The 922,746-nt window shown below is 41.2% G+C and carries 779 protein-coding genes, 7 tRNA genes, 2 pseudogenes and 2 riboswitches (2 of these 790 running past the window's edge); of the genes and pseudogenes, 337 read left to right on the top strand and 451 right to left on the bottom strand.

The genetic code is table 11. From position 1 onward, the window contains the following. The 13 genes from H8S90_RS08490 to H8S90_RS08430 all read right to left on the bottom strand — a co-directional run. A protein-coding gene (locus H8S90_RS08490) for a nucleotide sugar dehydrogenase (protein ID WP_187342124.1) crosses the window boundary here: on the bottom strand, positions 1–1,071 show its 5' portion. The gene continues 246 nt to the left of window position 1, outside the view; only the first 1,071 of its 1,317 coding nucleotides appear in the window; it begins with the start codon at positions 1,069–1,071; the stop codon falls past the left edge of the window. Between the two features lie 39 nt (positions 1,072–1,110). Further along, on the bottom strand, positions 1,111–3,489 hold the full coding sequence (locus tag H8S90_RS08485) for a tyrosine-protein kinase (protein ID WP_187342123.1): 2,379 nt from the start codon (positions 3,487–3,489) through the stop codon (positions 1,111–1,113). A gap of 15 nt (positions 3,490–3,504) precedes the next feature. Further along, a complete protein-coding gene (locus H8S90_RS08480; RefSeq protein WP_187342122.1) occupies positions 3,505–4,287 on the bottom strand; it encodes a polysaccharide biosynthesis/export family protein in 783 nt (260 codons plus the stop codon). Positions 4,288–4,660: 373 nt separating this feature from the next. Continuing rightward, positions 4,661–6,355, bottom strand: a complete 1,695-nt coding sequence (locus H8S90_RS08475) for a capsule assembly Wzi family protein (protein ID WP_255501870.1) — start codon at positions 6,353–6,355, stop codon at positions 4,661–4,663. A 26-nt stretch (positions 6,356–6,381) separates the two neighbouring features. Beyond that, on the bottom strand, positions 6,382–8,094 hold the full coding sequence (locus H8S90_RS08470) for a capsule assembly Wzi family protein (protein ID WP_187342120.1): 1,713 nt from the start codon (positions 8,092–8,094) through the stop codon (positions 6,382–6,384). A 3-nt stretch (positions 8,095–8,097) separates the two neighbouring features. Further along, positions 8,098–9,060, bottom strand: coding sequence for a glycosyltransferase family 2 protein (locus tag H8S90_RS08465; protein WP_187342119.1), 963 nt, complete (start codon positions 9,058–9,060; stop codon positions 8,098–8,100). A gap of 15 nt (positions 9,061–9,075) precedes the next feature. Next, the gene (locus H8S90_RS08460; protein WP_187342118.1) at positions 9,076–10,149 is read right to left on the bottom strand and encodes a lipopolysaccharide biosynthesis protein; all 1,074 of its coding nucleotides are present in this window, start codon (positions 10,147–10,149) and stop codon (positions 9,076–9,078) included. A gap of 73 nt (positions 10,150–10,222) precedes the next feature. Then, complete coding sequence (locus tag H8S90_RS08455) at positions 10,223–11,041, bottom strand: glycosyltransferase (protein ID WP_187342117.1); 819 nt, start codon at positions 11,039–11,041, stop codon at positions 10,223–10,225. Beyond that, on the bottom strand, positions 11,038–11,850 hold the full coding sequence (locus tag H8S90_RS08450; protein ID WP_187342116.1) for a glycosyltransferase family 2 protein: 813 nt from the start codon (positions 11,848–11,850) through the stop codon (positions 11,038–11,040). Before H8S90_RS08450 ends, H8S90_RS08455 begins: the two co-directional genes overlap by 4 nt. Position 11,851: 1 nt before the next feature. Beyond that, the gene (locus H8S90_RS08445) at positions 11,852–13,090 is read right to left on the bottom strand and encodes a hypothetical protein (protein ID WP_222852262.1); all 1,239 of its coding nucleotides are present in this window, start codon (positions 13,088–13,090) and stop codon (positions 11,852–11,854) included. Continuing rightward, a complete protein-coding gene (locus H8S90_RS08440) occupies positions 13,050–14,090 on the bottom strand; it encodes an EpsG family protein (RefSeq protein ID WP_187342114.1) in 1,041 nt (346 codons plus the stop codon). The genes H8S90_RS08445 and H8S90_RS08440 overlap by 41 nt, the downstream gene beginning before the upstream one ends. 68 nt (positions 14,091–14,158) lie before the next feature. After that, the gene (locus H8S90_RS08435) at positions 14,159–15,358 is read right to left on the bottom strand and encodes a glycosyltransferase (RefSeq protein ID WP_187342113.1); all 1,200 of its coding nucleotides are present in this window, start codon (positions 15,356–15,358) and stop codon (positions 14,159–14,161) included. A 44-nt stretch (positions 15,359–15,402) separates the two neighbouring features. Next, positions 15,403–16,848, bottom strand: coding sequence for a flippase (locus tag H8S90_RS08430; protein ID WP_187342112.1), 1,446 nt, complete (start codon positions 16,846–16,848; stop codon positions 15,403–15,405). A 153-nt stretch (positions 16,849–17,001) separates the two neighbouring features. On the opposite strand from H8S90_RS08430, the gene H8S90_RS08425 reads away from it, so the two are divergent. After that, positions 17,002–18,639: a gliding motility protein RemB gene (locus tag H8S90_RS08425; protein ID WP_187342111.1), complete on the top strand. Its 1,638-nt coding sequence runs from the start codon at positions 17,002–17,004 to the stop codon at positions 18,637–18,639. A gap of 188 nt (positions 18,640–18,827) precedes the next feature. Beyond that, positions 18,828–20,105: a glycosyltransferase family 4 protein gene (locus tag H8S90_RS08420; RefSeq protein ID WP_187342110.1), complete on the top strand. Its 1,278-nt coding sequence runs from the start codon at positions 18,828–18,830 to the stop codon at positions 20,103–20,105. A gap of 183 nt (positions 20,106–20,288) precedes the next feature. Here H8S90_RS08420 and H8S90_RS08415 read toward each other — a convergent pair whose 3' ends face one another. Beyond that, positions 20,289–22,823, bottom strand: coding sequence for an SLBB domain-containing protein (locus H8S90_RS08415; RefSeq protein WP_255501869.1), 2,535 nt, complete (start codon positions 22,821–22,823; stop codon positions 20,289–20,291). Positions 22,824–23,009: 186 nt separating this feature from the next. Continuing rightward, positions 23,010–23,171, bottom strand: coding sequence for a hypothetical protein (locus tag H8S90_RS08410; protein ID WP_187342108.1), 162 nt, complete (start codon positions 23,169–23,171; stop codon positions 23,010–23,012). A 412-nt stretch (positions 23,172–23,583) separates the two neighbouring features. Between H8S90_RS08410 and H8S90_RS08405 the strand changes: the two genes are divergently transcribed. The 8 genes from H8S90_RS08405 to H8S90_RS08370 all read left to right on the top strand — a co-directional run bounded on the left by H8S90_RS08405 (position 23,584) and on the right by H8S90_RS08370 (position 35,312). After that, the gene (locus tag H8S90_RS08405) at positions 23,584–24,153 is read left to right on the top strand and encodes an RNA polymerase sigma factor (RefSeq protein WP_187342107.1); all 570 of its coding nucleotides are present in this window, start codon (positions 23,584–23,586) and stop codon (positions 24,151–24,153) included. 102 nt (positions 24,154–24,255) lie between these two features. Continuing rightward, a complete protein-coding gene (locus H8S90_RS08400) occupies positions 24,256–25,266 on the top strand; it encodes a FecR family protein (protein WP_187342106.1) in 1,011 nt (336 codons plus the stop codon). A gap of 26 nt (positions 25,267–25,292) precedes the next feature. After that, positions 25,293–28,412, top strand: a complete 3,120-nt coding sequence (locus H8S90_RS08395; protein WP_187342105.1) for a TonB-dependent receptor — start codon at positions 25,293–25,295, stop codon at positions 28,410–28,412. 18 nt (positions 28,413–28,430) lie between these two features. Then, positions 28,431–29,864, top strand: a complete 1,434-nt coding sequence (locus tag H8S90_RS08390) for a RagB/SusD family nutrient uptake outer membrane protein (RefSeq protein WP_187342104.1) — start codon at positions 28,431–28,433, stop codon at positions 29,862–29,864. 17 nt (positions 29,865–29,881) lie between these two features. Continuing rightward, positions 29,882–30,361 (top strand): DUF4843 domain-containing protein, encoded by a 480-nt coding sequence (locus tag H8S90_RS08385; protein ID WP_187342103.1) that lies wholly within the window; start codon positions 29,882–29,884, stop codon positions 30,359–30,361. Between the two features lie 170 nt (positions 30,362–30,531). Next, a complete protein-coding gene (locus H8S90_RS08380; RefSeq protein WP_187342102.1) occupies positions 30,532–33,048 on the top strand; it encodes a phosphocholine-specific phospholipase C in 2,517 nt (838 codons plus the stop codon). Between the two features lie 4 nt (positions 33,049–33,052). Next, the gene (locus H8S90_RS08375) at positions 33,053–34,129 is read left to right on the top strand and encodes an SGNH/GDSL hydrolase family protein (RefSeq protein ID WP_255501868.1); all 1,077 of its coding nucleotides are present in this window, start codon (positions 33,053–33,055) and stop codon (positions 34,127–34,129) included. Between the two features lie 115 nt (positions 34,130–34,244). After that, the gene (locus H8S90_RS08370; RefSeq protein WP_255501867.1) at positions 34,245–35,312 is read left to right on the top strand and encodes a hypothetical protein; all 1,068 of its coding nucleotides are present in this window, start codon (positions 34,245–34,247) and stop codon (positions 35,310–35,312) included. Positions 35,313–35,354: 42 nt separating this feature from the next. Here the strand turns inward: H8S90_RS08370 and H8S90_RS08365 are convergent, their stop codons facing one another. Then, a complete protein-coding gene (locus tag H8S90_RS08365; RefSeq protein WP_187342101.1) occupies positions 35,355–36,467 on the bottom strand; it encodes a polysaccharide pyruvyl transferase family protein in 1,113 nt (370 codons plus the stop codon). A gap of 10 nt (positions 36,468–36,477) precedes the next feature. Continuing rightward, positions 36,478–37,989, bottom strand: coding sequence for a lipopolysaccharide biosynthesis protein (locus tag H8S90_RS08360; protein WP_187342100.1), 1,512 nt, complete (start codon positions 37,987–37,989; stop codon positions 36,478–36,480). A 606-nt stretch (positions 37,990–38,595) separates the two neighbouring features. Between H8S90_RS08360 and H8S90_RS08355 the strand changes: the two genes are divergently transcribed. The 8 genes from H8S90_RS08355 to H8S90_RS08320 all read left to right on the top strand — a co-directional run bounded on the left by H8S90_RS08355 (position 38,596) and on the right by H8S90_RS08320 (position 48,153). Next, complete coding sequence (locus tag H8S90_RS08355; protein ID WP_187342099.1) at positions 38,596–38,748, top strand: hypothetical protein; 153 nt, start codon at positions 38,596–38,598, stop codon at positions 38,746–38,748. Between the two features lie 140 nt (positions 38,749–38,888). Further along, a complete protein-coding gene (locus H8S90_RS08350) occupies positions 38,889–39,401 on the top strand; it encodes a GNAT family N-acetyltransferase (RefSeq protein WP_187342098.1) in 513 nt (170 codons plus the stop codon). Positions 39,402–39,851: 450 nt separating this feature from the next. Further along, a complete protein-coding gene (gene bamD / locus H8S90_RS08345) occupies positions 39,852–40,778 on the top strand; it encodes an outer membrane protein assembly factor BamD (protein WP_187342097.1) in 927 nt (308 codons plus the stop codon). 4 nt (positions 40,779–40,782) lie between these two features. Next, complete coding sequence (locus tag H8S90_RS08340) at positions 40,783–41,112, top strand: DNA-directed RNA polymerase subunit omega (protein ID WP_187342096.1); 330 nt, start codon at positions 40,783–40,785, stop codon at positions 41,110–41,112. A gap of 29 nt (positions 41,113–41,141) precedes the next feature. Further along, a complete protein-coding gene (gene coaBC / locus H8S90_RS08335) occupies positions 41,142–42,389 on the top strand; it encodes a bifunctional phosphopantothenoylcysteine decarboxylase/phosphopantothenate--cysteine ligase CoaBC (protein WP_187342095.1) in 1,248 nt (415 codons plus the stop codon). 428 nt (positions 42,390–42,817) lie between these two features. After that, positions 42,818–43,585 (top strand): DUF1080 domain-containing protein, encoded by a 768-nt coding sequence (locus H8S90_RS08330; RefSeq protein WP_187342094.1) that lies wholly within the window; start codon positions 42,818–42,820, stop codon positions 43,583–43,585. Between the two features lie 371 nt (positions 43,586–43,956). After that, positions 43,957–47,172, top strand: coding sequence for a glycoside hydrolase family 2 TIM barrel-domain containing protein (locus H8S90_RS08325; RefSeq protein WP_187342093.1), 3,216 nt, complete (start codon positions 43,957–43,959; stop codon positions 47,170–47,172). A gap of 102 nt (positions 47,173–47,274) precedes the next feature. Then, complete coding sequence (locus H8S90_RS08320; protein ID WP_187342092.1) at positions 47,275–48,153, top strand: AraC family transcriptional regulator; 879 nt, start codon at positions 47,275–47,277, stop codon at positions 48,151–48,153. On the opposite strand, the gene H8S90_RS08315 is transcribed toward H8S90_RS08320, so the two are convergent. The 19 genes from H8S90_RS08315 to H8S90_RS08225 all read right to left on the bottom strand — a co-directional run bounded on the left by H8S90_RS08315 (position 48,150) and on the right by H8S90_RS08225 (position 73,043). Further along, positions 48,150–48,926, bottom strand: coding sequence for an SDR family oxidoreductase (locus H8S90_RS08315; RefSeq protein ID WP_187342091.1), 777 nt, complete (start codon positions 48,924–48,926; stop codon positions 48,150–48,152). The two genes, H8S90_RS08320 and H8S90_RS08315, sit on opposite strands and share 4 nt — an antisense overlap. Positions 48,927–48,935: 9 nt before the next feature. Continuing rightward, a complete protein-coding gene (locus tag H8S90_RS08310; protein WP_187342090.1) occupies positions 48,936–49,859 on the bottom strand; it encodes a Gfo/Idh/MocA family oxidoreductase in 924 nt (307 codons plus the stop codon). Further along, positions 49,856–50,812 (bottom strand): aldo/keto reductase, encoded by a 957-nt coding sequence (locus H8S90_RS08305; protein WP_187342089.1) that lies wholly within the window; start codon positions 50,810–50,812, stop codon positions 49,856–49,858. The genes H8S90_RS08310 and H8S90_RS08305 overlap by 4 nt, the downstream gene beginning before the upstream one ends. Before the next feature lie 13 nt (positions 50,813–50,825). Next, positions 50,826–51,632 (bottom strand): HpcH/HpaI aldolase/citrate lyase family protein, encoded by an 807-nt coding sequence (locus H8S90_RS08300; RefSeq protein WP_187342088.1) that lies wholly within the window; start codon positions 51,630–51,632, stop codon positions 50,826–50,828. Between the two features lie 7 nt (positions 51,633–51,639). After that, positions 51,640–52,890 (bottom strand): MFS transporter, encoded by a 1,251-nt coding sequence (locus tag H8S90_RS08295; protein ID WP_187342087.1) that lies wholly within the window; start codon positions 52,888–52,890, stop codon positions 51,640–51,642. Continuing rightward, on the bottom strand, positions 52,887–53,798 hold the full coding sequence (locus H8S90_RS08290) for a hypothetical protein (RefSeq protein ID WP_187342086.1): 912 nt from the start codon (positions 53,796–53,798) through the stop codon (positions 52,887–52,889). The genes H8S90_RS08295 and H8S90_RS08290 overlap by 4 nt, the downstream gene beginning before the upstream one ends. Before the next feature lie 32 nt (positions 53,799–53,830). After that, on the bottom strand, positions 53,831–54,583 hold the full coding sequence (locus tag H8S90_RS08285; RefSeq protein WP_187342085.1) for a phytanoyl-CoA dioxygenase family protein: 753 nt from the start codon (positions 54,581–54,583) through the stop codon (positions 53,831–53,833). A 37-nt stretch (positions 54,584–54,620) separates the two neighbouring features. Further along, the gene (locus H8S90_RS08280; RefSeq protein ID WP_187342084.1) at positions 54,621–55,823 is read right to left on the bottom strand and encodes a sialidase family protein; all 1,203 of its coding nucleotides are present in this window, start codon (positions 55,821–55,823) and stop codon (positions 54,621–54,623) included. After that, positions 55,816–57,615: a hypothetical protein gene (locus tag H8S90_RS08275; protein WP_187342083.1), complete on the bottom strand. Its 1,800-nt coding sequence runs from the start codon at positions 57,613–57,615 to the stop codon at positions 55,816–55,818. The genes H8S90_RS08280 and H8S90_RS08275 overlap by 8 nt, the downstream gene beginning before the upstream one ends. A gap of 6 nt (positions 57,616–57,621) precedes the next feature. After that, complete coding sequence (locus H8S90_RS08270) at positions 57,622–59,016, bottom strand: sialidase family protein (RefSeq protein ID WP_187342082.1); 1,395 nt, start codon at positions 59,014–59,016, stop codon at positions 57,622–57,624. A 68-nt stretch (positions 59,017–59,084) separates the two neighbouring features. Beyond that, complete coding sequence (locus tag H8S90_RS08265) at positions 59,085–60,569, bottom strand: RagB/SusD family nutrient uptake outer membrane protein (RefSeq protein ID WP_222852261.1); 1,485 nt, start codon at positions 60,567–60,569, stop codon at positions 59,085–59,087. 10 nt (positions 60,570–60,579) lie between these two features. Further along, entirely contained in the window at positions 60,580–63,816 is a 3,237-nt protein-coding gene (locus H8S90_RS08260) for a TonB-dependent receptor (protein WP_255501866.1), read from the bottom strand. Between the two features lie 221 nt (positions 63,817–64,037). Beyond that, positions 64,038–66,602: a GH116 family glycosyl hydrolase gene (locus H8S90_RS08255; RefSeq protein WP_187342081.1), complete on the bottom strand. Its 2,565-nt coding sequence runs from the start codon at positions 66,600–66,602 to the stop codon at positions 64,038–64,040. A gap of 186 nt (positions 66,603–66,788) precedes the next feature. Then, entirely contained in the window at positions 66,789–68,147 is a 1,359-nt protein-coding gene (locus H8S90_RS08250) for a neutral/alkaline non-lysosomal ceramidase N-terminal domain-containing protein (RefSeq protein WP_187342080.1), read from the bottom strand. Positions 68,148–68,154: 7 nt separating this feature from the next. After that, positions 68,155–69,246 carry a dipeptidase gene (locus tag H8S90_RS08245; protein WP_187342079.1) on the bottom strand — a complete coding sequence of 364 codons (1,092 nt, stop codon included), beginning with the start codon at positions 69,244–69,246 and terminating at the stop codon, positions 68,155–68,157. Between the two features lie 197 nt (positions 69,247–69,443). After that, a complete protein-coding gene (locus H8S90_RS08240; RefSeq protein WP_187342078.1) occupies positions 69,444–70,304 on the bottom strand; it encodes a 3-hydroxyacyl-CoA dehydrogenase family protein in 861 nt (286 codons plus the stop codon). A gap of 41 nt (positions 70,305–70,345) precedes the next feature. Then, on the bottom strand, positions 70,346–71,656 hold the full coding sequence (locus H8S90_RS08235) for an aspartate aminotransferase family protein (protein ID WP_255501865.1): 1,311 nt from the start codon (positions 71,654–71,656) through the stop codon (positions 70,346–70,348). Next, positions 71,646–72,653 (bottom strand): 3-hydroxyacyl-CoA dehydrogenase family protein, encoded by a 1,008-nt coding sequence (locus tag H8S90_RS08230; RefSeq protein ID WP_187342077.1) that lies wholly within the window; start codon positions 72,651–72,653, stop codon positions 71,646–71,648. The genes H8S90_RS08235 and H8S90_RS08230 overlap by 11 nt, the downstream gene beginning before the upstream one ends. Positions 72,654–72,662: 9 nt before the next feature. Then, positions 72,663–73,043: a RidA family protein gene (locus H8S90_RS08225; RefSeq protein WP_187342076.1), complete on the bottom strand. Its 381-nt coding sequence runs from the start codon at positions 73,041–73,043 to the stop codon at positions 72,663–72,665. Between the two features lie 321 nt (positions 73,044–73,364). Between H8S90_RS08225 and H8S90_RS08220 the strand changes: the two genes are divergently transcribed. From H8S90_RS08220 to H8S90_RS08185, 8 genes are read left to right on the top strand one after another with little or no spacing between them, the layout of a single operon-like run. Beyond that, the gene (locus H8S90_RS08220; RefSeq protein ID WP_187342075.1) at positions 73,365–73,916 is read left to right on the top strand and encodes a glucose-6-phosphate isomerase family protein; all 552 of its coding nucleotides are present in this window, start codon (positions 73,365–73,367) and stop codon (positions 73,914–73,916) included. Positions 73,917–73,926: 10 nt separating this feature from the next. After that, positions 73,927–74,880: an ROK family protein gene (locus tag H8S90_RS08215; RefSeq protein ID WP_187342074.1), complete on the top strand. Its 954-nt coding sequence runs from the start codon at positions 73,927–73,929 to the stop codon at positions 74,878–74,880. A gap of 39 nt (positions 74,881–74,919) precedes the next feature. Continuing rightward, a complete protein-coding gene (locus H8S90_RS08210; protein WP_222852260.1) occupies positions 74,920–75,291 on the top strand; it encodes a phosphomannose isomerase type II C-terminal cupin domain in 372 nt (123 codons plus the stop codon). An 18-nt stretch (positions 75,292–75,309) separates the two neighbouring features. Next, a complete protein-coding gene (locus H8S90_RS08205) occupies positions 75,310–76,698 on the top strand; it encodes a sugar porter family MFS transporter (protein ID WP_187342072.1) in 1,389 nt (462 codons plus the stop codon). Positions 76,699–76,734: 36 nt separating this feature from the next. Beyond that, on the top strand, positions 76,735–79,863 hold the full coding sequence (locus H8S90_RS08200) for a TonB-dependent receptor (RefSeq protein ID WP_187342071.1): 3,129 nt from the start codon (positions 76,735–76,737) through the stop codon (positions 79,861–79,863). 5 nt (positions 79,864–79,868) lie between these two features. After that, positions 79,869–81,578: a RagB/SusD family nutrient uptake outer membrane protein gene (locus tag H8S90_RS08195; RefSeq protein WP_187342070.1), complete on the top strand. Its 1,710-nt coding sequence runs from the start codon at positions 79,869–79,871 to the stop codon at positions 81,576–81,578. A 26-nt stretch (positions 81,579–81,604) separates the two neighbouring features. Next, on the top strand, positions 81,605–82,768 hold the full coding sequence (locus tag H8S90_RS08190; RefSeq protein WP_222852259.1) for a glycoside hydrolase family 172 protein: 1,164 nt from the start codon (positions 81,605–81,607) through the stop codon (positions 82,766–82,768). A gap of 41 nt (positions 82,769–82,809) precedes the next feature. Continuing rightward, entirely contained in the window at positions 82,810–85,431 is a 2,622-nt protein-coding gene (locus H8S90_RS08185; protein WP_222852258.1) for a glycoside hydrolase family 3 N-terminal domain-containing protein, read from the top strand. Here H8S90_RS08185 and H8S90_RS08180 read toward each other — a convergent pair. From H8S90_RS08180 to H8S90_RS08165, 4 genes are all read right to left on the bottom strand, one after another. After that, complete coding sequence (locus tag H8S90_RS08180) at positions 85,422–86,318, bottom strand: AraC family transcriptional regulator (protein WP_187342069.1); 897 nt, start codon at positions 86,316–86,318, stop codon at positions 85,422–85,424. The two genes, H8S90_RS08185 and H8S90_RS08180, sit on opposite strands and share 10 nt — an antisense overlap. Before the next feature lie 53 nt (positions 86,319–86,371). Further along, positions 86,372–87,508, bottom strand: coding sequence for a GDP-mannose 4,6-dehydratase (gmd, locus tag H8S90_RS08175; RefSeq protein WP_187342068.1), 1,137 nt, complete (start codon positions 87,506–87,508; stop codon positions 86,372–86,374). 31 nt (positions 87,509–87,539) lie between these two features. Continuing rightward, entirely contained in the window at positions 87,540–88,400 is an 861-nt protein-coding gene (gene rfbA / locus H8S90_RS08170) for a glucose-1-phosphate thymidylyltransferase RfbA (RefSeq protein WP_187342067.1), read from the bottom strand. Positions 88,401–88,517: 117 nt separating this feature from the next. Further along, positions 88,518–88,688, bottom strand: a complete 171-nt coding sequence (locus H8S90_RS08165) for a hypothetical protein (protein WP_187342066.1) — start codon at positions 88,686–88,688, stop codon at positions 88,518–88,520. A 144-nt stretch (positions 88,689–88,832) separates the two neighbouring features. Here H8S90_RS08165 and folB point away from each other — a divergent pair, with 144 nt between their 5' ends. The 3 genes from folB to H8S90_RS08150 are packed head-to-tail and all read left to right on the top strand — an operon-like array spanning position 88,833 to position 92,732. Beyond that, positions 88,833–89,216, top strand: coding sequence for a dihydroneopterin aldolase (gene folB / locus H8S90_RS08160; RefSeq protein ID WP_187342065.1), 384 nt, complete (start codon positions 88,833–88,835; stop codon positions 89,214–89,216). Between the two features lie 41 nt (positions 89,217–89,257). Beyond that, positions 89,258–90,652, top strand: coding sequence for an FAD-binding oxidoreductase (locus tag H8S90_RS08155; protein WP_187342064.1), 1,395 nt, complete (start codon positions 89,258–89,260; stop codon positions 90,650–90,652). Between the two features lie 46 nt (positions 90,653–90,698). After that, complete coding sequence (locus tag H8S90_RS08150) at positions 90,699–92,732, top strand: S9 family peptidase (RefSeq protein ID WP_187342063.1); 2,034 nt, start codon at positions 90,699–90,701, stop codon at positions 92,730–92,732. Between the two features lie 136 nt (positions 92,733–92,868). On the opposite strand, the gene H8S90_RS08145 is transcribed toward H8S90_RS08150, so the two are convergent. The 38 genes and pseudogenes from H8S90_RS08145 to H8S90_RS07965 all read right to left on the bottom strand — a co-directional run bounded on the left by H8S90_RS08145 (position 92,869) and on the right by H8S90_RS07965 (position 119,830). Further along, the gene (locus tag H8S90_RS08145; protein WP_187342062.1) at positions 92,869–93,777 is read right to left on the bottom strand and encodes a sugar phosphate nucleotidyltransferase; all 909 of its coding nucleotides are present in this window, start codon (positions 93,775–93,777) and stop codon (positions 92,869–92,871) included. Between the two features lie 36 nt (positions 93,778–93,813). Beyond that, a complete protein-coding gene (locus H8S90_RS08140; protein WP_187342061.1) occupies positions 93,814–95,346 on the bottom strand; it encodes a helicase HerA-like domain-containing protein in 1,533 nt (510 codons plus the stop codon). A 97-nt stretch (positions 95,347–95,443) separates the two neighbouring features. Beyond that, on the bottom strand, positions 95,444–97,855 hold the full coding sequence (locus H8S90_RS08135; RefSeq protein ID WP_187342060.1) for a S9 family peptidase: 2,412 nt from the start codon (positions 97,853–97,855) through the stop codon (positions 95,444–95,446). 173 nt (positions 97,856–98,028) lie between these two features. Next, a complete protein-coding gene (gene dnaK / locus H8S90_RS08130) occupies positions 98,029–99,948 on the bottom strand; it encodes a molecular chaperone DnaK (protein WP_187342059.1) in 1,920 nt (639 codons plus the stop codon). Between the two features lie 130 nt (positions 99,949–100,078). Next, positions 100,079–101,251 (bottom strand): SAM-dependent methyltransferase, encoded by a 1,173-nt coding sequence (locus H8S90_RS08125; protein ID WP_255501863.1) that lies wholly within the window; start codon positions 101,249–101,251, stop codon positions 100,079–100,081. 112 nt (positions 101,252–101,363) lie between these two features. Next, a complete protein-coding gene (locus H8S90_RS26405; RefSeq protein WP_370525697.1) occupies positions 101,364–101,621 on the bottom strand; it encodes a hypothetical protein in 258 nt (85 codons plus the stop codon). Between the two features lie 27 nt (positions 101,622–101,648). Beyond that, a pseudogene (gene rplQ / locus H8S90_RS26160) lies at positions 101,649–102,170 on the bottom strand (50S ribosomal protein L17); the annotation flags it as partial. 97 nt (positions 102,171–102,267) lie between these two features. Beyond that, the gene (locus H8S90_RS08115) at positions 102,268–103,260 is read right to left on the bottom strand and encodes a DNA-directed RNA polymerase subunit alpha (protein WP_187342057.1); all 993 of its coding nucleotides are present in this window, start codon (positions 103,258–103,260) and stop codon (positions 102,268–102,270) included. A 93-nt stretch (positions 103,261–103,353) separates the two neighbouring features. Continuing rightward, complete coding sequence (rpsD, locus tag H8S90_RS08110) at positions 103,354–103,962, bottom strand: 30S ribosomal protein S4 (RefSeq protein ID WP_187342056.1); 609 nt, start codon at positions 103,960–103,962, stop codon at positions 103,354–103,356. A gap of 64 nt (positions 103,963–104,026) precedes the next feature. Continuing rightward, positions 104,027–104,416 carry a 30S ribosomal protein S11 gene (gene rpsK, locus H8S90_RS08105; RefSeq protein ID WP_187342055.1) on the bottom strand — a complete coding sequence of 130 codons (390 nt, stop codon included), beginning with the start codon at positions 104,414–104,416 and terminating at the stop codon, positions 104,027–104,029. A gap of 16 nt (positions 104,417–104,432) precedes the next feature. Beyond that, complete coding sequence (rpsM, locus tag H8S90_RS08100) at positions 104,433–104,810, bottom strand: 30S ribosomal protein S13 (RefSeq protein WP_187342054.1); 378 nt, start codon at positions 104,808–104,810, stop codon at positions 104,433–104,435. Positions 104,811–104,907: 97 nt separating this feature from the next. After that, positions 104,908–105,024: a type B 50S ribosomal protein L36 gene (gene ykgO, locus H8S90_RS08095; protein ID WP_013665024.1), complete on the bottom strand. Its 117-nt coding sequence runs from the start codon at positions 105,022–105,024 to the stop codon at positions 104,908–104,910. Between the two features lie 157 nt (positions 105,025–105,181). Beyond that, positions 105,182–105,400: a translation initiation factor IF-1 gene (infA, locus tag H8S90_RS08090; RefSeq protein WP_013665023.1), complete on the bottom strand. Its 219-nt coding sequence runs from the start codon at positions 105,398–105,400 to the stop codon at positions 105,182–105,184. 74 nt (positions 105,401–105,474) lie between these two features. Next, entirely contained in the window at positions 105,475–106,260 is a 786-nt protein-coding gene (gene map / locus H8S90_RS08085; protein ID WP_187342053.1) for a type I methionyl aminopeptidase, read from the bottom strand. A 17-nt stretch (positions 106,261–106,277) separates the two neighbouring features. Then, complete coding sequence (gene secY / locus H8S90_RS08080) at positions 106,278–107,612, bottom strand: preprotein translocase subunit SecY (protein ID WP_187342052.1); 1,335 nt, start codon at positions 107,610–107,612, stop codon at positions 106,278–106,280. Positions 107,613–107,616: 4 nt separating this feature from the next. Further along, a complete protein-coding gene (gene rplO / locus H8S90_RS08075; RefSeq protein WP_187342051.1) occupies positions 107,617–108,063 on the bottom strand; it encodes a 50S ribosomal protein L15 in 447 nt (148 codons plus the stop codon). 153 nt (positions 108,064–108,216) lie between these two features. Continuing rightward, positions 108,217–108,396 (bottom strand): 50S ribosomal protein L30, encoded by a 180-nt coding sequence (gene rpmD, locus H8S90_RS08070; protein WP_187342050.1) that lies wholly within the window; start codon positions 108,394–108,396, stop codon positions 108,217–108,219. A gap of 5 nt (positions 108,397–108,401) precedes the next feature. After that, positions 108,402–108,920, bottom strand: a complete 519-nt coding sequence (gene rpsE / locus H8S90_RS08065) for a 30S ribosomal protein S5 (protein WP_187342049.1) — start codon at positions 108,918–108,920, stop codon at positions 108,402–108,404. A gap of 13 nt (positions 108,921–108,933) precedes the next feature. After that, positions 108,934–109,287, bottom strand: coding sequence for a 50S ribosomal protein L18 (gene rplR / locus H8S90_RS08060; RefSeq protein ID WP_187342048.1), 354 nt, complete (start codon positions 109,285–109,287; stop codon positions 108,934–108,936). 5 nt (positions 109,288–109,292) lie between these two features. Further along, complete coding sequence (rplF, locus tag H8S90_RS08055; RefSeq protein ID WP_187342047.1) at positions 109,293–109,847, bottom strand: 50S ribosomal protein L6; 555 nt, start codon at positions 109,845–109,847, stop codon at positions 109,293–109,295. Between the two features lie 18 nt (positions 109,848–109,865). Further along, complete coding sequence (gene rpsH / locus H8S90_RS08050) at positions 109,866–110,264, bottom strand: 30S ribosomal protein S8 (protein ID WP_187342046.1); 399 nt, start codon at positions 110,262–110,264, stop codon at positions 109,866–109,868. 158 nt (positions 110,265–110,422) lie between these two features. After that, positions 110,423–110,692, bottom strand: coding sequence for a 30S ribosomal protein S14 (rpsN, locus tag H8S90_RS08045; protein ID WP_187342045.1), 270 nt, complete (start codon positions 110,690–110,692; stop codon positions 110,423–110,425). Then, a complete protein-coding gene (gene rplE / locus H8S90_RS08040; RefSeq protein WP_187342044.1) occupies positions 110,685–111,251 on the bottom strand; it encodes a 50S ribosomal protein L5 in 567 nt (188 codons plus the stop codon). Before rplE ends, rpsN begins: the two co-directional genes overlap by 8 nt. Next, a complete protein-coding gene (gene rplX / locus H8S90_RS08035; protein WP_187342043.1) occupies positions 111,251–111,577 on the bottom strand; it encodes a 50S ribosomal protein L24 in 327 nt (108 codons plus the stop codon). Before rplX ends, rplE begins: the two co-directional genes overlap by 1 nt. A gap of 2 nt (positions 111,578–111,579) precedes the next feature. Then, positions 111,580–111,948: a 50S ribosomal protein L14 gene (gene rplN / locus H8S90_RS08030; protein WP_187342042.1), complete on the bottom strand. Its 369-nt coding sequence runs from the start codon at positions 111,946–111,948 to the stop codon at positions 111,580–111,582. Between the two features lies 1 nt (position 111,949). Further along, positions 111,950–112,204, bottom strand: a complete 255-nt coding sequence (rpsQ, locus tag H8S90_RS08025; protein WP_187342041.1) for a 30S ribosomal protein S17 — start codon at positions 112,202–112,204, stop codon at positions 111,950–111,952. 12 nt (positions 112,205–112,216) lie between these two features. Then, complete coding sequence (gene rpmC / locus H8S90_RS08020; RefSeq protein ID WP_187342040.1) at positions 112,217–112,447, bottom strand: 50S ribosomal protein L29; 231 nt, start codon at positions 112,445–112,447, stop codon at positions 112,217–112,219. Between the two features lie 111 nt (positions 112,448–112,558). Next, positions 112,559–112,981: a 50S ribosomal protein L16 gene (rplP, locus tag H8S90_RS08015; protein WP_013665007.1), complete on the bottom strand. Its 423-nt coding sequence runs from the start codon at positions 112,979–112,981 to the stop codon at positions 112,559–112,561. A gap of 58 nt (positions 112,982–113,039) precedes the next feature. Next, positions 113,040–113,837 (bottom strand): 30S ribosomal protein S3, encoded by a 798-nt coding sequence (gene rpsC, locus H8S90_RS08010; protein WP_187342039.1) that lies wholly within the window; start codon positions 113,835–113,837, stop codon positions 113,040–113,042. Between the two features lie 9 nt (positions 113,838–113,846). After that, positions 113,847–114,281, bottom strand: coding sequence for a 50S ribosomal protein L22 (rplV, locus tag H8S90_RS08005; protein WP_187342038.1), 435 nt, complete (start codon positions 114,279–114,281; stop codon positions 113,847–113,849). 6 nt (positions 114,282–114,287) lie between these two features. After that, positions 114,288–114,554 carry a 30S ribosomal protein S19 gene (gene rpsS, locus H8S90_RS08000; protein ID WP_013665004.1) on the bottom strand — a complete coding sequence of 89 codons (267 nt, stop codon included), beginning with the start codon at positions 114,552–114,554 and terminating at the stop codon, positions 114,288–114,290. After that, positions 114,554–115,378 (bottom strand): 50S ribosomal protein L2, encoded by an 825-nt coding sequence (rplB, locus tag H8S90_RS07995; protein ID WP_187342037.1) that lies wholly within the window; start codon positions 115,376–115,378, stop codon positions 114,554–114,556. Before rplB ends, rpsS begins: the two co-directional genes overlap by 1 nt. Before the next feature lie 6 nt (positions 115,379–115,384). Beyond that, on the bottom strand, positions 115,385–115,675 hold the full coding sequence (gene rplW, locus H8S90_RS07990) for a 50S ribosomal protein L23 (protein WP_187342036.1): 291 nt from the start codon (positions 115,673–115,675) through the stop codon (positions 115,385–115,387). A gap of 1 nt (position 115,676) precedes the next feature. Next, on the bottom strand, positions 115,677–116,306 hold the full coding sequence (gene rplD / locus H8S90_RS07985; RefSeq protein WP_187342035.1) for a 50S ribosomal protein L4: 630 nt from the start codon (positions 116,304–116,306) through the stop codon (positions 115,677–115,679). A gap of 4 nt (positions 116,307–116,310) precedes the next feature. After that, positions 116,311–116,928: a 50S ribosomal protein L3 gene (gene rplC, locus H8S90_RS07980; protein ID WP_187342034.1), complete on the bottom strand. Its 618-nt coding sequence runs from the start codon at positions 116,926–116,928 to the stop codon at positions 116,311–116,313. 188 nt (positions 116,929–117,116) lie between these two features. Further along, positions 117,117–117,779, bottom strand: a complete 663-nt coding sequence (locus H8S90_RS07975) for a DedA family protein (RefSeq protein ID WP_187342033.1) — start codon at positions 117,777–117,779, stop codon at positions 117,117–117,119. A 61-nt stretch (positions 117,780–117,840) separates the two neighbouring features. Beyond that, entirely contained in the window at positions 117,841–118,965 is a 1,125-nt protein-coding gene (gene dnaN / locus H8S90_RS07970) for a DNA polymerase III subunit beta (protein ID WP_187342032.1), read from the bottom strand. A gap of 55 nt (positions 118,966–119,020) precedes the next feature. After that, positions 119,021–119,830 (bottom strand): AraC family transcriptional regulator, encoded by an 810-nt coding sequence (locus tag H8S90_RS07965; RefSeq protein ID WP_187342031.1) that lies wholly within the window; start codon positions 119,828–119,830, stop codon positions 119,021–119,023. 180 nt (positions 119,831–120,010) lie between these two features. Between H8S90_RS07965 and H8S90_RS07960 the strand changes: the two genes are divergently transcribed. Beyond that, complete coding sequence (locus tag H8S90_RS07960; RefSeq protein ID WP_187342030.1) at positions 120,011–121,510, top strand: succinate CoA transferase; 1,500 nt, start codon at positions 120,011–120,013, stop codon at positions 121,508–121,510. Here H8S90_RS07960 and gldG read toward each other — a convergent pair. The 4 genes from gldG to H8S90_RS07940 form a co-directional block, all read right to left on the bottom strand. After that, complete coding sequence (gene gldG, locus H8S90_RS07955) at positions 121,507–123,924, bottom strand: gliding motility-associated ABC transporter substrate-binding protein GldG (RefSeq protein WP_370525688.1); 2,418 nt, start codon at positions 123,922–123,924, stop codon at positions 121,507–121,509. The two genes, H8S90_RS07960 and gldG, sit on opposite strands and share 4 nt — an antisense overlap. 99 nt (positions 123,925–124,023) lie before the next feature. Continuing rightward, positions 124,024–124,611 carry a hypothetical protein gene (locus tag H8S90_RS07950; protein WP_187342029.1) on the bottom strand — a complete coding sequence of 196 codons (588 nt, stop codon included), beginning with the start codon at positions 124,609–124,611 and terminating at the stop codon, positions 124,024–124,026. Positions 124,612–124,708: 97 nt separating this feature from the next. Then, positions 124,709–125,416: an ABC transporter ATP-binding protein gene (locus H8S90_RS07945; RefSeq protein WP_187342028.1), complete on the bottom strand. Its 708-nt coding sequence runs from the start codon at positions 125,414–125,416 to the stop codon at positions 124,709–124,711. A gap of 34 nt (positions 125,417–125,450) precedes the next feature. Beyond that, positions 125,451–126,377 carry a glycerophosphodiester phosphodiesterase family protein gene (locus H8S90_RS07940; RefSeq protein WP_187342027.1) on the bottom strand — a complete coding sequence of 309 codons (927 nt, stop codon included), beginning with the start codon at positions 126,375–126,377 and terminating at the stop codon, positions 125,451–125,453. 290 nt (positions 126,378–126,667) lie between these two features. Here H8S90_RS07940 and H8S90_RS07935 point away from each other — a divergent pair, with 290 nt between their 5' ends. After that, entirely contained in the window at positions 126,668–128,134 is a 1,467-nt protein-coding gene (locus H8S90_RS07935) for a glycine--tRNA ligase (protein WP_187342026.1), read from the top strand. 43 nt (positions 128,135–128,177) lie between these two features. Here the strand turns inward: H8S90_RS07935 and H8S90_RS07930 are convergent, their stop codons facing one another. Both H8S90_RS07930 and H8S90_RS07925 read right to left on the bottom strand, forming a co-directional pair. After that, the gene (locus tag H8S90_RS07930) at positions 128,178–128,651 is read right to left on the bottom strand and encodes a DUF4920 domain-containing protein (protein WP_187342025.1); all 474 of its coding nucleotides are present in this window, start codon (positions 128,649–128,651) and stop codon (positions 128,178–128,180) included. Positions 128,652–128,814: 163 nt separating this feature from the next. Continuing rightward, positions 128,815–130,119, bottom strand: a complete 1,305-nt coding sequence (locus H8S90_RS07925) for an NAD(P)/FAD-dependent oxidoreductase (RefSeq protein WP_187342024.1) — start codon at positions 130,117–130,119, stop codon at positions 128,815–128,817. A 314-nt stretch (positions 130,120–130,433) separates the two neighbouring features. Between H8S90_RS07925 and H8S90_RS07920 the strand changes: the two genes are divergently transcribed. From H8S90_RS07920 to H8S90_RS07910, 3 genes are all read left to right on the top strand, one after another. After that, positions 130,434–130,507, top strand: a tRNA-Asn gene (locus H8S90_RS07920). Between the two features lie 229 nt (positions 130,508–130,736). Next, positions 130,737–130,810, top strand: a tRNA-Asn gene (locus tag H8S90_RS07915). 50 nt (positions 130,811–130,860) lie between these two features. Continuing rightward, positions 130,861–131,775 carry a PfkB family carbohydrate kinase gene (locus tag H8S90_RS07910; RefSeq protein WP_187342023.1) on the top strand — a complete coding sequence of 305 codons (915 nt, stop codon included), beginning with the start codon at positions 130,861–130,863 and terminating at the stop codon, positions 131,773–131,775. 7 nt (positions 131,776–131,782) lie between these two features. On the opposite strand, the gene H8S90_RS07905 is transcribed toward H8S90_RS07910, so the two are convergent. The 3 genes from H8S90_RS07905 to murB form a co-directional block, all read right to left on the bottom strand. Then, entirely contained in the window at positions 131,783–132,016 is a 234-nt protein-coding gene (locus tag H8S90_RS07905; protein ID WP_187342022.1) for a cytochrome b5 domain-containing protein, read from the bottom strand. 220 nt (positions 132,017–132,236) lie between these two features. Beyond that, on the bottom strand, positions 132,237–132,779 hold the full coding sequence (locus H8S90_RS07900; RefSeq protein ID WP_187342021.1) for an RNA polymerase sigma factor: 543 nt from the start codon (positions 132,777–132,779) through the stop codon (positions 132,237–132,239). A gap of 180 nt (positions 132,780–132,959) precedes the next feature. Further along, positions 132,960–133,976: a UDP-N-acetylmuramate dehydrogenase gene (murB, locus tag H8S90_RS07895; RefSeq protein WP_187342020.1), complete on the bottom strand. Its 1,017-nt coding sequence runs from the start codon at positions 133,974–133,976 to the stop codon at positions 132,960–132,962. A 227-nt stretch (positions 133,977–134,203) separates the two neighbouring features. Between murB and H8S90_RS07890 the strand changes: the two genes are divergently transcribed. The 6 genes from H8S90_RS07890 to H8S90_RS07865 all read left to right on the top strand — a co-directional run bounded on the left by H8S90_RS07890 (position 134,204) and on the right by H8S90_RS07865 (position 142,343). Continuing rightward, the gene (locus H8S90_RS07890) at positions 134,204–134,824 is read left to right on the top strand and encodes a TetR/AcrR family transcriptional regulator (RefSeq protein ID WP_187342019.1); all 621 of its coding nucleotides are present in this window, start codon (positions 134,204–134,206) and stop codon (positions 134,822–134,824) included. A gap of 121 nt (positions 134,825–134,945) precedes the next feature. Further along, entirely contained in the window at positions 134,946–135,569 is a 624-nt protein-coding gene (locus H8S90_RS07885) for a TetR/AcrR family transcriptional regulator (protein ID WP_187342018.1), read from the top strand. A 27-nt stretch (positions 135,570–135,596) separates the two neighbouring features. After that, the gene (locus tag H8S90_RS07880) at positions 135,597–136,937 is read left to right on the top strand and encodes a TolC family protein (RefSeq protein WP_187342017.1); all 1,341 of its coding nucleotides are present in this window, start codon (positions 135,597–135,599) and stop codon (positions 136,935–136,937) included. Between the two features lie 53 nt (positions 136,938–136,990). After that, positions 136,991–138,103 (top strand): efflux RND transporter periplasmic adaptor subunit, encoded by a 1,113-nt coding sequence (locus H8S90_RS07875; protein ID WP_187342016.1) that lies wholly within the window; start codon positions 136,991–136,993, stop codon positions 138,101–138,103. A 195-nt stretch (positions 138,104–138,298) separates the two neighbouring features. Further along, positions 138,299–141,466 carry an efflux RND transporter permease subunit gene (locus H8S90_RS07870; RefSeq protein WP_187342015.1) on the top strand — a complete coding sequence of 1,056 codons (3,168 nt, stop codon included), beginning with the start codon at positions 138,299–138,301 and terminating at the stop codon, positions 141,464–141,466. 565 nt (positions 141,467–142,031) lie between these two features. Further along, complete coding sequence (locus H8S90_RS07865) at positions 142,032–142,343, top strand: DUF3817 domain-containing protein (RefSeq protein WP_187342014.1); 312 nt, start codon at positions 142,032–142,034, stop codon at positions 142,341–142,343. A gap of 31 nt (positions 142,344–142,374) precedes the next feature. Here the strand turns inward: H8S90_RS07865 and H8S90_RS07860 are convergent, their stop codons facing one another. The 4 genes from H8S90_RS07860 to H8S90_RS07845 all read right to left on the bottom strand — a co-directional run bounded on the left by H8S90_RS07860 (position 142,375) and on the right by H8S90_RS07845 (position 146,248). Then, positions 142,375–142,764 carry an acyl-CoA thioesterase gene (locus tag H8S90_RS07860; RefSeq protein WP_187342013.1) on the bottom strand — a complete coding sequence of 130 codons (390 nt, stop codon included), beginning with the start codon at positions 142,762–142,764 and terminating at the stop codon, positions 142,375–142,377. Between the two features lie 83 nt (positions 142,765–142,847). Continuing rightward, a complete protein-coding gene (gene lpdA, locus H8S90_RS07855; RefSeq protein ID WP_187342012.1) occupies positions 142,848–144,251 on the bottom strand; it encodes a dihydrolipoyl dehydrogenase in 1,404 nt (467 codons plus the stop codon). A gap of 169 nt (positions 144,252–144,420) precedes the next feature. Beyond that, the gene (locus H8S90_RS07850; protein ID WP_187342011.1) at positions 144,421–144,960 is read right to left on the bottom strand and encodes a plastocyanin/azurin family copper-binding protein; all 540 of its coding nucleotides are present in this window, start codon (positions 144,958–144,960) and stop codon (positions 144,421–144,423) included. 118 nt (positions 144,961–145,078) lie between these two features. Further along, positions 145,079–146,248: a hypothetical protein gene (locus H8S90_RS07845; RefSeq protein ID WP_187342010.1), complete on the bottom strand. Its 1,170-nt coding sequence runs from the start codon at positions 146,246–146,248 to the stop codon at positions 145,079–145,081. 131 nt (positions 146,249–146,379) lie between these two features. Here H8S90_RS07845 and H8S90_RS07840 point away from each other — a divergent pair, with 131 nt between their 5' ends. Then, complete coding sequence (locus tag H8S90_RS07840) at positions 146,380–147,111, top strand: head GIN domain-containing protein (protein ID WP_187342009.1); 732 nt, start codon at positions 146,380–146,382, stop codon at positions 147,109–147,111. Here H8S90_RS07840 and H8S90_RS07835 read toward each other — a convergent pair whose 3' ends face one another. The 4 genes from H8S90_RS07835 to H8S90_RS07820 all read right to left on the bottom strand — a co-directional run bounded on the left by H8S90_RS07835 (position 147,112) and on the right by H8S90_RS07820 (position 153,728). After that, entirely contained in the window at positions 147,112–148,110 is a 999-nt protein-coding gene (locus tag H8S90_RS07835) for a hypothetical protein (protein WP_187342008.1), read from the bottom strand. Between the two features lie 75 nt (positions 148,111–148,185). Continuing rightward, positions 148,186–149,442 carry a 2-oxoglutarate dehydrogenase complex dihydrolipoyllysine-residue succinyltransferase gene (gene odhB, locus H8S90_RS07830; protein WP_187342007.1) on the bottom strand — a complete coding sequence of 419 codons (1,257 nt, stop codon included), beginning with the start codon at positions 149,440–149,442 and terminating at the stop codon, positions 148,186–148,188. Positions 149,443–149,455: 13 nt separating this feature from the next. Next, positions 149,456–152,269 carry a 2-oxoglutarate dehydrogenase E1 component gene (locus tag H8S90_RS07825; RefSeq protein WP_187342006.1) on the bottom strand — a complete coding sequence of 938 codons (2,814 nt, stop codon included), beginning with the start codon at positions 152,267–152,269 and terminating at the stop codon, positions 149,456–149,458. Positions 152,270–152,423: 154 nt separating this feature from the next. Beyond that, positions 152,424–153,728: a DASH family cryptochrome gene (locus H8S90_RS07820; protein ID WP_187342005.1), complete on the bottom strand. Its 1,305-nt coding sequence runs from the start codon at positions 153,726–153,728 to the stop codon at positions 152,424–152,426. Between the two features lie 233 nt (positions 153,729–153,961). Here H8S90_RS07820 and H8S90_RS07815 point away from each other — a divergent pair, with 233 nt between their 5' ends. The 3 genes from H8S90_RS07815 to H8S90_RS07805 all read left to right on the top strand — a co-directional run bounded on the left by H8S90_RS07815 (position 153,962) and on the right by H8S90_RS07805 (position 157,127). Further along, on the top strand, positions 153,962–154,831 hold the full coding sequence (locus H8S90_RS07815; RefSeq protein ID WP_187342004.1) for a hypothetical protein: 870 nt from the start codon (positions 153,962–153,964) through the stop codon (positions 154,829–154,831). Between the two features lie 66 nt (positions 154,832–154,897). After that, complete coding sequence (locus H8S90_RS07810) at positions 154,898–155,830, top strand: TIGR01777 family oxidoreductase (protein ID WP_187342003.1); 933 nt, start codon at positions 154,898–154,900, stop codon at positions 155,828–155,830. After that, positions 155,814–157,127, top strand: a complete 1,314-nt coding sequence (locus H8S90_RS07805) for a deoxyribodipyrimidine photo-lyase (RefSeq protein ID WP_187342002.1) — start codon at positions 155,814–155,816, stop codon at positions 157,125–157,127. Before H8S90_RS07810 ends, H8S90_RS07805 begins: the two co-directional genes overlap by 17 nt. Before the next feature lies 1 nt (position 157,128). Here H8S90_RS07805 and H8S90_RS07800 read toward each other — a convergent pair whose 3' ends face one another. The 10 genes from H8S90_RS07800 to H8S90_RS07755 form a co-directional block, all read right to left on the bottom strand. Further along, on the bottom strand, positions 157,129–158,085 hold the full coding sequence (locus H8S90_RS07800; RefSeq protein ID WP_187342001.1) for an FKBP-type peptidyl-prolyl cis-trans isomerase: 957 nt from the start codon (positions 158,083–158,085) through the stop codon (positions 157,129–157,131). Positions 158,086–158,141: 56 nt separating this feature from the next. Next, entirely contained in the window at positions 158,142–158,771 is a 630-nt protein-coding gene (locus H8S90_RS07795; protein WP_187342000.1) for an FKBP-type peptidyl-prolyl cis-trans isomerase, read from the bottom strand. Positions 158,772–158,845: 74 nt separating this feature from the next. Next, a complete protein-coding gene (locus H8S90_RS07790; protein ID WP_187341999.1) occupies positions 158,846–160,417 on the bottom strand; it encodes a DHA2 family efflux MFS transporter permease subunit in 1,572 nt (523 codons plus the stop codon). Positions 160,418–160,519: 102 nt separating this feature from the next. After that, the gene (locus H8S90_RS07785; RefSeq protein ID WP_187341998.1) at positions 160,520–161,629 is read right to left on the bottom strand and encodes an HlyD family secretion protein; all 1,110 of its coding nucleotides are present in this window, start codon (positions 161,627–161,629) and stop codon (positions 160,520–160,522) included. 38 nt (positions 161,630–161,667) lie between these two features. Continuing rightward, positions 161,668–163,038 (bottom strand): TolC family protein, encoded by a 1,371-nt coding sequence (locus H8S90_RS07780; protein WP_187341997.1) that lies wholly within the window; start codon positions 163,036–163,038, stop codon positions 161,668–161,670. Positions 163,039–163,048: 10 nt separating this feature from the next. Next, positions 163,049–163,690 carry a TetR/AcrR family transcriptional regulator gene (locus H8S90_RS07775; RefSeq protein ID WP_187341996.1) on the bottom strand — a complete coding sequence of 214 codons (642 nt, stop codon included), beginning with the start codon at positions 163,688–163,690 and terminating at the stop codon, positions 163,049–163,051. 152 nt (positions 163,691–163,842) lie between these two features. Continuing rightward, positions 163,843–164,460, bottom strand: coding sequence for an RDD family protein (locus tag H8S90_RS07770; protein WP_187341995.1), 618 nt, complete (start codon positions 164,458–164,460; stop codon positions 163,843–163,845). A 9-nt stretch (positions 164,461–164,469) separates the two neighbouring features. Beyond that, the gene (locus H8S90_RS07765; RefSeq protein WP_187341994.1) at positions 164,470–165,408 is read right to left on the bottom strand and encodes a LiaI-LiaF-like domain-containing protein; all 939 of its coding nucleotides are present in this window, start codon (positions 165,406–165,408) and stop codon (positions 164,470–164,472) included. 81 nt (positions 165,409–165,489) lie between these two features. After that, complete coding sequence (locus tag H8S90_RS07760) at positions 165,490–166,026, bottom strand: PspC domain-containing protein (protein ID WP_187341993.1); 537 nt, start codon at positions 166,024–166,026, stop codon at positions 165,490–165,492. 65 nt (positions 166,027–166,091) lie between these two features. Continuing rightward, positions 166,092–166,814, bottom strand: a complete 723-nt coding sequence (locus H8S90_RS07755; RefSeq protein WP_187341992.1) for an SDR family oxidoreductase — start codon at positions 166,812–166,814, stop codon at positions 166,092–166,094. 267 nt (positions 166,815–167,081) lie between these two features. On the opposite strand from H8S90_RS07755, the gene H8S90_RS07750 reads away from it, so the two are divergent. The 9 genes from H8S90_RS07750 to H8S90_RS07710 all read left to right on the top strand — a co-directional run bounded on the left by H8S90_RS07750 (position 167,082) and on the right by H8S90_RS07710 (position 180,192). Then, positions 167,082–167,816: an ABC transporter permease gene (locus tag H8S90_RS07750; protein ID WP_187341991.1), complete on the top strand. Its 735-nt coding sequence runs from the start codon at positions 167,082–167,084 to the stop codon at positions 167,814–167,816. An 86-nt stretch (positions 167,817–167,902) separates the two neighbouring features. Continuing rightward, on the top strand, positions 167,903–168,655 hold the full coding sequence (locus tag H8S90_RS07745; protein ID WP_187341990.1) for an ABC transporter ATP-binding protein: 753 nt from the start codon (positions 167,903–167,905) through the stop codon (positions 168,653–168,655). Between the two features lie 46 nt (positions 168,656–168,701). After that, entirely contained in the window at positions 168,702–169,598 is an 897-nt protein-coding gene (locus H8S90_RS07740) for a class I SAM-dependent methyltransferase (protein WP_187341989.1), read from the top strand. A 504-nt stretch (positions 169,599–170,102) separates the two neighbouring features. After that, entirely contained in the window at positions 170,103–170,753 is a 651-nt protein-coding gene (locus H8S90_RS07735; RefSeq protein WP_187341988.1) for a DUF6266 family protein, read from the top strand. Between the two features lie 650 nt (positions 170,754–171,403). Beyond that, the gene (locus H8S90_RS07730) at positions 171,404–173,116 is read left to right on the top strand and encodes a GMC oxidoreductase (RefSeq protein ID WP_187341987.1); all 1,713 of its coding nucleotides are present in this window, start codon (positions 171,404–171,406) and stop codon (positions 173,114–173,116) included. 33 nt (positions 173,117–173,149) lie between these two features. Next, entirely contained in the window at positions 173,150–173,371 is a 222-nt protein-coding gene (locus tag H8S90_RS07725; protein WP_255501859.1) for a DUF2905 domain-containing protein, read from the top strand. 46 nt (positions 173,372–173,417) lie between these two features. Continuing rightward, positions 173,418–175,124, top strand: coding sequence for an FAD-dependent oxidoreductase (locus tag H8S90_RS07720; RefSeq protein ID WP_187341986.1), 1,707 nt, complete (start codon positions 173,418–173,420; stop codon positions 175,122–175,124). A 155-nt stretch (positions 175,125–175,279) separates the two neighbouring features. Beyond that, the gene (locus tag H8S90_RS07715; protein ID WP_187341985.1) at positions 175,280–178,612 is read left to right on the top strand and encodes a TonB-dependent receptor; all 3,333 of its coding nucleotides are present in this window, start codon (positions 175,280–175,282) and stop codon (positions 178,610–178,612) included. Between the two features lie 32 nt (positions 178,613–178,644). Beyond that, complete coding sequence (locus H8S90_RS07710; protein ID WP_187341984.1) at positions 178,645–180,192, top strand: RagB/SusD family nutrient uptake outer membrane protein; 1,548 nt, start codon at positions 178,645–178,647, stop codon at positions 180,190–180,192. A 204-nt stretch (positions 180,193–180,396) separates the two neighbouring features. Here the strand turns inward: H8S90_RS07710 and H8S90_RS07705 are convergent, their stop codons facing one another. From H8S90_RS07705 to H8S90_RS07670, 8 genes are all read right to left on the bottom strand, one after another. Continuing rightward, a complete protein-coding gene (locus tag H8S90_RS07705) occupies positions 180,397–181,437 on the bottom strand; it encodes a hemin-degrading factor (protein ID WP_187341983.1) in 1,041 nt (346 codons plus the stop codon). Positions 181,438–181,443: 6 nt separating this feature from the next. Then, complete coding sequence (locus H8S90_RS07700; RefSeq protein ID WP_187341982.1) at positions 181,444–182,226, bottom strand: heme ABC transporter ATP-binding protein; 783 nt, start codon at positions 182,224–182,226, stop codon at positions 181,444–181,446. A gap of 106 nt (positions 182,227–182,332) precedes the next feature. Further along, the gene (locus H8S90_RS07695) at positions 182,333–183,370 is read right to left on the bottom strand and encodes an iron ABC transporter permease (protein WP_255501858.1); all 1,038 of its coding nucleotides are present in this window, start codon (positions 183,368–183,370) and stop codon (positions 182,333–182,335) included. Continuing rightward, entirely contained in the window at positions 183,367–184,233 is an 867-nt protein-coding gene (locus H8S90_RS07690; RefSeq protein WP_255501857.1) for a hemin ABC transporter substrate-binding protein, read from the bottom strand. Before H8S90_RS07690 ends, H8S90_RS07695 begins: the two co-directional genes overlap by 4 nt. A gap of 306 nt (positions 184,234–184,539) precedes the next feature. After that, positions 184,540–185,580, bottom strand: a complete 1,041-nt coding sequence (locus tag H8S90_RS07685) for an HmuY family protein (protein WP_187341981.1) — start codon at positions 185,578–185,580, stop codon at positions 184,540–184,542. Positions 185,581–185,632: 52 nt separating this feature from the next. Beyond that, positions 185,633–187,885 carry a TonB-dependent receptor gene (locus tag H8S90_RS07680; RefSeq protein ID WP_187341980.1) on the bottom strand — a complete coding sequence of 751 codons (2,253 nt, stop codon included), beginning with the start codon at positions 187,883–187,885 and terminating at the stop codon, positions 185,633–185,635. A 305-nt stretch (positions 187,886–188,190) separates the two neighbouring features. Next, complete coding sequence (gene msrA / locus H8S90_RS07675; RefSeq protein ID WP_187341979.1) at positions 188,191–188,712, bottom strand: peptide-methionine (S)-S-oxide reductase MsrA; 522 nt, start codon at positions 188,710–188,712, stop codon at positions 188,191–188,193. A 61-nt stretch (positions 188,713–188,773) separates the two neighbouring features. Then, the gene (locus H8S90_RS07670; RefSeq protein WP_187341978.1) at positions 188,774–191,509 is read right to left on the bottom strand and encodes a DNA gyrase/topoisomerase IV subunit A; all 2,736 of its coding nucleotides are present in this window, start codon (positions 191,507–191,509) and stop codon (positions 188,774–188,776) included. Between the two features lie 137 nt (positions 191,510–191,646). Here H8S90_RS07670 and H8S90_RS07665 point away from each other — a divergent pair, with 137 nt between their 5' ends. Then, positions 191,647–193,293, top strand: coding sequence for a M28 family metallopeptidase (locus H8S90_RS07665; protein ID WP_187341977.1), 1,647 nt, complete (start codon positions 191,647–191,649; stop codon positions 193,291–193,293). A gap of 60 nt (positions 193,294–193,353) precedes the next feature. Here the strand turns inward: H8S90_RS07665 and H8S90_RS07660 are convergent, their stop codons facing one another. The 8 genes from H8S90_RS07660 to H8S90_RS07625 all read right to left on the bottom strand — a co-directional run bounded on the left by H8S90_RS07660 (position 193,354) and on the right by H8S90_RS07625 (position 204,923). Beyond that, on the bottom strand, positions 193,354–194,343 hold the full coding sequence (locus H8S90_RS07660) for an aldo/keto reductase (protein ID WP_187341976.1): 990 nt from the start codon (positions 194,341–194,343) through the stop codon (positions 193,354–193,356). 91 nt (positions 194,344–194,434) lie between these two features. Next, positions 194,435–194,830, bottom strand: a complete 396-nt coding sequence (locus tag H8S90_RS07655; protein ID WP_187341975.1) for a hypothetical protein — start codon at positions 194,828–194,830, stop codon at positions 194,435–194,437. 416 nt (positions 194,831–195,246) lie between these two features. After that, positions 195,247–197,130: a RagB/SusD family nutrient uptake outer membrane protein gene (locus H8S90_RS07650; RefSeq protein WP_187341974.1), complete on the bottom strand. Its 1,884-nt coding sequence runs from the start codon at positions 197,128–197,130 to the stop codon at positions 195,247–195,249. Between the two features lie 13 nt (positions 197,131–197,143). After that, positions 197,144–200,404, bottom strand: a complete 3,261-nt coding sequence (locus H8S90_RS07645) for a TonB-dependent receptor (RefSeq protein WP_222852257.1) — start codon at positions 200,402–200,404, stop codon at positions 197,144–197,146. 384 nt (positions 200,405–200,788) lie between these two features. After that, positions 200,789–201,454 (bottom strand): GDSL-type esterase/lipase family protein, encoded by a 666-nt coding sequence (locus H8S90_RS07640; RefSeq protein WP_187341973.1) that lies wholly within the window; start codon positions 201,452–201,454, stop codon positions 200,789–200,791. Between the two features lie 178 nt (positions 201,455–201,632). Further along, on the bottom strand, positions 201,633–202,472 hold the full coding sequence (gene purU / locus H8S90_RS07635) for a formyltetrahydrofolate deformylase (RefSeq protein ID WP_187341972.1): 840 nt from the start codon (positions 202,470–202,472) through the stop codon (positions 201,633–201,635). Between the two features lie 9 nt (positions 202,473–202,481). Beyond that, complete coding sequence (locus H8S90_RS07630; protein ID WP_187341971.1) at positions 202,482–204,356, bottom strand: DNA topoisomerase IV subunit B; 1,875 nt, start codon at positions 204,354–204,356, stop codon at positions 202,482–202,484. A 66-nt stretch (positions 204,357–204,422) separates the two neighbouring features. Then, positions 204,423–204,923, bottom strand: a complete 501-nt coding sequence (locus H8S90_RS07625; protein ID WP_187341970.1) for a phosphoheptose isomerase — start codon at positions 204,921–204,923, stop codon at positions 204,423–204,425. Between the two features lie 197 nt (positions 204,924–205,120). On the opposite strand from H8S90_RS07625, the gene H8S90_RS07620 reads away from it, so the two are divergent. The 3 genes from H8S90_RS07620 (at position 205,121) to H8S90_RS26355 (ending at position 209,724) form a co-directional block, all read left to right on the top strand. Next, complete coding sequence (locus H8S90_RS07620; protein WP_187341969.1) at positions 205,121–205,810, top strand: response regulator transcription factor; 690 nt, start codon at positions 205,121–205,123, stop codon at positions 205,808–205,810. Continuing rightward, on the top strand, positions 205,807–207,174 hold the full coding sequence (locus tag H8S90_RS07615; RefSeq protein WP_187341968.1) for a HAMP domain-containing sensor histidine kinase: 1,368 nt from the start codon (positions 205,807–205,809) through the stop codon (positions 207,172–207,174). Before H8S90_RS07620 ends, H8S90_RS07615 begins: the two co-directional genes overlap by 4 nt. A gap of 303 nt (positions 207,175–207,477) precedes the next feature. Further along, on the top strand, positions 207,478–209,724 hold the full coding sequence (locus H8S90_RS26355) for a helix-turn-helix domain-containing protein (RefSeq protein WP_187341967.1): 2,247 nt from the start codon (positions 207,478–207,480) through the stop codon (positions 209,722–209,724). Positions 209,725–209,743: 19 nt separating this feature from the next. Here H8S90_RS26355 and H8S90_RS07605 read toward each other — a convergent pair whose 3' ends face one another. The 6 genes from H8S90_RS07605 to panC form a co-directional block, all read right to left on the bottom strand. Next, on the bottom strand, positions 209,744–212,284 hold the full coding sequence (locus H8S90_RS07605) for a TonB-dependent receptor (protein ID WP_187341966.1): 2,541 nt from the start codon (positions 212,282–212,284) through the stop codon (positions 209,744–209,746). A 275-nt stretch (positions 212,285–212,559) separates the two neighbouring features. Then, the gene (locus H8S90_RS07600) at positions 212,560–214,674 is read right to left on the bottom strand and encodes a M1 family metallopeptidase (RefSeq protein WP_187341965.1); all 2,115 of its coding nucleotides are present in this window, start codon (positions 214,672–214,674) and stop codon (positions 212,560–212,562) included. Between the two features lie 4 nt (positions 214,675–214,678). After that, entirely contained in the window at positions 214,679–215,926 is a 1,248-nt protein-coding gene (locus H8S90_RS07595) for a peroxiredoxin (RefSeq protein ID WP_187341964.1), read from the bottom strand. A gap of 83 nt (positions 215,927–216,009) precedes the next feature. After that, the gene (locus H8S90_RS07590; RefSeq protein WP_187341963.1) at positions 216,010–217,152 is read right to left on the bottom strand and encodes an acyl-CoA dehydrogenase; all 1,143 of its coding nucleotides are present in this window, start codon (positions 217,150–217,152) and stop codon (positions 216,010–216,012) included. Between the two features lie 138 nt (positions 217,153–217,290). Continuing rightward, positions 217,291–217,641, bottom strand: a complete 351-nt coding sequence (gene panD / locus H8S90_RS07585) for an aspartate 1-decarboxylase (RefSeq protein WP_187341962.1) — start codon at positions 217,639–217,641, stop codon at positions 217,291–217,293. A 67-nt stretch (positions 217,642–217,708) separates the two neighbouring features. Next, on the bottom strand, positions 217,709–218,599 hold the full coding sequence (gene panC, locus H8S90_RS07580) for a pantoate--beta-alanine ligase (RefSeq protein WP_187341961.1): 891 nt from the start codon (positions 218,597–218,599) through the stop codon (positions 217,709–217,711). 249 nt (positions 218,600–218,848) lie between these two features. On the opposite strand from panC, the gene H8S90_RS07575 reads away from it, so the two are divergent. Together H8S90_RS07575 and H8S90_RS07570 are read left to right on the top strand one after the other, a co-directional pair. Beyond that, a complete protein-coding gene (locus H8S90_RS07575; RefSeq protein ID WP_187341960.1) occupies positions 218,849–219,673 on the top strand; it encodes a glycogen/starch synthase in 825 nt (274 codons plus the stop codon). 117 nt (positions 219,674–219,790) lie between these two features. Beyond that, positions 219,791–221,266: a DUF4270 family protein gene (locus H8S90_RS07570; protein WP_187341959.1), complete on the top strand. Its 1,476-nt coding sequence runs from the start codon at positions 219,791–219,793 to the stop codon at positions 221,264–221,266. A gap of 92 nt (positions 221,267–221,358) precedes the next feature. On the opposite strand, the gene H8S90_RS07565 is transcribed toward H8S90_RS07570, so the two are convergent. Continuing rightward, complete coding sequence (locus H8S90_RS07565) at positions 221,359–222,936, bottom strand: SUMF1/EgtB/PvdO family nonheme iron enzyme (protein ID WP_187341958.1); 1,578 nt, start codon at positions 222,934–222,936, stop codon at positions 221,359–221,361. Positions 222,937–223,273: 337 nt separating this feature from the next. Between H8S90_RS07565 and ispF the strand changes: the two genes are divergently transcribed. Beyond that, on the top strand, positions 223,274–223,753 hold the full coding sequence (ispF, locus tag H8S90_RS07560) for a 2-C-methyl-D-erythritol 2,4-cyclodiphosphate synthase (protein WP_187341957.1): 480 nt from the start codon (positions 223,274–223,276) through the stop codon (positions 223,751–223,753). A gap of 26 nt (positions 223,754–223,779) precedes the next feature. On the opposite strand, the gene H8S90_RS07555 is transcribed toward ispF, so the two are convergent. Next, positions 223,780–223,938 (bottom strand): FeoB-associated Cys-rich membrane protein, encoded by a 159-nt coding sequence (locus H8S90_RS07555; protein ID WP_187341956.1) that lies wholly within the window; start codon positions 223,936–223,938, stop codon positions 223,780–223,782. A gap of 221 nt (positions 223,939–224,159) precedes the next feature. Here H8S90_RS07555 and typA point away from each other — a divergent pair, with 221 nt between their 5' ends. The 8 genes from typA to H8S90_RS07515 all read left to right on the top strand — a co-directional run bounded on the left by typA (position 224,160) and on the right by H8S90_RS07515 (position 232,572). Beyond that, entirely contained in the window at positions 224,160–225,965 is a 1,806-nt protein-coding gene (gene typA, locus H8S90_RS07550) for a translational GTPase TypA (protein ID WP_187341955.1), read from the top strand. Positions 225,966–226,043: 78 nt separating this feature from the next. Further along, positions 226,044–226,730, top strand: a complete 687-nt coding sequence (locus tag H8S90_RS07545; RefSeq protein WP_187341954.1) for a class I SAM-dependent methyltransferase — start codon at positions 226,044–226,046, stop codon at positions 226,728–226,730. 25 nt (positions 226,731–226,755) lie between these two features. Beyond that, positions 226,756–227,529: a bifunctional 2-polyprenyl-6-hydroxyphenol methylase/3-demethylubiquinol 3-O-methyltransferase UbiG gene (locus H8S90_RS07540; RefSeq protein WP_187341953.1), complete on the top strand. Its 774-nt coding sequence runs from the start codon at positions 226,756–226,758 to the stop codon at positions 227,527–227,529. Between the two features lie 2 nt (positions 227,530–227,531). After that, positions 227,532–228,650, top strand: a complete 1,119-nt coding sequence (locus tag H8S90_RS07535) for a glycosyltransferase (protein WP_187341952.1) — start codon at positions 227,532–227,534, stop codon at positions 228,648–228,650. Positions 228,651–228,655: 5 nt separating this feature from the next. Then, positions 228,656–230,140 (top strand): oligosaccharide flippase family protein, encoded by a 1,485-nt coding sequence (locus H8S90_RS07530; RefSeq protein WP_187341951.1) that lies wholly within the window; start codon positions 228,656–228,658, stop codon positions 230,138–230,140. Positions 230,141–230,151: 11 nt separating this feature from the next. Further along, complete coding sequence (locus H8S90_RS07525) at positions 230,152–231,078, top strand: glycosyltransferase (RefSeq protein WP_187341950.1); 927 nt, start codon at positions 230,152–230,154, stop codon at positions 231,076–231,078. Continuing rightward, the gene (locus tag H8S90_RS07520; protein WP_187341949.1) at positions 231,045–231,779 is read left to right on the top strand and encodes a DUF5672 family protein; all 735 of its coding nucleotides are present in this window, start codon (positions 231,045–231,047) and stop codon (positions 231,777–231,779) included. Before H8S90_RS07525 ends, H8S90_RS07520 begins: the two co-directional genes overlap by 34 nt. A gap of 25 nt (positions 231,780–231,804) precedes the next feature. Next, entirely contained in the window at positions 231,805–232,572 is a 768-nt protein-coding gene (locus tag H8S90_RS07515; protein WP_187341948.1) for a glycosyltransferase family 2 protein, read from the top strand. A gap of 44 nt (positions 232,573–232,616) precedes the next feature. Here H8S90_RS07515 and H8S90_RS07510 read toward each other — a convergent pair whose 3' ends face one another. From H8S90_RS07510 to tilS, 4 genes are all read right to left on the bottom strand, one after another. Further along, complete coding sequence (locus H8S90_RS07510) at positions 232,617–235,082, bottom strand: YfhO family protein (RefSeq protein WP_187341947.1); 2,466 nt, start codon at positions 235,080–235,082, stop codon at positions 232,617–232,619. A 127-nt stretch (positions 235,083–235,209) separates the two neighbouring features. Next, a complete protein-coding gene (locus H8S90_RS07505; RefSeq protein WP_187341946.1) occupies positions 235,210–235,494 on the bottom strand; it encodes a DUF4834 family protein in 285 nt (94 codons plus the stop codon). A gap of 129 nt (positions 235,495–235,623) precedes the next feature. Next, on the bottom strand, positions 235,624–236,112 hold the full coding sequence (locus H8S90_RS07500) for a hypothetical protein (protein WP_187341945.1): 489 nt from the start codon (positions 236,110–236,112) through the stop codon (positions 235,624–235,626). Positions 236,113–236,116: 4 nt separating this feature from the next. Next, the gene (gene tilS / locus H8S90_RS07495; protein ID WP_187341944.1) at positions 236,117–237,448 is read right to left on the bottom strand and encodes a tRNA lysidine(34) synthetase TilS; all 1,332 of its coding nucleotides are present in this window, start codon (positions 237,446–237,448) and stop codon (positions 236,117–236,119) included. 159 nt (positions 237,449–237,607) lie between these two features. Here tilS and H8S90_RS07490 point away from each other — a divergent pair, with 159 nt between their 5' ends. Together H8S90_RS07490 and H8S90_RS07485 are read left to right on the top strand one after the other, a co-directional pair. Continuing rightward, positions 237,608–240,043 (top strand): OstA-like protein, encoded by a 2,436-nt coding sequence (locus H8S90_RS07490; protein WP_255501855.1) that lies wholly within the window; start codon positions 237,608–237,610, stop codon positions 240,041–240,043. Positions 240,044–240,181: 138 nt separating this feature from the next. Beyond that, a complete protein-coding gene (locus tag H8S90_RS07485; protein WP_187341943.1) occupies positions 240,182–242,332 on the top strand; it encodes a S46 family peptidase in 2,151 nt (716 codons plus the stop codon). Between the two features lie 82 nt (positions 242,333–242,414). On the opposite strand, the gene miaA is transcribed toward H8S90_RS07485, so the two are convergent. The 3 genes from miaA to H8S90_RS07470 all read right to left on the bottom strand — a co-directional run bounded on the left by miaA (position 242,415) and on the right by H8S90_RS07470 (position 245,330). Further along, positions 242,415–243,299 (bottom strand): tRNA (adenosine(37)-N6)-dimethylallyltransferase MiaA, encoded by an 885-nt coding sequence (gene miaA / locus H8S90_RS07480; protein ID WP_187341942.1) that lies wholly within the window; start codon positions 243,297–243,299, stop codon positions 242,415–242,417. Positions 243,300–243,302: 3 nt separating this feature from the next. Continuing rightward, a complete protein-coding gene (locus H8S90_RS07475) occupies positions 243,303–244,460 on the bottom strand; it encodes a Gfo/Idh/MocA family protein (RefSeq protein WP_187341941.1) in 1,158 nt (385 codons plus the stop codon). 72 nt (positions 244,461–244,532) lie between these two features. Then, a complete protein-coding gene (locus H8S90_RS07470) occupies positions 244,533–245,330 on the bottom strand; it encodes a hypothetical protein (RefSeq protein WP_187341940.1) in 798 nt (265 codons plus the stop codon). Between the two features lie 311 nt (positions 245,331–245,641). On the opposite strand from H8S90_RS07470, the gene H8S90_RS07465 reads away from it, so the two are divergent. Next, the gene (locus H8S90_RS07465; protein ID WP_187341939.1) at positions 245,642–247,453 is read left to right on the top strand and encodes a serine hydrolase; all 1,812 of its coding nucleotides are present in this window, start codon (positions 245,642–245,644) and stop codon (positions 247,451–247,453) included. A gap of 431 nt (positions 247,454–247,884) precedes the next feature. Beyond that, positions 247,885–249,030 carry an N-acetyl-alpha-D-glucosaminyl L-malate synthase BshA gene (gene bshA, locus H8S90_RS07460; RefSeq protein WP_187341938.1) on the top strand — a complete coding sequence of 382 codons (1,146 nt, stop codon included), beginning with the start codon at positions 247,885–247,887 and terminating at the stop codon, positions 249,028–249,030. A 100-nt stretch (positions 249,031–249,130) separates the two neighbouring features. Here the strand turns inward: bshA and H8S90_RS07455 are convergent, their stop codons facing one another. Both H8S90_RS07455 and H8S90_RS07450 read right to left on the bottom strand, forming a co-directional pair. Then, positions 249,131–250,276, bottom strand: coding sequence for a lactonase family protein (locus H8S90_RS07455; RefSeq protein ID WP_222852256.1), 1,146 nt, complete (start codon positions 250,274–250,276; stop codon positions 249,131–249,133). A 50-nt stretch (positions 250,277–250,326) separates the two neighbouring features. Then, the gene (locus H8S90_RS07450) at positions 250,327–250,677 is read right to left on the bottom strand and encodes a phage holin family protein (RefSeq protein ID WP_187341937.1); all 351 of its coding nucleotides are present in this window, start codon (positions 250,675–250,677) and stop codon (positions 250,327–250,329) included. Between the two features lie 189 nt (positions 250,678–250,866). On the opposite strand from H8S90_RS07450, the gene rimP reads away from it, so the two are divergent. The 3 genes from rimP to infB all read left to right on the top strand — a co-directional run bounded on the left by rimP (position 250,867) and on the right by infB (position 255,748). Further along, the gene (rimP, locus tag H8S90_RS07445) at positions 250,867–251,331 is read left to right on the top strand and encodes a ribosome assembly cofactor RimP (RefSeq protein ID WP_187341936.1); all 465 of its coding nucleotides are present in this window, start codon (positions 250,867–250,869) and stop codon (positions 251,329–251,331) included. Positions 251,332–251,333: 2 nt separating this feature from the next. Continuing rightward, positions 251,334–252,569 (top strand): transcription termination factor NusA, encoded by a 1,236-nt coding sequence (gene nusA, locus H8S90_RS07440; protein WP_187341935.1) that lies wholly within the window; start codon positions 251,334–251,336, stop codon positions 252,567–252,569. A 113-nt stretch (positions 252,570–252,682) separates the two neighbouring features. After that, positions 252,683–255,748 (top strand): translation initiation factor IF-2, encoded by a 3,066-nt coding sequence (gene infB / locus H8S90_RS07435; protein WP_187341934.1) that lies wholly within the window; start codon positions 252,683–252,685, stop codon positions 255,746–255,748. A 122-nt stretch (positions 255,749–255,870) separates the two neighbouring features. Here infB and H8S90_RS07430 read toward each other — a convergent pair whose 3' ends face one another. Next, positions 255,871–257,691: an ABC transporter ATP-binding protein gene (locus tag H8S90_RS07430; RefSeq protein ID WP_187341933.1), complete on the bottom strand. Its 1,821-nt coding sequence runs from the start codon at positions 257,689–257,691 to the stop codon at positions 255,871–255,873. 437 nt (positions 257,692–258,128) lie between these two features. Between H8S90_RS07430 and H8S90_RS07425 the strand changes: the two genes are divergently transcribed. Both H8S90_RS07425 and H8S90_RS07420 read left to right on the top strand, forming a co-directional pair. Then, positions 258,129–259,292, top strand: coding sequence for a pyridoxal phosphate-dependent aminotransferase (locus H8S90_RS07425; protein ID WP_187341932.1), 1,164 nt, complete (start codon positions 258,129–258,131; stop codon positions 259,290–259,292). A gap of 28 nt (positions 259,293–259,320) precedes the next feature. Then, entirely contained in the window at positions 259,321–260,163 is an 843-nt protein-coding gene (locus H8S90_RS07420) for a prephenate dehydrogenase (protein ID WP_187341931.1), read from the top strand. A 35-nt stretch (positions 260,164–260,198) separates the two neighbouring features. Here the strand turns inward: H8S90_RS07420 and H8S90_RS07415 are convergent, their stop codons facing one another. The 26 genes from H8S90_RS07415 to H8S90_RS07290 all read right to left on the bottom strand — a co-directional run bounded on the left by H8S90_RS07415 (position 260,199) and on the right by H8S90_RS07290 (position 284,958). Further along, positions 260,199–260,936 (bottom strand): 16S rRNA (uracil(1498)-N(3))-methyltransferase, encoded by a 738-nt coding sequence (locus tag H8S90_RS07415; RefSeq protein ID WP_187341930.1) that lies wholly within the window; start codon positions 260,934–260,936, stop codon positions 260,199–260,201. Positions 260,937–260,947: 11 nt separating this feature from the next. Beyond that, a complete protein-coding gene (locus tag H8S90_RS07410; protein ID WP_187341929.1) occupies positions 260,948–262,267 on the bottom strand; it encodes a hemolysin family protein in 1,320 nt (439 codons plus the stop codon). 6 nt (positions 262,268–262,273) lie between these two features. After that, complete coding sequence (locus tag H8S90_RS07405) at positions 262,274–262,816, bottom strand: inorganic diphosphatase (RefSeq protein WP_187341928.1); 543 nt, start codon at positions 262,814–262,816, stop codon at positions 262,274–262,276. A gap of 21 nt (positions 262,817–262,837) precedes the next feature. Then, positions 262,838–263,491, bottom strand: a complete 654-nt coding sequence (locus H8S90_RS07400; protein ID WP_187341927.1) for a DedA family protein — start codon at positions 263,489–263,491, stop codon at positions 262,838–262,840. Between the two features lie 81 nt (positions 263,492–263,572). Continuing rightward, positions 263,573–264,955 carry an NADH-quinone oxidoreductase subunit N gene (locus H8S90_RS07395; protein WP_187341926.1) on the bottom strand — a complete coding sequence of 461 codons (1,383 nt, stop codon included), beginning with the start codon at positions 264,953–264,955 and terminating at the stop codon, positions 263,573–263,575. Positions 264,956–265,038: 83 nt separating this feature from the next. Then, complete coding sequence (locus H8S90_RS07390; protein WP_187341925.1) at positions 265,039–266,490, bottom strand: NuoM family protein; 1,452 nt, start codon at positions 266,488–266,490, stop codon at positions 265,039–265,041. 23 nt (positions 266,491–266,513) lie between these two features. Then, a complete protein-coding gene (nuoL, locus tag H8S90_RS07385; protein WP_187341924.1) occupies positions 266,514–268,430 on the bottom strand; it encodes an NADH-quinone oxidoreductase subunit L in 1,917 nt (638 codons plus the stop codon). A gap of 81 nt (positions 268,431–268,511) precedes the next feature. Beyond that, the gene (gene nuoK / locus H8S90_RS07380; protein ID WP_187341923.1) at positions 268,512–268,841 is read right to left on the bottom strand and encodes an NADH-quinone oxidoreductase subunit NuoK; all 330 of its coding nucleotides are present in this window, start codon (positions 268,839–268,841) and stop codon (positions 268,512–268,514) included. After that, on the bottom strand, positions 268,841–269,338 hold the full coding sequence (locus H8S90_RS07375; protein WP_187341922.1) for an NADH-quinone oxidoreductase subunit J: 498 nt from the start codon (positions 269,336–269,338) through the stop codon (positions 268,841–268,843). The genes nuoK and H8S90_RS07375 overlap by 1 nt, the downstream gene beginning before the upstream one ends. Before the next feature lie 47 nt (positions 269,339–269,385). Further along, positions 269,386–269,907, bottom strand: coding sequence for an NADH-quinone oxidoreductase subunit I (locus tag H8S90_RS07370; RefSeq protein WP_187341921.1), 522 nt, complete (start codon positions 269,905–269,907; stop codon positions 269,386–269,388). A 54-nt stretch (positions 269,908–269,961) separates the two neighbouring features. Beyond that, positions 269,962–271,002: an NADH-quinone oxidoreductase subunit NuoH gene (gene nuoH, locus H8S90_RS07365; RefSeq protein ID WP_187341920.1), complete on the bottom strand. Its 1,041-nt coding sequence runs from the start codon at positions 271,000–271,002 to the stop codon at positions 269,962–269,964. Positions 271,003–271,050: 48 nt separating this feature from the next. Then, entirely contained in the window at positions 271,051–272,064 is a 1,014-nt protein-coding gene (locus H8S90_RS07360; protein ID WP_187341919.1) for a 2Fe-2S iron-sulfur cluster-binding protein, read from the bottom strand. 127 nt (positions 272,065–272,191) lie between these two features. Beyond that, positions 272,192–273,544 carry an NADH-quinone oxidoreductase subunit NuoF gene (nuoF, locus tag H8S90_RS07355; RefSeq protein ID WP_187341918.1) on the bottom strand — a complete coding sequence of 451 codons (1,353 nt, stop codon included), beginning with the start codon at positions 273,542–273,544 and terminating at the stop codon, positions 272,192–272,194. 39 nt (positions 273,545–273,583) lie between these two features. Then, positions 273,584–274,102 carry an NAD(P)H-dependent oxidoreductase subunit E gene (gene nuoE, locus H8S90_RS07350; protein ID WP_187341917.1) on the bottom strand — a complete coding sequence of 173 codons (519 nt, stop codon included), beginning with the start codon at positions 274,100–274,102 and terminating at the stop codon, positions 273,584–273,586. Then, positions 274,095–275,309 carry an NADH-quinone oxidoreductase subunit D gene (locus H8S90_RS07345; RefSeq protein WP_222852326.1) on the bottom strand — a complete coding sequence of 405 codons (1,215 nt, stop codon included), beginning with the start codon at positions 275,307–275,309 and terminating at the stop codon, positions 274,095–274,097. The genes nuoE and H8S90_RS07345 overlap by 8 nt, the downstream gene beginning before the upstream one ends. A 31-nt stretch (positions 275,310–275,340) precedes the next feature. Continuing rightward, on the bottom strand, positions 275,341–275,844 hold the full coding sequence (locus H8S90_RS07340) for an NADH-quinone oxidoreductase subunit C (protein WP_187341915.1): 504 nt from the start codon (positions 275,842–275,844) through the stop codon (positions 275,341–275,343). Further along, on the bottom strand, positions 275,828–276,388 hold the full coding sequence (locus H8S90_RS07335; protein WP_187341914.1) for an NADH-quinone oxidoreductase subunit B: 561 nt from the start codon (positions 276,386–276,388) through the stop codon (positions 275,828–275,830). Before H8S90_RS07335 ends, H8S90_RS07340 begins: the two co-directional genes overlap by 17 nt. Positions 276,389–276,543: 155 nt before the next feature. Next, positions 276,544–276,921 carry an NADH-quinone oxidoreductase subunit A gene (locus H8S90_RS07330; RefSeq protein ID WP_187341913.1) on the bottom strand — a complete coding sequence of 126 codons (378 nt, stop codon included), beginning with the start codon at positions 276,919–276,921 and terminating at the stop codon, positions 276,544–276,546. A 199-nt stretch (positions 276,922–277,120) separates the two neighbouring features. Then, positions 277,121–278,851 (bottom strand): tetratricopeptide repeat protein, encoded by a 1,731-nt coding sequence (locus tag H8S90_RS07325; protein ID WP_187341912.1) that lies wholly within the window; start codon positions 278,849–278,851, stop codon positions 277,121–277,123. Positions 278,852–278,892: 41 nt separating this feature from the next. Further along, positions 278,893–279,804: a PstS family phosphate ABC transporter substrate-binding protein gene (locus tag H8S90_RS07320; protein WP_187341911.1), complete on the bottom strand. Its 912-nt coding sequence runs from the start codon at positions 279,802–279,804 to the stop codon at positions 278,893–278,895. Between the two features lie 343 nt (positions 279,805–280,147). After that, positions 280,148–280,984: an energy transducer TonB gene (locus tag H8S90_RS07315; RefSeq protein ID WP_187341910.1), complete on the bottom strand. Its 837-nt coding sequence runs from the start codon at positions 280,982–280,984 to the stop codon at positions 280,148–280,150. Positions 280,985–281,029: 45 nt separating this feature from the next. After that, the gene (locus H8S90_RS07310; RefSeq protein ID WP_187341909.1) at positions 281,030–281,536 is read right to left on the bottom strand and encodes a biopolymer transporter ExbD; all 507 of its coding nucleotides are present in this window, start codon (positions 281,534–281,536) and stop codon (positions 281,030–281,032) included. 19 nt (positions 281,537–281,555) lie between these two features. Continuing rightward, complete coding sequence (locus H8S90_RS07305) at positions 281,556–282,188, bottom strand: biopolymer transporter ExbD (protein ID WP_187341908.1); 633 nt, start codon at positions 282,186–282,188, stop codon at positions 281,556–281,558. Between the two features lie 97 nt (positions 282,189–282,285). Beyond that, the gene (locus H8S90_RS07300) at positions 282,286–283,119 is read right to left on the bottom strand and encodes a MotA/TolQ/ExbB proton channel family protein (RefSeq protein ID WP_187341907.1); all 834 of its coding nucleotides are present in this window, start codon (positions 283,117–283,119) and stop codon (positions 282,286–282,288) included. Positions 283,120–283,666: 547 nt separating this feature from the next. Next, a complete protein-coding gene (locus tag H8S90_RS07295; protein WP_187341906.1) occupies positions 283,667–284,020 on the bottom strand; it encodes a translation initiation factor in 354 nt (117 codons plus the stop codon). A gap of 62 nt (positions 284,021–284,082) precedes the next feature. After that, positions 284,083–284,958, bottom strand: coding sequence for a diacylglycerol kinase family protein (locus H8S90_RS07290; protein ID WP_187341905.1), 876 nt, complete (start codon positions 284,956–284,958; stop codon positions 284,083–284,085). Between the two features lie 309 nt (positions 284,959–285,267). Between H8S90_RS07290 and metK the strand changes: the two genes are divergently transcribed. Together metK and H8S90_RS07280 are read left to right on the top strand one after the other, a co-directional pair. Further along, the gene (gene metK, locus H8S90_RS07285; protein WP_187341904.1) at positions 285,268–286,524 is read left to right on the top strand and encodes a methionine adenosyltransferase; all 1,257 of its coding nucleotides are present in this window, start codon (positions 285,268–285,270) and stop codon (positions 286,522–286,524) included. A 189-nt stretch (positions 286,525–286,713) separates the two neighbouring features. Continuing rightward, positions 286,714–287,448 (top strand): 1-acyl-sn-glycerol-3-phosphate acyltransferase, encoded by a 735-nt coding sequence (locus H8S90_RS07280; RefSeq protein ID WP_187341903.1) that lies wholly within the window; start codon positions 286,714–286,716, stop codon positions 287,446–287,448. A 9-nt stretch (positions 287,449–287,457) separates the two neighbouring features. Here H8S90_RS07280 and H8S90_RS07275 read toward each other — a convergent pair whose 3' ends face one another. Both H8S90_RS07275 and H8S90_RS07270 read right to left on the bottom strand, forming a co-directional pair. Then, positions 287,458–288,588: a glycosyltransferase gene (locus H8S90_RS07275; protein ID WP_255501853.1), complete on the bottom strand. Its 1,131-nt coding sequence runs from the start codon at positions 288,586–288,588 to the stop codon at positions 287,458–287,460. Then, on the bottom strand, positions 288,575–289,564 hold the full coding sequence (locus tag H8S90_RS07270; protein WP_187341902.1) for a lysylphosphatidylglycerol synthase domain-containing protein: 990 nt from the start codon (positions 289,562–289,564) through the stop codon (positions 288,575–288,577). The genes H8S90_RS07275 and H8S90_RS07270 overlap by 14 nt, the downstream gene beginning before the upstream one ends. Before the next feature lie 131 nt (positions 289,565–289,695). Between H8S90_RS07270 and ruvC the strand changes: the two genes are divergently transcribed. Further along, positions 289,696–290,265 carry a crossover junction endodeoxyribonuclease RuvC gene (gene ruvC, locus H8S90_RS07265; protein ID WP_187341901.1) on the top strand — a complete coding sequence of 190 codons (570 nt, stop codon included), beginning with the start codon at positions 289,696–289,698 and terminating at the stop codon, positions 290,263–290,265. 39 nt (positions 290,266–290,304) lie between these two features. On the opposite strand, the gene H8S90_RS07260 is transcribed toward ruvC, so the two are convergent. The 5 genes from H8S90_RS07260 to H8S90_RS07240 form a co-directional block, all read right to left on the bottom strand. After that, on the bottom strand, positions 290,305–290,718 hold the full coding sequence (locus H8S90_RS07260) for an HIT family protein (protein ID WP_187341900.1): 414 nt from the start codon (positions 290,716–290,718) through the stop codon (positions 290,305–290,307). Positions 290,719–290,782: 64 nt separating this feature from the next. Beyond that, complete coding sequence (gene greA, locus H8S90_RS07255) at positions 290,783–291,256, bottom strand: transcription elongation factor GreA (RefSeq protein ID WP_187341899.1); 474 nt, start codon at positions 291,254–291,256, stop codon at positions 290,783–290,785. Between the two features lie 151 nt (positions 291,257–291,407). Then, positions 291,408–292,103: a response regulator transcription factor gene (locus H8S90_RS07250; protein ID WP_187341898.1), complete on the bottom strand. Its 696-nt coding sequence runs from the start codon at positions 292,101–292,103 to the stop codon at positions 291,408–291,410. Between the two features lie 32 nt (positions 292,104–292,135). Next, the gene (locus H8S90_RS07245) at positions 292,136–293,779 is read right to left on the bottom strand and encodes a sensor histidine kinase KdpD (protein WP_187341897.1); all 1,644 of its coding nucleotides are present in this window, start codon (positions 293,777–293,779) and stop codon (positions 292,136–292,138) included. Positions 293,780–293,798: 19 nt separating this feature from the next. Continuing rightward, positions 293,799–295,691 carry a S9 family peptidase gene (locus tag H8S90_RS07240; protein WP_187341896.1) on the bottom strand — a complete coding sequence of 631 codons (1,893 nt, stop codon included), beginning with the start codon at positions 295,689–295,691 and terminating at the stop codon, positions 293,799–293,801. Positions 295,692–295,918: 227 nt separating this feature from the next. On the opposite strand from H8S90_RS07240, the gene H8S90_RS07235 reads away from it, so the two are divergent. Both H8S90_RS07235 and rfbC read left to right on the top strand, forming a co-directional pair. Further along, positions 295,919–296,224, top strand: a complete 306-nt coding sequence (locus H8S90_RS07235; protein WP_187341895.1) for a DUF4286 family protein — start codon at positions 295,919–295,921, stop codon at positions 296,222–296,224. Between the two features lie 31 nt (positions 296,225–296,255). Beyond that, positions 296,256–296,804, top strand: coding sequence for a dTDP-4-dehydrorhamnose 3,5-epimerase (gene rfbC, locus H8S90_RS07230; RefSeq protein WP_187341894.1), 549 nt, complete (start codon positions 296,256–296,258; stop codon positions 296,802–296,804). Between the two features lie 34 nt (positions 296,805–296,838). Here the strand turns inward: rfbC and H8S90_RS07225 are convergent, their stop codons facing one another. The 19 genes from H8S90_RS07225 to H8S90_RS07135 form a co-directional block, all read right to left on the bottom strand. Further along, on the bottom strand, positions 296,839–297,579 hold the full coding sequence (locus H8S90_RS07225) for an OmpA family protein (RefSeq protein WP_255501852.1): 741 nt from the start codon (positions 297,577–297,579) through the stop codon (positions 296,839–296,841). Positions 297,580–297,673: 94 nt separating this feature from the next. Then, positions 297,674–298,072 carry a DUF983 domain-containing protein gene (locus H8S90_RS07220; RefSeq protein WP_187341893.1) on the bottom strand — a complete coding sequence of 133 codons (399 nt, stop codon included), beginning with the start codon at positions 298,070–298,072 and terminating at the stop codon, positions 297,674–297,676. Positions 298,073–298,085: 13 nt separating this feature from the next. Further along, positions 298,086–298,370 carry a hypothetical protein gene (locus tag H8S90_RS07215; protein ID WP_187341892.1) on the bottom strand — a complete coding sequence of 95 codons (285 nt, stop codon included), beginning with the start codon at positions 298,368–298,370 and terminating at the stop codon, positions 298,086–298,088. A gap of 95 nt (positions 298,371–298,465) precedes the next feature. After that, entirely contained in the window at positions 298,466–298,987 is a 522-nt protein-coding gene (locus tag H8S90_RS07210) for a DUF420 domain-containing protein (protein WP_187341891.1), read from the bottom strand. 11 nt (positions 298,988–298,998) lie between these two features. Further along, positions 298,999–299,703 carry an SCO family protein gene (locus H8S90_RS07205; RefSeq protein WP_187341890.1) on the bottom strand — a complete coding sequence of 235 codons (705 nt, stop codon included), beginning with the start codon at positions 299,701–299,703 and terminating at the stop codon, positions 298,999–299,001. A 41-nt stretch (positions 299,704–299,744) separates the two neighbouring features. After that, positions 299,745–300,107, bottom strand: a complete 363-nt coding sequence (locus tag H8S90_RS07200; protein WP_187341889.1) for a cytochrome C oxidase subunit IV family protein — start codon at positions 300,105–300,107, stop codon at positions 299,745–299,747. A 31-nt stretch (positions 300,108–300,138) separates the two neighbouring features. Then, the gene (locus tag H8S90_RS07195) at positions 300,139–300,828 is read right to left on the bottom strand and encodes a cytochrome c oxidase subunit 3 (protein ID WP_187341888.1); all 690 of its coding nucleotides are present in this window, start codon (positions 300,826–300,828) and stop codon (positions 300,139–300,141) included. 10 nt (positions 300,829–300,838) lie between these two features. After that, positions 300,839–301,420, bottom strand: a complete 582-nt coding sequence (locus tag H8S90_RS07190; protein WP_187341887.1) for a cytochrome c oxidase subunit 3 — start codon at positions 301,418–301,420, stop codon at positions 300,839–300,841. A gap of 2 nt (positions 301,421–301,422) precedes the next feature. Continuing rightward, complete coding sequence (gene cyoE / locus H8S90_RS07185) at positions 301,423–302,292, bottom strand: heme o synthase (RefSeq protein ID WP_187341886.1); 870 nt, start codon at positions 302,290–302,292, stop codon at positions 301,423–301,425. Between the two features lie 10 nt (positions 302,293–302,302). Beyond that, a complete protein-coding gene (locus H8S90_RS07180) occupies positions 302,303–303,370 on the bottom strand; it encodes a heme A synthase (protein ID WP_187341885.1) in 1,068 nt (355 codons plus the stop codon). Between the two features lie 79 nt (positions 303,371–303,449). Continuing rightward, positions 303,450–305,333, bottom strand: a complete 1,884-nt coding sequence (locus tag H8S90_RS07175; RefSeq protein WP_187341884.1) for a cbb3-type cytochrome c oxidase subunit I — start codon at positions 305,331–305,333, stop codon at positions 303,450–303,452. Between the two features lie 23 nt (positions 305,334–305,356). Next, positions 305,357–306,721, bottom strand: coding sequence for a cytochrome c oxidase subunit II (locus H8S90_RS07170; protein WP_187341883.1), 1,365 nt, complete (start codon positions 306,719–306,721; stop codon positions 305,357–305,359). 58 nt (positions 306,722–306,779) lie between these two features. Next, positions 306,780–308,003, bottom strand: coding sequence for a quinol:cytochrome C oxidoreductase (locus tag H8S90_RS07165; protein ID WP_187341882.1), 1,224 nt, complete (start codon positions 308,001–308,003; stop codon positions 306,780–306,782). A gap of 23 nt (positions 308,004–308,026) precedes the next feature. Further along, positions 308,027–308,632 carry a cytochrome c gene (locus tag H8S90_RS07160; protein WP_187341881.1) on the bottom strand — a complete coding sequence of 202 codons (606 nt, stop codon included), beginning with the start codon at positions 308,630–308,632 and terminating at the stop codon, positions 308,027–308,029. Continuing rightward, positions 308,604–309,140, bottom strand: coding sequence for a DUF3341 domain-containing protein (locus H8S90_RS07155; protein WP_187341880.1), 537 nt, complete (start codon positions 309,138–309,140; stop codon positions 308,604–308,606). The genes H8S90_RS07160 and H8S90_RS07155 overlap by 29 nt, the downstream gene beginning before the upstream one ends. Positions 309,141–309,144: 4 nt before the next feature. Beyond that, on the bottom strand, positions 309,145–310,623 hold the full coding sequence (nrfD, locus tag H8S90_RS07150) for an NrfD/PsrC family molybdoenzyme membrane anchor subunit (protein WP_187341879.1): 1,479 nt from the start codon (positions 310,621–310,623) through the stop codon (positions 309,145–309,147). 30 nt (positions 310,624–310,653) lie between these two features. Next, entirely contained in the window at positions 310,654–313,677 is a 3,024-nt protein-coding gene (locus H8S90_RS07145; protein ID WP_187341878.1) for a TAT-variant-translocated molybdopterin oxidoreductase, read from the bottom strand. A 38-nt stretch (positions 313,678–313,715) separates the two neighbouring features. Further along, complete coding sequence (locus tag H8S90_RS07140) at positions 313,716–314,999, bottom strand: cytochrome c3 family protein (protein ID WP_187341877.1); 1,284 nt, start codon at positions 314,997–314,999, stop codon at positions 313,716–313,718. A gap of 423 nt (positions 315,000–315,422) precedes the next feature. Next, complete coding sequence (locus H8S90_RS07135) at positions 315,423–316,403, bottom strand: deoxyhypusine synthase family protein (RefSeq protein ID WP_187341876.1); 981 nt, start codon at positions 316,401–316,403, stop codon at positions 315,423–315,425. A gap of 135 nt (positions 316,404–316,538) precedes the next feature. On the opposite strand from H8S90_RS07135, the gene H8S90_RS07130 reads away from it, so the two are divergent. Next, on the top strand, positions 316,539–317,366 hold the full coding sequence (locus H8S90_RS07130; protein ID WP_187341875.1) for a S1/P1 nuclease: 828 nt from the start codon (positions 316,539–316,541) through the stop codon (positions 317,364–317,366). Between the two features lie 13 nt (positions 317,367–317,379). Here the strand turns inward: H8S90_RS07130 and H8S90_RS07125 are convergent, their stop codons facing one another. From H8S90_RS07125 to H8S90_RS07095, 7 genes are all read right to left on the bottom strand, one after another. Further along, positions 317,380–317,952: a 5-formyltetrahydrofolate cyclo-ligase gene (locus tag H8S90_RS07125; RefSeq protein WP_187341874.1), complete on the bottom strand. Its 573-nt coding sequence runs from the start codon at positions 317,950–317,952 to the stop codon at positions 317,380–317,382. 147 nt (positions 317,953–318,099) lie between these two features. Beyond that, complete coding sequence (efp, locus tag H8S90_RS07120) at positions 318,100–318,660, bottom strand: elongation factor P (RefSeq protein ID WP_187341873.1); 561 nt, start codon at positions 318,658–318,660, stop codon at positions 318,100–318,102. Positions 318,661–318,755: 95 nt separating this feature from the next. After that, positions 318,756–319,373 carry an ABC transporter ATP-binding protein gene (locus H8S90_RS07115; RefSeq protein WP_187341872.1) on the bottom strand — a complete coding sequence of 206 codons (618 nt, stop codon included), beginning with the start codon at positions 319,371–319,373 and terminating at the stop codon, positions 318,756–318,758. 41 nt (positions 319,374–319,414) lie between these two features. Further along, positions 319,415–320,209: an acyl-ACP--UDP-N-acetylglucosamine O-acyltransferase gene (gene lpxA / locus H8S90_RS07110; RefSeq protein WP_187341871.1), complete on the bottom strand. Its 795-nt coding sequence runs from the start codon at positions 320,207–320,209 to the stop codon at positions 319,415–319,417. A gap of 12 nt (positions 320,210–320,221) precedes the next feature. Beyond that, complete coding sequence (locus tag H8S90_RS07105) at positions 320,222–321,643, bottom strand: bifunctional UDP-3-O-[3-hydroxymyristoyl] N-acetylglucosamine deacetylase/3-hydroxyacyl-ACP dehydratase (protein WP_187341870.1); 1,422 nt, start codon at positions 321,641–321,643, stop codon at positions 320,222–320,224. A gap of 51 nt (positions 321,644–321,694) precedes the next feature. Continuing rightward, positions 321,695–322,738, bottom strand: coding sequence for a UDP-3-O-(3-hydroxymyristoyl)glucosamine N-acyltransferase (lpxD, locus tag H8S90_RS07100; RefSeq protein ID WP_187341869.1), 1,044 nt, complete (start codon positions 322,736–322,738; stop codon positions 321,695–321,697). Between the two features lie 92 nt (positions 322,739–322,830). Next, positions 322,831–324,072 carry an HD domain-containing protein gene (locus H8S90_RS07095; RefSeq protein WP_187341868.1) on the bottom strand — a complete coding sequence of 414 codons (1,242 nt, stop codon included), beginning with the start codon at positions 324,070–324,072 and terminating at the stop codon, positions 322,831–322,833. Positions 324,073–324,328: 256 nt separating this feature from the next. Here H8S90_RS07095 and H8S90_RS07090 point away from each other — a divergent pair, with 256 nt between their 5' ends. The 4 genes from H8S90_RS07090 (at position 324,329) to H8S90_RS07075 (ending at position 328,701) form a co-directional block, all read left to right on the top strand. Beyond that, positions 324,329–325,882: a PglZ domain-containing protein gene (locus tag H8S90_RS07090; RefSeq protein WP_187341867.1), complete on the top strand. Its 1,554-nt coding sequence runs from the start codon at positions 324,329–324,331 to the stop codon at positions 325,880–325,882. Between the two features lie 81 nt (positions 325,883–325,963). Beyond that, positions 325,964–326,389: a tRNA (adenosine(37)-N6)-threonylcarbamoyltransferase complex ATPase subunit type 1 TsaE gene (tsaE, locus tag H8S90_RS07085; protein ID WP_187341866.1), complete on the top strand. Its 426-nt coding sequence runs from the start codon at positions 325,964–325,966 to the stop codon at positions 326,387–326,389. An 83-nt stretch (positions 326,390–326,472) separates the two neighbouring features. After that, positions 326,473–327,684 (top strand): alanine dehydrogenase, encoded by a 1,212-nt coding sequence (locus H8S90_RS07080; RefSeq protein WP_187341865.1) that lies wholly within the window; start codon positions 326,473–326,475, stop codon positions 327,682–327,684. A gap of 45 nt (positions 327,685–327,729) precedes the next feature. After that, the gene (locus tag H8S90_RS07075; protein WP_187341864.1) at positions 327,730–328,701 is read left to right on the top strand and encodes a YihY/virulence factor BrkB family protein; all 972 of its coding nucleotides are present in this window, start codon (positions 327,730–327,732) and stop codon (positions 328,699–328,701) included. A gap of 24 nt (positions 328,702–328,725) precedes the next feature. On the opposite strand, the gene H8S90_RS07070 is transcribed toward H8S90_RS07075, so the two are convergent. Next, on the bottom strand, positions 328,726–329,664 hold the full coding sequence (locus H8S90_RS07070) for a hydrogen peroxide-inducible genes activator (protein WP_187341863.1): 939 nt from the start codon (positions 329,662–329,664) through the stop codon (positions 328,726–328,728). Positions 329,665–329,771: 107 nt separating this feature from the next. On the opposite strand from H8S90_RS07070, the gene H8S90_RS07065 reads away from it, so the two are divergent. Continuing rightward, positions 329,772–331,265 carry a catalase gene (locus H8S90_RS07065; protein ID WP_370525696.1) on the top strand — a complete coding sequence of 498 codons (1,494 nt, stop codon included), beginning with the start codon at positions 329,772–329,774 and terminating at the stop codon, positions 331,263–331,265. A gap of 179 nt (positions 331,266–331,444) precedes the next feature. Beyond that, positions 331,445–332,605 (top strand): hypothetical protein, encoded by a 1,161-nt coding sequence (locus H8S90_RS07060; RefSeq protein ID WP_187341861.1) that lies wholly within the window; start codon positions 331,445–331,447, stop codon positions 332,603–332,605. Here H8S90_RS07060 and H8S90_RS07055 read toward each other — a convergent pair. Beyond that, on the bottom strand, positions 332,585–333,439 hold the full coding sequence (locus tag H8S90_RS07055) for a transglutaminase-like domain-containing protein (protein WP_187341860.1): 855 nt from the start codon (positions 333,437–333,439) through the stop codon (positions 332,585–332,587). The genes H8S90_RS07060 and H8S90_RS07055 overlap by 21 nt on opposite strands. Before the next feature lie 756 nt (positions 333,440–334,195). After that, complete coding sequence (locus tag H8S90_RS07050; RefSeq protein ID WP_187341859.1) at positions 334,196–334,483, bottom strand: DUF4372 domain-containing protein; 288 nt, start codon at positions 334,481–334,483, stop codon at positions 334,196–334,198. Between the two features lie 264 nt (positions 334,484–334,747). On the opposite strand from H8S90_RS07050, the gene H8S90_RS07045 reads away from it, so the two are divergent. The 3 genes from H8S90_RS07045 to H8S90_RS07035 all read left to right on the top strand — a co-directional run bounded on the left by H8S90_RS07045 (position 334,748) and on the right by H8S90_RS07035 (position 337,652). Continuing rightward, positions 334,748–335,047, top strand: a complete 300-nt coding sequence (locus H8S90_RS07045; protein ID WP_187341858.1) for a hypothetical protein — start codon at positions 334,748–334,750, stop codon at positions 335,045–335,047. Then, positions 335,037–336,053 (top strand): hypothetical protein, encoded by a 1,017-nt coding sequence (locus H8S90_RS07040; RefSeq protein WP_187341857.1) that lies wholly within the window; start codon positions 335,037–335,039, stop codon positions 336,051–336,053. Before H8S90_RS07045 ends, H8S90_RS07040 begins: the two co-directional genes overlap by 11 nt. Positions 336,054–336,866: 813 nt before the next feature. Then, a complete protein-coding gene (locus H8S90_RS07035; protein WP_187341856.1) occupies positions 336,867–337,652 on the top strand; it encodes an O-methyltransferase in 786 nt (261 codons plus the stop codon). Positions 337,653–337,663: 11 nt separating this feature from the next. Here the strand turns inward: H8S90_RS07035 and H8S90_RS07030 are convergent, their stop codons facing one another. The 3 genes from H8S90_RS07030 to fumC form a co-directional block, all read right to left on the bottom strand. Next, on the bottom strand, positions 337,664–338,746 hold the full coding sequence (locus tag H8S90_RS07030; RefSeq protein ID WP_255501851.1) for an outer membrane protein assembly factor: 1,083 nt from the start codon (positions 338,744–338,746) through the stop codon (positions 337,664–337,666). Between the two features lie 144 nt (positions 338,747–338,890). Beyond that, positions 338,891–339,418 carry a fumarate hydratase gene (locus H8S90_RS07025; RefSeq protein ID WP_187341854.1) on the bottom strand — a complete coding sequence of 176 codons (528 nt, stop codon included), beginning with the start codon at positions 339,416–339,418 and terminating at the stop codon, positions 338,891–338,893. Positions 339,419–339,432: 14 nt separating this feature from the next. Next, positions 339,433–340,830 (bottom strand): class II fumarate hydratase, encoded by a 1,398-nt coding sequence (fumC, locus tag H8S90_RS07020; RefSeq protein WP_187341853.1) that lies wholly within the window; start codon positions 340,828–340,830, stop codon positions 339,433–339,435. A 172-nt stretch (positions 340,831–341,002) separates the two neighbouring features. Here fumC and H8S90_RS07015 point away from each other — a divergent pair, with 172 nt between their 5' ends. From H8S90_RS07015 to H8S90_RS07005, 3 genes are all read left to right on the top strand, one after another. Beyond that, a complete protein-coding gene (locus H8S90_RS07015) occupies positions 341,003–342,187 on the top strand; it encodes a serine hydrolase (RefSeq protein WP_255501850.1) in 1,185 nt (394 codons plus the stop codon). Between the two features lie 79 nt (positions 342,188–342,266). After that, complete coding sequence (locus H8S90_RS07010) at positions 342,267–342,572, top strand: YbaB/EbfC family nucleoid-associated protein (RefSeq protein WP_187341852.1); 306 nt, start codon at positions 342,267–342,269, stop codon at positions 342,570–342,572. A gap of 35 nt (positions 342,573–342,607) precedes the next feature. After that, complete coding sequence (locus H8S90_RS07005) at positions 342,608–343,291, top strand: metal-dependent hydrolase (RefSeq protein ID WP_187341851.1); 684 nt, start codon at positions 342,608–342,610, stop codon at positions 343,289–343,291. An 87-nt stretch (positions 343,292–343,378) separates the two neighbouring features. Here H8S90_RS07005 and H8S90_RS07000 read toward each other — a convergent pair whose 3' ends face one another. Further along, positions 343,379–344,527 (bottom strand): toxin-antitoxin system YwqK family antitoxin, encoded by a 1,149-nt coding sequence (locus H8S90_RS07000; protein ID WP_187341850.1) that lies wholly within the window; start codon positions 344,525–344,527, stop codon positions 343,379–343,381. A gap of 4 nt (positions 344,528–344,531) precedes the next feature. Next, on the bottom strand, positions 344,532–347,318 hold the full coding sequence (polA, locus tag H8S90_RS06995) for a DNA polymerase I (protein ID WP_187341849.1): 2,787 nt from the start codon (positions 347,316–347,318) through the stop codon (positions 344,532–344,534). 456 nt (positions 347,319–347,774) lie between these two features. On the opposite strand from polA, the gene H8S90_RS06990 reads away from it, so the two are divergent. Further along, a complete protein-coding gene (locus H8S90_RS06990) occupies positions 347,775–348,179 on the top strand; it encodes a hypothetical protein (RefSeq protein WP_187341848.1) in 405 nt (134 codons plus the stop codon). Between the two features lie 21 nt (positions 348,180–348,200). Here the strand turns inward: H8S90_RS06990 and nadD are convergent, their stop codons facing one another. Genes nadD through H8S90_RS06975 form a run of 3 tightly spaced genes read right to left on the bottom strand, consistent with a single transcriptional unit; the run spans position 348,201 to position 350,274 of the window. Beyond that, entirely contained in the window at positions 348,201–348,779 is a 579-nt protein-coding gene (gene nadD, locus H8S90_RS06985) for a nicotinate (nicotinamide) nucleotide adenylyltransferase (protein WP_187341847.1), read from the bottom strand. Positions 348,780–348,812: 33 nt separating this feature from the next. Next, positions 348,813–349,379: a guanylate kinase gene (gene gmk, locus H8S90_RS06980; RefSeq protein ID WP_187341846.1), complete on the bottom strand. Its 567-nt coding sequence runs from the start codon at positions 349,377–349,379 to the stop codon at positions 348,813–348,815. A 19-nt stretch (positions 349,380–349,398) separates the two neighbouring features. After that, positions 349,399–350,274, bottom strand: a complete 876-nt coding sequence (locus tag H8S90_RS06975) for a YicC/YloC family endoribonuclease (protein WP_255501849.1) — start codon at positions 350,272–350,274, stop codon at positions 349,399–349,401. Positions 350,275–350,398: 124 nt separating this feature from the next. On the opposite strand from H8S90_RS06975, the gene H8S90_RS06970 reads away from it, so the two are divergent. From H8S90_RS06970 to H8S90_RS06960, 3 genes are all read left to right on the top strand, one after another. Then, positions 350,399–351,169, top strand: a complete 771-nt coding sequence (locus H8S90_RS06970; protein WP_187341845.1) for a hypothetical protein — start codon at positions 350,399–350,401, stop codon at positions 351,167–351,169. A 301-nt stretch (positions 351,170–351,470) separates the two neighbouring features. Next, positions 351,471–352,160, top strand: a complete 690-nt coding sequence (locus tag H8S90_RS06965; protein WP_187341844.1) for an OmpA family protein — start codon at positions 351,471–351,473, stop codon at positions 352,158–352,160. Between the two features lie 185 nt (positions 352,161–352,345). Continuing rightward, positions 352,346–353,671 (top strand): FAD-dependent oxidoreductase, encoded by a 1,326-nt coding sequence (locus tag H8S90_RS06960; protein WP_187341843.1) that lies wholly within the window; start codon positions 352,346–352,348, stop codon positions 353,669–353,671. A gap of 283 nt (positions 353,672–353,954) precedes the next feature. On the opposite strand, the gene nagB is transcribed toward H8S90_RS06960, so the two are convergent. After that, entirely contained in the window at positions 353,955–355,877 is a 1,923-nt protein-coding gene (nagB, locus tag H8S90_RS06955; protein WP_187341842.1) for a glucosamine-6-phosphate deaminase, read from the bottom strand. A 149-nt stretch (positions 355,878–356,026) separates the two neighbouring features. Between nagB and H8S90_RS06950 the strand changes: the two genes are divergently transcribed. Beyond that, positions 356,027–357,217 carry an anhydro-N-acetylmuramic acid kinase gene (locus H8S90_RS06950; protein WP_187341841.1) on the top strand — a complete coding sequence of 397 codons (1,191 nt, stop codon included), beginning with the start codon at positions 356,027–356,029 and terminating at the stop codon, positions 357,215–357,217. Positions 357,218–357,226: 9 nt separating this feature from the next. On the opposite strand, the gene trpC is transcribed toward H8S90_RS06950, so the two are convergent. From trpC to H8S90_RS06925, 5 genes are all read right to left on the bottom strand, one after another. After that, the gene (gene trpC, locus H8S90_RS06945; RefSeq protein ID WP_187341840.1) at positions 357,227–358,015 is read right to left on the bottom strand and encodes an indole-3-glycerol phosphate synthase TrpC; all 789 of its coding nucleotides are present in this window, start codon (positions 358,013–358,015) and stop codon (positions 357,227–357,229) included. A 51-nt stretch (positions 358,016–358,066) separates the two neighbouring features. Continuing rightward, positions 358,067–358,660 carry an aminodeoxychorismate/anthranilate synthase component II gene (locus tag H8S90_RS06940; RefSeq protein WP_187341839.1) on the bottom strand — a complete coding sequence of 198 codons (594 nt, stop codon included), beginning with the start codon at positions 358,658–358,660 and terminating at the stop codon, positions 358,067–358,069. A gap of 44 nt (positions 358,661–358,704) precedes the next feature. Then, positions 358,705–360,114 (bottom strand): anthranilate synthase component I family protein, encoded by a 1,410-nt coding sequence (locus H8S90_RS06935; protein ID WP_187341838.1) that lies wholly within the window; start codon positions 360,112–360,114, stop codon positions 358,705–358,707. A gap of 267 nt (positions 360,115–360,381) precedes the next feature. Further along, positions 360,382–360,834 (bottom strand): cytochrome B, encoded by a 453-nt coding sequence (locus H8S90_RS06930; protein WP_187341837.1) that lies wholly within the window; start codon positions 360,832–360,834, stop codon positions 360,382–360,384. Between the two features lie 41 nt (positions 360,835–360,875). Beyond that, on the bottom strand, positions 360,876–363,347 hold the full coding sequence (locus H8S90_RS06925; RefSeq protein ID WP_187341836.1) for an outer membrane beta-barrel family protein: 2,472 nt from the start codon (positions 363,345–363,347) through the stop codon (positions 360,876–360,878). A 136-nt stretch (positions 363,348–363,483) separates the two neighbouring features. Between H8S90_RS06925 and H8S90_RS06920 the strand changes: the two genes are divergently transcribed. Next, on the top strand, positions 363,484–364,074 hold the full coding sequence (locus H8S90_RS06920) for a thioredoxin family protein (protein WP_187341835.1): 591 nt from the start codon (positions 363,484–363,486) through the stop codon (positions 364,072–364,074). 29 nt (positions 364,075–364,103) lie between these two features. Here H8S90_RS06920 and H8S90_RS06915 read toward each other — a convergent pair whose 3' ends face one another. From H8S90_RS06915 to H8S90_RS06900, 4 genes are all read right to left on the bottom strand, one after another. Beyond that, a complete protein-coding gene (locus H8S90_RS06915) occupies positions 364,104–364,388 on the bottom strand; it encodes an ATP-dependent Clp protease adaptor ClpS (RefSeq protein ID WP_187341834.1) in 285 nt (94 codons plus the stop codon). 335 nt (positions 364,389–364,723) lie between these two features. Continuing rightward, a complete protein-coding gene (locus tag H8S90_RS06910; RefSeq protein WP_187341833.1) occupies positions 364,724–365,602 on the bottom strand; it encodes an SDR family oxidoreductase in 879 nt (292 codons plus the stop codon). Positions 365,603–365,606: 4 nt separating this feature from the next. After that, positions 365,607–366,371 carry an enoyl-CoA hydratase/isomerase family protein gene (locus H8S90_RS06905; RefSeq protein ID WP_187341832.1) on the bottom strand — a complete coding sequence of 255 codons (765 nt, stop codon included), beginning with the start codon at positions 366,369–366,371 and terminating at the stop codon, positions 365,607–365,609. An 82-nt stretch (positions 366,372–366,453) separates the two neighbouring features. Beyond that, on the bottom strand, positions 366,454–369,174 hold the full coding sequence (locus tag H8S90_RS06900; RefSeq protein ID WP_187341831.1) for a TonB-dependent receptor plug domain-containing protein: 2,721 nt from the start codon (positions 369,172–369,174) through the stop codon (positions 366,454–366,456). 176 nt (positions 369,175–369,350) lie between these two features. Here H8S90_RS06900 and purD point away from each other — a divergent pair, with 176 nt between their 5' ends. Together purD and H8S90_RS06890 are read left to right on the top strand one after the other, a co-directional pair. Further along, positions 369,351–370,628 carry a phosphoribosylamine--glycine ligase gene (gene purD, locus H8S90_RS06895; protein ID WP_187341830.1) on the top strand — a complete coding sequence of 426 codons (1,278 nt, stop codon included), beginning with the start codon at positions 369,351–369,353 and terminating at the stop codon, positions 370,626–370,628. A gap of 222 nt (positions 370,629–370,850) precedes the next feature. Beyond that, positions 370,851–372,380, top strand: a complete 1,530-nt coding sequence (locus H8S90_RS06890; RefSeq protein WP_187341829.1) for a hypothetical protein — start codon at positions 370,851–370,853, stop codon at positions 372,378–372,380. A 56-nt stretch (positions 372,381–372,436) separates the two neighbouring features. Here the strand turns inward: H8S90_RS06890 and H8S90_RS06885 are convergent, their stop codons facing one another. Beyond that, positions 372,437–373,144 (bottom strand): SAM-dependent methyltransferase, encoded by a 708-nt coding sequence (locus tag H8S90_RS06885; protein WP_187341828.1) that lies wholly within the window; start codon positions 373,142–373,144, stop codon positions 372,437–372,439. A 70-nt stretch (positions 373,145–373,214) separates the two neighbouring features. Between H8S90_RS06885 and H8S90_RS06880 the strand changes: the two genes are divergently transcribed. From H8S90_RS06880 to H8S90_RS06860, 5 genes are all read left to right on the top strand, one after another. Beyond that, positions 373,215–373,550, top strand: a complete 336-nt coding sequence (locus H8S90_RS06880) for an MGMT family protein (protein ID WP_187341827.1) — start codon at positions 373,215–373,217, stop codon at positions 373,548–373,550. Next, positions 373,547–374,098 carry a DNA-3-methyladenine glycosylase I gene (locus H8S90_RS06875; protein WP_187341826.1) on the top strand — a complete coding sequence of 184 codons (552 nt, stop codon included), beginning with the start codon at positions 373,547–373,549 and terminating at the stop codon, positions 374,096–374,098. The genes H8S90_RS06880 and H8S90_RS06875 overlap by 4 nt, the downstream gene beginning before the upstream one ends. 721 nt (positions 374,099–374,819) lie before the next feature. Further along, positions 374,820–375,917 carry a DUF6695 family protein gene (locus H8S90_RS06870; RefSeq protein WP_187341825.1) on the top strand — a complete coding sequence of 366 codons (1,098 nt, stop codon included), beginning with the start codon at positions 374,820–374,822 and terminating at the stop codon, positions 375,915–375,917. 345 nt (positions 375,918–376,262) lie between these two features. Next, complete coding sequence (locus H8S90_RS06865; RefSeq protein ID WP_187341824.1) at positions 376,263–376,826, top strand: Crp/Fnr family transcriptional regulator; 564 nt, start codon at positions 376,263–376,265, stop codon at positions 376,824–376,826. A gap of 97 nt (positions 376,827–376,923) precedes the next feature. Next, positions 376,924–377,316 (top strand): RidA family protein, encoded by a 393-nt coding sequence (locus H8S90_RS06860; protein ID WP_187341823.1) that lies wholly within the window; start codon positions 376,924–376,926, stop codon positions 377,314–377,316. Between the two features lie 695 nt (positions 377,317–378,011). Here H8S90_RS06860 and H8S90_RS06855 read toward each other — a convergent pair. Further along, positions 378,012–378,872 (bottom strand): helix-turn-helix domain-containing protein, encoded by an 861-nt coding sequence (locus tag H8S90_RS06855; protein WP_187341822.1) that lies wholly within the window; start codon positions 378,870–378,872, stop codon positions 378,012–378,014. Between the two features lie 86 nt (positions 378,873–378,958). On the opposite strand from H8S90_RS06855, the gene H8S90_RS06850 reads away from it, so the two are divergent. From H8S90_RS06850 to H8S90_RS06835, 4 genes are all read left to right on the top strand, one after another. Beyond that, entirely contained in the window at positions 378,959–379,894 is a 936-nt protein-coding gene (locus H8S90_RS06850) for an NADP-dependent oxidoreductase (protein ID WP_187341821.1), read from the top strand. Positions 379,895–380,091: 197 nt separating this feature from the next. After that, positions 380,092–380,397, top strand: a complete 306-nt coding sequence (locus H8S90_RS06845) for a helix-turn-helix transcriptional regulator (protein ID WP_187341820.1) — start codon at positions 380,092–380,094, stop codon at positions 380,395–380,397. A 62-nt stretch (positions 380,398–380,459) separates the two neighbouring features. After that, on the top strand, positions 380,460–381,428 hold the full coding sequence (locus H8S90_RS06840) for a zinc-dependent alcohol dehydrogenase family protein (protein ID WP_187341819.1): 969 nt from the start codon (positions 380,460–380,462) through the stop codon (positions 381,426–381,428). 193 nt (positions 381,429–381,621) lie between these two features. After that, positions 381,622–381,933: a hypothetical protein gene (locus H8S90_RS06835; protein WP_187341818.1), complete on the top strand. Its 312-nt coding sequence runs from the start codon at positions 381,622–381,624 to the stop codon at positions 381,931–381,933. Here H8S90_RS06835 and H8S90_RS06830 read toward each other — a convergent pair. Further along, a tRNA-Arg gene (locus H8S90_RS06830) sits at positions 381,903–381,974 on the bottom strand. The two genes, H8S90_RS06835 and H8S90_RS06830, sit on opposite strands and share 31 nt — an antisense overlap. A gap of 242 nt (positions 381,975–382,216) precedes the next feature. On the opposite strand from H8S90_RS06830, the gene H8S90_RS06825 reads away from it, so the two are divergent. The 10 genes from H8S90_RS06825 to H8S90_RS06780 all read left to right on the top strand — a co-directional run bounded on the left by H8S90_RS06825 (position 382,217) and on the right by H8S90_RS06780 (position 392,266). Further along, complete coding sequence (locus H8S90_RS06825) at positions 382,217–382,855, top strand: peroxiredoxin (RefSeq protein ID WP_187341817.1); 639 nt, start codon at positions 382,217–382,219, stop codon at positions 382,853–382,855. Between the two features lie 7 nt (positions 382,856–382,862). Next, positions 382,863–383,177, top strand: a complete 315-nt coding sequence (locus H8S90_RS06820; protein ID WP_187341816.1) for a co-chaperone YbbN — start codon at positions 382,863–382,865, stop codon at positions 383,175–383,177. Continuing rightward, entirely contained in the window at positions 383,158–383,418 is a 261-nt protein-coding gene (locus tag H8S90_RS06815) for a hypothetical protein (protein WP_187341815.1), read from the top strand. The genes H8S90_RS06820 and H8S90_RS06815 overlap by 20 nt, the downstream gene beginning before the upstream one ends. A gap of 460 nt (positions 383,419–383,878) precedes the next feature. Then, on the top strand, positions 383,879–384,928 hold the full coding sequence (locus H8S90_RS06810; protein ID WP_187341814.1) for a low specificity L-threonine aldolase: 1,050 nt from the start codon (positions 383,879–383,881) through the stop codon (positions 384,926–384,928). Positions 384,929–384,939: 11 nt separating this feature from the next. After that, complete coding sequence (mutL, locus tag H8S90_RS06805) at positions 384,940–386,802, top strand: DNA mismatch repair endonuclease MutL (protein WP_187341813.1); 1,863 nt, start codon at positions 384,940–384,942, stop codon at positions 386,800–386,802. An 80-nt stretch (positions 386,803–386,882) separates the two neighbouring features. Continuing rightward, on the top strand, positions 386,883–387,560 hold the full coding sequence (locus H8S90_RS06800) for a rhomboid family intramembrane serine protease (RefSeq protein WP_370525687.1): 678 nt from the start codon (positions 386,883–386,885) through the stop codon (positions 387,558–387,560). Between the two features lie 24 nt (positions 387,561–387,584). After that, on the top strand, positions 387,585–388,439 hold the full coding sequence (locus tag H8S90_RS06795) for a rhomboid family intramembrane serine protease (protein WP_187341811.1): 855 nt from the start codon (positions 387,585–387,587) through the stop codon (positions 388,437–388,439). Positions 388,440–388,450: 11 nt separating this feature from the next. After that, on the top strand, positions 388,451–389,581 hold the full coding sequence (locus H8S90_RS06790) for an endonuclease/exonuclease/phosphatase family protein (RefSeq protein ID WP_187341810.1): 1,131 nt from the start codon (positions 388,451–388,453) through the stop codon (positions 389,579–389,581). A 266-nt stretch (positions 389,582–389,847) separates the two neighbouring features. Beyond that, complete coding sequence (cysS, locus tag H8S90_RS06785; protein WP_187341809.1) at positions 389,848–391,311, top strand: cysteine--tRNA ligase; 1,464 nt, start codon at positions 389,848–389,850, stop codon at positions 391,309–391,311. Positions 391,312–391,402: 91 nt separating this feature from the next. Next, positions 391,403–392,266 carry a DUF4440 domain-containing protein gene (locus H8S90_RS06780; protein WP_187341808.1) on the top strand — a complete coding sequence of 288 codons (864 nt, stop codon included), beginning with the start codon at positions 391,403–391,405 and terminating at the stop codon, positions 392,264–392,266. Between the two features lie 92 nt (positions 392,267–392,358). Here H8S90_RS06780 and H8S90_RS06775 read toward each other — a convergent pair whose 3' ends face one another. Then, the gene (locus H8S90_RS06775) at positions 392,359–393,747 is read right to left on the bottom strand and encodes a peptidylprolyl isomerase (protein WP_187341807.1); all 1,389 of its coding nucleotides are present in this window, start codon (positions 393,745–393,747) and stop codon (positions 392,359–392,361) included. Positions 393,748–393,996: 249 nt separating this feature from the next. On the opposite strand from H8S90_RS06775, the gene H8S90_RS06770 reads away from it, so the two are divergent. The 6 genes from H8S90_RS06770 to H8S90_RS06745 all read left to right on the top strand — a co-directional run bounded on the left by H8S90_RS06770 (position 393,997) and on the right by H8S90_RS06745 (position 400,388). Beyond that, positions 393,997–394,686, top strand: a complete 690-nt coding sequence (locus tag H8S90_RS06770; protein WP_187341806.1) for a phosphatase PAP2 family protein — start codon at positions 393,997–393,999, stop codon at positions 394,684–394,686. A 48-nt stretch (positions 394,687–394,734) separates the two neighbouring features. Further along, positions 394,735–395,244, top strand: a complete 510-nt coding sequence (locus tag H8S90_RS06765) for a hypothetical protein (RefSeq protein WP_187341805.1) — start codon at positions 394,735–394,737, stop codon at positions 395,242–395,244. A gap of 46 nt (positions 395,245–395,290) precedes the next feature. Then, a complete protein-coding gene (locus H8S90_RS06760) occupies positions 395,291–395,875 on the top strand; it encodes a non-canonical purine NTP diphosphatase (protein WP_187341804.1) in 585 nt (194 codons plus the stop codon). A 4-nt stretch (positions 395,876–395,879) separates the two neighbouring features. Beyond that, entirely contained in the window at positions 395,880–398,357 is a 2,478-nt protein-coding gene (locus H8S90_RS06755; protein ID WP_187341803.1) for a PIG-L family deacetylase, read from the top strand. Between the two features lie 9 nt (positions 398,358–398,366). Further along, a complete protein-coding gene (locus H8S90_RS06750) occupies positions 398,367–398,564 on the top strand; it encodes a hypothetical protein (RefSeq protein WP_187341802.1) in 198 nt (65 codons plus the stop codon). Positions 398,565–398,675: 111 nt separating this feature from the next. Next, entirely contained in the window at positions 398,676–400,388 is a 1,713-nt protein-coding gene (locus H8S90_RS06745) for a sodium:solute symporter (RefSeq protein WP_187341801.1), read from the top strand. A gap of 19 nt (positions 400,389–400,407) precedes the next feature. Here H8S90_RS06745 and H8S90_RS06740 read toward each other — a convergent pair whose 3' ends face one another. The 4 genes from H8S90_RS06740 to kbl all read right to left on the bottom strand — a co-directional run bounded on the left by H8S90_RS06740 (position 400,408) and on the right by kbl (position 403,788). Further along, positions 400,408–400,989 (bottom strand): TetR/AcrR family transcriptional regulator, encoded by a 582-nt coding sequence (locus tag H8S90_RS06740; protein WP_187341800.1) that lies wholly within the window; start codon positions 400,987–400,989, stop codon positions 400,408–400,410. Between the two features lie 4 nt (positions 400,990–400,993). Next, entirely contained in the window at positions 400,994–401,401 is a 408-nt protein-coding gene (locus tag H8S90_RS06735; protein WP_187341799.1) for a hypothetical protein, read from the bottom strand. Positions 401,402–401,411: 10 nt separating this feature from the next. Next, positions 401,412–402,458 carry a phenylalanine--tRNA ligase subunit alpha gene (gene pheS, locus H8S90_RS06730; RefSeq protein ID WP_187341798.1) on the bottom strand — a complete coding sequence of 349 codons (1,047 nt, stop codon included), beginning with the start codon at positions 402,456–402,458 and terminating at the stop codon, positions 401,412–401,414. A gap of 139 nt (positions 402,459–402,597) precedes the next feature. Continuing rightward, the gene (gene kbl / locus H8S90_RS06725; RefSeq protein WP_187341797.1) at positions 402,598–403,788 is read right to left on the bottom strand and encodes a glycine C-acetyltransferase; all 1,191 of its coding nucleotides are present in this window, start codon (positions 403,786–403,788) and stop codon (positions 402,598–402,600) included. A gap of 61 nt (positions 403,789–403,849) precedes the next feature. Here kbl and H8S90_RS25920 point away from each other — a divergent pair, with 61 nt between their 5' ends. From H8S90_RS25920 to H8S90_RS06695, 7 genes are all read left to right on the top strand, one after another. Then, positions 403,850–404,026: a hypothetical protein gene (locus tag H8S90_RS25920; RefSeq protein ID WP_222852255.1), complete on the top strand. Its 177-nt coding sequence runs from the start codon at positions 403,850–403,852 to the stop codon at positions 404,024–404,026. 31 nt (positions 404,027–404,057) lie between these two features. Further along, positions 404,058–404,540, top strand: coding sequence for a DinB family protein (locus H8S90_RS06720; protein WP_187341796.1), 483 nt, complete (start codon positions 404,058–404,060; stop codon positions 404,538–404,540). A 178-nt stretch (positions 404,541–404,718) separates the two neighbouring features. Continuing rightward, positions 404,719–405,291 carry a Crp/Fnr family transcriptional regulator gene (locus H8S90_RS06715; protein ID WP_187341795.1) on the top strand — a complete coding sequence of 191 codons (573 nt, stop codon included), beginning with the start codon at positions 404,719–404,721 and terminating at the stop codon, positions 405,289–405,291. 161 nt (positions 405,292–405,452) lie between these two features. Continuing rightward, a complete protein-coding gene (locus H8S90_RS06710) occupies positions 405,453–407,915 on the top strand; it encodes a DUF5686 and carboxypeptidase regulatory-like domain-containing protein (RefSeq protein ID WP_187341794.1) in 2,463 nt (820 codons plus the stop codon). A gap of 250 nt (positions 407,916–408,165) precedes the next feature. Further along, entirely contained in the window at positions 408,166–409,713 is a 1,548-nt protein-coding gene (xseA, locus tag H8S90_RS06705) for an exodeoxyribonuclease VII large subunit (protein WP_187341793.1), read from the top strand. Continuing rightward, complete coding sequence (gene xseB / locus H8S90_RS06700; RefSeq protein ID WP_187341792.1) at positions 409,706–409,924, top strand: exodeoxyribonuclease VII small subunit; 219 nt, start codon at positions 409,706–409,708, stop codon at positions 409,922–409,924. The genes xseA and xseB overlap by 8 nt, the downstream gene beginning before the upstream one ends. 114 nt (positions 409,925–410,038) lie before the next feature. Then, positions 410,039–410,908, top strand: a complete 870-nt coding sequence (locus H8S90_RS06695) for a TraB/GumN family protein (RefSeq protein WP_187341791.1) — start codon at positions 410,039–410,041, stop codon at positions 410,906–410,908. A gap of 53 nt (positions 410,909–410,961) precedes the next feature. On the opposite strand, the gene H8S90_RS06690 is transcribed toward H8S90_RS06695, so the two are convergent. Next, on the bottom strand, positions 410,962–413,109 hold the full coding sequence (locus tag H8S90_RS06690; RefSeq protein WP_187341790.1) for a prolyl oligopeptidase family protein: 2,148 nt from the start codon (positions 413,107–413,109) through the stop codon (positions 410,962–410,964). Positions 413,110–413,552: 443 nt separating this feature from the next. Here H8S90_RS06690 and H8S90_RS06685 point away from each other — a divergent pair, with 443 nt between their 5' ends. From H8S90_RS06685 to H8S90_RS06660, 6 genes are all read left to right on the top strand, one after another. After that, positions 413,553–416,309, top strand: a complete 2,757-nt coding sequence (locus tag H8S90_RS06685; RefSeq protein WP_255501848.1) for a glycoside hydrolase family 2 TIM barrel-domain containing protein — start codon at positions 413,553–413,555, stop codon at positions 416,307–416,309. A 97-nt stretch (positions 416,310–416,406) separates the two neighbouring features. Further along, on the top strand, positions 416,407–417,156 hold the full coding sequence (locus H8S90_RS06680) for a UDP-2,3-diacylglucosamine diphosphatase (protein WP_187341789.1): 750 nt from the start codon (positions 416,407–416,409) through the stop codon (positions 417,154–417,156). Positions 417,157–417,521: 365 nt separating this feature from the next. Next, the gene (gene prfA / locus H8S90_RS06675; RefSeq protein WP_187341788.1) at positions 417,522–418,595 is read left to right on the top strand and encodes a peptide chain release factor 1; all 1,074 of its coding nucleotides are present in this window, start codon (positions 417,522–417,524) and stop codon (positions 418,593–418,595) included. 69 nt (positions 418,596–418,664) lie between these two features. After that, a tRNA-Asp gene (locus tag H8S90_RS06670) sits at positions 418,665–418,738 on the top strand. Between the two features lie 54 nt (positions 418,739–418,792). Beyond that, positions 418,793–418,866: transfer RNA gene (locus tag H8S90_RS06665), tRNA-Asp, on the top strand. A gap of 235 nt (positions 418,867–419,101) precedes the next feature. Continuing rightward, entirely contained in the window at positions 419,102–420,454 is a 1,353-nt protein-coding gene (locus tag H8S90_RS06660) for an MATE family efflux transporter (RefSeq protein WP_187341787.1), read from the top strand. A gap of 9 nt (positions 420,455–420,463) precedes the next feature. Here H8S90_RS06660 and H8S90_RS06655 read toward each other — a convergent pair whose 3' ends face one another. Beyond that, entirely contained in the window at positions 420,464–421,162 is a 699-nt protein-coding gene (locus H8S90_RS06655; protein WP_187341786.1) for a M15 family metallopeptidase, read from the bottom strand. 200 nt (positions 421,163–421,362) lie between these two features. On the opposite strand from H8S90_RS06655, the gene rplM reads away from it, so the two are divergent. The 5 genes from rplM (at position 421,363) to H8S90_RS06630 (ending at position 424,475) form a co-directional block, all read left to right on the top strand. Continuing rightward, complete coding sequence (rplM, locus tag H8S90_RS06650) at positions 421,363–421,806, top strand: 50S ribosomal protein L13 (RefSeq protein ID WP_187341785.1); 444 nt, start codon at positions 421,363–421,365, stop codon at positions 421,804–421,806. 11 nt (positions 421,807–421,817) lie between these two features. Beyond that, the gene (gene rpsI / locus H8S90_RS06645) at positions 421,818–422,204 is read left to right on the top strand and encodes a 30S ribosomal protein S9 (protein WP_187341784.1); all 387 of its coding nucleotides are present in this window, start codon (positions 421,818–421,820) and stop codon (positions 422,202–422,204) included. 18 nt (positions 422,205–422,222) lie between these two features. Next, positions 422,223–423,050: a 30S ribosomal protein S2 gene (rpsB, locus tag H8S90_RS06640; RefSeq protein ID WP_187341783.1), complete on the top strand. Its 828-nt coding sequence runs from the start codon at positions 422,223–422,225 to the stop codon at positions 423,048–423,050. Positions 423,051–423,161: 111 nt separating this feature from the next. Further along, positions 423,162–424,001 carry a translation elongation factor Ts gene (gene tsf / locus H8S90_RS06635; protein WP_187341782.1) on the top strand — a complete coding sequence of 280 codons (840 nt, stop codon included), beginning with the start codon at positions 423,162–423,164 and terminating at the stop codon, positions 423,999–424,001. A 150-nt stretch (positions 424,002–424,151) separates the two neighbouring features. Continuing rightward, entirely contained in the window at positions 424,152–424,475 is a 324-nt protein-coding gene (locus H8S90_RS06630) for a hypothetical protein (RefSeq protein WP_187341781.1), read from the top strand. A 10-nt stretch (positions 424,476–424,485) separates the two neighbouring features. Here the strand turns inward: H8S90_RS06630 and H8S90_RS06625 are convergent, their stop codons facing one another. The 8 genes from H8S90_RS06625 to H8S90_RS06590 form a co-directional block, all read right to left on the bottom strand. Then, on the bottom strand, positions 424,486–426,024 hold the full coding sequence (locus H8S90_RS06625) for a YifB family Mg chelatase-like AAA ATPase (RefSeq protein WP_187341780.1): 1,539 nt from the start codon (positions 426,022–426,024) through the stop codon (positions 424,486–424,488). A 99-nt stretch (positions 426,025–426,123) separates the two neighbouring features. Further along, positions 426,124–427,464 carry a signal recognition particle protein gene (gene ffh, locus H8S90_RS06620; RefSeq protein ID WP_187341779.1) on the bottom strand — a complete coding sequence of 447 codons (1,341 nt, stop codon included), beginning with the start codon at positions 427,462–427,464 and terminating at the stop codon, positions 426,124–426,126. A 90-nt stretch (positions 427,465–427,554) separates the two neighbouring features. Further along, positions 427,555–428,406 carry a DUF2911 domain-containing protein gene (locus tag H8S90_RS06615; protein ID WP_187341778.1) on the bottom strand — a complete coding sequence of 284 codons (852 nt, stop codon included), beginning with the start codon at positions 428,404–428,406 and terminating at the stop codon, positions 427,555–427,557. A 119-nt stretch (positions 428,407–428,525) separates the two neighbouring features. Beyond that, positions 428,526–430,274 carry a DUF4091 domain-containing protein gene (locus H8S90_RS06610; protein ID WP_187341777.1) on the bottom strand — a complete coding sequence of 583 codons (1,749 nt, stop codon included), beginning with the start codon at positions 430,272–430,274 and terminating at the stop codon, positions 428,526–428,528. Positions 430,275–430,303: 29 nt separating this feature from the next. Next, positions 430,304–431,584 (bottom strand): sugar MFS transporter, encoded by a 1,281-nt coding sequence (locus H8S90_RS06605; RefSeq protein WP_187341776.1) that lies wholly within the window; start codon positions 431,582–431,584, stop codon positions 430,304–430,306. Positions 431,585–431,897: 313 nt separating this feature from the next. Continuing rightward, positions 431,898–432,320, bottom strand: a complete 423-nt coding sequence (locus H8S90_RS06600; RefSeq protein ID WP_187341775.1) for a hotdog fold thioesterase — start codon at positions 432,318–432,320, stop codon at positions 431,898–431,900. Then, positions 432,317–432,835, bottom strand: coding sequence for a DinB family protein (locus tag H8S90_RS06595; RefSeq protein ID WP_187341774.1), 519 nt, complete (start codon positions 432,833–432,835; stop codon positions 432,317–432,319). Before H8S90_RS06595 ends, H8S90_RS06600 begins: the two co-directional genes overlap by 4 nt. After that, on the bottom strand, positions 432,816–434,051 hold the full coding sequence (locus H8S90_RS06590) for a HAMP domain-containing sensor histidine kinase (RefSeq protein ID WP_187342951.1): 1,236 nt from the start codon (positions 434,049–434,051) through the stop codon (positions 432,816–432,818). Before H8S90_RS06590 ends, H8S90_RS06595 begins: the two co-directional genes overlap by 20 nt. 386 nt (positions 434,052–434,437) lie before the next feature. Here H8S90_RS06590 and gltX point away from each other — a divergent pair, with 386 nt between their 5' ends. Together gltX and rsgA are read left to right on the top strand one after the other, a co-directional pair. Further along, on the top strand, positions 434,438–435,961 hold the full coding sequence (gene gltX / locus H8S90_RS06585; protein WP_187341773.1) for a glutamate--tRNA ligase: 1,524 nt from the start codon (positions 434,438–434,440) through the stop codon (positions 435,959–435,961). 11 nt (positions 435,962–435,972) lie between these two features. Beyond that, on the top strand, positions 435,973–436,893 hold the full coding sequence (gene rsgA / locus H8S90_RS06580; protein WP_187341772.1) for a ribosome small subunit-dependent GTPase A: 921 nt from the start codon (positions 435,973–435,975) through the stop codon (positions 436,891–436,893). Between the two features lie 70 nt (positions 436,894–436,963). Here the strand turns inward: rsgA and H8S90_RS06575 are convergent, their stop codons facing one another. Both H8S90_RS06575 and frr read right to left on the bottom strand, forming a co-directional pair. Further along, a complete protein-coding gene (locus H8S90_RS06575; protein ID WP_187341771.1) occupies positions 436,964–439,333 on the bottom strand; it encodes a prolyl oligopeptidase family serine peptidase in 2,370 nt (789 codons plus the stop codon). A gap of 201 nt (positions 439,334–439,534) precedes the next feature. Beyond that, a complete protein-coding gene (frr, locus tag H8S90_RS06570; protein ID WP_187341770.1) occupies positions 439,535–440,098 on the bottom strand; it encodes a ribosome recycling factor in 564 nt (187 codons plus the stop codon). Positions 440,099–440,692: 594 nt separating this feature from the next. Between frr and thrA the strand changes: the two genes are divergently transcribed. From thrA to thrC, 3 genes are all read left to right on the top strand, one after another. Next, the gene (gene thrA / locus H8S90_RS06565) at positions 440,693–443,140 is read left to right on the top strand and encodes a bifunctional aspartate kinase/homoserine dehydrogenase I (RefSeq protein WP_187341769.1); all 2,448 of its coding nucleotides are present in this window, start codon (positions 440,693–440,695) and stop codon (positions 443,138–443,140) included. Positions 443,141–443,166: 26 nt separating this feature from the next. After that, positions 443,167–444,144, top strand: a complete 978-nt coding sequence (locus H8S90_RS06560) for a homoserine kinase (protein ID WP_187341768.1) — start codon at positions 443,167–443,169, stop codon at positions 444,142–444,144. 96 nt (positions 444,145–444,240) lie between these two features. After that, complete coding sequence (gene thrC / locus H8S90_RS06555; protein ID WP_187341767.1) at positions 444,241–445,554, top strand: threonine synthase; 1,314 nt, start codon at positions 444,241–444,243, stop codon at positions 445,552–445,554. Between the two features lie 70 nt (positions 445,555–445,624). On the opposite strand, the gene metG is transcribed toward thrC, so the two are convergent. Next, complete coding sequence (metG, locus tag H8S90_RS06550; RefSeq protein ID WP_187341766.1) at positions 445,625–447,694, bottom strand: methionine--tRNA ligase; 2,070 nt, start codon at positions 447,692–447,694, stop codon at positions 445,625–445,627. A 210-nt stretch (positions 447,695–447,904) separates the two neighbouring features. On the opposite strand from metG, the gene H8S90_RS06545 reads away from it, so the two are divergent. Both H8S90_RS06545 and H8S90_RS06540 read left to right on the top strand, forming a co-directional pair. Then, positions 447,905–448,804 (top strand): LD-carboxypeptidase, encoded by a 900-nt coding sequence (locus H8S90_RS06545; RefSeq protein ID WP_187341765.1) that lies wholly within the window; start codon positions 447,905–447,907, stop codon positions 448,802–448,804. 66 nt (positions 448,805–448,870) lie between these two features. Then, positions 448,871–449,275: a DoxX family protein gene (locus H8S90_RS06540; RefSeq protein WP_187341764.1), complete on the top strand. Its 405-nt coding sequence runs from the start codon at positions 448,871–448,873 to the stop codon at positions 449,273–449,275. A 180-nt stretch (positions 449,276–449,455) separates the two neighbouring features. Here H8S90_RS06540 and H8S90_RS06535 read toward each other — a convergent pair whose 3' ends face one another. The 12 genes from H8S90_RS06535 to H8S90_RS06480 form a co-directional block, all read right to left on the bottom strand. Continuing rightward, positions 449,456–450,181, bottom strand: coding sequence for a DUF4397 domain-containing protein (locus H8S90_RS06535; protein ID WP_187341763.1), 726 nt, complete (start codon positions 450,179–450,181; stop codon positions 449,456–449,458). A gap of 142 nt (positions 450,182–450,323) precedes the next feature. Continuing rightward, a complete protein-coding gene (gene bglX / locus H8S90_RS06530) occupies positions 450,324–452,654 on the bottom strand; it encodes a beta-glucosidase BglX (RefSeq protein ID WP_255501847.1) in 2,331 nt (776 codons plus the stop codon). A 49-nt stretch (positions 452,655–452,703) separates the two neighbouring features. After that, complete coding sequence (locus tag H8S90_RS06525) at positions 452,704–454,446, bottom strand: family 43 glycosylhydrolase (RefSeq protein ID WP_187341762.1); 1,743 nt, start codon at positions 454,444–454,446, stop codon at positions 452,704–452,706. 50 nt (positions 454,447–454,496) lie between these two features. Continuing rightward, entirely contained in the window at positions 454,497–456,317 is a 1,821-nt protein-coding gene (locus H8S90_RS06520) for a family 43 glycosylhydrolase (protein ID WP_255501846.1), read from the bottom strand. A 107-nt stretch (positions 456,318–456,424) separates the two neighbouring features. Then, positions 456,425–457,819, bottom strand: a complete 1,395-nt coding sequence (locus H8S90_RS06515) for a glucoamylase family protein (protein ID WP_255501845.1) — start codon at positions 457,817–457,819, stop codon at positions 456,425–456,427. Positions 457,820–457,932: 113 nt separating this feature from the next. After that, a complete protein-coding gene (locus H8S90_RS06510) occupies positions 457,933–459,438 on the bottom strand; it encodes a RagB/SusD family nutrient uptake outer membrane protein (RefSeq protein ID WP_187341761.1) in 1,506 nt (501 codons plus the stop codon). 18 nt (positions 459,439–459,456) lie between these two features. After that, complete coding sequence (locus H8S90_RS06505) at positions 459,457–462,483, bottom strand: TonB-dependent receptor (protein ID WP_187341760.1); 3,027 nt, start codon at positions 462,481–462,483, stop codon at positions 459,457–459,459. 347 nt (positions 462,484–462,830) lie between these two features. Then, entirely contained in the window at positions 462,831–463,826 is a 996-nt protein-coding gene (locus H8S90_RS06500; RefSeq protein ID WP_187341759.1) for a metallophosphoesterase, read from the bottom strand. 54 nt (positions 463,827–463,880) lie between these two features. Next, positions 463,881–465,398 carry a RagB/SusD family nutrient uptake outer membrane protein gene (locus H8S90_RS06495; RefSeq protein ID WP_187341758.1) on the bottom strand — a complete coding sequence of 506 codons (1,518 nt, stop codon included), beginning with the start codon at positions 465,396–465,398 and terminating at the stop codon, positions 463,881–463,883. 18 nt (positions 465,399–465,416) lie between these two features. Continuing rightward, entirely contained in the window at positions 465,417–468,425 is a 3,009-nt protein-coding gene (locus H8S90_RS06490) for a TonB-dependent receptor (RefSeq protein ID WP_187341757.1), read from the bottom strand. A 768-nt stretch (positions 468,426–469,193) separates the two neighbouring features. Next, positions 469,194–472,145: a triple tyrosine motif-containing protein gene (locus H8S90_RS06485; protein ID WP_255501844.1), complete on the bottom strand. Its 2,952-nt coding sequence runs from the start codon at positions 472,143–472,145 to the stop codon at positions 469,194–469,196. A gap of 11 nt (positions 472,146–472,156) precedes the next feature. Continuing rightward, positions 472,157–473,137, bottom strand: a complete 981-nt coding sequence (locus H8S90_RS06480; protein WP_187342946.1) for a rhodanese-related sulfurtransferase — start codon at positions 473,135–473,137, stop codon at positions 472,157–472,159. A gap of 109 nt (positions 473,138–473,246) precedes the next feature. Here H8S90_RS06480 and H8S90_RS06475 point away from each other — a divergent pair, with 109 nt between their 5' ends. The 13 genes from H8S90_RS06475 to H8S90_RS06415 all read left to right on the top strand — a co-directional run bounded on the left by H8S90_RS06475 (position 473,247) and on the right by H8S90_RS06415 (position 489,276). Next, positions 473,247–475,073, top strand: coding sequence for a DUF4153 domain-containing protein (locus tag H8S90_RS06475; RefSeq protein WP_187341756.1), 1,827 nt, complete (start codon positions 473,247–473,249; stop codon positions 475,071–475,073). 64 nt (positions 475,074–475,137) lie between these two features. Further along, the gene (locus H8S90_RS06470) at positions 475,138–475,986 is read left to right on the top strand and encodes a UDP-2,3-diacylglucosamine diphosphatase (RefSeq protein WP_187341755.1); all 849 of its coding nucleotides are present in this window, start codon (positions 475,138–475,140) and stop codon (positions 475,984–475,986) included. Positions 475,987–476,068: 82 nt separating this feature from the next. Continuing rightward, positions 476,069–477,049 carry a DUF6427 family protein gene (locus H8S90_RS06465; protein WP_187341754.1) on the top strand — a complete coding sequence of 327 codons (981 nt, stop codon included), beginning with the start codon at positions 476,069–476,071 and terminating at the stop codon, positions 477,047–477,049. 183 nt (positions 477,050–477,232) lie between these two features. Continuing rightward, on the top strand, positions 477,233–478,540 hold the full coding sequence (locus H8S90_RS06460) for a hypothetical protein (RefSeq protein WP_187341753.1): 1,308 nt from the start codon (positions 477,233–477,235) through the stop codon (positions 478,538–478,540). Between the two features lie 30 nt (positions 478,541–478,570). Beyond that, positions 478,571–479,173 (top strand): LPS export ABC transporter periplasmic protein LptC, encoded by a 603-nt coding sequence (gene lptC, locus H8S90_RS06455; RefSeq protein WP_187341752.1) that lies wholly within the window; start codon positions 478,571–478,573, stop codon positions 479,171–479,173. Positions 479,174–479,390: 217 nt separating this feature from the next. Next, on the top strand, positions 479,391–481,487 hold the full coding sequence (locus H8S90_RS06450; RefSeq protein ID WP_255501843.1) for a SurA N-terminal domain-containing protein: 2,097 nt from the start codon (positions 479,391–479,393) through the stop codon (positions 481,485–481,487). A gap of 83 nt (positions 481,488–481,570) precedes the next feature. Next, on the top strand, positions 481,571–482,086 hold the full coding sequence (locus H8S90_RS06445) for a DUF2480 family protein (protein WP_187341750.1): 516 nt from the start codon (positions 481,571–481,573) through the stop codon (positions 482,084–482,086). A 38-nt stretch (positions 482,087–482,124) separates the two neighbouring features. Further along, positions 482,125–482,907 (top strand): DUF3108 domain-containing protein, encoded by a 783-nt coding sequence (locus tag H8S90_RS06440; RefSeq protein ID WP_187342945.1) that lies wholly within the window; start codon positions 482,125–482,127, stop codon positions 482,905–482,907. Positions 482,908–482,968: 61 nt separating this feature from the next. Then, a complete protein-coding gene (locus H8S90_RS06435; RefSeq protein ID WP_187342944.1) occupies positions 482,969–483,538 on the top strand; it encodes a DUF3109 family protein in 570 nt (189 codons plus the stop codon). A gap of 348 nt (positions 483,539–483,886) precedes the next feature. Further along, positions 483,887–485,443, top strand: a complete 1,557-nt coding sequence (locus tag H8S90_RS06430) for a S1C family serine protease (RefSeq protein WP_187341749.1) — start codon at positions 483,887–483,889, stop codon at positions 485,441–485,443. 227 nt (positions 485,444–485,670) lie between these two features. Then, the gene (locus H8S90_RS06425) at positions 485,671–486,444 is read left to right on the top strand and encodes a succinate dehydrogenase cytochrome b subunit (protein WP_187341748.1); all 774 of its coding nucleotides are present in this window, start codon (positions 485,671–485,673) and stop codon (positions 486,442–486,444) included. Between the two features lie 53 nt (positions 486,445–486,497). After that, a complete protein-coding gene (locus H8S90_RS06420; RefSeq protein ID WP_187341747.1) occupies positions 486,498–488,435 on the top strand; it encodes a fumarate reductase/succinate dehydrogenase flavoprotein subunit in 1,938 nt (645 codons plus the stop codon). 67 nt (positions 488,436–488,502) lie between these two features. Next, entirely contained in the window at positions 488,503–489,276 is a 774-nt protein-coding gene (locus H8S90_RS06415) for a succinate dehydrogenase/fumarate reductase iron-sulfur subunit (protein WP_222852254.1), read from the top strand. Positions 489,277–489,388: 112 nt separating this feature from the next. On the opposite strand, the gene H8S90_RS06410 is transcribed toward H8S90_RS06415, so the two are convergent. The 3 genes from H8S90_RS06410 to H8S90_RS06400 form a co-directional block, all read right to left on the bottom strand. Beyond that, positions 489,389–491,035 carry an energy transducer TonB gene (locus H8S90_RS06410; RefSeq protein ID WP_187341746.1) on the bottom strand — a complete coding sequence of 549 codons (1,647 nt, stop codon included), beginning with the start codon at positions 491,033–491,035 and terminating at the stop codon, positions 489,389–489,391. 23 nt (positions 491,036–491,058) lie between these two features. Further along, positions 491,059–491,436, bottom strand: a complete 378-nt coding sequence (locus H8S90_RS06405; protein WP_187341745.1) for a BlaI/MecI/CopY family transcriptional regulator — start codon at positions 491,434–491,436, stop codon at positions 491,059–491,061. Positions 491,437–491,662: 226 nt separating this feature from the next. Beyond that, on the bottom strand, positions 491,663–491,839 hold the full coding sequence (locus H8S90_RS06400; RefSeq protein ID WP_187341744.1) for a hypothetical protein: 177 nt from the start codon (positions 491,837–491,839) through the stop codon (positions 491,663–491,665). Positions 491,840–492,227: 388 nt separating this feature from the next. Here H8S90_RS06400 and H8S90_RS06395 point away from each other — a divergent pair, with 388 nt between their 5' ends. Both H8S90_RS06395 and H8S90_RS06390 read left to right on the top strand, forming a co-directional pair. After that, entirely contained in the window at positions 492,228–493,235 is a 1,008-nt protein-coding gene (locus tag H8S90_RS06395) for a sensor histidine kinase (RefSeq protein WP_187341743.1), read from the top strand. 18 nt (positions 493,236–493,253) lie between these two features. Then, positions 493,254–493,976, top strand: coding sequence for a LytTR family DNA-binding domain-containing protein (locus tag H8S90_RS06390; protein ID WP_187341742.1), 723 nt, complete (start codon positions 493,254–493,256; stop codon positions 493,974–493,976). Here H8S90_RS06390 and H8S90_RS06385 read toward each other — a convergent pair. Both H8S90_RS06385 and H8S90_RS06380 read right to left on the bottom strand, forming a co-directional pair. Continuing rightward, a complete protein-coding gene (locus tag H8S90_RS06385; protein ID WP_187341741.1) occupies positions 493,973–495,715 on the bottom strand; it encodes a S41 family peptidase in 1,743 nt (580 codons plus the stop codon). The genes H8S90_RS06390 and H8S90_RS06385 overlap by 4 nt on opposite strands. Positions 495,716–495,856: 141 nt before the next feature. Beyond that, positions 495,857–496,072 carry a hypothetical protein gene (locus H8S90_RS06380; RefSeq protein ID WP_187341740.1) on the bottom strand — a complete coding sequence of 72 codons (216 nt, stop codon included), beginning with the start codon at positions 496,070–496,072 and terminating at the stop codon, positions 495,857–495,859. Between the two features lie 202 nt (positions 496,073–496,274). Between H8S90_RS06380 and H8S90_RS06375 the strand changes: the two genes are divergently transcribed. Beyond that, positions 496,275–496,874, top strand: a complete 600-nt coding sequence (locus H8S90_RS06375; protein WP_187341739.1) for a porin family protein — start codon at positions 496,275–496,277, stop codon at positions 496,872–496,874. 70 nt (positions 496,875–496,944) lie between these two features. Here H8S90_RS06375 and H8S90_RS06370 read toward each other — a convergent pair whose 3' ends face one another. Together H8S90_RS06370 and H8S90_RS06365 are read right to left on the bottom strand one after the other, a co-directional pair. Continuing rightward, positions 496,945–497,328: a group III truncated hemoglobin gene (locus H8S90_RS06370; RefSeq protein ID WP_187341738.1), complete on the bottom strand. Its 384-nt coding sequence runs from the start codon at positions 497,326–497,328 to the stop codon at positions 496,945–496,947. Positions 497,329–497,801: 473 nt separating this feature from the next. Then, positions 497,802–498,236, bottom strand: coding sequence for a hypothetical protein (locus tag H8S90_RS06365; protein ID WP_187341737.1), 435 nt, complete (start codon positions 498,234–498,236; stop codon positions 497,802–497,804). Between the two features lie 196 nt (positions 498,237–498,432). Here H8S90_RS06365 and H8S90_RS06360 point away from each other — a divergent pair, with 196 nt between their 5' ends. Genes H8S90_RS06360 through H8S90_RS06350 form a run of 3 tightly spaced genes read left to right on the top strand, consistent with a single transcriptional unit; the run spans position 498,433 to position 500,361 of the window. After that, positions 498,433–498,792 carry a hypothetical protein gene (locus H8S90_RS06360; protein WP_187342942.1) on the top strand — a complete coding sequence of 120 codons (360 nt, stop codon included), beginning with the start codon at positions 498,433–498,435 and terminating at the stop codon, positions 498,790–498,792. Positions 498,793–498,825: 33 nt separating this feature from the next. Continuing rightward, entirely contained in the window at positions 498,826–499,569 is a 744-nt protein-coding gene (locus tag H8S90_RS06355; RefSeq protein ID WP_187341736.1) for a peptidylprolyl isomerase, read from the top strand. Between the two features lie 24 nt (positions 499,570–499,593). Then, positions 499,594–500,361, top strand: a complete 768-nt coding sequence (locus H8S90_RS06350; protein WP_187341735.1) for an exodeoxyribonuclease III — start codon at positions 499,594–499,596, stop codon at positions 500,359–500,361. 32 nt (positions 500,362–500,393) lie between these two features. On the opposite strand, the gene H8S90_RS06345 is transcribed toward H8S90_RS06350, so the two are convergent. Further along, complete coding sequence (locus H8S90_RS06345; RefSeq protein ID WP_187341734.1) at positions 500,394–500,819, bottom strand: DUF4440 domain-containing protein; 426 nt, start codon at positions 500,817–500,819, stop codon at positions 500,394–500,396. Continuing rightward, a complete protein-coding gene (locus H8S90_RS06340) occupies positions 500,812–501,003 on the bottom strand; it encodes a hypothetical protein (RefSeq protein WP_187341733.1) in 192 nt (63 codons plus the stop codon). The genes H8S90_RS06345 and H8S90_RS06340 overlap by 8 nt, the downstream gene beginning before the upstream one ends. 7 nt (positions 501,004–501,010) lie before the next feature. Next, a riboswitch (TPP riboswitch) is annotated at positions 501,011–501,106 on the top strand. A 42-nt stretch (positions 501,107–501,148) separates the two neighbouring features. On the opposite strand from H8S90_RS06340, the gene thiS reads away from it, so the two are divergent. The 7 genes from thiS (at position 501,149) to H8S90_RS06305 (ending at position 507,494) form a co-directional block, all read left to right on the top strand. After that, complete coding sequence (thiS, locus tag H8S90_RS06335) at positions 501,149–501,349, top strand: sulfur carrier protein ThiS (protein WP_187341732.1); 201 nt, start codon at positions 501,149–501,151, stop codon at positions 501,347–501,349. A gap of 61 nt (positions 501,350–501,410) precedes the next feature. After that, entirely contained in the window at positions 501,411–503,279 is a 1,869-nt protein-coding gene (gene thiC / locus H8S90_RS06330; protein WP_187341731.1) for a phosphomethylpyrimidine synthase ThiC, read from the top strand. 3 nt (positions 503,280–503,282) lie between these two features. Beyond that, positions 503,283–503,900, top strand: coding sequence for a thiamine phosphate synthase (locus H8S90_RS06325; RefSeq protein ID WP_187341730.1), 618 nt, complete (start codon positions 503,283–503,285; stop codon positions 503,898–503,900). After that, positions 503,897–504,562: a thiamine phosphate synthase gene (gene thiE / locus H8S90_RS06320; protein ID WP_187341729.1), complete on the top strand. Its 666-nt coding sequence runs from the start codon at positions 503,897–503,899 to the stop codon at positions 504,560–504,562. The genes H8S90_RS06325 and thiE overlap by 4 nt, the downstream gene beginning before the upstream one ends. Continuing rightward, the gene (locus tag H8S90_RS06315; protein WP_187341728.1) at positions 504,559–505,332 is read left to right on the top strand and encodes a thiazole synthase; all 774 of its coding nucleotides are present in this window, start codon (positions 504,559–504,561) and stop codon (positions 505,330–505,332) included. The genes thiE and H8S90_RS06315 overlap by 4 nt, the downstream gene beginning before the upstream one ends. Before the next feature lie 4 nt (positions 505,333–505,336). Further along, positions 505,337–506,455 (top strand): 2-iminoacetate synthase ThiH, encoded by a 1,119-nt coding sequence (gene thiH, locus H8S90_RS06310; protein ID WP_187341727.1) that lies wholly within the window; start codon positions 505,337–505,339, stop codon positions 506,453–506,455. Positions 506,456–506,471: 16 nt separating this feature from the next. Then, entirely contained in the window at positions 506,472–507,494 is a 1,023-nt protein-coding gene (locus tag H8S90_RS06305) for a HesA/MoeB/ThiF family protein (protein WP_187341726.1), read from the top strand. A 242-nt stretch (positions 507,495–507,736) separates the two neighbouring features. Here the strand turns inward: H8S90_RS06305 and H8S90_RS06300 are convergent, their stop codons facing one another. From H8S90_RS06300 to H8S90_RS06265, 8 genes are all read right to left on the bottom strand, one after another. Then, on the bottom strand, positions 507,737–508,063 hold the full coding sequence (locus H8S90_RS06300) for a nucleotide pyrophosphohydrolase (RefSeq protein WP_187341725.1): 327 nt from the start codon (positions 508,061–508,063) through the stop codon (positions 507,737–507,739). 72 nt (positions 508,064–508,135) lie between these two features. Further along, positions 508,136–508,594 (bottom strand): D-aminoacyl-tRNA deacylase, encoded by a 459-nt coding sequence (gene dtd, locus H8S90_RS06295; RefSeq protein WP_187342941.1) that lies wholly within the window; start codon positions 508,592–508,594, stop codon positions 508,136–508,138. Beyond that, entirely contained in the window at positions 508,591–509,856 is a 1,266-nt protein-coding gene (gene pepT, locus H8S90_RS06290) for a peptidase T (protein WP_187341724.1), read from the bottom strand. Before pepT ends, dtd begins: the two co-directional genes overlap by 4 nt. 10 nt (positions 509,857–509,866) lie before the next feature. Next, positions 509,867–511,357 (bottom strand): lipopolysaccharide assembly protein LapB, encoded by a 1,491-nt coding sequence (locus tag H8S90_RS06285; protein ID WP_187341723.1) that lies wholly within the window; start codon positions 511,355–511,357, stop codon positions 509,867–509,869. Between the two features lie 131 nt (positions 511,358–511,488). Next, the gene (locus H8S90_RS06280; RefSeq protein ID WP_187341722.1) at positions 511,489–512,232 is read right to left on the bottom strand and encodes a zinc ribbon domain-containing protein; all 744 of its coding nucleotides are present in this window, start codon (positions 512,230–512,232) and stop codon (positions 511,489–511,491) included. Beyond that, positions 512,232–513,329 carry a Nif3-like dinuclear metal center hexameric protein gene (locus tag H8S90_RS06275; RefSeq protein ID WP_187341721.1) on the bottom strand — a complete coding sequence of 366 codons (1,098 nt, stop codon included), beginning with the start codon at positions 513,327–513,329 and terminating at the stop codon, positions 512,232–512,234. The genes H8S90_RS06280 and H8S90_RS06275 overlap by 1 nt, the downstream gene beginning before the upstream one ends. 5 nt (positions 513,330–513,334) lie before the next feature. Next, on the bottom strand, positions 513,335–513,814 hold the full coding sequence (locus H8S90_RS06270) for a hypothetical protein (protein WP_187341720.1): 480 nt from the start codon (positions 513,812–513,814) through the stop codon (positions 513,335–513,337). A 44-nt stretch (positions 513,815–513,858) separates the two neighbouring features. Then, on the bottom strand, positions 513,859–514,281 hold the full coding sequence (locus H8S90_RS06265; protein ID WP_187341719.1) for a DUF4199 domain-containing protein: 423 nt from the start codon (positions 514,279–514,281) through the stop codon (positions 513,859–513,861). Between the two features lie 266 nt (positions 514,282–514,547). Here H8S90_RS06265 and H8S90_RS06260 point away from each other — a divergent pair, with 266 nt between their 5' ends. Then, positions 514,548–515,123 (top strand): RNA polymerase sigma factor, encoded by a 576-nt coding sequence (locus tag H8S90_RS06260; protein ID WP_187341718.1) that lies wholly within the window; start codon positions 514,548–514,550, stop codon positions 515,121–515,123. Continuing rightward, complete coding sequence (locus H8S90_RS06255) at positions 515,116–515,781, top strand: hypothetical protein (protein WP_187341717.1); 666 nt, start codon at positions 515,116–515,118, stop codon at positions 515,779–515,781. The genes H8S90_RS06260 and H8S90_RS06255 overlap by 8 nt, the downstream gene beginning before the upstream one ends. 7 nt (positions 515,782–515,788) lie before the next feature. Here H8S90_RS06255 and H8S90_RS06250 read toward each other — a convergent pair whose 3' ends face one another. The 6 genes from H8S90_RS06250 to H8S90_RS06225 all read right to left on the bottom strand — a co-directional run bounded on the left by H8S90_RS06250 (position 515,789) and on the right by H8S90_RS06225 (position 522,235). After that, positions 515,789–516,799, bottom strand: coding sequence for an inorganic phosphate transporter (locus H8S90_RS06250; protein WP_187341716.1), 1,011 nt, complete (start codon positions 516,797–516,799; stop codon positions 515,789–515,791). Positions 516,800–516,855: 56 nt separating this feature from the next. Continuing rightward, positions 516,856–517,503, bottom strand: coding sequence for a DUF47 domain-containing protein (locus H8S90_RS06245; RefSeq protein WP_187341715.1), 648 nt, complete (start codon positions 517,501–517,503; stop codon positions 516,856–516,858). Between the two features lie 114 nt (positions 517,504–517,617). Further along, positions 517,618–518,643, bottom strand: a complete 1,026-nt coding sequence (locus H8S90_RS06240; RefSeq protein WP_187341714.1) for a cell wall metabolism sensor histidine kinase WalK — start codon at positions 518,641–518,643, stop codon at positions 517,618–517,620. Positions 518,644–518,705: 62 nt separating this feature from the next. Next, positions 518,706–519,365 (bottom strand): phosphatidylserine decarboxylase family protein, encoded by a 660-nt coding sequence (locus tag H8S90_RS06235; protein ID WP_187341713.1) that lies wholly within the window; start codon positions 519,363–519,365, stop codon positions 518,706–518,708. A 268-nt stretch (positions 519,366–519,633) separates the two neighbouring features. Further along, positions 519,634–520,167 (bottom strand): hypoxanthine phosphoribosyltransferase, encoded by a 534-nt coding sequence (hpt, locus tag H8S90_RS06230; protein ID WP_187341712.1) that lies wholly within the window; start codon positions 520,165–520,167, stop codon positions 519,634–519,636. Between the two features lie 16 nt (positions 520,168–520,183). Continuing rightward, on the bottom strand, positions 520,184–522,235 hold the full coding sequence (locus H8S90_RS06225; RefSeq protein WP_255501842.1) for a transglycosylase domain-containing protein: 2,052 nt from the start codon (positions 522,233–522,235) through the stop codon (positions 520,184–520,186). A gap of 158 nt (positions 522,236–522,393) precedes the next feature. On the opposite strand from H8S90_RS06225, the gene H8S90_RS06220 reads away from it, so the two are divergent. The 3 genes from H8S90_RS06220 to H8S90_RS06210 all read left to right on the top strand — a co-directional run bounded on the left by H8S90_RS06220 (position 522,394) and on the right by H8S90_RS06210 (position 524,514). After that, positions 522,394–523,464 carry an Mrp/NBP35 family ATP-binding protein gene (locus tag H8S90_RS06220; protein WP_187341711.1) on the top strand — a complete coding sequence of 357 codons (1,071 nt, stop codon included), beginning with the start codon at positions 522,394–522,396 and terminating at the stop codon, positions 523,462–523,464. Between the two features lie 64 nt (positions 523,465–523,528). Further along, the gene (locus tag H8S90_RS06215) at positions 523,529–523,807 is read left to right on the top strand and encodes a NifU family protein (protein WP_187341710.1); all 279 of its coding nucleotides are present in this window, start codon (positions 523,529–523,531) and stop codon (positions 523,805–523,807) included. A gap of 65 nt (positions 523,808–523,872) precedes the next feature. Next, entirely contained in the window at positions 523,873–524,514 is a 642-nt protein-coding gene (locus H8S90_RS06210; RefSeq protein WP_187341709.1) for a hypothetical protein, read from the top strand. A 20-nt stretch (positions 524,515–524,534) separates the two neighbouring features. On the opposite strand, the gene H8S90_RS06205 is transcribed toward H8S90_RS06210, so the two are convergent. The 3 genes from H8S90_RS06205 to H8S90_RS06195 all read right to left on the bottom strand — a co-directional run bounded on the left by H8S90_RS06205 (position 524,535) and on the right by H8S90_RS06195 (position 528,544). Continuing rightward, entirely contained in the window at positions 524,535–525,107 is a 573-nt protein-coding gene (locus H8S90_RS06205; RefSeq protein ID WP_187341708.1) for a nitroreductase, read from the bottom strand. Positions 525,108–525,185: 78 nt separating this feature from the next. Then, positions 525,186–527,315, bottom strand: a complete 2,130-nt coding sequence (locus H8S90_RS06200) for a carboxy terminal-processing peptidase (protein ID WP_187341707.1) — start codon at positions 527,313–527,315, stop codon at positions 525,186–525,188. A gap of 224 nt (positions 527,316–527,539) precedes the next feature. After that, positions 527,540–528,544 carry a lipopolysaccharide assembly protein LapB gene (locus tag H8S90_RS06195; RefSeq protein ID WP_187341706.1) on the bottom strand — a complete coding sequence of 335 codons (1,005 nt, stop codon included), beginning with the start codon at positions 528,542–528,544 and terminating at the stop codon, positions 527,540–527,542. Positions 528,545–528,859: 315 nt separating this feature from the next. Between H8S90_RS06195 and H8S90_RS06190 the strand changes: the two genes are divergently transcribed. Continuing rightward, entirely contained in the window at positions 528,860–530,140 is a 1,281-nt protein-coding gene (locus H8S90_RS06190) for a replication-associated recombination protein A (RefSeq protein ID WP_187341705.1), read from the top strand. A 16-nt stretch (positions 530,141–530,156) separates the two neighbouring features. Here H8S90_RS06190 and rnc read toward each other — a convergent pair whose 3' ends face one another. The 3 genes from rnc to H8S90_RS06175 all read right to left on the bottom strand — a co-directional run bounded on the left by rnc (position 530,157) and on the right by H8S90_RS06175 (position 532,492). After that, positions 530,157–530,888 (bottom strand): ribonuclease III, encoded by a 732-nt coding sequence (gene rnc / locus H8S90_RS06185; RefSeq protein ID WP_187341704.1) that lies wholly within the window; start codon positions 530,886–530,888, stop codon positions 530,157–530,159. Between the two features lie 90 nt (positions 530,889–530,978). Beyond that, a complete protein-coding gene (gene fabF, locus H8S90_RS06180) occupies positions 530,979–532,232 on the bottom strand; it encodes a beta-ketoacyl-ACP synthase II (protein ID WP_187341703.1) in 1,254 nt (417 codons plus the stop codon). Positions 532,233–532,255: 23 nt separating this feature from the next. Then, a complete protein-coding gene (locus H8S90_RS06175) occupies positions 532,256–532,492 on the bottom strand; it encodes an acyl carrier protein (RefSeq protein ID WP_013664647.1) in 237 nt (78 codons plus the stop codon). A 259-nt stretch (positions 532,493–532,751) separates the two neighbouring features. Between H8S90_RS06175 and H8S90_RS06170 the strand changes: the two genes are divergently transcribed. Together H8S90_RS06170 and pyk are read left to right on the top strand one after the other, a co-directional pair. Further along, a complete protein-coding gene (locus H8S90_RS06170) occupies positions 532,752–533,171 on the top strand; it encodes an IPExxxVDY family protein (protein WP_187341702.1) in 420 nt (139 codons plus the stop codon). Positions 533,172–533,371: 200 nt separating this feature from the next. Further along, positions 533,372–534,802 (top strand): pyruvate kinase, encoded by a 1,431-nt coding sequence (pyk, locus tag H8S90_RS06165; RefSeq protein WP_187341701.1) that lies wholly within the window; start codon positions 533,372–533,374, stop codon positions 534,800–534,802. Positions 534,803–534,875: 73 nt separating this feature from the next. Here pyk and H8S90_RS06160 read toward each other — a convergent pair whose 3' ends face one another. The 4 genes from H8S90_RS06160 to H8S90_RS06145 all read right to left on the bottom strand — a co-directional run bounded on the left by H8S90_RS06160 (position 534,876) and on the right by H8S90_RS06145 (position 539,375). Continuing rightward, entirely contained in the window at positions 534,876–535,913 is a 1,038-nt protein-coding gene (locus H8S90_RS06160; protein ID WP_255501841.1) for a DUF4407 domain-containing protein, read from the bottom strand. Positions 535,914–535,975: 62 nt separating this feature from the next. Beyond that, positions 535,976–537,286, bottom strand: a complete 1,311-nt coding sequence (gene murF, locus H8S90_RS06155; RefSeq protein ID WP_187341699.1) for a UDP-N-acetylmuramoyl-tripeptide--D-alanyl-D-alanine ligase — start codon at positions 537,284–537,286, stop codon at positions 535,976–535,978. Positions 537,287–537,366: 80 nt separating this feature from the next. Then, on the bottom strand, positions 537,367–539,010 hold the full coding sequence (locus tag H8S90_RS06150; RefSeq protein ID WP_187341698.1) for a PspC domain-containing protein: 1,644 nt from the start codon (positions 539,008–539,010) through the stop codon (positions 537,367–537,369). 11 nt (positions 539,011–539,021) lie between these two features. Then, positions 539,022–539,375 carry a PadR family transcriptional regulator gene (locus H8S90_RS06145; RefSeq protein ID WP_187341697.1) on the bottom strand — a complete coding sequence of 118 codons (354 nt, stop codon included), beginning with the start codon at positions 539,373–539,375 and terminating at the stop codon, positions 539,022–539,024. 347 nt (positions 539,376–539,722) lie between these two features. Here H8S90_RS06145 and galK point away from each other — a divergent pair, with 347 nt between their 5' ends. From galK to H8S90_RS06125, 4 genes are all read left to right on the top strand, one after another. Beyond that, on the top strand, positions 539,723–540,874 hold the full coding sequence (gene galK, locus H8S90_RS06140; RefSeq protein ID WP_187341696.1) for a galactokinase: 1,152 nt from the start codon (positions 539,723–539,725) through the stop codon (positions 540,872–540,874). Between the two features lie 15 nt (positions 540,875–540,889). Next, the gene (locus H8S90_RS06135) at positions 540,890–541,963 is read left to right on the top strand and encodes an aldose epimerase family protein (protein ID WP_187341695.1); all 1,074 of its coding nucleotides are present in this window, start codon (positions 540,890–540,892) and stop codon (positions 541,961–541,963) included. Between the two features lie 24 nt (positions 541,964–541,987). Further along, positions 541,988–543,658 (top strand): sodium/sugar symporter, encoded by a 1,671-nt coding sequence (locus H8S90_RS06130; protein WP_187341694.1) that lies wholly within the window; start codon positions 541,988–541,990, stop codon positions 543,656–543,658. Positions 543,659–543,778: 120 nt separating this feature from the next. Further along, positions 543,779–544,441, top strand: coding sequence for a DUF2461 domain-containing protein (locus H8S90_RS06125; protein WP_187341693.1), 663 nt, complete (start codon positions 543,779–543,781; stop codon positions 544,439–544,441). A 285-nt stretch (positions 544,442–544,726) separates the two neighbouring features. Here the strand turns inward: H8S90_RS06125 and H8S90_RS06120 are convergent, their stop codons facing one another. The 8 genes from H8S90_RS06120 to H8S90_RS06085 form a co-directional block, all read right to left on the bottom strand. Next, positions 544,727–544,951, bottom strand: coding sequence for a DUF3820 family protein (locus tag H8S90_RS06120; RefSeq protein ID WP_187341692.1), 225 nt, complete (start codon positions 544,949–544,951; stop codon positions 544,727–544,729). A gap of 14 nt (positions 544,952–544,965) precedes the next feature. Beyond that, positions 544,966–548,304 carry a transcription-repair coupling factor gene (gene mfd / locus H8S90_RS06115; protein WP_187341691.1) on the bottom strand — a complete coding sequence of 1,113 codons (3,339 nt, stop codon included), beginning with the start codon at positions 548,302–548,304 and terminating at the stop codon, positions 544,966–544,968. A 51-nt stretch (positions 548,305–548,355) separates the two neighbouring features. Further along, positions 548,356–549,582, bottom strand: a complete 1,227-nt coding sequence (locus H8S90_RS06110) for an FtsX-like permease family protein (RefSeq protein WP_187341690.1) — start codon at positions 549,580–549,582, stop codon at positions 548,356–548,358. Between the two features lie 11 nt (positions 549,583–549,593). Further along, on the bottom strand, positions 549,594–550,235 hold the full coding sequence (locus H8S90_RS06105) for an MBL fold metallo-hydrolase (RefSeq protein WP_187341689.1): 642 nt from the start codon (positions 550,233–550,235) through the stop codon (positions 549,594–549,596). An 85-nt stretch (positions 550,236–550,320) separates the two neighbouring features. Next, on the bottom strand, positions 550,321–550,911 hold the full coding sequence (locus H8S90_RS06100) for a gliding motility lipoprotein GldD (protein ID WP_187341688.1): 591 nt from the start codon (positions 550,909–550,911) through the stop codon (positions 550,321–550,323). A gap of 27 nt (positions 550,912–550,938) precedes the next feature. Further along, on the bottom strand, positions 550,939–551,718 hold the full coding sequence (locus tag H8S90_RS06095) for a shikimate dehydrogenase (protein ID WP_187341687.1): 780 nt from the start codon (positions 551,716–551,718) through the stop codon (positions 550,939–550,941). Positions 551,719–551,819: 101 nt separating this feature from the next. Continuing rightward, entirely contained in the window at positions 551,820–552,581 is a 762-nt protein-coding gene (locus H8S90_RS06090; RefSeq protein WP_187341686.1) for a phosphosulfolactate synthase, read from the bottom strand. Between the two features lie 63 nt (positions 552,582–552,644). Then, positions 552,645–554,048: a tetratricopeptide repeat protein gene (locus H8S90_RS06085; RefSeq protein WP_187341685.1), complete on the bottom strand. Its 1,404-nt coding sequence runs from the start codon at positions 554,046–554,048 to the stop codon at positions 552,645–552,647. Between the two features lie 550 nt (positions 554,049–554,598). Between H8S90_RS06085 and H8S90_RS06080 the strand changes: the two genes are divergently transcribed. Both H8S90_RS06080 and H8S90_RS06075 read left to right on the top strand, forming a co-directional pair. Beyond that, positions 554,599–556,113 carry an aldehyde dehydrogenase family protein gene (locus H8S90_RS06080; RefSeq protein ID WP_187341684.1) on the top strand — a complete coding sequence of 505 codons (1,515 nt, stop codon included), beginning with the start codon at positions 554,599–554,601 and terminating at the stop codon, positions 556,111–556,113. An 86-nt stretch (positions 556,114–556,199) separates the two neighbouring features. Further along, a complete protein-coding gene (locus tag H8S90_RS06075; RefSeq protein ID WP_187341683.1) occupies positions 556,200–557,081 on the top strand; it encodes a bestrophin family protein in 882 nt (293 codons plus the stop codon). 1 nt (position 557,082) lies between these two features. On the opposite strand, the gene H8S90_RS06070 is transcribed toward H8S90_RS06075, so the two are convergent. From H8S90_RS06070 to H8S90_RS06060, 3 genes are all read right to left on the bottom strand, one after another. Further along, on the bottom strand, positions 557,083–557,778 hold the full coding sequence (locus tag H8S90_RS06070) for a response regulator transcription factor (RefSeq protein WP_187341682.1): 696 nt from the start codon (positions 557,776–557,778) through the stop codon (positions 557,083–557,085). A 17-nt stretch (positions 557,779–557,795) separates the two neighbouring features. Further along, a complete protein-coding gene (locus tag H8S90_RS06065) occupies positions 557,796–559,595 on the bottom strand; it encodes a sensor histidine kinase KdpD (protein WP_187341681.1) in 1,800 nt (599 codons plus the stop codon). A 217-nt stretch (positions 559,596–559,812) separates the two neighbouring features. Continuing rightward, positions 559,813–560,172: a DUF3127 domain-containing protein gene (locus tag H8S90_RS06060; RefSeq protein WP_187341680.1), complete on the bottom strand. Its 360-nt coding sequence runs from the start codon at positions 560,170–560,172 to the stop codon at positions 559,813–559,815. A gap of 74 nt (positions 560,173–560,246) precedes the next feature. Here H8S90_RS06060 and H8S90_RS06055 point away from each other — a divergent pair, with 74 nt between their 5' ends. Both H8S90_RS06055 and H8S90_RS06050 read left to right on the top strand, forming a co-directional pair. Further along, on the top strand, positions 560,247–561,407 hold the full coding sequence (locus H8S90_RS06055; protein ID WP_187341679.1) for a class I SAM-dependent RNA methyltransferase: 1,161 nt from the start codon (positions 560,247–560,249) through the stop codon (positions 561,405–561,407). A gap of 12 nt (positions 561,408–561,419) precedes the next feature. Next, positions 561,420–562,070, top strand: coding sequence for an HD domain-containing protein (locus tag H8S90_RS06050; RefSeq protein WP_187341678.1), 651 nt, complete (start codon positions 561,420–561,422; stop codon positions 562,068–562,070). Positions 562,071–562,132: 62 nt separating this feature from the next. On the opposite strand, the gene rplS is transcribed toward H8S90_RS06050, so the two are convergent. From rplS to H8S90_RS06030, 4 genes are all read right to left on the bottom strand, one after another. Further along, positions 562,133–562,480: a 50S ribosomal protein L19 gene (gene rplS, locus H8S90_RS06045; RefSeq protein ID WP_187341677.1), complete on the bottom strand. Its 348-nt coding sequence runs from the start codon at positions 562,478–562,480 to the stop codon at positions 562,133–562,135. A gap of 194 nt (positions 562,481–562,674) precedes the next feature. Then, positions 562,675–563,355: a tRNA (guanosine(37)-N1)-methyltransferase TrmD gene (gene trmD, locus H8S90_RS06040; RefSeq protein ID WP_187342939.1), complete on the bottom strand. Its 681-nt coding sequence runs from the start codon at positions 563,353–563,355 to the stop codon at positions 562,675–562,677. A 24-nt stretch (positions 563,356–563,379) separates the two neighbouring features. Continuing rightward, positions 563,380–563,907 (bottom strand): ribosome maturation factor RimM, encoded by a 528-nt coding sequence (gene rimM, locus H8S90_RS06035; RefSeq protein WP_187341676.1) that lies wholly within the window; start codon positions 563,905–563,907, stop codon positions 563,380–563,382. 111 nt (positions 563,908–564,018) lie between these two features. Beyond that, positions 564,019–564,567 carry a 30S ribosomal protein S16 gene (locus tag H8S90_RS06030; protein ID WP_187341675.1) on the bottom strand — a complete coding sequence of 183 codons (549 nt, stop codon included), beginning with the start codon at positions 564,565–564,567 and terminating at the stop codon, positions 564,019–564,021. Positions 564,568–565,057: 490 nt separating this feature from the next. Between H8S90_RS06030 and H8S90_RS06025 the strand changes: the two genes are divergently transcribed. After that, the gene (locus H8S90_RS06025; RefSeq protein ID WP_187341674.1) at positions 565,058–567,238 is read left to right on the top strand and encodes a bifunctional alpha,alpha-trehalose-phosphate synthase (UDP-forming)/trehalose-phosphatase; all 2,181 of its coding nucleotides are present in this window, start codon (positions 565,058–565,060) and stop codon (positions 567,236–567,238) included. Between the two features lie 36 nt (positions 567,239–567,274). On the opposite strand, the gene H8S90_RS06020 is transcribed toward H8S90_RS06025, so the two are convergent. From H8S90_RS06020 to mqnB, 3 genes are all read right to left on the bottom strand, one after another. After that, positions 567,275–569,068 (bottom strand): glycoside hydrolase family 15 protein, encoded by a 1,794-nt coding sequence (locus H8S90_RS06020; RefSeq protein ID WP_187341673.1) that lies wholly within the window; start codon positions 569,066–569,068, stop codon positions 567,275–567,277. Between the two features lie 116 nt (positions 569,069–569,184). Beyond that, positions 569,185–570,060 (bottom strand): 1,4-dihydroxy-6-naphthoate synthase, encoded by an 876-nt coding sequence (locus H8S90_RS06015; protein WP_187341672.1) that lies wholly within the window; start codon positions 570,058–570,060, stop codon positions 569,185–569,187. Positions 570,061–570,151: 91 nt separating this feature from the next. Continuing rightward, positions 570,152–570,784 carry a futalosine hydrolase gene (mqnB, locus tag H8S90_RS06010; protein ID WP_187341671.1) on the bottom strand — a complete coding sequence of 211 codons (633 nt, stop codon included), beginning with the start codon at positions 570,782–570,784 and terminating at the stop codon, positions 570,152–570,154. 85 nt (positions 570,785–570,869) lie between these two features. Here mqnB and H8S90_RS06005 point away from each other — a divergent pair, with 85 nt between their 5' ends. The 4 genes from H8S90_RS06005 (at position 570,870) to H8S90_RS05990 (ending at position 576,767) form a co-directional block, all read left to right on the top strand. Then, complete coding sequence (locus H8S90_RS06005; RefSeq protein ID WP_187341670.1) at positions 570,870–571,283, top strand: 6-carboxytetrahydropterin synthase; 414 nt, start codon at positions 570,870–570,872, stop codon at positions 571,281–571,283. Between the two features lie 15 nt (positions 571,284–571,298). After that, positions 571,299–571,940, top strand: coding sequence for a GTP cyclohydrolase I FolE (folE, locus tag H8S90_RS06000; protein WP_187341669.1), 642 nt, complete (start codon positions 571,299–571,301; stop codon positions 571,938–571,940). A gap of 122 nt (positions 571,941–572,062) precedes the next feature. Continuing rightward, on the top strand, positions 572,063–572,947 hold the full coding sequence (fabD, locus tag H8S90_RS05995; protein ID WP_187341668.1) for an ACP S-malonyltransferase: 885 nt from the start codon (positions 572,063–572,065) through the stop codon (positions 572,945–572,947). A 106-nt stretch (positions 572,948–573,053) separates the two neighbouring features. Continuing rightward, on the top strand, positions 573,054–576,767 hold the full coding sequence (locus H8S90_RS05990) for a HAMP domain-containing sensor histidine kinase (RefSeq protein WP_187341667.1): 3,714 nt from the start codon (positions 573,054–573,056) through the stop codon (positions 576,765–576,767). A gap of 13 nt (positions 576,768–576,780) precedes the next feature. Here the strand turns inward: H8S90_RS05990 and H8S90_RS05985 are convergent, their stop codons facing one another. Then, positions 576,781–577,758, bottom strand: a complete 978-nt coding sequence (locus H8S90_RS05985; RefSeq protein ID WP_187341666.1) for a hypothetical protein — start codon at positions 577,756–577,758, stop codon at positions 576,781–576,783. A gap of 266 nt (positions 577,759–578,024) precedes the next feature. Here H8S90_RS05985 and H8S90_RS05980 point away from each other — a divergent pair, with 266 nt between their 5' ends. Beyond that, positions 578,025–579,578, top strand: a complete 1,554-nt coding sequence (locus H8S90_RS05980; RefSeq protein WP_187341665.1) for a glycoside hydrolase family 10 protein — start codon at positions 578,025–578,027, stop codon at positions 579,576–579,578. 27 nt (positions 579,579–579,605) lie between these two features. Here the strand turns inward: H8S90_RS05980 and H8S90_RS05975 are convergent, their stop codons facing one another. Beyond that, complete coding sequence (locus tag H8S90_RS05975; RefSeq protein WP_187341664.1) at positions 579,606–579,974, bottom strand: TM2 domain-containing protein; 369 nt, start codon at positions 579,972–579,974, stop codon at positions 579,606–579,608. A 285-nt stretch (positions 579,975–580,259) separates the two neighbouring features. Here H8S90_RS05975 and H8S90_RS05970 point away from each other — a divergent pair, with 285 nt between their 5' ends. Next, complete coding sequence (locus tag H8S90_RS05970; protein ID WP_187341663.1) at positions 580,260–581,021, top strand: DUF4197 domain-containing protein; 762 nt, start codon at positions 580,260–580,262, stop codon at positions 581,019–581,021. A gap of 2 nt (positions 581,022–581,023) precedes the next feature. On the opposite strand, the gene H8S90_RS26140 is transcribed toward H8S90_RS05970, so the two are convergent. Together H8S90_RS26140 and H8S90_RS26135 are read right to left on the bottom strand one after the other, a co-directional pair. Next, entirely contained in the window at positions 581,024–581,176 is a 153-nt protein-coding gene (locus tag H8S90_RS26140) for a hypothetical protein (protein ID WP_255501840.1), read from the bottom strand. Then, entirely contained in the window at positions 581,167–581,451 is a 285-nt protein-coding gene (locus H8S90_RS26135) for a thioredoxin family protein (protein ID WP_255501839.1), read from the bottom strand. The genes H8S90_RS26140 and H8S90_RS26135 overlap by 10 nt, the downstream gene beginning before the upstream one ends. Before the next feature lie 66 nt (positions 581,452–581,517). Here H8S90_RS26135 and H8S90_RS05960 point away from each other — a divergent pair, with 66 nt between their 5' ends. The 3 genes from H8S90_RS05960 to H8S90_RS05950 all read left to right on the top strand — a co-directional run bounded on the left by H8S90_RS05960 (position 581,518) and on the right by H8S90_RS05950 (position 588,876). Further along, complete coding sequence (locus H8S90_RS05960; protein ID WP_187341662.1) at positions 581,518–584,883, top strand: UvrD-helicase domain-containing protein; 3,366 nt, start codon at positions 581,518–581,520, stop codon at positions 584,881–584,883. A 28-nt stretch (positions 584,884–584,911) separates the two neighbouring features. Beyond that, positions 584,912–587,788, top strand: a complete 2,877-nt coding sequence (locus H8S90_RS05955) for a PD-(D/E)XK nuclease family protein (protein WP_187341661.1) — start codon at positions 584,912–584,914, stop codon at positions 587,786–587,788. 104 nt (positions 587,789–587,892) lie between these two features. Beyond that, a complete protein-coding gene (locus H8S90_RS05950) occupies positions 587,893–588,876 on the top strand; it encodes a pyruvate dehydrogenase complex E1 component subunit beta (RefSeq protein WP_187341660.1) in 984 nt (327 codons plus the stop codon). A 192-nt stretch (positions 588,877–589,068) separates the two neighbouring features. Here H8S90_RS05950 and H8S90_RS05945 read toward each other — a convergent pair whose 3' ends face one another. Both H8S90_RS05945 and H8S90_RS05940 read right to left on the bottom strand, forming a co-directional pair. Then, on the bottom strand, positions 589,069–589,542 hold the full coding sequence (locus tag H8S90_RS05945) for an Lrp/AsnC ligand binding domain-containing protein (protein ID WP_187341659.1): 474 nt from the start codon (positions 589,540–589,542) through the stop codon (positions 589,069–589,071). 612 nt (positions 589,543–590,154) lie between these two features. After that, positions 590,155–590,667: a DUF2911 domain-containing protein gene (locus tag H8S90_RS05940; protein ID WP_187341658.1), complete on the bottom strand. Its 513-nt coding sequence runs from the start codon at positions 590,665–590,667 to the stop codon at positions 590,155–590,157. A gap of 289 nt (positions 590,668–590,956) precedes the next feature. Between H8S90_RS05940 and hisS the strand changes: the two genes are divergently transcribed. Further along, on the top strand, positions 590,957–592,336 hold the full coding sequence (gene hisS, locus H8S90_RS05935) for a histidine--tRNA ligase (RefSeq protein ID WP_187341657.1): 1,380 nt from the start codon (positions 590,957–590,959) through the stop codon (positions 592,334–592,336). Positions 592,337–592,407: 71 nt separating this feature from the next. On the opposite strand, the gene H8S90_RS05930 is transcribed toward hisS, so the two are convergent. The 3 genes from H8S90_RS05930 to H8S90_RS05920 are packed head-to-tail and all read right to left on the bottom strand — an operon-like array spanning position 592,408 to position 594,362. Further along, positions 592,408–593,208, bottom strand: coding sequence for a phosphatidate cytidylyltransferase (locus H8S90_RS05930; RefSeq protein ID WP_187341656.1), 801 nt, complete (start codon positions 593,206–593,208; stop codon positions 592,408–592,410). Positions 593,209–593,222: 14 nt separating this feature from the next. Further along, positions 593,223–593,432, bottom strand: a complete 210-nt coding sequence (locus H8S90_RS05925; RefSeq protein ID WP_187341655.1) for a DUF2007 domain-containing protein — start codon at positions 593,430–593,432, stop codon at positions 593,223–593,225. A gap of 9 nt (positions 593,433–593,441) precedes the next feature. Further along, entirely contained in the window at positions 593,442–594,362 is a 921-nt protein-coding gene (locus H8S90_RS05920; RefSeq protein ID WP_187341654.1) for a CPBP family intramembrane glutamic endopeptidase, read from the bottom strand. 53 nt (positions 594,363–594,415) lie between these two features. Between H8S90_RS05920 and dusB the strand changes: the two genes are divergently transcribed. The 6 genes from dusB to H8S90_RS05890 all read left to right on the top strand — a co-directional run bounded on the left by dusB (position 594,416) and on the right by H8S90_RS05890 (position 602,339). Beyond that, complete coding sequence (gene dusB / locus H8S90_RS05915; RefSeq protein ID WP_187341653.1) at positions 594,416–595,414, top strand: tRNA dihydrouridine synthase DusB; 999 nt, start codon at positions 594,416–594,418, stop codon at positions 595,412–595,414. A 71-nt stretch (positions 595,415–595,485) separates the two neighbouring features. Next, positions 595,486–595,872, top strand: a complete 387-nt coding sequence (gene apaG, locus H8S90_RS05910; protein ID WP_187341652.1) for a Co2+/Mg2+ efflux protein ApaG — start codon at positions 595,486–595,488, stop codon at positions 595,870–595,872. A 272-nt stretch (positions 595,873–596,144) separates the two neighbouring features. Continuing rightward, positions 596,145–596,795, top strand: a complete 651-nt coding sequence (locus tag H8S90_RS05905; RefSeq protein ID WP_187341651.1) for a nucleoside-diphosphate sugar epimerase — start codon at positions 596,145–596,147, stop codon at positions 596,793–596,795. After that, positions 596,792–598,648 carry an ABC-F family ATP-binding cassette domain-containing protein gene (locus H8S90_RS05900; protein WP_187341650.1) on the top strand — a complete coding sequence of 619 codons (1,857 nt, stop codon included), beginning with the start codon at positions 596,792–596,794 and terminating at the stop codon, positions 598,646–598,648. The genes H8S90_RS05905 and H8S90_RS05900 overlap by 4 nt, the downstream gene beginning before the upstream one ends. Before the next feature lie 60 nt (positions 598,649–598,708). Beyond that, positions 598,709–600,568, top strand: a complete 1,860-nt coding sequence (mnmG, locus tag H8S90_RS05895) for a tRNA uridine-5-carboxymethylaminomethyl(34) synthesis enzyme MnmG (protein WP_187341649.1) — start codon at positions 598,709–598,711, stop codon at positions 600,566–600,568. 91 nt (positions 600,569–600,659) lie between these two features. Further along, the gene (locus H8S90_RS05890; RefSeq protein ID WP_187341648.1) at positions 600,660–602,339 is read left to right on the top strand and encodes an Ig-like domain-containing protein; all 1,680 of its coding nucleotides are present in this window, start codon (positions 600,660–600,662) and stop codon (positions 602,337–602,339) included. 20 nt (positions 602,340–602,359) lie between these two features. Here H8S90_RS05890 and H8S90_RS05885 read toward each other — a convergent pair whose 3' ends face one another. Both H8S90_RS05885 and nadB read right to left on the bottom strand, forming a co-directional pair. Then, complete coding sequence (locus H8S90_RS05885; protein ID WP_187341647.1) at positions 602,360–602,875, bottom strand: gamma carbonic anhydrase family protein; 516 nt, start codon at positions 602,873–602,875, stop codon at positions 602,360–602,362. 12 nt (positions 602,876–602,887) lie between these two features. Continuing rightward, on the bottom strand, positions 602,888–604,474 hold the full coding sequence (nadB, locus tag H8S90_RS05880; protein WP_187341646.1) for an L-aspartate oxidase: 1,587 nt from the start codon (positions 604,472–604,474) through the stop codon (positions 602,888–602,890). A gap of 482 nt (positions 604,475–604,956) precedes the next feature. Here nadB and nadA point away from each other — a divergent pair, with 482 nt between their 5' ends. Beyond that, positions 604,957–605,952 carry a quinolinate synthase NadA gene (gene nadA, locus H8S90_RS05875; protein ID WP_187341645.1) on the top strand — a complete coding sequence of 332 codons (996 nt, stop codon included), beginning with the start codon at positions 604,957–604,959 and terminating at the stop codon, positions 605,950–605,952. 19 nt (positions 605,953–605,971) lie between these two features. Further along, entirely contained in the window at positions 605,972–607,009 is a 1,038-nt protein-coding gene (gene thiL, locus H8S90_RS05870) for a thiamine-phosphate kinase (RefSeq protein ID WP_187341644.1), read from the top strand. Between the two features lie 83 nt (positions 607,010–607,092). On the opposite strand, the gene H8S90_RS05865 is transcribed toward thiL, so the two are convergent. Beyond that, positions 607,093–608,436, bottom strand: a complete 1,344-nt coding sequence (locus H8S90_RS05865) for a DNA recombination protein RmuC (RefSeq protein WP_187341643.1) — start codon at positions 608,434–608,436, stop codon at positions 607,093–607,095. A gap of 60 nt (positions 608,437–608,496) precedes the next feature. After that, on the bottom strand, positions 608,497–608,835 hold the full coding sequence (locus H8S90_RS05860; RefSeq protein ID WP_187341642.1) for a n-acetylglutamate synthase: 339 nt from the start codon (positions 608,833–608,835) through the stop codon (positions 608,497–608,499). Between the two features lie 221 nt (positions 608,836–609,056). Between H8S90_RS05860 and H8S90_RS05855 the strand changes: the two genes are divergently transcribed. Then, entirely contained in the window at positions 609,057–609,752 is a 696-nt protein-coding gene (locus H8S90_RS05855; protein WP_187341641.1) for a zinc metallopeptidase, read from the top strand. 50 nt (positions 609,753–609,802) lie between these two features. Here the strand turns inward: H8S90_RS05855 and ybeY are convergent, their stop codons facing one another. Then, positions 609,803–610,237 carry an rRNA maturation RNase YbeY gene (gene ybeY, locus H8S90_RS05850; protein ID WP_187341640.1) on the bottom strand — a complete coding sequence of 145 codons (435 nt, stop codon included), beginning with the start codon at positions 610,235–610,237 and terminating at the stop codon, positions 609,803–609,805. A 478-nt stretch (positions 610,238–610,715) separates the two neighbouring features. On the opposite strand from ybeY, the gene H8S90_RS05845 reads away from it, so the two are divergent. After that, positions 610,716–610,789: transfer RNA gene (locus tag H8S90_RS05845), tRNA-Pro, on the top strand. 222 nt (positions 610,790–611,011) lie between these two features. Here H8S90_RS05845 and H8S90_RS05840 read toward each other — a convergent pair. Further along, a complete protein-coding gene (locus H8S90_RS05840; protein ID WP_255501838.1) occupies positions 611,012–611,623 on the bottom strand; it encodes an O-methyltransferase in 612 nt (203 codons plus the stop codon). Positions 611,624–612,088: 465 nt separating this feature from the next. Here H8S90_RS05840 and H8S90_RS05835 point away from each other — a divergent pair, with 465 nt between their 5' ends. Further along, positions 612,089–612,574: a YdeI/OmpD-associated family protein gene (locus tag H8S90_RS05835; protein WP_255501837.1), complete on the top strand. Its 486-nt coding sequence runs from the start codon at positions 612,089–612,091 to the stop codon at positions 612,572–612,574. Here the strand turns inward: H8S90_RS05835 and H8S90_RS05830 are convergent. The 6 genes from H8S90_RS05830 to H8S90_RS05805 all read right to left on the bottom strand — a co-directional run bounded on the left by H8S90_RS05830 (position 612,571) and on the right by H8S90_RS05805 (position 617,833). After that, positions 612,571–612,927, bottom strand: a complete 357-nt coding sequence (locus H8S90_RS05830; protein WP_222852253.1) for a cupin domain-containing protein — start codon at positions 612,925–612,927, stop codon at positions 612,571–612,573. The genes H8S90_RS05835 and H8S90_RS05830 overlap by 4 nt on opposite strands. A 111-nt stretch (positions 612,928–613,038) precedes the next feature. Further along, positions 613,039–613,827, bottom strand: coding sequence for a helix-turn-helix domain-containing protein (locus H8S90_RS05825; RefSeq protein WP_187341637.1), 789 nt, complete (start codon positions 613,825–613,827; stop codon positions 613,039–613,041). A gap of 32 nt (positions 613,828–613,859) precedes the next feature. Beyond that, positions 613,860–614,546, bottom strand: coding sequence for a YiiX family permuted papain-like enzyme (locus H8S90_RS05820; RefSeq protein ID WP_187341636.1), 687 nt, complete (start codon positions 614,544–614,546; stop codon positions 613,860–613,862). A gap of 27 nt (positions 614,547–614,573) precedes the next feature. After that, entirely contained in the window at positions 614,574–615,866 is a 1,293-nt protein-coding gene (locus H8S90_RS05815) for an ATP-binding protein (RefSeq protein WP_187341635.1), read from the bottom strand. A gap of 181 nt (positions 615,867–616,047) precedes the next feature. Beyond that, positions 616,048–616,779, bottom strand: a complete 732-nt coding sequence (locus H8S90_RS05810) for a LytTR family DNA-binding domain-containing protein (RefSeq protein WP_187341634.1) — start codon at positions 616,777–616,779, stop codon at positions 616,048–616,050. Next, on the bottom strand, positions 616,772–617,833 hold the full coding sequence (locus H8S90_RS05805; RefSeq protein WP_187341633.1) for a sensor histidine kinase: 1,062 nt from the start codon (positions 617,831–617,833) through the stop codon (positions 616,772–616,774). The genes H8S90_RS05810 and H8S90_RS05805 overlap by 8 nt, the downstream gene beginning before the upstream one ends. A 140-nt stretch (positions 617,834–617,973) precedes the next feature. On the opposite strand from H8S90_RS05805, the gene H8S90_RS05800 reads away from it, so the two are divergent. After that, on the top strand, positions 617,974–618,327 hold the full coding sequence (locus tag H8S90_RS05800; RefSeq protein ID WP_187341632.1) for a hypothetical protein: 354 nt from the start codon (positions 617,974–617,976) through the stop codon (positions 618,325–618,327). A gap of 117 nt (positions 618,328–618,444) precedes the next feature. Here H8S90_RS05800 and H8S90_RS05795 read toward each other — a convergent pair whose 3' ends face one another. Next, positions 618,445–619,320: an SIR2 family protein gene (locus H8S90_RS05795; RefSeq protein ID WP_187341631.1), complete on the bottom strand. Its 876-nt coding sequence runs from the start codon at positions 619,318–619,320 to the stop codon at positions 618,445–618,447. Between the two features lie 131 nt (positions 619,321–619,451). Here H8S90_RS05795 and H8S90_RS05790 point away from each other — a divergent pair, with 131 nt between their 5' ends. The 5 genes from H8S90_RS05790 to H8S90_RS05770 all read left to right on the top strand — a co-directional run bounded on the left by H8S90_RS05790 (position 619,452) and on the right by H8S90_RS05770 (position 623,587). Next, entirely contained in the window at positions 619,452–620,300 is an 849-nt protein-coding gene (locus tag H8S90_RS05790) for a carboxypeptidase-like regulatory domain-containing protein (protein WP_187341630.1), read from the top strand. Between the two features lie 175 nt (positions 620,301–620,475). After that, entirely contained in the window at positions 620,476–621,654 is a 1,179-nt protein-coding gene (locus H8S90_RS05785) for an MFS transporter (protein ID WP_187341629.1), read from the top strand. Between the two features lie 4 nt (positions 621,655–621,658). Continuing rightward, entirely contained in the window at positions 621,659–621,946 is a 288-nt protein-coding gene (locus H8S90_RS05780; protein WP_187341628.1) for a hypothetical protein, read from the top strand. Positions 621,947–622,092: 146 nt separating this feature from the next. Beyond that, on the top strand, positions 622,093–622,599 hold the full coding sequence (locus tag H8S90_RS05775) for an ATP-binding protein (RefSeq protein WP_187341627.1): 507 nt from the start codon (positions 622,093–622,095) through the stop codon (positions 622,597–622,599). Further along, positions 622,586–623,587: a hypothetical protein gene (locus tag H8S90_RS05770; RefSeq protein ID WP_187341626.1), complete on the top strand. Its 1,002-nt coding sequence runs from the start codon at positions 622,586–622,588 to the stop codon at positions 623,585–623,587. Before H8S90_RS05775 ends, H8S90_RS05770 begins: the two co-directional genes overlap by 14 nt. 59 nt (positions 623,588–623,646) lie before the next feature. Here the strand turns inward: H8S90_RS05770 and map (H8S90_RS05765) are convergent, their stop codons facing one another. Further along, positions 623,647–624,411 carry a type I methionyl aminopeptidase gene (gene map, locus H8S90_RS05765; RefSeq protein WP_187342938.1) on the bottom strand — a complete coding sequence of 255 codons (765 nt, stop codon included), beginning with the start codon at positions 624,409–624,411 and terminating at the stop codon, positions 623,647–623,649. A 112-nt stretch (positions 624,412–624,523) separates the two neighbouring features. On the opposite strand from map (H8S90_RS05765), the gene H8S90_RS05760 reads away from it, so the two are divergent. After that, positions 624,524–625,354 (top strand): helix-turn-helix domain-containing protein, encoded by an 831-nt coding sequence (locus H8S90_RS05760; protein WP_187341625.1) that lies wholly within the window; start codon positions 624,524–624,526, stop codon positions 625,352–625,354. A gap of 1 nt (position 625,355) precedes the next feature. On the opposite strand, the gene H8S90_RS05755 is transcribed toward H8S90_RS05760, so the two are convergent. The 5 genes from H8S90_RS05755 to H8S90_RS05735 all read right to left on the bottom strand — a co-directional run bounded on the left by H8S90_RS05755 (position 625,356) and on the right by H8S90_RS05735 (position 630,289). Next, positions 625,356–625,880 carry a GNAT family N-acetyltransferase gene (locus H8S90_RS05755; RefSeq protein WP_187341624.1) on the bottom strand — a complete coding sequence of 175 codons (525 nt, stop codon included), beginning with the start codon at positions 625,878–625,880 and terminating at the stop codon, positions 625,356–625,358. 123 nt (positions 625,881–626,003) lie between these two features. Beyond that, on the bottom strand, positions 626,004–627,152 hold the full coding sequence (locus H8S90_RS05750; RefSeq protein ID WP_222852252.1) for a transporter substrate-binding domain-containing protein: 1,149 nt from the start codon (positions 627,150–627,152) through the stop codon (positions 626,004–626,006). Positions 627,153–627,390: 238 nt separating this feature from the next. Continuing rightward, positions 627,391–627,933 carry a DUF4468 domain-containing protein gene (locus H8S90_RS05745; protein WP_187341623.1) on the bottom strand — a complete coding sequence of 181 codons (543 nt, stop codon included), beginning with the start codon at positions 627,931–627,933 and terminating at the stop codon, positions 627,391–627,393. 296 nt (positions 627,934–628,229) lie between these two features. Further along, on the bottom strand, positions 628,230–629,078 hold the full coding sequence (locus tag H8S90_RS05740) for an aminoglycoside 6-adenylyltransferase (RefSeq protein WP_187341622.1): 849 nt from the start codon (positions 629,076–629,078) through the stop codon (positions 628,230–628,232). Positions 629,079–629,269: 191 nt separating this feature from the next. After that, positions 629,270–630,289, bottom strand: a complete 1,020-nt coding sequence (locus H8S90_RS05735) for a GntR family transcriptional regulator (RefSeq protein ID WP_187341621.1) — start codon at positions 630,287–630,289, stop codon at positions 629,270–629,272. A gap of 197 nt (positions 630,290–630,486) precedes the next feature. Here H8S90_RS05735 and H8S90_RS05730 point away from each other — a divergent pair, with 197 nt between their 5' ends. From H8S90_RS05730 to H8S90_RS05685, 10 genes are all read left to right on the top strand, one after another. Beyond that, entirely contained in the window at positions 630,487–630,678 is a 192-nt protein-coding gene (locus H8S90_RS05730) for a hypothetical protein (RefSeq protein WP_187341620.1), read from the top strand. Between the two features lie 37 nt (positions 630,679–630,715). After that, positions 630,716–633,742 carry a TonB-dependent receptor gene (locus H8S90_RS05725; protein ID WP_255501836.1) on the top strand — a complete coding sequence of 1,009 codons (3,027 nt, stop codon included), beginning with the start codon at positions 630,716–630,718 and terminating at the stop codon, positions 633,740–633,742. Between the two features lie 30 nt (positions 633,743–633,772). Next, complete coding sequence (locus tag H8S90_RS05720) at positions 633,773–635,266, top strand: RagB/SusD family nutrient uptake outer membrane protein (protein ID WP_187341619.1); 1,494 nt, start codon at positions 633,773–633,775, stop codon at positions 635,264–635,266. Between the two features lie 4 nt (positions 635,267–635,270). Beyond that, positions 635,271–636,224 (top strand): hypothetical protein, encoded by a 954-nt coding sequence (locus H8S90_RS05715; RefSeq protein WP_187341618.1) that lies wholly within the window; start codon positions 635,271–635,273, stop codon positions 636,222–636,224. A 96-nt stretch (positions 636,225–636,320) separates the two neighbouring features. Continuing rightward, complete coding sequence (locus tag H8S90_RS05710) at positions 636,321–638,123, top strand: FAD-dependent oxidoreductase (protein WP_187341617.1); 1,803 nt, start codon at positions 636,321–636,323, stop codon at positions 638,121–638,123. A gap of 40 nt (positions 638,124–638,163) precedes the next feature. Continuing rightward, positions 638,164–640,521 carry a TIM-barrel domain-containing protein gene (locus tag H8S90_RS05705; protein WP_187341616.1) on the top strand — a complete coding sequence of 786 codons (2,358 nt, stop codon included), beginning with the start codon at positions 638,164–638,166 and terminating at the stop codon, positions 640,519–640,521. A gap of 2 nt (positions 640,522–640,523) precedes the next feature. Continuing rightward, positions 640,524–643,166 (top strand): glycerophosphoryl diester phosphodiesterase, encoded by a 2,643-nt coding sequence (locus tag H8S90_RS05700; protein WP_187341615.1) that lies wholly within the window; start codon positions 640,524–640,526, stop codon positions 643,164–643,166. Between the two features lie 22 nt (positions 643,167–643,188). Then, positions 643,189–645,213 carry a glycoside hydrolase family 2 protein gene (locus H8S90_RS05695; RefSeq protein WP_222852251.1) on the top strand — a complete coding sequence of 675 codons (2,025 nt, stop codon included), beginning with the start codon at positions 643,189–643,191 and terminating at the stop codon, positions 645,211–645,213. A gap of 23 nt (positions 645,214–645,236) precedes the next feature. Continuing rightward, on the top strand, positions 645,237–647,516 hold the full coding sequence (locus tag H8S90_RS05690) for an FAD-dependent oxidoreductase (protein WP_187341613.1): 2,280 nt from the start codon (positions 645,237–645,239) through the stop codon (positions 647,514–647,516). 37 nt (positions 647,517–647,553) lie between these two features. Further along, positions 647,554–649,197, top strand: coding sequence for a sodium:solute symporter family protein (locus H8S90_RS05685; protein ID WP_187341612.1), 1,644 nt, complete (start codon positions 647,554–647,556; stop codon positions 649,195–649,197). Positions 649,198–649,451: 254 nt separating this feature from the next. On the opposite strand, the gene H8S90_RS05680 is transcribed toward H8S90_RS05685, so the two are convergent. Continuing rightward, on the bottom strand, positions 649,452–649,658 hold the full coding sequence (locus H8S90_RS05680; protein ID WP_187341611.1) for a hypothetical protein: 207 nt from the start codon (positions 649,656–649,658) through the stop codon (positions 649,452–649,454). A 217-nt stretch (positions 649,659–649,875) separates the two neighbouring features. Here H8S90_RS05680 and H8S90_RS05675 point away from each other — a divergent pair, with 217 nt between their 5' ends. The 3 genes from H8S90_RS05675 (at position 649,876) to H8S90_RS05665 (ending at position 653,351) form a co-directional block, all read left to right on the top strand. Next, positions 649,876–650,148 (top strand): YciI family protein, encoded by a 273-nt coding sequence (locus tag H8S90_RS05675; protein WP_255501835.1) that lies wholly within the window; start codon positions 649,876–649,878, stop codon positions 650,146–650,148. 222 nt (positions 650,149–650,370) lie between these two features. Further along, positions 650,371–652,461 (top strand): hypothetical protein, encoded by a 2,091-nt coding sequence (locus H8S90_RS05670; protein WP_187341610.1) that lies wholly within the window; start codon positions 650,371–650,373, stop codon positions 652,459–652,461. Between the two features lie 167 nt (positions 652,462–652,628). Then, complete coding sequence (locus H8S90_RS05665; protein ID WP_187341609.1) at positions 652,629–653,351, top strand: hypothetical protein; 723 nt, start codon at positions 652,629–652,631, stop codon at positions 653,349–653,351. Between the two features lie 40 nt (positions 653,352–653,391). Here the strand turns inward: H8S90_RS05665 and H8S90_RS05660 are convergent, their stop codons facing one another. Then, positions 653,392–654,369, bottom strand: coding sequence for a GlxA family transcriptional regulator (locus H8S90_RS05660; protein ID WP_187341608.1), 978 nt, complete (start codon positions 654,367–654,369; stop codon positions 653,392–653,394). 318 nt (positions 654,370–654,687) lie between these two features. Here H8S90_RS05660 and H8S90_RS05655 point away from each other — a divergent pair, with 318 nt between their 5' ends. The 6 genes from H8S90_RS05655 to H8S90_RS05630 all read left to right on the top strand — a co-directional run bounded on the left by H8S90_RS05655 (position 654,688) and on the right by H8S90_RS05630 (position 663,190). Continuing rightward, positions 654,688–655,284, top strand: coding sequence for an RNA polymerase sigma factor (locus H8S90_RS05655; RefSeq protein ID WP_187341607.1), 597 nt, complete (start codon positions 654,688–654,690; stop codon positions 655,282–655,284). 129 nt (positions 655,285–655,413) lie between these two features. Further along, positions 655,414–656,577, top strand: a complete 1,164-nt coding sequence (locus tag H8S90_RS05650; RefSeq protein WP_187341606.1) for a FecR family protein — start codon at positions 655,414–655,416, stop codon at positions 656,575–656,577. Between the two features lie 141 nt (positions 656,578–656,718). After that, complete coding sequence (locus H8S90_RS05645) at positions 656,719–660,201, top strand: TonB-dependent receptor (RefSeq protein WP_222852250.1); 3,483 nt, start codon at positions 656,719–656,721, stop codon at positions 660,199–660,201. A gap of 22 nt (positions 660,202–660,223) precedes the next feature. After that, positions 660,224–661,672, top strand: a complete 1,449-nt coding sequence (locus H8S90_RS05640; protein WP_187341605.1) for a RagB/SusD family nutrient uptake outer membrane protein — start codon at positions 660,224–660,226, stop codon at positions 661,670–661,672. A 124-nt stretch (positions 661,673–661,796) separates the two neighbouring features. Beyond that, positions 661,797–662,720, top strand: a complete 924-nt coding sequence (locus H8S90_RS05635) for a class I SAM-dependent methyltransferase (RefSeq protein WP_255501834.1) — start codon at positions 661,797–661,799, stop codon at positions 662,718–662,720. Positions 662,721–662,761: 41 nt separating this feature from the next. Then, positions 662,762–663,190 carry a DinB family protein gene (locus tag H8S90_RS05630; protein ID WP_187341604.1) on the top strand — a complete coding sequence of 143 codons (429 nt, stop codon included), beginning with the start codon at positions 662,762–662,764 and terminating at the stop codon, positions 663,188–663,190. Between the two features lie 27 nt (positions 663,191–663,217). Here H8S90_RS05630 and H8S90_RS05625 read toward each other — a convergent pair whose 3' ends face one another. Together H8S90_RS05625 and H8S90_RS05620 are read right to left on the bottom strand one after the other, a co-directional pair. Then, the gene (locus H8S90_RS05625) at positions 663,218–663,802 is read right to left on the bottom strand and encodes a hypothetical protein (protein WP_187341603.1); all 585 of its coding nucleotides are present in this window, start codon (positions 663,800–663,802) and stop codon (positions 663,218–663,220) included. 60 nt (positions 663,803–663,862) lie between these two features. After that, on the bottom strand, positions 663,863–664,411 hold the full coding sequence (locus tag H8S90_RS05620; RefSeq protein WP_222852249.1) for a Crp/Fnr family transcriptional regulator: 549 nt from the start codon (positions 664,409–664,411) through the stop codon (positions 663,863–663,865). 197 nt (positions 664,412–664,608) lie between these two features. Here H8S90_RS05620 and H8S90_RS05615 point away from each other — a divergent pair, with 197 nt between their 5' ends. Then, the gene (locus H8S90_RS05615; protein ID WP_187341601.1) at positions 664,609–665,169 is read left to right on the top strand and encodes a 2'-5' RNA ligase family protein; all 561 of its coding nucleotides are present in this window, start codon (positions 664,609–664,611) and stop codon (positions 665,167–665,169) included. A 78-nt stretch (positions 665,170–665,247) separates the two neighbouring features. Here H8S90_RS05615 and H8S90_RS05610 read toward each other — a convergent pair whose 3' ends face one another. Further along, complete coding sequence (locus H8S90_RS05610) at positions 665,248–665,940, bottom strand: SGNH/GDSL hydrolase family protein (RefSeq protein ID WP_187341600.1); 693 nt, start codon at positions 665,938–665,940, stop codon at positions 665,248–665,250. A gap of 320 nt (positions 665,941–666,260) precedes the next feature. Here H8S90_RS05610 and H8S90_RS05605 point away from each other — a divergent pair, with 320 nt between their 5' ends. Together H8S90_RS05605 and H8S90_RS05600 are read left to right on the top strand one after the other, a co-directional pair. Continuing rightward, positions 666,261–667,130: a helix-turn-helix domain-containing protein gene (locus tag H8S90_RS05605; protein ID WP_187341599.1), complete on the top strand. Its 870-nt coding sequence runs from the start codon at positions 666,261–666,263 to the stop codon at positions 667,128–667,130. 102 nt (positions 667,131–667,232) lie between these two features. Next, on the top strand, positions 667,233–668,750 hold the full coding sequence (locus H8S90_RS05600; protein ID WP_222852248.1) for an acyl-CoA dehydrogenase family protein: 1,518 nt from the start codon (positions 667,233–667,235) through the stop codon (positions 668,748–668,750). 258 nt (positions 668,751–669,008) lie between these two features. Here the strand turns inward: H8S90_RS05600 and H8S90_RS05595 are convergent, their stop codons facing one another. After that, positions 669,009–669,677, bottom strand: coding sequence for an NAD(P)H-dependent oxidoreductase (locus tag H8S90_RS05595; protein ID WP_187341598.1), 669 nt, complete (start codon positions 669,675–669,677; stop codon positions 669,009–669,011). Positions 669,678–669,903: 226 nt separating this feature from the next. Between H8S90_RS05595 and H8S90_RS05590 the strand changes: the two genes are divergently transcribed. Continuing rightward, the gene (locus H8S90_RS05590) at positions 669,904–670,746 is read left to right on the top strand and encodes an AraC family transcriptional regulator (protein ID WP_187341597.1); all 843 of its coding nucleotides are present in this window, start codon (positions 669,904–669,906) and stop codon (positions 670,744–670,746) included. A 73-nt stretch (positions 670,747–670,819) separates the two neighbouring features. Here H8S90_RS05590 and H8S90_RS05585 read toward each other — a convergent pair whose 3' ends face one another. Continuing rightward, a complete protein-coding gene (locus H8S90_RS05585) occupies positions 670,820–671,947 on the bottom strand; it encodes an aldo/keto reductase (protein WP_187341596.1) in 1,128 nt (375 codons plus the stop codon). 213 nt (positions 671,948–672,160) lie between these two features. Here H8S90_RS05585 and H8S90_RS05580 point away from each other — a divergent pair, with 213 nt between their 5' ends. The 4 genes from H8S90_RS05580 (at position 672,161) to H8S90_RS05565 (ending at position 675,239) form a co-directional block, all read left to right on the top strand. Continuing rightward, positions 672,161–672,571 carry an Rrf2 family transcriptional regulator gene (locus tag H8S90_RS05580; RefSeq protein WP_187341595.1) on the top strand — a complete coding sequence of 137 codons (411 nt, stop codon included), beginning with the start codon at positions 672,161–672,163 and terminating at the stop codon, positions 672,569–672,571. 321 nt (positions 672,572–672,892) lie between these two features. Further along, on the top strand, positions 672,893–673,741 hold the full coding sequence (locus H8S90_RS05575; protein ID WP_187341594.1) for an SDR family oxidoreductase: 849 nt from the start codon (positions 672,893–672,895) through the stop codon (positions 673,739–673,741). Positions 673,742–674,013: 272 nt separating this feature from the next. Further along, positions 674,014–674,388, top strand: coding sequence for an AraC family transcriptional regulator (locus tag H8S90_RS05570; protein WP_187341593.1), 375 nt, complete (start codon positions 674,014–674,016; stop codon positions 674,386–674,388). A 95-nt stretch (positions 674,389–674,483) separates the two neighbouring features. Further along, entirely contained in the window at positions 674,484–675,239 is a 756-nt protein-coding gene (locus tag H8S90_RS05565; protein ID WP_187341592.1) for an SDR family oxidoreductase, read from the top strand. A 149-nt stretch (positions 675,240–675,388) separates the two neighbouring features. On the opposite strand, the gene pstB is transcribed toward H8S90_RS05565, so the two are convergent. Genes pstB through H8S90_RS05545 form a run of 4 tightly spaced genes read right to left on the bottom strand, consistent with a single transcriptional unit; the run spans position 675,389 to position 678,721 of the window. Beyond that, positions 675,389–676,150, bottom strand: coding sequence for a phosphate ABC transporter ATP-binding protein PstB (gene pstB, locus H8S90_RS05560; protein WP_187341591.1), 762 nt, complete (start codon positions 676,148–676,150; stop codon positions 675,389–675,391). Then, complete coding sequence (pstA, locus tag H8S90_RS05555) at positions 676,140–676,985, bottom strand: phosphate ABC transporter permease PstA (protein ID WP_222852322.1); 846 nt, start codon at positions 676,983–676,985, stop codon at positions 676,140–676,142. Before pstA ends, pstB begins: the two co-directional genes overlap by 11 nt. 2 nt (positions 676,986–676,987) lie before the next feature. Beyond that, on the bottom strand, positions 676,988–677,878 hold the full coding sequence (gene pstC, locus H8S90_RS05550; RefSeq protein ID WP_187341589.1) for a phosphate ABC transporter permease subunit PstC: 891 nt from the start codon (positions 677,876–677,878) through the stop codon (positions 676,988–676,990). 12 nt (positions 677,879–677,890) lie between these two features. Next, positions 677,891–678,721 (bottom strand): PstS family phosphate ABC transporter substrate-binding protein, encoded by an 831-nt coding sequence (locus tag H8S90_RS05545; RefSeq protein WP_187341588.1) that lies wholly within the window; start codon positions 678,719–678,721, stop codon positions 677,891–677,893. A 184-nt stretch (positions 678,722–678,905) separates the two neighbouring features. Between H8S90_RS05545 and H8S90_RS05540 the strand changes: the two genes are divergently transcribed. The 13 genes from H8S90_RS05540 to H8S90_RS05480 all read left to right on the top strand — a co-directional run bounded on the left by H8S90_RS05540 (position 678,906) and on the right by H8S90_RS05480 (position 701,410). Next, entirely contained in the window at positions 678,906–679,472 is a 567-nt protein-coding gene (locus tag H8S90_RS05540) for an RNA polymerase sigma factor (protein WP_187341587.1), read from the top strand. A 103-nt stretch (positions 679,473–679,575) separates the two neighbouring features. Then, positions 679,576–680,553, top strand: coding sequence for a FecR family protein (locus H8S90_RS05535; RefSeq protein ID WP_187341586.1), 978 nt, complete (start codon positions 679,576–679,578; stop codon positions 680,551–680,553). A 98-nt stretch (positions 680,554–680,651) separates the two neighbouring features. Further along, positions 680,652–683,996: a TonB-dependent receptor gene (locus tag H8S90_RS05530; RefSeq protein WP_255501832.1), complete on the top strand. Its 3,345-nt coding sequence runs from the start codon at positions 680,652–680,654 to the stop codon at positions 683,994–683,996. Between the two features lie 30 nt (positions 683,997–684,026). Then, entirely contained in the window at positions 684,027–685,580 is a 1,554-nt protein-coding gene (locus H8S90_RS05525) for a RagB/SusD family nutrient uptake outer membrane protein (protein ID WP_187341585.1), read from the top strand. Positions 685,581–685,590: 10 nt separating this feature from the next. Continuing rightward, positions 685,591–687,369, top strand: a complete 1,779-nt coding sequence (locus H8S90_RS05520) for a metallophosphoesterase (RefSeq protein WP_187341584.1) — start codon at positions 685,591–685,593, stop codon at positions 687,367–687,369. Between the two features lie 134 nt (positions 687,370–687,503). After that, positions 687,504–688,103 carry an RNA polymerase sigma factor gene (locus H8S90_RS05515; RefSeq protein WP_187341583.1) on the top strand — a complete coding sequence of 200 codons (600 nt, stop codon included), beginning with the start codon at positions 687,504–687,506 and terminating at the stop codon, positions 688,101–688,103. Between the two features lie 70 nt (positions 688,104–688,173). Beyond that, the gene (locus H8S90_RS05510) at positions 688,174–689,154 is read left to right on the top strand and encodes a FecR family protein (protein ID WP_187341582.1); all 981 of its coding nucleotides are present in this window, start codon (positions 688,174–688,176) and stop codon (positions 689,152–689,154) included. 64 nt (positions 689,155–689,218) lie between these two features. Next, positions 689,219–692,719: a SusC/RagA family TonB-linked outer membrane protein gene (locus tag H8S90_RS05505; protein WP_222852247.1), complete on the top strand. Its 3,501-nt coding sequence runs from the start codon at positions 689,219–689,221 to the stop codon at positions 692,717–692,719. A gap of 17 nt (positions 692,720–692,736) precedes the next feature. Then, positions 692,737–694,275 (top strand): SusD/RagB family nutrient-binding outer membrane lipoprotein, encoded by a 1,539-nt coding sequence (locus H8S90_RS05500; RefSeq protein WP_187341581.1) that lies wholly within the window; start codon positions 692,737–692,739, stop codon positions 694,273–694,275. Between the two features lie 12 nt (positions 694,276–694,287). Further along, positions 694,288–696,123 carry an alkaline phosphatase gene (locus tag H8S90_RS05495; RefSeq protein ID WP_187341580.1) on the top strand — a complete coding sequence of 612 codons (1,836 nt, stop codon included), beginning with the start codon at positions 694,288–694,290 and terminating at the stop codon, positions 696,121–696,123. Positions 696,124–696,410: 287 nt separating this feature from the next. Beyond that, the gene (locus H8S90_RS05490) at positions 696,411–699,197 is read left to right on the top strand and encodes a pitrilysin family protein (protein ID WP_187341579.1); all 2,787 of its coding nucleotides are present in this window, start codon (positions 696,411–696,413) and stop codon (positions 699,195–699,197) included. Positions 699,198–699,371: 174 nt separating this feature from the next. Further along, positions 699,372–699,935, top strand: a complete 564-nt coding sequence (locus H8S90_RS05485) for a glycoside hydrolase family 20 zincin-like fold domain-containing protein (RefSeq protein ID WP_187341578.1) — start codon at positions 699,372–699,374, stop codon at positions 699,933–699,935. Further along, on the top strand, positions 699,893–701,410 hold the full coding sequence (locus H8S90_RS05480) for a family 20 glycosylhydrolase (RefSeq protein ID WP_187341577.1): 1,518 nt from the start codon (positions 699,893–699,895) through the stop codon (positions 701,408–701,410). The genes H8S90_RS05485 and H8S90_RS05480 overlap by 43 nt, the downstream gene beginning before the upstream one ends. A gap of 16 nt (positions 701,411–701,426) precedes the next feature. Here H8S90_RS05480 and H8S90_RS05475 read toward each other — a convergent pair whose 3' ends face one another. The 5 genes from H8S90_RS05475 to H8S90_RS05455 all read right to left on the bottom strand — a co-directional run bounded on the left by H8S90_RS05475 (position 701,427) and on the right by H8S90_RS05455 (position 705,009). Further along, positions 701,427–702,059, bottom strand: a complete 633-nt coding sequence (locus H8S90_RS05475; RefSeq protein ID WP_370525686.1) for an alpha-ketoglutarate-dependent dioxygenase AlkB — start codon at positions 702,057–702,059, stop codon at positions 701,427–701,429. After that, the gene (locus H8S90_RS05470; protein WP_187341576.1) at positions 702,032–702,283 is read right to left on the bottom strand and encodes an Ada metal-binding domain-containing protein; all 252 of its coding nucleotides are present in this window, start codon (positions 702,281–702,283) and stop codon (positions 702,032–702,034) included. The genes H8S90_RS05475 and H8S90_RS05470 overlap by 28 nt, the downstream gene beginning before the upstream one ends. A gap of 3 nt (positions 702,284–702,286) precedes the next feature. Continuing rightward, positions 702,287–703,000, bottom strand: a complete 714-nt coding sequence (locus tag H8S90_RS05465) for a 2OG-Fe(II) oxygenase (RefSeq protein WP_187341575.1) — start codon at positions 702,998–703,000, stop codon at positions 702,287–702,289. 9 nt (positions 703,001–703,009) lie between these two features. Continuing rightward, positions 703,010–703,858 carry a methylated-DNA--[protein]-cysteine S-methyltransferase gene (locus H8S90_RS05460; RefSeq protein ID WP_187341574.1) on the bottom strand — a complete coding sequence of 283 codons (849 nt, stop codon included), beginning with the start codon at positions 703,856–703,858 and terminating at the stop codon, positions 703,010–703,012. A gap of 146 nt (positions 703,859–704,004) precedes the next feature. Then, positions 704,005–705,009, bottom strand: coding sequence for a hypothetical protein (locus H8S90_RS05455; protein ID WP_187341573.1), 1,005 nt, complete (start codon positions 705,007–705,009; stop codon positions 704,005–704,007). 305 nt (positions 705,010–705,314) lie between these two features. Here H8S90_RS05455 and H8S90_RS05450 point away from each other — a divergent pair, with 305 nt between their 5' ends. The 5 genes from H8S90_RS05450 to H8S90_RS05430 all read left to right on the top strand — a co-directional run bounded on the left by H8S90_RS05450 (position 705,315) and on the right by H8S90_RS05430 (position 716,017). Next, entirely contained in the window at positions 705,315–707,693 is a 2,379-nt protein-coding gene (locus H8S90_RS05450; protein ID WP_187341572.1) for an ABC transporter permease, read from the top strand. Between the two features lie 651 nt (positions 707,694–708,344). Beyond that, entirely contained in the window at positions 708,345–711,404 is a 3,060-nt protein-coding gene (locus H8S90_RS05445; protein WP_222852246.1) for a SusC/RagA family TonB-linked outer membrane protein, read from the top strand. A gap of 167 nt (positions 711,405–711,571) precedes the next feature. Next, positions 711,572–713,392 (top strand): RagB/SusD family nutrient uptake outer membrane protein, encoded by a 1,821-nt coding sequence (locus H8S90_RS05440; RefSeq protein ID WP_187341570.1) that lies wholly within the window; start codon positions 711,572–711,574, stop codon positions 713,390–713,392. A gap of 99 nt (positions 713,393–713,491) precedes the next feature. Continuing rightward, complete coding sequence (locus H8S90_RS05435) at positions 713,492–714,790, top strand: BNR-4 repeat-containing protein (protein ID WP_187341569.1); 1,299 nt, start codon at positions 713,492–713,494, stop codon at positions 714,788–714,790. Positions 714,791–714,922: 132 nt separating this feature from the next. After that, the gene (locus H8S90_RS05430; protein WP_187341568.1) at positions 714,923–716,017 is read left to right on the top strand and encodes an acyltransferase; all 1,095 of its coding nucleotides are present in this window, start codon (positions 714,923–714,925) and stop codon (positions 716,015–716,017) included. 102 nt (positions 716,018–716,119) lie between these two features. Here H8S90_RS05430 and H8S90_RS05425 read toward each other — a convergent pair whose 3' ends face one another. Continuing rightward, positions 716,120–717,283, bottom strand: coding sequence for a BamA/TamA family outer membrane protein (locus tag H8S90_RS05425; RefSeq protein WP_187341567.1), 1,164 nt, complete (start codon positions 717,281–717,283; stop codon positions 716,120–716,122). A gap of 389 nt (positions 717,284–717,672) precedes the next feature. Here H8S90_RS05425 and H8S90_RS05420 point away from each other — a divergent pair, with 389 nt between their 5' ends. From H8S90_RS05420 to H8S90_RS05405, 4 genes are all read left to right on the top strand, one after another. Further along, positions 717,673–718,044 (top strand): hypothetical protein, encoded by a 372-nt coding sequence (locus H8S90_RS05420; RefSeq protein WP_187341566.1) that lies wholly within the window; start codon positions 717,673–717,675, stop codon positions 718,042–718,044. A 53-nt stretch (positions 718,045–718,097) separates the two neighbouring features. Next, positions 718,098–718,526: a DUF3995 domain-containing protein gene (locus H8S90_RS05415; RefSeq protein ID WP_187341565.1), complete on the top strand. Its 429-nt coding sequence runs from the start codon at positions 718,098–718,100 to the stop codon at positions 718,524–718,526. Positions 718,527–718,689: 163 nt separating this feature from the next. Further along, complete coding sequence (locus H8S90_RS05410) at positions 718,690–719,142, top strand: carboxymuconolactone decarboxylase family protein (RefSeq protein WP_187341564.1); 453 nt, start codon at positions 718,690–718,692, stop codon at positions 719,140–719,142. Between the two features lie 31 nt (positions 719,143–719,173). Next, positions 719,174–719,530: a YciI family protein gene (locus H8S90_RS05405; RefSeq protein WP_187341563.1), complete on the top strand. Its 357-nt coding sequence runs from the start codon at positions 719,174–719,176 to the stop codon at positions 719,528–719,530. Positions 719,531–719,546: 16 nt separating this feature from the next. Here the strand turns inward: H8S90_RS05405 and H8S90_RS05400 are convergent, their stop codons facing one another. Next, complete coding sequence (locus H8S90_RS05400) at positions 719,547–720,776, bottom strand: RNA polymerase sigma factor (RefSeq protein WP_187341562.1); 1,230 nt, start codon at positions 720,774–720,776, stop codon at positions 719,547–719,549. Positions 720,777–720,961: 185 nt separating this feature from the next. Between H8S90_RS05400 and H8S90_RS05395 the strand changes: the two genes are divergently transcribed. Next, the gene (locus H8S90_RS05395; protein WP_187341561.1) at positions 720,962–721,465 is read left to right on the top strand and encodes a DinB family protein; all 504 of its coding nucleotides are present in this window, start codon (positions 720,962–720,964) and stop codon (positions 721,463–721,465) included. 101 nt (positions 721,466–721,566) lie between these two features. Here the strand turns inward: H8S90_RS05395 and H8S90_RS05390 are convergent, their stop codons facing one another. Then, positions 721,567–723,090 carry a glycosyltransferase family 39 protein gene (locus tag H8S90_RS05390; protein WP_187341560.1) on the bottom strand — a complete coding sequence of 508 codons (1,524 nt, stop codon included), beginning with the start codon at positions 723,088–723,090 and terminating at the stop codon, positions 721,567–721,569. A 218-nt stretch (positions 723,091–723,308) separates the two neighbouring features. Here H8S90_RS05390 and H8S90_RS05385 point away from each other — a divergent pair, with 218 nt between their 5' ends. The 3 genes from H8S90_RS05385 (at position 723,309) to H8S90_RS05375 (ending at position 725,816) form a co-directional block, all read left to right on the top strand. Then, on the top strand, positions 723,309–724,091 hold the full coding sequence (locus tag H8S90_RS05385) for a helix-turn-helix domain-containing protein (protein WP_187341559.1): 783 nt from the start codon (positions 723,309–723,311) through the stop codon (positions 724,089–724,091). Between the two features lie 86 nt (positions 724,092–724,177). Continuing rightward, positions 724,178–724,798 carry an NAD(P)-dependent oxidoreductase gene (locus H8S90_RS05380; RefSeq protein WP_187341558.1) on the top strand — a complete coding sequence of 207 codons (621 nt, stop codon included), beginning with the start codon at positions 724,178–724,180 and terminating at the stop codon, positions 724,796–724,798. A gap of 370 nt (positions 724,799–725,168) precedes the next feature. After that, positions 725,169–725,816, top strand: coding sequence for a DUF1349 domain-containing protein (locus H8S90_RS05375; RefSeq protein WP_187341557.1), 648 nt, complete (start codon positions 725,169–725,171; stop codon positions 725,814–725,816). 67 nt (positions 725,817–725,883) lie between these two features. Here H8S90_RS05375 and H8S90_RS05370 read toward each other — a convergent pair whose 3' ends face one another. From H8S90_RS05370 to H8S90_RS05350, 5 genes are all read right to left on the bottom strand, one after another. Next, positions 725,884–726,471: a hypothetical protein gene (locus tag H8S90_RS05370; RefSeq protein ID WP_187341556.1), complete on the bottom strand. Its 588-nt coding sequence runs from the start codon at positions 726,469–726,471 to the stop codon at positions 725,884–725,886. A 47-nt stretch (positions 726,472–726,518) separates the two neighbouring features. Then, the gene (locus H8S90_RS05365; RefSeq protein WP_187341555.1) at positions 726,519–727,412 is read right to left on the bottom strand and encodes an NAD(P)-dependent oxidoreductase; all 894 of its coding nucleotides are present in this window, start codon (positions 727,410–727,412) and stop codon (positions 726,519–726,521) included. 107 nt (positions 727,413–727,519) lie between these two features. Beyond that, positions 727,520–728,410 carry an NAD(P)-dependent oxidoreductase gene (locus H8S90_RS05360; protein WP_187341554.1) on the bottom strand — a complete coding sequence of 297 codons (891 nt, stop codon included), beginning with the start codon at positions 728,408–728,410 and terminating at the stop codon, positions 727,520–727,522. A gap of 71 nt (positions 728,411–728,481) precedes the next feature. Further along, on the bottom strand, positions 728,482–729,381 hold the full coding sequence (locus H8S90_RS05355) for an AraC family transcriptional regulator (RefSeq protein ID WP_187341553.1): 900 nt from the start codon (positions 729,379–729,381) through the stop codon (positions 728,482–728,484). A 109-nt stretch (positions 729,382–729,490) separates the two neighbouring features. After that, positions 729,491–729,574: transfer RNA gene (locus tag H8S90_RS05350), tRNA-Leu, on the bottom strand. A 346-nt stretch (positions 729,575–729,920) separates the two neighbouring features. On the opposite strand from H8S90_RS05350, the gene H8S90_RS05345 reads away from it, so the two are divergent. Further along, positions 729,921–731,507 (top strand): ABC-F family ATP-binding cassette domain-containing protein, encoded by a 1,587-nt coding sequence (locus tag H8S90_RS05345; RefSeq protein ID WP_187341552.1) that lies wholly within the window; start codon positions 729,921–729,923, stop codon positions 731,505–731,507. A gap of 16 nt (positions 731,508–731,523) precedes the next feature. Here H8S90_RS05345 and H8S90_RS05340 read toward each other — a convergent pair whose 3' ends face one another. Both H8S90_RS05340 and H8S90_RS05335 read right to left on the bottom strand, forming a co-directional pair. Further along, on the bottom strand, positions 731,524–731,988 hold the full coding sequence (locus tag H8S90_RS05340; RefSeq protein WP_187341551.1) for a GNAT family N-acetyltransferase: 465 nt from the start codon (positions 731,986–731,988) through the stop codon (positions 731,524–731,526). 11 nt (positions 731,989–731,999) lie between these two features. Beyond that, a complete protein-coding gene (locus H8S90_RS05335; protein WP_187341550.1) occupies positions 732,000–732,380 on the bottom strand; it encodes a helix-turn-helix domain-containing protein in 381 nt (126 codons plus the stop codon). Positions 732,381–732,548: 168 nt separating this feature from the next. Between H8S90_RS05335 and H8S90_RS05330 the strand changes: the two genes are divergently transcribed. From H8S90_RS05330 to H8S90_RS05320, 3 genes are all read left to right on the top strand, one after another. After that, the gene (locus H8S90_RS05330; RefSeq protein ID WP_187341549.1) at positions 732,549–732,881 is read left to right on the top strand and encodes a multidrug efflux SMR transporter; all 333 of its coding nucleotides are present in this window, start codon (positions 732,549–732,551) and stop codon (positions 732,879–732,881) included. 109 nt (positions 732,882–732,990) lie between these two features. Beyond that, positions 732,991–734,070 (top strand): acyltransferase, encoded by a 1,080-nt coding sequence (locus H8S90_RS05325; RefSeq protein ID WP_187341548.1) that lies wholly within the window; start codon positions 732,991–732,993, stop codon positions 734,068–734,070. Between the two features lie 194 nt (positions 734,071–734,264). Further along, positions 734,265–735,077, top strand: coding sequence for a siderophore-interacting protein (locus H8S90_RS05320; RefSeq protein ID WP_187341547.1), 813 nt, complete (start codon positions 734,265–734,267; stop codon positions 735,075–735,077). A 62-nt stretch (positions 735,078–735,139) separates the two neighbouring features. Here H8S90_RS05320 and H8S90_RS05315 read toward each other — a convergent pair whose 3' ends face one another. From H8S90_RS05315 to H8S90_RS05300, 4 genes are all read right to left on the bottom strand, one after another. Continuing rightward, positions 735,140–736,816: a RagB/SusD family nutrient uptake outer membrane protein gene (locus H8S90_RS05315; protein WP_187341546.1), complete on the bottom strand. Its 1,677-nt coding sequence runs from the start codon at positions 736,814–736,816 to the stop codon at positions 735,140–735,142. A gap of 20 nt (positions 736,817–736,836) precedes the next feature. Then, positions 736,837–740,142, bottom strand: coding sequence for a TonB-dependent receptor (locus H8S90_RS05310; protein WP_187341545.1), 3,306 nt, complete (start codon positions 740,140–740,142; stop codon positions 736,837–736,839). A gap of 100 nt (positions 740,143–740,242) precedes the next feature. After that, a complete protein-coding gene (locus tag H8S90_RS05305) occupies positions 740,243–741,382 on the bottom strand; it encodes a FecR domain-containing protein (protein WP_187341544.1) in 1,140 nt (379 codons plus the stop codon). A gap of 43 nt (positions 741,383–741,425) precedes the next feature. Beyond that, positions 741,426–741,962: an RNA polymerase sigma factor gene (locus H8S90_RS05300; protein ID WP_187341543.1), complete on the bottom strand. Its 537-nt coding sequence runs from the start codon at positions 741,960–741,962 to the stop codon at positions 741,426–741,428. Positions 741,963–742,842: 880 nt separating this feature from the next. Here H8S90_RS05300 and H8S90_RS05295 point away from each other — a divergent pair. The 6 genes from H8S90_RS05295 (at position 742,843) to H8S90_RS05270 (ending at position 751,356) form a co-directional block, all read left to right on the top strand. Then, complete coding sequence (locus H8S90_RS05295; protein WP_187341542.1) at positions 742,843–743,943, top strand: fatty acid desaturase; 1,101 nt, start codon at positions 742,843–742,845, stop codon at positions 743,941–743,943. A 50-nt stretch (positions 743,944–743,993) separates the two neighbouring features. Then, complete coding sequence (locus tag H8S90_RS05290) at positions 743,994–744,989, top strand: SMP-30/gluconolactonase/LRE family protein (protein ID WP_187341541.1); 996 nt, start codon at positions 743,994–743,996, stop codon at positions 744,987–744,989. 39 nt (positions 744,990–745,028) lie between these two features. Further along, entirely contained in the window at positions 745,029–746,375 is a 1,347-nt protein-coding gene (locus tag H8S90_RS05285) for a deoxyguanosinetriphosphate triphosphohydrolase (protein ID WP_187341540.1), read from the top strand. A 273-nt stretch (positions 746,376–746,648) separates the two neighbouring features. After that, entirely contained in the window at positions 746,649–748,079 is a 1,431-nt protein-coding gene (gene rlmD, locus H8S90_RS05280; protein WP_187341539.1) for a 23S rRNA (uracil(1939)-C(5))-methyltransferase RlmD, read from the top strand. A gap of 11 nt (positions 748,080–748,090) precedes the next feature. Further along, positions 748,091–748,489 carry a hypothetical protein gene (locus tag H8S90_RS05275; protein ID WP_187341538.1) on the top strand — a complete coding sequence of 133 codons (399 nt, stop codon included), beginning with the start codon at positions 748,091–748,093 and terminating at the stop codon, positions 748,487–748,489. Positions 748,490–748,678: 189 nt separating this feature from the next. Continuing rightward, a riboswitch (TPP riboswitch) is annotated at positions 748,679–748,837 on the top strand. 17 nt (positions 748,838–748,854) lie between these two features. After that, positions 748,855–751,356, top strand: a complete 2,502-nt coding sequence (locus H8S90_RS05270) for a TonB-dependent receptor (protein WP_187341537.1) — start codon at positions 748,855–748,857, stop codon at positions 751,354–751,356. Between the two features lie 25 nt (positions 751,357–751,381). On the opposite strand, the gene H8S90_RS05265 is transcribed toward H8S90_RS05270, so the two are convergent. After that, entirely contained in the window at positions 751,382–752,482 is a 1,101-nt protein-coding gene (locus H8S90_RS05265) for a DUF2891 domain-containing protein (RefSeq protein ID WP_187341536.1), read from the bottom strand. A 303-nt stretch (positions 752,483–752,785) separates the two neighbouring features. On the opposite strand from H8S90_RS05265, the gene H8S90_RS05260 reads away from it, so the two are divergent. Further along, positions 752,786–754,936, top strand: coding sequence for a S9 family peptidase (locus H8S90_RS05260; RefSeq protein WP_187341535.1), 2,151 nt, complete (start codon positions 752,786–752,788; stop codon positions 754,934–754,936). Positions 754,937–754,965: 29 nt separating this feature from the next. On the opposite strand, the gene H8S90_RS05255 is transcribed toward H8S90_RS05260, so the two are convergent. From H8S90_RS05255 to H8S90_RS05240, 4 genes are all read right to left on the bottom strand, one after another. Continuing rightward, positions 754,966–755,982 carry an asparaginase gene (locus tag H8S90_RS05255; RefSeq protein WP_187341534.1) on the bottom strand — a complete coding sequence of 339 codons (1,017 nt, stop codon included), beginning with the start codon at positions 755,980–755,982 and terminating at the stop codon, positions 754,966–754,968. Between the two features lie 50 nt (positions 755,983–756,032). Next, positions 756,033–756,800 carry a TatD family hydrolase gene (locus tag H8S90_RS05250; RefSeq protein WP_187341533.1) on the bottom strand — a complete coding sequence of 256 codons (768 nt, stop codon included), beginning with the start codon at positions 756,798–756,800 and terminating at the stop codon, positions 756,033–756,035. A gap of 104 nt (positions 756,801–756,904) precedes the next feature. Next, on the bottom strand, positions 756,905–757,861 hold the full coding sequence (locus tag H8S90_RS05245; RefSeq protein WP_187341532.1) for an FKBP-type peptidyl-prolyl cis-trans isomerase: 957 nt from the start codon (positions 757,859–757,861) through the stop codon (positions 756,905–756,907). A gap of 70 nt (positions 757,862–757,931) precedes the next feature. Further along, positions 757,932–758,945, bottom strand: coding sequence for a bifunctional oligoribonuclease/PAP phosphatase NrnA (locus H8S90_RS05240; protein WP_187341531.1), 1,014 nt, complete (start codon positions 758,943–758,945; stop codon positions 757,932–757,934). Positions 758,946–759,097: 152 nt separating this feature from the next. Between H8S90_RS05240 and H8S90_RS05235 the strand changes: the two genes are divergently transcribed. Further along, positions 759,098–759,517 (top strand): nucleoside-diphosphate kinase, encoded by a 420-nt coding sequence (locus H8S90_RS05235; RefSeq protein ID WP_187341530.1) that lies wholly within the window; start codon positions 759,098–759,100, stop codon positions 759,515–759,517. Positions 759,518–759,599: 82 nt separating this feature from the next. Here H8S90_RS05235 and H8S90_RS05230 read toward each other — a convergent pair whose 3' ends face one another. Further along, positions 759,600–760,316 (bottom strand): pyridoxine 5'-phosphate synthase, encoded by a 717-nt coding sequence (locus tag H8S90_RS05230; RefSeq protein WP_187341529.1) that lies wholly within the window; start codon positions 760,314–760,316, stop codon positions 759,600–759,602. Between the two features lie 370 nt (positions 760,317–760,686). On the opposite strand from H8S90_RS05230, the gene H8S90_RS05225 reads away from it, so the two are divergent. Then, positions 760,687–761,013: a DUF6686 family protein gene (locus H8S90_RS05225; protein ID WP_370525685.1), complete on the top strand. Its 327-nt coding sequence runs from the start codon at positions 760,687–760,689 to the stop codon at positions 761,011–761,013. A 62-nt stretch (positions 761,014–761,075) separates the two neighbouring features. Here H8S90_RS05225 and ahcY read toward each other — a convergent pair whose 3' ends face one another. Continuing rightward, on the bottom strand, positions 761,076–762,392 hold the full coding sequence (ahcY, locus tag H8S90_RS05220) for an adenosylhomocysteinase (RefSeq protein WP_187341527.1): 1,317 nt from the start codon (positions 762,390–762,392) through the stop codon (positions 761,076–761,078). Positions 762,393–762,681: 289 nt separating this feature from the next. On the opposite strand from ahcY, the gene H8S90_RS05215 reads away from it, so the two are divergent. The 3 genes from H8S90_RS05215 (at position 762,682) to H8S90_RS05205 (ending at position 765,321) form a co-directional block, all read left to right on the top strand. Continuing rightward, a complete protein-coding gene (locus H8S90_RS05215) occupies positions 762,682–763,059 on the top strand; it encodes a BlaI/MecI/CopY family transcriptional regulator (protein WP_187341526.1) in 378 nt (125 codons plus the stop codon). A 5-nt stretch (positions 763,060–763,064) separates the two neighbouring features. Then, positions 763,065–764,762, top strand: a complete 1,698-nt coding sequence (locus tag H8S90_RS05210) for a M56 family metallopeptidase (RefSeq protein ID WP_187341525.1) — start codon at positions 763,065–763,067, stop codon at positions 764,760–764,762. 148 nt (positions 764,763–764,910) lie between these two features. Next, a complete protein-coding gene (locus H8S90_RS05205; RefSeq protein ID WP_187341524.1) occupies positions 764,911–765,321 on the top strand; it encodes a BrxA/BrxB family bacilliredoxin in 411 nt (136 codons plus the stop codon). A 90-nt stretch (positions 765,322–765,411) separates the two neighbouring features. On the opposite strand, the gene H8S90_RS05200 is transcribed toward H8S90_RS05205, so the two are convergent. From H8S90_RS05200 to H8S90_RS05180, 5 genes are all read right to left on the bottom strand, one after another. After that, the gene (locus H8S90_RS05200; protein WP_187341523.1) at positions 765,412–766,161 is read right to left on the bottom strand and encodes a LytTR family DNA-binding domain-containing protein; all 750 of its coding nucleotides are present in this window, start codon (positions 766,159–766,161) and stop codon (positions 765,412–765,414) included. Further along, a complete protein-coding gene (locus H8S90_RS05195) occupies positions 766,158–767,213 on the bottom strand; it encodes a sensor histidine kinase (RefSeq protein WP_187341522.1) in 1,056 nt (351 codons plus the stop codon). The genes H8S90_RS05200 and H8S90_RS05195 overlap by 4 nt, the downstream gene beginning before the upstream one ends. 133 nt (positions 767,214–767,346) lie before the next feature. Further along, entirely contained in the window at positions 767,347–768,138 is a 792-nt protein-coding gene (gene cdaA / locus H8S90_RS05190) for a diadenylate cyclase CdaA (protein ID WP_187341521.1), read from the bottom strand. Between the two features lie 62 nt (positions 768,139–768,200). Then, on the bottom strand, positions 768,201–769,535 hold the full coding sequence (locus tag H8S90_RS05185; protein ID WP_187341520.1) for a TolC family protein: 1,335 nt from the start codon (positions 769,533–769,535) through the stop codon (positions 768,201–768,203). 138 nt (positions 769,536–769,673) lie between these two features. Beyond that, positions 769,674–770,921: a dicarboxylate/amino acid:cation symporter gene (locus H8S90_RS05180; RefSeq protein ID WP_187341519.1), complete on the bottom strand. Its 1,248-nt coding sequence runs from the start codon at positions 770,919–770,921 to the stop codon at positions 769,674–769,676. 118 nt (positions 770,922–771,039) lie between these two features. On the opposite strand from H8S90_RS05180, the gene H8S90_RS05175 reads away from it, so the two are divergent. Beyond that, positions 771,040–772,179, top strand: a complete 1,140-nt coding sequence (locus tag H8S90_RS05175; RefSeq protein ID WP_187341518.1) for a lipase family protein — start codon at positions 771,040–771,042, stop codon at positions 772,177–772,179. Between the two features lie 2 nt (positions 772,180–772,181). On the opposite strand, the gene H8S90_RS05170 is transcribed toward H8S90_RS05175, so the two are convergent. From H8S90_RS05170 to H8S90_RS05150, 5 genes are all read right to left on the bottom strand, one after another. Further along, complete coding sequence (locus tag H8S90_RS05170) at positions 772,182–772,847, bottom strand: ABC transporter ATP-binding protein (RefSeq protein ID WP_187341517.1); 666 nt, start codon at positions 772,845–772,847, stop codon at positions 772,182–772,184. Positions 772,848–772,951: 104 nt separating this feature from the next. Then, the gene (locus H8S90_RS05165; protein ID WP_187341516.1) at positions 772,952–775,342 is read right to left on the bottom strand and encodes an FtsX-like permease family protein; all 2,391 of its coding nucleotides are present in this window, start codon (positions 775,340–775,342) and stop codon (positions 772,952–772,954) included. A gap of 55 nt (positions 775,343–775,397) precedes the next feature. Beyond that, on the bottom strand, positions 775,398–777,812 hold the full coding sequence (locus tag H8S90_RS05160; RefSeq protein ID WP_187341515.1) for an ABC transporter permease: 2,415 nt from the start codon (positions 777,810–777,812) through the stop codon (positions 775,398–775,400). A 349-nt stretch (positions 777,813–778,161) separates the two neighbouring features. Beyond that, complete coding sequence (locus H8S90_RS05155; protein ID WP_187341514.1) at positions 778,162–780,558, bottom strand: ABC transporter permease; 2,397 nt, start codon at positions 780,556–780,558, stop codon at positions 778,162–778,164. A gap of 59 nt (positions 780,559–780,617) precedes the next feature. Continuing rightward, on the bottom strand, positions 780,618–783,008 hold the full coding sequence (locus tag H8S90_RS05150) for an ABC transporter permease (protein WP_187341513.1): 2,391 nt from the start codon (positions 783,006–783,008) through the stop codon (positions 780,618–780,620). 454 nt (positions 783,009–783,462) lie between these two features. Here H8S90_RS05150 and H8S90_RS05145 point away from each other — a divergent pair, with 454 nt between their 5' ends. Continuing rightward, complete coding sequence (locus tag H8S90_RS05145) at positions 783,463–784,413, top strand: NAD(P)-dependent alcohol dehydrogenase (RefSeq protein ID WP_222852244.1); 951 nt, start codon at positions 783,463–783,465, stop codon at positions 784,411–784,413. 107 nt (positions 784,414–784,520) lie between these two features. On the opposite strand, the gene H8S90_RS05140 is transcribed toward H8S90_RS05145, so the two are convergent. From H8S90_RS05140 to H8S90_RS05120, 5 genes are all read right to left on the bottom strand, one after another. After that, positions 784,521–784,775 (bottom strand): hypothetical protein, encoded by a 255-nt coding sequence (locus H8S90_RS05140; protein ID WP_187341511.1) that lies wholly within the window; start codon positions 784,773–784,775, stop codon positions 784,521–784,523. 31 nt (positions 784,776–784,806) lie between these two features. Continuing rightward, the gene (locus H8S90_RS05135) at positions 784,807–785,451 is read right to left on the bottom strand and encodes a hypothetical protein (RefSeq protein WP_187341510.1); all 645 of its coding nucleotides are present in this window, start codon (positions 785,449–785,451) and stop codon (positions 784,807–784,809) included. An 11-nt stretch (positions 785,452–785,462) separates the two neighbouring features. Next, positions 785,463–787,700 (bottom strand): TonB-dependent receptor, encoded by a 2,238-nt coding sequence (locus H8S90_RS05130; protein ID WP_187341509.1) that lies wholly within the window; start codon positions 787,698–787,700, stop codon positions 785,463–785,465. Between the two features lie 119 nt (positions 787,701–787,819). Beyond that, positions 787,820–788,527 carry a LytTR family DNA-binding domain-containing protein gene (locus H8S90_RS05125; protein WP_187341508.1) on the bottom strand — a complete coding sequence of 236 codons (708 nt, stop codon included), beginning with the start codon at positions 788,525–788,527 and terminating at the stop codon, positions 787,820–787,822. Beyond that, a complete protein-coding gene (locus tag H8S90_RS05120) occupies positions 788,524–789,615 on the bottom strand; it encodes a sensor histidine kinase (RefSeq protein ID WP_255501831.1) in 1,092 nt (363 codons plus the stop codon). Before H8S90_RS05120 ends, H8S90_RS05125 begins: the two co-directional genes overlap by 4 nt. Before the next feature lie 99 nt (positions 789,616–789,714). Here H8S90_RS05120 and H8S90_RS05115 point away from each other — a divergent pair, with 99 nt between their 5' ends. From H8S90_RS05115 to H8S90_RS05105, 3 genes are all read left to right on the top strand, one after another. Further along, positions 789,715–790,686, top strand: a complete 972-nt coding sequence (locus tag H8S90_RS05115) for a hypothetical protein (protein ID WP_187341507.1) — start codon at positions 789,715–789,717, stop codon at positions 790,684–790,686. Beyond that, positions 790,670–791,392 (top strand): ATP-binding cassette domain-containing protein, encoded by a 723-nt coding sequence (locus tag H8S90_RS05110; RefSeq protein ID WP_187341506.1) that lies wholly within the window; start codon positions 790,670–790,672, stop codon positions 791,390–791,392. Before H8S90_RS05115 ends, H8S90_RS05110 begins: the two co-directional genes overlap by 17 nt. Positions 791,393–791,551: 159 nt before the next feature. Then, the gene (locus H8S90_RS05105) at positions 791,552–792,955 is read left to right on the top strand and encodes an MATE family efflux transporter (protein ID WP_187341505.1); all 1,404 of its coding nucleotides are present in this window, start codon (positions 791,552–791,554) and stop codon (positions 792,953–792,955) included. 106 nt (positions 792,956–793,061) lie between these two features. On the opposite strand, the gene H8S90_RS05100 is transcribed toward H8S90_RS05105, so the two are convergent. Further along, entirely contained in the window at positions 793,062–794,036 is a 975-nt protein-coding gene (locus H8S90_RS05100) for a hypothetical protein (RefSeq protein WP_222852243.1), read from the bottom strand. A gap of 404 nt (positions 794,037–794,440) precedes the next feature. Here H8S90_RS05100 and H8S90_RS05095 point away from each other — a divergent pair, with 404 nt between their 5' ends. Both H8S90_RS05095 and H8S90_RS05090 read left to right on the top strand, forming a co-directional pair. Next, the gene (locus H8S90_RS05095) at positions 794,441–795,088 is read left to right on the top strand and encodes a hypothetical protein (protein ID WP_187341504.1); all 648 of its coding nucleotides are present in this window, start codon (positions 794,441–794,443) and stop codon (positions 795,086–795,088) included. Between the two features lie 181 nt (positions 795,089–795,269). Beyond that, positions 795,270–796,103 (top strand): carbohydrate-binding family 9-like protein, encoded by an 834-nt coding sequence (locus tag H8S90_RS05090; protein ID WP_222852242.1) that lies wholly within the window; start codon positions 795,270–795,272, stop codon positions 796,101–796,103. Here the strand turns inward: H8S90_RS05090 and H8S90_RS05085 are convergent. The 3 genes and pseudogenes from H8S90_RS05085 to H8S90_RS05075 all read right to left on the bottom strand — a co-directional run. Beyond that, positions 796,090–798,453 carry an ABC transporter permease gene (locus H8S90_RS05085; protein ID WP_187341502.1) on the bottom strand — a complete coding sequence of 788 codons (2,364 nt, stop codon included), beginning with the start codon at positions 798,451–798,453 and terminating at the stop codon, positions 796,090–796,092. The genes H8S90_RS05090 and H8S90_RS05085 overlap by 14 nt on opposite strands. Positions 798,454–798,528: 75 nt before the next feature. After that, a complete protein-coding gene (locus H8S90_RS05080) occupies positions 798,529–800,925 on the bottom strand; it encodes an ABC transporter permease (protein WP_187341501.1) in 2,397 nt (798 codons plus the stop codon). A gap of 23 nt (positions 800,926–800,948) precedes the next feature. Then, a pseudogene (locus H8S90_RS05075) lies at positions 800,949–802,925 on the bottom strand (ABC transporter permease); the annotation flags it as partial. Positions 802,926–803,061: 136 nt separating this feature from the next. On the opposite strand from H8S90_RS05075, the gene H8S90_RS05070 reads away from it, so the two are divergent. Continuing rightward, a complete protein-coding gene (locus tag H8S90_RS05070; RefSeq protein WP_222852132.1) occupies positions 803,062–804,357 on the top strand; it encodes an IS1380 family transposase in 1,296 nt (431 codons plus the stop codon). On the opposite strand, the gene H8S90_RS05065 is transcribed toward H8S90_RS05070, so the two are convergent. The 3 genes from H8S90_RS05065 to H8S90_RS05055 form a co-directional block, all read right to left on the bottom strand. Beyond that, positions 804,331–804,753 (bottom strand): hypothetical protein, encoded by a 423-nt coding sequence (locus H8S90_RS05065; RefSeq protein WP_187341499.1) that lies wholly within the window; start codon positions 804,751–804,753, stop codon positions 804,331–804,333. The genes H8S90_RS05070 and H8S90_RS05065 overlap by 27 nt on opposite strands. A gap of 340 nt (positions 804,754–805,093) precedes the next feature. Further along, positions 805,094–805,756, bottom strand: coding sequence for an SDR family NAD(P)-dependent oxidoreductase (locus H8S90_RS05060; protein WP_187341498.1), 663 nt, complete (start codon positions 805,754–805,756; stop codon positions 805,094–805,096). After that, positions 805,753–806,634 carry an alpha/beta fold hydrolase gene (locus tag H8S90_RS05055; protein ID WP_187341497.1) on the bottom strand — a complete coding sequence of 294 codons (882 nt, stop codon included), beginning with the start codon at positions 806,632–806,634 and terminating at the stop codon, positions 805,753–805,755. Before H8S90_RS05055 ends, H8S90_RS05060 begins: the two co-directional genes overlap by 4 nt. An 81-nt stretch (positions 806,635–806,715) precedes the next feature. Between H8S90_RS05055 and H8S90_RS05050 the strand changes: the two genes are divergently transcribed. Beyond that, on the top strand, positions 806,716–807,636 hold the full coding sequence (locus tag H8S90_RS05050) for a LysR family transcriptional regulator (RefSeq protein WP_187341496.1): 921 nt from the start codon (positions 806,716–806,718) through the stop codon (positions 807,634–807,636). A 404-nt stretch (positions 807,637–808,040) separates the two neighbouring features. Further along, positions 808,041–811,520, top strand: a complete 3,480-nt coding sequence (locus tag H8S90_RS05045) for a DEAD/DEAH box helicase (RefSeq protein ID WP_187341495.1) — start codon at positions 808,041–808,043, stop codon at positions 811,518–811,520. 70 nt (positions 811,521–811,590) lie between these two features. On the opposite strand, the gene H8S90_RS05040 is transcribed toward H8S90_RS05045, so the two are convergent. Continuing rightward, positions 811,591–811,809 carry a hypothetical protein gene (locus H8S90_RS05040; protein WP_222852241.1) on the bottom strand — a complete coding sequence of 73 codons (219 nt, stop codon included), beginning with the start codon at positions 811,807–811,809 and terminating at the stop codon, positions 811,591–811,593. 212 nt (positions 811,810–812,021) lie between these two features. Here H8S90_RS05040 and H8S90_RS05035 point away from each other — a divergent pair, with 212 nt between their 5' ends. Beyond that, the gene (locus tag H8S90_RS05035; protein WP_187341494.1) at positions 812,022–812,594 is read left to right on the top strand and encodes an alkylphosphonate utilization protein; all 573 of its coding nucleotides are present in this window, start codon (positions 812,022–812,024) and stop codon (positions 812,592–812,594) included. Positions 812,595–812,899: 305 nt separating this feature from the next. Further along, positions 812,900–813,124 carry a helix-turn-helix transcriptional regulator gene (locus tag H8S90_RS05030; RefSeq protein WP_187341493.1) on the top strand — a complete coding sequence of 75 codons (225 nt, stop codon included), beginning with the start codon at positions 812,900–812,902 and terminating at the stop codon, positions 813,122–813,124. Between the two features lie 168 nt (positions 813,125–813,292). On the opposite strand, the gene H8S90_RS05025 is transcribed toward H8S90_RS05030, so the two are convergent. Both H8S90_RS05025 and H8S90_RS05020 read right to left on the bottom strand, forming a co-directional pair. Continuing rightward, entirely contained in the window at positions 813,293–813,724 is a 432-nt protein-coding gene (locus H8S90_RS05025; RefSeq protein ID WP_187341492.1) for a PIN domain-containing protein, read from the bottom strand. Further along, on the bottom strand, positions 813,714–813,956 hold the full coding sequence (locus H8S90_RS05020; RefSeq protein ID WP_187341491.1) for a DUF6364 family protein: 243 nt from the start codon (positions 813,954–813,956) through the stop codon (positions 813,714–813,716). Before H8S90_RS05020 ends, H8S90_RS05025 begins: the two co-directional genes overlap by 11 nt. Positions 813,957–814,309: 353 nt before the next feature. On the opposite strand from H8S90_RS05020, the gene H8S90_RS05015 reads away from it, so the two are divergent. From H8S90_RS05015 to H8S90_RS05000, 4 genes are all read left to right on the top strand, one after another. Continuing rightward, complete coding sequence (locus H8S90_RS05015) at positions 814,310–816,076, top strand: HEPN domain-containing protein (protein WP_187341490.1); 1,767 nt, start codon at positions 814,310–814,312, stop codon at positions 816,074–816,076. Between the two features lie 22 nt (positions 816,077–816,098). Beyond that, positions 816,099–816,413: a hypothetical protein gene (locus tag H8S90_RS05010; protein ID WP_187341489.1), complete on the top strand. Its 315-nt coding sequence runs from the start codon at positions 816,099–816,101 to the stop codon at positions 816,411–816,413. Between the two features lie 141 nt (positions 816,414–816,554). Next, positions 816,555–816,848 carry a nucleotidyltransferase family protein gene (locus tag H8S90_RS05005; RefSeq protein WP_187341488.1) on the top strand — a complete coding sequence of 98 codons (294 nt, stop codon included), beginning with the start codon at positions 816,555–816,557 and terminating at the stop codon, positions 816,846–816,848. Further along, complete coding sequence (locus H8S90_RS05000; protein WP_187341487.1) at positions 816,841–817,176, top strand: DUF86 domain-containing protein; 336 nt, start codon at positions 816,841–816,843, stop codon at positions 817,174–817,176. The genes H8S90_RS05005 and H8S90_RS05000 overlap by 8 nt, the downstream gene beginning before the upstream one ends. 264 nt (positions 817,177–817,440) lie before the next feature. Here the strand turns inward: H8S90_RS05000 and H8S90_RS04995 are convergent, their stop codons facing one another. The 5 genes from H8S90_RS04995 to H8S90_RS04975 all read right to left on the bottom strand — a co-directional run bounded on the left by H8S90_RS04995 (position 817,441) and on the right by H8S90_RS04975 (position 829,828). Further along, a complete protein-coding gene (locus H8S90_RS04995) occupies positions 817,441–819,873 on the bottom strand; it encodes an FtsX-like permease family protein (RefSeq protein ID WP_187341486.1) in 2,433 nt (810 codons plus the stop codon). Positions 819,874–819,909: 36 nt separating this feature from the next. Further along, on the bottom strand, positions 819,910–822,318 hold the full coding sequence (locus tag H8S90_RS04990) for an FtsX-like permease family protein (protein WP_187341485.1): 2,409 nt from the start codon (positions 822,316–822,318) through the stop codon (positions 819,910–819,912). A 155-nt stretch (positions 822,319–822,473) separates the two neighbouring features. Further along, complete coding sequence (locus H8S90_RS04985; protein ID WP_187341484.1) at positions 822,474–824,858, bottom strand: ABC transporter permease; 2,385 nt, start codon at positions 824,856–824,858, stop codon at positions 822,474–822,476. 40 nt (positions 824,859–824,898) lie between these two features. Then, positions 824,899–827,322: an ABC transporter permease gene (locus H8S90_RS04980; protein WP_187341483.1), complete on the bottom strand. Its 2,424-nt coding sequence runs from the start codon at positions 827,320–827,322 to the stop codon at positions 824,899–824,901. Positions 827,323–827,392: 70 nt separating this feature from the next. Then, on the bottom strand, positions 827,393–829,828 hold the full coding sequence (locus H8S90_RS04975) for an ABC transporter permease (RefSeq protein ID WP_187341482.1): 2,436 nt from the start codon (positions 829,826–829,828) through the stop codon (positions 827,393–827,395). A gap of 332 nt (positions 829,829–830,160) precedes the next feature. Here H8S90_RS04975 and H8S90_RS04970 point away from each other — a divergent pair, with 332 nt between their 5' ends. Then, complete coding sequence (locus H8S90_RS04970) at positions 830,161–833,547, top strand: DEAD/DEAH box helicase (RefSeq protein ID WP_187341481.1); 3,387 nt, start codon at positions 830,161–830,163, stop codon at positions 833,545–833,547. Between the two features lie 131 nt (positions 833,548–833,678). Here H8S90_RS04970 and H8S90_RS04965 read toward each other — a convergent pair whose 3' ends face one another. Beyond that, complete coding sequence (locus H8S90_RS04965) at positions 833,679–836,057, bottom strand: FtsX-like permease family protein (RefSeq protein WP_370525695.1); 2,379 nt, start codon at positions 836,055–836,057, stop codon at positions 833,679–833,681. 176 nt (positions 836,058–836,233) lie between these two features. Further along, entirely contained in the window at positions 836,234–838,279 is a 2,046-nt protein-coding gene (locus H8S90_RS04960) for a helix-turn-helix domain-containing protein (RefSeq protein ID WP_187341479.1), read from the bottom strand. Between the two features lie 208 nt (positions 838,280–838,487). On the opposite strand from H8S90_RS04960, the gene H8S90_RS04955 reads away from it, so the two are divergent. Next, on the top strand, positions 838,488–839,084 hold the full coding sequence (locus H8S90_RS04955; protein ID WP_187341478.1) for an ankyrin repeat domain-containing protein: 597 nt from the start codon (positions 838,488–838,490) through the stop codon (positions 839,082–839,084). A gap of 29 nt (positions 839,085–839,113) precedes the next feature. Continuing rightward, the gene (locus H8S90_RS04950) at positions 839,114–840,160 is read left to right on the top strand and encodes an acyltransferase family protein (RefSeq protein WP_187341477.1); all 1,047 of its coding nucleotides are present in this window, start codon (positions 839,114–839,116) and stop codon (positions 840,158–840,160) included. Between the two features lie 38 nt (positions 840,161–840,198). Here H8S90_RS04950 and H8S90_RS04945 read toward each other — a convergent pair whose 3' ends face one another. The 6 genes from H8S90_RS04945 to H8S90_RS04920 form a co-directional block, all read right to left on the bottom strand. Then, complete coding sequence (locus tag H8S90_RS04945) at positions 840,199–842,643, bottom strand: ABC transporter permease (protein WP_187341476.1); 2,445 nt, start codon at positions 842,641–842,643, stop codon at positions 840,199–840,201. 164 nt (positions 842,644–842,807) lie between these two features. Continuing rightward, positions 842,808–843,215 carry a GNAT family N-acetyltransferase gene (locus H8S90_RS04940; protein ID WP_187341475.1) on the bottom strand — a complete coding sequence of 136 codons (408 nt, stop codon included), beginning with the start codon at positions 843,213–843,215 and terminating at the stop codon, positions 842,808–842,810. A gap of 40 nt (positions 843,216–843,255) precedes the next feature. Continuing rightward, positions 843,256–843,912: a hypothetical protein gene (locus H8S90_RS04935; RefSeq protein ID WP_187341474.1), complete on the bottom strand. Its 657-nt coding sequence runs from the start codon at positions 843,910–843,912 to the stop codon at positions 843,256–843,258. A gap of 2 nt (positions 843,913–843,914) precedes the next feature. Then, entirely contained in the window at positions 843,915–844,130 is a 216-nt protein-coding gene (locus H8S90_RS04930; protein WP_187341473.1) for a helix-turn-helix transcriptional regulator, read from the bottom strand. Between the two features lie 65 nt (positions 844,131–844,195). Next, on the bottom strand, positions 844,196–845,389 hold the full coding sequence (locus H8S90_RS04925; protein WP_255501827.1) for a BamA/TamA family outer membrane protein: 1,194 nt from the start codon (positions 845,387–845,389) through the stop codon (positions 844,196–844,198). 309 nt (positions 845,390–845,698) lie between these two features. Then, entirely contained in the window at positions 845,699–846,772 is a 1,074-nt protein-coding gene (locus H8S90_RS04920) for an aminotransferase class V-fold PLP-dependent enzyme (RefSeq protein ID WP_187341471.1), read from the bottom strand. A gap of 384 nt (positions 846,773–847,156) precedes the next feature. Here H8S90_RS04920 and H8S90_RS04915 point away from each other — a divergent pair, with 384 nt between their 5' ends. The 3 genes from H8S90_RS04915 to H8S90_RS04905 all read left to right on the top strand — a co-directional run bounded on the left by H8S90_RS04915 (position 847,157) and on the right by H8S90_RS04905 (position 849,593). Continuing rightward, complete coding sequence (locus H8S90_RS04915) at positions 847,157–848,386, top strand: MFS transporter (RefSeq protein WP_187341470.1); 1,230 nt, start codon at positions 847,157–847,159, stop codon at positions 848,384–848,386. 97 nt (positions 848,387–848,483) lie between these two features. Continuing rightward, positions 848,484–849,341 (top strand): NAD(P)-dependent oxidoreductase, encoded by an 858-nt coding sequence (locus H8S90_RS04910; RefSeq protein ID WP_187341469.1) that lies wholly within the window; start codon positions 848,484–848,486, stop codon positions 849,339–849,341. Between the two features lie 30 nt (positions 849,342–849,371). Then, positions 849,372–849,593 carry a VF530 family DNA-binding protein gene (locus tag H8S90_RS04905; protein WP_187341468.1) on the top strand — a complete coding sequence of 74 codons (222 nt, stop codon included), beginning with the start codon at positions 849,372–849,374 and terminating at the stop codon, positions 849,591–849,593. 18 nt (positions 849,594–849,611) lie between these two features. Here H8S90_RS04905 and H8S90_RS04900 read toward each other — a convergent pair whose 3' ends face one another. Further along, positions 849,612–851,813 carry a molybdopterin cofactor-binding domain-containing protein gene (locus H8S90_RS04900; protein WP_187341467.1) on the bottom strand — a complete coding sequence of 734 codons (2,202 nt, stop codon included), beginning with the start codon at positions 851,811–851,813 and terminating at the stop codon, positions 849,612–849,614. Beyond that, positions 851,810–852,280, bottom strand: coding sequence for a (2Fe-2S)-binding protein (locus tag H8S90_RS04895; protein WP_187341466.1), 471 nt, complete (start codon positions 852,278–852,280; stop codon positions 851,810–851,812). Before H8S90_RS04895 ends, H8S90_RS04900 begins: the two co-directional genes overlap by 4 nt. A 206-nt stretch (positions 852,281–852,486) precedes the next feature. Between H8S90_RS04895 and H8S90_RS04890 the strand changes: the two genes are divergently transcribed. From H8S90_RS04890 to H8S90_RS04875, 4 genes are all read left to right on the top strand, one after another. Then, complete coding sequence (locus H8S90_RS04890; RefSeq protein ID WP_187341465.1) at positions 852,487–853,533, top strand: Gfo/Idh/MocA family oxidoreductase; 1,047 nt, start codon at positions 852,487–852,489, stop codon at positions 853,531–853,533. Between the two features lie 105 nt (positions 853,534–853,638). Next, positions 853,639–854,736, top strand: coding sequence for a VWA domain-containing protein (locus H8S90_RS04885; protein ID WP_187341464.1), 1,098 nt, complete (start codon positions 853,639–853,641; stop codon positions 854,734–854,736). Positions 854,737–854,766: 30 nt separating this feature from the next. Further along, positions 854,767–856,269: a sigma 54-interacting transcriptional regulator gene (locus H8S90_RS04880; protein WP_187341463.1), complete on the top strand. Its 1,503-nt coding sequence runs from the start codon at positions 854,767–854,769 to the stop codon at positions 856,267–856,269. Positions 856,270–856,396: 127 nt separating this feature from the next. Further along, positions 856,397–858,778 (top strand): TonB-dependent receptor, encoded by a 2,382-nt coding sequence (locus H8S90_RS04875; protein ID WP_187341462.1) that lies wholly within the window; start codon positions 856,397–856,399, stop codon positions 858,776–858,778. A gap of 64 nt (positions 858,779–858,842) precedes the next feature. On the opposite strand, the gene H8S90_RS04870 is transcribed toward H8S90_RS04875, so the two are convergent. From H8S90_RS04870 to H8S90_RS04835, 8 genes are all read right to left on the bottom strand, one after another. After that, a complete protein-coding gene (locus H8S90_RS04870) occupies positions 858,843–859,862 on the bottom strand; it encodes a cytochrome d ubiquinol oxidase subunit II (protein WP_187341461.1) in 1,020 nt (339 codons plus the stop codon). A 5-nt stretch (positions 859,863–859,867) separates the two neighbouring features. Beyond that, complete coding sequence (locus H8S90_RS04865; RefSeq protein WP_187341460.1) at positions 859,868–861,202, bottom strand: cytochrome ubiquinol oxidase subunit I; 1,335 nt, start codon at positions 861,200–861,202, stop codon at positions 859,868–859,870. 104 nt (positions 861,203–861,306) lie between these two features. After that, positions 861,307–862,281 (bottom strand): 2-dehydro-3-deoxygalactonokinase, encoded by a 975-nt coding sequence (locus H8S90_RS04860; protein ID WP_187341459.1) that lies wholly within the window; start codon positions 862,279–862,281, stop codon positions 861,307–861,309. After that, positions 862,278–863,555 (bottom strand): MFS transporter, encoded by a 1,278-nt coding sequence (locus H8S90_RS04855; RefSeq protein ID WP_187341458.1) that lies wholly within the window; start codon positions 863,553–863,555, stop codon positions 862,278–862,280. The genes H8S90_RS04860 and H8S90_RS04855 overlap by 4 nt, the downstream gene beginning before the upstream one ends. Positions 863,556–863,624: 69 nt before the next feature. After that, positions 863,625–864,266, bottom strand: a complete 642-nt coding sequence (locus tag H8S90_RS04850) for a bifunctional 4-hydroxy-2-oxoglutarate aldolase/2-dehydro-3-deoxy-phosphogluconate aldolase (RefSeq protein ID WP_187341457.1) — start codon at positions 864,264–864,266, stop codon at positions 863,625–863,627. A gap of 135 nt (positions 864,267–864,401) precedes the next feature. Then, complete coding sequence (locus H8S90_RS04845) at positions 864,402–865,388, bottom strand: DUF4097 family beta strand repeat-containing protein (protein WP_187341456.1); 987 nt, start codon at positions 865,386–865,388, stop codon at positions 864,402–864,404. Positions 865,389–865,458: 70 nt separating this feature from the next. Further along, complete coding sequence (locus tag H8S90_RS04840) at positions 865,459–866,133, bottom strand: ABC transporter ATP-binding protein (RefSeq protein ID WP_187341455.1); 675 nt, start codon at positions 866,131–866,133, stop codon at positions 865,459–865,461. Between the two features lie 53 nt (positions 866,134–866,186). Further along, entirely contained in the window at positions 866,187–867,437 is a 1,251-nt protein-coding gene (locus H8S90_RS04835; RefSeq protein ID WP_187341454.1) for an efflux RND transporter periplasmic adaptor subunit, read from the bottom strand. Between the two features lie 315 nt (positions 867,438–867,752). Between H8S90_RS04835 and H8S90_RS04830 the strand changes: the two genes are divergently transcribed. The 3 genes from H8S90_RS04830 (at position 867,753) to H8S90_RS04820 (ending at position 870,901) form a co-directional block, all read left to right on the top strand. Beyond that, complete coding sequence (locus H8S90_RS04830) at positions 867,753–869,096, top strand: sigma-54 dependent transcriptional regulator (RefSeq protein ID WP_187341453.1); 1,344 nt, start codon at positions 867,753–867,755, stop codon at positions 869,094–869,096. A gap of 173 nt (positions 869,097–869,269) precedes the next feature. Further along, positions 869,270–870,415 (top strand): PAS domain-containing sensor histidine kinase, encoded by a 1,146-nt coding sequence (locus H8S90_RS04825; RefSeq protein WP_255501825.1) that lies wholly within the window; start codon positions 869,270–869,272, stop codon positions 870,413–870,415. 48 nt (positions 870,416–870,463) lie between these two features. Further along, complete coding sequence (locus H8S90_RS04820) at positions 870,464–870,901, top strand: low molecular weight protein-tyrosine-phosphatase (protein ID WP_187341451.1); 438 nt, start codon at positions 870,464–870,466, stop codon at positions 870,899–870,901. Here H8S90_RS04820 and H8S90_RS04815 read toward each other — a convergent pair. From H8S90_RS04815 to H8S90_RS04805, 3 genes are all read right to left on the bottom strand, one after another. Next, a complete protein-coding gene (locus H8S90_RS04815) occupies positions 870,898–871,620 on the bottom strand; it encodes a 2-phosphosulfolactate phosphatase (protein WP_187341450.1) in 723 nt (240 codons plus the stop codon). The two genes, H8S90_RS04820 and H8S90_RS04815, sit on opposite strands and share 4 nt — an antisense overlap. A gap of 36 nt (positions 871,621–871,656) precedes the next feature. Next, positions 871,657–872,736: a glycine cleavage system aminomethyltransferase GcvT gene (gene gcvT / locus H8S90_RS04810; RefSeq protein WP_187341449.1), complete on the bottom strand. Its 1,080-nt coding sequence runs from the start codon at positions 872,734–872,736 to the stop codon at positions 871,657–871,659. 126 nt (positions 872,737–872,862) lie between these two features. Continuing rightward, positions 872,863–873,465: a ribonuclease HII gene (locus H8S90_RS04805; RefSeq protein WP_187341448.1), complete on the bottom strand. Its 603-nt coding sequence runs from the start codon at positions 873,463–873,465 to the stop codon at positions 872,863–872,865. A 120-nt stretch (positions 873,466–873,585) separates the two neighbouring features. Between H8S90_RS04805 and H8S90_RS04800 the strand changes: the two genes are divergently transcribed. The 4 genes from H8S90_RS04800 to def all read left to right on the top strand — a co-directional run bounded on the left by H8S90_RS04800 (position 873,586) and on the right by def (position 879,291). Then, positions 873,586–874,398, top strand: a complete 813-nt coding sequence (locus H8S90_RS04800; RefSeq protein WP_187341447.1) for a hypothetical protein — start codon at positions 873,586–873,588, stop codon at positions 874,396–874,398. Between the two features lie 38 nt (positions 874,399–874,436). Further along, positions 874,437–877,301, top strand: a complete 2,865-nt coding sequence (locus H8S90_RS04795; protein WP_187341446.1) for a TonB-dependent receptor — start codon at positions 874,437–874,439, stop codon at positions 877,299–877,301. Positions 877,302–877,394: 93 nt separating this feature from the next. After that, on the top strand, positions 877,395–878,627 hold the full coding sequence (locus H8S90_RS04790; protein ID WP_187341445.1) for a pitrilysin family protein: 1,233 nt from the start codon (positions 877,395–877,397) through the stop codon (positions 878,625–878,627). Between the two features lie 91 nt (positions 878,628–878,718). After that, a complete protein-coding gene (gene def / locus H8S90_RS04785) occupies positions 878,719–879,291 on the top strand; it encodes a peptide deformylase (RefSeq protein ID WP_187341444.1) in 573 nt (190 codons plus the stop codon). Position 879,292: 1 nt separating this feature from the next. On the opposite strand, the gene H8S90_RS04780 is transcribed toward def, so the two are convergent. From H8S90_RS04780 to H8S90_RS04745, 10 genes are all read right to left on the bottom strand, one after another. Continuing rightward, entirely contained in the window at positions 879,293–879,895 is a 603-nt protein-coding gene (locus H8S90_RS04780) for a trimeric intracellular cation channel family protein (RefSeq protein ID WP_187341443.1), read from the bottom strand. A 60-nt stretch (positions 879,896–879,955) separates the two neighbouring features. Further along, positions 879,956–880,597: a leucyl/phenylalanyl-tRNA--protein transferase gene (gene aat / locus H8S90_RS04775; protein ID WP_187341442.1), complete on the bottom strand. Its 642-nt coding sequence runs from the start codon at positions 880,595–880,597 to the stop codon at positions 879,956–879,958. Positions 880,598–880,645: 48 nt separating this feature from the next. Beyond that, a complete protein-coding gene (rbfA, locus tag H8S90_RS04770; protein ID WP_187341441.1) occupies positions 880,646–881,020 on the bottom strand; it encodes a 30S ribosome-binding factor RbfA in 375 nt (124 codons plus the stop codon). A 36-nt stretch (positions 881,021–881,056) separates the two neighbouring features. After that, positions 881,057–882,265 carry a GTPase HflX gene (hflX, locus tag H8S90_RS04765; RefSeq protein ID WP_187341440.1) on the bottom strand — a complete coding sequence of 403 codons (1,209 nt, stop codon included), beginning with the start codon at positions 882,263–882,265 and terminating at the stop codon, positions 881,057–881,059. Positions 882,266–882,759: 494 nt separating this feature from the next. Continuing rightward, entirely contained in the window at positions 882,760–884,865 is a 2,106-nt protein-coding gene (recG, locus tag H8S90_RS04760; RefSeq protein WP_187341439.1) for an ATP-dependent DNA helicase RecG, read from the bottom strand. Between the two features lie 35 nt (positions 884,866–884,900). Further along, the gene (locus H8S90_RS04755) at positions 884,901–885,281 is read right to left on the bottom strand and encodes a RidA family protein (protein ID WP_187341438.1); all 381 of its coding nucleotides are present in this window, start codon (positions 885,279–885,281) and stop codon (positions 884,901–884,903) included. Positions 885,282–885,353: 72 nt separating this feature from the next. After that, complete coding sequence (locus H8S90_RS26400) at positions 885,354–885,494, bottom strand: DUF6728 family protein (protein ID WP_370525694.1); 141 nt, start codon at positions 885,492–885,494, stop codon at positions 885,354–885,356. 117 nt (positions 885,495–885,611) lie between these two features. Further along, positions 885,612–887,003: an OmpA family protein gene (locus tag H8S90_RS04750; RefSeq protein WP_187341437.1), complete on the bottom strand. Its 1,392-nt coding sequence runs from the start codon at positions 887,001–887,003 to the stop codon at positions 885,612–885,614. Positions 887,004–887,343: 340 nt separating this feature from the next. Continuing rightward, complete coding sequence (locus H8S90_RS26395; protein WP_222852239.1) at positions 887,344–887,544, bottom strand: DUF6358 family protein; 201 nt, start codon at positions 887,542–887,544, stop codon at positions 887,344–887,346. 2 nt (positions 887,545–887,546) lie between these two features. Beyond that, positions 887,547–887,861 (bottom strand): rhodanese-like domain-containing protein, encoded by a 315-nt coding sequence (locus H8S90_RS04745; protein ID WP_187341436.1) that lies wholly within the window; start codon positions 887,859–887,861, stop codon positions 887,547–887,549. Positions 887,862–888,161: 300 nt separating this feature from the next. Here H8S90_RS04745 and H8S90_RS04740 point away from each other — a divergent pair, with 300 nt between their 5' ends. Next, complete coding sequence (locus tag H8S90_RS04740) at positions 888,162–889,481, top strand: M20/M25/M40 family metallo-hydrolase (protein WP_187341435.1); 1,320 nt, start codon at positions 888,162–888,164, stop codon at positions 889,479–889,481. A 9-nt stretch (positions 889,482–889,490) separates the two neighbouring features. Here the strand turns inward: H8S90_RS04740 and H8S90_RS04735 are convergent, their stop codons facing one another. From H8S90_RS04735 to pdhA, 4 genes are all read right to left on the bottom strand, one after another. After that, positions 889,491–890,063 carry a hypothetical protein gene (locus H8S90_RS04735; protein ID WP_187341434.1) on the bottom strand — a complete coding sequence of 191 codons (573 nt, stop codon included), beginning with the start codon at positions 890,061–890,063 and terminating at the stop codon, positions 889,491–889,493. Positions 890,064–890,209: 146 nt separating this feature from the next. Then, positions 890,210–891,865 (bottom strand): alkaline phosphatase PafA, encoded by a 1,656-nt coding sequence (gene pafA / locus H8S90_RS04730; RefSeq protein WP_187341433.1) that lies wholly within the window; start codon positions 891,863–891,865, stop codon positions 890,210–890,212. A gap of 141 nt (positions 891,866–892,006) precedes the next feature. Next, entirely contained in the window at positions 892,007–893,650 is a 1,644-nt protein-coding gene (locus H8S90_RS04725) for a pyruvate dehydrogenase complex dihydrolipoamide acetyltransferase (protein WP_187341432.1), read from the bottom strand. Between the two features lie 55 nt (positions 893,651–893,705). After that, positions 893,706–894,701, bottom strand: a complete 996-nt coding sequence (pdhA, locus tag H8S90_RS04720) for a pyruvate dehydrogenase (acetyl-transferring) E1 component subunit alpha (protein ID WP_187341431.1) — start codon at positions 894,699–894,701, stop codon at positions 893,706–893,708. Between the two features lie 332 nt (positions 894,702–895,033). Between pdhA and H8S90_RS04715 the strand changes: the two genes are divergently transcribed. Together H8S90_RS04715 and H8S90_RS04710 are read left to right on the top strand one after the other, a co-directional pair. Beyond that, the gene (locus H8S90_RS04715) at positions 895,034–895,606 is read left to right on the top strand and encodes a C40 family peptidase (protein ID WP_187341430.1); all 573 of its coding nucleotides are present in this window, start codon (positions 895,034–895,036) and stop codon (positions 895,604–895,606) included. A 259-nt stretch (positions 895,607–895,865) separates the two neighbouring features. Further along, positions 895,866–896,381, top strand: a complete 516-nt coding sequence (locus H8S90_RS04710) for a phosphoribosyltransferase family protein (protein WP_187341429.1) — start codon at positions 895,866–895,868, stop codon at positions 896,379–896,381. A gap of 96 nt (positions 896,382–896,477) precedes the next feature. Here the strand turns inward: H8S90_RS04710 and H8S90_RS04705 are convergent, their stop codons facing one another. The 8 genes from H8S90_RS04705 to H8S90_RS04670 all read right to left on the bottom strand — a co-directional run bounded on the left by H8S90_RS04705 (position 896,478) and on the right by H8S90_RS04670 (position 905,678). Further along, positions 896,478–897,860, bottom strand: coding sequence for a LysM peptidoglycan-binding domain-containing protein (locus H8S90_RS04705; RefSeq protein WP_187341428.1), 1,383 nt, complete (start codon positions 897,858–897,860; stop codon positions 896,478–896,480). A gap of 256 nt (positions 897,861–898,116) precedes the next feature. Next, positions 898,117–898,305: a twin-arginine translocase TatA/TatE family subunit gene (tatA, locus tag H8S90_RS04700; protein ID WP_187341427.1), complete on the bottom strand. Its 189-nt coding sequence runs from the start codon at positions 898,303–898,305 to the stop codon at positions 898,117–898,119. Positions 898,306–898,445: 140 nt separating this feature from the next. Next, complete coding sequence (locus H8S90_RS04695; protein WP_255501824.1) at positions 898,446–899,762, bottom strand: murein hydrolase activator EnvC; 1,317 nt, start codon at positions 899,760–899,762, stop codon at positions 898,446–898,448. Positions 899,763–899,854: 92 nt separating this feature from the next. After that, positions 899,855–900,598, bottom strand: coding sequence for a DUF4292 domain-containing protein (locus H8S90_RS04690; protein WP_222852238.1), 744 nt, complete (start codon positions 900,596–900,598; stop codon positions 899,855–899,857). 22 nt (positions 900,599–900,620) lie between these two features. Then, the gene (locus H8S90_RS04685) at positions 900,621–902,345 is read right to left on the bottom strand and encodes a tetratricopeptide repeat protein (protein ID WP_187341425.1); all 1,725 of its coding nucleotides are present in this window, start codon (positions 902,343–902,345) and stop codon (positions 900,621–900,623) included. Between the two features lie 48 nt (positions 902,346–902,393). Further along, complete coding sequence (locus H8S90_RS04680; protein ID WP_187341424.1) at positions 902,394–903,893, bottom strand: lipopolysaccharide biosynthesis protein; 1,500 nt, start codon at positions 903,891–903,893, stop codon at positions 902,394–902,396. 36 nt (positions 903,894–903,929) lie between these two features. Continuing rightward, positions 903,930–904,202: an acylphosphatase gene (locus tag H8S90_RS04675; protein WP_187341423.1), complete on the bottom strand. Its 273-nt coding sequence runs from the start codon at positions 904,200–904,202 to the stop codon at positions 903,930–903,932. A gap of 300 nt (positions 904,203–904,502) precedes the next feature. Further along, positions 904,503–905,678: an amidohydrolase family protein gene (locus H8S90_RS04670; RefSeq protein WP_187341422.1), complete on the bottom strand. Its 1,176-nt coding sequence runs from the start codon at positions 905,676–905,678 to the stop codon at positions 904,503–904,505. A 60-nt stretch (positions 905,679–905,738) separates the two neighbouring features. On the opposite strand from H8S90_RS04670, the gene rlmN reads away from it, so the two are divergent. Both rlmN and H8S90_RS04660 read left to right on the top strand, forming a co-directional pair. Next, entirely contained in the window at positions 905,739–906,911 is a 1,173-nt protein-coding gene (gene rlmN, locus H8S90_RS04665; RefSeq protein ID WP_370525684.1) for a 23S rRNA (adenine(2503)-C(2))-methyltransferase RlmN, read from the top strand. A gap of 41 nt (positions 906,912–906,952) precedes the next feature. Then, positions 906,953–907,645, top strand: a complete 693-nt coding sequence (locus H8S90_RS04660) for a ComF family protein (protein ID WP_187341421.1) — start codon at positions 906,953–906,955, stop codon at positions 907,643–907,645. Positions 907,646–908,095: 450 nt separating this feature from the next. On the opposite strand, the gene glyA is transcribed toward H8S90_RS04660, so the two are convergent. Both glyA and H8S90_RS04650 read right to left on the bottom strand, forming a co-directional pair. Further along, positions 908,096–909,367, bottom strand: coding sequence for a serine hydroxymethyltransferase (glyA, locus tag H8S90_RS04655; protein WP_187341420.1), 1,272 nt, complete (start codon positions 909,365–909,367; stop codon positions 908,096–908,098). A gap of 110 nt (positions 909,368–909,477) precedes the next feature. Next, the gene (locus tag H8S90_RS04650; protein ID WP_187342925.1) at positions 909,478–910,227 is read right to left on the bottom strand and encodes a ScpA family protein; all 750 of its coding nucleotides are present in this window, start codon (positions 910,225–910,227) and stop codon (positions 909,478–909,480) included. 374 nt (positions 910,228–910,601) lie between these two features. Between H8S90_RS04650 and dxs the strand changes: the two genes are divergently transcribed. The 6 genes from dxs to H8S90_RS04620 all read left to right on the top strand — a co-directional run bounded on the left by dxs (position 910,602) and on the right by H8S90_RS04620 (position 918,401). Further along, positions 910,602–912,530 carry a 1-deoxy-D-xylulose-5-phosphate synthase gene (gene dxs / locus H8S90_RS04645; RefSeq protein WP_187341419.1) on the top strand — a complete coding sequence of 643 codons (1,929 nt, stop codon included), beginning with the start codon at positions 910,602–910,604 and terminating at the stop codon, positions 912,528–912,530. Between the two features lie 84 nt (positions 912,531–912,614). Further along, the gene (locus tag H8S90_RS04640) at positions 912,615–913,643 is read left to right on the top strand and encodes an ABC transporter substrate-binding protein (RefSeq protein ID WP_255501823.1); all 1,029 of its coding nucleotides are present in this window, start codon (positions 912,615–912,617) and stop codon (positions 913,641–913,643) included. Positions 913,644–913,646: 3 nt separating this feature from the next. Further along, positions 913,647–914,666 carry an iron ABC transporter permease gene (locus tag H8S90_RS04635; protein ID WP_187341418.1) on the top strand — a complete coding sequence of 340 codons (1,020 nt, stop codon included), beginning with the start codon at positions 913,647–913,649 and terminating at the stop codon, positions 914,664–914,666. Then, the gene (locus H8S90_RS04630) at positions 914,663–915,439 is read left to right on the top strand and encodes an ABC transporter ATP-binding protein (RefSeq protein WP_187341417.1); all 777 of its coding nucleotides are present in this window, start codon (positions 914,663–914,665) and stop codon (positions 915,437–915,439) included. Before H8S90_RS04635 ends, H8S90_RS04630 begins: the two co-directional genes overlap by 4 nt. Continuing rightward, positions 915,436–915,993 (top strand): GNAT family N-acetyltransferase, encoded by a 558-nt coding sequence (locus H8S90_RS04625; protein ID WP_187341416.1) that lies wholly within the window; start codon positions 915,436–915,438, stop codon positions 915,991–915,993. The genes H8S90_RS04630 and H8S90_RS04625 overlap by 4 nt, the downstream gene beginning before the upstream one ends. Beyond that, positions 915,990–918,401, top strand: a complete 2,412-nt coding sequence (locus tag H8S90_RS04620) for a TonB-dependent receptor (RefSeq protein WP_187341415.1) — start codon at positions 915,990–915,992, stop codon at positions 918,399–918,401. The genes H8S90_RS04625 and H8S90_RS04620 overlap by 4 nt, the downstream gene beginning before the upstream one ends. Before the next feature lie 14 nt (positions 918,402–918,415). Here H8S90_RS04620 and H8S90_RS04615 read toward each other — a convergent pair whose 3' ends face one another. The 8 genes in view from H8S90_RS04615 to ureC are tightly spaced (at most 20 nt apart) and all read right to left on the bottom strand, a layout consistent with a single transcriptional unit that may run on beyond the window. After that, positions 918,416–918,871, bottom strand: a complete 456-nt coding sequence (locus H8S90_RS04615; RefSeq protein WP_187341414.1) for an urease accessory protein UreE — start codon at positions 918,869–918,871, stop codon at positions 918,416–918,418. 11 nt (positions 918,872–918,882) lie between these two features. Beyond that, entirely contained in the window at positions 918,883–919,611 is a 729-nt protein-coding gene (hypB, locus tag H8S90_RS04610; protein WP_255501822.1) for a hydrogenase nickel incorporation protein HypB, read from the bottom strand. A 5-nt stretch (positions 919,612–919,616) separates the two neighbouring features. Continuing rightward, positions 919,617–919,964: a hydrogenase maturation nickel metallochaperone HypA gene (locus H8S90_RS04605; RefSeq protein WP_187341413.1), complete on the bottom strand. Its 348-nt coding sequence runs from the start codon at positions 919,962–919,964 to the stop codon at positions 919,617–919,619. Then, positions 919,957–920,886, bottom strand: a complete 930-nt coding sequence (locus H8S90_RS04600) for an urease accessory protein UreD (protein WP_187341412.1) — start codon at positions 920,884–920,886, stop codon at positions 919,957–919,959. Before H8S90_RS04600 ends, H8S90_RS04605 begins: the two co-directional genes overlap by 8 nt. A 10-nt stretch (positions 920,887–920,896) precedes the next feature. Next, entirely contained in the window at positions 920,897–921,520 is a 624-nt protein-coding gene (ureG, locus tag H8S90_RS04595) for an urease accessory protein UreG (protein WP_187341411.1), read from the bottom strand. Positions 921,521–921,526: 6 nt separating this feature from the next. Then, positions 921,527–922,213, bottom strand: coding sequence for an urease accessory protein UreF (locus H8S90_RS04590; protein ID WP_187341410.1), 687 nt, complete (start codon positions 922,211–922,213; stop codon positions 921,527–921,529). Then, positions 922,210–922,698, bottom strand: a complete 489-nt coding sequence (locus H8S90_RS04585) for an urease accessory protein UreE (RefSeq protein ID WP_187341409.1) — start codon at positions 922,696–922,698, stop codon at positions 922,210–922,212. Before H8S90_RS04585 ends, H8S90_RS04590 begins: the two co-directional genes overlap by 4 nt. Before the next feature lie 20 nt (positions 922,699–922,718). Continuing rightward, a protein-coding gene (gene ureC / locus H8S90_RS04580; RefSeq protein ID WP_187341408.1) for an urease subunit alpha crosses the window boundary here: on the bottom strand, positions 922,719–922,746 show its end. Its footprint extends 1,826 nt past the window's final position; only the last 28 of its 1,854 coding nucleotides appear in the window; its start codon lies off the right edge, out of view — the gene reads right to left on this strand; it ends in the stop codon at positions 922,719–922,721.

The raw sequence follows: 922,746 nt of genomic DNA, 5'->3' as shown, positions 1-922,746 counted from the left end.
CTCATGATAGATATCTACCACCCGGGTATTTCTTACGTCAGGACAATTTTCTTTAAAGGTGACACCCATGATAAGCGCTCGAGCTCCTTTGATTTTATGCTCCTTTTCGATCATTAATTTAACAACCTTGTTAGCAACAAAAGATCCCATATTATCGTTTACCCGACGCCCAGATAAAATTACCTGAGGATGGTAACCCAAAGCCTGTGCCTTATGCGCTAAGTAATAGGGATCTACCCCAATGCAATGCCCACCGACTAATCCTGGCTTATATTTCAGGAAATTCCACTTAGTACCCGCTGCTTCAATCACATCATTAGTATCAATACCAATACGATCAAAAATTAATGCGAGCTCATTAACAAAGGAAATATTCACATCTCTCTGCGCATTTTCGATAGCCTTAGAAGCTTCTGCCACCTTGATACTGGGAGCCTTATGGGTACCGGCATCTATAATGGAACGATACAGATCATCGACAACCGTGGCGATCTCCGAGGTAGAACCCGAGGTTACCTTCTTGATCTTTGTCAGGGTATTTATTTTATCACCGGGATTGATCCGCTCAGGTGAATAGCCAGCAAAAAAGTCTCTATTGAAGCTTAAACCTGAAACGCGCTCCAGTACAGGCACACAATCTTCTTCAGTACAACCGGGATAGACCGTTGATTCGTAAATGACCACGTCGCCCTTTTTAAGTACCGATCCGATCATTTCGGAAGCTTTGATTAGAGGCCTTAAATCAGGGGATTTAAATTGATCGATAGGAGTGGGCACTGTCACAATAAAAATATTGTATTTGCTCAAATCTTCGCAATCAGATGAAAAACCTAATCCAATATTGCGCTGTGGATCTTTTTTAAGTGTAATAACCTGTTTCAGCTCTTCTAGATTAGCTTCCTGTGTACGGTCTTTACCTTCACTTAACTCATCAACCCTTGATGTATTGATATCAAAACCTAAAACATCGTATTGCTTACCAAACGCTATAGCTAAAGGTAATCCAACATATCCTAAACCTATAATAGCTATTCTTTTTTCTGCTTGCTGCGCTTCGGTTCTTGTGCTCATTGATTATCGATTAATTAAATTTATCAAAAAAACCACCCACTATCCTCGTTTTAAATACCTCTTTATGCGTATCAACCAACCTTCTTTTTCATCTAACTCTGCCCCATAACCATAACCGTAGCCATAACCATAGCCATAACCATAGGAATTTTCTTCTTTGGCATCGTTCAGCACGACATTTAAGTTAGGCATCTTCTTATTTTCATAAACATCTTTCACAATGTTAAGTTGCTGTTTCCAGGTATAATTATAACGTATCATGTAAACGCTCATATCGGCTTGTTTAGCCAATGTAAAAGCATCGGCTACCTGACCTACCGGAGAGGTATCAACGATGACATAGTCAAATCTTTCCCTCAAAATATTAAATAGCTCATCAATGCGGGGACTTAATAACAGTTCTGCCGGGTTGGGCGGAATAGGGCCAGCCCCTACAACAAATAAATTATCGACCAAACCAGTGGCTTTCACCAGATCGTCTACCTGCAACTTGGTGTCGACCAAAAAGTTGGTAATTCCTTTAGACGGTTTAGCTATCTTTAAATCACTGATCAATTTAGGTTTACGGATATCAAATTCCAACAAGACAACCTTCTTGCCCGTCAGCGCCATACTTGCTCCGAGGTTAATGCTAAAGAAGGTTTTCCCTTCGCGCGTCATACTGGAGGTAACCATGACAATCTTATTCTCTTTGCCCAAGGTGGCAAATTGCAGATTGGTACGGATTAAACGAAAGAGCTCTGCCAGTGGTGTACGGCTTGATTTTCTGACTACCAGTGTGTCTTCTCCATCGTTGCTATGAACGAGCTCTCCCAATACCGGAACAGGTACGACATCATGGACATCTTTCATAAGGGTTACCCGGTCGTTCAACAGTTCTTTTAGATAGAGAATACCAATAGGTGTTCCGATGGCAAAAATAAACGAGAACAGTAATACCAACGATCTTTTCGGTTTAACTGGTCGATCGCCCGGCATAGCCGCGTCAATAATACGTGTGTTCGGTACGGCAGAAGCCAGCGAAATAGACGACTCTTCCCTTTTTTGCAAGAGGTAAGAATACAGATTAGATTTAATACCCTGCTCACGTTGTATTTCCAATAAGTTCCGCTCGATGCTGGGTACATCCTGAATGCGTGTCCTAAATTGACCGGAACTGTTTTTCAGATTGTTTAAAGTAATCTGAATACTGTTTTTAATATTCCTTAAATTCTCTAAAATGTTTACACGCAAATTTACCAGCTGCTCATCCAAACTCAGTACTAACGGACTGCTCGCCTGTGTGGTACGTACAAGCCTTTGCCTTTCGAGCTGTAACTCATTGAACCTGCCAATAAGTTCGTTCAGGGTAGGATCTTGCAAACCTAATGCACTGGGTACCAGTTCATTTTGCTTATTATCAAGATATTGTTCAATAGACTCCAGTATACTGAACTGTGTCTCGGATTCAGCCACTTTTCGGTTGTACTCGCCGGCCTCCTGTAAATATTGTTGAGCCTCCGCACTCACATTGGTGATCTGATGCTCACGCTTATAACGTTCTACATTTTTTTCAACGTCAGACAACTCAACAACCAGAAACGAAAGGCGCTCATCGATGAAACTGATGGTTTTATCGGCCAATTGATTTTTATCCTCAACTGCTTCGCGGTTATATACCTGCACTAATTTATTCAGGATGGCAACGCCTTTGTCGATGTTTTCATGAACTAAACTCAAGGTAAGAACACTCGCATCTTTATTGACCATCTCAATATCAATCTCTCTGGTATAGAAAGAGGCTAGCTTAACCAAATCATGAAATAATACACGGATGTGTTGGCCGGCCTTAACTTCTCCTGACCGGATAACCGTAAAACTACCAAAAGGCTCTTTTATCTGCTTACCAAAACTGTATTTCTTCTTAACATTTTCGTTTTTCTCGACATCTTCGTAAGACAGCTCAAATTGATTATTATCCAGAACTTCCAGGAGCACCCCTCCATCCAGCGCATAGGCAGTAGTATCTAATCGGTGAATGGTAAGGTTTATAGGTAAATCTTTACCGTACAATTCTTTGGTACTGAACATCTCCTCCAAATAATAACTCGTCTCTAAGCGCAATTCCTTCAATACCCGTTGCATCAAGGTTTTACCCTTCATAACCTCGATCTCGTTACTGATGTTCTGATTGGATTGAAACATGTCTAAATCGGCAAAAGCGCCGCCCCCGGTACTGGGAGCCCTTTTATCATCCTTTATCAATAAAACTGTCGTCATCTCCCACTGAGGTATGGTATACTTCAGGTAAAGAAAGGCAATTAATATAAACGAGATAAAAGAGATTAGGAACCATTTCCAATGCCTTAGATAATTTAAGAGAATAGCCTTGATATGGGTTCCTGATTCCTCTTGCATTACTTTGTTCTGTTCGTTCATGAAAAAAGGAAAATATTAAAATACTCTTGTTATAAATAGGCCCACAGCTGTTAATGATGATGCAACGGCTGTTATAATTCGCAATGTTCTGTCTGCACTTGGATCACGGTATTTTGTGGCCTCCACATAAAGAATGTCGTTCTGCCTTAAATAGAAATAAGGTGAATCCATAATATCCTTATGGCCTAAGTTTATGCGCACTGTGGTACGCTCACCGGCCTCTTCCCGTATCAAAAGAATGTTTTCACGGCGGCCATAAGGTGTCATATCCCCTGCCATACCCAAAGCTTCCAAAATGTTTACCCGTTCGTTCGGGATGTTAAACGTAGATGGTTGGGCAACTTCACCAATCACGGTTACTTTAAAGTTAACGAAACGCACATTAATAATAGGATCTTTTACATACTCGCCCACTCGTTTGAGCATCTCCCTCCGCGCCTCATCTCTTGTTAAACCTGATAGCTTTATCTGTCCGATTACCGGGAAACTGATGTATCCATCCTGATCTACCAGATACCCTTCGGAACCTAATGGTGCACCCTGATTACTGCTGTTTCTAGAACCGTCCAAGGTTTGTAGCGTGCCACTATTAAACAAGGTATTAGACTCTGGGTTTAAGGAGTTTACAGTAATACGTAAAATATCTCCAGCTTGAATTTTAGTGGGAGGAATAGCTTGAATAGCGCTTTTCACTGCTCCCGAATCTCGTAGATCACTGAAGTAGACCAAATTTCTTTTCGATCCGCAAGAAGCAAGAAATAAAAGAAGTATAAAAAGAATTCCAAGTGAATTTCTCATATAATTTAAAAGGATAATTAATTGCTGATTTCTTATTTATCAAGAATACTCAAAATGAACCTTAGTTTAGTGCCGCAAATATGCGAATTAATTTCCTATTGTTCTGTTTAATCAAACGGATTTTCTCTGCTATCAATCTAAGTATTAAATTCATGGCAGGCGGTTTTGGTTTCGATCATGTATGGCCTTTGCTCTTATCTTACTGGAATACATTAAATAAATAAAAGTTTTTTTTAAGAAATACTTTCAATTCTAAACGGCATTGTTGGCCTATACGCTGCACAATGCTTATGTAAAATAAATATTACAAACATACTGATTTATTTATATACCAGCTTACCTTCTTCTAATCTCTCTATTAGTTTGTTTTTATTTAAAATCTGTACATCATGCCTACTTGCAGATGTAAATTGTTCCGATCTCTTTTGGCAAAATTCCACAAGCTCCTGCTATCCCCTATCTGATACTGATAGTTTCTGGCATGCGTTAGATTCAACTTTCCTGTAAAAATAAAGTTTTTGTAATCATATTCTCCATAGGCCCCAAAACTGTAATCGACCCAATTCCTACGCCTATCGGCGATCAATTCATAAAATAATGCATTGTTATGCACTAAGCGCTCAAACTGTACCCCTAGTTGTTTCATACCCTGCAACCATGAAACGTTCAAAGTCTGTGAATTATTACCATAACCGATTCCTGCCCCTAAAACCTGCCCCCTATTGGTGTAGCCATCTCTCACAATAAAATGCCCGTACATTGGCCCTCCCGGACGCAGATCTGCATTTTTTGAGGGCTCCAGCTGTGTCATTTCGAATGCGATCTGCATCCACTCGTTATCTTCAATTATTTTTACAGGAAACATTTTTCGTAATCCGAACATATATGACCTGGAATGTCCTGCCTGCACAATGAGGTCGCGCATATCATATGATCGGTCGTTACGGGCGAATTCTCCATATATTTCAAAATGCGCTTCGGGAATTACCCAACGCGCAAAAACCGAAACATTGACATCATGAGCCGCTTGATCATGCTCTAGATTGGGATCTGTCCAGTCTATATCTGGCGCGGTCGAACCAGACGGGAGGAATGGTAGATAGTCGCCCAATTTATTACCCATATGCTCATTGTAGACCGTAAACACATTAACAAGACCTAAACTCAGTCCGGGAATCCACTTGGGTTGGTAAGACAAAACCAAACCCGAGAAATATCTCCAGTCATCCGGTTTAGGTTGATATAATAATGTATCCAAATAGTGAGACCTGCCCAAAGTGGTGGGTGGAAAACCAGAAGCATCCAAACGCCCCCCAACCAATTGGCCCTCGAAAGACCCAATAGCGGTACGAATTGGCCGAGTGGTATTGATCGTGAGGTGTGGAAAGCCTGGTGCGTTATTGCTCATCAGTAGACTATTCTTCATCCCGGGGCCCCACCATAAACTTTCGGTAGAAAGACCGATAGAGATCGGGTGAAAATTTAACCGGATACTGCTTTGCCCCGGGTAAAAGCGGGTATAAGCCTCTGTTCCAAAGCGTTCAGGCTGATCAATGCGGTTGGCATGGAAATACCATTTGCTCCAATGGGTTACTTCGCTGCCTTCATACCCAGGAAAATCGCTGTTCTGTGCATATACAAACTCGGGCCTGAATTGTACGCTTAAAAATTTATACTCGGCGTAGAAGCCTGCGCTTAACATAGTTTGATAACCTTTAGCTGGGATCATACCGGCATCGTTCCACCCATAGGGAAAACTACTATTGACCTGGTTTTGCCACATCACGGGCAGCAACTGTACCATGCCTTTACCGTCTTTACTGTGATAAATACTGTTATCGCGTGACTGAAGCCCTTCCGGATCGTAAATATTTTCTTGCTGCAAAACCTGATTAGTAAGTGGTCTTACATTAAATGATACGGTAGAATCTAGCTTGCCCAAGAGCTGTAGACGACGGTAGTAATCATCTAACAAGGGCGTGCCCACAGGAAGCACCTGTGCCTGTAGGGGTACATAACAGGCTATCGCTACTAATAAGATTAAAAACCGTTTTAAACGAAACTTCATGATCATCTTTTTTTCCTCACCGAAAACTAAAACCGATACATCACACCTAACTGCGCTTGGAAGTTAAACTGATCTACGGGTGTAAAATCCCAAAATGTTCTACTGGGATCCCAATCAATATCGTAATTAAAATTCAGTCCGTTCATAAACCGCATCTGCGCCATAAACAGAAAATTCCTGTAATCCCACTCGCCGTTAATAGTAGCCGCCAGATTAACCCAATTTCTTCTGTAATCGCTAGCGTAAGCTAGCAGTCCATAAAACAAATCGGTTTGCTGTTCTTGCCTCTCGAGCATTAGGCCGAGCTGTTTCTTACCTCTTAACCAGGCAATGTTAACCGACTGCACATTACTGCCCGGACCGATACCTGCTCCCAAAAGTTGACCTAAATGGGTATAACCATGTCTTACCATATTACTGGTATACCAACTTTGATATTCACGTACGCGATAAGTCCGGGTTTTATCCAACTGTGTAAGCTCAATACCCAGCTGCAAGTGGTCTCTTTCTTCGTTGCCCATGTTAACGCCCAGTGGTACCAGTTTACGGAAACCTAAGACGTAAGCCCGTGCATGATCTGCCTCTACAATCTTATCACGACGCCCCCAAGGGGATTCATTACGTCCATATTCGGCGTAGAATTCTGCTTTCCCTTTTGGTAAAACCCACCTGACATGGAACGAAGCGTAGCGGTCTCTATTACGCTGCTCTTCGTTACTGATCGGACCATCAACCTGCGACTCTCTCGACCGAGGTCCTAAAAAAGGCAGGTAATCATTCAGCTTATTCCCCATCTGATCGTGATATACCGTAAAACTTTGCGATACGCCTAAAAATAAGCCCGGCACCCATTTGGGCTGATAGGAAAAAATGGCGCCTCCGATGTAACGCCAGCTATCAGACTTTGGCTCATAGAGGTAATCGAATGGGCTAGGTGAATCAACCGACCGAGGAGCAAAACCTGAACCGGATAACCTACCGGCAATCACTTGCCCTTCAAAAGATCCAATATTACTACGGATTGGTCTTGTACTGTTTACCGTAATATGTGGAAAACCTGGAGCCGTATTACTCATCAATAGCGAATTCCGTAATCCCGGGCCCCACCAGATATTTTCGGTACTGATACCCACGGAAACCGGATCGAAATTCGCCCGGATACTACTTTGCCCTGGTAGCAACCGCGTATAGCTCCCATTACCAAAACGCGTTGGCATATCGATATTATTGTAGTGATCATACCACACCCGCATCGCATTTTCGCTACCCCCGGTAAAAATTGGGTAACTACTATTTTGGGCATACACAAGCTCCGGCCGAAGTTGTATACTCAAAAATTTATACTGTGCAAAAACACCTGCACTGAAAAAGGTTTGATAACCCACATTGGGTATCATTGCACCATCGTTGTAGCCCGTAGGAAATGCGCTGGTATATTGATGCTGCCAGATAATGGGCAGCAACTGCACTAGGCCGACCCCTTCTCTATGCCAGGGCATGCTCCGCGAAATACTTGCAACGCTATCGGGATCATAGATATCATGCAGCTGCAGCACAGCATTGTTTAGCGGACGGATGCTGAAGGAAACGGTAGAATCGATCTTGCCCAATAATTGCTGACGTCGATAATAATCTTCCAGCACGGGTGTACCTACCGGAAGCACCTGGGCCTTACCATAAGCAATGAAACCTATAATGAAGGTGATCGTATATAGGATTTTATATAATGGTGTTCTCATGTATTACCTAAAATTGTTCAAACGACTGAGGCTTATACGCGTACGCAAATATGATGCTAATTTTTTATTTGCACCCGCCTGCGGTGACGAAGCAAATAAACCGTAACACATGGCTTTGATCAACACTTTGCGCTGCACATGACTATAATGCCTAAACATACGTAAAAAATCAAGCCCCATCGAAGCAAAAGCACCAACCTTTTGTAAACCTTTAAAATTTTTACGTATAAAATACAGTCGGTTTCTATTGATATAGTAAATAAAAAATGGCGATCGTAAGCCGCCGGTTAAGGAACTCTCTTTATGTAACACTTCTAAATGGGGTTGATAATAAATGCTGTAACCCAACTGGGTAGCTCTATATATGAAATCGGTATCTTCATAGTAGGCAAAATACCGCTCGTCAATATACCCCACCCGCGTTAATACCTCACGCGACAGCAACATAAAGGTAGTAGGCCCATAATTGCAATATCCGGGTGTATTATACTGCCCTTCATCGGGCTCCCCGGCGCCAATATGTACCGTCACGGCAGTACGATGATTCAGGTGACCTCCTGCCATACAGATAGCCCTGGTATCGTAGTATAATAGCTTGGGAATAATAATCTGCTCCTGCCGCCGCACAGCTTCCTGAAAAAGTTGTGCTAAAAGATGTGGCGATGGGATTTCGATATCATTGTTAAGCAACAGGATATAACTGCTGTCTGCTGCCAAAGCCGCAGCTATACCTTGATTATTACCCTTAGCGGCACCATAATTATCGTCGTTTCTGATATGGGTAAAAGCCGAGACCGGATAAGTAGTGAGAAGCTGCGTGAGTAACCTATCCGTGTGGGGTGCAGCAGAATTATCAACAACGTATAAGTGATAGTCTGTAAAAGACTGCCGGGAAATACTTTTGATAAATCCTTCAAGCACATCATCGCTCTTATACAATACGGTAACCAATGCTAAACTTGCCATATCAGCACCCTCTTTTTAATCACCTGAACGGATAAGCACCCGTACCATTAATATACTGCCTACCAAAAAGCCGATAAGCAAAGCTCCCAGTACAGCGCCTTTTAAGGGACCGATATGATTGCTTTCCAAGGGAAACAACGGACGGTCTATAACTTGAATAATGGGCATTTCTTTTCGTAAACTGATACGGGCCAACTCCTGGTTTTTCACCAATTCACCTAAAATAGTGGTATTGGCCTGCACATCTACCCGGCGTTGCTGTGTAGATACCTGCAACTGCTGCAAGGCCCTGTTCGGATTAGGATGGGCATCGGTAGCGGATGCTGCACCACCAATGGCACTATAAAGTTCTTTCCGCACAGAATCAACCTGCCGGGTAAGAATATCAAGGTTGTCTTGTTCTTTTTTTGTTTTAGTGCGCACATAAAAATCCATCACCCGCTCAATTAAGCCCTCCGTAAATAATTTTGCAAAAGCCTCATCAGTACTCTTGGTAGTAACCTGGATGATGTTTAACTTTTTGTCTGGTTTGGCTACTACAATGGTTTTTTTAAGGGCATGCCGATACAATAACTGCATCAAACTATCTTGCCTACGGTTATTGGTATCTGCCAGCGCAAAACGAAAATCTTTTAAATGGGCTTTTTCCTGCCAGTCTGCCCACATCCCGTTAGCTATTGCATAACGATTGGCCAATACCTCTTCCTTACCATCGATTACGACCTCGCTCAACAATGTTTCGCTGATTATCCGGCGCGAACGTAAAAATTCAATGATATTATCGCCTTTAAATAGGCCCCCGCTCTCGCCTATACCGCCCAAATCGATACCAAACTGCGAAGCAATGCCCGCATATGCACTCAATCCACCTCCGCCACCAGCCTGATCAGCCAGCACGAAACTTAGCTCGGCCTTATACACGTCTTTTTTGAAAACCGCGTAACAGACGCCCAATACCGCGCCAACAAGTAATGCTATGACCAATACGAACCACTTCTTACGAAAATAAAGCAGAATTTCTTTTGCCTTGTCCGTTAGCTCCTTTAAGGTAATCTGTTTATCAGGAGACGTATGGTTTTGATGACTCATTTTTTTGTCTTGAATATTTTTTAACTAGCAACAAACACAGCTAGCCCTATTGAAGGGCTAAAGATAAAGTTTTTTACTTCTTTTTTTGCAATAGGCCTAAAGTCGCCCGATTTTTCTGCCTCCGCCAGCGATCAAAAAACCATCCCCACTTATTGAAGTATTTGATGGCCGACAGGATGTGTATACGCATCAGTTTCTTATTATGGTACGACTGCTTTCGGTACCCATGCTGCACGGCAACACCGGGAAAGAAGACTGTGCGCGCCTTTTGGCCGATGCGCCGCACGAGATCAATGTCTTCCAGATACATAAAATACCTTGGGTCAAAACCTCCTACCTTTCTCAGGATCGCTGTCCGCATAAACATGAAGCAGCCTGAAAGGTTTGGCATGTCCACTGTGCGGTCGTATTTAAAATCAGCTAACTCATAAGAACGGTTGAGCTTTTCCGCCCAACTGCTTGCAGCAGCGAAACGACGGCCAAAAAGGTTGAAAGGAGTAGGTAAGAGCTTACACAAGCGTTGCAAGGTGCCGTCTTTGTAGTAAACCTTTGGCATTACCAATCCAACATCTTCGTTGGTATACATAAAATGTACAAGCGCTTCCAACACACCCGCTCCAAAGGAGATATCCGGGTTGAGCACCAAGTGATAATCGGCAACATCAAGCATCTCCCGAAGAGCCAAATTATGCCCGGCGCCATATCCGCGGTTTTCCGGACAATGTTTATACACGGTACGGGAGTCTGTTGCCAGCCCACGAAAGATATCAGTCTGGGAATTGTCTATAAGATACAGACGGGTGATCAGCGGGGATGACAAACAGCTTTCAATGGCTTCTCTTACCTCTTGAACATCATTGTGAAATAATACGATAGACGCAGTTACACTCATTTCTTTCTACTCTTTACGACTAATATGCGGCGAAAATACTTCATCTTGCAATAAAATAATAGCAATAGATACTCTAATCTACCTACAATTCCTAATCGGTAACCGAGTGCCATGTTTTTTATTTCGCCTGCAGCCATGGCCCGAATATCAGAGGAGAGCCCCGAATGGCCAATATGTGGCTTGCCGCCCCCGGTTAACACTAAACTTTCATTGAGCAACACACAATGGTGATCTTTACATATCCGGATCCAATAGTTGGCATCTTCCGAATGATATTGCTGCTCATCAAAATAACCTACGGTTGATAATACCGAACGTTTGAAAATGACGGTTGGTGTAGCAAAAAATGTTTTGTAAAGCAACAAACGGGCAGATATATCGGTTAACCGATCGAACTTTTTAAAGAACCACCTTGTCCAACGCTCTCCATTACGAGTGGTACCCAAGAAGTCAATGCTTGGCTGCGCTTCCAAGATGGCTATCTGCTGAGCTATTTTATCAGGCACCCATTCGTCATCGGCATCGAGCAAAGCAATATACCTCCCACTGGCCTGCCGCATAGCGGTATTGCGGGCTTTAGAGGCTCCGCCATTGGCCTGATCGAGCAGCTGAAAAGACAGCTGCTCTTCTTGATGCGATGCCATGTAGCTTTCTGCCTGGGATACCGAAGCATCTGTACTCCCATCATTTACCAAAATAACTTCCATAGGCCGATACGTTTGCCGGACTACCGAAGTCAAGGCACGCTGAATAGTAGCTTCTGATTGGTACATAGGTATAACTACGCTTACTAATGGATGATGATGCATGCTAACAGTCATTTCGATGAACGTCTTCCCACCCTGCTATGGCTTCCTTTGTATATGCTACTACGTGGTCTATACTATAATAATGCTGAAGATCATCAAAAGCAGGTAAAAACCGGGGATAGATATCCTGGTGTTGCGCTATTAATTTTTTTAAGCCTTCTTGCAGGTCCTCATAACTAGGGTATAATATTCCCGGAGGCTCCTTACTCTGATTAAATAATTGCAAAAATAAGGAATTTTGAATAGCCAGCATAGGTATCCGAGCTGCTATCGCGTCCATAACGGCTCCGCTGCTGGTGAGCTCATAACCATCGACATCATAACAGAAAATGGCATAATGCGCAGTACTTAAAGCCTCACGATAATCGGCAGGACTTAACATATCTGTGGTATGTGCACGCTCTACAAAATCATTTAAATAGGGAGCCATTTCAGGTAACACCTGTCCAACAAGTCTAAAAATGACTCTTCCTTGGGAAATATCTTCTGAAAAAGCGGCTGCCAGTTTAAAAAAAAGATGCGATTGCTTACTTAAACGCGCAATACCCAAATGTGCAAAAACCAAAGGGTGGGATGGTCGGCTTTCTACCGGTTGCTGTTTGACGAAATGGTAGGGATGTGGTGCGTACGATATGGTGTCACTGGAAAGATAGCCTTTATGAAGCAGGAATTTCATGGCACTTTTCTCCATCACCAGATACCGCTTATGCGTGCACCTAAATGCAAATGCTTTCTTTATAAACCAAGCATATATACGATCTATCTTTTTTTGATGTGGCGCAGGCGTTAAAATATCTAAACCGTGCAATTGCACCAAGAGGTGCTGTTTTCTAAAAACATAGCGACTATAAAAACTTACCAAGTACTGGCCTATGGGAGAAAGAAACGCAAAATATACGAGCGCTGTCTGTCTGCGCCTTGCCCTTATCAACAGTCGGGTAATCACGCATAATTCTACCAAAAGTTTACACAGCCACCAAAATTTATTCCCGGTACGGAAAGGCAATACCCAAATCGGCTGATGGTGCACCTGAGCAGGAATGTCTCCGTAACCTTGCAGGTAGCGATAATGCGAGGAATGTGTATATACGGTTAACCGATATTTCGGGTATAGTTGGGCAATTACCTGTAACATGGCGGCATTGAAAGGCGCATGCATGGCATCCATCATAAAAGGATCAATGAAAAATATCTCCCGCTTATTCACGTATGATATCAGTTGGTGCAAAAATAGTCTCAAATGGAACGTATAGTTCCCAATATACAGAAATCAAGTTATACAGCCGGAAGGCTCCAAAAAGCACAACCAGCACATAGGCCAGCATACGCAAACGCTTATCAGCAATGGATACGACCAGATAGCCTAATATGAAAATTTCAAACAGCAGAAAACCCGTTGATAATCGTGCCATAACCGGCAAGCTTAGCATAAACATGAGGTAAATGATATTACCAAATATAAGCAGATTTAGATAACCTGTATAACGTGGCCGGTTTACTGCATCTATATGAGGTTGAAACGCTATAAATATAGGCAGAAAGAGCGCTCGCTTAGCAACACCAATAGCAAAAGCAATATAGGGGTTACCAACGGTTATTTCCTCCCCCTCTTCACCATAGAACAAGAGTTTGTCGCCTACACGCGAATCAACACCTACCATATTCATGGCAATTTTTGTTAAAATACCTCCGATATCCATGAAACCTAACAGCAGTGCTACCAGCAGAATGCTGTACATCCATTTGGGCGAATAACGGATCGGGTAAATCCAATAAGCAAAAACAAAAAACACGGCGGTGATATGCACGAGCGCCGCAACGATAATTACCAACAAAAATGGCGTAAAGCGCCGTTGAATGATATAACGAATGGAAAGTAAAGTGATCGAGATGGCTAAATATTGACGAACCGCAAAAATATCTGCCATGTAATAACAGAAATAAAGAAAGAGACCGAGCATCATGATCTGCTTGTGCCTATAGATAAATGATGCTTTTATGCCTATAGTAAGGATAGCCATGATGGCGAGCAATACGGTGTAACTCCCGGTGATTTGGTACACCACGTAGTTAAGATAGGTAAACCCCCGCTCCATCGTGTTGGTTTCCGGATTATCAACATAACCCTCTATCTTACTGAAATAATCGGTATACGCATACCAATCGGTACCTACATTCCAACGGATACTGCTAATAAAAATAAGAACGATGCTTAGAAACCAAAACAAGATATGTTTCATCTTATCAACATTCTTGACAAGATCTAACAGCGCAAAAGATGCTAGCACACCATATAAAAGAATATAGATCAAGAAACAGAATATTTTAGCGGTAAACGATGATGAATCTTTGAGAGTAGCTGCTCCACAACGGCGGCATTAGTCCTGACCCGGGTGGCAATAGCCTCTTGGGCCCGTGTGAGCGCTTCTTGATAACCCGCTAATTCCTGCGGATAGGCCTGAATGCGCTTCTTGAAGTCGGACAGCTGGTCTACCGTAAAGAAATCAACGATACCTTCGTAACCTACCGTACTTTCCCGACTAATCAATAAAGGGATACTTTTCTGTATACCTTCCATCACTTTGATCTTTACGCCGCCCCCCAAAGTGTTGGGCACTACCAGAAGATCACTTAGTTGTATATATTGGTCTATATCGGCTACTTCTCCGGTAACGGTAATATGTTCCGACTGGTAATCTAAAATTTCTTTTACAGGATTTTTTCCTACGATATAAAGGTGGTAGTTTTTACCGCCGGCAAGCAAGGGTTGAAACACCTCTTGTATGAATTGGCTAACGCCTGCAATATTGGGATACCAATCCATCATCCCCAAAAAAAGCAGATTATAACAATTGGCACTATGCGATAGCTTCTGGCACGCATAGGTTACCGCCGGTGCAATCACGTAAACTTCTTGATCGCCACGAATACCGCTGAACAAAGCGCGGTCTCGCTCGGAAATAGCAATAACGGCGTCGGCATTTTTCACATAATGATGCTCGATAGACTGGTAACGGTAGTTGGCCGCCTGGTATAATAGCTTTTTGATTGGATTAGCAATGCGGTACTTGATATACTCCAGATGGTTAGCATATTCATAATTGTGTTGCAAAAGTAAAATCTTGGCATCGGGCGCCACCTCTTTAATGGTATCGCTTAAATAAGTGGAATACAGCTCCAGTACGATTACATCGTAATGACGCTTTCCCAACATACGAAGCACGGTTTGGTGCAGATGAACAGACTCATGAAAAATATTGTGCCCACGTTTCAGCAGGCGCAAGCGCTCCTGATGCTTATCGCGAAGTTCTTCTACCACCTCGGTAACGACACAACCGGCATCCTTCAATAATGCTTGCCCCCGATCTGTTTTAGGGGCCTGTAAAGTAACGATATCAACTTGGGCATGGACGGCAAAAGCCAATGCATTGTTCATAGCGTAGATGGATGCCCCATCGCCGGTTATATCTATGCGTAGCGCTACAAGCAAAAGTTTTGGTGCTTTCATCTGTAAATAATTTTTCGTCAGTTTCTGCCGCTGCTAAATTACAATTATTTCGACGGAACTATCTTCTTAAGCAACATTTCGCCCAACTCTTTAATATACCGATTACCGAATACCAGGTATTGCAGCGCCAGATACGAAAAACTTGCGGAAATAATCATAAGCAGCAACCTTTGGAGAAGACCGATCGAAAATGACCCGATAAGCCATTGTAAGGGAATAAATATAGCAGAACAAATAAGCGCTTGCGTCAATAACCTCCACTGCGGACGGAAAGCTACGGCACGCAGTGCGAATACTATTAACAATACCATGACCACGCACTCGGTAACCATAGCAGAAATCGCTGCACCAGCCTGTCCTAAAAAAGGGATTAAGCTGAAATTTACGGCCAGACTAATAAACATACCAAATAAAGATGCCTGAAAAAATTTCTTTTCCTGATTGATGGGATTCAGTATTTGCATTCCAAAAATATTGCTCAGGCTTATAAAAATAATAGTAGGAGCTAACCATCGTAAAGATACGGCTGCAGCCACAAATTCGTCACCGGCATATAACTTTAAGAGATCTGGAGCGATAACCATCAGACCTACTGTAACCGGAACATTTAAAAACACGATATATCCAAATGATTTTTGTAACAGTCGGTTCACTGTGGGCATATCTTCGCTATGAAAAGCTTTGGAAAGCGGGGGCACCATAACCGTAGCAAAGGCCACAAACACCATGACGATCAGTTTGATGATACGTATAGCCGCCGAATAATAACCAACCTGCTCTATAGTAGATAAGAAACCCAATATAGTGACATCAAGTAAGGTATAAACACTGGTAACCATAGCCAGTGAAGAGATATACAGCAATGGACGTAGGTGTCTCCTAATAACTAAACGGTTCCAATGTAGATAAACGAAACGCCGGGCGTATAAAACATTTAGCACCACGTTGACTAGAATGGTAAGTAACGAAATGCTATAATATACCACCGCCTGATCGGGCCTTTTTACAAATAAAAAGATGGCTATGATGGACAGAACGCGCACCAGTATCGTTCTTTTTGCGATATAAGGAAATTCTTCAAGCCCCTGGAACAGCCATTCCATTACAAAGGCCTGAAAGAATAGTATGCCAAGCCCTACCATAAACAAACTTTGATAAGTTTGCAGTCGCGAAAAAGTGAGAAATATCGTTACATAGATTAGAATAGCCAAAACAGTGGTTAACACATGAACAGTTAATAGTTCGCTGAAAATATTGGAACGTAACGAGACATTGTCTCTAACTTTTGCTATTTCACGTACGGCGTATATGGGAATACCCAAGGCTGCCGCTAAGACAAAATATTGGGTAATGCTTTCAACAAAGCTGATATCTCCGATACCTTGCGGACCCAGCACCCTGGACACATAAGGAAAAGTGATGAGTGGAAATAATACCTGACTAACGGATAAAAGAATATTATATATCGCATTCTTTTTTATATTTGCCACGCTATCTGATTATAATAATGCTTAATTGAACTGAAACAAAGGTAAGTAAACAAGCGATAAAATTAAGCTTACCATAAAACAATTACCACCTTAAAAGATTAACTTTGCGCCCTATGGCAATATTTTGCTCGCTACGCTAGCAGTTTTTATAATATGAAAAAACGATTATTAATAGTTATAAGCATTTTAACCTTAACCTTTATTGATGCAACTGTAAAAGCACAATCAGAATATGTGCCTTATTCTTATCAGTTTTATCAGAAACTGAATCGTGTGATGTATAGCACCGATACCCGCATGCATACGAGTATTAAGCCTTACATTATCGACTCGGTTATGCAACCGGCATACGATTCATTAATGAATATAGGAGTTACCGAAAAAGATACTTGGTTGGGTAGAAAGCTCTTCAATGAGCATCTGATCGATATCAAAAAAGATGATTATAATTTTTACGCTGATTTCCTCCCAGACTTTCAGGTAGGTAGATCTTTTGATGAGAGCCGTACGCCTTGGCTCAACACAAGGGGCTTTCAGGCAGGAGGAAACGTTGGCGATAAGTTCTCTTTTTATACGAGCTTTTACGAAAACCAAGCGTTGTTCCCCGATTATGTAACCGACTATATTTTTGACAATCATGTGATACCCGGACAGTTCGGACGATTGTACGACCAACGCACCGGACGGTCGCAGGATTGGGCATATGTTACGGCTAACCTATCTTACACCCCTATTAAGTACCTGAATATAACATTGGGTTATGATAAAAATTTTATAGGCGACGGTTACCGCTCCATGTTGCTATCTGACGTATCGTCCAATTACACCTTCTTGAAATTGACCGGCACCCTTGGGAATGTGCGTTACATGAGCATGTGGGCTTATATGATGGACCCTTTTGCATCACGCGACATCAATTACCTTGAATCGATCAACAACCGCCATAATGCCGGTGATTTAGGTAAATGGGGCGCTTTCCAATACCTCGACTGGAACGCTACCGATCGCCTGTCTGTGGGCGTCTTTCAGGCTATGATGTGGGCGCCAAGAAATGCCAGAGGGACAAGGGGATTTGACGTCAATTACTTAAATCCAGTGATATTTATGCGGCCAATCGAAACAGCCAACACCAACTCGCCGGATAAAGCGCATGTGGGTTTCACTGCAAAATACAAGATACTTAATAACCTCACCGCCTACGGGCAGTTTTTATTGGGGGAACTATACACCAAGGAAATATTTAGAGGAAAAGGTTATATCAATAACAAACAGGCTTACCAGCTCGGTTTTAAAGGTTTTGATGCTTTCGGTATCAGAAATCTGAATTTCTTGGGTGAATTTAACGCTGCTCGACCTTACACCTATCAACATTTTGCATCAATAACAGCGTATACAAACTTTAATCAACCCCTGGCACATATATTAGGCGCCAATTTTAGGGAATTTCTGGGAATTATCAATTATTCGTATCGGCGCTTTGATTTTTCACTGCAAGGCAACTATGCCCGCTACGGAATGGACCCTGCGGCTGACAAAAATTATGGAGGGAATATATTTAAGTCTTACGAAAACTTCATCAAAGAGTATGATAATTTTATCGGTCAGGGCGTGACAACAGACTTGGTATATCTCGATGCTAAAGCAGCTTATTTAATTAATCCAAAATATAATTTACGATTTGAAATAGGGGGACTGTACAGACAGGAAAAGAACATTGCGTGGACAAAACGAACAACGGTGATCAATATCGGACTAAAGGCCTCTTTAAGGAATTGGTATCAAGATTTTTAATAGTACACGATGAAGTTAGCTTATTTTGGCAGCATTGTTGTAGCGAACTCTTCATTAGTTGCGTTAAAAGATTGTTGCGAATGTGATAGGAAATGTTGATTTTTATAATTATTAAACATCAAGTATTTCGCTTTAGCTTAAAATGTATTACTTTTGATAAACTGAATGTTTAAATAAAAACAATCCGTATGTTAATAACATTACTCCCCTTAGTACTTGCATGTATTACTTCTCTTATTGCAGTACCTGCAATTATTAAGGTTGCTTATTCTAAACGTTTAGTAGACGACCCTTCCATAGAATCTAGAAAGATCCATAAAAATTCAGTACCAAATCTTGGAGGAGTTGCTGTTTTTAGCACTTTTGCGCTAGTTAGTTGCTTACTCATTAATTCACAGATGCTTCCCAATGCTAACTTCATATTTGCATCAGGCATCATTATCTTCACTATTGGGTTAAAAGATGACTTGATTGCTTTAGACCCTTATAAAAAATTTGCTGCTCAATTTATAACGGCCTTTATCGTCGTCTATTTTGCTGATGTACGTCTTACAAATTTTTATGGCGTGATGGGCATTCACGAAATAGGTCCGCTCCTCAGCTATATTTTCAGCAGTCTTGTGGTTGTTTTTATCATTAATGCATTCAATCTAATTGATGGCATCAATGGGCTTCTCGGTTCAATCAGTATGTTTGTATGCCTTATTTACGGTACACTGTTCTGTTTAATGGACGCGAAGGGGCTCAGTGTGCTCAGTTTTAGTATGGCGGGAGCGATCGTAGGCTTTTTAAAGTATAACGCAAAAAAGCGGGCAAGGATTTTCATGGGTGATGCGGGAGCATACTCTATTGGTTTTATTATCTCTATATTAACCATTCAGTTTATCGAGCTCAATAAATATGATCCAATAGGTAATCCTAGCCCTTTAATTAATGCAGCGCCTGGCGTGGCTATAGCCCTCTTGATTATGCCCACTTTCGACACTTTTAGGGTATTCATTTTGCGTATTTTAAGAGGAAAGTCGCCTTTTATGGCTGATCGGAACCATCTGCACCATAGACTTCTTGATTTAGGGCTTAGTCATTTACAAGCCTCGAGCATTATTGTGGCCACCAATCTTTCAATGGTAGCTTTAGCCCTGGCTGTACACAAACAGGTAATGGCTGCCGAGTTAATTGCGATTATTACTTTGTCTGTTCTTTTCTGCAATATGATGCTTTGGCTATACGAAATGCGCAACGCGCATAAAATTCTTGCTGTGCGAGAAAGACGCAAGACAATATTAACGGCATCTAATAAATTAACTTCTGATCTCGAAAAAGTAAACAATACTGCAATAGACTCCAGCTTAGCTGAAATTAAGGTATTGGCCTCTAAAGAGTTTCCTAACAACCCTAAGGATATTGAAGCTGCAAAACGCTTTACTCAAGAAGTGCTGGATAATTTGGAGAAAAGTAAAAATTAGCTTCAAAACTAAAGCATCTATCCATCGATAAGGATAAGAAGAGAAGTTAAAGTTCAAATCCCCCCTTCTTCACCTCACCATACCCTTCTTCAGTTGGTATATTCCCTTTTGACAAATAAAACGAGCTCGTGGAAGTCGAGTTCCCTTTCTGCTTTTCCCCTGCTATATGTGATGTACCTAAATCTACCTAAATAAGGCCACAATAACACCAAGTGTGGTGGCCAAGCTACCGCCTATACCAACCCATTGCGCTGCGCCCATCCGTCCTCGAGGTTCACGCTCAGGAACAAAGATTTCTGCCCCTGGTTTTATTTTAGGGTAATTATTGAAAAACAAAAACCGTGAAGTGCTTTTCGCGGAGCCGTTGGCATATACCACATAAGCACGCTTACGTAATGCACGCTCAGAAAAACCTCCCGCTTGCGAGATATATTGCTTAAAGCCCTTGTTGCTAGAATAGGTGACCGTTACGGGCGACAATACCTCTCCACTGATACGAACGGTTTGTAGCTGTTTTGGAATATGTAAGACGTCTCCTTCTTCTAAAATCAGGTCGCTGTCTCCTTTTGGCGTTTTCAGAATCTGGTGCAGGTTAATACCTACATAGCTATTCGGACCGGTCTCTTTTTGAACAGCACTTAAATTACTCGGGTTCATCGTACTTTTCTGAATAGAACTTAAACGAACCAAACGCTCTTGATAGCGTTCTTCTTCCAAAGCGGCATTACGCCAATCAAAATTACTCGTAGAATCTACCTGTACTTTCCCTAAGTCTTTTCGCTTAAGCGAAGCACCATCAACATAAGCATAGGCGGTAAATCCACCTGCACGCGCAATAACATCTGAAATACGCTCATCTTTCCGACTCAAGGTATAATGACCAGGATACAACACTTCCCCTTCAATGCGAACGCTTCGTTGCCGCTCATATCCCGCAGCTAAACGCACGTTTACCATATCAAAAGGCTCAAGCTGGAAATCTTCCGCACCGGATAAATCCCGCTCAATGTCTACATGATAAATCTCCGAAGTAGTAGCAGACTCAGAGCGGGCATCACTATTGGCTACTCTACGGGCGATTTCAATGCGCTTGGAAGATCCACTCTCGGTGAAACCTCCAGCTTGTATAATCAACTCCTTTAAAGTCATACCTTCTGCATAATCATATGAACCAGCTTTACGAACCTCTCCATCTACCTGCACCCTATAAGTCGTGCGTAAATCAAAAATAGATGATATATGTACCTCATCTTCACGCTTCAGCAGAATATCTTCAGCGGTGCCCGCCAAAATATCGGCCACAGAGAAAGGCACCTGCTCTCGTTGTAGATCATCTTTCAGTCGTACAATATACGCCCTGTTCATGAAAGCATCTTCCTTAACACCATCTGCCTTTTTAATAAGCATACCTAAAGTTAACCCTTGGCTAAGCTCGTAAACACCAGGGCGGAAAACAGCACCGTTGATACTTACTCGGTTGGTAAAACGCTCCAAGATCTTACCTACCCTATATTTATCTCCACTTTGCGGCAAATATTGACTAAATTGTAAGGAAGTAATATCTTCCACCTTACGCTCAGTTGACGTGTTCTTGAACACCGTTACCCGCGCACGGTAAGCCTCTTCATTAAAGCCACCGGCATAGGTTAATAGCTGATCGAAATTCTCTCCCTCCTTTAACTCAAACAACGCGGGCCGCTTCACCTGTCCTCTTAATTCTATCCTACTTATATAAGGCGAAACATATAGAATATCCTGATCTTGCAGTACAATGTTGTGCTGCAAACTTCCATTCAACAAAAAATCGTAAACATCAATACTAACAATCTCCTTACCGTTACGTATCACTTTGATATCGCGCATGGTGCCTCGCACTGACGGGCCACCAGAAGCATATAAGGCGTTAAATGCACTGGCTACAGAAGGCAAGGTATAGGTTCCCGGTTTGGCAACTTCACCCGTTACGACTACTTTGATACTGCGGATATTGCCTAAACTGATATTTACTTGCGTATTGCCTGAACGTATCCCTGAATATATACGGCTCAATTGCTCTTTGATACGCACCGTTGCCTGCTCAATGGTTGCCCCTGCGACGGGAATAACGCCTACATAAGGAACATTGATACTCCCATCTGGACTCACATTTAAGGAATAACTAGCTTCAGAATTACCATATATTTCCAGTAGAATCTCGTCGTCAGCACCTATTACATAATTTTTTGGAGTAGCAAGCCGTAAATTAGGTTCAAATTGAGGGTTACTACCGGCAAATAACTCTTCCCCGAAAATTTTCAGCTTGGCATGCAGCGCATGTATGCTAGTATCTGTGCCTATGCTATTTTTGCGAGCGCTATCACCAAGGTTGTCCGCGAAATTGACCTGGCGCTTATGTCTTACAGCAACTTGTGGAACCGCCTGCCCTTTTTCTTCGGAAACAGGGATAATACCTTCATCTTGCTGAATTTTTCTTAGACGTTGTTCCAGTTTATTTAATTCGTCTTCTGGCATACCAGATGAAATGGCCATCTGTAATAGTTCTTCTTCAGACATCCCCGATGCAGCTGCCTGCTGCATATACCCTTTTAATTGTTCGTCTGTAAGCGCATCTACATTTATATTACTTAAATCCTGCATGCCCAAGCTCTGCGCATATAACACCCCTTGGGCCGATAGTAAAAAAAATATAAAGATGAATCTAAAAAATCTAACCTTCATTTGCATATGCCTATTTCGTCATTTGATATGCAAATAAACGTTTTTATTTATATAAGTCATAATTTGAGAGAAGGTCGCCCGTATAACTTAAAAGCCGGGCCTTTCCCAGAAGGCTTATAAATTTGTAAACAGCGTAAGTTTCGCAAAACTCAAGTAAAACGATACCCCGAAAAGGTGTTTCTCCTACTATACATAACTCTTTAAAAAATCGCCCTTTTCTAAGGCTAACTCTTCATCCAAAGCTAGTTCTTCGACTGCAGAGAACTCCATTGGGTTTTTAATTTCATATGCCAGCCAGCTCCATAAGGCCAATAAGACAATAAAGACAACAAAAATAAGTGTGTTCATGGTTTATGCCGATTTAATGATCAGGTATATTAGTTATTAAGCGTTGAAACAAACATAATTTTTCTGTTTGAATTTTCCTAGATATTTAACTTTTTTTTAACTTTTCAAAAAAATGATCCCCCGCTACTGTAGCACGATATATCACGATATAGGCCTAATGAGCTTATTCTTACAGCTAAAGTAACTTCTGTACTTGAACCGTGCGGATTAACACAAACTTATTTTATGTTCACCATTTTTCAAAGGATTTGCAAATGATGAACAAACTGAACACAAAGAGGACCTCTTTTTACAAGAAAGCTCACCATCTGATGCACAACTATGCCGTTTTTAATTTTTAAACCCGCATAAAAACAAATCAAAAAGCCATTTAACACTAAATTTTTACTAATTTGCATCGTTTTCTTAAAAAATGACGCACACCTTAGCCACAGAACTTGAAGAAATACTGGAACTGAAGCGTTCAAATGCAAAAACGTTTCATAAAGTTTATATCAGATTTGAAAAACCGGTATTAGCCTACTTTTTTAGCAAAACGAGATCGAATGAGCTCGCAGAAGAAATGTTTCAAGCTACTTTTACCAAATTGTGGCAGTATGCTCCCCGACTTGCGACCGATTTACCTCTCAGCAAACAAGTGTTTCGGGTAGCCAGAACTTGTATGATCGATCTTTTAAGGCAAAAAGCGCGTGAACGTTCGTTAAAAGACGCCTTTATTGAGGAAAAAACGTTGCCAACACATAGCCATAACAGTAGTTTGGCAAAACTAGCCTACGATGATCTACTTAAGGCTCTGGACATACTGCCACCCGTGAGAAAGAAAGTTTTTTACCTCAGCAAAATTGAAGGTTATACGAACAAAGAAATAGCCTCGAAGATGGAGATCTCGCAGAAAACAGTGGAAGATCACATGACTAAAGCGCTCAAGAAACTCCGCTCGAGCATGGCTTACCCCCTCCTTTTATTCTTTATCCAACAATAGTTTTTCCTGAAGACTTCTTAGCTGACTAATCTTTTTTTCAAAGAGCAGGGGTTTTTCACTTTTCAAACGTAGTTGTTTACGTAAGACTTGTAGATACTGCATATGATTGATAGAAACCTGCTCGATAAATTCCTTGCCAACAAATGTTCTGCAGAAGAAGCTGATTTTGTGGTGAAATACCTTAACGATCATCCGGATACTTTAGAACGTTTACTTCCAGAAGCCGATTGGGATGAATTACTTGTGCAACATGAACTGGAACAAAAAGAATCAACACGGAAACGGATCAGGCGAATAAAAACTGTTCAGTGGCTCTATAGCGCTGCTGCTGTATTACTGATATTGGGTGCTACTGTTTTTGTACAGTATCGCTTAAATAAAAACAGCGCCAGCTTAACGGAACAAAAGCTGGCAACAGCAAAGAAAAAGACGGACAGCTATGTAATCAGACGGAACAATTATAAGCAAGCGCTCACCATAGCAATGGAAGACGGTAGTGAAGTAGTACTAGAGCAAGGAAGCGAAGTTGGCTATGCCGAAGAATTTAAAACTAACCGAACCATTGACCTCCAAGGTAAGGCGCAATTTACTGTTTCCCGGGATTCGCTACATCCTTTTAAAGTTATTGCTAACGATGTTGAAACCACGGCACTCGGTACCGTCTTTACCATCGACGCCCTGACTGATACTGAGAACGTTTCTGTAGAACTTCTTTCAGGTAGTGTAAGTGTCAGCTCAAAACGAGCGAAAGAAACCGTCGTACTTACACCCGGCCAGCGTTATACCCTCACGGCAGAAGGATTCAGGATTACACATCCTTACGCTGCAAAAGCCTCTATAAGAAAAAATAAACCAGTAACCACCATCAATAAAGTGCTTGTGAAAGGCGACAGCCTTATATTTAAAAAGCAACCGCTCGCCGATGTATTTACAGTTTTGAGTAAGGAGTTTGCAACGGATATTGAATACAATAGAAATGCACTGCACAAGAAATATTTCACCGGATACATACTTAAAAATCATCCTCTGGAACCCGAACTCCAAAAGATTGCACTGATGAATGAATTGACCCTTACAGCCGACTCAGCTAAAAACCGATTTACTATCAAATAAATATCATCTATTAACCCAAATCAAAAATGAAACATTTGATTACTTTTTCTAAGTGCCGATTTCCTATAACGGCACTATTGGCCTTCATGATGTTGATGCTTGGCCAAATAGCTCGCGCACAGGGAAACAGAAGTATTACAGGAGCTGTTTCCGATCCACAGGGCGAGCTGATTCCGGGAGTTTCTGTATTCCTAACAGGAACCGGTGACTATAAGGCTAGCACCATTACCAATGCCAATGGCCTTTTTACTTTCGATGAGCTGCCCAATAATGGTCCTTACACCCTAACCTTTACTTATGTGGGCTTTGAAAAACAAACCCTTACCGGTTATGAGGTCAAAGCGGGTGAGAAGGTGTCCGTAACGGTTACACTGAACGAAAATATCTCGGACCTCGACGAGGTCATTGTAACCGGTTATGGCACCCAGCGCAGAAAAGAGGTGACGGGAGCGGTATCAACCATTGGGCCTAAGGAAATCGAAAACATTCCGGTACAATCTTTCGACCGTGCCATGCAGGGACAAGCGGCAGGGGTACAGATCAATGCGGCGAGCGGTGTACCCGGAGCGCCGGTACAGATGAACATCCGCGGTGTAGGATCTATCACGGCAGGTACGCAACCTTTGTTTATCATTGACGGGGTACAGATGAACAGCACAACAACAACCAGCACCACTGCAAGCAACCCTTTAGCTTTTTTAAACAACAATGATATTGAATCGATTACCGTGCTGAAGGATGCAGCGGCAGCTTCTATTTATGGTGCTCAGGCAGCAAATGGCGTGGTATTGATTACCACCAAAAAGGGGAAGTCCGGCCATAGCCAGATCAACTTCAATACCTATGTCGGTCGCACAGCACCGATGCCTAAAGTTGACATGATGAACGCACAGCAAATGATACAGGCAAGAATGGAAGCCATTGCTAACCGGTATCCTAGTAGAACGGCGGAAGCAAATCGGGAAAACGCTTTGACCGGATTGGGCTTAGATCCTGAACTAACGGATGCCCAGATCGCCGCTTTACCTACCTATGACTGGCAGGATGCTGCTTTCCGAAATGGCTCATCACAGAATTATGAGCTTTCCTTTAGCGGTGGAACCGAAAAAACGACCATCTTTTTATCCGGATCTTACAACAAACAAGAGGGTGCTGTGATAGGCCTGGACTTCAATCGTGCCACGGCTAAAGCCAATATTAGTCACAAAGCCACTGACTGGCTAACTGTAGATTTCAACTCTAGTTTTGGCTCGGTTACCCAAAACGGCATATCGGGCAGTGGCGGCTCAACCGGTAATTTTGCTGCCCCCCAATATGCTGCCCCAATGATGCTACCGTTTTCGCCGATTTATAATGAAGATGGATCGTTCAATGCACCGGTAAGTGGCTTACCGGGCGATATGCGCCACAATCCCATTTTTGCAACGGAAGCGAACGATATTAAAAGTAGATCACGCGCCTTTGTTGGAAATACAGCGTTTACAGCAACAATCACGGACGATTTATCATTCAAATCGTTCTACGGTTTAGACTATCGTGCAGTCTTTGCAGGCTACTACACCGACCCGCGAACCATTGATGGCTTCGCAAGACAGGGTCTGCTGCAGCTGAACCAGAATGAAAACATCAATTTTATTACCAACCAAACCTTTAATTACAATAAGGTTATTCAGGATAAACACAGTATCTCAGGTATCTTGGGTGCCGAATACCGCAGCGATACGCGCGATTACAATTTCTCTTCGGGAGAGGGTTTTCCGACCTTCCAATTCAGAACGATGCAAGCTGCCGCAACGCCGGTTAACGTAACCGGCTATTGGACTGGCTTTAAAAGAGTAGGTTTCTTTGGTCAGGGTAATTACGATTATGCAAAAAAATATTTTTTGAGTGCCGTGTTACGCTATGATGGATCCTCGCGCTTTGGTGCCAATCATCAATTTGGATGGTTCCCTTCTGTCTCGGGAGCTTGGGCAATTGATCAGGAAGACTTCCTGAAAAATCAAAATTGGATTGATCAATTGAAATTGCGCTTAAGCTATGGTGAGACCGGAAATGATCAAGTTGATAATTTTGCGTCCCGTGGACTTTATTCCGGAACGGGCGCTTATAATGGTTTACCCGGTATTCGTCCAAACAGTATAGAAAACCTGGATCTGCGCTGGGAACGCAATGTAACCTATAATATAGGTTTAGATATTGGTCTATTCGACAATCGCCTGGCCTTCACTGCTGAGGCCTTCAGACGGATCAGTAAAGACCTACTACTGGAGCAGCCACTACCCTACACGAGCGGTTACGACAATATTACCCGAAATTTGGGAGAGCTTAGAAACCAGGGTTTAGAGTTTTCACTAAACAGCCGCAATATACAATCAACGGCCTTCAGCTGGACTACAAACTTTAATATCTCTTTTATCGACAATAAGGTGACGTCTTTATATGATGACCTGGATGTCTTACCTGGTGACCAAACGATTCGGGTAGGCTCTCCGCTATACTCTTATTTTCAAGCCCAATATGCAGGGGTGAATGCCGCTACCGGTAAAGCGATGTGGTATGACGGTAATGGCGATATTACTTATAATCCAGTGAGCCCGGCTGACTGGCGGGTATATGGTAGTATGCTGAGCGACTTTTATGGAGGGTTCACCAATACGTTCACCTATAAGGGAATCGAGCTTTCTGCTTTCTTCCAGTACGATTACGGTCGTGACTTATATAACACACAGAATACATTCTGGTTTAGGAACGCGGCAACAATAAGAAACGGATTGGAAGAAACATTTCTAAATCGTTGGACAAACCCTGGGCAGATTACTTCTACGCCAAGACCGATTGATGGTGGTTCGGAAGCAAATATGGCAAGTCAGTACCGCTCAAGCAGCCGTTTTCTGGAAGATGCCTCATACATCCGCTTGAAAACCGTAACCTTAGCATATGCATTACCGGCACATATCGTATCTAAGATTAATGCCCGCCAGGTACGTATTTACGCCCAAGGTGTCAATCTCCTGACTTGGACCAAATGGAGTGGTTATGATCCAGAATTTATTATCGAGCAACAAACCGGAGCGAATTTCACGTCTAACCAAGGCGCTATTCCACCGCTGAGAAGTTATACACTTGGTGTCCAGGTAGGCTTTTAATTTAAAAAAACAGGAAACATGAAAAAAATACTAAATATATTACTGATTGTAGGCATTAGCTCCACAATGACTGCCTGCAACAAGCTTTTAGACGTAGACCCTACACAGTCGATCGATTCTAATACCGCACTGGAAAGTGAAGAGGCTATTAATGCTGCATTACACGGCGTTTATTCAAGGCTACGCGAAGTGGGCCTATACGGTCGCGACCTGATTGCTATTCCGGAACTACTCTCCGATAACGCCGTGAATACCGGTGCAGGTAACCGCCTCGTAGGCCAAGGAATAAATCAGGCCGGCGCTCATATACAATCAGGCACCTGGCAGTATGCCTATTATATCAACAATCAGGCTAATCTTATCTTGGAGGCGCTTCAGGATTTCGAGGCTGATCAGGCGTACAAAGATAATATTGCCGCTCAGTTGTACTTTTTAAGAGCCTTAGTGTACCACGACCTGATGAAGGCTTATGCCTATGATCCTACAGCGATTGTAGAACCCAACGATAGAGGAGGCGTGCCGATTATTAACACCGGAGTTTTGAATACCGAGCAAATTGAATATACCAGCCGCCCGACTGTTGTTGAAGTATATGATTTTATTTACAGCCAATTGGATCAGGCAATTGCTTTGTTTCCCGGTAACGCTATTGGCGATCAGATTTTCGCTTCCTTACCTGCGGCACATGCCTTATATTCCAGGGTAGCACTTTATAGGGGTGATATGGCCAAAGTGATCAGTGAAGGGGAGCTCGCTATAAGCACGAGTAACCTGAGGTTGGCCGATACCGAACAATTTGTAAACACCTGGCGTACGGCTAAAAATCCGGAATCCTTTTTTGAGGTGGCTTTTGTTCAGCCCGCTGATCATTCCAATGCCACAAATGAGTCTTTACGGTCTTCTTTTACCACACGCATGACAGCTGAATCGAACACAGCAGTGAGTCATGGCAACGTCGTAGTTAGTGATGAACTGTACGCCGCTTATGAAGAAAACGACGTCCGTCGCGAACTGATTATGCGCGGTCTGAGCGGAAACAGCTCACGTTGGGAGATTACTAAATTTGTAAGCCGGAGCGAAGTGAATAATATCGATAATGTACCGGTGATCCGATTGCCGGAAGTGATCTTGAATATGGCTGAAGCCTATGCAACACCGGGAAGCACTGTATTAAATGAGCAAGCTGCCCGTGAGCAACTGAATCTCATCCGGGAAAGGGCAGGAATTGATGCCACAAATGCCGATGGACAGGCGCTGTTTGACGACATTATCTTACAACGTCGCCTGGAACTTGCCTTCGAAGGCCATCGCTTCTTCGACCTGAAACGTTTGGGAAGAGACATCTTCAAAGAGTCGGGCAATATACAGCATACCGATTTCAGAATCTTGGCAAACATACCTGTACGCGAAGCTGTACCAAACACGCAAGTGGAACAGAATGTAGGTTATTAACGACTAAAAATTAAAACATGAAAAGATTAAAATATATCATATCCCTGGTAGCCATACCCCTGTTCTTTACAGCATGTATGAAAGAAACGGATGAGGATTTTTATTTTAGAGACGCTATCGTTGAATTTGAAGACGCTACTACAGGCAGCAATGTTGCCGGAAAGAATTACCCCTTGTTAACCACCTTAACACGAGACAGCGGCGAAAAGGAGTACCGCATCAATTTACTGGGCGAACAGTTGGGTGAGAACCAGGCTTTGGCTTTCCGGATAGTAGACGAAGAAACTACGGCGGAAGAAGGTGTACACTTTAACCTACCCGAAGGTAACATTGCCACACTGCCGGCCAATAGCAGTTTTGCCTACCTGAAAATCGATGTGCCTGATTTCGCACCCAGCTCCGGCAATGTGCAGTTAGTGCTGGAACTAACGGGCAACGAGCATGTAAAACCAAGCGAACGCTATAAAAAGATTGGTCTACAGATAAATTTGGAGTAAAAGAATCAATTTACTTTTTAGCAAGGGACTAAGCCCCGAAACCGATCGGTTTCGGGGCTTTTTTGAGTACCCACGCATCGGTTAAGCCTTGTAAAATTCATGATTTCTTTGCTATTCCCTTCGAATAATATTACCTTCCCTCGACAGATACTATAAACATTAATTTACCAATGGATAACCGAAGAGATTTTATTAAGAAAGCCTTATTACTTGCCGGTACAACCGGATTAACAAACACCATCCCCCCTGTTATACAACGAGCACTGGCGATTGAGCCTCTTCCGGGATCTTCCTTTTTAGATGCAGAGCATATTGTAATCCTCATGCAGGAAAACCGATCTTTTGATCATTGCTTTGGTACACTAAAAGGCGTTCGCGGGTTTAATGATCCTCGCTTTATCAAACAAGCAAATAGTTATCCCGTCTGGTTTCAAAGCGACAATGAAGGAAACACCTATGCTCCCTTCCGTCTCGACCTGCGGGGATCTAAAGCGACCTGGATGGGTGCTGTACCCCATTCGAGGGAATCGCAGGTGGATGCCTATAATAATGGCTGGTACAACCAGTGGATCGAAGCGAAGAAAAAAGGAAAACCTTATAAAGATATCCCGCTAACCATGGGTTACCACAATCGTGAAGATGTACCCTTCAATTACGCGCTTGCCGATGCCTTCACGGTGTGTGACCAAAATTTCTGTTCGGGCATGACAAGCACCTGGCCTAATAGGCTATTTTTTTGGACAGGTACCATAAGGGAGGAGCCCAACAGTGAAAGTAAGGCCTGGATACGCAATGAACTGCAACGCGGAGAGGCAAAGTGGAAAACTTTTCCGGAGCGTCTGGAGGAAGTGAATATTTCTTGGAAAGCTTATCAAAATGACGTGAGCTTTGGTGGAGGCTTTCAGGGCGAAGAACGCTCCTGGTTATCGAGCTTCAGCTGTAATCCACTCGAATTTTTTGAACAATACCATATCCATTTCAACACACGCCATGTAAAAAGTCTGAAAAAGCAATCGGAGCAACTCCCGGCAGAAATCGATCAACTGAAAACAGCATTAACCCGCTTAAAACCAGGCGACAAAAATTATCAGAAAACACTACAGGCCATAGCTAAGAAAGAAGAAGTGTTAGAGGAGGTAAAATCTGCAATGATTCAATGGAGCGAAGCGCATTTCAACAAATTGCCTGAAAAAGAAAAAAAACTGTTCAGAAAGGCTTTCACCACAAATGAAGGTGATCCTGACTACCACAGCTTAGACTTACTTCAATATACCGATGAGCAGGGCAGAACACAGGAGTTAACCGTACCGAAAGGCGACCTTTTATATCAATTTAGAAAGGATGTGGAAAGCGGACAACTACCTGCCGTTTCCTGGATGATACCCGGTGAGAAGTACTCCGATCATCCTACAGCACCTTGGTATGGATCCTGGTATGTATCGGAAATCATGGATATACTGACTAAAAACCCAGAAGTATGGCGAAAAACAGTTTTCATCATGACATACGATGAAAATGATGGCTACTTTGATCATGTGCCACCTTTCGTACCACCAAACCCTTATACGGAAGATAGTGGTAAATGCTCGGCGGGAATTGATCCTACTATTGAATACATTACTTTGGAACAGGAACTCGCTCAAGGCAGGCCTGCAAAACAGGCCAGAGGTGGGGCAATTGGTCTGGGATTCCGTGTGCCTATGATCATAGCTTCTCCGTGGACCAGGGGTGGGAAGGTATGCTCGCAGGTATTTGACCATACCTCTACCTTACAGTTTCTTGAAAAATGGGTCAATCAACGATTTAAAACAACTATTATAGAAGAAAACATTAGCGCATGGCGAAGAACCGTCTGTGGAGATTTAACGGCTGCTTTTCATACTGCCAATGAAGACAATAAGGATAACTTGCCTTTTATTGAAAGAAACCCTTATCTGGAAGGGATTCATCAAGCACAATTTAAAGAACCACCAAAAACTTTTATAGCATTAACTCCGGAAGCACTGAAACGGGCCTCTTCCATCCCGCACCTACTACCGGAAATGCCTACACAGGAGGAAGGCTTAAAAGTTGCCTGCAGCCTGCCTTATGAGTTATATGCCGATATTCAACAGGAAAAAGATGGCCTTCGTTTAACACTCATTGCCTCTGACGCTTATTTTGGTGACAAAAGTGCTGGAGCACCCTTTACCGTGTATACCCCCAAAGCTATCCGGTCTTATGCAGTAACCGCCGGAGATCGTTTGTTTGATTTTTTCGAAATGAACGGGCCAGCACGGGAGTACCATATCGAGGTGCACGGACCGAATGGTTTTTTCCGTTCCTTTCAGAATAAAGGAGAAGCGCCTGAACTTATACTCCAACTGACCCATAAACTCAAGAACAATAAACCCACCGGAGATATAACGATACTGGTGCAGAACAAAGCGGGCAAACGTCTAACCGTTTCCGCTCATGACAATGCTTACGGCCATCCTACCGTACAAAAAACAGTGAAAGCTCAGGAGAAGGCTAGCATTGAGTTATCTTTGGCAAACAGTTTTTGCTGGTATGATCTGCAGGTAAGGGTTGAAGGCTACCCCAACTTTTGTTGGGCCTACGCTGGCAAGGTGGAAACGGGCGAACCGGGATATTCAGACCCGCAACTGGGTAGAATAACAACAATGGGAAAAAACAATAAAGGCTAAAACGATGGTATTAAAGCAATTTTTCTTTTGTCTGGCAATCTTTTCATTGCCTCTCCAAGGCGTTATGGCACAGGAACAGGCCATTTTCACGTACAAGGGAGCTGAAGAACTTACCCTGATCGGCAAGGCGGTACACCGTGAACCGTTCTATCACCGGGTAGACACCGCCGATTATCCGGAACTGCCGAAACAGGTAAAGTCCCTACTTACCCACTCAGCCGGTCTGGCAATTACGTTTAAAACCAATAGCCCTACCATCGCAGCGAAATGGTGCACCTCGCCCCGCCGATCCTCGGCAAACATGACGGCTATTGCCTTTGAAGGATTGGATCTTTATATTAAAAAAGATGGCTTCTGGCAATATGCAGGCGTAGGGCAGTATGGCGACTCCTGTAGCACAAGTATACTTGCCTCGCATATGGATGATACCGAAAAAGAGTGTTTATTATATTTACCGCTTTATGACGAAATAAGTGAGGTTGAAATCGGTGTCACACCGGGTAGCTCTCTAAGTGCTCTGAAGAACCCGTTTAAGAAAAAGATTATTGTTTATGGATCCAGTATTGTACAAGGTGCTTCCGCCAGTAGACCCGGTCTCGCCTATCCAGCAAGGTTATCGAGAGAAACGGGGTGGAACTTTGTGAACCTCGGCTTGAGCGGAAGTGCTAAAATGGAGAAATCGGTGGCAAACATGCTCTCAACAATGGATGCCGATGCCTTTGTGCTGGATTGCATCCCCAACGCCTCACCTCAGGAAATTAAGGAACGTACAGCTTATTTAATCAAAAGTATCAGACAATCACACCCGGAAGCGCCCATCGTGATGATACAAACAATTATCCGTGAACACGGTTATTTTAATCAACAGGTGGGCAGACATGTAAAAGAGCAAAACGAAATGGTTGCCCAACAAGTAAAGGCCCTCAGCACTGAAGTAGATAACCTCTACCTCATTACTGCTGAAGATCTATTAGGCAATGATCATGAAGGAACTACTGACGGAACTCATCCCAACGACTTGGGTTTTGACCGCATGTTACGCAAAATACAACCCACTTTAATGGACGTACTTAAATTTTAGGTAAATAGTTAAATAGCCATTGCATGTTATTATAGATAAAAACAGGCAACACCTAGCGTTATCCAGTGCTCACTAATAAAAGAAATTTGGTAGCTTAGTATTAAGAAATGATGTTATGACGCTGAAAGCAAACGGGCCGGTGCCCACAGGTGACGTAAAGATATCGCAGAAAAAGCCTTTTTTCCCTATCAAGCCTCCGTTACGTAAATACTTGAGGGAATACCAACGGGAAGCGAAACTTCCCTTAACATATAAGGAACTACGTAACTTCTCCGAAAGCGTACCTGTTTTCGATAAAGAAGGAAACGATACACTCTGGGAAACACCGCTGTATCTTCCTCATGAGGTTGATCATATTCACGATGGCCTTAAGCAGATTTATGCAAAATTGAAAGCTTCTGGCAATAACCGCATTGTAGAACATAAATTTATTGATCGTATCGACTATTGTACTTTTGGCAATACACACCCCTTTAGAATACGCATAGTAAATAGGTTAAATGATGTATATGATTACTTTTACATTAAACAGGCTGATGCTTCGCGCATTTATGGCCTGGAGCTGGAAGAAATCATGTCGCCGAACAGGGTTAATTTTACTGTAGACGGTGAAACCTTGGTAGAAGAGCATATTGTAGGTATACCGGGTGACGTGTTCAGCAAACAGCTGATGAGAAATCCTGATTATAACCCTATCCGGATAGCAAAGGAATTTGTGAAATTTAATGAACGCTGCCTGATCATGTTACTGGGTGATATGCGCTCTTACAACTATGTTATGCAGATAACACCCGATTTTGATGATTTTCAGTTCCGGATACGGGCGATTGATTTTGACCAGGAGTTTTATGAAGGCAATATGAAGGTATATATGCCTCAATTCTTCAAAGAAAACTTCCCTTATGTACAACTTTCCATGGAACACCTTACAGAGAAAACAGTACTCCAATACCAACAGGAAGAGCGTTCATCCATTGTACATCGCGTGCGTATAGAAAGACATCGTCTGGCTGCTCTACGTGATGTCTCGCAACATGAACAGCTATCTCCGTCAGAAAATATCGCCCAGCTTAAAAGTCATTTGGCCAAACATTATGATAACCAGGATTACTATGCCTGCAAGAGTATGACAGACATTATCGAACTGAACATCAAGAACATTATCCGACAGGTAAAATTATAGTATCTGCTATTACCCAACAAAAAGCCATCACTCCCTTTTAAGTTAGTTAAAAATGGCCGACAGATACTTTTGTATTAGCTGCTCGTTTTGTTGACGGGCTTTGATAAATGGATCTAAAACAAAACGCCTATCAGCTACACCTTTCTGCATAATGGCAACGTTGCGCTCTGACTTCTCATTGATGTCCATTACCGCTTCAGCCATTTGGTTATCTTTCCAAATATGATAGATTTTCTTATTGTCAACAGGATCAATCAATGGAAAAGAAATGGTATTACACTGTAGAGCAAACAACAAAACATGTAATCGGTTACTGATAACAAAGAGCGCTTTATTGTAAAGTCCTGCTGCCTCCTCCAATAATAGTTTTCTATCGATAACTTCTACATCAAAATCTTCCATTAACGCTTTTTGCAATACAAACGAAGCTTCGCGATCATATTTCACCTGATAGGAGATTATTACACGCAGCTTTAGATCTGAAAAAGATTTCAAGATCGCTTTTACCCGCTCCACATAAGGTTGAAAGTAACGCTCATCATGTACTTTCCCATAAGAATTGGATCTAAAACTTAAGATAATATATTGATCTTTATCTGGTGGAGAGACATTAATAGGCGGTTCATAACTCCACGCTAAATCGGGAAACAGTTGAGGTTTTTTAAATTTACCTTCTATAGCCATTTTTACGGATTCTTTATCGCGTACGCCATAGAAAAAATAAACCTTCGAATGAAAAGCTTCGGCCTGCATATTAACATCGTCAAACGGTCCTATGGAGAACCCGACCCGTACAATACGTAAACCCAAGGCCTTAAAAAGAAGTAAACGCGTGCTCCTTTTTCTTAACCGGTCAGCGCCCTCTTTACCCTGCCTAGAGGTATGCCCCGGGGCCAACACCAGATATACCTTATTTTTACTGAATATCGACCTGGCCAACTTACTTAAAAGATGTCTATCCAACGATGCATGGGTTACTTCTGAAAGTAATCGATCTTGTTTTCCCCTTAACTCATCAATAAACCAGCGATCGGTGTTATTATCTTCTAATATAATTTGGCCATACTTCCCCATCAATTGAATGGCTACTTTATTTATCAATAAATCTCCCGTGTTCTCTGTCTGAGAAGCGGGCACAAAATATATGCTATTCATCTGAAAATTATTATTTCTTCTTAATAAATTTATTTACAACAAGGTTCTTCTCTTCCTTGTTCAGGAAAAGGTAAGCCAAAACACCAAAAAACATAAATAAGCCCCCACCGTGCAAGATGATTGCAGGCCATGTGTCGATTTGAAAGAAGGTTGTATAGGTCTGCCCCATAACAATAGCAACCCCTAACAGCAATAAAGACGAAATAGAAGATTTAAAAAATGTAAACCTATTAATGCCCATGTTACCTGCTATGTAAATCGGCATAAAAATGAAGTTTTTGATAGTCAAAACAAGTCCACTGGCTATAGCAACACCGTAAAGTCCAAGGGAAGTATATTTTACTAAGTAAACGGCCAGTAAAAGATTAACTACTCCCATGACCACTGTAAATATGCCTGGGACCTTAACCTTATTATAGGCTCTATTTAATGAAAAAAGTGGCTGAATACCTAAATTAATGGGCAAAGGCAACAGTACCAGAATAAACAACCATTTCATAGCTGCAAATTCTTCTCCTACCCAAAGGGATAAAAGATTTTCCGACAAGATACAGAGGGTCGCAACCATGCAGGTAATAAAAAGGGTTAATGTTTTATTCGATAACAGCGTAATCTTTGTCATCTGCTCGATCTGTCGTTTAGCATACAGCGTGAGTATCAAGGGCCCCAATACACCTGAAAGCGAAATGGATAAGGTTCTAATTAAATTGCTCCACTGCAATATAACACTATACTTACCAGCTGCCTCATTGCCCATTATTTTGTTGACAACGATCAAATCGATCTGTAGAAAAAGTATACTACCCAATTGGATTACAACCAACCATCCACCCATAGACAGCAGCTCATATAACCGCTCCTTTCGAAAATCTTTAAACCTTAACTTGATATTTGGCGAATATTTTTTGAAGAGATAAAAGCTATATCTACTGGCAAAAATACTACCTAACAGTACCGCGAAACCGTAACCGAGCAGTGAGACTTTTATAAGTAGGTAAGTACCTACCACAACGAGTACCCGCACCAAGGTATTGATCACTGTAACCTGATTGACTAGGTCTAACCTATTGGCCACGTAAGCCGATACGTTGAACACAGAAGTTAGGCAGGTTAATATAAATGAAAAACTAATGCATAAGAACAACTGTACCGCGTCTGTCACATAGCCATCCGGTACAGATATGATTTTTTCTATTTGCGTAGAGAACAAAATAAAGCCGGGAACCAATAAGAGCAGTATACCACCAATAGCAATTAATGCCGTATTGAAGACCTGAGAGGTTCCTTCCTCACTTTCCCGTTCTTTGCTAAGGGCCATGAACCTCGAAAGTGATCCATTAACTGCAACGGTAATGACTGAAGCATAGCCAATAATGGTCGTAGCTAACGGAATCATACCATATGCACCTACACCTAATTTTTTTATCAGGTAAGGTGGTAACCAAAACCCTATTATACCATTTAAAATAAACAAAGCTCCATTAGATAAAAGATTCTTCTTAAGGGCCGTTATATTGTTCATTGTATCTTCTTGTAATGTTGCTTCTGCTACTTTACTATTGTATATAGTTGCTTAATCGCGGAATAAGTAGCACTTTCCTGTCAATGCCAAGCAAAGTAATTCCCGGCAGACTGAGCCTGTTTGACTTGCGAATATACGACCATCAGCAATAGGCTGTTCAATTAAGATGAATATTGTAAAATAAACGCCAATTTTGTGTGCAGTAATGTATAATAGTTGTCCGCTTTTTGAGTATACTATTGCATCCTGCCCGGGTGGTTTAAAAACATAACATAACGTATACTTACCTACTGTTCATATGTACAATAAAGAGCACAACGACAATATATAAAATGGCTCATTTTTTATACAATGGGAATGGACAATCCTTGAATATGAAAAGACCAATTTTCACCGTTTGGAGCACCTAAACAATTGCTAATTAACGCTCATACATAAACTCCTCCGCAACTTTTTACGAAAACAACACTAAAGCCCAAAAAGAAGTTATCAACTGACAATCAATAACTTAAAACAAAACCATTAGTATTCATCATCTTTTTGGCACGATATTGGAGTTAATCTGTTCGCTGAAAGAAAATGTTTAACGAATAAATCCTTTATACTATGAAAAGCATAAAAAAAAGTACAATGAAGGTTAATGGTTTATCAAAATTGGCTAGAAAAGTGGATAAACAGTTAATGGATTTATTGGTTGGTGAGCTAAAAAATATCCGAGCACAGCAAAACTTAAAAAGTGGCCAGATGAAAATTGCTTAATTTGGCCCAAAAAAATTACATCTACCTATGAATTGAAATATACTCTCATCTACCTATGAGAAACGTCCTCAAGTAAAATGGCCTGTCCATTCCTTGAGGATTTTTTTTACCTAATCCTCAAACCTTTTTATCTTTGTAACATGACCCATACCCATCGTAGCTTAGTTTATAGAGATGCCTTATTGACCGATTTATCAACAATTGTTGCTATTTATAACAGTACAGTGGCCAGTAGGATAGTAACCGCGGATACCGTAGAGGTCTCTATAGAAAGCAAGTTGCCTTGGTTTAAATCGCATAATAAGCGTACTCGTCCGCTGTGGATGGTGGAAAATGGTGATAGACAGCCAATCGGATGGGTCAGCTTTCAGTCGTTTTATGGTCGCCCTGCTTACAATGGCACGGCAGAGATAAGCATATATCTCGATGAAAATCAACGGGGAAAAGGCTATGGTAAGGAGATCTTAAGATATGCGCTGCAGCAAGCGCCAATACATGCTATAGATACCATTATGGCCTTCATTTTCGCCCATAACCTATCCAGTATTAATTTATTTCAACAAGAGGGCTTTGAAGAATGGGGAAACTTTCCAGATATTGCGTTATTAGATGGAGTACGCCGGAGTTTAGTGGTGTTGGGTCGGAAGGTTTAATTATCCACTTTTATTTGTTTTCTGTGTTGCTCAAGAGCGCATCGCTCCACGCTTCAGTCTGCTCCTTATTAGTCAAGAAAAAGAATACAGAAAGTTAATATATGTTAAAAATTTGCTACAGCGAAAATGCATGGCTACTTTCGTACATAGCTCATAGCGGTTGTTTTCAATGGAAATGAAGCTTGCTAAAGCGGGTTTAGCGGCGGCTTTAATTTTTGAGCAGCGGGATCGTGTAACTTTACAGGCAGTATAAATCCTTCGTTCTGCGAAAATGCCGCCTTAGGCAGATGCGGTTTGCAGGTTGGAGCACTACCTTGGTGGCATCTGGCTAACGCGGCGAGGTTTATTCGCAAGTGTTCATTTTAATAAGTGCTCATGAGCTCCCGATGGTCGGTTTTGTTTACTTTTTTACGGTAAAAAAGTTAAAATAATTTTAATTATCTTTGCAGAATGTTTAAAGACAAGCGTTTAGTGATCTGGGTTTCAGTTTTGCTATTTTCATTTGGAATGGTAAGCTGTAAAAGCAAATTTGAGAAATTGCGAGCTGGCAATGACAATGTTGCAAAATACCGCGAAGCGATCAACTTGTATAATAACAAGAAATACTCAAAAGCGCTTATTTTATTTGAAGATCTGTCGAACAAGTATCGCGGAAGGCCAGAAAATGAAGAATTACTTTATTATTTTGCTTATACCAATTATCGGTTAAGAGACTATACATCCGCTAGATTTCATTTCAAGAATTTCACCGATCAATACCCTCAGAGTGCCCGATCGGAAGAATGCCGGTTTATGGGTGCTTATTGCTATTACTTGGAATCACCTGTATATTCGCTCGATCAGGAGAACACATTAAAAGCTATTGAATCACTTCAGCTTTTTATAAATTTATATCCAAAGAGTGACCGTGCTGAAGAAGCCTCTAGATTTATTCAGGATTTACGTGACAAATTAGAGCATAAGTCATATGCAAATGCTAAACTTTATCTAGACGTAGGCGATTACAAAGCGGCCGTTATCGCTTTCCAAAATTCTTTGCAGGATTACCCGGACACGAAATATGCAGAAGAAATGGAGTTTCTCGCTATTCGTTCACAATACTTATATGCACGCAACAGCATGCTTAAAAGTCAGGAAGGACGATACAATGAAACGATCTCCTTTGCCGATGATTTTGTAGACAATTTTCCCGAAAGCAAATATAAGAAAGACGTAGAAGGCCTGAAAAAAGATGCATTGAAAGGTATTGAAGAAACGAATAAAATAATCGCTTCTTTAACGCCTACACAAAAAAAGCAGGAAGAAGAGAAGGGGAAGATAATGGAAGAAGGACAAAACACGCCACAAGGCACTATACCTCAACAAAGTATACAATAAAACTATGAGCAATACACAGAAAAATATCGTTCCTAACTCTACCGTGACACGTGATTTACGTGAGCTGGATGAAAAAACAGGAAACATTTACGAATCAATTGTAGTCATTGCACGCCGTGCCAATCAGATTGCTAGTAACGTAAAGGAAGAATTACATGGTAAACTGGCAGAATTTGCCACCTCTAACGATAATTTGGAAGAGGTATTTGAAAATCGTGAGCAAATAGAAATATCTAAACATTACGAGCGTATGCCTAAACCCACTTTGGTTGCCGCTGACGAATTTCTAAATGATAAGGTTTACTTTAGAAACCCTTCTAAAGAACAGAAGTAGAATAAAAAGCTACTCTATTAAGCTAACAAATGCTTAAGGGCAAGAAGATTATATTAGGTATCTGTGGGAGCATTGCAGCCTACAAAGCAGCTACATTGACCAGACTACTGGTAAAAGCAGGTGCTGAAGTACAGGTGGTAATGACCCCAGAGGCCACAGCCTTCATTACCCCGCTAACGTTAGCTACACTTTCCAACAAACCCGTACTTACGGAGTATTTTGACGAACATACGGGCGAATGGAATAAACATGTACACTTGGGGCTATGGGCTGACCGTTTGTTAATCGCCCCGGCAAGCGCTAATACCCTCGCCAAATTAGCTAATGGTTTATGTGATAACCTCCTATGTGCGATATACCTCTCCGCACGATGCCCTGTATATTTCGCCCCCGCAATGGACTTAGATATGTTTTCCCATCCGGCTACGCAACAAAACATACAGCGGCTGCAAAGCTTTGGAAATATATTGATCCCCCCAGATAGCGGAGAACTTGCCAGTGGATTAGTGGGTGAAGGCCGATTGGCAGAGCCCGAAGAGATTACAACTTTTATAGAACAATCGTTTGCCACTGGTGGTGTATCTAAAGCCCGTGAAGACGCTGCCTTGCCTTTAGCAGGTAAAAAGGCATTGGTTAGTGCCGGGCCGACATATGAAGCCATAGACCCTGTACGCTTTATTGGTAATCATAGCAGCGGGAAAATGGGTTATGCAATTGCCGAAACATTACAAGGTCTGGGAGCAGATGTAACACTGGTGAGTGGCCCAACAGCTTTAGCAGCACCCCAACAGGTGCTCCGTATCGATGTGACCTCTGCAAAAGAAATGCTGGAAGCTTGTACCCAGACTTTTACTGAAGCCGACATTACCGTTATGAGTGCCGCCGTGGCCGATTACACACCAGTGGAGGTGGCTTCGCAAAAGATTAAGAAAAAAGATCCACACTTTTCCATCGCGTTAACAAAAACCACAGACATTCTGGCTTCATTGGGCGCTGCTAAAAGACCGGATCAAATTTTGGCTGGATTTGCTTTGGAAACGAACAATGAAGAGGCGAATGCGCTTATCAAACTGGAAAACAAAAACCTCGATTTTATCGTATTGAATTCTATGCAAGACAAGGGCGCAGGCTTTGCTGGTGATAGTAATAAGATTACCATTATCGATCGCAACAAACAACAAACAACGTTCGCGCTAAAATCTAAAAAGGAAGTTGCCACAGACATATGCAACTACATTTTAACTATCTATAATACAAAATCGGCAAAAAGCCTGTAATCGAACACTCATTTTTGTTGTTACTTATTTGCCAATTACCTACCTTTGATGAAGCGTACTTTGAACACTTACTTAGTACCTCTGCTAATCAAAGATGATGAAATCATATGATAAATTGCTGATAAATTCCCTGCGACATATAAGTTTCTGTAAAAATGGCCGTTCATAAGCATAAAATTGGCCTCAAAAAAGAGGATTTAACGATTTTGATGAGTGCTGCGCAGTACGCTCATTATAACAAAATCAGCCTCAAAAATCTTCGGCTACAAAGGCCTTGCCTCAGCAGTAGCGTCAAAGAAGATTTTTAAGCTGCGGTTTTTATTCACTAGTGTAACATTTTTATGGCGTTCATGAGAACGTTGCACTTAGTTTTGTTACTTTTTCAGCTGCTGGAAAAAGTAAATTAATACAAACTAAAATTATATACTATGTTAAAAAATCAATTACTTATCGCTGCACTGCTTGTAGGTACGGCCGTGCCAACCTTAGCACAAGAAAAAATGAAACCAGAAGACACCGAAGTTTGGGAACCTGTTCCTCCTGTGGTAAACACACCTGTTAGCCAAGCACCTTCCGATGCTGTGGTACTATTTGACGGAAAAGACTTATCCGCCTGGGAATCGCAGAAAAACCCAGGACAGCCGGCAGAATGGACGGTAGGAGGAGGCACATTTACCGTTAATAAAGAAAAAGGTAATATCTGGACCAAAGAAAAATTTGGCAGTTATCAACTTCATTTAGAATACTATATACCTATTGATATTGATGGTGAAGGACAGGGAAGAGGTAACAGCGGTTTATTCCTGGCAGCTATTGGCTCCGGTGATGAAGGATATGAGTTGCAGATTTTAGATTCATACGAAAACAAAACTTACGTAAATGGCCAATTAGGGTCTGTTTATAAGCAGAAAATCCCCTTAGCAAACCCTGCTAGAAAACCCGGCGAATGGCAAACCTATGATGTGGTATGGACTGCCCCTGAATTTAAAGAAGATGGATCGCTGGGATCACCTGCACGCGTAACTGTTTTGATCAACGGGGTATTGGTGCAGAATAACGTGGAACTGGAGGGCGGCACCCAATATATCGGTAAACCTTCTTATAAAGCACACGGCCCTGCTCCTATCATGTTGCAGTCGCACGGCGACCCAAGCAAACCGATCAGTTTCCGGAATATCTGGGTAAGACCTCTTTGATCACTACACAATGGGTTATGGGTGTTGAACCTACTTCTTTACCCATAACCATTAACGCTCCCAATGCGCTGTTACCTTTCTGTTCACATCGTATTTTGTTAAATACGTAACAACGCATCGTAAACGACCGGGGATATACGCCTCTCCTCCTTTCACACCAACCGATCGAAAGTTCGCACCAACGCAAAAAAGCTTCTCATAACCACTGCTAAAAAAGTATGCAAAGTATACGTTCTATACTACATTTACGTTCTAGTATCAGTAATTTAATATCTTTGCTTAACACAAATGTCTGCTGCCCATTTTCGCTTAACCAAATGGAGCATAAAAAGTACACCTGTATTATACGCGTGTTGGATAAAAAACATTACATGAACACTATATATTGTTATTTAATTTCTCTGCTATTAATAAATGTATTGGCTTCTCCCGCAATGGCTCAGCGCGAGTGGGAAAATGAAAAGGTATTTCAGCTAAACAGAGAACCTGCACACGCCACTGCCATACCGTTTAGCAACGAACAGCAAGCCATAGCAAACATCGATTCTAACGCTACTTTTTATCAAAGTATCAATGGCCTGTGGAAATTCAACTGGTCCAAAAGTCCGAACGAAAGACCTAAAGATTTTTATAAAAAAAACTTTAACGATAGCAAATGGGTAGATTTCAAGGTGCCTGCCAACTGGGAAGTAAATGGTTATGGTACCCCGATCTATACCAACATTACTTATCCCTTCAAAGTGGAACCACCAGCTATCATGAAGGCAGTAGATACTTCATGGACCAAAAATAAAGAACCAAACCCGGTAGGATCGTATAGAAAACAGGTGAACATCGCCGATGATTGGGGTGATAAGCAGATATACATTCATTTCGAAGGCGTACAGAGTGCTTTCTACCTATGGGTAAATGGCGAAAAAGTAGGCTACAGTGAAGGCAGCATGACCGGTGCTAGCTTTGATATCACGGATTACGTGGAAACGGGCCGAAGTAATCTAATAGCTGTGGAAGTCTATAAATGGAGCGATGGCAGTTACCTGGAAGATCAGGATATGTTTAGACTCGGCGGTATACATCGTGATGTATACCTGTATGCTAAGCCGAAAATGCATATTCGCGACTTTTTTCTGAAAGCTGATTTTCCGGAGAATTTTTCCTCGGCTGATTTTATGGCAGATGTTTGGTTGAACAATCTAGGGAAGGGAAGCGACCTAAACGGCTCGATCAGCGTGAAATTACTGGATGCGGAAGGAGAAGAAGTGTTTACCAAGCCTCTGGAAGAAAAAATTAATCGAAAGTTGAGTTTTAATATTTTCAACAGAAATCATGATGAAGAGTTTTATCAGTTGCAGGTAACAGTGGAGAATCCCCACTTATGGTCGGCAGAAGCACCCTACCTTTACACCGCACTAATCACCCTAAAAGACAAAGATAACCAAGTGACCGAGGTGCTCTCTGCAAAATTTGGTTTCCGAAAAGTCGAAATAAAGGACAGCCAGCTATTGGTAAATGGGAAAGCCGTATTGCTAAAAGGTGTGAACAGGCATGAAACACATCCCGATTACGGAAAGGCGGTGCCCTACGCAAGCATGCTGGAAGATATCATGCTCATGAAACAGAACAATATTAACACCGTACGTACATCGCATTATCCTAACGACCCAAAATGGTACAAGCTATGTGATGAATATGGTCTTTATGTTATTGATGAAGCCGATGTGGAAACTCATGGGGCGAAGGCGGATCTTGGCAATAGCGAGAGTTGGCGTGCTGCATACGTGGATAGACATCAGCGGATGGTACAACGCGATAAGAATCATCCTTCGGTCATCATATGGTCTTTGGGCAATGAATCATGGGGGCATGAAAACTTTAAGGCCGCACGGCAGGCAGTATTGGCCATTGATAACTCGCGCCCCATACATTTTGAAAGCTACAACGAGGTGGCGGATATAGAATCCACGATGTATCCGTCGGTACAAAGCCTGTTGGAAAGTGGACAAAAAGCCAGTGAGAAACCTTTTATCATGTGTGAATATGGCCATGCTATGGGTAACGCAATAGGCAACCTTCAAGAATATTGGGATGTTATTGAAAATCATAAACGACTGATAGGCGGTTGTATCTGGGAATGGGTGGATCATGGACTCTCCAAACAGATTCCTGGTGCCACTCCAGACGAAACGTATTTTGCCTATGGAGGAGATTTTGGGGATAAGCCCAATGACGGCAACTTCTGTATGGACGGCATTTTAACACCTGACAGAAAACCTACAGCTAAATTAGAAGAGGTGAAGAAAGTCTACCAGTACGTAAGTATTAAACCTGCCAACTTATTACAGGGAACCGTAAATATTCTTAATAAATATGCATTCCTGAATTTAAATAACTTTACGATCGATTGGACCCTAAGCGAAGACGGAAAGGAGATACAACAAGGGACGCTGCCCCTAATCGACCTTGCCGCAGGCGACAGCACCATCGCAAATATTCCGATAACCCAACCGGTGCTGAAACCTAAAGCCTCTTATTACTTACAGGTAAATGTGCGTTCTGTAAAAGATGAAAAATGGGGGCCCGCTGGCCAAATAGTGGCCACCGACCAATTCAAAATACCTTATCAAATGGTTCAGACCGCAAATCGTACGGATACCCTTACTTCCTTGCCAGATATTTTCGTATTGCAAAAGGAAGAAGAGGTTACCCTGATCGGTAAAGATTTCCATGTAGGGTTTGATCGCAATACCGGCTTCATTTCATCTTTGGCTTATAATAATAACCAGTTAATCGATGGCGATCAATATGGGCCTAAACTTCAGCTGTATCGGGCAACGCTTGATAATGACCGCGACAAGGATTGGGGAGAACCCATCGCTTGGGAAAAGGAAGGATATGATAGCTTAACCTACACCGTAAGTAATTTTAATATTAACACAGGCGATAGTAAATCGGTACAAATTACCGCAGCGGTCACGGCAACTACGAAATCAGGATACGAAGTGAATAGTAATATGGTATATACCGTATACGGCAACGGCACCATTCATCTATCGACTTATATAAATCCGCAAAGGGAAGGTGGGTTGCCATTGTCTAGAATTGGGTTTACCATGGCGCTGAACGCGGGAAATGATCTTGTGGAATGGTTTGGCCGCGGACCGCATGAAAACTACGTGGACAGGAAAGAGGCAGCCTTCATGGGACGGTACCAAAAATCAGTGGAGGAAATGGCTGAACACTATATGCGACCGCAAAGTATGGGCAACCGGGAAGATACCAAATGGATTAAAATAAATAACCGCAATCAGGAAGGACTGGTCATTATAGCTGATGATAAGCTAAGCTTCAGTGCGCTGCATCATACTGAGCAGGACCTTCGTCGCGCCAAACACCCGCATGAATTGGCTACCAGACCAGAAATAATCGTAAACCTGGACTATGCCCAAAGGGGACTGGGAAATGGAAGCTGTGGGCCCATCGTGTTGCCTGCATACCAAATACCCAACGAACCGGTACACTTTAGCTTCAGCATACTACCTTACAATAGAGCAAAAGGTGATGTAGCCGATTACGTAAGGCGGTTTTAATTTATCAATTTGTGATACTATTTTTCGGAATTATCCCTCATAACAAAAAATATCGGACGGAATAACGTAAATTAGCATATTGCCAACTTAACCGTTTTTGTTATGAAAGCTGTAGAATACCGCCTTCCGAAAGACTTCGATAAGTCCTTTGTTGTTTTTAATGAAAAAGGTCCTTTCTTTCCCTGCCCTTGGCACTACCATCCGGAATACGAATTTTGCCTAGTTAATAAAAGTACCGGCAGACGGATGGTTGGAGACCATATCGGTTACTTCGGTGAAGGCGACTTGGTTTTTATGGGTCCATCCCTTCCTCATGTTTGGGTAAACGACCCCATCTATACCAATGGTACCGGGATACGGAAAGCCGATGCAATGGTCATTCATTTCAAAGAGGACTTTCTTGGAGAAAATTTTTTCAACATTCCGGAATTCGAACCCCTGAAGAAAATTCTGCAACTATCCGGCCGCGGTTTGGTTATACAGGGAGAGGCCAAAAAACAGATCAGTCATATCATCCGAAAAATAATGCAGGAAAGTGCCGTGAGACGTCTGGCCTCCTTACTACATATCTTCGATATTCTTTGCTATTATAGGGAATACGAACCTTTGGCAAGCCCGACATATATGCTCTATAAACGGGAAAACTCTACAGATCGCTTCAGTAAGATCACGGATTATATTCTAAGGAATTTTAATAAGGAAATAACCTTGAATGAAGTGGCCGATCAGGCAAATATGGCTACGACGACCTTCTGCAATTTCTTCAAAGAACATTATCGCATGACTTTCGTCGAATACTTAAATACCATCCGGATCGGTTATGTATGTAAACTATTAAGCGACGATTACCACCTCAATATTGTAGAAATAGCGTACGAATGTGGTTTTAATAATCTGGCAAACTTTAATAGGCAGTTTAAAAAATTAAAAGGTATGTCTCCCAGTGAGTATCGGAAGACCGTTTTACTCCAGCCCGCTTAAGCATGCATACCTCCATCTAAGAGAATATTTTCGCCGTTTATATAGGCACCGGCATCTGACGACAGTAGCACAACTAAACCTTTGATATCATCTGCATTGGCCATACGACCCAAAGGAACCTTTTTACAATAGTTTTCAACAAAACGTGCAGGCTGATTATTAAATAATCCCCCTGGGCTGATGCAATTAAAGCGAATATTTTTCCCTGCCATGACCTTGGCCATATATCGACTTAAATTAATAAGTCCAGCGTTATGAAAAAAATAGTCTGGAGGAGGATTGCCCATGGAAGTTCCTTCATAGTTAGAAAGATCAGGACCTCTCACGCCCATCATAGACGCAATATTAATCACACTTCCCCCTCCTGCGTTTACAATAAGATCAGTCATTTCACGCAATAAATGAAACATCCCTGAAGCATTTACCTGCATCGATTTTTCAAATTGATCCACCGGTGCACTGTACCCCGTCATTGGTCTAGACACGGCATTGTTTACAAAAACGTCCAGACGCCCAAAATCTGTCAAAATTTTTTCCTTCAACTCCTTTATACTCGTAGCATCAGATTGATCAACAGCTAAAGCAAATACCGCATACCCGGAAGCCCGAAAAGTGGCTGCAGTACTTGCTGCTCTGGATAAATCGCGGGAAGTAGTAATTACCGTTGCTCCTGCTTCTGCCAACCCCTCTACAATGTTACGACCGTAATTTCCTGAACCACCTGTAACCAGGATAACTTTCTTCGTTAAGTCTAATAATTTATGGATATGCATACGTGTATATTAAGGATGAATCACCACAGGATTACCGTTCAATGCTTTACTTTCCAAGGCCTTAGATACAATTTCGATGACGCGATAGGTCTTGGTAAAAGACAATAAGGCTCTCTTCGCCCTTAAAGACTTCACGAAAGTAAGAATGGTTTCCTTAAACATGATATAGGAATTTTGAATTTCTACCTGATGCCACCCTTCTTTACCGTAAAAAGTAAACTGAAAGGTTGGCGATATGTGTTTAAAGAGATGAAAGGATGCAGTAAAACCGGCGGCAAAATCGACAAGCACAATATCACGATCGGGCGCACCTACATATTGTACCCGCTTGGGTAAAGGGTCTTCAAGCATACCAGACAGCCCCTCCACCATGTGTATACCATAAGTTGTCCAGTCTTTTTTCCCCACGGCAGTTACCAGCTGTAACTCACCCAACGCCGGCAAAAATGTCTTGGCTGTCCGGCACTCTGCGGCATAGCGCATCGACGAACAGGACATCAAGAATTTACCAGCGGCTTCCTGCTGCGAAAACCAATGCAGCTCTTCCATAGTTACCGATAAGGGCTTGTCGATAAATAGCGGAACATCCGCAGCCAAAAACGGGCTTGCCATCTGCATATGCTGACCGGGATCGTCCCGAGCGAGGATAACCGCATCCACATGGCCGATCATGTCCTCCATCCGGTTGACCACATGTGGAATAGCAGCAGACCGTGCGATACTACGGGCAACAGACTCCTCTTGGCACCATACGTGTGTAACCTGCGTTCCATCAATGCCCAGGGTATCGGCATTGGCTGTCAAATAGGCGGCTACCGCAGGATAACCTACACGCGCAATCTCTGCCGGATCAAAAGAACCGTTGATAATAGACGACCATGAATAAGGGTGTGCATTCCCAACACTCATCCCAATAATTCCTAAACGTATCATATCCATCCCCTCCTATCCCAATTAGCCAAATTTAAAAAATCAGGATCCGGGTAGGCCATCGCAATGGCCTTTTGGAACAAATGCTCATCCAAATGATCACCCAACGCGGTGCTAATAGCTTCTTCCAGATATTCTTCTTTGTCTAAGCCCACCAATACCGAAGTTACAGCCGGATAACTCAAGACAAATTTGGTAGCCAGTTGAGCTAAATGCCGAATTGGTGGCCTAACCAGTGCCTGATAGGAAGCAATATGCTGCTCTACTTTTTTTAAGGCTGGATGCCAATCGACATTCCGGTCACTTAACAAACCGCGCAGGAGCACCGACCGAGCCACAATACCAATACCACGCCGTGCAGCTTCGTCAAAAAATACCCGTTGACGCTGATCCATTAAATTGAATGGCAATTGTATAAGGTCCCAACAACCCGCTTCCAACGCTTGCTGAGTTTCGGAAGGTTCATAAACGGAAACGCCAATTGCCCGTACCGTACCTGCAGAACGGAGCGCTGTAAAAACGCGCTGGACGTCTTCATTTTCTAAAATGGCCAGATCGGCATAATGCACCATAAAGACATCTATATAATCTGTCTGCAAGGCTCTAAGGCTTTCCTGAAGGGAGCTCTCTACCAGCTTCCTTAAAGGTCCGTATGCAGGAATCTGCCCAGCAGGATCCTTGAAGTGACGGCATTTCGTTGCGAATACCACTGCCGACCGCTTACCGGCAAAGGCTTTTCCCATGAACGCTTCACTATTTCCATAGAGCCTCGCCGTATCATAGAAATTGATCCCGCGATCTAGCGCTTGATGTAACAAAGCAATGGCACTGGAAGCATCCATAAGCCCCGCCGCCCCTGCCTGTGCATGCAGGCCATAAGGCATGCCAATCTCCACTCCACCGAAAGCGAGCTCAGATACATCTATACCCGTATTTCCTAATCTTCTTTGCTTCATAGTACTTCAGTTTTTAGGGTCGTTCATAATAGGTTCCGGTAGTATCCGACGAATCCAGACCGACAAAAGCTGCGGCCATGCGTTGGCAATACTGCGATAACCCCACTACATCGGCTCCTACGCTTACCAAGTGGTAGCCCATCGCAAATAGACTTTCCAGGGTTTCGGGGCTGCCTACCGTTGCCGCAAATTTTCCATATTGATTGGCAACGGCCGCTACACGCTTTCGGGCATCTACGAGCAAAGGATGATCCCATTGCCCCGGAGCACCGATACCCTGACTGAAATCTCCCGGTCCAAAAAATAACATATCAAAACCTTCCAGCTGGGCTATAGCCTCCAATTCAGGTAAAGGCTCGGGGTCTTCAATTTGCAAAGCGATGAAGCGTTCGCGATTGGCACTGGACAGGTATTCATCTAAACCGATATGCGTATACGCGGCATCGGCATTGCCGCCATCCAACGGGCGACGTCCCAAAGGGAAAAAACGCGTTTGATAAATGATATCCTTGGCATCTTGGAGGCTCATCACATGAGGGACAAGAATACCGGTAGCATCCAGTTCCAAAGGTCGGATATAATCGCTGTATGCTCCCCTTGGCACCCGTACCATGAGATCTGCTCGGTGTGCCTTTGTTGCCCATACGTGGGCAGCAATAACCGACCAGTCCTGCCCGATGTGCTCCAAGTCTACCCAAATGCAATCGAAACCCTGTATAGCCGCTATCTCGGCTACCTGGGCGTCTTTGAGGTTTACCTTAAAACAACTTGCCTTTTGATTACTGCGAAGCTTTTCCAAAACGGTACTTTTTCTCATCATCGCTAATTTATTTGATTTTTGTTGACTCTTCATACCTCGACGAAGGCCTTATCCTATATAACAGGAAAGCACAACTCAATATGATAAGCGTGGCTATCTGAAACAATACACTTAAGTTGATCGCCGCGTCACGCATGATACCACCAATATAAATACCTAGTCCACCAATTAAACAACTGAAGAGGTTCAGTACGCCATAACCCGTGGCCCGGTACCGCCTATCGGTAATTAAACATAAAATGGGCATCATGTTACCATCTGTAAAAATACGGGTAAAGGCAAATAACATGAAACAAAAAATAGCCACTGCCAAGATATTTGTTGTGCTTGCCAGATAGATAGCGGGCGCTGCAACCAACAGTCCCACAGTGGGCAGCAAAATACGGCCACGGGGATGCACCTTAGCCCAACGATCGGCCAATAGGCCACCAACCAACACACCGATCAATGCAGCCGTGTGAAAATACCCAGTAGCATAAATACCCGCCTTGGTCTGTGACAACGCAAAATGCTCTTTAAAATAAGTTGGAAGCCATCCAACAATCAACCAGCCCACAATACCCAGTAAACACCAGGCAGCTAAAGCCAAAAGATACTGTTTATTACTGAAAAGTACGCGGATGGCCTTCGTGAAACGCACATCATTTGAAGGAACTAACGGAACGGGTAACACGTGAGCAACCACATCCTCTTCTTTTCGTTCATCTTTCAAGGTAAACAGCAATAGGAGTGCATAGCCCATTCCTATAAATCCGAAAATAAAAAAAGCAAAATTCCAGGTATGGCGCTCAGCGAGCCAACCACCAACAAAACCCAGGCTTTGCCCCACCATGACACCCGCCATATGCATACTATTGGCAAATGAACGGGTTTCACCCCGATGATAATCCATGATCAGTGCCAAGGCTGCTGGAATGTAACAGGCTTCGCTGAATCCCATCAAAATACGTGTGATGAGCAAGTGCTCAAAACTATTGGCATAAGCCGTTAGCCAGGTAACGGCCGACCAAATGAACAGACTGGCTATTATGACCCTACTTCGATTAAAGCGATCGGCCAGGTAGCCAGCTATTGGACTAAGTGCACCATAAGTCCAGAGAAAAACAGACGTCAACAGCCCAAATTGCCCATCCGTCATCGGAATGGCCTGAATAATGGATGCACGCATCGTGGTAATCATCGTGCGGTCCAAATAATTCAAACAACCAACTACACAAAGCAAGACGACCACCAGCCATGCATATATCCTTTTATTCATTGTTCTTTCATTTTAATGCGGTATGCTAGTGAATACAACGCGTAAGCTGACGCAGCATGTTTATCTGCGTCATAATGAGGCAAAGCCCGGTTGCTTAAAGATAGGTAAAAACGCTCCAGATGTGCACGATCATCTGCCGAACCCTTTGCACACAAAACGGTTAATACCGTTATGACATCCGGACTATCAATAGCTACCGCTTCCAGTTCGTTTTTTAATACCCGATCGATTATTGCTCTTGGTTTTGTTTTGTAAAGCGTACTATATAAGGTTACTTTTATCGGAGAATTCGATAGCTCCGATAGTGCGAAATCATGTAATGCCTGCCAACATTTAATACTCAACCGATCTAATTGCCGGATGACATAACAGGCTGTTTTCTGCTCGTCCACCGATAAACGGGATTTTCCATCGAGTAACATCATCGCCAGTTCATCGCTAACCTGCCGTTGCATGTCTACGCTATGATAAGCCGCGTTCCATTTAGTATAGAGCATCATGGGCACTAGCCGTGATTGCAACGCCTCGGAAACCAAAGAATCCTTTAGCGATAAGGGCTCGCGAAGTTTAGCCAAGGTTTCTATGGCGTGTAGGCGATCATTGGCGCTGGTATCGTAAAAGACCGCTTTTATACGCCCAAGGTAGCTACTGCGTATTTCCTCATTATCAGTCTGTGCTAATACTCGCCATATACCTATGCGATACGCTGGAACATCTCCATATAGACTATCTTCCTTATGAAAGACCGATGCTATGCCCTCCCGATATTCCCCTAATTGCAGCAGGTATTCCGCTGCATGAACCTTGATCCAGCCCTGCTCATCATGCAGTAGCTGTATAAGGTCCGATCGGCATCGTTCCAGACGATCGGTACCCGCGTGGAGCTTATACGCGTAAATCAAGCTCATTACAAAAAGGATATAACGAATCATCGATACACTTACTCCTGTCTTTCTTTTTTAAGTTTTTCCTGATAGGCCTTTTTTGCCGCAACATCTTCAACGGCTGATTGTCCAAAATAAACCAAGCCTATTACCCTTCGGGAACGGGTTTTACTGTGATTACCATCCGCCCGATGAATGGTCATACCATGATGAACCAGTATATCGCCTGTCTTTGCGTGCATAGGCATTTCATTGGCAATATCTTCTGGCTTTCCAAAATCCACGATACACTGGGAAAAGCCCAAGGTGTTATTCCTGCCATGTGGACGCATCCCTTTCACATGCGACCCCCGCACATAACGCAAACAACCATTTTCCTCATCCACATCTTCGATAGGTATCCAAAAGGTAATGGCCTGTGGTGGCGTCAACATAAAATAATAGCAATCCTGATGTGGTGGAGTAGCTTGCCCAATACCGGGAGGCTTATTGAAATACTCTACATATCCCTTGGCGATGGGTTCACCCAACAGGACCTCAGCTAACTTTTTAAAATCACTATCGTGCAGCAAATGGGCAAAAAAAGGGTCATAATCGGATAAATGAAACATTTGCTTCAGGGATTTCCGGTCTACCGGGTCTTCATAAAAAGCATGTTCTGCAGGCATACCGGGGGCTATGTTTTCGATAAAATTGTCTAAGGTCTCCTTCAATTGCGTAAAGGTATGAGCATCCATAAACTGTGGAATAAATACGTAACCATCCCTATCGAATGACATCTTTACGGTTTCTTCTGCTTTCTTTTCCATGGCAATAAATGCGTTTCTCAATATTGAATAATATAAATTATTTTATTTCTAATAAGGTCCCGGCAATATGACGGTTATCGGTTGTCTGCCTATTGTAGTAATATACCACCAGCACACGGTGCTCATCCAGTTGTACCGACCAGGGGTAACCTAAATCACCGTTACCGCCATCGTCACGTAACACGATTTCGGGGGCTGTCTCAAAATCTGTACACGAGGCATTGAGTAATTTGGCCCGGATGCCAAAGGGCTGGTGCCGATACCCATATACGAGTAAAACTTGTTCATTGGGTAAACGATGCGCTTGTAATGGGTGCCCTTTAAAACCCATAGGTTGCCACTTCTGAAAGCTTTTTCCTCCATCGGTTGAACGAGCTATACAAGCCGTATCGCCGAAATTTTCAGTACGTAAAAATGCCAGTAACTCACCATCGGGTGTTTCATATACGGAAGCCTCATTGAAGGAAACTTCTTCATCTGTCGCAACCGGGCAGCTGTACTCCCAGCTGCGTCCCTGATCATCTGAAACAAGTAAATGATTGGAAGTCTTTTGCGGTTCTTCCCGATCTGTAGCAGCAATCACCCAGAATAACCGCCCGTCTTTTCCTTCGCACAACGCTCCCCGATTATAAGCCGGTACAGCGCGCTGAAACAAGGTGTGATTGATTTCTGCGGGAACCGCCGGTGGGTATATGGGTTCTTCCCAATGTTCCCCATTATCGGTTGAGCGTAACAGGTATCCTCCTAGAAAAAGTGAACCTGAAGCTTCAAAATAAGGTTTTTGGATAGCAGCTAGCGCTTCCGCCGACATCGGTGCCCAGCCATAGCTGGCGCAAAGAATGGTGCCATCCCGTAAGCGTAGTAAGCAAGGATCCTGAGATCCACCGAAGGGATGAGCATAAAGCAACGAGGGCGACTCGCTCCAATGTTCGCCATCAGTAGAACGGAGTGAAACCAGGTAACTATTGGGATCAATGTGATTGAAGCCCGATTCACCGTAATTCCTTCGTTCCGGTGCCCGACGGAATGCCAATAAATAAGTGCTATCAACACATTGCACAATGGAAGGAAATGCTGCATGAAAGAGGGTGTCTTTATAGATAACAAAATCTTTTATTTTTTTCACCTGAAGACCTGGCCTATCTCCCGAGACTTGTTGTGCCTGCATGGCTCCACTCAAAGCGATAGTGCAAAAATAGACTATGCTAAGCGCAAGTATTCTTTTCCGTGGATTATTCATGTTTTATTTCTCCTTTTTTGGTTTCATTTGCTTCCAGTGAAACGTCGTCCAAATCAAATGTAATCACATGGGCCAAAGAGGCTAGCATTTCGGTATCCCGATCGGCATTATTCTCTTTGATTGTCTTCCTTTTATCGTGTACCCAGGTAAGTATTCGCGACTGCATACGGGCTTTTATCACCGTGCCGTCACGGGCATCCACCCATTGTTCCCGCTTAAAAAGCAACTTTCCGCCACGCTCATGATAAAATGCATATCGTAAACCACCAACCCTACGGGATTCCTCTAAAGGTAAGAGGTCTTCTATCCCTACGCCCAGATCATTCAACCAAATTTCGCCCGAGGCGCGTAACAGGCGGCACGGCCGACCTTCCACCAATGTGTCGGAAACATAGGTAATGCGCATCTCCAAGGTTTTAACGGGCGGTATATCCGTTGCACGCAAAGAAGGAATACGAAGGCTTTCTAACGATTCCCAATGATCGCCAACCCGTAGGCCGTCTACCGGTAACAGTGCATTAAGTAAGGAAATATCGGGTGCCAACCAAAGCGCATGATCACCATCGGCTTCAACTCCTGAAACTTTTCCCTGTTTGCTCGCAGTGTAGGTTATGGATTCATTTCCGGTGAAGCTGCTGGAATCGTCAAACCAACGAAAGTGCTCAATCGCCGCCTGCATGCGCATTACTTCAGAATTCTGCTGAGGCTTAGCACTGATACGCAACTTCGCATTTGCCTCGATAAACGGCATGTCGGTTTTTTCCCTCGGAGAGAAAACCTGGTATAACGGGCGTTGGATATGCAGGAGCGAGTTTTGTACCGGTATTGCCTGTAAACCGGCCACCGTAACGGAATACGTAAGCGATTGATTATCGTCCAGTTGAGCTGATCTGACACCTCTATCTGGTTTGAGATAACGAAACAATTGTTTCAGAATTTTTTCATTATCTGCCCAAGGTCTGGCCATGTTTCCAGTCCAAGACCCCGTATCTCCTACTAACAAAACCTTTCCTTTTCCAGGCCTCACCATTACAATGCCCGGACCGCGTACGGCGCGATCAGGATACCCGGCATCAGAATAGACCTCAAGTAATGTTTCGGGATGCTCCGCCTCAGGTAGTATCTTTAATGTACATCCGGCACCATAGTGAAAAACAGGTACATCGTAAAAATAGGGATGCCCGGCTTTTATTTGATTATCAGAGTAATGTGTATCATCATTGTTCCAATCGAGCCCAAATGTATTGGCTAGTTTCCGCAATTGAACTTGCTCAAACTCTTCGTGTACCCGATCGTCGCCACCGCTATTGATAATAATCATCAAACTCCCGCCTTGGTGTACATAATCGATGAGCATGCGGAGCTCCTCGTCACTCAACACGTGCGTGGAAGGCACTATCCTCGGGTTATCGGGGCTAACCAAAACCACCGCCTCGGTGCTATCGAGTAGTGCACGATTATAAGGCGTTTGCAGCATAGCAATGGCATAATCAGATTCTAACGCAACAAAAAGAGGATCAAAGGTATTGGTGTGTACAAAATCGTCCCAACCATAACGCCCGCCGTTATCCACCCAGTTGCCTGTCACCAAATAATTTCCCACTTTAGTATTTGGCCCTTGGTGATGGTAATAGTCGAAAAGCAAACGTGGAACATAACGTTCCGATCTGCTGTAATGAATGATACTGTCCTGAAGTGAGGGCTTTTGCCCAGTTGGACAAAAACCACTCACTACTAACCAAACCAAAAATATAAATACCGAAAAACGAAAAATTAAAAGCTTCGAAAACATAAAATTTTATTTAGAGATTGCAGTCACATCGATTTCACGCACTTTGATCGATTTTCGCAACTCGCCGCGTTCATTCATAGTAAAAAAATCGGAATAAATTAATAGAAAACGGTCGCTGTCCAAAGGCAGTAAACTCGTATATCCGCAGGTGGTAAACCAATCGACGTTATCGATAACATCGTAAGGCAGCATCTCAAAAGCCTCCGTCCATGTATCTCCGCCATCCTGAGAAAAGCGCAACTGCACACCCGGCCGCCCATAGGACAACACCAAGATTCCGTTTTCGAGTTGTAAGAGTCTGGGCAGCACGCCTGTCGCCGATAATACAGCGGGTTTCGTCCATGTGACCCCCTTATCGGTTGATCTGCTGGCATACATGGGGCCGTTGATTTCATCGGTCGTACGCATCACACAAAGGAAACTGCTATCTGGCAAGATTTCAAAGGTCGGTTCTGTAAAACCAGCGAAGCGCTCCCCTTCTGCATGTAAGTTATGGTCGAAGGCATAGGGTATCCGACCTTGAATTTCCCAGGTATGCCCCATATCTGTCGATTGGTAAAAGAAAATGCCGGAACGCGGATCTACGGTTCCGTCGTCACGCAGATAGTAGCCGGGATAAACACCGGCATAAATAGAACCATCAGCCCCCAAGTGCAAATCTCCCCACCAAACGACAGGCATTTCTCCTTTGATCGTATACCGAAGCGCCAACGAATCCAGTAACTTTGCCTGTTCGGTTTGCCAATGCTTACTGCCTTTTGGCAAGCGTGTCAGAAATATGCCCTGCCGCTCCTTGGGTAGTAACTCCAACGGATATAAGTTGAAGTTATTGATTGTCTTCCCTACAGATTCGGGTAAGTGCAGATCCCGTTCGTGAATGGAAGGCGGAGTAGTGATTTTTATACGGTCTCCGTTAGGCAAGAGGACTCCCTCTGCCAGCTCCTGCTCCACCGAATCCTGCGATGCTTCCAGTATTTTCCAAGTTGTTCCATCATCCCCCGATGCTGCGTATAAATAACGTGTTTTTCCGTATGAGGCTACCGCATCATCCGATAAGTGGATACGGGCAACCAATTGGCTGTCTAAATAATGATGAAGTGTAGGAAATTGATAATGGCCCCAAGGTTGCGGATCCCTAGCTTTGCTAACAATGACCGGGTCTCCAAAAGAAATATGTAAGCGGTTCCTTTCTCCCTTCTGGTAGTCGATCTCCATTCCGTCGTAGGCAGGTATCCCCTTAACGGCTTGTCCCGATTCATCTTTCTGGGGATACAAGGTTATCCTGACATCGCTGTCGGCCATTTTATTCAACCGGGCATCGCTGCCTTCAGACTGGCAGCTTATCAAAGGAAACAGCGCACCCAAACAGCAGATAAACAGTAAACATTCTCTTAATTGCATTCGAAATTTATTTTTTTATTTTATGGTTAGCTACTGCCTTAGAACACAGACTTTTCCTATCCGATCAATTATTCATAACCTGGGTTTTGAACAACCAGTGGTTCTGTATTCAAGATATTATTGCCAATGGGAAACAACAGCAAATGCTGCTCATCACGTCTCGATTGCAAATTGGGTACGATATCAAAAACTTTCCCGTATCGTACCAAATCATCCCAACGTTTACCTTCAAATAGCAATTCCAATAATCTTTCGCGGAGAATAAGTGTTTCATTCTCTTCCTGGCTGCCGTTCACAAAAATATGATTATTGAACGCAGATCCGAAAGCCCGTCTACGGATTTCGTTCATTTCTACCGAAGGATCTTGCCCCAACGCGTTTTTTGCCTCTGCTTTCATTAGCAAGACATCTGCATAACGGTATAAAATGGCGTCGTTGGTAAAATAGCGGGTTCCGCCCTCAACAATACCGCTGAATTTAAGATTGACATTGGTATAATAGGTAGCATTACCATTGGCATCGTAGGCAAATACTTCGTGGAAGGTAGCGTCGCGGCGACTATCTGTCATAGAAAACTGATTACGAACAAGTTGTGTAGCCACCAATAAGCCAATACCATTTCCAGTTGGTAAAATCAGGTTCCTACTTTCTTCGCCTACATTTGCGGGAAGTTGCGACCCGAACCAAGTAAAATGCAGAAATAACCCTCCTTCAATCACATCATGATGAATCACCATCAGTAATTCGCGGTTACCTTTATTATCATACCGGAAAATATCGGCAAAATCGGGTAGCAAGCCGGTATCCGTTCCCTCAATTGCTTCAATTGCCGCTAAGGCGTTACTAAAATCAGCACTACCTCCCCCTAAGCGTTTTCCGGTAAACAAGTTCACATCAGCTTTCACTGCGTTGGCAGCCGCACGCGACCAGCGCATCCGGCCACTGGGAAAGCTGTCGTCTGGAAAAAGGGCAATAGCTTGTTCCAAATCCTGTTTTATAAAAGCAAAGACTTCTGTTTGCGGAGAACGCTCTCTCTGGGTAACCTCGGCACTGGAAGATTCGATAGGCTCATCACGGATGATAGCGTCCCCCCATGTTTTGCTTATTATGTAATGCATATAAGCGCGCGTGGTATAGGCTTCTGCCAAAATCCGCTGCTTAGCAGCTTCTGAAGTGAATGAAATCTCCGGCACATATTTTAGTATCAAATTGGCATCATTTATCGCCCGATAATAACCCGCCCAGCCCGGATGCCCCGGATTGGTTGGCGTAAGGGTATTTCCCTGTATATCCGCAAAGTCTCCGCCCGTACCGGAAACACCTCCCTCATATACATCGCTTCGGATTTCACTGCGATAAATATTTACGGCCACATCGCGCAGGCTGATGTACATGCCCGTGAGCGCCCCATTGGCGTCATCTTCCGTCTGCCAAAAGGAAGTGGTGGTGATCACGCTAGTGGGCGATACATCCAGCTGACGCGAACAGGACCCACAGCACATCCATAAAAAGATGGCTATCGTGTAAAAGGTTGTTTTCGAAGTTTTCATCATCTTTTCCATATTAAAGGGATACATTGAGTCCAAAAATAAAGTTCTTAGGCATGGAGTAACGACCATCATCTTGAGCACCATCCTCGGGGTTTAGACCACTATAACGGGTAAAATAGTGGAGGTTATTGGCTGTTAAGTTAAGCCGTAAGCCCTTCATTTTCATCCTTTGCGCAAGCGCAACAGGAAAAGTATAACTTAAGGTAACCTCTCGGATAGCTAAAAAATCGCCCCGCTCGTAGTAGAAAGAAGTGCCTGTAGTGGCTGTACCATTAAAGGTATTCCGCTGGATGCGCTCACCCCCCCAATACATGCGCGGCATATCGGTTACGTCACCCTGTTCCCGCCATGCCCGGTCTATCTTACGTTGTGTGGTGTTGCCATCCGAATATAGATTTCCTTCCATAAACATCATAGCCCAGTTGAAAATGGTGTGCCCTGTAGTGTAATCCGCACGGATGTAAAGATTGAAATTCTTATAGCCGAAATTGGTAGACATACCGCCTGTCCAAGTCGGAAAGGTATTGCCCATATACACATAGTCTCTACTATCGATAATGCCATTACCATCGGTATCCTGCCACTCGGTATCTCCGCCGAATTTGGTCCGATCATCAAGCGCTATGAAAGTATCAAAGGGTGCATTGGCTGCCGCTTCATCGGTAGGATAAATGCCAATTTGCAAACGATCGTATAAGTCGCCCATTCTTCCTCCCTCCTGTAGCCCGCCCTTCCAAGCGTAGTCATTAATACCAGGATCCCAAACGTAAAAACCTCCCACACGATTATTTTCTACCCCGTTAGGCGGTAAACGTAAAATTTTATTTTTTACCCGCGATGCGTTGAAGGACAGCTGCCACCGATAGGCGGAAGTGGCAGGCAATAAATTGGCATTTACTTCAAATTCAATCCCCCGGTTTTCCAGACTTCCCAAATTGGTTAACACACTACCAAAACCGGTAGATGCCGGCAAGGGCAGATTAGTGATTAAATTATCGGTTACCCGTCTATAAGCATCAAAGAGCATATTGAAACGACCATTGAATAAACCAATGTCGGCTCCGATATTCAGCGTTTTAGATTTCTCCCAGCGTAGCTCCGCATTTGGGATAACGGTATTACGGATAGCGGCTGCCCCTCCATATATACCTCCTGTACCATAAGCGCCCTGCGCCGTAAAATCGCCCAAACCACTGATATTACCATTTTCACCATAACTACCTCTGAGTTTAAACCGTAGTAAATCTTGGGGAAGTGCTTTCCAGAATTCCTCTTGATGTAAATTCCAACCCAAGGATACACCGGGAAAGAAACCCCATTGATGATCGGCCCCTAAATTTGATGCGCCGTCGTACCGCATATTGAGTGTGATGAGGTATTTTTTGGCATAATCATAATTCACACTGGCAAAATAACCAAGCAAAACCTGATCAGAAATAGAACTGTTCACGGCAGTCGGTTCACCCACCGCATTTAAGGTAGGGATTAAATCATTAGATGCGCCGCGTCCACTGGCACTTAAACTGGATTCCCGACGATCAAAATAAGAGAAACCGGCCATCGCATCGATGTGGTGTGCCTGAAAATCCCTGTCATAAGTCAAGATGGCGTCCAATTGATTTTGTATCCAGCGGTAATTCGACCCATTGGCATTACGTGTTTCATTATAATCAAGTGGACCATTCCAAAATGCAGGTTCAAAACTGTACGAATCATTGGAGATTCTAAAGGTGGATAGTTGCGGCTTGAAGGTCAAACCTGGTACGATCTCCCAATTACCTGCAAGCGACAAGGTGAGATTATCTACCGATTCATCATATACCCGGTTGTTCAAATGATAAACGGGATTACCGATCGAACGGTTTGTTCCGGGGGCAAGCGTTCCGTCTTCAAAAGTAAATTTGGCTGTTGGCGCTAACCCCGCCGAACGGTAAAAGGTTTCCGCCGTACTGGTAGAAGGTACATTCTGCTTGGAATTGCTATAAAGTGCCCGACCGGAAAAGCTCAAATTATCCCGTACTTTTAAGTTACCGTTCAGATTAAAACTCAAGCGGTTATATTTAGTAGTAATCACCGTACCTTGATTGGTCAAATAACCTAAACCTGCATTGAATACTGCTTTATCGGTTCCGCCATTGATGGCCACATGGTTATTATGCGAATGACCGGTTTGGTAAGTAAGTGCTTGAAAATCCGTATCTGTAAAAATCAAGGTACGTGAAGGATCTACCGGATCGGGCATACTTAACCAACCTTCATTCAATTTATGCCGATTGGCATCGGTGAGATATTGGGTGGAAAACGCTGTACTATTCGTAAGATCGTTACCAGTGCCGTAACCCATCGGGAGTAATAAACGCGCTTCGGAATTTGGAAATTTCGGATCGGCAAACTCACCAGGTCGCATGAGATTGAGATAATCGGCCGCATTTGCCATATCGTACAGCCTACCCGGACGTGACAAGGTGTAATCGTAGGAATAGTTTACACTGACGGCTCCGGACTTTCCGGATTTTGTTGTGACAATAACAACGCCATTCGATCCCCGTGCGCCATAGATTGCTGTCGCCGCCGCATCTTTTAATACTTGCATGGACTCGATATCGTCCGATGCGATATTATCAATCTGTGGTCTGATGATTCCATCCACGATGTACAGGGGCGTGGCGCCGTTTGGGTTATTAATAGAAGTTCCGCCCCGTACAATGACGCGCGGTGCGGCTCCTGGTTGCCCACTGGTACTCTGCACCCGAACGCCCGGCAAGGTTCCCTGCAAGGCTGAAGCGGCATGAGCAAAAGGCACATTGGCCAATACCTGCGTATCTAGCTTGGATACGGAAGTGGTAATCGTTTCGCGCGACTGTGCTCCAAAACCTACGATGACCACTTCATCTAAACTTTGGTCGCCCGGCAATAGCATAACATTAATGGTAGTCTGCCCTTCTACCGACCGTTCTTCCGTTCGCATGCCGACATATGTGAACACTAATGTTTCTAACTCCTCTTCATTGGGCAATTGGATGGAGTATCTACCCGCAGCATCTGTTACCACCGATTGGCCGCCATCCTTTACCCGGACACTGACCCCCGAAATAACCTCCCCTTTATCATCGGTAACGATACCCGAGATACTTCTTTGGGCAAAGACGGTTTGCATACCGGCAACGTACATAAGTATCAAGCACGTAATTTGCCGCAAACCGAACATCCTAAATTTAGATGCCCACAACATATTGATTAACTGCACCATAATTATTTAAGTTTAAGTGATATCCATATCATGCATAAGTATTCGATCTTTTACGAAAATCCCAAAGCTTAACCGGTTATAATTGATAAGGTTTATAAAGTAAAAGTACTCGCTAGAAATTGGCTTGACTACTACTTTTATTTATATTCATAATACAATCTTGCAAGGAATAAGATATCCCTAGACAATAAGATAAGTAAAAGCCGCCCCATGCTTACCTTTCACGCCATCTCCTTTCCCGAAATGACAATCTTCTCTACCACGATATCACCGTAAAACACCTGAAGCGCAGGTTCTCCATCAAAAAAATGTACTTGGCCAAATCCAGTGGCTGTCGCAATAAAAGCGGTAAAATCGCCTATCTTGGAATCAATAAACAAGGTGTTATCTACCGCATCATAACGTATACCTGTTAAGGCCTGCAGTAAACTATAGCTCGACAGCGACCGTGCATACCAATGCCCGTATTCATATTCATTGAAGGGGTTTCTTATACTACCGTCGTACCGGCTACGACAGGCTCTTACAATTTCCAATCCTTCTTCCAGACGGTCCGTAAAAATGAGGTGAGAGGCTACTTGGTATTCTACACCCGTCCAAACTTCGTCGCAATAGTAAAAGGGTAAGGAAAGCCGGTTTCCCTTGGGCCAGGAACACAACACCAAACCTGCCTCTTCTCCATTTGCATAGGTGGCTCGCTGTGTGTTGCCATGATTGTGCAAAGTTGATTTTTGGTTGTATTTATAAACAGAAAGTAAATGACTTTTTACTTTTTCCGGATTGACAGGATTTCCTAGTCCGCAAACTTCAGATAACCAGCTTCCTAAAATACCATCAGACAAGCAACCGTCGCCATATTGGTATTTTGGCCCCTCTTTTCTGACAATCTCCAGCTCATCTGCGGTATAAGACCCAACGAAGCGGGGATCACCTTTTTCTGCTTTATCTGTTAAACCGGGCCAGTTTATTTCTTGCACAAAATATGCTCCGTTAAAAAGATGCTGCTCCAGATAAGCTTTTGCTTTCTCAAAAATCCCTTCGTAAATGCGAACATCATCCTTAAAAAAACGCCCCATGCAAATCATAGCTTTTAGTGCTCCCAAATAAATACTCATGCACATACCATTCGGCCCCCAGAAAGCTTGATCGTAGGTGTTTAGTTGATCGCCTTCCATCACGCCCAATTTTTTTGGGTCCCAAACGCGTATGCAATAATCCATGCTGGCTTTAACTTTTGGATAGATAGCCCTGAGCCATGCTGTATCACCACAGATACGCCAATCCCGGTAAACTTTCATGATACCGCCTAATTGCCCATCAGCCGCTTTCATATGGTAATTGTATCGGAGCGGACTGATCGGTAGATTCGCCCGATGGCCTTGATGCCCTTCTTCATCTTGATTTTCATGAAATTCGGTTTCCCGAAAGCTCCTTTCCATATCTGGAAAGAGATGCGGCAATGCCTGCGCATAATTCCAAACATGGGTACAGGAACCCCAGCAACTACCCACGTCATCCCCACAACCTTCCCAAGCCCATAAACGGCCGTCATGTTGCCTGAGAATGGTGGGCGATTTCAAAATAGAAAGGTTGGCTGATACCGCCTCTAAAACTTCACTTGGAAGTGTACTATCAAAAAAGGCTTTTTTAAATAAGGTACTCTGCTCATATAATCGTACATAGTTTTTTTTCCAATAATGAGCCACCTCATCAATGTTTTTAAATTGCACACTGTACCATGGCTTATAATATTTCGGCCCACTTACCGATGTCTGCTGCTCGGTATAAGCCGGATGTGAGTCACCTTCCCGCAAGACGGTTTCTGGAAAATACCAGGCAAACATTAACTTAAAGGTCCTTAGCTCTCCCGGCGCCAGCTTAAATGGAATAAACAAGGACGCCCCAGGAGCATCTGTGGCCAGAGCAGCAGTGGTCTTTATTTCATCCTCACCAAGTGTTTTCCATAGCATGGATAGCGCGTCTCTTCTAAAACCACGAAACCAAGCATGTTTGACAACAGGTTCCTCATCATCCGTGTAAACAGTAAAATAACCCTGCTTTTCAGGGTTATCATCAATGCCGTCCATAGAAAGTGTAAAACCATTATTATTTGATCGGATAGAAGAATTACCCTTTGGTTCTGCAATAACGTTTTTCGCATTGTACGAAAAAATATATTCTTCCGGCTCCGTTCCCATATTTTTAAAAGTGTATTCCAACGCACCAACCGGCAAGCTCGAATCGTCTGTCTCAGATGGGACAAACGGGCTCCACCCTTTCAGCGATACTTCAAGGGGCATTTGCGGATCGGTTAAGGTGATGGATGCGAAAGGAAACTGGGCTTCGAATGCGGCATGCCGGAATCTTGGAAGCCCCCAGTGACTGCCGTCTGTACCTCCTAGAGCAGCATTCTTTTGTCCAAATTTCTTCCAGGCCGGAACATTTTGTTCCAATATTCTTGTACCGTTTTTTTTTCCTTTAATGCGTATAGCAGCAAACACACACGGTTCAAAAAACATCTCAGGACGATGGCGAATCGATAGATGAGAAATCGCCCCTGTACCTTCTAAACAAAACATGCCCGCTCCCATACCGCCTATCGGAAAAGCTATTCTTTGTAACTGTTCGCCTGTGTAAGAAGTGCGAAAAAGTTTTTTATGCCCACCACTATTTTTGTCAAATATAGTTGCGGTTTTAGCAGCCATTAGCTGGTGTGGCACTGCGGAGATGACGGCACCTCCCAACGCCAATTTTTTTATAAACGTTCGCCTATTAGATTCTTGCATATAACCCTTAATCCTTTACTGTAAAAGTAGTTGCTATTAAGTAGCTATTGCTACTATTTTCATTTATAAAAGCAGTATTATCTTTCAAAAAAAGGGGCGAAGATGGCCTGTTGCAGACACGGCCTCAAAACCAATTCAATTTTGCTAAAAGCGAAATCTCTGGAGTACATGTGTGGTTGATGTACATTAAAGACTGGAGATTATTGTCTGCAAACGTTCGCTGATGAGCGCTTCTGCCTGTCCCTGCAGTCTACTGGTACGGCAACGCCAGGTTTCGTAACCCCCTTTTTCCAACTCATGCAGGGGAGGGACATAACCAACGTAATCATTTGCCAAACAAATGGTGAAATAGTTTCCCTGGCATTCTTTTTTTAGTTGCAAACCCGTTTCTGCAAAAAACTCTCCACCCAGAGCACCGATAACACCCGAACCTATCCGAAATGCCTGTATAGGAAAAGGCACTACATCGGGAAAGTTGGATAGTAAAACCTGTTCACGAGCATAGATACTTATAATGCCAGATAAGTCTAAGGAAAGGTTTTCATAATCGGTTTGGCGCACGATTACCAAGGCTTTTCGCAATTCCTGCGCATTGGCTTTGCGCGAACGAATGGAGACATCTTCGTACCCACAGGCTAAGGATGCCGAGGTTTCCCAGTTAACGTTTTCGAGCGACCGATATACAGCCCCGGCAATGTCCTTACCAATTAACTGGCTTTTCTCATGATTCCCCTCAGGATATCGGTTAGTATTCATAAAATCCCAGATATTAACGTCTCCACTGGTACCATTGCTCATCATCGCAACAAACGATTGACCGGTGTTAAACATCTGTTTGAGCTCACGGGAAAAATACCCAAAATAATCAGCACTGATCGTACCTCTTTCACAATCGCCTACGTAGTGCAGGGAATAATTGGCGATCAGGCTGATCCATTGATTGTCTATAGTTTTTACCGCCAGGTAGGCTACTTCGGTATCCACCTCGGCAGCCCGTCCAACAATTGCTTCTTCGTCACCAAAAGGATTGGTTTTTACGTCATCCAATGTGCCGGTTACCGGATTAAGGGCCTTATACCCTTGCCGCATACGATAACGTCTACATACCACATGTTCCGGAACATGTGCGGAGCCAAAGGCAACCTGTGCTTCGACCATGCCCTGAAATGCTTGTTTCACGGCATTCAGGACTAAATTCGGCAGGCGTAATCGGTATGCCCAGTCAACCGGGGTCATTAATAAGTCGGCTACCGAACCTGCTGCATGGGTATGCGTGCTGGCAATGAGTGTCTGCGCTGGTAGTATCCTTAGCTCTGCCTGTATGCGTTCTTTTATTTCATCAAGCAAATCACGCTGCATAGCACAGATATCTACGATGACCAATACGAGCGTCATTTGTGAATCCTGTAATACGAGCGCTTTTGCATAGAGCGGATCTGCAATATCGGTAGCATAACGGGAAGTGAATTCACCATTGATAAGGGTTCCTAAGGGAGGCGTAATTTCTACTTGAGCGGCTCCTGCCCGCAATGTATTTCTAGCCATATATTAGTTATGCATCGGCGGTGGACCAAGCTCGCTTTAAAAAGCGAAGCCAGTTTCCGTGAAAAATATGATCAATATCTTCTTCTTTGTAACCACGACTGTTGAGGATAGCTTCGAATTGTTGTAAATCTGCCACAGAATGCATATCCCAAGGCGCTTGCTCCGTACCGAAAATACCATCTAAATCACTTCCGACACCTATATGATGACAGTTTCCTGCTATCTGACAGATATGATCCCAATGATCCACAAGCTTGGCTAACTTAATATCCAACTGCCAGGGATCTGATATCCCGTCAATAAACCGTATATCCATCGCCCAGCAATCTAACATCCCGCCGATGACCGCCCCACGTGCGACAAGCTTTTTGATCTGGTCATCCGTTAGCTGCCGTTGGTTGGGAACAAACCGCCTGACATTATGATGGCTGGCCCATATAGGACCTTCGTAGAGGTCGATCGCTTGCTCAAAGCCTTCGTCGGTCAGGTGGGTTACATCTAGTATGAGATGGAGCTTTGCCATTTCACGAAGGAGCTGTAGGCCCGCACTCGTAATAGGCCCAACAGCCTTCGTTCCCGGTGCATACCTTCCCGGACCAAAATGAGACAGCCCCACTGCCCGTAAACCATCGGCGTGCGCTTTGTAAAGATAATCGATATTCACCAAAGAATCGGCGCCTTCCAAACTTAATATATAACCGATTGGTTTTTGCTCATCTGGGATAGCCTCGCTGTTCCATAAATCAATATGCTGTTCAAGTCCAGCAAGATCCGTCACCTGCACCAACTCCTCTAATACCTCCATTTCACGATACCAGGTTAATTGTGCCTGTGTCATCGCCCAAGCCTGCTGGGGCGAATGCCAGCCGGCAAATTTACTGCCGGGAGATGCTACACGGGCCAACTGTGTTGCTACCACTAACCCTACCTTACCTCGGCGCAATTCGGGAAAACAAACGGTACCATTACCTCTGTCGGGCTTATCAGGCATATTTAGCTCCCGTTGCCGGATCTCTTCCAAAGGTCTGGAAAGATCCCTGTTCCATTCTATGGCATTCATGGCCAAATCCAAATGGGCATCTATGATTAATCGTTTCATCTGTTTATATGCTTTTATTTGTCAGACGGAGTCTTTGCTAAAACCCCGAAAGGTTCATGAACACAAAAGCGAAATTAAAAATCCGTTATTAAATTAGTCATTGCCCTATGCTTACATCCAGAATTTTCATGAGCTAATGCGGATTATGGATTAAAACAAACAGCGCTGCGAATAACGTTATTTAACCCTGATAGGGTTCATGACTTTTCCGTTAAATCTTCCCTTGTAAAAGGATATCGCTGAATAATCTCTTGAATTTCTTTACTGAATTTAGCAAATAGCGTTTTCCATCGGGCCGCTTCACCGTCGCCATAAGAATAAAATCCTTCATCATGGGCCATCCCTAATGCCCCTTTAGCCAACAATTGTTGGAAAAAATTGGGCAATTGCCGTTCTTGTGACAACTCCGGATTAAGCTCTTTCATCACAACGCCATAAGCATAAGGTCCCATCAGATCCATATAACGAAAGTTCCCAGCGAACGGTAGGTAAAACCCGGCATCATTCCGACAGGCTCTATCTACACTCTGAATGTCTGCATACTGATGTTCTACCAAATAGAAGGCTTCCCGAACCATAGCGGCAAACATTCTCGCACGGATACTAAACCCGGCGTGTACCACATAAGGATCTTTATTCCAAAACTGCTTCGCTAAGCGATGCACCAGCAAGTCAGCTCCTTCACGCGTAGATTTATTACGGATAATTTCCAAAAAGAAGGTCGTATCTGCAGGATAAACCCAATTCAAACCTAATAACTGCTCGGGATAGCTCACTTTTTCCTGCAAAGCTTGAAGGGATATGGCTTCCAGATTAATTGCAAGCAAAGCATCTCGATGAATACGTTCCTGTATACCGTTTATCCAATCGACTTTCTGCTCAAGATGGTCTGCCGTAATGATGATGATCAATTCTTCAGCTATAGAGAGCGGTAAGTTTACAGCCGATGTACAGCGTGATAAGGCATGTTTCTCCTGAAGACATGCAGCTATGCTGTCTGCCAATTTACCCTCGCCAATGACCATAACGGAATGCTGTTTCAATTGGATATCTTTCATAAAAAGCCGCTAAAAATGTTCATATAATTAATTTCTTTACGCTACAGCCTACTTAATACACGATGTGCAACCTCAATGGCCTGCTTCACGTCTTCTTCGGTGTGAACGGCACTAATGTACCACAAACCTCTGCCTATCACACGAATACCTTCATCATGTAAGCCAGCTATAAAGGCCTTTAACTTGGACCCGTCGGTCTGGAGGGTGTCGCGATAATCGTTGATACATGATAAATCGGTAAAAGCAGTATGTAGCATAGGTCCTGGCCCCTGCACCAGCATGCTATGCCCCGTGTCTCGTGCAGCTTCTTTTAAGCCCTCCTGTAACTGTTTTCCTAATTGAAAGAGCCGAACATATACGGTGGGATCTTCTTCCAAAATTTCGATGGTTGCCAATGCCGCCGCTACGGTTGCATGGCTACTATTCATGGTACCGGCATGAATAACCCGGCCCTCTTCTATTTCCGCCATCCACGATTGTCTTCCCACAACCGCGCTGATCGGATATCCACTGCCAATTGCTTTTGCGAAAATGGCGAGATCGGGTTGAATACTGAAGTGTTCTTGCGCCCCTCCCAAACCTAAACGAAATCCGGTAATCACCTCATCAAAAATCAAGGCAATTTGATAGGTGTCACAAAGTGCACGTAAGCCCTCCAAGAAACCCGGTACTGGCAAAATACATCCGTTATTGCACATAATAGGCTCAGTTATCACGGCCGCCAGTTCGTCGTGCCGCTCCTTTATGATAGCTTCCAACAATGATAAATCGTTCCATGGCAGCAAGATAAATTCATCGCGACTTTGGGCTGCCAAGCCGGCACACCAAGGGGTGACCCTTGGCTTCTCCCTTGAGCCCATTGCTTCTACTCCAGTTGCACTGATACCATAAGCCACATTATCCAACCATCCATGGTAATGCCCCTCAAACCGCAAAAACTTGGATTTTCCTGTCTTTGAACGGGCTACCCGCAAAGCCGTCTGCACAGCCTCTGAACCGTCTAAACAAAACCGAATCAATTCAGCCGAGGGGATTAAGGCATTTAGCTTTTCCGCCAACTCCACTTCTTTGATATGCTGGCCGGCAAATAATTGCCCCTGTGCTGAATATGCAGCAACGGCAGCCAATACCCCCGGATGGGAATGTCCCAGCAAAAGTGGTCCCTGACTTAACGTGAAGTCTATATATACGTTACCATCAACATCCCATATGCGACTCCCCTCTCCATGGGTATAAAAAAGGGCATGCGGATGATTATACTTTCTAAATTCGGATGACACGCCCCCGGCAAGCACTTTCTTTGCCCGTTGGAGCAGCATAGCCGACTGTTTATATCTTATTTTATCCATCATAGGTATTACTGGCCAGCACATGTTCCAGTCTGCTTTCTGGATACTGTGCCGCTTGTTGATATATGGTTTGGTTGAATGCATGAAAAGCTTTTATCCAAGCTTTTGCTTGACTTTCGTCATAGGAATAAAACCCACGGAGATTCTGCACGCCCTTGGCGCCTAAATCCACCATCCGCTCCATCACCCCAGGCACCTCCTCTCCATTATATAGTAGCGGAAAAAGTTGTTCGAAAATTAAAGCGTAATCTTGCAAGCCCAAGAAATCCATCCGGCGAAAAAGGCCCATTAAGGTAATCCATGAACCCAAATCATACCGAAACGCCTTATCGGCATCTTCAAAGCAGGTCGCATCAGTTGCCACTAAATGCAAAGCCTCGCGATAAACAGCATACATGAGTCGATTGGTTATAAAACCTCTGATATCTTTCTGCAATAACGTAGGTTCCTTATCCCAACTTCCGGCCAGTTGATAAACCCATTCAGCCACTGCTAAAGACGTTTTTTGCCCACAGGTAATTTCCAAGAAACGAGTAGTATAGGCTGGCTCTGCCCAATGTACTCCCAAAAACCGCTCAGGAACGGCAATATATTGCTGAAGGCGACTAATAGGAATTGCTGAAGTATTGGAGGCAATGATGGTATCTTTGGCGACAATTGACGCTACCTTATCGTATACTATTTGCTTAATATCTTCTCGCTCTATTACACACTCTACTACTAAAGCGCATTTCCCCAATGTGTTGTAATCTGTAGAGATCATCAGCTTCCCTAAATAAGAATCGATCGACGCATCCAATAAACCGTCATATTTGGCGTATTCCAAATGCTCATAGATACGCTTGGCTGCGGTTATTTCTTCGCCCTTCACCGGAGCAATAGCAACTACCGGATGACCCGCTTTTAATAATGAAACCACGATGCTACAGCCCATTAAACCTAATCCCACTATACCTATCTGTATTTGCTCAACAGTTACCTGCTCTTTTATACTAGTCATTCGATTTTTTTATAGTTTGACGATGCAATCGATTTCTACTTTTATGCCTTCATCCAATACCGATTGAACGGTGGTCCGTGCAGGTTTTATATCAGAAAAATAAGTACTGTATACCTCATTGAATCTATCAAAATCAGCAATATCACTTAAATGAACGGTACACTTCACCACATCGTCCATGTTTGCCCCCGCTGCCGAAACTATTGCTTGTATATTTTCCATTGTGCGTGCTGTTTCTTCTTCAATGGTTCCTAATATGAAGCGAGAGCTTGAAAAGTCAACTGCGGCCTGTCCGCTAACGAACAAAAAATCTCCTGCAACGATACCATCGGAGTAAGCCCCCGTTACAAAGTGCGCTGCGCGTTTAGGGTGATGTATGGCTTGTTTCATTATGAGCTGTTTTAATCTTTAAAAGTCTTTGTTAAGGGGTGATATGACAAAGGTAAAGAGCTTAGCAACCCTTATCTATTACATTTATCTCTATTTCTGATACTATTTTTCAATAGCACCGAAAGCAGCGGAGCGGCCTTTTCAAAACTATTAACCAAGTGTCTTTCTTGCTAAAATACCGTACAATTTGGAAAAGAAAGATGAAACAGAAACGTTCAAAAGCCGCCTAACTTTGTCTTATCAGGTGCTTATATCTGTATAAAGGCTACGTAAACCGATAACCGGAGAACCAAAAAAAGTATAACCTAATTATTTAATAATATGCTTCAACAACCAGCCATAACTTTTAGCGTTGATGTTTTAAAGGGAAAAGAAGTTATTACGAAATCAACGTATTTAGCTGATCTGACCAACCTGTTTAAAAATGAAGAGGCTAGGCTCGACATGCCGCAAGACCAACTGATATATCGGGTCACTTTATATAAACCTGTGGCCGAAGGTACTCCGGGAGGTCTTTTTTTTGGAACGACGATCATAGAGCCTGGTCAGATAGCTACAGAATATTTCATGACACGGGGACATTTTCATGCTAGGGGTGACCGAGCGGAATACTATTGGTGTATTCAAGGGGAAGGCGCATTGCTACTGATGGATCGTAAGCGAAATATCCGGGCGGAACGGATGTACCCGGGAAGTTTACACTATATCCCAGCGCATACGGCTCACCGAACCATCAACACTTCTACCGAACCGTTGAGTTTTGGTGCCTGTTGGCCAGCAGATGCCGGTTATGATTACGAGGGGATCGCTCATCATGGTTTCTCAGGCAGAATCTTCCAAGTAGACAATGTTCCACAATTGGTTAAGCTTTAAAGGGGCCAGGATGAATATTGTCGGCATAGATCTAGGGGGCACACGCATTAAAGTTGGTCTGCTATCGGATGGAAAATTAAAGGCCTTACGGATTACAGAAACCAAAAATAACAAGGAGTTGCGTCATCTACTCCCGCTATTGGAAATACAGATCACCGAAATGAAGCAAGAAACACAGCTAAATGATGTTCCTTTTCTAAGCTTGGCTTTCCCCGGCTTGGTAGACACCGATGAAAACCGCATCATAGGCACGAGCTCAAAATACGAGGATGCACCTTCCCTCGGTCTGTTGGAATGGGCCAAGACATCACTAGGTATGTCTCTGAAGCTGGAGAACGATGCCCGTATGGCTTGTTTGGGAGAGTGGTATTATGGTGCAGGCATGAAATGCAGCAACATGGTAATGACGACTTTGGGGACAGGCATAGGAACCGCAGTTATCCTCGACAATGTAATCTTGCGTGGGAAACATTTCCAAGCCGGGATTTTGGGAGGGCACTTTATCATCGATTATAAAAATGAAAGGCACCGATGCAGCTGCGGCAGGTTTGGCTGTGTGGAGGCTACTGCTTCCAACTGGACTATTGAAAAACTGGTGAAAGCACACCCCTTATTTGAGAGAAGTATGCTACAAAAATCCGACAAGTTGAATATGCAAACGCTCTTTCAGCTTAGTAAGGAAGGAGATGAGCTGGCTCGTTTGCTGGGCAATCAATGTCTGGATGCCTGGGCTGCAGGTATCGTTAATCTCATCCACGCCTATGATCCGGAAATCGTCATCATTGGTGGTGGTATGATGCATGTAAAAGAACTGGTAGTACCCTATTTACAATCGATTATAGCAGCCAGAGCCTGGTGCCCCTGGGGAGGACCTGAAATACGTACGGCCCATTTTCCTGATACAGCTGCGCTCATGGGTGCACCCTTATTATTTAAAGCGAATGCAAACACTTGCCTCCCATAAATAAAGTGAACCAAAAAATCAAATTTTAATACAATGAACATGGATACATCAAAAGAAAAACACGTAAAACCACCGGTAAGGTTTGTTGAAAGACCATGGGGATCTTTTAAACAATTTGCCCATAATGAAGCATGCACCGTGAGTTTAATGACAGTGTTGCCTGGTCAACGACTAAGCTTACAATCACACCGCTACCGCAGTGAATTATGGATTGTTCTGGATGATCATGCCTTAATTCAGATAGGCGATGAAGAGCGAACGTACATGACCGGTGACGAGCTATGGATTCCTGCCCATTCAAAACACCGACTTACCTGCCGGGGCAACCAGCCTATCCGGGTGTTGGAGGTTGCCTTTGGTAATTGGCAACAGGATGATATTACGCGTTATGCAGATGACTATAAGCGGTAAGCAGCTAAAAAATAAGTAATGGCCACTACTAAACAAGAATCCACCCGTGTAACGGGTATTTGTATAACGGCTGCTATAGGGGGTTTTTTATTTGGTTTCGACACGGCAGTCATTTCGGGAACGATAACACCTATACATACGCAGTTCGGGATGAGTCCAACGATGGAAGGCTGGTTTGTAAGTAGCGGTCTGGTAGGAGCAATCATTGGCGTGCTAACTTCTGCGATCTCAAGCAAAAAATGGGGAGGGAAAAAGATGCTGTTGTTGGCCAGCTTCTTGTTTCTTTTATCGAGCATTGGCTGTGGCTGGGCAGACTCCGCCAACAAACTTGCGCTATACCGCTTAATCGGAGGTATTGGTGTTGGTATTGCCTCTGTAGTCGCACCGATGTTCATCGCTGAGTTTGCACCTGCCGGAGCCCGAGGTCGCTTAATTGCTTATTACCAGCTCGCTATCACACTAGGTATCCTTATGGCCTATTTCTCCAATGCATGGCTTTTAGCAATGTCTACATCAATACCGGATGGCACAGGTGTCTTTCATTGGTTATTTAAAGAAGAAGTATGGCGAAGTATGTTCTTGGTTATGGGCTTACCGGCTATTGTCTTTTTTCTCTTGATTCTACGGGTACCGGAAAGTCCCCGTTGGCTCATCGCGAACGATAAGTTACAAAAAGCACGTTCCGTTTTAAACAAATTATATCCAGATACTACCGCTGATGCCTTGTACCAAAGCATCACAGCTACGCACGCGCAAAGACGAAGAGCTAAAATGACGGTTCGTACCCCCTCCATGCGTACACCGCTGTTGATCGGTATTGCCCTGTGTATCCTACAGCAGTTCAGCGGAATTAATGCAATTATCTATTATGGACCTAAAATTTTCAATACAGCTGGACTTACAACGAATAATGCTTTACAGGCACAGGTGATTATTGGGTTCGTTAATGTTGCTTTTACCTGGATAGCAATTAAGCAAGCTGACCGCATTGGCCGAAAGCCGCTGCTCATCATTGGTCTATTGGGAATGATTTCGGCTTTGATAATGACGGGTTACTGCTTCCACACAAACCAAACAAACAATTGGCTATTATTGCTGATGCTCGTATTATTTATTGCCTGCTTTGCTTTGTCTGTAGGTCCGATAACCTGGATATTGATCAATGAAATTTTCCCGAACGAAATACGCATGAAGGCCGTAGCTTGCTGTACCTTTTTTCTCTGGTTGTCTGTATGGATCGTAGGCCAATTCTTCCCTTGGCTTGTCCAGCGTGTCGGCCCGGCTTTTACTTTTTGGATGTTTGCCGCATTTAGTACCATTAATCTATTTATCTGTATCAGACTATTAATCGAAACTAAAGGAAAATCCTTAGAAGAAACCGGAGACACCTATATGCATACACATTAACAAATAGCTCATTGCTTAACCTTAACCCCAAAAAACATGAAAAGGAAAGAACCGCATTGCACTAATTTTACCAAATATTGCCGGAGCATTCGACTACTATGCCTTTTTTGGATCATAAGCTATAATAATCCAATATGGGCCAACGCCTCAAGGCAGGATTTGACCATACAGGGAATAATTACGGACGTGGAGACCCAACAACCACTTCAGGGTGTATCCATTTCCGTTAAAGAAAAAAACAGGACGGTAACAACCGATTCTTTAGGACAATATACTGTGACGACCGCAGCCAATGACACCCTGCTTATCCGCTTTATCGGTTATGTTACGCGCGAAGTTCCTATCAATGGTAACACGGAAATTTCTGTGGCCTTGCAAGCGTCTGCTGAAAATCTCGATGAAGTAGTAGTTGTAGGCTATGGCACGCAAAAGAGAAGTTCCGTCACTGCAGCCGTTTCTGCTGTGGAGGGCCAAGACATCGCCTTAAAACCGGTTGCTGATTTAAGCAATAGCTTGGGAGGAAGAGTACCCGGCGTTATTTTTACACAGAACAGCGGCGAGCCTGGAGCCGATATGTCCAGTCTCTTTATACGAGGGGTAAGTACCACGGGAAATACACAGCCTCTGGTGATTGTAGATGGTATTCCTCGCGATTTTTCACGACTGGATCCACATAGTATCGCCTCTATAAGCGTATTGAAAGATGCCGCAGCCGTAGCACCCTACGGCATGGCAGGCGCAAATGGGGTTGTTCTCGTGACAACAAAGCAAGGCCAAAAGGGTGCGCCCACATTATCTTATGATGCATATTTTGCCTGGCAAAATCCGACGGTACTAACCAAATTTGCTGATGCTTACCAATATGCGACCTTGTTTAACATGGCCAATGACAATGTAGGACAACCCCACCGCTTCTCTAGTTATGACCTGCAGATGTACCGTGAAGGTTCAGATCCTATACGCTACCCTGATCATAATGTCTTAAGGGAATTAATTACACCGAATTCGCCGATGACCAATCACCACTTACAACTCACAGGTGGCGCAGAAAAAGTGAATTACTACGTGGGACTGAATTATCTATATCAAGGCGGTATGTGGGAAACTACTAATATGCATCAATATAACCTGATTTCAAAAATAGACGCGCAGGCCACGCCTACTACCAAAATTAACCTTTCGATCAATGGAAGAATAGAACAGAACAATTATCCTGGTGTGGAATCTACCGGAGCAGGCAATATTTTCTCACAGGCCTTTAGGACGCCGCCTATCGCGCCCTTGGTGTATCCCGGCGGCTTGGCGGGGGAGTATGAAGGACGCACGGTTTACGGTGCTATATTTAATAGCGGTTTCCGCAAATTCCGCGATTATGTTTTACTCAACCAGCTAACCATTGAACAACAATTACCCTTTATACCAGGTCTAAGTATCAAAGGGGTAGTCGCTTATGACCTGAGTCCAACACTTAACAAGATATGGAGAACGCCTATGCCTTATTATACGGTAGACACGACGCAGACACCTTACGAATACCGAGAGGCGGGAAATGATGGCCCTGCGAAGCCCATCTATAGTCAAGATTATGCAGAGGAACACGCTTTTACTTATCAAGGCCATTTGAACTATCAAAACACTTTTGGCAAGCATGACCTTAGCGGTTTAATGGTCTTTGAAGTGCGCAATACCCGAACCTCTATGTTTGCTGCTTCCAGAAACAACTATAACATCAATATTCCGGAACTGGATGCCGGTAGTTCAGATCCAACGGATATGTCTAACAGTGGCAGCTCTTTGGAAGCTAAACAACGGTCTTTTATATATCGCCTGAGCTATAACTACGATAATCGGTATTTATTGGAAACGTCTGGCAGGTATGATGGCAATTACTACTTCGCCCCCGGGCATCGTTTTGGTTTTTTCCCCTCGGCTTCGATAGGTTGGCGGATTTCTGAAGAAGCTTTCTTTAAAAGAGGCCTACCATGGATAAGCGATCTAAAACTCCGGGGATCTTATGGTGAATCGGGAGCTTTGGCCGGATCTCCGTTCCAATACCTCAGTGCTTATACCTTATATGGAAACTCGGCTGTTATTAACGGTATTCCTACTCAAGGTATCTATGAAACCATTGAGCCTAATCCGATGATTACATGGGAAAGAGCACAAAAAACAAATATTGGTTTTGATGCCGCTTTTCTAAACAACCAACTGACATTTACTGCAGAATATTTTTACGAGCGAAGAAACAATATGCTGCTCCCTCCGCAAGTGACCGTTCCCTTTGAATACGGCATCAGCATAGCGCAGGTAAATGAGGGTAAAATGAAAAATAACGGCGTGGAGCTGAGCATTGGTGGTATGCATACTTTTAAAAATGATCTACACATCTCTATCCAAGCTAATTTCACGTATGCAAAAAATGAATTAGTGCAGGTCTTTGAAACCTCTACAACCTTTAACAACCCCGGCCGCCGGGTTACCGGTAGGCCGTTAGGCACCAAGTTTGGCTATCAGGCACTCGGTTATTTCCAAGTGGAAGAAGACCTGAATGGAAATAATGTGATTGATCCGGATGAATATCCGGTCAGGCAGCCTTGGGGGCCGGTCCATCCCGGTGACCTAAAATACCAGGACACCAACGGCGACGGGCAAATTGATGAGCACGATATGGTGCCAATCGGTTATCCCGACGTGCCACAGATTATCTATGGCTTTTCGCCAAATATACGCTATAAAGGGTTTGATTTATCGTTATTGTTCCAAGGGGCAGCAAACCGCGATTTCTGGATTGGCGATGTAGGTGCCTGGCCTTTTACAAACGGTGCTTCTGTACCGGTCACCGCATTGGATGTCTGGACACCCGAAAACCCACATGCAACCAACCCCCGTGTCACTCCCCAACCCACCACAAATAATACACAATATTCGTCGTGGTGGCTGCAAAATGCCAGTTACCTACGCTTAAAAACAGGTGAGCTGGGATACACCTTCTCCAGTGAACAGTTGAAATCCCTGAAAATGCAATCCGCCAGAATTTACTTAAGCGGTCAAAATATATTGACCTGGAGTAAATTGAAGAATTTTGATCCGGAGATCAGTGATAGTTTCGGTATGTTTTATCCACAGCAACGGGTGCTCTCCTTAGGTGTTAACATTAAATTTTAAGTATCATGACCAATCAAAAAGTCCTTTTGCTTTTCTTCAGCCTATCTAGTCTTTGGCTCACTGCCTGTAGTGACAGGCAGTTGGAAGTTATACCGCGGGATCGCTTATCAGACGCCACCATATGGACAGACGCCGGCACGGCCGACCTCTTCCTCAATGATATTTACAATAACTTACCCGACGGCAACAATTGGGAAGACCCCTTTGAAAATTATAGCGACAACTCCATGTCGGGCTTTAGCTGGGCTTCTTCCCGAAACCTCGAGCAGGAATCTTCCTACACCCCAGCCGTATATCCCGCCGGAACACTCAACATCTATTGGGATACCAATTACGGACATATCCGCAAATGCAACGTATTTATTGATAAGGTGACAAGCGCTGAATTGCCAGAAGAATACAAAAGCGCGCGTATTGCAGAAGCCAGGTTTCTTCGTGCTTATTTCTACCATATATTATGGATGGCCTATGGAGGCGTGCCGTTGATCACCGAACCCCTTGATCGTCTTACACAGGAAGATGCTATTTTCAGACCACGGGCATCAGCCGAGGAGACCGCGCTTTTCATTATCGATGAACTCGATGCTGCCTCACAGATTTTGCAGAACACCAATGAGCTGGGTAGGGCAACCAAGGGTGCCGCACTTACTTTAAAAGGTTGGGTGGAGCTCTATTATGCCAGTCCGCTCTATAATGAAGGTAACTTGTCGGAACGGTGGTTGCAAGCGGCCGCTACTAACCGGGAAGTAATTGATCTGGGCTTATATGCGCTATATCCGGAATATGGAACACTGTTCTTGCCGGAAGGAAACAATAACCAGGAAGGTATTTTTTTCAGGCAATATTTTCCTCGACTGAAAGGGGGACGGGAAACAGGCTTGATGGGCACACCTTATACGCTAAATGGAGGTCATACCAGCTGGGGGGCAATCAATCCCACGCAGGATCTGGTTGACGACTATGCCATGGCCAATGGGAAACCAATCTCCGATCCATCCTCCGGGTATGACCCCCAAAATCCATATGCCAATAGGGAGCTACGCTTTTATGAATCGATCGTTTATGACGGTTCTTATTGGTATAATGATACGATCTATACGCGTCTGGGGGTAAATAGTCCTAATGCCTTAGATTTATCTGATGCAAGTGATGCGACCAATACGGCCTATAATTTACGCAAACGGATGAATCCCAATATTCCCTTAGGCGCGGATAATTGGGATGGTGCTACAAGTAATCAACATTATTACTATTTTAGGTTCGCGGAAGTACTCCTAAGTTATGCAGAAGCCCAGAACGAAGCCGTCGGACCGGATCCTTCTGTTTATGAAGCCATAAATAGCGTGCGTGAACGGAACCCTGCAGATCCTTATTTACCGCCTTTGCAGGACGGGCTAAGCCAACAGGAAATGCGCGAGGTTATCCGAAGAGAGCGCCGAGTAGAATTGGCTTTTGAAGACAAGCGTCGGTGGGACATGCTGCGATGGAAAACCGCCGAGCAAATATATAGCGAAGGCCTGCATGCAATGCGGATCGAAAGGCAAAACGGTCAGTGGCAATATACTGTGGTGCAGGCGCCCGGGGGAAGACGAAATTTCTCCCCCAAAAATTACTTCTTTCCAATCCCGCAGCAAGTGCTCGACCAAAACGAAGTAATTCGCTCACAAAACGGAGGTCCTGACAATTTATCAAATGGACAAAACCCGGGTTATTAAAAAGATGATACCAAATATAGGCAATTATGAAGCAGAAACAGCGTAATCAACACGATCCGACAGCAGCTATGTCCCGTAGGAAAGCACTGGCGGCCGTTGCAGGTTTTGCGGTCGCGCCGACGGCGTTTACCGAGCAGACAGCACAGCAAAAGGCACAAGCATTTTTGGGGCCTACTCCCCTTTATACCGTCCGCGACAGCGTTTCCCGGCAATTCACCACATTTGATCAGGACACCAAAATAAAGGCCGCCATTATCAATCCCGGAGAGAAGGCCATATTGGCGGATTATGCACATCCGGGTATTATCACCCGATTGTGGCTGACCTGTTCGGGCTGGTTTTGGGAAAACTGGGATCTCAGCAAAGAACGGTGGCCAGACCCGACGATACTCAAGAAGCTCATCCTTCGCATTTATTGGGACGGGAAAGATTTTCCATCGGTAGAGGCCCCTATAGGCGACTTCTTCGGTATTGGCCATTGTGAATATAAACACTTCCTATCAAATTACATCGGTATGTCCAGCGGTGGATTTTATTCATATTTCCCAATGCCTTTTGAAAAAGTTCGCATTGAAGTAGAGAACTTGCACGATCACTTGTCGTCCAGTGTTTTCTTAAATGCAAATTACGATGCCTTAGAGACCTTGCCGGCCAACAGTGGTCGGTTTCATTGCCTATATAGTGCTGGTACCAATCCGGGATACGAACCTTTAAATATTCTGGAAGTGGAAGGACGCGGACATTTCGTTGGATGTTGCTTATCGATGCAAAGTTGGCTGCCAAATTATTTAGGTTACCTGGAAGCACCCGAATTTGTTTATATCGACACCAAAGATCAATCAAAACCTACTATCGTTGGGTCGGGTCTGGAAGACTATTTTAACGGCGGTTGGTACTTCAGGGAAGGTGAATTTTATGGTCCCTATCATGGTGTGCCGATCAAAGATCCGCACCGCTCGATGGTGAGCATGTACCGTTTTCATGATCAGGATGCCATTGCGTTTCAAGAGCGTATTTCTTTTTCTTTTATCAACCCAAGGCCTGCCGATCAGACAAGAGAGTTTAAATTTTCTTCCGCAGCCTATTGGTATCAGGATACCGCTAGTCCCTTAGCGAAAGATTTACCCCATAAGGATCAATTGGTTGATTGGTACCGCATGCGCGACACCGATCACCAAGCCATTCCCTAAAACAAGGAGCACCAACAACAATGAAGCTATTCCATTTTTTTATGAAAACTAAGGACAATTATCGAATCATGTATCCCCGTTTAAGCCTCTTTATAGCGTTGTGCTGTGGTCTAATATCTTCTTTGCAGGCGCAGGAAAAACCTTTATATAAAAAAGCGAGCCTTCCCATCGATGAACGGGTAGCAGACCTCCTTCAGCGCATGACGATGGAAGAGAAAATAGCACAGCTCAGCCATTTACATGGCTTTCAAATTTATAACGAACAGCAAGTTGATCTGGAGAAACTAAAGGAAGCTGCAGGCGATAGAAGTTACGGGTGCGTAGAAGGTTTTACACTTACCAGCGCAAACTGCGCACAGGCATTTTATGAAATTCAACAGTACATGGTGGAGCAGACGAGACTTGGCATTCCCATTATTACCGTCTCGGAATCACTCCACGGTTCTGTGCACGATGGTTCAACGATCTTTCCTCAATCCGTTGCCCTAGGCAGCACTTTTAACACAGACCTCGCCTATCGCATGACCCATGCCATTGCAGATGAATTAAAAGCGCAAGGTGTTATTCAAACGCTCTCGCCCGGATTGGACGTTGTACGTGAATTACGATGGGGCCGGGTGGAAGAATCCTTTGGGGAAGACCCTTGGCTGGTAGGGCAGATGGGTATAGCTCAGGTGAAAGGCTATATCGACAATGGAGTGGCACCCATGTTAAAACCCTACGGGCCCGGTGGCGCTCCGCTCGGCGGCTTAAATTTAGCGTCCGTAGAAAGCGGCGAACGTGATGTTCGGAATATCCATATAAAACCTTATGAAATGGTAGTTAAAAATACGGACGTGAAAGCGGTGATGACTTCTTACAACTCATGGAACAATATTCCGAACTCTGCTTCAAAATATCTATTAACGGATATATTACGGAAAGAATGGGGCTTTAAGGGATATGTATATTCCGACTGGGGGGCAGTTGAAATGCTCAAAAGTTTTCATCTGACAGCAAAAGATAATGCTGAAGCCGCCAAACAATCCCTTATGGCGGGAATGGACCTGGAAGCTTCCAGCAATTGCTTTCAGGAATTGGCAACATTAATAGAGAAAAATGAACTAGATATACAATATGTTGACCAAGCCGTATCCCGCGTATTGCGTGTCAAGTTCGAATTAGGCCTTTTTGAAGATCCTTATGCAAACATGGCAACTAGCCAAGAGCTGGTACATCGCACCGAGGCACAAACACTTTCACGTGAAATCGCAGATGAATCCATTGTTTTGTTAAAAAATGAAAACAACTTATTGCCCTTATCAATGGAAAACATCGAATCTGTGGCAGTCATCGGCCCCAACGCCAATCAGGTGCAGTTCGGTGATTATACGTGGAGCCGCGACAATCAACATGGTGTAACACCACTGAAAGGAATTCAAGATCTGCTGGACGGCCAGGCAAAAATCAATTATGCAACAGGTTGTGACCTGATCAGCAATGATACCAGCGGGTTTGAACAGGCCATCAGGGCCGCACAGATCAGCGACGTAAGCATATTGTTTGTTGGATCATCCAGCGCTTCTCTCGCGAGGGATTACGCAAATGCCACGAGCGGTGAAGGTTTCGACTTATCGTCACTCCAGCTAACCGGTGTACAGGAGGAACTCGTCAAGGCAGTATATGCGCAGGGTAAACCCACCATAGTGGTATTGGTAACCGGCCGGCCTTTTGCCATTCCCTGGATCAAAAAACATGTACCGGCTATCGCTATTCAGTGGTATGGCGGGGAACGAGCGGGCGATGCTATTGCCGATATGTTATTCGGTAAAACCAATCCCTCTGCAAAAACACCTTTTTCTTTTCCTCAGAGTGTAGGACATCTCCCTGTGTATTACAACCATTTACCTACAGACAAAGGCTTTTACCACAAACCAGGGAAACCAGGTGAACCTGGACGAGACTATGTATTCTCCGACCCTGAACCCCTTTGGCCTTTCGGTTATGGTCTGAGCTATACGGCTTTTCAGTATCAGGATGTTAAACTTTCTGCAGAAACATTACTGCCAACGGATACCCTGAGCGTTTGGGTCAAGATCAGCAATATCGGGAAAATGGACGGAAAAGAGGTTGTTCAATTATATGTCAGAGATCTGGTAAGTTCTGTCGTTACCCCAGTAAAACAGCTGAAAGCCTTTGCTAAGTATGCAATAGCTTCTGGCGATACTACTACTATTAAACTTCAGGTACCTATAGATGAACTGGCTTTATATGATCTCGATATGAACCGTATAGTAGAGTCTGGAGAATATGAAATCCAAATAGGAAGCTCTTCAAAAGATATTTATATTAAAAAAACGATTGCTGTGAACAATACGGTGGAGGCGAATAACCAGCAGACCCCTTCCATTTATGAAAAAACGCCACAACAACCAGAAAAAGCCGGCGAGATAATCACTGTAACGGGCGAAATAAGAGATGTGCAGGCGACCCCAATAGCTCGTGTAAATATTACGGCACTGCAGTCAGGAGAAGTTACCCATAGTGATAGTCAAGGGAAATACACCATCAAAGCTGCGGAAAACGATGTACTCCTGTTTTCAGCCGACGGATTTAAGGAGACCTCTATTCAGGTTAACGGCAAAAAACAGATAAATGCACGGATGAATTATCATCACCAATAGATGCTCTTTTCTTCATGCTGTTTGCGAAATTGCAATGGCGAACAGCCTACTATTTTTTTAAACTGCTCGTAAAAATTCGATGCATTTTGAAATCCACATGACAGGTAAATATCGCTTACATTGATTTCATCAGCAATCAACAGTTCCTTGGCAAAACCAATGCGTAGCTCGTTTAGAAAATAGATAAATGTCTTATTGGTATGTGCCTTAAAGTAACGGCAAAAGGCGGTAGGAGACATATAGGCTTCTGCCGCTGCGTCTTCCAATTTAATGGGTTCGGTATAATTATCCATTAAAAAATCGAATACCTTATTCAAGCGTAACATGTCGGTAGAATACGATATGGATTTATAACCTACACTGCAAAGCGATTTATAGTCTCGGCTACAGGCTAACTCATGAAGTATGTCAATAAATAATAGAAATCGCTTTACGCCGGACTGTGTATAGGCTTTATGAATCAACTCCACAACCTGCTTACGTGTCTTGCCATAAAAATAAATGCCCTGCTGAGCGCGAACGAATAGCTCTTTGATATGACTGAATTCGGCAATATCGAAGAACCTCTCTCCAAAGCAAGACTCTTTAAACAATAATACACGTGCCTCAGCAACTGCTTTTTGTGTGCCATTCGTTTTACTTTCGTGGTGATGCCTACTGCTTTTCCAACAATGGGGAAGATTCGATCCGACCAAAACCAAGTCGCCCGGAACGAAATTTTCAATATGATCGCCAACAAAACGCGTCCCTTCACCCTTGTGTATATACATTAATTCAAATTCTGGATGGAAATGCCAAGGCACCACAAAGTAAGGTCGCCTCACCTTCAGAATATTATAGGATTCTTCATTATTCAAGTAGATATGTTGAAAAATCGGCTCACTCATATATTAGGTTAAAAACACTAATATAATGAAAAAAAACGCTAGCTCAGGAGATCTCACTCAAAATAATTCATCGTTTTGAAACCTCCCTTTTTGAGATACTCTTCCTTACGCATCAGATGTAAGTCTGATGCCATCATATCAGCTACAAGTGTTTTTAAATTGTGTTTGGGTTTCCACCCCAATTTTTTTTGCGCTTTGGATGCATCTCCTATCAATAGCTCAACCTCAGTAGGCCTGAAGTAGGCGGGATCTACTTTTACTACCGTCTGCCCAAACTTAATGGTCGACGGATCAATATCCAAGGCCAATAAACGGCTCTCATCTATATCGATAACCACCCCTCTTTCCTGTGCATCTTTGCCGCTGAATTCTACTTCAATACCAATTTCGGCAAAACTCATCCGTACAAAATCCCGTACAGTGGTGGTTACTCCGGTAGCAATCACATAATCTTCTGGCTGCTCCTGCTGCAATACAAGCCACATCGCCTCGACGTAGTCCTTCGCATGCCCCCAATCGCGCTGAGCAGAAAGGTTTCCTAGATATAACTTATCCTGCAATCCCAAAGCAATTTTGGATACCGCCCTCGTGATTTTGCGGGTAACAAACGTTTCTCCACGAATCGGGCTCTCATGATTAAACAGAATACCATTACAAGCATACATACCATAGGCCTCTCGGTAATTTACCGTGATCCAATAGGCATACATTTTTGCTACCGCATAGGGCGATCGAGGATAAAAGGGTGTTGTTTCACGCTGTGGCACCTCCTGCACCAATCCGTATAGCTCTGAAGTAGAGGCCTGATAAATTCGGCATTTCTCTGTCAAGCCTAAAAGCCTAACTGCCTCCAGTATACGTAAGGTACCAAGCCCGTCTGCGTTTGCGGTATACTCCGGTGTATCAAAACTCACTTTGACATGGCTCTGGGCAGCTAAATTATAAATTTCATCGGGCTGTACCTCTTGCACCAATCGTATCAGGTTGGTGGAGTCTGTCAAATCTCCAAAGTGCAAAGTAAACTTACGCCCTGACTCATGTGGATCCTGATACAGGTGATCAATACGATCGGTATTAAATAATGAACTTCTCCGTTTTACGCCATGTACCTCGTAACCTTTCTTTAATAAGAATTCAGCTAAATACGCGCCATCTTGCCCCGTAATACCTGTTATTAATGCTGTTTTCATCTTTTTTTGCGTTTTTATACGCTGATTTGCATCACTTTACTAATCTTAATAAATAATCACCATATCCACTCTTTACCAAGGGTTTCGCTACATTTTTCAACTGTTCGGCATCGATATACCCCATCCGATAGGCTACTTCCTCTATACAGCCAATTTTTAAGCCTTGGCGCTCTTCTATCACCTGAACAAACTGCCCTGCCTGCATTAACGAAGCAATGGTACCGGTATCTAACCATGCCGTACCTCTACTGAAAACACCCACCTTTAATTTTTCTTGAGCTAGATAAGCCTTATTGACGTCTGTAATCTCGTATTCTCCCCTAGCCGAGGGCTTTATCTGTTTGGCAATACGCACAACCGAATTATCGTAGAAATAAATACCGGGAACTGCATAGTTGGACTTTGGCTCTGTCGGCTTTTCTTCAATAGATAGTACGTTTTTATCGGCATCAAATTCTACTACACCGTATCGCTCCGGATCTGAAACCTGATAGGCAAATACTACGCCACCATCAGGATTTATACTTTGTTGCAGCAACTTCGACAATCCGTCTGCGTAGAAAATATTATCACCTAAAATCAATGCTATCTTATCATCACCGATAAACTCTTCACCAATAATAAACGCCTGCGCTAAACCATTGGGCTCTTCTTGTACAGCATAAGAGAACTTACAGCCAATTTGCGAACCATCACCTAATAACCGCTCAAAATTGGGAAGATCATAAGGAGTGGAAATAATGAGTATCTCATGAATTCCCGCTAACATCAATGTTGACAAGGGATAATAAATCATGGGTTTATCATAAACAGGCATCAGCTGCTTACTAACAGCTAATGTCAGTGGGTGTAAACGGGTACCGGAACCTCCGGCCAAGATAATACCTTTCATTGCGCACCTCTATATTGAAAGAACAAAAAACGCTCTTCGTTAAAAAAATCCTTTTAAAATTAAAACCGCAGTAAAAGTATTGATTTTTTGGCAGAATAAGTACTTTAACAGCAAGACTTACCTCCTGATACGCATCAAGAGCCAGACGATCAGCGCAAGCACTAATAACACCAAAAAAACGCCAACATAAACGCCTCCTTTAAAAACGCCAACAAATAAATCACAACCACTCACGGTGGTAAGGAGAAGTATGGCAGCAAGCCAAAAAATATATGGTGTTTTTTTCATCTCTTTATCGTTTTTTTATTAAATCGGGTTCATCGTATTTTAAGTGTATTAACAACTATTGAACAGTGAAAATGTTTTATCAGGCGTCTATTTGACCGCTATCTTCTACAGAATGATTTTATAAAAAATGCTTAAGTTTGTTGGATGGGGTCTTTTAAACAAAAAATCGCTTTAACAAACGCACGCTTTTTTGCCTTTCATGGATATTACCCTGAAGAGCAGATTCTGGGGAACGAATTTTTCGTTGATATTAGCTGTACGCTTACCGATTTTATTAAAACGGACGATACACTCACAGATACACTCAATTACGAAAGCTTGTATAAAGTGGCCAAAGACGAAATGGCCGTACCTAAAAAATTACTGGAAACCGTGGTTGGCAATATATTGCAACGTATACAACGCGACTTCCCCGCAATTGATGAAATCGACGTAACCTTAAAAAAGAATAACCCACCCTTTGGCGGAGATATAACACAGGCGACGGTAAGTCTGCACTGGAAAAAAGACGACAGCAGGCACAAATAATACGTAACGCATAAACCTATGTTTTAAACTTAAAACAACCAATGTATAACAAAATTACTCCTGAGATATTAGATCAATTTAAACAGATAGTTCCTGAAGATCGATTAATCAGTAACCCAACAGACCTTGAACATTATGCTCATGACGAAACGGAAGATCTCCGTTATTTTCCAGAGGTTGTGGCGCTTCCAGAATCCCCTGAAGAAATTGCGCAACTCATGAAGATCTGCCATACCAACGCGATACCGGTTACTCCTCGCGGTGCTGGAACAGGTCTTTCCGGTGGGTCGCTGGCCATACATGGGGGATTGATGATTGCTATGCAACGTATGAATAGGATCATAGCGATTGATGAAGGTAATTTACAGGCTACTGTTGAGCCAGGCGTGATTACGGAAGTGCTAATTGATGCCGTGGCTGAAAAAGGTTTTCTTTATCCGGTAGATCCTGCCAGTAAAGGTTCTTGCTTTATTGGCGGTAACGTATCGCATGGCAGCGGCGGACCTCGGGTAGTAAAGTATGGCACCATTAGAGAATATGTGCTGAACCTTCAGGTAGTGTTACCCAACGGCGAGATTATCTGGACAGGAGCCAATACGTTAAAATATGCCACAGGATATAATCTTACACAACTGTTTATAGGCTCGGAAGGGACACTGGGCATTATTTGTAAGGCTGTTCTTAAATTGATACCTAAACCTAATCAGGATGTATTGATGCTGGCTTCTTTTGGGTCGCATGAAGAGGCATGTCAAGCAGTGGGGGCCATTTTCAGAAAGGGCATCACACCCTCTGCCCTTGAATTTATGGAAAGAAAAGGTGTTGAATGGGTGATGGAACACGATCACATACAGTTTAATTTGCTCGATAATATGCAGGCCTTCTTGTTGATAGAAGTAGACGGAAATAGCTTCGATGAACTCTTACTGCAGTGTGAACAGATAAATGAAGTGCTGGAGGCCAATAACTGCTTAGATGTACTGTTAGCGGATACAGCAAGCCAGAAGGAGTCTTTGTGGCATCTACGCCGGACAATGGCTGTTTCTGTTAAATCAAACTCTATCTACAAGGAGGAAGATACTGTTGTGCCTCGAGCGGCACTTCCTCAACTGATCATGGGAATTAAAGAAATAGGCACGAAATATGGCTTCGAATCCGTATGCTATGGTCATGCGGGTGATGGTAACCTGCATGTCAATATTTTGAAGGGCAACATGAGTGACGACGACTGGAATAATAAGCTTAAAGATGGCATAACTGAAATCTTTGAACTCACTATTGAACTCGGTGGAACCCTATCGGGAGAACACGGTATAGGTTTAGTACAAAGACCTTACATGCACCTAAAATATACCACGCTTCATTTAGATATCATGCGTGGAATTAAGAAGGTTTTTGATTCAAAAAACATATTAAACCCCGGAAAGATATTTTAATTGCCCTTATTTTTTACCTTTGATCGTTTTTTTAGTTAAAATATAAATGAACAAAATTTTGATATTGGCAACATTATTGGCCGCAGGGGCAGCCAAAGCTCAACAGCCACTTACTCCAGAATTATTATGGCAACTAGGCATGGTTTCTGCTGAAACGGTTACACCGGATGGACAGTCGGTTATTTATGGTGTGACCTATTACGATTTAAAAGAAAATAAAAGCGAACGTAATCTTTTTAAAATACCGCTAAGTGGCGGAAGTGCTCAGCAACTTACGGATAACGGAGGCGGTGAATCTATCGTACATATTGACAAAAACAATGGTAATATCATCTACCTGCTAAAGGGACAACTCTGGAAGCTTGAAAGTGGGAAAACTGAGCCTGTACAATTGTCAGCGTTTGATGGCAGCTTGAGTAATGTCAGCTTATCTCCAGATGGGGAACATATATTATTCTCACAAGAGGTATCCCTTCAAAAAGTTCAGAGTAAGGATAAGTACTCGGATCTCGACAAATCAGACGCATACATTTTCGACGCTCTTAATAACCGGCATTGGGACACCTGGTTCGACGGAAAGTTTTCACACGTTTTCTACGCTTCTTATCATGATGGCGTTATCGGCGAACCGATCGACATCATGTCTGATGAACCTCATTTCACACCGCAACAACCATTCGGAGGAGCAGAAGATATGATTTGGAGCCCCGATGGTAAACAGATCATCTATGTATGCAAGAAAAAATTTGGAACGGAATATGCCCTTAGTACGAATACAGATATATATGCTTACGATTTAACCAGCAAGCAAACGACCAATCTTACAGATGGGATGCTGGGCTACGATGTATCACCATCCTTTAATAACAATGGGAAACACCTAGCTTGGCTAAGCATGGCCGAAGATGGTTACGAAGCAGATAAAAATGATATCATTGTGCGCGATCTCCACAATGACGCGACCCATAACCTCACAAAAGACTGGGATGAAACGGTTTCCAGCTATCGATGGAGTAGTTACGGCGATAAAATATGGTTTACCGCCCCCATTGCCGGCACCATTCAGCTATTTGAAATCAGTTTAGGGGCATCACTGGAAAACACCGGAAAAGGTCAAATTAAACAGTTAACTAATGGTGACTTCGATATTACCGATATTAATGGCGAGCATCAGGGTAAATTAGTGCTTACCCGCACGGATATGAACCATGCTGCCGAGCTGTATATACTCGACCTTCGCTCGAATAAACTGCAACAATTAACTACTGTAAATGATGCTTTGAATGCTTCACTAGCAAAAAGCAAGGTTGAAAAAAGGGTTACGAAAGCTACCGATGGGAAAGATTTGTTCTCTTGGATAATATATCCACCAGACTTTGATCCAAGTAAAAAGTATCCGACGCTACTGTACTGCCAGGGAGGGCCACAATCTGCGCTATCTCAATTTTATTCATTCCGGTGGAACATGCAACTCATTGCTGCACAAGGTTATATTGTAGTAGCTCCTAACCGCAGAGGCATGCCAGGTCATGGTGTAGAGTGGAACAAATCGATCAGCGGAGACTGGGGAGGACAACCGATTAAGGACTACCTATCGGCTATAGATGATGTGGCAACAGAATCTTATGTAGACAAAGACAGACTGGGTGCTGTCGGCGCCAGTTATGGGGGCTATTCTGTTTTCATGTTAGCAGGAGTACACGAAAACCGCTTCAAAACCTTTATTGCACATGATGGTCTATTCGACATGCGGAGCTGGTACGGTACTACCGAAGAACTTTTCTTTGCTAATAAGGAATTAGGAGGACCCTATTGGGGGAGAAATCCCGCGGAAGGCTATAACAAATTTAATCCGATTACTTATGCTGATCAATGGGATACTCCGATCTTGATTGTTCAGGGAGGAAAAGATTTCAGAGTAGGTATTGAACAGGGATTAGGTGCTTTCCAGCTTGCACAATTAAAAGGAATAAAAAGCAGATTGCTCTATTTGCCAGAAGAGAATCACTGGGTTCTACAGCCGCAGAATGCGCTGGTTTGGCAGCGTGAGTTTTTCACTTGGCTAAAAGAAACACTTTAGGTTCGTTATCGTTAAAAGTGTTAGTTGTTGAATAGTTGAGTAGTAAATCATAAGAACTGTAGTTGACTACAAACACTCAATGACTCTCCTACTCAACCGCTCTATTATTTCCCTGCCTCCCACATCAACAACTCCCTTAGAAGAGTTTTGCAGGATAAACACCCTTTTCTACCAAAGCAGATATGTTTTGCTGAACGATAGGTTTATCTTCTTTATAGGTTACACCAAACCACTCCTCTGACGTCGGAATTACTTTAAAAGTAGCTTTGTCCGATTTAATCAGCTGATCAGCTACCAAAGGAATAAAAAACTCAGCTTTGGGATTGTGCTGATTGGCTTCAACAAAATCAACAAAGAGTTTTTTACTCTCTTCAAAAACTGCAGGTGTAAAACCCCAAAAATTCATAGAAACACGGGTATCTTTAGGTATTTCCGTTTCTACACCATGCTCTTCATAAAACACCTTCTTATCGCCATCAACTTCTTTAAAGTAAACCTGCGTACGTTCGTTTACTGCGGTCATATTGCCGTGACTGTCAACTTCGCAAACTCCACGGGAAACTGTTCCATGATCAGACAAGGTTTTGTCTACCTGATACCCCATTAAAGAAAACTTATTATCTGCGACCTCCGATGTTAAAAATTCAGCCATTTTCTCAAAAGCCTCATATCCGTAAAAGTCATCTGCATTAATCACGCAGAAAGGTTCACTAACCTGAGCATGCGCCTCTAAAACAGCATGTGCAGTACCCCAAGGTTTAGCACGCTCTACATCTTTATCTATACCATATTTCCTAAGATCTGTTCCCTGGAATACATAGTCTGTTTCAATCTTGCCTTTCAATTTTGGCTCGAAAATTTCTTTAAATGCATCGGCAAATTCTTCACGGATAATGAAGCTAACTTTACCAAACCCCGCTTTAATAGCGTCATATATTGAATAATCTATGATGGTTTCGCCATTTGGACCAAAGGCGTCAATTTGTTTCATACTTCCGTAACGGCTAGCCATTCCTGCTGCTAAAATCAGTAAGGTAGGTTTCATCTTGTTTTCTTTCGTTAATATGTGTTAATAATTATGTTATTTTTTTGGTTTTTTCCCTACCAAAGAAGCTATTATCGCTGTGCCTAACTTTGATAGAAATTTCACTCCCTCCCGTCCCAATGTACGGGAAGCGCTTTTTGCCATGGCCTCCATAGGAGTTTGTCTGGTACTGGATGTCTTTTTAGTAGACTTTGGTACTTCTTCCACTATTTTTTCCTCCTTTGACTTCCCCGCTAAAATAGCTGCAGCACCGCTAGTATTGATAGGTTCTTTATATTTGGCAAAAATTGTGGACTGTTGAACTAAGCGATCATAAGTTGCTTGATCTAGTGGCCCCATATTCGCCCTAGGAGGAATAAGATGTGTAGCAACGACTTCAGTGGGTACTCCTTTGTCGTTCAGCACCGTGACCAAAGCCTGTCCGGTGCCTAAGTTTGTTAACACTTGTTCTATCGTGTAAAAGTCCGATTTAGGGTATGTTCTGGCAGTTTTTCGCAAAGCTTCCGCATCGTTAGGTGTGAACGCCCGCAACGCATGCTGTATGCGATTTCCCAATTGGCCCAAAACAGTATCTGGAATGTCTGTTGCAGCTTGCGTGCAGAAAAAAATACCGACCCCCTTTGACCGGATTAACCGAACGACCTGTTCTATTCTACCCAGAAAAGCCTTTGAAGCTCCGTTGAAAAGCAAATGGGCTTCGTCGAAAAAGAAAATAAGCTTTGGCTTTTCGAGGTCTCCAACTTCTGGGAGCTGTTCAAACAACTGTACAAGTAAACTCAATAAAAAGGCAGAAAATACCAAAGGCTGGTTTTGGATATCAGAAATATTCAACAAGCTGATCACGCCTTTGCCTTCCTGCATGCGGAAAAGATCTTGAATATCAAAAGCAGGATCGCCAAAAATATGCCCGACACCTTGTTGCTCCAAAGCAACTATCTTTCTTAAAATGGTAGTAGAAGTAGCGGTATTTATCTTCCCATAATTGTCTTTTATCTCCTGTGCCCCTTCTTCGGAAGTAAGATGGTTCAATAGCTTTTTTAGATCTTCAAACGTTATAATCGCTAACGACTGATCTTCAGCATATTTAAAAAGTACCGAAAGAACACCTGTTTGTGTATCATTAAGGTCTAATATACGCCCCAATAAAATAGCGCCAAAATCGGCTAGTCTTACTCTCATGGAAGCCCCTAATTTCCCTGTTAAAGAGTAAAGTTCTGTAGGAAAGTCAGCAGGTTTAAAAGGCCTTCCTAAAGCCTCCCCCCGCTCCTCCAGAGCAGGATTAGTTTCGCCAGCTTCGTATAAGCCCGACAAGTCTCCTTTTACATCCAGCATGAAAACCGGGACTGCGGCCTCCGACAGTTGTTCAGCAACAAGCTGTAAGGTACGGGTTTTACCAGTTCCGGTAGCGCCTGCTATGAGCCCATGCCTATTCATCATCTTTAGAGCGAGGTTTACCTCAGCAGCAGCGATAATCTCGCCATTGAGCAAACCTGCCCCCAAGTAGATAAAATCCCCCTTCGGTTGATAGGAGGATATTATCTTAGATATAAATTGTTCTTGCTTAGCCATAATGCTATTTAATTAAGCCAGCGAAAGTTACGTAATTACTTAAGCTTGGCAAAATTTCATCCGACTTTATAACACAAGAATTGTTCTATCAGTTCAATCAATTGTCTCTATTTTTAACATATTTTTCCAACCATGTATCCATCTCCCAAAACGTATGCATAATCGATTCTTTCGCGCGATATCCATGAAATTCTTTTGGAAGAAGTACTAACCTTACGGTTCCTCCATGTCCCTTGATAGCATTATATAATCTTTCACTCTGGATAGGAAAAGTACCAGAGTTTTCATCATCTATACCATGAGTCATCAATAAAGGTGTTTTTATTTTATTCGCAAAACTAAAAGGCGACATCTGATAATATACTTCTGGTGCCTCCCAATATGTACGCTCTTCATACTGGAAACCAAAAGGCGTTAAGGTTCTGTTATATGCTCCGCTACGCGCCAAACCTGCGGCAAACAGGTCAGTATGCGCCAATAGATTAGCCGTCATAAATGCACCGTAGGAATGCCCTCCTACGGCAATACGCTTTCTGTCGGCAATGCCCATATCTACCACATAGTCTATAACCGCACGCGCATTTTCCTGTACTTGCTCAACAAAGGTATCATTCGGTTCTTCCTCTCCTTCACCTACTATAGGCATATCTGTTTGGTCCAAAATAGCATACCCTCGGGTTACCCAATACACTGGTGAACGGAAAGCTAACCTCGTAAAACGGTAAGGAGAGCCTTTTACCTGCCCCGCTGCCGCTAAACTTTTAAACTCTCTCGGATAGGCCCACATAAGTACAGGGAGGGGACCTTGCTCTTTGGTATATCCTTTTGGAAGATATAAAGTAGCAGTGAGTTTTATCCCGTCCTTACGTGGGTATGATAGTTGCTGTTTTGTCACACCCTTAAGACTAGGGTATGGATCGGGAAAAGACGTTAACGACATGCCGTTCCCGCTTTTTAAATCTATCCGAAACAGATTTGGTGCATCCTCAACCGATTCGCGCGAAATATAAACCTCGCCTTTATTATTAAAAAACATAGGTTCTTCATAATATGGAGCCTTAGATTTAAAAAGCGTATCCTGCGCCCCGGAAATCAGGTTCCATTTCAATAAAAATGGCCGGTCGCCCTCTGGCGAGGCGCCTGTTCCGATAGTGAAAACAATCGGCTCACGACCCTTGTCAAATAACAAGACTGGTTGATTCAGCTTACCGTCGACCTTCACGAAATCTCCCGGATCGGTATAGGCATCTTCCGATGACCTATCGGCGATGACTTTAACAGTCTGCTTCCTATCAGGATTGATAAGTGTCATTTTTTCACTACGATCTTTTAACCAACGTTCATGCAAAACTGCGTAATTATCGTTACCCCAAGTTAAACCACTGTAACGCAAACCCGTTTCCATTATTTTCTCAGGTTCTGCAATAAAGGGCGCTTTAAGGGTATAAACAATATCACGAATAGCGACGTTCTTACCGGGATCACCTCCATCCTGTGCCTCTACCCAATATAGTGTAGCGGGCTTATCGGATCGCCAAGCGTAATTGCGTGGCCCATCAATAACCGCATCAAAGCCGGTAGGTAGATTCTCTGCTAAAGGCGATTTAGCGAGCACTTTGACTTCCTCTCCATTGGCCTTGCAAATGCTTGTCTGAAAAGGGAAGGAATAGATAGGCACTAAATAAGAATAGGGTCTTTCTACCTTCTGTAAGAGCAGATATTTACCATCTGGAGAATATGCAACATTCCGATAGATTGCAGGCGAACCCAATAATTGCATTTCTCCACTTAAGGATACTTTATATAGCTGAGAAGTAAGATGATAATCCATCAGCTGCTCGTCATAAGGATTCTTCAACAAGTTCTGATAGGTTCTTGAAGGAGCGGTTTTCCCTAAATTCTCCTGCACAATAGGGCCTGTTGGGATCGGATTCTCTGCTGGCTTTTCCCCTCTTGCTGAAGGAACAAATTGAGCGAGAATACTGTTACCATCTGGCGCCCATTGCAACGTTTGTCCATAAGCATCGTTCAAAAAGTTATCTACAAGCTTTCTTGCCTGGAGGCGTGCTACATCTGCAAGCCATAGTTCTACCCCGTCCTTAGTAGCATTACTGAAAGCGATATATTTTTCATTCGGGCTCCATGTTATATTACCTATCTGCGGGTCTTTAGGCATCCCTGTAAATGTCGTACCTGCTGTCGATTTAACATCTTGTATAGATAAAGAAGTATAGGTTGTACTAACAGCAGAAGAATTGTTGAGTGGGTTTAATCGTAGCCCTGCCAAACCGAGAATAGGCTGCGCTACCTGTTCAAGAGTTGGATAATCTGGAGACTGTAATAACAATAACTGACTACCACTTTTATTGATCCGTGCGACCGGCGTATTGGGAGCCTCCAATAATTCCTGGATACTGGCAGGTGGTTGCTGATAAGTTAAATTATCCTGTGCTTTTACTAGGCTACTGCCAAAAAGTCCAAGCAATAAATAAAGTAAATTTTTCTTCATACTAAACGTATTTATTTGCAGCTCTTTTCTTCATGATAATATCTCTGAATTTTGGGGGAATAAGAGCAGGTATTACTAGTGCGCAATATGCCAATAATTACTTAAAATACCTAAAATGTATGCACAAAAAAGCCGCTATGTAAAGATAGCGGCTTTCTATAATTATGAACTATTTATTTTTTATCATCATCTTTAACTTCCTCGAAGTCAACATCTGTTACTTCATCAGTTGGGTTACCTGACTCCTGAGAAGCATCCCCTTCAGGTGCTGTTTGAGCTCCCGCATCTTGAGAAGCCTTATACATTTCCTCTGACGCAGCATTCCAAGCAGCCTGCAATTCATTTTGAGCAGTTTCCATGGCAGCAAAATCTTTTGCGGTATACGCTTCTTTCAATTTAGTAAGACCACTTTCGATAGGCTCTTTTTTATCTGCTCCTATTTTATCACCATAATCCTTCAATTGCTTTTCAGTAGAGAAAATCAATGCATCGGCAGCATTCAACTTATCTACCTCTTCTTTTGCTTTCTTATCAGCATCTGCATTTGCTTCAGCATCTGCTTTCATCTTTTTGATTTCTTCATCACTTAAGCCAGAAGAAGCTTCAATACGAATTTTCTGCTCCTTACCAGTTGCTTTATCCTTTGCAGAAACGTGTAAGATACCGTTTGCATCGATATCAAAGGTTACTTCAATTTGTGGAACACCACGAGGAGCGGCAGGGATACCATCTAAGTGGAAACGGCCAATAGTGCGGTTCTGTGCTGCCATCGGACGCTCTCCCTGTAATATATGGATCTCTACCGAAGGCTGGTTGTCAGAAGCTGTCGAGAACGTTTCAGACTTTTTAGTAGGGATCGTAGTATTTGCTTCGATGAGTTTCGTCATCACACCGCCCATGGTTTCGATACCCAATGATAGCGGAGTTACGTCAAGTAAAAGTACATCTTTCACTTCACCGGTCAACACACCTCCTTGGATAGCAGCTCCTAAAGCAACTACTTCATCAGGGTTAACACCTTTTGATGGTTCTTTTCCAAAAAAGCTCTTCACAGCCTCCTGAATGGCAGGAATACGGGTTGATCCTCCAACCAAAATAATTTCATCGATATCTGATGTTGACAGTCCTGCATTCTTTAATGCTGATTTACAAGGGTCAATAGTGCGTTTTATTAAATCTCCCGCTAATGATTCAAATTTAGCTCTACTTAAGTTACGCACCAAGTGTTTTGGTCCAGTAGCATCTGCTGTAATATAGGGCAAATTGATCTCTGTAGAAGATGTACTAGAAAGTTCTATTTTTGCTTTCTCAGCAGCCTCTTTTAACCGTTGTAAAGCCATGGCATCTTTGCTTAAATCAAAACCGCCATTTTCGCCTTTAAACTCCTCAACTAACCAGTCGATAATCACTTGATCAAAGTCATCTCCACCTAAGTGTGTATCGCCATCAGTAGACTTCACTTCAAATACACCATCTCCCAATTCCAACACGGAAACATCATGTGTACCACCACCACAGTCGAACACGACAATTTTCATATCTTTATGAGCTTTATCCAAGCCATAAGCTAAAGCCGCGGCCGTTGGCTCATTAATAATACGTTTTACATTCAGCCCCGCGATCTCACCTGCTTCTTTGGTGGCTTGTCGCTCCGCATCGTTAAAGTAAGCTGGTACCGTGATAACAGCCTCTGTTACTTCTTGTCCTAAAAAGTCTTCAGCTGTTTTCTTCATTTTTTGCAAGATCATCGCCGAAAGCTCTTGAGGCGTATATTTGCGGTCACCGATCTCTACACGTGGGGTATTATTATCTCCCTTAATCACCTTATAAGGAACGCGTGAAGCTTCGGTTGTTACTTCATCGTACGTTCTACCCATAAAACGCTTGATAGAGTAAACCGTGTTTTGAGGATTGGTGATAGCCTGACGTTTTGCGGGGTCTCCTACTTTACGTTCGCCGTTATCAACAAAACCTATAATTGAAGGTGTGGTACGCTTTCCTTCATTGTTTGCTATAACTACCGGCTCATTACCTTCCATTACTGCAACGCAAGAGTTGGTAGTACCTAAGTCAATTCCAATAATTTTAGACATATCTTATTTGTTTATATTAAATTTACTAATTTGCTTTCCTGCAAGTATTCATCAATGCTTATGCCAAGCGGAAAATCACGACATAATGGCAGTATAACCAATTACGTTCTATAGCGTATAATGTCTCCATCTACAACTTAAAGCGTGTTTCAAGATAATGTTGACCGATACCGAAATGTGTTTTTAATGCTTGTAGTCGAGCTCGTATTTCTTCCCGTTCCTGCACCGCTAAATCCTTGGATCTTATACCTACAACCAAAACATTTTTAGGTGTGTGAGCATCTGAAACAAACTCAAAAACTTTGGTTTTATATCCATGATATTCCAAAATTAATGCCCTAATTGCATCTGTCAACATTTCAGCCTGTCTTTCAAGAAAAATGCCAAACCTCGTTAATGTCTGTATGGATTGGTGAACAGTGTGTTGTTCCATTTCTCTACGAATCTGTTTATGGCAGCAGGGCGCCACGACAATAAGTTTCGCATTGGAACGCACGCCTTGATAAATAGCATCGTCAGTGGCGGTGTCACAAGCATGTAATGCCATCAGTAAATCTATCTGTCCCGCTTGGTAATCAGCTATCGTTCCCTCGACAAAATGTAATCCGGAAAATTCAGATTTACGTGCGATATTATTACATAAATCTACGAGGTTGCTACGAAACTCTACACCGCTTACCTCTACATTCAACTGCAATACATGATGTAAATAATCGTATAAAGCGAAGGTTAAATATCCTTTGCCCGACCCCATGTCAACAACCTTTTTTATTGATTTGGGATTGACTTCTGCGAGCAAAGGTTTTAGAAGTTCCACGAAGTGGTTAATCTGTTTATATTTATCCTGTGCATTTTTATATACCTTACCTGTATGATCTGTGATATTGAGGTCATGTAAATAAGGACGCAGCGTCGGACCAGCTAATGCCCTATGCTTTTCGCGGTCATGAGCTAAGGCAGGACGTTCTCGAAAAGTAGGAACCTGATTGCGTAAAAAAACAGTACCCGAACGTTTAGTTACCCATATGGTGTCTTTCTCTGTAGTAAACAAGGTAGCTGATTTGAAACCGTTGTTTAAATAATCAAGTATTAAACCTACGCCTTCATGCTTATCATAATTCTTTACAATATCACGTGTTTTATATCGGTAAGTGAACGCCAATTTAACTTCTCGCTTTAAAAGAATCTCTCGTACATATACGTGCTTCAAATGCTCTTCCGCTCCGTGATAATTGCCGAGCGATAGTTTGACAAACGTCCCCTCCGTTAAACTGCCGTTTATTAGATCTTCAAATGCTTTCAAAACAGGTAATACCAACATCAAACCATTAATCAATTGATAAAATCAAGAATTGGTGTTTATTAGAAACAAAAAAGTCCCCAATAAGGGGACTCTCTTTTATTCGAAACTTTTCTTAGTCTTCTTTAGTTTCTTCATCTGCCTCCTTACCGCCATCTAATTCATCTTGCCATTTTTTTAGCTCGTCGAATTTACCGTCAGCAGCTAATTTTGCCTGCTCCGGCCATGTATCGGTAACAGCAGTATTAAATTGATCGCCCGCTTCGGTTAAGATGGTCTTCAAGTCATCAGCAGATTTACCCGCGATATCGGCAAAGCTAACCACACCAGCCGCGGCAAAAACCTCAGCAATTTTTGGTCCAACGCCTTCGATGAGCGTCAGATCATCGCCTTTGGCAGCTTTTTTTGTCGAAGCTTTTTTCGGTGTCTTCGTTTCAGCTGCAGCTGTCTCCTTAGTGGCTTCATCGGTAGCGGCTGTTTCTGTAGAAGCAGCTGCCTTTTTCTTACCACCACGACGACGGGTTGCTTTCTTCTCAACCTTAGCTTCACCCTTAGCGTATACTTCGTTGTAATCCACTAACTCAATAAGTGCTACCTCGGCATTATCTCCAGGACGATTAGCTAACTTGATTATACGTGTATATCCACCAGGACGATTGGCTACTTTTTCAGAAATTTCACGGAACAAGATGGTAACCGCTTCTTTATCCTTTACATAGCTAAATACAGTACGACGCGAGTGCGTAGTATCATTTTTTGATTTGGTAATTAACGGCTCAACATATGTACGCAATGCTTTTGCTTTCGCCAATGTTGTCGTGATACGCTTATGTTTGATAAGCGAAACAGCCATGTTAGACAATAAGGCCTTACGATGGCTATCTGTGCGGCCTAAGTGATTGATTTTTTTTCCGTGTCTCATTTTGTTTTGTTTTGTGCATACCGTCTCCGAAATGCATCAATAAAATAATGATGCTGGAGGGAATTATGCAACAGGTCGCTAAATTATGATTATAAAATTATTCCTCGTCTAACTTATACTTTGATAAATTCATACCAAAAGATAAGCCTTTTGATTTAACAAGTTCCTGAATTTCTGTGAGCGATTTTTTACCGAAGTTTCTGAACTTCAACATATCTGCCACATCATAAGAAACGAGTTCTGCCAAGCTACGAATGTCTGCAGCCTTCAAACAGTTTAATGCGCGTACTGAAAGATCTAGATCTACCAATTCGGTCTTCAAGATTTTACGCATGTGTAAAATCTCCTCATCAACTTCTTTTGTCTCCTCTTTCGTTTGAGATTCCAACAGGATGTTCTCATCGGAGAATAACATGAAATGGTGAATTAAGATTTTCGCAGCTTCTTTCAATGCATCTTCCGGATGAATGGATCCATCAGTAGAAATGTCCAACAAAAGTTTCTCGTAATCGGTCTTTTGCTCCACACGAAAGTTCTCAATAGTGTATTTCACGTTCTTAATGGGCGTGTAGATAGAGTCGATCGCGATCACTCCCACGACTGCATCGGCAACTTTATTCTCTTCAGCATTGATATAACCACGGCCTTTGCTTACAGTTAGCTCAACTTCTAACGTTACCGAGCTTTCCATATTGCAAACAACCAAATCCGGGTTGAGTACTGTAAAATTGCTAGAATGATTGGTAATATCACCAGCTTTAAACTGATCCTGTCCGTTGATGATTACAAAAATCTTCTCCGAGTCGCCAGATTCACCTGTCTTTTTGAAACGCACTTGTTTCAAATTCAAGATAATCTCCGTAACATCTTCAACCACTCCAGTGATAGTTGAAAATTCATGAGAAACACCAGAAAAACGAACAGAAGTAATTGCATAACCTTCTAACGAAGACAACAATATACGGCGTAGAGCATTACCTATGGTTACACCGAAACCTGGTTCTAACGGCCGGAATTCAAACGTACCGTCAAACTCCGTGGATTTTTGCATGATAACTTTATCCGGTTTCTGAAATGCTAAGATTGCCATTTATTTCTAATTAATTGTTTGATTGAAATGATTGCTGTGTAACAGGTAAACAACCAATATAACATAGTGTTTACCTGTTTGTATAGTAATAAACTATTTAGAATACAATTCGACGATTAATTGCTCCTTGATATTTTCAGGAATTTCATCGCGGTTTGGAAAATTCAAGAACTTACCTGTAAGTCCGTTTGCATCCCATTCTAGCCAACTATATTTATTTAGTTTTCTACCTGCAACAGATGTCGTAATAGCCTCCAAAGACTTAGAACGCTCTCTCACGGCGATAATATCACCTGGGCGAACACTATAAGAAGGAATATTGACTATATTTCCGTTAACAGTAATATGCTTGTGTCCTACTAATTGACGGGCTCCGGAACGAGTTGGGGCAATACCTAAGCGATAAACGGTATTATCCAAACGAGCCTCTAAAAATTTGAGCAAATTCTCACCTGTAATACCTTCCTTAGCAGAGGCTTTATCAAATAAGTTAGCGAATTGACGCTCCAATACACCATATGTATATTTTGCTTTTTGCTTCTCATGCAACTGAATCGCATATTCAGATTGCTTTCCACGACGCTTAGACGCACCGTGCATTCCCGGGGGATAATTCTTACGCTCTAATGCTTTATCAGGTCCAAAAATTGGCTCTCTGAATTTCCGGGCGATTTTGGACTTTGGTCCTGTATATCTTGCCATTATATTTCTCTTTAAAGTATCTTCTAACCCGCGGTTAGAGAATCTTAGCTTTAAACTTAATTAATTAAACTCGTCTCCTTTTAGGTGGACGACAACCATTATGCGGAAGTGGAGTGATATCTCTGATTGCTGTCACTTCAATGCCTTGTGTCTGTAAGGTACGAATAGCAGACTCACGTCCAGCTCCAGGTCCTTTTACAAACACTTCAACCTTACGCAATCCCAAATCATGAGCAACCTTACCACAGTCATTCGCTGCTTGCGATGCTGCATATGGGGTGTTCTTCTTAGAACCCTTAAAACCCATCTTACCGGCAGAAGACCAAGCAATGGTCTGACCCTGATTATTAGTTAACGTTACAATGATATTGTTAAAGGTTGCATTGATATGAGCCTGACCAACAGGTTCAATCACCACAATACGCTTCTTGGTTACTTTTTTACTTTTAGCCATTGTATTGTATCAATTATTATTTAGTAGCTTTTTTCTTGTTAGCAACGGTCTTACGTTTCCCTTTACGGGTACGCGAATTGTTCTTTGTACGCTGCCCACGGAGTGGTAAGCCTTTACGATGACGCAAACCACGGTAACAACCGATATCCATTAAGCGCTTAATGTTTAATTGCACCTCAGAACGTAATGCCCCTTCAACTTTTACTTTATCGTTGATGATATTACGAATGGTAGTCAACTGATCATCGGTCCATTCCTGTACCTTCACGTCTTCGTCGATTCCAGCTTCCGCTAAAATACTTTTTGCTGTCGAAAGACCGATACCAAAGATGTAAGTAAGTCCGATTACTCCTCTTTTGTTTCTTGGTAAATCTATACCTGCTATCCTTGCCATATTAATTATTACGGTTAAGAGTTAAAGGTTTGTGGGTATGGATAGCCAAGTATGCGACCTCAAGCTATGCTAACCTTCTCCTTTTACCTCCAATTTACTATCCCTGACGTTGCTTGAACTTAGGATTCTTTTTGTTAATTACAAACACTTTCCCTTTACGGCGAATGATTTTACAATCAGCGCTACGTTTTTTGATAGATGCTCTAACTTTCATCTCTTATAATTTTCGTTGTTTCTTTTTTTTATGCTGACACCCCGTCATTAAAATTAATCAACACGAAGAGCTATTTCACCTTTAACAGATATCGCCACCACTACTTGTTTTGTTATCGTTAACTACCTAGCAAGTACGCGGTAACTAAGTAAATGACTTATTTATATCTATAGGTTATTCTCCCCTTCGTTAAATCGTATGGAGACATTTCCAACTTAACCCTATCTCCGGGTAATATCTTGATATAATGCATACGCATTTTTCCAGAGATATGCGCTATTATTTCATGTCCATTTTCTAATTCTACACGAAACATCGCGTTTGATAATGCTTCTTTAATGACGCCGTCTTGTTCAATAGAGGCTTGTTTAGCCATATGTTATTGATTATTATATATTTATAAACCTTGCACAAACAGGGATGCAAAGTTAAAAATAAAATTGCTGATTATCAACCTTTTTTATTTAAAACTTCCTCAACATAGGAAAACGTGGTTAAAATATCCGGTTTCCCCTTATTTATAGCCACTGTGTGCTCAAAATGTGCAGAGGGTTTAGCATCGATTGTGCTAACCGTCCAACCATCATCCCAGAACTTAACTCCCGCTTTACCTAAATTTACCATGGGTTCTATGGCTACAACCATCCCGCGTTCCAGTTTACTACCTTTCCCACGCTGTCCGTAGTTTGGAACTTCAGGTTTCTCATGAAGCTTTACCCCCACACCATGCCCTACCAACTCTTTAACTATACCATAGCCGTACTGCTGTATGTAAGACTGTATAGCGTACGATATATCTCCTACTCGCTTTCCAACAACAGCTTGTTCCACACCTATACGTAAACTCTCCTTAGTTACTGTTAGCAGGCTCTCGACCTCCTCACTTATTTGCCCTACAGCAAAAGTATATGCAGAATCACTGATATATCCTGCTAATACCACTCCCCCGTCTACACTGATAATATCACCATCCTTCAACGTATAATCGCTTGGGAAACCATGCACGATCTGGTCGTTTACCGAAATACACAGCGAATAAGGAAATCCATTATAGTTTAAAAAAGCGGGAGTTCCGCCATTATCATGGATGAAATCAAATGCTAATTTATCCAATCGAATAGTTTTTACTCCCGGTTTTATTTCTTTTGCAATTTCGGCCAATGTACGAGAAAGCACATCAGCACTCTTGCGTATTAACTCTATCTCTTCTTCAGACTTATAAATTACTTTCGACATTATGCACTATTACGCTATTATATAGTAGGATCAGCTACGCCACTGGATACAGCGGTTCCGCGCCCTTTCACACGGCCTGTTTTCATTAATCCATCGTAATGACGCATTAACAAATGGCTTTCGATCTGCTGTAAAGTATCTAATACAACACCTACTAATATTAATAATGAAGTACCACCATAGAAGTGAGCAAACTGACTGTTCACTCCAAGCAAACTTGCTATTGCTGGAAGGATAGCAATGATTGCCAGAAATATCGAGCCCGGCAAGGTGATCTTCGAGATAACGCCGTCAATATAACCGCTGGTTGCCACACCAGGTTTTACACCTGGTATAAAGCCGCCATTCTTTTTCATATCATCAGCCATTTGCTGTGGGTTTACCATGATGGCTGTATAGAAAAACGTAAAAGCAATAATCAAAAAAGCGAAGGTTACGTTATAAGCTACCGACGTAAAATTGCTCAAAGATGTCAAGAATGACGATTGAAGGTTTGGAAAGAACTGCGCCATTGTGGTGGGCACAAACATAATTGCTTGGGCAAAAATAATAGGCATCACCCCGGCAGAATTTACCTTTAACGGGATATACTGACGAACTCCCCCATACTGCTTATTCCCAACAATCTTCTTTGCATATTGCACGGGAATCTTACGTACCCCTTGAACGATGAGAATGGTAAAGACTACCACGAAGAACAATGCCGCAATCTCCACAATGAAAGGAATTAACCCTCCATGACCATCCATACGAGAAGCCCACTCACTTAATAAACCACTAGGCAATTGTGCGATAATCCCGACCATAATAATCAACGAAATACCATTTCCTATTCCTTTGTCAGTTATTTTCTCTCCCAGCCACATAACAAACATTGTACCTGCAGTTAGAATGAAAGTAGACAAGATCGTAAAGAACGGTTCATCCATTGTTTTAGCTTCAGGGCTAATCTGAGACCTAACATAGGCTACAGCTTGAACAAGTGTGATGGCTAAGGTGAGATAGCGGGTAATTTGCGTCATCTTTTTACGCCCACTTTCTCCTTCTTTTTGTAGTTTCTGGAAGTATGGCACGGCAATCCCTAGAAGCTGAACCACGATAGACGCAGAGATATATGGCATTACCCCTAAAGCAAAAATTGCCGAACGGGAAAAAGACCCTCCAGCAAACATGTTAAGCAATCCTAATATACCATCTTTCGCTTCCTGATCCAACGAACTCGGGTCTACGCCTGGCAACACTATATGAGAACCTACACGGTAAATTAAAAGAAATAGAAGCGTATTTAAAATACGCGTTCTTAAATCTTCAATTTTCCAAATATTGGTTAAGGTTGTGATTAGCTTCTTCATTTAATTAAAGTTTTACGATCGATCCGCCTGCAGCTTCTATATTTTTTTGTGCAGTAGCAGAGAATGCATGTGCTTTAACTTCTAGTTTGGTTTTTATTTCCCCGCGTCCAAGTATTTTTATTAAATCTTTTCTGGACACCAATCCATGCTCTTTTAACGTATCAAAATCAACAACTGTTAAGTTATACTTTTCCGCCAAACTTTGCAATACGTCCAAATTGATACCTACATATTCTACACGATTTGGATTTTTAAACCCGACTTTAGGCACACGTCTTTGAAGTGGCATTTGTCCGCCTTCGAAACCTATTTTAGTGCTATGTCCGGAACGAGAGCCAGCGCCTTTATGCCCACGGGTAGAAGTACCACCACGACCGGAGCCTGTACCGCGACCGATACGTTTTCTACTTTTTACAGAACCTGCTGCAGGTTTTAGATTAGATAAGTTCATGATATGATAAACTTGTGTTGTGTTCCCCTTCGCTTTCACTAATCAGGGAGAACGATTAAACTTCTTCCATCATCTTTATTAGCCACTGCGCTAAATATCATTTCCCATAAGGCGTCGTAATAGTAGGGCAGCAGCTCTTAAAGACAATATGAATTACAAACTCTCTATAGCTACTAAATGGTTAACTTTTCTAACCATACCGATAATTGCCGGTGTAGCTTCAACTTCTACAGACTTATTGATTTTTGTTAAACCTAATGCCTGCATTGTTTTCTTCTGGCGCTCGCTTCTGTCGATAACGCTCTTAATCTGAGTGATTTTTATTTTCGCCATAATGCTTATCCATTAAATACTTTGTTCAAATCTACACCACGGTGCTGAGCCACTGTATAAGCGTCGCGCATTTTGGTCAGCGCATCGATTGTAGCTTTTACAACATTGTGTGGGTTAGAAGAACCTGTAGATTTTGCCAATACATCTGTTACCCCTGCGCTTTCCAATACCGCACGCATAGCACCACCTGCTAATACACCAGTACCGTGAACCGCTGGTTTAATCAGTACAGATCCACCAGAATATTTACCTAACTGTGCGTGAGGCACAGTACCTTTAATAATGGGAACTTTAACTAAATTCTTTTTAGCATCATCAACACCTTTGGCAATGGCTTCCGTAACTTCCTTGGCTTTTCCTAAACCGTAACCGACAACTCCGTTTTCATCACCTACCACTACGATGGCTGAGAAACTGAAGGTACGACCACCTTTGGTAACCTTGGCAACACGTTGAATGCTAACCAAACGATCCTTTAATTCAATTTCGCTTGATTTTACTCTTTTAATACTATTTACTGACATCTCTCTGTTTTAATTAAAAGTCTAAACCGCCTTCACGTGCACCATCTGCCAACGATTTCACACGCCCGTGGTACAAATAACCGTTACGGTCAAAAACTACTTGGTTAATTCCTGCTGCTTTCGCTTTTTCGGCAAGTAACTTGCCTACTGCTTTAGACTGTTCAACCTTAGTGCCATCGGCGCTAAAGTCTTTTGACGAAGAGGATGCAGAAACTAGGGTTTTACCAGCAACATCATCGATAACCTGTGCATAGATGCCTTTATTGCTTCTATATACAGAAAGACGAGGACGCTCTGCAGAACCGGTCAAACGTTTTCTGATCCCTTTTTTGATTCGCTCTCTGCGAGATAATTTACTTCCTGCCATGATGATTATTTTTTAGCTGATTTACCTGCTTTTCTTCTTAATACTTCACCAGCAAATTTGATACCTTTTCCTTTGTAAGGTTCTGGTGCACGTAATGAACGGATTTTCGCCGCTACCTGACCAATCAATTGCTTATCGATCGACTCTAACGTAATCGTAGGATTCTTACCCTTTTCCGAAGTAGTTGTAACTTTTACTTCCTTAGGTAATACCATTACGATGTGGTGAGAATATCCTAAAACTAAATCCAACGTGCTTCCCTGATGGCTTGCACGGTATCCTACCCCAACTAATTCTTGAGTAGTTTTATATCCTTCGGTAACACCAACAACCATATTATTAATCAAGGCACGATATAATCCATGCAATGACTTATGGTTCTTGTTATCGGTAGGACGCTTAACAACGATATTACCGTCTTCTTGAACTACGGTAATGGCCGAATCTACATTTTGTGTTAATTCCCCTTTTGGACCTTTTACAGTTACTAAGTTCTTGTCAGACACCGTAACGGTAACACCTGCAGGGATAGCGATAGGCGCTTTTCCAATTCTTGACATTGTGTGTTTTCCTCCTGATTAATAAACGTAACATAAAACCTCACCACCGACGTTCAGGTTTTTGGCCTCTTTATCTGTCATTACACCCTTCGATGTAGATAAGACGGCAATTCCCAATCCATTTAAAACCCGGGGCATAGTTTCAACACCTGCATACTTTCTTAAACCTGGTTTACTCACACGGGTCAATGTGCGAATAGCAGGAACTTTGGTTATTGGATGATATTTCAAAGCTATTTTGATTACGCCCTGAACATTGGAATCCTCAAACTTATAGTTCGTAATGTAACCCTTATCAAAAAGAACCTTTGTGATTTCCTTTTTAAGGTTTGATGCAGGAATTTCAACAACCCTGTGGTTGGCCTTAATGGCATTCCTTACTCGTGTAAGGTAATCTGCTATTGAATCTGTGTTCATTTGTTATAAATAGTGATAGTGGTTTCCTTTACCTCATAGTAGCAGACCTGCTATCTGTTAATATTTGTTATTAAGTAATAAATTTACGTAAACGCTCGTCAAAAGTCCGCTTACACTAAACTTATTAACTAATCACGTAAACGTAAAACTCAGTTAAACTACCAAGAAGCCTTCTTTATCCCTGGGATCTTACCCGCTAAAGCCATTTCACGGAAAGTTACACGAGAGATGCCAAACTGGCGCATGTAACCTTTAGGCCGTCCTGTAAGCTTACAACGGTTATGTAAACGTACTGGGGATGCATTTTTTGGTAATTTATCTAATGCTTCATAATCACCGGCTGCTTTTAATTCAGCACGCTTCTCAGCGTATTTTGCAACCAACTTGGCACGCTTTACTTCGCGTGCTTTAATTCCTTCTTTAGCCATTAGTTGTATTTTGATTTTTAAATGGTAAACCGAATTGTTTAAGCAATTCCAACGCTTCTACATCTGTTTGAGCGGTGGTTACAAAGGTAATATCCATACCCATAATTTTACTGATTTTATCAATATTTATTTCCGGGAAGATAATCTGCTCTGTAACGCCCATGGTGTAGTTGCCCCTACCGTCAAAACCCTTATCGTTGATTCCTTTAAAATCACGGATACGAGGTAACGCAACTGCTATTAAACGATCTAAGAACTCATACATCTTACTGTCACGCAAAGTAACATGTACACCTACGGGCATACCTTTACGCAACTTAAAGTTAGAAATATCTTTCTTAGATTTTGCCGCAACTGCCTGTTGTCCGGTAATCGTTGTCATTTCATTGATAGCTGTTTCGATCAACTTCTTGTCGGTAGTAGCACCACCAACTCCCTGATTAAGCGAAATTTTCACCAACTTAGGAACTTGCATTACACTCTTATACTGAAACTTTTCTTTCAGTGCAGTACGAATTTCTTCGTTATATTTACTTTTTAATCTTGGTACGTAAGTCATTACTTAATCTCCTCCCCTGATTTTTTTGCCACACGTACTAACTTACCTTCGCTGTTTTTCTGACGACCAACGCGGGTAACTTTACCCGATTTAGGGTCTATCAACGCTAAGTTAGAAATGTGAATTGGTGCTTCTTTTTTTATTATACCACCGTTAGGGTTGGCCGCATTAGGTTTAGTGTGTTTCGAAACTAAATTAGCGCCTTCAACAATTGCTCTATTTTTATCTACGATCACTTCTAAAACCTTACCTTGTGTTCCTTTCGAATCACCGGCAATCACCTGTACCAAATCGCCTTTACGGATTTTTAATTTAATCTGTCCCATTTTTATAAAACCTCCGGTGCTAATGATACAATTTTCATGAACTGCTTCTCACGCAATTCTCTGGCAACTGGGCCAAAGATACGTGTTCCACGAGGCTCATCTTGATTATTTAATAATACGGCCGCATTATCGTCAAAACGAATATAAGAACCATCTTTACGACGTACTTCTTTTTTTGTTCTAACTACTACAGCCTTAGATACTGTTCCTTTTTTGATATTTCCGGCAGGGATAGCACTTTTAACGGTTACAACAATTTTGTCTCCTAATGATGCATAGCGCTTACCGGTACCGCCTAACACACGGATCACTAAAACTTCTTTAGCTCCACTGTTATCGGCAACTGTCAGTCTTGATTCCTGTTGTACCATGTTACTTAGCCCTTTCTAAAATTTCAACTAATCTCCAATTTTTAGTTTTACTCAGCGGACGAGTTTCCATAATCAACACCGTATCGCCGATACCACAGGTGTTTGCTTCGTCATGAGCTTTGAATTTGGTAGTTTTCTTTACGAATTTACCATAAATAGGGTGTTTTACTTTACGCTCAACAGCCACTACAATGGACTTATCCATTTTGTTGCTTACTACCAAGCCGATTCTTGTTTTTCTTAAATTTCTTTCCATTTCGACTTAAAATTATTGTGCTTCAGCGGCTGCTTCCTGTGCTTGTTTTTTTTCTGCGTTTTTGCGTGCAGAAAGTTCTGTTTGCAAACGAGCAATTACTTTTCTGGCGGCATTGATCCGCAATGGATTTTCTATAGCAGAAACAGCATGAGCAAATTTCAACTTGTTGAGGCCTGCCTTCTCTTCAGCGATACGGGCTACTAAGTCCTCTTTTGATAGTTCTAAGATTTCTGAATTCTTCATTTTCTTATTTCAGTGTATTGTCTTTTATACCAAATGTTATAATTAAATATCATATCAAATGACGTGGGCCTGGTAACGGCAGGCCCACCAACAAATGGTGGGCTAGACGATTTATGCTTCTACGTAATCTCTACGTATTACAAACTTAGTTTGTACCGGCAATTTTTGTGCAGCTAAGCGTAAAGCTTCTTTGGCAACTTCCAAAGGAACGCCTTCTGCTTCAAATAACATGCGGCCTGGGCGAACTACAGCTACCCAGTACTCTGGTGCACCTTTACCTTTACCCATACGAACCTCAGCAGGCTTTTTAGTTACGGGCTTATCAGGAAAAATACGGATCCAAACTTGACCTTCACGTTTCATATAACGGGTAACCGCAATACGAGCCGCTTCAATCTGACGGCTGGTAATCCATGCCGGTTCTAATGATTTTATACCGAAAGATCCGAAAGCCAATTCAGCACCGCGTCCGGCATTACCCTTCATACGGCCCTTCTGCATCTTTCTGAACTTCGTTCTTTTTGGCTGTAACATTGTGTTTTAATATGATTAATCAAACGCTGCCAAAGGCAGCACTTTCATGATACCTAAATTAGTTTTTCCCTCTACCGGCGCCGCTGCGGTTACCGCCACGTCCACCTCTACGATCATTTCTTCCTCCTCTACGGTCGTTGCCTCCCCTATTACGATCACCGCCAAAGTTACCGGCTCCTTCGCCTCTACCTTTAACGTTACCCTGACCTACATTTGGAGATAAATCACGCTTACCGTAAACTTCGCCCTTACAAATCCATACTTTAACACCTATTTTACCATAGGTTGTGTGTGCTTCTGTTAAAGCATAGTCGATGTCAGCACGAAAAGTATGCAATGGAATTCGACCTTCTTTGTACTGTTCGGTACGCGCCATTTCAGCTCCTCCCAAACGACCGGAACACATAATTTTGATACCTTCCGCTCCCATACGCATAGTTGACGCAATGGTTGTTTTCATCGCACGACGAAATGATATACGAGCCTCTAATTGCTTCGCCACACCATCTGCGACTAATTGAGCGTCTAGCTCAGGACGTTTGATCTCAAAGATGTTAATCTGAACGTCTTTTTTGGTAAGCTTTTTAAGCTCTTCCTTGATTTTATCAACTTCCTGTCCGCCTTTACCGATAACAATACCCGGGCGCGCCGTATGAATCGTTACAGTAATGCGTTTCAATGTACGCTCGATAACAACTTTAGCTACGCCACCTTTAGCGATACGAACAGAAAGATACTTTCTGATTTTCTCATCTTCAACTAATTTATCGGAGTAGTTGTTGCCACCGAACCAGTTAGAATCCCAACCTTTGATGATTCCTAATCTGTTACCTATTGGATGTGCTTTTTGTCCCATTTCTCCTAATTAGTTTTGTGGTTCAGTAGTTTTGCTGTCAACAACAAGGGTTACATGGTTCGAACGCTTACGGATTCTATAACCACGGCCTTGCGGTGCAGGTCTTAATCTTTTTAATTGACGACCGCCTCCGACAGAAACTTCCTTTACATAAAGTTCACTGTCTTCAACGCGTTTATCTTCGTTGCTAGCTTCCCAGTTCTTAATCGCTGATAATAATAATTTTTCAACTCTACCGGCTGCCTCTTTATTTGTATACTTCAATATATACAATGCTTTCTCAACTTTTTCACCTCTGATAAGATCTACTACCAAACGCATTTTCCGTGGAGACGTTGGGCAGTTCAATAATTTGGCAGTAGAAGCGCCACCCTTCTGTGCCTGTTCTTTTTGCTCTCTTATCAGTACAGATTTTTTCTTCTTTACTTTATTTGTTGCTTCCATTGCCTATTATTTTTTCTTTTCAGCGTGACCTCTAAATGTTCTGGTTGGAGCAAACTCTCCTAATTTATGGCCAACCATATTCTCGGTTACATACACCGGAATAAATTTATTTCCGTTATGAACTGCGAAGGTATGACCAACAAAATCTGGAGAAATCATAGATCTACGCGACCAAGTTTTAACAACTGATTTCTTGTTGGTTTCATTCATAGAAAGAACTTTTCTCTCTAAGTTATGATCAATATAAGGACCTTTTTTTATTGAACGAGCCATTATTTTTTCCTTCTCTCAATGATGTAACGATTCGATGTTTTTTTCTTATAGCGGGTTTTGTAACCTTTCGCTAATACCCCTGTGCGTGAACGTGGATGACCTCCTGAAGCTCTGCCTTCACCACCACCCATTGGGTGATCAACCGGGTTCATAGCAACACCACGAACACGAGGACGACGGCCTAACCAACGCTTTCTACCCGCTTTTCCTAATACTTGATTAGCTTTTTCAGGATTGGAAACAGCTCCGATGGTAGCTACACAACTCGCCAAGATCATCCGTGTTTCACTTGAAGGCAATTTGATAATAGCATACTTTCCATCACGTGCCGATAGTTGCGCATAAGTTCCTGCACTACGGGCTATAGATCCCCCTTGTCCTGGATTTAATTCAATATTATGAATAATAGAACCTAAAGGGATATTTTTTAGCGGTAAGGTATTCCCTATCTCGGGTGCTACATTTTCGCCTGCTACAATGGTTTGTCCAACTTGCAATCCTTCCGGAGCAATAATGTAACGCTTCTCACCGTCGGCGTAATTTAACAACGCAATACGTGCGGTACGGTTAGGATCATACTCTATAGTAGCCACTTTAGCGGGGACATCCTTTTTATCGCGTTTAAAATCTATCAATCGGTATGATTTCTTATGTCCCCCACCGAGATAACGCATAGTCATTTTACCGGTATTATTTCTACCCCCAGATTTCTTGATCTTTACAACCAACGACTTTTCAGGAACGTTGGTGGTTACATCAGAATAGTCTGCTCCAACTCTGAAGCGAGTACCAGGAGTAACCGGTTTGAATCTTTTAACTGCCATTTTTAATTATATAGTACTGTAAAAGTCAATTGTTTCACCATCCTTTAACGTAATGATGGCCTTCTTATATTTAGGAGCACGGCCTGTGATATTACCTGCTTTAGTGTAACGGCTTTTGGTTTTTCCGCAAACAACCATGGTGTTTACAGCAGCAACGTTCACCCCGAACATCTGTTCAACAGCAGCTTTAATCTGCAATTTATTGGCTCTATGATCCACTTTAAAAGCATAGCGATTAGATTTTTCTGTTAAAATCGATGCTTTTTCTGTCAATACGGGTTTCTTTAAAATCTCCATGTTACTTAGCAAATGCCTCCTCCAATGTTTTAACAGTATCTGCAGTTAACAAAAGTTTGCTTGCATTCAATACGTCATATGTATTGATATCTGCAGCTGTAATCACTTTCGTCTTCTTCAAATTTCTGCTTGATAAATAAACATTCTTGTTCAACGCTGGTAAAACCAATAAGGTTTTTTCGTTAGCTACATTCAAGTCAGCAATAAGCTTTACATAGTTTTTAGTCTTGATCGAATCGAAATTCACATCATCTAAAATTAAAATGTTGTTTTCTTGCGCTTTGTAACTTAAAGCAGATTTACGAGCAACCGCTTTCAACTTTTTGTTTAACTTAAAGCTATAATCACGGGGCTGAGGACCGAAAATACGACCACCACCATTGAACAAAGGTGATTTAATACTGCCGGCACGAGCTCCACCAGTACCTTTTTGTTTGTGTAATTTGCGCGTCGAGCCTGCGATCTCATTACGTTGTTTAGATTTGTGTGTACCTTGACGTTGGTTGGCCAGATACTGTTTTACGTCTAAATAAATAGCGTGATCGTTAGGCGTTACACCGAATACCGCTTCAGGAAGTTGCACCTTGGCACCTGTTTCTTTACCTGAAATGTTTAAAACTTGTACTTCCATCTTCTTATTTATCTACGATTACGTAAGAACCCTTTGCTCCGGGAACCGAACCACTAACGACTAGCAGGTTCTGCTCTGGATACACTTTCAACACTTGTAAGTTTTGAACCTTAACGCGGTCGCCACCAGTGCGGCCGGCCATACGCATACCTTTGAATACGCGAGAAGGCCAAGATGAAGCACCTAATGAACCCGGTGCACGCATGCGGTTGTGCTGACCATGAGTTTGGCCACCTACACCAGCGAAACCGTGACGTTTCACAACGCCCTGGAAACCTTTACCTTTGGAAGTACCCACGACATCAATATAATCGCCTTCTGCGAAAATATCAACCGTCACTACATCTCCAAGGTTCTTCTCTTCAGGGAATACCTCAAATTCTACCAACTTACGCTTAGGCGTTGTTTTCGCTTTCGCGAAATGCCCTTTCAGTGATGCGGCTGTGTTCTTCTCTTTCTTTTCGTCGAAAGACAGCTGGATTGCTGCATAACCGTCATTCTCTTCCGTGCGTATCTGCGTTACCACGCACGGGCCAGCTTCAATTACCGTACAGGGAATATTCTTCCCGCCGGCATCGAAAATGCTGGTCATTCCTACTTTTTTTCCAATAATTCCTGACATTTTCTTTAATTTCTTTTATTGCCCATCGAAGCAGTAGGGCTTCGTTCAAGACATAGTAATCCCATAAAGGGACGGCAAAGATAGGAAACTTCCTTTAACTATCAAATACTTAGCGAATTATTTTTTTTAATGCTAGAGATGCATTTAACTCGCAACAGAAATCTTAAGGTATAGTAAGATATCACCTTTTATTCTTCGGCCGGTTGCCGTCGAGATTCTTTTTTCCCTCGAAACATTTCAACCACCGCAGGTAATACGGATAATAATATAATAGCAAATATTACATAAGTAAAGTTGTTCTTTATAACGGGTAAACCACCGAAATAGTATCCCAAAAACAAAAATGCAACAACCCAGATAATTCCTCCAATAACGTTATACGAGGCAAATCTGCTGTAACTCATTGTACCGATACCAGCAACAAAAGGAGCAAACGTACGTACAATCGGTATAAAGCGCGCGTAGATAATTGTTTTGCCTCCGTGTTTGATGTAAAACTGCTGTGTCTTTTCCAGGTATTCTTTCTTCAGCAATTTGTATTTTCCACTAAAGGCTTTTGGCCCTACATATTTACCTATATGGTAGTTTACCAGGTCTCCTAAAATAGCTGCGATAATGAGCAGTCCGCACATTACAAAAATCTGAAGATCCGTCTCCGGTTTTGCAATGATAGCGCCCGCGGCAAACAACAGAGAATCTCCAGGCAAGAAAGGCGTTACAACTAAACCGGTTTCTGCAAAAATAATCAGAAATAAAATCAGGTATGTCCACGTTTGATAATCATTCACAATTTCCACTAGATGTTTATCAATGTGTAAGATAAAGTCTATTACAGAGGTGATTATTTCCACAGATGTTATCAATTAAAAAAAGGGTAATTCATTCAATATATCCTTTAGCCGCTAGCTAAGGCTAATTAGGACTGTTGAGCATAACTGGCATAACCAGCATGAGAATATTCTCATTTTCCTCCTCAACAGACGGCAAAAGCAAACCCGCTCTATTCGGCGTGCTCATCTCCAACACCACTTCTTCACATTCCAAATTCCCTAACATTTCAATCAAAAATTTGGCATTAAAGCCTATTTCGGTATCTTCTCCTTCATACTGGCAGCTCAATCTTTCGTGCGCCTCATTAGAGAAATCTAAATCTTCTGAAGAGATATGCAATTCACTACCTGTAATTTTCAAACGAACCTGATGCGTTGTTTTGTTTGCGAAAATAACTACTCGACGTAATGAATTTAAAAGAAGTACCCGGTCAATCGTTAATTTATTAGGGTTCACTTGAGGTATTACTGCCTCATAATCGGGGTAACGCTCATCAATCAATCTACAGATTAAATGTATATTGCCAAATTTGAAGAAAGCGCTCGTATTATTATATTCAACGGCCACATCGACATCGTCAGAAGGAAGGGAGCTTTTAAGCAATGTTAATGCTTTTTTGGGAAGAATCATGGAGGCAACGTTTTCAGAACGAACATCCGACCTTCTATAGCGCACCAGTTTATGAGCGTCTGTTGCAACAAAGGTTGTATTCTGCGGTGTTAGCTGACAAAGCACTCCGGTCATTGCTGGCCGTAATTCATCATTACTCACCGCAAAAATTGTTTTATTAATCGCTTCAGCAAGCACTGATGCGGGAACACTTACCGAAGAAGGGTTTTCAACTACCGGAATCTTTGGAAAATCTTCAGCATTTTCTCCACTTAACTTATATTTACCATCCCCGGCGCTAATTTCAATGGCATAAGTTTGCATATCCACAGAAAAAGCAATCGGTTGGTCAGGTAACGTTTTCAAGGTTTCTATTAGGATTTTTGCAGGAATAGCTACTTTCCCCTCTTCTTTTGACTCCACTTGCAAAGACGTGATCATGCTGGTTTGCAAATCTGTGGCTGAAATAGTTAATCCATTGTCTTTAATTTCAAACAAAAAATTTTCTAAAATAGGCAATACCGTGCTACTGCTAGAAGCACCATTTACAGCCTGCAATTGTTTAAGTAAAGTTGAAGTAGAAACTATGAATCTCATGTCTGTCAAATATAAGCGCAATGATAATAAAAAGAATGGAGAAAGTTAAAAAAAGTTATGAGTTGTGAAGGCCGGGTGTATTCATTTTCACATACTCACTTGGCCTTACACCGATCAACTTCTGAAAAGTATTGCTAAAAGTTGGCAAACTATTGTATCCCACCTGCAGCGCCACCTCATTAACTGTTAATGATTTTTCCAGCAGATACTGTAAAGCCTTCAACATGCGCAATGCAGTTAGATATTGAATAAATGACATCCCCAAGTCTTTCTGAAATAATCTGGATAAGGAACGCGGACTGAAACCAAACAGACTAGCAATTTCATTAAAAAGAATATCCTTGCTTAAATTTTCCTCTAAGTAAGCTACCAATGCTTTCAACCGCTTATCTTTCGCCAGGGGAAGTTCGAGCGGAAGTGAAAAATTACTCACTTGCGGTAAGAGCATTTTTATCGCTTCTACTATGGTAAATGACGATTTATCAGAAGGTTCAATATGGCCATTCCATCGATTGGTAAATAACATCAGCTCTAATAGCAGGTCGTTTACCGGGTGTATACTGGTGTTAAAGTAAAACGCATCTTCCTCTGGATAGATGGGGAAATAGAGATTTCGCATAATTACCTGAGGAGAGCTAGGGTGAATGCTATGCTCAACACCAGGCGCAATCCACATATAATGTCTTGCCGGCAGGAAGTATGATTTCTCCATTGTTTTTACAAACACCACTCCTCCTTCTGTATACAAGAATTGTCCTTTCTTATGACTATGGCTTGGGATTAGTTTTTCTCCCATTTGATTGTGATAACAATATATAGTCTCCTGTTTTCTATCAACGTCTACAATGTAGTATTTTTCATTCATAACATCTAGTGTAAAAATACGGACACACGCGCTTCCGATTATCATGTAAAATCGTTGTTTGACAATTAAGAATAAAACTATGGCTATCAATAATAAACCCCTAGCGGTTAAATATAGTATAATTGCAGCATATAGAAATATTTATAGCTAACTTTATTAACCCTTACTAAACTCATCGACATGCATCTCGACAGAATTCAAGCGTCTGGCTTACATCATAAGGTAACAACAGTGGAAAAAGCCTTAGACTTTTTCCGCGACAACGATATTGTTGCCTCCAGTGGTTTCACAAAAGCGGGAGATAGCAAAATTATCCTCCCGGCACTAGCCAAGCGAAACCAAGTAAATCCCATACAAATTACACTTTTAACGGGAGCTTCACTAGGGCATGATACCGATGCAAAGTTAACAAATGCTGGTATTCTCAAAAGACGTATGCCTTTTCAGGTAGATAAAGTTCTTCGGGCTGCTATTAATAGTGGAGATGTTATCTTTGTCGACCAAAACTTGAGTGAAACCAGTGAGCTACTTACAGACCGCCAGCTTCCCGACATTGATATCGCAATTATCGAAGCCGCTTACATCACTGCAAACGGTGAAATTGTGCCTACAACATCTGTTGGAAATTCACCGATTTTTGCCCAAAGAGCAAAAAAGGTGATTGTAGAATTAAATACTGCGATAACCACTGATGTTTATGGCTTACATGACGTCTATATTCCCGCTCCATATCCCGAAAGGAAAGCCATTGACATCTATAATCCCAACGATAGGATCGGTTCTAAAACGATATCAATTGATCTCGAAAAAATTGTCGCCATCGTATTCAGTAATAAACAAGACAGTCCTGCTGATATTGCCATAATTGACACAAAAACAGCCGCTATAGCCAATCATCTTATTGCATTTTTCAACAATGAAGTCGCCCAGGGCAGATTAACCAAATCGCTCAGGCCTTTACAGGCGGGTATTGGAAAAGTAGCGAATGCCGTTTTAGCAGGTTTAGCACAATCGGATTTTGAAAACCTCACGATGTTTTCTGAAGTGCTGCAAGATAGCGCTTTCGACCTGATCGATAGCGGTAAATTAACCTTTGCTTCTGCAGCTTCTATCACGGTATCAACAACTTGTTACGACCGGGTTTTTAAACATCTCAAAAAATATAAGGATAAAATTGTTTTACGCCCACAGAGCATCAGCAATTCGGCAGAGGTAATCAGAAGGTTGGGCATTATTGGTATCAATACTGCCATCGAATTTGATATTTACGGCAATGTAAATTCTTCACACATCGGTGGCACGCATATGATGAATGGCATTGGAGGATCGGGCGATTTTGCGCGGAATGCCCACATGAGTATATTTGTAACACAGGCAGCTTCCAAAGAAAACCGTATTTCGCACGTCTTACCAATGGTATCGCATGTGGACCATAACGAACATAATGTAGATATCGTGGTTACCGATATCGGTTATGCTGATCTAAGGGGTTTAGCTCCTCGAGAACGAGCACCCCTCATCATTGAAAACTGCGTTCATCCTGATTATAAAGAAGAGTTGCGCGCTTATTTCGAAAGGGCGGTAAAAGAGGTAGGAGGACAAACACCACATCTGTTAGCTGAAGCTTTCAGCTGGCATACCCGTTTTAGGGAAACAGGTTCCATGAAACGGGAAAATTAATGTGCAAACTTGCGCTTCCGGAGATATTGTTGCATAATACCCAGGAGTATCAATAATAAAGGTGGGGCACCTAGGTTAACAAACTGCCAATAAAACTTCCGCTGTTTAAGCTGTGTTTTATCCAATAGTCGTAATTTGACCTCTTTTTCCCGGAGTGAAATGATCTGGCTATCATCATTTAGGTAATCAATAACATTGAGAAAAAATGTTTTGTTTCCGTACTGTTGCCGGGTAGCGCGGTCCCAACCTAGGTTGTAAGGCACATTTTCCTCTACGTTAATTTCATTCTTTAGTATATTTCCATCAGCCAAAACGACCATTTTATTTGCCAACACCTCTTTGTTGTTTGATTGGATTAAGGTACTTTCGAGTAGCCCAACGGGTATAGGGCGATTAGCAAAAATTGACGGGAAAATTCCCTCAAGAACTACCCCAACCACCCTTGGTTCTTCTCGAAATTCTTCGGGATGAGGTTCCTTGGAAACCATTTCCAGTGAAATAACTGTGGGGAGATGAACTTCTTTGCTAAAAGAAGAAGTGCTTAAAATGGTTTGCTTCTGAATTTCCGTAACGGAAAGCGTATCAATGGTTCCTACAAACGCTCCTTTTATAGCATCAATATTTTTTACAATAGGGTGTGCTGATTGAGGTATATATATCGGATGGTATACCCAAGGAACAAGCTGAAATTGACTTGCCCCACCAATATTGCCTACACTTAATGGGATTTGTGCACAATTCAAATCGACTACTAAATTATAGTTTAACCGAACGCCATATTTAAACAACATATCGTCAAGATTCAGCTTTCTACCAACTGCCACTTGCTCACCTGAAGTACGCAAGCTATCTAAGTCTGCTTGCGTTTGATTAATTGCCCACAGCACTTTTCCTCCATGCTGCACAAAATAGTCAAGTTTAAATTTATGCAACTCAGCGAATTCATATTGTGGTCGCGCAACCACGATAGTACTTATCTGCTCCAAAGTAGCCAAGCTTACGGAATCCAGGTTTAACCGCCCGACCTGATAACTACCGGCGAGGCTGTGCATGGCATCATATAGCTGCATATCATTCAATTCACCGTGACCCTCCGTAAATGCAATAATAGGCCTACCTCCTGATGTAAGTTTCTTAATCGCGTTGATAAACGTATATTCCAAATTTTGAAGCGAATTGTTCAACGCTTCTTCGGCATTTACAAACCGATTGTTTTGCAAGAGATAAATAGGCAATTCCTCATCTCCATATATTAAGACCGCTGCTGGGTAAATAACCTTTTGCATTAATCCTCCTTCGGTTTTTACACTTAGTTGAGTAGGTTCTATACCTCGGTTGATCAATGCTCTTGCAAAGTCTTCCCCATCTGCACTCCCTTCTTCCAAAGGGTTGATAAACGTATATTTCACGTGGCCACCCGCATAAATTTTCAAATCAACCATTAAATCTTTTGTTGCATCTCGTAAGCGTTTAAAGCCCACAGGAAGATCTCCGTCAAGAAAAACGGCAATCTGAAGCTCATCCGTTAGCGTCTGCAACACTTGCTTAGAAATAGGAGATAAAGTGTGTTTTTTTTCAGCAGTAAAATCAATTCTTAAGAAAAAAAAAGAAACCAAATAATTAAGTACGCCGGCAATAGCAATTACCCCTATCAATCGTCTACCAATAGTGTTCAGCGTCTGGCGATTGTCTGACATGCACCAGTAGGTTAATAATAAAAAAAATACGATATAGCTTAGAAAAAAAACAAAATCACGGAGATCCAGCACCCCCCTGCTTACCGATTGATAATGACTATTCATTCCTAAAAAAAGCCATACATCGGATAAACCTTCCACCATGAGGTCTGCTACAAAATCAAAGCCTATAAAAATTGAGAAAGAAAGAAAAGCACTGATTAAAAAGGCAACAATTACGTTGTTACTTAGCGCGGATATAAGTATACCGATAGCGGTAAAAACAGCACCTAGCAAAAATAGTCCTATATAGGATCCAATAACTGCTCCCGTATCAATATTTCCTTTAGGCGCTCCAAGTAAATAAATGCTTACGTAATAAATAAAAGTAGGAATAATAGCTAGGACAACAATTGTTAAGCTACTCAAATATTTTGCCACTATCAATTGACCAGTTGTAATTGGTTTTGTTATTAGCCATTCATAAGTTCCCTCACTTTTCTCTCCCGCAATGCTTTTCATAGTTATTGCGGGTATTAAAAACATAAAAATATAGGGCGCAAGTGCAAAGAAGCTCTCCAGTGATGCATAACCATGGTGAATGATGCTGGTTTCGGGGAAAACCCATAGAAAAAGTCCGGTAACAAGTAAAAATAAGCCGATGGTTATATATCCAACAAGGGAGTTAAAATAAGTAGAAATATCTTTTCTATAGACACTATACACGGAACTTGCCATTATTTAGGTAAAAACTAGCCGAAGGTATAAAAAAACGGACTAAAACAAAAAAGGTGTCTTCTGGTCAGAAGACACCTTTTTTGTTTTAGTAATCAACTACTATCTATTACCTTGTCCAGGAAGATAAATCTGGAAACCTAAGCTAACACCTAGTCCTGAAATAGAGTTAGATGAAGAGATATCTGCTTTTGAATACGTATACCCTAAAGCAGCTTCTAACGCTACACTTCTAGTGATAAAATGTGCGTAACCAGCTTTTATACCTGCTAGGAAAGCTACATCTGAAGTAGCTGTAGATCCACCAATACCCACTTCACCTTCACCAAAGAAACGCCCAGTTGACGAAGATCCCTCAGGAAAAAAATACCTTACGTGTGGTGCTAATTTATAATTCCAAATATTATCGGCTTCCTTTCTGGTGGCTAACCCTCCGCCCAAAGTTAAACCTATTGCAATACCATCAGAAACGAAATAACTTGCTCTAGGTTCAATATTGATATTAAATGTTTCTGAACTAAAGTTATATCCTAGAGAACCAATGCTACCACCTACCATCCAGTTTCCTCGCTGAATAGGTGCTAATCCTACGCTCTCTGATGTTTGCGGTCGATTAACGTCTACATTTTGCGCGTTAACAGCCAGAAAGCCACTTAATAAGAATACAGAAAATAAAAATAAACGTTTCATAGTTTTCAATTGTTAATTACCTAATTTTGTTAATTATACTAGATTAATTAACATAAAGCATGCCATAATGTTTATTCCTCATCAAAACTTCCTATAATCAACTTGTCAACTCACTAAAAATTGCCTCCAAACCTTTCCCATCAAACAATTCCGGCATTTTGTTCAGCGGAAATCCCGCAACTATTTCTCCTTTGTTTATCATCATTACCGATTCGCAAACCGCTTCTACTTCCTGCATGATATGTGTCGAAAAAATGACTAGTTTCTCCTTTCCAAGTTTTCGTATTAACTGCCGTATTCCCTGCAATTGGTTCGGATCGAGCCCTGAAGTAGGTTCATCGAGAATTAATATAGGAGGATTGTGAAGCAATGCCTGTGCAATACCTAAACGCTGCCTGTATCCTTTTGATAGCTGTTTTATCTTTTTTCTCTTTTCTTCCATAAACCCTACAGCCTCAAGTACGTCGTTTATCCTTTTTTTTACATCGTTGATTTGGTGTATATCCGCTAAAAACTGTAAATTCTCCACAACATACATATCAGCATATTGAGGGTTGTTTTCCGGAAGATAACCAATTAGTTTCTTCACCTCAAGGGTTTCCTTGCGAACGTCCATTCCGTTTACCCTAATCACCCCTTTATCTGGCCTCAAATAACCTGTAATCATTTTCATAATAGTTGATTTTCCTGCACCATTTGGGCCAAGAAAACCGACAACCTCATTGTTTCTCAGATCAAAAGAGATATCGTTCACCACACAGTCTTTTCCATATTTTTTGGTTACATGCGTTACGGTTAATGACATAATAAAGGTTTAACACTTTTTCACTTAGATTTCATTATTTCGGTAAAGTAAGCTGATGGTCTTTACGATATCTAGCAAGTTGGACACCCGCTTCATGATGCCTATCGGTGGAAATAATATCTGCTCCACGTGTTATCAGTTTATAATAGAGATCATCGCCACGCTGTTTTGCACGATTATCGAGGTTGCCCATAGTACCTATTATACACATAATGCCATGTTCATGCAATTGCTTATACAACAAGGTATCTGGTTCACTTACGCCTACAAAAGCCAACAGCCTATTGTCAGGAATACCATAATCATCGAGTCTTATTAAATCGTCAATTTTTTTTATACTCGCGGAGATCATCAAATCTGGCGCAATCTGGTAAACCTCCGAGGCCTGCGTTGCATTGTATGTAATAATCACCGAATATGCCGAAGCTTTATTCCGCTTTACCGCATCAACGACCAAGGCCAGGGGCACACTCCGCTTGACATCTAAAGTAAAAATCACTTTACCTCTTCCCCAATTAAGTACTTCATCCAAAGTAGGAATACTAAATGTTGTCTCTTTCCCTTCATTATCCTTCAGGTGAAGCTGCTTCAGCTCATTTAACGTATAGTCATGCACAAAGCCTTCGCCGGTAGTTGTTCTGTCCAATTTATCATCGTGCATCATTACCAGCACGGAATCTTTACTCAAGGCTATATCACACTCGATAATTAATGGTTGTTTGCTAGCGCTCCGCTCAAAGGTCTCAATAGCATTCTCAGGATAACCCGGTTCGGGTCCGCCCCTATGCGCACTCACCAATGGAACCCTCTGCTCGTGATACGTTAGAAAGCGATAAAGATCATCTGTAGATTTCAGTTTTATCTGCCACGACGTGTTATAACGATCACTGTTAGCAGTTGAAAAGGAGCACGCCCCGATTAATAAATATACATATATATTAAGGTAGAAAATGTTTTTCATTGAGGTAATTTACTTTTTAACAGCAATTAGACTCCTCCTGCTAGACCTTCAATAAGGGTTGCACTGAGGGCATAATAAAGACAATGTTATAAATAGATAATGAATAATGTCTACAAAATTATCGACAAACTATTTGCAAACCAAAACAATCGCAATCTTTTACAAAAAATAACACTATTCTTAAAAAAAGATACTTTCAATACGTCAAGCTCTCGAAATGTAAGAATTTTATATTAGGTTTGCCTTTTAGGTGTTTTGACCCTTTGAAATAATATATACTTTAATTTTTAATGAAAACGAACGACGAACTTTTTAAAAATGTTATATCACATGCCAAGGAGTATGGTTTTGTTTTTCCATCAAGCGAAATATACGATGGATTAAGTGCCGTTTACGACTATGGGCAGCTGGGTGCTGAACTGAAAAACAACATTAAAATGTATTGGTGGAAGGCCATGGTGCAGTTGAATGAAAACATCGTTGGGATCGATTCAGCTATCTTTATGCATCCTAAAATATGGAAGGCTTCGGGGCATGTAGATGGCTTCAACGACCCAATGATAGACAATAAGGATTCTAAAAAGCGTTACCGTGCAGACCAACTCATTGAAGATAAAATTGCCCGTTATGAAAAAGATGGAAAAACAGAAAAAGCATCAGCTTTACAGGCAGAACTAGATCAAGCGCTTAGCGATGACGATTTAGCCCGTCTGAAAACCATTATTGAAACATATAACATTGTTTGCCCTGTTTCTGGCACAAAAAACTGGACCGAAGTACGTCAGTTCAATCTCATGTTCAGTACGCAGATGGGAGCAATGGCCGAAGGTTCAGATGAAGTTTACTTACGTCCTGAAACAGCGCAAGGTATTTTTGTAAACTTCTTGAACGTACAGAAGACCGGGAGAATGAAGATTCCGTTTGGTATCGCGCAAATTGGTAAAGCTTTCAGAAATGAAGTCATTGCACGACAATTCATTATGCGCATGCGTGAGTTTGAGCAGATGGAAATGCAATTTTTTGTACGTCCTGGCACGGAAATAGAATGGTATAATAGATGGAAGGAAGCTCGGCTGAAATGGCACCTTGCACTTAAACCGGAAGGATCCAAATACCGTTATCATGACCATGTCAAGTTAGCCCACTATGCCAATGCTGCAGTAGATATTGAATACGAATTTCCTTTTGGCTTTAAAGAAGTAGAAGGTATACATTCCCGCACAGATTTTGATTTAAGTCAGCATCAAAAGTTTTCTGGCAAAAAAATGCAATATTTTGATCCGGAAATTAACCAGAATTATGTCCCTTACGTTATCGAAACCTCCATCGGTTTAGATCGGATGTTCTTAACCACGTTATGTAACTCCTACGAAGAAGAAGACCTGAGCACGGGGGAGAAAAAAGACTCCAGATCGGTATTACGCCTGCACCCAGTACTAGCTCCTATTAAAGCCGCAGTATTCCCTTTAACAAAAAAAGACGGACTGCCTGAAAAAGCTCGGGAAGTGATGAACCTGCTCAAAGTAGATTATAACATTATTTATGAAGAGAAAGATGCTATAGGGAAACGTTATCGTCGACAAGATGCTATAGGAACGCCGATTTGTATCACTATAGACCATCAAAGTTTAACGGACAACACGGTTACTGTTCGTCACAGAGATAATATGCAGCAGGAACGTATTGCCATCAATGAATTGGAAAACCTCTTGGAGAAAACCGTTGGCTGGAAAAACCTGTTAAAAGAACTGCTGTAAAACAGCACATCATAATCGAAAAAGGAGAAATGTCCTTTTTCGATTATTTCAAGACCATTACTCCATCGGCCATAATTTCGATATCCCGTTTAGGAGCGGTTATTCCTGCAATCTCATCAGGTTTTTTGCCCGCATCTTGTGCCCAATGCTTTTGACGCTCTACCGAGGTCTCTTTAACCTTTGCTATCCCTTGTATCAACACCGTCCTTCCCACAATATTTTGCGGCATAAAGAATCCGTAATCTTTAAATCTTACTAGTATAGGATCATCTACATCTTCACGCTTCAACTGCATAAAGCAGCCTTTCTTCTTACATACTTCTACAACTGTCCCTTCAATCTGTCCCTGATATAAGCTGTCTACTTGCAGTTTCTTCTCGAGATTGCTCACGGTTATCGCATTACCTTCGGTTACTTCCTTCCCATACATAGCACCAGGTTCAGCAGACGGAATCGTATCCTGAGCATAAGTTATGAACGAGCAGGACATCAACAGTAAAACCAATATTGTTTTCATTCGTAAATATTTAATTCTCGGGTAAAATGAAATGTTAACCATGAACAGTTCATATGATCGATCGTTATAGAAACAAACTTAGACAAAAAGCATGATGTTTCAAATAAAAGAGCATCCCTACCGAGATGCTCCTGAACTGGACTTTTAATCCGTTTTTCTTTAATTAACGTTGGCTATCGTGTACCTCGGCCTCTTCATCTTCGGAACAGTCCCTCAACTTCTCGATCGGCCTGATAATTAAACGTAAGCTAGGATTATTGGTTAAAAACGACCAAAACCAGCCGGTAACCAATTTAATCTTGTTTCTAAAACCTGCAATTGGTATGATATGAATAAACAGCCACGTTAACCAAGCGAACCAACCTGTAAAGGTAAATTTGGGCAAATCTACTACCGCCTTATTTTTGGTAATAATAGCCATACTTCCTTTATCATTATATTTAAAAGGTTTCAACGGTCGCTTCTCAATCATATTCACAATATTTTCAGCTAAAAGTATTCCTTGCTGTATAGCGACCTGGGCCAGCTGTGGATGCCCGTTAGGAAAATCTTTATCAGCTGTTTGCAAACAAATATCGCCTATCGCAAAAACGTCATCTAGCCCCTGCACTCTATTATAAGCATCAACCAAAATCCTCCTGCCCTTCCCGATCGAATCTTGGGGTAAGCCCGGAGCTTCTTTTGCTATCACCCCCGAAGACCAAATTAACGTATCTGTTGCAATACTTGTCCCATCAGCAAAAATCACATGTCCATCAACATAATCCTTCACACCGGTATTCAATTTCACTTCAACGCCCATGCCCTGCAAAACTTCCAGTGCTTCCTGTTGAGATTTTTTACTCATTGGACCTAATAAGGTAGGCAGCATATCAACTAGAACGATTCGCATCTTGCCATTAGGTGAAAACTCGGGATATTCCTTCGCAAGAATCTTTTTGTTCATGTAGGCCAACATCCCTGCCAGCTCCACTCCTGTAGGTCCGCCTCCAGCAATAACGATAGTAGAAAATTTCACTCTCTCCACCTCATTTGCCTCCTGTGCCGCCCATTCTCCATTTCTTAGAATATGATTTCGTAAGTGTATGGCATCGTCGATAGTTTTCATTGGAACGGCATGTTTCTCTACATTGTCCATTCCGAAATAATTGGTCTCCGTCCCCATAGCCAACACGGCATAGTCGTACGACACTTTACCAGATGTAGTAAATACTACTTTATTCTCGGTATCAATTCTCTCCAGTGCACCATAATGAAACCTGAAATTTCTTGCTTTACGAAACATCTTCCGGAACGGATAAGTGATAATAGATGTTTCAATGAACGCCGTTGCAACCTGATAGATCAAGGGCGGAAAAAAATGATAGTTATTTTTATCTATCAATGTAATATTCAGGCTATTGTCTTTAGACAATTGCTTGGCCAAATTCATTCCGGCAAAACCACCGCCAACTATTACAATATTCATAGTATTAATTTTTAATCCCAGTTTTTTTATGATGCGCAAAACTGACAAATTTTACTTTCCTACGCAATAGCAGGTTTGCATTGTTATCATGAAAAAACTTCGACAAATATAATATATAATTCTCACAAATAGTGTACAAACAACACTAAGAAAAATAATCTCTCCCTTTCCTTCAAAACAAGAAAACTTACCTTCCGATTTACTAACAATCAAAGCGATACATTGTTACATGGCAGCTTTCCAAAATATTTCATTTTTTTTTGGTAATTTGATTCTAAATACCGAATATTGCAGTCCCAAAAATAACAGTAGATTCCTGAATAGCTCAGCTGGTTAGAGCATCTGACTGTTAATCAGAGGGTCGCTGGTTCGAGCCCAGCTTCAGGAGCAAAAGCATTCCTTCCAAGGAGTGCTTTTCTTATATAGGCTAACTGCTCTTTACCAATAAGTTATTAAGACAACTAAAGAATCGCGAGAGCGTATAACTATCAGTATAAAAAGCGACTTACATTTTGCTAAAAAAATCATTTGACAATTTAAAACAATACCCTATATTTGCAACGCAGTTCGGAAACAGAACATTCTTTATCTAGAACTACCATAACCAGAATCAAAATTCCTGAATAGCTCAGCTGGTTAGAGCATCTGACTGTTAATCAGAGGGTCGCTGGTTCGAGCCCAGCTTCAGGAGCAAAACCGGCTAAAGCCGGTTTTTTTGTTTATAATCGACACGTATTCGTTATGAGTTTAATTATTCTGGGTTCTGTAGCCTTTGACGCACTGGAAACACCTTTTGGAAAAACAGATAAAATAGTGGGTGGAGCTGCCAGTTATGCCGCTTTAGCAGCTTCTTATCTATATAAAGATGTTAAAATTGTAGGAGTTGTTGGTGAGGATTTTGGTGAGAGCAATTTGTCTAAATTTACCAAAAGGAATATTGATATTTCAGGAATACAGATCAAGACAGGAGAAAAGTCCTTTTTCTGGTCAGGCAGGTACCACAACGACATGAACACACGTGACACGCTGGTTACCGAACTCAATGTATTGGGCTCTTTTGACCCCATTATTCCTTCCAATTATCAAGATGCGCAATATATTTTGTTAGGGAATTTAAGTCCACAAGTGCAAATTACCGCATTGAAGCGCTTGAAAAAGCGTCCGAAACTAACCGTACTGGACACCATGAACTTTTGGATGGATATAGCGCTGGACGACTTGAAAAAGGTTCTTAAAGAAGTGGATGTGCTAGCTATTAACGATGAAGAAGCCCGTCAGCTTTCCGGACAGTATGCTCTGGTAAGGGCTGCAGAAGAAATTTTAAATATGGGACCAAAATACCTCATTATCAAAAAAGGGGAACATGGTGCCTTATTATTTGGTGAAGGAAAGATCTTCTCTGCCCCCGCCCTACCACTCGCTGAAGTGTTCGATCCGACAGGTGCCGGAGATACATTCGCAGGTGGTTTTATAGGTTATCTTGCGAAAAGAGATATCGTCGACTTTCAACATATGAAAAGTGCTATTATTTATGGTTCGGCCTTAGCCTCCTTTTGCGTGGAAAAATTCGGGACTGAACGTATCGAAAATTTGCAGGATGAAGACATCGCAGCAAGGATCAATCAATTTAGTGCCTTAACTGCGTTTGATATTTAATAAAGGGTTACAATCGTAGTTTCCCGATCACGTCAAACTTACTAAAAACTTCTTCAGTATGTGGAGCATCCATTAACTCCTCTGTTAAGTCCTGCCCGGCCCAATGCTCATAATGCATGCCTTTTATCCATAATCTACTTGCGGTAACATCATAAATCATTCCCTTGTACGCCACCCATATTTCTGCCCTGTCCTGACCATTTCTTCGCGCCAGTTGCGCCTTGGTATAATATTGTTCCATATGCCAGTGCCAAAACTATTATTATTATCCCTATCTATCAAGTATCACGTTTTGGAGAATGGAAATTTTTTCTACAGAAAAGACAGGAAAATTGCGCGTAGCTGCAAAAAAAAAATAAATTATTAGGTAACATTTTTATAGAAATCTAAGATGGTCTGCAAAAAAAAAACGGATTTTCTGTCTACTCAAATCCGTTTTTTTATCGTCTTAATTTCTTATATTACATCATTGCAGCGGCATAATTATGCGATTTTAAACCTGATTGATAAGGCTTTAGAGATTTCTTCAATGTTTTACGAGCAACATGTATCCTGGTTTTGACTGTACCAATTGGAATATCCAAGTGGTCGGCTATCTCATGGTATTTATACCCTTCAAAATACATGGTAAAGGGCACATAGTAATCATCCGAGAGGTTGGCCATCGCATGTTTGATATCATCCATAACAAACTTATTCTCTCCTACATTTCCTGTCGCGCTAAAGACCAAATTTGCCGAAGAGATCTCATCCGATTTCGTTACAAACGAACTGATTTTTACAAAACGACGGTAGTTATTAATAAACGTATTTTTCATGATAGTGTATAACCATCCTTTAAGATTTGTTCCTTCTTTAAACTTGTCGTAATAAGTAATTGCCTTGAGTACAGTATCCTGAACCAAATCGTTTGCATCTTCATCGTCATGAGTAAAGTGTAAAGCATACATTTTCAATGAATCAGAATGCTGGGTCACCATGGTGTTAAATTCTAGCTTTGTCATACTGTTTAGGGTTTGCGGGAACAAGGCTTCTCCCTTGTTACCAGGTTTAATACAATCGCATTTTAAATATCCAATTATTTATAAAATACATTAACACTTAATTTCATGCAAGTATCTCGCCAAAACACGCCACAATTTCCAAAAAATATAATTTTTAATGAATAGTTAATTTTCATTTAACTACAGCACGACATTGACTTCACGCTCTAAAACAACATCAAACTTATTTTTCACACTTTTTATTATCTCTTCGGAAAAATCATAAACCTCTAATCCAGTGGCGTTTCCATGATTTACCAGAACAAGAGCCTGATTTTTCCACGTCCCGGTATTTCCCACTACCCGTCCTTTCCAACCACATTGCTCAATTAACCAACCGGCGGCCAGCTTAATCTTATTATCTCCAAATGGGTAGGAGACTATGTCTACAAAATTAGACAGTAACACCCTAAATCTGTCTACAGATATTACAGGGTTCTTGAAAAACGAACCTGAATTACCGATCATCGAAGGATCTGGCAGCTTACTTACCCGAATAGCTGAAACCACCTCAGACACTTCTTTAATTGTTGGAGACACAATCCCTCTATTGTGCAACTCTGCACTTATCGCACCATATGTTGTATTAAGCTTTGACTCGGTAGAAAGCGAAAGGTTTACTTCTGTAATAATAATTTTTCCTTTAAGCACTCCTTTAAAAATACTATCACGGTAATCAAAAGCACAGTCTTCTTTATAAAAGGTCTTTATCTCTCCTGTTGCTAGATCAAAACCTCGACACGAAAGAAAAATATCTTGTAGTTCAACCCCATAAGCACCTATATTTTGAACAGGAGCTGCTCCCACTGTTCCCGGAATCAGACTGAGGTTCTCGATTCCGCCAAAACCTTTGTTTACACAATAATTTACCAAATCGTTCCACACCACACCACCCCCGGCCCGAACAACGACATCCGTCCCATTAATACAATAGTCGATTCCACCGATCGCCATATGTATCACCAAACCTTCAAAATCATTGACAAACAAAATATTACTCCCTCCTCCCAAAAGCAACAGATTATCACGAGTTAAAATCTCGGCAGCATATAAGTGGCTCAAATCTTCCTCTTTCTTTATATGAACCAATTGTCTGGCTACTGCATCTACTCCAAAAGTGTTGTACGGTTTCAGTGAAACATTTTTCTGTATATCCATTTATTGTACCCCTTGCATCATAAACGAAACAATTCCTTAAACTCTACACGCAAATTTTACGACTGACTTTTTTCTTCAATTATTCAATTTTTCCTTATATTTATCACAGATGGAAAAAAAGTAGTTTATTTGCTCTGTCAAAGATGTGTCATAAGAATTGTTTTGGCCAAAGATAAGGTTAAAAAAAATTTTTGCGAGATAATCTTATAATATCAACGAATTAACGAATGGATAACCACGATAAAAAACGAACACTCATCATTGAGGCCGCAACCAAACGTTTCGCCCATTTTGGAATATCGAAAACGACGATGACCGAAATAGCTAAAGACCTATCCCTATCAAAAGCTTTACTATATTATTATTTTCCAGATAAAATCAGCCTGTATGCCGCCGTCCTTGAAAACATTGCGAAGAAAATGTTTCATAAAATCGATCAAGGTTTAGTCGATATCGATAATTGTGAAGATGCCATACTCTATATTATTGATATGCGCCTCGCCTTTGCCATGAAATATTATAACCTATTTGATCAAACCATTATAGGAAACAGCATGGAGATCCCCCAAGAGCTGTCGCGCGTTATACAACTCGTTAGTGAGCGGGAAATTAAAACGATCGCCAGTGTTTTCAATAAGGCCAACCAATGCCAGGAACTCCATGTTGAAAACACGATATATATAGCTGAAATATTCCTCAATGCCATGATAGGTATGCGCTTCTGTGTATTAAAAGACAAAAAAGCCATGTTTATCCCAACAAAAGATGAATTTGATGAGATATCGAAAATGCAGAAGAAACTCGCTGTCATTTTCTTAAATGGCTTACGGAACCAGGAAAAGTCATAAAACCGTCATATTAAAAACATACCGGAAACATTTTACCTTACACTTCTAAATATTGTCTTATTTTTGACCAGGAAAATTAAAAAGTCAAAAAGTACAATAGTTAAAAAGTTAGGTAGTCAAGTTGGAAACAAATGAAATAAAAAGGCAACACATCATCGACACTGCTCTTAGACGTTTTTCTCATTTTGGGATAAATAAAACTACCATGAGTGAAATAGCGGATGATATTTCGGTCTCTAAAGCAAACTTATACTATTATTTCCCGGATAAAACCGCTTTGGTTGTTGATGTTATCAAACATCTTATAGATGAGGGTACACAAGCGTTCAATAAAATCTTGGACACCTCTACCGAAGTACTGGATATGCTTTTCAGACTCCTCGAAATTCGGAAAAACTTTTTTGAAAAACATTATCTGTTGCATATCACCATAGGTTTCGCAGATAGTAACCTGAATATGGAACAAATACAGAAACTAGGAAGTCTTGCCGAAGCAAATGAACTGGAAATTCTGGAAAAAATCTTTGAAAAGGGCATCAAAAGTAAAGAGCTTGTAACATTTGACATCCGAAATACGTCTCAGATATATTTCACTATTCTAAGGGGTATTTCCATGGTATCAATTGCTAAGGTCACAAACAAGGACATTCCTGAAATATCCGTTTTCAACGAAATATTTGAAAAACAGAAAAAGGCATCCGTCATTTTCGTAAACGGTTTACGTCACGAATTATTAAACAATTGAATAAGAACATTTAACTCCAAAACAGCAATGAAATCAAAACACTTCTTATCAGTGTTCTTACTTTTTATATTAAGTATTGGAAGCGTGTGGGCACAAGACTCTCTAACGCTGAGAGCAGCACTTAACTATGCGATAGAAAACAGTGAGGTATTAGAGAAAGCACGATTGGAAATAGTGGGAGGACAACACAAAGTAGCAGAAGTGAAGGCTGGAGCTTTGCCTCAAATAGACGTTACGTCCTCAGCAACGTACAATTTATTAATACCGCAATTTGTGTTTCCAGATCCGGCAACGGGCGAGTTTACAACGATTACAATTGGACAAAACTGGCAAGCGGTAACTCAAGTCCAACTTAATCAAGAGATATTCAATCAATCAGTTTTCACTGGTTTGAAAGCAGCCAGAAGTTCTGAAGAATATTACCGTCTATCTGCTGAATTAAGTGAAGAAAACGTCATTCAGCAAGTGGCCGCAGCTTATTACCAAGTTATTATCAATAAAGAGCAATTAAAAGTGATTGACGCGAATCTTGATAGAACCGAAAAGCTTCTTGCAATGGTAAATAGTCAATTTGATCTCGGCTTGGCTAAAAAAATAGACCTTGACCGCGTCAACGTCAACAAAAGCAACCTGGTAGCTCAAAGGCAAGAACTGGAAACCGCCATAACTCAACAGCATAATCTGTTGAAATATTATATGGGAATGCCTGTTAGTGAAAAGATCCAATTGCCTTATAACGCTGTAAGCGAATTGGAACACGAGGCGATGCAGTTAAATAATGACGGGTTCAACTTAGAGCGTCTGGCACAATTTAAAGTGCTGAAAAGCCAGGAAACACTTCTGCAACACCAACGCAAGGCAAACTTAGCAGAGTATTATCCGAGCTTATCACTGGGTGCAAATTACATGCTTAATACCCAAAGCGACAAGTTTAACCTTTACACTAGAAATGCTTTGAATTTCGATATGTCTGCTATCACGCTATCCTTACGTATACCTATCTTCGATGGCTTTGCCAGAAGGTCAAGGGTAAGGCAATCAAATGTTGAATTGCAGAAAATTCACCAGGATATCCGCAACACATCGAATTCATTAAAGATGTCATACGACAATGCCAATAATCAGTTAAAAACCAGTTTAACAACCATACGGACACAAGAGGAAAATAAAAAGCTAGCAGAGGAAGTGTTTTACAGCACCCAAAACAATTACAAAAATGGGCTAGCGAGTTTAACTGATTTGCTAACTTCGGAAACCGACCTTGTAGCGGCGCAAAATAGCTACAACGAAGCTTTATTGAAATATAAAGTAGCACAAATTGAACTGATAAAGTCCAATGGTAATATTAAATCATTACTAACTGAATAATTACTGCAGCCTTAACAAGCTTATTAAACGGATCATATTTAGCTAAAATAAAAATGAAAAGAATAATCATTACAATCGTTATCGTAGTTGGTGTAGCTGTATTGATTGGTGTCATCTTAACCAATAACAAGAAAGAGAACCAAGCCAAGACAGACATTGTCGCCAGGGGATCTGGTGCCGTGTTCGTACGTACCAGTAAAGTAAGCAAATCCGCCATCGAGCTCGATTTCTCTGCTAATGGCAATTTCGCTGCATGGCAAGATCTCAGCCTTGTCGCAGAAAACAGTGGTCGGGTAACCCGCATTTTGGTTGAAGAAGGTTCCCGGGTTAACCGCGGCCAGGTACTTGCGCACATCGACGACGAATATTTAACCCTCGAACTACAATCGGCAGAAGATGCTCTGAGTCAATTAAGGACCGACCAACAGCGTTATGAAAGCTCCTTTAAAACAGGAGGCGTTACTCAAGCGCAGGTGGATGAGATAAACTTAAATCTGAGAAATGCAGAAAATAGGGTGCAGCAAGCTAAACGCCGCCTGTCCGACTCTTATATAAAGGCTCCAATAGCAGGGATTATCAATAAGCGGAGTATTGAAGTAGGAACATATGTTTCTCCTGGCACCCCGATCTTTGATATTGTAGACGTTTCTCGTTTGAAACTATTGGTAAATGCCAATGAATCACAAGTGGTAAATTTGAACGTTGGTCAACCCGTAAAAATCAAAACATCTGTTTTCCCAAACAAAGACTTTAATGGAAAAATTTCATTTATTGCTGCGAAGGCTGACAATACTTTAAATTACCCTGTTGAAATTCAAGTTGATAATTCATCTTCTCAAACATTAAAAGCCGGGATGTATGGTACGGCGTTATTTGACATGCCAGAACAGGCACCCAATGTTGTTATCCCTCGCACAGCATTTGTTGGGAGCGTTAGTACCAATGAGGTGTATGTTCTAGAAAACGACAGCATAGCTCGCATAAGAAAAGTGACTGCCGGCAGAATATTGGGGGAACGGGTAGAGATTCTCGATGGACTTCAAGAGGACGAGACCGTTATTATCAGTGGCCAGATTAATCTGGTAGATGGCACAGAGGTAAAACCTCAAGCGGAGGAAGAAAAGGGACAGAATACCGAAACACCCAATAAGGAAGAAAACGGGTAATATTCCGTTATAGGCCTGTGCAAACTTGGTCTATCACGGAAAAACACAGGCTTTCCAATGAAACCTGCATGAGCGGCCACTCACATAGGATATCGGATATAACTCATGCAAGCTTCATCGCCTTTTAAATTAAACTTAGCGAAGCGGTATCAATGATACCGCTAAAATAAAAAAGTTACATCAACAATTTTTCTGATGAAAATAGCCGAAATATCAATAAAACGCCCCTCAATCGTGATTGTGGTATTCACTGCATTGACGTTATTAGGGATTATCAGTTACCTCTCCTTAAACTATGAGATGTTACCGAAATTCAGCCCAGGCGTGGTTTCTATTTCAACGGTATACCCAGGAGCGTCACCAAATGAAATTGAGAATACAGTAACCAAGAAACTGGAAGACGCCGTGTCATCCATGGAAAACATTAAAAAGCTCGAAGCGGTTTCTTTCGAGAGCTTATCGGTAATTACTATCGAGCTTACCAGTGGTGCCGACGTAGATTACGCGCTAAACGACGCTCAGCGTAAAGTAAACGCCGTGTTATCCGACCTACCCGATGATGCCGAAACGCCATCACTCGCAAAATTCTCGCTGGACGACTTACCCATTGTAACACTTTCGGCAACTGCGAGTATGGACGATGCGCAGTTCTTCGATTTGATAGATAAGCGGATTCAACCGATCGTTTCCAGAGTAGAGGGGGTAGCTCAGGTCAATCTAGTTGGTGGACAGGAACGAGAAATACAGGTTAACCTGAACGCAGCTAAACTACAGGCTTATGGACTATCCGCATTGGATGTCCAACAAACGATCCTTACGTCTAATCTTGATTTTCCTACAGGGAGTGTTAAAACAAAAGATCAGGATATCCTCATCCGCCTGGCCGGGAAGTACAGGTCTGTAGAAGAGTTACGAAACATCGTTGTCAGTACGGCTGACGATGGGGCACAGATTCGTCTAAAAGAGTTAGCTGACGTGCAAGATGCACAAAAAGATGTAGAGAAAATCGCTCGTGTTGACCGTAGCGCGTCTATTATTCTTCAAGTGCTTAAAACGTCTGATGCAAATGCCGTAAACGTAAGTGAAGGGGTCCGTAATATTATTGAACAACTGCAACAGGACTATAGCCAGGAAAACCTTGAAATCTTAGTTGCCAATGACACCTCCGAATATACACTTGAATCGGCAGATGCCGTTGTACATGATTTGTTTTTGGCTATCGTGCTTGTCGCTGTGGTAATGCTTTTCTTCTTGCATAGCTTGCGTAATGCGGTTATCGTAATGGTAGCTATCCCTGCTTCTTTGATAGCAACCTTTATAGGAATGGAGTTATTTGGATTCACCTTAAACTTAATGTCACTTTTAGGCCTTTCTCTTGTAGTGGGTATCTTGGTTGATGATGCCATCGTGGTTATCGAAAACATCTACCGTCACATGGAAATGGGCAAGAACAAAGTACGGGCCTCCTATGATGCCACGAAAGAGATCGGCTTCACAGTTGTTTCTATCACCATGGTAATCGTGGTAGTGTTCTTACCGATATCGGTAAGTACCGGTTTGGTCTCTGATATCTTGCGCGAGTTTTGTGTGGTGGTCATGATCTCTACACTCCTTAGTCTATTAGCCTCTTTCTCTATCGTGCCCTTACTCACTTCCCGTTTTGGAAAGCTGGAACGTATATCCGATAGAACATTTGTAGGACGCTTCGTATTAGGCTTCGAAAAAATGCTCCATCGCTTTACCAACTGGATTACCAATATTTTAAATTGGGCACTTGACCACAAAGCTATTACATTGGTTTCTGTTTCTTTACTTTTGGTATCGTCCTGCGGATTAACTTTCGGTGGGTTCATCGGTGCTGAATTTTTTGCGCAAGGTGACCGTGGAGAGTTTTTAGTTCAGATAGAACTGCCAAAAGATGCATCCATTGAACAGACGAACCAAATGGCCAGGAAAGCTGAAGAGTATTTAAGTACCAAAAAAGAAATCGTATCACTGATCACCACCGTTGGTCAATCGAGCGACAACTTTGGTGCCGATCAATCAACCGCTTATAAAGCTGAGATCACCGTAAAACTCGTCCCTAAAGGCGAGCGGGAAGACGCCTCCAATATTTATGCTGCTAAACTGAAGGGAGAAGTAGAACACCTGCTGGTTGGCGCCAAGGTCAAAACCGTTCCTGTAAGTATTTTGGGGATGGCAGAGCAGGCACCCATCGAAATGGTGGTTACAGGTTCAGATCTAGATAGTGTTTTAGCCTATGCCGAAAAAGCACGAGAGATACTGGCCAGCGTACCGGGAGCAGCTGAAACAAAACTATCTGTAGAAAGCGGTAACCCTGAGCTTACAGTAGAGGTCGACCGCGATAAGATGACAGCCTTAGGCTTGTCTCTTCAAACCGTTGGGTCAACCATGCAAACGGCTTTCAATGGCAACACCGATGGTAAATTCCGCCAAGGAGAATATGAATATGACATCAACATCCGCTTTGAAGATTATGACAGAAAGAATGTTGATGATGTAAAAAACCTATATTTTAGTAATGACGACGGTAAGCTTATCAAACTTTCGCAATTTGCTGACGTTAGGGAGGGTGCCGGACCAAGTCAGTTGGAAAGACGGGATAAAAGCACTTCAGTAAAAGTACAGTCTCAAGCCGTAGGCCGTCCATCAGGAACCATTATCCAAGAGTTTGAAGATAAATTGAGCGAAGTAAGAAAACCAACCGGTACTAATTACGTTTGGGGGGGAGATATGGAGAGTCAAGAGGAAGGGTTCGGATCATTGGGTACAGCACTGCTCGTATCGATTTTATTGGTATACCTTATTATGGTAGCCCTTTACGACAGCTTTGTCTATCCATTTGTAGTCATGTTCTCGATACCTTTGTCGGTAATTGGTGCACTATTAGCATTGGCACTGACAAATAACTCACTCAATATCTTTACCATCCTGGGGCTTATTATGCTGATTGGACTTGTCGCGAAAAATGCGATCATATTAGTTGACTTTACCAACCAAATGAAAGCAGAAGGTCATAACACACGCCAAGCCCTCATTCATGCAAACCACGCCCGTCTGCGTCCAATATTAATGACAACGATAGCTATGGTTATCGGGATGATGCCTATCGCACTAGCCTCCAGTGCCGGTGCTGAATGGAAAAATGGTCTGGCATGGGTAATTATTGGAGGTTTGATAAGTTCACTTTTCCTAACGCTTATCATTGTTCCGGTGGTTTATCAAGTGATGGACAATATTCTACACCGTTTTGGTCTTGATAAAAAAGGACGACCAATCGAAGAATTAATGATGGAAGAATATGAACATAAGGAAGTTAAGGAATACGAAAGTCATTATTAAGATTCTCCAAAATACTTCCATAACTATTAAAAAAGCCCTAGGTAAAACACTTAGGGTTTTTTTGGAGAATACCATTTTTAACCTTTAGTAATACTTCGACCTCACCAGCTGTTTATCGGCTACCTGAACAGCTGCAATTATGACCAGTGCAAATAATATCATCCCGGCATTTTCCCGTAGCATGCTAAAAATCAATTGAAGTATTTCTCACCAAAGAGAACAAAGAACAATCGCTAAAATGGGGGCTCATCTTACTATTCGGGGGGCTTGGACTGGTTGTCATTGAATTCATTCCCTACAGTGTTAACTCATCATCTCTTCCTTATGGTATCGAAACTGCATTTATTGCTGCTGGCTTTCTGTGTTACTATTTTTTAGTAAATAAACGCACAGGTAGTGTATAAGATAAAGCAGCAAGTAGAATGGGAACTTGGTGGAAATGTATAAACGTTTCCACTAATGTGTCTGCCGAGCGTCAGCACCAAGTAAAACCTGTTAAATAATTAAAAATCAAACCTATTATATTGTATTTTTGGGCATTCGAGATCACATACAACGTCAACACATGTCTAATTCTACCGCTTCAACAAATAGCTCGTTAAACAACTTTCGTAAAGTAGCCTTACTTGAAGGTATTTCATTTATTTTACTGGTTTTTATAGCCATGCCTTTAAAATATTGGGCAGATTTTCCCTTAGCGGTAAAGTATGTGGGATGGGCACACGGTATATTATTTATGGGCTATCTATTTATGCTTATCCAGTGTTCGATCGCTTATAGCTGGAAATTTGGAAGAGTAGTTTTGTTTTTTGTCGCCTCCTTATTACCTTTCGCTCCCTTTTTTGTAGAGAAGAAACTAAAGGAAGAAACGAGATAAACGAAACTGTAGTTGTTGCTGGCAAAAAGCGCTAGGGTCTATCTCCAGCGAAGGCATAGGTAATTTCTGTTTTACCATGAGGTACAGGGTTCCCCTCTACGTCTAAGTTTACAAACACCAGTTTATCAATAGTGAGAATGCTTTTACGGGTAATTTTATTACGTACTTCACAGGTTAAGGTGATAGACGTTGTTCCAAAATGAGTAGCTTTAATTCCTAACTCAATAATATCCCCTTGAGTTGCTGAGCTTACAAAGTTAATTTCTGATATAAATTTGGTCACAACTTTTGGATTACCTAATTGCACGATAGCATAAATAACAGCTTCTTCATCAATCCAACGCAACAAAGTGCCACCAAATAAAGTGCCATTGGGATTTAAATCTTCGGGTTTAACCCATTTACGTGTATGAAAATTCATAGGTTAATTAAAGTAAAATGAGGATAGAGTATACAGTATAAGGTTTTGGCTTAAACCTCATACTATATACTTACATTCAAATATTATATATGTATAGCTCTATTAGCCGTAGCCGCGAGAGCGGCTTCCTTAAACGATTCGGTATAAGTTGGATGAGCATGACAAATACGGGCAATATCTTCAGCCGACGCACGGTACTCCATCGCTACCACTGCCTCCGCTATAATATCTGCCACCCTTGGCCCGATCATATGTACACCTAAAATTTCGTCGGTATTTGCGTCTGCCAATACTTTGATGAAACCTTCCGTATCCATACTGGCACGTGCTCTTCCACTAGCTTTAAAAGGGAACGAACCCACCTTATATTTTTTCCCTTCATCTTTCAACTGTTCCTCTGTTGCTCCCACACTGGCAACTTCAGGCCAGGTATATACTACTCCTGGAATGAGGTTATAATTGATGTGTGGTTTTTGCCCTGCTATTAATTCGGCTACATATGTCCCTTCTTCTTCTGCCTTATGGGCAAGCATGGCCCCTTTCACTACGTCGCCAATCGCATAAACACCTTTAACCGGTGTTTCCAGATCTTCATTTACAGGAATTTTCTTCCCTCTTTCTTCCAGCTTAATTCCAAGAGCCTCTAGATTCAGCCCTTCGCTAAAAGCAGTACGTCCTACCGCTACCAAGCAATAATCGCCATCAACGGTTACCGCATTACCCTTAGCATCTTCTGCAGTAACGGTAACCGTTTTCCCTTTTACCGTAGCACCCGTTACTTTATGGCTTAATAAAAACTCAAAGCCAAGACCTTTTAATGATTTTTGAAGTTCCTTACCTAAGCCCTTATCCATAGTCGGAATAATGGAATCTAAATATTCCAAAACGGTGACTTTAGCGCCCAAGCGAGCATATACTGAGCCTAATTCCAAACCTATCACTCCCCCGCCAATTAATATGAGCTTTTTAGGAACTTCAGTTAAGTTCAGCGCTTCGGTAGAAGTTATGATACGTTTTTTGTCAATTTTTATACTAGGTAACGACGCAGGTTTAGAACCTGTTGCAATGATCACATTTTTAGCCGTAATCTCTTCCGTTGCATCATCTCCTTTGGTGATTTTTATCGTATTTTTATCAACAAAAGAACCAACGCCCTGATAGGTGGTTACCTTATTTTTTTTCATCAAAAATGTAATACCACCGGTAGTTTGTCCAACAACATCATTCTTACGTTTGATCATTTGTTTCAGATCCACTTTAAGGTTGCTTAAATTGATCCCATGTTCTGAGAAGTGTTTGCTTGCATTATGATAATGCTCGCTGGAATCTAATAACGCTTTGGAAGGGATGCAGCCTACATTTAAGCAAGTACCACCTAACGTGTCGTATTTTTCAATTATTGCTGTTTTCAATCCTAATTGACCGCAACGGATGGCAGCCACATAACCGCCAGGTCCGCTACCTATAACTACTACGTCGTATTGCATGAACTTTTTATTTTCTTTTAATGATAATCAAACGATCAAAGTTACAAAAATATTAAGCCCGTTCAGCATAAAATAGGCGAAAAAGGGTAAAACAAAAAACAGTATATCGTAAAAAAAACGCCTCCGCAGGAAAAATCCTGCGGAGGCGTTTTTTTTACGATATACTAAATTATTCTGCTACGATTTTTCCACGCATGGTACCCCAATGGCCGGGAAAGCTACAGATAAATTCGTAAACGCCAGCTTTTGGCAATGTAAATTCAATCTCATCTGATTCTCCGGGACCTAAAAGTTTAGTATGTGCGATAATGGAGGAAGCAAAAGTTGATGGAATATATTCTTCATCTTTCGCCTTGAATGCTTCGCCACCAAAAGAGGCTACGTCAGTTCCTTCGTCTAATACAACCGCATTGTGGCCCATAGATTCTACAGGTTGAACGCCTACATTTTTAAGCTTCAGTTTTACAGTCTCACCAGCTTTTACTTTAAACAAATCTTTATCGAAGCGCATGTCATCTGATCCTTCAAGCTCAATGTGATCGGTTAGCTCTACGTCTTCAATACCCGGAACTGTAGCAGCAGGTGCTTCAGTCGATGTAGAGGCCGCACTTTCATGCTCATGGTTAGCAGATGAACCGCTATCCCCTCCACCACAAGAGGCTAAAAACAATGCCGCCGCAATAGCTGGCACCATAAATACTTTCTTCATTTCTTTCTTTCTTTTGTTTTTCTAATTTTAGCTACCTACAAACTTATTAATAATTTATCAAAATCTTTCGACATCAACGCTTTAATTTTCAATATTCAGCGTAACACTTTCCGCCTACTTAAAGAATTGGATGCCTTTCAAATGGTTTTTCACGGTCAAATAGGTACCGGTAAGTGTGGTGGGTCTTGTAAATACGTGCCCCTATTTGGGTCGCCAAATTCATCATTTTCGGATTAAAATCACCGATCCAATTCATTTGCAGCTCTTCATATCCTGTTTGACGTCTTCTGTTAATAAATATTTTAGCCGACTCCATGATCAACGCCACTTCCACCCCCTTTCGTTGGTGTTCGGGCACCACACCAAACACTATCCCAAATAATGTTTTGCATCTTTTGAAACATCTATTCCAAAGCAAGGCCAACAATCCTTTGATCCCAATCCTACCATTTACATGTTTGACCAAAAGCTGATTGACGTCTGGTATACTGATAAAGAAACCCACAGGCTGTCCGTCGTAATAAGCAAACCATAAACCTAAAGGGTCCACTATGGGTTTTAAATTCTTCATAAGTTTTTTTGCTTGCGATGCAGTCATTTCACCAACACCATCGTGCCGTACCCAAGCTTTATTATATACTGCTCGAAATTGTTCAGCAGCCTTATATAAATCCTTTCTCCTAATATAATCAAAGGTATATCCTTTCATTCCCAACAAGCGCTTGGCTTTGGCAATATATCGCTCGCTGATCGCCAATTCTAACTTGCGCTGGTAGGTGTATTGTTTATAATAAAGTCGAAACCCATAGGCCTCGAACAGCTCGCGATAATAAGGTAGATGGTAATTACTGCAATAACAGGGTTCAACGAAGCCATCTACCAACAGTCCCCACCAACGCTCTCGGCTACCAAAGTTAACCGGTCCATCCATCGCTTCCATGCCATGCGCAAAGAGCCATTCTCTAGCGGTATCAAAAAGTAAAAAAGCAGCTTCCTCATTATTTATACATTCAAAAAAGCCACAGCCTCCCGTAGGTTGTTCATAATTTGCCGCACTTACCTGATCGTAAAAAGCCGCAATCCGGCCAATACATTGTTCATGATGGTCAAAAAGCAGCCACCTGCAACAATCGCCATACGCAAACATGCTGTTTTTTTCTCTGTCAAAGACATTGGTAATATCTTCGTCCAATGGCCTGATGTAGTATTTATCATTGGCGTATAACGTCAAAGGCATCTCTAAAAATAAACGGGACAGTTCGGGAGTATCTACCTTTTTAACTTTCATTCAGATCACCAGTATTTTTAACTAATATAATTTTTCCTGTACACGAAATAAAGAAAAAAAGCAACGTTTTCCTTTTTTTTGCGTCTAATTAAATAAACTAATATATATTTATAACAAAAACGCTCCATAAAATGAAACGATTACTTTACTCTCTTGGATGGCTTGCGGCCTTGGTGCCCTTTTTATGCATCGGTATTGCCCATGCTGCAATCACCAATAAATCGGCTGATGAAACCCGTCAAGTTTCTGGTTTCCATGCCATTGAAAACATTGGAAGCATTGATTTGGAAATCACTTTGGGTTCCTCAGAATCATTGAAAATTATCGGCAATCAAGAAGCCATTGATTTAGTAGAAACTGAAGTTAAAAATGGCGTATTAGTTATAAGTATCAAAAAGAACAATAAAAACCTCTTTAATAATTGGAGAGTTCAAAAGAATCTTTTAATTCAAATTAGTGCTAAGTCTTTAGATGCTTTGACGCAGCGCGGATCTGGAGACATCGTAGTTAAAAATCAGATACAGGGCGATCAGTTACAAGTAGCGCTTATAGGGTCTGGCGATATAGAGTTGCCTGTAAATGTCAAAAAGCTCTCCGCATCGATAGTCGGTTCGGGAGACATAGACATTAAAGGAACAGCTGAATCGGCTGATATTACGATTCAGGGTTCTGGCGATTTTGACGGCAGTGCTTTGAAAACACGTGATAGCAACGCCAAAGTGAGTGGCTCGGGAGACATCAGCATCTATGTATCGAATACGCTAAACGCTCACCTATCTGGGTCTGGTGATATCAGCTATAGTGGTAATCCAAAAGAGGTAAATAAACAAAAATCGGGATCAGGCGATATTTCTGGAAGGTAACTAGTCTTTCAATTTGATCCCGCCCCCTAGGTTATAGCGAAGCAACAGCATTTGTTGGTTGCTGATTTGTCCTGGCGTAAAATGTAAACTCAGCATAAATGACCCTTCGAGGTTTGCCAACCGGAATGGTTTCCAACCTAGATCAAGTCGGTTATAGGTGTCTTTGGTATAAAAGCGGTCGCCAAACATGATATCATGCGCTTGTCCCTTGTAGAAAGTGTTATTCAGAAAAACAGCTCTATATGCGGCGTGTACATCGATAATTGCTCCTTTCGGGGTACGGCTTTCGTATAATCCCCGCTGTCTATCGAGCGACAGTAACATACCTGCACTAAAGGTTAATGAATCGAGCGTTGTCCGTTTACTTAAATCCAGACCTAACTGCAACATACCTGTCATGTTATCCCTTACGGGGAAAGTTTCATTTAAACTGCTTGCGGTATGCAACATGGTTAAATGGTGAGAAAAAAAGAATAGATTCTTTTGAAATTTTCCTGAAAGACCTACCATAAACTGCTCCCGATCGTTTGCTGTTTGTCTACTGGTCCAGTCTACCCATAGTTGCTGATGAAAGCCCTCTTTTTGGTATCTCAAAAATAACCCTTCTATATTAGGCCGATAATACATTAAGGTATCATTCAAAACCGCTCTTGGATAATCCCCGATCAGATCCACTCGGGGGAAGGCTCCCAGGTAAAAAGAAACACCTTTATTTTCATAGTTATAGTAAGCTGTTGGGTTAACTTTAGCTCCAAAAGGTTGTGCACCGAACTCCTGCAAAAAATTTATTCCAAAGCGCACGCGGTGAATACTATCTACGCTGATACCAATCTCCGGAGCTACTCGGATACCTAAAATAGACTGCGAGTAGAGTCCTGCATTCGTATATTCCCGGTTATCAGCGAAACCAAAGGTATGCAGATTCCACTCTAATCGTTGCTGTGCTTTGACAAAATAGCCAAACAAACACAAACACAACATGCAAAACGTCTTCTTCATTTACCTATCGTTAATCAATCAAGCAACAAAAAAGCGGTTGAGTATGATCACTCAACCGCTTTTTGCCTATTTCAATTAAATGCCCAATAATAGTCTGGCGGGATCTTCCAGCAGTTCTTTTACCCGAACCAGGAAGCTTACAGATTCTCTTCCGTCTACTATACGATGGTCATAAGATAATGCAATATACATCATTGGCCGGATAACGACTTCTCCATTAATGGCCACCGGACGTTCAACAATATTGTGCATACCTAATATCGCCGATTGTGGTGCATTGATAATAGGTGTTGACATCATAGATCCAAACACGCCACCATTGGTAATCGTGAAGGTACCGCCGGTCATCTCTTCAATAGTTAATTTATTGTCGCGCGCTTTTGTAGCCAGATCACGTATGGCTTTCTCAATTTCGTCGAGCGAAAGCGATTCTGCGTTCCTTACCACAGGCACTACCAGGCCTTTCGGCGCAGAGACAGCGATGGAAATATCAGCAAAGTCGCTATAAACGATTTCATTATTGTCTATACGTGCATTAACCGCCGGCCATTCTGCCAAGGCGGTGGTTACTGCCTTTGTGAAGAAAGACATGAAGCCTAAGCCTATACCATATTTATCTTTGAATTTGTCCTTATATTTCGCACGTAAATCCATGATCGGCTTCATGTCGACTTCGTTGAAAGTAGTCAACATAGCGGTTTCGTTTTTTACAGAAACCAAGCGTTTTGCGATCGTCTTGCGAAGCGATGACATTTTCTCCCGACGTTCTTCACGAGCACCAGCCACTGGTTTTTGACTCGATTCCCTGGGAGTAGTATCGGTTGTAGCTTTAGGTTGCTCACTTTTCTTTTCGGCAGTTTTTTCCGCCTTCAATGCATCCTCTTTGGTAATGCGACCATCTTTTCCAGTACCTTTAACCTCCTTAGGATCAATACCTTTTTCTTTCAATATCTTCGCAGCAGCCGGAGACGGAGTCCCTGCGGCATAATTTTCTTCCTTCTCCTCGTCACCATCATTTTTCCCTTCAGGCTGCTTCTCCTCTTTTGCATCAGCAACAGACGTTTCTTCTTTGGTCGACGGTTTGGAATCACCAGCCTCTCCTTCTTCAATGATACACACCACAGCGCCGATCTCTAAAGTATCACCTTCTTGAGCAACAATTTTCAGAATACCGGCTTTCTCAGCCGGAAGTTCAAAAGTTGCTTTATCTGACTCTAATTCGGCCAGGTTTTCATCCATTTCTACATAGTCACCATCATTTTTTAACCATTGCGACAAGGTAACCTCTGTTATCGACTCGCCAACGGTAGGAACTTTTATTTCTACTCCCATAATATTTTTATTGTTAATCTACTTTAGATGCTACTTTAGTTGTTTTTTTTACCTGCTTTTTGGCTTCCGTTCCTGCACTATCATCGGCAAAAGCCCTACTAATCAATGAAAGCTGTTGCGCATTATGTTGTTTTGAATAGCCTGTAGCTGTACTGCTGCTTTCCCTGCGGGAAATCACATCCAGCTCTACACTTGTTCTACGATATTTACGGCATATATATGGCCATGCCCCCATATTCTCTGGCTCTTCCTGTACCCAGAAAAACTTCGTAGCATTTTTATATTTATACCGGATAGCCCGTATTTTATCAGTTGGCGAAGGATACAGCTGTTCTACCCTAACAATGGCCACGTCTTTACGCTTATCATCTTGTTGTTTTTGCAAAAGATCGTAGTATACTTTCCCGCTACAGAGTAACACCCTTTTCACATCCGTATTTTTTACGTAGGTATCATCAATAATTTCCTGAAACTGGCCTTTGGTAAAATCAGTCAATTTACTCACTACCTTAGGATGTCTTAACAAGCTTTTTGGTGTAAACACAATCAATGGCTTCCTGAAATCACGATGTAACTGCCGTCTTAACAGGTGGAAAAAGTTAGCTGGTGTAGTACAATTGGCCACCTGTATATTATTTTCGGCACAGGCTTCCAAGAATCGCTCAATCCGGCCCGAGGAGTGTTCAGGCCCCTGCCCTTCATAACCATGAGGCAGAAGCATAACCAGACCATTAGAGCGTTTCCATTTAGTTTCTGCGCTCGACAGGTACTGATCGATCACAATCTGTGCACCGTTAAAGAAGTCTCCAAACTGAGCTTCCCATACCGTTAAACATTGCGGGTTTGCCAGCGCATAACCATACTCAAATCCCAAAACACCATATTCAGATAACAATGAATTATAAATATCGAATTTTACCTCACCGTCTTTGTCTTTAATAGATCGCAATGGAATATATTCCTCTTCCGAATCTTCGAGGGTTATTACCGCATGGCGATGCGAAAAGGTACCACGTTCTACATCCTGACCTGAAATACGTACCCTGGATCCTTCTTCCAGCAGGGTACCATAAGCCATCAATTCACCCATCGCCCAATCGTAAGCGTCTTCGGTGATCATTTTGCTCCTTGCTTCAAAAAGCCTTGCCGTCTTTCCAAAGAATTTTTTATCCTTGGGAAGCGTGGTAATCTTTTTGGCAATTTCCAGAAACCTTGCTCTGTCTACCGCTGTAGCAGCAGGTTTAAAGATATCTTCATATTTAGCCGGCTTCAAACCTTTCCAAGCACCGGAGAACATTGGATTAACATCGGATAAGGTTTCCGCCTCTTTTGATTCATCCAACCGTTGCTGTAATAAGGCTTTAAAGTCCTTTTCCATTTCTTTTGCCAAATTGGCGTCCACACTTCCCTGCTCCTGTAATTTCTTATTGTAAATCTCCCTCGGGTTAGGATGTCCGGCTATCGCCTTATATAATTTTGGCTGAGTAAATTTTGGCTCATCAGCCTCATTATGACCATAACGTCGGTAACATAGGATGTCGATATAAACGTCTGTATGGTAACGTTGACGGTATTCAACAGCCATATTAATAGCAAACACTAACGCTTCTACGTCATCCCCATTTACATGGAACACCGGCGAAAGTGTAACCTTGGCCAGGTCAGTACAATACGTAGATGAACGGGCATCCTTAAAATTTGTGGTAAAACCTATTTGATTGTTAATGACCAAGTGTATAGTTCCTCCCGTAGAATATCCATCAAGTTTAGACATCTGTGCCACTTCATAAACTATCCCTTGGCCAGCTATAGCTGCATCCCCATGAATTAAAATAGGAGCTATCTGAGTCTTATCCCCATCATATTTCATATCAATCTTAGAGCGCACCAAGCCTTCTACAACCGGATCAACCGCCTCCAAATGGGACGGGTTAGGGCATAAACTTAAATGAACATCCTTACCGTCATTTGTTTTAATATCCGTTGAAAATCCTAAGTGATACTTTACATCCCCGCCAAAATCAGGTTCCCCTGCCGATGCAACCGTTTTGCCCTCGAACTCGGAAAATATATCTTTATAGGTTTTGCCCATAACATTCGCCAACACGTTTAAACGTCCACGATGGGCCATACCAATCACAAATTCCTTAATCCCTAAATCGGCTCCTTTTTCGATGACTGAGTCGAGCGCTGGGATAACACTTTCTGCCCCTTCAAGCGAAAAACGCTTCTGACCAAGAAACTTCGTTCCCAAAAAGCTTTCAAAAACAACAGCCTCGTTCAATTTCTGTAATATCCGCTTCTTTTTCTCGATAGAAAAATTAGGTCGGTTACGGGTACCTTCCATGTGTTCCGTTAGCCACTTCACCTTTTCAGGGTGGCGGATATACGTAAACTCTGCGCCTATCGATTCACAATAGGTTTCTTCGATTAAACTCCGGATATCTCTCAGTTTTGCAGGCCCGATACCAAGTTCCACTCCCGCATTGAATACGGTATCCATATCCGCCTCAGATAGACCGAAAGTTTCCAACTCCTTACCAGGAAAATATGGTCTACGTTCGCGCACCGGGTTCGTCTTAGTGAACAGGTGACCGCGATCACGATACCCATTAATCATATTGAGCACATTTATCTCTTTCAGTGAGTGCTCAGAAATATCTCCCCCTTCAACAGGCTTTCCTCCTTCTGCCTGCTCTCCAAATTCAAATCCTTCAAAAAATTTCTGCCATCCGAAATCGACCGAATCAGGGTCCTCTTTATACGCTTTATACAGCGATTCTACGTAACTTGAGTCTGCGTTACTAAGATATGAAAATCTGTCCATTTACTTTTTAATACGATGTGCTGACAAAGTTATAAAATATCTGATGTAATGCACATTAAATCACATTTATTTATAAGTCAGCATAAAAATTTTAGCGTCTTTCTCTTCTATTGATTTGTTCTCATTATGCTCAACAAAACAGCGGGGCTTATGTTTAGCTTACGGGTGTTTTCTGTTTAAAAAGCCAACGTTTTACATAGTCCCCTTTCGGATCAAAAGCTGCCTGCATTTTTTTTACATCTTTAATGCCGTTATCTTTCAAACTACTCCCTGCTCCCGCTATATGAGCCCAGTTACCATAGTTGGAAGAAGGGCCGTAATCAATCAATTTATCTTCAAAGTAAGCGGCACCAAGCAAATGGCTAAGACCCAAGTCCTCCACTAAATAATGAGCTACTAAAGCTCTGGCTGCGTGAGGCATAAAGCCAACCTCATTAAGCTGCCGCATTGCTGCGTCTACCAGATCGTTCCCTGTTTCACCCTTTTTCCAAGCCTCAAACGCAGGTGTCTGTTCAGGCGATCGATTGATAGGCGTTGCTGAAAAGCCATTGGTCGTAAAAAACCGATTTCCATATTTTTTAAACATAAAACGGAAATAATCGCGCCATAACAGCCCCTGTATAATGGTTGATGCCGTTTTTTTAGAAAGCCTCTGATCTTCATAGCGTTTTACGGTATGATAAACGGTGTGGGCCGACAAACACCCCATGGCAATCCAAGGAGACAAAATCGTCCCATTGTCTGCACCCATTTTTTCACTTAATGCACAGGGTTCTTCAGCAATGACCGCCTGAAGCTGCTCGATAGCTGCGCTTTCACCCCCTGTGAAGGCAGATTGCCTCGCTAAAGCCATTTCAGCATCACCAAACCCCAAGTCGCGTAGACTTGGCAATTCATCATCAGATACAAAATCATCTGGAAGGGTAATGGTCTCGGGAACACCCAAGCTGGGACGGATAGCCGTCTCTCTTTCAATTTTCTTTCGAAAAGTCGAAAAAGCATCAGGAATATCTTTAATAGGAAAGGGTAGGTCTTCTTTATGATAAAGCGTATGCCCGATAAAGTGCTTCAAGTTGAGTCTCTTGCGCCAAAGAGCTTCTTCTACCAGGGTAGAAATATTCGTTTCCTCTTCTGCCACTTCCCTGTGGTGATACACCTCCTTAACGTCATACTGGGTGGCTAAATCGGGCAACAACTCTTCCGGGTGGCCCGTAGTTACCAATAAATCGCCTCCACGTGCACGCAAAGAAGTGCGCAGATCACTCACACTTTCCAAGATAAACTTTGCGCGTAAAACACCCGTCTTTTGCAAACCATTCGTCAAATAACCAAAATTTCGGGGATCAAATATGTATACAGGAACCACCTTGTCTGCCCGTTCTATCGCTTGCCACAATATCTCGTTATCGCGCACACGAAGATCATTTCTGAACCAAACAAGGATTGTATCTTTATTCATTCTTAATACAGGGAAATATTAACCTCAAATATACTGGTTTTTAGCCGCATAAAACAAAGTTTTACCTACTAAAAACGAAGCTTTACACTATTCTAACAAATGTTCAAACAACATTTTATGCCTCTTCTTTCGCCTCCCCAGTCATAAATGCTTACTATTGCAAAAAATTCACTTTTAATTAAACAGAAAGAACAATACAATTGTAGTATACAAGTGACATAGGCCAAGCGAAAATGAATACACTAATTGCTGGATTAAACAATTATTTAGGGAAAAGACTTGCTTTACATTTAGCAGATGAAGGATACCAGATTTCTTGTTTAGTACGTAATGATAAACATTTCCTAAACACCACGGAAACTCGTCCAAACCTTTTCGTTATAAAAGGCGATCTACTTCGGGAGAAGTACCATCCATCCATCAACGAGCATATGGATGTAGCCATATATCTGAGCCAAGATTCGGCAGAATGGAACGAGCAATACAAAAACCTGGAGTTGCTGTCATTGACGAATTTCATCAAACAGGCCAGGAGAACCAATAGCCAACAACTCATCTATATTACCCGGCTCCGAACCCCTTTTATAAAAGATGTGCAGCAAATTTTGATAGACAGCTACATCTCCTATACTATTGTTCGGGTTAGCAACATCATAGGCAAGGGTTCTATTCTTATGGAAATGATGAAAAAAATCTCGTCGAAGTTTTTTATTTTCACCAATAAACGCTTAGTGAAGATGCGGGCACAACCCATCGCATTACATGATCTGCTCACTTATCTCAATTTTATCACACTCAACCCGGCAGCATTTAATCAGAACTTTGATTTAGGCGGACCCGACATTTTGAGTTACAGGGATATGTTGAGCGCTTATTTGAAGTTACGCCGATTAAAGCGTCCGATCATCACATTACCTAGCTTTAACAATCGCTTATCGGCCATATTTATCAGCCTTACTACGGGTATCAACGTATCAACGGCGCGGGCATTCGGCCAACATATCACAGGAGACCTTTTATGTGAAAACAACCATATTCATGATCTCTTTCCACACGAATGCTTAACATTCGAAGAAGCATTAAAGGAAGCACTTAACGATTGATTGTATCATTTAACCATTGTCCACCGTCATATATAAAAAGCTTTACTTTATTACAAAATTGTCGAAATGAATAAAATACTAGTTACAGGTGCCAGTGGCATGGTAGGAGAAGCATTGATAGCAGCATTAGTAAGTAAAGGATATACCATACATGCATTAACGCGAAAAGCCAAAAGCAACACATCGTCTGTCAGTTATTTTACATGGGATCTGGAAGAAGGCGCGATAGATAAATCCTGTATCACCGATGTAGAAGCCATTATCCATCTAGCTGGAGCAGGTATCGCAAAAAAACCATGGAGCAAAAATGTGCGGATAAATATTCTAAAAAGCAGAACAGACAGTATTCAGCTCATCTACCAGTTATTGCAATCGACGCCCCACCGGGTAAAAACGGTAATTTCTGCATCAGCCACAGGTTATTATGGTAATCGTGGCGACGAATTGTTAACGGAAGAGCGCGTACCTTCAGATGACTTTTTAGGCCAAACCTGCCTCGCTTGGGAACAAGTTGTTTCACAAGCGGCCTCTTACGGTATCCGCACAGTATCGTTAAGGAGTGGTATTATTTTAAGCAAAGAAGACGGGGCTCTTCCATTAATGGCGAAACCCGTTAAGCTAGGCCTTGGCGCAAAATTGGGCAACGGCAGACAATACACGCCATGGATTCACCTAGAAGACGCTGTGGCCATGTATATTTTTGCTTTGGAACACGAAGGGCTCCGTGGCGTCTATAATATGGTAGCTCCCGAAACCATCACCAATAAAACGCTCAATCGGGCGTTGGCAAAAACCCTTAAGAAACCGCTATGGGCGCCACCTGTGCCAGCCTTCCTTATTCGTTCCATTATGGGAAAAATGAGTGATCTACTTCTACACAGCACTAGGGTATCCGCCGAACGTATAAGCAACGCAGGATTTAAGTTCAAGTATCCTACTATCCGGGAAGCTTTAACCAATATATATATAAAGCCTGCAGAAGATGAGCAAAAAGAATGAGATAGCCATCCACTGGTTTCGTCGGGACCTGAGGCTAAATGACAATGCAGCTCTTGTTCATGCACTAACCAGTGGCCGTCGTGTGCAACCCGTTTTTATTTTTGACCACAACATCCTGTCTAAACTGGAAGACAGCGATGATGCCCGGGTCGCCTTTATCCACCAGCAGTTAGGAACCCTTAACCAGCAATTAAAAAGACATCACACGGCTATTGCAATATATCACGATAGACCCGAGATCGCATGGAAGAAGATTATACAGGATTTCGAGCCTGCGGCTGTTTATTATAATCACGATTACGAACCTTACGCCAGAGAGCGAGATCAACGAATTAATGACTTTTTAACTAAAGAAGGTTTGGGAGTATTTACCTTCAAAGATCAGGTGATTTTTGAAAAGAATGAGCTCCTAAAGGCTGACGGCACACCCTATACCGTTTACACACCCTATAAGAACAAATGGTATGCACAACTGGATAACCAGGATTACCATATCTTATCGGCTTCTGACGGTAGCTATCACACATACAGGCAAGCACTCCCATCTTTGAAATCCCTCGGTTTTGAAGCTACGTCTCAGGCTTTCCCTGATAAGCACTATAAGGGTGTGATGGAAAGTTACAGCGAAACCCGGGATATACCGTCGGATGAACATGGTACCAGCCGAATGAGTTTACATCTGCGTTTTGGCACGGTAAGTATCCGTCGATTGGTTCAGGAGGCCCTGCAGGCGAAAGAAAAAACCTGGCTCGATGAGCTCGTCTGGCGAGAGTTTTTTATGATGATTCTATGGCATTTCCCTCATACGACCCATAAAGCCTTCAAAAAAGCCTATGACGGCATCCGATGGCGCAATGATGAAAAAGAATTCGAAACCTGGTGTGCCGGGCAAACCGGGTACCCTTTGGTAGACGCCGGAATGCGCCAGCTGAATGAAACTGGATTTATGCATAACCGGGTAAGAATGGTCGTCGCAAGCTTCCTTTGCAAGCATCTATTGATCGATTGGCGTTGGGGTGAAGCCTATTTTGCGCGGAAGTTACAGGATTACGAGCAGAGCAGTAATGTGGGCAACTGGCAATGGGCCGCAGGGTCGGGAACCGATGCGGCGCCCTATTTTCGGGTATTCAACCCTGAATTACAGCAAAAGAAATTTGACCCGAATCTGGAGTATATAAAACGCTGGGTACCTGAATTTGATGACCCATTTAAATATCCGAAGCCCATCGTGGAACATAAAAAAGCCCGCGAACGGGCTTTGGAAGTATATAAACATGCTTTGAACGATGAGCTTTAAACTATTCGTCCTCATCACTGCTACTGTCGTCTCGGACGGTAATACTGAACTCCAGTGGACTAAACGGAATGTTCCCTCCAGCATAACCATAGGCACTTTTAGAAGGCGAAAAAAAACGGACTTCCCCGCCCTTGTTTAACTTAGGCACAACTTCCCTCCAAGCAGGAATAAGTCCCGTTAGAGCAAAACTAGCTGAGTCAGAGCGTTCAATATCATTACCATTAAATAATGTAAGGGCATACGCAACGGTTACAGTGGAATCCACCGTAATCGGATCACCAGTTCCTTGTTCACTAATATGATAATAGATACCGCTTTCGGTTGTTTCATATTCTTCCAGATTCAATCCGAGCGCTTCAATACGTTTACGAATAGAGGCATCTTCATAAGCAGGCATACTGGCACTATCAATTACGTGTAACACATAATCCATGGATGCATTGGGGGGTATGCCTAAGTCGTCATTCCCGTTAGGGCCGTAGTTCAATAATCTTGACGGAATGAGCACCCGAACCTTTCCATCAGCTTTTTGCAGTACGTTACGAAGAATATGCTTTAAACCTTCGTCTCTCTCGAAAATTTCCTGATAATTAGGTGACGCTGCGGCACTGGATCCCTGCGGTGATGATCCTAAAAAATAACCTAAATAGTCCATGTAGCGATTAGAGGCAGAAAAGGTGTCTGCTACATTATAAGAGCCATCGAGCGATTTTACCGTATATACGATGGGGTATCTGCCTGTGTAGTCAAGTTCAGCGCCTTTTCCTTCTTCTACAACCTGGTAGTACATTCCCGTATTTCCTAGGGGCTGCACATTCAAATTATTAGCTTGGATATAAGCTTCAATATTTTGTGCATCCAACGCTTCTACGCTTTGATATTCTTGCTTATTACAAGCAGCGAATACCGTCAAAACCAATAAACAGCCAACAGCTAATTTTTTAAGGGGAGAGATCATTTACGATATAATGTTATTTTTTATTTTAAAGTGTCATTTTGTAAAAATCGACAATTTTAATTCACGTTATTCTGGTCAGGAGACTTTTTTATATCAAGCACCTCGATATCAAAATCCAAAGGGGAATTTGCCGGTATATCCGCATTGGGTTGATTTCTATAAGCATAAGGAGAGGGTGTAATAATTCTTATTTTCGCTCCTTTCTGCAAACCTGTCTCCAGCAGTCCACCTATCTCATGCTCGCCAATCTTTGCAGGATAAAAAGCAATCTGCCAAGCAGTGATCACTCCGGGCTGCGTCTGAGTTGGTAACAAGTTAAAATAACCATTATTGGCGTCTGTTGTATCTGGGTTTAAATTTTCATCAAATACTGTCCCATCGAGCAATTTTCCGGTGTACTTTACCAAGATCTGTGCATTTGCCAACTGGCTCTCCCCGGTATTATCACTGGTATCTAGATAATTAAAATCACCTTCTCCCGGATCTTTGAGCACATACCAAATACCGGTTTGTTGATGTAATTCTGCAGAATCAGACAAGCCCTGCGCTGTGATATAAGCAGATAGCATAGAGGCTTCCCGTTCAAGAATAGCCTGCTGATCATATACATCTACATCGTCCTTATTACAAGATACGATGATAATGCCCAAAAGAATGGTTAACACACAGGTATAGATTCCTTTCATATTAAATCACGGCTAAGCGTTTTACAAAGTTATGGATTTAATTTATTAAATGGATGGATTAACATTTTTTAACATCAATGTGCCCCCGCCACTTCTACTTTTCCCTTTGCGTTTTTTAACATTAGGATAAATGGTACGCAGATTAGAAATGCCAAACCGATATACAAAAATACATCCATATAGGACAGCACTGCCGCTTGCCCGGTGATCGACCCATCCAAAGCTTTCAATGCCGCAGTCTTTGCTTGATTGGGAGCCATTCCATGTTGCATAAAATTAGCGATCAACCCCTGGTACTTTTGCTGAAACATGGGGTTATCTGGGCTAATATGTCCAATTAAATCACTTCGATGTAAAGCGTTACGTCTACTCATAAAAGTAGTAATCAATGCAATACCAAATGAACCACCCAATTGACGCATCATGCCGGTAAATGCCGCGCCCTGTCCGATCTCTTTACCACTTAGGGTGGATAAAGACAAGGTTGAAACCGGTATAAACAATAAACTCATTGCGACGCCGCGCAACATGAGCATCCAAAAGAAAGCATCCTCTCCGGTATCGGGCGTCAAAATTTTATACCCCCAAATACAAAAAAGAAAAAACAGGAACATACCGGTTGCGGCCAGATATTTTTGCTTTACTCCCCGCTGAATGGCCTGTCCTATGATAGGCATCATGAAGGCGGTCATCAAAGATGCCGGCACCATGAGTAGACCGGCCTGATAGGCCGTCCAGCCCAAGGAGTTCTGTGTATATAGCGGGATGATAAACGTAGAACCGTACAAACCAAAACCGAGAATAAAGGATAGTACGGTACCGACACGTAAATTACCATTTTTCAATACCCGGAGCTCTACAATAGGGTTTTTACAGGTAAGTTCCCGCCAAACAAAAAGATAAATACTCAGCACACATATTACCGACAGAGCCAAAATCATACTGTCATTAAACCAGTCTTCTTCTTGCCCTCGCTCCAGTACAAACTGCAGCGAACCAACCGCAGCCGCCAAAAAGGCTATTCCCCACCAATCGATTTGACTGGCCGATTTCTTTTCGCCGTATTTCGGACTTTTGATAAACTTTAAGGTAAGCATCACGGCAATGATTCCGATGGGAATATTGATGTAAAAAATATAGGGCCAACTGTAATTTTCCACAATATATCCTCCAAGCGGCGGCCCCAATGTCGGTCCGACAATCACGCCTAGCCCATAGAGCGCCTGTGCCATTCCCCGCTTTTCTACCGGGAAAACCTCGGTGATGATGGTTTGCGAGGTTACCAATAAAGCACCCCCACCCACACCCTGCAAAAACCGGAAGAGAATGAGCTCCCACATCGTATTCGCATTACCGCATAAAAAAGAACATACCGTAAATAAAATAACGGATGCCGCAAAATAATTACGCCTACCAAACTGCTCCGAAAAAAAGCTGGTCAATGGCACCACAATAACGTTACCGATAGCATAGGCTGTAATTACCCAACCTATTTCACTGAGTGTAGCCCCCAAGTTTCCACGCATCTCGTTAAGCGCCACATTTATAATGGTGGTATCTACGATTTCCAATAAGGCACATAAAATAGCTGTAATCGTAATTATCGCTCTTCGAAAACCGTATTCTACCAATGAATTCTGTTCCATAATTTATTTTATTTCGCTCCCTAAACTTTACGCATCCCTAATAGCCGTCTAAACAATAGGCCACGAATACCCGATGTAGCGATATGCACAAAATGTATTTGCTTAGAGGTGTACATCCACCAGTACATTCATCCCTGTACGGAGTTTAGCCATAAATGCCGGGTCATGTCCCTCCTCAAAATCGATTCTTACCGGTATCCTTTGCACGACCTTAACGAAATTTCCTGAAGCATTATCCGGGGGAAGTAGGGACTGTATGGCTCCGGTTGCGGGCGAGAAGGAAACCACGGTACCTTCCAGCGCTACGTCTGGGTATGCGTCTACGGTAATCGATACCTTCTGCCCCAATTCCATTCTCGTTAACTGCGTCTCCTTGAAATTAGCGATCACCCATTTTTCATCTAAGGGAACAATACTGAACAACGATTGTCCTGCAGCGAGGTACTGTCCCGGCTGCAGATTTACCTTACCCACCTGGCCATCGATAGCTGCGGTTATCACGGTATACGATAAGCTCAGCTGTGCCGATTCGACCTCAGCCTCCCGTTGTTTAATAGTTGCGTCGGCCACCGATACCTGACCAGTGCTCACTGCTTTCTGTGTGCTGATTGCTTTTGCTTGACGATCGGCCGACTGTCGCTGAGTTTCCAAGATAGCCAATTGCTTTTCTGCCAACTGCTTATTAGCTAAGGCTTCCTCATACTGCTGCTGCGTAATGCTATGATCTTTTATCAAATTCCCGTAACGCTCAAAATCTTTCTCGGCACGCCATAAATTCACTTTCGCCGATTCGATCTGCGCTTCTACCGTTCCAATATTCACCTCGGAAGTATGAATGTTTGCCTGTGCCACCTGAATGCCTGCCCCCGCTACATGCGCGTTGCTCTTAGCAGAGGCTAAACCAGCCTCTGCTTGTGCCAGCGAGACCATAAAATCCCGATTGTCAAGTATCACTAAGGTATCGCCTTTGCGCACCTGTTGATTGTCTTTCACACGCACGTCCTTGATATAGCCAGATACACGCGGAATGACCGGACTGATCGTGGACACTACTTGAGCATCATCGGTTTCCTCGTGTTGCTGTGCATGGAGGTATTTAATCACCCCATACGTTCCTCCTATAAGGATCAACAACGCAAAAACTATAGCAAAACCTTTATTGCCCGATTTCTTTTCCGGTGTATTTACTGTTGTTTGATTATTTGTTTCCATTTTTTATATAAAATCGCTAGGTCATTTAAATCTTCTATCTATATATCGTCTGTGGCGTAAGTCTCATTACTTATGCCGGCACTTTCAAAGAGCTTGTTGTAGGCCACTACGGCATCCGCCTTCGCGTAGGTATAATCGATATTAGCCTGCAACCGGGCAACATCCGCATCTAAAAGATCGGTGGTCGTTGCCAGACTATTGTCGTACTTATTCTTCGTAATGCGATAATTCTCATTGGCCTGCTCCACCGCTTTTTCATACACTTGGATCTGTTTTAAGCGTTGATTATAATCTTGATACGCTTTATGTATATCGCTTTTGATCGCATCACTTAATTGCTCCCGATCTAACGCAAGTTGATCTTCCTCTGCCTTCGCCTGCTTTATTTTCGCGCCTGCTTTATAAAGGGAGGCTATATTATAACTTAGGCCAGCGCCTACATTGACGGCATTGGTAACGGTAAGGGCATGTGGCACATTAATGCCAACATAACCAGCTGAAAGCGCAAGTGTTGGATAATAAGCCCCCTTGGCAACCTTAACTCCAGCATGTGCGGCTTCCTGCCGTTTCGCTACAGCCTTAAAATCCGATCGCTCATTTAGAGCTGATGTTTCCCATGCTGCCAAAGTGCTGGCCGCCGGAAGTTGCGACAGGTCGGTAGTATCCAATAGCAGTTTGGTATGCTCTTCCAGGCCGAGCATCAAATCAAAATTAAAATTGGTTATTGCAGCATTATTCTCTGCTTCGAGCAAAGCCAGCTCCAGATTACTTTCCTGTAACTGCACCTTAAGCAAATCATTGCGTGCCACTAAACCATTAGCCTCCATACCGGCAAAATCTTTCACCCGCTGCCTCGAAATCTCCAGATTCTCTTTTACCAGATTCACCGCTGCCTGGGCTTTGTAAAGATTATAATAAGCAGCAATGGTATTCTGAACAACCTCTTGCCTGTTGCGCTCAGCATCCAGCGTAGCTGCAGTTTCGAGGTATTTCGCCGAAGCGATGCCATTGTTGATCCTTCCACCAGAAAAAATCGGCAAACTGGCTGTAGCCATACCAAACATCGCCTGACTAATATCAGGTGCGTCGTCCATTGCTCCGCTCCCCGGTTCCTGTGTATCCGGCTGTTGCAATTTGAGATTCACATTTGGACGGTTCAAGCGCATATATTGCCCAGAGACATCGATATCCGGCAGACGGTTATCTTTAGCCTCACGCAAAGAAGCCACGGCCTGCTCTACTTTACTTTTACTCACTTTGAGTGATCTGTTATGGTTAACGCTCAGCCCTATAGCCTCCCGCAAGGAAAGTGATTTTTGCTCCTGTCCGAAGGCTGTTCCTGCAAACAGCCACAGGAGACAGACACCTAACAAAAAATAATTGCTACGTTTATGAATACAATTTCTCATGTTGTTTTTCTTATTTATGGGATTCGTCGAATGTGAGATACGCGATAAACATTCTTTTGAGATGCACCCTTAAGATCGACAGACCTTCCTTTTTAAAGTTATCTTTTGCTGCGCCTTCCAGTTTATTGCTCCGGGCTTCATATCGACAGTTGGCCAACATCTGATTAACGCTGCCGATCAATACGGAAGAAAGGAAAAAAACATTCACATCCTTTCGAAAAACGCCCAGCCGCTGTCCGCTCTTAACCGCACGCTCCACCAATTTTCGATTTTTTGTTTTCATCTCCAGGATCATCTCAAAAAGCGGCCCTTCTTTCAAGATGCTTGCCTCACGCATCATAAGCTGATTGAACAGCTGTCTGCTATACAGGGTATCAATAAACACGTCGATTATTTTTTCTACTTTTTCAAAAGCACTGCTTGTTTTTTCATGTAGAATATTTTCAAGTGTACTGGTAATGAAAGCAAAATGATTGATAAATAATGCTTCCAATAGCTTATCCTTCGATCCGAAATAATAAGACACCATAGCCACGTTAACGCCTGCCTCCTGTGCAATGTCACGTACGGATGTTTTATCATATCCATGATCGGCAAAAAGCCGTAAGGCAATATCCATGATCTGAAGCTGTTTATCGCTGTATGTTTTCATTTTTTTGTAATTGCTGCGCAAAATTAAACAAACGTTTAATTTAAACAAATGTTTAACAGAAAGGGCACCCAGCGACAACACATAAAATAATGAATATCAACATCTTATGCTTTGTCTGATTTATGTAAAATACAAAAGAAATTTTAGACGGTTTAGATCAAACGTCCTTTTATAACCAAGGTTTTGGCTATTTTATCATGAAAACACTGTTGCTTCCGGTCGAAAAACCCCGTTAGATATCCGATCCCAAAAGTAATTACGCAGGTAATCTTCGCTACATTCCGCAGAAATGACCTTCCAAGGCCAATGGGATTACCCTGCATATCGGTTACCCTGATCTGTAACAGCAATTTGCCTGGTGAAGCATTCAGTCTGGATCCTTCTGCAATTACGTTGACTAAGAACTTAACAATAGGAATAAGGCCTAAGCCAAATACGAGCATCATCCACTGCTCTTCCTTTCCCTGAGCGCTGCCGTCATCAACCTTTATTAAAACCGCCAGCGCCGCCAAACAGTAAATGATAAACGCAAAAAAATAATCGATAGCTGCCGCAAGCAATCGGACGTCCAAAGTGGCATAATATTGGGGAGCAGCGCGCTCATGCCGTACACCAAGCTCTTGGCAAAGATCGGGTAGCTCACGGAGTTCCTTGTAGTCGTCATAACCCTCAGGTTTCACAAAATCGGTACCCGAGAGCCCCATACTTTTCAGGTCTTCCAATTGAAAAGGGCCTTCAGGCTTTCCGCCTTTTACAATATAATAATACATGATCCGCAGCTAGTAGCGTTCAACGGAAAACGAACTCAACCCACCTTTTAAGTTGATCAAATATTTATTAGATGCCTGATCAAAATCTGCTGTTGCGTATGAGCCATCATCCCGCTTCGTAAATCCGGGAAAATCCTTTGAAGACAGTCCTGATTCCACCTGAATCCGACAGGCTGCTGCCTGAGGTATGGCTATTTCAATACTTGCTACCCCTGACTCTACAAAAATTTCCGACGACTCCAATGGCATTCCCAGTTTCGTTTCGAAGGATGCAGCCCCCCCTTTGAATGTCAATTTTCTAACCTTGTACCTACTCAGGTCAAAATCAATGGCCCCAGCCCCAACTTCTGCCTTTATGTTCCAAATGGGATTGGTATTAAGATACATTTTCGCCTCATTCTCCCCATTATTCCGCAAATTCCATTTTCTGCCTTTGGTATTCTTCATCCGAAAAGATAAATCTGCGATAGAATCCCTAGTAGAGCTCTGCAGTACATGACCGGCGAAGTTACTTTTAGTTTCTGCTTTAAACAGCTCGTCCGTTTCGCCGCCAACATTATATTCAACTGCTCCTCCTTTGATCTCCAAGTTAACTTCCTTCACTTGCTCCTCAAAGGCCGTAACAAAATCGGCCCTCCGTTCTACACCATCCCCATCATCTTCTCCTTCATCCAAATTACGCCAAACCGATCCTTCTTTCCAGCTACTGGTAGGCCTTGAAGATTGATAACCGATAAAAACCAAGGCTCCAATAGTTGCAATAACAGAAATAATATTACCGTACCCATGTCGTGGCACCAATAGGTTAACACCAATAATGATGAGAAATATTGGCCAAAAACGCCATAAACTCGACCAGTAAAAGGTCACTACTCCAAAGTTGCTCAGCAACCACATGACGCCAATGAACAACAGTACCAGGCCCCAGTTTAATCTATCTCTTTTCATCTCAATTTTTTTAATTATCGTAAAATGGCTATTATTTTAGTATAAGGCTTTCAACCTCAATGGCTACCGTCTCCTTATTTTTTATATCTCTTCTGTAGCTTCCTCTTCGTCGCCCTCTATGGTATACTCCCTCCGGTCTTCAGCAACCTTCCGTCGCTCAAAGGACGTCGAAATAGTGAAAATTCCCAAAACCACAAATACTACGGGCCATACGCGCATAATTTCTGTCCAGGTGATAATATCCAATTGAATAATGAGCAAAAAAGCACCTATTACCAACAAAATAATTCCGGCAAGCCTTTTATCGCTGTCCCTTTTATTTTTCACATTTTGATAAGGTGTTTTTTCCCTATCATAAGTCTCTGGGGCTACCGGTGTTTCCTGATTAAAAGCTTCTCCGGAAATATCCGGAAACACAAAAGGTTTTTTGGGGAGGACAGCCCACATGACCACATAAATAATTGGCCCTACAATACCAAAACCGGAGAAGCCCAAAAATATGCTTAAGATAAACAGCAATCTGACCCAGGTTTTGTCAATATCAACATATTCTGCCAAACCCGCACAGACGCCACCTATCATGCCCTCCTGTTCATTCCGTCTAAGTTCTTTTTCCATAACCTCGGTTTTTATTTTTACGCCCCTGTTTTTATCTCCTTCTGCCACGCTTACAAATGCGCTGACTATATCTCGCCGTAAACAGGTCTGATTACTATTTCATCCACATTGGCGCCTGCACTCATCTGTAGGCAAGCACGAACAGACGCCGCAATATCATCTACCGCAACAAAGCGCTCTTCCGGAATTGCAATCCCCTCCCAGGAGGAAGTATACGTTGAACCTGGAATAATTTCTGTCACCTTCACACCATATGCGCCAAACTCTTGCCTCAATACAGTAGTTAGACCGTGTACGGCATATTTTGTTACACTATATGAGGCTGCCTTCGCAAAAGGCATTTTCCCAGCAACCGAACCCACGTTAAATATGTGACCGGCTTTTTTCTTACACATTTTTCTGCCGAAAAAAACCGACAGGTAGTGTGTACAGAACACGTTTACAGCCATATGATCGGCAAATGTGGTTTCACTTTCTTCCAAAAAACTCGATGGATTAAATAGGCCCACATTATTTATAAGGATATCAATAGTGGCAGAAAAATTTGCTGCAGCCTCCGCCAATTCCTTCACCTGTTCCTGATCACCACAATCAACTACAAAATATTTTATCATGCATTCGGGATATGAGTTAATAAGCTCATTTCTTAACTGTTTCAAGTCCTTTTCTCCTCTAGCAGCTATCATCAGGTTACACCCTTCCTTCGCAAGCATAGCTGTTATACTCCGTCCTATACCCCTTGTAGCGCCCGTTATCAGAGCATAACGCCCTTTTATTGAATTCGACATATTTTTAACCATTATTGATTATTTGTTGTTGCAGTCCAAGCCTCTTACTCATTAGCAAACAAATATATCAAATTGCTGTTTCTATTTCTGTTTGAGAGCAACGGTGGTGGTGTTAACAACATTGCCAAGCCGTCAAAGGTAGTTCAGACACCTTTAATGTATTTAATAGTGAAAAAATATTTACTCAAAATTTGTTTGCTTGGTATTCGTGAATGCCAAGCAATTTATCTATTTTGGTAACCATATAATGATCTTGATTATAACTTTATGTTTTTTACAAGTTTCGGCAAATACCTCTTATTATTAAAAGCGGTTTTTAAAAAACCAGAGAAGTTCAGCATCTATTGGAAAGAGATTATGCATGAAATGAATAGTATAGGTGTAGGCTCTTTAGGATTAGTAGGTATTATATCCACATTTATTGGTGCGGTAATGACCATGCAGATCGCCTTCCAACTTGTTTCAGACCTCATTCCAAATTCGATTATTGGCCAAATTAACCGCGACTCCAGTATTTTAGAGTTAAGTCCAACGATATCTGCATTGGTTTTAGCAGGTAAAGTGGGATCGTCGATCTCATCGCAGATTGGTTCCATGCGGGTAACTGAGCAGATCGATGCGTTGGAAATCATGGGAATCAATGCTCCGGGATATTTGATTTTGCCCAAAATATTGGCCGGAATAACCATGGTACCCCTACTCGTTATACTATCTATCTTTTTGGCATTAAGTGGCGGACTGGTTGGCGGAGCCTTATCCGGTGCTGTTACTCCTGCTGACTATATCATGGGTATAACGGGCGACTTTAACGGCTATACCGTTGCGGTTGCTCTTGTAAAGGCTTTCGTTTTTGGTTTTATCATCACCACGATCTCCGCTTATCAGGGTTTTTATGTAAAGGGAGGGGCACTTGAAGTAGGCCAGGCCAGCACCAAAAGCGTAGTAGTGAGCTGTATCACCATACTGGCGGCCGACTACGTAATTACGGCACTAATGCTTTAGGCTATAATTTAATTGCTAGCTTGTAAAGGTATCCATTTTGAAAATAAAAATCTGAGTATATCGGATAAAGGTAAATCGCGATAACAATGATAGAAATAAAAGATATATACAAATCTTTCGGGGATAACGAAGTGCTTAAAGGCATATCGGCCACGTTTGAAGCAGGTAAAATCAGCTTAATCATCGGCGGTTCCGGATCTGGCAAAAGTACGCTGTTAAAATGTATGGTGGGTTTGCACGAACCTAATAAGGGAAAGGTGGTATATCGCGATCAGGATTTTACCCGGTTGAACTTTGAAGATCGTATACCTATAAGAAAAGAAATCGGTATGCTTTTTCAAAATTCAGCACTGTTCGACTCCATGACCGTAGAAGAAAACATTACTTTTCCTCTACAGATGTTCAGTGACATGAGTAAAAGCGAACGGATAGATCGTGCCAATTTCTGCCTGGAAAGAGTTAACCTGGAAGGAAGAAACAAGTTATTCCCTGCGGAACTATCAGGAGGTATGAAGAAGAGGGTTGGGATTGCGCGTGCCATAGCCATGACTCCAAAATACCTCTTTTGTGATGAGCCCAACTCCGGTTTAGATCCCCGTACCTCTATTGTGATAGATGAGCTTATCCAAGATATTACAGAGGAATATAAAACCACCACGATCATAGTGACGCACGATATGAACTCGGTTATGGGCATTGGACAGTATATTCTTTTTCTTTATCAAGGCGAGAAGAAATGGGAAGGCTCCAATAAAGAGATTGCCCACACCGATGTGGATGAACTAAATGACTTTGTTTTCGCCAGTCCGTTTATGAAAATTGCCAAGGAGAGCTTTTAAATAAAAACAACTAAAAAGGCTATCTTTGTCCAAAATTTTCAAGATTTTGACATACACATCCAACACTATACAATTACTTACTCCTCAATATTGGAAAGACTACGAATTGATCGATTGCGGCGACTTCGAGAAACTGGAACGTTTTGGTGATCTTCTGTTGATCCGGCCGGAGCCTCAAGCGGTGTGGCCTAAAACCCTTCCTGAAAGCGAGTGGATCAAAAAACATCATATTCGTTTTAAAGGTCGTTCGGCTACCAGCGGCGACTGGTTAAAAAAAAGCCATAAAATAGCAGATAGATGGCATATAAGTTATAAAAACCCCGAAATTTCCATCAAATTCCGTTTAGGCCTAACGGCTTTCAAACATGTGGGCATTTTTCCCGAGCAGGCCGTTAACTGGGATTATATTTCATCTACCATCAAGTCCTTTCAAATACCACGACCCAAGGTCCTTAACTTATTTGCATACACAGGTGGTGCATCCTTAGTTGCGCAAGCGGCCGGTGCAGACACCACACATGTCGATTCCATTAAACAGGTAGTTACCTGGGCAAACGAAAACCAGGAATTATCTGGATTGAAAGATATTAGGTGGGTGGTAGAAGACGCATTAAAATTTGTTAAGCGCGAATTAAAACGTGGTAATAAATACAATGGTATCATTTTAGACCCTCCCGCTTACGGCCATGGTCCCAAAGGTGAAAAATGGAAATTGGAAGATCATATCAGCGAGATGATGAACGATGTGGTGCAGCTGCTAGACCCTAAAGAGCATTTTTTGATTTTAAACACTTACTCACTGGGTTTCTCTTCTGTTATTGTGGAAAACCTGATTAAAGGAGCTTTCCCACAGGTGAGAAATCTAGAGACCGGAGAACTTTATTTACAGGCTACCACTGGAAATAAGTTACCCCTCGGTGTATTCGGTAAATTTAGAAGTTGATGTCATGCGTTAAAATCAGCGTCCTTCCCCCTACGGAATATGGACATCTGCAAAAAATAACGAATAATGCTTATTTCTGCTTGCGTCGTCAGTTGATGATTTGCTATCACATTCAGATATACTCATCGCAAGGTGTACATTAACTTTGAAAAGATTGATCAACCTATTGGAAAGCATATAGACGCCAGAAATCTAGTTAAACCAGGAAGAACCCCTTCCACACTTCGTAATAATACTTAAGAAAAATATTCTTCATGCTTAAATTTCCGGGACATGCTTCGTGGTGCTCCGAATCTACTACTGACCAATTGACCATTAATTTCAATATTAAATAGGGTTTTATTCAGATATTAATAGGGTTTTGTTCGGACCTTATTCGGATAAAAGCGACTAAAGTCCCTTTTTTATTTTAAAAATATATATTCATTTTCAGACTTAATTTGGAAGTTGTTCAGAATTTGTATATACTTAGAACAAATTAGGTATCGGATAAATAATAGTATTATGGGAAAAGTAATCAACGGTGTAAATGGCCCTGTCTCCGGAAAAGTAGGCAATGTGGTCTTCTGTAAATGGAAGGGTATTGATTATATACGAAGTTTACCACGAATTAACCGCAGCCGGAAACCAACTGCCGGGCAAGCCAAGCAACGATCGAAATTTCGCTTCATGCAAGACGTGTTAAGCTCTATTGTACCACTTGTGAGAATGGGTTTCATGAATCACTCTCCGAATCGCACCGGCCATAATGTAGCAATGTCCTATAATATCAAAAACGCTGTTACCGAGGACGATGCCGGTTATCGTATTATCCCAGAAAAATTCATGATGAGTGGCGGCATCTTAGCACCTCCTAGAGAAACCAGCGTCACACTAGAGGAAAATGATCAGGTTTTATTCCGTTGGGCATATAGGGGGAAATCAGAAAATGAGCATGGCCTAGACAGAGCGTTACTGCTCATAACAGATTTTGATAGGATGCTTAACTTTCATACTTCCGGTAATTTTCGGGAAAGCGGGGAAGATAGACTTTATTTGCCGAATGCCAAATTTAAACGTGGAGATATTTTTCATACCTATCTCGCTTTTTTTGCTACCGATGGCAGTAATCACAGTTCGGATAGCGTATATATAGGCACCATTGAGATCAAGTAAAATATTTTTACTTATTTTTACGTTACTACAGGAGTTTGCTCAAAAAGCAATCTAAATTGATGTGTCTTTCTCGCAATGGAAGCTCCTTTTTGGACGCGTAGCTGAGCTGCTACATAACCAAAGAGTGATAGCATAAAGGCGTACTTGGAGGATAACATTTAAAATAAGCTTATTAATTAATTTGCGTATATGCCCACAGAAAACCAGGAAAATCCTTCGAAAAGCAAAGTCATTCTTTGGCTGAAACGCGTCGGCTTCTGGGGTTTCCTTTTCTTTTTGCTGAAAGGGATTGTATGGCTTCTTCTCGGGTATTGGGTATTGAAGTAATACTTTTTTACCATAAAAATAGGAGGTCACGCCTATTTTTTCATTTCGCTATTTTTAGGCTTACTGTTCTTTTACCAATAACCTAATACTTCCCATAGAGCTTTCATATGAAAATGAAAGAACATTGATTCTTTTCCTACCAGTCAGCTTTCAGCAAATACGCTCAGAGCTAAAAAAAGGTTTTAATGGTTCCCTAGCGATCTAATACCAGAACAATTGGGAGAATTCCGCTCACGATATTCAAAGGAATCTAAGCGATTATTATCAAACATTAACAGAATTCGATAACTTGTGAGGACTTATAAAGAAAGGAACAACGTAAAATGCACATTAGCGGGAAAGGAAAAGAACAAGCAAGCTACGACGCCATTGTTATCGGATCCGGAATTAGCGGTGGCTGGGCAGCCAAAGAACTGTGTGATAAAGGATTAAAAACATTGGTTTTGGAACGTGGCCCTATGGTTGAACATATTGACGATTACCCAACAGCCATGTTGAGTCCGTGGGAGTTCACGCACAGAGGAGCGCTTCCTCGAGAAATGCAGATGGCCAACCCCATTGTTTCCCGATGTTACGCTTTTGATGATGCTACCCAGCAGTTTTTCGTCAAAGATCAGGAACATCCTTATATCCAGGAAAAACCCTTTGACTGGATCCGGGGCTATCAGGTCGGTGGCAAGTCGTTGCTGTGGGCACGGCAAACACAGCGGTGGAGTGATTATGAATTTGAGGCGCCAGCCAGGGACGGTTTTGCAGTTGATTGGCCCATTCGCTATCGCGACCTGGCACCATGGTATAGCTATGTCGAAAAGTTTATCGGTATCAGTGGAACTCGCGACAACATCCCCAACCTGCCCGACAGTGAGGTATTACCTGCTTTTGAAATGAATGCACTGGAGGAACACATCAAAAGAGAGGTTATAGCCCACTACCCGGAACGACATGTGATCATTGGTCGATGTGCCCACCTAACCAAACCGCAAGCCTTACATGTTAAACAAAGTCGTGGCCAATGTATGGCACGTCATCTCTGCCACCGAGGCTGTCCTTTTGGTGCCTACTTCAGCTCCAATGCATCCACCATACCCTGGGCAAAGGCAACCGGCAATCTCGACCTACAAGCTGACCAGGTGGTACACGCCATCCTGTACAATGAACATAAAAAAAGAGCGGTAGGGGTACGTACCATGCACCGAATCACCAAGGAAGTCAAGGAATACTATGCGCGGATTATATTTGTGAATGCTTCTGCGCTCAATACCAATCTGATTTTGCTAAACTCCAAATCCGCTCGCTTCCCCAATGGTTTAGGCAATGACAATGGGTTGCTTGGTCGTTACATCGCTTTTCACAATTATCGCGGAAACATTACCGCTTCCTTTGAAGGTCTTAACGATCGTTATTATTATGGTAGACGCCCAACCAGTATTTTCATGCCCTCCTTCCGAAATGTTTTTCGACAGGAAACCGATTTTCTGAGGGGGTATATGGTTGCTTTCAACGCCACCCGAAGCGGCTGGCAACACCCTGTTGATGGAATTGGCGAAACACTGAAAGAGCGTCTATCTGAAGCAGGCCCCTGGCAAGTATTCATGATGATGCAGGGAGAAACCGTTCCACGTTATGAAAACCATGTTCGACTCAGTTCCGACCAAAAAGACCCTTGGGGAGTTCCACAGCTCATTACCGCTGTTGATTATACGGAAAATGACGTAAAACTAATGCATGATTTCCTAGCTCAAGGCACGGAAATGCTGGAAAAATCGGGATGCCAATCAATAACAACGGTTGACCGGCAAGATGCCCCCGGCTTGGATATACATGAAATGGGTGGTGTACGTATGGGGCACGATCCAAAAACCTCCCTACTCAACGCTTGGAATCAACTGCATACCTGCAAAAATGTATTTGTTACAGACGGTGCTTGTATGACCTCCACAGGTAATCAAAACCCGTCGCTCACTTATATGGCACTTACCGCACGAGCAGTAAACTATGCCGTAAATGCTATGCGGAAGCAAGACGGCTCTGTTTAGCAGTAATTAAATATGTAAAAGAAACCGTAAGATATGAAGGAAATAGCAAAAATGATGATTATAGGTGGCGGCATGATCATGCTAATTGGTGTAGTCATCTATTTTGCCGGCAATTATTTCAAGTGGTTTGGTCGGCTTCCCGGTGATATTAAGATAGTAAAGCCAGGGTTTAATCTGTATGCTCCCATTGTGAGTATGTTAATCCTTAGTGGGGTGATCAGTTTATTGCTATGGATCTTTAGAAAATTCTTTTGATCGCCAACAAAGCTCCCAAGAATATATTTCGATTGCGTAAAAGAAGATGAATAGAAGAAAGTTTATTACCGATATAACTGTGAGCACCGGTTGCCTGGCTGCTTCTCCATCTCTAACTTTGAACAACTTCCTCCTGCAAACCAAAGAAAAAAGGGGCGAAATCAAGGCAGATACTGTTATTATTGGAGGAGGACTTGGAGGTTGCGCTGCAGCTCTTGCTGCGCTTCGCAACGGGCAGCAGGTCATCTTAACAGAAGAAACTGACTGGCTGGGAGGGCAAACAAGCCAACAAGGTGTTCCCCCGGATGAGCACCAGTGGATAGAGACTCATGGTGCTCCCTGCTCGTATCAACATTTCAGGGGTAGCGTGCGAGAGTACTATCGAAGGAACTATCCTTTAACAGCAGATGCCAAAGGCAGGAAACATCTCAACCCCGGTGATGGATCAGTCTCCCGTTTATGCCACGAACCCACGGTGGCGCTAGCCATATTAACAGAAATGCTGGCACCTTATATCAGTTCAGGCAAGTTGACCTTATTAATGCAACATAAAGCGGTAAAGGCCGACGTCAATGTTGATCAGGTTATGGCTATAACCGTTAGACATACCGACGAAACAAACGAGTTAGTATTACAGGGTTCTTATTTTGTTGATGCAACAGAGCTTGGCGATTTACTGCCATTAAGTGGTACGGCATATGTGAAAGGGGTAGAACCAAAAAAGGAAACAAAAGAACTACATGCGCCTGAAACGGGTGATCCCGAAAATCAACAGGCTTTTACGATGTGTTTAGCGATGGATTACACTCCCGGTGAAAACCACGTGATCGATCAGCCGCGGGATTACCACCTCTGGCGCGATTTTGTGCCAGAGCTAAGCCCACCGTGGTCGGGAAAGCTGCTCGACCTTGCTTATTCCAGCCCACGTACACTAGAGCCAAGCAGGCTAGGCTTTCATCCCGAGGGCGTTCAAACCGGTGATTGCCTCAACCTGTGGAATTACCGTAAGCTTATCAATCGACATAATTTCTTACCCGGTACTTATGCCGGTGATATTACCGTAATGAACTGGCCACAAAATGATTATTTTCTAGGCAATTTAATTGACGTAGACACCGAAATATTTAAAAAACACGTTGATGCCGCTAAACAACTCAGCCTGTCGTTATTCTATTGGTTGCAAACGACTGCTCCTCGACCTGATGGTGGTGAAGGGTGGCCGGGGCTTCGACTTCGCGGAGATATTATGGGCACATCATATGGACTGGCAAAATACCCTTACGTGCGGGAGTCGAGACGTATAAAAGCGTTATTTACCGTGTTGGAAGAACATGTAGGAGCAGAGAACAGGGCTTTGGTTACGGGCAGACGGGATCATAAAAAAGCTGCTCCCTTCTATGACAGTGTGGGCATTGGCTATTATCATATCGATTTACACCCTAGTTCTGGAGGAAATAATTACATTGACTTCTCCTCATTACCCTTTCAAATTCCTTTAGGAGCGCTGTTGCCCATACGGATGAAAAACCTATTACCTGCGAATAAGAATATAGGCACCACACATATTACTAACGGCTGTTATCGATTACATCCCGTAGAATGGAGTATTGGAGAGGCTGTTGGATTATTAACAACATATGCACACGAGAAAAAAGTTCCGCTTAGAGCCATTCGCGAAAATCCCAAGCTATTGACAGATTTTCAGCATTTTTTACATCACGAAGGGATAGAAACAAATTGGCGCCATCTATAGTGGACAAAACCTCTATATGTTAAAAAAATTTAAGGAGAAACACATTAAATTAATAAAACTATAATCTTTAGGTCATATCAAATAGACAGCTTTGCCAGCAACTACTTCAGTGTACAACATACACTTTTAATCAACAATGAGCAAAGCAATTTGATATGTATTTTTTACAACGATTGACAAAAGGATCAAAAAAACGATTCAGTTTTTCCAAAGTATTCTTGCTGTTATTGGGCGTCGTTATGGCTAATCCATTAATGGCCGAAAAGCCATTCCCCTTGAACAGCGAGCAAATCCCTCCGTCACAACAGGAGATAAACGGACAAGTACTTGACGCAACACAAATTCCTATTCCGGGCGTCAGTGTAAGAGAAAAGAGTCGGCCTCAAAATGGCGCCACCACCAATGAAAATGGTGAGTTCCGTTTACAGGCAAGCCCGGGAGCTATTTTAGTGTTTACCTATGTCGGTTATGCAGAGCAAGAAGTCACAGTACCCGAAGACGGTTCGCCATTGACGGTAATTTTACAGGACGCGCCCAACCAGCTGGACGAGGTGGTACTTGTGGGCTATCAATCTTTACGAAGGAGCGATCTTACCGGTTCTATTTCCAGTGTGAAGGCTGAAGAAATTAATGTTAATGCACCAAATCTCGGGCAGGGTTTGGTAGGTAAAGTTGCCGGGGTAGAGATTTCACAAGTAAGCGGTGCTCCCTACGTAACACCAAAAGTTAGGGTAAGGGGGGTAGGCTCTATTAATGCCGGAACTGACCCCTTATACGTGATAGATGGTTATCCCGCAGGTAACGACCTCTTCATTAACCCCAATGATATTGAATCCATCAATGTATTGAAAGATGCGGCATCGGCCGCCATCTATGGTTCACGTGCTGCCGGCGGAGTTATTCTGATCACCACTAAAAAAGGTAGGGAAGCCAGCATGCGTATGGTTTACGATTACCAAGCGGGTATCGACCAACTGGCGAAAAAAGTAGATTTGTTAAACGCCTCTCAATTTGCTCAGTTACACATTGATGGGCATAACGAGGCCTATAAAGACTTGGTGTTAAATACAGGAGGTACCTGGAACGATGCCATGTTCAGCGATGACAATGCCACCCGGGTAGGCCGGGTAGGTAACGCTTCGTCGGTAAGCATTCCGGAAGAGCTGTATGATTTCGCTAATCAACGCATGATCACACCACAATATGATACCGACTGGCAAGATGAGCTTTACCGCAACGCTGTCTTCCAAAGGCACAACCTATCCTTTACCGGCGGGAACGATAAGGCGAGGTATTTTATCAGTGGAAGCTATCAGGATCAGCCCGGAATCATTACCTCCACTGGTCAAAAGCGCATCAATTTTAGAAGCAATGTGGATGCGCAGATCAATGATCGGATAAAAGTTGGAGCAAATGTTTTCATTACCAATATCGATAATCAGGAGGTAGAAGAAGGCCGCTTTAATCAAGGTCCGATCATGGGCGCCTTAGTCTATGCACCTATTTTTCCAGCTTACCTCCCTGATGGCGGCCTGGCAAAAAATGAGATGGCGGCTCTATCAAACAACTTCGCCTTTCAACAAATTGAGAATCCTGTAGCCCTGGCAAGGGAAATGAACATCACACGGAAGGGAACCCGGGGGACCTACAATGCCTACGGGATCTATAACTTCATGCCCGAACTATCCTTTAAGGCGAACCTAGGTTTACAAACGAATAATGAAAAATACGAATATTACCGGCCAACCAGCTTAAGTAATGGCATCTATCCACCGTATTCACCGCAAGCGATTAACAATGCGCTTGCCACGGCCAGACAGACCAATTATCTCGATAAATTGGCAGAGTTCACACTGAACTACCAGAAAAATTGGAAACAGCACAACCTAACGGCATTGGCCGGATACAGCGTACAACAGACTACTAATGATATGCTGAGTGTTTCGGCAAGAGGTTTTGAACACGATCGTATCCAGGAAATCACTGGAGGCGGCACCGATCCAAATGATTTCTTCTTAAACCGTAATACTGCAGGGATGGGGGGCTTAAACAATACCGGAAAGGCCGAATGGACACTAATTTCTTATTTCGCCCGGGCAATTTACAGTTATGGCGACCGCTACTTTTTAACAGCATCGTTCCGTACCGATGGTTCTTCCCGTTTCGGACCACTCAACCGCTGGGGTACCTTCCCATCTGTTTCCGGTGGCTGGACGATTTCCAATGAAGATTTTTATGATGACTGGCTGGGAGCTGGTTCTACTGTTAAATTCAGGGCCAGCTGGGGCTTAAGCGGTAATAATAATATCGGTAACTATAATTATCAGCAAACCTTGGGCAATCCGGTGGGAGTAGTGTTTGGCAATAATGGTACGGTAGTTACCGGAACACTTCCCGGAGCGGTACGCGACCCCGCCCTGGGTTGGGAAACAACCTCGCAGGTAAATATCGGCTTAGACTTGGCATTGCTAAATGGCCGCTTATCTGTCATCGGTAACTATTACAACAGTCGCTCTTACGACCTATTGTTCAATCAGCCGATTCCATCTTTATCGGGATCCGAGTCCTGGCTCACCAACCTCCGGAACGCCGCCGTGCGTAACCGGGGTTTTGACCTGCAAGTGGACGGACGTGTGATTCAGCAGCAAGACTTCAATTTAAATTTAAGCGGTAATTTTTCGCTTAATCGCAATAAGGTTTTGGACATGGGCGGAGCCAATACCATCCTTTCCATGGGCGCCGAAAGGCAGTACATTACCCATATTACTGAACAGGGTTCTCCGATAGGGATGTTTTATGGTTTCCAGGTGGCTGGAATGGTTAGGGAGAGCGATATGGTGGATGGTGTGGCACAGGGTATCGCTCCTTCCGCTGCTTCCAGTAACCCGTTAAAGCCAGGCGATCTTTACTTCGTCGACATCAATGGAGATGGTATTGTAAATGATGAAGACAAGACCATTATTGGTAATCCACATCCCGATTTCTTTTATGGTTTTTCGCTATCTGGAAATTACAAGCGATTGGATTTCAGCGCCGCTTTTAATGGGGTTTATGGAGCAGATGTGCTCGATGGTCAATCGTACTACATCTATAATATGGAAGGATCGGGCAACCAATACACGATAACGGAGAACAGATATCGCTCAGAAGCGCAGCCCGGCGATGGCATACATTATCGCGCATCCCGTGCCGGCACACAGAGCAACAGTACCCGTTTATCGTCCTTTTATTTACGTGACGGATCTTTCTTACGATGCACCAATATTTCCGTCGGTTATACCATTCCGAACCTATCGGCTGTTACCAACAATACGATTCAAAATATCCGGGTATATGCCAGTGTAAACAACCCTTTTACGATTACCGATTATATGGGTTACAACCCAGAAGTAGATTACAATAATGGGGCAAATCTCACCCCTGGTGTAGATTACGGTAAATATCCATTGGTACGCTCCTTCAATCTAGGTGCCCGTTTAACATTTTAATTTGCAGCATAATGAAACTTTTAAATAGCACAATGAATACACGCATTTCTTTGACAAAAGGTATATGGTGCTGTCTATTGATAGCGGCCACGATGGTCAGTGCTTGTAGTAAAGACTTTATCGATAAAAGTGATCCCAACGCATCCAGTGTAAACGACGCCATACAGAGTGAAGCGGATGTTGTCAACCATGTAAACGGGATTTACGAAGCTTTGCGGGACAACGATATCCTCAGCGAAAATAGCGGGTTGTATACCGACGAACGTTCGGACGATGGTGGCCGGGATGATAATCAATCCAATGCGGGAGAACCCTTTCAGTTTAATGACTTTTCGATCCTTCCCAGCAATTCTTACCTAAAACGGCATTGGTTAGGTTTATACCAGTCGATTACCCGAGCTAATTTTGTGCTCGACCGTATGGAAGACATTCCATTTACGGATGAAGGCCAGAAAGCACAGCTCCGTGCCCAAACCAAGTTTTTAAGGGCCCTATTTTATTATCACTTGGTTCGCAAGTGGGGGGACGTTCCTTTAGTAACCGTGCCGCTAACCACACAGGAAGAAATACAGGCCAGTACTTACAGGGAAAATCAGGCCGTGGTCTATGAACAGATTATAGCCGACCTGAGCGACGCCGTGAGCAGTCCGCTCCCCGAGCAACAAACGGGCGGTAATCTGGGAAGGGTTTCCAAGGCCGCGGCGAACGCACTATTAGGCGAAGTCTATTTAACAATGGCCAAAACCTTAGACAATGACGACAGACAATCCCATTTGGAACAGGCCAGGACCTACCTAACAGCGGCTTATAATATGCGTAGCTTCAACCGTTTGGCCGATATTCCCTACACCGATGTATTTGATGTGGATCGGCAAGCCAATTGTCCGGAAATTATCTTTTCCGTTGTATATATACAAGGTGATCAAAATTTTTCATCCCGTATTGCGGCCAATAGCCAAGCTGCCGGAGAAACAATCAATTCGCGAAGGCCGGGTAGCGGTGTAGGTATGCGTGCATCGCTGGATCTTGTGAATGATTATGAAGAGGATGATTTACGCAAAGACTTTACCGTCAAGTTTGCCAACGCGCCATCCGTCGGCGATTGGTTCGTAACCAAATACCGCGACACGAGTGAAGCGGCAGGCGACAATGGTTTTGGTGGAAACAATTGGGTTTTGATGCGCTATGCCGATGTTATTTTACAATTGGCGGAAATCCATGCCGAACTGGGAAATGATGGAGAGGCCATTACTTATTTAAATATGGTACGGGAGAGAGCGGAACGCCCGACTTATCAGGAAATGCAATCGCTAAGCACCTATACCAGTAAATACCCTACCTTAAAGTTGGCAATTCTTCATGAGCGCCGTTCCGAATTGGCCTTCGAGCATAAGCGTCTGTTCGATTTATTACGTTTTTTTACTATTGAAGAGCTCACTGCCTTCTTCCGGTCAAAACAACAATCAGAATATGGAAGAGCCAGTTTAAATAATTTTTCCGGCAAAGACCGCTATTTTCCAATTCCATTGGATGAATATCGTTTAGATCCCGAAAGGATGTACCAAAACCCCGGTTATTAAATTTACCGTGATGTAACCATTTTTCCATAACAGGATAGGGCTACTCCCTATCCTGTTATTATTACGCGCTCACGATTAGCACTCCAAAAAATAAAGCGGGTGATTCGCATCAGCCGCTTTACACTAACTAAACTAAACAACTATATAAACAATCTATATAGGGATCTTACGTCGGCTGGCTTACAAGTAGTGCCGATAAAAAATTTAAGCTTCCAAAAGCTGATCTGCATTCATGGAGTCAGCGATAACTTTTCTCCAGTCCTCCCGCTCAGGAATTCCAGGTTTACGTTTACCAAAAAACTGCACAATAATATCCCCCGCTGCATCATAAGCCTCGATACTCGTTACATGGCCGTCGTCTGTAGGTTTTTTCACTACCCAAATATTTTCTATGGCATCTTCCCGAAGATGCATATTGAATTCGGGATCAAGCACATTGAACCAAGGACCTGTTTGTAAGAGCCGTTTTGCCTGCCCGGTATGAATCTGTATACAACCTTTATTTCCGATAAAGACCATAATTTCCAAGGATCTTGCCGAGACCGCTTCCAAAATACTTTTCAGCACACCGAGGTCGATTTTATGGGTATGCCTATCCGGTGCCAAACGCATAGCCTGCGTGCGGGTTACACCAAACTTACGTAACATCCCGTGGAATTCATGGGTGTCTTTTAAAGCCAACCAAGCAGCCTTAAAAGCATCGACATCTATTTCATTGTCAGGTTTCTCATCCATTTTTCCCGGTGTATCTTCTATAACCAAAGATTCCTCCTGATCTTCGGCTTTGAAGTTTGCTACCAGTTGGTTATAAGCCTCTTCGTTACTTTGATCTTGCAAGTAGATTTTATGGACAGCCTCCCCGTCTTTGCCAAAAAACTGGAGGCTTTTCCGTCCATTTTCATTTACCGAAAATGCAAACTTCCATGCATTTAAGAATAGACGTAAATCGATATCCGGGTTCACGACCAAGCCAACATGGCCATTAACACCTACTTTACGGTATTCGCCCTTCCGCTCGTGTACGGCAAAATCATTCCGCGTTAAAGCCATCACATAACCTAAAGAAGGCACCTCTTTCAGTATCTCTTCTATTTCCCTTCTGAGCTGTATGGTGCCTGTAGATACGGCGACCAGCTCTGCCTCTGTTACACCAAGTTCTTTGGCGGCATCCCGTATACGTACTTTTGGATGTTGTGTTTTGAATGTATTATACTTTTCTCTTAAAGACGCTTTTGTAGAATCCATTTTTTATCAGTTTAAAATTGCACTGGGCATAATTAATGGGCATCGGGTATTTTCCCCTGCCATCAATTCAACCCGAATATTAAAAGCTTCATGTATATGATCACATGTGATCACTTCTATCGGTGTCCCGAATGCTATTTTTTGTCCATTTTTTAATAATAATACTTTGTCCGAATAACGGGAAGCAAAATTGATATCATGCAGTATACATACGACACAGAAGCCTCGATTGGCTAAAGAACGTGCCAATTGCAAAACCTGCTGCTGATACAATAGATCCAATCCGTTTGTTGGTTCATCTAGCAATAACAACCCTTGTGGCTGATCATAGATTTGCGCAATTACCCGAGCCAGTTGTACCCGTTGCTGCTCCCCTCCCGATAGGGTATTATAATCCCGGTTACTAAAAGAAGTTACTCCCGTTTCCTCCATTGCTGCTTTCACCACCTGTATATCATTCGCCGAGGGCTGGTGTTCAAAATGCGGGTAACGTCCCATCATCACTATCTCATGAACAGTAAAAGAAACGGAAATCGTATTATGCTGGCTCAGCACGGACCTAAATTTGGACAAATCCTTCAATTTATAGTTTCGGATAGGATTGCCTTTTATGAAAATTTCTCCACTGCTTGCTTGCCCATCTTTACATAATAACTTGAGTAAGGTACTTTTTCCCGCACCATTTGCCCCAATTATGGATAAAAGCTCTCCAGCTTGCACATCGAAGCCGATATCTTGAAGCAATACTTTCTTACCAACGTTATATGACAAATGTTCTACTTTAATCATGACACATTTGAATAAGCCGTATATTATATGTACAACACACAAACCTCTTATTTAAAATCATTCTAAGTTAATAATCAAATTCGGGATATCAAAAAAATACGAAAACTTAATTCCAGTTTCTTTTTCTTCGCTCCCTGAAAATGATATACATAAATATGGGTGTTCCAATCATTGCCGTCAATATCCCTATTGGAAGCTCTGCCGGCGCCACCAAGGTCCTGGACACTAAATCTGCCAAAACCAACACGGTAGCTCCCAATAATGCCGAACCGGGAATTATCAATCGATTATCGGCAGAAAAGGCCATTCTTAAAATATGTGGCACGACCAACCCAACGAAGCCAATCACACCTGACACCGCGACCGATGCTCCTACACCCAAGGTAGCTAAAACAATAATCAACTTCTTCAGGAGGCTCACATTGACCCCCATATGTCCTGCCTGAGCTTCTCCAAGGGCTATTGCATTAAGCTGTTTAGCTATCAAGGGCAAGCCAATCAGTGGGATGACCACAAAAGGCAGAATACTGGTCACCGTTTTCCAGCTCGCTCCTCCCAAACTGCCTAAACTCCAGAAAGTAATATTGCGCAATTGTTCATCACTTGACATATAAGTTAGCAATCCGGTAAAGGACCCGGCAAGTGCATTGATGGCAATACCCACCAATAATAAAGTTGCAATATTTGTTTTTCCGCCAACATTGGCAACGCTGTAGACCAAAAAAGTGGTGATACATGCACCAGCAAAAGCGGCTATCGCCAAGGCATGATAACCAAAAGCTATTGTTAAAAACTTGACTTCTAAAACAATCACCAATACAGCGAACAGGGAAGCTCCCGAGGAAATACCTATTAACCCAGGTTCAGCCAATGGATTTCTGAAAAGGCCCTGCATAGCGGCCCCTGCTATAGCTAAGCTGCTTCCTACCAGAATGCCCAATAGCACTCTCGGTAATCGCAAGCTGAACAGCACAGCTTCCTGTTGCCTCGTAAAATTGATCTCATCGCTTATACTTAAGCGATAGGCGACTAAAGATCTCAGCTCTCCGGCATTAATTTTTACAGCACCGACGCAAACCGATAATGCAGCTGATAGCAACAACAATACACCCAATCCAAGTAATATGATACTGTAGTTTTTCAATGTATTTTTTCTGACAGTTCTTTTACTGCTTTGCCCAAACGTTGACTGAAGCCGGTAAGGAACTGACCATCCATTTCAACAAATTTTTGATTCTTCCCGGCATTGGTCTCTTTTACACCTTGCACTTCCAATAAGCCTTTTGCTCCCCCCAGGCTTTCCAGTCCCGAAGAAAACAGCAGGATCACGTCAGGGTTGGCCGCCACAAGCGCTTCGGCCGTTAGGGGTTTATAGTCGGCAAAACCGGTGATCGCATTTTCACCACCGGCAAGCTCGATGACTTTTGCCGCTTGGGTGTCATCGCCCCCAACCATCATGGTTCCCGTTCCACGGGCATAGATAAATAATACCTTTGGTTTAGGCGCCGCATCATCCAGCGACTTTACCTCCGCTAAATCCGCATCCAGTGCTTGAATGATGGAATCGCCTCTTTGTTTAAATCCTAAACTATCGGTGACGCTGGCAATAAGACTTTTTGTTCCTTCTACGGAGTACGCTTGATCGAATAGTAACACCTTCACCCCTGAAGACGTCAATTGATCTTTCATAACGGAACTCACCTCATTGTTAATACCGATTACGATATCCGGATCGAGCCCTAATACCCCTTCTGCAGCAATTTTTGTACTATGCCCTACTTTTGGCTTCTGCAAAATTGACTTTGGATAAGTACTGGCAACATCCACCCCTACAATCTGGTCTTCCAGACCTAGGTCTGCCAAAATTTCGGTTATCGATCCGTTAATGGATACGATGCGGGTAGAATCATCAACTAGGGTATCTCCCGTTGTCTGATCACTACTGCGGCAGGCAAAAATCGTTACTGCGAAAAGCAGCATGATTATATTAAAAAATATTTTTCTCATCTGTCAATTGTCTGTATTAATGTTACTTTTTTCATCAATTGTTTATATGTAAAGGCATTCATGTTTTCCCTTAACGAAGGTTTCCGCGAAAAGTAACCAAAACCGAGGAGCTCCGCGACGAGCTCATGAATCACTGATAAGATGCTATTTCAAATTTTGAATGCCGATTTTGTAGGTTATGTTCCGTTTTTTCATCAATAGATCATCGGGAAGACATTGTTTTACCAAATTCCGGTCTGCACCACTCCCAATGGTGCGAGACCGGATATTTGAAACCAACCAAACCTACATGAAACATGTAATTCTTTATCCTCTCGTAACGAGTTGGAATTCGATTTCCGGACGGCCACGTTCGCCACTATCGCCGGGTCCCATACTATTAAATTTTAACTTATATACGTTGCCTGCTGCATCCTTTATCACATAAAAGCGATCTTCTAAGCGTCGCGCTGGTTCAGGACTTGTCACACGCCACTTTGAACCTATTACATCAATATCATTACTCCACGTAATTGCACCCAAGTGATTTTCGGCGAAGTCTTCATAAGATGTTCCGTCTTCAACTAATACTTCTGCTGCTGTTACACCTCCTAGATGATTAATAAATACTAAATCAGAAAAAGGATAAGGGAAATTAGCCGTATAATACATACTATATCCCCATACAATATCCCAGTTGGTTCTATCTGGCTCTACAGATACCAGATCTCCTGTTTTAAACGATGCATAGCTGAAATTGTAGTCTGCATTTTTCTCCACTTCAATCGTGTTAAAAGAATTTTCATCAATTTGTGCGTATTGCACCGCATAACCACCGTTGTCGCTTCTAAGTACTCTTACTTTATATACATTTTCCGGCAGGACTTCTGTTCCTCCCGCAGTACTGATAACATAAACCTTGTTCGCTGTTTCGTCCTCAGCTATGGGTGCAATTACCGTTCCTTCAATAGACCCGTCAACAGCATCTATCATATCCAAGGTACCTTGACCTTGCCCTACCGCCAAAGTTGATATATCAAAGTTCTCGGAATTTACTGCGTTTAAATCGGTTTCCCCCGTAGCTATGGCGGCCGCGCCAATCATATTATTTAGTTTCACCTGAAATTCATCGCCGGTATAAAGTGCCAGATCCCAAGAATCCCTTTTCACGGGCACTTGATTTTCTGCGCTAAAATCAACATAAACTGCATTTTCTGCTGCATTTCCACCATCCCCACCTTCCAAGGTCATCACCGAACCATCTGACGGTGGAATCTCAGGTGCGACATCATCGCTTTTTCCGCAAGCACTCATTGCCACGATAAGCGCTAACGCTATCCAGCTCTCTTTTTGGTAAATTCTTTTCATTGTATTATTTCTATTGGTTAAACCTGTTTTACGTATTGCATTTATGTATATGTTATAGCCTCCGGATATTGATATCATATTTCAAACCTAGAAAATACGATCTACCGTAGCTGATCGGAATAGGACCTGTATCCGTTGCATGTGCACCGCCCGAACCCAGCGAAGTATTATCGAGGGTAGTTACATCAAAAAGGTTGCGCACACCTCCGCTTAGTGTCAAACCTTGCATCAAAACCTTATTTAAGGTAAGATCCGCTGTGTGGTAAGATTGAATTTCAAACCTTCTGGCACTTATTCTACCGTCATCACCGGCTATGGCATTAAAGCCTATGCGCTGTCCGTTGAACTTGTAGTAAAGATTAAGTCCTGCTTTCCATTTCGGTATATGATAGTTAATGACAGCGTTGACTTCAGGTGTCCAGCGCATGCTCGGAATATGATCAATTTCATCTGCCAGGCGATTATATCGACCGATATAGGAGAACCCCAGTTTGGCTACAATCTCTTTGTAGGAGAAGCTATTTTCCCAGGTTCCTCCTGCGGTGCGGAATTTATCGATATTAATATACGTATTAACCGTTGGCCGACTGGGATCTATGCCGGTGTTTATCTGATCGTTGAAGTCGTTATAAAATCCATTTAAGGTGCTCATCCATTGCATTGTACCATCCTGCAGACCCGACCAGCTCAAACTGGCCTGATAGCTATTGGAATGTTCTGCTTTTAAATCCGGATTTCCCACAACAGCATGATTGGCATCAAAGAAAGTGAAATACAGTTCACGTAAAGCAGGGGAACGAAAACCCCGACCATAGGAAGCCCTCAGATCAAACTGATCATTTATGCTCCACTTAGCATTTATAGAAGGAATGACCGGCGGGGCGTCATATACCGAATTATAGATAAATCGCATGCCGGGACGGATCAATAAATTTCTTGTCAATCCCCATTCGCCGGATATAAAGAAAGCATAATCGTTAATCCTCGGATCTCCGTCGATACGCTGTCCGGTGCCCTTGTCTGATCGGTATTCTAAGCCAGGCTGCAAGATAAAATTATCCGCTACGGTGTATTGCGCTGTTAACCTTAATACGCTAGTTAGAAAGGTTGCGGTATCCTGCGCCCCGGCATTAGTGGAAAGTTCTGTTGTACCATTTCGGTAATCCCGTACCACCGAACGGGTTCGGCGTTCATAATCCTGATAAGAGCCACTGAAGTTAAAGGACAAACGATGATTAGCCATGAATCTTCCTTGGAGTTGATGTGTCCAGCGATCAGTAAGGTAGTTGACCCGAGATTGCCGATAAGTGCTGGTATTTAAATTTCCCAGATTCAATATATCTTCGTTATTATAATCTAAGCGATAATTAAGATCCCATCTGGCCGTGCCGTAACCTAAGCTACCCGATCCAAACCATTGATCCTTCGGCATCCAATGATCGATAGCTCCAGAGCCGCCTCCAACATAACCGCCTGCATTATTTCTACTGCCCGAAACACTGGCCTTCCAACCTTTATTACCCCACAAAGCGCTAATATTAGCATTATGGATACCATCGTTTTGTAGAAAGTCGTAGTTTTCAGCTATTGTTTCCTCTTGTAGGCGCGCCGATAATAGCAATTGGTCGCTTTCCACTTTTTTCGTAATGATATTGATCACTCCTGCTAAGGCATCTGTACCATAACTTACTGCCATGGGCCCTTCCACAATCTCTATACGCTCAATGGTATTGATATCTATTTGACTCAGGCTTTGTGCTAAATCACCTCTGTCTACTATGGGCAAACCATCTACCATGACTTTCACATTTCTTCCGCCCATTCCCATGAGCTCGATTCCAGATTCACCCAGAGCCATATCATTGCTAAAGCGAATACCCAACTCCGTATTCAATACGTTTTCTACAGAAGTCGAAGCTCGAGCCAAAATTTGATCTTGCCCGATGGTACGGATGCGATATACCGAATTTTTCAGCGACTGCGGCTCAAATTGACCGGTTACCACCACTTCGTTCAAGTCGTAGGCGGTGGCTTTCAACACGATATCATCTAGCTGCAGCTTTTCTGCAGGCTTTACTTTGATGGCTATTGTTTGATCTAAAATTCCCAAACATTTTAATTGCAGCTCATATGAGCCCGCCGGAAGACTTAAGGTGTAAATACCCTGTTCATTGGTACGGGTAAGGTAGTTTGTACCTTTTGCCAAAACGGTGATATTCGGGGCAGCTTTAGCATCTGAGCTCAAAAGCTTACCAGTTACAAAAGCTTCATCCTGCTGTGCTATGCTATGTACGTATATACCCATTATTATTGCCCAAACACCAAATGATCGCAACATTATTTAGAATCATTATTAATTACTCGGCAAGTATAAGGCTTATTTAGATTAAGTACAAATAATATTTCAATTTAGAACAACGTTTCCCCTCAAAAAACTAAGGCCGTTGTTAAAATAACACGAAGAGAGGCTGATAATGAGGAGGTAAGAGTATTATTGAGATGAGGATGAGCGTAAAATTGGCAAGTCTATATGTTATTGCTTGGAAGACTATTAGGTTGTCAGAACAGGTGCACGACCTTATAGGTACCAGGTCGTGCCAACATTTTTAACTAAAACTCTCCTACCTGGCTTTGTAAAAACTTCTGCAACTTTGGTTGTATCACCGCTGCACAGTAAGGGTTATCTGGATTATTGTTAAAATAATCATGGTGATAATCTTCTGCTTCATAAAATTCCTGCGCTTCTTCTACCTCAGTCACAATAGAATCGTTAAAAACATTTTCGTCAGTTAACTTATTAATAAACGTCTCCGCCTCAAATTTCTGCTCGGGATTGTGAAAAAACACCACCGATCGGTATTGTGTTCCTACGTCGTTGCCCTGGCGGTTTAAGGTGGTAGGATCGTGCGTTTTAAAGAAAATGCCGAGCAGTTTTTTATACGACAAAATTTCTGGGTCATAATCTATTTGCACAACTTCTGCATGCCCGGTGTTACCAGTGCAGATCTCTTTATACGTTGGATTTTCAGTATGCCCTCCCATATATCCGGGTAACACCTTGTTAACGCCTTCCAACTGTTGAAAAATTACTTCTGTACACCAAAAGCAGCCCCCGCCAAATGTTGCTTTCATATGCTTTCTGTTTAATTGTTAATAATCGATCATTTGGTTCTCCACTAAGATATTAAAAAACCTAAAAAAGTGACTGCTGCCCATTATCCTCCATATCGATATCATCTGGATTAGTAATTTCAAAATCTACCTTATTTGGTGCTTTCGATTGGTCAAGCTCGGAAGAGCCTTGATCTCCGTCACCCGCTTTTTCTTTTACACCAGCATCGCTTTGCGAATCTAATACTTCGGAAACTTCTTCTGTCTTTTCCTCTTTCGCTATTTCTTTACTGAGATCTTCTTCAGCGCTCAGCAATTTAATCTTTTTTATCTCGTGTTGGCTCAGTCGATTGCCCTGTGCCTTCATTCCTTTAATATCAACAATTTCTTCGAGCGCTTGTTCAAAACTTTCTTGTATTCTACTTTTACCTTTTAAAATTTTCAGCTCTACAACCGGGGTACCGGCATTTGTGAGAAGAACAAGTTTTGAGCCCACTTCATCATTGATGATAGAAGTGCTTTTACCTATCGGTGTATTCTCGAAAGCGAAACGCTTCACTAAATAATTGCCTGATTTTCCGTCGATATGTACAGCCGTATACACGTGCCCTGGTTTATATTTTTCGATCCGGATCATTTTTGGATCGAAATGGTTGGTGAGCTCAAAGCTGCTCAAGCTATAGGTACCGTCTGGCATGACAACTAATATGCGATCGTCTCCATCGAATTCTCCAAGGTAGGTTCCCCTACCATCTACATTTAAGCGCTTCAATACATCATCGAACCATATTTTACGGCCTGCCAATGTAGACACCCCTTTAGCCTTAAACGTTATTTTCTTGATAGGATATTTACTAACAATGTTGCCCTGTGAACCTCTACCCTTGATCGCTATATCGGCAAAATCAAGATCAAATTGTAGCTTACGTAGCTTGGAGTGCGATTTGAGCTGCACATGAACAACCTCTGCTTCTCCATTTGGATTAGCAGTGAAATACAACACTTTTGACCCTTTGCTACCTTTTGTAAGATCATATACCTTATCTCGCGTTACCCCTAAAATAGCAAAGCGTTTTACGTAAGAAACACCTGTTTTGGCATCTCGGTAAACCATATTGTACACGGTACGTTCGTCTCCTTTTTTAAAGACGCCGACATGGATAATATCTTTTCCAACAAATACCTTGTCCTGCACTTTGGTAACGAGGCACGTACCATTCTCAAGGAAGGTGATGATGTCATCAATATCTGAACAGTCACCTATATACTCATCCTTTTTCAAGCCGGTACCGATAAAGCCGTCCGCACGGTTTACGTATAACTTGACGTTTGCGAGGGCAACTTGTGACGCCTCCACTTTCTCAAAGACCCTTAATTCTGTTCTACGCTCGCGGCCTTTAGCATATTTTTCCTTTAGTCTCTCGTACCAGGCGATTGCATAGTCTGTAAGATGCCTCAAGTGATGTTTTACCTCCTTGATCTCGTTTTCCAGTGATTTCATCTGCTCATCTGCCTTCTTCACATCAAAGCGTGTGATACTGCTCATTGGTTTGTCGATAAGCTTCTTATAATCCTCCGGAAGGATCTCCCGATAGAACTGATCGAAAAACGGTGTAAATAAACGATTTAATACGTCTACGACCACCTCGAAATTCCCTGAATTTTCATAATCAGGATGCTTATACATACCTTCCTGAATAAATATTTTCAGCAATGAGCTAAAGAATATCTTTTCCTGCAGTTCATTCAGGCGAATTTCGAGCTCTAGCTTTAACAAAGCCCTTGTATTCTTTGTGTTCTCGATAAGTATATCGTTTACACTCATAAAATAAGGCTTTTCTTTACGGATTACACAGGTATTTGGAGAGATGGAGACCTCACAATCTGTAAAGGCGTATAAAGCATCAATGGTTACGTCAGGGGAAATTCCCGGAGCGAGGTGAACAATAACTTCTACAGCTGCCGCCGTGTTATCTTCTATTTTTTTAATTTTTATTTTACCCTTATCATTCGCAGATATCACGCTATCAATAAGGCCTCCGGTAGTGGTACCGTAAGGTATCTCCGTAATAGCCAATGTTTTCTTATCACGTTCTTCTATCCGAGCTCTCACTTTCACTTTTCCGCCACGCATACCTTCATTATACGCGGAGACATCGGCTAAACCTCCTGTAGGGAAGTCTGGCAATAAGCTGGGCCGTCCACCTCGTAACACTTCAATGGAACCATCAATCAGTTCAATAAAATTATGCGGCATGATCTTGGTGGCCAGGCCTACGGCTATGCCTTCGGCACCCTGGGCCAAGAGCAACGGAAACTTTATGGGAAAGGTGACGGGCTCTTTGTTCCGTCCATCGTAGCTTAACTGCCATTCGGTGGTATCAGGGTTAAAGACTACATCATTGGCAAACTTGCTCAAGCGTCCTTCGATATACCGTGGAGCCGCAGCTGCATCGCCCGTAATTGGGTCTCCCCAGTTTCCTTGGCAATCTATCAATAAATTTTTCTGTCCGATCTGTACCATGGCATCTCCGATGGAAGCATCTCCGTGTGGATGATATTTCATGGTGTTACCTATGACATTTGCGGCTTTGTTAAAGCGTCCGTCGTCCATCTCTTTCAATGAATGGAGAATACGTCGTTGAACGGGTTTTAAACCATCATTAATATGCGGTACTGCTCTATCCAATATGACATACGATGCGTAGTCTAAAAACCAATTTTCGTACAGTCCGGATAAAGGCGTACTCTGATTATGGCTTAAATCTTCATCTTGCTGATCGCCGGAAAGCTCGTTATTGTTTAATTCTTCGCTCATCTTTTAGTAATTACCTTATGTTGCGTATGGAGATGGCTGTAAAAATACTAAACAATTTGGTATTCTAAATAGCCTTTAACAATACATTATTTGTTTCATAGCATATATTCCTATAAATTTAGGCATATTTTTTTATTATGAAGCGAACCTTATACTACTTATTATCTTTTGCCCTACCGGTGTTTTTTGCCTGTAGCAGTGAGCAACAAAATACAGCGGCAACAGACTCCCTTGCTTTACAAAGCATTACCGAAGCTGGTTTCGAAAAATATGTTAGAGAACTATCACATGATAGTTTAGAAGGTAGAAAACCTTTTACCCAGGGTGAAGAAAAAACACTTCGCTATTTACAGCGAGCTTTCACGGAGGTCGGCTTATCTCCCGGTAATGGCGATAGCTTTTTTCAAGAAGTCCCTATGGTAGAGATAACCTCTGCACCTCCTTCTGTATTTTCATTCACAGGACCAAAAGGGACACTTGACTTTAAGCTCCTTGACGAAGTGGTTTTAGGAAGCCGACGGGTGCAGCCTTCCATTGACGTGAAAGCGTCGGAAGTTGTTTTTGCTGGATTTGGCATTGTAGCCCCTGAATTCAACTGGAACGACTACGAAGGGCTGGATGTAAAAGGTAAGACAGTGGTGGTCATGGTAAACGATCCGGGTTATTATGACGAAAACCTCTTCAAGGGCAAAAATATGACTTATTATGGCCGATGGACCTATAAGTTTGAAGAGGCGGCACGGCAGGGAGCTACAGGGGCATTAATCATTCACGATACAGGCGCTGCCAGCTACGGATGGCATGTGGTGAGAAGTGGTTGGAGCGGGCCACAACTCAATTTACAGACGGAAGACAACGGTGCTTCGCGAGCTGCATTTGAAGGTTGGTTAAGCGCGGATGCTGCAAAGCAACTTTTTGCCTTTGCAGGAATAGCTGATCAGGCATTGGAGCAAGCGAAGAAGCCCGGATTTAAGGCGGTAGACCTAGGAGTTAAAACTGGTCTTAGCATTAAACAGGAAACGAAGAAATCGGTATCCAACAATGTAGTTGCAAAAATAGAAGGGACTGAGCGCCCGGACGAATATATTATCTATTCAGCACATTGGGATCATTTGGGCATAGGTGAGGCTATAGCTGGCGATTCCATTTATAATGGTGCGGTAGACAATGCCACCGGTGTTGCGGGATTGTTAGAAATAGCGAAAGGATTTAAAGCCGCCTCTGCCGCCCCTGAACGGTCGATCTTGTTCATTGCGCTAACAGGAGAAGAAGAGGGCCTATTAGGTTCTGAATATTATGCTACACATCCGATCTATCCATTAGCCAAAACCGTTGCTAATATTAACATGGATGCCATGGCGCCTATGGCCAAAACCAACGACATCACCATTGTGGGCCAGGGGCAATCGGAGATGGACGACTATGCTGAAAGAGCGGCTAAAAAGCAAGATAGAATAACCGCCCCTCCGGCCGATCTCACCAATGGCTGGTTCTATCGGTCAGACCATTTCAATTTTGCGAAGGTAGGTGTACCTGCTTTATATCCGGCTACAGGCGACGACGTGATTGGTCAGGGAGCCGACTTCGGGCAAACACAAAAAGCCGAATATAATAAAAGTCGATACCATCAGCCGGGCGATGAATACGATGACACCTGGAAGCTCGATGGTATTATAGCCGACCTGCACTTGTTATTTGACGTAGGTTACACTTTAAGCATGGAAAGCACTTTCCCGAAATGGAAAGAAGGATCCGAGTTTAAGGCTGCCGGGGACAAACGGTAGCAGACTAGTTATTGTCAGACGTAATACGTCTGGCAACAACTGGTAACCCCATTAGCACGTTTAATATTCAGGCAACAATGGCCTAGTTCCCATAATTTCATCAATCTTCGCCATTTTCCCAGGTGTCAATTTAGGTAATACCTCCAATGCCTTTAGGTTTTCTTCCAATTGGTTTTCTTTAGTAGCTCCTAAAATGGCGGTGGAGACGTTGGGATTGGCAATCGTCCATGCGATGGATAAGCTTGCCAAACTAGTATCGAGATCATTGGCCAACCGTCCTAAATTTCTGATGGAGGTCAGCTTTTTTGCAGTATAAGATTTGTCTTTCAACCATTCATATCCTTCCAGTGCCAATCGTGATCCTTCCGGAATACCATCGTTATATTTCCCGGTCAATAAGCCAGATGCCAGCGGACTCCAAATGGTTGTACCCATACCGAGGTTACGGAAAATAGGCAGGTAATCGACTTCTACTTTCTGTCGATGGAACAGGTTATATTCAGGCTGTTCTACAGCGGGCGGCTCCAGATTCAACTTTGCAGCCACCGCATGCGCTTCCACAATTTCTGCAGCACTCCATTCGCTGGTTCCCCAATAGAGAATTTTACCTTGTTGAATCAGTGTGTTCATGGTGCGCACCACCTCTTCGATGGGTACGTTTTTATCGGGGCGATGACAATAGTAAAGATCCAAGTACTCCACCTGCAAACGCTGTAAAGCCTCGTGGCAGGCTTCGGTGATGTGTTTACGGCTTAATCCATGCTGATTGGTTTTTTTATCTGGTCCTTTCCATCCAAAGAATACTTTACTGGAAACCACGTAAGAGCTGCGTTCCCAATTTTTAGCTTTCAGTACACGTCCCATCATCTTTTCTGATTCGCCACGGGAATATACTTCTGCATTGTCAAAAAAATTAATCCCAGCATCGTAAGCGACCCCCATTAAGCGATCACTGAGCCCATCGTCTACCTGCCGGGCAAAGGTTACCCATGAACCAAAAGACAAAATACTTAACTGTAAGCCTGTGCGGCCCATTCTTCTATATTCCATTTGTTGCCAATTAAATTTTCTTAGGTAAAACTAAAGAATGAAAAGAAAAGTTTGGGAAGCTGTATTAATGATGACATTACGTTGAATTTTCTTATTTCTTTCTTTTCATCACCTTCAATAATCCATTAGACATTAATAATAAAAGTACAATGACGAGTATCAATGCTATCCAGAACCAGTATACGGACTTAAACAGGTGTGCCCGTTCAGACTGATCGGGTTGATCAGTCTGTTGAAATGGCTTTAGAGTTATAGCGGGTATATTTTCTTTTATACGTTCTTCCACAGAGCTAAGGTCGTAATAAGGCGCTGCAGCATCTTGTTTTCCCAAAAATAATTGGTAACTTTTCCCTGCTTCCAGATAAGTCACCAGTTCCTTTTTCCTCTGCCAAGCACCCACTTTGGTTAGCTGTAGCGGACGATTATCTTCATTGTTTATCGTGATGTACAACTGATCGGCTTTCACCTCATTTTCGAAAGTGATCACCAGGTCATCAGGCGTAATTAAGCCATGACCTACCGCAACAAAGGTTTCGTTTTTTATCCCATAAGTACTTCTTTTGTAAGACTGTTATGTTACTGCTCTACGGAACTCCGGACTTTTCCGGACTTTTCCAAATAAAATCCTTAAACGCTGTTCAAGTATGTTCGAGTCTGCTCATAGTATCCCCTTCATCCGCCTATGCTTCACCTATCATCCGTATATACTTTACAAACACCATCATAAAGAAGGTGGTTATGCATTGCATTAGTTATTCTGTCAACAGTCGCACTTATGGATGATATAAAAAACCAGTAGCCCTAACCGAGCTTTCGATAAGTACTCGATTAGGGCTACTGCAACAGCCACATTATTTGGTAAAGAATGCCCTATCAGACAATGTGGCTGAATGTTAAAGCGGCTTAATCGTAGCCTGGATTTTGCGCCAGCTGTCCATTTCTATTAATCTCATCCCTATGGATACACATGAAGTACATCTTATCTAACCATTGCCTATTTTCAATTCCCGGATCGAGTTCCGCAGGGGTATAAGTATAATTGTAATTTTCAGGATTATATTGATAGGTTCTGACCTGAACACCTTCCCGTAAGGTACCGAAAATACGAATTAATCCTATTTTGCGGCCCAAGGTTGTAGGGGCGATCATCCATCTCCGGGCATCAAAAAAGCGATGCTCCTCATAGGCCAATTCTACCCTTCGCTCGTTTCTGTAGCGTTGTCTAAGGGCGTCGCCCGATTCGGTAACAGCAGGCATACCGGCTCTGAATCGAATTTTATTCAACCAGTTTCTCGCTTCGCCATCCTGACCTAATTCGATACAGGCTTCCACATAATTCAATACCGCTTCGGTATATCGCAAAACGGGCCAAGGAATATATTGCCGGGTGTTTTGATCAACAACTGCAGGATCGGGATCAGTAAATTTACGGAAGTAATAACCTGTATAAGAACCATTCCAATCTTCGATCGGACTATTTCTGGTATCCAATCCATATTGCGTTGTGGTTCCTCCCGAAGCGGTAGTCACCTGATATTGGCCAGTCTGAATCTGATCGAAAGGATCGCGCCCAGCCACATCTGCCGTACGGGGCTTCCAATCGGCACCATCATGCAGCACGGTAGCGTAAAATCTAGGATCCCGATTCTGATAAGGTGCAGAACTATGCGTTGGATTATCCCAGCTAAATCTAGTTCCATCGATCATTTCATAATCGTCGACCAAGTTTTGTATAGGGGTATTACCGGCCCAATTGTGATAGCCATTCGGTCCGTTATTACGCCCAACATAGTTCCCTCCTTCATCTTTTAAGTCGACAAACTGACGAGCCAACAACAAGTCAATTGCTCCTTCTGCCGATATTGCCCGGCTGCCTCCCCCTGTTGATAAAATAACATAGTTATCGGTGCCCTCCTCAGGAGTTACCGGCTCCGTTAAGTCCATTTTATAGGCATGTGCCATTTGGTTGACTACCGCTAAAGCAGCATCTTTTGCTTTCTGCCAACGTTCGGCTCTATTCCCACTTACATAACCGAGCAATTCCTGGTTGCTATAACCACCAATAGTTGACGAGTTAGAAGATGCTGTTGGAACATCATGCAGGTCACTAGCTGCATACAGCAGCACACGGGCTTTCAAGGCCATGGCGGCCACATCACCAGCCCTACCACCGCTAGCGCCCAATCCATTCAACAGGCTTATGGCAGTATCACAATCTGCTACGATAAAGTTAACACAATCTTCATAGCTACTACGTGGCGCTGTATAATCTTCTTCTCCTAACTCGTACGGCCTATCAATCAGTGGTACTCCTCCATAAAAGCGTAGCAATTGCTGATAATAATAAGCTCTGAGGAAATGTGACTCGCCTTTTAACCGTTCCACTAAATTGTTAGCATTCTCAAATTGAGGTTCTGCCAGATTCTTAAGTGCAATATTAGATGCCCTTATGCGTGTATATAAGGAATCCCACAAATAAGTTCTGTTCACCCAGCCTTGATCAGCAGGATTAGTTCGTGATTCTGTAATGGTATTGATTCCCCGACCGGGGTGCGTAAACATGGATTCATCTGTTAAAGATGCCTGCATCTGCTCATCCAGCCCGCCCTGCCCCAGTCCGTTATAAATTTCCAGTACAAAGGCCTCAGCCAAACCGGCATCACCCCAAACGACCTCTTGCGGAACCTCAGTCATTGGTTCGGTGTCTAAAAAATCTGTTTTACACGCTGAAAACATAATGATCAGCGCAAAGAACAATTTTGATGATATATTGATTACTTTTCTCATGATAGTAGTCTATTTAAAAGGTTACAGCTAGCCCCATATTAATGATACGGGATTGTGGATAGTATTGACCCAATACGTTAGTAGATTCCGGATCATACGCCTTCATCTTACTAAATGTCAGTAAATTAAACCCGCTAGCGTAAATCCGTAGGTTGCTGATACCTACTCTTTCTCCCAGATGGGTAGGAAGCGTATATCCTAATTCTAAATTTTTAAGGCGGATATAATTAGTACTTTGCAACCAATAGGTATTATTATTAGAATAATATTGATCACTTCTATCGGTAATGCGCGGATGTTCACTGCTTGGATTATCTACCGTCCAGCGATTTTCATAAAATTCGTGAAGGTAATTTCCTATAGCGCCTGATTCATCCGTTCCTACACGCAGCTCACCTCCGGCTGCTCCTTGAAATAGCACCGTAAGGTCAAAGTTCTTATACTGCAATCCTATATTCAATCCACCCTGAAATCGCGGTTGGCGATTTCTGTCTCGCCGTACGCGGTCATCAGGAGTAATCTTACCATCGCCATCATAATCGAGATATTTCATATCGCCAGGACGAATATTATTGGTTACCGCGCTATAGTCGACGGTATTATTGGCAATATCCTCTTCATCCCTAAATACGCCATCATATATATAATACAACTGTGCGTCGGTCACTCTTCCGGTAGCCCTTTGCCACTCGGGCGCTCCCGGAGCCTCATCCCAGAACATGATTTTATTCTTGGTATAGCCTCCGTTAACACTAACATTATATTTAAACTCGCCTGCTGCACCATTGTAACCTATGTTAAACTCCCATCCGCGATTTGTTACCCTTCCAATATTTTCCGCAGGTAATGTCATTCCGGTGCTCTGCGGAATCGACGCATTACGTTGCCACAAGATATTGGAGCGATTGTTCATGAATACGTCAAACTCAAAATTGATTTTTCCATCGAACAATTGCCCATCTAAACCAATATTATAGTTATCGGCTACCTCCCAGGTAACCATCGTATTGGGCACCCGAGATTCGTACAATGATTTTACCAACTGTCCGTCTACGATATAGGTACCAAAGCCATAAGTAGAAAAGTATTGATATTCCTGCAAGGAGGCATCGTCACCTAATAGATCGCCTTCTTGATAGTTATTATTGAAGTATATATTATCATTACCCATTCGGCCCCAAGATCCCCTCAATTTTAGGTAGTTGATAAAGGATACATTTTCTTTCCAGAAGTTCTCTTCGGAAATACGCCATCCTCCAAGCACTCCTGGGAAGAAACCAAATCGGCTATCTCTTGGAAACATATAGGAACCATCGTAGCGCCATAAAAACTCGAGAAGGTACTTCTCTTTATAATTATAACCAACGCGGCCGAAATAGTTTAACCGCGCTTGTTGCCAAGCTCCTCCATTATTGTCTTTCTCCCGTTCACCACCAGCAATCAGATAATCAATCGCGTTTGAAATGAAGAACCTTCTAAAGGCACTGAAATTATCATTATCAATGGTTTCTCTATTCAATCCTGCCATGATATTGAATTGATGGTCACCAAAAGAGCGATCATAGTTCAAGACTCCTCCGAGCATAATATTAAGCTGGTCTTCATTCTCCTGCGTCAAGCGAGGATCAGGAAAGCCACGTTCCCCCCGCACAAGGGCAGGCGTCACACCATCGTCCTCATAAGCTCCCTGCCAAGTGTATAGATACCATGGAGTTTCCCATCTTTTACCTTGACGAACAAATTTATCGATGGCCGCTGTACCCGTGAATTTTAGACCTTCTACCCATGGAATCTGAATATCCAATTGACCGTTCGTTTGAAAGAAGTATTGTTTATTTCTGTCATATCCGGTTTGATCGGTAGTGATAACTACCGGGTTCTCTCCATTTTCGATATCTGGACCGGGCATACCATTTGGCCAATAAGCTGGCATCGTTGGGTTTCCACGCATCAGCATCCGAAAGATTGTACCTGCAGATTTCGTAGGATAATTGCGGTTTTCCTGACGACCTAATACACCGATTTTCGCGTCGATATACTTACTTATCTTGGCATCAAGATTGATCCGCATATCATACTGTTTATAACCTGTTGCAGAGTTTTTGTAATAACCATCTTGATTTTGATAACCGATGGAGGTTAAGTACTGAAAGTTTTCTGAACCACCTGTAAGTTGTACATTGTGTCGGCTTTGTGGTGAAAAGGTTTTTAAGGTTTCGCCGTACCAATCCGTATTGGGATGCCCCCATGGGTCTGAACCATCTCTAAAAAGTTGAAAAGCTTCCGGGGAGAAAGGAGCGGTAAGCACGGATCCATTTGGCCGTGTGTAGCTACCTTGGTCTCTCAATGCGCCATTCGCCTCTCCCCACTCTGCCACCGGCAATTTGAAGAGTTCTAATTCATTTCGCATTTCAGCGTACTGGACGGCGTCGGTTAATTTTGGAATGACGGTAGGTTGGGCGAACCCCTGGTTATACGTGTAGGATAAAAGCGGCCTACCCGATTTACCTCTTTTGGTAGTTACAAGAATCACCCCGTTTGCTGCCCGAGCACCGTAAATTGCCGCTGCGGCATCCTTCAATACGGAAATGTTGTCAATGTCAGCAGGGTTTAAGCGTTCGATACCCCCCGTTCTGGCCGGTATACCATCGATCACAACCAAAGGGCTGCTGTTTCCCAAGGTGTTTGTTCCTCTGATCTGTAAGTTGGAACCATCAGCACCCGGCTCTCCACTGGCCTGGGTAGCGATTACCCCTGGCAACCTTCCTGCCAATGAATTGGAAACATTTAATGAAGGCGATTTGACCAACTCTTCACTTCTAACGGTTGTTACCGAACCTGTCACGGTTTCTTTCTTCTGTGTTCCATACCCCACCACAACGACCTCCTCTAGATTTGCAAGATCATCTTGTAGCACAACGGTTATGGTCGTCTGATCGCCCACAGGCTCTTCGTGGGTTTTGTACCCCACCATCGTAAAAACCAAAGTAGCATTGGCAGGTACGTTTTCCAAGCTGAATTGGCCATCGCCATCTGTACTAGTGCCTCTCTGTGTTCCTTTGATGAGTACACTTACTCCAGGGACACCCTCGTTTCCAGTCATGGAGTTAACTTTTCCCGTAATGGTTTGTTGTTGCTGTTTCAAGGTTCTGGAAGCCTTTAAGGGATCGGCCACAACCGATTTCCCTGCTAGTCCGACATTCGGCGAAAAGCCCAGTGCAAGCACCAGCATGGGAAACAAAACCTTTTTAGTAGGTCTGTAATTAATGTTCATAATAGTAGGTGTTTATTAAAAAAATGATTTAGCAGGCTATAACTGTACAGATTACGTTTATCTTGATTACGCAGCAGATATTAGATTCTATAAATTGATTAAGTAGTATCATCTAATGAGGTTTTAATTTAAATGGCGGCTGTAAACATAAGCATAGAAAATTATGAAACAAAAAAAAGTTATAAATTGCTAATGACTTCCTCTAAATATTAAGAAAAACACCAATAATTGAAGGATTTTTTACAATTAGTTCATCAGAAGAACTACTAAGTGCGACATAACTTGATAGCGTTATAAAACGATAAAGGCTGTACCAGTAACAACAAAAGCTCGCCTATTGCGAGCTTTTGTTTATATCAACTCTGTGCTATAGTGAAACCCCGGTTACTTCACAAACTGCCGTAAAACGACTTCCCAACGATCATAACCTCTGCTGTTCAGATGTAGACGATCGGATTCAAACAAATTATCGTTTGGTTTGCCATCTGGGCCTTCTACTACCGAAGCAAGGTCTATATAGGTTCCGTTTGCTTTACCCCGGAGAAATTTCTTGATCCTAAGATTAGTCCTTTCAAACTTACTTTGCAGGTCAGTACGGCTGCTGCTTGGCTTTATAGACAAGTAAAAAATGGAGACATCGGGTTGCTTTTCGCGGATCATTTCCCACAGCTTTTTGAAATTATCAGCAACCTCTTTTGGTTTTTTACCATTAACAATATCATTTTCTCCAGCATACACGAATATTTGCCTAGCCTTATAGGGGTATACGATAGCATCCATATAGTGATCAACGAAATGTGACAATTCACAACCTCCTACCCCTCGTTTAATGATGGGTTTATCTGAAAATCGTTTTTCCAGATCGTCCCATAACCTGATCGATGAGCTTCCGATAAAGAGTACCCCGTTCTTTTCAGGTGTCTTTGCAGCGTCGAGCTTTTTGAATGCGATAATTTCCTTTTCAAAGGGATAACTTTCTTTTTGCTGTGCAAAGACGAAAGTTATTGTTCCCAGTAAGAAAAAGCTACAGATCGTTATCAGTTTTTTCATTCGAATAATTATTTATGAGCGTAAGCGTTCAATGGAATAAATGAGCTCGTTACACTCGGTTTATTTTTATGGCAATGAAGCTTGCATGAGCCGGTTTATTCATATCTTTTCAGGCTTATAATATAGCTAAGGAGCGGAACCGGAGGTTTGAACACTATACTTTTACACGGCTCATGACCTAATCGAAAACCACGGTTTTATTTCCCGTAATAAACACCCTATCTTCAATGATGAGTGATAAAGCCTTGTTCAGCACGGCCTTTTCGATCTCTTTGCCTGCTCTCCTCATATCATTTGCTGTATAGGTATGATTTACCGGTTTTATATCTTGCGCAATAATTGGCCCTTCGTCCAAATCATCAGTTACAAAATGTGCCGTGGCACCGATCAGCTTCACCCCTCTGGTATATGCTTGTTGGTAAGGGTTTGCGCCGACAAAAGCCGGTAGAAAAGAGTGATGGATGTTAACAATCTTCCCACTGTAATGCGCTACAAAGATAGGAGACAATATACGCATGAACTTAGCTAACACCACAAAATCCGGACGATAGCTGTAAATAGTTTTATGGAGTTCACGCTCAAAATCGTCTTTACTTTTACCTTCATGCGTGACATAATGAAAGGGTACATCAAACCGCTCTGTAAATTCACGCAAATTATCGTAATTACCTATTACGCAACATATTTCAGCTCCTAAGACATTAAAAAAGTGGCGGACCAACGTATCTCCCAAACAGTGCGGTTCTTTTGTAACCAGAACCGCTAGGCGTTTCTGTTTCGGAGGGTTAACCTTCACCTGTGCACCTTTAGGCAGGGCTCCCGCCAGTTCTGCCGTTAGCCTTTGCACATCCAACAGTTCACCGGTACAGACTATACGCGCAAAAAAGCGCTTGGAAGCCTCTTCCACATACTCACGCATGGTAACAATATTAAGCCGATGATCTGCCACGACATGCGCTATCGAAGACACCAAGCCTACGGCATCTGTGCACTGTATAAGGATTAATGTCTGCTCCATTTCCTTGTGCTACACGGCTTCTTTTAAACTCTTTTCTTTCAACGCTTCTTCCTCTGCTAAAACATCTTGCTCGATCCGAAGATTATTGACGATATGCTTCTGTCGATCGGGTGTGTTTTTACCCATATAATAGGCTAGCAGCTGCTGTATTTTCTGATCTTTAGAAAGGATTACAGGATCCAAACGCATATCTTTTCCGATGAAAAGGCCGAATTCATCAGGAGAAATTTCCCCCAAACCTTTAAATCGGGTAATTTCCGGCTTTCCTCCAAGCTTTAGTATTGCTCGCTGCCTTTCTTCGTCATTGTAACAATAGATTGTCTCTTTTTTATTTCTAACCCTGAATAAAGGCGTCTGTAAGATCGAAACGTGCCCTGCCTTGACAAGATCGGGAAAAAACTGTAAGAAAAATGTCATTAGCAATAAGCGAATGTGCATCCCATCTACGTCAGCATCTGTAGCGATTACGATATTGTTATAACGTAAGCCATCCAAGCCATCCTCAATATTCAGTGCGTGTTGCAGCAAATTAAACTCCTCGTTTTCGTAAACCACTTTTTTGGTAAGCCCAAATGCATTGAGTGGTTTACCTTTTAAGCTGAATACCGCCTGCGTTTGCACATCACGTGATTTTGTAATCGAACCACTGGCAGAATCACCCTCCGTGATAAAGAGCGTGGTCTCCTGGTTACGTTCATTTTTATCATCGTAGTGAATCTTGCAATCACGCAACTTCCGGTTATGGAGAGACGCTTTCTTAGCACGTTCGTTAGCCAGTTTTTTAATACCGGCGATGTCTTTACGTTCCCGCTCGGATTGTAAAATACGTTTTAACAATGCATCTGCAGCATCTTGATGCCTATGCAGGTAATCGTCTAAAGACTTCTTTACAAAGTCGTTGATAAAGGTACGCACGGTTGGCCCTTCCGGACCGACACTCTGCGAACCCAGCTTGGTTTTCGTTTGCGATTCAAATACGGGTTCTTGTACCTTGATGGCAATTGCGGCAATAATAGAAGCGCGGATATCTGCTGCATCGAATTCCTTTTTATAAAATTCACGTATGGTTTTCACCACTGCTTCACGGAATGCCGCCTGGTGAGTACCCCCTTGCGTAGTATGCTGACCATTGACGAAAGAGTAATACTCTTCTCCATACTGTTGTCCATGAGTCATCGCCACCTCTATATCATCTCCCTTCAGGTGAATGATAGGGTAGCGCATCGCTTCCACATCAATGTTACGCTCCAACAGATCACGCAAACCATTTTCAGAGATGAATTTTTGCCCATTGAAATTGATGGTTAAGCCTGCATTCAAGAAAACATAATTCCAAATCATATTCTCCACAAACTCGGGCCGATATTTATAATTCCGGAAAATGGTATCATCAGGGATAAAACTTACTGCAGTACCGTTGCGCTGTGTGGTTTCCTTTTCTTCATCGTGCAGCAGCTCACCTTTACTAAACTCTGCTATACGGGTACGCCCTGCCCTGTATGCCTGTACGGTAAAGGCGGAAGAAAGCGCGTTCACTGCTTTCGTACCCACCCCGTTCAAACCTACCGATTTCTGAAAGGCTTTACTATCGTATTTACCTCCGGTGTTTATTTTAGACACCACATCAACTACACTTCCTATAGGTATTCCGCGACCATAATCACGAACAGCAACTTTGAGCTCGCTAACATTTATGTCGATCGTTCGTCCGGCACCCATCACAAACTCATCGATAGAGTTATCCACCACTTCCTTTAACAGTACATATATACCGTCATCATAGGCAGATCCATCTCCTAATTTACCGATGTACATCCCCGGACGTAAGCGGATATGTTCTTTCCAATCGAGTGATCGAATACTATCTTCGTTGTAATTTGTCATAGACTCTTTGTTATGTGTTACGGGTTGAGCTGTTTTCTACTCCACGACCCTACTACTTACAAGCTGCTATCGTCCAAAATCGTCCTGCACACGAACAATATCTTCCTCATCAGAAGGATTCTCTATATCTGTATGCTGCCAGATCTCTGCTAAGATACCCCAACCATCAAGACCTACCAAACGATGACGCTCTCCTTTTTCCAGTTTGATTACGTCTCCTGGCTTTTTGGTTTTCACTTCATTCTCTACGTCTGTATCGCTGATTACAACACCTACTTCACCTTTAATAACCTGCCAAATTTCGGCACGTCTGTGATGATATTGCCAAGATAAGCGTTTCTGAGGTGCTACCACTAAGATTTTAGGGCTTAATTTTCCCGAAATTTTCAAATCTTGAACATTTAGCCCATCAAAGTAAGTATCTGCAAATTTTTGGGCCTGACTTTCGTCGATGACAAAGAAACCGCCCCAAGGACGTGTTTGATCTTGTTTGTCAATGGTAAACCCCTGGCTACTTAAGTTTTTTTCGATTTCCGCAAATATTTCTTGTTTAGCTATCGCTGTCATATTTATTTATTTTTTTGCTAAGATAATGAGTTTTTTTGATTAGGTGTTAGGCTTTAGCGCTAGTTCTTTGCTTTTATGCGCTCGAGCGCAGCTTGCCTGGTTAAGGAAGCATTACCGTGAAGCAGGCTATATTAGAACAATCTAATTTGAAATGCGCTATTAAAATTCTTATTTTGCCTATTACAAGCAGCTAGAGAATGACAAAAATATTATTGGTAGAAGATGACGACCGCTTAGCTGGATTTATTAAAAAAGGTCTGGAAGAGCAATTGTACTCCGTTACTCGTATCTCCACTGGTTATGAAACCTTGGCTATCACGCAGGATACCGACTTCGATCTCCTTATATTGGATATTATGTTGCCGGATATTTCTGGCTTTGAGATATGCACCGTATTACGTCAGCGTAAAATCACTACTGCTATTCTCATCTTGAGTGCGTTGGACACAACAGAAGAAAAGGTAAAGGGCTTGCAGGCCGGGGCAGACGACTATCTGGGAAAGCCTTTCCATTTTGACGAACTGCTGGCTCGAATACATGCACAACTACGACGAAAATCCTTTGAAAACGGTGTGCTTGACCTACAAAAGTATGCTGATCTTGAAGTAGACGTTGCCGAACAGAGTGCAAAACGGGCCGGAAAAACTTTAATACTCTCTCCAAGGGAGTATAAACTCTTATTGTATCTCTTGAAAAACAGGGAGCATGTCGTTTCCAGAACCCAGATAGCGGAGGCCGTTTGGGATATTCATTTCAACACCCACACCAATGTGGTGGATGTTTACATCAATTATTTACGTAACAAGCTTGATAAAGGCTTTGATTACCCACTCATCCACACGGTGAAGGGAAGGGGTTATTTATTGAAGCACAAAAAAGAAGTATGACCATACGCCTTAAACTAGCGTGGAATAGCACCTTGATTGTTGCCGCTGTATTAGGGTTCACCTTCTTGGGCACTTACCTCTTTTTTGAGCAGCATGTACGGCAGTCTTTTTATAAAAGACTACAAAGTAGTGCATTAACTGCAGCTTTTTTTCATCTGGAAAAGGATGAGCTAAATGATCAGAAATACCAAATAATCGAGCAGCGCTATCAAGAGATTCATGATGAATCTATTCGTTTTTTTGATGAAAACAATCGAATGGTTTTTGAAGATGATACGCTTGATTACCGTATCGATGCTGATATACTAGAGCGTATCAGGCGTAAACAGATTACTTATTTCGATATCGGGGAGAGGCAATTCTCCGGGATTTTCTATCAGGACAATGAAGGCAACTATGTGGTATTGGCATCTGCAGTTGATGCAGATGGTTATTCACAGCTTAAACGTCTACGACTTTATTTGCTGTTATTTTATGCGTTGGGAGTAGGTTTAAGTTTTATACTTACCAACCTGCTAGCTAAACAAACATTCAAACCATTTGCCAGACTTATCCGCAATGTGAATACCATCTCAGCCACTAATTTACACGAGCGACTGGAGACGAGCGATACGGAAAGAGACGAACTTACCGAACTCAGGGAATCTTTCAATCTCTTTTTAGACCGGTTAGAAAGTGGTGTTAAGAGTCAACAGAATTTTCTCAAACACGCCTCTCATGAATTGAAAACACCCTTAGCTTCTATCATAGGCAATCTGGAAGTCACCCTATCCAAACATAGGAGCAACGCCGAATATGTAGAAAAGATGCGCGCACTTCATAACGATGCGTTACATATCAAAGCCATTCTTGAGGGCTTGTTATTGTTATCGGGATTAGAAGCTTCCAAAAATATTTCATTAATGAAGTTGCGAATTGACGAACTGCTCTGGGATCTCCTGGAAAAAATCGGCATCCATCACCCGGAAGCTATCGTGCGTATAGATTTGGAAGAGATGCGCAACAAACCGGCACTTTTAGAAGTGTTGGCGAACCGAGAACTGCTCCTGATTGCTATTGGTAATCTCATTGATAACGCGCTTAAATTTTCCAACAACCAGCCTGTTTTAATAAAACTTTACGAGGATGAAGAACGGCTTTGCCTTACTATCAAGGATAAAGGTATAGGTATTGAGGCAGCGGATCAGCAAGATATCTTCAACTTGTTTTACCGGGGAGCTAAGAGCGCGGCAATACCGGGGCACGGTATTGGTTTATATCTTGGGAAACAGGTATTGGATCTACATGGCATTACCCTAGACGTAAGCTCCACACCCGATATAGGGACCACCTTTTATTTATTTTTTCCAAAATTTCATTTATAAAAGCGATTCTCAATGGCAGACGAGAAACCGATAATTGCTCAGCAATCATGAGCTCGCGAGAAAGCAAGGTGCCGTGGATAGACCAATTTTTTAAGTGACTATTTCAATTACTTCTGCTGGCTTTGCCACTATATGCCTTTTTTGTAGATTGCGGAGCACTTAAGAACACTATAAAATAACAGCTCTATAAGTAATCGCATACAGAAAACAATTTCACCTTGGTTTTCGTAAGCAAAAAAGATTTCTTACATTAAGTTTTTAGCGCAATTGGTTTAAGTGCTCAGTTAACTATAGAAAATCATCATGTCGAATCTCGATCATCAGAATAAGGCTTTTGCCCAAGCCGTATCTTTCGTGAATCATACCAACAGACCTCTTTTTCTAACAGGAAAAGCCGGAACCGGTAAAACTACTTTTTTGAAGTATATCCGTGCGCACACCTATAAAAAAATGGCCGTTGTTGCTCCTACGGGAGTCGCCGCCATCAATGCCGGGGGAAGTACTATACATTCGTTGTTTTTTTTACCTTTCGGTATGTATTTGGCCGATTATCCTTTAGCGTGGAATGAAAGCGATCACCATATCTATAACAAGCAGCGTCTATTTGGAAAGGTAAAACTCACGAAGCAACGAAGGGCGCTTTTGCAGGAGCTGGATATCTTGGTTATTGATGAGGTTTCGATGTTAAGAGCGGATACGCTCGACGCAATCGATGCTATTTTACGATGGGCCAGGCGAAATGCTGCACCTTTTGGCGGAGTTCAGATGCTCTTTATCGGTGATTTATACCAGCTTCCCCCCGTAGTAAAAAGCAACGAATATATTTTATATCAATACTATAAAAGTCCTTTTTTCTTCGACGCACATGTGCTGCAGGAGGCTCCTCCGGTATTGTTAGAACTTAAGAAAATCTATCGGCAAAAAGATGAAAACTTCATTTCACTTTTAAATGACATTCGTCATAATCAATGCGGTCAGGCAACATTGGAACAGCTGAACCAATATTACCGTTCGGATTTCGTTCCCCGTAAAGAAGATGCCTATATTACGCTGACCTCCCATAACCGCATAGCCGACGATATTAACCGACAAGAGCTGGAGGCACTGGAAGGAAAGGCATTTTGTTTTGAGGCAACGGTCAAAGGCGATTTTTCTGAAAGTTCGTATCCTACGGAGGGTAGTTTGTTTTTAAAAGAAGGGGCACAGATCATGTTTATCAAGAACGATAAAGGAGATGAACGTCGTTATTATAATGGCAAAATCGGGATCATTGAACAGATCAGTAAAGACGGATCGGGTATAAAAGTCCGTTTTCCCGGAGAGACAGACACCTTCACGCTGGAGCAGGAAGAATGGCGAAATTTACGCTATAATTACGACCGACAGGCCGATAAGATCGATGAGGAAACTTTAGGCACGTTCAAACAATATCCTATTCGTTTAGCTTGGGCAGTTACCATACACAAAAGCCAGGGTTTAACGTTTGATAAAGCGGTTATTGACGCAGGGGCAAGTTTTGCAGCAGGACAGGTTTATGTAGCGTTAAGCAGGCTAACCAGTCTGCAAGGTTTGGTGTTACGCTCTACCATCTCGTTAGCCAATATTTTGACCGACCCACATGTGGTTGCTTTTTCCAATGCCGCTTTAGACGAAGACTCGCTTGATGATGTGCTGCTTCAGGAGCAAGAAGTCTATTTATTGCATAATTTAAGTAACGCCTTTTTATGGAATAAACTAACGCTGGAGACCAATAGCTTAAAGGGAGAGCTCATGGCTAAAAATATTCCCGACAAAACACTTGCTTATAAAAAAATCAATGCCATAGCCACTGCTTGCAATAATCAGTTTGAAGTAGCCGAGAAATTCAACAACTGGTTAAACAAGCAATCCTCATCAGCGCAGCCCTTGCCTATGGAAGCAATTCACGACCGGACACAAAAGGCTGCTGCATGGTTTCTGGAACAGCTTGACCAAGAGCTCATCATTCCTTTGGAACAACATATTACCTCTTGGTCTCAAAAAAAGAAAAACAAGAAGTACCTTAAGGAGTTACAGGACTTATCCATAAGCTATCAACGTAAGAAAGAACAAATTAAGCAATGTACCATGATTACGCAAGCGATCTTAGAAGGACGTAATATACAAGATGTGATCAGTGAAATAGCCCAGCAGCGCCAAGTAGCCACACAAACAATTCAAGCATCTTTACCGAAGAAAAAGAGCAGCAAAGGCGAAACCAAGCGCATGAGTTTGGAATTGTTTAAAAAAGGGAAGCGCATAGATACCATTGCACAGGAACGTAGCCTGACACCGGGCACGATACTTAGCCACCTAACATCCTTTATAGGAACTGAATTAGATGCATCTGAGTTACTGCAAACAAGCAAGCTGGAACAAATCATGCAAAAACTACAGGATAATCCCGGTAAAACCATTACCGAGATCAAGCAGTTGTTCAATCATCGTGTTGAGTTTCACGAAATAAGAATAGCCCAAGCGGCATTACGGGCAGCAGCCGAACAAAAGAAAACTACTGCCGCCGATTCCTGAATAGCACGTGACCTTAATCCTAAAAAGAATAGCGTAATGTAGCGCCATAGGTACGCTGATCACCCAATACCGCTGCATAATGTCCAGTGTTTCCTGCTCCAGGTAATAGCTGCTCAAAATAATCTTTATCGAGCAAGTTTCGCCCCCATAGGAAAATAGACATCCGATCTAATACCCGGAAGCCAAATCGGGCATTTAACAACGCGTAACCATCAATAACCAGGTAACTTGAAGGCGAGGGATTGGATGAAAATGATGAGCGATAATAGGTATCGAAGGCCAGAAAAAACTGCCCGTCTTTACCAAAAAACTTACCCGGATGCGCTACCTCTCCACCCAAAGAGCCAGCCCACTTCGATATTCCTGGCAATTGACCGCCCGATATATCTTTAAATGTCGGGCCACCGGTTTCCTCAAGAGGAGGAGGCGCATTGGTGAAAGAGACAAATTTACCATCCGTATAGGCTAGCGCTCCATATACAGATAAATAATCATTAAATCGCACATTCGCATCAAATTCCACACCGCGTACGCGTACTTTCTCTGCATTGGCCAAGTAGCCCCTGTTAACCGATAAATCCGCGGCCTGCACCTGTGCCTGAAAATCCTTAACATCCGTATTATAAACTGTTAGGTTCAAGGCTGAATTTGGTGTGGGCGATGTTTTTATACCGATTTCAACATGCCGCACCCTTTCCGGCCTGATTACCGCAAGCTCCACCATAGGGGCGCCGTTAGCGTTAGGCAATCCGCCCAAGTTGAGGCCCACCGGTTTAAAGCCGGTGGAATAGGTAGCGAAAGTATTGATTTTGTCAGTGGCTTTAAAGGCCAAGGTTAACTGTCCAGAAAGGTTAGTGTCGTCAATTTCAGCTTCAAATTCCTGCGCACTATAAAGTGAATTTTTCAAGGCAATCAGTTCTGGATCATCCGTTTCGAGGCCACCATAAGGTTCCCTACGGAAACTCACCTTTTTATCGTCGTAATTCAAGCGTATACCGGGCAGCAGGCTCAATCTATCAGTAATAGACCAATCGAGTTGACCAAAAATCGCTCCGCTAAACGTGTTGAGGTTAGGATAGGAGCGTATGCCAAATCCTTCAAACAGCCCTGGTGTTTGCCATAGCGGACTTTCCGAATCCTGCGAAAAGCGCCATTGATCTCTTCCGGCCTCTTCTGTATGTGCCGGATCGGGCCGAAGCCGTTGACCAAAAGCGAAAACCCCAAACACTCCGCTCAACTTAGAAGAGAAGGTTCCTGCCCAGCGCACTTCCTGCGACCATTGATCATGCCTAGAGGGTGCTTGCGACAAGGCAAGCCCTTGCAGTCCGGTAAAATCGCGATCATTTGAGGGGTCCCAGTTCCAAAAGCGCCATGCAGTGGTCGATGTAAGCGTACCGCTGCCCAGCTGCACATCTACATTGACGGAGGCGCCTCCCAAATCCTGACCAGAGCGCCATGGGGTATCATGGTCAATTAGTCGATCAAAAGGGTTTCTGCTGGGCAGCTCATAACCCAGATCAGCGATTATCTGTTCAAACTGCCGGTATTCAGGTCGTAGCGTGGGAGCGACTCCGGCAAAGACCTGTGCATAGCCATCCGGGCGCTGCCGCGTGAAGTCTCCTGCCAATATAATTTCCACCTTATCAGAAGGTGTAAATAACAATTGACCTCGGAGCCCCAAGTTGTTAAGATCATTAACTGGTTTCTGTGTGGCTACATTATAAAGCAACCCATCACGTTGTGTACCCGAAAACGAAAAGCGCGCAGCCACATTTTTTGCTAAGGGTCCAGTAACTGAAGCCTTAGTCTGAATAAATCCGTAGTTACCAAAACTCGTTTCAAAGGTAGCGCCCGGTGTAAAGCTGGGTTTTCTGGTTGTTACATTAAATGCTCCGGCAACGGTATTTTTACCAAACAAAGTACCTTGCGGTCCGCGTAACACTTCAATCTGTTCTACATCGATAAAGTCAAGTGTTGTTGCGGCTGTACGTGCATAGTAGACACCGTCGACATAAAAGCCTACCCCCGGGTCAATACCATCATTGGTAAGCCCAAAGGTTGTGCCCAAGCCACGAATACTTAGGCCGGTATTGCGAGGATTAGACGAATATAGCTGAACAGAAGGCACCATTTCCTTTAAACGGTTTACGTTGAATGCCCCCGCGTCGTTGGCAAGTTCTCCGGTAACCACGGATATTGGAATAGGGACATCCTGCAGCAACTCTTTTCTCCTCCGAGAAGTTATCACCACTTCATTCAATACATTGTCTTCTCCCAGAACGATATCTAATGGTGCTTCAAAAGTTTCCACTGGTACTTCCAGCGATTTATATCCGACCGATTTGATCAATAAGGTCAGGGGCAGAGGCTCGCGTGTTTCGATATTAAAATGGCCGGCTGTATCCGCAACTGTATAAACATTTGATCCTTTTATTGACACGGTTGCATGCATAACGGGTTTTCCCTCTCCATTTCTGACTATGCCCTCCAACTCGTTCTGAGCAAACGCTTTGTTTCCGATGCATAAGACCGGCAAAAAAAACAGCAAAATTTTTTTCATTGCTTGTACCTAATTAATTTATAGTTCTTATATCGGCCATTTATCAAGTCCGTTATTCATTAAAGAAATCTCACCAAGCAGTACGTATTTTCTGACAATCTGTCAAACAAGTAACCTATTAGGCTCATACAAACGCATGATTGTTGATTTCTGTTGCAAATGTATAAATATTTTCTATAATCACTATAGTTTTAGTAGACTTTGTTGTAAAAAGAAAATATACCCTCGAGAATGCACTGATGTTTAGGGTACGGTTACGGTGTGTTTTTCTTAAATTAAGCCATGGGGAGCGTAAGGGCATGCTGTACACTTGGCGCATCGTCATCAGCAAGCTGTTTAAATATTTCATCGTTGTCAAAGCCCTGGTATATACTTCTAAGTAACAAAACGGCACTTGCCCGTACATAAGAGCGATCATCTTCCAAAGCCATATTACAAACCTGCTGATACATTTGTTGCTGTTCATCCACAGCCATTTTTTCGAGTTTACCGAGCGCCATTAAACGAATGACCCACGCTTTGTCTTGCAAAGCGGCTGAGATTACTGTCTTTGCATCCGGTTGATCTAACTCTTCAGACACCCCTTCGAGCGCTTCAAAGCGATCCATGAACAAGGGTGCATGAAAAAATTGAAAGCGATATTCGGCCAAACTTTTACTTTCCTCTTTATAGGCCAATAAATACTTCTCGGCATCGACATTAATCAAAGTAGGGTGTTCGGCAGAAGGAAAGCGAAATGTTTGATTTTGCTTGGTTAATACCACTGACCTGCGCTCAACTTTTTTATCTGGAGAATAAACATCTATCTGCATGGGCAAGCGATAGAGAGGCATTTCTTCTAGATTTTGATTTTGCGCCAAGTCTACAATCACTTCTTTGGTTGTATCGTTATAGTGCGTTTTTATGCTCAACTCCGGATGACCGGAAGCGAGGAACCATTGGTTGAAGAACCAGTTCAGATCTTCCCCGGTTACTTGCTCAAAAGCCAAGCGGAGGTCGTGTATTTCAACGGATCGGTAAGCATGTGTAGTTAGGTACAGATTCAGGGCTGTGAAGAAAGCTTCATCTCCAACCGTTTTACGAAGCATATGTATAATTCGTCCTCCTTTTTGATATGACACTTCATCGAACATCTGTTCCCTGTCGGCATAATCAAAACGCACGACATCTAGCGCAGCGTTTTTCTTCTTAGCTAAATAAGCCAACACATCGTTCAACGCGTGCATGTCAGCTTCTTCCAAACCATACTTATGTGCTAACCATAAATATTCCCCGTACGTTGCAAAAGACTCATTCAAGGGTAAGTTTGCCCAAGACTCTGCCGTCACCAAATCGCCAAACCAGTGATGGAATAGTTCGTGAGCAATGATATCTTCATAGGTTTCGTCTTTATATTCCGCAGGTGTCATGTTCATGCGATCGAAAAAAACCGACGCGCTGGTGTTTTCCATTGCTCCGCTGACGAAATTGCGCACGACAATTTGCGCATATTTATCCCAAGGGTATTCTACACCCAGCTTTTGTGAAAAAAAGTCGAGCATTTCCGGTGTCTTTCCAAAGATCATCTGCGCGTACGGAGCGTATGCAGGCTCCATGTAGTAGCTCACTTCTTTACCTTTCCAGTTTTCGCTAAATACTTCAAAATTTCCAGCGGCTATCATCGTTAAATACGGTGCATGCTGTTTCTCCTGCAACCAGGTATCTGTTCGCGTGCCATTATCATTTTTAACTGAAGTTTTCAACAAGCCATTGGAAAGCGTAACCATGCTATCGGGTACCGTCAGTGTAATCTCCTGCGTCATTTTCAGCATGGTGTTATTCATTGTGGGGAACCAGCTTGAATTACACTCGGTTTCTCCCTGTGTCCATAATTGTCGTGGTGTGCCAGCAGTGTCAGGCTCGATAAAATATAGCCCCCTGTCGTCAGGAGAAGCAATATCAGTACCTACTTCTAAGTCGTTAGGCTTTGCCGTATAGTCAATAAATATTTTTATCTGTTCTGTTCTATCGTATGCTCTATCTAAAGCTACACGCAGTTTCTTGCCGTCGTACACAAAGTCTAACCGTTTCTTCTGATCGCTTTTCATGAGCGCGATTTCATGGATTTCAAAACCATTAGCATCTAATACTACTGTATCCTGCGGATAGAAATGCGGCTGTAAGGTGAGGGTTGCTTTTCCCAGCACCTGTGCTTGCTCCCAATCAAATGAGAGATCAAGTGCCGTATGTCTTATTGCGGTTTTAATAGGGTACGATTCCTGGTAGACGAAGGCTTGAGGAGCATTGGCGTGAATCGTGACAGGTGGCATCGCCACATGCTGAGTAGTTGTACATGATAAGGCAATAAGCTGAGCTACCAATGCTGGTAACAGAAAAAATCGTTTACGCATGAATTTATTGAGCTAAGAGGCTGTTGATCTCCTTTTCGAATTGTTCAATATAGTTGGTATAATGTACTCCCGTTGCCGGTCCGCTGAAGCCGGTATGAATTTTACGTACCACTCCGGTTCTATCGATGATAATTGTGGTGGGGAATGCGGAGAAGTTTTCTAGGGAAGGAATACTCTCCTCTACTTGTTTCTTATCATTGGTATAGCCGGTAATCAATAGCGGATAGTTTACACGGAATCTATTTTTGAGGTTAGTTACCGCAGCTCTGGCTTTTTCAGGTTCCTTATACCGCTCATAAGCTAAACCAACAACTTCCAACCCTTTCTCTTTATACTTATCATAAAAAGGTGCCAGAAACGCCGTTTCATCCATGCAGTTTGGGCACCAGGAGCCCAGAAACTGCACGACCACTACCTTATTTAAAAACCGCCCATCATTCAATGAAACAGTTTGGCCATCTAAATCCTCAAAACTAAAATCAATCCGATCGTTCCCCGCTTTCAATCCCGCTATCTTATAGGCATCGGGCAGCATGGCGTCTGGGTCTCTCCGGGCCGACCAATTTACTTCGCTTGAAGGTCCGGCGTACATTTTACCGTTCACGATATTCAGACTATCCAGTAAATCTCCAGTGAACAGTACCGGGCCAGACCCGCTAAACCCCGACAGCATCAAGGTCTTTTTATCTACTACACCGCTTAAAAAGCGATAATCTCCCGTGGTTGTAAGAAAAGAACCATCGACCTGTCCGTCACCTTGTTCAAACTCGCCTACTGCAAACGTAGTATCCACATTATTGTTTCTGTAGAACTGAACAGACCATCTTCCGGCAACATCTATGGTCTCTTCTGCCGTAGTCTGCTCGATAAAACGATATTCCTTGTCAGCAACCGCTTTAAAGGGCATTTGGGTTGACCCTCCAGGCAGCCGTTTTATCCAGACCCCTTCCATTCCGTTTGCCGATTTTGCGGCTCTTATTTCGCTTTCATAGAGTGGCGTTTTTATAAACACAGAGTCGTCCGTTTCTTCTACCTCATTAATATTTAACCTTTCCTTACCGTTAAGAAAGGCCAGTTGTGCCACGCCTAGAGAATCATATATTTCAAAGTTAAAGGGAATATCTATACTGGAATCTGTGGTTAGCACCCCCCGCCAAACACCATTCTTCAATCCAATTGCATGTTTTGAGCAATTGGTGAACGAAGCTAAAGTTAAGATTCCTAAAACAACTAAACGGCCATAAATATTCATTACACAGGATCAATTATTAAACAACAAGCTAATTCACATTTGCTGAAATGTGAAATTTGGAGCTAAAATACTAATCTTTCTGTCTAATTGTCTAAAATTGACCGAGAAATTACCAAGCGCTGAATTTCCGATGTTCCCTCATAAATCTGCGTAATTTTTGCATCACGCATCAGCCGCTCTACATGGTATTCTTTTACGAAGCCATAACCACCGTGTATTTGCACCGCTTCAACGGTTACATTCATGGCCACATCGGAAGCAAAAAGTTTAGCCACGGCTGCGGCGTCAGCATAAGGTTTACCTTGGTCTTTTAACCAAGCAGCCTTCAGGCAAAGTAGTCGTGCAGCTTCTATCTGCGTATGCATATCGGCCAATTTAAACTGAATGGCCTGATGCTCAGCAATAGGTTTTCCGAATGTTTTCCGTTCTTTTGCATATTTCACAGCCAATTCAAAAGCTCCTGAAGCGATACCCAATGCCTGGGCCGCAATACCAATTCTTCCGCCCGCTAAAGTTTGCATGGCAAATTTAAACCCGAAGCCATCTTCGCCAATGCGATTTTCTTTGGGTACCTTCACGTCGGAAAAGAGCAAGGAATGCGTATCAGACCCTCTAATGCCCAATTTGTTTTCCTTAGGACCAATAGTAAACCCCTCCATGCCCTTCTCCAAAATAAAAGCATTGATGCCCCGATGCCCGCGTTCAGGATGGGTTTGTGCGATTACCAAGTAGATAGAAGCGGTACTCCCATTGGTAATCCAGTTTTTTGTTCCGTTGAGCAAGTAATAATCACCCTTATCTTCTGCTGTGGTACGCTGGGAGGTAGCATCAGAACCAGCTTCTGGCTCCGAAAGGCAGAAAGCACCTATTTGTTCACCCGCAGCTAAGGGCTTCAGGTATTTTTCTTTCTGTTGTTCCGACCCATACTTTTCGAGGCCAAAACAAACCAGCGAATTGTTCACAGATACCACTACGGAGGTAGATGCGTCAATTTTCGATAATTCTTCCATAACCAAGACATACGAAACAGTGTCCATACCGGCACCATTATATGTTGGACTGGTCATCATTCCCAAAAAACCTAATTCACCAAGTTGTTTAACTTCCTTGGCCGGAAACTGTTGTTTTTCATCACGTTCTATAACACCAGGTTTCAATGCGGTTTGTGCGAAATCTCTCGCTGCATTTCGTATAAGCTGCTGCTCCTCTGTTAAATCGAATATCATAAATATGGGTTTTCCCAAAGTTACAGCTTTTTACTATGCAAGCATAACATTAGAGCGAAAAATTTAACACAATAAGACCACTGGCGTTGTCATTGCCAGAGTCAGTCAAATTTATCGGGACGGAAATTAAGGGTAAGACTATTTCACTATTTTATTATCAGCATCAGGGAACACCAATATTGGTTCATATTTTTTTGCCTCTTCTATAGATAATTGACAATAAGAGATGATAATCACGACGTCTCCCACCTGCGCTAAACGCGCAGCCGCACCGTTCAGGCATACAATACCCGAACCCCGCTCTCCTTTAATGACATAGGTTTCAAAGCGTGCACCATTGTTATTATTTACAATCTGCACCTTTTCATTGGGAATAATATTAGCCGCTTCTATTAAATCTTCGTCAATGGTTATGCTTCCGACATAGTTAAGCTCAGCCTGTGTGACTCTAACCCTATGAATTTTTGATTTCAACACCTCAATAATCATGCTGCAAAGATAAGCATTTGTAATTAGTTATTGCGTGCATCCCCTCCGACGCTGCTCAAATTATGATTTACAGATTACCTTTTGACGATCTATTACTGCCAGTGTTGTCAATAAGCACATTATCTATTAATCGCACATTGTCCACCCAAGCGGCTACTAATACCACTATACGTTTGTGACTCGTTGCGCCGGTATCTGAGGTTATTTCTTCCAACGTTTCTGCGTTGCATATCGCGAAATATTCCAGCTTCACCCCATCAGCTTGCTGCAAAAAATCGAGCGTCATTTTCCGCAGTTCGGCCAGCGGCTTTTGACTAATTTGCTCTTGCACCATAAACAGCGCCCTTGAGAGCGCTAAAGCCTGCTCTCTCCCTTTTGGTGATAAGCGTACATTTCGTGAGCTAAGTGCCAAACCGTCGGCATCACGCAATGTTTTACCAATAACGAGCTTTACAGGTAAATGCAAGCGCTCAATCATGTGCTGTATGATGAGACATTGCTGATAATCCTTTTGACCAAAAAATGCAGAATCGGGCTGAACAACATCAAAAAGTTTCTTGACAATCTGTGTAACGCCTTCGTAATGTCCAGGACGATGTGCGCCCTCCCAACGCCTTTCCAAGCCACCTAAATCAATTTCCCATTGCTCCTGATCATCTGGATACATTTCCTTTACTTCAGGCAAAAACAGCACGTCACAACCTACGGTCTGTAACAATTGCCGATCATGGGCAATAGGTCTTGGATATTTTTCAAGGTCAGCAGGATCATTAAATTGTGTTGGGTTAACAAAGATACTACAAACGGTGATAGCCGTCTGTGCTTTCGATCGTTCGATCAGCGATAAATGACCGGCATGCAGCGCCCCCATTGTGGGTACAAAACCAATCTGTTTTTTACTCCGCTTAAATGCACTCAAATAAGCCTGCAAAGCCAATTTGGTTGATATTATTTTCAATTTTTTTTGCTTTAAAACAAGGGAGTAAAGTTGAACAATTTAAACTAAACTACAAAGGTTTTTTCATAAATCGTTGATATATCATAAGATAATGCGTATATTTGCAGACCGATTTTTCATTAGAGCATTTATTTTAATGACAAAGAAACTATCAAAAGCAGGAATCACCGCTGTTACTACTTCGTCGTGTACAGCAGCCACGCATGATAGTATCACTTTTCAAAAATTCTAAAATATAATTTATTGGAGATGGCAAAAACGAAGATATTGTACATTACCCACGAGATGTCGCCTTTCCTGGAGCTTAGCAAAATTTCTGAGATAACAAGAGAGTTACCCCAGGCCATGCAGGAGAAGGGCTTTGAAATACGCATATTGATGCCTCGTTTTGGCAATATTAACGAGCGTAGAAACCGCTTACATGAGGTAATTAGATTATCAGGGATGAACATTGTAGTGGATAATAATGACAATCCGCTTATCATAAAAGTGGCTTCTATCCCCGCTGCCAGAATGCAAGTTTACTTTTTAGATAACGAGGAATATTTCCAACGTAAGCATGTTTTTACAGATAAAGAAGGTAAATTCTTTTCTGACAATGATGAACGTGCTATTTTCTTCTGTAAAGGCGCATTGGAAACGGTTAAGAAGCTGGGCTGGTCTCCGGATGTGATCCACTGTCATGGCTGGATGAGCACATTGGTTCCCGCTTATGTAAAAACCGCTTATAAGGACGATCCGACGTTTAAAGATGCAAAGATTATCTATTCTTTATACGACGATTCATTCGATCATCCTTTAGATCCGAAATTTGCTGAAAAGGCACTTACTGGAAATATGACCGCAGCGGATTTGGTTAGTTATAACTCGCCAGATTATGCCGGTTTATATAATGGCGCCCTTCGATATGCAGATGCTATTGTCTTGTCGGAAGAAAACATAGATGAAAAACTGTTAAATATTGTTAAAAAGAGCGAAATTCCGGTGACTGACTGCAAAAGCGATACAGAATTCGAAAATTATTGCAACCTTTACGAGCAATTTTCCAGTGAGGAACTGGAAACTGTAGCATAGTTTAGGATTTAATAAGTTATATAGACTTTAACGAGTTTTTCGAATGAACCTGTTCAAATGGCACGGCACAAATCGCCCTTACAGGTTTCAGGAGATATTATTAAAAAATACTTTCGAATGAAATATTATACCCGAGACTTATTGACATTGTTAATAAGTCTCTTTATTTTGAGCAGCTGTGAAAACCCAGCGGGAATAGGCTTGGACAACAACCCCGGCGATAGCTTTTATGGGATTTTAAATGACACCCTCACCCTTCATACAGCTACCGTTAGGGATGACAGCGCCTCAACTACGCCTACACAAGGTCAGTCGCAATCAAATATTTTAGGCATACCCGTTAACCAACTTCCATTAGGTTTTTTAAAAGATGACATTATTGGCGAAACGCATGCCGCTATTGCCATGGCCGTTGACCGATCATCTGGAGACTCCCGTTTGCCGGAAAATGCACAAATAGACTCTGCTGTTCTTGTTTTGCGTTATGGCAACAGCTTTGTGGGAGACTCCTTATCTTCAACCCACCAACTGGAAGTAAGGCAATTAGACGAAGTTTTCAATTCCACTGTGCAATATTTTACCAGCAAAGATTGGCCTGTAACTAATGAAGTCGTAGGCTCAGCACAGTTAAATCGTTTTAATTTAAAAGACAGTATCTCTGTTAATGTACGCGGTAGTTCAGGACAGGATAGTTCTGTGCGTGTTCCGCCTCAACTACGGGTTCGCTTAGACCATAATTTCATCAGCACGCTGCTTGCCCATGATATCGACTCAGCTACGATCAACAGCGATAACGGCTTTCGGAATCATGCAAAGGGGTTATACTTAAGTCTTAATCAATCGGGCCAACAGGGTATAGGAGGTATTGCTACGCTTAGTAATGCCGAAGCCAACGGTGTTGAAATTAGCTATCGGGTAACTGATAGCGAAGGAAATACCGACACCCTTTCCAAACGTTTACCTATTTACAATGCTAATGGACCGACGCTCGCTGCGAGCGTACGCAGTACATATTCAACCGAGGTGCAAAATCAGTTAGCCAATTCGGCAGTTAATCAAACGACGGTTTATGCACAGGGTATGGGGGGCCTGCGGACGCGTATATCGTTCCCTTATATAGACGAGCTAAAAGGTAAAAAAATAGCGATCAATAGAGCTGAGCTTGTGGTTTATGTGGACGAAGAGCATATGGGCTCTATTCATACACCGGCGCCACGACTTACACTCTATAGAGGCGATGTAGCTGGGCGGAATCAGCCCATTCCGGATGGAGACGCCAGACCTGGAGCGGATCCGCGATCGCAGTTTCACATACCGGGTGTGGGTCCTTTTGCTTTAGGCGGCTTCTATGAAAGTGATAGAAAAAGATATGTCTTCTCCATGACCTCATTTATTCAGGATATTGTATTGGGTAAAGTGCAAAATTCACACGTTTACCTGGCACCTGTATTCGGGGGCCTCAATACCATTCCATTTTGGCCAGATGTTAACAGTCCGGACCGAGTGGTACTAAAGGGATATAACGCGGAAGATGCAGCGGAGAACAGTGAAGTCCGCACAAAATTGAATATTTACTATACAGAACTTGATTAAGGCCGTTTAATTATCAGCCGCATCAGCAAAAAAGGCCAGGGAATTTCCCCTGGCCTTTTTTGCTGATTTCTTTTCAATAGTGAAGATGTTCCTTAAGGTGTTGATTTTGCGGTAGCTCTTCTACCCCCCTTTTTCACTTTGGCAGATTTAAAACGGGGCATTCCCATCGTGTTTATCTCGGGATTCCCCACCAATGTCATGGCACATCTAAAGCCGACCGTTGCAGATGACTCATCCTGCTGCATAAATCGACGAGTTGCTGGGTTAAGCCAGTAAGCGCGATCATTCCAGGAGCCCCCTTTATAAACCCTCGATTTATTGTTTACGAGTGTAGCGGTACCGTATAAAGAATCATTCACCGGATCGTTATATCCTCTCAAATCCGGATCGTAAGGTTTCATTCCGTCTCCTATCTGGGCATTCTGTTGCCCTTGCAGCTCTTCCCAGGTTTGCTTCCGAGGCGCTGGCGCATGCTCTTTGATAGGCCTTCCGTATTTATCTCTGGCATAAATGCCCCCCTCAGGATCCTCCAGCTTCTTGTTGACATATACATTTCCTCTAAAAGGATTAAAATCTTCAAAATCCTCGTACGTTAATTTTCTATAAACATCTCCAACCCATTCATTGACATTTCCAGCCATGTTGTACAGGCCAAAGTCATTTGGCTGATAAGAAATCACCGGCTTCGTAATATCACCTGCGTCATTCAAATAACCCGCTGTTCCCATATTATCTCCCGCTCCCAGTTTAAAATTAGCCATAATAAGTCCCTGAGTTCTCTTTCTGGCCGAACGAACGCCTAAGCCATCCCACGGATAAACGCGATACCCTTCGATATTTCCGTAAACCGTATTGCCGATCAAACCAAGTGCAGCATATTCCCATTCGGCTTCCGTAGGCAAGCGATAAGGCTGCTTAAGAAAGCCATCTTCGAGGCGCACAGGCCTACGTGCATCTTTGGCGGCGCCAGGTCTTAAATCCTTTGGCATATTCTTGCCATCAACACCTTCGCCCCTATATTGTCCGTTAAGGTAAATATCTGTATTGAAAGGTAGTGCTTCTCCTGTTCCGCTCTCTGTTGCCTTACGCTTATAATCGATGAGTACCCCCTTAGCTCGAAGAATCTCCTCATTTACCCGATCGGTGCGCCATACACAATAATCATTTGCCTGTTCCCAAGTAACTCCCACCACCGGATAGTCTTGATAAGCAGGATGTCTTAAATAGTTGTCGACATATGGCTCATTATAGGAAAGCGGATTTCTCCATACCAATGTATCCGGTAATGCATTGTAATAGAGTTCCCGATCTTCGGGAAAGTTCTGGTTGAGCCAATAGAGGTATTCCAACCAATCTACATTGGACACTTCCGTTTCATCCATATAAAACGAAGCTACCGTAACCCGCCGCTTTCTGTTATCATTTTCATAGCCTAGGTCTTCAGTCAGACTCCCACCCATAACAAATGTTCCTCCCTCAATGATCACCAGTCCTGGCCCCGGACCAGGATTCACTTTTCTATTCACCTGAAAACCTCCATTATGGGGATCGTTATACTTCATTCCGGTTTTCGACGATCGGCTACCCATTCCATTTTTTTTACTGCATCCGAAAAATGCGAGGAAAAAAAAACAGCTGACACTTATTAAAAAAGTAAAATTCTTATCCATAAACCTATACAAATACACACTGTAATCAAAATTAGCACATTCAAACTACTACAGCAACCAAAGGAACCAACAGCAACCTTGAACAGCAAAGAGCTTGAAGCTGTTTATTTGATTTTTTTTTTTAGCGGCAATTTGATATGTTTGAAAAAAGTGTTTCAAATGGTTGTTTGAAGCGATATTTTAGTATAATTTATTTTTCTCGGGATTCGTGGAACATCGTCGGAAAGCATTATCTAAGCAAAACAATGAACAAACTGAACAGGTTTTTGTCGTATTAGTTCACTCAACTGACCTTAACAGTCTAAACAGCACTACAAAATTTAATATTTATACACATATGAAAATAAAAGTTGGCTTCGGATTTGACGTACATCAGTTACGTGATCAGCATCCCTTTGTTTTAGGTGGTGTTACGCTGGACCATCACGCTGGTGCTTATGGTCACTCGGATGCTGATGTCTTGGCGCATGCCATTTGTGACGCGATATTGGGAGCTGCCAATTTAGAAGATATTGGTTACCATTTCCCTAATACTGATGAGCGGTGGAAGGGGATCAGCAGCATGGTATTATTGAAAGAGTGTATGGTGCTCTTACACGCAAAGGGTTGGGCTTTGGGAAATATAGATGCTATGCTCTGTTTGGAAGCCCCTAAGATAAAATCTTACATACCGGCAATGAAACAACATATTAGCGAAGCTACCGGGCTTGACGAAGACGACATTTCCATAAAAGCGACGACCAATGAGACGATGGGATTTATCGGTAGACAGGAGGGCGTTGTTGCTTATGCCGTATGTCTAATCAGCAAAGGGTAAGAGGAGCGCAACTGCTGGAGCTTAAATTATTTTTTCTCCGAAACCTGCGAAAAATCCATTCCACATTTACAATTAGAACCGCAAGCGTTTCCTTTTTTGGGTTTTACATTTGCATATAGCATTCTGCCCAAATAAACAGCCGCAGCAGCAAACAGTGCGAAAACAAGTATTGATTGCGTATCCATATGTACAAAGGTAAGAAATTATCTTCTGCTCCCATGTCATTTATAATCAATAAATAAGCGATCAACTATCGAAGTAATAAAAAAAACGCTAAGGTAAAAAAATCTCAATCGGAATAATTACCTTTGCGCAAATTTTCATTTGTGGTGTACTGCCATAATACGAATGTAAGTTAAACTGCAAAAAGCAGTTTATCAGGAATTAAGAAATAAGTAATTGCTTAATGCAGAAAATTAGAAACATTGCGATCATCGCACACGTTGACCATGGAAAAACGACCTTGGTTGACAAAATTTTACACTTCACGAATCTATTTCGTGAAAATGAGCAAACCGGAGAACTCATACTCGACAATAACGATCTAGAGCGTGAGCGCGGTATTACGATTGTATCTAAAAACGTTGCTGTACGTTATCAAGATGTTAAAATAAATATTATTGACACCCCTGGTCACGCCGATTTCGGAGGTGAGGTTGAACGTGTCTTAAAAATGGCTGATGGTGTAATACTCTTAGTAGACGCTTTTGAAGGCCCTATGCCCCAAACCCGTTTTGTAACCCAAAAAGCTTTAGGTTTAGGTCTGAAACCCATTGTGGTCGTTAATAAGGTAGATAAGGAAAACTGCCGCCCGGAGGAAGTTTATGAGCAGGTTTTTGAATTGTTCTTCAACCTCGATGCTACCGAAGAACAATTGGATTTCCCTGTATTATACGGTTCATCAAAAATGGGTTGGATGTCAACCGACTGGAAACAGCCTACAGAAGATTTCACTGCTTTACTAGAAGCTATTTTGGAACATATTCCGTCTGCGCCTTATAACGAGGGAACTTTACAGATGCAAATTACTTCCTTAGATTATTCGTCTTTTGTGGGACGGATTGCCATTGGACGTGTGGCAAGAGGTGTCGTCAAAGAAAATCAGCCTATTTCACTAATGAAACGTGACGGCAAGGTTGTAAAATCTCGCGTAAAAGAGCTTTATACTTTCGAAGGTTTAGGTAAAGTAAAAGTACAGGAAGTATCAGCGGGCGATATCTGCGCGGTAGTAGGAATAGAAGGATTTGAGATTGGTGACACTATAGCAGATTTTGAAAACCCTGAACAGCTGGAGGTGATCCACATTGATGAGCCCACGATGAATATGCTATTCACGATCAACAATTCACCTTTCTTTGGAAAAGAAGGCAAATATGTTACTTCCCGTCATTTGCATGACCGCTTGCAAAAGGAGATGGAGAAAAACCTAGCGTTAAAAGTACTTCCTACGGATTCTGCCGATGCTTTTTTAGTATACGGAAGAGGTATTCTGCATTTGTCTGTTCTCATCGAAACCATGCGTAGGGAAGGTTATGAATTGCAGGTGGGCCAGCCACAGGTTATCTTAAAAGAGATTGATGGTGTTAAATGCGAACCGATTGAAACCTTGGTGGTAGATGTGCCTGCTGAGGTGTCGGGTAAAGTCATCGAGTTGGTTACTCAACGTAAAGGCGAGTTACTCATTATGGAAACAAAAGGTGACATGCAGCATTTGGAGTTTGAAATTCCTTCACGGGGTATTATTGGTTTAAGAAACAATGTACTTACGGCAACTGCCGGTGAAGCCGTTATGGCCCATCGTATCAAAGATTATCAACCATGGAAGGGATCTATTCCTGGCCGTTTGGCAGGCGTTCTGGTTTCTATGGAAAAAGGGCAAACAACTGCTTACTCTATTGATAAGTTGCAGGACAGAGGTCGTTTCTTTGTTGATCCGGGAGTAGATATCTATGAAGGTCAGATTGTGGGAGAGCACACACGAGATAATGACTTAGTAGTGAATATCGTGAAAGGTAAGCAGCTGACAAACATGCGCGCTTCGGGCAGTGATGACAATACCCGTATTGCACCCGCCATTAAATTCTCTTTAGAGGAAGCCATGGAATATATCCAGGCGGATGAGTACATCGAGGTAACGCCTCAGCATGTTCGTTTACGCAAGATATATCTTACAGAAAATGAGCGTAAAGTAAACGCTAAGAAATTTCAATAACAATTTTTTTTCATAAAAAAGGCAGCGTTCGCTGCCTTTTTTTGTTAATTGCATAGACATCATTACCACAGAATACCTATGCAAACGAACAAACGATTAAAACCTCCTATTTTCTCTACAAGGTATGTAGCCTTAAATAAACTACGTGACGAAACACTACGCATGGTTAAACGCCTGTCTGTCGCAAAAAATCATCCATTAACACTTATCGATTTCGGTTGTGGCGAAAAGCCCTATTACGATATCATTAATCCACTAGTTGATCAGTATATTGGTGTTGATCTATCCATTAATCCCTTAGCAGACCACCATATTGATCTTGATAGTAAAACAACACTACCGGATCAATCTGCAGATATTATATTATCCAACCAAGTCTTGGAGCATGTCGATTCGCCGGAAGGGTATTTGAAAGAGGCCTGGCGGTTGCTGAAACCTGGAGGAACACTTATTTTATCAACCCATGGCTATTGGTATTACCACCCTACCCCCAATGATTATTGGCGGTGGACAAGTGCCGGCCTAAGAAAGTTAATCGAGGAGCAACATTTTGATATTGACCAGTTTATAGGTTTATTAGGTCTATCGGCCAGTGGGCTCCAACTGTTCCAAGATGCCCTGACAAATAAACTACCTAAATTCCTACATGGTATAACAGCCGTTGTTATGCAGAGCATGATTTATTTATTCGATAAGATACACACGCAGCAGCAGCGTAACCGAGATGCCTCAATTTATGTTGTTTTTGCAAAAAAAGCCCTTTAACTTTACCCCTTATATATTCAACAAGATGTCTGAGCCATTAAAAGAAGAAGCTATTGTCTCTTATTATAATACGGTTGTCCAAACGAAACTCCATAACTATCTCTATGGTAATCCTCGAGTAGATGAAGCATGGAAAACCATCGTTAACTATAAGCCAACCCCCTCCAGGCCGTTGAGAATTTTGGAGGTAGGCTGCGGGGTCGGTGCTATTTGCCATCGTATGCATGAGAAATGGCCAACTGCTAGCATCACCGGGATAGATATCAGCTCACGCTCCATAGAAATTGCCAATAAGCTTTTTTCAAATAGTAAAACTAAATTTATTGAAGGTATATTAACACCCGATACGGTGGATGGAAAGTTTGATCTCATCATTTTTATGGATGTTTATGAACATATTGCGGTAGCGGATAGACCTGTAGTACATGCTGCCATCAAAAAATTACTGGACAATAAGGGCCGTCTGATCCTATCAGTACCCACTCCCCATAATCTAAAATGGTCTGCCGTACATAAACCTGAGACCATGCAGCCAGTTGATGAACACATATCGCTTGCAGTTATCAACACTTTGGCCCTGGACACCGACACTGAAGTGCTTTTATATCAAATAAAAGACATTTGGAATGTGGGTGATTATGCGCATATTGTATTTGAAAAAAATAACGATTTTGAACAAGCTTTTTTTAATCCTAAACCAGTAAGTATAGGTTATAAGGTTATCCGGGGAATCAAACGAGTTCGACAGCAGGTATTAGGTAAAATAAGGGAATCGAAGGCGAAACGAAAACTAGGCTAAATATGGATGTTTTCAAACTGTGCATTATTAAACCCAACAAATCCAGTTACTCTGAAACCTTTATCCAAACGCAAATAGATTTGCTTCAAGGCGAAAAGCATGTGCTCTATGGCGGTGATTTCCCCTTATACAAACCAGATGGCACCTTTTTAATTCGGCGCCGTTTAGGCATCTTAATTTATCTCTTTCAAAAGCGGTTACTTCGGAAGAAGGATATTCCCGTCAGAAACGATGCTTTGATCAGTTATTTAAAAACCAACCGAATAGCTGTTGTTCTTGCAGAATACGGAACTGTTGGGGCGATGGTTGCCAAAGCCTGTAGGGCAGCACAAGTGCCGCTGGTTATACACTTTCATGGGGTAGATGCCCATAGATATCGCTTGCTGGACGAGTTCAAGCCTTTCTATAAGGAAGCTTTCACCTATGCCGCAGCTATTATTGCGGTATCTGGTGATATGCGTGACAACCTGATCAAGCTGGGGGCCGATCCGGGCAAGGTACATTTAATCCCCTATGGTGTCAATACTGACCTATTCCAGCAAGTTAGGCCTTCTGCCAATCTTCATTTTCTATCTGTTGGCAGACTGGTAGAAAAGAAAGCCCCGTTAACTACGATAGCTGCTTTTGACCAGGTTGTTACGCGTTTCCCGAACGCCCAGTTACGGATGGTGGGAGACGGACCGCTCTTAAAGCCGGCAAAAGCACTGGTTAAGCAATTAGGTATACAGGAAAACGTTATCTTTACCGGAGTTTTGCAGCGGCAGGCAATTCTAGCGTTAATGAGCGATACGTACTGTTACGTTCAACATTCGGTAACTGCCGCCGATGGCGATATGGAAGGAACACCCAACACCATTTTGGAAGCCTCAGCGGTAGGACTACCCATTATCAGCACTAAACATGCCGGCATTAAAGAAGCGGTTACGGAAGGTGTAACGGGCTTTCTGGTGGATGAATACGATGAACAAGGTATGGCAGACCGTATGATAGCGATAGCTTCTTCCCGTGAAATGGCTGAAAAACTGGGGGAGGCAGCAAGACAGCATATGTTAAAGCATTATCATATCTCGGAGCAAATAGCCAAACTCCAATCCATTTTACAGCAGGCTACACAACGATAATAGGGATGAATTTGATCAAGAAGCAGGGTATATTCAATAGTATTGCGCTTAACTTAGGTACCGCATTGGCTTTTGTGAACCTCGCGGTGGTGTTTCAACGAAGCTTAACTCTAGAAGAAATCGGCTTTTATAATATCCTGATCTCTGTTGTCATTCTATACACACAATTTGCCACATTGGGTATCAGCAACGTGATTACCCGTTTTCTGCCTATTTTTAGAACAGCCGATAAAAAACATCATGGTTTCGCCAGTTATGTTTTTATCATCTGCACTGTTACTTTTACCCTTTTCAGTGTTTTCTTTTTTATCTTAAAAGATGAAGTAATTGCGTGGAAAGCCACAGATGACGCAGCATCGTTGATGGACACCTATTACCCCTACTTTTTCCCCATCGCCGTTTGCGCCACGTTGTTCTTAATACAGGAATCATTTGCACGTACGGTCTTTAAAACCATCTTACCGTCTTTCTTGAGAGAAGTGGTGTTACGCCTGTTCAGTACATTTGGAGCTATCTTAATGTTATTCGGTTACCTGGGGTATAAAGGTTTCATTGACTTATACCTTATGGGAAATATCTTAATTCTACTGATCGTTACCGGCTATACCTACCGGATAAAGACTTATCGGTTTGGAGCAATAGAAGCCCCTGTAAAAAAGGAGTATACCCATATGCTCCGATTTGGTTTTTATTCGATGTTAGGTGGTAGCTCTTTTGCGCTTTTACAACATTTAGACATCCTGATACTAAAAGTTTTTACCGGCGAGGCAATGGTAGGGATTTACGCTACCTTTTTTTCTATGGCGCAAATCATCGCTCTTCCGTCGCGGGCATTGAACATTACGTCCTATCAAATCATTGCTAATGCCTGGAAAGAAAATGACCTAACGAAGATTGATAAAATTTATAAAAAAACCACTGTTATTCAATGCTTAGCGGGATGTTTACTCCTCGTGGGACTTATTGTCAACCGCGATAGCATTTTGACGCTATTAAAAAAACCAGAATACCCGGCCTATTTTGATCTCTTGATTATTGTTGGTTTGGCCTTTCTAGTTGACGCCGCCGGAGGCATTAACCAAGCGATCATCGGTTTCTCCAAACATTACCGGCTGGTGATGCTTTTTATGTTAGCTGCTGCTGTATTATGTGCGATCTTGAACTTACTGTTGATCCCGAGACTTGGCCTGGAGGGCGCTGCCTATAGTTATCTCTTGACCATGCTTTTTAACAATTTTAGTTTTTGGTTGTACCTCAAAGTAAGATACCATATGCAACCATTCAATGGTAAAATTTTACTGATCATCCTAACGGCAGCTATCAGTCTGATCTTGGGAATGGTGATACCATCCATGCCTCATTTCTTAATCGATATATGCGTTCGATCAGGAATCGTAACCCTCATGTTTGGTATATTAACATATTTATTCCGAATTTCACCGGATGTAAACGAAATGATCGATCAATATATTTTAAGAAAAACCACATAGCCGACCATCACATGCAGCACTTGGCCCCCATTGCTTTATTTGTATACAATCGCCCGGAGCACACCCGACGGACGATTAACTATCTTCAAGCTAATGTATTGGCGGAAGAATCCCGTCTATTTATTTTCTCAGATGCGGCAAAAACACCAAGTGATCAAGAGCAGGTAAACGAAATAAGGGCATTTGCTGTACAAATTAGCGGCTTTAAGTCGGTAAAGCTCATTAATCGGGAGCAAAATTTAGGGCTGGCGGCGTCGATTATTTCAGGTGTTAGCCAGTTAGTTAATGAATATGGTAAAGTTATTGTTTTTGAAGACGATCTACTTTCATCCCCCTATACACTGACTTACTTCAATGAGGCGCTTAAGCGCTATGCTCAAACGGAGCAAGTGATGCAAGTTGCGGCTTATATGTTTCCCTTAAAAAACAGTTCAGCGCTACCTGAAACTTTCTTTTTGCGTTCTACGAGCAGCTGGGGCTGGGCCACCTGGAAAAGAGCATGGGACCATTTTGACCCGGATATCGAGCATCTGTATAAACAATTTGATAAGAAAAAAATTTATCGCTTCACGGTAGATGGCACTATGAATTACTGGAAACAGTTGTTGGATTTCAGAAACAAAAGGAATAATTCGTGGGCAATCAGGTGGCATGCTACGGTTTTTCTAAAAGAAGGTCTGGTATTATACCCCGCCAAATCATTGATAGAAAATATTGGACATGACGGTTCTGGCGTACATTCGATCATCGAAGACACCTACCAGGTACATCCGTCGAGGAAAGAAATCTCGTCTTATCCGGACAGTGTACAAGAAAACCCACAGGTGGTGGAAGCTATTAAATATTTTTTCAAACACCGTAAAGGTTCGTGGATGAAGAGAGGTAAAAAATATATCATCAATCAATGGTTTCACCTAAAAAAGAAATTCGACATATGACCGTCGCTGTGGTAATTCCTATCTATAAAGAACTCGCGGAAGTCAATGAGCGGTATTCTTTTTGGCAGTGTACCGAAGTGTTGGTAAATCACCCCATCATCTTGGCTGTTCCGGCATCACTGAACACCTCTTATTATGAGGCGTTGACAGAAAAGCCACTGCATATTGTACGTTTCGACGACGCCTATTTTAAAAACATCAATACGTACAGTAAATTACTGACCAGCAAGCATTTTTATCGCAGATTTGATACTTATGATTTTATATTGTTGTACCAATTGGATGCCTGGGTATTTAAGGATGAGTTAGCTCATTGGACCACGCAGGGATACGACTACATAGGTGCCCCTTGGTTGGAACCACCTCCCATCAGCTCCGGAAAGAAACCCATTATCAATTTATCGAAGTGGTTGAACAATAAAGTAGGTAATGGAGGTCTATCCTTAAGAAAAGTAAAAAGCCATATAAAATGGTGCTGGTGGGTTAGTTTCGTGTTCCGGTTATTACCAAAAAATGAAGATATGCTGTGGACGCTTTTCGTACCTTTTAAAAAGCCAGACATAAAAACGGCATTATCATTTGCTTTCGAAAGAAATCCCGGTAAATCCTTTGTGCTTACCGAAAAACGACTGCCTTTCGGCTGCCACGCTTGGGAGAAATATGAAAGTGATTTCTGGAGAAAATATATAAAAAAACATTAAGAACAACACGTTATCGTTTTTATAAATGAGCCATACGTCAAATTTCCAACCTGTATTAAGTATTATAACTATTGTTTACAACAATGTAACTGATATCGAACGAACGATTCGTTCCATAGTTGCACAGGACTATCCACACATCGAGTATATCGTTGTAGATGGTGCTTCTACTGACGGCACGCTGGAAATTATCTATAACTATCAAAAACACATCGCCAAAGTCCTTAGCGAAAAAGACGAGGGCATATACGATGCGATGAACAAAGGCCTTAGGTTGGCCGATGGAGACTATATATTATTTATGAATTCCGGAGACGAGTTATATGCACCAAATACGGTCAGCAGTGTTTTCCAAACAGCATCCGACGCAGATATTTATTATGGAGAAACAGAGATGATTGATGAAAAAGGTGTAAGCTTGGGACGAAGACGGCATAAGGCCCCCGAAAAGTTTACCTGGAAAAGTTTTAAATATGGGATGTCTATCAGTCACCAAGCCATTTACATAAAAAAAACCATATGTGGCTTTTACGATACCCGTTACCAGTTAAGCGCCGATATAGACTGGATTTTGACTGCGGCCAAAAAAGCTGATCATATTGTAAATACCCATCGCTATGTAGCCAAATATTTAGTGGGAGGAATGTCTAAAAAGCGGCACTTTAAAAGTTTAAAAGAACGATTTCATATCTTAACCAAACATTATGGTCTAATGTCCAACCTCCTAAACCACCTTGTTATTACTTTTAATCTCGCCTGCTATTATAGCAAACATGGGAAGACCAACGATTAATCGGTGAACGACTAATCGTTGGTAGTTAAATTTCAAAGGGTTACTTACCGTTTTACTGTACGATTCTCTCGCCATATGGCAAAAGCCAGCGCTAAAATCAACACGAGAGATGCGACAAGGGAAATATTCTCGCCCATGAAATAAGATTTTGGCTCAAATTTAAACTCCACCTGGTGGTTTCCTCCAGGTAGTTGCGCTGCCCTGAGCACATAATTGGCCCGTAAAATGGGCACTTCATTTCCGTCGACAAATGCTTTCCATCCTTTGTCGTACCATACTTCAGAAAATACCGCCATTACATCATTAGGAGCAGAATATTCATATATCAAATGATCCGGCCGATAGCTTGTCAAGTCAATGCTGGCATTTGATGCCTTACCTAATCGCTTTTCGTCGATCTTACCTTTAAACTCTTCATGAATAAACGCTTCCTTTTTGGGATCGAAGCTATCGATCGCATTCATTTCTTCCTCATTATTCTTCACGAAGGTTACCCGGTCTACAAACCATGCATTTCCTGCTGCTTGGTCTCTTCTTCTAATACTCTCCGAAGTACCCTCCCTATTATTGGTTATGAGATAGCGGGTATTCAACATATCCAATACGTCCTCATTGATCGATTTCCCAAACTGCCTTTCCAATAATTCCTGGTAGCGCATGAGTTTGGCGGCATGATAACCGCCAATATTTTTATGGAAGTAAGAAGGAGAAGCGTTGTTAAACGGATCAACAGTTAAATCAAGCACACGGTAATCTTCACTTTTATCCATAAGAACGAGGTTATCAACCTCTCTTGCTTTAAAAAATGCTTGCTGTGCCTGTGATTGTTCAACGAAACTTTCTTTATTCAGGTAACGTCTATCAACAGACCAAAGGTCTACAGCAATCAATACACCTAAAGCAATAATCGCTGTTTGCGCTTTCAGTTTATTTTTGGCAAGCATCCATGTCACACCGGCAGCAAGTAAAACAAAGATCAGTGAGCGGAAGGCATCACTGCGAGCCATACCGATTCGATCTTGCACAAGGGCATTGGCGATTTCCTGTGCAAAACCGTTATCCTGTACCTGTTGCCCCAAAGACTGCACCCATTGCTGATGATCGTTTGTTTGGAAACTGAAAAACAATTCAGGCAAAGCCCAAACGAAGAAGGCAATACCACCAAGGATGCTAAAAGAGTAGATAATCTTTTTATCAAGCTTTTCGATATTTTTGCCGCGCTGTATAATTTCGTTGACGGCCAGCACTGCTAATATGGGAATTAAAAAAGACGCTACGACCAAGGTAGACTCCACCGCTCGGAATTTATTGTAGAGTGGGAAATAATCGAAAAACAGATCGGATATCAACGGAAAATGTCTCCCCCAGGATAAGCAGATACTCAGTAAGGTTGCTCCCAATAGCCACCATTTCATCCGGCCCTTCACTATAAACAATCCTAACACAAAGAGAAACAGCACCGCAGCACCGAAGTACCATGGACCTGCGGTTCCCACGGGAAGAGGTTTGTCTCCCCAATAAATAGGAATGCCTGCGTTCATGGCCTGTTCGGCAGAAAGCCCCCTACTCATCAGCAATTTCACCAGATTAGCATTAGGACTTAACTTTCTATTAGTAGCACCTCCATAAGCATCCGGAATTAAAAAGGTGATACTCTCTCCAACCCCCTGACTCCATGCGTAAGCATATTCGCGACTTACACCAGACTGTGCAGAACCTTTGGTATCGGAAGAGATATTGGATTTTCCACGGATAGACTCCTGGCTATATTCATAGGTGGTCCATAGTAGGCCAGCGTTTACTGCGAGAGCCAAGACAGCCGCCCCCGACATGCAGGCAAATGCTTTGAAGAATGCCTGCAGCTTTTTTTCTTTAATAGCGTGATATAACTCTATACCCAGTAAAATCAACAGGGCAATAAACAAGTAATAAGTGGTTTGAATATGATTCACCCTAATTTGCAACGCCAAGGATAAGGCCAGGACCGATGCGCCCAGTAAATATTTACCCCTCAATGTTAGCAATATACCGGCAACTACCGGAGCAAACAGGGCTATTGCATAGGCCTTACTCGCATGACCAGCTTCGATATAGATAAAGTTATAAGATGTAAAAGCAAAAGCTATAGCGCCCACCGCCGCCAACCAGGGCCTTACCCGTAGTACATTAAAAAGCAGATAGGCCCCCAGAAGATACAATAACACTACGTCAATAGGATAAGGCACAGCACCTTTAATTCCTGCCATAATATGGGTACCTATATTTTTTGGAAAATAAACCCATATCTGATAAGACGGCATTCCGCCAAACATAGCATTCGTCCAAAGCGGACCTTTCCCATCTTCCTTTTTGAAATCCATGATTTCCTTCTGCATAGCTTGAGCTTGAGTAACATCACTCTGTATAAGCACTTTACCTTGCCATGCAGGAGAAAAATAAACAAAACAAATAGCGATAAAAATGCCTATAATGGCAAAATGGACTGCGTTTCGGTTGAACCAATTCTTCATTCTTTTCTTTACTTAAGCTTAAGGTTCAAACCTATTACAAAAAAATGATATTTCGAACTTTTAACCGTTGAAATATCATTTTTATTAAGCATTTCCGTTATAAATGATGAAATGGTTCTAAGTGGGATTATTTGATCTCTTCGAAATCAACAAACTCTCCAACTTTTCCATTGGAAGAGGACATGCTATTTTTCTGGTTTTTTGGAGGGACGTAATCAATTCGTATTTTCCCATCGGGTCTGGGACTGCTATCTCGGGTATAAGCACCGGTTTGCCGCTCATATTGCCTATGGGCTTCCTTCTGCACCTTACCTACAAATTTGGCCATCAGGTACGGAAGCAATAGTCTGACTATTATTCTTAACACCCATAAAACCAATATTGTAATCAATAAGACCTTTAACAACCCCATTTATTTCTCTTTTTTATTTAATAAACATACACCTAAAATAAAAAATCCAAGGCGTTATAGACAAACTTACGTAAATATTAAGAAAAAAGTATACTCCGCATAAACTAAACCCCGTTATTGACAAAAAGTTTACGATTCTTTAGCTTTTAATATAGCCTGAGTAAGGTCATTGGGATGCTGTGTTCCTACAACATAGATCAGCCCGTCACGATCGGTAAGAAACACTGCACATTTACCCCCCGCATGAAAGCGAATCTTGCCCTTTTGATGCAAGTTATATACCGGGCTATTGATCAGGTAAGGGCTATATTGTGCATTTTCGACCTTCACAATACTGTTTAAATCTATTTTCACCAAGCGGGTGGTCCAAAGACCCTGTAGAATTACACTTTTATTCACAACGGTTATTCGGTAATGCAACATGTACATCATGACAACGGAAACCAAAATAATAATGCATCCCACCAATAAAAATAATTGGTTATTACGCTCCCTATCAGAACTAACGTAATAAGCTGCAAAGCAGAATAATGCCATCACCAAACGTACGCTTACCCAGCCACGATCGCGTCCCAGGTATTGGTTCTCCAAAAATAATGGTTTATCTTGCTCTTCCATTCTATTATATACATTCTAAGATAATAACTTTTTTTGTTTTTCCTGTAATCTTATAATTATCGTTTATACGGTAAGGAGCTACCCAGAGCACATCGCCGTTACCGTTTACAACAATCGGTATCCGCTCTTTATCATTACGCGGCACTTTCAAAGCAATAAAGAAATCACTTAGTTTTTTCTTACCCCGCATACCTAAAGGTTGAAAGCTGTCACCTCTTTGCCATCTCCTTATTTGCAAAGGGAATGTCAAATTATCTGCAGCAATCGTTACGACATGCCCACTTCTGCTAATGTTGTGCTCTTCTGTCCACTTGGCCGATAATGTATAATTACCAAACTGTACCTTTTCTCCCGGATGCAAAAAAACTGTTGACAGCTTTTCATCCCGAATTTTCTCCAAAATGAGCACTTCTCTATCAACTGTTAATTGATGGCTTTCAGAAAAAAAGCGTCTCCCTGACCGGTCAGCCTTCTTCCAAACGGTTTGTAGGTCATTTAACACATCAGCAGAAAAACCAAATGGTTTAAACAACTCATATAGCAAGGTGTTTAATGGCGACAGTTGTTGTAAGTTTTCCATACTGATTGCATATGTTCCGTAGCTGCGCTCAAAAAAAAGCTGTTTCCTTAAGGTGTCTGCGTAATTTTTCAACAGCTTGGTCAGCTCTTCAAATCGTTTGCTGTTTTCGATGAACGTTTTTTCCAAAGAAGGATTGATTTCCTTCAACCTGGGGATCACCTCTAAGCGTATTTTATTCCGTGTATATGCGGTAGAAAAGTTCGATTCATCGTCACGGTATTGCAAATTTAGATCAACAATTGCTTGATCAACTTCAGCTCTTGTTAAAAACAGTAGTGGGCGGATCAACCTTTGGCGTTTAGGCAAAATACCGTGTAAACCCGCTATGCCCGTGCCTCTTACAAGATTAAGTAAAACGGTCTCCACCGTATCATTTTGATGATGAGCTAAAGCTATATAGTGGTATTGGTGTTTTGTCCTTATTTTCTCAAACCAGTCATAGCGCAGTTCCCGAGCAGCCATTTCTATTGAAAGCTGACGTTCTTGAGCAAATTTATCAGTATCAAAGGCTGAAACATAAAAAGGAACGTTTAGCTTTTCGGCCAAATTCTTTACAAAAATTTCGTCATCATCTGCTGCTTGTCCACGTAACTTAAAGTTACAGTGTGCTATTCCAAAAACAAAAGACGAAGCCGCGAAGAGCTGTGTCAATAATACGGAATCCCGTCCTCCACTGACCGCTAACAGTATGCGTTCATTGGCATTAAACAACTGATTATCAGCAATAAAATTCAAGAATCTCTCCTGCAGCGTCATAATTCAAAGTTAGACAAAATAGTTTAACAAGAAAGTGGTGGCTCACCGTTCATGCGTAAGCACTTACCAGCGAACAGTTTGCCAAAATCCATTGAATCTCTAAAAGTTAAAATTTCTTAAAATATTATCCTAGACAAGTTATTTAGGTACCTTTGCAAGGTGAAGAATTGTTTCATTTTTATCGCTTGGGTATTTTTTATCCTCCCCTTTGCTGCAAAAGCACAGAAGGAGGTGAAACTGATTAGTTCAAGGGATTATGAAGCGCGAAAAGAATGGGGCGTAAACCGTTTTTACAAACCTGTATTTTTACACGAGGGTAGCACCTTATCTGCCGATAGTTCGGATTACAACCCTGCTGAGCGTTTTTTTGATGCTTTCGGGAATGTAGTCATTACCCAACCTAACGGCACGGTGGTTTACGCCGACAAATTGCATTACATTAAAGATACCAGAATAGCGATACTTACAAATAACGTACGGATGGTAGACCCAAAAGGGGCAGTTTTAACCACCAATCATCTGACTTACAACCTAAATACCAAAATAGGGAATTACACCAATGGGGGACGGATTGTCAATGAAACGGATACGTTGACCAGTAAAAATGGTCATTATTTCGAAAACACATCCGACGCATTTTTTAGATACGATGTAATCGTCAGAACTCCGGAGACCAATATTTTTACGGATACGCTGAAGTATAATTCACTTTCTAAGATGGCGTATTTTTACGGGCCAACAAATATTAAAGGTAAAGGTGGAGGTAATCTCTACACCGAAAATGGCGATTACCATACAGAGACCGATCGGGCAAGGTTTGGAAAAAACAACTTATATACAGAAGAAAGCAGATTTTTAAGGGGCGATAGCTTATATTATGATGGTAAGGCAGGGTATGGGCGCGCTATCAAAAACGTGGTATTCATAGACACTGTTCAGCAAGGTATACTTTACGGTCAAAAGGGCGTCTACCTCAAGAAAGATGAAAGTATTACCATGACGGAAGATGCCTATATGGTCATGATTACCAAAAATGACTCTACTGATAAACAAACTGTTACACCCGACAGTTTGTTGACGGATAGTTTAGCGACAGATAGCCTTGCAGTGCATGTTCAGGATAGTGATTCACTCTATGAAAAAAATAGCGAGCCGGCGGCTACCGATTCCGTGTATATGTCGGCCGATACCCTATACTCACGTGTTATCCTGCTGAAAGATTATGAACCGATTGTATTAAACTTGCAGCGGGATGGCGGAGATCTGGATGAAGATGAGGAAGAGGATTATAATGACGATTATGACGAGGGTATACCAGAGGAAGAAGGGGGTGGAGAAGCAATTCTTCCAACAGAAGTTACCGACAGCTTAGCAAATGACTCCACACAGGTTTCTAGCGTGGATAGTGTTGACCAAAAACCCCCTAAGGATATTTTAACTGACAGCTTACCGATAGTTGAGACCGACAGTACCGCCCATAAGAAAACGGAAGATCTTTCTGCCGATTCGCTGATGAAGATTGCTCTTGCAGACAGTTTACTGCAAAAGGAGGTTCCGGAGAAAATAACGGAAGAGGAAATTAGCAAAGCTGTTATTAAGACTACACAACTGCAGAATGATACACTTTTAAAAAGTGAACGAGAAAGGATAAGTCTCGAGCTGGCCGCGGATAGTTTATTACTGGACTCGGCCAATATCCCTATAGTAGGCCAGGCAGACAGCTCCCTTGCTCTGGCAAAAACGGCCGCCTCCAATGCACCCTTAATGGACTCAACGACACTTGACACTGCCAAAACGCGTATTGTCAAGGCCTATCATAATATGCGTATCTTTAAATCTGATCTGCAGGCCCGTGCTGATTCTGCTTACTATGGTTATGCCGATTCTATTATACGTTGTTACGGCAACCCAATGATATGGGCACAGGGCTCACAGCTATCTGGCGACACGATCTATATGCAGTTGAAAAACCAACGTTTAGATAATATGCTACTAAAAACCAATGCATTTATCGTAAGTACACAACTGGACTCGGTGAAGTTCAATCAAGTGAAGGGACGAAAAATAACCGGCTTTTTCACGGATAATAAACTTGAACGTATGTTTGTTGATGGCAATGCGGAAAGTATTTATTATACCATGGAGGCTGAGAAAATTTCGGGTATGACTAAAAGCATTGGCAGTAGAATAAAAATCCTGTTTAATAATAATGAAGTAGCGAGTATTGTCAATATCCGAAAAACGGAGACGAGCTACACGCCTGTAACCGCAATTGATGCCGACAAAGAGATATTACCTGGTTTTATCTGGAAGCCTAAAGATCGCCCGAAGAACAAAGAAGAAGTTATTAATCCGAGATTAGCAGGTGTTTCTGCAACACAAGATAGTTCTACATTAGATAGTAACATGATCGATTCCGTACATATTCTTGATTCGGAAGAAGATAACACAACTACTGAAGAGGTGGCGGAACCATCACCGCAACAGGAAGAGCTACCGGAGACAATTCTCCCCGAAAAAGAAGAAGCCCTTCCTCCAAAGCAAGAAGAAAAGAAAGCAAATTCCGAAGAGAAGAAAACGCAACCTTCGTTATAAGTAATAGCAAAATTGCCCATTCGTTTGTTATCGAAAAAAATTTAATGCATCTTTGTTGCCTTATAAAATAATCGCCAGTAAACCATATTTATAACTAACCAAGGTTTATTAGCAAAAACTTATACAAAGTAAAAACATATGAAAACAAAGAAAATTTTGTTTGCTCTGCTATTTCTTTTACCCTTCAATTGGGTAAAAGCAGATGAAGGGATGTGGTTTTTAATGCATATTGACCGATTGAACCACCGCGATATGCAGCAAATGGGGCTACAACTCACCGCTGAGGAAATTTACAGTGTTAACCACTCCAGTTTAAAGGACGCTATTGTGCAATTTGGTGGTGGGTGTACTGCTGAAATAGTTTCGAAAGATGGTCTTGTTCTCACCAATCACCACTGCGGTTACGGAGCCATTGCAGAACTCTCAAGTCCTGAGCATAACTACCTTAGCGATGGTTTTTGGGCAGCTAACCATCAAGAGGAGCTGAAACCCAAATCTTTATCCGTACGGTTTTTTGTGCGCATGGACGATGTATCGGAGCGAATACTCGGTAAAGTAGACGATAACATGTCGGAAATTGACAGGGAAAAGGTTATTAATCAGGAGATAGCATTTATCGAACGGGAAAACAGCGAAGGCGGGAAATATGTTGTTTCCGTTAAATCATTTTATAACGGAAACGAGTATTATTATTTTGTATACCAAGACTATAACGACGTACGTCTTGTAGGAACACCCCCCAACAGCATTGGCAAGTTTGGTGGGGATACCGATAACTGGGAATGGCCTCGGCATACCGGCGACTTTTCCTTATTCAGAGTATATACCGATAGAGACGGTAACCCAACTGAATATGCACAAACAAACATACCCCTTAAACCTAAATATCATCTACCCATTAGCTTAAAAGGTTTCCAAGAAAATGATTTTGCTATGATTTTGGGTTACCCTGGGCGCACAAACCGCTGGATGCCATCGGCCGGAATTGATCAGAACGTGAATTACGCATATCCAGCATGGGTTGAGGCCTCCAAAGTTGGCATGGATAATATGAAAAAGCATATGGATAATGATCCCAAAGTAAAATTGGAATATGCGTCTAAATACGCTCAAGTGGCCAATTATTGGAAAAACAGGCAAGGGATGATCGATGCGCTGCAACAACACGAGACAGCAAAGACCAAGCGCATAGCAGAAACTGCGTTTAATAAATGGGCCAATAAAAGAAAAAACAGGGCACGTTATGGCGAAGTCATCCCTACAATCAATGGTTACTACGAAGCCACGAACGAGCAAAGCAGGCACGACAACTATCTTATAGGCATGTTACGTTCCAGTACCTTTGCGGCTTTACCATATGTACTCGGAAACACGTTACAGTTTTATGCAGACGCCAACGATGCGAAACGACAGGAATTGCTTCCCAAGATACAGACAGAGGTCAACGCACAATATGATCAATTATATCTTCCTTTAGAGCAAGACGTATTAAATGCCTCACTTAAATTATACGCCGCTAAGGCTCAGGCTGACATATTGGCTCCATTGGTAGCTTCTCTCGCCGAGCAGTACGATGGTGATTTTAGCGTATATATTAAAGAAGCCTTTAAAACCAGCATCTTTTCTTCTAAGGAAAAAATAGATTCCTTTTTAACTAACCCTGACGTAGAACTCCTTGCAAAAGATCCGCTCTATCTACTTTCATCAGATTTAATGGACCGTTATCGCCATACTGATGATGATAAAAAGCAGGCAGAGGCCTCTTTTCAACAGGCATTTAGGTTAATGGTGGAAGGCATGCGCAAAGCTAACCCGAAGAAGGTATATTATCCTGACGCCAACAGTACACTACGTTTAACTTACGGTAAGATCATTTCCTTACCTCCTGATTCGAAGAACGACGCTCAGGAGAATTATTATACAACACTGAAAGGCACCATCGCGAAATATCGGCCAAATGATGAAGAGTTTGATCTACCGCAAAAATTAATCGATTTATACGAGGCAAAAGACTTTGGGCCATATGCCGATCAGGCAGGTCATATGCCTGTGAATTTATTAACAGATAACGATATTACGGGCGGTAACTCCGGCTCACCGGTTATTAACGGAAACGGGGAGCTTATTGGGATTGCCTTTGACGGTAATATTGAAGCGATGGCCGGTGATGTTATTTTTGATCATGAGCTGCAAAGGACTATCAGTGTGGATATACGTTATGTATTATTTATTATTGACAAGTTTGCAGGAGCAAAACATTTGGTTGACGAAATGACCCTTGTGCAGTAGGCATGCCGGGCGCTCTAATTCAAATAAAAGCGGCCTATTCGAAATTAACGAATAGACCGCTTTTATTCATATAGACTGCTATTCATATTGACCGCAGGATTTTTTCTGTATTCTTCTTTATAGGAGCAGTGGCATCCAGCCAGTGGATACGCAAACCATCCTTCTCCATTTTCCTGAAATAGGTCATCTGTCTTTTTGCGTAGCGGTGTATCTCGGTATTCAGCTTTTCAAAAAAAGAAGTATAATCCATTTCTCCTAATAAGTATGCTGTCGCATATTTATATTCCAGGCCATAGAATTTCAATTTCTCTTCGGGTACACCTTGCTTAAGCAACGCACTCACCTCATCCAGCATCCCCGCCTTTAAACGCTCTTCCAAGCGATTCGTTATTCTACGTCTGCGTTCTTCCAAGGGAAGAGAGAGACCAAATATGACACTTTCTATGCCAGTTCTACCTACAGGGGATTTATTATGCATAGACCACTGTGCTACTTCTATAGCTCTTATAAGCCTTTTTTTTGTGCTTATATCGGCCCTATAAGTATCAGGCTTAGGTATTGACAGAAAAAATTTCTCCAATTCCTCTATGTCCTTTTTCTCCAAATGAACACGCAACTCAGGGTTAACCGGGACTGAAGTATGGGTATATCCCTGTAATACAGATTGCATATACATTCCCGTACCGCCACAGAGGATAGGCCTTTTTTGTTTTAACAGAATATCCAAAAAGGCCTCATAAAAATCGTCCTGAAAATGCGCCACGCTATAATCATCGCCAGGCTCAAGAATATCAATAAGATAATGATCAATTGTCCCGTATGTTGCGAGATCCTTACCCGTCCCAATATCCATCCCTTTGAAAACCTGCCTGGAATCTGCACTTATTATGGCGCCATTTACTTTACCCGCCACATGGACAGCTAATGCCGTTTTTCCGGAAGCGGTTGGACCGAGAATACAGATCATGCTTTACACTACAAAGTCTGTCCACTTTTCGCTACTTGCACTGCTAGCCACCACATTATCGATAAAAGCCATGCCACGCACACCGTCATCCACGGTCGGAAAATCAAGTATCTCTTCGGATGGCGTTTCTCCATTTAATTTCGCTGAGACCGTTAGTGCGAAATTCCGGTATATATTAGCAAAGGCTTCCAGTAATCCTTCCGGGTGACCTGAAGGGATTCTGGTATTATGTTTCGCAACATCACTTAAGTAAGCATTTCCTGTGCGGTAAACCTGCTTGGGTTCATCTAACCATTTTAGGTATAAGCTATTCGGTTCTTCCTGTATCCATTCCAGCCCCCCTTTTTCACCATAAACCCGGATACGAATGGCGTTTTCCTCTCCAGCAGCAACCTGTGAGGCGATAAGCACGCCGTTTGCTCCATTATCAAAACGTAACAGTACGTTCCCATCGTCATCCAGCAAACGTCCGTCGACCATAGTATGTAGGTCGGCACACAAAGCGGTTATCTTTGCTCCGGTAATGTACTCTGCCAGATGTGCCGCATGCGTTCCGATATCACCCATTGCACCGCTTTTACCCGATCGTTTGGGATCAGTACGCCATGCTGCCTGTGCGTTCCCTTCACGTTCACTCAAACGACTCAACCATCCTTGCGGATATTCAACGATCACTTTTCTAATTTGCCCAAGCTTGTTCTCCTTCACCATAACCTTCGCCTGTTTCACCATAGGATAACCACTATACGTGTGTGTGAGCGCCAAAGTTAGTCCTGTACGATCAACGATCTCTTTCAGTTGCTTTGCCTCTTCCAGAGTAAACGTCATTGGCTTTTCTATCACCACGTTAAAACCATTTTCCAAGGCTAAACGCGCAGGGTCAAAATGCACGAAATTTGGTGTAACGATGGTTACAAAATCCATCCGCACATCTTCAGGCAATTGGCTTTCTTTTTCTATCATCTCCTGATAACTTTCGTAAACTCTGTTGGGATCTACAAACAGTGCTTCACCCGATGCCTTTGATATCTCAGGGTTAACACTAAAAGTTCCACAAACCAGCTCTATTAGGCCGTCCATTCTGGCGGCCACACGATGGACAGATCCAATAAAAGCATCTATCCCTCCGCCAACCATACCCATACGAAGTTTTCTTTTCATTTTTGTTTTTTTTTATTTGTATTAATTGGTAAACAATAGTAAAGGCCTAAAATAACAAAAGAATTAGATAAGTTAAACCTTCAAGCGCATTTTGGCACTTCCTAGATTCTCTACCATTGTGTATTTTTTTGATTGGCACAGCCTATCCTTCATTTTTTGGAATTGCTTTTCATGATAGCGTAATCCCGATTCCGCATCGACATAAAAACGCTGGGCGGGGAGATTATCAATGAAAGTAAAACCCAGTTGAAGATATTTTTTCCCGTCAGACCAGTCCCGGTCTACATAGGTAACAATATCACCTGGATTAAACTCTTGAATAAACCCCTTGATCAGTCTGCTTAGTCCGCCTACTACCAAATGATTTGACTGGTGGCAAAACCGTATTAACTCAAAAGACCGATGACTGGTGGTTGTGCTATTAAACAGTCGTCTCCCACCACTAAAAACGGCGACAGACATCAGCTCCCCTTCCACAAACAGTCCATATCGATATTTACCTGGCAAAGGGACCTGTAGATGATAGGCTTGTTGAAAAGCCATTGCCGTGTGCTTATCAATTCTTGCCAGCGTGGTTTTCCGCGCGTAGATTCTTTTCGCTTTACCGGCAATCGCCGTTATTCTGGCTATCACAATATCCATCTTCGTCTGCAGCAGATCTTCATCAATATGTACGGCAAGACTACCGAACATATCTTCCTGGTGGCAAACATTTAGTAGCAAACTTCGGTAAACGACAAATGTTGTGGCTAATCCACGTAAGGACACGAGATACACCGCCGACGATTGTTTTTGACAGACCACGTCTTCCTTTATCTCTTTTTGAAGTTGTTTTACAAACTGTTTAATTATCTGCGGTAAGTTTTCCATGAATATTTATACAAACCTACAGCGAAAGATTTAGCAAACAAAAATACTTTCAAGATATTTAAATATGATTTTTGCCTGTTCGTATTTTTACTATTCTATAAAACTATCTTATATTTCCTATATATATAAAAGCCTGTAGTGGCAAAATAGAGTGCCACTACGGCGTAGCACTCATGCACACCAAATTAATTTTTATTGCACATACCTCCGTCATTAAATGACGGAAGCTTGAACACTATAAATAAAAACACTTGTGAAACAAAGTAAATTTATCTAAGTTTAAAATGTACTAAATTATCAGTGATCGTTCTATGCATCTCACCAAACAATTGCAATTACTTTTTCTTTTCTTTCTAATAGGATTCAGTGCATGTGCCCAAACAGCGCAGAAAGAACATATCAAGAACCATATAGCTCAAGAACGGGAATCCATTCAAAGCACGTTGATTTTGAATAATGAACAGGGCATCATCCCTTTAAAAAGGCTACAGGAAAAAAGAATAGCTAGTATCAGCTTCGGTTTCACTTATGCAGCTGCTTTTGACAATAGGTTAGGCCAATATGCGCCAATCAGTCATTTCCAATGCATCCCAGAGATGGATAATCTCAAAGAGCTGGCAGATACGCTCAAATATCACAACTTACTCATCGTACAGATCTCTGACGATGCTTTGGCGAACCAGGCAGTTCTTGACTTCATAAACAATGAATCTATCGGTAAGCAGCTTATTATTTGCGGCTTTGGTTCCCCGTTAAGGCTGGCATTGTTGGATGATTATGATCTCCCTATCGTTTGGTCGCAAGACACCTCTGAAATTGCAGCGCAGCATAGCGCCTCTACCATTTTTGGCGGTATTGCGATCAATACCCGCCTGAGGGAAAATATTTCTCCACATTATACAGCTGGCAGTGGCTTCAGTACCGTAAAAACCCGTTTAGGATATACATTACCAGAAAACGTAGGAATCAGCAGTCGCAATCTCTCTGAGCCTATTGACGAAATCATGCGGGAAGCTATTGCTGAAGAAGCAACTCCGGGCGCAGTAGTGATGATTGTAAAAAACGGACAGGTTATTTTTGAACAGAGTTACGGTTTTCATACCTATGAACGTAAACAGCCAACGCTTCCAACCGACATTTTCGATATGGCATCCATCAGTAAGATCACCTCCACTACTTTGGCCGTCATGCGTCTTCATGAACAGCAAAAAATCGACCTCAATCAAACCATGGGGCATTATCTATTAAAAGCCCGTGGGACAAATAAAAACAATGTAAAATTGAGGGATGTGATGCTCCATCAGGCGGGCTTTATTCCGTACATCCCTTTCTATAAAAACCTGAAACCGGGGGATATCAGTCGCGATTCATCCGTTACGCACCGTGTCAAATTAGCCGACGGCCGTTACCTGCGTTCTAACTACTATGAGCAGGTGATGTGGCCAGAGATGCTTCAATCACCTATTAAAAATGCGGGGACATACGTTTACAGTGATATCAGTATGTATGTCATGAAGGAGGTGGTAGAACAGCAATCGTCGGAACCCATTGAAAAATATGTTCAGGAAGAATTCTATGCTCCATTGGGTATGTATAAAACAGGATATAGGCCACGCCTTCGTTTTGCCAAAGAACAGCTTGTACCCACTGAACGCGACATCTCTTTTAGGGATACACTGTTACAAGGCTACGTACACGATCAGGGCGCGGCCATGGCCAACGGTGTAGCTGGGCACGCAGGCATATTTAGTTCGGCCAACGATCTAGCGATCTATGCGCAAATGCTGTTAAATAGGGGCACTTATGGTGGTGAGATATACTTTTCCAACGCAATTGTCGATGAATATACTACGAAGCAATCCGCCGTTAGCAGAAGAGGACTAGGTTTTGATCGATGGGATCCGGATATTTCAAAGGCCTATCCTTCGAAATTGGCTTCTCCCGCTACTTTTGGCCATACCGGTTATACGGGCACATGCATCTGGATCGATCCTGAACATCAATTAGCCTATATATTCTTAGCCAACCGGGTGCACCCAACAGTTACCAATAAATTATTAGACCTAAATATTAGATCAAGGATACAAGACGTAATTTATGAAGCCATCGCCAAAGGACTATAGCCAACAATGACATCTTTTTAACAATTTATAAAGAAAATAACCCTTATTTTGCATCAGTTGATCGGCCATTTTTGACATCGTTGTAAAGCTGAGATACTGCAGCATAAACAAAAGTGTATTTAAAAAACTAATTTCAAGGAATGAATGTATCGTAAATTGCTGTGATAGAAAGGAATCTACTATCGCTAAGGCGCTGAGCGCAAGAAACAGCGCAAATACCCGTTTCAACGGGCGTCAATAGGTTCTCTCACAGCTCATGACATTTTCATTGCCATTAAGAAACAAGATAGCGAAGCAGTTTCGTTGATACGGTTAAAAAACGAGCGTGCATATCAATAATTATTCAAATGAAACCTGCATGAGTTACCATAAGGGAATAAACAAAGACAGCTCATGCAAGTTTCATCACATTTAAAAAGCAATTTATATCGATGAAAATAGGTATTGTTTGTTACCCAACTTTTGGCGGAAGCGGCGTAGTCGCAACAGAATTAGGCAAAGCGCTGGCGGCGAATGGGCACCAGGTACATTTTATTACATATAGCCAGCCAGCACGATTAGACTTTTTTTCAGCCAACCTTTTTTACCATGAAGTAAGCATCTCGAAATATCCACTCTTTGACTTTCCTCCTTATGAATTAGCATTGGCCAGTAAGCTGGTTGACGTTATACGCTTTGAGAAACTAGATCTTCTACACGTACATTATGCTATACCGCATGCCTCGGCAGCATATATGGCCAAAGAGATCTTAAAAACCTATGGCATCCCTATACCGGTGGTTACCACACTGCATGGTACGGATATAACATTAGTGGGTAAAGACCCGAGTTACAACCCGGTAGTTACCTTTTCCATTAACCAGTCTGATGGTGTAACTGCCGTATCTCAGCATTTGAAAGAAGATACATTAAGTCACTTCAATATTGTTAAAGACATCAAGGTTATTCCTAACTTCATTGATCTGAGTCGGTTTAGCTTAAAACCTCGAGAACATTTTAAAAAAGCTATTGCCCCTGGTGACGAGCGCATCTTAATACATACATCCAATTTCCGCAGAGTAAAACGAACCGGGGATGTTATTCGTATTTTTCAGAAAATTCAGGAAAAAATACCATGCAAACTACTAATGGTGGGTGATGGCCCCGACCGTGTAAATGCCGAGCAGTTATGCCGTGATTTAGAAGTATGCCAAGATGTTCGTTTTTTGGGGAAACAGGATGCCATAGAAGAAATTTTATCTGTAGCGGATCTATTTATGATACCATCGGAATCGGAAAGTTTTGGTCTTGCCGCATTAGAAGCAATGGCTTGTAGTGTTCCAGTTATTTCTTCAAATGTAGGTGGTTTACCAGAGTTAAATGTGGACGGGGTAACTGGTTTTCTGGATGACGTAGGTGATATCGAAAATATGGCTCAGCACGCGATTTACATATTAGAAGACAATGCACGCTTAGACACATTTAAGTCGGCCGCCTTAGCACGTGCGAAAGAGTTTGAACTTAGCTTGATCCTTCCTCTTTATGAGCAGTACTATCAAGAGGTGATTGACACTGTTAATGAAAAAACCGATACCTAGTATTATCGCTCTCCGGGAAAAATGTTAAGAAAATATGTAGCGTGACATGTGCCTTTTTTATCCAGGCCAAAAGATTGGCCCTGGCGAAATGGTTACTATTTTATCTGTCAAAAACCAAACATACCGGAGCTCCAATAGCAACACCTATCCCTGTATCTTCTAACAGACCGGTTGTAAAATCCCTTTTAAACACCGTTACATTATCCGTATATTGGTTTGCGACGAGTAGAAAATTTCCTTCCGGAGCTATCACAAAATTCCTTGGCCCCTTTCCCCCAACAGATTGATGGTCCTGCAAAGACAATCGACCACTTTTTTGATCCACTTTATAAATAGCGATATCATTGGCGTCTCCACGGTTAGATGCATATAGAAATTTACCATCCGGGGAGATGTGAATATCTGCCGCACCCACGTCATCACCTGTGAAATCCTCAGACAACATCGTAATCTCCTGTACCTGCTGCATTTGTCCTTCATGACAGTTAAAAACAGTTACTGCCGGTTTCATTTCCTGTACGACATAAACATAATCACCATCTTTAGAAAATATTGCGTGCCGGGGTCCACTACCCGGAGTTAAGGTAACTCGATTTACTTCCGCTAAAGAAACTGGTGTTTCATCGGCAGTTACATCATAAGGATAGCTACTTACTTGATCCGTTCCGAGGTCTTGCACCAATAAGAATTTTCCATTGGGGCTGAATATCGCCGAATGCACATGAGGTTTTTCCTGTCTACTTTTATCAGGTCCGCTTCCCTGATGACCAACCACTTGCTTTTTTTCCGTTAACCGGCCATCGCGCTCCCTACCAAATACGGCAAAGTTGCCCCCATTGTAATTAGATACGATAACGTTTTTATCCTCCTGATCAATGGTTATATGACACGGAGCATCGCCCAAAGCTGCTTGCTGATTCAAGAAACGTAATTTAGCGGTCGACGAATCGTAAGCAAACGCACTCACACGCCCATTTCCTTCGCCTAGCTCATTGACCGAATAAACATATTTGCGATCTTTACTCAACGTCAGAAACGAAGGATTATCCGTAGGCACTTCACTTCGGTAAGTTAATTTTCCAGAAACGGTATCAAAGGCATACACATAAATACCTTGACTCTTACCTGTGTCTGTGTAAGTACCTATAAGCAGATTAATCACATTTTCTTGTGCCATAATTACTACTGGTATTAAAAACGCCATCAATAAAACCAGTATCGTTTTTGAAGGATAATACGTGCTCATATTTTTATCAATAGGAGCTCAATAATACATTAAATATGAGTAAAACGCAACTATTCAACCTTATTAGTACCAAATAAACCACCAAGAATCATTTCGATGATAGCTGTTAGGATAGCAAAAAACATCGCAGAGAAAAAGCCACTAACCGAAAAACCACTCATAATGTTACTCACTAACATGACCATTAGAATAGTAATAACGAAAGATACCAGTCCTAGTGTTAATATATTGAGCGGCAAAGTAAAGAACCTGAGGATGGTACCTACTGTAGCGTTTGCCAACGCAATTAGAACCCCTGCGAGTACCGCGCTCCAAAACCCAGAAACTTCGGCGCCCGGAATAACGTAGGCAGCCAACATAATGGCAACACCCGTTACAATAAGATCAATGATGAATCGCATAGCTGAATTTTTTATCTAAAGAAACGACAAAAATTCAAAATTGTTTATACTTTTTTATCAGCAAACATCTTTTATCAAGACAATCAAGCATTTGAAAATTCAAATATTTTGTTTTATATTTGCATCATCTTGAGAAAGAGGGGACAGCATAGTCCCCTCTTTTTATTACAAGTAATTTGTAAACGGAGTATGAGCATTGAGCAAAGGGTCATAGCATTAGTAGAAGAAAAGATCGCCGACAGATCGGATCTTTTCTTGGTGGATGTCAACATGCATAGTAATGGCAAACTTGTTATTCATGTTGACGGTGATCAAGGGATTAGCATACAAGATTGTGCAGCAATCAGCAGACATGTTGGTTTTCATTTGGAGGAGGAGGACGCCATTTCAGATGCCTATAATTTAGAGGTGTCGTCGCCAGGTATAGACGCCCCTCTCCGGCTTGAAAGGCAATACAAAAAAAATATCGGAAGAGCCGTCTCACTGAAAATGACATCAGGCAATAAAAGAGAAGGAAAACTGCTGGCTGCTACAGAAGGGCATTTACAGATTGAAGAAACGGTAAAAGAAAAAGGTAAAAAAGCGGTTCAGGTACAAAACACCATTCCACTAGACCTAATAACAGAAATAAAGGTTTTAATTTCATTTAAATAAAAATGAGCAATATCAATTTAATAGACTCATTTCAGGAGTTCAAAGACTTCAAAAACATTGACCGGCCAACGGTCATCAGCGTATTGGAAGAGGTTTTCAGAAGTATGATTCGTAAGCGTTTCGGAACAGACGAAAACTGTGATGTAATCGTTAACCCCGATAATGGTGACCTGGAGATATGGCGCACGCGCGCTGTTGTTGAGGATGAATTTTCAGAGGATGATGATTTGGAAATCGAACTTGCGGAAGCTCGCAAAGTAGACCCTGACTTAGAAGTTGGAGATGATTTTATTGAAGAAATCACTTTAGAGAGTTTTGGCAGACGAGCTATCCTTGCTGCTAGACAAACCTTAGTTTCTAAGGTGCTGGAGCTAGAGAAAGACGAGATATTCAAAAAGTACAAAGATCGCGTTGGCGAAATCGTGACCGGTGAGGTTTATCAGATCTGGAAGAAAGAAACACTCGTTTTGGACGATGAGGGGAATGAACTTATTTTACCAAAAACAGAGCAGATACCCGCCGACTACTTTAAAAAAGGGGATACCATTAGAGCGGTGGTTTACAAAGTCGACATGATGAACACTACACCGAAGATCATTATTTCAAGGACAGCTCCGGAATTTTTACAACGGTTGTTTGAATTAGAGGTACCTGAGATTTTCGATGGTCTGATAACGATTAAGAAAATAGTTCGTGAACCGGGAGAACGCGCAAAAGTAGCCGTTGAGTCTTATGATGATCGTATTGATCCCGTTGGTGCCTGTGTTGGTATGAAAGGTTCACGTATACACGGCATTGTGCGCGAGTTACGCAATGAAAATATAGATGTTATAAACTTCACGAATAATATTTCGCTTTACATACAACGGGCGTTAAGCCCTGCGAGAATCAGTTCCACTAAGTTGGATGATCAGGAAAAACGGGCTGCTGTATACTTACAATCAGACCAGGTGTCTCTGGCAATCGGTCGTGGAGGTCATAACATAAAATTAGCTGGTAAGCTAACCGGGTATGAGATTGATGTTTATAGGGAAAGTGACGAGAATGACGAAGATGTTGATTTGGAAGAATTTGCAGATGAAATCGACGGTTGGATACTCGATGAGTTTAAGCGTGTAGGTTTAGACACTGCAAAATCCGTACTAGCATTATCGACTGATGAGCTGATCCGTAGAACAGATTTAGAAGAAAATACTATATTAGAGGTTATACAGGTGTTACGTGCAGAATTTGAATAATTCTGTGGACAGAACGCCAAACAAAAGAAGGCTTTGTTGATTATTTTAGTAATAAACAACTAAAAAGTATACTTTTGTAATATTATACAATAAATTAAGAGGTAATTAGATTAATGACAGAAGGTAAAAGCATAAACTTACTGAAAGCTGCGAAAGAACTGAATATTGGTATCGGCACAGCCGTAGATTTCTTGGCCAAAAAAGGCTATGATATTGAGGCTAAACCTAACACTAAGTTAGACCGAGACATGTATGATGTTCTTTTAAGAGAGTTTCAAGGAGATAAAATTGTGAAGGAAGAAGCCAATCAGATTGTAATTGGAAAAATCCGTCGCGATGAAGCTCCTATAGAAGCTGCTACATCTAAATCAGCACAGGATGCTGAACAAGATGAAATATTAATTAAAAACAACAGCTCTTTCGGTCCTTCTGTCGAAGAAACACAAGCTAATACCAACCAACCTCAGCAAGAGGAATCCACAGCTAAGGAAGATGCGCCGAAGGAACCATCGAAAGACAAAGGTGAGACGGACAATCACGTAGGTGTGAAAGTTGTTGGTAAAATTGACTTATCAAGTATTAATCAACGCAGCCGCCCTGACAAAAAGATTGTTGGAAAAGAGGAGCCTAAGCCAGAAAAGCCACGTGAAGAGGAGAAAGCCCAGCAAGCGCCTTTAGAGCATAAGGAAGAGGATGTTGAAAAACCAGCAACTCCACCTCCGGCTGAAAAGAAGGTAGAAGAACCTGTTTCAGAGCAGCCAAAAGTTGAGGAAAAACCTATAGAAAAAGTGCAACCATCTCCAATAGCACCAGCTGCTGAAAAAAAACCAGAAGAGAAGCTTGAGGCGAAAGCGTCAGTGAAGCCGGTTAAAGAAGAGCAAAAGCCGATTATACGAACGGACGTACCCGATGAAGTTATTCGAGCAAAAGCTGAACACTTAAGCGGCCCTAAGGTAATTGGTAAAATAGAATTACCAACACCGCATCAACGCCGTAAGGATCAACCTGTTGCTTCGTCATCAGGAGCTAATGCTCCATCAGATCACAAGCGTAAACGCAAACGTAACAATAACGCACCTGGAGGGGCTCCGAACCGTAACCAAGCCGGCGATCAGCAAAGAGCTAATCAACCTGGCGGTGGCCATAACCGGCCGGGACAAGGAGGAGGGCCTAGGCCAGATCATAAAGGAGGCTCACACCCTGGTAAAGGTAGAGGTGATTTTAAAGGCCGTGGCCGACATACGGAAACGCCGAAAGAAGAACCTAGTGAAAAAGAAATCCAAGATCAGATTAAGGCAACATTGGCCCGTTTGAGTGGAGCGGGTAAGTCTGGTAAATTTGCACAGCGGGCTAAACTACGTCGTCAGAAAAGAGATGATGTAGCGCTTTCTGCGGAAGAAGCTGCTTTGGAACGCGAAATGCAGTCAAAGGTTTTACGTGTAACGGAGTTTGTTACTGCCAATGACTTAGCCAATATGATGGATGTTTCTGTAACACAGATTATATCTACTTGTATGAGTTTGGGTATGTTTGTATCCATTAACCAGCGCTTAGATGCAGAGACATTAACTATCGTTGCAGATGAATTCGGTTATGAAGTTGAATTTATCAAACCTGAAGATGAAGAGACGCACTCTTTAGAAGAACCGGACACTCTCGAAAATCTTATCTCACGTGCTCCTATCGTAACCGTTATGGGCCATGTTGACCATGGTAAAACATCTCTTTTGGACTATGTGCGTAAAACCAATGTTATTGGGGGTGAAGCCGGTGGGATAACGCAACATATTGGAGCATATGCAGTAAAATTAGATGATGGTAGAAAAATTACGTTTTTAGATACACCTGGTCACGAAGCATTTACAGCCATGCGTGCCCGTGGTGCAAAAGTAACAGATATTGCTATTATAGTAATAGCAGCCGATGATAGCGTAATGCCCCAAACAAAAGAAGCGATCAATCATGCGCAGGCAGCGGGCGTTCCTATTGTTTTTGCGTTTACAAAGATTGATAAGCCAGGTGCCAATGCCGACAAAATCAGGGAGCAATTGTCTACGATGAATATTTTGGTTGAGGATTGGGGTGGCAAATATCAGGCACAGGAGATTTCTGGTAAAACAGGATTGAATGTGGATGCTTTGTTAGAAAAAGTTCTTTTAGAAGCCGAATTATTGGAGTTGAAGGCAGATCCGAAAAAGCGCGCAGTGGGTTCCGTAGTAGAAGCTGCTCTTGATAAAGGACGAGGCATCGTTACGACTGTACTTATACAAGGGGGTACGCTGAGGGTTGGAGATGCGATTCTCGCGGGTTCTCATAGTGGTAAAGTAAAGGCACTAACTAATGAGCGTGGCCAGAAAGTAACAGAAGCAGGACCTTCAGCCCCTATACAAATTCTGGGAATGAACGGTGCTCCTACCGCTGGAGATAAGCTTTATGTATTGGAAAGTGAATCTGAGGCTCGGCAAATTGCTAATAAACGCTTGCAGCTACAACGCGAACAAGGCTTACGTACACAGAAACATATTACCCTGGATGAAATTGGCCGTCGTTTAGCGATTGGAAACTTCAAAGAGCTCAATGTCATTGTCAAAGGGGATGTCGATGGTTCTATCGAAGCGTTATCAGATTCATTACTAAAATTATCTACCGAAGAGATCCAGGTAAATATCATTCATAAATCGGTTGGTCAAATCTCCGAATCGGATGTATTATTAGCCTCCGCATCGGACGCGATTATCATCGGTTTCCAAGTACGCCCTTCTCAAAATGCCCGTAAGCTGGCAGAGCAGGAGCAGATTGATATTCGCTTATACTCAATCATCTACGATGCTATTGAAGAGTTAAAAGCTGCAATGGAAGGTATGTTGGCGCCTAAATTTGAAGAAAAGATTGTTTCAAATGTTGAAATACGTGAAGTTTTCAAAATTAGTAAGGTGGGTACTATAGCTGGATGTATGGTGTTGGATGGTAAGATTAATCGTAATCACGATATCCGCTTAATCAGAGATGGTGTAGTTGTTTACACCGGCAAACTGACCTCTTTGAAACGCTTCAAAGATGATGTTAAAGAGGTTTCACAAGGTTATGAATGTGGATTAAGTATTCAGAACTTCAACGATATTAAAGTTGGAGATATCGTAGAAGCTTATGAGCAAGTGGAAATAAAACGTAAACTCTAAAATGCATTAAGGAGTTATTGCAAAATAAACACAGGGCTTTAGTGATAAAAAATCATTAAGGCCTTTTTTTGCTTTTGTAATACCCCGTTATCCTCCAAGAGGATTTTCTTTCTCCACCACGCCTATGCCTCTTCAAATTGCTGCATATCAACCAAACGTTTATATAGACCGCTTTTTGCGATTAGTTCATTATGGTTTCCTTGTTCAACAACCCTACCATTGTCCAAGACTACAATGGTGTCGGCTGATTGTATAGTGCTCAATCTATGAGCAATAACCAAGGTAGTACGGCTATGCATCAATTTATTAAGCGCATCTTGTACTAATTTCTCTGACTCTGTATCTAACGCCGAAGTAGCTTCATCCAATAATAGAATAGGAGGGTTTCTTAAAACGGCACGTGCAATGCATATACGCTGTCTTTGACCTCCCGACAATTTTATTCCTCTATCTCCTATATTCGTTTGATAACCATTATCCGTTTCCAGAATAAAATTGTGTGCGTTGGCTATTTTTGCCGCAGCTTCTACCTGCTCTTGCGTAGCACCGTTTGCTCCAAAAGCTATATTATTAAATATAGTATCATTGAATAATATAGATTCCTGGTTTACAGTCCCCATTAAACTCCTCAACGAGCCCGAAGTAATGTCTCGTATATCAACATCATCAAATAATATACTTCCAGATTGCACTTCTAGAAAACGGGGAACCAAATCCATTAAGGTAGACTTACCTCCTCCAGAAGGTCCAACAAGGGCTACCGTTTTTCCCTTTGGTATTTCTATATTAATATTTGACAAAATCTGTCGATCTGGATAAGAGAAGCAAACATCATTGAATCTAATGCTCTTATTGAAGGCTTTGATTTCCATGGCATCTGGAGCATCTTCGATAGCTGGCTTTTCATCGATCAGTTCGAGCACCCGTTCCCCCGCCGCTATACCCGAGTGAATATTACTAAATGAGTCAGTAATAGCCTTTGCAGGCCGCATCACTTGTGAAAACATGGCAATATAGGCCACAAAAGTGGCTGAATCAAAGCTAGCATCATCTGTTAAAACCAGTCTTCCGCCATAAAGCACGATAATTGCCACCATTAACACGCCCAATAGTTCAGAAACCGGAGAACTCAATTGCTGGCGACGAGCCATTCTTTTTCCCAACTTTGAATAATAAACATTTTCATTGTGGAACTGGTCCTTCACGTAACTTGTAGCATTAAATGCTTTGATAATTTTAATGCCAGACAACGCCTCATCCAGGTAGCTGATCATTTTTCCATACACTTGCTGTGCTTCGGTTGCCTGCGCTTTAAGCCGTCTCACAATTAGCGATATGATAAAAGCCGACACCGGTATAACCAAAATAGCGAAGATTGTTAACTTAAAACTAATCAGAAATAAGGTAATCAGATAGAAGACGAGCTGAAGGGGTTCTTTAAAAACCACCTGTAGTGTTGCTGTCACCGAAAATTGGACCACCTGCACATCGGAGGCAATTTTGGAAATGATATCGCCTTTGCGCTGGTTATTAAAATAACCGACATGTAAGTTCATCACATTATTAAAAACAGTTCTCCTTAAGTTCAGTAAGGTATGTATGCGAAGATTCTCCATTATTCGCTGTGAGGCATACCTAAATAGATTACTTACGAAAACCGATCCGACGATGATTACCAGCACGCGTTCGAGTGCTCCTATTGGTCCATATTTAATCGATGCCTGTTGCGCATAATAGTTGAAATAACCTAAAACGTCTAACCAGTTCTCAGGCTTTTCATATGTGTCCCCACCTCCTGTTTCAAAAAGTGTGGTTAATAACGGGGCTAAAAGAGCAATATTTAATGTACTAAATATAACCGTAACCAGAATACAAAGAACATATGGGATAGCGTATTTCTCGATCGGTTTGGCAAAAGATAATAATCTTAAGTAGGTTTTCATCTGTTTATTTTCTGTTCTCCATCGTCAGATAGAGCTTTTGATGATAAAAATAATCGTGTATTTGTATGTTTAACTATTATTTTAATCCTATCAGGGTTCATTTATAAAATTTTATACCTAATATACCTTATTAGGAAGGTCTTCTTTATCAATAGCAGACGGCGTAGGATAATCACGGCAGTGCTAAGCATGATATAAGGCGGTGTTTAACTTTATGTCATACACAGACAAATGTGGTTTCATTTTTAATCCAAACGGCAAAGGTAACAAAAAGCTCGAACTATTAAGACCCGGCATCCTTAAAAAAACATCGGCGTCTTGCGAAGATGCGACAGCTAAATCTAGAAACGTTTTTCTTTGCATTTAAGTATACAACTTAAAACTAAACATCAAACTACGCAACTAATTTAGTAAATTAGGCGGCTAATTGAAGTGAAATGTCTATTGAAGTAGCTAAAAGATTACAACATACGGAAGAATACTATTTCTCTAAAAAACTAAGAGAGATCGATGAGCTTAATAAAAAGGGACTAAATGTAATAAACCTTGGAATTGGTAGTCCGGATCTACCTCCGCACCCTTCGGTTATCGAAACATTGAATCAATGTGCTTCTTTGCCGAACACACATGCCTATCAAAGTTATAAGGGTGTTCCTGCTTTGAGAAAAGCGATGGCTCAATGGTATGAGAAGTTTTATTCAGTTACTTTAAATCCCGAAACGGAAGTTTTGCCTTTAATGGGTTCCAAAGAAGGCATTATGCACATATGTATGACTTATCTTCAAGAGGGTGATGAAGTACTTATACCCAACCCAGGTTATCCAACCTATACTTCAGCTGTACGGTTAACCGGAGCAAAGGGCGTATCCTATACATTAAAAGCTGAAAATGGGTGGTTACCCGATTTAGCAGCACTGGCCAAGCAGAATCTGAGCAGGGTCAAAATGATGTGGATCAATTACCCACATATGCCTACTGGTGCAAAAGCCGACATTGGCTTTTTTGAACGCCTGATTGCTTTTGGCAAACAGCACAATATCTTAATTTGTCACGATAACCCGTACAGTTTTATCTTAACTGAACGTCCAACTAGCTTATTAGCGATTGAAGGTGCAAAGGAAGTGGCGTTGGAGTTAAACTCTCTAAGTAAATCAAGTAATATGGCTGGCTGGCGCATTGGAATGCTTTTAGGAGCACAGGATCGTATAAATGAAATATTACGCTTCAAAAGTAATATGGATTCTGGGATGTTTCTTCCACTGCAAATGGCAGCCGTTAAAGCTTTAACGCTTAATAAGGACTGGTACGATGAGTTAAACATGATTTATCGCAATAGGCGGACGAAAGTGCATAAATTATTAGATCTGCTCGGCTGTCAATACGACAAAGCACAGGTAGGTATGTTTGTTTGGGCTAAAATACCTAAAAAGTATACCAACGGATACGAGTTGAGCGACCGGGTACTTCAACAATCGGCTGTGTTCATCACACCTGGAGGTATATTTGGTAATGCGGGAGATCACTACGTTCGAATCAGCTTGTGCACAAAGGAGTCGGTGTTGGAAGAGGCTATTGATAGAATTACATCGAAAATAACATAGATTTGTCCCAAAAAAAACGCTATTTTAAATGAATATTGCTATAGTAGGTGTGGGCCTAATAGGAGGATCTATTGCGATCACGCTAAAAGAAAAAAAGTATGTAGAGACAATTATAGGCGTAGATAAAGACGAAGACAACTTAAAAAAAGCGCTCACTATCGGTTTTATAGACAAGGCGCTCTCGTTAGACGAAGCCATAAACACTGCTGATGTATTTATTTTGTCGGTACCTGTTGATGTCATTTACAATTTACTACCTATTATCTTAGACAAGATCAATGATCAACAGGTGGTAATAGACATGGGCTCCACCAAGGAGCAGTTATTAGCCAGTGTAGATGGCCATGTTCGTCGAGGCCGATTAGTAGCTTGCCACCCTATGGCGGGTACGGAGCATTCCGGACCGGAAGCAGCAGTCCAAGGTCTTTTCGATGGAAAAACCATGATTTATTGTGATGTAACCAATAGTGATGAAGACGCCTTTGACACTGCAGAAGCGATCGTGGAACAACTAGACATGCATACTGTCTTTATGAACGCCAGGGAACATGACATCCATACAGCTTACGTATCACATATTTCGCATATCACCTCTTTTGCTTTAGCACTGACCGTGTTAGAAAAGGAAAAATCGCAGGGGCGAATCTTTGAACTCGCCAGTTCAGGGTTTGAATCTACCGTACGTTTGGCTAAAAGTTCAGCGGATATGTGGGTCCCTATTTTCCGGCAAAACCAACGAAATGTATTGGATGTACTGGAAGAACATATTCACCAACTCCAAAATATGCAAACCTTACTCATGAAGGAAGACTATCAAGCGTTTTATAAACTCATAAAAAAATCAAATAAAATAAAAAGAATACTTAAGTAAGTAACACCTGCTCTCATGAAAATGAGCATTACAAGTTAATTATTCGGCCTTTGTTCTCTATTCAAATAATTGGTTTCAAAACAGGCATATAAGGCCGCCGTTTCGGTACGTAACCGTGTATTCCCCAAACTTATGGCAACAAAATCCTTGTCAACAGCTTGTTTTACTTCTTCTGATGTAAAATCACCCTCTGGACCAATTAGCATACAGTACCTACCATGAGGTTTAATTTGCTCATTTAATGTTTTTTTCTGTTGATTTAGGCAATGTGCGATAAATTTCTGATTCTGGTTTGTGTTACTGTCGTATCGTGCAATAAATTCATTAAATCGCATGGGCTTATTTAACTTAGGCAGATATGCAGTTTTCGATTGTTTTATCGCTGCGATGATCACCTTATACAGACGTTCCAATTTAACTTCTTTACGTTCAGAACGTTCACATATCAATGGTGTAATTTCATCAATACCAATTTCTGTAGCCTTCTCCAAAAACCATTCAAAACGGTCTATATTTTTAGTTGGTGCAACCGCGATATGTAAATAATGATTTCTCTCGCCAAAAGCGGGTAACACATCAACTACTTTAACGCGTGTCTTTTTCGGATGAGGGATTTCTATAATGACTTCGTAAAGATTTCCTCTACCGTCTATTAAGGAAGCACTGTCGCCTTTATTCATACGCAATACGCGCACACAGTGCTTACTTTCGTCCTCATGAAGAACGTACTCTTCTTGCTTAGGGCTGATATCAGGGGTGTAAAATAAATGCACCGATAGTCTTCTTAAGAGTCCAAGTCGTCGTTTTCCTCCACGCGAGGGAGTAACTCCAACTTTACGTATTCTATGTTTTGTTGTGTCTTTTTCAGAATAGTAAAAGTATACCCGTGAAATTCCTTACGCTCTCCTACGTCAGGAATTTTATCGAAAACAGTAATAACCAATCCTGATATTGTATCATAATCAGAACTTTCGGGTAGTTCAAAAGGAAGAAATTCATTAACGTCGTGTACACTTGCGGCGGCTTCCACAATATACTCGGTATCCGAGGCCTTTTCTACAATAGGTTTTTCCTCATCATATTCATCCTGAATTTCACCGACGAGTTCTTCTACAATATCTTCCAACGTTACCATGCCCGCAGTACCACCGAACTCATCCAGCACGATCGCAATCTGGATACGTTTCAGCTGAAACTCACTCATGAGGTCATTGATTTTCTTATTCTCCGCTATGAAGTATGGTTTTCTAATGATCGTTTTTAATACAAAATCCTTATTATTTACCATGAGCGGTAAGATATCTTTCGCATGTATAATGCCTACTATTTTATCAATAGTTTCGTCATAGACGGGTATCCTTGAATACCCCTCACTGATGATGGTCTGTAATAGTTCTTCTTTAGGACTAGTTAGTTCGATACCAACGATTTTTGTTCGTGGCACCATAATATTCTTTACCAACCTCTCATTGAAATCGAACACATTTTTAATTAGTTCATGTTCTACCATATTCAAGGCACCACTTTCTTTACCTTGATCGAGTAAATATTGTAGTTCTTCTGTAGAATGATGTGCTTCATGTACGTTGGAGCCGAAACCCAATATTTTTAGAATGAAGTTGGCAAAACCATTTAATATCCAGATAAATGGTCTGAAGATAATATAGAAAAATCTTAAAGGCACCGAAAGGGCCATCGTGGTACCCACTGGTCGCTGTATAGCTATGGACTTAGGGGCTAGTTCCCCGAAAACAATATGTAATACGGTAATGATAGAGAACGCCAGTACATGTCCCATATTCTTTGCTATAGAGCCTGTTAACTCTACGTTAAATAGTGCGAACACTTTATGGACGACGGCAGTCATCACAGACTCACCCACCCAACCTAAACCTAGGGACGCCAAGGTAATACCAAGTTGGGTCGCTGCTAAATACCCATCGAGATGTTGTGTAATATGTTTAGCAATTTTTGCAACGCTATTGCCTGATTTCGCCTTTACTTCAATTTGTGAGATACGAACCTTTACTATAGCGAACTCCGCTGCTACAAAAAAACCATTCAGCAGAACCAGAAATAACGTAACAAAAATTTGGAACCCCATGTACCTCTATTTGTTGATAAATGTTTTCTGATAGAGTTCTAAACTCTCCTGAATGCAGGTATATGCAAATGACTTGCCCATCCATTTTTCAATGGTTACATTTTTACCCTCCAGTGCTTTATAATCTTGGAAAAATCTGACAATTTCTTTCATCGTATGCGGGGGTAGCTCGGCCAAATCATTAATATAATTAACAGACATATCGTTTTTGGCTACTGCAATAATTTTATCATCTTGCTCGCCGCCATCAACCATATGCATAACTCCAATTACTTTAGCCTCAATAATTGACATTGGCACTACATCCACCGAGCATAATACCAATATATCTAAGGGATCTTTATCATCGCAATAAGTTTGCGGAATAAATCCATAATTAGCCGGGTACATGACAGAGGAGAATAATACGCGATCTAACCTGAGCAGACCACTATCTTTATCTATTTCGTACTTAGCTTTTGAGCCTTTTGGAATTTCAATAATAGCATTTACGGAAGTGGGGACGTCATCGCCCGGAGAAACATTGTGCCACGGATGTGCGTTATTCATATAATTCTAAAGTTAAAAAAACTACTCTTCTTTATCTTCTCTTTTGTGCTGCGTTTTAAGCTTTCGTTTTATTATAGCAATAATTATAGGTAAGGTAGCGAGTACTACAAAACCTATAACTATATATTCGATATAGTCAACGATTTGTGGAAACTGTCTTCCCAGATAATATCCTGCTAAAGTAAGTATGAGGACCCACAAAAAGCTGCCTATAATGTTATATAAAACAAATTTTTTAAAGTCTAAGCGAACAACACCTGCAAATATTGGAGCAAAGGTACGTATTATTGGCATAAATCTACCTAAAATCAAAGCGGTACCCCCATATTTATTATAGAACTCTTCGGCCATCACGATATATTTTCGTTTAAACAGCCATGTATCTTTGCGTTTAAACAGGATTGGGCCCGTTCGTTTTCCAAACCAATAACCTACAAAATTACCCAATATGCCGGCAACTATCATTCCAGTACATAATGTAAAGATGGAGACATCCAAAAGTCCGGACGCTGTGAATAACCCGGCTAAAAAAAGCAGATAGTCGCCGGGCAGGAAAAAACCAAAAAAAAGCCCTGTTTCTGCAAAAACAACAAATAATATCAGATAAAAGCCTCCAGACCTAATCATGGCCTCGGCATCAAAGTATTGGAAAATGGACAACCAAAAGTCTTGCATATATAGCCACAAAGCTACTAATTAAAAATTCAAACTGGCGAAAAATATTATTCGGCAATATTGAAACTATGGAAATGGTATTTAAATCAAACCACTTAGCCAATTTGGGTAAATACCGATTAAGATGGTTAATATAAATCCGATCAATAATACAGCCTTATAATTTGAGTTTAAGGCGATTCTCTCCCCCGCTGTTCCTTTAAAATACATATTGATAATTACATGAAAATAGTAGAATATACCTATTGCAGCGTTTATAGCCGCTAGTATTACCAAAGTTATGTGCAAACCGTTCACGGCCTCAGAGAACATCATAAACTTACCTATGAAACCTGCTGTTAAAGGTATTCCGGCCAAAGACAGCATAGACAAGGTCAATGCTAGTGAAATGAAAGGATTTGACTTGGCTAAACCATTAAACGATTCAAAGTGCTCACTCCCTCGGCTTCTTTTCACCAACACCAAAATAGCAAATGCTGTAACAGAGGCAATCGAGTATGCTGCTGCATACACCAACATCGCTCCACTAGCATGTTCTCCCAAGCTCAACACGGCAAAAAGCATGTAGCCAGCATGAGATATACTAGAATAAGCCAGCATACGCTTAAAACTTTGTTGTACCAGCGCACTAATATTTCCTACAAATAAAGTTATCACGATAACTCCTAAAAGAATCGGGGCCCAAAAAATCTGTAGTTGATCAAAACATAGAAGAAATATTCTCAAGAATCCAGCAAACGCAGCTGTCTTAACAACAGTGCTCATAAACGTGGTAATCAAAATGGGAGCACCTTCATAAACGTCGGGAGTCCAGAAATGGAAGGGAGCAGCACCAACTTTAAACGCCAAGCCTACAATCAACAATAAAATCCCCGTATAAAATAATGGTGATATTTGACCATCTTGATGCGCTATTACATACGCCCTTATAGCTGCTAAGTCAAATGTAGCTGTTGCCCCATAAAGTAACGTAATCCCAAACAAAAGAAACCCTGTAGAAAAGGCGCCCATAAGAAAATACTTTAACGCAGCCTCATTAGACGCGGCATCTTTCTTCCGTATACCAGCTAATATGTATAAGGCTACCGACATAATCTCGATACCTATAAATAACATGGACAGATTATGATAAGATACCACTAATAGAGCTCCGGTCAGTGAAAAAATAATTAGCGCGTAATATTCAGCAATATGGGAGCTAACGGCATCAAAATAACCACGGGATAGCAGCATTACCAAAATAGTTACTACAATCATTAATACAGAAAAAGCTAACGAGAAATGATCAAACAATACCATCCCACTAAATAGCGGTTGAGCAGTTGTTCCCCATAACTTCAACGTCAAAGTTCCGGCGGTTAACAACCCCAATAGGGATACCGGCAGCAATGCTTTCTGCATTTTAAATATCCCCAAGTATAAAACTAAAATTGCTAATAAAGACAATGTAATGATTGCGCCCATTTGTTTCTTATTATTTTCTTGTACAGATATGCCTCAATAATCTGTGCAGGTTGTATTTTTCGTTAATTTCTATTGTTATCTTTTTAGTATTTAAGCTTTACCTGCTCAATCAAGTTAGTTACAGCAGCTTCCGATAGGTGGAGTAAGGGTTTAGGATATACTCCTATAATAATTATAAGCCCTACTACTACACAAAGCACCAGAGCGTCTGTTTCACTGATATCTTTAAAACCAGCCGCACGCTCAACAGTAGCACCCAACATCGTTCCCTGATACATTCTCAACATGTATACCGCTCCCAAAATGATTGTCAGACCGGCAAATAACGCAGCCCAAAAACTATATTGATAAACTCCCATTAATAATAAAAACTCGCCTACAAAACCATTGGTTAATGGAAGTCCAATGGCTCCCATTACAATAATCAAAAAAATTGCAGCCAGTATCGGTGCCGGCTTAGCAAGTCCACCAAGCTCTTTTATATCACGGGTATCCAATTGTCGTTCTATAATTTCAATAACAAAAAACAGCCCGACCACACTGATACCATGATTTATCATCTGTATCATAGCTCCTTGCAAACCCTGAACGTTCCATACAAATACGCCTGCAGCTATCAACCCTACGTGAGCAATAGACGAATAAGCAATCAGACGCTTCAGATCTCTTTGTCTAAAAGCTATGATAGACGCATAAACAATACCTATAATAGCCAATAATATCGCTAGATACGCATACTGATTTACCCCTAATGGAGCTATCGGAATCAACCAACGGATTAACCCATATACGCCCATTTTCAACATAATACCGGAGAGCAGCATCGTGCCGGCAGAAGGAGCTTCAGTGTAAGTATCCGGTTGCCATGTATGAAATGGAACAAGTGGAATTTTAATAGCAAAAGCGATAAAGAATGCCCAAAAGATCCAACGTTGCGTGTGCTCATCAAGCGCCAATTCATAAAAAGAGCTCAATTCATAATTTGCGGTAGGCACTTGTGTGTATAGATAAATGATCGCTATCAACATGAGTAGGCTCCCGGAGAATGTATAGATGAAAAATTTCAACGTTGTTCGTATTCTTTTTTGTCCTCCCCAAAGACCGCATATAAAGTAGATAGGAATTAACGCTATCTCCCATCCAACATAAAAAAGGAAGCCATCCAGAGCCGTAAAAACTAGTATTAATCCAGCCTGCATGAAGAGTATCAATGCATAGAAATTTCCTTTTTGCTGTTGTTTAAATGTTGTTAATATAATGCATGGAATCAAACCATTGGTAAGCAATACCAACGGCAGGCTAATACCATCTATTCCTACATGAAAATGAATACCAAGTGATGAAATCCAAGGAGTATTCTGCTCGAATTGCATACTTGCATCTGGCACAAAGGTCACCAGAAACGGAACAGTTGCCGCCAGGGAAGTGAGTGAGATAATGAGGGCAAGTATCTTTGCTGTTTTTGATTGGTTGACGAACGTTAACAGCAAAGCTCCAATAATTGGCACTAAAAGAAGTAGAACTATATTATCCATGAAATATCTTTTACCCTATCTAATTAAATTATAAATAAACCATAAGTAAGTAAAGCAATAATACCGATAACCATAAAAAGTATGTAGTATCCTATATTACCCTGCTGTAAAAGGCGCAACATACTACCAGCGTTGCTCACTGTCTTGCCTACAGCATTTACCAATCCATCTATTCCTTTGTTATCGACCACGCTAAAGAAAAAGGTTGACAATGCATTTAAAGGCCTCACCACCAGAAAATCATACAACTCATCTACATAAAATTTATGATATGAAAGTCTTGCGAGACCATTTCGTGGCTCTTCATCCGAGGCTGGTATTGCCGATTTTGAGACATACTGTATATACGCATAAATGGCCAAAACGATTACACTAACAATGGAAACTGCCATTAATATATATTCTGTTTGATGCGATAGGTGAAAGCTATCTGTTTTTGCAGTGGAAGCTGCGAAAACCGGTGCCAAGAAATTTGCCAAAGAAGTATTTCCACCTAAAGCCTCAGGTACATTTAAAAAGCCTCCTATTGCTGACAGGGCGGCCAATACAATCAAAGGTAAGGTCATCGATAAAGGAGACTCATGCAGATGTGCTTGCTGTTGGGCACTCCCTCGGAACTTCCCGAAAAAAGTTAAAAACAACATCCTAAACATATAGAAGGAAGTGAACAGCGCTCCAATAAATCCCAGTATCCAAAGTAGCTTATTATGGGCAAAGGCATGTGCGAGGATTTCATCTTTCGAGAAAAATCCTGCAAATGGTGGAATTCCAGCTATAGCTATCGTACCTATGGCCATAGTAGTAAAAGTGATCGGAAGTTTAGTCCGCAACCCGCCCATTACCCGCATATCCTGTTCATCATTCATAGCGTGAATGACGGAACCGGCTCCGAGGAAGAGTAATGCTTTAAAAAACGCGTGGGTAATTACATGGAAGAAAGCACCGGTAAATGCTCCAACCCCAAGCCCTAAAAACATATAGCCTAATTGCGAAACCGTAGAATAGGCCAGCACTTTCTTGATATCATTCTGTGTAACAGCTATAAACGCGGCGAGCAAGGCTGTCGCTAAACCAATAACAGCGATGATTTCCATTGTAACCGGTGAAAGCGCAAACATGATATTCGATCTCGCAATCATATAAATACCAGCGGTCACCATTGTAGCCGCATGAATGAGTGCAGAGACGGGTGTAGGCCCCGCCATGGCGTCTGGCAGCCAAGTAAATAATGGGATCTGTGCAGATTTGCCTGTTGCAGCAATAAATAGCAGCAATGTAATAAAAAAGAGTGTGGTGTCGCCAGAAGCCATCGCTTCAGCGCGTGGAAAAATCTGAGAAAACTCTAAACTTCCAAACGTCGTAAATAGAAGAAATACAGCTAAAAGGAATCCTAAGTCACCTATTCTATTCATTACAAAAGCTTTCTTCGCTGCACTCGCATATGCGGATTTCTGGTACCAAAAACCAATCAGCAGATAGGAACATAGACCAACACCCTCCCATCCTATAAACATCACAACGTAATTAGATCCGAGTACTAATAGCAGCATGAAGAAGATAAACAAGTTGAGGTAGGCAAAAAATTTGGCAAATCCCTCATCATGCTTCATATACCCTATAGCATACACATGTATTAAAAAGCCTATGCCCGTAACAATCAACAACATAGTTGCACTGAGTGGATCAACCAGAAATGACAGGGAAATATGCAGGCTCCCTGCGCTAATCCAGTCAAAAATGGTTTGGGTAAAAGAAGCTTCCTCTCCTGCCTGTCTGGCGGCTTTTACTATGCCGAACACCTTACAGCTTAATAAAAAAGACACGGCCACCATACCACACCCAATGATAGAGACAACTGTACGTGATAAGATATGCCTACCCAGTCCGTTGATTATGAAACCCAATAAAGGTAAAAGTACTATCCAAATTAAACCTGTCATACAAATATTCAAATATTAGCCTCTCAGCTTATTAATGTCATATACTATTAAGACCTGACACCTATGTTTTCTTTCCGTTAATTACCACTTTAATTTATTCAGTGTATTAATATCAATGGATCTGGTATTTCTATAAACCATGACGATAATAGCCAGCCCAACAGCCACTTCAGCGGCAGCCAATGCCATGATAAAGAAAACAAAAACCTGCCCGGAAGCGTCACCATGATAGACAGAGAAAGCCGCCAACAACAGATTCACTGCGTTTAACATTAATTCCACTGACATCATAATAATAATGACGTTTCTTCTTATAAGTACACCAATGACTCCTATAGAAAAAATAATACTACTGAATAAGATATAGTGATTTATTGGAACTGCCTGTATGTTCTGTACGATCGTTTCCATTATGATTTGTTAGGTTCTTTTTTTGCTAGTAATACTGCTCCAATCATTGCTGTCAATAATAAAATGGACGATAATTCAAATGGAAGCAAAAATTCATTAAATAAAACTTTACCCAGGTTTTCTACCAAACCGATATCCGGATTCTTTAGAACAAGGGGGTTCGAAATTTCAATAACGCGCATGGAGCCTGCTACGGTAACTAACAGACACATCCCCGCAATTACCCCTATCACTTTGACCAAAACGGATTTCATAGGTTCGCTCTCTTTATTCAAGTTCAGGAGCATCAAAACAAATAGGAATAGGACCATAATAGCCCCCATGTAGACAATAAAATTCACCACTGCTAGAAACTGCGCGTTCAGCAGGATATAATGAACTGTAAAAGTAAAAAAGGTGATGACCAAATAAAGCACACTATGCACCGGATTCTTGGTTAAGATAACCATCACCGCAAAAAATATAGATAAAAATGCCAGAAAATAAAATAAGCTCACAATTGATCGTTCTAAAATACGTTAATTATTCGATAATACCTGATGTGTTATTCTGAAGTCACACTTTCTTGTTTAAAGTCAAACTTTTCTTCTACCAACTTATCTTTGCCATATATAAAATCTTTGCGTAAATAATCTGCCGGTACATGTGGGCCATCCAAATAGATAGCCTCCTTAGGGCATGCTTCTTCGCATAATCCACAAAAGATACAGCGTAACATATTGATTTCGTAGACTGCCGCATATTTTTCTTCTCTATACAAATGTTCTTCTCCTTTCTGTCGTTCTGCAGAGATCATGCTGATCGCCTCGGCGGGACACGACAGTGCACAAAGTCCGCAGGCAGTACATCTTTCTCTTCCCTCCTCATCGCGTTTAAGGGAATGCATCCCCCTATAATTCTTTGAATAAGGCCGTTCTACTTCCGGATAAGATACGGTTGCCTTCTTTCTGAAAAAATGCTTTATGGTAATACGCAATCCTTTCAAAATCGCAGGAATATATATTTTTTCTAAAAAGGTCATGGGTTTCTGTTCCAAGACTTTTTTTCTATTACTTAAAGACTCCATTTTTTTATGTTTTATGGCCTGAGTAAAAATAAACTCAATACCGTACAAATCTTTTTATTGAAAATATGTATCTCTAATTAAAGTGATGATTCCAGTGAGCACGATATTAGCCACTGCTAAAGGTATCAAAATCTTCCATCCTAAATTCATTAACTGATCATACCTAAACCGTGGTAAGGTCCAACGAATCCACATGAAGAAAAAGATAAAAGCAAAAATTTTCAAAAAGAATACCAATACTCCAATGATAGTGATCCAATTCTGCGAAAGCCCCAACTCATACATAAAAGGAAAGTTATATCCTCCAAAATAAAGGGCGGACATCAAAGCAGAAGACACAAACATGTTGATATATTCAGAAAACATGTATAAGCCTAGCTTCATCGATGAATATTCAGTGTGATAGCCTCCGACCAACTCTGTTTCACACTCAGGCAAATCGAAAGGCACACGATTACACTCGGCGAAGGCACAGGTTATGAAAATAATAAAACCTAGGGGTTGTACCCATATGTTCCAGTTAACGAAGCCGCTTTGCTGAGCTACTATGTCTTTGAGTGAAAGGCTCTGTGTAACCATAAGTAAAGCAATGATAGATAAACCTAAAGCTATTTCATAGCTGATACTCTGGGATGCTGCCCTAACCGCTCCCATCAACGAAAACTTATTGTTGGAAGCCCATCCACCCAGCATGATACCATATACGCCCAAGGCTATTACGCCAAATATGTACAGTATGCCAACATTAACATCGGCAACCTGAAGTTCGATAGTACGTTCACCAAAAGTGAGTGGTTGCCCCCATGGAATAACGGCGCTACTGATACAAGCCGTAATAATAGCTATTGTAGGCCCGGCTATAAACAAGCTTTTATGTGCACCTGCAGGAATAATTTCTTCTTTAAAGAAAAATTTTCCACCGTCCGCCAGTGGTTGCAATATGCCGTAAGGCCCTGCTCGATCTGGCCCCATCCTATCCTGCATAAAACCCGCCACTTTCCTTTCCGCCAGGGTAGAGTACATCGCTATAACTAATGTCAACACAAACACAACCGTTATAAGTATGAATTTTTCTATAATGAATACTGTTTCCATCGTTTATTTTTTCGTCTCCGGTTGATCCATGAGCTAGCTATCGCTATACTACAGTCTTACCGATCTTTCCAATTGATTTTTATTTGCTTCTTTTAGTTTTGGATTATCCTTAATTACCGGTAGAGGTTTAAGTTCACTGTAATGATTGGATGCTATAACCGAGGTATTCGCGACCTTCCGAGGTCCTTCAATTACCCAGTCCGCCGTGTTCTTTTTCTCAAATCGACAAGAGTTACAGATAAAATCTTCTACTTCTCCGTAAGCATCTTTACGCGCTGTAACACGTAAAACTTCCTCACCTTTATACCATAACGTTACCTTTCCTGAACAAGTCGGGCAGTCCCGATGGGCTTCAACAGGCTTTGTAAACCAAACCCTGTTCTTGAAACGAAAAGTTTTGTCCGTCAATGCTCCTACCGGGCAAACATCAATCACATTACCTGAATAGTCATTATCAACAGCCTTCTCTATATAAGTTGATATTTCCGCAGCGTCACCTCTTCCCAATATGCCGTGTACCCGTTGGTTGGTTAGCTGATCAGCTACAAAAACGCAACGATAACAAAGTATGCACCTTGTCATATGTAACTGGATTTTGTCTCCTATATCGATCTTTTCAAATGTACGTCGCTCAAATTCATATCTCGTGGCAGCAGCTCCATGTTCAAAGCCTAAGTCCTGCAAATGGCACTCTCCAGCTTGATCACAAATAGGACAGTCTAGTGGATGATTGATTAATAGCATCTCCACTACTCCCTTTCTTGCTTCCAACACCTCATTTGATGTAATATTCTGAACTTCCATTCCATCCATCACCGTTGTGCGACAAGATGCTACCAGTTTAGGCATTGGTCTTGGATCCTTTTCAGAGCCCTTACTCACTTTTACTAAACAGGTCCTACATTTCCCACCACTTCCTTCCAACTTAGAATAATAGCACATTGCCGGAGGGACAATCTCCCCGCCTATTTGCCGCGCTGCATTCAATATGGTAGTTCCTGGTACCACTTCTACTGAAATACCATCTATACTTACCTTAATTTTATCATTACTATCAGCCATTATATTCAGTACTTAGACAGCTATTGGCCATAGACCATTGGCTATCGGTTTATACACGCTTTGACTTAATTTATTCCCTATCACTTATTTAATACCTCGCTCTTTATTTTTTATGAGGGTAATTATCCTAACCCGCCAATGTTAAAGGATCTGCATAATGTGCCAATCCATAATTGCGGATCTGTGCCTCATCGCTATTGGTTACATGCCATTCAAATTCATCTCTGAAATGTCTAATAGCACTAGCAACAGGCCATGCAGCAGCATCTCCCAACGGGCAGATGGTGTTACCTTCAATTTTCTTTGATACATCGACTAATAAGTCAATATCGCTCATTTTGCCGTGCCCATATTCCAAACGGTGCAACACTTTTTCCATCCATCCAGTACCTTCTCTACAAGGCGAACACTGTCCGCAACTCTCATGATGATAAAACCGTGTAAAATTCCAGGTATTTCGCACGATACATTGATCTTCATCAAATGCGATAAATCCTCCGGAACCTAACATAGTTCCTGAGATGAAGCCCCCATCAGCTAGGGATTCATAAGTCATCAACCTATTTTCGCCTTTTGCGGTTTTTAATATGAGATTTGCAGGGAGTATAGGTACAGAAGAACCTCCTGCTACAACCGCTTTTAAACGTTTTCCATTAGTGATGCCCCCACAATACTCATCAGAATAAATAAATTCTTCAACAGGCAATCCTAATTCAATTTCAAAAACCCCCGGGTTATTGATATTACCAGAAGCGGAAATCAATTTCGTTCCGGTGCTTCTATCGATACCTATTTTAGCATACTCATCGCCACCCATATTAAGGATGGGTACCGTTGCGGCAATAGATTCTACATTATTCACTACCGTGGGGCAATTATAAAGACCGGCAACCGCTGGAAAAGGTGGTTTTATACGAGGGTTGCCTCGCTTTCCTTCCAAAGACTCCAGCAATGCCGTTTCTTCTCCACAGATATAAGCGCCTCCTCCTGGCTGCACATATAGCTCCAGATCATATCCGGAACCCAATATATTTTTGCCGAGAAAACCAGCGGCTTTCGCTTCCTCAATTGCTCGTTCCAAAATTTTTATTTGGGGCATCATTTCACCTCTAACGTAGATATATGAAGTCTTTGCTCCCAAAGCATAACTAGATACAATCATTCCCTCGATCAAGGCATGAGGTATATAAGTCATGAGAAACCTATCTTTGAATGTACCTGGCTCAGATTCGTCTGCATTACAAACCAAATAACGAGGCACGCCTTCTGGTTTTGCTAAAAAGCTCCATTTCATTCCGGTAGGAAACCCTGCTCCGCCACGCCCTCTCAATCCAGACTTCTTGACCTCTTCGACTACATCATCTGGGCTTAGCTTTTTCAGCGCCTTCTCAACAGCACGATATCCTCCTTTCTGACGATACACTTCCAGCGTATTTATGTATGGTACATCAATATGTTCTAACAAAAGTTTCCGAGCCATTCTCTTAAAATTAGCATTAAATCTCACATTAGCACTAGGCTAATTTTCTTTATTCTTTAAAGTTTCGATCAACCTATCGACACTTTCTTCCGTCAAATTTTCATAGTAGGTATAGTCTGGACCTATTTGAAGTACAGGCCCCATCCCACATGCTGCTACACACTCTATCCCTCGCCAACTGAACAAACCGTCGGGTGTCACCTCGTTTTCCTTCACGCCTAACCGTTTTTCTATATGTGCCATAATCTTTTCTGCACCTACCAAACAACAAGGCCCGGTTCTACAGACTTCCAGAACATACTTCCCTTGGGGTTGTAAAAAAAACATCGTATAAAAAGTAGCTACCTCATAGACTTCAATGGGTTCTATTTTCAGATAAACCGCCACCTTATCCATTGCCCCTACACTTAACCATCCATACTGTGCCTGCACCAAATGTAATATAGGCAGCAGCGCTGATTTCTGACGCCCTTCAGGATATCGCTGCACAATAGCATCGAATTCTTTTATTAAACTATCCTGAAACTCTACCGGTTCATTTTTCTTTACACTAAGCATCAAGTTCTCCTGCAATAACGTTTAAACTACTCATATTAATAATGGCATCCGAAAGCAGCATCCCACTGCTCATTGGAGCATACATTTGATAATTAATAAATGACGGCCTTCTAAAATGTAGCCTATAGGGAGATCTTCCTCCATCACTGATCAAATAAAAACCCAATTCACCATTACCCCCTTCAACCGCGTGGTATACCTCCGTCTTTGGAGTGTCTATTTCTCCCATCACTATTTTAAAGTGATAGATAAGTGCTTCCATATTATTGTAGACTTGATCTTTTGGGGGAAGATAAAACTCGGGAACATCCGCGTGAAAAATCCCTTGGGGTTCTTTCTCAAGCTTTTCCAAGGCTTGCTCAATAATTCGAATACTCTGCCACATTTCCTCATTACGAACCATAAAGCGATCATAAACGTCTCCGTTTTCACCAACGGGAATTTCAAAATCAAAGTCTTCATATGAAGAGTATGGTTCATTAGCTCGCACGTCATAGTCTACACCCGTCGCACGTAGAATAGGACCGCTCCAACTATAACTCAATGCCGTTTCCGCATCCACGGCGGCAACCCCCGAGGTACGGTCGATGAATATTCTGTTTCTGTTAAAAAGCTCTTCAAACTCCTTCAAAACAGGCGGGTAACGTTTTACAAATTGCCTGATCTTTTGGAAAGCGGTTTCGTTGAAGTCACGCTCGAAACCACCTATTCTTCCTATATTGGTTGTCAATCGCGCACCACATATTTCTTCAAATATTTCGTAGATAAACTCCCTTTCCTGCATCACATACAGGAAACCAGAGAAAGCTCCTGTATCCACTCCCAAAATTCCATTACAGATAATATGATCGGCTATGCGAGCTAACTCCATAATGATCACACGCATGTACTGCACACGCTTCGGGATTTCTACGTCCAATAGTTTCTCTACTGTCATATGCCATCCCATATTATTAATAGGTGAGGAGCAATAATTCATCCGATCTGTAAGTGGTGTAATCTGATAGAATGGACGGTGCTCTGCTATTTTTTCGAAAGCTCTATGGATATACCCGATAGTAGAAATACCACTTACGATCCGCTCGCCATCTACCTGAAGTACATTCTGAAATACACCATGTGTTGCAGGGTGGGTAGGGCCCAAGTTAAGTGTTACCAGGTCATCCTGAGGGTCATTATCGTCAAAAACCAAACGATTAGCAGTCATTTTCGGTTTGATCTCACTCATAAATATCTTTTTATCTTCCAAAGAAAAACTCTTTTTTATCTACCTTATTGGGATCCTCTAGGGGATATTCTTTCCGCATAGGAAAAACCTCCATATCGTCTACGTTCAAGATTCTACGCAGGTCAGGATGCCCAACAAATATAACCCCGAAGAAGTCATAGGTTTCCCTCTCCATCCAGTTTGCACCATTCCACACTGTAGTGGCGGTTGGTATCTCCGGCTTATCGCCATTTAAGAACACCTTTATCCGTATTCGTACATTATGTATAAGGCTATGCACATGATAAACCACGGCGATACTCAATTCTTGCGATGGATAATGCACAGCCGTAATGTCTGTGAGGTAAATAAATTGCAGCTCTTTATCTGTTTTCAGATACTTTAAAACCTCTATGATATATTCTTTTGAAGTTTCGACTGATAAAAGCCCGAAAGGTTCATCCGTTTTTTGAACGTGCTCAGCAAAACGCTGTTCTAAACGCTCGAGAAGTACCTGATTATCTAATTTCGCCATCTTTATGTATCTCGTAACTTTCTAATAATTTCCTGTACTCTTCAGACTCTCTTCTCCTTACCGATTCTGTTTTTACAATATCCTGCAACCGCATAACACCATCCAATATAGCTTCCGGCCTGGGTGGACATCCAGGCACGTAAACGTCTACAGGAATTATTTCATCTATACCCTGCAATACCGAATAAGTATCAAAGATGCCACCACTGGAAGCGCATGCACCAACAGCTATTACCCAGCGCGGCTCGGCCATCTGTATGTATACTTGTTTCAGAACAGGACCCATCTTTTTTGCGATAGTTCCCATCACTAACAACATATCGGATTGTCTAGGAGAAAAACTCGGACGCTCGGCTCCAAAGCGAGCTAAATCATAGGTAGATCCCATAGTAGCCATAAATTCTATTCCGCAGCATGATGTTGCAAAAGGCAAGGGCCATAAAGAATTTGCACGGGCAAGCCCAACCGCTTTATCGAGAGTAGTGGCAAAGAAACCTGACCCTGTAACTCCTGGAGGAGCCGGGGCTAATTTTATATCGCTCATAATTCAAGGTGTTATATGTCAAATGGTCATGACATAATCATCATAAAAAAACGCCCCTGCTTCTAAAAGCAGACTTGCTCAAATTTAACAATTTAACAAGCAGCAAACACAATTATTAAGTATTTAGAATGGTTCTAATAAGGGGTTTTAAGGGTTTAATCCCACTCTAACGCACGTTTTTTTATCACATAAATAAATCCTAGCAGAAGCAGGCCCATAAATATGAACATTTCTATCAAACCGTCTATACCGAACTCTCTGAAATTTACCGCCCAAGGATACATAAAGATGACTTCGATATCAAAAATAACAAAAAGGATAGCCACCATGAAGTATTTGATAGAGAAAGGTTGCCTGGCATTACCGATTACTTCAACGCCGGATTCAAATGAAGTAAGTTTGTTTTCCGTCCGGAGTCTAGGGCCAATTAAATGGGTTCCGATAATCGTCACAATTCCGAATCCAGCAGCAACAATCATCTGAAAAAGGATCGGTAAATAATCTATGGGAGTATTGGTTGTTGTAGCTTCCATAATCTATACTTAGTTAGTTTCTGATTAAATGCAAACATAGTCCTTCCACTCCAAAATAGCAAAAGTTTCGCTTTAATTTTATAGAAGGATGTTAGTCATTTATTCTATATTTAATAAAGATCAATACCTGAGCTAATAAAAAAGCATCGAGAGATGATCTCTCGATGCTTTTTTATAAAAACATTGTTTATTTTTTCACTTACTGCTGTGCGGAAGCATCTGGCTCCAACTGCTCTAGCGTTTGTGTAGCATAAGCATTTCCAGGTTCAGCTTCCAAAGCTTTACGCAAATTCTCGCGAGCCTCCTCGTATTGTTCCTTGTTCACTAAATCTGCTGCAATTACATTATAAGCCTCCGCGATAAAACGACCTGATTTCTGAACGGTTTCGTCATCTTTCGATTGAATTACCTCTAGATACTTTTTGTAATCTGGAACAGCTAATCCCTGAGGGTCTTCAGGGTCTTCCAGTAACGACTTAGTCTTTGCTTTATAAAGATATGCCTCAGGCATTTCAGGAGCTACTTCATTTACCTTCGCAAAGGCGGCATCAGCATCATTCAAGACATCCTTACTAGGTGCCGGCTCATCATTTATATGTGTAGCATAGTTGAAATATTGCGAGAAACCCCAATAGAATAAATCATAATTGTATGTTTTAGACTCTGGAGCTTGTGCTGCTGCCTTAAATAACGCCGCTGAGATATCAAACTTCTTTTCGTTAAAATTTTCCTTCGCAATGTTACTTAAATCTTCTGCCAAACCCCATGTAGTATCCAACTCAACAGCCTTCGTTAAGTTGGCGATACTTTGGCTTAACAACGAAGTGTCTCCTTCTGCTGTAGTATCAGTTGCCTGTCTCACTTCAGATAAACCCAAGAAATAGTAATCCTGAGGAATGACACGATTCTCCTCTACTTTGCTGAAGAAATCTGTTAATGCTTGTTGGCTTTCTGCATAATTTCCATTTTCATAAGCAGCATAACCTAAATAACGCAAAATACGAGGATTTACCTTATCCACCTTAGCCATTTCATTCGCTTGCTCTTCCAAAGCTTGATAATCTTTTGCTTTGATCAAGAAGTCGGCATAACGCATACGGGAATCTAAGGAATAATCTGTTAGATCCATATATTGCTTGTAATATTTCAGGGCTTCCTGAATGCGGCTATCGTAATCTTCAGACTTGGTTGCAAATTGCGCATAAGCGTTATAGGTTTCCGCTAATTCTCTGAAAGCGGGAGCATAGTCCGCATGCTCTGCGGCAATAGCCTGTAGGTCTTCAATCGCTTCCGGAAAAGCCCTTGCCTGTTTGGAAATAATCGTCATCTGCACCCGAGCACGAGTAAATGAATTATCCATATCATAAGCATCCCGGTAGCTACTATACGCATTATTCGCATCTTTTAATCCAAAATACGCATCTCCTAAAGAAGACGGAATTAATGCATCTTTTTGATTGGCTTCTTTAGCTTTCTCTAGATAGGTTAATGCTTTTTTATAATCAGGCTCCTCCAAATGAGGGTTTATATAAGCACGTCCTATATACAGATTTTCCAAGTAATCCTTTTTTTTCAATTTTGCAGTGGCTTCCGTAAACAATTGCTCCGCTCCGCTGGTATTATTTTGGAAAAGCTCTACTGCTCCCAATCCAACTTTGTTCAAGTTTGTTTTTGGGTCTGCTTCCAAACCTTGTTCAAAAATGGTTTTGGCTGAATCAGGATAATCTGTTTGAAGATAGATATCCCCAAGATAAAAGTAGTTTTGTCCATCCTTCGGCTTGTTCTCCACTAAATTCTTCAAAATCGTCTTTGCCTTAGCATACTGCTCTGCATCAATCGCTATCTGAGCATCTTTTAGGCTTTGTGCGTATGCACCAGCAGATGTCATGAAAGCAATAGCAAGACCTACACTTGCTGCTCTTCTTATCATTTTCATTGTTCTTTTTGTTTTTATTTTCAAAGTCTAATTTACTACTTTCTAATAATTATTTCCCTAGAAGGTATACTATCTGGCAATAAACCCGCTTTTAGGATAAGTCTTTGCCCACGCTCTCCATGTAAAAAAGCCGAAAATCCCATACCTACGGCCTTCTTTCCTTGCACATTAATACAGTAAAGTGTCCGCGTGAAGGGATACAAATTTAAAGCCAAATTTGTTTGCGTGGGTTTATAATATGCATCATCGCCCGGTTTTCCCTTTTGATTTCTCACCCCCATAAGTTTTACGTTGTTAACATAATCTATCAAATCATTGGGTGGCTGTACAATCCAATTAACGCCTATCACACCCACGCTTTGTGGATTTTCATTCACATAACGAAGAATATCCGCGCTTGTTTTCATGGCGTATACACCTTGCTCAGGAAGCTTTTCAACTCCGGCTAACTGTCGGAAATAATCAACGGTACTTGAGTTGCTATTATCAAAAACCATTGTCCGAACACCAGCAATATCATTTCCCTTCATTAACCTGACAATCTCGTCAACCGTAATGGTAGAATCTGTATTATTTTTATGCGTAATTACTGCAATAGCGTCCGTTGCAAACTTTACCATTTTAGGATAAATCTTCTTTTTCTTAAAAAATTCAATCTCCTGTTCTGTTAAGGCTCTCGACGTAACCGCTATTTGAGCAGAATCTCTCAATAGGTAATTAATAACCTGATTTTCTGGCATTGAAACCATAGTAAGTTCGGTATTTGTATAACTACTTTGAAACACGTTTAACTGATCTTCAACAATAGGAGCTATCGTTTCATCTACCAACACTTTTGCCCTGCCCATTAGAATCCCTACTTTATCTTTCGAAGGTGCATCATTGCAAGAAACAAAAACTACAATAAAGCTTATCAAACTCAAAAAAACCGCTAACTGCTTATTCATCACGTTTAGGTGCTCCAAAATGTAAATTTACAAAAAAACAACAACAATATCACTTGCTCTTAATTTTTTTAAGATCATTTTTCGAAAAAGGCAAACTTACTCTTTATCAACTCTTTGGTTGCGCCATAAACGTGCAAATCGTATAAAGGAATATACAATCAGTAATAATCCAAACAAAATACGATACGTTCTATCGAGTGTCAAAGGAAAGTCTTTCCAAAAAATAATGATAAGACCCAACACAAAATAAAAAGCGAACATGCTCAGGCCCAAAATAGACAAAAATCGCTTTGTGGGCGATTTCCGTCTATAAGTAATATTATTTCTCTTTTCAGGCATGAAATTACATTCCTTGAAGATTCAACTTGATAGGCAATGAATAGGATACACGCACGGGACGCCCATTCTGTATGCCCGGCTTCCATTTTGGGGAGGCCTTTAACATCCTCACAGCCTCTTCTCCGGTTCCGTACTTCAAGTCACGTAACACTTTAATATCAGTTAAAGAACCATCACGTTCTACTACGAAAGACACGTGTATTGAACCATTTACACCCTGTTCTTTTGCCATTTGCGGATAGTTATAGTTTTTACCTACCCATTTATAGAACTCTTGCATCCCCCCAGGGAAAGTAGGCTGAACCTCTACTGCGTTGAAATCCATCACACCAGAACCTTCTTCCGTTACCTGCGCATCCTTTGGTCCTTCTCCTACAGGCATATCGATCCGAATATCAGCTGTAGGATCTCCTGCAATTGTTTTTGGACCCGGATCTGCCTTCTTCAGATCTTCCACCGTTGGAGGTTCCTCGTCACGTACCTCTTCCGCAGGCACCACCTTCATCGGAGGCATCCTTACTTGGTCAACACGTGGGGGTGGCGGCTCCACCGGAGGCGGCGGAGGTGGTTCTTCCTCATTTACTGGAGGTGGTTCTGATAATACCACTTCGGTTTCAATAATTTCTTCAGGAGCATCATCCACTTGATCTCCCCTTATGGCCTTTATAATCATAGGTGAAGTCACCAATCCTACGAACAGAAGCACACCTATCAGCAGTGCTCTTGCGGTATATTTAGAGGAGACTGCACGTAGATCATAAGCACCGTAGGCTTTATTTCGTCCAGCGAAGACGAGATCAAGCCATTGTGTTTTAAATATATCTAATTTAGACCCTAACATGTTTTTATTTTATTGTGTGAATTGCTTTTTCAACAACGCTCACTATTAATTAATTCCTTGCTCCTTCAACAGCTCAACTTCAGCTTCACCGATATCACCAATAGTATATTGCGTCGCATTCACGATTTTCATCTCATCAAGAATATCAACCAAATTGCGATAGTTAGAAGTTTCTGCAGGTCTAATGATCACAATCAACCCTTTGCCCGTTGCCGCCTGTACACTTTTTAATTTCTCTAAGAGAACAGGTCGAATACCATTCTTACCATAATCCACAACTGTTGGTCCGTCGATAGGATTTTCCAATTGTCCCATATAATAAGCGATCTTATTATTCGCTCCCAAGAGTACAGTCATACTTCTGTTATCGGCAACTTCAAGATTATCATCTTTGTTTTCCTTATCCTTGTCTGGCATAGCCACATCCATCGCATGGGGTTTGGCCAGGGATGTTGTCAACATGAAAAACGTAATCAACAAGAAGGCCAAGTCAACCATGGCTGTTAAGTCAACCCTGGGCTGCTGTTTACCACCGGTATTTAATTCTGCCATTTTTTAATTCTTTTTATTGTTAATTACCGTAATCCTCTGTTCTAAGATTAGTTACCAAACTAAACTTATTAATTTTCTGTCCCTGAAGAATATCAATAGCCTTTTTAATTGCTGGGTACTGTTCTTTTGCATCTCCCTTGATAGCAACCCGCATTTCTGCATTATTGACTTCCTTCGTCGCATAACGAGCAGCTATAATCCATTCGTGTAGTTCAGAAGGATTATTACCTGTCGAGTCACTAGGAATTCCCGGTTGTAACCCAGGTTTTCCACGCTCGTTGTTATCCATGGCGATAATCTGCTTTAGGTTTCCCATCGGCACTCCGAACCCTTCCATCAACGAAAAGCGCTCTTTCTCTTGCTGTGAAAAGCCTATGCTATACTTTTCAGACATTCTTTCCAGCATACGTACCCTTACATTTGGTCCAGTTACTCCGAAAAACATCTTTCCATTGTCACCAATGGTAATTGTTCCCAAATTTCCGTCGGGCACCTTAATCTGTACAGTAGATGCCGGAGTATCTACTGGTAAAGGCTCAGGCTGACGGGCTGTTGCTGTAAGAATAAAGAATGTTAAAAGCAGGAACGACACGTCACACATCGCGGTCATATCGATGGTGGTGCTTGCTCTTTTTACTTTAATCTTTGGCATCTCTTTACATTTATAAGTTAAATAAAAATCTCTTGTTTACTATTATGATGCAAGCCCCATCACTTTTCCATAAATAACATGGAGCTTTTTTTCATTTTTATTTATGCTTAGAAGCGTAAGTCTGTACGATTGAGAAACCAGCCTCGTCAATTGAATAAGTTAGTTTATCAATTTTTGAAGTAAACACGTTATACATTACGATAGCGATGGTAGAAGTAAAGATACCCGTTGCAGTATTGATCAAAGCTTCCGAAATACCGTTCGCAAGTTCCGCCTGATCAGGGGCCCCACCGGTTGCCAACGCCGCAAAGGCCTTGATCATACCTGTTACCGTTCCCAATAGACCAGTTAATGTACCGATAGAAACCAGTGTAGCGATAACAGTTAAGTTCTTCTCTAACATAGGCATCTCCAATGCTGTTGCCTCTTCTATCTCTTTCTGAATAGCTACTACCGAGTGTTCTGTATCCAAGGTGCTATCTACAGAAGCTTCTTTGTATTTAAGCAAACCTGATTTTATAACATTTGCCACAGACCCTTTTTGCTTGTCGCACTCGCTGATAGCTGCATCGATATTTCCAGCCGAAAGGTAACCTTGTATTCTGGTAACGAATGCATCCACATTTCCTTTTCCTGAGGCTCTGTTGATAACGAAGAAACGTTCAAACGAGAATACGATAACCATCAATAAGAGACCTAACAATACTGGAACCACATATCCTGCCTTATAAACCATTCCAAAATAGTTTCCTGGAAGCGGCTGTCCATTTTCCGGATCACCCCCTTCAAAGTTCGCGGGATCACCCATGACGAACTTCCATACTAAAGCTCCAATAATAAAACAGATGATAATTGCCAGACTTGCAAATACGTTAGAACCTTTTGAGCTGCTCTCTTTTTTAGCTGGGGTTGGTTTTGGTGCGTTTGCCATTTTTTTGATTTTTTAGTTTTTAGTTTTATGGATTAATTTTAATTGTACAATAAACACTTTGCCTTATCGTGATTTTTCTAGAAGGCAAAAGCAAATTTATAATTTTAGATTAAAAAACAAATTTCTGTAATATTAACTTTTTAACTCTAGCTCTCTTTTCAACGTGCAACAGCGGCATCAACGCATTAAAAAGAACGTCCTCTTTATATTCATCTACCATTTTTGGGAGACAATATTTTACAATAAAAACTATTTTTTTTTGTAATTGCAAATTAATGACACAAAAAAACGGCGGTATCGGTAATTCTTACTAGGAAGAAAAGCGGAAACCTTCAATTTTTCACAAATTTCAATACATCCATAATTAATTATCACTCAACACCCTATAGATAGTGTAAAATAAACACTATCTATAGCTGTTTTTTTTATATTTTATATAATCAACATAATAAACCAACGTTTGCAGTACGCACTACTAAACGACAACTCCTCAGGTATATTGTCTTTCAGCAAAAAAAGCTTACGATTTCTGTAAAAGCTTATTGGTTTAGCTTCCAACTTGTTTTACTTTGTACCCCTCATTAAGCAGAATCGTTGCCACCTTCACCTTGAAGTCGCCTTGAATCAACACTTGTCCATCCTTAACCGTTCCTCCCACACCACATTTATTTTTCAAGAGTTTTCCCAAAGCTAGCAAGTCGTCATCCCGCCCGACAAAGCCCGTAACAATTGTTACGGATTTCCCCGCTCGTTGCCTTTTGTCCAAAGTAACACGTAACTGTTGTTCTCCTGGAGTTAGCGTCTCCAAATCACCGTTATCTTGACCATCTGTTGAATAAGAATAATTCTCGTCGGTTGAATACACAATGCCTGTATATTGTTGTTTCTTTCGTTTCGTCATATATTATGCTATTTTATTTTATCGCAGTTGTAAAATTAAGTTAGGCAAACGCTTATTAAGCCTCAGCACACCACTTTCAACGATGAGGGTAACACCTGTATAGAAAGCTTCTCTTCCAAGTCGATAGGTTCACCATCTAAATGCACCGGACCGCTTTTTGGTCGCTCGATCAAAATACGCTTTCCTTTAATGATTTCTACATACTCGGATTGATTTGCTGTTCGGCTAAACAGATGATAAATCATTACCGGAAACTGGATTAAGGGAAACTGCTTTATAATGCACACATCCAGCAAACCGTCTTCTGCAGATGCCTGTGGTGCAACATAAGCGTTGTTACCATACTGAGGGGAATTGGCAATGCTTATCATGAATGCCTCCCTTTCCATCTGCTTTCCGTCGATATTCAGCTTATATTTTAATGCCTTATACGTACTGATTTCCTCCAACACCACTTTAAGATATCCCACCGGGCCCCTTGTATTATTCTCCGCAAAGCGATTACTGATCAATGCATCAAAGCCCATACCCGCCATATTAAAAAATGCCCTTTCGTTTACCAGTCCGCTATCAATCGTAATGATGTTAAAAGCATTTATCTTTTTAATGGCCTGTCCAACGTCAGATGATATTCCGAGATAACGGGCCAAGCCATTACCCGAACCCTCAGGCACAATAGCCAAAGGCACTGTTGTACCGATAAGCTCTTTGGCAATTTCATTGATAGTACCATCTCCTCCAACCGCAACTACAAGATCTACATTTTTTTCTATCGCTTGCTTTGTTAATTCGGAAGCATGATTGACACGTGCCGTCATTCGAAATTCTGCTTCAAATAAGTTGTTATCCAAGTATTTTTCAGCTAATCTGGCAAAACCTTTTTTGTTTTTTCCACCCGATATCGGATTAATGATGAACTGTATACGCCTTTTTTCCATGGATCAACTTTTGTACTTCTTGTAAACAAAAATACTTCATATTTTTAGTTTCCTAAAAGTTATGACGATCATTTCTATCGAAAGCATTCTTAACTTATCGTACGAAGCGTTTCTTTATTAAAAAAATGAATTGTACTTTTGCATAGTAAAATGTGGAATGATTTGCGTGCCAATGATACGGCGAGATTGCAACCACAGTAAAAAAGTGCTAAAAACTGCCTTTCTGATCTGTTTTACACTCCATAGATTTACTTAAGATTTTTTATACCGATAATAACTATAACAATTACATTGAAAACACCATAATTTATGCCATATTTATTCACTTCAGAATCCGTTTCGGAAGGACATCCAGATAAAATAGCAGATCAAATTTCAGATGCGTTAATTGACAATTTTTTAGCATGGGACCCTGACTCCCGTGTGGCCGTGGAAACATTGGTTACTACCGGTCAGGTCGTATTAGCAGGAGAAGTAAAGTCGCGCACCTACCTAGACGTTCAAAAAATAACCAGGTCGGTCATCGAAAAAATTGGCTACACGAAATCTGCCTATATGTTCGAAGCTAACTCCTGCGGCATATTATCAGCTATACATGAACAATCGGCCGATATTAACCAAGGGGTGGATAGGGTAGAAAAAGAAAACCAAGGTGCCGGCGATCAAGGGATCATGTTTGGATATGCCAATAAAGAAACTGACAACCTGATGCCATTAGCCTTAGATTTATCCCATAAACTGTTATATGAGTTAGCCGCTTTACGACGGGAAAATAAAGAAATTACTTATTTGCGTCCTGATGCTAAAGCACAGGTAACGATTGCTTACGACGACAATCATACACCCTTGCGCATAGACACGATTGTAGTTTCTACGCAACACGATGAATTTGACAATGAAGAGGCTATGCTCTCCAGGATCAAACAAGACATTATTCACATCTTAATCCCCCGTGTGAAATCACAATTGAAACCAGAACTACAGCTGTTATTTAACCATGATATTACCTACCACATCAATCCTACCGGAAAGTTTGTGATTGGAGGTCCACATGGAGATACCGGCCTAACCGGCAGAAAGATTATTGTAGACACCTATGGAGGAAAAGGTGGCCACGGCGGTGGAGCTTTTTCTGGCAAAGACCCTTCAAAGGTGGACCGCTCAGCTGCTTATGCCGCCCGTCACATCGCTAAAAATCTTGTGGCTGCTGGCGTCGCTGATGAAATTCTTGTACAACTTTCTTATGCCATAGGCGTAAAAGATCCCATGGGCATCTATGTAAACACCTATGGAAAAAGCAACCTGACATTTTCTGATGGCGAAATTGCTGAAAAGATTAAAGCGCTATTCGACTTAACCCCATATGCCATAGAAACGAGGCTTAAATTACGCAACCCTATATATGCTGAAACAGCGGCATACGGGCACATGGGGCGCGAGCCGCGTACCGTAAGTAAAACCTTCGAAAACACTGCTGGTGAAACAAAAACCATGGAAGTTGAACTATTCACTTGGGAGAAGCTTGATTTTATTGAACCGATAAAAAAAGCTTTCGATTTGTCATAGCGTGATGCAGTACTTTCCCAAATGAAGTAGAAAAGCCTGACTATGCACAATAATCAGGCTTTTCTACTTTTAGTTATATTAAAATAAATATTATTTTTGCCAAGCCTTTTATTCATCGCCATTACTTTAATTGGCGGTAGCCTAGGTGTTCTTGAATACGTAAACTAATTGCATGTTAATAATCTTCTTATGCGTAAACTCTTTGGATATATATTAACACCGCTTCACTATGTATATTTCGGACTTATTTTGGTTGTATTTCACCCCATACAATGGCTTAGTCTGAAATTAGGCGGGTATAATACGCACAAGAAATCTGTTGATATACTCAATTTGTTTTTAACGAGCAGCTACTACTTATTGGGTAACACTGTAAAGTTTATCAATACGCAACAGTTACCAACTAATCGTTCCATTATATTTATCGTAAATCATCAGAGCATGTATGACATACCTCCATTAATTTATTTCCTAAGGAAACATCATGCTAAGTTTATCTCTAAAATTGAATTAGCTAAAGGTATTCCTAGCATATCTTTTAATTTAAAGTATGGGGGTGCCGCCAATATAGATAGAAGAGACCCTAAACAATCTATTGCTGAGATCTTGAAGTTGGCCAACAATATGAAAGTCAAAACATGGTCGACCGTAATTTTTCCGGAGGGCACACGGTCTAAAACCGGTGTGATGAAGCCCTTTGCTATAGGAGGTATTGCCACCATACTAAAAAAAGTACCCGAAGCCTTGGTTGTACCTATCGCAATCAATAATTCGTGGAAAATGGTTAAATACGGCATGTACCCCTTAAACACATTTAATGTGATGACCTGGGAGGTACTAAGTCCTATTGAGCCTAAGGGACTAACGGCGGAAGAAGTAGTTAAAAATACAGAGGAAGTTATTAGAGCAAAATTAACGGTTTAACAAGGACGATTACTTTACCATCCTTCCCTTCCAATAATATTTCCCTGTATTTCCGGCAATGCCGATATAGACAATATAACATACGTGTATCACGCTCAACAGAGGGAGGTTCCACAATAGCTTTTTCCGATCGGCAAACCGTGTTAAAGGTACCATAAAACAAAGTTCTATCAATATTTTTGCAGACAGCGCTACAAAAAACACATAAGCAAATGATGGCTGAAACAAACTAAATAATCCGCTCAGCAGAATTAGCAGATTAAACAACCATATCACAATCCCCAAGAGTACTACACCTTTATTTTTATATCGAGTGCTCTTAGACGCCCATCTTTTCCGCTGTCTAATAAATTCTCTTACGTTTTCTTTAGCCTCTGTATAAACTACAGCCTCCCTTGCCTTACAAAAACCGATACTCGAAGGATATCTTTCGGCTACTTTATGTAAAAACAATTCGTCGTCGCCACTAGCTAGATCATCTATGCCTTGAAAACCACCCAACTCGTAGAATACATCGCGTCTATACGCCAAATTGGCACCATTGCAGGTGGAAGCCTTATTAATACCGATAGAAGCGCCCCCAAGCCCTATGAGATAAAGAAACTCCAAGGTCTGTAGCCGTTCGAAATAGCTCTTTTCTTTATAATAGATCACTGGAGACGATATCAGTTTAAACTTCTTTTCTTCATACAAAGTAACAATCGCCCGAAGCCAATGTTCACCCATATAGCAATCTGCATCAGTAGCCACCATAAGTTCACCTTTAGCAACGGCTATGGCCTTAGTAATAGCCTTCTTTTTATAAGAGTTCAATTTTTGCGGTTCATTCAACTGGATTAGCCGAACACCTTTTTCTGCATAAGAAGCGATAATAGCGCTAGTATTATCCGTAGAGTGATCATCTACAACAATAAGTTCAACTAAATTCCTTGGGTAATCCTGAGCTAGAATGGCTTCAATGGTAGCCGCTATGTTTTGCTCCTCATTACGTGCAGCAATCAATACCGTCACTATCGTTTTTACCTCTTTAGCTTCAAAAGGCTGATGTACGGGAAGCTTTAACCATCCTCTGCGGAGCACAAGCACTATATATACATAACATATGCTTAAAATAGCTGTGATACTACTAACGATTACCAAAGAAATTAATTTTAAAAACAAATACTGAACCTATAATTGCCGGAATGATCAAATTAACAAACCAAATAGCCGCGGCAGACGCCATTACCGCCAATTCTTGTGTTGTAATATATGCAAATAGGTAACCAGCTGTTAAACTGCGTACACCGACATCCAACAAATCTAATGAAGGAATTGCAGATTGAATAAAAAATAAGATAAAAACCATCATAACCATGGCGAATATGGGCATATCAGCAATTAACACCTGCATAATAAAGACATACTGAGAGGTAAAAACGACGAATCTCGCGAAGGATAAGGCAAATACACGCGCAAGCTTCTTCGTTTTATATCTAGCCAATAGCGAAAAAAAACGCTGCACTTTAGCAAAGATTCGATATTTTTTAATAAAGCCATGTAATAGGCTTATTCTAAAGTACATCAAAAGTAATACCAGGGAAAACAAAAATGCTAATACATAACCGCCTAGATATATCAGTAAAGGAATATCCCAGTATTTAGAAACAAACCATAAAAACGCCCAAACGCCCACAATATTGGTTATAATCATTTGTGCGAAGGCGCCAACAGCCATTGCTACAACACCGAAAATCCTTTTCCTGGGTTGAAGAAAAAATACCCTGCCTCCATATTCCCCTATCCTATTCGGCGTAAAAATTGCCCAACTTAACCCACAAAAAACCGATTCTACCGCCTTCCAGAAACTAATATGTTCAATAGGTTTACATAAATATTGCCACTTTACGCATTCCAACAGCCAATTAATTAACATTAAAGCCAAAAGAATACCAATAGTTATCACTATTACGTCTGGCTCCAATTTAGCCAAGAGCAAATTAAATTCGAGGAGATTTTGATTATCGTTGAGTTTCTTATAAACAAACCATACAATTAATAAAAGGATACACCCTTTTATTATAGCGCTCAATATTTTCTTATGCTGAGGGGCCAATGATATTCTTATTTCCTGCAATGTTAACAAATTATGTTTACATGCCGTTCACAATTGCGACATATTAACGTAATTATTATCCAACTTTCTACCTTTTTACGATAAGGTACTTGACTTGCTATTTATCGATTTAATCTTCGTAATATTGCAGTATGTTGCAGCAAGATCTATCAGAACGAATCATTTTAGGTATTGACCCGGGGACCAAAGTGATGGGCTACGGTTTGATAAAAGAAAAAGGAAAAAAGCTTACCTTGATTAGCCTTGGAATAGTGAAGCTCGGACATTTAGATAATCAGGCCTTAAAGCTTGCAAGAATTTTTGAAAAAACGACTGCATTAATTGAACAGTACGCCCCCGATTGCATGGCCTTAGAAGATCCTTTTTATGGAAAAAACATACAGGTAATTCTAAAATTGGGCAGAGCTCAAGGTGTTGCTATGGCCGCTGCTTTATCAAAAAAAATTGAAATCGCCGAATATGCTCCCCGTAAAATAAAACAATCCGTTACCGGTAATGGCAATGCCTCCAAAGAGCAGGTAGCTGCTATGCTAAAAACACTTTTAGCTTTCAAAGAAAACCCACAGTTTCTGGATGCTACAGACGGCTTAGCTGTGGCCGTATGTCACGCCTTTCAGGGAATAACAGCCGGAAGCAAAACCAATAAAAGCTATACTGGCTGGGACGCGTTCGTAAAAGACAACGTGCACCGTTTAAAATAGGGATTTTATACTTAAACCTTCTCTTTGAAGAATAAACAGTTAATTGTTGCTCGTTAAGTCTGCTAAAGCCTGTCTTATCCTCTCCGCATGCTCGCTTAGTGTTTCATCATCTATCGTGAGCTTTTCTTTAGAAAAGTTGATATCGCCTATTTCATTAATAGGAACTAAATGTATATGAGCATGCGGAACCTCCAAGCCTACAACTGCAACACCAACCTTTTCACAAGGAAATGCCACTTTGATGCCCTGGGCTACAATTTTAGCAAACATCCATATACCCATATAATTCGCGTCGTCGATATCAAAAATATAATCTGTTTCCTTTTTCGGTATTACCAAAACGTGCCCCTCAGCTAAAGGGCTGTTATCTAAAAACGCTAAAAAATCATTGGATTCAGCAACTTTATGAGCTGGTATTTCTCCGGAAACAATCTTTGAAAAAATAGTTGACATATTATTCGTTCGTTTTTGTTGCTATTGTGCGGTTATGGCAAGACCCGCACATAACCGCTTTATTCTATCGCGAAATTTCTAATATTTCAAATTCAATCTTACCTGCTGGCACCTCTATTTCGGCCTTATCACCTACAGATTTACCTAAAAGTCCTTGGGCAATAGGCGATTTAACCGAAATCTTCCCTGATTTCAAGTCAGCTTCTGTCTCTGACACCAATTGATATGTCATGACAGCACCATTTTTTGTGTTTTTTAGTTTCACAATAGACAATGCCAACACTTTTGAAGTATCGAGCTTTGATTCGTCAATTAGTCTAGCATTTGCCAAAACTTCTTCTAACTTAGCTATCTTTGCTTCATGTAGCCCTTGCGCTTCCTTTGCGGCATCATACTCGGCATTTTCAGACAGGTCTCCTTTATCTCTTGCTTCGGCGATAGCCTTTGCGATAGACGCCCGCCCTTCCGTCTTTAAGAATTGAAGTTCCTCCTTAAGCTTTTCCAGTCCCTCTTTGCTATAATAAGTTATATCTGCCATAAAAAATAATACATTAATAATGGTTATAGTCTAAAAAATAAGCAAGACCATACCTTTTCAATTGAGTATGGTCTTGCTGAGTTGTCTACGAAGATAATTTGTTTTTACTTAAAAAACAAATCATCAAAAGCGTTTAACAGCTCTTTACATTTTACTCCTGTTTCTCTGCCACAAATTTATAACCCATACCTCTTACCGTTTGTAAATGTTCTGGCTTATCGGGGTTCGTCTCTATTTTCTTTCTTAATCGCACAATATGCATATCCAGGGTGCGGGTATTCACATTAGAACTATATCCCCAAACAACTTGCATTAATTCATCTCGACTTATTACACGATCGATATTCTGCAGGAAATACAGCAATATCCTGTTTTCTAATATGGTAAGTTCTATCTTCTTCCCCTCCCGTATTAAGGAGTGCGTATTAGGATGATGTTCAGTATTTCCAAAAAACAAACTATCGTTCGTATTGCTCAAAAAGAACTTCACCTTATTTTCAATCATCGCGATCAATACGTCCATATTAAAAGGTTTAGTGATATAATCTGACACACCGAAACTATATGCGTCGATTTTATCTACATCCTGTGACTTAGCAGTCATCATAATGATTAAATTATTAAAGCCTGCCTTTCTTAAATTTGCACAAACCTCCGAGCCCTGCCTTCCTGGTAACATCCAATCCAATAAAACGATATCTGGTTTTTGATCTAAAATTAATGTTTCGGCATCTTTTCCGTTAGCAGCCTGTATCACCTGATAATGCTCAGATTCTAAGCGGTGAACCACCAAAAACCGAAGATTTTCATCGTCTTCAATTACAGCAATTTTTGTGTTTTTTTGCATAATACTAATTTCTGGGCTGTTATATTTAACTATTATTCTGTATAAGGAAGTACTACGGTAAATGTAGAGCCCTTCCCTTCAGCACTTTTAACCTGGATCTCACCATCCATAAAGTTTATCAGTTCCTTACAAAAAGCCAGGCCCAACCCTACACTACCTTGTTGATTATATTGGCTCTTTACTCGATAAAATTTTTTAAAAATATTCGCAAGTTCTCTCCTGGGTATTCCTATCCCCTTATCAACAAACTTAAACATTATTTGCTTTTTTTGTTTAAAAATTGTGATTTTTAAACTTTTCTTTCCTACTTCAGAATATTTATACGCGTTATCGATCAAATTCTGAAAAACACTTCCCAATAAGACTCTATCAGTTTTAAAAGATAATACCTCCTCAACAGCACATTGCAGATCAAAATCAGCATATTTTAACTTGTAGCTATCAATGATACGCTCGCAAAATTCCTTTAAATCGACTTGCTCATACTTCAATTTAATGGCTTTGTTTTCAATTTGTGTAAACGACAGCAAGGTATTGAGTAAATTATTGAGTTTGTCCGATTCTTCATCCAAAATTTTCCCATAATGCTTTCTAGCATCTTCTTTAAGCTCTTTTGCACTATAAATATTATTCCCTGCAATTTTTATCACACTAACCGGTGTTTTAAATTCATGTGTCAAATTGTTAACGAAATCATATTGCAGTTTAAACATTCGGTTGTTGAAGCTTATGTTGCGATAAATCAAATAGCCTATAATAAACAATACTATATAACCCAATGAAATAACTAAAGCTAATGGCAAAAACCGCTTATTAACTTCTTTAACTAGATAGCTTCTGTTAGAGCTGAAGTATAACTTATACGCTGCAAGTGCACCTGGCAAGGACGTTTCTGTTGTCAGAAGGTCGGGATCGGTATCTAAAGTAGCATAAAACAGCGGTTTTATTTCAATCTTTTCATAAAGTTCAGGATGATTATTCTGCAATTTCAATCCTATTGGATCAATGAAATAGGTAAATATATCTTGCTCATATGCTGATGTATTTTTCAAATCTCCCCTAAGAATTTTTTTATATGCTTTTATATCTTCCTTTCTAGGAATATTCATGTAGGTAATTTTTCCAGGCACAACCGTGTAAAAGAATTTGTTGATTTCATCGTTATCGATACTTCTGGAAGTATCGGCAATCTCCATGAAATTCACTAGTTTACTTGCCATACTATTAAAATTATCGGCAATACCTAAACTAAGTTCATGACCACTACTATCCTGAAAAATCACCTCTCCTGTAGCCCGTTTATTATCAAATTGATAAACCGCTTTGGGTGTTACTGCTAAGCCAGCACTGTTTTGGCTAACGTTGACATCAAAAAATAAAATGCGTCTAACAAACTCAAATTTTTTTAAGACAGAGTCCGCATAAACAGCGGCTCCCGCAGAATCCAAGTAACCCTGATAAAAAGACACCTCAGGTATTTTGTTAAAAAAAAAGTCATTATAAGACGCTATATTCTCTTCTAATACATCTACTTTCCTTCCAACAAATTCGTTTTCAACAACCTTACGGACATATTTTTTTGCGAACCCCATTGCCATGATAAAGATCATAGATGCCAATATTGCAAAGGTCACAATAAGCCAATAGTTTTTCCTATATTGATAAGCTCTTGCCATAATATTGTTAATTCTAAGGCTAGTTCTTACCTAAATTATTTTCAAAAAAAACTTCCAGCTGTCTGTACAGCTCCAACCTTGACTCCTCATTTTTAAAATAATGTCCCTCTTGATCATTCAACAAATATGTAACAGGAACCTTCTTACTTTTCAGCTCGCGCACCATTTGGTTAGTTTCGTTGGTGTTTCCTCTTTCATCCTTTCCTCCCTGTGCTATGAAGATCGGACCTTCCATTTTATCCGTGTGAAATATCGGGGATACCGCCTTAAAATAATCAGCCTGCTGTTCTGGGTTTCCAACCATTTCGTAGTACATCTGCAGATAAGGTTTATAGTATGGCGGAATCTCTTTCAGATAGGTAAACAAGCTGGTTATTCCAGAATAAGACGCCGCACAACTGTAGATATCATTAAAAAAACATGCGCCATACAAAGCACAAAAACCGCCGAAGCTATAGCCAAAAATACCAACCCTTTGCGGATCAGCAATACCCTTATCAATAAGATGTTTTACACCATCGGCAATATCTTCCTGTATTTTCCCTCCCCATTCACCGAAACCCGAAGACCAAAATTCTTTTCCATAACCTGTTGACCCCCTGTAATTAACCTGAAATACAGCATAACCTCTACTCGCTAAAAACTGCACTTCACTATTATAGCCCCACACGTTGCGTGTAGATGGTCCATTATGGGGAATAACAATGAGCGGCAGGTTCTTTTTGGTTTTATAGGGAGGAATGGTCAAGTAGCCATCTATTCTTTTGCCATCACGGGCATTATAACTAATAGCGTCCATTTTACTTAATTTAACCTTCCCTAAAGCCGCATTGACGTCAGCAAGTTTAACCAATTTATCGTCGGTAAGTCCATACCAATAAATCGCACCAGGATCGTCGTCAGCATAGGTTCTTACAATAAAGTGCTTTTCCTCCTTATCATAGGCTACCACTTCCATCCAAGAGCCTTCTAGACGCTCAACTAAACTATTATGCACCTTTTCTACTTGCTTATTAAAATAATGTCTTGTTGGTTTCCATGTGTCATATTCCACATACGCTATATCGCTTAAGGTCTCCGAGAATCTTATATTGTCAACATCGACGTCAGGATGTATATAAATAGTTTTCACTTCCTCTCCTTTATTTACGTCTATTTCTACCAAAGCCAATTTATCTCGGTCGATATTCGATAGCGCATAAATATGATTGGGCTTTCCTTTTATAAAGCGTAAAGGCCTTACAGTTGTTTTAAAGTTGTTATTTATTACCTCCTTAAACCTTTTCGTTTCACTTTCACGATATAGCAAGGTCTCGTTAACACCATCGCTAGCAACAGCCAATCGAACCTTCCCATCTAAATCAATAAACCAATTGCTGATATTCCCTGGGTTTTTTGCAACCATCTGCAGGTTACAGTCATAAATATTTAAACGATAAACATCGAAAACAGAAGAATCCCTTTTATTAAGAGAAATTAAAATTTCATTGTCATTAAAAAGCTTTTGGCTTATAAACCTAAAACGCATTTTCCCGGGAACGATCAGATTACGAACTGACAATGAACTCGTGTTTACTGCATAGATACTCAGGTTCTCTTCAAAAGATCGTTCTTTCCAGAATATTAACTCTTTATTATCCGCCCAAAAGTAATGTACAATATTTCGATCTGTTTCCGTTGTGATACGTATTGGTCGATCATCATTTTCAATTGTAGAGATATAGATATTCTGCGTACCATTATAGGTCTGTAGGTAAGAGATATACTTACCATCGGGAGAAATCTGAAAATTTGATTGAGATGATTTCCTAAAAAAAGTTTCAACGGGTATGCTTTCTTTTTTTGTAAAATACTTGCAAGCATTCAATATTAAAAAAAAGAAACCAAAAAGAATGAGTATAAAAATTCTCATGTATTATTATTTAATTCCATCTCCAAAGCAACCATTATATGTCGTCTCGCCTCTTCCCTCATCAATAAACATAGACGACAGTGTTTATTCGGTTACGTACAATCTAACTGTTAAGTTAACAAAAACAGATCATAGTTTTCAACTCTAATACGTAACATTTAAAGTACACATTTTCTCCGATTTAAAATGCATTTATCTAAATTCATAGAGGATGCTTATCTTCGCAAATGCTTCTATTAAACATTACCAACATAATCGCTAACGAGCATGCGGGTGAACATCTCTCGTGGCTTCAACAAGTGTATATCCCTTTGATAAAAAAAGAGCTCACATTCGAAGAAATAAAGCTTCTTAAAATATTAGACTCTCCCAACGATGGTCAAACCATAAGCCTACAGTTGATTGCCCCTAATCTAAAAGAAATTTCAACGTTTAAAGAAACTTTGCTCCCCGTTTTGCATAAAAAAATGCAGGAAGAGCTAAAAGGTCATCTTTTTATTTTTGATACCACGATGGAATCTATAGACTACTAAAAGTTATTTACGCTTTGCAAACAGAATAAAAATGAATTTTATAAAAACAGCCATTGAAGGTCTACTAATTATTGAACCCCAAATCTGGAAAGACAGCAGGGGACATTTTCTAGAAACATACAACGAAGATACTTTTAAAAAGAATGGGATCGAAGAACATTTTTTGCAAGACAATCAATCGCTATCTAGCAAGGGCACTGTACGTGGTTTGCATGCCCAGGCTGGTCCAAACGCCCAGGGCAAACTGGTACGCGTGATAAAAGGCTGTGTAATCGATGTAGCCGTTGACATCAGAAAAAATTCGTCTACTTATGGACAAGTATTTCAAATAGAATTGAGTGAAAGAAATGCTAAAATGCTGTGGATTCCAGTGGGTTTTTTGCATGGCTTTCTTTCACTGGAAGATAACACTATTTTTTCCTATAAGGTAACTGGGAAATATGATAAAACACACGAGTTCGGCGTGCGTTATAATGACCCTGCCTTAGCAATCCACTGGTCTTTGCCAGAAAACGAACTTATCATTTCCGAAAAGGATCGAGCGCTCCCTTTACTGAAAGACATTGGGCAGCCGTTTTAACCCGAGGGAGCCGTTCGGTATCGGTAGCGTTAGATTATTTCACAAGTTGATAGAGTTCGTCAAGTTTAGGCGATAATACAATTTCTATCCTTCGATTCATACTGCGGGCCTCAGGAGTATCGGCCGTATCTATCGGTGTGAACTCACCTTTGCCGGTTGCTGTAAGGCGTATCGGATCAATTTCCTGCTCCTGGGTTAAGAAACGAACAACCGACGTTGACCTCAGCACACTGAGGTCCCAATTATCCTTAATTTGCCCTAGGCTTCTAACACGCTGATCATCAGTATGTCCTTCTACAGCAATACTTATTTCTGGCTGTGTATTCAAAACTTTAGCCAATTCTATCAACGCCTGCTTTCCTCTTTCATCTATAACAATACTTCCCGAAGGAAAAAGCAATTTATCTGTTAGTGAAACATAAACTTTACCATCTTTCATATCAACGCTTAGTCCGCTTTCTTCAAACCCAAGTAGAGCTCGCTGTAATTTCTCCTTTAATGCATTGCTCGCTTCGTCCCGTTTACGTAAAACCTCTTCCACCTCTTTCAATCGATCTTCCCGTTCAGCGAGATCTGCCGCTAATTTTTGTGCCTCACTTGAACTTGAAGAGAGGTTTTCTTCCAGTGAAGCAAGCTTCCTGCCTAATGAAGCAGTATCGGCTTTCAGACGCGCGACTTCATCAGCTAAATTATCATTTTTTATCTGTGCTTCGCGCCAGCCCTGATTAAGCGAATCTTGGGTATCCAACATAGCCTGATAGGCCCTAGGCGACATAATTTTACATGAGCTTATTAAAAGTATCGAAAAAAGAATAATGTAAAGGGTTCTATTCAAAAAAATCATCTTGCGTATCCAATTAAAAAACAGCTCAAACATGCTCATCCTGTTCATATTTAGGATGATACTTTATCTTTGGTGTAAGGTAAAATAATAATATCAATCGCGAGTATCGATAATTAAATGGTGCCAAAAGCACGATCATGACAAAGATAACAGCAGAATATAGCCAAGGAGATTCACTGGATGTCACCAGATAAATCAACATTCCGATAACGATTACTTCTAACACAGCCATTGCATAACTCACATACATCGCTGCATAAAAATAGCCCGGTTCTATTTCAAACTCTAATCCGCAGTAAGGACAAACGTCGTTTGTACGTTGCTTTTTAAACCCATAGGTTCCACCGATAAACATTCTCCCTATGCGACATTGTGGGCAACGGGCTTCTATCATTGCACGCATCTTACTTTTGTAAGTTGCCATAGCTTTATCCTGTCTAGTTCAGGTTGATCGGGTCTTGCTCAAAATTTATGCTGGCACGTTTTCTTCTATACTTTTTATACCACAGGTATCCTATTGCCCCAACAGCCAGGTAAGGCATGGCTAATAAAAAAAGTATGCCCTTATTTAACCCTTTTCCTTGCGTATTTCCATTCTGGACAGATTGCTCAGCACTCATAGTACACATAGCACATTGTGCATAGCTGTTTGTTATATTAACTGATAACACTGCTAAAGTTAAAAGCAACGTTAAACCAAATCTCCTGATAAAACCTTTCATAAACCGTTCACGCTTATCATTCTCTTAAACTAATACGAATTTAATCAATAAATATTACACTCACTGGATATTGCAGAAATATATGAACTAAATTATCAATAATAAGGGGCCATCATTAAATAAACAAGCACACCTGTAATTGTAACATAGAGCCATATCGGAAAACTCCATCGCACCAGTTTACGGTGTTTTTCAACTTGCATTTTCATTCCACGATAAAAACTCAATAACACCAAAGGCAATACAATAGCCGAAAGTATGATATGGGTAATCAAAATAAAGAAATAAATCGGGCGCAGAACACCATCGCCTCCAAATTTAGCTTCGTTACCGCTTGAATGATAAATGATATAGAGCACTAAAAACAAAGCCGACAACATAAAGGTAAGAATATTTAACCGCTTGTGTATTTCAACATTCCCTTTCCTGATGTAAAAAAAAGAAGTTATTAACAAAACGGTACAGGTACCATTGATCATGGCATTTACTTTAGGCAGTTGAATTACCCAACCTGGAACTACTTTCCATGTTATTATCCCTGTTTGCAGTAATGCTACCACCAAAAACACAAAGATAGACACTCCCCAAACCAATCTAAAAATAACTTTATCACTCATACTTATTTGCACTAATATCCAATATTTCTAAACTCTTCCGTTAAAAGCAATGTGACTTCGTCAATCAATCGCTCAATATCCTTTTTATTCAAGGCGTCGTAATAACCCCTTATTCTGCGATGCGAATCTAGCAACACCAATTTTGAACTATGCGAAATAGGCAGATCCTGGTCGGAATGGTGAACAATATCTAGTAAAAAATCTTTCCGGCCTATCGTTTGTATGGCCTCATTACTACTTCCGATAAGGAAATACCAATTTTTCCTTTGTTTCCATTGTTGCTTATAAGAAGCTACCACTTGCGGACGGTCGTGCAGCGGATCGACTGTTAACGATAAAAGCTTAACCATATTGTTACGCTCAAAACGGAAAGCTAATCTATCCATTGCCTGATTGATGGCGGTCGCCAATGGCTGATTCCCCATATAGAATAAACCGACAACGGTTACACCTGAATCGGGGTTAAATACAAATAGGCTGCTGTCGTCCCTAAGCGCTTCGAATGTCTTTACCTGATGATACAGGGTATCGGGTATCTGTTTACCCCTTTTATTATGAAAGGTTCCAGCGAGCTTCTTTTCCCCGTAAAAAGGTAAAGATTGATATCGGTTCTCTCCCTTTTCCTGTAGCAAATAATAACAAAATCCCGGCAACGCTAAAATCGCTGCCAGGATTAAAACCTTTTTTAATGAAGAAGATTTCGGTTGATTTTCCATTCAATAATTAACTGACACCATCGAACCCCACTTAATGCTAACTAATCGAAAACATGGTTTAAATAGGTATGCAGGTAAGAACCTTCTGTCAACATCAGAATAATGAAGTAAATAATAAATACAAAAACGATTAAAGTAGATATTATAAAACCCATCTTTTCAAACTTCAAGTGCATAAAATATGCAACAATATAATAGGCCTTCACTAAGGTAAGCACTATATAAATGAAATTAACCAACGGGCCTTTTTCTAACGGACCGTGATACACTAAAGCTAATGCTATAAAAAACTCTAGACAAGTAAGGGCTAAAAGATAGAAAAAGACTTTCCATATTAGCTTTTTTGACATATCGGCATGCTGTTCTTCATGTCCATGTTCTATATGTGAATTATCTGCGCTCATGATAATAATATACTACTTTATAAATGAATCCTTAAACTAAATAGAAAAAGGTAAATACAAATACCCAAACCAAATCAACGAAGTGCCAATACAGCCCTACTTTCTCTACCATTAAATAAGTCCCCCTCTTCTCAAAGACATTGGCTAACGTCATACACAATATAACGATATTAATGACGACCCCAGTCGTTACGTGGAACCCGTGAAAACCAGTAATGGTAAAAAACAAGTTGGCAAACTGAAGTGCACCTAATTTATCTATTCCTTCATAGTGTGATGGAATACTTCCCCACCAATAACCTTCGTGATGCAAATGGGTCCACTCGAGTGCTTGACAGCCCAAAAACATTAAACCACCAATAATTGTAGCAATCATCCACCAAACAACTTCCTTCTTGGAGTTACGATGCCCTGCTTCCACTGCTAACACCATGGTTACTGAGCTCATAATCAGAATAAAGGTCATAATACCAACAAAAACCAATGGGTAACCATGATCTGCTATGAAAGGAATGGACTGGAAAACCACATCAGGATCCGGCCAAGTTATCTGGGCAAAGCGTTGTGCCCCATAATAAATTAGAAACGCCGAAAAGGTAAAAGCATCTGACACCAAGAAAAACCACATCATAATCTTGCCATATTCCATAGCAAAAGGTGATTTGCCTCCACTCCATGGGCCAGACTTCACTTGATCTAATTGCGATACAGTAGTACTCATTTAATTAGTTTTATTGATTCAAAAGTAAGAAAACATAAATATATATCCATAGAATATCAAGAAAATGCCAAAAAATAGTGGCAAGTTCCATTCTAAAATTATTCTTAATCAACGGTTGCTTATCATTTGCTTTAAAAAGCGCATTTAACAACACGATTATACCGGCAAAAATATGGGCTTGATGTGCCCAGACAAAAACATAGATAAAAGACTGTGAAGCATTATTATTAATGAACAAAACGCCCCGGTTGGCCAATTCCATCCAAGCCATATACTGCAAAACAAAGAACAGACACCCCAATATAATGGTGGTACCTAACCATATCTTCTGCCGAAGAAAATCGCCTACTTTAGCCGCACGATGACTTAGATGTATACTAAAGCTACTGATCAGTATTACCAACGTACTATAAATAAATGTATTCGGTAACAGCGTTTTTAAGCCCTTATCTGCTCCACTCGCGGTATACACTATGAAACCACTTGACCAAGCAGCGAACAACATAAATGAAACCACCAAAAACACGTAAAGAGAAAATCTCTTTGCTTTCAGTGAAACCAAATAATCTTCATTTTCTCTTGGTTGAACCATTATCATATTTTTATAAAATCAAATAACAAAACCAGTTGCATCAAAGGTAAAATAAAAAAGGAGGTAAACATTACTTTTCTAGCCGATGCCAAGTCCTGGTTTATAAATAGTTGAAGGCTAAAATAGGTAAAAACTATACCCGCCAACAACGAAACTGTTCCTAAGAAGTATCCTGCAAATCCGTAATAAACAGGCAGCAGAGACACTGGTATTAACAAGGTCGCAGATATAAACACCATAAAAGCGCTAAGTTTGTCCCGTTTAGTGGTGGGAAGTAACCTAAAACCAGCTCGTTTATAGTCATCGTCCAATACCCAAGCAATACTCCAAAAATGCGGAAATTGCCAAACAAACTGTATACCGAACAATATTAGCGGTATCTCATCTATAAAAGGCTCTTTAAATGCTGCAAAATAACCTATCAAAGGAGGCAAGGCTCCTGGGAAAGCGCCAACAAAAACAGCTATTGGAGACTTCTGCTTTAAAGGTGTATACAGAAAAGCGTATAAAAGAATGGAGAAAACCGATAAAACCCCGGTCAGAAAATTCAATCTCACCAATAATAACGTACCTATCAGCCCCATCAATAAACTCAGCACCAAAGCCTGCCCAGAAGTCATCCTACCGGAAGGCAAAGGTCTGTCTTCCGTTCTCTTCATCAACTTATCAAGATCCCGTTCAATAATTTCATTGAAACCATTAGCTGACCCCGTTACCAACAATCCTCCCACCGTTAAAATCACCCAATTAACCCAGTTAACATCTCCCTGTGCTTTACTCCCTACTAAAAAAGCAATAGACGCCGAAAAAACAACTGTAAATGACAGTCGAACTTTAATCAATTGCTTCAAATCATAAAAAAAACCCTTCACGTTAATCAATTTACTGCCCTACATATTCACTGGTTTTCCCCAGTAGGAGCATTAGGTAAAACTGCGCCCCGAAAAGCAAAGTTGCAATTACTAAGTGCACCGTTTGAGCGTAAGCCGGAAAACCCATATAAGCCAAAACAAAACCAGATATTATCTGCGCACTAACCAAGCCAACCATTACGTTTGCAAACAGGCTCTGTTCGCTCTTATATGCGTAGCGAGCTCTCACGAGAAAGAACAGTAAGACATTGAACACAATTAAAATAATGGCTAAATCTCTATGATAAATAAAGTTGTCACTTAACTTTTCCACCCAACTTGATCGTTCAACGCTTACATCAGTGCTGCTAATAAGGTCTATCTCCTCCCTCACGGTAGTCCCCAGCGTAACCTGTAGAAGAGTCATTAGTAAAACAAAAAAAGCGAGTATTTTCGCCCATTTGCTACCTCTATTGATCAACAGCATATGGTCACGCAAAACCTTAGCCTGGAAATATGTATAAATACTTATTCCAAGGATTACCAATGCCAAAAGCATATGCACCGTAATCACCCAAGCTAAGAGGTTAGTAGACACTACGATGGATCCAAGCCACGCCTGAAAGAATACCACGACCAAATTCAATAAACTAAAGAAAAAAATTCTTTTCTTACTTTTAAGAAATGCCGTAGAAAAAACAACGCAGAGTAAGAGCAAGCCCCCTGTAATGGCTCCTACAAGTCTGTTGATATATTCTGTCCAAGTTTTAGCTGCATTAAACGCTTCATGTTGCAAAATACTTTTATCATTCCGCAAATCCTGAGCAAGCTTACTAAAGCCGAATAAATCCAATGTTTTTGCAAAACGCTCATTCTTTTTTGCCCGATTTTCAATGTACTGCTGCTCATACCCTTCCGGCAACTGAGACTCACTTGTAGGTGGAACGTATTGATCGAAACACTTTGGCCAATCCGGACACCCCATCCCTGAACCCGTGCTGCGCACAACACCGCCGGCAAGTATCAATAAAAAAAGAGCTACTATAGTAATCTTATTTACTACTACAAATCTTTTCTCACCAGGTAAATAGATACTCAATGCTATTCTACATAAAAACGGGGTACCTATTAGCTAAAACGTCTAGGTAGATACCCCTATACTCTCAAAAAAAACTCTACTAGTGATTCAGCTCACGCTCAATCCCGTGTTCCTTCTCCCACTCCCGCTGGATACGTTCTGCATTTGAATCGCCTTCAAAATCATGCGGTAAATTCGAGGTCATCGTCTCTGAGAATGGAACCGTTTGCGGAATAAAATCTTCATCATGCCCCGGCTTGCTATAATCATAAGGCCAACGGTATACGGTAGGTATCTCTCCTGGCCAATTTCCATGCAAATGTTCTACTGGTGCCGTCCATTCCAACGTATTTGAATCCCAAGGGTTTTGCGTTGCTTTCTTCCCAAACCAAATGGAATAGAAGAAATTGAACAAGAATGCTATCTGACCAAAACCGGCAAGAATAGCGGCCCAAGTAACAAAAACATTTACGGTCAACCACTCCTGCATGAAAGGGAAATTGGTGAACGAATAATAACGACGTGGAACACCGTCAATTCCCATGAAGTGCATCGGGAAAAAGACCAAATAAGCTCCTACAAAAGTGAACCAAAAATGAAGATAACCCAACTTATCGTTCATCATTCTTCCAAACATCTTTGGATACCAATGATAGACACCACATAACATTCCACATATTGAAGCAGATCCCATTACTAAGTGGAAATGGGCAACTACAAAATACGTATCATGTAAGTTAATGTCCAAAGCTGAGTTTCCCAAGAAAATTCCGGTCAAACCACCAGATATAAAAAATGATACTAGACCTATAGCAAAAAGCATCGCCGGTGTGAACTTGATATTACCCCTCCATAACGTAGCCAGGTAATTGAAGGTCTTTACTGCCGAAGGTACGGCAATAATCAACGTTGTAATCATAAAGACTCCTCCTAAGAATGGGTTCATGCCAGTTACGAACATGTGGTGCCCCCATACGATAAAGGAAAGCACGGTAATACCTATCAACGAATAAACCATGGCGTGGTATCCAAATATAGGTTTACGGGCATTAGTAGCAATTACTTCGGAAGTAAGTCCTAAAGCTGGCATCAATACTATATATACCTCGGGGTGTCCTAAGAACCAAAACAAATGTTGGAATAAGATTGGACTTCCACCTTCATTTGGTAAAATTTTACCGCCAATGATGATATCCGACAAGTAAAAACTTGTACCCATACTTCTGTCGAAAATTAATAACACCACAGCAGATACCAGGACCGGGAAAGACAACAAACCTACTATAGCAGTTAAGAATACCGCCCAAATGGTCAAAGGCATTCTCCAAAGCGTCATTCCCTTGGTACGCATGTTTAAAATGGTGCTGATATAGTTCGTCGCGCCCAATACCTGCGACGCGATGAACAGCACCATACTGGCCAGCCATAAATTCATTCCCATTCCGGATCCCGGAATCGCTTGCGGCAAAGCAGATAATGGCGGATAAATTGTCCATCCCGCACTTGCCGGACCACTTTCCACAAAGAAAGAGGCAACCATTACCACACAAGCTGCGAAGAAAAACCAGTAAGAAAGCATATTCATGAAAGGCGAAGCCATATCACGTGCGCCTAACTGCAATGGAATAAGTAAATTACTGAAGGTACCACTCAAGCCTGCTGTTAAGACAAAAAATACCATGATGGTACCGTGTATGGTAACCAGGGAAAGAAAGAAATCCGGGCGAATACGACCACCCTCGGCCCACTTCCCTAAAAAAACCTCTAAGATGGGGAAATCCTTTTCTGGCCAAGCTAACTGAATCCGGAACAAGATAGATAAAAACATGGCAAAAAAAGCCATAATAATACCGGTTATCAGAAATTGCTTGGCAATCATTTTGTGGTCCTGACTAAAAATATACTTTGTCAGAAATGTTTCATGATGATGTTCATGAGCATCATGACCATGATCGCCTGCATATGGAATTGCTGTACTTGACATAAGCTCTTATATATACTAATTAATTAATTTAACGCCAATTGTTTATTCTCACCCTCTTCCTTTGATGATTCATTAGTAACGTCAGCCTGCTGACGTTCTCTGAACTCCTTTTTTGCATCTTCATTAAAGAAATAAGTTTGGGTGGCCAACCATTCCTTATATTCAGCCTCGCTTACTATCTTCACTGTCTTTTGCATGTTATAATGACCAGACCCACAGATTTTCGCACACAACATAACGAAATCAAATTCCGGATTGTCCAACTTCTCGCGCATCTCCTGTGTAGTGAAGCGAGGGGTCATTTGAAAGTGGGTTGCCATCCCTGGCACGGCGTTCATCTGTACCCTGAAATCAGGCATATAAAAACTATGCAAAATATCCTTCGAATTAATCGTGAAGCGCACGGGTTGCCCAACAGGTAATACGATTTCCGCTCCCAAAATGTCGTCCCAGGCATTTTTGTCGTTAAAATCTATTCCCAAACCATTGGTTGGTGTAGTCAACTTAATACTTCTTTTACCTATCTTATTGTCTCTTCCCGCATAGCGAATAGTCCATGCAAATTGTTCACCAGTAACCTCTACCTGTAAGGCATCTGCCGCAACATCTTCAGGCACATTGGTAATACCTCTCCAAGTAAAAAATCCAAAAAGCACCAAGACCGTTAACACTATTGCCGGAACAATTGTCCAAACTTTCTCAATCAGATTATTATGCGGGTAGAAATAAGCTTTGCGCTTTTTAGTGCTCTTATAAACATAAGAAAATCCAAAAAGAAGTATATGGGTAAGTACAAATACAATAGTCGTTATCACAGTTGTGGTAATAAACATGCTATCAATCGTAGCGCCGTGTTCTGAGGCAGCATCACGCCAAGCAATACTTCCATGATGTACATAAGACCAATAAGCTCCGTACAAGCCCAAAAATAAACTAATCAGGAATAGTGCACCATTAAATTTATTCCAATTTAAACGTTTACCTTTACCTTGCATTTCACGGGTAAGCTCATACACTTGAATTATCTTTCCTATGATACCTACAACTATACATACTAAAAAGAAAAGCAGCACATAGTAAAAGAAGTTTTTATATACCTGTGGATCGATAGTTGTTTTAGCCTCTTCCGCTGTTGCTACTGCATTAGCGGCTGCACTTGTGCCAGCAGGTGTCTGTGCCGCCACCGCACCACCCGTTGTATCCGCGGCTCCGGCACCCAGCGAATCTGCCTCTGCCTGAAGTTCAGAGCTCGAGACAACTTCCTGTGTATCCTCACCGATAGTGGTACTATCTTCTGCCTGTGCGAAAGCAGGATTCTGCAGCAACACCAAGGTAGTGATTACCAAACCAAAGATTGCTTTAAAATTGATGTACTTTTTATATCTCATTTCAATGTTAACGGTTATTCGTAATTTAATTCACTGTCTTATTTCAATTTTAAGCAGCCTATATCTGATGATGCAAGCTTTCTTCCAAAAAGGGGTGATTCTTCGGTGCCAGCGCGTGTTTGCTTAACTTATTCAACATCAAAAAGGTAAATAAACCGACAAATCCTAATACAGCACCGACTTCGCTCAAACCTAAACCTCGGTGATCTTCAACAGTTCCAGGCATGATCATAATATAATAATCCAACCAATGCCCCAACAAAAGAAGGATACACACGAACAACATAATATTTTCTTTTCTCTTCGCATCGCGATCCATCAAGATCAACACTGGGGCTACAAAGTTAATAATAACTGACAACCAAAACCAAGGTTTATATTCAGGTTCCCAACGTTTGTAAAAATACACCGTCTCTTCTGGAATGTTTGCATACCATATCAACATGAATTGTGCAAACCATACATACGTCCAAAATATAGAGAACCCGAAAATAAATTTACCCAAGTCGTGTAAATGATTTTCATTTACCCAGGCTAAATGGCCCGATTTTTTCAACAAAATGATAGTCAGCGTAATAGCACATAAACCACTTACCCACATTGCTGCAAAATTATACCATCCAAACATAGTAGAAAACCAATGGGCTTCTAGAGACATTACGGTATCGAAAGACCAAATAGGCGTGGTAAAACCGAAGATCACTAAAAAAATAGCCGAATATTTAAAGCTCTTTTTATAGGAGTTTAAACTACCTTCCAAATCTTCTTTATAAGAAAGTTTTGCCAAAGCTACCGCGAAAATGCTGTAAGTTCCCAAGAAGATGATCTGTCTAGTAAAAAATCCAGGAACATTTAAGAATGCTGATTTTCCTGCGACCAATGCATCGTAATGCGGACTGTTCGGATCAGTGATACCATCTGCGTGCCAATGGTGATATAAGTTATGTGTTAATAGGCCTGCAGCTGTAATAACAATTAATATAATTGCCGCAATAGGCAAAACACTGGCGAAGGCCTGTGGAATGCGGATCAATCCTGCGGACCACCCTGCTTGCGCAACAAACTGTATAGCCAAAAAACATGCGCCAGCAGCACAAACGCAGGTAAAATAATAACCCATCAGTAGTAAATTGGCGAACATGCGATGACTACCTTCCACAAAAAAACCTGCAATAATAGCAATAATACCTATTATAATAGCTGCTAAGCTCCAAGTTTTTGCTTTTCCGGCAAATTCAAAGCGCTCGTCAAAATTATATGTAGTGTGACTATGAGTTCCCATTTGATCTTTTAATATTTATACTATTATTTTTTTTGCAATTCATGAACATACATCACGACTTTCCAACGCTCATCAGGTGATAGCTGTGACGCATGCGACCCCATCAAATTTAAACCATATGTAATGGTGTGATATATTTTTCCATCGTTAAGATCTTTCATTTGTCCTCCACGAGATGAGGTACCATCAGCATAAGAGGGTGGCGGTGGAAATTTCTCCATATTGACGATCGTCCCATCGCCATGACCGTCCGGTCCGTGACAAGGTGAACAAAAAGAATGATACAATACCGCTCCATCCTTTAGATTTTGCTCGGTACGTTGTAGAGGATTCGTCAACTCGTTACCAGCTGCTTCATAACCTTCTATGGAATTTGCGTATTCGAAGCGCTCAAAACCCACCGGTGTTGTTCCTTCAGGAGGTGTTTGTGCTGTTTGGCCATTTTCAAAATTTGTATTCGGTTGGTCGGGATTATATCCTATTGGATCATACATATTTCTAGAAAATTCCCATCCCGTACTCCGCGTCGTCTTATCACCACATGCAGATACCAATGCCGCGAAAGCTACTGCAAAACATGCGGTTCCAAACAGTTTAGTCTTATTCATAGCTAACATATTTCCTTTCATTATACAGTACTTCAACTGCACCTGCGTCTTTTAATAAGCTGTCAATTTTCTCATGATCACGATTGTCTTTAGCGTCAATAGCTATGATAAAACGATCATTTGTAGCACGAAGATCCATTACTCTGGGCGCTCTTCCCGGAAAAAGGTGACTTCTAAAATAAAATGCTGCAACCATTCCTAACGCACAGAATAAAATAGTAAGTTCGAAGGTTACCGGCACATAATCTGGAAATGGGAGAGTTGGTTTTCCTCCAATGTTCATCGGCCAGTCTTTGTGCAGTGTATAATACAATAAACTGAATCCGGAAATGGTTCCGGTAATACCACAAAGGAATGCAACAATAGGTAAACGCGATGGCGGAACACCTAATTTCGCCTCGATACCGTGTATAGGCATCGGTGTATATACGTCGTATATAGAAACGTTACTTTTCTGTAACTTATCTATTCCATCCATCAAATCATCTGGATGTTCAAAATGTCCTAAAATATATTTTGTATCGCTCATCGTATTATTTTGCTAATTCGTTAATCTCCTCTTCGCTCACACTATCGTATTTCGTAAGCGACTCCTTGTAGTATTCAACTTGATCAGCTTTCAAATGTCCCTCTTTAATCAGCTTACGTTTTTGTTGATGACTCGCCGAATGCACCAATAACTTAACCTCAGCCATTGCGATTGCTGGTAAAAATCGAAGGAATAACAAGAACAACGTGAAGAACAAGCCGATCGAACCAATGAAAATGCCTACGTCAGTCCAAGTAGGATAGAACATTGCCCAACTTGAAGGAATATAATCACGGTGCAGTGAGGTTACGATAATTACGAAACGCTCAAACCACATACCGATGTTCACTACGATTGACAATGCCCAGGAAATTGGAATGCTCGTACGTATTTTCTTAAACCAAAACAATTGCGGAGAAATCACGTTACATGTCATCATAGACCAATATGCCCACCAATAAGGTCCTGCAACCCTATTTGCAAAAGCATACATTTCATACTCAGAACCTGAATACCACGCAATAAATAACTCCGTAAGGTAAGCCACTCCTACGATGGAACCAGTTACCATGATAATAACATTCATGGACTCGATATGGAACATCGTGATATAATTCTCAAAATTCAATACTTTACGGGTAATCAACAAAAGCGTTTGTACCATAGCAAAGCCGGAGAAGATCGCCCCAGCCACGAAATATGGAGGGAAAATCGTTGTATGCCATCCAGGGATTACAGAAGTTGCAAAGTCCATGGATACAATGGTGTGTACGGAAAGTACCAAAGGCGTGGAAATACCCGCCAAAATTAAGGACACAATCTCAAATCGCTGCCAAGTTTTAACGTTTCCTGTCCACCCAAAAGACAATATGGAATAAATACGTCTCCTTAAGCCGCTAGCACGGTCACGTACTGTAGCTATATCGGGTAACAATCCTGTATACCAAAACACCAAGGAAACCGTAAAATAAGTTGAGATGGCAAATGCGTCCCATACTAAAGGTGAATTGAAGTTAACCCATAGTGACCCAAATTGATTAGGTAAGGGAAAAATCCAATAAGCCAACCAAGGTCTACCCATGTGGGCCACAACGTAAGTAGCAGCACAAATAACCGCAAAAATTGTCATAGCCTCCGCCGAGCGGTTAATGGAATTACGCCAATTCTGACGGAAAAGCAATAATACCGCAGAAATAAGCGTCCCAGCGTGACCAATACCCACCCACCATACAAAGTCGGTAATATCCCAGGCCCAACCTACTGTTTTGTTCAATCCCCAAGCACCAATACCGGTCCAAAAGGTATAACTTACGCTGAACACCCATAGTAATGCTCCCAAAGCAGCCATGGTAAAACCAATCCACCAAGCTTTATTTGGCTTATTTTCTACAGGCACGAGAATATCTTCAGTTACCTTAGAATACGTAATATTCTCTCCGGTAATTAAAGGTTCCCTAAGTATTGATTCGTTATGCGATGACATATTCTTATATTTTCAATTCTATTAAACTGATTAAGCTTCAAAAGTATTTCTAACTTTGGTCATATAACCAACATTAGGCTGAACATTTATTTCTTCCAAAACGTAGTATACACGCTCGCTCTTCAAAGCTTTTGATACTTCTGAATTTGGATCGTTCAAATCGCCGAAGATAATGGCATTTGCCGAACATGCAGAGCCACAGGCCATGGTGATATCCCCATCTTTTAATGGCCTTTTTTCCATTTTTGCTTTCAATTTGCCTGCCTGTATACGCTGTATACACATTGAACATTTTTCCATAACTCCACGTGAACGTGAGGTAACGTCTGGGTTCAGCACCAATTGAGTAAATTCATTGTTCAAATAGTTGTCAAATCTAGAGTCATTCCAATAGTTAAACCAATTAAAACGACGTACTTTGTATGGACAGTTATTTGCACAGTAACGGGTACCGAAACACCTGTTATAAGCCATATGATTTAGCCCTTCTGAAGAGTGTACGGTAGCTAGTACTGGACACACCGTTTCACAGGGAGCATGATCACAGTGTTGACACATCATGGGTTGATGAACAACAGTTACGTTATCTAAATCAACATTCTCATCGCTCAATTTGCCGAGTTCTTTCTCCTTGGTTACTTGCTCGCCATCATGTTCAAAGCTATAATAACGATCTACACGCATCCAGTGCATCTCACGACGACGACGAACTTCATCCCGTCCAACCACTGGTATGTTATTCTCAATATTACAAGCAACGATGCATGATCCACATCCAGTACAAGCATTCAGGTCTATCGCTAGTACCCATTTATGCCCCGGTGACTCATATTTATTCCATAAATCATAGGTCTTATGCTTTTCACCGTGATTACCACTCCCATGTGCTGGATCTTTTAGATAATCTTTAAATGTAGTCTCACGAACCACATTTCTTCCCTCAATGGTATGATGAGTTTGCGTTTGGGCTAATTCATAAGTACCTGAAGTTTTTTCAACTTTTGCCGTTGTGGTAAACTGTAACGTATTATTAACAAACCTGGCAAAAGGATAAACATTTTTCCCCACGTTGTCACCAGCCTTACCTGCTTTGGTACGCCCATAGCCAATCGCTATTGACACTGTTCCATTCGCTTGTCCCGGTTGTAATAACACCGGTAATTCAACGGCATATCCATTTTCTCCTGTCACCTTAACTACATCATGCTCGCTTATTCCAAGACTTTTCGCAAAAGCAGGAGAAATCGCAACATAATTGTCCCAAGTTACCTTCGAAATTGGATCGGGAAGCTCGTGGAGATAAGCATTGTTTCCTTGCTTACCGTCACGTAAAGCTATACTTTGATATAAGTGAACCTCCACATCTTTCGCTAGCGCTTTGCTATTATTCACAATTTCACTTGCTGCATCAGCAGCTGAACCATTGAAAGTATAAGCAGTGGCCGGTTGCTCTCCAGCATATTGAAAACCAGTTTGCAACACTTCATTCCAAGTGCGTCCTGTATCGGCCAGGATATTACTTTCCCAATAATTTTTTACGAAATCATGGTAACTAATATCTTCACCAGACCATACCAATAAACTTTGCTCTGCTTGTCTGGTATTAAATACCGGATTAATAGTTGGTTGTACAATGGTATAATATCCTGTTAAGGCATTTCCGTCGCCCCAAGACTCCAAATAATTATGATTTGGAGCAATTATATTTGCTAAGGACGCTGTTTCATCTTCACGATCGGCGAAAGAGACCTTTAATTTTATATTACCAAGCGCGTCTTCCAGTGCTTTTGATTCTGGATAATCATATACTGGATTAGTATTTAAGAAGAATGCTACATCCACCTCACCAGCATTCGCTTCTCTCAAAAATGCAGCAAAATCAGTGTCATTGCCTTTGTATTGATAAGAAGCGTTGTCTAAATCTATGGTATTACCGTAACTATCTAAAGCAGCATTAATTGCATTAGTCAAGATTTGCATCGAAACGTCATTACTACCGGCTACTACAACTGCGCGGCCTTTTGCATTGACCAATTCTTTTGCCGCCAAGGCAGCTACTTTTTCAGCTTTCGGATTACTTGCCAATCCTCCAGGCAATGTGTTGCCTGTGATTGCATTGTATAAAGCAATTAAAACCGCTCCTTCTTCAGATGGTTTAACAGGAACTCTCGCATCCGCATTTGACCCTGTTAAGCTCAAGCCTGTTTCAAATTGAATCAGCCTTGACATTTTTCCTTTTTCCAGTGATTTGTAATCGCGATTAGCTATAAATTGCTGTGTATACTCTTCACCAGCTAACCATGTGCCAATAAAATCAGCACCAACACTCACAATAACATCGGCTTTATCAAAGCGATAATGAGGAATAACAGCTTTTCCAAAATTTGCTTCATTCGCTTTTATAATTCCCGCGTAAGAAACAGCATCTACCTCAACCAGTTTGGTAGTTGGATATTTAGCCGACAAAGTGGCTATCGCCGCTATAGTAGATGGACTATTTACCGTCGAAGCTACAATTCGAATTTGCTTTCCAGCCGCATTTGCCGCATTTAAAGCCGCTATCACCTGTTGGTCTAGCTCCTCCCAATCTATCTTTTTTCCCCCTGCTTGAGGTCCTTTTAGCTTTGACATGTCGTACAGGTCCAACACGGAAGCTTGTGTTGCAGCATCTGTGCCGCAATTCAAACCTTTTGCGGCGGGATTCGCTTCAATTAAAATAGGCCTACCTTCTCGCGTTTTAACTAAAATACTTTGCCCATTATAGCTAGAAGCATAATAATTGGGAATACCCGGTGTAATTTCTTCCGGTTTGATTAGATAGGGTATTGATTTATGTACCGGTGTACTTTGACAGGCAGCTAATGAAACAGCTCCTAATCCAAAACCAAGTGCTTTCAAAAAATCACGACGAGGGGTTTTAGTACTTAAACCGGCTTCATTTAATACGTTCTCTATAGGAAGGGGTTCTGCAAACTCACTTTTGCTATTTTTCACAAAAGCTGGTGTTTGCTTCAGTTCTTCTAAGCCTTTCCAATATTTCTTGTTGCTATCCATTTAAGCTATATATTAAGATGCGTATTCTTAAACTTTTATTAATAATGACATTTACCACATTCCAAACCACCAAGCGATGCCGCCGTGATTTTATCCCCTTCTTTCAGTTGCTCATGAGCGGCAATTAGCTGATCATAATAGGCATTGTCTTTATGATTAACCTCTGTCTCACGGTGACAGTTAACACACCATTTCATGGTTAAAGGCGAGTATTGATAAACTTCTTCCATGGTTTCGATAGGCCCGTGGCACTGTTGACATTCAATTCCAGCCACCGTTACGTGTTGCGAGTGATTGAAATAAGCAAAATCTGGTAAATTGTGAATTCTAACCCACTGGATAGGCCTTTGGTTTTGGCCGTACTCCTGTGTTGCGGGATCCCAATCCAGCGCATTATAAATCTTCTGAATTTCAGGAGAAGTTTCTCCATTGTATTTGTCGCTCGCTGTTACGAACTTATGGCAGTTCATACATACATTGGCAGAAGGTATCGAAGCATTTTTAGATTTAAATGCGCCTGAATGGCAATACTGGCATTCAATCTGGTTAACCCCGGCATGCAATTGGTGCGAAAACTTAATAGGCTGTACAGGTTGATAGCCTTCGTGAACTCCCACGTTCCACATCGTTTTCCAACCTACGGACCCTAGAAAAACAACTAATCCTAACACAAAGAAGAATACGAGTTTCTTATTTTTTGCAAGCTTTTTAATTGCCTCTAAGTAATTTTTCCCTTCTCCTTCCGTCTCTTCCTCCTCTTCAATGATAACATTCTTGTTCAGAATGATTCTCTCCAAAGTACGGATTACGCGATTAAGCACTACTATCACTACAAAAGCAATAACTATTACCGCTATAAGGCCATACAGCATGAAGTTTGTAACATCATCACTAGCCGCAGCTGCACCGTCGCCGGTTCCGTCATCACCACCACCCGCTGGCGCTTCCGAAGCTTCATCGATGTAAGCAAGAATGTTTTTGATATTATCATCAGTTAATTCAGGAAAAGCCGTCATAACGACATTATTATGTCCTTCAAACAAAGCAACGGCCTGCTCATCTCCTGACTGCACCAAGGCTTGAGAGTTCCTGATCCACTTTAGCAGCCACTCTTCATCATGGCGCTTCGTAACGTCTTTCAAAGCCGGACCAACAGAGGCCGATGTCATGTTGGGCGCATGACATGAAACACACTTCTGCTTAAATAATGACGCCCCTTCCTTAACGTCCTGCGCACGAGCAGACACTGCTGCTATACTTAGTACTGATACTAAGATCAAGGACTTTACAACACTTCTAAAAAGTAACGAGATGTTTCTCATATTGAGAGCTTTATACTATTTTATTTGAATGTAACTTAATCAGTTCAAAGACGTACCGGGCATACGCCTTCAAAACCTGAGCACAAAAGTATAACTAATTAAGATATCAGTGACAATTTCGTGACTTTAATTATCAATTTATAATGATTCTAAATTGATATAAATTCCCTTTATTTCTTCATATAGGCCTTTTTTGAGAAAAGTATTCTAAAAATATCCGTCAACCTAGCAAGCAATTATAAGCGTCTACATTTGGATATATTTTTTATATTATTATCTTCTAGATTTTATTGCCAACGCCATACTATACCTCCACCTCTTTTCCTGTTATGTCTGCTTTTTTGCGCCTTCCCTCTCACTAAACACAAAAAGCCATAAGAAATCGATCTCATGGCTCTTCCCTTAAAAAAGGTATGTAACAAATTATTGCTTTAGTATCCAAGCAAATACTAAAGGAGCCACAATCGTTGCGTCCGATTCAATAATATACTTCGGTGTATCAATGTCCAACTTACCCCATGTGATCTTTTCGTTCGGAACAGCCCCTGAATAAGAGCCATAAGAGGTCGTGGAATCCGATATTTGACAAAAATAACTCCAGAATGGAATATTTTCCATCTCCATATCCTGATATAACATCGGCACTACACAAATAGGAAAATCGCCAGCAATTCCACCACCTATCTGAAAAAAGCCGACTCCTTTTCCGTCGCTATTTTCCACGTACCAGTCGGCCAGATACCCCATGTATTCAATCCCGCTCTTTACAGTCGAAGCTTTTAGCTCTCCCTTAATTACATAAGACGCAAATATATTCCCCATCGTACTATCCTCCCAGCCAGGCACTACAATAGGTAGGTTCTTTTCTGCAGCTGCCAGCATCCATGAATTTTTCGGATCAATCTCATAATATTGTTCCAGCACCCCGCTCTTAAGCATTTCATACATATACTCATGTGGAAAATAACGTTTGCCCGCCGTATCTGCATCTTTCCAGATCTTATGGATATGCTGTTGTAAACGCCTGAAGGCCTCCTCCTCCGGTATACAGGTATCGGTTACACGGTTGTAGTGGTTTTCCAACAAGTCCCACTCATCTTTTGGACTCAAATCGCGGTAATTAGGAACCCTTTTATAATGAGAATGTGCCACTAGATTCATAATATCTTCTTCAAGGTTTGCTCCAGTACAGCTTATAACCGCTATTTTGTCTTGACGAATCATTTCTGCCAGTGAGATTCCCAGCTCCGCAGTACTCATCGCTCCGGCCAAAGTAACCATCATCTTGCCTCCGGCATCTAAGTGTGCCTCGTAACCTTTTGCGGCATCCATCAGTGAAGCAGCATTAAAATGTAAATAATTTTTCTCTATGAATTGTGATATGGGACCTCTCTCAACACTCATTTTTACAATATTTTAAGTTCTATCTTGCAAAGATAGCTATTAAGCGTTAAGCACAAAGCCTCCAGACCAAAAGAAATTATTTCATCCTGCCAAACACTAAATTTCTCCTACCTTTGAAAAAACAACAAGCAAAGCATGCAAATAACCACTTATTCTAGTCCCCGTTTCGAAGCACACTTCGCCATTCGATACGTCGTCATGATCGTTTGTCTATTTTTCTATTCAGGGGCATCTGCTTGGGGGCTCACCGGTCACAGGGTAGTTGCAGAAATTGCCCACCAGCATCTCAGCAAAAAAGCAAAGAAAAAAATACAACAGCTTTTAGGAGATGAATCTATGGCGATGGCTGCCAACTGGGCAGATTTTATCAAATCAGATCCGCAATACAATTACCTCAATACCTGGCATTATGTCAACTTTAAAAGTGGTTTAACCATCGAAAAATTGAAGCAGCAGCTCGCTGAAGATACTGCCGCTAACGCTTATAATAAACTCCACATGCTCATCAACAAGCTAAAGGATGACGGTGAACTGGATCAAAACACCCAACGCATGTATCTGCGACTGATCATACATATCGTTGGAGACATTCATCAGCCCATGCATGTTGGTCGTCCTGAAGATCTTGGCGGAAACAAAATAAACGTGCTTTGGTTTAATAACCCTTCTAATCTCCATCGGGTCTGGGACGAACAATTGATCGATCATCAACAACTAAGTTATACAGAATATACCCAAGCGATTAACTATTCAAACAAGCAACAACGCCTCTCATGGCAGAAAACCCCTATGGAGCAATGGCTATTTGAATCATATGAAATTGCTAGTCAACTTTATCAAGACACACCTAAAAATGCAAAATTGAGTTATCGCTATAATTTTGATCACCTAGCAACAGTTAATCAACAATTATTAAAGGGAGGGATACGATTAGCTGGTGTCTTAAACGATATTTTTGAATAAACTGACCCTTTTCTCAGAACAACCATAATTTATCAGGTGTTAAACACTTATCCAAAGGTACATCATGTGCCTCACTATCCATAATCTGTTCAACAGGATCAAATAGCGATATTCCGACTTTTTGCACTTTTTTTTCTATTCCCTGAAGAAACCGATCATAATAACCTTTTCCATAACCAACTCTATTACCTTGTTTATCAAAAGCTAACAAAGGTAGCAATACCATATCGATCAAGTTAATATCTACACTATCGCCGATTGCGGGTTCTAATATACCCCACTTGTTACTGATCAGCTCTTGCTCGGCACCTAAAACATAATGTGTCATACTATTTGCATACAAATCTGCCCGAGGTACAACGATACCAATAGATGGCCATGCCTTGCGAAGATATTCTATAATCAACAACGTATTGGGTTCACGGTACTTTTCAATGGGCAAAAATGTATGTATATAAGAAACCCCTTCTAAAGGAAGCTTCATAAACTGAAATAAGATACGCTCGTTCAGCTTCGTATAACGCTCTAGAGTCAATAGTCTACGCGCTTCTTTGAATTTTTTCCGACATTCATCTTTAGTAAACATGCGCTAATATTTAGTTAATGAGATAACACTTTTCTATGGGAAATAGTTACCTATCTAACGTTACAAAAACAGGTACACAAAAACGGCCTCAGAGATGAACTCTCCAAGACCGTCTAATCAACCTAAACCTAAAAAATTTAATCAATATTATTTAACCCGCTCAATATAACTGCCAGAGCGCGTATCTACTTTTACTTTATCTCCCTGATTGATAAATAAGGGGACACGAATTTCCACACCAGTTTCAACAGTAGCGTTTTTTAATGCATTCGTAGAAGTATCACCCTTTACTGCAGGCTCTGTATAGGTAATCTCCAACTCAACGGTAGTTGGCACCTGTGCCATGATAGGATCTTCGCTTTCAAAGGCAACCAGTACATTCATTCCTTCTTTCAGGAACTGAGCCGATTCACCGAAAAGACCTTTCGGAATATTGTACTGCTCAAAGGTAACATTGTCCATCACAACAAAAAAGTCCCCTTCGTCATATAAATACTGATAATCATTTGTCTCTACCCGTGCAATCTCCACTTCTTCATCTGTTCTAAAGCGATATTCAACTAGTTTACCTGTTTTAACATTACGCATTTTAGCTTGGTAAAATGCCCGTAAATTACCTGGCGTACGATGAATATATTCTTCCACAGAAACCAGTTCCCCATTAAACCGCAAAATATTGCCCGATTTTACTTCAGAAGCTTTTGACATAGTATTTATTTTTTGTGAAAACGATTCTTTTTTGGTGGTGCAAAGGTACAGCTTAAATTCTAAACCTCAAAAAATCCTTCGCTACAATTATTGTATTACTTATAATCTTCTACAAGAAGACGATACTTGCAAAATGCATACTCATGTGGTTGATTAGAACAGACAACAAGCAGCCTGCTTAAGCCATATACGCGAATCAGCTCTTGGTACCATGCTACCCCTTTCTCGTCTAAATTCGCTGTTGGCTCATCCAAGAACAGCAGGGGAGTATCGGCGCAACATGCCAGCGCTAATTTTGTTCGTTGTTTCATTCCCGAAGAAAAGTAACGTATCTCCCGATCTAAGGCTTGATGTAACCCCAGCAACTCAACGAGTTTATCTGTGGTCATTCCCTTCCACAATTTTTTAAAAGCAAAATGAAAATCTATCGTCTCACGTAAGGTGAACTCTTCAATGAGTTCCAGGTACGGCGTAGCCAATGCCATATGAGGAAAAAGCTGTTCAACATCAATTTCGTCTTCCCCGTTGATATAACTTATCTTACCTTTTGACGGGCTCAAACTAGACAGTATAACTTGCAGTAAAGTTGACTTGCCCGATCCGTTCGGCCCTAAGATGGCATAACTTTCTCCTTGGACAAAACGGTAGTTAATTCCTTGAAAAATCCAATCTTGGTTGAAACGTCTACCGATATTTTCAAGTATGATTTCCAATCATTAAAATTTTTACGTCTATCTCTTATCGCATGTAAAGGCTAAACCCCCACTTTTCCCTGCCCAAACCCCTTCATGACTCCTCTATTAGAATTACGAACAAAATCTAAGATCTCGTCTCTTATTTCTGTTGGCTGACATTCGGTCTCGATAATATCTAAGGCTTTAGTCAAGTTGTTATTTTTTACAAACATCGTTCGATAGATATCTTGAATTTCATTAATCTGTTCAGAGGTAAAGCCACGTCTTCTCAATCCTACGGAGTTGATCCCCACATAAGAAAGGGGTTCTCTCGCTGCTTTTACAAATGGCGGCACATCTTTACGCACCAGAGATCCACCTGCGACAAAGGCATGCGAGCCTATATGGCAAAATTGATGAACCGCAACCATACCCGCTAACACGACATAATCACCGACAGTGATATGTCCTGCGAGTGTACTGCTATTGGAAAATATACAGTTATTTCCTACAAAGCAATCGTGGGCAATATGACTATATGCCTGAATAAGGCAGTTATTCCCCACAACTGTTTTCCAACGGTCTTTAGTTCCTCTATTAATGGTAACGCACTCGCGTACCGTGGTGTTATCGCCAATTTCAGCGGTGGTATCTTCACCTGCAAATTTGAGATCTTGCGGAATACCGCTTATTACTGCACCTGGGAAGATACGGCAATTTTTACCGATGCGTGCTCCATCCATAATCACTACGTTAGAGCCTATCCAAGTACCTTCGCCAATCTCCACATTTTTATGTATGGTTACAAACGGCTCAATCACCACATTCTCTGCAATTTTCGCCTGGGGATGAATATATGCTAATGGTTGAATCATTATGATAATTTGCTAAGCTTGATTTGCTGCCGATTCTGTTTCTTTCAATTTAACTATTTGAGCCATCAATTCGGCCTCTACTACTACTTTTTCTCCGACCATTCCTACACCTTTCATTTGAGCAATCCCTCTCCTGATAGGCTGCAATAAGCTGCATTGAAAAATGATGGTATCTCCAGGTTTAACCTGCGCTTTAAATCTGGCATTTTCTATCTTAAGAAAAAGTGTGATATAATTTTCAGGATCCGGCACGGTATTTAATACCAGAATACCGCCTGTTTGAGCCATCGCCTCGATCTGAAGCACGCCGGGAAATAAGGGCTCATTAGGAAAATGTCCCATGAAGATATCTTCATTCATCGTAACATTTTTTAGGCCTACTACATGCGTTTTGGTAAGCTCAAGAATTTTATCAATCATTAACATCGGCTGGCGATGCGGCAAAATTTTCATGATTTGTGCTGTGTCGTACAAAGGCGGCATATTAGGATCATAAATCTTAACATACTTTTTGTTTTTTTCCCTATTGATCTGCGCCTTAATCTTCTTTGCGAAGGCAACATTTGCAGCATGCCCTGGTCTAGCGGCCATAATATGTCCCTTCAAAGGTCTGCCCACCAGTGCCAAATCGCCAATCATATCTAGCAGTTTATGCCTTGCGGGCTCATTCTGATGACGTAATTGTATGTTATTAAGTATCCCTTCCCTAGCAACATCTATATCTTCCCTGTTGAATAGTTTCGCTAAATGCTTCAATTCATCCTTACTCACATCTTTATCCACCACAACTATCGCATTGTTCAAGTCTCCGCCCTTTATCAGGTTGTGCTCCAACAACATTTCTAATTCATGTAGAAAACAGAATGTTCTGGATGAAGCAACCTCCTTTTTAAACTCATTGATATTGGTAATCGCCGAATGCTGGCTTCCCAACACAGGAGAGTTGTAATCAATCATACAGGTAAAACGGTATCCGTCAAGAGGCATAGCCACCATCTCCACTCTACGCTCTGCTTCACTGTAATGTATATTATGCGGGATTTCGTAATACTCCCTATCAGCTTCCTGATCCCGATAACCAGCTTTTTCTATGGCTTCCACATAAATGATCGCACTGCCATCCATAATAGGCACTTCCGGTCCATCAATTTCGATCAACACATTATCTATCTCCATTCCTACTAAAGAAGCTAAGAGATGTTCCACCGTGCTAACACTTGCACCATTCTGTGTAATGGTTGTACCTCTTGAGGTATCAGAAACGTTATCAACATCAGCTTCGACGATTGGTTGTCCTTCTAAATCTATCCGTTTAAATTTATAGCCATGATTTACAGGAGCAGGTTTAAAGACCAATGTGGCATGCTTACCCGTATGAAGTCCTACGCCCGAAATTGTAATCTCTGAATTTAATGTTCTTTGCTTAACGTTCATTTCTCAATATATTTTAAAGCTGATTTTCCGCTGAACTTGATCCGCGTGCTTTTATTTCCTCTTCCCTTCCGAATTTTTTATAATTTTTTCCAGTTGATCAATGCGCCTCTCCAAATCGGGTAAACGTTGGAGAACTACTTGCGCTCGCATTTGCGATTGAAACTGACTAGCAGGCGTGCCAGCCCATTTCAATCCGGGTTCCTCTATTGACCTATTAATGCCCGACTGCGCCTGTACCTGAGAGCCATCAGCTATAGAAATATGGCCTACAGCGCCTACCTGTCCTCCTAAAACCACATTTTTGCCAACCTTTGTGCTTCCAGAAATACCGCTTTGAGCTGCTATCACCGAATTCTCACCAATCTCTACATTATGAGCTAACTGAATAAGATTATCCAATTTAACCCCTTTTCGAATGATCGTTTTACCCATAGTAGCCCTGTCGATCGCGGTATTTGCTCCTATCTCTACATTATCTTCTATTACCACATTTCCTATTTGACTGATCTTGCGATAACTACCATCTTCTTGGGGAGCAAAACCAAAGCCATCACTTCCTATCACTGTACCTGAGTGAACGATAACATTCTCTCCTATTACGCAATCGTGATAAACCCTAACACCAGGAAACAAGATGGTGCCGGCTCCTATTTGAACATTATCGCCAATATAGACCTGTGGATACACACTTACATTATCGCCCAGTACGGCTCCAGCTCCGATATATGAAAAGGCTCCAATATATATTTCTTCCCCTAATGTTGCCGTTTCGTGAATAAATGAAGGCTCTTCGATCCCTGTTCTATGAAATCGAATATGATTATATTGATCTAATAATAACGTGATGGCTGTATATGCATTTTTAACCCGAATCAAAGTAGGGCTAATAGGCTCTTCAACCTCCAAATCATTATTTACGATAACCACAGACGCCTCTGTAGTATATAGAAAATGTTCATACTTTGGGTTTGCGAGAAAGGTAAGTCCCCCTTCGGTTGCCTCCTCTATTTTTTCTACTCTCGACACCAAAACCTCTCCGTTGCCTTCTATTGAACCATTAACTATTTCGCTAATTTGTTTCGCAGTAAATTGCATCGCGCAAATTTATATGTTAAATTTTTATGAACAAATTTTAATTCCTTTGTCTGTCAACTCTTTGTACTAAACAGTTTTATACTAAAGACACGCTATAATATTTTCCATTCGCGCAGTTCTTTAGGATAAGCAACCATAAACTTTTGTACTTTTTTGGCCAACATCTCCAAATTAGACAAATCAGAAGCCGTTGTAATATCCTGTATTGTACCATCTTTCATGAGGATATTAATATTTCCCTCGCCTAGATCATACGCACTGTTTTCCACCGACTGTGTAAAAACGAAATACTTTACTTCATCTGCCGCTACCCCAAATAATTTCATTGCTGCATTTCGCAGACTGTCTATCCTCTCCCGGGGAGGTATTTGATTGCTTAATTCCACATGATACAGCTTCCTACTCATAAACTGATCGCATAACTCGGAAAGCACCTTATCCTCATGCACCCTTCCCATTTTTACTGTCGCCAATATATCGTTATCATCCAACATGGTGAAGCATTTAAGATGATATGGGTCTTTAATAAAGTCGTCCCTCGTAACCTTATTTTTTATAAAGTGAGCCAAGGCTTCTGTAGCAAATACCCGCGTTCCCCGTTCGCTCAGCTCTTTTGCCCGTTGAAGTATCTTTATCAGCATTTGCTCTGCACTCAATACGGTCTTATGCAGATACACTTGCCAGTACATCAACCGACGTGCTATTAAAAACTTCTCAATTGAATAAATACCTTTTTGCTCGACCACCAAGCCATTATTAGCTACATTCAGCATCTTAATGATACGATCAAAGCTTATTACACCTTCAGAGACTCCCGTGAAAAAGCTATCTCTATTGAGATAATCCATCCGATCGGCGTCTAGCTGGCTTGACACTAATTGATGAAGAAATCTTTTGTGGTACCTTCCCTTAAAAATTTCAATGGCAAGGGTCAACCTCCCTGCAAACATCTGGTTCATCTCGTCCATTATTAACGACGAAATATGTTCATGTGATACACCCTGTACCAAAGTATGTTCTAAAGAGTGAGAAAAAGGCCCGTGCCCTATATCATGCAACAATATAGCAATTATTGCCGCTTCTTCCTCTTCAGCATTGATCTCGATATCCTTTCCCTTTAGCGTCTCTAAAGCTAAACCCATCAGGTGCATTGCTCCAAGAGCGTGCTGAAATCTAGTGTGTAATGCTCCGGGATACACCAGATGTGTCAAACTCACCTGTTTAATATATCTTAAACGTTGAAAATAGGTATGCTGTATCAAATCAAATACCAAATCAGACGGTATGGAAACGAAACCGTATACTGGATCATTGATGATTTTTTTCTTATTCAATAGGTAAAAAATATTTTTAAAGCACAAAGGTGCTATTTTTTAGCGAAACCTATACCATTCTATATATATTAACATCAAAGCTAGCTGGTTTTACTATATATTGCTGTTAATTTATGTTAAAAAAACAAAAGCATACAAACAATTATGTAAGTTCGTACCTCTTTAATAAGTAGTGATACACAAGGCTTAAGACAACTTCAGCAACCACTTTTGCTGCGGGTGGCGGTATCTGAATACTAAAAAATACGATAACGATATGCAAGAAACGAATATATTATGGGCAGATGATGAGATTGATTTACTCAAACCTCATATCATGCTCTTAAATGAAAAAGGATATTTTGTAAAAACGGTAACCAACGGCCACGATGCGGTAGAAGCATTTAAAAGTTCTTTCTTTGATTTGGTATTCTTGGATGAAAACATGCCAGGCTTAACCGGTCTCGAAACTTTAGGTATTTTAAAGGGCATCAACCCTTCGGTGCCCATGGTTATGGTAACCAAAAACGAAGAAGAATTCTTAATGGAAGATGCTATTGGTTCTCAAATTGACGATTACCTTATCAAGCCCGTCAATCCCAAACAAATTCTATTAACAATAAAAAAGCTCACTGATAATAAGCGTCTGGTAAGCGAAAGAACTTCGATGGCTTACCAACAGGAATTTAGGACACTGGGCATGACTTTAAATGACAACCTCGATTTCAGTGAATGGGTAGACGTTTATAAGAAGCTCGTATATTGGGAACTTTCACTGGAAAAACTGGAAGATGAAGGGATGCACGAAATCCTTACGATGCAAAAAGCCGAAGCGAATGCCCAATTCTCTAAGTTTGTTGAGAAAAATTACTTAAGCTGGGTGCAGAATCCTGACAGTGGCCCCATCACCTCACATCAACTCCTAAAGAAAAAATTATTTCCAACACTGGAAGGGGGGAAACCAACCTTCTTTTTCCTGATAGACAACCTTAGGTACGATCAGTGGAAAGTTATCAATGACATCTTGGGAAATTATTACCGCTTAGACGAAGAGGATACTTATTACAGCATATTACCTACAGCCACGCAATATGCACGAAACGCCATTTTTAGTGGGATGATGCCCCTGGATATGGAAAAACATTTTCCCAGTTTGTGGCAAAATGACGAAGACGAAGGTGGCAAAAATCTTCACGAAGAAGATTTTCTCACGGCTCAGGTTAAAAATACCTTAAGAAAAGAATGCAAATTTTCCTATAACAAAATCCTTACCCTAGAGCAAGGCCGCGACATTACGGAAAATCTAAGTAACCTAATGGGCAACGACCTTAATGTATTGGTTTACAATTTTGTTGATATGCTTTCACACGCCCGTACCGATATGGCTATGATCAGGGAATTGGCAAATGATGAAGCCGCTTATCGATCGCTTACCTTATCATGGTTTAAACACTCCCCATTATTAGATACGCTAAAATGGTTGTCGCAGAAAAATGTTAAAGTGGTCATCACAACGGATCACGGCACCATTCGAGTGAAACACGCCAGCAAAGTGATTGGCGATCGTAACACCAACAGCAATCTACGTTATAAACAAGGAAAAAATCTTAACTTCATCGATAAGGATGTCTTACACATCAAAAATCCACATGAAGCCAAACTACCGCGATTACATGTGAGTTCGAGCTTTATCTTTGCTAAGGAAGACACCTATTTTGTTTATCCTAATAATTACAATCAATTTGTAAACTATTTTAACGAGACTTTTCAACACGGTGGAATATCCCTGGAAGAGATGATCATTCCTTATGTCACATACAGCCCCAAGTAAGAGCTGATACATTGAATTTAGTCAAAAAGGCATTGATATCCTTCATTGTATATCAATGCCTTTTTGACTATGTTTGCAATAATGACAATTATTGTAAACGATATTGAAGAGCTACCGCTTGTTGCTCCAAAAATCATAAAGTTTATAGGCGATTACCGTATAGTGCTATTTGTCGCCCCGATGGGTACCGGAAAAACAACACTCATCAATGCACTTTGTAATTATCTTCAGGTAAGCGATCAGCCTTCAAGTCCTACTTTTTCCATTGTTAACGAATACAGTAGTAATGTTGGACCAATATATCATTTTGACTTTTACCGTATAAAAAATGAGCAGGAAGCATACGATTTAGGTTACGAAGATTATTTCTATTCAGGCAGTTATTGCTTTGTAGAATGGCCAGAAAAAATTCCCACCTTAATGCCAGATGAATTCGTTGTCATCAAAATTACGGTTGGCTCTGACGGACAACGGGTCCTAAATTTAGAAAAAGACTGGCCTAAATGATTTTATCTGACGAATTTAAAACATACCCTAAGTCTTAAGACTTTTTTGTAAATTGACCCGATTTTTGTGTAATTGAGATCAATATGACTGAATTATCTAATTTGGCCCGCCAGGCAATGATGCAACCGCAAGAGGCCATGCTTGAAACGGGGAAAAAGAAGAACAGCTTACTAATAGGAATTCCCAGAGAGTTAAGTTTTCAAGAGAACCGCATTGCGTTAACGCCTTTATCTGTTGCTCTTTTAGTAGAAAACGGCCATCAAATCATGATTGAGTCGGGCGCAGGAAATGGCGCTAATTTTTTTGATCATCATTACAGCGAACAAGGAGCAATTATAGTTCGCGAAAAAGAACGTATCTATACCTGTGACATTATCGTTAAAATAGGTGCACCTACCCTTGAAGAAATTGCTTTGATGAAAACGGGGCAGGTACTTTTCTCCAGTCAGCAACCTTCTTTGATGGGGTTTGACCTTCTCAAGGCTATGATGAAAAAGAAAATCACTGCCTTATCGTACGAATACCTCCGCGACGAAGACAACATACTTACCGTTGTACGCGCTATGAGCGAAATTGTTGGCGCGACATCCATCTTAATCGCCGCCGAATACCTCAGCAACGTTTTTGACGGCAAAGGACTGATGTTAGGTGGAGTTACTGGGGTTCCCCCAACAGAAATTGTCATTATTGGTGCCGGCACAGTAGGTGAGTATGCCACACGAACGGCCATTGCTTTAGGTGCACAAGTCAAAGTTTTTGATAGTTCGCTATATCGCCTCAGACGGCTTCAAAACAACCTGGGTAATAAAGTCTTTACCTCGGTCATACAGCCGATCGTTCTGCAAAAAGCTGTTTTATCCTGCGATGTGGTAATTGGGGCTATGCGTGCAACAAACGGACGAAGCCCCTGCATTATCACAGAAGAAACGGTTTCCAAAATGAAACCTAACTCTGTTCTAATTGATGTTAGCATTGATCAGGGCGGTTGCTTTGAAAGTTCCCAAATCACCAATCATGACGACCCTGTTTTTAGAAAGTATGATGTTATCCATTATTGTGTTCCAAATATTGCTTCCCGAGTAGCTAGAACAGCCACTTATGCATTAACAAACATTTTTGCGCCTATCTTGTTGGATATAGGTGAACGAGGGGGGCTATTAAATGTTATCTGGAACAAACCTGGCGTTAGGAATGCTATTTATCTTTACCAGGGACAGTTAACGAATAAAGATATTGCCTCCAAATTTAATTTAACACCAAAGGATCTTGAATTGCTTATCGTATCACATCGATAAGAATTAAGTAAAACAAGCATCGGAGGTGTACAATGTCACCCTTGCATGAAGATTTTAACAAAGAAGTTCTATAAGGATGCTTTTGCGGTATTAAAAGCGACTGCAACTGGTTTTGGTGAAGATCGGGTATCTAAATTAAGCGCAGCGCTCTCTTACTATACGATATTTGCTATTGCCCCTTTACTTATAATCGTCCTTGCTGTGGTAAGCTTTGTTCTTGGGGAAGAGGCACAACAAGGAAGAGTTTTTGAAGAAATCAACGAATATGTCGGTCCAGAGGCAGCAGAGCTCATACAATCACTCATTCAAAACCTTGCAGTGGGAAAAGGCTCTATCATTGCAACAATTATTGGTGTAGGAACGCTAATCTTTGCCTCCACGAAAGTATTCATAGAAATGCAAGACTCTCTGAATATGATCTTCAATGTAAAGCCGAAGCCTAAGCGTGGTTGGGTAAAACTACTTATAGACAGAGCCCTTTCTTTTTCTATTGTCCTGATACTCGGCTTCCTATTGGTTGCATCTCTTCTGTTGAATGTGGTAATTTCCTTTGTAAGTACCACATTGGTAAATTATCTTCCTGAATTTTCTGTATTTGGTGTTGACCTCTTCGACGAGACTACCAATATCGCTTTGTATATTGTAAATACACTAATGACGTTTTTTGTGCTGGCGATACTTTTTGGATCAATATTTAAATTTTTGCCAGATATTCAAATCAAATGGAAAGACGTCAGGGCTGGGGCCTACTTTACAGCTATCCTTTTCATGATTGGCAAATGGGCTATAGGTTTATACATGCAACACGCCGCACCAGCATCTGGTTATGGAGCTGCGGGCTCTATCGTAATTATTCTATTATGGATTAACTATATCTCTTCAATACTGTTTTTTGGTGCGGAATTTACCGAAAAGAATGCTGAAATGTTTGGCGAAGGTATTCATCCATCAGAAATAGCAGTGCGTATTGAACAAAAGGAAGCCCTTGACACCGGCGGCACGGTCGATACCAACTGAGCTCCCACCAGATATTTATCGTGATTAGTTGATCTCCATTATCTCTTTCTTCCTCTCCGCAAGAAAACGTTTCGGTAATACCCCTAATATTTCTTGCTTCAATTCTTCAATTGCTTTTTTCTTGAGATAATTTTCCTGTGTAACCAGACTGATTTCACGAACAGGTTCAGGTGATTTGAAATAACGTACTTGATCAAGCTCCTCCTCCCCGAACTCTGCAATACTTAATTCAGGCATAATAGTAACTCCGGCATTCGTATCAACCATCCTTTTTAAAGTTTCCACACTTCCGGTATTATACTCAAAGGCCTCCTCCGGGTGCATTGACTTCCTACGGTTACAGATGTTCAAAACCTGATTCCTCATGCAGTGCCCTTCGTTCAGCAACCAGAGCTTTTCTCCTAAAAGATCATTGGCAGTCACCGTCTTTTTATGGTTAAGTTCACTTGCCTTAGAAATGTAAGCTACAAAAGTTTCATAAAATAGGAAATGTTCCTGCAAGCCCATTACGTGTATGGGCGTCGAAAGTATCCCACAATCGAGCAGCCCTACTTTAAGCTCCCGCAGAATCTTTTCGGTAGTATACTCCCATACCTGTAAATGTAGTTTCGGGTATTTTTCCATAAAATTACCTAAAACCTTTGGCAATAAGTATGGTGCGACTGTTGGAATAACACCTATTTTCAGCTCTCCTTCCAATTCGCCTTTTCGATAAGCTACTATTTCTTTGATTTTCTGACTTTCTAAGATTGCAACTCGAGCCTGCCTAATAATTTCCTCGCCCACCGTTGTAGGTACTACTGGTTGCTTTGTCCGATCAAAGATACGTACGCCCAATGATTCTTCTAACTTTTGCACTTGCATACTGAGCGTAGGTTGCGTTACAAAACACTTTTCTGCCGCAGCAACAAAACTCTTATAAGTATCAACCGCTATAATATATTCCAATTGAACAAGTGTCATATTATCGATTTTGTTTATACAAACATAACAATTAATGATAAGATTTTTTAATGCATAACGGTTACCTTTGAGTACATTAAGTAGCAGAAAAAGCAAAACATATAAACATTATGGAAGAGAAAAAGAAACTTACTACTGCGTCTGGTATTCCGGTTGCCAATAATGAAGATTCAATGACTGTAGGACCGCGTGGCCCTATCTTATTACAGGATTTTCACTTACATGAAAAGATGGCCCACTTTAACCGTGAGCGCATCCCAGAGCGTGTTGTACACGCAAAAGGTTCAGGAGCATATGGAACCCTAACCATTACGAATGATATTACGCAATACTCCAGAGCGAAGGTTTTCAGTGAAGTCGGAAAGCAAACACCCCTATTTTTGCGTTTCTCCACAGTAGGAGGTGAAAAGGGGTCTGCAGATACCGAACGTGATCCTCGGGGGTTTGCTATTAAATTCTACACGGAAGATGGAAACTGGGATCTCGTTGGCAATAATACCCCGGTATTCTTTGTAAAGGATCCGAAAAAATTTGGAGATTTTATACATACACAAAAACGTAACCCTCAAACCAATCTTAAAAGTGCTACCATGATGTGGGATTTCTGGTCGTTGAATCCGGAAAGTTTACACCAGGTGCTCATTCTCATGTCAGATCGTGGCACGCCAGATGGCTATCGACATATGCATGGTTTTAGCAGTCACACCTTCTCGTTTATCAACAAAGAGAATGAAAGGGTGTGGACAAAGTTTCATATAAAAACAGAGCAAGGCATTAAAAATTTTACAAATGATGAAGCGACCCGTATAAAGGGAGAAGATCCCGATTACGCGCAGCGTGATCTTTTTGGCGCTATAGAACGGGGCGATTTCCCCCGATGGAAAATGTATGTCCAGATCATGACAGAAGAGCAAGCCAAGATTTTCCGCTGGAACCCTTTCGACCTAACAAAAACATGGCCGCAGGGAAAATATCCCCTAATTGAAGTGGGCGTCATCGAACTTAATAAAAATCCCGACAACTATTTTGCTGAAGTCGAGCAAGCAGCTTTTGCTCCTGCACATGTGATAGATGGCATCAGTTATTCGCCAGACAAAATGCTTCAGGGAAGAATCCTTTCTTACCCCGATGCACACCGTTACCGATTAGGCGTAAATTATGAGCAGATTCCTGTTAACAGATGTCCGTTTATGGTGTCCAATTATCAGCGAGATGGTTATATGCGTGTTGACGGCAATAGCGGTTCAGCACCAAACTACTTTCCAAACAGTTTTGATAATATCTATGAAGACGAGTCTTACAAGGAGCCCGCTTGGAATTTAGAAAATGATATTGCTGATTGGTATAATAGAAATGCACCGGGGGAGGATGACCATTACACGCAGCCGGGCGACTTATTTAGACTCATGACTCCAGAAGCTAAGAAGAATACCATTAGTAATATCGTGGGAGCCATGAGCGGTATTGATGGTCCCAAAAAAGATGAAATTATCAATAGACAGCTGTGCCACTGGTTCAGGGCAGATGTGCAGCTGGGGATGGGCGTAGCACAAGGGCTAGGCTTAAATATGGAGACCTTAAGTGAACACCTTCCCAGATAACAATACTTCCCTTGATTCCTACTATAAAGTTTTACCTACCTGCTAAGCTTATAGTAGGAATCTCTTTTATGCCTACGCTACACAAACTACTTCTGCTATACTAGAAGGTTCCACAACAATTTTGTACTTTTGCTTTCCATGTGAGCGAAAGAATCGCATCTCGCAAAAAACAAAAAAAAATGAAAAACGTTTTAATATCCTGCATCATATTAGGTTCAATTGCTTTTTTTTGGGTCGCCTGTCAACGAGATGATTCGGAACCACAATATCCACCCACTCCTATTTCACGGCTATATATTTCGTTTTCCAATGTAACCACTTCAGAATCTGACGTGTTCAGAAATATCTGGGTAATCAGTCCCGCCGATAGCACCATTAACGAAAATCAGCTGCCTAACGGAAGACCTTACAGCTCCACGTCACAGGCTGGCCAGGGGGTACAGGGCATGGGTATCGTTTTTGACCCTTACATTGAACGGGTTTTTCAGATTACTCGACTCGACTCCACGATCAGATCTTTCACCATCGATGATGCCGGAGGTGTAGGGCCATCTACTTTTTTTAAAGACACTATCAGACTTCGTAGTGCCCGTAATCTGATATACGCCCGTGGATCTGATCACCTGATTGTATCCGACAATGCTACAGGTAATAACCAGTCGGCCCTCCACCTATTTTACAACCCATTGCGTTTAGCACAGCAACAAAAGGCGGCCAAACGCTTTAATTTGCAATCGCCTCCCTACGGCTTGTCTTTAATGGCCAGAAAAGAAGACCCCAACATGAGTAATGAAGAGGTAGACTCTATCTTACTGGTAAGCATGCAGGGCGAAGAACGGGCGATATGGTCTTTTGATCTCAAGGAATTATCACGCATAGCAGAGGATAGTGTTCAACGCACACCTAACCAAACCTCCACTGTCGAAGGAGCGTCCGACCTCAGAGGCATCGCTTATTCAGACAACCTGGATGTGTTGGTACTTTCTGATTTAGGCCCAACTAATGGAAATGACGGTAATAGTGCCGACGGTAGCATCTATATCATAGAAGACGCCAAAGCGAAACTGAGCAGTGGCGACAATATCACACCAACCAGAGTTATCCATGGAGCTACTGCAAATTTAACCGATCCCATTGCTGTGGCCATTGATGATCGCGAAGAACGTCAGCACTATATTTATGTTGCCGACCGTCAAAGAAGAGTGATCTCCCGCTTTAATTTAAGTGATGACGGGGATACCGCTCCCGGTGCTACTCGTTCTACCACCAATTTGGTGCCCGAATCCATTTATTTAGATGCCAGAGGGGGAGGTGGTACCTCAACCGAAAATAGCCAATAGCTGCTGTATTTCTTCTACTTTCTCGGCTGCGCCAGACTGGCTATAGGAAGCCATCAGGTTACGCAATACACGACTTATTATGGCTGTATTATCACAGGGGAAAAAAAACTGCTTATCTGCAGGAAGATTTAATTGTTTTAAAAATGATAGCACATCATGTTTACCAAAAATCTGCCCCCTATTAAAAGCATTGATATAGAATAAAATAACGTGGTCTTCTTCTTTGACTTGCTCGTCTGTGTAAGCTAGGATGAAATGTCTGGGCAAGTTCACCCCATATATAGGAATATCCAATCGTTGCGCAACAATACTGTATATCGACGCCAACAAAATAGGATTTCCCTTACGGGTTTCCAGCACCTTGCCGATATAAGAGTTTTGAGGGTCGTGATAATGCTTTGTGTTGCCTTTAAACCCATGTAGGTTATAAAACACATTATTCAATAAGCGCACCCTCTCCACCGCACTCATATTGTACATCATGTCCAACCAGGCGTCACGTTTGATTTCATCAATTTGATTGATAATGGTTTGTTCATCCGTTTCCGGATATTGATATTTATTAATAATAATCAACCCTTGCAGTAAATCAAAGCCCCCGCCCATCCGCCAAAGTTCTAATTCGCGTAATACGGTTTCAAACTGAATCTTATGAATGAGGTTTTCAATCCTTTCCTGCAACATAGGATCAAACGACTTTTCCCATGCGGCCTCCAACGATGAAATGACTGGAGACCCGAACATCCTCAGCTTTTCTTCCACATGTCGAAATACCTCGTCATCAGGATCATCCAGCAACTGAATTAGATAAGCTATTTCTTTATCATCAATCATTATACAAAGATAATTATTCATTAATACATGTACTAGTGGGTGAGATAAATTGTGTAGTGAGGTAATCTGTTTAGAAAGGCAAAATATATACTTCCCGAACTGGCCGTTCAGGGGAGAGCTGGCCATTTTTCCTTTTTGGGCGTCTTTTCGGGACCTTCCTCCATAATTCCCACGCGTACCCTGAATTATCGTATCGAAGCATTTGATAGCTGTTTTTCTTCCATGAGGAATCTCCCCTAAAATTCACGTCCGGTTCGGTTGATTTCCTTGCTCAATGATTTCTCACAGATTCGTTGAGCACCTTGCCTTATGTGCACGCGATGTAATAGCGGATCTGCTACCTGCAGTCAAGAAAGGCATGTCATACATAAGACGACTCAATTTACCTTTATCTATACATCCGGTATTTACTATCTAACCAAAAATGACGATAAATCTCGGCGTTACGAATTGTTTCCAAAATGTCTGCAGTCGTCATTGCTATACTTGCAAAAAAGTGTTCTTTTTAAACAATTATCTGATACTAAATAATATAATCGTATATTGACTTTATAACTTCGATCCTAAAACTCTAGTTTAGAATCACATCTGTCCAAAATAAATTTTCAGGTAAAAAAATCTGTGTTTAATGTTTAAAAAGAGAGAGTACTGTTGTTTAGGTAAAAGTATCTCAGGTTCAGGCATAATTTAACCGTCAAATAATTTCAGTTGTGCCATTTGGATAATCTGTTTATACTCATAAACTGAATTGTCGAGTCAGTTTATGAATTCGTTCTTGATAAAGAGGTTCGGCCTTATAAGTGAAACCAGATTGGACAGGTGCCACCTGTATTGCGCCTTTTCCTTCACGAATTTCAGTAACAGGACAGCAATAAGGGCCGTCCATGACTGTATTTTCACGGCTTTCTCCGAAGTTGTCATAAAATATGTCCAGCTGTTAATTCCCTTTCTATGTTTATTGCCACTGTATTTTTTTACGAACCTGTCGAATTTTTCCCCCAGAAAACAAGATAACAATTGACTGAATAAACTTATATTTACCATCGGAGTTATGTTTTTTTCGCAATCAAAACTTACGGCTTTTTAGCCGTACCTCCTTCTTTTTCCTTAATTATTTTTTAACGTTTTGGACACTTGTGGTTTAGAATAAAGCGCTTAAAATGAAAAGACAAGAGACTAACCCCCGCAAAATCATCTGTACTCAGAAAAATATAACTTGCATAATATCAGAAAATTTTTAAATGAGATTATCCTTAAAAATAGTTATATTGCACGACATATTATTCTTTAATATTTAAATCTTCTTATATGAAAAAACTATTATTCCCCATTTCAGCAGTCCTAGCAATACTGGGTATGGGCTGCCAAAAGCAAAGCATTGGAGAAAAAGATGATTTGATCACACCTCAGCGCACCGAAAAATTGTTTAATTATTTATCTAATACCTTAAAAATTGAAAAGAAAGATATTTCATTTAACCAATCGAAGGATTCAATAATCGTGAAAGAATCTTATAGTTTGGACGCCCTTGAATTAAACCAAATTTATGAACGCGCAAATGAATATCATAAAACTTTCGAAAAAGAAGAAGTTATATATGAAAAATAGATACCCAACTTTTACGTGCGTAATTTTGTTCTGTTTGGCATTTTTAGATTCGTACGGACAAAACACGACTCTTCCCCCGACATTGAGCTCGATAAATATTCAGGAGGACTTTCCAGGATATTTAGAAGTGGGCGATGAAGGATCCCCTAAGGAATATACACTCGCTATATCTTTCGTTAGACCTATGAGCCCAACCGGTTCATTCGTTCAAACTACTATAAGATGCCGAGCTGTCTGTGTTTTCAATGGTAGCGAGACTGTCATTTCATCAGTAGCCACCTATAGCAGTAATGATTTCCAAGGTGCTTTTTTGGATAAAACACTAAAGATTCAAATACCTGCATCTGCGACCGATTCACAAGTATTCTTGAAGTGGGAATATTATATTTTCGAAAACAATGAGTATTCCGTCGGAACGCTATCAAGTACCTTTTTCTCTACTCAACCTTCCGAAGACCCAGGAGGCCCCAGTGGGCCGGAAGAAAGAACTATTCCAAAGGTATGGGAAGACCTAGCTTTTTCAATATTAGATAATCTTAGTTCAACGGATTTCTTTCAGCAAACTAGGTTTTGGCCTTCAAATAGGGCTCCCATATTGAGAGAAGGGCAGAGTTATTCTTCTAGAAATAATCAATATACCTTTAAAATGCAGACAGACGGCAATTTAGTTCTTTATAGAAATAGCGACAATGTGGCACTTTGGGCATCGACTTCTGGAGGACCGATAGTAAATGGAACATACGAATTTTGGTGGGAAGAAACTGGTGAAATGGTTATCTATAGGGTCAGAGAAGATGGAATGAAAGTAAAAATATGGTCTTCGAGTACATACGTAGACCCTAATAGCGATATGGGAATAAATGCTAAATATGGAGAGTTCCTAATTCAAAATGACGGTAATTGTGGAATGTATTTCCGACAGACACCCAACAGAGCACATGTATTGCCGTTCAGAACTCAGACATATGACGGAACGGTAAGTCCTGAATTCGGTGTACTGCGATAACAAAGAATTATCCCGTATGAAAGCAATGAATTAATTTTTATTGCTTTCTTATTTCGCCCCTAGCTTTAAAACCTTTGGTGTCCGTTCAAACTTGCAATAGCTTTACAATGTAATATCAAGATAAAAAAGAACAGATAACCGTAGTTTTTCGGCTCTTTCCCAGCGTTAAATTTTAAAGAGATCTTTTTCAGTGTTCTCCGTTACTCCATGGTGGCTTTTAGTAGAATTTGCGAAGTATGGTCAAGTATGACGACCTGTCAGTGCAATTTTTCCCTGTATTACTAGAAATATCTGTTTAACTATTAGAAGTTACCCATATTTGAATCTTCGACATTCTAGAAATCTTCTAGGAAACATTGAGAGCAAGTTCGGTTTGAACCTATGAAAGAGGAATTCTATCTGTCAACGCTGGCGGTATGTCGGTAATAGCTGTTGCTGACAGCTTAAAATATTGGATAACAGCTCAAATATCTACCGACCCTCGGTTTTATCCGAATTGAAAAGGGCTCCAATAAACCGATCGAGGTCTTCAACTACTACTTCACAATTCTGGCTACTACGAAACATTAAAAAATTTTGTTACTCGACGTTGGTGGGACATTCACTATTGATTTCGTTATTCGATATTTTTCTAACACTTTTGTTTTAGTTTTTCTTGTTTGTTACCTGCTGTTTTCTGTCACCGTATTATTACAATAAATAGCAACTTTCAGGTAACACGCTGGGTATCCTTGCTTAACAAAATGTAATAACAGACAACTCAAATTGTGCAGTAAGGTTTACAGATTAGGTAAAAAAACTATCTTTGTTCGCATGGCAAATTACCGTTTCTTTATAGATTACCTGACGCATTATGTCTCTGCTAAAAATAGGCACGGAGTACATTCTCCTTTTGTTTATCAGTTGATAGATGAGGTCATCTACAACTTCAGCAAAAAACCTTACGAAAAAGCTATTGAAGACAAAAGGTTAGCGTTAAAAAGAAATACTGAGCGCATAACCATTACTGATATGGGAGCAGGTTCCATGTTGAACAATGGAAAACAAAAACAGATCAAAACCATTGCTAATAATGCACTAAAACCTAAACGGGTCTCAAAACTCCTTGCTCGCCTTGCTGAACGGTTCTCACCACGTACTATTATTGAACTGGGCACTTGCTTAGGGATTACAACATCCTATCTTTCCAAAGCTTCTCCAGACTCGTTTATTACTACCGTTGAAGGTTGCCCTGAAACCGCTAAGGTGGCTAAACAAACCCTGCAAGACCTGGGTAGCAAAAACGTTGAACTCGTTATCGGAAATTTTGACTACGTTCTTCCCGGTATTGTACAGCGTGTAGATAAAATAGACTTTTTGTTTGTAGATGGCAATCATCGCAAAGAGGCAACACTAAATTATTTTAATTACTGTTTACCCAAAACGCACTCCCAAACGGTGCTTATATTTGACGATATTTATTGGAGTAAAGGAATGAAAGAGGCTTGGCAAACCATTAAAAGCCACCCTAAGGTAACACTCACAATCGACTTATTTTATATAGGCCTAGTCTTTTTCAGAGAAGGTAGGGAAACAGAGCATTTTAAAGTGAGATTTTAGCTTTGTAGCTCTTAAAAAGCCTCTCCCAAGGATAGGTAAAAAGCCGCCTGTCTTGGTTCGCCTGGTCTTTTTTCTCCGACACCATAATCTATACGGATGCTCGAATTGTGTTCCAAATCAAAAAAGTAACGTAGGCCTCCTCCATAAGAGGGTTTTAACGCAGAAAAATCGAATTGCTTATTGTACACGGCTCCTGTACCCAAGAAGGCTGCAAAACCTATACGAGGATGTATGCGATAGCGAAGTTCGGCCTGAGAGGTAATTAAATTCGTATTACGGTATCTTCCCGGGTAGTACCCGCGCATCACTTCGTCACTTCCCAATTGTGGATAAAGATAAAAGGGCACATTACCGAAAAACTCATCGTATGTGGCATTTAACCCCAACGTAAGTTTTTGAGTAATTGGATAAAAGGCGCGCAAATTCAAACTTAACTCGCTTCCATTAAAATTCTCTTCTCCCCAGAAATTTGGTGCATAATTGTATACAAGTCTAGCAAAATAGCCCTTAGTTGTATAAATATTTGAGTTTCTACTATCATAGACCTGTGATATGCCAAAAGCCAAATATTTTCCTCCAGCTTTTCCATATAGAGGAGTCCAATCATAAATTCCTCCAACCGCCTCATCAGTATAAGCATAATTTTCATACATGAGCGCCACTCCGGCATAATAATGCTGCACAATCTTTTTTTCTCCTTCAACTTTTAGCCGGAAAAGTCTTTGTGTTAAAGAGTCCTTATCTGCCTGCCAGGTATCGCCACCTATGCCATAGAAATTAAAGGGAAAATCACGATAACGTATTTCCGTATAGTAATGATAATTATTTCCGGTCGTCCAGATATCGGAAGTTAATTTTAAGCTGGATTGGCTTTTTGTTGTCAATGATCCTTGCAATACTATACTAGAAGTACGAATCAAGGTGTCTTCCTTATTAAGGTAAAAATTGTAAATACCTGATAAACCATATTCTAGTCCCGTTTCTGGGGCATACCCTAGCAACGGCAATACCAGAAATCCCGCTGAACGGGTACTATCCTTTTCAGAAGAAATAAAGCGTTGCACCAACTTGCTTTGCATGAGTGAGCTATTCATGAATTTATCATATAACCCACCATTTTTTCCCTGCGCATTTAAATTACTGCAAAAAACACATAACAGTATTGATATCAACCCAACGCGGGGTAAGCTCAAGCCCATAAATTAGCAATTAATAAATTGTTAGACATACAACGTGAATTAAATAGGCTTTGGCACACAAGTAATATCAGCAACCTTGTTCATATAGATAGGCGTTTGATGATATTGACTTTGTAAAAATAAGGAATCTTTCGTATGCCTTGTGAGTTTAAACATCGGCAAAAACTCGCCTATACGATAACACCCGGATAACTTCTGCCGCCAAGTGTCATGTGTAAAAACAGATTCAATCAACAAACTGTCATTTCGTATGATGTAAACCCCTCTGGCATATTCCGTCCAGTGTCCATTATTATAACAAGAGTCCACAGTTGTTTTAACTTTACTGTAAGTATCCAGCTTTATAAATACCGAGTCACAGCTAAACTTAAGTGTATATAGCGAGTAGGTCAAATAATCGTCTTGGTGAGGAATCGTATCCTGTACCCAAACACCTTGCAAAAAGGGCTCACCCTCTCCTTGAATATTGGGATTAAACCTACATCCTAAGACAAGCAATGCGCACACACTAATCAACACCAACCAGTGTGCACGATTGTTGATAAAGCCATCAAACCTGACGTTCATGCTTAAACCTAGAGCTACTTCAAACCACCAATCATATCCTCCGGACGCACCCACTTATCGAACTCTTCATTGGTAAGAAGTTCTAGCTCCAAGGCTGCTTCGCGCAGTGATTTATTTTCCTTGTGCGCCTTTTTTGCTATTTTAGCGGCATTCTCATAGCCTATATGTGGATTTAATGCCGTAACTAACATCAATGAATTTTCCAAGTGCTTTTTTATCCCAGCGTAATTTGGTTCGATACCAACAGCACAATGATCATTGAAAGAAACACAGGCATCTCCCAACAGACGGGCGGATTGCAAAAAGTTGGCTGCCATTAAAGGCTTGAACACGTTTAACTCATAATGTCCGTTAGCACCACCGATACTAATGGCAACATCGTTACCCATTACCTGTGCAGCAACCATGGTTAAGGCCTCACATTGTGTTGGGTTCACTTTTCCTGGCATAATAGAAGATCCTGGTTCATTTTCAGGTATTAATATTTCTCCGATACCGGAGCGAGGTCCAGAAGCCAACATCCGTATATCATTGGCTATTTTCATCAATGCAACAGCCAATTGCTTTAAAGCGCCATGACTTTCGACAATGGCATCGTGAGCAGCCAAAGCTTCAAACTTATTTTCTGCGGTACGAAAAGGCAAGCCTGTAAACTCCGCAATATATTTCGCTACATTTACATCGTATCCTTTAGGCGTGTTAATCCCTGTTCCAACAGCTGTACCTCCCAAAGCCAATTCCGACAAATGATCTAAGGTATTATTCAAGGCCTTTAACCCATGGTTTAACTGCGAAACATAGCCTGAAAATTCCTGACCTAACGTTAATGGTGTTGCATCCATTAAATGAGTACGGCCAATTTTTACCACGTTGTTGAAAACTTCTGACTTTTCCTTTAAGGTATTCCGCAGCTTTTCTACACCCGGAATGGTTGTTTCAAGCAATATCTTATATGCTGCAATGTGCATAGCTGTAGGGAAGGTGTCGTTTGACGATTGCGATTTGTTTACATCGTCATTTGGGTGTATAAACGTTTTACCTTCTCCCAGCTTATTCCCTTGAATAACATGTGCACGGTTAGCTACAACCTCATTGATATTCATATTAGACTGCGTCCCAGAGCCGGTTTGCCAGATTACCAAAGGGAACTCATCTACATGTTGCCCTGTTAGGATCTCGTCACAAACCTGTGCAATTAAATCGCGTTTTTCAGCCGGTAAAACTCCTGCATCAGCATTGGTGTAAGCCGCTGCTTTTTTCAAATATGCAAAAGCTTCAATGATTTCTTTCGGCATCGATCCTTCAGCGCCAATTTTAAAATTTTCATGCGATCGCTCTGTTTGCGCGCCCCAGTACTTCTCGGCAGGTACATTTACCTCGCCCATGGTGTCGCGTTCTATTCTATAGGTCATTCTTATCGTTTTTGATTTAATAGTACAAAGTTAAAAAAGATAAAGACTTGGGCTAATCTTCCTCCTTTTATTCCCAATAATTTTACCAAAAAACTAGTTTTTAACACAATATTTTATCAAATTCGCCATTCCATATTTAATACAGATTATTAACAACAAACAGATTATTCCATTGAAGCTATTATTAAACTTTTTGCTCGTACTTACCATCGGTTTAGGGGGCTGTGGTTCATCAGAAAAGAAAAAGGCAAAAAAAGCACGTGAACAAGCAATTACAGACAGTTTACGTTTAATCTATGATGCAAGCACTGGCGACAAACAAATTGATGCTTTTATGCAAAAACTGCATAAAAAATCTGCTTTCAATGGAAATGTTCTCGTTGCAAAAAAAGGCAAAATCATCTACGAAAACACCTTTGGCTGGGCTGATTACCTTCGCAAAGATAGTCTGAATATTAATTCACAATTTGAGCTTGCTTCAGTATCCAAACCACTAACTGCCACCGGTATTCTAATGCTCGTTCAAGAGAAAAAACTGAACCTTGATCAGCAGGTAAAGGATTTTTTCCCTGATTTCCCATACGATGATATAACGATCCGTCTTTTGTTGACCCATCGCTCCGGTCTCATCAATTACGTCTACTTCACAGATGATTTATGGAAAGATAAATCAAAGGGCATGAGCAACATGGAGGTCATGGACATCCTTACCACTCATAAACCAGCCCCTTACGCAAAGCCCGATGCTCGCTTTCATTATAACAATTCGAACTACATGATCCTGGCAGCAATTATCGAGAAGGTTACGGGTAAATCTTTTACTGTATTTATGCAAGAAAAGATATTTAAGCCCGCAGGTATGAAAAATACTGCTGTTTACTCCAAGGCTGACTACGAAAAAATACCAACAGGTGTGGTCGGTCATGATAAAATTTGGCGTCGATCTGTTGTTCAGAACTTTCATGACGGTCCTGTTGGAGATAAAGGTATATATAGTACCGTTAAAGACCTATTTTTATTCGACCAAGCCTTACGAGAAGGCCGCTTACTTGATGAAACACTGCAAGATTCGGCTTACGCCCCCCATAATCAAAAATCAATGAAGGGGGTTTTTAATTATGGATATGGCTGGCGTACATTTGAACGGGAAAAAGAACATGTGGTTTATCATACCGGCTGGTGGCATGGCTTCAAGAGTCTTTACATACGAGATCTGAAAAATGACATTACCATCATATTGCTAACCAATATGGCCAATAATAGCCTCATACATCTAGACGATCTATACAAAATCCTAAAAATGCCTGTCATACGACAAGGAGCGTATAATGGTAGTGGAGATTATGTAGGCAACTAGGTTTTATTAGGAACAAAAGCCGATACTCGTTGTTTATATAAAAAACAAGCATTTTTTAAAACAAAATAAATAATTCATTATGTTTGATAAGCTATTTGAAGCCCAGCAAAAGGCAGAAGAAATAAAGAAAAGACTAAACAACATTAGTGTTATAGGAGAAGCGGAAGGCGGCGCGATCAAAGTAACGGCTACAGCCAATAAAGAAATTCAATCTATTACCATAGACCCTTCATTTCATTCCGAAGCTGCTATTGAAGAACTCGAAGAGCTCCTTACAGTTGCGGTAAATAAAGCTTTGCAACAGGCGGACAATGTCAGTCAAACCGAAATGCAAGCTGCTACTAAAGATATGTTGGGAGGCCTTGGAGGTATGTTCGGCGGATAAAAGAATTATTTTCTAACCTGTAATATTTTATATTTATGAAAGCGACTTTTTATGGACATGCTACCGTTGCTTTAGCACTTGAAGGAGCTTCTGTTTTGTTCGATCCCTTCATCACCCCTAACGAGCAGGCCAAAGCTATCGATATTGATACTTTAAAACCAGACTATATACTATTAACTCATGCACACGATGATCATGTAGCAGATGTAGTAGCCATACAGAAAAGTTCCGATTGTACGGTCGTTGCTGTAGTGGAAACCGCTGCGTGGGCAAATAAACAAGGTATAAAAGGTGATAAAATTATTGCTTTTAACTTTGGTGGTACCATTAATACCAAGTTCGGTACCGCAAAAATGGTTTATGCATTGCACACAAATAGCACACCTGATTTACAATACGGAGGTGTTCCCGTTGGCTACTTGATAAAAAGTGGAGACAAAAAGATCTATTTTGCAGGTGATACGGCATTGACTTTAGAAATGAAACTCTTAGCAGACGAAAAGCTTGATTGGGCCTTTCTGCCAATAGGTGATCATTTTACGATGGGTGTAGACGACGCCATCAAAGCTGCCGGGTTCATCAATTGCAAGAATATTGTTGGCATTCATTACAATACCTTTCCACCGATCGTAATTGATGAGGAAGAGGCAAAACAAAAATTTGCAGATGCCGGTATAAATTTACATCTGCTACCGATTGGCGCTTCGTTAACTTTGTAAAGGGAATTGTCGATATATAAATATTTCTTTTTCCGTTTTGCATTTATCATGCAAAACGGAAAAAGAAATATTTAAAGAAAACAGGTATTATGTCCCATTTTCACGGGTGATTTTTAAGTTGTAGAATTTCATTTGTTTACTCTCCGTATCAACCATTACATCACTCGTAATAAGGAAATTGTCGTCAATATACTCGCCGTCTGCATAAGAGGGAATCCAGTATTCTACAGATTTAATAGCTTTCAGGAGCAAAGCATCTATATCTTCCTCCGGGAAGCCTTTTATAACTTCAAGATCTTTAAGCGAGCCTGATTTATCTATTTCGGCCTGCACTTCTATAAGCCCCGTTTCCACAGATGAGGCATCGTAGTGTGCAAATGAGGCATCTAGTCTATTGATAAGGAACAAGCTGAAATCCTGATTCTCATCAATTGAGCATTTCTTACTCATCATATTTTCTGCCTGCACAAAAAAAATCGACGGGCCTACCTGCAGTTTAGAGTTCTTAAAATAAGGCTCCCCCTTTATTTCATCATAACCCGCAGTAAATTTCCCCTCTTTAAATTTTTCATAACCCGCATAATAGCTCTCGTTTTTCTCATATACCAAAAAGAAATCCCAATGCCCATCAGGCTTACCTCTTTTTATATTCCCTTGATAACGTATATACTCATAGCCATATTCATTATACCCCTCTGCTTTAACCGCAAAAGCATATTTACCATTACCGTCGGTCACACGCTGCCTCCTGCGTGTATCCCAAAAATTTTGTACATAAACTTGGCCATCTTTGTACAGGACTTCCATCATAGGCAATCCGTCAGGATAATTATAAGTAGAAATGCCCTCCGGTTCACCGTCTTTAAATGTTGTTACCCAGTTAATTTGGCCATTGGCAAAATACGATGTAAATACTCCGTTCTTTTTTCCGTTAGCATAATTACCGGTCAGCACCACCTCCCCCTCGTTGTTATAATCGATAAATTTTCCGTCAAAACTCTTTAACTCAAGGTTATATTTACCTACTCGCTCAATCGTCTTAAACTGACAGAATTTGTCGACCAAAAAATAATGTTCATCAAAGTAAAACTGTGTTAAACCGCTATCAACCTGTTCAAAATAAACAGGCTTTTCTTCTTGCTCTTCCAGTTTTTCCTGGGCTTCCGTTTCTACTACCAAACAGGTTATAAGGAAGGTCCAAATTACCCGCATCCAGATGTTTCTCCAATCACTCATTTTGTTAATGTGCTTCAAGCCAATTTCTTCCTTCGCCTATTTCCACCACAATTGGCACCTCTGTTTTAATGGCGCTCTTCATCCGCTCCTGTATAATGGTTTTAAAAGTTTCAACCTCCTCTTTAGGCACGTCAAAAACCAATTCATCATGCACCTGCATCGTCATCTTACCCCTCAAACCTGCAGCAATAATATCTTGATGAATATCAATCATGGCTATTTTAATTAAATCCGCCGCAGATCCCTGGATTGGTGCATTGATCGCATTCCTTTCAGCAAAACCACGGACAGTAGCATTTGCCGAATTGATATCCCTTAAATAACGTCGACGTTTCAAAAGTGTTTCAACATAACCATGTTCTTTCGCAAACGCAATGGTATTATTCATATAATCTTTAATACCAGGATATTGTATGAAATATTGCGCAATCATGTCGGCGGCTTCTCTGCGGGGTATACCTAAGCTTTGCGACAAGCCAAAAGCAGATTGTCCGTATATAATGCCAAAATTTACTGCTTTTGCATTTCGTCGCTGCATTGGAGTAACAGCCGTCAAATCAACACCATAAACCTTTGCAGCTGTTGCTGTATGGATATCCAGTCCTTTTGCAAATGCATCCAACATATTGCGGTCTTTACTAATCTCAGCTATTAGTCTTAACTCTATCTGAGAATAATCGGCCGATAACAAAACATGGCTATCATCACGGGCGATGAAAGCTTTCCGCACTTCTCTTCCCCTTTCTGTTTTTATTGGGATATTCTGTAAATTAGGATTATTAGAGCTTAGTCGTCCGGTAGCTGCCACGGCTTGATTATAGGAAGTATGAACTCTTCCTGTTTTTGGATTAATCAACAAGGGAAGTGTATCTACATAGGTCGATCTTAGCTTTTGCAACTGCCGATAGCTTAAGATCTCTTGTACGATGTCGCTTTTATTTGCTAATGCAATTAAAACATCTTCACCGGTTTGATACTGCCCTGTTTTCGTTTTTTTAGCCTTGGGATCAAGTTTCAGCCGATCAAAAAGAACTTCTCCTAACTGTTTTGGAGATGCTATATTAAAAGGCACGCCGGCCTTCTCATAAATACGCTCTTCAAGTATGGTGACTTCCTGCTGTATCGCTAACGAAAACCCCTTTAACACCTCTACATCGATCTTTACACCTTCCCGCTCCATATCTGCAAGTACATAAACTAACGGAAATTCCACTTCTTCAGCTAACTTGTTTGCCTCCACCTCTTGAAGCATGGGTTGAAAAACATCTTTCAACTGCAGAGTAATATCTGCGTCTTCTGCAGCATAATCGCTTACCACGGCGGGGGATATATCGCGCATATTAAGCTGTTTTTTACCTTTAGGCCCAATTAAACTAGTAATAGAAACCGGTGTATACCCTAAATAATTCTCCGCTAATACATCCATGCCGTGTCTCGTCTCAGGGTCGATCAGGTAGTGTGCTAACATCGTATCAAACAATGCGCCCTTTACCCGGATATCATACCAACTTAGTACCAATATATCATACTTAAGATTTTGACCAATCTTCAGTATCTTGTCGTCTTCAAATATTGAACGGAACTTTTCCACCAGTTCTTGACAGGATGGCCGATCTTCCGGAGCTGGCACATACCACGCCTTTCCTTTTTCCACCGAGAAACTCAGTCCAACGAGTTCACAATTATTTGCATCGGTACCTGTAGTTTCTGTATCAAAGCAAATAGCTTTCTGTTGTTGAAGGGCTTCAATCAGTTCTGTCTGTTGCAGAGACGTCTCTACAAAAATATAAGTATGTTCGGTGTTTCCCAGATGTTTACCGGCAATTGCAACCTCTTTAATCGCCTGCGTTTCTACTCCATCACTTGAAGAGTCGAACAAATCCATTTGTCCACCATTTCCTCCTTTGCTATCTAACACATTAAAGTCATCTCCAAAAACTCTTTTGCCAAGTGTTCTGAATTCAAGCTCGGCAAACAAGGATTCCAATAACTCCCTATCGGGTTCTTTAAGAGTTAGCGCCTCTGCATCAAAATCTATTGGCACATTTAAGATAATAGTGGCTAATTTTTTCGAAATCAGCCCTTGCTCCGCATAGGTTTCTACATTCTCCCGTTGCTTGCCTTTCAACTGGTTACTATTAGCAATAATCTCCTCAATGGAACCGAATTCCTGAATGAGTTTTTTAGCAGTCTTCTCTCCAATGCCTGGTATACCTGGTATGTTATCCACTGCATCCCCCCAAAGTCCTAAAATGTCGACTACCTGTTCCACGCGGGTAACCTCCCATTTCTCCAAAACTTCTTTTACTCCGAGAATTTCATGCCCATTACCCATACGGGCAGGCTTGTAGATCTTGATACGATCACTCACCAACTGTGCATAATCTTTATCCGGCGTCATGCAAAAAACGTCAAAGCCATTACTTTCTGCTTCTTTGGCGAGCGTTCCTATAATATCATCAGCCTCATAGCCATCCTTTGTAATAACCGGTATATTAAATCCTTCAATTAAACGGAAGATATAAGGAATAGCAGTAGCCAGATCTTCAGGCATTGCCTCCCTATGAGCTTTATATGCCTCAAATGCCGTATGACGTTCTGTGGGTGCCTCTGTATCAAACACCACTGCAATATGCGTAGGATTTTCCTTTTTTAGCACTTCCAAAAGAGTGTTGGTAAACCCCATGACAGCAGAGGTGTTTAAGCCAGTAGACGTAAACCTCGGATTTTTACTTAAAGCAAAATGTGCCCGGTATATCAGGGCCATACCATCTAATAAAAAAAGTTTCATTTAAATATAATCTGCTCTTAATTGCCGAAGGGCAACATTCATTTCGATTTGTCTTTTAAAAGCCAAGAATTACCCTTCAAAATAAATAACTTTATTTTATAAACGCTTCGAACATCTTCTGCTATCACGAAGTCGTCATTTTCAAACTATCTCCAGCAAGATGGATGCATGAATAAGTGCTGTCATTCAGCAACTCCTTACACACTATCTTGCATTGGTCGTTTACAAAGTTAATAGAATAGCCCAATATTAACACATGTTTAAAAAGTGCCTATTACCTGTCTACCTTTTCACCGATTGTACGACAAAATCACACTTGTCGTTTATCCTCCCTAAATAGGCAGTAGCTCCTGCGGTGCTTTGTATGTTCTAAACAGATTAGTAGCGCACCTAGCTCCCGAGAGGTTAATAGCTTCAGGATCGCCAATGACAAAATAGGAATAAAAACCATTTCATTTGAATCCTGTTATTAAACATATACTGAATAACAATATTTATCAAATTATTATTATGAGCACTTCTGCATCGATGACACCATTATCAAAAGTGATGGAACGTTTAGCTGAAAAAGGCTACGAAGACGAGTTAAACATAAAAAAAGAGGGTGCAACCATTGGCGCTTCAACCACGCCCATTTACCAAGCGAGCGATTTAACAATCGTGCGTTCTTACCGGTTTGAAGGCGAAAGCGACCCTGCGGATATGTCAATTCTCTATGCCATAGAAACGGCAGATGGAAAAAAAGGATTTCTTTTAAATGCCTACGGCACCTATTCTGATCAAGATGCGGAATATTATGATTCTTTTATTCTGGATGTACCCATTGACGAGAAGGCTGAACTCGAAGAGCTTGGAAACTGATAGGCTACTATCAAGATAACATTACGAAAGGTATAATCCTTTTTTATCTATAAAATCTAATACTTTGTTAGGTAGAAAATAACGTACATTCTTGCGCGCTTTTATTGCCTGTCTAATAAATGTAGAGGAAATCTCCATTAATGGCGTCCGCGTTAAGGTTACCGAAGGGTGATCCGCCCATTCAAGGGCATCATATAGCGGTCTAGGATAAACATAAATCGAAAAATCCCGGAGAATAATTTCATAGTTTTTCCACTTCTTTAACGTTAATAAGTTGTCCGACCCCATAATTAACACAAACTCCTTACTGGGATATTTATCCTGTAGATGGATCAGTGTATCAATCGTATATGAAGGTTGAGGCAACCTGAACTCAATATCGTTAGGCCGGATGTTCTCAGCTTCCTCTAATGCTAAGTTTACCATCTCTAATCTATCGTACATATTCAATAGACTGTCTTTCTTTTTCAGCGGATTATGCGGAGAAACAATTAACCAAACTTCTGACAGGTCGGTATGATTGGCCATATAATTAGCGATAATAAGATGGCCTGTATGTATAGGGTTGAAAGACCCGAAGAAAAGTCCGATTTTCTGCATGAAAAATGTAAAAAAATAAGATTTAAAACCTCACTAATTAATAAAATCCAGCAAAAGCCTTGAAGCTTGTTCGCAAGCTTCCTCTAAATCGTCGTTATTTAAGATGATATCGAAATGCTCAGCAAAGCCCAGCTCTTTATCTGCCTTGTTTATACGCTCCTGTAATTTCTCCTCACTATCAGTCCCACGCCCGCGCAAACGCTCTATTAAAGCACCCATACTGGGCGGTTGCACAAAAATGGCCAGTGCATTCTCTCCGAATTTACGCTTCAGGTGTAGACCACCAATTACATCGATATCAAATATAACGGATTTTCCGCTTGCCCATATACGCTCTATCTCCGAACGGAGCGTACCATAAAAGGTCCCCGAATACACCTCTTCAAACTCCACAAACTCTTTTTTTGCGATACGATGTAAAAACTCCTCTTTACTTATAAAATAATAATCTTTACCATCTATTTCTTCTCCACGGGGTTGTCTGGTACTTGCTGAAATAGAAAAAGCTATTTTATCTCCGTATCTTTCCAATAATCTTTTTACAATAGTTGTTTTTCCTGCTCCTGAAGGGGCAGAGAATATAATAAGTTTTCCTTCCATTGAATTAAAACGTGGCGATTTACAAAATATTTAATAGCTGCTCTTTAATCTTTTCCAGCTCCTCCTTCATCTGCACAACCGTTTGCTGAATCTGGGCATGATTGGCTTTAGAGCCTAAGGTATTGATTTCCCTACCCATTTCCTGAGAGATGAACCCTAATTTCTTTCCATTAGCATCCTCTGCGTCCAATATCTTCAAAAAATACTCACAGTGACTTCGCAATCTTACTTTTTCTTCTGTTATATCCAGCTTATCAATGTAATAGATCAGCTCCTGCTCGAAGCGATTTTTATCTATATTCTCTGCTCCTACAGTTTCCTCTAAATAACGATTGATACGTTCTCTAATCATTGGCACCCGAGCAGTCTCCTGGCTTTCAACAACCTTAAGCAAAGATAAGATCGTCTCCGCCCGTTTAAATAAATCGTCTTTGAGCACGAGCCCTTCGTCATTACGAAAATCCTGAAATTTGTGTACAGCCAGGTAAAATGCTTCCAATAAATCCTGCCATTCTTCATCATCCGCAGCATCCTCGGCATAATCAATTACATCAGGTAACGTGAGCGCTAATTCAAATACATTTTTCACTTCGTCGCCCAGCTCCTCAGCAATGTTTTTCAGTTGAGAATAATAATTTTTAAACAGTCCGGTGTCTATTTTCGCAGCACGGGAAGCCGGATTTGTATAATCCACGTTAATAGTGATATTCACCTTACCTCTTTCCAAGTGTTTGGTACACTCGTTACGTAAGCGCAATTCTTTTTCAGAAAACGTCTTAGGTAATTTTAAATTAAGTTCCAAGTATTTTGAGTTCAGCGACTTAATTTCTACGGTGTATTTTGCTTTGGCACTTTCTTTGGTTCCTAATCCAAAGCCCGTCATGGATTTTATCATATGCAAAGGTAGCGAAAAATGGTTAATTCCTTCACCAGCAGGAAAAAACTGTTAACGAGCGGCAATTTTAACATTTTTTTGCATCCCAAATGCGTATGATTTGTTATGTTTACGATGAATAAAAATGAAAAAAGAGCATCTAAATATCATTTCTTTTCTCTGCTTCATCTTATTGATAGCATCATCACTAGGTTGTATTGCGCAGGAAGGTCTCCAAGGTATTGTGGTAGAAAAGGGGACACCTAAACGTGTCGCTGAAGCAACCATCACCAATAGACGGACCCTTGAAAAGGCCCTTTCCAATAATGAAGGTGGTTTCGTTATACCTGCAAAGCCAGGCGACACACTCATTGTAACAAAATATGCCTATTCATCGGAATATTATACCATCGTTGATCCCAAAAACATCGTTGTTAATTTAAATCCAATTATTGAGCTTGAAACGGTTACCGTTACGGGAAAAACACGAAAAGATGAACTGAAAGACATTATGGACGATTATCGGAAACAGGGAGTTTATAATAACGGTAAAACGAAACCCCTCCAATATGTATTTAGCCCCTTAAGTGCGCTATATAATACCTTTAGTAGATCTGCTAAGAATGCACGGCGATTCAGTACCTATGCGGAAAACGAAATACAAGAAACAGAGATAGACAAAAAGTTTAACAAATACAATGTATCAGAAATTACTGGTTTGGAAGGAGAAGACCTAACAAACTTTATGGCGTTATATAGACCTACTTATAACCAGTCAAGGTACTGGAACGAATACGATATACGCGATTATCTTAAAATCTCTCTTAAAAAATTTGAGGAAGACGGTAGGCCTAAAGCTGATACCTTGCCGAAACTTAATATTCCTCCTCAACGATTAAACGAAAAAGAATATTAAGTATTAAGTAGCCAGAATAATTGCTCTTCGGTTAATAGTCGAAAATAGTTATCAAGTCAATCTCTTGAAGTTATACTGTTCATAAAGTTTATCTATTTATAGGATATATGTTAGTCTCCCATTTGTACAGCTCTTGTGACCAAGTACCGATAGCCGATGTTATAGGCCAAAAGCATACAAATAAAATTTTCTTTTTACGTGGCATTGTTTTATCGAATAATAGTTGGCTAATTTGCGATTTGAGGAGGAAACTTTTTGGCATTTAGTTTGTATACTTTTTAATATATCAAAAAACAATACAATGAACATATCAAAAAACATAGCAATTTTTGGCATTGCCCTAGCAACCTCCGGCATGTTATTCACGGGATGTAATACAGTAAAATCATTGAATAACACACAAAAAGGTGCGGGTATAGGAGCTGCCGGAGGAGCAGGTATAGGAGCATTAATAGGTAGTAAAGCGGGCAATACTGCTGTAGGTGCTATTATAGGTGGTGCCTTAGGCGGAGTTGCCGGGGGATTTATTGGTAAAAAAATGGACAGACAGGCTGCAGAGATTGAACGCACGGTAGATGGTGCGGAGGTAGTGAAAGCCGGAGAGGGCATTATCGTTAAATTTGATTCAGGTATTTTGTTTGGTTTTGATCAAACAGATTTACGTGCAGAAGCCCAAACGAACATTAAAAATTTGGTAAAATCTCTGAACGACAATCCCGACACCGATATATTGGTTATCGGCCATACGGATAATAAAGGGACTGAACAATACAATCAAGGGCTATCCGAGCGCAGAGCCAATGCCGTTAAAAACTATGCAGTATCGCAAGGTTTAGCTTCTGGGCGTGTAAAAACAGAGGGCAAAAGTTTTAGTGAACCTATTGGCGATAACGATACGGAAGCAGGTCGTGCGCAAAACCGTCGGGTAGAAATTGTTATTGTTGCAAATGAAAAAATGAAAGAAGAAGCTCAACAGCAAAGCTCGTTGTAGTTTTACTTTCTATTGAGGATTTTTAAACCACATACAGGCTGGGCATACCTTAAAACGTATCCCGGCCTTTTATTTGAACCGCCAACTAGAACTCCTCCGGCAGGATAATTGTTAAAAAATCCTAATTCATATGCCTAACTGTCAAAAATGCTTAATTTCACCTGTTAAACACAAAAACCTGATCTATGGACCGGCTTTATGTCTTAATTTTCCTTTCGTTTATCTCTTTGCCATTATTTGGGCAGAAACGTGCAAAACAACAAAAGCCACAGGTACTCGTTTATGGACATTGTGTAGATGCTTTTTCGGCAGCTATGCAAGCGGCGCAATCCGGCGTGGAGACGCTGTGGGTTGTCGATTCCTCGGCCATTGGAGGGGACGTCATTATGGGAGGGAACAAAAAAGTCTCTGCCAATAAGCAGCTCGATGTAGGCACATGGGCACTATTCTTAACAAAATTGGCAAACGCCGAGGAGCTAGCCGATTCGACCGCCATTGCGGCCAAAAACAATATCCCTCCACGCATCGCACAAAACACTCTAGAAGCGATGTCGGATACCATCAATCGTTTGCAGTTGAAGAAAAATAGTAAAATCGCAAAAGTACAACGATCAGGAAAAGGGTGGCAAGTACAATTGGATAATGGGGAAAAAATAAAAGTTTTAGCATTGATAGACGCTTCCGTAAACTCCGATTTATACCAATATGTTCATTCGCAAGAACGACAAAACCAACAAATAAAAACCACCATTCCATTCGATCAGCAGAGGCAGGTGGATTACAGCCAAACGATCTATCGAACGGGTGTTGTTGTAGGTAACCTAGCAAATGACGTTTTTACTATTCCGATGGCAAGCATATTCCCCGACAGTATCCCAAATTATTTCGCAACCAGATCTTTGGAGGGTATATATGAATTACTTGATGATCCTGTTAAAGCCATTCCCTTATTAATGTTACAGGCACAAGCCTGTGGCGCAGCCGCGGCATATTGCGCTTTTTTCAAAACCACTACCGATAAAATTAATGTCCGGACCTTGCAGGGCGAGTTACTGGCGTTTAAAAGCTTTATCATTCCCTTTCAAGACATACCACTTCAAGACCCGCACTGTACAGCAATACAACGCGTAGGAGCTACTGGCATTCTACAGGGCGTATACACTACTTCCAATGGGGTAAACAGCTTCATGTTCCAACCAGACAGCCTTGTTTCTTCTAAAGAAATAGAACCTATTATCGAACAGCTTTATACACGCAGTCAAATCTGGTTTAAAGGCAAAGACATACCTGTTCTTAAGCTTAAAGATCTATTAAACCTTATAAAATACGTTGCTAACCGCGGCGATGAGTTAGATGCTGAGATAGAAAAAGGATGGTCCAAACGTTTTAAATTCGACCAATCGTACGATTTAGGAAAGGAATTAACCAGAAGAGAATTAGCGGTTTTAATAGACACCTATTTACAACCATTTAACGTGCGGGTAACCAATACAGGAGTATTTCAATATTGAAAGATATGTTATTTTTTAATCAATTGCTTATTGAAGGTATTCAAGCTTTCCTTTAACCGGAAGGTTCCCGCAAAAAAGTAACCAAACTTGGCGAAGCGTTCTCATGAACCGCATGAACCGGGCATTTAATGAGTAATACCATAAAACCAGGTGCTAATCCAAAAAGCCCCGTGACGCGTATATAAGTTTAATATAAAAAGGGTCTGCAAAAATTTAAGTTTTTTGCAGACCCTTTGGCTATTGACAGCGAAATTTATCGCCTCTCTACTTATCCAATTAGGGGTTAATCCAATTTCCACCTGATAAACGCCTCGATTGCTTCGTAATCCGCTAGTCCCAGAGCATCGTATTTTCTAGCCGTTTCACTCGTTCTATCTTCTGCACGAACCCAAAATTCGCGAGCGTCATCTCCAGGGAATACCGGTAAGTCTTTCTGAGACTGATGCTTAAATATTGCATGTCTTTTTCGAATTACCTCTTGAGGAGATAGCGGAACGGCCATTTCAATTTCATGAATTTCAAACTCATGCCAAGCACCTCTATATAACCATAACCAGCAATCCTTCGTCCATTCATCTGTTTGTCGCAGCCTCACAAGCGCTTCTAAAATAATGTCAAAGCACACTTTATGTGTTCCATGAGGATCGGCAAAATCACCGGCCGCAAATACCTGATGCGGTTTCACCTTCCGTAACAACTCCATGGTTTGCTGAACATCATCTTCATAGGAAACTTCTTTGGAAAATTTACCTCTGTCATAAAAAGGAAGATTCTGAAAATGTATATGCTCGTCTGGAAGCCCGGCAAAACGCGCACCCGCAATCGCCTCCCCTTTGCGAATGAGTCCCTTTACAGTCCTGATTTCTTCAGTATCTATCTGATTAGGCTTTTTAGCAGCAATAAACTTTCTGGTATCAGCATACAGGGCATCCAATTTGCTGGTTTCTACATCCAAAGATTTTATAAAATCCGTAGCAAACTCAAGATACCTCAGCACATCATCATCCCATACGGCAGTATTCCCCGAAGTTTGATAAGCAACATGTACGTTATGCCCCTGATCTGCCAGCCGAATAAATGTCCCACCCATGGAAATTACGTCATCATCTGGATGTGGAGAAAATATAATAACATTTTTCTTCGCTGGCACTGCTCGCTCCGGGCGTTGACTATCATCTGCATTCGGTTTACCGCCAGGCCATCCGGTAATGGTATGTTGTAGCTGATTAAAAATATCTATGTTGATATTATATACAGGCCCTTTTTCTGTTGCTAATTGAGCCATGCCATGGTTATTATAATCTTCTTCGGTTAATTTCAATATCGGTTTGTCAACCGCCTCTGCTAACCAGATCACAGCCTTTTTTATTGTTTGCGAATCCCAAACACAATCCGTCACCAACCAGGGCGTATTAAATCGTGTAAGTTCGCTCGCAGCCCCCTCATCCAAAATAAATTCTACGTGGTCTGAAAGCTGTAAATAAGTTGCAGGTACATCGGACGAAATTTCGCCTTCAACCGCTTTTTTAACAATTTCTGCTTTTACAGGATTCCAAGCCATCAATATAATCTCCCTCGCTTTGAAAATGGTTCCAATACCCATGGTGATCGCCTTAGTAGGCACATTTTCCTTTCCTCCAAAGTCGCGAGACGCGTCACGGCGCGTGAGATCATCTAAGGTCACCAATCGTGTTCCTGAGTTAGGCGCAGATCCCGGTTCATTAAAACCGATATGTCCGGTACGGCCAATACCTAAGAGCTGAAAATCCAGCCCTCCCAACGCCGTAATTTTACGCTCATACTCTACACAATAAGCCGGGATATCTGCCAAATCCAGCGTCCCATCCGGGATGTGTACATTTGCTTTGTCGATGTCAATATGATCAAACAAGTGCTTATTCATAAAGGTGACATAACTCTGCACAGCGTCCGGCTGCATAGGATAATACTCATCCAAATTGAATGTGATGACATCTTTAAAGCTCAATCCTTCTTCACGATGAAGACGTACAAGCTCAGCATACACTTGAACAGGAGTTGCTCCTGTAGCAAGACCTATTACAGCCTGCTCACCTTTTGCTTGCTTTTCTTTAATTAATGTTGCGATACGGGCAGCAACTGATAATGATGCCTCTCTAGAATTTTTGTAGACGCTCACGGGAAGTTTCTCGAAACGCGTTTCTTCCAATAGATTTAATCTAGCCATTTTTAGGATAGTTTCATTTAAGGTGAGAAGCAAAAATAATGAAATAATGTTTTGATCGTAGTACTTTCATCATGTTTTTAATTTAATTTTGGTTCTATACATTAATCAATCGAGTGCGTAAATTTTTCCAATTTTAGAGAGAGAACATAATGATAGCAAAACTCGCAGAAATTGCAAACAAACAAGAACGGACTATTTTAGGTATGATGTCGGGCACTTCTCTCGATGGGCTGGATCTAGCCCTTTGCGTTATCCGGGGAGCAGGCAAAGACACTTCGTTGGAAGTACTCCAATTTAAAACAATATCCTATGCACCCTCTTTTGTAAAAGAAGTAAAAGCTATTTTTTCAAAACCTAGGATTGACCTGGCTAAATTATGCGCCATGAACGCAATCATCGGTTCTACTCATGCCGCGATGGTATTAGATACGTTGGAAGATTGGAATACACCTAGGAAGGAGGTCGATTTAATCGCCTCACATGGACAAACCGTTTATCATGCGCCTCAATCCCTCACAGGCAATTATCACGTGCCAAATAGCACACTACAAATTGGCGACGGCGATCATGTAGCGGTGAAGACCGGCATCATCACTTTATCAGATTTCAGACAGAAACATGTGGCCGCAGGGGGGGAGGGCGCCCCTTTAGCTGTATATGGAGACAGATTACTCTTTTCGCACAAGGAAGAGGATCGTTTCCTACTGAACATAGGTGGCATTTCCAATTTTACATACCTTCCAGCCGCAAAATATGATACAGACAATTTACTATCAACTGATACAGGTCCTGGCAACACATTAATGAATCACTACATGCAACAACACTTTAATCAAGCTTTCGATGATGATGGCCAATTTGCTTCCAAGGGCACAGTTCACCCGAAATTACTCGAAGCGCTATTTGATCATTCATTTTTTGCCCTTCCAACGCCAAAAACGACCGGTCCTGAGCTATTCAACCTAGCATATTTAACAGCGGCACAAAAAAACTCTTCTACACAAAAGTTAGCACATGAAGATGTCATGGCTACTTTGGCGGCTTTCACTGTCAATAGCATTGCCCTATCCATCGAAAGTATTCAAACAAACGATACCATAAAAAAAATCCTTGTAAGTGGTGGCGGTTTTCACAATTCAAATTTAATGTACCATCTACAAAAAAGGCTCCCATCTTATATCGTAAATCCACTGGACGAACTGGGTGTTACCAGCGATGCAAAAGAAGCAATCTTATTCGCCTTGCTGGCTAACGAAACAATCGCAGGAAACCCACAAGGTATGATGGGAGGAATAGGGGCCCCAACTGTTTCTTTAGGAAAGATAAGTTTACCTTATTAGTAGACAAACCTATTTTCGTAGCTCCTTTGTAAAATTTATAACCGCAGCGGAAGGATCTTCCGTTTTCATAAAATTTTCACCAATAAGGAATGCTTGAAAACCAGCGTGTTTTAACTTTCTAATTGTACCAGGATCGCTTATACCACTCTCCGACACTTTGATATATTGGTCGGGAATTTTATCCACCAGATCCAGAGAGTGCTGGATGGAAACAGAAAAATCTTTCAGATTTCTATTATTAACGCCTATTGCGTCTATTTCGGCATAGGTGTTTCCTACAAGCTCTTCTTCGTTATGTATTTCAAGCAGTACATTTAAGCCTAATGCCTTTGCATATTTTGAGAATCGTCCTACATCCTCTTTTGACAGCACTGCTGCTATGAGCAAAATAATATCTGCGCCATAAGCCTTTGCCTCTTCAATTTGATAAACATCTAGCACAAAGTCTTTTCTCAATAGAGGAATATCTACTTGTGATCTAGCCTCCTTTAAATCATCCAATGATCCCTTAAAAAAGAAAGAATCGGTCAGTACCGAAATAGCCGAGGCTCCGGAAATTGCGTAACTTTTTACCACTTCGTTCAGCTCTACGCTATCATTAATAATACCTTTTGAAGGAGATGCCCTTTTAAATTCAGCTATCACCCCTGTTCGCGCATTGTCTAACACAAAATCACGCAGCCTATAACAGGTTCGGCCATAAAGTGGTGTGTTTTTTAGTTCTTCTAAACTAACTTTTTCCTTTGCTTCAGCTACCTCTCGCTTTTTTCTTTCTATAATTTTATCTAAGATATCCATCTATTTTCAACTATTCACTTGTACTTAGTAAACTTGTTAGTTTGCTATCAATCAACGTTTCAACCAATTCTCAATGATTTTTTTTCCATGTACACTTAATACAGACTCTGGATGAAACTGTAGCCCTTTTACATCATACGTTTTATGCCTGAGCGCCATGATAACCCCTTCCTCGTCCAATGCAGTTATTTCCAACTCGCTAGGAAACCCTTCTCTGTCTACTGCCCAAGAATGATAACGACCAACCATAAAAGATGTTGGTAGTCCAGAGAATAACGGTTCTTCCTCATCAATCACTTTTAAAGGTGTGGCCGTGCCGTGCACAGGTCTCTTGAGGTTAAACAATTTGCCTCCATACACTTCTGCTATTGCCTGTTGCCCCAAACAAATACCTAGAATACTTTTTGAGGTGCCATATACCCGAATGACCTCTAATAATAAGCCGGATTCTTCCGGAATTCCCGGTCCAGGTGATAAAAGAATCTTATCATAAGCAGCCACGTCTTCAATGTTAAATTTATCATTCCTTATTACGGTACAATCCATTCCACATTCCTGTAGGAGATGTACCAGGTTAAAGGTAAATGAATCATAATTATCTACCACCAAAATCTTTGGTTCGGTAGCAAGTTCGTTGTGTATCATTTTATATTTTCAATCACTATAAGCAGTTAACTTGCTTTTGAATCCTAAATGCTTTCTGCTAAAGCTAACGCCTTTCTCAAAGCTGCAATTTTATTATTAACTTCATTCAATTCGCCTTCAGCAGAAGAATCTGCGACGACGCCCCCCCCTGCCTGATAGTGCAATCTATTTTTTTTGCTCAGAAAAGTCCGAATCATAATCGCATGATTGAAGTCACCGTTAAAACCCATAAACCCTATCGCACCGCTGTAGAAGCCACGCTGTTGTTTTTCGTATCTGTCAATGAGCTGCATGGCCATATGTTTAGGTGCTCCGCTAAGTGTACCGGCAGGAAATGTATCGCCAACCACATCGAATGAGTTCACCCCTTCCTGAAGCGTGCCTGCAACCTTAGACACCAAGTGGATTACGTGCGAATAAAACTGCGCTTCTTTGAATGATTTAACGTCAACACCCACACAGTGTCTGCTCAGATCATTTCGAGCGAGATCTACTAACATCACGTGCTCGGCACTTTCTTTTGGGTCTGATTTCAATTTTTCTGCAATCTGTAAATCCTCCGTCATGCTCCCTGTACGCTTAAATGTACCCGCGATAGGATAAATGCAAGCTTCCTTATCTTTTATTGTCAATTGTGCTTCTGGCGAAGAGCCAAATAGTTTAAAATCTCCATAGTCAAAATAGAAGAGGTAAGGAGAGGGGTTCACCGATCTTAGGCTGCGGTATACGTTAAATTCGTCACCGAGAAATGGCCTACTGAAAGCTCTGGATGGCACAATTTGAAATACATCTCCCCGAAATATATGTTCTTTGGTCTTTTCCACTAAGGCCATATATTCTTCATCAGTCTTATTAGACGTCTCGTCGCCATTCAATTCAAAGCGATACTCAGGAAAGTTTTTGTTTTGTATGAGGTATTGAATTTTGTCCAACCCATCGTCTGGTTGCGTTCCATAGGTATGTTCAAAGATATAAAGCTCATTACGAAAATGATCAATTGCGATTACATATCGATATATATGATACTGCAAATAAGGGATATTTCGAACGTCATCTATCGGAGTATGGAGCGTAATATCTTCAAAGTGTGCGACTGCATCAAATGTAAAATAACCAAATAATCCGTTTGAAATGAACTTAAAGGGCGGCTCATTTACTACCTTAAAAGACTGACGAAATAAAGAAACCTCTTCTCGTAGATTAATACTATTTGCAGCCCTAGCTATCTTTTTGCCATCGGGATAATATATTTCTAAGGACTTCTCATCTAATGTTATGCCGGCCATCGGTTCGCAACAGACATAACTCATACTGTTCTCTTTACTATGATAATCCGAGCTTTCCAACAATAAGCTATTAGGGAAGACATCCCGCAGTCTCAAGTAAATGCTTACGGGAGTTGTGGTATCTGCTAATAGTTTTTTAAACCTTGTCTTTAGTTGATATACATTCATTTATATTTTATTTTATCCGATTCAATACACACAAAAAAACCCGACGAATTACGCGTCGGGTTCTTTTAGGCTATGGTTGATCAATCTATGCCATTAATATATGCTCCCGGCGCTGCGTTTTGCATGCCACCACCAGTTACGTATATCTTTAGTTTCGACTGTCATGATGAAGCAAACCTAATATAAAATTTCAACATTTCAAACTTTGTGTAAATTTTTTATGACTTTTTTGATTGCCATCACTTTTTGTTGGCTGTACCTTCTCACTTAAAAACCCCAAAATGTTATAAACCCTTTATTTACAGCCATTAAAATTGCAGCCATAATAATTACAAAAGCAATGGTGTAAAATATTGCTATAGATTTGTGTTTAGCAACAGCAGTAGTCCCTTTCTTCGATTTAGCATGTCCTATGGTAATTAAAATCACTGCAACCACCATCATACTGATATGTTCTACCGTCCAGTACCGTAAGTTAGCTGTTCTCATAACCGTACCCATATCATTGAAAGTAACCATGGTACTCAGAGCATATAAAAAGAGACCAACAAGCAGTTGTACATGTGTAGCTATTAAGGTAAATAAATTGAGTTTTCTATTACCTTCGGTATAGCTTTTTTTCCCTAGAAGCCCGCCTATAGCCGTCACAATTGCCAATATCAATAATATGAGTACCACATAACGTAGCCCCGAATGCAGATGTTTAAGTCCTGTGTACATATTGTTTAGTTTTTGTCGTTGCCTACAAAAATACAATCTTTTTATGGCATTTCTCCCCCATTTTGGTAATCATCGGTATCTTCTCTTTTGTCATCTTTCTGATTTAAATCGCGGTTTCCAAAACGATAAGAGAAGGTAACCATCACCACCGGACCTCTCATCCATCTTCTCTGAAACTCTCGAACGAATTGTGCCGTAGACTGCTCCCCACCAAATCGACGCTGGTTTAGAAGATCGCGCACATTAAACAGAATACTACCCTTATTATCAAGCACATCCATTTTAACCCCCGCATCCAGCATAAACATATCGATAGACCGTCCTTGCGCCATTACTCTCGGCGCCATATAATTTGCCCGCATCTGTGCCGTCAAATTTTTTGCTATTCTTCCGTTTCCGGTAAGATTAGCATCCCAATTTATACCGCTGTTCTCAGGAACTCCGAACTCTTCGCTTCCTTTAAAGGCTAAATAGTTCCCGTTAAAATTTGCTGTTACATCAAAACGGGGACTGAGTGTAAACTGAGAGATGAGCTCAATTCCTGTTGCTTCATTTCTGCTGATATTCTGGAATCTTGAAAAGGTTGCATTTGTTTCGCTTGAAGCAGAATCAACAATCATTTCGATTACATCGTTAGTTCTACGGTGATAAACCGAGGAGGTAAAATTAACCTTATCCCATTGCTTAGAGTAAGCCAATTCAAAAGAATGTATATCTTCAGGCATAAGATTAGGATTACCTTGGCGAAGGTTCATGGGGTCAGAAACATTAATGAAAGGATTTACCTGCCATCCACGGGGCCTATTCACTCTACGCGTATAACTCAACTGGAGGTTTTGGCCTTCGGTCAGTTCCTGTGTAAGGTATATGCTCGGATAAATCCTGAAATAATCCAAGCGTCCTCTTGCAATGCGATCATCAGGAGGCAGTTCAGGATCGAATGAAATGTATTCCGTATTAAGATATGCCTGCTCCGCCCGCAACCCAATCTGATAACCAAATCTGTCCGTTAATTTATTTTGGTAGTTCGTATATAGGGCGTGAACAATATCTTCCAGGTTAAAGTCATTGGTTATTCCATAATCTCTTACCCAACGGCCACTGTCGGGCAGAAACATGTCAGAAAGCTGTTGTTCTTCACCCCTACGAATAGTCGTTCGATAACCGGCCTCGAGTTTTTGTTCCTTACTAAAGGGCAAAGTATAATCGATCTGGATATTGGTATTTTTACCATCCTCATAAGTATCATTGATTCGGTTATTGTCAATTGGAATAGCTGCATTCGATGCCGACTGTTCAAAAGTTTGTATACCATCCTCCTTACTTCTCCCATATGAAAAGTTCGCTACTAACTCTTCTCCTTCACGCCTGAACTCTCGCTTAAAATCGAAACTAAGCTCGTAGGCAAAATCATCTTCATCCTGCCTAGTATAGCGCGGGCTGGTACCGATAACACCGCCCAATGTATCATAGTAGGTATAAAATAAATCTTCCGAACGTACATTATCCCTTACATTCATGTTACCAGATAACCCAATGGTTGTTTTTTCATCCAGGAAATAGTCCGCACCCAAACGTATCATATGACTTAAACCGGTACGGGCATTCTCACTGGTGTTGAATACACGCGAACCATCGTTATATCGGTTATCATTAAACCCGTTACCTGGAGAATTTCTTCTCCTGAAGTTGTAACCGGCGAAGTAGTTAAATTTTGTGTCACGATAATTCAGATCAAGTCCGGCGTTGTAATTATGGTAAGACCCGCCCCCTGCACGCACCATGCCGTTAAAACCTGTACGCACATTCTTTTTAAGAATAATATTGATAATACCTCCCTGACCTTCCGGATCATATTTAGATGAAGGGTTAGTCATTACCTCCACTCGTTGAACCGAATTAGCCGGAAGCGATTCTAATAGGTCATTGATATTACTTCCTGCTAAGGCAGACCGTCGGCCATCTATCAGAATAGTGACGTTACTAGACCCTCTTAAACCAACATTGCCATCCATATCTACGGATAGCGAGGGTACATTCTGTAATAATTCTGTTGCGGTCCCTCCCTCACTTACAATACTCTGCTCTACATTAAACACCTTACGATCAATCCCCATCTCCATAGCTGGAGGTGTACCGTCGATTACGACCTCTTTCAACAAGGTTGATGAAGAGGGGCTTAGTCTAATATTTCCAAGAGATAATTGTTGCCCTGAGCTTATGCGGACGGCAAGCTGTTCATAAGCATTATAACCAACAAAACTTGCACGAATAATATAAGTACCTGCCGCTATTCCAGTAAAATTAAATTCTCCTTTTTCGTCTGTTTGACCACCTTTCACAGCTTGCTTATTTTGTTGATTTAGCAAGGTGACGCTCGCAAAATCAATAGGCTGATTATTAACAGAGTCTATTACTCTCCCACTTATGCTCGTTTGGTCTTGAGCATGCCCACGCACTCCTAAAAATAGGATTAAAAATAACGCTACATTCCTTAGCAAAAGTACCTTCATTGTATTTACTTGTTTTTAGTTGTTCTGACAGGGCCAAAATTAATATAATCAATCAGGGTATGACTTCATTTTATGTAATAAGATTAACCAGTAACACCATTATTACAGTTATTGCCGTATATTTACCCACATGCTCGTGAATACTGTACCTCAGCGAAGATTTGACTACGAAGCATATCTATCGTTTGTCAAAGAACTTTTAGTAAATAATTCAACAACTGGACCCGATCAATCCGATTTCCTTGTTAAATTCACTGCTTTGAATTTAACACGTATGCAGCGGATTGTAAAGACATTCATATTTGAGGAAGAACTTCAAACGATCATTAGTCAACTAAAAAAGAGATATCTGTTTATTGTTATTACGGAAGCGTGGTGTGGTGACGCTGCTCAAATATTACCGATCATCTACCATATTGCCACGGCAAACCCTACCCACATTGACCTACAGTTGGTACTTAGAGATGAAAACCCGTTGTTTATGGATAAATACCTAACCAATGGAACCAGAAGTATTCCAAAGTTAATTATTTATGATCTAGCAACAGCAAAAGAAGTAGTTCACTGGGGTCCCAGGCCTAAGCAGCTACAATTATATATAAATGACCTCAAAGCGAAAGGATTAGATAAAGAAGAGTGGATAGAACGCGTAATGCTTTGGTACACCAAAGATAAAACGATAACAACACAGAAGGAGTTAGCTGAGCTACTTGACTCAATGGAATAAAGTTTTATTCTCCATTATGAATATAGTATCTATTCAATACTTACAGTCAACCCCTCCTCTTTAAGTATTTTACGATACACATCTACCTCTGTAAAAGTACCTTCTAACACCGCACATTTACCTTCGTTATGCACCTTCCATGCTATTTTTTCTGCCTGACTCTCGCTGTAATCCAAATACTTCATCAAACAATTGATAACATGTTCAAAGGTGTTAACTTCATCGTTCCATAAAATCAACCGATGATATTCCTTTGTTGCTGCAAGGATTTCTTCCAGTGTAAAAGTTTCTTCCTGTACCTGTGTATCTGCCATTATCACCCTTTAATCACAAAATTAAATAAAATGCCACGCATTCATGAATACCGTTGATAACAATTAGCATGAGTAATTGTATTTTGTATGCAAAAAAATGCAGACAGCATATAAAATGCAATTTGTCTATCTCTCCTCTGCCGTTGAGAACCTATTTTAACAGAGGGATCAAGTATACCTAACTAAACTTACTTTTTTGACGGATATATACCTATATACAGGCATTGCCAATTTTTGTTAAATATTTTTAACAAAAATACATAAAGCTCCTTAAAAAATATAAGCAGGTGCTATTTAATTGTAATATTAATCGGAAATCGGATGGTTTTCATCTCTCAGCCTCCCTTTGTTTTTTTTATCTGCGCGGCCAATTGGTCCCACAGTTTTTCAGGAACGGCTTCAAGCGCACTAAATTGCCCCGCGCCCTGCAACCATTCTCCGCCATCAATGGTTACGACTTCTCCATTGATAAATCCAGCATAATCAGACATCAGGAAAGCGGCTAGATTAGCAAGCTCCTGATGCTCGCCCACTCTTTTCAAAGGGACACGCTGTTTGAAATCAAATTTTTCCGCTAAATCTCCTGGCAATAAGCGGTCCCAGGCCCCCTTTGTTGGGAAAGGGCCAGGTGCTATAGCGTTATTCCGAATACCGTACTTTCCCCACTCTACTGCGAGAGAGCGCGTGAGCGCAAGCACTCCTCCTTTTGCCGCAGCAGAAGGCGCTACATACGCCGAACCAGTAAAAGCGTATGTGGTTACAATATTTACAATGGCAGCAGGTTGCCGTTGACTTATCCAGTGTTTACCAAAAGTTAAACTCATGTTTACTGTACCCTTCAATACGATATCAATAACCGTTGAAAAGGCATTCGCAGAAAGTCTTTCAGTGGGAGAGATAAAATTTCCAGCTGCGTTATTTACCAATCCATCTACATGACCAAAGGTATTAACAGACTTATTCAGCAAATCTTCAATGGCCTGTATATCTCGCACATCACAAGCCAGCGGCAAAACTTGTTGCCCTGTTTTTTTCATCAGCTCCTCTGCAGTTCGATCTAAAACATCTTGTTTTCTACTGGCGATAACTACCTGTGCCCCAAGCTGCAAAAAATAAGTGCTCATCGCTTTTCCGAGCCCCGTTCCGCCGCCAGTTACCACTATAACCTTCCCTTGTAAGGCATTTTCACGCAAAGCGCCATTACTAATATTCATAAATTTATTTTCCCTTTTTAAGATTTTCTATAATGGTTTTTAACATCGATCGCGTAGAAGGTTCCCACCATTGTTTTAAAACCATGTCGATTGCCTCGGTAGGATCTTGATCAAAATGCGTGATAAGCTCTTTTCGCATATTCAACTTACTTTTTTGCCACGTCTCCCAATTAAGTTGGATATATTTTTTCATTTGCTTTTCCACTGCTGTATGTATTTGGTTAGCGGGTACCATCTCGTCAACCAAACCAACTTTTAACGCACGCTGAGGTTGCAATAAAGCCCCTTCTAGTAAAAAGCGGTATGCCCTTGCTCTTCCCAGCCAAAAGCTATAGAGATCAAAAATACTATCCGGAACAATAATTCCAACGGGCACTTCATTCAAACCAATGACGTAATCCCCCTCCACCATCACACGATAGTCACAACATAAGGCCAGCACACAACCCCCAGCTGGGCTGTGCCCTCCGATAGCGGCAATGGCGGGCTTACTAAAAGAAACGAAAGCCTTAATCAAATCGAGAAAATGGTGCCAAAAATCCTTTATCTGATCGTGATCGTAGTTATATAAAGTAATCAAATCCAGTCCGGAACTAAAAAAACCTTCTTTCCCATGCAAAACAAGCCCTCCAATGTTATCATCTTTCTGAATAATTTCCAAGGTACCCTTTAACTCTTTTACCATCTCATCGTCGATAGCATTCGAACTCCCTCGGTTCATGATCAAATGAGCAACACGTTCTCTGACTTCCAGCTTTAAATATTCCATATATTAATTTCTATATTATTTTTTCTAACTAATCCTTTAACAAAGCGGCATAGGCACCACCGTTTTTCACGGTACATCGCCATTACTCGACCCTAATATAACGAATCACTCTCCCAATGTGACCTTCAGTATCTAATCCTTCAACAACAATCTGATACATGCCCGGTTCGTCGGCCGTATAAAAAGATATAGCTGCTTCTCCGTTTTCATTTGTCACGATATCGGGTTTCCAATAAATGGTAGAACGAAGGTCGGACATATCCCCGTTTTCTGCCTCAGGCGTACTATAATCAGGCGAATAGAATTCCCTTATCTCATAAAAGCCTTGTGGACTAAAAGTGGTAATTCCGGGAGTAAAGAGTTCCCTACTGAAATTCCTTGGTTGATCTCCTCTTCTCGTGGTAATAATTAACACACCTCCACTGCCATACATACCGTATATAGCGGTATTTCCAATCGTTCGTAACACTTCTACTGAGGCCACATCAAAAGGGTTGATGATGTTGAGCGCAGACGCATCCATATACATTCCATCCAATATAATTTGCATAGGCTGGTTTTGCGAGCGCATGCTATAGGGAATACCATTTCTAAAGATCACACCTACTAAACGCCCATTTAAACAGACATCCAACGTAGGGCAGCCGTTAAAAAAGACTTCATCGCCGCTAATAATTTGATCAGCTCTGCCCGGACCGTTTAAGTTTGCAGAGTATTTGGCCGGATTTTCCTTTTTATCGCGCACCTCCACCTCTTCCAGCACAATACTCCGTTCCAAAAAACCATATTTCTGTAATTCTTCAAGCGATTTATCCGTATCTTCCAGATAACTGCCCAATGACTGGTTAGCGTCGACCGTAACATCAGGTGAATTTCTATTCTGCGACACTTGTTGTTTTGGAACTTCATCTAATTTAATTTCCACATTTTTTCGCCCCCTGGCATCCCTAGCCTGTACAACAAAGTTAGTGCTATCATAAAAGATAATTTTATCAAAATTGAACCGGCCATCAGGGCCTGTTAACGTATCCATTACAGAAGCATTTTGTGGCGAAATAACCGTTACCTTCGCTTTGTCAACCGGATCGCCGTTAGATTTGGTAATCGTTCCGCTTATTCTTATCTCTTTTTCCGACTTATAAGATAGTTCCGGCAGGTTATCGTCCTTTATATTTTGCCAGAAAGATTGATCTGGGAGCTGTGTTAACATTAAGTTGTCCATTTGCCGTTTTATCGCTGCGTTTTCCTCTTCAAAATAATAGCCAGGCCTTTCAATATATCCCTTGGTATCTGTACTTAGTAATAGTGTAGACAAAATACTTATCTCTTTTTTTGCGCTATCCGGTACTTTATCCATATTCGTTACGGCAATAGAAAAAGTGCCCACCCGTGTGGAATCGTTAATTCCTGTAGCCTTAATCTTTAGATCAACTTTTTCACGCCGGGTATAGCTTTGTTTGTTAGCTTCTAACTGCAAAGGCAATATATCCTCCGGATTGATATTAAAGATCGCCCTATCGGCAACCAAATCCATTTGCTCATCAAGGAGCGATATTTTCACAACACCCGAAGGAATACTTTTTCTAGGTATGCTAACCGTAAGATCGCTTTTTTCTAATTTACTCTTAGCTGCATAAAAAACCTGACCGTTAGTTTGCGCAATCACAGAAATTTGCTGGCCTTTGATGATGGATGGAGATGCCGCAACCTGTATCCAAACCGCATCTTCAACCGCATTATTCACGGCTAAACCAAAACCTTCTTTTAAGGGGGCAGGTAAGTTCGTTTTTATCTGCTCACCGTCTTCAAATTCCACCACGGCAATATATTCACGATCGGCTGTTGCTGCTAATGAAAAATTGCCCATCCCCGCGTGGTCACTCGAAAAATCTACGATGCGCTCCCCTTCGCTTTCCACATAACCAGTCACTTTAGCTCCTTTTCCCTCACCTTGAGTTGCTTTAAACCCTACTTTACTAAAAATATTGCTTAAAAGGGCTCCGCTTTCAGGATAGAACTGTACAGCATGTGCAGTTGCCGCTACTTGTATCGGGATGCGCTTAACGATGGGCGGTCTATCCATGTTTTCTATGTGTAAGGTAAGAAACCCTTTACGCACATCGACACCATCTTTACTCGCAAAATCTAAATTCAATGTGCCGGTTTCATCAAATTTCGCTTTTCCCTTCGCTGTACTTTTAGCGTCCAATTTTATTTCATAGTTTACCTGCCTTTCACCTACCGGTTCACCATTGAGATCTTTTAACTTGATGATACTATGTACAATCTCTTGCTCCTTTTCATTTTTACTTAAGGTAAATTCACTGGAGGTAATCAAACCGTCAGACATGCTGTTACCGATCACAAAGGTTTTATCGAAAAAAAAGTCGTCATCAAAATTTCGCATCCAGTTCGTATAAGCACGCACACGATAACTACCTTCTGCCAAAGTATCAGGTAATTTAAAATCACCTACAGCTAACCCGGAAATTACCGGCAACCTTCTCGACTGTACAATTTCATTACTATTATTAATGAGCTCCACATACATAATTTTACTGACAGCAGAAAGAAAGTTGAACTGACTTACTGTTACGTAGGCCTTAAACCAAATATCTTCTCCCGCCACATAATATGGCTTATCCATGTGTAAGTAAACCTTTTCTTGTGGATACTGCTGCTGATATTTTTTTAAGTTCGCCAACATACCATTAAGCGCATCGCTAGTATCTGTTTTTTGCTGAGCCAGCAATAGACAGGAAGGAGATATCAAAAGCAACAAAAAAAACAATTGTTTTCTCATCGGGAGCGGCGTTAACAGTTTATTTTAAACAAAAAACAACAAGAAAGGTTTATAGCGATCACCCTCAGTATATAGATTTTTTTTGCGAAAATCAGCAGCTCCGAATAAAAAGAGTGACCAAGGGAAGGGAAGTCCACTAAAAAAAATATCTTTGTGAGGTCATCAAATAAAATACAATGAACATTCTATTAATCGGTTCGGGCGGAAGAGAAAGCGCCTTTGCTTATAAAATTTCACAAAGTCCGCGAAATACTCAGCTGTTTATTGCGCCGGGGAACGCCGGGACAGAAACGTACGGAAAAAATATAAACATCAAAGTTACCGATTTTGAAGCAATAGGCAGGTTTGTCATAGAAAACGACATCAAACTAGTTGTGGTAGGCCCTGAAGAACCCTTAGTGAAAGGTATACATGACTTCTTTCTAAACAACGAGCAGCTACACAAAATTCCTGTTATTGGCCCTCAGGCCCAAGGGGCACAATTAGAAGGCAGTAAAGATTTTTCTAAACAATTTATGCTTCGGCATCGTATACCAACCGCCCATTCACGATCTTTTACCAAAGACTCCTTGCAAGAAGGATTAGCGTATTTGGCAGACAAGCAGCTACCCATCGTATTAAAAGCTGATGGTTTAGCCGCAGGTAAGGGGGTACTAATATGCGCTACGCTTGAAGAAGCGAAAAAAGAGTTGAAAGCGATGTTAGCCGATGCCAAATTTGGAGCGGCCAGCAGCAAGGTAGTTATAGAAGACTTTCTTCAAGGCATTGAACTATCGGTTTTTGTACTTACGGATGGCAAGGATTACAAAATATTACCGTCGGCAAAAGACTACAAACGTATCGGGGAAGGCGACACCGGGCTTAATACAGGTGGGATGGGGTCAGTTTCTCCAGTTCCCTTTGCGGATGACGCTTTCCTAAAGAAGGTTGAAGACCGTATTGTTATACCCACTATCGAAGGACTTAAGACTGATGGCATCCCTTATAAAGGCTTTATATTCATCGGTTTAATGAACGACGACGGCAACCCCTATGTCATTGAATATAATGTACGGATGGGCGATCCCGAAACAGAAAGCGTTTTGCCTAGAATAGAAAGTGATTTTGTAGAATTACTACTGGGTGTTGCGGAAGAAAATTTAGCACAGAAAACATTAAAAGTATCCGAAAAAACCGCAGCAACGGTAATGTTAGTTTCGGGAGGTTATCCTGGAACCTATGAAAACGGCAAAACCATCACGGGCTTAGAAAATATTAAGGAGTCCATCCTCTTCCATGCAGGCACTACCTTATCTCATGATGAAGTAAAAACTGCAGGAGGACGTGTACTAGCGGTTACCGCACTTCGAGATAACCTGCTCGATGCATTGCAGCAGGCAACGGCCGATGCCGGCAGGATATTTTTCGACGGTAAAAACTTCAGGAGAGACATCGGTTTCGATCTTATCGATTAGCTCTTTATTTTTCCCCTTTAAAGGCTTATGGAATAAATTGACTATCTTTTTCCATAGGCCTTCTCTTAAATAAGCCTCTACCAATCTTTCATTCATTTTCGTTCATTATATGAACAAGGTCACTTCTTTAGATTCTATTTTCTACTATTGTAAATCTGTCACCTTTTGTTGACTTGTGTTTTCCTTCAGGTCGACTACTGATTTATTAAAAAATAAACGATTATGAAAAAAAAATCTCTACTCCAAGTGTTTATTTTCCTTAACCTGTTTCTAGCGGGACTAACAAGCTGCAAAAAGGAAACAACGTTACCCAACTCCGAGGAAGATATTGAACTCCAAGAGGTAACATTCAAGTTTAAAGGCTTCTCTTCCGTTATTAAACCACTAGCTACTACTGCTCATGCCAATCGGCAAGCAGCGGGTATGAGTTTTTCCCAACAGCAGAATTTCAGTAACACACTTAATGCATCCGAAACATCGTATTTATACTTTTGGTCGTTTAACAGCAGTAACCTGCTCCCCGACGTCGCTATTCACCGTGCCGGTTCGGGGATTACGCTTGAATCTGAAGATGATCAAGCATCTTATTTTCCTGGATACGGTAATGATCAGTTTCCTGCAGGCTACTGTCTCAGCACCCGTGGCACACAAAGTCTGTTATTCGCAATGCCCCTTAACGAGGTATCAGAGCTTAGTAGTTTGGCCTTAGACGTTGGAAGCTCAAACACCGGCCCAAAGAATTTTGGGATTTACTATTCGGTTGATGGAGGAAATGAATTTACCTTAATCTCAGACGACAACCAATTTACCAATATGAATGCCCAGGCACGTAATCAATTTACCTTTGATTTAAGTGAGTTGACCGACGCCCTTGATGAGCCGGATTTCCTGATTAAGATCGAACCTTTTGCAGGTGATCGAGGCTCTGCAGGTGAATATAATGATAAAACAGGAACTTTTCGGGTAGACAACTTTCGACTATCGGGCGTTTTCGATGGCGAAATTATTGATGATAAAGAACCTCTTATCAATCAAATTCATTATTATATTTTTAACGCCGATGACCATCAATTAGCTACCGAGGGTATATCTGCATTAGATGAAAAAACGGAAGAAGAAAACCAGCTTTCCATCAGATTGCCTTCAGGTACTTATTACGCGTTTTTCGTTTCCAATACCTCCTCAAAGGATTTATTGCTCCCTGCCGAAATAAACCAGGCTTCTGATCTATATATTGCCAACCACTTTGATAATGCCCAAGCTATTATTTTCGGCGCAACCACGCCAACCTTTGACATGAGCACGAATGTACAATTAGATGTAATACTGAATAGACATTTTAGCAATATTTTGTTTGAATTTACCGATGAGGAGGATCTCACGGAAATCGGTGAAATCCATATTAGCCGGGTACATGAAAACATTACCTATACTCCCTTTGGCTCTCCGGAGGCACAACCTATCACAGACGCAGCGACTATCCGGTTTAGCACCCCCTTTACCGATGGGGAAAACATCATAAGTTTCAATCAGTTTCTTGGCGAAACAGCAGTTCCACTAGAACTTGATTATGAGATAACGGTGTTAGACCAACATGGAAATCTATTGAGGACGTTTGCTCTGCAGGGTAAAGCTCCAAATAACGTACAACTCATATTTAAGGGCGAACTGCTCTCCGGCACGGACCGCACAGGTGGATTTCTTATAGACTGGAATCATCACTGGGACGACACAATTACCGAGTCATTCTAAAAATTAGGAATCGATAGTTCTGCAATGTTTTACCTCATGGTATTCTTATTACTGCTTTACAGTAAGAGGAATATCGCTGGTTTCTTATGCAGATCTATCTTTCTTTTACGCCACTGTGCTATGGTCTCTGTAGTAATCAGCTCGTCGGAAGCAGTTATATTACATGCTACACACAGTTTTGTTTTTGGCGAGCACACTTTCAATACTTCCTCTAGCAATTGGTTGTTTCTAAAGGGCGTTTCCATAAACAACTGTGTCTGATGGTACCTTTGAGCCAGCTGTTCAAGTTCTTTTATTTTCTTCGATCGGCCCCCTTTGTCTATAGGTAGATAGCCATGAAATGCAAAACTCTGCCCATTTAGCCCGGAAGCCATTAATGCCAAGATCATAGCATTTGGTCCTACCAATGGTTTAACAGGTATACCCAGTTGGTGCGCACGCATGACAATGTCCGCGCCCGGATCAGCAATTGCAGGACACCCCGCTTCACTCATTAGGCCTACATCCTTACCCGCAAGTAAACCTTGGTAAAAATGAGACTGATCGTTTTGATGTCTCGAGTGTTTACCATAATCGTGTATAATCAGCTCACTTTGGGCTATTTTCAAATTCGCCAACTTCAAAAATTTACGGGCACTTTTTTCGTTTTCTACAATATACTCATCAATGGTATTAATGGTTTCCGTTAGGAAGGGCGTATAAGAAACGGCCGCTCCATTTTCTGTCAACGGTACGGGTATTAAGTATAAAGTTCCTTTGAGCATAATACAAAGATGCATTTTTTGAATAGAATTTCACTATTTTAGCAAGGCATTAAAAGAATACCGAAGAAGCATGGAAGATTTAAATTTCTATGAAAGTGTTTATGCCTTAGCTCGGCATATTCCAGAAGGTAGAGTTACCTCTTACGGTGCTATTGCTAGGGCATTAGGTCGTGAAGGCGCAGCTCGAATAGTAGGGTATGCGATGGGAAACGCAGGAAAAGCAGAACCACCGGTTCCTGCACATCGTGTATTGAACAGTAAGGGCGAGCTCAGTGCCAAAGCCGCTTTTGGCCACCCGAATCTCATGCAGCAATTATTGGAAAACGAGGGTGTGCAAATAAAAAACGATCGTGTGATAAATTTTAAATCCGTTTTTTGGGACCCCTTAGTAGAGGACATTATATGAAACGTTGTGCTTGGTGCGGAAATGACCCGTTATATGTAGCATATCATGATCGGGAATGGGGGAAACACGTTAACGATGATCGTACATTATTTGAGTTTTTAATACTCGAGTCTGCACAAGCAGGTTTAAGCTGGATAACCATCTTGAGAAAAAGGGTCGGCTACCAGCGAAACTTCGCAGACTTTGATGCGAGAAAAGTAGCGTCTTTCAGCGATGAAGACGTAGAAAAGATTTTACAAGACCCCGGTGTTATCCGAAATAAAGGTAAGATTCAGGCAACCGTCACCAATGCACAGATTTTTCTTAGCATCCAGAAAGAGTTCGGATCGTTCTATGCCTACCTCTACTCCTTTATGCCAGATCAGTCACCTATCAACAATGATGTTAACGATTATGGAAACTTCATGACCACCTCGCCCGAATCTGACCTTATCTCAAAAGATTTAAAAAAAAGAGGCATGAAGTTTTTCGGAAGCACGATATGTTACGCATTTATGCAAGCGGTGGGAATGGTAAACGATCATGAGGTAGGTTGTAGTTTTAAATAAATTCTCCTTCGATTATCCTTCTAAATTGTTCCAACGATCGGGCTAAACTTATTGTATGGTAAGCTCTTCAGCCATAGTCAAACCAGCTTAAACTTATAAAAAAGCCTAGAATGATCTATTCTTAATAAATCCAACAGAGGATACCATACACCTTGATCTCGATAGAATAAAAAGAAAGGAAATATCCTTTTGTTATAGTGGTATTAATGGTATAAGTTGTCTCCATAATAATAAAGCAAAGCATTCGCTCAAACACTCATTGATCAACATTGCGAGAAAGAATAATGCTAACTGTTTTCTCGTAAACAAATTGGCAGTATATGTATTATTAAAACATTTTTTTAATAATACAGAAAAAGTAAGTAAAAAAGTTAAGAGATATAAAACAAACCGATAGTGCGAACAACGGAAATAATTACCATACACCTTAAACGATTTCATAATCGAAAAAGGCAAGCTTCATTCTACACCATGGATAATATTAATAAATTTATTAAATCACACAGCAATAGTGTAATTTTACATATTCGTCACCATCATTTCCACTTAGGCAAGTATAGAATGGTTGAATCAATTTATATTTTATATTTACGATGTAGAATAGTACTGACGTAAAACAAATTATGAACTAAAATGAATTACTGGATCATGATGAGGCCATGGCGTGAAATTGCTAAAGCACCTCAGAATGGTTTAACAGTACGAGTAAAAGCAGAAAACTTTGATTGAGAATCTTACATACAATGATTTGGCCATTATCATCGCGTGGCCAGATGCAACTATGAGAGGTGATGAAAACTGGATGATGTTTTTCAAAAAAATCGGACTAGTCAAAAACCTGAACTTCAGAGTTGGTCACACCGCCATCATCTTGGTCGACCCCGAAACCAAACGCTTATTATACTACGATTTCGGCCGATATATTTCACCGAGGGGTTACGGCAGGGCAAGGTCAGTACTTTCCGATCCGAGACTCCGACTCCACACCAAAGCCAAAATCGACCGAAACAACCAAATATGCAATCTATACGAAATCATGGAAGAAATGGACAGCATAAAGGAGATCACCCAAGGTGTGGGACGCATATATTTTTCGGTGGCAGAGGGATTGTCGTTTATCAAGGCAAAGAAGTATGCAGATGACTTGGTCAAGGAGGGCTCCATGCTCTATGGAGCCGTTGCCCGTGGCAACAACAATTGCTCGCGGTTCGTCACCCGACTCTTAGCAAGCTCATCCAAAAAATACGGCCTCTTCCACGGTATCCGCTATCCAGAGACGATCAAATCGAGTCCGATGAGCAATGTGGTCAACGTAAGAAGGGACCGACTTGTTTATCTTTACGATGATCTAAATGGGTTGAAGCGCATCCGTATGTCTCGTTTTCAGTCAATAGCCTTCTTGCTTCAGCAGTTATATGACAACGTTTCTACCAGGCGTGCATTGTCGCTTCCCGACGATACGATTATAGGTGCAATGGAAGCGAGTAAAAGGCCGACTAGCCTACCAGAAGAAGCACAGTGGCTCGGCGGTGTGGGAGAAGGTGCCTGGTATTTGATTAAGCCGAATGGCCTGGCCGGACACTTCGTCGTTTCGCGATATACTGAAACAGGCGAATTGGAATATGAACGAATATTCAGAACAGAAAGCCCCTTTGATATAAATCAATCTTTCGCTATCACTTATGACAGTCACCTCTTATTTACCACCATCATCCAGGGTAATAATATAATACGCTTACATGCGCTTACCGATGATCAAACTGCGGAAGAATATTTACCGGTTGAGTCAGAAGACCACAAATTGAAACGCTCTGGTTAATATCATTTTCATTCAAATTGACAGTGCCTCTTAATAAGCTCCCTGCGCTATCCACCTGTGCTTCACTCCCTATTTAGCCCCTGTTTACCCACTATTAGTTCACTGTTAGTCCGCTTTTACTACCCTAAAGGCGGATATACAGGGGATATACCGTGGATAGGAGGGGACTAGGACCTGAAGGAAGCTAAGCAGGTGGTAGCCATTGTCTGGCATTACCTTTACGCAAAATATATTTGATTTTAACACTTAAGCGCCAGCTCAATAAAGAAAAAAGCCACCTTACCTACGAGTAAATAAATTTTGTGATGTATCTTGCGTAGGATATTTAACTTTTCGTAAGCACCTATGCACAACGAGCTAAGACGTCATATAGAAGAAATTGTACCGCTTACCGATAATGAGTTTTCATTGATTACATCACATTTTACCTTCCAAAAATTCAAGAAAAATGATTTTTTGATTCACCAAGGAGAAAGAGTAAAACATACTTATTTCGTTATTTCCGGACTTTTAAAACTTATCTATCACGATGAATCCGGAAAAGAACATATTCTGTCGTTCGCAATGGAAGACTGGTGGGAAACCGATTATCGGGCCTTTTATACTACATCCAATGCCACTATGTCTCTGCAGTGCCTAGAAGATACCGAGGTTCTTCGCATTACCTTGGAAGACTACCTTCATCTGTGCACTATTTTACCAAAAATCGTTTCATTTTTTCTTGAGAAAGCAACATCCGGGCATATTGCATCCCAACAGCGCATACTATCCCTCCTAAGTTCGAGCGCGCAGGATCGATACGAGCAACTGCTTCATCGCTATCCTTCTTTATTTCAACGGGTATCTAAAACGCTGCTTGCATCTTATCTCGGCGTTTCAAGAGAAACGCTTAGCAGACTTACTTTATGAAAATTTGGTCTGTATAAATAGTGACCTATGTCACAGGAACCTGGACCTAAATCTCCTCATCTTTGTAGTATCATTCATAATTAAAATAAAGAGAGAGATGCAAAAAAGAATCATTAATCCCTGGACATGGTCAGAAGACCGAGGATATGTGCAAGCAGTAGAAGTAAAACAAGTAGAAAGCACATTGTATTGTGCCGGTCAGGCGGCAGTGCTTTCCGATGGAACATCTAGCGATGCAGACATGAAGACTCAAATGAAAATAGCATTGCAAAATTTGGAAAAAGTCATTTCCGAAGCAGGTTATGAGTGCAAAAACATCGTTCGTTTAAACCTTTTTTCAACATCAACAGAAGAACTTTTATCGACCTGTTTTGATGTTTATGTAAACTGGGCTAAAAAAAATAATGTACAGACTGCTCTTACTGCTATGGAGGTAAACTCACTTTACGAAACACTCAATATTGAGTTTGAGGCAACGGTAGTCAAATAAAGACAAGTTGATTTTTATACAGACACCTCGTTCGTAAGACTTTTAGCTACAGGACCACTTTTTATGGGGCTTTATATGAAAACGATTGGTTTTGTAATGGCGGTGTACTTGATTTAGAATAAAGAAAATGAATAAACAAGTATTAAACCTTATTACACCTAAAAAAATAAACCCCGAAAATAAAGCGTTTTCGGTTTTTTGTGGAGAAATAACTTGGTAAAGGTTTAGACCTTTAAGAAATCAAATATTTCTTCGAAAAAAGTTCAATAGATTTAAGAGATTAGACGATATAACAAATATTACCCTACCTACGTCAAAAAGAAAATCATTTATCTTTGACGGGGCTAGGGTTTTTCGTATACCTTTTTGAAGAATATTTTTGAACTTTTTTTCTCTGCCTGACTTGTAAGTAAGGGTCTAGTTCTTCTTGATTATATCAAAAACCCTATGCCATATCCATTGGGGGCCTTTATTTTGGAACGGTCGTCATTCGGAAAAAAATTCAATGAATGAAGAATAACCGTCAGACCGAAAAAAAGAGATGGCTAAATTCAAAACTGATCTATTTTGTCTTGTCCGGTACTTCTTTTTTGGATTCGGGCCATACTTATTTTTTTGGGGCGTTCTTGGGGCAATTTAAACTTGAATCAGTTTCATTGCCCCTATCTTATAGAATCCGGTCATTATCAAGAGAATTAAGTCTGTAAGGCCGATAATCTTGCGGAACTGTTTAGCCGAAATGCCTTTGGACTCATTCCCTTATTGTTCCTGAAAAATTTGTTGAGATGGCTTTCATCGGTAAAACCAAATTCGTCCACGATCTCGCCCAATCTTTTATCACTGTGCACTAAACGGTGCTCGATCAATGTTTGCCGGTATTGCGTAATGTACCTTTGCAAGGTGCTGCCGGTATGTTGCTTGAAATACTTGCCTAAATAATTGATCGAAACGTTGAAGTGCCTGCACAAGTACTTGGCGCGGAGTTTATCAGGATAATAGATATTGGCTTGTATAAAATTGAGAATATTTGCCGCCCTCTGGTCAGCACTCTCGGAAAGCTCAAGATGCAGGAATTTGGCGATATTACGCGCTACCAGCACAATAAGCGTGTTAATATACTGATGGATCAGTTCCTGATTATAAATATCGAAGGTTTCATATTCACGTATAATGGCATCAACCAGGGGCTTTACTACCTGTTTATCTACTATATTTTTCAGGATACAGCCAGGTTTATGATTAGCATTCTGTAAAATGAACTCCAGTTTTCGAATATTGCTTGTCAAAATACCTGACGCTCTGATATAAATATCATTGAACCGCAAATAGAAAAAAGTAGTCGTGCTCTTCACATCAAACGAATGGCAATCTTCGGGTGTGATGAGAAACATATGGCCCGGCTGGTAAGAGAACTGGCTTTGATTAATACATTGAATGCCGGTCCCTTCTACTATATACACTAGTTCAAAAAAACTATGCTTGTGGCTATCACGCGGACCTTCATCCAACGTCTTGTATTCTATCGAAAAAGGTTCGTGCAGATCTTCACGTTTCATAACATATACTGATTTATGGCAAAAATATACCAAATATATTTACATTTTTAAGTATAACTTTACTTTCACAAAAAGATAACATTATTATGAAAGTATTTATTCTGAATTCCCCTGGTGAAGTAAGCCAGTTACAATTAAAAGACATCGATAAACCAGCCATTCAGATCGGCGAAGTACTGGTACAGGTTAAGGCCATCAGTATCAATCCTGTAGATGTTAAGACCCGTGCTGGCAAGGGCGTTTATGGACGAATTAAAGATCAAACCCCGCTGATTTTGGGCTGGGATATTTCAGGTGTGATCACAGAATCAAAAGCCGAACAGTTCAAAACAGGCGATGAAGTTTTCGGCATGGTAAATTTCCCTGGTCACGGAAAGGCTTATGCTGAATATGTTACGGCACCGGCATCGCATCTTGCTATCAAACCGGCAAACATCTCACATGAAGAAGCGGCGGCTTCAACATTGGCAGTATTAACTGCTTATCAGGTAATAGTTCATAATGCCAATGTTCAGGCAGGTCAGAAAGTGCTGGTTCACGCGGCCGCAGGCGGTGTAGGCCATTTCGCCGTACAAATAGCCAAACATCTTGGTGCTCATGTAACAGGTACATCATCTGCCAGAAATGCGGATTTTATTCTATCGTTGGGTGCTGACGAGCATATCGATTATACTTTATACGACTGGGCAAATCATCCCGGAGAGTTTGATTTTGTTTTAGACACCGTTGGCGGTGATACGATCGACAAATCGCTTTTAGTGACTAAAAACGGAGGAACCGTAATCAGCATTCCAACCGGTTTAAATGAAGCGGTTACCGAAAAAGCAAAAGCCAAAGGCGTTAAGGGTTATTTCATTCTGGTTCAATCAAACGGTAGCGATATGCAAAAGATCGCAACGTTGCTAGAGAAAGGCATTTTGAAAGCACATGTTTCATCAACATATCCATTTGAACAAATGGCAGATGCACATTTACAGGTGGAAAGTGGTCGTACCGTAGGCAAGGTTGTGGTTACCCTTTAAGCTATCTTATAGCAATGTTAAAATATAATAGCCGCCACAGTTGTGGCATTGTTCATGGCGGCTTGCCAGAACAATCGGCAGGGTAATGAAAAGCGTTGCCGATCTTATTGGTATTGTACTTGCTTATCCTTTGTCATAAAGGTGTAAATTTCAAAAGTTTACTTGTAGGTGTTTAGGTAAATTCCTAAATTTGTTGAATGAAAATGCTGGAAGTAATTAAATCGATATCTAATCAAACTCGTCTGAATATCCTTACTTGGTTGAAAGACCCTGTTGCTTATTTTCCGGCCGAGGAGTTGGCTGACTACAAACCATCATTAGGTGTCTGTGTCTCCGATATTGCAAAAAAGGCAAAAATGTCTATTCCGACGGTTTCAGTTTATCTTAAAAATATGTCAGCAGCAAATCTTTTGGTGTCGACAAGAAAAGATCAATGGACATATTATAAACGTAATGAAAAAGCAATACAACAGTTAGCTCAGTTGATCAAAGATAACTTATAAAATTTTTTTAATATAAAATTAGGAATTTACCTAAATACATAAATAACTAAACACAAAAGATCATGAAAGCAGCAGTGTTAAACGAATTCGGCTCGGTAGAAAAGTTTGAAATATTAGATGTCCCAACCCCAAAACCGGGATTTGATGAAGTACTTGTAAAAGTATTGGCGACATCAGTGAATCCCCTGGATTTTCAGGTCCGCCGGGGGGATTATAAAAATGAGTTGCATCTTCCGGTTATCACCGGGCATGATGTGTCCGGCGTGATCGTAGAGATTGGAACAGGGGTCAAAAATTTTAAGGTCGGTGATGAGGTATATTACACTCCGGAAATCTTTAAAGGGCAGGGGAGCTATGCAGAATATCATGTTGCCAAGGAATCCATAATCGGTATCAAACCGAAAAACGTAAGCCATTTGGAAGCCGCGACATTTCCTTTAGCAGCCGGTACTGCCTGGGAAATGCTCTATACCAGGGCACAACTTAAGATCAATCAAACGATTTTGATACACGGTGGTGCAGGCGGCGTCGGAATACCCACTATTCAAATGGCAAAAGCTATGGGTGCGACCGTTTATACGACGGCGAGAACTGTGCACCATGAGTTTCTCACAGGATTGGGAGCGGATCATATCATTGACTATGAAAAGGAAAATTATATCGATGCGATCTTAGCGCTGACAGATAATAAAGGCGTGGACGTTGTGATCGATACAATAGGCGGTAACACACTTTCGGACAGCGGTAAGATCTTAAGTCAAATGGGACAGGTCGTAACATTAGTTGATATTGAAAAGCCGCAAAACCTGATCCACGCGTGGGGGAAAAATGCCACTTACCATTTTGTATTTACCAGGCAGAGCAGAAACAAACTGGACGAACTCACCAAGCTGATAGAGTCCGGAAAGCTGAAGCCTGTGTTAAACAAAGTTTTCCCATTGTCGGAAATAGGTAAGGCACATAGCCTACTTGAATTTAAGGAAGGTGACGAAGATTTCTATGGTAAGGTCGGTGTACAGATAGGTAATTAAAACAGTCATTAAACAAAGATCAGATATGAGTAATCAGGATATTTTTATAAAGGCGAACAAAGCTTTGGCGGAAGGAAACTATGCCAAATAATGCAAGGCGCAATTTTATGAAAGAAGAGATTGATGTCGATGATTTTAACATAACTAAAAAAGGAATGTAACACAGAGCTTCGTAAACTAGAGGAAAAGCTGAATGAGTTGCTTTCAAAAAATCAAAACCAAAACGTTGGAGGCCTTGCTTGATATTGTAGTAGAACGGTACACAAACATCGATGAAAGGTTCGGGAAGGCCGAAATTGAAGAGAGGCGGAGTATCATAGGTTCAATGTACCCTGAAAATATATGCTTCGATGGAACAGAACATCGAACCGCCAGGTTGAGCGAGCCCATCGGAGTTTTCTTACTGATAAACAGGCAATTAAAAGGCATAAAAAAATGGGAAAAGTTCTTTAAAATTAAACCTTTCCCATCAAGTAGCCCCGACGGGAATCGAACCCATATCTAAAGTTTAGGAAACTTCTATTCTATCCGTTGAACTACAGGGCCCCATTAAGAGATGCAAACTTAGATAAAAATGTTTTTAATTGCAATTACGCTGTATTATTTACCGTTTAAGTTGCGGTACCCCTACAGCGTATATGATGGTAAACATCGTTTTATTATATTCGCTTTATCAATATCACCATATCGTCATTATAGTTTTTATTTATACTAGTATAGTTAAATAAGATACTTTTCTGTCGGTTAAACATTTATCTTTGCAGCAACAAAAACGAAAAAATTTTATTATGAGTTTAGTAGGTAAAAAATTTCCGAACATCACTGTAGACGCCATGGATCACATGGGCGATGATTTAAAAATAAACGTATTAGAAGAAGCGACTAAAAAAGGTAAGAAAGTGTTATTGTTCTGGTATCCAAAAGATTTTACTTTTGTTTGTCCTACAGAGCTACATGCTTTCCAGGAAGCTTTACCAGAGTTTGAAAAAAGAAATACTATCGTTATAGGCGCATCATGCGACACCAACGAAGTACACTTTGCTTGGCTAAACACCGCAAAAGATAACGGAGGTATTGAAGGCGTTACTTATCCTATTTTAGCAGATACCACCCGTAACTTAGCAAATGTTTTAGGTATTTTAGATATACAGAAGGCAGCTTATGATGAAGAGCTAGATTCTTTAATTGTTGAAGGATCGAACGTTACATTCAGGGCCACTTATCTGGTAGACGAAGATGGAAAAATTTTTCATGAAAGCGTAAACGATATGCCTCTTGGTAGAAATGTAAAAGAATATTTACGTTTAATCGATGCTTACGCGCACGTTCAGAACTTTGGAGAAGTTTGTCCTGCTAACTGGGAAGAAGGCAAGGAGGCGATGACCGCTAATCGTGATGGCGTAGCAAATTACTTATCTGCAAACTAATAACATTATGTTACAAGAATTAGAAAGTGATAATTTAGCAACTATCGTAACCGATAATGATATTGTGTTTGTACAATATGCAGCAACCTGGTGCGGTAACTGTAAAATTATGAAACCAAAATTTAAAAAATTGGCTTCCGAAAATGAGGGTATTCCTTTTGTAATTGTTGATGCCGAAAAGCTTCCTGAGTCCAGAAAGCTCGCGAATGTAAGCAACCTGCCTACCTTTGCAGCCTTCAGAGGTGGAAAGCTTATCAATCAAGTGCAAACCAACAAATTGGACGCCTTAACACAATTAGTAAATGAAGTTACCAGTAATTAAGCATTTAACTCAATTCATTGAGGAGAATGATGAGGATTATGTCATTGAAACGATTGAAACACTGGAATCCCTAACAGAGGTTCCATCATTAAAAGACGAAGAGCTGGATGTAATTGGAGAGCTAATTTCCAATATGTATGGTGCCGTAGAAGTTAATAAGTTAATTAAGGAAGAAGGCATGGAAAAAAAAGACGCTCTAAATGCTTTTATGAAACGTGTTTTAGGTTCGATAGACCAATAGAGAACTTCAGCTATATTTAACAACGAGCGGAACATTTCTAAATGTTCCGCTCGTTGTTTATCCTGCAACCTTAACCTGTATAAAACCACAACTAACAGCAACACAATGTTTTCCACAAAAACATGTTGAAAACGCTACAAGCTGTTGAAAACTAATTTACCGGAACGTTTTTATTTTTGTAAATTTACTAGTGTTAAAGGTTAATGCTTTAAGTCGCTTTTTAATGCCATTGTAGTACATTTCGACTCACGCAGTGATGTGTCATAACTTGAAAGCCCGCTTAAAGAACAAGATTTTTTAATTGTTAATTTACAGAAACCGTCGTGATTGATGCACGACGGTTTCTGTGTTAAAAGGGCTTTATTACTTTAATAAAAACTCCATTGAGGTCCGCCCAAAAAAATTAGCAGAAACCTGAAAACCTTTGAGGCAAATACAAAATAAAAATTAATATAAAACCATGAAGTCATTTGCGAGCGATAATTACGCAGGGGCCATTCCTGAAGTTATAGCATCTCTTATTAACGAAAACAATTTACATGCCCCGGCGTATGGAAACGATCAAACAACAAGTAGCCTAAAAAAATCTTTTGCTTCCATCCTCAATAGAGAGCAACTGAGCATGTACCTAGTCTTTAACGGTACAGGAGCTAATTTACTTGGTCTAAGCTGCATGGTTGATCCTTTTAGTTCGGTACTCTGTGCAGAAACAGCCCATATCTATGTAGATGAATCAACTGCGCCGGAAACCTTAATGGGTTGTAGGCTGCTACCACTAAAGGTTGACAACCAGGGAAAATTATCCGTCGATATTATCGAAAAGTCTATAAAAAGACAGGGGGACCTTCATCATCCGCAAGCGAAGGTACTGAGCATCGCACAACCAACAGAATATGGCACACTCTATACACTAGATGAGCTGCAAAAACTAGGTGAACTTACCAGACGTTACAAACTATTATTTCACATCGATGGTTCACGTATTTTTACCGCTGCAACTGCCCTAGGTTGCGAATTGAAAGATATTATTGCAGCCAGCGATGTGGATGTTATCTCTATCGGAGGAACAAAAGCGGGTATGCTCTATGGGGAGGCAGTATTGATTTTCAATCCGATTTGCAGTGAAAAAGCCCCTTTCCTTCACAAAAGAAGTATGCAACTTGCCTCTAAGAACCGTTTTATTGCTGCTCAATTTTTAGCGCTTCTACATCAAAAAACGTGGCAAAAATATAGTTCCATTGCGTTAGCGCGAACTAAAAAACTAGCCAATACATTAAAAAAATACCCACAGATTACCCTAACGAAACCCGTCGAAGTAAATGCTATTTTTGCTACAATGCCGGCTCCTTGGATTCCCTTGCTCCAAGAAGAATTCTCTTTTTATACATGGGATGAATCCATCCATGAGGTACGACTCATGTGCTCTTTTGATACGTTGGAAGATGAAATCGAAAGGTTTGACAAAAAGCTGTCTCTGCTAAATAAAGAGAGTCTCAGTTCTTATTTGTAAATTCGCAACGTATGTCAGATATCATTCAATTACTACCTGATTCGGTGGCCAACCAAATTGCGGCAGGCGAGGTAGTACAACGTCCGGCATCCGCTGTAAAAGAGCTGATCGAGAATGCTATTGACGCAGGTGCAGACAAGATTCAATTAATAATTAAAGATGCAGGAAAATCGCTTATCCAGATAATCGATAACGGTTGCGGCATGAGCGTTACTGATGCGCGCAGATGTTTTGAAAGGCATGCGACATCAAAGCTTCGTAAAGCCGAAGATTTATTTGCTATACGTACCATGGGGTTTCGGGGAGAAGCGATGGCGTCTATAGCAGCGATCGCACATGTAGAACTTAAAACCCGCAAACATGAAGAGGAATTAGGCACATCCATCACCATAGAGGGATCAGAAGTTATGAACCAAGAACCTACTGCGGGTCCGGCGGGAACAAGTATCAGTGTGAAAAACCTTTTTTTCAACACCCCTGCCCGTCGTAACTTTTTGAAGAGCAACGCGGTTGAAATGCGCCATATTATAGAGGAATTTCAACGGGTAGCATTGGCGCACCCCAAAATTTTCTTCACTTTGCACAGCGATGGCAATGAAGTTTTTCATCTTCCCGCGGAGGGGCTCAAACAACGCATCGTGCATATCTTTGGCAACAATTATAACCAACGCTTGGTTCCAGTTGAAGAGTCAACCACCATCATTAACCTAAATGGTTTCATAGGAAAGCCTGAGTACGCAAAGAAAACACGTGGAGAGCAATATTTCTTTGTTAATAATCGATTTATAAAAGATCCTTATTTAAACCACGCGGTACTTAACGCTTATGATGAAATTCTCCCGGCAGAAAGCTACCCTTTGTATGTCTTATTTATCGAGATTGATCCTTCGCAGATAGACATCAATGTGCACCCCACAAAAACAGAAATTAAATATCAAGATGAACGCTCTATTTACGCTATTATTCGATCTGCGATAAAACGCTCTTTAGGTAAATATAACATCACACCGAGTTTAGACTTTAACCAGGAAACCGGATTCAGCCATTTGATCTCGCATAAGAAAACTGAAGATATTGTCCCTCCAACAATAAATTTTAACCCACAATTCAATCCATTTGATACCGGGACTTCGTCCAAAGCGCCTAAAGATAACTTCGGCGGTCCGTTGGCAAGAAAAGGAAGTGGTATTCCTCAAAATTGGGATACGCTATACGAAATAAGTCATAAAATTACTGATCACCAGTTAATCTTAGATGCGCCAAATACCGGTACAGAACGAGAAATAGACCAGCAGGAAAAACCGGCCGGCAAACTTATTTTTCACTTACACAACCGCTTTATTTTATCACAAATCCGATCTGGATTTATACTCATTGACCAACAAGCTGCACACGAACGTATACTCTTTGAACGTTTTTTACAGCAATTAGAAAATCACCAGGGAGCCTGTCAGCAGAGCCTTTTCCCTCAGACCATCCAGTTAAGCCCTGCAGATGCCGAACTAATCGATGATCTGTTACCCGACATCCACTCATTAGGATTTCAGGTGAGGGCCTTTGGCAAAAACACCTTTGTGGTAGAAGGCATTCCCGCAGATATTGGTCCAGGCATCAGCGAGTCCCAGGTACTTGAACAGCTACTAGAAGCTTATAAAAACAATCACGCAACGCTCAAATTAAATAAACGCGAGAATCTGGCAAGAAGCCTCGCACGCAACGCGGCCATTAAATCGGGCACTCCTCTCGCTATTGATGAGATGAACGACATTATCGACAAGCTCTTTGCTTGTTCATCACCAAACATTTCCTTGAGCGGTAAGCCCATAATTAGTACCTTTACCCTCAAAGAACTGCTTGAAAGATTTGACAAATAATTGATATTTAAAAGAATATGCTCAACAACTCTTCATCGCCTTTTACAGGACTGCCTCCCATCGTAAAAAATTTGCTGATCATGAATATCGTGTGCTTTATTGGCTCACTCATATTTGAAAAGGCGACATTACTATTTGGTGTTTACTACCCAGATTCTCCGGCCTTCCACTGGTGGCAAGTGTTTACCTACATGTTCATGCACGGAAACTTCATGCACATATTCTTTAATATGTTCGCCCTTTTTATGTTTGGTCCGGTGCTGGAACAGATACTCGGCCCTAAGCGGTTTATCAATTATTATTTAATAACCGGACTCGGTGCCCTCGCACTGCAATTTGCAGTACAAGCTTATGAGGTAAACGCCATTACCGGAACAGTTGCGGCAAGCCAGCATATGGACGTCAATGTGGTACAACGCTCGGCCGTTGGACCGGCACTTCAAGGACTTGATCAAGACCAGATCAACACCCTACTGTCAGTCTATGTTATTCCCATGGTAGGTGCCTCGGGAGCTATTTTTGGATTATTAGTGGCCTTTGGGTACCTTTTCCCAAACACAGAACTTTATCTCATGTTTATTCCTGTTCCGATAAAAGCTAAGATATTTATCCCGATTTATATTATATTGGAATTATTTTTAGGGGTATCAAGATTTGCAGGCGACTCGGTAGCACATTTTGCCCACCTCGGGGGGGCACTATTTGGCTTCATACTAATAAAGCTTTGGCGAATAAAACGTCCAACATTATGGGGTTAAACACCTCGTTAATTACTAAAAACTATGAAGAGATCTTTTTTAGGTGAATTGTACTTTAAAGCATTTCAGTCTGGCAATAAGCTTAACTTCTTTATAGCAATTAATACTATTATTTTCTTATTGCTCGGCATCCTTGCGTTAATAGATTTCTTTGCTAACACAACTATCGGTATCACCACGCTAACGCAGCTCGCGTTACCGGCAAGTTTAGAAAAGCTGATCTACCGACCCTGGACCATACTAACCTACATGTTCACGCAAAATGGCTTTTTTCACTTTCTATTTAACATGTTATGGCTTTATTGGTTAGGTATTATTTTCCTCAGCTTTCTAAATAACAGGCAACTTGTATTTGTGTACCTCGCTGGTGGGTTTGTAGGCGGACTTATTTTTCTTATACTCTATAATGTGGTGCCTGCTTTTTATTCCAGCTCCGCGCTACTTGTTGGCTCTTCAGGCAGTGTATATGCAGTAGTGATTGCAACGGCAACTTTAGTGCCGGATTATACCATTCGTATGCTTTTCTTTGGCAATGTCCGCCTCAAGTATTTAGCCATAGCGTTTATTGTTTTAAATTTCCTCGGTTTAGGCGGAAGCAATATTGGAGGAAGCCTAGCTCACTTGGGGGGAGCCTTGCTCGGCTTTTTATACATTAATCAATTACGTAAGGGTACCGACTGGAGCAGGCTGTTTAAAAATCAAAAGAAAAGATTAAGAGTTGTAAAAAATGAACATCCTCCGCGAAAGAGTAAAACGTCCTTCACCAACCAAGAATATATTGACAGTATCTTAGACAAGATATCCAAATCCGGATATAATAGTTTAAGCAAAGACGAAAAAGAGGCCCTTTTTAATGCAGGCAAGCAAGACCAAGATTAATCACTCGATGCATGAGCCCTAGAAGAAAGAAAAAAAAATATGCGAAACGGACTCGACTACTGTTAGGGTTAAACTTAATGGTATGCATTGCCTTGCTCATAAGCTATTTAGCTCCCTATTCAGATCCTCAAAAATATTGGCCTATTGCGTTTTTTGGTATAGGATACCCTTTGTTGCTTATCGTTAATATTCTTTGCGTGGTCTTTTGGCTTATCAAAAAATCAATATATCTATTCGTTTCCCTAGTGGCAATATTGATTGGGTATAAGCCTTTAAAAAAACATGTTGGTTTCCATTCCGGCCCTAGCCAGGAAACCATAAGCAACCGAGATTCTACCGACCTACGCGTACTCACATACAACGTACACCTGTTTAGGGAAAATGATCATGACACGCAACCGAAGACCAAAGAAGAAGTTACGAACCTGATTAAATCGGTAACACCAGATGTGGTATGTATACAAGAATTTTATACGAGAAAAAAAGGCATACATAACATCAGACAAAGTATCACTGGCGCGTTAAACTTGCCTTATAGCTATTTTCACGCTGTTGTAGAGAACGAATACGAAGCTTATGGGCTGCTCATCGCATCACGTTACCCTATACAAAACTCCGGCTCTATTCCCTCTTATACGGGCAAGAAAACGCTCAATCGTGTCATTTATGCTGATATCGTTAGGCATGGTCGCGCTTTTAGGGTTTATAATGTACATCTTCAGTCTATCGGGTTTCAACCGCAGGACTATGCTTTTGTTAAAGATGTAAAAAAACACGCTTTTGAAAAAGATAATGTAACGTCAACCAAGAGGATAGGCGGTAGATTAAAACGTGCGTTTATCGAAAGAAGTGAACAGGCTAAACATTTACGCCAAGAGATTGACCGATGCAGAAAACCAGTTATCATCACGGGAGATTTTAATGATACCCCTTTATCTTATGCAGTAAATACTATAGGCTCCGAACTTAACAACAGTTTTGTCGAGAAGGGGAGTGGTTTAGGTAGGACGTATAACGGGGATTTCCCGAACTTTCAAATTGATTATATACTTTCTTCACGATCCTTTAAGGTGAAAGAATATCAAATCCTAAAAAAGAAGCTTTCTGATCATTATGCCGTGTGGAGTGACCTTCATTTATAATCCTAAATATGCCTTAAGACACATCCGTTCCTTAATATTTTGCCCTACTGTTCTTGATCTTAGGAACAATCGACATGTGCTTTATATAGGATATATGTAAACTTATAAGGAAACAGGAGATTATCCCCTTCATCTCCTATTGATAAACTGCTTTTGTAGATGAAATTTATTAAATTCGCAACGAGAACAACAAGCCCATTAACGAGCGGATCTGATGAACTAGTTTAACTGCTGCTTAACGTTCCGTCTAATGAAATTTTTTTTGAATGAACAGCTCTTTAGTTATCTATAATACACTTAGCCGAAAAAAAGAAATATTCACTCCGCTAAACCCTCCCTTGGTTGGCTTATATGTATGTGGCCCTACGGTATATAGCGATGTGCACTTAGGTAATTGTCGCACTTTTGTGTCTTTCGACCTTGTGTTCAGGTACTTACTATACCTTGGATATAAAGTTCGCTATGTTCGTAACATAACCGATGCCGGACACTTAGAAGGAGACCGCGATGAAGGTGATGACAAGTTCGCCAAGAAAGCTAAGCTGGAACAGTTGGAACCCATGGAGGTTGTTCAAAAGTACACAATAGGTTTCCACGATGTGTTACGTTTATTCAACACGTTGCCTCCAAGTATTGAACCTACGGCTACCGGACATATATCGGAGCAGATAGAAATGATAAAAAAGATCATTGCCAACGGTTACGCCTACGAAGTAAACGGATCGGTGTATTTCGATGTAGAGAAATACGGCGGAAGCAACGATTATACGATTCTCACCAACAGACAGCTTGAAGATATGTTAAATAACACCAGAGAGCTGGGTGGACAAGAAGAAAAAAAGGGACGCTTGGACTTTGCTTTGTGGATAAAAGCCAAACCGGAGCATCTCATGCGTTGGCCATCTCCTTGGGGCGTAGGTTTCCCGGGATGGCACATAGAATGCTCGGCAATGAGCAGTAAATATTTAGGTGATCAGTTTGATATCCATGGAGGAGGAATGGACCTAGCGGCCACTCACCACACTAACGAGATCGCACAGTCGCGGGCATGTAATCACACAAGTCCCGCGAAGTATTGGATGCACACAAATATGCTGACAGTAAACGGTGCGCGCATGTCCAAATCTTCCGGCAATGGTTTTCTGCCTCAGGAACTGTTCTCCGGAGACCATCCGCTACTCACCCGTGGTTACTCCCCCATGTCTGTACGTTTCTTTATGCTGCAAGCACACTATAGAAGTACACTAGATTTCTCAAATGAAGCTTTAGAGGCCTCAGACAAGGGATATAAGCGCCTCATGAGTGCTATTGCCCTAATACCTAAATTAAAAATATCCAAAACAAGCAGTGTAAATATCGACGATATAAGAAACCGATGTATTGCCGCTATGAACGATGACTTTAACAGTCCAGTTCTAATTGCTGAGCTATTTGAAGTGGTACGTCTTATCAATAGTGTCTACGACAATAAAACCAGTATTAACTCCGCAGATTTGGAGGCCCTAAAAGTCTTAGTGAACGATTTTGTTTATAACATCTTGGGGCTAACAGATGACAGTAATAGCACAAATGACGATTTAAGTAAAATAATGGAATTTATTATCAAATTACGTAACGATGCCAAATCTGCTAAAGATTATGCTACATCAGACCTCATCCGTAACGGATTGCAGGAAATCGGCATCCAACTAAAAGACAGTAAAGAGGAGACCCTTTGGAACAAATTATAGACAACAACTTTTAATTATTGGCATTAATTTTGGTTTCCTTGGAGCCTTAAAGCCCTATCGCCTCTAGGGGCAGACTTAAGTGAACATTTTTATGTTAAAAACACCTTACTTTATATTAATTCTTTTTACCTGTGGATTAAGATGTTATGCCCAACAGGGTGATCAAGAACAGATAAACCAGCTGATCAGCGCGGAGTACAACATGTCTGTGCTCGCAGCGAACCGGGATGTCCTCACCGCTTACAAAGCATTTAGTGACGAAAACACCATATTTTTCACTCCCGCCCCCAAAAATGGCCTTGACTTCCTAAAGAACAAACCTGATCTTCCAGATATCATGTCCTGGAAACCGGTTTTTGCTAAAGTTGCGAAAAGCGATGAGTGGGGATTTACCACCGGCCCTATCAATTGGCAGCGAATTGGTTTCAGTAAAAAATATGGGGAGTACCTGTGTGTATGGAAGCGTAATAGGAAAGGCGAATGGAAAATAGCCTACCGAGCAGAAACTGAACATGGTAAACCTGCAGGTAAAATTAACACTACATTTGAAAGTCCCGTAGACAACCAATTTAGAAAATCCCGGTCAAAAGCCCGTTTACGGCAACGAGAAGATATCATTCTAAGCACCGATCAACTTTTTTCAACCATTTTAAAAGCTGATAATCAAACGGCCTTTAATGAGTTTCTAACACAAAATTCGAGGCTGTATTTACCTGATCAACAACCAGTTATTGGCTTAGACCACATCAAAACCTTCTTAAAAAAGCAAGCAATAACTATCGAAACAACCGCAAACAATGTCGACAGGGCATACAGTGGAGAATTAGCTTATAGCAATGGTAATGCCGTTATTATGCAAAACGACGAAGCGGTTAACTGTCATTATATCCGTATTTGGGAGCTACAGGAAGATGCTATGTGGAAGGTAATCGTTGAGATGTATTTCAAGAAATGATTTGCGAGGTTAGCGGCAGATAAAAAAACAAAAGAGGGCACATAATATAAGCTATGTCGCACTTTTGTTATTAAATTATACTTCGTACTATTTTATTCGTTATTCGCTTGCGCAGTTGCCGTAGTATCTTCCTTAACCCACTCTTTCAACTCAGGACAGGTAAGATACTCATCATCCATTCTAATATATGTTGTTTTTCTACGCCGTTCAAACCATTCACTCACTACCCTATTCAGCTTATCTTCTTCTGCAAGTTCTTTGACCTTAGCATAGTCTTGCTCCAAGGAGGCTTTATGAGGCTCAGTTCGTGATTTCAAATAAAGAAACCGATAACCGGTCTTTTGAGTCTGTGGATCGGAAAATTCAAAAGGTCTTGAGTATTCTCCCGCTTTTAATGTGTCGATTGCCGCGAAATCCTTGGCATCGAGCCGATCTACAGGAATATAAGTCGTTCTACTTTGTTGGTTCTCAGCGTTTAGCATCATTCCACCATTATATTTAGACATTTCATTATCTGAATATAAAGATGCTGCTGTAGAAAATGGCAACTTGCTTTCTTTAACTTGTTGATAAATACTATCGATATGCCCTTTCGCCCTTTCCATGCTCGTAGCTGTTGGCTTCGTACCGATCAGAATATGTCTAGCCCGTACCTGCTCCCCTCTTCGCTCCAATACTTGCATAAAATGATAGCCATACTCTGTTTCAAAAACATTAGATATCTCTCCCGGCTTCAACCGGAAAGCAATAGCAGTAAATTGTTTCACCATGCTCGACCGATCGAAGAAACCCAGATCACCACCTGCTGAGGCCGAACCGGGATCTTGAGAGTAAAGTCTTGCCATAGTACCAAAATCATCTCCTGCCTTGATACCCATTCGTAAAGATTCAGCTCGATCGTAAAAAGGTTGTTTTTCCTCCTTCGTCAAAGAAGGGAAAACAACTAGTTCACCTACTTCCACTTCAGTGTTATAATTAGGCAAACTATCTGAGGGGATATTTTCAAAATAACGCTTAACTTCTTGTGGAGTAATCCCTGTTTTCTCCGTGATACTAGCCTGCATTCGTTCCGCAATTAACTGCTCTTTCACAGCAGGACGCATTTCTTCCTTATATTGAAGCAATGAACGGTTAAGAAACTTTTCCAATTGTTCTTGCCCGCCCGCCCGTTGCGTCATGTACCGCAAACGGTTATTAATATTATCGTCAACTTCATCTTCTCCAACCTCAATCGAATCGATAACAGCCTGTTGAGTTAGCAACTTATTGGTTAATAACTGTTCCAATATTAGGCATCTAACACTTGGATCTGGGTTATTTCCTTCTGATAAATATTGTGCATATTGCATTTCTATATCCGATTGAAGGATAATACTTCCCCCCACAACCGCAGCCACTTTATCTATTACCTTTACCTCTTGCGCACTTAAAGTGCCAAGATAAAGCATCAAAAGTGCAAATATGCCTGCATACTTCTTCATTTGTGATCAATTTCTATTTCTACCAACAGCTTTAAAGAGCGCTAAGTTACACAAATCCGTTACACTAAAACCATATTTAACGAATTTTAACAAGAAATAAGGATTCTACCAATTTGCTCATTTTTTGTTTATGTTTACACTTCATACGAGCTACGAGTAAATTTAATTCACTTCTGCTGTAAAATTAATAAACATACTTTATACAAACGCAAGGTATATAGCGTTTATTTTAAAAAATTCATTTCGACAATGGAGAAATCAAAACCTGTAAGTTATTTTACCTTCATTAAAAATTTTGACCTATTTATTTTCTTATTGCTTTTATCACTGCTAATAGGTTTTATTTTTTCTTCCATTTACTCACAGGCTGATTTATTTTTAGTGATCAATCATTTACATCAGCCACTTGCTGATAAGGTTTTTATGGTAATCACCCATATGGGAGACTGGCCCTTTACCGTTGGTTTAGCCATTATCTATCTATTCATTCAATTTAGGTATGCATTGGTGCTTGTCTCTACCATGTTATATACGGGCTTTTTTACCCAATTGATTAAATTAATAGTAAAACACCCCAGGCCTTCTGTTTACTTTGAATCATTGGAGCCTATTTACACCATAAAAAATTATGTATTGGAAAATTCCCTAAGTTTTCCTTCTGGGCATACCACCTGTGTTTTTTCCCTTGCAATCAGCCTTTCTTATATTTTCTTTTCACGGAGGCATCAATTCTGGTTCTTTTTAATTGCGCTTACCGTAGCCTTTTCAAGAGTTTACCTCTCACAACACTTTTTTAAAGACCTAATGGCAGGTGCTACTATTGGAACATTCTTTGCCCTACACTTGCTCTGGCTTTTTGGAAAAGCAGATTGGTTTTGCTCAAACACCTTAAATGGCAAATTATTAACCACTAAGAAGCGTAACAACACTGTTTCTTAAGACATAATTCCTACTTAAAAACGCTATCTTTGAGCAAACCCTTAATAAATGGCCCACTTAAATACTACTGATCCTGTTGTATTAGGTTACCTAATGGATGACCTCATCTATACATTTCAGACAAATGAAACATCGAATGTACCGTCCATCGATACCATATCAAACAAACCTATTACAGGTTATACGTTCTTGGGTGAAAACAAACAACATATTCTTTATCTGATTGAAGATCAACAGTATGAATACTTTTCCGAGAAAGCCTTGGATGCTTTTTCTAAAACTGTACAAGCACTCAACCTGTCAATGGTTGATGTAGCAGTAATGAATGTGGCCCGTCAAAGCACCGAAATTACGTTCGAAAAGATCGTCCATTTTTTTAATCCGCAAAAGATAATATTTTCAGGGCCTTCTCCAGACCAATATGGGTTACCACAATTGCCACTGAATCAAGCTGCAAAGGAAAAAAATATTCATATGCTTTACACTTATACCTTTGAAGAAATGCTGCAGGAGATAAACAAGAAAAAAACATTCTGGATGCAAGTCAAAAATTTGTAGTGCCAGAAATTGTTTTTCATGTAAAAAAGAAATAATATTAAGAAAAATGAACAAGCTCGTATTTGCCACAAACAATCAGCATAAGCTATCTGAAGTACAAGCAATGGTAGGAAAACTGTTTACCATAAGTTCACTCGCCGACATGGATATTATAGAAGACATCCCTGAAACAGCCGACACATTTGAAGGGAATGCCTCGCAAAAAAGCGCTTATATTCTCCATCATTATCAGTTGGATTGCTTTGCGGATGATTCAGGACTGGAAGTAGAGGCACTTCAAAATGAACCTGGGGTGTTTTCAGCCAGGTATTCCGGCACACGGAATATGGAAGCCAACATTGACCTCCTTTTATCCAGATTAGGCAACAACATGAACCGTAACGCACGTTTTCGTACCGTTATTTCATTACGTATTGATGGTGAACATCATTTGTTTGAAGGAACGATTAACGGTATTATCACTGATGAACGTATAGGTATTGAAGGTTTTGGTTACGATCCCATATTTATTCCTAACGGTTATGATAAAACATTTGCGGAAATGGCCCCTGAGGAGAAAAACAGCATTAGTCACCGTGCTATTGCAACAGCCAAACTTGTATCATTTCTTAAAGACAGGAACAATATATAGCCCTATGATTTATAAGAAAATTGTACTCTTATTTGTTTTTCTTGGTTTTATTACTAGCCTTTCTTTCGCACAACAGGCTTCTCCAAATAATGCTGCATTTATTCGGTTAAAGATAAAAAAGCTAAACACCTTGGGGAGTGTCTTATATTTTGCAGCCCATCCTGATGACGAAAACACGCGCCTGATCGGTTGGTTAGCCAATGAACAGTTATATCGTACCGGCTATTTATCCTTAACCCGTGGCGACGGGGGGCAAAATCTGATTGGTACAGAGCAAGCGGAAGAACTAGGCTTAATTCGAACTCAGGAGCTTCTTGCGGCCCGACGTGACGACGGAGGTGAACAGTTTTTCTCAAGAGCGAATGATTTCGGTTTCTCTAAAACATTTGACGAGACATTTGATATCTGGAATAAGGATAAAATTTTGTCCGATGCCGTTTGGATAATACGTAACTTCCAGCCCGATGTAATTATTACCCGGTTCCCCGGTGACCCGAGAGCAGGTCATGGCCACCACCAAGCCTCCTCACTGATTGCCCAGGAAGCTTTTGAAGCAGCCGCCGATCCGAAGCGATATCCCGAACAGCTTGCCTATGTAAAGCCCTGGCGAGCCGAGCGACTACTATGGAACACCTACAACTTTGGAAGTGCCAACACCATCAAGGAAGGACAATTAAGAATAAACCTGAGTCAATATAATCCATTGTTAGGCCATACCTATGGTGAAATAGCAGCCATTAGCCGTACAAATCACAAGAGTCAAGGTTTCGGTTCCACCGCCCAACGAGGACAAATGTATGAATATTTTGAAACCTTAGCAGGAGACCCGCTCAAGGAATCTCTGTTCGAAGGCATAGACATTGGGTGGTCAAGAATTCCCGGCACTGAAAAGATACAGTCTCTTGTTGATCATATCTCTTCTAGCTTTGATATGGAGCACCCTGAATATGCTGTTAAAGATCTAATTAAGCTCCTGACGGAAATAGAAAAGCTGGGTGATCATTATTGGGCCAAACAAAAGGCAAAAGAAGTACAAGACATCATCATTGCTTGTGCGGGCATCTGGATAGAGAGCTATGCCTCCGGCCCAAAATATGCCGTTAATGAAGTCGTCGATGTAAAAACTGATATTGTCTTACAAGCTGAAAATATCCAAGTAAGCTTATTGTCCCTTCACACAGAAGGAAACGACGACGCAATAAAAGATCGGAAAGAACTTATTTATAGTAAGCTCGAAAGTTTCTCCACAAACCATCGTGTAAAGGATATCACACAACCTTATTGGCTTCTGCAACCACATAGCTTAGGATCTTTTACAGTTGAAGAGCAACAGCTCATCGGATTACCCGAGTCTGATGATCTCCCTCAGGTAACGGCCTTGTTTTCAATCGAAGGAAAGACAATTACTTATCAAACACCTATTGTTTATTCTTTTAACGATCCGGTAAGGGGAGAAATAAAAAATCCGTTGGTTGTCGCTCCACCGCTAACGCTTAATCTTGAACAAAAAGCAGTTATTTTCAACGGCAATCAACCGAAAGAAATCGAACTATCGTTAACAGCCAATACGGATCAGGTATTGGCTAAAATTAGCCCCATATTACCCGAAGGCTGGAAAATCAGCCCCAGTTCTTTTGACGTAGACCTTAAACACCGTAACGACGAACAATTAGTCACCGCTACCATATACCCTCCTGAAAACCCCGCAAGTACCGACTCCCTAACCTTTCTTGTTTCGTATAATGGCCATGAAGAAAAAGCCAGATCATTGCGAGCAATCAATTATGAGCATATTCCTCAAATTACTTGGTTTCCTTTAGCCAGTGCTAAACTGAGTAAAATAGAAACAAACGTTTCTGCCAAACGTATTGGATATATTTCTGGAGCAGGTGATTTAGTCGCGCAGTCTCTACGTGAAATTGGTTTAAGGGTAGACATACTCAGTGAGAACGATGTTATGCACCAAGATCTTTCCATTTATGATGCCATTATCACGGGCATTCGTATTTACAACGTAAATAACCGCATACGGTTCATGCAACCAAAACTGCTCGATTACGTAAAAAATGGCGGTACGTTAGTTGAGCAATACAACGTAAGTGGGGGACTAAAAACAGCAAATATTGGCCCTTACCCTTTTCGTATATCCCGTGACAGGGTAACAGACGAAACAGCAACCGTTTCGTTTAGCGATACTTCAAATCCTATTTTGCATTATCCGAATATAATTAATCAAGAGGATTTTGAAGGATGGATACAAGAACGGGGCCTATATTTCGCAGACGAAGTGGACGACCGGTATAAACAGCCATTGCAAATGAACGATCCGGGTGAACCGGTCAGCAATGGCGCTTTATTGGTAGCCAAATATGGCAAAGGTAAGTATGTCTATACTTCCTTAGCTTTTTTTAGACAATTGCCTGCCGGAGTACCGGGAGCATACAGATTATTTGTAAATTTGCTGGCTAACGAAAACAATTAACATATAAAAATGGAGACTCAAGAACAAAAAAAAATTAACACAGACAGGCTATTCTATATCATTGGAGCTTTTTTTGGAACCCTAACAGGTGGTGTTTGTACTGAATCTTTCTGGGGAGCTTTTGGGGGCTTGGTTATAGGTTTATTTATTGCCATGTTTTTTTTAAATGTATTAGTGAAGCGTAAGAGTGAAGAAGAATCGGCCTAAAGACAATGGCTTACCCCCTTTTGTAAATAGCTGGCACCAATTTTATTTATTGGTGTTGACTTGGTTATTTATTCTAATTTTGTCGTTTTACTTATTCAAAATCTATTTTGAATGAGTTTAATCGATTGGATAGTACTCTGCTGTACCCTTATAATAATTGTTGGCTATGGTGTTTTTAAAAGCCGTGGCAACAAAAACATTGATGGTTATCTATTAGGAAGTAAGTCGCTCCCATGGTATCATATAGGCTTTTCAGTGATGGCTACCCAAGCCAGTGCCATCACCTTTCTATCTGCGCCAGGTTTAGCATATACTTCGGGGATGAGTTTTGCACAATTCTATTTCGGAGTTCCGTTGGCAATGATTGTACTCAGCATCACTTTCGTACCTATATTCCATCGGATGCGCGTATTTACCGCGTATGAATATCTGGAAAAGCGATTCGATGTAAAAACGCGCGCCTTTACTGCTTTTCTATTTCTATTGCAAAGAGGCTTATCTACTGGTATTACTATCTACGCCCCTTCTGTTATATTGTCCAGTATATTACAGGTCAACGCAACCTATACCACACTACTTATTGGCTGTATTGTAATATTTTACACCGTTTATGGCGGTACAAAAGCCGTATCATATACGCAATTGCTTCAGATGGGCATCATTTTTATAGGACTGTTCCTAGCAGGCGTGATGGTTGTACACCTTTTACCGAAAGATATTGGCCTAGTCAAAGCCCTACATATTGCCGGGAAATCAGGCAGGGCAAATGCGATCGATTTCTCCTTTGATTGGAACAACCAATATACTTTATGGAGTGGACTAATAGGTGGTTTCTTTCTACAACTTTCTTATTTTGGCACAGACCAGAGTCAGGTAGGTCGATACCTCACAGGGTCTTCTATCCGTGATAGTCGATTAGGTCTACTAATGAATGGTTTGGTTAAGGTTCCTTTACAATTTTTGATTTTAATGATTGGCATATTGGTTTTTGCCTACTATCAATACAACCAACCACCACTGTTCTTTAATAAAGTGGAATTAAAGAAAATAGAGCAGAGTCCTTATCAAACTGAGCTCACCAAAATCAAAGAAGATTATGCTTCGATTTTCGATGAAAAGCAAGCGCAGATAGATCGTTTAAGCGCAGCATTGGATAATGATGACAAGCAAACCGTCAACGATGTACGACAACGGTTATCTGCTGCTAACGAAAAAACTTCAACCATTCGAAAAGAGTTGACAGACCTGATGGAAAAAAATGATCCAAAGGCCGATACAAACGATAACAACTACATATTCCTTAACTTTGTTACGGAAAAACTGCCAAAAGGGCTCATTGGTCTGCTCATTGCAATTGTTTTTCTAGCGTCCATGGGATCTACCGCCAGTGCGTTAAACTCCTTAGCCTCTACAACTGTGGTAGATATCTACAAACGGTTCATTAACGACAACGGTAGCGATATTAAGTACTTGAATGTTTCTAGAATAATGACGTTTTTTTGGGGCGTATTTTCTATCATTATTGCTTTGTATGCGAGCAAACTAGGCAATCTCCTAGAAGCCGTCAATATTTTAGGATCGCTCTTCTACGGTACCATCTTAGGCATATTCGTTGTCGCCTTTTACCTGAAATACGTCCAAGGAACAGCTACGTTCGTTGCTGCCATCCTTACAGAAGCGCTCGTTATTTTATGCTGGAAATTTGATCTGATGGCATTTTTATGGCTCAATTTGGTAGGTTGCGTTTTTGTCGTGATCATTGCTTTAATGATACAATATATCAGAAACATTTTAGGCCGGCCAAGCGAATTACCAAATCGGTAACGAAACTGTCTTTCTTCGGCTAACTGTTCCTTACAGTAGCTTTCACAAGGTACGGTAGCAATTCTTTTTGGAAAGAAACAAAATACTTGCGCACGTCGGCTACACTGACTGCAGTAAAAGCAAAAGAAAAAACAATACTCTTACTTGATTTTATCAGGAACACTAGGTTTTCCTTAGGTATACGGGAATCTATTACGCTACTTTCATTAAAAGAGCTGATCAGTAAATTTTCCAAATCATCTGAGAGTGTTTTTAGGTACTCCTGCGCATTGGCTGATTCGCGTATAAAATCCCATCCAATAAACTCATTGCAAATGGTGTAAGTCAGCCTACTAACCTTTAGGATAAGGTTACTTAAGTACGTTTCCTGATCTGTCTCCGTACTCGGGTTATGAATTAAATCATCAACACCAACGCGTATATAATCCATTAGGATGGCATGTAGCACCATCTCTTTACTGTCAAAATATTTATAAATGGTCGCTTTAGCAATTTTTGCTTTTTTCGCGATTTCATTTACGCTGGTTTTATTGTAACCGTAACGCCTAAAAAGCTCTTTGGCCGATCGTTTAATGCTTTCTTTTATTTTATCTGCTTCCATCTAGCTAGTTTAAAACTCTAATAATGTTTCCCTCCCATCTAACTTCGTAAGGTTTCAGTGGCCGCTCAGCCGGTGCTTTTGAGGGCATACCATTTCTGATATCAAACTTCGCTTCGCTACATGGATCAACTATGATAATCCCTGTTGAATCGACTTCCACAGCACATCTTTTTTCTGGATTAACAGTACTACACCTATCAAAAGCCACAATACCGTTCCCCGTATTATAAACCAAAATACCAGCAACACCTCCTCTGGCAGAAGTTGCATAGCCCCCTGCCGCAACTAACTGGTGATATTCATTTAAGGAAAAAACTTCATTCACGAACACTTCCGGAATACCGTAATAATCCTTTTGGCAGGCACAAATCGCCAAAACCAAAGGGACGAACAAGCAGCGAAGCGTTTTCATTGTTTTTCACCTAAATAATTTCCGTTTCGAACTGTCTTAGGAAACGAATGTCATTTTCTGAAAACAACCTTAAATCTTTAATTTCGTATTTTAAGTTGGCAATGCGCTCAATTCCCATCCCAAAAGCAAATCCTGTATATTTTTTCGAGTCTATACCACTATTTTCCAATACATTGGGGTCTACCATCCCACAACCTAGAATCTCCACCCAACCTGTGTATTTACACATATTACATCCTGCACCCTTACAGATAGTACAAGAAATATCCATCTCCGCCGAAGGCTCGGTAAAGGGAAAATAAGAAGGTCTGAAACGCACCTTGGTACCCTCTCCATAAAGCTCCTGTACAAAGTGGAAAAGGGTTTGCTTCAAGTCAGCAAACGAAACCCCTTCATCTATATACAAGCCCTCTATCTGGTGGAAAAAACAATGGGCTCGGGCAGAAATAGCCTCGTTTCTATAAACCCTTCCCGGCATAATTGCTCGGAAGGGCGGTTTACCATTTTCCATCATACGAACTTGTACCGAAGAAGTATGTGTACGCAATGCAATATCGTTCCCTTGTTGCTTCCGGATAAAAAAGGTATCCTGCATATCGCGCGCAGGATGTTCTTCTGGAAAATTCAGTGCCGTAAAATTATGCCAATCATCTTCAATCTCCGGTCCCTCTGCAACTATAAATCCAAGCTTTTTAAAAATCTCCACAATCTCTTTTCTAACCAACGAAAGTGGGTGGCGGCCGCCAATAGTAAATCCTGGTCCAGGCAATGTTAAGTCCTGTGAAACATTTTGTTTGGTTGACAATTGTGTTTCGCCAAATTTTACTTTCATCTCGTTAAACCTTGCCTCTACGGCTTGTTTAAACCCATTGAGCACTTTCCCCAACACACGTTTTTCTTCATTCGAAACTCCCTTAAACTCTTCGAACAAATTTTTCAGAATACCCTTTGCCACCAAGAACCTTAACCTAAAGTCTTCCACCTCCTGCGCAGATGTTGGTTTCCAGTTTTTTAACTCTGCGGTATAGTGATCTATTTTCTCTTGTATATTACTCATTTTTTTCACAGATATCTTGGGATAATTTGCGAGCAGATATCTCTCATTTTTTCGAAGAGGCACCCTGCATTTATTGTGTGTGCAAACTTAGATAAACTCACCTTCACGTGCAAGTTTAAAACCCTTGCAGGTGATATGACTAATTTATTACCCCCAATTCCTTTCCTACTTTAGTAAACGCGGCAATTGCTTTGTCTAAATGTGTTTGATTGTGGGCTGCTGACAGCTGCACACGAATGCGGGCTTTCTCTTTTGGCACCACGGGGTAGTAAAAACCTATAACATAAATACCTTCTTCCAACATTCTGGCTGCAAATTTCTGTGCCAACTTTGCATCATAAAGCATTACGGGCACGATAGGATGGAAGCCTGGTTTTATGTCAAAACCGGCAGCCGTCATTTGCTCTCTGAAATATTTGGTATTATACTCCAATTGATCGCGCAGCTCGGTTGTCTCACTTAGCATATCAAGCACAGCAACGGAAGCGCCAGCAATGGCAGGAGCTAATGTATTGGAAAACAGATAAGGTCTTGAACGCTGTCTCAACATATCTATAATTTCTTTTTTCCCGGAAGTAAAACCTCCTGATGCACCGCCTAACGCCTTACCTAAGGTACCTGTGATAATATCTACCCTATCGATTACATTAAAATGTTCATGTGTACCTCTACCTGTTTTTCCTATAAAACCAGTACAGTGAGACTCATCAATCATTACCAATGCCTCATACTTATCAGCTAAGTCGCAAATCTTGTCAAGAGGAGCGATCACACCGTCCATGGAAAAAGCACCATCGGTGACAATAATGCGATGCCGTGCATCTTTAGCCGCGATCAGTTGCTTTTCCAAGTCCTCCATATCTGCATTTTTATAGCGGAAACGTTGCGCTTTACACAAACGAACGCCATCAATAATCGAAGCATGGTTCAACTCATCAGAAATGATAGCGTCTTCTGCTGTAAATAAGGGTTCAAAAACTCCACCGTTTGCATCAAAAGCCGCTGCATACAAAATCGTATCTTCCGTGCCCAAAAACTGAGAAATCTTCGTTTCCAGTTCCTTATGTATATCCTGCGTGCCACAGATAAATCTCACAGAAGACATACCGTAGCCATACGTATCAATTGCGTCTTTTGCCGCGGCGATCACCGTTGGATGGGAAGATAGACCCAAATAATTATTTGCGCAGAAATTTACTACTTCCGCATCACCCTGAACTTTTATATCTGCTCCCTGTGGAGAAACAATGATACGTTCACGCTTATATAAACCAGCCTGCTCTATATCGGCCAACTCTTTCTGTAATACGGGTTGAAGTGTTTTGTACATATATCTAAGATTTGGGGTAAAAATACAGAATTCATAAGAAAAGCCGAAAGGTTTAGTGTCAATGGTTTGGAATTTCGCTTTTAAGCATTTTGGATACGCTACGGCAGCGGAGCGTGCCCAGATCCAGACGTGGGGCAACGGGCACAAAACCAATTTTGTAAAAAGCGAAATTCCAGCGGCAACAGCCAGCCTTGTAAAGATATTAAATGATTTTTTATCTTTACGCCTCGCGGCTTAGTACGTTGCACATATTTTAAAACCTATATTTTATGAACAACCCTTTGATAAAAAATCTTGTAAAACAGCTTCAGGAAGTGCAGGACGGTGATCTATGGATTGATGAAAATTTCAGTAAAAAAATTGACCATTTAGAAGAAGATGAGGCCCTAATGAGACCCATACCTGAAATGCATAGTGTAGCCGAAATCATTTCTCACTTATTGGAATGGCGCAAGTCAACGATCATTAAATTAAATGGAGGGGCTAGCACGCTGACAGAAAAGAGCCCAGAAAATTGGAAATCTAATGATGAACTAAAGAAAATAGGATGGAAGCAATTGAAAAAAGACTTTTATGCTTCGCAGTATAATCTGATTCGTCTTATAGAAGTTAAGGATGATCAGTTTTTAGCGCAAAAATATCTTGACACGTCTTACACATATCAATATTTCCTAGACGGTATGATTCATCACGACTGTTATCACTTAGGGCAAATAGGTATTGCTATTAAACTATTGAAAATCCAAGCATAAGAGCAATACAGCACCTTGTTATAACATAATTTTAAGGAATCTGATTTGCAATAATTTTAGCTAAAAGCCGTTTTACCCGAATATCCACTTTTTGTATAACTCCTTAACTTTGCCAACATAAACAAGCTGCAGAAACAGTTTATGATCTCTTACTCGCCATTGATATACACAAGCATTTATGACTTATAAGATTGAAGATTATTTTGAAAAAAAAACAGGCCATCCTTCAGATGAATGGGGAGTTTTCATCAATAAACTCACTAAAAAAGTCGTTCCAAAAAAAACTGTTCTGCTTGCTGCGGGCGATATAGAAAACTACTTAGCGTTCATTGAGCAAGGGTCCGTACGCTTTTATATGAAGAATGCCGAAGGAGAGGAAAACACCTTTTCCTTTGTTTTTGCCGGCGATTTCTTCAGTGCTTATGATTCGTTTCTCACGAGAAGTCCATCTACCTATTTTATTGAAACCTTAACCGACACCATCGTCTGGCAGATCGGCCATGTTGATTTACAGGATGTTTATCGGAATACAAAGATTGGCAATACCATTGGCCGACTTGCAGCGGAAGATCTTTTCTGCAAAAAGATTAAACGGGAACTATCCCTTTTAAATGAAACTGCAGAACAACGCTATTACCACCTTTTCAAGCAGCGGCCGGAGATTATACAGCATATTCCGTTGAAATACATTGCTTCTTATATCGGTATTACACCGCAAGCCCTGAGCAGGATCAGAAAACGAATTTCTTAACCTAGGTTCGGTGATTTAGGCGTCACTACAATTATTTTTCATCTTTTGGATCTATTTCCCGCGATAAAAAACTGAAGATACGCTACTTTAACATAATTTAACGGCTAATATGCGTAACGTTTTCTATGTTTTTTTCATCTTATACAATAAACGCGAAACGGATGAAGCCCCTTTTTACGCTCAACTTGCTCTTTTTTATTATCTATACAACAGCTGCTCAAACGTATCTAATCAGTGGAAAAATAGTCGATCAGCAAGGAAATCCCATTCCTTTTGCCAGTGTTTTTAAAGCCAATACAAGCGTAGGTACATCGGCTAACAGCGACGGTTACTTTAAACTAAAATTGACAGAACCAATGACAGAGCTGGTGGCTACTGCTGTAGGTTATCATCCAAAAACTATCCAGGCAAACGCATCTATTAAGGATTCGCTTGTTATCCAGCTTGCAATGGCATCGTACATGCTGCAAGAGGTGGTTATTGGTAATACCGAAGACCCCGCATATGCCATTATTCGTCAGGCCATAAAAAAGCGTTCCCATCACCTAAATGAATCAGGCCCATATCATGCGCATGTATATATTAAAGGCTTACAACGTTTAATAAAAGCCCCCAGGAAGTTTCTTGGTGTAGATATCGATGAAATAGGTCAAGAAATAGGCTTAGACTCCAATAGGCAAGGTATTATCTATTTATCAGAATCGGAATCGAACATTACCGTCAACCCTCCCAAAGATTTTAAAGAAAAAATGATCAGTTCAAAAGTTTCGGGAGATAATAGGGCTTTTAGCTTTAACAGAGCATCTGAGCTTCAACTAAATTTTTATGAAAATTACCAGCAGATTATCGAAGGGCTCAGCAACAGACCTTTTGTTTCACCTATTGCCGACAACGCCTTCTCGTATTACCGTTATGAGTACCTCGGTTCCTCAGATGAGGACGGTCTTATCATCAATAAAATCAAGGTTATTCCAAAAAGACCTGCAGAGCCGCTCTATAAAGGGGATATTTATATTGTAGAAAATGATTGGCGTATCCATAGCGTGAACTTGCTGCTCGACAAAAAGTCGAGTATAAACTTCGTTGACTCATTAAACATTAAGCAGTTATTCACGCCCATAACCAATGATGTATGGATGCCATCGAATATTCAATTGGATTTTAAGGCAGGGGCATTGGGCTTTCATGTGGGTGGTTACTTCACGGCCATTTATCAAGACTACGCGTTTATCGATACTATACATAAAAGAACATTCAAAGAAGCCTTGAACATCAGTCGGGAAGTCAACAAAAAAGATACAGATTATTGGAACGGCAATAGACCTATACCATTGACAATGGAAGAAGTAAACGATTATACTTTTAAAGATAGTCTACGCCAGCGACGTGAATCGAAAGCCTATCTCGACTCAATCGATCAGAAAAACAATCGTTTCAAACCCTTGGGTTTTCTTCTGGGAGGTTATAATCACCGCAACCGTTATAAAAAGGAGTATAGTCATTTTGGAGGCTTACTTCCTTCATTACTTTTCAATAGCGTCGAAGGTTTAGCGGTCAATTATCAGGTGAATTATTCCCGACAGATCGACAGCACCTTTAATCGTTACCTGCGTGTGGGTGGTCGGATTCGTTACGGTTTTGCGAATAAACGTCTCCATGCAAACGTCCAAGCTAACATCCCTTTAAACGGCCATAGCTTGACCTTTTCAGGTGGTCGCGATGTGTTAGACCTGAACAATCGCGGATCACTACCTGTGCTCTTTAATAGCTTGTACACCCTGTTTGCTGGCGAAAACTATCAGAAACTGTATGAAAAGACCTTCGCGACCGCACATTGGGACTATACACTACCAGGTAACGTCCGCCTAGGGCTACAGGCAGAATGGGCCCGCAGGCATTGGCTACCAAATGCTACAGCATTTACCTTTTGGGATCGTAACCGGCAGAAGCTAACATCAAACAATCCGCTCTCGCCAACTACAGCTGTTCCCCTCTTTGAGGATAATGATGCTGCAAAAATCGATGTTAATCTCAGCTATAACTTCTCCAACCGTTACGAGACATACCCAACCGGCAAACGGTATTTGCCATCAAAGTACCCTACACTTAGTTTACATTATACCAAAGGGCTAAAGGGGATATTAGGTTCGGACGTAGATTACGACCTATTGACACTGAGTGCTTATAAAAGCGATATTGTCCTAGGTATGATGGGTAAGCTTTCCTTTGCAGCTCACGCTGGAAAATTTCTCCGTAACAACACCTTATTTTACCCCGATTACAGGCATTTTAACGGCAACCAAATTTTATTTGTAGACCAACAGTTAAGCTCTTTCCTGGCACTGGATTACTATCAATTCAGCACAAGATCAAGTTTCCTTGAAGCTCATACCGAATATAATCTAGCCGGTTTATTAACCAGTAAAGTCCCGTTGTTACGAAAGTTCAAGCTGGAAGAGATCATTGGCTTACACTACTTACATACTCCTGAGTTAGGCGATTACGGCGAACTGCATGCGGGCCTGCAGTGGAAAGTGCTTCGTGTAATCTATGCACATGGCAGAAGTAATCACTCGCTATTGAACGGGACGAATACCATACGGATCGGGTTAAAATTATTTTAAGAAGACTAAGTCCAACATGGATTAATTCTCTTGACATTTTTGCATGCCGAAAATTTGCTTGGACGCTCCGAACGCTTTATCCAACTCATTTTTCTATTTTTTAGGATTTCATATCAAGTCCACACCTAAACCTCATTGGTGCTCGTACAGCGGTCGCATTTTCCAGCTACTCATTCGGTAGCTGAAAAGTAGTTTTTCGCTAGCTTAATAAAAGCCGATTAAAAATACCGGTATTTGATTATCTTTGATCATGCCCGAGATCATAGCAGAGAAAACCATTTTCACTTTAGCGGAGGTAGCACGCAGTATCCAGAAAACCCTTCAAGATCGTTATCGGAGTGTTTATTGGATCAAAGCCGAAATGAACAAACTTAATCATTATTCGCATTCCGGGCACTGCTATCCTGAGCTATTGGAAAAAAAAGATGGAAAGGTAATTGCAGAAATACGTTCCACCTTATGGAAGGGGGATTACCAGCGCATCAATCAGCACTTTTTGGAGCTTACTAAAGAACCTTTAAAAAACGGTATCCGAGTGTTACTCCAAGCATCCATTACCTATGACCCGATTCATGGGTTGAGTTTGCATATCGTAGACATTGATCCTTCGTTTTCTTTGGGAGAGCTGGAGCGGGAGAAGCAGCTCAGCATCGAAACGCTCAAAAGTCATGGCATATTTGATAACAACAAACAACTATCTTTTCCCCTGCTTCCAAAACGGATAGCCATCATCTCCGTAGAAACAAGTAAAGGGTATGCGGATTTTCTGAAAATAATAGACGGAAACCCTTATGGTTATTATTTTGAACATCAGCTATTTCCAGCTTTGTTACAAGGTGATAAATCCGTTTCTTCCATCATCAAACAACTTAAAGAAGTTGCTAAACATGCTGACCATTTTGACGTTGTTGCTATTATCCGTGGTGGAGGGGGTGAAATAGGCCTATCCTCCTATAATCATTTGGATTTGGCCACAGCCATCGCCACTTTTCCTATTCCTGTAATTACTGGCATAGGTCACGCTACCAATGAAACTGTTTCTGAGATGGTAGCTTATAAAAACGCGATTACCCCGAGTGAGCTTGCAGACTATCTCATGCAGCATTTTCATCGCTTTGCGCAACCAATAACAAATGCAGAAAAAGTATTGCAGCTGAAAACTAAACAACTCTTGCGTGAGAAAAACGAAGCTTTAGAAAGCACTATTAAATATTTTAGAATCTCAACCCTGAATATCGTTAAACATCATAAACAACAGACCTCTTCACTACTCATCTACCTGCTGCAACACAGTAAGTACCGTTTGGCCCACGTGCGAAGTACATTTAGACAAAATGAAAACCAGTTATTGGTTCAGACCAAACACGTTATCATTAACGGACAAAGTAATATCGGCCATTTAGCGCAACGGCTAAAAAGGGAGAACGTACATTTAGGAAAGCATTTTAAGAACAACCTGCTACAATTAAAGGACAGGCTTACCGCCCAAGTAGAATTAACCTCGACAGAAAATCAATCCGTGCTTAAGGACGCAGAACACCGTCTCTCTCTACAAAGTAAATCGTATTTACAGCTTAAGCAAAAAGACATAGGCAGCTGGGAACGTCACTTGTCTCTACTCGACCCCCATCAGGTACTTAAAAGGGGGTATAGTATTACACTTAAAGCAGGCAAGGCCATCACTGATGCATCAACGGTCAATATGGGAAACCAAATAAAAACTATTTTTGCCTTTGGAGAAGTTCAAAGTGAGGTTACCTTTGTAAAAGCAAGCAAAAAAACAGACACTCATGAGTAATCAATTATCCTATACAGCAGCTTTTGAAGAATTAAAGACCATCGTAGAAGAAATTGAAGATGGAGAAATAACCGTTGACGATCTTTCTGACAAGGTAAAGAGAGCTGCTTTACTCATCAAAATATGTAAGAGTAAGTTAACGGAAACCGAAGCTGATGTAAACAAAATCCTGGAGGACTTAGATCGCGAGGGTACCGGAGAAGAATCTTAAAATCTTGTTTCTGTTATAATTTTTCTTTTCCTATCTAATCACTTAACCCGTTCTTACAAAAGAATTAAGAACGAACAGCATGCAAAATAAGCCGAAACCAAAAAAAAGAAACGGATGAAAAGAATGCTCCCCTTATTTACACTCCAGCTGCTAGTTGTATTTTTTTACTCATTCGCTCAATCACCTACGGAAAAAACCAACCTGTGGAAAATAAGTGGTAAAGATCTAAAAGAACCTTCTTATTTATTTGGAACTTTCCACCTATTATGTCCGGAAGATCTCCAGGTTAGCAATACCTTAAAAAAGCGATTTGATAAAACACGTCAGTTATTCCTAGAAATAGATTTTTCAAACCCAAATATAGGTGTGCAGATGACCCAGGCAATGACCATGCGCAACGACACCACTTTACATGATCTATATGATCAGGAAACTTATGACAGCGTGAGTAGGGTAATAGAAAGGACAACACATGTAGGCCTTGAAATGTTTAACAAAACAAAGCCTTTTGGCCTGTATGCTGTTATTCTGATGGGCGCGCTGGAATGCCAACCAGCTAGCTGGGAACTGAATTTGGTAAAGATGGCCCAAGAAAAGAACATGCAGATTAACGGCTTAGAAACCGTTGAGGGTCAAGCCGCAATTTTTGACCGCATCCCCTATATTTTACAGGCGAGACAATTAAAGGAAATGGCCTTTAATATAGACAGTACCCGCGGGGAGATTCAGCATTTAATTACTATTTATAAGGACCAAAACATACAGGCTATGCATAACAGGATAACAAACGATCCGTTAATGGAACGATTTTTAGGCCCGATGTTATATGACCGGAACACCCAGTGGATCTCTACCATTATCCAGCAAGCTAAAGAAGCCTCAACTTTTTTTGCCTTTGGCGCCGGTCACCTGGGAGGAGATAAAGGTGTTATCGCCCTTTTAAGAAAAAACGGGTATATTGTTTCACCAATTTTAGAAGAATAGCAAAACTAAAATAATGGTGGACAGATCGATTTTATTTACTGCCCACCGTTATTTTATTCCGTATAGGAATGATTCATATTCTGAAACATGAATGCCCACTTATCGGCCTGTTCCTGAATAATCATCGCAGTAGGCTTACCGGCTCCATGTCCCGCTTTTGTTTCAACGCGGATGAGCACCGGATTTTCTCCTTTGTGGTATTCCTGTAAGCGGGCAGCAAACTTAAAACTATGTGCTGGCACCACACGATCATCGTGGTCTGCAGTGGTAACCATCGTTGCGGGATATTCCGTTCCCTCCTTTAATGCATGATAGGGCGAATACTGGTACAAATATGAAAACATTTCCCCACTTTCATCGGCAGTACCGTAATCAAAGGCCCAACCAGCTCCCGCCGTAAATTTATGATACCTTAACATATCAAGTACGCCTACAGCTGGGAAAGCAACTTTAAACAACTCCGGTTGCTGGGTCATAGCCGCTCCGACCAACAACCCTCCGTTTGATCCACCAGAAATAGCTAAATTATCTTTTGATGTGTAGTTCTCCTCTATCAGGTATTCTGCTGCAGCGATAAAATCATCAAACACATTTTGCTTTTGAAGTTTTGTCCCCGCCGTATGCCACTCTTCACCGTACTCACCCCCACCTCTTAAATTGGCTACAGCATAAACACCTCCCTGTTCCAACAACAGCACGGTTGAGACATTGAAAGACGGCGTTAAACTGACATTAAATCCGCCGTAACCGTACAACATAGTCGGGTTGCCGCTATCTAAAACAATGCCTTTCTTATGTGTAATAATCATCGGTATCTTCGTGCCGTCTTTAGAGGTATAAAAAACCTGCTTCGATTCATAATCATCCGGATTAAATTGTACGTCTGGCTTTTTGTATACATCAGAAGTTCCAGACGCGATATCATATTTGAAAATAGTAGCAGGATAAATATAGGACGTAAACGAATAATATAATTCCTTTTCTGTTTTTTTTGCACTGAACCCATTGGCTGTACCAACGCCTGGAAGCTCAATTGTCCTTTCCTCATTACCATTTCTATCAAATTGCTTCACAAGGGAAGTAGCATCCTTAAGGTAATTGGCAAAAAGCTTGTCGCCGCCAATGTTTATGCTCATTACGTCTTCTGTTTCCGGGATAAGGTCTTCCCATGTTTCTGGCTTAGGATTATTACTATCTGCCGTTACCAATCGGTAATTAGGTGCTTCAAAATTGGTATAAATAAAAAGCTTTTCACCATCGTTATCCAAAACGCTATGATCCTTATCAAAATTATCCACAACCTGAACGATTTTCGCATCAGCCTTAGTTAAATCTTGCACATACAGTTCATTTCCGCTGGTAGTATTTGCAGCAGATATCACTAAAAAGCGCTCATCTTCAGTAAGGTAAGCACCAACATACCTCCGTGGCGTAGCGGCGTCGCCGAAAATCAGCTTATCTTCTGTTTGTGACGTTCCCAGTTTATGGAAATACAATTTATGATATTGTGTTAATCCCGACAAAGCGCTCCCATCTTTCGGTTTATCATAACTACTGTAATAAAAACCTTCATTACCTTTCCAGGCGAGGCCAGAAAATTTGATATCGACCAGCGTGTCGCCAACTACCGATTTATCTTCAGCCTTTAAGACAATTACTTTACGCCAATCAGACCCGCCCTCGGAAATTTGGTAGGCAACCAAACTGCCATCTTTGCTAAAATTAATTCCCGCCAAGGAGGTTGTCCCATCCGACGAAAATTTATTTGGATCAAGAAAAACCTCACCATCATCCTTGCCCTCTTTCTCTCGATACAAGACCGACTGGTTTTGTAGCCCATCATTTTTGAAATAATAGGTATAAGCGCCTTCTTTAAAAGGTGCAGAAACTTTTTCGTAGTTCCATAGTTTTTCTAAACGCTCTTTCATAGCATCACGAAAGGGTATCTGCGAGAGATAATCATTGGTTACCTTATTCTCTGCTGCAACCCAAGCTTTGGTATCAGCAGCAGTATCATTCTCCAGCCAACGGTAAGGATCAGCCACTTCTTTTCCGAAATAATTATCTACCACCTCTTCTTTTTTTGTCTCCGGATAAGGTTCTAGTTTCATGTCGTCCTTTGGTTCAATGGTTTTTTGATTATTGTTACAAGCAGTTATTGTCGCCCCTAATAATAATAATCCTACGTATGTTTTTAACATGTGAATAAATTATATGATTACTGAATATTCGCCCAATATTACAAAATAAAAACACAAAAAAGAGGTGCTGGTGTTCTTTCGAAGGCAGAAAGGTAAAAGTTTTTTTTGGTCTATCTTTTCTTTGTTTACACACTACGTTAAAATAATTGTAAAAATTAACTCAATATTATGTATTTTTTTATTTTTTCCTCACCTTTAACATAAAATACTTAAACCCAGATTCTGCGTTAGGAATCCAAACGAATGAGATGATCCAAAACAGGCATGAAACCTGCATAAGCTACCGCCCTCAAAAGATTATGAGCCGGACGGCTTTATACAGGCTTCATCACCTAAAAAAATATATCGATGAAAAACCGAACCGACCAAAGGGAGTTCATGGACACCGAAAACAACACGAGTCCTAATGGGACTTACGGCTGTCTGGCGGTTGAGGTATTGACATGGATGTAAAGGGGTATTTCATTGTAGGTAATGAGCTAATGCTGATCTTGGTTAAATCAGGTCAACAAATAATCAATCGTTGCGGCATGCATACTTTTTCCGTTCAAAAGAAACGTTTCTATTTAGCTTTTTTCAGCCTTTTATTAAGCACTTTGCACTTATTTGCACAAGAATCATATGAGTTGAATAACAATTGGAAGTGCCTGAATTACAAATTGGTTAAAGACGTAGGAGAAAACCTTTCTGTTATAAACCATCCTATCCACAACTGGAAACCCGCCGTCGTCCCTGGAACAATATTGACAACAATGCTCGAAAATGGTGAAATTCCTGATCCTTTTTTCGGCATGAACAACGAAAAAATTCCGGATATTTATGCTATTGGAAAAGATCATTATACCTACTGGTTTGTCAATGATTTTGACGAGAAGGTTGTTAGCGGAGATCAACAGGTGTGGTTAAACTTCCGTGGGATCAATTATAGCTGTGAAATATTCTTAAACGGGAATAAGGTCAATCCAACGACCGTCAAGGGAATGTACCTTCGTCAATCATTTAATATTACTGACTATTTATCCAAAGATGGCAAAAACAGACTCGCTGTGCTGGTATTTCCGCCCGACGTAGTAGGAAACCCCAATGGCGGACAGGGAGGTGATGGCACCATTGCAAAAAATGTTGGGCTTCAATATACCGCGGGATGGGATTGGATACAGCCTATTAGAGATCGCAATACAGGCATATGGGATAAGGTTTTTATAGAGAAAACAGGCCCAATAGCCATAAAAGATCCACATATCGTCACCCTACTTCCTGGGAAAAGAAAAACATCGGGAGATCAGGCTCCCGCCACAATTAAAGTCTCCACCACCTTACAAAATGCTACTAGTAGATCGGTAAGTGGAACTTTGCAATTCTCTGTTGCAGGGGAAAAAATCAGTAAGGAGGTGACCATCGGCCCGAAAGGCACCATAGACGTTGCTTTCCCCGATCACATCCTAAAAAATCCTAAACTGTGGTGGCCCGCAAATTATGGCGATCAGCATTTGTACACATCGAGCTTGGAATTTTTAACCAATAAGGAAATAAGCGATCAACAGCAAATAGCTTTTGGTGTACGCGAAATCCAGACCTATTGGAACCCGACCACTAGAAGTAAGGAAATTGCAGTCAACGGCCAAAAAATATTTATCAAAGGTGGTAACTGGATCGTATCGGATGCGATGCTGCGTTTTTCTAAAGAGCGCTACGATGCCGAGATACGCTTTCACCGCGACATGAATCTCAACCTAATTAGGGTTTGGGGAGGAGCACTTACGGAACGACCGGAATTTTATGAAGCTTGCGATCGTTATGGACTGCTTGTTATACAAGACTTCTGGATGTCTGGAGACTGTAATGGCCGGTGGGAGGATCCAAAAAAACTGGACGATCAGTGGACGAGAAGGCAGTACCCTGACGACCATTCGCTTTTCCTGGCTTCAGCCGCAGATATGATCAAAATGATCCGAAACCACCCCTCACTGGCCATTTGGTGCGGAGGCAATGAAATCACTCCTCCAGACGATATTTTAGTTGCGCTGAAAGACTCCATTATGCCGCAGCTTGACGGGACACGCTGGTTCATAGATTATTCCAATTCGGATGAAATGTCTTATAATTTCATTGGTGGTAACGGCGATGGACCATATGGTATTCAAGATATAGAAACATTCTGGGCAGACCGCACCTGGCCATTCAATTCTGAAGTAGGGTCTGTTGGTATTGGTGATATGGAATCGCTGGAACGATTCCTTCCCAAGAAAAATTTAGTTGCACCCATCTACACGCATGACGAAACGCTTGGCACATCATCAGAGGAAGTCGATAGTGTTTGGAAGTACCATACCTACATCGGATACGGTAAACACATCGCACCTTACGGCACGGTGACCGATGTGGAAGATTTTGCTAAAAAGGCACAATTAGTGAACTATAATCAATATCGGGGTTTAATTGAGGGCTTTTCTTCACATATGTGGGAGTGGTATACCGGAACAATTATATGGAAAACCCAAAACCCCTGGACTTCCATGCGCGGGCAACTATACGATTATTACCTTGATCCCAATGCCGGTCTCTATGGATTACGTAAAGGTAGCGAACCCCTACACGTGATGTACGATCCGGTTGACGGCTTTATTATGGTTGCCAACAACCTTTTGGAGAGCAAGAACAATGTGATGTTGTCTGTTAAAGCCTATGATATGGAAGGCGAAGTTCACCCACTTAACCAAGTGTTCATTTATATGGAGCCTTCATCAGTCAAAAAAATTCTCCCATTGAAACAGCAACTCCAAAAAATTGGTCTTCAGGAAGGACTGTTTCTAAATGTGCAATTACTTTCTGCAAACAAGGAGCTATTAAGTGATAACTTTTATTGGCTTCCCAACGAGGATGGCCAATATAGTGGCTTGCAACAATTAAAGAAGGTGCCGTTGGATGTACAGGTACAAACGAAAATGCCTGGCGAATATGAAGTGACATTACATAACTCACCAGAAAACCCTGTAGCTTTTTTTAATAGGATCTCATTGGTGGATCAGGGACAAAAACAACGAATATTACCGACGTTTTATGACGACAATTATGTATCTATCCCTCCCGGGGGCAGCAAAACCATCAAAATCAGCTGCCCAAAAGAAAAGATTGATTCTGCAATGTCTGTAGCCGTGGAAGGGTGGAACGTGGATACAATATATATACCGATAAGTTAAGCGTCGCCGTTAATTCGTCTAGCGGTCTGCTTATTTTCCCTCGATATAAATTTAAACAGGTGCTAATTAAATCGTCTTTTTTTTTACTTTCGCATCAATGGCTGATCAAAAGAAAATTTACTTTGCGTCCGACTTCCACTTGGGAGTACCTACCTACGAAAAGAGCAGAGCCCGTGAGGCCCGATTGGTACGCTGGTTAGATTCCATTAAACACGATGCAGCGGAACTTTATCTAATGGGCGATATTTTTGATTTTTGGTTCGAATACGCTACGGCTGTACCGAAAGGTTTTGTCCGCTTTTTAGGCAAATTAGCAGAACTCTCAGATGCTGGAGTCAAAATAACCTTTTTCAAAGGTAATCACGACATGTGGATGTTTGGATATCTTGAAGACGAGCTTGGGGCAACCATTATTTCGGACGAGCTGATTATTGAGCGCAATGGCAAAAAATTTTACCTACACCATGGAGATGGGCTGGGGCCAGGGGATACGAAGTACAAATTCTTAAAAAAGTTTTTTAGAAGCAAGTTCTGCCAATGGCTGTTTGCCCGTATACACCCCAACTTAGGCATTGGAATAGCCTTGCGATGGTCGCATAACAGCCGGATAAGCGGTGGTAAAAAAGAATGGCGAAAAAAGGTCGAGCAAGAATGGCTGGTGATATATTCCAAAGAACTGCTTCAAAAAGAATATTTCGATTACCTTATCTTCGGACATCGGCATTTGCCTCTTGACATTGATCTAGGAAGTAACAGCAGGTATATCAACCTAGGCGAATGGGTAAATTACAATACCTACGCCGTTTTTGATGGTAATACCGTGTCAGTGAAGGCATTCGAAGACTAAGTTACGGAGTTAAGCATGGATGCCGTCTTCTAGGCCGTGTCTGCCGACAGACTCAAAACCTATTAGGGTCTCCGGGACTTTTGGATACGCATAAGCAAGCTTGTGCGTGGGCAGCGCGAGCGTTTCACTTGCGTGGCGTATCCGAAATGCTTAAAATCCCTGGTACAATTGGCGAACGATTGTGAAAAAAAAGCATTTTATCTAAGTTTTCATTTATAAATAAAGCTCTCGTTGGCAGATGAGAGATCGATAAATTGCTTTTATATGCTGTTTTCGTATTTTGCATATAAAGGGCATTTTATCTAAGTTTGTGAAATTTTGCCAAACATTTTAGTGTTTAGGCATCAAGTGCAAATCATACCACTATGTTAGAGAAGTTAGAAGCTATAAAATTACGTTGGGAAGAAGTAGAACGTGAATTGAGTAATCCGGATACGGTAAACGACATGAAGCGGTTCGCAAAACTTAACAAAGAATATAAAGACCTGGGAAAAATTGTTGATGAATATCATGTCTACAAAAACATCATCAGCAATATAGAAACCAATAAAGACATTTTGGTCAATGAGAAAGACCAAGAGTTAAGAGAAATGGCCAAAGAAGATCTCGATGCGCTGCTTATACAGAAAGAAGAGAAAGAGGAGAAAGTAAGACTAATGATGATTCCAAAAGATCCAGAAGATAGCAAAAATGCCATTTTTGAGATTAGAGGAGGAACTGGAGGCGATGAAGCAGCTTTATTTGCTGGTGACCTCTACCGCATGTATACCCGCTATTTCGATCAGAAAGGATGGCGAGTAGAAGTAATGGACGTGACAGAAGGAACTGCCGGAGGCTATAAGGAAGTCATTCTTAAAGTAAGTGGTGAAGACGTGTATGGTCAATTGAAATATGAGTCGGGCGTACACCGTGTGCAACGTGTTCCCGACACCGAAACACAGGGTCGTGTACATACTTCTGCCGCTTCTGTAGCCGTTTTACCGGAGGCGGAAGAGGTAGATGTAGAAATCAACCCGGCAGACGTCGAGCTACAGACATCGCGATCGGGCGGTGCGGGAGGCCAAAATGTAAACAAGGTAGAGACCAAGGTGCAGTTAACGCACAAACCCAGCGGTATTGTGGTGGTTTGTCAAGTGGAACGATCGCAATTGGCAAATCGTGAGCTTGCCATGGAGATGTTAAGAACCAAACTTTATGAGTTAGAACTGCAAAAAAAACAGGGAGATATTGCCGCAAAACGAAAGACGATGGTATCAACGGGCGACCGGTCAGCAAAAATTCGCACCTACAATTACCCTCAAGGACGTGTAACGGAACATAGGATAGGATTAACTATGTACAACTTACCGTCTGTAATGGATGGTGATATTCAGGAGATTATCGACGCGCTGCAATTTGCGGAGAATGCCGAAAAAATGAAAGAAGGGGGCCTCGAATAATTTTTTTAATAAAAAGATTCTAATTTTAAAAAATCGCACTATATTTGCAGTCCTCAAAAGAGAGGAAGAGGTCCGGTAGTTCAGCTGGTTAGAATACATGCCTGTCACGCATGGGGTCGCGGGTTCGAGTCCCGTCCGGACCGCTGAAGGAAAGCAAAATACAGCTTTCCTCGTTCTTTTAACATCGTAATAATATTGGTCCGGTAGTTCAGCTGGTTAGAATACATGCCTGTCACGCATGGGGTCGCGGGTTCGAGTCCCGTCCGGACCGCTTTTAAATCTCTGGTTTTTTTGTTCCAGGGATTTTTTTTTCTCCCATTTTTTCTTCTTCTAAACGTGTGACATTTTCTGATGGAAGAAAGGGTAAAAACAAAGCTATCTATATTAGACTAAGTTTATCATTCAAAATGCACCAACGTATAATGGACTTATACTTGTTGGTATTGCACCTCGCGACAGGCGCAAGTTAAGCTTGTTACTTTTTTTATTCTTATTGATTAATTAATATGCACGGATTAGGATTGCTACGTAACGAAGCGGGCAAAACTTTGAAGCTCGCCGGTCCAATTATCTTCGGAGAATTAGCACAAATGGCGCTAAGTCTGATAGATACCGCTATGGTAGGCGCCGTAAGTTATAAACAGCTGGCCGCCGCTGCATTGGTAATGAGCGTTGTTAATATTCCCTTTGTATTGGGAATAGGAATGACCATGTCTGTTTCCCAATTGGTAGCCATGGCACATGGTCGCAATGATGCGCAGCGTGTTTCACACTATTTATATAATGGCTTTTTATTATGCGCCTTTACTGCCCTCATAATCGTCGTCGGACTAGAGCTTGGCAAAGACATCCTTTTTCATCTAAAACAAGATCCAGAAGTTGCGGTGATGGCCGTACCATTTTTAAGGATAATAAGCCTTTCGCTTATCCCGATGCTTTTATTTATGACATTAAAGCAATTCACCGATGGCTTAGAATACACTCGGACAGCCATGACGCTTTCTTTGGTTGCTCTTCCGGTGAATGCTTTTCTCAACTGGTTGCTCATTTTTGGAAACTGGGGTTTTCCTCGTATGGAGTTGGTGGGTGCAGCATGGGGCACCCTGATTACCCGGACATTGATGTTTGTCGTGTTAGCCTACCTAGTTTTTAACCATAAAACATTCCGCAGATATGTGATGGCGAGACGTAACCATTGGAAGTTCAGTTGGCAAACCATCCGTGAACTTTTAAGAATAGGTATTCCCAGCAGTTTACAAGCAGGAATGGAAGTAGGTGTATTTGCCGTTTCTGCCATACTCGTAGGCACCATAGGTGCTATAGAGCAAGCAGCACATCAAATAGCCATGAACTGTGCCGCATTCACCTTTATGGTATCCATGGGTTTAGCTCAGGGGGGCGCTATCCGTGTAAGCAACGCATACGGACGTCATGACTGGTATAAAATTTTGGCAATCGGAAAAAGCAGCATGATTACCGCTCTCATATACGGGGTGCTCTGCTTTCTGGTATTTATCTTTTTCAACGGCCATCTGCCCCGATTATTTAACGATAATACGGCCGTGGTCGCCTTAGCTTCATATTTGCTGATTTTTGCCGCAATTTTCCAAATTTCGGACGCTACGCAGGCGGTGGGCGTAGGTTTGCTCCGTGGTGCTAAGGACGTAAAAATACCTACACTGCTGGTAGGTGTTGCTTATTGGGTAATAGGCTTACCTGTTGGCTATATTCTCGCATTCCATTTTGACATGCGTGCGCCGGGCATTTGGACGGGCCTTATTATTGGACTCGGTTTAGTTTCGGTGTTCCTAACCATTAGGTTTCTTCGATTAAAGCGAAACATAAAAATCGCACAATAATCTAAGTGGTTAAAGGTCATCAAAAGCGATGTCCAGGAGCTCAAAATCCGACCAGTTTTTATAGTCAAAATGCCACCATTCTTCTGGATACACCCGAAAACCGTGTTTGGTCATAACTGCCTTTAACAAGGCACGGTTTTCGCGTATTTCTTTTGGCAAATCTGGGTAATCGGCATGTGCCTGTGGTGTAAACGCATCAAAAGAAGTAGGCATGGCCAATTCAGAACCGCTTTTCAAGTCTATTAAGGTAAGGTCCACTGCACATCCTCGGTTATGCCGTGAGCCTTTCCGTGGAGAAGCGACATAAACCGTGTCTTTTGTTTGTTCGTAAAAGGCTACTGTTACACGATATGGCCTATAAGCATCAAATACTTTCAGTCCCAATCCTCGTGCATTTAACTCTTGCTGAACAGCTCGCAACGCACGTGCCGCAGGAAGACGTAAGTAAGCGCCTGCCCGTGAATACATTTTTTTCTTCATGAAATTTTGCTCACTGGCATACTTTATATCCAGCACCACTTCCGGGATAATGTCTTTTAGGGCTACTAAACACTGATTCGTGTCTTGCTGACAGGTTCTCTTATAGTCCTCAACGGTCGAGACCGCCCGGACTCCGTATTTTGCTCCAAGCTGCTCTTGTCCCGAACACCAGAAAAATGTTGATAGTATACCAAAAAGTACAACCAGAAAAAGCTCCACAAATCTCATATATGTGCGTGATTTTGCTAAAGATCCTGATTATAAATGGGAATATCAACAATTGTCTTTTTACATCATACTGTTCAGAAAAGCACTCATAATCAAAGATTTTTCTCAATAAGTTTCCGAATACAAAAAATTCTCTCTACCTTTGCAGTCCTTAAAATAAGGACAAAAGTATATTGTTTAATTAATTCAAAATCAAGCAAGTGAATACGTTAAGTTACAAAACTGTCTCAGCCAACAAAAACACCGTTAACAAAGAATGGATCGTTGTTGACGCTGAAGGTGAGATTTTGGGGCGCTTGTCATCTCAGATTGCCAAGGTAATTAGAGGGAAACACAAGCCTACGTACACCCCACACGTAGACTGCGGAGATAACGTGATTGTTATCAATGCAGACAAGATTAAGTTGACTGGAAACAAACTGGGAGAAAAGCAGTATGTTTCATACACGGGTTACCCTGGTGGTCAGCGTTTCATTTCTCCAAAAGATTTATTGGCGAAGCATCCTACCCGTATTGTAGAAAAAGCGGTACGTGGTATGCTACCTAAAAACCGTTTAGGTCGTGCTTTATACAAGAACTTATTTGTGTATGCTGGGCCAGAACACCCACATGCCGCACAGAATCCGAAAACCGTTAAATTCTAAGGAGAAAAGAAATGTCAACAACTAACACTTCAGGAAGAAGAAAAACCGCTGTTGCCCGCATTTATTTATCTGCAGGTAGCGGCAACATTACCGTAAACGGTAAAGACTACAAAGAGTATTTCCCTACATTGCCCTTGCAATACATTGTTACTCAAAGCACAGAAGTTGCTGGCGTTGCCGGTAACTACGATGTGAAAGTTAACGTAGCTGGTGGAGGCGTTAAAGGCCAGGCCGAAGCGGTGCGTTTAGCTATTGCTAAAGCATTGGTTGAGCTAGACCCAGAGGTAAAATCTGCATTACGTGCGAAAGGTTTAATGACCCGCGACGACCGTATGGTTGAGCGTAAAAAACCAGGCCGCCGTAAAGCTCGCAGAAGATTTCAATTTAGTAAACGTTAATTTAAGGAGGATCAATCAATGGCAAGAACAACATATCAGGAACTACTGGATGCAGGTGTACACTTTGGTCACCTTACCCGTAAATGGGATCCGAAAATGGCTAAGTACATTTTCATGGAGCGTAATGGCATCCACATCATCGATTTGAACAAAACTTTGGCAAAATTGGAAGAAGCATCTTCTGCCATCAAACAAATCGTTAAATCTGGCCGTAAAGTTTTATTTGTTGCGACCAAAAAACAAGCAAAAGACATCGTTGCTGACCAAGCGAAGGCAGTAAACATGCCTTATGTTACTGAACGCTGGCTGGGAGGAATGTTAACCAACTTTGCTACCGTACGTAAGTCTATCAAAAAAATGTCTAATATAGACAAGATGACAAAAGACGGTACCTACGATGTATTATCTAAAAAAGAGAAGTTAATGATTCAACGCGAGCGCGTTAAATTAGAAAACTTATTGGGCGGTATCGCTGATTTAAACCGTCTACCAGCGGCTTTATTCATTATTGATGTAAAGAAAGAGCATATTGCTGTTAGCGAGGCTTTGAAACTGAACATCCCTACGTTTGCTATGGTAGATACCAATTCCGATCCGACAAATATCGATTTTCCTATTCCATCGAACGACGATGCTACCAAGTCAATCAATTTAATCACTAATGTAATTAAACAAGCGATTGTTGAGGGGTTGGAAGAACGTAAACGTGATAAAGAAGAAGAAGCAGAAAAAGAAGCTGCCGCCGCAAAAGCTAAAATAGATAGTGGCGAAGAGGCTGCTCCAGAACCTGCTGCTCCTGCGCGTGAGCGTAAAGCCGAAGCAACAGAAACTAAGGAAGAAAAATAGTTAAATCTTGTTTATTGGGTTAGGGATTACCGTCTGCAAGTTTTCGTTTGCAATACGTAATCCATAACCCATAAATTTTTAGAAAGCATATTAAATTAAAGGAAAAATAAAATGTCTACAGTACAAATTTCTGCATCAGACGTAAATAAGTTGCGCCAACAAACCGGTGCCGGTATGATGGATTGTAAAAAAGCATTGGTAGAAGCAAATGGCGACTTCGACGCTGCTATTGACTACCTGCGTAAAAAGGGGGCCAAGGTTGCTGCCAGTCGTCAGGACCGCGACTCTAACGAAGGCGTGGTTATTGCCAAAACCACTGCAGATGGAAAACGCGGTGTTGTCGTTGAAGTAAACTGCGAAACGGACTTTGTAGCAAAAAATGCTGATTTCGTTGCTTTTGCTGAACGTGTTGCCGATGTTGCCGTTAATGAATCTCCTGCTAGCTTAGAAGACTTAAAGGCACTGGCTATCGATGGTATTAAAATCGCCGATCTACTGATTGACCAAACCGGCAAAATTGGCGAAAAAATCGAAGTATCAAAGTACGAGGTCATTACTGCAGAGAAAGTTGTTCCTTATATTCACGGAAATTATCGTTTAGGTGTATTGGTAGGGCTTAGTGCTGATGTTGACGCCGCAGAAGAAGCAGGTAAAGATGTCGCAATGCAAATTGCCGCAATGAATCCACTTGCTATTGATAAAGATGGCGTCGACTCGAAAACCATTGAACATGAATTGGAGATTGCCAAAGAACAAATCCGTGCGGAAGGCAAGCCAGAAAATATGATCGAGAAAATTGCTCAAGGTAAATTGAATAAATTCTACAAAGAGTCTACCCTATTAAACCAGGATTTTGTAAAAGACGGTTCTAAAAATGTAGGCCAATTCCTTGACAGCGTTGCTAAAGGTTTGACAGTAACTGCATTTAAACGCGTTCAATTAGGCGCATAAGGTATTTCAAACCATCCAAGCGGTTTTTAGAAAACCTCAACAAATCCCTTCTCAGCTATGCCGGGAAGGGATTTGTTGTATGTATAGAAAAACACTTCTCCCTGTCACTATTCCCCGCACATTTCCGTTATAAGCGATAAAACCTTTATTATGACAAGAAATTTACTTATCCCGATTTTGCTTATCGTTTGCTTGTCCTGTGCAAAGGAAGAGCGATTAGCAGAAAACCTACCTTCGCAAGTTTTGGAAAGAATGGACGATCCCAATTGCACATGTGATCCTTATATTGATCAGTATCAATGGCAGAATATAACCGTTTACTTTTTCGGTTTTAGAGGTCCCGCCTGTAATTGGGTGCCACGCTTTGTTGACCAACATGGCAACGAGCTTGAATTAAGCCGGGAGGAAATAGATCTATTTTATGAAGAAGCGGAATTTCAAAAAAACGTATGGTGGTCGTGCACGACAAGTTAATTTACGTGGATCACCCTGCCCAATGCTCCCGATCCAAACTTCTAAAATGAATGGCCTCGGCAAGATGCTCCATCGCTATGGTGTCGCTACTATCTAAATCCGCAATTGTACGGGCTACTTTTAATATTCGATCGTAGGCCCTGGCAGACAGTCCCAGGCGCTCCATCGCATTCTTCAGTAAGGTCTTTCCCCCATCCGTGATCGTACAGATTTCCCTCACTTTCTTTGAACCCATTTGTGCATTGCTGTGTACATTTTCTTCATTCTTGAACCGTATTTCTTGTATATTTCTGGCGGAGATTACCCGTTCTCTAATGCAATTACTTTTTTCAATGTCTGTCTTTGCTGTTAGCGCACCAAAATCAACTGGCGTGACTTCCACATGTAGGTCAATTCGATCCAAAAGCGGCCCGGAAACTTTACTAAGATATTTCTGAACAAGCGCGGGAGCACACACACAATCTTTTTCAGGATGGTTGTAATAGCCGCAAGGGCAGGGATTCATTGATGCTATCAGCATAAAACTAGCTGGATAATCAACGGTTAATTTCGCTCGTGAAATAGTAATCTGCCGCTCTTCCAGTGGCTGCCTTAGAACCTCCAATACGGCACGCTTAAACTCCGGTAACTCATCTAAAAACAATACGCCATTGTGCGCAAGGGAAATTTCACCTGGTTGCGGATTTCCTCCTCCACCTACCAGCGCAACATCACTCACGGTATGATGTGGTGCCCGAAAAGGACGGACGGTCATCAATGCATCTTTAGCAGTTAGCTTTCCAGCTACGGAATGAATTTTCGTGGTTTCAAGCGATTCGTAAAGACTTAATGGTGGCAGAATGGAGGGCAACCGCTTAGCCAACATCGTCTTCCCGGCGCCGGGCGGACCAATCAGCACTACATTGTGGCCTCCCGCTGCTGCGATTTCCAAAGCTCGCTTGATATTCTCCTGTCCGTGCACATCCGAAAAATCAAACGCATAATTATTGATATTGGAAAGAAATTCTTCTCGGGTATCTACCATTGTTTGCGTCAGCCCTTTCTCCTCGTTCATAAATTGAACAACTTCGAGAATATTATCAACCCCGTATACTTCTAAATCATTTACAACAGCCGCCTCCCTAGCATTTGCTTTTGGTAGTATTATGCCTTTAAACTGCTCTTTTCTGGCTTGTAGTGCAATGGGTAAAGCGCCTTTGATGGCTTGGACACCACCATCCAGGGACAATTCACCTAAGATAAGGAAATCAGCCAGTCTATCCGTTTTGATTTGTCCCGACGCGGCGAGCACACCTATGGCAATTGCCAGGTCATAAGCCGAGCCTTCTTTCTTAATATCAGCAGGTGCCATATTAATCACAATCTTCTGCCGGGGCATCCGATAGTTCGCACTTTGTAGTGCACTTTCTACCCTAAAAGTACTTTCCTTAATCGCGCTATCGGGGAGGCCTACAATAAAATATTGTGTTCCCGCAGATATATTGACTTCAATGGTGATGGTCGTTGCCTCAATTCCGTATACCGCACTGCTGAATACTTTGACTAACATGATGTTCAGGTGATGATGTATAAAGGCAAAATAATAAAAAAAGCGCTATCTTTCTTAGAAAAGGTAGCGCCTTCTGCTGTTCATTTTGTGCACTAAATATTATCTACCAAAAGGCATCTTAGGCATGCCTCGCATCATCTTTGCCGCAGCTGCGGGATTCGAGAACTGTTTCATCATCTTTCGCATATCACTAAATTGCTTCATCAACTTATTGACATCATTAATATCTGTTCCAGAGCCACTAGCTATACGCATACGACGCTTTTGATCAATTACGTCCGGGTTTTCCCGTTCATATGGTGTCATAGAACCAATGATCGCCTCAATAGGTTTGAAAGCATCGTCATCAATATCAACGTCTTTGATCGCTTTACCCACGCCAGGAATCATCCCCATCAGATCCTTCATATTACCCATCTTCTTGATCTGTTGTATCTGACTGACGAAATCATTGAAATCAAATTTATTTTTGCGGATTTTTTTCTGCAGCGCCGCGGCTTCTTTTTCATCAAACTGCTGTTGTGCACGTTCAACCAAAGAAACCACATCGCCCATACCCAAAATACGGGAAGCCATACGATCTGGATGAAACACATCCAAGGCCTCCATCTTCTCGCCTGTACCGATAAACTTGATCGGTTTATTGACAACTGATTTTATAGACAAGGCTGCACCACCACGAGTGTCTCCATCTAACTTGGTTAACACCACTCCGGTAAAGTCTAAACGATCATTAAAGGCCTTTGCCGTGTTTACCGCATCCTGACCAGTCATGGCATCTACTACAAAGAGGATCTCGTGCGGTTGGGTGGCATCTTTAACAGCACTGATTTCGTTCATCAAAGCCTCATCGATAGCTAGACGACCAGCAGTATCGACGATAACGATGTTGTTCCCGTTTCTTTTGGCTTCGGTAACTCCTTCCTCAGCAATCGCAATCGGATCCGCTGAATCGCGGTTAGTATATACCGGTACATCTACTTGCTGAGCGAGCACTTCCAACTGATCGATTGCCGCCGGACGATAAACGTCACCCGCAACCAAAAGCGGTTTTTTTCCTTTATTTTCTTTCAGGTATTTTGCCAGTTTACCTGTAAACGTAGTCTTACCTGCTCCGTTCAGACCAGCAATCAATATTACTGTTGGGTTTTTAGTGGTTTCCAGCTCTGTAACCGATCCGCCCATGAGTGCTGTAAGCTCATCATTCATGATCTTGGTCAGCAACTGCCCAGGAGAAACGCTATTCAACACATTTTCTCCCAGAGCCTTCTGTTTTACCTCATCGGTAAAAGCCTTTGCAGTTTTATAATTGACGTCGGCATCCAATAAGGCCTTACGAATCTCCTTAATGGTCTCTGCAACGTTGATTTCCGTAATATTGCCCTGACCTTTTAAAACTTTAAAGGCTCTATCTAACTTATCCTGTAGATTATCAAACATAGATTAAGTAAAAAAAATGATTCCAAGTATTTATCTGCCACAACGAGAAAATTGCATGGACCATTGTGACAAAGGCACAAAGATACAGAATTATTTTGCCTTCTCTATAACCTGGTTATTCAATCGTATATATTCTTCACTATCAGCCTTTTCTGCCGCTTGTCTCCCCAGCTCCGCAGTGGCTTTCGCTCCAGCCTTATCGCCTTTTTTCAGTTGAATCTGAGCCTTCCAATAGTATGGATACGGTAATGCCGGATTAGCTTTCAGGGCTTCATCTGCCCAAATCAATGCTTTATCGAGGTCTTTATCATTATTGAAATAATACTGTGCGGCAGCCAAATAAGGTTTTTTCTCACTTTGCATGGCCTCATCTATAGAAGCCATAATTTCTTGGTCCTGATCAACGTTTATGTCAAATGCCACTGCGGTGTCTTCCCAGCGAATGCTAAGCTTCGCCTGCTTAGCTGTTACTTCAGGAAAATCTATCGTGAACGTTTCCACTTTATTTTTTGTCTTTTCGGGCTTAACCTTAAAACGAAGAACATCGTCTGACTGGTTATATTCATATGCTCCCCATTGATCGCTTTTCTTGTTCAGAATGATTGTCCATTCATTTTTATCAGGTATGGTAAACAAACCATAAGTACCCGCGGCAACTTTTTTGCCATCAATAATGACATCACCACTAAAAGCTAAGGTGGTTGCACCGTTAGCCCCTGTTCGCCACACTTCACCATAAGGTTCAAGACCACCAAAAATTTTCCGCCCCTTAGTATTGGGACGCGCATAAGTTAGCGTAACCTGACTGATACCAAGATCTTGCGTAACGACTTGTTTACTACTAGCAGCAGGAAGCTTTACGGTTTGTGCAAAAGATGTCTCTATGCTCAGTAAAGAAGCAAACAGCATAGCAGTAGCTATACATAAAAAAGTTCTTTTCATTTAGATTTATTTTGATGTTTATAGGTTACAGCGTAGCGTGAAACCTTATTATTTTTCTTCGAAGATAAAAAAACAATCCTGAGATCGTCTAATACATTAACTATAAATTTCAGGTTACATTAAAAGCTATTCAATACTTCCTTTGCTTGATTGACAACCTGCGACGCGGGCATATGATCAAGCGCCTTAAACTCAAAAGGTGTTATCGCCTCATTTAATTTTTTTAGTTCATCATTTTTGCCCTGTTTTTCGAAAGATGCCCGGAGAATTTTTGCTTTCTCAAAATCCTGTATACCTTCTATTAGCCGTTCAAATCGAATGGAACTACGTGCTCCGGGATAAACGAGCCATGCATCTCCCGCCGACCATGTTCCTACCCTGGTATCTTGTAGAGGTTTTGGACCCCAGCAATTGTAAGCCCAGCGTAAATAGCCATCAAAATCTTTATTCAATGCATACCAGGCAAGCCAAGTAGCTTCTGCGGAAGAAGAAGATGTAAAGGTATTCGGATAAGGTTCTGTACAACAGGTATAAAAAGTTGTGGTATATCCCTTATCTCTTCGTTCCTGTATTAAGTCCTTACTGAGCTCATAGCGCAGCGCCACACAATAATCTATCAATTCATTGTACAACTCGGGATGATCTCCACCAGCCAATGAAATATTGAATTGCGGGTCTGCCTCTTTTATAATGGCTATCGCCCGTTGCATGTCTTTCATCTCCCGTTCGTCCATGGCAATGGTTGTCTTTTCAAACCACCCCTTTTCCTTCAGGTGCTTTGCGAAATCTACCAGCATCGGTTTCCAATGTTCCTTGTAGCTATTCTCCCCAGGTTTGGCCTTTAAAAAAACCTGTTCCCCACTAGCTTCATCGAAATAATAGAATTGTAGATCCCATGGTATCATACTGTAGCATTCGATAAATTTATCTACTCCAAAACTCATCATGTATTCCACCCACCTGTCAAAGGCACTATAGTCATAAAACCAAGACCCGTCTTCTTTCTTTACCCATTGGATCATACTTTCATATATGTCGTATGTTTGCCCGTTCCAGGGGTCATAAATAATACTGGCCGTAATAACTTTCTGGCCAGCGTCCGCTAACAGCTGCATGTAAGGTCGCATAGCCTCGAAATGCTCTTCCGACCATGGTTCTATACCATATACTCTAGCTACTGCGTACGGATTTTGCCAAAGGTCCAGATGATATGACCATTCACTAGGTTTAGGTAGCGTATGAGCAAGTACTTCGACCTCAAACGGCAGTGTTTGAGTTTCCTGATCTGCTGAAGAGATCGTCAAGGCACCCCGGTATACGCCCGCTTTCGACGATTCAGGCACCTCTACACTCAACCAAATAGGCCTACTGGTATGATTCTCTATCGACAAGGACGCTACATCATCGATTAAATCGGCCACTAAAGAAGTGTCGAGTCCTTGCGGAATACCACAACCAGACTCCAGTTCTCCTAAATGATCGGTTAACACATAACGAATGAATTTGGCTTTCGCGGCGTCAGCTGCAATCTTATTGCCATTTTCGGCCACTAGGTCGGAAACCTGAAGGGTAATGTCGTGGAGATCTTCCTTTGCCCATACCAATGCCTGTGTATGTACTTTTTCACCTTTCCAGGCTTTTATCTTCCACTCGTTGGTCAATTGCTCTTTCTGAGGAGGTGCCGACCGTTTAAAAGACTCGTCGACAGATACAAAACTACTATTAATACCTCCCCCCACATCGCTCCAAACACTGTTATCTTCCGGATAAGGATCAACTAACTCAACAGCTTCCTTATATTCAGGTAATTGCGCGTTACATAAAAAACCATTTACTAGAAAAACAGCTAGCAAGATTAATCGGCTCATCTTTATCTCAATTTTAGGTAAAAAAGGTTCTATGGTTGTTTTTTGCCCAATTTATGTCCGGCTACTGCATAATAAAAAATTACTAAATAGCAAGGTATCATTACCCAGTAGGCCTGTCGGGGATTCCAAGAGTCTGCCAGCGCACCATAAATTAAAGGGACAACGGCTCCACCTGCTAAACCCATCACCAGCAACGATGAGGCTGCTTTGGTGAATCTCCCTAGGCCTACAATAGCCAAAGGCCATATTGCTGGATACACCAAAGAGTTTGCCAAACCCAGCAATGCGATGAACGCTACCGACACATAACTTTGGGTAAAAATAGCACCCAAACTAAAGATAACACCCAAAATCCCACATATTTTCATTGCATTTTCCTGCTTAATATATTTAGGGATCAATACAATTCCCGCTAAATATCCCAGTATCATGCAAATCATCGTCCCCATAGTGAAAAACTTCGCCACATCTAGTTTTATCCCCTGAGATGACCCATAACTGATAATGGTATCTCCAGCAATAACTTCCACACCAACGTATAAAAACATCGTGATAAAGCCTAGAATAAGATGAGGAAAGTTAAATAAACTCGTTTTCCCTTGATTAGCGGTCACAGCAGTTTGATCCTCTTTATCTGTATCAATTTCCGGTAAGTTCGACCGATATATTAGAAAAGCAAGTACAGCGAGCACGAGGATAATACAAATATAGGGGAAAATTACGCGAGAAGCCAGCTCATTTAATTCTACAATTTTCTGGACTTCCGGCATGGATTCAATTCTTTCTGTTAATGCATCAGCATCACTCAACACTACTGCGCCCAACACTATTGGTGCCACCCCACCCGCCAGTTTATTGCATATTCCCATAATACTGATACGCTTCGCTGCACTTTCCGGTGGTCCCAAAATAGTTATATAAGGGTTTGACGCTGTTTGTAAAATAGCTAAGCCACTTCCCTGTATAAAAAGACCTATTAGAAAAAGCGCGTACGTCCGCGCCATTGCAGCAGGAATAAAGAGCAATGCACCGATAGCCATAATAATAAGCCCTACCGACATACCATTTTTAAACCCGAACACTTTCAGTGTCTTTGTAGACAATGGTGCCATAACAAAATAGGCAATATAGAAAGCAAAGGCAACTAGATAAGATTGAAAGTGATTGAGTTCGCAAGCGATTTTCAGATAAGGAATCAATACGGAATTTAACCAAGTAACGAATCCGAAAATAAAGAACAATGCGCCGATGATAACAATAGGGTTAATGGCGCTTTTACCGATATTGTCGGTACTGGAGTGTTGGTTCATGTGAAAGAATTAGTTTAAGAATCTCTAAGACAATTTGTAAATATAACAATGATTTCATAATGTCTTTACAAGGCTAATAAAATAATTTGATTTTTTAAATTAAAACCTGTATGCAACCGTTTGCTTAAAACAGAACAAATCTTCGGGGCTCTTTTTCTTAAAAAAAGAAGCGCCCCGATAATCCATCGTGGCGCCTCAAAAACCTAAACCTTATCACAAAACCATTACCTGGCTTTATTGATATCTATAGAACATTTGATTTTTTAAATAGTTTTAAAATTAAAACTTCATTAGAAAAAATCGCAGTTATATATTAGCTTTTAGGCACTATTGCTACCGTTAACCTACTTACGCAGGTAAGTTTATCTTTTTCATTATACAGTTTAACATCCCAGATGTGCGTTTTTGCCCCTATGTGAAGAGGGGTACAAACAGCTTTTACAAGCCCTTCCTTTACCGGTCGGAGATGATTTGCATTCACTTCCAATCCAACACCCATATATTTTCGTCCGTCTACCACTAAATTGGAAGCGACACTACCTACTGTCTCTGCCAACACAACTGAAGCGCCTCCGTGCAAAATTCCTGCCGGTTGTCTGGTCCGATCGTCTACAGGCATCGTGGCCGTTAGGCTATTTTCTGTAATCTCCGTAAACTTAATATCTAGCAGTGCTCCAATATGGTTAGCAGGTCTGTCATTTAATTCGTCTATAGTATATACGCTATTCCAAATCATTTAACCGGTTCTAAGTAACGTTCTTTTATTATATTTCGATGGTGGTTAAGATGTCCTGCCACAATATACAGGAAAGCTCTGACACTTATTAGTCTGTCTGATGCCAGGCCTTTCCGTGTCAGTTCGATTTCGTTGAATGACTCGAAAAGGGCCATATTTGCTTTCCTTACCAGTATAAACTCTTCTGCCAAGCTGCCCAAGCTACGTTCTTTGAACCGGGCGTTAGTCACATAGTCTTCCTGTTCAAACCCCGGCAGAGCTTTTGTATCATTTCGGGCAAAACGGAGCGCCCGATAAGCCATTATGCGTTCCGTGTCGATCACATGACCTACAATTTCTTTGATTGTCCATTTGCCTTCAGCATAGGCATACTCCGATCTTCCTGCGGGTATTGCATCTAAAAAAGCAGGAAAGCTAACGATTTGTTCGTTCAGCACCTCCTTAACGTCGCCTATGACGGTATCAACGTATGCTGCATAAAAGGAAGGAAATTCATCAGATTTTAGCGGGTTCATAAGTTAAGCTACTTTTTAATATTATTCTGAAGGTGGTGCCTTTACCTACTTCAGAGTCCTTTACAAAAATTTGTCCTTTATGATAATTTTCAACAATTCGTTTAGTGAGTGAAAGTCCAAGTCCCCACCCCCGCTTGCGGGTAGTATAACCTGGCTGGAATATAGCATCAAACTTATTTCTGGGAATGCCTTTCCCCGTGTCGCTAATATCTATAAATATCTGCTCTTTAGCAATATTTTCACTAATTAATATATTTATTTCTCCAGCCGATTCGATTGCATTTGCGGCGTTCTTTAAGATATTTTCGATAACCCAGTCGAACAACGGAACGCTAAGTTGTGCTTCAACTGTTTTATCCCCCGACACGGTAAATTTTATTTTATCACTTGTACGCACTTTAAAATAGCGTACAAAACTATTAACTACGGGGTATACGGCATGATTTTCTAAATTTGGCTTTGAGCCTATTTTGGAGAAGCGATCCGCCACGATCTCCAACCTCCGGACATCATTTTCCATTTCGCTAAGTAGGGGATCCTCTTCAGCATCAAACTTTACCTTCATAAGTTCTACCCAAGCCATTAAAGACGAGATGGGCGTACCGAGCTGATGAGCGGTTTCTTTTGCCAGGCCTACCCATACCTGATTCTGTTCAGATTTACGCATGCTGTTGAATACCGTGTAAGCAATTCCCAAAAAAATGGCAATCAATGTAAGTTGAACGTACGGAAACACCCGCAATTGTGTAAGGAGCAGCGAGTCTTTATAATAAACGTACCATTTTTCCCCCCCTGTAAGATCAATAACAATTGGCGGATGCAATTCTTTCATTAAGGCCAACTGCGTCTGAAAATATCCCGGGTCATATTTCGGCAGATTACTATTCTCTAGCTGAATATCTGACCCCATGTTATACGGCGTTTTAGTAGAATCAAGGCCGCGATAATAAATGATACTATCTTTTGTATCCGTAATAATAGCCGGTACCTTCAAACTATCGCGCACGCTATAAATGTAGGTGATGTACTCGTCGTTCACGTCGGGCATAGCATACATATTTTTAGTGCTAATGGCCCATACTGAGGCTTTCGTTCTCTCGGCTTCCGATAAGTTTTGCACCAGGAAATTCGTATACCACAACGAAGCAGCGGCAATGATCGCAGCAAATATGAGCAGCAAAAACTTCCACCGCTGGTTATATTGATATGGATTCATATTTCTAACAAGGAAGATGTAACCGGCAGGATCCAAGACAAAAGAACGCATAAAGTTTATGCACAGCCACTACTGTCCTCCTTTAACCACTACATCTTAAACTATTTTACTAAATCCATGCAAAGTACAATTTTATACCATTAACTACAAGGTTTAGGGCAATGGCTATTTACAAAATTATCGTTGAATCGAATAGGGCATTTTCAAAGGCTGTTAACCTTCAAATAAAACGGATACGATATGCTTCTCTCTGGTTGCATATGCAAAGCGTTTTATCTAAGTTTATCTGTAAACAAAGTTCTCATCGGCAGATGAGAGATCGGCAAACAGCTTTTATATGCTATTTAGTATTTTGCATATAAAAGCAATTTATCTAAGTTTGCGCTATGTCTACAGAAAAGAAAGTAAGGGTACGGTTTGCACCCAGCCCTACCGGTGGATTACACTTGGGAGGCGTTCGCACGGTTTTGTTCAACTATCTATTTGCGAAGAGCCATGGCGGCCAATTTATATTACGCATTGAAGACACCGATCAGACCCGTTATGTTGCCGGGGCCGAGGAATACATTAATACCTGCTTAAAGTGGTGTGGACTGGAACCCGATGAAAGCCCTGAAAAGGGCGGTAATTATGGTCCCTATCGTCAAAGTGAACGTAAATCTCGTTATAAAGGTTTTGCAGAGCAACTCGTTGCCGATGGCTACGCCTACTATGCTTTCGACACTCCCGAGGAACTGGACGCGCAGCGTAAATCGGTCCCGAATTTTAAGTACAGCCACGAAAACAGAAATCAATTAAGAAATTCGCTTACTATCGATGAGGCTGAAGTTAGCTCACTCATAGCTAGCGGAGCACCTTATGTTATCCGGATAAAAATGCCCATCAATGAAACCGTTAGTTTCGACGATATGATCCGGGGAAATGTAAGCTTTGACACCTCACTGGTGGACGATAAAGTATTACTGAAGGCAGACGGAATGCCCACCTATCACTTGGCCGTTGTGGTGGATGATTACCAAATGAAAATAACGCATGCCTTCAGAGGGGAAGAGTGGTTACCGTCAGCTCCTGTTCATGTCTTGCTATGGGAGTATTTGGGCTGGAGCGAGGAAATGCCTCAATGGGCACATTTTCCACTAATTCTAAAACCAGATGGCCATGGAAAGCTCAGTAAAAGAGATGGCGACCGTCTAGGTTTTCCGGTATATGCGATGAACTGGAAGGATCCACAAACGGGAATACTTACCCAAGGATTCAAAGAACTTGGTTTTTTACCAGAGGCATTTATCAATATGCTGGCACTGTTAGGTTGGAATGATGGTACCGAACAGGAACTATTCTCCTTACAAGAACTCGCCAACAAATTCACCATAGACAGAATCAGTAAAGCCGGTGCCAAATTTGATTTCGAAAAAGCCAAATGGTTTAACCACGAATGGATTAAGCGTTTGGACAATGCTGATCTTGGCCCTTACATTAAACGTTTGTTGGCCGCTCATGAAGTGGTTGTAGAAGATGAAAAATATCTATACAGTGTATTATCCCTAGTCAAAGATCGCCTTATCTTTATGGACGACTTTTGGGAACAAGCCGCTTTCTTTTTCGTACGTCCGGCAAATTACGATCTGGATGCTATTCAAAAAAAATGGAACGATGAAAAAACTGACTTTTTCCAGTCGATTATCCCCCAACTCGAGGCTTTTGAGCCATGGCGCACTGAAGAGTTAGAGCATTTTTATAAACTCGCTATTCAATCAAGCGGATTAAAGTTGGGAGAGTTGATGTTGCCGTTTCGTGTGATGCTTGTAGGAGGCAAATATGGACCACATGTTTTTGATATTGCCTCGCTGCTTGGTCGTGATGAGACCATTGCACGGATGAAAAAGGGACTAGCGGCAATATTAGCCTAAGCCAATAAACAATGAAAGGGCTCGTAACAAAATCTACCGGTAGCTGGTATACGGTACAAACAACCGATGGCAAACGCTATGATTGCCGTATCAAAGGAAAATTCCGAACAAAGGACATAAAAACCACCAACCCGATAGCTGTTGGAGACTGGGTTGATATTACACTCGAACCCGAGCAGCAAACAGCCATTATTACCCACCTGCACGATCGGAAGAACTATATGATCCGAAAGTCTATCAACCTATCCAAACAGGCTCAAATTATTGCTGCTAACCTCGATCAGGCATATTTGGTCGTCACACTGGCATCTCCTCCCACATCACTGGGGTTCATAGACCGGTTTTTAGTAACCGCAGAAGCGTATGACATTCCTGCTGGCGTCATTTTTAATAAGCTGGATTTATTTAGCGATGAAGGCCTTGCTATTCTTGAAGAATATCGTGTTATTTACGAGGATTTAGGTTATCCATGTTTTGAGGTGTCAGCCTTAATCGGAACGAATGTGGAAACTATTGCGGCGTCTCTTGCCAATAAAGTGACGTTAATTTCCGGACATAGTGGTGTTGGAAAATCTACCCTTATTAACCGATTGGTTCCCGAGGCCTCATTACGTACAGGAAAGATCTCCAACTGGTCGGACAAAGGCAAGCACACCACTACATTTGCCGAGATGATTATGATAAACAAAGGAAGTTATATCATTGACACACCGGGCATACAAGAACTAGGCGTAATAGATATCGAGCAACAGGAACTCGGACATTTTTTTCCCGAAATGCGTGAGTTGATGCCAGACTGTCGTTTCAACAACTGTCGGCATATCAACGAACCCGGGTGTGCCGTATTGAGCGCGCTAGACGATGGTCGTATAAGCCCAAGCAGATACGACAGTTATTTAAGCATTTATCACGGCCATGATAGTAGGAATTAACAGATATGACGAAACGGGCTAAACACGGATAATTAAATCCCGTCCAAGCCGATAAAACCTACTTAAAGGGCTAATTATTCAGTCTTTCTTCAAAGAGTTTTAAGATACGTTTATATTCATCTGTCCAGCTACTAGCTTCCACAAAACCATGATCTTCTACGGGAAAAACAGCTAATTCCCAGTTCTCTTTTTCCAGCTCAATTAAGCGCTGGCTCAAACGTACGATATCCTGAAAATGCACGTTCACGTCAACCATTCCATGACACATGAGCAAGTGCCCCTGTAAACCATCAGCAAAATTTATAGGAGATGATCTTTCATAGGCTTTGGGATCGTTATAAGGTGTATTTAAAATATTGGACGTATAACCATGATTGTAATGTGCCCAGTCGGTAACTGAGCGTAAGGCTGCTCCCGCAGCAAAAACATCCGGCAAGTTGAACAAGGCCATAAGCGTAATAAACCCACCGTACGAACCTCCGTAGATTCCCACATTGCTGGGGTTCACGCCATATTTATCAACAAGCAATTTAACACCATCCTCCTGATCGGTCAAATCCTTTCCACCCATATGTCGATAAATGCCCGTTCGATGATTTCGCCCGTAACCTGCACTAGCCGTATAATCGATGTCCAATACGGTATACCCTAGATCGACCAGCAGATTATGGAACATATACTCCCTAAAATAAGAACTCCACCAGTGGTGTACATTCTGTAGGTACCCTGCCCCATGTACAAAAACAACGGCAGGTCTACTTTCTTTGGGTTGTTGGGGCTGAAACAACCGGGCATATATCGTATCACCGTACCTATTGGAGAAATTAATTACTTCAGGTGTCTTCCAAGCATAGGATTTAAATGCCTCCGACCGGGATTCTGTTATTTGTACAGCTTCTGCCCCCGCTTTGTTTTCCTGTAAATACAACTCCCAAGGTGTATGACTATTTGAATAACGTATAGCCAACCATTTTTCATCGGGAGAAAGCTGCACTTCATTTCCACCTTTCATTTGGGTGATCTGACGCATGTCGCCACCCCTAACAGGTAAGTGGTAAAAATGGGTAACTCCTGGATGTTCTTTATTTGCGGTGATGTAAAATCTGCTTTTATCCTTCGAAAGTTGAACAGATTGCACTTCAAAATTTCCAGCTGTAAGCTGTTTTTTCTCTTTTGTATGCATGTTTACCGTATACAAATGAGAGAAGCCGGAAACTTCGCTTTGGAAATAAAATAACTCATCGTCTACCCAACCTACAGTTCCTCCGTTCCAACCGCCAATACCCGGCCCCGCAACCCAAGCGTCATCATGTTGCCTGTCCAATAGTTCAAGCACCCCGGTCTGCGGACTCAACTTGGTGATCCAGCGATCTTTATGATCTTGGGCTACCACAACAACTACTGCGTGGCTTCCCTTTGGGCTCCAGTATACACCGGTTACATTCACTTCCCGCTCAGGATTTAACTGCAGCAAAGAATCTTTCTTTGCAGGATAATCTTCATAAAAAGACGGTATATCGTACATTCCTTCCAGCTGTGATGTTACTATCTGCATTGCGGTATCTCGATCTACGCTATAAACAAAACCAGCGGTGGCACCTCCTTGGTTATCCCCCACTTTAGTACGTGTTTGCATATCTTCTGTATAGCCTGAAACAGTAACGTAATTAGGTACAACGGTGTTATTGTTATCTTTCGTTGTACGATGCTTTAGGTAAGCAACGTGCTGGGCATCAGGACTGGCAAATACATTACGAAGCAACTCATCCTCATCTATTGCCAGTTCATGAAGTTCTGCTGGTTTTTTCAATTTCTCCAGCGAGTCCTTGACAATTTCTTGTGTGCGCCGACTCTGTAACACCTCAAATAATCGGAGTTGATCTTCTTTTAGCCATTGATTCTGTGCCGAATGCTCCTGCTCTTCACGGTTTCTCCTGTTGCCCTTGACAAAGTTTGTCAGTTGTTTTTCCCCATGGTCATCCAGTGCTCGTAAAAAAATGTTGTCGCCTCTTTTAAAAAGAATCCCTTTTCCATTAGCAGTAAATTGCGGAAGTGATTCTTTTTCTACGGTTTGGGTTATTTGTCTTTCCTTCTGGGATTTGACATCCCGCAAAAAAACGTCACCATTGCGTATATATACGGCCTTTTTCCTGTCATCTGTATATTGTACCTGCGTGGCAAAAGTCTGTACAAAATCTTCCGCCAACTCCTTGGGAGCTAACTCCCGCACATCAATACTGTAGAGGGGGTTATATGCTTTCAAATCAGGATTCCATCTAAAATATAATTTGCCATTAAAAGCATCCCAAGAAATATCTTCCGGAAATACGCCCATCCATTTTGGGTCACGCATAATTTTTTCAACTGTTAAGGTTGATTTTTGCTGTGCAAATAGGGGGTTCAGAAAAAAAAAGAGGAGATAAGGTACGAGGTGTTTCATGATATTTCCAAAATTTGCCCTAAAATACAAGCATTTTTTAAAGCGACATCTTTTCTTGAGCAACAATTTGAATATCCTTTTACGGAAAGGTAAAAATCGTACAATATGTGCTGAAAATCCATAAAAAAATCTGTGAGCGATGGCTCACAGATCTCCATTTATAATTATGTAAAACTTAAATTATAATCTGCTGTTTAGGCCTTAAACGGTCATAATATCCTTCTCTTTAACTTCAGCAAGTTTATCAACCTTTGCTATAAAGATATCCGTAAGCTTCTGTACCTCTCCTTCACCGATTTTTATTTCATCTTCAGAAAGACCATCGTTTTTCAATTTCTTAATGCCATCATTAGCTTCCTTACGAATATTACGGACAGCAACTTTTCCTTTCTCCGTTTCTTCTTTTACTTTTCGTACTAATTCTTTTCTCCGTTCTTCCGTTAGCGGTGGAACGGCCAAACGAATGATGTTACCATCGTTTTGAGGATTTAGCCCGATGTTTGAATCAATAATTGCCTTCTCTATCACCGGAAGCATACTCTTTTCCCAAGGCTGAATAACCAAGCTACGTGGGTCTGGGGTATTAATGGTACCCACCTGAGCCAAAGGTGTTGGGGTTCCGTAATAGTCTACATTGATTCCATCTAACATCGATGGCATCGCTTTACCTGCGCGAATTTTTGTAAGCTCCGACTCGGTATGGGTAATCGCTTTTTCCATAGCATCGCTTGCTTCTTCTAATTGTAACTTTATGAGGTCATTCATATGTATATAAAAGTTTTTTTAAGGCCATATGAAATATTCATGCTATGCACATGGAAGGAGACATGAATATTTCATGATATCGCAAAGATTTCGCTCAAAAATAAGGTTTTTTATTCAATGGCAAAACAAGCATTTATCAGTAGATTCAATTCTACGTTTCACGCGAAACATGTACCGCGTATCCAGTATGTGATGTCTGCCAAGAAATCGCTGATTGATCATCTTGCGTAATTAGGTATACACGCGTTTAAAAACGTATCCTTAAACAATCGTCTGCGTTTTTAGAATTTTAAATTTTTTTCAATATATCTTGATAAATTAAAAATAAAACACTTACTTTACTGCCAATAACAAAAAATGAAAACAAACACTATTATTACAACATCCATTATTACCACCACCGGGACACCGTGTCACCGAGGGAAGTAATTTTTATGTTGTAATAACAGCGATAAAGGACATAAAAAGGCGCTTCTCTCCATGAGAAAGCGCCTTTTTTAATGACCAAATTTTTAAAGTCGAAGAGCGGTGTGTTATCATTTTAGCGGCTTTTACTGTTAAAACTTTTTATAAAACGATTATTAAACAAATTAGATGAAGGTACTAAAGTTCGGTGGCACCTCAGTAGGTTCAGTGAAAAGCATCAACAACCTACTGGAAATTTTAAAGCAAGGATATGCCCAGGGAGAGAAACCAGTTGTTGTTCTATCGGCCATGAGTGGGGTTACGAATCTGCTCACTCAGATGGCCGAGGAGGCAGAAAAAGGCATAAGCTTTAACCACGCATTGAAAGAGCTGGAGCTGAAACACTTCACCGTTGTGAAACAGCTGATACAGCTTAAAAATCAGAATCCTGTTTTTACCCAGTTAAAAATCTTCCTAAATGAGCTGGAAGATCTTTTACAGGGCGTACTTAATCTACGGGAATTAAGTCTGCAGAGTAAGGATTTAATTGTAAGTTATGGAGAACGCTGCGCTGCCTTTCTGATCTCAAAAATTGCCGAACAGTACTTCCCGGAAAGTCTCTTTGTAGAAGCTACTTCACTCATTAAAACAGACAGTTCTTTTGGTAATGCGCGCGTTGATCTTTCGCTGAGTGAACAAATTATCCGGCACTTTGTGCAACAACATCCCCAGCGCTTTCTTTTCGTTACCGGATATATCGCCTCTAATGAAAACGGTAGGGTAACAACGCTTGGTAGAGGAGGGAGCGATTATACTGCGGCTATCTTTGGAGCCGCTCTACAGGCAGAATCAATTGAGATCTGGACCGATGTGGATGGCATGCTTACGGCAGACCCTAGAATGGTAAAGAAAGCTTTTCCACTACCTATACTGTCGTATACCGAAGCTATGGAACTGTCTTATTTCGGAGCCAAGGTTATCTATCCTCCAACCATGATTCCGGCATTCATGAAGAAGGTGCCTATCGTTATCAGGAACACTTTCAACCCCAATTTCCCTGGCACGCTTATTCAACAGGACAGCGGCCAAACACACTTTCCCATCAAGGGTATATCATCTATCAACGCTATTAGTGTAATCAACCTTACGGGTAGTGGCATGATTGGCAAGGCAGGTTTCAGTGGACGCCTATTTTCACTTTTGGCACGAAAGCAAATCAATGTAGTGCTTATCACGCAATCGTCCTCTGAACACAGCATCACCTTTGCGATTCATCCGACAGATGCACTTCGGGCACAACAACTGATCGAGTCGGAATTCGAGCTGGAGTTAATCGCAAAAAAACTGGAAGCACCCGTAATAGAGCATGATTTGTCTGTTTTAGCCATTGTTGGCGAAAACATGAAACAAACACCTGGGATGTCGGGCAAATTATTTTATGCTTTAGGCCGTAACGGCATAAACGTCAGGGCAATTGCTCAGGGCTCATCTGAATATAATATATCGGTTATTATCAATCAGGCAGACCTCTCAAAAGCCCTTAACGCCGTACATGATGCTTTCTTTACTGCGCTGAAAAAAACCTTACATGCGTTCTGTCTGGGAACTGGCAATATTGGATCTACACTTTTCAGACAACTATTGGAGCAGAAAGATTTTCTGCGCGACAATAACGATATACAGGTGAAGATAGTAGGAATTAGTAACTCTCGAAAAATGCTCTTTAACAACGAGGGGGTTAACCTAAACTCCTGGCAGGAAGCGCTTGATCAACAAGGAGAAAAAGCCGATCTGGCGATATTTATCGATCGGATGCAAAAACTCAATCTTCCAAATTGTATTTTCGTTGACAACACCGCCAGTGAAGCACCCATAAACTATTACCTGCCGATTTTCGAATCGAACATTTCCATTGTTACCTGTAACAAGATAGCCAACTCTTCTAGCTACGGACAATATAAACTTTTACGTGATACCGCACGGAAGCATGGCGTGGACTTTTACTATGAGACCAACGTTGGTGCAGGCCTTCCGATTGTTCGTACGCTAAAAGACTTGATGACCAGTGGCGACCGTATCATTCGCATCGAAGCCATCCTTTCGGGCACCATATCTTACATCTTTAACAATTTCACAGGCGATGCCTCTTTTCATGATATTGTAAAAACGGCACAGGAACTGGGTTATACCGAACCCGATCCAAGGGACGATTTGCGAGGCACAGATTTTATGCGAAAAATGCTCATTTTAGCTAGAGATGGTGGAGATGTTATCGAACCAGCCGATGTACAATTGGGATCAATTTTACCAGAGGCCTGCCTTCAGGCGCCTACCGTTGCTGCTTTTTATGAGGAGCTTAAAAAAGCAGATCCCTATTTTAACGATTTAAAAGAAAAAGCAACAAAGGAAAACAAAGCCATCAGGTATATCGGTAAATTAGTGAACGGTCGGGCATCAATTGATTTAGAATTGGTTGATGAAAGCCATCCTTTTTACAATTTATCGGGAAGCGACAATATTATTTCGTTTACTACTGAGCGGTATAAAGAACGCCCACTTGTAGTAAAAGGCCCTGGTGCAGGAAGCGAGGTTACCGCGGGAGGCGTATTTGCCGACTTGATAAATGTCGGGGCATAATTGCTTGTAAAGTATGATGATATAAGATGGAACTAACAACAGCAAAAACATCGGTAAACAATACCGGTAAAGAAAAAGACAAAGTACATGTATTTGCACCCGCCACGGCGGCCAACTTGGTATGTGGTTACGATATTTTAGGATTGGCGCTCGATGAGCCTGGTGATGAGGTAGTGATGGTACGTGCCGGAGAACCCGGAGTGCGACTTGTAAAGATAACCGGCGACGACGGAAGGTTGCCGCTTGACCCAACGAAAAACACCGTTAGCGCTTGTGTACAACTGCTATTGACGCACATCGGGAGAGAAGATGTTGGTGTAGAAATAAGTTTGCATAAGCAAATGCCCATTGGCAGCGGTCTTGGCTCCAGTGCTGCCAGTACAGTGGCTGGGCTTTATGCGATCAATCAACTGTTGGGCAGCCCCCTGAGTAAACAGGAACTTTTGCCTTTTGCTTTAAAGGGGGAAGAGTTAGCCTGTGGCCATGGCCATGCCGACAATGTCGCGCCCTCACTTTTTGGAGGTATTACCTTGATCAAAAGCTATGAACCCTTGGAAGTAATCAATCTTCCCGTGCCGAAAGACCTTTACTGTTCGGTAGTTTTTCCTCATGTAGATGTGCCCACCCGGGCAGCACGGCAAATGATCCGCTCTAAGGTAGAACTAAAGGAAGCCGTGGTACAATGGGGTAACATTGCCGGGCTGATCAGCGGTCTTTTTATGAATGACTATGGACTGATTGGTCGCAGCATGAAAGACGTGCTAATAGAGCCTACACGAGCAATCCTTATCCCTGAATTTTACGAAATGCGGGAAGTTGCCCTGGCTGCGGGAGCATTGGGCTTTGGTATCTCTGGCTCAGGACCATCTGTTTTTGCCTTCTCCACCAGCAAAGCGACTGCCGCCACCATAACCGCACAGCTAAGTGAACACCTAAAATTCAAAAATATTGACAGCAATGGATATACATCGGCAGTAAATATGCAGGGGCCGAAAGAATTTTAGTGTTTATGTGAAAACGACAATCATAATGAGAAAAGCATGCTTTTCGATTCATGAGTCCCGTTAAAAATTAAACACTAACAAAATGATTATATACGGATGAAGTTATACAGTACCAATAACAAAGACCTATCGGTTTCTTTTAGAGAAGCCGTATTTAACAGTTTACCTTCCGACAAAGGCTTGTATATGCCGGTTGAAATTCCTTCGCTTTCTTCCGATTTTATTGCTAAGCTCGACCAATACTCTTTACAGGAAATTGCCCTTGAAGTGGCAAAAAATCTCATTGGAAATCCGATTCCAGCGGCAGATCTGAATGCCCTGATCGCCGAAGCGCTGAACTTTGACGCTCCGGTAGTTTTTCTTGATAAACATACCGCTGTTCTGGAACTCTTCCATGGCCCCTCATTGGCCTTCAAAGATTTTGGTGCCCGCTTTATGAGTCGGGTTATGGCCTACCTATCCAAAGAAGAAAAAAACCATAAAGTACTTGACGTACTGGTGGCTACCTCTGGCGATACCGGCGGAGCGGTAGCCTTGGGTTTTCTGGGAGTAGCCGGTACCCGGGTAACTATTCTCTATCCAAAGGGAAAGGTTAGCCCTGTACAAGAGCAGCAACTCACCAGCAATGACCAAAATATACGCGCAATAGCCATTGATGGCACTTTCGATGACTGCCAAACCTTAGTGAAAGAAGCCTTTAATGATCCCGAATTAGCTTCCGCTTTTCGCCTCACTTCAGCTAATTCCATTAACATAGCTCGGCTAATCCCTCAAACATTCTACTATTTTCATGCCTATGCCCAACTGCTGCGACAAGGCATAAAAAATATCGTATTTGCTGTTCCCAGCGGCAACTTTGGCAACATCGGTGCCGGACTCGTAGCCCATAAAATGGGCCTTCCCGTTAAACACTTTTTAGCGGCCACCAATAGCAACGATACCGTACCGCGCTTTCTGGAAACCGACAGCTATGAACCTAAGCCATCTATACAGACATTGTCGAACGCCATGGATGTGGGTAATCCCAGCAACTGGATCCGTATTATGGATCTGTTTGAGAAAGACAGTAGCCTACTCAAGGAAAAAGTAACCGCTTATGCTTTCAGCGACGAAGATACCCGAAGAGGTATTGAAGAATTGTATACGGATTATGGCTATATTGCTTGTCCGCATACTGCAATAGCTTATTTGGCGACAGAAGCATACAAAGAGAAAAACCCTGGCGACTATACTGCGGTGTTTTTAGCTACTGCTCATCCCTGTAAGTTTCCGGAAGTTTTTCCTCCGGAAATATTAGCTGCAATCGATACGCCGGAACAAGTAAAATCTTTAGCTAGCAGACCCAGTAAGAAAGAAGAATTAGGCACAGCTTTTCAAGGTTTTAAGCAATGGCTGTTGGCTAATCGATAAGTACTATTTAGGTGTCATAGCCATAAGTTTAACACATTTATGACACCTAAATAAATAGTCTCTTCACAAACTACCGGATAATACTTCCCGGCTTTATGGCAGACTGGGGAGCTACAAAATCCAATCGCCCATCGACATCTTCAGCCATTAAGATCATGCCCTGAGAAAGAATTCCTTTGATTTCACGAGCTTCGAGGTTCACGAGAACCGAGACCTGTTTTCCCACAATATCTTCTGGTTTAAAGAATTCGGCGATACCGGAAACCACTGTTCGCTGATCGATACCGGTATCAATGGTCATTTTTAATAATTTTTTTGTTTTAGCAACCTTTTCAGCCGTTAAGATTTTACCTGTTCGGATATCCAAGGGTGTAAACTGATCAAAGCTGATATTTGCTTTTGCCGGTTCAGCAACTGCCGTATCCTTAGCATTATCAAGTTTCGCCTGAGCCAGCTTGGCCAGCTGTGCATCCACCTGCTCATCCGTAATTTTTTCAAACAAAAGCTGCGTTTGTCCCAAGAGGTGCCCTTCTGCCAACAGTTGCGCATTCCCGGCCGTGTCCCACGAGCGATCGTTAAAATTCAACATATCGAAAAGTTTATCGGCCGTAAACGGTAAAAATGGTTGCGAAAGAACCGCTAGGTTAGCCGCTATTTGCAAACTGATATTCAATACGGTCTTGACCCTTTCTTCATCTGTTTTTATCAGCTTCCAAGGCTCTTCGTCTGCCAAGTATTTATTACCTAATCGGGCGATATTCATAAAATGGGCCAGCGCCTCCCGGAATCGATACTGTTGCAAAGACGATTTAATGGCTTTTGGATAACGTTCAAGCTCAGACAACACCAATTTATCTTTCTCGGTGAGCTTTGTCGCGGGCATCACCGTACCACCAAAATATTTATGGGAAAGTACCAACACCCTATTCACAAAATTGCCGAAGATAGCTACCAGCTCGTTATTTACACGCGCCTGAAAATCTTTCCAGGTGAATTCGCTGTCGGAAGTTTCCGGTAAAATAGAAGCCAGCACATAGCGTAGTTCATCTTGTTTATTTGGGAAATCAGCCAAATACTCGTGCAACCATACCGCATGGTTTCTGGAAGTGGATAACTTATCGCCTTCTAAATTTAAAAATTCATTTGCCGGTATATTCTCCGGCAATATATACTCGCCGTGTGCATGTAGTATTGCCGGAAAAATAATACAATGGAAAACAATGTTATCTTTTCCGATAAAATGGATCAAACAGGCGTCATCCGTAGGGTCTTCCTGCTTTTTCCAGTATTTCTCCCAGTCGTTCCCTGTATCTGCCGCCCATTGTTTGGTTGCCGAGATATAGCCTATGGGTGCATCCAGCCATACATACAACTTTTTCCCCTGTGCTTCTTCCAGCGGAACATCTACCCCCCAATCCAGGTCGCGCGTCATCGATCTAGCCTGGAGCCCCGACTTCAACCAAGAACTACATTGTCCGTAAACATTTGATTTTAGAATATCTTTTTTACCCACCAATAACCACTCTTCCAGCCAGGTTTGATATTTATCCAACGGAAGATACCAGTGTTTCGTTTCTCTGAGTACAGGCGTTTTCCCACTTAAGGTAGATTTCGGGTTAATTAGATCGGTTGGGCTCAATGAAGTGCCACATTTCTCGCATTGATCGCCGTAGGCTCCTTCATTATGACAATTTGGACAAGTTCCCACAATATATCTGTCTGCCAAAAACTGATGGAACTCTTCATCATAATATTGCTCAGAGAACCTTTCAATAAACTCGTTCTTGTGGTACAGGTTAAGAAAGAACTCCTGCGAGAGTTCATGATGTATTTTAGCCGATGTTCGGTGATAAATATCAAAAGAAATACCAAAACTATCGAAGCTTTCTTTTATCTGTGTATGGTACTTATCAATGATTTCCTGCGGACTTATTCCTTCCTTTTTGGCTTTTATGGTAATGGCCGCTCCATGCTCGTCCGAGCCACAGACAAAAGCCACATCCTTATTATTCATTCGAAGAAAACGAACAAATATATCGGCAGGGATGTAGGCCCCTGCTAAATGCCCTATGTGTAAAGGCCCATTAGCGTAAGGAAGGGCCGATGTAATGGTATAACGTTTAAAATCTTTTGTTTTCATCTATGGATTTTAGGTATTCGTTCCAATAACTATAAGCATCGAAACTAGGGATTAGAAGCTAACCGCAACTTCTGCCAGCTATCTCCATGCATTTCCCTTAACAATTTATTACTTATTAAACTCACGCAACAAACCCAACGCACTAATTTCAAAAATGATTTGCTATTCCGGCAAAGATACATCAATTTGCGGTTTCCTAATAAAATAGATATGACGAAAACACCAGCATACTTAAAAAAAGGCGATAAGGTAGGAATTGTATGTCCGGCATGGAAGGCAGAAACAGACATTAATCCCGCAATTAAGTTACTGGAAGCTTGGGGGTTGGGAGTTATTATAGGAAAAACTGTTCATAGTAGTTATCGACAGTACGCCGGAAGCGACGAACTACGTACAGCAGATTTTCAAAACATGTTAGATAGCGATGAGATAAAAGCCATATTTGCTGCCAGGGGAGGTTATGGCTCGGTCCGTATAATTGATGAGATAGATTTTACTTCTTTCGAAAAAGATCCCAAATGGATTATTGGCTTTAGCGATATTACCGTTATTCACAGTCATATCCATCAATTATTCGCTATTCCTACCATACATGGGCAAATGCCCCTGACTATTCCAGATGCCACTAAAGCATCATTAAACAGTCTGCAAGATACGCTTTTTGGCAAGAAACCGTTCTATACATATAAAAGCAAAGCGCCGCATGTACCAGGTGAGGCTACAGCGCCCGTGATAGGCGGTAATCTGGCATTGCTCGTAAGTGTGTTGGGTTCAGTTTCTGATATGGACTATGACGGTAAAATTTTATTTATCGAAGATGTAGGCGAGTTTTATTATGCTATTGACCGCATGTTATATACACTTAAACGTGCCGGTAAATTAGCTAAACTCCAAGGGTTGATTGTAGGTGGTTTTACAAATTTGAAAGATAATAAGGTAGCTTTCGGGTGGCATATTTCCGAGCTTATTAAAGATATCGTTGGCGCATACGGATATCCTATTGCGTTCGATTTTCCTGCGGGACATATCGACGATAATTATACCTTGATTTTGGGCCGGGAAGCCACTTTAAAGGTAACACAGGATACAGTTTCTCTACGCTATATATAGCTTAGCGATGTTATCGTTACCGAACCTTGACACGATATTTATAACATGTAATAATAAAAATTAGATATGGCAATATTATCAACTCTAGGAAATTACAGAAATACTGGCTTACTGCTAATACGTGCAGTATTAGGCATCATGTTTATCATGTACGGATATCCAAAAATAGCAGGGGGCCCAGAGATGTGGAAAGGTGTAGGCGCTGCTATGGGCAATGTAGGCATTACGTTTGGACATTCTTTTTGGGGCTTTTTGGCTGCCCTTACTGAAACGCTAGGTGGCTTTTTATTGATCATCGGCTTTGCTTTTCGTCCAGCAACATTATTATTAGCTTTTGTGATGTTCATAGCAGCGCTTTTCCACTACAAAACAGAAGGTTTTATGTCTGCATCGCACCCTATCGAGCTAGGTTTTATCTTTATCGGTCTAGCCTTGATCGGGCCAGGAAAATACAGTGTCGATAAACGTTAAAAAGAAAAAGAGGGAGCACAAAGATGGCCAGTGATTTTAAGGATAAACTACAAGAAGAATTAAAAAAGCCAATCTACAAATATGCATTTGGATTGGCTTTCCTGTTAATGATTATTGCTTTATCGCTTAAGTTTGGATTTCTATTAGGTAAATGGCTGTATGCCTTGTTTAATTGACATGTTATTGATGTTGGAAAACACCCACAACTAACGGTGTTTGCGTTGTATCTATAATCCCTCTCGTCAAAATGGTATAGTATTTACCTGCGTTGAGGGCAATAACTTCATCACGAAGGGCAAGCTCTGTTCCGTCAGTATCGGTCACCTGTATGGTATAAGATCCTTCGTCAACCGCTGTAAAATCTGCATTTGCTTCTGCCGATGCCTGATCATCAATAGCACGATTGCTGAACACCTCCGTTGGTGTTCCACTGTTAATAAGATTTACATTGACCTCCGGTGTATTTTCGGATAAATGAAAAAAGCGCACATAGGCGTTGCTCTGATCATAATCTTCCGGTGTCTTGTCTGCAACCAAAATGCTCGAAACAGTATCCTGATGACCGTAAAAGAAAGAGGTATAAAACGTACTATCTTCCAGTGTGATGGTACTATCCACAACAGTCGTGTTAGTCCCGGGTATACCAGCACTTAATAACCTCGATCCAGGATAGGCGGGCAAATAGCCAATATATTTCCCATACTCCAGAGGTTGCCCTCCTGTAGCCGTATTGATGTTATTATTGTCTAACATAATACCTAACGCATCTGCACCAGCATAAGCATTTACAAAATTTACATAGGCGGTCGGCATATAAACCGGATCAGAGTCTGTATTACAAGCTTGAAAAGCCAGTCCCCCGGTAAGCATAGTTACCAGTAAGACTAAATAGTTTTTAATATTCATATCGTTTTTTTTAATCGTTAGTTTAGTATATATTCAATTAATTTATTTTCTATGCTGCTAACAATACGACTGGTAAACGAGAGAAATCCTTAAAAAGCTACAGTCTTCTTTGGTATTGGTTAAATCATTTTGTTTGCACCGGTCACTCATTCAATGTAAATTGTGCTTCCTTTACATCTCTGGCATTTCCGCCAATGTATACTTTAAAAGCTCCCGGCTCCGCGACATAATCCAAATTGGCATTATAAAACTTTAAATCGTCGACCCCTATTTTAAACTCAACAGCTTTACTTTCATTTGGTTTTAGTGAAACTTTCTGAAAGCCTTTCAGTTCTTTTACCGGACGTGTAACACTACCGACCAAATCCTGCGTATAAAGTTGTACCACTTCTTTGCCTTCAAGATTACCGGTGTTGGTTACGGTAACAGTTGCAGTAACCGAATCGCCTGCTGCAAAACTATCTTTGCTCAAGCTAATATCACTATAAGAGAAGGACGTATAGCTTAAACCGTATCCAAAGGGATAAAGCGGTTCATTATCTACATCCAAATAGTTGGATCGGAACTTCTCGAACCATTTTCCTTCGACAAGTGGTCTTCCGGTGTTTTTGTGGCTATAATACAAAGGAATCTGCCCCACATTTTTGGGGAAAGTTGCTGTCAGTTTTCCCGAGGGATTTACATCACCGAACACCACATCGGTAATCGCTTTGCCCGCTTCTGTACCACCGAACCATACATTGAGTATAGCTGGAACATTTTCTTCTTCCCAAATAAGGGTTAACGGTCGACCGGTAAACAATACCAATACCACTGGTTTTCCCGTTTTTAATAATTCAGCCAGTAAGCGCTGTTGTCCGGATGGGATATCCAAATCTGTACGGCTAGAGCTTTCACCACTCATCTCCGAGCTCTCGCCCAGAGCCGCAATAACCACATCTGCTTGTTGTGCCGTTGCAAGGGCTTCTTGAATAATCTCTTCTTCCGGGCGGCTGTCTCTCGGTATTTCACGGCCAAACATGGTGGCTCGCTCCTGATAGCTTGCATCATCCAATAGGTTGGATCCAACGCTATGTAATATATTTACCTGACTTCCCAATACTTCTTTCATTCCTTCCAATAAGGATTGCGTATGCTCCAGGTCGGCATTGACACTCCAGGTACCGGGCATATTACTACCGGTATTGGCGAGGGGACCGATCAGCGCTACCGTTCCTGTTTTTTGAAGTGGCAAGGTGTTTTTTTCGTTTTTCAATAACACAAAAGACTCTCCTGCTACCTGCCGTGCTAAAGAGCGGTGATCTTCCGAGAGAATCTCTTTTTTAGCCCGCTCTTCATTACAATAGCGAAAAGGGTCTTCAAATAACCCAAGTTTATACTTTGCTTCTAACACCATTCTACAGGCTCGATCAATTTCTTCCTCGCTCACCTTACCCTCTTCCAAGGATTGTTTAAGCGTGGTCAAAAAACCTTCTCCCACCATATCCATGTCTACGCCCGCTTTTAAAGATAATGCAGATACCTGCTGCAGGTCGCCCAAGCCATGATCAATCAATTCGTTGATGGCGGTATAATCGGTTACCACTAAGCCTTTAAAGCCCCACTGTTTGCGCAGTACATCCGTCAATAACCAAGGATTTGCAGATGCGGGAAGGCCGTTAATGTCATTAAAAGAAGTCATTATGCTTCCTGCGCCTGCATCGACCGCTGCTTTATACGGTGGTAGATATTCATTGTACATCCGATGCAAACTCATGTCGGTGGTATTATAATCGCGACCGGCTTCTGCCGCGCCGTATAAGGCAAAATGCTTCACACAGGCCATTAGCGTGTTGGGAGCGCCGAGGTCATTGCCCTGCAGCCCCTTTACCATGGCTGCGGCAATTTCGGCGCCAAGGTAAGTATCTTCGCCGCTGCCTTCGGAGATACGGCCCCAACGGGGATCACGGGAAATGTCTACCATAGGCGAAAAGGCCCAGTTCAACCCATCTGCACTGGCTTCGGTAGCGGCTACACGGGCAGTACGCTCAATAAGTTGCATGTCCCAGGTAGCCGACAAACCTAAAGGTATGGGAAACAGTGTTTTATAGCCATGAATAACATCTTGTCCGAAGATGAGCGGAATTTTTAAGCGGCTATGGTTAACGGCCAACTCCTGTGTTTTGCGCACACGGTCTGGTGTAGTTAAGCTGAATACACCCCCCACTTCCCCTGCTCTGATTTTCTTTTCCAGATCCGTGTTGACCGCCGACCCGGTGGTTGCTTCCCCTCCCGTTGGAAGGTTCAGTTGGCCGATTTTTTCCTCTAGCGTCATCTTCGCTAGGAGATCCGAAACAAAGGCGTCCATCGGTTGGTCGACAGGTTTCGATAAGGATGTCAGCTTCTTAGTTGTTTTTCGCTGCGCTTGCACTGTTATTGGCTCTGCTAAAAACAATGCTGCGACCAGGGTTGGTATGATTATTTTCTTCATCATTTTAATATAATTATAGGTGCCTACCTATCAGTAGGAATATGTTGATTGCTTATTTCACTTCCTGAATTGCTGTGCGTTCGGAAACGCCGTTCTCATTAATGGCCTCGATACAGAAGTAATAGGTCTTATTTTTATCCATCCCCTTATACCAATAATCGTTGCCATTATATACCATAATCGTATTATAAAGCTTATCGGGATGGATGCCTAAATGAATATTATAGGCGTAGGCGTCATCTACGGGCCGCCACTTCAACCAGGCACTGCGCTTATCCTCTTCTCCGCGCAAGACCAAGAACTCTCTTACGGCTTCCGGTTTTTCCCCAAGACCATTGCCAAAAACCCGTAATCCACTGATCGCAAACTTTCCTGTAGGCACATGTACGTTTTCCAATTTCAGATAACGTGCTTTAACCGGCTTTTCCAGTTCGATATAGTCATGCGGAACATCTTTCTTGTTTTGGCTCTTATCCACGAGCACTTTCCACGATTTACCGTCAATCGAGTGATGCAACTTATATTGGTGATAAAACCCTTCCTGCTTGCCAAGAAATTCGGCATCCTGATCGGCATAATTGAGCTGTACAGCTCGAACTTCGGAAACTGCTCCCAAATCGCTTTCCAACCACTCTCCTTTATCGCCCGTTGCAGCGCTCCAATAGGTTTTGATATCTTCATCCACTGCATTATTGGCGCCGTATGCTGCGCCTAAGGTAGAAGAAACCCGCACCGGTTTATTGAAGTTCAGCAACATCCAGCCAGTAAAACGACTTTCCAAGTGATCGGCACCATCGTTTGGTAGGTAATGTGGATAGTCGCCAAAAGCGGTGTTGGTATACATCACGTCATCTTGATCGAAACCCGCCGGCCAAATACCCAGACGTCGCTCAAAATTGTTCTTTACACCGATTACGATGGAAGAAACGTGCCAATAATTACCATATATATCCTGATAGGTTGCACCATGGCCTGCGCCACGGGCGAAACCTCCCGGTTTATAGCTAAGCGGAAGCGACTGATGTTCATAAAAACCCAGTGGTTTATCCGAAATGGCTACTCCATCTGCGTAGCCACTGAATTCTGTCCCTGGAGCAGCATACTGTAAATAGTATTTACCCTTGTGTTTGGTCATGTGCGCGCCTTCCATAAAGGGCTTTAGAAAAGTATTATCGTTATATTCACCGAAGCGGTGCCAACCCAAACGATTATCGTCCAGTAAGAGCAGCTCTTTACGTGCACCAATAGGTTGAAAGGTTTTTCTATTCACCTCTACACCGTAAAGGGGATACACATTACTACTGCCATTGAACTGATAGAGTTTACCGTCATCATCCACAAAAAAGTCGGGGTCCCAACCGCCGATTTCATACGCATGGATCGCTTCTTCCCATGCGTTGGCCTTCGGGTTGGTACTCATCCATATAGGAAAGTTAGTCGCATACGTAGAACCCATCACCAATAAGGTATCGCCCTGCACCCACACAGCTGGCGCACAGAGGTCGTCGTACACGTCGTGCTCCGCTCTTAAGAACGACCGGGAAACAAAGTTCCAGTTTAACATATCGCTGCTCCACCAATAGCCCCACTGGTTGGTAGAAAACAGGTAATAATCTCCTTGATAGGTAACAATAACCGGATCTGCTGTCGCCCGGTGCTTTCCCCATTCGGCAAAATTGGGAATAGGCAAAAAAGCATAATCCAGATTGATGGGGTTACAATAGGTTTTTGGCTGTTGTTGTGCCCGGACGCCAGCCGTAACTATCATTAGCCCCAGCATCAAAAATGCTTTCATCAGCATATATCGATATGCTTTCAAGTGAATTTGTGGTATCTCCGATAGTATCATTTTACTTCCTGCACTTTAGTACGTTCCGAAACGCCATTTTCATTAAATGCTTCTATGGTGAAGTAATAGGTTTGCCCTGCTGTCAGACTCTTTAACTCAAGCGCATCATTATCATAAACCATCCACGAGCTATAAAGTTTATCTGGAGCAATACCCCAAAAGATGTTGTATCCCTGCGCATTTTCCTGGCCGTTCCAGGTAATCATAGCGTCACGCGGATCATCGCTACGTTGCACAGAAAAGCCCTTCACCTCTTTTGGCTGCTTCCCTTCGCCCAGACCGAAAACCCTTAAGCCCGAAATCGCCAGGTGAGGCGTGGGCACATGGACATTTTTATATCGTATGTACCGTGTTTTCGCCGGAGCTTCCAACTGTACGTAATCATTAGGTGTATCTTTAAAACTATTGTGTTTATCGATAATTACTTCCCAATGGTGTCCATCAACGGACCCTTCAATAACGTACCGATGATATAAGTTGGGAACCCGCCCAAACAGATTGGACTGGTAGTCGTGATAATTGATCTGAAGAGCATAAACGTTAGACGGAGCAAGTAGATCAATTTCTATCCATTGTTGATCGCTATTGTCGGCCGCTAACCAGAAAGTTTTCATCTCTTCGTCCACTATATTTTGTGCTTCATGTTTACCTTTCTGCGAAGAGGCCTTAACTGGTTTTTTATAAGAAAGCAACATCCAGCCTGTAAATTGGCCTCTTTTTATCGGGGTGGCAGGAGTATAATGCGGATAATCTCCAAAATAAGTGTCTGAATACATCAGTCCGTCTGCATCAAAATAAGTAGGGAACACACCAATGCGCCGTTCCCATCCCACATTCGCCGCTACCGCCATGGTTCCGAAGTGCCAATATTGCCCGGCAGGCCCCTTCACGGTACTACCATGACCAGCTCCATTGGCATAACCTCCTGGCTTGTAAACGATGGGGTTATTCGGGGCATAATGATAAGGTCCTAAGGGATCGTCGCTCACATAGACCCCATCGCCATACACATTAAACTCCGTCCCTGGAGCTGCATATTGCATATAATATTTATTATCATGTTTGGTTAACCAAGGGCCTTCAATGTATCCCCTCAACACGGTATCCGAATGATTTTCACCAAAGCGCTCCCAACCATGTTTATCGCCATCAAGGTTAAAAAGTTCGTGCACTTCTTTAGACGGTAGAAAACGGTTTGTTCGATCTAGCTTTTTTCCACGTATAGGGAATTTATTCGAAGAACCCCAGAACATATAAGCCTGTCCGTCATCATCGATAAATAGATCAGGGTCTTGCAATTGATTTAAAACTGAGGGGACCGCTTTCCAGTCGCCCTTCTTGGGATTATCCGTATAAAGTACCGCCATAGAACCCGAAGGATTACCGGTTACATACAAAACAGAGTCTTTATAATTATGTGCGGCCGGAGCGTTAGAACCTTCAAAGTACCATTTTTCGGGTGTGATAAAGCTCCAATTGCTTAAATCAGTGGAATGCCAATAGCCCATCGAGCGAGTGACAAACATATAATATTCTCCTCTGAATTCTACGACAGCCGGATCCGCGCCTGAACGGTAAGAAATGCTATCAAAGCGAGTGGCGTAAGTATAATCTAAGTTGAGCGGATTACAATAAGTAGACTGCCCAAAGGTCGTATTTACGATCATGAGCACACTCCAAATCAAGCAATAAATAGATTTCATTTCAGGATAATCTTTTTTAACTAAATAGTATTGACTGTTTTTACGGTTTTCGCTACAAGGTTCCTCCGTATAGATCGCTGATGCTTTTCTGACTTTCTTAAACAGGATTTCCATGCCGTCAGTAAAAGAAATCTCGTTCCTTTTTCTTCCAGTTCTTCGCTATTTCCTGAAGTTTTAGGCTCCTGTTTAAATTGTTGATCTTATACAGGAACCCTCTTTACCTACAAGTTATGTTGCGAACTAGCAAAACCTAATTTTTTTAAACCTACTTTCACCTCTGGTGCACTCATAAACAGCTTCCATAATAATCCGCTTCGATGGTTTTCAATCATCACTGGAATAGGCCCCTGGTCGATGGCTAGATAACGTTGTGGAAACCAGTTGTCTGTTTCACTATAAGCATCATAGAAACCATATTTTCCCCACACTTTATCGCCAAGTTCATCATACAGGTACCGGATAACGTCCATACTATACTCCGGCGTATAAGGGAAAGATGATAAGGCTGCTGTAGGTGTGATCACGCCCTCATCTTCTTTCGGGCTATGTGCGGCATAACCTTTCACCGAATAGCTAGCGGTAAGGCCCCAAGCCTGTTCGCCATAACCCTTGAATTTTTTGGGGTTTTCAATACAGTATTCCCGCTGTATAAGGGTATGGTTTCTATTAAGTTCCCAGTAATCCGCATACTGATCTTTTAAGCCTCGTGGATCTAGTCCTAGGTAAGAATAATGTGCCCAGAACATCGGTCCTACACTTCCATCATGGAAATTATGGTTCAATTCCACCTTGAGGCCATACTGCTCGGCATCCGATTTAATTTTACCACTTCTAGCCCACCCTTCATGATAAACCTCCGCAGGTACACCATGTGTCGGCGAAGCGGCGGCCAATACATACATAATCAAGCATTCATTATAGCCTTCAACAGGAAAATTCATGTCCCATCCGTATTCAGGGCTCCAGTGCCAATACAATACGTTTTCGCCGTCTTTTCGGTACCAGTCCCATTCAATGGATTTCCAAAGTTCATCGGCCTTTGCGGCCAGCTGTCTCTCTTCGTCATTTCCTGCTTCCAGATATTGTCTTACGCAGATGAGGCTCTGTGCCATAAAGGCCGTCTCTACGAGATCACCACCATTATCTTTCTGGCCAAAAGGCTTGACTTTACCCGTAGGCCCATGCAGCCAATGCGGCCAAGCTCCGTGAAAACGGTCGGCTTTTTCGAGGTAATCAACAATTTTTCTGAGACGTTCAACGCCTTCTTGCCGTGTGATAAAGCCTCGTTCCATTCCGACAAGAATAGCCATGACCCCAAAGCCGCCACCGCCTGTAGTCACGACGTCATAGTCGTTCTGCGGGTACTCACCATCGATATGAATGCGCTCCCGTGCAAGCCCCGATGTCTCTTCAGCTCCTTCCCAGAAGTATTGAAAGGTTTGCTGTTGAACTAAGGTTAGTAGGGAGTCGTCTGAAAGGCTGTCGTTTTTTGCTTCGCCGGAATCTTCGGTTCGACCATTTTGATTTGTATTACACGCCGCAAAAAAAAGCACTGCAAATAGCGACAATAGTTTCATTAGATTTTTCTTCAGTTGCATCGTTTGTTTTAGTAACATAAAGGTTTAGCTTTTAGTAAATGACATGCTGATCAATTGGTTCTTCAACGAATAATACCGCTTTAAACTGATCTTAACCGCTTCGGTATTATTCGTTGTTTCCCAATACTTTATTAATAATTTGGATTTTGCACGAGTACACCGCCTGAACGATCAATTTCAGGCTGCGGGATAGGTAAATATCGATGACGTTCTTGGTATCCGGTTTTACCCGCTTCATGCATCACCTCTATGTCAATACCCCATCTTACTAGGTCAAAGAAACGCTCATTTTCCATTCCCAACTCTACTTGCCGTTCATGTCTAATAGCTTCGCGAAGTTCTACTTGGTCTTCGGCGGTTACTTCCGGTAACACTTCCTCGTTGTTTCCCCTAGCTCTTGCTCTTACCGTTTCCAGGTAATTTAATGCCGACACCCGGTCACCTGTCTCATTGGCCGCTTCAGCGGCAAGCAGTACTAAATCTGCATAGCGATACACCCGCATATTAAACCATTGCCCTTGTAAACTACCAGCTGAGCGCCGGATCGCCGGATCCGTGTATACTTTTTTACTCCAATATGGCCGTGGAAGTTCAGAAGTAGCCGCTGGGACCTCCTCTCCATAAGGTGTATTTATCTGACCAGAATACAAAAGGGTTTCATCCTTACGCGGATCTCCTTCTTCAAAAGCCGCGGCTAAACGCTCATTTGGTGTGTTCCAGCCCCAGCCCAAATCCCAAACTCCCCCGCCTCGCACGCCTTGTCTACTGGCGTAGTTTAAACCTACATCGGTTTGGTTCTGCGTGTAAAGGGCCTGTATTTCAAAAATGGATTCACTGCCATTTTCGCCAGATTCCCTGAATATCTGTTCATAAGACATGTTCAGGTTATATTCGCCACTTTCCATGACCATACGAGCGGTAGATAAAGCCTGTCCATACATCTGGCGAGCCATATACGATTTGGTTCTTAACGTTAATGCACTTCCTTTTGTTACCCGTCCAATGAAAGAAGGATCCCAATTGGTAGGTAAGTAAGCGATAGCCTCTTCCAAATCTTCATCTATTAACCCATATATATCTGCTACGGTTGCTTTGGGTTTTATGGCATCTTCTTGCCTAAGAATTCGGAAGTCAATCAAGGGTACTTCGCCAAAGGCCCTGACCATATCAAAATAAGCATAGGCCCGAAAGAATTTAGCTTCTCCAAGATTCACCCTTGTTACTTCGCTTTCCAACCCTACGGAATCGACCGCATCAATCACGTTATTGGCCATCGCTATCAGGTTGTAATGGTCAGACCAATATTGGTTTATCAACCAAAAGTCGGTCGTATACTGAAAATTATCAAAAATAGCTTCAGCATCGGCACCATCTGATACCGTACTGCCTTTATCCGCATCATCCGAACGGATATTATGTACCGCGATGTAGGGTAAGCTGCTGATTCCATCTTCACGCAGGGCCGCATAAATAGCATATACTTGCGCGTTCAAATCGCCCGGAGGAATGTCTTCCTCTATATACTCTCCTAATGGCTTTCTGTCAAGAAAATCTTTTTTACATGAAGTAATAATTACGGTTGTTAACAGCAGAATTACGACAGGCCAACTTTGTTTCAATATATTTAATGTTTTCATCTTTTTTCTCTCAATGAATTAGAAATTAAGATTTAATCCTAAGGTATACACTGCCGGTACCGGATAAGTTCCTGTATCGACACCGAAAGAAATCGCACTTCCTCCTATTTCAGGGGTGAAACCCGTATTACGCGCCCAGGTGAATGGATTCTGCGCATTCAGATACACTCTTAACGCCTTCAATCTGGTCTTCTGCAGAAACTCCTGACTAAAGTTGTATCCTATTTGCAAGTTTCTTAAACGCATAAAGCTGCCGTCCTCAATCCAATAGGATGAGACTAAGCGATTGTTTGGCCGGGTGTTACTTAAAAGCGGTTCGGTGTTGGTGCTGCCTTCACCAGTCCAACGCCCTAATTGATGTTCTTGAAAATTAAACTGTGTAAAGGCCTGTCGGTTCCAATTTCGAAATATGTCATTACCATATACCCCCATGAATTCGGCACCCAGGTCAAACTGTTTGTACTTTACCCTAGCAGAGAAGCCAAAGGTAAAATCCGGGCTTGGGTTACCGATGATGGTACGGTCTGCTTCGGTAATAACACCGTCTCCATTGAGATCACGAAAACGTATGTCTCCTGGTGCTGCAGGGTTAATATTATTAGGTAATGCCGCTACTTCTGCTTCATTCTGATAAACCCCATCCATTTCATATCCAAAGAAATAACCTATAGGAAAGCCTGCAGTAGTACGCGATATACCATCGAATATTTGATACCCTTCGCCGGCGAGATTAACAACTTCGTTGTTTATCGTTGTGATATTTCCGCTAATATTATACGACCAGTCTTCGTCAATCCGCTGATCCCAACTTGCAGCAAGCTCAATGCCACTATTACGAATGCTACCCACGTTCGATAACCCTGGCCTGGTACCCAAGATACCTGGAACAGTTACCAACATGTCGCGCGTATCTTTATTGTAATACGCTCCCTCTACATACAACTGATTGTTAAAGGCATTAAACTCCAACCCGACTTCCCAGGACCGGATAGATTCCCAACGTAAGTTTGGATCGGCAATGTATTCCGGTTCGTAAGCAGGGTATAAAGCATTGCCAAAAACAGCTGATGAGTTAGCAACCAAAATAGGATAGGCTGGGTAGCGATTTTCATTGTCATCAGAAGCAGCGCCAGTTCCCGTATTTTGACTACCCAAGATACCATAAGAACCTTTTAATTTCAGGTTATTAATAAATTCAAGCGACTGCATAAAATCCTCTTCACTCAATACCCACGCAGCCCCAATGGAGCCGAAATTTTGCCATCGATTGCCAGCACTTCTGAAAGCAGAGCTACCATCACGCCTGAACGAGGCATTTAACAGGTATTTCCCCTTATAATTGTAAAGTCCGCGAACGAGGTACGACAAAGTAGCTCTTTCCCAAGCGAAACCGTCTCCAGTTTGTGAATCCAAGGATCCCATTCCGACATAGTTAAACCGAGGATCATTAGGAATAGGTGCACCTTGCCCCTGTGTTCTTCCCGCAGCCACTTGCTCAAAACTATCATAATATGAAGTAAAACCAGCAGTAGCAGTCAAATTATGGTCGCCAAAACTATTTTTATATGTTAATAACCAGTCTGTTTGAACTTTGCTATAAATATTCTGATGTGCTTCCACTCTGGTAATTTGCTCTACCCGTTGAAAATCGGGTTCCCCCGATGCTGTTGGAATGAGCAAGTCAATGATTGGTGTGTAGGCTCTCCGTTGACTAAACCCATAGTCGGCAAGAAGGTTCGTCCTGAAGGTAAAGTGCTCTAAGAAATCAACCTCGGCAAATACACTTCCTACGGCACGGTAGTTTTTCATGACCTGTGTGTTATCAAGTACTTCAACAGCCGCCATCGGATTCCGAATCTGTGGCCGCTGAAAGTCCGGCAAAGAGTAAAAGGCATCGTATTGCTCATTATAAACAGGCGAAATAGGGGCCGCACGTATAGCTCCTTCCACATTACGCTCAAAAGGCAATTCAGCACGATATCCGGTAAAATTTATTCCTGCTCTAAAATTATCGGTAACTTCCAGTTGGTCATTAATGGTTACGTTGATACGGTTCAAGGCTTCATTTTTTATCATCCCTTCTTCGTATTGATAACCTAATCCCATATAGAACTTGTTCTTTTCCGTAGCGCCACTTACACTTAGGTTGTTTAACGTAATAGCGCCCGTTTGGAAGATCTCATCCTGCCAATCGGTATTGGCATTATACAGAGAATAATCATAGGGGTCTGCTCCCTCATTACGACGCTGCTCATCAAATAAGGTGCGAAATTGATCACCGTTAGCCAATTTCATACGGTCTGCAACATTTCTGAATCCCGTGTTAGTATTGAAGTTAAAATTAATCTGTCCTTCTTTGGCTTTTTTGGTAGTAATGGCAATCACTCCATTTGCACCACGTACACCAAAAATGGCTAGTGAAGAAGGATCTTTCAATACTTCCATCGATTCGATATCCGCAGGGTTTACAAAGTCAATATTATCGTTAAGAATCCCATCGACAACATATAGAGGTGCCGCACCGTTAATGGAATTCGTTCCTCGTATCCTAACATCGGGCTGTGCTCCCGGTCTACCTGAATTCGTTATCTGAACACCTGCCACGCGACCTTGGATATTGGCAACCGGGTTCATAGCGGGCCGCTCTGCAATCTCTTCTCCGCTAATACGCGCAATCGACCCGGTCAAGTCGCGTTTTGCCGCTGTACCATAACCAATCACCACCACTTGGTCCAGCTGCTCACTCTCGCTTTCCATGGTTACATTAATAGTGGTTTGATCATTGATAGGTATTTCCTGCCTTTTGTAGCTAATAAAGCTAAATGTTAGTGTGGCATCAGATGACGCAGTAATACGGTAATTGCCCTCCGCGTCCGTTTGTGTTCCCGTGGTGGTTCCTTTGATCAGTACACTTACACCCGGTATACCCAGACCATCAAGTGAATCAACCACCTTACCCTGAATAGTAATTTCATCTTGTGCAAAAACACTACTTGCAAAAAGAATAAATACTACCAGTAGGTAATAAGTAAATTTATTCCTCATTGTTTAATTCTTTATTGGTTAATACTAGTTAAAGACGAAGTAGACATATTTTAGGTTTTAACTACCTACGGCATTCCCTGTCGTCTATGGTTAACAAAACAAAGGTGCTAGGTTGTTTTGGAAAACTTCATATTGTTATCCTCAACATTCATACATCAATCTACTTTTTTTTCTCAACCAATACACATAAAAAAAATCAAACAACTATAAATCAAACGTTTAACAATTAAAAACACCTCTCAGAAATCGTTAAATTGTGTATCAAGTACACAATTAACGATGAGAGGTAATGATGTACTGTCTAGTGAGGTATTTTCATTTAAAAAAGAGTCGCTATTTCACGATCTTCAATATCCACTCCGCAGAAATACCTCTTTTATGTGAAAACTATGCGCTTCATCATCCATATATTCGTTGATATACGGGGAATAGGTTTCTACTTTTATACGCTTTTCCTTTGGTCTTAATTTTAAGATCCTCAACCAACCATTCCCGCCTTTGACAGACCCTTTTACTCCTTCTTGATAGTTAGCAAGAAATTGATAAACCGGAAAACCGGCATCATTTACACTTACCAGGGTTCCTACGCCATTGTTTAAGATATGACCGGAGAACACGAAACGTACATTGGGATGTTTTTTCACAAATTTCTCCCAAATCTGTTCTCCATCGTTTACCGCGTCTTGTCCTTCATCCTGCCCAACGCCATAACCTTGTGCCCGCCAATTATCACCATACCCTTGCCGAGTACTATCCGAGTACATATAGCTGTGTGTATTTAGAATAATCAATTTATCCTGATGTTTGGCAACTATTTCATTGGCCCATTCCAACACCGCTTCTCTAGGGCCGAACTCCAAAGAAAGGATCAGCCATTTCTGTCTGCCGGTTTCTAGGACATAATAGGTATTATCTAACTTTTGATCTTCAAATGTTCCTCCATAGGCCGGTAAAGCCGACATTTTGTCTAGGGGGAAATACTTGTTGAACAGGGTTGTGTTTCTTTCATCAGCAAAATTCCCTGGTCCGCTTCCCATATCATGATTACCCACCGCCAATACATAGGGCACCTTGTTATCTAGGCGTTGAAAGCTCTTTTGCACGCGTTGCCACTCGATATCATTATTGTTTTGTGTGAGGTCGCCTTGCTGCAACACTAGGTCAATGTTTTCCGTATTTTCTTCAATCCAGCTAATCTGGGCATCTAAGATCTCGGGGTATTTTTCCGCATAGGTTTGCGTATCGGGGAGTAACACAAAAGTAATCTCCTCTGTTTCCTGTTGGCAAGCCACCAGCAGGAAACAGAGCATAAGGTATAACACTGTTTTTTTTCTTACGTTCATCAAATTCTTCATTATTATTTGTTTGTCATTCTCAGTCTAGCAGTCATTACGCTATTAGTATCCTGGATTCTGAGCCAATTCTCCTTCGCTCAACTGTATCTGGTTCTGGGGTATAGGGAAAAGCTCATGTCTTCCTTTCACCCAAACTTTTCCGTCGGCTTCAAAGGCTTGTACCGCTCTTCCGGGCTGTATGGCTTCCTGCCTTACTAAATCAAAGTATCGATCGTGCTCCATTCCGAGCTCAACGCGCCTTTCATTCCAAATAGCCTCCCGGCTAATATCCGCCATACTTAAAGGAGCGATTCCCGCACGTAATCTCAACCTGTTGATATCTTCCATTGCTTCCGCTACATTTCCAGTCGCCAACGCTGCTTCTGCGTGAATCAGTAAAACCTCACCAAAGCGCAAGATGCGCAGATTTTTAGGGAGCCTACCCGCCGCCGCACAATTTGGCTCCTGCACGCGGCTATGGTACGACTTATAATTATAACGCTCATTCGTTGTAGTTGTTCCCGGAAAAGTGTAGCCATCCCACAAAACGGTGTTACCATCTGGATTAATAAAAATGATGGTCGCTTCCCTTCGTTGATCACCTTCTTCATAGGCGTTTGTTAGACTCTCCGACGGTGTTCCGAAGCCCCAGCCCAGGTTATCAGGCCCCGAACCACGGGGGCCCTGACTGAAGGCATAGTTATCGATTGCCGCAGTACAGGCTGCGTTCACGCCTGTTTGGACTTCAAAGAGCGATTCGACACTATTTGCCCCTACATGCCGCCAAATGTCTTCATAGTTCGCCAGTAAATCATAATTGCCTACTTGTCCGTTAACAAGTTGACTACTCAACTCATAGGCCCTTTGCCAATTTTGCTGGTAGAGAAATACCTTCGCCAACATACCGGTGGCCGCCCCCTTATTAGCCCTGCCCAACTGCGTCCCCCCATCGCCTTTAATTGGCAGGTTTTCCACTGCAAATTCTAAATCGCCAACAATGAGTTCATAAATCTCTTCTTTCGTGGCTTTTTGCTGATAGCTGGGGTTATTGATTTCTTCCAGTGGCGGGACTTCATCAATTTTGGGCACCCCACCGAAAAATCGAACCAAATTGAAGTAAAAATACGCTCGTAAAAAGCGGACCTCGCCCGTTAAACGATTCTTCACAATTTCATCGGCCGGACTCAGTGTGATATATGCCAGTGCCTGATTTGCCCGTGCAATGGCTGCAAAATGTCCCGACCATATTTGATCCAAAGTGGTAATACTTGGATCCCATTGTGAAAGGTCATCTAACCTACCCATGGTTGCTGCACCATCTGTTGGGTGGCTACCCTTATCGGCATCATCTGAGGCAATATTGGTCATCCCAACAAACCCTACACCATGCAGACCTCCCTGCCACATGATGTTATATACGCTGGTTACCAAGTCTTGCGCTGCAGAAGGATTGGTACTTATTTCCTGCTCCGTGATTGCCCCTTGAGGCGCCACTTCCAAGAACTTACTGCAGGACATTGCTGCTAAACCAACAAAAAATGCGCCTGCAATCAACTTGTTTGTTTTGTTATATTTTTTCATGTCTTTACAATCTATCAATTAAAACCCTGCACTTATCCCAAAAGCGAATGTTCTGGTTGTAGGATAAATGTTTAATTCGATCCCGGAAGCCAATATATCGCCTCCCCGGAGTTCAGGACTGAAGCCACTGAATTTCTGTAGCGTAAATAGGTTCTGCGAGGTAGCAAAAAGCCTTAAATTATTAATCCATTTGCTTTTGCTCAGTAGTGCCGAAGGTAAGCTATAACCAACGGTTAGGTTATTCAATCGCAAGAAATCACCGGATTCCATAAAATAAGTGGAAGCTGGTACTGCGGTGTCGATTATGCGCGGGTCGGTTTGTGAGGGGTTCTCCGGCGTCCATCTATTTTGCGCAAAAGAAGCTTCGATATTATCGGTTGGTTGGTACCTAAAGGCTCTTTTACCATTATAGATCTGATTGCCCACATTCCCGTAAAAATCAGCTGAGAGGTCGAAGCCTTTATATTCAAATCCAACATTGAATCCGAAATAAAATTTCGGTTGATAAGATCCAGCGAAAATCCGGTCATCTGCATTAATTATACCATCACCGTTTACGTCTTCGTATTTCAGGTCTCCCGGCTGTACATTATCCCGATTGCCATAAACGGGCGAATTATCGATCTCTTCCTGTGATTGAAAAATGCCGATGGCATTTAACAGGTAGAAACTTCCTACCGGCTGTCCGTTATCTGTGCGGGTAGTTACACCCTGCTGTCCTACACCTCCCGCAGAAATCGCTTGCCCGCCCGCCAGTCCGATCACTCTGTTCTGATTGAAGGTAATATTGCCTCCCAGTCTATAGGTGAAATCCGAGCCCACCTGATCGCTCCAATTCAAGCCGAACTCGACTCCCCTGTTTCGGAACGATGCGGTATTCGTTACATAGGTGTTATCTGGATCACCAAAAATAGCCGGAATCAATACCCTGGCTAACGCATCACTTGTTCGCTTATTATAATAATCGGCCTCTCCTTTCAATCGGTTATTGAATAGTGAAAATTCAACTCCAAAATCGATCTGCTCTGTCTTTTCCCAACGCAAGTTACCATCCTTTATATCTTGTATGGCGGTTCCCAGCGAAATGCCATTATCGAAAAAATAGGGAATGTTAATACCCCCTGTAACGATATATAAAGCAGTACCTATATTATCATTACCGAGTATACCGTAACTTCCCCGAAACTTAAGAAAATCAAACACATTTTGGTTCTGCATAAAGGACTCCTCAGACAGTACCCAGCCTAATCCTAAGGTAGGAAACATGCCCCACTTCTCCCGAAATTTCGAGCTGCCATCGGCACGTAACGATGCAGAAAGCAAGTAACGTCCGTCGAAATTATAATTGACTCTTCCCAAAAAAGACTGACGGGTAAAGAGATCTCCCGTACTGTTATTGGTGAGCGAGTTATCCGGATCCCCCAGGCCCAGGTACCATTGGTCTTTACTTTCTGGAATATTAATGCGGCTGCCGCTAAGCATGTCCGACCTGAATTTCTCCGTCACCGACCCGCCCACTACGGTTAGCTGGTGTTTATCAAAAGACTTATCAAAAGTAACGGTATTGTCCCAGATATACCGTAGTGAGTTAGACCGCTCCACACTGAGTGTACTGTTTAACCGCTGTTGCGAGCCTCCGCCCGGTGAATAATATTCATCACTGTTTAAAATTTTATATCCGTAAACGCGCTCATTGTTGAAAACGACGTCTGTGTTAAAAGCCGAACGCAAGGTCAGTACTTTAATGGGTTTATAGTCTAAAGCGATATTTCCCTGTATACGGTTATTCACAATCCCTTCATCCCTGGTTTCCAAGGAGGCCACTGGATTACCTACGCTTTGGTAAGCTGCAGGATTACCAAAGCGATCGCCTACACGTGCCGGAACGAGCGGTGACGCCCGGTATACGTTCCGATAGTTATCGCCCACTTCTACGGCCCGTTCGTTTGCCCTAGAGAGCCCTAGCTGTGATGAAAAACGGAGTTTTTCCGAAATCTTCACGTCGTTGTTCGCCCGGAAATTAAACCGGTTAAAGTTATTCGTTTGGATAATACCATCCTCTGCAATAATACCGGCACTTACATAAAATGTACTTCGCTCCGAGCCACCTGAAAATGAGATATTCTGGTTCGTCTGAAAAGCATTCCGCAAGACTTCGTCGTACCAATTGGTGCTCCCGTCATATATCAGTCCGCTTTCCAGATCGGCTTCCAAGCTATTGTATCTTGCCGGAGCGGCTGTTCTTATATAGTCAATATACTGTTCCCTGTTGGCCATTTTCACGAGATTGGCCGCTTGCCGAAATCCGCCATGGCCAAAGTAATCGACCTTTACTGTGCCTTCCTGCCCTTTTTTGGTGGTAATAATGATGACACCATTGGCCGCTCTTACGCCATAAATGGCCGCGGAAGCATCCTTGAGCACATCTACGCTTACAATATCAGCGTTGTTAATATTACGGATATCATCACTGAGCACGCCATCTACCACATATAGGGGCTCTGCTCCAGCTAGCATGGAACCCGTACCCCTTACACGAACCTGTGGTTGTTCGTTGGGTTGGCCAGATGCTATAATCTGCACACCGGCTGCTTTTCCCTGTAAGGCTTGTGTAGGCGTTTGTACCGGCTGTTTGAGTAATTCCGAGCCTTGCACACTTGCAATGGAACCGGTTACATCCTGTTTACGCTGAGTACCGTAACCCACTACGACAACTTCATCCAGTTGTTCATCACCGGTAACCAGCGAAACATTAATTTCACTGCGGTTGGTAATGGATTCTTCATGCGTTCGATAACCTATATAGCTATATTGCAAAGTTTCCGCGCCACTCGAACGCACCATATACCTGCCATTGACATCCGTCTGTACGCTTCTCCCTGTTTCTTTAACAGTAACAGTTACTCCGGGAATCGATTCACCTGTTGTGGCATCGGTAACCGATCCGCTGATGGTAGTTTCCTGCTGTGCAAATGCCGTCATACATAGCACACAACATACCATTAGGCAATAAGTAAAAATTCTCATTACACTTGATTTAATTGGTTGATAAATTGTTTAATAAAAAAGTTTTGATCGTTTTAGTTTAGATTGGCTCTTTCTTTAAGAACTCCTATAAGTTAATCATCATTTGGTTCACTATTTTATTGATTTCGTTTTGGTTAACGGCAGCAAATGTGCATATTTTGATCAACAGGTAGGTATATATTTTCTACAACATAATTACATCATTTAATATTTCGATTTCTCATAAAAAACATAACCTGCTAATTTAAAGGTATTTGAAAAATAGAAAACCTCTCAAAATAAAGGCATTAGTGTTGAAAATACACATTTGTACCTGAGAGGCAATGATGTAGTATGGAAATTGTACTCCGCTTAATTTTTTTATTTCCTGCCAATTTTTTTGACTAACAGTTATAGCTAAAACAATCCTATTTTAACCAAATAACCAGAAATGAAATAATAAAAAAATTATAAAGAAAGTATATACAAGGCCAAATTTATCGTTTTTTGGCCGTTTTTTCACCGTTTATTGATCGTAAATTATACGGTCAATAAACGGTGAAAAAACGGTAAGTTTACGATCAACATGAGTATCTTTATAGGTTTATTATAAAATCTTACTACTTTTATTTTAGCGTTTTTTCTTAAAATGGTTACCAATCATCTTTAATTAGAGGGGAATGCTGGAAGTAAACAACATACGAGCCATTTGAATAAAACGCCATAGTGATGGAGAAGATAATTATGATTTACAGGCTTAACGCTTCTGTCGCGTTTGTCAGATTTGCGCTACACTTCCATCAGAAACTCGGATAGGTTCTGATCATGTTGCAAGTTCAATTTCTTCCGTAAGCGGTAGCGCCGAATTTCTACTCCTCTGGTGGTAATATTAAGTAATGATGCGATTTCCTTACTGCTCATATTCATTCTTAGGTAGGCACAAAGTTTCAGGTCGTTGGGCACGAGCTCTGGATAAGTTTGTTTCAATTTTTTAAAGAAGTTTTCGTGAGCCTCATTGAAACTTTCTTCGAACAGGTTCCAATCGCGCTCGTCACTCCTCGCATCGTCGATTATCTTACTTATCTTTTTTAACTGTTCGCCAGAAAGCTTACGTCCCTCGCTGTCTTTTAATTGTGAAAGTTCATCATGCACATTATTGAGCAACTCGTTTTTATACACGATATTCATAGCCGAATTAGCTAATTCCCGGTTTTTTCCCGCCAATTCCTTTTCAAGTTGTACATTTTTTAACTGCATTAAGCGTTGTTCGTTTGCCTGTGCTTCCTGTCGCAGTCGTTCTTCCTGCTCCAATTTCAGCTTCTGCTGTACATGTTCGCGATGTTTACGTAATTTATACTGATAGTATTTTCGAACACCTATTGCTCCTATAATGAGCAAACAGCCGTATACCATCCAAGCCGGCCAGGATAGGTACCATGGGGCCAAAACACGGAAGGCTAAACTCGATACAGGCGTAATTTTACCATCAACGGTTTTTGCCCGAAGTTTAAAAACGTATTTGCCACGTGCTAAATTTGTAAATTCCCGCTGCGGTATGTCCGTCCACTCCGACCAATTCTTCGAATATCCTTCAAGTATATACTGAAACAGGACGGTGTTGGAGCTGTAGTGAGGCAGGGCATAAGTGAGCCGGATGTTATTTTTATTGTAAGCAATTTCTAAGTCGGCTGTTGATGCAAAGTTAATTAACCGTGCGGTACTATCCGTTATATCTTCCACCCGTTGTAACAGCGGCTTACTTAAGTCAAGATCATTCACCGTACGATCATTTTTTCGATATAGCGCAAAACCATCATCGAGACTGATCAGGTAGAGATCATCAGCTAATTTATTTACATTCTCGTAATAGTTTAACATTCGGTTACTTAAGGGGGAGAACTGCATCGAATCAATCGTAACCTTTCCTGCTTCTCCAAAACTTACAAGCGACACATTTCCCTTTCTAATAAACCAATAATTTCCAGCGTCTGCCGGTATCACCTTATTCGCATTCGCAAAGGTGCCAAGACGTTCATTTAGCTGTGCATACACATGAAATTTATCGGCTATTTCATCATAGAGGTAGAAACCAGCATCTGTAGAAAAAACAAGCTTACCAGCCAGATTAAACACATTTACATAGGGTGTCTTTGGTAAACCATCTTTCTCCTGGTATAGGCGACTGTAAACAACGGAATCCTGCGTTGCATTCAGTTGTAACATGTATAAACCTTTATAGCCGCTTATCCAAAACTTATTGTTATCCACCTGCTGAAGATATTGTACAGGCTCTTCGAAATTTTTAATCTTATGAACAAATTTCCATTCATGCTGATGTCTTTCAAAAAGCGCCAGACCAGTATATGTTCCTTGAATTAGGCGAGATTCCTGTTGTTGGAGCGCTTGCACTACATATCCTCCCGTAACATCCGAAAGCCACTCCAGTTGATCTCCGTTAACCTTAAATGTGCCATTATTATGCCCACATAGCAATTCGTTGTCGATAAGGCTAAGATCCCAGACCTGTCCTTGCGAGCCTTCTAGCAATTTGAAATTTAGGGATTTACTTTTTTCCGCAGACCAGTCGCTACAATACAGCCCTTGGTTTGTTCCCAGATATAGTTTGTTTTGATAAACGATCGAGGCATATACGGTACCTAAAAGCCCTGCTTTGTCGTTATAATAATATATGGGAGAATTTATTTCTATACGATCGATACCATTATCTAAACCCGCCCATATATTCTGCTGTTTATCAAGCTGTAGACTAAGTATGGTGTTGTTTTGAAGACCTGTTTCTTTATTAATGTGGAGTACTTTTCTCCCTTTGTCGTTTAAAATATAAAGACCGTTAAGGATTGTTCCAAAAGCATAATGGCCCTCCCGTAATTTTAGTCCGTTATTCAGCTGGTACCTCCGCAGATCTTCTTGTGCGTCATTTTGCCAGGGCTTGATCGATTGACCATCCCATTCGTAAATACCCTGCTGGGCTGTGCCGATAAGAAAATTACCGTTATCATTCGATAATATCGTGAGGATACGCGAATTACCAAAGTCACCGGAAGAAAGCACCTTTCTTAACTTATCATTCTTCAGTTCGTATAAGCCTGAGGAAAGCGCTTCAACAAAATACCGCTCATTTACCTCGAATAGAAAAAGCATCGGGCTGGGAGCATCAATATGCAATAATTTACCCTCTTTATAAACGTATATGGACGAGAAACTCTGAAATATAACTTGTTCTTCATTTACGTAGATCTTCCACACCTCATCATTTAACCTATGCTTTTCTTCTAACTGATTACTGAGCGAGTGATAACCTAGCTGTCCGAAAGAGTCTCTTTCCCAGTAACCGAATTCACGAAGTCCCCCGGTGTATGTTCGGCCATTTTTATCCGTAGCGACACTTCGAACAATGATATTACCTGGCATATGGTATAATTCCCACCAATGGCCATCAAAACTGAGCAGCCCATCATTATTACCGAAATAAAGCATACCGTTTTCTCCACAGGATACCGACCAATTCTGATTTGCTGCTAAATATGTTGCTTTGGTATAGTTCTGTACAAGAGGTATACCGGAGAATGGCACCTGTCCGGAGGCGTTAACGCCTATCCTTTTATTAAACGCATTGCTTTGCCCATAGGACGAATTACCAAGGGATGGTTGTCTGGAGTAGACGAGTCCTACCATTAAGGTAATTGATAAGCTAACAATGGCCAAAAAGGAAATGCGCATAACCTTACATCCTATTCGTTAGTAAGGAGGGTCTTTTCAGGAAATTTCTTATACTTCCTTTTGCTTACATCAACCGACTGTGGAATTTTAACATAATATCCCGTACCGTCATAAGGTCGCTTTCTTGGATGTTCTCTACATGCTTCTGAACAACAGCCATCCATTTTCCATCCACATTCATCGCATTGGGTAAAGTGTTCGTTGCACTCCGGGTTAGCACAGTTGATCATCTTGCTGCTAACAGCGCCGCAATTAAAACAGGTAGAAACCACTGTGGGATTGACTTGGTTTATGTCAACAGCAACTCTATTGTCAAACACGTAACATTTACCTTCAAAGTCTTTTCCCCCAACTTCTTTCCCGTATTTAATAATGCCACCATGCAATTGGTAAACATTTTCAAAGCCTTCATGTAATAACAGCGCAGATGCTTTCTCACACTTAATGCCTCCGGTGCAGTAGGTCAATATCTTCTTATCTTTGTATTTGGCCAATTCATTGATCTTTTCCGGAAATTCGCGAAAGTTTTCAATATCTAGCCGCACGGCATTTTTAAAATGCCCTACATTATGCTCATAGTCAGAGCGTACATCCAATATCACCACATCTTCCCGATCTTTTAATTCCAAAAATTCTTTAGGCTCCAGATGAACCCCTGTGCGTTTATTAGGGTCAATTACTTGGGGGTTGCGCAGTCCTGAATGTACGATCTCCGCCTTATACCGACAGTGCATCTTAATGAAAGAAGGCTCATCTACTTCGTCTACTTTAAAGTCGGTTTTAGCGAATCGCTCATCCGCATGCACGGTATCCATATAGGCTTTGCAGGCCTCTTGCGTTCCAGATACCGTACCGTTCAGGCCTTCGTCTGCCACGATAATACGCCCAACAAGGTCTAATGACTTACAAAATTCCAAATGCTGCTGGGCAAACTCTTCTGCGTTTTCGATAGGGCTGTAGCAATAGTACAGCAAGGTTTGATATGCTCTCATATATGCATTGATACCGCTGCAAACGGCGTTTAATGTTTTAAAAAGCACAAAGATAAGGATTTTTGATCGAGCTTCCATATCTTTGATAAGAACCGCTAACATCTTGCCAATGAAAATTCCTTCTCCAAGCAGGCTATTGCGTGCCACGATGGGCGTTTTTAGCCGTTTTCCCTTACAAGCTGCGCTAATTGTATTGGCCACAATTGCCGCATTGCTGTTTGTTGAAGTAGCGTATGATAATCGAACCCTTAGCTATCAGCTAGTTAAATTTCTAGCGCTTACCAATATAAGTTTTACTTGGCTACTGGCCGCCGATTTATATGCAGAAGCTGCATCACTTGGCGCAAAGAAAAGAGCACTCCTAAGTGTTGCAATTGTCATGCTCTGTGGAATACTTTTTTGGGTATTAAACCCAATGTATTACAAAGCTGATTTATATCGGATTGCTTTACTTTCCATTGGAGGTCATTTATTGGTATCCATCGCTCCCTTTGTTAGGGATAAAAGTGTACCGGCTTTTTGGACATTTAATAAAACCCTTTTTCTACGTTTCATTACCGCTGCACTATATGCTTTCATATTATTCTTCGGTCTGGTAATAGCCCTCTCTGCTATCGACAAGCTCTTTTCTGTGAAGCTCGACGAGAAGTATTACCAGCGTTTGTTCTCGTTGATCGCGATTGGTTTTAACTCCTTATTCTTCCTTGCCGGAATTCCCTCTGCAAGTCGTATAACATCCCGGCAAACCTCAGGGTATCCCAGAAGCCTTAAAATATTCACCCAATATGTACTCATTCCGTTGATGAGTATTTACCTGTTGATATTGCTTATCTATGAGCTGAAGATCATGATTAAATGGGAGCTTCCGGATGGAATGGTTTCCACACTCATTATTGGTTACGCTTTCTTTGGCGTCTTATCGCTACTATTGGTTTTTCCCATCAGAGACACTGCGGAGAACACTTGGATAAGCCTGTTCGTCCGTCTCTTCTACCTCATGATGATTCCCTTACTGGCGCTGCTAATATTGGCTATCTATAAACGAGTGGCCGCCTATGGAATTACTGAGCCCCGTTATTTTCTTATCGCAATCGCCTTATGGCTTTCCGGCATAACGGCTTATTTCCTGATCAGTAAACGGCAGGATATCCGGCTTATTCCAATTAGCCTTTGCCTATTTGCATTTGGAATGGTTTACGGTCCGCAAAGCGCCAGTAAAATTTCCTTACGATCTCAGGTAAATAGGCTAAAAGCCCTTATGGAAGAAGGGGCGGGAGAACGTGACGGAACAACACAGATAAGTATTCTTCAATACCTGATAAGTACCCACGGACTTTCTTCAATTCAATCATTTACCGATAAGGACTTAAAATCTATCGAAAAAACCATCGAGACAAAGAACAACAATAGCTCTAGTTACGATGTCATCAAACATAAACTCGATTCTGCTTATGCCATACTTCATATAGATCCCAGTACCGCCAGCCCTGAAGCAAAGAGCTACACAGTCTTTTCAGATGAAGAGCAGGTGATCTCTGTCACAAGTTGGGACTTCCTCATCAAACTCGACACCTACCAACAGGAGGTAGCAACAAGGCTTGCAGGCGATTCTATCCGTATCATACCTGATAACAGGAAACATAGTTGTGAAATTATCATCGCTTCCGAGCAACATATTTTTGATCTGAGCGAGCTCCTACAAGAAATCGAAGCGGACTATAAGTCAAATAAACTCATCGCTAAAATGCCCAATAATCGTCATTTTTACTATCCCAAGAAAAAAATGCAGATGACCATGCAGGTGAAAGGTTATGAGGTATGTTTATCGCTAAACTCCATTTACATTGACCATTACCGTTCAAAGGATGATGAAGCAGCTGATTATTTTATTAATTTCAGCGCTAATATTTTACTTAGGGAGGCAGCGGCGAAATAAAATAACACCTGTTTAACAGTAAGTTAACATCCGTTTTAGTCTTTTGTGAAAAAGCTATACGCTGATGCCAAAACGCGCAGTAGACCTGGTTGTTATCTCAGACGTTCACCTCGGAACTTACGGGTGTCACGCTAAAGAACTCCTCACCTATCTCAAAAGTATCAAACCGAAAAAGATCATTTTAAATGGTGATATCATTGACGTCTGGCAATTCAGCAAACATTACTGGCCGGAAAGCCATATGAAGGTTGTTCGGAAACTACTAAAGTTTGTGGCAGAGGGAGTTCCGGTGTTCTATTTAACAGGGAACCACGATGAGATGCTCCGTAAATTTGCCGATTTCAAGCTGGGCTCCCTACAACTACTGAATAAACTAGTCCTCCCCTTACAGCAGGGGCGCGCCTGGATTTTCCATGGGGACATTTTTGATGTAACCATGCAGCATTCTAAATGGCTAGCGCGCCTCGGGGCTATCGGTTACGATACACTTATCCTTCTTAACAGCTTTGTCAATTGGTGTTTAGTTAAAATGGGACAAGGGAAAATGAGTTTTTCGAAAAGAGTAAAGGCGCATTTTAAAGACGCCGTTAAATTCATTAATAACTTTGAGGAAACCTCCGCAGATTTAGCAATAGAAAAAGGTTATCAATATGTAATCTGTGGGCATATCCACCAGCCCGAAATAAAAGAAATTGTTACTGAAAATGGTCGGGTGATGTACCTCAATTCAGGCGATTGGGTTGAAAATTTAACTGCATTGGAATATATTAATGGCTCTTGGAGCATTTATCGTTATAATCCTCAAGAATGCTTACCTGAAGAATATGATGAGACAGACCCATTGGATGTCGAAGATCTAAACGACAAATTAAACATCAATAAACTGCTGGAACTATTAAAAACAGAGGTGTAAAAAGGTTCTGCTCCAGCCATCATTTTCAATCTCCAATAATTGTATTAATATTGTACTTTCATAACATGGAGATGGCTTTTGCATGATCAACTTATTTAGAAAATTTACTCCGGCGAATTTAGCCTTTCTAATAGCTATAGCTGTTATTCTGTGTATTGGTGCCTTCATACATCTACCCCGTGCATTTCATCCGCTACTTTTTGAGCCTTCCATCTCATCTCTCTTAGATAATTTTGACGATTTCACCTTAACTCCAAAGTCCAATGTGATTATTACGCTAGTTATTACCATTGGCCAGGCCTTATTTCTCAACAGAATTGTTGATAACCACAACCTTCTGGGAAAACCCACCTTTCTTCCGGCACTGATGTACGTTACAACGGCAAGTCTTCTGCTGCCGTTTTTAGCATTAACACCCACCCTGATCTGTAATTTTTTCCTCATATGGATGATCGATAAACTCCTGAAAACCTACCATCGAAAGGAAGTAAAATCTACGCTTTTTGATTTGGGCATGCTCGTGGCCGTTGGTACACTTTTCTATTTCCCCTTCATTGTGATGTTCCCTTTACTTTGGATTGCGCTTATTATTTTCAGGCCTTTCGACTGGCGGGAATGGGTAGCAGGTTTATTAGGTTTTGTGGTAATTTACTTCCTCTTAGGTATTATTTACCTATGGAACGATCAGTTAGCGGCCTATTATGCTATCTGGAAGCCATTAACGCACGCTTTCCCGACTTCTTTCAATATCGACTTATACGATTATTGGGTGCTTCTGCCCCTCGCATTGGTGCTGATACTCTTTCTAAATACGCTAAGGGAAAATTTTTATAAGAGTATTGTCCATGTAAGAAAATCTTTTCAATTGCTTTTCTTTATGTTTTTATTTGGTGCTGCCTCTTTTTACCTAAAAGCAGATACTCCCGATTTCCATTTCCTACTATGTGCTCCACCGATATCAATTTATATGGCATATTATTTTAATTTTGCCAAACTTAGATGGTTTTACGAAGGAGTCTACACAATTTTATTGTTAACGATATTGTATTTTCAACTCTTCTAAGCAAGTAAATCTGTGGGTTTTAACCTTTTTTAACAAAAACACACCGCATCACAATTAAAAAATAAATAGCTTTGCAATCTTAAAATAGCAAAATACTAGGCCGGAAGCCGTATCATATCCGTTACAACTATCCGTCTTAGCTGTTAAAATTTGAAGAAATAGCTTCTTGAATTGTACATCCGCATGAGATTAAATATTAAGAAATACCTTTGTATCGTTGGACTATGCATAAGCGCTACCGCCAATGCGCAATCAAACAGTAGCTCCCCTTATTCAGCATTTGGTTATGGCCTCTTAAGAGGCGATCAACTTCCTCAATATAAAGCAATAGGTGGACTCTCAACCGGTGTACGCAACATGGGAAGCTATAGCAACATCAATGTTGCCAACCCTGCATCCTATTCAAACATTCATCTTACCACCATGGATATTGGGGCGTACATGAACCGCACTATTCTTCAAAAGGACGGACAGAGCGAAGCAAGTGGTAACTTTTCTTTAAACCATATAAATTTTGGTATTCCGTTAACACCAAAATCGGCTTTTAGCTTCGGCTTGATGCCCTTCTCGGATATGGGCTATAGCTATTCTGCGCCTACTTCTTTCGGCTCTGGTGATAGCACGCTAGCCAATCGGGCTTTTGCGGGAGAAGGGGGAATCAGCAAAGCATACATCGGTTATGGAATAGGAATTGGAGAACATTTTAGCATTGGAGCGAATGTTTCCTATCTCTTTGGGAAACTAAATAACATCAGTGGCATTGAGTTTCCCAATCAGCTAGGTGCAACCAATTCGCGCATTGAAGATAAGCGTGATATTAATGGCTTTAATTACGATCTTGGCGTGCAATACTTTACACCGCTAAACGACCGTACCTTACTGACCATAGGTTATACCAATAGCTTGGGCACCAGAATCACTTCAGAGGCTTCAAAAATTGTTACCCGTATATCAAGCAATGTATCAGACGGAACAATCAATTCCATTTTAGATACGGTTAGCTCCTTTTATGGAAATGAAGAAAAGGTACGCTTACCCATGCGCCATAGTTTTGGCTTTAGTATCAACCAAGCAAAATGGTTGTTAGGGGCAGACGTACGTTATGCTACATGGTCTGATTACAACCAAGAAAATAGTGATTTACAGTTTCAGTTGGAAGACAGCTACGGAGCTTCTGTAGGGGCCCAATGGACTCCTGATGTCAATTCTATAAAATATTGGAACTTGGTTGATTACCGTTTAGGACTAAGGTATGACAAAACTTACCTCAACCTTAACTCACAAGACATAAAAGATATGGCCGTTACTGTTGGTTTCGGTTTACCATTGCGGTCGCAGCCAGGTATTAACGCTTATTACAAAATAAATCTTTCGGCAGAAATAGGGCAAAGAGGAACTTTATCTAATAATCTGGTTAAAGAAAACTATTTTAATTTCATTGTTTCCTTTATGCTTAATGATCGATGGTTTATGCGTTATCGATATGATTAAGACAAAGGAGGGGATACGTATTAATACCCGATGATAACAAAAATCATCCATAGCTACAGTTATATACCAACCATAACCCTTCCAAACGTTATGGTTGGTCTGTTTTTGGCCTTAATTTTCTTCAGCTCATGTGAAAATGACCTTAAAGAAGTAGAGCGTATTGCCAATATTGATGCCGAAGAACCTATAGATATCTCCTACGGTGTTTCTGTACTGTATAGCGATTCGGCTGTTGTGAAGGCGAAATTGATCTCTACAGAAATGATCAAGCACAATGTGGATAGCCCCTTTTATGAATTTCCGAAGGACGTTTTGCTAATTTTTTATGATAAAGACAAAAAGGAAGAACGTCGGGTGACCTCGAAGTACGGATTATATTTTGAAAAAAAGAACCTGGTAGAACTTAGACATGATGTGGTGGTGACCATGGCCGATGGAACAATCTTTAAATCTGAAGAGCTCTTCTGGGATAATGATAAACGTATTTTCTATAACAAATTGCCGCTTACCATTACCAGTCCGGACGGTAGTATGTTAGAGGGAAACTATTTTGAAGCGGATGAAAATTTTGATAACAGGAAAATCAATGGTGCAAGAGGCGTGTACAATGTGAAGGAGGAAGATGGTTTTTAGTGCGTGACGCAACACGCATTATTTACAAAGGGAGAGATAATGTACGCTGTCCCCGAATAATTATTCTCGTGGAAAAACCTATTATTTTTTTAGTAAAAGTTGTATCTTGCGCCCTCGTTTAAAAAATTGACATTTTTATTTTTAAACACTTAGAAAGCAAATAACTATAAATTCAAAAAAACTTAAATCAATTTAGTATAAACAGCATATGGGATTAATGACCTTTTTGCGAAACCGAGCGGGAATAATCATCGTAGTAATTATCGGTTTAGCAATTGTAGCATTTTTATTAGGGGATGTTATTCGTTTCGGAACACCCTTTTGGGCTTCACACCAAAACGAGGTGGGAAATATAAACGGTGAATCGCTATCTTACCAGGAATTTAACCAACAGGTAGAACAGAGCACCGATAACATGCGGCAGCAGATGGGTGGTAATATGAGCCCGCAAATGACAGCCTATGCTGTTGAGGATGCGTGGAACCAGAACTTAAGACGCCTATTATTAGACAAAGAGCTTGAAATGATCGGTCTGGGTGTGGGAAGAAACGAGCTGAATGATATGGTGTCTGGCAAGAATCCGTCGCCCATGATTGTACAGAATTTTGGCAACCCACAAACTGGCGAGGTAGATCGGGAGCAACTCAACCAATTTCTTACAAATATAGGCAACGAGCCCGCTAACAGTGAATTAAGCCAACAATGGAGTAGCTTTTTGATGGCTATGCGCGACAATCGCTTGCAGGAAAAGTATAACAACCTCATCCAAAACAGTATCTATGTAACTTCTTTAGAAGCAAACGAAGATTATAACCAACGAAATAAAATAGCCAATTTCAGTTATGTTTTGTTGGATTACGCTGCTGTTCAGGATAACGATGTAAAACCGACAGATGCTGATTATCAAAAATATTACAATGAGCATAAAGCATCATTTAAAAATGATATGGAGACGCGCTCTTTTGAATATGTGGTATTCGACGCGCAGCCTACCGCACAGGATACGGCATTAGCGAAGGAAACCATCAGTAAATTGACTGAAGAACTGGCTAAAACAACCAATGATTCGTTGTTTGCTGTTTCTAACTCAGAACAAAAACGACCTATAGCATATATCAAAAAAGGTACACTTTCCCCAGTCTTGGACTCCTTGGTATTTAGCGCAGCTAAAGGTACGACAGTTGGTCCAGTTTATTCGGATGGGGTGTATGAGTCTGCTAAGGTCATCGATGTACGTAATAGTCCAGACTCTGTGACCGCCCGTCATATCTTATTGAATCCAACGATGGAAGGAGGAATTGACAAAGCACAAGCAAAGGCAGATTCAATTAAAAATCTACTGGTAGACGGTGCAAGCTTTGCAGCATTGGCTGTTGAGTTTGGAACCGACGGTACCAAAGATAATGGTGGAGAATTAGGGACATTTGCCAGAGGAAACATGATTCCGGCCTTTGAAGATGCGGTTTTTGACGCTAAGCCGGGCGACATATTCGTATTGAACACGCAATACGGCGTTCACGTTATTAAAGTAGACGCTCAAAAAGGCATGTCGAAAGTTGTAAAAGCTGTGCTTATTGATAAAAGTGTTGCCAGTAGCAACGAGACATTGCGAGCCGCATACAATAAGGCTTCAAGCTTCTTCGGTAGCACCAACGGCAAAAGTTTCGCGGATGATGCGAAAAAAGCGGGCCTGACGGTTGAAGTTGCAGACGACATTGCGCCTATGCAGCCCCAGATCCAAAACCTATCGTCGCCGAGAGAGCTTGTTAAGTGGGCCTTCAAAGCAGAAAAAGGGGAGTTAAGTGATAAAGTTTATGAGCTCGAAAATCAGTATGTAGTTGCCCGGATAACAAGTATTCGTCCGAAAGGCCAGCTAGCACTGAGCGATGTAAAGAAAGAAATCGAACCTGCCGTAATCAATAAGGTAAAAGCGGCCAAGCTTGAGCAGCAACTAAATGACGCTTTAAAGGGTGCGAAAAGTATTGATGAGGTAGCGAAAAAAGTGGGAAAAACAGCAAAAGCAGAACAGAACATCGTTTTTGCAAATCCTATTATTCCCGGTGTTGCCCAAGAGGACAAAGTCGTAGGTACAGCATTCGGTTTACAGCCCAAGCAGCTTTCTAAGGTGATTGAGGGAACGCAGGGTGTTTATGTAATTGAGGTCAATGATTTTGTGAACCCACCTGCGCTTGATAATATCGATCGTCAAAAACAACAGGTCGGCCAACAGGTTAAACAGCGTGCGGCAAACCAAGCTTTTCAAGCATTATTAGATAAAGCCGACATTACAGACAATAGAGTTAGATTCTATTAAGCAGATTTATTTATACCTTTGCATCCGGATAAGTATTTTAAACCTTATCCGGATTTTTTCGTTTAATGAATTGGAGGAATGGTATGGAAATCCAGGAAAATATAGTCAACAAAGTTGCGAACAGCGGTTTATTTACATTTGATTTAGCCGTGCTAAAATCAAATGCCGGAATAGCGATTTATGACATTAAAGATAATTTATTTCAAGGTCTTATTTTACGTGAAAAAGAATTCAGAGCTTTCGTTAAAGAAAACGATTGGTCAAAATATACGGGAAAAAATGTGCTTATTACGTGCTCTGCCGACGCCATTGTACCAACGTGGGCATACATGTTGTTAGCCAACAAGTTAGAACCTTACGTGAACGAACTCTTCTTCGGTAATAAGGAAAGCTTTGAAGATATCCTTTTCGAGCGAGCGCTCAGTCGACTGGATATGGAACAATTTCGAGATCAACGTGTAGTGGTAAAGGGCTGTGGCGACATTAAAATTCCGGAATCCGCTTTCGTAAATTTTGCTTATAAATTATCAAAAGTTGCAAAAAGCATCATGTATGGAGAACCGTGCTCAACGGTGCCTATTTTTAAGCGTAAAACATAAGTCGTACGCATTTTAATAAATGCCAAGACGTAGAAATGATGAAAAACACCCTTTTTTCTTTAATAGCACTCTTTATTATTACAATTAACGGTGCTTTTTCCCAAACTTTGCCTTATTTAAAAACCAGTGTTTTTGAGCCGGGCGAAGAATTAACCTATAAATTGAAATATGGTTTTATTTCGGCTGCCGAAGGCGTATTAAAAGTGATGCCGTCTGATTTAACTTTCGAAGGTAAACCAACTTATCATCTCAATGCTGTGGGAAAAACATCCAAAGCTTTTAGTGTTTTTTATAATATAAGAGATCAATATGACTCCTACATTGACCAGCAGACGTATCTTCCTTACTTTTTTAGTGAAGATATACGAGAGGGAAAATATAGACGAAATGATAAAATTCGTTTTTATCAGCATAAAAAGAAAATAGAAGCCACCCGTGGAAACTTCGATGCAAAAGAGTCACAAACCTTTGACCTGTTGTCTGCTTATTACTTTTCCAGAGCACTGGACTTAACCAATATCAAAGAGGGACAGTCTTTTAAAATTTCTTACTTTTTAAAAGATACCGTAACCTATCTTGATATTACCTATCTGGGAAAAGAAAATATCAAGACGGCCCTCGGAACACTCAAATGCTTAAAGTTTAGTCCTTCATTAGAACCAGGGCGCGTTTTTAAAAAGAACAGCAAGTTATACTTATGGGTTACAGATGATGGTAACCGGATACCTGTAAAAGCACAAGTCGACATCCTTATAGGTTCTGTTACTCTTGAGCTTACCAACGTAAAGGGATTGAAACACCCGTTAAAAACCACAAAATAAACAAAAAGCCACAAATACCTATTAACAGCTTTTGTGAAAATAGTTAACAGTATAAGATATGATGATCGAAGTAGCAGATGTGCTGGTAAATGAAGAAATAATCAAAGAAAACTTTGTATGTAACCTTCATAAATGCAAGGGAGCCTGTTGTGTAGAAGGCGATTCAGGTGCCCCCCTTGAGCGAGATGAATTAGCTGTATTACGAGAGATTTATCCCAAGGTTAAGCCATTTATGACAGAAAGAGGGATAGAGACAATAGAGATGGCAGGAACCCACGTTGTAGACGTCGATGGTGACTTAACGACTCCCTGTGTTGATGGTAATAAAGAATGTGCATATGTTACCTGGGAAAACGGTATTACAAAATGTGCGATAGAAATAGCCTATGAACAAGGTCATACATCTTGGAAAAAGCCCATTTCTTGCCACTTATACCCTATAAGAACTACTAAATACCCTGAGTTTGATGTACTCAACTACGATCGATGGCACATCTGTCATGACGCCTGCTCTTTTGGCAGAGAATTGAAGGTTCCCATATACAGTTTCCTAAAAGAACCGCTTATCCGCAAGTATGGTGAGTCCTGGTACAAAGAACTTGAGGAGGCTGCGGCAGCTGAGACAACATAATATTCAACGCCTAAACCTCTCTCGACACGTTTCCAAGTTGGAAAAAGAGTTATCGACCAAAAGCGGCCTTGTATAAGCTTTTTGTAAAATTGCATATAACACAAGGTTATTTGCGTTTTCTTTAACATTTTTTAACAGAAAAGAGAAGCCAAAAATTTGTCTTTAAGTGGCAAATGGTATTACTTTTGGAAGAAACAAAAATGAAAGTTTGTAAGCTGGAAAACTAAAACAACTATAAGGGCTAAAATGTGGTGATTGCTACCTTCAGAAAAAGACAATAAGAAAGGACGGCTAGCATTAAAACAGCTCTTCAAAAAATTAACAACCGCTTAAATTAATTAATAGAAAATGAAAAAAATAGGATTAACGTTACTTACAGCACTGATTGGCGGAGCAGTAGCCGTAGGTGGTTACAAGCTCTTAGAAAAAAAGCAAGGTAACCAACTGTCGTTTGAAGAACGGCAACAAATACATTACGCCAATAACCCAAGCGATATCAGTGCTTCTACAGGAAATTTAGATTTCACACAAGCGGCCGCCGCCGTTAGTCCGGCTGTAGTACACATCAAGACCACTTATGAGCGTTCTGGCAATCAGCGCGGAAGCGATCCGTTTCAAGACATGTTTGAAGAATTTTTTGGGGCTCCACGTGGCCGTCAAAGACAACAACAACAACCTCAAAGAGCTTCTGGTTCGGGTGTAATTATTTCTGCTGACGGTTATATTGTAACAAACAACCATGTAGTGGAAAATGCTGATAAAATTGCGGTAGAATTAACCAACAAGAAAGTATACGATGCTAAAGTTATCGGAAGAGACCCGAATACTGACCTCGCTTTAATTAAAGTAAATGCAACTGGCTTACCCATAGTAAAGCTCGGCAATTCTGACGAAGTCAATATTGGTGAATGGGTACTTGCTGTGGGATATCCTATGGGCCTTCAATCTACCGTAACGGCTGGTATTGTAAGTGCCAAAGGCCGTGCTATCGGTATCTTAGCCGATCAGCAACGACAGGAACAATACCAGCGTTGGCAACAAGAGGGAGCTGACCCGGACAATCTTCCAGCAAGTTCTGCCGTAGAATCTTTCATACAGACTGATGCTGTCATCAACCGTGGGAACAGTGGTGGAGCATTGGTAAATGCCAATGGAGAGTTGGTTGGTATTAACGCAGCTATCATGTCTCAAAGCGGCTATTATGCGGGGTATGGCTTTGCTATTCCGGTAAATCTCGTAAAAAAGATAGCTGATGATTTTGTGAAATTCGGAAGTGTCAAACGTGGTTATGTGGGCGTTACCTTCCAAGAGCTGGATACCGATGTTGCCAAACAGTTAGGTGTAGATGAAATTAATGGCTTGTATGTTAATAGCGTAATCCCAGGAGGAGGAGGAGCTGCCGCCGGCTTGAAAAAGGGAGATATCATCACGAAAATAGATGGTAACGTGATATACTCCAGCCCAGATTTACAGGAACGCGTTGCCCGCTTACGCCCGGGAGATAAGGTAAAACTCACTTATAAACGCGACGGTAAAGAAAAAGATGTAACTGTTACGCTGAAAGGAGAAGAAGAGAACAAGTCTGAAAAAGAGAGCGAAAGCGAAAAGCGGAGCACTGCAGAGTTATATAATAAACTCGGGGCGGGCTTTATTCCTGCAACAGATGCACAAAAGAAACAACATAAGATTAATTCTGGTGTAGTCGTTTCTGAAGTACGTCGCGGCGGTTTATTTGACATGTATGATGTTCCTCGCGGATTAATCATTACGGCTATCAATGGTAGAGCCGTAAGTAATGTTGACGAAGTAGAAAGTGCTTTAGGCAACAACAAGAACAATCTTTTACAACTGAACGGTATCACACCAGATGGCGCAAGAGTTGATCTGAGGTTCCCGTTACAATAAAATCCATAACCTTTATACAAAAGAAGGGTTTCCAAAAGGGAATCCTTCTTTTTTTTGCGTTTCTTTGGTAAGAAGCGACTTCATTGCAGCGAATAACTCTCCAGCATCAAACAATTCTCTTGCTGTAATTAGAACCGTTCTAAATTGCTTAAATAGCACAATATTATTATGTCATTTTTAAATCAAATAAATAGCTTTGCCTACCATTATTAAAAATAACACAAAAAATGAGTAGTTTTAATCAAGCATTAACTTCCACATTAGGCAAGAAGCTAATCATGAGTTTGACAGGACTGTTTCTATGTACGTTCCTGATTGTACACTTGATTGGTAACCTCCAATTATTTAAGGATGATGCAGGTAAGGCCTTTAATGACTATGCCTATTTCATGACACACTTTGCTCCCATAAAAGTGGTATCATATTTATTGTATGCATCTATTATTATTCACGCTATCTATGCACTAATTCTAACCTTACAAAACAAAAAAGCTCGCCCTGTTGGTTATGCGAGCTATGCAGGTAACAGGAATAGTACCTGGAATTCTAGGAATATGGGGATCTTAGGGACTGTCCTTCTGGTTTTTATTGCTACTCACTTGTCGAACTTTTGGTGGAAATATCATAACGATGAGGTTCCATATATAGAATATCGCACCAATTTAAACACATTGGATACGCAGGCATCAGAACTAAGCGCTGCCGAATTTTCAGATTATCAGAAGTTTGTTCAAGATGGGGAAGAAATAACAAAGGCCCGTGATTTATATAAACAGGTTGCCTTTGCCTTTCAGAACCCTATATTAGTGGCTTTCTATGTATTGGCCATGATAGCACTATCTTTCCACTTGATTCATGGTTTCAGAAGTGCTTTCCAATCACTTGGATTTGATCATAAAAAATATACTCCAATCATCAGATTTTTAGCAATCTGGGCATTTGGCATCATTATTCCTATTGGATTTGCTGCTATGCCGTTGTATTTTTTCTTTTGTAAATAAGTCTTCACAACAAGTAGTTTATTGCGCTAGCTTGTGATAAAAATAGAATAACAATGATATTAGATTCTAAAATACCAGAAGGCCCATTAGCCGAGAAATGGTCAAAACATAAATTCAACCTAAAGCTCGTTAATCCTGCCAATAAGCGTAAATTTACGATTATTGTGGTGGGTACCGGCTTAGCGGGCGCTTCTGCAGCTGCTTCACTCGCAGAACTTGGATACAATGTAAAAACATTCTGCTATCAGGACAGCCCCCGCCGCGCGCACTCTATAGCTGCACAAGGAGGGATAAATGCAGCTAAAAATTATCAAAATGATGGTGACAGCATATATCGGCTATTTTACGACACCATTAAAGGAGGCGATTACAGAGCCCGTGAGGCCAATGTATATCGACTGGCAGAAGTTTCTGTAAATATTATCGATCAGTGTGTGGCACAAGGCGTTCCCTTTGCCCGGGAATACGGCGGTTTATTAGATAATCGCTCTTTTGGTGGTGCCCAGGTATCGCGTACATTCTATGCCCGTGGACAAACCGGACAGCAGCTATTGCTTGGCGCTTATTCGGCACTGAACCGCCAAATACACACAGGCAAAGTACAATCCTATACCCGCCACGAAATGTTGGATGTAGTGATGGTTGATGGTCACGCAAGAGGTATCGTTACGCGTGATCTGAAAACGGGAGCTATCGAAACGCACGAAGGACACGCCGTTTTACTTTGTACAGGCGGTTATGGCAACGTATTCTTCCTGTCTACAAACGCCATGGGTTGTAACGTAACCGCAGCATGGAGAGCGCATAAGCGCGGTGCTTTTTTTGCAAATCCATGTTATACGCAGATTCACCCAACTTGTATCCCTGTAACGGGAGATCACCAATCGAAACTGACCTTAATGTCGGAATCTTTACGTAATGACGGGAGAGTTTGGGTGCCAAAAACAAAAGAAACGGCTGAAAAACTTAGAAAGGGTCAAATAAAAGTTACCGATATCAAAGAAGAAGATAGAGACTATTTTCTTGAACGTAAATACCCTTCCTTTGGGAACCTAGTACCTCGCGACGTTGCTTCCCGTAATGCTAAAATGATGTGCGATGAAGGTAGGGGCGTAGGTACAACGGGCTTAGCCGTATTTCTTGATTTTGCCGATGCGATTAATCGCATGGGCGAAGACACGGTAAGAGCAAAATACGGAAACCTATTTGATATGTATTATCAAATAACCGATGAGAACCCTTACCAACAACCCATGCGTATTTATCCAGCGGTTCACTATACCATGGGTGGATTATGGGTAGATTATAACCTCATGACCAGTATCCCAGGACTATATGCTTTGGGCGAATGTAACTTCTCAGATCATGGAGCCAATAGACTGGGAGCATCTGCACTAATGCAGGGCTTAGCTGATGGGTATTTTGTAATTCCTTATACCGTAGGCGATTACTTAACCAGCCTAGGCAGCTTTGCTCCAGTGGATAAAAACCATCCAGCATTTGAATCTGCCCGTAAAGAGGTGGAAACGAAGGTCAAGAAATTGTTGAGCCTAAAGGGGTCTAAAACCGTTGATGACATCCATAAAAAATTAGGGCATATTATGTGGGAATACTGTGGTATGGCTCGTAATGAGGCTGGTTTGAAAAAAGCAAAAGGGATGATTCAAGCCTTACGTGAGGAGTTTTGGAATGACGTTACCGTCTTGGGAGAAAATGAAGAATTGAACCTGTCCCTTGAAAAAGCAGGCCGGGTAGCCGACTTCCTGGAACTCGGAGAGCTTATGGTTGACGATGCATTAAATCGTTCAGAATCTTGTGGCGGTCATTTCCGTGAAGAAAGTGCCACTCCCGAAGGAGAAGCGCAACGCGATGACGAAAACTTTGCTTATGTTTCAGCTTGGCAATACAACGGTGATAACCAACCGGAAACGCTCCATAAAGAAAAGTTAGTTTTTGAAAACGTGAAGTTAACACAAAGAAGTTATAAATAAGAGTGTTTAAAATCTGTGTTGTTTAGCCCGTATATTATACGCACTCAACACACCATTACATAACATCATGAGTGAAAACACGATGAACTTAACGCTGAAAGTTTGGCGTCAAAAAAATGAAGATTCAAAAGGTAAGTTTGTTACGATTCAAGCAAAGAACATTTCTCCAGACATGTCTTTCTTGGAGATGCTCGACGTAGTAAACGAAGACCTTACGAGAAAAGGGGAAGACCCTATATACTTTGATCACGATTGCCGCGAAGGAATTTGTGGGATGTGCTCGCTGCATATTAACGGACAACCACACGGACCAAAACATGGTACAACCACATGCCAGCTGCATATGCGTAGCTTTCATGATGGACAAACCATCGTTATCGAGCCTTGGAGAGCGGCTGCATTTCCGGTAATCAAAGACCTGGCCGTAGATCGCACTGCTTTTGAACGCATCCAGCAGGCTGGCGGTTACGTATCGGTAAATACCGGTGGTGTACCCGATGGGAATACACTTCCCATTCCGAAGGTCAAAGCTGATGAAGCTTTTGAGTCAGCGACCTGTATCGGTTGTGGAGCTTGTGTTGCTGCTTGTAAAAATGCCTCTGCCATGCTCTTCGTATCTGCCAAAATATCTCAGTATGCTTTGCTCCCACAAGGTCAGGCAGAACGTTATGACCGGGCACAGGCTATGGTAAAGCAAATGGATAAAGAAGGCTTTGGTGCTTGTACAGTAACAAAGGCTTGTGAAGCGGAGTGCCCTGTCGGAATTAAATTGACAAATATAGCGCGTATGAACAGAGAATACTTTAATGCCAAGTTCTTTAAAGAAAAAACAGCTCATTAAGCCGCTTTACACTAACTAAACAAAAAGCGGTCGCTCTTTAAGGAGTCGACCGCTTTTCACTTTTTTATCCCTTTCGCGCCTTCAATTCCTTTTAATCCACATATGCCTTATCCTACTCCTTTTCCTGTAGATTCAGCTGGATAGGTAAGGAATAGGCAACGCGAACCGCCTCACCTTTAACGGTAGCCGGAGTCCATTTAGGCGACTTTTTTAACATTTCCAAAGCCGCTTCTCCTGTACCATGACCAAGATCCTGCAGTAACTTAAAATCACTCAAGGCACCGTTTCGCTCTACGACAAAACTTAAATGGATGGTTCCATTGACTCCTTCGTCCTTTGCTTTTTGGGGATACACGTAGTTTTGGCCAACCCATTCATAGAAAGCTTTCATCCCGCCGGGAAAACTGGGTGGCACATCTACTAAATTGTAGTCACTTACATCTTCCTTACTTTTCACTGTGTCCTGATCTTCCCTATTGATCGCCAATTGAACGCGCTCGGTATCATTTTCCTTTTCCGGCCTGCCCTTTGGCGATGCTTCTTGCTTTGCATAACCGACAATCACTAAATCGTCCAAATTATGATATCCTTCCAAACGAGAAGCATCTTCCTTTGTTTCCTCTTTGCGGGATCGATCTTCTTCTACAGGCATCATCTTAAAATTTACACGTAAAATATGTTTACCTTCGGGTAAATCTGGCTGAACTTCGGGTAAACTTAATACCCTTATCACCTCTTTTTCTATCCCAAAACCAATAGTTTTAAGCGCTTTTGCCTGCTTAACTTCACCTTTCTCACTTTCAAACGCAATATCTACTGCTCCTATTGCTCCATTCTCCTTCGCTTCCTGCAGATAATTGATATTTCGTCCCATAGATTTATAAAAGGACTTTTTGACCTGTAGATTATCCGATAATACACGGCTTAAACCTTCTACGTCACTCACTTTCGCAGAAGAAAAAATTAACATTCCGACAAATAGCGGCACAGCCAATGTATATTTTAATAAAGCTGTTCTTTTTGATTTATTCTTGAATAACATGTGAATACGACTTTTAATGAACGAATGATTGAAAAAATTATTAGTCAATGCGCTTGGTGCTATGGAAAAAGTTTTGCTGATCAGTAACTCGGCATAAGCTAGTCTTTCTTGAGCGGTTTTATTAATCGCCTCGTCTGCTATATATTCATGTGTTAATTTGACCGATTTACTCCAATAATAAACCATGGGGTTAAACCAATTAAAGATCTTCACCGCTTCCGCAAACAGAATATCTAGGCTATGCAATTGCCGTACATGAACCTTCTCATGTTGCAACACAAAACTAGCTCCATCCTGATCACGATCTACTTTAACTGAACCCAAAAACGAATAGGCATCTCCGGAATTGTCCATTCCCAGTTTTCGTTTTAACGCTATCACCTTTCTGATCGTAAAAAATGCCTGTACGGCGCACCCTGCCATATAAACAGTTAACCAGAAAGGTATTTTAGATAAAAATGAACGAAACTCCTCCTCGGCCTTCGGTTCAGCGTAGACAGCAACGGCGTCAATACTCGCGCGGGCTATTACAACTGTACTTGTTCTAAACATCTCCTGTAACCAAGTGAGCTGTATTAAAGGCAAGACGAAGGATAGCAGCACTGTTCCGATCAAATACCATCGATTGATCTGAAAAAAGGTCTCCTTTGATAAAAACAGCCAATAAAACACACCGAATAATGTCAGATAAATATTTGCTATAATTAAGTAATTCATAATAGATTGTTTAAGTGGTCAGCTTACTTTGCCTTCTTCTTTGCTTCAGCCAATAGCTTTAACAGTTCATCGGCATCTTTAAGATTCAGCTTTTTCTCTTCCAGAAAAAAAGAAAGCATATTATTGGCTGAATTATCGAAGTATCCCAACAGCAACTTACCCGTAGCGAACTCCTTATAGTCATCTTTGCTAATCTTCGGGAAATACCGGTGGCTTTTTCCGAAGCTCTCATGCCCTACAAAGCCCTTTGTCTCCAGTATACGTATGATCGTCGAAACCGTATTATATGCAGGTTTGGGTTCATCCATTTCTTCAATAATCTCTTTTACGAAAGCTTTATTTAATTTCCACAACTCTTGCATAATCTGCTCCTCTGCTCTCGTTAATTCTTTTATCTCCATATTTACCTCCTTTTAATGTTAAAATTGGTTACTTATTCAACTAAACGGAACTTATAGCACAAACATACAACTAATAATTTAGTTTAACAACTAACAGTTTAGTTTGTTTGCAATAAAAAAAACGCCTCAATGATATGAGGCGTTTCTGACTGTATAATATATAATATATGAAAGGGGGCAATGGTTAAACGCTATCTCCTAAACAAGCTGGTACACGAGGGCTCTTTTAGAACAGGAAAGCCCTTACATTTAAAAATTTAGGAACCTTAATAAAAGATGCATTTAATTCAATACGCTCTTGTACAATTTCCTTATCAACATGCGTACATACCACAAAGGCCGCAATCATAATAGGAATAAGAAGTAATAAAAAAGGCGATATACTGGAGATAAATGTTTTCATTTCTTTAGGATTTTTTGTTTAAAAATTTCACTATAAATTAAGCTCTCGATAACAGGATAGACCGATAAATGCTTTGTATACGTTTCGCTTACTTTGTATGTAAACGGCAAGTTATCTATTTTGCCATCTATTTATGATACAAATAAACAGCAATCCCCCCTAAAACAAAATTTTTTTAGACTAACGCCATATATTACTAGACGAACGCCTATTAAGTGTTTATAGATCATTTTATCCTGTTTGTCTAAAAAAAACCCATGTTTGTATATCTCACCTTCCATTATATATATTAACAGATATTTTTGCTAAATTCCACATAATGAAAACATCTTGAAAAAAGATCAGAACTAATATTTAATAGCAGGATACGCTTAGACTTATTTATCGAATGAAAAAAAGCCATATAATCTATCATATCTTAATATGGATTATCATAACGGCCTTGTTGTTTCTCACAAGTGATCAAAAGACAAACATTACACACAATCTATTCTATATATTTTATACCGGTGTAAATATTTTTATTTTCTATCTTACCTACTTTTTTATCACGCCCTATTTCATTGGTAGTAAACGTTATCTTCCGGGCATCGTTTATTCGGTAATTTTGCTCTTTGTTACGTCGTTTACCAAATTGGTTATTGCTGTGTATAATAGTGATATTGTCATGCGCTACGGAGATAACCTTGAAAAGACCTTAAGTAAAGAGCAGTACTTTACTTCAGCCCTAATGATCACATTGTTCTTTATGTTGCTAAGTTACGGTTTCAGATTAGCCACTAATTCGTACCAGATCGAACAGGCCCGCAAAACACTTGAAACAGAAAAGCTAAATGCGGAACTGGCTTTTCTAAAATCGCAAATCAACCCACATTTTTTGTTTAATTCGCTTAACAACATCTATTCTCTTGCATATCAAAAATCAGACAAAGCGCCCGAAGCTATATTAAAGCTGTCTGAAATCATGCGTTATATGCTTTATGAAAGCAACGACGATAAGGTTTCATTAGAAGATGAAATCAATTACCTGGAAAACTATATAGACTTACAAAAGCTACGCGTTAAAGAACATGTTTATTTGGAGTTAAAAATCAATGTCGACAATTATCAACATCGTGTAATGCCGCTCTTGGTGATATCTTTCCTTGAAAATGTATTCAAACACGGTGTCGCCACAGATAAAGAACATCCTATACGTATTACTGTTGAAGTTCAAAACAGTCGTTTACACTTTAAAGCGCAGAATAAAAAGAATAAACTCAACAAGGATAAAACGGGCGGAATCGGCCTAACCAACCTCAAAAGGCGCCTTGAGTTAGGATACCCAAATAAACATACTTTTAATATACAAGACAACGATGATTATTATAGCAGTGAATTATTTGTATATTTATAAAAGTAAAATCCAATACAAATGATACGATGTTTAGTAGTAGACGACGAGCCTTTAGCATTAGATATTATCGCAGATTATATAGAAAAAGTGCCTGAACTAAGTTTATCTGCCACTACTACCAATGCCATTGAAGGATTGGGCTTTGTTCAACAGGGCAATATCGATCTGGTTTTTTTAGATGTACAAATGCCCGAGTTGACCGGTATACAATTCTTAAAAATTATCAATGGTAAGTGTGACGTCATACTGACAACGGCCTACCCCCAATATGCATTGGAAGGTTATGAACTCAATGTTACCGACTATTTATTAAAACCAATCGCTTTTGATCGTTTTTATAAATCTGTACAGAAAGTTATCGGACAAAAAAACCAAGCAAAAAACAAACATACATTTGCCGACCAGCCCCAGTCAAATAAGGTTACTGATTTTATCTTCGTAAAAACCGAGCATAAGATACAACGAATTGATTACGATGATATCTATTATATAGAAGGTTTAAAGGATTACATTTCAATCTTTACCTCCAACGAGCGGGTCATCACACTACAGAACATGAAACGCATGGAAGAAACGCTACCTGAGGAACGCTTCATAAGGGTTCACAAGTCGTATATTGTAGCATTGGAAAAAATCGAAAGCATCGAACGCGGGAGGATTTCACTGCGGGACAAAATTATTCCGATAGGTGACACTTTCAAAGATGCTTTCTATAAAAGAATCGGCGAGAAAAACAGCTAATCAAATGTTTCAGAGGAAGCCAAATGCACATTTGGTTTACCAATCGTACGGAAGCTCCCTTTCCCTTCAAGCACATCGCAGTAAACGAGCTGCTTTTCCTCCGCCACCAGAATATCCTCCGCTGCTAAAAAAGTATTATCATGACGCATAGCATATTCGTATCTTCCTTTTTGATAATAATAGCGGCTCACGATTTCCTTCTCCAAAAGCCCTTTGATTTCCGCTTTATAGAACTGGAGTTCATCTAGGTCATTATTATTCAATTTTTCCTTCATAACCGCTAATTCTTCCTCCAGCAAAGGTGTTTTTCCTTCTTCATCTATCGCTAAACGTAATTGTTCCAATAATTTTTCTGAATTTGGGTTATAATGGAAGTTCAAGTCAATTAAATAATCTGTAAATGACTGATACTCATCTTCCGATAAGCTAAAGTCTGCTGCTTTGTTTACGCGTTTATGTGTATTATAATATAAGGTAGCGTAGTCGAAGATGATGAGCTCATTCAATAGCTTTTGAGCAATTGGACTTAATTTTTCTTCTTCCAATGTAATATCTGGAAAAATGCCGTTGCCATTATAAACTTTTCTTCCGTTTTTTGTTTTAAACTCTGTAATGAGACTGTCGTCCATTTTACTACCAAACCCGTAAGCATCTTTGTGTGCATAATCCAGCGCCTGAATACATCTACCAGAAGGTGTATAGTATTTTGCTACGGTAACCTTTACCATGTTATTATAAGGCAATCTATAGGTCTGCTGTACCAGCCCTTTGCCGAAACTCCGCTGTCCCATAACGACGGCCCGATCCATATCCTGCAAAGCTCCTGCAACAATTTCAGAAGCAGAAGCCGAATATTCATTGATCAATATCACCAGTGGAACATCGGGCAAAATTGGCGTATTATTCGTAATGTAAGCTATTTGCTTATTTAATTGCTTTCCTTTCTGTGTTACAACATGCTCCCCTTTATTAACAAAAAGGTTAACAATTTTAACCGATTCTTGTAAAATTCCTCCGCCATTATCTCTCAAATCGAGCACCAATCCTTTAATACCTTTTTCTTCCTGTAAGTCTGCCAGCGCCTCATACATTTCTTCATACGCTCCCGTAAGGAATTTATCAAGTTTAATATATCCTATGCCCTGGTCATTTTTGGAGAAATAACTGATGTTGGGCTGTATAATGTTTGCGCGTTCAATTTGTTTTTCAACAAGTTCATCATTGTCTGCACGTTGAATTTCTAAGTCGACATTTGTATATTCGTTACCCTTGAGTAGATGACTGATTTCCTGTGCTGACTTTCCCTTTACCTGTTCTCCATCGATGCTGATAATCCTATCGCCAGATCGTAAGCCAGATCGATGCGCCGGATACCCCTCGTATATCTCCGCAATATAGACACTACCATCTTTCTTGGTCAGAATTTTTGCTCCTAAACCGCTGTATTTCGTACTAACATATCTCAGTTTAAAGTCTTCAAGATCCGATTCGGGAATAAATTCGGTATAGGGGTCAAGTCTGTTTAGCATGGCATTAATCCCTGTTTTCATTAGATCTTCTGTGTCTATATTTTCCACATAATGCACATTGATCTGCCTATAAAGGGCAGAAAATATTTCAAGATTTTTCCCAACATCAAATAAACCATCCTTCGAAATGGTAAACGCGGTCAATAGCAATGCACCTATAATACCCAATGATATCTTGACTTTTCCGGTAAATTTTACTATCTGTCTCATTCCTAAATGATATTAGCATAGTTAAACATACTACCCCACCATGCTGGTTAGGTGATCCCCCTATTAGCGTTGATGTATGCTATAGCATATTCTTCGTTTCATAAATTACAGTACTAAGATTAAATAAATGTGCCCAAGCAGTTAAAGTCGATTACTTGAAAGGTCAGAAAGCCCTTTTTTTAACGTAAATATGATGTAATCTGGTTTTCTTTTTACTTTCGCGGCTAGCCGTTCGATGAGTTCTTGCTCCTTTCCCGGCTGGTAACTAAGGTCTTCTTCCGTGAGATGATTATACTTTCGCTTCACCTTCTCCTTTAGAATTTCCCAGTCAGATTCACTTAACGCTATAGAAGTCATAAATTTTGGTTTAATAACAAACTTAAAATAAAATTTTACTTAAACAAATACTCCCGTAAATTTAATAAAAATAGCCTGAATTACCACACACCACACTTTTTGAAAAATTAGGCTCGAAATTTGTGGATACAGCAAGCGGTGTTGGCTATAATAACTACCTTAGCAACTAAAACAAATAACAATTAAAAAACAACGTATTAGCATGAAAAAAGTATTTTTATCTATTTGTATACTGATTAGTACAGCGACGATGGCTTCTGCTCAATTACTTCCGACATTTCAATTTGGTTTGAAGGGAGGCCTTAACTTTTCTCAGTTAAGAACGGATGGAAGCTGGTTAAACTCCAGTTCGCGTACCGGTTATCAAGCAGGGGTATGGGCCCGTGTTGGTGGAGCAGGATTTCATTTCCAGCCGGAATTATACGTGACGGGAAAATCCGCAGAAGCAACATTTAATGAAAATAATGGAAATGTAACTGCAAATGTAACTTTTACCAGTCTTGATTTACCCCTATTATTAGGCACACGTATTGGATTAGGCCCTATTGCAGCAAGAGTGCAAGCAGGTCCTGTCGTATCTTTTTTAGTGGATAAAGGTATTGGAAATGCGCTACAAGAAGTAACCGAATTCAGCAACTACAGAAATCAAGCTATTGCACTTACCGGTGGCGTTGGTGTTGACATTATGAAGTTCAGAGCAGACTTAAGGTATGAACATGGTTTAAGTAGTTTAAGCAAGGACGGCTCGGAGTCACAAAAGTTAAGCTTGTGGACAATTGGTATAGGTTACCGCTTATTTTAGGCATAGCGCCGGTAGCGAAGTAGGTAATAAAAAGGGAAACAGTTGAAGGACTCAACTGTTTCCCTTTTTATTAATCCTCGCCCCTGAACACTCCCAGCTTGGTCTGCATAATTACTGCTATAGTTTTAGCCCGGTACTTCACCTCGTTCGCTTGCGGTCCAACGAAGAGCTGGTCTACCGTATCATTCCAAAGGGCTAACCAGCGATCAAAGTGCTTCTCTTCAAATGCAGACAGATAATTTAGATTCATATGCTTATACATCATCCCTCCTTTATATTCTCCACTGTTAAATAAAATGTTGCTCCAGAAGGATATGATAATAGGAATGTGCCGATCCCAGTCGATCGGAATTACGGATGTGAAATAATGACCGATTAGGTCATCCTTTGTTGCTCGATCATAAAAGGTTTTTACCAGCTTTTCGAGATCTATTTTGTTCCTGATATCACGCATTTTTCCCGCGTTCTAAAGTTAGGCGTTATTCATATGCATAGTTTCCAATAACAGCTACGATAACATTTAACCAATGTGGCATTTATCTCCCCGTTTTCTTTGGCCAAAAACTATTGTTGACGAAGCTTTTTTATGCTTCTTTAGCCTTTCCCTGAATCGGCACCGTTATCTGTTAGCATACTAAGTTAATCAAAAGTCGAATATAACTACAATACAACGGCCGAAAACTGGATATATATATATTACGCTTATCTCCATCAAAAGCACTGGGACACACAAGTACCTTATTCTGTTAGTATCAGAACTGATTTTGAGTTAAGAAAAAAAGCAAGAATATTTAACTGCTCCATAGGAAAAAAATAGTAGCCCGATAAAAAATTAATGCCGCATGCGCTCTCCTTTAACATAAAACAAAAAAGGCTACCTTGATAAGGTAGCCTTCCGTCAGATACTAAAACAAACAGTACATACTTCTAAAGTACTTTACCGTTACCTTTAAACCTTGCTATACGTGTATCATCGTCTTTTAACAAAGCTATTTCGTAATATGATTTGCCTTTATAAGGTTTCACAAAATTTGCAGATGCCGTTTTCCAGTCTTTAAAATCTTCACTGCTTAGGGTGGATTTTATTGCATTTGGTAAATCCTTTGGGTGAACAGGTGTTTTTTCATCATCATAAGCCGTTTCCATTCTTTTCAGCACATACCCCACCTCTTTCTTATTTTTCAATGAATCCGCACTTATCAACTGGGCCTTTAGCGAATCATTCTCAGCCTGATACACAATCAATGAATCGTTAGTCGTAATCACCGCAGTTTCTCTATCTATATTTCCCTCACTTGCACTAACCGAATTTACTATCCAAAATAACGATAAAAGATATGCTCCCAAAACAACTTTCTTCATTTCTACATTCCTTTTTGTTGATTCCCTCTCCTATACAGAAATAACGTGCCAATTTAAAAAATGGCCTATAGATGCATAAAACGCCTCCGTTATTTTTCGCTAAAAAAACACACACCACAAATTGTGGAATAATCTCCGCATTCAGTTACACAAAAAAATGACAAAGACGTTCCAAAGGATATCTTATCTTTGCATCATGAATGCAGCAGAAATCAATAATCGCTGGCAAGTTCTTCAAAAATTTGCTTCGGCTCATTTTGATACCGACACTCCTGACATTAAAATTTTACTCTTTCTAATCGGGGTACAAGAGCTCGGTAAGGGGCCCAGAAAGTTCAGCAAAAGACAGAAAGAAGAGCTCATGCATATTGCCACTTGCAGACTATTTAGCAGCATGGGGTTCTATGAATTAGAAGGTTTGGATCAGGATGGATGGCCTCATTGGAAACTGATTAAACCTATACCAAACTATACATTGTTAGAACAGGAGATGATCATTAAATCACTTATTATTGATTATTTCGAAGAGCATTTACCCAACTCTACCACCAATTGATCAAAAACACCTAATTTATAACACTATTTGTCAATGAAGAAAATCATTCTTTTCACTGCACTTTTACTAATCTCACTGGTTATATATGCTGCTAAACCCAAACAACACTACATCCGTTTGTTGGTAAATGGAAATGAATGCATCATAAGATTATATGAGGAAACGCCGAAACATCGGGACAATTTTTTAAACCTTGTAAAAGAGGGCTTTTATAATGGCACACTTTTTCATCGGGTGATAAAGGATTTTATGATTCAAGGTGGTGACCCTGAATCGAAAGATGCTGCGCCAGGTGTTCTTTTAGGCGAGGGCGACCTGGATTATCGCATACCGGCTGAATTTAATGACAGCTTGTTTCACAAAAAGGGCGTGCTGGCAGCTGCGAGAGATAACAATCTGGAAAAAGAATCAAGTGCCACGCAGTTTTATTTGGTACAAGGAAAACGATATACTTCAAAGGACCTTGATCGAATGGAAACACTGAAGATGGATGGCAGGAAGTTCCCACAATATCAAAGAGAAATTTATCAAACACTCGGCGGAACCCCTTTCCTGGATCAAAATTATACCGTTTTTGGCGAAACAGTTAAAGGCCTGGAGTTGATTGACAGTATTGCCTCGCTACCTACGGATAGCAACGACAGACCTTTGCAAAATCAGAAGATGGAGTTCTCCTTACTTAAGCCCATAGAAGTACGAAAACTGGAAGCCGAATTGAGAGGGGAAGACTATAAGCCTAACATTTTTAGACGTTTTTTGGACCTATTTGTTCAGTAATTGCGAAAAAACCAATACCTGGAGATGAGGATCATCACTTATAACGTAAACGGGATACGGGCAGCCATGCGTAAAGATTGGATAGGTTGGCTTAAAACCACTGATGCAGACATCGTTTGTTTACAGGAAATAAAGGCCTCTCCCGATCAGCTTATTGATCTTTTATTAATTGAAGCCATGGGATATGAACATTATTGGTTCCCCGCAGAAAAGAAAGGCTATAGTGGCACAGCTATCTTAACGAGGATAAAGCCCAACAATATAGTATATGGCTGTGGAATAGCAGATTACGACTGTGAAGGCAGACTTATCCGTGCGGATTTTGATCAGTTATCTGTTATTAGTGCTTATTTCCCTTCTGGATCGAGTGGCGATCTTCGGCAGGACTTTAAATATAGATTCCTTGATGATTTTCAAGCCTACACGGATAAATTAGTCACCGAATATCCTAAACTTGTGATTTCGGGAGATTATAATATCTGCCATAAAGCGATAGACATACACAATCCTAAAGCAAACGCAAAAAGTTCGGGATTCTTACCAGAAGAACGTGCGTGGATGGATCGATTTATAGATAGCGGATATATTGATACGTTTAGATATCTTCGCCCAGAACCCCATCAATATACCTGGTGGAGTTACCGGGCAAATGCACGTGCCAAAAATCTTGGGTGGCGTATTGATTATAACTTGGTCAGCAAAGCCCTGGAAAAAAATATTCAAAATGCGGCCATCCTGCCAGAAGCTATCCATTCAGACCATTGTCCGGTTTTACTTGACTTAGCACTTTAATTTTTTTCGCAACTCGGACCCTGGGCTCATGATCAACTGGTATGGTCTGTTGTGATCAGCCACCTTCCATTTATTTTTTTGAACAACAACGTAAAAGTCCCTCCAACATTTCCTTGATTACGAACAAGTGCCCAACGACCAAGGACAAAATAACAATCTGCAGAGAGCGCCTTTATATCCAATAGATCAAAGGTCAATTCACCCATCGTTTCACTATCTGGATAAGTACGCAAATATCTTTCTCTGGCTTTTTGCCAGCCGTATATCGGTCCTTCTCTCCCAACAAACAACAAGCTGTCGCTTTTCCAATACCCATTCATAAAGGCATCAATATCCCCTTTATTCCAAGCCAGCTCTTGTTGCTTCATCACTTCTCTGATAGCCTCTTCACTTTTTTCCTGTCCAACAAGCCTGGTAACTAAGAAAAGAAAAATAACTCCAAAAAAAATTCTATGCATAAATTTCGATTTTGCCATGAAGATAATCAATATCTTCAATTTTAATATCGGCATTACCTCCTTCATCGTACAATGATGCGGCACCCCCTAGCTTTTTCCAAGATTCGATGAGAAAACCCTTGGCGAGAAAGTCCTTTAACAGATGGGATCCCATCATCGTTGTTTTATTCAAAGAATATTTCATACCTTTGTCTAAGCTTTAGGGGTGCTCCGTTTTACGGCGCTGAGAATTACCCTCATAACCTGCTCAGGATAATGCCTGCGAAGGGAAAAGTAAGAAAAACTCACCGCCTTATCGGTGACTTCTAAAGCAGTAACAATTGTTAATTATGGAAGTCATCATCAATCAAGAAGTATTTAATATTCAAAATGACAGCTTAATTGAAGCCTTACGTATTTACGGCCTTCAAGAAACGAGTGGAATCGCTATTGCTGTAAATGATCATGTAATTCCTAAATCTTCGTGGAATTCCTTCCAAGTTCATCCTCAAGACAACATTATTATTATCCGTGCAGCACAGGGAGGGTAGTCAAAAATCCTTCTCTTAATAAAGCGATTCATTATATCAGGAGCGATTAAACAAGTAAAGTATGAAAACAGAGAAACTTCCAAAACAGGAAACCATTAGTAGAACACCTTTCCCAAACTCAAAAAAAGTCTACGTGAAGGGAGGGCTTCATGATATCCAAGTACCGATGCGGGAAATTAGCCTTAGCCCTACAACTGATCGGTTTAAAAACATATCGGAAGAAAATGCGCCAGTTACCGTATACGATACCAGTGGCCCCTATACTGATCCTAACATCGAAATAAATGTATTAAAAGGTTTACCAAAAATACGTCAACAATGGATAGAAGGCCGCAACGACACGGAGCAATTACAAACAGTTTCTTCTGCCTACGGAAAATCTCGTTTATTCAATTCAGATCTTGATTATCTTCGTTTTGAATACGCACAAAAACCAAGAAGAGCTAAACACGGACACAACGTTTCGCAGATGCATTATGCTAAAAAAGGAATTATTACTCCAGAAATGGAGTTTATCGCCATCCGCGAAAATCAGCGATTAGACGCCATGTACCAGAAAGACAACGCTCTCTGGCAACAGCATAAGGGGCACAGTTTTGGTGCCCATATACATAAAGGGTTTATTACGCCCGAATTCGTCCGCGAAGAAATTGCTCGAGGCAGGGCGGTTTTACCGAGCAACATCAATCACCCGGAAATCGAACCCATGATCATTGGCCGGAATTTCCTTGTCAAAATAAACGCCAATATTGGAAACTCTGCTGTTACCTCGAGTATAGAGGAAGAGGTAGAGAAAATGGTATGGGCCATTCGTTGGGGAGCAGATACGGTGATGGACCTCTCAACTGGCAAAAACATTCATGAAACACGCGAATGGATAATCCGTAATTCGCCTGTGCCAATCGGCACGGTTCCTATTTATCAGGCACTTGAAAAAGTAAATGGTAAAGCGGAAGAATTAACCTGGGAGATCTTTAAAGATACGCTTATAGAGCAGGCAGAACAAGGTGTTGACTATTTCACGATACATGCCGGCGTACGATTGCCTTATGTCCCCCTAACAGCGAAACGGGTAACCGGCATCGTATCTAGGGGCGGTTCTATTATGGCCAAATGGTGCCTAGCTCATCATCAGGAAAATTTCCTATATACCCATTTTGAGGAAATTTGTGAGATCATGAAAGTGTATGATGTAAGTTTTTCTTTAGGCGACGGACTTCGACCAGGATCGATTGCCGATGCAAATGACGCTGCGCAATTTGGCGAACTGGAGACCTTGGGAGAGCTCACGCAAATCGCCTGGAAGCAGGATGTTCAAACGATGATTGAGGGCCCTGGACACATTCCGATGCATATGATTAAAGAAAACATGGACAAACAGTTGCAAGAATGTGGTGAGGCTCCATTTTACACCCTCGGGCCACTCACCACTGATATTGCTCCCGGCTATGACCACATTACTTCCGGGATTGGCGCCGCCATGATTGGCTGGTTTGGCACGTCCATGCTATGTTATGTAACGCCTAAGGAACATTTAGGTTTACCCAATAAAAAGGACGTTAAAGACGGTGTGATTACCTACAAAATAGCGGCACATGCTGCAGACCTTGCGAAAGGACACCCCGGGGCACAACATCGAGATAACGCTATGAGTAAAGCACGTTTTGAATTTAGATGGGACGACCAGTTCAATTTAGCGTTAGACCCTGACACTGCGCGTGAATTTCATGATGAAACACTGCCGGCAGAAGGAGCAAAAACGGCCCATTTCTGCAGTATGTGTGGACCTAATTTCTGTAGTATGAAGATCACACAGGATGTTCGGAAGTTTGCCGAAGAACAGGGCGTTGAAACAAGTGAAGCAATAAGCAAGGGATTAAACGAAAAAGCAGCGGAATTTAAGAAAAATAACTTTGAGATCTATTCTTAGATAATGATTAGGAACACCTCGGTGGTAGCTGCAATAAAAGCAATAAGATTAGTGAAGATTGTTCTCATTACTTCTGAAAACCCTGTTCAAAAGGAACAGGAAACTATTAACGACCTGTTCGTTGCCGGGTTACAATTGCTACACATACGCAAACCCTACATGTCTTTCCCCGACATACGTAACTTTATCTTGCGTATCAATGAACGGTTCTATGATAAAATTGTCGTACATAATCACCCGGGATTACAGCAAGAGTTCAATTTGGCAGGTGTACACTTAAAGCCCACTGTTTTCGAAAAAACTCCGGTAACCGCCAATATCCTGTCGACATCTTCGCACAGCATATCAGCCTTTCAAAGGCTCGACAAAAAAAATAGCCACATTTTCCTGAGCCCTGTTTTCGACAGTCTTTCGAAAGCAGGTTACCAAGGAAAGCCAGAACTGTTAAAAGCTGGTACAATACCCCGACAAGGGAAGCTCATTGCGTTAGGTGGTATTACCGCTGAGAATATTGCCCAGGTAGCTAATAGGGGTTTTGACGGAGCGGCACTGCTGGGGTACATCTGGCAAGGCGAAGCTCCATTAAAAAACTTCTACAAGCTAAAGGAACAGATTTCATGAAAAAGATCGAACGACTACATTATATAACCCATGCTACCAACAGTGACGATTTACACCGTCAAATCGAAAGCATTGCTCAAGAGCGCCGCTCTTGGATACAGTTTAGATGTAAAGAACTGAAAGACATTACTTTTCTAAAGGAAGCCTCTAAAGTCTTATCCATCACCCGCCAATATGGTGCAACCTGTATTATCAACGACAGGGTGGAAATTGCAAAAGAACTGGATGCCGATGGTGTACATATAGGAAAGGAAGACATGGAACCAAAGATCGCTAGGCAATTGCTGGGTAATGACAAAATTATTGGGTGTACCGCAAACACCCTGGAAGACATCTTATGGTTAAATAAGCAACCTATCGACTATATAGGATTAGGTCCGCTACGTTATACTCCCACAAAGAAAAGACTGAGTCCGATAATAGGCCTTGAGGGTTATATCCACATGATGCAAGAGCTGGGAAACCGTCAAATCCATCTCCCGATTATCGCCATAGGTGGAATTTTACTAAGTGATATAGAAAAATTGATGCAAACCGGCGTTCATGGTATCGCGGTTTCTGCTGTAATCGGCAACAGCGTGTCTCCCGCAAACATTTATAAAGAAATGTTAACTAAAATTGAAGACACTTTAGGTGTCTTTACAAACAAGGAAAAGATATGACACAGCCTTTAAAGATCGCTGATAAAACTTTTACTTCCCGGTTATTTACCGGGACGGGTAAGTTTAGCTCTATGGAGCAAATGGAAAAAGCGCTATTAACCTCTGAAACCGAACTGGTAACTGTTGCCCTGAAAAGAGTTGAGCTCCAGCATACAACAGACAACTTGTTAGAACATCTCAGACATCCACATTTAAATTTATTACCGAACACTTCTGGTGTACGCACAGCAAAGGAAGCTGTTTTTGCGGCAGAACTGGCAAGGGAGGCTTTAGAGACCAATTGGCTAAAACTGGAAATACATCCCGACCCAAAGTACCTCATGCCAGACCCCATTGAAACACTTAAGGCTGCAGAAGAATTGGTAAAAATGAATTTTGTTGTCCTTCCTTATTGCCATGCAGATCCTGTGCTTTGCAAGCGGCTGGAAGAGGTTGGTGTGGCGGCTGTTATGCCTCTCGGTGCACCTATTGGTAGCAATCAAGGTTTAACTACCTTAACCATGTTAGAGATCATCATCGATCAGTCTGATGTTCCAGTAATTATTGATGCTGGCATAGGAGCGCCCAGTCATGCTGCACAGGCCATGGAAATAGGCGCTGACGCAGTTCTTGTCAATACTGCCATTGCTACAACCAGCCGACCTGAGCAAATGGCTTTAGCTTTTAAAAAGGCAGTGGTAGCCGGTAGAATCGCCTATGAAGCAGGAATGGCTCAGGTAAACTTGTTGGCCGAAGCATCGAGTCCGCTTACGTCATTTTTAACCCCATGAGTTTATGTTTACAGAAACTTTCAAAAAATATAGTTGGGAACAAGAACAGGTTTCTCTTTACGCAAAAACAGCAACAGATGTGCAGAATGCCCTACGCAAGAATAAGCGGTCGTACGAAGATTTCAAAGCGCTGATTTCTCCGGCAGCCTCTCCTTTTTTGGAGCATATGGCACTTTTAAGTCATCAAGAAACGAAGAAACGGTTTGGAAAAACCATCCAACTATACGCACCACTATACCTGTCGAATGAATGTCAAAATATATGCACCTATTGTGGGTTCAGTTTAGATAATAAGATTCCTCGAAAAACCTTGACCACCGTTGAGCTGTTACAGGAAATCGCCGCGCTAAAGGAGATGGGTTATCAGCATGTATTACTGGTTACAGGAGAAGCCCAACAACTTGTTGGTATGGACTATTTCAGAAAGATGTTACCAGTTGTAAAAAAACATTTCGCACACATAGCAATGGAAGTGCAGCCATTAGACGCTCCTAATTATCAAGAACTACATGCTTTGGGCGTAAACGCTATACTGGTATACCAAGAGACCTACCACGAAGAAGATTATAAGCTACATCACCCTAAAGGCAAGAAATCGAATTTCGTCTATCGTTTGGAAGCGCCCGATCGTATTGGAGGTGCGGGTATTCATAAAATTGGACTGGGTGCGCTCCTTGGGTTAGACGATTGGCGAACGGATAGTGCTTTTACGGCATTGCATCTGCAATATTTGGAAAAATACTACTGGAGGAGCAAGTTTTCTATTTCTTTTCCACGTTTAAGACCTCATGTTGGAGGCTTGGAACCAAAGTCTGTTATCAATGACCGGGAGTTGGTACAACTAATTTGCGCTTGGAGATTATTTAACAACGATTTGGAACTTTCCATGTCAACACGTGAATGCGAAACGTTTCGCAACAATATTATAAAACTCGGCATCACTTCTATTAGTGCCGGCTCCAAGACGAACCCGGGAGGTTACGCTGTTGCCCCACAAAGTTTAGAGCAATTCGAGATCGACGACAACCGATCTCCTGAGGAGATTGCCCACGTTATTCGTAATGCCGGGTATGAGCCTGTGTGGAAAGACTGGGACCTTGTTCTCCAACATACTTCACTTTAAACGCTAGGAAAATAAAATGTTAGCAGAACAAAAAAAATATTTTGACCGCCATTTGAAGCTTGAAGGCTTTGGCGAAAAATCTCAAGAGAAACTACTTAATTCCAGCGTACTTGTAGTTGGGGCAGGCGGATTGGGATGCCCCGTACTGCAATATCTGGTTACTGCTGGCGTAGGGCAGATTGGTATAATAGATGGAGACACTATTGCTCAAAGCAACTTGCATCGTCAAATTCTTTTTCGGATAGACGATATAGGTAAATCCAAGGCGCAGGTTGCAGCATCTAGGCTGAGGCAATTACAACCTGCTGTAAATATTCAGATTTATGATCAGGCTTTAACTTCTGAGAACGCCCTGGAGATTTTTGATTCTTATGATTTAATCGTAGATGGAACAGATAATTTCGCCGCGCGATATTTGGTGAACGATGCCAGCGTTATGCTGAACAAACCTTTCGTTTCGGGAGCAATTGACGGTTATATAGGACAAATTTCAGTATTCAACTATAACGGAGGTCCAACCTATCGCTGTTTATATCCCGATGAGCCGTCTCCAGAGACGTGCAACTCTTGTTCGGTGAATGGTGTGCTCAATGTCCTTCCAGGGATCGTAGCCCTCTACATGACAAACGAAATTATTAAGGTAATTACCGGTTATGGAGAAGTTTTGTCCGGCAAGTTGCTTCTGATGGATATTAGAACGAGTAACCACCAGGTGATCAGTTTTACATTAAACGCGGAAAATAAGAAGGTAAATACTTTAAAAAGAGATGTTTTACTGAACATAGGAGAGCTTTCATCATTTATGGCGCTACATCCCGAAACTCAGCTTATTGACGTAAGGGAGGCGTGGGAATTTGAAGAGAGTAACGTAGGAGGCATTAATATCCCTTTAAATGAGCTGCCTTTTCGCAAGAACGAAATAGATAAGAGCAAACCCATTATTCTAGCTTGCCAATCGGGTAAAAGAAGTCGTTATGCCGCCAAGATTTTGAAAATGCTAAATGAAGCTCCTGTATATTTAACTCGTTTGGAGCCATAGCCGTTTTTTATCAAAATTTCGCTTACTTACTAACTTTAATAACGGAACAAATACCTTTGTATATAAGCTATTGATGTTCCAAATGCCAAAAAAATACCATTAAAATTCTTTGTGCCGATGTTCGATCGTATCGCAATGACGTTTTGTTTTAAACACCCTTTTCTATCCCGCATAAACGGGAAAAACTGTTATAGCAGTTGCCTTTCATTTCGGTTTAAAAAATAATGATGTTAACCGTTCAGTTATTTCAGCTTATCGTTATTTTTATGCCTATCAGCATCGCGAATGGATTTTTTTTCTAGGTTTTTTTCTAGGGCTTTTGTTAAGTCGATTCCTGTTTGATTAGCCAAACAGATGAGTACAAATAAGACGTCGGCCATCTCATCTGCCAAATCAACGTCCTTATCTTTCCTTTTAAAGGATTGTTCTCCATACTGGCGAGCCATAATCCTTGCAACCTCACCAACTTCTTCCATTAACATTGCAGTATTAGTGAGCTCATTAAAATACCTTACGCCTATTCTTTTAATCCATTGATCTACTGCTTCTTGTGCTTCTTGTATAGTCATATTTTTAGGGGTTTTTTTCGCTTTTGTGTATCTAAATTCAAATGAAAATTAACAGCAGGAGTAGAAAATCTGCTAATAGTTATCTCGGTCTTTTGTATTCATCATAATGGTAACGGGACCGTCGTTTATCAACGATATTTTCATATCAGCACCAAAAACACCTGTCGCTATTTTTTTGTCTAGCATACTTTCTAGTTCCGCTATCGTTTGCTCGTATAGCGGGATTGCCTGATCGGGTTTAGCGGCACGAATGAAGGACGGACGATTGCCTTTCTTTGTTAGCGCAAAGAGGGTGAACTGCGAAACCAGTAATATATTACCATCCACTTCTCGAAGAGATCTGTTCATTAAACTTTTATCATCACAGAAAATCCGCATGTTCACTATTTTTTGGGTCAGCCACCTCAAATCGTCTTCACCGTCGGATTCTTCTATACCGAGTAATATCAAAAGACCCTGCGTAATTTCGCCTGTTGTTTTATCATCTACTTTGCATGAAGCCTCACTCACGCGTTGTATAACGGCTCTCATATTTCTTCCCTTTCTGCCCATAGTCGAGCAATATTTACAATAGTGAGCGCGGCCTTTTGCATATCCTGCACAGATACCCATTCCTGCTTTCCATGAAAAGCATGCTCCCCGGCAAAAACATTAGGACAAGGCAGTCCCATAAAAGATAGGCGGGAACCATCAGTACCGCCCCTGATACTACGTCTTATTGGAGTTAAGCCCGTTTGCTGAATCGCCTTTAAGCCTATGTTCATCACTTCAGGATGTTGATCAAGCACTTGCTTCATGTTTCGATATTGTTCCGTTACTTTAAAGCTGAAGGTACAGTTGGGATATTGGTTTACTACACGCATGGCAATCGTTTCCAGCTCCCGCTCATGTTGTTTCAGCATCTCATCGGAAAAGTCTCTGATAATAAAATCGATAGTGGCCCGCTCGACTGAGCCGTTGATGGATACCGGATGTATAAACCCCTCCTTTCCTTCAGTAGATTCGGGAGAGAGCCTATCTTTGGGTAATGCCTCAATAATAGCTGATGCAATTTTTAATGCACTCTGCATCTTATTCTTGGCAAAACCGGGGTGTGTGCTCACGCCATTAACGACCAGCTCGACACCGTCAGCGGAAAATGTCTCATCTTCAATTGATCCCAAAGTTTCCCCATCTACGGTATAACCAAAGTCAGCTCCCAGTTTTTCGATATCGACTTTATCTACACCTCTTCCAATTTCCTCATCAGGAGTGAATAATATCCGAATCTTCCCGTGTTTAATTTCGGGATGTTTAACAAGTATAGCTATTGCGTCCATTATGGCCGCCAATCCCGCTTTATTATCTGCACCAAGCAAGGTGGTTCCGCTTGCAGTAATAATATCATTCCCATGTTGTTCCTTCAAGTCTGGATGATTAGATTCACTAATAATTTGAGTAGGGTCATTAGGGAGGGTCAGATCATTCCCCTGATAGTTATGATGAATAATCGGTTGCACATCTGTTCCACTACAATCAGGTGAAGTATCCATATGGGAACAGAAGCATATTACCGGAACATTCGCTATAGATGTGTTGCTTTCTAACGATGCATAAACGTATCCGTAATCATCTAAGTGCGCGTCTGTCAGGCCTAATCCTTGCAGTTCTTCCACCAACACCTTCCCTAAGTCTTTTTGCTTCATGGTCGAAGGTTGAGAAGTAGAAGAGGGGTCACTTTGGGTATCAATTTTTACGTAACGCAAAAATCGCTCAGTTAAGCTGTGCACGTAAGGTTCTATCGAAATACTCATAACCGTAAAATTAATATTTTCCGGCTATTCTATTCAACCCTTCTTTGGCCTTATTTTCTATACTTCCTTCGTAATCATGATTTTTCATCGCGATGGCTCTGTTATAGTAGTCGGCCGCCTGCTTATACTGCCGTTTCTGCTCATAGAGGTTTCCCACAAAAACCGCAGCATTTGCAGCATAATAATATTTACTATCATGCCCGAAGTCAATCGCATAGCTATAAAGTTTTATCGCGTTTTGTATTTCTCCTACTTCGTGACAAAGCCGTCCAAAACGATAACAGTATTCAATTTTATCCCTTTTTAATTGATAATCATTGGCGTTCTCCTGCTTAAGTATCTGTCTAGCCTTTTCATAGTATCCCCCATCAAATAGTAACCTAGCTTTTAGCAGAGCTACATTTGGTTGCCCGTCATTGGCTTCATTGAGTGCCTGCTTATCTCTTTCGTCATAGCTAGTCCCCTCGCTTGCCACTTTTTCGATATAGTTGCTATAAGCTACTTTATCACCTTTAATGAGGGCTACATATGCCATATGCAAGTAGGCGTCCTTTACCATGCTTGCTCCATTACTGGTCTTTACAAAGTGTTGGAAAGTATTGATTGCCGACAGATCTAGCTTATTAATTTTAGCCATCGCCAGAAGATAATCAAGATAGGGATAGGAGGTATAGCTTGGATCTTTCGGCCGGTTAGTTAAATACGTTATAGCTGCATCATTATGCCCGGTTTTAAAGGAAGTATATGCTTGCACATAAACCTTTAGCAAACTGTGATTATTCATCTTTTGCGATTTGGCAATGATATGGTTATAAGCATCCTTTTTTTTCGTTATGTTGACCCAAACCTGCATCAAGTAAAAAACCGATTCATCGTAAAATAGCGCATAGTCTGTTAGCGGTAACTGTTCAACCAAATTCTCAAGCATTTTCTCTCCCCGCATCGTATTACCATGTACGCCCAGCGTTCCCAAAGCCTTTTGCGCACTTGAGGGTAAAGATCCTAATACCGCATTTACCATTCCTAAAGCAATCCTATTGGGAAGAAAATCAGGAAACTTTTCCGCATTCTCCTGTAACATATTGTAGGCTCTTTTAATTTCAAAAGCGCTCGCTACATACTCTTGATAACGACCTCTCAGCAACGCCCATTGTAAGTTGATTTCTGCTTGAGAAAACAAGTAATAAGGAGACTCTTTGTCGGCTTCGCTCAGACTTGCAAGCCGGGTAGATTTGTTCTTTTTGAGTTTGTCAAATTCGGCTTTATTGTCTGTTGCCAGAATATGAAAATAATCGATATAGTTCTCTATCAGATAAACTAGCTTGTTGTCCGGGTTATGCTGCTTTTCCTTTTTTATATAATCCCTGGCAATGTCTAACCTCACATTAAGTGCTTCTTGATAGGCTTTTTGGCAATTCATGTTAAAGTCGAAAGACGCTTGTATATTATTTGATGTGGCGAAAATAAAAACAGCAACCAATAAAACCACTCTTTGGAACATATAGTAATCTTTGAAAATAAAAATAAAAAATGCTAGTTGGTATTATTAGCAGGAACGGTGCCAAAAAAAGAATAGTCAATAAAAAAAGCTCAGACATATGTCTGAGCTTTGTCAAGTTCCAATAAATTTTCTTATGCCTCTACGTTATGCTCAACAAAAGCTTCGTCTACAAGGATTCGTCCGCAATGTTCACAGACAATAATCTTTTTACGTTGACGAATATCAAGCTGTCGTTGAGGAGGTATCTGGTTATGGCATCCTGAACACGAATCCCGGTCGATCGTCACTACGGCCAACCCATTTTTAGCGTTATTACGTAAACGGTTGTAAGCGATTAATAGTCGCTCCTCAATCAACCCTTCTGCTCCTTCAGCCCTATGCAACAGTTCGTCTTCATCTTTTTGGGTTTCTGACGTTATGGTATCCAATTCTTCCTTCTTTACCGATAAGTCCTTCTTACGCTCTTCCAGATCATGCTCCGTCTTGTCGTAAACATCCGTTTTGTTCTTTATTTCAAATTCGTGCTCACGAATTTTCTTTTCGCAAACCTGAATTTCCAGCCCTTGAATCTCTATTTCTTTGGTAATCGCATCATATTCACGATTATTTTTGACTTCATTTAGTTGCGATTCATACTTTTTGATGGCAGTCTGGGCTTCCTTAATCATATTTTTACGATTAACGATTGCATCCTCCAAATCATCCAATTCGGTTCTTATTTTTTCAATGCGGGTTTCTAAACCAGCAACCTCATCTTCAAGATCAGCAACTTCAATAGGCAATTCGCCGCGAACTTGACGGATCTTGTCAATTTTGGTATGAATTGTCTGCAAATCCCAAAGGGCCTGCAACTTCTGCTCTACGGTTTGTTCCATTAAATATAATAATTTATGGGGTTTGTATTTACTCCGGTTAAACGGACTGCAAAGTTAGGAAATTTTTTTTGAATTATTTCCAACAATAATTCTTGCGTAAACTGCTCACTTTCAAAATGTCCGACATCGGTTATCAGTATCTTCCCTTCTGCATCGAAAAACTCATGATATTTATAGTCGGCCGTAACAAAGGCATCAGCGCCCATACGGATAGCATGCGGAAGCAAAAATCCACCGGCGCCGCCGCAAACAGCCACCCGCTGAATTTTTTTACCGTTTAGGTTGGAGTGCCTAATTACCTGTACATTCAAATTTTCTTTTACAATGGCTAAAAAATCGAGTTCTTCCAACGCCTCCTGAGTCTGGCCTATCATACCACTCCCGACCTGATGATACTTATTTTGCAGTTTGTATATATCGTAAGCCACTTCTTCATAAGGGTGTGCCTCATGCATGGCCACCACAAGCTTCTTTTCTACATGTTTTGGATAAATTACTTCGACCTTTTCTTCTTTTTCATGATGTCTTTCCCCCACATTTCCAACATAAGGATTGGTTCCATCGCCAGCTTTGAAAGTACCGAGCCCTTCCGTATTAAAGCTACACTCACTATAATTGCCTATTGCCCCGGCTCCGGCCTGAAATAATGCATCACGTAAAGTTTCGGCATCACTTTTCGGCACAAAAACAACCAATTTATAAAGCAGATCATCTTTGGGTAGTAAAATAGAACAGTTAGAAAGTTTTAATTTGTCTGCAATTTTCCGATTAACACCATGATTTACATTATCTAGATTTGTATGAATCGCGTAGATAGCTATATCATGTTTAATGGCTTTCATCACCACCCTTTCAACATAAGAGTTACCATTGAGTTTTTTTAGGCCTTTAAAGACTATTGGGTGATGAGAGATAATAATATCACAACCACTTTCAACAGCTTCATGTACCACATCCTCAGTACAATCAAGAGATATCAAACCGCTTTTAATCTCTTTATTATATGTGCCAACAATTAAGCCTGAATTATCGTAACCCTCTTGATAGGCAAGTGGCGCCTGTTTCTCCAAATAGTTTACCAGTTCAGATAAAATCATAGATCCTATAGATTAGTTGTTCCCTCCTTGTTCCTCTCCTGCATGAACAGGTTATGCTCTTTCAGAAGTTCTCGAAATCTATTTATTTTTACCCAATAAACGATAAAATAAAAAAAATAGACGAGGTTAATTCCTAACAAAATATTGAGCGGAAGAGGAAAAATCGTGATCAGGTACAGCACGGCAACCGTTAATCCTGTAGAACGGCCAGGGGCCTCTTCCTCAGCAATTTTCCTATCATAAAATTCATTAGTTAAGGAGTCTGCCATCCTTTTCGCGAGCTCAAAGTTCCAATAGATGTTAAAAATAGGTATGAGCACTAACCATGCTTCACCCGGTTTCATAAACCTGTTTTCCGGAGCGATTAACTTTAAAGTTAAACGAAAGGTATTTGCATATAGCGCTTTGATCATTAGAAAGATGATTGCGACTATACCCGCAGCAATCAGCGTCTCATTGTCTAGCTTATTTATGTCCAGTTCCATCTGCACGAAAGTACATCAAAAAAACATAAATAGCATAGCCCCCTTTAAAGGTTTTTTGGCCTATTCATAAACCACAAGGAAACAGCAAAATTGAGAAGAATTCCGGCTAATAGGGCTCCTCCAAATCGACCTATATACTCTTCCATGTAGGGTTGCTGTTCGTATTGTAGTAAAATAGCTGTTGCCAGCCCCGCTAGTACCCCACCCACTAACAGGATCATAAATCCCTGCACAAAGGCTCGGAAAAAGGAAAGCTCTCCGTTGGTTAACGTCTTTTTATATTTTCTGATACCTAAATATAAACCAACAAATGGTATAAGAACGGATAGATACTCCATCCAGGATATTCCCAGTATACCTCTCGAGGGAATTATTTCTCTATTGTGAACACCCGTCTTTTGTATAAAGAATATCCATATTCCACTAAGAATACCGATGAGAACACCGTAGGGCCATGCATGCTTCATAGTAAGTCTATTTGATTGTTTCAGTATAACAAGGTTTATCACCTAATTGTTTATTTTCATCTATAAATGGTTTTTCCTACATTTTACTTTCAATTTAAGTTTTTAATAAAAACTATTTTGCAGCTGTTCGCGGCATTTTAGTTATTTGTTTGAAATATTGTCTAAAAACCTTCTTTATAATCTCGATAAATCAGCAGATCTCCAATTGGAGATTATTGTAATATTTAAAGATTATAGCTACTTTAGGGAAAAATGTCTTTAAAATATTGGCTTTTAATAAACACCATAACAAGCAGCTTTCCGAAAGCGATTTATTACTACGATATAAATCAACGGGTGATCTTCAATTACTAGGTTCGTTGTATGAGCCTTACATGCCTTTGGTTTATGGTTTATGTTTAAGGTATCTAAAAGACGAAGCCAAAAGTGAGGATGCTGTTATGCAAATTTTTGAACAGCTGATTAAGAAACTTAGCGTACACCATGTTAAGAACTTTAAAAGTTGGCTGTATTCGCTTGCCCGAAATCATTGCTTAATGGAATTAAGGGCTTCAGATAAAAATAGCTTATCAATTGATGAAAATTCTTTTATGGAAAATGAGTTAATTGAGCATCAAGAGTTTGAGGAGGATACACTTGAGACAAAACTTACGTTGATGGAGAGGTGTTTAGCAAAACTAAATAAGGAACAACAGCAATGTGTTCGACTATTTTATTTAGATCAAAAGTGCTACAAGGACATTTCTATTATCACTGGTTATGATATAAATAAAGTAAAAAGTTATATACAGAACGGGAAAAGAAATCTAAAACTCTGTATGGAAAGAAATGGCAATGGGTGACTCACACGACATTATACGCATACAACAATATTTAAAGGGCGAGCTAAACCCCGAGGAAATGAATGCACTTGAAAGGCAGGCCTTGGAGGACCCATTATTGAATGATGCAATAGAAGGCTTTACGGAAACGGGAATAAAGCCTCATAAATTAACTTTATTACAGCAGAGGCTACAGGAGCGAGTAACCGAACAGCCACAAGAGCATAGTAGAATGCTATTTAATTCGCAACGTCTGGGAATAGCCGCGGTAGCTTGTCTATTATTCATTTTGTCCTGCGTTTTATTATGGATGATCAACGCTAAAAACATGAAAGATGCCGGGCAAACCAAACAGGTAACCATGGAACTGAGCACGAAGGACCCGATACCTGTTGGAAACGATTTATTTATTGCACGTAAGCTAACAGAAGAATCAGCGTCTCCGAAGGGAGGATGGGAAGCCTTTAATCAATATGTAAAAGAAAATAAGCGTATACTAAGTGGATCTAATTCAGTTTCGGTTATCATGCAATTTGAAATAGATGCTGTGGGCAAGCCGAAAAACATAAGATCAGCAAAAGACCAATCATCCTTTACTGAAGAGGCTAAAAGGCTTATAAAAAACGGACCAACATGGGTAGCTGGTCAACATGCTGAGGTCGAGTTTGTTTTTGAGTAATGAGTAGTTACAGCACATAATGCATAATCCCGTAGGTAATTCCTGCTAAAACGGCTGAAACCGGAATTGTAAGTACCCAGGCCCATAAAAGACTGATAGTAACTCCCCATCGAACAGCTGACACGCGCTTTACAAGGCCAACTCCAATAATGGACCCTGTTATAGTGTGAGTGGTAGAAACCGGTATACCAAAATGCTCCGTAATCCCTAATGTCAATGCTCCCGCAGTTTCTGCGCCTACCCCCTCAAGTGCGGTTACCTTGGTTATCTTAGTCCCCATAGTTTTGACAATCTTCCATCCACCACTCATCGTACCTAAGGCGATGGCCGAATAACAGGTCAAGGGAATCCATTCTGGCATGTGATCGGCATTTGGCAAGTACCCCCCTGCAACCATTGCCACTACAATAATACCCATTACCTTTTGAGCGTCATTCCCCCCATGCGCAAAGCTCAATGCCGCAGAAGAGATAAGCTGTAGTCTTTTGAACCATTTCTCGGCTACAGCGGGACGCGAACGCTTGGCCAGATGTAGAATAATGAGCGTTATAATAATCGATATAAGCATCCCTATTACGGGCGCCAAAACAATAAATGAAATTATTTTCAATGTTGGCCCAAGGTTTATGGCACCCAATACTGAGTCTCCCAGAAAAAGCGCATGGGACATCCCTGCCCCGGCAAAACCTCCGATTAGCGTGTGTGAAGAACTTGACGGTACACCATAATACCAGGTAAAGAGGTTCCATCCTATTGCCGCTATCAATCCGGCTAATATTACTTCAAGTGTAATATAGTTTTCAACCACCGTTTTGGCTATGGTGTTGGCAACTTTATGGTCTGTAAAATAAAAATATGCGGCAAAATTGAATGCAGCGGCCCAAAGTACTGCTTGAAATGGTGTTAAAACTTTCGTGGAAACAATGGTTGCTATGGAGTTCGCGGCGTCGTGGAAACCGTTGATATAATCAAAAGCAATAGCTAAAACAATAACAACAACCAATATGGTGGTTAACATAATTTTAAATTTTAATTTGCGAATGGGGCGGCTAACGTCATTTTCTTCATTACATGTTAGGCATTTTTCACCAAAATGCTTTCCAGCACATTAGCCACATCTTCACACATGTCAGTAGCGGTCTCCAATGTCGATAACACCTCTTTATATTTAATCAGGGCAATTGCATCCTTCTCATATAGGAAAAGATCTCCAACGGCCTTATTATAAACATAATCTGCTTTGTTTTCTACGCTGTTGACACGTACACAGGCATCTGCAATACTCCTAACATTTTTTAGGTTTCTTAGCTCGTGCATTCCCTTGGAGAGGGCTACTACTGCTTCAACAATTAGGGCAGATAATTCTTTAATGGGCTCAGTAATTGTATCAACGTGGTACAGCTCCATTCTATTCGCGGAATCAAATATGTAATCTGCGATATCATCCAAAGCGCTGGCTAGCGTGTGGATATCTTCCCTGTCGAAAGGAGTAATAAAGTTCTTCCCCAGTTCCAAATGAATCTGATGGGTTATATCGTCGCCTTTGTGCTCTAAATCTTTAACTCGTTTATAGAGGAGCTTACGCTGTTCTAAGTCGTCTGAATTAACCGCCTCATTTAGCGCGTTGGCAATATCAATGAGGTTGGTACTGGCCTGTTCAAAAAGAGGAAAAAATTTCTTGTCTTTTGGAACGAAGTATTGAAATATACTATTTAGCGACATTTTATTGAATTAAATTATGTTGCAAAGGTATATCCTTAATGTTAACTTAATGTTAAGTTTGTGCCAACTCTTTAAAAAGCAATACTTGAGTAACTGCAAAGAAGCAGTCTAGATTTAGCCTTTTTCCAATGTAAACCCAAAAGTCGAGCCCAGCCCCTCCGTACTCCGAACGGAAATTGTTTGCTGATGGGCCTCAAGTATATGCTTGACAATCGCTAAGCCAAGGCCGGAGCCCCCTATTTGTCGTGATCTGCTTTTATCTGCTCGAAAAAACCGTTCAAATAACCGAGGTAAGTATTTTTCTTCAATTCCGATTCCATCATCAGTTACTTCCACAAGCACTTGATCATGAAGCTCATAAGTTTTGATATAAGTATGACCTCTCTCTTTGCCATATTTTAATGAGTTGTTAATAAGGTTAACCAGTACCTGTCTGATTTTTTCTTTATCGGCATTCACAAAAACAGGGTGATTATACTTATGCTTGAAAACTAACGCTATATCGTGTTTTTCCGCTTTGAGTTCTAAAGACTCAATAACCTCGCGTAAAAGCATTGATAGGTCAAAGCGCTGGTAATTGATTTTAATTTCACCGCTTTCTAATTTAGCGATCTCATCCAAATCCGTTATTAGATAACTTAAGCGATCAATATTATTTGAAGCTTTCTGAAGAAAGGCTTCAGCTCTTTCGGGTTCTTCGTACATCAACCCGTCCTGTACAGCCTCAAGATACCCCTGAATAGCAAAAAGAGGTGTTTTAAATTCATGCGATATGTTTGACAAAAACTCTCTTCTGAACTGTTCTTGGCTCTTCAATGCATCTATCTCTATTTTTTTTTCGCGGGCCCATGATTTCACTTCTTCTTGTACATCATTTATTGGATCATCACTTAGCTGTTCTCCCAACGCATCCTTCAGATCCTTGCCCAATTTTAAGTTATGTATAAGTTTATATATTAAAGTTATCTTACGATATACATAGCGCTCGATAAGGTAATAAAAAACAAAAAAACTACAGATAAATGCTATTACAAAGGTTATAAGGAAATAATACCAACTGTGTTGAAAATAAAAATTTACCGAGCTTAGCGATAACGCCACAATCAGCGCATTAATAGAAACCAGCAATTTAAACTGCATAATTATTTTGATGAACTATGGGTAACCTCTTTCATGCTATTGAACATCATCGTCAAGAGGTACTATTCAAACTCTCCCAACACCGTTATTCCCCCCTTTACCTTATCTCCCAGTTTGATCTTCACTTTAGTGCCAATAGGCAAAAACACATCAACCCTCGACCCAAATTTTATAAACCCAAACTCTTCCCCTTGCTTCACTTCTCTTCCTTCTTCCACATACCATACTATCCTTCTAGCTAATGCGCCCGCTATCTGCCTAAATAAAACATCTACTCCCAACGCATGCCGAACAACGATCGTGGTACGTTCATTGAGCGTTGACGATTTAGGGTTCCATGCCATAAGGTACTTACCCGGATGATATTTGAAAAACTTAACAATTCCCGAAATAGGGCTCCTGTTACTATGCACATTAATAGGCGACATAAATATAGACACCTGTAACCTTCTATCATTAAAATATTCCGTTTCCTCTGTTTCTTCTATTACGACAACTTTTCCATCGGCAGGACATAATATTTTCTGTTCACTTGCATCAACTTTACGAACAGGGCTTCTAAAAAATTGAATGATGGTTACCAGTAACACAAAAGAAACAATATATCCAAACCATGTAAGCACCGTATGCTCTGAAAAGAAAAAATGTATCGATGCGTTTAAAACAAACACAAATAATATTGATAATGCTAGTGTAGTATAACCTTCTTTATGGAATTTCATTCGTAAATATTTTTCGTATGCTCTTATTTAACACAAGCCCTTTCAAATGGTTAGGTATTATTGATCTATCTTTTCCTCAGGCTATACATACCTATTCTGGCCGATGTACTTATTTTTTGCTACAAACTTAGTATATTTTTTTCTCAGCATAAAATTTATTGCTTGTTGTTTCTTATTATCTTTTACTGTTAATTCAATAGATTTTTCCTTCTAAAACACTTATAGCCAACGGTTTAAATCACCAGCAACAATTACTTCAACCGTTTACTTACACTGCACGATAAATATCTTTCAGATTACGTGCCAACCCATTATAATCGAGACCGTAACCTACTACAAAATCGTTTTCTATTTCAAAACCAACATATGCTATTTCTTCAAAATCATGTTGTACGGCATCAGGTTTCAAGAGTAAAGTACATACTGCGATCGAAGCAGGTTTTTCTTTTTTAATAAGATCTATTACTTTTCTGAGTGTATTTCCACTATCAATGATATCCTCTATTATGATAACTTCTCGCCCTTTTAAACTTGTATTCAGGCCAATTACACTTTTTACCGTATCCGCTCTCCGATCTCCCTCATAAGACGCCATTTTTATAAAACACACTTCCGAGGCAATATGTACCTGTTTCATCAAGTCTGCCATAAACATGAAGCATCCGTTCAAGATTCCAACAAAAACAGGCACCCGTTTTTCATAAGCAACGTTTAACTGAATACCGATTAACCGCAGCTTCTTCTTCACCTGTTCATGATCAATCATTAACTCGAAATCTTTGTGGTCTATCTGTATCTTCATCTATTCTCTGAAATTATTAGTTATCTTCTTCATTTTCTTCCTTTTTCCCTCCACCAAACAGCCGTTCAATAAAGCTTTTCGTCTCTTCAAATTCGGTCTCGATATCTATACTTTTAGCGGTATCAACCTGTAAGGTATCCGGTCTGGCCGGCCTTAATGACTCTTTCAGGCGAACACCGTAAAAACCATAGCTGCTACTATCCCTTTCAATCAATCCCCGTCTAGCCATTATTCCCCCAATAAGTCGAAAATACCCGCTCAAATATGGTTTTAACTGTCCGTCGTATTGAAAAGGATATAACCCTGTTTTTGGCTTGGGAACAATACTGGCCAAGTAAATACTTTCACCTAAGTTTAATTGAGATGGCGTTTTGTTAAAATAATACCTAGCTGCTTCTCCAATACCATAAACATTACGTCCCCATTCGATGATGTTTAAATACACTTCAAACATTCGCTGTTTGCTAACTACTTGATTATTTTCTATTAACCACACCATTAATATCTCCTCTATCTTACGTGCAAGTGTTTTTTCCCTCCCTAAATAAGCATTTTTTACAAGTTGCATGGAGATGGTACTCCCCCCTCTTCTAAAGGCTTTTGCTTTTATATTTGTCGCAATAGACGCCCTGAACGCGTCTTCAACAAATCCCTTATGGCTAAAAAAAGAAGGGTCCTCTGCCGTGAGGATAGCATTTTTTAAGTGGGATGAAACTTCATTAATTGGGGTAAAGTTAGGATTGCGCGGTCCAACTTCAATGCTACGCATCGCTTTACCATCCTCGTAGGGTGTATAAGTGAACGGTGTGTTTATCTTAGCTAAATTCGTTCTACCCCAAGAATTTATTCGAAAATCTTTCTTCTGCATGCCTGCTGTCAGCTTTACACTATCTGGATTATCAAGGTCAACGTAGAAGTCGAGATCATATTTCAACTTCCCAGACACTCTGATACCTTCCAAATTATCAAACATCCCTTTCGGAAAAGCATCAAACATCTCTTGTGCTTCTATCTCGGGCATTTCTATTCCAAAGGCAATTGTTCTATTGGGTTTAAGCCCAACCTTGCCATAAGGATGTGCCTTTAATTCCTTTACCTGTATTTCAGTCTTCGGATCTAAGCCAATATAATCGTCACCAATGAGTACGACAGCATTCATCAGCCCGTTTGACACTACGATATCATGATCTGAAATTCTCCAGTGGTTTAGTACCAGGTTTTTTACAGCCCAACCCCCTTCTACATTTAACTCACCGCCTTTTAAGGATACATTTCTTAGGTCTGTCTCTAAAGTATCAAAGCGAAGTTTTAGACCGAATTTTCTATTGAACAAGGGTAATTCAACCGGAGTTCCTTCTGCATATAATTTAAAATGTAGTTGTTTTCTGTCTGGATTTAAATTACCAACGGCGTGCCACGTGGCTTCGTTATCGTTGATATTAATCGTAGACGACAATCTCCCATTGATGATTGACGCTTCGGGTATGGCTATTGTCTGTTTCGTGCTATCATCTTCGTAGCTGTTTTCAAAATGCCTCAATTTCATGTTTTCAGGAATCTTATAAAGCACGCTGTTTAAAACTCTATCTGCCAGTTCGGCGAGATTCATCTTTGATGTAGGTTGATTGCTGATCGTATCGGTTGACTTTTCGTTAAAAAGAAAACCATAATTACTGACACTGTCTCGCTTAACAAATGAAAGTTTACCGTCGTGTACATTTAATGCTGCTATTTTGACATTACCGGCCAATAATGGCAAAGGTTTCACTCCCACTTCCAAATAAGCAATTGAAAGCAGTTGCTCTCCTTGTTCTGGTTTAGCTGCAATGTTTTCCAGCGTTACCTTATTCATGCCGGAGAAATACGCTTTTTCAATCGACACATTAAGATCGTACTCCTTCTTTGCCTTTGTTTTTACTCGCTCAATAGCTTCAGCCAATAACCTTTCACGTTTGTTATAAACTACTATGCCTGTGACAAGTAAAACGATCAACACTCCTCCAAGCACGTAAGCTAATACTTTTAAGTGACGGGGGTTTATCTTTTTAAGATACTCTTTTATCATCATGCTTCAACTCATAACTGCTAATCAAAAGTAATATTATTTTAAGTATAATGGACTTCTGTTAATCCATTTGTTTACGCAATGTAGAATTACCTGGTAAAAAAACCTCATACATCAAATTATACATGCTATTTGTTATTTTTGCAACAAATAGATTGTTGATGATTACTAGAGAACAGGTATTACATGCTTTGAGTTTTGTTGAGGATCCAGATTTAAAGAAGGATTTGGTTACCCTGAACATGATTAAGGATATTGAAATTACCCCAAACAAAATCAGTTTTAACGTTGAGCTTACGACTCCGGCTTGTCCTATGAAAGATCATATCGAGCATGCTTGCCGTAATGCTATAGCTCATTTTGTTGATAAGAACATTGGCGTTGTCATTAACATGACAGCGCAAGTTCGTTCGCAATCAAACACACAGCTCGATAACATAAAAAATATTGTGTTGGTAGCTTCTGGTAAAGGGGGAGTTGGAAAGTCTACTGTCGCAGCAAATTTAGCCTTGGCGCTTCAGTTAAAAGGGGCCAAAACCGGTTTACTGGACGCTGATATTTATGGGCCTTCTTTACCGATGATGTTCGGTGTGGAGGGAGCTCGACCAAAAGCGATCAAAACGGAAGATGGTAAAACACAGATTCAACCTATTGAAAAGTTCGGCATAAAACTGCTTTCTATCGGTTTCTTCACGGATCCTAACCAGCCCATACCCTGGCGAGGCCCTATGGTAAGTGCTGCTATTAAACAGCTTTTTAACGATGCTGATTGGGGCGAGTTAGATTATCTAATTGTTGATTTACCTCCAGGCACGGGAGATGTACATATCACTGTGGCTCAGAATTATCCTGTTGCGGGAGCCGTAATTGTAACGACTCCACAAAATGTAGCCTTAGCCGACACACAGAAAGGTATTGCTATGTTTATGATGAACACGATTAATATTCCTATTTTAGGTATTATTGAGAATATGGCTTATTTCACTCCGGCTGAACTTCCTAATAACAAGTATTATATTTTCGGAAAAGACGGCGGCAAACGTCTGGCGGAACAGGTTGAAGCACCCTTTTTGGGAGAGCTTCCTTTGATAAAAAGCATTAGTGATGCGGGTGACAATGGTTATCCCATAGTGACGGATGAAGATGAAAAGATATCTAAAGAATTTTTAAGCATTGCAGAAAAAGTTGCGCAGCAACTATCATTACTTAATAATAATATAATAAAGGCCTAATTAGCTTTTTTTATACTATAGTTTTTTTTAGTATCTTTACGTCTATTTAAAACCAAATAAGGTTATGAGTTTACAGGAGAGAGTTGAAGAAGCATTAAATACACTTAGGCCCTACTTAGAGGCAGATGGAGGCAACGTTATGATTGAGGAAATCACCTCTGAAAACGTAGTACGCCTTCGTTTGTTAGGCTCTTGCGCATCATGCTCAATGAGTATTATGACCTTTAAAGCAGGGCTAGAGCAAGCTATACAAAAAGCTGTACCAGAAATTAAAGCGGTCGAAGCCCTCAACATTACTGATGCCGATGATCCAAATGCAACTATGCCTCAGCGTGTTAACTAAGCACTTTCCCTTTTTTAACATTATTTAACGGCGGTGCTGTTTAGTTTTTGGTAGTTTTACTCATTATGAAGAACTGGGGAATATGCATACTTATTTTTTTCGGAATTTGGGTTAACGCTTATGGGCAAGAACAAACCGAACGAAAGCTGGTGCAATTCAGTGGGTTCATTCTTAATGCGGACTCGAATATTACCGTTCCGTACGTTACACTTACAAACCATTCTTATCAAGAACAAATTTTTAATGCAAACCATCAGGGTTTTTTCTCTTTTGTAGCACACGAAGGAGACACGATTAGGTTAAGTGCGGTAGGCTATCTTTCTGAGACGCTTGTTGTTCCTAAATCTGCTGATAATAGCGTCACGGTAAAGGTATCTATGAAATCCCATATCATAGATTTACCCGTTGTTACGATCTATCCTTGGGCAAGTATAGATGAATTTAATTACGACTTTATGAACCTTAAAATTGCTGATGACGACTACCTTATCGCACAGAAAAACCTTTCTACAGAATCGTTAATGGCCATGGCGAGAGACGTTCCTCGTAATGCAGCAGAGATCCAAAACATGGACGCAGTTAACCGGCATATTGGTCTAAGTAATAAAGTAACTAACCAACGCCACTCTAATGCTCTATTTAGCCCTCTTGCATGGGCTAACTTTATCAATCAAATTTCACAAGGGAATAAAAGCCGTAAAAAATGACCGGACTTTGCTCCTGCCATTTATTCTTCTACCCAAATAATTTTTGTTTCAGTTGGTTCCCGTAAGGCTTCCCGATCCTTTTCTTGATGATAGCCAAGATAAAACAACCCTAAACATTCTTCGTTAGCGCTTAACTTAAAGGGTTCTTTCAAGTTTTTTATACTATTGGGGGTACTCCAATAACCTCCTATTTCCTTAGCTGCTGCGGCCAGCCACAAATTTTGTACAGCAGCCCCAACTGCAGCAACTTCTTCCCACTTTGGAACAAGCCCGCTATAATGAATATTGATCGCGATAACTGCCGCCGAACGAAGAATTTTTTCTTTGGTAACGTCATACTTTTTCTGAAGGAATTGATCGGGGGGCGTATTTTTCTTATAAAAATTAGCCATTAAATCTGCCAATTTAATCAGCCCCGCACCATTAAACACCATAAACCGCCACGGTTGCGTAAGTTTATGAGTAGGTGCATATGTTGCTGCCTGAATGATTTCAAAAAGATCCTGTCTAGCAATTTCCTTCGTATTATAACTCGCAGGAAATATACTTCTGCGGTGCTTTATATGATTTAATATAATCTCTTCCTTTTGCATTTTGTTTTACTTTCGTTATGACAAGATAAAGCCGCTAAACATAGGGTCTAGCGGCTTTATCACCTTCATAAAAAGATGTTAGGATTCTTGTTTAGCAGAAATAAAGTCAGCCATTACATTCAAACTTTCCTCTTGAATAAAATCGTTTTCTGACCTTGGCAGAGGCTCTCCTTTTTTAATTTCAGGGAGTCCCCTCAATTTTCGACGAGCGTTTACACGTGCTCTATTTCTTATATCCTGTTCATCTCGCTCTTCTTTCAACTTGTCTTCCTGTAGCGTGATAGATGTTTCTCCTTCACGCTTTCTGAACAGCTCAATATCCTCCAAAAGATACTTATATTCAGCAGAAGTTTTCATCCGCTCATCATGCCTATCTTTTAAGGTCTGGTTAATGGCAACAAGATCTGCATACTGATTATACGTCGATGACTTTATATGATCCCAGGGCAATGCAGCTTTCTCTGAACTCTCCCCAAATTTATCGGCTGTGTAAATCATGGGAAACTCGATATCTGGTGTTACCCCTTTATGCTGCGTACTACTTCCATTAACCCTATAAAATTTAAACGTAGTAAAATTGATTTGCCCGAACGTAGGAGCCCCTTGTGGCATACTTTCGTCTATATTAGAATCTGATTTAGTTCGTGCACTTAATAAGAGTCTGTCCGCTCTACTGATAAACTGATCCATAGCCACGGCACTCTGTACCGTGCCCTTGCCATAAGATTGTGTACCAAGAATAACGCCTCTGCCATAATCCTGAATAGCAGCAGCAAAAATTTCAGAAGCAGAAGCACTGAAGCGATCAATCATCACTCCAAGTGGTCCTTCCCAACTGATTGTTTCATCATCATCTCTATTTACTTCAACGCGGTTATTAGGATCGCGCACCTGAACAACTGGGCCCGATTTGATAAACAGTCCCGTCAACTCAACAGCCTCAATCAACGAACCTCCTCCGTTTGCCCTTAAATCCATTAGCACACCGTCTACTTCTTCCTGCTTTAAGGTGTCTAAAATTCTCTTGACATCTCTAGTAGTACTTTTATAATCTGGATTACCTGCTTGCATCTCTTTAAAATTAAGGTAAAATCCGGGCACTTTAATCACACCAATCTTATACGTCTTTCCGTCGTCCCCCTTAATTTCTTTAATCTCTTTCCTTGCAGATTGTTCCTCATCTACAATTTTATCTCGAATCAAAGAAATTACCTTAGGAGTTGCTGTAAGCTCTTCTCCTGCCGGAATCACTTTTAACCTTACGGTAGTCCCTTTTGGCCCTTTAATTTTAGAAACTACGTTTCCTAATCGCCAACCGATTACATCAACGAATTCCTCGTCGCCCTGAGCTACTGCTATAATTCGGTCATCCTGCTTCAAAGACTTATCGCGAAAAGCCGGTCCACCGGGAACAACACGCATAACTCGTACCACTTCGTTATCCATCATCAGCTGCGCGCCGATACCCTCGAAAGAGCGAGACATGCTTTCATTAAATGCTTGTGCTCCCTCTGGGGTAAAATAGTTTGTGTGCGGGTCAATTGCTCCGGTAAAAGCATTCATCATCATTTCAAAAGCATCAAAACTATTAGATGTTTTTTCTTGTGAAATCAAATTTCCATAGCGCTCTTTAAGCGTTTTACGGTTTTTTGCTTCTTCATCTTCTTTACCAGTACTGCTTAACCTCAGTTTTAATAAATCATATTTTACCCTCTTCCTCCAGCTCTCATTAGCCTCTTCTTCGTCCTCAAACCAGCCTAGTTTCTCACGGTCATAATCAAACGACTCATCTTTTGAAAAATCAAAGTCTGAATCAACCTGATTAACTGCATAGTTCAACCGCTCGTTAAACCGCTTTCGATAAACGTTAAACACTTGAAACATGGCGCTTAAATCACCGCTTCTTAAGTCGTTTAACAATACTTTACGATAAGACTCAAAGCTATCGATATCTGATTGCAGAAAATAATTTTTACTAGGGTCCAGACCGCTTAAAAGACGATCGAAAACTACAGACGATAAAGAGTCATTAAATGGAACCTTTTTATAATGTGCTTTTTCAAGCAGATTAACTAAGTCTTTTGCTATAATTTCCTGTTTGGCGTTTGGTTTTAATACACCTGCACCTTCCTCTAAATTTACGCGTGGGTTAGCACTGCAGGCCACTGCAGCAACAATAAACAACGCCAAAAACAATTTCTTCAACATCTCTTGGAATGATTTTATATCCATTATTCAATAATATTCAACTTGGCAACCAAATACCCTTAAGGGTTTAAATTTATCAAAAAAAGCGCCAATAACTCTTTCTCTTAAAACAAAAAAGCAGTTTACTTGCAAAACATAAAAAATTTTACATTTATACGCACTTTAAGGTTTAGAAATTTTGATAAAAAGACAAAATGGCATTCTTAAAAATTACCTAAAATAAGTTAGTTTAGGGTCCCTTTCATTTCGTTTGAAATAACAGCAAGCTCTTTCGGCTGCGAAGCCAAGATAAGTTTATTTTTAATACTATCATATTCCGCTAATGATGATAATGCTTTAGCATAATCTTTCTGATGGATATAAATATCACCTAAATCATCATATATTTGCATTCTTAAAATATCGTCACCACTTGCTAGGGCATAAGCTACCGCTTTATTGTAATCATCTATAGCTAAATCATATTCCTCAAGCATCTTTTTTACTTTAGCTAAATAATATAAGCTATATGACATATCAATATTGTTATTATCATTTATAGAGGCCATTTTCACAGCTTGTAGATAAAACCACCTAGATTCCGTATACTTTTTTTCGGCTAAATAAATGGCTGCCAAACTATTGTAAGCCCTTACTCTACCACTTACATTTTTTGCCCGCTTATAAAGGGGCAGCACCCTTTTTATAATATCCGTTTGTGCTTCCAAATAAGCGTTTTTTGCAGCTTTTATCGTCGCCAATTGTTCTAAAGAGGATGCTTGTGCGTCTAAATCTTTATTTTTTACCGCAAGTTTATGCATCATGTTATAATAAAAATTGGCTTGCTCAAGATCTCCCATAAAACTATGAAGAGCTGCAATATTATTACATATTACCAGTTGAGCGCTATAATTCTTTAATTCCTCTTTATTCGAAAGTGCCCGTTGAAAAAAAGACAAGGCCTCATTGTATGACTTACTTTCTACATAGTGTATCCCTAGTCTGTTCTGGAGATTAGACATCATCTCCAAATTTCCCTCTTGTAAATAGGTTCTTATAGATCGGAGCAAAGAGCTTTCAACATTAACAGAAAAATTTCTGTTTTTCTCCAGATTCACCAGGACTGTTGAACCCTCTATTGCATATGTTTGCCCAATTTGCCAGAGACAAGTATTTAAACGTTGTTCAGCCAAAAGTTTAGCTATTGTAGTAGCTTCTTCATGTTTTCTATCATATTTTTCCTCTAGCAATTGCTCTTTCGTCTTTTCGGGCGGTAAATTATACAGTATCGGACCTATCCCCACAAAGTCATTTCTTGCAGAAACAGTATCTTCCGAGTGTTTAACTCCCTCGTCAATACGTTCGCTAGCTTTGGTTTTTGTATACCAGCATAAGGTTAATATAAGGGAATAAGTGAGCGTATATTTAAGTGTTTCTTGCATTTACACTTTTTCTTTTTTTAGCTAATATACAAATTTTATACTAAACCATTTAAACACCTCTTAATTCGTTTAGCAATTTACTATTGATAATAGCAATAATTAATAGTAGGTTTGCTAAAAATCATGGCAACAATTATTCCCTTGGCCGAGCGCATGCGGCCTGAAAATATAGACGATTATGTTGGCCAACATCACCTATTGGGCAACGACGCTGTTTTGCGTAAATCCATACAAAGCAATACTATTCCATCGATGATCCTATGGGGGCCTCCCGGTGTTGGTAAAACAACTTTGGCTTATATCATGTCAAAACAACTTAACCGTCCATTTTTTAACTTAAGTGCTATTAACTCAGGAGTCAAAGATATCCGTGATATAATCGAAAAGGCTAATCTTAGTCAGAAAATGTATCAAGAACAGCCTATTCTTTTCATAGACGAGATTCATCGCTTTTCTAAATCTCAACAAGACTCTCTCTTGGGCGCTGTCGAGAAAGGTTTAGTAACATTGATCGGGGCAACCACCGAAAACCCTTCTTTTGAAGTTATTTCAGCCCTGTTGTCAAGATGTCAGGTATACACATTGAAACAGCTTGAGGAAAATGATCTTGTCCATTTGGTACATAAAGCTTTGAGGGATGATGAGGTCTTAAAGTCAAAAGGAATAATCGTTGACGAATATGAAGCGCTGTTAAGAGTTTCTGGAGGCGATGCACGAAAACTGCTAAACGTGCTTGAACTAGTAGTAAATGCATTAGAGAACGACAACAATCGAATTACTAATGCGTTTGTGCTTACCCAGGTACAGCAAAATATGGCTTTATATGATAAAGCCGGAGAACAACATTATGATATCATCTCGGCATTTATTAAGTCTATCAGAGGAAGTGATCCGAATGCAGCAGTATACTGGCTAGCTAGAATGATAGAAGGGGGAGAAGATCCCTTATTTATTGCTAGACGTTTGCTTATCTTAGCATCAGAAGACATAGGCAATGCTAACCCCAATGCACTTCTATTAGCCAATAATTGTTTTCAGGCAGTTAATGTAATAGGCTGGCCAGAATCAAGAATCATTCTATCGCAAACGGTAACCTATATGGCTTCCTCAGCAAAAAGCAATGCGGCATATGAAGCCATTAAGAACGCACAAAGCCTGGTAAGACAAACCGGCGACCTATCAGTACCCCTTCATCTAAGGAACGCCCCAACAAAATTAATGAAGAACCTTAATTATGGGAAGGAATATAAGTATGCTCATGTTTATGAGAATAACTTCGTTGAACAGGAATTCCTGCCCGAAAAAATCAGCGGAAGCTTACTTTACGATCCAGGAAACAATGCAACAGAGCTCAAATTACGCGAACATCTAAGAAAACTCTGGAAGAATAAGTACAAATATTGACCGCCTGCGAACAGGGCTATACGATCCCTAAAGCTTCACAGGCTTTTTCCGCGGCGAGCTTTTCTGCGTTTTTCTTGTTATAATCTCTTCCGGTGCCCTTTACTTCACCAGCAATGACTGCATCAACGGTAAAGAGCTTAGCGCTCTCCCCCTCTGCATTATTTGTGATCTCAAAAGAAACTTCCTTTCCCATTGATTGGCACCATTCTATCAAACGACTTTTGAAATTCGTCTCTGTTTGTTCCAACAGATGAATATCTACATGTGGTTTTATTATTCTATTGAGTAAAAAATTACGGGTAAAAAGGTAGCCCTTATCTAAATACACCGCTCCAATCAAGGCTTCAAAAGCGTCTCCAAGCAATGAGCTGGATTTCCCTGGATAATTAACCATTTTGGCATCGTATTGAATCAGTTCATCAAAACCTAGTTTTCTAGCCAACTGATTTAAATTAACTCTGCTCACAATTTTAGAGCGCATCTCAGTTAAAAACCCCTCATCTTTATAAGGATACATCTTAAAAAGTAATTCAGCGACTACTGCTCCTAAAATTGCATCTCCTAAAAACTCCAAGCGTTCGTTGCTGTTTTTTGCCCCCTTTTTGACTGCTATTGCAACGGATTTATGCCGAAAGGCCATTTGGTATAGGTAAAGATTACCAGGGATAAAGCCCAATAAGTTTTTAAGCGCCCTAACGTATTTTCGTTTGGACGACAGGTAGAGCTTATAAATGCTAAAAACAAACATTATCCTTTATGGGGAAAAATTAGCAGAAGGAACCGATGCTCTTTACAACTTTTAAAAGCTGTATATCATAAAGCCTATGATTCAAAAACCTTACTCTTCGAATTTTTTGAATATTACAGAAGCATTGTGCCCTCCAAAACCAAACGTATTGCTTAATGCATGATTAACCGTTCTCGTTTGTGGTTTGTTAAAAGTGAAGTTAAGCTTACTGTCTAAGTTAGGATCATCTGTAAAATGATTAATGGTCGGTGGCACTATTCCATTTTTAATGGATAGTATAGATGCGATAGATTCTACCGCCCCTGCAGCCCCCAACAAATGACCTGTCATGGATTTCGTAGAGCTAATGTTCAATTCATAAGCATGTGATCCAAAATGGTCCAATATAGCTTTTGATTCACTTATATCTCCAACAGGTGTTGAGGTGCCATGAACATTTATGTAATCAATATCATTATTTGTAATATGAGCGTCTTTGATAGCATTGGTCATGGCCAACCTTGCGCCCAATCCTTCGGGATGGGATGCAGTAATATGATGCGCATCGGCGCTCATGCCACCACCAATAAGCTCAGCATAAATTTTCGCGCCACGAGCTCTTGCATGCTCTAAACTTTCCAAAATAATAGTGCCAGAACCTTCTCCAGCCACAAAACCATCTCTGTCATTATCAAAAGGACGAGAAGCTGTCGACGGGTCATCATTACGGGTAGATAGCGCATGCATAGCATTAAACCCCCCTATACCGGCTTCGTTGATAATGGCCTCAGAGCCTCCGCTTATGATCACATCTGCGTATCCTGTTCGGATATAATTTAATGAGTCTATTAAAGCATGAGTTGAAGAAGCACAAGCCGATACAGTAGAAAAGTTAAGTCCATGTAAGCCATATTTCATCGATATATGCCCAGGACATATATCTAAGATCATTTTTGGTATAAAAAACGGGTTATATCTTGGTGTACCATCACCTTTGGCAAAGTTACTTACTTCATCTAGAAAAGTTTTCAACCCCCCTATTCCTGACCCCCATATAACGCCTATGCGATTAGTATCGAGTTTGTCAAATGCTAGCCCTGCATCCCTAACAGCTTCATCAGTAGAAGCAAGAGCATAATGAACAAATGGATCTAATTTACGTGCATCTTTGCGATCCATAAAGCTTGTTGGATCAAAATTCTTTACCTCACACGCAAACCTTGTTTTAAATTTCTCTGCGTCAAAATGCGTAATAGGAGCAGCTCCGCTTACCCCGTTGATTAACCCTTCCCAATATTCAGAAACGGTATTACCAATAGGAGTAAGCGCACCTAATCCTGTTACTACTACTCTTTTAAGCTCCATTTATTCGATTGGCCTAATTTTAGTTAGTTAACGTTTTTTTCCAAATAAGCTACAGCTTGTCCAACAGTGCTGATGGTTTCAGCTTGGTCGTCAGGGATAGCTACGTTGAATTCCTTTTCAAACTCCATGATCAACTCTACGGTGTCTAATGAATCAGCACCTAAATCATTGGTGAATGAAGCCTCTGGCGTAACTTCATTTTCGTCAACACCTAATTTCTCAACGATAATTGCTTTAACTCTTGAAGCGATATCAGACATGATTTTTATGGTTTAATGTTTAATAAATCAGTGCAAAGAAAAATAAAATTCAGCAAAAATCAAACCTTTTTGACTTTTACCAACAATTACTTCTCTTTTATCTATTACTGTATGGTAAGGTGCGTGCTAATTCAGACCCCTTTTATCCATGCACAATCTGCAAAATATTTTTGTATATTCAAAGCATATACTTATATAAATTTGCAGTAAATAGCAGTTTATCTGCTTTTGTTATTTTTGCATTAAAAGAGAAGGACCCTTGAATAAATTAACATTAAAATACGAACTCGACATCGATTTTAACCTGGTAGCGATAACCAGTCCACTGAAGGATTACAGGCTCTGTTACTTCATTAATAAGAAAACAGGCTTGGACTTATACAAAATAGAAGATCATGAGGTGATGCTCGATAGTCATACCACACTATACTTTGGCAGATACACCTTTGAGGATGAACAAAATGATATCTCTTACTTTTTAATTAACAATAAAGGAATAGAGGGAGGGGTCTTAATTCCAGAGACGAAGGCTACTGATTATTTTCTACTTATTAAAAACGCTATTGATGATGAGCTACTCGAATGGCAAATAACACAAATAAACAGCCTTAAAGAAGTCGTTGTGGCAACCGAAATAGATCCCAATAAATTGAAATCTAGAGAAAATTTAGTATTTTAGCTTGATAATGATTTTCTTATCTTTGCCTGTGTATAAATTACACTATAGCAAAAGCTAAACCAAAGGAACAATATGTTCACCATGGGGGATCTTAATATTAAAAAACTATAAAGAAATAATAACAACCATTAAATGGATATGTATGTACTTTTTATGAAACATTTGTCCGTACATATTCTTTGCTAAAACAAATCATTCAAATGAAAAAAGTTCATAAGAGAACTAAAATCGTAGCCACGCTTGGGCCGGCTTCCTCTCCAAAGGATACTTTAAGCAGTTTAATTGAAAAAGGTGTAGATGTATGCCGGTTAAATTTTTCTCATGGAAGCCAGGAAGACCATCTTAAAGTTATCAACACCATTAAAGAGATCAATCAGGAAAACCATTTAAACATTGGTATACTTGCCGATTTACAAGGGCCGAAGATCCGTATTGGTAAAATGAAAGAGGGTGGGGCCATATTGTTAAATGGCAAAAGGCTTCGTATTACCACCAAAGAGTTAATAGGAAATGAAGAAGAAATATACATAACTTATCAAGAGTTTCCAAAAGATGTTGCAGAAGGCGAAATAATTCTACTTGACGACGGTAAGATACAACTAAGGGTAATAAGCACCAACGGCCTGGATACTGTAATTTGTGAGGTAGTGCATGGAGGGGTCCTTACTTCAAGAAAGGGCGTAAATCTTCCTAATACTAAGGTGTCGATTCCCAGCTTAACAGAGGAAGATCTTGATAATTTGAACTTCGTATTAAACTATGACGTTGAATGGATAGGAATGTCTTTCGTAAGAACCGCTGAAGATATCGTGCAATGCAAAAAAATCATTGCTGAGAAAGGAAAATCTGCACGCGTTATTGCTAAAATAGAAAAACCCGAAGCCATAGAAAATATCGATAGTATTATCGCTGCTACCGATGGTGTAATGGTTGCTCGTGGAGACCTTGGTGTGGAAATACCAATGGAACAAGTGCCTCTTTTACAGAAAATGATTGTACAAAAGTGTCGTGATGCATCGAAGCCTGTTATTATTGCAACACAGATGCTTGAAAGCATGATCACTACGCCCAGACCAACGAGAGCAGAGGTGAATGACGTAGCAAATTCCGTACTAGATGGTGCTGATGCTGTCATGTTAAGTGGTGAAACATCCGTTGGCGAATTTCCAGAAATTGTTATCGAAACAATGACTAAAATAATTAAAAATGTTGAAGGAACCGCCTATCCTTATTTTGCAGCACGTAAAACTAGCCAGAACCCTTCTACCTCTATTCCTGACTCCATTTGTGCATCTTCTGTGTATTTAACACAGCAAGTAAAAGCAAAAGCTATTGTAGCAATGACCTCTTCAGGATATACCGCTTTTGAAATTTCGAGTCATCGTCCTGATTCTGATATCCATATTTTTACTGGAAATAAAGCCTTATTAAATACTCTGAGCCTGCTTTGGGGAGTCAAGGGGTTTTATTATGACGGAGAAGAAAGCACCGATTCGTCGATCGCAGATGTCAATACACGTTTAGTGGAAGAAGGTCTCATCTCGAGAGGGGAGCTTGTAGTAAATACCGCATCAATTCCGATAAGCGAAAAGGGAAGAACAAACATGATAAAGGTTACCGAAATAAAGTAATAGGAATCTCTTTATATCATTATTATCAGTACGCTATTTTAATGTATACATTAAAATAGCGTACTGATAATAATCACACCTTTAACTGTTCTGTCTGATAAAACACTTCCGTTTCAATTCTCTTTTCAACCATACGGTCTGAAACCACCTGCTGTATTTTCTTCTCCATATCAGACCTATATATAACCGTTTCATCCATATTATTTATTAACACATCATATGGACCTTTAGTTGCCATCAACTTTACTAAGACAGGTAGACATTCAAAAAAGATAAATAAGCCGGTGATAAAGGTTATCGCCCAGTAATTAGACGCTTTGCGAGTTCCATTTATCTCATATTTTAACTGTTCAAGAGCAGCGTTGCGGTCTGCAAATCCAGCCAAATTAACCGCACTATCCAAGCTTCTACCCGCTATCAATTTTTCATCAAAAAGTCCCTCCTTTATTCGTTGGCCGCTTAAAAACTGCTCTTTTAAGGCTATTTCAGCCAACACGCTATCATAAAAAAGCTCACTTTCTTTTAGTTCATTTTCTTTTCTTTTTGCATAGGATCCGTAACCAATAATCCCAGAAGTTTCATCCGTTTTATTTCCAAAAATCTCAAAATTTAGTTGTTGCCTAACACCTTTTAAGGCCTGCTGTAGAGAATCCCGCCGTATTTTTAATTCGTCAACACTTTCTATTTCCGATTGATATCGACCTTCAAAGGAGCGCGCCAATGTTTCAACCTTCAATTGCTGGTCCTGTAGATAATTCGACTTCAATTGCTCTTTTATCTCCTTATCAAATATTTTGATCTCAAGAGGTCTAGCGATAACTATCCCAATAATAACGGCCAACAGGATCCGAGGAGCAGCCTGCAATAGTTGCTTTAAGGGAGTCTTGTTTTTATTGATTGACAGCACAATGTAACGGTCCATATTAAAAATCGCCAAACCCCAAATTATTCCAAAGAGCAGCGCAACTATTATCGCATAGGGATTTCCGCTAAATACAAAATAAGACGCATAACCAGCGGCAGTTCCTGCGAAAACACCAGTAAAAAATATGGTAGCGCCAATACCCAGATATTTGCTTTGCTCCGTAGGACTTTCTAATAACGTAGGCATATGAACCCCACTACAAAACCAAAAAAAATGATTTATCTTACCCATAAACACTTGATTTATCGTTAAAGATATATCAACAGCTTTTCAAAGGCCATTCCCCTCGACGCTTTCAGTAAAATGAACGATTGGTTTACCGGCTCTTTCTGTAAAGCGTCAATCGCCTCTTCTATTGTATTATAAAATATGGCATCGCCTATATATGATGAGTGATGGCGGTAGAACTCTGTGCCGACAAAAATACGCTTATCTAATTCCATTGCTATCGCTTGCTCAATAATTTTTTTGTGTTCAGAAGAGGCTTCTTTTCCAAGCTCAAACATATCACCTAAAACAATACTTTTTTTCTTTGCGTCTAAACTTTTTAAATTCTCCAGTGCGGCAGACATGCTACTAGCATTTGCATTATAATAATCGCAAATTACAGTGTTATTTGCTGTTTTTATGATCTGTGACCGCTTATTGGTTGGCACATATGCCGCCAATCCGGTATTGATTAGCTTTGGTGTTAGCTCGAAACACAAGGCTGTAGCGATTGTTCCTAATATGTTTTCCATATTATAGGCCCCGGTTAAGTTTGTCTCGACAAGGTGCGCTCGCTCATCATTTTTTTCCGACCAGCTCATGACAAGCTTGGGGCTTCCCGAAACGAGCTTTCCTGTTACGTCATGGGCATCACTAAAACCATATGTTATAACAGACTTAAATTTTCTAGTGTTAGCCATCGAAACCAAATTTGCGTTATCCGCTTGTAGAATAAGTGTTCCTTGGGTCTTTTCCAACCAATCGTACAATTCGCCTTTCGCTGCCTTTACGCCTTCGAAACTCCCGAACCCTTCTAAATGGGCTTTACCAACATTGGTTATCATACCATATGCTGGTTGGGCAATTTCACAGAGAAACTCAATTTCCTTGATATGATTAGCTCCCATCTCTATGATGGCAATTTCTATATCTGGAGTAATATCAAGAATGCTTAGAGGAACACCGATATGGTTATTCAAATTACCCTTTGTAGCATATACATTAAACTTTCTTTTAAGTACCGCATACAACAGCTCCTTTGTAGTGGTTTTACCGTTTGTGCCGGTGACTCCTATAATGGGAATATTCAACCTGGCTCTGTGGTACCTTGCCAAGTCTTGGAGTGTTTTAAGCACATTCTCCACAAGGAAAAAACGCTCGTCCTTTTGGTATTTTGGATTATCTATAACTGCATGGGCGGCTCCACTTTTCAGAGCTTGTTCGGCAAATTGATTTCCATCAAAGTTAGCTCCTTTAAGAGCAAAAAAAATTGATTGCGGAATTATTTTTCTTGTATCAGTTGATACCTTATAATTTTCAAGGAAATAACTATAAAGTTCGGGAATAGTCATGTAAGCTTTTTTACTAAATTAAACATTGTTTGTTAAATATCCCATGTCTCTTTTTGCTTAAATCAGGGAATAGATAGTCATTAATTATTCGCTTTCAACAGGCAATGATCCGCTTTTGGTTCAACAACCTCTTCAGCAACACATTTCAAACCATATTCCGTCATCACCCACTCGGTATTATTATCTCGTTGTCCCTCCGGATATTTTCCCCTACACTGCCATGCCGGTATATTTCTAATATAACGATCAGACTCTTCGCTAATAAAAAGCCGCGTTCCAACAGGTATGATCATTTTAACATTTACCCGTTGATCACGTATTAGTTCTCCGTTCGGGATAATAGAATGGCTATCAAACACCAGCTGCTGGTTTTGTTGATGCACTCCGTATATTATTTTCTCCGCTCGCCTCGCTGCAACATCAAAGTTACGACCGCTTGCCCTGAACTCTTTAATCAATTTAGCCTCCTCGTTTTTTTCCGATTTTAAGATATTGATATTAACCGAATGATTTTTCTTGAATTTGCCCCGTCTTTGATTAAACCGAATGATTTGGCCAATAGAATCCATGGAATGGTTACCACTGTCTATTTTTTTTATCATGTTTACGTCATCTACATCGATATAATACCGTTCTTGTTTCGTTAGTACTAATTCTTGAACAAGAGTTGCATCTTCGGCAAAATCCTCCGCTGTTTTTAAGCCGTGGTAAGACACTGTCCCAACAGCAATTAGCCATACCAACAACAAGCTAAATGATACATAACGCCCAACAACACTTCTATTGAACAGAATACGAATCGCTAATAAGATCAACCCAAAAAGAGGAATTGCTATACAAAAAAATAAAGCAACTATCACCACTGTTTTATACTCTTCCGGAATAATATACAGTGGAAAATCCGCGCCATACAACCCTATACCATCATTTTTCCATCCGGGAATTGTTAAGACCAACCCTATCAATAGCCCTAGTAAAGCAAAACACAAACTAAAAATCACTAACGCTCCAACCACTTTTAGAAAAACAACAAATACTTTACCTAAGCCGTTTATCAGGTTTTCCAAAGCTTCTCCCACCTTGTTTAGGCCGGGCTTAATTCTTTCCCCGGCCGTAGTAAAATTTCCACGAAGGCCCTCCATTTCCTCATCGAAATTCCTCTTGAAATTCTGTAGATTGGGCGCTTCGCCTTTCATTGCCATTCTATCGGCCCGTGTTTTTGCTTGAGGAACTACTATCCAAAGAATAACATAAATAAGGAGCCCTGTTCCGGCAAATACAAACAATAACACCATAGCCAGGCGCACCCATAGCGCCTCAATATCTAAGTAATGACCGAGCCCAGCACAAACGCCTCCAAAAACTTTATCATCTGCATCTCGAAATAGTTTTCGTGTACCGTTATATGTAGCATTGTAAAAAGAGCCCTGCTCTTGTCCATAGGTGCTGTCTTCTATACTCGGGTCGAAATCACTAACCTTTCCCATCTGAGCACATACTTCATCCACATCTTGCATGGTAATTACTTCCTTCTTCCCCGAAACCACGCGCTCGTTAAACATTTCTGCTATCCTGTTCTCAATATCACTCACAATTTCTTTGCTATCTTCTGTATATGCAAAGTGTCTTTTTACATCGATCATATATGATCGTAAAACCTCATATGCATCTTCTTCAATGTGGAAAACGATGCCGTTTATATTGATAATTATAGTTTTGTTCATAGCTATACATATTAAAGGTTTACATTTTTATCTTCTTCCTTTGGAGCCGTTGATGTTTTAACAGCAAATACCAGTTCGTTCCAGGTTTGATCCAACGCTCGGAGAACTTCCTTTCCCGCAGGAGTTATTTGATAATATTTTCTAGGAGGCCCCGCACTAGATTCCTTCCAGATATAACTAAGCAGCTCGTTGTTTTTAAGCCTGGTTAGCAGAGGATATAAAGTACCCTCCACCACCAGCAGTCGAGCGGCCTTTAACTCACTGATGATATCCGAAGCATAAATTTCCCCGCGGGAAATTATGGACAGAATACAGTATTCAAGTATTCCCTTCCTCATCTGGGTTTGCGTATTTTCTACTATCATATTACAAAGATATATGTTTTATTAGGTATTATGCAATACATAGTAGCTTGCAAACAAAAAATTTATATTAACACACTGATTATAAGCGTAATAAATTTTATTTTGTTTCATTTTTTAAACATGCCTGTAAAATTATTGCAGAATAGTTGTTTAATTAACATCCATAATCCCAAAACCTTGCTATGTAAATATGGCAGCAGAGTCCCACTACCTAAGACCTATTTATTGGTTGATATTTATCATGAACCACTATTTGAGAAGAAATAGTGTATTTTTCACACAATTCTATTTGCTTTTTTATATTTCATCCAATACATTTACAAATTAAATCTAAGATAACCAAAAGCATGAGTAGACCCTCAGACCTTAAGCAGTCCTTTATTAATATATTTGGAAAAGACCCTATAATCGCCCGATCACCCGGAAGAGTTAACTTAATTGGCGAGCACACGGATTATAACGATGGGCTAGTATTGCCCGCCGCAATTAACAAGAATGTTTATGTTGCAATCGCTAAAAATAACCTCCGCAAAATTAGGCTGCACGCTCTTGATCTAGCGGATTCCTTCGAAACATCTGTAGACGCCATCGCAAAAACGGAAAAACTTTGGCCAGACTATATTTTAGGTGTCGTTGAGCAGTTGCAGTTGAACAATTATAAAATAGGAGAGGGCTTTGACCTGGCCTTTACCGGTGATATTCCACAGGGAGCAGGCCTGTCTTCTTCTGCCGCCCTGGAATGTGCCTCTACCTTTGCCTTAAGTACCTTATACGGGCTTGATCTTCAAAAATTAGACATTGCGCTCCTGTCTCAAGCAGCAGAAAATCAATTTGTTGGTGTTAATTGCGGCTTAATGGATCAATTTGCAAGCGTTTTTGGCAAAAAACAACATCTAATTAAATTAGACTGCGCAGATTATTCTTATGAATACATCCCTTTCCATTCGACCGATTTAAAGATTTTACTGCTTGATACACAGGTTAAACATTCGCTAGCGTCATCAGCTTATAATGACCGTAGAAAAGAATGTGAAGAAGGGGTACGCCTTATCTGTAAACACTATCCCATAAAGAGCTTACGTGAAGCAACAGAAGAGCAGCTACTTACCTATGTAAAACCTATAAATCCTATTGTTTACAATAGATGCAGTTACGTGGTCTCAGAGATAAACCGTGTGATATCAGCCTGTGAAGACTTAAAACGTAACGATGTTAGATCATTTGGACAACGAATGTTTGACACACACGACGGCTTACAATATCTATATGAAGTAAGCTGTCCTGAACTTGATTTGCTGGTTGATCTCGCCAAAGAAAACCCGAATATTTTAGGCGCCCGTATGATGGGTGGGGGCTTTGGGGGCTGTACCATAAACTTAGTAAACGCAGAAAAAGCCGAAGAAGTAGCAGCAACCCTTACAAAAATTTACGAAGAAAAAACAGGCAATAAAATACCTTACTATATTGCTGAAATTAACACGGGAACTAGCCTGTTATAATTAAACATAATTTCTATGAATCATAATCAACTTCCGCAGCTCGTTGATTTTAAAAAGGAAGTTAAAAATAAAAAAACAGTTCTGATCATTCTAGAGAATGATAGGGGAATGAAGGTCGCATTTAGCAATTACGGTGCAAGAATCGTGAGTATTTTGGTGCCCGACAAGTATGGCAAACCGGTAGATGTTGTGTTAGGATTCTCTACCATTGAAGACTATCTTGGTGCAGACGAAGTATATCATGGGGCGACTATCGGCAGATTTGCCAACCGAATAAAACAGGGGAAATTTAAAATAAACGAAGTTTCCTACACTATCGGCCCCAACAATGGTCCTAATGCGCTACATGGAGGAAAGGCCGGTTTTCATCAACAAATCTGGGACAGACGAGTGAACAATCCGAACGAAGTGACTTTTTACTACACGTCACCCGATAACGAAGAAGGTTTTCCTGGCACCTTAACCGTTTCCGTTTGTTACACATTAACAGATAACAACGAGTTGCAAATAACATATCGGGCTTCCTCAGATAAAGACACAATAATCAACTTAACTAATCACGCCTATTTTAATCTAAAGGGAGAGGGAAAAGGAGACATTCTTGATCATGTTGTAGAAATTAATGCCGATGCTTTTGTTCCCATTAACGAGCAGCAAATCCCCTTGGGCGAGCTCAGTCCTATTAAAAATTCGCCTTTCGATTTCTCTTCCGCCAAGGCAATCTCTACAGATATTGATAAAACAGACACCCAATTGCTTAACGGTGGACAAGGTTATGACCATTGCTTTGTTTTAAATAAAGGTCTTAGCAACGGTAAAAAAGTGGTTGCTTCCGCCTATGCAGACCGTAGCGGCGTAAAGCTCGAGATATTAACAACCGAGCCCGGCTTACAATTCTATACGGGAAATGCATTATCGGGTAAAGATCTAGGCAAAAGCGGAAACACCTACGATCGGCACAGTGCATTTTGTTTTGAGACACAACATTTTCCCGATTCACCGAACCAAAAAACTTTCCCTGACACATATTTAAAAGCCGGCACCATTTTTCATTCTCAAACGACCTACCGTTTTTCGGTAATAAAATAGACATTAATTTTAATTAAAAAACCAATGAAGACCCTACACACAACAGACTATTTTGTTTTTCTATTCTACTTCCTGATAGTAGCCCTCTACGGATATTGGGTATATCAAAGAAAAAAATCACTAACTGCCGATTCAAAGGATTACTTCCTGGCAGAAGGGTCACTTACTTGGTGGGCTATTGGGGCCTCACTAATAGCGTCAAATATTTCTGCCGAGCAATTCATCGGCATGAGTGGTTCTGGTTTTCAAATGGGTTTGGCAATTGCCGCATATGAATGGATGGCCGCCATAACGTTAATTATTGTTGGTATTTTTTTCATCCCTGTATATCTTAAAAACAAGATATATACCATGCCGCAATTCCTAAATCAACGCTACAATAGCACGGTAAGTATAGTAATGGCGGTTTTTTGGCTTCTTCTTTACGTAGTAGTTAATTTAACCTCTATTCTCTACCTCGGCGCATTAGCCGTATCAAGTATTTCGGGTATTAATTTCACCGTATGTATCTTTGCTCTTGCCATTTTTGCCATCATTATTACGCTCGGAGGGATGAAAGTAATTGGTTTTACTGATGTTATACAGGTTTTTTTCTTAATACTCGGCGGTTTGGCTACCACCTACATTGCGCTAAATTTAGTTGCCGACCATTTTGGAACGCAAGGGGCCCTAAGTGGTTTAGGTTTAATGTACGACAAAGCACCCGATCATTTTGAAATGATCTTTGGAAAAGACAATGAAAATTATCTGGACTTGCCAGGGCTTTCAGTCTTAATTGGTGGTTTGTGGATCGTAAACCTTAACTATTGGGGCTGCAATCAGTACATTACACAACGGGCATTAGGCGCCGATCTTAAAACAGCCCGAGGAGGATTGCTTTTTGCGGCTGGATTAAAGTTGCTAATGCCCGTAATTGTGGTTTTACCGGGTATTGCCGCTTATATCTTATACAAAGAAGGTTATTTTCAAGAAGAGATGCTCCAAGCTGGGGAAGTTAATCCGGATCATGCATATCCTGTGTTGTTAAACCTATTACCTACTGGGCTAAAGGGTCTTTCCTTTGCCGCTCTTACAGCAGCCGTGGTAGCGTCTTTAGCTGGAAAAGCAAATAGCATTGCGACTATCTTCTCCTTAGATGTTTACAAAAAAATATTCAACCAAGAAGCAAGTGAAAAGAAGTTGGTAAATGTAGGAAAAGCAACCATTGTTATTTCTATGCTTTTGGCTATCATTATATCTCCGTATCTGGGTATCGACAAAAAGGGGGGGTTCCAGTACATTCAGGAATACACCGGTTTTGTTTCTCCCGGAATATTTGCCATGTTCATCCTTGGTTTTTTCTGGAAAAAAGCAACCTCCTCAGCAGCCATGTTTGCTACCGTGGGGGGGTTTATACTTTCTGTAATATTTAAGTTTTTACCAAATATGGTAGACCTTTCTTTTTTGTATCCTCTCGGCTTTGCGGTACCGAATGCAGAAGGTATTTATGAAATACCCTTTCTGGACAGGATGGGTTTCGTGTTCATCATTTGTGTTGTCGCGATGATTGTTATAAGTATCTTCGAAACGCGTAGAGGTACTGTTCCCAAAGGACTTGAGGTCGACACAAAAATGTTCCGGGTACATACTGGCTTTGCTATTGGGTCAATATTAGTAACGGGTATCGTGGCCGCCCTTTATTTGCTTTTCTGGTAAGTTTTTATGACCGCTTGAGTAACGGCTAACTTGTATTTTTGATTGTACGTTGAAAATACTAAGTTAGCCGTTACTTTACTATATTGGTAAAAAATAAACACTTATATTAAATAGTTAGCTATGCATATCAGCCCTTCCACTCTTTCTTTTTTATCTGATTTGAAAAACAACAACAACCGCGAGTGGTTTCAAGAAAACCGGGATCTTTACGAAGCGGCCCATCAAAACGTCAAAGATTTTGTTGCTGCACTCATTGTTAGCTTGTCAAAAATCGACCCCTACATTAACGACGATATACCCGTTTCAAAATGTTTATTCCGAATTTATCGCGATACCCGTTTCAGTAAAGATAAAACACCCTATAAAAATTGGTTCGGAGCTGGTATTTCCGTTGCGGGGAGAAAGCTCAACGGTCCGGAGTACTATTTACACATAGCGCCTGAAACTTCTTTTATAGCCGGGGGTTACTGGCGACCGGAAAAAGAACATCTTGCCGCTATTAGGCAAGAAATAGATTATAACGGTGACGTTTTTAAAACAGTCATTTCCGCAAAGGAATTTCAGAAATATTGCACTTTAGATTTCGACGACAAACTGAAAAAAGCACCATCAGGTTACGATCCCGACCATCCAGAAATTGAGTTTTTGAAACTTAAGAGCTTCACAGCCAGCCATCGCGTTAAGGATAATCATCTTACAAGTAAAAACGCTTTACAGTACCTGATGGAACCAATAAAAGCTATGCAAGATTTTAAGCTTTTTTTACATCGAGCTTTAGATTAACAGCAGCGGTCATCACAAATCGATAATGATTGGGGCGATATTTAGTTGGATGGGTATATCTTCTCAAAACACCTGTGATCCACAGAAATTGTTTTTTTATCTTTTTCCGTATCCTACTAAATGGCTTTTTTTCAACGGTACACCATTCGTAGTGATCTTCATGTGTAATTCACATCAACCCCGTGAATTACCGCGCTCGACCTTCGCCTTCGGTATGTTAAAGACCATTTTCCTATATCGCGGTTTAATCGAAAAGCCAATGTTTGCCTTTGATTAGTACCCCGATCATTTGTTGGAAGATCTCTTCGCTAATGGTCTTAGAAGGTATTCTAAACCATTGATTTTAATTTCATACATGGTGGCCAACAGCATTCCCAGTTTCCCTTTTGGAAAACCTTTTCCATGAAGCCAGATCAGATAATGCTCAGGTAATCTATAAATAGGCTGATCTTTATATTTACCATAAGGCATTGGGTAGGTAAGCAGCTCTTCTAGCAATTTTCTTTCCATATATCTCAAACCAATTATTTTACAAGCTCCTGGAGCAGCAGGATCGCCTCGTCTACGTGCTGAATTTTATCAAAGCCAATACGTAGCGTTCCTTTCACCTCTTTCAGGTTGCAGATCGTAGGATTCTGCTGTACAAATTGCAACACTTTCCCAAATTGCTCGCTTTCAAAGTAGTGCGACTGCTTATTACTAACAAAATACCCCCGTAATACTTTCTTTTTATATGAAATCTTTTCAAAGCCGATTTCCTTTCCATACCACTGTAGCCGGAGCGTATTCATGAGCTCCTTTACAGATATAGGTACTGGTCCGAATCGGTCTACCAACTCTTGTTCGAACTTAGCAATTTCTTGTTCTGTTTTAAGCTCTGCAAGCTGATTGTAAAGATTATATCTTTCGCCCACATTGGTCACATAATGATCAGGAATATAAACTTCCAAATCGGTGTCTACTTGCGTAAACGTCACATAAGTTCTAGGTTTCTCCTCATTAAACAGTCCTTCAAATTCATCCTCTTTCAGCTCTTGTATTGCCTCATCTAGAATTTTATGGTACATCTCAAAACCTATTTCAGCAATGAAGCCACTTTGTTCTGCCCCCAACAGGTTTCCACTACCACGGATATCCAGGTCGCGCATGGCAACGTTAAATCCACTGCCCAAATCGCTAAATTCTTCTATGGCACTCAATCGTTTTCTTGCCTCCGCAGTCAGTGTAGACAGGGGAGGACTCAACAAATAACAAAAGGCCTTTTTGTTTGATCGTCCTACTCGTCCACGCATTTGATGTAAATCACTCAGACCAAACATATGCGCATGGTTTATAACAATTGTGTTTGCATTGGGAATGTCCAACCCGGCCTCAATGATTGTGGTAGCTATAAGCACATCAAACTCATGGTTGATAAACTTGAGCATCACATTTTCCAGAGCATCGCCCTCGAGCTGCCCGTGGGCTATCCCACAACGTGCCTGAGGCACTAACCTTGATATTATCCCCCCCAACTGTTTAAGGTCCTGCACCCGATTATGAATAAAGAAAACTTGTCCTCCTCGATTAATCTCATGCGAAACAGCCTCTTCTATGAGTTTTTCATTAAAAACATGGAGCTCTGTCTGAACGGGCTGCCGATTAGGGGGAGGAGTGCTTATTATACTCAAATCACGCGCACCCATTAAGGAAAAATGAAGCGTTCTTGGGATGGGAGTAGCTGTTAGCGTGAGCGTATCAACGTTTACCCGCAACTGTTTCAGTTTCTCTTTAACGCCTACACCAAATTTTTGCTCTTCATCAATGATCAATAGCCCCAAATCTTTAAATTTCACATCTTTACTTACCAGCCTATGAGTACCTATTATAATATCAATCTCGCCATTAGCTGTGCGTTCCAATGTTTCTTTTATCTGTTTTGCCGTTTTGAACCTATTGATATAATCGATATTGCAGGGGAATCCTCTTAATCTTTCAGAAAATGTTCGGAAGTGTTGTGATGCCAATATAGTAGTTGGAACCAAAACGGCTACTTGCTTACTATCCGCCACAGCTTTAAACGCCGCTCTTACTGCTACCTCTGTTTTTCCAAAACCAACATCTCCACAAACCAATCTATCCATTGGGTGCTGAGCCTCCATATCACGTTTCACATCTGCTGTTGCCTTCTCCTGGTCCGGCGTATCTTCATAAATGAACGAAGCTTCCAGCTCTGTTTGAAGATAGGTGTCTGGTCCGAATGCATTACCTGTTTGCGCTTTGCGCTGGGCATAAAGTTTAATAAGGTCCCGGGCTATATCTTTAACCTTCTTTTTTGTTGTCCGTTTTAATTTCTCCCATGTATCTGTGCCTAACTTATTCATTTTAGGAAGTGTTCCTTCCTTTCCTGCATATTTACTAATTCGGTTTAGGGAATTTATATTGACGTACAATAGGTCATTATCCGCATATACCAGCCGAATCATCTCTTGCTTTTTACCATTTACTTCCACCTTTTCCAGACCTGCATATTTACCAATGCCATGATCAATATGTGTGATATAATCACCAGGCTTCAACTCTCTAAGGTCTTTTAATGTGATTGCCTGCGAACGGGCATAACCTTTTTTATGCTTATATTTGTAGTATCTGTCAAAAATCTGGTGGTCGGTATAACAAGCAAGCTTAAGCTCGCTATCGCTAAACCCCTCTCGCAAAGCAATATTTATGGGCGTAAATTTTACAGTTTTATCCAGATCATCTAAAATGGCAAAAAGTCTTTCTACTTGCTTGGGCGAATCACTAAAAATGTAATTATTGAGTTTTTCCTGATCATTCCCCTTAATATTATGAATCAGCAGATTGAAGTCTTTGTTGAACGAGGGTTGGGGCCGTTGATCAAAATTGAATGTTTCTTTTGCTTCGTAAAAATATTGCTTGCCAAATTCTACTATAGGAAAATCCTGGAAAATATTGGCGATCATTTTCCCATCGCTAAAATTGAATTTGGGATCTATCCAGTCCGGGTTGTATTCCTTATCTGTTTCAGACAAGGCTATCCAAAGTTCGTTTGCTTTATTATAACCCGCTGTTATCACATCGAGAGAAAATTGCACATCCTTTATCCATATAACCGAGTCTTTATCAATATATTCTAAGAGGGAAATGTTATTCTCAGTTAAAAATTTAGATTGTACATTAGGAACAATAGTCACCGTATGTATTTTTGATACCGATAGCTGATTTTCTGTATCGAAGGTCCGTATACTTTCCACCATGTCTCCAAAAAACTCTATCCGATATGGCAGGTCATTTGAAAAGGAGAAAATATCTACAATCCCGCCTCTTACCGCAAACTGTCCGGGCTCAAACACAAAGTCAACTCGTTCAAAATCATACTCAATGAGAAACTCGTTGATGAATTCTATATCAAGCTTATTGTTCAGAGAAATCTCCAGTGTGTTTTTAGAGAGCTCAGTTCTATTGATTACCTTCTCTGCCAAAGCCTCAGGATATGTTACAACCATTTTAGGGAGCTCCGACACATGATTAAGAGCATTAAGTGTTTCTGCCCGTTGTAAAACATGAGCACTATCCGCTTGTGTAAAATCAAAAGGCTTTCGATAGGATGACGGAAAAAATAAAATTTGCTGATCTAGGAGTCCTTCCAAATCACTCAAAAAGAACGCAGCCTCTTCATAATCAGGTAGTATAAAAATGAATGGCCGCTCTTGTATTTTATAACTTGATACGGCAACCATAGCATCAGCAGAACCTATTATTCCCCGAAGATGGATTCTGTTATTTTTATTATTCAGTGCCTTTGTTAAAGAGGTAATATTTTTGCTCTCTTTATACCGCTCTAAAATCTGTTGAATAGTCACTATACTTTTTTTTACTTCTTTACAAAGAGTTCCAACTCCTTTTTATATTACTCATTCGGAACCCTTTAAATGTTCGATGTTTTTAACACTCAGCCGAGAAGAGATCGCCGAAGCTACTCCCGACACCAAAACAACAGTTGAAAAAACCAATAAAAAATCTGTCCATCGTATGGCAACGGGATAAACATCCGTTACAAGATTGTCTGAGCCCATATGTATAAAACCAAAGTGCTGTTGGAGTAAGCAAAAAGCTCCACCCAATGCTAAACCTATAACGCAACCCATCAAAGAAATAAACATTCCTTCAAGAAAAAAAATTTGCTTAATCAGCTTTTTGGTTGCTCCTAAACTGTTTAATACGGCTACATCCTTTTGCTTATCTATTACGAGCATCGTTAACGACCCAACGATATTAAACGCTGCTATAACTAGAACAAAAGCCAAAATAAAGAAAACACCCCATTTCTCCGTATTCAGTAGTTTATATAGTTCGGGGTTTTGCTGCGCTCTGTTTTTTATTACAAACTTTGGTCCAAGCTCCTTTTCTAGATTACGTTGCACGCGGCTAATATTAGCCTCTGGCTTAATTGTCAATTCAATTGCCGAGACACCCTCATATGTAGTAAGCACATCTCTTGCAAAATCTATTGGTACAATTATTAAATCATCTAATTGTTGCTGAGATCGCATAATTCCCGTGGGCGAAATATTCCGAACAACGAACTCTTCCGCAGGGTTTATCGCATTAGTAACACCTTTTTTTGGAGAAAAAACCTCTATTTCTGCCATTATATTCTCTAAACTAACACCCAAGTTTGCAAAAATAGCGGCACCTATAATAGCATAGTTTAAACTATCGTCTTTCAGAAAAAAGGAGCCATCCCACAGTAAACTGTCCATACTTTTCGACATTGCATAATCTTCATCCACGCCTTTAAGGTTTGCAATATACTGATAGTTCCCATACTTCAACAAAACCTTTTCCTGCAAAATATTACTGTAGTTTTCAATACGGGGGTCTGTTTTAATGATTTGATACATTTTTGCATCTGCATGGAAAACCTTTCCTTCAGCAGGTTCAATACGCAACTCTGAGGTGAATGAACTATACATACTCAGCACCAGATTCTCTAACCCATTAAAAACAGACAGGATCACAATAAGGGCCGCACTTGCAACTAATACGCCAATCAAACTTATTCCGGAAATAATATTGATCGCATTGATTGATTTTTTTGAAAACAGGTACCTTTTGGCAATAAATGTAGCGGTGTTCATGTTAAGCTAATTTAGCCTCTGATAAATGGGTTGTTCGCTTTCTCTAATCCGATGGTAGTTTCGGGTCCATGGCCCGGATAAATGATCGTATCTTCCGGCAATACATATAACTTTTCCTTGATGTTTTTCAAAAGCAATGCATGATTACCTCCAGGTAAGTCTGTTCTCCCGATACTTCCCTTAAAAAGCACATCTCCTCCTATAAGTATCCCACTTTCTTTATTGTAGAAGCATAAATGAGCTGGAGAATGCCCCGGGGCAAAGATAAGCTCTAGTAGGTGCTCTCCAAAACTTATTGTTCCACTTTCCGACAAAAACTGTTCTGGAATTGGCGATTGTTCATACCGCAACCCAAACATAGGGGCCCGAACCTGTACGTCTGACAAAACGCCAACTTCCCCTTCATGAAACAAGGGCATTAACCCGTAATGTTCGTAAATAAACTTATTGCCCAACACGTGGTCTACATGGCAATGCGTGTTCAACAATATTTCTGGTTTAAGCTTGTGCTGACTTATAAATGCGGCAACAGCTTCTTCTTCCTGAACGGTGTACATTCCAGGGTCTATTATAGCGCATGCTCCATTTTGATCGTATAGTAAATACGTGTTCTCAGCAAAAGGGTTGTTCTCAAACCGCTTAACATTTATCATAGAAACAAACTTAGATAAAATTGAATTCATGTGCAATTCCTAACACACATTGCCCTAAACACCTTTTCAAAAACCTATAAGCCAATCACTTCCATTCCGTTGATTCGATCATGACATGCAAGTCGTCTTTTAAGAATTTTAAAACAGGCTGTATAGAATCAAGCCTAGGTTTTTCATTAAAATATAGCGCTCCGCGAAGATAGTTTTCCGAGCTATCTGTTAAAAAAAACTGCATGGCAGAGGCCGTGTTTCCTTCTATTGTATAAAAAACCCCATGCACCTTCTTGTCGGGATATGAAATTAATGCTTCATCAATTGCCGTTGCTTTGACGGTATGTTTAAATGCAAAAGTGCGGGCATCTTCTGTCAGCTCATTAAAAACCTCATTAGAGCGAACAGGATAATAGCTTAAATGAAGCCGAGCATTAAATGCAGGAAAAGCTACATCCATCCAGCAAGGCTTCGCCTGCGCCGACGTATCGGGTTCAATTAATGCATATGTAGGATAATTAAAGCTAAAATTACAAGCAGACTTATACTGTTTATACCCCTTTTCAGGGAACTGGATTCTAAAGTAGCCTCTAGGTTTTGGTGTATAGTCACCCTCACAAGCTGTCACAGTAGCTACTAGAAAGAAGACAAGGCTTTTTACTCCTAAATGGCTACGATTTAACATCTGCTCGTTTTGTAATTAACTAGGCTATCAGGAGTTCCAGATATCCCAATTTTTTTCAGCTTGTAAATGCAACATTTCCATACCATTTTTTACTTGTGCGCCTTTGGCCTTACCTTCCTTTAGAAAAGCTGTCTCTTCTGGGTTATACACTAAATCGTACAACAGATGTTTTTCTCCAATAAACTCGTACGGAATTAATGGTTTTTCGTCAATCTGCGGAAATGTTCCCAGCGGCGTGGTGTTTATGATCAATAGATGATCCTCTATAATTGTTCGATTAAGTTGATCGTAAGAAAACTGCTTAGCGTTTGCCCTTCTCGAAACCACAGCATAATCAATTCCTAATCTTTTAAGTACGTAAAAAACGGCTCTTGCCGCCCCTCCATTTCCTAAAACCAGCGCCTTAGTATGCTGCTTTTTTAGCAGTGGCTTTAACGACTCCTCAAAACCATAAACATCGGTATTAAACCCTTCCAATTGGACACTCTTCATACACATTTCGCCGCTGAAAAAAGACTCAACCGGATTTGATTTCACTATTTTAATACAGTTTACCGCATCGATTTCTTTTGCCTCGGGAGAGATTTTATCCAAATAAAACATCACACCTATTTTATGAGGGATGGTAACATTAAGTCCACAAAGTTCCGGCTGTTTTTTTAATAATTCTGGAAGGTCACTGATATTTGGCAAAGGCAGCAATTCGTACTGGTGATCTATTAGCGATTCCTTTTCAAATTTCTCATTAAAGTATTTCTTTGAAAAAGAATGTTTAAGCGGATATCCAATCAATCCAAATTTCTTCATTACTTTTCTATAATAACTGACAATAACGCCTCTAGCTACATTATTGTCAAGATTTTCAACAACAAATAAGAAATCACAATGTTTTAGGCTTCGACACGCATCTATAGAGAAATAAAATGATCGAACGTATCCCCCCTAAGCCCCAATCTTATTGTTTCCAAGGGAATTACCTCTTGTGGTGCAATATTACCAAGATTAACATTACTTCCAATAAGCTTTATAAACCAGACCTGCTGCGCTTTAATTGGAGCCTCCCAAATGATAGATTCTTGCGCAACCTGTGTTAAGATTTCATCGATAAGCCCCTGTCGCACTTCCCCTGTTTCCCTATATATACCAACATTACCACTTTCACGAGCTTCGGCAATAACTTTCCATGACCCTGCTGATAACTCAGCTTTGATCAATTCTATCCACCGATACGGAGCAATAATCTTCTTGTCGTCTTTAGATCCCACCTCTGAAATAACCGTAACCTGCTTACTTAAAATTTCAATGTATTTACATTTCTCTTCATGAGGCAACTCTATGGAGCCATCAGATATTTCTGCATACTCCATTTTAAATTTATCCAAAACCCTTCTATAGGCATCAAATTGCTTTCTTACCAAAAATGCTTCAAATAAGGTTCCTCCGAAATAAAAGGGTAAATTCGCATCTCGGTATATCTGCAGCTTCTCTTCAAGCTTTGGAGTTACAACGGATGTTGCCCAACCTAATTTAACGATGTCTGTATATGGAGCTGCGACTTCGATAAAGTCTTGAGCTTGCCTAGTGCTCATACCTTTATCCATCACCATCGTTATACCATTATTCCGAGGCTTGAGCGTCCGTATCGGGATATTGTTTAACTCAAAGTTCATAGGACTGCAAAGGTGAAAAAAAAATTCAACACTGTTATAAATTAGTGTTGATAAATTGTAATGTTACCGTGCAAATTTGTTGATAATCTCTAAAATCACCTTATTGTCTTGTAACTGGGGCAAATATTCAAATAAGATATGGTACTTTTCGGGATCGGCCGTTAATGCTAACTCTAAATAGTTCAAGGCTTCTGTATATTTACCGGCAGCAAACATATACGCAACCATACGATAATATAATTCAGGAGCATCCGGATTTGTTTTTATCGCTTCTGATATCGTTTCGATGGCTTCGGAAAGTTTCTCCTGCTCATATAGGATAGAAGAATAATCCAACCATGCTTCAATATCCAGCGGATTAAGTTCAACTACGCGCTCGTAGGCCGCTTCTGCTTCATGTATTTGCTTTAATTTATAACGGGCATCAGCTATGGCAAACCAATAGTCTGGATTCTGGTCATCTATATCGAGTGCTTTCTTATAAAAGTGTAACGACTCAAAATATCGCTCTTCATAATCCAAAGTTACACCTATACCAAACCACCCATCACCCAGTTTCGCATCCAACTTAACCGCTTTTTTATAGTATGACCTAGCTTCGTCCATTTGTTCTAGCTTTTCATAACATTCGCCTATGGCACAATATGTTTCTGCACTTGGCGGCTCATATTCAAATGTTTGCTTATAAACTTCTATGGCGTCAGCGTACCTGTCAAGGTTAACCAGTGCGTTTCCTTTATTAAAATAGGCAGAAGCGAAGTTTTCTTTAATCAATATCGCATAGTCATATGCATCTATTGCTTTCTCGTACAGGCTAAGTTTATGATAGGCATTCCCTAAATTATACCAAGCAGCATAAGAGTAAGGCTCATTATCAATATATTGTATATAAAAACCGATACTCTCTTCCTGCCTATCCAATACGTCATAACAAAACGCCAATTCATAAAGCGCTTCCTGGTTTTCCATATTAAATTCCAAGCATTTTTTTAGGTATCTAACCGCCTGCTCATAATCACCTTTATTCTGAAACAACATTGCCATCTGCAAGTAAATTTCGTCCGGATTCTCTGCCAGAGAAAGTGCCCTCTCCAAGTTTGCTATGGCTTCCTCATACCGGTCTATACTACCTAAAATACCTCCTCTGATCAAAAAGATATCCGGTTCAGATGCTTCTAACAATTCCGCTTTATCCAAGGCTCGCAATGCTAGATCCAACTGATTGGTTAAAGAAAAAAGTTGTGCTTGTTTGATAAAGAAAACTGCTGCGAAAGGGTGTTGACTAACGGCGTAATCTACCACTTGAAGCGCCTTTATAGGATCATTCTTCTCCATGTAATAATCGATAATCCCCTCAAACGCCTGCGCGTCGAAAAAATATTGATCTTCGTTACGAATCATTTCCTCGTAACGCTCAACCGAAAATTTAGGATCTTCGGAAAAACCAAAATCAAAGTCGTCTTCCATCGCAATTAAATATTAGAACTTTAGTTACTGTTTCATGCCCTTACATCTAAAGATCTTCCGGCATTATCTGCAATGAACTAAGATTGATCACAATCAATATGGCTAAACTATGGTTAAGTTAATCACCTCGCTTAGCAAATCCACTTGCTGATGAAATTATGGCTTCAAATTACTTTTAAAAGTATTATTTCACCAATTTAGTTTTCCACAAAAAGACAAAAAACACCACAAACACCTGTTTATAAGGCGCTTAAAAAAAATCAGATGTTAAGTTCCTCTATGTTTTTATTTCTCACCAGCAGTAGCCCATTGGAGATTTCTCTACTTTCTTAAAACCTCTATCTACAAAGATACGGTTTTTTCTACACAAACGTTGCTTGATTCCCCTAAGTACAGCTATGCGTTACCCAGTGCCTACGGAGGCACTATTTAGCACATTTTTCTTGCCTTTTCGAACGCCAGACAAACAATTATTTTTTGTTTTTATTTCGTACAATAATATTTACGTTTGTATTTTAACTGAAAACAAAAGCAAAAACCAACTATAATTATGGAAAGCATTAACATTTCTTCTGTATTAGACCGATTTAAGCTAACTGTGAGCTCAACAAAAGAAAATACTACTATTGATAGCTATTCACCTGTTGACGACAATTTCATAGGATCTGTCCCTGTTACTATTGAAGAAGAATATAACGCGGTGATAGAAAACTCTGCTGCTGCCTTTAACGAATGGAAGCAATTACCTTCGCCTAAACGAGGAGAAATTGTTCGTCAAATTGGAGATGCTTTGCGTATACATAAAAAAGATTTAGCGACATTGGTTTCCTATGAAATGGGGAAAAGTCTTCAGGAAGGCTATGGCGAGGTGCAGGAGATGATTGATATTTGTGATTTCGCTGTTGGCCTAAGTCGGCAACTTTATGGACTTACGACCCAATCAGAGCGCCCGCAACATAGGATGTACGAGCAGTGGCTCCCTTTGGGCATTGTTGGCATTATATCTGCCTTTAACTTTCCCGTTGCCGTTTGGAGCTGGAATGCAGCAATTGCCTGGGTTTGCGGTAATGTATGCGTATGGAAACCTTCAGAAAAGACTCCTATTACAGCATTGGCCTGTCAGAAGTTAGCTTCTGAAATATTCGTAAAAAACGGCATTAACCCTGCTGTTTCCAGCTTGGTACAGGGCGATGCAGCACTGGGAAAACTAATGGCTGCCGATGTGCGTATCCCCCTTATATCGGCTACCGGTTCCACGAAAATGGGGAAATCAGTTGCCCAAACCGTGGCCGCTAGACTAGGGAAAACCATTTTAGAGCTTGGTGGAAACAATGCGATCATTATTACTGAAAATGCGGATATAGAAACAGCTCTACTTGCCAGTGTGTTCGGCGCGGTAGGTACTGCCGGCCAGCGTTGTACCACTACACGTAGACTTATCATCCACGAAAACATTTACGAAAGTTTTAAACAGCGACTAGTAAATGCATATGAACAGATTCGAGTCGGCAACCCTTTAGATGAACGTAATCACGTTGGTCCACTAATAGACAAAGATGCTGTAGCAATGTATCTAGACACTATTGATAAATGTAAAACTCAGGGCGGAAAGTTCATTGTTGAAGGAGGTATTCTAGAAGGCCAGCCTTTTTTATCTCCTTATTATGTAAAACCCTGTATCGCTGAGGTTGATTCCTCTTTTAAAGTTGTTCAAACGGAAACTTTTGCTCCAATTCTCTACATCATGAAGTATCGTACCCTTCAGGAAGCCATCGCTATCCAAAACGATGTACCGCAAGGCTTGTCGTCATCAATAATGACCTTAAACCTACGTGAGGCTGAGCTTTTTTTATCCATTAATGGCTCAGACTGTGGCATAGCCAACGTGAATATTGGTACTTCAGGAGCAGAAATAGGAGGCGCTTTTGGAGGCGAAAAAGAAACCGGAGGTGGTCGAGAATCCGGTTCAGATGCTTGGAAAGCATATATGAGGCGACAAACCAACACCATTAATTACTCTGAAAAACTTCCTTTGGCTCAAGGGATAAAGTTTGATTTATCATAATCATTTTTGCCCGCAGTTGTCTTTCTAACTGAATGTAGTGCGTTTTTATTTAGCTTTATATTATCGAACTATTATCCGGAACACACATGATTATATATAATCCAAAAGACTGGCTTGGGTCTACGCTTTCCTTACATCGCTCTGAAACCCTTCGAAAGCTATATCCGTTCTTAATTGCAATGGCAGTGTATTCTTGGGCAGTTGCCTATGTAGAAATAGAGTATCTTAAGCTCTCTTCACAAAGTTGGTTACGAAATATTCCAGTAATGCATAGCCTATTAGGCTTTGCGCTTTCTATACTATTGGTTTTCCGAACAAACACAGCCTACGACCGATGGTGGGAGGGGCGTAAACTCTGGGGGCTACTAACAAACAATAGTAGAAACCTGGCTATACGGGTTGACAGCATTTTACCAACCGGAGATCGGGTGAATCGTAATTTTTATCGAAAAAGCATCGCGCTCTTTGCCACAACTTTAAAAGAGCACTTACAGTCCAACCAAACACGCTTTATGTTAGACGAAAAAGACCATCCAGAATTCAAAACTTTAGATGAGAACAAGCATGGTCCCAATCAGGTGTCTTCCATGATCTTTAAAAGAACGAACAGACTCTATAAGGAGGGGTTGATCAGCGGCGACCAACTAATTATTCTCAATCAGGAGCTCCTATCTTTTGCCGATATTTGCGGGGCTTGTGAACGAATAAAAAATACACCAATACCTTTTACCTATACTTCATTTATTAAGAAATTCATTTCCATATACGTATTAACGCTTCCCTACGGATTCGTGTTCTCTTTAGGTTATTTTGTCATTCCGGCTGTTGTTGTTACCTTTTATGTCTTAACATCCCTTGAGCTTATAGCAGAAGAAATTGAAGACCCTTTTGGCTCAGATTTAAACGATTTGCCCCTGGGAAAGATCGCAGAGAATATACGTAAACATATAAATGAAATACTAAACTAAGTCATCCAACGAGTAGCTTATATCCTTTACCATGTACATTAACGATCTCAACTTTTGGGTCTTCTTTTAGATACTTACGCAACTTACTTAGAAATACATCCATGCTTCGCCCGTTAAAATAATTATCGTCGTGCCATATCTTTATAAGCGCTTCCTCTCTTGTTAACACATCATTTTTTTTCAAACACAACATCCTTAATAATTCCGCTTCTTTTGTAGAAAGCTTTTGCTGCGTCCCCTGCCGTGTAATTGTTTGCGCTGTATAGTCAAAATGATAATCTCCAAGTGAAAAATCAACCGGTAACTCCTCCTCATTGATTTTGTCTTGAGACGAGCTGCGCTTCAACAGTGCATTTATTCTCAATAGCAACTCTTCTACTCTAAATGGCTTCGTTATATAATCGTCTCCTCCCAGATTAAACGCTTCAGTTTTATCTTCCATCATACCTTTTGCTGTTGCAAAAATAATAGGGATCTCTTGATTCATCTTCCGAATCTCCTTTCCCAATGAAAAGCCATCCTTCTTTGGCATCATGACGTCAAGTATACAGAGATCGAAGGTTTCCTTTCCGAATGCACGTAATGCGTCCTCTCCATCTTGACAAAGCTTCACCTCAAATTTGCCTTTCAATTCAAGATAATCCTTTAGTATTTCACCTAAATTCGGGTCATCCTCTGCTAATAAAATTTTCCGCATATTTTTGGGAGTTGTTTTTAATTTATCGTGGGTAGCGTTAACTCAAATTCTGTCCCCTTGTTCTTTTCGCTTTTTACTTTCACAGTGCCCTTCATTCTTTTGATAATGTCTTGAACATAACTTAAACCTAAGCCAAAACCTTTAACGTCATGTAAGTTTCCGGTAGAGACTCTATAAAACTGATCAAATATTTTTGAAAGCTGATCTCTGCTCATCCCTATTCCTTTATCAGTTATATTGATATGTATATTATTTCCAACGTTACGGGTTTTTATAGTGATGTCCGGGGCATCTTTGCTATACTTGATCGCATTGTCAATTAAATTAAACAAAACGTTTGATAAATGCAACTCATCCCCCACCACGTTGCCGTTCGAGGCATTAATGTGAAGTTCCACCTTAGCTTCCCGTTTTTTAAGCTGCAAATCCATGCTATCTATTACCGCCGCTACCAAGTCGTTCATATTTACTTCCTGCTGCTCCATCTTTAAACTACCTTTATCAATCCTGGCTATGTTCAATACCCGTTCGATGTGGTTGCCCAACCGTACATTTTCGTCGTAAATTATATTAGCCAAGCGATCAACCCTTTTCGAATCGGTAGTAATCTCCGGATCCTTTAACGATTCACTGGCAATCATGATAGTAGCCACAGGAGTTTTAAACTCATGTGTCATGTTATTGATAAAATCAGTTTTCATCTCTGAAATCTTCTTTTGTCTCAATATGATAAATATAGTATAAGCAAAACAGCCAATCAAGACCAAGAGTAAGGCCGCAGATGAACCCAACATCACACCCATATTGCCATATAGCAATGATTTTTTATTGGGGAAATTAATAGAAAGTTTACCAGACGAACGGATCATACTATTCGGAAAGAGTAATGTCGAATAAGAGTTCTTTTTGTCGATATCTCCGTTGAAAGAAGCCAGCTGAAACAATACAGAATCTTCTTGCCCTTCAGTAATCATCATATTAAATGGCAAGTTTATGTCTCGATTATTCAGTTCCTCTTTCAGTTGTCTTTTTATATACGCCGGATTTATTCTCTTTTTTAATGGCTGCTTGGCAAGTTCAAAATCATTGGCCAAATTTTCAATCACTGAAGCCCCTGGAGCAGAGCTTTCAGTCAAAAAGGAATCAAAAAACAGACTTGCCTGTCGAATTTTTTCCTGCTCCTCATATTTTTTTATTTGTTCATCTAATGCTCGGTCTCTCGGTGGTGGTAAGACTACCACATCCCATCCCCACATGTAATCATCAAAAATCACATAGCGTACACTGTCATCTTTTGCCCCCTTAGGATTCGCAACAGGCTTATCCACGTATACCTCCAAGCTGTTTCGTTGATATATTCCCTCGGATTGCTGTTGGAAAGAAACTTTCACAAGCTTTTTTAGCTTCGGGTCTTTCATGTAAGTTTCGTAAAAACTGTTGGAGATAAAGGTTGCACTCGGGAATTGCCTTTTTAGCTCCGATTCCAATTCCCTGAACTCTGTATCTATGTGGCGTTGCTTTTTTCTCATACGATCAAGAAAAGCCTTTGCCTGCCACTGAGCTTCTAATTGCTGTTGTTGTTGCTCCCGGATTTTTTTATTTTTTATGTTCTTAGCTTCCTCTGCTTCGATAAAATCAATCGCCTCTTTCTTCTCCGCTTTTAAAACAACCGTATTGAGTGCAGCACGCACCGCTTCATCAAATATTTGGGCTTTTAAGTGGTAAGATTGCCGTATAAAATAATACTGCATTGCAATTACTCCTAGTAATGCAAAAAGCATCAAACCAATTATTAACCCAATACTTCTACGCTTCATATTAAACAAAAATACGCAAGAAGCTGCTTATCAACACTCTTTTAACAAATTTTAACAAAAACCACTTTAAAAAAGTTTAAATTCCACAAAGCCGGGGCTGCTTCATCTGCAGCGTTGCGTAAGGAGGGGGAGGAGTAATTAAGTCTCGAGATCTACCTAAGCAGAAGCGGTCTTTTCAATACGTTTTTACTGCTGCTTAAGTAGATCTCTCGATATACTAAAAGGGGAGGTCATCATCATCTGGCGCAGAAGAGATATCAACAGGAGGGGCCACAGGTGGGGTCACTCCAGTATCCGAAGCAGCCTTCGTTACTCGCCAAGCCACCAACGAATTAAAATAGGTAGTTACACCCTCTTTATTTGTCCAAGGTCGTCCCCTTAAATTAAAAGAAACCTCTACATCCTCGCCTGGAGCAAGATTATCAAAAATATTAACTCTATCTTGCGTTGCCTCAAATCTAATATACTCAACAAATTGCGGGTTTTCAGCATATTGTACTATTAGATCTCGTTTTTTAAAAGAATCTGTAACTTGCTGTACCGCACCAACTTCGTGTACCTTGCCTTTAATTTCCATAATAATAAAAAGATATAAATTGTAAATTTAAGACTTTTTGGCGACAATTATGAGTAACTTCGCCTCTAATAACTATGCAAGTTTTCAACACTCCACAAAAAGTAATCATCACCTGCAATAAAAGGCTCGCTCCTTATTTGCAAGAGGAAGTAAAAACCCTGGGTTTCTCGATAAAAAGAACCTTTGCCACAGGAATTGAACTACTCGCCACGATAAATGACTGTATTACCTTAAACCTGAACCTTTGTTGCGCAAGCCAGATTCTATATGCTATCAAAAGTTTCCAGGCAAGAAATGCTGATGATTTATACCAGGCGATCAACGAAATAGCCTGGGAAGAGCTAATCGACTTTAACGGCTATTTTTCAGTAAACTCCAATGTAAACAACGAAACAATCAGCACACCGTTGTTCGCTAACTTAAAGGTGAAGGACGCTATTGTTGATCGTATAAAAGAAAAGAAAGGCATAAGGCCAAATTCTGGCCCCGACTTAAACAAAGTAGTTGTACATCTATATTGGCAAGAAGAGGAGGCCAATATCTACATCGATACTTCGGGAGAAACCTTGGCCAAGCATGGTTACAGAAAGCACCCCGGAAAGGCACCTATGCTGGAAGCGCTTGCCTCAGGTGTTATTCTTTCTACCGAGTGGGACCGGAAGTCAACCTTTGTAAATCCAATGTGTGGATCAGGCACACTTGCCATAGAAGCCGCATTACTGGCGACAAACCGTAAACCCGGGCTTTATAGAATGAACTATTCATTCATGCACCTTTTAGGGTACGACGAACAGATTTTCTTTAAAGAACGAAGAAAACTCAAAGACCAAGTGATTAAGACTCCCAATGTAAAAATCATTGCTTCAGACATCTCTGCTGAAGCCGTAAAAATAGCTGAAGCAAATGCAAAAACTGCAGGAGTAGACCAACTTATCCATTTTCAAACATGCGATTTCGCCGAAACCGAAACACCTGAACCCCCCGGAGTAGTTATAGTTAATCCTGAATATGGCGAACGCCTTGGTATTCACACGAAACTCGAAGCGACCTATAAACGAATTGGCGACTTCCTGAAACAGAACTGTAAAGGTTATCATGGTTTTGTCTTCACCGGAAATCCGGATTTAGCTAAAAAAATTGGATTAAGAGCTTACAAAAAAATAGAATTTTACAACGGTAAGCTGGATTGTAGGCTGCTTTGCTATGAACTATACGACGGCTCTAGGCGAAAATAACAGCTTTATTCTATGGAAGTAGAAACGTTAGAACAAACCATTTCATTTGTTAGAGAAAAATTAAACAATGCCGAAGCAGGGCATGATTGGTTTCATGTGGAACGTGTGTGGAAAAATGCGAAACTGATTCTTGAAAGAGAAATTGCAGATAGGGAAGTCGTCGAGTTAACGGCACTGTTGCATGATATAGCCGACAGCAAATTTCATGATGGAGATGAAGAAATAGGTCCCAGAATTGCTTCAGATTTTTTGCTTTCTATTGGGGTTTCCGCTGAAAAAGTGACGCATATACAAAAAATAATAAAAAATATGTCGTTCAAAGCCAGCTTGGGCAAAGTCTCTTTCCATTCAAAAGAAATGGAAATTGTTCAAGACGCCGATAGGTTAGATGCTATAGGGGCAATCGGCATAGCCCGTGCATTTCATTTTGGAGGTTATAAAAACAATCCCTTGTTTGATCCTCAAGTTATACCTCGCTTAAACCAAACGAAAGAAGAATATAAAAAAAATACCGGAACTACTATTAACCATTTTTATGAAAAATTACTCCTGCTAAAAGACAAAATGAATACCATCACAGCCAAAGCCATTGCTGAAAAAAGGCATAGTTACATGGAGGGTTTTCTTTCCCAATTTTATGAAGAATGGGACGGCCACAAATAAAAAAGCTCTCTAATTTTTTGTTTTAGAGAACTTTTGTTTTTCTAACCTAAAAAATAGGCAAATTAAACTCTTTTGGACTTTATACGTGCGGCTTTTCCAGTCAATCCACGTAGATAATATAATTTAGCTCTACGAACCTTACCATATGTATCAACAACTATTTTTTCAATATTAGGGGAGTTAACAGGGAAAATACGTTCTACACCTATACCGTTAGACATCTTACGAACAGTAAAAGTCTCGTTAGAACCTACACCATTTCTTTGAATAACAGCACCTTTATATACCTGAACACGTTCTTTATTTCCTTCGCGAATTTTATAGTGAACGCTAACAGTATCACCAGCTTTAAATGCGGGAACTTCATTTTTCGCTACCGCCTGCTCTTCTACAAATTTTACTAAATCCATGATTTTAAGTAATTAACAACGATTTTTAACCCGTAAAAATCGGACTGCAATATTAGTTATTTTATTTTAAAATTAAAAGCCTATTTTTTCTTTTTTGAGCGATACAAGAATCTATCTGAATTTTCCTCATATATTAAATAGGCACGCGCTACAAAAAATAATACAAATCTATTATAATCAATACCTTACGCTGATCATTCATCATCTAAAAGATCAGGTCTCCTTTCTCTCGTACGTTTTAAAGCCTGATCATATCGCCAATTATCAATTGCCTTTTGATTTCCGCTTAGCAGCACTTCTGGCACCTTATGTCCGCGCCACTCTGCAGGCCTTGTATACACTGGGGCATCCAACAATTCCCCTTGAAATGAGTCTGACAGGGCAGACGTCTCATCAGATAGTACACCAGGAATTAACCGCACAACCGTATCGACTAGAACCGCAGCAGGAAGCTCTCCTCCAGACAAGACATAATCGCCAATTGATATCTCTCTGGTTACAAACAAATCCCTCAATCTTTGATCAACTCCCTTATAATGGCCACAAAGAATAATAATGTTTCCTTTCAAAGCCAAGTGATTAGCCAATGACTGGTTTAATCTTACACCATCGGGGCTCATAAAGATTACCTCATCATAATTACGTTCTGCTTGTAATTTTTCAATACACAGGGCAAAAGGAGCTACCTGCATAACCATTCCACTGCCTCCTCCATACGGATAATCATCTACGCTTTTATGTTTATTATTCGCATAGTCTCGTAAGTTGTGCACGTGAATATCCACCAGATTCTTTTGCTGCGCCCGCAGCAAAATAGAATGAGCGAAAGGGCTCGTCAACAATCCGGGCAAAACAGTAATGATATCGATACGCATCATGAAATTTTATCTTTTCGAACGTCAACCGCCACTATAAAGTTCTACCAAACCGTGAGGCAAGTCAACCTTTAAAGTTCCACCTTCTCTGTCAATTTCCAGTATTAGGTCGTCATTCAGAGGAAACATCAGCTCTTTAAACCTGTATTGCACTACGGCTACATCTTGTTGCGGGTAAGAATGGATATCGATAATCTCACCCAATTCACCATAAACACGATCATAAACCATAAACCCCTTAAGGTCAGTAATAAAAAATTCGTCAGGGTTGCGAACCGGCTTCTTTTCATTAGGCAAATACACCGCTTTTCGCAGCAATGGCAACGCCTTATCAATATGATCTACATCCTCCAAGTAAAAATATCCCGTACTATTCGGCTGAAGCTTATATGAATCAACAAAAAATGGAACTAGTTTTTTTCCGAACTCAATAAAAAGAATATCAAAGTCCAAGTCGTTATATTCCTCAAATTCAAAATATAACTGCACTTCCCCTTTAAGTCCTCTCGACTTACTGATATATCCGATGTAAAAACAGTCGTTAATGGTCATTAGAATACATGTTCAGGAAAACCGATCGACTTATTAGCTGTAATTAAAAAATGCCATTCCGAAGTACTGCCTTCGGAATGGCATTATTATCTTTTCTAACAAAGATAAAAACTACTCAGCGCTCGCCGTCTCGTCGTTATCAGTAGCCGCTTCCGTTTCTTCAGCTACGTCTGTGTCTGTCGTTGCTGGCTCTTCTTCCACTGGAGCATTCTTTGCAGCGATGGCTGCAGCTCGCTCTTCTTTCTTCTTCGCTTCTGCAGCAATAGCAGCTTTGTCTATTTCAGCCTGTGCTTTTGATAAGCCTTCTCGTTTACCCTCGATTTTTGCGTCTTTTCCTTTCAACCATTCTTCGAAGCGTGCTTCTGCTGTAGCCTCATCAAAAGCCCCTTTTTTTACTCCTCCCTGTAAATGCTTTTTATAAAGCACCCCTTTATAAGAAAGGATTGCACGAGCCGTATCCGTTGGCTGCGCACCTTTGTTCATCCAGTCTAAAGCTTTATCAAAATTCAAGTCAATAGTCGCTGGGTTGGTGTTTGGATTGTATGACCCCAAGCGCTCAATAAATTTTCCATCGCGAGGTGCACGTGAATCTGCCACCACTACATGGTAAAAAGGTTTTCCTTTTTTACCAAATCTTTGCAATCTGATTTTAGTTGCCATTTGTGATAATTTATGTATTCAACATATTTCCCGGAGCTTTATACTGCGGGGCTGCAAAGATACATATTTATACTTAAAAAATAAATCCAAATAAAAATATAATTCTAGGCGTACCTGAGTAAAACGTAAATCCATAACCCTATGATAACGAAGGCTAGTACTTTTCCAAAGCTCTTTTTAAATTTTAAAGGCATGGACTTATAATACCAGGCAAATATGGCAACAAAAAAAATTAATAAGTACGGTAAAAACTTTCTCATCTTGTGATCTCCAAACCTACTACATTTTCCCTGGATCTCCTGCTTGTTCGTGGAAGTTTCTAATGGAAAACAACAATTTATCGGGAGAAAATCAATTTTATGATCGAAAAATACTATATTAGAATATCAAACAGTTTCCTTAAGTTAAAAAATCAACATTTATTCAAACCTAGATACCCATTTTTGGTTTAATAACTGTTTTAATAATTGAATAGAAGAACAAAACGATCGTGAGTAAAACAATAATAGTTTCAAATCGTCTACCGGTAAAAATAACCGAAGAAAATAATAGTTTTTCTTTTAGGCCCAGTGAGGGAGGTTTAGCAACAGGGCTTGGGTCCATTTACAAAGACGGAGATAATATCTGGCTGGGGTGGCCTGGTTTAGAAGTAGACAACGAAGAACGACAACAAGAGATCTGTAAACACCTAGAGAAACTGAACCTCATTCCTGTTTTCTTGAGTGAAGATGAAATCAAACGCTATTATGAAGGCTTTAGTAACGAGCTTTTATGGCCTATCTTTCATTATCTTTCTACCTATGCAAATTTCGATTATCAAAATTGGCTCTCTTATGTTCAGGTGAATCAAAAGTTTGCAGATGTTATCTTAGCGCACCTGGAACCAGGCGATACGGTGTGGGTACACGACTATCAACTGCTACTTGTTCCAGGTTTAGTCCGCTTAAAACAGCCCGACGTATCCATTGCTTTCTTTAATCACATCCCTTTTCCTTCGCAGGAGCTATTCAGGCTCATACCATGGCGTAAAGAGCTATTAATGGGTATGCTGGGTGCTGATTTACTAGGATTTCATACCTTTGATGATGTTCGTCATTTCATAAGCGCTGCCACACATCTATTGCCCGTCCATGCAGATGCTAACCGTTTAAGGGTAGAAAACAGAATTGTTTTAGCAGAGCCTTTCCCAATGGGAATGGATAGTGATAAATTCTCCCAGTTAGGTTCCGATCCAACTGTAGTAGATCACATACAAAGTTTTAAACAAAGCTTCGAACATAAAAAAGTTATTCTCTCAATTGATCGATTAGATTATAGTAAAGGTATTATACAGCGTCTCAATGCCTTTGAACTTTTGTTAGAGAAAAACCCGGAGTATATTGAGAAAATTATTCTTTATATGATTGTGGTCCCTTCCAGAGATACCGTCCCACAATATAAAAGGCTTAAAGATGAGATTGATCGGTTAGTTGGCCATATAAATGCCCGGTTCAGAACCTTCGAATGGCATCCTATAGCTTATTTTTATCATGGCTACCCAATAGAAATAATTTCCGCACTTTACAATGTGGCGGACGTATGCTTGGTTACCCCAATGCGCGATGGAATGAACCTTGTTAGTAAGGAATACGTTGCCAGTAGAAACGACAATACCGGCGTACTCATTTTGAGTGAAATGGCAGGAGCATCTAAAGAGCTGAATGACGCCATACTTGTAAACCCCAATAACATCAGTGAAGTGCGGAAAGCCTTGGTTTATGCGCTCAACATGCCAAAAGCCGAAATGGAAGAGCGAATGAAGGCCATGCGTGATGTGGTCTTCAAATTTAATATAAAACACTGGGTTAAAATTTTCATCAATCGTCTTCGTGACGTGAAAAGAATGCAGCAGAACTCGATGGCTAATCTAGTAAAATCCTCTATACAACAAGCTATAAGGGAAAAATATGCTGCCGCAGGCAACCGACTGCTCCTTTTCGATTACGATGGAACTCTTGTAGGTTTTAAAAAGGAAATAGATGAAGCTTCTCCTGATCCGGGTTTATATAATTTGCTCGATCAATTCGTTGCGGATGAAAAGAATACCCTTGTTATTATCAGCGGACGAAAACACACTACCTTGGAAAAATGGTTTGGTAATAAAAACTATGATCTCATTGCCGAGCATGGTGCTTGGCGTAAGCTACCACATGGAAGTTGGGAACAACTACCTGGTTTATCAACAAATTGGAAAAATGAAGTCTGTAAGCTTATGGAAGACTATACGGACAAAACACCGGGATCTTCTATAGAAGAAAAAAGCTATTCTTTAGCTTGGCACTACCGTAAGGTTCAAAAAGGATTAGGAGACTTAAGGGCAAATGAACTAATGGATAACCTGCAGTACCACCTAAACACACATGGTTTAAAAATGCTTGATGGAGATAAAGTAGTAGAAGTGAAAAATGCAGATGTAAATAAAGGCCGGGCTACGCTAAACTTATTGCACGACAAGGATTACGATTTTATCCTATCAATTGGCGATGACAGAACAGATGAAGATACCTTTAAAGCTTTACCAGAATTTGCAATAACAATCAAAGTAGGAAGCAATCTCTCCGCAGCGAAGTATTACTTAGAAAACCAACAAGAGGTGCGCGATCTTCTCCATTCCTTGATAGCATCAGCTTAAAGCATCACTTCTCTTTAAATTTTTAATAAAGGATTGTTAGTAATCCTTTATTAAAAATCTGGGTGTTCCAACTTTGGCCGCTATTCTATATACTGCATTTATCAGTCCCACATGGCTATATGCCTGTGGAAAATTGCCCCATTGAGCACCGTTATTTTCATCAATATCTTCGCTGAATAATAACAAGTGATTAGCGTACGGAAGCAAATTTTCCAAAGTATCGATTGCATCTTGTGTACGGCCAACGCATGCCAGAGCTTCAACATACCAGAAAGCACAGATTAAAAAGGTTGATTTTGGTTTTCCAAAGTCGTCCGCATGAAGATAGCGATAAAACAATCCCTTTTCTGCCCTCAACTCTTTTTCCAATTCTTCCAAATGCCTTTTTGCTTTCTCTGACGCAGGATCAAGATAATTCATGATAATAAGCTGCAACGTGCTGGCATCTAAGTGAGCACTCCCTACAGCGTGCGCATATACCCCCCTTTCCGGATCGTAGCAATCTTCAATATGTCTTGCCGCCCTATCAATTAATTTTTTTGCTCTCTCTTCAAGTTCTTTTTCACCAATTTTCTTCGCTATACGCATCGCCGCCTTGCTGCCCGCCCATTGAAAAAGGTTTGTGTAACAATGGTAATTAGCAAAATTCCTAAACTCCCAAATTCCCGCATCTTTTTCATCAATGGTTTGCTCTATCTTTTCTAGAATAGCTTCCAACCATTTCGAAGACTGGCTTTGCTCCTCGGCAACGAAGCGGTCATCCGTGTAAAGAGGCAATATTGACAGAAGGACCTGTCCATACACATCGTTCTGAATATGTTCATAGGCCTGATTACCTATTCTCACCGGCTGGTTGCCCTGGTAACCCGATAAATGATTCAATTCTTCTTCTATTAAGGTCCGTTTACCCGTTATGCTGTACAAGGGTTGGTAACGTCCTTTCTCATTGGCAGAGATATTAGCAATGAACTCCGAATAATGTTCCATTTCTTCAAACTGACCGATACGCAGCAACGAAGCCAAAACATAATAACTATCCCTGATCCAACAATACCTATAATCCCAATTACGGCCACTTCCAGGGTGCTCTGGGAGGCTAGAGGTGCTTGCAGCGATAAACGCTCCAGTGTCTTCATATTGGTGGAGCTTCAAAGCTAAAGCCGACCGTATAACGGCCTCCTGATAAAACGGAGGGATACTCGTATGTTTGATCCACGTTCGCCAATAATTCATTGTCTGCCTTAAAAACCGCTCCGCTGTTTCTTCCAGCGCCGCTTCCAACGGCTCTCCATAGGTTAAAATTAAATATTTTGTGTCATGAAGCACATATGTTCCTTCTTCAAAAAAATGACTGATGGGAACATTCGTAGTGAGGCGCATGTTATCTGTTCCTCCACTGAACTCAACATGATTACTCCCTCTATGCCTATTCTGTGTACTCCTTCCATAATCAGTGACCGGATAGCAGCGCATGCGAAGCCGCGGTTCGCCACTTATCCTTTCAACCTTTCTTATTAACATTAATGGCTTAAAATAACGCTCATATTGACTAAATCTGGGAGCAAAATCCGTTACTTTATACACACCATCGTTATTACTTATTATTGTTTCTAATATATTCGTGTTGGGTATATAGCGTTGCTCTGAAGTATATTCTCCGTCAGGAAGAATAGAAAACTCCCCTCCCTTTTCTTTATCGAGTTTGCTTCCGAAAACGAAAGAGCTATCAAAAGCAGGCCAACATAACCATGAAATATTAGTATCAGATTGTACATGTGCTATAAATGCACAATTTCCTATAATACCACTTTGGTAGGTGTGTCTCTCCATTCTTCTTTATAAATTTATTCTTTTCTACTGGGGTAGAACAATAAAACCTAATTTTTGTGTTTAAACAATTATACGCATGAAAAACACTACATATTGTTATACGGTCGTCCTATTTTCTAATTATTGTTTATTTTGTCCGTTAAGAATAACGATTCATTTGTCGCAGGAATGAGATTCAGCGCTTTCGCTCTATCAAACATCGTCTGTACGGCACACCTTCCACCTTCGCCCAAATCAATCGAATATTTATTAACATATAGATCGATGTGTTTATACATCACCTCCTCACTCATCTCCTGCGCATGCTCTTTGATAAATGCTAAACCCGACGTTGGATTAGCGAACGCGTATTCCACACTTCGTTTTAATACCCGGTTTACCTTTTGCTGTAGCGTATTCGGCAAATTTCGCCGAATAACTATTCCTCCCAAGGGGATAGGACTGCCTGTTTCCTTTTCCCAAAAGTCGCCAAGATCTACGATTTTATAAAGACCTTTTTCCTCATAAGTAAATCTATTCTCGTGAATAATCAGTCCTAAGTCCACTTCTCCATCCAATACTGCATTTTCTATTTGTGAAAAAACCAATATTTTTTTGTTCTGTAACTTTGGATAAGCCAATCCCAACAAAAAATTAGCAGTGGTATATTCTCCTGGTATGGCGACACAGATATCAGCGCTTCCCTTCTCATAAGTACCATCTAAAAAACTTTGCAACAAATCGCGGTTATTACCAACTAACAAAGGTCCTACACCAAAACCAAGAGCACTTCCTGCATTTAACAGTACGTATTGTTCTACCGCATAGGCGTAGGCATGAAAACTCAATTTACTGATATCTGGGGTACCATCAAATATTTTACGATTAAGCGTTTCAACGTCATCATAAAAGACATCAAAACTCAAGCCTTCCGTATCAATTTTATGATGGATCATCGCATCGAAAATAAACGTATCATTTGGGCAGGGAGAAAACCCTAAAGTAAGTTTCATCTATAAAATCTCTATTTTAATAATTTCCACCATTGCCATAATAGAGGCCTTCCTTTCTTCTCGCCAGCAAATGTAGATGAATCTGCTAAAGCTAATTTATTTCAAATGTCATTTTTGAAATAAGCCAATCATTCAGTTCCTTGATAGCCTCACCAATTTTCCAGTTGCCTTTATTTCTTTTTTCTACATAGTTAGAAATACATCGAACCTGTATACAGGGCACTTTTAATTTATTACAGGCATAATAAACAGCAGCACCTTCCATACTTTCAACAGCCACAGTATAGCGTTGGTTTATTTTTTTTATTGACTTTTCGTCTCCATGCACCGTATTCACCGTAATACCATTTACGCTCTTAAGGTCCTGCAACCAATAGCCAGTATTTCCTTTAACCCATTGATAATGACTTATACCTAAACCAAGATTTTCAATAGAAAGAAAAGACGAGCCATCTTCGGCACCTAATTCAACTAAACAGTCGCATTCAACAAACACCAGCTCACCTAAACTAAGCTCCTTGGAGAAAGCACCAGCTATACCCACATTTATAACTAAATCGTACACCTGCCGGTGCAGGGCCTCTCCTAAAGCAAAAGCTGTCGCCACCATTCCTACTCCGGTAATTTCAACATCTATAGGCAGATTGCTTTTTTCAAGAAATGAAAGAAAGGGACCTACTTCCTGTGCCGTAGCCGCCACAATCAATATTCTACTCATCATCATGAGAAGGCAATATAAGCATTTTCGTTCGCTAAAATCTTAAAATCTTAAAATTATTAAGCTTATCTTTGCGGGCTAATTCATTGTTATGATTTACATTACACGTAGAGAGCGTTTTAGCGCAGCACACAAATTATATCGCGACGATTGGAGCCTGGAAGAAAACGAAGCTACATTTGGCAAGTGTAGCAACCCCAATTGGCATGGTCATAATTACGAGCTTTTTGTGACGATAAAGGGCAATGTTGATCCAAAAACAGGCTTTGTTATTGATTTAAGGGTTCTTAAAACCATTATTTTAGAGCATGTTATCGAAAAACTTGATCACCGTAATGTAAACCTAGATGTAGATTTTATGCAAGGGAAGATGGCTTCAACAGAAGTCTTGGCAATTGAAATTTTTAATCAACTAAAAACGCCCATAGAAGCAGTTGGGGCACAACTTCACAGTATAAAGTTGCAGGAAACCGAAAATAACTCGGTTGAATATTTCGGAAATTAAACACATACCATATCCATGAATATTACAAATAGCGAAGCACACCTTGATGATGAACAATTAGATGGTTACGTGAAAATAGATCGTTACAACAAAGATAAAGTATCGAGTATCGCCAGCCATTATCAAGATATTTTAGAGAAGCTAGGAGAGGACCCTAAACGTGCCGGATTATTAAAAACACCCGAACGTGTGGCTAAAGCCCTTCAGTATCTGACCCATGGATACGACATCGATCCATCGGCTATTTTAAAAAGCGCTATGTTTGAAGAAGACTATAGTCAAATGGTTGTCGTAAAAGATATTGAAGTTTATTCTATGTGTGAGCATCATATATTGCCTTTTTTTGGCAAAGCACATGTTGCTTACATTCCCAATGGGCACATTGTGGGTTTGAGTAAAATCCCTCGTGTGGTTGATGCATTTTCTCGCCGATTACAGGTACAAGAGCGATTAACTAATGAAATCAGAGATTGCATCCAAACAACCTTAGCACCCGCTGGCGTAGCGGTGGTAATTGAATGTAAGCATTTATGTATGGCAATGAGGGGAATACAGAAACAGAACTCGGTAACTACCACTTCAGCATTTACCGGAGAATTCGCCCACGAACGTACCAGAGCAGAATTTTTAAGGTTAATTACCGCTAGCCTAGACTAAATCGTTAATTTTGGTCTTTCCTGATTAAAGATGAAAGTCATTTGTTATTTAGTTTAACCAAGTCTATATAAGGCATTATCGAGGACAACAATCAAACACTACTAAACAAATTATATAGTATAATGAAAAAAGCATACATATTTCCTGGACAGGGTGCGCAATTTGTTGGGATGGGAAAAGATCTATACGACTATAATGAAGATACCCGCTATCTTTTTGAACAGGCCAATGAGGTTTTGGGCTTCCGACTTACAGATATCATGTTCAGCGGTAACGATGAGGACTTAAAACAGACCAACGTTACTCAACCGGCAATATTTTTACACTCCGTTGTTTTAGCAAAAGCACTAGGAAGTTCCTTTGTACCACAAATGGTAGCAGGACATTCTTTAGGAGAGTTCTCGGCACTTGTTGCCGCACAGGCACTGAGTTTTCAAGATGGTCTAACACTGGTAGCCAAACGGGCAAATGCCATGCAGAAAGCATGTGAAATTCAACCTTCGACCATGGCTGCCATCTTAGGTTTAGACGATTTTACGGTAGAAGATATCTGTCAAAGAGTAAGCGAAGTTGTGGTGCCTGCTAATTATAATTGTCCTGGCCAACTAGTGATTTCAGGTACTATTGAAGGTATAGACAAAGCTTGTTCCTTATTGATAGAAGCAGGCGCTAAGCGAGCCCTGAAGTTAAATGTAGGCGGAGCCTTTCATTCGCCTCTTATGGAAAGTGCCCGAGCCGAATTACAAGAGGCCATAGAAAAAACCACCATTGTTACCCCAATTTGTCCGATATATCAAAATATCGACGCAAAAGCGTATACCGACCCAGAAAGTATTAAATTTAACCTAATTGCTCAACTGACGGGAGCTGTACGTTGGACACAAACCGTAGAACATATGCTAGAAGACGGTGCAACTTCTTTTACTGAAGTCGGCCCGGGAAATGTACTGCAAGGGCTGGTAAAAAAGGTAAATAGACAGGCCTCCACGTCCTCTGCACAGCTATAATTACCAACACGAATTTTTTATTTTCAATCATTTAACCTCATATGTACGCAAACGTATGAGGTTTTTTCTATTTTTACCCTAGACTTATAATTTTTTATATATTACGTTGAATACCTCTTTAAAAATACGGATATTATTACTGGTGCTAACGCTCTGTTTTATTGGAACAGCGATAACCATAAATATCACTTTTCAGAAAGAGGAGATTTTACGTATTGAAGCAAAACGTATTGAGCAAAATCTGCATAAAAAGGAACAGTTTGTTAAATCGTTCTTAGATGACAATGTTAATTTCAACGAGCTAAAAGACATCAGCAACAACGAAAACCTCACGGAGAAGGTTGTTGGTTTTTTAGGAGAGAAAAAACAAGTTTACCTATATACGTTTTCCAACAGTGAGCTGGTTTTCTGGGGTTCTGATAAAATTGTCCCACAATCAGACGCAGGATTGTCTGATGGCAGTTCGTTAATCGCTGCAGACAATGGATGGTACGAAGCTATTAAGAAAACTAGGGGAGGTTTTTCTGTGGTCTGTCTTATTCCAATAAAGTCTAAGTATCCACTAAAAAATGATTATTTAAAAGAAACGTTTTCAGAAGATCTTATCCGCTCCCAAAACCTAGAGATCGCCTCTTACGATGATAGTCCAGTCTATAATATTAGAAATGCAGACGGCAAGTACCTCCTCTCCGTAAAGCTCAAACCGCACACGGCAGACACACTTTTCTCAAAGCTAGAGCTGGCTATGTGGCTCGCCGCTATTTTTTTTGCCGCCATACTTATGAACAGCGTGTGCGTCTGGATTGCCGATAAAGGCTATGTAAAAACATCCATCGTTATCTTTTTTGCTTTCTTCTCGTTGACCCGGTTCCTCGATTTACAAACAGCTTGGTTAGCTAATCGTTTTTTTAATGAGGTCTTTGATCCACGGTACTACGCTTCCAGTTTTATCTTCCCGTCCTTAGGGGCATTTTTACTCAATATCATATCAACAGCTTGGTTTATGTGTTATGTATATAACTATCGAAATCAGCTGATATCATTTCAACCGAAGAAACAATTTAAATTAACCTGTAGCATTCTTTTCTACTCATCGGCAGCTATCCTGTTATATGTAGTTGGTATACACACGGTCAGTGTGTTCAATGATTTAATAGGTAATTCTAACATTCAGTTTGATGTAACAAACATTCTAAAATTAAATGTTTTTAGTTGGCTTGGAATTTTATCGCTCTGTCTGGTGATATTAAACGTGTATTTACTGATAGAAATTTTATTTGCAGTATCATTAAACTTCAGCGTTGGCAAACGGTTATGGTTCATTTTATTTTTTGTAACCATCGCCGTTTTTGCTTTATTTCAACATTTTTCTGATACACTAACAATCACCTTTTTTATTTTTGCGGCCATTGTATTATTGAGGGCTCACACATTTTATAATAAACACCGCTTTAATCTAGTCGCCTTCATAACAACCCTTCTATTATTTGCCTGTATTGCATCCTTAAAACAAACCGAATTTATTAACGAAAAAGAGCTTGAAACACAAAAATTAATCCTACAAAAACTAGAGTCTGCCGACGATCCAGACGCTGTGTTCCTTTTTTACAGTATTGAAAAAAATGTTGCCAATGATGCGCACTTAAAAAACTACTTTTCTCATCCACGACGTTATAATATCCATGTTTTAAATGATTATGTCAAACAGGCTTATTTTAGCGGCTATCTTTCCAGATACGAGTTCAACGTTTACCAATTGGTTAGAAGTTTTCCCGATGACGTCAGAAGTGTGCAAAAACTAAACTATTACAAGCAAAAAGTAGAATCTGGCTCTATTAAGGTTTCCGATTATTTTTATCGAGTACATAACAATTTCGGCAATCTCTTATATTTTGGATTAATTCCCGTGATTGTTGACGGGAAAGAAATTGGCACTACCCTAATAGAACTCACAAGTAAAGCCTTTGAGCGTTACGTATCCTTTCCGGAGATTCTAAGCAATGGCCGATTGAATAAGCAAGAAAATTTAGAGCAGTATTCTTTTGCGCTGTATCGAAATGGAAAACTAGTCAACCAGTTCGGAAACCACCTTTTTGCCATCACTGATCAGGAGTATCCCAAAAAGCAGCTTCAGTATATTAATATCAATAAGCCAACAGGAGGAACCGAATTAATGTATAGGCCAAATGAGCATATTCTAATGATACTAAGTAAAGATAGACAAGGTTCATGGGTACAGCTGGCTACGCTCTCTTTTATTTTTCTTGTATTGCTCATTTTTGCCATCATTGCCTATGCTTCACAATGGTTAATATTAACGTTAAAGAACTACGACTTTAGCCTACGGAATGTCAGGAGATCTTTCTGGATAACACAGAATAGGGTACTATATCGAACCAGAATTCAAGCATTTGTTGTGCTAGCCGTAGTTATCACACTGATTATTGCCGGGGTAATTACGTTTATAAGTATCAGCAATCAGTATGAGCATCAGCAAGAGATCAATACAGTAAAAAGAATCAATCAAATAGCGGCCGGTTTAGAAAACACCATCTTCAAAGACGCCAACAACGCTTCCAGCGTTGAAATTGAAAGAGACCTTTATAATACCGCAAATTCAAATGCTGCTGATATCGGCCTATATAAGCTCGATGGCACTCTCTTTTATACCACCCAAAGTAAAATTTATGACCTCGGTTTAACTTCTCGTTATATGAATGCGAAAGCATGGCTCCACATGTCAAAATTTGAGCGTTCAGAGTATTTTCAAAAGGAGAAAATAGGCAGCATGGAGTATGCCGTCGCCTATGCGCCTATTAAGAACGACCAAGACGAAACCATTGCTTATTTAAGCTTACCCTATTTTTCGAATGAAAAAGACTTTGCAGAACGTATCGGTATGCTTCTCAATACACTTATTAATATTTATGCGCTGGTTATAGTTGCATTAGGTTTATTTGCGGTTTTTATCGCCAACAGAATAACCTCACCGCTCACCCTCGTACAACGCAGCTTGGCGAAAACATCTATTGGAAAGCCAAATGAGCCTATCTTCTGGAAAAGAAACGATGAAATCGGGTCGTTAATAAGGGAATACAATAATATGATTGCGGCATTGGAAGTAAGTGCTAACAAAATTGCGCAATCTGAAAGAGAAACCGCCTGGCGGGAAATGGCAAAACAGGTAGCACATGAAATAAAAAACCCCTTAACACCTTTGAAGTTAGGTGTTCAGCTTTTAGAACGCTCTTGGAAAGAAAATGATCCAAATTTTGATCAGAAATTTAAACGCTTCAGTAAATCGTTCATTGAGCAGATCGATAGTTTATCTACTATTGCCTCAGAATTCTCTAATTTTGCCCGCATGCCCGACACGCAGTTAGAGGATGTGGACATTGTGGATGTGATAGAAAAAATCATCCCTATATATAACAATAACGCGGCAGTAGACATCACCTTTAAAAACCTCGGGCAAGACCAAATTAAGGTTAGGGGAGACCGTGATCAGCTACGTCGATCGTTCAGCAATTTGATAAAAAATGCTATTGAAGCTAAATTCGGAAGGGGGTCCAGCATCATCTATATTTCACTAAAACTATTACCTAACACAATATGTATCGCGATAAAAGACAATGGAAATGGTATCGATGCCAATGTGAGAGAGCGCATCTTTCAACCCAACTTTACTACTAAAAGCTCAGGGACAGGTCTTGGTCTCGCTTTCGTCAAGCAAACCATCGAAAGTATGGGAGGCTCGATTACTTATACTACAAAAATCGGTTATGGCACAACTTTTTATATAGAATTACCACAAAATTAATTTCTCCCACTTTCTAAGAAAGCCTAATTGTTCCCCGGCCCATAGTACCCTTATTCGTATATAACACTACGGTGTAAGTCCCGGGCTTAAATCCCTCTATTCCGGGCCATTCAATTGAATATAGTTTTCCATCGTTCGAAAATTCAATACCCGTCTTATAGGTATATTGCAATTCTACACCATCCGCTTCAAAAATATTGTTTTCACGGATAAGCAAGTTTCCATTGGGCTCTATTATTCTAACATAGATATCATATATGGCTTCCTTTGCTATAGCATTTTCTGCAATATTAAAATCAATCTTCAGCTTATCTGCCCTTCTAGCCCTTGTTTCAATATTTTCCCTTCCGTTTTTGCGCACCCGAAAAGCATTAATGTTAATAGAGGAAATTTTAAGTGCAGAGGCAATGTTCACTTTACTTTCCAGTTCCTGGTTTATATCTTCCAATTCCTGTGCCTTTGCCGTTGCATGATTCATAGAAACTTTTAAACTATCACGTTCCGATAGAAGAAGCCGGTTCTCATTTTTTAACCGCTCCGCATCCTTTGAATACTTCGCAACAGATTGACGTAACTGCGTAATCTCCTGTTGGGTTTTCTGCATATCAGCTCTGTCCAATTCATTTTGTGTAAGTTTTGCCCGTAGTTCCTCGATTTTTAAGCGGGCATTTTCACGTTCCGACTTCAACGCCTCTGATAGCGCCAAGTTTGCTTTCGTTACCCGATCAAGTTCCAATTCAATTCTATCAAGTTCGGCCTCCATCTGGCTTTTCTCGCTTGTAATGGTAATATTTTGACTGTCAGAATTCTTATATTTAAGATAAAAGTATACGTTCGTGGCTAACAGCGCAATAATTGCCACAATAAAAAAATATACTTTGGTAGAGTCTTTATTATTATCTCCTTTATTTATTTCTTTATTTGTATCGTCCTCTCCCTCATAACCCCCCGTCATAAGGTGCCTCTTATACACTACATCGTTCTCTTCCATTTTCTTTATACAGTTTTAGCTTATTAGGTATAAAGTGGTTATCAAAAATTGTTCCAACATCTTTTTTTAAAATGTTAAAAAAACTGCATACCTGTTTTTTTACGTTATAGACCAGATAAAGCCTTATATAGGCCCTTTAAAAATTATGTATTATCTCTTTTACCCATTTTTTTTTTGCATCGTCATTGCGATACTTATCTTTACAACCTTTTACAATTAATACCAAGCAATAAGTTGTTATTTCGTTTTAAAAATATCGCGCTTAAATGAACTTCCGGAAAAGCTCTATCATAATCATTATCACTATCGTTTTTCAGTTTACATTAGGTTGCCATGCATATGCTCAACGCAGCGATTTACAAATTCCCAAACGAGAATTAAGGGGTGTATGGGTTGCCTCGGTAGCGAACATCGATTGGCCATCGAAACCAGGGTTAACCACTAACGAACAAAAGCAGGAACTTTTACGTTTACTTGATGCACATCAACGCGCAGGGTTAAATGCTGTTTTCCTACAAATACGCCCATCAGCAGATGCTATTTACTTAAAGGGAGAAGAATTATGGTCTCGCTTTCTAACAGGGAAACAAGGTTTTGCCCCTTCTCCAATCTATGATCCCTTGGAGTTCGCTATAGAAGAAGCACATAACAGAGGGATGGAGTTGCACGCTTGGTTTAATCCCTACCGCGCTACCTTTGATCTCAGTGAAGCCAATGTGAGCCCAAAACACATAACGAAACGGCACCCTGAGTGGTTTTTTACCTATGCCGGCAAAAGGCTTTTCAATCCAGGAATACCCGAGGTTCAGCAATATATTGTTAGCGTAATATTATCTGTGGTCAAAAATTACGATATAGACGGTGTTCATTTTGATGATTACTTTTATCCGTATCCGGCAGCAGGACAGACCATTCCCGATATACAAACATTCAACAAATATGGGAGGGGTCACAAGAGGATAGACGATTGGAGAAGAAACAACGTTAATCATCTAATTAAAACATTGTCTGATAGTATTCACCACGAAAAGAAGCATGTCAAATTTGGAATAAGCCCTTTCGGAATTTGGCAAAACAGGAAACAACACCCGGAAGGCTCTGAAACTTCCGGACTAAGCGGCTATTCACAGCTATATGCAGATGCGAGGGCCTGGTTACAACAAGGCTGGATAGATTACGTCAACCCACAGGTCTATTTTCCCTTTAACAATCGTGCTGCGGCCTATGAAATTCTACTCGATTGGTGGAGTAAAAATGCTTTCGGTAAACATGTATATATAGGTCATGCTGCTTATCGTGCAGCAGACAATTCTCCGGGCTGGAAGAATAGAGATCAATTACCCGAACAATTACGTCACTTAAGGAGAAATCCCCTCGTTCAAGGGAGTGTTTATTTCAGTTCCAAATCTTTGGTAAACAATTTGGCCGGATTTCGAGACTCTTTGCAATATAATTTCTACCGCTATAAGGCCCTTCCCCCAACAATGCCTTGGATAGACAGTATTCCCCCGATGGCTCCAAAAAACCTCGTGTATAACATTTTGACCGGAAGTGGCATTTCCTTGAGGTGGGCAATTCCTGAAAAAGCAATAGATAATGATGAAGCTTACGGTTACGTGGTCTATCGGTTCAATGCGGGGGAAGAAATCAACCTTGAAAACACCCGGAATATCTTAGAAATTATTTATGACGTCAATCGGAACTTTTTCACCGACCAATCGGTAAGGCAAGGGCTTCAATATACCTACGTTGTTACCGCTATTGATCGCATGAAAAATGAAAGTGAACCTTCTAATATGCAGGTAGTTGTTGCAAATTAATATAACAGTTTGACGGTTTGTTTCTAGCTAAAGCGGTCTTGACTTGTAAATATTCATTAGTTGTACGCTTTCCATCGCAACCTGCTGGTTGTAACTATCTGTCAAGTTCTTATGGTTTACTAAATCCACAATTGTTCCTATATAACAGAATCCGAACGTCAATAAATAGATTATTCCCATCCCTGTTTGTTTTAACATGAATCTTTGTATTCCGGCAATACCCAAAAACCCAATCAAAGTCATCAACAGAATTTCCTGAGTTGTTCTCCTCTTTCCTTTATACAAAAAGAGAAACTGATCTACCTCCTCATCCTTTAAGCCTTTCATAAGACCAACGAGAAACATCATTTCATCAGGAGTTACATCCTGGATGATCATTAATATCCTTCTTTCCATTTTTATACCTATTTCGGTTTATCTATTTAAAAGCAGCGCCTTCCCAAAAACACGCCCTTTTTATCTTTCGATTAACAAACTATTGATTTTGTTACAAAGGGTTTGCTTTTTTGTAAGTTACGCGGTATTACAACACTGAACATATTAAATTTAATCTATAAATTCTCTCTCAAAGGCTGTTATAGATCGATAAACCACTTAGCTCTCTTGAACATCTATAAAGTAATTATCTAAAATTAACAAGAATATGTATTATTGCACCATATTCATCAATAGTATTTTATCATGAAAAGACTAATAATAACCGTTGCGGCCTTCTTCTTTATACAATCATCCCATGCACAGTTTAATATTTTTAAAGTATTAAAGAAAGACTCCTCAACTACAGCAACGTCTTCTGAAAAACAAGGGGAGCCGGCTCCCGCCGAAATTTCTTCCGGCTTAAAACAGGCTTTGGAAAATGGTTTACAGATGAGTATAAGCACCTTGTCTAAAAAGGATGGTTTTTTGGGTAATCAAGCCGTCAAAATATTATTACCTCCACAGGCGCAAAAAGCGGAGCAAGCGTTACGCGGTATCGGTTTAGGGTCATTAACCGATCAGCTCATTACCAGCCTGAACCGTGCTGCAGAGTCGGCGGTGAGCGAAGCAGGCCCTGTTTTTGTAAATGCCCTGAAAAGTCTAACAATCGCTGATGCTACCAAAATATTGCTGAGTGGGCAGGAGGACGCAGCAACATCTTTCTTCAAAACACAAACCAGTACAGAATTAGCCACTAAATTTCAGCCCATTGTTTCTCAAAACTTAGAGAAATTTGACGTTTCCAAATACTGGAGCGATGTAGCAACACGTTATAACCAAATTCCCCTAGTAAAAGATAAAATGGAAGCTGATCTAAACACATACGTCACACAAAAAGCAATAGAAGGCCTATTTCATCAAGTAGCACAAGAAGAGCTAAAAATAAGAAATAATCTGGGAGGAAGCCGAACGTCTCCATTATTACAAAAAGTTTTTGGTTACGCCGATAAAGAAAATAAAAAGTAATGTTATTTCCCTATTGAGTACTGCTCAGGGTTCAGCGCCTTGGGCGACCAGCTTTCCAGAAACTCAAGAACGTTCTTGGCACTGTGCCCGTTTCCTTCTTCCAAATAAACACTATTTTGGGTATGTATGCGCTTACCCGAGGAATCTAGTACCACTCGTTTTTATTTTCCTTGCTGTAGTTCAGATGTACCACCTCATAATTTGCATCCAAATAGTTTTTTAGCGTGTCATTCGTATTTATCAGCTCATTAAACTTTAAGCACCAAACACACCAATTCCCTCCGATCTGCAAAAAAACATGCTTTCCTTCCTCTTCCGCTCTTTTTACTGCTTCCGAAATTTGTTGCATAGCATTCGCTTTCGGGTCGTATATTCTTTTCTGCTGTTCCTGCCCTTTAACCATCAAAAAGAAGCCACTACAGAGAAACAATATACTTAATTTTTTTTCATCACTCCTATAAAATTACGTACTTTACAAAAGTAGGCAAATTAAGCTATGACCCATATACCCCCCGTAAAAATTGTAAAAGCTTCCGCTGGATCAGGTAAAACTTTCAGCCTAACGGCACATTATATTTCTTTACTTTTTAGGGAGCATATCAATTTTTCACAAATATTGGCTATCACCTTTACCAATAAAGCTACTGCCGAAATGAAAACCAGAATTCTCTCCGTGTTAGAAGGTCTTGCCAGAAACAATGGCGAACATCTCGCTTACCAAAAGATTATCCTTGAGCAAAACCCGCAATTATCTCCCAACGAGTTAAGTTTTCGAGCACAACAGATTTATAGGCAAATACTGCATCGCTACGGCATGTTTGCTGTAACCACAATCGACGGATTCGTACAGAAAATTATACGAAGCTTTAGCTATGAATTGGAAATAGGAGCCTCTTACCGCTTAGAAATGAACATAGACAAGGTTAAAAAAAGCCTTGCTGCCCGATTAAACCAAGTTTTAAATAATCGCCCAGACTTACTACAATGGATTATAAGATATGCCCGCGAACAGATAGAACTTGGCAAACATTGGAATTATACCCACACCCTCATGGAGTTGGCCAATGAGATATTCAAAGAACGTTATCAGTTCTTTCATAATGCCATTAAAGGATTAAAGACTGAAGATCGATTAACTACCTTCGAAACCATCGATCAGATAAACACCGAAGGTATACGCTCTTTTGAGCAAACACTTAGCACATTACTACTAGAAGCCAAGGATATTTTTAACCGCTATGCTGTCGAAATAACCGACTTTCAAGGAAAATCACGCAATCCCGTTCCGAAATTGCCGGAACTCAACAAATCAAGCAATTTCATTGCTTTTTATGAGAAAATCGTCCCATACATTGATAACCCCGATAAATGGCAGTCAAAAGGCCTTAGTCTTAATATGCAAGCGCTATACAACGCGCTAAACCCTCTACTTGGAAAAACACAGCAGTTCTACCAAGAAAATGCGGCAGAATATTACTTGGCGCTTGCATTGAAAGAGAACATCTACTACCTCCACCTACTGCAGGAAATGAGCGGCCTTTTACGTGATTATAGGGACGAACATAATGTCATGTTAATTAATGAGTCGCAGAATTTATTAAGAGAGATTAATAAAAGTGGTTTAGAGAACACGTCTTTTATTTGGGAGAAAGTAGGAACGCATTTTAAGCATTTTCTTTTTGATGAATTTCAAGATACATCGTCTACTCAGTGGAGCAACTTCGTTCCTCTTATGCTAAACATGCTTGCCGAAAGGTCTCCTAATACGCCCTTGGCAGATCACCTCATCGTTGGCGATATCAAGCAAAGTATTTATCGTTGGCGGAGCGGAGACTGGACTTTACTCGACAAGCAGGTGGCATTAGATCTCGGTAGCAGTCTCATTCACGAACAAAACCTTCAGGAAAATTATAGAAGCTTAGATTCCATCATCGATTTTAACAACTTTCTATATGATTACGGCCCGCGATGGTTACAAGACCAATTGAACGATAAAGTTAAAAAGGGTGTTGGAGAAGAAATATATAGAAATTGGTGGGAAGAAGAAGGCTTACATCATCGCATTATTAATGCTTATAATACTAGTTTTCAGTATAAACCGAAAAAAGATAAAAATAATACAGGAGGACAAGTTCATATTGAAGTCCTCCCACTAGAAAAGGGAAACAAATCTTCTAGAGTGAATCAAACAAAAGACCTGGCACTACAAAAGATGGGTAATACCATTCTTTCCTGGTTACAGTCGGGCAAATATCTTCCCGGGCAAATCGGTGTGCTCGTAAGAACTAATAAAGAGGCGCAAGAAGTTATTGAATATCTACTATCCATCCAGCAGCCATTACCTCCGAGTAGTAGATTTAATGTGGTTTCTGGAGAAGCTCTTTTACTAGCAAATAATAGAGGTATTAAACTTATTATCAATTGCTTAAAAGCAATGGTTACCAATCCAAAAGATGCTGCTATTTTTAAAGCAAACTGCTTGTACCTCTTTCACCAGAAAGAAGATGAACCCTTTTCCACAGATAACAGTCTGTGGTTTAACTTAAATGATAGTACAGATATCAATCATTGGGGAAGTACACTTCCAGATGCTGTAAAAAAACATTGGGATAATATACAACTACGCCCGCTAAGCGAGTTGATTGAATTTCTTATAAAGGCGTTTCAACTAGACAGTAGCGAAAGTGATATCCCCTTTTTATTAGCCTTTAAAGATCTTGTAGAAAATTTTACAAAACTGGGAGAACATGGTCTCTTAACCTTTTTGAACTATTGGGAAGAAGACGGCATCAGGAAGGCTCTCCCTGCAGGAGAAGGAGCTAGCGCCGTTGAAATTCTTACCATTCATAAATCAAAAGGCTTAGCATTCGACGTTGTTATGATTCCTTTTTGTTCTTGGAATCTGGATTCCAGCCACTTACGCGATTTTTGGGTAAGCACAACAAATACCCGTTATGAAATATTACAATCGGTCCCGGTAAAATACAATGCCAATAAGATTGGAAAATCCTCCTTGTTTCGAGCTTATTATGAAGAAATGCTTTTTAATTATCTTGATGCCTTGAACATGCTTTATGTTGCAACAACCCGAACAATCCGGGAGCTCTACATCAGCATACCCGATGAAACAACAAGTACTACGCTCATTGCTGATTTATTATTAAATGTCTTAAAACAATATGGTCATGAACTACATATTACCTATAAAGATAGCATCTCTTTCCCAGAGGAAACGCCTTCTTTTACACCAAAAACCTCTGGTACTATAGCAAAAACCATTAAGGAAAGTCTAAAATTTTGGCAGTCTGAAAACGATTGGTATTGGAGTTTAAATCAATATCCTATTAGCGAACACCTTAACAAGGCCCTAGACAGTAAAAAAATCAGAGCAGATCTGCTGTTACTCGGAGAACAGGATAACCATATTAGATTAGGTTTGATATTACACGAAATATTGTCAAAAGCAGAAAGGCAAGCGGAAATCGAAACATTGCTGATAAAAATGCAGACAGAAGGACTCATAAAGCGGGAAGAAATTCCCCTGTTAAAAAAGCAGGCATCATTGATTTTCGAAAATACAGCTCTCAGAAAACTATTGGAAAAGAACTATCCCAGTTTAAACGAACAAAGTATCATCGATATCACAGGAAACGTTTTTCGCCCTGATAAGGTGTTGATAGGACCGGCAGAAACCGTTTTATTAGATTTTAAATTTACAGGTAAAAAAAACAATCAGATTGTCCACAAAGAGCACATCAAACAGGTGCAAACGTACACTCAACTTTTACAGGAAATGGGTTATCCAAACGTACGAGGTTACTTATTCTATGCATTTTTTAATACGTTGGTATCCGTTCAATAAAAATAACTCAGAAAATACAATAGTAAATATGCTCCCTTTTTTAAAAGAAGTCGCAACAGATTTAGTCAACAGGTACGGAGATAGCTTAAAAGATATTGCTATTATATTTAACAACAAGCGTCCGGAAGTATACATGAAGCAGTACTTTGTTGAAATAGTCAAAAAACCCATCTGGAGTCCGTCATTTTTTACGATACAGGATTTTTTTAAACAGGCGAGTATAGCTATTGAAATAGATAAAATTGGTCAAATTGCTCACTTACACGAATGTTATACACGGCTATTATTGACTAACGATCAAGAACCGCTAAGTATCGATCGGTTCTTTCCTATAGCCGAAACCATTCTCAGTGATTTTGCTCAAATAGATTATGAATTAATAGACCCATCGGCGATCTATCAGGAAATCCACGATCTTGCAGCAATCGAGAAACAATTTCAATTTCTAACAAAAGAACAGATTGCTTTTCTCGAGGCCTTTTGGAAATCCTTTAGTCAATACGGACAAGAACAGATCAGGGAAAAGTTTATTGCTCTCTGGAAGATGATGCCTCAACTATATACTGATTTTAAACATACGTTAGAAAAACTGGGTAAATCAACCACGTCTGCTATGTATCGCGAGGCCGCGATCAACACGCGCACAGACTCTATGTTAACCGGTCCTTATAAGCAGCTTGTTTTTGTAGGCTTCAATGCATTGAATAGGGCAGAAGGTACACTATTTAAAAGATGGCAAGAACAAGGCAAAGCTTTATTTTATTTTGATGCTGATCAGTATTATCTCGAAGATAAAATGCAGGAAGCGGGTTTATTCATTCGTAAAAATATAGAACAATGGCGTCTAGAAAACGCATTAGGCCCATTTCCAGACACACTTCGACGCAAAACCGATAGAATAACGGTCTTTGAGGCCTCTGGCTTTACCGCACAGGCAAAAATACTGCACACGCTACTAGCTAAGAAAAAAAAAGAAACTCCAATTGCGGTGTTACTCGCCGACGAAAATTTACTTATACCCACACTTCAGAGCATTCCAGAAACGCTGCTTACAAACATTACGATGGGCTTCCCCATTAACCAGTCACCTATTTTTGGTCTCGTAGAGATCTGGCTGAGAATACAAACCAATTATTATACAACAAATACTTACACGATTCCCTATAAAGATCTGGAGAGCTATCTGGCCCATCCTTTAATAAATACGTTACCTTCCGAGAAAAAAGAAATTCAACAAACAATCAAAGACAACAACTATCTAGACGTTCCATATGCAGCATTAGCACATTACAATGAAATCAATGTCTTCTTTAAAAGAGAAAAACATGCTATTCCGCTTATAACAGCCCTCGAAGTAATATTAAAGCGCATTTTTAATTATAGGAAAGATCATGGCAACCTTACCCTGATAGAAGCCAGCCTGTTTACTACCGCTCTACAAGAATTAAATCATCTATATGATGGTTTACATGTGTACTCGTCACTGCAACAGGCGGCCTTACCGTTCACCATCTCGTTGGTTCGTAAACATCTTTATAACATAAATGCTGCAATAGAAGGCGATCCACTGAAAGGCGTTCAAATTATGGGAATGCTGGAAAGCAGGAATCTTGATTTCAAAGAAATCTATATTTTAGGTGCGAATGACGGTATACTTCCGAAAAAAAGCTTCGGAAATACTTTTATTCCAGACGCCATTAGACGAGCTTACGGCCTCCCGGTTCTTGAGAACCAAGAGGCACTTTCCGCCTACCTCTTCTATAGGCTACTGCAACGTTCAGAACAAATTACGATCGTCTATAATAATCAGGTAGATGAAAATAGTACAGGAGAAGTCTCGCGATTTATCAAACAGTTAGCCTTTGAAAGTAACTTTAGTTTTTCTCAACTTAAACAACAACAAGAAACAAACATAAGTAAATTGCCTTTACCTTTACATATCACAAAAACAGGTAAGGTTGCAGAGACTCTGGATAACTATTTAACGGTTGATCCCTTAAAAATTTCTGCTACTGCACTGACAAACTATATACAATCCCCTTTACTTTTCTTTTTTAAGAATATAGCAAAGATTAAAGAACCCGATCAACTAATGGACGATTTTCAGGTAAATAAAATCGGCTCGGTCTTACATGAAGTCATGCAATGGTTCTATGAAGATTTGAAATCAACCAATGCTACCATTACAGCCAATCGCATCCACGAAAAATGTAGTGAACTGCCCACACTTTGTTTACAAGCGCTTTCAAACACTTTTTATAAAAACAAAACATATCTTTCATTAGAAAAAACAACTAGTATTGAAAAAATCATTTTGCAAATTGTAGAAGATTACGCTCGGATCATACTAAATATTGATATCGGTACCTGCCCTTTCAACATTATCGAACTTGAAAATAATGAGGACTATGTAATTGACTTTCTGATAACAGTTAATGGTCAGGAAAAATTGGTAAAACTTCAGGGAATTATCGATCGCATAGATGAAAAAGACGGTAAAATTCGTATTGTTGACTATAAAACGGGTGGAGATGTACTAGAATACACGAAAAATAACGACGAGCTATTCAATGCTTCCAATCCCAAGTTTAATAAAGCCCTCATCCAAACATTATTCTACACCTATATTTATGAACAGAAAAAAGGCATAGAAGATGTAGAGCCTCATCTCTATGCCGTTCGTAGATTAAACAATGAGGGATCTTTTTTCCATAGTGACAATCAAGCATTAGTAGGTGATAGATTAAAAGAAATAAAAGCCGTTTTTTTATCAAAATTACGTGAAACCCTGGAAGAGCTATTTAATAAAGAGATTCCTTTTATGCATAACCCTTCCGTCATTTTACCATATAACGAATTGTATGAAGAATTCTTTCGAAGTTCATCTTCCGATCATAAAACATAGAAAGTTAATATAAAAGGAATTAAAGCCGTAATCCTTCATATTTTCACTTTTTTAAAGTACTTTTGCGTACAAAATTTTGATTTAATTTACATACGTTATAACTGATGAGAGAAATACAGTTCAGAGAAGCACTTCGTGAGGCAATGAACGAAGAGATGCGCAAAGACGAGAAAATTTTCTTAATGGGCGAAGAAGTTGCTGAGTACAATGGTGCTTATAAAGTAAGTCAGGGGATGCTAGACGAATTCGGAGCCAAGCGTGTTATCGATACCCCAATTGCCGAATTAGGCTTTGCTGGTATTGGTATAGGAGCTGCTATGAAAGGTTTGAAACCAATCATAGAGTTTATGACTTTTAACTTCTCCCTAGTCGCAATTGATCAAATAATTAATGGTGCGGCAAAAATATACTCCATGAGCGGTGGGCAATATGCTGTACCGATTGTATTTAGAGGTCCCACCGGAAATGCTGGTCAATTGGGCGCGCAACACTCACAAAATTTCGAAAACTGGTATGCAAACACACCGGGCTTAAAAGTTGTTGTCCCTTCCGACCCCTACGAAGCAAAAGGCTTATTAAAACAATCGATCCTTGATCCTGATCCGGTAATCTTCATGGAGTCTGAAGTAATGTATGGAGATAAGGGAGAGGTGCCGGAAGAAGAATATTATTTGGAATTGGGCAAAGCACACAAGATACAGGAGGGAACGGATGTAACCATTGTCTCCTTCGGTAAAATGATTCCAAGAGTAGTTAAGCCCGCAGTTGAAGAACTGGAAAAAGATGGTGTGTCAGTAGATTTGATAGACCTGAGAACGGTAAGGCCTATCGACTATGCCAGCATCATCGAATCGGTTAAAAAAACCAATCGATTGGTCGTTGTAGAAGAGGCCTGGCCTTTAGCTTCTATTTCTTCCGAAATTGCTTTTAATGTACAAAAGAATGCTTTTGACTATCTTGATGCTCCTGTAATAAGAGTTACTTCTGCAGATGTTCCGTTACCTTACGCGCCTACTTTGATAGAAGAAGCACTTCCAAGCATTAAGAAGGTAATTAATGCGGTAAAAGACGTGTCTTACGCCAAATAAAGGTTTTTAGTTTTTTCTCATATAAAAAGAGACGGCCGGCTATAATATAGCCGGCCGTCTCTTTTTATATGAGATTGAACCTGTTGTTTGAAACTCGGGCTACTTAACAAAGTAAGCAATTATTAAACTGATAAAAACAAACTGTGTATAAATAATAACCGCATTTACATCACTTTTTTTTAGAAAAACCAATTACAACAGACTTATTTGCCTCTTAATACTCTCTTCCAAAGATATTATAGTCTCCGTTCTGGCTATTCCTTTTATTGCTTGTATATCTTCATTCAAAACATGACGCAAATGATTAGTATCTCTACATATAATTTTTGCAAACATGCTATATTGACCCGTACAATAGTGCAATTCAACTACTTCTTTAACCTGTTTTAGTTGTTCAACTGCCGTTTTATATTGAGAACCCTTTTCTAAATATATACCTAAGAACGCACATATATCAAATCCTATAGATTGAGGGTTAATAATTAGGTTAGAACCACGAATTATTCCTAATTCTTCCATTTTTTTCATACGAACATGTATAGTTCCTCCAGAAACTACTAGTTTTTTGGCTATTTCGGTGTACGGAACGGAGGCATCGTTCATCAAAATTGACAAAATTTGCGTGTCAAGGTTATCAAGTTCTAAAATTTGCGACTTTTTTTCCATGATTTTTTAATAATTCGAAATTGTTAGCTAATAATTTTATTAAAATGATAAAAATTAATTTTTTTTATTTAAAATTTGACAAGTATTATGAAGTTTTATTATGTTTGTATTAAACAAAAGGGAATTATTAAAGATATAGAAACCTTTAAAGTTTATTCACCTTTTGATTAAAATTTGCCCCTCAGTTTAATATAGGTTTATAATTGGTTAGCGTTGAAGCTCCTCTCCCAAAGGAGCTTCTTCTTTTTTAAAAATTTCTATAGAACCTACGATTAGGTCCATCTCAAATATATAATTCTCAATCAAAACCCTATATTTTAAAAATATTTTCAAAAATAGAGAGTTTTTTATCTTTTTCAACGAAAAAATAAGTTTTTTGTTTGAATAGGAAATATAACTCCATCAAAATAAATACAATCTCTTATACAGGTATTATCTAGCCCAGTCTTCTTGTAATCAGTTTAAAAGAACTTGTAAATATCGAAAAAGGGCAAAAGAAAGACATAGAGAATGATTTAGAACAATCATCCCAACCAAGTAAACAAAAAGTAAATAAACGCAAAGGCCTATAAAGCACGGCTCCTTTGGGAGGAGCCGTAATAAATGTAATAACTATTTTACAGTAAAGAACATCTTGTAATTTCCCCAATGCAACTCTATCAAACCTGTTTCACTTGCGGTTATCGTAAACTGTTCTTTAAAGTCTGTGCTTTCTTCTGTTGGCACATCCACTCTCAATTCATCTTCTTTCTCATCGTAATTAGTACCCCACTGATCCCATATTTTATTAAAAATAATGGTAGAAGTATTCTCTCCTGGAATACTATATAAACTATACTTCCCTGCCTTCAATGACTTTCCGTCGATAGTAGCATCCTTAGATATTGCAAAAGTCGTTGCTTCATTAGCACCTGTTCTCCAAACTGTGCCTAGCGGAGCAATATCAACGCCTAAGGCTCTCCCTTTTACTGATGGTCTACTATAATGTATTTCTACATCAAGGCCTGAACCGGTCGTCACCTTCACGCTATCCGGTGGACTAGGTCTCTTGCTTTTATCCTGTTGAGCCTGAACTCCAACAGCACTCACGCATAAAAAGACGAGAAACAATAACATTTTTTTCATAACAACATATTTAATTTAATTCATAACTATTCCTATTTCCCCCACAGTTCATTACATGTCACACCTAAGATGTACATTTCCTGGAGACGTTCACAAGGCTTTTTCTATCCAAAGAGACCTAATCTGTTATATCTATGCGTATGGGATGTCTGTTTAGTTTCAATAGGTAAAACAAATTTAATATGCTAAAGTTTTGTTCCTCGGTAAATAATCCTGTTGATTCAGCATTCAGAACAACTAATGTGTCTTCTATATAGATTCTATTTAGAAAATTATCTAAGTTTGCGCTATGGCACAAATAAAACCATCAATACCCAAAGGCACTCGTGATTTCTCTCCATCTGAAATGGAAAAACGCAACTTTATCTTTGCTACGATAAAAGCGGTATTCAAAAAATACGGTTATCAGGAAATCCAGACACCCTCATTTGAAAATTTGCAAACACTCACAGGAAAATATGGAGAAGAGGGTGATCGACTTATCTTTAAAATACTCAATTCCGGAGATTTTAAAAGTAAAATAGACTCCGTGAAATACGCGTCACTTAATACGCAAAGTTTAACACCGCTCATAGCTGAGAAGGCGTTAAGATACGATTTAACTGTTCCATTTGCCCGCTACGTCGTCATGCACCAAAATGACATAGCCCTGCCATTTAAACGATTCCAAATTCAACCCGTATGGCGAGCAGACAGGCCACAGAGGGGTCGATATCGTGAGTTCTATCAGTGCGACGTCGATGTCGTAGGTTCTGATAGCCTAATCAATGAGGCAGAATTTGTTCTAATCTATAATGAGGCCCTTTACAATCTCGGTCTAAAAGATTTTACTATAAAACTCAATAATCGGAAAATTTTAGCTGCAATAGCCGAACTAATCGGAAAACCAGCGCTATTAATAGACATGACTGTCGCTATAGACAAGCTCGATAAAATCGGAATCGATGGGGTAATAAACGAACTTATCGATAAAGGTTTTACAACGACGGATATTGCCATCCTCGATCCTATTATCAATCTTGAAGGAACTAATAGGTCGAAAATTGAAACACTCAAAAAGGTTTTAAGAAACTCAGCGTTAGGTATAGCCGGCCTTACTGAGCTCGAAACTATTTTATCCTTGGTAAATAAACTAGATTCCTCCGCGGCAGACAGAATAGCGGTAGATATCACATTAGCAAGGGGCTTAAATTATTACACAGGATGTATTTATGAAGTAAAAACAAATGAAGTAAATATGGGTAGTATTGGTGGGGGGGGGAGATATGACGATCTCACTGGAATGTTTGGCCTAAAAGGATTAACTGGGGTCGGCATTTCTTTTGGCGCTGATCGAATTTATGATGTTTTAAATGAGCTCAATTTATTTCCTTCAGACACGGAAAGTACAACGCAGGTATTAATTAGCAATTTCGACAAAAAATGTGAGGACCTCGCTTTATCTCTGCTTCAACGTATACGAAATGAACAGATAGCTGCTGAGTTCTATCCAACTACTGCAAAGCTTAAAAAACAACTAACTTATGCCGATAGCAAAAAAATTCCTTTTGTTGTCCTAATTGGCGAAGAAGAAGCCAATAGCGGGTTGCTTACACTTAAAAATATGAAAAGCGGAGAACAGTCGAAATTATCAACGGTCGATCTAATAGCATTCTTAAAATCAATTTAGCTCTATTTATTATCTTGGTCGATTTTCGGACGGGCCCAACAACCTTTCCGGAAAACGCCGGATATCATTAGCTAAGTTAACAGTTTTAAGAAAATATATACAAGCGGAGCGGCCAACAACAAACCATCGAATCTATCCAAAACCCCACCATGACCAGGTAATAGTGAGCCGGAATCCTTTACCTGAAAACTTCTTTTCAACATGGATTCAACCAAATCTCCCAAGGTTCCTATTAACCCGATCATAATCGCTACTATAATCCAATTCAGCGATGTTATCTCGGTATAATATTGAGCGATGATCAAACCCGTTAATATGCTGAATAATATTCCTCCAATAAATCCTTCCCATGTTTTTTTGGGTGAATGCCGTTCAAAAAGCTTGTTTCTTCCCCACCTCATTCCAACGAGATAGGCACCTGTATCATTCGCCCAGAGCATAAGCAAAAAAGCCAGTGGCATATGGAAGTTATACTCCCCATGCAAAAAACCTAAACTGTAGAAAAAAATAAATGGAACTACGGCATAAACTATCCCAAAAAAAGTGTATGTAATGCTGTTAAAGGGATAAGTATTCTTTTTATAAAGTGTAACAATATATGTTGCTGCCATCAACGGCACAGCCAACAGCAAATAAATGATGCTCGTACCAAACAGAAAATGCAATACTATAGGAATGAATAAAATGGCACTCAACAAAACCCCTAAAAGTCTATCAGGCTGGCATTTTTCCCCTTCTACCAGTTTATAAAACTCCAATACACTGATAATAGCGAGCAAAGAAAAAAATACGCTGAAAGTATACGGCCCCAACAATACAGCCGCTAACATAATTATAACGAAAAAAACCCCGGTAATTGCTCTTGTTTTCATTTCACTAATTTTCTCTATTCACCACCAATCATTTCTTTTACTATAGTTACCGCGTCTTCTTCATGCTCACCTGAAACATATAATTCCACCTGTCCAAATCTATAGGAAGAGTCCTGTTTATTAATAATCACTGCTTGAATATTATTTTCTATCAACGCTTGACGTATCATCTCCGTTTTAAAAAAATCGGTCGAGCTAAAAATCTTTTTCCATCCCTTTTCCATAAAAATAAACTAAATATTGCTTTTGCTACTATACTTCCTGTAATAATCGATCAAAAATAATCCAATGATAAAACTTGTAACATATATTGGCCAATGATAAAACTTTCCATCTAGATAATCCAATGGCTTTCCAGATTTTGTCAGATAGAAAGCAATTATAATAGCAGATGCATTATTAGCAAAATGGGCTAATATCGGTAACCATATGCTCTTTCCCCAAAAATATAGGTAACCACAAAGGGCTCCTATTAACATTCTTGGAAGAAAACCGAAAAATTGTAAATGTATTGCACTAAAAATAAAGGCGGTTAACCAAATCGCTATATGTATTTTCCCCGTCCATTTCCAAACAATATTTTGCAAACAGCCTCTAAATAACAATTCTTCCCCTACAGCAGCAAGTACACCAATCATAAAAAGATTTGTGAGCAACCCGCCAATAGTGTCCCTTGTAAGCAAGGCTTTGGTTAGAACGGCCATTTCTTCCTCTTTTTCTCTCATCCACTCTTCCACACCCTTAAGATAGGAGGGTAGTTCCATTTGTTCATTAAGATATACAGTAAACTCAAAAAAAGGCGCACTAAATATCATAATCAAAATAACCAACAGAAATAAACCTGATCTATTTGGTAATGAACAATCAAAATACGATCTACGGTTTTTCTCAATTCTGTTTAGTAATACTGCCGGTATTATAAAAGTTCCAATTGCAGAAAAAATTTGCGATAAACTGATAAAATTTAACTCTTTCGCTCCTAACTTATCAAAGTTACCGGTGCCTATCTTTAACACCTCCACACCATATACCAGAATACCTAGTCCCAAACCAATGAAGCTAAAAAGCAATGCAGATAATAAAACGATAAGCAAGAGATATATTAACGAAACACCTGGGTGATTATCAGACGGATTATAAGGATTTCCTTTCAAAATTTTGTATTTTTGCGATTTAATTGAAACTAATTTTGGGTTGAATATAGGCAATGTCCATTAAGATAGGAAAAAATATTGATCTAGGACCGTTTCCGCTTTTGTTAGCACCAATGGAAGACGTCAGTGATCCACCTTTTCGTTACGTCTGCAAACAAAACGGTGCGGATATGATGTATACAGAATTCATCTCTTCCGAGGGATTAATAAGAGACGCGGCAAAAAGTAGACAAAAGCTAGATATTTTTGAATACGAACGTCCCATTGGGATCCAAATATTTGGCAGCGATATCGACAGCATGCGTCAAGCTACCGAAATAGCATCGCTTGCCGAACCAGACTTAATTGATATAAACTACGGATGCCCTGTAAAAAATGTTGCCTGTAGAGGAGCTGGAGCTAGCTTACTACAAGATATCGACAAAATGGTCCATATGACCGAAGCAGTGGTAAAGGCCACCCACCTACCGGTTACCGTCAAAACCAGATTAGGATGGGATGATCATACCAAAAATATATACGAAGTAGCTGAACGCTTACAGGATGTGGGTATTCATGCCCTGAGCATTCATGGGAGAACACGGTCACAAATGTATAAAGGACAAGCAGACTGGCATTTGATAAAGCAAGTAAAAAGAAATCCCCGTATACATATTCCTATTTTTGGTAACGGTGACGTGGATAGTGTTGAAAAAGCGGCAAACTGGCGCCTAACATATGAAGTTGATGGAATAATGATTGGTCGTGCTTCTATTGGCTATCCCTGGATTTTCAGAGAAATCAAACATTTTTTCCAAACCGGAGAATACCTTCCAGGACCAACTATAGAAGAAAGGGTCGCTGTTTGTCGTACCCATTTTCAAAAATCAATAGAATGGAAAGGAGAAAAAACCGGCATATTTGAGATGAGAAGACATTATGCCAATTATTTTAAAGGAATTCCTCATTTTAAAGACTATCGAATGAAATTAGTCTCCTTACAAGATGTTAAAGAAATAAATGAAGTATTGGATGAAATAGCCTATAATTTTCTATCCGTGGAAATCGCTTAAATAAATATTTAATCATTCATTATTTCTATTTTATTCCATCATTTCCTATCTTGCCGGAAATTCTTTTGATTATGGTTACAGAGATTACCGAAGGAGTCAAGGTTTCGGTAGAGGCGGTATACCAACCCGAATACTCTAATCCTGAAAACGAACACTTCATGTTTGCCTATAAGATCACTATTGAAAATATGGGTAATTACAGTGTACAATTGCTGAGAAGACACTGGTTCATCTTTGATTCAACCGGCACCCATAGGGAAGTGGAAGGGGAAGGAGTTGTAGGTCAACAACCTATTATTGCACCTGGGCAACAATACGAATACGTTTCAGGATGCAATCTTAAAAGTGATATGGGAAGTATGGCGGGTAGTTATCAAATGCTAAAAGAAATTGATGGATCCTTATTTGATGTAGCCATTCCCAAATTCAATTTAATGCCTGATCATAAGCTTAATTAAAACCAAGCCGCTTTTTTTAGCTTAGCCTTTTCTTTTTTACACCTTTATTATTATCATTACCCAGCTTACTTTCTCCTTATAATATATTTAACCTTATAACATACGCCTGTTTATCTTACCTTAAGCGTAAATAGTTAAAAGTAATTTGACATATATAGCCTAAAAATAGATACACATCGGTCATTAAGAAATGACACTTAGGTGTAATGAATGCTCCGTAATGTTCAGAATATTACTTATTTTTGCAATAATTTTAGCATAATACCGTATATATGACAGCGTTGATCTATGGGGCAAGTGGGCTAGTAGGAGGGTATCTACTCACCTATTTAATTGAAAGTGTTGATTTTCAAAAAGTTATATTATACACTCGCAAGAAAATAGCTATTAATTCCCCTAAAATAGAGCAAATTATAGATGGGATGGAAGCGCTTAAATTGCACCAAAAAGAATTGATAGCTGATCATATTTTTTGTTGTTTAGGAACAACAAAAAACAAAACGCCGGACAAAGATGAATATTATAAAATCGATCACGATTTTCCTTTAATGGCAGCAGCAATCGGATTGGAGAACGGTACTAAACATTTTCATTTAGTGTCAGCCCTTGGGGCCGACCAACATTCAATGATATTTTACAATAAAACAAAAGGTGAACTCGAGAGAGATATAAAATTATTGCCCTTCCAAAGTATAAATATCTATCAACCCTCTTTATTAACTGGTAGCAGAAAAGAGAAAAGGAATGTAGAAGAGATAACAGAAAAAATCTTCTATTTCATAAATCCATTACTTGTAGGATCGTTAAAAAAATATAGAAGTATTTCTGCTAAAACTGTTGCAGCTGCGATGTTTAATCAAGCATTAAACAATAACCAAGGGTTGCACATATTCAAGTCAGACGAAATTAAAGAAATTGCGTGAGTATATTATCAACAGAGCAAATAGGACATACGTTCGGCGATAAATGGTTATTTAAAAACCTTACATTCGGTTTACAGAAAGGAGATAGAACAGCACTGGTAGGTGTCAATGGCACGGGCAAATCTACGCTCTTAAAAATACTCGCTGGAAAAATTATACCTTTAGAAGGAAAAACAGTATCTACCCGAGATATCAAAATAGGGTATCTGGAGCAAGAACCTGATTTTACTGCCTTAGAAAAAATAGAAGATTTCATTTATAGCTTAGATAATGAAACTCAGCAACTAATAAAACAGTATGAGGCGCTGATTGATACGCCAAATCACGACCAACACTTGCTCACCAGACTCATAGAAGAACTAACGGTAAAGGATGCCTGGTCTTATGAAGACAGCATAAAAATTATCTTAAATAGGTTAGGTATCACCGATTTAAAACAATCGATCAAAAGTTTATCTGGTGGGCAGCGAAAGAGACTGTCACTAGCTAAGCTGCTGATAGATGATCCTGATATCTATATACTAGATGAACCTACCAATCACCTAGATCTGGAAACAATAGAGTGGTTGGAGAAAATACTAACAGTCGGTCAAAAAACACTTTTACTCGTTACACACGACCGTTACTTTCTAGATAATATCTGTACGGAAATAAAAGAGCTGCACAACGCTCAATTATATAGTTATAAAGGTAACTATAGCAATTTCCTGGAGAAAAAAGCCGAACGTGAAGCAAGTGACGCTTCCACCCTAGAGAAAAACAAAAACCTTCTTCGCAAAGAATTAGAATGGATGAGAAGGCAACCACAAGCAAGGGGCACAAAATCGAAGTCCAGGATAAATGCTTTTTATGACTTAGAAGAAAAAACAAAAAACAACAATAACCGAGAAACCATCGAACTCAGTGTGAAAATGAGTAGGCAAGGCGGAAAAATTTTAGAATTAACAGATGTATCCGTATCATTTGGAGAAAAAAAAATTATTAATAACTTTTCCTATACTTTCAAAAAAGGTGATAGGATAGGCTTGGCCGGAAAAAATGGAAGTGGAAAATCAACTTTCCTAAACTTAATAACCAAAGCACTATCTCCTATAGAAGGCACGATAACCGTGGGCGAGACTACTGTTTACGGTTATTACAAACAAGGCGGTCTTTCCTTCTCTAATAATGAACGCGTAATAGATATCGTAAAAAATGTAGCCGAATATATTACAATGGATAACGGCGATACTATTACTGCTTCTCAACTATTAACACATTTTCTTTTTCCGCCAGAAAAGCAATTTGGTTTCGTTGAAAAGTTAAGCGGGGGAGAGAAAAAAAGATTGCAGCTCATGCGTATTCTCATGCAAAACCCGAATTTTCTCATTCTTGACGAACCAACGAACGATTTAGATATCGATACCCTCAACGTACTCGAATCTTTTTTAACCAATTTTTCTGGCGTGCTTATTTTGGTTTCGCATGATAGATATTTAATTGATCGATTAACAGATCAATTATTTATTTTTGATTCAGGTAATATTACCATATATAATGGAAACTACACTGATTTTAAAGCAGAAGAACGTTTATCATCAAAAGAGAAAAAGATACAAGAATCAAAAAAAACAATCCAAATAAAGCAACAAGAAACTGCGAGGAGGAAAATATCCTATAAAGAGCGAAAAGAATTCGAAAATCTTGATCAGGAAATAACCTCATTAGAGAAAAAAATTAAAATAAAAACCGATGAGTTAAAAAAAACCACTCATCATGAAGAGCTTTCAAAGCTAGCCACAACAATTGAGTTTTTAAATAGAGAGTTAGAGATAAAAAGTGAACGCTGGCTAGAATTAGGTGAATTAATTTGATAAAATAAACGTTCCACGTGAAACTTTAGCTATTAAGTTTCACGTGGAACTCAAATAGATATGTTTCCAAAATACGATATCATAATAGTAGGAGCAGGGCACGCAGGTTGTGAGGCAGCCGCAGCCGCAGCTAATTTAGGTTCAAAAGTACTACTCATAACGATGAACATGGGTACTATTGCACAAATGAGCTGCAACCCGGCGATGGGAGGTGTTGCTAAAGGTCAAATCGTGCGGGAAATTGATGCATTAGGGGGTTACTCTGGTATTATAGCAGATAAAACAACCATCCAATTTCGGATGCTTAACCTGTCAAAGGGTCCAGCCATGTGGAGTCCACGTACGCAAAACGATCGTATGCGCTTTGCTGAAGAATGGCGGTTACAATTGGAAAATATAGAAAATATTGATATATGGCAAGATACTGTTAAAGAAATTATTGTTAAAAAAGGTCAGGCTAAAGGGGTAGTAACTTCCTTGGGTATAACCATAATATGTGAAGCTGTTATATTAACCAATGGCACCTTTCTAAACGGTACCATACATATCGGTGAGAAAAAATTCGGCGGAGGCAGAACAGGTGAGAAAGCTGCTACCGGATTAACAGAACAACTCGTGAGTATCGGTTTTGAGTCAGGAAGAATGAAAACTGGAACACCGCCGCGTGTCGATGGCAGAAGTTTAGATTATACCAAAATGGAGGAGCAATGGGGGGATAAAAAAAGAGGTAAATTCTCTTTTCGAAATGTAAAAATACCTACAGAACAACGATGCTGTTGGATCACTTATACCAATCAAGATGTACACGAAACACTGAAAGAAGGTTTTGAAAAATCGCCTATGTTCACCGGCCGTATCAAAGGTTTGGGACCAAGATATTGCCCTTCTATTGAAGATAAGATAAATAGATTTGCCGAAAGAGATCGACATCAGATATTTGTAGAGCCCGAGGGCTGGAAAACATGTGAAATTTACGTAAACGGCTTTTCAACATCGCTACCAGAAGACGTACAATATAAAGCGTTAACCAAAATTCCCGGTTTTGAAAATGCTAAAATGTTCCGTCCAGGTTATGCAATCGAATATGATTATTTTCCACCTATGCAGTTAGATGCAACGCTTGAAACAAAACTAGTTAAAAATCTATTTTTTGCCGGCCAAATCAACGGTACAACAGGTTATGAAGAAGCTGCCAGTCAAGGGTTAATCGCGGGAATAAATGCTCATCAATCAATCAATAATCTACATGAACTCATTTTAAAAAGATCTGAATCCTATATAGGCGTGTTGATTGATGATTTAATAACAAAGGGTACCGAAGAACCTTATCGGATGTTTACTTCTAGGGCAGAACACCGATTACTTCTAAGACAAGATAACGCCGATGCCCGGCTTACACCAATTGCGCATCGTCTAGGATTGGTAACTGATAATGTTCTCGAAAAAGTTACTAATAAAGTAAACCAATCAGATGAGCTTGTTAATTACCTGAGAAAAACGTCTATCAATGCAAAAGACATGAATATAATTTTAAGCGATTTAAATTCCAGTCCACTTACGCAAAATATAAAAATGTTCAATGTTCTTACTCGCCCACAAGTAAGCATTTTTGATCTAGCACGTTCAAGTCAGACATTCCAATCGATATTATCAAAATATGATCAAGAAGTAATCGAACAGGCAGAAATCAAAGTAAAATATGATAGCTACTTTGAGAAAGAAATAGAAATAGTTAACAAAATGAAAAAGATGGAAGACAAAGAAATCAACCCATCATTTGACTATACTACACTAGTATCGCTATCAAAAGAGGCAAGAGAAAAACTAATCAAGATAAAGCCACGTACCTTAGGCCAAGCATCTAGAATTTCCGGTGTATCACCGGCAGATGTAAGTGTACTAATGGTGCATATGTCATAATTTTTTTATAAAAACTTATAAATCAACTAGTTAACTAAAATAAATAATACTGTAAAATAATCAATTCTGAGCCATTATTTTAGAAATTCCGATGCGTTTATCCAAAAAACTAAAAAATCTTTCAGAAGGCGCTAAAATAGCCTTAAAATTAAAATGGCTCATTTTGGTTTTATTTATAGGCCTTACACTATTCAATACACATTGCGCAAGCGTACAGCAACCTATGGGTGGACCCAAAGATAGTATCCCACCAAAAATATTAAGTGAATCTCCAACTAACCTCACCAGAAACTTTGAAGAAGAAGAGATTGTTATTGAATTTGACGAGTATATAAAATTACAGAATGAATTCAAAGAAATAAGTATAACACCAGACATGGATAAACTTCCAACCTATAAGGTTAGAAAGCGATCCTTGATCATTACCTTACCGGATTCGTTAGAAGAGAAAACAACCTACACCATAAATTTCGGCAAAGCTATAGGCGACTATAACGAAGGAAATCCATTATTAAATTACAGCTACGTTTTTGCAACCGGAGATGAAATAGATTCACTAAATGTCTCGGGAAATGTTACCAATGCGCTGAGTTTAGAAAAAGAAGAAGAAGCTACTGTTTTACTTATTCCCACGCGTCAAGATTCGATATTTGGAAAACGCAAGGCTAATATATTCACACTTACAGATTCTTCAGGTAATTTTAACCTAAAAAATCTTAAAGAAGATACCTACAGAATCTATGCACTAAAAGAACAAAATGGCGATAGAATCTATAATTCAGATGATGAAGAAATAGGTTTTTTAATAGACTCCTTTCATTTAAATAAAGACACCAACAATATTAAGCTTACCGTTTCCAAAGCCATTCCTCCAAAATTCAGATTGGTAGACAGAAAAATTGAAAAAAATGGCACGATTACCTTCTCCTTTAATAAACCCCTTGATAATCCAGATATCAGAATCGTAAAACCAGAAGATCTGAATGAGAACAAACTAATATCCTACTCGTCGAAAAAAGACAGCGCTACCATGTGGTTGTCAGAATTAACTTTCGATTCCTTAAAGGTTCAATTTTACGACCATAACGAACTACTCGATTCTGTAAATATAAGAAGAAGTAGAAACGAAAAATATGATAGGGACCTCATTATTACAGATAATCTCAACGGACAAAAAGTAAATAAGATTAAACATATCATACTGCAAAGCACTGCACCTATAAAATCTGTAAACAAGCAGAACATTGTACTTACCGAGGATTCTATTGCCAGAAAGAACTTCCAACTGACTGCAGACACCAACGACAACAAAAAATACATTTTAAGGTACAATTGGAGAGCCAAAAGAAACTACGAATTAGTACTAAAAGAAGATGCATTTCAAGGTTATTTCGGAGAGAAATCAAAAGATGTAACAAGAAAATTCACATTGGATGAAACAGAAAATTTCGGAGACATCATCCTTCAAGTTAATGTTCCAGATACTATAGGAAATCAATATCTTATACAAATAACTAACGATAAAAAAGACAGAATATTTGAATCAAGAGCTGTAAGGAAATCTGAAAGGCTAATATTCAAACAATTTCCCGGGGGAAAATATCTCATCCGTGCTGTTTATGATAAGAACAAAAATAACAAATGGGATCCTGTAAACGTAGAAAAACGAACACTTCCAGAAATTATATGGTATCACGAAAAAATCATTACCGTACGCCCCAATTGGGAACAGGAAGAACCAATTGATATACCTCCTTTAGATGACAACTGATAATTAATGTCTTCAATTGATTAATTATCTTCAAACCAGGATGCATACATAACATAATTGTGCGGTAACTTATCTAACATAAGTCTTTGCTCTTCATTAATAGGTTTAATCTTCTTCGCGGGGATACCAGCATATAAATAACCACTTTCACACACCATATTCTCCAGTACTACCGCACCAGCAGCAATTATTACATACTCCTCAACAACCGCTCGGTCCATCACTATGGAACCCATCCCTACCAGACAATGGTCTTTTAATACGCAACCGTGTACCAAAGCATTATGCCCTATATTCACATAATTACCTATATCAGTGCCGTTTCGTTTATAAGTACCATGTATAACTACACCGTCCTGAATGTTCGTATAATTACCAATCCTTATGTAATTAACATCTCCTCGTATCACCGCATGAAACCAAATAGAACATGATTTTCCGATGCTAACATCGCCAACAATGGTTGCATTTTCCGTTAAAAAACAATCCTCTGCAATTACTGGTGTCTTACCTAATACCGACTTAATCAAGGCCATAAATTTAATATTTTAAAATATAGTATCGTCGATTCGTTCCGCGTGAATAGGGTAATCAGTTGTATAATGCAATCCCCGACTCTCCTTTCTTTCCATTGCAGACTTAATAACAATGTAAGAAACCTGAATGATATTACGTAATTCACAAAGTTTTACCGATAACTTGGTATTTTTATAAAACTCCTCTGTTTCTTCATATAACAATTTAAGTCGCCTCATCGCCCGTTCCAAACGAAAATCAGAACGCACGATACCTACATAATCGCTCATTATTTTTTGAGTTTCCCGTAAGTTATGGGTAACTAAAATATCTTCATTAGACAAATGTGTGTCGGTATCATCCCAATCAGGTATGCTAGCAGGCATAGTAATAGCAACAAATTTATCCACAGCATGTCTAAAAATCCGATGAGCGAAGATCAAAGCTTCAAGTAATGAGTTGGATGCCAACCTATTAGCACCGTGCAAACCCGTTGAAGAGCATTCACCACACGCGTAAAGATTTTTAATAGACGATTGCCCATATTCATCAACTAAGATACCTCCACAGAGATAATGCGCGGCGGGTGTCACCGGTATATAATCACGAGTAAGATCTATTCCTACGCTTAAGCATTTTGCATAAATATTAGGAAAATGACTTAAAAGCTCCGCTCGGTTCTTATGCGTAATATCCAGGTAAACAAAATCATCACCCGATTTCTTCATTTCATTATCAATTGCCCTCGCCACAATATCCCGAGGTGCCAACGAGCCTCTTTCATCATACTCCTGCATAAACTCCTCACCGGATTTTCTCCTTAGCACTGCGCCAAAACCCCGTAGTGCCTCTGATATTAAGAACGAGGGATATTCACCTGGATTATATAAAGAGGTAGGATGAAACTGAATAAACTCCATATTCCTAACCTTTCCTTTAGCACGGTATACCATAGCAATACCATCACCTGTAGCAATCACCGGATTTGTAGTTGATGAATAAATATGTCCAGCACCACCTGCAGCCATTACGGTAATCTTACTGGTAATCTTCTCCACTACATTCGTTTCCGTATTAAATGCATAAATACCGTAGCAGGTAATATCGTCACTATGCTTATTAACAAAAGCTCCCAGATGATGTTGAGTAATCAAATCCACCGCAAAATAATGAGTTAATATCTTTATGTTGGAAGATTTATGTACCTGCTCTAACAATGCGCGCTCTATTTCAAACCCCGTAACATCCTTATAATGTAATATTCTATGGGCAGAGTGGCCACCCTCTTTGGCGAGATCATAACTTCCTTCCTTTATCTCGTCGAAATTCGTACCGTACCCAATAATTTCCCTAATTCTCTCTGGTCCTTCCTTTACAACGATTTCCACAATTCGTTCATCACACAATCCATCTCCAGCTATCAGAGTATCAGCTATATGCTTCTCAAAGCTATCAGACTTATCCACAACTACTGCTACACCACCTTGTGCATACTTTGTGTTTGATTCATCTTCATTTGATTTTGTAACTATCAGAACCTTACCATATTCAGCAGCCTTAAGAGCAAAACTTAGGCCTGCAATACCAGAACCTATCACCAAGAAATCAACATCCGTCATCTTGAAAAAATTATCATAATAAATTGTCCACCGAAATGGTGGAAAACCATGTTAAAGATGTGGATTTTTTTGTAAAATAACAGTGGAATAAAAAGTATAAATAGTTAAAAAGTATATCTCTACACATTTTAACCTTTTTTATTAGTAATTTCTAAGTCACTACTAAGTCAGTTTTCAACTATCAAATAGAAAAAAAATGCTGACAATAAAATATGGAAAAAGAAATCCTCGTAAAATCTCGCATTTGTAAATCAGCCATTTAACATTCATTTTATGTTAAAAAAATGTTAATAAATTAGAGATATCCAAAATCACAATATCTGGATAAGAAAATTTGCCAACAATACTAACACACTAATAAACGATAAAAGCTTTTATATAAAAAGATTATTGTTTTTAGTTATACTGTGCAAAACCAAAGGAAAACCCATTTCAAATACTTTGCGTACTTTTGTAATTGATATTTAAGCTCAGGTAGAACAATGGAAATATATACCGAACAACTAAATGCTAAAGGATTTATAGACGAAGCGATTGATCCGAGGTTAGATTTAGTAGAAGAAATTAACAGATTAAAAAGGGAAAAAAATGCAGTAATCCTGGCACATTATTACCAAGAATCTGAAATACAAGATATTGCAGATTATATTGGCGATAGTTTAGGGCTTTCCCAGGAAGCAGCTAAGACTGACGCTTCAATCATAGTATTTGCCGGAGTACATTTCATGGCCGAGACAGCGAAGATATTGTCTCCTTCAAAAAAAGTGCTCTTACCTGATCTGAAAGCAGGTTGTTCATTATCTGATAGCTGTCCACCACATTTATTTGCGAAGTTTAAGGAGCAGCACCCAGATCATCTTGTTATTACCTATGTCAATTGTACAGCCGAACTCAAAGCATTAAGTGACATTGTTTGTACCTCATCTAATGCCGTTCAAATTGTGGAGAGTTTACCTAAGGATCAAAAAATTATTTTTGGACCTGACAAAAATCTCGGCGATTATGTAAAAAAGAAAACGGGGAGAGATCTTGTTTTATGGAACGGTGCTTGTATGGTTCATGAAATTTTTTCTCAGGAAAAGATTGATAAATTAAGAAGGAAGCATCCTGAAGCTAAATTTATCGCTCATCCGGAATGTGAGGAACACTTACTGCGCGAAGCAGATTTTATAGGATCTACTACCGGCTTGCTAAAATATACCATAAACAATGAGGCAAATACTTTTATTGTTGCTACAGAAAGCGGTATCATACATCAGATGCAGAAAGCTAATCCCAGTAAAACCTTTATACCAGCACCTCCTAACAATGCCTGTGCATGTAATGATTGTCCGCATATGAAGCTCAATACGCTTGAGAAATTATATAATGCGATGAAATACGAGCTACCTGAGATCGATTTGTCGGGAGATGTGATCGAACGAGCACGCAAACCCATTGAACGGATGCTGGATATCTCTGCCAAATTAGGTTTATAAACCAATTTTAAATTTTTATATGTTTGATAATAAGGAGAATACAAGCTTAGATAAACTAGGTGAATTTGGTTTAATAGATTTAATAACAAAATCTGTAGAAATAAAAGAACCATCAACTGTTAAGGGAATTGGTGATGATGCGGCGGTTATTAACCATACTGATAAACGGGTACTGGTATCTACTGACTTGCTACTGGAGGGTATACATTTTGATCTACGTTATGTACCACTTAAACATTTGGGTTACAAGGCTGTGCAGGTAAATTTAAGCGATATCTATGCTATGAATGGTATAGCTACTCAAATAACTTTTTCAATAGGGTTATCAAGTAAATTTCCGCTGGAGGCCGTTGAGGAAATTTATGCCGGAGCTATATTGGCCTGTAAAAAATATCATGTGGATTTAATTGGTGGTGATACTTCTGCTTCTAAGCAGGGATTAGTGATTAGTGTAACCAGTTTAGGCCATGCGCTTGCAGAGGACATTACCTATAGAAATGGTGCCCAAGAAGGTGATCTTATTTGTGTTTCTGGAGATTTAGGAGGTGCGTATGTGGGGCTGCAATTGTTGGAAAGGGAAAAACAGATATTTTTAGAGAATCCAAATATACAACCTGATTTAGAGGGGAAGGATTATATTGTAGAACGTCAATTAAAACCCGAGGCTCGCTTAGATATCGTAAAATTGTTGCAAGACATTGCTGTACGACCAACCGCTATGATCGATATTTCGGATGGGTTAGCTTCAGATATTTTACACATCTGTAAACAATCAAATAAGGGCTGCAAGTTGTATGAAGATAAAATTCCCATTGATCAGATGACCTATGATACGGCACGAGAGTTCGGATTAGACCCAACGGTTTGCGCTTTAAATGGCGGGGAAGATTATGAGTTATTGTTCACTATAAAACAAGCAGATTACGATAAAATAAAGGGCGACGTAGATATCACGGTTATCGGGCATATTACAGCAGAGTCAGAGGGGCATCACTTGATTACGAAAGCCGGAAATATGCACCAAATCAAAGCGCAGGGATGGAATGCTTTTGGTTAAGCTTTGCAATTCTTGTTTAGGAATAATAGCTACCATTTATTACACTATTTTACAGAGGATTAAGCAGTTTCACGTGAAACTGCTTAATCCTCTGTAAATTCTTCTTCATCAAATAAATTGATATCAATCTGTTTACTTGTTTTAGCTCCCAGCTTTTTAAGTTTTTCTACTTTAGATATCACACTTCCTTTACCGGTTTCAAGCTTTTTACGGGCGTCTTCATGGGTTCTGGCTAATAAAGTAATTTGTCTATCTATTTTATCCATATCTGCTGTAAAACCTACAAACTTATCGTATAAAGCGCCGGCCTCACGAGCTATTTCCAGTACATTACGTGTTTGTCTTTCCTGCTTCCAAATGCTTGCAATGGTACGAAGAGTAGCTAATAAGGTAGAGGGGCTCACAATAACAACCCTTTTATCCCATGCCTCACTAAAAAGCTCCGTATCATATGTAACGGACATACTGAATGCTGACTCGATAGGCATAAAAAGCAAAACAAAATCTGGCGATGTTATTTTATAAAGATCTTGGTAATTCTTACGGGAAAGTTCGGTCACATGATTTTTAACAGAAGTTACGTGTTGTTTAGCAAACATCTCTTTTTCTTCATCATTTTCGGCATTTATCCATCTTTCGTACGCTACCAAAGATACTTTAGCATCAACCACTAGGTGTTTATCTTCCGGTAGATCAATAATGGCGTCAGGCTGTAATCTTTTACCATCTTCATTATTATAACTTACCTGTAATCGGTATTCACTATCTTTAGTCAAACCAGATCTTTCCAGTACACGCTCTAATATAACTTCTCCCCAATTACCCTGTTTCTTTTGATCTCCTTTAAGTGCTTTGGCTAAGTTGGTAGCCTCATTTTTTATTAGTTTACTCTGCTCCATCAACTGGATAACAACGCCCCTTAAGGAATTGCGTTCAGCAGCTTCATGGTTATACGTTTTCTCCACCTTTTCTTCGAAAGTTTTTATATTCTCTTTTAGAGGATCGAGTAGCTGGTTGATAGTTTTATGGTTCGTTTCTGAAAACTTGGTTGTCTTTTCGTCTAATATTTTATTAGCAATCAATTCGAATTCTTTATTGAGTTGACTTTTTATATTGGCCATTTCCACTTTTTGCTCTTCTATTTTATCCTTTTGCGATTCAAAGTAAGCGTTCATACTTTCCATCGTACGCTCGGCGCTGGCAACTTTTTCGCGTTCGGCGCGCAATTCTTGTATTAGACGTTCGTTTTCCGTACGGTAGCTATCTGCCTTCTGTTCTGCTTTCGCCAGTTTTATAAGTAATTCATCCCGTTGTTCATGATCTTGTTGTGATGGAATATCGTTGAGCGATTGATTGGTACGTTTGGTAAAATAGTATAAGATGAATATCAAAGCAATGAGTAAGATAACAATCAATAGGTTTTCCATAAGGTATATCGTGATTTTTTACAAAGGTAGCTAGAAAAAGAGAATCATTTTATGTCTTACTTATATTTCTTCAAGGATAGATTGGCCAGAACTTAAGTCGCCATTTGTCCATTCCCAGCTTTCATGCAATCTTAATTTTCCGGAAGGGAGTAACTCTGGTTTGGATATACATTTACCCGTTCTTAGTTGATAGTCTTTATTTATTTGATGATAAACCATATTCAATACACCCTCTTCAGTAACAATGGCCATTAAATGACCGGATAGAATATTTACGCTTTTATATTCGGCGGTTAACATATTACCTACTTGTTTATAGTGAAAAATAGTATCTCCCGTGGTTTCCCCGTTCTCGGTATTAGCAACAGGTCTAAAACGTCTATTATGGTAATTTATCATGCTTATCAATTTATTTTAACTGACAAATTATCAGTTGTTTAAAGCTTGTTAACGAAAAATTGACAGTAGAATAGCTGGTGTTTAATGTTATTCTAATACATTAAGTGTAAATTTCTGCAAAATATATAAAAATTAAGTAAATTTATACATCGGAGCGTACAGAGCGGGTAATCGGTATGCGGTTTGATATAGGTAAAGAAAGAGAATTTAAAATTTAGTATATGCTAGGAGTAGAATATTTGTTGTTGATTGGTATCGCAATCGTTAGTTTCATAGTGCAATGGCGTTTTAAAAGTAGGTTCAAAGAGCACTCAGAAACACCATTAAGCAGTGGGATGTCGGGTAAGGAAATAGCTGAGAAAATGTTGCATGATAATAATATTTATGATGTACGTGTTGTATCGGTAGAAGGAAGGTTAACAGATCATTATAATCCAGCCGATAAAACAGTCAATCTGAGTCCAGAAGTATATGGAGGTAGGAGCGTGGCATCTGCAGCAGTAGCAGCTCACGAGTGTGGTCACGCGGTACAGCATGCACGGGCCTACTCATGGCTTCAGTTCAGATCTGCTATGGTGCCTATTGTGAATGTGGCATCAACGTTAACTTCGTGGACGTTGATGATAGGTGTGATGTTAGCAATTTTTTCTGGTAATATCTATATATTGGCTATTGGTGTAGCCGCATTAGCATTGGTAACCTTATTCAGTTTTGTCACCTTACCAGTAGAATTTGATGCATCAAACAGAGCATTAGCGTGGTTAGAAACAAATAAAGGAATTATGGCTACGAGAGTAGAGCATGATGGGGCGAAGAATGCGTTATGGTGGGCTGCAATGACTTATGTAGTCGCCGCTTTATCATCTTTGGCAACCTTAGTATACTATGCGAGTATTTTATTACGCTCGCGCGACTAATAATGTTTAAACCAATAAAAAAGGGTTACATTTAAATATGTAGCCCTTTTTTATTGCCAATCCCTTTTTAAAAGATATTCATTTTCTTTTGCTGTCATCAGTGTTTTATCACTATCAGTTTTATCTAAATATCCACATAAATGTAATATACCATGAATAATAACGCGATGCAATTCATCGCTAGGTAAAGCACCAAATTGGAGGGCGTTATCCTCTACACGCTCTGTACTAATGAAAATATCTCCTGCTACTATATGATCGTCTTCACTATTATCAAAGGTAATAATGTCCGTATAGGTGTCGTGATCGAGGTATTCCAAGTTTATCTTATGGAGGTATTCGTCACTGCAAAAAATGAAATTTATCTCACCAGGTTTGAATTTTTCTGACCGAATGGTATTAATAATCCATTTTCGTAGGGCTACTTTGTTTTTCAATGAATAGCTGATATCCTCTAAAAAAAAATTTATCGTAGTAACAGGCATCTGTGTATTGTCGTTTGAGGCAAAGATACGATGCCATTTGATAGAAACATAAATTCAGGTTAATCAATTTCGTGGTGGCAATTCGCCCTTTTCATACCCTATTTACCTGCTATCCTTATAAAAAATAGAAGATGAAAGGTATAAAGAACTTATCTTGATTTTACTAAGATACACAAGTTGACCGTTTTTTTACCGTAAACTAACCGTAAATTGGCCGTATATTTTACGGTAAATTTACGATTAGTTTACGATCAATTTACGGTAAAATTGACTATTTATATGAATTTTTTACAAGTTCTTTCTATAATCTTTCTGTATTCTTTTTTGAAAATATGGCAGATCTATGGATACTTATTGATCGAAGAAAACGCTATCAAGGCGTAGTTTTATATCGGTAGTGCGGTATTTGACGCTAGCTAAAAAGTATAAAAATTGCGAATAAATAGAATTTTATCTAAGTTTGTCGTCCAATAATTAACGGGATGTAGCGTAGCCCGGTATCGCGCCAGCATGGGGTGCTGGAGGTCGTCGGTTCAAATCCGGCCATCCCGACAATACAAATGTTAGGCCTTGGCCTTATCAAAAGAAACAGGAACGATATCAAACTTGCTTGATATCGTTCCTGTTTCTTTTGATAGATACTTGTGAAGAAAGTTACATTTGTATTGTCCCTCCCCACTTAAGGCTGGCTGTTACACCTATATATACCTGTATGTGATGTGGGCAATTCAGTTATTATAAAAATGCAAAAACCGCTCTGGAGAAAGCAAAGATTTATTTTTTAAGACTAATGGCAATACCAGAATTACTTGACTTATCTATGATAGTTTCGTAATGGCGTTGATTTTTAATAAATTCCATATATTCCCGGATACCGCTTATATTTTGTAATACATTATGTGCGGTAAATCGACCACCTTTCTTAAGTTTTGGGTCTATATCCTTAAAATATTGAATGTACCAATCTTTATCCGCATCTGAAAAAATGAAATCGAACGGGCCTTTAAGATCCTTTACGAGTTGATGGGCATCTCCAAGCTTGAAATCTACATAATCTGCTAAGCCTAATGACGTTAAATTCTTTATAGCTTCTTGCTGCCTATCCTCGTCAAGTTCAATAGTGATCATCTTACCTCCGGTCTTACTAAGTGCCCAAGCTATCCAAATTGTCGAGTGTCCGGTAGAGGTGCCAATTTCCAGTGCCGACTGATAATTATTATTTACAATTAAATCATGTAATACCTGGCCGTCCTCATAGGGAACATTGAGGTTCTGCCATTGCTGTTCATTTGCTTTTAAAAATTTAAGGACACGTTCATCAAGCTTTTCCTGTTTTGTACCCTGAGCAGCACATCCGGTTATCACACTTAAGAATAGAAAAAGCATTAAAATTGGTTTTATTGAAGAAATAGTTTTCATGATAGTTGAAATTAACCTGATAAAGGAAAAATGAAGATTATACACTACAGATTGCTGGGTAATTTTCACATTTTCTTAGTATAAAACATTTATATCTTTTAATATGTTTTATTGTGCTAACCATTTCCAAAAAGCGCTGTATGCTGCTCTGAATAGGGTATATTTTTATATACAAAAGCAATAGTTTGACGTGCAGTTCGAAATGCATTTAATTAATTTTGGTTTTACATTTTCTAGCTTCGCTATGTACGTTGAAATATGGTCTGCGCAAACCATGGTCCAATTTGCCAGAATAATTTGATTTGCATTTGAAATATTCCATAAAGTTATACCTTAGTTTGGTATTGTTAAGAATTTTACCTTTAGATTTATGGTTCATACTTAAAAATATGTCTAATTATTCTCTTAAGTTACCCGTTAAAGGAAATGGTTTTGAAAAACAAATTTACCGCAATTATCGATAAAATAGGGATCAACCCCTTTGTATTTGTACCGGAAGAGAATCTAGAATTACTTCTTAAAAAGATGGGGAAACATAAAGGTAAGATTCCTGTCCGTCTCCATATAGATGGACAGGAATTTACCCAAACACTGGTAAAATATGCCGGATACTGGCGCCTCTATGTAAACGGACCTATGTTGAAGGCAACAAGCAAGAAAGTTGGTGATTCAGCAATATTTGAGCTATATTTTGATGAGAGTGATCGAAGTATTACACCCCATCCGAAATTGCAATTGGCGCTCGAAAAATATCCGATGGCGAAAAGCATATTCGATAGCTTAAGACCTTCCTTACGTCTGGAAATTATTAAGTATATTTCTTATTTGAAAACTGAAGAAAGCGTTGACCGAAATGTAGCACGAGTTATTCGCTTTCTTCTTGGTCAAGACAAATTCCTTGGAAGGGAAAGACCCTAATTAGATGATTTCAACTTCTTCAGGCACAAGAAAAGTATAGTACAACCAATCAGTGTTTTTACAGCATGTTTAAAATCTGGGGGTGTGTATAGATAGTCACCTTCCGTAAAGGTTAAACCCTCAATAATAGCTTCTCCTTCCAAAATAAATAATTCTTCCCCTGCGGGATGGTTATGGTAGGGATAACTTGCACCAGCTTCAAATTTAAGTAATATTGTTTTGGAGCGTTTGGTAGAATTATCGTACCGGAGGGACTTTACATAGATGCCGCTATAAGACTTTCCACCTTCTATTAATGGTAACCATTTTATTTGTTTACTTCTTACGATGTAATCGTGCATATTAGTAGTCATTTGTTTATTTTTTAGTGAATAATTCAAGGTATAAGCGCTTTGATAAAGAACAAAATTGAAATATTTGACAGATGAAAAAAATAGAGGATCTTCAGAAAAGCATATAAAATTTCAGACAGCAAAGGTTTTTTTATAGTGCTTGGGTGAAAATCGCGTATGTTTCTTAAAGAAGTTAGAAAAGTAGAAAGGGTCTTTAAAACCCAACTGAAAAGCAATTTCTTTGATCGAAAGGTCCTGATAAATAAGCAGCCGTTTAGCCTCGGAAATAATCAGGCTATATATTACATTTTGAGCCGTTTTACTGGTATGCCGTTTTGATAGCTCATTGAGTTTGGCTTCGGTAGTGTGCAAAGTATCTGAAATCTGCGCAACAGAATAGTTAAGGGAAAAATTATTCCGAACTTCTTCCAAAAAGCGTAGAAAAAGTGCGTCTGGCTTCCAAATTTCATCGCCCTTTGCAATCTTGGTACGATTAATTGCTATCAGTAAAAGCTGAATATAAGAACGGACGGAGATGAGATATTGGTAAGGTTTATCTTCTAATTCGAGGGCAATTTTTTGCAATAAATTTTCGAATACCTGAGGACAATCAATAGCAATAACCTCATTTATACCAAAGTGACAAAATAATCCGTTATGAAAAATGAGCGCTATATCGTTGTCATCTTTGCAAATAAAGTCGAGCGTAAATTCCAAGATGTAGACCGTACCTTGAATATTCCGGAAAAAATGAACCTGTCCTGAAGTAATCGTAATTACCTGATGTTGCGTCAAGCAAAATTCATTTTCATCTATGATTATTTCAGTGCGACCGTGTTCACACCAAACCAGGAGATATTTTAATACTCGCTTTGCATTTTGATAGTCATTTACTTTATTAAGTTTATTCAGTGCTACCATTAAATATAATCATTAAAGTTAAACGCATTTGGTTAATCTTCATTTGTAGCTACAGTAGTCAAAAGGTCACTATTAAAAATAGCCGCTGGGGATATTACCAGTTCATCTAAAGGTACGTGATTACCATAACGTTCTTTTATTTTGTTTTGCACCGTATGACTGCTTATGTCGAAAGTACCTAGTCGCTGAAGTTTGCCAATTTCAAGACCAGTTGTCCGTTGATATATTTTCCAGATCAACTCTGAGCAATACATTTCATTGTCGTTCCACTCAAAAGTAAGATCGTACGATTTTCCGTCGAAGCTCTTACCAATTGCTTTCATTTTTGCCAATGTAATGGGGGTTAAAATTTGGTCTGCATTTTTAAGGCGTTTGACGACGTATTTACTGTTCTGTCCACGGGCTATCCATTCATTAAGTGGTACCCGTTTAACAATTTGAGCAGCTTCAAAAACAACATATTCTTTACCATCTTTAAAAATCAAGGCACAATGCGAATACTTTGATCCTGTGGCCAGTTGAATAACTTTACTTTGATCAGAAAGTGAAGTATGAAAAATAATATCGCCATCTTTTATTTTATTCTTCAGACTATCTTGATCGGTTTCAGGGTTATCGGAGTCAGTAAGAGGGTTTTTCGAAACGAAAACGCTTTGTGCATAGATAGCTATGACGGAAAAGATAGCAATAAACCCAAACACAGTTATTCTTTTTCTCATAAGTTATCATACATAAGTACAAAAAGACTATGTAACTCCAGTAAAAACAGGTTTCTTCAATACATTGCCCAATACTTCTTTCTCATTGGCTGTTAACGGTATTACCTGCTCTATAACCTGTAAAATATTCACCCTTTTGTTACTCTCTAGCAGTAAGCTTAGTAAAGCTATAAAAGTTTTCTCTTGTTCCTGTTTCAATCCTTTCAGCATTCTAGGATGAACACAGTAAAGTTCTTTAATTACAGTCAGCAAATCTTTTTTTCTTTCTTGGTCATGGGGTTGATTAGAAAAAGCAGGAAGCAAGCCTACTTTTTCTATTTCCAATAGATGTTCAGCGGCGGCTCTTTCCCGTATGAATTTCTTTTGTTTTCTGTGGAGCAAGTCCTTTAACTCCGTATGTAGTTTTTTGTAGATGACGTTATGGCTGAGTGAAGTGAAAAGATGCTCTTCACTACCTTTATCTAGGATACTTTTTTCGAAAGCATTAAAAAAGTGGGATTGAACATAAACACTGTGGTGAAAATCTATTGCGTTGTTATTATAGCTGGTTAGCTCTTTTGCTACTTCAACGTTGGCGTCATTTAGGTAGTAATAATAGTATTTATCACCGATATTTTCACCCCATCGCAGATAGTTAACCTTAAATGACTGTGTGTGTTCCGTAGCATCGGCTATTTGCCAAACTACCGTATCATTCTCCAGTATCAGATGATCATAACTTATGGGTTTATTCTGAACAGACAATACATAGCCTGCATCTTTATTTAGGAACAAAAACCAACCAAACTCACTTGCCAAATAATTTAAGAACTCTTGATGTGTTAAGGCGTCAGCAGTAATTCCGAATATACCCTCAAGCGTTACAGTGGTGCCAGTGTTTTTTCTCGTGGAAACTCCCTTATCAGCATCCTCATATTCTTCTTTTTTGTTCCCTTCTATGCTAATTTCATATTCCAGAAAACTATCTCCATGTTCATAAATTGTAATCCAGTTTGCTTTGGTAGCAAATAGCGAGAAAGAAAATCTGCCTTTTCCTTTTTTGCCTTTTGTATAAGAAGATCGTTGGATATTCTTCTTTTTCAAAGAATCCAGGAAATTACCAAAAGATTCGTCGAGTGTTTCATAAGGGATGCCTTCTCCATTGTCTTCAATTGAGATACGCTCCAGGTACCCAAGTTCATTTGCCACAAACACTACATTTACATGCGATGCCTTTGCGTCAAAACCATTCCATATATATTCAGCAAGAGCATGCTTATAATCCTTAGGTAAACCTGCAGATTCGATACTGGCATTGGTTACATTTGCTTTGTTTATCATCAGGAAACCGTTTATAAACAAAGCTAAGAATTTTAGTTAATATAGAAGCGCTTAATGCCAGTTTAACTGCATGCAATTTTGCCTCAGCATAGTTTAGCAGAGTATTTAAAGCTAAATAAGAAGTGGTTTAATCTTACGATTATTCCTTTATAATTTACCGCACGGGGAATAAAATCTAAGGTCAATTACGTCTTTTAGACACTAACAAACTGCCGCCTAGTTTTTCTGATAGCGTTTTTCTATAGCTGGAACCTATTGTGATAGTGATATCGTTAGCCATTATGAGCTTGTTCCCCTCAATGGCTTTAATATTCAGAGGATTCACCATAGTTGATTTATGTACCCGAACAAAGGTGTAAGATGCGAGGTATTCTTCTGCTTCAGTTAGTGTTAGATACGTGATATGTTTTTCAGTACCGGTATGGATTACGATATAGTTGGCTAACGATTCGATATAGATAATTTCATCCACGAGTACCCGAGTGAGTTTACCTTTGACATCGTTTTTGATAAAAAAGAACCTTTGTTTTTTCTGTGGTACTTGAACTTTATGTTGTTTCCATTTAATGTATCGGGCAACCGCCCGCAGAAAACGCTCATAGCTAAAAGGCTTAGCTATATAGTCAATAGCGTCACGATCGAAAGCTTCCAGCCCATATTGTGTATAAGCTGATGTAAATATAATATGTGTTGATTTGCCAATTAAGTTTGCTAGCTCCAAACCTGATATTTCAGGCATGTTAATATCCAGAAAAGTAATGTCAACCTGTACCTCCTTGTTTAGAATTTTTTGCAGAGCTTCCAATGGGTTTATTGATGCTCCCACTAAGGTAAGATCGGGCGTTTTGTCAATAAATTTACTCAACAAACTTATAGCGGCGTCCTCATCATCAATTATGTAACAACTAGTCATATGCATATGCAATTTTCAGCTCAACCGAAAACGCCTCGACATCTTCATTGGCAGACAAACGAAATCGCTCATTACCGTAAAAATTTATCAACCTTTCTTTAGCATTCATGATTCCCATCGAGTTACTCTGAAAAGGTTTACTTAATCGCTTTTTGTTCCAGGTACTAAATAGTAAGTTGCCGTTTGCAGTGGCGATATAAATGATTCCAGGATACTTTTCATCCGTTAAGTCACCATGTTTATACATGTTCTCAACAAATGTAATAAATAAAAGTGGTAGAGTTTTTACATGTTCATCCTTATTCAAAGTAGTTTTCAGTTTAACGTATAACCTGTTGTTTGTTCTGATGTTATTGATCCTGATCAGCTTGTTAATATTTTCCAATTCTATTTGTAAAGGAACTTCATAATTGTCATCTGTATTTTGCAATGCATATTGCATCATTTCTGAAAGCAATAAAACTGTTTCACCCGCTTTTTCCGACACACCCTCTACCGAGTCATAGATAAAGTTCATCGTGTTGAAAACAAAGTGCGGTTCAATTTGCGCACGTAATTTCGCGTTTTGTGATTTTACCAGCTTCATTTCCAGCTCGGCCTGCTTACGTTCATCTGCTAGTCGTTTTCGATCCAGTTTGATCAAGTGGTTTCGTTTGTGCAGGGTATTCATAAAAAGCCAGTAAACAGTACTGAAAGTGATAAAATATAGCGCTCTGTAAGTATATTTAATGAGAGAAGTCTTGAGAGAGGAAGGGCGTTGATTAGGGGTAGCGTAAAAATCGAGATATTCAAAACAAATGTCAATCAGGGAAAAACCAACGATCTCCAAAGGAATGAAAAGCAATAACCAATAGCTGTTCTTAACAGGCATCACCACATAAGCATGAAAATAGAACAGGGTAATAATGAGGCAATAAGAAACGAAGAGACCCAAAGCCGTCATCTCTACCTTTAGTGCTATCAAAAAGGTAATTTCATAGGTTATTAGAATAAGCCAGCCCAATACATGCCAAGGAAGTATTTTCTTTTTTTTTAAATCTATCGCAAAGGGCATGTCATCTATCTAATACTTGAGTTAATGTAATAAATTTCATAAAATTTAGCTAATTAGGCAAATTAGTACAAAATAAAATACATTGGGCATTTACAAAAATAGATTATTAAGATTGTTGAATAGTGCATTTGTCTATTTTTATGATAACACTCTTTAAAAGAAAGAAACTATACCAATATATTGATATAGCTGAAGAAAGAAGCCTTTACGGCCAATACGTAATGGTGGAAAAAGGAGGAAAAACTATTCATGCAAAGACCGACGAAAAGGCCTATCTGAAGGCTTACATTAACTATCGGATGGAGGTTAAGATGCATCAAGATCTTTTCAAACTGTTAGAAAGAGTACATACTAGGCCAATAGGTTTTAAATTGCTTAATCAGTCGGGAGAAAATATTGCGGCGTCTATTGATTTCACCAATAAAGAGGCTATAGAGCGAGCTATTGAAGAAAAAATAGCTAATGCAAAGCCCTTCGGCCGTAAAATCAACTAAATTTTATCGCAAGAACAACCGGGATTGAAAACTGCCTAAAAAAAAACAGCTAATGAAAATAGCTATCCTATTTACGGACATTCATTCCAAGGTGCAGTTATGCCATACAATTTTTACTCAGGCCAGGTGTTTGAGTAAGCTAATTATTTCTTTATAATAAAGCTGTTTATCCTTTTGCTTAATAACGTGAACGTCTACATCATTAGCTTTTAAGAGTGTTAGTTTCCCCTTTGCGGTTTCCGCATATTCTAGCGGTATAAAGTAATGGATCTTGTTTTTTATAAACGCACTTTTTCTGTAAAATTTATTCCTAGCACGATAGGTAAGCAGCCACCAAAGATCAGATTCTACATAATCCAGAGATAATCCGAAGATGTACACGTCTTTCGTGAAGAAAAGATCTATCCACGATTGATAATTAGGTTGTTTCCCTTTTGCTAAACGTCTAATGAGCGGTGTTTTTATAACCGCTTTGGAAGTATAGTTTGTTCCAGATACCGTGTAGTTACGCATCCCCTGAAGCTGGCCACAATAATGTTCATATCCAAGGTTTATCGAACTGGGATTATTGCAGTCGCCATGGATATGCCAATAAGTTTTATCGGCGAGCATATATCGACGAAATAAGCTATATGTCGTCTCTTTGACAATGCTGTTATTATTTTCGGGAACTATACCTTCAATAGCAAATTCGTAATTGGTGGTCATGATATGCGACACAGGGAGTTGTCTAATTTCCTCATGAAATTCATTGCTTATAATTTTCGATACGTTTTCAGCAATGAAAGTTTTCAGGTTTTTTTCTTCTGTAACCGATCCATTTTCTACAGCTCCCAAAAATATTTCCTCATAAAGCATAGGAAAAGGTTTGTCTTCATTTTGGATGTATCCTACGTTGAAATGGGCTTTTATATCTTCCAGGAGTTCGTTCCAGCTTTTCCCGGGAGAAATATTATTGATGTCATTTCCTACGAGCAGAACATATTCAGGCATTTGATCGTTCGTTATATTTACTTGCTAATTTAACATTCCTTTTCCTATTTATTAGCTATAAGGCATTGCATTATCAAAAGATTAAAATTTAAATTATATTTAGGTGTTTTTTATATCGTAAACCTTCAGCAATGCTAAACCTTCACCATATATTATTAGGGTTCATATTATTAGCCGTAAGTGCATATGCACACGGGCAGACCATTAAGGGGACAGTTATTGATGAGCATACCGGAGAAACAATACCCTATGCAACCTTATTGATTGAAGGAAAGAATGTTAGAACGATAGCATCTAGGGAAGGAATGTTTATACTGACAATTGACACCTCCAATCATGTTGATGAGGTGAAGTTCCGCTCACTGGGCTATGAAGAGAAAACATTCAACCTGAAACAATTGATTTCCACTCCAGCTAATATAGTGAAGCTCAACCCGGTTTCTTTTAAGATGGATACGGTAAGTATTGCTATTGGTAAGCAAAGATTTGAAAAACTAGGATATACTAAGGTGGGTAATAAAAGGACAGGCTGGGGAGATTTTGCAAGTAGTAAAGGAAGGATAAGAGGTGTATTAATAGAAAATCCTAAAGAACCTACAAAAATTAAATCCTTTCACTTTAGGATTATCGATAATGATTGGGATAGCGTAGCTTTTCGTGTAAACTTTCAAGTTGTTAAAGAGCAAAAACCAGACAGCTCCATTTTAAGTGAAGATATTATTATTCACACCGATAAAAAGAGAAAATGGGTAACACTTGATTTGGATAAGTATAACTTAAGCATCGATAAAGAATTGATTGCTGTATTAGAGTGGGTAGATGCTTGGGGAACATTTGGTGAATACAGTAACGTGTTAACCTTATCTTTGAGTGACGAGAGCGGTTATGTTTATAGCAAAGAAGCCAAAGAAGAAAGCATTACGTTTGAAAAAGCCGCTCATACTCCCGCTATGTTCTTCGTAGTTTATGCAAAAGATTGATAAATAAAAGACGGAAATTAAACCAAAGGCCTTTCCCGATTCCTGGTAACCTCTGCAGGGCATACCGGGAATGGACTAACTGTATTTTTCGTCTCATAATGGTCATAATATAGCATACCTTCTTTTTTAAGTCCGTCTGGGACGCTAGTTTTGTTCCGCGAACAAATATGTGCCCATGAAATCATATAACAGTAAGTATGAAAAGATAAGTACGCTTTCGACCTTTATCTTAATACCCCTATCCGGACTGGTTACGGACATCTACATACCTTCGTTTCCGGAGATGCAGTCGGTATTCAACACCTCTGCCGGCGGCATTCAAATAACGCTCACTTGTTTTCTCATAAGTTACGGGGTGACGATGTTCTTTGCGGGAAGTTTGGTCGATAGCTTTGGCCGATATCGAATCGTATTGAGTGCGCTCCTATTATTTGCCTTGAGTAATCTGTTGATCGCTTATGTTCCAAATCTTTATCTCATTTATTTGATACGTGTCCTTCAGGGCGTATTAACGGCCCTGATTGTTGTGGGAAAACGTGCTTTTTTGGTAGACATTTACAGTGGCGAGAAGCTAAAACATTACATGAGTTTGCTGTCTATTATTTGGGCCCTGGGACCAATTACTGCACCGTTTTTAGGAGGCTATCTGCAAGCATACTGGGGCTGGCGATCAAATTTTATTTTTCTAGGCGGGTATGCGCTGGTGTCCTTCTTGATTGAAGTCTTTTTTTCCGGCGAAGCTATGCGCAGTAAGCAACCTTTCCAGGCTTCGATTATCTTTAGTAACTATCGTAAAATCCTCGGAACACCAGAATTCTCACTTGGACTTCTTATCCTGGGAGCGAGTTATGCCATGGTGCTGGTTTTTGCTATGACAGCACCATTTATTATCGAAGGTCAGTTCCGGTTTTCCTCAATCGTCACGGGATACTGCGCGCTCATCTCTGGCCTGGGAATTTTTTCGGGTGGCATATTAGCTAAGCGCCTCATCGGTAAACCGCTATTGGCTAAGCTTAACATCGCTAATATAGCTGAATGTACCATTGCTTTATTGATGTTTTTTGTAGGAATCTTCGTTACCGATATATACGTCCTGATGTTGTTCGTATTCGCCATGCATGTATGTTCGGGTTTTATTTATAATGTTTATTTTACCTTTTGTTTAACACGATTTCCCGAGATCGCAGGTATTTCCAGTGGCATTACCAGCGGAGGAGCTTACCTGGTCACTTCAGTATTAAGTTACGGTACGGTACACCTGGTAAGCGTAAATAATCAAAGTTCCTTAGCCATTTGCTATTTTTTGATGGCGGCATTGATCTTTTCACTTGTTCAGGTGTTAAGAAGAACGTAATCACTTGGAGGTTGCCTTTGAGTACATTTTAGGTCATTCATTCCATAAGCTATCTACCGGATTGGCTATTGCCGCTCTGATCGCTTGCCATATTAATGCTTTCGGTTTTATTTACATAAGAAAGCTTTTAATGAACATATCAGTAACTCCTCTCCTGTTAATTTCTGTTAAATATTTAATCCTAGAGCTACTTGCTGTTAAGGTTGTAAATCCAACCATAATAAAAGGAGTAAAAGAAGGTCGAGATAAATTAATAGAAGCAGGTATTTATGCCATTATGCAACAACCATAGACGACGGAGTCGATTCGTCGAGATTCCCTGGTTTATTTTAAGGGAAGGAGGTCTATTTCCATTGACCGGGTCAAAACAGTACCTTTGATTAAAGAGAGCAAAAGTACAGCCTCCGCGCTTTAGCGAAAAGTTAAAAATGGAAAGACATGGTAGTTGCTGTAATCGGATTGCCGGGAAGCGGGAAAACCTTTCTGGCAAAACATTTGGCTTGGAATATAGACGGCGTACATGTCTCGAGCGACCGGGTGCGAACAGCTTTGGAGCAAAGAGGAAAATACGATGAGCAGACCAAACTTGAGGTCTATCAGTCGATGCTAGGCTTGGCAGAAGCGGCCGTAAAAGACAGGAAGCATGTAGTACTGGATGCCACATTCCATAAAGCACAAACTCGAGCACTTTTTGTAGAAACAGCAACGAAATTTAAAGTTCCCCTGTATTTTATAGAAATACAGGCCTCCGAAGAAGTCATCAAAGAGCGTATAGCTAAAAAAAGGGTGGATAGTGAGGCCGACTTTTCGATCTACAAAAAGATCAAAGCTGCATTTGAGCCTTTGAAAGAAAAGCACCTGATCTTGCATTCCGATCAGATGGACTCCGAGGAGATGGTAAGCAGGGCTTTGAATTATTGCAAATACGAAAATGAAAAAAAGTGAGGTCGAACATTTAAAAGCGCAGGAGCAAAACCTTCATCAATATCGTGAGAGTACTTTGCTGGAAACCCATATTTCCTGGGTGATACTTACCGATCAGCAAGTCTATAAGATAAAGAAACCGGTAAAATTTTCCTTTCTGGATTTTTCGAGCCTGGTAAAGCGAAAATATTATTGCGAACAGGAGCTGCTATTGAACAAGCGGTTGGCAAAAGAGATGTATTTAGAAGTGGTTCCTGTCTTTCAAAGAGGGGATCATTTTTCTTTTGATGGGCATCCAGACAACATAGTAGACTACGCTGTTTTGATGAAACGCATGGATACGGCGAAGGAAATGGATCGTATGCTTAAAGAAGAACAGGTAGATAAATCCATGATAGACAGTCTTGCCAGGGAGATCTCGGCTTTTCATGCACAGGCCACTGTGATCAGGAAAGACGCAGACGTCAAGGGCCAGAAAGAGCTGTTTAACGATCTCGCGACGCTTCAGGGGTACATACAGCAGCATTTGGGGGAAGATTACGGTAGGATTGTGCGAGATAGTACTATAAGGTCCGGCCAATTTTTACAAAATTATGAGAGCTTTATTACCCAGCGTCCGGCTGATGGCTTTGTGCGCGATCTTCATGGGGATCTTCATGCCGGGAATATATTCTTATATGAGGACCCGGTAATATTCGACTGTATTGAATTCAATGATGCCATGAGGCAGGTGGATGTACTGGATGAAGTGGCTTTTCTGTGTATGGATTTAGAAGCTTACGGTTACCCAGACCTGAGCGACTACCTTCTCCAAAATTATCTCCGGTATTCGCAGATAGCGCTGCAGAAGGAGGAACGCTTGCTCTTCGATTACTATAAAGCCTACCGCGCAAATATCAGAGCAAAAGTTCATGTGCTCCACGCAAAAGAGGCCAGTGTTCCTAAAGTTGCCGCACAGGACTTGAAAATGGCTGTTCAGTACCTTAATGTGTTGAATCGGTATCTATAACTGCCGCTATCAGAAGGGATGCCGTCCAGTTGCAAAGGCGCATGACATGCCAAAAGAGGCTAATCCCAAATACCGTTCTGCTCTGTCAGAATAATGGCTTGTCCATCCGTTACAACGATGGTATGTTCGTGTTGAACCGCGTAACCACCTTTGTTGCCAACCAAAGTAAACCCGTCGGGAAGTTCAACAGCCAATGAGGAACTCGTGGTAATAAAGGTTTCTATAGCAATCACGAAATGCTTTTGAAATCTCCTACTGTCAAACCGGTCCTTATAATTAAGAATACCCTCAGGAGCCTCGTGAAGCCCTTTTCCTACGCCATGACCTCCCAAATTTTTGATCACCTTGTAACCGTTCTTTTTAGCTTCTCTTTCTATTAAAGCACCCACCTCATTGATCTTTACGCCGCCTTTAATGCTACCAATAGCCTTTCGTAGTATAAGCTTGGAAGTATCTATTAAGTGCTGTTTATGGTGGACGTCCTTACCAACGATGAAAGAGCTTCCATTATCTGACCAATATCCGTTCAGCTCCGCAGAGACGTCAATATTCAGCAGATCACCTTCTTGGATAATCCGTTTGTCTGATGGTATACCATGGCATATTTCATGGTTCAGGCTGATGCAGGTATGACCGGGGAATCGATAAGTCAGATAAGGAGCCGACTTGGCACCAAACGTATCGAGCAACCTGCCGCCATAATTATCCAGCTCCCGGGTGCTCATTCCAGGGCGAGCGTATGCGTGCATATTTTTCAAAGTCAATGCAACAGCCTCACTCACTTTTCTCATGCCGTCCAATTCTTTTTCATTGGTAATACACATATGTTTTGCTTTGCAATAGTAAAGTTCAAAGATACCAGCAATGTTTTGGTATGAATAGTATAACTTAGACATTTTTCGCATATTCAGCTGAAACTTTTATATATTTGTTTCTGTGCCGATTCGTTTTTTTAAACATATAGACCCCATCCATTTCGAGGATGCGATGAAGACTTCTGTTCCCGAAAACCTTCAGGATTTTGTGGAAGGAATCTATGTATTTAAGGCACAAAGTATACATGGAAGACAGTTGCTTTTTAACGATGGATATCCCGTCGTAGTGATCACGTGGGATGGAGAAAAGCAAAACCAGATAGACATCGACGGGGAAAGGAAAATTTTCGAAGCAATGTGGGCCTGTGGGGGCGTCCTGAAAAACATTTACTGGGAGCTGTATGGTCATCAGGAGGATATTTTTATCGTTCGCTTCTATCCGTATACATTCTACAAGCTGTTTGGTATTCAAGAGAATTACTTGGAACACAGGCAGGTTATTAATTTTTCAGAAATAGCAGGGGCTAACTTTAACACATTTTTAGAAAACTATTATACCTCAGCACCTGAGAAAAAAATCGAGACATTCTCACGGTTTATTTCAGCAAAGATCAGCCACTATTCATATCCCGGGATATTGATTGAAATGTTGGGGCATATTGATCAGCGAAAAGGATTAATTACTGTCAAGGAACTTTTGGAAACGCACGGTGTGCGGTTAAATTACAAATGGCTGGAAAGGAACTTCAAAAAGCATCTGGGCTTTTCTCCTCAACGGTATATCATGTTGAGACGGTTTCTAAACGCCTACCTAGATTTAGACAGATCTCCCTCCAAAGATCTTTTACAGGTGGCTATCGACAATGGGTATTGCGATGAAAACCACTTTATAAAAGATTTTCGACAGTATTCAGGCATGCCCCCCAAAACCTATTTCCAGACCGTAAAATAGTTCAATCTGCTTTATGGATCTGATACCAGTTATGCCTAATCCCATCGAAGTCAAATGTTTCGGTAAACGTCAGGCCTACTTTGGACAGCACCTTGTTTGAATTTATGTTTTCACAATTGGCTATGGCATAAATAGCTTTTAAACCAAGGGTATCAAAACCATAAGTTAAAGCAGCTTTTGCCGCCTCTGTAGCGTAACCTACACCCCAATATTTACGTATAAATCTATATCCCAAGCTATAGTAGTGAATATGATTATTGATGGTTTCTTTAATCAGCGTTAAGCCAGCCCAGCCAATAAAATAGTTGGACGATTTTTCAACAGCCGCCCAATGACCTATGCCATTATCAACATATTGTTGCCTTACGGAATCGATGTATTTCCTTATTTCCGCTTTACTTTTTACCGGATTGTTGCCTACATACCTATGTACGTCCGGATCTGCCTCTAGCAAAAACAAGTCATCAACATCTTCCGGAAGAATTTCTCTTAATATTAGCCGGTCTGTTTCAATATATACTTTCATAACCTTATCGGGCTAAGTTAATCATCATTTCCAGAATATTTTCTATGCCTTTACAAAAGCCGATAAAGATTTTTTACCACATGAATGGAAATAACCCAAGAATAGATCCTCGGAATTTTCCGGCTATCGGATCTGACCAAAATATTTGTTGCGAAGCTTTTCGATAAAACCCCTTTCGTGCGCACCTAATAGCTCTATTGTTAGCGGAGTCGTAAGCTCACTGTCTTTGATAAACCCAAACCCGTACTTGTCTGGTTTGAATAGCGGCCCAACCACCTCAAAGGGTTCCTCCGATCGGGTGTGCTGATAGTATTCCAGGACTGGGGCATCGCCAATGATGGCATCTATTTCCTTTCTTTTCAGTGCATGGATTGCATCCTCAATACCTTGATAGGCCCTTGCTGAAAAACCCCTGTTAAGGGTGTATTTTTCCGATTCGCTACCCATAAAAACGCCTATTCTTTTTCCTGGCAGATCGCCAATCCCATTAATCCGATTGGTTAATGATTGGGTAGTCATCACACTGGTCAAAGATGACGTGATGTAGGCCAGTAAGCCCACGCCGCAAACGAGCCAAAGGCCTGAAAATATACGGCCCTTCCAACCGAAAAGATTTTTTCTTTGTGCTTTCCCCGAGGTAGCCAAAGACATAATGTGGTAAAAATTTTCTGCAAACCCCTCCCGGAAAGCCCTGGGAAAGTTTTTATCAAACTTTCTATCAAATAGTGTTAGCAGAATGGCGGCAAAAATCACCAAAAAAGCTAGCCAAGCATATGTGCGCAGATGTCCTGCGTCGCTTAATCCCCTGACCACGTCGGTCCATCCCGATGTGTGTTCCCGATCTACCATGATCCGGAGCCCCGCATCGTACCAGGGTTGCGTAAAATCGAGTTTTCTTGCTCTATTCTGAGTAACGGTGAGGTTGGTCACAGCAACATCAAAACGCCCATCCGCTGTACCTTCCACGAGTTCGCTGAATGTCGAAGCTCTTTCATAAGTAAAAGTTAAACCAAGCTTTTCTGCAAGGGCCTCCCAAAGTTCGATCGACATTCCCGTAAAGCCATCCTCCTCCTCCATAACAAAAGGGGGACTAACATAAACCCCCACTTTTACCGCTTCCTGAGAACCGGTTTCCTGTGCGCATAAAAAGCTGATGTGAAGGGTGTTTAGCAGTAAAATGAAATAAAGGTAAATCAGGTTAAAGCTCCTGTCGCTTTTCGAGCTCGGTTTGATTACCTTCAATGTGGTTCCTGACATTGAATATCCAGACATAAGCGCATCAATTAATTTAATGGATCAGTGATTGGCGTATTTATTATGAAGCGTTTCGCTCATTTGATTCATACAGGAATCCGGCAACTTTCAATTTGTCACAAAAGCCATGTAGCGCAGAAGGTTTTCCGATCACAATAATCATTTTCAGGATTAATTCGGTGCTGGTTTTTTGTGAAAAATTTAACATATACAATATTACGAAGAATCTGGCTTGTTGGCAATGGTTAACGGTTCTTTACAAATCGGCGTCCGGGCAGACGGAATCGGCAAGACTTCCCAGCATTTCTTCTATTACTTCATTACCTGCTGATAGCAGAGCCACCGCATAGTCTTTTGGAAAACCCACTGAGCTTTTGCTGCCTTTGGCATACTCGACGATATCTTCTATCGGTGTTTCGGTGGTATTTCCACTTCTTATAGCAGTTAAATCAGCAAGGCGGTACGTCAGTTGCTGGTCTTTTACATCGAGCTGAAAATAGAAATTTACTTCATAGTAAGCCGTCGTAACACCCGAGGGGAACGAAAAGCTGCGTTTTGCTGAGCCTATTATACTACCTGATGTTTCGGCTTGCTTTTCGATCACATACTTGGATGATTCGAATGTATCGGCAATCCATGTCAAGGCCTGGTTATACATTTGTTCTTTAGATAGGTTTTCGCAATCCATCTCCTGCTCGTATACAATACGGTCATCACCATCATATACAAATGGCGGTATATTTTGAGCAAAACATTTGCTGATCACCAAAAGAAAGAAATGGAAAATGGAAATTTTCATAGATAAGAGATAAATGTATTTCCCGGGTTTGTATGCGCAGCTATGTGTCAAATTAATTTAGACTTTCCTGTCGAATGTCTCTTCAGCTCATGGCTCTAGTAATTGCCCGTTTAATTAATACAGTTTTCGGCCCTGATAGTTTGCTTCACCTTCGAACTGTACACTAATGCTAGAGGCAAAAGAGCAGTATACTATTATGAAGCTTACGATGGAACAATTCGGCGGGTTGAAACGAGGTTATGAGGACGAAGTTAACGTGCACGCACCAGCCCCATTGCCTACGGTTTATCGGAAGTCTAAGTGTAGTACTTTCTACTGAAAGCTGTTAGGTTTTTATCATAAATCGGATAATCAAAACCCAGTTTATCCGCTATAAGTTTCGAATAGGTTCGGAACATTTCACAGCACTGCTCAAAAGCATTTCGTGCTTTTTCGTAACCATCAAGAGAAAAGGTTTTCATTAAATTATCAAATGTTGCAGGCGTTATATATCGATCAATAAATTTATAATTTTTGCCTAAACTGAAGTCAAATCCACACCTGATGCCTATCTCCCAAGACATCATGCGCAACAGTTCAGGGCGACTAATTTGATTGAATAGGTGCAATGCGTAGAGTATCTCCTTTCTGGCAAAGGCCTTGGCAATGTAGGTGGAAACATGCCAGAACTCATTGCAGCAATCATCATAACTTCGTGCCGAAGGCCGCTTTATCCAATACAATCTATCTGATGGATGTAGGTTTGCAGGAGCTAAATTGTCTTTGTCGATCAAGATTTTGTTCAATCCATCGGCGGCAGAAAAATATTCATCAACGAAGGTAATAGGGATTATGGTGAGATCTAATTTTATGCCGTCATCAAAATACATTAGATAACTATAATAATTTTCGCACTCCGAAGGAAATAATTCCATATCCTCTGGTTTTTGCATGGCAATAATTTCGCCACCGAATACTTTCAACCAATCTTCATGCTTCGTATACTTTTGTATATCCGTAACGAAAAAAGAGAGGTCATAGTCCTGAAAGTTGTCTTCCGGTATATTGCTGTTTGTTCTTGATCCTTCTAATACAGAGAGCCTTATATCTTCATTTTCCAGCACTATTTTATCAAACAACAAATATAATTCTTCTTTTTGTCGCATATAATTTTTTGGCTTTTCTTGGGCAATTATGTTAAACGAGGTATATCAGTGGAAGCTTATCGAAGGTAACATAAATTACCTTCATTTTGCAATAATATTCTATATTCTTTCCTTGTTTCATGTTTATACGCAATAGGTAAAGGAATCTGCTTATTACTGAAGAGTAACGAGGAAAGCGGCTGAAAAACAGGTCAAAAGGACTGCCGTACAATTATCGGTGTCGGGTTACGAAGTACGATGGTTTCCCTGTTCAGGACTGCACGGCTTACCTCTCTAGCCATGGCTTCGAAGTCAGTAGAAATAACCGTTATGCCGCCCTCTAAAATTTCCTTCACGGCACTATCATTGTAAGAGATAAGGCCAATATCTTTTCCTAACTGATAGCCTTTACTTCTTGCTAGCTTAATAAGTGCCACATCATCAGTGTCGTATCTGCTAAATGTAATATAAGCATTGCCCTTATGAAAACCTGCTGTCTCCACTTCTTGTTGTATGGTGTACGAGATGTCATTTTCCATGCAAAAGCGTAAAAAACCATCCATCACATGACGTGCATGGACCGCTGCAGAAGGTGCAATGAGTACGAGTTTCTGATAGTTGGACAGACGGTTCTTGAGTTGAACTAACGCATCATATATATCATGCTCAAAGTCTTGATAAATGCAAGAATAATTGCCCTCCAGGCTAGGCTGGTTATAATCAATAACAATACGTTTTGACGCAGGGATGAGGTTTAGGATGGGAGCTACATCTTCTTTCATGAAGGTGGTGATGACGAAGTGGGTGTAATTGCTAAGATTTTCGCGGATGAGATTCTCGAACACCTTGAAATTGTGATGGTGGAAGTAAACATCAAGATCTGCCATGTCCTTCAGATTATCAAAAAGCGTATGATACAACCTGTCACGCATTACATTCATTTTATCAAGCAAAAGAAAAACACGGAAAGTATGGGTAACCGATTTTTTTTTCACGTAATAGCCTTTTCGGTAGACGGATTCTATAATCCCCTTTTCCAATAAATGGTTCAAGCCTTTTAACAGTGTTTCCTTACTCATCCCGAGGTCCTTTTCCAGCTGCTTCAGGGAGGGGAGACGATCGCCAATGTGAAGCTGATCAGATTCAATCAGCTTGTTTATATAGTCCACCAATTGCAAATATTTCATGCGATGGTTTAGCGCTACCGTATTTTCACTTAAATCCGAGGTCATGATGATCTACTGTTTACGCAAAAATAGTGAATTAGCATAGCAAACCAAACCAGCATAGCGTGTTTTTGTAAATAAGTGCCGATTAAAGCCGTCTAAACTGAAAAAATAAAAAAAAATTTGGATGGAATAAAAAAAGAATCTATAATTGTACTAAATAACCAGACCAGACCATACCAATTATAATTAGGAATACTGATATGAAAACAGCTGATTTTATACTGAATATTACCTACGAATGCGAGAAATGGAATATACTGCATAAGGAGATCAACCCGAAGGGTCTTAACGGAGAGCGCCTATCTATTCATACAAAACCTATGCATAGCGCGGTAATCCTGCTTGTGCAATTTATACCTGGAATATTAGAACCATTGCAGCTAGCTAGCTGATCACCATAAAACGCTATAACCAATTTAAACTATAGTTATGATAACGATGAGGCAATGTATTTTTACATTCATTTTTAACTTGGGCGCAACGTTGCTGTTTGCTCAGGAATCGCGAAACCTGACCGGCACGGTTAGGGATGCGTCAACAGGTGACGGTCTTTCTGGGGTAACCATTGCTACGGAAATGGCCCGTGTCACGACAAAAACCAATGAAGAGGGGAAGTACCAAATTCAGATTAGAGCTGTTGATACCGTATTAACCTTCTCCATGGTAGGTTACGAAAAACAAGTAATAGCAGTACAGGGAAAAAGCCAGGTAGATGTGTTGCTCACTCCGAGCAGCGAACAACTGGGGGAGGTCGTTGTAGTGGGGTACGGGACACAGCGAAAAATCGAAACAACGGGTTCTATTGCATCCGTAAAGGCCGATGAGCTTACGCAAATGCCCGTTGTCAATGTGGCGCAAGGTTTACAAGCAAGGGTGGCAGGAGTACAGATTAATCAGAATTCGGGTTCGCCGGGAGGCAATATTAGTATGAGAATTCGCGGAACGAATTCCATCAATGGCAGTTCAGAGCCGCTATATGTGGTTGATGGTATCCAGATTTCCAATGGCGGAGGCATTAATGACGTGAGTCCATTATCGACAATAAACCCCAATGATATTGAATCTGTGGAAGTGCTCAAAGATGCCTCTGCTTCGGCCATCTACGGTGCCCGGGCTGCAAACGGAGTAGTATTAATCACCACAAAGCGGGGTAAAGCTGGGGTTACGAGAGTCGAACTGGATAGTTACTATGGCGTGCAAAGCGTCGCCAAAACCCTTAATGTGCTAAATGCTGCCGAATTTGCACAGCTGGAAAATGAAGTATTTAACGATAACTTTTACTCCGATCCGGCCGCGTTGGGAGAGGGAGTTAATTGGCAGAACCTCATTTTTCAAGACGCACCTATCCAAAACCATCAACTATCTATCAACGGAGGTAATGATAAAACACAGTTGGCGCTATCATTAAATTATTTCAACCAAGACGGTGTTATTATCAATTCTAGTTTTGAACGGTACTCGTACCGCTTAAATATGGATCACCGCGTAAACGACCGGTTCAAAGTAGGTACCAGTATATTAGGCAGCTATTCCGTAAATCATGGTATTAGCGCAGGTTCCACGACATTGGGCGATGCCGGAGTAGTAACCGGCAGTGTCTTAGGTGCAGCGCTCGGCGCTCCTCCTACATTAGCGCCCTACCGTGAAGACGGTAGCATTTTCCCTTTCGCCGAGCAGCGCGGAGGAAGATATCGGGAGGTGGTTAATCCTTTAAACTTTACCGAGATTTTGCAGCAGCGTGCCATTAAGAGAACTTTGGCTAATGTATATGGTGAATATACTATCCTGCCCGGACTATCTTATCGCGCGTCTTTTAACGTTGATATCGACGATCGCCTACACGATACGTATTCGCCCTTATCGATTATTGCCGAACAAGACCTGAACGAAAATTCGGGGAACGCGTCGAAATACAACCGGGATTTTCTCAACCTGTTACATGAGAGTTTAATAACCTATACCACAAATATCGGGGAAGATCATTCCTTGAAATTGACAGGGCTTTTTGCTACCCAGTCTGAAAGCTTAAAGGTTAATCTCATTGAGGCAACGGGGTTCCCAAATGATGCGACAAAAAATGAAGCTTTACAGTTAGCATTAAACCGTAACGTGTCAAGCGAGCGCAGTAGATTACGGCTCGATTCTTATATGGCTCGTGCCAATTACGGCTATAAGGATAAAATCTTTGTAGACATTACCGCCCGTGTCGACGGATCTAGTAAGTTTGGGGCCAATAACAAGTATGGGTTCTTTCCGGCCATCTCCGCCGCATGGCGATTGATCGAGGAACCGCTATTCCAAAACTTTAACCAATTGAGCGACTTAAAACTGAGGGCCAGTTACGGTACAACCGGTAATGCGGATGGTATAGATCCGTATCAATCCTTAGCGATGGTTGCTGCCACCGGGGGTTATAATTTTAATCATTTGTGGGAAACCGGCATCGCGACAACAGGTATTGCCAATCCAAACTTACGTTGGGAAAAATCGACGCAAACCAATGTGGGTATTGATGCCAGTTTCTTTGACGGGCGTTGGTCTATTGTGGCAGATTATTATCACAAACGTACTGACGATTTGCTTTTTGTGAAAGCGCTGCCTTTCTCTTCAGGATACCAAACGATCACCGGCAATTTCGCTTCTCTCCAAAATCGGGGCTTTGAATTAGCAACCAATGCCGTTATCGTTGATTCAGATCTCCATTGGTCTGTCGCGGCAAATATAACCATGAACAGAAATAAAATCTTGGATTTGGATGGAGGGGTAACTGATGAGCGATTCATGACCAATTTTACCTTATTGAAAGTGGGTGAACCATTAGGTGTTTTTAAGACCTATGTTTTTGATGGCATCAATCAAAGCGGAGAAGACATTATTTCCGGATATGATGGTCGTACCGGAGGCCATAAGGTGCGTGATGTCAACAACGACGGACTCATCAATACAGACGATCAAATCATAACTGGCGACCCAAACCCAGACTTTATCTTTGGGTTTTCTACGAATCTCCAGTATAAAAATTTCGATCTAGGGGTACTGCTTTCCGGTAGCTATGGGAACGATATCTACAATATCAGCAGATTATCTTTTGAAAATCCGCTCGGCCAGCGAAACCTGTTTCAGGAAATGGTTGACCGATGGACACCGGAGAATCCCAGCAACCAATACGTAAGTCCTTTTGTTGCCGGGAGATTGCCTATTACGGATTATGCGATGGAAGACGGCTCTTACCTACGGGTGCGGAATATTAATTTGGGATACACCTGGAACGGCTCGGGGAAAATCAATAGGATAAGGGTGTATGTAAGTGCCAACAACCCATTCACTTGGACGAAGTATTCGGGCTTTGACCCTGAAGTGAATTCTTATGCAGGGTCGAACACCATTATTGGTATTGATAACTTAGTTTATCCGCAGGCCAGGTCATATCTGGCCGGTTTACAAGTAAGTTTCTAAGGTTTGATTAATAGAATAAAAACTACAGTAATGAAAACACTTAAAACACGATATATACCAGTCTTTGTACTGGCCATGAGTTTAGGTCTGGTTACCTGCAAACTCGATGAAACCATTTATTCCTCTATTTTCACCGAGTCTTACTATAAGACGGCATCGGATGCGGAGAAAGCTTTGATAGCGGCGTACGGTGCCATGGGGGGGCTTTACGGTGGCCCAGCGGCTTTGCTGGTTCCGGATTTCAGCGATGACCAGACCTATCCGCGCGCCGTCGTTGGTCGAAACACCTTGACCTTATTTACTGTCGAGCCCACTTATACCACACAGCGGAGCCAGGGGAGGTTAAACGAGTCACCACAGCAGATCTGGACATCCTGTTATCAGGGTATCGAGCGGGCTAATTGGATCATTGAAAAAGTCCCGGAAGCGCAGATGGACGAAACACGTAAAACGCAGATCATAGGAGAAGCTTATTTTCTGCGAGCTTTCTTCCACTGGATGCTGGCCAAAAATTTTGGTGAAATACCTATTAAAATTGCACCAAGTACTACAGAAGCAGATGCCTACACCGCTAAAAGCCCTTTGAATGAAGTCTATGCACAGATCTACGCTGATCTAGATGTTGCCTATAATTCGGGCTTACCTTCTTTTCCGGCAGTGCAACCCGGACGACCGTCAAAAGAAGCCGTTCATGCTTTACACGCAAAAGCGGCATTATACCATGAAGACTGGAGTATCGCTTTAGAAAAAGCCGAATCGGTGCTCAATGCAGGGGCCTACACGCTCATGGAAAGTGTCGTAGATTTGTTTTATTACACCAATGAGGAAAGTGCACGACAGGAGATGATATGGTCTTTTGAAGTTGATCCCATTTCACCGGGTAATGGCCATCAGATGGTAGGACTGACCGGGCCGTCTGGAAGTGACGGTGCAGAATATGGGCGTACAACTTACGGATCTATGTTTGCCTATATGGATTTCTTTAATAGCTTCGATCCCGGTGATGAACGTCGTTTATTGCTCGATACCACCTACCTGAACCGGGATGGACAATGGGTTCCGCAACGGGCCATTACGCCTATTACACAGGAAGGGGTATTGATTAAAAAGTATCAGGATCCGGTTTCGGTAACCAGTTCTGTGCGCAATATTCCGATTTTTCGCCTTGCAGATCTCTACCTTATCGCCGCAGAGGCAGAAGCACATCTCAATGGACCTTCGGGTAAAGCCTATACTTATGCTAACGCTATTAGAAATAGGGCTGGACTGGATGACTTACCACAGGGGCTTGGGCAGACCGATTTCCTGGATGTGGTACTTCAGGAGAGAGCTTGGGAGTTTTTTGCTGAGGGCGACCGCTGGTACGACCTCAGCCGTACCGACAAGTTTCTGGAAATCATTCCACAAGCTGTAAACGACGTCTATCCCGTACGAAATATTCAGCCAAAACATAAATATTTTCCGATCCCTCAAGAAGAGCTGAATGCCAACCCGGAATTAACACAGAACCCCGATTGGAATTGACAATATGAGTAAATTGATGTTGATCCTGTTATTGTTTATGACGAAAGCTTTTATGGCAGCTGGTGTTAGCTCCATTGGAGGTCAAGACTCGTTGGTTTTTCCCGTTGAAGAATATAACGGGATAAACTACGATGTGCGCTTGTTCTGTGATAGCAAAGGATCTCCGCAATACTACTATGCCGATATTTTTACACCGGTTTGCGACGATGATATATGTAAACCTGTTTATATAAAACTTCAATGGGATTTGTTGGGAAGTTATCTTCGCTATACTGTTCCCATGCAACAGCCCTTAACTAAAGTTGATCATGAAGAGTTTTCAGCAGAAGAATATGAGCAACTGCATAGCATTCTGGCTGATTCGAATAGTTTGCTAAAAGATTACAAAATGGATGAACTGGTTGCGTCTACAAGCGAGACCACTCCTGGAGAGGTCGATGCGGTCACGGGCGCTACTAAAAAATCTTTGCAAGCGCTTACGGTTTCAGGCGCTTTGTATACCTGTTACACTTTGTGGCATATCAGTCATGGCAGAGTGGTAGACACCATCAAAAGAATCACCGATACGATGATGTCTTCAAAGTTATTATCCGAATTTTTAGTTAGTCAGAACCATCGTTATCAGTATTATGCGCTAGATAAAGTTTTGGATAGCGATGGTATTGTGGCGAAGGGTTACGAGCAGAAAGTCATCAACCTCATCCGCAACCCCAATGTTTTCATAGCTAGCAGGGTTTTAAAAAAGCTTTCACCCCGGTATTTTCAAAGTACAGCACAGCAACAGTGGTTGTGGGAGACTTTTTTAACGGGGAATTATCGATTAAAAGTGGGTGTTTTGGAGAAATTCGGAGAGCTTTCGTTGAAAGAGGACATCAAAGATTTATTGGGCACGCATCAGCATAAATACAATGAAGATATCGCTAAACGTATCGAAACTTTACTAAAAAAACCATTATGATGAACCCGACGTGACTAAAATAATTGTTAAACACAACGGACAACAATTATTTTTAATCATCAAGGGCTCCATCTGATAACTTAAAAAAATAGACAGATGAAAACAAAAGCGCTCTTTGCCTTATATCATTTTACTATAATCCTTGGTCTTTTGATGATCTCGATTTATTCAACAGCACAAACGCAGCACTTATTGGAGGCTGAATCCTTTGATGATACCGGAGGCTGGGTTATAGACCAACAGTCTTTTCCCGTTATTCAATCATCTTACCTAATGGCCCATGGCATGGGAAGGCCCGTGCGTGATGCTACAACAAAGGTACAGTTTGAGCAAAAAGGCACATACCACCTCTGGGTACGAACAAAAGATTGGGCTCCCTTTCCTAAGGGGCCTGGAAAATTCAGTGTGTGGGTAGATGGCAAACAGGTGGGCGGCACCTTTGGGGAAAGCGGAGCAATAGATTGGAAGTGGTATTATGGAGGAGTAGTTGAAGTGGGCGACCAGCCCACAGAAATTCGATTAAAGGACCTTACAGGCTTCAATGGCCGTTGTGATGCCTTACTGTTCAGTACATCGAAAACTGAACCTCCTCAGGACTCGGCAGATATAGCTCAGTTACGCCGAACGCTGCTTGACCTTGATGGTACGAGAGAAGAGGCCGGAAACTTTGACCTGGTAGTTGTTGGAGGCGGCGTGGCGGGTACCTGCGCCGCTATTTCTGCTGCCCGTTTGGGCTTGAAGGTTGCCCTTATTCAAGACCGCCCGCTTTTAGGAGGTAACAACAGCTCGGAGATACGGGTGCATCTGATGGGCGATGTCGATAAAAATCACCATCCAAAGCTGGGAAGAATTGTTCGTGAGTTAGACAATGGCGATCCCGGAAATGGCAATCCCGACGCCAAACAATATGGAGATCAACGGAAACTGGATATCATCAAGTATGAGAAGAACATTAGCTTGTACCTGAATACCCACGTGTACCGATTGGAAAAAAACGGCAATAGAATCACCGCGGTTATAGGCAGAAATATCAAGACCAATCAAGAAATCCGGTTTACCGGAGCCTTTTTCTCCGATTGCACCGGCGACGGTACTGTGGGCTATCTTTCAGGCGCCGACTACCGTATGGGGCGTGAGAGCCGTTCGGAAACGGGTGAGTCCTTTGCGCCGGAAGCAAGCGACGAATTTACCTTGGGCACATCCAATCTATGGGCTTCCTTGCCTGAGGATTCCGTATCAAGCTTCCCTGAAACACCCTGGGCCCTTCCGTTCTCAGACGAGTACCACATCGACGAAGAGCGTTCTGATTGGCAATGGGAAACCGGCTTTGGCAATATGAACACCATTGCCGAAGCTGAACATATCCGAGATCATAACCTGAGAGCTATTTTTGGCAATTGGTCTTATTTAAAAAATAATAAACCGGAGAAATATGGAAACCGGGCACTGGCATGGGTGGCCTATATCGGTGGTAAACGCGAATCGCGACGTTTGATGGGTGATCATATTCTTACGCAAATGGACGTTCAGGAAGGGGAAATGTATCCCGATGCTACAGTAACTGCAACTTGGACGATCGACCTTCACTTCCCGCAAAAAGAAAACAGTTTATATTTTCCTGGGGAAGAGTTTTTTGCTAGTACGGAACATGTACGTGTGGCACCTTATACCATACCCTACCGGTGTTTATATAGTCGCAACATCGAGAATCTATTTATGGCAGGGCGTAATATCAGTACCACGCATGTTGCGTTTGGCAGTACGCGTGTGATGCGAACCTGTGGGATGATGGGAGAGGTAGTAGGTATGGCGGCGGCCATTGCCAAACAGCACCACACAAATCCGCGAGGAGTTTATGAACAATATCTCGACGAACTACTGGGTATGATAAAGGATTGATCAATAACTATTATAAGTGGCATAAATAAAATTGGAGTCGGTGTCAAGTAATAAAACATATACAGATAAGATTGGTGCAAGGATTCGACAGCTATTGTTATGTGATCCAAAAGACCTAATGGGCAACTTTGCCTTTAATCTAAGTATGCTTATTTGCTTCACCACAAACGTGCAGGCACAGCACCCGCAAACCATCGAACTCAAAAATGACCAATACATCTTACACATAGATACCAACACCTTGAATTTTGGGATCCAATATCATACAACACTGATCGAACCACATCCTCAGGGCAACTTGTCTTTTTCGCTTGTAACCGATACCCAGACTTATGCCATAAATAAGGTGCGCGTGCGGCAATGTACGCCCACGCTATTTAGAGCACTGGTAACAAACAGCAGCGACCTATCAGCGATAGTCGAGATCCAACTTTCCAAAGACTTCTTCATGATCAAACTAACGCCCGAAAATCAGCTGGATAAGGAAGAGACCTACCAGATCGATTTCCGTACTGCGCCCCTCCAACCGGCCTACGGCTTGGGCGATCATGGGGGCTTTGGCGAAAATACAGCGATCAGCAATTTTGTTGATGATGACTTCGGGAACCGGGACAACGAGCACCGCTTCATTTCTACATTTACCATTTTCCCGGCCCACCACTTTGCTCAGGTACTTTTCGCAGAACAAACGAAACGGGTGGCAATCACCGATATAGAGAATAGATTGGGTGTTTCCGGTGTGAAATCTGCTGCCATTTATTACTTTTTAGGTTCTCCAAAGCAAATTTACCAGACATATAGACAAGTGAAGATAGCCGAGGGTTATCCCGACCTAAAGCCTAAACATCGATTTTTCCAATTGGGGTATGAGGCCTTCGGCTCCCTAGGCTGGAATACTTTTCAATCATCCGTTGAAAATGATATCAGCGCCTATCTAGAAGCGGGTTTTCCCATCAAATGGGCCGTTGTTGGTTCTGGATTTTGGAGAGGCGAACGTCGCGATCCAAGTGAAGGGGCGACTACCGGTTTTGGTCTGTGGGATGACTCGGCGGGCAGTGGCAGAAAAGACGGCTTGCCCAATCCCCGTTATCCAAACCCCCAAGCGTTCAAAGCGTTCTTCCGTGAGCGAGAGATCAGTCTGCTGCTTGGCTTGCGGATAAACTTCAAAGCGCCGAAAGCATATGGTGGATACTATGAAGCAGAAAATGATGGTCCATTTGTTCCTGAAGGAATTGATCGAGGATATTTTATTCGGGATAAAGATGAACGCCCAGAGACCTATCGTGTTAATTTTCCGCAAGGTAAGGTCTTTTTGCTGGAAGGAAAGAACCCAGCGGCTGTCAACTGGTACGTGTCTGGAGCAGACCGTTGGGGAGTAGATGGTTTTAAAGAAGATTTAATGCTCTATGACGGAAAAAAACTTAATAATGATGCCAAGCTAAATCCTGTTAACGCAGCCTTAATGAAAAAGGGTTATTACATTATGGCCCGGAACAGTGCTTATTCATTAACAGGTGATATACTAAGGTTGGAAGATACCAAGTATGGCTTTGACCAAGACCGACCGCTAATCAATGGGCTTAATTATGCAGCCAGTGGCGTATCTACCGTTTACCTTGATATTGTGGCGGGAAAATATTTGGAAAATCCGCTGAATGAAGACCAAAAACGTTATTTCGTTCGGAACGCCATGGCAGTTGCGGTAAGCCCGGTGATGGCTATGGGTTTCGGTCCCTGGCACCTGGAAAATTCACGCTATCAGAAAGCCGTGAAAAAAGCAGCTGATTGGCATGTCGCTTACGCCGACTACTTGTATAGTGAAGCGTTGAAAAGCTATCACAGTGGATACCCTTACACCATGACACCTCTTCCGATTGCGTTTCCTGATGATACCGCCACCTATTACTTGGCGGGCAAAAAACAAAGGCAATATTCATGGATGTTGGGCGAGTCATTGCTGGCTATTCCGCTGTATGGAAACGACTATGGCAACACCATGAAGCGAGATGTATACCTTCCAAAGGGTACGTGGATTGATTATAATACAGGTCAGTGCTTTGAGGGACCGCTTACCTTAAAGGACTATGATTTCCCATACGATAAAATACCGTTATTTGTAGGAGGAAAAGGAGTCCTAGTGAAGGAGAAAGATGGAGGTCATCAAGCGGTTGTTTACCCAACATCGAAGAAAAAGTTTACATATATCTTTTATTTTCCAGATGGTGAGCAAGTATCCGTGATTCATAAAGCATTTGCAAACTGGGCCACCGGAGCTTATCTTATAGAAAACCAGGCAACGGGAGAAATACAAGAGGTACAGCTGGAAAGTTTACATACACCTTTTACATTTGATGTTGATCCCGGCACCGATTACCTATTAACGCCAAAAGAAACCTAAATATGATACGCAAACAACAGTACGAACAGCTATCCGATGAATGGAACGTCAAGACCAAACTTTTGCTTTCTGTAATCATTATTTCTTTTATTCATTTGCTGTCGGCTAACCTTCATGCGCAGGAAGAAGTTGTACTTGAAAATCAGTTTATCCGCCTTAGGTGGGAACAAACATCCAAAGGCTACGCGCTCGGAACAATCACTTTGAATCCAGATGCAGACCCCATCACCATAGACAAACCACAAGGGCACTATGTTGGCTTATATAGTGCAGGCCAACCGGATACCACTGTTAACACCAAACTGTTTGAGCAGGCAAACGGTCACCGTTTTAGCGACTATAAATATATTGTGCAGCGGGTGATAGATGGATTCCGGCCTGTGCCGCTCAATACAGCTGGGGAAGTGGTTTCGTTTTTACCGGCCAGCGCAAAAAAGACCGATCAAGGCATTGAGTTTTTTCAGGAGAACCCACAGTTTAGCGCGAATATCAACTGGTCTCTCGACCGCCTGTATGCGCAGGATGTTTTGGTAGAGATAAAAGTGAAGGCAAACCAGGCGGGTTATTTTTCGTTCGCCAGTCCCACACTGTTCAGTACCGAACCAGACGAGCTGGAATGGGCCATGTTGCCCGGTTATTTTCAGGGGCGAGAAATCCAACCTGATTTGTTACGGGCCTATGCTTATGGGCAGGGAATACCGGGCCTACCGGTGGTAGTGCGTGAACGCACGGCCAGTACCTTATCACCACTTATTCAAAATAAACAAGGGGTAACACTCGCAGTCATTCCTGAGCCGGGTGTGGCGGCACATCCTTGGTTATACGATAAAAGTTCACGCGGGGCATGGAAGCTTGGTCTATCACTTATGAACCGCGGCGGCCAGCTTTCGCCAACACTTTATCACCCTGTATTGGGAGAAATAGATTCTTACCTTGAGGTGGGGGAGGAACGTGTTTTTCGTTTTCGGTATGCCATACAAAAGCAAGACTGGTTCAGCGTGTATAAACACGCGATTTATGACATCTATAAATTCGATCAGGCCATCAAGTTAAAGAACACTGGACAATCGCTAACAGATCGTATGTTGTCCATGCTGAAATACCTTCGCGATGATTCCACTTCCTTATGGAATGTACATACCTATCAGGGAATGCAGATCGGAGCACAATCTTATCTCGGAGGGGTCGTAGGGGCCGACAGAGATGCCATGAAAAATGCAGATTATGGAGCGATGTGGATGTTGGCCCGCCTCACGGGCGATTCGATACTGCGGAAAACGCGTCTACAGGCCGCTAGAAATTTTAAGCTAACACAGCAACAAACTGATGAAGGTTTTTTTAAAGGAGCTGCGATAGGGCAATATTATCTCTGGAAGAGCAGGCGCTTCACGGAAGAATGGGGCGACTACGTCGAACCTATCGCCCTGACCTATTACACTATGCTCGATATTGGCAACATCCTACTTTTCGAACCCCAGGATCGAGAGATGAAAGACCGTTTGCGAAGTGGGGCGGATAAGTTATTGGAGTGGCAGCAGGCAGACGGTAGTTGGTTAGTGGCCTACGATAAGCACACCGAGCAGCCGCAATTCTCAGATCTGTCAGATCTGAGGCCTACGTTTTACGGACTGCTAGTGGCCTATCGTTTGCTCGGCGATGATAAATATCTGCAGGCTGCGGAAAAAGGGGCTAATTGGTACGTGGCAGAAGCCATAAACAAAGGACATTTTTTAGGTGTTTGCGGTGATGTGCGCTTTGTTCCGGATTTTGCTACCGGTCAGAGTGCCCAAGCCCTGCTGGATTTGTACGAGTTGACCGATAACAAGACCTATCTGGAGGCTGCCGTTAATGCAGCGAAATTATACACATCCTCCATCTATACCCACCCTATACCCACGCAACAGGTCAAAGAGGTACGGGGGAAGCAAAAAGAAGATTGGGAAATCACACAGGTTGGTCTCAGTTTTGAACATGGCGGGACCCTAGGTTCGGCAAATGGTGGCGGACCTATTTTGCTGGCCAGTCATGCCGGTTTGTTTGTACGGATGGCGAAGTTAACAGGTGAGCGTATTTTTCTGGATATGGCGCGTGCTGCGGCGTGGGGGAGGGATGCCTTTGTAGACCCTGCAACTCATGTGGCATCCTATTATTGGGAACGTATGGATGATGGTCCCGGCCCCTTCCCACACCATGCCTGGTGGCAGGTAGGCTGGATTACCGATTACCTCATAGCTGAAATCACGGCGAGGTCGGGAGGGAAGATAGATTTTCCCAGAGGCTTCATCACACCAAAGGTAGGGCCACACCAGTCTTATGGTTTTGCTGCGGGGAAGGTTTTTGGCACACCGGTCGATTTGTACTTGCCAACAGGGATGGTGTCCGTTGCAAATCCGCAGGTGGATTTCATGGCGGCGAAGGCAAGCCAAGGAACTGATATGTACCTGATCTTATTGAACAACAGTACCGTGAGGCAGAAAAGCGCGATTGCACTCCATGAACTACCAGCATATTCCCAAGCAGTGTTATTGGATGAAAAGGGCGATAAAATCCGTGATTTATCTTTGGAAGACGGCAATTTTATGGTGGATATGCCGGTCTTGGGCTTGAAGGTCGTCAAATTATCGAATCGTGGATTTATGAGATAACTTGTTACTAAAAATGAAAGGAATGAAAAGATTAGTCCTATTGGTTTTTGTTTTTGCAAATGACGTTTTAGCACAATACACCATCACACATCCCAATGCCATCCCGCTACATGGCGATTGGACATTTGCACTTGACCTAGCTGATCAGGGAATAAGCGGTCAATGGTATCTTGATGGGATAACACGTGCAAACAGGCAGGATAGCGTGAAGGTGCCGCACTGCTTTTCTGCCGATCCCCGTTACTTATTTTATACGGGTACAGCTTGGTATCGCAAGTCCTTTTCCTGGAAACCCGAGCAGGGCAAACGGGTAATTTTACACTTTGACGCTGCTTATTACTTGACACAGGTTTGGCTAAATGGTCAGTCGGTTGGTACCCACGAAGGTGGTTACACTCCGTTCCATTTTGATATTACAGACCAGTTGCAGGAAGGGGATAACCTGTTGGCTGTATCGGTCAGCAATGACACCTGGAAACTGAACACCGTTCCGGCGGTGAAAGATAACCATGATATCAATGGTTCGTATCCGGCTTGGATCAATTACGGCGGACTGATCAGGCCCGTGTACCTGACCGTGGAGCCCGAAGTATACGTGGAAAATGTGAAAGTCGAGGCTATGCCTGATCTGAACAATGGTACGGCTGTGCTAACAACTAAAGTGCGCATACGCAATGCTTCCAGGCAGGCCTCCTTAACCAAGGCTGATTACGTCGTGCGACTGGGAGAACAAACACTTTCGCTAAATTGGGAAAGCGCATCTGTGAGCATACCGGCGGGGCAAACGTTGGTGCTGGAATCCAAAAGTGCGCTTTCAGCTGCCCAAACCGAGCTTTGGGACATAGACTCACCTACGCTTTATGAGCTGACCGTGGCCGTGGGAGACGATACGCTCGCGAGGCATTTTGGAATTCGGAAAGTGGAAGTTCGTGATGCCCAGCTTTTACTCAACGGCAAACCCGTGCGTTTGGGTGGCGGCAACCGCGTACTGGATTATCCCGGCCTCGGCTCCCTGGAGCCTGACTGGCTCATCGAGAAAGATTTCCAACTCATGAAAGAGGCTGGGATGGAGCTTCAGCGCTTGACACACTATACACCATCCGAACATTTCTACAACTTGGCCGATCGGTATGGCATGCTGATTATTACCGAGGCCGGTAACTGGCAGCTTACGCCGAGTCAACTTGATAACGATACTATCCGAGCGAAATTCAAGCAGCAATTTCGGGAGATGGTGGAGCGCGATTGGAACCATCCCAGCGTGATCGCCTACAGTGTGGGTAACGAATACCTGTCAGATGAACCCGCAGGTCAACGCTGGACCGAAGACATGATAAGCTATGCGAGGGAGCTGGATGCTACGCGGCTGTACACCTTTGCATCCATGCGGCTCAATGCCTTGCCAAAAAAGCCGGAAGACGAAGCCAGCCAATATGTAGATTTCGTGTGTGCCAATATCTATGGCAACCACGGTAAAAACCTGGACCATATTCACCAACTCTACCCTGATAAGCCTATCCTGATCAGCGAATGGGGTATGCGTGTAGACCATGCCACGGGCGAAGCAGGACAGGCACAGCATGTAACCGAAGTAATGAGCGAACTCCGGAAGCGTCCCTATGTGATCGGAGCGGCCTGGTGGACCTATAACGATTACCAAAGCCGCTACTACGGCAGCAACGCCGACGGCCACCGACCATGGGGCTTGGTAGAGCCTGACCGCTCGGTGCGCCCGGCTTATGCGGTTTACCAACGGGAAATGTGTCCCGTAAAAGTAGAAAAAAGTCATTATCAAATAGGTGAACAAGGAGTGCACCAGCTCCGACTGAAGGTGAGTGCGCGTGACGATTTTCCGGCCAGTCCGGTGCAAGGATATGTACTGGAAACGCCTCATACCAAAATAACCTTGCCCGATTTACAGCCGGGCGAAAGCAAGGACCTTTCCTTATCTGTTAGCGGATTTGATACGTACCTTCCACTGAAAATTGTCAAACCTACTGGCTATGTAGCTTTGGAACAAACGATACAACTGAACGAAACAAATTGATATTATACCACCCTTACAAAGATATGATTCAAGAAAATGTTACCCATCGAAGAGATACTCGGACAGAGACGTTATTAGCAGACCTTGTGATTGCCGGAGGAGGTTTGTCGGGCACCTGCGCTGCCATCACCGCTGCACGGCAGGGACTCAAAGTGGTGCTCGTGCAAGACCGCCCGGTATTGGGCGGTAACGCTTCCAGCGAGGTGCGCCTGTGGGTGTTGGGAGCCACTTCACATATGGGAAACAATAACCGATGGAGCCGTGAAGGCGGCGTTATTGACGAGCTGCTCGTGGAAAATACCTATCGCAATCCCGAGGGCAACCCGGTAATACTGGATATGATTTTATTAGATAAGGTTATACAGGAAACCAACATCACTTTGCTGCTGAACACTGCCGTTTATAACCTGGAGAAGAACAGCGCCGATAGCATTCGCGGAATAAGGGCTTTTTGTAGTCAAAACGCAACCGAATATTATTTGGAAGCTCCGCTCTTTTGTGATGCTACCGGCGACGGCTTGCTGGCTTTCCTGGCCGGTGCGGCCTTCCGTATGGGAGCGGAGTCGAGGGAAGAATTCAATGAAGCGATGGCTCCGGACGCCAACTATGGCGGGCTTTTGGGGCATTCTCTTTATTTTTACAGCAAAGACACGGGAAAACCGGTAAAATTCATCGCTCCTTCATTTGCAATGGACGTCAGTAAAGAAATCCCACGTTTCCGTAACTTTAATTCCAACGAACACGGCTGTCAACTGTGGTGGGTGGAGCATGGCGGCCGACTGGATACGGTGCATGACACCGAAAAAATTAAGTGGGAGCTGTGGAGTGTGGTGTATGGCATATGGGATTATATCAAAAATTCGGGAAAATTCCCTGAGGCAGCAACGATGACCTTGGAATGGGTAGGAATGATTCCCGGTAAGCGGGAGAGTCGGCGCTTCGAAGGCGATTACATGCTTGCGCAGCAAGATCTCATCCAGCAGCGCGAACATCCAGACGCTGTTGCCTATGGCGGATGGTCGATTGATTTGCATCCGGCCGATGGGGTGTTCAGCGATCGTCCCCCTTGCAATCAGTGGCATAGCAAAGGAATATTCCAGATCCCCTATCGATGTTTATACAGCAGAAATATTAAAAACTTGTTTTTGGCCGGTCGTATTATCAGTGTAAGCCATGTCGCCTTTGGTGCAACGCGCGTGATGGCCACCAGTGCCTATACCGGTCAGGCTATAGCCGTAGCGGCAGCGCTATGCAAAACGTTGCAGGTCATGCCTAAAGAGCTCTATACCCAAGAGCACATACCACAGTTGCAGCATGAATTGATGAAAACAGGACAACACATACCTGGTCAGGTATTTCATGATGAAAGCGACCTTGTACAGCACGCGCATATAGAAGCGTCCAGTTCACTGGCGTTCGAGGGTTTTGATCCTGCACATTTACTTTGGAAGGTACTCGATATTTCTGCCGCCCAGCTCCTTCCATTAGGCAAGGGGCGTGTTCCTGTTTTTTCTCTTTCTGTAATGGCGATAGCGGCCACCCGCCTGGAGATAGCGTTACGGATCAGCAGTAGAGCTGGAAGCTTTACCCCCGATACTACATTAGCCAAAAAAACGATTACACTTGTAGAAGGACAGCAAGCTCTTTCCATCGATTTCGCTATTGAACTTTCAGCAGCGCAATATGTTTTTATTACCTTCCTGAAGAACGAGTTGGTGCAACTGCCCTATAGTTTGCAGCGGATAACCGGCTTGCTATCTGTATATAACGGCATAAATAAGCGGGTGTCCAACAACGGCCGGCAGCAACCTGAGCCCGGCTCAGGTATTGATGATTTCGAATTTTGGTGCCCACAGCGTAGGCCGGAAGGGCATAATATCGCGCTCCGGCTGTCCGAGGCCCAAAAACTTTTTTCAGCAGACAACGTGCGTAATGGCATTGATCGGCCAGTATTTCAGCCTAATGCCTGGGTGGCCGACCCCGATGATGAGCATCCTATGCTTTCCCTTTCTTGGCCGGCCGAGCAATCCATCCATCGAATAGTACTCCTATTTGATACCGATGCCGATCATGCCATGGAGTCCGTATTGATGGGGCATCCCGAAAATGTAATGCCCTTTTGCGTGCGCCATTTCGAGATCAGAGATGCAGATAACCAGCTAATTAGCGAAGTGCACGATCAATATCAAACACGGCGTACACTTATATTCGACCCACCTTTGAAAACAGACCAACTTAGCATTCAGCTGGCACATCCATCGTCGGAAGTTCCAGCCGCACTGTTTGCCATTAGGTGTTATTAAACATAAGCTATACTAAAAACCTGTAACAGCAAAAAAAATGACGACACTCGATTATTGGGTAATTGCAATCTTTTCAGTTGGCATATTAATAGCCGGACTATCTATTACCGATCGTAAGGCAGATATGAAATCCTATTTTGGGGCGAGTGGTGCATTACCATGGTGGATGAGCGGCCTTTCATTGTACATGGGCTTTTTCTCGGCAGGCACTTTTGTGGTTTGGGGGGCTATAGCTTACGAACAGGGCTGGGTAGCTGTCACCATTCAGTGGATGATGGCTATCGCAGGGTTTTTAATTGGCCGTTTTATCGCGCCGCGTTGGCGAGATACGGGAGTGCTCACTGCTGCTGAATTCATGCAACAGCGGTTTGGCAGCAGTGTACATAAATTTTACACCTACATCTTCCTGTTCATGAGTTTTGCTTACAACGGGGCTTTTCTTTACCCGGTCGCCAAGCTCGTAAATGTATCCACAGGCCTTCCATCGCACTATGCCATTATCTTGTTTGGGCTGATGGCCGTATTGTACACGACCTCTGGAGGTCTCTGGGCGGTAATTGTTACCAATGTTCTGCAGTTTGTGGTGCTCACAGCCGCTGTCATTATTGTTGTTCCACTGGCCTTCGACAGGGTCGGGGGCGTGTCTTCCTTTGTAAACGCGGCTCCCGAGGGCTTTTTTGATTTGATTGGAGGAGAGTATAGCATTTGGTTTATTGTTGCTTTTGGATTCTACAATATGGTATTCATTGGTGGCAACTGGGCATATGTACAACGTTATACCAGCGTGCCCACGAGGAAGGAAGCAAAGAAGGTAGGCAACCTGTTTGGATGGCTTTACCTCATAAGCCCTGTCGTATGGATGCTCCCACCTATGCTTTATCGGGTCATTAATGGCGATCTTGTTGGCCTGGAAAATGAAGGAGCTTATCTGCTGATGTGTAAAGAAGTTCTTCCTGCAGGGATAATGGGACTGATGATAACAGGCATGATTTTCGCAACGACAGATTCGGTGAATGCTTCGCTCAACGTCTCCGCTGCGGTATTCACCAATGATATATACAAACGTTTATATCCACAGGCAACCAATAAAAGACTCATGTGGGCAGCCCGTTGTTCGACATTGGCATTTGGTGTGGTTACCGTATTGGTTGCACTTATGGTTCCGGCAATGGGCGGCATCGTAGAAGTAGTGCTTAGCATAGGCGCGCTTACGGGAGTCCCACTCTATGGACCCGCTGTGTGGGCTTTATTTTCACAAAGGCAAACCGCATTCTCCATTCTTTTTACCACTATCGCCAGTTTAGGGGTCAACCTTTTGTTTAAGTTTGGCACCCAACCATTGCTTGGTTTTTCCCTTGATCGGATGCAAGAAATCGTACTTGGCGTTTCGCTGCCCATCGCCTTGCTTGTGCTGTTTGAGGTGCTGTATCGCCGTAAACCCTACCGTCTCGCTGTAGTCATAGCTCCAGATGTGCCCTTAACCGAACACCCGATATCCCATGGCAAGCGTCAAAGCGTTTTGGCCATAAGAACGATTGCTTTTGCTTTGCTCGGAGTGGGGTTAATGATTTTTATACTCGGATTTTTAGCAAGTTATGGAAGGACTGCAGTATTGGGTGTTTCCTCGGCAATTCTATCGGCCGGAAGCATCTTATTGGCGGTGTCTCGTAGAACCAACTAGGAAAGGAGGTAGAAGCTATTCTTTGGGCACCAACCTTTTTCCGGTATAAGCTAAGTTTATTCCTTTGAAAGGAAATCTTGACTGCTCACGGTTTCAAGACGATTTACATTACCGATACTGGTCAATAGGAATAGATTTCAGCGACACCATAACCCCAGGGCCTTAGGTCCTTGTCGCAAGAAGGGTTAGGTTATATTATATTCCAGAAAAATGCCTCGCCAATACGACGAGGCACCTAACTACATGTTACTGGTTTACACCAATTTTTTTGAGTTTTCGAACGCAATCGCTTCCTTGATCTGTTCAGCTATTACCTTTTCCCCGATAGCATCGAAGTGATACATAGCCTGCTCCAGGGAGAAAAAGCCTTTGCTCAATACAAGGCCAATGGTGTTCTTATATTTGTTTTTTTGTTTGGTGTCTACCAACTGCTGTTTAAGTTCGTTGTGTTCAGGTCTCATGATATAAATTTACCAAAACCAATGATGGAAATACGCAAAAAGCACCTCTTGTGTAAGATAATGAGCAAGTTGTGTGAATCCGTGAGTGTTACTGAGCATCACAATGGCATCATCGCGCGGCTACCATTGCCCTTTTTGCCAAACCGTGAACCGTTGTCTGCTGTTTTGAGACCGTTAGACTCAAAAAAAAAATAACGAATATTGTCCCTATTCTGAAATGTCAGTCTTCCAACCGTCCCCTGAACAAATGCAGGAACGGATGAACTGGCTAGGCAGTATTGCAGCACAGAACAAATTGGTAGACAAAGGAAATACGCTTTTGCCAGCTCCCGAAAGTGCCAAAACAGTAAAACCCGGCAATATTATAACGGATGGGCCTTACACCGAAATCAAAGAGTTCATCAGCGGTTACACTTGGCAGAAAACCATTAAGTGTCAACGACTATATAAAGGGTTTGTAGCTTACCGGGTACATTCAACTTGGTCTTAGCGGAGCAGGAGGTTCGATGAGTAAAGGGAAATTATTAAGATATAAAAAACAAGGCATGCTGATATTTGCTAAAGTTTGTGTGGTTCCTAAATTTCAATTATTTGCCAAATAATTCTGCTAAAAGGTTTTTTTTGCTAGTTTTGTAATAGATGTTATGCTCGCATTTCGTGAATCATCGGTATAGATAACCAGTATAAACTAAAACAACGTACGCAAATTATCATGCATAAACTAGCCATCAGTTTTATTAAATCAACGCTATTAATCTTACTTATTCACGGCATTAGTAATGCCCAAACGGATACCACGGAGTTTAATCAGCACGGGGAGGTAAATGTTAATATTGAAGGAAAATTACTACACCTAACCTGGCCAACAGAACAGGGAGAGTCAGCACAGCTGGTATTAGACTTGCAAAAAGATAATCCGCTTTTTAAGACTATAGGAATTAACACGACAAAAGGATATCAGGAAATTGCTTCAAAGCTTGACCCTGGATTTATTCTTACCGTAGGTAAAAGAGACCTAACCACAAAAAGCGGATGGGATATTTTCTTCGATAAGATGCAGGACAAACCCCATAAGGCGTATACTGTTAATCTAACCAAGGAAAAAGCGAGCGTTATCAGTAAAGGTTCTCGGACATTAGTCCGGATACCAGGATTACATGCGCCTGATTTTACCGGTTTCTTGGAGATTACCTGTTATAATGGTTCTCCACTATTTAATGTAGCTGCGGTGATGTCAACAGAAATAGATTCTACTGCGATAGTCTATGACGCGGGCTTAATCAGCGAAATCCCGGCATGGGATAAGCTCAGCTGGTCTGATACAGAAAATCAGCTACAAACCATTTCCGCCAATCCGCAAGACACCGCAAAAAACCTTACGGTAAAATACCGGACCCTCATCGGTGAAAACCCGTCTGGTAGCTTGGCCATTTTCCCAGCTCCCCATCAATATTTTTATCCCTTAGATGAAGCATTCAACCTGCAATTTACATGGCATGGCAATGATTACCGCAATTTGCTGTCGGGATATGGTATCGGCATACGGCAGGATTTAGCGGGTGATAATCGGTATGTTCCATGGTTTAACGCACCGCCTAAAACAGAGCAGCGCTTAAATTTCTATTGTCTGTTAGATGCCGATGATGCTGAAAGTACATTAAGCGCCGTAAAAAAATACACCAATAACGATGCCTACAAGCCCGTGCCGGGTTATAAAACCATGTCGAGCCACTTTCACAATGAATTTATCATGAATGTCGTATTGGCCGGTAAACCCGTTCCCGAAAAACCGAAATTTGTTGATGTATTTAAAGATACAGGAGTTGATATTGTACATCTAGGTGAATTCCACTACACGGCACATCCCAAGGGGCCTGATGATCAAAGATTGACGGAACTTAAAGCCTTATTTGACCAATGCGAGCGTCTGTCGGACGACGATTTCCTTCTCCTTCCGGGCGAAGAACCCAATGAATTTTTTGGCGGCCATTGGCTACAGTTCTTTCCCAAGCCAGTCTATTGGATTATGTCAAGAGAAAAAGATAAACCTTTTGTGAGCGAAGATCCTAAATATGGCAAAGTTTACCGTATTAGCAATAAAGAGGAAATGTTAAAATTGCTGGAATCGGAAAACGGATTGGCCTGGACGGCACATGCCCGTACCAAAGGGTCTACCGGTTATCCGGACGCTTATAAAGAAGAACCTTTCTTTTTATCCGATCATTTTTTCGGTGCTGCCTGGAAACCCATTCCTGCCGATTTATCAGAGCCACGGCTAGGTAAACGAGCCTTGGATTTATTGGACGACATGAATAACTGGGGCCTTAAAAAGCACATGATAGGCGAAGCCGACCTATTTACCATTGAACCTGAGAACGAAATGTATGCGCATCTCAATGTGAATTACCTACAATTAGATGAGTTGCCTAAGTATGAAAATGGTTGGCCATCCGTTTTAGACGCCATGAAGCAAGGCAAGTTTTTCACTTCTACCGGAGAGATATTATTTCCTGCTTTTGCAGTGAATGGAAAGGGCGCAGGAGAAACCTTATCGTTAAACGCCAATGGCGAGGCAACGGTAAGCTTACATACGCAATGGACATTTCCACTTAATTTTGCCTTGGTGGTATCAGGCGATGGTAAGGAAGTCTACCATGAAAAGATCGACCTAAGCCATACCAACGCTTTTGGTGATGAGGAGTTTACGTTTAATCTGAACTTGAAAGACAGGACCTGGGTTAGAGTAGAAGTCTGGGATGAAGCGTCTAATGGCGCTTATACCCAGTCTGTATGGCTTCAATAGATCTTATCAATTCAAGTTTTCATGATTTGAAAACCATAAGACCTGGCAATATCAACAGGTAAAATCGTCCAAATCGCCTATTTTAATTTCTGATGGCCATGTATACTTTTGCTCAATCCATTTTGTTGAGGATTAGAAATGAGTGTTGAGAATTATAATAGCGGATTATGATGCGCAGGAGTGCCCCTTTACTTTTTTTTATGTTGTTCTTTACAGGTTTAGCTTTGGGGCAGAGGAAAAATATCGGCCAGTTTGCCGTTTGGAAGCCCAAGGAAGGCAAGGCATCCGCTTTTGAAGAAGGATTTGAACCACATCTAAATTGGCATAAGGAAAACGGTGATAAATGGAATTGGTATAGTTGGTACGTTGTATCTGGTGAGAGGTTTGGATTATTTATTGATGGTACCTTCGATTTAGCATGGTCGGATTTTGATCATCCAGTTGACCCGATAGCAGATATGGCCGACAATCAAAAAAACGTGGCTCAGTATGCAGATTTGAAGAATCTTTATAAAGTTGTAAATGTTCAGGAATACAGTACCAAGAACACCTTTGATTATACCTTAGGGATTGCCAGATTGTTAACGGTTAAGGTTTACGACACGCCGGAATTAGATCGTCTTTTAAAAGCGTTATATGAGGTATATATCCAAAAAGGGGTAAAGTCTTTCAAAACATTTAAAACGGTTGATGCGGGAAATTTAAATGAGGTTATCATTTTTTTAGGATTTTCGAATTGGCAGGAATATGGTGCTTCGGAGAATATTTTACGTGAAATTTCTGCAATAGAACAAAAAATGAGTGGCAAGGTAGTCAAGGATATAACATCAGAAACCCTAGCTTTTGAAAGCGAAATGAGTTACTTCGGATCCGGGGATGGAAAAGAATAGTTGGTGCGGCTCGCTCATAGAAAAAGACTGTTGAGCACCGCTACCACAATCCAAAAGATTGAAATTTGGTTCTATACTGCATGGGGGCAACTCCGGTCTCCCGTTTAAAGATTCTTCGAAAAGCCTCCGTGTCATTATAGCCTACTTTATTCATAACATCATTTACGGGCAGAATCTCTCGTTCCAATAACCTCTTGGCAGCCTCAACCCGTATTTTTTGAATATAAGCAACAACGGTATACTGTGTGACTTTCTTAAACCTTCTCTGGAAAGTGCGGAAACCAAGTTTCGCAATATCCGCCAATTTCTCCAATGATAAGTGTTCGGGATAGTGCTGTTCTATATAATCCTGCACACGGTGTATAGAATAGTCGTTATGGTAACGGCTACCCTCAAATATGGTATAAATCCCTTGATTATCTCGATCTATATCGATTTCAAAATATTTGCTGGTCTGCACGGCGATTTCAGGATTCGTAAATTTCTTGACCAGGTAGATTAATAAATTCCAGTACGAATTAGCGCCACCACTGGTAAAAATCCCTTTATTTTCAGTAATTATCTTTTGATCTGTAACATACACCCCAGGGTAACGCATACGAAATTCGTTGATGGTCTTCCAATGTGTAGAACACCATTCTTTATCCAGCAAACCAGTCTCCGCCAAAAGAAATGCTCCGGCACAGAGGCTTGCTACTTTGCTTCCTCTCTCATAATGTTTCTTTATCCAGGGTAGGAAGTCCTTGTTTTGTTCAAGGCTTTGTCCCATGTCACCACTTAAGGGAGGGATAATGATCATATGGGTATGTTCTACCTCGTCAATGGATTTGTCCGGTGAAACTTTGAACATGCCCTCATTCAGCTCAACCTCTTTAGAAAGGCCTACAAGAGTAATTTCGAACAGGGGGTCTTGGCCGCTCTCCACTAAAAAATCATTCACTTTTCGGAAAAGGTAATGAATGTTCCCAACTACAGCGATTAACACATTTTCTGTGACAAGAACGGATATATGTAGCATGTTTGCAAAATTAAATGTTTGCATTTTAATTCTTAACTAGCCGCCATAATTTTTCCGGAATCCATCACGATTAGGGTCATCTATATTTACACCCAGGGTTCACTTCCCTATCTACTTGCCCGAGTTTGTCTATGCATTACAACTTCACTTTTTTGGCCTGTCCATTGGGCGTGAAAAGGTCTTCTCCTATGGGAAAAAAGATAAAGCGATGTAAGAATTACATCGAAAGTACTTAACTTTACCGCGAGGCTAAAGTTTTAAGCATTTTAGTTTTGCATTAACTGGTATAAACCTTATCGCTATACATCTGTAACCACTATGGGGGATAAATCTTCGCTGTCTGAAAGTACGTCGCTGCTCCTGTTGAGACAGGGAGACAGGCAAGCTTTCTCCAAGCTGTATGACCTGTATTGGGAAATGCTTTATTGCTATGTAGTACGTGTACTCCGCGATAAGGAAGACGCCATGGATGTTGTGCAAGATACCTTCATCTCCCTGTGGCAGCAACGTGCAGCGCTTGGTGAAGTGCAGTCATTGCAGGCTTATCTCAAAGCCATGGCGCGGTACAAAGCGATGAAATGCATTCGGGATAATATCCGCAAGCACGACTACCTAGAGTCCCTGCTTGATTGCTTTACGCAACATGAGGAGAGTCCTGAAGGCTTGATGGTGGCTCATGAATTACGGGGCATCATTGATGCCGAAATCGAGCGCCTGCCCACCATGATGCGCAAGGTATTTATCCTGAGCCGGCGGGAAAACCTGTCGTATAAGGAAATTGCTTCCAAGCTCGTCATTTCCGACAAGACTGTTAAGAAACAGATTAGCAACGCTTTGAGAATTCTTCGCTCGAAGATTAACGATCCCCATGTCACCTCATTGCTGTTGCTTCTGGTACTAGAAGGTCATTTTTAATTAATCATTTGAAAATTTATTTCATTTATAATCAATGTATTATAAATAATTTTCAAGTTTATATACTACCAACCGGCTGATTCTTACACTTATTTTACAGACAACAAGCAATTATAAATTTTCATTCTTATGAACCAGCAGCAGCTATTATCCCTTTTGAAGCGCTACGATGCCGGCACATGCAGTAAGGAAGAAAGCGTCCTGCTCGAACGTTGGTTTGCTGAACGGTCAGCTGCTGAGGATTGGCATTGGGAAAGCGAAGAGGAGCGATTGCTTGTGCAACAGCTCATGCGCTCACGTATTGAAGCACAATTGTTTGCGACGGAAAAGCCTCGCAGGCTGTGGACAGTAAAAAAAATTGCTGTCGCAGCATCAATTTTCCTGTGCTTTTTGACCGCGATAGGGTTATATGTCAGCTATCGCATCGACGATGGTACAACATTATCGCATACCGAACAGGCCGTTGAACCTGGCTCTCAGGCGGCGTTTCTTACGCTCGCTGATGGTTCCACCATCCGGTTGGACGATGCTCAAACAGGTACCCTTTTTGATGAAAATGGCGTGGCCATCAAGAAACTTGATGATGGCGAGTTGTTATATGAAGTAGGGGGAGGGGGTACGCCCATGGCCGAACAAGGTAACGTACCGATCAATACCATCAGTATCCCACGCGGAGGTCAATATCAGCTGATATTACCCGATGGAACTAAGGTACGGCTCAACTCTGCTTCCACTCTGGTATATCCCAACGCTTTTGTTGGCGACGAACGCGTAGTAAGCTTGACCGGAGAAGCCTATTTTGAAGTTGCCAAAAATGAACATAAGCCGTTCAAAGTAAAGGCAGGAGACACGGAAATTCAAGTAACGGGCACACATTTCAATATCAACGCCTATGCCGATGAGCAGCAAGTGACTACTACACTGGTAGAAGGTGGAATAAATGTGCTCAAAAAAAATCAAGAAGTTGCGCTGCAACCGGGACAGCAAGCCGTAAGTCGACTTGATGACAGCCCGATCAGTATTGAAACGGTGGACACCGATTATGCTCTGGCTTGGTTGGAAGGCGACTTTGTCTTCGAAAACCAGGATATTAAAACGATCATGAAAAATATCGCTAGATGGTATAATGTCGATGTGATTTATGAATCATCCGCCCCCACAACCCGCAAAGCTTTCGGAGGGACGTATACGAAATCGAAAGGAATTGAAGAGTTATTGTCACACCTTGAAACGCTGAGCAATAATACGGTCCGTTTCAAACTGAAAGAAAGGAGGGTTACGGTTATTATGTGAGGATTACACAACCACCAACCTGGATCGCCTAAAAAACCGGAAATGTTTGCCGCATTCCCGGTCGTTCGGCAATAAAGCCGCGTCAGGCAATCTAACCAATTACAGCGCTTATAATCAAGTTTTATTTAACCTAACATGCAAATGTATAGAAAAAATACAGTATTGTCTTACAATACTTCTCATACGTCATTCAAAATCCTGCTTGCCATGAAGCTCTCTGTATTGCTGGTATTCGCCACCTTATTTCAAGTAAGCGCAGCCGTAGTAGCGCAAGAGGTGACCGTCAAGGTCAAAAATGCTTCTTTACAGCAGGTCTTCAAATCGCTTAAAAAACAGACAGGCTTTGACTTTCTTTATCTACAAGAGGATTTGAAGGATGCAAAACCCGTTTCTCTTCATGTCGAAAAAGAGCCTTTAGTAGAGGTTTTGGAAAGCTTTCTTGCCGAACGGTCGCTTACTTACGAAATCAGAAATACAAGCATATTGGTGCGAAAAAAGTCGGGGGAAAATCGTCAAAGCACCTTTATCAGACCCTCAGTGCTACCACAGCAAAAAGAGATTAGTGGCAAGGTGACGGACGAAAATGGTGAGCCCCTGGGAGGGGTGACCGTCACAGTAAAAGGCACAGCCATTGCCCTTACGACCGATCCGGAAGGAAATTACCGCATAAAAGCCCCTGAGTCGAGTGATGTCTTGACCTTTAATTATATAGGCTACCAAGTGCAAGAAGTGACATTCGCAGGCTCTACGGTGATTGATGTTGTATTGCAAACCTCCGTCAGTGACTTGGACGAAGTGGTGGTCGTAGGATATGGTACCCAAAAAAGAGGAAGTGTTACCGCGGCAATCAGCTCTGTGCCGATGAGAGAATTACAGGATATGCCCGTATCAAATGTTGCTACAAGTATGCAGGGAAAGATTCCCGGTGTAGTTATACAACAGACTACCGGTGCGCCGGGAAGTACGCCGGCAATTAAAGTAAGGGGTTTCGGGTCAATCACCGCGGGAAATGCCCCATTGATTGTGGTTGACGGGAACATTGTGAGTGCAGACGTGTTCGCCCAAATAAACAGTATCGATATTGAGAGCATGGATGTCCTGAAAGACGCGTCCTCAGCGGCTATTTATGGGTCGCGTGGCGCAAATGGCGTGATCATGGTAACTACCAAAAAAGGCAAAGCAGGAACCTCTTCAGTTAACCTTGACGTATTTGCGGGCGTGCAGAACGTTTCCAAAACAGTAGATATTCTTAACTCACAGCAGTTTGCAGCCCTTGGTGTAGATGCCTCTAACAATGCATATCTGGATGACGTTCCTGGAGCCAATATCAACGATCCTAATGACGTGCGTCCCTCCACCTTCCTGAGGTACCGTTACCCGCGGGGGGAAGTATTTGATTGGTTCGATTTCGACGATCCTATAAAAGTAGCGAATTTACCCTACCACGACTACCAAGATTTGATTTTTCGCGCTGCGAGGATGAGTAGCTACCAGTTGTCACTCGCCGGAGGTACAGATAAAACCCGTTACGCAGTAAGCGGAAGCTACCTCGACCAGGATGGTGTTCTAAGAGGTGCCGATTTAAAGCGATATACCCTTCGCGCGAATATCGAAACCCAGGTACTTCCCAAGTTAAAGATGGGCGTCAATCTTATTCCCACTTACCGTACCCGCAATGAAGTGAATGATGAGGGACATTGGGCCGACAACGGGGTGATCAACGCGGCCTTGTCAGCCATTCCGATGGCGCCGATTTATGCAGCGGATGGTCTTGCATACAGCTCTCAAACCGAACTGGCTCCCGCCTACAATTATCCTGGGGTTACCAATCCGGTCGCAAACATTACCGAACAGTATGATAGACGCAATACCACCAATTTGGTTGCCAATGCTTACGCGGAATATCAGGTGTTGGAAAACCTCACCTACAGGGTAACAGGAAATATAAACTTTGAAGGAGATCGGCGTAATAGCTATCGCAGCTCAAGGATGCCGCTAAACCAGTTGTTACCGCCAACTGTTGCCACCGGGACCGCCGCTTCCGATCAGGAAATCAGCTGGCTATTTAACCAGACCCTGAATTATAATATCACTTTTAACGAAAATCACAATCTGGGTGTATTGCTCGGAATGGAAAGCAACCGATTAGCATTTGAAAGCAGTAGCGCTACGGGAAATGCTTTTCCGAATGATTTGGTGAAGACACTCAATGCCAGTGCGGACGGTGCTACTACCACGGCCACTTCTTTTATGGAAGAAATAAGCACCGTATCTTACTTTACGCGTATCAATTACGATTATAAGGGGAAGTATATGGTGAATTTCTCGGTAAGGCGCGATGGGTCTTCGATTTTCGGACCAGACCGCCGCTGGGGCAGCTTCCCGGCCGTTTCTGCAGGATGGCGTATCAGTGATGAGCATTTCATGCGGGACATCAAAGGCTTATCTGAACTGAAGTTGAGGGCCAGCTATGGCCTGTCGGGTAACAACGCTTTTAACAATTACTATCCACATGCGGCCTTATTATCAACAGAAAACTACGCCTTTAATGGTGTATTGGCGAATGGTCTTTACGCCTCCAGTCCGGAAAACCGGCAGCTGAGCTGGGAGAAGAGTGAACAGTTAGACCTTGGTTTAGATCTGGGGCTATTTAACAACAGGTTGTATGTCACAGCAGACTACTATGATCGCACGACAAAAGACCTCCTTCTTTTGGTAAACGTACCGACCATTACAGGCTTTAATTCCGTTGTACAAAATATAGGGGAAATGCAGAATCGCGGCTGGGAATTTTCGGTAAGCTCACAGAACTTCACAGGGCCTTTTGTATGGAATACCAATGCTAACCTTTCATTCAATCGCAATAAGGTGTTAGCGCTAGGCCCAACAGGAGATCCCATTCGCAGTGCCTCCGGTGTGGGGGAAACCAATATCACGATGATCGGACACCCTATAGGCAGTTTCTTTGGGTACAGGCAGATTGGAATTTTCATGAACCAGGCAGATCTTGACGCACATCCACATGATGCCACCAGTCGGCCAGGCGATGTAAAATATGCTGATGTAAATGGTGATGGCATATTCAATGCAGATGATCGCGAAATTATCGGCAACAACCAACCCAACTTTATCTACGGACTGAACAACAGTTTTAGTTTCAAAGGTTTCGATCTGAATGTCGCCATACAAGGCAGTCAGGGCGGCCAGGTCCTGAATCTAAGCCGTAGGTTTTTCGAGAACTTGGAGGGCGGCCAGAATCAACTGACCACCGCATTAAACCGGTGGCGTTCTGAAGCTGATCCTGGTGACGGTGTAACACCCCGTGCCAATGCCCGAACTACAGGACTAAACAATGCCGTATCTAGCCGATGGGTGGAAGATGGTTCCTATCTGCGTATCCAAAATGTAACGCTTGGTTACCGGCTGCCCGCCAGCTTGATTGACCGGTGGAATCTGAAACAGGTCCGTATCTACCTATCTGCACAAAACCTTCACACCTTCACTAAATATAAAGGGTATAATCCCGAAGTAAGTAACTATGAAAGTCCGCTTACCGGAGGTGTAGACTATGGTTCGTTCCCGTTGGCACGAACCATTTCGGCAGGTATTAACATTGGACTCTAGTTTATTCTAAAACATTTTGAAAATGAAACATTTGAAAATATACATATCGGCGATCCTAGCTGTTGTTATGGTGTCTTGCAAAGATAGTTTTCTGGATCTGCAGCCCATATCCTCTGCGGCAAGTGAAAACTTCTATAAAACAGCTGAAGACATGAAGGTTGCTTTGAATGGCACTTACGCTGCTTTGCGGAGATCGGGTATTTCCACTAACAACTATGTGTTCGGCGAAATAAGTTCCGATAATACCTACCCCGTAGCGTCGGGATCCGTAACCGACCAGGATGAGCTTGATCGCTTCTATATCCGCACCACCAATCCCTTTATAGCCGGCCGGTGGAACGATGGGTATAACGCCATTTTGAGGGCTAACACGGTGTTGGAGAAAATTGAGCCAGTTGAGATGGATGATGAGCTAAAAAGAAGATACATCGCGGAGGCTAAATTTCTGCGGGCTTTTGTATACTTTGAATTGGTGCGTACCTTCGGCGATGTCCCATTAGTTACAAAATCGCTCATGTCTGATTTGGATGAAGCCTATGATTACGGAAGAGACGCCGCGAGTGCCGTTTACGCCCAAATAGAAACAGATCTTTCAGAAGCAGAAGCCGATTTGCCGGTTTCTTTTACAGGAGGAGATCTCGGTAGAGTTACGCAGGGGGCCGCTAAAGCATTACTGGGCAAGATATATCTTACGCAAAATAAATACCCGGAGGCTGCTGCTAAATTGAAGGAAGTAATCGACCTGAATATTTACGATCTGGTCTCTTACGAGGCAGCATTTGATCCGGCACAAAAGAATGGAAGAGAAGCGGTGTTTGAAATCCAGTTTGCTGCCGGTATGGGTATAGGGAACCCTTGGCCTAATGCTTTTGCTCCTCAAAACTCCGGTAATGCCGTAATTAATTTTGGTGGTGGCGGCAATAATCGGCCTACTCAGGATTTAATCGACGCTTATGAGCCCGAAGATATCCGAAGAGACTTTTCTTTGGCAACCAGTTATGTCAATGCAGACGGTCAAACAATCCAGGATGTATATGTCAGAAAATACAGGTTTGATCCGGCACTGAATAATGATAATGCCAATAATATTCCGGTGATTCGCTATGCTGATGTTTTGTTGATGTACGCAGAGTGCTTGAACGAGCAAGGGTATGAAGCAAATGGTGAAGCATTCAGCTATTTGAACAGGATTAGGGAGCGGGCGGGGTTAGCAGAAAAATCTGCGGCTGATATTCCCAATCAGGAAGCTTTCCGGCTGGCGATGGAACAGGAACGTAGAGTGGAGTTTGCATTTGAAGGTCACCGCTGGTATGATTTGGTACGTACCGGTAGGGCTATAACTGTCATAAACAGCAAGGCTCAGGAAATCAATTTGGTGGCCCCGATCACACAAAATAATCTGGTATTTCCCATACCGCAAAGCCAGATAGATATTAACCAGGGCAAGATCACGCAAAACCCCGGCTATTAATCAGAATGTCTTCAGGAGGCTGCCCGTTACTTGGGCTTCAGCGTCCTGAAGACATTTTTTACACGAAGGCCTATTGTTTTACTCAAAAGGTTATAAAACCAGCTAGCATATAAGTGATGCTTACATGTTCAAATTCCCTGTTCCCATTTCAATCTCAAAACCCTTAACTTTACGTACGCAATTGGAAGTAAAACGAGTGAACAGCAATCGGACACGTCGGAAATCAAACATGGGAAAAAAGAATACCGAACAAAACTATATAGCCACCAACCGGCAATCGTGGAACAAGCGAACCGAGGTACATCTGAAATCGAAATTTTACGATGTTAAAGGCTTTATAGCCGGGAAAACGTCCTTAAATGCTATTGAATTAGATTTACTAGGAGACATAGAAGGGAAAAGCATTTTGCATTTACAATGCCATTTCGGCCAAGACTCTATTTCTCTGAGCAGGCTTGGAGCAACAGTTATCGGTGTTGATTTATCAGATAAGGCCATTGAACAGGCAGAGCAGATTGCAAAGGCCACAAAGGCAAATGTCAGCTTCATCTGTTGCGACATTTACGGTTTGCCGAAGTACTTAGACCAACAGTTCGATCTCGTTTTTACCAGCTACGGAACCATAAGTTGGCTGCCCGATTTAAATCAATGGGCAAAGATCATCTCCAGATTTTTAAAACCAAATGGGCGGTTTATTTTTGTAGAATTTCATCCCGTAATTTGGATGTTTGATGAGGGGTTGGAAAAAATTGACTACAGCTATTTCAACTCGGGCGCAATTATAGAGACTGAAAGTGGTACCTATGCAGATAGAACAGCCGATATACATTATGAAAACATAATGTGGAATCATGGTTTGGGGGAGGTAACCACTAGTCTCATTAAGAACGAGCTCGAAATAAACTCACTTGAAGAATATGATTACTCTCCCTACAACATCTTCAATAAAAGCGTCGAAGTCGAACCAAAAAAATATAGAATAGCACATTTAGACAAGAGAATTCCGATGGTATATTCCATTGTAGCCACGAAGAAAAGCAATAGTTGATCCGTTTTTCCAAATGTTAAAGTTTATGTTATCTTTAAGTTATGCATAACATCTTAAACCGGTTCGAGTATCTTTTAAATACCATACCAGCATTATTGCAGGCAATTTCAGAGAAAGACTTCTCTAATAAACCTGCTCTAACCAAATGGAGCAAGAAAGAGATACTAGGTCATCTTGCTGATAGCGCTTCGGTAAACTATCAGCGCTTCATTAGGGCCCAGTTTGAAGATAATCCACAAATTTTTTATGATCAGGATCAATGGTGTAAAGCAGCATATTATCAATATGCCGAAAAGGGGATGCTTATCACGTTTTGGCTCATTCATAATAGGCAATTGTTATTTCTGTTTAAACAGCTGGATGATTTCGCATTACAGAAAAGGTCTAATAACCATACCTTGCTATATCTGATGGAAGATTACGTAGAACATTTAGAGCATCATTTAAAACAATTAGTTGACTATAGCTAATAAGAAGATCGCTATGCACCTTACTCACTAAAACTTCCATCCAATGGATAATGAGGGGCTGGGATGCACGGCTCTTAATCGGTATGTCGCCGGACCAATGTGTTGCATTTCAGGTCTGAATATTAAGAAATTAACCGAAATATTAGGCATGATGTAAAACTTGTCTTTCCTAAATGGAAACCATAAATAGCCTATGCCCGGAGAAAGAAATCCGTTCAAATCGCGCCGGTCTGTCATTTGGTAGCTCGCTTTAAATTCTTCGATACCAGCGCTAAACTCAGCGAAAAAGCCTTTATAATCTGAAGAGAAGTGATACCTCGCCAGCAGGCTTGCTACCCAGCTTAGCCGCAGGCTTATTTCACCCAGGTTGTCTCCGTCAAATACCAAATCCTTTCCTAAGCCCTCCAGACGTTGCCCAGTGACAGACACACCGTATGACATCCGGGTGTTTGCCGGATAAAAAAAGATTTTTAAGTCGTAACCTCTTTGAATATAATTAGTAACGCGGGTTTCCACCGAAAAAGTGGATGACGATGGTTTTTCGCTTTGCGCTAATAGCGGCAAAGAAATTGCAGTGGCGATAATCAGTGCTAAAAATTTTCCTAGTTTCATAATCTTGATGTTCATAGTTACAAAACTAGCCGTACCATACATTCAAAATCTTCACATATGTTAAGAAATGTTCATCAGCTTTCTCCTGATCCTGCTGAGGCTTTGCGGTTTTATACCCAAATAGGTAGATAATTCATATTGTGGAATCGCTTGCAGTATGTAGGGGGTCTCGCTGATCAGTTTCTCATAATATTCCTCAGCACTTAAGCTCAAAAGGTCATTTATTCTTGCTTGGCACTTAATCAGGGTGTTCTGGAGAACCAACCTGAATGCGCCTTCCAGGGTAGGATATTTGTCTAAAAGTGCTGTGAACTCCTTATACCCTAAAGCATAGATACGCGCACCCTTCGTCATTTTCAGGGTTTCTTTACTGGGCTGCCGTGCAGTGAAACTCTCAATCACCGTGATAAACTCTCCTTCTTTCGCAATATGTCGGGTAAAAGGATTTCCGTTTATTTCGCTTTCTAAGATTACATAGCCAGAATCGACAAAATACACTTCGCTGGCAACCCTGCCTTTTGCCAATAAAATATTATTTCGTTTACTTACCGTTTTGAAATTCTGCACCATTTCCTTGGCAACATCGTCACTGATGTTGCTCGCCCGCATGATATGGATTAATTTTTGGTGCACTGTTGTTGATCCGGTTCTGATGAGTACAACGATAATGTAGTGTTTGTTTGAAAGTAAATATACCAATCTTTGGCCGATTGTTAACGTTTGGGGTCAAGACATTGCCCACAACGCTTATAATTAAGAAGGAACAAACAAATCATTTTTGTATTTTTAATTCTTATACTTACTATATGTCTTTTCAAAATTTATATTTTGTTGCTATCATACCTCCGCAAAACATACTAGAGGAGGTTACCGCCATTAAAGCAGCTTTTGCGAAGAACTATAACTGCAGTAAGGCCTTAAGGGTAATACCACATATTACGCTCAAGGCACCCTTCAAATTAAGTAGCTCAGCACATACGCAATTACTTAACTGGTTTGGTAAAATTCCTCCTATTGTCAAACCTTTCATCACCGAACTAAAGAATTTCGGAACATTTGCCAATAAAAATAGCCCGGTAATTTTTATAAAGCCTGTTGTAAGCGATCATTTGATGCAGTTACAGTCGGCAATCATTCATGACTTTGAAAAGCATTACCCACAAATCCCTGTTTCTTTCCTGGAGCATCATTTTAAGCCGCATATGACAATTGCTTATCGAGACCTGAAACCGGATGCCTACCAAAGGGCCTGGGAAGTATATAAAGATAAACCATATGAAGCAGTGTTTGAAGTTTGTGATTTCTGTCTTTTACAGCATGACACGAAGCAATGGAATATAATCGCGTCCAATAGATTGATGCCATAGGTTTAATTTTATAGAAAGGAAAAACATACCAGCATTGGACAATAGGCTAAACAACTCCCTGCAAAACGTTTTCTCTTGCTATAATTCACCATCTTCATTTGATCTCAACCCTAATGTTTTAAGGATAAAAGGTGCAATGATTTCTTCACCCCCCATTGTGTTGGGATGAATGCCATCCGGCACATATTGCAGAAATACACCTTCACCCTGGTTCAAAATTTTCTGCCAACTGGCGTAGTGATCCACTAAAAGTGCATTTTTTTCCTTCGCTACCTCCCGATACATTGTATAATACGCATCTAGGTGGGGCCTTAGGCTAGCAGATTTACCTATTGGCATATTCATTACTTGCAATACAATGTCACATGAATCGTTATACAGCCTGATCCGGTCTATCATATATAGCAAATTTAACCTGGCTACTGCAACCGAGGTTTCGTGTTCCAGAAAAGCGTCGTTAATACCAAACTCGATAAACACGGCATCAGGTTTTTCAGCAATCACATTGTCTTCTAGGTGCTGCACCCCCCAAGTAGACCACATTCCGCCTTTACCTGCAAGGGAATAGCTGAATAAATTCGCCCCATATTGGTTGCTTATCGTTTCAGCTACTATGTGCATCCACGCCTCGCCATTATTGCCGCTTGATAGGCTGGTGCCGTATACAACAATATGCTGCGGCTTTCCCGCTTGTAACCGTTTGATAAAATTTGGCTGGCCTAAGGATGATAAGGATAACAGTCCAAAACAAATTAATAGTATTAGTCTCATATTCATAAAGATATATAATTTCTAATATAACCCGGGTTTTGATCTGTTCAGCTACAAAGCCTTACCAAGAGATCTATACCTGAACAGGTTTAATCAGCATTTCGTGATTAGCTAACCCGGTAATTCATTTATTTCCATGAAAAAGCGAAAATCAATGTTACGGTTTTTTTGTAAAATTAAATAAATATTTTGCGTAGTTAGTAGTGATGTTGGCAGCATGAAAAGTACGCTGCAGCCACTATTATGCGTTGTTCTGAGATCATTTATATAAACCAATTAAATTGCACAAAAGGGACGGTTTAGCTAAGTTTGTATAAGCTATGGAAAAATTGGTCAACGCGGATGAATTTGTAGAACGATTTATGGTGGGCAATATGGACCACCTGCGTTATAAGCACTCGCCCGTGAAGGTTTTCCGGCTCATTGACATTGCACCTTATCTCAAAATTCCCATACCGCCCATCCTCTTCGGATATAATCTGCTCATACACCTTACCGAAGGTTATTTTGAACATCAGGTTGGCCCAAAGGTGTACGTTGTGAACGCTCCGGCGGTCCTCATGAGTACCTATGGCAATATTTCGGCGATTAAATCGGTGGATACATCTGCTAAAGGGCATTGTGTTTTGATAAACGATAGTGCCATGACTTCCATATTCCGGGAACAGGAGATTTTAAACATCTTTACCATTTCTCCACTCCTCAACTTATCGAAGGATGTAAGCGATGGCATTAATCAACTTTTTAGAATGCTTTATGAGGAACTACATACATCCGATCCCTACAAAGAGTTGACGGAAAGCCTGTTGAAATCCTTGTTGCTGAAAATCATTAAACTTTCTGCTTCTAACCGTGTCTTAAGTAGAACACAGGAGATCGCCATGCTGTTCAAACAATTGGTGCACAAACATTGCAGGAAACAGAAACACATTGGGTTCTACACAGACAAACTTGCCGTATCAGCCAATTACCTAAATAGATGCGTTTCTACTGTATATAATAAGTCATCGAAGCAACTGATTTTGGAAGTGCTGGTTATGCACGCACAGCTGATGTTGTTCGAATCCAGCAATAGTGTATCTGACATCTGCTACGAGTTGGACTTCCCGGATCCCTCTTACTTTTCGCGTGTTTTTAAAAAACTAGTAGGCATGTCGCCTACAGATTACCGATATACAACCAGGCAGTAGAAGATTGAAAATGCACGATTTGTCCTAGTCTTTGCACAGAATCAAATAAATCCTTGAGCGTTCGCGATTTAACTTTGTAGCTTGATCGTAAATAGAACTGCCATGATGAATGTTGTACAGCCAATAAGTGAAGTCCAAAATTTTGATACCTTTATTAGTACATTTAAAGAGAAGTTAGCAAACCTTTTTAGTGCAGAATATGATTATAATGCTATGAGCCTGCAAAGAGGGTTGCCACCCCACCTTCTGAGTGAGATCATGGATATGAAGCCGCTTTCTGTAGCTATTCCTGAAAGTCATGGCGGCCGTGGCATGATCGTGAAAGAGTGCTTGGGCGTGTTGTCGGCTGCATCTTATGAGTCTCTATCACTATCCCTCATCTTTGGGATCAACATTGCCTTGTTTCTGGAGCCTTTTGCAAAGTATGTCCATGTAGCTAGGCAGGATCAGGTTTTTACAAATTTTCTGGAGAATAGGGCAATGGGAGGTTTGATGATTACCGAGCCGGGCTATGGCAGTGATGCGCTGAATATGCAAACTTTTTACGAGGAAGGGGCAAACAGCTTTCGGATAAAGGGGGAGAAACATTGGCAAGGCTTAACGGGTGCGGCTAACTATTGGCTGGTGGCTGCTCGCAGAAAAAATGCAGGCGGGGAATTAGTACGCGATATAGATTTTTTTTTAACCGAAAATGCCGACGCGAAACAGCAGATTGAAGTGAAACAGTATTATAATAATCTGGGGCTGTATGCGATTCCTTATGGCCTGAACCATATAGATGTGGAAGTCCCTATGGCACATCGTCTGGTTGCGGAGAGTACCGGGCTTAAATTGATGCTGGATACTTTACACCGCAGTAGGCTGCAGTTTCCGGGGATGGGGATGGGTTTCATCAAGCGTTTATTGGATGAGGCCTTGCAACACTGTAAAACAAGGCGGGTGGCAGGCCTACGGCTAAATGAAATGGATGCAGTGAAATTTCAGCTGTCACGATTGCAAGCAGCTTTTACCTTATGTTCGGGTATGTGCGCATATGGTTCGAAAGTGAGTTCCATTGAGCAGGATGTTTCGGGCAACGGGATCGATGCGAATAGTGTAAAAGCCGTACTAACAGACTTCATGCATGAGTCAGCGCAAATATGCTTACAATTGTCGGGCGCAAACGGCTATTGCTTAGACCATATAGCAGGTAGGGCTATGGTCGACAGCCGGCCTTTTCAGATTTTTGAAGGCTCGAACGAAATGCTTTACACGCAAGTGGCGGAAGCTGTGTCTAAAGCCATGCGGAAAGGAAAAGAGAAAAATTTGCTACGCTACTTGAAAGGCTATGCGCTTACTACACATGCCGCGCCGCATTTTGTTGGGAGCTTAGCGTTCGACTTTCCGGATCAACCAAAGAAACGGGATTTGGTAACCCTGGGCAGAATCATTTCCCGGGTGATCTGTTTTGACATGGTGTTGGTATTGCGGGATGCCGGGTTTAGCCGGGAACTCGTTGACATTACGCAGCAGCATGTCCATATGGATTTGACTATGCTGGTCGGACAACTCTCGAGCAAGAACGATGCAGTGCCTTTGATGGAATATGACGAAGATGCGAGTTGGACAGATTGTTGTTAAATTTAGATATGGCGCATAAACTTACCGAATCTTTTTGCACTTGAGGCTCCTGCCCGGGTTTCAAATGCGTTATCCGAGCGGAGCGTTACTCAGCATTACATATAAAGATATATCAATGCTTAGAAAGTAAACGCTTCAACGCTTTGCTTGGCTTTAGGTAATGCCGTTTCCTTCAGCTCAGGCGTACTAACACCTTCCACGCGGAAGACTGAAAGTTAACGAATAAGTGGGGTCTTTTACCCGTACTTGCTCCTTCGTTTAATATACGCCCACATTGATTTTTTCTTCATGGAGGATACTTTTCAATCGCTTGCTCCATTTTTCAAGTTCGGCGCTTCTTTCTTCTGCCGTCTGGCGCGCTACGGCGTAACTGAGCTGTGGCCTCAATACGGAAAACCCCGTAAACTCAAAAATCCCTCGATGTATAGGTCGTAATATAGCGTTGATATCCCCTTGTAAACCGTCTTTGAGGAAGGCTTTCTCAGGGCTTCCGGTGGTGACAGACAAGAGGGCTTTTTTTCCTTTGAAAAGGCCTTGCTCATACAAATTTCCATTGCTATAGGCCTTGCCCATGGCAAAAACACGATCTGCCCATCCTTTCAGAATAGAAGGCAAGGCAAACCACCATAGGGGAAATTGCCAGATCATCAGATTGCACCATTCCACTTTTTCCTGCTCGGTTCTTAACTCGGGGCTAAAGCTTCCTGCTTCTGTTGCATGCATTTCTTCCAATTGCAATTTCAGAAACGAGCTGTCTTTTACCGTGGTGAAATTGTGCCTGTCCGACACGGGATTGAAGTTCATACGATATAAATCCGAAGTTTTGACCTCGTGCCCTTCTATTCGTAACGTTTCGATGGCTTTTCGAAACATGGCAGCATTGAAACTCTGGGTTTCTGGGTGCGCTAATACAATTAATATTTTCATATAGCTGATTTTTAAGCAAAATTAAACCGATATATAGCTTTTTTATTGTATAAATTTTCCTTAATTCAGTATATTTCCTCTATAAAAAAATTCTCAATAGCGGAGGAAAGATTTACAAGCGGCTTTAGCCCTCATGAACGCCTTATAAGATATACATGTATTGAATATTTCTTTTATATGCAACGCGATTATATTGCATATAAATGAATTTATCTAAGTTTGTAATATGTATAGCGAAAACCTGTACGAACCCTACTCCATAAGCTTTCAGACATTGAACGAATGTCCGATGCGGGAACATACACATAGTTTTTTTCAATTGGTATATATCCTTTCCGGAACGGGGAAGCAATGTATCAACCAACACAAATTTGATTATCAACCTGGGCATCTATTCCTTATTACACCACAGGATCGGCATTCTTTTGACGTGGAAAGCACCACTCAATTTTTCTTTTTGCGATTCAACGATATTTACATCAAATCCAAAGCTTTGCAAACGGAAGATGTTCAACGATTGGAATTTATCCTGCAAAATGCCAATCATAAACCGGGTTGCATACTCAAAAACCAGACGGATAAAATCCTCGTGCGCCCCATAATTGAGGCATTAATAAGGGAAGCGGTAAATAGAGATTTGTACGACCGGGAAGTAAAACGGCAGTTGGTCAATACCCTGATTGTGATTGTGGCCAGGAATATTGCTAAATACCTGCCTGAAAAAATCAATAGCAGTTCGGACGAAAAGATTGTTGAAATCTTGAGCTATATCCAGGCTAACATTTACGAACCGGAAAAATTCCGTACGGAAAACGTTTGTAAACACTTTGGTATTTCCCGGAATTATCTGGGTCGGTACTTCAAAAAACATTGCGGCGAAACCATGCAGTCTTATATAGGCAATTATAGACTTTCGCTTATAGAACATCGCCTTAAACATAGCGATAAGCGTATCAACGAAATTGTCAGGGAACTGGGCTTTACAGACGAAAGCCATCTGAATAAATTCTTTAAACAGCAAAAAGGGCTTAGCCCGAAAGCTTTTCGGGAGCGGTTGCTGGTAAATTAGTGTAATTGTTAAGCATCAAGGCCGATTAACGAAGAAAAGAGAGAAGGTCTTGGCAACAATCCTATTGTCAGCCTTAGTTTCCGGGCACGGGCGCATTCGCCGCGATTAGGTTCTCCTGCTTCAGCTCTTCCCAAAAGCCCACCGGAATCTGCACGGTAAAGGACGCCGCATTCTCCTGGGCCTGTTGTACGGTATGCGCGCCCGGTATTACGGCTGAAACCACATCAGGCGCAGCGGCAAATTGTAGTGCGGCTGTCCGGAGGTCTACCTGATGATTGGCCGCTACTTTTTTAATTGCTGATAGTTTTTCTTTTACGCCATCCGGAAACGTTCCATCGTATAGATAACGGTCTTTTCCGGCCAGAAAACCCGCACACAAGGGGGCGCCAACTACAATAGACTGGCCTTTTTCTGCTACTTTTGGAAATACCTTGTTCAGATCGTCTTCATGCTTAATCAACGAGTATTGGCAGGCTGAAAGAAAAATATCAGGGTCGGCCACTTCAACGGCTTTTAAAATAGGCTCAATTGTATTGACGCCGAAGCCCCAGCCTTTGATGAGCCCCTCTTCCCGCATTTTGCTCAGCTCTGGCATGGCACCTTTGGCGGCCTGGTCAAAATAAGTTATCCAGTTTTCTTTCATGTCACCGTTATCGGGAGATAGATCGTGAATGAAGACAATATCCAGCGACGATATACCCAGGCGTTGCAAACTGTCTTCTACACTTTTGCGTACACCTTCCGCACTGTAATCGTATTGGTAGGCGAAGTTCAGTTTGCCTTTCCAGATTCCTCCTCCCTCCAGTTTGAAACCCTCGTAGGGCTTCAGGATACGTCCTATCTTGGTGGAAAGGGTATAGGCTTCGCGGGGTTTATCTTTCAAAAACAGGCCCATCCTACGCTCACTGATACCCAAGCCATACCAAGGTGATGTATCGAAGTAACGAACGCCCGCTTGCCATGCGGCTTCCATGGATTGCAAGCACTCCATATCCGGGTTGGCCTGAAAACCATTTCCTAAGGCTACACCGCCAAAACCGGATAGGGTTTGGGGACGAAAGCGTTTCCCTTGGTTTGCCCGGTCTGATTGCGTAGTTATAGGGGTATTTGCGTGAGCTGTAGCTAAGCCGGACAGCTCGTTTGAAAGGGAAAAACCCGCTGTTGCAAGTGCTGTTTGCGTTAAGAATTCTCTGCGTTCCATATCTCTGCTTTTAAATGATAATGGATTTTGCCCGATTATTGTTTTTCAAACTCATAGAAATCTAAACGCATAAAAAGAAAAATCTGCAGTAACCTGTTTTCCGGGAATGATTTGACCAGGTCACACGGAAGAATACGATCATTATCATAACTGGAATTATAAATGTAATAAAATTTGTTACATTTATAAAATGTATTTATCTTTGGCATAGAAATGAACAATACAAGATTTTCAACTGCCGTACATATCTTGACGCTACTAGCTGATAGCAACGGGGAGTGGTTGAGTTCGGATTGGATTGCGGGAAGCATCAATATCAATGCCGCGATGGTGCGTAAGGAACTGAGCGTGCTGCAAGAAGTAGGGCTGGTAGTAGGCCGTAAGGGAAAAGAAGGAGGTTCGAGCTTGAACAAACCGAGTAACCAGATCACCTTGGCCCATATTTACCGTGCGGTGAAGAATTCGGAAATATTAGGTAAGAAAAATAAAAATCCAAATCCCAAATGTCCGATAGGGAAGTGCATTAATGAAAGATTAGGGGAACTCTTTGCGGAAACAGACCTGCTCGTGATTGACTCCTTAGCGGATAAGACACTGGCAGATTTCGTAAAGCAGTTTCACTAGATTTTTTAAAGCCAGATTCCGTGTTAGGGATTCAAACGAATTGACATGATCCAAAACAGGTATGAAACCAGCATGAATTGCCGTTCAAGAAATGTAAGATAAATTTACGCAAGCTTCATTGCTACTTATAGACAAATAATTAAATAAAAAACCGAATCGATCAAAGGGGGCTCATGGAAACTAAAAGCTGCACAAGTTTATACCAGGGCATACAGAGACATGGCGATGGAGGTCTTGAAAGGGATGTGGGGGAGCAGTTCGTGAGCTAATACAGATTTTGGGGAACATAAGTGTAACAAGAAATATTACAAAATAAAAATTATGGCAATAGGAATCACAGGAGCTACCGGACAATTAGGTCGTTTGGTAGTGGAGAAATTAAAAGAAAAAACACCGGCAGATAATTTGATTGCTTTGGTACGCAGCCCGCAAAAAGCGGCAGATTTAGGCATCGAGGCCCGTGTTTTTGACTATGGCAAACCCGAAACCTTGGCGGAATCTCTGCTGGGCATTGAGCAGTTGTTGCTGATTTCCAGCAATGAAATTGGTCAGCGCAAGGCACAGCACGAAAATGTAATTAAAGCGGCTAAAGAAGCGGGTGTTAGGCGGATGGTATATACCAGCTTACTGCGTGCCGACACTTCTTCCTTATTAATCCTCGCAGAAGAGCATTTAGCAACTGAAGAAGCGTTAAAAGCATCCGGAATTGCGTATACCATTTTGCGTAACGGCTGGTATTACGAAAATTACACGGCTTCCATTCCTACCGCGGTTGCAGGTGGCGCATTTATCGGTAGCGCGGGTGATGGTAAAATTTCTGCTGCGGCACGCGCCGATTATGCTGAGGTAGCAGCGGCGGTGTTGACTAGCGAAGATCAGCAAGGAAAGGTTTATGAGCTGGCTGGAGACGATGCTTTTACACTGACGGATTTAGCGGCTGAAATTTCCCGCCAAAGCGGAAAGGATATTCCATACAACAACTTACCGGAAGCGGATTATGCAAAGGCATTGAAGGGCGCCGGCCTGCCGGAAGAAATGGCGACTGTTTTCGCCAGTTTTGATACTGGGGCATCCAGAAACGACTTGTACGATGATGGCAAACAACTTTCTACATTGATTGGCCGCCCGACTACAACATTGGCCGCCGCTGTGAAAGCAGCTTTGGCATAAAACATAGTCGATTAGATATGCTTCATATATGCCTCTTCAGATAATATAATCGGAGAGGCATTTTTATATAAAACTTGCCTGTATTACGCTAACTGATACTAAAATAATTTTTAGGAACAGATGACATAAAAATAAATAGCCGGCTTGGCGGTGAAGTGAAATAGTGTTAACTTTAATTACCAACACATTTCACCAATTGAAGAACCCGAAAAGTTCACCACGATTCAAAACCATATTTGAGCACCTTTGTATTATTACTTATCAAACCAAATATGAGTATACCGGATAATGACATAAAACGAAGCGAAGAAATCACGCAGAACTATCTTACATTTCTAGAGAAACACGTTGCACAGGTTGTTTCGGGAGAGGTGACTGATTTTCTGGAAATAAACCAGATTGCTAACAAATTATTCATTTCACACAAGCATTTAACAGACACGGTTCAACGGGAAACGGGTAATCACCCTTGTCACTTTTACGACCTGAAGATTATTGAGCAGGCAAAAAGAATGTTGACCGAAACGGATTTGCCGGTTGCTGAAATAGCAAGAATACTTACCTATGATCCTTCTAACTTTTCTAAATTTTTTAAAAAATTCGTTAGAGAGACACCTGGTAATTTTAGAAAACAGATTAAGATATAGACCTATCAAGTAATTTCCGAAAAGTTCACCATGATTTAAATTTTAGCTCTCCTAGCTTTGCTATAATATTTATAACGCATTAAAATTATAATAGTATGGCAAGAAATGATTTAAACGGAAAAGTGGTGCTGATTGCTGGTGGGGCTAAAAATTTAGGGGGCTTATTGAGCCGTGATTTTGCAGCTAAAGGTGCAAAAGTAGCTATCCACTATAATAGCGACAATACCAAAGCCCATGCGGAAAAAACATTGGCAGATATTCAACATGCTGGTGGTGAAGCCTTTTTGCTGCAGGCGAATTTAACAAAAGTGGAAAACATCCAAAAACTGTTTGCAGAAACAAAAGCTAAACTTGGTGGTATCGACATTGCGATCAACACGGTAGGAATGGTGTTGAAAAAGCCTTTTTTAGAGACTACCGAAGCAGAATATGATAAGATGTTCGACATCAATTCCAAAGTAGCTTATTTCTTTATTCAGGAAGCCGGTAGAACCTTAAATGATAATGGTAAAATCTGCACCATCGTTACTTCGTTATTAGCTGCCTATACGGGGCTTTATTCTACTTATGCGGGAGCAAAAGCTCCGGTTGAACATTTTACCAGAATGGCATCTAAAGAATTTGGTGAAAGAGGAATTTCGGTAACGGGAGTTGCGCCTGGACCGATGGACACACCATTTTTTTATGGGCAGGAAAGTGACGATGCGGTAGCTTACCACAAATCAGCCTCTGCTTTGGGAGGTTTGACAGACATCAAAGATATTGCTCCATTGGTGGAGTTTCTAGTAACTGACGGTTGGTGGATTACCGGACAGACTATTTTTGCAAATGGCGGATACACCACGAGATAATTTAATTATTCGTATAAAAGCTGAATGAATATTTCATTCAGCTTATTATAGTTACAACGTTCTTTGAGAACAGTCTGATCAAAAAATTAAATACGTGTTCAACGGAAGAGGTAGATATGGTCTTAACTTCGCACAGCACATGGTAAAAATTAGCCAAATTTTCCATTGACATAATTAGCCGTGAGTTCATTTTTGGGATGGTTAAATAATTGATAGGTCCTATTCTCCTCTATAATCTCGCCGAGGTACATAAAGACGGTTTTGTCCGCAACACGCTGCGCCTGTTGCATATTGTGAGTCACAATGATAATAGTGTATCGCTCTTTTAATTTCACGATAAGTTCCTCTATTTTAAGTGTACTGATAGGGTCAAGAGCAGAGCAAGGCTCATCCATTAGGATGACTTCCGGTCGCAAGGCTACTGTTCTAGCAATGCAGAGCCTTTGCTGCTGCCCGCCTGATAAACGCGTCGCTGGCCTTAGTAGATCATCTTTTACCTCTTCCCAAATAAAACTTTCTTTAAGGGAAGTTTCAATTATATGTTGTCGTTGCCCTTTTGGAACATGATTGATTTTTAATCCGTAATTAACGTTTTCATAGATACTTTTCGGAAAAGGGTTAGCCTTTTGGAAAACCATACCGATGCGTCTTCTAACCTGGGTTACCGATAAATCTGCATCATAAATATTTTTTCTGTCCAATAAAAACTGTCCCGCTATCCTCACATCTGGACTAAGGTCGTGCATTCTGTTAAAGCAACGCAATAAGGTGCTTTTTCCGCAACCCGAAGGACCGATAAGAGCGGTTACCTTATTTTTTTCAAAATTTACATGGATATTTTTTAGTACCTGTTTGGAACCGAACCATAGGTTGACCCCTAAGGCGGCAAGCTTTATTTGTTTATCCTTCATTTTTGCTGTATTTATTACGTATATAAAAGGCAAAACTATTTAATAGGAAAACCACTATGATTAGGACAAGGGCAGTACCGTAAGCCAACGGCCTGACTTCTTCGATAGATTGATGTTGGGTGGATAACATATACAGGTGATAGGGTAAAGCCATGAACTCCTGATTAAGGAAACCAGTCGGGTTGTTGATGTAGAACGCGACACCGGTGAAAAGGATTGGTGCCGTTTCCCCTGCTGCTCGTGATAAAGTTAGTACCAGCCCGGTAAGAATACCCGGCGATGCGGACGGCAGAACCATATCACGAATAGACTCGTATTGGGTGGCGCCCACGCCAAGCGCAGCTTCTCTGGTACTTGCCGGTACGCGGCGCAGTGCTTCTTCTGTTGTGGTGATAATATAGGGGAGTGACAGCAGTCCCAAGGTAAAGCCCGCAGATAGCAGCGAGGTACCCATATGGAGTCCCTGTACAAATAGCGCTAAGCCAAAAAGACCATAAATGATAGAAGGAACACCCGCTAAATTACGGATGGATGCGCGGATAAGCCGGGTAAGCCAGTTATTGGAGGCATATTCGTTAAGATAGATGGCACAACACAGGCCAAAAGGTGCGGATACAGTTGCTGTTATCAAAGTAAGTAATACGGTACCCATTATTGCAGGCAGAATTCCACCTTTGGTCATGCCGTCGGTCGGTAATGTGCTGACAAACGCCCAAGATAAGGCCGAAGAGCCTTTGTTTATGATATCTCCAATGATGACGATCAGAAAAAAACATACAATGCCCGTGCAAAAGAGTAGGCTGCCCCATTCGATTATCGATGTCAACTTTCTCATACTCATAAGGCCTGATATTTTTTAAACTTATTGACATAATGCTCCCCAATCAGATTTACAATGAGGGTGAACAGGAAGAGAACAGTGGCAATGGCAAATAAGCTATAGTAATGCGTAGTCTGATAGGGTACTTCTCCCATTTCTATGGCTATTGTTGCTGTGATTGTCCGTACCGAATGAAAAAATCCTTTTGGAAAGGCTGATGCATTGCCAGTAGCCATGAGTACCGTCATCGTTTCGCCCAAAGCGCGACCAACACCTAGCATAACCGCCGCTATAATACCCGGAGCACTTGCCGGAATGGTGATTTTACGCAAGGTCTGCCAACGGTTAGCTCCTAGGCCAAAACTTGCTTCTTTATACGGTTGCGGCACACTATGTATGGCATCTTCTGTAACGGTTATGATAGTAGGCAATGCCATGACAGCAAGTAGAATCGCGCCGTTGAGCGCATTGAGACCATTCGGTTGGCTAGACAGCTCACCGAGCTTTGGGCTTAAAATAACAATTCCTAAAAAGCCGATAGCAACGGATGGCACGGCTGCCAACATTTCGATGGTCGGTTTGAGTACATTGCGTAGCTTTTTGCCAGCATATTCCGAAAGAAATGCCGCCGTGCCGATGCCAATAGGTATGGCGATGAGCATGGCTCCGAAAGTAACCAAACAGGTGCTTACCAGTAAGGGCAATATACCATATGATGCAGGGACTCCCGAGGGGTTCCATTGTGTACCGCTAATAAAATCCCAAGGTTTTATTTCGATTAGAAATGCTATGGTATTCCACAACAACATGAGAAATATACCCCCGAGGATGGCTATGATAAAAACACCGGTTGCTCGAAAGATGCATTTGGCGATAAAGTCAATTTTTTCTTTGGCACTTAATTCCATTTTTATGTTTTTTTAACGCGTCGTAATATAGTATCCGGAAGCCTTAATAATCGCCTGGCCCTTTTCGCTTTTTTCAAAATCAATAAAGGTTTTGACTTTATCCCAAGAGGTGCTAGGTATAAATTGATATAAGGGACGCTGAAAAGCGTAGCGTTTTTCTTTAATGGCCTGCTCGTCTAAAGGAGAAACGGCATTTTCTTTTGGCGAACTACGTATGTAAAGTACTTTGACGTCCTGCTCTTTCTCAACGTGGGCAATATATCCAGCACTCACGTATCCGATACCCGACCGATCCAGCTTAATGCTCTCCATAATCTGCGCATTTCCGTTCATTTCTTTTGCCTCTCTACTGAAATGAATGCCAAGTTTTTGTTGGACAAAGGTATGTGTTCCTGAATTGCTCTGCCTTCCATAGATATTGATCGGCATCTCTTGTCCTGTCACAGGCTTCCATGTACGGTAAGAGCCGCTTAAAATTTTGGCTAACGAGGGAATATCTAAGGTGTCTTTGGGGAATTTTTTGTGTACAATAAAGGCTGTAGCGTCTTCGGCGAATACAATCGTATGTAATGCTATTTTTCTAACCTTAAATAAACTGTCTTCTTCGGCATTCAAGGGTCTGGAAGAATTCGCTATATCCGCTTGTCCGTTTAACAAAGAGGCAATTCCAAGCCCTGATCCTCCCCCAGAAATAGCTACACTAAAGTCCGGATTGACACTATAGAAGTGCTCAGCTAGGGTAACAGCTAGGTTTACCTCCGTGTCTGATCCTTTCACTTTGATAGATCTGTCATAACTGCTGCAAGCACATAATAGTATAAAAAAAGAAAGAATGTACCGCATAGTTGATCATTTAGCAGGAATACAAAGCTAATAAATGAATATTACCTTAATGTTGATTTTACATGAAGGAAAATAATGGTAGAAGTGTTTGGCAAAACGCACCGTCAAAGCGCATTTACTATTTAACATTATAATAACCTTCGTTTAATAGTCGGGCCTTAGCTTTGCTTAGGCACCTAGCTTTATGGATAACTATACGTTACAAGAGCTGTTCTTATCAGTCAAAAAGGGAGATGCAGAAGCGTTTACTACGCTGTATAGACATACTTGGCGTGAATTATACCTACTTGCCTTTAATAAAACCCGGGACGAGGATGAGTCGAAAGATGTCGTGCAGGAGATCTATATCCAACTTTGGCAAAAAAGGGAGGTAATTCAGATTCGAGGTCCTGTGGAGGCCTATCTTTACAGCATGACGAAATACGAAATCATTCGACGAATGCAAAGGGTTGCAAGATGGGAAGAGCAGAAGTTTGACTATCAGCAACTGGTCGACGCGATGACTGCGGCGAGCGATCAGGATATCTTTGCGAATGAATTGCATGAGCGATTTAGTCAACAGGTTGAGCAATTACCCGAAAAGCAACAACGTATATTTAAACTGCATAACGAAGAAAATTATACCACGCAGGAGATAGCTAAAGAAATGCAGTTAGCTGAACAGACCGTAAAAAACCAACTGGTGCACGCCAAACGGAAGATTCGTGTTGCTATGAAGGAACACCTCTTATCGACTTTATTTTTGCTGTAGAGACACGCTGTTTATTTACCTATAACAATTTCTTAATACTTTCTTAATCGGTACGCATTGGTACTGCTGCTAATCTTTTGACTCATTGGGGTAAAAGGTACACATGGATAGCGAACAGCTCAAGAAATTACTTGAAAAATACCTGTCAGGAAAGTGTAGTGCGGAAGAGAAGCTTTTTGTCGATGAATGGTTTAGCACATCGGGGGAGAAAGCAGCGCACCTGGATGAAGCGGATTTGAAACGTATAGAGAAAGAAATGTTTACGCATATAAGAGGCAGGACTTTCGGCAATAACATACCGGTAATAACATCCGTTAAGCGATTCAGAAGCTGGCAAAGCATTGCTGCGGCATTCCTCCTGCTTATCGGTATAGGTTATATTTTCTTCTTCCGGAAGGAAACGGCGTCGGTAGAACAGGTAGATGCTATCCCTCAGCTGTCTACATTTCAAACGAAGGCCGGGCAAAAAGCGAAATTGCTGTTACCTGATAGTAGTGTCATTTGGCTAAATGGCAATTCATCGATCAGGTACGATCAGGCTTTTCGTGGTGCCCGAAGGGAAGTGTTGCTCGATAGCGGAGAAGCCTTCTTTGAGATAAGAACTGATCCGGCCAAACCTTTTATCGTATATGCCGACGGACTGCGCACACAGGTTCTGGGAACGTCTTTTAATATACAGATGCGTAATCATCGTAACCAATACATGTTAACGGTCAATACGGGTAAGGTGAATGTACGCAGTAAGGATGGGCGTGTACCGCTTATTCCGGTAGATGCAGGTCAACAGTTTACCTATAATCGAGAGGGCGGGAATCATTCCGTGAAACATGCCCGGACAACGGATTTCAGTGCTTGGAAATCGAATGAATTTATTCTTAAAAATGCTTCCTGGAAAGAAATTGCGGATAAACTTTGGGGATGGTATGGCATATCCTGTAAACTTTTATTGACGACAGGCGATCGCGAGACTTTCACTGCAAAGTTCGATAACCCGAGCTTAGAAGAGGTATTAAATGCCCTTCGCAAAATCAATCATTTTAATTATAAAATAATAAAAAAGGAGGTGATTATAACAAACTAAAAACCCGCGTAAAATAAAAAAGCCGGATCTGCGGTCAACAGACCCGGCAAATCGTTTTCAACCGTTTTTCCACAAAAAAATCAAAAACACTTAAATATATGCTAAAAATACGAAAACAGGATATACCTATTACTGCTTTTATGAAATTATCACTATTGACCTTCATCGTAATGACATCGATAGGAGGTACCCTATTTGCTAATAAAAGTGAGGCGCAACAGCCTGCCGACATGATTGTACATTTCAAGGCTAAAAACCTCTCCCTGGGTAAAATTTTGCAGACCGTTCAGGAACAGTCGGGCCTCAATCTTATTTATAGCCCAACGCAAATCAATGATAAAACCGTGGTAGCTTTACCTAATCAGCAGACAAGTTTGACCGACCTCTTAGGACATCTAGAGGAACACGCTCAGCTGGTATACGAAATCAGGGAAGGAAGTATTTACATTAATCGGAAACAGCAACCGGGAAGGTTAAGGGGAACCGTTCTGGGAAGCGACGGACAGCCTCTGATCGGGGCAAGCATTAATTTGCTGGGCATAAATAGTGGAACAATGAGTGGGGAGGACGGTAGATTTACACTACAGGCAAGTCCGGGGACCTACACGCTTCGGATAAGTTATATTGGTTACGAAACCTATGAGCAGCAGGGTATTAATATCATGGAAAACAAGGATACGCCCTTGAACGTGACCTTAAAGGGTACCGGACAGCTGGAAGAAGTGGTAGTGAGTTACGGTACGCAGCGCAGAAGGGAAATCACTGGTGCATTGGAAGAAATCAGCACGCAAAACCTGCAAGATATGCCGGTTAACCAGTTTGCGCAACAATTGCAAGGGAAATTAGCCGGGGTACAGATTTACCAAACTTCTGGCCAGCCTGGACGCGGTATGTCATGGCGCATTCGTAATGCGGCTTCATTGTCATCAGGTAATTCACCTCTCTTTGTGATAGATGGTATGCCTATTACGGGAAGCATCAATAATATTAACCCTGCAGAAATAGAATCTTTTACAGTTTTAAAAGATGCCTCAGCTACAGCATTATATGGTTCCCGGGCGTCCAATGGCGTAATCTTAATCACAACCAAGCACGCCAAACCCGGCGATCAAACAAAGGTGGAACTGAATGCAAATTATGGCGTTCAGCAGATACCACGTCAAGGAGTACCGGTGATGATGAATGCAAGAGAGTATGCTACGTTTATGAACGAACGTTATCAGGATATGATACGTTATGAGGGTTTTACGGGAGATATCCCTGAGGTTTATCAAAACCCCGAACGCTATGGGAAAGGCACGGATTGGTTTAATTTATTGACGCGAACAGCACCTATCCAAAATTATGACTTGAGTTTTACCGGTGCTGGGCAACACACTACTTCATCGGTAGTGGCCGGATACCAAAATCAACAGGGGGTAGTGGTGAATAGCGGGACCAAGCTTTATTCTATCCGAATTAACCAGGAATATCGGCTATTTGACGATAGGCTAAAAGTGGGGTTTAACTTAGCGCCTAGTTACCGACAGGATCATAACAATCGTTTGGAAGACGGTATTCAGGGTATCGTGCAGAAAACCTCGGAAGCTAGCCCTTTAATCGATCCTTTCGATGAAAATGGTAATTACAACAAATTTGCTCACTCACCCGGAATGGTGAGTTATATAAATCCGCTAGCCAGACACATGGAAGTGCAGGATGATTATGTGACTACCCGAATTCTTGGTAACGCACATTTGGACTATCAAATTTATGATGGATTGAGCTTTAAAGGGCTATTCGGCGTGGATAAAGGCGATGAAACCCGACAGTTTTTTTCACCTGCTTTAATTAATGGCGATGACATCTCTACCGGAACGAGCAGCTCAGTGACTAATTATAGTTATACCGCAGAAGCTAATCTAAACTATAATAAGCGATGGGAGGCACATGCCCTGGATGTGCTGGCAGGATATGCCTATCAATCCTTCGATCAAAAAAGCAACAGCGTGACGGGTAGAAATTTCGCCAGCGATGAGGTTCCCTATTTGAATGTGGCAGCCAATATCACAGATGGTTCAAGTAATGCAACGGCTTTCGCACTGCTATCTTATCTGGGAAGAGTGAACTACAGTTTTAAAAATAGGTATTTGTTGAGTGCGTCGATGCGCTGGGACGGCTCTAGCCGTTTTGGGCAGGACCAGAAGTATGGTGCTTTCCCATCATTCTCTGCTGGTTGGATTATCAGTGATGAGGCTTTTATGAAAGCCTGGAGTCACACCCTGAATATGTTTAAAATTCGCGCAAGCTATGGCATTACCGGCAATAATAATATCGGTAACTATACGCATATTGCACAATTGGGCGCGGCAGACTATGTGGCGAATGGGAACTTGGCTCCCGGAACCACTATTACTACATTGGGTAATACGAATCTTGCTTGGGAACGCAGTAAGCAGCTTGACGTGGGATTAGATGTAGCTTTGTTCGATGATCGCTTGTTCTTTACTTATGATTATTACCGTAAACTATCTGATGGCCTCATACAGGCACGACCTATTCCGCAGGGATCGGGCTACAGTAATATTACTTCCAATGTCGGCGAAATCAAATTTTGGGGACATGAGTTTAGCTTGGGTGGCCAATTCGATTTCGGAAAGTTGAGCTGGAATACAGCTTTTAATATTTCTTTTAACCGGAATCATATTCAATCCCTGGTTAGTCCGGGCTACTTTAGAAGAAATAATACAACCAGTTCCGATTATTATCGGAACCAAGAAGGCTATCCACTGGGCATGTTCTACGGTTATATTTTTGAAGGCTTGTATCAGGATGCAGAAGACTTAGCTAATTCGGCAAAAGAGAACGCTTCTGATGTGGGCACCATCAAAATGCGGGATATGAACAACGATGGTATCATTGACGAAAATGATCGCACATTTATCGGTGATCCAAATCCTGATTTTCTCTTCGGCTTTACCAACAATTTTACCTATGGGAACTTTGATCTGGGAATTTCTATGGCGGGGGCTGTCGGTGGTGATATTATTTTGCCAGCGAAGTGGGCTTATTTAATCAATATGGATGGCGCCCGCAATTTGTTGGCAGAGGCGGCGGATCGCTGGCGATCGGAAGACGATCCAGGGTCGGGAAAGTTTCCCCGTACAAAAACGGGCTCCACCGGTATCGGTAGGCAGGTAAATTCGCAATGGGTCGAAGATGGTTCATTCCTGACTATTAAAAATATTACACTGGGGTATCGGCAAACGGTGAAGAACGCGGGGCCTATTAAACAGCTTCGCCTATATGCATCAATACAAAATGCATTCATACTCACCAACTATTCCGGGATGAACCCGGAAATCAGTTTAGACGGACTAGATGGCGCCAGCATCGGCATTGACGAAAATGCGTATCCTGTTCCGCGTACCTTTTCCCTTGGAGTAAATGTACTTTTTCAATAAGCAACCATCAAAAATAAATACAAAAAACAGATGAAAAGATATTTCTATATATTGCTGGCTGCTTTTGCCATGCCCCTTGCTTCTTGTAAAAATGCTTTAGAATTGGTACCGGAAGATCAGGTCTCAGGAGCGAATTTCTTTAAAACAACCGCAGACTTTACGCAGGCGATTAATGCGGCTTACAACCCACTCCGAACAGTTGGGCCGGATTATTATACCGGAGAGATGCGCTCTGATAATACACACTATGAATTTAATCCAGCTATTCAGGGAACGGCCGTTAAGATGCGGATGGATATCGCTGATTTTACCAACGATGCCAGTAATAACTATTCCAATCAAATTTATTATGATAGTTATAAAGGAATATCTCGGGCTAATATTGTTTTGGCACGTGTAGATCAGGCGGATATCAGTGAGGACGAAAGAAGCAATTTTAAAGGACAAGCATTGTTTTTGAGAGCTTTTTACTACTTTAAACTTGTCCGCTATTTTGGCGGAGTACCGCTATACTTGCAGGAAGTAATCAATGAAACAGATGCCTTTCTTCCAAGGTCCAGTCAGGAAGAGGTGTATAACCAAATAATCACTGACGCTACGTCTGCCATAGAACTGCTTGCTCCTCCAACTACGTTTCCACAATCCGGTTATGCCAGTAAAGGGTCGGCTACGATGCTGCTGGCAGATATATACGCTACATTGAAACAATATGACCGTGCCGAAACACTTTTATTGACCCTGGAACCTATGGGATACGGATTGTTAAATAACTATGCGGACGTTTTTTCAACAGTAAATAAGAATAGCCGCGAATCTATTTTTGAAGTTCAATTTATGCAGGGACTGGAAACGGGTGTGCAGAGTAATTTTATTTACATTTTTCTCCCGAAATGTTATAATACGGCTTTGGTCACTTACGGCGTGCCCACGAATAACACCGCAACCGAGGCTAATGGCGGTGGGTGGAATACGCCTACGCAGGATATCATCAATGCTTATGAACCTGGAGATACACGTTTGGAGGCTTCGATTGGTATAGCTGAAGGGAACTATGATGGCAGTTATTACTTTACACTGAGTGCACAGCGGAGCATAGTGAATTACCAAGCACCTGAAGGAAAAACCGGTGTACCTTTTATTAAGAAATACCTGAACCCCCACACAGATGTGCTCAATACGGATGATAACTGGCCGGTGTACCGTTTTGCGGATGCGCTGCTATTGTTGGCCGAAGCGCAGAATGAGCAAGGGAAAATGCAGGAAGCGCTCGCTAATCTAAATCGGGTTCGAAGCCGTGCAATGCCGCGGATATCACCTTTGGCTACAAATGGCCAGGAAGATCTGCGTGAACTTATCCTACATGAGCGACGGGTGGAACTTGCCTTTGAAAACCACCGTTGGTTTGATCTGATCCGCGCAGGAGAAATTATTGGGGTGATGAATGCTTATGGCACTAAACTCAAAGAAACGCATACTTATCTTTTACCTGGATCGTATCAGGTAGATGAGGCTAAACTCCTTTATCCACTGCCTTTTGCAGAAGTGGGCGTCAATCCAGAATTAATACAAAATCCGGGATATTAACTTGAAAAAGATGAATAAAAGAAAATTGAGAAAAGTTTGCACCTTGTTGCTCATAGCGGTAAGCTGTACAACAATACAGCTGTTTGCACAAGACACTTCCAAAAGAACGTTTTCCATAGCTGTTATTCCTGATACACAGTATAATACGGAGGAAAGTCAGGGAGGAACTAATCGATTGTTTGAAACGATGATTGAGTGGGTACTGGCCAATCGCGAAAAGGAAAATATCGTTTATTTAGCCCATCTGGGCGATATTACCGATAAGGGCGACCGTAAACCGGAACAATGGGCAAACGCTGCAAAAGCGATGCATCAACTGGAAAAACCCTTGCCCCGCTTGCCTCACGGCCTTCCCTACGGAATGGCCGTAGGTAATCATGATCAATATCCTAGCCAGTTCGCCCGCAGCGGAGAGACATTTTATTATAATAAATATTTTGGAGTGGATCATTTTCAAGGGCGGGATTATTATGGCGGACATTTTGGCGATGATAACGATAGCCATTATGATTTAATCTCAGCTGGAGGTCTTGATCTACTCGTGATTTATATTGAGTTTGATGCTTTTGACGAACAACAGGACGCCATGAACGATTGGGCGGTGGATTTGCTGGAAAAATACCCAGACAGAAAGGCAATCATCGTCAGTCATTATATCATCGGATATAATCCTATAGCCGGCAGCAATGTTGCCGGACAGGCCGCTTTCGGAAAGCAGGGACAGCGACTTTATGACCGTATCAAAACACAACCCAATGTGTTCTTAATGCTGTGCGGCCATGTGGGGGATAATGGGGAAGGTTATCGGCAAGATACTTATGCCGGTCATACTACTAAGACAATGCTTTCTGATTATCAGAGCCGACCAATGGGAGGCAACGGTTTGATGCGTTTGCTAACTTTTGATCTGGAGAAAGATGTGTTAAGGGTAAGGACCTTTTCACCGTACCACGATTTGGAAGAAAACGACGATGACAGTCATTTTTCTGTTCCGCTCTTTAGAGAAGTTGCCGCGTCAAGAACATTCGATATTGACTTGGATGGCAAAAGCAAACCGCTCAGTTTTAAACATGGCAATTGGTTTGGTATCGATGGTATAATCGCTTCGCTGGGAAGAAAAGGTGATATACCTGTACCTTCTTATTATAATAGTTATGGCAAAACAAGTCCGGCAGTATATAACCCGACAACAGCTTCCTTTTATTTGAATGACTGGAAGGCAATCTCTTTAGGGAAAACAGGTGACATCCCAGTTCCGGCTGATTATGATGGCGACGGAATTGCTGATATAGCGGTATGGAATCCGCATACTGCCGAGTGGCTGGTAGACGGTTGTGAGCCGGTAAAGCATGGCTGGGAGGCATCGGTGCCCGTACCTGCAGATTACGACGGCGATGGCGTCGCGGAAATGGCCGTTTGGCGCTTAAATAATAAGACTTGGTATATCGCAACAGTGGGAAATGTGCCTTTTGGTGAGGAAGGTGATGTCCCGGTTCCAGCTGACTATGATGGGGATGGGAAAGTCGATATGGCGGTATGGCGTCCATCAACCGGTGAATGGTTGGTATATGGGAAAAAAGGTTCGGTGAAACTTGGGAAAAAGGGGGATCTTCCAATTCCCGGAGACTATAACGGTGTTGGAAAGGCTCAACCAGCAATTTTTGATCCAGTAGCTAAGCAAATAACCTTTGCTGATGGACAGCGTGTTAACTTCGATGCTAACTTGGAAGAGATTGTCAATCTACCTTATGCCATTAAGCAGTATTACCTAGAATTGCTAAACAAATAGTGTTGTTTGCCAATAAACAGGCAATTCCCATAGAATTCCTGTTTATTGGATTATTTTTTTCAATATGATTTGATGCTTCACATTTAACATTGACCTAATATTGCCTGGCTATCTTTGCTTCAAGTGTAAAGGAAATGCAAGCCCTTCAACAAATACCAGAAGCTGCCCTGATTGAAAAAATACGGAATGGCGATATGCTTGCCTTCAAAGAGGTATTCGAGCAGTATTGGGAAATCTTATATAAAAAGGCCTATTTCCGATTACGTAGCCAGGAACTGGCTGAAGATATGGTGCAGGACGTTTTTACAGACCTTTGGGCGAAAAAGGAAAACCTGTATATTCACAGCGGACTGCGCAACTATCTCTACAGCATCTTGAAATACAAAATTATTTACTGGGCAAGTCAGCAAACACGTGCGCAGCAATTGCATACGCATCTTTTACAAAGGATGGAAGAAATGGAAGACACGATCCTCGACGCAATGGAAGCTGGAGCCCTGCAAAAGACGATTGCCGAAGTGATTCATTCCTTTCCCGAAAATATGCGACAGATATTTCTGTTGCGTATGCAGGATTTTACCATTGCTGAGATAGCGCGTGCCCTTCAGTTAGCCGAGCAAACGGTGCGGAACAACCACACTGCCGCTTTGAAGCAACTCCGGGGTAAACTGGTAAAGGAATATCCACACCTGCCTATTTATTCCCTTATCACTTTCCTCTTTACAAAAAGTTAACAATTTCACCATCTTTTCTTGAAGTATAAGGACTGGCATTTATACACTATTGAGGTATAAAAGGGATGTAGTGAAATTTAGTATCTATAAGAAAATACTGGAAAAGTATTATACGAAAAAAAGCTCCGAAGCGGAAAAACGCCTCGTAGATAGCTGGTATGCGTCTTTCGAATGGGATAAAACGCCGATTGAGCATTTTGAAACGACAGCAGAAAAGCAAATGGTCAGCACACGCATATGGGGGAATTTACAGACCGGCGTGCTTGCTCCGAAGCCGAACAGGCGTTTACATCATGCTCGGCTATGGGCCGGGATCGCAGCAAGCATCGTTTTAATAGGTTGTGGTGTTTGGAGCATCAGCTACTTTTCTTCAAATAATTCATTGTCGAACGGAGGCAACGAGACAACCAGCATAGCGCAACGCAGCTCCACCACCGTGGGGGAGAGAAAGAAAGTGGTACTGCCAGATGGTTCAATAGTCATATTAAATGCCCGGTCGACGATAAGTATCTTGCCTGGATATGGCAAAAATGAGCGTGAAGTCATCTTGGAAGGCGAAGCTTTTTTTGAGATTCATGGTCGGCCGGAAAGCCCATTCCGTGTAAAGACCAATGATATCGCCGTGCAGGTACTGGGTACCTCATTCAATATCAAAGCTTATTCCCACCGGCAAGAGACACAGGTGGCTGTACAAACCGGTAAAGTCAAGCTCAGCAATACCGGGCAAAAGCAGCAGCTCATATTGGCGGCTAATGAAAGTGGTAGCTACGATCGAAACGACGATCGTTTTACGGCACATATTGGCGCATTGGGCAATGCTTGGCTCACAGGCGCTGTTGCGCTGGATAGGGCGGACTTCGAAGAGTTAGCGGCTACTTTTTACGATATATACGGTGTGGTGCTGAAAAGTGAAGATCCCACAGTGCTGCAGAACCACTATACGATTAACCTGAAATACCATCGTTCGGCTACCGACGCGGTAGAGACGATCTGTCACATTTTGAATAAACAATACAGAAAGGAGGTGAATGGCGACTTAAAAATCTTCTAAGCATAATATAGGATCTCAACAATGACAATATATGAAATCTCAATTACCTCAACCATTAGTACAAATGAATAGATCACACTTGCGATTGATGCAAAAAATCATGTTATCAACAGTGTTTCTTGGCATGCTTTACAGCGGTTATGCCGAAGCCAAAGCATACCGATTGGAGGGAGGGCTGGAAAAACGCTTACATCTATCTTTTAACCGTGTAACGATCTATACACTGTTAAAGGAGATAGAAGAACAACTGACAGTAGATTTTGCTTTCACCGAAGACTTGCGCCTGGACCAAAAGGTGTTGGACAAGGTAAGTTATCAGAATAGTAAACTCGCGGATGTTTTGAATGATATCTTTAAGGAAGAATCCATCGTTTTTGAAGAAAGAGATGGTACGATTGCCCTTCGGCGCGCGCCGCAAGGTATCATCATTAAAGGGCAGGTGCGTGATGCCCAGACACTTGCGCCGATAGTGGGCGCTAATGTGCTGGTAAAAGGGTCTTCCCAAAAAACGGTTACAGACAATCAAGGCTCTTATCAGCTATCAGTTGCTGATCAGCAAAGTATATTGGTATTTAGCTATATGGGCTATCGTCCGCATGAGACGACCGTTGGTTCGCAGCAGCGTATAGACATTACGCTACAGGAAGACAATAACCCTTTGAACGAAGTCGTGGTAACCGCCCTGGGTATATCGCGGGAAGGAAAATCTATCGGCTTTTCGCAGCAAAAGGTAGAAGGGCAGACCATCCAAGAGTCACACGAAACTAACCTGATCAATACCTTAAACGGAAGGGTTGCCGGCGTCCGTATCACGAATTCGAATGGGGGTATAGGCTCCTCTGCCAATATACAGATCCGTGGACAGAATTTCGTCAGTGGATACAACTACAATAATTCGCCTTTATTTGTAGTGGATGGCGTGCCTATCAGTAATAATAATGAGCAGTCGACTCGTTCATTTACTGGCCGACAGGATTTTAACAATCCCAATTTAATGGGAGGACCGGGCGATTCGGAATCAGAAGTCGACTATGGAAATGCGGCGGGAGAACTCGATCCCAATGACATCGAAAGCATTACAGTGCTGAAAGGACCTAATGCCGCCGCTTTGTATGGTTCACGGGCAGCGAATGGCGTGGTGCTTATCACGACGAAGTCGGGTAAAGGAACCCAAGGGATAGGCGTAAGCTTTAATTCACAAGCCAGTGCGGAAACGCCTTTAAAGTTACCCGATTATCAGTATGAATATGGACAGGGACTTGACGGGCGGTATAGCTATGTGGATGGCATGGGAGCAGGGTTAAATGATAACGTGATGGAAAATTGGGGGCCTCGCCTGAACGGACAGCTCATTCCGCAGTTTGATTCGCCGATAGATCCCAATACCGGTGAGCGGATGGCTACCCCTTTCGTGGCCTACCCGAACCAACTGAAAGATTTCTTACAGACCGGGCATACCTTTACGAATAACTTAGCGATTGCTGGTAGCAACGACAAGCTGAACTTCCGTTTTTCTTATACCAATACGACACAGCGGGGCATGGTGCCGAATACCGACTTAACACGTAATGCGATTGGTATCAATACCGGCTACGCGATCACGCCTAAATTGAAGGTGGACGTCAACATGAATTACGTCAATTCCGGAAGTGATAACAGGGCCAGTTATGGTGCCAAGAACGATGATGCGATCATGAAGATCTTTCTGTACATGCCACGGAATGTGAATGTTAACAGTCTACGCAACTATTGGACAGACGATAATCTGCGTACACAGCAACTTTCACCGATATGGGGCCTGAACAGTTCTCGTCTGAACAATCCTTATTTTGTGGCCTATGAGAATCTGAATGGTAATAATCGGGATAGGGTGTATGGCAATGTGAAGTTTACCTATAACTTTTTACCAAATTTGACCTTGATGCTGCGGTCTGGACGCGATTTCTATAACGATAAACGGACCATGCGCCATGCGGTATCTTCCGCCCAATATGTGAACGGTCATTATCAGGAAGACGATGTTTATTTTCTGGAAACCAATCACGATGCCTTGCTTTCGTACAATACAAAAATACAGGACGATTTCAGTATCAACGCCTCGCTGGGAGGGAATTTAATGAACCAGGAATCGAAGCGTTTGGGAGCCATTGTCGACCGGCTATCGATACCTAATGTCTACAACCTTACCAATAATGCTTCACCAATTGTTGCGGGAAATGTTCGTCAACAGAAAAAAATAAACTCCCTGTACGGTACCGCACAAATAGGATACAAAGATGCACTTTTCCTTGATTTAACTGGAAGAAACGACTGGTCGAGCGCTTTACCTAGACACAATCGCTCCTATTTCTATCCCTCAGCTTCATTAAGTATGGTGGCATCTGAGCTGTTCGGCTGGAGCAGCGATGCATTAAGTTATCTGAAACTGCGCAGCAGTATTTCGGCTGTACGGCGTGACTTGGAGCCCTATCAAACCATTCCTAACTTTCAGGTGACGCAGGGCTGGAACGGTGAAACGGTGGCGATCCATAACAATAATTATCCCAACCCTGATATCCGACCGGAAAAAGTAAGTTCCTATGAATTCGGGTTTGACTCTCGCTTCTTCAATAACCGTATTGGGATAGATTTTACCTATTATAGAAGTACCACCACCGATCTGATTATTCCGGTAACCTTGAACCCGTCGGCAGGTTACGATACCAAATTGATGAATGTGGGCAAAATGCGAAACAATGGTATCGAACTCATGGTAGATGTTACTCCGGTACGCACCAATCAGTTTAGCTGGAACGTGAACGTCAATTTTGGCTTAAACCGAAACAGCGTAGTTTATCTTGCCGAAGATCTCGGTATTTCGCGTATCCGTCAGCTGGAACGCTGGGCCTCGCTTGAGATGCGTACGGAAAATACAAAAGGTGACGGCTCCTTTGGTTCTTTGTATGGTGATTACCTGATCTATCAGAATGGTACCCTCACTCATCGAAACGGCTTACCGCAGGAAGAAAATGGCGATTGGGGTTATCTCGGAAATGTAAACCCGGATTATACCGGCGGTATCACCAACCAGTTGTCCTATCGCAATTTCGATCTTAGCTTTCTTTTTGGCTTTCAGAAAGGAGGCGTGGTACATTCACGGACCTACATTGAAGGGATCAGAAGCGGTACTTTGAAAGAATCTTTGATAAACCGTGATGAAAATGGCGGAGGCACCATGATCGGTGAAGGTATTGATTTAGATACCGGCGCGCCTAACGCTACAGAGGTAACGGTTCGCAACTATTGGCGTGCTTACTATGACAACGACCATATAGCGACTTTCGATGCCTCTTATATTAAACTACGGGAGGTGAAGATCAGTTACCGCATACCGGAAAAAACCTTGAGACGGACACCTTTTAGACAGGCCAGCCTTTCATTGGTCGGACGAAATCTAGTGCTTTGGTCGGACGTGCCGAATATTGATCCGGAAGTGTCGGGTTACGACGGTCAGTTTCAGGGTTTAGAGGCCTTTTCGCTTCCTTCACAGCGGAGCTTCGGTGCCGCATTGAATATCAACTTTTAAACGGAAAAGTTTTTGCTATGAGAACGTACACCTATTTTTTAGCCGTGATCCTATCGTTGACCCTGGGATCATGTAGAGATTTTGAGGCAATCAATATCAATCCGAACAATCCGGATGTCGTGCCACCGGAAACGCTCTTGCCGCCTATCATCAGTGGTGCTGTAAATACGATGACATCGAGTGGAGGAGGGCATGCAGGCCAGTTTGTGCAGCATATTGCTTATGTAGGGGGGATGAGTGAAGGATCCGGACGCTATAACCTGACAGGAGCATCCTTTCGGGAGGAATGGAACGGTGCCATGCGTCTGATCAAAGACGTCAACCAGTTGCGTTTACTTGGACAACAGAATCAGCAACCACAATATGAAGCCCTCGCCTTGATTCTTAAAGTATATATCTTATCCATAATGAGCGACGCTTATGGCGATATACCCTATAATGAAGCGGGAATGGGGGATGTGGCTGGCTTGGAATTTCCCAATTATCAGGCGCAGCAGGAAGTGTATGGCTTAATGCTCGCAGATTTGGAACAAGCTAATCAGTTGCTGAGAGATGCTGATCCGTCTTTGACGATCAACCGGGATATCCTGTATAATGGCAATCTTCAGAACTGGCGCAAATTTGCCAATGCCTTAAAAGTACGAATGCTGATGCGCGAATCGGAGAGGGTAGACGTATCTGCAGCTGTAGCTGAAATTTTTAACAATCCAGAAAGTTATCCTTTATTTGAAGGTGTAGAAGATCAGGCTACGTTGGTTTATAACAATAATTCGGATTTGTACAGTTGGTTTATCCTCAATCCGCCGGCAGATGGCAGTGGTGTCAATTATGACGGGAATGACCGGGTGAGTGACGTGATGGTGAACATGTTGCAAAGCAAAGCAGACCCCCGTTTATATATCTATGTGTCGCCGACCAGAAATTCATATAATGCACATCGGCAAAATGCTACTACGCCCTACGCGTATAGGGGGCAGCGGGCGGGGCTGAGTGCATTGGAGCAAGACGCTTTATATCAGCAGACCGGCTTGAATAGAGACGATTTTTCTGTGGTAGGAAAACGGATCCGCAAAGAGAATCGGGCTTTTTTAATGACTTATAGTGAGACCCTGTTCTTAAAGGCTGAAGCAATTGTCCGGAACATGGGGGTTCAAGGCGATGCTCAAAGCGTATACCATGAAGCGTTGGCTGCATCCTTAGCGAAATGGCCACAGGTGGGACAGGCCTCTCAGGAAGAAACTCCGTATATTAGCGCTGAGCAGGCGCAGGTATTTTTGTCACGTGAGGATGTGGCGCTACAGGAAAGTACGGCTTTGCAGCAGATAGCCGAACAACAATGGATCGATGCCTTTTTGAATGGATACGAGGGATGGGCCTCTTGGAGGCGTACGGGTTATCCGGAATTGCAGCCAGGGCCTTCTGTGATTGCGCAAATACCGGTACGTTATGTATATTCGGATAACGAACAGAACAACCCGAATCTGATTAAATGGGTGAATGAACAAATGGGGGGTACTATGCCTACACACAATACGAAGGTTTGGTTTCAGCCGTAAAAAAAACGATAAATGAAGATACTTAAATGGATCATCGCAAGCAGTTTGGTTAGTGCCGGGCTGCTTGCTCATGCACAGCAGTATACCGTGAACGAAAATGCACATTCGCATAACGATTATTTACAGAAACAGCCCTTTTATACGGCTTATGCCAATCGTTTCGCATCGATCGAGATCGATGTATTCCTGAAGGACGATTCACTTTATGTAGCGCATTACGAAAAGGACATCAAAAGTGGCGGTACCATTCAGCGTTTATATTTACAACCTTTAATGGAACAGATTGCCCGGAATGATGGTAAAGTGTATCCTGAGGGGGGGCAATTGCAATTTTTGATAGACCTGAAAACAAAAGGAGAGCCTACCCTGCGGGCATTGGAAGAGCAGCTGAGACCTATACGGAAGTTTTTCGATCGTAGCCAAAATCCGGATGCTGTGCGTTTGGTCATCAGCGGCGATATGCCCGAGCCCGCCCGTTTTCAGGATTACGATCCGATTTTCTTTTTTGATGGCCGCCCGAATAGCAACTATGATGAGGAACAGCTCAAAAGGGTTGCTTTCTACAGTGCACCCTTTCAAGCCTTCAGTGTATGGAATGGTTTGGGCAGGATAACGGCGCCCGAGTGGGCGAAAGTAAAGCATTTTGTAGACTCTGTACATGCGCTCGGTAAGCCGGTACGGTTTTGGGGTTGCCCTGATACTAAGACAACCTGGCAGGCTTTTATAAAACTCGGGGTAGACTATCTGAATACCGATTCGCCAAATGCCCTCGCTTCCTTTCTCAATAAATATGAAGCCAATAGCTACACGAGGAAAAAGCAACATGAGGTATACCAGCCAAACTATCGTCAGGACGGTGCCGAAGGCCAAGTGAAAAGGGTCATCCTCCTGATCAGTGACGGAGCGGGTTTTAGCCAGCAATGGGCTGCGGCAACAGTGAACGGTGGTAATTTAAATATGACCCAATTCAGGCATATCGGTTTTCAAAATACGGCACCCACCGATGATTATAATACAGATTCGGCGGCAGGGGCCACGGCGTTTGCTACAGGAAAGAAAACACGTAACCGTTATATCGGTAATGATAGCTCGGGCAGGGCCTTGCCCAATTTACCGGAAAAGTTGGCGGAAGATGAAATTCCCAGTGCTATCTTAACCAACGATCGCATTACGGGCGCTACGCCTTCTTCTTTCTTCGCACATCAAAGCGAACGCGATCATTCCGCTGCAATTGCTTATGATATATTGAACAGCCCCGTTAGGCTTTTTATCGGCGGTAGCCATCCCAGCTTGTCGGCGGATAGCTCGAAACTTAAACAGCAATTGTTGCAAAAGGGCACGGTAATTCAAGCAGATTTTAAGGGACTGGAAAAGTTGCCTTTGGATCAACAGGTCATATGCTTTGCGCAGGATGACGCGGCCAAGGAATATCATATGTTGGAAGAAGCCTTTGACGTTGCGCTTCGTCGTATGGACAACCAGGGTGATCGCTTTTTTATAATGCTGGAAGGGGCGAAAATCGACGGCGGCGGGCATAGTAATAAGATTGCGCAGTGTATCGAGGAGTATTTGAGCTTTGACCGCCTATTGGGCAAAGCCTTGCAATATGCAGATGCGCATGAAGGAACGTTGGTAGTAGTTACTTCAGATCATGAAACCGGCGGTTTGGTATTGGTAGATGGCGACTATAAAAAAGGTTTTGTGCTCGGAGAATTTATTACCAACGACCATACAGGCGCACCTATACCCGTATATAGTTACGGAACTGGCGCCCAACGTTTCACAGGATTTATGCAAAATAGTGATATAGGGGAACGTATTCTTGACGTCTTGTCTGCCCAGCAATAATGTTCATGATCCTGCATCGATCCTTTTTTATGCAACGTGATAATAATATTGCACATAAATGGATTTTATCTAAGTTTGCATCAGTCATTTATGACACGGACTGCCAATGATTAAATAGCACAAAAAGGCACTGTTTTCACGAACATCTTTCTCGGCTTGCAAAAATTGTACATGAATGGTTGGCTATAAATGCATTTTGATTAAGTTTGCTTTTCTATTACATTAAAATTGACTTAAACCCTATGCATGCCTAACCGAAGGGATGTGATTAAAAAATATCAATTAACATGAAAGCTTTTCGTTTACTGCTATTGTTTTTTACGCCTGTCATGGCTTTCGCACAGGCGTCTTTTAAAATTGATTATGAACGCTTCGTTTTGGAGAATGGCCTGAATGTGGTCTTTCATGTGGATCGTTCCGACCCGGTGGTGTCCGTGAATCTAACTGCGCATGTGGGATCCAGTAGGGAAAGGGAGGGCCGCACGGGATTTGCTCATCTCTTTGAGCATTTACTGTTCCTTGAATCGGAAAATTTGGGAAAGGGTGGCCTCGACAAACTTTCGGCTAAAGTCGGTGGTTCTGGTGCTAATGGCTCTACTTCGCGCGATCGTACTAATTATCTGCAAACGGTACCCAACGATGCGCTGGAGAAAATGCTTTGGGCGGAGGCGGATAAACTGGGCTGGTTTATCAATACCGTCACAGATCCGGTGCTGGCCAAAGAAAAGCAAGTGGTAAAGAACGAGAAAAGGCAAGGTGTGGACAATTGGCCCTATGGACATACACAATACGTGATTGATAAGGCGCTTTACCCGGCAAACCACCCTTACCACTGGCAGGTAATTGGTTCTTTGGATGACCTCGATAATGCCGAGCTGCAGGACGTGAAAGATTTCTTCAATCGCTGGTATGTGCCAAATAATGTAACACTGGTTGTCGCCGGTGATTTTGATACTGAACAGGCGAAGCAGTGGGTACATAAATATTTTGATGAAATAAAAAGGGGAACGGATATCCCAGCTTTGGAGAAGCGCCCTGGACAGGTAAAGCAGACCCTAAGTTTTTATCATGAAGATAATTTTGCACGCTTGCCGGAATTGACCTACGCCTGGCCCACAGTGGAGGAATATCATTCGGACGCATACGCACTGCAGGTGCTAACGGAGTATCTCACGTTGGGCAAGCGGGCACCTTTTTACCGGGTGCTGGTAGAGAAACGAAAACTGACGGCCGAAGTTGAGGCCGATAATTATACAGCGGAAATAGCCGGACAGTTGCAGCTTTCCGTAAGAGCTTTTGCCGGAAAGGATTTGGATGAGGTGGCCGGTGCGATACAGGAGGCTTTTGCTCTTTTTGAGCAGGAGGGTATCGCAGAGAAAGACCTTAATCGAATAAAGGCGGGGCAAGAACGCCGCTTTTACAGCTCGCTATCAAGCGTTTTGGGAAAAGGGGCGACCTTAGCGCATTATAATATTTTTGCCGGCGACCCGGGCTTTTTGGAAAAAGATATCCAAAAGATGCTCGCCGTAAGCCGCGAGGACGTGATGCAGGTGTATGAAAAATATATCAAAGGTAAACCTTACGTGGCCACGAGTTTTGTGCCAAAAGGCCAGATAAAACTAGCATTGGATGGAGCAATAAAGGCTGACGTAGTGGAAGAGCCTATTATCGAGGGTGCGGAAGTGGATTTTGATACATCTATTGCTGCTACATATGAACCTACACCTTCAATCTTTGATCGCAGTGTAGAACCACCCTACGGAGGGAGACCAGCATTGAAAATTCCAACGATTTGGGAGCGCCAGCTTGGAAATGGCCTGAAAATATACGGTATTGAAAATAATGAAGTGCCTTTGGTGCAGTTCAATATCCGTTTGGACGGCGGCCAGCTCCTGGAAGAGAGGCCCGGAGTAGCGAACATGGTTGCGCAAATGTTATTGCAAGGCACGAAACAAAGGACTGCAGAAGAACTGGAGGAGGCTATCGAGCAATTGGGTGCACAGATTACTGTGAGAGCCGCTAAGGAATATATTACTTTTACCGTTACAACATTGGCACGAAACTACGATGCAATGCTAAGACTTTTAGAAGAAATTTTATTAGAGCCGCGTTGGGACGCCACCGAGTTTGCCTTGCAGCAGGATGCGGTGATCAGCAAAATCCGTCAACAGGAAGCCAGTCCCGAAGCTATTGCCGAAAATAAGTTTAGGGAAATGCTGTATGGTAAAAATAACATTTACGCACAAAATGTGTTGGGCACCGAGGAAACTGTGCGGAGGCTCGCATTGGATGACCTTAGGACTTTTTACACAAAAGCACTCTCTCCGGCAAATGCGACCTTACATATTGTAGGTGCGCTCGATAAAGGGACAGTATGGCAATCAGTTGAACGGTTGAATGCTTATTGGAAGGGGGAGAAAATCAGTTGGCCGTCAATAGCCAAACCGGATGTTCCACAGCAAGCTATCATTTATTTCTATGATGTCCCTGATGCGAAGCAATCGATACTGAAAATCGGTTATTCCGCACTACCTGCGACAGACAAGTCTTTCTATCCAGCTACAGTAGCTAATTATGTCTTGGGCGGTGGTGGATTTGCTTCCAGACTTACGCAGGAATTGCGTGAACGAAAGGGTTATACTTATGGTATACGTTCAGCTTTTCAGGGCTCGAAAGATCAGGGAACTTTTGAAGTGTCTAGTGGCGTACGTGCCAATATTACCATGGAGGCGATACAGCTGATCTATAATATCATGGAAGATTATCCGAAAGGCTTTAATACGCAGGACTTGGAAACAACTAAAGGGTTCTTAATAAAAAGTCAGGCAAGAGCTTTTGAAACAGCTGGTGAGAAGCTGGGTTTATTGGAGAACATCAGTGCTTACAACTGGCCCTATGATTATGTGAAACAGCGGGAAGCAATTGTTCATAATAGTACGGTATCGGGAATACAGGCCTTAGCGAAGGAATATCTCAATCCCAATAAAATGGTTTGGCTAGTGGTAGGTGATGCAAAAACACAACTACCTCGCCTGCAGAAGTTAGGCTTCGCCAAGGTGGAACGTTTAAACTAAATGCTTTACGAAGGACGAGGAGTCAAAAAGGATAAACAAATTGCCATTTTATGTATGGTAATACCCCTTCAAACAACGTAACTTGTGTATATTTACAGGGGATGTCGCTATTGCCGGAGGCTACAGAGATTCAAGTTACACGGTAAGATAACATCAAATGCCATAATAAAAGCCTTGAAAGTTAGTTGTAAAGTCTTATTAATTATTTTTATCTTCGAGTATCTGATCATACTCACCGGCTGTAAAGGCAATAAGGTGCAATATGTGCCTATTATCCCAGAGCCCCAATCTTTGGAATGGACTCCGGAAACATTTGATCTCAAAAAATGTAGGGGTATTGTAATAAAATCGCGATCGCTCACAAAAGAGGCAAAGCTGTTACGGCAGAGGCTGGCGGAAAAAGGAAATGCGCTAAATTTTTTAGATACACGAGATCAGGGAAAGCATACCATTGTACTTCTTCTTGATACAGTGAAAACCGATCAACTAGCCGAGGAGGCATATCGTCTTCAAGTAAATAGCGGTGGGATAAGTCTTTCTGCGAATACCACACACGGAATATTTAATGGCCTGCAAACACTTTTCCAATTGATAAAAGATGGGTCTTTGGTACAAGGCTGCAACATAGTAGATTTTCCAGCATATCAATGGCGTGGGTACATGGTAGATGTCGGGCGTAATTATCAATCGGTAGAATGCTCAAACAGCAAATTGATCAGATGGCTGGGTATAAATTAAATGTTTTTCATTTTCACCTTACCGAGGATGTAGCCTGGCGTTTACAGATAAAACAATATCCAAAGCTTACAGCTGCTGAAAATATGCAACGTAATCAGGGAAAATTTTATAGTGTAGCACAAATAAAGGAGCTGATTCAGTATTGTAAAGATAGGTATATAACCTTGGTTCCTGAAATAGATATGCCTGGACATAGTGCGGCTTTTACGCGGGCTTTGGGTGTGGATATGCAGTCCGAAAAGGGTCTTCAGGTGGTAAAGAATATTATAGAAGAAGTATGTGAGACATATGATGTTCCCTATATCCATATTGGAGCCGATGAAGTGAAAATCACCAATCAACAATTTCTACCGGAAATAATCAAGTATATTCAACAACATAAGAAAAAAGTAATTAGCTGGGCACCCGGAGGGGATTATGATGATCAGACCATTCAACAATTATGGAAGGATGAAGGCAATCAAAAGAAGGATATGCGTGCAGGCCAATACATAGACTCCAAATTTCTGTACATTAGTGATTTCGATCCTTTAAATAGCGTTGTAACTATCTTCAATAGACAGCTAGGAGGTAAACCACGGGGCGATTCGAGCTTGTTGGGAGCTGAATTCTGTTTATGGAACGATAGACGGGTAGCGCGGGAGGCTGATTTGTTAACACGGAATGCAGTTTATCCGTCGATGCTAGCTTTTGCTGAAAGAAGCTGGAAGGGAGGGGGATATCCAGATGTAGTCTTTAATATAGGCCCCGATTCGTCCAATCGCGCTAAAGCTTTTGTCGAGTTTGAAAATCGATTACTGGAACATAAGCAAAAATATTTCAGGCAACTACCTTTTAATTATGTAAAGCAAACCCATATTAAATGGAATTTGTTCGGACCTTTCGAAAACAATGGGGATTTATCCCAAATATATTGGCCGGAAAACCACGACGTGCTACCGGAAGATTCCATAGCGGAGGTAAAAGCTACCGGAGGAACGGTTTGGTTATGGCATACGCATGGCCCACAAGTGAAAGCTTGGCTTCCTTCTCCTAAGGAAAATACCACTTGGTATGCCTATACAAAATTCTGGATCGAGGCTGATTCTACTATAATGTTATGGGCTGATTTTAAAGATTTGTCCAGATCAGGCGCCGATGCTACACCTCCAAAAGGAGAATGGGATTATATGAAAAGTAAGTTGTGGATCAATGGTGAGCGTATTTCAGCACCACAATGGGCATATCCTGGTAGGGGTTCCGGACAATTGGAAGAGCCATTAGTAAATGAAGGGTTTTATTATAGGCCTCCGTTAAGCGTCGACGTAAAAAGAGGCTGGAATAAGATCTTGGTAAAATTACCTATAGGCTTATTCGATCCTTTAATGGATTGGCAGGTCCCACCAAAATGGATGTTTACTGTTATGCCTGTATGCAAAGATAAAGGGTTAAATTATTCTGCAATGGAACTGAAATTTGAGCCGAATGGGAAGTAGTATTAAAATGGGAACGCTATTCTACAATTGTACGGAAAGTGAGATTTACTCTTGCTGTTCTGATTTTCTTGCTGGGCGGTAAGCGGTGCAACCAGTGGCTCTGGGTGCTGCCCTTCATCACTAAAAGACTGCCATGTGCTAAAATCAAGGCCACCTTCTCCTTGCTTTGTTTGTGCTTAAAGGCAAATTTTCGTTCGGCGCCGAAACTCAGGGAGGCTATTGCTCCTTCTTGCTTCAGATCGGTTTCTCCATCACTGTGCCATGCCATGCCTTCATCACCATCGTGGTATAAATTCAGTAAACATGAATTATAAGTTTCGCCACTCACCGATTCCACAAGATTCTTCAATTCCGATAATGCTTTTGTCCAGGGTAGTGCATGTTTGGTCGTATTAGAGTAGGTATATTCAAAACGTTTTTCGCCATACCAGGCTACCTTTCTTTTAGTGATGATCTTCTTGCCGAAAATAATCGCTTCATCATTGCGCCATTCGATGGTTTCGAGCAATGTTTTTAGGTAAAAATCGGCTGCTGCTGCAGGCATTAATTTGCCGTAATAGTTCACGGTGCCATCATAGGGTAACCAGTTTTTTGTCTTATCGATGATATCTTCAAATAGGTTCATCTGTTTATTTTTTGCTTTTTCCATTGTTTATAGGCCACTCGTTTACAATGTCCGCACGGACGATAGTCCTGCTTCAAGGCTTCTTCTTCATTGGTGAAGAATACGCGGTTTGCCTTTTTTATTTTTTTGCCCGAAGAACAGCTTAATTGCCCGTATATTTTCAGCTTGCGATTCCCGCCCATTAGGATAGTCTGTCTTCTGATTTTACTGCGCAAATCCCGATCCGATATTTCCAGATGATAGATCATGGATCAACTGTTGGCATCATGAAAGATAATACCTAAGGTGTAACGTTCGCCATGATGTACCTCGCTTACGCCATGTTTCATGTTTACCCGATAATAACCTTTTGAGCCCTTTTCTGGTCTGAAGTTGGTCGTGAATAGCAGGGCATCTCCTTGCTTGGGTTTTAAGACAATGGCTTTAGACTGAGCCCTCGGTACTTGCTGCGTGAGCACGAATTCACCACCGGTATAATCCTTCTCGGGGTCACTTAAAAACAAGACCATTTGTATGGGGAAGTAGATATCTCCATACAGATCCTGATGTAAAGTATTGAAGCCGCCCGGACCGTATTTCAGTATCAAAGGGGTGGCTTTGAGCTGGTGGTTATCATGGCATTGCTGCAATAATTCGACATGATCCAGCGGAAATTGCTTATCCATATGCAAAGCGCTGAACCAAGCGTTGGCAATACGCGCCAAATGTGGATAAATAGCGGTACGGATATGTTGAATAAGCTCGGGAAGCGGATAATTGAAATACTTATATTCGCCCAAACCAAAGCGATAACGTTCCATCACCACGGTTTTACGGTACATTTCCGTACGATCGTAATCGGTTTTCAACTGTATGCATTGCTCGTGCGTGAGCAGTTTTTGAAGGATGGCATAACCTTTTTGGTGCATGGTTTCGGTAATATTATCCCAGTCGCACTTTTCAACTTTTTGAATAAGATCTTGCATGTTTAAGTTTTAACGTTCGATATTTACTTTTGCTCCTTCCCAACCGATGATGGCTGTTTTTCGTGTACTGCCCCACATGTATCCACCAAAGGTGCCCGTCGATTGGATCACCCGGTGACAGGGGATGAGAAAGGCTACAGGGTTGCTCCCGATAGCGCTGCCTACAGCTCTGGAAGCACTGGGTTTACCGATGCGTTGGGCAATACTGCCATAGGTAGCGAGTTTACCCATCGGAATTTTCAGCAGACTTTCCCACACTTTGAGCTGGAAATCTGTGCCTTTAAGGTGGAGCTTGATCGTAGGCAACTTTTGCCAGTCGTTCTGAAAAATGAAGAGCGCATGCTGTTGGATAAGATCTAATTTTTGCTGAAAGCTTGCGTTAGGAAATTTGTGTTTAAGCTTTTGCAAGGCTTGCTCGTCATCGTCTTCAAAAGCCATATAACAGACGCCTTTTGCTGTAGAAGCCACAATCAAACTGCCAAAAGGACTTTCCGCAAAACTGTAATTGATAGAAAGGCGCTGGCCGCCATTTTTGTACTCGGCAGGGGTCATGCCTTCGATGTTAACGAACAGGTCATGTAGCCGACTGGTGCTGGAAAGGCCGGTTTCGAACGCTACATCGAACAGGGTGGCCTGGTCTTCCCGAAGAACTTTTTTAGCATGTTCGACATTGATGTATTGCAAAAACTTTTTCGGACTGGTGCCGGCCCATTCGGTGAACAGACGTTGAAAATGTGCCGGACTCAAGTGTACCTGCTCGGCAACTTCATCTAAACTGGGTTGCTGTTTGAAGTTGTTTTGAATGTAAGCTATCGCTTCCGCTATGCGTTGATAGTTTATGTTTTCTTGCGTGTTCATATCTTTTGTATTTATTAATACAAATGTCCGAAGATGATTTTAGCCATAAAATCCGAAATATGCGGAATTTAGGTAAAGATAACTATTGCAAATGGATTGGGGACTCTTCTACCGGTGGACTAACTGCAGGATATGTTATAAGATCATCATGCTTTTTCTGATGATGTGGATGGCCTTACTGCCTGCACAATGGCGGTAACATTGGCAAGGGTTCCCTTAGTATGACTATAGGCCGAGCAACGCAGTTTAAAGCTTTTATTGGAATAGGCTTCTTGTTTTACTGCTAAGTTAATGGTATCACCTGCAAACCCAAGACCATCAGCCTTTAAGGTAAGCTCTTCAATCAGCAGTTTGGCGTCACTGTCTTTTGTCGCGTACTGTGTAAATTCGGCACATAAATCAAGTAGTGCACCGAGCAATATCGGTGCTGGCAGTGCGGGATGACGAGGGAAATGCCCGCCGCAATACTGTTCTTTAATTTCACCTAAAGAAGCCGTTGCCCCTACTGCTGATAAGCGCAGCTTGAGCAGCTTATTTTTCATGGAATATGGGTTCGCGTTAGGGAGTAAATAGTACTTCTTGGCTTGCGCAAACCGTTTGTTAAAGGTTACTTCCGAGGTTACCTGAAAACCAACATCTACGTTACAGATGAGCTCGTTGGTTTCGTCGACCATACAAGCCTTGATTTTGGCAAGGTTTCCTTCAAAAGAGATGCATTCAGCAAATAACTTAAATTGCTGATGCAGCTGCCATTTTTTGTTGGCAGTACCCGTAAAGGTTATGTTGTGGACTAAATAATAATGTTTCGATTTTATGGGGTTCACCATTGCGCACGCAACAGAACCAAGGATGGTGAGATGCCTGCATGCCTCTGATGTGGCAATAGACGCCTGTTCATCGCTCATGGATTGCTCAGGTGAAATATTGGCCGCCACGGTATTTCCTGACAATAGATAAACGTCCTTGAGAGCATAGTAAGGTGCTCCTACATCGATAAGATCAGCGATCTCTTCCTGTTGCAGAGCGATTGGGCTTCTTGCTGAAGAATAATGGAGCTGCCTCGACTTAATCAGTAGTAGTGATTCAGTACTGACGGTCGCTAAAGCATCCATGATGCTTGTATTATCTTTAAAATCGCTTCTGTTTATCAAAATAACGTTTGTTTATGGCCCATAAATAAACAAATTATTTATTAAGAAATGAAGAATTTTACACGAATAGGTGTTTAGCTTACACTAAAAATAAGTTACATAGGATGAATTACCAAAAGCAGGACCTATCGCGGGAAATAAAAGGATGGTTCCGGCATAACCACCATGTTCAATAATGAACAACAGATGTTCGGAATCGCACGATCTTTTATGTGGTTTGTCTTTATAGTGCTGGTTTTGTGTAGCTTATGTATGTTGGCATCTTTGTTGCCACCTAACTCCAAAGTGATCTCAATTGTATTCTTATGCTAAGAAATTTCCTGCTTATCGCTTGTAGAAACCTGTATCGAAATAAAACGTATACTGCCATAAATCTAATAGGTTTGTTCGTTGGAATGGTTACTATTATTTTTATCGGCCTTTGGCTTAAGGACGAAATAAGCTTTGATCGTAGTATCAAAGATCACGATAGGGTGGTGCGCTTGATGCACCACTGGAATAACAAAGCATACGGAACCATAGCCACAGAAGATGTTATGCCTATACCGGCAGCGGGGGAGCTGCGCGAAAAATACGGTGAAAGCTTTGATTATGTTGCCCTAGCAAGGCCAGCTGTTACGGTAGTTGCTCACGAAGAAGAGGTGATCAACTTGGAGGGTTCTGTGGCCGAGCCAGGCCTTTTAGGTATACTTTCACCAAAAATGGTGGAAGGAAGTATCGAGGGGTTTGATAGGGCGGACGCCATTTTGATAAGCCAACGGGTGGCCGACATTTTCTTCAAAGAGGATAACGTAATAAACCAGGTGTTGACGCTCAACAACAAGCACATGGTTAACGTCATAGGGGTGTTTGAGGATTTTGAAGGGAACACAAGCTTTTCCGGCCTTGATTTCATACAGCCTTGGTCTTCCTTATTGGCCCAGCAACCCTGGATTCAAAGCAGTTATACGCATTGGAATGATAATTCTTTCCGTCTCTATGCCAAGCTAAAAGAAGGGGCCGATCTCTTGGCAGTAAATCAGAAAATTGAGGGTTTACTGGAGGGTAAACCTAATCGGAATGATCAACCCCGGGTGTTTGCACACCCTATGGATAAGTGGCATCTCTATGGCGAGTTTATCAATGGACATAATACAGGTGGAAACATTTATTATGTTCACCTTTTTACGGTCATTGGAGGTTTTGTACTCTTATTGGCATGTATCAACTTTATGAATTTGAGTACCGCTAGGGCACAAAAAAGGGCAAAAGAGGTGGGTATACGGAAAACGATCGGTTCTAGCTATAAACAGCTGGCTGTTTTCTTCTTTTCGGAGTCCATACTGACGGTTGTTATCGCTTCTTTCTTTGCGCTGCTCTTTGTGTTGATTACCTTGCCTTGGTTTAACCTGTTTACTGAAAAATCTATTCAATTTCCTTATGCTGATGGATACTTTTGGTTAGCCATGGCACTTTTTGTAGGTATTACAGGAATCATTGCAGGTACCTACCCTGCACTTTACCTTTCTTCTTTTAATCCCATAAAATCTTTGAAGGGGATTTTCATGGCTGGAGCAGGAGCTGTTAAACCGAGAAAAGTTTTAGTCGTGGCGCAGTTTACCGTTTCTATTGTACTCATTGTGGGCACGTTAGTGGTATATAAACAGGTCCAATATGCTAAAAACAGACCCGTTGGTTACAACACGAAAGGCTTGGTAGATATTCCAAAAAAGACTGATGCGTTATATAATAAATACGATCTTCTCCGTAATGAAATGATTAGCACCGGTGCAGTCCTGAATACGGCTGAAGCATCCAATAGCATGACCCGCTTTGAAGCAACATTGATTGGCTTCGACTGGAAAGATAAAGACCCCAATGTAGATCCGGAATTTAATGTTTCGTACGTGACCCACGATTTTGGCAATACCGTGGGGTGGCATGTTAGCCGTGGGAGAGATTTTTCCAGGGATTTTGCAACTGACTCTGCTGCGATGATTCTTAATGAGACCGCTGCGCGTTTTATGCAATTGGAAAACCCGATTAACGAGCGAGTGGTGTTTAACGATATCCCTTATCGGGTAGTGGGCGTGATTGAGGATGTAGTAACGGGCTCTCCTTTTAAGCAAGTCATGCCGGCCGTATATCTCTTATCTTATGATATGGTCAATAACATTACGGTCCGTCTGAACCCTGAACTTGCTCCGGCGGAAGCCATAGCGAAATTGGCGGCGGTATTCAAGAGGCATGCACCAGGCGTACCTATACAATATCGCTTTGTTGATGAGGAGTATGCCAAGAAATTTGCTATGGAAGAAAGAGTGGGGCGTATAGCCTCTTGCTTTGCCGCTCTTGCGTTGTTGATTAGCTGTATGGGTGTGTTCGGGTTGGCAGTTTTTGTAGCTGAGCAACGCACAAAGGAAATTGGCGTTCGGAAGGTGTTGGGTGCCACAATTGTACATGTATGGATGCTGTTATCACGCGATTTTCTGAAATTTATACTGTTGGCGATCTTATTAGCACTGCCGCTGTCGGTATACCTCACGGGGATTTGGCTGAACGCTTATGAATATCGTGCGGCTTTCTCTCTATCGGTATTTGCCTTCCCTGCCCTTGGGGTGTGCGCGCTAACGCTCATAACCGTGAGCCTTCAAACATGGAGGGCCGCACGGATTAATCCCACGGACGCCTTGCGTGATGAGTAGATTTTTACTACCTGTCTGTAGCTCATCACAACCAGCATAAACAGCGGCTGGGTTCAATTGTGAGTTTTGTAAATAATATCGCTCGAACATGGCTAATAATTTACTCAAGGCCTTGAGTAAATATAACTTATTATAGACTTATGGTATAATATCCAAGGCTATACTCCAAGTATTATTTACCCCGGGAGTATCTAGTATTACTGCTAAACGCTGTTTTTATAGGGTTGATATATAACGCTTTATAGTGTTTTTAGGCTGGAAATAATAAAAAAAATTGGAAGTAAAGATTTTATTTACGTATTTAGCGGTAGCGTTACCGAAATTATAAACCAATAATTAAATCTGAAGCGCGGACATACGAAATTATGGAGTTTCCAATGGAGTGAAGCTCGTTATATGGTGTAAATACGCATATATTCAAACGTTTTGCAGCAGCTGAATGACCTAACGAATAGCCATATTAGAGCCTAACACCAGTAAACTAATTTTTTAAGAGTAAAGTTTAGATTTTTGATAACCTAATCTTGCACATTTTAGACAAATAACGTTAACGTACACGTTTAGGCGTTTTTTTAAATAAGTTAATTTTTTATGCGTATGGATATATTCAATAAAAACCTAGATAGGCTTTGTTTATTCCCGTGCCTGTTCATGTTTGCTTTTATAAGTAATGTGCATGCACAGATGTTACAGGTAACGGGAATGGTTAGTAACGCAGAAAAACAACCAATCAACGGTGTAACCGTAGTCGTGAAAGGTACCGGCACGGCAACGCAAACGGACGAGAAAGGCAATTTTAATGTGCAGGCAGGGGTTTCCGGTTCTGCCACCCTGTTGTTCAGAATGGTAGGCTACGAGGAGAAGGAAATTGTAACGGGATCTGCAAAGGGGTTGCAGGTGGTACTCGATTATGCAGAAAATTCATTAGATGAAGTTGTAGTTATCGGTTACGGTACGCAACGGAAGAAGGATCTAACGGGAGCGGTGTCGCAGATCAATGCTGAGAAGTTGGAAAATGAGAACCCTACATCCGTTCAGGAATTGCTACGGGCAAATGCCGCGGGTTTAAATGTTGGCTACAGCGCCTCTGCAAAGAATGAGGGCTCCTTGCAGGTACGCGGGAGAAAAAGCTTAACCGCAGGAGGAACTCCTCTGATTGTGCTGGATGGTGTGATATACTACGGTTCACTGAGTGATATTAACCCGAACGATATTGAAACATTTGATATCCTAAAGGACGCCAGTTCTGCGGCAGTTTTCGGTGCGAAAGCTGCCAATGGTGTGATCATGATCACCACAAAAAGAGGCAAAGAGGGTAAAACAGTAATCAATTTAGATGCGAACTATGGCATCGCCTCCATGTCGGTCAATCAACCGATTTATGCTGCAGATGGATATCTTTCCCATCGGGAAAATGTTATGAAAAGCATCAATGAGAATCACCAGCCCTACCAGTTTTCGGATCCGAGACAACTTCCGTCTGATATTTCTCTCGACCAATGGTTTGCCTATGATAATTCAAGCGGCGATCCAATTGATATTTGGTTACAGCGATTAAATATGAAGCAGGTGGAAATTGATAATTACAAACAGGTAAAGTCTATTGATTGGTATGATAGGGTATTTCAAAATGGACGCCGGCAAGACTATACGGTGAATATCTCGAATTCAAAAAAGGAACTCACTTATTTCTGGTCGCTGGGCTATCAGAATAATGAAGGAATTATCGTGGGCGATAAGTTTTCAGTATTGCGAAGCCGACTCAATTTAGAGGGACGTGTAACGGATTTTCTAAGCATCGGCATGAATGCACAGTTCAGTGATAGAGATGAAAGTCAGGTTCCGGTAGCTTGGACGCAGATGGTGAACGTTTCGCCCTGGGGGTCTGAATTTATGGATGATGGGGTAACCTTAAGGTTAAGCCCGCAGGATGATCCGGCAGTGACTGCAAATCCTTTTTTAAATCCAGCCTATACAAATAGACTACAAAAATATACCAACCTCACTTCCATTATTTTTGCAAAGGTGTCGTTACCTTTCGGAATTAATTATCAGGTGAATTTTACGCCCCGGTTCGAATGGTATAAGTATTTGAATCATCAGTCGTCCAACCACCCTAATTGGGGCTTACAAGGTGGAATGGCCACACGTACACAAAGTGATGAGTTTACCTGGCAATTGGATAACATCTTCAAATGGAATAAAACTATTGATGATATCCATCAGTTTGATGTGACTATGCTGATCAATGCAGAGAAATTTAGAAGTTGGAGAAATGTTATCGATAATAACAATTTTAATCCTTCTGATCAGTTGGGCTATCATAATATTGGTGGAGGGACTAATCCGATCGTGAGCAGTGATGATCAGTATAGCACAGGCGATGCATTAATGGGTAGAATTTTTTACTCATTGAAAGATCGTTATATGCTCACGTTGTCGCTGCGTAGGGATGGTTACTCTGCGTTCGGGCAGGCAAATCCCCGTGCGACTTTTCCCGCTGCTGCTTTGGGTTGGGTGTTTACTGATGAAGACTTTTTCTCTTCCAGATGGTTTAATTATGGAAAATTGCGGCTTTCATATGGTGTTAATGGGAACCGCGACATCGGGCGTTATGCGGCATTGGCAAGACTAACCGCAGGAGATTACCTACATGTTGGCTCTGATGGAACCGTGAAGCGAATACCTTCGCTTGAAATAACGAACATGAGTAATAAAGACTTGCAATGGGAAAAAACAGCAGCGTATAATCTGGGACTGGATTTTTCGCTTTGGAACGATAGGATTAGTGGAAGTATTGAGGCTTATAATATGTCTACTACAGATTTGCTCGTAGAACGGGCTCTTCCGCCTATTACGGGTTTTACATCGGTGATGACTAACCTCGGAGAGGTGAATAACAAAGGCTTCGAAATAACACTGAATACACTGAATATGACCAGGGAGAATTTTTCTTGGAATACGTCCGTCAATTTTTCACTGAACAGAAACAAGATTGTTCATTTATACGGCGATATGGCAGATGTTTTAGATGAAAATGGACAGGTAATCGGCCAAAGAGAATTGGACGATATTACAAATAGATGGTTTATCGGGCGGGATATAGATGAGATATGGGATCTTAACGTTCTAGGTGTTTACCAGGAGCATGAGCGTGAGGAAGCTGGTCGCTATGGTGTTGAACCGGGCGACTTCAAACTGGAGGATGTTAACCAGGATGGAAATTATACGGATGCAGATCGCCAGTTTCAGGGTTATACCACACCGCGGTTTAGATGGACGCTTCGGAATGAATTTACCTTTTTTAAGCGAATTAACTTCTCGTTCATGATGTACTCGAATTGGGGTCAGCGGGCAACATTTAATGAAGCAAAGAATATTGGCAACGGTTATATGGATCGAACCAATGCTTATATCCTTCCTTATTGGACACCGGATAACCCGATAAATGATTTTGCTCGTTTGTCATCCAGCAGCGGAAGCGCCGATTACGATATCTACCGGCGGAAATCTTTTATCAGGTTGGATAATATTGCGGCTTCTTACAGTGTACCAAACAGCCTATTGAATAGAACGGGACTACAGGCGCTGAAGGTGGTGCTCAGTGTTCGGAATGCCGGATTTTATGCCCCGGATATGTTTTTGTGGGATCCGGAAAATAACGGACCTACACCGAGAACCGTCATGTTGGGGATTAATTTAACCTTATAAAAAGGATAAACTACATAGTTATTTGCGAAGAAACCCGCATGAGCCATCATTCACAAAAAGAAATCAATAGAACAGCTTATGCCCACTTCATTGCCTTTTAAACTAACTGAGCATAAGCGAGCTCATTGACACCAAAAAAACAAATAAAATATTAATAATCTATTCGAATGAAAAAGATAATAGTATTGATCATAGTTGTTCTGTATTTAGGTTTTACAGGATGCAACAAGAGCTATCTGGAACCTAACCCGCTATCATTTTATTCTACAGAAAATACTTTTGAAAGCCCTGAAGCACTGAGAAATGTGCTGGTGAGCTGCGAAGAAATTATGCGTGAAGAATACCTGACCACTAATGCACCCTTAATTTCAGAACTTATTTTTTCTGAAGTAATGGTTTTTGGCAAAACAGATGCAGCATCACCTGCGCAGAATATGAACTTATCCATTACGCCAGACGCGCAACTGAATGATGGCAGCTACAACCGGATAGGATGGTATTGGGACGAAAGCTATCGAACAATCAAAAATGCCAATACGGTGATTTCAAAAATAGATGAACCGGAATATACTTCGGAGGAGGAACGGAACGCATTGCTGGGAACAGCCTTTTTTCATCGGGCGTACCGCTATTATGGCTTATGCCATCAATTTGGTGATGTGCCGCTGATTTTGAGTTTAGTAGAAACCCCACGGCTGGATTTTTATTCAACTAAACGAGAGGTTATTCTCCGGAGGATGAAAGAAGATTTGGAGTTCGCTGAACAATGGGTGCCAGTGAATGTGGATAAAGGGGCGGTAAATAGGGGGGCCGTGAGCCATTTGCTCACCAAGATAAACCTTTCGCTGGGACTGTTTGATGATGCCATTCAATCGGCAACCAATGTTATCGATGGTGGCGTTCATGCATTGATGACCTCCCGTTTTGGCATTGATGCAGGGCGGGCAGATAAAAATGTGACCTGGGATTTGCATAGAGCCGAAAATAAGGCGTTACCGGAAAATAGGGAAGGAATATTGCTTACGATCGACCGGCTGAATGAACAGGGGAATACCTCTACCGCAAGCCAGTTAATGTATGCACTGGTGCCACAATGGCACAATAATATTGTTACTCCTTCGGGTAATAAGGGCACTTTAGATCGTGCGGGTATTGAAATCGATCAGTCGAGTGCTTATGGTCGAGGGGTGGCCCAAGGACGTGGTACCTGGTATAGTACGCATATGATCTGGAATGATAGTGGTGATGATTATCGCCATGCCCCCGGCAACTGGATGCGGATGGAAGATCTGTTTTATAACAATCAGGATAATCAAGATGCTTATTATGGCGAGCCGCTGCAGAAATACAGTGACGATGGGCGACTACTTGTAACAGATACGATTAGGGCCTGGTTTCAGTGGCCACACTACAAAACCTATATACCTGATTTTACTTATGAACCGGCACGGGGAGGTTACACCGATTGGTATGTGTTCAGGTTGGCAGAGACCCATTTGTTGAGGGCAGAGGCATATACTTGGAAAGGAGATGTGTTGAAGGCGGCAGAAGATATTAACAAAGTGCGGGAAAGAGCGAATGCCGATCCGGTGGGTCCGGAGATGATCAATATCGGATATATCCTCGACGAGCGTAATAGGGAACTCTTTTATGAAGAACCGAGAAAAACAGAGCTCACCCGTATGGCTTACATCTTCGCGCAGACGGGCATACCGGCCTATAATGGAAAAACCTATAGTTTATCCAATTTTTCGGATAACAACTTTTTCTACGACCGGATTATGGAGAAAACGGACTTCTATAATAAGGGCGTGAGAACAAATTATGGCAATGAGTTTAGAATGAGTCCCTATCACGTGCTATGGCCGGTACCGGCAAGCACCATTAATGGAAATACACAGGGGGTTATTAACCAGAATAAGGGCTATGCCGGCTATGAGCGAAACGTTCCGCCGCTAGAATCAATCGAAGAAACGATTGAAGAATAAATGTCGTTATGGCGAAAGTTAACTAAACTAAATCATTAATCGATAAAAAAGCAAGATACATTGATGAAATCACTTAAAAACAAATTTATATGTTGCTGCATGTTTGCTGTAGTATCCCACATTCATCAACTTAGATCACAGGATTTGGATACCAACACGGTAGAAAATAAAGTATTGGCAAGGGATGCCGCGTGGTGCTGGTTCTCCGATCCCCGCGCAGTTTATTTTGAAGGAGAACATAAGCGTCTCTTCTTTGCTTACATCAATAGCCTTGGCGATGTAATGATTGCCTCACAGGATCAGGAAACAGAACAAACAGCGGTGTTTAATTTACATGAGAAACTTCAGGTAGACGATCATAATGTGCCGTCTATCTTGTTTTTACCTGATGGAAAGCTGCTCACTTTCTATACGGAACACGGCGGGCGTTTTTTTATGCGCAAAAGCAAAAATCCTGAGGATATCAGTGCATGGGAAGAGGAAAAAGAGTTGAATTTTGATTTCGAGAATAAGCGTATTTGCTATTCACATCCGGTGATGCTTTCGGCAGAAAATAACCGGATTTATATGTTTTATCGATTGCAGCACCCCATGCCTAAGAATGATACTTATAAGGGCTGGTGGCAGTGTTACGCATATAGTGACGATTTGGGCGAGACTTGGTCGGCCGGAAAACGACTGATTGATAGTCGTGAAATTAACAATGCGGTGTACATGAAAGTGGCGAACAACAGCAATAATCGGATCGATTTTCTGTTTACCGATGGTCATCCGAAGATTGGCCCTTCATCGGTATATCATATGTATTATGAAAAGGACTCCTTATATCAAACAGATGGTACCGCCATGCAGTCGCTGGAGGCTTATCCGGTTCCTATAGAGCAGGTTAATAAAGTCTATGATGTAAAGGAGCATGGAGTGAAATCTTGGATATGGGATGTTTGCCTTGATGGGGAGGGAAGCCCAGTATTGGCCTATACGCAATATCCTGATGAAACCGATCATCGTTATCATTATGTTCGCTGGGATGGAGAACGGTGGCAAGATCAGGAACTTTGTAGAGCAGGACCTTACATTACACGGCTAGAGCCAGGCAAGAAATTGCTGGAAGGACATTATTCAGGTGGGGTCGTACTTGATCACAACGACCCGAAGACTGTTTATTTATCTAAGCAAATCAATGGAGTGTATGAAGTGGAACGCTGGCAATTAAATGATGCGGAAACCTGGGGTGTGGAAAGCCTTACGAGTGGGTCGAAAATAGATAACGTACGGCCTTTTTTGGTAAAACGGGAGCATGGGAAAGCTGAAATGGTGCTTTGGATGCAGGGCACTTATCGTCACTATACCGATTATGACACTAACATATTGCTGCGTACATGGGCCAAATCAAAGTAAGGAAACCAACAGCAGAAATTTTTGTTTGAGGGAATAGTGAAAGTAATTTAGCTGAACGAAATGCCAAAATACCTGAATGGCTTTTGTGAGAAATAGGTTAACTATGTACTCATAACCAAGGTAGCCAATAATATGGGACAGTACGTTGAAGTCGCCTATTTACAGAGCAAACCGCATTACGAGTTGCTGGATGGTTTGAGGGGTGTAGCCGCACTAGCAATCGTCGTTTTTCATTTTCTGGAGTTTGTATACCCAGATTATAGCAAGAATTTTTTAGGTCACGGCTTTCTGGCGGTCGATTTTTTTTTCTGCTTATCGGGCTTCGTAATCGGCTATGCTTATGATGAGCGGATAAGAAAAATAGGCATCTGGCAATTTTTTAAGGCACGGCTCATCAGGTTGCATCCCTTAGTGCTGTTGGGTTCGGTACTGGGTTTGCTAGGGCTTTGGATAGATCCCTTTGCTGATAAGGAATACAATGCGGGAACGCTGTCCTTGATTTTTATCTGTTCTGTTCTGCTCATCCCTTTTCCGGTAATGTCGGAGCGTGGCTTTGGCCTGTTTGGGTTGAACACGCCATCCTGGTCTTTATTCTTTGAATACATCGCTAATATTTTTTACGCGCTCGTACTTTATAGAATCAGTCGGCGCGCATTGACGATATTAACGATCTTAGCGGCGCTTTGGCTTTGTTGGATGAGCTATTGCTCTGGCACGCTGATCGGCGGCTGGGACGGTCCTAGTGTATGGGACGGAGCGGCACGCATTGCTTACTCTTTTCCCGCGGGTCTACTGCTGCATCGCTCTTCCTGGGTTTTTAAAAATAAACTCGGTTTTGTGAGTCTTTCGATATTATTGTTGCTATCTTTCATCGTGCCTTACTTTAGCGCAAATTGGTTCGTGGAGGCGCTTGTCGTACTCTTTTATTTTCCGCTACTGATTGCGCTTGGCGTGGGAGCTGAGTGCTCGAACAGGATCAAAAAACTTTGTGTTTTCTTTGGCAGGGTTTCTTACCCGCTATATATGACACACATCCCTATGATATGGGTTTTCGGTAATTACTATGACAGTTATAACGTGAATACCATGGAGCTGACGTTGATTATTATAGCTGGTACGGCTTTTTCTCTCGTACTTGCCTATACCGTCATGTTGATGTATGATATACCAATCCGTAAATATCTAAATGCGAAGCCGAAATCTGCTTTGGAAAGATTTTCTAAATAAATCAACGATGTTGTCATTCCTGTTTATTAAAAAAAGCCAGGCCATTTTTAGAGAGCTAAACAATGATACACTGTGGGACGGCAGGAAAGGGATACACAACAACTAAAAAGCCTCTCCATTGAAAATATAAAAGTTGGCGCCCTCTTTGGTGAAACCGATATCAAAACGGATATAAATATCTTTCTTGGGAAACAATAAATAACGTAGCCCAACACCAGCAGTTCCTTTAATATTTCGAGCCTCAAAGGCATTGAAATGTGGAGCGACGGCTCCGGCAGCAGCAAAAACTGAAGCGCCCAGCCTTTTACTGAAAGCAAAAGGAAGGATGCGGTACTCTACTTGCGCTGCAATGGCATGTTTGTCTCGAAAGCGTCCTAGATAGTAACCTCGCATCAATCGGTCTCCTCCGAGCTGTGCCAACTGGTTAAAAGGTACTTCGCCCTGTAGAAAATTACCTTTGATCTGCCAGGCCAACACATCTCTTTTTCCGATGGGATGAAAGGATCGGAACTCCACATTCAGGGTACCAAAGTTATAATCACTGGCGAAACCGTCAAAATTGCGTAAATAAGCAACTTCACCGAAACGGCCTTTGCGGACATTCAAGACATTGTGCCGATCGTCATATACCAAAGCCATACCCATGCCGAGGTTGCTCGTCCCTTCTCCCCCAGCCGGAATAGGATACGGATCTCCTTCCGATGGTTGATCAAAACGAACGCCGGAGATCAGTTGGTAATCGACCTCCGGGCCTAAAAAAAGGTTTCTGCTGATCTTCCGGAGTACACGTTGGCGGAATAATATATTAAAGGAGTTGACCGATGCCGGATGGTGTTTAGGTGTGTTTGGACCGATTCCATAATATAAAAGTGGAAATTGCTGGATTTTGGTTTCGCCAAGAAAAAACCATTTGTCCTGATCGCCATAAATAGCATTTTCCAAAACAAGTCCGTACTGCCCTTTAAAAGTGAAGAAGGTAAAAGCTTGTAACTCACTCAGACGGTTCAAGGTATCTCCCTCGGCGTAGAACAGTTTCATAATCGAAGCACCAAGCTCTATGCCTGTCTCCGGAGAAGTTGCAAAAGTGGGATAAATAGTGAGTGTGGCTTGTTCGGCATGTGTAGTATCATTGATGATGGAATTAACATACCGCTTTACCCAATTCTCTTTTAGTTGTTGCGCATGCGTAGAAGGAATCAAAAAATGAAGAAAGAGAACGTAGCGAATAATCTGCTGGATAACAGTTGTATATGTACTTTTTTTCATAAAAATCCCAATCGGATCTGCTTATTACTTATGCTTTTGATGTGAAAAATAGGTAAATTCATTTATTCTCAAAAAGCGGAGCCTTAAACAGAAGAAAATATGGGTAAAAAATTACGCTGAGCAGACGAAGCCAGGCTTTTCGTCCGTACTGAATTATATCCGGAAGAGGTAAGGCTGGGTTCATAGGGACTTTTCCACTAAATATCGATTATATGACCGAACTGATCATGAACTACAGCAACAAGATCTTTGTTTGGCTGATGTTTAGCGTAACAAGCTGTTGTTTTAAATGTTAGCATTAGAGTGAAAGAGCTTTGTCTTTGATAAAGCGGATGTTTTTTGTATATTACTAGCAGTCAACAGGGTGTGGTGTTTAAAATCTAAAGCTTATGAATCGTTTTAAAAGTATATTTGCTGGATTGGTTGGGTTGAGCGTTGTTATGCTCTTTTACTATTTGCTGAAGCCGATTGAGATTACAAAAGAAAATTCAATAGAAGTACAATCTGTGGTTTGGAAGGTCAATGAAGGTGGTTTGGGAGACTATATTGTTGAATTACAGGGGAGAAGTGGTATGTATTTCATTAGTAAGATACATAGTCAGCACCTAAATATTGATAGTTTATCAAAAACACTTACCGGACAGCAGGTCTCCGTGTCCTATCTTAAACCAAAAGCGTTGACAAATTTCGGTCCGATGATCGGTAAAAAACAGATTACTAAATTAATGGTGGATAATATGGTGGTATTTTCGGCTCTTTAATCGGCGTTTAGCATGCTCAACAACTAATTTGCTATACATTTATACCAAAAACGATGGAGCAGTATCTGCCTTTTCTGAATGCGTTTATTTTTTTAGTGCTGGCTTCGGTTCATTTTTATTGGGCTTTTGGTGGTAGGTGGGCGTTTGATGTGGCGATACCAACTGACGTAAATGGTCGCCATTTGTTCCGCCCAAATGCGGTGAACACATTGATGGTGGCTATTGGTTTATTGGGATTTGCCGCTGTAAATTTAGTATATGCAGGCTGGATATATCCTGAGGAGTTGGCTAAGGAATATATACGCTTTTTAATGGCAAGTATAGCTTTCATTTTTGCTTTACGGGCCATGGGTGATTTTAGGTATATCGGATTTACTAAACGTCGGAGCCATTATCGCACTTCCTTCGGTAAGCGTGATACAAAGTTGTATTCTCCGTTATGCCTATTATTGGCTTTCTCCCATCTGTTTGTGCTGCTTTAGCAACCTAAACGATCGCTGTAATCTGAAAGATCCTGCCGCTTAAATTGCCCTGATTAACGAATCGGTACAATGGCACCATAGATCGTAATAAAATAATATTTTTTTGTCCAATTTGAAAAACTTGTTTGTCAATAGGTTTTAACACTTAAAAAATATTAATATTATGGAACAAAGAATCAATGTGCAAGAAAAAGGGCAAAATGCATTAAAAGCAATTTTCGGAATAGGTGTTTACTTAAAAAAATCCGCAATTGACAGAAAATTACTGGAGCTGGTGTATTTTAGGGTGTCGCAGATTAACCAATGCGCTTACTGCTTGGATATGCACTCAAAAGAGCTACGAGCTATGGAAGAGACAGAGCAGCGTTTGTATGGATTGAGCGCATGGCGGGAAACACCGTATTATAGCGATCGGGAACGAGCCGCACTGGCCTGGGCCGAGGCGGTAACGGCTTGCAAAGCACCAGAAGAAGAATATCTACAAGCGAGAGCCAATTTTTCTGAAGAGGAACTGATCGACTTGACCTTGGCAGTTACTACGATAAATACATGGAATCGGATGAATATTGCTTTCCCCAGTATTCCCGGAAACTATCAAGTAGGGCAGTTTGGTTAAGTATATATGAACCCTTTGAATTAACTACATCATGAACGAATTCTTATTAATTTTTCGTAGAGATTTTTCTGCAAAAGAAAATCAACCATCTCCAAGACAATTGCAAAACTCGATTAAACATTGGCAGGATTGGCTTGGAGGGATCGCCGCACAAAAAAAGCTGGCCAGACCTTTACAGCGTTGGGATGGTCAGGGCAAAGTCGTAAAAAAAGGGAAGGTCGTGACGGATGGTCCTTACGTTGAGATAAAAGAATCTATTGGCGGCATGATATTTATATGGGCCGCAGATTACGAGGAAGCAGCAGAGATAGCTAAAGGGTGCCCGGTTTTGGAGTTAGGAGGAAATGTGGAGATTCGTATGGCGGAAACACCGGCAACATCGGAATAATTTAGCGTGGAGGTGCTTATCTAAGCGCTTCCATGCTTTTTTGTATAATTGCTTTATCACTGGCGGAGCGGGCCAAAGACAATGCTGTCTGTAAATGTGTATAGGCTTTTTTATTATCAATATTGGTATATAGATTGCCTAGTAGCACAAAATAAAAATGATTGTCGTCCATGTTCAGCTTTTCTGCCTCGCTGATGGCATGGCTGTTTCCCCTTGCTTTTGCCAGCGCAAAAACCCTATTCATTGCTGCAACGGGTGAGTACGCTTCAAGTACCAAATGATTATACAGTTGCAGGATATTTTCCCATTTCTCTTTTGAATCTTCCTTGTGCGTATGCCAATAAGCTATGCCTGCTTCCAAGTGGTATTTTGTTAGTTCTTTACCGTGAGAGGCCAGGTTGAGATAGCGTTTTCCCTGCTCAATCAGTTCCTGGTTCCACTGCGCTTCATCCTGATCTTGATATAAAATCATTTCTCCAAAATCATTGACTCGGGCGTCAAACCGGGAGACATGAAAGCACATTAAAGCTAATAGGGCGTTAACGGAGGGCTTATTGGTCGTCTGATTTTCAATGAGCAGATGGGTCATACGCATTGCTTCTGCGCAAAGATCTTTGCGCATGGTAGTATCTTGCGAAGAGGAATAATAGCCTTCCGAGAAAAGTAAATACAGCGTGGTTAAAACAGTATCGAGCCGACTGGTAATCTGTGATAGACTGGGCTGCGCTATCTTTATATTTTCTTCTTTTAGCTTTTCTTTCGCCCGATTGATGCGCTTGTAGATAACTTCTCTGTTGCTTAAAAAGGCATCTGCAATTTCTTGTACACCAAAACCACATAGCAGATGTAGCGCCAAAGCGATTTGAGATTCATGGGAGATGTTAGGATTGCATACGGTAAAAATCATGGCAAGCTGACTGTCGGCAATGCTTTTAGTGGAAAGGTCAACTTCAATTTCTTCTGTTCGCGGTGCGAGATGTTTGATCTCTGGTGAAAGCTTCTGCTCAAAAAGGGCATTCCTTTTTAGGTAATTTTTTGTCTTATTTTTTGCGACAGTATAAAGCCATGCGGTAGGATTTTGAGGAGTGCCTTTCAAACTCCAATCTTCTGTGGCCGTAAGGAAAGTGTCGCTAACAATATCTTGCGCTATTTCAATATGTTGTATACCAAAAAGATAACAAAGCACTGAAACGAGTTTTTGGTACTCTTTTCTGAATAGATCTGGCAATAAGGTGTCTTCTTTCATGTAAAAAATGATTCTGTAAAGATACTAACGCTTTTTCTTTTATGGGCAGATAGCTTTAACCTTATTCAGCATCAAGAGCTTATACGTCATCTAATAGACGCATTTTGCGTGCTATTTGTCGCTATTACCCCTTGTTCCTGCAGGGAGAATTGAAGTATCTTTGAATGGGAACAAAAATGAAAATTATGAAACCTGATACAGACCATCTGGAAGAATTGTTTAAAAAGGTCACGCTTGAGTTGGTGCAGCAGCTTAATTCACTGACCGAGGAACAGCTAAATAAAAAATTTGTACCCGATAAATGGACTCCTGGCCAATTGGGTGTACATCTCTATAAGTCTTATGCATCTATTGATACCATCAAAGGAACAACGGAAGCAGCTAATAGGCCGGTAGATAAAAAAATACCCAGCATAAAAGATGTCTTTCTGAATTTTGAAGCACGCTACGATGCACCGGAAGAAATAATTCCTCCAGACGGCTGGGTGAGTAAGGATGAACTGATAAACGGTTTGCGTGAAAGGATTGATCAACAAAATAGTGTGTGGCAGCAAGATGATCTATCTCGTTTGTGTATCGATTTTGCAATACCCGGCTATGGCACCTTTACACGCTTGGAATGGTTAGCGTTAAATACTTACCATACCTTACGACATGTAAAACAGCTAAAAGAGCAAATAGGCTTTTAATAGACCTGAAAACAGTGGAGAACAGCGATATAGGGAAGCGGGTCTTTGAGGCAATATCTGTACAATAGATCGCTTGGTAATCCACTGCACCTTGATAAGATCTAGCGGCGCCGCTTAGCTGCCGCTATTTCGGTTTTTATTCTTTCGTTAATATTAATCTTCGCTCCAGTGAATACAAAAATATTTGTTCCGTACTCTCTGGCATAGCTGTTAGTAATGGAGTCTGCAATTTGTGCATCGTGAAAATAAGGACTGGTTTCTTCTAACTCACGGACGGTACTACCAGCGTTTTTTACCCGTATAAGGTTGGTATACGGTAGTTCAAGGTTAAACCAGTTGAGGTAATCGGCATTAAAGGATACGGCCTTGATACCTTGCTTGGTGTAATAGTTGATAGCTCCTGCTTGCCCGTAATTATCGCAGAGAACAAGTGTTTTGTTTCGCTCGACAAGAATGGAGTATGCCTTGTCAACCTTATAAGCTAACTCTTTCCAGCCGAGCATATCGGCATAATCTTGCGGTAAACTATGATCTTTGCCATCTTCCCAGCGCAGCATTCCCAACGCTTTATATTGCTGTTGGTTCTCTATAATATAGGCTGGTGTTTTATTCGGGAAGGCTACTTCGTACATGGGAATAAAAAAAAGTAAGGGGATTAATAACGTAACTGGCCGTAAATATCTTTTCCATCCTACACGCAGCAGATTTGCGAGGAAGACTGCCCCAAAAGCTATATAGATAGGGTATATGCCGATAGCATAGTAACTTTTCGACCGTAGATAGAGAAAAATGACCAGCGTGAAAACCATCGCCCAAAAGAAGAGCTGATATTTTTTAAAAGGTTTGTAAAATAATAAAGCATATAGACCTGAGAAAATAACAACTAGAGACCCGATAAAAAAAAGTAACTGCGAACGAAGAAAGCTCCATCTATCTACATTTACCAGGTGTGTTTCTGCCAGCTCTTGTAGATGGTGGATTACAGGAAAATTATTAAAGTATTGCCATAGAAGATTGGGTAGAATAATTAGCAAAGCCAATAAAATGGCTAAATAGAAATGTTTTTGAAGAAAAAGCTTACGTTGTTGGCTGATCAGAATAGCAGGAAGAAGCCCCATCATTAGAAACACAATATTGTATTTATTTAGAAATCCCAGAGCAAATACGGTCGCTCCGAGGAAAAGCCATTTAGGTTTTTCTGTAGACAGGTATGTTAACACAAAGAAATACAATGCTGTCCAACATAACACATCCAAGGAATTGGGCTGGTAAAGCGTGTTTAATCTTAATAGCGACGAAAATAAAACACAGGTGGCCCCTAAAATCAATGCAAATAGATTCCCTTTTAATACCTCAATAGCTTTCCAAACGGTTAAAATAGTTAACGCACCAAAAAGCGCTGGGAAAAATTTAACCCAAAACACCGAATTGCCTAGGAGTTTAATGATGTAAGAAATCCAGGAAGTAACCGGAGGAACAGACAGGTAGCCCCAAGCTAAATGGTTAGCCTGGTCGAGATGTAGGTATTCATCTCGCTGTAATTCGTATTCAGGACTTATTAGATGGTACTGTAATAGAAACTTTAGCACGATGAAGCCGATTAATATGGTTGATTCTTTTGTCATTACAGCTGGCGTGTTATATCGTACGATAAATACAGTGACTAGGTCAATTTCTTAACCAAAATAAATATAATGTTTGGCATTTACGAATACCAATGAAAACAAATTTAGTGAAATAGGTCCCCCTAGAAGTATTAGTTTATCGCTCAAGCTGCGTAAAATTTCTTCGGCTGTAAATTCTTTTTTATTTTAGCGGATGGTTAATGGCTTAAATGAAGATTATGGAGCCTTTAAAAATGGTACCACCAACATCGGTTGCTTTATTGGTAAAGGATATCCTGATATTTGAGGAAACTGATTCTGGGAAGGAAACAAATTTACCTTTTTTTGCAGATGGTTATCCGGGTTTGCTTTTTCAACAAACGGCACATGGCCTGTTTATTAAACCTCATAATAAATTGATGCCGACTTCTTTTTTATACGGGCAAACCATCCGGCCCATCGAAATGCAAATCAGCGGGGCCTATTTGCTGGTTATCTTTCGGTTATACCCCTTTGTCTTTAAAAGTTTCTTCGGTGTAGATCCGAAATCGATCAATGATGGATGTTATGATTTGGAGGCTTTCCGGGAGGTGGATATGACATCTTTTAACCGGCATTTGTTCGCTCACGGAACAGTGGAGGCTAAGGTGAAGGCTATTGCCAATTTATTGTTTGGTTTACTGGAGCGGAAAAAACAAAACTTGGATTTCAAAGTTAAACAGGTGATCGAGCGGATCATCCGCACGAACGGACAGGAAAGTATCCATTCGATTGCTTCGGCCGTGCATGTTAACGGAAGGACGCTCGAGCGTAGATTTTTAAGGGAGACCGGACTGCCGCCCAAGCAGTTTGCGCGGATTATTCAGTTTAATGCTTCTTTTGAACAGCTCGCACAAAAGGATTTTGACAAAATGAATGAAGTGGTGTACGCTAATGGATTTGCTGATCAATCACACTTTATACGGGTGTTCAAAGCTTTTACTGGTAAAACACCACGGGTTTTTTCAAAGAGAATGAATTAAGCATACTGCCAACTGTCGTTTTTTTTCTATTTTTCGCTAGCAGATCTCTGCAAATTTGTGGTATCAAAAACATTAAATTTTTTATCATGAATATTGTAGTATTTGGATCCACCGGCAGCGTAGGCACGCACATTGTAAAACAAGCACTTGAAAAAGGCTTTCAGGTGAGGGCTTTTACCCGTAGGCCAGAAAAACTAGCCCCACAAGCTCGCCTAGAGGTTTTTAAAGGAGATCTCATGGATAGACAAGCGGTAGAGAAAGCGGTAAGCAATCAGGATGCAGTATTGTGCGCTATTGGCGACGGTGGTAAAGGAGGTATCAGGGCTTTGGGTACCCGGCATATTATCGATGCTATGCAGACAGTAGGCATCCGGAGGATTATCTGTGAAACAACCTTGGGCCTCGGAGAGAGTAAAGGAAACCTGAATTTTTTCTGGAAGTATATTATGTTTGGGCTTTTGCTGAAAAAAGCTTTCAACGATCATAAGTTACAGGAAGAATATTTGTTTAAAAGCAATTTAGATTATACTATCGTACGCCCAGCCGCATTTAGTGATGGCGCGCAGACAGCCAATTTTAAGGTGGGGTTTGATGGCAATGCAAAGGGGTTGAGCCTTAAAATAGCCAGGGCAGACGTAGCGGGGTTTATGTTGAGAGAACTGGAAACCGGGCAATACGTGAAAAAACCGGTGAGTATCTCTAATTAATTAGTCTCTTTTGATTTTTTAGTGGAAATATGGGCGTAGTTGACCCCCTCCATAAAGAAGCAATAGGGCATTCAAAAGGTGTTGCTTGGATTTTTCGTTTTGTGGGAACGTTCCGTACCTACAAAAAGATGTACCAGACTTCATGTTTCCTGAAAAAGGCTTGGGCATTGACTCGGTAAGTTAGAAATTTCTTAAAAAAATGCGGCTAATGGTATTTATAGGTTCGTAAAGATACTTATTTGCCTTAGAGGATACAATTAACTGTGATTTTTAATGTAAAAATGCTTTTTTTGCATAGCTCATAGAAACGCACGGCGGTGAAGAAGCATAAGGTTTTATTATGGGTTAAAGCAAATAATTATTAACGAAAATGAAGAAATTAGTTCTTGGGTTAGTGTTTGCGCTTGCGGGTCAAACTGTAAAAAGCCAAACATTGGAAAAAATGCAATGGTTCAATGAACCCGAAAAATGGGAGATTAAAGATGGGGCATTGATTATGCAGGTTACACCGAAAACTGATTATTGGCGGGTTTCCCATTACGGGTTTACTGTAGACGATGCACCATTTTACTTTGCAAACTATGGAGGGGAATTTGAAGCAAAGGTAAAACTGTCCGGTGATTACAAAGCGAGGTTTGATCAAATGGGACTAATGATCAGGATAGATCATGAACGCTATATTAAAACCGGAATTGAGTTTGTCGATGGAAAATACAATATCAGTACGGTAGTGACGCAGGGAAAAAGCGACTGGAGTGTAACTCCTCTGGAAAAGACACCTCCTTTCATATGGATTAAAGTGCTAAGGCGTTTGGATGCATTGGAAGTGTTTTACTCTTATGACGACAAAAACTATGTGATGACCCGTAATGCGCCTTTGCCGGATAATATGCCGGTGATGATCGGGTTGATGGCGGCATCTCCTGATGGCGAAGGTTTCGAGGCGAAGTTTGAGCATTTCTCGGTAAAGCATTTACCTGACCAAAGACGGATAGAATGGTTGGAGAAAAACAACTAAGCGAGGATGCCGGCTTACTACAACTATTAGAAAATCCGTCACCAATGGTGGCGGAAGCTCTTTTGCTTTATCTCACCATAATGCGAATCTTTCCATTTCCATTCTTGGTGATAGCTTTTATCCTTCCAGCTTTATCTGCACCATCAAAACGGTCGTAATAGTAAACTTCAGTGCCGCCAATCGACTTCAGTTTGCCGCGGATCTCTTCGTTTGCAAATCGATCATAATAGGTGATGGCTTCTCCACCTATTGACTTTATCTTGCCCTGTAGCTCTTCTTGGTCGAATTGATCGTAATAATCGATCGTTGTATCACCAATACGTTTGACCTTCCCACGTTTCGTTTCGTTATCAAAACTATCGTAATAATCAATCTGTATAGTTCCTATTGATTTTAACTTGCCCTGTTTTTCTTTGGTGTCGAAGCGATCATAATAGTCAAATTGAAGTGAAGCGTCGTCAAAACGGTTGAAAGTGTTAGAAAGCTGACCGTCGTTATTTAAGTCGAGCTGTAAATCGGAAAAAAGGAAACGGATACGCCCGATTTGATCCAGCGTGTTAAGTGTAACAACTAATTGAGGCTGTGCTTGGGCAGCGCTTGGATAAACAAAGACAATGGCGCAGATTAACAACACGTAAAGCATAATTTTCTTCATAGATATAAATCGTCTTTACGTGTTGGAGTATTTTAAATAACCAAAGTTTAATGCTTAGCGCTTTTTTTAATCAGTTCAATGGTACTTGCAAAATCATCTTCGCCGTAACCGTTTGCAACGCGCTGCTTCATCAAAAGTTCTATCGGAACGAGCAAATCTGGTCTTACACCTTGTGAAATGCTAAAATCAATGAGACTTCCACCCGAAACTTGCATGGCAAGAGACGCTTCTTGAGACGCATAATTCCCCTTATCAATCTGCAACGCCATCTCGGGCAAGGTTGTCATCATTGCCTGTAACCAGGGGATGAATAATGAAGCTGTGAATTCTTTTGCTGGTATATGCTCGCTGTCTAATAAGGCGATTGCTTGGAGAAATCCACCAAACATGCTATACATTCCACTCAGTAGCGCCAAGTCATGTAATGAAGCCAATCCGGCATCGGTTCCCAGAAACTTGGCTTCCCCAAGGGCCTGCAGGGTGTTTCGGTGCTTTTCATAGCTAAAAGAACTTCCGCTGTAGAGTATAAAGATATCCTTTCGACCGATGAGCGATGGTACCGCCATGATTCCGCCATCAAGGTAAGCTTTTCCTCCTTTACTTTCAATAAATGATGCCATCTCTCTAGCCTGTCCGGGTGTGCCATTCGTAAGGTTAACCACGGTACGGCCTCGTAGGGAATCGTCTTTCAAATTTTCTAGAATGTTGTATACTGCGTCATAGTTGAGGAGACAAATAATGATCAAAGAGCTAGCAGCGATAGCTTCAGGGAGGAGCCCGGAGTTTTTAGCTCCCGCTGCGATGAGTTCGTTGGCTTTCCCCGACGATCGATTCCATACAGTAGTTTTGTGATCAGCATGAAGAAAAGCCTTAGCTAGGGCTTTACCCATAGCGCCTAAGCCCAGTACAGTGACCGCCTCTTTTTTATTCGTTTCTGCCATATCAATACAGTTAAAAAATTAAAAGTGTTTTTTCCTTAATCTTAATACATGAGACAATATATTCCGGCCTCCCTCGGCCGAGCTAGTGCCCTTTTTTCTGATAGATTTCAAGAGGGGTTTTTTATTGCTTCAATAAGGCTTGGCCAACCATCTCTACCGTGTCCAGTGGCAATCGTGCGATCGTAGAGTGCTTTTACAGCGCCCGGCAATCCAGCATTTAATCCTGCAGATCGGCTAGCGCCTACAATGTGGTCTGCCGTTGCTCCCATCATGATGATGTTGGCCATATCGCCTGGGTATACCCCCATGTCGATGTGATCCGCAGCCTCAGTCAAGCCGCCAATCGCTGGTAGGTTCTCGAACATCTCGATGGCATAGGGAAGAAATGCTTTCGCAGATATTCCTGCTGACCCAACTAGGGCGGTAGCATGCAGATAAGCCGATAGGGATGTAAGGAAAATGTCCAATTGTGCTTGGTAGAAAAGTTGAGCGAGCCCAGGATCTTCGCCAACGTAGTCGGGCTTACCAATCAATTGCAGTGAACCCTCGTGAAGTTCGAAAACAGATTTTAGCCCGCTATAAAACACGTATGCTCCCGCTTTGCCTACAAGATCTGCAGGAACCATGATGCCTCCAACGATAAGCGAAGCGCCCCTTTCCGCTAGCCATACAGACGCCGCTCTAGTTTTCTGTGGCGTGTCTGAACTGAGATTGACAATCACCTTGTCTGCTAATAACACATCGGTTGCGTCCAAAATATCGTACATTGCTGCGTAATCTGTAAGGCTGAGTAATACAAGGTCTGAAGCTTGCAAAGCATCGGTAACAGTAGGTGCCAGAATAGCGCCGTTTGCCACTAATTTCTCTGCTCTGCTTGCCGTTCGATTCCACACTGTCACACGATAACCGTTTTCTAAATACACATTCGCTATGGCTTGCCCCATTGGTCCTAGGCCAATCAGGGTTACCTTGTTTTTACCGTTTATTGAATGATTCATTTCCTAATTTGTTTATTGCAAAAATAAACTACCAGTAGGGGTACGATACTGTACAAAAGGCGGTAAACACTTTAAGAATTACGGAATGCTAAGGGGCTTTCACCCGCGAGGCGCTTGAAGAAAACGGAAAAGTAATCGGGATTGTCAAAGTGAAGCTCATAAGCAATCTGGGAAACGGTCATATTCGTTTGTCTCAATAGCGATTTGGCGTGGTGCAGTCGCGCATTGTGGATAACCTGAAGGGCGCTCTGACCGCTGATATTCTTGATGGTTTCAGAGAGATGCTTAGAACTCATGTGCATGTGTTCAGCATAACTGCCCACGGAATCGAAGTCAAGGTAGTGTTGTTGCACCAACGACATGAATTGGTTGTAAATCTCTTGCTCACGACCAACACCATTTGGTATCGGTAGATGATTGCGGTAATAAGCTTTGCCTTTCAACAACAGAATATTGAGGTAGTTCTTGATGATCTCCCGACTAAAGATGGTATAATGATCGTATTCATGTTTTATTTTACGAAACAATTCGGCAATCTCTTTCACCATTTGGGGCTCTAAGGCTATGCCTGGTGTATTAAGCGAATTAAAGAAAGGAAAATCTTGCAGAAAGCGTTCATTTGATGGGTTTAGATGGATAAATTCAGGCTTGAATAAGATGGTAAAACCTTTATAGGGTACTGACGACGTACCACTTTGGCAGGATTGTAGACGGTATGGACTGATGAAAAACAGGTTGCTTTTGTTAGGTGATGACGTAAAATCGAACTGGTCAACGCTGTATTTACAGTCGGAGTCCATCTCAAACACAACCTCAAAATAATGACTGCGATAGGGGAGATCTTCTACACAAGTAGCCCAATTGACATCTGCCCAGTCATATATCACAAAATCAGAAAACTTGCTTTCTATTTGCAGATTAGTGCGCTGTAGGTAGTCACTTATTTCGCTGAATTGGAGGATATTGGTCATAACATAAGTATTGAATAAAAGCAAAGCTACTGATAAATTTCTTGGAGTGGTACAAAATTGTATTGGTTAAAAGTAAAAAAGCACCCTTTTGGAGTGCTCCTAATATTTGTGCCCGGAGAGAGACTCGAACTCTCAAGGGACTCCTCCCAACGGCTTCTGAGACCGCAACGTTTACCAGTTTCGCCATCCGGGCGGGAAAGGCTTGAATGATCAGGGGCTGTGCCAAAGATATTGTTTTACAAATAAAAACTAAAAAATATTATTCTTCACATTGCAAAAAAGTTAATCCGGTATCTGGAACACCGCCATTCATGTATCGATTTGGCTAAATACAGGGAGATGATGTGCTCGGTCGACTGGGTAAATGCTTCTTCTTTTGTGGATAAGAACATGAAAAATGATTATTGAAAAATAATTCGTAAATTTGAAAACTTAAAAATCAAAAAGGATACATTAATGTAGGAGATAATTTCTTTCATAAAAATGGGTGGCGTAGCCGTACTAAGGTTCGCTTAATATTCACTTTAAAGAAGGAAATAATGCTTTTTCTACAGAATATCACATATATACATCCCAACAAGGATGTCTTATTTACAAACATTCATCTTAGCCTTAAGAAATATGATAAAGTAGCCCTGATCGGTGATAACGGAACAGGGAAATCCACTTTGTTAAAAATAATTGCCGATAAAGTCCAAGCGACGGATGGAACAGTTAAGGTGGAAGCAAACGCTTATTACGTGCCGCAGATTTTCGGGCAATGCAATCATTTGACGGTGGCGCAGGCACTACAGGTTGAAGATAAGCTAAGAGCGTTAAAGGAAATCCTCGATGGCCAAGCTACTGAAGCCAATTTTATGCTACTTAACGATGATTGGACCATTGAAGAACGTTGCCGGGAAGCGTTGGCATTATGGAAACTGGAGGGCCTTGACCTGACACAAAAACTGGAAAGCCTGAGTGGTGGACAGAAAACAAAAGTATTTCTTGCGGGTATTACTATTCATCAGCCTGAACTGGTGTTGTTGGACGAGCCAAGCAATCACCTGGATGCAGCGGGAAGAGCTCTTTTATATGAGTTTCTCCAATCTACTTCCTGCACGCTCATGGTGGTGAGTCACGATCGAATGTTGCTGAACTTACTTGAAACCGTCTATGAATTGAATAAATACGGTATAAGTACTTATGGGGGCAATTACGATTTTTATGCTGAACAGAAAGAGGTGGAAAGCAATGCTTTGAACCAAAACGTGAGAAGCAAAGAAAAGGCTTTGCGGAAGGCCAAAGAAAAAGAACGGGAGACGCTGGAACGACAGCAGAAACTAGATGCGCGAGGAAAGAGAAAACAGGAAAAGGCGGGTGTCGCACGGATCATGATGAATACCCTAAAAAATAGTGCAGAGAAGAGCACCTCGAAAATCAGAGGCATACATGCTGAAAAAATTGATGGGATTGCACATGAATTACGGGATTTGCGTGCCGGGCTACCCGATCTGGATAAAATGAAATTCGGTTTTGACTATGCTGAGCTGCACAGGGGCAAAGCATTATTTACGGCTAAGGATATCAACTTTACCTATGGAAATCAATGGATGTGGCCGGAGCACCTGCACTTTCGGATGACGAGCGGTGAACGTATCGTGCTGAAAGGAGCAAATGGATCTGGTAAAACCACGCTCATTAAGATCATCCTGGGAAGATTGGAACCGCAGATTGGGGAGGTGTATAGAGCGGAAAATAGATCGGTATATATTGATCAGGATTATTCCCTGATTGATAATACGCTCAAGATTTATGATCAGGCGCAGCAGTTTAATACTTCCGGACTACAGGAACATGAGCTGAAAATCAGGCTTAACCGTTTTCTTTTTCCGAAGGAAGATTGGGATAAATCGTGTGTGGCTTTAAGTGGTGGTGAAAAAATGCGTCTAATGCTATGCTGCCTTACAATAAGTGATCAAGCTCCAGACATGATCATACTGGATGAGCCTACCAATAACCTGGATATTCAGAACGTTGAGATTTTAACCACGGCAATTAATACCTACCAAGGGACACTGTTGGTGGTGTCGCACGACCAGACTTTCTTGGATGAAATTAGGGCTGAACGCGCGATTGAACTATAAAACGAGGGCTGACGGCTTATGGGGCGATATCAGGCGGAAGCCGATAAGAAAAATGTACGACTTCTTCTTCGTTTGTTGGTTTGGTGGAGCGATAGAAATCAATCGCATAGTCGTCTACTTTGTCAGCCTGAACAAACACTTCTTCAATACCTTGCTGCGCACAGTATAAGTTAATAAAGTTTATAAGCTTTTTGCCTATTCCTTGCCGTTGATAGCTTGGCAGCACTGCTAGGTCATAAAGATAAGCCAGTGGTTTTGTCGAGTAATACTGATCGAGTAAATATACCGTTAAACCGCCAATGATGTGATTATCTATTTCGGCTATTACAGCTATGAAATTATTTTTTTGCAGTAACTGTTCCAAGTGTTCATGGTTTGGTGTTACAAAGGGCTGCATGTCAAAAACCTGTTTAAAAAGGGTTATCAAGTCGGTCAGTTCTTGCACGTCTGTTGTGGATAAAACACGAATACTGATGTTCATTATTTTCCTATTTATTTGTCATATATGATGTTTTCCTGTCTTCTCAGGGCTAGCTCGGCAATCTTTTCCGAATGGCGGTCGCCCCAGCTTTGCAGTACCTCAATGATGGGTAAAACTGTTTTGCCGAATACCGTCAATTCATACTCTACTTTAAGCGGGTATTCTTGATACATTGTTTTAGATACTACGTCGTAATCGTGGAGTTCCTTCAATTGTTGTTTAATTACACGCAAGCTGGCCTGACCAATAGCTTTATGAATTTGGCTAGGTCGTTTTATCCCTTTATTAATACAATCAATAATACATGGCTTCCATTTTCCCCCGATTACTTTCATGGCTGCCGTCACGCCATATGTAAGATCCTGTGGTATTTTGTTTTCGTAGCTATACATTGCAATAGACCTATCATTTATGGTACGTTATACAAAGTTAAGAATTATTGGTCGGGTGCAGGTCCCTCACTAATGGTGATGAATTTATCACCGAGTGATTCTTTTACCCCCTATTCCCAAACTACTATTTTTAATGCAAATTGCCCTTGAGATCAATAGTAGTTAGTCATGAAGTATATTTTTCTTTTGGGGGCAATCCTTGCTGAAGTGGTAGGAGCTATTGCTACCCGACAGTCGTCGGGATTTACTAAGGTTTTACCGTCCATCGTTGCCGTATTGGGAGTGGTAGGAGCGTATTATTTATTGTCGTTGTCCCTGAAACAAGGGATGTTAATAGGTGTTGCCTACGGCATTTGGGCTGCGTTGGGCATTACCTTGCTGGCAGGTATAGGGGTATTCTTTTTTAAAGAAACGATAAGTCCTGTCCAAATCATAGGTATAGGACTTATTGTAGCTGGGGTATTGGCGCTCGAATTGGGAAAGGAAGGCGGAAGTGCTTAAAAATAGATCTGGTATTTCCTTTTGTGGTGGCAGATGAAAATGGAGGTTTTCATCTAAAATTTGTTTGAGTAAGCAGGATTCCTTATTCTTGGCTCTATTTTACCATGATATGAAGAAAAGCGATACAACAAGTATACTACAAACAAAACGGCATTTTGAAATCTTGGATGGGTTAAGAGGGATCGCTGCACTGGCAATCGTTCTGTTCCATTTTATGGAAATGGTTTATTCCGACTTCAATGAAAACTTCATTGGCCACGGCTTTTTGGCCGTTGACTTCTTTTTCTGTTTGTCGGGTTTTGTAATTGCCTATGCTTATGACGATCGTATAGGGAAGATGGGTGCAATAGAATTTTTCAAATCACGATTAATCCGATTGCATCCGCTTGTTGTGCTGGGATCGGTGCTGGGCTTGCTTACGTTTCTTTATGACCCCTTTGGTGGTCAGGCGGAAGTATACAGTGCAGGGAAGGTTTTTTTGATTTTTTTATGTTCGATTTTGCTTATCCCATTTCCGGTAATGGATGAACGCGCCTTTAATTTGTTCGGGCTTAATGCCCCTGCATGGTCATTGTTTTGGGAATATGTAGCCAATATCATATATGCTTTGATTTTATATAGAATTGGTCGCCAGGCCTTATTGATATTGACAATTATCATGGCTTTCGTGCTCTGTGCAGTCGCTTATCGGGCAGAATCTTTATTGGGAGGATGGGGGCGTGACAGCTTTCTAGATGGCGGCGCGCGTATAGCTTATTCTTTTTTAGCAGGTATGTTGATTTATCGCGCTAATTGGGTCATAAAAAGTAAACTGGGCTTCATTGGGCTAGCAGTCTTGCTTATCTTGGCTTTCCTGATGCCCTTTAGTGGCGGGTGGTTGGCAGAAACGGCGGTAGTACTTTTTTATTTCCCGTTATTGGTAGCCTTGGGAGCGGGCGCACAGCTACAGCAAGGTCTCCGGAAATTGTGTATTCTTTCCGGAAAAATTTCTTATCCGCTCTATATGACGCATTATGCAGTCATCTGGATGTTTCTTAACTATTATACGCTCAATGAGCCAGATACTCCGAAATTGGCAGCTATTATCGTTATTGGTACCTTTCTATTGTTGGTGGTTGCCTATCTCGCGATGGTACTTTACGATATTCCGCTGAGAAGATATTTAACAAACCGAAGAAAAAAAGACTAGCTGCTCATTCTTTTAAATCGATTATGCATAGTTGATACCGTAAATATGAACTGCTCCGTTTGGTATTATTTTTTATCCGTTTGACGTAGGTGTTGTTTCCAATAAATCGATACCTTTGCATGAATAGTTAATTAGAATGATTCTTAATAGATTGATTCTATTGACTGCTCTTGTATAAGATTAAATGTTTAGGAATGAAGGCAAAGACAATCAAGGCGGAGCTCAGCGTTAAGAAAAAGGAGTGGCTGACTCCGCATTACATACGTGTTACGTTGACTGGCGAGGATGTGCAATTGATAGCAAACACTACTGTTGGAGTAAATAACAAAATTTTGATACCACCAAAAGGTGTTGACAAGATTTATTTTCCAGAATTTGACTATGAGAAAGGCCAATGGATACCTTTACCAGAAGAAGTGCGACCTATTGTGCGTACGTATACCCATCGAGGAATAGATTTGGATACAAATGAAATATGGATTGATTTCGTAGCGCATGGGGAAGAAGGCCCGGCATCCGCGTGGGCTTTACATGCTACCGAGGGAGATGTATTAGGGGTGCTGATGCGTGATGGTAAAGCCGAATTATACCCAAATGCAGACTGGTACCTGTTGGCGGGCGATGCAACAGCTATTCCGGTACTTGGCGCTATTTTAGAATCGTTGCCGGCGAAAGCGAGGGTGGTATGCGTGATCGAAGTGCATGGTAAGGCCGATGAACAGCATCTGCAAACAGTAGCAGAAGTGGAACAGGTATGGTTACACAATGCAGAACCGCAAAAGGGAAGTGTTTTGGCAGATTTTGTTGCCGGTTTGAACTTACCTAGGGAGTCGCGATTTGCCTACATAGCAGCGGAGTTTGCGACGGTAAAAGCGATTAGAACCTATCTCCGAAAGCAGCGAAATTGGACACGGGAGGAGCTCTACGCTTATTCGTACTGGAAAGCAGGTGTCGCTGAGGAAAAATCGGCAGCCGATAGGCAACAGGAGAAAAATGCAATAACGTAGGATTTTAAAAAAGGGATACGGCTTCGTCGACCGTACCCCGCATTTGTGGTTATCACTCGTTACTACCAACCCTCGTTTTGTACCAAGTTAGGGTTACGCAAGGTTTCATCTTGTGTAATCGGAATAAGATACATAGCGCTTCTCCACAATCGATCCTCCACTTTAAAACGTTCGTAGCGGAAACCGCTAGATTTGGTATCATCAGGTATCGCCCGCATACCATAAATGGTGGGTTCGGTTTGCGAAGCAATTTTCCAGCGTCTTACATCCCAGAAACGATGGTTTTCAAAGGAAAGTTCAATACGTCTTTCGTTTCTTATCTTCTCACGCATAACCTCTTGGCTTAAACCATCGGAAATAGGGACTTGCCCCACCCGTTCACGGATGCGGTTGAGATATAGTAGGATGTCTGGGTTGCCTGGGTCATACTCATTTAGTGCTTCTATATAATTGAGATAGATCTCTGCCAGGCGAAACATAATAGCATCTACCCTTCGACCTTGACCTTGACCAATGGAAATGCTTTCATCGACTAATTTTTTGGAGTAATAGCCGGTACGGGTCCTGTCGGTTTGTGTGCTGAGCTCATCCAATCCACCAGTAAAGGTCTCAATCACACGATCTTTCCATGGCGCCCCATTATAGGAAATGTCGGTATAGAAACGAGGATCACGATTGGCATAGGGGTTGTCTTCATCGTACAATGGCGATTCATCATAAAGTAAACCGTCTTCCATCTCATAATCATCTACTAGGTTTTGTGTTGGAGCCCCGCCGGACCAACCACTGCTACCGTGTGGAAAAAAGTAGCGGTCCATGTCCTGGTTCCAAGCATTCATCCGTACAAAGATAACTTCTGTACTTTGCAAGGTGGTAGCTGTAAACATGGATTGCCGCGCCTCCAAAGTTGGCTCCAGACTATACTGGCCCATATCAATGATTTCTTTGGCTGCCGTCGCAGCTCGCTGCCATTTCTCAGGATCTGAAGCACGTTGATTGTCGGAGATATCTCCCTGAAAGCCCGTTTTTCCTGCCTCTGCCCAAAGCGGACTCGCTGAGAATAGTAGGATTTTAGATTTTAATGCCATAGCAGCCCCTTTAGTTATCCTTCCCAATTGGTTCGCTGGGTATGTATTGGGTACCCTTGCGATGGCTTCATCGCAGTCGGCAAGGATCTGATTGACACATTCATCGTAGGTGTTTCGAGGCCGATTAAGCGCTTCTTCATCTGCTTGATCGATTGTATTGGTAAAAATAATAACACCACCAAATTGTCTAACCAACTCAAACAATGCATAAGCACGTAAAAAATACACTTCACCAATTCTGTTTTCTAGATAGCCGGGGTTATTGGCATCATCAGGCGTGTTGTATTCCACAACTCCTTCTAAAATTAGATTGGCCATACGTACCGACTCGTAATATTCCCGCCAGGTATTTCCTATTGGGTTTTGATTGCTCGACCAAGAGCCGTTATTAAAACTGTAAGAAGCCATCCAGGTGGAGGCATCTTTGGATTCATCCGTGGCAGACGACATGTTATAGCCGCCCAGATAGTTATAGTTTGACCTTCTCAGCGTGCTGCCGTACAAGGCATTGACGGCTTGGTCTGTCATAGTAAAATTATTGAAAATGTCTTCATCCTGTCTTTGCGTGGTGGAAGCGCGGTCGAGGTAGTCCCCGCAAGAGGCTGTTAAAAATACCAAAAACAAGGTGTATATGTTATAGATCGGTTTCATCTTATCTATTGTTTGTGTGTTTAAAATCGAACATCTATTCCAAAATTCCATATCCGCTGAATGGGATACATGGCGCCGTTACCATCGCCGATTTCTGGATCTACCTGCCAGTCTTTCAGCTTATCCCAAGTAAACAGGTTCATACCATTGGCATAAATCCGGAAAAAAGAGAGATTTATTGCCTCAACAATATTTCGAGGCAAGCGATAACCGATTTCGAAGTTTTTTAGGCGTAAATAATCGGCGCTTCTTACCCAGAACGAACTGGCCCTGTGATTGTTCCCATTGACGGAAGAGTGCAAGCTAGGATAAGTCGCTGTGGCTGCGGTTTCTGGTGTCCATCTATTAAGGTGGAAGGGTTTGACCTTTCCTCCCTGAAAGAATTCATAAACGGCTTCATTTTCTAGCATGACGTCGGCACCGGTTGCGCCCTGAAAAAGTACGCTAACATCAAAATTCTTGTAAGCAAGCTCTATCGCTGTTCCGAACATATACTCCGGAGTACGCGGTCGGCCGATAACGGTTTCGTCAAATCCGGGTTGTATATAGTCATATTCGTCGCCGGTTAATTTAACATAGCGGATATCGCCAGGACCGTAGTCGGAGAAGTTCTGATAGGGATGAGCGTCTACTGCCGCTTGATTTTCGAAGAAGCCATCGGCGATTAAACCGAATTTGGTGTCGATAGGGGTGCCGGTACGACGCATCCAGGGATAAGCCCGTGCCACTTCATCAAAGAATACTCGATTGTTGCGGGCGAAAGTGATATTAGGACGTACGGTATAAGAAAAGTCACCCAATTGCTGCCTAGCTATTACTTCTAATTCGAAACCGTGGTTATCTACGATACCAAGATTCTGAGGTTTAATGTTCTGCCCGAAGACATCACTCAAACTGTTTCGTGTGATTAAAATATTGCTTCTTCTCTCTTTAAACACATCTAAGGTGAAGGATAGGATGTCCCTGAATAGACTGGCTTCCAGTCCGACATTGAATTGGCGTCCCCGTTCCCAGGTAACACCCGGATTACCTACAGCCTCCTGTTGCCAACCCGCTGCACGGGAAGCTCCGGTGCCGAAGAAGTATTGGTTCTGGTGATCACTGGGATTTTCTCGCCAGGAGGTGAACCATAAAAATCGATCACCACCCGAACGGTCGTTCCCAACTTCTCCGTAGGAGGTGCGCAATTTTAGAAAGTTTATAAACGCCACATCTTTTAGAAAGGATTCCTCAGAGAGTACCCATCCTGCCGAGATGGACGGAAATAGCCCATAGCGACTGCCGGGAGGGAAGTTCTCAGAGCCTTGGTAAGAAGCGCTTATTTCTAAGAGGTAACGTTGTTTGTAATCGTATGTTCCCCGGAACAGGCTGGATTCGTAGGCAAACGGAATTTCTGAGTTGTTGTTTTGCAGACGCCGATTAACCAAGGCCATGGCCGATACATTATGATTGCCAAAGGTACCGTTCCAATTGAGGGAGGCCTCGAGGTAGGTGTTGCGGTTGAGTCCGCCTCCATTGAAGCTCCCATCAGGGTTAATTTGTGTATCGTCCCTAAACTTTCGGTAACCCGTTAACTCTCCGCCATTATTGTAAAGCGGCTCGAACACAGCGTAATCCCTGGTATAGGAAGCGCTTGGATTGTTGGTTTGATCATAGGCCATAAGTATTTGGCCGGAAAGGTTTTTAGTGATGAAATCTAACTTTCGCTTGAGCGAGAATGTCCCCTGTGTTGTATTGTTGAAAAAATTACGATAGCCCTTACGGGAAAGCTCCCCATGTAGGTTCTGTGTAAAAGTTCCATTTCCCCAAAGACTGCCATCTTCATTGAATAACGGGAAAATGGGAGGCATCCGATTGGCCAGATTCATAATACTCGAGGCGGAGTTGTTGCCGTCTCGGCGTTGGGTGATAATGCCGGCCAAATCTACACGTGCCGACAGCGTTTTGGTAATATCTACATCTACATTTGCCCGGAGGTTGTAACGGTTCATGAGGTTATTTCCATCGAAACCCTGTTCGTTATCGGAGGTATGACGGTAGTTCCCTTCTGCCCGGTTATATCCTGCGGAGATAAAATAGCGGGCAATATCTGTTCCTCCACTCACATTGAGATTCCCCTGTGTTACATTAGATGGGCGCATCATATACGCATAATGATCAATATTGGGTAGTGTTCCATTACGATAACCTTCCAGCTCTTCATCAGAAAAGGCAATCTGCCCACCATCATTTGTGATCGCTTCGTTATATAAACGGGCATAATCGTAAGAACCTAAGTATTCGGGTATACGGGTGGCCTCTTGGAAACCGGTAGACGCTCTAAAACTTACTTCGGGCTTGCCGGCTTTTCCGCGCTTGGTGGTAACTAATACGGCACCGTTAGCGCCCCGCATTCCCAGAACGGCTGTAGCAGCGGCGTCTTTGAGAATGGTTACACTTTCGACATCGTTTGGGTCGAGGTAATCCATGCTACGTTCTACGCCATCTACCATAATAATCGGATTGGCATTATTGATGGTGCTTACGCCCCTGACGTATAGTGAAGCGGCATCTACACCCGGTTCACCACTGCGTTGGGTGGTGATCAATCCAGGTAATCTACCTGCCAGAGCATTGGTTAAATTGGATACCGGGCTTTGTACTAATTCTTTTGTAGGGATAGATGCAACAGAACCGGTAACAGTAGCCTTTTTCTGCGACCCGTAGGCCAACACAACTACCTCGTCTAGGCTAGAAGCATCTACCGTCATTGTGACGTTAAGTGTTTCGCGCGATCGTATAAGCGTGTCTAAGGGAGTATAGCCTACATATGAGAATGATAATGTGCCGTTGGCCGCCTGCTCTTTACTGAGTAACAAGCTGAAGTTGCCGTCGACATTGGAGGTAGTCCCGATGTTGGTTCCCTTTAAAATGACACTCACCCCGGGGAGTACCTCCTGCGTTTCGGCATCTTTGATAGTGCCTGATACCGTGAATTCCTGCCGTTTGGCGGCGGGCTTGTCTGGGTTGAGGACAATAAAATTACCTTTGATAGTCCACGTAAAATTTTGCTTGGCCAAAACACTGGACAATACATTTTCTACGGTTTCCTGGTTGAAATCGACTTTGATTTTTTCTGCTTCATTAAGCGCCTCATTGCTGTAAAAGACCGTCAGGCCCGTTTGTTTCTTTATCGCTTTGAAAAGGTCAACGAGCTGTACATTGTTTCCGCTGAACGTTACCCGGCTGTTGCCGCCCTGATCGGCGTAGCATAGCGCATGAAGGGTCAAAAGAAACCAGCTTGTTAGTAGGATCTTGGGCTTAAGGAGAATTTTTCTTTTTCGCATACCTGAAACTTCATTTGGTTTTATAATTTGTTTCTGGGTATGACCGTATTTTATAAAGAAATGGGTGAACGCAAAATGAAAATTGTGTGAATAAAAATTACTATTGGCTTAATATCAGTGTTTTACCTTCTGTTTTTGTTTTTATTTTCATTGATTGCTCCAAAAAAAACAGTGTATTTTCCAGGGGTTCCTGTTTTATAATGGCTCCAGAAAGGCGAGCCTGCTTTAAATGCTCTTGTTGGATGATGACTTCAATATCGTACCAACGTTCCATTGCTCGGGCAACTACACTTAAGGGTTGTTTGTGAAAATGGAAGACTCCTGATACCCATGAGAATTCTTCATCGAAATCAAATTTGCTCAGCGTAGGTTTGTCGCCGGCTATAGTGAGCTTATAACCGGGCCTTAATAAACGCTTTTGGCTGGCAGCGGATACGCGCACGCTCCCTTCCCGAAGCGAGGTCTCAAATGCTTCCTGTTTATAGGCCTTTACGCTGAAGGCTGTTCCCAGTACCTCTACCTGTCCAGATGCGGTTATCACGTTGAAGGGGCGTCGGGCATCTTTCGCAACTTCAAAATAAGCTTCGCCTTCTAAAAAGATCTCCCGCTTGTTCGTGTCAAAGGTTGTTGGAAACCTGATTTTACTAGTCGAGTTCAGGGTTACTTTGGTGCCATCGGCCAAGGTGAGCTGATAATCTTTAGAGGGGGGAACCAACAGTATGTGCCATCTGGCAGTAGCATCTCTGCCTTCAACCCTTAAATTATTTTTGGAAGCAACCAGGTGTTCTCCCAAGCGCTTCCCGGCCTCTTCGTTTTCTAGATTGATCGTTTGCGCTTCTGCAGTAAGTAGCTGAACAGAATCTACTACAGGAAACTCATCAAATAAGGAGGCAACTGACGGGGCATCGCTTGAGGACGGGCGAGACAATAAAAAGAATACACCTAATAGAAAGGTTGCAGCGGCTCCGCTTATCCATATCCAGTAAGGACGCCTTCTCGTATGACGGCCCGGTGATAATGGCTCGGGGGTCTTGTCTTCTAATCGAGGAAGAACCTTGTTCCATGCGATGTTTTCGTCGATTTTATCGCTAGAAAACTGTTGCTGCATACTTCGCCAAAGACGCTTGATTTCTTCAGAAGATGAGATTAAGTGCATAAGATATTGGTCGTCGGTCTCTGTAATGGAACCGGCGAGTTTCTCGATCATGAGCAGCCTTATGGTATCAATATCTTGTGGCATTATATTATTGACCCTAAAATCTATCGATAGGGTGAATGCTATGTTATTTTATATGAATCATTTTCTGTTGGAGAGACTTTATCGCGAGCTTCAGATGCGTTTTTATGGAATTAATTGATATCCCCATTTCATTTGCAGCTTCCTGATATTTTTTCTTCTCAAAATACACCAGTTTGAAGGCCGTTAGACGTTGCATGGGCAGGTCCTTCAAAACGTTTTCTATCTGCACTTGTGTCTCTCTTGCTTCTAAGGTATCGTTTTCTATAGGTTTTTCCAAAGATGCAAAATATTGAAGCATTTTTCGTTCATGAACCTTCTTTTTCTCTAGTACATGTAAGCATTCATTTCGCACTGCACGTTGCAAATATGCTTTAATAGAAGAATTAACAAAAGTGAAGATGTTTTTTTGCCACATTTTTACAAAAAGATTTTGCACAAGATCTTCTGCTTCCATCTCTTCGTTCAAAAGGAATCTTGCCTGAAGAACCAATGGTTTATAATACTTTTTGAACAACTGCTCATAGGCCAAGATAGACCCTTCCTGGATTTGCTGAAGCAATAGGGTATCTTCCTGTTCCATGTTTCTTGCTATTTATAAATCCTTAAAATAAACATATAAAACCTTTTAGCAAAATTTATAGAACGGTATGCCGCCTGAAATTTATTAAAATCCATTAAAATAATAGCACCTTAGGTCGATCAATCTTCCGAATGTATACCTCATAATTTAGGGCGCCATAACGCTATTTATAAACTTTGGTTAAACAAGGATAAGAAAATTTTTCTGGTAGACCAAATTAAAAAAGCCATCGTATTCTGACGGTGTTTTATCTATTAAAACACTTATAATAGATCTAAAATGCTGCGCCTACGCAAGTGAATGGTGTCTTTTCCGTAGGGTATCTTTTCCCAATAACACTTTCCGGACGTAAATATCCTGATTTATCCCTAGGAGGTTTCTATAGCTACTTCGCCATCTAAAAAGAGTGTTTATTGACATATAGAGGCGTGATGAAAGTTCTTATCATAATCACTTCTTACTTTTCGAAAAAAATTTATTCACAGATTCGGCTTCTAATAATAAGATCTAGCGCGCATTACCTTGGATGTTAAATTGATTGTATAGTCTTCAAAATGCAGGTCTCCTTAACGGTCACTGTGTAGACTTACAATAGAAAAAGTTTGAATTGAGCTGTTGTTTCATGAAATGATAATAATGTTAATTAAGGAATTTATGAATAGCAAAATAATATAGTAATAATCAGAAAATATTAATGTACGTTAGTAATTCACCTTAACACAATAAGAATAGAAGAAAGGTCTTTTCTATGTAAAAAATGATTCAATTAAAACCATATTAAAATTAAAATGTATCATTTTTGTAACGGTTAGCGTCTATAGCTTACGCATTTGATCAGCCCCCAGTAAAATGTGGCTGACGATTGGTTGATTGAAAGCATATGGAAAAACTTATAAAACCTACTTTTAGAAAAACCTCCGAGGACGATTTTTTCAAAAAGATGCAAAGGGAGGTGCATGAAAATATCTTGAAGAACCCAATGATCCAAACGGCTAATATTGTAAAATCAATTGGATTGTTGGCGGGCTATATTGCTGCCTATATAGGGATTTTGGTTTACGGAAATGCTATTTCCCTGCTATTCTTCTTTTATATTTTGGCAGGATTATTTATGATCGTACTTTTTATAAACGCATTTCATGATGCTGCACATAACGCTGTCTTTAGAAACCCGAAATATAACAAGTGGTTTACTTATGTACTGGAGCTTTTTGGTAGTAACAGCTTTATCTGGAAGAAAAGGCACTTGGTGTTACATCATCCCTATGCCAATATACAAAATTGGGATATCGACATTAAGCAGAGCGATCTAGTTCGGATTTTCCCTTCGAGTAGATTTTTTAATTACCACCAGTACCAACATATTTATATGTGGCTTTTATACCCTTGTTATACATTGAACTGGTTGTTTATTAGAGATTTCAAGGATTTTTTTGGATCGAAAGATAATTACCTCAAGCGTGTGGTAAAAATCCCGAAGGTGGAGTATGTAAAGCTGTTTGCCTGCAAATTATTTAATCTTTTTTATATGCTCATCGTTCCGATGATAGTGCTGGCACAACCGTGGCATATCATTTTGGTGGCTTGGATTACGATGCATCTCTGTGGGAGCGTCTTAGGTGTGGTCGCCTTATTATCTACACATGTAGACGAACACGCGCACTTCCCCATGGCTCCAGAAGATGGAAAAATGCAAACAACCTGGGCTGAGCACCAGATGAGTGTGACAAAAGATTTCAGCGCGGATAGTAAACTAGCTAATTTTTTATTTGGAGGGTTTACCCATCATGTGGCTCACCACTTATTCCCGGGTGTAGCGCATACCTACTACCCCTATATAACCAAAGTAATCAGACGTTATGCCAAAGAACATAATCTACCTTATACGTGTTATCCTTTTTGGAAAGCGGTTAGCTCGCACTTCCGTTTGTTACGGAAAAATGGGCGTAAAGAGAATTTATTTAAAACCGGAGAGCTTTAAAACAATTGTTATTAGGGGGATTAAAAAAATACAAAAAAGGATTGTTTATAATGAAATTAGTATTAACTGTATTGCTGGTTGTGCCATTATTGGCCTGTAACAATCAGCAAGAGCAAGATAATAAGGAGGAGGACACTATCGGCAGCATAGAAAGACTACATACAGACATAGACAAGCTAATAGAGCTAAATGCTCAATTGGAGGTCCTCGCCGAGGGCTTTGCTTGGTGTGAAGGCCCCGTATGGGTCGACGAGCATAATATGCTGCTTTTCTCTGATGTACCCAATAATGTGGTGTATAAGTGGACGGCACAAAACGGTCTGGAGGAGTACCTCAAGCCTTCTGGTTATACCGGGGATGTACCTCGTGGCGGTGAAATGGGATCTAATGGCCTGATCTTAGACTTAAATGATAACCTTATTCTTTGCCAGCATGGCAACAGAAGTTTAGCAAGAATGGATGCCTTGATTACACACCCACAACCAAAATTTATTGCATTGGCTGATACGTTTGACAATAAACGTTTCAATAGTCCTAACGATGTGGTGCAGCGGAGTAATGGCGATTTCTTTTTTACGGACCCTCCATATGGATTGAATGATCAGGATATTTACAAGCAAGAACTGGCGGTAAATGGCGTTTATAAGTTAGATACCGCAGGCAATTTAACCTTGATTATCGATAGCTTATCGCGGCCAAACGGACTGGCTTTTACGCCAGACGAACAAAAGCTTATTGTCGGTAACTCAGATAATGCAAAACCTATGCTGTTTGCTTATGACATCACTGCCGATGATTCAGTAAAAGCCGCTGGTGTTGTTTTTGATTTTAGCGAACACGGGGGCGGACCTGATGGATTGAAGATAGATGAAGAAGGAAATATTTTTTCCAGCGGACCGGGCGGAATATGGGTTTTTAATAAGTCGTATGAGCCCATCGGGCAGATAAAAATTCCACAAGCTGTATCTAATTGTGCGTTATCTGCGGACGGAAAAACCATTTATATAACAGCAAGCCACCAGGTATTACGATTAAAAATGAGGTAAAATACGTGAGCTATCTTATCTTTGCCCTAAACTTTACGAATGGACTGGAAAAAACTACTTTCTGCAAAACGTTGGGGATATGAACATCGCGAGATAAAAAATGAAGATATGGCGAGATCAGAATTCCAGAGGGATTATGATCGTTTGATATTCTCTTCTCCTTTTAGACGTTTACAGAACAAAACACAGGTTTTTCCATTGCCAGGAAGTGTTTTTGTGCATAATAGGCTTACTCATAGTTTAGAAGTGGCCAGTGTAGGTAGGTCGCTCGGCCGTATCTTTTACACGAAATACAAAGAAGATTATCCGGAAGTTGATAGGGAGTTTCCTTATTTACAAGAGATAGGAAACATCGTTTCCAGCGCCTGTCTAGCGCATGACCTGGGAAATCCCGCCTTTGGACATTCAGGGGAAGCAGCAATTTCGTTTTATTTTTCTAATGGAGATGGCCTAAGGTACCAAAATGAGGTAAGCGAGCAGGAATGGCATGATCTGTTACATTTCGAAGGGAATGCCAATGCTCTTCGTATACTTACTCACCAATTTAATGGGAAGGAGAGTGGTGGTTTTGGGCTCACTTACAGTACGTTGGCAGCCATTGTAAAATACCCGTGTGCAGCAATCGATGGCAATAAAAAGGGCCTCGGGTTACATAGAAAAAAGTATGGTTATTTTCAGCCTGAAAAGACTTCCTTTGTAAAAGTTGCCGAGGCATTGGGTATGATGAATGATGCCGATCTTCCCGATGTTTATAAAAGACACCCACTGGTCTACCTGGTGGAAGCTGCCGATGATATCTGTTATAATATTATTGACATAGAGGATGCGCACCGCTTGAGCATTCTTTCTTACCAAGAGGTAGAGGAATTGCTGATTCCACTGACGCAAGATACACAAATCGAGAAACGGCTTGAGGCCATTAGAGATTTAGATAGTAAAGTGAGTTTGCTGCGGGCGAAAGCGATCAGTACATTGATCCAGCAGTGTTCAACTGTTTTCTTTGAGAAAGAAAAGGTTATCCTGAACGGTAAATTTGAGTCGTCTCTGATTGATCATATTAATCCGCAATTGAGGGAAGTCATGGAGCGGATCGAAAAAATATCGATAGCGAAAATATATAATGCCCAGAGTGTGGTACAAATAGAGGTTGCCGGTTATAAGGTAATGAGCGGTTTACTGGAAGAGTTTGTTCCAGCTTATATCCATAATACATCAGCTTACGACAAAAAGTTGGTTGCGCTCATTCCCAATCAGTATAAATATCCGGAAAATACCACTTATGATAAAATTCGGTCAGTATTGGATTTTGTTTCAAGTATGACTGATTTATATGCCGTTGAACTTTTTAGAAAGATAAAGGGAATTTCTTTTCCTTCTCTGGATTAAATTTACTGGATTTTTAGGTTTTGCTTATTTTCACGGATGACTGTTTTTGTTTCTAGTGTAAAAATGTTAGCTTTATAAAAAAGACAGTGTTATGCGTCGCGAATTGCTCCACTTTTCTATGGTGATTGAAAGTCGGTTTATGACAGAAAAGACCAAGGAAAAAGGTTTTTGGCTTTCACTAAAAGCGTACTTCAACAAGAAGGCTGCTTATCTTAAGTGACCTCCCGATCATATGATGTAAAATTGTAGCTAAAAGTGTAATTTTGCATCCACATGAGAAGAAAAATTCCACAAGAGAAAAGGCTGATAGAAAATATTGAAATAATTGATATTGCCGAAGAAGGAAAAGGTGTTGGGAAAACTGACGATTTAGTGTTATTTATTGAGAAGGCTGTCCCGGGAGATGTGGTAGATGTGGAGTTGATTCGTAAGAGAAAAAACTTTGCAGAGGCTAGAATCACCAAAGTCAAAAAGCCTTCCAAGTATAGAATCGATGCTTTTTGTAACCATTTTGGCACTTGTGGAGGATGCAAGTGGCAACATATGGACTATGGAGCACAGCTGCATTACAAACAGCAAAGTGTAGCTAATGCCCTTTCTAGGATAGGTAAGATAGATACCGCTACCATGGAAAGTATTCTTCCCTCTGAAAAAACAAGTTATTATCGGAATAAATTAGAATATACCTTTTCTAATAAGCGTTGGCTAACAGCTGAAGATGTTGCCAGAGGTCAAGAGCATGAGATGAATGCTTTAGGTTTTCATGTTCCCTTACGCTTTGATAAGATATTGGCTATTGATCGTTGCTATTTGCAGCAAGACCCTTCCAACGTTATAAGGAATGAGCTAGCGGCATTCACCTTAGATAATCAAATCAGTTACTATGATCTTCGAAGCCACGAAGGAGCGTTACGCAATTTAATAATCAGAACCGCTACTACCGGAGATTTAATGGTAGTGGTGGTTTTCGCATATCCGACTGATGACCAGGTCAAACTAGTAATGGAATTTCTTAAACAGCGTTTCCCGGAAATCAGTTCTTTACTTTACATTATTAACCAGAAAAAGAACGATACCATTTTTGATCAGGAAATAGTGGTGTACGCAGGCAAAGATCATATCTTCGAAGAGATGGAGGTGGATGAACTTGGAGGGCAGCGCTTAAAATTTAAAATAGGGGCCAAATCCTTTTACCAAACCAATTCAGAACAGGCCTATGAATTGTATAAAATCACCCGGGAATTCGCAGGTTTTAAGGGAGATGAACTGGTTTACGATTTGTATACCGGTACGGGAACGATTGCCAACTTTGTGGCGAAGCAGGTGAAGTTGGTTATAGGGATTGAATATGTACCTTCGGCTATTGAAGATGCCAAAATCAACGCACAGCTTAATGGGATAACGAACGCTCAGTTCTTTGCAGGCGATATGAAAGACGTGCTGGTGTCCGCTTTTGTTGAAAAGCATGGTAAGCCTAATGTCGTGATAACTGACCCTCCCAGGGCGGGGATGCATCCCGATGTGGTGGAGAGATTACTGGATTTGGAAGCACCAAAAATTGTTTATGTGAGTTGTAATGCCGCCACACAGGCGCGCGATCTTGCACTGTTGACAGAAAAATACGAGGTAAAACGGATAAAACCAGTAGATATGTTTCCGCATACACAACACGTAGAGAATGTGGTATTGTTGGAGCTGAAATAACTAATCAAAGAATGGATTTAGAAGAATTATTGTCGGCGCAAGCTGGAGATGACGGGCAGCAGCCGAAAAAGGAAAGCCCTTTAAAAAGCTTAAAGAAGGATTTAGACTTTTATAAAGAATCAATTAAAGAAGTTTCCATTGAGATTATGGCCGAAGGCCTATCACAATACCCCATATTTATAGCTCATCAGCACCAGGTTAACTTGGGCGAGCTTATTCTGGATAGGAATGAGCTGGGTACACAGTGGACCGTCCAGGCATCCACGCTTGAGGAATTTGTAGAGCGTGGGGTCATTCTTAAAAATAAAAAGGAACAATTCATTAAGAATTACAAAAAAGCTGAAGATTTTATGTGCCTCTTTGTAGTTGTTCCAGAGGGAGCAAATTTTGTTTTTTACCCGTATAAATAATATTACTTCACTTTTGTTGTGGAAATAGCCGAACAACGGTTTTTCTGACTGGGCTTTTCACCGGGACATATTGCTGTCTTTCGGGATTTAGCTGGTTCCGACTGCTCTCTAGCCCCCCTTGCTAGCCCCTCTTGGTTCCTGGCGAAGTTGGGCGTGATCCTATTTGAAAATTTAGTATCTTTGCAGTGTACATCGCTTAAGGGGTGCCTTGTTTCTTTTGATTGGAGGAAAACACAAATCAAGGCTGAGATCATACCCTTCGGAGAGCTGCGTGCTTTGACAGCATCGCTTCTTTCTGAGCACCTGATCCGGATAATGCCGGCGTAGGGAGGGAGTTAACAAATGAAATTTAAAGAGATCTTATCGTGAGGAAAGCATTACTACTATTCGTTTTAGTGGCAAGTTGCCCTATTTTATTGTTGGCGCAGTACCACTTGTCTATTCATGTAGCCGACGAAATGAATAGACAAGTGGCGGGAGCCACAGCCAGTGTTGCAGGAACTTTAGCTACCGGACAGACCAACCGTTCGGGGAATATCCGATTTAGAAATGTAGAAGAAGGGAGGCGGCTTATCCGTGTAAGCTTTCTCGGATATAAACCTATCGAAAGAACAGTGACAGTTACCGGTGAAGAGCAGTTAAACTTTATACTAGAACCGCAGGAATTCCTGGCCGATGAGGTGATCGTAAATGCTACCCGTGCAAATGCAAATTCTGCAACGAGTTATAAGAATTTAACCAAGGAAGATCTTGCGAAGAATAACTTAGGTCAAGATTTGCCCTTTCTTCTTGATCAGACACCTGGAGTGGTAAGCTACTCCGATGCCGGTGCCGGGGTGGGGTATACCGGCCTTCGTATTCGTGGAAGTGACCCAACGCGTATCAACGTGACCTTGAATGGCATTCCCTATAATGATTCGGAAAGCATGGGAAGCTTTTTTGTGAACCTTCCCGACTTTGCCTCGTCTGTAGATAATATTCAGATTCAGCGAGGGGTGGGAACATCTACCAATGGGGCTGGGGCTTTTGGAGCAAGTATAAACATCCAAACCAATACGCGCATGGACACGGCCTATGCTGAACTAGACAACACTTACGGTTCTTTTAATACCTGGAAAAACACAGTTAGAATCGGTACGGGACTAATAAACGATCGGTTTACGTTTGATGGGCGTTTATCGCGTATTCAATCAGATGGCTTTATCGATAGGGGTTCCTCCGATCTGAAGTCGTTCTTTCTAAGTGGTGCTTGGTATGGAAAAAACAGCTTGTTGCGTGCCAATGTGTTCTCTGGAAAAGAGCGAACTTATCAGGCATGGAATGGAGTGCCGGAAGAAAAATTGTTTGGAACAGCGGAAGACCTTGAAGACTATATTGCCGCTAACGGTTTGGAAGGACGTGACGCCGTGAACATACGTGACGCCGATCCAAGAAGATATAATTCCTTTTTATACGAGAACCAGCATGATAATTACCAACAAGACCATTATCAGCTACTATACTCCAATAACCTGATGCCTAATTTAGTGGTAAATGGTGCGTTGCACTACACAAGAGGGCGGGGTTATTATGAGGAATACAGACCGAACGCATCTTATACCGATTATGATCTCGAGCCTGTACTGGTTAACGGGGAGTCGATCAGTAGAACGGATCTTGTACGGCAGCGTTGGCTATCCAATCATTTCTACGGCTTGACCTACTCGATAGACTATAACGCTTCTGATCGGTTGAACCTGACCTTGGGAGGAGCCTATAACGAATATAAAGGCGACCACTTCGGAGATATCATCTGGTCTAGAAATCCTTTGTTTACCGAACGAGAGGATTACGATTTTAATGCTGATGGCTCTTTCCATACTAATCATCGTTACTATTTCAATGATGCACACAAAACAGATTTTAACGTATTTGGCAAAGGAGAGTATAAAATCGCAAATGCGGTGTTTTTTGCCGACCTGCAATATCGTCGGGTAACGTATTCTTTTCTAGGTTACGATCGTAACTTGAATAATATACAACAGTCAACCGAAATGAATTTCTTCAACCCCAAATTTGGGGTGAGTTATCAGTTTGCCAATAATAGTAATGCTTATGTATCCTATGCTATTGGAAATAAAGAACCGGTAAGAGATGATTTCGAAAATTCAACTCCTGATAGCCGGCCAAAAGCTGAGCGTATGCAAAATATCGAATTAGGTTACCGCTTAGCTCAGCGAGAATTCAATGCCGGCATCAACGCCTATGCGATGATCTACGAAGACCAGCTGATTTTGACTGGGCAGATTAACGATGTTGGGGCACAAACGCGCTTAAATGTGCCGGATAGTTATCGTATAGGGATAGAGGCTGATGTAAAGTGGCAACCTGCACGTCAGTTCTCATGGGCACTAACCGGTGCGTTGAGCCGTAACCGAATAAAGGATTTTTATGAGTATATCAATATTTATGATGAGAATTGGGACGTAAGTGATCAACAGGTGAGTCAATTCTCCAATACCCATATTGCACTTTCGCCTTCATTTGTGGGATCCAGCGAAATTGCTTACAGACCACTGGCAAAAGCCGAAATTGCGCTGATATCGAAATATGTATCCCGGCAGTATTTGGACAACACTTCCAATGTAGACCGCAGTTTGGATGCATTTTTTGTCAATAACCTGAGGTTAAGTTATAACCTTGCCTTTAGAGGAGTTAAAAATCTAGGTATAAGCTTGTTGGTGAACAATTTGTTCAATGAAAAATATGAGTCAAATGGGTATACGTATAGTTCGATATTTCAGGGAGATCCAACGGTGTATGCCTCCAACTTCTATTTTCCGCAGGCAGGTACAAACTTTCTACTGGGCTTAAATGTGAAATTTTAAGGCTTTGCTTGGATCTAACGCTCGATCACTGTGTTGTTAAAGCATAAACGGCAAAAGACGCCAGCCAATGCTCGCCCATATAGTCTCCACTGGCAACATGCGGAAGTGCAGCGGCGAGGTGCTTATTGGCTAAGGACAAAAGAGGACCGTTATTATCACTGTGATGGGCAATTCCATATAGGCACCAGGCCCTACTGAGATTTAGCCCATCTAAATGCACGAGTTTTCCATCCGAACGGTCGCTTACTGTGCCTGGCGCTAGTTGAAACCCTTTTTCAAAAAGTTCAGGCAAAAATGGTCTTAACCAATCTTTGTACTCCTTTTTAGGTAATATACGCCACATCAAATCAGCTTCTTCCAAACAAGGGCTTAGAAAATCCGATCCACCAGGTTCCCAGCTGATTGGACAACCGCGGTCGTCCCCGTAAAAGCGAAGGGCAGTCTCTCGGATAACTTGCAGCAGGCTGTCCTGTTTGGTATGCTGAGCGTAGTCGTATGCAAGGGTCAAACCGAAGGCTAGGTTGCTGTGTTCGCCAACACGTATTGCGTAATTCATTTTTGGAAGATAGTCGATATATAATTTACAGAGCTGTTGAGCTAAAGGGGCTAGATTGTCGCTTAATTGTTTGCCCAAAGGGTCTTCCCAGGTCAACAGCTCTTGCTGCAAATGAAGAAGCCACGCCCAGCCGTAGGTGCGTTCAAAACCTTTGTGCGCTTCTTCCATAAAAATTTCTACTTCTACTGCAATATTTTCAGCCGATAAATTAGCACTAAGTTTATTTCGTATCTCATCTGCCTCCGGCAAGTTCGGGAACAGCTTAAGTAATCTTACCAACATCCAGTGACCATGTACACTGCTGTGCCAGTCGAAGCAACCGTAGAAAGCGGGATGGTAGTTGATCGGTGGTTTGATAAGGCTGGTGTCTGAGAAGGTGACACCGGTTTTATAAGGATACTCCTGCTGCATGCATTTAAGCGGTAGGTTCGCTAAATGAGAAGCTCCGGCAGCCGTAAGGGCATATTTTCCCTGCTTTTCGGTATAGAATGTTTCCTGACCTGATACGGTGGAAGTCAGTAAGTAGCAAGCGGATAAACTCAAAAAAAAGGTAAATATTCTACTGTTCATTTGCTTAACGTGTTATTAGGCTGGCAAGATAACCGTTTCCATATACTCCGGCAACAGATTGTAAATTTTTGTTAGCAACAAGGTGTTTCCCCGTACAATATTGAAATCAAATGGCTATATTGCAATGTTGTTCATTGCATCTGTAAATGAAGTTCTCAATGGCAGATGAAATTCTGTTAACTACAGCAGAGCTGTGAACAGCTTAGAAATTTATTTTTTGATGAATGCCTCTATTTGGCGTTTCTGTAGTTTTATTATAGCGAGCATTTGTCGAAGTTTGTTCAATCAACCTAAAGATTTTATATGAACAAGATAAATATACCCATGATACTTTTAACCTTATTGGCCTCATGTGCCGGAAATCAACAAAAGAAAAAAGCGTATGAATGGCCGGCGGTAGAGGCGCCCGAAGCAGATAAGATTCCGCATGAACGTGTACTTCATGGTGATACGGTAGTAGATAACTATTATTGGATGATTGATTACTTCAAGAACGGGCCTGACAGCTCTCGCGTGATCGAATATTTAAATGCAGAGAATAAGTACCTGGATACGATGATGAAGGGGACGGAAGGTTTCCAAGAGAAACTTTTTAAAGAGTTAAAAGATCGGATTAAAGAGAAGGACGAGTCGGTACCCTATTTTAAGAATGGTTATTATTACTATACCCGCACAGAAGACGGCAAACAATACTACAAATTTTGTAGAAAAAAGGAAACGTTGGACGCTGCTGAGGAGCTTTTACTGGATGTGGATGATATGGCCGAAGGACATGCTTATTTCAGCGCAGGAGGTTTCAGTGTCAGTCCGGACAATAAGCTGATGGCTTTTGGGATAGACACCGTATCGCGAAGGGAATATGTTATTCATATCAAGAACCTGGAGACTGGAGAGCTGTATGCAGAGAAAATTAAGGGTACTACGGGCAGCGTAGCATGGGCAAACGATAACCGATCGTTTTTCTATACCAGTAAAAATCCCGTGACCCTACTAACTGAAAAGATAAAAAAACATGTGCTGGGCGAAGATAGCGAGTCGGACAAAATAGTGTATGAGGAAAATGATAACACCAATTACATCGGGGTAGGCCGATCGAAATCCGGTAAGTTTATTTACATTTATTCGGGAGCGACAACCAGTTCCGAGACACGGTTCATTTCAGCCGATGAGCCCAACGCTGAATTTAAAGTGTTCCAGCCGAGGATGAAGGACGTATTATACGAGGTAACGGCTCTGGAAGATAAATTTCTGATCCTTACCAATAAGGATGCTCTGAATTTTAAACTGATGGAGTGCCCACTTGATCAGACCTCTATCGCGCATTGGAAGGAGATGATCCCGCATAGAAAGGATGTATTATTGGAGGATGTTGATGAATTTAAAGATTTTTTGGTCGTTTCGGAACGGAAAGATGGCCTCACACGGTTAAATATCAAAAGCCTGAAAAGTGGAGAAGATCATTATCTGGATTTTGGTGAAGAGGCATATACTGCTTACGCAACGGCAAACATGGAGTATAATACAGACGTTCTCCGCTATAATTACACATCGCTTACTACACCTTCTTCTACCTATGATTATCACATGGGTACACGCGATAGAAAGTTGCTAAAGCAACAGGAAGTACTGGGAGGATACAAGCCGAGCGATTACCATACCGAGCGACTATATGCAAAAGCAAAAGATGGCACTAAAATTCCGATCTCTTTGGTTTACAAAAAAGGATTTAAAAAGGATGGATCGGCCCCGTTGTTACTGTATGGCTACGGATCGTATGGTGCTTCTATGGATCCTACTTTCAGCAGTACGCGATTAAGTTTGTTGGATAGGGGATTTGTATATGCTATTGCTCATATCAGGGGTGGACAGGAGATGGGGCGACAGTGGTATGAGGACGGTAAAATGATGAAAAAGAAAAACACTTTTACCGATTTTATCGATTGTGGCGAGCACTTGATTGATCAGCGATATACTTCGCTGGGGCATCTTTATGCACAAGGAGGAAGCGCTGGAGGATTACTAATGGGGGCAGTCAGTAACATGGCGCCCGACCTTTGGAAGGGTATCATTGCTCAAGTACCTTTTGTGGATGTGGTGAATACCATGTTGGATGAAACGATACCATTAACCACTAATGAATTTGATGAGTGGGGAAATCCTAAGAATAAAGAGGCTTACGAGTATATCAAAAGCTATTCGCCTTACGAGCAGATCGAGCCAAAGGCGTATCCCAATATATTGGTGACCACCGGTCTGCATGACAGTCAGGTACAATATTTTGAACCGGCAAAATGGGTGGCTAAGTTGCGAGCAAGTAAAACCGATCAACATGTGCTCTTACTTAAAACCGATATGGAAGTTGGCCACGGAGGAGCCTCGGGCAGGTTTGATTATCTTAAGGATATCGCCCTGAATTACGCCTTTCTATTTGCGTTGGAAGGAGTGGTTAAGTAATCCAACAACTCAACGATTTAACGTATACGCTAATCTGTTAGTTCACCCCGTATGCTCACTTCTACCCAACGGGCTACTTCGCTTTGGCTTTCAAATTCGCCCTGAAGGTACATGAGTTTGGTTACGGCGGCTTCGAAGGTCATATCAAAGCCGCTTAGCACCCCCATGTCCTTAAGCCAATGGCTGGTCTCATATCTCCCTAGTTCGACTGAACCGACTTTGCATTGAGAAATGTCAACAATATTTTTACCGCTCTGGATAGCGCTTCGAAGCATGTCTAAAAACCAGGTGTCGGTGGTGGTATTTCCTGAACCGAATGTTTCCATGATGACTGATCGCGCATCAGATTCCAGTACGGCTTTTACCACTTGTTTGCTTATACCAGGATAAAGCTTTAAAACGGAGATAGAATTGTCGATATTGGTATGTAAGATAAATTCTTTACCGGTATTGTTCATTAGTGCCGGCCGGTTATATTTTAGATGGACGCCAGCTTCAACCAACACAGGGTAGTTGGGCGACCTGAATGCCTCAAACTTAGCTGAATTATATTTAAAAGACCGATTACCTCTAAAAAGCTTACTGTCGAAATAAATACAGACTTCCTGGATTAATGATCTTCCCTGCTTTTTTGCCGAAGCAATTTCCAGGGCAGTTATCAAGTTTTCACGAGCATCGGTTCTGATTTCCCCGATAGGCAGCTGAGAGCCGGAGAAAATGACAGGCTTCTGTAACCCTTCCAACATGAAACTTAAAGCTGACGCCGAAAAAGCCATAGTGTCTGATCCATGAAGGATGACGAAACCATCGTATAGGTCATAATTGTCTTTTATTAGCTCCGCCATTTGGATCCAGATAGCTGGCTGCATATTGGAAGAATCTATAATAGGATCAAAAGAATGTATGGTAAGATGATAGTTTAAACGACCGAGCTCGGGAACATTCTTATGGATGAGGTCAAAATCAAAAGGAACGAATGTTCCTGATGTCTCATCAATTACCATTCCGATGGTACCTCCAGTATATATAATAAGTATATTATTCATTTAAATTAGCGTATGGATAACAATATAGGTTGATGCCGAAAGTAAAGATATTAAATGCCGAAAACAATTTTAGAATTTTCGGTAGTTATATTTGCAACATCCGCTAACGATCGCCCATGAATGTCAGCTACTTTTTTGGCTATATGTATCAAATAACTGCTTTCGTTCGGTTTTCCTCTGTAGGGCGTGGGGGCCAAATATGGGGCGTCTGTTTCAAGCACAAGATGTTTAAGGTCCAGTTGTTCTACCACCTTATCGAGACCCGCATTTTTAAATGTCACCACACCTCCAATGCCGAGGAAAAAGCCGAGGTTTATGGCTTTTCGAGCCTGTTCTAAATTACCGGTGAAACAATGGAAGATACCGTAAAGTTTTTCGTCTTTTTGTTCATCCAGTAGCTCAAAAAGCTCTTTAAAGGCGTCTCTGCAATGGATGACTATGGGTAGGTTTTTCTCTTTTGCCCAACCTACTTGTATGCGAAAGGCTTCTTTTTGTTCTTCCAGCGTACTTTTGTCCCAGTAGAGATCAAGACCGATTTCACCAATGGCATATATATTATTTTCTTCAATGGCCGATTTAATGGAAGCAAGCTCTTCCCTGAAGTTTTCCTTCACACTGCAGGGATGCAGGCCTAGCATGGCATAGCAGTTTTCTGGATAGGCACTTGCTGTGTTCAACACATTTGTTATCGATGCGGTATCTACATTTGGTAAGAACAAACGGCTGATGTTATTTTCCAGACAGCGATTTATTTGTTCCTGAAGTGCAAGGGTGTCGGCATGGTAATAGATGTGCGTATGTGTATCGGTGAGTTGCATGTAGCAAACTTATAGAAAAATATTAATTTACGCATAGGAAATATCCGAGGGGAGTAGATAAGCGAAAACGCCTTTCGAATTATCCGAAAGGCGTTGACGATGTTTTATTTTGCTGGTGTTGCAGCTGTTGGCGCTGCACCACCTTTTTGTGGAATAATATCGATTACTTCCACCTCGAATGCTAGTGGAGTGTAAGGTTGTATTCCCATACTACCATGTTCCCCGTATGCTAAATCGGAAGGAAGCACAAGCGTCGCTTTTGCTCCTTTTGACAGTAGTGCAAGTCCTTCATCCCAACCTGGAACCACCGCTCCTATACCTACAGGTAATTTCATTGGTTCATAAGGCTCACGCATCTGGTTGTAGACGCCAGCGTCTTCAGCCTCTTTCTTAACACTGGTATCAAAAACTTTACCGCCCAAGAAGCGCCCGGTATAGTGTACGACTACGGTATCTCCTACGTTGGGCTTATTGCCTTCACCTTCTTTTTCTACCTGGTATTTCAATCCTGAAGACGTGGTTTGAACGTCCAATTTGTTTTTCTTGATATAACCTTCAATTTTTCCCGCTTCTGCGTTTTTTGCTTTTTCCCGATCTTGGTTAATGTATTTCTCTACCTCAATGTTGAACAAACTATCGGTTAAATCGCCTTTAGGGATTACTTTGTTTATTTTAAACGTGTGTACAATATAATCACCTTTGAACGGTGGCTTCGGCTGTCCGCTTTTAGACACCATAGAGTCTATGTTTAATTTAAATACCGCGCTATCGCCTTCTCCAAGCATGGTTAATGCCGTGAAAATATCACCAGGGTACATTGGCTTTTGTGCAGCTAAATAAAATGGCTGTTCCATTTCGTAGCTGCTGTTTAAGACAGAGTCGCTTTCTGTGGTAATAACCGCACCCAAAGAAACAAAGTCGCCTTCTTTAATTTTGGTGTTTCCTTCATCGTTTACGATCTTATATTGCATGCCTCCTTCACCATCTTTAAAACTTTGGCATGACGTAGCTCCTAACACTGTTAAAGCAGCCAAACCTAAAATAAGGGTTGTTTTTTTCATTATTTGTTTTCTTTTACTTGTTTAAAATTTTTACTGTTTGTTCTCTTATCTATTATTGGTGTAATGTTTTCTATTTGGTTAGTTGACTTTTATACAAGGGCAGAACAGCTAGGAATTTAGCTACCACCTCTTCCAGAGGAAGATCTGCATGGCCTCCCGCGGCATTTCTATGACCACCACCATTGAAATATTTACTGCAGATTTCATTTGCTGGAAAGTTTCCTGTGGAGCGTAATGATAATTTGATCTGTGTAGTTCTATCAATAAGAAGCGCTGCCAAACGTATACCACTAATGGATAAAGCATAATTTACAAGACCCTCTGTATCTCCTGTAATTATATTAAAACGTGTCAAATCCTCTTTTGTTATGGCAAAATAGGCCGTATTATACTCGTGCAAAACTACCAAACGGTTAAGTAGGCAAAAACCAAGAAATTTTAATTTATTCTCAGAAGCACTATTATAGATATGTTCATGTATTTCTGCGTTTTTGGCACCCAGGGTAATGAGGTCTGCCACTACTAAATGTACTTCGGCGGTTGTTGACTGGAATCTGAAGGAGCCGGTATCCGTCATGATCCCTGTGTATATACAGGTGGCAATTGCTGGTGTAATACCCGCCCTATCATCTATCAAGTTGACGATGAAATCATAAACCAAAAGCGCTGTAGCCGCCGCGTTGGTATTCCAATGTCTGAAATCATCGAAATTTTCGGGTTCCAGGTGATGGTCGATCATAATTTTCAGGCCTGTTGTCTGCGCGAGCACACCTTGCATCTCGTTGGTACGGGCAAGACCGTTGAAGTCCAGACAAAAAATAAGATCTGCCACAGCTATAAGGTTATCCGAACGTTCTTTGTTCTCGGTGTAAATGATCGCTTCTTCCTGGAGGGGCATCCAGCTTAAGAAAGCGGGATAGTCTGAAGGAACGATAAGTGATACCTCATGCCCTTTGGCCCGTAACCAAAGGAGCATAGCTAAAGAAGATCCCAACGCATCACCATCGGGCTTATAGTGCGTGGTAATTACTATTTTTTTGGGCTCGGCTAATATTATTTGTTTCAGCGTGGTTATCGTTAACATGCAGCGTTTTAAAGAATGCAAAGCTATTAAAATTTTTCCTACATATTCAAAAGAAAACAGGATTGCTTTTCATTGGTATATAGATTATTACAAATTGAAAGGATTAAATGGCTATAAAACTGTATTTTTGCACTTAAATATATTATAATTAGATGGCTACTAACAGAACATTTACAATGATTAAACCTGATGCGGTTGCTAATGGACACATCGGGGCTATTTTAAACGACATTATTGCTGCGGGATTCAAAGTTGTAGCGATGAAGTATACGCATTTAACGGAGAAAAATGCTGGCGCTTTTTATGAGGTGCATAAAGAACGGCCTTTTTATGGCGATTTGGTACAGTTTATGACCTCTGGGCCTATCGTTGCAGCTATTTTGGAAAAAGACAACGCTGTGGAAGAGTTCCGTAAGCTTATTGGCGCTACCGATCCTACAAAAGCCGAAGAAGGAACAATTCGTAATAAATATGCTACATCAATTGAGGCGAATGCAGTTCATGGATCGGATTCCGATGAAAATGCTGCAATTGAAGGTAATTTCTTTTTTTCCGCACTGGAAAGACATTAGTCATCATAAAAGAAGCGAGGGATAAGGTCGTGGGCTCATTTAGTAGGCTCCTATACCCTTTATCCCACCTTTTTCAGGTTGTTTAGGCGAGTTGCGCTCGGTATTGTCTAATGGTTTCTTCCAAGCCCAAATATAGTGCATCCGATATTAGTGCATGGCCTATGCTTACTTCTAGTAAATTCGGTATCTGCTGATAGAAATAATGTAGGTTGTGAAGATCTAAATCATGGCCGGCGTTTAATCCTAATCCGAGCTCGTTTGCGCGGATTGCAGCAATTATATAGGGCTTAATGGCTATTTCTGGATTTTTTTTATGTTGGTTAGCATAGACCTCTGTATATAACTCTATCCGATCGGTTCCTGTCGTAGCTGCTGCTTCTACCATTTTTAGGTCGGGATCTACAAAGATGGAGACCCGTATACCTGCTTCTTTGAACATGGCCACTATCTCTTGTAAATATGATTGATGTTTGATGGTATCCCAACCGTGATTAGATGTAATCTGGCCAAGCTCGTCGGGAACCAAGGTCACTTGTGCTGGCTTATTGGCCAGAACAAGGTCAACAAATTTTTGCTCCTTACAATTCCCTTCAATATTGAATTCTGTGCCGATGGCCGCTTTTAAGTCATATACATCTTGGTAACGAATATGCCGCTCATCTGGCCTCGGGTGCACGGTGATGCCCTGTGCACCGAACTTCTCGCAATCTAGCGCTACCTGTAACAAGTTGGGCTTGTTTCCTCCTCTACTATTCCTTAAAGTGGCTACTTTATTGATGTTTACAGATAGCTTTGTCATTGTTTCACGTGTTTTTGAGCAAACTTAGACAATTTGTATCTGATATGCAACCCAATAAATAGCATACAAAACGATCCTCGGATTGATCCGCTATTTATAGGAAATAATGATGCAATACCGATAATTTGCGTTTAATTCTTCCGTTATTATATATACATTATTAAGTAATGAGGATTGGATTTGACACTGTTCTTTTTTGTAATAAAAATGTCAGAATAATGTCCTTATTTAGAATGATTAAAAATAATGTTATCTTTGCGTCATCTAGAGTGACTAATTTTAGAATGGTTTGTTTTTAAAGTCCTGTTTACCCACGCTATATAGACGGTGCGTGGGTAAATCAGGCGCAATCTGGAAAAAAGAGGATAGCATGTGTAATACCCGGGTTCTTTGTCAACATACACGGACAACCGTTAGTCAATGCAGTGATTGTGGAATGTTTTTTATTTGGCATAACAATATGCTACTCAGTTTTCTCGATAAAGAATATCATCTCTTTCTTTCTTATATTAAGCGTTATGTGTTTAGCGAACGTTCAGTTATTTTTCCGGATGGAGAAGACCGAATAATTATCCATTCTTCTGCAAAAGAGTTGAGCTTAGCTTTTGAAGAAGATGAGTGGGAAGAATTTAAAGAAGCGCTTACGGAGGCTGCTTATTTAGGTAATGTATATGATATTTTAAAGGGAAAGAACTAATTAGGAAACAAAACAAGCTTCCGACACTACATCGAAAGCTTGTTTGTTAGAAAATTATACGATTAATAACGATAGTGCTCAGGCTTGAAAGGCCCTTCAACGCTTACACCGATATATTCGGCTTGATCCGCTGTCAACACATCCAATTCAACGCCAATTTTCGCTAAATGTAGACGGGCAACTTTTTCATCCAAGTGCTTGGGTAAGGTATACACCTTATTCTCATACTGATTAGTGTTGGTCCACAATTCAAGCTGCGCTAATGTTTGGTTGGTGAATGAATTGCTCATTACAAATGATGGATGGCCTGTAGCACATCCTAGGTTTACCAACCTTCCTTCTGCTAACAGGATAATATCTTTTCCTTCAATCGTATATTTATCCACCTGTGGTTTGATTTCCACTTTGGTATGTCCGTAATTGTTATTGAGCCAGGCCACATCTATTTCATTGTCGAAATGGCCAATGTTGCAAACTACGGTTTTATCCTTCATTGTTTTGAAGTGTTCAGGACGCACAATATCTTTGTTTCCAGTAGTTGTTACTACGATATCTGCCTCTTTAACAGCGGTTGCAAATTTTTTCACCTCATAACCTTCCATGGCGGCCTGTAATGCACAGATTGGATCTATCTCTGATACAATTACACGAACACCTGCACTGCTTAATGATTCCGCAGAGCCCTTACCCACGTCGCCGTATCCAGCAACAACCGCTACTTTTCCAGCCAGCATTAAATCTGTAGCACGACGAATGGCGTCAACCAATGATTCACGACAACCGTACTTGTTGTCAAATTTGGACTTTGTTACCGAATCATTTACGTTGATTGCAGGTAAATGTAAGGTCCCTTTCTTCATACGTTCGTACAAACGGTGTACTCCAGTAGTAGTTTCTTCAGATAAACCTCTAATCCCTTCAATAAGTTCCGGATATTTATCGAACACCATATTAGTAAGGTCTCCCCCGTCGTCCAAAATCATATTTAGGGGCTTTCTGTCTTCTCCAAAAAATAGGGTTTGCTCAATACACCAGTCAAATTCTTCTGCTGTTAAGCCCTTCCATGCATAAACAGATATACCTGCCGCAGCAATGGCAGCGGCAGCGTGATCTTGTGTGGAAAATATGTTGCAGGAAGACCAGCTTACTTCTGCTCCTAGCGCAACCAAGGTTTCGATTAGTACCGCGGTCTGGATGGTCATGTGTAAACATCCGGCAATGCGTGCACCTGCTAAGGGTTTTGAAGTGCCATATTCTTCCCTAAGTGCCATAAGACCAGGCATCTCGGCTTCTGCTAATTCAATTTCTTTACGGCCCCAATCGGCAAGGCTAATGTCCTTTACTTTATAAGGCACATATTTCGTCTCTACTGATGACATAGTTTATTAATTTAATATTAAGTGTTTGCCTATTTCAAATCATACCACTTTTAGTTTTGGTATGAGATGTTTGCAAAGTTACTAACTATTTGGGAGGAATGTGTTTACAAGAGGTAATTTAATGGCAGTAATGAAAAAATGTTAAATTTATTTTGATAGTACGAAAGCTTTCGTATATTTGAATACGAAGAGCTTCGTATTAGAAAATGGATGAGAGATAAATGTTTATCAGGCCAGGAAAGACAGAAGTATAAGTAGGATTACGATCAGATTTTAGAAACCTAATAGCATGGCAGTAATAAAACCAACAGAGAGTGAATTAGAGATCCTTAAAATATTATGGGAGCAAGGTGATAGTACCGTGCGGCAGGTGCACAATCTATTTTCAGCGAATAAGGATGTGGGGTATACTACAACCTTGAAGCTAATGCAGATTATGCACGCTAAGGGTTTATTAACACGTGATGAAACTAACAGAACGCACATTTACAGAGCGTTGGTTAGTCGCGATAAGGCAGAGCAGCAAATGTTGGGAAAAATGATCCATGATTTGTTCGAAGGTTCGGCAGCGCGCCTGGTCATGCAGGCATTGGGGAACCACAGCGCAAGTGACCTAGAAATTGAAAAAATAAAACAGTTATTAAACGAATTGGAAAATAAAAAATGATTTTTATGAATTTTGAACCACTTGTTTACGCATTGGGTTGGAGCTTGCTCCATTCCTTATGGCAGGGCGCTTTACTTTGCGGAATCGCCTATGTGTTGGTATCGGTATTCTATTTATCATCCAAGGAAAAGGCAAACTTATTGTTTACTTTGTTATGTTTGCTATTAGTGGGGTTTGTAGGAACTTTTTTGATGTACTTGCCCAATGAAAGGCCTATAGGTAAAGCAGAGGGAGCCATTATGCTATCTAATTACGATTATTCAGCAGTATTTACCGAAAAAAAGCATTGGCGATTGGAAGCTTTCTTTCCTCATGCTGCCGGTATTTACATCGTTGGTGTGATGTTTCAGTTGTTTGCACTATGTATTGGATATTTGCGAATCTCGCGGTTGAAAAATGGGGAGAGATATCCTGTTTCTATAGCATGGCAGGATATATTTTCGATTTTATGCCAAAAACTCCAAATCAAACGAAATATAGGATTCTACTTGTCGGATAAAGTACAGATTCCTACGGTAATCGGTTACTTTAAACCCGTGATACTTTTTCCGTTAGCAGCAGTAACAGCTTTGGACTTAAAGCAAGTGGAGAGTATCCTGATTCATGAAATTTCCCATATCCGTAGGAATGATTATATCCTAAATTTAGTTAAATGCCTGATAGAAGCTGTTCTCTTTTTCAATCCCTTTGTATGGATGCTTGGACGTCTGCTTGAAAAGGAGCGAGAGCATAGCTGTGACGATCAGGTACTGCAAATAACTGGAAATGCATTAACTTATGCGCAGGCATTGCTGGTATTGGAAAACATACGCTCCAGAAAACTTCCTGTTTTTGCCTTGGGAGCATTTAATAAAAAAGAATATTTACTTGAACGAATTAAAAGGATGACCATGATGAAAACGAATAATAATTTTCATATACGGCATAAACTTGCCGCGATGACATTTCTGCTTGCAGGAATTATAGGCCTGGCGTGGACAGGGCCGGTTAGTGACCCTGTAAAAGACACTGTTTTAAAAGTAGTAAAGGAACCTCGCCCACCTGTACCACCGGCACCTTCTGTAGCACCACCAACACCAGATACAGTTGCAAAAAAAAGTGATCCAAACAAAGCTGAAACCTTATTTACTTCCCCTGAGTGGAAGAAGCTGCAGTCAGAACTGTCTGCCAACGGGAAGGCCATAGGAGAAGAAGTTGCAGCAGTTATGCACGAACAATTTAATTCGGCGGAATGGAAAACCTTTATGAAGGAGGTTGGAGAGCATAGTCAAGCCATTGTCAAAGAAACCACTTTCGAGCTTTTTGACTCTCCGGAATGGAAAGAAACGATGCGTGAGGTACAGGAACATGCTCAGCAAATGGGTTTGTCTGCTTTGAACTATGATACAACCTATTTTGATTCCCCGGAGTGGAAGTTAAAAGAAAAGGAAATGGAGGAGCGAACTAAAAAGCTGGAAAACATGTCTAAACAGCTGGTAGAAAAGGTCAATTCCGATGAGATGAAGGCCAAGCGTGAAGCGCTGGAACGTAAAGCAGAAGAGCTTGCGCAAAATGCGGAGGCCCTTCAGCAAAAATTTGAAAGTCCGGAATTTAAAGCCAAGCAGGAAGCTTTACAACAAAAGGCAGAAGAGTTAACCAAAAAGGCGGAAATTCTTCAACATAAGGCAGAACGTATGCAAAAGGAGAAACAGTTAAAAGAATAGACAAAGAACAAGACCTAAGAATAGTTATCCTAATAAGTGCCTGGAAGGAGTCGGTGTTAATCTGACATTATGTTGAAATAGCTGTATTGTCTATACCGTTGGTATCTACTATCTTTGTATTCATTTAAGAAACGAAAATTAAACATTTATGTATCCAGAATATTTAGTAGAACCTATGCGTAAGGAATTGACTGCGGTAGGTTTTGAAGAACTGAAAACACCGGAAGAGGTGGATACGGCCATCAATTCTGAAGGAACCGTATTTGTGGTGGTTAACTCGGTATGTGGTTGCGCGGCGGCAAATGCACGTCCTGCTGCCCGTGTAGCTGTTCAAAACGAAAAACACCCGTCGAAAATAGTAACGGTATTTGCGGGTATGGAGAAAGACGCAGTAGATAAAGCACGTGGCTACATGTTGCCGTACCCTCCTTCTTCTCCGGCCATGGCTTTGTTTAAAGATGGAAAATTAGTGCATATGATCGAAAGGCACAATATTGAAGGAAGACCGGCGCAGATGATTGCCGATAACCTCATTGCTGCTTTTGACGAATATTGCTAGTGATTTAGACAATCATATCTTATTTTAAGGGCCTCCCGACAAAATCGGTGAGGCTTTTTAATGTGATAATATCACGTGAGGCGCCCTGACTTATAGATCCAGTTGCATGCGGATGGCTTCTTGATACCCTCGGCTGGATTTGAGTCGGCTTGCTTCAGGGTTTGCCATGACGAAGGTAAAAGAGCCGTTAAAACCTTTTCTTATTTCTTTAATGTAGTGACGGTTAATGATACTGCCTCTATGGATCCTCAAAAAATCATTAGGAAGCTTTTCTTCCAGCCGTTGAAGGGTATAGTCAGTCAAGTGTTTATTCCCTTTTGTGTCGTATAAGAAAACATATTTTTCTTCGGCTACTATAAAAACAATATCTGCGGTTTTTATAAAGATTATCCGATCGCCAACTTTAATACTGATGCTGCTGATTTCTTTCTTAGGTTTTATTAATGCCCCTTCGAGAAAACGTTGGATAATATCAAATGACGCATGCAGGTCTTGCTCTACACGAACGATGGTTTTACATAAGCGGTCTTTTTCGACCGGCTTCATGAGATAGTCTAACGCATTTTCTTCAAAAGCCTTTATGGCAAACTGATCATAAGCCGTGATAAAAACAACCGCAGGCTTCGTTTTCAATTGCCGAAGCATTTCAAAGCCGTTCATAGCAGGCATTTCAATATCTAAAAAGATAAGATCGGGGTGTAAACGTTCCATCAGTGCTAACGCATCTTTGCCATTAGAGGCCTCTGCTATGAGCGCAATTTTATCGCTGAAATCTTCTAATAAAGTCCGTAAACGCTTCCGGGCCAAAGGCTCGTCGTCAATTATGATGGTTTTTATCATTGCTTTATCGGAATTAGTATGCATATTTCTTTGGTAGGATGATTAACCAGCTGTATGGATGCTTCATCTCCATACAAGAGCGTTAACTTATCATAGGTGCTCTGCAAGCCATATCCTATATGGAGTTCCTCTGGAAAAGGTATGCCATTGTCTTCCAGTGCTATTTTTAAGCCTTTCTGATGTTCCAAAATTTTCAACGTTAACAAACCTCCGGTTACGCAATCTTTCAACCCATGTTTGATGGCATTTTCTACCATTGGTTGGAGTAGAAAACGTGGAACCTTATAATGCAGTACAGCGTCTTGTACTTCAAATGTAAACTTAATACGATTACCAAAACGAATTTTTTCGATCTGTAGATAATTGTCAACGATATCCAGCTCCTCACGTAAGGGAATTAGGTTTTCTTGGTTGCTGTTGATGCTATAACGAAATAACTTAGAAAGCTTAATGGTCATGGTTTCAGCCTGATCGGGATCTTCCTTAATCAATGTCGCAATGGAGTTGAGTGCATTGTATAGAAAATGAGGATTTATTTTGGCTTGCAAGGCATCCAATTCTACCTGAGTCTTCAGCTGCTTTAGCTTTAAGAGATCAAGCTCTTTTTCTTGAAGCATGGCCTTTTCTTGGGCTTTCCTATAATGGTATAGGTAGATCAGGCAACACAGTACAAGCACAATGATAGTATTATATAGGTATTCATTCCAATGAGGAAAACCGATGGGAAAATCATAGAGTAGATATAACAGAAGATGTGCTAATTCCAAACCAACAATCATACCCATACTGCATAGCAGAAAATATAAAGCAAAAGAAAGCCAGGGTCTATTTTGCCAATCGAGCATATACCGCTCCCCGATAAGATAACTATTGGTTATAGACAAGCAGATAGCACTACTAAACACAGCTCCTATGAATAAACTCCTTAGCTGCCATTCGCTAATTATAATGGATCGCACGATGAATATAATGCAAGCAAGAAAAAGACCCGTAAAAAAAAGTAATACGTTCAGTTTTAGCCACCGATTGGATGTTAGTGTCAGATTAGCCATGATGTATAAAGTTGAAGTTACACAATTTGTTTCTATCTTCTGCTTGCGAAAATGAGATCATTTACTTACAAGATAAAGCTATTTCAGATGAAAGGGAAGATATAATGGCCGAATGGTAGTAATAGGCGGATATTTAGACATCCTCATTTAATAAGTGCTCCAACTCCTCGTGGGTGATGTTCATATTTACATTACCCTGCTTGGCATAAGAAATTTCTCCGGTTTCTTCAGAAACGATAACTGCTACGGCATCACTCATTTCCGTAACACCTATGCCAGCTCGGTGGCGTAAACCAAAATGTAGGGGGAGGTCTTCACTATCTGATAGGGGAAGGATGCAGCTCGCAGTTTTTATACGGAAGTCTACAATAACCAGGGCCCCATCGTGTAAGGGACTGTGTTTTTGAAAAATGCTTTCCAGTAAACGTTTGGATATTTCTGCATCAATGAATTCTCCACTATTTTGATAGTATTCTTCATCAAAGAATTTGGAAAAAACGATAAGGGCCCCGGTATGTGATTTAGACATACTTCGGCAGGCATCGATGATGGGTTTCAGACGGGAGGTGTTATCTTTTTCAACTTCTCTTTTTCCTAAGAATAGTGTCCAAAGCCTTCTGTTCCTTCGGAAGGATATATTCTTACCTATATGAATGAGAAAGCGCCTGATCTCTTGTTGGAACACGACGATTAACGCGATGGACCCTACGCTAATAAAACCACCAAAAATTTCTGTTAGCAAGCGCATTTGCGACTGCTTAACTACGAGGTAGGCTAAATAAATAATAAATAACCCGATGAGGATGTTTACAGCGATCGTACCACGAATGAGGTTATATATATAATAGATGATAATAGCCACCAAAAAGATGTCTATAAAATCTAACAACCTAACATTGAAAAAGCTAAAATCAAAATCGCCCATAACTGTTGCAAGTTAATTATTTTTTGCAAGGGGTTAAAGAACCAAAACGATTTTAACGATTATTAACGCTCGCCATTATAATAATTGGCAATTCGCTGACGCAGTTGCCATTCGTATTGTGCCACCACCAGACCTATATTGGCTTGATCGTACTTGTTTTTTTGCTGGAGAAACTCCACAGAATTGATAGCTCCTGCTTCAAAACGTACTTGGGTTACACGAAACAACTCGTTATAGGCATCTACCTGTGCTTTTGTCTTTAGGTACTTTTCTTTCGCCGTGCGTAAATCGATTAACACTTGGGAGGTTTGCTGCTGAAGATTGTTCTGCGCGTTTTCCAGATCAATTGTAGACGTTCTAACGGCTATTTTCGCACGGGACACATCCTGTTTACGCGCAAAGCCATTTAAAATGGGAATGCTTAAGGTAAGGCCAACACCTCTACCGAGGTTATCTTGTATTTGCGTGAAGTAAGGGTCATGGTTGTTCCCGTTAGTAGTTTCGCTGTAATATCTACTGGCTAAATTGGCGCCTAGCGACAAAGTCGGAAAATATCGTGAACGAGATGCCCTAAGGCCATAGTCGGCACTTCGCTTGGAGAATTCCATCGCCTTTAGTATGCCGAGACTTTCGGCTGCCCGTTGATATAGTGTTTGTTCATCCAGCGAATCTGCATCGGTGCCGGGGATTTGCTTTATAGGCTCAAACGTTAATTGATCGGAATAGGGAATATTTAACAGTGCGGTCAAGGCAATGATATTTGTCCTTAACGTGTTTTCTGCCGTTAATACCGCAACTTCCTCGCCTGAAAGTTGTCCTTTAATATCGTAATAATCGCCGGGGGAGGTAGCACCGTCTTTCATCAAAATAGATAGACGTTCAACTTGCCTTGCCGTAACTTCGCGTTGCTGCTTACTCTGTTCCAGTACATCCTGAGCGGTAATAACCTGTAGATAAGCTAATATAACGTCCATAGTTAAATCATCTTTCACGCGTTGTTCTTCAGCTTGGAAAGCTTTGTGGCGAAAGGCTTGTTGGCGGATAGTGCGCAATTGATTCAATCCATTGAAGAGTACAACCGATGTGTTAAGGCTTTGTTGCCCAGCCGTAAAGCTGCTCACAATGTTCTCATTGGTAACAGGGTTCGTGTTTCTACCCGTATTAATTTCGTGACTTAATTGTCCATTTAAAGTAGGAAGTAAACGTGCTTTGGCCTCTTTTAAGTCGACATGGGCAAGCTCGCTGTTTGCAGAACTTATTTGCGCATTGGCATTGTTTTTCAGCGCCAGTTCGATACAGTCTTCCAAGTTAAAATGATGCTGCAGGGTGTCCTGACCAAAGGCTAGCAAGGGGAAAATATAGATGAAAATTAGGATGATATGCTTCCGTGCGTTCATGTAGAAATTGTTATGCCATAACAATACACAGTGCAAGCCAAACTCTTATGTAGTTTATTTACAGGAGGTTATTTAGGGTGTAATATGCTGTTCCGTTCGGAATCGTGCATGTGGTGTTCGGAATCGGACAGTTGGCCGTTATACACGAATCATTTCCGCTTGTTCCATATCAATTTCTTTCTCCCATTTAGAAATCAGCACGGTTGCTGCTGTATTACCTATGATATTGGTTAGAGCTCGGGCTTCGCTCATAAAACGGTCAATACCAAAGACCAAGGCAACAGACTCTACAGGAACGTGACCCACTAGCGGCAAAGTGGCCGCAAGGATGATGAATCCACTGCCCGTTACGCCAGCGGCTCCTTTGGAAGTGAGCAAGAGCACTAGCAGAAGGGTGAGCTGTTGGCCGAAATCCATATGCATGTTCAGTGCCTGTGCGATGAAAACAGCAGCCATCGTTAGGTAAATGGAGGTCCCGTCGAGATTAAAGGAGTAACCTGTGGGAATTACCAAACCTACAACTGGTTTGGAGCAGCCCACTTTTTCCAGCTTTTGCATAATGCCCGGTAACGCCGATTCAGATGAAGAAGTTCCCAATACGATAAGCAGTTCTTCCTTGATATATTTTAGAAGCTTCCAAACACTGAAGCCGTTCAGGTATAATACGAGTCCTACAATTAAGAATATAAAAATCAAACAAGTTAGGTAAAAGCAGATCATCAATAAACCAAGTTTAGATAGTGAACCTAGCCCGTATTTGCCAATAGTAAAACCCATCGCTCCCAGAGCACCTAATGGCGCTGCCCGCATGATAATCTTGATCACAGCAAAAAGGCCGTCGAGAAAGGATTGCATCACTTTGATTAAAGGCTGTGCTGCGTTGCCAATCTTGGATAAACCAAAGCCGAGCAGAAGGGCAAAAAAAAGTACCTGCAATAAATCGCCCTGAGCAAGAGCTCCGATCACATTATCGGGGATAATATGTAGTAAGAAATCTACTAAACTCTCCTGTTCTTTACTTTGCTCAATGAAGCTATTAACGCTCGAGCTATCGAGGGTCTTCGGATCGACGTCCATGCCGGTTCCAGGTTGCACTACGTTTACGATGAGCAGCCCGAGCAACAGCGCGATAGTGGTCATGATCTCAAAGTAAATGATGGCTTTCAATCCGACGGACCCGACTTTCTTAACATTTTGCATTCCCGCAATGCCCAATACCACGGTACAGAAAATCAGTGGAGCTATGATCATCTTTACCAGCTTGATAAAACCATCGCCCAGTGGTTTTAATTGCTGACCAAAAGCAGGGAAAAAATGACCTATAAAAATTCCTAATAGGATGGCAATAACTACCTGAAAGTATAAACTTCTGATCAGTTTACTCATATTGCTGGGTTAAAAATTCTAAGTTAGAAAAATATCCGGAATAGAAGTGGTTGTGTATTGTCTTGTAGACAAACATTTGCATCGATGGCTTTGTTGTTTGGTAAATAAAAGAATAGTAATGACTCTTTTAAGAAAAACCTCTTTCGCATACCGTCGTCTTTTTTTTATTGTATCAATGGTTATGGTTTTGTTATGGCCGGTGCCTTACCGGGCGCATGCGCAGGAACTAAAAACTGGGTTTGATAAGCAGGAGTATCTGGATATGCTGCGGATCGTTTCCAGTCTGGCAGATACGCTGAAACCCGGGCCAGATTATTTAGAGTCACCTGCGGGCTATTTAAGGGTTTACCGTTCTCCGGAATTGGGTCTGCGAAATAGATGGGACCTGTGGTTGCGCGAGGACACAAGTGCAATGGTTATTTCCATTCGTGGAACAGTCAATGATGGGGCAAGCTGGTTGGAAAATTTCTATAGTGTAATGTTGCCCGCTCAGGGAAGTATTCGGTTGAACGACTCAACCCTGTTTGACTATCACTTTGCAGATAATCAGCGGGCTACCGTACATGCCGGCTGGACCATTGGGATCGCTAGTATGGCTCCCGGTATAATCGAAAAGATAGAAGAGCAATACGAAAATAATGTTCGGAATATCTATGTGGTGGGGCATAGTCAGGGAGGAGCTCTGGCTTTTCTGCTAAATTCGCTGTTGCGGTACAAAATTAAACATGGAGAACTGCCTTCGGATCTTAAGATAAAAACCTATTGCAGTGCGGCGCCAAAACCTGGAAATCTGTATTATGCCTACGATTTCGATTTTATTAACCGAGGGGGCTGGGCCTTTACCGTGGTGAATGCGAGCGACTGGGTGCCTGAGACACCTTTTTCACTGCAAGCTTTGGATGATTTCAATCATTTGAACCCTTTTACTGATGCATACGCGGCAATTAACAAGCAAAAGTCGTTTTTGGTAAGGCTATACCTTAAACACGCTTACAAAAAACTGGATAGATCATCTAAGAAATCGCGCAAAAATTTTAAAAAATATCTTGGTAAAGACTTGTATAAACAGATCCATAAATTATTACCGGAAATGGAAGAACCAACTTATGCTGAAAGCATGAACTATATGCGTGCAGGAACACCTATTGTCCTTCAACCCGACGAAGAGTATTATAAATTGTATCCAGATACAGGGCATAATGTTTTTGTACACCATGCCCTTAAACCTTATGCTTATTTAGTAGAAAAGCAGTATTAAAACTAGATTACTACCTGTCCATCCAAAAGCTCAATAATGCGACTACCATATTCGGCATTTTTTTCGGAATGGGTAACCTGTATAATGGTAACACCATCTTCTTCATTCAACTGCTTGAAGAGGTTCATGATTTCTTCTCCTTGCTTGGAGTTAAGGTTGCCCGTGGGCTCGTCTGCCAGCAGGAGTTTTGGTTTAGTCGCCAGTGCTCGGGCGATCCCAACCAGTTGTTGCTGACCGCCGGAAAGCTGTGCTGGGAAAAGGTCCTTTTTACCCACAATGCCAAAGCGGTCGATCAGATCGGCTACGATCGCTTTTCGCTCACTTCCTTTTAAATTCTTATAAATCAAGGGGGTTTCGATATTTTCATAAACGGTAAGCTCATCGATCAGGTGGTAGGCCTGAAAAACAAAACCAATATGCTCTTTATAGAGGGTAGAGCGTTGCTTTTCCTTAAGGTGGAGCACTTCTTCTCCTTGGAAGAGATAACTTCCTTCATTGGGCTCATCCAGTAGACCTAGGATATGCAATAAGGTCGATTTTCCCGAACCTGAGGGACCCATAATGGAAACAAATTCTCCTTCATTAATAGTGAGATTGATATCTTTTAGTACAAAAGCTCTGGCACCTCCTACATTATACCATTTGAAAATATTGTTCAGCTGAATCATGTTTTTCTTTTGTGTTTTTTGTTTTACGAGTATAGTGTTTTTTTGTGGTTATTTTAGTATCAAAGTCGCATGCTGCGGGCCTTCAATGAAGTGTCCACGTCATATCATTCATTCCTCAATGTGTCTACGGGATTTACAATTGCTGCCTTAAAAGCTTGATAGCTTACGGTGATAAAAACTAATAGTAAAGTTAACGCGGCGCCGACTGCAAAAATCCACCAGGACAGTTCAATGCGATAAGCAAAGGTATCCAACCATTGGCTCGCTCCCCACCATGCTATTGGAGTTGCAATCAAGATAGCGATCGTCACCAATCTTATAAAAGGTTTGTTCAATAACAGCAAAATTTGGTGCGCATTTGCCCCGAGCACCTTGCGAATACCTACTTCTTTTTCACGAACGGTAATAGCATAGGCTGACATACTAAATAAGCCTATTAGCGCTACCAGCATGATTAAGATCGTAAAAGACATAAACGCTCGTTGTAATTGTTCCTGTTGAGCATATAAAGCGGCGTAGCGCTGATCAACAAAATCGTAATTAAAGAATTTGCCATCTAACGTATTGATGCTTGACCATTGTTTTTCCAAAGCGTTTAGGGCTGTACGGACCTTGTTGCCTTCCAGTTTCGCTAAAATTTCAGTTTTGAATGGGTGATTAGGATAGCTGCATTTCGTTTGAAGCGTATAGGCCGTAGGTTTGACTAATTGTTCAAAACCCAGCATTTTACTATCCTTCACTATTCCCACTATCTTGTAGCTCTGATCACATATGCGCATCGTCTCGCCCAATGGTTGTGCAACGCCCAAGCTTTTTGCGGCGCGTTCGTTAAGCACAATGGCGTGCGCGGTATCCGATTGGAATTGTGTTGAAAAGACTCTGCCTTCCACTACATCCATACCTAAAGTTTCGAAATATTCAAAATCTACCCCCAAATGGTTCAGTGCGTAAGATTTATCCTTAAAAGAAAATTCTTCGTCATTTGGTGCGATGCCACCCGGGATATTCGTGGTGATAGTTACGGATTGTACACCCGGGATAGCTTTCATTCGCTCCCGAACATTGGAGAATTGAGAAGACTCACTGAAGATCGCCAGATTCTTAATGTGAACAACGTGACTAGCATCAAATCCGCGATCACTTTCTTTCATAAATTGCGTTTGGCGGTTAATGATCAGCATGGTGCTGATAAAGACAAATGCAACAATAAATTGAAAGCCTAAAAGCACATTTCGTGAGGTCAGCGATTGCTGACCCTTATGTAAACTCCCTTTAATGATGAAGATAGGGCGGTAGCCTGATAATATAATAGCTGGATATAAGCCGGAGATGATTGTCGTTAGCAGTATTGCGCCACCGAGCTGATACCATACCGTGTGGTTGAAATCGAAAGATGACAAGTCATAGTGGAAAAAACGCGTCATCGTATTCCAGCTGAGTACGGTGAGGAAGCAAGCGATGCAAGCTGCTATTAAACATTGCACAAAAACTTCTATAAGGAATTGATAAGTAAGGCTTTTTCTACTGATACCGAATACCTTCTTGATGCCAATTTCCTTGGAGCGCCTTTGGGCCTGAACAAGCATAAGATTAGCGAAATTGATACAGGCCAATAATAAAATGACAGACGATAGTATCCCTAAGGCGAGGGTTATTTTATACCCAGTATCCGAGCCATTTTTAGGCTTTAAGTGTAGGTTTTTAAGTGGATCGAGGTAAATGGTGGATACCGCGCGAGAAGAATTAATGGTCTCTTGTTCGTTGGCAATGTTTTGTTGATAAAGCGCATTTATCTTCGTGCGTAAGGCGTCTATGTCGGTACCCTGCTTAACTACGATATAGGTTTGAAAAGCATTCATGCCCCCGTCGCGGTGTGCTTCACCAAGGTCATCTACAAAACCAATATAATCGTATTCAAGGTTAGACAGCGGTCTTTCCTTACTGATGCCAAAAACGTTTTCATAGATGCCGCTTTCCTCATTCATCAAAGCTAGTGGTTTCGCTGCAGAAAAAGCCGCTTGTTTTTCTTGAGGGAAAAGCTTTTTTCCGGCTTGGGGAGAAAGGATGCCCAGTTTTTTTTCTGTTGACTTACTAATAGATAAACCATCTACGCTTATTGCGAACATTTTCGCAATACTGCGGTCGGCTCCCAGCCAATTTTTAATATAGAATACGTCGTTATTGGAAATAAAAGGGACTTCAAATGGTGCCCTCCCAATGCGTCCCATCTCTTCTACCTCGGGTATTGTCGATTTTATGGCCGATCCAAGAGCAGCCGGTGTAAGATCGGTCGCTTTTCCCTGTTCCTCCAAGCCTACCAAGTAAATGTTTTCATAATTCTCATTCCAGGCATCATAGCTGTTTTCTCTGTTGATATATGCATAGGCTAATATAAACCCCGCAAAACCGATGGCCAAACCAAGAATGTTCAGCGAAGTGAACAGCTTGGTTTTCCAAGCTGCTCTCCAGGCGATCTTTAGGTTATTGGTGTTCATATTTTATTTTTCACAGGATTAAAACTTCTTGCTAAGTCTTAAAGTCAATTTCCTTCTATTCATCTCTTAAACTATTTACCGGATTCGAACGAGCTGTTTTAAAAGTTTGCAAGCTAACGATACTAACGGCAATAAACGCTAGAAGCAGAATAGGGAGCATAAAAAATAGGGGATTGAGCTTAACTTGCATACTGTAATTTTGTAGCCATCGACTAATGAATAGGTGTACCAACGGGCAAGCGATAACAATAGCTATTGTAAAGGTAACCAGCAGATCTTTCATGAACAAGGATATAATTCCGCTTACCGAAGACCCCAACACTTTTCGGATACCTATTTCTTTTTTACGCTTTTGTACATTTAAAGATACTAAACCTACAATGCCTAAAAACACAATAACGGCAGCTAATATAGTGGCTACATACGCGGCGTTTTTTAACTGTAGCTCCGTTGTGTAAAGATTATTGATATTATCATCCATAAATTGATACTCAAAAGGAGCGTCTGGAAGCAGCTTTTTCCATTCATTTTCTAAATGTGTTAGATTTTGCCCTACATTGCCTGGACTTAAGCGGATACTGAAAAAACGGAAAATATTATCTGCTTTAATGTTCGTCCATATTACTGGACGCAAAGGATCTCGCATGGAGGAAGCATAAAAATCTTTGCTTACCCCAACAATTACAGCGGGGAAATCACTGGGTTTTAGGTATACCCTTTGGTTAAGCGCATCGGTGGGATTTTGGAACCCCAACAGTTTTGAAGCACTTTCATTGATAACGATTTTTGCTAAATCAGGGTTGATCTGTTCATCTAGGAATTTCCCGGCCAGCATTGGAATTTTATAGGTCGTTGCAAATACGGTGTCGGCACGAATGTATTGTGTGGAGATTTCCTGAACGCCAATCCCGGTCTGTTTTGCAATGTTTTGCACGCCCGAAGACATTAAACCTTGCCCTCCGGGTACATCGTAAGATAAACTGCTGTTTTCAATTTGCGGAAGGTTGTTTAATGATTGCTGTATGGATTTCATATGGCTTAAACCAGCTTCCGACCAGTCGCGAGGAACTTTCACAGTAATCAAAGATTCTTTATCATAGCCTAAATTATTACTAAAGAACAAAGAAACCTGCTGGGAAATAATTCCCGCCGCCATGAACACGCCAAGGGCAATAACGAATTGAAAGCCCACTAGTGAACGCAGGAAGGTAGCATTTCCTAAATTATGTGGAATTTTTCCTTTAACGGAGCTTATGGTTTGTAGCCCCGATAGGCGAAGCGCCGGATATAGGCCCGACAAGAGTCCAATCAATAGGCATGCAAGGGCGAGACATAACCATACCGATGAAGGGAAAGCATAAATTTTTGGTAATTCTTGCCCTAAGACATTAGAAAAAATAGGTGATAAAAAAGGGTATAAAAATAAAGCAATGAAAAAAGCGAAGCATACCATCAAAATGGATTCACCTAAAAACTGGATACTGAGTTGCTTCCGGCTACTGCCCATTACTTTTCTGACACCTATCTCTTTCAATCGGGAAGTGGAGCTATTAATGCTCATATTCACAAAATTGATAATGGCCATGAACAATATAAAACTAGCAATAAGGCCTAACGTATACAGCATTTTCTCTATAAGGCCATTGTCTTTTTTGAGGTGGTAGTTCGCTAAAGGGCTTAATATCGGTGTAAGGTTACTCACAATCGTTTCATCAGTGTGTTTCTTTAATAAATCCACTATCGGCTGTGTTAGCATTGCTGCTGTTATATCTGGCTGTAGCTCTAGGTAACCAACGATAAAAGCGTTTTGCCAATTGTCTAAATCCCGGCTAAAAAAGTCAACGGCCTCAGCAGATAAAAATATTTTATGGTTTAACGCTTCATTGAGATTAGCAACAGAATTGGCCGGCATTTTATCTAATACTGCCGTTACCGTAAACGGGTGTTTTTCTCCGTTAAAATTTTTGATGTCTAGCTGCTGGCCTAGTACATCTGTTGTCCCGAAATATTTTAAAGCAATATCATCTGTTATCACTACGGAAAAAGGATCTTTTAAAGCTGTGCCTGCATTTCCGGATAACAAGGGGAGGTTGTACATGCTTAAAAGTGTGCTGTCTCCCAAAGCAGCTCCCTCGCTAAAAATTTGGTCGCCATGTGATAAAATACAAGTAATGCCATCAAAACGATAATAGTTGCGGACTAAATCCGGATATTCTTCTTTGAGTGCTTTTGGTAGTGCGCCAATTGTCGTAATAGGCATGCCCATTTCAGGACTTTTCCAATCGCTTTGTAATACATATTGATTGGAAAGATTTTTTAGTTTTCTATCAAAGGTTGATTCTTGCCAGATATAAGCACCAATGGCCAGAGCAAAGCTTATACCACAGGCAAGGCCCAGCACGTTGATAAACGTATGGAATTTATATTTAAGCAAATTGCGCCAGGCAATTTTGAAATAATTCTTTAACATAGCAAAGTAGCTTTGGATAAAATGGCTAAAAGCAGGGGTACCTCCTGCTCGAAGCCTACAATTATAACCAATCATGCCAAATTAGGCACAAATGACACCAAAAAATGTAAGCTATTGAAAAATAGCTAGTTGATCGGTGCGCTATTATTGTGCATGTTCGATAGTGCACAACAGGTGTTCGGAAACGAACAGTGTTGCGAAGCTTTAGCGAATTTTATTAATATCATGGTGAAGCGTGTTCGGAATTATTTAGTCCTTATCCCATTAAGGCGATATCCGAATTCTATCTGCTTCGAATAGGGGTATCTTATATACACGTATCCCCTTACGGCGGATAATCAAATCTTCATTATTCATCACCTAGACTATCCACAGGTTTTTTCATCGCTGCTTTAACGGCTTGAAAGGTGATGGTCAGTAAAGTCGTGCTCAGCGCCGCAAATCCCGTTAAGGCAAAGACCCACCACTGAAATTCTATACGATAGGTAAAGTCTTCTAACCATTTTTTTATGGCCCACCAAGCGATGGGTGATGCGATAAGTACTGCAATTATCACAAGTTTAATGAAATCTTTTGATAGTAGGGTCAACACTTGGGCGACGGTGGCACCTAACACTTTACGGATACCAATCTCCTTTGCACGTTGAAGGGTAAGTAGCGTTATAAGTCCGTGGACACCTAGACAGCTGATGAATAATGTAAGTAAAGTAAAAATGAACGCCAGGTTACCAACCTTTTCTTCAAAGGAAAATTTATGGTCAAACTCCTCCTGCACAAACCGCACATCGAAGGTTTCATTTGGTAAATGCCGACGGAATACAGTCTTGATTTTTTGCAAGGCGTTCCGAACCGGAACGCCCGGTTTTAAACGGGCAATAAGAAAATTAGCTGCGGGTTGCATGAAGTAAATGGTTTGATTTACAGGTTCGTAAGGCGATTGCATCACCATGTCTTTTACCACGCCAATAATAGTATAGGTTCCGTTATTAAAAGTTTCATCTTTCCATTGTACAGTCTTCCCAATGGGCTCTCTGATTCCCATATATTTAACCGCGCTCTCGTTGATGATAATTCCCAGGGAGTCGCTTAAAAAATCTTTAGAGAAGTCTCTACCCGCCACTATTTGCCAGCCCAATGTTTCGCCATAACCCGGGGATACCGCTAGCAAAGAAAAATCATCTTTGAGGCCTGCATCTTTTCCTTCCCAATGAAAATCGGAGGTATGCGACCAGACGTCTGTTGCCGGGCTTGTGGCCTGGCACGTCGACGTAAGAACACCTGTAGCCAATAGATCATGATGTAAGGCTTCATTTGTTCCGTTAAATTTGTTCAGATGAAAACTGATCAAGTCATTTTGCTGATATCCTACCGGCCGGTTTTTAGCATAGTTGATTTGCTGATAGATAACATAGGTTGCCATCATGAGCACAGCTGTGACCGTAAATTGAAAAACAACTAAACCTTGACGTAATGATAATCCATTTCGTTTGGGAGGCTGCACCTTTCTTAAGGTGTTAATAGGTGAAAATGAAGAAAGGAATACCGCTGGATAGGCCCCTGCCAGTGTAGCTACGAGCATCACCACTGCTATTCCCATCAAATGGAAATTCAAGTTATCCAACGGCAATTTCAATGACTTTTCGGTAAAGGAATTAAAATAAGGTAATGCCAGGAAAATAAATACCCATGCAAGCACATAGGCTAAACAAGTAACCAGAATGGATTCGCAAAAAAATTGGAGCATCAATTGTTTCCGGTTAGAACCGATAGCTTTCCTTACACCTACCTCTTTTGCCCGTTTCTGTGCGCCTGCAGTGCTCAGGTTAATGAAGTTGACAGCGGCTAAGATCAAAACGAAGAGACCAATGATGGCAAAAAGGCGGACAAATTTGAGTAGTCCACTCACGGGCTTGCCGTTTTCCCACATATTGTACAAGTGCCATTGCTCCATAGGATAGAGGCTTAAGATCGGTTTGTAAGCGGAAAGATCTAGATTGTCTTTCAGCACATGCTGTTGGAAATGTTTTATGTTGGCTGATGCGTTTTCCATAGTTGTTGAAGGATTCAAAGCTACAAAAACTTCAAACCAATTGAACTCCCAACTTGTTTCCAATCGTTTGAAATCTTCGTTGGAAGCGGTCAGAAGCCTCCATGGAAGGAGGTATTGGACGTCGTGAAAGCTAGAATTACTGGGAAAGTCTTTATAAATACCACTGACGGATGCCAGCATAGCATCGTCAATTTTGATTACCTTTCCGATGGGGTCTACTTCGCCAAACATTGCCCTTGCCATACTTTCAGAAAGCATAATGTTGTTTGGTCTACGAAGTCCGTCGCGACTGCCGTCCCGCATTTCCAATGGTAAGATCGTTGTTCCATCTGCTTCAATAAATTTACCTGTCGCCCTTAGGATCTGCTCATCAAAACGCAGCACATGCTCACCTGCCACACGAGCTAAGGCAATCGATTGGAATTCATCCTTAAAAGTTGCCCTTAAGCCCTCTGCTAGTGGTGCAGCAACCAAGGTAGATGTCTGAAGTTCATTCTGCTGTTGGGTGTGGAGTACTACCTTTGCGATGTGCTCATAATTGGAATTTTGCTTATCAAAGGAAAGTTCATCCCATACCCAAAGACCGATAAGTAAAGTGGTGGCGATGCCGATAGATAAACCAATGATATTGATAACAGTTTGTGATTGCTGGCTGTGCAGCTTCCGCCAAGCGATCTTGATGTAATTCCTAAACATAGTTGTCTGTTTTTAAAAGGCCGCTCCGGCTATTATGATTCTTTCACTTTCCAAACCCGTCATTCATTTCTTAAACTATCCACAGGGTTTGCCAATGCGGCACTTATCGATCGATAGCCAACGGTAAGAATTGCAATTAAGAGCGTAATCAGGATGGCAGATAAGAAGATATCGGCCCCTATTGGGACACGGTAAGCATAATCCTGCAAAAACATATTCATGGCCCACCAAGCAAGTGGCGCCGCCAGTAAAAAGGCCAGCAAAAGCAGCAAGCTGAACTCCTTACCAAAGATCCATAAAATACGCAATAGGTTTGCACCCAAAACCTTCCGTACGCCGATTTCCTTTGTTTTTTGTAAGGCCATAAAAGAGATGAGTCCATACAGGCCAAAGCAGCCAATTAATATGGCGATAAGCCCAAAACCCTGCACAAGTTTGAGCATCACATTTTCCGTCTCATAAAACGCTGCGATAGAATCATCAAAAAATTGATAAGAATAAACAAAGTCAGGATAAGTTTCTTTCCAGATTTCGGCTATGGCCGCCATTTGTTTTGTAAAGGATTGTCCGCTAAGCTTAACAGAGCAGTTACCATATAAATCGGTAAGAGACATGATGCAGATCGGATCTTTTGCCGTATGTAGCGAATAGTTATAAAAGTCCTTGACAACTCCAACAATTGTCCCCCGAGAGTTCTGACCGTTAACCGCTAATTTTTTTCCCAGGGCTTCGTCAGGCGAAGAGATGTTTAGCTTTTTAAGGAAGGTTTCATTCACCAAAAACTCGTTGACGCTATCAGCGGGGAAGAGGTTTCTTCCTGCAAGGAGCTTAATACCGAAGGTAGCCAGATACTGGTCGTCCGCAAATTTCATGTTGATATTCCATTTTTCTTCCTCCGGGTTATTGTGGTACTTTAAGCTGCCGATGCCATTGGCAGCAGAAGCTGGGGCCTGGAAATTCAATGACGCGCTCTCCACACCAGGGATGGATGCTAATCGTTCACGAAGCACTTTCTTCTTGTTAAGATTAGCACTTTCAGGAAGAGGAAGCGAAACGATTGCTTCCTTATTGAAGCCTAAGTCGGTCTGTTGTGCATAGCGGATCTGGTTGGCAATAACCAAGGTGCCAATAATTAATATTTGTGAGATGGCAAACTGACCTACCACCAATAGGCGACGTAAGGGAAAACCTCCAATGTCTTTTTGTGTAATTTTGCCTTGCAGGGCTTTGATGGGCCGGAAGCCGGCGAGAACAAGTCCGGGATAAAATCCAGACAGCAAAGTGGTCAACAAAAAAAGCAGTGCTAGGAAAAGTAAAGAATGCCAGTGCAGTAATTGCAGTGGGATATTGGCTTGCAAGAGTTGGTTGATGGCCGGGAGGACGAGAAAGGCGAGGGTGATGGCCAACAATGTGGCTATGCCAACAATGATGGCCGTTTCGGAAATAAATTGCCAAAAAAGCTGCTTTGGTTTACTTCCCAACACTTTACGTACGCCAATTTCTTTTGAGCGGGTAATGGCTTGAGCCGTTGCTAAATTGATAAAATTGACACTTGCAGTAGCGAGGAGTAAGAACGCTATTGCAAGTAAGGTGTATAGGTAGCTTTTATTGACAACGCCGTCGTAATCCGGATTAAAATGTACATCAGCAAGTGGCTGCAGATGGAAGTTCCAGACGTCAACATCCTTACCTTCATAATATTTGCTGGAGAGCGACCGCAGTTGTTCTTGGGCAGTTAATTCATTTACACCTTCCTTTAGCGCTAAGTAACACACGCTGCCGGCCGGTAAACCCTTCCAAACGCTCTCCAATGGGCCATTTGCTAACGCATGATAAGAAAGGAAAATCTCCTGTTTGATATCTGTATTCGCTGGGAAATCCTTTAATATGCCTTTAATCGTGTAATCTGCTTGATTGGCCGCTGCACCCACCCGGAGGGTTTTTCCCATGGGATTGGTGCTTCCAAAATATTTTTTAGCAATGCTTTCGGTAATGAGTACTTCATTGGGCTGTTGAAGGACCGCTTTTTGGTCACCTTGCAAAAAGGGGAAATGGAAGATGGAAAAAAAGCCAGGCTCGGTAAAGGCGATGCCAGTCTCTTCGATGAATTTTTCGTCCTCAGAAAGTTCGGGGAAAGAAACAGTTGCCTGCGGTGCGGTAACGAGGCGGGCGCTATGTCCAACAAAACTAAAATCTTCGCGAATAGCTTTTCCCAAAGGACGGGGCACCAAAGCATATCGGCTGGTACTTTCATCCTTTAATTCCGTAACCACGCGGTAGATACGATCTTTACTCAGATGAAAATTGTCGAAGCTAAAATGATAGCGAACTACCGCAAAAATCACCAGTGCACAGGCGATACCCAGCGTGAGACCGAATATGTTGATAAAAGCATAAGTTTTATGGCCATGAATGTTCCGCCAAGCGATCTTAAAATAATTTTTGAGCATATTGTTTGCTTTTTAAGGTGTTTCAGCTATCCCAGCCAGCTGGGATGGTTTTATCATCGTATGTTTCTTTATGGTCCCTACTGGAACTATGGTTATTTATTCATTTCTCAGGAGCATATCTTGAGGCCAGATCGTTTTGGTTGCCACTTCAACTTCTGGCACATCACTCTTAATCTTAATGATGTGAGTTGATAAGCTACTAATAGCTATCCAAGATATTTCCAAAAGTGTATCGGCTTGTAGCTTAGTTGTTTATGAGTATGGGAGGAATTGACAGGTGTTCGATATCGAACAATTGGCGTTCGGAAATGGACAGCGATTTATGATGATGACTAGAAAATTACTTTTACAAAAGTGTAACAAAAATGTATGCAAAATGAGATAGAGCCAACAATCAAACCAGCACAAAAGGTTAATTTGCATGTTAAATATTAAGGTTCATTGTAAAATTAATATGAAAGCAGCGGTATTGGAAAAAACAGGTGTTTCACCAAAATTCAAAATAAAGGAATTTTCGAGGCCTGTAATCAGGAACGGACAACTACTAGTTAAAAATTATGCTTCTTCGGTCAATCCCATAGATGTGCTGGTTCGCCAAGGGAAGGCCCTGTTGGCAGTAGTGGGTGCCTCTAGCCAAATCATAGGATGCGATTTTTGCGGGAAAGTGATTGCTAGTCGGAGTCGGCTTTTTAAGGAAGGGGATGATGTATATGGCATGTTTCCGATTGTGAAAGGAGGCGCTTATGCGGAAGAAATCGTAATTAATGAAGATATGGCAGCATTGAAACCAGATAATCTGAGCTATTTGGAAGCTGGTGTTATTCCACTGGTTGGCCTTACTGCTTATCAAGGACTGTTCAAAGTTGGGCGATTGCAACGGGGCGAGAATATATTAATAACCGGGTGTACAGGTGGTGTGGGATCTGCTGCAGTGCAGTTGGCGAAAACAGTGGATGCGCATATCAGTGGACTTTGTAGGGAAGAACATCGTCCCTACGCCAAAGAGCTTGGTTGTGATGTGGTGATTGATTATCAACAGCAGAAAATTCCGTCGGGAGCACAATTTGATTTGATTTTCGATGCAGCAGGGAAGTATACATATAGCAATCTTCAGCACCATTTGACAGAACATGGTATCTTCGTGACTACTCGAGGGGAAACCAATAATCTAAAAGGTTTTGTTAAAACAACCGTTGATATGGTTTTTGAGAACAGGATGAAATTTGTCATGGTTAAACCGAATGTAGAAGATTTATTAAACCTGAAGCATATCATTGAGGGAGATGCACTTAAAATCAAAATCGCCAAGACTTTTTTATTAGATCAACTAACCGAAGCGCACGAGATGATGGAAAAAGGAGGTTTTGCGGGAAAGATAGGCGTAGAGATTGAGGCTGTCGGATAAGTTTAATCCATGTGAATTCGCTCGTTTGTTTCACCAGAATTAAGGTCAGCACCCCGGAGAGCTTTTTATATTAAGTTCTTCAGGGTGCCTGGTTTACCCAACAAAGGTTACTTCGTCCGTTCGATGCTGTTCTTTTCGTTGTGAAACCAGCAACGATCTCCTGCATCTTGTCTTTGCATATGGCTAAAGGCAAAGCGAGTAAGAAAAATATTGGTTAAGATAAACAGTACAATCGCTAGTATAGCGGCTGTTTTGCTGATGGCACTTAATGCGCGGTTTTTAGCAAAACCACCAAAAATGTAGCCGATGACGAATACCATACAAACAACGAATAGTATTCTAAAAAAAATGATAAATCCCATAACGATTAAAAGTTTACTGGTGAATAAAAAATTATTGACTTAATAAGGCTTGATTTTCCTGTTTTCCCCAATGAGGCTGTATACCTTTTTGGGGACTTTTTTTGAGTAGCGCTAAGCTTTTTATTGCTAACTCTTTAGCTCTGTTCTTATCCCCACCCCAAGTCTTAGGCGTGTGATATTTCAGCCAAGCGGCTACGTAAATGGCCCGTGGATTATCGGGGTTTAAAGCCAGTGCCTGCTGTAAACTTTTATCCGAGAGCGGACCAAATCTAGGCCCATAGGTCATGGGGTTAATGTAAACGTTGATGCGATATACCAAACTTTGCACTACCAAGGCTTCGGCATAGTCTTTTTTGCCGGTTGCCGTATCGATCAACGCAATAGCTTGATCGATACGCTCTTTCCCTCGCGTGCTGTAGGGCTCGATCCGATCGCCTTCATCCTGATAAAGAAAACCTATTTTCACGTAGCATAAGGCAGCATAATATGGGGGCAGCCAGCTATCTTGTTTGTTGGCAAGCTGCTCAAAAGTAGTTGCAAGGCCTTCGTAGTCCGTGACCGACTGTGCCTGATCGAGTTGGGATACGGCTTGTTCTAAGGATGTATCCTCTTGTGCCAGCAATAACCGTGTACTGCACAGATGCACGAATAGTGTCATAATGATGAATGTTTTCATACGATGTTGTTTTATAAATTGTCCAAAAAATTATCGGTACGATTGATACCGAAACTCATAAATACGCCAAGAAATACTGTACGGGGTGCCGGGAGGGTGATAGCTTCTTTATTTTGTCCATCAAAACTATAGTTGTAACCAAATATCTGCGCTGTTCCCAGTAGGTTGTTTACACCGAACGCAATGCCGGAGAAATCTTTTCTTTTCCACTTTTTGAAAAAGGACGTGAGGTAAGCGATATGTATGTTCATGACATTATAGGGTTTTGTTCGTCCCTGATCGTATATCGCCGTATGATAGCCGGTTTCCACAGAGCGGATATCATAATAAGGTCGCCCAGCGGCAAGGCTATACGAGAGGTTCACATTCGTGGACAAAGCGGTGAAAAACTTTTTAATCGCAACAGTAGCCGTGTGAGGAGCAGCAAATGTGGGCTGAATTAAGTGGGGATAATCCATAAAATCTCTTTTGGTATTAAGGAAAGTATATGTAACCCAATAGTCGAGATTTTTGAAAGTCCGTTTGTCTCGAAAGAAGAGTTCCATACCACGAGCATAACCTCGTCCACTACTATTTAACTGCGGCCGCTGTTTAACCAATGCCTGATACCGCTTATAATACGCCTCAATACGTAACATCCGGTTATTTGCCGATTTGGTATAGTTTAGTATATAGTGACTTGCCTTGGCAAAGTCCAGCGGCGCATCGGCATACAAAAATTCGGATAAGGGTTCTTGATAGAAAATACCATAGGCAGCGTTAAGCTGGCCACCATCATTTAATCGGTATGCTAAGCTGAGCCTTGGTGCAATAGCCGTTTGATCTAAGCGTGTGCTATGCTCCAGTCGACCACCTGCCTTTACGGCCAGGTTCTTAGCTAAGGTCATATCAAACTCCGCAAAAGCAGCTGTTAGCTGATTGTTCCAAGCGACGGAAGTGTCCCGAATATACCCTTCATCTTGTGTATGAAAATGCTCTGCACCGAAACTCAAGGATATTAAACTGCTGAATTGATGCTTCAATACCAGTCTTGGCTGGAAGAAATGGGAGTGTATCCGTTGATCGCTATGTTTGTCTGGAAACGGTTCACCGTCTATGTATACTGCATTTTCTGTTCGATCAATCAAGCGGTTTCCACGATAGATATCGCTATAGTTATAAGATGCGCCCACTGCTAATTTCCAGCTATCAGAAAGAGAACTTTTAAAACTCAGGTTATTGTACCAATTATAGCCGTTTACTTCGTTACCGAGGCGTAGCGAGGAGCTATCGATATCGGGCCGGTATAGACCCACATTGCTTTTATTCCAATTCGTATAGAACTTAAGCATGCCGGTTTTTCCTATTTTTATCCGAAAGTTGGCGTCGCCAAGAACATACCGGGGACCATTGAAATAGTCTGGTTCTTGAGGAATGACCTTATTATACCACTTCAGGTTGCTGTAATCCAGTGTCGCGCCAAAACTACTACGTTCGTTTTTCGCCAGCCGCTGGATACCTACACCCATGCTCGAAGGAAACACATGCAGGCTGGCCGACGATTCATCCGGTAAGTCCACGCTCTCCAGAATCAGCGCACTGCTCATCGCCTGTCCGTATAGAGCGGAGTATCCACCCGAACTAAACAAAATCCCCTTAAATAAAAAAGGATTGATACGGGCATATTGGGTAATACCGGGAACCGACGGATAATTTGGAAGGATGTTCAGGGTACCATCAATGAATTGTTTGGTTTCATCTCCGGTACCTCCACGCACGAACAGACCTTCCTGTTCACCAATCTGTTGTGCGCCCGGAAGCGCCCGTAATGCCTGGCTGATATCGGCAAAGCTGCCTGCTACTGTAACTGCTTCCATAGGAGACAGCGAAGCGCCCTTTGCGTCGTCAGTGGCAGCAAAAATTCCCGCACTGACCGTGACTTCGTTCAATGCCTGAACTTTCGGTTGAAGAATGAAGGAAAGAAAAGGGGTCGTATCAGTTACGGTTACGCTTTGCGTTAGCGTATTATAGTTGACAGAGGAAATGACAAGGGTAACGCTATCGCTGGCGACAGATGATATAGAAAAATATCCAGTGCTATCGGTCTGTGCACTCCCCTTGAAGCTTTTAATGCGCACTGAAGCGAAAGGAATTGGCGTGCCCTTTAAGCTTTTTACAACTCCTTCAAGTTTGGTTTGTGCGAGACCTGCGGAGTTGAAGTGGATTAAGATAAGCGTTGCGGAAATAAGGATTAATATCGTACTTTTCATGACCTACCAGTTTTGTACGATTCAAAACTAGCAGCTTAATTGTCGTTATTTTTGGAGAGTAGACCAGTGAAGAAGATGTGCAGACCAAGCGGTAAATTCTGGGGACGACTTTTTTTGGGTCAGGATGAAGGGTGGATCAAACGGGTTACATTTTCTTTATAGAGAGGGCTCACAGGAATTTCTTTTTCACCGATACAAACGGCATCCCGTTTTACCGTTGTAATTTTCTTAACGGCTACCAAAAAAGATTTATGCGTGCGTATGAAATCGTTGGGAGGTAATTTCCGTTTTATGGTCTTCATGGGCATGCGAGTTAGAATGGGGCGATCTTGGCTAGTAAGGTAAATTTTGATATAATCCTTTAAGCCTTCTATATAATTGATATCGGCAATAGTTATTTTTACCAGCGTGTATTCTACATGAACGAAGAAATCGGGATAGCCTGTTGCCGATGAAGTCTGCTGCTGCTTTAATTGAAACAATTCATTTGCCCTGCTACAGGCTTTCATGAAACGATCCATACTGAATGGTTTGAGCAAGTAATCAATCACCTGCAGATTAAAACCCTCTAGGGCATACTCCCGATAAGCGGTCACTAGAATAACCATTGGCGGATTGACGAGCGACGAAAGAAACTGTAATCCGCTCATGCGGGGCATTTGTACGTCTAGAAAGAGGAGGTCTATCGGTTCTTTTTGTATAATATCCCATGCTTCTAAAGCATTTTTGCAGCTTTTGACGAGCTGTAGAAAAGGTAGTTGACGGATATTATCCTCCAATAAATCGCGAATCAATTGTTCATCGTCGATGATTAAACAGCGCATCATGTCAATTTTAATAGCAGGTTTACGGTAAAAAGGGTATCTCTTTCTGTAATTTTTAACTGGTACTGGTTTTTATATAACAAGTCTAACCGGGATTTGACATTCATTAATCCGATCCCGGAGTGTTTGTCTTTATTCGTATCCAATGAGCGGTCGTATTTATTGGTAACGACGAAATTCAGACTTTCACCTTGTATCGCTAAATGGATGGATATGGCAGGCAAATCGATCCAGCCGGTGCCATGTTTGAAGGCGTTTTCCACGAAAGGAACCAGCAACATGGGTTCGACGTAGAGATTTTTCGTTTCCTCATCTTCCGGTAGGATAATTTCGATAAGCACATCATCACCAAAGCGTAATTGCTGTAGAGCAATATAGCTATTTAAATAGTCGATTTCCTGCTTTAATGGCACTTTATCCTGTTGTGACTCATACAGCATATATTGCATCAAATCGGCAAGGCGCAATAGGGACGATTCCAATTTGTCGGATTTTTTTCTGGCCAGTGAAATAAGACTGGTTAATACATTAAATAAAAAGTGAGGGTTAACCTGAGAGCGTAGCAGTTTCAATTCTGAATCCAATTGTGCAGCCCGTTGTTCCTTGAGTGTCCTTTCCCGGTTTATTCGGTCAACTATTTTCCTGTAAATTAAACTGGCTAAGAAAATGCCGATAGACGGCGGGTAAATAAATTTATTAGTAGCAAAACCAGGCGTGATCTCTGGAAACCAATGTACCAATATAGCATGCTTTAACTGAAAAGAGAGCATTAAAAGCAGCGGTACGCTTATAAAGTATAACCACCAATAACTGCGGTTAAAAAGTTTGGGATAAAGCAAATACGCGTTGACGTAGAAGATGATCGCATGGATGATCCCTGTAAGCGTGAAAAACAGTCCAGGTAAGGGACCGATGTTGTAATATGGGGGATTGCCGATATAATAAGGCAATGTAAGGATAGCTAGCCATACGGTTATGTGGACAGCTATGAAAACCAGTTCCAGACTCAGCTTGGTGTTCTTATGTGCTGTTTGGATGGACATATACGTTGAAGCTATAAAGCTATCAAACTTAGCTAAAATGCTTTGCATTCAGAAACAAAGATGTCTTTCTTCGTTAGCAGTTTATCACGTATTCGCTGTAACCTTATCCGCCTATTGACGTCACATATATGATCAATAGATAAATTTATGGAATCAACGAGTTTAAAAGCGATTATGCTATCTTTTTTAAAACTCAGAGGTTTACAGTTGGGTAGGATATTAAGTGAAGTTGGTTTTATCCGCATCCTTCTGCTCCTGGTATTTTGTTTGCATGTGCTTGCGCTCATACCAAAGTTCTTTTTCTACACACCTTGGCTGGCCGGCGCGACGGTTATTCTAGCCATTAATGCTTTGCATCACAGCAGGAAAGACCGACCATTTTTAGAGCGGTATTTCGTTCCCTATGCGAGGCACATCATGCTGGTAGAATATCAATTGCTTGCACTGCCGGCAACTGCACTACTGATTTACGCAAATCAACTATGGTGTACGCTTATTTTTGTAACGGTGTTGAGTGCTATGCCCTATTTCAACCTTTCTATAAAAAAAATTCGTGGAAGCGTTAAACGGATATATTTCTTACCATCAACGGCATTCGAATGGAAAGCTGGGTTAAGAAGTAATTATATCAGTATCCCTTTATTGCTTTTATTGGGAGTCTTTTTCGGAAAACTTATATTCATGCCTTTGCTGGTAATCTTTCTGCTTACCATCATTTTGGCATCGTTTAATAACTATTGCGAGGCTAGCCTCATGGTGGAAGCATTCAATAGATCACCGATCAACTTTTTGAATCGGAAGCTTTTAACACAGTTGATCTTTATGTTGATTCTCTTTTTGCCCATCAATCTTTCCTTTATGCTGTTTCACGCGCCGTATTGGTACGTATTATTGGCTGTCAATGTTATCGGCTTAATGATTCAAGCCTTGAGTATCTGCTTGAAGTATGCAATGTACATACCGGGCGAAGCGCTTAAAAGAAATAATCTGCTGCTCGGTCTCGCTATTGCCTGTTTCTTTATTGTTTTTCTGGCTCCTGTTCCCCTAGTGTTGCTGGTAATCTATTATAGAAAGGCGGTAAACAATTTAAAACCATATTGTTATGCTGGAAATAAATAAGCTGTCTGTTCGTTATTTAAAGGGCGAACCCGTATTGGAAGACTTGAGTTCGGCACTGGAGATCGGCAAGATTCACGGCTTAGTTGGGTTGAATGGCTCAGGTAAAACGACGCTGCTTAACTGCTTAAGTGGCATGCTGCCTTTCCAGGAAGGGACAATTAACTGGATGGGCAAACGACTAACAAAGCGAGAAGTAGTATTATTAGAAACCTATAATTTCTTCTATAAACAGGTCACCGGGAAAGAATACCTCCAGTTATTCGCGACGCTGAACCCGATGTTTGATCTGTTTTCTTGGAACGCGTTATTTGCCTTACCCTTGGAACATTTTATTGAGGACTATTCTACCGGGATGAAGAAAAAACTGGCTTTTATGAGTGTTTTATCTTTTGATAAACCTTTGCTTATTTTGGATGAGCCATTTAATGGCATCGACCTGGAAACCGTACAGCTGGTAAAAGTCATTATCAACAAACTAAAAGCAGCGGGAAAAACAATTATCATTACTTCCCATATTTTAGAATCCCTGCTAAACTTTTGTGATACCATTAGTTATCTGAATAATAGAAGTATTCAACGCACTTTCCTGCCTCCGGAATTTGCACAGATCGAAGAAACCCTTTTTGATGTTACGAACAAGAGAAATGATAACCTTATTGATAAACTAATAAAACCCAAAAATGATGACGAGCAAGATTTGTCCTAGATGTAAGGGAAATGGTACTTGTCTTATTTTGCCCTTAAATTGTCATATTTCGCCATGATATAAAAAAGTATTGTACGGTATTTTTACAAAATAAAATTTCTCGCAAGAAAGATTTTTATAAAGTTACGATTATCAGAAAGGTATAAACAAACAATTCCTATGGAAAAAAAGCAAAATCGTCCCTCAGTCTGGCAAGAACTTGGTAATGCGATTCGTGGAACAGAAGTGGATTATACGAAAATAGGATTAAGGCGAGCAATCTTCCTTTTGGCAGTTCCCATGATTCTAGAGCTTCTGATGGAATCCACTTTTGCAGTTGTTGACATTTATTTTGTCGGTAAACTAGGGGCTTCTGCAGTTGCAACTGTAGGTCTTACGGAAACGTATCTGTTTCTGCTTTACTCTATTGCGATGGGACTTTCTACGGCTGTTACGGCGATTATTGCTCGAAGAATTGGTGAGAAAAGAAAAGAACTTGTTGGTGTCTCGGCTGTGCAGGCGATAATCATTGGGATATTGGCTGCTATCCCCTTTGCTTTTGTCGGTATCTTTTTTTCGAAAGAAATGTTGGCACTTATGGGAGCCGATGATTGGGCTATACAACACGGCTACGTTTATACGCAATGGATGCTTGGTGGGAATGTTGTGGTCATGTTACTTTTTGTGATAAACGCCATATTTCGCGGTGCCGGAGATGCGGCGATCGCCATGCGTGTGCTGTGGGTGGCCAATGGAGTTAATATCATACTGGATCCCATATTTATATTTGGTTGGGGGCCAATTCCTGCGCTTGGTATCGAAGGCGCTGCTATCGTGAGCAATATCGGCCGAGGTGTGGGTGTTGCCATGCAGCTCTGGGTTCTCTTTAAGGGAGGGAAGCATATTCGTGTACACGTCGCTCAGCTGATGTGGAATGCAAAGGCGATGTACACGATATTGCGTACTTCCATCGGAGGAATCGGACAAATGTTGGTTGCCATGACATCTTGGATTTTTTTGATGCGTATTCTGGCCGAAGTGGGTAGTGAGGCGGTGGCCGGTTCCACTATAGCGATGCGTATTATGATGTTTACCATGATGCCTGCTTGGGGCCTGGCTAATGCGGCGGCAACTTTGGTTGGACAAAATCTGGGAGCTGAACGGCCGGATCGGGCAGAATCTTCCGTCTGGAAGATCGGGCGATACAACATGATATTTATGGTGGCTATTTCTTTGGTATTTTTCTTTTTCAACGAAAGATTGGTGGGTATTTTCAGTGTAGACGACAGGGTGATCACCATCGGAGGCCAATGGTTACGGATTATCTCTTATTCTTACTTTATTTATGGCTGGTGGATGGTGTCCGTACAGGCATTTAATGGATCGGGTGATACCAGAACACCTACATTGATTAACCTCGTCTTCTTTTGGCTTATCCAGATCCCACTTTGTTATTTTTTGGCCATTACGCTCAACTATTCGCATACGGGTGTTTTCTGGGGAATTTTTGCCTCGGAAACTGGGGTAGGCATTTTTACACTCTGGCTTTTCTCGAGAGGCGGTTGGAAAAAGACGAAAGTGTGATTGGTGTGAACCAGTATTCATGATCGCTTAATAATCATTATCTGCCGTAAACTTTGACAAGGCATTAGCGAGTCATCAGAATCACCCGAAATACAAAAAAAGAAGGTTATTGGTATTGGGTTTTCAATTCACCGATTGCAATTCCGCTCTCCCCAGCGGTGGAATACAGTAAATACCATTTGCCGTCTTCCTCAAAGAATGCTGGATCTCGTAATTGGTGGACTTCGCCAAATTTTGCTCCAATTTCAGACGGCAGTTGGGGTAAATTAACTCCTTCATAATCTTTTTCGGGTTGTACGATTGTGATAGGCTTGCTTGGATGCCAGGTACGCCAATCATCGTTAAGATCCAATGTCGATAATAGAATGCGTTCTGGTTTATCGCCTATATTAGAATAGAAAACAAACAATTTATCGCCTGATACTTTAACTGCCGCGTGTCTTAAATAATTGGTTTTACGCTGAATCTTGTCAAATGGATTGGGTCCGCTTTCAAAAGTCAATCCGCCATCTTTTGAGCGGTACAGCTGTCCTGTTCTAGCAATTGCATAATGAGTTCCATTCCAATCAAAAACGCGGAAATAAGAAATTCCAAGAGCAGTGGTATCCACTTTGAAATTTATTCCGTCGTCAGAGGCCGCCCTATAAGAATACTGTCCCTTTGATTGTTGATTTTCAACTAAAGGAGAATGGAAATATAATACAATCTGTTTGTTTGTGTCATCGACAAATACATCGGGTGAGGCTACGTGTCCGTGGCAAACAGCACAATCTGTTAATTGCAATGTCCCCTTGTCAAATATTTTCCAGTTCTTTTTCAAATCATCTGTATAAGCTAAACGGATGTATTTACCTTGATGGTGAGCAAAATATAAATAATATTTCCCAAGTTTATTTGGTAGCCAATCAGGAGTTTTTATTAGCGAAGGTCCGTTGATATTAGTGCCATCTGACTCCTTGAGTAGTTCCTTTTTAAGGATCGGATTGCTTTCAAATCGCTTAAATGTGTACTGCTGCGCGTTTGTTCGCAATGTTATTAAGGTAAACAATAAGGAGATGAGCATGAACAAGTTTCTCTTCATATTGTAATAAGTGAGCTATGGGCAATAATCGAAATGTTGATCCTTTCATGTTTTCGAACAAAACAAAAATACCATAATAAATAGGTGATTGACACCCATAAATCGTGCTTAATTTAAGTATAAATACTGCTTATCACCTTGGGCTTGCGTTCTGCTTTCTGACGATAGTTAGGAATCACCACCTAACATAAAACTTCAAAGGATGTGCAACAACAAGTTTAACCAATCAATTAATGCGTTTTACATTAATAAACAAAAGGGTTAAGATTCCGTCTAATACTGACTAATCTAGATGATGAAGTTTATAGATTATTTTTAATGGTATTATTATGCTTATAAATAATATTTTATTTATATTTGGTCATTATTTTATTTTTCAAAAAGCATTAAGACCAAAGCTATTTATGAAACCAAGAACCTTAACCAGCTCCTATGCAGGTATGCTAACACAAGTGGAAATGAATCGATGGTATGCCTTTATGCGGCAGCGTATCTTTTTTAAATATTCGAAGGAAGAGCTATCTTTCTTAATGGGTAAAGCGCCTTATTACTATAGCGATTACGAAGAAATGAATAATGCAGAAAAGCTGACCGTTGCGGATGAGGCCTTATTGAACAATATTTTCAACTACCGCATTAGTCAGGGCATTCCGTTTAGTAAAGATGAATTTAGCAGTTATACTGAACCCCGTTTGGTACGGGTGCATACGGAAACGGATCAGCGGGTGATCTATTATAAGATTACCCATCCATGGAAATGTGAAAATAAGTTCCAAGTTATACGGTTTTCAGAAGCGATACCAAAAATCAAACTTAATGAGCAGAGGCAAGCCTATGGAATGCTGAAAAAATCAATCGAACAGCTTATCTATCGAGGCACATTTCAACATGGGCAGTCACCTTTGGATGTTTTTAGGAAGCTAGAAGAGGAAAGCTTTAATGATGTATCTATAAGACCAATGTATGCGAAGAAAGTTCTCTACGAGTTCGTCGGAAAAGGGATGCTTGCGGTAAAGAATATCAATGGACTATTGTCGTATTTAGTGAGCTGACTTATCAATACCTTATCCGATAACTTGCCTCGTCGACGGGTAAAATTACCGGATATTTGTTTATGAAACGTTTTTATTATTCCACACGCGCTCTGTCGATTTCAATGGAGTAATGGGCAGTCCTAAATTTTTAATATCTTCGCGGATAAACAAAGAATACGGACATATGGGCTTCTTTAACATGAGCAAACACAGGCTTTCACAAAAAATTTATGGATTCCTTTTTTTTATTTGTAGTTCGCTAAATGCTTTTAGCCAAAAAAATGAGCGGCCTAAACAGTATAGTTGTCAATATACCGCACAAGAAATCCTTATTGATGGGCACCTCGAAGAAGATGATTGGAGAGATGCGCCCTGGACTGATCTATTTGTAGATATTGAAGGTGATCTTAAACCTAAGCCATTGCAGGATACCAAGGCGAAACTCTTATGGGATGATAGCTGCCTGTATATTGCTGCCGTCATCTACGAAGAAGATATATGGGCTTATCAAACCATTAAAGATCAGATCGTTTTTTACGAAAATGATTTTGAAGTGTTCATTGATCCCGATGGTGATACCTATAACTATTTTGAAATGGAAGTGAACGCAGTAAATAATACTTTTGACCTGTTTTTGCCCAAACCCTACCGCCAGCGGGGAAAGCCTGATCATGATTACGATATGGAAGGTTTCCGGTCGGCGATATCTATCAAAGGCACTTTGAACGACCCAAGTGATCGGGATAGCCTATGGGTCCTAGAGATGGCCATCCCTTTCAGCGCACTGCGCTATGGAGAGGTGGTGACCCCCGTTCCGAAAGAGGGTACAACATGGCGACTGAATTTTTCCCGCGTAAATTGGGAGACAGAAATCGAGGACGGCCGATATGTCCGCAAAAAGGATCCGCAATCCGGTGAATTCCTACCAGAATACAATTGGGTGTGGAGTCCGCAAGGCGTTATAGATATGCACCAACCGGAAAAATGGGGACGGCTGCAATTTACCAAGCGTAACAGCGCTACTCATCCCTAAGCGAATTTACGGGATTGGCCAACGCTGCTTTCAATGCCTGAAAGCTGACGGTCAATAACGCTATCATAATTGCCAATACACCTGTACTAAAAAACGTATACCATGTTATCGAGATACGGTAGTTGAAATCCTGCAACCACGTATCCATAACATAATATGCGATAGGTGACGCAATAATAAATGCAATAAGCACGAGTTTGATGAAATCTTTGGATAAAAGATGGACAATGCTGTTGACCTTTGCGCCTAATACTTTGCGAACACCGATTTCTTTTCTACGTTGAGTAGCCGTATAGGCTGCTAATCCAAATAAACCTAGGCAAGAGATAAAAATGGTTAAACTGGAAAACAGGCCGGTAAGTTTGGAAGTACGCTCCTCGTTTTCAAAACTCTTCGCATAAAGTTCGTCGGTAAAGTGATAGGTAAACGGTTCGTTAGCATTATACTTCTTGAATACGTCCTCAGCGAGCATAAGATTTTCAGGTGTCGAATGGTTCGGGTTCAACCTGATATATATAAAATTGAACCAATCGCCAGAGCCCAATATGAACAATGGGTTAATAGATTGATAAGGCGAATAAAATATAAAATCGTTAACTACTCCCACTACCTGCCATTGCTGGTCACCATTTTTGATGATCGTACCTATGGGATTTTGTAGGCCCATAGTTTTAACTGCTGCTTCATTCAGTAACATGGCCGACGAATCGGTTTTATATTGGCGGATGTCAATATCTCTTCCTTCCAGAATTTTTATGCCCATCGTGTTTTTGAAATCGCCATCAGCCGTCAATGCAACAAAAGCCTTGTCCAAGTCGTCCGAAGAACTTCCCGGCCAGGAGAAATTTGTTGAGCCAAAGGTATGGTTGGTGAGGGTACCCGAAGACCGGGTTACCGACGTAGCGGCGCCCCCATAAATCAATTCCTGATGGAAAGCCTCATAATGTTCCCTGAGATTATTATTCATCGGAATGGATATTAGGTGTTCTTTATTGTAGCCATTTTGCCGGTTTTGGGCATGGTTAATCTGATCTTCAATTATAAAGGTGGAAATGATCAATATGATAGCGAAAACAAACTGGAAGACTACCAAGATTTTCCGAGCTGAAAATCGAGCTGTTGGTAATTTGAAAACACCTTTTAAAACGTTGACCGGTTTAAACGAAGAAAGGAAAAAGGCCGGGTAACTACCCGCTAAAACTCCTGTGAACAGGATAAAACCTAGAGAGCAAAGCCAAAAATGAGGGTCGGCGACGTTAACGAAGAGCTTTTTCCCTAAAAGTGTATTAAAGGTTGGCAAGCTGATGAAAACAAGCAGGATGGCAGTAAAACCGGCCAGTAGCGCTAGGATGATCGACTCACTGAGAAACTGCCCCATGAGCATCTTTTTTTGTGCGCCCATGACTTTGCGGACGCCAACTTCCTTTGCCCTGTTTGCACTGCGGGCGGTACTAAGGTTCATGAAATTTATACAGGCAATCAGTAAAATGAAAAATGCAATTACTGAAAATAAGCGCACAGTATCTATCCTCCCACCGGTAAAAGCTCCATGTTCCTGTTTGGAGTATAAATGCCATTTGGTAGCGGGATGTAAGAAAAGCTCACTTTTTATGCCCTGTACATCCTCCAGTATGTGCTTGATTTTCTCATTCACGTTTTCAACTTTTGTGTTCGATTTCAATAGCGCCAAAGTCGGAACTTTAATATTGATCCATGACTCGGCTGTTTCCTTATCCATGCCCGCTTCAAAATAATCCCACGAGAGAAAGTATTCCGTGTGCTTAAATCGCGTGTTTTCCGGGAGATCTTCAAGAACGGCGATTATCGTGAGGCTTTTCGTACTATCGACCTGAACGTTTTTACCAATGATATCGATCGAACCGTAGAGTTTTTTTGCCAAAGACTCGGTGAGCACAATTCCATCATTTGAACCAAAGGTCTCCTTTACATTTCCTTGCAATGTTGGAAAATCGAATACATGAAAAAAATCACTATCGGCATATAGCCCGTCACTTTTCAGGTAATTTTCGTTTACTGATAACAATAGGGATGCTCCTGTATATCGAACAACCGTTTCGAATTCTGGATAATCTTTCTTTAATAAAGGTGCTAGCGGATTGGCGGCATTTGGCCAAAGATGGGTGTCTTCATTAAAATCACCTCGATTATACACCTCGTAGATCCTATCCGTTTTCGCATAAAATCTATCGTAAGTCAATTCATCTTTGATCCATAGTATAATGAGCACAGCTGCCGCCATGCCGATGGCTAATCCAGCAATATTGATGAATGCAAAACCTTTAGCTTTTGCAAGGTTACGAACAGCGATTTTTAAATAGTTCCTGAGCATAATTTTTGGTTTTCAAGTATATGTCCATTAAACTTTTAAGCCTGTTTATTAGCTATTAATGTTTATCAAATTTTCCTACTCATCCCTAAGCGAATCTATCGGATTAGCCTTAGCTGTTTTTATAGCCAACGTACTAACGCTTAACAGCGTGATGATCACTGCTGTTGCGCTGGCACTAAAAAACATCCACCATTGAATGGAAATCCGATAAGCAAAGTCGTTCAGCCAACGATCCATTAACAGCCACGAGAGCGGAATAGCGACTAAACAGGCCGTCCCGACTAGTAAAATGTACTCCTTGGTGAGTAGTTTGTAAATCGTTGCTGAGGAGGCACCGAGTACTTTCCGTATCCCGACTTCTTTCGTTCGTTGAATGGTGCTGAATGAAACTAAACCCAATAGGCCTAAGCAGGAAATAAATAGAGCACAGGCCGCAAATGAAATGAATAACTTACCAAAGCGCTCTTCAGCTTGGTATTGTGCATTTAGCGTTTCATCCGTAAAAGAATAAATCAACGGTAGCCCGGGAACCAGCTGTTTCCATCTTTTTTCAATAGCTTGAATCGTGGCTGGAACATCACGGGAGTTGATTGTTAGCGTTAAAAAAGTGAAAAAACCTGGGGCGACTTGAAGGGTCAACGGTCGGACGGCTTCATGCATGGAATGGTATTGAAAGTCTTTCACCACGCCGATGATCTCACCAGGCTGTCCTCCTCTTTGTATCACCCGCTTACCAAGAGCATCCTGAGGGTTCGAATAGCCCAGTTGTTGAAGGCAGGTCTCATTGATTAACATATTTTGCCGAAGGTCTTGTGTATAGGTATTCGAAAAAGGCCTTCCAGCAAGTATTTCGATGCCATATTGATCAAGAAAATCGTAATCCACGAAATAGGTGTCGGTCTGGATTTCTTCCGTGAAGCCGTCCTTGCCTTCTATCGTTGTAGCGAACTGTCTATTGGGTCTGCCCGGGATATAAGCCGAATAGGCGGCTTGCTCAACGCCGGGAATACGCTTGAGATCAGCTTTTACCTGTTCCAGATGATCGTTTATACGCTCATCATAGTGATAATCAATAGCCAAGTTGTGTGCTTTGCGAAAACCTAAAGCCTCATTCTTCATAAAATCCAGTTGTCGATAAATGACAATCGTAGCTACAGCCAGTAAGATAAAAACCGCGAACTGGATGACGACTAAGCTTCGGCGGATCATTAGCCCTTTTGGATTAGTTGTAAACCGGCCTTTCAAGGTGTTGATGGGTTTAAATCCGGAGAGAAAGAAAGCAGGATAGCTGCCTGCGAGCATTCCGGTGAACAGTGCAATCATCCATGCATAAGGTAAATATGGGCGGATTGCCCAAATGTTCTGAACGACGATTTTTCCGGCAAGGGTATTGAACCAGGGGATGACGAGGAAGCAGAGCATAACGGAAAATAAAAATGCCAGTGTGGAGAGTAGTATGGCGTCTACCAGAAACTGGACGATTAATTGCTTTTTTGTCGCACCGATCATTTGCCTAACACCAATTTCTTTTGTTCGCTTCATCGATAGGGCAGTTGTTAAATTGATATAGTTAAAGCAGGCAATGCATAAGACAAAAAACGCCACAAAAGAGAAGATATAGATATTGTTGTAGTTGCCTTTGGCCGTTGCTCCCGCCTTATTTCCCCGTACACTGCCATGATGGTATAGATCTTTCAGAGACTCCATGATGAGCTGATACTGTAGGTTTTCTTTGCCGGGATAATTTTTTGAAAAGTCTTTCAATTTATGTTCGAAAGCGTGTTTATCGGCATTTTCTTTCAAAAGTACGTATGTAGAAAAGCCGAATCGCTGCCAATCCTGATTTGCCTGACTATAACTGGAGGTTGTGAATAAGGAGGACATCGACAGCAGGATATCTGTTCGGAAATGGGCATTTTGCGGGAGGTCTTTCATGACCCCGGTAACGGTAGCTTCCGTTTTGCCATCGAGCGTAAAGGTTTGATGAAGGCAATCCGTTGTACCAAAGTACTTTTTGGCAGCACTTTCCGATAGCACCGCCTCGAAAGGTGCGTTTAAAATAGTATTCTTATCGCCACGAACGAGCGGAAGAGTTAATACAGCGAACAGTGAAGAATCGACATAAGCGATAGTCTCTTCGCCGAAGCTCTTCTGATCTTTGGAGACAATATAGTAATCTAATAAGAAATGTCCGGCTTTTTCTACTTCCGGGAAGGTCTGCTCAAGCGCGCTTGCCAGCGGCGCCGAACTGGTTTCCTTGGTAGTGCCTGTCGCACCCTTGATATCGGTACTGATACGATAGATCTGATCAACTTTTTCGTTGAATTGGTCGTAGCTCAGTTCAAAGCGCAGGTATATAAAGGTAAGGTAAACAATGCATAAAGCTAGCGACAGGCCGAAAAGATTAATGGCCGAAAAAAACTTGTTTTCATGTAAAAATCTCACCGATGTTTTTAAATAATGACGGATCATACTTATTTTTTTTCATGTGATAACTACTCATCCCTTAATGAATCCACCGGATTGGCCACCGCGGCCTTAATGACCTGTGAACTTACAGTAATCAAGGCGATCGCTATTGCGGTTAATCCTGCCAATGCAAACATCCACCACTGTATTGCAATTTTATAAGCAAAATTTTCCAACCATTTATGCATTATCCACCACGCGATGGGGGAGGCAAGGATTACAGCAAGTAGAATAAGCTTTATGAAATCTTTAGATAAAAGAGACATAATATGCAGTGCGGTGGCACCAAGCACTTTCCGTATGCCGATCTCTTTTATGCGCTGGTTACTTTCAAACAAAATCATTCCCCATAAACCGATCACACATAAGGTAATACTGATGATAGCAAGACTTAACGTAAGGGCTAACATTTGCTGATCTCTTTTATATAAGGTGTTGAATTCGTCATCAATAAACCGGTAGGTAAGGATATCATTTGGAAATCTATTCTTCATTACCTGCTTTACATCCCTCAGCGCAGGGAGCACAGCGTTGGGTCTGGTCTTTATAATGAAACTTGATCCCCAGTTATTTTTTTTATATATGACCATCGGCCGTATTTTTTCTCTCAGGTTTTGGAAATGAAAATCTTTCACGATGCCTATAATGACCCCGTCCAGACCGTTGTTATACATGTTCGTACCGATAACCGGTTCCGCTAATTGAAAATCTTTTACCGCCGTTTCATTTAGGATTAAAGCATTTTGGTCTGTGGAATCTCCTGAGTAAAACCATCTGCCTTCCCGCAGCTGAAGGTTAAGCGTTTTGTCGAAATCCTCATCTACTGGCCAGTTTCCATACTGTGCCTGAAAGGAGGGACTCTTACCGCGCCACTCTAAATTACCAACCATTAAGTAGTTTTCGTTCAAAAAGCTCTTTCCCATAAAAGTAGAGACTTCTTCAATATTTGGTGACATCAACAATTGATTTTTCAAGGTTTTTTTGACGGCAGCCTCATGCTGTTGCCATCCACTGGAATCACTGTTCAAGTCAATAGACGGCATATCTACTGCAAATGTTTGTTCATGGTTGTAACTGTCAGCTGAATTTTGGATAAATTTTAGCTGATGATACATCACTAAAGTTGCGATAATCATACCCAGCGAGAGGGTGGTCTGTACCACAAGCAGTCCTTGCCGAACCTTTTTACTGCCGAACTTTAAGGTGTCAGCACCTCGAAATAATGACATGGCTTGAATAGACGATAGATGTGCAGCGGGATAGATGCCAGAAAGGATGATCAGTACTACCCAAAGAAGGAGGAGGAATTGAATGATATGGCCACTGGCATCTAATTGTAGTTTAAGCGAAAAGAAACTATTGAAGGTGGGCAGCATACCGTATGCAATTAACACAGCAAGCAAAAATGCTAAAGTCGTGCTGAGGAATACTTCGGTTAATATTTGAATAAAAAGATGCTTTTTGTTGGCCCCAACGATTTTCCGGGTCCCAAATTCTTTAACTCTTGAAAAGGATTGAGCGAGGGTATAGTTGACGAAGTTAATAGCACCTACTAGGAGTAGAAAGCCGGATAGAACGCTAAGGATGATGATAATTTGAACGTTGGTTGGCCTGAAAGGAAGTTGTGGCAGACTGCTATCAAAATGTAAGTTTGCTAAGGGCAAAAGCTCACACTCATTTTTTATACCACTTTGTGTCCATTGAATGTTCTTATTGTATAGGTGATTGAGTTTACCAACGAGTGGTGTAAGCTTTGCTTTTGCTTCAGTTTGGACAAAAATCATGGTATTAAAATACATCCAGTTATTGGCCTCCTCCAGATTTTTCGATTCATTAATAGGCAATAGCATGTCAAAATCGAAACTGGAATTAGAAGGATTATCTTGGAGAACACCCTGAACAGTATAGTTGTTAGAGTCGATGTGCAAAATTTTGCCTAGTATATCGAGGCTGCCAAAATATTGCTTTGCTTTTTTTTCCGTCAGTATAACGCTATGGGGTTGATGGTTAAAGGATGCAGTATCTAAAACAACATAATTATAATGAAAGAAATTAAACCTTAATTATGCATTAGACTTTTCAAAAATCGTGTAAGTGTTTATTTTTGAGTAGTTTTATTAGCTTTACCCAATCACCCATATGGTTAACTTACCTATAGCATATTCAGACAAGCCAGTTACCGCCTTTGGGGGTATGAGTTTGTTGAAACGTATGATAGATAAATTAGGTGTTATAGATGCGCTTTCGTCCTTGAATTTACCAATGCCTGGTTCAAATAGAGGTTACTCTCCCAAAGATTTGGTTTTATCTTTTTGGTTAGGAATTTGGACAGGAGCCTCTCGATACATCCACTGTGATTGGTTGCGTTATGACAAGGTGTTGCAGGATATTTTCGGTCTGGATCAGATGCCCTCTCAGAGCACCTATAGTCGGTATTTTGGAAAATTCAATCAATCGGTAAATACGGAAGTTTTTCCTGCTCTTCAAGACTGGTTTATGCAACAATTTGATATCGGGAGCATCACAGTCGATTTTGATAGTACAGTAATTACCCGTTATGGAGACCAAGAGGGAAGTGCTAAAGGTTATAACCCGAATAAGCGGGGCCGTAATTCTCACCATCCTTTGCTGGCATTTATAAGTCAGACCCGTATGGTGGCCAATGCCTGGCTTCGTCCAGGGGACACGGCAGCCAGTTCATCCTGTATAGCATTCATGCAGGAAACATTTGACCGCTGTTTGTCCAGCAAGAATGTGGGGTTGGTAAGGGCAGATAGCGGCTTTTATACGGAGGATATTTTAGGTTATCTGGAAGAATCACATAAAAACTATGTGATTGCTGTTAGGATGTATCCCAATATCAAAGCGGAAGTTTTGGGAGAACGCAATTGGATCTCGTTAAGCAAGGGAATAGAATTATCCGAAATGACATTCGGACATCTTAATGGAAAGCAACGTCGTTACATTATCGTCAAAAAGCGAGTAGATGACCGCCCTAACAGCGGCGGAAAACTTTTTGATGAGATGCCCGGCTACAGGTATAGCTGTTATGTGACCAATATGGACATGCCATTGGATCAAATCTGGAATATCTATAACAGTAGAGCCGATTGTGAAAATAGAATCAAGGAACTTAAGCAGGATTTCGGACTGGAAAATTTCTGCTTACAGAACTTTTGGGCAACAGAAGCCTCTTTCAGATTCATTATGGTAGCTTATAATTTGATTAGTTTATTCCGTCATTTTGCATTAAATGAACACAATAAAGCTATGCACAACACACTCAAATCCTATTGCTTTGCATTAGGAGCCTGGACCGTAAATCACGCCAACAGAAAGGTGCTGAAAATAGCATTACCTGTAAAAAGAAGAGCTTGGATGGACGGAATTTTCTCTAAAATCGAAAATCTACCGCCTAAACTCAAATATTCTTAATGCATAATCCGGGTTAAACCAATTTTTAGAAATATATAACCTACTTTCTTCAGAGAATAACTGCCCCCCAGAGGTGATCTTTAATGGAGAATGGCCTCGAGCACAATAAGCAACCTGCTTTATTTCAGGATAACCCTGCTGTAGATGCGCTATGGCGTTATGAGGACTATAAATCTCTACATTTGAGTTGCCATTATCATATTGATAGGCGTTTTTTATAAGAAATTTGTCTTTTAATTGCGGGTGATAATTATCATAACGTAGTTCGTTTTGTATCCACAGACCGATCAATATAACGGTAGATAGGGATAGGGCTAATCCAACGATATTGATATAGTCAGATTTTCTCTTTCTAGCAAAGTTTCGCCATGAGATTTTTAAATAGTTTCTGATCATAATTATCGGTTTTTGACAGATGGCTTTTCGCTTCAAGCTTGTTTTAACAATGTCTCAATTTCCTCCTTTCTGTTCAACATTTCTTATTCATCCCTTAATGAATCCACAGGATTGGCTAATGCCGCTTTAGTTGCCTAAAAAACTTGTTTCTGCATAATGTGCGCCCAGCGTTTTAAAAATAGATGCATATCATATGCATTTTTCGCTATCAAAAACGAGGCCTAACCGCTATGTGTTTTTTAGTCAGTAGGTTATGTATTTGTGTGCACTCGCTTACGTTCGAAAATGAACATTCATTGTTCATTTTCGGGCGGTTTCATTAATCCGTTAAGGAGAGGCATTACAAAACGACTTCGAATACGGCTCGATCAGCATACATATTCCATAATTGCTGGGCAATATTGTCGGGATGGTGCAGGTGAAATTTCGGTGAAACATGGCTTTGAATACTGAGTAAACCGGTATAAATGCCATGGTTTGAAAGTTCATGGCTTAGGCTTCTCGTGAGATTTGCTATGGCAGCTTTACCAATCGAAAGCGCGCCATAATCAGGATTTGGGGTATAGGCAATTGCGCCACCCGTAACCAATATTGCTCCTTTTGTCGTTCTCAGAGATTCTATGGCTAACAGAACACTGGCTTGCAAGGCCGGCGCATAAACCGGATAATCCTCCATTAAGCTTTCAGGAGTTTCTTCGAGGATATTGGTGCTGTAAATATTGGCGACATTATAATGTAATATATCTAACCGCTCGAATCGTTCGATTATATGAGTGAAAGCAGGTTTTAATGTGGAGGGCTTGGCGACGTTACCAAAAAGGGGTAAAATGACATTTTCTTTTAGTTCAAGGGCTTCGATTTGTTGAGACAATTTGTGCATATCCCTACTGATCAAAGCTACATTAAAGCCCTGTTTAGCGAATATTTTGGCGGTTGAGAAACCGATGCCGCCACCGGCTCCAACAATGGCGATCGTTTTTGTTGACTTATATCCTTTTATCATAAAATATCTTGGAGAAATTGCAGGGTTCCACGGAGTAGTGCAGTTGGGTTTTCTTCTGCAACCCAATGAGCCGAACGGGGGATACGCAGGCCAGTAACGTCTTCGGCCACTTCGCGCATCATGGTATCCATCAAAGGGCCACTGGTACTTGTTTCGCCTCCGACGGCGAGCACGGGTATGTTCAGTTTGCCATGACGCTTCAGCAGTTGCCGGTTATCTGCTTCATCTTGATCGAAGTTGCGGTATAGCTCGAAACCTGCACGCATAGCTCCTGGAGCTTTATAAGCTTCTATATAGATTTGTAGATCTTCTTGGCTGATGGCTGCCGGATTGTAAATCCTGGCATTGAAAAAAAACTGTAGATATAGATGTTCGCGACCATTGACGAGCGCTTCGGGTAGGTCAAGCACTTGATGGAAGGCAAAATGCCAAACGCGTTGATCGGAGCGGAGTGTGTTGAATATGGTTGTACCGGGCAAAGGGGCGTCCATCACGATCAGGTGTGACGTGTCATTGCGGTACTGCTGTGCGAAAGCATAGGCAACCATCAATCCGATATCGTGCCCCCCGATGATAACTGGCGTATCGATACGCAGATGTGATTTCAATAAGGTGTGAATATCGCGGGCCATCGTTTTTTTATCATAACCATCCTGTGGTTTCCAAGAATCGCCCGCACCGCGATAGTCGGGAACGATCACCCGAAAGCCTGCTTCTGTAAGTCCTGGGATGATATGCCGCCACTCCCACCAGGTTTGCGGGAATCCATGAAGAAGCACAATCACCCGGTTGCCTTCACCGGCACTCACGTAATGAAGTCTTAAAGACGGATTGATGTCCGCCATGCCATGTGTAAAATTAGAAAGTATAGTGTCCATCTTTTTTGTTTTACAAATAACGAGAATTGTTTAATATGATAAAAATGAATTAATTTGTAGTTTTTAATGAAATTTATTCATATGAAGAATGTTGAACTGAAACATTTACGCTTGATCAAACATATTGTAGACGGGGGATCCATGTCAAATGCCACGCATAAGATGTTCCTGACACAATCGGCTTTGAGTCATATGCTTCGGGAATTTGAAGAGAATCTCGGAGTGAAGATCTTTGCTAGGAGGGGAAAAAAATTGCATTTGACTGATCAGGGGAATACCATACTTTTCCATGCAGAAAAAGTGCTTTCAGAATTTTCGGAGCTGGAAAAAGCTGTTGCAAACTTCAAAGACGCTAAAGCGGAGCGGATCAAGATCAGTACCGCTTGTTACACGTCTTATCATTGGTTGCCTGCTGTAGTGAAATTATTCAGGGAAAAAACACCTGAAGTTATGATTGATATAGTAATTGAGGCGACCCAAAAGCCCTTATCCTACTTGGAAAACGGCAAGCTTGATATTGCAATTACCGATAGCAAGCCGCTCGTACCCTCGCGTTATAGAACGGACTTTTTGTTCGAAGATGTGTTTCTGTTACTGGTAGCAAAGAATAGTCCTTATTTAAGATCGGAACCTTTTACCGCGGGATTGCTGAACGGCGAAGTGCTATTTATTTACGAGATGCAGGAGGATATGAGCACGGCCTTTACGCAATTTATTCGCCCCAATGGTATTGAGCTGGCGGCCGTGACTAAAATGCAATTGACGGAGGGTTTGATCGAGATGGTGGCTGCAGGATTGGGAGTAACGATCATGCCTTGCTGGATGGCGTCGCCGTACCTAAAACAGGGGAAGGTGAAGGCTATTAAACTTCCTGGCGCTCGGGTGAGCCGTAAGTGGTACGCAGTGAGTCACAAGGATGCCACTAAAGAGCAAGAGCTATTCATTGATTTATTACAACGTGAACTGAAACATAATTTTAATAGTGGAGAAATTGTCATCTAATCATCAGATCGAAAATAAAGTTTGTGATAGTGTGTTTTGTACACTAACTTTGTGTCATTCATAATTTAGGTTTATAATTGGTTAGTTAAAGGCTTCAATCTCCCCGGTTGAAGCCTTTTTTGATATGCTCCTGCGTTTTTCGATCTTCTGTTGTTGTATGTTTGCCATTTCTGATTTGATCGCCTGTTTCCTAACTTCCATTTGCGCAATATCCCTTTTTATGCTGTATGGGTTATCGTAAAATCGGGATAGTCTAATTTGTATTTTAAGCAGTTTAAAAATTATTTTATATATTATTAATATGCTTTAAAATAATATTATTATATTTGTGCTTTCGAATTTAAATCAATTTCGTTGGCCACTACGCAGGAAGGCGAGACTATAGAAAATCTAAACCAATCTTTATGAAGAAAATTACAGAGAACCAGCAGATCAAACAGGAAAAAAAATCGAGGCGAAAGTCATCCGAATGTTACGTTATTCCGTGGGAGGATGGGGAGGCTTTTATGTTGTCGGAAACCTATTTTCAAAACATGTTTGAACATTTTGGAAAAGTGAAGAAACACATCTATAGTTTTTTTGAAGACTTACAGGGTAACGAGCTGAAGGTGGGGCTGAGAGGAAAAGATATGGACGGGAAGTTCAAGCTTACGATTCATTTAAGTGAAGCACACATAGCGATTGCTTGTTCCTGTAATAAAAGCGTAAAAGATATATGTAAACATGCTTTTTATGGAGTGTTGGATCGGATTAGATATAATGATTCACTTTTCAAACAGCTCTATTCTTCTGAAATCATCACCTTGGATGAAAAGTTTTATCCGATGTTTCGTTTTGAAGTGGATGACTACTACGTTTACCATTATGGGCACAAGCCTAAGTTTATAGCGAGAGAGGGATATGGTAGAGTTTTTAACTATGGTAATAAAGCAGAATGCTATAGTGAAAAAATTAGTTTTTTTCCGTCCTCAAAGCTTGGAGAGGTAAAGGAAAAGGATTTATTATTAGGAATACCCATTCATCATGGATACAATATGCCACTTCTTTTGCCTTTTTTAGCAAAAAAAAATAAAGACGGGACGAAATATGTGAATTTTGAGCGCAGCTACATCTTCGATCTGAATCATTCTTTCCTAGACATAGACGCTGAAGAAGAGATGCTTCAGTCGATTTGTCATCATATGTTACGTATTGATCTTTTGAACAAAGATACATTGATAAACCTTAACTATGACGTTGAGCTACTGGATACAAAAGGGTACATTGACGCTGTAAAAAGGAGACTTTTATTACGGCTTTGGAAAAAGATTATACCGGTTTTAAATAAGTACCCGATCATAGTTTTTAATGTGTGGCGAAGCCGGCGTGAACACGTAAAGCCAACGCATGGGATTTACGAAATCCCTAATTTTTCACTGCAGGAAATCGCCCTCCGCTTTTTATTAATTGAAAACAATGGTTGTTTGCAGCTGAAATTGGAAATCTATCTGGAAGGTAAGCTTGTAGATGAACCACAGTTCATGTCCGATAGATTTTCGTTTTTCTTAAAAGATAGTCACAACTATATACTTGTTCAACAGGCTCATGATGAAGAGATGATTCAACGTTTCAGAGAATGTGATTTTTGTTTAACGGTGTTGCCGAACGACGTTGAACAATTCATGGATAATATATTGTTTCCTCTGGCAGAGCGCTATCCTCTAAGTTACGAACCCAAAAATAGTTATCTAAATTTTGCCTTGAAAGGCAAGCTAAAAATCATTTCCAAAGTGGTGTGTTTTTGCATTCGCGAGCAACATCTCTATATCGAGCCACAAATAGTTTACGGAAATTCTTTGGTTGCAAACCCTGTTTACGACGGAAGCATTGCCTTTCGCATAGAAAAAGAAACGTTGCTTATTTATGACAGAGATAAAGTAGTTGAATGTGATTACCGAAATTTACTTTTATCATTGCATAGCTCGTTTGCCGAACAGGCGGATTCTGGAATATTGTCGATCCCCTTATCTTTTGTCCGTAAAACAACATGGTTAGCAGAGACAATTGCTAGACTTCAGGGGGATCAAGTTAAGCTAAAAGGTATAGAAAACTTAAAAGGATTACCTTTTTTGCCCCATGAAATGGACTGGACAATGGTAATCAATAAAGATGGTGATACCTTGAATGTTGATCTAAACGTTCAATTTAATAAGCAAGTGATAGACTTAGAGCTACTTCAAGCAGCGATACAAAAAGAACGGGAAATGTTGATGTTACCCGATGGCTCTGTGGGGCATTTTCCCAGAAAGTTGCAGCATAAGCTGCGTCCCATCCTATCCGTTGGGAAAATTAAAAAGAATAAGGTCCATCTTTCTGCAAAGCACTTCACCGCCATCCGGTCATTCGCTAATAAAATCAATGATAAGCAGTTGCATGAGCAATTAAAATTGCAACGAAAGAAGCTGCAAGCGTTCGACAAGATTCAACCGATAGCCAAACCAGAGCAGGTAAAAGCGATTCTTCGCCCTTATCAGGAGATAGGCTTTAGCTGGATGGGCTTTTTACACGAATTTGGTTGGGGCGGAATACTGGCGGATGATATGGGGCTTGGAAAAACTCTACAAGTGTTGACGCTGCTGGAATATAGTTATGAGCTAGACTCAACAGCTCCTGCGTCGCTCATCGTATTGCCCAATTCCTTGCTCTTCAATTGGCAACAGGAAGCTAGCAAATTTGTTCCACATAGAATGGTAAGGGTACACCATGGCACAAACCGTTCAATAACCGAAATTTCTGCAGCTAACGGAGAACTTTTGCTCACCACCTATGGTACGTTAATGGCCGACATCGAGGTGTTCCGTAAATACCATTTCAGTTACCTGATCCTAGATGAATCCCAAGCCATCAAAAATCCGCAATCCAAACGGTTCGAATGTGTACAGACCGTTCGGTCTGACTATCGTTTGGCATTGACAGGCACGCCCATTGAGAACGGTATATCCGATATTTTTGCCCAGCTCGATTTTGTAAATCCGGGATTCTTGGGAACTTACGGTCAGTTTAAACGGAACTTTCCTGGTATAGCGGATGGTTCAGCAAGTTTGGAAACGAAAGAATCCTTACAACAATTGATAGCGCCTTTTATGTTACGGAGAACGAAAGCGCAGGTGGCCAAAGATTTGCCGGAAAAAACGGAAATGGTGCTTTATTGTGAAATGCTACCCGAACAGCGTAAGTTATATGAGCAGTACCGAAAGCGTTTTCGTAGTGAATTGGAAGACAAAATGGAAGAACGCAAAGATCAGGCAACGATGTTCGTGCTGGAAGCATTGATGCGACTGCGGCAGATCTGTAACTCACCGGCATTGATTCCTGATAAAGATTACTCCAATTTGTCGGCTAAACTTGAAGAAATTCGTGAACATATTATAGAGAAAACGCAAGGACATAAGCTGCTCATTTTTTCTTCCTTTACGAAAATGTTGGCGTTGGTAGGGGAAGAATTGAAAAGTATGAATGTTGACTATGCCTACCTAGATGGAAAAACAAGTGGTGATTACCGACAACAAGCCGTGAGTCGCTTTCAGGAAGAAGATGATTGCCGGGTGTTTTTGATCAGCTTAAGGGCTGGTGGAACAGGATTGAACCTGACTGCAGCGGATTATGTGTATATTTTAGATCCTTGGTGGAACCCGGCAGCAGAGGCGCAGGCAATCGACCGCTGTTATCGTATTGGGCAGGACAAGCATGTGATGGCATACCGTATGGTCTGTAAAGATAGCATTGAGGAAAGAATTATAGCGATGCAAAACAACAAGAAAGCATTGGCGGAATCGCTTGTGCAAGCAGACAGCAGTGTGCTGAAATCCTTGAATAGAGAACAACTGTTGAAATTATTTGAATAAAGATAACAACGCCTCAAAGAGGAAGAAAGTAACCGTAATCAGCTTGAGTGGAACTTACAACGTACCATTTCTAAAATAAATTACCGAATTCTTGGCGTGTCAGGTTTGCCAGCGATTGAAGGCTCCTTTCTTCCCATAAGAGCGCATAGGGAAAAGAAGGAATAGTACTCATGTGGATGCCTCCGCAGATAACTGCGCCGCCTTTATCGATATCCTGTAAGGCTTCCGGAACGGGCATCCCTTTAAGCCGGAGAGGTGCTCCGGGGCTTTCCAATGCCATCGCTTTCATGGAAGTGGGTTTTCTTCTAGCTGCACTGTCATATGAACAAAGTTACCGAATATTTCTTTTTTACTTTCCCTGAAAAAGATTCTCCTAAATTGAGGAGGGTCATATTTTTTCAACCATCTATTGAAATAGATTCCGAAACCATCATTCGCTATGAGCGATAAATGCTGTCATTAGAAAAGCTTATCTTTGCAGCCTCAACTAAAATTACAGCAATGATAATAAATGATACCTTAAAAGCCCGTAGCGGAGGTAAATGTGAATTAAGTGGTAAGGCGGGTGATGTGGTAGTTTACAATGTAGCGGCTGACAGTTACTCGGACAATGAAGTGCTTGTATTAAAAGATCTAGCAGATCAATTAGAGGGAGCGGTAGCCTTCTCTTCGGAGGATTGGCGCTTTCTGCCTGATGTCATGTGGAGCCAGGTGCCAGCGGTACAGGTATTGGCCTGGCGTGTGCTTAATCGCCTAAAGGGTGAAAGTTGGGCGGCAGATGCACTGGATATCCTTTATCTTGATGAAGAAACGTTAGCCTGGGCGAAAGCAGCTCCAATTGCAGAAGACGTGGTGAGCACTGTAGTGCATAAAGATGCTAACGGCAATACCCTCCAAAATGGAGATTCGGTGGTGCTTACGAAAACACTGGATGTGAAAGGAAGTTCGCTTTCTGCCAAATTAGGTACGCTTGTTCGGAATATCCGTTTAGTGGAAGATAATCCTGAACAGATAGAAGGTAGGGTGGAAGGACAGCTGATCGTTATTCTTACCAAATATTTGCGTAAGCAATAAAGGCGTTCTATATGTGGAGCACATGATACGGAGGTGTGTTCCAAAATTAAAGACTGCCCGCGAACTAAATGCTTGGAAGTCCAAGCCGCGATGGAATACCGGCTTTTTCCCTAAGGTTTTTTTTCTGAGGTATTGTCCATAGTTGAAGTGTAAACCACGACGGGGCTTTGTCTAAATTTAATTTTAGTTTTTGTTAAGAAAATCTTTACAAGATTAAAGAAATATATTCAATTATCAAAAAAATGTTAAGAAATTCTTTATAAATTGAATATTTAACCTAACAAATGACTATCAATACTTAGAACATGACCCCATTAGGCGAATATTTAGCAAAGAAATCGGTGAATAAATCGATGGTTGCCAGACGGACCGGTTTGAGCAAACCACGTATCAGTGAATTATCCCTTAACCCCTCCGCCAAACTGCGTGCAGATGAGTTGGTGCTGATAGCCAAAGCGATCGATACGGATCCCTGCGAGATGCTTATGAAATTATATGGGGATTTGGAATTGAAAGAAGAAAAAAGGTAGTTTGCAGATTAACGGCATTTCCTATAAGTTTGTTCTATGCCAGAAACAACCATGAAGCGTATTTACTTGTCCGTACTTGAGGCCTCAAGTACGGTATCTGCTGGCAGCATACGAAATTAGATAAAAAAGAGAATAATGGATGAGCACATTATTTAGCTCAAGCACTTTCTAAAAGGATTTTTTCTGAATAAAGGCAATAAATTCTTTTGGTGAAAGAACCGGGAGGGAAGGGAGACCGCTTTGCTGAAAATGTTGGTCGCGACTGATAATGATATCGAGTTTGTGATGTAAAGCCGTATAGTAAAGTAAAGCATCTTCTACATCCGACATAGAAGAATGAACGGCAGCTAACACTTGTTCATGAGAAATTTCCAGACTATCTAAAAAGCCCAACAGTAAGCCTAGAATTTCTTTCGCTTTAGTTGAACCATACGATTTTGCAATCCAATAAGCACATATCTGTACAACTGAAGGTGAAATAAAACCCTTTATAGTGCCCTGTTCAGTCCAGGTAATAATCGTTTTTGCTTCTTGGTATGCGGTTCTTTGTAGTGTAAAATCTAGAAGAATATTTACATCTAGTAGTACTTTAAAAGCCATATTTTTTAGCGTTATCTTCTAAGTATCTTTTTTTCAAGTCTTCTTGATCTGCTATCTCTGGTTTAGGTAAACTTTCAATGAGCTGAACGATCCCCTTCTTTGAAGGCTTATTTACAAAAGTTTTAAAATAATTTTCTACCAGCTCGGAAACGCTACTATGCTTTTGTGCAGCGTATGCTTTTGCTTGAGTTAGCAGCTGTTTGTCTATGCTTAAATTCAATTTTGCTTTCATGAGCCAATCTGATTTATATACAAATATACGCATAAATATTTATTATGCGTATATTTTGCTTGGTCTGTTAGTTAATGTATTTGATACAGAAGCCTTTATTACTACCGTATGACCTGTCCTTCCGACAATGCCCGAGCGTTAGTTCGTTTATCTGGGCTTTGTTCAATCCCGTTCTTCGTAACCATTATTTTATCCACTACCATTTCGTCATAACCTTACCGATCGCTATCATAAAAAATATTCATTTGAACATATTAACAAAATATTTGTACAGAAAAAATATACAAATATTTTGTTTTTCAAAACAATACGTTTAAGTTTGTATAGATTTTCTGTACATTAATTAACTTTATATGAAAACATTAGCTACACAAACGCTTGTTGGACGCTTGGTTCAGCGCATGGACTTACATCGTGTTTTTCTTTTTTCTTATCCCTTTTTAGAAGAAGAACAGCATCATCTTTTATTGGTGATCAATCCAGTCAAGGGGCTGTCACCCAAGGCTATGGCGCCTATTGTATCCCTGTGTATGTCGGATACGACGGAGGTTCCCTTTGATATGATACTGGCGGGGGAATGGCAAAATCAATTGAAGCAAGGCAGTTTGTACTACACCTATGCTTCCTTGCCCCAACATGAACTGTTTGCGGCATCGAAGAAAAAAAGTCCGCTCTTATCACATAAGACCATCACGGGTTTGCTGGAACTTTCCCAACTGAACTATGGGAAATGTCGGAAAACTTCCGACGAATTCAGGGAGGCGGTGAACAACTTCGTCATCAAAAGGGACTATGGACAAGCAACCTTTATGCTGCATCAATTCTTAGCGGTCCGATTGAAAGGTTTTCAAGCTACTGCCGGTGTAAATGGAGGTAAATCGCATAACGTGGAATACCTGATGAAATCGCTCAGGGCTTTGGCTCCGCAAATATTGTCCATTTTCCCCTATGACAGTCCATCGGTTGATCTATTTCGCCTTTTGGACGAAAGCTATGTGAAGGGAAAAAAGATGGATATAGTGGAGATTACGACAGATCAATTTAGTCTCCTTTTGGAAAAGTGTGAGCAAGCAAGTGCGATGCTCGACAGCATGGTGGCGACCATGATGGAGCGGATTGCAGCTTATCGGGAGCAGCTGGCGGATGAGGTTAAGCTGAGCGGGGATGTGAAAGGAGAGAAGGCACCTGTACTGGCGATAGACACTAACCCGTCGCCTTCGCAGCTAGTATGCGAAGATTTTTCCGGTTTCCCATGGCCGGATTCCTATAAGCAGGATGTCAATAGCTTATTGAACTCTTTTCGCCAAAAGCACAATCCTGAGCAGATTATGATGTTGAACTACCATACCGGGGGTTTTTCTGGGAGCAACCTGTTTCAGCAACCAGATGGGAATAAAGAGCAAGGCGCCAAAGTCGAGCTTTACTTAGTGGTTCTGATGAAGAATAAAGGACCCTTCCGCTTTAAACGTGTACAGGCGGGAGTCGCCAGTGCCCTAGTAGTGTACCTGAATGTGGAATACGTGAAGAAGAAGCTCTCCGAAGGCGATCGTTTTGTGCATACGCTTTGGACAAAAGGCCGGGTTTTGCGTAGGAAATCGATTTTTACCCCTTCATTTACGGTGACCGAAGTGGACTGGAAGGCGGAATATGAGCGGGTAAAAAACCTGTGGGAAAACGCAAGGGGCTGTATGAGCAACCTGAAAGAAGTGGTGGTACAAACGCCAAATTTGATGCTCGATACCGGCATGTTATTGTTGAAGGATTTATTGGAAATGGGTGTCCATACTTATTTGCAATGTGCGGTAGGCTATTTGCCGAGACAGGTGCATTTAACTGAACTGATCGATTGGAGTGGAATAACCGGCAGGAGAGTGTTGGACTTCATTTACCCTAAAAGCGAAACGGACAGGGCACGCTTGCACCTGATGTTTAGACCTGAAAGTATTTGGTGGGAAAACGCAACGATCGGCTTATCGAAAACTTCACAATCGTTTTATTGCGATCAAGCAAAAGATTTACTTCGTTTTTTTGACGGGCTGTGTGAGGAGGTATTGGAGGAGTTAAAGAATAAGGCGGAGAAGGTGGAAGATAACACGAAAGAGCCCGAACCTAATGTGTAACCAAAATAAATTGTTTTGAGTAATGAATACAGATTTTCATTATAAATTTACAGACCTCGATACCGAGGACAAGCAGCTGGCCTTCTTGTTTGGTGATTTAAGAAGTACTTATCGTGCATTAAAACTTACGAGCTGGAAGGAGAAGTTGCGGAAGTTGATGGTTGCGGGAACTCATGATATTTGTGGCGTAAGTGACAGACCCAAAGTAGAATTTGGTAGATTTATAAGTCAATTTAAAGAATTGGTGGAAGCTTGGAAGAAGTTGCTCGACTTATGGCAGAAATTTGCAGAATCCGATTCAAGCAAAATTGAAATAGCAGGGATTCATAATATATAACTGAAAGAGCTTTGCGCTTGACTAAGAAAGTGGAAATTCTGTCAGATATTTTTTCCGTCGATACCACAAAATAAGTATTGGATGTACACGTAGGAAATCGGGACTTGTGATAATGGCAGACATTTATTATTTTTGATATCAATGTATGATAAAGCGCAGATATTGACCATGCTTAAGGCCAAAAAGCAAGAATTGGAAAAGAAGTACAGCCTTTCTGAGCTTGGCCTTTTTGGTTCATATGCTCGGGGAGAGCAGAATGACCAAAGCGACATCGATATTTTAGTTGATTTTAATTCTCGCATTGATGGATTTCAATACATCCGCCTCGCCCATGAATTGGAGGATCTTTTCAACCAAAAAGTGGATGTAGTATCCCGAAAAGGGATTAAGCCAGCTTACCTATTCTATGTAGAAAAGAATTTGGTGCATGTCTGAACGGGATTTGACATTATTACTGCTTGACATCGAGCAAGCAATTGAGGCAATTCTAGAATATACCAATGGCTATACGTTTGAAGACTTTGAAGCCGACTCCAAGACAAGACATGCGGTTGAGCGTAATTTTGAAATAATTGGTGAAGCAGCATCTCGGGTATCAATAGATTTCAAAGTAAATAACCCCCAAATTGAATGGCGTATATTAAAGGATTTTCGCAATTTTATTATTCACGATTACTTCGGTATTAATAATGAGATTGTTTGGGAAACCATTCAATTGCGTTTAGCTGACTTGTTGGATGATATTAAATCGTTGAATAGCTAATGTTAAGTTATAACCGTATTTTACAAGCTTCAGCAATCGCATAAATGGCCTTTATCTTTTTATCATCCGCAAAGCGGATATAATCGTAAAGTTTTTCCCGTATGGAGGTGTCGCGCATAAAAAATGATCTCCTTCGTTATGACGAAAACACAAAATTTTTTATAAAGCACAGAATCAAAGCTTACATCTCTCAACAGAACTTAAATGTCACTCATGTTTTTCGCTAGGCAGCAAAGTAATTGAATACCTTCAGCTCAATTAAGCTTATTCATCCCATAAACTATCGACAGGATTTGCTGTAGCGGCTTTGAAGGCTTGCCCACTTATCGTAGTTAAGGCGATAAACAGCGCAGCTCCCCCTGCTGTAATAAACATCCACCATTGCAAATCAATGCGATACGCGAAATCTTCCAGCCATTTATTCATTGCCCACCAAGCAATCGGTGATGCAAGGACAATAGCCAATAGCACCAGCTTCACAAAATCTTTAGATAGCAGGTTGATAATGCTACTAACGCTCGCTCCCAACACTTTGCGTATGCCGATTTCTTTCACACGTTGTTCTGCTGCATGCAATACCAGTCCGAAAACGCCTAAGGAAGAAATGAATAACATCAGGGCACTAAAGAAAGTAAATAAGGTCTGTTGCTTTTGCTCTTTAGCATATTGTTTCTCAAGAATATCACTCATCCAGTTGGTGTTCAGTAATTTATCCTGATAAATAGACCTCCATATTTTGTGTAAAGCGATCGATACCTGTTGTTCTTGGCCTGAGTTTATCCGAATGAACATTCCACCGAAACCAGCAGCTCCTCCAGCTTCGATAATGGCAGGAGTAAGGCTGTGATGTAACGATTCGTAATGAAAGTCTTGAATAATTCCAACAACATGATAATCTGTTGAAGTAATACGACCACCGGCCTCATCAATACCGTACTCTTTGGCAGTAGATTCGGATATCATTATTGGCCGTAACTTCGCACGATCTTCTTTTTTTGTAGAATCCGACTCCCTTTGTAAGGTGTTTTGCAAATCAGTTCCAAAATTCCGGTCGAACATACGGCCGCTTTTTAGCTTTAATCCGATGGTTTGTCCAAAGTCGAGATCTCCAAAAATAAAGTTGACCTGTGTTTGTTGCCCTTTTTTTACAGGATGCTCGAAGCTCATATTTCCGGAAGTCATTCCGCTTTGAGGTACCCAGCTTGTAATACTAGCTTGTAATACACCCGGTAATTGTTTTAATTTTTCCTTAATGGTCTCTCCCTTTCCTTCCCAGGAAACCATATCAATGTACAATAAACCCTCCTTGTTAAAACCGAGATCTTTTTGATTGATAAAACGCAGTTGCGATTGAACAGCTAATAAGGCTACCAAAGTGATGATAGCTATGGAAAACTGGGTGACGACTAATATTCTTCGAAATGCGGCCGACGATGTTAAGGAGGAATTGACAAAACGACCCCGTAGACTGTTCGATGGCTTGAATCCGGATAGGAGTATCGCAGGGTAGGCCCCCGTGAGCAGGCTCAACAAGAAGATAAAAAGCAAGGTACTAAGGAAGAAGGGCCAATTGGCGAAAACGGTTTTGGTGAGTCCATGATCTAAAAACCGTTCCAGTATAGGTAAGGACAGCGCGTAAAGGAGCAGTGCAAGTAGTGTAGAAAGTGAAAAAAAGAGTAAGGATTCTGTTAAAAACTGTCCCATGAGCTGCCTTCTTTCCGCGCCAAGAATTTTTCGAATGCCGCTTTCCTTAAGGCGTTGCGTCGCGCGAGCGGTGCTCATATTGATAAAATTGATGCAGGCAATCAGCAAGAGAAAAATACCAACACTGCCGAAAATATATACAGACCGAATACTCGATTTGATTTCCTGATGGTTATTAAAAGCCGAATGCAAATAGATATCGCGCATGGGCTGGAAGGAAAATATGACCTTGCCTTCTTCGAGGTCGAGGTGTTTAGCGTACCAATTGTTTACTTTTGCTTCGAATTGCTGACGATTTGCGCCGGGTTTCAGGAGGTAATAAACCTGTGAGTTGCTAGTCCCTCGGTTCTTTTCAATTCTTTCTACCCTAGGCTCCATAAGCACAATGGCATCGGCTCTTAAGTGTGTATTTTGGGGAAGATCTCGGATAACAGCGGTAACCAGATAGGGTGTTGGTTGGTCCTGCCAAGTTGGTACGTCGTAGATGACTTTGCCAATGGGGTCTTCTTCTTTAAAGAACCGTTTAGCAAAACTTTCCGTGATCAATAGATTTTGTTGACCGGGTACATAGCGATCCAATTGTCCGGATAAGCGATCGAAATCAAACATCCTTACAGCATTGGAATCCAAGGCGATTATACTAGTCTTTATACCATTAGACGCATTGTCACTTGGTTTGAGCTGTAATTCGGATGTGTGAACTTTTGAAAAGTTTTCTACTTCTGGAAAACGTTCTTTGAGTTCGGTTCCTAAACCTATGGGTGTGTAGGCTTCTTCTACATAGAGGTCATCACCCATTTTATTGGAAGAAAAAACACGATAGAGGTCGTCACTTCGTTTCCAAAAATCGTCGTATGACAGGTCGTCCAGTGCTACAGTGGAAACGAGCAGGCAAGCGCATAATCCTACGGTAAGCCCCATTATGTTAATGAAACTGAACAGTCGATTTTTTTGCAAGGAGCGAAGAGCTGTTTTGAAGTGGGTTACTAACATGGCTATTAATTTCTGGTCAAAGATCCTCTATTAATTTTACTCATCCCGCAACGAATCCACTGGATTTGCAATGGCCGCTTTGACTGCTTGGAAGCCAACAGTTAGTAAGGCAATCATAACGGCCCCAAAGCCGGCCAACGTAAACATCCACCACTGGATTTCAATTTTATAGGCGAAATTTTCCAACCATTTGTTCATCGCCCACCAGGCAATCGGTGCGGCTATAAGCAATGCTAACAGCACTAGCTTAACAAAATCCTTTGATAATAGCGCAATAACACTGCTTATCGTAGCGCCCAATACTTTTCGGATACCTATTTCCTTCGTTCGTTGGAAAGCCGTTAAGGTAGCTAAGCCGTATAGGCCTAGGCAACTGATCAATAAGGTGATCATTGTGGCGGTCGTTACCAATTTGGCAGTACGGCGTTCCTGTTGGTAAAGATCGCGAATAGTCTCATCGTAAAACTGATATTGAAAATCAACGCCTGGATACACGCGTTTCCATTCCTTTTCCACAAGGGCAATGGTGCTTGCCCAAGATGAAAGTCTTTTACTGGCCAGCTTGACGTTAAATGATTCCAGCTCGGGCTTAACAGCGGTAAAACCGAGCGCTGGAATCTCATTTCTTAAACTAAATTGATGAAAATCTTTGAATACACCTACGATGATGCGTGGATTGTCATTTTGATAAAGGGTTTGTCCAATAGCATCCTCTGGCCTGCTAAAACCAAAATTTTTCAGTGCCGTCTCATTAATCAATAGCTCCCGAATGGTGTCTGTTTCCAGTATATTCCGACCGGCGAGCAACGGAATTTGATACACCTTCAGATAGTTGGCATCAATATTTTTGAATAAGAGCTGCTTCTCCACGGTGCCCGTATCGCTACGATAATCCATCATCCATCCGTTCATCCAATTGCTCATCGGGATGTCGCCCAATGCTACACCGTCAATTTCAGGATGCTGTTCAAGCATACGTTTTAAAACAAATTGTTTCCCCTGATAGCTGCTGTCTGTTTGTACTTTGTAGGGAATATCCACCGTCACAATCGCTTCATGCTGAAAGCCTAAATCTTTATCTAACGTATATCTTAGTTGCTGACCAATGATGATGGCGCATACCACGAACACTTGTGCGATTACAAACTGAAAGATAATAAGTCCCTTGCGCAAATTCAGTTGGTAAGCACCGACCGATTGGCTTACTTGGCCTTTCAATACGCGTACGGTCTGTACACGCGTGGCCAGCCAACTCGGATAAAGCCCTGCTATTAGGGTGATTCCGCTAATCAACAATACCGTAAAGAGTAGCATCTCCATATAATTGTTGAAATCGTTCATGCCTTCGGGTAGGTATTCGGCAAAGACACGTAGGGCAACTGCCGTGATCAGAAAGGATAAAATAACAGCTAAGATACAGAGGACGAGGGTTTCTTTCAGGTAAGCCCAAATAAGAGCTGAAGCTTTTCCACCTAAGGTTTTACGAATACCGATTTCTTTGGCGCGTTGGGGCAATTGCGCGGTAGTGAGGTTAATATAGTTAATGCAGGCCAAGACCAAAAGGAAAGCCGCAATGCCCAATAAGCCAAATAATATCGGCTTGCTGGCTGTTCGGGCACGGAGACTCAAATGCGTAGCAAAATGTTTATCGGCCAAGGGGAGCAGTTTAAAACTGGAAGTAAAATTATACTGTTGAAAAATCTCCCGATTAACGGCGCTATTGATTCGATTCAATTGATCGAGGACGGTCTTGGTGCTCACGCCCTTTTCCAATTTGACATATAGCAATTCTTCGGATGAAACGTGTTGCCAGTTCGTATTTGTTAGCTCTTCCTGGTTGAGCGCAAAAAATTCCTGTGGGGGAAAACTGTTCAAGTAATCCAGATCGACTAAAATGCCACTGACGGTTTTCTGCACGGTGTCATTATAGGTAATGGTCTGCCCGATCATGGTCTCCGGACTTTTTCCGGGGAAGTAACGTTGCGCCCGTTTAGCTGTTAACACCACCTTATCGGAAGCGATGGCTTGCCGTGGGTTTCCCGCCAACCATTGATAGCCGATCATCTCAAAATAGTCCGGTAGGGTCGCCACCTGCTCGTCGAGTTGGTCTAACGTACGGCCATCACTTGTTTTAGCACTGGAATAATTCCGGTAATATAAAGGAGCGGTTTTTTCGATGCCGCTAATGTCATGCAGCACATGGGGAAGAATGGCTTTGGGAATGAAGATCTCCTCCCGACTTTCACCGTCACCCCTCTTCATATGCGCATAGAACTGGAATATCCGATCACGATCAGGTTGGTGTTGATCATAGCTAAATTCAAAGCTAACCATCTGGTAAATAATCCACGAGGCGCTAATACCGATGGCTAAACCTAAAATGTTTAGTCCGGTAAATAATCGGTTCCGCCATAGGTGACGTAAGGTGATGTAAAACTGTTTCATTAAGATAGGTATTTATTCTTGACTATGTCACGTATGACGCTTAACAGCAAATGCGCCAGAAACTTATAGCGCTGATTAACTGTTTGTTATGTTTTTGCTTCCAATGACAGTGTTCGGAATCGGACACCAACCGTTCAATTGCGGACAGGCATAATTTACTCGTCCCTGAGCGAATCCACCGGATTGGCTCTCGCGGCTTTCATCGTTTGGAAACTTACAATAATGATCGTCAACAGCAGGCTTCCGATGGCGGAAACAGCGAAAACCCACCAAGGTATTGATGCGCGGTAGCTGTATTTCTGAAGCCAGTCATGCAGTATGTAATAGGCGATAGGCATGGCAATGAAGCAGGAAAGAATCACCAAAAAGACAAACTCTTTGGAGAGTAAACCCCAGAGTTGATATAAGCTAGCGCCAATTATTTTTCGGATGCCGATCTCTTTAGCACGTTTTTCTGCAACAAAGGAAGCTAAGCCAAATACACCTAGGCAACTGATGACGATGGCTAAACCAGAGAACACAGAGGCGAGCTTTCCGATACGAACTTCCTCTCTGAACTTCGCCTCATACTCGTCGTCAACAAATTTATACTCGAAAGGTGCGTCAGGAATCACTGATTTGAAAACCGATTCGATATCCTGCATGCTGGCATGCGTGCCTCTTTCCGGATTTAGTTTTAGGTTGATCCAATTGACATTTTCGTAATCAATGCAGTAAACCGTTTGTTTCGCTGCCTCGTAGGGCGAATCCATGATAACGTCCTGTATGACGCCGACAATCTGGTATTGCTTGTCGTTGAAATGAACTGTTTTGCCAACAGGTTCATCTATATTCATGTACTTGACAGCAGCTTGGTTGATGATCATGGCATTGGTGTCTGTAGCAAAGTCTCTCGAAAAATCCCTACCTTTTTTTACTTCCCAATTCACGGTTTTCCCAAATTCATGAGTCACCCAGATGGTAGCAAAATCAGTGGCGAGATCGGGGTCTTTTCCGTCCCACTCAAAGCCACTACGGTTGGATTGGACGCTTGTTAATGGGCTGGACGATTCAGACAATTCTTCGATCGCGCGTAAATTCTTGAGTTTTTCTCTTAAAACGTCATATTTTCCGTAGAAATCCGCCGTGGCCATTCTGATCGTTACCAAACCGCCGCGATCGTATCCAATGGGTCGATCTTTAGTATAGTGTATTTGTTTGTAAACAATAATGGTTCCGATGATAAGTGCAATGGAGATTGAAAACTGTACGGTTACCAGTATTTTTCGGGGTAGGGTTGACAGCCTTCCAACTTTGAATGTACCCTTTAACACTTTTAAAGGCTTGAATGAGGAAAGATAGAAAGCAGGATAACTACCGGCAACAATGCCGGTGGTTCCGGTGATGAGAGTGGCTATAGCCCAGAACATCAAGGAATTCCAAGGAAATACGATTTGTTTATTTGAAATTTCGTTAAACCAAGGAAGTGATAGGACGACCAACAGTATGGAGAAGCCGAAGCCGATAACGGAAACGAGTATCGACTCCGTTAGAAATTGATAAACGAGGCTCTTTTTGGACGAACCTACCGTTTTTCTTACGCCCACCTCCTTCGCTCTTTTTTCAGATCGGGCAGTACTCAAGTTCATGAAGTTGATGCAGGCAAGCAACAAGACAAAAAAGCCGATCAGCGCAAAAAGTTTAACATATGAAATTAAGCCGCCCACTACCTTGCCGTCTTTCCAGTCGTTCCATAGGTGCCAGTCCTGCATTGGGTGTACGATGATCTGTGCCTTAAACCGTTTATCAGCTGCTGAGACGCGATTAAATTTTGCATTTACGATGGCCTTGTTAACGGTTTCAAAATTGGTATGGTCACTTATTTGCACAAATGTTTGGAAGGAGTTATCATCCCAAGCGGTCTCCACCTGCTTGATCCAAGGTTCTGAGATGAGGTATAACTCCCAAGGGGCGATAAAGTCAAGTTCCCTGAATGACGTGTTGTAAGGTAAATCTTCATAAACGGCAGCAACCTTAACATCGAGTGACTTCTTGATCTTCATTGGTTTGTCGATCGGATCGGTGTCGCCGAAAAAAGCTTTTGCCGTGGATTCAGAGAGCATTATGCTTTTCGGATCTTGTAACGCATTTCGGTTGCCGCGAAGCATTTTTAAGGACAGGATATGAGGGCCGTCTTTTTCAGTGAAGACGCCGTTTTGATAAAGATGTTTGTCATCATAGGACAAAACCTGTGGAATCATCCAAGATGCCATCGCAACATACTTGAAGTATTCTCCGTAGGTGGTACGCAATTCATTTCCCAGTGGGACAGGTTGTGCTAATGACGTGCCTGTTTGTCCGTTCCATGTTTGATTTTGCACAATCTGGCCAACACGATCATCATTTTCATGAAATCGGTTAAATGTCAGTTCATCCCAAACCCATAAAGCGATAAGTATAAAAACCGCCATACCCAGGGCTAGACCGATAATATTGATCGCAGATGATTTTTTTTGCTTTAAGAGATTCCGCCAAGCGATTTTAAGATAATTTTTAAACATTGTGTTTGTTTTTCATTGGTGTTTAAGCTATCCGCATTCATCATTCACTCCTCAAGCTATCTACTGGGTTGGCCCTCGCCGCTTTCAATGATTGAATGCCCACTGTCAGCAAGGCTATTAACAGCGCAATTAAGCCCGATAAAGGAAAAATCCAAAGGGGTATAGTGATCCGATATATAAAATCTTCCAACCAGCTATTCATGATCCACCAGGCAATTGGGCCTGCAATTAGAAAAGCAACAAAAACTGGTTTAAGAAATTCCTGAATGACTTTATTTGCAATTTGGGCAATGGACGCGCCTAACACTTTCCGGATGCCGATCTCTTTTACTTGCTGATTGATGATAGTGAGTGCTAAACCAAATAACCCCATGCAAGATAGCAAAATGGCAATTCCGGCAGCTACAGAAAAAAGTGTGGCTAAACGTTTTTCATTTTTATACCAACGCTCGACATTTTCATCTACATAGGTTCCTTTAAATTCCGCATCAGGCTCCAAGCTTGTATATGTCCTTTTTATCTGCTCCATAGTCACCTGCGGATTTTGCGTATTTACCTTCACAAAAATATAATCAATAGGGGTGTCCTGTTCCAGTACAATGGTAAGCGGTTTGGTCTCTTCGTGCATCGAGTAGAGGTGAAAATCGGGAATGATGCCGATGATTTGCCAGCCATAACGGCCTGTTGAATCCGTGTTAATAAGGCGCCCAAGTAGAGGTGGTTTGCCCAGTTGTTTCGCCATGCTTTGGGTAATAACGACTGCATATGTACTATCCGAAACAAAAGCGGTTGAAAAATCCCGACCTTCCAAGGGTGTAATAGAAAGCGTTTTTAGAAAATCATAGTCGGCCGAAATAAAAGAGGTCTGTATATTTCTGCCTTCGTGTTTAAAACCAACCTGCGACCTGGAAGTACCTCCATCTTCTCCGATTCCGAGGTTCACATCGCCTCCCGATACGCTTATGACAGCCGGATTAGAAGTCAAGCGAGTGCGTAGTTTGGCACTGATAGACCGGCCATTCACTGCATCTTTTATGGGAATGCTGATGATCGAAGCGGTGTTATATCCCAATTGGGCTGTTCGCAAATGCTGAAACTGCAGATAACAGACAAGTGTTGAGCAGATCAGGATAATTGCGGTAATAAATTGTAAAGTGATGAGCGTATTTCTACCGATTCCAGATTTGATGAGGCTGAATTTCCCTTTAAATATTTCGGTGGTTTTTAGCTTATTTAAAACGAAAAAGGGATAACTGGAGGACGCGAGCGAAATGAAGATTAGGATAGCGAATAAGCTAATGAGCGTCTGCGGATGGTAAAGTGATTGACTATCCAACTGCAGAAGGTTGTGAAGTACCAGTATTTTGATTAAAGTGAACGTACCTATCAAGCCTAAACACAGCGCAATGAAAATTTGTAGAAAATTTTCCGAAAACAACTGTCCCCATACTTGATGTGAAGCAGCGCCTAAACATTTCCTAACGCCTAATTCTTTATTACGCGTAAAGGATAAACTGATCTGTATGTTGATATAGTTGAAGCATGCGATAAACAAAATAATGACACTAACGAGGAAGAGAATAAACAAATACGTTTTGCTAACCGTGTCACCAGATCCCAGCTCACTGTTAAAATGTAAATCTTTAAGTGAAAGTAATCGCATACCCAAATAATCGCCATTGGCATCCGCTAGATAGCCGTCTCTTTTTAAAGATTCAGCATCAGGATGTACGTGCTTTTGGAAAAATAGTCTTAACTGTTTTTCTACCTGTACTTGGCTTACATGAGGAGCGAGCCGTACATAAATATTGTGATGTCGCTCATACCATTCTGCTTTGGTTCTGACCCAATTTGGGTCTATCTCCGTTCGCGCTAAAGCCGAAAATTTAAAAGTGGAATTTGTTGGTGCATCCGCCATAACAGCCGATACAATGAGGCGTTTCCATTCGCCCGCTATTTTAATTTCGACGGCCTTACCGATCGGGTTTTCCTTAGCAAACAAGCTATTGGCAGTTTGTTGATTGATTACAACATCTTCTAGCTTCCCTAAAGGCGATTGACCTTGGCCGGCTGTTATGTTAAAAGAGAAGATGTCGAAGAAATCCGGATCTACCAAGGTGGTGCCCACGTCGAGCGACTTCGCTTTATAGCGGATTTCGCGGCCTCCCGATTTTATGCGTGTAACTTTTTCTATACCGATATCCTCCTTGGCTAGATAAGTGGCAACCGGGTAGCCCATGGCAGGGCTTAGGTCTGTACCTTTTAATAAGTTATCGAATTGATAAAGCTTAAACACACGGTCTTTATGTTGATGAAAATTATCAAATGAAAATTCATGGTATACCGATAGCAGTAAAAGGATACTGCAGATGAAAGCAATGGCTAAGCCCAGTATATTGATAATGGTATGTGTTTTATGCTTGCGCATATTCCGCCAGGCGATTTTGAAATAGTTCTTTATCATTTTTGTTAAATTATAAGCCTTGTGTACGAGCTGAATCTACATATGCAGGCAACGCAAAAACAAATGATTATCACTCATCCCTTAGCGAATCCACCGGATTGGCCGATGCCGCCCGAAAAGCTTTTATCCCTAAAACAACTGCTGCAAAGCTTAACATGCCTATTGCTGACACCGCAAAGATCCACCAACTTATAGCTGTCCGGAAGTGGAAATTTTCCAACCATTGATGCATGAAATAACCGGCAATAGGAAAAGCAATCAAACAGGCCAGCACGACCAAGGCAAGTAAGTTTTTCAACAATAAAAAGACGATCTGACCGACATGGGCTCCCAAAACTTTCCTTATGCCGATCTCCTTCGTTCGCTGATTGGCCGTGAAAACGCCTAACCCGAACAGACCCATTGCGGCAATACCGATGGAAAGTCCCATTGCCCAGTTGAGCAGGTTGGATAAACGGACGTCGTTTTGGTAAAAATTTTCGATGGTCTTATCTAGAAAGGTATAGTCCAGCTCATAGTCAGGGTATACTTTATTCCAGGAAGCTTGCAGCTTGTCCAGCGCTTTTTTCCAGGAAGAAGGATTATTTGCCTGTAAGGCAACATGCATTACATAGCCGTCATTTTTTTCTCCCCAGTAGATCAGCGGTTTTACAGGCGTTCTGACCGAGGCTATATTGAAGTCTCTCATTACCCCCACAATAGGCGAATCCTCATCGTAAAAATCTAAGGTGTGCCCGAGGGCCTCCTCAGGGCGCTGAAAACCCATCTGTTTCATCATGGATTCGTTAATGAGTACTTCGTATGTAGAATCCGCCAATCGGATATTCCGACCTGCCAAAAGCGGGATGTTATAAACCTGTAAATAACTGGTATCACCATATCTTGAATCGATGGAGACTTCGACTTTCTCATCGCCCACCATATAACTAAGACCATTGGACATATTGCCGCTAAAAGCAGGACTGTGATTTCCTAGGCTAACCGCTTCAATTTCGGCGATATTTTTTAACTCGTTCAGCAAAACGAATTTTTGACTATTTTGGCGGTTCGAAAAGTCGGGTATGTAAAAATTGATAATCGCCTCTTTTCGAAAGCCCATATCCTTGTCTTTGGCAAAGTTTATCTGCTTACTTACGATGAGCACACAGATCAGAAAAACCTGCGCGATGACGAACTGCGAGGTAATGAGCATTTTACGTACCCACGCCGATCGCGTTTGCTTACTATGATCACTGACCTGGTTTTTAATAGCCGAAACGGGTTTGTATGCCGTTAATACCCAAGCGGGGTAAAAACCGGCCAAAAAAGTAATGCCGAAAGATAAAAGGATTAGAAATAAAAAAATGTCTACCTGAAAGATATCTCCAAAAGACATGCTTGCCGGAATAAAACCGGAAAATGCTCTAAAAAGTAATGGGGCGATGATCACGGAAATGATGCAGGCGGTTATCGTAAGCGTAAATGTTTCCAGTAGAAATTGGATAATAAGCGTCTTTTTGCCGCTGCCCAGTGTTTTGCGTATGCCCACCTCCTTCGCCCTTTCGATGGATTGGGCGGTGGATAAGTTGATGAAATTGATGGCTCCCAGTAAAATCAGGAAGATAGCCAAAAGGAACAGATTCAGCAAGGTAGATTTTTCGATATATCTCCCTCCGCCGGAAAAGGCTTTGTTAAAATGAATATCTGCCAAGGGCTGTAACCAGTGGGCGTCTTTGGATTCGTCTTTTTCCGCTTGAGCTACCCGAGCATAAATATCGTCTATCTGTTGGTTGACCCGACTTGCTTCTGCCGTAGGATTTAATAATAGCAGACACTGGGAATTATCATTGACGTTATTCCAGGCATCGTAATTGAAAAGTTCCTTGAGCCCAGTATTACTAGTTACGGTAGCTAGGGAAATAAATAGTTGGTTGTTAAAATCAGTGTTGGCTTCCCGGTCTTTAACAACACCGGCAATCGTGGTATAGAGACTGTCTTTGAAAATAACGGTTTTACCGATAACTTCATCAGGATGAAGACCGGGGAAAAAAGTTTGAATTTTGCTTTCCGATAACACCAATTGTAAAGGTGCGGCCAATGCCTGTTGTGCATTGCCTGCTAACCATTGATGGGGAACGACTTTGAAATAGTCCGCATCAGAAAAGATAATGCCGCTTTCTTTTTTAAATAGTTTATGTTGTTTACCATCATTGCTGGGTATTTTGATGGTGTTTTGCCAATCATCCTGAATATAATGTGCTACCGCTTCGACGCCACTTACCTGACTTTTTATTAAACGAGGCAATGGTGCACGGACGCCGCTGTTCTTCCATTCACTGTTGGTGACAACCCGATATATCCGATCGCTATGTACAAGATCTTTTTCGTAGCTATACTCGTATTGAATGATAAGGTAGATGACCAAAGCTGCACTGACACCTATGGCTAGGCCGAGGATATTAATAATGCCAGAAACCTTATTCTTCCAGAAATGGCGTAATGCTAACAGTAGGTTGTTCTTCAGCATAAGAAACGTGTTGTGGAATAAAAACCAAAAATTATCCTTTCATCTATCAAAAAACATCCTTTGTTTTTAATTGATTGTATATAAGTGGTTTATCGTTTTTATGGTGTGCGATTATGTTCGGAATCGAACACAACTTGTCCGATTCCGAACAGTAGAAGGTAAATTGGTAACACCGGTTATTGTCTGCTAAGGTAATTCGAACAAAATCAACCCACTCATATTCAGGAACCGTCTTGTCAATATAATAATTCGTGACAAATAACTAATACCATCAATTGCCGATAGTGTATTCCACCTAAATCTTATACCTTTGACAGGTAACCTGTCTTGAAATGGATAATAAGCTTAACGTTCGGAAAGAAGCTGTGCATAAACGGCATAAAGTGCAACTGAAGGGCTTACAGATCGCTCAACTCTCGGAAACGATGTTATTTCAATTGGCTGTTCCAGGGTTATATCTGCACCCCTCGGATGATCAGCAAGTTCAAGCAAATAACCTGAAGCTGGGATCTGGTGTTTTTGGAAGCAAATTAGATGGAGTGTACTTTCCAGAGATATCCGTCGAGCAAACAGCGGAGGGGCTGCTGGTTAGTAGCTACGATGATGCTGAAAACGGAAAACTGACGGAGCAGGAGCTCTTAGTGCTCTTCGCCGTTCTTAAGAAGGTGACCTTCCGTGTCTTTTTTGATGAACAACTTAGGATGAAACTATTGCGGGAAAAGGCTGTTGATTATGGTTTGGAACAGGAAAACCAGCTCGACCGATTCTTTCAGCTAGATTATACTGCAGGTGAATTGCGTATCGTGCCAACGCTATCGTCTTTAGTGCCTGTTACAGAAAAAAACTTGCGAGAATGGACATCTTGGCTGGAACCGACGTCAACTGAGCTAGATCTTTCTTCGAAAGCGATGGCTGATCAACAGACAATCATTCTCCTAAAACGGCATAAATATTATCGCCATCTCATCGTAGAGCTCTATCGAGCACCGACTACAAAGACAGGAAAAGTAAAGAACCCTTTTCGGCCCATCCATCCTTTGGAAGAAATATGGACGATGGAAGGACAGCAACAGGTGAAGTTTTTTGCCGCAATTCATAAGTTTCAAAACCCTGTAGCTAAAAAGGAGCCTCATATAGATGGGAATGCTCTGCGGGCCCTTGTGCAGAATCCTTTGGAATATGCTTTTTATTACCACGACTCAGGTCTCTCTGAGAAAGTAAACGCCTCTTCTATTATACCCGTAACGGCAAGGGTGTTGCCGAAAGAAATAACGCTTAATATTGCCCGAAAAGGGGTGTTCTATGAGCTAGAAGTTACGATTATGATAGACGGGACACCTTATATGCTTAACGAGCTAGAATGGTGTTTTGATTATTTCCTGAGGGTAGAAAACACCTTATATCTAGTTGACGAACCGAGGATATTGGGTCTGCTGAAGCTTTTCGCCAATAGGCCGGGAAACCTGTTGATCCATCAAAACAAATATCTGGATTTTAGAAAACAGTTGCTAGAGAAGCTGGAAGAGCGTATTACGCTGCAGTACGAATATGCGCGAGTAGCCACAACTCGTCAATTAGCAAAGTTTGGAACTTCGGTAGAAAAGATTATTTATCTTGCTGACTTTGGCAATTATGTAACGATCACACCGGTGGCGCGTTACGGAGAGGCGGAAGTGGCTGTGCGTAGTAGAAGGCAGATTCACGGAGAGGATGATGATGGAGAAGTGTTTCTTATTAAAAGAAACGACGCACTTGAGACGGACTTCATGGCTTGCCTTGTTCGGCAGCACGCTTACTTCGAGGAGCAACTAGCCAATGATCTGGACTACCTCTATCTGCACCGAAAGCGCTTTTTGGATGAAGATTGGTTCTTGGAGGTGTTCGAAACGCTATTCGCCGAAGGGATAACCATTTATGGTTTCGAAGAGCTGGAAGGTAACCGTTACAATCCACATAAAGCAAAAATTAACATCCGGGTGTTGAGTGGGATGAACTGGTTTAATGTGAAAGTAGGGGTGAGTTACGGTAAAACGAAGGCTTCCCTCAAGCATTTACATACGGCGATACGCGATAAGCGGAAATTTGTTCGTCTAGATGACGGTAGTTTAGGTGTGTTACCGCAAGAGTGGATCAATAAGTTCAATACGTATTTTAATATAGGGGAACTATTGGACGATGATGCGATAGGCATTGCAAAAACCAATTTCGCTGTTATCAAAGAATTATTTGAAGAAGAACAGTTGGATGAGACAGTGAAAATTGATTTAAAAGCTTATGAGCTGCGGTTGGCAAATTTCGATACCACTTGGAACGTGGCTGTGCCAAAGGCATTAAAAGCATCATTACGATCTTACCAGCGGAAAGGGCTTGCGTGGCTTAACTTTTTGGACGACCTTAATTTTGGAGGCTGTTTGGCAGATGATATGGGCTTGGGGAAATCACTGCAGATTATTGCCTTTATCTTGGGGCTAAAGGAGAAATACGCACAAAGAACGCACCTATTGGTAGTGCCGACAACGCTCCTTTCACACTGGAAACAGGAACTTACTAAATTCGCGCCATCGCTTCACTTACTTATGCACCATGGAACGGAAAGGAATAAACAGACTAAGCGATTCAATAGCATGGATATTGTGCTTACCACCTATGGTACCTTGGTTTCAGATATCGCTTTTCTGAAAGAATTTATCTTTGATTATGTCTTTTTAGATGAATCACAACTAATTAAAAACCCCGAATCGCAACGTTATAGGGCGGCAAGATTGCTGAAGGCCCGAAACAGGGTGACAATTACGGGAACGCCTTTGGAAAACAATGTGTTTGATTTGTATGGGCAGCTTTCTTTTGCTTGCCCGGGTCTTCTCGGAAGTAAAAAATATTTCAAGGACGTGTACCTGATGCCGATCGATCAGTTTCACGATAAGAAGCGTCTGGATATGCTACAGCGAAAGATTAAACCTTTTATTCTTCGACGAAGAAAAGGTGAGGTGGCCGAAGAGTTGCCAGAGAAGACGGAAGTACTTTTATACTGTGAAATGGATGCAACGCAAAGACGAATCTATAAAGCATATGAAAGAGAGTTCCGCGAATATATTTCGGCGACAACCAATGAAGAGCTGGATAAAAGTCCGATGAATGTGTTGCGTGGGCTAACGCGCTTGCGTCAAATATGCGATTCTCCTATCTTGCTAGGGGAGGGACGACTACCTGGGGACTCATCGGCTAAGATTGATACGTTGCTGACGCAAATAGAGGAAAAGGCTCCCGAACATAAGATCTTGGTGTTTTCCCAGTTTGTGACCATGCTTGATCTCATCAAGAAAAGTTTGGACGTCCGTCATATTGGTTACGCCTACCTTACAGGAAGTATCCGGAACAGGGGACAGGTAGTAGATACATTCCAGTCAGAACCACAAAAACGTGTTTTTCTGATCAGCCTAAAAGCTGGTGGCACAGGCTTGAACCTCACTGCCGCAGATTATGTGTACTTGGTGGATCCCTGGTGGAACCCAGCGGTTGAGAACCAGGCCATTGACCGGGTGCATCGTATCGGTCAAACAAAGCATGTAGTCGCTGTTCGACTGGTATGCAAGGATACCGTAGAGGAAAAGATGATGAAATTGCAGGAAAAGAAAAGAGCTTTGTCAGAAGAGTTGATAGCTGATGATCAATCTTCCCTGCACCTTTCGAAGGAAGATTTGTTAAGGCTGTTGGGCTAATTTGACTTTTGTTCATCACCTCTTTTGATTAAAAACCAAAAGGATGATGATTGTTAATACCACTGAGGTAAGAAACCGCTATCAAAATACGCGGTTAGTCCAAGTAATAAATACACGCTTCATAACCAACCTTATTCGCTCCTTAATGACTTCGTTGGGTTTGCGAGTGCCGCTCTGATCGTTTGTACACTGATGGTAATAAAAGCAATCAGTAGCGCGATAACCGCGGCGATAACAAATACCAGCCAAGAGATGTCGATGCGGTAAGCAAAATCGCTTAGCCAGTTTTGCATCGCGAACCAAGTTATTGGGAAAGCAATAATAGCAGACAAGGCAACTAATAGGAGAAAATCTTTTGATAGTAAACCTACGATACTGCCGGTACTTGCCCCCAGTACTTTTCGAATGCCTATTTCTTTTACCCGCTGGGTAATAGTAAAGGCAGATAAACCAAACAATCCCAAGCAAGCGATGAAGATGGCGATACCCGCAAAGGTAGAAAAAATCAACTGCTGTTGTTGTTCCGCCTTATAGAGATCGGCAAAGCGATTGTCTAAAAATATATAGTCAAAAGGTACCTCAGGTAGATACTTCTTCCATATTGTTTCGATATGCTGAAGAGCCTGCTGTGTGCTGCCCGTTATGTTAACGGAAATGCTACCATAGTCATTCTCCTCCTTGGAAACGAATAAAACCAGCGGTAAGATTCGCTGATGCAAGGATTCGAAGTTAAAGTCGTTCATGATACCCACAATCTGTCCGTTGCGGACGCCATATTTAAATTGTTTGCCGATCGCCTCTTCATTCGATTGTATCCCCAAAGCGCGTACCGCTGCTTGGTTGAGGATAAAAGAAGAAGTGTCAGAACCATTTGTCCGCATGAAATTTCTACCATTCAAAATGGGGATATTGTAAGTTGGAATAAAACCGTCATCTACCCTTACATATTTAATATCCGCTTTTGATGGGGCCAGCGAATTTCCGAGAGTAATCTGCGACCCATCCGCATCCAATAATCTACCAGAGGGAATGCGACTTGACCGGCCGACTTCCACTATTGATGAATTAGCAAGCAAGGATGTTCTGAAAGCTTGGAAGGCATGCTGAAATCCGCTATTATTGTTTAAAACAACTATTTGTTCCTTCTTAAAGCCCAGGGACTTATTTTGAATATACTGTAATTGTTGAAAAACAACTACAGTGCTGATGATCAGTATGATTGATATTGAAAATTGTACGACAACCAAAACCTTTCTTGCTGAGAAGGCTTTCTCACTGTTTTTAAAGATACCTTTTAATACCGTCACAGGTCGAAAAGTAGAAAGGAAAAGTGCAGGATAAATTCCGGACAGTATACCAACGACAAAGGGCAACAAGCAAAGGGGGATGATAAAATGTGGTTCCCATAACATGGACAATGATAGGGATTGTCCGGACACGTAGTTAAGTCCAGGCAGAGCCAACCACGTTATCATACAGGCAAGGATAGCCGCTAACCAACCGATTACTACACTCTCGCTGAGGAATTGGGCGATCAGTTCTTTTTTGCTGGCGCCTACTACTTTTCTCACACCGATCTCCCGGGCTCTTAAAGAGGAGCGTGCGGTAGATAAGTTCATATAATTGATACAGGCAATGAGCAAAATAAAAAAGCCGATAACGGAAAAAATGTACACCCTTTTGATGTCGCCGTTTTCTTCCAGCTCGGAGTCCTTATGCGAATACAAATGGATATCCGTCAGTTTCCGAAGTGACAATGACGTCCATTCAGAAGCTTTGTTATCTGCACCTGGGACGTGCCTGTTTAGAAAATCAGGCAACTGTGCTTCCAGCTTTTTTGCAACGCCATCGTTTGGGAGTTTTAAATAGGTATAAAATGCGTTATTCCCCCAGTTCGTCCGGAGCTGTTCTTCTCCATAGATCAGGGTGTCTTTTAGGGAAGCAAAGGACAGCAGCATATTCGGATGCCAGTGTGCATTTTGAGGTAAAGCGTCGTATACGCCGGTTACTTTAAAAAGTAGCTGTTGGTTGAGCTTGATCATTTTATTAACCGGATCTTGGTTGCCAAAATACTTTTTGGCCATTTCTTCTGTAAGCAGGATAGAATAAGGTTCTGTTAAAGCTTCTTTGACGTCGCCACTGCGGAGCTGAATATCGAAAAGATCGAACAGTTGTTCATCTGCAAAATAGATTTCCGGCTCTTTAAAGATTTTATCTTCATATTGAACCGTTCCTTCACCTATAGGCAAAAGGGTTGTGATAGAGGCAATTTCCCTGAAGTCGTTTTTAAGTAAGGGGGCGATTGTCGGGGCTACGGCACCCAAAGCTAAAGAAACACTTTTGCTTTCTGCATTCAGAAAGGTTCTTTCAACGCGATAGATATTATCAGCGTTTTTGTTGTATCGATCATAACTAAGCTCATTTATCAAATAAATACTTATTATGAGGCAGCAGGTTAACCCTATCGTGAGACCTGATAAGTTAATGAAGGAATAAACCTTATTCTTCATTAAGTTTCTCCAAGCTATTTTGAGATAATTCTTTATCATACAAAGCCTTGCACAAGTTTATTGCCACACAAAAAAATGCCTTTTCTGAACAGCTAACGAGTATGGGATGCTAAATCATTGTTCGAAATCGAACACTTGGTGTACGTTTTTGATCAGAAGACTATTCGAAATGGAGGTTACAGCAAACCCTTTTCTTCCAGCGAGCTTCTAATTTCCTGATGTTGTTTCCAGAACTTGTCTTTGATTTCTTGCATCACTTTTTTAAAGGCCGGATCATTTTTAAAAGGATCTACCAAAGGGTCTTTCTCAAATAAAAGTATCCAGTACTGATAGTTTTCTTCTTTTGCAAAGCGTTGCAGATGCGAGACGGTTTGTACCCGGTCACCCAGATAAGCATAATATATGGCTTGGTGCATATGCTTGTAGATGGATGAGTCATTGTCCGCAAAATGCTTAAAACTGGCTATAAATTTCTTCGATTCTTCCTTAACACCCACTTTGGATAGCACGATGCCAATGTCCAGGTCAACATTTCCAAAAATATCCAATTGATGGGCTTTACGAAGTTCTATAAACTGCTTGAAGTAGCGATAGGCAGTTTTACAATCGCCTGTATAATAGTATATTTTTCCAATTTCCTGTAAAATATGGAGTTGCGTGCTATCTTTATCCAGCTCTTTGCGTAGGAGCTGCTTGGTTTGTTCTGCATCGTCATTTTTAGCAAACAGCACCACCGCTTTTACCCAGGAGGCGTAAGAATTTTCGGTGTCGTAGGCAATCGACTGATCGATATATTGCAGCGATTCATCTACAAAGCCCGTCTGTACCAGCGCATTGCTAAGATGCAGGTAGTTATGACTTAGGGTCGTGGAATCCTGAGATCCAGCGTTTAACCTAACCCCTTGGAGAGCATATTCCAGGTATTTGACGGTATTGGGGATATGACTGTTGTAAAAATAGGATAAAAAACTGACCGCTAAAATGGAATTCGGATTGTACTCCAAAGCTTTTTCAAGGTAGGGAACAGCCGATTGATATTCTTTTCGATGAGCATAAAATAGGGCTTTTGCGATCAGACTTTCTGGTAATAGGGAGTCATATAAAAGGGCTTTGTCCGCAGAATACCCAATTTCGGACGTATAGATTTTCTTTTCTTGAAAAAGATCCAAGTAGTAATAGGCTATGGCAGAAACGGCATAGGCAAGCGCAAATTCAGGGTCATCATCAATAGCCTTTTTAAAATAATCAACGGCTTTTTCCAAATTACTTCGGCCACCCTTACGCATCAAATCGCTGCCTTTCATAAATGAATCATAGGCGGCTAGGTTTTCTGTTGGTTTTTTTTCTATTCTCATTTGTTCATCACGAGTGATGATCGCCTGAATCTCTTTTGCAATGTCTTTGGCTACTTCTTGCTGCAATTGAAAAATATCGGTAGCTTCCCGTCGGTACTGTCTGCTCCAAAGATGTTTATCGTTTGGTGCTTCAATTAATTGTACGTTCAATAATATCCGATTGCCCATCTTTTGGCCACTTCCTTCTACAAAATAGTTCACGTTCAGCTCACGAGCCATTTCGGGAACGGATTTCGATAGATTTCGGTACTTTTCGGCTGATGTTCTACTGATAACCCTGAGATCTTTTATTTTTTGGAGGTTATTTAATGTTGCATCCATCAATCCATTAATGAGGTAGACATTACTGGAATCGTTACTATCGTTTTTGAAGGGAAGTACCGCAATTGACTTTTCAAGTGTATTGACCTCTGGAGAACGCGTACGGTATCGCAACAAACCAATGATCAGCGCAACCGTTAGCGCAGCAAAAGCTAAGATGATAAAACGTCTTTTACTGCTGGTGGGAGTGATAACATTCGAAACATTTTCCGTTTCCAAGTCTTCATTACCATGGTGAACAACCCCTGGTGGGTATCCGTAATATTCGCGGAAGCATTTGATGAAATACGAAGAACTGCCAAATCCCGTTTGGTAAGCCACTTCTGAGACGTTCAGGGAAGATTCCCTTAACATTTCCATTGCTCGTTGTAATCGGATCTGCCTGATCAATTGGCTTACCGATAGGTTGGTTTGTTTTTTTACCTTTCGGAGCAGGTTTGAACGACTCATGTTTAAGGCATCGGCCACCTCTGCCACACCAAACTGCTCATTTGAAAGGTTTTTCTCAACTACTGCAGTGACTTGATGTATGAAATCGTTAACCATCAGATGCGAATCAGGCTTTGATCTATAATTGCTTCTTTTCCGAACAAATATACCTAATTATGAAGGCTTTTGCATCATATTTTATATCGCTTCGTCATATTTTATATCGTTTCCATTAATCTTGATGGTTTTTTCCGCATAACTGTTTCAATTGATTTACGGAATAATCGACCTTTACAACAACAATAAACTTAAATTAATAAGCATTATGAAAACGCAGGAGATAATCGTAGCAAAAACATGGAAAGTTATTACTTTTTTAGTTGCTTCTTTTTTAATGACAGCATGTGTCGGCCAAGGAGATTCTGATCAGCAGAACGGAACCGCCAACAAAACTGAAAAAGTCAAACCACCAAAAATAGATATTCACGCGGCGGTTGTAGGTGGAGACACGGAAGCACTTCAGCAACATATTGCCGCTGGAACGGATATTAATAAAAAAGATCCGTATGGGGGTTCGAGCCCTTTGATAACGGCTGCGCTATTTGATAAGCCGGCGATGGTTGAAACCTTAATTGAAGCCGGAGCAGATATTGATTTTCAGAATAAGGAAGGGTCTACAGCATTGATTACGGCCGCTTTCTTCGGTCGGCCTGAAATCGTGAAAATCCTATTGGAGAAGGGGGCTGATAAAAAGATAAAAAACAAGTTTGGAGCAACGGCCTATGAATCGGCTGCCGCGCCTTTCAATGAGGTGAAGTCCACTTATGATATGATGGGAAAGCTGTTGAAGCCAATGGGTTTAGAGCTAGATTATAAACAGCTAGAAAAGATACGCCCACAGATAGCTGCAATGTTAAAATAATATATTCAGAATATTTTATTCAAATGAAGATGTCAACACCAGATAGAAGGTACGATATTGATTGGATACGGGTAATTGCTATAGGTCTGCTTTTGATATACCATGTGGCGATAGGCATGCAGCCCTGGGGAGCTATGATTGCTTTTATTACGAGTGAAAAAAGCTGGGAAGCACTATGGGTGCCTATGACAATGCTTAACGTTTGGCGTATACCTTTACTGTTTTTTGTGTCGGGTATGGGCGTATACTTCGCCAGTAGGAAAAGGAATTGGAAGCAATTGTTTCTCGAACGTGGTAAACGGATTTTGCTGCCTTTTCTCTTTGGCTCGGTATTTATCGTTCCTATCCATATCTATATTTGGCAAAAATATAATGGATTTGAGATTAGCTATCTTCCAGGCCCGGGCCATCTATGGTTTTTAGGAAATATCTTTATCTATGTCTTGGTGCTTTCTCCACTTTTCTTCTACTTAAAGGGAAAGGAAGATGGGCAACTAGTGGGATGGATAAAACGGGTATTTAGCCATCCTTTGGGCCTGTTTCTGGTTGTGGGAGCATTCGTGACAGAAGTGCTGTTGCTTGACCCTATGCCTTTTGAAATGTATGCCATGACATGTCATGGCTTCTTTATCGGCTTATTGGCTTTTTTCTTTGGCTTTTGCTTTGTACGGTCTGGCGATACTTTTTGGCAGATGATCCAAAAATGGCGATGGCTACTTTTAACCGTTGCCATCGCTCTTTTTGTGACCAGGCTTATTTACTATCAGCCTTACGCGCCGAATTACTTACTGGCTGTTGAATCCACTTGCTGGATCATTTCCGTGTTTGCTTTTGGGCACCGATATCTGAACCATTCTAGCAGAACCTTGAGTTATCTAAGTGAGGCGGCTTATCCGGTGTATATTATTCATATGATATTTCTATATTTAGGCTCATCGCTTATTTTCCCTTTACCGATAAGTGCCCCTTTACAGTTTCTACTGGTTTTGCTCTTTACACTAAGCGGCTGCCTGATTACCTATGAATTTGTGATTAGGCGTATAGCTTTTGTAAGACCACTATTTGGTTTGAAATAAAACGCGGAATCTGGGTTTATGATTAAAAAAACATCCACTCACTCACTTCGCAATGATTTTGTTGGATTAGTCATTGCCGCTTTAATCGTTTGAAAACAGATGGTCAGTAGGGCAATCAACAGGGCTGACAGCGCTGCACATGCAAAGATCCACCATTCCAATTCAATCCGATAAGCAAAATCCGTTAGCCATTTATTCATCGCCCACCAAGCAAGAGGAAAGGCGATCACAATGGCAACGAATACAAGCTTCATAAAGTCTTTCGATAGCAATTGCACAATACCCTTTACACTTGCGCCCAATACTTTCCGGATACCTATCTCTTTTGTGCGTTGTTCGGTGGTAAATGCCGCCAGGCCGAATAGACCCAAGCAAGCAATGAAAATGGCGAGCGCAGCAAAACTTGCAAATATATTGCCGGTCTGTTGCACATCTTGATACATTTGCGCATAACTTTCGTCGAGAAAAGTATAACGTAGGGACTGATGGGGAGAAAATTTTTTCCAAAGCGTGGTAATGGCCTCAATTGCAGCCGCTGTTTCTTGACTTTTTATCTTAACAGATAACATGGTTGTACTATTCCCTAAGGCAAGACAGATAGGTTCGACCCCGCCTCTTAACGATTCGAAATTAAAATCTTCTACTACGCCAATGACCGTGAAGGTATCGCCATTATAAAGGCGTGCGCCAATAGGCTGTTTTAATCCCAAACGTTTGACCATGGTCTGGTTGATGATAACTGCCTGTGAGTCCGTCTGCAAATCTGCTGAAAAATTCCTCCCTTCCGCAAGGCGCATCCCCAAAGTTGCAAGGTAATCTTTATCCACCTGCCAAAATTGACCTGGAGTAGCGGCCTCTTCCTGTACTCTCCCTTCTTGGTAAAACGTATTGCCATTACGCTTTACACCACCCAGTCTGACCGGCAGATAATCACTTATTGAGGTATTGATTACATTTGGCAGTTTTTTCAGCTCGTCTTTGAAAGTGTTGATTTGTCTTTCAAGTGTATGACTGCCTTGGATAATGAGTACCTGATCCTTGTCAAAGCCAACTTTTTCACGTAACACATATTGCATTTGGGCATTGATGACAATGGTTCCAATAATGAGTATAATGGATGTGGCAAATTGGAAAACCACTAAGCTATTACGTAGCAAAGGGCTCTTAGCGCCGAGGATTAGATTCCCTCTCAAGGCATTGATCGGAGAGAAGCCGGAAAGATAAAATGCGGGATATAAGCCTGCAAATAAACCGATAGCTAGTGCAGATAACGTGGTTATGGGAAATAACGACCAGCTCGTCCAGGGGAAGGTAATGGTCTTACCCGTAAGTTGATTAAACAGGGGCAGGCAAAGCCATGCTAACAACAAACCAAATAAAACAGACAAGAAGCTATAAAGAGTAGATTCAGCCAAAAACTGGATGATGAGTCCCTTGCGCCGTGACCCTACAACCCTTCGTAGACCTATTTCCCTCGCACGGTTAGCGGACTTAGCGGTAGATAAATTAACAAAGTTGATACAGGCAATCAATAGAATAAAGATCGCTATTCCTCCGAAGAGTGTGACGTAACGAATGTCTCCCTGCGCAACATGATGATAATCATCTACATCTGCCGAGTAAAGATGGATGTCTGTTACGGGCTGCAATCGGAGGCTAAGTGCTTTAGCGTCTTTTTCGGGCTCCTTTACTCCGTTAGCGCGCATAGTCGGTATCACATATTTTGTGAGGACCTGATTCGTCAGTTTTTTCTCAAAAGCACGTGGATCTACACCTTTGTGAAGCTTCAGGTACCCAACATAGTTACTGGCATTCCAGTTGTCCTGCTCTCCAGGATAAAAAATAACACCCGATAAAGTAAGCAGGAAATCATAATTGTGCAGATGCGAAGTAGTTGGAAAATCTTTTATTACAGCTGTTACCGTATAAGGATTGCCATGATCATTATTGAGGTAGATCATCTGACCAACTGGATTTTGATGAGGGAAAAATTTCTTGGCTTTACTTTCGGTGATAACGACCGTATTGGGTTTCTCCAGCGCATGATCATAATCACCATAAACCGAGGGTAGCTGTAAAATATGGAGCAACTCTTGGTCAAGATAAGTAAACCCCTCTTCATAGATACTTTCCGGGTTTTGTTCTGTGGTAATTTGATTACTTCCTGCGCCATAAAAAAGTGAATTGGGCATCAACCGGCCAGAAAGTGCTATTTCCTGAAAGTCTTGCTTAATAGCTACATTCAACGGCGCTGGAAACGCCGTACCACTTGAAAGCTCACCGTTATGTATATTTTGCCCTACAATGCGAAAAATACGCTCTTTATCCGGATACGTTTGATCATAACTGATTTCATGGATAATATACAGGCCAATCAGGGCGCAGGCAGCAATACTGAAGGAGAAGCCGCCAAGCTTAATGATCGAATACATTTTGTGCTTCAGAAGATTTCTCCAAGCGATCTTCAGGTAGTTCCTAAACATAAGCTAAAGCCAATAAAAAGATCAAACATCATTGATGATCATGTTTTGGCCTCGCCAAAATTAGGCCTTCTTTTGTTTTTTGCTGTAAATCAGCATGTTGCTTGTTTTGTGTGAGAGCAAGACTGTACGGAAACGGACACTCCGCGTACACATACGTACATGAGTTATGTTAAATCAGTAAGGTTATCTAAAAAATAACAGTAACTATGTTTGGTCATACCGATTTTAGGGTAATAGTTTATGGCTTTGGGAGCGGAAAGCAAGATGAGTTTTGCCTGAGGAGCAGCTAACTTAGTTTGCTTGATTAACTCTTTACCAATTCCCTGACGTTGATAACCTTCGTGCACGGCTAAGTCAGCTAAATAAGTGCAGTAGGCAAAATCTGTTAGGGAACGGGCGATTCCGATTAACTTGTCTTCATCCCGTGCGGTAACGATCAGGTTAGCATGTTCCAGCATCTGAATTAAACGGTCGAGATCATCAATTGGACGTCGTTCTCCCAAAGTAGAGCGCAGGAGGAGCTGTCGGAATTCGCCTAAACTTAATTCTTTTTCTATCTGATAATTTATCATGTTATATGACACTTTAAGGAAGAGCGATATGCCATTGAGCTCATTTTTTGTCGGGGCGATGGCTAAAAAAACTTTCTTTTAGTTTAGCTGCATCAATTTTTGTCCCATCTTCATCTAAGCGAAAGAGCCAGGCGCGCTCATTCAACAATGGTACATGTTTTTTTGAATCCGATAGGTCAAATGGTTTGATGCGCCTCGCAATTTCCAAAGGCCCTTTGGGCGGCTGTAGCTGTGCCGCATGGAACAAAAACTGAAAGGCAAACAGAGGCCACCCGCTTATTTCACTAATTTTAACGGTATAAATTTTTTGTGTGCTTCTGGGCCTAAGTATACCGGCGTATTCACCTACGACTTGCTTCGCTTTTTCTGTGTTAAAACTTACTAAAAGATCATAAGACGTTTCATTTACCAAATGAAAGAATCCCGTGTTCTGTTTCTGATCGCCGGTAATAGCTAAATAAATGCCTTCAGTAACAAAAGGACCTGCTTGTACTACAGGTTTCTTGTCTTTCTCATCGAAGGCTATATCTTCTCGATTTTGCTGACCATAAACTTTCGTGATTTTTGATGCCTGAACGGGTATTTCAAACCCATCCTCGCCAGTTACAGCAACCAACTCGTCGTTGATTATCTTCGTAATATGCCCTTCAAAATCTTCCTCAACAAAACGTACAAAATCGCCTAGTTTATAATTCACGCTTAGATTCCCCCTTTTGTTGAAATTAATAAACTGCGTACGTCCACCTGTAGTGCTTCAGCTATTTCAAACAAAGACTCTACTGTGGGCTGCATTTTGTTTGTACTCCATTTGGAAACCGTATTGATGTTCCGGTCCAGTGTTTCTGCCAGCCATTTATTGGTTTTGCCCTGTTCTGCTAATACAGCTTTGATACGATTGTATACCTTTTTATCCATAAAAAATTATTGAAAGCGTATTTATGTGCAATATAGACAAAAGAAAGCATAAAGTAAAAAGCATATTAAAACACTTCATCCAAGCCTATTTGGAAACCGGAGAAACCTCTACTTTTTCCAAAGTCAATCGCAATATTCGTTCCCGATCCTTTATTGAACTTCAGACGGAGGCCCGCACCCACGGCGTGATTCCAATCCTTAAATAATTGGCTGTCTGGTCCGGCAACAGAGTTCGCATTGGTAAAGACTACAAATCCGAATAAGCCATTGGCTGTGATATCTCGCCTATACTCAGCCTCTAAATACATTAAATGACGACCGCGATAACGGTTTTGGTCAAAGCCTCTTCCAGAACGATTGTAAACGTCCCACCCTATACTGGGGAGGTCAAGATAGGGAACTCTTCTGTTTAATACCGACCAATAGTTTGTCCAGATACCTAACATATTCTGACGGTTAGGATCATCGGTAAAACGGATATATTTACGAATGTCTACATAAATGGACTGCCAGGTATGATCACTTCCTAGAAACGTAGGATTCACGCGGTATTGAAAGTACGCATAATAACCGTCCATAGGGTTGATGGAGTTTGAACGGGTATCATACAATAAATTGAAGCTTAAACCCGAAGACAGACTTCTGCCAAAATGGTCTGTACCATATGCATAATCGGTATATTCTCCAAGGGATAACCCCGCTTCTTTCGTATCTATATTTACCCGATAATCGAGATTATACCCTATACCGGCAAACATACCATCGCAAACCTTCCGTAAGGCATGCTGGTAGAAGCGCATATACGTATAATCAACGAGTAGTTTGTCGTCTTCCTCGTGTTGCCTGCCCAGGCCCCAGGTAAATTGAGGATATTTCAGTAAACGTGTATCACCCATGATAACCCACTCATTGTTCTTTAACCAGATATAAGAACGAATAGGTAAACCGAAACGACCCCTAAAATTTGTGTAGGGCGTAAACGAAGCTCTCGACATATAAGTGGTTTCCCGGTTACCGGTGAAAAACCCGGCCGTGGTCGATGTGATCAACGCATGTCCGCCACCGGGAACGTTGGTGGAAAAAGGTAGAAAAGAGAAATAAATGGATTTACCGCTACTGTCCGGCCCCTTCGGGGGCTTGATGTTAAGAATATCTTTCCCAATATCGATGAGATCACGCTGCCTCGTCGTGTCTGCTTTGGATCTTGATGGCTCTAATTCATATCCCGGTCTCTGGCCGTAGCTGCAAAGAGGTAACATGATAATTAAAACAAATAGAGCACGATAAACTGAGAAGCACACAAGGTCTTCTTTTTTACGACATTCGCTGTTTTTCATGAAAGCCTATCCCCATCTATAAGTCAAGTAATGATGTGTGGTTCGCCATTTACCTCGGTCAAACATAATTTATTTTTTGCAGATAAGAAAGCCGTTTAACAATTTTTCAATTGTTTCTAAAAATATCTGTTTACCATGATGATGAGGCATCGATCTCTATCGATGGTAAAGCTTTAAGAAAGGGAGAAGACGAGTTTTATATTGATATAAAGGGGAGCGCGTTAGATAACATCAATAGTCAATGGCCGCTAATGCTTTTGCTAGATCTTCTGTTGTATTAAAGAAATGGAACCCTATCCTTACGCCTCTCCCCCGGCGTACACAGACAATATTGGCTTGCTGTAACCGTTGATAAGTAGTTTCATCAATGGAGAGATTGAATATAGAAGAGTGTGTCTCTCGTTTGATGACAGCGTTGGTAAGAAGGCCCCGTTCCGTAAAGGCAATTTTTGCCTGTTCTGCCAGCGAGCTTATATGTTGTTCAATATCCCGCATCCCTATCCGCTCAAACGCCAAAACAGCTTGCTGTAGGGTGCCGTAAATGAGAGTGTCTTGATGCCCAGGTTCAAAGAGAAGCGTCAGTAAGCCCTTATCTTTCAGGAAAGGAGCCATTGGTTTAGGATGTTTTTGTGCTTGCGTATATAGTCGCTCTAGAAGAGCTGCTTTTAGAAAGATAAACCCGCTGCCATAGCCTGCCATCATCCATTTGTAACCGCTGCCAGCTAGGACATCTAATCCGGAAGCACTGAAATCAAATTTCCGTGTGCCACAAAATTGTGTGCCATCGGCTATCAGTAAAAGCTCTGGATAGGTTTCCTTCAATTGCTTGATAAATGTTAAATCAATAGCAATTCCACTAATATATTGTACCAGGCTAAAAGCGAATACCGTTGGTTTAAATGTTTCAATTTGTGCAAGAATGTCTTGTTCGAGGTGCTCACTTACGGCAACATGTGTACAGGTGAAGCCCCTGCTCTCCACGGGATAGTTTACCGAAGGATAGTCTTCCTGTAACAGTAGAAACCGTTCCTCTTTTGACAACCCTTCCAACAGCGTATTAAAACCAAAAGAAAAATTCGGTATCAGAAACGTATTCGAAGCATCTGCCTGAAAGAAGTTGGCCAATGTTTCTTTCACACCGTACAAGAAGCCGTCAAAATTATCTCTAAAGAAATACCCCCTACGAAAAAAATCCTCATCATGTTGTCTTCGCCACGTTAAAATATCTTTCGATAAAAGACCTGAGGTTGGTGTGTTAAGATAGGTGCTATTATTTAATGGGGGGTATTGCTCGTGTAGTTGCATATTTTCAAACTTAGATAAATTTGCTTTTATATGCAATATAATTGGTTTGCACATATCGGCAAAGCTAGCTTGAACGTAATCGAAAAGAACGGTTGTGAAAAAAGTAATTACTGGTATTTACGTTAAAGGTGTTCATGAAAGCTACGCTTTTTATCAGTTTCTCCTCTGCCACTAAGGGATCTTTTATAAAGGGAATATATTTGATTTCATGAGTACAAACGTCAGTGGGAGATCATTAAAATAAAACCCGGTAAACTGGGTATACCGAGAATTGTTTACCCTGTGTAAAGATGCGTCAAGCAAGAAAATAATTATATTAAGCGTATCAATTTTGAAAATTAAACAACTATTTTTGCATAGTGTATATAAAACACTAAGCAACATATGGATAAAAAACTACTTCCACTAACATTAGGTGGCTTAGGAATAGGGGTTACCGAGTTCGTAATGATGGGACTACTGCCTGATATAGCGCGGGATCTAGTGGTTTCTATTCCGCAGGCAGGTTATTTGATTTCTGCTTATGCCTTGGGCGTCGTAATAGGAGCGCCATTATTGGTAGCTATTGCCGGTAAATATCCGCCTAAAAATATTCTGATTGCATTAATGGTGATGTTTACCGTATTCAATGCATTTTCAGCCTTTGCGCCGGATTTTAACTCGTTGTTTATTGCTCGCCTACTATCCGGATTACCTCACGGCGCATTTTTTGGTGTAGGGTCAGTAGTTGCCAGTAAGATCGCAAAACCAGGTAAAGAAGCTCAGGCGGTTTCGCTGATGTTTTTAGGACTCACCATTGCAAATATAGCAGGTGTGCCTCTTGGAACTTATATCGGACATCATTTCTCTTGGCGTTTTTCTTTCGCTATTGTGGTATTTGTTGGATTGATTACGATATTTAGTTTGAAGGCCCTGCTTCCGGCGCTATCTGCAAATAAAGAACGTAATTTAAAGAATGAACTTGGCTTTTTTAAAAAGACCGAAGCCTGGCTGATTATCCTGATGATTTCTATTGGTACCGGTGGATTGTTTTGCTGGTACAGCTATATTGCTCCTATGATGACTTCCATAGCGGGTTTTGCGGAAGAATCGGTAACCTATATACTTATCTTAGCCGGTGTTGGTATGATGGTGGGAAATTTAATAGGAGGTTACCTCGCAGATAGATTTTCGCCGGGAAAGGCCTCTGTGGCCTTGCTGTTGATGATGACAGCAACATTGATTGTCGTGCATTTTGTCTCTTTCGATCCTACTATGGCATTGATCATGACTTTTGTTACGGGAGCTGTGGCTTTTGCGTTGGCTGCGCCTATACAAATGCTGATGATTAATACAGCCAAAGGCGCTGAAATGATTGCTGCTTCTGTTAGCCAGGCGAGCTTCAATATTGGCAACGCGCTAGGTGCCTTTTTGGGAGGGCTCCCTTTGGTATTTCACTTTGATTATACCTGGCCTGCTATTGTTGGAGCTGCGATGGCCTTCGTCGGGGCGATTTTTGCGTTTATTTTTAATAGGAAAAGGGCCGTTGGCAGGGCTTCCCTGGTTTCTTCCAATACGATAATTGATGAAGAAAACGTGTTGATCGACTGCAATAACATGAGCTGCGAAGTGTAGATCGACTGATCATAGTTTGCCGGGAAATGATCCATAAACATTTTTAAATACCGCTTGTTAAGGATAGATTATATATTATTTACTAAGCCAACACATCATGTCTAACAAAATAGGATGGATCGGCCTTGGGAAAATGGGTTTCCCTATGGCCAACAATCTTCTAAAAGGAGGATATTCGCTTTATGTGTACAATAGAACCTCTTCGAAAGCAGATGCTTTGGTTAATGAGGGCGCAGTTTTAGCAGAAAGTATACCCGTGTTATGTGAGGAAAGTGACATCATATTTACTATGTTGTCAGACGATCAGGCGGTAAAAGGGGCTTATTTAGGTGAAGGAGGATTGTTAAACGGCAAGGTCGGCGGTAAGCTTTTTATTAACATGAGCACCGTTTCGCCTCGTACTTCGGCCGAGCTTCAGGAAATGAGTGAAGCGGTGGGTGCCCGTTTTTTGGAGGCTCCTGTTTCCGGAAGTGTAAAGCCTGCAGAAGATGGAACACTACTCATTTTGGTAGGTGGGACGGCAGATGACTTTCGTGCGGCTCAGCCGATTTTTGAGAAGTTGGGAAAAATGGCTGTTCATCTCGGATCGGTAGGGGCGGGTTCTTCGGCCAAACTGGCTATCAATTACTTCCTGGCATTGACCTTGCAGGGATTGGCAGAAACAGTGCTTTTCGCTAAACAGCAAGGCATAAATGCGGAAGATATGCTGCGTATAGTAAATGAAGGTGCCTGCGGCAGTGCGATCACTAAGCTAAAAACGCCCACTATCGCATCGAACGAATATCCCACAGCCTTTGCACTTAAGCATATGGCAAAGGACCTACGCTTGGCACGGGAACAGGGGATTAGTTTTCCTTTGGCAGGCCCTTTGGCAGACACCTATAAGCAGGCCCTCGATGATGGGTTGGGCGATGAGGATGTGATGGCCATTATTAAATACTTGGAGCGAAGTTAAACTACTAAACAATTATTACACGGATACCTGATGAACACACAGCCAAATAATCCTTTACATGGCATAACCTTAGAAAAGATTGTAATACAACTCTATGAACATTATGGATGGAAAGAGTTGGCTCAGATTTTACGCCTCAATTGTTTTGCCAATAATCCGACAGTGAAGTCGAGCTTGACCTTTCTAAGAAGGACTCCCTGGGCTAGGAAAAAAGTAGAAGACCTTTACTTGCTCACGTTTAATAATGATTGAGGTATGCCAGAAAGGTATTTAGCTCCAGTTAATTTTTTCGGGAGTTAATGGTAATTCCCTGATTCTCGTATGGGTAATATCATAGATGGCATTCGCAATCGCGGCTGCCGTAGGTCCTTGAGCTGCCTCACCCGCACCTAAGGGGGGCTCTTCAGGTCTGTCTAGAACCATGACTTCTAATGCAGGTACGTCAGAAAAACGCATGATGGGGTAGGTATCCCAGGTGTCGCTTGTAACCCCTTTGGCAGCATAGTTTACCTGCTCAAACATTGACCAGCTAGCCGATTGTATCATGCCCCCTTCTGTTTGGTTTTTCAACCCATCGGGATTAATGGCCTGACCTGCATCAATAGCTCCCGTCAATTTACGTAATCTGTAATGTTGTTTTTTTTCGTCAATTTGCACTTCGGCAACAACTGCAAAATAGGCCGCATGGTTTTTATATTTTGCAAATGCAAGCCCATAACCCACCTTGGGGTTTTTAATTAAACCGTTCCAATTTACTTTTTTAGCTACTGCTTTTATTACGGCAATGGCTCTAGGGTCTGCCAGATGTTCCAACCTGAAATCTAGAGGATCTTTTTTTGCTAAGAAAGCTAATTCATCTATGAAAGATTCCAAAGCAAAGATATTGGCATATGCTCCTAAACTACGCAATGCGGAAGTTCGTAAAGGGCCTTCATAGGCATGCGCGGTAATTTTTATGTTTGGAATCTCGTAATACGGCGTGGCATTGCGGTAGGCGCCGCCAGAAATACCTCCCTCTTTTAGTATGCGCGGAGGGTCCATTTGCTGGCCGGTAAGAGTATGGGTGGCTCTGCCACTGGGCCGGGTACTGTGGGTGTCAGACCATAAATTGGTTTGCCAGGAATCTATTTTACCATCCTCTTTGAGTGCTGCTTGTATTTTAACAATCATAGCAGAGCCATAAGGCTCCCACTGATGTTCATCTTCCCGCATCCATTGTAAGCGAATAGGCTTGCCTGGAACGTGATACGCTATCAGAGCAGCATCGGTTGCAACGTCGTCTGCCCCATTGTGACCATAGCAGCCAGAACCCGGAACGCCAATAGCCCGTATTTTTTCTTCTGGAACGGATAGTAGATCAGCTAGTGTTTTTCTTAATGGATAAACTCCCTGGCTGTGTGTCCATACAGTAAGTTGTTCTGATTGCCATTGAGCGATCGCACATGAAGGGCCAATAGAAGCGTGCATATGATAGGGCCTCTTATAAAGTGCTTCGTAATTTTTTGACGGATTAACTGTATTGCCACTGCTGTCCGAAAGCTCTTCTACAACTTTACGCTCTCCGGTATACTGTAACATGTCGTCATATAACCGTGCTTGGTCCGGAAGTGGTTCATCTACCTTCCATTTACATTCCTTCCGTAGAAAATGCCAGGCTTTTACAGCAGTATATTCTTCCTGAGCAAGTACCGCTAAGAAGTTGCCACTCTTTACTAGATCAACTACACCGGCCATGGCCATCACTGTTTCCTCGGGTACGGCCGTAAGTATTGCTTTATAAGAAGGAGGTCTTATTACTCGGGCATGTAACATTTCAGGAAGCTTCATATCGTGTACATAAAACGAGGTCCCCGTGGCCATAGCAATCAAATCATCACGGGGCTCGGCCTTACCTACAAGTTTGTATGTGTTCGGGTGTTTAAGAGGAGCTTTTCCGGTTATCTTTCCCTCCACCTTCTCGCCTCGCAAAACATCCCAATAGGTGGTCGCATGCTTTTCATTATCAGCTAATTGTATGTTTCCGTCGTAAATGGCCAGCTTTTCAATGGGGCTTTTAAGTTTCTCAGCTGCTAGATGGAGCAGCACTTGACGCGCTTCTGCGGCAGCCTTTCTAATGGCCATACCGCTACCTTCGATGGATCCACTGCCAGCTGTATAACGTTCGTCTGGTGTTTGTCCGGTGTCTGCAATGACAATGCGAACACGCTCAATGGATACATCGAGTTCCTCGGCGGCTATTTGTTTCAATGCTGTCTTAATGCCTTGACCTAGTTCCATCTTGCCCGTAAAGATGGTGACAAAACCTGTCGTATCTAAGCGTATCCAGGCGTCAATGAGGTCACTGTCAATAGGAAATAGCTGCTGAACAGCAGAACGGGAAGAACTTGCCCCACTGGTACAGAAAGTAAAGGGTAGCAGGTTAAAACCTAGTAGCAAATGACCTGTACTTTTTAAGAAGGACTTCCTATTCATAACCTTTTTATCTTTTTTGAGGCGCGCTTCACTGCCCGGATCATACGTGCATGAGTTCCGCAGCGGCAAAGCACACGCTGTAAGGCTATTTTGATCTCATGCTCATCTGGTTCCGGATTTTTTTCTAACAAAGCGCTGGCGGACATAATCATACCATTTAAACAATAGCCGCATTGCGCTGCCTGTTCTTCTATAAATGCTTCCTGTACAGGGTGCAGCTTAGTAGGGTCTCCCAGTCCTTCTAAAGTAGTAATCTTCATTTTTTCGAAAGAGTCGCAAGGTCTTACACAAGAGGGCATGGCAACGCCATCCATTAACACCATGCACGAACCGCAGCGCTCAATACCACATCCGAACTTCGGACCGTTCAAGCTTAAGTTATTTCTGAGGGCATAAAGTAAAGGTGTGCTAGGATCAATATCAATTGCTTCCTCTTTGCCATTGATATGCAAATTGATGATAGCCATTTTTTGGTGATTTATTACTAATTTTATTGGTTTCTGTTCAGAAAGTCTGCCCCTCAAGATAAGATGACAGAAAAACAACCGCTCTTCATTTATGATGAGGAGCTTGTATAAAATTAGAACTGATTTTTAAGACATTTGTTTTATGATCGTTTAAAGAAATTCAAAAAAATAGATTAGGTTTGAAGGAAACCAATAAAAAGTTATCAATGCAAAAGATAAAAACAGCTTTATTATCATATGGTATGTCGGGAAGCGTGTTCCACGCGCCTTTTGTTGATTTACATCCGAATTTTGACCTTGCAGGGGCCTGGGAGCGGAGCAAAAAGCTCATTCAAAAAGATTATCCGGAAGTGACTAGCTACCCTTCTTTGGAAAGCGTTTTGGAAGATGAGTCTATTGTACTGGTCGTTGTAAATACACCAACTGGCACACACTATGAATTCACTAAAAAAGTACTGGAGGCAGGAAAACATGCTGTAGTCGAAAAAGCTTTTACCATTACCGCCGCGGAAGCACAGGAGCTGGCAATATTAGCTGGGAGTAAGGGACTAAAGCTCGCGGTCTTTCAGAACCGTCGTTGGGATAGTGACTTTAAAACCGTGAAAAAGGTTGTGGAATCGGATATGTTGGGCGAGATTGTAGAGGCTACGTTTTCCTATGAAGCCTATCTTCCGAAGTTGAATACGAAAGCTCATCTGGAAGAACCGTCGCCAGCAGCTGGTTTGATCCGTGATCGCGGGCCGCATATGATAGACCAGGCACTTTGTATTTTTGGCTATCCAAATGCGGTATTTGCGGACTTGGGCATTATGCGCACGGACTCCAGGGTAAACGATTACTTTGAGTTAATTTTGTATTATTCGGATAAGAGAGTACGGTTAAAGGGAGGCTTTTTAGCTCGTGAAATGGCTCCTTCTTATATTGTACATGGGAAAAAGGGTTCGTTTTTGAAAAGTAGGGCCGATCAACAGGAAAATCGTCTTTTGGCAGGTGAAAAACCGAACAATAGTGATTGGTGTGAAGAGCCTGAAAGCGAGAGGGGGATACTGCATGCAGAAAGAAAAGGTGAAGCATTCAAAGAGCTTGTGCCTACCGAAAAGGGTAACTATATCGATTTTTATGAAGGTGTTTTTCGGGCTATTACGGATGATAAACCCGAGCCGGTTACGCCAGATGAAGGCGTACAGACAATGAAAATCATTGAAGCAGCGATTGCAAGTGATGAACAGAAAGCGGTAATCGAACTCGCTTAGCATGGATTGAAAATGACATCACGCTTAGAATAATGATTTGTTAAACAGTTATCTTCGGTAATTCGTTAATGAATTAAGAATTAATAAATATAGGAGGGTGGTACAATGAGAGGTTTCCGTTTTACAGAATTCCAACCTAACGAAATGCCCAAGGGTGGTTTTGATGCGTTGTTCAAACTTTTTACTCAATTGTTGAATTACACAGCTGGCGACGCTGGAGAGGCGTTAGCGTGGATGAATGAGTTGGATAAGCAGTATAACCTAACTAACGACGATTACGGCATGGGAGACTTTATCGAGGATTTAAAGAATAAAGGGTATTTAACGACCGAGTCTAATGATGGTAGTTTTCAGATTACCGCAAAGACGGAACAAACCATCCGGCAAGCTGCCTTGGAAGAGATTTTTGGTAAGCTTAAGAAATCCGGTAAAGGAAACCACAACAGTAACCGTAGTGGAATAGGAGAAGAGAAAAATGCAGATCGCAGAGCATACCAGTATGGGGATAGCTTAGACCAAATTGATATGACCGCTTCTATTCATAATGCGCAGATCAACCATGGATTGAATAATTTCACGCTGACCGAACGTGACCTGGAAGTGGAGGAACGTGATTATAAGACATTAACTTCTACCGTACTCATGATTGATATATCACACAGCATGATCCTGTATGGTGAGGATAGGATAACGCCTGCTAAGAAAGTAGCTATGGCCTTGGCCGAGTTAATAAAAACAAGATATCCCAAGGATACCTTGGATATTGTTGTTTTTGGTAATGATGCCTGGCCTATAACGTTAAAAGATCTTCCGTACCTGCAAGTAGGGCCTTATCATACCAATACTTTTGCAGGTCTTGAGCTGGCAACGGATCTGTTGCGCCGACGTAAGACGCATAATAAACAGATTTTTATGATAACTGACGGCAAACCTACTTGTTTAAAAGAAGGGGGAAAATATTATAAAAATAGCATGGGCCTAGATAGAAAAGTAGTAAATAAGACACTTACCATGGCGGCGCAATGTAAACGCTTGAATATTCCGATCACTACTTTTATGATTGCTCGCGACCCATATTTGCAGCAATTCGTTAGACAGTTTACGCAAGTAAACGGAGGAAAGGCTTTTTATAGTTCTTTGAGTGGGTTGGGTGAGTATATATTTGAAGACTATATCAGCAATAGAAGAAGGACAGTGCGATAGGATGTTAGCAAAATGAATAAAAAAATATTTATGGCAACAATAAAAACGTTAGGTGAATTAAAAGCTTCCGGATATAAAAGCCGATCAGTAAAAGACGAGTTAAGGGAAAATTTAATTAAACAACTACAAAAGAATAGAGCGGATTTTGAAGGGGTTTTAGGTTACGATGAAACAGTTATACCTGAGTTGCATACAGCAATTCTCTCTCGCCATAATATACTGCTATTAGGGTTACGTGGGCAGGCTAAAACCCGGATAGCACGACTAATGGTAAATTTATTGGATGAGTATGTTCCTTACATCGAGGGAAGTGAGATCTTCGACGATCCGTTGAGTCCAATATCTTGGTACGCCAAGCATGAAATTGAAAACAAAGGTGATAATACAGCCATTGCCTGGCTGCATAGAAGTGAACGGTATACGGAAAAACTGGCAACGCCGGATGTTACGGTGGCTGATTTAGTGGGAGATGTAGATCCTATAAAAGCCGCAACGCTAAAACTGACCTATAATGATGAGCGCGTGATCCACTTTGGATTGATTCCGCGGGCACACCGAGGGATTTTTGTTATTAACGAACTCCCCGATTTACAGGCTCGCATACAGGTAGCTCTCTTTAATATGTTACAGGAAAGGGACATACAGATTAGGGGCTTTAAATTACGCTTACCTCTGGACATCGAGTTTGTTTTTACCGCTAATCCGGAGGACTATACCAATAGGGGGTCCATTGTAACTCCATTAAAAGATCGAATTGAAAGCCAGATACTCACGCATTATCCAAAAGACATCGAAACTTCTAAAAGCATCACTTTGCAGGAAGCACGATTATCGGCAGCCCAAAAAGCAAGTATTGAGGTAGACGGTTTGTTAAGGAATTTAATCGAACAAGTGGCCTTTGAAGCAAGGAAAAGTGAGTTTATCGATCAAAAATCTGGAGTTTCTGCTCGATTGACCATCGCTGCTTACGAAAATCTAGTGAGTACGGCTGAGCGAAGGATGCTGATCAACAAAGAAAAAAGCACCGTAGCGAGAATAGCAGACCTAGCAGGTATTATTCCAGCTATTACCGGGAAAATAGAATTGGTATATGAAGGCGAACTGGAGGGACCTCTTCATGTGGCCAATAAGCTCATTGGAAGCGCAATAAAAAACGTGTTTGCGCAGTATTTCCCCGATCCGGAGAAAATAAAGAAAAATAAAAACGCAACAAACCCCTATGTTGAAATAGTCGATTGGTTTACCAATGGAAATAGGCTGGACATTACGGATGCGGTTACTGACGGAGAATATGGACGATTGTTGAAACACGTACCCGGATTAGAAGGTGTAACAAAAGAGTTCCATAAAAAGCTAACAGATAATCAAACACTTTTACTGATGGAGTTTGTGTTACACGGCCTTGCTGAATTTTCTCAGCTGAATAAAAGTTACCTAAATGGTGGATTTGGATTTTCTGACATGTTCGGAAGTTTGTTCAATGCTAGCTTTGATAATGATGCAGATGACCTCGCCGATGACGATTTTATATAACAGCCATAGCGTAAATAGTTAAGACTTTTGTTGTTTTATTTAAAATAATTCTAAACAACTATTGACAAGTTGTTGAACAAATTGTACGTTTGTGCGAAACTGTTTAATAAGAATTATTCTAAATAAATTGAAAAAGCTTTTAATTATCAGCCTATTGCTAATCATTAGCAGTGCAAATGCACAAAATGTTTCAGGAATTACCATTAGGGGTACCGTTCGAAATCGCTCAGATGAGCCTATCTCGGGGATTTCTGTTTGGATAAAGGGTACTAAAATCGGTGCCAAAACAGAAATTGATGGCAAATACGAGATTTCAGGCTTAAAAGAAGGAGATTACACCTTAGTATTATCCGCAGTTGGTGTGCAGCAACAAGAAAGGGCCATTCGTCTAGTAGGAAGAAACGATGTTATTGAAGACTTTTACGTGGATGCGACGAATGAGCAGTTGGAGGAGGTAATTGTATCTTCTCATAAAAAACAATATAAAGTCGATACACTGTCTCCCGATTTACGCTTAAATACGCCATTAATCGAGGTTCCTCAGAACATACAGGTAATCACAGCGAAAACCTTAGCGGATCAACAGGTAATCAGTATGAGCGACGGCGTGTTGCGAAATTTCAGTGGGGCTATCCGAAAAGAACATTGGAGCGACTTATATACCAATGTCAATGCCAGGGGTTCACGCCTAGCTGCATTTCGTAACGGTATGAATGTAACTGGATCATGGGGGCCGCTGACAGAAGATATGAGTTTCGTGGAAGCTATAGAAATTGTAAAAGGGCCATCAGGTTTTATGATGTCCAATGGGGAGCCGAGCGGTATCTATAATGTGGTAACGAAGAAACCAACCGGCAGAGATTTTAATGGGGAGGCTACCTTTAATTTAGGCAGTTTCGATCTTTATCGTACAACTTTGGACCTTGATGGTAAGATCAATGACTCAGGGAAATTATTGTACAGACTGAACCTGATGGGACAAACGAAAAACTCGTTTCGTGCCTATGAATATAGTGATCGTTACAGTATTGCGCCAGTATTAATGTATAAGGTCAATGATCAAACGACCTTAACCGCCGAATATACTTATCAGCATGCGAAGATGTCAGATGTTGGTTCCGCATATGTTTTTGGTCATAATGGTTATGCAAGTCTGCCTCGGGAGTTTACCATGGCCGATCCAGGCCTACCGCCTACTATCATCAATGATCACAGTGCCTTCGTAACCTTAGATCATCAGATTGACCGCAACTGGAAGCTGACGGCAAAAGGAGCATATTTTAATTACTACCAAAAAGGTACATCGCTGTGGCCAGATGAGGTGAATGAAGATGGTACCATTTTAAGAAGTGTTGGTGTTTGGGAAGCTGCTAGCGAGTATAGGTTCGGACAGGTTTACCTAAATGGGGATGTGACCACTGGTAAAGTACGGCATCGTATACTGGGGGGACTTGATTTAGGGACTAAGCATTATATCGCAGATTGGGGGCAGTCGCATGCTTTGGATTCTGCGGGGGAGGGGCTGTTTAATGTAAATGCTCCGGTATATGGCGCTCCGGTAAATGGCTATCCAAATTTTGATTATGATACACCTCTGCAATCGCGGGGAACCGGCGGAATGATTGACCAAAGTTATTCAGGGATATATGTGCAGGACGAACTGGGATTTTTCGAAAATCGTATACGCCTGACATTAGCTGGACGGTATACCTATGTTAAGCAATCAAGTTATGGTGCCGAGCCTATCACAGAAAAAAAATTCACACCTAGATTTGGACTCAGTGCAACGATTGCCAAAGCGACAACAGCATATGCTTTATACGACCAAACATTTATTCCACAGGCGGCGAGAATGAGAAGTGGAGATGCGCCGAAACCGATTACCGGAAATAATATGGAGCTGGGATTAAAAAGAGATTGGCTGGACGGAAAAATTAATACGACCTTATCGGCTTATCGTATCCTGAAGAATAATACACTGACACAAGACCCAAACAATAATCCAAACGAAAGCTTTGTAATAGATATCGGACAGACCCGAACCGATGGTATTGAGTTTGATGTACGGGGAGAACTTGTAGAGGGATTCAATGTGATATTGAATTATGCTTATACCAATTCGGAGATTTCTAAGGCGAGTGAAACCGCACCGATACAGTCGCAAGTTGGGACCAAGGTTCCAGGCTACGCGCAACAGGTAGCAAATGCTTGGTTAGGCTATGAAATTCAACGAGGACCATTGAAAGGTATTGGTATTTCCGGCGGATTTGAATATCAAGTAGATCGCCGTACCTGGAGCTGGGATGGAGCGGAAGGAGTTATTCCGTTGCCTGACTATTTTAAATTGGATGGGGGAATATTTTGGACAAAAAATAATATACGTGTAACCGCTAATGTATACAATATCCTTGATGAATACCTATACCTTGGGACACCATATCTAGATTATTACTATTGGCAGGCCGAAGCGCCACGTAATTATCGCTTAGGTGTTGCTTATAGTTTCTAAAACGTCTTTAGATAATACTAATTTTACGGTCGTCAGTGAAATGCTGATGGCCTTTATTATTTCTTCAGGCAATTTCTTCAGGGTTTTTCCTCCTTTCGAAACTATAAATCAAATAAAAAAGTGACGGTAAAATAAAAACACTGCCTATCATCAACGCCCAAGCCAGGGCTTCAATAGTTTTATCCAATCCAGCATCATCCAATAAGGATAGTGCTGTATCGTCTTTTAGCAAGACGATATTCGGAAAATGTACATAAGTTGCCGCTAATAAAATCATACTTATTTGAAATCCAGCTAGTAGCCGGATAAGGACAGGTCTATTTTTGTCTAGAGAAAACCAAAGTGCTAGCAAAGAGATACTCGCTAACGCAATGGCAATACTTCCTACCCATTGACCAAAAATCCATTCTACTAAGGGGATCCCCTCATATTGCGCAGCGGCAAAAACAAGTCCGCCAGAAAAGAAGGCGGCAATAATCATCCTTTTTGACATACGGATAAAATGTTGTCTATCGGCCACAGTATTCACTTCTCCAATGATGTAAATAGCTGCCAAAAAACCACAAATACATACCGTGAAGAGACCTACAGACAAACCGAAGCTATTCAACCAACTGTACAGGTAGGCTGAAAGAAAGTCGCCTGCATTCGGATCAATTTGTCCGCTGACCGTGCTCGCAGCTATGATGCCTAAGAAAAAGGGAGTTATAGCACTGGAGTATACAAATATCCTATTATAGATGTTCTGCATATGATCGTCAACAGCGTCGTAATTACGAAAGACAAAGGCGGTTCCGCGGGCAATGATGCCGAGCAGCATAGCGGTTAACGGTATATGCACAAAAACAGACATGGTTGTGTAAATCTTCGGAAAGCCAACAAATAGAATAACAATAGCAATGATCAACCACATATGGTTGGCCTCCCAAATCGGGCCTATGGCACGATACATGGTAGATCGGGTCTTGGTGCGGTTTTCACGGTTGGTAACCAACTCAATGACACCGGCACCGAAATCTGCTCCACCCAAAAGAAGATAAAGCCAGATGGAAGCCCATAGAAAAGCAATTACTACATATAGCATTTTTTCTAGTATTTATGAGGTGTTTTGTCTTCGGTAACATCGTATAGTTTACCTACCATTTTTATCTGCCGATACAATAAAAAAACCACAATACACGATAAAGAAATATAAACCATGGTAAACAGATAAAAGGAATAGACTATACCTGGCATGGGTGTTACCGCATCGACCGTAAGCATAATACCGTTAATAATCCAGGGTTGCCTTCCGATTTCTGTGACCATCCATCCAGCCTCAATAGCGATAAAACCCAAAGGAATTGTCGCAACAAAAAGGTGTAATAACCATCTGCTTTTAAGCCAGTTTTTCTGCCTCCATAAGGCGATAAAATAGATGATGGATAATGCCATCATCAGCATACCTAAACCCACCATTACTTGAAAGGAATAATGGGTAATGGCAATTGGGGGGTGATGTTCCTTCGGAATACGATCTAAACCGATCACTTCTGCATCACTATCGCCATGCGCCATCCAACTGAGCAAGCCAGGGATTTTAACCGCATATTTTACCTCAGCGGTTTGTGCGTTAACCAATCCGCCAACAATCAAAGGCGCATTACGTTCTGTGTGAAAATGTGCTTCCATAGCAGCTAGTTTAGCTGGTTGCCTTTTTGCCACATCCTTAGCGGAAATATCTCCACTCAATGGTTGAAGAACTGCCGCAATGGTCGCAAAGATGGCAGCAATCCGAAAGGCTTTCTGATGGAATAAGATATGCTTACCTTTTAATATCATGAGCGCGTGTACGCCGGCGACGGCAAAGCCGGTAGCTACAAAAGCCGCGATAGTCATATGAAGTGCCTGTGAAAACCAAGCACCGTTAAACATGGCTTTGATTGGATCTATATTAAGATATTGCCCATTAATGTAATCAAATCCTGCCGGACTGTTCATCCATGCGTTGGCAGATACCACCAATATACCGGAAGCTAAACCGCTTATACCCACTACTACACCGGTAAACCAATGAAACCAGGGATTAAACTTATCCCAACCATATAAGAAAAAACCTAAGGCAATTGCCTCGATAAAAAATGCTGTGCCCTCTAAGGAAAAGGGCATGCCAAATATAGGACCGGCATGCTCCATGAAAGTTGGCCAAAGCAGCCCTAATTCAAAAGACAATACGGTGCCAGATACCGCTCCGGTTGCAAAAAAGATAGCAACCCCCTTACTCCAGGCTTTGGTGACATTCTTATAAACAGGCTCGCTAGTTTTTAACCACTTATAATGAGCAATAGCCATGAAGAACGGCATGACCATACCAATACAGGCAAAAATAATGTGAAAGCCTAGGGAAAGGGCCATTTGTGAGCGAGCGGCTAAGAAATCGTCCATATCGACTTTTCTTTTAAGAGTAAAAAGAAGTAATTATGGCAAAGATAGGGCTTATTAAAAGCATAATAGCAAGCAAAAAAATAGATTTATCAAGAAATCTTTATTTAGAACGAGTTTTGATAATATTGTTGATACATTTGGTAATGCCCTTTGATTAAGGCTTTCTCCGAATGGTGTAAGGTGTAAGTAATGTTTAGTTCCTGAAGTGCCAATCCATAATACGGAGCTAATGCTGAAGAAGTAACTAAATGGTATTGGCATGACGGTTGTACTTGCAGTAAATCTTTTAATTCGGTGCCGATTACAAGACCACTTAGATAAAAATAATTCTCCTCTTTTGTGTGTTTTTGAAAGATGTCTGCTGTGCGCACCTGGAAAACTTCATGGAGAAAATTGCGATGCAGGCCATGCTTTACACCTTTTTGAAAGCTTGATTGATGGGAAAGGTGTTTAAAGGTCTCGGCTGTTTTGAGCGAATGCTGCAGGATACTTTTAGTGGATAAAAGTTCAAAAAATTCTCCGGTCAGATACGTTTTAAAAGATATGGCCTCTTGCTGTTCTACGAAAATATGCTTCGAATGGGTGCCCGGAATGATGAAGCAATGGAAGCCATCTCTGTTGGTTAAGGTGTCAAAAGCTCCCATCAATTGTGTTTCCTCTCCACGTATAACGTCAGTGTCTGTACATACGCCCGAAATAACTAAACCTTTCAGTTGACCATAGGAGAAATGATCGATCAGTAAATTGCTTCCATTCATATTGAAAGGAAGCGGTTTATAATCAATAGGCTTAAATCCAATATTAGCAGAAGCCATACCTGATACGAGGATAGGCACATCATAAAGTGCAAGCTTTAGTTTTTTTGACAGCGCATCCAAGTGTTTAATTAATACATCACAAAAGAACTTTTCACGGTTTTTTTCTGATTTTGACGTTTTTTTCCACTGGATATTGATTCGTTGAATACCCCAATCTGAGGCCTCTTCGCCTAAAACCTCCAGGTCTTCGGTTCCTATGACCCTTAATCGGAAGTTGGTGGTGCCCCAATCACAACTAATAAATAGTATCTTTTTGCTCATGCTGTTGCTTTTATACGTCCTACTAAAAAAATATAAGAGAGCGCTCCAAGCAAAGCCATTGCCGCAACGAAGGTTAATGCAGGTTCAAAGTTTCCATCCCGCACCAAATATCCGATAACAAGTGGAACGATAATAGAAGCTGTTGCTCCAATAAAATTAAATACGCCTCCCGTTAAACCGATTAAGTCTTTAGGTGCTAATGTAGATACAAAAACCCAGGTGATTGAAGCTAAGCCATTGCCAAAAAAGGCCAATGCGAGAAATAAAATAACAAAGAAGGTGCTGTCCACGAAATTTGCACCGATAATAAGTGTAGATAATAGGAGCCCAACAATAACAGGTGTCTTTCTTGCTATGTCAATAGAATAACCTTTTCTTATGAGCAAATCTGAGAAAAATCCGGCGCAGACAACTCCGATGAAAGCGGCTAGGAAAGGAGCTGAGGCAAGATAGCCGGATGATAAAAAATCAAGCCCTCTAAAAGTGACCAGATAGCTGGGGAACCACGTGAGAAAGAACCATAAAGTTGCATTAACGGCAAATTGGCCCAAATATATACCCCATAATTTTCGACTTGAGAGCACTTGTATAAAGTCTGTTCTCCGGAACTTTTTTTTAGCGGTATTGGCCGTATTTATGAGCCCGCCGCCATCTTGGATATAAGCGCGTTCGGCGTCATTAGCTAATGGATGTTTTTGAGGGTCACGGTACAGGACATACCATAAGACACCCCAGATAATGCCTACAGCGCCGGTTATAAAAAAGAGCCCCCTCCATCCGGCCAGGTGTTGAACAGCCATGAGTAAAGGCGTTAGAAAGGCTAAGCCAATAAATTGTCCCGAAGTATAAATGCCTATAGCCGTGGCACGTTCATGGTTTGGAAACCAAGAGGTTGCAATACGGTTGTTAATCGGGTAGGCAGGTGCTTCAAAGGCCCCAGTTAATAAGCGTAAACTGAACAATACCTGAAAAGTTCTGGTAAAGCCCTGTAATAAGGTCGCAACAGACCAGCTGATCAAGGAGAAGGTATAAAGCATGCGTGGTCCAAAGCGATCAACCAATAATCCACCGGGTATCTGGAGTAAGGTATAACTCCATCCAAAAGCAGAGAAAATTAATCCCAATTCAACAGTAGAGAACCCTAACTCCTTGCTCAGTATCGGTGCAGCTACCGAAATATTGCTGCGGTCCATATAATTAATAACAACGTTGATGAAGAGGAAAGCAAGTATAAGAAAACGTATGCGGCTGGCACTACCATTATTTTTTGTCATAATCTCAGGTTTGTTTATACATAACGGGGTTCATAAAGCTTCAGTATATGTGCAGCGCACAATATGGTATTATTTAGCGCCAAGTTTATGCAAAAGATCGGTATATTGCCGGGCTTTTAATTCGAGTTCGTGAAGGTTGCTGTCCGTGGTGCTGAAGTCCGAAGGTACAAGCGAACTGCCTATTCCAAAACCTACAGCACCGGCACGATGGAAGTCGGCGATGTTTTGTAAGTGAACACCTCCGGTTGGTAGTAAAGGAATGTGTGGCAAAGGGGCTTGGATATCAGCGATATAGGTAGCGCCTAACCGTGCCGGAAAAACCTTGATAATATCTCCGCCAACGTGATGCGCGAATTGAATTTCTGTTGCGGTAAAACCTCCCGGAATACTTGCTTTGCCCAGCTGTTTAGTGGTTTCAATGACGCCAACATCGACATTTGGCGACAGCATAAATTGTGCTCCTGCATGGACAGCTTCTTGTACACTTTTTTTACTCAAAACAGTTCCTGCACCGATGAGCAAGCGGTTTTCATAGGTGTCGCTAAGTTTTTCTATAAAGGACAATGCTCCTGGCGAATTAAGTGTGATCTCTAATGTCCGTATACCCGCTTGATAAAGCGTTTTGGCAATGGCAAGAACGGCTTCTTCTGAAAAATTTCCGCGAATAATGCAAATTAAACGATGGGTTAGTAAATGCTCAAGGGCAGTCATATGTCCGTTGTATGGTTTATGCGTTGAATATAATAATTTTCTGAGAAGAAAAGCAATGGAATGAAGAGAAGAAAAAAAACACGGCTGTAATAGCCGTGTTCTTGAAAATAAAAAGAAGAGACCTACTATGTAAGGTTAATTTAAAGCACTTAAGGTCAGATTTCCCATGCTGACAGCGACATCTACCTTGGCACCACCACCATTTAGTTTGCCCTGTACCCGATTTTTTTCGCGGCTACCACTGAAGTCACCGAGGTTAGGTAGGTTTACTCTGCTTGCACTCAAGTTAAGATCTAATCCCTTATCCATCGGTAATTGAAGCTGGACCTGTCCGGTGGAAACATTCACCTTTACGTATTTATCGACAGTAAGCATATTTACTGTGGCACTGCCCGCGCTGGTGCCAACATCTATACTGCCGTCGATACGGTCGGCATGGATGCTGCCCCCAGATGTACCAGCGATAAGTTCTCCTGTTATGCCAACCGCTTGAATACTCCCTCCACTGGTTTTAGCAGTTATTTTGCCTTTCAGATCGCTCAAGTTGATAGATCCGCCAGAGGTTAACAAGGTTAATTCTCCCGTGGAGTTTTCAGCAAGTATACTGCCGCCACTGGTTTTTAAGCTTACGTTGTTTTTTAGGTTTTTTGCCTTAATGCTACCACCAGAAGTTGCACCATCCACGGTGCCTTCAATACCTTCTAGCATTAAACTTCCACCGCTGGTCTTCAGTGTTGCTGTAGATGCCTTAGGCACATAGGCCTTGAAAGAAATCGAGAGGGTATTGTTCCAGTTTTTAAAACCTCTTTTAGGTTTTGCATGAGCAATTAGTTGACCGCCATTGGAACTGATCTTCAGATCGTAATCAGCAGCTAACTTCTTTTCAATCTCGTCTTTACTTAAGTGCTTATTACCGTTGTTACTATTCACATATACTTCCAGGCGGGCTTCTCCATCAGCTACACCAGTAACGGTTAAACTGCCACCAGATGTTTGCAGGTCAACCGACCGGATATTAGCATCGCTAAGCGATTGATTGATATGGGGAGTGCCTGAGTCTTGGGCTATTGCCAAAAAACAGCTGCTGCAAAAGGCAATAAAGAAAAGGAAAGTTTTGTTCATATCATTGGTGTTTATCTATAAGACGCTAGATGGAAATAAACGTTGCATAAAATAACAATGTTTTACAAAACTATCCCACAGTGCTCATCACAACCTGCCCGTCCAGCATGCGGATGATGCGGTCGCTATAACGGGCATCATGCTCGCTGTGTGTCACCATAACGATAGTCGTGCCTTGCTCATTAAGTTCCGTTAACAACTGCATAACCTCGTTACCGTTATTGGAGTCAAGGTTACCGGTAGGCTCATCGGCAAGGATTAGCTTTGGGTTGTTCACTACTGCTCGGGCTACCGCTACACGCTGCTGCTGTCCCCCAGATAACTGCTGAGGAAAATGATTGCGACGATGCATGATCTGTACTTTTTCCAATACTTCTTCTACACGTTTTTTTCGTTCAGCTGATGGCACCTTGGTATATATGAGAGGCAGTTCTATATTCTCAAAAACGGTTAACTCGTCGATGAGATTAAAACTCTGGAAAACGAAGCCAATATTATGTTTGCGCAGATCGGAACGTTTACGTTCATTGAACTTGGCTACTTCAATGTCGTTAAAAAGATAGCTACCCTCATCAAGATCGTCCAAGAGACCTACGATGTTGAGTAACGTTGATTTTCCACAGCCAGAAGGGCCCATCACCGCAACAAATTCCCCTTTTTCAACCTCAATGCTGAGATTGTTCAATGCTACCGTTTCCACTTCTTCTGTACGGTAGAATTTTTGGAGGTCAGTTATTTTTATCATTTTTTATGCTTAAGCGTTTTATTTATAACTCATCGACTGCACGATGAGGATCACTATTTAATGTTTAACTCCTGTACCTTATCATAGGTTTCATAACTTGAAGTTACTACTTTTTCTCCGGGCTCTAAGCCTTGAATTACTTCATAATAATCGGGGTTTTGTCTTCCTAATTGAACATCTGCTCTGTAGGCCGTCTTTCCGTCAGCACTCAATTTAAATACCCAATTACCTCCCGTTTGCTGATAGAATCCTCCCTTAGGCAGTAAGACTGCTTTTGTCTCATCACTCAAAGCCAGACGAATCTGTAAGGTTTGCCCCCGACGGATACCTTTTGGTACATCACCTTCAAACTCCATATCCACCTGAAAACGTCCGTTTAATACTTGTGTATATACCTTCCTGATCTTCAATTTATACGCTTTGCCAGACAAGACCACCTCACCATCTAGATCCGGATAAATACGTGAAATATAATGCTCATCAATATCGGCGCGCACTTTAAAGCCGCTTAGGACATCGATCTGGCCGAAACGGTCTCCCGGTACTTTGCTTTGACCGATCTCTGCATCCAAAGCGGTCAGCTGACCGTCAACAGGTGCTCTCACGATGAGATCGTCCACCTTGCGTCGCATTAGTTCCAGAGATGTATTTGTACTACCATAGGTACGTTTACTTTGTTCCATATTACGGCGGTTGATGATCGAGTCTTGCATCACATTTTGCTTGGTTAACTCATACATCTCTTTCTGATAATTATACTCATTCAAAGCCTCTTGATATTCCTGTTTTCCAATGGCTTTTTGCTCATAAAGATGTTTGTTGAGCTCGTATACACGCTTTGCCTCCACTAGTCCGTTATTTGCGGTAGCCAAGCTGTTTTTGTTACTGATCGAAGCTTGCTGCGCTTGAGTTTCTGAAATCTGCGCTTGGGTCAATAGATTGAGCACCTGAGTCTCTTGATTCACTAAGCTTAATTCTAAATCGGTATTCGATAGGCGCATAATAGGATCTCCCTTTTTTAAAACTGCTCCATCTTCAACAAATCTTTCTTCTACACGCCCCCCTTCAGAAGCGTCCAGATAAATCGTGCTGATCGGCATCACCATACCATTTACAGGAATGAACTCTCTAAAGGGGCCTTCCGAAACTTCTGATAAAGTTATTCGCTCCGCATCCACATTTAGCCTTGAATTTCCAGAAGTAAAATAATAACTTGAAAAAATTAACGCTCCTATGCCGACAACCCCTACTAAGGTAGCGATCCGCTTATTTGTCCATCTCTTTTTTGGTAATGCTCTATCCATTTTCGTGTTAATACCAGGTGTTTTTCCGGTTACCTATTTAGCCTACAAGCTTGTGCCATAAAAATACCTATTTAATAATCAGCTTATTAAGCTTTTTCGGCCGAGATGCACTGTTCGATATCGGACACTTTATGTGCGCTTGCGTACAGATTAAATATTGCGTCAATGAAAGCTTTTCTGATTATCAGCCTTTTATTAATAATGGTATAATTGTAGATTTACAAGATGGAGATAAAATCGTATTTCTGTAGAAGAGATCATTTGAAATAAATTAAAAGGCCGACGGCCATTGCCGGGAGCTATAAGCTAGAAAATATGAAACATGCCCGTATACTAATAGTAGATGATGACCCGGATGTTTTGACAGCAGTTAAGCTTCTACTGAAAAGAGAGGTGACAGAAGTGATTGCAGATAAGAATCCCGAAAACATTCCGGCAATTTTGTCACGTGACGCCATAGATCTGGTGTTGCTGGATATGAATTTTAAAAGTGCTATAAATACAGGGAATGAAGGATTGTTCTGGCTGAATCGAATAAAAAAAATCCGACCAGACATGCCGGTCATTATGATCACTGCCTACGGCGCCATCGATTTGGCTGTTACATCGTTGAAGCAAGGGGCTACAGACTTTATTGTTAAACCTTGGCAAAATGAACAACTTTTGAACGTGATTGCCGATATACTCAATAAAAAGCAGTCAAAAAAGAAGCCAGAGCCTTCAAAAATGATGAGCAGCGACCTAATCGGAGAGTCGGAAGTTATGAAATTGCTTTTGCATAAGATCAGTAAGATTGCACCTACCGATGCCAACATCTTAATATTGGGCGAAAATGGAACAGGAAAAGACGTGATAGCAGACATGATTCATCGTTCATCACATCGGGCTGCTATGCCATATGTGAAAGTGGATGTAGGAGCGCTGACTGATACATTATTTGAGAGTGAGCTTTTTGGACATAAGAAAGGGGCCTTTACTGATGCGAGAGAAGATCGCCTAGGGCGCTTTGAAGCTGCAGATAAAGGCACTTTGTTTCTCGATGAGATTGGGAACATCTCCTTGCAACAGCAAGCCAAATTGCTGAGTGTCTTGCAGAACAGACAGGTAATACCATTGGGAAGCAACAAATCCATTCCCGTAGATATTCGCCTACTATGTGCTACCAATATGCCCCTTTCGGCACTGGCAAACGAAAACCAGTTTAGAAAAGACCTCATTTATAGAATTAATACCGTGGAGGTACAAGTGCCTCCGCTTCGGGAAAGAGGGGATGATGTGTTATTACTAGCTCGGCATTTCGTACAGCGTTATGCGCTAAAGTATGCTAAATCTGTTCCCGAGCTGGATAGAAAAACAGAAGAGAAGTTGTTGCGATACCACTATCCGGGAAACGTGCGAGAACTACAATACAGCATAGAAAGAGCTATTATTATGGCCGATGGGGAGACACTAACACCCGAGGATATCATTTTTTCACCGATCGAACGAAATGCCCCTGGAAAAATTGATGAACAGGACGAGTACAACTTGGTTGAGATGGAAAAGAATACGATAATGAAAGTGATTGAAAAGCATAACGGCAACATCAGTAAAGCGTCGCAGGAACTGGGGCTAACACGTACCGCCCTTTACAGACGTTTGAGTAAGTATAATATCTGATGAATCGATTACGTCTTTTGATTATTTTTAGGGCCTTGCTCCTTTTTGCTGTAGTGGTTTTATTTTGTTGGTTACTACTGCGTAATCACTACCTCTATGCTTTACTTTTATTCCCAATTTGTATATGGATATTAACTTTAAATTTTCGGTCTCAACTAAGAGCATGCAGAGAATTGGAAGAATTTGCTGAGGCGGCCCGCTATAGGGATTTTACACGCTTTTTCCCGTTACAGCATGCCGGTCCGGAAATAAAACCCTTAAGAGGAGCATTTAACGAAATTAACGGTGTATTTAAAAAAATAAGTAGTGAACGAGAAACCCAATACCAATATTTACAGAAAATATTGGAACTTGTTAGTACCGCTATCCTTTCCTACGATGAGCGAACTGAAAAAGTAATATGGATGAATGAGGCTTTTAAAGAGCTTTTCAATATACCTTATTTGTCAAAAATTACGGGATTACATAAACGAAACCCAGAACTCTATGAAAAAATTATGCAGATTCCTTCTGGAGAAACGAATTTGTTTACCGTGCCTACACCCAGAGGGATGCTGAAACTACAGCTTTCTGCGAGCAGTTTTCAAACAACCGAAGGTCATTACCGCCTAGTAGCCTTTCAAAACATCAGCGAGGCATTGGATGTAACCGAATCACAAGCTTGGCAAAAGTTGCTACGCGTGCTAACACATGAGATTATGAATTCTATAGCTCCTATTTCTTCGCTGGCTGATACCTTAAAGAAACGATTGGAAGGATTGCCCAACGGTGAGGAGCTGGATGACATCCGTTTGGGAACCGAAACCATAAAACGGAGAAGTGAAGGTCTATTGAAATTTGCAGAAACCTATCGCAGTTTAAATAAAATTTCGCAGCCTACAATTACAACAGTGTACGCTGCAGATCTATTTGAAAATCTCTACCAGCTGATGGAACCTTCACTGATTCAAAAGAATATTGAACTCGATATTATCCTTAAAGATCCTGGATTGCAACTGGCCTTAGATGTCAATTTAATAGAACAGGTGTTAATTAATTTGTTGTTAAATGCTGTTGAAGCCGTTAAGAGCGTGGAGAATCCTTATATAAGTGTTGCTGCTCTTGCAAATAATGGTAATCCACAGATTAAAGTAACTGACAACGGTAGCGGAATACCTCAGGATTTGTTAGAAAATATTTTTATTCCTTTCTTTACCACTCGTAAAAGTGGGAGTGGGGTGGGGTTGACCTTAAGTAAGCAGATAATGTTGGTCCATAAGGGGAATATTGCAGTCCATTCCGAAGAAGGAAAAGGTAGTATTTTTACCTTGCAATTTTAGAAGTTCGGCTCATGCAAGCTTCATTGCCATTTAAAAGAAATTATTCGAATGAAAATATTAATGGTTTGTTTAGGTAATATTTGTAGATCTCCTTTGGCTCATGGAGTACTTGCGCATATGGTCAAGGAAAAAGAACTTGGTTGGGAAATCGATTCTGCAGGTACCGGGAATTGGCATATAGGGCAATGCCCAGATAAACGATCAGTTGCTGTTGCAAAAAAATATGGAGTAGATATTAGCCAACAACGGGCAAGACAATTTAATGAGCGTGATTTTGCAAGGTATGACCATATATTGGTAATGGATCGCCAAAACCTAAGAGACGTAGTAGCCTTAGCTAAAACAGCTGAAGAAAAAACAAAGGTGAAGTTGTTTTTAGAAGATGGCATTGTGCCAGACCCCTACTATGATGATAATTTGTTCGAAACCGTTTATCAGCTGGTCGCATCTAGATGTGAAGTTCTAATAGAAGAATTGAAGGATTAATCCTTCAATTCTACCAATCGGTCTCCCTGCAAAATAGGAATGGTTTGCAGGGTATCTATCTGCAAACAAAAATCAATATCCCGCTGGATATTTAGTTTTTTCAATCGCTGGCTATGAGCACTCTGTGCTAGGAACCCCGATAAGTCTTCTTTGACCGTTTTGTATAGATTCTCTGCCATTATCGAAGCATCATCCGCTTTCTGGTATTTGTCACCTAAGTTTTCTGTTATCGCGCCCGCGTATGCGGTGTCCTCTAAATTGAAATTGTCTTTCCATCCAGCACAAACCAGCAGAACGTTTTCTTCCTGTTGATCGAGCCAATTACAAAGAGCAGTTAAATTTAAAAACGATCCTATTACGACTCTTTTCGCCTCACGTGATAAATGTATGGCTTTCGTTCCATTAGTAGTAGTTAATACAATAGTTCTTCCTGCTACTTTTTCCCTGGTATATGAAAAGGGGGAGTTTCCAAAATCGAAACCGTCTACTATCTCACCATTTCTTTCAGCAGCCAGCAAGTACCCATGATCTTTATAAATTGCGCACGTTGAAACCTCAGCAACCGGAATAATACTTTCTGCGCCATTCGCAAGACCATAACACATTGAAGAGGAGGCCCTAAATATATCGATGACTACTACTATACTGTTTTTTACATCATGCAAATGAAGTAAAGCAGGACTAAGACAAACTGCTATATTTCTCGTTGTATCAAGCAAAACGTGTATTAATTTTAATGTTTCTGAATATATAAACTACTTAATAAAAGGAGGTTTATTTATGGTTGCTTTGACTTTTTTATCCCGAATCTTAATGAAAATATCGGTACCTTCTTTGCTGTACTCCTTTTTAACATAACCTAATCCAATAGATTTTTGTAAAGTTGGCGACTGGGTGCCAGATGTTACTCTTCCAATAACCAGATCATTTGCGTCAACAATTTCGTAGCCATGTCTGGGGATGCCCCGTTCAACCATTTCAAAACCTACCAATTTACGTGTAACACCTTCTTCTTTTTGTCTTTTCAACGCATCGGCATTGACAAAGTCTTTGGTAAATTTGGTAACCCATCCCAAGCCAGCTTCCAAAGGAGAGGTAGTGTCATCAATATCATTTCCATAAAGACAAAACCCCATTTCTAAACGTAGCGTATCTCTAGCGCCTAAGCCGATGGGCTTAATCCCAAAAGGTGCTCCCGATTCGAAAATAGCTTCCCATACTTTTTTGGCATCTTTATTTTCTACATAAATTTCAAAACCCCCTGCTCCTGTGTATCCCGTGGCAGAAACCAACACATTATCTACCCCTGCAAAAACACCTTTTTTGAACGTGTAATATTCCATTTCACCAAGATTAATATCGGTCAAACTTTGTAGGGCCTCAGCAGCTTTAGGACCCTGTACGGCAAAAAGAGAGGTGTTATCAGAAATATTCTTCATTTCTACGCCGTAAGTGTTGTGTTTTGATATCCAATCCCAATCTTTTTGAATGTTGGAAGCATTAACTACCAAGAAATAGGTGTTGGTGTCAATTTTATAAACTAAAAAATCATCTATGATGCCACCGGTTTCATTAGGGATGCATGCATACTGAATTTTTCCGTCGTAAAGTTTTGAAGCATCATTAGAACTTATCTTCTGCACCAACTCCACCGCCTTTTCCCCTTTTAGGATAAACTCGCCCATATGACTTACGTCGAATACACCCACACCTTTACGAACTGTATCATGTTCATCATTGATGCCAGTATACTGAACAGGCATGTTATAGCCAGCAAAAGGAACCATTTTAGCCCCTAATGCAATATGCAAATCCGTTAGCGCAGTAGTCTTCATAATATAAAATGTTTTAAACTTCGCCGCAAACTTAGATAAAATAGCGTTGTCGACCAACTATTTGTTTTAATAAACCATCAAGCTTATTTACAAGAGGTTTGTTGTATCTATTTCACAAGTTTGGTATTATGAAAGTTCCAGTTTTAACTGTGGATCAGTAATTCTAAATGTTTTTCGATGATAGGGCGTGAGGCCATGTTTCAATACCGCATCTCGGTGCTTTTTTGTAGGGTAACCTTTGTTTCTTAACCAGTCATATTCTGGATGTGCGTTTGCAAGGGCATCCATATAATCGTCGCGATAGGTTTTTGCCAGAATAGAGGCTGCGGCGATCGATAGGTATTTGCCATCGCCTTTAATAATACACTGATGTGGAATATTCTTATAGGTTTTAAATCGATTCCCATCAACAAGAATGTATTCAGCTTGTACCTTTAAAGTATCTAAGGCACGATGCATTGCTAAGTAAGATGCATTTAGAATGTTTATTTGGTCAATCTCTTCGGGGCTAGCGCTTGCAACGGCAAAGGCTAAAGCTTCTTGTTCAATTATTTTACGTAGCGTGTAACGCTGCACAGCAGATAATATTTTGGAGTCATTCAATATGTCGTGCTTAAAACTTGGAGAGAAAATAACTGCGGCGGCAAAAACAGGCCCGGCTAAACATCCTCTTCCTGCTTCATCACACCCTGCCTCTAGGTATTGTTCCTGAAAAGTGGATAATAACATTTTTCTTTTATTTATAGCTTTGCGCTATCAAAGGTAAAAAATAGAATGCCTCAACGCTTGTACATTAACCGGAAAAGAGTTAAAATAATATTTATGTTACAATTAAACCCAGGAAACATTATGAAGTCAAAAAAGGCCAGGTCAGAAAAAATGAAAATGGTTAATAGGATTGTTGCGCTAATTTTTTTTACCCTGTGTTTTATTGCTGTATGGGGGCAGAAGATTAAGTCGGTAACACCATCTCAACTAGACTACAGGTCTTCTGTACAAGTGGATGGTGATCTGTCTGATTGGGGAGATTCGTTACGATTCATTTATGATAAGCAACTATTGCAATACGAAATCGCGAACGACGATCATAATCTGTATGTTGCCATGCGTGTACGAGATGGCGCACAACAGATGCAAGCGTTACATCAAGGGTTTAATTTCATGATTAACAAAGAAGGGAAGAAAAAAGAGGGAGCTGCAGTCACTTTCCCCATACCTGATAGAGAGTCGCTAAGAAGCCTGGCGGCAAAAGAAGAAGAGGAAAAACCGGAAGATATGCGTACAGGGATATTGAGCACTGTTCGGGCAATATATGTTAGCGGGCTTGATGATGTTGTAGATGGCCCGATATCACTCGAAAACAATTATGGAATAAAGACTGCCGTAGCAATTGACAGTAGCGATGCGATATGTTATGAAGCTGTTATACCTCTTCAAAGGCTAGGTATAGACCATACTATAGAGAATAAACTGGCTTTTAACCTCAAAATCAACGGTATTGTTATGCGCACAGTAGGCGGTGGAATGCCAGCGAATCGATACAATAGATATGGCGGTTACGGTTATGGTTACCCTTACGGTTATGGGGCACAGCTCAGCAGAAAAGAGGCGCGACAGGAACCTGGAGTATGGGTAGTATTGCCACTGGCCAAACCTAATTGAATACTAAACAGATACTAAACAAACATACAAATAATTAAATGATCATCCGTAAAGCCTTCCAGACGAAACAACTTTATGCTATACTTTTGACTGCATGCTTAACCATTACATTCATTGAACCCGCTTTAACCCAAACAGGCAAAAGTGTTAGTGGAATAGTACAGGATAGCACAGGTTTAAGTGTGATTGCTGCTTCTGTGAAACTCACTTCTCCGTCAGATACGCTTCAGATAAGCACCGATGTAGACGGGAGATTTTCTTTTAAAAATGTCAAGGCTGACAGCTTTAATCTCACAATAACCAGTTTGGGGTTTAGACCTGTAGCTCAAGCTTTTTCGTTCCGAAAAGGTGAAAATCAGCTGAATCTGTCTCCACTGGTGATGGATACAGAGGCAAGGCTTTTGGATGTAGTAACGGTTACGGGTGGGACGTTGATTACGATTAAGGAAGACACCGTAGAATATAATGCGAAAGACTATAGGGTACGGCAGAATGCTATGACAGAAGAGTTAATCAAGAAGTTGGATGGTGTAGAGGTAGATAAAGATGGTAATGTCCAAGCTCAGGGAGAATCTGTAGCGCGAGTTCGGATTAATGGAAAGGATTACTTTGGGGGAGATGTGAAAACAGCAACAAAGAATCTTCCTGCAGACATCATTGAGAAAATTCAGGTTATAGATGATTATGGAGATCAGGCCAATTTAACGGGTAATAGAACAGGCGATCCGGAAAAAATTTTAAATATTACCATTGCCGAAGAAAATAATCACGGAACATTTGGCCAGTTTGGAGCAGGGTTGGGAAATAAGCCTGAGAATATGGACGATAAACATCGTTATCAAGTGGGGGGAATGTTCAATTCATTCACCAACTCCAGTCAGTTATCCATTTTGGGTAACTTAAATAATAATAATAACGAAGCATTTAACTTTGATACAAGGGGTAGCGGAGCGAGGCGCGGTCCCAGAAGACAGGGTGGACCCAGCTTTGGAAATAATACGGATGGTTTAACAGATTCTTATTCTTTTGGAATTAACTATAGAAAAGACTTCAATGATAAACTTTCGACCTATGGAAACTATAGTTATAACCATAGCGACAATACTACCCTTAGCACGAATGAAATCGAAGAAATTTACCCTGGGCAGGACGCTTTGTTCACTAGAGATAATAGTAACACGCATAATATAACCAATAGGCATCGTTTTGACTGGAATCTAGAATACAAACCAAATGACCGCAGTTTTTTTAAGTTATCTCCTACCTTTAGCCTGAATAACGGACACAGCAATTTAGATCGGCAATCTTTGCAGACGATATTGGCGTCGAGCGATACGATTGCTGTTTTACAGAATATAAACGATGATCGGAATTTTGATGCGAGCTATGGCATAAGTGGTTTGTATAATTATAAATTGAATGATAAAGGGCGAAATATTTTTATGAGTTTCTCCTTGAATTCCAGTAAAACGGAACAAGATCAAGACAGAATCTCGACAAGCTTGAGTGCAAATGCGCAAAATCCAGACAGCGTTAATTTCTATCTCAGACAACTGGTCGATATTGATAATAAAGGTTGGAATGGAGGAGCCTCGGTCTCCTATATCGAGCCACTTTCCGAGCGGGCGAATTTGGAGCTCGCTTATGACTATAATTTTGCCGATTATGATAATAATAGAATGGTTGATAGTGTAGACCGTTCTGGTGTCGTTGCTCCATATACCGATTTAAATAATCAGTTTAAGTACACGTTTTCTACGCATAGAGTAGGTCTTACTTACCGTTTCAGGTCGGAAAAAATAAATTATTCGGTAGGCGCGGCGGTGATGCCTACATCGCTTAATGGTGAAAATGTACTGGGAGGAATGCAAGTGACTTCTAATCGTACCGGCTTTTATTTTATACCTGTAGCTCGCTTTGAGTATAAAGCGTCAAGAACCAAGTCTTTTACGGCAGACTATTCGGGAAATGCATCGGAACCTAGCTTTTCTCAGATTCAACCCGTATTAGATATTTCTAACCCCCAGTTTTTAGTGCGTGGAAATCCTGATCTGAATGCCCAATTCAACCATAGTTTAAGAATGCGTTATCGAAACTTTGATTTTACAAGTGGCAATACTTTTTTTGCTATGTTAATGGCAAACGTTATTCAAGATCAGATCGTGAGCAACCGCTCCACTAGTTATTCGGAAGAACTTGGAGCCATTGTGCAGGAAACAAATTACATAAATGCCAACGGATATTATGATGTAAGGGGTTTTTATAGCTATTCCAAGCCTTTTAATAATAGAAGTTATGTGGTTTCCCTAAGGGGGGGAGGTAATTATACAAATAACGTTTCCTTTACTAATTCTATGGAAAATATAGCAAAGAACTGGGTGCTACAGCAAAGTTTAGACGTTCAGATTAATCCAAAAGACTGGTTGGAGTTGAGACCGGGGATCTCTTATATTTTTAATACAACCAGCAACACCATACAAGATTCGCGCAACACGAATATCACCACATGGGCCGCTACATGGAACAGCATCATAACCTTTGCACCGGGTTGGGTTTGGGGATTGGATATAGCGAAGACATCGAACAATGGTTTTGGAAGCTCAGTAGAAGCAAATCCTTTGATAATGAACGGATACGTGGAAAAACAGTTCTTCAAGGCGAAAAATGGAATGCTTAGGTTTTCAGCGTTTGATGTATTCAACCAACAAGTAAATGTTAATCGAAGTGTCACTGAAAACAGAATTTCCGATAGCCGAACGAACAGACTCGCGCGATATTTTATGCTATCCTTTACGTATAGGTTTCAAAACTTTGCTGGCAAGTCTGGAGGATCTTTTGACGACGGAGAACGTGGCCGTTGGGAAGGCGGGGGTAGGCCAGGTGGTCGTCCCGGGGGCTTTTAATGGTAATAGCATTGTTAAAAATGCCCGTTATAGAAAAGGTGTGCGCTGATTAATTGTATCAGAATACATTTTTATCTAAGTTTGCACACCACAATGGATTATCAACTTATTAATTTACCCAATGGTATCCGGGTTTTGCTCAAGCCTGTTAAAAGCATCGTTTCGCACGCATGTATCTTGATTAATTCAGGGTCACGGGATGAGTTGCCGCACCAGTACGGAATGGCACATTTTATTGAACACCTGTTGTTCAAAAAGACCGAACGTAGAAACACCAATCAGATCTTAAATAGGTTAGAGTTGGTTGGGGCAGACTTAAATGCCTATACAACCAAAGAATATACGTGCTTGCACGCGTCTTTTTTGAAAGAACATCTGATGCGTGTACTGGATTTGTTCGAGGATATCGTATTTCATTCGGTTTTTCCGGAAGAGGAAATGGACAAAGAGAAAAATGTTATCCTAGATGAGATCGCCTCTTATCAGGACAGCCCGGAGGATGCCATTGCGGATGATTTTGAGGATGTTCTTTTCAATGGCCACGCTTTAGGGCATAATATTTTAGGAACTAAAGAGAGCTTGACGGCTTTAAACCGACAGGACGTTTTTGATTTTTTAAAACAAAATTATTGTACCAATGAAATTGTTATAGCCATTACGGGAGATTATTCATATAGCAGAATAGAACGGATAGCTACCAGTATCTTTGGGGAATTGCCCATCAATACCAACGAACGTGTACGTACGGATAAACTCAATTATCAAACCAAGCGCTTGGCTTTGGAAAAGCCTATTGGGCAGGTACATACCACCATTGGAAATATTGCCTATGATACTTATCACCCTAATAAAACCGGCTTAATGGTACTGAATAACCTATTGGGTGGAATGGGGATGAGCTCACGGTTAAATCTGCAAATCAGGGAAAAATATGGTATTGCCTATACCATAGAATCTAATTATTCTCCCTATACGGATACGGGGATATTTTCTATTTACTTCGGCACTGACGAAGAGAAATCCCTACGGGCGGCCGTACTTGTCCAGAAGGAGTTGAAGAGACTGCGAGAGCAAAAGTTGGGGCTTATACAACTTCAACAGGCCAAAAAGAAGTTTGTCGGACAGATTGCCCTGGGAGAAGAAAACAGGATAGGCGTGCTGATAACCATGGCTAAAAATCTATTGGACTATAATAGAGTAAATAGTTTGGAAGAGGTTGTAGAGAAAGTTAATGCCGTAAGTGCCCAACAGATATTAGAAATAGCTAATGAGGTGTTTGCCCCCAACGATTTAACTGAACTCAGCTTTGTGCCGGAAAAAGAATAGCGGCTTTTCCCTTTTTGACGTAAATAATTATAATTTTGATGCTTTAAAATAGATGTGCTTGTAAATCGCACCAGCAAACAGAGATATACAAATGAAATTACCTATAGTAGCTTACGGAGACCCTGTTCTTAAACGAAAAGCCGCCGATATAGATCGAGATTACCCTGAATTGAATGTACTCATCGACAACATGTTTGAAACCATGTATGCAGCGCATGGTGTAGGTATAGCTGCGCCTCAGGTTGGATTATCCATAAGATTGTTTGTCATTGACGCGTCTCCTTTTGCTGAAGATGATTCTCCGGAGCTCAAAGATTTTAAGAAAATTTTTATCAACGCGGAGATTTTTCAGGAGGAAGGTGATAAGTGGGATTTTAATGAAGGCTGTTTAAGTATTCCTGACATAAGAGAGGATGTAAGTAGACCAAGCACCATCAGTATCCGTTATTTTGATGAAAATTGGGTAGCGCACGAAGATACGTATACTGGTTTAGCGGCTAGGGTAATACAACATGAATATGATCATATTGAGGGAAAATTGTTTACCGATAGATTAAGCGTGCTGCGTAAGGCTATGCTGAAATCTAAATTAGATGCCATAACTAAAGGGCAGGTGAAGGTCGACTATAAGATGAAATTTCCTTCAACTAAAAAAAGAAAATAGACTATCCGCCAACAATAGGGAGCGATAATTTATAACGAACCGACAAGATGCGAATCAAAAAAATCAAAGATGCACTTACAAAGGCGTTGATATTATCGTTGACTCCTAAACGTACCAGTAAAATAAAAAGTACTGCTCCCGATAGGCACGCTGTGGCGTAGACCTCCTTTCTAAAGATAAGGGGTGTTTCATTCATTAGTGTATCGCGGGTAACGCCTCCCATTACTGCCGAAAACATTCCCAGTACAACGGCAGCACTTTCATGGCTGTCAATAGCCAGCGATTTCTGTACTCCTACAATTGTGAAAAAACTGATCCCAATAGCGTCAAAAAGAAATAGCGTGCGTCGAAGCTGGTTTAGTAGCCCGCGACAAGTAATGGCTATTATAACTCCGGCTAGAATTGCCAACAGATAATTACCGTCGTCAACCCATACCGGTCGGGTGTTCAGAAATACGTCCCGTAAACTACCCCCACCAATAGCTGTTACAAAACCGGTGAAAGCGGCTCCAAATACATCAATATCTCTATCGGCTGCAGCGAGTGCTCCAGATATTGCAAAAACTAGAACGCCAACCAAATCAATAATGTAAAGTGATTCCATATATGCAGGCTTAATGATACGAACTTTGGGTAACGGACAATATCAATTAACAAAAAACAATCAGGTATTTAAAATGTTTAAATAATCCTTGTTGCTAATTAGCTTCGCTCCCATCGATTTTAGGTGCTCACTTTCTATTTGACAATCGATAAGCTCAAACTTTTTTGACAAACAAAGTGATATTAAGGCTAGTTTACTAGTGTTTGGCTGGATAGAAAACATACTTTCCCCACAGAAAATATGTTTTCGCTTTCCACAAATAACCCCATATAATCCACCGCATAGCTGCTCTTTATGCCATATTTCGACGGAAGAAGCTAAACCTTTTGCATGAAGTTCGATATATGCACTTTGCATAGCAGGCGTAATCCAAGTGTCGTCTTGATTAGGACGCGGTATGCTTGCGCAGTTTTTGATAACATCTGCAAATGCTTCGTCATAGGTAATCGTATAGCTCGAAGTGCGAATAAACTTACGCATATTCTTGCTGATTTTTAATTCTTCCGGAAGCAGCACGAAGCGCTGTTTAGGTGCATACCATAAGATAGGAGTCTCTTCGCTGTACCACGGGAAAATACCGTTTGCGTAAGCCATCACCAAACGCTCTGTGCGAAGGTCACCTCCAAGAGCAAGCAACCCATCATCTTCTGCAAGTGATGGGTCGGGAAACCATATTTCATGTCTATCCAACTGGAAAATCATATTATAGCGGTCGATTTTAGGCTTGTTGCAGCCTAAGGGCAGAATAAGCTAATCTTCCTCTTGCCTGGGTTCTTTACTGATTTTATCAAACAATTTATCCATGTGTTCCACATATTCATTGGTGTCGTCTACAAAGAACTCCAATTGCGGAACAATCCTCGCCTGATTCTTAATTTTAGCACCCAGTTTATACCGTATTTCGCCGGCATGACTTTTAATGTTGGCTATGGTTAATTGCGTGTTCTTCGCGTTAAGAAAACTTAAGTATATCCGGGCAATGGCCAAATCTGGTGTTACCCTTACCCTTGTTACTGTTACCAATGTGTCTGGCGCCCATACACTGCCTTCACGTTGAAAAATATCCGCTAAATCTTGTTGTATAACGCTCGCAAACCGCTGTTGTCTTTTACTTTCTGTGGCCATAATATATAAGATTTTTTAGCTGTTAGGTTAAAATTTTTAATATAATAAATTGTTATAAGGATAACGGGCTGTATGAATCTTAATTATTTTATCATACAATATTTGTTTAAAGGCTTCAATGTTATCTTTTCCTGTTGCCGAAATAAAAACAGCTGGACTGCGATGTTTGGCCATCCAACTATTGCTGAAATCCTCAATGGTGATCGCCCTTGGAGATTGTTCGTCATCCCCTTCACCACCCTGCATATCCGTAGCAGAGGGTTTGTAAGCGTCGATTTTATTAAATACGGTTATGACGGGTTTATCGATAGCACCGAGGTCTTTTAACGTTTCATTGACCGTGTTGATATGATCTTCAAAATTCGGATGTGATATATCAACTACATGTACCAAGATGTCTGCCTCTCTTACTTCATCCAATGTAGATTTGAAACATTCTACGAGATGATGTGGTAACTTACGAATAAATCCTACCGTGTCTGATAACAAAAATGGAAGATTCTCGATAACTACTTTTCTTACGGTAGTGTCGAGTGTTGCAAAAAGCTTATTTTCGGCAAATACCTCAGATTTTGACAACATGTTCATAATCGTTGATTTTCCAACATTGGTATAGCCTACTAAAGCGACGCGAATGAGTTGCCCGCGGTTCTTCCTTTGCGTTTCGTTTTGCTTGTCGATTTGTTTGAGCTTCTCTTTTAATAAGGATATCTTATTTAAGATCATCCTGCGGTCACTTTCAATCTGTGTTTCACCGGGACCTCTCATACCAATTCCTCCTTTTTGTCGTTCTAAATGGGTCCACATACGGGTTAGCCTTGGCAATAGGTATTGTAGCTGAGCTAACTCTACTTGCGTTTTAGCTTGTGCGGTTTGAGCTCTGTTTGCGAAAATATCTAAAATGAGATTACTCCGATCTAGGATCTTGACCTTTAATTCGTTCTCTATATTTCGAAGCTGAGAAGGCGATAACTCATCGTCAAATACCACCATATCTGCTTCTTCAGCATTTACGTAAGCTTTTATCTCGTCAAGCTTACCACTACCAACAAAGGTCGCACGGTCTGTTTTTGGCATCTTTTGAGTGAATATTTGTAAGGTTTCTCCTCCGGCAGTTTCAACTAAGAAGGCTAATTCTTCCAAATATTCCTTTTCTTGATCTTCGGTTTCGTTAGGGGTGATGATGCCTACTAGAACAGCCTGTTCGGCTTTTATAGCGGTATCAAAATATTTTTTAATGGCCATATATGCTTTTTTAAAGGTAAATAAAAGTACTAAATATTTAGTACGAAACAATTTTACTGCCGCTCAAATAGAAATCAAACTTAGATAAAATGCTCTGCATTCACGAATACTTCGCAGTTTACAGAAGTGGCTTATTACCGATTTCTCCTCTGCCATTGCGATGCTGTTTATAGAGGAAACCTGCTACGTTAGCACTATATGTAAAACATGATGAAAATGTAGGTTCCATGAGGTCTTTTGAAGACAAACTATTTTCGAATGAAATATGTTGCCAATAGCTTGTTGAAAAAAGATACTGTAAATAGATTACCCAAATCTTGGCTAGGAACCAGGTCGTGTTCTGCCTATCGCAACTCGTTAATGAATTCTATGCGGCGATGCGTGGATTATGGATATTACATGTACATGACTGTTGATTGTTTTTAAGTCTTTTAATGAAATTAGATAAAGAGTGGCAAAGGTACGAAAATTTTAATAGATAAAAAATATTATCATTATGATATTTTCTCCCAGCTGATACCCGGGTTTTGCTTGAATAAGTATTTTCGCAATAATAGGTTTTGCGGAGCAGCTAAATTTGGATCATTTTTGAAGATATTGATCACTAAGTTACGCGCTTCTAGCAAAATCGTTTGGTCTGTGCTTAGATCTGCGAGTTTTAAGTCTAATATGCCACTTTGCTGGGTTCCTGCGATGTCTCCCGGCCCCCTAAGCTTCAAGTCGGTCTCAGCAATTTCGAAACCGTCATTGGTACGAACCATCGTTTCTAACCGTAGTTTACCTTCCTTGCTTAATTTTTTCGACGACATCAAAATACAGAAAGACTGCTCTCCACCTCTACCAACCCGACCCCTTAGCTGGTGCAGTTGTGATAATCCAAATCGCTCAGCATTTTCGATGATCATAACCGTCGCATTCGGTACATTAACACCTACCTCAATCACTGTTGTGGCCACCATTAGCTGTGTTTCACCCTTAATGAAACGCTGCATCTCAAATTCTTTGTCTTTGGGAGTCATCTTGCCATGCACAACACTTATCCTGAAATCAGGTAAGGGAAACTCCCTTATAAGGGCTTCGATTCCGGCTTCGAGGTGCATAAGGTCTAGCTTTTCGCTTTCTTTTATTAAGGGGTAAACGATGTATACCTGCCTTCCTTTAGCAATTTCTTCCCGCATAAAGCCGAACATCCGTAAACGGCTGTTCTCAAATAGATGGAGTGTTTTGATCGGCTTTCTGCCGGCGGGTAGTTCATCAATAACAGAAACGTCCAGATCGCCGTAGAGCGTCATCGCTAAGGTGCGGGGGATCGGCGTGGCAGTCATAACCAGCATATGTGGAGGAATAGCATTTTTTCGCCATAATTTGGCTCGTTGTTCAACACCAAAGCGGTGCTGTTCATCTATAACGACTATCCCAAGGTTTTTAAACTTGACGACATCTTCAATAAGCGCATGAGTGCCGACCAAAATGTTGAGATCACCACTTTCAAGGCTCTGATGCATTAATAGACGCTCTTTCTTAGGAGTGGAGCCAGTCAGCAATTTTAAAGACACCGGTAGATCTTTCAACAACTCGGCAAGGTTATTATAGTGTTGCTGTGCCAAAATCTCTGTCGGAGCCATCATACATGCTTGGCACCCATTATCTACTGCTAGAAGCATCGTCATTAGTGCTACAACGGTTTTGCCGCTGCCGACGTCACCTTGCAATAAACGGTTCATTTGTGCACCCGTATGCGTATCATGTCTGATTTCTTTGAGCACTCGTTTCTGCGCGTTTGTTAAGGGAAAAGGTAGACGGTCCTTATAGAAGAGATTAAAAGAGGCTCCTACACGATCGAAGAGATGCCCCTTGAATTTTTGTGTTTGTAAAAGCTTATTCTTGAGGAGTTTGAGTTGAATAAAAAACAGTTCTTCAAACTTCAGACGTTTCTGAGCAGCTTGTAAGTCTTGCTGGTTAGACGGAAAATGAATACTTAGAAGTGCTGCTCCCTTTTCAAGTAAGTGATGTTTTTTTAATATATATTCAGGGATATTCTCTTCCACTTTTTTTATGGCCCATGTGATGAGGTTCTCCTGTAAGCGCTGTATTCCTTTGGAATCTAATGAGAATTGCTTAAGTTTTTCTGTTGATCGGTAAACGGGCTGTAAACTAGGGTTTCCGGTTTTCTTTGCTGTAGGGTTGTAAAGTTCCATTTCCGGATGAGTCATAGAAAGAAGTCCTTTAAATAGGGTCGGTTTGCCAAAAATTATATAGACAGCACCAACCTTTAGTCCTTTTTCCAGCCACCGTATACCCTGAAACCAAACAAGTTCCATGGTTCCGGTTTCGTCTTTGAACTGTGCAACTAATCTTTTAGCTCGCTTTTGTCCCACCGTCTCAACATGCAGTAAACGGCCAATGACCTGCACTGAGGGAAGGTCTGGCTGAAGTTGATTGATCTTATAAAAGCGCGTTCGGTCTATATAGCGAAAAGGATAGTAGCTGATGAGATCGCCGAAAGTAAATATATTGAGTTCTTTCTTTATTATATCAGCTCGTTGCGGTCCTACGCCTTTTAGGTATTCAATAGGAGTATGAAACGAATGCTCAATCACGATGGATTATGTTTTTTTCACTAAAGCTTGTTTCGCTAGTCTTTCCAAGCAATCAAGGATATTTCTACATTAACACCTTTAGGTAGAGCGCTAACAGCCACTGTTTCACGTGCAGGAGCGTTTTCCGTGAAATATTCGGCATAGACGTCGTTAACTATAGAGAAATTTGCCATATCCGTTAAAAAAATACTTGTCTTAACCACATCTGCTAGTGAGTAATCCGCCTCTTTGAGTATGGCACGTATATTCTCCAGGACCTGTTTAGCCTCGTCGGCAATTCCTCCGGAAACAAGTTCGCCGCTTTCTGGAGAAAGTGCAATCTGTCCAGAGATATATAAGGTGTTTCCAGCCCTGATTGCTTGATTATAGGGGCCTATAGGTGCTGGCGCATGTATGGTATTAATTATTTCTTTCATTTGTATGATTTTTGTTTAAGTACTTACCGATAAAAATCTGTTGATGACTATTGTAATTGGTTGTAATCTCTATTAGAAAAATAACCAATCGATAATTTTATATAATACTCCTAAAATAAAGATGGTAATGGCTATTTTATTTATGGTGTGCATCACCCTTAAGTTAAAGCTTTTAGGCATAGTTCTTTGATCTTTTTTTTGAGAGGAGCGCATGTACGAAGTTAGCATGGATTGCTGATATTTCAAAGCACACATTATAGGAAATAAAAGAAAGCCCTCGGAGTATATACTCCGAGGGCTTTTTATAATAAACTGCTTATATAGACAGAATTATTTTTTGAATTGTACGTTACGGTTCAATTGACGACCTTCTTCTGTTGCGTTAGAAGCAACTGGTTTTAATTCACCGTTACTTACAACGTTAACTTGATCAGCCGCAACACCAGAGTTAACTAAGTAATTTTTTACAGAGTTAGCGCGATCTAAACCTAACTGGTAGTTGTAATCTTCTGTACCTTCTTCAGAAGCATTACCTTCTAAAGTAAGTGTAGCACCACTTTCACGTAAGTCAGCAGATACTTGATCTAACGTTGGGTAAGAGCTAGTTTTTAATACAGAGCTATCAAATTCAAACTGAATGTTTGGATAAGAACCTGTTGAAAGAGATGCTGTATCTGGCTCAGGGAATTTGATAGGACATCCAGAACCGTCAACTTGTGTACCAGCAGGTGTGTTAGGACATTTGTCAAACTTGTCAGCCACACCGTCACCATCAGAGTCAGTGCTTAATGCTTCAACAGTAGATTCTAATGCACTTACACGTTGCTTTAATGCATCAACCTCGTTTCTCAATTCAGGATCTTTCAACTCATCATAAAGCGTTGCAACTGGGTTAGCCCAAGTTAAGTCTTCTTTGTCTCTGCTTCCCAATGAGAATTCAAGACCTGCATGAGTGTAAGAGAATTTGTCGCTTGACGTGTTTCCAACAACTGGTCCGAATAAACTTCTGCTGTCAGTAAAGTTCATCGTGTAACCCAAATCTAGCGCTACGCGATCTGAGAGCTTAAATTTAAGACCTAAACCAACAGGAACAAAAGACGTTCTGCTATAGTCTTTATCTCCTTGGAAGTCTCTGTTGAAAGGATCTTGACCCCAATTGCCTTTGTTGTCCCAAGCAGTACCTGTAGCGTCGTTGTTCGCATACATTACTGGATTGAAAGCCATCAAACCAAAACCTACGCTTGCGTAGAAGTTAACGGCGTTTTCTCTTCTTAAGAAGTCAATTGTTGCGAATTGGAATACGCCATTTAAGCTAACGGCATACTGTACATCTGTCTCGGCCGATTGGTAAGTTTGATTTGGGTCAGCACCTGCAGCAGGCCAAGAAGCAGTCTCTGTAAGACCATCTTGGTTGTGAGCGAAGATACGACCTCTGTTCGCATCTAATTGCAAACCAAACCAGCTAGAGAATTGCTTACGAACATTAATTCCGTAGTATTCTCTTACAGGATGTTCAAATAGGCCAACTTGTCTGCCGAAAGAGTTGGATCCCCCAACCAATACGTTAGGAGAAGTTATACCTCCATTGACACCAATGGACCAAGTTCTGTATTGGCTTCTTCCGCCAAATACTTTAGTGTCTTGTGCTTGAGCTGCCCCAGTGAAACCTAAGGCGGCAATCAAAGAGCAAGTAACTGCTTTTTTGATTGTAGAATAGTTCATACTTCGTTTTCTTTAAAGGTTAAACAGTTTTTAATTGTATAATTTAAATACAAAAATAGTTATTAGTTTTATTCATGCAATATCAGCAAATACTATTCCAAAAAAAAAAACACCCCCTGTATGTGTTTTGAATTGTCTTTTTGAGCATTATTACCTATTATTATGCATTGTAATTAGCTGTTTTTAAGCTCTTTGTGTATGTATTGTTTTCGTGGTTAATTAATAAAAATATTAGAAAAAAAGTCAGAAAAAATAGATAAACCTTTGGTTTTGATACAAAGAGAATGTCTAATATAACGACCATATTGACTTAAATATAGTACAATCACCCCCTTTTTTGCTATTTTCCCTGTTTACCTTGTTTAATATGTTGTCTGACTTTTTTTGCTAACCTTACTTTTAAGTAGACTAAAAGTGCGATACCGATTATACATCCACCCAGGATAAAAAATTGTTTCTCATTGTAGGCAGCTATACTACAATAGGCAAGTACCAGTATCCCGATATTGAGGAATATATTGTATAAAATATGTTTGGTCATAATTAATACACGGGCATATTTGGATCAAAAGCTTCTCTCCAGGCTAATATACCACCCTGTAAATTTGCGAGGTTCGTGTATCCTTCTCGCTCTAAAAGCAATATTGCCTGTGCACTGCGCTTACCACTTCTACAGTGAACGATTACGGGTTTTTCTTTGCTGATTTTATCTTTTTCAAGTAATACTTCTGCCAAGGGAATGTTTAAACCATCGAGATTTGATGTTTCATACTCAAATTCTTCGCGTACATCTATTAGCTGAAAATCTTCTTGCTGATCGATTTTCTGTTTTAGTTCTTCAACAGTTATTTCTTTCATTGTAGAATATTTAAAAGGTTCTTTTTATTGTGCCAAAGCTATGGATTTTGTTTAACTTTATCGCTAGTAATATGTCAAACTAAGATCAATTGATTTTAACGCATTCATCCGTTATCCCGTGCCTAAATAAGTTTTTAAAATTATTGCGCAATTTACATAGATTGTATATAAAATCCTACTTGTCAAAGGCTTATTTGAATAAATGAATTTGTTTGTCCCAAACCGATCGGTAAAGGATTGATTTTGATTTAGACATGCCTCTTGAATAACACGATCATTAATGGATTAAAATTGAATAAGATGAAAAAATATCTATACGTACTGATTGGTTGCTTTCTGTTAGGAGCATGCACGGCACAAAGGCAGTATCGCGTGCCCCTAAATGAGACAGAAGTTTATCAGGTGATTGCTGCTTTGGCGGACGATAGCATGCAAGGACGAGCGGTATTTACAGAGGGAATTGAACAAGCCGCGGATTATATTTCATCAGCGTTTCAGCAAGCAGGGCTTGCTGAAAGCTTTCTGAATACGAAAGGAGGAGGGTATCGCCAAACGTTTGACGTCATACAGGTGCAGCCGTCTACCTGCGAAATCACAATCGACGGAGAATTGATAGCAGACAAGAATGCTTTTGTAATAAGTGATCAGGCTGGTGTTAATTGGAATGCTAACCCAGAGGTGGAAGTGATAACTATACCAAAAGGGAGTGATTTTAAGCAAGTTTATCGAGAAATAGTATCCAAAGGTAAAGATGTATTAGCTTACGTAGATGAGAGTTTTGCTGCTGAATTTGCTTCGTTAAGACAATACATTCAAGCCGGGAGAATCATTCCGGTAGATGAGGAAGAAGAACGTGGATCATCGGTATTTGTCTTAAAAAACAATGGATCAAGTTCTTTTCGAGTAAATTACTCAGGAACTGTTAGCAGACAGCAGCTTTTTAATGTGGTCGGTATGTTAAAAGGAAAATCAAGACCAGATGAATACGTAATATTTTCAGCACATTACGATCATTTAGGCGTGATAGAGCCTGTTGGAAAAGATTCTATTGCCAATGGAGCGGATGATGACGCCTCCGGGGTAACAGCGGTTATTAGTTTGGCTAAGTTATTCGCCAAGGAACATGATAATGAACGATCTTTGATTTTTGCTGCTTTTACTGCTGAAGAGTCCGGAGGATACGGCTCACAATTTTTCTCTAAGCAATTGGATCCGGAAAAAATAGTGGCCATGATAAATATGGAGATGATAGGTAAAGATGCCAAATTTGGACCCAATTCCGTATACTTAACAGGCTATGAAAAATCTGATCTGGGAAAGATTTTACAGACTAATGTGGAGAAAACTGGTTTTACTTTCCATCCTGATCCGTACCCGGAACAAAATTTATTCTATCGAAGTGATAATGCTACGCTAGCAGCATTGGGAGTTCCTGCTCATACAGTATCAACCGTACAAATCGATAAAGATAAGTATTATCATACAGTACACGATGAATTGAAAACACTCGATGTCAAAAATATTATTTCATCTATCCGTGCGGTCGCATTGGGTACCCGGTCAATTATAGCCGGCAAAGATACACCGTCTAGAATACCCCAGGTACAACTTAACAAATAGAAACGCTGGCTATAGGTTTTCTGTGATAAATAGGTAGCGACTATCGTCGAAAAAGATTTCGTAAAAGCCATCTCTGGTAGTTTGAAAACGCTTATGATCGAGTTTTTTGAGACCTGAGGTGTTTACTGGAATTTCTTCATAGTTAAACTCAATAATTTCACCCTGAGTTTGCCATTTTTTGAAACCTGTTTTTATGGGAAATGTCTTTTTATTGTGATGAATAATTACCAAATTGATCTTATCTAAAAAAAATGCTATTCCGTTCAAATCAACATTACCTGAAATGAGATTTGCTGCGGGGTACTCTTTCTTAACAAGGTAGCATAGCGCGGCTTCCATAAATTCTTGATCTTTTAGTGGAACGAATTCCACGCCATCTTGCATCGATTGTATTTCTTCCGTGGTAAAAACAATATCTACCTTTGTGCCGTCACGCATTAATTTAAGAGCACTTCGATTGTTCGTGAGTACCGTCGGCGTCCATTCAAGTAATTGTTCTAAATGAAATCGATTGATAACATCGATGTTATCAACAATAAGTGCAGGCTCCTGCTTCTCTTTTACGACGTGATGGGATGACATTTTTCGAACAGTTTTGTATTGATTTGCTATTATATGAATAGCCAAATAGGGTATGGTCTTCCGGTTGACGGTAGCTTGAAGAAACTAATGTGCCAATTGTTACCGCTCGAATCAGCACATTAGTTTCGGTCAATAGTGCTATTTCTTTATTGATTTAACACTTCGACAATAGGAGAGCCTATGCAACCATTGGGCTCTTGGATATGTAAGAGGCCGGCTACGGTGGCTGCAATGTCTGTCATATTTGTGACACGGTTGGTTGCTCCTTGTTTGATACCCCATCCCATCCAAACCAGAGGAATATGCGAGTCATAAGGATTCCAGGTGCCGTGCGTTGTTCCCGTAGACCCGGGGCTTCCACTGAACCATTGAGGTTCTAAAACTATTTGTATAGCACCACTTCTTTTGTAGTTATAACCATTGATAATGCGCTCTTTAATTCTTTCCGGGATAGCAGCATCAGCTGCTTTGTCCATTTCGGTAGCAAACGCAACGCCGTCCAGGTCGCGGAGGTATTTCACGGCTTCTATTCTGATTGCCGACTCATCCAAGGCCTTTTCCTTAATTAATTGATTGTCTAAATGTACTTGATAGTTAGCAAGACTGATAACAATTTTTTCTTCACCAAACTTTTGACTTAATCGTTCATTCAAGCCTTGTTGCGCCGCTTTTCCATTGAAGTAGCCCCCATTTCCCTTTTGGTCCATAAAAAATTGCGGGTTGTGTGCCGCTCCATGGTCGGCGGTCAAAAAGATGGTATATTGACCTTCGCCAATTTCAGCATCGAGATAACGGAAAAAATCTTCCAGATCCTTATCCAAGCGTAAATAGTTGTCTTCAACTTCAACCGAGTTTACGCTAAACTGGTGCCCGATGTAGTCAGGTGATGACAGGCTGACCGCTAAAAAGTCTGTAACGCCTTCTGAGTTTTTTCCCATCTGCTCATGGTTGATAGCCGCTTTTGCCAGGTCAAGTGTCAAGGTATTGCCATAAGGTGTAGAACTGACCAGTCCTAATCCATTTTCCTTCATGAGCTGTGAAGTTTTAATAGGAAAAGTAGCCTTTTCCGTTCCCTTGAATTTACCTTCGTAAGGATTATCATCAGCGATACTCTGTTTATAGGTTTCAATGGGATACAGCGTATTCCAATCTTGCTTTAGGTATTTTTCTGCAAGCTGTTGGTTGTTGAAGTCTACTACCCATTGAGGTAGTTTGTCCATGTAGTAGGTGCTACTGATCCAGTTTCCATTATTGAACCAATAAGCGGCGTCTGCAAAGTGACCTGCGGGGAGAATGCCTCCTCTATCTTTGATAGCAATTCCAATCACTTTAGATCGAAAATTAGTTGCTAACTTCAGTTCGTCGGTAATCGTCGACGCAAGTAGATTCTTTGGCGACATCTTGCCGGCTTTATTGTCTGCGGCAACCCCGAGACCACTTACTTCGTCGTCTTGTGCACAATACATCTGCTGTCCGGTGGCCTGTATGATGAAATCATTTCCAGCCATGCCGTGAATAGCTGGGGTCGAACCTGTATAAACGGAGCTGTGTCCGATAGCGGTAACAGTCGGAATATAGTTTATATAGGTGTTCTCACAAGTATAGCCTTGATTTAATAGCCGTTTAAATCCTCCGTCAGAATACCTGTCGAAATACCGATACAGGTAATCCCACCGCATCTGATCTACCATAATACCCACCATGAGCTTGGGACGTTCTACATGTTCCGTTTCGTTGGTTTTCGCTTGGCTAACGAATATACCGAAGCAATAGCATAAGATTAAAAGGTGTCTAAGGTTCATATGAATAATTTTGTTGGTTCAAACTTCGTAATTAAAAGGGAAAATATGTGTGACTTTTCTGTTATATTAGTGTTTTCCAATCGAAAAAGGCATCCACTCAGGGAGCGGATGCCTTTTTCGTTATGCCTTTGATAAGCATTTTTAAACAAGTAGTCTCACGGGTTCTTCCAACAGTGATTTAACTGTTTGTAAGAAAGCGGCACCCGTAGCGCCGTCAACCACACGATGGTCGCAGCTTAGCGTCAATTTCATTACATTACCAGGGACAATTGCACCATTTTTAACCACTGGTACTTGTTGTATACCTCCAACAGCTAAAATACATGCGTCTGGCGGATTAATAATCGCGGTAAACTCGTCTACACCAAACATACCCAGGTTTGATACAGTAAAGGTAGACCCTTCCCAATCTTTAGGTTGCAATTTTTTGGCTTTGGCACGTTGAGCATAGTCTTTAACTTCTGCTGAAATATGCGACAATGTTTTACCATCGGCAAAACGCACGACAGGAACTAAAAGACCTTCGTCTACCGCTATGGCCACACCTATATTTACGTGTTCATTGTAGCGTATTTTATCTCCCAGCCATGAGGAGTTAACGTTGGGATGTTGCTTTAATGCTACAGCGACGGCCTTGATAACGATATCGTTAAAAGAAACTTTTACCGGAGCTACTTCGTTAATTTTTGCTCTGGCAGCTATGGCACTATCCATATCAACCTTTACAGTTACGTAGAAATGCGGAGCAGTAAAGAGGCTCTCTGAAAGGCGCTTGGCAATAGTTTTACGCATTTGCGTTACAGGCTTTTCAGTATAACTTTCTTCCCCAATGAACTGCGGTATGGTGACTGCGGCAGTAGAGCCCTTGTCCGTAGTTACTGCAGCTGCGGCGGAAACCTCGGCTTTCGATGCCGGCGTGTAAGCCTCTACATCTTTCTTAATGATTCTGCCGTTTTCTGCAGATCCTTTAATTTCGCTAATGTCTATTCCTTTTTCTTTTGCTATTTTTCTAGCAAGAGGAGAGGCTTTTACTCTTGAATCGGTAGCATCACCGCCTTCTTGTGCCTTGCTTGCAGCTGAAGTTTCTACAGGAGCCGCCTCGTTTTCTTGAGCAGGCTCTTCTTTTTCTTTTTGAGCAGGCTTACTGCTCTTCTTTTTGAGTAAAGGAGTGATATCGGTGCCTTCCTCTCCTACGATAGCTATAATATCGTTCACCTTGGCGGCCTGCCCTTTCTCTACGCCAATATGTAATAGTGTGCCTTCAGCATAAGCAGTTACCTCCATAGTGGCCTTATCTGTTTCTACATCAGCAATCACATCATCACTTTTAATTTTATCGCCTACTTTGAAGTTCCATTCTGCGATCACCCCCTCTGTCATGGTGTCGCTTAGAAGTGGCATGGTAATAACCGTAGCGCCTAAAGATTCCGCAGTGACACTATCATCGTCGTCTTCCGGCGACGTCTCTTCTTTATCGGTATTTTCTGTCTGGTCGTTGTCGGATGCCTTATCGTTTCCGCCTTCTAGCAGTGCCTTATAGTCTTCGCCTTCTTCTCCTAATACAGCAATCACAGCATCAACAGGTACGGCTTCACCTTCTTTAGGGCCTATGTATAACAACGTACCTTCCTGATAGGATTCAAAATCCATGGTAGCCTTGTCTGTTTCCACCTCAGCAACTAAATCGCCTGAACTAACTTTATCGCCTACCTTTTTATGCCATTTAGCAATAACACCTTCGGTCATGGTGTCACTCATTTTAGGCATTCGAACTACTTCAGCCATAATATTATTTTGGGTTATATATTATCAATTAAAATTAATGTTTTGATTGTGTAGTTTAATCCACTACATAAGGATAATCATCTTGTACGTATACATCTGTGTAGAGCTCTTCGGCTTTTGGATAATCAGACGCTTCAGCAAATTTTACCGCTTCATCTACTATACGTTTAATCTCGGCTTCTTCTTGCTCAAACCATTTCTCATCTGCATACTTGTTCTCTAAAATGGCATGCTTAACTGCTGCAATTGGGTCGCGTTCCTTATATTGTTCAAGTTCCTCTTTAGTGCGGTATTTTGCTGGGTCAGACATCGAGTGCCCTTTGTAGCGGTACGTGCGGATTTCCAGAAAGGTAGGGCCTTCACCTGTACGCGCTCGCTCTACCGCTTCATCCATCGCATTGTGCACAGCCACCACATCCATGCCGTCTACAGGTGCGCATGGCATATCGAAGCCTAAGCCCATTTTGTAAATATCAATCATGTTGGTGGTGCGTTTTACTGAAGTACCCATGGCGTATCCGTTGTTCTCACAGACAAACACTACAGGTAACTTCCACAACATGGCCATATTGAATGTTTCATTTAAAGAACCTTGACGCACAGCACCGTCCCCCATATAACAGACGCAAACATTGTCGGTGCCATTGTATTTCTCAGCAAATGCAAGTCCGGCTCCTAGCGGAATCTGACCCCCAACAATACCGTGGCCCCCGGCAAAGTTGTTTTCCTTATCGAAAAAGTGCATAGATCCACCTTTACCTTTGGAACAACCTGTTACTTTACCGAACAATTCTGCCATAGCAGCATTCGGGTCCATACCTTTGGCAATCGCATGAGCATGATCACGGTAAGCGGTTATCATAGAATCTTCTTTGCGTAATACAGACATCGCCCCAGCTACAACAGCCTCCTGGCCTATATATAGATGACAAAAACCTCTAATTTTTTGTTGACCATAAAGTTGGCCTGCTTTTTCTTCAAACTTACGCATAAGTAACATCGACTTATACCACTCTAAATATGTTTCTTTTGTAATTGCTGTTGAACTCATTGCTTTCTGTTCGTGTACTTGATTTACTGGAAGGCAAATCTAATCAATTGTTGTGATATTCACAGAATGAAAGGGGCAGAAAGTACATTATTTATTCATATTTTGGGCCAAATGCCATGTAAGACTGTATGCTAAATAGTACATTTGTCAAGGAAAAGTTAAAAATATGTTTAGTTTTTTTGACAAACTAAAACTTTTACTTTAGTTTTGTCTCTCAACCTACCAGTTGCATATGATTAAAACTTTACGCTAAATACGCATTTTATTAACTTTATCAGGATATAGCATTAATAAAAGTAACAATGCTGGTTCCAAAAAGTAAATTGACTCGAATGAAAAGAAAACTTTTGGTAGTATGTTTACTGCTGGGTGGTCTGTCGCTAAAAGTAAAGGCACAAACCGCAACTGAAAAAATCAACTCACCTGAAGATCCTGATAATTTAGCTAAAGAATACTTTTCCCAGATTATGGGAGTAGCGGCATCGGCAACCACGAATACTAAACTGTATCAGTTTGTTTATGATTGGATAGGAACACCTTATCGTCTGGGGGGTAAAACGAAGAAAGGTATTGATTGCTCGAAATTTGCATATGAATTGTATGAAACAGTTTTCAATACATCTATTGGAAATAACTCCCGAAACATTTATACGCAGGTTGATCCAATAAATAAAAATGATCTTAAGCCTGGCGATCTGGTTTTTTTTAAAATAAGGAGTAGATCGGTCACACACGTAGGCGTCTATTTGGGTGATAAAAAATTTGCTCATGCATCTACCAGTAGGGGAGTTATGATCAGTAACTTGGAGGAAGCTTACTGGAAACGTTATTATTTTAATGGCGGACGCATGCTGAAAGCTCATAATGAAAGCCAGGAAGAGAACGAAGTGTTGCACCTGAATTAATAGTTGGACTAATAATCCAAGACACGCATTTTATCTGTTCTTTTATAACGAATTTACTGAAGCTCTTTTCCGTCTTTGGAGAAAAAATAATATGAATCAATACCTTGTAGATTTTAGATGCCGTTTCCTATATAACCTAACCCACTAACCTAGCCCGTTCTATATTATATACCATCGTACAACAAAATCAATTAAGTTTATCAGTCACTAATTTTTACCATAGCTAAATATTTCCTATTTTTATAATCGAGATTATATTATGACAACAGATAGGGTGTTGATTCTAAATAAGGATCAAATAAAGGAAAAAATTACACGTATTGCTTATCAGATATTAGAAGATAACTTTGAGGAGTCGGAATTGGTGCTTGCAGGAGTAGCTGAACGAGGGTATGTTCTGGCGGGGCGTTTAAAAAGTGTTTTAGGAGAAATAGCCTCGGATTTAAAGGTTACCTTGATAAAAATTGCCTTAGATAAAGTAAGTTCTACTTTAACCGCAGAAACAGATATTCCTGTCTCGAATGCGGCTAATAAAGTCGTCGTTTTAGTGGACGACGTCCTTAACAGCGGTCGCACATTGGCATACGGATTAGGCGTATTTCTAAACGTTCCTCTGAAGAAAATGCGCACAGCAGTTTTAATAGACCGGAGCCATCATAAATTTCCAGTGGTGAGCGATTATTCCGGATTGAAGCTGTCAACGATATTAAATGAACATGTATCGGTTACCCTAGAGGGCTTTAAAGACGAAGGGGACGCGACATACCTGCATTAATAGAAAAAAATCCTTGTATTTTTCTTGAAACACAAAGCATTAGATTTTACAGTCAATAACCAATCTGTTAAAATCTAATGCTTTACTTTTCTAAGCCTAAAGTTGGTTTATCTTTAATGTCATTCCGGGTTTAATGGAACTCGTTCTGATGTTATTCATCGCTTTTATGTTTTGCACAGTTGCGCCTCTATGCTTTTTGGCTATACCTGAAAGTGTGTCTCCTCGTTTTACTTTATAAGTAACGTAATTAACAGTCGATTTTCTAGGTGATTGTGAGGAATTTTGATTTGGTTGGGATATTTTCAATCGCTGTCCGGGAACGATAGTGTTCTTTTTTAACTGGTTCCAAACCCGCAAGTCTTGGATCTCTACCCGATATTTGTTCGCTATAAGGCCCAAACTTTCTCCTCTGCGGACAGTATGATAGATGGGTTTTGAATCGGTGTTTGATGCTGTCATTACCCGGACTGGCGCATTTGTAGGGTTGTTTAACGCAGCATATAAGCTTGCATAAGCCGTTTTATCTACAGCGGGAACAATTAAACGTTTAGGAGAATCAGGACTGCCATTGATAATATTCTTTTTATAAGCCGGGTTTAATGTTGCCAAGGTGTTTAGATCGAGTTCCAATGCTTCTGCCACACCAGCTAAAGGGATGAATTTATCAATTAAAATAACGTCGGTACCTTCCTTATCTGCGAGAAAATCTGCTGCATAGGGGGCCAGACCAAGTGCCTCGGCATTGCTCAGTACATAAGTCATTGCGATATAAGCAGGGACATAATTTCTGGTTTCCCGAGGCAAGTAATTTCTGATCGACCAAAAGTCTGGTTTACTTAGACCCGAACGTTGTATAGCTCGTGCAACGTTTCCTTTCCCGCAATTATAGGACGCAATTGCCAGTTGCCAGTCTCCAAACTCCTCGTATGCATCTTTCAGGTAAGCTGCCGCGGCATAGGAAGCTGCATACGGGTCTTTCCGCTCATCGACATAATTGTCTATATTTAAGTTAAAGGATTTTGCGGTTGCAAACATGAACTGCCATGGGCCTGTGGCGCCAACGCGGGAAACGGCATGCGGATTAAGTGCCGACTCAATAATGGATAAATATTTTATTTCTGTAGGTAAGTCAACCTCTGCAAATACGCGTTCATATATTGGGAAATAATATTGCGCTAAACCCATCATTTTTGAAAGATGGTTCTTATAACGTTGTGAGGTGTAAGCGTCGATATAAGATTGCACAAAGTTATTATAGGTGAGCGGGACGACCGTTTGTAAAGTGTCTAAATTCTTTCTGATATTCTGTGGAGAGAGATGCCATGAAGGATCGCGTATAACCGCGGTTTCTTTTTCTATACTGTCTTTTTCAGCAGCCGAATAATTCTTTCCGTCCCTATTTGAAAGACTGTTTGCCTGTGTTAATTGAACACAAAACAATACACTAACGGCAAGAGCCGATACTTTTTTTAATATCATGTCTTTTTAGTATAGGTTGTTGATTTCAAACCAATTTTTTTTACGTCTATAAACACTTGCTTACAAGGTTAAAATGCTGCTTGCTAAGCACTTGTTAGATGTTGATACATTAATTTAAACAACGCTTAACCTTTACATATTATTATGTTTCGGTGTTTTTTTTTAAAGTTAAAGAGTAAAAGCCACTAAAGAACAAACATTTGTTGTCCTTTAGTGGCTTCAAATTTCTTTTTTGTATGTAAAGAAAGAGATCGCCTTATTGCTGTTCTTCTTTAGCATCATCTTTTGCTGTTCCGGCCTGCCCCTCTTTAAACTCACGCACTCCTCTACCTAGCCCTCGCATTAGCTCAGGAATTTTTTTCCCTCCAAACAACAACAACAAGGCAAGTACGATAATTGCTATCTCAGGCCCACCAATCATAGCCAATAAAACTGTGTTTAACATAATTCAATATTTAAAAATCTTTCCAATCTATTTTAGTATCCTATTTTTTTCAGTATATCTACGTAATTATTTCATAGCTAGTTTACAAACTTAGATAAAATAGCTAACATATACAATTTATTCATACTGCTTGTTTTCTATCAATTGCCGGCAAGCCAGCTACTTGGATTAATCGGAGAAGCTCCTTGCCAAATCTCGAAATGCAGGTCAGAAGTGCCTTCAGTCGCATCCACTGCTACAGTGCCAATAGCTTGTTTAACAGTTACTCGTTGGTTTCTGGAAACGGTAACATTTTTGAGATTCTGATATACGGTGAAATAATTACCATGTTTGATCAATACCGTATATTGGTTTTGCATTTGGATAACATTGGTTACTATGCCGTCAAAAACCGCCCGAACCTGTGTTCCGGCGGCAGTTCGTATGGTTAATCCATTGCTATTCACTTTTACACCTTTTCCATACGTATACTGACCGTAGCCCTGTGTAATGGAGCCGGACGCTACCGGCCACGGTAACTTACCACGATTTCCAGTAAAGTCTGCAGCTAGTTTTGCAGCTTCAGGAGTTGATAAGAGCGCCTCCTTATCAGTGGTTTTGGCTACGGCCGTTTTTTCAGGAGCTTTTGCTGTTGGGTTTTTCTTGGCTTCTTCAGCCGCTTTACGTCGTGCTTCTTCTTCCGCCAGGCGTCGTGCTTCTTCAATTTCTTTACGGATGGCTGCCTGAATTGCTCTAGCTAGCCGCGCATCTTCCTGTTGCTTTTTGGTCAGCTCCTGTTTATATTGTTTTTCTTTTTGTGTTAAATCATTCAGCGCTTTGGATTTAACACTTTTCTGACCGTCTAAAGCTTTTTTCTCGTTTTCCTGATCAGAAAGCAATGCGACCTTTTCCTTTTTATTGCCTGCTAATTCTGCGATTTTTTGCTCTAAAGTTTTTTGTGTATTTTCTATTTCCTGGGCCTGTTTCTTACGTGAGTCACTAAATTGCTGCAAATACTTCAGCCGTTTGTAGGCTTGATTGAAATCATTGGAAGCAAAAATAAACATCAACTTATTGTAAGCACTTTGATTACGGAAGGCAAATTGTACCATCGCACCGTAACCTCTTTTTAGTTTAGTTAGCTCTGCTTGTAACGATCGGATGTTATTGGTGTTGTTCTGAATCTGCTTATCTATGAGGTTAACCTCACTGCTGATGGTATTGATTTTTTTTACCCGGAGATTGATTTGCGCATTTAAAGCATTGACTTGCTTTAACGATAATGACTTATCTTTTGAAGTGGATTGTAATGTCTTATTGAGCAATTCGATTTCACGAGTTAATGCTTCCCGTTGTTTTTTTAACTGTGCACTCGACTGCGCCTTTACCGTAAAGGCTATACATGACAAAATTAGTATGCAGAATATTGACTTTACCCGAATCATGCTCTCTTCCTTAAATCTTTTGGCAGATGCCATAAATTACATCGTGATATTAACAGATTTATTGCCAACGAATGTATAAAATATTATCGAACTCTTAAAAAAATAGGTGATGGTATTTACGTTGGTTATTTTATTTCTTTATATTTAGCAGGAATACTAAAAGGCATTTCAAGGACCTCGTTCAGCGTAATACGGTTATATTTTAACTGCATTTCGAGATTAACTGTCGTCGATGCCGCATTGAGGTGCATCGTTCTGGCAACAAGCTGCTTATTGACGGTAGTGAAGTCTGAATAATTTGTTGTAATGTATTGATTGCCTGCCAAGCCTCGTAGCGTATGGCTTACTGTTTTGAAATCTTCGTTGGTCTGTATTTCAAAGTTTAAATTGTTAATAATGCCGTTTAAGAGATATCCAATGTTGTTTTTTTCGGCATTATCACTATAATTTAAAGCCTGGTTAAACATATTGCCAACGATAATCGACTGAAGGTTGTCAAACGTAATTTCGTCTGAAGCAAACTGATGTATATAACGAAAAGGTTGATCGATGAAGGTACCATTTAACCGGTTCATGACTTTCAGTCTTTCAGGAGTAATGAGCACCCGCGCCGCTTCGATGCCGAAGATTGTAGTTACCGAAATCCAAATGCGCTGTGCATTTTTTATCTTAATGTTTAGCGTGGCATCATAGCTGTCCCTGTTCAGCATCAATGATGATTTTCCCCTTGCATTAAACGTATTGAAATTTAACTCGTGTTCCTGTATACCGTTTAATACCCTATTGCTGGCAATAGTTTTTCCAGGTAACGGTTTTTCTACAACTAAGCGTTTACTTTTGCATGAAGATAGCGCAAGAAGTAATGACATGTAGAACGTATACTTAACAGCGTTAATCCAGATATTTCTTGGCATCAATTTTTTTGGATAGCAATTCGACATTTTCTCCCATATTTTCGGCTGCAACCTTTGCTGCCTTCCATTGTGCAACAGCCTTTTCTATTTCGCCCAACTTAAATAAGATGTCTCCATAGTGATCCAGTAATGCAGAAGATACTTCTGTTTCGGGAGAATTCGCTATTGCTTTCTCTATCCAGACCAAAGCTTCCTGATAATTTCCCTGTTGAAAGAGTACCCAGGCGTAGGTGTCCTGAAAAGTAGGGTTGTTTGGATCTAATTCGTTTGACTTTTTAGACATCCGGGCAGCTTCCTCTAAATTATCTTTCCTTAGGGAGAGATAATAAGCATAATTATTTAACGTACCTACGTTATTACTATCGATCAACAATGCCTCCTGGTAGGCCTGATCTGACTCCGCAGCCATGTTGAGCGCATGATAGGTGTCGCCCAAGCTACTATATACCTGTGTTAATAAGGGGGTGTTGTTTTCTTCCGCATAGTTTAACGCAGCTTCGAAACATTCTCTGGCATCTGTGTATTTTTTTTCCATTAAAAAGGCATGTCCGGAAAAGAACTGGGTGAGTGGCTGCTGAGGGAAAAGTGCGGAAGCTTTGTAAGCATGCGCTAAAGCTTCTTTACTCATGCCAAGAGAAAGCTCTATTTGCAATAACTGCTCCCATATACCGTTAATACGACCGTTGATGTCAATAGCTTTTAAATATTGCGTCCTAGCCTCCTTCAACTGTTGCTGTTGAGCTAGTAGATCTCCGTAAAGTGCAAAGGCTCGTGCCTCTGTAGGATAATTCATTGTAAGCATTTCTGCCAGATCTAATACAGTTGGAGCCAATTCCTTGCTATCTGGGTCAGACATTAGGCTGATCAGAAGGCGCGTTTTACTTTCAAGGTCCATCTGCTCGCTGGCAAAAGCTAACTTTAACTCCTGGGTGGATTTCTTTTCATCTTTTAGACTATGGTAAGCATCTGCTTTGCTTAATGAAATATAAGGGTCTCCAGGAATATGTTCATGGCCTTCATCCAATATTTTCAGCGCATCTTTTGGCTTATTCATTTTTAAATATAAATTAGCCAAAAGTACGTAACCTTTGGAGCTATCCGGTTCTTTCTCTATTAAATGGCTCAGTTCACTTATCGCCTTTTTAGGTTGTTTTTGTTTTAGGTAAATCTCTTGGCGTGCAATAATGACGTTATCGTCACTGCCAAATTTTTCTTCGATATGATTGTAAGTTTCAAGCGCTTTGTCGTACGTTTCACCTAGAAATAAAGCGTAGGCAAGGTCATAATGATATTCCTTCTTTTCTGGTTTTAACCGGATAAGTTCTTCGAAAATGGGAGGGAGAGCCGAAAAATTCTCTTTTTGCTTATTAATATCCGCTAATAAAATCCAGTACCATTCGTTTTCGGGGTTTATTTCAGCAGCTTTTTGCGCGTGTGCCGCAGCTTCATCTAAATCTTTTTGCTCCAGTTCCAGTCGTGCCAATTCAAATAAAGCGGCATCATTGTTTGGGTCAAGTGTTAACACCTTGTCTAAGGTGCTTGCGGCCTGTGCCGTGTTACCTTGTGCTTTTTCATTTAGTGCCTGGTAATAAAGTTCGTTAACTTTTGCACTATCGGCCGGTATATCTTGCGCAACAGCAATACCACTGAAGAGCAATAAAAAAATAACTAAGAGCTTATATGTTTTTTTATTCTTATGCATTCGTTGTTTATTTTATATAGCTTTAATGTACAAAGGTTGGGCCATTTATTACCTCCTTTTTAATAAGGCTGTTAATCGCTTTCTCTCCAAGAAGTATGTAAGAACCACAAAAAATAGAAAAAGAGCATTACCGATAAAAATGTTTCGGTCAAATATGCTGAAAGACAGCCAGCATATCAAAACAGCACATACAATATACGTTAAATTTTTCAATGTATGGTAAGGAATTGGATATTTTTTTTGTCCCAAGAAATAAGAAAGTACCATCATGCTTCCATAAGTCGCTAAGGTTATCCAGGCCGAAGCTGTATAACCGTAAACCGGAATCAGTAAAAAGTTCAACACAATGGTTACAAAGGCTCCGCAGCCAGATATATATAAACCATATTTTGTCTGGTCAGATAGTTTGTACCAAATCGATAAGCTCATATAAATGCCTAGGAACATGTAGGCCGTTAGCAGAACGGGGACAATATGCAGACCAGACCAGTAGGCTGCACGAGATGCTGCATCGCCTCCTCTGGTAAAGTGTTTAATAATATCTATATTAGCTACGAGTGCTACCACCGCTAAAGCGAGCGCAATTACAAAGTAATCCATGATAATGGCATACGTTTGTTTCGCATTTTTTTCTTTCGCCTGACTGAAAAAGAAAGGTTCAGCGCCTAAGCGGAACGCGTTTACAAATATGCTCATAAAGACTGCAAGTTTACTACATAGCGTGTAGATGCCCACATCTCGAGCACTTGTTTCTTGCGGTAATAGGGCTTTTAGCAATACTTTGTCGAGATTTTCATTGATGATGAACGAGAAATTGGCAATTAGAACTGGAAAGCTATAGGCCAGCATATCTCTTATTAAGGTTTTGTCAACAGCTAATTTGATGGCTAATAATTCCGGGAGTAGTAAAACTAGCGTTAGTAAACTGGCGATAAGGTTAGAGATGAAAACATATCCTACCCACCCTTCCCGATACCAGGATACAAAATAACTTGCGAGAGGCAATTGTTTAGCAATCATCCACGGTATAACAACGATAAATAACAGGTTGAAGGAAATAAAGGTGATGATGTTAATCAGCTTGATCATTCCGAACCTCGCTGGGCGCCCGTCTGCACGGATTTTTGCAAAAGGAATGACTGCTAAAGCGTCGGCAACCAGAATAAACACAAAGTATTTAACATATACCCCTAGGTCATTATCATAAAATTCATGTTGCAAATAACTCGTTATCTGCCTTGAAAATACCATTACTGATAAAACGAAAAGACTAGAGGTGAATAGAATAATAATAAAGGTATTGCTGTAAACTTTCTCTTTAATGTCTGCTCTTTTTTGGAGGTAGCGGAAAAAAGTAGTTTCCATTCCAAAGGCAAGGAGTGCATTGATCATCGCAGCCCAGCTATACATATATCCAAAAATACCATATGTAGAGGGATTGTACTTAAATGCAAACAAAGGAGTTAATAAGAAATTTATTAACCTGGCAATGATGGTGCTCAGACCATAAATAATGGTTTGCCCCGCAAATTTACGTAATGTAGACAAGCTTTTGTGTTAGAATAGAAGGGTTCTCACTTTTTATTATTTCTTTACTATTTCAAAGTTACGATAGTTTTTAAGTTCTCCGGGTTTTTGTTCAACTTTTTCAACGACTGCTTTTTCAGGGCCTTCATGGCACCATTCCACCAGATTTTCTAGCTGGAAGTCGTTTCCTTCTGCTTCAATATAAACCGTCCCATCGGGAAGGTTTTTCACAATTCCCTGGACTCCCAGTTGATTGGCAACAGCTTTGGTCGCAGCTCTGAAATAAACACCTTGCACTTTTCCATGAATAATAAGAACGGTATGTTTCATTTCTAAATAGTTTATTCGTTAGTTATTTAATTTTTAATAATATTCACGAACCGTTGCCACGGTTTCCTCCATCGGTCAGCCGGGAGTAAAATGTTTAAATTTACATTTCAGAGCGCGATGAAAATAAAGTTTTAAGCAAAGATGGTTCATATGATATCGCTTTAACCTTTCTGTTTAGAACCAACAAACTTAGTAAATAGGTTGCTTTTTACAAGGAACTTTTTACTCATGCCCATTCGGCAAGGTGGGGTACACAGATCTTAGATACAAAATAAATTTCCAGGCGGTATACGAAAGGTGTTAAATCAGTGGTTTCACTTTAGAATTTTTGGTAAGTTTCAGCCCGTTGGTTTCACTGATCAGATTTAATCCAGGCTTTTTCCCTTTTTCCAAAGAACCGTATGTTTTGTCAATGCCAAGATACTTTGCGCCGTTTAATGTAGCCCATTTTATTGTTTCAGTGAGCTCCAGATAAGCAAAATGTTCCTGAAGGGTGATCAACTCCGAGAGTATACAGAGCTTATCATTAGCTGCCAGACTGTCTGTTCCTATAGTAATGGATTGTTCCTGGTCTAAAAATAAGTCAATCTTGGGTAATTTGCCCTCGATGTAAAGGTTAGCATTTGGACAGAAACACCAAGTGACATCACCTCCAAAGCGATCAACAAAAAAGATGTCTTTCATGTTGGTGTAGGTGTTATGCACAAATAATACCGGCTGTTTCTTTGGAAGTAAAGGCACAATCGTCTGAATGGAATCTCTAGCTTGGGCTTTGAAAAAATCGATGTTTTTGTTGATTTTTTTGTAGAAATCGACAAAACCGCCAGTCTTATAGCGAAAGAATTTATTCTCCTCTTCAGTTTCCTGATTGTGTATGCTTAACAGATTGCGTTCAGGATGATGTAGTTGCTTAAGGAACCGATAAATTTCTTTGCAAACAGAGTAGGGAGCATGAGGCGTAATGGAGGAATGCTGTTTGTCAAATTCCTCGCAAAGCGCTAACCCTTCCCTAAAGGCATCCTGTGCTTTTTCAGGCTCAAAACAAAGAATTTCAACGAAAGTATGGTAATAAATCGGACTTTGTTGCTTAATCTCTTTCGAGATTGATTGATTGACAATATCTCCCACAGCGACGATTCCATTGGCTTTCATTTCTTTGTCGGCATCGGCCATCGCAGTACGGATACCATCGTCATCAGCTTTGCGCGTATTTATTACAGCTTCAATAAAAGGGATTAAGCCGGTGCCCTTTGATAGCTTTCCGCGCAGATGAGATAACTCGAGGTGGCAATGCGTATTTACAAACCCGGGGGTAATGATACCCTCATGTTTGCTGATGGGTTTGCCCGTGATTTCGTCAGCACCAGGCTCATATATACCCGTAATCTCCCCATCGTCTTTCATGCCAATTACGCCATCTTGAATGGGATTGTCAGAAACGGGAAGAATATAGTCTGCCGAGTAATAATTTACCATGATGCCAGAAATTCAGTAAAATTATAAAGTGTTAGTGTTCTTTTTTAATAATAATGGGCAATGTTAGCAAAAAAATTGAAACAAACGAAATTTGATTTATTCACAATGCACTTGAACAACAAAGGATTATACTCTTTTGTCCTAAAAAAGCGGTATATTTGCGTGGTGAATGCAATAGCAAAAAAAGTAGATATCAGATCCTTAACGCTCAGCCAACTAAGGGATAAATTACAAGAGCTGGGTGAGCAAAGCTTTAGGGCAAAGCAAGTTTATGAATGGTTGTGGAAAAAGTCGTCCACAGATTTTGACCAGATGACCAACTTGAGTATTGCGCTGCGCGAAAAATTGAAACAGTATTTTGTAATTAACTATGTGTCGGTTGATCAATCTCAATTTAGTGCCGATAGAACGATAAAAAGTACGTTTAGACTTTACGACGGTAATATCATCGAGGGCGTGCTAATACCTGCTCCAGAACGGATGACGGCTTGTGTGAGCTCACAAGTCGGCTGCAGCTTAACCTGTAAATTCTGTGCTACCGGTTATATGGACCGCAAAAGAAACCTAAACGCAGATGAAATATATGATCAAGTAGTATTGATCAATAAACAGGCGGAACAAAATTATGATCATCAACTGACAAATATTGTGTATATGGGGATGGGAGAACCTTTACTTAATTATGGCAATATGATGAAATCGATTGATTATATCATATCTCCTGAGGGATTGAATATGGCCGCCAAGCGTATTACTGTCTCCACTGCAGGAATAGCTAAAATGATCAAGAAATTAGGTGACGATGAGGTACGGTTTAACCTTGCCTTATCTTTGCATGCTGCGAACGATGCGAAGCGGAACGAAATTATGCCCATTAATGAGCAAAATTCTTTATCAGCTTTAGCAGACGCATTAAAATATTATTTTGCGAAGACAAAAAACCCGGTAACCTATGAATATATCGTCTTTCATGGCTTCAATGATGAGTTGAACGATGCGGCTGAATTGGCTTACTTCTGCAAACATGTACCGTGTAAAGTAAATATTATCGAATATAACCCTATTGCCTTTGCCGATTTTAAGAATGCAGCGGGCGATAAGATTGATCAGTTTGCAGCATTTTTAAGAAAAAAGGGAATCGTTACTAATGTGCGGCGCAGCAGAGGAAAAGATATCGATGCTGCCTGTGGTCAACTGGCAGTAAAAGATAAACATAAAGAATTGATCAGTTAGCCTTTTAGTAGACCCGTTTTCTGCATACTAATTATACAGAGATGAGTGTAGCCGCATATATAAAAGATTTTGTTTCTTTATTTTATCCGGACTTATGTGTTGGATGTAATACCTTCTTATATGATCATGAGCAGTTAATATGTTCTTATTGTTGGTACAACCTCCCCGTTACTAATTTTCATCGGGATAGTGAAAATGCATCTGCGAAGCAGCTCTGGGGAAGAGTAAAGCTGAAAAACGTTGCTTCTTATCTCTATTTCGGTAAAGGGTCCAATGTACAGCAGATCCTTCATCACCTTAAATATTTTTCAAAACCTAAAATTGGTTTGATGCTTGGCGAAGAATATGGAAAGATGTTGAGCAGAACTGATTTTAACACAGCTGAAATAATTGTGCCTGTTCCGTTACATCCAAAGAAGATGAAGACAAGAGGCTATAATCAGAGTGCGTATTTTGGAGAAGGCATGAGTACGTCGATGAATATTCCAATGATTATCGATAACCTGATAAGACACACCCTGGCCGAATCTCAAACGACAAAGAAACGCTATGAGCGTTACGAAAATATGCGAACCATTTTTAAAGTAAAGCAGCCGGAGGTCTTTGCGGATAAGCATATACTTTTGGTCGATGATGTACTCACTACAGGAGCGACAATAGAAGCATGTGCGCAGCAGTTATTGGAGATTCCCGGTGTTAAAGTCAGTGTTGCAACATTGGCCTATACGAAATGAAATAAAGTACCTATAGTGACCATAATGCCCGTCGTTTCCGTTTGGGCAATTTAAAGAGCCATAAATCACGGACCTAGTTTCTAAACTAAAATCGGCTTATTAATCTAGTTGCTTATATATAACTATACATTCCTCCGTCAGGTTATGGTTAAACGCTATATTAACTAAGTACAAACAAAGGGTTAGTAAAGAGTTAACAAGGGGTTAACAAAGGTAAACCCCTGTTAACCCCTTGTTGACTCTTTGTTAAACCAATGCTAAATGTTATTTGGCGAGAAAAGTGAGGCGGGTTTGGTATTGAGTAGGGTAGCGTAAGCGGTGGTCAAAAATCGTTTGAAAATTAACGATAGTACTAATTGGGGTGTCCTGACGGGATATCGGCGCAGCTTAAACAAAAAAAAGCACCCTTTATTTGGGTGCTTATAGCTATTCGTTAAATAAAATGATCAATTAACTGTACAAAGGGAACTTTGCCATTAATTGTAAAACTTCTTGATGAACTGCATCTAGTATATCTTCATTTTCTGGATTGGCAATAACGCGGTCTATTAATCCTACAATGGTAACCATCTCCGCTTCTTTCAGACCCCTTGTGGTGATAGCAGCTGTCCCCATACGAATACCTGAAGTAACAAACGGTGATTTATCATCAAATGGAACCATGTTTTTATTAGTCGTAATACTCGTTTCGCCTAAAGCAGCTTCTGCCGCTTTACCGCTGATACCTTTATTGCGTAAATCAATTAACATGGAATGATTGTCGGTACCACCTGAGATTATTTTGTACCCCTTTTCTACAAATGCTTCTGCCATGGCTGCAGCATTTTTCTTTACTTGTAGGATATATGCCATATAGTCATCGCTCAAAGCCTCTCCAAAGGCGATAGCCTTTGCTGCGATGATATGTTCTAATGGTCCTCCCTGTGTGCCCGGGAATACAGCCATGTCCAAAAGGGAAGACATTTTTCTAATCTCTCCTTTTGGCGTTTTTAGTCCCCAAGGGTTTTCAAAGTCTTTACCCATCATAATCAGGCCGCCGCGGGGCCCTCTCAGTGTTTTATGTGTTGTAGTAGTTACAATATGGCAGTGCGGTAGCGGATCGCTCAATAGTCCACGCGCAATTAAACCTGCTGGATGCGAGATGTCTGCTACAACTAAGGCGCCTATTTTATCGGCGACTTGCCGAATAAAAGCGTAATCCCAATCGCGGGAATAGGCAGAAGCTCCTACAATAATGGCTTTTGGTTTTTCTCTTAAAGCAGTTTCTTCTAATGCTTTATAGTCTATCAAACCAGTTTCTTTATCAACACCATAGAAATGAGCCTCATATAGTTTGCCTGAAAAGTTTACAGGGGAACCGTGTGTTAAGTGACCGCCATGTGAAAGATCAAAGCCTAAGATTTTATCGCCTGGTTTCAGTATTGCCAAAAATACAGCTGCGTTTGCTTGAGCGCCAGAATGTGGTTGTACATTTACCCATTCTGCGTTGAAAAGTTGTTTGGCACGATCAATGGCAATTTGCTCCACTTGGTCAACTACTTCACAGCCTCCATAATAACGTTTACCGGGCAAACCTTCAGCGTATTTATTGGTCAAAACAGAACCCGCAGCTTCCATTACTTGTGTGCTGACAAAGTTCTCAGAAGCGATGAGTTCTATACCTTCTTCCTGACGTTCTAACTCGTCTTTAATAAGGTCAAATATGATGTGATCTCTTTCCATTAAATATTGATATAATTACCAGATGTAGATTTTGCGCAAACTTAGATAAAATGCTTGACATTCACTAACATCAGTACAACAAATTCAAGGAATTAATTCTTGGGAAGCCATCAGGTGCCCAGCTTTTCTTTAACCCAGAAGTTATTGTACCCGAGACCCAGTTGCAGCTCAAGAAGCTCTTGCTGGAGCATTTCTAAGATGGCTAAAAAGTTATATACAAAATGTACCTTATTTTCGGAGTGCTGTTGAATAGCTTTAAAGTCGAGCTTTTTATTGATGGATAAAAGAGAGGAAATTGTTCGTTTTTGCTGCTCTATGGTGTAAGGGTATTGAACAACCGTATGTTTTACCTGGTTGCTTTTATTGAGGTAGTTACTCATTAGCCGGTCATACACTTTCATGAGCTTATAAAGATCAAAAGAATTAAGCTCTTCCCTCGGGTCGGATTCGGCCGTCGCTAATGTGAGATTATAGGCGATGTTTCCGCGCTTTTCCATCTGAAAGCGGTTGTGCTCTAACGCTTTCAACTCCTCACAAACAGTTTTAAACTTTTTGTATTCGATCAGTTTTTGTACAAGATCTTTTTTAAGGTCGATTTCATTCCCTTCCTCGTCCAGATCGGGACGAGGAAGTAGCATTTTTGCTTTTATGCGCATCAATGTCGATGCGACAAATATGAACTCGCTAGCCAACTCCATATTTAAAGCGTTCATGTGATGAATGTAACCTAAAAAGTCATCGGTTATCTTGGCTATCGGAATATCATGTATATTTAACTCGTCACGTTCTATAAAGAATAGCAGGAGGTCGAAAGGGCCTTCAAATTGGGGGAGTTTAATTTCAAAACCTGCTGTTTGCATGGTCCAAAGGTACAACGTTTTTGACAAATTTATATTTTTAATAATGTTGTCTTCTGAATCGATATGTAATCATTATTTTCATCTGGAGATGCATTATAGCAGATACGCGATTTTACAAAAGGAACGGGTTTGAGTTACGACAGAAAACAAAGCGTTTGCATACTTGTTGAATAGTTGGTCGAGTCAAGAAATAATTGATAAATAAGCTTGAAGAAATATTTGTTACGAATAATAAATGGTTAAAATATACATGTTTTAAGAAATTTGGAGCGTGGTGCCGGTTATTATGTGCCGTTTCCGAAGTTAGGCATGCTAATAGCTATTTTGAATAATTATTCCTTACTTTGTAATCGTTTTTGTCAAAACCTGTATGTATGGATTTTGAACCAGGAAGTTTATTAAAGGAAATAAATAGTCCCTCTGATCTGAAAAGGCTTAAAGAAGCAGATTTAGAGCAAATATGTAAAGAGCTGCGCCAGTATATAGTTGATGTGGTATCAGTATATGGAGGGCATTTTGCAGCGAGTTTAGGCGTTATAGAGTTAACCGTTGCACTTCATTATGTGTTAAATACACCTTATGATCAACTGGTTTGGGACGTGGGGCATCAGGCATACGGTCATAAAATACTTACCGGTCGACGGGATCTTTTCCATACAAACAGGGTGTATAATGGAATCAGTGGCTTTCCGAAAAGGGCCGAAAGTGTTTACGATACTTTCGGTGTAGGGCATTCTTCTACGTCCATTTCTGCCGCATTAGGTATGGCGGTAGCCTCACACTATAAAGGGGAAGAAGATCGTCAACATGTTGCCGTGATCGGTGACGGGTCAATGACTGCTGGAATGGCCTTTGAGGCATTAAATCATGCGGGAATCGAGAAATCCAATTTACTGGTCATCCTTAACGATAACTGTATGGCAATTGATCCTAATGTTGGTGCATTGAAGGAATACCTTACAGATATAACGGTTTCTAAACCGTATAACCGTTTTCGAGATGATATTGCCCATGTACTAAGTAAGATTTCACAAATAGGTCCAGATGCCTTGGGCTTGGCAAAAAAGATTGAAAAGAGCATTAAAGGTACTTTATTAAAGAACAGCAACCTTTTTGAATCACTAAAATTCAGGTATTTTGGACCGGTAGATGGACATGACGTCAAAAGACTTGCTAAGATTATTGACGAACTTCGTGACATTCCTGGTCCAAAGCTCCTTCATTGTATCACCGTAAAGGGAAAAGGGTTTGCTTTAGCAGAGAAAGATCAGACCAAATGGCATGCACCCGGTTTATTTGATAAAATAACCGGAGAAATAAAGAAATCAGTGAGTGATAAACCTGTTGCCCCTAAATATCAGGATGTTTTTGGACACACCTTGGTTGAACTTGCCGAAAAAAATGATAAAATTATGGGAATTACTCCCGCTATGCCTTCCGGTTCTTCTATGAACATCATGATGAAAGCAATGCCTAATCGTGCTTTTGATGTAGGAATTGCTGAGCAGCATGCGGTAACATTTTCTGCCGGGTTAGCGACTCAGGGGATGGTTCCATTTTGTAATATCTATTCCAGTTTTATGCAGCGTGCTTATGATCAGGTGATTCATGATGTCGCTTTGCAGAACCTAAATGTAGTGTTCTGCTTAGACCGTGCAGGTATTGCGGGTGCCGATGGACCAACGCACCACGGTGCTTATGATCTTGCCTATATGCGTTGTGTTCCGAACCTAAAGGTTGCTGCTCCAATGAATGAAGAGGAGTTGCGTAACCTGATGTATACGGCGCAACAAGAAGATCGAGGGCCATTTGTGCTGAGATATCCGAGAGGACAAGGGGTAATGCCCGATTGGCGCAGACCATTTAAAGAAGTTGCAATAGGTAAGGGGAGGAAGATCTGTGATGGAGAGGACCTTGCTATTCTTAGTCTTGGCCACATTGGAAATGAAGTAGTCAAAGCATGCGTATCTTTAAATGCAGACGGAATTGTACCGGCACATTATGACATGCGCTTTGTAAAACCTATTGACGAGCAGCTTTTACATGAAGTTTTCAGGAAGTTCAAAAAAGTTGTTACTGTTGAAGATGGATGTATACAGGGCGGGATGGGTAGTGCTGTTTTGGAATTCATGGCCGATCATTCATATACAGCACAAGTTATAAGGCTAGGTATACCCGACAGATTTGTTGATCACGGAGAGCAACCGCAGCTTTGGGCAGAATGCGGCTACGATGCCAATGGCGTTATTCATGCCGTGAAGAAACTAGCTCATGCTCACAAAACGAGTACCATGGCAGGATAGGATCAGTGATCTGCTATTTCTTTTCTAATTTCACGCTAAGATGCGCTTTATATAAAACCAATTGCTTGCAGGTATTTTTGCATCATGAGCAAAGATACTTCTCTATTTTTTAGGAGTTTGGCAGTAATTGCAGGGATGCTATTACTTTTTAATCTGGTGGCATGTAATACTACTGATGCTGCTAAGGGGGCTTCTGATACCTATAATATAAAAGTTATTGATTCAAGAGGGAAAGCTATTCAGCTCGCCGAACCAGCGCGACGTGTAGTTGTGTTGTTTGAGCCCATGGTTGATGAATTATTTATGTTGGAAGCCAATAATCGTATTATTGGGATTCCTGAACAGGTTTATCAAAATGAATCATCATATGCCTTTTTTTCTAAGTTGGACGAACGCATAGCGCGTAAGTCGATAGCTGCCCCCACCTTTGGGGGGCGTGCGAACAATGTGGAATCCATTATTGGATTGGGGCCGGATTTGGCCATCGTTTATGAGCAGGATAAGGAAACCATCACCCAGTTGGAAGGGCTGAATATCCCGGTTTATGCTGTTTCGAGTAAAAATAAGGAAAGTATTTACAGGGAACTACGTGGCGTGGCGATGCTATTGGACAAAAGTGATAGAGCAGAGGAACTGATTTCCTTTGTGGAAAAAGATTTGGCCAAAATGATCAGACCAGCAGCGGAGACGCGTAAAAAGGTGTACTATGCATGGTCCAAAGGGCGTATCCTGTCTACTTCAGGCAAGGGTTCACTTATGGATCTTTCCATCGAGGCGGCCGGTGCCGAGAATGCTTGTCCGTTAACCATGGAATCGCCCAATATCGGAGCGGAAATGCTTTACAAATGGAACCCGGATATTATCGTCTTGTGGAACTCGAAGCTGGAAGACGTCTATCGTTTAAAGGAATTGGAGTCCCTTCCGGCTGTGGCGAATAAGCAGGTGTATGTTTTATCGCCTACCTTTAATTTTGATCCGCACACGATTAAGTTTATGCTTTTCGCTAAACAGCTGCGGTATTGGTGTTATCCGGAGGAAGGCGCCGAACAATTGGAGATCGAAATCCAGGAAAGCTTGGACAAACTGTACAACAGGAGAAATCGGGAGGCATAATAGATGCAGGTGTATAGGCGTTTAAAAATCCTTTTGCTTATTGTTGTGCCGGTTGTTGTACTATTCTTTTCGCTTTCATTGGGGAGTACGAGTTATGTAGGTCTATCGGATTTGGCCGGATATACCTTAACAGCTGTGCGGCGTTTTTGGGGAGAAGAGCTGGGTGTAGCCAAGTCTGACATAGAAATTATCCTTTGGCAGGTACGCCTGCCACGTATCCTGCTGACTTTTTTGGTCGGTGCGGCCCTGGCCGTTTCGGGTGGGGTGTTACAGGCTATCTTCAGAAATCCAATTGTAGATCCCTTTTCGTTGGGTATATCTTCGGGGGCGGCTTTTGGGGCCGCATTGTCTATGCTGGTGCCGCTGATCCCGATTAATCTATCGGCTTTTATATTTGGTATGATAGCGGTGGGTATTACCTATCTCGTTTCCTATTCGGGTGTAAGGACGTCGTTGGTGACGATGGTGTTGTCTGGAATGATTATCACGGGAGTTTTTACGGCATTCCTGACCATACTACAATATTTGAGTGATCCATACAAGTTACAGGCCATTGTGCAGTGGACTATGGGCAATCTACACACGGCCTCCTGGGATAAGGTGCATACCGCCTTTTTACCGATCGTAGGTGGATTGTTGGCCACTGCAGCCTTCCGTTGGAAGCTTAATTTATTGGCGCTGGGTGATCAGGAAGCGATGGCTGTAGGAGTCAACCCCAGAAATATAAAGTTTATCGTAGTGGGGCTGGCCACGATGATTACGGCTTCGGCTGTTGCCTCGGCCGGCATGATCAGCTTATTCGGGCTGATTGTACCGCATATTAGCCGTATTATTTTTGGGCCGAATAATCAGATCGGTGTTTTTGCCAACATGAGTATCGGTGGAACATTTCTGCTGTTGATTGACAACTTTTCCCGGGCTGTGATGCCCTTTGAAATTCCGGTAGGTGTATTTACTATGATATTGGGTGCGCCTCTATTTATTTATCTGATGCGTAGAAATGCTGTAAACTGGAACGCATGACAGAATTGATACAGATTAACAGCCTATCTTTTTCTTTTGGTAAGCAGCAAGTGCTCGCTGAACTAAAAGCTAATTTCTATGCGGAGGAATTGACGGTTATTCTCGGCAGAAACGGCAGCGGGAAATCGACACTTTTCAATATCTTGTCGGGCATGGAGCGTCAATATACCGGCGAAGTGTGGTTTGACGGTAAAGAACGCAAGCATATCAAAGCCGGGAAGGAAAGTAGCGTTCGGATTGGCTTCATGACACAGTTTCATCAAACGACTTTTCCATTTACCGTTTTTGATGTGGTCTTGACTGGACGCGCCGCGTTTTCCAGATTTGCGCCCCGTCGGCTAGATTTTGATTTGGTGGAAGAAAGCCTGCAAGCGTTTCAGTTATGGCATTTAAGGGATAAACCATACACTTCTCTTTCGGGGGGCGAACGGCAGCTGGTATTACTATGCCGTATTTTGGTACAGCAACCTGATGTTTTATTGCTGGATGAACCAACCAACCATCTCGATTTACATTATCAGGTAGCGGTGCTGGAACACCTTAAACGTCTGGTAAAAGCGGGGACTACCGTGGTATGCGTGATGCACGATCCTAACCTGGCGTTTCTGTATGGCGACCGATTTTATGTGATGCGGGACAAAAAGCTGCATCCGTTGGAAGAAAAAGAGGAGGAAGGCCTGTTGTCTACCTTAGAAAAGACATATCATGTGGCTTTAACCAGCCTCCACCATGAAGGGCGAACATTGATAATCCCTAAGCTAAAGCAGCGATGATGAATGATATAAAAATATTACCGGTAGGCGACCGCGACCGAGAGGAAGTAGTCGCTTACGTATTGGAAACCCGAAAAGAACTGTTTCCGATGCTCAATCATGAGGTTATGCCGAAAGATTTGCAGACGTTTTCTTCGACCTATGTGGATACCTCTATAGGTACATTTCTTCAGGCACGTACGTCGCAAGGGAATCTTATCGGTACGATTGGAATGATGGCGTACGATCACCGGTTCCCATACTGGTCTTTTACAGGAAACAAGATTGTGGAGGTGGCTCGACTCTTTGTAGAACCTGCTTATCGGAAACTTGGACTGGGTACACAATTGGTGCAAGAGTTGAAAAAGACAGGGCATAGACAAGGAGTTGAACTGCTGTATTTGCATACACATCCTTTTTTGGAGGGTGCATACAACTTTTGGTTGAAGCAGGGATTTGACCTGGTTATGTGTTGTGAAGAGTCTGGTTTTGAGACCTTCCATATGGTGATTGATAAAACAAAAGTGATAAGGAGAAATACAGTGAATTTTTTTACTGAAAACAATCAATTATGAGAATTTTTTCTACAGTCGTTTTCTTGCTGCTTTCTATTGTTGGTGCCTATGCCCAGACGGTTTCTTTAACCGGTCGGGTTACCGGTAGCCAAGGTAATGGTCTCTCTGCCGTAACACTGAGAGTTGATCAATACGTCACGCAAACGAGCACAAACGGTTATTTTTCATTTTCCGAAAAGGTACAGCTACCCGCGACAATAAGGGTAACTGCCGTTGGTTATGCCGAGCAAACAATAGGACTGGATAGCAGCTTTTCTGCTTCTGAGGGTTTGTCAATCCAACTTGCACCTGCCGATGTTGCGTTGGAGGAAGTGTTGGTTACTGGTAGGCGGAATAATTCCTATTTAGTCAATACAGCCGAATTAGGCGGAAAGTTTTCGGGTATCCTAAAAGACCTGCCACAATCGGTATCATTGGTGAGTAGGGAATTTATGGAGGATAGACAGGCTTTTGTCATTACCGACATGGTACAGGATTTGGCGGGGGTCAATCAAGCTTCCGCCTATGATGATTTAACGATACGTGGGTTCAATAGCGGTTACACCAGCGGCTTAAGGCTCGTGAACGGTATGCGTTCCGCTTATGGCTACGGTACCAGTTTCTGGCGTACGCCCATGACAGCGAACTTAGAAAGTATAGAAGTGCTGAAAGGGCCGGGGGCATCGCTCTTTGGGGATATTGTACCGGGTGGCACGGTTAACCTCGTTACGAAAAGGCCACTTGAAGAACAGAAAACCAGTATTGGCTTTGCGGTGGGAAGCTTTCAAACGCTACGCTCCACACTGGATATGGGCGGCCCATTGGATCAGGATAAGAAGTTTTTGTACCGACTCAACATCGCTTATGAAAACTCGCGTACCTTTCGGGATAACAACCAGCGGAAGAACATATTGGTGGCTCCATCATTTACATTTCGTCCGGCTGAGGGTACCCAAATTGATGTGGACTTGACCTATGACGATTTTGATGGTTTTCTTGATAGAGGCCTTGTTATCCGAAATAACGATTTCTATGCACAGGATAGGGCCTTCAATGTAAATCAACCTACAGATTTTTATCGCTCAAAGTTCTTGTCGTTCTCGACCCGGTTCTCGCAGCATATTACCCATGACCTATCTATACATGTGAACTATATGAAATCGATCTATAGTGAGGATTTGAATGAGTTCCGTACACTCAATACCTTTGCGAATCCGCCGCAAAACACGATCATGAACATGCGCTTCCTTTCGAAAAATGTTAAGGACTACACGGATAACTTGGTCAGTTACCTCAGTTATAATTTTAGAAGGCCGGGGCATGACCATCGTTTGGTTTTTGGTGTGGATTATGCACAATATGGAGGCGATAGAAACAATGTGCAGCGTGAGGCGAGGCGTCGTATGCTCGATGGAGAAGAGGTGCCTTTGACCATTGATCTGGAAAAGCCTGTTCGGGACGTTATCGATGTAGGTTCCTACCTATGGCTGGATCAAGCCGAATTCCCCTTCCTCAATCCTTATAGAAGTTATGGTTTTTATCTGCAAGATCAGATGACAATTGGCAGCCGTTTGCATCTTATCATGGGGTTACGTCATGAATACTATCGCTCCAGCAGTGCAGATTTAGCACAATCGTATGAAACAACCCAGCATAGCTGGTTGCCACGGTTTGGTTTGACCTATCAGATCAATCACCAAATGAATTACTTTGCCAGCTATTCACAGGGTTATGTTCCGGTAGGGGCTGATTTTATCCACAATTATGAACAATACGGCGCAGACAGGCCATTTGGTGCGGAGCGCAGCTTCCAAGTGGAGACCGGTTTGAAGACAGGTTTTTTTGATAACCAATTGCAGACCGAGCTCTCTTTATTTCATATCTCCCGGCAGAATATGATGATTGCCTCCGGTGAAATTAGCGATAGTGGCTTCCCTGTCTACAGACAGTCTGGGGAGGTGATTTCCCGCGGAGTAGAACTGGATTTTCGGGGACAGATAACCAGGGAGTTTCAGGTGATGGCCAACTATAGCTTTAACCATACCGAGGTAAAAGCGTCTTCCATCGCGTCAGAAGTAGGGATGCCACTAGCCAATGCACCTAAACACATGGGAGGTCTCTGGATGAAATACGTCATTCCAAATGCCGCACTAAAGGGCCTGGGCTTTGGTGCAGGAACGAATTTTGTGAGTGGGAGACGGATGGAAAATCCCGTAACTGAGGATGCCGATGGTAATCAATTATGGGATGAGTGGCCTGCGTATCAGGTGTGGAATGCTGCAGTGTATTACTACTTGCGTGGCGTAAGACTGACGCTTAACCTGAATAATATTACCGACAAGTATTATTATCTCGGCGGTTTTGATTATACCCGCGGTTTTGTAGGCACACCACGAAATGTGATGTTATCTATGGGCTTTTCTTTTTAATCGGAGCATCTTCACTATTTATGATAAGGCTGGAGCATATCCTGCGGTAATAACTGTCTGCTTTCAATAGAGACGGCCGAACCATATTGATGCAGAAGCGCCTGATAGAGCCGGCCATCATAAGCTAAGCAGAGCGTCTGTTGCCCGGCCAAAAATAGGGGTAAATGCTGATTGCCCACAGCTGAACAAAAAAGTCCTACGGTTGTTAAATCAGCTGTGGTTAATACAATGCAATCACAGGGTTTTATACGTATCAGCACTGCTGTATTGTCATCGGCCCATAAGATATCACCATCGAATAGGGGCTTTTTTTCCCTTTTTTGAATGAAAAAATTTAGTCCACCGGTACTTTGTCGTTTTATCGTTTTACGATTAACTTCAAACCATTCTATATCCAGATAGTCGATATCCTTTTCATTGTTTAACGAAGCATCACAGATAACTTCTACTTTTATTTCGGGTGTAGGCATCGTATACCATTTTATGTATTGGACGCTATTTTATTATTTTTCTTTTGATTGACTTTGCTTTTTAACCAATCGCACCATTGGTCGATTCCTTCACCGGTGATGCTGCTCAGTGATATAACGTCCAATTTGGCATTTACTTCACGTGCATCTATCGTTGCCGCTTCCACGGAAAAAGGAACATAAGGTAAAAGATCTGCTTTGGATACCACCATTAACTCGCTGGTGAGAAACATGCGCGGGTATTTCTTAGGCTTATCGTCACCCTCGGTGGCGGCCAACAAGGTGACGCGATAATCTTCACCGAGGTCGAATGCGGCAGGGCATACCAGGTTTCCTACATTTTCAATGATAAGTAAGTCGACATCCGACAAATCAATATGGTCGATTGCCTGTAAGATCATTTGCGCTTCAATATGGCACATGCCGCCAGTTACGATCTGTAAGGCATCGATACCTACGCTCTTTAACCTTACCGCATCACGCTCCGTTTCCGGATCACCAACGAGCACGGCTATCTTCAGCTCTTTTCCTATACGTTTGCCGGTTTCCTGCAAGAGCGTTGTTTTGCCGCTGCCTGGCGAAGAGCAAATATTCACAATCGTGATATCCGGCAATTTATCCCGTATTGCTTTAGCGACAAAGTCGTTAGCTTTAAGCAAGTTTAATGTGGTGTTATCGCATTGGACAGACCCTACAGGTGCCCTGTTGCTCTTTGGATTCGTTTCCATATTCATTATCATATCGTTTATGTTTTATTTGCAAATATTACCTGACTGATCTGCAGTTCTTCCCCTTGTACAATTTTATCCGAAGGTTTCCCACAAGGGCAAACAAATCGATGAAGGTGTACCTCGAAGTCTCTGGCACAGTTGGCGCAATGGGCTATAATGGGCAAGAGTTTAACCTCCAGCTCGGTATCCGCATACTGCGGTTCATCCTCAATGAAGGCTTCAAAGGCATTTTGTATCAATATGGGTTGCACATTGCTGAGCAAACCCGCGTGGATTTCTACTTTGATAATATCCCGATAGTTATTTGGATATTCTTCTTCCAATACCTTGAAAATATCTCTAACAATGGTGATTTCATGCATAAGCATCTATTTTTAAAGCGGCTGCTTTATTTTCTTTATGCCTTGTTTTTTTTATCGTCTTCTTTTGTGCCGGCGATTTTTTTATTTGGCCAGCGGGTATGGATATAGGTTCCTGGGGTTTCTCTGATTTTTCTGTGATTTTATGTTGAGTAAAATCCCAGCATAACTGCCCCAGCATGGTCATGAAGTTATACAATAGCTCTCCATCATTCCCAAGTATTCTTATCATGACCATATCATCAGCGCAAGAGGTAAACCCATAAGTGATTTCCTCATATTCGGCCTTTAAAATCTCATCTAATTCCAATTTCAATTCATCGGCATATGGAGAAGCGTATAAAAGTGTCCCCTGATGGGTGTAGCCCTCTAAGAAAAGCATTTTTTTAATCGGTTGCTCTTTGGGTGCGAGGTATTGATTGTCGAAATAACGCAGTCCGTCTGCAAAGAATACCTTGGTTAAACTGTGCAGGCGACTAAAGGCGAAGGATTCGTTCATATGTATCCGGCCACCGCAGATGATGTCGCCCCAGATCAGTGTTGCATGCTTTTGCAGATGAATATTGGTTATCGTCTTGTAGATTGACCCTTTGAACGGTGTGGTAGGATGCGGAATATATTGAAAAAGCCCCTCTTCTTCCACGATAACGTCCATATGCTGCTGCGCCCCCTCAATCATTGGATGCAGTTTATTGAACGCCTGTGTGTACAGCTTGAGCTGGGTATTCGCTTGTAAGTTGACATGAATAGTGAGGGTGTCACCATCCATTACGCCAGGGGAAGCGCTCATGATGATAAGTTCCAGATGGTCGTAGCTATTCCGTGCACCATAATGCACCAATTTGTACGGTGCATTGTGAAAACTGTCTTTCAGTACGCTTCTATTACTTTCCTGTGCTACGTTAATGCTGATAATACTATCCATGTGCTGTTGCTTATTCTTGTTCCAATAAAGCGTATTCTTTAATCCAAGCGATTACTTTATCAAGTCCTTCCAGCTTCATCAGATTAGTAAAGATGAAAGGTCTTTCGCCACGCATTTTTTTGGCATCGCGCTCCATTATGCCAAGATCCGCATTGACATAAGGTGCAAGATCTATTTTGTTAATGATGAGTAAATCCGAACGGGTAATCCCTGGACCGCCCTTACGGGGAATTTTATCGCCCTCAGCTACGTCTATGACGAAGATGGTAACATCTGCGAGATCCGGGCTAAAGGTTGCCGATAAGTTATCGCCGCCACTCTCCACAAAGATGATTTCGGTCTCCGGGAAACGCTCCGCCAGTTCTTCTACCGCTTCAATATTCATTGATGCATCTTCGCGTATCGCGGTATGTGGGCATCCGCCTGTTTCCACCCCCGCAATGCGTTCTGCGGGAAGCGCTGAGTTTTTCATTAAAAATTCAGCATCTTCTCTGGTATAGATATCATTGGTAACCACACATATGTTATACTGATCAGACATCGCTCGGGTGAGCCTTTCTATAAGTGCCGTCTTCCCTGATCCTACAGGGCCGGCTATACCTACTTTGATATAATTTCTCGCTGTTTGTGCCATATGTTATTATGAAATATATAATCTTGTATAAAGCTTTTCGTGCTGCATACTCCTGATATCCTGTGCTATGCAACAGATACCAATCATGTCAGGAGAAACCGCGGCTTGCGTATCCACCAGCTTCTTTATCAGGGGTTGCAACTTAAATAAGATCTCCTGCGCGTCTGTCTGGCTGATAGGTACCAGTTTGGCGCAGTTGGTAACTACCCCATTTAGCGTATTATAATAAAAGGCCGATAGGGCATCCTCGAAGGATATCTTTTGCGCGTGGGCATACATGGCGAAGGCCATGGGATAATGTCCATGCACTTTTTTGCTCAACATCTGCTCCAGATAGGTCTGACAACGCTTTACCGGTTTCAGCTTTTCGGTCAGTTTAAGGAAACGCAAGGCTAATTTTCGGCTTGCCTGCCTTATTTCCAACGGCCCCTTCAGCGCCGTGACCACGCTGTCCAGCTCGCTGACTTTCCGTATACCCGCACGCTTATCACACAGTTGCCAGGTTTGTTGAAAAAAAGCAGCATCATTATAATATATGCTATGCGCCAACAATGTAGTGGCGTATTCCTGTGCACTACGTGTGTCTTTAACGATGCCTTTACTGATATAGGTCTCCAAGCCATAGGAATGGGTGAAACTTCCTATGGGGAACGCTGAGTCAATGATTTGCAATAATGTGAGTAGTGGATTCATCTATTCCTTTGCTTAATTAATATGTTACGATTAACCGTAGGCCAGCGGTGCAAGGCAAGGGTGCTGGTACGATGTATAATCCGGTGTTCTTCTGTAGGGTGAAAACCGCCTCTTGCCAATAAAGCAAAAAGCGGTCTCTCATATGCAGTTATGACCTCTTGTGCATCGTTAATGTAAACCGGGATATGTTTATTGCCTATTTCAAAACATATGGTAGCCATTTCCCTCAACGTTTGTGGACGTACGACCACACAGGCACAGGCACGTATCTTAACCACTAAAGCAAGGTCCGCTTCTATATGTAATATATCGCCATCATAAAGCGGTGCAGCTACCTGTTTGCGTACGGCGATTTCTCTCCCCTCACGCGTTCGCTTTCGGAGGATGTTTTTGTCGGTTTCAAACCACTCCAAAACCAACTCATCGTAAATGCTGAGCCTTGCATTATCACGGATATTACCTAACGCCTTGCCTACACGGATCATTTACATCAAGCCTTTCATTTTTAAAACAAGAAATATCGCTGGGCCATC

The sequence above is a fragment of the Olivibacter sp. SDN3 genome (genome assembly GCF_014334135.1).
In the GTDB taxonomy this organism is placed as follows: domain Bacteria; phylum Bacteroidota; class Bacteroidia; order Sphingobacteriales; family Sphingobacteriaceae; genus Olivibacter.
This window is presented reverse-complemented; position numbering and strand designations above follow the sequence as displayed.

Excerpts from the sequence above, each read along its gene's own strand:
- H8S90_RS04840 (WP_187341455.1), bottom strand. The coding sequence starts at position 866,133 with ATGATAAAAATAACTGACCTCCAAAAATTCTACCGTACAGAAGAAGTG.
- nrfD (WP_187341879.1), bottom strand. The coding sequence starts at position 310,623 with ATGTCATCGCATAACGAATCAATACTTAGGGAACCTTTAATTACCGGA.
- H8S90_RS08425 (WP_187342111.1), top strand. The coding sequence starts at position 17,002 with ATGAAAAAACGATTATTAATAGTTATAAGCATTTTAACCTTAACCTTT.
- H8S90_RS07175 (WP_187341884.1), bottom strand. The coding sequence starts at position 305,333 with ATGTCAAGTACAGCAATTCCATATGCAGGCGATCATGGTCATGATGCT.
- H8S90_RS06860 (WP_187341823.1), top strand. The coding sequence starts at position 376,924 with ATGCAAAAAAGAATCATTAATCCCTGGACATGGTCAGAAGACCGAGGA.
- H8S90_RS06625 (WP_187341780.1), bottom strand. The coding sequence starts at position 426,024 with ATGTTAGTCAAAGTATTCAGCAGTGCGGTATACGGAATTGAGGCAACG.
- H8S90_RS08315 (WP_187342091.1), bottom strand. The coding sequence starts at position 48,926 with ATGCATATCCATAAATTATTAGACTTAACGAAGAAAGTTATCCTGGTT.
- H8S90_RS05335 (WP_187341550.1), bottom strand. The coding sequence starts at position 732,380 with ATGTATAGCTACGAAAACAAAATACCACAGGATCTTACATATGGCGTG.
- H8S90_RS05180 (WP_187341519.1), bottom strand. The coding sequence starts at position 770,921 with ATGAGTAAACTGATCAGAAGTTTATACTTTCAGGTAGTTATTGCCATC.
- H8S90_RS06435 (WP_187342944.1), top strand. The coding sequence starts at position 482,969 with ATGATCGAAGTAGCAGATGTGCTGGTAAATGAAGAAATAATCAAAGAA.
- H8S90_RS05115 (WP_187341507.1), top strand. The coding sequence starts at position 789,715 with ATGGAATCAACGAGTTTAAAAGCGATTATGCTATCTTTTTTAAAACTC.
- H8S90_RS06090 (WP_187341686.1), bottom strand. The coding sequence starts at position 552,581 with ATGAACTTTGAGTTAAACAATATCCCGATACGGACGCTCAAGCCTCGG.
- thrC (WP_187341767.1), top strand. The coding sequence starts at position 444,241 with ATGAAGTTATACAGTACCAATAACAAAGACCTATCGGTTTCTTTTAGA.
- H8S90_RS08340 (WP_187342096.1), top strand. The coding sequence starts at position 40,783 with ATGAGCAATACACAGAAAAATATCGTTCCTAACTCTACCGTGACACGT.
- H8S90_RS08360 (WP_187342100.1), bottom strand. The coding sequence starts at position 37,989 with ATGAACAATATAACGGCCCTTAAGAAGAATCTTTTATCTAATGGAGCT.
- H8S90_RS06255 (WP_187341717.1), top strand. The coding sequence starts at position 515,116 with ATGGGTGACTCACACGACATTATACGCATACAACAATATTTAAAGGGC.
- H8S90_RS05000 (WP_187341487.1), top strand. The coding sequence starts at position 816,841 with ATGTCTGAACGGGATTTGACATTATTACTGCTTGACATCGAGCAAGCA.
- H8S90_RS06750 (WP_187341802.1), top strand. The coding sequence starts at position 398,367 with ATGGAGACTCAAGAACAAAAAAAAATTAACACAGACAGGCTATTCTAT.
- H8S90_RS06225 (WP_255501842.1), bottom strand. The coding sequence starts at position 522,235 with ATGATGATAAAAGAGTATCTTAAAAAGATAAACCCCCGTCACTTAAAA.
- H8S90_RS07925 (WP_187342024.1), bottom strand. The coding sequence starts at position 130,119 with ATGAATATTGTAATAGTTGGCGGTGGTTTTGCCGGAATGAATTTGGCC.
- H8S90_RS08280 (WP_187342084.1), bottom strand. The coding sequence starts at position 55,823 with ATGAATAATCCACGGAAAAGAATACTTGCGCTTAGCATAGTCTATTTT.
- H8S90_RS05700 (WP_187341615.1), top strand. The coding sequence starts at position 640,524 with ATGATACGCAAACAACAGTACGAACAGCTATCCGATGAATGGAACGTC.
- rnc (WP_187341704.1), bottom strand. The coding sequence starts at position 530,888 with ATGTTTGTTTTTAGCATTTATAAGCTCTACCTGTCGTCCAAACGAAAA.
- H8S90_RS05215 (WP_187341526.1), top strand. The coding sequence starts at position 762,682 with ATGGCAGTAATAAAACCAACAGAGAGTGAATTAGAGATCCTTAAAATA.
- H8S90_RS05950 (WP_187341660.1), top strand. The coding sequence starts at position 587,893 with ATGAGAGAAATACAGTTCAGAGAAGCACTTCGTGAGGCAATGAACGAA.
- H8S90_RS08245 (WP_187342079.1), bottom strand. The coding sequence starts at position 69,246 with ATGAAACGATTAATCATAGATGCCCATTTGGATTTGGCCATGAATGCC.
- H8S90_RS05660 (WP_187341608.1), bottom strand. The coding sequence starts at position 654,369 with ATGCTACATATATCCGTTCTTGTCACAGAAAATGTGTTAATCGCTGTA.
- H8S90_RS08365 (WP_187342101.1), bottom strand. The coding sequence starts at position 36,467 with ATGAATAGCATATATTTTGTGCCCGCTTCTCAGACAGAGAACACGGGA.
- H8S90_RS08480 (WP_187342122.1), bottom strand. The coding sequence starts at position 4,287 with ATGAGAAATTCACTTGGAATTCTTTTTATACTTCTTTTATTTCTTGCT.
- H8S90_RS04820 (WP_187341451.1), top strand. The coding sequence starts at position 870,464 with ATGAAAATATTAATGGTTTGTTTAGGTAATATTTGTAGATCTCCTTTG.
- H8S90_RS05415 (WP_187341565.1), top strand. The coding sequence starts at position 718,098 with ATGGAGCAGTATCTGCCTTTTCTGAATGCGTTTATTTTTTTAGTGCTG.
- H8S90_RS07455 (WP_222852256.1), bottom strand. The coding sequence starts at position 250,276 with ATGAGCACGTATTATCCTTCAAAAACGATACTGGTTTTATTGATGGCG.
- rplW (WP_187342036.1), bottom strand. The coding sequence starts at position 115,675 with ATGGAGATTTTAAAGAAACCCGTATTGACAGAAAAAGCATCGATTTTA.
- H8S90_RS05830 (WP_222852253.1), bottom strand. The coding sequence starts at position 612,927 with ATGACTACTAATATGCACGATTACATCGTAAGAAGTAAACAAATAAAA.
- H8S90_RS06795 (WP_187341811.1), top strand. The coding sequence starts at position 387,585 with ATGAAGAGATCTTTTTTAGGTGAATTGTACTTTAAAGCATTTCAGTCT.
- H8S90_RS07340 (WP_187341915.1), bottom strand. The coding sequence starts at position 275,844 with ATGGCGAAATTAGATAATCAGGTACTTCTCGAGCGTTTAGAACAGCGT.
- H8S90_RS05840 (WP_255501838.1), bottom strand. The coding sequence starts at position 611,623 with ATGCTTTTTCTATTCTTAAGTGTGATAACCGGATGTGCTGCTCAGGGT.
- rpsC (WP_187342039.1), bottom strand. The coding sequence starts at position 113,837 with ATGGGACAAAAAGCACATCCAATAGGTAACAGATTAGGAATCATCAAA.
- H8S90_RS05625 (WP_187341603.1), bottom strand. The coding sequence starts at position 663,802 with ATGAAACTAGGAAAATTTTTAGCACTGATTATCGCCACTGCAATTTCT.
- H8S90_RS06840 (WP_187341819.1), top strand. The coding sequence starts at position 380,460 with ATGAAAGCAGCAGTGTTAAACGAATTCGGCTCGGTAGAAAAGTTTGAA.
- H8S90_RS05340 (WP_187341551.1), bottom strand. The coding sequence starts at position 731,988 with ATGAACATCAGTATTCGTGTTTTATCCACAACAGACGTGCAAGAACTG.
- H8S90_RS05435 (WP_187341569.1), top strand. The coding sequence starts at position 713,492 with ATGTTTGCTGTAGTATCCCACATTCATCAACTTAGATCACAGGATTTG.
- H8S90_RS05885 (WP_187341647.1), bottom strand. The coding sequence starts at position 602,875 with ATGGCCTTGATTAAGTCGGTATTAGGTAAGACACCAGTAATTGCAGAG.
- tilS (WP_187341944.1), bottom strand. The coding sequence starts at position 237,448 with ATGACGCTGCAGGAGAGATTCTTGAATTTTATTGCTGATAATCAGTTG.
- H8S90_RS06005 (WP_187341670.1), top strand. The coding sequence starts at position 570,870 with ATGATTTACATTACACGTAGAGAGCGTTTTAGCGCAGCACACAAATTA.
- H8S90_RS06070 (WP_187341682.1), bottom strand. The coding sequence starts at position 557,778 with ATGCGGAAAATTTTATTAGCAGAGGATGACCCGAATTTAGGTGAAATA.
- ruvC (WP_187341901.1), top strand. The coding sequence starts at position 289,696 with ATGTTGCAGCAAGATCTATCAGAACGAATCATTTTAGGTATTGACCCG.
- H8S90_RS05470 (WP_187341576.1), bottom strand. The coding sequence starts at position 702,283 with ATGATCTATCATCTGGAAATATCGGATCGGGATTTGCGCAGTAAAATC.
- fabD (WP_187341668.1), top strand. The coding sequence starts at position 572,063 with ATGAAAAAAGCATACATATTTCCTGGACAGGGTGCGCAATTTGTTGGG.
- H8S90_RS08455 (WP_187342117.1), bottom strand. The coding sequence starts at position 11,041 with ATGAGTGTAACTGCGTCTATCGTATTATTTCACAATGATGTTCAAGAG.
- H8S90_RS05670 (WP_187341610.1), top strand. The coding sequence starts at position 650,371 with ATGCATAAACTAGCCATCAGTTTTATTAAATCAACGCTATTAATCTTA.
- nagB (WP_187341842.1), bottom strand. The coding sequence starts at position 355,877 with ATGGCTAGATTAAATCTATTGGAAGAAACGCGTTTCGAGAAACTTCCC.
- H8S90_RS05730 (WP_187341620.1), top strand. The coding sequence starts at position 630,487 with ATGAAAACAGCTGATTTTATACTGAATATTACCTACGAATGCGAGAAA.
- H8S90_RS08230 (WP_187342077.1), bottom strand. The coding sequence starts at position 72,653 with ATGACTAGTATAAAAGAGCAGGTAACTGTTGAGCAAATACAGATAGGT.
- nuoK (WP_187341923.1), bottom strand. The coding sequence starts at position 268,841 with ATGGAAACGATCGTACAGAACATACAGGCAGTTCCAATAAATCACTAT.
- H8S90_RS04865 (WP_187341460.1), bottom strand. The coding sequence starts at position 861,202 with ATGGACGATTTCTTAGCCGCTCGCTCACAAATGGCCCTTTCCCTAGGC.
- H8S90_RS07390 (WP_187341925.1), bottom strand. The coding sequence starts at position 266,490 with ATGGATAATATAGTTCTACTTCTTTTAGTGCCAATTATTGGAGCTTTG.
- rpsD (WP_187342056.1), bottom strand. The coding sequence starts at position 103,962 with ATGGCAAGATATACAGGACCAAAGTCCAAAATCGCCCGGAAATTCAGA.
- H8S90_RS07075 (WP_187341864.1), top strand. The coding sequence starts at position 327,730 with ATGAAGATTTTAACAAAGAAGTTCTATAAGGATGCTTTTGCGGTATTA.
- dxs (WP_187341419.1), top strand. The coding sequence starts at position 910,602 with ATGGATTTTGAACCAGGAAGTTTATTAAAGGAAATAAATAGTCCCTCT.
- H8S90_RS06680 (WP_187341789.1), top strand. The coding sequence starts at position 416,407 with ATGGCTGATCAAAAGAAAATTTACTTTGCGTCCGACTTCCACTTGGGA.
- H8S90_RS06480 (WP_187342946.1), bottom strand. The coding sequence starts at position 473,137 with ATGAGAGCATATCAAACCTTGCTGTACTATTGCTACAGCCCTATCGAA.
- H8S90_RS06450 (WP_255501843.1), top strand. The coding sequence starts at position 479,391 with ATGACCTTTTTGCGAAACCGAGCGGGAATAATCATCGTAGTAATTATC.
- H8S90_RS07000 (WP_187341850.1), bottom strand. The coding sequence starts at position 344,527 with ATGAGTGATTGGAGAAACATCTGGATGCGGGTAATTTGGACCTTCCTT.
- H8S90_RS04960 (WP_187341479.1), bottom strand. The coding sequence starts at position 838,279 with ATGGTTAACGATTTCATACATCAAGTCACTGCAGTAGTTGAGAAAAAC.
- H8S90_RS07430 (WP_187341933.1), bottom strand. The coding sequence starts at position 257,691 with ATGAAAACCTACTTAAGATTATTATCTTTTGCCAAACCGATCGAGAAA.
- H8S90_RS07295 (WP_187341906.1), bottom strand. The coding sequence starts at position 284,020 with ATGACGAAACGAAAGAAACAACAATATACAGGCATTGTGTATTCAACC.
- H8S90_RS05925 (WP_187341655.1), bottom strand. The coding sequence starts at position 593,432 with ATGGAAAAGGGATGGAAAAAGATTTTTAGCTCGACCGATTTTTTTAAA.
- H8S90_RS05010 (WP_187341489.1), top strand. The coding sequence starts at position 816,099 with ATGAATACAGATTTTCATTATAAATTTACAGACCTCGATACCGAGGAC.
- map (WP_187342053.1), bottom strand. The coding sequence starts at position 106,260 with ATGTCGAAAGTAATTTATAAGTCTGAAGAAGAGATAGAGTTAATACGC.
- hypB (WP_255501822.1), bottom strand. The coding sequence starts at position 919,611 with ATGATAATGAATATGGAAACGAATCCAAAGAGCAACAGGGCACCTGTA.
- H8S90_RS07745 (WP_187341990.1), top strand. The coding sequence starts at position 167,903 with ATGATAGAAATAAAAGATATATACAAATCTTTCGGGGATAACGAAGTG.
- folE (WP_187341669.1), top strand. The coding sequence starts at position 571,299 with ATGAATATTACAAATAGCGAAGCACACCTTGATGATGAACAATTAGAT.
- H8S90_RS04745 (WP_187341436.1), bottom strand. The coding sequence starts at position 887,861 with ATGAAAGAAATAACTGTTGAAGAACTAAAACAGAAAATCGATCAGCAA.
- H8S90_RS06595 (WP_187341774.1), bottom strand. The coding sequence starts at position 432,835 with ATGAACCCGCTAAAATCTGATGAATTTCCTTCCTTTTATGCAGCATAC.
- H8S90_RS06240 (WP_187341714.1), bottom strand. The coding sequence starts at position 518,643 with ATGCAGTTTAAATTGCTGGTTTCTATTAATGCGCTGATTGTGGCGTTA.
- rplB (WP_187342037.1), bottom strand. The coding sequence starts at position 115,378 with ATGGCAGTTAAAAGATTCAAACCGGTTACTCCTGGTACTCGCTTCAGA.
- H8S90_RS06135 (WP_187341695.1), top strand. The coding sequence starts at position 540,890 with ATGAATCATAATCAACTTCCGCAGCTCGTTGATTTTAAAAAGGAAGTT.
- greA (WP_187341899.1), bottom strand. The coding sequence starts at position 291,256 with ATGGCAGATATAACTTATTATAGCAAAGAGGGACTGGAAAAGCTTAAG.
- H8S90_RS07880 (WP_187342017.1), top strand. The coding sequence starts at position 135,597 with ATGAAATCAAAACACTTCTTATCAGTGTTCTTACTTTTTATATTAAGT.
- H8S90_RS06845 (WP_187341820.1), top strand. The coding sequence starts at position 380,092 with ATGAAAATGCTGGAAGTAATTAAATCGATATCTAATCAAACTCGTCTG.
- H8S90_RS05175 (WP_187341518.1), top strand. The coding sequence starts at position 771,040 with ATGACTCTTTTAAGAAAAACCTCTTTCGCATACCGTCGTCTTTTTTTT.
- H8S90_RS08405 (WP_187342107.1), top strand. The coding sequence starts at position 23,584 with ATGACGCACACCTTAGCCACAGAACTTGAAGAAATACTGGAACTGAAG.
- H8S90_RS06015 (WP_187341672.1), bottom strand. The coding sequence starts at position 570,060 with ATGAAACTTACTTTAGGGTTTTCTCCCTGCCCAAATGATACGTTTATT.
- H8S90_RS06865 (WP_187341824.1), top strand. The coding sequence starts at position 376,263 with ATGCACAACGAGCTAAGACGTCATATAGAAGAAATTGTACCGCTTACC.
- H8S90_RS07835 (WP_187342008.1), bottom strand. The coding sequence starts at position 148,110 with ATGAAGAAGACGTTTTGCATGTTGTGTTTGTGTTTGTTTGGCTATTTT.
- H8S90_RS04695 (WP_255501824.1), bottom strand. The coding sequence starts at position 899,762 with ATGGCATCTGCCAAAAGATTTAAGGAAGAGAGCATGATTCGGGTAAAG.
- gmk (WP_187341846.1), bottom strand. The coding sequence starts at position 349,379 with ATGGAAGGAAAACTTATTATATTCTCTGCCCCTTCAGGAGCAGGAAAA.
- H8S90_RS08240 (WP_187342078.1), bottom strand. The coding sequence starts at position 70,304 with ATGAAAGATATCCAATTGAAACAGCATTCCGTTATGGTCATTGGCGAG.
- H8S90_RS07310 (WP_187341909.1), bottom strand. The coding sequence starts at position 281,536 with ATGGCAGAATTAAATACCGGTGGTAAACAGCAGCCCAGGGTTGACTTA.
- H8S90_RS06075 (WP_187341683.1), top strand. The coding sequence starts at position 556,200 with ATGATTATATATAATCCAAAAGACTGGCTTGGGTCTACGCTTTCCTTA.
- rpsQ (WP_187342041.1), bottom strand. The coding sequence starts at position 112,204 with ATGGAAAGAAATTTAAGAAAAACAAGAATCGGCTTGGTAGTAAGCAAC.
- metG (WP_187341766.1), bottom strand. The coding sequence starts at position 447,694 with ATGAAAACAAAAGATTTTAAACGTTATACCATTACATCGGCCCTTCCT.
- H8S90_RS07395 (WP_187341926.1), bottom strand. The coding sequence starts at position 264,955 with ATGGGCGCAATCATTACATTGTCTTTATTAGCAATTTTAGTTTTATAC.
- fabF (WP_187341703.1), bottom strand. The coding sequence starts at position 532,232 with ATGGAGCTTAAAAGAGTAGTAGTAACAGGATTAGGTGCGCTTACTCCT.
- H8S90_RS06235 (WP_187341713.1), bottom strand. The coding sequence starts at position 519,365 with ATGAAATTCCATAAAGAAGGTTATACTACACTAGCATTATCAATATTA.
- H8S90_RS05860 (WP_187341642.1), bottom strand. The coding sequence starts at position 608,835 with ATGATAAATTACCATAATAGACGTTTTAGACCTGTTGCTAATACCGAG.
- nuoE (WP_187341917.1), bottom strand. The coding sequence starts at position 274,102 with ATGCTTAGTGTAAAGAAAAATGAACCGGTAGAGTTTCAGGATAGTTTA.
- H8S90_RS07595 (WP_187341964.1), bottom strand. The coding sequence starts at position 215,926 with ATGAATATTTATGGCCGTTTAGTTGTTTTAGGAATCTTAACTTTAGCT.
- H8S90_RS05450 (WP_187341572.1), top strand. The coding sequence starts at position 705,315 with ATGCTAAGAAATTTCCTGCTTATCGCTTGTAGAAACCTGTATCGAAAT.
- H8S90_RS04925 (WP_255501827.1), bottom strand. The coding sequence starts at position 845,389 with ATGTTACCTCTTTGCAGCTACGGCCAGAGACCGGGATATGAATTAGAG.
- H8S90_RS07630 (WP_187341971.1), bottom strand. The coding sequence starts at position 204,356 with ATGACAAATTACAACGAAGATAGTATTCGATCACTCGATTGGAAAGAA.
- H8S90_RS06960 (WP_187341843.1), top strand. The coding sequence starts at position 352,346 with ATGGACCGGCTTTATGTCTTAATTTTCCTTTCGTTTATCTCTTTGCCA.
- glyA (WP_187341420.1), bottom strand. The coding sequence starts at position 909,367 with ATGGAAAGAGATCACATCATATTTGACCTTATTAAAGACGAGTTAGAA.
- H8S90_RS06660 (WP_187341787.1), top strand. The coding sequence starts at position 419,102 with ATGCACGGATTAGGATTGCTACGTAACGAAGCGGGCAAAACTTTGAAG.
- H8S90_RS06810 (WP_187341814.1), top strand. The coding sequence starts at position 383,879 with ATGAAGTCATTTGCGAGCGATAATTACGCAGGGGCCATTCCTGAAGTT.
- rplX (WP_187342043.1), bottom strand. The coding sequence starts at position 111,577 with ATGGGACAGATTAAATTAAAAATCCGTAAAGGCGATTTGGTACAGGTG.
- H8S90_RS06110 (WP_187341690.1), bottom strand. The coding sequence starts at position 549,582 with ATGAACACCGCTACATTTATTGCCAAAAGGTACCTGTTTTCAAAAAAA.
- H8S90_RS07280 (WP_187341903.1), top strand. The coding sequence starts at position 286,714 with ATGCGTAAACTCTTTGGATATATATTAACACCGCTTCACTATGTATAT.
- H8S90_RS06280 (WP_187341722.1), bottom strand. The coding sequence starts at position 512,232 with ATGGAACAAACCGTAGAGCAGAAGTTGCAGGCCCTTTGGGATTTGCAG.
- rplO (WP_187342051.1), bottom strand. The coding sequence starts at position 108,063 with ATGAACTTATCTAATCTAAAACCTGCAGCAGGTTCTGTAAAAAGTAGA.
- H8S90_RS05380 (WP_187341558.1), top strand. The coding sequence starts at position 724,178 with ATGAATATTGTAGTATTTGGATCCACCGGCAGCGTAGGCACGCACATT.
- H8S90_RS05980 (WP_187341665.1), top strand. The coding sequence starts at position 578,025 with ATGAACTTCCGGAAAAGCTCTATCATAATCATTATCACTATCGTTTTT.
- H8S90_RS05045 (WP_187341495.1), top strand. The coding sequence starts at position 808,041 with ATGAAGAAAATTACAGAGAACCAGCAGATCAAACAGGAAAAAAAATCG.
- H8S90_RS08270 (WP_187342082.1), bottom strand. The coding sequence starts at position 59,016 with ATGCAATTAAGAGAATGTTTACTGTTTATCTGCTGTTTGGGTGCGCTG.
- H8S90_RS07450 (WP_187341937.1), bottom strand. The coding sequence starts at position 250,677 with ATGCGATTCATCATTGATCTTATTGTAACGGGTGTTGCCATTATGTTG.
- H8S90_RS07485 (WP_187341943.1), top strand. The coding sequence starts at position 240,182 with ATGAAAACAAAGAAAATTTTGTTTGCTCTGCTATTTCTTTTACCCTTC.
- H8S90_RS06420 (WP_187341747.1), top strand. The coding sequence starts at position 486,498 with ATGATATTAGATTCTAAAATACCAGAAGGCCCATTAGCCGAGAAATGG.
- H8S90_RS06125 (WP_187341693.1), top strand. The coding sequence starts at position 543,779 with ATGCATATCAGCCCTTCCACTCTTTCTTTTTTATCTGATTTGAAAAAC.
- purD (WP_187341830.1), top strand. The coding sequence starts at position 369,351 with ATGAACATTCTATTAATCGGTTCGGGCGGAAGAGAAAGCGCCTTTGCT.
- H8S90_RS05680 (WP_187341611.1), bottom strand. The coding sequence starts at position 649,658 with ATGAGACCTGAACACAACGAACTTAAACAGCAGTTGGTAGACACCAAA.
- H8S90_RS05745 (WP_187341623.1), bottom strand. The coding sequence starts at position 627,933 with ATGAAAATTTCCATTTTCCATTTCTTTCTTTTGGTGATCAGCAAATGT.
- H8S90_RS04615 (WP_187341414.1), bottom strand. The coding sequence starts at position 918,871 with ATGCCTACACCCGAAATAAAAGTAGAAGTTATCTGTGATGCTTCGTTA.
- H8S90_RS05235 (WP_187341530.1), top strand. The coding sequence starts at position 759,098 with ATGGCTACTAACAGAACATTTACAATGATTAAACCTGATGCGGTTGCT.
- H8S90_RS06210 (WP_187341709.1), top strand. The coding sequence starts at position 523,873 with ATGAAGAACTGGGGAATATGCATACTTATTTTTTTCGGAATTTGGGTT.
- H8S90_RS07195 (WP_187341888.1), bottom strand. The coding sequence starts at position 300,828 with ATGAGTACTACTGTATCGCAATTAGATCAAGTGAAGTCTGGCCCATGG.
- H8S90_RS06735 (WP_187341799.1), bottom strand. The coding sequence starts at position 401,401 with ATGAAAACGCTTCGCTGCTTGTTCGTCCCTTTGGTTTTGGCGATTTGT.
- hflX (WP_187341440.1), bottom strand. The coding sequence starts at position 882,265 with ATGGCCATTAAAAAATATTTTGATACCGCTATAAAAGCCGAACAGGCT.
- H8S90_RS07770 (WP_187341995.1), bottom strand. The coding sequence starts at position 164,460 with ATGTATTATTATATTGTAAAAGGCGGAAAGCCTGAAGGCCCTTTTCAA.
- H8S90_RS05110 (WP_187341506.1), top strand. The coding sequence starts at position 790,670 with ATGCTGGAAATAAATAAGCTGTCTGTTCGTTATTTAAAGGGCGAACCC.
- H8S90_RS06755 (WP_187341803.1), top strand. The coding sequence starts at position 395,880 with ATGATTTATAAGAAAATTGTACTCTTATTTGTTTTTCTTGGTTTTATT.
- H8S90_RS06490 (WP_187341757.1), bottom strand. The coding sequence starts at position 468,425 with ATGAGAATTTTTACTTATTGCCTAATGGTATGTTGTGTGCTATGTATG.
- gldG (WP_370525688.1), bottom strand. The coding sequence starts at position 123,924 with ATGGCAAGTTCCGTGTATAGTGTCTATAGAAAAGATATTTCTACTTAT.
- H8S90_RS06690 (WP_187341790.1), bottom strand. The coding sequence starts at position 413,109 with ATGTTAAAAACATACGTAGGATTATTATTATTAGGGGCGACAATAACT.
- H8S90_RS07010 (WP_187341852.1), top strand. The coding sequence starts at position 342,267 with ATGTTTGATAAGCTATTTGAAGCCCAGCAAAAGGCAGAAGAAATAAAG.
- H8S90_RS08440 (WP_187342114.1), bottom strand. The coding sequence starts at position 14,090 with ATGAAACATATCTTGTTTTGGTTTCTAAGCATCGTTCTTATTTTTATT.
- H8S90_RS07860 (WP_187342013.1), bottom strand. The coding sequence starts at position 142,764 with ATGAATTTTCATACACGTAAATGGGTTAAACCCGAAGATTTAAATCCC.
- nuoF (WP_187341918.1), bottom strand. The coding sequence starts at position 273,544 with ATGGCTCGGAAACTTTTGTTAGAACATATTGATGTACCATACATAAAT.
- H8S90_RS07330 (WP_187341913.1), bottom strand. The coding sequence starts at position 276,921 with ATGGAAGCTACAACAACCAATACTCCCATAGATTATTTACCGATCCTT.
- H8S90_RS04970 (WP_187341481.1), top strand. The coding sequence starts at position 830,161 with ATGGATAATAAGCTTAACGTTCGGAAAGAAGCTGTGCATAAACGGCAT.
- rpsI (WP_187341784.1), top strand. The coding sequence starts at position 421,818 with ATGTCAACAACTAACACTTCAGGAAGAAGAAAAACCGCTGTTGCCCGC.
- H8S90_RS05125 (WP_187341508.1), bottom strand. The coding sequence starts at position 788,527 with ATGATGCGCTGTTTAATCATCGACGATGAACAATTGATTCGCGATTTA.
- gltX (WP_187341773.1), top strand. The coding sequence starts at position 434,438 with ATGTCTACAGAAAAGAAAGTAAGGGTACGGTTTGCACCCAGCCCTACC.
- H8S90_RS04965 (WP_370525695.1), bottom strand. The coding sequence starts at position 836,057 with ATGAAGAATAAGGTTTATTCCTTCATTAACTTATCAGGTCTCACGATA.
- folB (WP_187342065.1), top strand. The coding sequence starts at position 88,833 with ATGGGGTCTTTTAAACAAAAAATCGCTTTAACAAACGCACGCTTTTTT.
- H8S90_RS08135 (WP_187342060.1), bottom strand. The coding sequence starts at position 97,855 with ATGAAGAAAAATTTACTTTATTTATTGCTTGGACTTTTTGGCAGTAGC.
- H8S90_RS26355 (WP_187341967.1), top strand. The coding sequence starts at position 207,478 with ATGTCGAATCTCGATCATCAGAATAAGGCTTTTGCCCAAGCCGTATCT.
- lpdA (WP_187342012.1), bottom strand. The coding sequence starts at position 144,251 with ATGCAATACGACGTAGTAGTTATAGGTAGCGGACCTGGCGGTTATGTG.
- gcvT (WP_187341449.1), bottom strand. The coding sequence starts at position 872,736 with ATGAAGACTACTGCGCTAACGGATTTGCATATTGCATTAGGGGCTAAA.
- H8S90_RS04900 (WP_187341467.1), bottom strand. The coding sequence starts at position 851,813 with ATGAATAGGAAGTCCTTCTTAAAAAGTACAGGTCATTTGCTACTAGGT.
- H8S90_RS04780 (WP_187341443.1), bottom strand. The coding sequence starts at position 879,895 with ATGGAATCACTTTACATTATTGATTTGGTTGGCGTTCTAGTTTTTGCA.
- galK (WP_187341696.1), top strand. The coding sequence starts at position 539,723 with ATGAGTAGACCCTCAGACCTTAAGCAGTCCTTTATTAATATATTTGGA.
- rpmC (WP_187342040.1), bottom strand. The coding sequence starts at position 112,447 with ATGAAGAATTCAGAAATCTTAGAACTATCAAAAGAGGACTTAGTAGCC.
- H8S90_RS06935 (WP_187341838.1), bottom strand. The coding sequence starts at position 360,114 with ATGAATGTATATCAACTAAAGACAAGGTTTAAAAAACTATTAGCAGAT.
- H8S90_RS08310 (WP_187342090.1), bottom strand. The coding sequence starts at position 49,859 with ATGATACGTTTAGGAATTATTGGGATGAGTGTTGGGAATGCACACCCT.
- H8S90_RS05325 (WP_187341548.1), top strand. The coding sequence starts at position 732,991 with ATGAAGAAAAGCGATACAACAAGTATACTACAAACAAAACGGCATTTT.
- H8S90_RS06065 (WP_187341681.1), bottom strand. The coding sequence starts at position 559,595 with ATGAAGCGTAGAAGTATTGGGTTAATAATTGGTTTGATGCTTTTTGCA.
- H8S90_RS05540 (WP_187341587.1), top strand. The coding sequence starts at position 678,906 with ATGGATAACTATACGTTACAAGAGCTGTTCTTATCAGTCAAAAAGGGA.
- H8S90_RS06150 (WP_187341698.1), bottom strand. The coding sequence starts at position 539,010 with ATGAACAAAACTATAATTATCAATATAAACGGCATCGTTTTCCACATT.
- H8S90_RS07910 (WP_187342023.1), top strand. The coding sequence starts at position 130,861 with ATGAGTTTAATTATTCTGGGTTCTGTAGCCTTTGACGCACTGGAAACA.
- thiS (WP_187341732.1), top strand. The coding sequence starts at position 501,149 with ATGGAAGTCATCATCAATCAAGAAGTATTTAATATTCAAAATGACAGC.
- H8S90_RS05525 (WP_187341585.1), top strand. The coding sequence starts at position 684,027 with ATGAAAAGATATTTCTATATATTGCTGGCTGCTTTTGCCATGCCCCTT.
- H8S90_RS08395 (WP_187342105.1), top strand. The coding sequence starts at position 25,293 with ATGAAACATTTGATTACTTTTTCTAAGTGCCGATTTCCTATAACGGCA.
- H8S90_RS05530 (WP_255501832.1), top strand. The coding sequence starts at position 680,652 with ATGCTAAAAATACGAAAACAGGATATACCTATTACTGCTTTTATGAAA.
- H8S90_RS04635 (WP_187341418.1), top strand. The coding sequence starts at position 913,647 with ATGCAGGTGTATAGGCGTTTAAAAATCCTTTTGCTTATTGTTGTGCCG.
- H8S90_RS06485 (WP_255501844.1), bottom strand. The coding sequence starts at position 472,145 with ATGCGCATTTCCTTTTTGGCCATTGTTAGCTTATCAATTACCTTAATG.
- H8S90_RS06525 (WP_187341762.1), bottom strand. The coding sequence starts at position 454,446 with ATGAAAGCATTTTTGATGCTGGGGCTAATGATAGTTACGGCTGGCGTC.
- H8S90_RS06500 (WP_187341759.1), bottom strand. The coding sequence starts at position 463,826 with ATGAACGTAAGAAAAAAAACAGTGTTATACCTTATGCTCTGTTTCCTG.
- H8S90_RS07320 (WP_187341911.1), bottom strand. The coding sequence starts at position 279,804 with ATGAATAAGCAGTTAGCGGTTTTTTTGAGTTTGATAAGCTTTATTGTA.
- H8S90_RS05135 (WP_187341510.1), bottom strand. The coding sequence starts at position 785,451 with ATGAAAACATTCATCATTATGACACTATTCGTGCATCTGTGCAGTACA.
- rpmD (WP_187342050.1), bottom strand. The coding sequence starts at position 108,396 with ATGGCGAAAATAAAAATCACTCAGATTAAGAGCGTTATCGACAGAAGC.
- H8S90_RS08260 (WP_255501866.1), bottom strand. The coding sequence starts at position 63,816 with ATGGTGCAGTTAATCAATATGTTGTGGGCATCTAAATTTAGGATGTTC.
- H8S90_RS07045 (WP_187341858.1), top strand. The coding sequence starts at position 334,748 with ATGAAAAAACTATTATTCCCCATTTCAGCAGTCCTAGCAATACTGGGT.
- H8S90_RS05310 (WP_187341545.1), bottom strand. The coding sequence starts at position 740,142 with ATGCGAAAAAGAAAAATTCTCCTTAAGCCCAAGATCCTACTAACAAGC.
- kbl (WP_187341797.1), bottom strand. The coding sequence starts at position 403,788 with ATGTACAAAACACTTCAACCCGTATTACAGAAAGAGTTGGCCGATATA.
- H8S90_RS08115 (WP_187342057.1), bottom strand. The coding sequence starts at position 103,260 with ATGGCAATCTTAGCATTTCAGAAACCGGATAAAGTTATCATGCAAAAA.
- H8S90_RS05775 (WP_187341627.1), top strand. The coding sequence starts at position 622,093 with ATGGTAGTTGCTGTAATCGGATTGCCGGGAAGCGGGAAAACCTTTCTG.
- H8S90_RS05585 (WP_187341596.1), bottom strand. The coding sequence starts at position 671,947 with ATGGAACGCAGAGAATTCTTAACGCAAACAGCACTTGCAACAGCGGGT.
- H8S90_RS05250 (WP_187341533.1), bottom strand. The coding sequence starts at position 756,800 with ATGCAACTCACCGATACACATACGCACATCTATTACCATGCCGACACC.
- H8S90_RS07470 (WP_187341940.1), bottom strand. The coding sequence starts at position 245,330 with ATGGAAAACTTACCGCAGATAATTAAACAGTTTGTAAAACAACTTCAA.
- H8S90_RS08200 (WP_187342071.1), top strand. The coding sequence starts at position 76,735 with ATGAAAAGGAAAGAACCGCATTGCACTAATTTTACCAAATATTGCCGG.
- H8S90_RS06380 (WP_187341740.1), bottom strand. The coding sequence starts at position 496,072 with ATGACTTCTATAGCGTTAAGTGAATCTGACTGGGAAATTCTAAAGGAG.
- H8S90_RS05620 (WP_222852249.1), bottom strand. The coding sequence starts at position 664,411 with ATGCGGGCGAGCAACATCAGTGACGATGTTGCCAAGGAAATGGTGCAG.
- H8S90_RS05040 (WP_222852241.1), bottom strand. The coding sequence starts at position 811,809 with ATGAAAGCGATGGCATTGGAAAGCCCCGGAGCACCTCTCCGGCTTAAA.
- H8S90_RS07815 (WP_187342004.1), top strand. The coding sequence starts at position 153,962 with ATGAATACACTAATTGCTGGATTAAACAATTATTTAGGGAAAAGACTT.
- H8S90_RS08435 (WP_187342113.1), bottom strand. The coding sequence starts at position 15,358 with ATGAAAGCACCAAAACTTTTGCTTGTAGCGCTACGCATAGATATAACC.
- H8S90_RS07425 (WP_187341932.1), top strand. The coding sequence starts at position 258,129 with ATGTCTATTGAAGTAGCTAAAAGATTACAACATACGGAAGAATACTAT.
- H8S90_RS05130 (WP_187341509.1), bottom strand. The coding sequence starts at position 787,700 with ATGAAAAGTACGATATTAATCCTTATTTCCGCAACGCTTATCTTAATC.
- H8S90_RS05685 (WP_187341612.1), top strand. The coding sequence starts at position 647,554 with ATGACGACACTCGATTATTGGGTAATTGCAATCTTTTCAGTTGGCATA.
- H8S90_RS07225 (WP_255501852.1), bottom strand. The coding sequence starts at position 297,579 with ATGTCGCCTAGGGCCTATCAGGCTATGTTGGATACCCAAGATTCGCTT.
- H8S90_RS07825 (WP_187342006.1), bottom strand. The coding sequence starts at position 152,269 with ATGGACAGATTTTCATATCTTAGTAACGCAGACTCAAGTTACGTAGAA.
- H8S90_RS07670 (WP_187341978.1), bottom strand. The coding sequence starts at position 191,509 with ATGAGCGAAGAATTAAACAATAACGAGCTTTCCGGCGATCAGCAAGAT.
- H8S90_RS04600 (WP_187341412.1), bottom strand. The coding sequence starts at position 920,886 with ATGGATAGTATTATCAGCATTAACGTAGCACAGGAAAGTAATAGAAGC.
- H8S90_RS05590 (WP_187341597.1), top strand. The coding sequence starts at position 669,904 with ATGTATAGCGAAAACCTGTACGAACCCTACTCCATAAGCTTTCAGACA.
- H8S90_RS05055 (WP_187341497.1), bottom strand. The coding sequence starts at position 806,634 with ATGGACACTATACTTTCTAATTTTACACATGGCATGGCGGACATCAAT.
- H8S90_RS07730 (WP_187341987.1), top strand. The coding sequence starts at position 171,404 with ATGCACATTAGCGGGAAAGGAAAAGAACAAGCAAGCTACGACGCCATT.
- efp (WP_187341873.1), bottom strand. The coding sequence starts at position 318,660 with ATGTCAAAAGCTTCTGAAGTAAAATCGGGCAATATTTTGCGGTTTAAT.
- H8S90_RS06745 (WP_187341801.1), top strand. The coding sequence starts at position 398,676 with ATGAGTTTAATCGATTGGATAGTACTCTGCTGTACCCTTATAATAATT.
- polA (WP_187341849.1), bottom strand. The coding sequence starts at position 347,318 with ATGAAACTTTTTTTATTAGATGGTATGGCCCTGATATACCGGGCACAT.
- thiH (WP_187341727.1), top strand. The coding sequence starts at position 505,337 with ATGTTTACAGAAACTTTCAAAAAATATAGTTGGGAACAAGAACAGGTT.
- H8S90_RS04885 (WP_187341464.1), top strand. The coding sequence starts at position 853,639 with ATGAGAGGTTTCCGTTTTACAGAATTCCAACCTAACGAAATGCCCAAG.
- H8S90_RS07370 (WP_187341921.1), bottom strand. The coding sequence starts at position 269,907 with ATGGAGTCTTTAAGTAATAGAAAAAAAGTCTTGGAACAGAAACCCATG.
- H8S90_RS08450 (WP_187342116.1), bottom strand. The coding sequence starts at position 11,850 with ATGCATCATCATCCATTAGTAAGCGTAGTTATACCTATGTACCAATCA.
- rlmD (WP_187341539.1), top strand. The coding sequence starts at position 746,649 with ATGAGAAGAAAAATTCCACAAGAGAAAAGGCTGATAGAAAATATTGAA.
- H8S90_RS07950 (WP_187342029.1), bottom strand. The coding sequence starts at position 124,611 with ATGAAACGTTTATTTTTATTTTCTGTATTCTTATTAAGTGGCTTTCTG.
- H8S90_RS06915 (WP_187341834.1), bottom strand. The coding sequence starts at position 364,388 with ATGGCAGATACACAGGTACAGGAAGAAACTTTTACACTGGAAGAAATC.
- H8S90_RS05985 (WP_187341666.1), bottom strand. The coding sequence starts at position 577,758 with ATGGAAGAGAACGATGTAGTGTATAAGAGGCACCTTATGACGGGGGGT.
- H8S90_RS06080 (WP_187341684.1), top strand. The coding sequence starts at position 554,599 with ATGGAAAGCATTAACATTTCTTCTGTATTAGACCGATTTAAGCTAACT.
- H8S90_RS05715 (WP_187341618.1), top strand. The coding sequence starts at position 635,271 with ATGAGTAAATTGATGTTGATCCTGTTATTGTTTATGACGAAAGCTTTT.
- H8S90_RS07240 (WP_187341896.1), bottom strand. The coding sequence starts at position 295,691 with ATGAGAATTTTTATACTCATTCTTTTTGGTTTCTTTTTTTTAATATTG.
- H8S90_RS05810 (WP_187341634.1), bottom strand. The coding sequence starts at position 616,779 with ATGACTAGTTGTTACATAATTGATGATGAGGACGCCGCTATAAGTTTG.
- rimP (WP_187341936.1), top strand. The coding sequence starts at position 250,867 with ATGAGCATTGAGCAAAGGGTCATAGCATTAGTAGAAGAAAAGATCGCC.
- H8S90_RS06265 (WP_187341719.1), bottom strand. The coding sequence starts at position 514,281 with ATGAAGCATGCATGGCCCTACGGTGTTCTCATCGGTATTCTTAGTGGA.
- H8S90_RS05565 (WP_187341592.1), top strand. The coding sequence starts at position 674,484 with ATGGCAAGAAATGATTTAAACGGAAAAGTGGTGCTGATTGCTGGTGGG.
- H8S90_RS07780 (WP_187341997.1), bottom strand. The coding sequence starts at position 163,038 with ATGAGAAATTGTATTCATAAACGTAGCAATTATTTTTTGTTAGGTGTC.
- dnaN (WP_187342032.1), bottom strand. The coding sequence starts at position 118,965 with ATGAGATTCATAGTTTCTACTTCAACTTTACTTAAACAATTGCAGGCT.
- secY (WP_187342052.1), bottom strand. The coding sequence starts at position 107,612 with ATGAAGAAGCTAATCACAACCTTAACCAATATTTGGAAAATTGAAGAT.
- H8S90_RS06905 (WP_187341832.1), bottom strand. The coding sequence starts at position 366,371 with ATGGAATATTTAAAGCTGGAAGTCAGAGAACGTGTTGCTCATTTGATC.
- H8S90_RS06270 (WP_187341720.1), bottom strand. The coding sequence starts at position 513,814 with ATGGAACTGGACATAAATAAGCTAGACAATGAGACGCTGATTGCTGCG.
- tatA (WP_187341427.1), bottom strand. The coding sequence starts at position 898,305 with ATGTTAAACACAGTTTTATTGGCTATGATTGGTGGGCCTGAGATAGCA.
- frr (WP_187341770.1), bottom strand. The coding sequence starts at position 440,098 with ATGAATGACCTCATAAAGTTACAATTAGAAGAAGCAAGCGATGCTATG.
- H8S90_RS06560 (WP_187341768.1), top strand. The coding sequence starts at position 443,167 with ATGGAACTAACAACAGCAAAAACATCGGTAAACAATACCGGTAAAGAA.
- H8S90_RS07940 (WP_187342027.1), bottom strand. The coding sequence starts at position 126,377 with ATGAAAAACATTTTCTACCTTAATATATATGTATATTTATTAATCGGG.
- H8S90_RS04725 (WP_187341432.1), bottom strand. The coding sequence starts at position 893,650 with ATGGCTGAAGTAGTTCGAATGCCTAAAATGAGTGACACCATGACCGAA.
- H8S90_RS06120 (WP_187341692.1), bottom strand. The coding sequence starts at position 544,951 with ATGGAAAGAAAATTGCTAGAAGAGCTGCTTACCTACCCAATGCCTTAT.
- H8S90_RS05505 (WP_222852247.1), top strand. The coding sequence starts at position 689,219 with ATGAATAGATCACACTTGCGATTGATGCAAAAAATCATGTTATCAACA.
- H8S90_RS08255 (WP_187342081.1), bottom strand. The coding sequence starts at position 66,602 with ATGCAAGAATCTAATAGGCGAACGTTTATAAAAAAATTGGCGTTGGGA.
- H8S90_RS07890 (WP_187342019.1), top strand. The coding sequence starts at position 134,204 with ATGGATAACCACGATAAAAAACGAACACTCATCATTGAGGCCGCAACC.
- H8S90_RS05420 (WP_187341566.1), top strand. The coding sequence starts at position 717,673 with ATGAATCGTTTTAAAAGTATATTTGCTGGATTGGTTGGGTTGAGCGTT.
- H8S90_RS08300 (WP_187342088.1), bottom strand. The coding sequence starts at position 51,632 with ATGATGAGAAAAAGTACCGTTTTGGAAAAGCTTCGCAGTAATCAAAAG.
- H8S90_RS07315 (WP_187341910.1), bottom strand. The coding sequence starts at position 280,984 with ATGTTAGGGTCTAAATTAGATATATTTAAAACACAATGGCTTGATCTC.
- H8S90_RS07960 (WP_187342030.1), top strand. The coding sequence starts at position 120,011 with ATGCATCTCGACAGAATTCAAGCGTCTGGCTTACATCATAAGGTAACA.
- H8S90_RS06695 (WP_187341791.1), top strand. The coding sequence starts at position 410,039 with ATGAAAAGAATGCTCCCCTTATTTACACTCCAGCTGCTAGTTGTATTT.
- H8S90_RS05375 (WP_187341557.1), top strand. The coding sequence starts at position 725,169 with ATGAAGAAATTAGTTCTTGGGTTAGTGTTTGCGCTTGCGGGTCAAACT.
- rbfA (WP_187341441.1), bottom strand. The coding sequence starts at position 881,020 with ATGGCCACAGAAAGTAAAAGACAACAGCGGTTTGCGAGCGTTATACAA.
- H8S90_RS06100 (WP_187341688.1), bottom strand. The coding sequence starts at position 550,911 with ATGTTAAATCGTAGCCATTTAGGAGTAAAAAGCCTTGTCTTCTTTCTA.
- H8S90_RS05490 (WP_187341579.1), top strand. The coding sequence starts at position 696,411 with ATGAAAGCTTTTCGTTTACTGCTATTGTTTTTTACGCCTGTCATGGCT.
- H8S90_RS06575 (WP_187341771.1), bottom strand. The coding sequence starts at position 439,333 with ATGAAACACCTCGTACCTTATCTCCTCTTTTTTTTTCTGAACCCCCTA.
- H8S90_RS05640 (WP_187341605.1), top strand. The coding sequence starts at position 660,224 with ATGAAACATTTGAAAATATACATATCGGCGATCCTAGCTGTTGTTATG.
- gmd (WP_187342068.1), bottom strand. The coding sequence starts at position 87,508 with ATGAAAACAGCATTAATAACAGGTATTACGGGGCAAGATGGCGCGTAT.
- H8S90_RS07410 (WP_187341929.1), bottom strand. The coding sequence starts at position 262,267 with ATGGGGTTCCAAATTTTTGTTACGTTATTTCTGGTTCTGCTGAATGGT.
- H8S90_RS07725 (WP_255501859.1), top strand. The coding sequence starts at position 173,150 with ATGAAGGAAATAGCAAAAATGATGATTATAGGTGGCGGCATGATCATG.
- rpsB (WP_187341783.1), top strand. The coding sequence starts at position 422,223 with ATGGCAAGAACAACATATCAGGAACTACTGGATGCAGGTGTACACTTT.
- typA (WP_187341955.1), top strand. The coding sequence starts at position 224,160 with ATGCAGAAAATTAGAAACATTGCGATCATCGCACACGTTGACCATGGA.
- H8S90_RS05650 (WP_187341606.1), top strand. The coding sequence starts at position 655,414 with ATGAACCAGCAGCAGCTATTATCCCTTTTGAAGCGCTACGATGCCGGC.
- H8S90_RS06160 (WP_255501841.1), bottom strand. The coding sequence starts at position 535,913 with ATGCCTACGTTATTAGAAAGTCCTACGGAGCAAAGCAAATATCTGGGT.
- H8S90_RS05165 (WP_187341516.1), bottom strand. The coding sequence starts at position 775,342 with ATGAACACCAATAACCTAAAGATCGCCTGGAGAGCAGCTTGGAAAACC.
- H8S90_RS06425 (WP_187341748.1), top strand. The coding sequence starts at position 485,671 with ATGAGTAGTTTTAATCAAGCATTAACTTCCACATTAGGCAAGAAGCTA.
- H8S90_RS05820 (WP_187341636.1), bottom strand. The coding sequence starts at position 614,546 with ATGAGAAAAAGAATAACTGTGTTTGGGTTTATTGCTATCTTTTCCGTC.
- H8S90_RS05020 (WP_187341491.1), bottom strand. The coding sequence starts at position 813,956 with ATGAAAGCAAAATTGAATTTAAGCATAGACAAACAGCTGCTAACTCAA.
- H8S90_RS07145 (WP_187341878.1), bottom strand. The coding sequence starts at position 313,677 with ATGGATAGCAACAAGAAATATTGGAAAGGCTTAGAAGAACTGAAGCAA.
- H8S90_RS06825 (WP_187341817.1), top strand. The coding sequence starts at position 382,217 with ATGAGTTTAGTAGGTAAAAAATTTCCGAACATCACTGTAGACGCCATG.
- H8S90_RS05065 (WP_187341499.1), bottom strand. The coding sequence starts at position 804,753 with ATGATCAGAAACTATTTAAAAATCTCATGGCGAAACTTTGCTAGAAAG.
- aat (WP_187341442.1), bottom strand. The coding sequence starts at position 880,597 with ATGATTTTCCAGTTGGATAGACATGAAATATGGTTTCCCGACCCATCA.
- H8S90_RS06885 (WP_187341828.1), bottom strand. The coding sequence starts at position 373,144 with ATGCTCAAAGGAACTTTATACTTAATACCCGTACCGTTGACAGAAAAT.
- H8S90_RS05515 (WP_187341583.1), top strand. The coding sequence starts at position 687,504 with ATGCAAGCCCTTCAACAAATACCAGAAGCTGCCCTGATTGAAAAAATA.
- H8S90_RS07905 (WP_187342022.1), bottom strand. The coding sequence starts at position 132,016 with ATGGAACAATATTATACCAAGGCGCAACTGGCGCGAAGAAATGGTCAG.
- H8S90_RS07800 (WP_187342001.1), bottom strand. The coding sequence starts at position 158,085 with ATGATCTCTCCCCTTAAAAAATTAGCTGTTGGCTGTTTATTGGTTTTG.
- H8S90_RS07500 (WP_187341945.1), bottom strand. The coding sequence starts at position 236,112 with ATGGAAGAGCAAGATAAACCATTATTTTTGGAGAACCAATACCTGGGA.
- H8S90_RS05080 (WP_187341501.1), bottom strand. The coding sequence starts at position 800,925 with ATGATCCGTCATTATTTAAAAACATCGGTGAGATTTTTACATGAAAAC.
- H8S90_RS05570 (WP_187341593.1), top strand. The coding sequence starts at position 674,014 with ATGAGTATACCGGATAATGACATAAAACGAAGCGAAGAAATCACGCAG.
- H8S90_RS04895 (WP_187341466.1), bottom strand. The coding sequence starts at position 852,280 with ATGGCTATCATCAATTTGCATATCAATGGCAAAGAGGAAGCAATTGAT.
- H8S90_RS05225 (WP_370525685.1), top strand. The coding sequence starts at position 760,687 with ATGTGTAATACCCGGGTTCTTTGTCAACATACACGGACAACCGTTAGT.
- H8S90_RS07105 (WP_187341870.1), bottom strand. The coding sequence starts at position 321,643 with ATGAACGTTAAGCAAAGAACATTAAATTCAGAGATTACAATTTCGGGC.
- H8S90_RS06655 (WP_187341786.1), bottom strand. The coding sequence starts at position 421,162 with ATGAGATTTGTGGAGCTTTTTCTGGTTGTACTTTTTGGTATACTATCA.
- H8S90_RS04675 (WP_187341423.1), bottom strand. The coding sequence starts at position 904,202 with ATGAAACATACCGTTCTTATTATTCATGGAAAAGTGCAAGGTGTTTAT.
- mutL (WP_187341813.1), top strand. The coding sequence starts at position 384,940 with ATGTCAGATATCATTCAATTACTACCTGATTCGGTGGCCAACCAAATT.
- H8S90_RS06970 (WP_187341845.1), top strand. The coding sequence starts at position 350,399 with ATGAAAAAAGAGCATCTAAATATCATTTCTTTTCTCTGCTTCATCTTA.
- H8S90_RS08470 (WP_187342120.1), bottom strand. The coding sequence starts at position 8,094 with ATGAGAACACCATTATATAAAATCCTATATACGATCACCTTCATTATA.
- tsf (WP_187341782.1), top strand. The coding sequence starts at position 423,162 with ATGTCTACAGTACAAATTTCTGCATCAGACGTAAATAAGTTGCGCCAA.
- H8S90_RS08165 (WP_187342066.1), bottom strand. The coding sequence starts at position 88,688 with ATGAAAAAAACACCATATATTTTTTGGCTTGCTGCCATACTTCTCCTT.
- H8S90_RS07325 (WP_187341912.1), bottom strand. The coding sequence starts at position 278,851 with ATGATAAGAAGAGCAGCAAGTGTAGGTCTTGCTATTGCTTTCATGACA.
- H8S90_RS05230 (WP_187341529.1), bottom strand. The coding sequence starts at position 760,316 with ATGACAAAGCTATCTGTAAACATCAATAAAGTAGCCACTTTAAGGAAT.
- rplD (WP_187342035.1), bottom strand. The coding sequence starts at position 116,306 with ATGGAAGTACAAGTTTTAAACATTTCAGGTAAAGAAACAGGTGCCAAG.
- H8S90_RS05265 (WP_187341536.1), bottom strand. The coding sequence starts at position 752,482 with ATGAACAGTAGAATATTTACCTTTTTTTTGAGTTTATCCGCTTGCTAC.
- H8S90_RS06305 (WP_187341726.1), top strand. The coding sequence starts at position 506,472 with ATGTTAGCAGAACAAAAAAAATATTTTGACCGCCATTTGAAGCTTGAA.
- rplV (WP_187342038.1), bottom strand. The coding sequence starts at position 114,281 with ATGGAAGCAACAAATAAAGTAAAGAAGAAAAAATCTGTACTGATAAGA.
- H8S90_RS06375 (WP_187341739.1), top strand. The coding sequence starts at position 496,275 with ATGAAAAAAGTATTTTTATCTATTTGTATACTGATTAGTACAGCGACG.
- H8S90_RS04605 (WP_187341413.1), bottom strand. The coding sequence starts at position 919,964 with ATGCATGAAATCACCATTGTTAGAGATATTTTCAAGGTATTGGAAGAA.
- H8S90_RS07570 (WP_187341959.1), top strand. The coding sequence starts at position 219,791 with ATGAAATATTATACCCGAGACTTATTGACATTGTTAATAAGTCTCTTT.
- H8S90_RS06495 (WP_187341758.1), bottom strand. The coding sequence starts at position 465,398 with ATGAAAAAATATAACAAAACAAACAAGTTGATTGCAGGCGCATTTTTT.
- H8S90_RS05395 (WP_187341561.1), top strand. The coding sequence starts at position 720,962 with ATGAAACCTGATACAGACCATCTGGAAGAATTGTTTAAAAAGGTCACG.
- H8S90_RS04920 (WP_187341471.1), bottom strand. The coding sequence starts at position 846,772 with ATGCAACTACACGAGCAATACCCCCCATTAAATAATAGCACCTATCTT.
- H8S90_RS06720 (WP_187341796.1), top strand. The coding sequence starts at position 404,058 with ATGAACAACCCTTTGATAAAAAATCTTGTAAAACAGCTTCAGGAAGTG.
- prfA (WP_187341788.1), top strand. The coding sequence starts at position 417,522 with ATGTTAGAGAAGTTAGAAGCTATAAAATTACGTTGGGAAGAAGTAGAA.
- H8S90_RS06325 (WP_187341730.1), top strand. The coding sequence starts at position 503,283 with ATGATTAGGAACACCTCGGTGGTAGCTGCAATAAAAGCAATAAGATTA.
- H8S90_RS05035 (WP_187341494.1), top strand. The coding sequence starts at position 812,022 with ATGATAATAAATGATACCTTAAAAGCCCGTAGCGGAGGTAAATGTGAA.
- H8S90_RS05955 (WP_187341661.1), top strand. The coding sequence starts at position 584,912 with ATGCTCCCTTTTTTAAAAGAAGTCGCAACAGATTTAGTCAACAGGTAC.
- H8S90_RS05170 (WP_187341517.1), bottom strand. The coding sequence starts at position 772,847 with ATGATTCAGCTGAACAATATTTTCAAATGGTATAATGTAGGAGGTGCC.
- H8S90_RS04795 (WP_187341446.1), top strand. The coding sequence starts at position 874,437 with ATGATCATCCGTAAAGCCTTCCAGACGAAACAACTTTATGCTATACTT.
- H8S90_RS04950 (WP_187341477.1), top strand. The coding sequence starts at position 839,114 with ATGTCAACACCAGATAGAAGGTACGATATTGATTGGATACGGGTAATT.
- H8S90_RS07170 (WP_187341883.1), bottom strand. The coding sequence starts at position 306,721 with ATGAGATATAAAAAGTACATCAATTTTAAAGCAATCTTTGGTTTGGTA.
- H8S90_RS06815 (WP_187341815.1), top strand. The coding sequence starts at position 383,158 with ATGAAGTTACCAGTAATTAAGCATTTAACTCAATTCATTGAGGAGAAT.
- H8S90_RS08475 (WP_255501870.1), bottom strand. The coding sequence starts at position 6,355 with ATGAAGTTTCGTTTAAAACGGTTTTTAATCTTATTAGTAGCGATAGCC.
- ffh (WP_187341779.1), bottom strand. The coding sequence starts at position 427,464 with ATGTTTGATAATCTACAGGATAAGTTAGATAGAGCCTTTAAAGTTTTA.
- H8S90_RS07640 (WP_187341973.1), bottom strand. The coding sequence starts at position 201,454 with ATGAAAAAACTGATAACGATCTGTAGCTTTTTCTTACTGGGAACAATA.
- H8S90_RS04945 (WP_187341476.1), bottom strand. The coding sequence starts at position 842,643 with ATGTTTAGGAACTACCTGAAGATCGCTTGGAGAAATCTTCTGAAGCAC.
- H8S90_RS04955 (WP_187341478.1), top strand. The coding sequence starts at position 838,488 with ATGAAAACGCAGGAGATAATCGTAGCAAAAACATGGAAAGTTATTACT.
- H8S90_RS06470 (WP_187341755.1), top strand. The coding sequence starts at position 475,138 with ATGCCAAAACGCGCAGTAGACCTGGTTGTTATCTCAGACGTTCACCTC.
- H8S90_RS06505 (WP_187341760.1), bottom strand. The coding sequence starts at position 462,483 with ATGAGGAATAAATTTACTTATTACCTACTGGTAGTATTTATTCTTTTT.
- H8S90_RS05610 (WP_187341600.1), bottom strand. The coding sequence starts at position 665,940 with ATGAGACTAATACTATTAATTTGTTTTGGACTGTTATCCTTATCATCC.
- H8S90_RS05500 (WP_187341581.1), top strand. The coding sequence starts at position 692,737 with ATGAGAACGTACACCTATTTTTTAGCCGTGATCCTATCGTTGACCCTG.
- H8S90_RS07080 (WP_187341865.1), top strand. The coding sequence starts at position 326,473 with ATGACTGAATTATCTAATTTGGCCCGCCAGGCAATGATGCAACCGCAA.
- H8S90_RS07935 (WP_187342026.1), top strand. The coding sequence starts at position 126,668 with ATGAAAACGAACGACGAACTTTTTAAAAATGTTATATCACATGCCAAG.
- msrA (WP_187341979.1), bottom strand. The coding sequence starts at position 188,712 with ATGAAAGCAACATTTGGCGGGGGCTGCTTTTGGTGTACAGAAGTAATT.
- mnmG (WP_187341649.1), top strand. The coding sequence starts at position 598,709 with ATGTTTCCAAAATACGATATCATAATAGTAGGAGCAGGGCACGCAGGT.
- H8S90_RS08385 (WP_187342103.1), top strand. The coding sequence starts at position 29,882 with ATGAAAAGATTAAAATATATCATATCCCTGGTAGCCATACCCCTGTTC.
- H8S90_RS06910 (WP_187341833.1), bottom strand. The coding sequence starts at position 365,602 with ATGAATATTAGTAATGGCGCTTTGCGTGAAAATGCCTTACAAGGGAAG.
- H8S90_RS07750 (WP_187341991.1), top strand. The coding sequence starts at position 167,082 with ATGTTTTTTACAAGTTTCGGCAAATACCTCTTATTATTAAAAGCGGTT.
- H8S90_RS07300 (WP_187341907.1), bottom strand. The coding sequence starts at position 283,119 with ATGGCAAACGCACCAAAACCAACCCCAGCTAAAAAAGAGAGCAGCTCA.
- H8S90_RS05645 (WP_222852250.1), top strand. The coding sequence starts at position 656,719 with ATGTATAGAAAAAATACAGTATTGTCTTACAATACTTCTCATACGTCA.
- rplF (WP_187342047.1), bottom strand. The coding sequence starts at position 109,847 with ATGTCAAGAATTGGAAAAGCGCCTATCGCTATCCCTGCAGGTGTTACC.
- H8S90_RS05070 (WP_222852132.1), top strand. The coding sequence starts at position 803,062 with ATGGTTAACTTACCTATAGCATATTCAGACAAGCCAGTTACCGCCTTT.
- H8S90_RS06780 (WP_187341808.1), top strand. The coding sequence starts at position 391,403 with ATGTTAAAAACACCTTACTTTATATTAATTCTTTTTACCTGTGGATTA.
- H8S90_RS05520 (WP_187341584.1), top strand. The coding sequence starts at position 685,591 with ATGAATAAAAGAAAATTGAGAAAAGTTTGCACCTTGTTGCTCATAGCG.
- H8S90_RS08275 (WP_187342083.1), bottom strand. The coding sequence starts at position 57,615 with ATGTTTTCGAAGCTTTTAATTTTTCGTTTTTCGGTATTTATATTTTTG.
- H8S90_RS07820 (WP_187342005.1), bottom strand. The coding sequence starts at position 153,728 with ATGAATAAAGATACAATCCTTGTTTGGTTCAGAAATGATCTTCGTGTG.
- H8S90_RS07805 (WP_187342002.1), top strand. The coding sequence starts at position 155,814 with ATGAGCAAAAAGAATGAGATAGCCATCCACTGGTTTCGTCGGGACCTG.
- pafA (WP_187341433.1), bottom strand. The coding sequence starts at position 891,865 with ATGAACCTTAGACACCTTTTAATCTTATGCTATTGCTTCGGTATATTC.
- H8S90_RS04670 (WP_187341422.1), bottom strand. The coding sequence starts at position 905,678 with ATGGTAAATTATTACTCGGCAGACTATATTCTTCCCGTTTCTGACAAT.
- H8S90_RS07050 (WP_187341859.1), bottom strand. The coding sequence starts at position 334,483 with ATGGTAAATATAAGTTTATTCAGTCAATTGTTATCTTGTTTTCTGGGG.
- H8S90_RS07590 (WP_187341963.1), bottom strand. The coding sequence starts at position 217,152 with ATGATATTCGATTTAACAGAGGAGCAGCAGCTTATACGAAATGCAGCG.
- H8S90_RS05595 (WP_187341598.1), bottom strand. The coding sequence starts at position 669,677 with ATGAAAATATTAATTGTATTAGCGCACCCAGAAACCCAGAGTTTCAAT.
- H8S90_RS07660 (WP_187341976.1), bottom strand. The coding sequence starts at position 194,343 with ATGGAATATAGAAGAATGGGCCGCACAGGCTTACAGTTAAGTATTTTG.
- nadA (WP_187341645.1), top strand. The coding sequence starts at position 604,957 with ATGGAAATATATACCGAACAACTAAATGCTAAAGGATTTATAGACGAA.
- H8S90_RS06515 (WP_255501845.1), bottom strand. The coding sequence starts at position 457,819 with ATGTTACTAAAACAAACGATGCAACTGAAGAAAAATCTAATGAAACTA.
- pdhA (WP_187341431.1), bottom strand. The coding sequence starts at position 894,701 with ATGAGTTCAACAGCAATTACAAAAGAAACATATTTAGAGTGGTATAAG.
- rplR (WP_187342048.1), bottom strand. The coding sequence starts at position 109,287 with ATGGCAGGAAGTAAATTATCTCGCAGAGAGCGAATCAAAAAAGGGATC.
- H8S90_RS05405 (WP_187341563.1), top strand. The coding sequence starts at position 719,174 with ATGAACGAATTCTTATTAATTTTTCGTAGAGATTTTTCTGCAAAAGAA.
- odhB (WP_187342007.1), bottom strand. The coding sequence starts at position 149,442 with ATGGGAGTAGAAATAAAAGTTCCTACCGTTGGCGAGTCGATAACAGAG.
- H8S90_RS07685 (WP_187341981.1), bottom strand. The coding sequence starts at position 185,580 with ATGAAAAGAATTTACCAAAAAGAGAGCTGGATAGCGTTAGCGCTTATC.
- H8S90_RS05290 (WP_187341541.1), top strand. The coding sequence starts at position 743,994 with ATGAAATTAGTATTAACTGTATTGCTGGTTGTGCCATTATTGGCCTGT.
- H8S90_RS07795 (WP_187342000.1), bottom strand. The coding sequence starts at position 158,771 with ATGAAAGGAATCTATACCTGTGTGTTAACCATTCTTTTGGGCATTATC.
- H8S90_RS06965 (WP_187341844.1), top strand. The coding sequence starts at position 351,471 with ATGAACATATCAAAAAACATAGCAATTTTTGGCATTGCCCTAGCAACC.
- H8S90_RS07760 (WP_187341993.1), bottom strand. The coding sequence starts at position 166,026 with ATGGAAAAAGAACTTAGACGGAATGAACAGGAGGGCATGATAGGTGGC.
- H8S90_RS05295 (WP_187341542.1), top strand. The coding sequence starts at position 742,843 with ATGGAAAAACTTATAAAACCTACTTTTAGAAAAACCTCCGAGGACGAT.
- H8S90_RS06925 (WP_187341836.1), bottom strand. The coding sequence starts at position 363,347 with ATGAAGGTACTTTTGCTAAGGAATGTAGCGTTATTTTTAATCCTATTT.
- H8S90_RS04910 (WP_187341469.1), top strand. The coding sequence starts at position 848,484 with ATGTCTAACAAAATAGGATGGATCGGCCTTGGGAAAATGGGTTTCCCT.
- H8S90_RS06085 (WP_187341685.1), bottom strand. The coding sequence starts at position 554,048 with ATGGAAGACGACTTTGATTTTGGTTTTTCCGAAGATCCTAAATTTTCG.
- H8S90_RS06975 (WP_255501849.1), bottom strand. The coding sequence starts at position 350,274 with ATGATAAAATCCATGACGGGCTTTGGATTAGGAACCAAAGAAAGTGCC.
- H8S90_RS07205 (WP_187341890.1), bottom strand. The coding sequence starts at position 299,703 with ATGGAAAATCAACCGAAATCTTCTTCATTAAAAAAGGTTTTAATCCTG.
- H8S90_RS05400 (WP_187341562.1), bottom strand. The coding sequence starts at position 720,776 with ATGAAAGAAGACACCTTATTGCCAGATCTATTCAGAAAAGAGTACCAA.
- H8S90_RS06520 (WP_255501846.1), bottom strand. The coding sequence starts at position 456,317 with ATGGAAATCCTGTTTAAGAAAGTCAGAAAAGCATCAGCGATCTATACG.
- xseA (WP_187341793.1), top strand. The coding sequence starts at position 408,166 with ATGCCCGAGATCATAGCAGAGAAAACCATTTTCACTTTAGCGGAGGTA.
- H8S90_RS05275 (WP_187341538.1), top strand. The coding sequence starts at position 748,091 with ATGGATTTAGAAGAATTATTGTCGGCGCAAGCTGGAGATGACGGGCAG.
- H8S90_RS06405 (WP_187341745.1), bottom strand. The coding sequence starts at position 491,436 with ATGGAGATAAAAGAATTAACGAGAGCAGAGGAGCAGATTATGCAAGAG.
- H8S90_RS05090 (WP_222852242.1), top strand. The coding sequence starts at position 795,270 with ATGAGCAAACACAGGCTTTCACAAAAAATTTATGGATTCCTTTTTTTT.
- H8S90_RS07680 (WP_187341980.1), bottom strand. The coding sequence starts at position 187,885 with ATGGGTATATACGTACATAGCATAGCACAGCAGGATGAAGCTTTTGTA.
- H8S90_RS05770 (WP_187341626.1), top strand. The coding sequence starts at position 622,586 with ATGAAAAAAAGTGAGGTCGAACATTTAAAAGCGCAGGAGCAAAACCTT.
- cysS (WP_187341809.1), top strand. The coding sequence starts at position 389,848 with ATGAACAGCTCTTTAGTTATCTATAATACACTTAGCCGAAAAAAAGAA.
- H8S90_RS05425 (WP_187341567.1), bottom strand. The coding sequence starts at position 717,283 with ATGAAAAAAAGTACATATACAACTGTTATCCAGCAGATTATTCGCTAC.
- H8S90_RS07790 (WP_187341999.1), bottom strand. The coding sequence starts at position 160,417 with ATGGAACAGAATTCATTGGTAGAATACGGTTTTCGAAGAGCGATAATT.
- H8S90_RS05440 (WP_187341570.1), top strand. The coding sequence starts at position 711,572 with ATGAAAAAGATAATAGTATTGATCATAGTTGTTCTGTATTTAGGTTTT.
- H8S90_RS05725 (WP_255501836.1), top strand. The coding sequence starts at position 630,716 with ATGATAACGATGAGGCAATGTATTTTTACATTCATTTTTAACTTGGGC.
- H8S90_RS05975 (WP_187341664.1), bottom strand. The coding sequence starts at position 579,974 with ATGGAAAGAAGGATATTAATGATCATCCAGGATGTAACTCCTGATGAA.
- H8S90_RS05720 (WP_187341619.1), top strand. The coding sequence starts at position 633,773 with ATGAAAACACTTAAAACACGATATATACCAGTCTTTGTACTGGCCATG.
- fumC (WP_187341853.1), bottom strand. The coding sequence starts at position 340,830 with ATGACCTATAGAATAGAACGCGACACCATGGGCGAGGTAAATGTACCT.
- H8S90_RS06600 (WP_187341775.1), bottom strand. The coding sequence starts at position 432,320 with ATGATTTGGAATAGCGTATATACTATAGACGAATTAAATGACAGACCT.
- H8S90_RS05930 (WP_187341656.1), bottom strand. The coding sequence starts at position 593,208 with ATGAAAACAAGAGCAATTACCGGGGTTTTTTTCGTTATAATTATGTTA.
- H8S90_RS07520 (WP_187341949.1), top strand. The coding sequence starts at position 231,045 with ATGGTTTCACCTAAAAAAGAAATTCGACATATGACCGTCGCTGTGGTA.
- H8S90_RS04750 (WP_187341437.1), bottom strand. The coding sequence starts at position 887,003 with ATGAACTATTCTACAATCAAAAAAGCAGTTACTTGCTCTTTGATTGCC.
- H8S90_RS06820 (WP_187341816.1), top strand. The coding sequence starts at position 382,863 with ATGTTACAAGAATTAGAAAGTGATAATTTAGCAACTATCGTAACCGAT.
- pheS (WP_187341798.1), bottom strand. The coding sequence starts at position 402,458 with ATGAGTAATATACAAGAGAAAATAGATCACTATACCGCAGAGTTAAAA.
- H8S90_RS07005 (WP_187341851.1), top strand. The coding sequence starts at position 342,608 with ATGAAAGCGACTTTTTATGGACATGCTACCGTTGCTTTAGCACTTGAA.
- H8S90_RS05580 (WP_187341595.1), top strand. The coding sequence starts at position 672,161 with ATGAACAATACAAGATTTTCAACTGCCGTACATATCTTGACGCTACTA.
- H8S90_RS06105 (WP_187341689.1), bottom strand. The coding sequence starts at position 550,235 with ATGATAAATGTTAAGCGGTTTGAGAACAACCCTTTTGCTGAGAACACG.
- rsgA (WP_187341772.1), top strand. The coding sequence starts at position 435,973 with ATGAAAGGGCTCGTAACAAAATCTACCGGTAGCTGGTATACGGTACAA.
- H8S90_RS07035 (WP_187341856.1), top strand. The coding sequence starts at position 336,867 with ATGGCAAATTACCGTTTCTTTATAGATTACCTGACGCATTATGTCTCT.
- H8S90_RS07555 (WP_187341956.1), bottom strand. The coding sequence starts at position 223,938 with ATGGATACGCAATCAATACTTGTTTTCGCACTGTTTGCTGCTGCGGCT.
- H8S90_RS06940 (WP_187341839.1), bottom strand. The coding sequence starts at position 358,660 with ATGATACACAACGAACTTGCTACCGAACCAAAGATTTTGGTGGTAGAT.
- H8S90_RS05205 (WP_187341524.1), top strand. The coding sequence starts at position 764,911 with ATGTATCCAGAATATTTAGTAGAACCTATGCGTAAGGAATTGACTGCG.
- H8S90_RS06275 (WP_187341721.1), bottom strand. The coding sequence starts at position 513,329 with ATGATTTTATCTGAACTGGTAAACTATTTGGAGAAACAGGCGCCACTT.
- rfbC (WP_187341894.1), top strand. The coding sequence starts at position 296,256 with ATGAATTTTATAAAAACAGCCATTGAAGGTCTACTAATTATTGAACCC.
- H8S90_RS07135 (WP_187341876.1), bottom strand. The coding sequence starts at position 316,403 with ATGAGTGTTGAGAGAGGTCCCATATCACAATTCATAGAGAAAAATTAT.
- H8S90_RS08460 (WP_187342118.1), bottom strand. The coding sequence starts at position 10,149 with ATGAGTCATCAAAACCATACGTCTCCTGATAAACAGATTACCTTAAAG.
- H8S90_RS07615 (WP_187341968.1), top strand. The coding sequence starts at position 205,807 with ATGACCATACGCCTTAAACTAGCGTGGAATAGCACCTTGATTGTTGCC.
- H8S90_RS06365 (WP_187341737.1), bottom strand. The coding sequence starts at position 498,236 with ATGAAGAAAGTTGTTTTGGGAGCATATCTTTTATCGTTATTTTGGATA.
- H8S90_RS07850 (WP_187342011.1), bottom strand. The coding sequence starts at position 144,960 with ATGAAGAAAGTATTTATGGTGCCAGCTATTGCGGCGGCATTGTTTTTA.
- H8S90_RS06415 (WP_222852254.1), top strand. The coding sequence starts at position 488,503 with ATGAGTGAAAACACGATGAACTTAACGCTGAAAGTTTGGCGTCAAAAA.
- H8S90_RS05665 (WP_187341609.1), top strand. The coding sequence starts at position 652,629 with ATGATGCGCAGGAGTGCCCCTTTACTTTTTTTTATGTTGTTCTTTACA.
- rpsM (WP_187342054.1), bottom strand. The coding sequence starts at position 104,810 with ATGGCAAGGATAGCAGGTATAGATTTACCAAGAAACAAAAGAGGAGTA.
- H8S90_RS08150 (WP_187342063.1), top strand. The coding sequence starts at position 90,699 with ATGAACAAAATTTTGATATTGGCAACATTATTGGCCGCAGGGGCAGCC.
- pepT (WP_187341724.1), bottom strand. The coding sequence starts at position 509,856 with ATGAGTATTTCGATAGAACCTTACGTGCACAGCTTAACTGAGCGATTT.
- H8S90_RS08190 (WP_222852259.1), top strand. The coding sequence starts at position 81,605 with ATGAAGCAGAAACAGCGTAATCAACACGATCCGACAGCAGCTATGTCC.
- H8S90_RS05160 (WP_187341515.1), bottom strand. The coding sequence starts at position 777,812 with ATGTTAAAGAATTATTTCAAAATTGCCTGGCGCAATTTGCTTAAATAT.
- rfbA (WP_187342067.1), bottom strand. The coding sequence starts at position 88,400 with ATGAAAGGTATTATCTTGGCCGGAGGTTCCGGTACCCGTTTACACCCA.
- H8S90_RS05210 (WP_187341525.1), top strand. The coding sequence starts at position 763,065 with ATGAATTTTGAACCACTTGTTTACGCATTGGGTTGGAGCTTGCTCCAT.
- H8S90_RS06350 (WP_187341735.1), top strand. The coding sequence starts at position 499,594 with ATGAGGATCATCACTTATAACGTAAACGGGATACGGGCAGCCATGCGT.
- H8S90_RS05445 (WP_222852246.1), top strand. The coding sequence starts at position 708,345 with ATGTTTGCTTTTATAAGTAATGTGCATGCACAGATGTTACAGGTAACG.
- H8S90_RS05815 (WP_187341635.1), bottom strand. The coding sequence starts at position 615,866 with ATGATAAACAAAGCAAATGTAACCAATGCCAGTATCGAATCTGCAGGT.
- H8S90_RS05060 (WP_187341498.1), bottom strand. The coding sequence starts at position 805,756 with ATGATAAAAGGATATAAGTCAACAAAAACGATCGCCATTGTTGGAGCC.
- H8S90_RS08185 (WP_222852258.1), top strand. The coding sequence starts at position 82,810 with ATGAAAACTAAGGACAATTATCGAATCATGTATCCCCGTTTAAGCCTC.
- H8S90_RS04975 (WP_187341482.1), bottom strand. The coding sequence starts at position 829,828 with ATGCTGAAGAACAACCTACTGTTAGCATTACGCCATTTCTGGAAGAAT.
- H8S90_RS05140 (WP_187341511.1), bottom strand. The coding sequence starts at position 784,775 with ATGGGATTTATCATTTTTTTTAGAATACTATTCGTTGTTTGTATGGTA.
- thiE (WP_187341729.1), top strand. The coding sequence starts at position 503,897 with ATGAAAAAGATCGAACGACTACATTATATAACCCATGCTACCAACAGT.
- H8S90_RS05740 (WP_187341622.1), bottom strand. The coding sequence starts at position 629,078 with ATGCGACAAAAAGAAGAATTATATTTGTTGTTTGATAAAATAGTGCTG.
- lptC (WP_187341752.1), top strand. The coding sequence starts at position 478,571 with ATGATAACAAAAATCATCCATAGCTACAGTTATATACCAACCATAACC.
- H8S90_RS07305 (WP_187341908.1), bottom strand. The coding sequence starts at position 282,188 with ATGCCAAAGATTAAAGTAAAAAGAGCAAGCACCACCATCGATATGACC.
- H8S90_RS05030 (WP_187341493.1), top strand. The coding sequence starts at position 812,900 with ATGACCCCATTAGGCGAATATTTAGCAAAGAAATCGGTGAATAAATCG.
- nadB (WP_187341646.1), bottom strand. The coding sequence starts at position 604,474 with ATGACGGATGTTGATTTCTTGGTGATAGGTTCTGGTATTGCAGGCCTA.
- H8S90_RS06245 (WP_187341715.1), bottom strand. The coding sequence starts at position 517,503 with ATGTCGCTAAATAGTATATTTCAATACTTCGTTCCAAAAGACAAGAAA.
- H8S90_RS05480 (WP_187341577.1), top strand. The coding sequence starts at position 699,893 with ATGCTCAAACAGCAAATTGATCAGATGGCTGGGTATAAATTAAATGTT.
- H8S90_RS05605 (WP_187341599.1), top strand. The coding sequence starts at position 666,261 with ATGGAAAAATTGGTCAACGCGGATGAATTTGTAGAACGATTTATGGTG.
- H8S90_RS05800 (WP_187341632.1), top strand. The coding sequence starts at position 617,974 with ATGATAACACTCTTTAAAAGAAAGAAACTATACCAATATATTGATATA.
- coaBC (WP_187342095.1), top strand. The coding sequence starts at position 41,142 with ATGCTTAAGGGCAAGAAGATTATATTAGGTATCTGTGGGAGCATTGCA.
- H8S90_RS05100 (WP_222852243.1), bottom strand. The coding sequence starts at position 794,036 with ATGAAGAGAAACTTGTTCATGCTCATCTCCTTATTGTTTACCTTAATA.
- nuoH (WP_187341920.1), bottom strand. The coding sequence starts at position 271,002 with ATGGAAACAGTATTCATTATAGAAAAATTCATACTTATAACGGTTGTG.
- H8S90_RS05960 (WP_187341662.1), top strand. The coding sequence starts at position 581,518 with ATGACCCATATACCCCCCGTAAAAATTGTAAAAGCTTCCGCTGGATCA.
- H8S90_RS06440 (WP_187342945.1), top strand. The coding sequence starts at position 482,125 with ATGAAAAACACCCTTTTTTCTTTAATAGCACTCTTTATTATTACAATT.
- H8S90_RS06400 (WP_187341744.1), bottom strand. The coding sequence starts at position 491,839 with ATGAAAACATTTATCTCCAGTATATCGCCTTTTTTATTACTTCTTATT.
- H8S90_RS08485 (WP_187342123.1), bottom strand. The coding sequence starts at position 3,489 with ATGAACGAACAGAACAAAGTAATGCAAGAGGAATCAGGAACCCATATC.
- rplP (WP_013665007.1), bottom strand. The coding sequence starts at position 112,981 with ATGTTACAGCCAAAAAGAACGAAGTTCAGAAAGATGCAGAAGGGCCGT.
- H8S90_RS05345 (WP_187341552.1), top strand. The coding sequence starts at position 729,921 with ATGCTTTTTCTACAGAATATCACATATATACATCCCAACAAGGATGTC.
- H8S90_RS06950 (WP_187341841.1), top strand. The coding sequence starts at position 356,027 with ATGATAGCAAAACTCGCAGAAATTGCAAACAAACAAGAACGGACTATT.
- H8S90_RS05255 (WP_187341534.1), bottom strand. The coding sequence starts at position 755,982 with ATGAATAATATACTTATTATATATACTGGAGGTACCATCGGAATGGTA.
- H8S90_RS07130 (WP_187341875.1), top strand. The coding sequence starts at position 316,539 with ATGCAAATAACCACTTATTCTAGTCCCCGTTTCGAAGCACACTTCGCC.
- murB (WP_187342020.1), bottom strand. The coding sequence starts at position 133,976 with ATGGATATACAGAAAAATGTTTCACTGAAACCGTACAACACTTTTGGA.
- rplS (WP_187341677.1), bottom strand. The coding sequence starts at position 562,480 with ATGGATTTAGTAAAATTTGTAGAAGAGCAGGCGGTAGCGAAAAATGAA.
- H8S90_RS05655 (WP_187341607.1), top strand. The coding sequence starts at position 654,688 with ATGGGGGATAAATCTTCGCTGTCTGAAAGTACGTCGCTGCTCCTGTTG.
- H8S90_RS07165 (WP_187341882.1), bottom strand. The coding sequence starts at position 308,003 with ATGGGAACTCATAGTCACACTACATATAATTTTGACGAGCGCTTTGAA.
- H8S90_RS06395 (WP_187341743.1), top strand. The coding sequence starts at position 492,228 with ATGAAAAAAAGCCATATAATCTATCATATCTTAATATGGATTATCATA.
- H8S90_RS05575 (WP_187341594.1), top strand. The coding sequence starts at position 672,893 with ATGGCAATAGGAATCACAGGAGCTACCGGACAATTAGGTCGTTTGGTA.
- H8S90_RS06880 (WP_187341827.1), top strand. The coding sequence starts at position 373,215 with ATGGAAGATTTAAATTTCTATGAAAGTGTTTATGCCTTAGCTCGGCAT.
- H8S90_RS05300 (WP_187341543.1), bottom strand. The coding sequence starts at position 741,962 with ATGGAACAGGAAGATACCCTATTGCTTCAGCAAATCCAGGAAGGGTCT.
- H8S90_RS06835 (WP_187341818.1), top strand. The coding sequence starts at position 381,622 with ATGAGTTGCTTTCAAAAAATCAAAACCAAAACGTTGGAGGCCTTGCTT.
- pstC (WP_187341589.1), bottom strand. The coding sequence starts at position 677,878 with ATGGAATTAAGTGCCAAAGAAAAAATTGACTTTATCGCCAAATGCATC.
- H8S90_RS07160 (WP_187341881.1), bottom strand. The coding sequence starts at position 308,632 with ATGAAAGGAAATATGTTAGCTATGAATAAGACTAAACTGTTTGGAACC.
- H8S90_RS07605 (WP_187341966.1), bottom strand. The coding sequence starts at position 212,284 with ATGAAAAAAATTTTGCTGTTTTTTTTGCCGGTCTTATGCATCGGAAAC.
- rplC (WP_187342034.1), bottom strand. The coding sequence starts at position 116,928 with ATGTCAGGAATTATTGGAAAAAAAGTAGGAATGACCAGCATTTTCGAT.
- H8S90_RS06770 (WP_187341806.1), top strand. The coding sequence starts at position 393,997 with ATGGAGAAATCAAAACCTGTAAGTTATTTTACCTTCATTAAAAATTTT.
- hisS (WP_187341657.1), top strand. The coding sequence starts at position 590,957 with ATGGCACAAATAAAACCATCAATACCCAAAGGCACTCGTGATTTCTCT.
- thiC (WP_187341731.1), top strand. The coding sequence starts at position 501,411 with ATGAAAACAGAGAAACTTCCAAAACAGGAAACCATTAGTAGAACACCT.
- H8S90_RS06445 (WP_187341750.1), top strand. The coding sequence starts at position 481,571 with ATGGAAATCCAGGAAAATATAGTCAACAAAGTTGCGAACAGCGGTTTA.
- rpsS (WP_013665004.1), bottom strand. The coding sequence starts at position 114,554 with ATGGCTCGTTCAATAAAAAAAGGTCCTTATATTGATCATAACTTAGAG.
- H8S90_RS05750 (WP_222852252.1), bottom strand. The coding sequence starts at position 627,152 with ATGTCTGGATATTCAATGTCAGGAACCACATTGAAGGTAATCAAACCG.
- H8S90_RS06200 (WP_187341707.1), bottom strand. The coding sequence starts at position 527,315 with ATGTTGAAGAAATTGTTTTTGGCGTTGTTTATTGTTGCTGCAGTGGCC.
- ureG (WP_187341411.1), bottom strand. The coding sequence starts at position 921,520 with ATGGCACAAACAGCGAGAAATTATATCAAAGTAGGTATAGCCGGCCCT.
- H8S90_RS04990 (WP_187341485.1), bottom strand. The coding sequence starts at position 822,318 with ATGAAACAGTTTTACATCACCTTACGTCACCTATGGCGGAACCGATTA.
- H8S90_RS07290 (WP_187341905.1), bottom strand. The coding sequence starts at position 284,958 with ATGGAAAAAAGGCGTATACAGTTCATCATTAATCCGATATCGGGTGGA.
- H8S90_RS04800 (WP_187341447.1), top strand. The coding sequence starts at position 873,586 with ATGAAGTCAAAAAAGGCCAGGTCAGAAAAAATGAAAATGGTTAATAGG.
- rplE (WP_187342044.1), bottom strand. The coding sequence starts at position 111,251 with ATGACTTACGTACCAAGATTAAAAAGTAAATATAACGAAGAAATTCGT.
- H8S90_RS08225 (WP_187342076.1), bottom strand. The coding sequence starts at position 73,043 with ATGAAACAAGCCATACATCACCCTAAACGCGCAGCGCACTTTGTAACG.
- map (WP_187342938.1), bottom strand. The coding sequence starts at position 624,411 with ATGTGTATTACCAATGAAAAAGAATTGGACGGCATGAGAAAAGTGAGT.
- H8S90_RS06475 (WP_187341756.1), top strand. The coding sequence starts at position 473,247 with ATGAAAATTCCTTCTCCAAGCAGGCTATTGCGTGCCACGATGGGCGTT.
- def (WP_187341444.1), top strand. The coding sequence starts at position 878,719 with ATGAAATTACCTATAGTAGCTTACGGAGACCCTGTTCTTAAACGAAAA.
- H8S90_RS07565 (WP_187341958.1), bottom strand. The coding sequence starts at position 222,936 with ATGGATAAGAATTTTACTTTTTTAATAAGTGTCAGCTGTTTTTTTTTC.
- H8S90_RS06055 (WP_187341679.1), top strand. The coding sequence starts at position 560,247 with ATGCAAGTTTTCAACACTCCACAAAAAGTAATCATCACCTGCAATAAA.
- infB (WP_187341934.1), top strand. The coding sequence starts at position 252,683 with ATGACAGAAGGTAAAAGCATAAACTTACTGAAAGCTGCGAAAGAACTG.
- H8S90_RS04660 (WP_187341421.1), top strand. The coding sequence starts at position 906,953 with ATGAGTGTAGCCGCATATATAAAAGATTTTGTTTCTTTATTTTATCCG.
- H8S90_RS06465 (WP_187341754.1), top strand. The coding sequence starts at position 476,069 with ATGATCAACTTATTTAGAAAATTTACTCCGGCGAATTTAGCCTTTCTA.
- H8S90_RS04735 (WP_187341434.1), bottom strand. The coding sequence starts at position 890,063 with ATGTCATCCCATCACGTCGTAAAAGAGAAGCAGGAGCCTGCACTTATT.
- H8S90_RS05155 (WP_187341514.1), bottom strand. The coding sequence starts at position 780,558 with ATGTTTAGGAATTACATCAAGATCGCTTGGCGGAAGCTGCACAGCCAG.
- H8S90_RS05320 (WP_187341547.1), top strand. The coding sequence starts at position 734,265 with ATGAAGGCAAAGACAATCAAGGCGGAGCTCAGCGTTAAGAAAAAGGAG.
- H8S90_RS07785 (WP_187341998.1), bottom strand. The coding sequence starts at position 161,629 with ATGGAAACAAATAATCAAACAACAGTAAATACACCGGAAAAGAAATCG.
- H8S90_RS07625 (WP_187341970.1), bottom strand. The coding sequence starts at position 204,923 with ATGACAGCGATAGCTAAACAAGAAATATTTGCGGAAATCGAAAAAAAC.
- H8S90_RS07620 (WP_187341969.1), top strand. The coding sequence starts at position 205,121 with ATGACAAAAATATTATTGGTAGAAGATGACGACCGCTTAGCTGGATTT.
- H8S90_RS05370 (WP_187341556.1), bottom strand. The coding sequence starts at position 726,471 with ATGAAGAAAATTATGCTTTACGTGTTGTTAATCTGCGCCATTGTCTTT.
- H8S90_RS06095 (WP_187341687.1), bottom strand. The coding sequence starts at position 551,718 with ATGAAGAAATTTGGATTGATTGGATATCCGCTTAAACATTCTTTTTCA.
- H8S90_RS07245 (WP_187341897.1), bottom strand. The coding sequence starts at position 293,779 with ATGGCAAGAGCTTATCAATATAGGAAAAACTATTGGCTTATTGTGACC.
- H8S90_RS07965 (WP_187342031.1), bottom strand. The coding sequence starts at position 119,830 with ATGAATGAAAAATACTACATTGTAGACGTTGATAGAAAACAGGAGACT.
- H8S90_RS06855 (WP_187341822.1), bottom strand. The coding sequence starts at position 378,872 with ATGAAACGTGAAGATCTGCACGAACCTTTTTCGATAGAATACAAGACG.
- H8S90_RS08155 (WP_187342064.1), top strand. The coding sequence starts at position 89,258 with ATGTATAACAAAATTACTCCTGAGATATTAGATCAATTTAAACAGATA.
- hpt (WP_187341712.1), bottom strand. The coding sequence starts at position 520,167 with ATGAAGATACAGATAGACCACAAAGATTTCGAGTTAATGATTGATCAT.
- H8S90_RS05465 (WP_187341575.1), bottom strand. The coding sequence starts at position 703,000 with ATGCAAGATCTTATTCAAAAAGTTGAAAAGTGCGACTGGGATAATATT.
- H8S90_RS07575 (WP_187341960.1), top strand. The coding sequence starts at position 218,849 with ATGGCAAAAACGAAGATATTGTACATTACCCACGAGATGTCGCCTTTC.
- H8S90_RS08235 (WP_255501865.1), bottom strand. The coding sequence starts at position 71,656 with ATGATGGATAAAATAAGATATAAACAGTCGGCTATGCTGCTCCAACGG.
- metK (WP_187341904.1), top strand. The coding sequence starts at position 285,268 with ATGCCATATTTATTCACTTCAGAATCCGTTTCGGAAGGACATCCAGAT.
- H8S90_RS04790 (WP_187341445.1), top strand. The coding sequence starts at position 877,395 with ATGGATTATCAACTTATTAATTTACCCAATGGTATCCGGGTTTTGCTC.
- H8S90_RS07865 (WP_187342014.1), top strand. The coding sequence starts at position 142,032 with ATGTCTAATTCTACCGCTTCAACAAATAGCTCGTTAAACAACTTTCGT.
- H8S90_RS05690 (WP_187341613.1), top strand. The coding sequence starts at position 645,237 with ATGATTCAAGAAAATGTTACCCATCGAAGAGATACTCGGACAGAGACG.
- H8S90_RS07235 (WP_187341895.1), top strand. The coding sequence starts at position 295,919 with ATGCTTCTATTAAACATTACCAACATAATCGCTAACGAGCATGCGGGT.
- H8S90_RS05150 (WP_187341513.1), bottom strand. The coding sequence starts at position 783,008 with ATGCTCAAAAATTATTTTAAGATCGCTTGGCGGAACATTCATGGCCAT.
- H8S90_RS08390 (WP_187342104.1), top strand. The coding sequence starts at position 28,431 with ATGAAAAAAATACTAAATATATTACTGATTGTAGGCATTAGCTCCACA.
- H8S90_RS05695 (WP_222852251.1), top strand. The coding sequence starts at position 643,189 with ATGAAAAGATTAGTCCTATTGGTTTTTGTTTTTGCAAATGACGTTTTA.
- H8S90_RS05635 (WP_255501834.1), top strand. The coding sequence starts at position 661,797 with ATGTTCAAATTCCCTGTTCCCATTTCAATCTCAAAACCCTTAACTTTA.
- H8S90_RS05710 (WP_187341617.1), top strand. The coding sequence starts at position 636,321 with ATGAAAACAAAAGCGCTCTTTGCCTTATATCATTTTACTATAATCCTT.
- H8S90_RS04985 (WP_187341484.1), bottom strand. The coding sequence starts at position 824,858 with ATGTTTAAAAATTATCTTAAAATCGCTTGGCGGAATCTCTTAAAGCAA.
- H8S90_RS04860 (WP_187341459.1), bottom strand. The coding sequence starts at position 862,281 with ATGAGCAAAAAGATACTATTTATTAGTTGTGATTGGGGCACCACCAAC.
- H8S90_RS07030 (WP_255501851.1), bottom strand. The coding sequence starts at position 338,746 with ATGAATAGCTCACTCATGCAAAGCAAGTTGGTGCAACGCTTTATTTCT.
- rplN (WP_187342042.1), bottom strand. The coding sequence starts at position 111,948 with ATGGTACAACAGGAATCAAGACTGACAGTTGCCGATAACAGTGGAGCT.
- H8S90_RS07210 (WP_187341891.1), bottom strand. The coding sequence starts at position 298,987 with ATGAGTGATAAAGTTATTTTTAGATTGGTTTGGGGAGTGTCTATCTTT.
- H8S90_RS06590 (WP_187342951.1), bottom strand. The coding sequence starts at position 434,051 with ATGAATCCATATCAATATAACCAGCGGTGGAAGTTTTTGCTGCTCATA.
- H8S90_RS06800 (WP_370525687.1), top strand. The coding sequence starts at position 386,883 with ATGAATATCGTGTGCTTTATTGGCTCACTCATATTTGAAAAGGCGACA.
- H8S90_RS07070 (WP_187341863.1), bottom strand. The coding sequence starts at position 329,664 with ATGACACTTGTTCAATTGGAATATATTATAGCGGTTGATACTTATAAG.
- H8S90_RS06535 (WP_187341763.1), bottom strand. The coding sequence starts at position 450,181 with ATGAATATTAAAAACTATTTAGTCTTACTGGTAACTATGCTTACCGGG.
- H8S90_RS06545 (WP_187341765.1), top strand. The coding sequence starts at position 447,905 with ATGACGAAAACACCAGCATACTTAAAAAAAGGCGATAAGGTAGGAATT.
- dnaK (WP_187342059.1), bottom strand. The coding sequence starts at position 99,948 with ATGTCTAAAATTATTGGAATTGACTTAGGTACTACCAACTCTTGCGTT.
- H8S90_RS07540 (WP_187341953.1), top strand. The coding sequence starts at position 226,756 with ATGTCTGAGCCATTAAAAGAAGAAGCTATTGTCTCTTATTATAATACG.
- H8S90_RS07810 (WP_187342003.1), top strand. The coding sequence starts at position 154,898 with ATGAATAAAATACTAGTTACAGGTGCCAGTGGCATGGTAGGAGAAGCA.
- tsaE (WP_187341866.1), top strand. The coding sequence starts at position 325,964 with ATGACAATTATTGTAAACGATATTGAAGAGCTACCGCTTGTTGCTCCA.
- H8S90_RS06715 (WP_187341795.1), top strand. The coding sequence starts at position 404,719 with ATGACTTATAAGATTGAAGATTATTTTGAAAAAAAAACAGGCCATCCT.
- H8S90_RS06710 (WP_187341794.1), top strand. The coding sequence starts at position 405,453 with ATGAAGCCCCTTTTTACGCTCAACTTGCTCTTTTTTATTATCTATACA.
- H8S90_RS05285 (WP_187341540.1), top strand. The coding sequence starts at position 745,029 with ATGGACTGGAAAAAACTACTTTCTGCAAAACGTTGGGGATATGAACAT.
- pyk (WP_187341701.1), top strand. The coding sequence starts at position 533,372 with ATGAAAAAAGTTCATAAGAGAACTAAAATCGTAGCCACGCTTGGGCCG.
- H8S90_RS07190 (WP_187341887.1), bottom strand. The coding sequence starts at position 301,420 with ATGGTTCAACCAAGAGAAAATGAAGATTATTTGGTTTCACTGAAAGCA.
- H8S90_RS08420 (WP_187342110.1), top strand. The coding sequence starts at position 18,828 with ATGTTAATAACATTACTCCCCTTAGTACTTGCATGTATTACTTCTCTT.
- H8S90_RS06430 (WP_187341749.1), top strand. The coding sequence starts at position 483,887 with ATGAAAAAAATAGGATTAACGTTACTTACAGCACTGATTGGCGGAGCA.
- bamD (WP_187342097.1), top strand. The coding sequence starts at position 39,852 with ATGTTTAAAGACAAGCGTTTAGTGATCTGGGTTTCAGTTTTGCTATTT.
- H8S90_RS08220 (WP_187342075.1), top strand. The coding sequence starts at position 73,365 with ATGCTTCAACAACCAGCCATAACTTTTAGCGTTGATGTTTTAAAGGGA.
- H8S90_RS04940 (WP_187341475.1), bottom strand. The coding sequence starts at position 843,215 with ATGATAAATTATCAGATAGAAAAAGAATTAAGTTTAGGCGAATTCCGA.
- H8S90_RS05430 (WP_187341568.1), top strand. The coding sequence starts at position 714,923 with ATGGGACAGTACGTTGAAGTCGCCTATTTACAGAGCAAACCGCATTAC.
- H8S90_RS04980 (WP_187341483.1), bottom strand. The coding sequence starts at position 827,322 with ATGATAAAGAACTATTTCAAAATCGCCTGGCGGAATATGCGCAAGCAT.
- H8S90_RS05475 (WP_370525686.1), bottom strand. The coding sequence starts at position 702,059 with ATGGAAAAAGCAAAAAATAAACAGATGAACCTATTTGAAGATATCATC.
- H8S90_RS07360 (WP_187341919.1), bottom strand. The coding sequence starts at position 272,064 with ATGGCTGATAGTAATGATAAAATTAAGGTAAGTATAGATGGTATTTCA.
- H8S90_RS08215 (WP_187342074.1), top strand. The coding sequence starts at position 73,927 with ATGAATATTGTCGGCATAGATCTAGGGGGCACACGCATTAAAGTTGGT.
- H8S90_RS05545 (WP_187341588.1), bottom strand. The coding sequence starts at position 678,721 with ATGCGGTACATTCTTTCTTTTTTTATACTATTATGTGCTTGCAGCAGT.
- H8S90_RS05245 (WP_187341532.1), bottom strand. The coding sequence starts at position 757,861 with ATGAAAAAAACAACCCTTATTTTAGGTTTGGCTGCTTTAACAGTGTTA.
- H8S90_RS06285 (WP_187341723.1), bottom strand. The coding sequence starts at position 511,357 with ATGTTCCAAAGAGTGGTTTTATTGGTTGCTGTTTTTATTTTCGCCACA.
- H8S90_RS05200 (WP_187341523.1), bottom strand. The coding sequence starts at position 766,161 with ATGATAAAAACCATCATAATTGACGACGAGCCTTTGGCCCGGAAGCGT.
- H8S90_RS05145 (WP_222852244.1), top strand. The coding sequence starts at position 783,463 with ATGAAAGCAGCGGTATTGGAAAAAACAGGTGTTTCACCAAAATTCAAA.
- H8S90_RS07400 (WP_187341927.1), bottom strand. The coding sequence starts at position 263,491 with ATGCAAGACTTTTGGTTGTCCATTTTCCAATACTTTGATGCCGAGGCC.
- H8S90_RS08380 (WP_187342102.1), top strand. The coding sequence starts at position 30,532 with ATGGATAACCGAAGAGATTTTATTAAGAAAGCCTTATTACTTGCCGGT.
- H8S90_RS04650 (WP_187342925.1), bottom strand. The coding sequence starts at position 910,227 with ATGCAAACAGCAGGTTTTGAAATTAAACTCCCCCAATTTGAAGGCCCT.
- H8S90_RS07705 (WP_187341983.1), bottom strand. The coding sequence starts at position 181,437 with ATGGATTCTACAAAAGCGTCTTTAAGAGAAAAGTATAATACATTCAAA.
- H8S90_RS05195 (WP_187341522.1), bottom strand. The coding sequence starts at position 767,213 with ATGGCTAATCTGACACTAACATCCAATCGGTGGCTAAAACTGAACGTA.
- ybeY (WP_187341640.1), bottom strand. The coding sequence starts at position 610,237 with ATGCCTGTTACTACGATAAATTTTTTTTTAGAGGATATCAGCTATTCA.
- H8S90_RS07040 (WP_187341857.1), top strand. The coding sequence starts at position 335,037 with ATGAAAAATAGATACCCAACTTTTACGTGCGTAATTTTGTTCTGTTTG.
- H8S90_RS04640 (WP_255501823.1), top strand. The coding sequence starts at position 912,615 with ATGAGCAAAGATACTTCTCTATTTTTTAGGAGTTTGGCAGTAATTGCA.
- infA (WP_013665023.1), bottom strand. The coding sequence starts at position 105,400 with ATGGCTAAACAAGCCTCTATTGAACAAGACGGCGTCATTAAAGAAGCA.
- H8S90_RS06615 (WP_187341778.1), bottom strand. The coding sequence starts at position 428,406 with ATGAAAAGAACTTTTTTATGTATAGCTACTGCTATGCTGTTTGCTTCT.
- H8S90_RS04855 (WP_187341458.1), bottom strand. The coding sequence starts at position 863,555 with ATGACAAAAAATAATGGTAGTGCCAGCCGCATACGTTTTCTTATACTT.
- H8S90_RS08180 (WP_187342069.1), bottom strand. The coding sequence starts at position 86,318 with ATGAGTGAGCCGATTTTTCAACATATCTACTTGAATAATGAAGAATCC.
- ispF (WP_187341957.1), top strand. The coding sequence starts at position 223,274 with ATGAAAATAAAAGTTGGCTTCGGATTTGACGTACATCAGTTACGTGAT.
- H8S90_RS07505 (WP_187341946.1), bottom strand. The coding sequence starts at position 235,494 with ATGGGGTTGTTAAAGGTCTTATTGATTACAATATTGGTTTTATGGGTG.
- H8S90_RS06610 (WP_187341777.1), bottom strand. The coding sequence starts at position 430,274 with ATGAGCCGATTAATCTTGCTAGCTGTTTTTCTAGTAAATGGTTTTTTA.
- H8S90_RS07125 (WP_187341874.1), bottom strand. The coding sequence starts at position 317,952 with ATGTTTACTAAAGATGAATGTCGGAAAAAATTCAAAGAAGCGCGTAGA.
- nusA (WP_187341935.1), top strand. The coding sequence starts at position 251,334 with ATGAGCAATATCAATTTAATAGACTCATTTCAGGAGTTCAAAGACTTC.
- H8S90_RS05005 (WP_187341488.1), top strand. The coding sequence starts at position 816,555 with ATGTATGATAAAGCGCAGATATTGACCATGCTTAAGGCCAAAAAGCAA.
- H8S90_RS05305 (WP_187341544.1), bottom strand. The coding sequence starts at position 741,382 with ATGCCACAAGATATTGATACCATAAGGCTGCTCATGATCGAGAAACTC.
- H8S90_RS04690 (WP_222852238.1), bottom strand. The coding sequence starts at position 900,598 with ATGTCATTACTTCTTGCGCTATCTTCATGCAAAAGTAAACGCTTAGTT.
- H8S90_RS07710 (WP_187341984.1), top strand. The coding sequence starts at position 178,645 with ATGAATACACGCATTTCTTTGACAAAAGGTATATGGTGCTGTCTATTG.
- nadD (WP_187341847.1), bottom strand. The coding sequence starts at position 348,779 with ATGCAGAAAATCGGACTTTTCTTCGGGTCTTTCAACCCTATACATACA.
- H8S90_RS25920 (WP_222852255.1), top strand. The coding sequence starts at position 403,850 with ATGGTTTGGAATTTCGCTTTTAAGCATTTTGGATACGCTACGGCAGCG.
- H8S90_RS05385 (WP_187341559.1), top strand. The coding sequence starts at position 723,309 with ATGGAGCCTTTAAAAATGGTACCACCAACATCGGTTGCTTTATTGGTA.
- H8S90_RS06510 (WP_187341761.1), bottom strand. The coding sequence starts at position 459,438 with ATGAAAACATTAAATATATTGAAACAAAGTTGGCCTGTCGTAATTCTG.
- H8S90_RS08290 (WP_187342086.1), bottom strand. The coding sequence starts at position 53,798 with ATGAGCTTGATTTACGCGTATAAGCTCCACGCGGGTACCGATCGTCTG.
- H8S90_RS06630 (WP_187341781.1), top strand. The coding sequence starts at position 424,152 with ATGACAAGAAATTTACTTATCCCGATTTTGCTTATCGTTTGCTTGTCC.
- H8S90_RS06875 (WP_187341826.1), top strand. The coding sequence starts at position 373,547 with ATGAAACGTTGTGCTTGGTGCGGAAATGACCCGTTATATGTAGCATAT.
- H8S90_RS07900 (WP_187342021.1), bottom strand. The coding sequence starts at position 132,779 with ATGACAAAGCTAGAATTTAACACCATGGTGACCCAGCATTCTGATTCA.
- H8S90_RS04585 (WP_187341409.1), bottom strand. The coding sequence starts at position 922,698 with ATGATCCGTGTAGGCAAGGCGTTAGGTAATATCCGTGATAATGCAAGG.
- H8S90_RS08410 (WP_187342108.1), bottom strand. The coding sequence starts at position 23,171 with ATGAACACACTTATTTTTGTTGTCTTTATTGTCTTATTGGCCTTATGG.
- H8S90_RS08370 (WP_255501867.1), top strand. The coding sequence starts at position 34,245 with ATGACGCTGAAAGCAAACGGGCCGGTGCCCACAGGTGACGTAAAGATA.
- H8S90_RS07200 (WP_187341889.1), bottom strand. The coding sequence starts at position 300,107 with ATGAGCGCAGATAATTCACATATAGAACATGGACATGAAGAACAGCAT.
- H8S90_RS07715 (WP_187341985.1), top strand. The coding sequence starts at position 175,280 with ATGTATTTTTTACAACGATTGACAAAAGGATCAAAAAAACGATTCAGT.
- H8S90_RS07775 (WP_187341996.1), bottom strand. The coding sequence starts at position 163,690 with ATGAAAACATACAGCGATAAACAGCTTCAGATCATGGATATTGCCTTA.
- H8S90_RS04705 (WP_187341428.1), bottom strand. The coding sequence starts at position 897,860 with ATGATATTAAAAAAAGTATCGGCTCTTGCCGTTAGTGTATTGTTTTGT.
- mqnB (WP_187341671.1), bottom strand. The coding sequence starts at position 570,784 with ATGATGATGAGTAGAATATTGATTGTGGCGGCTACGGCACAGGAAGTA.
- H8S90_RS05260 (WP_187341535.1), top strand. The coding sequence starts at position 752,786 with ATGAACAAGATAAATATACCCATGATACTTTTAACCTTATTGGCCTCA.
- H8S90_RS07700 (WP_187341982.1), bottom strand. The coding sequence starts at position 182,226 with ATGATTAAAGTAGAACATTTGTCATATAACGTTGGTAAGAAAGTATTG.
- H8S90_RS06385 (WP_187341741.1), bottom strand. The coding sequence starts at position 495,715 with ATGAGACAGATAGTAAAATTTACCGGAAAAGTCAAGATATCATTGGGT.
- H8S90_RS04880 (WP_187341463.1), top strand. The coding sequence starts at position 854,767 with ATGGCAACAATAAAAACGTTAGGTGAATTAAAAGCTTCCGGATATAAA.
- rpsK (WP_187342055.1), bottom strand. The coding sequence starts at position 104,416 with ATGGCTAAAAGTAAAAAAGTAACCAAGAAGCGTATTGTGGTGATTGAA.
- H8S90_RS06460 (WP_187341753.1), top strand. The coding sequence starts at position 477,233 with ATGAGATTAAATATTAAGAAATACCTTTGTATCGTTGGACTATGCATA.
- H8S90_RS07930 (WP_187342025.1), bottom strand. The coding sequence starts at position 128,651 with ATGAAAACAATATTGGTTTTACTGTTGATGTCCTGCTCGTTCATAACT.
- H8S90_RS07645 (WP_222852257.1), bottom strand. The coding sequence starts at position 200,404 with ATGAACATTAATTACAGACCTACTAAAAAGGTTTTGTTTCCCATGCTG.
- H8S90_RS05905 (WP_187341651.1), top strand. The coding sequence starts at position 596,145 with ATGACAGCGTTGATCTATGGGGCAAGTGGGCTAGTAGGAGGGTATCTA.
- H8S90_RS08140 (WP_187342061.1), bottom strand. The coding sequence starts at position 95,346 with ATGGCTAAGCAAGAACAATTTATATCTAAGATAATATCCTCCTATCAA.
- H8S90_RS06220 (WP_187341711.1), top strand. The coding sequence starts at position 522,394 with ATGATTACTAGAGAACAGGTATTACATGCTTTGAGTTTTGTTGAGGAT.
- rpsN (WP_187342045.1), bottom strand. The coding sequence starts at position 110,692 with ATGGCTAAAGAAGGAATTAAAGCACGCGAAGTAAAGCGTGCCAAGTTG.
- H8S90_RS05785 (WP_187341629.1), top strand. The coding sequence starts at position 620,476 with ATGAAATCATATAACAGTAAGTATGAAAAGATAAGTACGCTTTCGACC.
- H8S90_RS08295 (WP_187342087.1), bottom strand. The coding sequence starts at position 52,890 with ATGAATAAAAGGATATATGCATGGCTGGTGGTCGTCTTGCTTTGTGTA.
- H8S90_RS06850 (WP_187341821.1), top strand. The coding sequence starts at position 378,959 with ATGAAAGTATTTATTCTGAATTCCCCTGGTGAAGTAAGCCAGTTACAA.
- purU (WP_187341972.1), bottom strand. The coding sequence starts at position 202,472 with ATGGAGCAGACATTAATCCTTATACAGTGCACAGATGCCGTAGGCTTG.
- H8S90_RS07530 (WP_187341951.1), top strand. The coding sequence starts at position 228,656 with ATGAATTTGATCAAGAAGCAGGGTATATTCAATAGTATTGCGCTTAAC.
- H8S90_RS05240 (WP_187341531.1), bottom strand. The coding sequence starts at position 758,945 with ATGTTAACGATAACCACGCTGAAACAAATAATATTAGCCGAGCCCAAA.
- lpxA (WP_187341871.1), bottom strand. The coding sequence starts at position 320,209 with ATGATTCAACCATTAGCATATATTCATCCCCAGGCGAAAATTGCAGAG.
- H8S90_RS05330 (WP_187341549.1), top strand. The coding sequence starts at position 732,549 with ATGAAGTATATTTTTCTTTTGGGGGCAATCCTTGCTGAAGTGGTAGGA.
- H8S90_RS04805 (WP_187341448.1), bottom strand. The coding sequence starts at position 873,465 with ATGTTATTATCCACTTTTCAGGAACAATACCTAGAGGCAGGGTGTGAT.
- H8S90_RS08305 (WP_187342089.1), bottom strand. The coding sequence starts at position 50,812 with ATGAAGCAAAGAAGATTAGGAAATACGGGTATAGATGTATCTGAGCTC.
- H8S90_RS06300 (WP_187341725.1), bottom strand. The coding sequence starts at position 508,063 with ATGACTATACAAGAAGCACAAGAAGCAGTAGATCAATGGATTAAAAGA.
- H8S90_RS05600 (WP_222852248.1), top strand. The coding sequence starts at position 667,233 with ATGATGAATGTTGTACAGCCAATAAGTGAAGTCCAAAATTTTGATACC.
- murF (WP_187341699.1), bottom strand. The coding sequence starts at position 537,286 with ATGACTATTCCCGAACTTTATAGTTATTTCCTTGAAAATTATAAGGTA.
- H8S90_RS07055 (WP_187341860.1), bottom strand. The coding sequence starts at position 333,439 with ATGATTGATGATAAAGAAATAGCTTATCTAATTCAGTTGCTGGATGAT.
- H8S90_RS04995 (WP_187341486.1), bottom strand. The coding sequence starts at position 819,873 with ATGTTAGTAACCCACTTCAAAACAGCTCTTCGCTCCTTGCAAAAAAAT.
- H8S90_RS05940 (WP_187341658.1), bottom strand. The coding sequence starts at position 590,667 with ATGAAAAAAATGTTATTGTTTCTCGTCTTTTTATGCGTGAGTGCTGTT.
- ykgO (WP_013665024.1), bottom strand. The coding sequence starts at position 105,024 with ATGAAAGTTAGAGCATCTATCAAAAAACGTAGCGCTGATTGTAAAATC.
- H8S90_RS07515 (WP_187341948.1), top strand. The coding sequence starts at position 231,805 with ATGAGCCATACGTCAAATTTCCAACCTGTATTAAGTATTATAACTATT.
- H8S90_RS06760 (WP_187341804.1), top strand. The coding sequence starts at position 395,291 with ATGAACAAGCTCGTATTTGCCACAAACAATCAGCATAAGCTATCTGAA.
- H8S90_RS04870 (WP_187341461.1), bottom strand. The coding sequence starts at position 859,862 with ATGCTATATGTAGTAATTGCTTTTCTATGGGCTTCCATCTGGCTTTAT.
- H8S90_RS07840 (WP_187342009.1), top strand. The coding sequence starts at position 146,380 with ATGAAACGATTACTTTACTCTCTTGGATGGCTTGCGGCCTTGGTGCCC.
- dusB (WP_187341653.1), top strand. The coding sequence starts at position 594,416 with ATGTCCATTAAGATAGGAAAAAATATTGATCTAGGACCGTTTCCGCTT.
- H8S90_RS06930 (WP_187341837.1), bottom strand. The coding sequence starts at position 360,834 with ATGTACACAGGACTTAAACATCTGCATTCGGGGCTACGTTATGTGGTA.
- H8S90_RS04835 (WP_187341454.1), bottom strand. The coding sequence starts at position 867,437 with ATGGATAGAGCATTACCAAAAAAGAGATGGACAAATAAGCGGATCGCT.
- H8S90_RS06190 (WP_187341705.1), top strand. The coding sequence starts at position 528,860 with ATGGCAACAATTATTCCCTTGGCCGAGCGCATGCGGCCTGAAAATATA.
- thrA (WP_187341769.1), top strand. The coding sequence starts at position 440,693 with ATGAAGGTACTAAAGTTCGGTGGCACCTCAGTAGGTTCAGTGAAAAGC.
- H8S90_RS05970 (WP_187341663.1), top strand. The coding sequence starts at position 580,260 with ATGAAAAGACTAATAATAACCGTTGCGGCCTTCTTCTTTATACAATCA.
- H8S90_RS05790 (WP_187341630.1), top strand. The coding sequence starts at position 619,452 with ATGCTAAACCTTCACCATATATTATTAGGGTTCATATTATTAGCCGTA.
- H8S90_RS08465 (WP_187342119.1), bottom strand. The coding sequence starts at position 9,060 with ATGGCAAGTTTAGCATTGGTTACCGTATTGTATAAGAGCGATGATGTG.
- H8S90_RS08285 (WP_187342085.1), bottom strand. The coding sequence starts at position 54,583 with ATGGAAAAGAAAGCAGAAGAAACCGTAAAGATGTCATTCGATAGGGAT.
- H8S90_RS07650 (WP_187341974.1), bottom strand. The coding sequence starts at position 197,130 with ATGAGAAAAGTAATCAATATATCATCAAAATTGTTCTTTGCGCTGATC.
- H8S90_RS07690 (WP_255501857.1), bottom strand. The coding sequence starts at position 184,233 with ATGAGAAAAATATTTTTTAATATAATCATGCTGCTTTTCGCAGTAACG.
- H8S90_RS06765 (WP_187341805.1), top strand. The coding sequence starts at position 394,735 with ATGGCCCACTTAAATACTACTGATCCTGTTGTATTAGGTTACCTAATG.
- H8S90_RS05025 (WP_187341492.1), bottom strand. The coding sequence starts at position 813,724 with ATGGCTTTTAAAGTACTACTAGATGTAAATATTCTTCTAGATTTTACA.
- H8S90_RS07720 (WP_187341986.1), top strand. The coding sequence starts at position 173,418 with ATGAATAGAAGAAAGTTTATTACCGATATAACTGTGAGCACCGGTTGC.
- H8S90_RS07140 (WP_187341877.1), bottom strand. The coding sequence starts at position 314,999 with ATGAGAAACATCTCGTTACTTTTTAGAAGTGTTGTAAAGTCCTTGATC.
- H8S90_RS05495 (WP_187341580.1), top strand. The coding sequence starts at position 694,288 with ATGAAGATACTTAAATGGATCATCGCAAGCAGTTTGGTTAGTGCCGGG.
- H8S90_RS05120 (WP_255501831.1), bottom strand. The coding sequence starts at position 789,615 with ATGCAAAGCATTTTAGCTAAGTTTGATAGCTTTATAGCTTCAACGTAT.
- H8S90_RS06145 (WP_187341697.1), bottom strand. The coding sequence starts at position 539,375 with ATGATAGTAGAAAATACGCAAACCCAGATGAGGAAGGGAATACTTGAA.
- H8S90_RS07215 (WP_187341892.1), bottom strand. The coding sequence starts at position 298,370 with ATGAAAGGTTTTATCAGGAGATTTGGTTTAACGTTGCTTTTAACTTTA.
- H8S90_RS05795 (WP_187341631.1), bottom strand. The coding sequence starts at position 619,320 with ATGCCTGAATATGTTCTGCTCGTAGGAAATGACATCAATAATATTTCT.
- H8S90_RS07060 (WP_187341861.1), top strand. The coding sequence starts at position 331,445 with ATGAAAAACGTTTTAATATCCTGCATCATATTAGGTTCAATTGCTTTT.
- H8S90_RS05755 (WP_187341624.1), bottom strand. The coding sequence starts at position 625,880 with ATGAAAGTATATATTGAAACAGACCGGCTAATATTAAGAGAAATTCTT.
- H8S90_RS08265 (WP_222852261.1), bottom strand. The coding sequence starts at position 60,569 with ATGATGAAAACTTCGAAAACAACCTTTTACACGATAGCCATCTTTTTA.
- H8S90_RS08205 (WP_187342072.1), top strand. The coding sequence starts at position 75,310 with ATGGCCACTACTAAACAAGAATCCACCCGTGTAACGGGTATTTGTATA.
- H8S90_RS06050 (WP_187341678.1), top strand. The coding sequence starts at position 561,420 with ATGGAAGTAGAAACGTTAGAACAAACCATTTCATTTGTTAGAGAAAAA.
- H8S90_RS07420 (WP_187341931.1), top strand. The coding sequence starts at position 259,321 with ATGAATATTGCTATAGTAGGTGTGGGCCTAATAGGAGGATCTATTGCG.
- rimM (WP_187341676.1), bottom strand. The coding sequence starts at position 563,907 with ATGACCATTAACGACTGTTTTTACATCGGATATATCAGTAAGTCGAGA.
- pstB (WP_187341591.1), bottom strand. The coding sequence starts at position 676,150 with ATGAAGGATAAACAAATAAAGCTTGCCGCCTTAGGGGTCAACCTATGG.
- H8S90_RS05615 (WP_187341601.1), top strand. The coding sequence starts at position 664,609 with ATGTCTTTTCAAAATTTATATTTTGTTGCTATCATACCTCCGCAAAAC.
- H8S90_RS06740 (WP_187341800.1), bottom strand. The coding sequence starts at position 400,989 with ATGGAAGCAGATAAAATAAAAGAAAGCATTAAACGATCGGCCAAAGAG.
- H8S90_RS05460 (WP_187341574.1), bottom strand. The coding sequence starts at position 703,858 with ATGAACACGCAAGAAAACATAAACTATCAACGCATAGCGGAAGCGATA.
- H8S90_RS05365 (WP_187341555.1), bottom strand. The coding sequence starts at position 727,412 with ATGGCAGAAACGAATAAAAAAGAGGCGGTCACTGTACTGGGCTTAGGC.
- H8S90_RS04845 (WP_187341456.1), bottom strand. The coding sequence starts at position 865,388 with ATGAACAAAACTTTCCTTTTCTTTATTGCCTTTTGCAGCAGCTGTTTT.
- H8S90_RS08415 (WP_255501869.1), bottom strand. The coding sequence starts at position 22,823 with ATGAAGGTTAGATTTTTTAGATTCATCTTTATATTTTTTTTACTATCG.
- H8S90_RS06315 (WP_187341728.1), top strand. The coding sequence starts at position 504,559 with ATGACACAGCCTTTAAAGATCGCTGATAAAACTTTTACTTCCCGGTTA.
- nuoL (WP_187341924.1), bottom strand. The coding sequence starts at position 268,430 with ATGACAGGTTTAATTTGGATAGTACTTTTACCTTTATTGGGTTTCATA.
- H8S90_RS06345 (WP_187341734.1), bottom strand. The coding sequence starts at position 500,819 with ATGCATAGAATTTTTTTTGGAGTTATTTTTCTTTTCTTAGTTACCAGG.
- H8S90_RS08250 (WP_187342080.1), bottom strand. The coding sequence starts at position 68,147 with ATGGCTAGAAATACATTGCGGGCAGGAGCCGCTCAAGTAGAAATTACG.
- H8S90_RS05675 (WP_255501835.1), top strand. The coding sequence starts at position 649,876 with ATGTCAGTCTTCCAACCGTCCCCTGAACAAATGCAGGAACGGATGAAC.
- H8S90_RS06900 (WP_187341831.1), bottom strand. The coding sequence starts at position 369,174 with ATGAGAAAACAATTGTTTTTTTTGTTGCTTTTGATATCTCCTTCCTGT.
- H8S90_RS05865 (WP_187341643.1), bottom strand. The coding sequence starts at position 608,436 with ATGGAAAACCTATTGATTGTTATCTTACTCATTGCTTTGATATTCATC.
- H8S90_RS04590 (WP_187341410.1), bottom strand. The coding sequence starts at position 922,213 with ATGAATCCACTACTCACATTATTGCAAATCATTGACTCAGCGTTCCCC.
- H8S90_RS08195 (WP_187342070.1), top strand. The coding sequence starts at position 79,869 with ATGACCAATCAAAAAGTCCTTTTGCTTTTCTTCAGCCTATCTAGTCTT.
- H8S90_RS05355 (WP_187341553.1), bottom strand. The coding sequence starts at position 729,381 with ATGACCAATATCCTCCAATTCAGCGAAATAAGTGACTACCTACAGCGC.
- H8S90_RS06775 (WP_187341807.1), bottom strand. The coding sequence starts at position 393,747 with ATGAAGAAGTATGCAGGCATATTTGCACTTTTGATGCTTTATCTTGGC.
- H8S90_RS04710 (WP_187341429.1), top strand. The coding sequence starts at position 895,866 with ATGACAACAGATAGGGTGTTGATTCTAAATAAGGATCAAATAAAGGAA.
- H8S90_RS07845 (WP_187342010.1), bottom strand. The coding sequence starts at position 146,248 with ATGAAAGTTAAAAAGGTAGATACTCCCGAACTGTCCCGTTTATTTTTA.
- H8S90_RS04890 (WP_187341465.1), top strand. The coding sequence starts at position 852,487 with ATGCAAAAGATAAAAACAGCTTTATTATCATATGGTATGTCGGGAAGC.
- H8S90_RS06060 (WP_187341680.1), bottom strand. The coding sequence starts at position 560,172 with ATGGAAATTAAAGGCAAGGTACACGAAGTTGGTGCGGTACAGCAAGTT.
- H8S90_RS04625 (WP_187341416.1), top strand. The coding sequence starts at position 915,436 with ATGATGAATGATATAAAAATATTACCGGTAGGCGACCGCGACCGAGAG.
- H8S90_RS07945 (WP_187342028.1), bottom strand. The coding sequence starts at position 125,416 with ATGTCATTAACCGTAACGCATGTAACCAAAAAATATGGAAAAGACTGT.
- H8S90_RS08355 (WP_187342099.1), top strand. The coding sequence starts at position 38,596 with ATGAAAAGCATAAAAAAAAGTACAATGAAGGTTAATGGTTTATCAAAA.
- H8S90_RS05015 (WP_187341490.1), top strand. The coding sequence starts at position 814,310 with ATGAAAACATTAGCTACACAAACGCTTGTTGGACGCTTGGTTCAGCGC.
- H8S90_RS06540 (WP_187341764.1), top strand. The coding sequence starts at position 448,871 with ATGGCAATATTATCAACTCTAGGAAATTACAGAAATACTGGCTTACTG.
- H8S90_RS08350 (WP_187342098.1), top strand. The coding sequence starts at position 38,889 with ATGACCCATACCCATCGTAGCTTAGTTTATAGAGATGCCTTATTGACC.
- H8S90_RS07250 (WP_187341898.1), bottom strand. The coding sequence starts at position 292,103 with ATGCAAAAAAACACAAAAATTGCTGTAATTGAAGACGATGAAAATCTT.
- H8S90_RS07475 (WP_187341941.1), bottom strand. The coding sequence starts at position 244,460 with ATGAAAAGAAAACTTCGTATGGGTATGGTTGGCGGAGGGATAGATGCT.
- H8S90_RS06340 (WP_187341733.1), bottom strand. The coding sequence starts at position 501,003 with ATGAAATATTCTTTGAATAAAACAACGATGATGGGATCCCATCTGTTA.
- H8S90_RS07510 (WP_187341947.1), bottom strand. The coding sequence starts at position 235,082 with ATGAAGAATTGGTTCAACCGAAACGCAGTCCATTTTGCCATTATAGGC.
- H8S90_RS08400 (WP_187342106.1), top strand. The coding sequence starts at position 24,256 with ATGATTGATAGAAACCTGCTCGATAAATTCCTTGCCAACAAATGTTCT.
- H8S90_RS07335 (WP_187341914.1), bottom strand. The coding sequence starts at position 276,388 with ATGAGCGATATAAAATTAGCCCCGGCTCCTCCAGGAGTTACAGGGTCA.
- H8S90_RS05360 (WP_187341554.1), bottom strand. The coding sequence starts at position 728,410 with ATGAATCATTCAATAAACGGTAAAAACAAGGTAACCCTGATTGGCCTA.
- miaA (WP_187341942.1), bottom strand. The coding sequence starts at position 243,299 with ATGATCTGTATTCTCGGTCCAACCGCTTCCGGAAAAACGGCATTAGCT.
- H8S90_RS07090 (WP_187341867.1), top strand. The coding sequence starts at position 324,329 with ATGCAAGAAACGAATATATTATGGGCAGATGATGAGATTGATTTACTC.
- H8S90_RS06390 (WP_187341742.1), top strand. The coding sequence starts at position 493,254 with ATGATACGATGTTTAGTAGTAGACGACGAGCCTTTAGCATTAGATATT.
- H8S90_RS26395 (WP_222852239.1), bottom strand. The coding sequence starts at position 887,544 with ATGACCAAACATATTTTATACAATATATTCCTCAATATCGGGATACTG.
- H8S90_RS06215 (WP_187341710.1), top strand. The coding sequence starts at position 523,529 with ATGAGTTTACAGGAGAGAGTTGAAGAAGCATTAAATACACTTAGGCCC.
- H8S90_RS06410 (WP_187341746.1), bottom strand. The coding sequence starts at position 491,035 with ATGAATTACTTAATTATAGCAAATATTTATCTGACATTATTCGGTGTG.
- lpxD (WP_187341869.1), bottom strand. The coding sequence starts at position 322,738 with ATGCAATTTACTGCGAAACAAATTAGCGAAATAGTTAATGGTTCAATA.
- H8S90_RS06205 (WP_187341708.1), bottom strand. The coding sequence starts at position 525,107 with ATGCAAAAGGAAGAGATTATATTAAATCATATAAAGCACCGCAGAAGT.
- bglX (WP_255501847.1), bottom strand. The coding sequence starts at position 452,654 with ATGATGAAGAAAATAATCATACCAACCCTGGTCGCAGCATTGTTTTTA.
- H8S90_RS08330 (WP_187342094.1), top strand. The coding sequence starts at position 42,818 with ATGTTAAAAAATCAATTACTTATCGCTGCACTGCTTGTAGGTACGGCC.
- rpsH (WP_187342046.1), bottom strand. The coding sequence starts at position 110,264 with ATGAACACAGATTCAATAGCAGATTACCTTACACGAGTAAGGAATGCC.
- H8S90_RS05825 (WP_187341637.1), bottom strand. The coding sequence starts at position 613,827 with ATGGTAGCACTGAATAAACTTAATAAAGTAAATGACTATCAAAATGCA.
- H8S90_RS26400 (WP_370525694.1), bottom strand. The coding sequence starts at position 885,494 with ATGCGCTCCTCTCAAAAAAAAGATCAAAGAACTATGCCTAAAAGCTTT.
- H8S90_RS04685 (WP_187341425.1), bottom strand. The coding sequence starts at position 902,345 with ATGCATAAGAATAAAAAAACATATAAGCTCTTAGTTATTTTTTTATTG.
- H8S90_RS07405 (WP_187341928.1), bottom strand. The coding sequence starts at position 262,816 with ATGAATAACGCACATCCGTGGCACAATGTTTCTCCGGGCGATGACGTC.
- H8S90_RS04930 (WP_187341473.1), bottom strand. The coding sequence starts at position 844,130 with ATGGATAAAAAGGTATACAATCGTATCAAAGCTGTATTAGCAGAACAG.
- H8S90_RS05890 (WP_187341648.1), top strand. The coding sequence starts at position 600,660 with ATGCGTTTATCCAAAAAACTAAAAAATCTTTCAGAAGGCGCTAAAATA.
- H8S90_RS05535 (WP_187341586.1), top strand. The coding sequence starts at position 679,576 with ATGGATAGCGAACAGCTCAAGAAATTACTTGAAAAATACCTGTCAGGA.
- H8S90_RS07465 (WP_187341939.1), top strand. The coding sequence starts at position 245,642 with ATGCATCTCACCAAACAATTGCAATTACTTTTTCTTTTCTTTCTAATA.
- H8S90_RS06020 (WP_187341673.1), bottom strand. The coding sequence starts at position 569,068 with ATGGAGAGACACACCTACCAAAGTGGTATTATAGGAAATTGTGCATTT.
- xseB (WP_187341792.1), top strand. The coding sequence starts at position 409,706 with ATGAGTAATCAATTATCCTATACAGCAGCTTTTGAAGAATTAAAGACC.
- H8S90_RS07155 (WP_187341880.1), bottom strand. The coding sequence starts at position 309,140 with ATGAGCGATACAAAATATATTTTAGGACATTTTGAACATCCAGATGAT.
- H8S90_RS08210 (WP_222852260.1), top strand. The coding sequence starts at position 74,920 with ATGGATACATCAAAAGAAAAACACGTAAAACCACCGGTAAGGTTTGTT.
- H8S90_RS06355 (WP_187341736.1), top strand. The coding sequence starts at position 498,826 with ATGAAGAAAATCATTCTTTTCACTGCACTTTTACTAATCTCACTGGTT.
- H8S90_RS07260 (WP_187341900.1), bottom strand. The coding sequence starts at position 290,718 with ATGTCAACTATTTTTTCAAAGATTGTTTCCGGAGAAATACCAGCTCAT.
- H8S90_RS07665 (WP_187341977.1), top strand. The coding sequence starts at position 191,647 with ATGAAGCGAACCTTATACTACTTATTATCTTTTGCCCTACCGGTGTTT.
- H8S90_RS06130 (WP_187341694.1), top strand. The coding sequence starts at position 541,988 with ATGAAGACCCTACACACAACAGACTATTTTGTTTTTCTATTCTACTTC.
- H8S90_RS05085 (WP_187341502.1), bottom strand. The coding sequence starts at position 798,453 with ATGCTCAGGAACTATTTAAAAATCGCTGTTCGTAACCTTGCAAAAGCT.
- H8S90_RS07735 (WP_187341988.1), top strand. The coding sequence starts at position 170,103 with ATGGGAAAAGTAATCAACGGTGTAAATGGCCCTGTCTCCGGAAAAGTA.
- pstA (WP_222852322.1), bottom strand. The coding sequence starts at position 676,985 with ATGAGAAAGTTGACATCGATAATCGAATGGGGCAGCCTACTCTTTTGC.
- H8S90_RS06175 (WP_013664647.1), bottom strand. The coding sequence starts at position 532,492 with ATGTCTGATATCGCTTCAAGAGTTAAAGCAATTATCGTTGAGAAATTA.
- H8S90_RS07525 (WP_187341950.1), top strand. The coding sequence starts at position 230,152 with ATGCAGCACTTGGCCCCCATTGCTTTATTTGTATACAATCGCCCGGAG.
- H8S90_RS05095 (WP_187341504.1), top strand. The coding sequence starts at position 794,441 with ATGAAACCAAGAACCTTAACCAGCTCCTATGCAGGTATGCTAACACAA.
- H8S90_RS06685 (WP_255501848.1), top strand. The coding sequence starts at position 413,553 with ATGGATGTAAAGGGGTATTTCATTGTAGGTAATGAGCTAATGCTGATC.
- cdaA (WP_187341521.1), bottom strand. The coding sequence starts at position 768,138 with ATGGGCGATTTTGATTTTAGCTTTTTCAATGTTAGGTTGTTAGATTTT.
- H8S90_RS05805 (WP_187341633.1), bottom strand. The coding sequence starts at position 617,833 with ATGCCCTTTGCGATAGATTTAAAAAAAAAGAAAATACTTCCTTGGCAT.
- H8S90_RS05945 (WP_187341659.1), bottom strand. The coding sequence starts at position 589,542 with ATGGAAAAAAAGTCGCAAATTTTAGAACTTGATAACCTTGACACGCAA.
- H8S90_RS04740 (WP_187341435.1), top strand. The coding sequence starts at position 888,162 with ATGAAAAAATATCTATACGTACTGATTGGTTGCTTTCTGTTAGGAGCA.
- H8S90_RS06360 (WP_187342942.1), top strand. The coding sequence starts at position 498,433 with ATGAATGCAGCAGAAATCAATAATCGCTGGCAAGTTCTTCAAAAATTT.
- bshA (WP_187341938.1), top strand. The coding sequence starts at position 247,885 with ATGAAAATAGGTATTGTTTGTTACCCAACTTTTGGCGGAAGCGGCGTA.
- H8S90_RS05050 (WP_187341496.1), top strand. The coding sequence starts at position 806,716 with ATGAAGAATGTTGAACTGAAACATTTACGCTTGATCAAACATATTGTA.
- H8S90_RS05410 (WP_187341564.1), top strand. The coding sequence starts at position 718,690 with ATGGAACAAAGAATCAATGTGCAAGAAAAAGGGCAAAATGCATTAAAA.
- H8S90_RS04620 (WP_187341415.1), top strand. The coding sequence starts at position 915,990 with ATGAGAATTTTTTCTACAGTCGTTTTCTTGCTGCTTTCTATTGTTGGT.
- H8S90_RS08325 (WP_187342093.1), top strand. The coding sequence starts at position 43,957 with ATGAACACTATATATTGTTATTTAATTTCTCTGCTATTAATAAATGTA.
- H8S90_RS05315 (WP_187341546.1), bottom strand. The coding sequence starts at position 736,816 with ATGAAACCGATCTATAACATATACACCTTGTTTTTGGTATTTTTAACA.
- trpC (WP_187341840.1), bottom strand. The coding sequence starts at position 358,015 with ATGGATATCTTAGATAAAATTATAGAAAGAAAAAAGCGAGAGGTAGCT.
- H8S90_RS08375 (WP_255501868.1), top strand. The coding sequence starts at position 33,053 with ATGGTATTAAAGCAATTTTTCTTTTGTCTGGCAATCTTTTCATTGCCT.
- H8S90_RS08320 (WP_187342092.1), top strand. The coding sequence starts at position 47,275 with ATGAAAGCTGTAGAATACCGCCTTCCGAAAGACTTCGATAAGTCCTTT.
- H8S90_RS04850 (WP_187341457.1), bottom strand. The coding sequence starts at position 864,266 with ATGACTGCCCTTGAGCATTTACTAACCCATCGTTTAATTTGCATTATT.
- H8S90_RS04715 (WP_187341430.1), top strand. The coding sequence starts at position 895,034 with ATGAAAAGAAAACTTTTGGTAGTATGTTTACTGCTGGGTGGTCTGTCG.
- H8S90_RS07535 (WP_187341952.1), top strand. The coding sequence starts at position 227,532 with ATGGATGTTTTCAAACTGTGCATTATTAAACCCAACAAATCCAGTTAC.
- H8S90_RS04630 (WP_187341417.1), top strand. The coding sequence starts at position 914,663 with ATGACAGAATTGATACAGATTAACAGCCTATCTTTTTCTTTTGGTAAG.
- H8S90_RS05390 (WP_187341560.1), bottom strand. The coding sequence starts at position 723,090 with ATGACAAAAGAATCAACCATATTAATCGGCTTCATCGTGCTAAAGTTT.
- H8S90_RS06605 (WP_187341776.1), bottom strand. The coding sequence starts at position 431,584 with ATGAACCAACACTCCAGTACCGACAATATCGGTAAAAGCGCCATTAAC.
- H8S90_RS05735 (WP_187341621.1), bottom strand. The coding sequence starts at position 630,289 with ATGACCTCGGATTTAAGTGAAAATACGGTAGCGCTAAACCATCGCATG.
- H8S90_RS08145 (WP_187342062.1), bottom strand. The coding sequence starts at position 93,777 with ATGAAACCTACCTTACTGATTTTAGCAGCAGGAATGGCTAGCCGTTAC.
- H8S90_RS06370 (WP_187341738.1), bottom strand. The coding sequence starts at position 497,328 with ATGCGTGATATCAGGAACAAAATAGATCTCGAAAAGCTGGTAAAAACC.
- H8S90_RS06790 (WP_187341810.1), top strand. The coding sequence starts at position 388,451 with ATGAGCCCTAGAAGAAAGAAAAAAAAATATGCGAAACGGACTCGACTA.
- H8S90_RS06030 (WP_187341675.1), bottom strand. The coding sequence starts at position 564,567 with ATGGCAACTAAAATCAGATTGCAAAGATTTGGTAAAAAAGGAAAACCT.
- H8S90_RS07545 (WP_187341954.1), top strand. The coding sequence starts at position 226,044 with ATGCAAACGAACAAACGATTAAAACCTCCTATTTTCTCTACAAGGTAT.
- rpsE (WP_187342049.1), bottom strand. The coding sequence starts at position 108,920 with ATGTCAGTAAATAGTATTAAAAGAGTAAAATCAAGCGAAATTGAATTA.
- H8S90_RS07220 (WP_187341893.1), bottom strand. The coding sequence starts at position 298,072 with ATGGCAACTTACAAAAGTAAGATGCGTGCAATGATAGAAGCCCGTTGC.
- thiL (WP_187341644.1), top strand. The coding sequence starts at position 605,972 with ATGTTTGATAATAAGGAGAATACAAGCTTAGATAAACTAGGTGAATTT.
- H8S90_RS04915 (WP_187341470.1), top strand. The coding sequence starts at position 847,157 with ATGGATAAAAAACTACTTCCACTAACATTAGGTGGCTTAGGAATAGGG.
- H8S90_RS04830 (WP_187341453.1), top strand. The coding sequence starts at position 867,753 with ATGAAACATGCCCGTATACTAATAGTAGATGATGACCCGGATGTTTTG.
- H8S90_RS05105 (WP_187341505.1), top strand. The coding sequence starts at position 791,552 with ATGGAAAAAAAGCAAAATCGTCCCTCAGTCTGGCAAGAACTTGGTAAT.
- H8S90_RS05630 (WP_187341604.1), top strand. The coding sequence starts at position 662,762 with ATGCATAACATCTTAAACCGGTTCGAGTATCTTTTAAATACCATACCA.
- panD (WP_187341962.1), bottom strand. The coding sequence starts at position 217,641 with ATGATTATTGAGGTGTTGAAATCAAAAATTCATAGGGTTAGAGTCACA.
- H8S90_RS07875 (WP_187342016.1), top strand. The coding sequence starts at position 136,991 with ATGAAAAGAATAATCATTACAATCGTTATCGTAGTTGGTGTAGCTGTA.
- H8S90_RS07025 (WP_187341854.1), bottom strand. The coding sequence starts at position 339,418 with ATGAACGTCAGGTTTGATGGCTTTATCAACAATCGTGCACACTGGTTG.
- H8S90_RS07765 (WP_187341994.1), bottom strand. The coding sequence starts at position 165,408 with ATGAAAAGAGATAGATTAAACTGGGGCCTGGTACTGTTGTTCATTGGC.
- H8S90_RS04905 (WP_187341468.1), top strand. The coding sequence starts at position 849,372 with ATGAACACACAGCCAAATAATCCTTTACATGGCATAACCTTAGAAAAG.
- rlmN (WP_370525684.1), top strand. The coding sequence starts at position 905,739 with ATGTTAGCAAAAAAATTGAAACAAACGAAATTTGATTTATTCACAATG.
- H8S90_RS07755 (WP_187341992.1), bottom strand. The coding sequence starts at position 166,814 with ATGTCGAATTCAATAAAAGGGCGTTATGCTCTGATAACGGGCGCTACA.
- H8S90_RS06890 (WP_187341829.1), top strand. The coding sequence starts at position 370,851 with ATGAAAAAAAAATCTCTACTCCAAGTGTTTATTTTCCTTAACCTGTTT.
- H8S90_RS06250 (WP_187341716.1), bottom strand. The coding sequence starts at position 516,799 with ATGTTAACCACCATATTGGTTGTTGTTATTGTTTTAGCTATTGCTTTT.
- ahcY (WP_187341527.1), bottom strand. The coding sequence starts at position 762,392 with ATGTCATCAGTAGAGACGAAATATGTGCCTTATAAAGTAAAGGACATT.
- H8S90_RS05855 (WP_187341641.1), top strand. The coding sequence starts at position 609,057 with ATGCTAGGAGTAGAATATTTGTTGTTGATTGGTATCGCAATCGTTAGT.
- dtd (WP_187342941.1), bottom strand. The coding sequence starts at position 508,594 with ATGAGAGCCGTTATACAACGCGTGAGTGAGGCTTCATGCAAAGTAGAT.
- trmD (WP_187342939.1), bottom strand. The coding sequence starts at position 563,355 with ATGCGTATCGATATCATTACTGTTTTGCCCGGATTGTTGACGAGCCCT.
- H8S90_RS04755 (WP_187341438.1), bottom strand. The coding sequence starts at position 885,281 with ATGAAAGAAATAATTAATACCATACATGCGCCAGCACCTATAGGCCCC.
- H8S90_RS07345 (WP_222852326.1), bottom strand. The coding sequence starts at position 275,309 with ATGACTGCTAATCGTTTGGTTTTTGACGATAATGACCCTCAGGATGAC.
- H8S90_RS07600 (WP_187341965.1), bottom strand. The coding sequence starts at position 214,674 with ATGCGTAAACGATTTTTTCTGTTACCAGCATTGGTAGCTCAGCTTATT.
- apaG (WP_187341652.1), top strand. The coding sequence starts at position 595,486 with ATGGTTACAGAGATTACCGAAGGAGTCAAGGTTTCGGTAGAGGCGGTA.
- H8S90_RS05185 (WP_187341520.1), bottom strand. The coding sequence starts at position 769,535 with ATGAACGCACGGAAGCATATCATCCTAATTTTCATCTATATTTTCCCC.
- H8S90_RS07870 (WP_187342015.1), top strand. The coding sequence starts at position 138,299 with ATGAAAATAGCCGAAATATCAATAAAACGCCCCTCAATCGTGATTGTG.